The organism is Acinetobacter sp. LipI_19, assembly GCF_058242925.1.
Genome location: NZ_JBZAYK010000001.1, coordinates 2125310 through 3048055 on the forward strand (window position 1 = coordinate 2125310; position 922746 = coordinate 3048055).

Annotated in this window: 800 protein-coding genes, 20 tRNA genes, 2 other RNA genes, 32 pseudogenes and 1 riboswitch (2 of these 855 only partly in view); of the genes and pseudogenes, 349 read left to right on the forward strand and 505 right to left on the reverse strand. The window is 37.8% G+C overall.

Annotated elements, in window-relative coordinates; genetic code table 11:
• A protein-coding gene (locus AC4CVF_RS10495; protein ID WP_336953202.1) for an aspartate aminotransferase family protein crosses the window boundary here: on the forward strand, nucleotides 1-252 show its 3' end. 960 nt of this gene lie to the left of the window's left edge; 252 of the gene's 1212 nt are visible here — the last part of the coding sequence; its start codon lies beyond the left edge, outside the window; it ends in the stop codon at nucleotides 250-252.
• Nucleotides 253-389: 137 nt separating this feature from the next.
• Here the strand turns inward: AC4CVF_RS10495 and AC4CVF_RS10500 are convergent, their stop codons facing one another.
• The 3 genes from AC4CVF_RS10500 to surE form a co-directional block, all read right to left on the reverse strand.
• On the reverse strand, nucleotides 390-1322 hold the full coding sequence (locus tag AC4CVF_RS10500) for a LysR family transcriptional regulator (RefSeq protein ID WP_419328288.1): 933 nt from the start codon (nucleotides 1320-1322) through the stop codon (nucleotides 390-392).
• A gap of 95 nt (nucleotides 1323-1417) precedes the next feature.
• Entirely contained in the window at nucleotides 1418-2251 is an 834-nt protein-coding gene (locus tag AC4CVF_RS10505; RefSeq protein WP_336953206.1) for a peptidoglycan DD-metalloendopeptidase family protein, read from the reverse strand.
• 106 nt (nucleotides 2252-2357) lie between these two features.
• The gene (gene surE, locus AC4CVF_RS10510) at nucleotides 2358-3143 is read right to left on the reverse strand and encodes a 5'/3'-nucleotidase SurE (protein ID WP_490789391.1); all 786 of its coding nucleotides are present in this window, start codon (nucleotides 3141-3143) and stop codon (nucleotides 2358-2360) included.
• A gap of 155 nt (nucleotides 3144-3298) precedes the next feature.
• On the opposite strand from surE, the gene AC4CVF_RS10515 reads away from it, so the two are divergent.
• The gene (locus AC4CVF_RS10515; RefSeq protein WP_490789392.1) at nucleotides 3299-4516 is read left to right on the forward strand and encodes a tyrosine-type recombinase/integrase; all 1218 of its coding nucleotides are present in this window, start codon (nucleotides 3299-3301) and stop codon (nucleotides 4514-4516) included.
• A gap of 93 nt (nucleotides 4517-4609) precedes the next feature.
• Here the strand turns inward: AC4CVF_RS10515 and AC4CVF_RS10520 are convergent, their stop codons facing one another.
• Both AC4CVF_RS10520 and AC4CVF_RS10525 read right to left on the reverse strand, forming a co-directional pair.
• Nucleotides 4610-5125, reverse strand: a complete 516-nt coding sequence (locus tag AC4CVF_RS10520; protein ID WP_490789393.1) for a glycoside hydrolase family 108 protein — start codon at nucleotides 5123-5125, stop codon at nucleotides 4610-4612.
• Nucleotides 5122-5493 (reverse strand): hypothetical protein, encoded by a 372-nt coding sequence (locus AC4CVF_RS10525; protein WP_490789394.1) that lies wholly within the window; start codon nucleotides 5491-5493, stop codon nucleotides 5122-5124. Before AC4CVF_RS10525 ends, AC4CVF_RS10520 begins: the two co-directional genes overlap by 4 nt.
• 217 nt (nucleotides 5494-5710) lie before the next feature.
• On the opposite strand from AC4CVF_RS10525, the gene AC4CVF_RS10530 reads away from it, so the two are divergent.
• Nucleotides 5711-6622, forward strand: coding sequence for an acyltransferase family protein (locus tag AC4CVF_RS10530; protein WP_490789395.1), 912 nt, complete (start codon nucleotides 5711-5713; stop codon nucleotides 6620-6622).
• 103 nt (nucleotides 6623-6725) lie between these two features.
• On the opposite strand, the gene AC4CVF_RS10535 is transcribed toward AC4CVF_RS10530, so the two are convergent.
• The 28 genes from AC4CVF_RS10535 to AC4CVF_RS10670 all read right to left on the reverse strand — a co-directional run bounded on the left by AC4CVF_RS10535 (nucleotide 6726) and on the right by AC4CVF_RS10670 (nucleotide 32896).
• On the reverse strand, nucleotides 6726-8942 hold the full coding sequence (locus tag AC4CVF_RS10535) for a hypothetical protein (RefSeq protein WP_490789396.1): 2217 nt from the start codon (nucleotides 8940-8942) through the stop codon (nucleotides 6726-6728).
• Between the two features lie 10 nt (nucleotides 8943-8952).
• Entirely contained in the window at nucleotides 8953-10611 is a 1659-nt protein-coding gene (gene terL / locus AC4CVF_RS10540) for a phage terminase large subunit (protein WP_490789397.1), read from the reverse strand.
• 2 nt (nucleotides 10612-10613) lie between these two features.
• The gene (locus AC4CVF_RS10545) at nucleotides 10614-10928 is read right to left on the reverse strand and encodes a hypothetical protein (RefSeq protein WP_490789398.1); all 315 of its coding nucleotides are present in this window, start codon (nucleotides 10926-10928) and stop codon (nucleotides 10614-10616) included.
• 64 nt (nucleotides 10929-10992) lie between these two features.
• The gene (locus AC4CVF_RS10550) at nucleotides 10993-14520 is read right to left on the reverse strand and encodes a hypothetical protein (RefSeq protein ID WP_490789399.1); all 3528 of its coding nucleotides are present in this window, start codon (nucleotides 14518-14520) and stop codon (nucleotides 10993-10995) included.
• 63 nt (nucleotides 14521-14583) lie between these two features.
• Entirely contained in the window at nucleotides 14584-14799 is a 216-nt protein-coding gene (locus tag AC4CVF_RS10555; protein WP_490789400.1) for a hypothetical protein, read from the reverse strand.
• Nucleotides 14800-14839: 40 nt separating this feature from the next.
• A complete protein-coding gene (locus AC4CVF_RS10560) occupies nucleotides 14840-17710 on the reverse strand; it encodes a lytic transglycosylase domain-containing protein (RefSeq protein WP_490789401.1) in 2871 nt (956 codons plus the stop codon).
• Nucleotides 17710-19737 (reverse strand): methyl-coenzyme M reductase, encoded by a 2028-nt coding sequence (locus AC4CVF_RS10565; protein ID WP_490789402.1) that lies wholly within the window; start codon nucleotides 19735-19737, stop codon nucleotides 17710-17712. The genes AC4CVF_RS10560 and AC4CVF_RS10565 overlap by 1 nt, the downstream gene beginning before the upstream one ends.
• Nucleotides 19737-20132 carry a hypothetical protein gene (locus tag AC4CVF_RS10570; RefSeq protein ID WP_490789403.1) on the reverse strand — a complete coding sequence of 132 codons (396 nt, stop codon included), beginning with the start codon at nucleotides 20130-20132 and terminating at the stop codon, nucleotides 19737-19739. Before AC4CVF_RS10570 ends, AC4CVF_RS10565 begins: the two co-directional genes overlap by 1 nt.
• Nucleotides 20133-20134: 2 nt before the next feature.
• Nucleotides 20135-20587, reverse strand: coding sequence for a GNAT family N-acetyltransferase (locus AC4CVF_RS10575; protein WP_490789404.1), 453 nt, complete (start codon nucleotides 20585-20587; stop codon nucleotides 20135-20137).
• 2 nt (nucleotides 20588-20589) lie between these two features.
• The gene (locus tag AC4CVF_RS10580) at nucleotides 20590-22629 is read right to left on the reverse strand and encodes a phage nozzle protein (RefSeq protein ID WP_490789405.1); all 2040 of its coding nucleotides are present in this window, start codon (nucleotides 22627-22629) and stop codon (nucleotides 20590-20592) included.
• Complete coding sequence (locus tag AC4CVF_RS10585; protein ID WP_490789406.1) at nucleotides 22629-23189, reverse strand: phage connector family protein; 561 nt, start codon at nucleotides 23187-23189, stop codon at nucleotides 22629-22631. Before AC4CVF_RS10585 ends, AC4CVF_RS10580 begins: the two co-directional genes overlap by 1 nt.
• A 58-nt stretch (nucleotides 23190-23247) precedes the next feature.
• The gene (locus AC4CVF_RS10590; protein WP_490789407.1) at nucleotides 23248-24147 is read right to left on the reverse strand and encodes a phage capsid protein; all 900 of its coding nucleotides are present in this window, start codon (nucleotides 24145-24147) and stop codon (nucleotides 23248-23250) included.
• An 11-nt stretch (nucleotides 24148-24158) separates the two neighbouring features.
• The gene (locus AC4CVF_RS10595; protein WP_490789408.1) at nucleotides 24159-24770 is read right to left on the reverse strand and encodes a hypothetical protein; all 612 of its coding nucleotides are present in this window, start codon (nucleotides 24768-24770) and stop codon (nucleotides 24159-24161) included.
• Complete coding sequence (locus tag AC4CVF_RS10600; RefSeq protein ID WP_490789409.1) at nucleotides 24763-25278, reverse strand: Bbp19 family protein; 516 nt, start codon at nucleotides 25276-25278, stop codon at nucleotides 24763-24765. Before AC4CVF_RS10600 ends, AC4CVF_RS10595 begins: the two co-directional genes overlap by 8 nt.
• Nucleotides 25275-26915: a portal protein gene (locus AC4CVF_RS10605; RefSeq protein ID WP_490789410.1), complete on the reverse strand. Its 1641-nt coding sequence runs from the start codon at nucleotides 26913-26915 to the stop codon at nucleotides 25275-25277. Before AC4CVF_RS10605 ends, AC4CVF_RS10600 begins: the two co-directional genes overlap by 4 nt.
• A 2-nt stretch (nucleotides 26916-26917) precedes the next feature.
• Nucleotides 26918-27151, reverse strand: a complete 234-nt coding sequence (locus tag AC4CVF_RS10610) for a hypothetical protein (RefSeq protein WP_490789411.1) — start codon at nucleotides 27149-27151, stop codon at nucleotides 26918-26920.
• Nucleotides 27151-27459, reverse strand: coding sequence for a hypothetical protein (locus AC4CVF_RS10615; RefSeq protein WP_490789412.1), 309 nt, complete (start codon nucleotides 27457-27459; stop codon nucleotides 27151-27153). The genes AC4CVF_RS10610 and AC4CVF_RS10615 overlap by 1 nt, the downstream gene beginning before the upstream one ends.
• Nucleotides 27460-27639: 180 nt before the next feature.
• Nucleotides 27640-28035, reverse strand: a complete 396-nt coding sequence (locus tag AC4CVF_RS10620; protein WP_314339333.1) for a hypothetical protein — start codon at nucleotides 28033-28035, stop codon at nucleotides 27640-27642.
• Nucleotides 28028-28441, reverse strand: a complete 414-nt coding sequence (locus tag AC4CVF_RS10625; protein WP_335987253.1) for a hypothetical protein — start codon at nucleotides 28439-28441, stop codon at nucleotides 28028-28030. The genes AC4CVF_RS10620 and AC4CVF_RS10625 overlap by 8 nt, the downstream gene beginning before the upstream one ends.
• The gene (locus AC4CVF_RS10630; protein WP_490789413.1) at nucleotides 28438-28932 is read right to left on the reverse strand and encodes a hypothetical protein; all 495 of its coding nucleotides are present in this window, start codon (nucleotides 28930-28932) and stop codon (nucleotides 28438-28440) included. The genes AC4CVF_RS10625 and AC4CVF_RS10630 overlap by 4 nt, the downstream gene beginning before the upstream one ends.
• On the reverse strand, nucleotides 28929-29174 hold the full coding sequence (locus tag AC4CVF_RS10635; RefSeq protein WP_490789414.1) for a hypothetical protein: 246 nt from the start codon (nucleotides 29172-29174) through the stop codon (nucleotides 28929-28931). Before AC4CVF_RS10635 ends, AC4CVF_RS10630 begins: the two co-directional genes overlap by 4 nt.
• Nucleotides 29171-29647 (reverse strand): DNA N-6-adenine-methyltransferase, encoded by a 477-nt coding sequence (locus tag AC4CVF_RS10640; RefSeq protein ID WP_490789415.1) that lies wholly within the window; start codon nucleotides 29645-29647, stop codon nucleotides 29171-29173. Before AC4CVF_RS10640 ends, AC4CVF_RS10635 begins: the two co-directional genes overlap by 4 nt.
• Before the next feature lie 19 nt (nucleotides 29648-29666).
• Nucleotides 29667-30095, reverse strand: coding sequence for a hypothetical protein (locus tag AC4CVF_RS10645; protein WP_419371572.1), 429 nt, complete (start codon nucleotides 30093-30095; stop codon nucleotides 29667-29669).
• Nucleotides 30096-30104: 9 nt separating this feature from the next.
• The gene (locus AC4CVF_RS10650; RefSeq protein WP_490789416.1) at nucleotides 30105-30515 is read right to left on the reverse strand and encodes a hypothetical protein; all 411 of its coding nucleotides are present in this window, start codon (nucleotides 30513-30515) and stop codon (nucleotides 30105-30107) included.
• A 55-nt stretch (nucleotides 30516-30570) separates the two neighbouring features.
• Nucleotides 30571-31395, reverse strand: coding sequence for a hypothetical protein (locus AC4CVF_RS10655; protein ID WP_490789417.1), 825 nt, complete (start codon nucleotides 31393-31395; stop codon nucleotides 30571-30573).
• A complete protein-coding gene (locus tag AC4CVF_RS10660; RefSeq protein ID WP_490789418.1) occupies nucleotides 31388-32320 on the reverse strand; it encodes a hypothetical protein in 933 nt (310 codons plus the stop codon). Before AC4CVF_RS10660 ends, AC4CVF_RS10655 begins: the two co-directional genes overlap by 8 nt.
• A 61-nt stretch (nucleotides 32321-32381) precedes the next feature.
• Nucleotides 32382-32684 (reverse strand): hypothetical protein, encoded by a 303-nt coding sequence (locus AC4CVF_RS10665; RefSeq protein ID WP_490789419.1) that lies wholly within the window; start codon nucleotides 32682-32684, stop codon nucleotides 32382-32384.
• A gap of 8 nt (nucleotides 32685-32692) precedes the next feature.
• Nucleotides 32693-32896 (reverse strand): XRE family transcriptional regulator, encoded by a 204-nt coding sequence (locus AC4CVF_RS10670; protein WP_419371577.1) that lies wholly within the window; start codon nucleotides 32894-32896, stop codon nucleotides 32693-32695.
• Between the two features lie 115 nt (nucleotides 32897-33011).
• Here AC4CVF_RS10670 and AC4CVF_RS10675 point away from each other — a divergent pair, with 115 nt between their 5' ends.
• From AC4CVF_RS10675 to AC4CVF_RS10760, 18 genes are all read left to right on the forward strand, one after another.
• Nucleotides 33012-33728, forward strand: a complete 717-nt coding sequence (locus AC4CVF_RS10675; RefSeq protein WP_490789420.1) for an XRE family transcriptional regulator — start codon at nucleotides 33012-33014, stop codon at nucleotides 33726-33728.
• A 199-nt stretch (nucleotides 33729-33927) separates the two neighbouring features.
• Nucleotides 33928-34269, forward strand: a complete 342-nt coding sequence (locus AC4CVF_RS10680; RefSeq protein WP_419371579.1) for a hypothetical protein — start codon at nucleotides 33928-33930, stop codon at nucleotides 34267-34269.
• Between the two features lie 377 nt (nucleotides 34270-34646).
• Nucleotides 34647-34955: a hypothetical protein gene (locus AC4CVF_RS10685; RefSeq protein ID WP_490789421.1), complete on the forward strand. Its 309-nt coding sequence runs from the start codon at nucleotides 34647-34649 to the stop codon at nucleotides 34953-34955.
• Complete coding sequence (locus tag AC4CVF_RS10690) at nucleotides 34952-35233, forward strand: hypothetical protein (protein WP_490789422.1); 282 nt, start codon at nucleotides 34952-34954, stop codon at nucleotides 35231-35233. Before AC4CVF_RS10685 ends, AC4CVF_RS10690 begins: the two co-directional genes overlap by 4 nt.
• 9 nt (nucleotides 35234-35242) lie before the next feature.
• Nucleotides 35243-35413: a hypothetical protein gene (locus AC4CVF_RS10695; protein ID WP_490789423.1), complete on the forward strand. Its 171-nt coding sequence runs from the start codon at nucleotides 35243-35245 to the stop codon at nucleotides 35411-35413.
• 10 nt (nucleotides 35414-35423) lie between these two features.
• The gene (locus AC4CVF_RS10700) at nucleotides 35424-36161 is read left to right on the forward strand and encodes an ERF family protein (protein WP_490789424.1); all 738 of its coding nucleotides are present in this window, start codon (nucleotides 35424-35426) and stop codon (nucleotides 36159-36161) included.
• On the forward strand, nucleotides 36148-36759 hold the full coding sequence (locus AC4CVF_RS10705) for a lambda exonuclease family protein (RefSeq protein ID WP_490789425.1): 612 nt from the start codon (nucleotides 36148-36150) through the stop codon (nucleotides 36757-36759). The genes AC4CVF_RS10700 and AC4CVF_RS10705 overlap by 14 nt, the downstream gene beginning before the upstream one ends.
• Nucleotides 36760-36808: 49 nt before the next feature.
• Nucleotides 36809-37153 (forward strand): hypothetical protein, encoded by a 345-nt coding sequence (locus AC4CVF_RS10710; protein ID WP_490789426.1) that lies wholly within the window; start codon nucleotides 36809-36811, stop codon nucleotides 37151-37153.
• Nucleotides 37153-37521, forward strand: coding sequence for a hypothetical protein (locus AC4CVF_RS10715; RefSeq protein WP_490789427.1), 369 nt, complete (start codon nucleotides 37153-37155; stop codon nucleotides 37519-37521). Before AC4CVF_RS10710 ends, AC4CVF_RS10715 begins: the two co-directional genes overlap by 1 nt.
• On the forward strand, nucleotides 37514-37759 hold the full coding sequence (locus tag AC4CVF_RS10720; RefSeq protein ID WP_490789428.1) for a hypothetical protein: 246 nt from the start codon (nucleotides 37514-37516) through the stop codon (nucleotides 37757-37759). The genes AC4CVF_RS10715 and AC4CVF_RS10720 overlap by 8 nt, the downstream gene beginning before the upstream one ends.
• Nucleotides 37743-37952, forward strand: a complete 210-nt coding sequence (locus AC4CVF_RS10725; RefSeq protein ID WP_490789429.1) for a hypothetical protein — start codon at nucleotides 37743-37745, stop codon at nucleotides 37950-37952. Before AC4CVF_RS10720 ends, AC4CVF_RS10725 begins: the two co-directional genes overlap by 17 nt.
• The gene (locus AC4CVF_RS10730; protein WP_490789430.1) at nucleotides 37949-38257 is read left to right on the forward strand and encodes a DUF551 domain-containing protein; all 309 of its coding nucleotides are present in this window, start codon (nucleotides 37949-37951) and stop codon (nucleotides 38255-38257) included. The genes AC4CVF_RS10725 and AC4CVF_RS10730 overlap by 4 nt, the downstream gene beginning before the upstream one ends.
• Nucleotides 38254-38736: an SAM-dependent methyltransferase gene (locus AC4CVF_RS10735; protein WP_490789431.1), complete on the forward strand. Its 483-nt coding sequence runs from the start codon at nucleotides 38254-38256 to the stop codon at nucleotides 38734-38736. Before AC4CVF_RS10730 ends, AC4CVF_RS10735 begins: the two co-directional genes overlap by 4 nt.
• Nucleotides 38736-38936 (forward strand): helix-turn-helix transcriptional regulator, encoded by a 201-nt coding sequence (locus AC4CVF_RS10740; RefSeq protein ID WP_005029670.1) that lies wholly within the window; start codon nucleotides 38736-38738, stop codon nucleotides 38934-38936. The genes AC4CVF_RS10735 and AC4CVF_RS10740 overlap by 1 nt, the downstream gene beginning before the upstream one ends.
• A 247-nt stretch (nucleotides 38937-39183) precedes the next feature.
• Nucleotides 39184-39549 (forward strand): MCR_0457 family protein, encoded by a 366-nt coding sequence (locus AC4CVF_RS10745; protein ID WP_419328286.1) that lies wholly within the window; start codon nucleotides 39184-39186, stop codon nucleotides 39547-39549.
• A 182-nt stretch (nucleotides 39550-39731) separates the two neighbouring features.
• A complete protein-coding gene (locus AC4CVF_RS10750; RefSeq protein WP_336953211.1) occupies nucleotides 39732-40106 on the forward strand; it encodes an MCR_0457 family protein in 375 nt (124 codons plus the stop codon).
• Nucleotides 40107-40247: 141 nt separating this feature from the next.
• The gene (dacC, locus tag AC4CVF_RS10755; RefSeq protein WP_336953213.1) at nucleotides 40248-41396 is read left to right on the forward strand and encodes a D-alanyl-D-alanine carboxypeptidase PBP5/6; all 1149 of its coding nucleotides are present in this window, start codon (nucleotides 40248-40250) and stop codon (nucleotides 41394-41396) included.
• Between the two features lie 134 nt (nucleotides 41397-41530).
• Nucleotides 41531-42073 (forward strand): gamma carbonic anhydrase family protein, encoded by a 543-nt coding sequence (locus tag AC4CVF_RS10760; protein ID WP_490789432.1) that lies wholly within the window; start codon nucleotides 41531-41533, stop codon nucleotides 42071-42073.
• Between the two features lie 127 nt (nucleotides 42074-42200).
• On the opposite strand, the gene AC4CVF_RS10765 is transcribed toward AC4CVF_RS10760, so the two are convergent.
• Complete coding sequence (locus AC4CVF_RS10765; protein ID WP_004820707.1) at nucleotides 42201-42683, reverse strand: hypothetical protein; 483 nt, start codon at nucleotides 42681-42683, stop codon at nucleotides 42201-42203.
• A 606-nt stretch (nucleotides 42684-43289) separates the two neighbouring features.
• Here AC4CVF_RS10765 and AC4CVF_RS10770 point away from each other — a divergent pair.
• The 5 genes from AC4CVF_RS10770 to AC4CVF_RS10790 all read left to right on the forward strand — a co-directional run bounded on the left by AC4CVF_RS10770 (nucleotide 43290) and on the right by AC4CVF_RS10790 (nucleotide 47867).
• A complete protein-coding gene (locus AC4CVF_RS10770; RefSeq protein ID WP_419328284.1) occupies nucleotides 43290-43775 on the forward strand; it encodes an NUDIX hydrolase in 486 nt (161 codons plus the stop codon).
• 4 nt (nucleotides 43776-43779) lie between these two features.
• Nucleotides 43780-44916, forward strand: coding sequence for a tRNA 2-thiouridine(34) synthase MnmA (gene mnmA, locus AC4CVF_RS10775; RefSeq protein WP_419328283.1), 1137 nt, complete (start codon nucleotides 43780-43782; stop codon nucleotides 44914-44916).
• Between the two features lie 30 nt (nucleotides 44917-44946).
• Nucleotides 44947-45678: a high frequency lysogenization protein HflD gene (gene hflD, locus AC4CVF_RS10780; RefSeq protein WP_336953223.1), complete on the forward strand. Its 732-nt coding sequence runs from the start codon at nucleotides 44947-44949 to the stop codon at nucleotides 45676-45678.
• 56 nt (nucleotides 45679-45734) lie between these two features.
• Entirely contained in the window at nucleotides 45735-47123 is a 1389-nt protein-coding gene (gene purB, locus AC4CVF_RS10785) for an adenylosuccinate lyase (protein ID WP_336953225.1), read from the forward strand.
• Between the two features lie 102 nt (nucleotides 47124-47225).
• On the forward strand, nucleotides 47226-47867 hold the full coding sequence (locus AC4CVF_RS10790) for a DUF2238 domain-containing protein (protein WP_490789433.1): 642 nt from the start codon (nucleotides 47226-47228) through the stop codon (nucleotides 47865-47867).
• A gap of 71 nt (nucleotides 47868-47938) precedes the next feature.
• Here the strand turns inward: AC4CVF_RS10790 and AC4CVF_RS10795 are convergent, their stop codons facing one another.
• Nucleotides 47939-48313, reverse strand: a complete 375-nt coding sequence (locus AC4CVF_RS10795) for a winged helix-turn-helix transcriptional regulator (protein ID WP_004721299.1) — start codon at nucleotides 48311-48313, stop codon at nucleotides 47939-47941.
• 126 nt (nucleotides 48314-48439) lie between these two features.
• Between AC4CVF_RS10795 and AC4CVF_RS10800 the strand changes: the two genes are divergently transcribed.
• Entirely contained in the window at nucleotides 48440-49291 is an 852-nt protein-coding gene (locus tag AC4CVF_RS10800) for an SDR family oxidoreductase (RefSeq protein WP_490789434.1), read from the forward strand.
• Nucleotides 49292-49351: 60 nt separating this feature from the next.
• Here AC4CVF_RS10800 and AC4CVF_RS10805 read toward each other — a convergent pair whose 3' ends face one another.
• From AC4CVF_RS10805 to uvrB, 9 genes are all read right to left on the reverse strand, one after another.
• Nucleotides 49352-50032: a hypothetical protein gene (locus AC4CVF_RS10805; protein WP_336953231.1), complete on the reverse strand. Its 681-nt coding sequence runs from the start codon at nucleotides 50030-50032 to the stop codon at nucleotides 49352-49354.
• 12 nt (nucleotides 50033-50044) lie between these two features.
• The gene (locus AC4CVF_RS10810) at nucleotides 50045-50779 is read right to left on the reverse strand and encodes an MFS transporter (protein ID WP_336953232.1); all 735 of its coding nucleotides are present in this window, start codon (nucleotides 50777-50779) and stop codon (nucleotides 50045-50047) included.
• A gap of 130 nt (nucleotides 50780-50909) precedes the next feature.
• Complete coding sequence (locus tag AC4CVF_RS10815) at nucleotides 50910-51371, reverse strand: hypothetical protein (RefSeq protein ID WP_336953233.1); 462 nt, start codon at nucleotides 51369-51371, stop codon at nucleotides 50910-50912.
• A gap of 268 nt (nucleotides 51372-51639) precedes the next feature.
• Nucleotides 51640-51819, reverse strand: coding sequence for a hypothetical protein (locus tag AC4CVF_RS10820; RefSeq protein WP_336953234.1), 180 nt, complete (start codon nucleotides 51817-51819; stop codon nucleotides 51640-51642).
• Nucleotides 51820-51852: 33 nt separating this feature from the next.
• Nucleotides 51853-52068 carry a hypothetical protein gene (locus tag AC4CVF_RS10825; RefSeq protein ID WP_490789435.1) on the reverse strand — a complete coding sequence of 72 codons (216 nt, stop codon included), beginning with the start codon at nucleotides 52066-52068 and terminating at the stop codon, nucleotides 51853-51855.
• A 168-nt stretch (nucleotides 52069-52236) separates the two neighbouring features.
• On the reverse strand, nucleotides 52237-53694 hold the full coding sequence (locus tag AC4CVF_RS10830; RefSeq protein ID WP_336953237.1) for a glyceraldehyde-3-phosphate dehydrogenase: 1458 nt from the start codon (nucleotides 53692-53694) through the stop codon (nucleotides 52237-52239).
• 360 nt (nucleotides 53695-54054) lie between these two features.
• Entirely contained in the window at nucleotides 54055-54984 is a 930-nt protein-coding gene (rarD, locus tag AC4CVF_RS10835) for an EamA family transporter RarD (RefSeq protein ID WP_483771077.1), read from the reverse strand.
• A 145-nt stretch (nucleotides 54985-55129) separates the two neighbouring features.
• Nucleotides 55130-55720, reverse strand: coding sequence for a lipocalin family protein (locus AC4CVF_RS10840; protein WP_336953240.1), 591 nt, complete (start codon nucleotides 55718-55720; stop codon nucleotides 55130-55132).
• Between the two features lie 135 nt (nucleotides 55721-55855).
• Nucleotides 55856-57877 (reverse strand): excinuclease ABC subunit UvrB, encoded by a 2022-nt coding sequence (uvrB, locus tag AC4CVF_RS10845; RefSeq protein ID WP_336953241.1) that lies wholly within the window; start codon nucleotides 57875-57877, stop codon nucleotides 55856-55858.
• Between the two features lie 177 nt (nucleotides 57878-58054).
• Here uvrB and AC4CVF_RS10850 point away from each other — a divergent pair, with 177 nt between their 5' ends.
• The 3 genes from AC4CVF_RS10850 to AC4CVF_RS10860 all read left to right on the forward strand — a co-directional run bounded on the left by AC4CVF_RS10850 (nucleotide 58055) and on the right by AC4CVF_RS10860 (nucleotide 62077).
• Complete coding sequence (locus AC4CVF_RS10850; RefSeq protein WP_336953242.1) at nucleotides 58055-58834, forward strand: A1S_2505 family phage non-structural protein; 780 nt, start codon at nucleotides 58055-58057, stop codon at nucleotides 58832-58834.
• A 193-nt stretch (nucleotides 58835-59027) separates the two neighbouring features.
• Complete coding sequence (locus AC4CVF_RS10855) at nucleotides 59028-60440, forward strand: sensor domain-containing diguanylate cyclase (protein WP_490789436.1); 1413 nt, start codon at nucleotides 59028-59030, stop codon at nucleotides 60438-60440.
• A gap of 185 nt (nucleotides 60441-60625) precedes the next feature.
• Entirely contained in the window at nucleotides 60626-62077 is a 1452-nt protein-coding gene (locus tag AC4CVF_RS10860; RefSeq protein WP_336953244.1) for a sensor domain-containing diguanylate cyclase, read from the forward strand.
• Between the two features lie 98 nt (nucleotides 62078-62175).
• On the opposite strand, the gene AC4CVF_RS10865 is transcribed toward AC4CVF_RS10860, so the two are convergent.
• Nucleotides 62176-62355, reverse strand: a complete 180-nt coding sequence (locus AC4CVF_RS10865) for a hypothetical protein (protein ID WP_004721316.1) — start codon at nucleotides 62353-62355, stop codon at nucleotides 62176-62178.
• Nucleotides 62356-62576: 221 nt separating this feature from the next.
• Here AC4CVF_RS10865 and AC4CVF_RS10870 point away from each other — a divergent pair, with 221 nt between their 5' ends.
• Nucleotides 62577-63812, forward strand: coding sequence for a pyridoxal phosphate-dependent aminotransferase (locus AC4CVF_RS10870; protein WP_004721317.1), 1236 nt, complete (start codon nucleotides 62577-62579; stop codon nucleotides 63810-63812).
• 119 nt (nucleotides 63813-63931) lie between these two features.
• Here the strand turns inward: AC4CVF_RS10870 and AC4CVF_RS10875 are convergent, their stop codons facing one another.
• Together AC4CVF_RS10875 and AC4CVF_RS10880 are read right to left on the reverse strand one after the other, a co-directional pair.
• Nucleotides 63932-64309, reverse strand: a complete 378-nt coding sequence (locus tag AC4CVF_RS10875; protein WP_336953246.1) for a hypothetical protein — start codon at nucleotides 64307-64309, stop codon at nucleotides 63932-63934.
• A 228-nt stretch (nucleotides 64310-64537) separates the two neighbouring features.
• Nucleotides 64538-65434 (reverse strand): AraC family transcriptional regulator, encoded by an 897-nt coding sequence (locus AC4CVF_RS10880; RefSeq protein ID WP_419820552.1) that lies wholly within the window; start codon nucleotides 65432-65434, stop codon nucleotides 64538-64540.
• Nucleotides 65435-65636: 202 nt separating this feature from the next.
• Between AC4CVF_RS10880 and AC4CVF_RS10885 the strand changes: the two genes are divergently transcribed.
• Nucleotides 65637-66332: an alpha/beta hydrolase gene (locus AC4CVF_RS10885; protein ID WP_483770022.1), complete on the forward strand. Its 696-nt coding sequence runs from the start codon at nucleotides 65637-65639 to the stop codon at nucleotides 66330-66332.
• A gap of 592 nt (nucleotides 66333-66924) precedes the next feature.
• On the opposite strand, the pseudogene AC4CVF_RS10890 reads toward AC4CVF_RS10885, so the two are convergent.
• The 11 genes and pseudogenes from AC4CVF_RS10890 to AC4CVF_RS10940 form a co-directional block, all read right to left on the reverse strand.
• Nucleotides 66925-68415, reverse strand: a pseudogene (locus tag AC4CVF_RS10890) (surface lipoprotein assembly modifier).
• 66 nt (nucleotides 68416-68481) lie between these two features.
• Complete coding sequence (locus tag AC4CVF_RS10895) at nucleotides 68482-69240, reverse strand: Slam-dependent surface lipoprotein (protein ID WP_336953251.1); 759 nt, start codon at nucleotides 69238-69240, stop codon at nucleotides 68482-68484.
• A 205-nt stretch (nucleotides 69241-69445) separates the two neighbouring features.
• Complete coding sequence (locus AC4CVF_RS10900) at nucleotides 69446-72577, reverse strand: TonB-dependent receptor (protein ID WP_490789437.1); 3132 nt, start codon at nucleotides 72575-72577, stop codon at nucleotides 69446-69448.
• Nucleotides 72578-72851: 274 nt separating this feature from the next.
• Complete coding sequence (locus tag AC4CVF_RS10905; protein WP_336953254.1) at nucleotides 72852-73865, reverse strand: FecR family protein; 1014 nt, start codon at nucleotides 73863-73865, stop codon at nucleotides 72852-72854.
• Nucleotides 73866-74387 carry a sigma-70 family RNA polymerase sigma factor gene (locus AC4CVF_RS10910; protein WP_004721334.1) on the reverse strand — a complete coding sequence of 174 codons (522 nt, stop codon included), beginning with the start codon at nucleotides 74385-74387 and terminating at the stop codon, nucleotides 73866-73868.
• Nucleotides 74388-74671: 284 nt separating this feature from the next.
• Entirely contained in the window at nucleotides 74672-75109 is a 438-nt protein-coding gene (locus AC4CVF_RS10915; protein ID WP_004820653.1) for a Fur family transcriptional regulator, read from the reverse strand.
• A gap of 17 nt (nucleotides 75110-75126) precedes the next feature.
• Complete coding sequence (locus AC4CVF_RS10920; RefSeq protein ID WP_004721341.1) at nucleotides 75127-75552, reverse strand: YbaN family protein; 426 nt, start codon at nucleotides 75550-75552, stop codon at nucleotides 75127-75129.
• Between the two features lie 31 nt (nucleotides 75553-75583).
• Nucleotides 75584-76180, reverse strand: a complete 597-nt coding sequence (locus AC4CVF_RS10925) for a biliverdin-producing heme oxygenase (protein ID WP_490789438.1) — start codon at nucleotides 76178-76180, stop codon at nucleotides 75584-75586.
• Nucleotides 76181-76221: 41 nt separating this feature from the next.
• Complete coding sequence (locus tag AC4CVF_RS10930) at nucleotides 76222-77079, reverse strand: energy transducer TonB (RefSeq protein ID WP_419328271.1); 858 nt, start codon at nucleotides 77077-77079, stop codon at nucleotides 76222-76224.
• A 503-nt stretch (nucleotides 77080-77582) separates the two neighbouring features.
• Nucleotides 77583-80699: a multidrug efflux RND transporter permease subunit gene (locus AC4CVF_RS10935; protein WP_490789439.1), complete on the reverse strand. Its 3117-nt coding sequence runs from the start codon at nucleotides 80697-80699 to the stop codon at nucleotides 77583-77585.
• A complete protein-coding gene (locus AC4CVF_RS10940; RefSeq protein ID WP_419337731.1) occupies nucleotides 80696-81940 on the reverse strand; it encodes an efflux RND transporter periplasmic adaptor subunit in 1245 nt (414 codons plus the stop codon). Before AC4CVF_RS10940 ends, AC4CVF_RS10935 begins: the two co-directional genes overlap by 4 nt.
• A gap of 136 nt (nucleotides 81941-82076) precedes the next feature.
• On the opposite strand from AC4CVF_RS10940, the gene adeR reads away from it, so the two are divergent.
• Both adeR and adeS read left to right on the forward strand, forming a co-directional pair.
• Nucleotides 82077-82808 carry an efflux system response regulator transcription factor AdeR gene (gene adeR / locus AC4CVF_RS10945; protein ID WP_419328268.1) on the forward strand — a complete coding sequence of 244 codons (732 nt, stop codon included), beginning with the start codon at nucleotides 82077-82079 and terminating at the stop codon, nucleotides 82806-82808.
• On the forward strand, nucleotides 82798-83889 hold the full coding sequence (adeS, locus tag AC4CVF_RS10950; protein ID WP_490789440.1) for a two-component sensor histidine kinase AdeS: 1092 nt from the start codon (nucleotides 82798-82800) through the stop codon (nucleotides 83887-83889). Before adeR ends, adeS begins: the two co-directional genes overlap by 11 nt.
• Nucleotides 83890-84065: 176 nt before the next feature.
• On the opposite strand, the gene mobR is transcribed toward adeS, so the two are convergent.
• Nucleotides 84066-85748, reverse strand: coding sequence for a phenol degradation transcriptional regulator MobR (mobR, locus tag AC4CVF_RS10955; RefSeq protein WP_336954769.1), 1683 nt, complete (start codon nucleotides 85746-85748; stop codon nucleotides 84066-84068).
• Nucleotides 85749-86154: 406 nt separating this feature from the next.
• On the opposite strand from mobR, the gene AC4CVF_RS10960 reads away from it, so the two are divergent.
• The 7 genes from AC4CVF_RS10960 (at nucleotide 86155) to AC4CVF_RS10990 (ending at nucleotide 91995) form a co-directional block, all read left to right on the forward strand.
• A complete protein-coding gene (locus AC4CVF_RS10960; protein ID WP_336954770.1) occupies nucleotides 86155-86445 on the forward strand; it encodes a phenol hydroxylase subunit in 291 nt (96 codons plus the stop codon).
• A gap of 18 nt (nucleotides 86446-86463) precedes the next feature.
• Nucleotides 86464-87465 (forward strand): aromatic/alkene monooxygenase hydroxylase subunit beta, encoded by a 1002-nt coding sequence (locus AC4CVF_RS10965; protein WP_490789441.1) that lies wholly within the window; start codon nucleotides 86464-86466, stop codon nucleotides 87463-87465.
• A gap of 12 nt (nucleotides 87466-87477) precedes the next feature.
• Nucleotides 87478-87747, forward strand: a complete 270-nt coding sequence (locus AC4CVF_RS10970; RefSeq protein ID WP_004721361.1) for an MmoB/DmpM family protein — start codon at nucleotides 87478-87480, stop codon at nucleotides 87745-87747.
• Nucleotides 87748-87814: 67 nt separating this feature from the next.
• Entirely contained in the window at nucleotides 87815-89341 is a 1527-nt protein-coding gene (locus tag AC4CVF_RS10975; RefSeq protein WP_490789442.1) for an aromatic/alkene/methane monooxygenase hydroxylase/oxygenase subunit alpha, read from the forward strand.
• A gap of 94 nt (nucleotides 89342-89435) precedes the next feature.
• Nucleotides 89436-89798 carry a phenol hydroxylase subunit P4 gene (locus AC4CVF_RS10980; RefSeq protein WP_004721365.1) on the forward strand — a complete coding sequence of 121 codons (363 nt, stop codon included), beginning with the start codon at nucleotides 89436-89438 and terminating at the stop codon, nucleotides 89796-89798.
• A gap of 11 nt (nucleotides 89799-89809) precedes the next feature.
• Entirely contained in the window at nucleotides 89810-90871 is a 1062-nt protein-coding gene (locus AC4CVF_RS10985; protein WP_419361239.1) for an NADH:ubiquinone reductase (Na(+)-transporting) subunit F, read from the forward strand.
• Between the two features lie 242 nt (nucleotides 90872-91113).
• On the forward strand, nucleotides 91114-91995 hold the full coding sequence (locus tag AC4CVF_RS10990; protein ID WP_490789443.1) for a SphA family protein: 882 nt from the start codon (nucleotides 91114-91116) through the stop codon (nucleotides 91993-91995).
• A 192-nt stretch (nucleotides 91996-92187) separates the two neighbouring features.
• Here AC4CVF_RS10990 and cntB read toward each other — a convergent pair whose 3' ends face one another.
• The 6 genes from cntB to AC4CVF_RS11020 form a co-directional block, all read right to left on the reverse strand.
• Nucleotides 92188-93144, reverse strand: a complete 957-nt coding sequence (gene cntB, locus AC4CVF_RS10995; RefSeq protein ID WP_336954775.1) for a carnitine monooxygenase, reductase subunit CntB — start codon at nucleotides 93142-93144, stop codon at nucleotides 92188-92190.
• Nucleotides 93145-93255: 111 nt separating this feature from the next.
• Nucleotides 93256-94707, reverse strand: a complete 1452-nt coding sequence (locus tag AC4CVF_RS11000) for an NAD-dependent succinate-semialdehyde dehydrogenase (RefSeq protein WP_419361247.1) — start codon at nucleotides 94705-94707, stop codon at nucleotides 93256-93258.
• 128 nt (nucleotides 94708-94835) lie between these two features.
• On the reverse strand, nucleotides 94836-95951 hold the full coding sequence (gene cntA, locus AC4CVF_RS11005) for a carnitine monooxygenase subunit alpha (protein ID WP_336954777.1): 1116 nt from the start codon (nucleotides 95949-95951) through the stop codon (nucleotides 94836-94838).
• A gap of 67 nt (nucleotides 95952-96018) precedes the next feature.
• Nucleotides 96019-96972: an alpha/beta hydrolase gene (locus tag AC4CVF_RS11010; RefSeq protein ID WP_419361250.1), complete on the reverse strand. Its 954-nt coding sequence runs from the start codon at nucleotides 96970-96972 to the stop codon at nucleotides 96019-96021.
• Nucleotides 96969-98624 carry a BCCT family transporter gene (locus tag AC4CVF_RS11015; protein ID WP_419361253.1) on the reverse strand — a complete coding sequence of 552 codons (1656 nt, stop codon included), beginning with the start codon at nucleotides 98622-98624 and terminating at the stop codon, nucleotides 96969-96971. The genes AC4CVF_RS11010 and AC4CVF_RS11015 overlap by 4 nt, the downstream gene beginning before the upstream one ends.
• A gap of 42 nt (nucleotides 98625-98666) precedes the next feature.
• The gene (locus AC4CVF_RS11020) at nucleotides 98667-99779 is read right to left on the reverse strand and encodes a tartrate dehydrogenase (protein WP_419361256.1); all 1113 of its coding nucleotides are present in this window, start codon (nucleotides 99777-99779) and stop codon (nucleotides 98667-98669) included.
• Between the two features lie 100 nt (nucleotides 99780-99879).
• On the opposite strand from AC4CVF_RS11020, the gene AC4CVF_RS11025 reads away from it, so the two are divergent.
• Both AC4CVF_RS11025 and AC4CVF_RS11030 read left to right on the forward strand, forming a co-directional pair.
• Entirely contained in the window at nucleotides 99880-100860 is a 981-nt protein-coding gene (locus AC4CVF_RS11025) for a LysR family transcriptional regulator (protein ID WP_419361258.1), read from the forward strand.
• A gap of 75 nt (nucleotides 100861-100935) precedes the next feature.
• Nucleotides 100936-101769 carry a DMT family transporter gene (locus AC4CVF_RS11030; RefSeq protein ID WP_419328257.1) on the forward strand — a complete coding sequence of 278 codons (834 nt, stop codon included), beginning with the start codon at nucleotides 100936-100938 and terminating at the stop codon, nucleotides 101767-101769.
• A 111-nt stretch (nucleotides 101770-101880) separates the two neighbouring features.
• On the opposite strand, the gene AC4CVF_RS11035 is transcribed toward AC4CVF_RS11030, so the two are convergent.
• The 31 genes and pseudogenes from AC4CVF_RS11035 to AC4CVF_RS11185 all read right to left on the reverse strand — a co-directional run bounded on the left by AC4CVF_RS11035 (nucleotide 101881) and on the right by AC4CVF_RS11185 (nucleotide 134788).
• Nucleotides 101881-103065: a TonB-dependent receptor gene (locus AC4CVF_RS11035; protein WP_303577324.1), complete on the reverse strand. Its 1185-nt coding sequence runs from the start codon at nucleotides 103063-103065 to the stop codon at nucleotides 101881-101883.
• A 377-nt stretch (nucleotides 103066-103442) separates the two neighbouring features.
• Nucleotides 103443-104165 (reverse strand): tetratricopeptide repeat protein, encoded by a 723-nt coding sequence (locus AC4CVF_RS11040; protein WP_490789444.1) that lies wholly within the window; start codon nucleotides 104163-104165, stop codon nucleotides 103443-103445.
• A gap of 153 nt (nucleotides 104166-104318) precedes the next feature.
• Complete coding sequence (locus tag AC4CVF_RS11045; RefSeq protein WP_490789445.1) at nucleotides 104319-104738, reverse strand: hypothetical protein; 420 nt, start codon at nucleotides 104736-104738, stop codon at nucleotides 104319-104321.
• 208 nt (nucleotides 104739-104946) lie between these two features.
• The gene (locus tag AC4CVF_RS11050) at nucleotides 104947-105333 is read right to left on the reverse strand and encodes a hypothetical protein (RefSeq protein ID WP_419328253.1); all 387 of its coding nucleotides are present in this window, start codon (nucleotides 105331-105333) and stop codon (nucleotides 104947-104949) included.
• Between the two features lie 139 nt (nucleotides 105334-105472).
• Nucleotides 105473-105661: pseudogene (locus AC4CVF_RS11055) on the reverse strand (hypothetical protein); the annotation flags it as partial.
• Complete coding sequence (locus AC4CVF_RS11060) at nucleotides 105658-106092, reverse strand: hypothetical protein (protein ID WP_490789446.1); 435 nt, start codon at nucleotides 106090-106092, stop codon at nucleotides 105658-105660. The gene AC4CVF_RS11060 and the pseudogene AC4CVF_RS11055, both read right to left, overlap by 4 nt.
• A gap of 2 nt (nucleotides 106093-106094) precedes the next feature.
• Nucleotides 106095-106388, reverse strand: coding sequence for a hypothetical protein (locus AC4CVF_RS11065; RefSeq protein WP_419328251.1), 294 nt, complete (start codon nucleotides 106386-106388; stop codon nucleotides 106095-106097).
• A 349-nt stretch (nucleotides 106389-106737) separates the two neighbouring features.
• Nucleotides 106738-107573: pseudogene (locus AC4CVF_RS11070) on the reverse strand (RHS repeat-associated core domain-containing protein); the annotation flags it as partial.
• Between the two features lie 94 nt (nucleotides 107574-107667).
• The gene (locus tag AC4CVF_RS11075; RefSeq protein WP_490789447.1) at nucleotides 107668-108141 is read right to left on the reverse strand and encodes a tetratricopeptide repeat protein; all 474 of its coding nucleotides are present in this window, start codon (nucleotides 108139-108141) and stop codon (nucleotides 107668-107670) included.
• A gap of 355 nt (nucleotides 108142-108496) precedes the next feature.
• On the reverse strand, nucleotides 108497-108763 hold the full coding sequence (locus AC4CVF_RS11080; protein WP_490789448.1) for a hypothetical protein: 267 nt from the start codon (nucleotides 108761-108763) through the stop codon (nucleotides 108497-108499).
• Nucleotides 108764-108868: 105 nt separating this feature from the next.
• On the reverse strand, nucleotides 108869-109312 hold the full coding sequence (locus AC4CVF_RS11085) for a hypothetical protein (protein ID WP_034615158.1): 444 nt from the start codon (nucleotides 109310-109312) through the stop codon (nucleotides 108869-108871).
• 480 nt (nucleotides 109313-109792) lie between these two features.
• Nucleotides 109793-110053, reverse strand: coding sequence for a hypothetical protein (locus tag AC4CVF_RS11090; RefSeq protein WP_490789449.1), 261 nt, complete (start codon nucleotides 110051-110053; stop codon nucleotides 109793-109795).
• A 218-nt stretch (nucleotides 110054-110271) separates the two neighbouring features.
• Nucleotides 110272-110721 carry a hypothetical protein gene (locus AC4CVF_RS11095; RefSeq protein ID WP_490789450.1) on the reverse strand — a complete coding sequence of 150 codons (450 nt, stop codon included), beginning with the start codon at nucleotides 110719-110721 and terminating at the stop codon, nucleotides 110272-110274.
• 47 nt (nucleotides 110722-110768) lie between these two features.
• Entirely contained in the window at nucleotides 110769-111215 is a 447-nt protein-coding gene (locus AC4CVF_RS11100; RefSeq protein ID WP_490789921.1) for a hypothetical protein, read from the reverse strand.
• Nucleotides 111207-111898: pseudogene (locus AC4CVF_RS11105) on the reverse strand (RHS repeat-associated core domain-containing protein); the annotation flags it as partial. The pseudogene AC4CVF_RS11105 and the gene AC4CVF_RS11100, both read right to left, overlap by 9 nt.
• Nucleotides 111899-111901: 3 nt before the next feature.
• Complete coding sequence (locus tag AC4CVF_RS11110; protein WP_419361273.1) at nucleotides 111902-112336, reverse strand: hypothetical protein; 435 nt, start codon at nucleotides 112334-112336, stop codon at nucleotides 111902-111904.
• A 2-nt stretch (nucleotides 112337-112338) separates the two neighbouring features.
• Nucleotides 112339-113974: pseudogene (locus AC4CVF_RS11115) on the reverse strand (RHS repeat-associated core domain-containing protein); the annotation flags it as partial.
• 849 nt (nucleotides 113975-114823) lie between these two features.
• Complete coding sequence (locus tag AC4CVF_RS11120) at nucleotides 114824-115096, reverse strand: hypothetical protein (protein WP_224965271.1); 273 nt, start codon at nucleotides 115094-115096, stop codon at nucleotides 114824-114826.
• A gap of 794 nt (nucleotides 115097-115890) precedes the next feature.
• Nucleotides 115891-116376, reverse strand: coding sequence for a hypothetical protein (locus AC4CVF_RS11125; RefSeq protein WP_419328249.1), 486 nt, complete (start codon nucleotides 116374-116376; stop codon nucleotides 115891-115893).
• 701 nt (nucleotides 116377-117077) lie between these two features.
• Nucleotides 117078-117743 (reverse strand): annotated as a pseudogene (locus AC4CVF_RS11130) (RHS repeat-associated core domain-containing protein); the annotation flags it as partial.
• Between the two features lie 24 nt (nucleotides 117744-117767).
• Complete coding sequence (locus AC4CVF_RS11135; RefSeq protein ID WP_419328247.1) at nucleotides 117768-118217, reverse strand: tetratricopeptide repeat protein; 450 nt, start codon at nucleotides 118215-118217, stop codon at nucleotides 117768-117770.
• An 826-nt stretch (nucleotides 118218-119043) separates the two neighbouring features.
• A complete protein-coding gene (locus AC4CVF_RS11140) occupies nucleotides 119044-119475 on the reverse strand; it encodes a hypothetical protein (RefSeq protein WP_490789451.1) in 432 nt (143 codons plus the stop codon).
• Between the two features lie 315 nt (nucleotides 119476-119790).
• Nucleotides 119791-120264: a hypothetical protein gene (locus AC4CVF_RS11145; protein ID WP_419328243.1), complete on the reverse strand. Its 474-nt coding sequence runs from the start codon at nucleotides 120262-120264 to the stop codon at nucleotides 119791-119793.
• Between the two features lie 64 nt (nucleotides 120265-120328).
• A complete protein-coding gene (locus AC4CVF_RS11150) occupies nucleotides 120329-120763 on the reverse strand; it encodes a hypothetical protein (RefSeq protein WP_490789452.1) in 435 nt (144 codons plus the stop codon).
• A gap of 55 nt (nucleotides 120764-120818) precedes the next feature.
• A complete protein-coding gene (locus tag AC4CVF_RS11155) occupies nucleotides 120819-121268 on the reverse strand; it encodes a hypothetical protein (protein ID WP_490789453.1) in 450 nt (149 codons plus the stop codon).
• Between the two features lie 104 nt (nucleotides 121269-121372).
• The gene (locus AC4CVF_RS11160; RefSeq protein WP_490789454.1) at nucleotides 121373-121843 is read right to left on the reverse strand and encodes a hypothetical protein; all 471 of its coding nucleotides are present in this window, start codon (nucleotides 121841-121843) and stop codon (nucleotides 121373-121375) included.
• Between the two features lie 282 nt (nucleotides 121844-122125).
• Complete coding sequence (locus AC4CVF_RS11165; RefSeq protein ID WP_490789922.1) at nucleotides 122126-122593, reverse strand: hypothetical protein; 468 nt, start codon at nucleotides 122591-122593, stop codon at nucleotides 122126-122128.
• Nucleotides 122594-122853: 260 nt separating this feature from the next.
• Nucleotides 122854-123324, reverse strand: coding sequence for a hypothetical protein (locus AC4CVF_RS11170; protein ID WP_490789455.1), 471 nt, complete (start codon nucleotides 123322-123324; stop codon nucleotides 122854-122856).
• Between the two features lie 163 nt (nucleotides 123325-123487).
• A pseudogene (locus AC4CVF_RS11175) lies at nucleotides 123488-128379 on the reverse strand (RHS repeat-associated core domain-containing protein).
• 68 nt (nucleotides 128380-128447) lie between these two features.
• Nucleotides 128448-132032, reverse strand: coding sequence for a type VI secretion system Vgr family protein (locus AC4CVF_RS11180; protein WP_490789456.1), 3585 nt, complete (start codon nucleotides 132030-132032; stop codon nucleotides 128448-128450).
• Between the two features lie 554 nt (nucleotides 132033-132586).
• Nucleotides 132587-134788, reverse strand: a pseudogene (locus tag AC4CVF_RS11185) (TonB-dependent receptor).
• Between the two features lie 476 nt (nucleotides 134789-135264).
• On the opposite strand from AC4CVF_RS11185, the gene sbnA reads away from it, so the two are divergent.
• The 7 genes from sbnA (at nucleotide 135265) to AC4CVF_RS11220 (ending at nucleotide 146904) form a co-directional block, all read left to right on the forward strand.
• Nucleotides 135265-136269, forward strand: coding sequence for a 2,3-diaminopropionate biosynthesis protein SbnA (gene sbnA / locus AC4CVF_RS11190; protein ID WP_336954736.1), 1005 nt, complete (start codon nucleotides 135265-135267; stop codon nucleotides 136267-136269).
• A 22-nt stretch (nucleotides 136270-136291) separates the two neighbouring features.
• Nucleotides 136292-137305, forward strand: coding sequence for a 2,3-diaminopropionate biosynthesis protein SbnB (gene sbnB / locus AC4CVF_RS11195; RefSeq protein WP_209826392.1), 1014 nt, complete (start codon nucleotides 136292-136294; stop codon nucleotides 137303-137305).
• A gap of 17 nt (nucleotides 137306-137322) precedes the next feature.
• A complete protein-coding gene (locus AC4CVF_RS11200; RefSeq protein ID WP_419329248.1) occupies nucleotides 137323-139017 on the forward strand; it encodes an IucA/IucC family protein in 1695 nt (564 codons plus the stop codon).
• A 3-nt stretch (nucleotides 139018-139020) separates the two neighbouring features.
• Complete coding sequence (locus tag AC4CVF_RS11205) at nucleotides 139021-140226, forward strand: MFS transporter (RefSeq protein ID WP_336954734.1); 1206 nt, start codon at nucleotides 139021-139023, stop codon at nucleotides 140224-140226.
• A complete protein-coding gene (locus tag AC4CVF_RS11210) occupies nucleotides 140223-143750 on the forward strand; it encodes an IucA/IucC family protein (protein ID WP_490789457.1) in 3528 nt (1175 codons plus the stop codon). Before AC4CVF_RS11205 ends, AC4CVF_RS11210 begins: the two co-directional genes overlap by 4 nt.
• Entirely contained in the window at nucleotides 143743-144516 is a 774-nt protein-coding gene (locus AC4CVF_RS11215; protein WP_419329245.1) for an HpcH/HpaI aldolase family protein, read from the forward strand. Before AC4CVF_RS11210 ends, AC4CVF_RS11215 begins: the two co-directional genes overlap by 8 nt.
• Nucleotides 144517-144675: 159 nt before the next feature.
• Nucleotides 144676-146904, forward strand: coding sequence for a TonB-dependent receptor (locus AC4CVF_RS11220; protein ID WP_490789458.1), 2229 nt, complete (start codon nucleotides 144676-144678; stop codon nucleotides 146902-146904).
• A gap of 442 nt (nucleotides 146905-147346) precedes the next feature.
• Here the strand turns inward: AC4CVF_RS11220 and AC4CVF_RS11225 are convergent, their stop codons facing one another.
• The 4 genes from AC4CVF_RS11225 to AC4CVF_RS11240 form a co-directional block, all read right to left on the reverse strand.
• Nucleotides 147347-148525 (reverse strand): thiolase family protein, encoded by a 1179-nt coding sequence (locus AC4CVF_RS11225; RefSeq protein WP_490789459.1) that lies wholly within the window; start codon nucleotides 148523-148525, stop codon nucleotides 147347-147349.
• Between the two features lie 151 nt (nucleotides 148526-148676).
• Nucleotides 148677-149324, reverse strand: a complete 648-nt coding sequence (locus AC4CVF_RS11230; protein WP_154130373.1) for a 3-oxoacid CoA-transferase subunit B — start codon at nucleotides 149322-149324, stop codon at nucleotides 148677-148679.
• A gap of 2 nt (nucleotides 149325-149326) precedes the next feature.
• The gene (locus tag AC4CVF_RS11235; protein WP_004721433.1) at nucleotides 149327-150028 is read right to left on the reverse strand and encodes a CoA transferase subunit A; all 702 of its coding nucleotides are present in this window, start codon (nucleotides 150026-150028) and stop codon (nucleotides 149327-149329) included.
• Between the two features lie 147 nt (nucleotides 150029-150175).
• The gene (locus tag AC4CVF_RS11240; protein WP_490789460.1) at nucleotides 150176-151057 is read right to left on the reverse strand and encodes a LysR family transcriptional regulator; all 882 of its coding nucleotides are present in this window, start codon (nucleotides 151055-151057) and stop codon (nucleotides 150176-150178) included.
• A 653-nt stretch (nucleotides 151058-151710) separates the two neighbouring features.
• On the opposite strand from AC4CVF_RS11240, the gene AC4CVF_RS11245 reads away from it, so the two are divergent.
• The 3 genes from AC4CVF_RS11245 (at nucleotide 151711) to AC4CVF_RS11255 (ending at nucleotide 155118) form a co-directional block, all read left to right on the forward strand.
• Nucleotides 151711-153135 carry a GntP family permease gene (locus AC4CVF_RS11245; protein WP_419361410.1) on the forward strand — a complete coding sequence of 475 codons (1425 nt, stop codon included), beginning with the start codon at nucleotides 151711-151713 and terminating at the stop codon, nucleotides 153133-153135.
• A 33-nt stretch (nucleotides 153136-153168) separates the two neighbouring features.
• The gene (locus AC4CVF_RS11250) at nucleotides 153169-153954 is read left to right on the forward strand and encodes a 3-hydroxybutyrate dehydrogenase (protein WP_336954727.1); all 786 of its coding nucleotides are present in this window, start codon (nucleotides 153169-153171) and stop codon (nucleotides 153952-153954) included.
• A gap of 207 nt (nucleotides 153955-154161) precedes the next feature.
• Nucleotides 154162-155118: a 3-hydroxyacyl-CoA dehydrogenase NAD-binding domain-containing protein gene (locus tag AC4CVF_RS11255; protein ID WP_490789461.1), complete on the forward strand. Its 957-nt coding sequence runs from the start codon at nucleotides 154162-154164 to the stop codon at nucleotides 155116-155118.
• Between the two features lie 823 nt (nucleotides 155119-155941).
• Here the strand turns inward: AC4CVF_RS11255 and paaG are convergent.
• Nucleotides 155942-156730 (reverse strand): 2-(1,2-epoxy-1,2-dihydrophenyl)acetyl-CoA isomerase PaaG, encoded by a 789-nt coding sequence (paaG, locus tag AC4CVF_RS11260; RefSeq protein ID WP_336954789.1) that lies wholly within the window; start codon nucleotides 156728-156730, stop codon nucleotides 155942-155944.
• A 39-nt stretch (nucleotides 156731-156769) separates the two neighbouring features.
• Nucleotides 156770-158572, reverse strand: a complete 1803-nt coding sequence (locus AC4CVF_RS11265) for an acyl-CoA dehydrogenase C-terminal domain-containing protein (protein WP_336954790.1) — start codon at nucleotides 158570-158572, stop codon at nucleotides 156770-156772.
• Nucleotides 158573-158900: 328 nt separating this feature from the next.
• On the opposite strand from AC4CVF_RS11265, the gene AC4CVF_RS11270 reads away from it, so the two are divergent.
• A complete protein-coding gene (locus AC4CVF_RS11270) occupies nucleotides 158901-159335 on the forward strand; it encodes a PaaI family thioesterase (protein WP_336954791.1) in 435 nt (144 codons plus the stop codon).
• 113 nt (nucleotides 159336-159448) lie between these two features.
• Here AC4CVF_RS11270 and AC4CVF_RS11275 read toward each other — a convergent pair whose 3' ends face one another.
• The 6 genes and pseudogenes from AC4CVF_RS11275 to AC4CVF_RS11300 all read right to left on the reverse strand — a co-directional run bounded on the left by AC4CVF_RS11275 (nucleotide 159449) and on the right by AC4CVF_RS11300 (nucleotide 165912).
• Complete coding sequence (locus tag AC4CVF_RS11275; protein WP_419329227.1) at nucleotides 159449-160657, reverse strand: MFS transporter; 1209 nt, start codon at nucleotides 160655-160657, stop codon at nucleotides 159449-159451.
• Nucleotides 160658-160675: 18 nt separating this feature from the next.
• A complete protein-coding gene (dcaP, locus tag AC4CVF_RS11280; protein WP_336954793.1) occupies nucleotides 160676-161992 on the reverse strand; it encodes an outer membrane trimeric porin-like protein DcaP in 1317 nt (438 codons plus the stop codon).
• A 42-nt stretch (nucleotides 161993-162034) separates the two neighbouring features.
• Nucleotides 162035-162689, reverse strand: a pseudogene (locus AC4CVF_RS11285) (3-oxoacid CoA-transferase subunit B).
• Nucleotides 162689-163357 carry a 3-oxoacid CoA-transferase subunit A gene (locus AC4CVF_RS11290; protein ID WP_004721455.1) on the reverse strand — a complete coding sequence of 223 codons (669 nt, stop codon included), beginning with the start codon at nucleotides 163355-163357 and terminating at the stop codon, nucleotides 162689-162691. Before AC4CVF_RS11290 ends, AC4CVF_RS11285 begins: the two are co-directional and overlap by 1 nt.
• 47 nt (nucleotides 163358-163404) lie before the next feature.
• Nucleotides 163405-164700, reverse strand: coding sequence for an MFS transporter (locus AC4CVF_RS11295; protein WP_419329228.1), 1296 nt, complete (start codon nucleotides 164698-164700; stop codon nucleotides 163405-163407).
• 57 nt (nucleotides 164701-164757) lie between these two features.
• Nucleotides 164758-165912, reverse strand: coding sequence for an acyl-CoA dehydrogenase family protein (locus AC4CVF_RS11300; protein ID WP_490789462.1), 1155 nt, complete (start codon nucleotides 165910-165912; stop codon nucleotides 164758-164760).
• A gap of 312 nt (nucleotides 165913-166224) precedes the next feature.
• On the opposite strand from AC4CVF_RS11300, the gene AC4CVF_RS11305 reads away from it, so the two are divergent.
• From AC4CVF_RS11305 to AC4CVF_RS11330, 6 genes are all read left to right on the forward strand, one after another.
• Nucleotides 166225-167013: an enoyl-CoA hydratase gene (locus tag AC4CVF_RS11305; protein ID WP_419360263.1), complete on the forward strand. Its 789-nt coding sequence runs from the start codon at nucleotides 166225-166227 to the stop codon at nucleotides 167011-167013.
• Between the two features lie 29 nt (nucleotides 167014-167042).
• A complete protein-coding gene (locus tag AC4CVF_RS11310; RefSeq protein ID WP_336954799.1) occupies nucleotides 167043-167804 on the forward strand; it encodes an SDR family oxidoreductase in 762 nt (253 codons plus the stop codon).
• Between the two features lie 88 nt (nucleotides 167805-167892).
• Entirely contained in the window at nucleotides 167893-169416 is a 1524-nt protein-coding gene (locus AC4CVF_RS11315; RefSeq protein ID WP_490789463.1) for a 3-hydroxyacyl-CoA dehydrogenase, read from the forward strand.
• A gap of 14 nt (nucleotides 169417-169430) precedes the next feature.
• Nucleotides 169431-170636 (forward strand): 3-oxoadipyl-CoA thiolase, encoded by a 1206-nt coding sequence (locus AC4CVF_RS11320; RefSeq protein WP_490789464.1) that lies wholly within the window; start codon nucleotides 169431-169433, stop codon nucleotides 170634-170636.
• Between the two features lie 121 nt (nucleotides 170637-170757).
• A complete protein-coding gene (locus AC4CVF_RS11325; RefSeq protein WP_419329231.1) occupies nucleotides 170758-171600 on the forward strand; it encodes an IclR family transcriptional regulator in 843 nt (280 codons plus the stop codon).
• An 89-nt stretch (nucleotides 171601-171689) separates the two neighbouring features.
• Nucleotides 171690-172865 carry an MFS transporter gene (locus AC4CVF_RS11330; protein WP_336954808.1) on the forward strand — a complete coding sequence of 392 codons (1176 nt, stop codon included), beginning with the start codon at nucleotides 171690-171692 and terminating at the stop codon, nucleotides 172863-172865.
• A 63-nt stretch (nucleotides 172866-172928) separates the two neighbouring features.
• Here the strand turns inward: AC4CVF_RS11330 and AC4CVF_RS11335 are convergent, their stop codons facing one another.
• On the reverse strand, nucleotides 172929-173900 hold the full coding sequence (locus tag AC4CVF_RS11335; RefSeq protein ID WP_336954802.1) for an NAD(P)H-dependent flavin oxidoreductase: 972 nt from the start codon (nucleotides 173898-173900) through the stop codon (nucleotides 172929-172931).
• A 50-nt stretch (nucleotides 173901-173950) separates the two neighbouring features.
• Between AC4CVF_RS11335 and AC4CVF_RS11340 the strand changes: the two are divergent.
• Nucleotides 173951-174091: pseudogene (locus tag AC4CVF_RS11340) on the forward strand (enoyl-CoA hydratase); the annotation flags it as partial.
• Nucleotides 174092-174158: 67 nt separating this feature from the next.
• Here AC4CVF_RS11340 and AC4CVF_RS11345 read toward each other — a convergent pair.
• Together AC4CVF_RS11345 and AC4CVF_RS11350 are read right to left on the reverse strand one after the other, a co-directional pair.
• Nucleotides 174159-175004: an IclR family transcriptional regulator gene (locus AC4CVF_RS11345; RefSeq protein WP_004721467.1), complete on the reverse strand. Its 846-nt coding sequence runs from the start codon at nucleotides 175002-175004 to the stop codon at nucleotides 174159-174161.
• Between the two features lie 189 nt (nucleotides 175005-175193).
• Nucleotides 175194-176411: a CaiB/BaiF CoA transferase family protein gene (locus AC4CVF_RS11350; protein WP_336954804.1), complete on the reverse strand. Its 1218-nt coding sequence runs from the start codon at nucleotides 176409-176411 to the stop codon at nucleotides 175194-175196.
• Between the two features lie 329 nt (nucleotides 176412-176740).
• Between AC4CVF_RS11350 and AC4CVF_RS11355 the strand changes: the two genes are divergently transcribed.
• From AC4CVF_RS11355 to AC4CVF_RS11370, 4 genes and pseudogenes are all read left to right on the forward strand, one after another.
• On the forward strand, nucleotides 176741-177892 hold the full coding sequence (locus AC4CVF_RS11355; protein ID WP_419329234.1) for an acyl-CoA dehydrogenase family protein: 1152 nt from the start codon (nucleotides 176741-176743) through the stop codon (nucleotides 177890-177892).
• A 61-nt stretch (nucleotides 177893-177953) separates the two neighbouring features.
• Entirely contained in the window at nucleotides 177954-179204 is a 1251-nt protein-coding gene (locus AC4CVF_RS11360) for an MFS transporter (RefSeq protein ID WP_336954806.1), read from the forward strand.
• A 174-nt stretch (nucleotides 179205-179378) separates the two neighbouring features.
• On the forward strand, nucleotides 179379-181091 hold the full coding sequence (locus AC4CVF_RS11365) for an electron transfer flavoprotein-ubiquinone oxidoreductase (protein WP_490789465.1): 1713 nt from the start codon (nucleotides 179379-179381) through the stop codon (nucleotides 181089-181091).
• 442 nt (nucleotides 181092-181533) lie between these two features.
• A pseudogene (locus AC4CVF_RS11370) lies at nucleotides 181534-181944 on the forward strand (tetratricopeptide repeat protein); the annotation flags it as partial.
• A gap of 82 nt (nucleotides 181945-182026) precedes the next feature.
• On the opposite strand, the gene AC4CVF_RS11375 reads toward AC4CVF_RS11370, so the two are convergent.
• Nucleotides 182027-182356 (reverse strand): hypothetical protein, encoded by a 330-nt coding sequence (locus AC4CVF_RS11375; RefSeq protein ID WP_336954072.1) that lies wholly within the window; start codon nucleotides 182354-182356, stop codon nucleotides 182027-182029.
• Nucleotides 182357-183041: 685 nt separating this feature from the next.
• Between AC4CVF_RS11375 and AC4CVF_RS11380 the strand changes: the two genes are divergently transcribed.
• Both AC4CVF_RS11380 and AC4CVF_RS11385 read left to right on the forward strand, forming a co-directional pair.
• The gene (locus AC4CVF_RS11380) at nucleotides 183042-184724 is read left to right on the forward strand and encodes an arylsulfatase (RefSeq protein ID WP_490789466.1); all 1683 of its coding nucleotides are present in this window, start codon (nucleotides 183042-183044) and stop codon (nucleotides 184722-184724) included.
• A complete protein-coding gene (locus AC4CVF_RS11385; protein WP_490789467.1) occupies nucleotides 184721-185725 on the forward strand; it encodes an SUMF1/EgtB/PvdO family nonheme iron enzyme in 1005 nt (334 codons plus the stop codon). Before AC4CVF_RS11380 ends, AC4CVF_RS11385 begins: the two co-directional genes overlap by 4 nt.
• Before the next feature lie 127 nt (nucleotides 185726-185852).
• Here AC4CVF_RS11385 and tatC read toward each other — a convergent pair whose 3' ends face one another.
• The 7 genes from tatC to AC4CVF_RS11420 form a co-directional block, all read right to left on the reverse strand.
• Complete coding sequence (gene tatC, locus AC4CVF_RS11390; protein WP_336954075.1) at nucleotides 185853-186626, reverse strand: twin-arginine translocase subunit TatC; 774 nt, start codon at nucleotides 186624-186626, stop codon at nucleotides 185853-185855.
• Nucleotides 186623-187141, reverse strand: a complete 519-nt coding sequence (tatB, locus tag AC4CVF_RS11395; protein ID WP_419820588.1) for a Sec-independent protein translocase protein TatB — start codon at nucleotides 187139-187141, stop codon at nucleotides 186623-186625. The genes tatC and tatB overlap by 4 nt, the downstream gene beginning before the upstream one ends.
• Nucleotides 187142-187158: 17 nt before the next feature.
• Entirely contained in the window at nucleotides 187159-187383 is a 225-nt protein-coding gene (tatA, locus tag AC4CVF_RS11400; RefSeq protein ID WP_419820589.1) for a Sec-independent protein translocase subunit TatA, read from the reverse strand.
• 148 nt (nucleotides 187384-187531) lie between these two features.
• Nucleotides 187532-189295, reverse strand: coding sequence for an alkaline phosphatase D family protein (locus tag AC4CVF_RS11405; RefSeq protein WP_490789468.1), 1764 nt, complete (start codon nucleotides 189293-189295; stop codon nucleotides 187532-187534).
• A 746-nt stretch (nucleotides 189296-190041) separates the two neighbouring features.
• A complete protein-coding gene (locus AC4CVF_RS11410; protein ID WP_419329205.1) occupies nucleotides 190042-191157 on the reverse strand; it encodes an NAD(P)-dependent alcohol dehydrogenase in 1116 nt (371 codons plus the stop codon).
• A 33-nt stretch (nucleotides 191158-191190) separates the two neighbouring features.
• Nucleotides 191191-192645 (reverse strand): benzaldehyde dehydrogenase, encoded by a 1455-nt coding sequence (locus AC4CVF_RS11415; protein ID WP_419329206.1) that lies wholly within the window; start codon nucleotides 192643-192645, stop codon nucleotides 191191-191193.
• Nucleotides 192646-192740: 95 nt separating this feature from the next.
• The gene (locus AC4CVF_RS11420; protein ID WP_490789923.1) at nucleotides 192741-193622 is read right to left on the reverse strand and encodes a transporter; all 882 of its coding nucleotides are present in this window, start codon (nucleotides 193620-193622) and stop codon (nucleotides 192741-192743) included.
• Between the two features lie 640 nt (nucleotides 193623-194262).
• On the opposite strand from AC4CVF_RS11420, the gene AC4CVF_RS11425 reads away from it, so the two are divergent.
• The 5 genes from AC4CVF_RS11425 to AC4CVF_RS11445 all read left to right on the forward strand — a co-directional run bounded on the left by AC4CVF_RS11425 (nucleotide 194263) and on the right by AC4CVF_RS11445 (nucleotide 196967).
• A complete protein-coding gene (locus AC4CVF_RS11425) occupies nucleotides 194263-194577 on the forward strand; it encodes a hypothetical protein (protein ID WP_419820602.1) in 315 nt (104 codons plus the stop codon).
• A complete protein-coding gene (locus tag AC4CVF_RS11430) occupies nucleotides 194570-195088 on the forward strand; it encodes a PAAR domain-containing protein (RefSeq protein WP_490789469.1) in 519 nt (172 codons plus the stop codon). Before AC4CVF_RS11425 ends, AC4CVF_RS11430 begins: the two co-directional genes overlap by 8 nt.
• Nucleotides 195082-195831 carry a hypothetical protein gene (locus tag AC4CVF_RS11435; RefSeq protein ID WP_419329209.1) on the forward strand — a complete coding sequence of 250 codons (750 nt, stop codon included), beginning with the start codon at nucleotides 195082-195084 and terminating at the stop codon, nucleotides 195829-195831. Before AC4CVF_RS11430 ends, AC4CVF_RS11435 begins: the two co-directional genes overlap by 7 nt.
• Nucleotides 195832-196176, forward strand: a complete 345-nt coding sequence (locus tag AC4CVF_RS11440) for a hypothetical protein (RefSeq protein WP_419329210.1) — start codon at nucleotides 195832-195834, stop codon at nucleotides 196174-196176.
• A gap of 437 nt (nucleotides 196177-196613) precedes the next feature.
• Entirely contained in the window at nucleotides 196614-196967 is a 354-nt protein-coding gene (locus AC4CVF_RS11445; protein WP_419329211.1) for a hypothetical protein, read from the forward strand.
• A 67-nt stretch (nucleotides 196968-197034) separates the two neighbouring features.
• On the opposite strand, the gene AC4CVF_RS11450 is transcribed toward AC4CVF_RS11445, so the two are convergent.
• The 3 genes from AC4CVF_RS11450 to AC4CVF_RS11460 all read right to left on the reverse strand — a co-directional run bounded on the left by AC4CVF_RS11450 (nucleotide 197035) and on the right by AC4CVF_RS11460 (nucleotide 200171).
• A complete protein-coding gene (locus AC4CVF_RS11450) occupies nucleotides 197035-198831 on the reverse strand; it encodes a sigma-54-dependent Fis family transcriptional regulator (protein WP_490789470.1) in 1797 nt (598 codons plus the stop codon).
• A gap of 255 nt (nucleotides 198832-199086) precedes the next feature.
• The gene (locus AC4CVF_RS11455; protein WP_490789471.1) at nucleotides 199087-199782 is read right to left on the reverse strand and encodes an LrgB family protein; all 696 of its coding nucleotides are present in this window, start codon (nucleotides 199780-199782) and stop codon (nucleotides 199087-199089) included.
• Complete coding sequence (locus AC4CVF_RS11460; protein ID WP_490789472.1) at nucleotides 199779-200171, reverse strand: CidA/LrgA family protein; 393 nt, start codon at nucleotides 200169-200171, stop codon at nucleotides 199779-199781. The genes AC4CVF_RS11455 and AC4CVF_RS11460 overlap by 4 nt, the downstream gene beginning before the upstream one ends.
• Nucleotides 200172-200581: 410 nt before the next feature.
• On the opposite strand from AC4CVF_RS11460, the gene AC4CVF_RS11465 reads away from it, so the two are divergent.
• The 3 genes from AC4CVF_RS11465 to AC4CVF_RS11475 are packed head-to-tail and all read left to right on the forward strand — an operon-like array spanning nucleotide 200582 to nucleotide 203173.
• Nucleotides 200582-202039: a cytochrome ubiquinol oxidase subunit I gene (locus AC4CVF_RS11465; protein ID WP_419360197.1), complete on the forward strand. Its 1458-nt coding sequence runs from the start codon at nucleotides 200582-200584 to the stop codon at nucleotides 202037-202039.
• Nucleotides 202032-203036 (forward strand): cytochrome d ubiquinol oxidase subunit II, encoded by a 1005-nt coding sequence (gene cydB, locus AC4CVF_RS11470; protein ID WP_490789473.1) that lies wholly within the window; start codon nucleotides 202032-202034, stop codon nucleotides 203034-203036. The genes AC4CVF_RS11465 and cydB overlap by 8 nt, the downstream gene beginning before the upstream one ends.
• A 14-nt stretch (nucleotides 203037-203050) precedes the next feature.
• On the forward strand, nucleotides 203051-203173 hold the full coding sequence (locus AC4CVF_RS11475) for a DUF2474 family protein (protein WP_004721553.1): 123 nt from the start codon (nucleotides 203051-203053) through the stop codon (nucleotides 203171-203173).
• Between the two features lie 586 nt (nucleotides 203174-203759).
• On the opposite strand, the gene AC4CVF_RS11480 is transcribed toward AC4CVF_RS11475, so the two are convergent.
• The gene (locus tag AC4CVF_RS11480) at nucleotides 203760-205025 is read right to left on the reverse strand and encodes an OprD family outer membrane porin (RefSeq protein WP_490789474.1); all 1266 of its coding nucleotides are present in this window, start codon (nucleotides 205023-205025) and stop codon (nucleotides 203760-203762) included.
• Between the two features lie 550 nt (nucleotides 205026-205575).
• Here AC4CVF_RS11480 and catA point away from each other — a divergent pair.
• The 3 genes from catA (at nucleotide 205576) to AC4CVF_RS11495 (ending at nucleotide 209424) form a co-directional block, all read left to right on the forward strand.
• Nucleotides 205576-206520 carry a catechol 1,2-dioxygenase gene (catA, locus tag AC4CVF_RS11485; RefSeq protein WP_336954088.1) on the forward strand — a complete coding sequence of 315 codons (945 nt, stop codon included), beginning with the start codon at nucleotides 205576-205578 and terminating at the stop codon, nucleotides 206518-206520.
• Nucleotides 206521-206605: 85 nt separating this feature from the next.
• Complete coding sequence (locus AC4CVF_RS11490) at nucleotides 206606-207862, forward strand: GTPase (RefSeq protein ID WP_490789475.1); 1257 nt, start codon at nucleotides 206606-206608, stop codon at nucleotides 207860-207862.
• Nucleotides 207862-209424 (forward strand): dynamin family protein, encoded by a 1563-nt coding sequence (locus AC4CVF_RS11495; protein ID WP_490789476.1) that lies wholly within the window; start codon nucleotides 207862-207864, stop codon nucleotides 209422-209424. Before AC4CVF_RS11490 ends, AC4CVF_RS11495 begins: the two co-directional genes overlap by 1 nt.
• 167 nt (nucleotides 209425-209591) lie before the next feature.
• Here the strand turns inward: AC4CVF_RS11495 and catM are convergent, their stop codons facing one another.
• Nucleotides 209592-210509 (reverse strand): cis,cis-muconate-binding transcription regulator CatM, encoded by a 918-nt coding sequence (catM, locus tag AC4CVF_RS11500; protein WP_034617960.1) that lies wholly within the window; start codon nucleotides 210507-210509, stop codon nucleotides 209592-209594.
• Nucleotides 210510-210627: 118 nt separating this feature from the next.
• Here catM and AC4CVF_RS11505 point away from each other — a divergent pair, with 118 nt between their 5' ends.
• From AC4CVF_RS11505 to AC4CVF_RS11535, 7 genes are all read left to right on the forward strand, one after another.
• On the forward strand, nucleotides 210628-211737 hold the full coding sequence (locus AC4CVF_RS11505) for a muconate/chloromuconate family cycloisomerase (RefSeq protein WP_490789477.1): 1110 nt from the start codon (nucleotides 210628-210630) through the stop codon (nucleotides 211735-211737).
• 14 nt (nucleotides 211738-211751) lie between these two features.
• On the forward strand, nucleotides 211752-212042 hold the full coding sequence (gene catC / locus AC4CVF_RS11510) for a muconolactone Delta-isomerase (protein WP_004820442.1): 291 nt from the start codon (nucleotides 211752-211754) through the stop codon (nucleotides 212040-212042).
• Between the two features lie 136 nt (nucleotides 212043-212178).
• Complete coding sequence (locus tag AC4CVF_RS11515) at nucleotides 212179-212862, forward strand: 3-oxoacid CoA-transferase subunit A (protein ID WP_327858467.1); 684 nt, start codon at nucleotides 212179-212181, stop codon at nucleotides 212860-212862.
• Between the two features lie 2 nt (nucleotides 212863-212864).
• On the forward strand, nucleotides 212865-213512 hold the full coding sequence (locus AC4CVF_RS11520; protein WP_336954095.1) for a 3-oxoacid CoA-transferase subunit B: 648 nt from the start codon (nucleotides 212865-212867) through the stop codon (nucleotides 213510-213512).
• Between the two features lie 138 nt (nucleotides 213513-213650).
• Nucleotides 213651-214865, forward strand: a complete 1215-nt coding sequence (gene pcaF, locus AC4CVF_RS11525) for a 3-oxoadipyl-CoA thiolase (protein WP_490789478.1) — start codon at nucleotides 213651-213653, stop codon at nucleotides 214863-214865.
• 10 nt (nucleotides 214866-214875) lie between these two features.
• Nucleotides 214876-215673 (forward strand): 3-oxoadipate enol-lactonase, encoded by a 798-nt coding sequence (pcaD, locus tag AC4CVF_RS11530; protein ID WP_490789479.1) that lies wholly within the window; start codon nucleotides 214876-214878, stop codon nucleotides 215671-215673.
• Between the two features lie 274 nt (nucleotides 215674-215947).
• Nucleotides 215948-218437, forward strand: coding sequence for a penicillin acylase family protein (locus tag AC4CVF_RS11535; RefSeq protein WP_490789480.1), 2490 nt, complete (start codon nucleotides 215948-215950; stop codon nucleotides 218435-218437).
• Between the two features lie 68 nt (nucleotides 218438-218505).
• Here the strand turns inward: AC4CVF_RS11535 and AC4CVF_RS11540 are convergent, their stop codons facing one another.
• The 12 genes from AC4CVF_RS11540 to AC4CVF_RS11595 all read right to left on the reverse strand — a co-directional run bounded on the left by AC4CVF_RS11540 (nucleotide 218506) and on the right by AC4CVF_RS11595 (nucleotide 231303).
• On the reverse strand, nucleotides 218506-219435 hold the full coding sequence (locus tag AC4CVF_RS11540; RefSeq protein ID WP_419820614.1) for a SphA family protein: 930 nt from the start codon (nucleotides 219433-219435) through the stop codon (nucleotides 218506-218508).
• Between the two features lie 103 nt (nucleotides 219436-219538).
• A complete protein-coding gene (locus tag AC4CVF_RS11545) occupies nucleotides 219539-221029 on the reverse strand; it encodes an aldehyde dehydrogenase family protein (protein WP_490789481.1) in 1491 nt (496 codons plus the stop codon).
• Nucleotides 221030-221095: 66 nt separating this feature from the next.
• The gene (locus tag AC4CVF_RS11550; RefSeq protein WP_336954168.1) at nucleotides 221096-222697 is read right to left on the reverse strand and encodes a GMC family oxidoreductase; all 1602 of its coding nucleotides are present in this window, start codon (nucleotides 222695-222697) and stop codon (nucleotides 221096-221098) included.
• A 126-nt stretch (nucleotides 222698-222823) separates the two neighbouring features.
• Nucleotides 222824-223732, reverse strand: a complete 909-nt coding sequence (feaR, locus tag AC4CVF_RS11555) for a transcriptional regulator FeaR (protein ID WP_490789482.1) — start codon at nucleotides 223730-223732, stop codon at nucleotides 222824-222826.
• A gap of 136 nt (nucleotides 223733-223868) precedes the next feature.
• A complete protein-coding gene (locus AC4CVF_RS11560; protein WP_171287945.1) occupies nucleotides 223869-224828 on the reverse strand; it encodes a p-hydroxyphenylacetate 3-hydroxylase reductase component in 960 nt (319 codons plus the stop codon).
• A 65-nt stretch (nucleotides 224829-224893) separates the two neighbouring features.
• On the reverse strand, nucleotides 224894-225847 hold the full coding sequence (locus AC4CVF_RS11565) for a PDR/VanB family oxidoreductase (protein WP_490789483.1): 954 nt from the start codon (nucleotides 225845-225847) through the stop codon (nucleotides 224894-224896).
• A gap of 34 nt (nucleotides 225848-225881) precedes the next feature.
• Nucleotides 225882-226619, reverse strand: a complete 738-nt coding sequence (locus tag AC4CVF_RS11570) for an SDR family NAD(P)-dependent oxidoreductase (RefSeq protein ID WP_490789484.1) — start codon at nucleotides 226617-226619, stop codon at nucleotides 225882-225884.
• A gap of 11 nt (nucleotides 226620-226630) precedes the next feature.
• A complete protein-coding gene (locus AC4CVF_RS11575; protein WP_004721595.1) occupies nucleotides 226631-227116 on the reverse strand; it encodes an aromatic-ring-hydroxylating dioxygenase subunit beta in 486 nt (161 codons plus the stop codon).
• A 10-nt stretch (nucleotides 227117-227126) separates the two neighbouring features.
• Entirely contained in the window at nucleotides 227127-228404 is a 1278-nt protein-coding gene (locus AC4CVF_RS11580; protein ID WP_490789485.1) for an aromatic ring-hydroxylating oxygenase subunit alpha, read from the reverse strand.
• A gap of 30 nt (nucleotides 228405-228434) precedes the next feature.
• Nucleotides 228435-228962 (reverse strand): nuclear transport factor 2 family protein, encoded by a 528-nt coding sequence (locus AC4CVF_RS11585; protein WP_490789486.1) that lies wholly within the window; start codon nucleotides 228960-228962, stop codon nucleotides 228435-228437.
• Between the two features lie 43 nt (nucleotides 228963-229005).
• Nucleotides 229006-230172 (reverse strand): acyl-CoA dehydrogenase family protein, encoded by a 1167-nt coding sequence (locus tag AC4CVF_RS11590; RefSeq protein WP_105714294.1) that lies wholly within the window; start codon nucleotides 230170-230172, stop codon nucleotides 229006-229008.
• A gap of 18 nt (nucleotides 230173-230190) precedes the next feature.
• Nucleotides 230191-231303, reverse strand: coding sequence for an amidase (locus AC4CVF_RS11595; protein ID WP_419820618.1), 1113 nt, complete (start codon nucleotides 231301-231303; stop codon nucleotides 230191-230193).
• Between the two features lie 147 nt (nucleotides 231304-231450).
• On the opposite strand from AC4CVF_RS11595, the gene AC4CVF_RS11600 reads away from it, so the two are divergent.
• Nucleotides 231451-231918 (forward strand): MarR family winged helix-turn-helix transcriptional regulator, encoded by a 468-nt coding sequence (locus AC4CVF_RS11600; RefSeq protein ID WP_419328761.1) that lies wholly within the window; start codon nucleotides 231451-231453, stop codon nucleotides 231916-231918.
• A 54-nt stretch (nucleotides 231919-231972) separates the two neighbouring features.
• On the opposite strand, the gene AC4CVF_RS11605 is transcribed toward AC4CVF_RS11600, so the two are convergent.
• The 4 genes from AC4CVF_RS11605 to AC4CVF_RS11620 all read right to left on the reverse strand — a co-directional run bounded on the left by AC4CVF_RS11605 (nucleotide 231973) and on the right by AC4CVF_RS11620 (nucleotide 236595).
• Nucleotides 231973-232968, reverse strand: coding sequence for a 3-hydroxybutyryl-CoA dehydrogenase (locus AC4CVF_RS11605; RefSeq protein WP_490789487.1), 996 nt, complete (start codon nucleotides 232966-232968; stop codon nucleotides 231973-231975).
• A 1-nt stretch (nucleotide 232969) separates the two neighbouring features.
• Nucleotides 232970-234076 (reverse strand): NAD/NADP octopine/nopaline dehydrogenase family protein, encoded by a 1107-nt coding sequence (locus AC4CVF_RS11610; protein WP_490789924.1) that lies wholly within the window; start codon nucleotides 234074-234076, stop codon nucleotides 232970-232972.
• 83 nt (nucleotides 234077-234159) lie between these two features.
• On the reverse strand, nucleotides 234160-235161 hold the full coding sequence (locus tag AC4CVF_RS11615) for an AraC family transcriptional regulator (RefSeq protein ID WP_336954104.1): 1002 nt from the start codon (nucleotides 235159-235161) through the stop codon (nucleotides 234160-234162).
• A 90-nt stretch (nucleotides 235162-235251) separates the two neighbouring features.
• Nucleotides 235252-236595 (reverse strand): spinster family MFS transporter, encoded by a 1344-nt coding sequence (locus AC4CVF_RS11620; RefSeq protein ID WP_004721612.1) that lies wholly within the window; start codon nucleotides 236593-236595, stop codon nucleotides 235252-235254.
• Between the two features lie 363 nt (nucleotides 236596-236958).
• Here AC4CVF_RS11620 and AC4CVF_RS11625 point away from each other — a divergent pair, with 363 nt between their 5' ends.
• The 5 genes from AC4CVF_RS11625 to AC4CVF_RS11645 all read left to right on the forward strand — a co-directional run bounded on the left by AC4CVF_RS11625 (nucleotide 236959) and on the right by AC4CVF_RS11645 (nucleotide 242363).
• Nucleotides 236959-237351 carry a DUF4440 domain-containing protein gene (locus tag AC4CVF_RS11625; protein ID WP_419360167.1) on the forward strand — a complete coding sequence of 131 codons (393 nt, stop codon included), beginning with the start codon at nucleotides 236959-236961 and terminating at the stop codon, nucleotides 237349-237351.
• Between the two features lie 419 nt (nucleotides 237352-237770).
• Entirely contained in the window at nucleotides 237771-239186 is a 1416-nt protein-coding gene (antA, locus tag AC4CVF_RS11630; protein WP_419328771.1) for an anthranilate 1,2-dioxygenase large subunit, read from the forward strand.
• A 2-nt stretch (nucleotides 239187-239188) separates the two neighbouring features.
• Entirely contained in the window at nucleotides 239189-239680 is a 492-nt protein-coding gene (antB, locus tag AC4CVF_RS11635) for an anthranilate 1,2-dioxygenase small subunit (protein ID WP_336954107.1), read from the forward strand.
• An 11-nt stretch (nucleotides 239681-239691) separates the two neighbouring features.
• The gene (gene antC, locus AC4CVF_RS11640; protein WP_490789488.1) at nucleotides 239692-240723 is read left to right on the forward strand and encodes an anthranilate 1,2-dioxygenase electron transfer component AntC; all 1032 of its coding nucleotides are present in this window, start codon (nucleotides 239692-239694) and stop codon (nucleotides 240721-240723) included.
• Between the two features lie 581 nt (nucleotides 240724-241304).
• Nucleotides 241305-242363 (forward strand): AraC family transcriptional regulator, encoded by a 1059-nt coding sequence (locus AC4CVF_RS11645; protein WP_336954110.1) that lies wholly within the window; start codon nucleotides 241305-241307, stop codon nucleotides 242361-242363.
• Nucleotides 242364-242479: 116 nt separating this feature from the next.
• Here AC4CVF_RS11645 and AC4CVF_RS11650 read toward each other — a convergent pair whose 3' ends face one another.
• From AC4CVF_RS11650 to AC4CVF_RS11670, 5 genes are all read right to left on the reverse strand, one after another.
• Entirely contained in the window at nucleotides 242480-243427 is a 948-nt protein-coding gene (locus AC4CVF_RS11650) for a SphA family protein (protein ID WP_336954111.1), read from the reverse strand.
• A gap of 50 nt (nucleotides 243428-243477) precedes the next feature.
• Nucleotides 243478-244014, reverse strand: coding sequence for a flavin reductase family protein (locus AC4CVF_RS11655; RefSeq protein WP_419360162.1), 537 nt, complete (start codon nucleotides 244012-244014; stop codon nucleotides 243478-243480).
• A gap of 28 nt (nucleotides 244015-244042) precedes the next feature.
• Nucleotides 244043-245281 carry a styrene monooxygenase/indole monooxygenase family protein gene (locus AC4CVF_RS11660; protein WP_336954112.1) on the reverse strand — a complete coding sequence of 413 codons (1239 nt, stop codon included), beginning with the start codon at nucleotides 245279-245281 and terminating at the stop codon, nucleotides 244043-244045.
• A gap of 88 nt (nucleotides 245282-245369) precedes the next feature.
• Nucleotides 245370-246128 carry an SDR family oxidoreductase gene (locus tag AC4CVF_RS11665; RefSeq protein WP_490789489.1) on the reverse strand — a complete coding sequence of 253 codons (759 nt, stop codon included), beginning with the start codon at nucleotides 246126-246128 and terminating at the stop codon, nucleotides 245370-245372.
• Between the two features lie 17 nt (nucleotides 246129-246145).
• Nucleotides 246146-247393 carry a dienelactone hydrolase family protein gene (locus AC4CVF_RS11670; RefSeq protein ID WP_336954115.1) on the reverse strand — a complete coding sequence of 416 codons (1248 nt, stop codon included), beginning with the start codon at nucleotides 247391-247393 and terminating at the stop codon, nucleotides 246146-246148.
• Nucleotides 247394-247990: 597 nt separating this feature from the next.
• Between AC4CVF_RS11670 and AC4CVF_RS11675 the strand changes: the two genes are divergently transcribed.
• Nucleotides 247991-248689 carry a DUF1826 domain-containing protein gene (locus AC4CVF_RS11675; RefSeq protein ID WP_490789925.1) on the forward strand — a complete coding sequence of 233 codons (699 nt, stop codon included), beginning with the start codon at nucleotides 247991-247993 and terminating at the stop codon, nucleotides 248687-248689.
• 205 nt (nucleotides 248690-248894) lie between these two features.
• Here AC4CVF_RS11675 and AC4CVF_RS11680 read toward each other — a convergent pair whose 3' ends face one another.
• The 5 genes and pseudogenes from AC4CVF_RS11680 to AC4CVF_RS11700 all read right to left on the reverse strand — a co-directional run bounded on the left by AC4CVF_RS11680 (nucleotide 248895) and on the right by AC4CVF_RS11700 (nucleotide 254796).
• Nucleotides 248895-249881, reverse strand: coding sequence for an AraC family transcriptional regulator (locus tag AC4CVF_RS11680; protein WP_490789490.1), 987 nt, complete (start codon nucleotides 249879-249881; stop codon nucleotides 248895-248897).
• 352 nt (nucleotides 249882-250233) lie between these two features.
• Entirely contained in the window at nucleotides 250234-250476 is a 243-nt protein-coding gene (locus AC4CVF_RS11685; protein WP_490789491.1) for a hypothetical protein, read from the reverse strand.
• Between the two features lie 392 nt (nucleotides 250477-250868).
• Nucleotides 250869-252932 carry an alpha/beta hydrolase gene (locus AC4CVF_RS11690; RefSeq protein ID WP_490789492.1) on the reverse strand — a complete coding sequence of 688 codons (2064 nt, stop codon included), beginning with the start codon at nucleotides 252930-252932 and terminating at the stop codon, nucleotides 250869-250871.
• A gap of 311 nt (nucleotides 252933-253243) precedes the next feature.
• Nucleotides 253244-253624 (reverse strand): transposase, encoded by a 381-nt coding sequence (locus AC4CVF_RS11695; RefSeq protein ID WP_490789926.1) that lies wholly within the window; start codon nucleotides 253622-253624, stop codon nucleotides 253244-253246.
• Between the two features lie 37 nt (nucleotides 253625-253661).
• Nucleotides 253662-254796: pseudogene (locus AC4CVF_RS11700) on the reverse strand (IS3 family transposase).
• Nucleotides 254797-255003: 207 nt separating this feature from the next.
• Between AC4CVF_RS11700 and AC4CVF_RS11705 the strand changes: the two are divergent.
• Nucleotides 255004-255921, forward strand: a complete 918-nt coding sequence (locus AC4CVF_RS11705; protein ID WP_336954118.1) for a LysR family transcriptional regulator — start codon at nucleotides 255004-255006, stop codon at nucleotides 255919-255921.
• A gap of 60 nt (nucleotides 255922-255981) precedes the next feature.
• On the opposite strand, the pseudogene madM reads toward AC4CVF_RS11705, so the two are convergent.
• The 9 genes and pseudogenes from madM to mdcA form a co-directional block, all read right to left on the reverse strand.
• Nucleotides 255982-256745: pseudogene (madM, locus tag AC4CVF_RS11710) on the reverse strand (malonate transporter subunit MadM).
• Complete coding sequence (gene madL / locus AC4CVF_RS11715) at nucleotides 256738-257154, reverse strand: malonate transporter subunit MadL (RefSeq protein WP_336954121.1); 417 nt, start codon at nucleotides 257152-257154, stop codon at nucleotides 256738-256740. Before madL ends, madM begins: the two are co-directional and overlap by 8 nt.
• A 55-nt stretch (nucleotides 257155-257209) precedes the next feature.
• Nucleotides 257210-258142, reverse strand: coding sequence for a malonate decarboxylase subunit epsilon (gene mdcH, locus AC4CVF_RS11720; protein ID WP_419360159.1), 933 nt, complete (start codon nucleotides 258140-258142; stop codon nucleotides 257210-257212).
• A gap of 9 nt (nucleotides 258143-258151) precedes the next feature.
• Nucleotides 258152-258751, reverse strand: coding sequence for a malonate decarboxylase holo-ACP synthase (locus AC4CVF_RS11725; protein WP_336954124.1), 600 nt, complete (start codon nucleotides 258749-258751; stop codon nucleotides 258152-258154).
• Nucleotides 258751-259581: a biotin-independent malonate decarboxylase subunit gamma gene (mdcE, locus tag AC4CVF_RS11730; protein WP_490789493.1), complete on the reverse strand. Its 831-nt coding sequence runs from the start codon at nucleotides 259579-259581 to the stop codon at nucleotides 258751-258753. The genes AC4CVF_RS11725 and mdcE overlap by 1 nt, the downstream gene beginning before the upstream one ends.
• Nucleotides 259578-260429, reverse strand: coding sequence for a biotin-independent malonate decarboxylase subunit beta (locus AC4CVF_RS11735; protein WP_336954127.1), 852 nt, complete (start codon nucleotides 260427-260429; stop codon nucleotides 259578-259580). Before AC4CVF_RS11735 ends, mdcE begins: the two co-directional genes overlap by 4 nt.
• Nucleotides 260422-260721: a malonate decarboxylase subunit delta gene (locus tag AC4CVF_RS11740; protein ID WP_419820624.1), complete on the reverse strand. Its 300-nt coding sequence runs from the start codon at nucleotides 260719-260721 to the stop codon at nucleotides 260422-260424. Before AC4CVF_RS11740 ends, AC4CVF_RS11735 begins: the two co-directional genes overlap by 8 nt.
• Nucleotides 260721-261599, reverse strand: a complete 879-nt coding sequence (locus AC4CVF_RS11745; protein ID WP_490789494.1) for a triphosphoribosyl-dephospho-CoA synthase — start codon at nucleotides 261597-261599, stop codon at nucleotides 260721-260723. The genes AC4CVF_RS11740 and AC4CVF_RS11745 overlap by 1 nt, the downstream gene beginning before the upstream one ends.
• Nucleotides 261599-263278 carry a malonate decarboxylase subunit alpha gene (mdcA, locus tag AC4CVF_RS11750; RefSeq protein WP_336954130.1) on the reverse strand — a complete coding sequence of 560 codons (1680 nt, stop codon included), beginning with the start codon at nucleotides 263276-263278 and terminating at the stop codon, nucleotides 261599-261601. Before mdcA ends, AC4CVF_RS11745 begins: the two co-directional genes overlap by 1 nt.
• A gap of 349 nt (nucleotides 263279-263627) precedes the next feature.
• On the opposite strand from mdcA, the gene AC4CVF_RS11755 reads away from it, so the two are divergent.
• Entirely contained in the window at nucleotides 263628-264560 is a 933-nt protein-coding gene (locus AC4CVF_RS11755; protein WP_490789495.1) for an IS5 family transposase, read from the forward strand.
• A 204-nt stretch (nucleotides 264561-264764) separates the two neighbouring features.
• Here the strand turns inward: AC4CVF_RS11755 and AC4CVF_RS11760 are convergent, their stop codons facing one another.
• Nucleotides 264765-265376: a TetR/AcrR family transcriptional regulator gene (locus AC4CVF_RS11760; protein ID WP_490789496.1), complete on the reverse strand. Its 612-nt coding sequence runs from the start codon at nucleotides 265374-265376 to the stop codon at nucleotides 264765-264767.
• 80 nt (nucleotides 265377-265456) lie between these two features.
• On the opposite strand from AC4CVF_RS11760, the gene AC4CVF_RS11765 reads away from it, so the two are divergent.
• Nucleotides 265457-266185, forward strand: coding sequence for a hypothetical protein (locus AC4CVF_RS11765; protein ID WP_490789497.1), 729 nt, complete (start codon nucleotides 265457-265459; stop codon nucleotides 266183-266185).
• A gap of 661 nt (nucleotides 266186-266846) precedes the next feature.
• On the opposite strand, the gene mmsB is transcribed toward AC4CVF_RS11765, so the two are convergent.
• From mmsB to chvE, 3 genes are all read right to left on the reverse strand, one after another.
• Nucleotides 266847-268052, reverse strand: a complete 1206-nt coding sequence (gene mmsB, locus AC4CVF_RS11770; protein ID WP_490789498.1) for a multiple monosaccharide ABC transporter permease — start codon at nucleotides 268050-268052, stop codon at nucleotides 266847-266849.
• 1 nt (nucleotide 268053) lies between these two features.
• A complete protein-coding gene (mmsA, locus tag AC4CVF_RS11775) occupies nucleotides 268054-269583 on the reverse strand; it encodes a multiple monosaccharide ABC transporter ATP-binding protein (RefSeq protein ID WP_336954139.1) in 1530 nt (509 codons plus the stop codon).
• Nucleotides 269584-269683: 100 nt separating this feature from the next.
• Nucleotides 269684-270748, reverse strand: coding sequence for a multiple monosaccharide ABC transporter substrate-binding protein (chvE, locus tag AC4CVF_RS11780; protein ID WP_419328794.1), 1065 nt, complete (start codon nucleotides 270746-270748; stop codon nucleotides 269684-269686).
• A 512-nt stretch (nucleotides 270749-271260) separates the two neighbouring features.
• Here chvE and iolG point away from each other — a divergent pair.
• From iolG to AC4CVF_RS11805, 5 genes are all read left to right on the forward strand, one after another.
• Nucleotides 271261-272286: an inositol 2-dehydrogenase gene (gene iolG / locus AC4CVF_RS11785; protein ID WP_336954142.1), complete on the forward strand. Its 1026-nt coding sequence runs from the start codon at nucleotides 271261-271263 to the stop codon at nucleotides 272284-272286.
• 112 nt (nucleotides 272287-272398) lie between these two features.
• Complete coding sequence (locus tag AC4CVF_RS11790) at nucleotides 272399-273673, forward strand: sugar MFS transporter (protein ID WP_336954144.1); 1275 nt, start codon at nucleotides 272399-272401, stop codon at nucleotides 273671-273673.
• 32 nt (nucleotides 273674-273705) lie between these two features.
• Entirely contained in the window at nucleotides 273706-274569 is an 864-nt protein-coding gene (locus tag AC4CVF_RS11795; RefSeq protein WP_490789499.1) for a sugar phosphate isomerase/epimerase family protein, read from the forward strand.
• A 235-nt stretch (nucleotides 274570-274804) separates the two neighbouring features.
• Nucleotides 274805-275581: an SDR family NAD(P)-dependent oxidoreductase gene (locus AC4CVF_RS11800; protein ID WP_490789500.1), complete on the forward strand. Its 777-nt coding sequence runs from the start codon at nucleotides 274805-274807 to the stop codon at nucleotides 275579-275581.
• 95 nt (nucleotides 275582-275676) lie between these two features.
• Nucleotides 275677-276867, forward strand: coding sequence for an MFS transporter (locus tag AC4CVF_RS11805; protein ID WP_490789501.1), 1191 nt, complete (start codon nucleotides 275677-275679; stop codon nucleotides 276865-276867).
• A 168-nt stretch (nucleotides 276868-277035) separates the two neighbouring features.
• Here the strand turns inward: AC4CVF_RS11805 and AC4CVF_RS11810 are convergent, their stop codons facing one another.
• The 7 genes from AC4CVF_RS11810 to AC4CVF_RS11840 form a co-directional block, all read right to left on the reverse strand.
• Nucleotides 277036-277212: a DMT family transporter gene (locus tag AC4CVF_RS11810; RefSeq protein ID WP_419328798.1), complete on the reverse strand. Its 177-nt coding sequence runs from the start codon at nucleotides 277210-277212 to the stop codon at nucleotides 277036-277038.
• Nucleotides 277212-277421 (reverse strand): DMT family transporter, encoded by a 210-nt coding sequence (locus tag AC4CVF_RS11815; protein WP_336954148.1) that lies wholly within the window; start codon nucleotides 277419-277421, stop codon nucleotides 277212-277214. Before AC4CVF_RS11815 ends, AC4CVF_RS11810 begins: the two co-directional genes overlap by 1 nt.
• A gap of 710 nt (nucleotides 277422-278131) precedes the next feature.
• Nucleotides 278132-278362 (reverse strand): MFS transporter, encoded by a 231-nt coding sequence (locus AC4CVF_RS11820; RefSeq protein WP_336954149.1) that lies wholly within the window; start codon nucleotides 278360-278362, stop codon nucleotides 278132-278134.
• A 148-nt stretch (nucleotides 278363-278510) separates the two neighbouring features.
• Nucleotides 278511-278720: an MFS transporter gene (locus tag AC4CVF_RS11825; RefSeq protein WP_336954150.1), complete on the reverse strand. Its 210-nt coding sequence runs from the start codon at nucleotides 278718-278720 to the stop codon at nucleotides 278511-278513.
• 29 nt (nucleotides 278721-278749) lie between these two features.
• Complete coding sequence (locus AC4CVF_RS11830) at nucleotides 278750-278890, reverse strand: MFS transporter (RefSeq protein WP_490789502.1); 141 nt, start codon at nucleotides 278888-278890, stop codon at nucleotides 278750-278752.
• 444 nt (nucleotides 278891-279334) lie between these two features.
• On the reverse strand, nucleotides 279335-280408 hold the full coding sequence (locus AC4CVF_RS11835; protein ID WP_490789503.1) for a Gfo/Idh/MocA family protein: 1074 nt from the start codon (nucleotides 280406-280408) through the stop codon (nucleotides 279335-279337).
• Between the two features lie 160 nt (nucleotides 280409-280568).
• A complete protein-coding gene (locus AC4CVF_RS11840) occupies nucleotides 280569-281489 on the reverse strand; it encodes a LysR family transcriptional regulator (RefSeq protein ID WP_490789504.1) in 921 nt (306 codons plus the stop codon).
• A 124-nt stretch (nucleotides 281490-281613) separates the two neighbouring features.
• Between AC4CVF_RS11840 and AC4CVF_RS11845 the strand changes: the two genes are divergently transcribed.
• From AC4CVF_RS11845 to AC4CVF_RS11900, 12 genes and pseudogenes are all read left to right on the forward strand, one after another.
• Entirely contained in the window at nucleotides 281614-282486 is an 873-nt protein-coding gene (locus tag AC4CVF_RS11845; RefSeq protein ID WP_336954154.1) for an intradiol ring-cleavage dioxygenase, read from the forward strand.
• Nucleotide 282487: 1 nt separating this feature from the next.
• Complete coding sequence (locus tag AC4CVF_RS11850; protein WP_490789505.1) at nucleotides 282488-283171, forward strand: 3-oxoacid CoA-transferase subunit A; 684 nt, start codon at nucleotides 282488-282490, stop codon at nucleotides 283169-283171.
• Nucleotides 283172-283173: 2 nt separating this feature from the next.
• Entirely contained in the window at nucleotides 283174-283827 is a 654-nt protein-coding gene (locus AC4CVF_RS11855; protein ID WP_336954157.1) for a 3-oxoacid CoA-transferase subunit B, read from the forward strand.
• Between the two features lie 13 nt (nucleotides 283828-283840).
• Entirely contained in the window at nucleotides 283841-285049 is a 1209-nt protein-coding gene (gene pcaF / locus AC4CVF_RS11860) for a 3-oxoadipyl-CoA thiolase (RefSeq protein WP_490789506.1), read from the forward strand.
• A 213-nt stretch (nucleotides 285050-285262) separates the two neighbouring features.
• Entirely contained in the window at nucleotides 285263-285628 is a 366-nt protein-coding gene (locus AC4CVF_RS11865) for a nuclear transport factor 2 family protein (RefSeq protein ID WP_336954159.1), read from the forward strand.
• An 11-nt stretch (nucleotides 285629-285639) separates the two neighbouring features.
• Complete coding sequence (locus AC4CVF_RS11870) at nucleotides 285640-286710, forward strand: maleylacetate reductase (protein WP_490789507.1); 1071 nt, start codon at nucleotides 285640-285642, stop codon at nucleotides 286708-286710.
• Between the two features lie 87 nt (nucleotides 286711-286797).
• Nucleotides 286798-287979 (forward strand): maltoporin, encoded by a 1182-nt coding sequence (locus AC4CVF_RS11875; protein ID WP_490789508.1) that lies wholly within the window; start codon nucleotides 286798-286800, stop codon nucleotides 287977-287979.
• Between the two features lie 86 nt (nucleotides 287980-288065).
• Nucleotides 288066-288200, forward strand: a pseudogene (locus AC4CVF_RS11880) (IS256 family transposase); the annotation flags it as partial.
• A 912-nt stretch (nucleotides 288201-289112) separates the two neighbouring features.
• Nucleotides 289113-291767, forward strand: a complete 2655-nt coding sequence (mutS, locus tag AC4CVF_RS11885; RefSeq protein WP_490789509.1) for a DNA mismatch repair protein MutS — start codon at nucleotides 289113-289115, stop codon at nucleotides 291765-291767.
• Between the two features lie 156 nt (nucleotides 291768-291923).
• On the forward strand, nucleotides 291924-292454 hold the full coding sequence (locus AC4CVF_RS11890) for a GNAT family N-acetyltransferase (RefSeq protein ID WP_419328971.1): 531 nt from the start codon (nucleotides 291924-291926) through the stop codon (nucleotides 292452-292454).
• A 349-nt stretch (nucleotides 292455-292803) separates the two neighbouring features.
• Nucleotides 292804-293127, forward strand: a complete 324-nt coding sequence (gene fdxA, locus AC4CVF_RS11895) for a ferredoxin FdxA (RefSeq protein WP_004721686.1) — start codon at nucleotides 292804-292806, stop codon at nucleotides 293125-293127.
• 141 nt (nucleotides 293128-293268) lie between these two features.
• On the forward strand, nucleotides 293269-293988 hold the full coding sequence (locus AC4CVF_RS11900; protein ID WP_004721687.1) for a D-Ala-D-Ala carboxypeptidase family metallohydrolase: 720 nt from the start codon (nucleotides 293269-293271) through the stop codon (nucleotides 293986-293988).
• Between the two features lie 501 nt (nucleotides 293989-294489).
• Here AC4CVF_RS11900 and AC4CVF_RS11905 read toward each other — a convergent pair.
• Nucleotides 294490-296022 (reverse strand): pyridoxal phosphate-dependent decarboxylase family protein, encoded by a 1533-nt coding sequence (locus tag AC4CVF_RS11905; RefSeq protein ID WP_490789510.1) that lies wholly within the window; start codon nucleotides 296020-296022, stop codon nucleotides 294490-294492.
• Nucleotides 296023-296025: 3 nt separating this feature from the next.
• Nucleotides 296026-297399, reverse strand: a complete 1374-nt coding sequence (locus AC4CVF_RS11910; RefSeq protein ID WP_004721690.1) for a diaminobutyrate--2-oxoglutarate transaminase — start codon at nucleotides 297397-297399, stop codon at nucleotides 296026-296028.
• Between the two features lie 499 nt (nucleotides 297400-297898).
• Here AC4CVF_RS11910 and AC4CVF_RS11915 point away from each other — a divergent pair, with 499 nt between their 5' ends.
• The 4 genes from AC4CVF_RS11915 (at nucleotide 297899) to AC4CVF_RS11930 (ending at nucleotide 303481) form a co-directional block, all read left to right on the forward strand.
• Entirely contained in the window at nucleotides 297899-298606 is a 708-nt protein-coding gene (locus AC4CVF_RS11915) for an SIMPL domain-containing protein (RefSeq protein ID WP_419328963.1), read from the forward strand.
• 265 nt (nucleotides 298607-298871) lie between these two features.
• On the forward strand, nucleotides 298872-301076 hold the full coding sequence (locus AC4CVF_RS11920) for a TonB-dependent receptor family protein (RefSeq protein WP_490789511.1): 2205 nt from the start codon (nucleotides 298872-298874) through the stop codon (nucleotides 301074-301076).
• A 139-nt stretch (nucleotides 301077-301215) separates the two neighbouring features.
• Entirely contained in the window at nucleotides 301216-301986 is a 771-nt protein-coding gene (locus tag AC4CVF_RS11925; protein WP_336954166.1) for a sulfite exporter TauE/SafE family protein, read from the forward strand.
• A 514-nt stretch (nucleotides 301987-302500) separates the two neighbouring features.
• Nucleotides 302501-303481 (forward strand): IS110 family RNA-guided transposase, encoded by a 981-nt coding sequence (locus AC4CVF_RS11930; protein WP_483770084.1) that lies wholly within the window; start codon nucleotides 302501-302503, stop codon nucleotides 303479-303481.
• Between the two features lie 276 nt (nucleotides 303482-303757).
• On the opposite strand, the gene AC4CVF_RS11935 is transcribed toward AC4CVF_RS11930, so the two are convergent.
• From AC4CVF_RS11935 to AC4CVF_RS11950, 4 genes are all read right to left on the reverse strand, one after another.
• Nucleotides 303758-304081: a MazG-like protein gene (locus tag AC4CVF_RS11935; protein ID WP_490789512.1), complete on the reverse strand. Its 324-nt coding sequence runs from the start codon at nucleotides 304079-304081 to the stop codon at nucleotides 303758-303760.
• Nucleotides 304082-304243: 162 nt separating this feature from the next.
• Nucleotides 304244-304879: an SMI1/KNR4 family protein gene (locus AC4CVF_RS11940; RefSeq protein WP_490789513.1), complete on the reverse strand. Its 636-nt coding sequence runs from the start codon at nucleotides 304877-304879 to the stop codon at nucleotides 304244-304246.
• A 105-nt stretch (nucleotides 304880-304984) separates the two neighbouring features.
• On the reverse strand, nucleotides 304985-306079 hold the full coding sequence (locus tag AC4CVF_RS11945) for a fatty acid desaturase family protein (RefSeq protein WP_336954690.1): 1095 nt from the start codon (nucleotides 306077-306079) through the stop codon (nucleotides 304985-304987).
• A 12-nt stretch (nucleotides 306080-306091) separates the two neighbouring features.
• The gene (locus AC4CVF_RS11950; protein ID WP_419360289.1) at nucleotides 306092-307159 is read right to left on the reverse strand and encodes a ferredoxin reductase; all 1068 of its coding nucleotides are present in this window, start codon (nucleotides 307157-307159) and stop codon (nucleotides 306092-306094) included.
• A gap of 142 nt (nucleotides 307160-307301) precedes the next feature.
• Here AC4CVF_RS11950 and fabR point away from each other — a divergent pair, with 142 nt between their 5' ends.
• From fabR to AC4CVF_RS11965, 3 genes are all read left to right on the forward strand, one after another.
• Entirely contained in the window at nucleotides 307302-307997 is a 696-nt protein-coding gene (fabR, locus tag AC4CVF_RS11955; protein ID WP_004721706.1) for an HTH-type transcriptional repressor FabR, read from the forward strand.
• Between the two features lie 44 nt (nucleotides 307998-308041).
• Nucleotides 308042-308872 carry a 4-hydroxy-tetrahydrodipicolinate reductase gene (gene dapB, locus AC4CVF_RS11960; protein WP_483770085.1) on the forward strand — a complete coding sequence of 277 codons (831 nt, stop codon included), beginning with the start codon at nucleotides 308042-308044 and terminating at the stop codon, nucleotides 308870-308872.
• 258 nt (nucleotides 308873-309130) lie between these two features.
• Nucleotides 309131-310147: an AI-2E family transporter gene (locus AC4CVF_RS11965; protein WP_096733677.1), complete on the forward strand. Its 1017-nt coding sequence runs from the start codon at nucleotides 309131-309133 to the stop codon at nucleotides 310145-310147.
• 145 nt (nucleotides 310148-310292) lie between these two features.
• Here AC4CVF_RS11965 and AC4CVF_RS11970 read toward each other — a convergent pair whose 3' ends face one another.
• The 3 genes from AC4CVF_RS11970 to AC4CVF_RS11980 all read right to left on the reverse strand — a co-directional run bounded on the left by AC4CVF_RS11970 (nucleotide 310293) and on the right by AC4CVF_RS11980 (nucleotide 316084).
• Nucleotides 310293-311987 (reverse strand): AMP-binding protein, encoded by a 1695-nt coding sequence (locus tag AC4CVF_RS11970; RefSeq protein WP_336954694.1) that lies wholly within the window; start codon nucleotides 311985-311987, stop codon nucleotides 310293-310295.
• Between the two features lie 475 nt (nucleotides 311988-312462).
• A complete protein-coding gene (gene rapA, locus AC4CVF_RS11975; protein ID WP_336954695.1) occupies nucleotides 312463-315300 on the reverse strand; it encodes an RNA polymerase-associated protein RapA in 2838 nt (945 codons plus the stop codon).
• Between the two features lie 139 nt (nucleotides 315301-315439).
• Nucleotides 315440-316084 (reverse strand): RluA family pseudouridine synthase, encoded by a 645-nt coding sequence (locus AC4CVF_RS11980; protein WP_490789514.1) that lies wholly within the window; start codon nucleotides 316082-316084, stop codon nucleotides 315440-315442.
• A 307-nt stretch (nucleotides 316085-316391) separates the two neighbouring features.
• Between AC4CVF_RS11980 and AC4CVF_RS11985 the strand changes: the two genes are divergently transcribed.
• On the forward strand, nucleotides 316392-317093 hold the full coding sequence (locus AC4CVF_RS11985; RefSeq protein WP_336954697.1) for a YidX family protein: 702 nt from the start codon (nucleotides 316392-316394) through the stop codon (nucleotides 317091-317093).
• A 357-nt stretch (nucleotides 317094-317450) separates the two neighbouring features.
• A complete protein-coding gene (locus tag AC4CVF_RS11990; protein ID WP_336954698.1) occupies nucleotides 317451-318179 on the forward strand; it encodes a hypothetical protein in 729 nt (242 codons plus the stop codon).
• Nucleotides 318180-318796: 617 nt separating this feature from the next.
• On the opposite strand, the gene AC4CVF_RS11995 is transcribed toward AC4CVF_RS11990, so the two are convergent.
• On the reverse strand, nucleotides 318797-319378 hold the full coding sequence (locus AC4CVF_RS11995) for a TetR/AcrR family transcriptional regulator (protein ID WP_004721722.1): 582 nt from the start codon (nucleotides 319376-319378) through the stop codon (nucleotides 318797-318799).
• Between the two features lie 261 nt (nucleotides 319379-319639).
• On the opposite strand from AC4CVF_RS11995, the gene AC4CVF_RS12000 reads away from it, so the two are divergent.
• Nucleotides 319640-320488, forward strand: coding sequence for a hypothetical protein (locus tag AC4CVF_RS12000; protein ID WP_333667007.1), 849 nt, complete (start codon nucleotides 319640-319642; stop codon nucleotides 320486-320488).
• Nucleotides 320489-320560: 72 nt separating this feature from the next.
• On the opposite strand, the gene AC4CVF_RS12005 is transcribed toward AC4CVF_RS12000, so the two are convergent.
• Nucleotides 320561-321196, reverse strand: coding sequence for a cation efflux transmembrane domain-containing protein (locus AC4CVF_RS12005; protein WP_105714259.1), 636 nt, complete (start codon nucleotides 321194-321196; stop codon nucleotides 320561-320563).
• Between the two features lie 169 nt (nucleotides 321197-321365).
• On the opposite strand from AC4CVF_RS12005, the gene AC4CVF_RS12010 reads away from it, so the two are divergent.
• A complete protein-coding gene (locus tag AC4CVF_RS12010; protein WP_490789515.1) occupies nucleotides 321366-321770 on the forward strand; it encodes a Cd(II)/Pb(II)-responsive transcriptional regulator in 405 nt (134 codons plus the stop codon).
• 477 nt (nucleotides 321771-322247) lie between these two features.
• Here AC4CVF_RS12010 and arsB read toward each other — a convergent pair whose 3' ends face one another.
• Together arsB and AC4CVF_RS12020 are read right to left on the reverse strand one after the other, a co-directional pair.
• Nucleotides 322248-323294 (reverse strand): ACR3 family arsenite efflux transporter, encoded by a 1047-nt coding sequence (gene arsB / locus AC4CVF_RS12015; RefSeq protein ID WP_490789516.1) that lies wholly within the window; start codon nucleotides 323292-323294, stop codon nucleotides 322248-322250.
• A gap of 6 nt (nucleotides 323295-323300) precedes the next feature.
• Nucleotides 323301-323624, reverse strand: a complete 324-nt coding sequence (locus AC4CVF_RS12020; RefSeq protein WP_490789517.1) for an ArsR/SmtB family transcription factor — start codon at nucleotides 323622-323624, stop codon at nucleotides 323301-323303.
• 99 nt (nucleotides 323625-323723) lie between these two features.
• Between AC4CVF_RS12020 and arsC the strand changes: the two genes are divergently transcribed.
• From arsC to AC4CVF_RS12035, 3 genes are all read left to right on the forward strand, one after another.
• A complete protein-coding gene (arsC, locus tag AC4CVF_RS12025) occupies nucleotides 323724-324152 on the forward strand; it encodes an arsenate reductase (glutaredoxin) (RefSeq protein ID WP_490789518.1) in 429 nt (142 codons plus the stop codon).
• A 165-nt stretch (nucleotides 324153-324317) separates the two neighbouring features.
• The gene (trhP, locus tag AC4CVF_RS12030; RefSeq protein WP_490789519.1) at nucleotides 324318-325718 is read left to right on the forward strand and encodes a prephenate-dependent tRNA uridine(34) hydroxylase TrhP; all 1401 of its coding nucleotides are present in this window, start codon (nucleotides 324318-324320) and stop codon (nucleotides 325716-325718) included.
• Between the two features lie 9 nt (nucleotides 325719-325727).
• A complete protein-coding gene (locus AC4CVF_RS12035) occupies nucleotides 325728-325979 on the forward strand; it encodes a YfhL family 4Fe-4S dicluster ferredoxin (RefSeq protein ID WP_004721738.1) in 252 nt (83 codons plus the stop codon).
• Between the two features lie 273 nt (nucleotides 325980-326252).
• Here the strand turns inward: AC4CVF_RS12035 and AC4CVF_RS12040 are convergent, their stop codons facing one another.
• Nucleotides 326253-327110 (reverse strand): LysR substrate-binding domain-containing protein, encoded by an 858-nt coding sequence (locus tag AC4CVF_RS12040; RefSeq protein ID WP_419328935.1) that lies wholly within the window; start codon nucleotides 327108-327110, stop codon nucleotides 326253-326255.
• A gap of 153 nt (nucleotides 327111-327263) precedes the next feature.
• Here AC4CVF_RS12040 and AC4CVF_RS12045 point away from each other — a divergent pair, with 153 nt between their 5' ends.
• On the forward strand, nucleotides 327264-327920 hold the full coding sequence (locus AC4CVF_RS12045; RefSeq protein ID WP_419328933.1) for an FMN-dependent NADH-azoreductase: 657 nt from the start codon (nucleotides 327264-327266) through the stop codon (nucleotides 327918-327920).
• Nucleotides 327921-328097: 177 nt separating this feature from the next.
• Here the strand turns inward: AC4CVF_RS12045 and ahpF are convergent, their stop codons facing one another.
• Entirely contained in the window at nucleotides 328098-329663 is a 1566-nt protein-coding gene (ahpF, locus tag AC4CVF_RS12050) for an alkyl hydroperoxide reductase subunit F (RefSeq protein ID WP_490789520.1), read from the reverse strand.
• Between the two features lie 406 nt (nucleotides 329664-330069).
• Here ahpF and AC4CVF_RS12055 point away from each other — a divergent pair, with 406 nt between their 5' ends.
• Nucleotides 330070-330690 carry a DsbA family oxidoreductase gene (locus AC4CVF_RS12055; protein ID WP_336954714.1) on the forward strand — a complete coding sequence of 207 codons (621 nt, stop codon included), beginning with the start codon at nucleotides 330070-330072 and terminating at the stop codon, nucleotides 330688-330690.
• A gap of 100 nt (nucleotides 330691-330790) precedes the next feature.
• On the opposite strand, the gene AC4CVF_RS12060 is transcribed toward AC4CVF_RS12055, so the two are convergent.
• The 7 genes from AC4CVF_RS12060 to cxpE all read right to left on the reverse strand — a co-directional run bounded on the left by AC4CVF_RS12060 (nucleotide 330791) and on the right by cxpE (nucleotide 340241).
• A complete protein-coding gene (locus AC4CVF_RS12060) occupies nucleotides 330791-331708 on the reverse strand; it encodes a hypothetical protein (RefSeq protein ID WP_336954715.1) in 918 nt (305 codons plus the stop codon).
• Nucleotides 331709-331753: 45 nt separating this feature from the next.
• The gene (locus AC4CVF_RS12065) at nucleotides 331754-332878 is read right to left on the reverse strand and encodes a toxic anion resistance protein (protein ID WP_419328929.1); all 1125 of its coding nucleotides are present in this window, start codon (nucleotides 332876-332878) and stop codon (nucleotides 331754-331756) included.
• A 9-nt stretch (nucleotides 332879-332887) separates the two neighbouring features.
• Nucleotides 332888-333670 (reverse strand): tellurium resistance protein, encoded by a 783-nt coding sequence (locus AC4CVF_RS12070; protein WP_336954717.1) that lies wholly within the window; start codon nucleotides 333668-333670, stop codon nucleotides 332888-332890.
• Between the two features lie 209 nt (nucleotides 333671-333879).
• Nucleotides 333880-336321 (reverse strand): CSLREA domain-containing protein, encoded by a 2442-nt coding sequence (locus AC4CVF_RS12075; RefSeq protein WP_490789521.1) that lies wholly within the window; start codon nucleotides 336319-336321, stop codon nucleotides 333880-333882.
• Nucleotides 336322-336331: 10 nt separating this feature from the next.
• Nucleotides 336332-338143, reverse strand: a complete 1812-nt coding sequence (gene rbtA, locus AC4CVF_RS12080) for a rhombotarget A (protein ID WP_490789522.1) — start codon at nucleotides 338141-338143, stop codon at nucleotides 336332-336334.
• 172 nt (nucleotides 338144-338315) lie between these two features.
• Nucleotides 338316-339023, reverse strand: coding sequence for a DnaA regulatory inactivator Hda (gene hda / locus AC4CVF_RS12085; protein WP_336954720.1), 708 nt, complete (start codon nucleotides 339021-339023; stop codon nucleotides 338316-338318).
• 15 nt (nucleotides 339024-339038) lie between these two features.
• Nucleotides 339039-340241 (reverse strand): chloramphenicol efflux transporter CxpE, encoded by a 1203-nt coding sequence (cxpE, locus tag AC4CVF_RS12090; RefSeq protein ID WP_336954722.1) that lies wholly within the window; start codon nucleotides 340239-340241, stop codon nucleotides 339039-339041.
• 135 nt (nucleotides 340242-340376) lie between these two features.
• Here cxpE and purM point away from each other — a divergent pair, with 135 nt between their 5' ends.
• Both purM and purN read left to right on the forward strand, forming a co-directional pair.
• The gene (gene purM, locus AC4CVF_RS12095) at nucleotides 340377-341447 is read left to right on the forward strand and encodes a phosphoribosylformylglycinamidine cyclo-ligase (protein WP_336954723.1); all 1071 of its coding nucleotides are present in this window, start codon (nucleotides 340377-340379) and stop codon (nucleotides 341445-341447) included.
• Between the two features lie 9 nt (nucleotides 341448-341456).
• Entirely contained in the window at nucleotides 341457-342089 is a 633-nt protein-coding gene (gene purN / locus AC4CVF_RS12100; protein ID WP_336954724.1) for a phosphoribosylglycinamide formyltransferase, read from the forward strand.
• A gap of 688 nt (nucleotides 342090-342777) precedes the next feature.
• Here the strand turns inward: purN and AC4CVF_RS12105 are convergent.
• Together AC4CVF_RS12105 and sppA are read right to left on the reverse strand one after the other, a co-directional pair.
• Nucleotides 342778-343590, reverse strand: coding sequence for an alpha/beta fold hydrolase (locus AC4CVF_RS12105; protein WP_490789523.1), 813 nt, complete (start codon nucleotides 343588-343590; stop codon nucleotides 342778-342780).
• A gap of 316 nt (nucleotides 343591-343906) precedes the next feature.
• Nucleotides 343907-344938 carry a signal peptide peptidase SppA gene (gene sppA / locus AC4CVF_RS12110; RefSeq protein ID WP_419328865.1) on the reverse strand — a complete coding sequence of 344 codons (1032 nt, stop codon included), beginning with the start codon at nucleotides 344936-344938 and terminating at the stop codon, nucleotides 343907-343909.
• 137 nt (nucleotides 344939-345075) lie between these two features.
• On the opposite strand from sppA, the gene AC4CVF_RS12115 reads away from it, so the two are divergent.
• Nucleotides 345076-346026: a lysophospholipid acyltransferase family protein gene (locus tag AC4CVF_RS12115; RefSeq protein ID WP_336954760.1), complete on the forward strand. Its 951-nt coding sequence runs from the start codon at nucleotides 345076-345078 to the stop codon at nucleotides 346024-346026.
• Here AC4CVF_RS12115 and AC4CVF_RS12120 read toward each other — a convergent pair.
• From AC4CVF_RS12120 to AC4CVF_RS12130, 3 genes are all read right to left on the reverse strand, one after another.
• Nucleotides 345985-348459, reverse strand: a complete 2475-nt coding sequence (locus AC4CVF_RS12120) for a DNA internalization-related competence protein ComEC/Rec2 (protein WP_490789524.1) — start codon at nucleotides 348457-348459, stop codon at nucleotides 345985-345987. The two genes, AC4CVF_RS12115 and AC4CVF_RS12120, sit on opposite strands and share 42 nt — an antisense overlap.
• A 114-nt stretch (nucleotides 348460-348573) precedes the next feature.
• Entirely contained in the window at nucleotides 348574-349272 is a 699-nt protein-coding gene (gene lolD / locus AC4CVF_RS12125; protein WP_336954759.1) for a lipoprotein-releasing ABC transporter ATP-binding protein LolD, read from the reverse strand.
• Entirely contained in the window at nucleotides 349265-350500 is a 1236-nt protein-coding gene (locus AC4CVF_RS12130; protein WP_336954758.1) for a lipoprotein-releasing ABC transporter permease subunit, read from the reverse strand. The genes lolD and AC4CVF_RS12130 overlap by 8 nt, the downstream gene beginning before the upstream one ends.
• Before the next feature lie 23 nt (nucleotides 350501-350523).
• Between AC4CVF_RS12130 and AC4CVF_RS12135 the strand changes: the two genes are divergently transcribed.
• Together AC4CVF_RS12135 and AC4CVF_RS12140 are read left to right on the forward strand one after the other, a co-directional pair.
• Nucleotides 350524-351099 (forward strand): PilZ domain-containing protein, encoded by a 576-nt coding sequence (locus AC4CVF_RS12135; protein WP_004721776.1) that lies wholly within the window; start codon nucleotides 350524-350526, stop codon nucleotides 351097-351099.
• Nucleotides 351100-351109: 10 nt separating this feature from the next.
• Nucleotides 351110-351733, forward strand: coding sequence for a LysE family translocator (locus AC4CVF_RS12140; protein ID WP_336954757.1), 624 nt, complete (start codon nucleotides 351110-351112; stop codon nucleotides 351731-351733).
• Between the two features lie 598 nt (nucleotides 351734-352331).
• Here the strand turns inward: AC4CVF_RS12140 and AC4CVF_RS12145 are convergent.
• Together AC4CVF_RS12145 and AC4CVF_RS12150 are read right to left on the reverse strand one after the other, a co-directional pair.
• On the reverse strand, nucleotides 352332-353168 hold the full coding sequence (locus AC4CVF_RS12145; RefSeq protein ID WP_419820646.1) for an SDR family oxidoreductase: 837 nt from the start codon (nucleotides 353166-353168) through the stop codon (nucleotides 352332-352334).
• 87 nt (nucleotides 353169-353255) lie between these two features.
• The gene (locus tag AC4CVF_RS12150; protein WP_490789525.1) at nucleotides 353256-354776 is read right to left on the reverse strand and encodes a flavin-containing monooxygenase; all 1521 of its coding nucleotides are present in this window, start codon (nucleotides 354774-354776) and stop codon (nucleotides 353256-353258) included.
• Between the two features lie 110 nt (nucleotides 354777-354886).
• Here AC4CVF_RS12150 and AC4CVF_RS12155 point away from each other — a divergent pair, with 110 nt between their 5' ends.
• Nucleotides 354887-355525, forward strand: coding sequence for a TetR/AcrR family transcriptional regulator (locus AC4CVF_RS12155; RefSeq protein WP_419328857.1), 639 nt, complete (start codon nucleotides 354887-354889; stop codon nucleotides 355523-355525).
• Between the two features lie 511 nt (nucleotides 355526-356036).
• Here AC4CVF_RS12155 and AC4CVF_RS12160 read toward each other — a convergent pair.
• From AC4CVF_RS12160 to AC4CVF_RS12255, 20 genes are all read right to left on the reverse strand, one after another.
• On the reverse strand, nucleotides 356037-357614 hold the full coding sequence (locus AC4CVF_RS12160) for a sensor domain-containing diguanylate cyclase (RefSeq protein WP_336954752.1): 1578 nt from the start codon (nucleotides 357612-357614) through the stop codon (nucleotides 356037-356039).
• A 675-nt stretch (nucleotides 357615-358289) separates the two neighbouring features.
• Nucleotides 358290-358805, reverse strand: a complete 516-nt coding sequence (locus tag AC4CVF_RS12165) for a hypothetical protein (protein WP_490789526.1) — start codon at nucleotides 358803-358805, stop codon at nucleotides 358290-358292.
• A 105-nt stretch (nucleotides 358806-358910) separates the two neighbouring features.
• Nucleotides 358911-359369 carry a lysozyme inhibitor LprI family protein gene (locus tag AC4CVF_RS12170; RefSeq protein ID WP_336954750.1) on the reverse strand — a complete coding sequence of 153 codons (459 nt, stop codon included), beginning with the start codon at nucleotides 359367-359369 and terminating at the stop codon, nucleotides 358911-358913.
• A gap of 504 nt (nucleotides 359370-359873) precedes the next feature.
• Complete coding sequence (locus AC4CVF_RS12175) at nucleotides 359874-361145, reverse strand: Glu/Leu/Phe/Val family dehydrogenase (RefSeq protein ID WP_490789527.1); 1272 nt, start codon at nucleotides 361143-361145, stop codon at nucleotides 359874-359876.
• 36 nt (nucleotides 361146-361181) lie between these two features.
• A complete protein-coding gene (gene hutG, locus AC4CVF_RS12180; RefSeq protein WP_490789528.1) occupies nucleotides 361182-362102 on the reverse strand; it encodes a formimidoylglutamase in 921 nt (306 codons plus the stop codon).
• Nucleotides 362103-362130: 28 nt separating this feature from the next.
• Nucleotides 362131-363342 (reverse strand): imidazolonepropionase, encoded by a 1212-nt coding sequence (gene hutI / locus AC4CVF_RS12185; RefSeq protein WP_490789529.1) that lies wholly within the window; start codon nucleotides 363340-363342, stop codon nucleotides 362131-362133.
• A gap of 52 nt (nucleotides 363343-363394) precedes the next feature.
• Nucleotides 363395-364807, reverse strand: coding sequence for an amino acid permease (locus AC4CVF_RS12190; protein WP_336954746.1), 1413 nt, complete (start codon nucleotides 364805-364807; stop codon nucleotides 363395-363397).
• A gap of 64 nt (nucleotides 364808-364871) precedes the next feature.
• The gene (gene hutH, locus AC4CVF_RS12195) at nucleotides 364872-366410 is read right to left on the reverse strand and encodes a histidine ammonia-lyase (protein WP_336954745.1); all 1539 of its coding nucleotides are present in this window, start codon (nucleotides 366408-366410) and stop codon (nucleotides 364872-364874) included.
• Nucleotides 366411-366492: 82 nt separating this feature from the next.
• Complete coding sequence (gene hutU, locus AC4CVF_RS12200) at nucleotides 366493-368169, reverse strand: urocanate hydratase (RefSeq protein WP_004820229.1); 1677 nt, start codon at nucleotides 368167-368169, stop codon at nucleotides 366493-366495.
• A gap of 236 nt (nucleotides 368170-368405) precedes the next feature.
• Nucleotides 368406-368987, reverse strand: coding sequence for a HutD/Ves family protein (locus tag AC4CVF_RS12205; protein WP_419328846.1), 582 nt, complete (start codon nucleotides 368985-368987; stop codon nucleotides 368406-368408).
• The gene (hutC, locus tag AC4CVF_RS12210) at nucleotides 368984-369736 is read right to left on the reverse strand and encodes a histidine utilization transcriptional repressor HutC (protein WP_004721807.1); all 753 of its coding nucleotides are present in this window, start codon (nucleotides 369734-369736) and stop codon (nucleotides 368984-368986) included. The genes AC4CVF_RS12205 and hutC overlap by 4 nt, the downstream gene beginning before the upstream one ends.
• 489 nt (nucleotides 369737-370225) lie before the next feature.
• Nucleotides 370226-371911: a ShlB/FhaC/HecB family hemolysin secretion/activation protein gene (locus tag AC4CVF_RS12215; RefSeq protein WP_336954742.1), complete on the reverse strand. Its 1686-nt coding sequence runs from the start codon at nucleotides 371909-371911 to the stop codon at nucleotides 370226-370228.
• A 3-nt stretch (nucleotides 371912-371914) separates the two neighbouring features.
• Entirely contained in the window at nucleotides 371915-380476 is an 8562-nt protein-coding gene (locus AC4CVF_RS12220) for an MBG domain-containing protein (RefSeq protein WP_490789530.1), read from the reverse strand.
• Between the two features lie 226 nt (nucleotides 380477-380702).
• Entirely contained in the window at nucleotides 380703-385865 is a 5163-nt protein-coding gene (gene proA, locus AC4CVF_RS12225) for an anti-phage protein ProA (RefSeq protein ID WP_490789531.1), read from the reverse strand.
• Between the two features lie 110 nt (nucleotides 385866-385975).
• Nucleotides 385976-388384, reverse strand: coding sequence for an Ig-like repeat protein Blp2 (gene blp2 / locus AC4CVF_RS12230; protein WP_490789532.1), 2409 nt, complete (start codon nucleotides 388382-388384; stop codon nucleotides 385976-385978).
• Nucleotides 388385-388582: 198 nt separating this feature from the next.
• On the reverse strand, nucleotides 388583-388981 hold the full coding sequence (locus AC4CVF_RS12235) for a GFA family protein (RefSeq protein ID WP_336954535.1): 399 nt from the start codon (nucleotides 388979-388981) through the stop codon (nucleotides 388583-388585).
• Nucleotides 388982-389040: 59 nt separating this feature from the next.
• Nucleotides 389041-389565, reverse strand: coding sequence for a hypothetical protein (locus AC4CVF_RS12240; RefSeq protein WP_490789533.1), 525 nt, complete (start codon nucleotides 389563-389565; stop codon nucleotides 389041-389043).
• Nucleotides 389566-389594: 29 nt separating this feature from the next.
• The gene (locus AC4CVF_RS12245; protein WP_336954532.1) at nucleotides 389595-390377 is read right to left on the reverse strand and encodes a lysophospholipid acyltransferase family protein; all 783 of its coding nucleotides are present in this window, start codon (nucleotides 390375-390377) and stop codon (nucleotides 389595-389597) included.
• 188 nt (nucleotides 390378-390565) lie between these two features.
• A complete protein-coding gene (locus tag AC4CVF_RS12250) occupies nucleotides 390566-391681 on the reverse strand; it encodes a beta-ketoacyl-ACP synthase III (protein ID WP_004721819.1) in 1116 nt (371 codons plus the stop codon).
• A 46-nt stretch (nucleotides 391682-391727) separates the two neighbouring features.
• A complete protein-coding gene (locus AC4CVF_RS12255; protein WP_490789534.1) occupies nucleotides 391728-395708 on the reverse strand; it encodes a DUF3418 domain-containing protein in 3981 nt (1326 codons plus the stop codon).
• A 618-nt stretch (nucleotides 395709-396326) separates the two neighbouring features.
• On the opposite strand from AC4CVF_RS12255, the gene ahpC reads away from it, so the two are divergent.
• Nucleotides 396327-396890: an alkyl hydroperoxide reductase subunit C gene (gene ahpC / locus AC4CVF_RS12260; RefSeq protein ID WP_004721823.1), complete on the forward strand. Its 564-nt coding sequence runs from the start codon at nucleotides 396327-396329 to the stop codon at nucleotides 396888-396890.
• A gap of 99 nt (nucleotides 396891-396989) precedes the next feature.
• Here the strand turns inward: ahpC and AC4CVF_RS12265 are convergent, their stop codons facing one another.
• The gene (locus AC4CVF_RS12265; protein ID WP_336954530.1) at nucleotides 396990-397346 is read right to left on the reverse strand and encodes a VOC family protein; all 357 of its coding nucleotides are present in this window, start codon (nucleotides 397344-397346) and stop codon (nucleotides 396990-396992) included.
• Nucleotides 397347-397446: 100 nt separating this feature from the next.
• Nucleotides 397447-397950: an endonuclease V gene (locus tag AC4CVF_RS12270; RefSeq protein ID WP_490789535.1), complete on the reverse strand. Its 504-nt coding sequence runs from the start codon at nucleotides 397948-397950 to the stop codon at nucleotides 397447-397449.
• A 221-nt stretch (nucleotides 397951-398171) separates the two neighbouring features.
• Between AC4CVF_RS12270 and AC4CVF_RS12275 the strand changes: the two genes are divergently transcribed.
• Nucleotides 398172-398378 carry a KTSC domain-containing protein gene (locus tag AC4CVF_RS12275; RefSeq protein ID WP_004721830.1) on the forward strand — a complete coding sequence of 69 codons (207 nt, stop codon included), beginning with the start codon at nucleotides 398172-398174 and terminating at the stop codon, nucleotides 398376-398378.
• A gap of 60 nt (nucleotides 398379-398438) precedes the next feature.
• Here the strand turns inward: AC4CVF_RS12275 and AC4CVF_RS12280 are convergent, their stop codons facing one another.
• The 4 genes from AC4CVF_RS12280 to AC4CVF_RS12295 form a co-directional block, all read right to left on the reverse strand.
• Nucleotides 398439-399032, reverse strand: a complete 594-nt coding sequence (locus AC4CVF_RS12280; RefSeq protein WP_419820657.1) for an O-methyltransferase — start codon at nucleotides 399030-399032, stop codon at nucleotides 398439-398441.
• A gap of 141 nt (nucleotides 399033-399173) precedes the next feature.
• Nucleotides 399174-399389 (reverse strand): DUF1653 domain-containing protein, encoded by a 216-nt coding sequence (locus AC4CVF_RS12285; protein WP_004721833.1) that lies wholly within the window; start codon nucleotides 399387-399389, stop codon nucleotides 399174-399176.
• Between the two features lie 98 nt (nucleotides 399390-399487).
• Nucleotides 399488-399844 carry a roadblock/LC7 domain-containing protein gene (locus AC4CVF_RS12290; RefSeq protein ID WP_490789536.1) on the reverse strand — a complete coding sequence of 119 codons (357 nt, stop codon included), beginning with the start codon at nucleotides 399842-399844 and terminating at the stop codon, nucleotides 399488-399490.
• A 363-nt stretch (nucleotides 399845-400207) separates the two neighbouring features.
• Entirely contained in the window at nucleotides 400208-400618 is a 411-nt protein-coding gene (locus AC4CVF_RS12295) for a roadblock/LC7 domain-containing protein (RefSeq protein ID WP_336954524.1), read from the reverse strand.
• A gap of 871 nt (nucleotides 400619-401489) precedes the next feature.
• Here AC4CVF_RS12295 and AC4CVF_RS12300 point away from each other — a divergent pair.
• The 3 genes from AC4CVF_RS12300 (at nucleotide 401490) to AC4CVF_RS12310 (ending at nucleotide 403811) form a co-directional block, all read left to right on the forward strand.
• Nucleotides 401490-401834 carry a hypothetical protein gene (locus AC4CVF_RS12300; RefSeq protein ID WP_151803479.1) on the forward strand — a complete coding sequence of 115 codons (345 nt, stop codon included), beginning with the start codon at nucleotides 401490-401492 and terminating at the stop codon, nucleotides 401832-401834.
• A 101-nt stretch (nucleotides 401835-401935) separates the two neighbouring features.
• Nucleotides 401936-402637 carry a VIT1/CCC1 transporter family protein gene (locus AC4CVF_RS12305; RefSeq protein ID WP_490789537.1) on the forward strand — a complete coding sequence of 234 codons (702 nt, stop codon included), beginning with the start codon at nucleotides 401936-401938 and terminating at the stop codon, nucleotides 402635-402637.
• 130 nt (nucleotides 402638-402767) lie between these two features.
• Nucleotides 402768-403811: an NAD(P)H-dependent flavin oxidoreductase gene (locus AC4CVF_RS12310; protein ID WP_490789538.1), complete on the forward strand. Its 1044-nt coding sequence runs from the start codon at nucleotides 402768-402770 to the stop codon at nucleotides 403809-403811.
• Here AC4CVF_RS12310 and AC4CVF_RS12315 read toward each other — a convergent pair.
• The 3 genes and pseudogenes from AC4CVF_RS12315 to AC4CVF_RS12325 form a co-directional block, all read right to left on the reverse strand.
• Nucleotides 403807-404025, reverse strand: a pseudogene (locus AC4CVF_RS12315) (thiolase family protein); the annotation flags it as partial. The gene AC4CVF_RS12310 and the pseudogene AC4CVF_RS12315 sit on opposite strands and share 5 nt — an antisense overlap.
• A gap of 13 nt (nucleotides 404026-404038) precedes the next feature.
• Nucleotides 404039-404692, reverse strand: a complete 654-nt coding sequence (locus AC4CVF_RS12320) for a 3-oxoacid CoA-transferase subunit B (RefSeq protein ID WP_336954157.1) — start codon at nucleotides 404690-404692, stop codon at nucleotides 404039-404041.
• 18 nt (nucleotides 404693-404710) lie between these two features.
• Nucleotides 404711-405382, reverse strand: a complete 672-nt coding sequence (locus AC4CVF_RS12325) for a 3-oxoacid CoA-transferase subunit A (RefSeq protein WP_419820659.1) — start codon at nucleotides 405380-405382, stop codon at nucleotides 404711-404713.
• A 162-nt stretch (nucleotides 405383-405544) separates the two neighbouring features.
• On the opposite strand from AC4CVF_RS12325, the gene AC4CVF_RS12330 reads away from it, so the two are divergent.
• Complete coding sequence (locus AC4CVF_RS12330; protein WP_419328693.1) at nucleotides 405545-405910, forward strand: nuclear transport factor 2 family protein; 366 nt, start codon at nucleotides 405545-405547, stop codon at nucleotides 405908-405910.
• A gap of 32 nt (nucleotides 405911-405942) precedes the next feature.
• On the opposite strand, the gene AC4CVF_RS12335 is transcribed toward AC4CVF_RS12330, so the two are convergent.
• The 6 genes from AC4CVF_RS12335 to AC4CVF_RS12360 all read right to left on the reverse strand — a co-directional run bounded on the left by AC4CVF_RS12335 (nucleotide 405943) and on the right by AC4CVF_RS12360 (nucleotide 411344).
• Entirely contained in the window at nucleotides 405943-406278 is a 336-nt protein-coding gene (locus AC4CVF_RS12335) for a Rieske (2Fe-2S) protein (RefSeq protein ID WP_490789539.1), read from the reverse strand.
• Nucleotides 406279-406280: 2 nt separating this feature from the next.
• Complete coding sequence (locus AC4CVF_RS12340) at nucleotides 406281-407132, reverse strand: dioxygenase family protein (protein ID WP_419328690.1); 852 nt, start codon at nucleotides 407130-407132, stop codon at nucleotides 406281-406283.
• 89 nt (nucleotides 407133-407221) lie between these two features.
• Nucleotides 407222-408289 carry a maleylacetate reductase gene (locus tag AC4CVF_RS12345; RefSeq protein ID WP_490789540.1) on the reverse strand — a complete coding sequence of 356 codons (1068 nt, stop codon included), beginning with the start codon at nucleotides 408287-408289 and terminating at the stop codon, nucleotides 407222-407224.
• Between the two features lie 5 nt (nucleotides 408290-408294).
• Nucleotides 408295-409761, reverse strand: a complete 1467-nt coding sequence (locus tag AC4CVF_RS12350) for an aldehyde dehydrogenase family protein (RefSeq protein ID WP_419328686.1) — start codon at nucleotides 409759-409761, stop codon at nucleotides 408295-408297.
• Nucleotides 409762-409825: 64 nt separating this feature from the next.
• On the reverse strand, nucleotides 409826-410833 hold the full coding sequence (locus tag AC4CVF_RS12355) for a hydroxyquinol 1,2-dioxygenase (protein ID WP_419328684.1): 1008 nt from the start codon (nucleotides 410831-410833) through the stop codon (nucleotides 409826-409828).
• Between the two features lie 16 nt (nucleotides 410834-410849).
• Nucleotides 410850-411344: a cupin domain-containing protein gene (locus AC4CVF_RS12360; RefSeq protein WP_419328682.1), complete on the reverse strand. Its 495-nt coding sequence runs from the start codon at nucleotides 411342-411344 to the stop codon at nucleotides 410850-410852.
• Nucleotides 411345-411643: 299 nt separating this feature from the next.
• Here AC4CVF_RS12360 and AC4CVF_RS12365 point away from each other — a divergent pair, with 299 nt between their 5' ends.
• The 4 genes and pseudogenes from AC4CVF_RS12365 to AC4CVF_RS12380 all read left to right on the forward strand — a co-directional run.
• Nucleotides 411644-413002, forward strand: a complete 1359-nt coding sequence (locus AC4CVF_RS12365; protein ID WP_490789541.1) for an outer membrane beta-barrel protein — start codon at nucleotides 411644-411646, stop codon at nucleotides 413000-413002.
• Nucleotides 413003-413024: 22 nt separating this feature from the next.
• Nucleotides 413025-414296: an MFS transporter gene (locus AC4CVF_RS12370; protein ID WP_419328679.1), complete on the forward strand. Its 1272-nt coding sequence runs from the start codon at nucleotides 413025-413027 to the stop codon at nucleotides 414294-414296.
• A 212-nt stretch (nucleotides 414297-414508) separates the two neighbouring features.
• Nucleotides 414509-415459, forward strand: a complete 951-nt coding sequence (locus tag AC4CVF_RS12375) for a LysR family transcriptional regulator (protein ID WP_419328678.1) — start codon at nucleotides 414509-414511, stop codon at nucleotides 415457-415459.
• Between the two features lie 332 nt (nucleotides 415460-415791).
• Nucleotides 415792-415899, forward strand: a pseudogene (locus AC4CVF_RS12380) (nitronate monooxygenase); the annotation flags it as partial.
• A gap of 55 nt (nucleotides 415900-415954) precedes the next feature.
• Here AC4CVF_RS12380 and AC4CVF_RS12385 read toward each other — a convergent pair.
• Entirely contained in the window at nucleotides 415955-416461 is a 507-nt protein-coding gene (locus tag AC4CVF_RS12385) for a DinB family protein (protein WP_419328676.1), read from the reverse strand.
• A 206-nt stretch (nucleotides 416462-416667) separates the two neighbouring features.
• Here AC4CVF_RS12385 and AC4CVF_RS12390 point away from each other — a divergent pair, with 206 nt between their 5' ends.
• Nucleotides 416668-417261: a DUF4291 domain-containing protein gene (locus AC4CVF_RS12390; RefSeq protein ID WP_490789542.1), complete on the forward strand. Its 594-nt coding sequence runs from the start codon at nucleotides 416668-416670 to the stop codon at nucleotides 417259-417261.
• A 43-nt stretch (nucleotides 417262-417304) separates the two neighbouring features.
• On the opposite strand, the gene dusB is transcribed toward AC4CVF_RS12390, so the two are convergent.
• A complete protein-coding gene (gene dusB, locus AC4CVF_RS12395) occupies nucleotides 417305-418327 on the reverse strand; it encodes a tRNA dihydrouridine synthase DusB (RefSeq protein ID WP_336954517.1) in 1023 nt (340 codons plus the stop codon).
• Nucleotides 418328-418410: 83 nt separating this feature from the next.
• Between dusB and AC4CVF_RS12400 the strand changes: the two genes are divergently transcribed.
• Genes AC4CVF_RS12400 through AC4CVF_RS12410 form a run of 3 tightly spaced genes read left to right on the forward strand, consistent with a single transcriptional unit; the run spans nucleotide 418411 to nucleotide 420775 of the window.
• Nucleotides 418411-419619 carry a DUF1615 domain-containing protein gene (locus AC4CVF_RS12400; protein WP_490789543.1) on the forward strand — a complete coding sequence of 403 codons (1209 nt, stop codon included), beginning with the start codon at nucleotides 418411-418413 and terminating at the stop codon, nucleotides 419617-419619.
• Nucleotides 419586-420233, forward strand: a complete 648-nt coding sequence (locus AC4CVF_RS12405) for an HAD-IB family hydrolase (protein ID WP_490789544.1) — start codon at nucleotides 419586-419588, stop codon at nucleotides 420231-420233. Before AC4CVF_RS12400 ends, AC4CVF_RS12405 begins: the two co-directional genes overlap by 34 nt.
• 20 nt (nucleotides 420234-420253) lie before the next feature.
• Nucleotides 420254-420775 (forward strand): hypothetical protein, encoded by a 522-nt coding sequence (locus AC4CVF_RS12410; RefSeq protein ID WP_336954513.1) that lies wholly within the window; start codon nucleotides 420254-420256, stop codon nucleotides 420773-420775.
• 47 nt (nucleotides 420776-420822) lie between these two features.
• Here AC4CVF_RS12410 and proB read toward each other — a convergent pair whose 3' ends face one another.
• Nucleotides 420823-421956 carry a glutamate 5-kinase gene (gene proB / locus AC4CVF_RS12415; RefSeq protein ID WP_483770110.1) on the reverse strand — a complete coding sequence of 378 codons (1134 nt, stop codon included), beginning with the start codon at nucleotides 421954-421956 and terminating at the stop codon, nucleotides 420823-420825.
• A 61-nt stretch (nucleotides 421957-422017) separates the two neighbouring features.
• Complete coding sequence (gene cgtA, locus AC4CVF_RS12420; RefSeq protein WP_336954511.1) at nucleotides 422018-423241, reverse strand: Obg family GTPase CgtA; 1224 nt, start codon at nucleotides 423239-423241, stop codon at nucleotides 422018-422020.
• Nucleotides 423242-423542: 301 nt separating this feature from the next.
• On the opposite strand from cgtA, the gene AC4CVF_RS12425 reads away from it, so the two are divergent.
• From AC4CVF_RS12425 to AC4CVF_RS12435, 3 genes are all read left to right on the forward strand, one after another.
• Nucleotides 423543-423761 (forward strand): hypothetical protein, encoded by a 219-nt coding sequence (locus AC4CVF_RS12425; RefSeq protein WP_490789545.1) that lies wholly within the window; start codon nucleotides 423543-423545, stop codon nucleotides 423759-423761.
• Nucleotides 423762-423836: 75 nt separating this feature from the next.
• Nucleotides 423837-424133: a peptide chain release factor-like protein gene (locus AC4CVF_RS12430; RefSeq protein WP_490789546.1), complete on the forward strand. Its 297-nt coding sequence runs from the start codon at nucleotides 423837-423839 to the stop codon at nucleotides 424131-424133.
• A 23-nt stretch (nucleotides 424134-424156) separates the two neighbouring features.
• On the forward strand, nucleotides 424157-425227 hold the full coding sequence (locus AC4CVF_RS12435) for a hypothetical protein (protein ID WP_490789547.1): 1071 nt from the start codon (nucleotides 424157-424159) through the stop codon (nucleotides 425225-425227).
• A gap of 54 nt (nucleotides 425228-425281) precedes the next feature.
• On the opposite strand, the gene AC4CVF_RS12440 is transcribed toward AC4CVF_RS12435, so the two are convergent.
• Nucleotides 425282-426643 carry a dicarboxylate/amino acid:cation symporter gene (locus tag AC4CVF_RS12440; RefSeq protein WP_004721869.1) on the reverse strand — a complete coding sequence of 454 codons (1362 nt, stop codon included), beginning with the start codon at nucleotides 426641-426643 and terminating at the stop codon, nucleotides 425282-425284.
• A gap of 419 nt (nucleotides 426644-427062) precedes the next feature.
• Here AC4CVF_RS12440 and AC4CVF_RS12445 point away from each other — a divergent pair, with 419 nt between their 5' ends.
• On the forward strand, nucleotides 427063-428058 hold the full coding sequence (locus AC4CVF_RS12445) for a glycosyl transferase family protein (protein WP_419328666.1): 996 nt from the start codon (nucleotides 427063-427065) through the stop codon (nucleotides 428056-428058).
• A gap of 30 nt (nucleotides 428059-428088) precedes the next feature.
• Here the strand turns inward: AC4CVF_RS12445 and AC4CVF_RS12450 are convergent, their stop codons facing one another.
• The 3 genes from AC4CVF_RS12450 to AC4CVF_RS12460 form a co-directional block, all read right to left on the reverse strand.
• The gene (locus tag AC4CVF_RS12450; RefSeq protein ID WP_419360351.1) at nucleotides 428089-428550 is read right to left on the reverse strand and encodes a hypothetical protein; all 462 of its coding nucleotides are present in this window, start codon (nucleotides 428548-428550) and stop codon (nucleotides 428089-428091) included.
• Between the two features lie 196 nt (nucleotides 428551-428746).
• Nucleotides 428747-429013 (reverse strand): YeaC family protein, encoded by a 267-nt coding sequence (locus tag AC4CVF_RS12455; protein ID WP_004721875.1) that lies wholly within the window; start codon nucleotides 429011-429013, stop codon nucleotides 428747-428749.
• Nucleotides 429014-429015: 2 nt separating this feature from the next.
• Nucleotides 429016-429918: an NAD(+) kinase gene (locus tag AC4CVF_RS12460; protein ID WP_004721877.1), complete on the reverse strand. Its 903-nt coding sequence runs from the start codon at nucleotides 429916-429918 to the stop codon at nucleotides 429016-429018.
• A 195-nt stretch (nucleotides 429919-430113) separates the two neighbouring features.
• Here AC4CVF_RS12460 and mrcB point away from each other — a divergent pair, with 195 nt between their 5' ends.
• Together mrcB and AC4CVF_RS12470 are read left to right on the forward strand one after the other, a co-directional pair.
• The gene (gene mrcB, locus AC4CVF_RS12465; protein WP_490789548.1) at nucleotides 430114-432507 is read left to right on the forward strand and encodes a penicillin-binding protein 1B; all 2394 of its coding nucleotides are present in this window, start codon (nucleotides 430114-430116) and stop codon (nucleotides 432505-432507) included.
• 46 nt (nucleotides 432508-432553) lie between these two features.
• Nucleotides 432554-433138, forward strand: coding sequence for a tetratricopeptide repeat protein (locus tag AC4CVF_RS12470; protein ID WP_336954506.1), 585 nt, complete (start codon nucleotides 432554-432556; stop codon nucleotides 433136-433138).
• 26 nt (nucleotides 433139-433164) lie between these two features.
• Here the strand turns inward: AC4CVF_RS12470 and AC4CVF_RS12475 are convergent, their stop codons facing one another.
• On the reverse strand, nucleotides 433165-434076 hold the full coding sequence (locus tag AC4CVF_RS12475) for an NUDIX domain-containing protein (RefSeq protein ID WP_490789549.1): 912 nt from the start codon (nucleotides 434074-434076) through the stop codon (nucleotides 433165-433167).
• A 140-nt stretch (nucleotides 434077-434216) separates the two neighbouring features.
• On the opposite strand from AC4CVF_RS12475, the gene hemP reads away from it, so the two are divergent.
• Nucleotides 434217-434387, forward strand: coding sequence for a hemin uptake protein HemP (gene hemP / locus AC4CVF_RS12480; RefSeq protein ID WP_004721884.1), 171 nt, complete (start codon nucleotides 434217-434219; stop codon nucleotides 434385-434387).
• 191 nt (nucleotides 434388-434578) lie between these two features.
• Here the strand turns inward: hemP and AC4CVF_RS12485 are convergent, their stop codons facing one another.
• The 4 genes from AC4CVF_RS12485 to tfpB form a co-directional block, all read right to left on the reverse strand.
• Nucleotides 434579-435913, reverse strand: coding sequence for a sensor histidine kinase (locus tag AC4CVF_RS12485; protein ID WP_490789550.1), 1335 nt, complete (start codon nucleotides 435911-435913; stop codon nucleotides 434579-434581).
• 40 nt (nucleotides 435914-435953) lie between these two features.
• Complete coding sequence (locus AC4CVF_RS12490; protein WP_004721888.1) at nucleotides 435954-436619, reverse strand: response regulator transcription factor; 666 nt, start codon at nucleotides 436617-436619, stop codon at nucleotides 435954-435956.
• A gap of 165 nt (nucleotides 436620-436784) precedes the next feature.
• On the reverse strand, nucleotides 436785-437144 hold the full coding sequence (locus AC4CVF_RS12495) for a NirD/YgiW/YdeI family stress tolerance protein (RefSeq protein WP_336954503.1): 360 nt from the start codon (nucleotides 437142-437144) through the stop codon (nucleotides 436785-436787).
• Between the two features lie 101 nt (nucleotides 437145-437245).
• Nucleotides 437246-439003, reverse strand: coding sequence for a type IV pilus assembly ATPase TfpB (tfpB, locus tag AC4CVF_RS12500; RefSeq protein ID WP_336954502.1), 1758 nt, complete (start codon nucleotides 439001-439003; stop codon nucleotides 437246-437248).
• Between the two features lie 174 nt (nucleotides 439004-439177).
• Between tfpB and AC4CVF_RS12505 the strand changes: the two genes are divergently transcribed.
• The gene (locus AC4CVF_RS12505) at nucleotides 439178-440437 is read left to right on the forward strand and encodes an MgtC/SapB family protein (RefSeq protein ID WP_490789551.1); all 1260 of its coding nucleotides are present in this window, start codon (nucleotides 439178-439180) and stop codon (nucleotides 440435-440437) included.
• Between the two features lie 192 nt (nucleotides 440438-440629).
• Nucleotides 440630-441601 (forward strand): hypothetical protein, encoded by a 972-nt coding sequence (locus AC4CVF_RS12510; RefSeq protein ID WP_419360358.1) that lies wholly within the window; start codon nucleotides 440630-440632, stop codon nucleotides 441599-441601.
• A gap of 149 nt (nucleotides 441602-441750) precedes the next feature.
• Here AC4CVF_RS12510 and AC4CVF_RS12515 read toward each other — a convergent pair whose 3' ends face one another.
• Nucleotides 441751-442383 (reverse strand): hypothetical protein, encoded by a 633-nt coding sequence (locus AC4CVF_RS12515; RefSeq protein ID WP_336954499.1) that lies wholly within the window; start codon nucleotides 442381-442383, stop codon nucleotides 441751-441753.
• 88 nt (nucleotides 442384-442471) lie between these two features.
• Between AC4CVF_RS12515 and AC4CVF_RS12520 the strand changes: the two genes are divergently transcribed.
• The 3 genes from AC4CVF_RS12520 (at nucleotide 442472) to AC4CVF_RS12530 (ending at nucleotide 444582) form a co-directional block, all read left to right on the forward strand.
• Nucleotides 442472-442843, forward strand: coding sequence for a DUF3144 domain-containing protein (locus AC4CVF_RS12520; RefSeq protein ID WP_336954498.1), 372 nt, complete (start codon nucleotides 442472-442474; stop codon nucleotides 442841-442843).
• 53 nt (nucleotides 442844-442896) lie between these two features.
• Nucleotides 442897-443301, forward strand: coding sequence for a DUF3144 domain-containing protein (locus AC4CVF_RS12525; protein WP_336954497.1), 405 nt, complete (start codon nucleotides 442897-442899; stop codon nucleotides 443299-443301).
• A gap of 216 nt (nucleotides 443302-443517) precedes the next feature.
• On the forward strand, nucleotides 443518-444582 hold the full coding sequence (locus tag AC4CVF_RS12530) for an amidohydrolase family protein (protein WP_419328656.1): 1065 nt from the start codon (nucleotides 443518-443520) through the stop codon (nucleotides 444580-444582).
• Between the two features lie 81 nt (nucleotides 444583-444663).
• Here the strand turns inward: AC4CVF_RS12530 and AC4CVF_RS12535 are convergent, their stop codons facing one another.
• The 4 genes from AC4CVF_RS12535 to AC4CVF_RS12550 all read right to left on the reverse strand — a co-directional run bounded on the left by AC4CVF_RS12535 (nucleotide 444664) and on the right by AC4CVF_RS12550 (nucleotide 447720).
• Entirely contained in the window at nucleotides 444664-445080 is a 417-nt protein-coding gene (locus AC4CVF_RS12535; protein WP_490789552.1) for a GlcG/HbpS family heme-binding protein, read from the reverse strand.
• A 146-nt stretch (nucleotides 445081-445226) separates the two neighbouring features.
• Nucleotides 445227-446522: a glutamate-1-semialdehyde 2,1-aminomutase gene (gene hemL / locus AC4CVF_RS12540; RefSeq protein ID WP_490789553.1), complete on the reverse strand. Its 1296-nt coding sequence runs from the start codon at nucleotides 446520-446522 to the stop codon at nucleotides 445227-445229.
• A gap of 62 nt (nucleotides 446523-446584) precedes the next feature.
• Complete coding sequence (gene thiE / locus AC4CVF_RS12545; protein WP_336954493.1) at nucleotides 446585-447211, reverse strand: thiamine phosphate synthase; 627 nt, start codon at nucleotides 447209-447211, stop codon at nucleotides 446585-446587.
• A 125-nt stretch (nucleotides 447212-447336) separates the two neighbouring features.
• The gene (locus tag AC4CVF_RS12550; protein ID WP_151957026.1) at nucleotides 447337-447720 is read right to left on the reverse strand and encodes an Mpo1-like protein; all 384 of its coding nucleotides are present in this window, start codon (nucleotides 447718-447720) and stop codon (nucleotides 447337-447339) included.
• A gap of 310 nt (nucleotides 447721-448030) precedes the next feature.
• Here AC4CVF_RS12550 and AC4CVF_RS12555 point away from each other — a divergent pair, with 310 nt between their 5' ends.
• Nucleotides 448031-449491 (forward strand): CYTH domain-containing protein, encoded by a 1461-nt coding sequence (locus AC4CVF_RS12555; protein WP_336954492.1) that lies wholly within the window; start codon nucleotides 448031-448033, stop codon nucleotides 449489-449491.
• Between the two features lie 464 nt (nucleotides 449492-449955).
• The gene (locus AC4CVF_RS12560) at nucleotides 449956-451425 is read left to right on the forward strand and encodes a CYTH and CHAD domain-containing protein (RefSeq protein WP_336954491.1); all 1470 of its coding nucleotides are present in this window, start codon (nucleotides 449956-449958) and stop codon (nucleotides 451423-451425) included.
• Between the two features lie 91 nt (nucleotides 451426-451516).
• Here the strand turns inward: AC4CVF_RS12560 and tsaA are convergent, their stop codons facing one another.
• Nucleotides 451517-452245 (reverse strand): tRNA (N6-threonylcarbamoyladenosine(37)-N6)-methyltransferase TrmO, encoded by a 729-nt coding sequence (tsaA, locus tag AC4CVF_RS12565; RefSeq protein ID WP_336954490.1) that lies wholly within the window; start codon nucleotides 452243-452245, stop codon nucleotides 451517-451519.
• A gap of 99 nt (nucleotides 452246-452344) precedes the next feature.
• Here tsaA and AC4CVF_RS12570 point away from each other — a divergent pair, with 99 nt between their 5' ends.
• Nucleotides 452345-453124, forward strand: coding sequence for a ferredoxin--NADP reductase (locus AC4CVF_RS12570; RefSeq protein ID WP_004721908.1), 780 nt, complete (start codon nucleotides 452345-452347; stop codon nucleotides 453122-453124).
• A gap of 174 nt (nucleotides 453125-453298) precedes the next feature.
• Here AC4CVF_RS12570 and AC4CVF_RS12575 read toward each other — a convergent pair whose 3' ends face one another.
• Both AC4CVF_RS12575 and AC4CVF_RS12580 read right to left on the reverse strand, forming a co-directional pair.
• A complete protein-coding gene (locus tag AC4CVF_RS12575) occupies nucleotides 453299-456073 on the reverse strand; it encodes a M16 family metallopeptidase (protein ID WP_419360364.1) in 2775 nt (924 codons plus the stop codon).
• 150 nt (nucleotides 456074-456223) lie between these two features.
• A complete protein-coding gene (locus tag AC4CVF_RS12580) occupies nucleotides 456224-457054 on the reverse strand; it encodes a PhzF family phenazine biosynthesis protein (protein ID WP_490789554.1) in 831 nt (276 codons plus the stop codon).
• A 181-nt stretch (nucleotides 457055-457235) separates the two neighbouring features.
• Between AC4CVF_RS12580 and AC4CVF_RS12585 the strand changes: the two genes are divergently transcribed.
• Nucleotides 457236-457565: a DUF8200 family protein gene (locus tag AC4CVF_RS12585; protein ID WP_419360368.1), complete on the forward strand. Its 330-nt coding sequence runs from the start codon at nucleotides 457236-457238 to the stop codon at nucleotides 457563-457565.
• A 218-nt stretch (nucleotides 457566-457783) separates the two neighbouring features.
• Here AC4CVF_RS12585 and AC4CVF_RS12590 read toward each other — a convergent pair whose 3' ends face one another.
• A complete protein-coding gene (locus tag AC4CVF_RS12590; protein ID WP_034612245.1) occupies nucleotides 457784-459175 on the reverse strand; it encodes an L-cystine transporter in 1392 nt (463 codons plus the stop codon).
• Between the two features lie 196 nt (nucleotides 459176-459371).
• Between AC4CVF_RS12590 and AC4CVF_RS12595 the strand changes: the two genes are divergently transcribed.
• From AC4CVF_RS12595 to AC4CVF_RS12605, 3 genes are all read left to right on the forward strand, one after another.
• Nucleotides 459372-459947, forward strand: coding sequence for a flavin reductase family protein (locus AC4CVF_RS12595; RefSeq protein ID WP_096733614.1), 576 nt, complete (start codon nucleotides 459372-459374; stop codon nucleotides 459945-459947).
• 256 nt (nucleotides 459948-460203) lie between these two features.
• Nucleotides 460204-461385 carry a YbfB/YjiJ family MFS transporter gene (locus AC4CVF_RS12600; RefSeq protein ID WP_490789555.1) on the forward strand — a complete coding sequence of 394 codons (1182 nt, stop codon included), beginning with the start codon at nucleotides 460204-460206 and terminating at the stop codon, nucleotides 461383-461385.
• Between the two features lie 573 nt (nucleotides 461386-461958).
• A complete protein-coding gene (locus AC4CVF_RS12605) occupies nucleotides 461959-463317 on the forward strand; it encodes a nucleobase:cation symporter-2 family protein (protein ID WP_336953861.1) in 1359 nt (452 codons plus the stop codon).
• Between the two features lie 96 nt (nucleotides 463318-463413).
• On the opposite strand, the gene AC4CVF_RS12610 is transcribed toward AC4CVF_RS12605, so the two are convergent.
• The 3 genes from AC4CVF_RS12610 to AC4CVF_RS12620 form a co-directional block, all read right to left on the reverse strand.
• Nucleotides 463414-464643: an alpha/beta hydrolase family protein gene (locus AC4CVF_RS12610; protein ID WP_419820678.1), complete on the reverse strand. Its 1230-nt coding sequence runs from the start codon at nucleotides 464641-464643 to the stop codon at nucleotides 463414-463416.
• Nucleotides 464644-464790: 147 nt separating this feature from the next.
• Entirely contained in the window at nucleotides 464791-465669 is an 879-nt protein-coding gene (gene ubiA, locus AC4CVF_RS12615) for a 4-hydroxybenzoate octaprenyltransferase (RefSeq protein ID WP_419361313.1), read from the reverse strand.
• A gap of 17 nt (nucleotides 465670-465686) precedes the next feature.
• Entirely contained in the window at nucleotides 465687-466184 is a 498-nt protein-coding gene (locus AC4CVF_RS12620) for a chorismate--pyruvate lyase family protein (protein ID WP_336953864.1), read from the reverse strand.
• A gap of 266 nt (nucleotides 466185-466450) precedes the next feature.
• Here AC4CVF_RS12620 and AC4CVF_RS12625 point away from each other — a divergent pair, with 266 nt between their 5' ends.
• Nucleotides 466451-467989 (forward strand): DUF4139 domain-containing protein, encoded by a 1539-nt coding sequence (locus tag AC4CVF_RS12625; protein ID WP_336953865.1) that lies wholly within the window; start codon nucleotides 466451-466453, stop codon nucleotides 467987-467989.
• 82 nt (nucleotides 467990-468071) lie between these two features.
• On the opposite strand, the gene rnk is transcribed toward AC4CVF_RS12625, so the two are convergent.
• The 3 genes from rnk to AC4CVF_RS12640 all read right to left on the reverse strand — a co-directional run bounded on the left by rnk (nucleotide 468072) and on the right by AC4CVF_RS12640 (nucleotide 471375).
• Complete coding sequence (rnk, locus tag AC4CVF_RS12630; protein ID WP_234622805.1) at nucleotides 468072-468479, reverse strand: nucleoside diphosphate kinase regulator; 408 nt, start codon at nucleotides 468477-468479, stop codon at nucleotides 468072-468074.
• Nucleotides 468480-468734: 255 nt separating this feature from the next.
• Nucleotides 468735-469988 (reverse strand): serine hydroxymethyltransferase, encoded by a 1254-nt coding sequence (gene glyA / locus AC4CVF_RS12635; protein ID WP_262085493.1) that lies wholly within the window; start codon nucleotides 469986-469988, stop codon nucleotides 468735-468737.
• 160 nt (nucleotides 469989-470148) lie between these two features.
• On the reverse strand, nucleotides 470149-471375 hold the full coding sequence (locus tag AC4CVF_RS12640; protein ID WP_419328635.1) for an alpha/beta hydrolase family protein: 1227 nt from the start codon (nucleotides 471373-471375) through the stop codon (nucleotides 470149-470151).
• 631 nt (nucleotides 471376-472006) lie between these two features.
• On the opposite strand from AC4CVF_RS12640, the gene AC4CVF_RS12645 reads away from it, so the two are divergent.
• From AC4CVF_RS12645 to AC4CVF_RS12655, 3 genes are all read left to right on the forward strand, one after another.
• Complete coding sequence (locus tag AC4CVF_RS12645) at nucleotides 472007-472708, forward strand: 3'-5' exonuclease (protein WP_336953867.1); 702 nt, start codon at nucleotides 472007-472009, stop codon at nucleotides 472706-472708.
• Nucleotides 472709-472793: 85 nt separating this feature from the next.
• A complete protein-coding gene (locus AC4CVF_RS12650; RefSeq protein WP_490789556.1) occupies nucleotides 472794-473480 on the forward strand; it encodes a hypothetical protein in 687 nt (228 codons plus the stop codon).
• A gap of 343 nt (nucleotides 473481-473823) precedes the next feature.
• Nucleotides 473824-474114 (forward strand): hypothetical protein, encoded by a 291-nt coding sequence (locus AC4CVF_RS12655; RefSeq protein WP_336953869.1) that lies wholly within the window; start codon nucleotides 473824-473826, stop codon nucleotides 474112-474114.
• 85 nt (nucleotides 474115-474199) lie between these two features.
• Here AC4CVF_RS12655 and AC4CVF_RS12660 read toward each other — a convergent pair whose 3' ends face one another.
• The 3 genes from AC4CVF_RS12660 to AC4CVF_RS12670 form a co-directional block, all read right to left on the reverse strand.
• Nucleotides 474200-474427, reverse strand: a complete 228-nt coding sequence (locus tag AC4CVF_RS12660) for a hypothetical protein (protein WP_336953870.1) — start codon at nucleotides 474425-474427, stop codon at nucleotides 474200-474202.
• Nucleotides 474428-475645: 1218 nt separating this feature from the next.
• Entirely contained in the window at nucleotides 475646-476002 is a 357-nt protein-coding gene (locus tag AC4CVF_RS12665) for a roadblock/LC7 domain-containing protein (RefSeq protein WP_490789557.1), read from the reverse strand.
• A gap of 734 nt (nucleotides 476003-476736) precedes the next feature.
• Complete coding sequence (locus tag AC4CVF_RS12670) at nucleotides 476737-476928, reverse strand: hypothetical protein (RefSeq protein ID WP_490789558.1); 192 nt, start codon at nucleotides 476926-476928, stop codon at nucleotides 476737-476739.
• A 401-nt stretch (nucleotides 476929-477329) separates the two neighbouring features.
• Between AC4CVF_RS12670 and AC4CVF_RS12675 the strand changes: the two genes are divergently transcribed.
• Both AC4CVF_RS12675 and AC4CVF_RS12680 read left to right on the forward strand, forming a co-directional pair.
• Nucleotides 477330-477566: a hypothetical protein gene (locus tag AC4CVF_RS12675; protein ID WP_490789559.1), complete on the forward strand. Its 237-nt coding sequence runs from the start codon at nucleotides 477330-477332 to the stop codon at nucleotides 477564-477566.
• Between the two features lie 351 nt (nucleotides 477567-477917).
• The gene (locus AC4CVF_RS12680; RefSeq protein WP_419328632.1) at nucleotides 477918-478406 is read left to right on the forward strand and encodes a GNAT family N-acetyltransferase; all 489 of its coding nucleotides are present in this window, start codon (nucleotides 477918-477920) and stop codon (nucleotides 478404-478406) included.
• A 327-nt stretch (nucleotides 478407-478733) separates the two neighbouring features.
• Here AC4CVF_RS12680 and AC4CVF_RS12685 read toward each other — a convergent pair whose 3' ends face one another.
• The 3 genes from AC4CVF_RS12685 to AC4CVF_RS12695 all read right to left on the reverse strand — a co-directional run bounded on the left by AC4CVF_RS12685 (nucleotide 478734) and on the right by AC4CVF_RS12695 (nucleotide 479894).
• Nucleotides 478734-478994 carry a DUF2164 domain-containing protein gene (locus AC4CVF_RS12685; RefSeq protein ID WP_336953875.1) on the reverse strand — a complete coding sequence of 87 codons (261 nt, stop codon included), beginning with the start codon at nucleotides 478992-478994 and terminating at the stop codon, nucleotides 478734-478736.
• 415 nt (nucleotides 478995-479409) lie between these two features.
• Nucleotides 479410-479634 (reverse strand): hypothetical protein, encoded by a 225-nt coding sequence (locus tag AC4CVF_RS12690; protein ID WP_336953876.1) that lies wholly within the window; start codon nucleotides 479632-479634, stop codon nucleotides 479410-479412.
• An 89-nt stretch (nucleotides 479635-479723) separates the two neighbouring features.
• A complete protein-coding gene (locus AC4CVF_RS12695) occupies nucleotides 479724-479894 on the reverse strand; it encodes a hypothetical protein (protein WP_336953877.1) in 171 nt (56 codons plus the stop codon).
• A gap of 407 nt (nucleotides 479895-480301) precedes the next feature.
• Here AC4CVF_RS12695 and AC4CVF_RS12700 point away from each other — a divergent pair, with 407 nt between their 5' ends.
• Nucleotides 480302-480859, forward strand: coding sequence for a hypothetical protein (locus AC4CVF_RS12700; protein WP_490789560.1), 558 nt, complete (start codon nucleotides 480302-480304; stop codon nucleotides 480857-480859).
• Nucleotides 480860-481067: 208 nt separating this feature from the next.
• Nucleotides 481068-482114 (forward strand): linear amide C-N hydrolase, encoded by a 1047-nt coding sequence (locus tag AC4CVF_RS12705; protein WP_336953879.1) that lies wholly within the window; start codon nucleotides 481068-481070, stop codon nucleotides 482112-482114.
• Between the two features lie 287 nt (nucleotides 482115-482401).
• Here the strand turns inward: AC4CVF_RS12705 and AC4CVF_RS12710 are convergent, their stop codons facing one another.
• The 11 genes and pseudogenes from AC4CVF_RS12710 to AC4CVF_RS12760 form a co-directional block, all read right to left on the reverse strand.
• Nucleotides 482402-482593: a helix-turn-helix transcriptional regulator gene (locus tag AC4CVF_RS12710; protein WP_336953880.1), complete on the reverse strand. Its 192-nt coding sequence runs from the start codon at nucleotides 482591-482593 to the stop codon at nucleotides 482402-482404.
• A complete protein-coding gene (locus AC4CVF_RS12715) occupies nucleotides 482590-482967 on the reverse strand; it encodes a hypothetical protein (RefSeq protein ID WP_336953881.1) in 378 nt (125 codons plus the stop codon). Before AC4CVF_RS12715 ends, AC4CVF_RS12710 begins: the two co-directional genes overlap by 4 nt.
• A gap of 247 nt (nucleotides 482968-483214) precedes the next feature.
• A tRNA-Met gene (locus AC4CVF_RS12720) sits at nucleotides 483215-483291 on the reverse strand.
• Nucleotides 483292-483995: 704 nt separating this feature from the next.
• Nucleotides 483996-484208 carry a hypothetical protein gene (locus AC4CVF_RS12725; protein WP_336953882.1) on the reverse strand — a complete coding sequence of 71 codons (213 nt, stop codon included), beginning with the start codon at nucleotides 484206-484208 and terminating at the stop codon, nucleotides 483996-483998.
• 1628 nt (nucleotides 484209-485836) lie between these two features.
• Nucleotides 485837-486052 (reverse strand): cold-shock protein, encoded by a 216-nt coding sequence (locus tag AC4CVF_RS12730; RefSeq protein ID WP_336953883.1) that lies wholly within the window; start codon nucleotides 486050-486052, stop codon nucleotides 485837-485839.
• 359 nt (nucleotides 486053-486411) lie between these two features.
• Entirely contained in the window at nucleotides 486412-487251 is an 840-nt protein-coding gene (locus AC4CVF_RS12735) for a sterol desaturase family protein (RefSeq protein ID WP_490789561.1), read from the reverse strand.
• 85 nt (nucleotides 487252-487336) lie between these two features.
• Entirely contained in the window at nucleotides 487337-488155 is an 819-nt protein-coding gene (locus tag AC4CVF_RS12740; protein WP_336953958.1) for a helix-turn-helix domain-containing protein, read from the reverse strand.
• A gap of 206 nt (nucleotides 488156-488361) precedes the next feature.
• Nucleotides 488362-488438: transfer RNA gene (locus tag AC4CVF_RS12745), tRNA-Met, on the reverse strand.
• Nucleotides 488439-489182: 744 nt separating this feature from the next.
• Nucleotides 489183-489404 carry a hypothetical protein gene (locus AC4CVF_RS12750; RefSeq protein ID WP_336953885.1) on the reverse strand — a complete coding sequence of 74 codons (222 nt, stop codon included), beginning with the start codon at nucleotides 489402-489404 and terminating at the stop codon, nucleotides 489183-489185.
• 181 nt (nucleotides 489405-489585) lie between these two features.
• Entirely contained in the window at nucleotides 489586-489867 is a 282-nt protein-coding gene (locus tag AC4CVF_RS12755; protein ID WP_336953886.1) for a hypothetical protein, read from the reverse strand.
• A gap of 857 nt (nucleotides 489868-490724) precedes the next feature.
• A pseudogene (locus tag AC4CVF_RS12760) lies at nucleotides 490725-490907 on the reverse strand (IS5/IS1182 family transposase); the annotation flags it as partial.
• A gap of 588 nt (nucleotides 490908-491495) precedes the next feature.
• On the opposite strand from AC4CVF_RS12760, the gene gltS (AC4CVF_RS12765) reads away from it, so the two are divergent.
• Entirely contained in the window at nucleotides 491496-492725 is a 1230-nt protein-coding gene (gene gltS, locus AC4CVF_RS12765) for a sodium/glutamate symporter (protein WP_490789562.1), read from the forward strand.
• A gap of 361 nt (nucleotides 492726-493086) precedes the next feature.
• Here gltS (AC4CVF_RS12765) and AC4CVF_RS12770 read toward each other — a convergent pair whose 3' ends face one another.
• Together AC4CVF_RS12770 and AC4CVF_RS12775 are read right to left on the reverse strand one after the other, a co-directional pair.
• Nucleotides 493087-493872 (reverse strand): hypothetical protein, encoded by a 786-nt coding sequence (locus AC4CVF_RS12770; RefSeq protein ID WP_336953888.1) that lies wholly within the window; start codon nucleotides 493870-493872, stop codon nucleotides 493087-493089.
• Nucleotides 493873-494673: 801 nt separating this feature from the next.
• Nucleotides 494674-494749 (reverse strand) — tRNA-Arg (locus tag AC4CVF_RS12775).
• Nucleotides 494750-494936: 187 nt separating this feature from the next.
• Here AC4CVF_RS12775 and AC4CVF_RS12780 point away from each other — a divergent pair.
• The 11 genes from AC4CVF_RS12780 (at nucleotide 494937) to AC4CVF_RS12830 (ending at nucleotide 506597) form a co-directional block, all read left to right on the forward strand.
• Entirely contained in the window at nucleotides 494937-495872 is a 936-nt protein-coding gene (locus AC4CVF_RS12780) for an ABC transporter ATP-binding protein (protein ID WP_336953889.1), read from the forward strand.
• Nucleotides 495869-496642, forward strand: coding sequence for an ABC transporter permease (locus AC4CVF_RS12785; RefSeq protein WP_336953890.1), 774 nt, complete (start codon nucleotides 495869-495871; stop codon nucleotides 496640-496642). The genes AC4CVF_RS12780 and AC4CVF_RS12785 overlap by 4 nt, the downstream gene beginning before the upstream one ends.
• Nucleotides 496642-497466, forward strand: coding sequence for an NADPH-dependent 7-cyano-7-deazaguanine reductase QueF (gene queF, locus AC4CVF_RS12790; protein ID WP_490789563.1), 825 nt, complete (start codon nucleotides 496642-496644; stop codon nucleotides 497464-497466). The genes AC4CVF_RS12785 and queF overlap by 1 nt, the downstream gene beginning before the upstream one ends.
• A gap of 17 nt (nucleotides 497467-497483) precedes the next feature.
• Nucleotides 497484-498134 carry a hypothetical protein gene (locus AC4CVF_RS12795; protein WP_336953892.1) on the forward strand — a complete coding sequence of 217 codons (651 nt, stop codon included), beginning with the start codon at nucleotides 497484-497486 and terminating at the stop codon, nucleotides 498132-498134.
• A gap of 343 nt (nucleotides 498135-498477) precedes the next feature.
• Entirely contained in the window at nucleotides 498478-499620 is a 1143-nt protein-coding gene (gene rodA / locus AC4CVF_RS12800; protein ID WP_336953893.1) for a rod shape-determining protein RodA, read from the forward strand.
• A gap of 33 nt (nucleotides 499621-499653) precedes the next feature.
• Nucleotides 499654-500655 (forward strand): lytic murein transglycosylase B, encoded by a 1002-nt coding sequence (gene mltB, locus AC4CVF_RS12805; RefSeq protein ID WP_004820018.1) that lies wholly within the window; start codon nucleotides 499654-499656, stop codon nucleotides 500653-500655.
• A 285-nt stretch (nucleotides 500656-500940) separates the two neighbouring features.
• Entirely contained in the window at nucleotides 500941-501552 is a 612-nt protein-coding gene (locus AC4CVF_RS12810; protein ID WP_004722011.1) for a septal ring lytic transglycosylase RlpA family protein, read from the forward strand.
• A gap of 219 nt (nucleotides 501553-501771) precedes the next feature.
• Nucleotides 501772-502935 (forward strand): MFS transporter, encoded by a 1164-nt coding sequence (locus AC4CVF_RS12815; protein ID WP_419361296.1) that lies wholly within the window; start codon nucleotides 501772-501774, stop codon nucleotides 502933-502935.
• 187 nt (nucleotides 502936-503122) lie between these two features.
• On the forward strand, nucleotides 503123-504910 hold the full coding sequence (locus AC4CVF_RS12820; protein WP_490789564.1) for an amidohydrolase: 1788 nt from the start codon (nucleotides 503123-503125) through the stop codon (nucleotides 504908-504910).
• A gap of 29 nt (nucleotides 504911-504939) precedes the next feature.
• Nucleotides 504940-505710, forward strand: coding sequence for a DUF4850 domain-containing protein (locus tag AC4CVF_RS12825; RefSeq protein WP_490789565.1), 771 nt, complete (start codon nucleotides 504940-504942; stop codon nucleotides 505708-505710).
• A 440-nt stretch (nucleotides 505711-506150) separates the two neighbouring features.
• Nucleotides 506151-506597: an Mpo1 family 2-hydroxy fatty acid dioxygenase gene (locus AC4CVF_RS12830; protein ID WP_490789927.1), complete on the forward strand. Its 447-nt coding sequence runs from the start codon at nucleotides 506151-506153 to the stop codon at nucleotides 506595-506597.
• A gap of 50 nt (nucleotides 506598-506647) precedes the next feature.
• Here AC4CVF_RS12830 and AC4CVF_RS12835 read toward each other — a convergent pair whose 3' ends face one another.
• The 6 genes from AC4CVF_RS12835 to rpsB all read right to left on the reverse strand — a co-directional run bounded on the left by AC4CVF_RS12835 (nucleotide 506648) and on the right by rpsB (nucleotide 511271).
• Nucleotides 506648-506962 carry an AzlD domain-containing protein gene (locus AC4CVF_RS12835; protein ID WP_004820009.1) on the reverse strand — a complete coding sequence of 105 codons (315 nt, stop codon included), beginning with the start codon at nucleotides 506960-506962 and terminating at the stop codon, nucleotides 506648-506650.
• On the reverse strand, nucleotides 506959-507705 hold the full coding sequence (locus AC4CVF_RS12840) for an AzlC family ABC transporter permease (protein WP_419361006.1): 747 nt from the start codon (nucleotides 507703-507705) through the stop codon (nucleotides 506959-506961). Before AC4CVF_RS12840 ends, AC4CVF_RS12835 begins: the two co-directional genes overlap by 4 nt.
• A gap of 122 nt (nucleotides 507706-507827) precedes the next feature.
• On the reverse strand, nucleotides 507828-508649 hold the full coding sequence (locus AC4CVF_RS12845; RefSeq protein ID WP_490789566.1) for an AraC family transcriptional regulator: 822 nt from the start codon (nucleotides 508647-508649) through the stop codon (nucleotides 507828-507830).
• Between the two features lie 136 nt (nucleotides 508650-508785).
• A complete protein-coding gene (locus tag AC4CVF_RS12850; protein ID WP_419328157.1) occupies nucleotides 508786-509346 on the reverse strand; it encodes a DUF3465 domain-containing protein in 561 nt (186 codons plus the stop codon).
• Between the two features lie 157 nt (nucleotides 509347-509503).
• A complete protein-coding gene (gene tsf, locus AC4CVF_RS12855; RefSeq protein ID WP_004722025.1) occupies nucleotides 509504-510379 on the reverse strand; it encodes a translation elongation factor Ts in 876 nt (291 codons plus the stop codon).
• A gap of 139 nt (nucleotides 510380-510518) precedes the next feature.
• Nucleotides 510519-511271: a 30S ribosomal protein S2 gene (gene rpsB, locus AC4CVF_RS12860; RefSeq protein WP_004722027.1), complete on the reverse strand. Its 753-nt coding sequence runs from the start codon at nucleotides 511269-511271 to the stop codon at nucleotides 510519-510521.
• Between the two features lie 219 nt (nucleotides 511272-511490).
• Here rpsB and map point away from each other — a divergent pair, with 219 nt between their 5' ends.
• The 4 genes and pseudogenes from map to AC4CVF_RS12880 form a co-directional block, all read left to right on the forward strand.
• Nucleotides 511491-512318, forward strand: coding sequence for a type I methionyl aminopeptidase (map, locus tag AC4CVF_RS12865; RefSeq protein WP_336953900.1), 828 nt, complete (start codon nucleotides 511491-511493; stop codon nucleotides 512316-512318).
• Between the two features lie 330 nt (nucleotides 512319-512648).
• A complete protein-coding gene (locus AC4CVF_RS12870; RefSeq protein WP_419361012.1) occupies nucleotides 512649-513698 on the forward strand; it encodes an OmpW family outer membrane protein in 1050 nt (349 codons plus the stop codon).
• Between the two features lie 129 nt (nucleotides 513699-513827).
• Nucleotides 513828-515054 (forward strand): MFS transporter, encoded by a 1227-nt coding sequence (locus AC4CVF_RS12875; RefSeq protein ID WP_419328158.1) that lies wholly within the window; start codon nucleotides 513828-513830, stop codon nucleotides 515052-515054.
• A 268-nt stretch (nucleotides 515055-515322) separates the two neighbouring features.
• Nucleotides 515323-515436: pseudogene (locus AC4CVF_RS12880) on the forward strand (glutathione S-transferase); the annotation flags it as partial.
• Nucleotides 515437-515505: 69 nt separating this feature from the next.
• On the opposite strand, the gene AC4CVF_RS12885 reads toward AC4CVF_RS12880, so the two are convergent.
• The 6 genes from AC4CVF_RS12885 to AC4CVF_RS12910 form a co-directional block, all read right to left on the reverse strand.
• A complete protein-coding gene (locus AC4CVF_RS12885) occupies nucleotides 515506-516750 on the reverse strand; it encodes an NADH:flavin oxidoreductase/NADH oxidase family protein (protein WP_336953903.1) in 1245 nt (414 codons plus the stop codon).
• 131 nt (nucleotides 516751-516881) lie between these two features.
• Nucleotides 516882-518477 carry a dipeptide ABC transporter ATP-binding protein gene (locus tag AC4CVF_RS12890; RefSeq protein ID WP_490789567.1) on the reverse strand — a complete coding sequence of 532 codons (1596 nt, stop codon included), beginning with the start codon at nucleotides 518475-518477 and terminating at the stop codon, nucleotides 516882-516884.
• The gene (locus AC4CVF_RS12895; protein WP_336953905.1) at nucleotides 518449-519465 is read right to left on the reverse strand and encodes an ABC transporter permease; all 1017 of its coding nucleotides are present in this window, start codon (nucleotides 519463-519465) and stop codon (nucleotides 518449-518451) included. Before AC4CVF_RS12895 ends, AC4CVF_RS12890 begins: the two co-directional genes overlap by 29 nt.
• On the reverse strand, nucleotides 519465-520535 hold the full coding sequence (locus tag AC4CVF_RS12900; protein WP_490789568.1) for a microcin C ABC transporter permease YejB: 1071 nt from the start codon (nucleotides 520533-520535) through the stop codon (nucleotides 519465-519467). The genes AC4CVF_RS12895 and AC4CVF_RS12900 overlap by 1 nt, the downstream gene beginning before the upstream one ends.
• 96 nt (nucleotides 520536-520631) lie before the next feature.
• A complete protein-coding gene (locus AC4CVF_RS12905; protein WP_490789569.1) occupies nucleotides 520632-522491 on the reverse strand; it encodes an extracellular solute-binding protein in 1860 nt (619 codons plus the stop codon).
• Nucleotides 522492-522563: 72 nt separating this feature from the next.
• The gene (locus tag AC4CVF_RS12910) at nucleotides 522564-525836 is read right to left on the reverse strand and encodes a LysM peptidoglycan-binding domain-containing protein (protein WP_419361019.1); all 3273 of its coding nucleotides are present in this window, start codon (nucleotides 525834-525836) and stop codon (nucleotides 522564-522566) included.
• A 215-nt stretch (nucleotides 525837-526051) separates the two neighbouring features.
• Here AC4CVF_RS12910 and dnaQ point away from each other — a divergent pair, with 215 nt between their 5' ends.
• The 3 genes from dnaQ to nudC all read left to right on the forward strand — a co-directional run bounded on the left by dnaQ (nucleotide 526052) and on the right by nudC (nucleotide 530002).
• A complete protein-coding gene (gene dnaQ / locus AC4CVF_RS12915) occupies nucleotides 526052-527473 on the forward strand; it encodes a DNA polymerase III subunit epsilon (RefSeq protein ID WP_419361021.1) in 1422 nt (473 codons plus the stop codon).
• 127 nt (nucleotides 527474-527600) lie between these two features.
• Nucleotides 527601-529244: a chemotaxis protein gene (locus AC4CVF_RS12920; RefSeq protein ID WP_336953909.1), complete on the forward strand. Its 1644-nt coding sequence runs from the start codon at nucleotides 527601-527603 to the stop codon at nucleotides 529242-529244.
• Entirely contained in the window at nucleotides 529244-530002 is a 759-nt protein-coding gene (gene nudC / locus AC4CVF_RS12925; RefSeq protein ID WP_336953910.1) for an NAD(+) diphosphatase, read from the forward strand. Before AC4CVF_RS12920 ends, nudC begins: the two co-directional genes overlap by 1 nt.
• 42 nt (nucleotides 530003-530044) lie before the next feature.
• Here the strand turns inward: nudC and AC4CVF_RS12930 are convergent, their stop codons facing one another.
• The 4 genes from AC4CVF_RS12930 to AC4CVF_RS12945 all read right to left on the reverse strand — a co-directional run bounded on the left by AC4CVF_RS12930 (nucleotide 530045) and on the right by AC4CVF_RS12945 (nucleotide 533124).
• Complete coding sequence (locus tag AC4CVF_RS12930) at nucleotides 530045-530947, reverse strand: alpha/beta hydrolase (protein WP_336953911.1); 903 nt, start codon at nucleotides 530945-530947, stop codon at nucleotides 530045-530047.
• Complete coding sequence (locus AC4CVF_RS12935; protein WP_336953912.1) at nucleotides 530931-531638, reverse strand: BON domain-containing protein; 708 nt, start codon at nucleotides 531636-531638, stop codon at nucleotides 530931-530933. The genes AC4CVF_RS12930 and AC4CVF_RS12935 overlap by 17 nt, the downstream gene beginning before the upstream one ends.
• 105 nt (nucleotides 531639-531743) lie before the next feature.
• Nucleotides 531744-532160, reverse strand: a complete 417-nt coding sequence (locus AC4CVF_RS12940) for a YraN family protein (protein WP_336953913.1) — start codon at nucleotides 532158-532160, stop codon at nucleotides 531744-531746.
• A 13-nt stretch (nucleotides 532161-532173) separates the two neighbouring features.
• A complete protein-coding gene (locus tag AC4CVF_RS12945; protein ID WP_336953914.1) occupies nucleotides 532174-533124 on the reverse strand; it encodes a penicillin-binding protein activator in 951 nt (316 codons plus the stop codon).
• 10 nt (nucleotides 533125-533134) lie between these two features.
• Here AC4CVF_RS12945 and rsmI point away from each other — a divergent pair, with 10 nt between their 5' ends.
• Nucleotides 533135-533980, forward strand: coding sequence for a 16S rRNA (cytidine(1402)-2'-O)-methyltransferase (rsmI, locus tag AC4CVF_RS12950; protein WP_336953915.1), 846 nt, complete (start codon nucleotides 533135-533137; stop codon nucleotides 533978-533980).
• 461 nt (nucleotides 533981-534441) lie between these two features.
• Here the strand turns inward: rsmI and AC4CVF_RS12955 are convergent, their stop codons facing one another.
• The 3 genes from AC4CVF_RS12955 to ubiH form a co-directional block, all read right to left on the reverse strand.
• A complete protein-coding gene (locus AC4CVF_RS12955; protein WP_336953916.1) occupies nucleotides 534442-534693 on the reverse strand; it encodes a hypothetical protein in 252 nt (83 codons plus the stop codon).
• A gap of 175 nt (nucleotides 534694-534868) precedes the next feature.
• Entirely contained in the window at nucleotides 534869-536107 is a 1239-nt protein-coding gene (locus AC4CVF_RS12960; protein WP_490789570.1) for an FAD-dependent monooxygenase, read from the reverse strand.
• Entirely contained in the window at nucleotides 536104-537315 is a 1212-nt protein-coding gene (gene ubiH, locus AC4CVF_RS12965; protein WP_490789571.1) for a 2-octaprenyl-6-methoxyphenyl hydroxylase, read from the reverse strand. The genes AC4CVF_RS12960 and ubiH overlap by 4 nt, the downstream gene beginning before the upstream one ends.
• Nucleotides 537316-538248: 933 nt before the next feature.
• Here ubiH and AC4CVF_RS12970 point away from each other — a divergent pair.
• On the forward strand, nucleotides 538249-539112 hold the full coding sequence (locus AC4CVF_RS12970; protein WP_490789572.1) for a hypothetical protein: 864 nt from the start codon (nucleotides 538249-538251) through the stop codon (nucleotides 539110-539112).
• A gap of 5 nt (nucleotides 539113-539117) precedes the next feature.
• Nucleotides 539118-539363 carry a hypothetical protein gene (locus tag AC4CVF_RS12975; RefSeq protein ID WP_336953919.1) on the forward strand — a complete coding sequence of 82 codons (246 nt, stop codon included), beginning with the start codon at nucleotides 539118-539120 and terminating at the stop codon, nucleotides 539361-539363.
• Here AC4CVF_RS12975 and AC4CVF_RS12980 read toward each other — a convergent pair.
• The 4 genes from AC4CVF_RS12980 to AC4CVF_RS12995 all read right to left on the reverse strand — a co-directional run bounded on the left by AC4CVF_RS12980 (nucleotide 539357) and on the right by AC4CVF_RS12995 (nucleotide 542499).
• Nucleotides 539357-539560 (reverse strand): hypothetical protein, encoded by a 204-nt coding sequence (locus AC4CVF_RS12980; protein WP_490789573.1) that lies wholly within the window; start codon nucleotides 539558-539560, stop codon nucleotides 539357-539359. The genes AC4CVF_RS12975 and AC4CVF_RS12980 overlap by 7 nt on opposite strands.
• Before the next feature lie 67 nt (nucleotides 539561-539627).
• Nucleotides 539628-540011, reverse strand: coding sequence for a GNAT family N-acetyltransferase (locus AC4CVF_RS12985; RefSeq protein WP_490789574.1), 384 nt, complete (start codon nucleotides 540009-540011; stop codon nucleotides 539628-539630).
• Nucleotides 540012-540217: 206 nt separating this feature from the next.
• A complete protein-coding gene (gene pepP / locus AC4CVF_RS12990) occupies nucleotides 540218-541540 on the reverse strand; it encodes a Xaa-Pro aminopeptidase (protein ID WP_336953922.1) in 1323 nt (440 codons plus the stop codon).
• Between the two features lie 326 nt (nucleotides 541541-541866).
• Nucleotides 541867-542499, reverse strand: coding sequence for a UPF0149 family protein (locus AC4CVF_RS12995; protein WP_336953923.1), 633 nt, complete (start codon nucleotides 542497-542499; stop codon nucleotides 541867-541869).
• A 64-nt stretch (nucleotides 542500-542563) separates the two neighbouring features.
• Here AC4CVF_RS12995 and AC4CVF_RS13000 point away from each other — a divergent pair, with 64 nt between their 5' ends.
• From AC4CVF_RS13000 to ssrS, 3 genes are all read left to right on the forward strand, one after another.
• Nucleotides 542564-543115, forward strand: coding sequence for a hypothetical protein (locus AC4CVF_RS13000; RefSeq protein WP_336953924.1), 552 nt, complete (start codon nucleotides 542564-542566; stop codon nucleotides 543113-543115).
• 2 nt (nucleotides 543116-543117) lie between these two features.
• Complete coding sequence (locus tag AC4CVF_RS13005) at nucleotides 543118-543402, forward strand: cell division protein ZapA (RefSeq protein ID WP_336953925.1); 285 nt, start codon at nucleotides 543118-543120, stop codon at nucleotides 543400-543402.
• Nucleotides 543403-543501: 99 nt separating this feature from the next.
• Nucleotides 543502-543683, forward strand: a non-coding RNA gene (gene ssrS / locus AC4CVF_RS13010) — 6S RNA.
• A 705-nt stretch (nucleotides 543684-544388) separates the two neighbouring features.
• On the opposite strand, the gene AC4CVF_RS13015 is transcribed toward ssrS, so the two are convergent.
• The 3 genes from AC4CVF_RS13015 to AC4CVF_RS13025 all read right to left on the reverse strand — a co-directional run bounded on the left by AC4CVF_RS13015 (nucleotide 544389) and on the right by AC4CVF_RS13025 (nucleotide 546440).
• On the reverse strand, nucleotides 544389-544853 hold the full coding sequence (locus AC4CVF_RS13015; protein WP_490789575.1) for a hypothetical protein: 465 nt from the start codon (nucleotides 544851-544853) through the stop codon (nucleotides 544389-544391).
• Nucleotides 544854-545103: 250 nt separating this feature from the next.
• Nucleotides 545104-545319, reverse strand: a complete 216-nt coding sequence (locus AC4CVF_RS13020) for a hypothetical protein (RefSeq protein ID WP_336953927.1) — start codon at nucleotides 545317-545319, stop codon at nucleotides 545104-545106.
• 212 nt (nucleotides 545320-545531) lie between these two features.
• A complete protein-coding gene (locus tag AC4CVF_RS13025; protein ID WP_490789576.1) occupies nucleotides 545532-546440 on the reverse strand; it encodes a LysR family transcriptional regulator in 909 nt (302 codons plus the stop codon).
• A 97-nt stretch (nucleotides 546441-546537) separates the two neighbouring features.
• Here AC4CVF_RS13025 and AC4CVF_RS13030 point away from each other — a divergent pair, with 97 nt between their 5' ends.
• Nucleotides 546538-547515 carry an alpha/beta hydrolase gene (locus AC4CVF_RS13030; RefSeq protein ID WP_336953929.1) on the forward strand — a complete coding sequence of 326 codons (978 nt, stop codon included), beginning with the start codon at nucleotides 546538-546540 and terminating at the stop codon, nucleotides 547513-547515.
• A 172-nt stretch (nucleotides 547516-547687) separates the two neighbouring features.
• Here AC4CVF_RS13030 and AC4CVF_RS13035 read toward each other — a convergent pair whose 3' ends face one another.
• The gene (locus tag AC4CVF_RS13035) at nucleotides 547688-547828 is read right to left on the reverse strand and encodes a hypothetical protein (protein WP_336953930.1); all 141 of its coding nucleotides are present in this window, start codon (nucleotides 547826-547828) and stop codon (nucleotides 547688-547690) included.
• 378 nt (nucleotides 547829-548206) lie between these two features.
• A complete protein-coding gene (locus AC4CVF_RS13040; RefSeq protein ID WP_004722098.1) occupies nucleotides 548207-548428 on the reverse strand; it encodes a hypothetical protein in 222 nt (73 codons plus the stop codon).
• 505 nt (nucleotides 548429-548933) lie between these two features.
• Here AC4CVF_RS13040 and AC4CVF_RS13045 point away from each other — a divergent pair.
• Nucleotides 548934-549104: a hypothetical protein gene (locus AC4CVF_RS13045; protein WP_336953931.1), complete on the forward strand. Its 171-nt coding sequence runs from the start codon at nucleotides 548934-548936 to the stop codon at nucleotides 549102-549104.
• 384 nt (nucleotides 549105-549488) lie between these two features.
• Here AC4CVF_RS13045 and AC4CVF_RS13050 read toward each other — a convergent pair whose 3' ends face one another.
• The 5 genes from AC4CVF_RS13050 to kdpA all read right to left on the reverse strand — a co-directional run bounded on the left by AC4CVF_RS13050 (nucleotide 549489) and on the right by kdpA (nucleotide 557514).
• Entirely contained in the window at nucleotides 549489-550196 is a 708-nt protein-coding gene (locus tag AC4CVF_RS13050) for a response regulator (RefSeq protein ID WP_336953932.1), read from the reverse strand.
• A gap of 27 nt (nucleotides 550197-550223) precedes the next feature.
• On the reverse strand, nucleotides 550224-552863 hold the full coding sequence (locus AC4CVF_RS13055; RefSeq protein WP_336953933.1) for an ATP-binding protein: 2640 nt from the start codon (nucleotides 552861-552863) through the stop codon (nucleotides 550224-550226).
• Nucleotides 552864-553107: 244 nt separating this feature from the next.
• On the reverse strand, nucleotides 553108-553713 hold the full coding sequence (gene kdpC / locus AC4CVF_RS13060; protein WP_490789577.1) for a potassium-transporting ATPase subunit KdpC: 606 nt from the start codon (nucleotides 553711-553713) through the stop codon (nucleotides 553108-553110).
• 20 nt (nucleotides 553714-553733) lie between these two features.
• Nucleotides 553734-555779, reverse strand: coding sequence for a potassium-transporting ATPase subunit KdpB (gene kdpB / locus AC4CVF_RS13065; RefSeq protein WP_490789578.1), 2046 nt, complete (start codon nucleotides 555777-555779; stop codon nucleotides 553734-553736).
• 10 nt (nucleotides 555780-555789) lie between these two features.
• Entirely contained in the window at nucleotides 555790-557514 is a 1725-nt protein-coding gene (gene kdpA, locus AC4CVF_RS13070) for a potassium-transporting ATPase subunit KdpA (protein WP_336953936.1), read from the reverse strand.
• 307 nt (nucleotides 557515-557821) lie between these two features.
• Here kdpA and AC4CVF_RS13075 point away from each other — a divergent pair, with 307 nt between their 5' ends.
• Nucleotides 557822-558622, forward strand: a complete 801-nt coding sequence (locus AC4CVF_RS13075; protein ID WP_419361035.1) for an undecaprenyl-diphosphate phosphatase — start codon at nucleotides 557822-557824, stop codon at nucleotides 558620-558622.
• Nucleotides 558623-559030: 408 nt separating this feature from the next.
• On the opposite strand, the pseudogene hfq reads toward AC4CVF_RS13075, so the two are convergent.
• Together hfq and AC4CVF_RS13085 are read right to left on the reverse strand one after the other, a co-directional pair.
• Nucleotides 559031-559243 (reverse strand): annotated as a pseudogene (gene hfq, locus AC4CVF_RS13080) (RNA chaperone Hfq); the annotation flags it as partial.
• A 285-nt stretch (nucleotides 559244-559528) separates the two neighbouring features.
• Entirely contained in the window at nucleotides 559529-559723 is a 195-nt protein-coding gene (locus AC4CVF_RS13085) for a hypothetical protein (RefSeq protein ID WP_336953938.1), read from the reverse strand.
• A 150-nt stretch (nucleotides 559724-559873) separates the two neighbouring features.
• Between AC4CVF_RS13085 and AC4CVF_RS13090 the strand changes: the two genes are divergently transcribed.
• The 4 genes from AC4CVF_RS13090 (at nucleotide 559874) to cueR (ending at nucleotide 565366) form a co-directional block, all read left to right on the forward strand.
• Nucleotides 559874-560557 (forward strand): heavy metal response regulator transcription factor, encoded by a 684-nt coding sequence (locus AC4CVF_RS13090; protein ID WP_336953939.1) that lies wholly within the window; start codon nucleotides 559874-559876, stop codon nucleotides 560555-560557.
• Entirely contained in the window at nucleotides 560547-561932 is a 1386-nt protein-coding gene (locus AC4CVF_RS13095) for a heavy metal sensor histidine kinase (protein ID WP_490789579.1), read from the forward strand. Before AC4CVF_RS13090 ends, AC4CVF_RS13095 begins: the two co-directional genes overlap by 11 nt.
• A 457-nt stretch (nucleotides 561933-562389) precedes the next feature.
• Nucleotides 562390-564873: a heavy metal translocating P-type ATPase gene (locus AC4CVF_RS13100; RefSeq protein ID WP_490789580.1), complete on the forward strand. Its 2484-nt coding sequence runs from the start codon at nucleotides 562390-562392 to the stop codon at nucleotides 564871-564873.
• Between the two features lie 22 nt (nucleotides 564874-564895).
• Nucleotides 564896-565366: a Cu(I)-responsive transcriptional regulator gene (gene cueR / locus AC4CVF_RS13105; protein ID WP_336953942.1), complete on the forward strand. Its 471-nt coding sequence runs from the start codon at nucleotides 564896-564898 to the stop codon at nucleotides 565364-565366.
• 71 nt (nucleotides 565367-565437) lie between these two features.
• Here cueR and AC4CVF_RS13110 read toward each other — a convergent pair whose 3' ends face one another.
• On the reverse strand, nucleotides 565438-565626 hold the full coding sequence (locus tag AC4CVF_RS13110) for a heavy-metal-associated domain-containing protein (RefSeq protein WP_336953943.1): 189 nt from the start codon (nucleotides 565624-565626) through the stop codon (nucleotides 565438-565440).
• A 1799-nt stretch (nucleotides 565627-567425) separates the two neighbouring features.
• Here AC4CVF_RS13110 and AC4CVF_RS13115 point away from each other — a divergent pair.
• From AC4CVF_RS13115 to AC4CVF_RS13125, 3 genes are all read left to right on the forward strand, one after another.
• Entirely contained in the window at nucleotides 567426-568346 is a 921-nt protein-coding gene (locus AC4CVF_RS13115; protein ID WP_336953944.1) for a LysR family transcriptional regulator, read from the forward strand.
• 56 nt (nucleotides 568347-568402) lie between these two features.
• Complete coding sequence (locus AC4CVF_RS13120; protein WP_419360888.1) at nucleotides 568403-568723, forward strand: hypothetical protein; 321 nt, start codon at nucleotides 568403-568405, stop codon at nucleotides 568721-568723.
• Between the two features lie 140 nt (nucleotides 568724-568863).
• The gene (locus tag AC4CVF_RS13125; RefSeq protein ID WP_419360890.1) at nucleotides 568864-569739 is read left to right on the forward strand and encodes a LysR family transcriptional regulator; all 876 of its coding nucleotides are present in this window, start codon (nucleotides 568864-568866) and stop codon (nucleotides 569737-569739) included.
• 140 nt (nucleotides 569740-569879) lie between these two features.
• Here the strand turns inward: AC4CVF_RS13125 and AC4CVF_RS13130 are convergent, their stop codons facing one another.
• From AC4CVF_RS13130 to AC4CVF_RS13215, 18 genes and pseudogenes are all read right to left on the reverse strand, one after another.
• Entirely contained in the window at nucleotides 569880-571037 is a 1158-nt protein-coding gene (locus AC4CVF_RS13130; RefSeq protein ID WP_490789581.1) for a fimbrial protein, read from the reverse strand.
• A gap of 3 nt (nucleotides 571038-571040) precedes the next feature.
• The gene (locus tag AC4CVF_RS13135; protein ID WP_490789582.1) at nucleotides 571041-573620 is read right to left on the reverse strand and encodes a fimbria/pilus outer membrane usher protein; all 2580 of its coding nucleotides are present in this window, start codon (nucleotides 573618-573620) and stop codon (nucleotides 571041-571043) included.
• A 120-nt stretch (nucleotides 573621-573740) separates the two neighbouring features.
• Entirely contained in the window at nucleotides 573741-574451 is a 711-nt protein-coding gene (locus AC4CVF_RS13140) for a fimbrial biogenesis chaperone (RefSeq protein ID WP_336953949.1), read from the reverse strand.
• A 31-nt stretch (nucleotides 574452-574482) separates the two neighbouring features.
• Nucleotides 574483-575094 carry a fimbrial protein gene (locus tag AC4CVF_RS13145; protein ID WP_419360894.1) on the reverse strand — a complete coding sequence of 204 codons (612 nt, stop codon included), beginning with the start codon at nucleotides 575092-575094 and terminating at the stop codon, nucleotides 574483-574485.
• Between the two features lie 875 nt (nucleotides 575095-575969).
• A pseudogene (locus AC4CVF_RS13150) lies at nucleotides 575970-576220 on the reverse strand (transposase); the annotation flags it as partial.
• A 417-nt stretch (nucleotides 576221-576637) separates the two neighbouring features.
• Nucleotides 576638-579061 (reverse strand): glucose/quinate/shikimate family membrane-bound PQQ-dependent dehydrogenase, encoded by a 2424-nt coding sequence (locus AC4CVF_RS13155; RefSeq protein ID WP_490789583.1) that lies wholly within the window; start codon nucleotides 579059-579061, stop codon nucleotides 576638-576640.
• 16 nt (nucleotides 579062-579077) lie between these two features.
• Nucleotides 579078-580403, reverse strand: a complete 1326-nt coding sequence (locus AC4CVF_RS13160) for a carbohydrate porin (RefSeq protein ID WP_336953952.1) — start codon at nucleotides 580401-580403, stop codon at nucleotides 579078-579080.
• A gap of 17 nt (nucleotides 580404-580420) precedes the next feature.
• Nucleotides 580421-581881: a right-handed parallel beta-helix repeat-containing protein gene (locus AC4CVF_RS13165; protein WP_419328174.1), complete on the reverse strand. Its 1461-nt coding sequence runs from the start codon at nucleotides 581879-581881 to the stop codon at nucleotides 580421-580423.
• Between the two features lie 20 nt (nucleotides 581882-581901).
• Nucleotides 581902-582741: a type I 3-dehydroquinate dehydratase gene (aroD, locus tag AC4CVF_RS13170; RefSeq protein WP_419328175.1), complete on the reverse strand. Its 840-nt coding sequence runs from the start codon at nucleotides 582739-582741 to the stop codon at nucleotides 581902-581904.
• Nucleotides 582742-583023: 282 nt separating this feature from the next.
• Nucleotides 583024-583653, reverse strand: a complete 630-nt coding sequence (gene pcaG, locus AC4CVF_RS13175) for a protocatechuate 3,4-dioxygenase subunit alpha (protein WP_336953954.1) — start codon at nucleotides 583651-583653, stop codon at nucleotides 583024-583026.
• 12 nt (nucleotides 583654-583665) lie between these two features.
• Nucleotides 583666-584391: a protocatechuate 3,4-dioxygenase subunit beta gene (pcaH, locus tag AC4CVF_RS13180; RefSeq protein ID WP_004722139.1), complete on the reverse strand. Its 726-nt coding sequence runs from the start codon at nucleotides 584389-584391 to the stop codon at nucleotides 583666-583668.
• 10 nt (nucleotides 584392-584401) lie between these two features.
• Nucleotides 584402-584815, reverse strand: coding sequence for a 4-carboxymuconolactone decarboxylase (gene pcaC / locus AC4CVF_RS13185; protein WP_336953955.1), 414 nt, complete (start codon nucleotides 584813-584815; stop codon nucleotides 584402-584404).
• A gap of 43 nt (nucleotides 584816-584858) precedes the next feature.
• Nucleotides 584859-586211, reverse strand: coding sequence for a 4-hydroxybenzoate transporter PcaK (gene pcaK / locus AC4CVF_RS13190; protein ID WP_336953956.1), 1353 nt, complete (start codon nucleotides 586209-586211; stop codon nucleotides 584859-584861).
• Between the two features lie 42 nt (nucleotides 586212-586253).
• Entirely contained in the window at nucleotides 586254-587033 is a 780-nt protein-coding gene (gene pcaD / locus AC4CVF_RS13195) for a 3-oxoadipate enol-lactonase (RefSeq protein WP_419360941.1), read from the reverse strand.
• 8 nt (nucleotides 587034-587041) lie between these two features.
• Nucleotides 587042-588400, reverse strand: a complete 1359-nt coding sequence (gene pcaB, locus AC4CVF_RS13200; protein ID WP_419328176.1) for a 3-carboxy-cis,cis-muconate cycloisomerase — start codon at nucleotides 588398-588400, stop codon at nucleotides 587042-587044.
• A gap of 8 nt (nucleotides 588401-588408) precedes the next feature.
• Nucleotides 588409-589617 (reverse strand): 3-oxoadipyl-CoA thiolase, encoded by a 1209-nt coding sequence (gene pcaF / locus AC4CVF_RS13205; RefSeq protein WP_490789584.1) that lies wholly within the window; start codon nucleotides 589615-589617, stop codon nucleotides 588409-588411.
• 13 nt (nucleotides 589618-589630) lie between these two features.
• Nucleotides 589631-590284 (reverse strand): 3-oxoacid CoA-transferase subunit B, encoded by a 654-nt coding sequence (locus AC4CVF_RS13210; RefSeq protein ID WP_336954157.1) that lies wholly within the window; start codon nucleotides 590282-590284, stop codon nucleotides 589631-589633.
• A gap of 2 nt (nucleotides 590285-590286) precedes the next feature.
• On the reverse strand, nucleotides 590287-590970 hold the full coding sequence (locus AC4CVF_RS13215) for a 3-oxoacid CoA-transferase subunit A (RefSeq protein ID WP_224965054.1): 684 nt from the start codon (nucleotides 590968-590970) through the stop codon (nucleotides 590287-590289).
• 250 nt (nucleotides 590971-591220) lie between these two features.
• Here AC4CVF_RS13215 and pcaU point away from each other — a divergent pair, with 250 nt between their 5' ends.
• The gene (pcaU, locus tag AC4CVF_RS13220) at nucleotides 591221-592045 is read left to right on the forward strand and encodes an IclR family transcriptional regulator PcaU (RefSeq protein WP_336952606.1); all 825 of its coding nucleotides are present in this window, start codon (nucleotides 591221-591223) and stop codon (nucleotides 592043-592045) included.
• A gap of 199 nt (nucleotides 592046-592244) precedes the next feature.
• Here the strand turns inward: pcaU and AC4CVF_RS13225 are convergent, their stop codons facing one another.
• The 13 genes and pseudogenes from AC4CVF_RS13225 to AC4CVF_RS13285 form a co-directional block, all read right to left on the reverse strand.
• Nucleotides 592245-592898: an ATP-binding cassette domain-containing protein gene (locus AC4CVF_RS13225; RefSeq protein WP_490789585.1), complete on the reverse strand. Its 654-nt coding sequence runs from the start codon at nucleotides 592896-592898 to the stop codon at nucleotides 592245-592247.
• Nucleotides 592885-593583: a molybdate ABC transporter permease subunit gene (modB, locus tag AC4CVF_RS13230; protein ID WP_490789586.1), complete on the reverse strand. Its 699-nt coding sequence runs from the start codon at nucleotides 593581-593583 to the stop codon at nucleotides 592885-592887. The genes AC4CVF_RS13225 and modB overlap by 14 nt, the downstream gene beginning before the upstream one ends.
• A gap of 11 nt (nucleotides 593584-593594) precedes the next feature.
• Complete coding sequence (modA, locus tag AC4CVF_RS13235; protein ID WP_419820727.1) at nucleotides 593595-594338, reverse strand: molybdate ABC transporter substrate-binding protein; 744 nt, start codon at nucleotides 594336-594338, stop codon at nucleotides 593595-593597.
• A gap of 28 nt (nucleotides 594339-594366) precedes the next feature.
• Nucleotides 594367-595659, reverse strand: coding sequence for a molybdopterin molybdotransferase MoeA (locus tag AC4CVF_RS13240; protein WP_490789587.1), 1293 nt, complete (start codon nucleotides 595657-595659; stop codon nucleotides 594367-594369).
• Complete coding sequence (gene moaCB, locus AC4CVF_RS13245) at nucleotides 595656-596579, reverse strand: bifunctional molybdenum cofactor biosynthesis protein MoaC/MoaB (RefSeq protein ID WP_336952614.1); 924 nt, start codon at nucleotides 596577-596579, stop codon at nucleotides 595656-595658. The genes AC4CVF_RS13240 and moaCB overlap by 4 nt, the downstream gene beginning before the upstream one ends.
• A gap of 68 nt (nucleotides 596580-596647) precedes the next feature.
• The gene (locus AC4CVF_RS13250; RefSeq protein WP_490789588.1) at nucleotides 596648-597346 is read right to left on the reverse strand and encodes a molybdenum cofactor biosynthesis protein MoaE; all 699 of its coding nucleotides are present in this window, start codon (nucleotides 597344-597346) and stop codon (nucleotides 596648-596650) included.
• Nucleotide 597347: 1 nt separating this feature from the next.
• Nucleotides 597348-597659 (reverse strand): MoaD/ThiS family protein, encoded by a 312-nt coding sequence (locus AC4CVF_RS13255; protein WP_336952616.1) that lies wholly within the window; start codon nucleotides 597657-597659, stop codon nucleotides 597348-597350.
• A gap of 1 nt (nucleotide 597660) precedes the next feature.
• Complete coding sequence (gene moaA, locus AC4CVF_RS13260) at nucleotides 597661-598770, reverse strand: GTP 3',8-cyclase MoaA (RefSeq protein WP_336952618.1); 1110 nt, start codon at nucleotides 598768-598770, stop codon at nucleotides 597661-597663.
• Nucleotides 598771-598956: 186 nt separating this feature from the next.
• A complete protein-coding gene (gene mobA, locus AC4CVF_RS13265; protein ID WP_336952620.1) occupies nucleotides 598957-599592 on the reverse strand; it encodes a molybdenum cofactor guanylyltransferase in 636 nt (211 codons plus the stop codon).
• Complete coding sequence (locus tag AC4CVF_RS13270) at nucleotides 599589-602384, reverse strand: molybdopterin-dependent oxidoreductase (RefSeq protein WP_490789589.1); 2796 nt, start codon at nucleotides 602382-602384, stop codon at nucleotides 599589-599591. Before AC4CVF_RS13270 ends, mobA begins: the two co-directional genes overlap by 4 nt.
• A gap of 94 nt (nucleotides 602385-602478) precedes the next feature.
• Nucleotides 602479-604104, reverse strand: coding sequence for a nitrite reductase small subunit NirD (gene nirD, locus AC4CVF_RS13275; protein WP_490789590.1), 1626 nt, complete (start codon nucleotides 604102-604104; stop codon nucleotides 602479-602481).
• Between the two features lie 99 nt (nucleotides 604105-604203).
• Nucleotides 604204-606751, reverse strand: a pseudogene (gene nirB / locus AC4CVF_RS13280) (nitrite reductase large subunit NirB).
• A 38-nt stretch (nucleotides 606752-606789) separates the two neighbouring features.
• Nucleotides 606790-608166 carry an MFS transporter gene (locus AC4CVF_RS13285; protein WP_336952625.1) on the reverse strand — a complete coding sequence of 459 codons (1377 nt, stop codon included), beginning with the start codon at nucleotides 608164-608166 and terminating at the stop codon, nucleotides 606790-606792.
• A 431-nt stretch (nucleotides 608167-608597) separates the two neighbouring features.
• Here AC4CVF_RS13285 and AC4CVF_RS13290 point away from each other — a divergent pair, with 431 nt between their 5' ends.
• Together AC4CVF_RS13290 and AC4CVF_RS13295 are read left to right on the forward strand one after the other, a co-directional pair.
• Nucleotides 608598-609185, forward strand: a complete 588-nt coding sequence (locus AC4CVF_RS13290; protein WP_490789591.1) for an ANTAR domain-containing response regulator — start codon at nucleotides 608598-608600, stop codon at nucleotides 609183-609185.
• 3 nt (nucleotides 609186-609188) lie between these two features.
• Entirely contained in the window at nucleotides 609189-610178 is a 990-nt protein-coding gene (locus AC4CVF_RS13295; protein ID WP_336952629.1) for an ABC transporter substrate-binding protein, read from the forward strand.
• Between the two features lie 190 nt (nucleotides 610179-610368).
• Here the strand turns inward: AC4CVF_RS13295 and AC4CVF_RS13300 are convergent, their stop codons facing one another.
• The 3 genes from AC4CVF_RS13300 to AC4CVF_RS13310 all read right to left on the reverse strand — a co-directional run bounded on the left by AC4CVF_RS13300 (nucleotide 610369) and on the right by AC4CVF_RS13310 (nucleotide 612112).
• Nucleotides 610369-610902, reverse strand: coding sequence for an Ivy family c-type lysozyme inhibitor (locus AC4CVF_RS13300; protein WP_336952631.1), 534 nt, complete (start codon nucleotides 610900-610902; stop codon nucleotides 610369-610371).
• Between the two features lie 48 nt (nucleotides 610903-610950).
• Entirely contained in the window at nucleotides 610951-611406 is a 456-nt protein-coding gene (locus tag AC4CVF_RS13305) for a hypothetical protein (RefSeq protein ID WP_419328435.1), read from the reverse strand.
• Nucleotides 611407-611515: 109 nt separating this feature from the next.
• A complete protein-coding gene (locus AC4CVF_RS13310; protein WP_336952634.1) occupies nucleotides 611516-612112 on the reverse strand; it encodes a DUF4189 domain-containing protein in 597 nt (198 codons plus the stop codon).
• Nucleotides 612113-612572: 460 nt separating this feature from the next.
• Here AC4CVF_RS13310 and AC4CVF_RS13315 point away from each other — a divergent pair, with 460 nt between their 5' ends.
• From AC4CVF_RS13315 to AC4CVF_RS13350, 8 genes are all read left to right on the forward strand, one after another.
• Nucleotides 612573-613034, forward strand: coding sequence for a hypothetical protein (locus AC4CVF_RS13315; RefSeq protein ID WP_336952636.1), 462 nt, complete (start codon nucleotides 612573-612575; stop codon nucleotides 613032-613034).
• An 849-nt stretch (nucleotides 613035-613883) separates the two neighbouring features.
• The gene (gene fimA, locus AC4CVF_RS13320; RefSeq protein ID WP_016539504.1) at nucleotides 613884-614435 is read left to right on the forward strand and encodes a type 1 fimbrial major subunit FimA; all 552 of its coding nucleotides are present in this window, start codon (nucleotides 613884-613886) and stop codon (nucleotides 614433-614435) included.
• A 52-nt stretch (nucleotides 614436-614487) separates the two neighbouring features.
• Entirely contained in the window at nucleotides 614488-614973 is a 486-nt protein-coding gene (locus AC4CVF_RS13325; protein WP_336952638.1) for a hypothetical protein, read from the forward strand.
• Between the two features lie 19 nt (nucleotides 614974-614992).
• Nucleotides 614993-615694 carry a fimbria/pilus periplasmic chaperone gene (locus AC4CVF_RS13330; protein WP_490789592.1) on the forward strand — a complete coding sequence of 234 codons (702 nt, stop codon included), beginning with the start codon at nucleotides 614993-614995 and terminating at the stop codon, nucleotides 615692-615694.
• 5 nt (nucleotides 615695-615699) lie between these two features.
• The gene (gene fimD, locus AC4CVF_RS13335; protein WP_483770166.1) at nucleotides 615700-618318 is read left to right on the forward strand and encodes an outer membrane usher protein FimD; all 2619 of its coding nucleotides are present in this window, start codon (nucleotides 615700-615702) and stop codon (nucleotides 618316-618318) included.
• Nucleotides 618319-618329: 11 nt separating this feature from the next.
• Nucleotides 618330-619340 (forward strand): fimbrial protein, encoded by a 1011-nt coding sequence (locus AC4CVF_RS13340; protein ID WP_336952641.1) that lies wholly within the window; start codon nucleotides 618330-618332, stop codon nucleotides 619338-619340.
• 9 nt (nucleotides 619341-619349) lie between these two features.
• Nucleotides 619350-619898 carry a fimbrial protein gene (locus AC4CVF_RS13345; protein ID WP_336952642.1) on the forward strand — a complete coding sequence of 183 codons (549 nt, stop codon included), beginning with the start codon at nucleotides 619350-619352 and terminating at the stop codon, nucleotides 619896-619898.
• 248 nt (nucleotides 619899-620146) lie between these two features.
• On the forward strand, nucleotides 620147-621226 hold the full coding sequence (locus AC4CVF_RS13350) for a helix-turn-helix domain-containing protein (protein WP_336952643.1): 1080 nt from the start codon (nucleotides 620147-620149) through the stop codon (nucleotides 621224-621226).
• Nucleotides 621227-621396: 170 nt separating this feature from the next.
• Here the strand turns inward: AC4CVF_RS13350 and AC4CVF_RS13355 are convergent, their stop codons facing one another.
• From AC4CVF_RS13355 to aptA, 3 genes and pseudogenes are all read right to left on the reverse strand, one after another.
• Entirely contained in the window at nucleotides 621397-622788 is a 1392-nt protein-coding gene (locus AC4CVF_RS13355) for an amino acid permease (protein WP_419328428.1), read from the reverse strand.
• Nucleotides 622789-622887: 99 nt separating this feature from the next.
• Nucleotides 622888-623385, reverse strand: a pseudogene (locus AC4CVF_RS13360) (aldehyde dehydrogenase family protein); the annotation flags it as partial.
• A gap of 241 nt (nucleotides 623386-623626) precedes the next feature.
• Nucleotides 623627-625003, reverse strand: coding sequence for an omega-aminotransferase AptA (gene aptA / locus AC4CVF_RS13365; RefSeq protein WP_490789593.1), 1377 nt, complete (start codon nucleotides 625001-625003; stop codon nucleotides 623627-623629).
• Between the two features lie 102 nt (nucleotides 625004-625105).
• Here aptA and AC4CVF_RS13370 point away from each other — a divergent pair, with 102 nt between their 5' ends.
• Entirely contained in the window at nucleotides 625106-626026 is a 921-nt protein-coding gene (locus AC4CVF_RS13370; RefSeq protein ID WP_419328425.1) for a LysR family transcriptional regulator, read from the forward strand.
• A 133-nt stretch (nucleotides 626027-626159) separates the two neighbouring features.
• Here AC4CVF_RS13370 and AC4CVF_RS13375 read toward each other — a convergent pair whose 3' ends face one another.
• The 7 genes and pseudogenes from AC4CVF_RS13375 to AC4CVF_RS13405 all read right to left on the reverse strand — a co-directional run.
• Nucleotides 626160-626468: a hypothetical protein gene (locus AC4CVF_RS13375; RefSeq protein WP_336952647.1), complete on the reverse strand. Its 309-nt coding sequence runs from the start codon at nucleotides 626466-626468 to the stop codon at nucleotides 626160-626162.
• 115 nt (nucleotides 626469-626583) lie between these two features.
• The gene (locus tag AC4CVF_RS13380) at nucleotides 626584-627594 is read right to left on the reverse strand and encodes a fimbrial protein (RefSeq protein WP_336952648.1); all 1011 of its coding nucleotides are present in this window, start codon (nucleotides 627592-627594) and stop codon (nucleotides 626584-626586) included.
• Nucleotides 627591-630164, reverse strand: coding sequence for a fimbria/pilus outer membrane usher protein (locus tag AC4CVF_RS13385; protein WP_336952649.1), 2574 nt, complete (start codon nucleotides 630162-630164; stop codon nucleotides 627591-627593). The genes AC4CVF_RS13380 and AC4CVF_RS13385 overlap by 4 nt, the downstream gene beginning before the upstream one ends.
• A 135-nt stretch (nucleotides 630165-630299) precedes the next feature.
• Complete coding sequence (locus AC4CVF_RS13390; protein ID WP_336952650.1) at nucleotides 630300-631028, reverse strand: fimbrial biogenesis chaperone; 729 nt, start codon at nucleotides 631026-631028, stop codon at nucleotides 630300-630302.
• A 77-nt stretch (nucleotides 631029-631105) separates the two neighbouring features.
• Nucleotides 631106-631639: a fimbrial protein gene (locus AC4CVF_RS13395; protein ID WP_336952651.1), complete on the reverse strand. Its 534-nt coding sequence runs from the start codon at nucleotides 631637-631639 to the stop codon at nucleotides 631106-631108.
• A gap of 826 nt (nucleotides 631640-632465) precedes the next feature.
• Entirely contained in the window at nucleotides 632466-632897 is a 432-nt protein-coding gene (locus tag AC4CVF_RS13400; protein WP_490789594.1) for a type II toxin-antitoxin system HicB family antitoxin, read from the reverse strand.
• Between the two features lie 41 nt (nucleotides 632898-632938).
• Nucleotides 632939-633028: pseudogene (locus AC4CVF_RS13405) on the reverse strand (type II toxin-antitoxin system HicA family toxin); the annotation flags it as partial.
• 270 nt (nucleotides 633029-633298) lie between these two features.
• Between AC4CVF_RS13405 and AC4CVF_RS13410 the strand changes: the two are divergent.
• On the forward strand, nucleotides 633299-633862 hold the full coding sequence (locus AC4CVF_RS13410) for a GNAT family N-acetyltransferase (protein WP_419328423.1): 564 nt from the start codon (nucleotides 633299-633301) through the stop codon (nucleotides 633860-633862).
• A 158-nt stretch (nucleotides 633863-634020) separates the two neighbouring features.
• Here AC4CVF_RS13410 and AC4CVF_RS13415 read toward each other — a convergent pair whose 3' ends face one another.
• The 5 genes from AC4CVF_RS13415 to AC4CVF_RS13435 form a co-directional block, all read right to left on the reverse strand.
• On the reverse strand, nucleotides 634021-634377 hold the full coding sequence (locus tag AC4CVF_RS13415; protein WP_336952653.1) for a DUF1304 domain-containing protein: 357 nt from the start codon (nucleotides 634375-634377) through the stop codon (nucleotides 634021-634023).
• Nucleotides 634378-634442: 65 nt separating this feature from the next.
• On the reverse strand, nucleotides 634443-635420 hold the full coding sequence (locus AC4CVF_RS13420; RefSeq protein WP_490789595.1) for a zinc-binding dehydrogenase: 978 nt from the start codon (nucleotides 635418-635420) through the stop codon (nucleotides 634443-634445).
• Nucleotides 635421-635429: 9 nt separating this feature from the next.
• Entirely contained in the window at nucleotides 635430-636032 is a 603-nt protein-coding gene (locus AC4CVF_RS13425) for a TetR/AcrR family transcriptional regulator (RefSeq protein ID WP_262085351.1), read from the reverse strand.
• Nucleotides 636033-636185: 153 nt separating this feature from the next.
• Nucleotides 636186-638390 carry a TonB-dependent siderophore receptor gene (locus AC4CVF_RS13430; protein ID WP_490789596.1) on the reverse strand — a complete coding sequence of 735 codons (2205 nt, stop codon included), beginning with the start codon at nucleotides 638388-638390 and terminating at the stop codon, nucleotides 636186-636188.
• Nucleotides 638391-638670: 280 nt separating this feature from the next.
• Nucleotides 638671-639285, reverse strand: a complete 615-nt coding sequence (locus AC4CVF_RS13435; protein WP_419328420.1) for a MarC family protein — start codon at nucleotides 639283-639285, stop codon at nucleotides 638671-638673.
• 685 nt (nucleotides 639286-639970) lie between these two features.
• On the opposite strand from AC4CVF_RS13435, the pseudogene proP reads away from it, so the two are divergent.
• Nucleotides 639971-641451, forward strand: a pseudogene (gene proP / locus AC4CVF_RS13440) (glycine betaine/L-proline transporter ProP).
• A gap of 198 nt (nucleotides 641452-641649) precedes the next feature.
• Here proP and AC4CVF_RS13445 read toward each other — a convergent pair.
• From AC4CVF_RS13445 to AC4CVF_RS13470, 6 genes are all read right to left on the reverse strand, one after another.
• Entirely contained in the window at nucleotides 641650-642354 is a 705-nt protein-coding gene (locus tag AC4CVF_RS13445) for a hypothetical protein (RefSeq protein ID WP_490789597.1), read from the reverse strand.
• A 441-nt stretch (nucleotides 642355-642795) separates the two neighbouring features.
• Entirely contained in the window at nucleotides 642796-644052 is a 1257-nt protein-coding gene (locus AC4CVF_RS13450) for a carbohydrate porin (protein WP_483770180.1), read from the reverse strand.
• Between the two features lie 162 nt (nucleotides 644053-644214).
• A complete protein-coding gene (locus AC4CVF_RS13455) occupies nucleotides 644215-645219 on the reverse strand; it encodes a transketolase family protein (protein ID WP_336952662.1) in 1005 nt (334 codons plus the stop codon).
• Between the two features lie 13 nt (nucleotides 645220-645232).
• On the reverse strand, nucleotides 645233-646078 hold the full coding sequence (locus AC4CVF_RS13460) for a transketolase (protein ID WP_336952663.1): 846 nt from the start codon (nucleotides 646076-646078) through the stop codon (nucleotides 645233-645235).
• Between the two features lie 15 nt (nucleotides 646079-646093).
• The gene (locus AC4CVF_RS13465) at nucleotides 646094-647392 is read right to left on the reverse strand and encodes an MFS transporter (protein WP_336952664.1); all 1299 of its coding nucleotides are present in this window, start codon (nucleotides 647390-647392) and stop codon (nucleotides 646094-646096) included.
• A 77-nt stretch (nucleotides 647393-647469) separates the two neighbouring features.
• Complete coding sequence (locus tag AC4CVF_RS13470; protein WP_419328414.1) at nucleotides 647470-648219, reverse strand: SDR family NAD(P)-dependent oxidoreductase; 750 nt, start codon at nucleotides 648217-648219, stop codon at nucleotides 647470-647472.
• A 150-nt stretch (nucleotides 648220-648369) separates the two neighbouring features.
• On the opposite strand from AC4CVF_RS13470, the gene AC4CVF_RS13475 reads away from it, so the two are divergent.
• Complete coding sequence (locus tag AC4CVF_RS13475; RefSeq protein WP_336952666.1) at nucleotides 648370-649281, forward strand: LysR substrate-binding domain-containing protein; 912 nt, start codon at nucleotides 648370-648372, stop codon at nucleotides 649279-649281.
• 794 nt (nucleotides 649282-650075) lie between these two features.
• On the opposite strand, the gene AC4CVF_RS13480 is transcribed toward AC4CVF_RS13475, so the two are convergent.
• Nucleotides 650076-650165 (reverse strand) — tRNA-Ser (locus tag AC4CVF_RS13480).
• Between the two features lie 111 nt (nucleotides 650166-650276).
• Nucleotides 650277-650750: a transcription elongation factor GreB gene (gene greB, locus AC4CVF_RS13485; RefSeq protein WP_419329036.1), complete on the reverse strand. Its 474-nt coding sequence runs from the start codon at nucleotides 650748-650750 to the stop codon at nucleotides 650277-650279.
• Nucleotides 650751-651304: 554 nt separating this feature from the next.
• Here greB and AC4CVF_RS13490 point away from each other — a divergent pair.
• Entirely contained in the window at nucleotides 651305-652414 is a 1110-nt protein-coding gene (locus AC4CVF_RS13490; RefSeq protein WP_336952668.1) for an MltF family protein, read from the forward strand.
• A gap of 83 nt (nucleotides 652415-652497) precedes the next feature.
• Here the strand turns inward: AC4CVF_RS13490 and AC4CVF_RS13495 are convergent, their stop codons facing one another.
• A complete protein-coding gene (locus AC4CVF_RS13495; RefSeq protein ID WP_004722377.1) occupies nucleotides 652498-652881 on the reverse strand; it encodes an SCP2 sterol-binding domain-containing protein in 384 nt (127 codons plus the stop codon).
• A 225-nt stretch (nucleotides 652882-653106) separates the two neighbouring features.
• Nucleotides 653107-654015 carry a tRNA 2-thiocytidine(32) synthetase TtcA gene (gene ttcA, locus AC4CVF_RS13500; protein ID WP_490789598.1) on the reverse strand — a complete coding sequence of 303 codons (909 nt, stop codon included), beginning with the start codon at nucleotides 654013-654015 and terminating at the stop codon, nucleotides 653107-653109.
• Nucleotides 654016-654553: 538 nt separating this feature from the next.
• Between ttcA and AC4CVF_RS13505 the strand changes: the two genes are divergently transcribed.
• Together AC4CVF_RS13505 and htpX are read left to right on the forward strand one after the other, a co-directional pair.
• Nucleotides 654554-655387: a lytic transglycosylase domain-containing protein gene (locus tag AC4CVF_RS13505; RefSeq protein WP_490789928.1), complete on the forward strand. Its 834-nt coding sequence runs from the start codon at nucleotides 654554-654556 to the stop codon at nucleotides 655385-655387.
• 309 nt (nucleotides 655388-655696) lie between these two features.
• Nucleotides 655697-656602 carry a protease HtpX gene (gene htpX / locus AC4CVF_RS13510; RefSeq protein WP_490789599.1) on the forward strand — a complete coding sequence of 302 codons (906 nt, stop codon included), beginning with the start codon at nucleotides 655697-655699 and terminating at the stop codon, nucleotides 656600-656602.
• A gap of 167 nt (nucleotides 656603-656769) precedes the next feature.
• Here htpX and AC4CVF_RS13515 read toward each other — a convergent pair whose 3' ends face one another.
• The 3 genes from AC4CVF_RS13515 to AC4CVF_RS13525 form a co-directional block, all read right to left on the reverse strand.
• Nucleotides 656770-657123, reverse strand: coding sequence for a bleomycin resistance protein (locus AC4CVF_RS13515; protein WP_336952672.1), 354 nt, complete (start codon nucleotides 657121-657123; stop codon nucleotides 656770-656772).
• 53 nt (nucleotides 657124-657176) lie between these two features.
• Nucleotides 657177-657758 carry a DUF4112 domain-containing protein gene (locus tag AC4CVF_RS13520; RefSeq protein WP_490789600.1) on the reverse strand — a complete coding sequence of 194 codons (582 nt, stop codon included), beginning with the start codon at nucleotides 657756-657758 and terminating at the stop codon, nucleotides 657177-657179.
• A gap of 164 nt (nucleotides 657759-657922) precedes the next feature.
• On the reverse strand, nucleotides 657923-658954 hold the full coding sequence (locus AC4CVF_RS13525) for a L,D-transpeptidase family protein (protein WP_336952675.1): 1032 nt from the start codon (nucleotides 658952-658954) through the stop codon (nucleotides 657923-657925).
• Nucleotides 658955-659478: 524 nt separating this feature from the next.
• Here AC4CVF_RS13525 and pyrC point away from each other — a divergent pair.
• The 9 genes from pyrC to AC4CVF_RS13570 all read left to right on the forward strand — a co-directional run bounded on the left by pyrC (nucleotide 659479) and on the right by AC4CVF_RS13570 (nucleotide 666710).
• Nucleotides 659479-660513 (forward strand): dihydroorotase, encoded by a 1035-nt coding sequence (pyrC, locus tag AC4CVF_RS13530; RefSeq protein ID WP_336952676.1) that lies wholly within the window; start codon nucleotides 659479-659481, stop codon nucleotides 660511-660513.
• A complete protein-coding gene (rnt, locus tag AC4CVF_RS13535) occupies nucleotides 660498-661157 on the forward strand; it encodes a ribonuclease T (RefSeq protein ID WP_490789601.1) in 660 nt (219 codons plus the stop codon). Before pyrC ends, rnt begins: the two co-directional genes overlap by 16 nt.
• Nucleotides 661158-661177: 20 nt before the next feature.
• Nucleotides 661178-661253, forward strand: a tRNA-Glu gene (locus AC4CVF_RS13540).
• Between the two features lie 162 nt (nucleotides 661254-661415).
• A complete protein-coding gene (locus AC4CVF_RS13545; protein WP_490773705.1) occupies nucleotides 661416-662843 on the forward strand; it encodes an amino acid permease in 1428 nt (475 codons plus the stop codon).
• Between the two features lie 673 nt (nucleotides 662844-663516).
• Nucleotides 663517-663592, forward strand: a tRNA-Glu gene (locus AC4CVF_RS13550).
• A gap of 335 nt (nucleotides 663593-663927) precedes the next feature.
• Nucleotides 663928-665352 (forward strand): amino acid permease, encoded by a 1425-nt coding sequence (locus tag AC4CVF_RS13555; protein WP_056514257.1) that lies wholly within the window; start codon nucleotides 663928-663930, stop codon nucleotides 665350-665352.
• A gap of 131 nt (nucleotides 665353-665483) precedes the next feature.
• Nucleotides 665484-666386 (forward strand): lipase family protein, encoded by a 903-nt coding sequence (locus AC4CVF_RS13560; protein ID WP_483770211.1) that lies wholly within the window; start codon nucleotides 665484-665486, stop codon nucleotides 666384-666386.
• Between the two features lie 130 nt (nucleotides 666387-666516).
• Nucleotides 666517-666592 (forward strand) — tRNA-Glu (locus AC4CVF_RS13565).
• Nucleotides 666593-666634: 42 nt separating this feature from the next.
• Nucleotides 666635-666710 (forward strand) — tRNA-Glu (locus AC4CVF_RS13570).
• A gap of 85 nt (nucleotides 666711-666795) precedes the next feature.
• On the opposite strand, the gene AC4CVF_RS13575 is transcribed toward AC4CVF_RS13570, so the two are convergent.
• Nucleotides 666796-667410 carry a YiiX family permuted papain-like enzyme gene (locus AC4CVF_RS13575; protein ID WP_419359886.1) on the reverse strand — a complete coding sequence of 205 codons (615 nt, stop codon included), beginning with the start codon at nucleotides 667408-667410 and terminating at the stop codon, nucleotides 666796-666798.
• Nucleotides 667411-667600: 190 nt separating this feature from the next.
• Nucleotides 667601-668791 carry a putative solute-binding protein gene (locus AC4CVF_RS13580; RefSeq protein WP_419329054.1) on the reverse strand — a complete coding sequence of 397 codons (1191 nt, stop codon included), beginning with the start codon at nucleotides 668789-668791 and terminating at the stop codon, nucleotides 667601-667603.
• Nucleotides 668792-669338: 547 nt separating this feature from the next.
• On the opposite strand from AC4CVF_RS13580, the gene AC4CVF_RS13585 reads away from it, so the two are divergent.
• From AC4CVF_RS13585 to AC4CVF_RS13595, 3 genes are all read left to right on the forward strand, one after another.
• Entirely contained in the window at nucleotides 669339-669923 is a 585-nt protein-coding gene (locus tag AC4CVF_RS13585; RefSeq protein ID WP_336952686.1) for a 5-formyltetrahydrofolate cyclo-ligase, read from the forward strand.
• Between the two features lie 147 nt (nucleotides 669924-670070).
• Nucleotides 670071-672500, forward strand: coding sequence for an endopeptidase La (gene lon, locus AC4CVF_RS13590; RefSeq protein ID WP_336952688.1), 2430 nt, complete (start codon nucleotides 670071-670073; stop codon nucleotides 672498-672500).
• Between the two features lie 231 nt (nucleotides 672501-672731).
• A complete protein-coding gene (locus AC4CVF_RS13595) occupies nucleotides 672732-673109 on the forward strand; it encodes a VOC family protein (protein ID WP_336952690.1) in 378 nt (125 codons plus the stop codon).
• A gap of 265 nt (nucleotides 673110-673374) precedes the next feature.
• Here AC4CVF_RS13595 and AC4CVF_RS13600 read toward each other — a convergent pair whose 3' ends face one another.
• The 5 genes from AC4CVF_RS13600 to AC4CVF_RS13620 form a co-directional block, all read right to left on the reverse strand.
• Nucleotides 673375-673803 carry a DUF7832 domain-containing protein gene (locus AC4CVF_RS13600; RefSeq protein ID WP_490789602.1) on the reverse strand — a complete coding sequence of 143 codons (429 nt, stop codon included), beginning with the start codon at nucleotides 673801-673803 and terminating at the stop codon, nucleotides 673375-673377.
• 151 nt (nucleotides 673804-673954) lie between these two features.
• On the reverse strand, nucleotides 673955-674800 hold the full coding sequence (gene dapF, locus AC4CVF_RS13605; protein WP_490789603.1) for a diaminopimelate epimerase: 846 nt from the start codon (nucleotides 674798-674800) through the stop codon (nucleotides 673955-673957).
• A 13-nt stretch (nucleotides 674801-674813) separates the two neighbouring features.
• Nucleotides 674814-676058: a diaminopimelate decarboxylase gene (lysA, locus tag AC4CVF_RS13610; RefSeq protein WP_336952695.1), complete on the reverse strand. Its 1245-nt coding sequence runs from the start codon at nucleotides 676056-676058 to the stop codon at nucleotides 674814-674816.
• Nucleotides 676059-676091: 33 nt separating this feature from the next.
• Nucleotides 676092-676322 carry a hypothetical protein gene (locus AC4CVF_RS13615; RefSeq protein WP_034617490.1) on the reverse strand — a complete coding sequence of 77 codons (231 nt, stop codon included), beginning with the start codon at nucleotides 676320-676322 and terminating at the stop codon, nucleotides 676092-676094.
• 155 nt (nucleotides 676323-676477) lie between these two features.
• Nucleotides 676478-677878 carry an amino acid permease gene (locus AC4CVF_RS13620; protein WP_004819689.1) on the reverse strand — a complete coding sequence of 467 codons (1401 nt, stop codon included), beginning with the start codon at nucleotides 677876-677878 and terminating at the stop codon, nucleotides 676478-676480.
• A 279-nt stretch (nucleotides 677879-678157) separates the two neighbouring features.
• On the opposite strand from AC4CVF_RS13620, the gene radA reads away from it, so the two are divergent.
• The 3 genes and pseudogenes from radA (at nucleotide 678158) to AC4CVF_RS13635 (ending at nucleotide 681607) form a co-directional block, all read left to right on the forward strand.
• The gene (radA, locus tag AC4CVF_RS13625; RefSeq protein WP_490789929.1) at nucleotides 678158-679543 is read left to right on the forward strand and encodes a DNA repair protein RadA; all 1386 of its coding nucleotides are present in this window, start codon (nucleotides 678158-678160) and stop codon (nucleotides 679541-679543) included.
• A 552-nt stretch (nucleotides 679544-680095) separates the two neighbouring features.
• Nucleotides 680096-681098, forward strand: a pseudogene (locus tag AC4CVF_RS13630) (Tim44 domain-containing protein).
• Between the two features lie 182 nt (nucleotides 681099-681280).
• The gene (locus AC4CVF_RS13635) at nucleotides 681281-681607 is read left to right on the forward strand and encodes an EF-hand domain-containing protein (RefSeq protein ID WP_490789604.1); all 327 of its coding nucleotides are present in this window, start codon (nucleotides 681281-681283) and stop codon (nucleotides 681605-681607) included.
• 86 nt (nucleotides 681608-681693) lie between these two features.
• Here AC4CVF_RS13635 and AC4CVF_RS13640 read toward each other — a convergent pair whose 3' ends face one another.
• The gene (locus AC4CVF_RS13640) at nucleotides 681694-682869 is read right to left on the reverse strand and encodes a S1C family serine protease (protein ID WP_336952703.1); all 1176 of its coding nucleotides are present in this window, start codon (nucleotides 682867-682869) and stop codon (nucleotides 681694-681696) included.
• Between the two features lie 171 nt (nucleotides 682870-683040).
• On the opposite strand from AC4CVF_RS13640, the gene AC4CVF_RS13645 reads away from it, so the two are divergent.
• From AC4CVF_RS13645 to AC4CVF_RS13675, 7 genes are all read left to right on the forward strand, one after another.
• On the forward strand, nucleotides 683041-683799 hold the full coding sequence (locus AC4CVF_RS13645; protein ID WP_419329026.1) for a Nif3-like dinuclear metal center hexameric protein: 759 nt from the start codon (nucleotides 683041-683043) through the stop codon (nucleotides 683797-683799).
• A 219-nt stretch (nucleotides 683800-684018) separates the two neighbouring features.
• Nucleotides 684019-684645, forward strand: coding sequence for a superoxide dismutase SodB (gene sodB, locus AC4CVF_RS13650; protein WP_336952707.1), 627 nt, complete (start codon nucleotides 684019-684021; stop codon nucleotides 684643-684645).
• Nucleotides 684646-684972: 327 nt separating this feature from the next.
• Nucleotides 684973-685368 (forward strand): hypothetical protein, encoded by a 396-nt coding sequence (locus AC4CVF_RS13655; RefSeq protein WP_490773701.1) that lies wholly within the window; start codon nucleotides 684973-684975, stop codon nucleotides 685366-685368.
• A gap of 74 nt (nucleotides 685369-685442) precedes the next feature.
• Nucleotides 685443-685518: transfer RNA gene (locus tag AC4CVF_RS13660), tRNA-Asn, on the forward strand.
• Nucleotides 685519-685523: 5 nt separating this feature from the next.
• Nucleotides 685524-685599 (forward strand) — tRNA-Asn (locus AC4CVF_RS13665).
• Nucleotides 685600-686204: 605 nt separating this feature from the next.
• A tRNA-Asn gene (locus AC4CVF_RS13670) sits at nucleotides 686205-686280 on the forward strand.
• Nucleotides 686281-686342: 62 nt separating this feature from the next.
• Entirely contained in the window at nucleotides 686343-686792 is a 450-nt protein-coding gene (locus AC4CVF_RS13675) for a DUF2726 domain-containing protein (protein WP_336952711.1), read from the forward strand.
• 47 nt (nucleotides 686793-686839) lie between these two features.
• On the opposite strand, the gene mgtE is transcribed toward AC4CVF_RS13675, so the two are convergent.
• Nucleotides 686840-688177 carry a magnesium transporter gene (gene mgtE, locus AC4CVF_RS13680; RefSeq protein WP_419327630.1) on the reverse strand — a complete coding sequence of 446 codons (1338 nt, stop codon included), beginning with the start codon at nucleotides 688175-688177 and terminating at the stop codon, nucleotides 686840-686842.
• Nucleotides 688178-688344: 167 nt separating this feature from the next.
• Nucleotides 688345-691443 carry a multidrug efflux RND transporter permease subunit gene (locus AC4CVF_RS13685; RefSeq protein WP_419819532.1) on the reverse strand — a complete coding sequence of 1033 codons (3099 nt, stop codon included), beginning with the start codon at nucleotides 691441-691443 and terminating at the stop codon, nucleotides 688345-688347.
• Between the two features lie 274 nt (nucleotides 691444-691717).
• Here AC4CVF_RS13685 and AC4CVF_RS13690 point away from each other — a divergent pair, with 274 nt between their 5' ends.
• A complete protein-coding gene (locus AC4CVF_RS13690; RefSeq protein ID WP_490789605.1) occupies nucleotides 691718-692866 on the forward strand; it encodes a glycerophosphodiester phosphodiesterase in 1149 nt (382 codons plus the stop codon).
• A 139-nt stretch (nucleotides 692867-693005) separates the two neighbouring features.
• On the forward strand, nucleotides 693006-693380 hold the full coding sequence (locus AC4CVF_RS13695; protein ID WP_004819673.1) for a diacylglycerol kinase: 375 nt from the start codon (nucleotides 693006-693008) through the stop codon (nucleotides 693378-693380).
• Nucleotides 693381-693772: 392 nt separating this feature from the next.
• Here AC4CVF_RS13695 and AC4CVF_RS13700 read toward each other — a convergent pair whose 3' ends face one another.
• The 5 genes from AC4CVF_RS13700 to AC4CVF_RS13720 form a co-directional block, all read right to left on the reverse strand.
• Nucleotides 693773-693877, reverse strand: coding sequence for a lipoprotein (locus tag AC4CVF_RS13700; protein WP_490789606.1), 105 nt, complete (start codon nucleotides 693875-693877; stop codon nucleotides 693773-693775).
• A gap of 155 nt (nucleotides 693878-694032) precedes the next feature.
• The gene (groL, locus tag AC4CVF_RS13705) at nucleotides 694033-695667 is read right to left on the reverse strand and encodes a chaperonin GroEL (RefSeq protein WP_004819670.1); all 1635 of its coding nucleotides are present in this window, start codon (nucleotides 695665-695667) and stop codon (nucleotides 694033-694035) included.
• Nucleotides 695668-695746: 79 nt separating this feature from the next.
• A complete protein-coding gene (locus AC4CVF_RS13710; RefSeq protein WP_004722444.1) occupies nucleotides 695747-696037 on the reverse strand; it encodes a co-chaperone GroES in 291 nt (96 codons plus the stop codon).
• A gap of 172 nt (nucleotides 696038-696209) precedes the next feature.
• Complete coding sequence (locus AC4CVF_RS13715; RefSeq protein WP_336952719.1) at nucleotides 696210-696998, reverse strand: metallophosphoesterase family protein; 789 nt, start codon at nucleotides 696996-696998, stop codon at nucleotides 696210-696212.
• Nucleotides 696979-697917, reverse strand: coding sequence for a diacylglycerol/lipid kinase family protein (locus tag AC4CVF_RS13720; RefSeq protein WP_336952720.1), 939 nt, complete (start codon nucleotides 697915-697917; stop codon nucleotides 696979-696981). Before AC4CVF_RS13720 ends, AC4CVF_RS13715 begins: the two co-directional genes overlap by 20 nt.
• 407 nt (nucleotides 697918-698324) lie before the next feature.
• Between AC4CVF_RS13720 and AC4CVF_RS13725 the strand changes: the two genes are divergently transcribed.
• The 3 genes from AC4CVF_RS13725 (at nucleotide 698325) to AC4CVF_RS13735 (ending at nucleotide 702015) form a co-directional block, all read left to right on the forward strand.
• On the forward strand, nucleotides 698325-700157 hold the full coding sequence (locus tag AC4CVF_RS13725; RefSeq protein WP_490789607.1) for a phosphoenolpyruvate carboxykinase (GTP): 1833 nt from the start codon (nucleotides 698325-698327) through the stop codon (nucleotides 700155-700157).
• A gap of 192 nt (nucleotides 700158-700349) precedes the next feature.
• Nucleotides 700350-701228 carry an ATP-grasp fold amidoligase family protein gene (locus AC4CVF_RS13730; RefSeq protein ID WP_336952724.1) on the forward strand — a complete coding sequence of 293 codons (879 nt, stop codon included), beginning with the start codon at nucleotides 700350-700352 and terminating at the stop codon, nucleotides 701226-701228.
• A gap of 76 nt (nucleotides 701229-701304) precedes the next feature.
• Nucleotides 701305-702015 (forward strand): hypothetical protein, encoded by a 711-nt coding sequence (locus AC4CVF_RS13735; RefSeq protein WP_490789608.1) that lies wholly within the window; start codon nucleotides 701305-701307, stop codon nucleotides 702013-702015.
• Between the two features lie 36 nt (nucleotides 702016-702051).
• Here the strand turns inward: AC4CVF_RS13735 and glpD are convergent, their stop codons facing one another.
• Nucleotides 702052-703581, reverse strand: a complete 1530-nt coding sequence (gene glpD, locus AC4CVF_RS13740) for a glycerol-3-phosphate dehydrogenase (RefSeq protein ID WP_483770217.1) — start codon at nucleotides 703579-703581, stop codon at nucleotides 702052-702054.
• Between the two features lie 166 nt (nucleotides 703582-703747).
• Nucleotides 703748-704503, reverse strand: a complete 756-nt coding sequence (locus AC4CVF_RS13745) for a DeoR/GlpR family DNA-binding transcription regulator (RefSeq protein WP_336952728.1) — start codon at nucleotides 704501-704503, stop codon at nucleotides 703748-703750.
• A 455-nt stretch (nucleotides 704504-704958) separates the two neighbouring features.
• Here AC4CVF_RS13745 and AC4CVF_RS13750 point away from each other — a divergent pair, with 455 nt between their 5' ends.
• Complete coding sequence (locus tag AC4CVF_RS13750; protein ID WP_336952729.1) at nucleotides 704959-706278, forward strand: MFS transporter; 1320 nt, start codon at nucleotides 704959-704961, stop codon at nucleotides 706276-706278.
• Nucleotides 706279-706424: 146 nt separating this feature from the next.
• Nucleotides 706425-706850, forward strand: a complete 426-nt coding sequence (locus AC4CVF_RS13755; RefSeq protein ID WP_336952731.1) for a hypothetical protein — start codon at nucleotides 706425-706427, stop codon at nucleotides 706848-706850.
• A 40-nt stretch (nucleotides 706851-706890) separates the two neighbouring features.
• Here the strand turns inward: AC4CVF_RS13755 and AC4CVF_RS13760 are convergent, their stop codons facing one another.
• Nucleotides 706891-707559 (reverse strand): class I SAM-dependent methyltransferase, encoded by a 669-nt coding sequence (locus AC4CVF_RS13760; protein ID WP_336952733.1) that lies wholly within the window; start codon nucleotides 707557-707559, stop codon nucleotides 706891-706893.
• Nucleotides 707560-707827: 268 nt separating this feature from the next.
• Nucleotides 707828-708676, reverse strand: a complete 849-nt coding sequence (folD, locus tag AC4CVF_RS13765) for a bifunctional methylenetetrahydrofolate dehydrogenase/methenyltetrahydrofolate cyclohydrolase FolD (RefSeq protein ID WP_490789609.1) — start codon at nucleotides 708674-708676, stop codon at nucleotides 707828-707830.
• 152 nt (nucleotides 708677-708828) lie between these two features.
• Between folD and AC4CVF_RS13770 the strand changes: the two genes are divergently transcribed.
• The 3 genes from AC4CVF_RS13770 to AC4CVF_RS13780 all read left to right on the forward strand — a co-directional run bounded on the left by AC4CVF_RS13770 (nucleotide 708829) and on the right by AC4CVF_RS13780 (nucleotide 709853).
• Nucleotides 708829-708902 (forward strand) — tRNA-Cys (locus tag AC4CVF_RS13770).
• Nucleotides 708903-708912: 10 nt separating this feature from the next.
• Nucleotides 708913-708998: transfer RNA gene (locus AC4CVF_RS13775), tRNA-Leu, on the forward strand.
• A gap of 123 nt (nucleotides 708999-709121) precedes the next feature.
• Complete coding sequence (locus AC4CVF_RS13780) at nucleotides 709122-709853, forward strand: hypothetical protein (protein ID WP_490789610.1); 732 nt, start codon at nucleotides 709122-709124, stop codon at nucleotides 709851-709853.
• Between the two features lie 59 nt (nucleotides 709854-709912).
• Here the strand turns inward: AC4CVF_RS13780 and AC4CVF_RS13785 are convergent, their stop codons facing one another.
• Nucleotides 709913-711679, reverse strand: a complete 1767-nt coding sequence (locus tag AC4CVF_RS13785; RefSeq protein WP_490789611.1) for an alkaline phosphatase D family protein — start codon at nucleotides 711677-711679, stop codon at nucleotides 709913-709915.
• 216 nt (nucleotides 711680-711895) lie between these two features.
• Here AC4CVF_RS13785 and AC4CVF_RS13790 point away from each other — a divergent pair.
• Together AC4CVF_RS13790 and AC4CVF_RS13795 are read left to right on the forward strand one after the other, a co-directional pair.
• Nucleotides 711896-711981: transfer RNA gene (locus tag AC4CVF_RS13790), tRNA-Leu, on the forward strand.
• Between the two features lie 241 nt (nucleotides 711982-712222).
• Nucleotides 712223-713179, forward strand: a complete 957-nt coding sequence (locus tag AC4CVF_RS13795) for an RDD family protein (RefSeq protein ID WP_336952740.1) — start codon at nucleotides 712223-712225, stop codon at nucleotides 713177-713179.
• A gap of 79 nt (nucleotides 713180-713258) precedes the next feature.
• Here AC4CVF_RS13795 and AC4CVF_RS13800 read toward each other — a convergent pair.
• The 4 genes from AC4CVF_RS13800 to coaD form a co-directional block, all read right to left on the reverse strand.
• Nucleotides 713259-713335: transfer RNA gene (locus AC4CVF_RS13800), tRNA-Met, on the reverse strand.
• A 64-nt stretch (nucleotides 713336-713399) separates the two neighbouring features.
• Nucleotides 713400-713777, reverse strand: an RNA gene (rnpB, locus tag AC4CVF_RS13805) — RNase P RNA component class A.
• A 26-nt stretch (nucleotides 713778-713803) separates the two neighbouring features.
• The gene (locus AC4CVF_RS13810) at nucleotides 713804-714067 is read right to left on the reverse strand and encodes a YfhL family 4Fe-4S dicluster ferredoxin (RefSeq protein WP_336952742.1); all 264 of its coding nucleotides are present in this window, start codon (nucleotides 714065-714067) and stop codon (nucleotides 713804-713806) included.
• Nucleotide 714068: 1 nt separating this feature from the next.
• The gene (gene coaD / locus AC4CVF_RS13815; protein ID WP_004722475.1) at nucleotides 714069-714560 is read right to left on the reverse strand and encodes a pantetheine-phosphate adenylyltransferase; all 492 of its coding nucleotides are present in this window, start codon (nucleotides 714558-714560) and stop codon (nucleotides 714069-714071) included.
• A 159-nt stretch (nucleotides 714561-714719) separates the two neighbouring features.
• Between coaD and smpB the strand changes: the two genes are divergently transcribed.
• A complete protein-coding gene (gene smpB / locus AC4CVF_RS13820; RefSeq protein WP_004722477.1) occupies nucleotides 714720-715196 on the forward strand; it encodes an SsrA-binding protein SmpB in 477 nt (158 codons plus the stop codon).
• A 54-nt stretch (nucleotides 715197-715250) separates the two neighbouring features.
• On the opposite strand, the gene AC4CVF_RS13825 is transcribed toward smpB, so the two are convergent.
• The 4 genes from AC4CVF_RS13825 to rluD all read right to left on the reverse strand — a co-directional run bounded on the left by AC4CVF_RS13825 (nucleotide 715251) and on the right by rluD (nucleotide 719870).
• Nucleotides 715251-716564, reverse strand: a complete 1314-nt coding sequence (locus AC4CVF_RS13825) for a hypothetical protein (protein ID WP_419819538.1) — start codon at nucleotides 716562-716564, stop codon at nucleotides 715251-715253.
• 181 nt (nucleotides 716565-716745) lie between these two features.
• Entirely contained in the window at nucleotides 716746-717300 is a 555-nt protein-coding gene (locus tag AC4CVF_RS13830) for a flavodoxin family protein (protein ID WP_419327634.1), read from the reverse strand.
• 126 nt (nucleotides 717301-717426) lie between these two features.
• Entirely contained in the window at nucleotides 717427-718170 is a 744-nt protein-coding gene (gene pgeF / locus AC4CVF_RS13835) for a peptidoglycan editing factor PgeF (RefSeq protein WP_419327620.1), read from the reverse strand.
• Nucleotides 718171-718817: 647 nt separating this feature from the next.
• On the reverse strand, nucleotides 718818-719870 hold the full coding sequence (gene rluD, locus AC4CVF_RS13840; RefSeq protein WP_490789612.1) for a 23S rRNA pseudouridine(1911/1915/1917) synthase RluD: 1053 nt from the start codon (nucleotides 719868-719870) through the stop codon (nucleotides 718818-718820).
• 71 nt (nucleotides 719871-719941) lie between these two features.
• Here rluD and AC4CVF_RS13845 point away from each other — a divergent pair, with 71 nt between their 5' ends.
• The gene (locus AC4CVF_RS13845) at nucleotides 719942-720964 is read left to right on the forward strand and encodes an outer membrane protein assembly factor BamD (protein WP_004819623.1); all 1023 of its coding nucleotides are present in this window, start codon (nucleotides 719942-719944) and stop codon (nucleotides 720962-720964) included.
• 118 nt (nucleotides 720965-721082) lie between these two features.
• Nucleotides 721083-722990: a DNA primase gene (locus tag AC4CVF_RS13850; protein WP_336952751.1), complete on the forward strand. Its 1908-nt coding sequence runs from the start codon at nucleotides 721083-721085 to the stop codon at nucleotides 722988-722990.
• 531 nt (nucleotides 722991-723521) lie between these two features.
• Here the strand turns inward: AC4CVF_RS13850 and hemA are convergent.
• Entirely contained in the window at nucleotides 723522-724808 is a 1287-nt protein-coding gene (gene hemA / locus AC4CVF_RS13855; RefSeq protein ID WP_336952753.1) for a glutamyl-tRNA reductase, read from the reverse strand.
• Nucleotides 724809-724885: 77 nt separating this feature from the next.
• On the opposite strand from hemA, the gene AC4CVF_RS13860 reads away from it, so the two are divergent.
• The 11 genes from AC4CVF_RS13860 to panD all read left to right on the forward strand — a co-directional run bounded on the left by AC4CVF_RS13860 (nucleotide 724886) and on the right by panD (nucleotide 731034).
• On the forward strand, nucleotides 724886-726598 hold the full coding sequence (locus tag AC4CVF_RS13860) for a tetratricopeptide repeat protein (protein ID WP_336952756.1): 1713 nt from the start codon (nucleotides 724886-724888) through the stop codon (nucleotides 726596-726598).
• Between the two features lie 8 nt (nucleotides 726599-726606).
• Nucleotides 726607-727215, forward strand: coding sequence for a lipoprotein insertase outer membrane protein LolB (lolB, locus tag AC4CVF_RS13865; RefSeq protein WP_490773696.1), 609 nt, complete (start codon nucleotides 726607-726609; stop codon nucleotides 727213-727215).
• A 25-nt stretch (nucleotides 727216-727240) separates the two neighbouring features.
• A complete protein-coding gene (gene ispE / locus AC4CVF_RS13870) occupies nucleotides 727241-728074 on the forward strand; it encodes a 4-(cytidine 5'-diphospho)-2-C-methyl-D-erythritol kinase (RefSeq protein ID WP_419327617.1) in 834 nt (277 codons plus the stop codon).
• 4 nt (nucleotides 728075-728078) lie between these two features.
• Nucleotides 728079-728153, forward strand: a tRNA-Gln gene (locus AC4CVF_RS13875).
• Between the two features lie 30 nt (nucleotides 728154-728183).
• Nucleotides 728184-728258 (forward strand) — tRNA-Gln (locus AC4CVF_RS13880).
• A 19-nt stretch (nucleotides 728259-728277) separates the two neighbouring features.
• Nucleotides 728278-728352, forward strand: a tRNA-Gln gene (locus tag AC4CVF_RS13885).
• A gap of 91 nt (nucleotides 728353-728443) precedes the next feature.
• Nucleotides 728444-728518, forward strand: a tRNA-Gln gene (locus AC4CVF_RS13890).
• Between the two features lie 35 nt (nucleotides 728519-728553).
• Nucleotides 728554-729507, forward strand: a complete 954-nt coding sequence (locus AC4CVF_RS13895) for a ribose-phosphate pyrophosphokinase (RefSeq protein ID WP_004722497.1) — start codon at nucleotides 728554-728556, stop codon at nucleotides 729505-729507.
• A gap of 97 nt (nucleotides 729508-729604) precedes the next feature.
• The gene (rplY, locus tag AC4CVF_RS13900) at nucleotides 729605-729901 is read left to right on the forward strand and encodes a 50S ribosomal protein L25 (protein ID WP_004722499.1); all 297 of its coding nucleotides are present in this window, start codon (nucleotides 729605-729607) and stop codon (nucleotides 729899-729901) included.
• Between the two features lie 20 nt (nucleotides 729902-729921).
• Nucleotides 729922-730500 (forward strand): aminoacyl-tRNA hydrolase, encoded by a 579-nt coding sequence (pth, locus tag AC4CVF_RS13905; protein ID WP_004722502.1) that lies wholly within the window; start codon nucleotides 729922-729924, stop codon nucleotides 730498-730500.
• Nucleotides 730501-730653: 153 nt separating this feature from the next.
• The gene (panD, locus tag AC4CVF_RS13910; RefSeq protein ID WP_004722504.1) at nucleotides 730654-731034 is read left to right on the forward strand and encodes an aspartate 1-decarboxylase; all 381 of its coding nucleotides are present in this window, start codon (nucleotides 730654-730656) and stop codon (nucleotides 731032-731034) included.
• Nucleotides 731035-731090: 56 nt separating this feature from the next.
• On the opposite strand, the gene AC4CVF_RS13915 is transcribed toward panD, so the two are convergent.
• Together AC4CVF_RS13915 and AC4CVF_RS13920 are read right to left on the reverse strand one after the other, a co-directional pair.
• Complete coding sequence (locus AC4CVF_RS13915) at nucleotides 731091-731723, reverse strand: GDYXXLXY domain-containing protein (RefSeq protein ID WP_490789613.1); 633 nt, start codon at nucleotides 731721-731723, stop codon at nucleotides 731091-731093.
• Nucleotides 731720-733549, reverse strand: coding sequence for a DUF2157 domain-containing protein (locus AC4CVF_RS13920; protein WP_336952760.1), 1830 nt, complete (start codon nucleotides 733547-733549; stop codon nucleotides 731720-731722). The genes AC4CVF_RS13915 and AC4CVF_RS13920 overlap by 4 nt, the downstream gene beginning before the upstream one ends.
• Before the next feature lie 166 nt (nucleotides 733550-733715).
• Nucleotides 733716-733873: riboswitch (FMN riboswitch) on the forward strand.
• A gap of 108 nt (nucleotides 733874-733981) precedes the next feature.
• Here AC4CVF_RS13920 and ribB point away from each other — a divergent pair.
• Nucleotides 733982-734641 (forward strand): 3,4-dihydroxy-2-butanone-4-phosphate synthase, encoded by a 660-nt coding sequence (gene ribB / locus AC4CVF_RS13925; protein ID WP_419327614.1) that lies wholly within the window; start codon nucleotides 733982-733984, stop codon nucleotides 734639-734641.
• A gap of 212 nt (nucleotides 734642-734853) precedes the next feature.
• On the opposite strand, the gene AC4CVF_RS13930 is transcribed toward ribB, so the two are convergent.
• Complete coding sequence (locus AC4CVF_RS13930; RefSeq protein WP_336952762.1) at nucleotides 734854-735336, reverse strand: DUF1289 domain-containing protein; 483 nt, start codon at nucleotides 735334-735336, stop codon at nucleotides 734854-734856.
• Between the two features lie 235 nt (nucleotides 735337-735571).
• Here AC4CVF_RS13930 and trhO point away from each other — a divergent pair, with 235 nt between their 5' ends.
• From trhO to AC4CVF_RS13945, 3 genes are all read left to right on the forward strand, one after another.
• The gene (gene trhO / locus AC4CVF_RS13935) at nucleotides 735572-736504 is read left to right on the forward strand and encodes an oxygen-dependent tRNA uridine(34) hydroxylase TrhO (protein ID WP_490789614.1); all 933 of its coding nucleotides are present in this window, start codon (nucleotides 735572-735574) and stop codon (nucleotides 736502-736504) included.
• Nucleotides 736505-736791: 287 nt separating this feature from the next.
• Nucleotides 736792-737367 carry a DedA family protein gene (locus tag AC4CVF_RS13940; RefSeq protein WP_336952764.1) on the forward strand — a complete coding sequence of 192 codons (576 nt, stop codon included), beginning with the start codon at nucleotides 736792-736794 and terminating at the stop codon, nucleotides 737365-737367.
• 586 nt (nucleotides 737368-737953) lie between these two features.
• A complete protein-coding gene (locus tag AC4CVF_RS13945) occupies nucleotides 737954-738562 on the forward strand; it encodes a LysE family translocator (RefSeq protein WP_336952766.1) in 609 nt (202 codons plus the stop codon).
• 70 nt (nucleotides 738563-738632) lie between these two features.
• On the opposite strand, the gene AC4CVF_RS13950 is transcribed toward AC4CVF_RS13945, so the two are convergent.
• Together AC4CVF_RS13950 and AC4CVF_RS13955 are read right to left on the reverse strand one after the other, a co-directional pair.
• The gene (locus AC4CVF_RS13950) at nucleotides 738633-739157 is read right to left on the reverse strand and encodes a YecA/YgfB family protein (protein ID WP_004722523.1); all 525 of its coding nucleotides are present in this window, start codon (nucleotides 739155-739157) and stop codon (nucleotides 738633-738635) included.
• Between the two features lie 66 nt (nucleotides 739158-739223).
• A complete protein-coding gene (locus AC4CVF_RS13955) occupies nucleotides 739224-739430 on the reverse strand; it encodes a PA3496 family putative envelope integrity protein (RefSeq protein ID WP_004722524.1) in 207 nt (68 codons plus the stop codon).
• A gap of 331 nt (nucleotides 739431-739761) precedes the next feature.
• Here AC4CVF_RS13955 and rpoD point away from each other — a divergent pair, with 331 nt between their 5' ends.
• The 6 genes from rpoD (at nucleotide 739762) to AC4CVF_RS13985 (ending at nucleotide 746531) form a co-directional block, all read left to right on the forward strand.
• Entirely contained in the window at nucleotides 739762-741705 is a 1944-nt protein-coding gene (gene rpoD, locus AC4CVF_RS13960) for an RNA polymerase sigma factor RpoD (RefSeq protein ID WP_336952768.1), read from the forward strand.
• Between the two features lie 127 nt (nucleotides 741706-741832).
• On the forward strand, nucleotides 741833-742120 hold the full coding sequence (locus AC4CVF_RS13965; RefSeq protein WP_004722529.1) for a YbeD family protein: 288 nt from the start codon (nucleotides 741833-741835) through the stop codon (nucleotides 742118-742120).
• A 174-nt stretch (nucleotides 742121-742294) separates the two neighbouring features.
• Nucleotides 742295-742984, forward strand: a complete 690-nt coding sequence (gene lipB / locus AC4CVF_RS13970) for a lipoyl(octanoyl) transferase LipB (RefSeq protein ID WP_336952771.1) — start codon at nucleotides 742295-742297, stop codon at nucleotides 742982-742984.
• A 79-nt stretch (nucleotides 742985-743063) separates the two neighbouring features.
• A complete protein-coding gene (locus AC4CVF_RS13975; RefSeq protein WP_490773693.1) occupies nucleotides 743064-743597 on the forward strand; it encodes a hypothetical protein in 534 nt (177 codons plus the stop codon).
• 3 nt (nucleotides 743598-743600) lie between these two features.
• The gene (locus tag AC4CVF_RS13980) at nucleotides 743601-744785 is read left to right on the forward strand and encodes an iron-containing alcohol dehydrogenase (protein WP_336952774.1); all 1185 of its coding nucleotides are present in this window, start codon (nucleotides 743601-743603) and stop codon (nucleotides 744783-744785) included.
• Between the two features lie 333 nt (nucleotides 744786-745118).
• Entirely contained in the window at nucleotides 745119-746531 is a 1413-nt protein-coding gene (locus AC4CVF_RS13985) for an APC family permease (RefSeq protein WP_490789615.1), read from the forward strand.
• A gap of 74 nt (nucleotides 746532-746605) precedes the next feature.
• Here the strand turns inward: AC4CVF_RS13985 and AC4CVF_RS13990 are convergent, their stop codons facing one another.
• Both AC4CVF_RS13990 and AC4CVF_RS13995 read right to left on the reverse strand, forming a co-directional pair.
• Nucleotides 746606-747163 (reverse strand): flavodoxin family protein, encoded by a 558-nt coding sequence (locus AC4CVF_RS13990; protein ID WP_419327613.1) that lies wholly within the window; start codon nucleotides 747161-747163, stop codon nucleotides 746606-746608.
• A 37-nt stretch (nucleotides 747164-747200) separates the two neighbouring features.
• Nucleotides 747201-747902, reverse strand: a complete 702-nt coding sequence (locus AC4CVF_RS13995) for an SDR family NAD(P)-dependent oxidoreductase (RefSeq protein ID WP_490789616.1) — start codon at nucleotides 747900-747902, stop codon at nucleotides 747201-747203.
• A gap of 167 nt (nucleotides 747903-748069) precedes the next feature.
• Between AC4CVF_RS13995 and AC4CVF_RS14000 the strand changes: the two genes are divergently transcribed.
• Complete coding sequence (locus AC4CVF_RS14000; RefSeq protein ID WP_419327612.1) at nucleotides 748070-748471, forward strand: winged helix-turn-helix transcriptional regulator; 402 nt, start codon at nucleotides 748070-748072, stop codon at nucleotides 748469-748471.
• A gap of 100 nt (nucleotides 748472-748571) precedes the next feature.
• Complete coding sequence (locus AC4CVF_RS14005; RefSeq protein ID WP_419359920.1) at nucleotides 748572-748949, forward strand: hypothetical protein; 378 nt, start codon at nucleotides 748572-748574, stop codon at nucleotides 748947-748949.
• 288 nt (nucleotides 748950-749237) lie between these two features.
• On the opposite strand, the gene AC4CVF_RS14010 is transcribed toward AC4CVF_RS14005, so the two are convergent.
• The 9 genes from AC4CVF_RS14010 to rplU all read right to left on the reverse strand — a co-directional run bounded on the left by AC4CVF_RS14010 (nucleotide 749238) and on the right by rplU (nucleotide 757461).
• Nucleotides 749238-749717, reverse strand: coding sequence for a tRNA (cytidine(34)-2'-O)-methyltransferase (locus AC4CVF_RS14010; protein WP_336952782.1), 480 nt, complete (start codon nucleotides 749715-749717; stop codon nucleotides 749238-749240).
• 84 nt (nucleotides 749718-749801) lie between these two features.
• Nucleotides 749802-751175 (reverse strand): siroheme synthase CysG, encoded by a 1374-nt coding sequence (gene cysG, locus AC4CVF_RS14015; protein WP_490789617.1) that lies wholly within the window; start codon nucleotides 751173-751175, stop codon nucleotides 749802-749804.
• An 81-nt stretch (nucleotides 751176-751256) separates the two neighbouring features.
• Complete coding sequence (gene serS / locus AC4CVF_RS14020; protein ID WP_419359925.1) at nucleotides 751257-752528, reverse strand: serine--tRNA ligase; 1272 nt, start codon at nucleotides 752526-752528, stop codon at nucleotides 751257-751259.
• A 108-nt stretch (nucleotides 752529-752636) separates the two neighbouring features.
• Nucleotides 752637-753443 (reverse strand): RsiV family protein, encoded by an 807-nt coding sequence (locus tag AC4CVF_RS14025; protein ID WP_419359926.1) that lies wholly within the window; start codon nucleotides 753441-753443, stop codon nucleotides 752637-752639.
• 111 nt (nucleotides 753444-753554) lie between these two features.
• Nucleotides 753555-754172 carry a hypothetical protein gene (locus tag AC4CVF_RS14030; RefSeq protein ID WP_490789618.1) on the reverse strand — a complete coding sequence of 206 codons (618 nt, stop codon included), beginning with the start codon at nucleotides 754170-754172 and terminating at the stop codon, nucleotides 753555-753557.
• Between the two features lie 104 nt (nucleotides 754173-754276).
• Nucleotides 754277-755740 carry a carotenoid oxygenase family protein gene (locus tag AC4CVF_RS14035; RefSeq protein WP_490789619.1) on the reverse strand — a complete coding sequence of 488 codons (1464 nt, stop codon included), beginning with the start codon at nucleotides 755738-755740 and terminating at the stop codon, nucleotides 754277-754279.
• A gap of 188 nt (nucleotides 755741-755928) precedes the next feature.
• Nucleotides 755929-756624, reverse strand: coding sequence for an outer membrane lipoprotein periplasmic chaperone LolA (gene lolA / locus AC4CVF_RS14040; RefSeq protein ID WP_004722558.1), 696 nt, complete (start codon nucleotides 756622-756624; stop codon nucleotides 755929-755931).
• Between the two features lie 251 nt (nucleotides 756625-756875).
• Nucleotides 756876-757130: a 50S ribosomal protein L27 gene (gene rpmA, locus AC4CVF_RS14045; protein WP_004722560.1), complete on the reverse strand. Its 255-nt coding sequence runs from the start codon at nucleotides 757128-757130 to the stop codon at nucleotides 756876-756878.
• A 19-nt stretch (nucleotides 757131-757149) separates the two neighbouring features.
• Complete coding sequence (rplU, locus tag AC4CVF_RS14050; RefSeq protein ID WP_004722561.1) at nucleotides 757150-757461, reverse strand: 50S ribosomal protein L21; 312 nt, start codon at nucleotides 757459-757461, stop codon at nucleotides 757150-757152.
• A 430-nt stretch (nucleotides 757462-757891) separates the two neighbouring features.
• Here rplU and sdsA point away from each other — a divergent pair, with 430 nt between their 5' ends.
• The 9 genes from sdsA to AC4CVF_RS14095 all read left to right on the forward strand — a co-directional run bounded on the left by sdsA (nucleotide 757892) and on the right by AC4CVF_RS14095 (nucleotide 769736).
• Nucleotides 757892-758875, forward strand: a complete 984-nt coding sequence (sdsA, locus tag AC4CVF_RS14055) for an All-trans-nonaprenyl-diphosphate synthase (RefSeq protein WP_490789620.1) — start codon at nucleotides 757892-757894, stop codon at nucleotides 758873-758875.
• A 15-nt stretch (nucleotides 758876-758890) separates the two neighbouring features.
• Entirely contained in the window at nucleotides 758891-760945 is a 2055-nt protein-coding gene (locus AC4CVF_RS14060) for a site-specific recombinase (protein WP_336952792.1), read from the forward strand.
• Nucleotides 760946-761104: 159 nt separating this feature from the next.
• Entirely contained in the window at nucleotides 761105-761743 is a 639-nt protein-coding gene (locus tag AC4CVF_RS14065) for a phosphatase PAP2 family protein (protein ID WP_336952793.1), read from the forward strand.
• Nucleotides 761743-762999 carry an efflux RND transporter periplasmic adaptor subunit gene (locus AC4CVF_RS14070; RefSeq protein WP_336952794.1) on the forward strand — a complete coding sequence of 419 codons (1257 nt, stop codon included), beginning with the start codon at nucleotides 761743-761745 and terminating at the stop codon, nucleotides 762997-762999. The genes AC4CVF_RS14065 and AC4CVF_RS14070 overlap by 1 nt, the downstream gene beginning before the upstream one ends.
• A 13-nt stretch (nucleotides 763000-763012) precedes the next feature.
• Nucleotides 763013-766192: a multidrug efflux RND transporter permease subunit AdeJ gene (gene adeJ, locus AC4CVF_RS14075; RefSeq protein ID WP_336952795.1), complete on the forward strand. Its 3180-nt coding sequence runs from the start codon at nucleotides 763013-763015 to the stop codon at nucleotides 766190-766192.
• Complete coding sequence (gene adeK, locus AC4CVF_RS14080) at nucleotides 766192-767652, forward strand: multidrug efflux RND transporter AdeIJK outer membrane channel subunit AdeK (protein ID WP_336952986.1); 1461 nt, start codon at nucleotides 766192-766194, stop codon at nucleotides 767650-767652. The genes adeJ and adeK overlap by 1 nt, the downstream gene beginning before the upstream one ends.
• Nucleotides 767653-767755: 103 nt before the next feature.
• Nucleotides 767756-768106 carry a YbjQ family protein gene (locus tag AC4CVF_RS14085; RefSeq protein ID WP_336952796.1) on the forward strand — a complete coding sequence of 117 codons (351 nt, stop codon included), beginning with the start codon at nucleotides 767756-767758 and terminating at the stop codon, nucleotides 768104-768106.
• A 9-nt stretch (nucleotides 768107-768115) separates the two neighbouring features.
• Entirely contained in the window at nucleotides 768116-768544 is a 429-nt protein-coding gene (locus tag AC4CVF_RS14090; protein ID WP_056514420.1) for a YbjQ family protein, read from the forward strand.
• Between the two features lie 160 nt (nucleotides 768545-768704).
• Complete coding sequence (locus AC4CVF_RS14095) at nucleotides 768705-769736, forward strand: agmatine deiminase family protein (protein WP_419327607.1); 1032 nt, start codon at nucleotides 768705-768707, stop codon at nucleotides 769734-769736.
• A 155-nt stretch (nucleotides 769737-769891) separates the two neighbouring features.
• Here AC4CVF_RS14095 and AC4CVF_RS14100 read toward each other — a convergent pair whose 3' ends face one another.
• The 3 genes from AC4CVF_RS14100 to AC4CVF_RS14110 all read right to left on the reverse strand — a co-directional run bounded on the left by AC4CVF_RS14100 (nucleotide 769892) and on the right by AC4CVF_RS14110 (nucleotide 772331).
• Nucleotides 769892-770659 (reverse strand): PA3715 family protein, encoded by a 768-nt coding sequence (locus AC4CVF_RS14100; RefSeq protein ID WP_419819547.1) that lies wholly within the window; start codon nucleotides 770657-770659, stop codon nucleotides 769892-769894.
• 98 nt (nucleotides 770660-770757) lie between these two features.
• The gene (locus AC4CVF_RS14105) at nucleotides 770758-771555 is read right to left on the reverse strand and encodes an SDR family NAD(P)-dependent oxidoreductase (protein ID WP_151801273.1); all 798 of its coding nucleotides are present in this window, start codon (nucleotides 771553-771555) and stop codon (nucleotides 770758-770760) included.
• An 80-nt stretch (nucleotides 771556-771635) separates the two neighbouring features.
• Nucleotides 771636-772331 carry a hypothetical protein gene (locus AC4CVF_RS14110; protein WP_004722586.1) on the reverse strand — a complete coding sequence of 232 codons (696 nt, stop codon included), beginning with the start codon at nucleotides 772329-772331 and terminating at the stop codon, nucleotides 771636-771638.
• Nucleotides 772332-772680: 349 nt separating this feature from the next.
• On the opposite strand from AC4CVF_RS14110, the gene AC4CVF_RS14115 reads away from it, so the two are divergent.
• On the forward strand, nucleotides 772681-775575 hold the full coding sequence (locus tag AC4CVF_RS14115) for a valine--tRNA ligase (RefSeq protein ID WP_419327604.1): 2895 nt from the start codon (nucleotides 772681-772683) through the stop codon (nucleotides 775573-775575).
• 69 nt (nucleotides 775576-775644) lie between these two features.
• Nucleotides 775645-776079, forward strand: a complete 435-nt coding sequence (locus tag AC4CVF_RS14120; RefSeq protein ID WP_336952801.1) for an SMI1/KNR4 family protein — start codon at nucleotides 775645-775647, stop codon at nucleotides 776077-776079.
• Between the two features lie 464 nt (nucleotides 776080-776543).
• On the opposite strand, the pseudogene AC4CVF_RS14125 reads toward AC4CVF_RS14120, so the two are convergent.
• A pseudogene (locus tag AC4CVF_RS14125) lies at nucleotides 776544-776912 on the reverse strand (endonuclease domain-containing protein).
• Nucleotides 776913-776969: 57 nt separating this feature from the next.
• On the reverse strand, nucleotides 776970-777812 hold the full coding sequence (locus AC4CVF_RS14130; protein WP_490789621.1) for an SDR family NAD(P)-dependent oxidoreductase: 843 nt from the start codon (nucleotides 777810-777812) through the stop codon (nucleotides 776970-776972).
• 155 nt (nucleotides 777813-777967) lie between these two features.
• On the opposite strand from AC4CVF_RS14130, the gene AC4CVF_RS14135 reads away from it, so the two are divergent.
• Nucleotides 777968-778576, forward strand: a complete 609-nt coding sequence (locus AC4CVF_RS14135; protein WP_490789622.1) for a hypothetical protein — start codon at nucleotides 777968-777970, stop codon at nucleotides 778574-778576.
• Nucleotides 778577-778578: 2 nt separating this feature from the next.
• Here the strand turns inward: AC4CVF_RS14135 and AC4CVF_RS14140 are convergent, their stop codons facing one another.
• Nucleotides 778579-779193: a hypothetical protein gene (locus tag AC4CVF_RS14140; RefSeq protein WP_490789623.1), complete on the reverse strand. Its 615-nt coding sequence runs from the start codon at nucleotides 779191-779193 to the stop codon at nucleotides 778579-778581.
• Nucleotides 779194-779964: 771 nt separating this feature from the next.
• On the opposite strand from AC4CVF_RS14140, the gene AC4CVF_RS14145 reads away from it, so the two are divergent.
• The 3 genes from AC4CVF_RS14145 to AC4CVF_RS14155 all read left to right on the forward strand — a co-directional run bounded on the left by AC4CVF_RS14145 (nucleotide 779965) and on the right by AC4CVF_RS14155 (nucleotide 783216).
• Entirely contained in the window at nucleotides 779965-781152 is a 1188-nt protein-coding gene (locus tag AC4CVF_RS14145; RefSeq protein WP_336952805.1) for an ammonium transporter, read from the forward strand.
• Nucleotides 781153-781438: 286 nt separating this feature from the next.
• Nucleotides 781439-782113: a phosphatase PAP2 family protein gene (locus tag AC4CVF_RS14150; protein ID WP_419819550.1), complete on the forward strand. Its 675-nt coding sequence runs from the start codon at nucleotides 781439-781441 to the stop codon at nucleotides 782111-782113.
• Between the two features lie 296 nt (nucleotides 782114-782409).
• Nucleotides 782410-783216: a BUD32 family EKC/KEOPS complex subunit gene (locus tag AC4CVF_RS14155; protein WP_336952808.1), complete on the forward strand. Its 807-nt coding sequence runs from the start codon at nucleotides 782410-782412 to the stop codon at nucleotides 783214-783216.
• Between the two features lie 28 nt (nucleotides 783217-783244).
• On the opposite strand, the gene AC4CVF_RS14160 is transcribed toward AC4CVF_RS14155, so the two are convergent.
• The 4 genes from AC4CVF_RS14160 to AC4CVF_RS14175 all read right to left on the reverse strand — a co-directional run bounded on the left by AC4CVF_RS14160 (nucleotide 783245) and on the right by AC4CVF_RS14175 (nucleotide 788783).
• The gene (locus tag AC4CVF_RS14160) at nucleotides 783245-784582 is read right to left on the reverse strand and encodes an ATP-binding protein (RefSeq protein WP_336952810.1); all 1338 of its coding nucleotides are present in this window, start codon (nucleotides 784580-784582) and stop codon (nucleotides 783245-783247) included.
• Between the two features lies 1 nt (nucleotide 784583).
• Nucleotides 784584-785276 (reverse strand): response regulator transcription factor, encoded by a 693-nt coding sequence (locus AC4CVF_RS14165; RefSeq protein WP_336952811.1) that lies wholly within the window; start codon nucleotides 785274-785276, stop codon nucleotides 784584-784586.
• A gap of 17 nt (nucleotides 785277-785293) precedes the next feature.
• A complete protein-coding gene (locus AC4CVF_RS14170; RefSeq protein WP_336952813.1) occupies nucleotides 785294-786955 on the reverse strand; it encodes a phosphoethanolamine transferase in 1662 nt (553 codons plus the stop codon).
• Between the two features lie 574 nt (nucleotides 786956-787529).
• The gene (locus AC4CVF_RS14175; protein ID WP_490789624.1) at nucleotides 787530-788783 is read right to left on the reverse strand and encodes an MFS transporter; all 1254 of its coding nucleotides are present in this window, start codon (nucleotides 788781-788783) and stop codon (nucleotides 787530-787532) included.
• A gap of 154 nt (nucleotides 788784-788937) precedes the next feature.
• Here AC4CVF_RS14175 and AC4CVF_RS14180 point away from each other — a divergent pair, with 154 nt between their 5' ends.
• The 5 genes and pseudogenes from AC4CVF_RS14180 to AC4CVF_RS14200 all read left to right on the forward strand — a co-directional run.
• Complete coding sequence (locus AC4CVF_RS14180) at nucleotides 788938-789564, forward strand: lysophospholipid acyltransferase family protein (protein WP_336952817.1); 627 nt, start codon at nucleotides 788938-788940, stop codon at nucleotides 789562-789564.
• 60 nt (nucleotides 789565-789624) lie between these two features.
• Nucleotides 789625-790542, forward strand: coding sequence for a patatin-like phospholipase family protein (locus AC4CVF_RS14185; protein WP_336952819.1), 918 nt, complete (start codon nucleotides 789625-789627; stop codon nucleotides 790540-790542).
• A 138-nt stretch (nucleotides 790543-790680) separates the two neighbouring features.
• Complete coding sequence (locus AC4CVF_RS14190; RefSeq protein WP_336952821.1) at nucleotides 790681-791142, forward strand: NfeD family protein; 462 nt, start codon at nucleotides 790681-790683, stop codon at nucleotides 791140-791142.
• Nucleotides 791143-791168: 26 nt separating this feature from the next.
• Nucleotides 791169-792020 carry an SPFH domain-containing protein gene (locus AC4CVF_RS14195; protein ID WP_336952823.1) on the forward strand — a complete coding sequence of 284 codons (852 nt, stop codon included), beginning with the start codon at nucleotides 791169-791171 and terminating at the stop codon, nucleotides 792018-792020.
• 147 nt (nucleotides 792021-792167) lie between these two features.
• Nucleotides 792168-793065 (forward strand): annotated as a pseudogene (locus AC4CVF_RS14200) (IS5 family transposase); the annotation flags it as partial.
• Between the two features lie 428 nt (nucleotides 793066-793493).
• Here the strand turns inward: AC4CVF_RS14200 and AC4CVF_RS14205 are convergent.
• The 3 genes from AC4CVF_RS14205 to prpF all read right to left on the reverse strand — a co-directional run bounded on the left by AC4CVF_RS14205 (nucleotide 793494) and on the right by prpF (nucleotide 796960).
• Nucleotides 793494-794405, reverse strand: a complete 912-nt coding sequence (locus tag AC4CVF_RS14205) for a polyprenyl synthetase family protein (protein ID WP_419819553.1) — start codon at nucleotides 794403-794405, stop codon at nucleotides 793494-793496.
• Nucleotides 794406-794555: 150 nt separating this feature from the next.
• Nucleotides 794556-795515, reverse strand: coding sequence for a sensor domain-containing diguanylate cyclase (locus AC4CVF_RS14210; RefSeq protein ID WP_336952827.1), 960 nt, complete (start codon nucleotides 795513-795515; stop codon nucleotides 794556-794558).
• Nucleotides 795516-795772: 257 nt separating this feature from the next.
• Entirely contained in the window at nucleotides 795773-796960 is a 1188-nt protein-coding gene (prpF, locus tag AC4CVF_RS14215) for a 2-methylaconitate cis-trans isomerase PrpF (RefSeq protein ID WP_419819555.1), read from the reverse strand.
• 317 nt (nucleotides 796961-797277) lie between these two features.
• On the opposite strand from prpF, the gene AC4CVF_RS14220 reads away from it, so the two are divergent.
• The 3 genes from AC4CVF_RS14220 to AC4CVF_RS14230 all read left to right on the forward strand — a co-directional run bounded on the left by AC4CVF_RS14220 (nucleotide 797278) and on the right by AC4CVF_RS14230 (nucleotide 800689).
• A complete protein-coding gene (locus tag AC4CVF_RS14220; protein WP_490789625.1) occupies nucleotides 797278-798648 on the forward strand; it encodes an amino acid permease in 1371 nt (456 codons plus the stop codon).
• A gap of 72 nt (nucleotides 798649-798720) precedes the next feature.
• A tRNA-Arg gene (locus AC4CVF_RS14225) sits at nucleotides 798721-798793 on the forward strand.
• 408 nt (nucleotides 798794-799201) lie between these two features.
• The gene (locus AC4CVF_RS14230) at nucleotides 799202-800689 is read left to right on the forward strand and encodes a long-chain fatty acid transporter (RefSeq protein WP_336952833.1); all 1488 of its coding nucleotides are present in this window, start codon (nucleotides 799202-799204) and stop codon (nucleotides 800687-800689) included.
• 62 nt (nucleotides 800690-800751) lie between these two features.
• Here AC4CVF_RS14230 and AC4CVF_RS14235 read toward each other — a convergent pair whose 3' ends face one another.
• Nucleotides 800752-801366, reverse strand: a complete 615-nt coding sequence (locus tag AC4CVF_RS14235) for a carbonic anhydrase (protein WP_336952987.1) — start codon at nucleotides 801364-801366, stop codon at nucleotides 800752-800754.
• A 322-nt stretch (nucleotides 801367-801688) separates the two neighbouring features.
• Between AC4CVF_RS14235 and AC4CVF_RS14240 the strand changes: the two genes are divergently transcribed.
• Together AC4CVF_RS14240 and AC4CVF_RS14245 are read left to right on the forward strand one after the other, a co-directional pair.
• Nucleotides 801689-802735 carry an alpha/beta fold hydrolase gene (locus tag AC4CVF_RS14240; protein WP_336952835.1) on the forward strand — a complete coding sequence of 349 codons (1047 nt, stop codon included), beginning with the start codon at nucleotides 801689-801691 and terminating at the stop codon, nucleotides 802733-802735.
• Nucleotides 802732-803742 (forward strand): hypothetical protein, encoded by a 1011-nt coding sequence (locus tag AC4CVF_RS14245; protein ID WP_490789626.1) that lies wholly within the window; start codon nucleotides 802732-802734, stop codon nucleotides 803740-803742. Before AC4CVF_RS14240 ends, AC4CVF_RS14245 begins: the two co-directional genes overlap by 4 nt.
• Before the next feature lie 47 nt (nucleotides 803743-803789).
• Here the strand turns inward: AC4CVF_RS14245 and AC4CVF_RS14250 are convergent.
• A pseudogene (locus AC4CVF_RS14250) lies at nucleotides 803790-805823 on the reverse strand (ligand-gated channel protein).
• A 299-nt stretch (nucleotides 805824-806122) separates the two neighbouring features.
• Nucleotides 806123-806761 (reverse strand): Fe-S biogenesis protein NfuA, encoded by a 639-nt coding sequence (gene nfuA, locus AC4CVF_RS14255; RefSeq protein WP_004819478.1) that lies wholly within the window; start codon nucleotides 806759-806761, stop codon nucleotides 806123-806125.
• Nucleotides 806762-807169: 408 nt separating this feature from the next.
• On the opposite strand from nfuA, the gene AC4CVF_RS14260 reads away from it, so the two are divergent.
• The 5 genes from AC4CVF_RS14260 (at nucleotide 807170) to AC4CVF_RS14280 (ending at nucleotide 812062) form a co-directional block, all read left to right on the forward strand.
• The gene (locus tag AC4CVF_RS14260) at nucleotides 807170-808720 is read left to right on the forward strand and encodes a hypothetical protein (RefSeq protein WP_490789627.1); all 1551 of its coding nucleotides are present in this window, start codon (nucleotides 807170-807172) and stop codon (nucleotides 808718-808720) included.
• A 270-nt stretch (nucleotides 808721-808990) separates the two neighbouring features.
• Nucleotides 808991-809779, forward strand: a complete 789-nt coding sequence (locus tag AC4CVF_RS14265) for a crotonase/enoyl-CoA hydratase family protein (protein ID WP_419361175.1) — start codon at nucleotides 808991-808993, stop codon at nucleotides 809777-809779.
• A 49-nt stretch (nucleotides 809780-809828) separates the two neighbouring features.
• Nucleotides 809829-810737 carry an alpha/beta hydrolase family protein gene (locus AC4CVF_RS14270; RefSeq protein ID WP_419361177.1) on the forward strand — a complete coding sequence of 303 codons (909 nt, stop codon included), beginning with the start codon at nucleotides 809829-809831 and terminating at the stop codon, nucleotides 810735-810737.
• A 29-nt stretch (nucleotides 810738-810766) separates the two neighbouring features.
• A complete protein-coding gene (locus AC4CVF_RS14275; protein WP_490789628.1) occupies nucleotides 810767-811327 on the forward strand; it encodes a TetR/AcrR family transcriptional regulator in 561 nt (186 codons plus the stop codon).
• A gap of 492 nt (nucleotides 811328-811819) precedes the next feature.
• Nucleotides 811820-812062 carry a lysozyme inhibitor LprI family protein gene (locus AC4CVF_RS14280; RefSeq protein WP_490789629.1) on the forward strand — a complete coding sequence of 81 codons (243 nt, stop codon included), beginning with the start codon at nucleotides 811820-811822 and terminating at the stop codon, nucleotides 812060-812062.
• Here AC4CVF_RS14280 and AC4CVF_RS14285 read toward each other — a convergent pair.
• The 12 genes from AC4CVF_RS14285 to AC4CVF_RS14340 all read right to left on the reverse strand — a co-directional run bounded on the left by AC4CVF_RS14285 (nucleotide 812056) and on the right by AC4CVF_RS14340 (nucleotide 824103).
• Nucleotides 812056-812640, reverse strand: a complete 585-nt coding sequence (locus tag AC4CVF_RS14285) for a hypothetical protein (protein ID WP_336952851.1) — start codon at nucleotides 812638-812640, stop codon at nucleotides 812056-812058. The genes AC4CVF_RS14280 and AC4CVF_RS14285 overlap by 7 nt on opposite strands.
• 411 nt (nucleotides 812641-813051) lie before the next feature.
• Nucleotides 813052-813399, reverse strand: coding sequence for a hypothetical protein (locus AC4CVF_RS14290; RefSeq protein ID WP_336952853.1), 348 nt, complete (start codon nucleotides 813397-813399; stop codon nucleotides 813052-813054).
• Nucleotides 813400-813571: 172 nt separating this feature from the next.
• Complete coding sequence (locus AC4CVF_RS14295; protein WP_419361180.1) at nucleotides 813572-814489, reverse strand: HARLDQ motif MBL-fold protein; 918 nt, start codon at nucleotides 814487-814489, stop codon at nucleotides 813572-813574.
• 139 nt (nucleotides 814490-814628) lie between these two features.
• Nucleotides 814629-815756: an acyltransferase family protein gene (locus AC4CVF_RS14300; RefSeq protein ID WP_419361183.1), complete on the reverse strand. Its 1128-nt coding sequence runs from the start codon at nucleotides 815754-815756 to the stop codon at nucleotides 814629-814631.
• Nucleotides 815757-815814: 58 nt separating this feature from the next.
• Nucleotides 815815-816228, reverse strand: coding sequence for a poly-beta-1,6-N-acetyl-D-glucosamine biosynthesis protein PgaD (pgaD, locus tag AC4CVF_RS14305; protein WP_336952859.1), 414 nt, complete (start codon nucleotides 816226-816228; stop codon nucleotides 815815-815817).
• Nucleotides 816229-816261: 33 nt separating this feature from the next.
• A complete protein-coding gene (gene pgaC, locus AC4CVF_RS14310; protein WP_336952860.1) occupies nucleotides 816262-817527 on the reverse strand; it encodes a poly-beta-1,6-N-acetyl-D-glucosamine synthase in 1266 nt (421 codons plus the stop codon).
• Nucleotides 817528-817535: 8 nt separating this feature from the next.
• A complete protein-coding gene (gene pgaB, locus AC4CVF_RS14315; protein WP_490773676.1) occupies nucleotides 817536-819569 on the reverse strand; it encodes a poly-beta-1,6-N-acetyl-D-glucosamine N-deacetylase PgaB in 2034 nt (677 codons plus the stop codon).
• 488 nt (nucleotides 819570-820057) lie between these two features.
• Nucleotides 820058-820396 carry an FKBP-type peptidyl-prolyl cis-trans isomerase gene (locus AC4CVF_RS14320; protein ID WP_004722677.1) on the reverse strand — a complete coding sequence of 113 codons (339 nt, stop codon included), beginning with the start codon at nucleotides 820394-820396 and terminating at the stop codon, nucleotides 820058-820060.
• 16 nt (nucleotides 820397-820412) lie between these two features.
• Nucleotides 820413-821672 (reverse strand): DUF2252 domain-containing protein, encoded by a 1260-nt coding sequence (locus AC4CVF_RS14325; RefSeq protein ID WP_419327584.1) that lies wholly within the window; start codon nucleotides 821670-821672, stop codon nucleotides 820413-820415.
• A 99-nt stretch (nucleotides 821673-821771) separates the two neighbouring features.
• A complete protein-coding gene (locus tag AC4CVF_RS14330) occupies nucleotides 821772-822395 on the reverse strand; it encodes an MgtC/SapB family protein (protein WP_419327583.1) in 624 nt (207 codons plus the stop codon).
• 107 nt (nucleotides 822396-822502) lie between these two features.
• Nucleotides 822503-823033: a YaeQ family protein gene (locus tag AC4CVF_RS14335; protein WP_004722682.1), complete on the reverse strand. Its 531-nt coding sequence runs from the start codon at nucleotides 823031-823033 to the stop codon at nucleotides 822503-822505.
• Between the two features lie 56 nt (nucleotides 823034-823089).
• Complete coding sequence (locus AC4CVF_RS14340) at nucleotides 823090-824103, reverse strand: CobW family GTP-binding protein (RefSeq protein WP_336952868.1); 1014 nt, start codon at nucleotides 824101-824103, stop codon at nucleotides 823090-823092.
• 446 nt (nucleotides 824104-824549) lie between these two features.
• Between AC4CVF_RS14340 and AC4CVF_RS14345 the strand changes: the two genes are divergently transcribed.
• Together AC4CVF_RS14345 and AC4CVF_RS14350 are read left to right on the forward strand one after the other, a co-directional pair.
• On the forward strand, nucleotides 824550-824777 hold the full coding sequence (locus AC4CVF_RS14345) for a hypothetical protein (protein ID WP_336952869.1): 228 nt from the start codon (nucleotides 824550-824552) through the stop codon (nucleotides 824775-824777).
• A 448-nt stretch (nucleotides 824778-825225) separates the two neighbouring features.
• Nucleotides 825226-825567 (forward strand): hypothetical protein, encoded by a 342-nt coding sequence (locus AC4CVF_RS14350; protein WP_336952871.1) that lies wholly within the window; start codon nucleotides 825226-825228, stop codon nucleotides 825565-825567.
• A gap of 579 nt (nucleotides 825568-826146) precedes the next feature.
• Here AC4CVF_RS14350 and AC4CVF_RS14355 read toward each other — a convergent pair.
• Both AC4CVF_RS14355 and AC4CVF_RS14360 read right to left on the reverse strand, forming a co-directional pair.
• Nucleotides 826147-826668, reverse strand: coding sequence for an acyl-CoA thioesterase (locus AC4CVF_RS14355; protein ID WP_336952872.1), 522 nt, complete (start codon nucleotides 826666-826668; stop codon nucleotides 826147-826149).
• A 258-nt stretch (nucleotides 826669-826926) separates the two neighbouring features.
• Nucleotides 826927-827805 (reverse strand): annotated as a pseudogene (locus AC4CVF_RS14360) (patatin-like phospholipase family protein); the annotation flags it as partial.
• A gap of 245 nt (nucleotides 827806-828050) precedes the next feature.
• On the opposite strand from AC4CVF_RS14360, the gene chrA reads away from it, so the two are divergent.
• The gene (gene chrA, locus AC4CVF_RS14365) at nucleotides 828051-829259 is read left to right on the forward strand and encodes a chromate efflux transporter (RefSeq protein ID WP_490773675.1); all 1209 of its coding nucleotides are present in this window, start codon (nucleotides 828051-828053) and stop codon (nucleotides 829257-829259) included.
• A gap of 41 nt (nucleotides 829260-829300) precedes the next feature.
• Here chrA and gltS (AC4CVF_RS14370) read toward each other — a convergent pair whose 3' ends face one another.
• Both gltS (AC4CVF_RS14370) and AC4CVF_RS14375 read right to left on the reverse strand, forming a co-directional pair.
• Entirely contained in the window at nucleotides 829301-830536 is a 1236-nt protein-coding gene (gltS, locus tag AC4CVF_RS14370; protein WP_336952874.1) for a sodium/glutamate symporter, read from the reverse strand.
• Between the two features lie 550 nt (nucleotides 830537-831086).
• The gene (locus tag AC4CVF_RS14375; protein ID WP_490789630.1) at nucleotides 831087-832331 is read right to left on the reverse strand and encodes a DcaP family trimeric outer membrane transporter; all 1245 of its coding nucleotides are present in this window, start codon (nucleotides 832329-832331) and stop codon (nucleotides 831087-831089) included.
• Nucleotides 832332-832749: 418 nt separating this feature from the next.
• On the opposite strand from AC4CVF_RS14375, the gene AC4CVF_RS14380 reads away from it, so the two are divergent.
• The 4 genes from AC4CVF_RS14380 (at nucleotide 832750) to ntrR (ending at nucleotide 837352) form a co-directional block, all read left to right on the forward strand.
• Nucleotides 832750-833454 (forward strand): nitroreductase, encoded by a 705-nt coding sequence (locus AC4CVF_RS14380; protein ID WP_490789631.1) that lies wholly within the window; start codon nucleotides 832750-832752, stop codon nucleotides 833452-833454.
• 583 nt (nucleotides 833455-834037) lie between these two features.
• Nucleotides 834038-834931, forward strand: a complete 894-nt coding sequence (locus AC4CVF_RS14385) for a phosphoribosyltransferase family protein (protein WP_336952877.1) — start codon at nucleotides 834038-834040, stop codon at nucleotides 834929-834931.
• 18 nt (nucleotides 834932-834949) lie between these two features.
• A complete protein-coding gene (locus AC4CVF_RS14390) occupies nucleotides 834950-836446 on the forward strand; it encodes a nicotinate phosphoribosyltransferase (protein ID WP_490789632.1) in 1497 nt (498 codons plus the stop codon).
• Between the two features lie 165 nt (nucleotides 836447-836611).
• Nucleotides 836612-837352, forward strand: coding sequence for an ADPR responsive transcriptional repressor NtrR (gene ntrR, locus AC4CVF_RS14395; RefSeq protein WP_483770243.1), 741 nt, complete (start codon nucleotides 836612-836614; stop codon nucleotides 837350-837352).
• Nucleotides 837353-837503: 151 nt separating this feature from the next.
• Here ntrR and AC4CVF_RS14400 read toward each other — a convergent pair whose 3' ends face one another.
• Nucleotides 837504-838133, reverse strand: coding sequence for a hypothetical protein (locus tag AC4CVF_RS14400; protein ID WP_490789633.1), 630 nt, complete (start codon nucleotides 838131-838133; stop codon nucleotides 837504-837506).
• A gap of 106 nt (nucleotides 838134-838239) precedes the next feature.
• Here AC4CVF_RS14400 and AC4CVF_RS14405 point away from each other — a divergent pair, with 106 nt between their 5' ends.
• The 3 genes from AC4CVF_RS14405 (at nucleotide 838240) to AC4CVF_RS14415 (ending at nucleotide 843683) form a co-directional block, all read left to right on the forward strand.
• Nucleotides 838240-838617, forward strand: a complete 378-nt coding sequence (locus AC4CVF_RS14405) for a VOC family protein (RefSeq protein WP_483770245.1) — start codon at nucleotides 838240-838242, stop codon at nucleotides 838615-838617.
• Between the two features lie 206 nt (nucleotides 838618-838823).
• Nucleotides 838824-840077 (forward strand): exonuclease SbcCD subunit D, encoded by a 1254-nt coding sequence (locus AC4CVF_RS14410; RefSeq protein ID WP_490789634.1) that lies wholly within the window; start codon nucleotides 838824-838826, stop codon nucleotides 840075-840077.
• 9 nt (nucleotides 840078-840086) lie between these two features.
• The gene (locus AC4CVF_RS14415; RefSeq protein WP_490789635.1) at nucleotides 840087-843683 is read left to right on the forward strand and encodes an AAA family ATPase; all 3597 of its coding nucleotides are present in this window, start codon (nucleotides 840087-840089) and stop codon (nucleotides 843681-843683) included.
• A 46-nt stretch (nucleotides 843684-843729) separates the two neighbouring features.
• Here the strand turns inward: AC4CVF_RS14415 and AC4CVF_RS14420 are convergent, their stop codons facing one another.
• The 6 genes and pseudogenes from AC4CVF_RS14420 to AC4CVF_RS14445 all read right to left on the reverse strand — a co-directional run bounded on the left by AC4CVF_RS14420 (nucleotide 843730) and on the right by AC4CVF_RS14445 (nucleotide 849144).
• A complete protein-coding gene (locus AC4CVF_RS14420; RefSeq protein ID WP_490773669.1) occupies nucleotides 843730-844155 on the reverse strand; it encodes a hypothetical protein in 426 nt (141 codons plus the stop codon).
• A gap of 68 nt (nucleotides 844156-844223) precedes the next feature.
• Nucleotides 844224-844979, reverse strand: a complete 756-nt coding sequence (locus tag AC4CVF_RS14425; RefSeq protein ID WP_336952886.1) for a hypothetical protein — start codon at nucleotides 844977-844979, stop codon at nucleotides 844224-844226.
• A gap of 163 nt (nucleotides 844980-845142) precedes the next feature.
• A complete protein-coding gene (locus tag AC4CVF_RS14430) occupies nucleotides 845143-845934 on the reverse strand; it encodes a hypothetical protein (RefSeq protein WP_490789636.1) in 792 nt (263 codons plus the stop codon).
• A gap of 290 nt (nucleotides 845935-846224) precedes the next feature.
• Nucleotides 846225-847028: pseudogene (locus AC4CVF_RS14435) on the reverse strand (thioesterase family protein).
• Nucleotides 847029-847215: 187 nt separating this feature from the next.
• A complete protein-coding gene (locus AC4CVF_RS14440) occupies nucleotides 847216-848049 on the reverse strand; it encodes an undecaprenyl-diphosphate phosphatase (RefSeq protein ID WP_490789637.1) in 834 nt (277 codons plus the stop codon).
• Between the two features lie 402 nt (nucleotides 848050-848451).
• On the reverse strand, nucleotides 848452-849144 hold the full coding sequence (locus tag AC4CVF_RS14445; RefSeq protein WP_483770249.1) for a YggS family pyridoxal phosphate-dependent enzyme: 693 nt from the start codon (nucleotides 849142-849144) through the stop codon (nucleotides 848452-848454).
• Between the two features lie 399 nt (nucleotides 849145-849543).
• Between AC4CVF_RS14445 and AC4CVF_RS14450 the strand changes: the two genes are divergently transcribed.
• Together AC4CVF_RS14450 and AC4CVF_RS14455 are read left to right on the forward strand one after the other, a co-directional pair.
• Nucleotides 849544-850581, forward strand: coding sequence for a type IV pilus twitching motility protein PilT (locus tag AC4CVF_RS14450; protein WP_336952893.1), 1038 nt, complete (start codon nucleotides 849544-849546; stop codon nucleotides 850579-850581).
• A 25-nt stretch (nucleotides 850582-850606) separates the two neighbouring features.
• Nucleotides 850607-851725: a PilT/PilU family type 4a pilus ATPase gene (locus tag AC4CVF_RS14455; protein WP_336952895.1), complete on the forward strand. Its 1119-nt coding sequence runs from the start codon at nucleotides 850607-850609 to the stop codon at nucleotides 851723-851725.
• A 76-nt stretch (nucleotides 851726-851801) separates the two neighbouring features.
• Here the strand turns inward: AC4CVF_RS14455 and fur are convergent, their stop codons facing one another.
• Nucleotides 851802-852239: a ferric iron uptake transcriptional regulator gene (gene fur, locus AC4CVF_RS14460; protein ID WP_490789638.1), complete on the reverse strand. Its 438-nt coding sequence runs from the start codon at nucleotides 852237-852239 to the stop codon at nucleotides 851802-851804.
• Between the two features lie 112 nt (nucleotides 852240-852351).
• Here fur and AC4CVF_RS14465 point away from each other — a divergent pair, with 112 nt between their 5' ends.
• Nucleotides 852352-852750 (forward strand): outer membrane protein assembly factor BamE, encoded by a 399-nt coding sequence (locus AC4CVF_RS14465; RefSeq protein WP_004722739.1) that lies wholly within the window; start codon nucleotides 852352-852354, stop codon nucleotides 852748-852750.
• Between the two features lie 84 nt (nucleotides 852751-852834).
• Here AC4CVF_RS14465 and AC4CVF_RS14470 read toward each other — a convergent pair whose 3' ends face one another.
• The 10 genes from AC4CVF_RS14470 to AC4CVF_RS14515 all read right to left on the reverse strand — a co-directional run bounded on the left by AC4CVF_RS14470 (nucleotide 852835) and on the right by AC4CVF_RS14515 (nucleotide 864354).
• Nucleotides 852835-853164, reverse strand: a complete 330-nt coding sequence (locus AC4CVF_RS14470) for an RnfH family protein (RefSeq protein ID WP_336952898.1) — start codon at nucleotides 853162-853164, stop codon at nucleotides 852835-852837.
• Between the two features lie 8 nt (nucleotides 853165-853172).
• On the reverse strand, nucleotides 853173-854240 hold the full coding sequence (locus AC4CVF_RS14475) for a hypothetical protein (RefSeq protein WP_490789639.1): 1068 nt from the start codon (nucleotides 854238-854240) through the stop codon (nucleotides 853173-853175).
• Nucleotides 854241-854458: 218 nt separating this feature from the next.
• The gene (locus AC4CVF_RS14480) at nucleotides 854459-854914 is read right to left on the reverse strand and encodes a bacteriohemerythrin (protein WP_004819397.1); all 456 of its coding nucleotides are present in this window, start codon (nucleotides 854912-854914) and stop codon (nucleotides 854459-854461) included.
• 1136 nt (nucleotides 854915-856050) lie between these two features.
• Nucleotides 856051-856899 (reverse strand): class II glutamine amidotransferase, encoded by an 849-nt coding sequence (locus AC4CVF_RS14485; RefSeq protein WP_336952988.1) that lies wholly within the window; start codon nucleotides 856897-856899, stop codon nucleotides 856051-856053.
• Nucleotides 856900-857085: 186 nt separating this feature from the next.
• Nucleotides 857086-857871 (reverse strand): GNAT family N-acetyltransferase, encoded by a 786-nt coding sequence (locus AC4CVF_RS14490; protein ID WP_419327568.1) that lies wholly within the window; start codon nucleotides 857869-857871, stop codon nucleotides 857086-857088.
• A gap of 174 nt (nucleotides 857872-858045) precedes the next feature.
• Complete coding sequence (gene argB, locus AC4CVF_RS14495; protein ID WP_336952902.1) at nucleotides 858046-858951, reverse strand: acetylglutamate kinase; 906 nt, start codon at nucleotides 858949-858951, stop codon at nucleotides 858046-858048.
• Nucleotides 858952-859009: 58 nt separating this feature from the next.
• Nucleotides 859010-860449 carry a phosphomannomutase/phosphoglucomutase gene (locus tag AC4CVF_RS14500; protein WP_336952903.1) on the reverse strand — a complete coding sequence of 480 codons (1440 nt, stop codon included), beginning with the start codon at nucleotides 860447-860449 and terminating at the stop codon, nucleotides 859010-859012.
• Nucleotides 860450-860677: 228 nt separating this feature from the next.
• Nucleotides 860678-861130: a dUTP diphosphatase gene (gene dut, locus AC4CVF_RS14505; RefSeq protein ID WP_336952904.1), complete on the reverse strand. Its 453-nt coding sequence runs from the start codon at nucleotides 861128-861130 to the stop codon at nucleotides 860678-860680.
• A 99-nt stretch (nucleotides 861131-861229) separates the two neighbouring features.
• Nucleotides 861230-863269 (reverse strand): UvrD-helicase domain-containing protein, encoded by a 2040-nt coding sequence (locus tag AC4CVF_RS14510; protein ID WP_336952905.1) that lies wholly within the window; start codon nucleotides 863267-863269, stop codon nucleotides 861230-861232.
• Nucleotides 863270-863703: 434 nt separating this feature from the next.
• Nucleotides 863704-864354, reverse strand: a complete 651-nt coding sequence (locus AC4CVF_RS14515) for a YiaD family glycine zipper/OmpA-like lipoprotein (RefSeq protein ID WP_336952908.1) — start codon at nucleotides 864352-864354, stop codon at nucleotides 863704-863706.
• 372 nt (nucleotides 864355-864726) lie between these two features.
• Between AC4CVF_RS14515 and yihG the strand changes: the two genes are divergently transcribed.
• The 6 genes from yihG to AC4CVF_RS14545 all read left to right on the forward strand — a co-directional run bounded on the left by yihG (nucleotide 864727) and on the right by AC4CVF_RS14545 (nucleotide 869258).
• Entirely contained in the window at nucleotides 864727-865644 is a 918-nt protein-coding gene (yihG, locus tag AC4CVF_RS14520) for a 1-acylglycerol-3-phosphate O-acyltransferase, YihG family (protein WP_336952910.1), read from the forward strand.
• A 37-nt stretch (nucleotides 865645-865681) separates the two neighbouring features.
• Nucleotides 865682-866734: a preprotein translocase subunit SecA gene (locus tag AC4CVF_RS14525; protein ID WP_419327566.1), complete on the forward strand. Its 1053-nt coding sequence runs from the start codon at nucleotides 865682-865684 to the stop codon at nucleotides 866732-866734.
• Nucleotides 866735-866874: 140 nt separating this feature from the next.
• A complete protein-coding gene (gene minC, locus AC4CVF_RS14530) occupies nucleotides 866875-867594 on the forward strand; it encodes a septum site-determining protein MinC (protein ID WP_336952912.1) in 720 nt (239 codons plus the stop codon).
• A gap of 67 nt (nucleotides 867595-867661) precedes the next feature.
• Nucleotides 867662-868474, forward strand: coding sequence for a septum site-determining protein MinD (gene minD / locus AC4CVF_RS14535; RefSeq protein ID WP_336952914.1), 813 nt, complete (start codon nucleotides 867662-867664; stop codon nucleotides 868472-868474).
• Nucleotides 868475-868476: 2 nt separating this feature from the next.
• Nucleotides 868477-868749 carry a cell division topological specificity factor MinE gene (minE, locus tag AC4CVF_RS14540; RefSeq protein ID WP_004722763.1) on the forward strand — a complete coding sequence of 91 codons (273 nt, stop codon included), beginning with the start codon at nucleotides 868477-868479 and terminating at the stop codon, nucleotides 868747-868749.
• 221 nt (nucleotides 868750-868970) lie between these two features.
• Nucleotides 868971-869258 carry a PA4642 family protein gene (locus AC4CVF_RS14545; protein WP_336952916.1) on the forward strand — a complete coding sequence of 96 codons (288 nt, stop codon included), beginning with the start codon at nucleotides 868971-868973 and terminating at the stop codon, nucleotides 869256-869258.
• A gap of 473 nt (nucleotides 869259-869731) precedes the next feature.
• Here AC4CVF_RS14545 and AC4CVF_RS14550 read toward each other — a convergent pair whose 3' ends face one another.
• Entirely contained in the window at nucleotides 869732-871336 is a 1605-nt protein-coding gene (locus AC4CVF_RS14550) for an isocitrate lyase (protein WP_056514634.1), read from the reverse strand.
• A gap of 625 nt (nucleotides 871337-871961) precedes the next feature.
• On the opposite strand from AC4CVF_RS14550, the gene AC4CVF_RS14555 reads away from it, so the two are divergent.
• The 3 genes from AC4CVF_RS14555 to AC4CVF_RS14565 all read left to right on the forward strand — a co-directional run bounded on the left by AC4CVF_RS14555 (nucleotide 871962) and on the right by AC4CVF_RS14565 (nucleotide 876144).
• Nucleotides 871962-872951 carry a LysR family transcriptional regulator gene (locus tag AC4CVF_RS14555; protein WP_336952920.1) on the forward strand — a complete coding sequence of 330 codons (990 nt, stop codon included), beginning with the start codon at nucleotides 871962-871964 and terminating at the stop codon, nucleotides 872949-872951.
• Nucleotides 872952-873079: 128 nt separating this feature from the next.
• Nucleotides 873080-874408 (forward strand): polyamine export protein PaeA, encoded by a 1329-nt coding sequence (gene paeA, locus AC4CVF_RS14560; protein WP_336952922.1) that lies wholly within the window; start codon nucleotides 873080-873082, stop codon nucleotides 874406-874408.
• A 395-nt stretch (nucleotides 874409-874803) separates the two neighbouring features.
• Nucleotides 874804-876144 carry a CitMHS family transporter gene (locus AC4CVF_RS14565; protein WP_004722773.1) on the forward strand — a complete coding sequence of 447 codons (1341 nt, stop codon included), beginning with the start codon at nucleotides 874804-874806 and terminating at the stop codon, nucleotides 876142-876144.
• A 96-nt stretch (nucleotides 876145-876240) separates the two neighbouring features.
• Here AC4CVF_RS14565 and AC4CVF_RS14570 read toward each other — a convergent pair whose 3' ends face one another.
• Entirely contained in the window at nucleotides 876241-876741 is a 501-nt protein-coding gene (locus tag AC4CVF_RS14570) for a hypothetical protein (protein WP_336952925.1), read from the reverse strand.
• A gap of 926 nt (nucleotides 876742-877667) precedes the next feature.
• Between AC4CVF_RS14570 and AC4CVF_RS14575 the strand changes: the two genes are divergently transcribed.
• Both AC4CVF_RS14575 and AC4CVF_RS14580 read left to right on the forward strand, forming a co-directional pair.
• Nucleotides 877668-878678: a zinc-binding alcohol dehydrogenase family protein gene (locus tag AC4CVF_RS14575; protein WP_419327564.1), complete on the forward strand. Its 1011-nt coding sequence runs from the start codon at nucleotides 877668-877670 to the stop codon at nucleotides 878676-878678.
• Between the two features lie 153 nt (nucleotides 878679-878831).
• A complete protein-coding gene (locus AC4CVF_RS14580) occupies nucleotides 878832-878984 on the forward strand; it encodes a hypothetical protein (protein ID WP_419327563.1) in 153 nt (50 codons plus the stop codon).
• A gap of 83 nt (nucleotides 878985-879067) precedes the next feature.
• On the opposite strand, the gene AC4CVF_RS14585 is transcribed toward AC4CVF_RS14580, so the two are convergent.
• Nucleotides 879068-880060, reverse strand: a complete 993-nt coding sequence (locus AC4CVF_RS14585) for an NAD(P)H-quinone oxidoreductase (protein WP_419327562.1) — start codon at nucleotides 880058-880060, stop codon at nucleotides 879068-879070.
• A gap of 434 nt (nucleotides 880061-880494) precedes the next feature.
• On the opposite strand from AC4CVF_RS14585, the gene AC4CVF_RS14590 reads away from it, so the two are divergent.
• Nucleotides 880495-881043, forward strand: a complete 549-nt coding sequence (locus AC4CVF_RS14590; protein WP_336952928.1) for a DUF2239 family protein — start codon at nucleotides 880495-880497, stop codon at nucleotides 881041-881043.
• A gap of 93 nt (nucleotides 881044-881136) precedes the next feature.
• On the opposite strand, the gene AC4CVF_RS14595 is transcribed toward AC4CVF_RS14590, so the two are convergent.
• From AC4CVF_RS14595 to cysD, 3 genes are all read right to left on the reverse strand, one after another.
• The gene (locus tag AC4CVF_RS14595; protein WP_419327635.1) at nucleotides 881137-881289 is read right to left on the reverse strand and encodes a hypothetical protein; all 153 of its coding nucleotides are present in this window, start codon (nucleotides 881287-881289) and stop codon (nucleotides 881137-881139) included.
• Nucleotides 881290-881690: 401 nt separating this feature from the next.
• Nucleotides 881691-883304, reverse strand: coding sequence for a sulfate adenylyltransferase subunit CysN (gene cysN, locus AC4CVF_RS14600; RefSeq protein ID WP_490789640.1), 1614 nt, complete (start codon nucleotides 883302-883304; stop codon nucleotides 881691-881693).
• Between the two features lie 153 nt (nucleotides 883305-883457).
• Nucleotides 883458-884366, reverse strand: a complete 909-nt coding sequence (gene cysD, locus AC4CVF_RS14605; protein WP_026040334.1) for a sulfate adenylyltransferase subunit CysD — start codon at nucleotides 884364-884366, stop codon at nucleotides 883458-883460.
• Nucleotides 884367-884513: 147 nt separating this feature from the next.
• Here cysD and AC4CVF_RS14610 point away from each other — a divergent pair, with 147 nt between their 5' ends.
• Nucleotides 884514-884960 (forward strand): GNAT family N-acetyltransferase, encoded by a 447-nt coding sequence (locus tag AC4CVF_RS14610; protein WP_490789641.1) that lies wholly within the window; start codon nucleotides 884514-884516, stop codon nucleotides 884958-884960.
• Between the two features lie 570 nt (nucleotides 884961-885530).
• Here the strand turns inward: AC4CVF_RS14610 and AC4CVF_RS14615 are convergent.
• Both AC4CVF_RS14615 and AC4CVF_RS14620 read right to left on the reverse strand, forming a co-directional pair.
• A complete protein-coding gene (locus AC4CVF_RS14615; RefSeq protein ID WP_490789930.1) occupies nucleotides 885531-886988 on the reverse strand; it encodes a capsule assembly Wzi family protein in 1458 nt (485 codons plus the stop codon).
• Between the two features lie 202 nt (nucleotides 886989-887190).
• Nucleotides 887191-888813, reverse strand: coding sequence for an inorganic phosphate transporter (locus AC4CVF_RS14620; RefSeq protein ID WP_336952934.1), 1623 nt, complete (start codon nucleotides 888811-888813; stop codon nucleotides 887191-887193).
• A gap of 740 nt (nucleotides 888814-889553) precedes the next feature.
• On the opposite strand from AC4CVF_RS14620, the gene metH reads away from it, so the two are divergent.
• Complete coding sequence (metH, locus tag AC4CVF_RS14625) at nucleotides 889554-893243, forward strand: methionine synthase (RefSeq protein ID WP_490789642.1); 3690 nt, start codon at nucleotides 889554-889556, stop codon at nucleotides 893241-893243.
• 189 nt (nucleotides 893244-893432) lie between these two features.
• Here metH and AC4CVF_RS14630 read toward each other — a convergent pair whose 3' ends face one another.
• From AC4CVF_RS14630 to AC4CVF_RS14650, 5 genes and pseudogenes are all read right to left on the reverse strand, one after another.
• A complete protein-coding gene (locus AC4CVF_RS14630; RefSeq protein WP_419359210.1) occupies nucleotides 893433-893771 on the reverse strand; it encodes an endonuclease domain-containing protein in 339 nt (112 codons plus the stop codon).
• Nucleotides 893772-894076: 305 nt separating this feature from the next.
• On the reverse strand, nucleotides 894077-894370 hold the full coding sequence (locus tag AC4CVF_RS14635; RefSeq protein ID WP_004819352.1) for a cold-shock protein: 294 nt from the start codon (nucleotides 894368-894370) through the stop codon (nucleotides 894077-894079).
• Nucleotides 894371-894514: 144 nt separating this feature from the next.
• A complete protein-coding gene (locus AC4CVF_RS14640) occupies nucleotides 894515-896041 on the reverse strand; it encodes a DHA2 family efflux MFS transporter permease subunit (protein ID WP_419327558.1) in 1527 nt (508 codons plus the stop codon).
• 6 nt (nucleotides 896042-896047) lie between these two features.
• Entirely contained in the window at nucleotides 896048-897205 is a 1158-nt protein-coding gene (locus AC4CVF_RS14645; RefSeq protein WP_004819348.1) for an HlyD family secretion protein, read from the reverse strand.
• 325 nt (nucleotides 897206-897530) lie between these two features.
• A pseudogene (locus AC4CVF_RS14650) lies at nucleotides 897531-898056 on the reverse strand (thioesterase family protein).
• A 99-nt stretch (nucleotides 898057-898155) separates the two neighbouring features.
• Here AC4CVF_RS14650 and hemB point away from each other — a divergent pair.
• Complete coding sequence (hemB, locus tag AC4CVF_RS14655) at nucleotides 898156-899169, forward strand: porphobilinogen synthase (protein WP_171500326.1); 1014 nt, start codon at nucleotides 898156-898158, stop codon at nucleotides 899167-899169.
• A 158-nt stretch (nucleotides 899170-899327) separates the two neighbouring features.
• Nucleotides 899328-900449 (forward strand): glycine oxidase ThiO, encoded by a 1122-nt coding sequence (gene thiO / locus AC4CVF_RS14660; protein WP_419327556.1) that lies wholly within the window; start codon nucleotides 899328-899330, stop codon nucleotides 900447-900449.
• Between the two features lie 113 nt (nucleotides 900450-900562).
• Here the strand turns inward: thiO and AC4CVF_RS14665 are convergent, their stop codons facing one another.
• Nucleotides 900563-901324 (reverse strand): ferredoxin--NADP reductase, encoded by a 762-nt coding sequence (locus AC4CVF_RS14665; RefSeq protein WP_419359191.1) that lies wholly within the window; start codon nucleotides 901322-901324, stop codon nucleotides 900563-900565.
• Between the two features lie 82 nt (nucleotides 901325-901406).
• On the opposite strand from AC4CVF_RS14665, the gene gigC reads away from it, so the two are divergent.
• Nucleotides 901407-902288: a LysR family transcriptional regulator GigC gene (gene gigC, locus AC4CVF_RS14670; protein ID WP_336952945.1), complete on the forward strand. Its 882-nt coding sequence runs from the start codon at nucleotides 901407-901409 to the stop codon at nucleotides 902286-902288.
• Between the two features lie 48 nt (nucleotides 902289-902336).
• Here the strand turns inward: gigC and AC4CVF_RS14675 are convergent.
• From AC4CVF_RS14675 to AC4CVF_RS14750, 16 genes and pseudogenes are all read right to left on the reverse strand, one after another.
• Nucleotides 902337-903077 (reverse strand): annotated as a pseudogene (locus AC4CVF_RS14675) (excalibur calcium-binding domain-containing protein).
• A gap of 57 nt (nucleotides 903078-903134) precedes the next feature.
• A complete protein-coding gene (locus tag AC4CVF_RS14680; protein WP_490789643.1) occupies nucleotides 903135-904208 on the reverse strand; it encodes a hypothetical protein in 1074 nt (357 codons plus the stop codon).
• Nucleotides 904209-904269: 61 nt separating this feature from the next.
• Nucleotides 904270-904905 carry a uracil phosphoribosyltransferase gene (gene upp / locus AC4CVF_RS14685; protein ID WP_004722821.1) on the reverse strand — a complete coding sequence of 212 codons (636 nt, stop codon included), beginning with the start codon at nucleotides 904903-904905 and terminating at the stop codon, nucleotides 904270-904272.
• Nucleotides 904906-905026: 121 nt separating this feature from the next.
• Complete coding sequence (gene nuoN / locus AC4CVF_RS14690; protein WP_336952948.1) at nucleotides 905027-906583, reverse strand: NADH-quinone oxidoreductase subunit NuoN; 1557 nt, start codon at nucleotides 906581-906583, stop codon at nucleotides 905027-905029.
• 2 nt (nucleotides 906584-906585) lie between these two features.
• Nucleotides 906586-908190 carry an NADH-quinone oxidoreductase subunit M gene (nuoM, locus tag AC4CVF_RS14695; protein WP_490789931.1) on the reverse strand — a complete coding sequence of 535 codons (1605 nt, stop codon included), beginning with the start codon at nucleotides 908188-908190 and terminating at the stop codon, nucleotides 906586-906588.
• Nucleotides 908191-908197: 7 nt separating this feature from the next.
• Complete coding sequence (gene nuoL, locus AC4CVF_RS14700) at nucleotides 908198-910087, reverse strand: NADH-quinone oxidoreductase subunit L (RefSeq protein WP_336952950.1); 1890 nt, start codon at nucleotides 910085-910087, stop codon at nucleotides 908198-908200.
• Nucleotides 910084-910392 (reverse strand): NADH-quinone oxidoreductase subunit NuoK, encoded by a 309-nt coding sequence (gene nuoK / locus AC4CVF_RS14705; RefSeq protein WP_004722831.1) that lies wholly within the window; start codon nucleotides 910390-910392, stop codon nucleotides 910084-910086. The genes nuoL and nuoK overlap by 4 nt, the downstream gene beginning before the upstream one ends.
• Nucleotides 910392-910910, reverse strand: a complete 519-nt coding sequence (gene nuoJ / locus AC4CVF_RS14710) for an NADH-quinone oxidoreductase subunit J (RefSeq protein ID WP_336952992.1) — start codon at nucleotides 910908-910910, stop codon at nucleotides 910392-910394. Before nuoJ ends, nuoK begins: the two co-directional genes overlap by 1 nt.
• Nucleotides 910910-911452 carry an NADH-quinone oxidoreductase subunit NuoI gene (gene nuoI / locus AC4CVF_RS14715; RefSeq protein ID WP_004722835.1) on the reverse strand — a complete coding sequence of 181 codons (543 nt, stop codon included), beginning with the start codon at nucleotides 911450-911452 and terminating at the stop codon, nucleotides 910910-910912. The genes nuoJ and nuoI overlap by 1 nt, the downstream gene beginning before the upstream one ends.
• Nucleotides 911453-911470: 18 nt before the next feature.
• Nucleotides 911471-912484 (reverse strand): NADH-quinone oxidoreductase subunit NuoH, encoded by a 1014-nt coding sequence (gene nuoH, locus AC4CVF_RS14720; protein ID WP_336952951.1) that lies wholly within the window; start codon nucleotides 912482-912484, stop codon nucleotides 911471-911473.
• A 2-nt stretch (nucleotides 912485-912486) separates the two neighbouring features.
• Nucleotides 912487-915171 (reverse strand): NADH-quinone oxidoreductase subunit NuoG, encoded by a 2685-nt coding sequence (nuoG, locus tag AC4CVF_RS14725; RefSeq protein WP_490789644.1) that lies wholly within the window; start codon nucleotides 915169-915171, stop codon nucleotides 912487-912489.
• An 11-nt stretch (nucleotides 915172-915182) separates the two neighbouring features.
• Nucleotides 915183-916514, reverse strand: a complete 1332-nt coding sequence (nuoF, locus tag AC4CVF_RS14730; protein ID WP_004722838.1) for an NADH-quinone oxidoreductase subunit NuoF — start codon at nucleotides 916512-916514, stop codon at nucleotides 915183-915185.
• Nucleotides 916511-917020, reverse strand: coding sequence for an NADH-quinone oxidoreductase subunit NuoE (gene nuoE, locus AC4CVF_RS14735; protein WP_004722839.1), 510 nt, complete (start codon nucleotides 917018-917020; stop codon nucleotides 916511-916513). The genes nuoF and nuoE overlap by 4 nt, the downstream gene beginning before the upstream one ends.
• A gap of 14 nt (nucleotides 917021-917034) precedes the next feature.
• Nucleotides 917035-918822: an NADH-quinone oxidoreductase subunit C/D gene (gene nuoC, locus AC4CVF_RS14740; RefSeq protein WP_336952953.1), complete on the reverse strand. Its 1788-nt coding sequence runs from the start codon at nucleotides 918820-918822 to the stop codon at nucleotides 917035-917037.
• Nucleotides 918823-918908: 86 nt separating this feature from the next.
• Nucleotides 918909-919586, reverse strand: a complete 678-nt coding sequence (locus AC4CVF_RS14745) for a NuoB/complex I 20 kDa subunit family protein (protein ID WP_004722842.1) — start codon at nucleotides 919584-919586, stop codon at nucleotides 918909-918911.
• Nucleotides 919587-919593: 7 nt separating this feature from the next.
• Entirely contained in the window at nucleotides 919594-920142 is a 549-nt protein-coding gene (locus AC4CVF_RS14750) for an NADH-quinone oxidoreductase subunit A (protein WP_004722844.1), read from the reverse strand.
• A gap of 888 nt (nucleotides 920143-921030) precedes the next feature.
• On the opposite strand from AC4CVF_RS14750, the gene AC4CVF_RS14755 reads away from it, so the two are divergent.
• Nucleotides 921031-921381, forward strand: a complete 351-nt coding sequence (locus tag AC4CVF_RS14755) for a hypothetical protein (protein WP_336952954.1) — start codon at nucleotides 921031-921033, stop codon at nucleotides 921379-921381.
• A 664-nt stretch (nucleotides 921382-922045) separates the two neighbouring features.
• Here the strand turns inward: AC4CVF_RS14755 and bfmS are convergent.
• Nucleotides 922046-922746, reverse strand: the final stretch of a protein-coding gene (gene bfmS, locus AC4CVF_RS14760) for a sensor histidine kinase BfmS (RefSeq protein ID WP_336952955.1). Its footprint extends 928 nt past the window's final position; only the last 701 of its 1629 coding nucleotides appear in the window; its start codon lies off the right edge, out of view; the stop codon is at nucleotides 922046-922048.

Consider the following 922746-nt stretch of genomic DNA (forward strand, 5'->3'; position numbering starts at 1 on the left):
TTAGTCGATCAGTTCCGTGCTCAACTTGCAGATCAGGATGTGGTTGTGCGTGGTTTCGGTATGATGATTGGTATCGAACTATCAAAAGACTGTGCTGAATTGGTGAACATAGCACGTGATAAGTATCATTTAATCATTAATGTTACTTCAGGTAATGTGATCCGCTTACTTCCTGCGTTAAATATGAATCATGAGCAGGCAGATGACTTATTGAAACGTTTAGTGCCTGCAATTAAAGCATTTCTTGCTTAAACATTAACCAACACTTTAAGAGCTCAACCTGTTAATCTCTTTTAGTTTTATCGTCATTGCTTATAAAGTTAAAAATATAGAAAAGCCGCTTTAAAGCGGCTTTTTTATTAGAACTTATTAGAGTTAGAACTTTGGCTTTATGAGGCTTCTTGGAAAATTCTACCACCAGGTAACTGGCTAAAATATTGTTTCAAAGCGTCTAGACAACGATGAATTTTCATCGGTTGCTGTTCACGCTTTAAGGTCACAGCACTTAAAGTGAAAGTTGGTAACTTCCACTCTGGTAATACTTCAACCAACGTTCCATTCATCAATTCTTTTTGCACATCTAAATAAAGAATCCGAGCAATACCATGTCCATGTTGGCACAATGATTTTGCAACAAATACATTATTTGTCTGAAGACGATGCTTCATTTCTAAATTAACGACTTCACCTGTTGCACCATGCTGAAATGAAAAATGTTGAGAATTTTTCATGATATTTATCGGAATCAAATCATGATTCTGTAAATCTTCAGGTCGCGAAATAGGCGCTGTTTGATTTAAATAACTTGGCGATGCAACTAAGATTTGATCTACTCTTGCAAGAGGCGTACAACTCAAGTTATTCACATCTTCGATTTTTGAAGACATACGAATAGCAATATCTATACGCTCTTGGATCAAGTCGATATATTGGTTATCTGCTTCAAAATGAACCATCAAACCTCGATGTGCAGACATCCAATGCGATAAAGCAGGCACAACATGTGTTGCTCCTATTTCTGGGGTTGTCGCAATACGCAAATCCCCAACTAAATCATCGCGCAACTCATTAATGCGGATTTTTCCACGCTCTGCGGCAGCGAGCATTTCTTGACAACTGTGGAAAAAAGCTTGACCAGCCTCAGTTAAACTCAGCTTTCGTGTAGAACGATGTAGAAGCGTAACTTCCATTTCATGTTCTAAAGATCTAATTTGCTGACTAACCGCACTAGTCGTAATGCCAAGGTCACGCGCGGCACCACTAAAAGAACTTTTTTCAACAACACAAGCAAATACACCCATTGCCCGAAGTTGATCTAACATAAATTTCCCTCTGAAATTATGAGCTGTTTCACACTTTTTTGTTCAAAACAACTCATTGTATTATACGAAGAAAATTACACTTTGCATTAAAATATTTAATTTATTGGTAAAATATTTGCTGGGTTAATTGGTTTTCCATCTAAACGTACCTGAAACTCCAGCATAGTACTGGTGGCGCCTGAAGATCCCATCTCTGCAATCTTCTGTCCTGCTGTCACCGTTTGACCACTTTTCACCAACATTTTGCTGTTATGAGCATATGCAGTAATGTAACCATCAATATGTTTTACTAAGACAAGATTACCATATTCTTTTAATCCATCTGCAGCATAAACCACTTGACCATCCGCTGCGGCAAAAATTGGATCACCTTGATTCCCTCCGAAACGTATTCCTTTTATATTATTCGCAACATTATAATTTGCAATAACAGGCCCATTTGATGGTTTTACCCATCTCAATTGTGTTGATTGTACTGTCGTCGTCGTTTGCACAGGCGGCGTTGCTGGCTGAGCAGTTATTGTCCCAGTTGGTGGTGTTGGCTGCTGTGTTGGTAACTTAATCGTTTGACGTTGAATTTGCGGTTCATTGTTAGTTAACGCTTTCGTCGTAGATCGAGTGACATTGCCACTACCCTTTTTCAAACGTAATGACTGCCCCACATAAATTCGATAAGGCGCAGCGATATCATTCATTTCAGCAACACTGAGATAACTCAAACCATAACGCATTGAGATTGCACTTAAGGTATCACCAGAACGAACTGTGTAATAGTCAGGTGCAACAGCATAGCGTGTAGGATTATTTATTTGAGGCTTCGATGCACACCCAGTCACCAATATTGTAGAGGTGATTGCTATTGTGGACAAAATGATTTTTATCCATCGTTTAGGCATTTGAATTGGAAGTGTTGATCGAGCCAAAAGCATTGATTTCCCTCTCTACAATCTTAAAATTTAAAAATATTTGCTTAAGATTAGCAAAAAACACACGCATTTCACTGTTTAACAGTGCTTTTTCACAAAGTTATAACACTCAAACATCAAAATGACTATGTGAGAGTTGTGATTGTAGTCTTTCAAGAATCGTATAATTAGTCGCGTCCATTTGAATTGGTGTAATACTGACATACCCATTGGCAATTGCAAAAAAGTCAGATTGCAGGTTTTTTGAATTCTTTTTGGGGTCTGTCACTGCTTCACCCGCCAAACCAATCCAATAGACTTGACGACCACGAGGATCGACCTGACTGGTAATCGGTTTTGATTGTATTCGACGACCCTGATAAGTAATTTGAGCACCTAAAATATCTTCTACATCAGGAATATTGATATTTAGAATATGTCGTGGAGGCAGTTCAGGTAAGCCTTTGGCAATAAACGTATAAACCCAATTTGCGGCTTGCGCATAATCTTCAGGATTGTCATATGAACGCACATTACTGCCCGCTAATGAAACTGCGATGGCAGGTTGTTTCATCAAACGCCCTTCAAATGCCGCCCCTACTGTTCCAGAATAAAGTACATCGTCTCCTAAATTTGCCCCACTATTGATTCCGCTCACAACTAAATCAAATTCAAAATCGAACAAACCATTCATGGACAAATAGACACAATCTGCAGGTGTACCATTTACTGCCCACATATCTGTTGCAATTTGAATTGGTCGAAGTGGTCGATCTAGGGTTAATGCACTTGAAAAACCACTGCGCTCACTTTCTGGCGCAACAATAACAACTCGACCTAATGGTCGCAACGCTTTTGCTAAAGCTTGAATACCTGGTGCAAAAACACCATCATCATTTGCAATTAAAATATTCACTATAGTCTGCTTAATTCTGTATTAGTCTGAAAATTCTTTTATACCCCTTTATTTATCTAAAACTTTAATCTATTTTAGTCGGTATTGGTTCGCACTAATCTGTCAATAAAACGGGTACTGTGGCGGGTAACTTATTTCACTGAACGGGTAACTTCATGCTTTCTGATACTAAAATAAAATCATTAAAGCCTAAAGAAAAAATGTATCGGGTACTTGATGCAGAAAGGTTATACATTGAAGTAAGACCTTCTGGCAAGAAGATATGGCGATTCAAATACACTTTAAACGGCAAAGAAGGCACTGTAAGTTTTGGAGAGTATCCAATTGTTACTTTGGCTGATGCACGTAAAAAGAAAGATGAAACAAAAGCTTTATTAAAAGAAGATATAAATCCTGTTGAAGAAAAAAAGAAAAAGAAAATTGAGGCAATTACAGCCACAACAAACACTTTTAAGGCTGTTTCTGAAGAGTATATTTTGGAACAGATGAAATATAAAAGTGAAGACTACATAGAGCAATTTAAACGATCTATGAGAAAAGACATATATAAAGTGATTGGTCATAAACCTGTTAAGGATATTAATTCTTCCGATGTTCTAACAATCTTGAAAGACACAATGACACGGGTAAAGAAACTTTCTCATTATGGTACTGGTGAGGCAGCAGCAAATCAGAATAGAAGATTTATAAGTCTTGTAATGAAATATGCAATTGTAACTCTAAGAGCTGATAACGACCCAACCTACGCAGTAAGAAGCGCAATAGAAGCACCAGAAATTGAACATGCAAGACCCCTAGAAAAAGACGAGCGAATAAAACTAAGAACTCGTCTTGAGCTATACGGAGGCACCACAACAGTTAGGAATGCTTGCTTGGCCATGATGTATTCTATGTTGAGAGCTTCCGAGATCAGACGCATGCAATGGTCATTTGTAGACTTTGAAGAGAGAGTTATTGAATTTCCCAAAGCATCAAGAAGACGTAAGCAAGAGCGCAGCAACAAAAAGAATCATATTCATTTAGTTCCTATGTCTGATCAGCTTTGCGAATTATTAAAAGAGCAATACGAAATATCACCTAATGAAACTTATGTTTTTGCTGCACCCTTTAAAAAGGATGAAATGTTAGCGAGAACAACACTTAATAGAGCATTGGTTTTTATTGGGTTACCTGATATTACTACACACGATTTTAGAGCAACAGCATCCACCCTGCTAAATGAAAAAGGATATAAGCCTGACTGGATCAATAAACAATTAGCTCATGTTGAAGAAAACAAAACAAGAGCCACATATAATCATGCTCGTTGGTTAGATGATCGACGCAAAATGCTTCAAGATTGGGCTGATATTGTGGATAGTTGGAAGAATTAAGGCCCCTAAAGAGCTTTAACGCAAATACCCACACTCACATTTGTAGTAACAGTGTGGGCAGTACAACCAGTTAGAAATAAGCAAAGTAAAAAACTAATTATCCTGAGCTGCATATTTTAGATTCTCAGCGACTCGATTAGTCCACCCTTTGCCATAAGTTGCCCAAGTTTTTAAGGACGTATAAAAACTCAAACGCTCAGAAGCCAATAGCAATAGAACATCATTCACTTCTTTAACTTTTACTGCTGCAATAGTATTAGGGCCTATAATGCCATCATCTGGAACACCTACAGCTTGTTGAAGCTCTTTAATTGCGCGGCTTTTACCAGCATTCACAGCAAAGTCCCACAATTGAAATACAATCGCTGGGTCTAACTGATCAGCTCCCAATTTATCCCACCAATCCTTTTTATAAATGGCTTTGGCTTGTTCAATGGTAAGGTTTTTAATATCTAAATTCGGGTAAGTATTGGCAGCAATACCGTATTTAGTGCCTTTAAAAATCCCCTTTCCAACTTTTCCACCCGTCCAATTACCAGGATCATTTCGATCTGTAGAAAAGCCACCTTCATGGCCTATTAAGCGTTCAAATGCTTTTTCAAAATTCATTTAAATATTGCTCCAAAAGTTGCTTTAACTTCGGTGATGATTTCGTTAAACGACTTACCTTTGAGAAGCTGCATTGATTGGTATGCAATACCAATGCAAAGCATCCCAAAAATCGCAAACACAAGCATCACAAAACCTTGTGCCATATGTGTGTAATGAGTTAAGTCGTAATATTCAATAAAAGCGGACCCACCATACAAACTGATAGCCACGCTAAAAGTGAATTTCATAATCACACCCATCGTGATTTTGATACGCCCTTGAGTATCTATATCTCCACTTAAAGTAAGTGCAAAAATAGCCCCAATTACTGCTGCTAAAATTTTAAAAAGCCATGGTAAGCCTTTGATTGAGATTGGATCGTTCAATGTGTTCCCCTAATTTTTGGTATTAAAAAACCCTGTACTAATTAAAGAACAGGGTTGGGCGTGATTTATTGAGTAATTAAGGGGTTTAAAATAAATAATTGAGTGCGTAGGTAAGCATATCTTACATCTTTTTTAAATTACAAATACGCAACAAAACTTGCGTAAAAAAAATGTATTGTGCCGATTTAATCTATTTAAAAACATATTAATGCGAAACTTGTCATTAGATTATTTAAAAGTAATACTCGCTTACTTTGTTGTTTTGCTTCATTTGGAGTTTTTGTATTCGTACTTTCCTGAACTTGGCTTTTTACTCGTTAATGGGCTATTTCGCATAGCAGTTCCATTATTTTTCATAATAACTGGTTATTATTTTACAAATATAAAAAGCAAGGCTGACTTGTTAAAATGGATAAAAAGAATTTTTATCATGTATGCAATATGGATGTTGTTTTACATACCATTTTGGCTTAACACTTCAAACCTAAAAGACACATTTATTACATTATCGGTAGGCTATTTTGCGCTATGGTACTTAATAAGCTTAATATTTAGCGGCATCATTCTTTTTGCATTAAAAAAGGTTAAAACTAAAATATTAATAGCAATTCTTTGTTCTTTATTTATGATTGGGTATATAGCACAACAAATCGGAAATTTACACTACTTTCATGGAATCTACGACAAATTACTAAACTACTTCCCAATTTACCGAAATTTTCTATTTTTTGGATTCCCATTTTTAACAATAGGGTATTTAGTTAATAAAACATCTCTTGATAAAAAATTTAAACCGTCTTTGATTTTAGTAATTGTATCTGTATTTTTAGTTTTTTTAGAAACCTTTATTAATTATAGGTGCATTAACAATAAAGAGCCTATTGATTTATTATTAACATTATTATTCACTCCATTATTTATATTCTTATATGTTAAAAATATAAATATTAACGGCAATAATAAAGAATTAGCTAATTTTTCAACTGCTGTTTTTTTAATACATCCGTTTGCCATTGCACTTTCAAATCATTTTAAAATCCAACAAAATGTTGTTTTCGTTTTACTTATATCAACAATTTTGGCGTACACAATCACACTATTGAATAAAAAATTTAAATTCTTATTATGAGTGTAACTACGATGAATGCTTTTAGGGTATTGCTATTTTTCACCTTGGATTTCAGATAAAAGCACTCTAAAGGGTGCTTTTATAAATATTCAACTTCTAAGAATCATTCATTATAAAAATAGACTGTTCTGCAATCAGACCTGTAAACAGCGCCAACATAAAAATCTTCTAATTCAACAGTTAAGATTCCATTTGCAGATACGGTTGGTTTTGATAAAAACCCAATTTGGACTTTTTCTGTGACTGTGATTTGCTTGCTTGTTTCATTGAAGTTGTAAATTAGCTGACGATCAACAGCCTCAATTTTTGCATTAAACTTTCCAGAGGGCATTAAGAATAAAACAATTCGATACGCATTGGCAGTGTTAGCTGAAATCGCTTGCCAATGACTTACAATCAGCCATTCAGAAACTGTTCCTGAAAAATTTTGACCATTGTTGATATTATGATGCATTCTCATGTCTAGTGAAAAACTTGTCCTTCTATCAACAGCATATCTCTCAGTTAATGTATACTCGTTGTTTTTATATATTGTTTGTAGTTCGGTCCCAGTTTCAAGCGGAATCACATTTCCAAGGTAAGTATTCGAATATGATGAAATATAGCGATTTGGCGCTGAACTCCATATACCCCCAGAATCACCAACAAAAGAAACCTGTCTTTTTTTATCGCTAGAAGTATTGAAGTGATTATTCGAGATAATGATGCGCTTTGGATCAATAAAGGTCTCAGATGTGTCAAAAATAATTAAACCGACATCCGCATCATCATTTCTGAATGATTTACAGTTAGAAATAATAATTTGTTCAGGATTTAGTACTCGAATCGAGCACTCATCCATATAGATATTCGTTAGATTTAAAAGCGCATTTTTACCAGTACAATCAATAAAAAATCCATAATCTTTTTCTTGTGCACCATAAATGTGAATATTTTCAAAAATATTTAAACCAGTCTTAATATGTTCAATACCTCGGCCACAATAAGCAATAAAGAAATCACTATAATGTCCGTCATAGGTGTTGATATATAAAGCTGTGCCACTTGGGATCGCACCATCATATACATCACTGAAACTGTACTGACTAAAAGAACACTGGCTATTTACGTGTATCTCATGCGCTTCGGGACCCGCACCTAAAGTATCCTCTGGTGCTTTACCAACAACCAATCCGTAACCATTTTTCTTCCATCGGATGAAGTGGCATGTACTAAACCCAGACTTTAGAGCGCGATTTATTTTAAAACAACTAGCTTTTTCATTACCATCAAAAATGATGTGATTAAAAGTAATATAGTGATACGCTCTTAGTGCTTCAGCATCTGTAAATTCACCAACGTATTCACCAATAAATTTATCACTTGCTTTAATTGTACCGTTACAGAAATTAAGCCCACCAATTCCCTGAATACCCAAAATTGGAGTGTCCACCTCCCAGACCCTGCCCTCCAAATTCACATCTAACTTTCTAATCATTTGACCATTGTCAACATATCCAGCGGTTAATGTTTTCACCCATTTAAATAACTTATTAAATGCAGATACCCCATCACCAAAGTACGAAAGCTTTATTGTTCCTGCAGTACCTCGCTTCCAAATCGTTCCATCATTCGCTATGACGGTCATCGTTCCATCATCAACACCACTGTTTGATGTATTCCAAATTGACCCATTAGTCATATTAATACATTGAATTAATGTGCGTTTTTTAAAAGATCTAAGCGCATTTATATCTTTTACCCACTGAGTTGATTTATCGTTAACTTCTTTTTGGGTTTCATCGCCATCATGAATAAAACTTGAATCCCATCCTTTATCAATCGCTATTTGAGCGAGACGATCCATTAGGTATTCGTAATAAAGCTCAAGCTGATCGAGCGCTACACCTTGTTTTCTAATCTCTTCAATAAGATAGGCGCGCAATTCATCATCTTTGTAGTCCACATAAGCTTTTAAAGCATTTATACGTTTTCCAAGAATCCAATCCGCCACCCCCAATTCTTGCAGCTTCCACCAAATTCGATCAAAGTCACTATTAACAGGTTGAGGACGGAACGAGTTATCATAGCTATGATAATCAGATGTTCGCTCTAATGGGGTATCACGTCTAATTTTAATGTTTGCACCATTGGCTGGAGGAAGTGCAAAAACTACTGTGTCATTCTGAGCATCCAATGTCCAGCTTCCCACTGATGGCTCAAGATCATTAACCAAAACAATTAGATGATCTTGCTCTAATACTTCAAACTCTAATGGGAATATTTTAGTAACCCCATTCGCTGTAAATTCCTTGTAAGGAGTTTGTTTAGGTACCGCCATGATTATCACCCTAATATTCGAAATCTAAAGTGGCTTCGATGACACCACCGTTTGTCCTCCAATTAGGCGATTCTTTAACTTCATTTTGTCTGTGTATTTTTCCTATGCGAATTGGCTCATCTGCTATAGCACCAGCTAAGGAGTCAAGAGGATCGTCAATTTGATTTGTTACTGCTGGGTTCCATGAGCGCATAACCTTTACTTCAAAGCTATCATCATCAGGTTTATCGGGGTCACATAAAACTGAAAGATGCGCCCATAAAACACCAGAGCTCAAAGGCCCTTCAATTGCACTTAATATCCTTATATTTTTATTTTGAGTTGCTTTTATTTCAGAAACACCGCAGCGTATTTTTCTCTGTTTTAGGCAGCTTTTCAAAATTTCAGGGAAAAATGCTCCACTTCCATTTGTTTCAACTGTCACACGAGTTAAATGAAATTCCTCAATTATATTAACTAATTGCCAAACTTGACCGCCAATAATATTGTGCCCTGAGTCATCAACAATGCTAACCTTACCTTGCAAGCCAATTGACCTATGCCAATATAACCGGCCTTGCTCATCATGAAGCACTAATGCGACAGAAGATATATCTGAGGTTTTTTTACCCTCAGATGGATCGACTCGTAAGGAAGCTGAAATAATCCTTACATTCCCTAGCATCATTACATATGTGCCATTTGCATAGAGCAAAACAGGCTCACAATCATAAGGTATCAAATTGTTTGGATCTAAACGAACCTCACCCACAGGTTTTGCATGTAATTGATATTGAGAATCCCACTCATTGATTGTTCGGCATTTTTTTCTTCTTTTAGTCATTTCATGTTTTGTGAATCTTTCAGGCCATAGAGCTTTGGCGTAAAAGTCAACAAATTGAAAATCCTCTAGTAAAGTGATTTTATAGCCCGAACCATGTGGAACAATTTTATAATGCTTATCTTCTTCTAAGCATTTACTGTATTTATGAATTCCACTGAAGACATATTCAGGATAAAAATTTAAAACAGCCTCTTTTCTCGCTTCAATTCGGTATTCGTTTTCAAACATTCTTCTTATAAAGCAGTTTGAGCCCGCCTCTATCATTTCTTTATAGATTGAATCATAGCTATGTGGAGTGCCAATAAATAAGTTTGTTCCACCTGGTACTAGAATGTGAGTTTGCTCAGTTAGGCTATTTTTTAATTTCTCTCTATTTTCTTCTGTAGCAACGTTTTTTTGAACTTCAACATCATCATTTTGAATATGCTTTGCTCGTTGTCCTGTAACACTCGATAGAATTCCGCGAGCATACATTGACCCATATTGCTCGTCATTAGAGCCGTTTACCCACCATTTAATTACACCACCATGTGACTTATGGACATCATTTACTTTACAAAGAGGATGATTGGCAAGAATTCTTATCACTGCTCTACTGCACTTAAGGGCATCAATGTTTGTTGCTCCTTGATGCAATACAAGGTCATCTACATCTTTGTAGAATCTCCAAGCATTAAAGACAGTTACAATACCTGACTTATTATGCCCACGAGGAAGCATGAGAAGATTATCCATCTCATCAGATAGGGATTCCATCCATTCACAAGTCTCTATGTGAAATAAAGGTGTAACACGACCCAAGTACTCATCCCAAAGCACATAGAATTCAGCAAAAGATGCTTTCATAATTAGTTATAACTAGTCTTATCTTTTGCCTTCTGAATTGCAGCTTTTGCCTTGTTTATTAAACCTTCTTCATACTTACGCTGCGTTTCTTCATTGGTACTAGTTGGTGGCAAGTCACCACGACGGTAAGCCAACACTTGCTCCACCTTGGCCACACCTGATCCACACTGGTTAAATCCTTTGTAAAGCCATACCTTATTGCCTCGCTCTTCTTCTGTTTGAAAACCCATGTCAACTGCGGCAATACCTATCTTGATTAAGTCATCAGTCATCTGCTCATGAAGTTTTTCTAAAGCAATTATTTGATCATCACGCATATAAAAACCCTCGCATAATAAGAAGTTATACGAGGGTTTGAGTTATGGTTTGTTGGGTGAGTTGCTATTGAGTGACTTTATCGAAATCTGGTGCTTGAATATCACCCCAATCATCACCCAGCCATTGAGAGCGACCATATTGTTTTTCGGCTTTACGCATTACTTTTTCACGATATCCTGGTGCAATCGTATCTTGTAATTCATCAAATAACATGCGATTTGCTACAGCCTTTGTATACCATAAGTTCTGTGCTGGTATTTTCCCTTTAATAGCTTTGAATGCCTCATTGCCTGCATTGGTTTCTACGCCATTTGCCAATTGCGTAGCATTACCAACTGTCAAACTTAAAAGGGATTTTACATCCTGACCAAATGGGCCAGTTAAAATCCCATCCACACCACGTCCAGTCGGATCCATACCAGCAACAACAATATCCCCCATGATTGCCAAACCACCACCTTGAGCTACTGAGCGCTTCATAAAATCAATTGTCTTTTGAGGATCGTCACTATCCCACATCGTTGATGGATCATTGCCGTTAGCAATCTCTTTAAGCTGCACAACAAATGCACCAAGCAATGAAGTAAGAGCCACCAGTGAGCCAAGATATGCGGCTTTACTTTTCAATGTTGGACGACTAAATCCACGGCTACCATGTTTCATCATTAGCGCAGCTGGAAAGGATTTAAACTGAAGCATTGAGCGTAAGATTTCTCCCATTGCGGAGCCTTTGCGCAAACCACCAGTCATCCATGTTTTCTCACGCAACCCAGCCTCAATGACCGCCATACCCTGCTCATCCAAAATATGGGCTTGGAATCGTGTAGCTGCTTCATCCCTAATCTTTTGTGCCAACACTTGTTTTTCACCATCAATACTGTCGGCAAGGCGTTTTGAAACATGGTCACGCTTAGACTGACGCTCTGCAACTTTGGATTGATAATCTGCAAATTCAGTATCAAGCTCATTTACACGCCTATCCAGATCTTTAAACTTTTGTGTAATAGCCTTATTCGCAGCACTATCAGCACTTCGCATTTTTGCACGTAATTCAGTTATACGACGTTCGGAATTACCAAGACGTTTACCCAGATTTTCACCGCTTGCATAATTTTGACGAGCATTTCGTGATACGGATGAGTCAATTTTACTATCTGTTTTACCCTTGATTCTTGTCTGTTCTTTGGCTTTGCTGATTTCAAAATCAGTATCAAGACGCTCCTGTTTTAATACCACTAGTTCTTTAAGTTCATTCAGTGCGTCCAGTTCTTTTTGGGTATTCACATCTCGACGCGAAGCATAACGATTCAGCCGATCGGACAACTTGCCCTCATACTCTACCAACTTCTCTTTTGATAGTTTAGATTTCCCATTTAGCAAATCGTTGAAATCTTCAAATTTACCTTGAATATCTTTCTCAAAAGCTTTGATTTTTGCATGTAGTCGACTGGTTTTTTCTGAAACTTTGTTATCTAAACTTTCAAGCATCCGCCCTAATTTTTTAGCTTTATCAGTCAGGTTATCTATGGTCTTTCCTTGCGTAATACCATCCATAAAACCTTTGAGATTCTCGCTATTCTCGACATTTCTTAGATATGCATTCATATCTGCCTGAGCTGCTGCCGCTTCTTTTTGTGCATCCAATAAATCGATACGATCTTGTAATGCCTGCTTTTCAGCTTGAGATTTCGCATCTTTTCGATTGGCATAGTCTAAAAGGCGCTGTGACAGTTGGCGCTTAATATCATCAACCTTTTGCGCCCTATTGGACATACGCTGATCATCTAAAGCATTACGATTATTAAGCTCTTTGATTTGACTATCTATGCTATCAACCAAAGCTTTAACATCATCATCCATTGCCGCCAAAATCTTGGCATCTGGTATTTCATAAATTGATCGAGCCGACATAAGTTGATTCCCTCGCCCATCATTAACAGGTTCAGCTTCTCGCATGATTTTCCAAGTACGCTCATTAAGACCTGTACCCTCTAGCAACTCACGGTCAATAGGCGCTAAATCACTCCATGACTTGTCACGAGTCATTCGTCCGTATTTATCCATAAGGATTTTAGAGAATCCACGCTTGTTGGCTGCGGTTAGCGCATTCAATCCTGATATACGCAATACCTGTGTAGCCAGCGAACTTGAACCCTTTGCCGCCATTTCAGCCTTACCATGAACCGAAGTTAAACCATCATCAGCCCAGCGTGCAATCGTGCCTACAGTTTCCTCTGTTGCCAAACCTAAGCTGTGTGCTAACTCACGATCAGCTTTATTTTTTGGGTTAAGCTGACTAATGATCTCACCAAATGCTTTACGGTATGAAATTCCATGAATTTGAGCTGTTTTTAAAATCATGGCTTGGTCAGTAAGCGATGAAAGTGTTGTGCCACCTAACATGGATGCTACATTGAGTGAGCGATATGTTAAGCCAACATTCGCTAATACTGCATTTTCAGGTTGATTCGTTCCCATGAATTCATCAAACATAACTTGAGAGCGTTTTAAACCTCTATCAACTTGATTTAAATCAACACCATTTTCCCAATCTTTTTGCTTTGCGGCATCCATTAATATTTTCATAGCGCCTTTTGGATTGCTTCCAAGATTTTCAACGAGGGCAATATCTTTAGATAAGCCATTTACATGTGCTTCAACTAAATCAACAAATTGCATGCCACCATATTTTTCTTGATAGTCCATCCATGTGTCAGCATCTTTGAAATGTAATACTCGACTTTCACTATGTCGACTAGTGACCTTAGAATTTCCACCGAAATTTTGACGACCAATTTCTAATTTGTTTGCGCCATTACTTGTGATTGAATCAAATGAATATTTCAATAAATCTCGAATTTCATCTTCCGAATAAAATCGACCATCTTCATGCACATACTTATCACGATTGATTGCACTAATTGCATCATCTACCCACTGATCACGACCAACGATAGCCATTTTTTCAGCGCTGTGTGTTTGCGGTAAAGCCCAATCATCTAGCTTTCCAACATCACCACCTGAACGATTAAAACGCTCTCGCATTCCTTCAAATACTTCACCCATTTTGTCTGAGATATTTTTAGCAGTAGCATTGCCTGAATCATTACCGAAACGCTCTTGAATGATGTTATGAGCTAAAGCCTTGTCAGTCCAAACACCTAAACCGCCTTTAATGTTTGTATAAAAATCCAGTAATTCACCTCGATAAACTGAGGCAATAGCACGTGATTGAGAGTTAATTGACTGAATGCCAGACATATCCCCATGCATAGCCACCATACGATCTATAACTTGTGAGGCAGGCAAGGTGGGGTGATCAAGCTGATTAAGATTTTTAGACTGAATTAAAATATCATTTGCCGCTATTTTATTTTTGCGCTTGACCTCAGCGATGATGTCTATAGCGACTTGCTTCCCGGCTTCCACAAGTCGATCATTCGGGCTTAAATTGCGCCATTTCTGAATATCTTGCTTGGCAAGGTTTTTCATTGCCTGATTTATTTTTGCTTCAATGTCTGTTGCTTCTTTAGCAGTCAGGGTTTGTTTTCCAAGCGCACGTGCGACAGCTTGTTTGCATTGATCTTTCATAAAAAATGCCCAAATGTTTTTAACAGTTGAGCAGTTATAAGATTGGGTTTTGTTGGGTATCTATTAATGAATGCCTAGAATTTTTTTGATTCTATAGTTTGCCGCTTCCTGAGGTATACTTTCATCCACCCAAAAGGTATGCTCACCAACAATATTACGTCTATAAACGGTGGATTCATTAGTTTGGATACCTGCCATTTTGAATGAATCGCCTACATATTTATCTGCGGCAAAAGGAAACTCTTGACCATCATGAGAACCACCTATAAATAAATTCATATAACCCTCTATAAATATCAAATAGTTATTTATAACAGAATCATCCAAATTGTAAAGCACAACTAATAGCGGTTTGAGTTGCTAAAACATCTTGCTCAGCAATTTTCGCTTCAGCTTCCAATTCATCCAATCTATCACGCAAAGTCATTGTAATTTCTTCGATGTTGCCCTGTGGATCTGTGCGACTAACTGTAATCAATTGATCAGGATTGTTGTTGATAATATCTAAGGCTGCCTTTTCCTCTGGTGATTCACCGAATAATTGCCCTTGCCTTGGATCACCTTTACTTTCAACCTCATTTACTTTTGATTGAATGTTGTCACCAATCGCTTTAGCGCTTCGACTATTTGAATCAAAAACATTAAGAAAGTCTTTAGCGCCAGCAGATAAACCATCATCAAATAGCGAACCTTGATTTAAATAATCTTTAACGTTTAGGCCATTAGCTTTTAGATCACTGTATTTCTGCACAGCTTGCGCCAAATCGCTTGAAATTGAATTTTGGTGTCTACCACCTTGCTGAACCAAATCATTTAATTGTGAGAGCTGAGGCGCTGCTCTAAGCAATGCATTAAGTACGGTTTTACTATCATCATCCAAATTTTCAGATAGTCGCTTAACAAGATTTGGATCATTGTAAGCACGTTGAACAATGGCAGATTCAATTCGGCGTTTACCATCTTGAGATAATTTACCATCACCAGTGATAGCATTGGCACGTTCTGATTGTGGCAATTGATCTACAAACCCTCGGATATAGTCCATGCTTTGATCGATGTTAAGTGAGCCATCATTGTTAATTTTTAATAGGGACGAATCAGGCAATCTATCAGCATCACTAACTGCTCGTTCTGTAGTACTAAATTGCGCTACATCGCTTTGATTGGCAAGTTGAGCAAACTCTGCACGGTTGGTATCTGTTAAGCGCGTACGAACTAAGACAGGGTTATTAATTCCCTCAATATCAAAACCACGAGTGTTGGCAAAGTCTTGAACAAATTGTCTATAAGCTTCACCTTTGCCCTGCTCATAGGCTTTACCAATTGCCATGGTGCGACCATTGCCCGATTCAACAACACCATCAAAACCGACAATAGGCGCACCGTCGGATAACTTAGGTGATTCTCCTAACCATTCGGGTTTTAAATCATCTGCCATTGCTTCAATCTGTTGACGTGATGCTTCACGCGTACGATCTCGTGGTTGTAACTCAGATGGATAACGAGGATTAACCCCATAAGCACTATCATTCGATGCAATCAAATCGCTTAAAGATTTCACCTCATATGCAAATTCATAGCTTGAGCCATCCAAGCCATGTGCGGTTTGAGTTTCAGCACCACCATAACGAGCGCTTAGACTGTTCCATTTCTTCTCCCACTTGCTAATTGCCTGACCAACGGTTAAGCCTTTCATACCGTTATTGTTGACAATGGCATTTGCATTTTTAGCGTCGTATTTACGCACAACATCAATTAATTGTAGGTTTGGATCAGCTTTTAAAACATTTACCGCCCCTGCTGGACCAAGTAAATGACCTAAATACTGCTCATGTGCTACAGGTGCTCTATCAAGTTTTTTGCGAATATAGTTGTTTGCATTCTTGATATGATTCAAACCTTGCTTAATCTGCTCATTTAGATCATTACGATTGCCACCTCCTTGACCTTTCCATGTGTCATTAAGTAATTGAAAGACCCCATGTGCTGACGAAGTAGGATTTTTAGAAGTTGAGCTAAACGATCCGCCAGTTTCTATATGACTAATTGTTAATGCCACACTTGGATCAACGCCATCTTGCCGAGCTTTACGTGCAATCAGTTTTGCATTTGCTGGCAACGCCATAGATTCATAATCTAGATTTTTAGGCTTAGGTGCGCCTTTTACATCACGAGGTACGCTTACAGGTTGCCCACTTTCAAGTTGTGATCGAGCAGTATCCATGTTGATTAAATGGTTGTTTTGTTGGATTGGATCAGTTGTATGAACTGGTGATGATACAACATCTGCGTCAAGATCATTGGCAACCAAAGTATGCTCAGTTAAATCTTGACGCGCTGCAATTGTATCTGCATCAAGTGCTTGCACCTCTACATCAATCTCTTGATTCAATTTGGCGTTACGTTGCTGATATCCACGTGCTGCACCAAACAACAAAGTATTCAAAATTAGGTTTGTGGCTAAACCTTCTTTTGTGATTTCGTAGTATTTTGCCTCATTGTCATAACCATGACTTTCGAGAATCTTTCCACTTGCATATTGACCACCAGTAGTTAAAGCAGTTGCACCACCGATGGATAGCCCTGCATCTGCCAATAATCCGCCTTTACCAGCAAATCCATATTTAATGGGTAAAGCAGTTGCAGCGCCAGCAATAACACCATCTGTTACTGCGACTTTTGCAGCAGTACTGCTATCCACGCCTTTATGGGTTAAATTTTGATATACAAAGTTGGTTTCAGATAAACCTGTGACACCTACTGCACCACCAATACCACCAGCCGCACTACCAATCATTGCACGAGATAAATAATCACTTAGAGAAAATCCAATACTACCGATTAGACCTGTATTTTCTTGGTCTTTTAAGTAGTCCACTGAATCAACTAAAAGGCTTGTACGTTCTAATTGTCGCTTTTGCTTAAACTCTTCAAATGGCTCAATTGTTCGATCAGTTGTAACATCTTTAAATGAGTATTCGACTCGATCCGCTACAGCATCAAAAGGCTTAAATACTGTATCTAAAGCCTTAGCAGCGCCAGCAGTCACACCCTTTGGAATTGAAAGACCAGCACCTTCAAATAAACTTGGCTCAGTTTGTTGGGTTGGCTTACCTATAACACCTTTCGCATTAACTTGATCTACTTGCTGTTGCTCATCACCTGAATATTCAGATAGCCAATTACTCATTACTTGGTTCTCCCTGGCATATTCACACGCCATGCAATGCCTTTAACTACAAGCGGATTACCACGCTCATTAATCAGGTCGTATTGAATTTCACCTTTTGCGGAACGGCTTGCTGATCGCCTTAAACGCAATGTTTCAAGGTCTGCAACATCAATGCCTGTTTGAGATGAAATATATTTAAGGCCCGATGTTACTGTGGTCTCAAATGCACCATCATCCAATCCATAAGGTTTTGATACTTTCCATGACTTTTGATTTCCATATTTAACATCCTGGTTATAAACACCACCTGTTGCCATGCTTAAAGCTGTTTTGGCAATATCTTTGTTTAAGTCATCTTTATCTTTATGTTGATATCCATCACGCTCTGATAAGTGCGCATAGATTGACTTAAACCCTGCAAATGTCATATTTGCTGTGTCACCAGTAACAGAATTTCCCACATAATTATTAAATTCTGTTTTAAGCAATTCATCTTTTGGCATTGTAAATTGTTTGTTTTTTAGGGCTTGGGTACCACTGATAATTGCTGTTGCAACATCTTCCCCTTTTGTGGATTGGTAATATTGCATGCGAGCAATACCAGCCATGATGTATGACTGATCACCACCACCTAATTGACCTAGAGTAGCACCCCAAATTTTATTACCGCTTGGGATATCTTTCGATTGCTGAATTAAGTCACTAATAAAATTAAGCTTGGCATTTACACCCATTCCATCAAAAGCTTGTTTTGCTTCTGGTAAATCTTCCTGAGATATAGGTTTTAATTTTATATTTGGATCACGTAGGGCCAATTGACTAATACCATTATCGACAATGCTTTTAGCGGATTGGCTAGGATTGGTTTTTAATTCAACTGCTGATATTGAATTAGTCTTAAGCCCTGCTTCACTCACTGCTTGAGTAGGATTATTTTTAAGCACTTCAAGCTTATCTTTATAGATCGTTTCATAAACATTCATGACTTTGCTTTCATTTTCAGCATTATCTGTAGTCGTGTTTTTCATATTGGCTTTTTGTTTATTGATTAAAGCCAATTGTTCACTCGTACTTTTACGACTGAAGTTTTGAAAGTTTAGAGAATTCTTTTTATAAAACTGATATTCAGCTTCATTGTCAGTGCCTTTTACCGCTGTACCCACACTTTCCATGTAGTTACTATCAAGCGCACGCCCCGTCAGCACTTGAGTTTTGAACTCGTTAAATACTTTATTTGATTGAGTTATGCGCTTATTTTCTTCTACTTGGGCTTTCTGGTCTAAAGCACTGATGCGGCTTAAGACTTGCTTTTCTTTATCTTGAATGGTTGGTCCATCTAAATATTTATACTGACCGCCTCTCAATTCAGTAAGCAAAGTGTGTAAATCTGCTGGATCTTCAGTTTCAACGGCAGTTAATGTGCGTTTATCAATATCCATGATATCGCGTGTAATATCGTATTTATTCAGACGATCAGCTTTATCAGCAACGCTTAAATTAAGGCCATCTAAGTTTTTAATTAAATACTGTCGCCCTGCGTCACGATCTTGGCGAGTTGAAACATCAAAAGCTTGATCTGCAATAGTTGAGCCTTTTTGGACATCTGCACGAAGCTGCAAAGGTAAAAAGGAAGTTGCTTGCTGATTAGAGTTGCTATCCCAGTACTCTTGCAATTGTTTTTGAGCATGTAATGGCATGTCAGGTTCAAGCTGTTTATAGCGCTCAGTTGTCCATTTTTTTAAATTGTCATTGGCCTGTTGAGCGTTAATCGTTCCGTTCACTAAATCATTTTTTAATGTTGAAACTTGATCACTCATTTCAGTAGTCATTACATCATCAAGCTTAACCCTTGCTTCTTTTTCAGCAATGTCATTGTGGTATAACTCAAGTCGTTTTGCGGTTACTTCCTCTTCTTGAAGTTTTTCATCTCGTGCCTGTACAGCACCACCAATAGAATTACCAATTGAAGATAAACCAGTTAAAGGTGTGTGTTGTTGTAATGTCGGCTGTGAAGTTGTTCGACCCTGTGAACGTGGTATTAACATTATTTCCACCCCATAGCTTGAGAGCCTGCATCAATAAAGCTACTTGCTGATTTCATGCCATAGCTATTTCGTTGCATTTTGCCCTGTTGTCTAATCTGCTTTGCCTGCCAATTTGAATCACTTAAATTCATTGTTGAGTTAAACGCTGAATCACCAAGAATTTCATCTTGAATTTTTGCCGCAGTACCAATATCAACATCCAAGCCGTTCTCTGCTGCAGCTGCTCGTGCTGATGATGCATCCTTTTTACCTTGCTCCAGAATTTTCTTAGAATTCAGTCTCGCAACAGATTGAACGGTTTTAGCATTACCTTTAGCAACTGCATCCGCTTGAACTGCATTTGCTGCGTTTTCCACACCGCTAAATACAGAAGAAATAACTCCACCATTGCACATAATTAAACCCTCATTTCCAAGACATAACCTGTCAATTCAAAGCCTAATGATTCATAAAGACTGATTGTTCTTTCTGCTTTGATGCCTGTAATTGTGCCAAGTTGAATTCGGTCCGCATTATTGAGCTTAGCCCATTCAATAAAGTGCTGAATTAGCTCACTTCCTGCGCCTGTTGCTCGATATTCAGGAAGTACATACACGCCTTGCTCAAATGCTAGGCGCTGATTTGTACGCCAATCCACATCAATACAACCAATCAAACCGCCAACTGGATTTGAGTACTCATCACAGACTAAAAATACTGATTCAAATTTATTGATTAAATGACTAAATAATTGAATGGCTCTATCTTCATCAAAGCCTTGATGTTTAAAATTTACTGATTCTTGTGTGAGACGCTTGCCGAAATCAACAAGCGTACCCAAATCCTGAATTGTTGCTGTTCTCACAAACATCTCTATTTCTCATTGATTGATACCAACATAGAGATACTTTGAACGTGAAATGGTTGCGGTTTGTTGTGTGTTAATTTCATTTCAAGTTTATAAAGCGGTTGCCAGCCTGTTAAAGACACCTGAACATAGCCGGTATATAGATTATTTTTGAAAGCTTCAGATGAAATTTTCTTATGTTGAAACTCAAATTCATTAATGTAGCCGCCAATACTATCCTTAATCCAAACCACAGCCTCTTGAACTGATATCTTATGAAACATTGTTGTACTTGGTACCTGACTAAAATCAGGGGGAAGTAAGTCAACTTCAAAAGAAAATGGCTGACCGCAATAATAGGTTTGATCTACATCTTTTTTAATGTTTAACGAATCTGAATACCAATAACCATCAGCATTTGACCAATTCAAATAGGCTGTATCCAACTGATTTAAAGGTACTGAATTCCCCTCGTAATAAACAAACTCACAATCACTTTGCGCTGATTCTATTAACTCTTCTAGAAATATAGATCCTTTGCGATTTGTGAGAATAAAAGATTGATCCGATCCGCTTAAGGTTGGCAAGGAACATACAGAAATGATATCGCAGCCAAAATCATGCAAAGCCCAAGCATTCATTTCTTGATCACGATTAAGTGTGATTGTTGCCATTTTCCCATCATTAAGAGCCATCCAAACTAATGAGTATGGTGTTTGCTGATATGCTATTTCTTTTATACCTCCATGATTTTGCGAGATATGAGGGGCAATTGCTGACAATTCGGGTGACACAAGTCCATCAACTTCATAGCGATATGAAAGTGCGCGCAATCGCTCACCACCTCGCTGAACAAATAGCAATTCACTGCCAACCTGACACGGCTTAACATCTTTCTGTGCGCCAAACGTCGTGTGTTGTTCTATTTGAGCTGATGCTGGGGTTAACGCACCATTAGAGCTAATCAAGAACTCTGAGCCACCAGTAAGTGCTACAACTCCACCACGTTGTGCTAAATGTAAGATGTTGTCTGATTGTGCGGAAGATGATGCCATACTAAAAGCGTCCGAATCTTCGGTGGATTCTAGAAAATCACCATCATTACCAATTGCACCAAACCATAGTTGATTCGGATTTGTCTTGGTATTTGCAAAAACTAATCGCTGCTTAAAGAAAACCACTGTCCTTGGATAACCAGTTGACACTGTGAAAGCCAATGAATTGAGCGTCCAAGATTTTGCAATAGCTTGTATATCTGCTGAGAGTTTTACCATCACTTCACCCATAGCAATAGTAGGTGATTTGATAGAGGTAATTTTAACTTGACCACCATTAATAGATACAACAGCACCAATATGATCAGATGTAAATACAGATGCATCACCAGCGGTTACCGACTCCCAGCTTCCCAGTGTTGGGCTTGGTTCACTTGCCTTATTATCAACTAATGCTCTCCATGTTTGACCTGCATGTATTACACGATCACCAGCTAAATATTGCTCAGTATTATTCCATGATGGGAAAGCTGTAGCAGTAAGTGAAATTGTTTTACCAACTTCTACACCACTTGGTTTTAAAGCAACGTTTGGAGAAGTACCAATTTCATCTGTTGGCTGAACTGAAAAAGTAAAGGGTGAGAATTGCCAGTTTGTAAAATCTGCTGAACATAAAAACCGATGTACAGGTGTATCACCTTGGACCATATACATCCGATAACGAGTATGTGCATATTGGATTTCTTTAACTTTCTGAGCTGTGTCGTATGGAGTGGTAATCTCAAATACAACGCTGTCATTACGTGGGTTGTATACCTTTAAAAAGCTTACTCCCAATATGAGCATGTAAGCATTTTCCGAATTTGGGATGAAAGGGATTAATCTTAAAGCCCCTGTAAATTCAGATTTAAATCTTGTACCTGGTCTTTTCTTTGCTCCACCCTCGACAAGTGGAATTGCATTTAACAGCGTTTTAGCTCCATTTGCATATTGCTGAACATCGGTACGAGTCCACAATAACGGACTAAGCTCCCCACTACTGAGATTGTTTTTTAATACCCAACTGCGCATTAGTAACGACTCCCAATGTAAGAAGATTCAGCGTATTGCATATCTTCGCTCTGACGTTCTTGAGCATTAACATTACGAGCTTTCTTAATTTGACGCTCATACTCTGCCTTAGCTGACTCCCCTGCTGCGTCACTACCTGTTAAGGGTTTGCATAGACGTGAGGCTAGTTTTAAGACCATTGCTTCAACAAGAAGTGAGTCCCATGTATCTTCATTATCATTGTCAAAGATGTAGATTAATTTCACTTGATCCGAGTTAGCCAAGATGTGTCGATTTTCAATTTCATATCGACATTGACCAGCATCAATCAGCCTTACAAAGTCGCGTGGCAAAGGAAAGGCATGGCTAAAATCAAACGCTGGATAGGTTGTCACTGGCGCTAGAATTGTTCTTTTTTTTGCACAAGACCAAGGATGATCACGTAAAACTGATTTTCGAGTTTGGTTGTAAACATTTCGGCAATGCTCTGCTGTTGTTGTCTCTTCATCAAAGCTTGAAATTGAGCGATCCCCGATCAAAGACAAGGCATGATTGCATATTGATACTTTAGTTGTAGTCATAAAAAAGCCCTCAAGTTTTATTGATCTTGAAGGCTTTTAGGTTTTGATTTGTTGGGTGTTAAATCACAAAGTCAATTGCTACAACTTTTTTCTCATTTGCACGACCTGCTGCAAAAGAATGAACACCGCCAACTTGGCTAATGTTTTTCTTATCAGGGCGTTTTGAGATGTCAAAGCCTGTAATGTTTGCATCACCAAAATGAGCCGCTGTACCTGCATACATAGCAGTACGACGTTCAGTTGCTCCACCAGCTCCATTGTTTAATTTATTATATGGAATCCAGTTAAGTCCTAACCATTTTCCAGATACATCACCTTCTTGAAGCATTTTTACAGCCATGTAGTCAGCACTCATGAATTGAGTTTCTGACAACAGGATTTCCATCATACGTCCGTTGTAGATCACATTTAAAGTTTCATCATTATGTTCATCACATTCGTTTTCACGGAACATTGATTTAGCACGTAATAACTGTGCTTTTAATGTGCCAAACCCTGAAAGCAAGATCTGTTCTGCCGGCAAAGCAACAGTGGTTGTAGATTTTACACCAGCATCATTGACAACAGTTCGGGTAATTCCTCCAATTAATGCCTGATAAACTACATCATCAATTTTACGGTTACGCGCATTGATTAAGTTTTTCATGTATTTGTCAGTTGGGTTTGCTTTAAGCTTGGGCAAGTCGCGCGACTCAATTGGGATAAATAAATCCCAATCTGTCATTAATGCAGTTCGAACACCTGCATCTGGAATTGTCCATGTGGTATCACCAAAACGAGCGCCTGAGGCAGACATTTCAACTTGACCCATATCGTTGATTGTGAAGGATTCACCTTCAATTAAACCGCGATTCACAATTGTTTTAAGCAACCGTGATTCATTTTGCATGGCAGCAATTTCATATGTATTGTGATACTGAATTACAAATGCTGCTGTGATTTTATTTTCATTCGCCATAGGTTAGCCCCTTATTGATTGAGTTCTGCATAGTGTTTTTCAACTTGGGCATAAACACGCTTATGGTCAGGATGACTTGGGTTCATGTATGCCTCTGATGACATTAATTCTGAAATATTAGTTACCGCGCTTTGTTGTGTATTTAATGGAGGCATATCCTCTTGCAAGGCTTTGCCATAATAAGCAGCCAAACGAATACCAAAAGTCGGTGAGTCAACATCATTTGGATCTAATCCAGCGGCTTGAACTGCTTGATGTGCAAGGCGGATATTTGAATCAAAATCACCTCCCCACTCTGATTGCAGTTGTTCCAATTGAACTGCTGTGTGTTGATCATATGCTTGAAGCACTACGCCCAATTGCTCATTGGAAATACCAACCTTATGGGCATTTTCTAAAAAAGACTTATTGCTTTCATCTTCTTTGAAAGATTCAAAGTCAAAACCATCTAAAGCCACTTCATACTTATCTGCTGACTCAGGAAGATTCGTATCTTTGGTGGGTTCTTGAGGTTGTTCAACAGGTTTTGTTTCTAATTCAGTTGGCTCAGTTGGTTGTGTTGGCGTTACTGCATCTGTTGGCTCAACAGGGTTTTCACCACCTTGATTTTGTAGATCATCCATTGTCTGCTACCTCGCTGTAATTTGGATCGTTGGCTTTATTAATTTGATTAATCATGTAGTGAACTACGCTTTGTTGTCCTAACTTGTAATTGGTTTCCCGATCTGTGTTTGAGAAGGCATCTCGACAATACATTTGTGTTAAATGTTCTAAAATTCGCTGACCGTTTATGTCTAAATCAAACACAATTCGGTATGTTTCAGGCGTAGGCCTTGTTAATTCACGCTGCCTGAAATAAACACCAGATTCTTTGGTTTCATCGTCATTTTTGGTCAAGCTTTGTTCAAGTTGCTTTCGATGTTCTTTCTCTAACTCATAATTTTTTGAGAATGTTTCAATGTCTTCATAGGCTTCAGTCAGCTTTTGATTTACTTCCTTTAGCTCTAATTCAGTGGCTTGATGGCAACGATTTTCAGCCCAATACTTTTCTTGCCATTCTTCATGCTTAATCTTTTGAAAAACTGCATAAATCATAAAAACAATGGCTATTGTTATAACTATATAAATCACTGCATCACCTCACTTGTTAATTCATTCTCAAGACCTTTGCCGACTGCATTTGCGAGTGGTTGTGCCAGTGTTTGAGCTTGTTCTTGTTGTGCAGCTTGTTGCTGTGCTTGTTGTCTTTGTTGACGAATAGAATCAATTTGCTCTTGAGTGCGTAGAATTGCAGTAGGAACACCCAAGCCCATGCCTGTGACTTGAGCCACTGCATCCATATCAACATTGTCTAAAATAGATGGATCAATATTTGCCACACCTGCAATATTGGTAATGAATCGCTCAATTGCTGTAACTTCTTCAAGTTGCTGTGATCGTGCTAACGCAGATATGAACTTGAAAGACAGATTGCGCCCTTGCATTTCTTCTGGCGCATCACCTATTGCCCCTGCACGATAAGCCAGCCCGAACGTACGCTCTAACAAAGGAGTTAATAACTCAGCTTGCCAACGACCATACAGCGGCCCTAGTTGTTGGCGAATCAAGTCAACTCGCACATGCACTTCTGTTGCTGTCATTGCTGGACCATCTTGGGGTTGCAATTGATCAGACATCATTTTTTTTCTAATGCCACTTTGTAAAAGCCCTAAAAGTTCAATACCAACTTGATAACCTTTGCCATCGTCAATTCGCTTAATTGAATCAACTTTATTGGCAACAATGATTTTTCCACCACCAAGACGAACCGTTCGCGGATTTAATGTTCCATCATCCTCTGCTACCCACATACCTAAGGTTGAAATCTCTGCACTACGCACAGTATCTCGCATTAAGGTGTTAGCTGTTTTTGCATCTGGCAAAGCAATTGCAACCTGCCCTATCCCGTAAACAGAACAAGGCAGTTTGCGAAATCTTGGAACTACATATGGGAATTCGTTATATCCTGATTCTTTAAGGATATGCTTTGATTCAATTTCAATATGATATGAGGCAAAAGGTTTATTTTTTGCTAGTGTGTACTGATCATTTGAGGCTTTGATACTGCGTGGTTGAACAACTGTCATAACCTTGATTTTGCAATCCGGCTTGTCTTTGTAAGTGTTCCGAACTTTCTCACTAACCTTACTCTCACCATATTCAGCAACTAAGGTCGCCGCAGTCATATCAAATTCGCGAAAAAGAGTATCAATCTTCTGATCTTGGCGAGTTGAAGCAAGATAACATTGACCAATATCGTGGGTTTGAAAGACATATCCTCCACCAACCTTGCGGTCGATATCTGCATACATCACCCCCCAACCAGCAACAACACAATCTAAAACTAAATCGAAAATTTCACTGTCATAGTTTGCGCCATGAATATTGCGCCAAATAAATTGACAAATAACATCCAACCACTGCTCACCCTCTGTTAGCTCTGCCGGATCATCAACACCATCAGGAACAGCCTTGAACCATAAAGCATTTGCTGGCGTAGTACCTGAAATAATGCTTGATGTTAATAGCTGAGTTGCCTCAGCTAGAGTGGAGTCTAGTAGCTCAGCTCGTTGAGTTTTCCGAGTGTCAACCACATCATCTCCAATGAATGACTGTTGACGCTCAGGCGCTGCATAACGATATGCTTCAGTCCACTGAGGCTCATAACGTGTACGCTCTGCCTTTAGCTCGCTTAATCGCTTACATAACTTTGCTACTAAATCACTCATAATTAACCACCGCCAAGGGTTGTTTTCTTTTGGCTTTCATCAGTTGAAGTAAGCACTTCCGAAGCTTTGCGCTTTTTGCGTTGCGCCTGAGCTTGGTTTTGTGCTTCTTGTGCTGCATTTTTAGCTTCTGTTTCTGCTTCTTGAGCGTCATAGCCTTGTGATGCTTGCTTAGTACTGGTTAAGCCAATGGCATCTGTCACAGTAGAAAAGACCTTACCTAATCCACCTCCACACATTAGTCAGCCTCCTTTGTAGTCCATCCATCTTTTGTTAAGACAGGAACACGCTTAAGTCTGCCGCCAGCATTCGCAGGCTGTTGAACTCCCGTAGAAACTTGCTGAGGTTGATTTTTTAATTGTTCGATCTGAGCTTTAGCCTCTGCCAATTCACGCAATAAATCTCCCTGTGATGGCTCGGTAGGCTGACTCTCAGTTGCGACTTGCTCTGTAATTGTTTCAGTAGGTTGCTCAGTTTTGATTTCTTCATTTGTTTCTGGTTGCTGACTTTCAGTCACACCAGGTGTTTTAATTTGACGTCCAGCCATAAAAAAGCCCCATCGTTAGTGATAGGGCTAGTGTTGGGCTTTATGTGTTTAGGTTTGTTGGGTGATTATTTGCCACCCTTTAGGAATTTGCATTGTTAGCCCCCAATCAATTTGGTTAATGGCTCTTTGAACCACCAAGCTAAAAGCAAGATGGTCAAGCAGATGTATGAAATTGATTCGCTATTCATGCTCACCTCGCAGGGTCTTTTCTAATTCATCAATACAGGATAAGAACAAGCCACCTATCCACCTTTGATCATCTTGAAAAGTTTCTTTAGCTTGCTTTCTCCAATTTGAGGTAAAGTTTTCAATCCGCTTGTCTTTCTCTTCAACCTCCACCTTTTGCTTAGCAAGCAATTGCGTTTGATTTAAGAGAGCTTCGGCCATTGCGTCGAATTCAGCCTGTCGGGATTGCCAACCCGCTTTAAAATAATTCTTATATGTTGGTTGTTCACCCTCAATTGTTGCCAAAGCTTTAGGTAGTCTTTTTTCTTCACCTAATGCTTTAAAACCATCAATAAGCTCTTGTTTTTGTTTATCGAACTTTTTATTAAACTCAATGATTAACTTATCCATGACGTTCTGCCTCCACTCTAATACCCTCAAACTCTTCATTGATAACCGACATTCCACGCTCAATTGCTGCTTTGCTTGGCAATTTTTTGAAATCAATTGTGTTTACTTCATGACAGTGTTTGCACATGAATTTGCTTTTATTTTCAAGCTTCTTAGTGATTTCCCTAGCCTCAGACAACATTCGATTATTTCGTTCAGTTACTTGGTTGAGATGCTTTAAATATTTAGATATCCACCAGATTGGATTTAATTTAGTTTTGCAATCTAGGCACAAAACTTCGTTATCTTCTTCTGAAATTTCAATGTGACTATGCTTACACTCAGCACGTTGAAACACTCTCTCAAACTTAATGACCTTCTCATCGTCTTTGATGTTTATGATGTGGGTTTCTGGATATAAGCTCATAAATCCACCACCATTGTGCTTGGACTAACATGATTGCGAATGTCTGTGACGTGGTCAGTGTTGTCGCAATCAACAAGTGCGTAATTGTCGCCATAACAAAAATCAATTTGTCCTAACCTATTTTTAATCTTGTAGCCATTGCCACCAACTGGCATTGAATCAAAGCCAACTACTTCAAATATCTCTGGATGTGGTGATTTTCTATCAATTCCCATATAGCGAATATGGTCGCCAATTTTGAACTCTCGGTCATGCTCTGCAATGGCGGTGCGGAGGTCGTTTAAATCCAAAGCTAAATCCATAGGATCTACTTTTCCGAAATACTCAAGCCACTGGTTATATCCATTACTCCATTTAAACCACTTGCCATCATCTCTTTTAGCGAAATACATAACGTCTTCAAGGCAAGGAATACATACTTCTGCGCGCCCAGGCGCACCCTCTACAATCTCTCTCATCTGCTCAATTGTCAGGTTGTTTATAGTTGTCATAGTGCCACCCCAAATAGTTGTTTTGTCTTTTCTGTAGCTGTGTAAGCTCGCTTATTCTTTCCGCCTTGAGGCTGTAAATAACCTGACTTCACCATTGCGGATAAATCAAGATTCAATTGACCTCTTGCCAAATCGACAACATTTTCTTCAAGCTCATATGCTGTAACTGGATTGGTTGCAACAGCGATGTAAACCAACACATCTTTGAAATCTTCGAATTTTTTTATTGATGATGCTCTCACACCCCACCCCCTACGCTTTCCCACTCGACATCATTTAGACTTGGACGAAAAACCACAACACAACAGCCAAAGGGTGCATTTGACTTGGAACCACCGAACTTCAAGCGCCCCCGAATAAAGTGAATTTCACGACCCAAGCAATAATCTTGAAACCAACGAGCATCAGTTCGCACAGGCACTAACGCTACAACTGTGTGCCCTTGCTCTGCTGTGTTAGCTGCCTTTGACACCCAATCAATAATTTCACGACCATATGGCGGATTCATCCAGCATGTTCCAGTCCATTCTTGTTTCAAGCCGTTCTGCTCTGGGCTAAAGAATCGCTCACACTTTGCATTTTCAGCTAAAGCACACACATCTAAATCAAAGCTAAATACTGCATTTAACTTGTTGAAAAAATCTTGAGGAGTCGCCCAAACATCTGTCCTATTTTCAGCAAGACCAAATAGTTGTTGATTTGCCATAGTGTTCATACCAGCTCCCCTTGCATCATTATTTTTCATTTTTAATCGCCTCATCCAACTGACCAATCACCTGATCACATAAGCCACCATCGGCAAAGATATCGAGCTGACCAATCTTGTATTTGTATTCATATTCATTTTCACGAGGAAATCGTTGCAACCCTGTCTCTGTCTGCCAAAGCAAAACAAACGCATCACCGTTATCGAAATTAGGCACACCACCTCTTGCCCATTCACTTACAGTCGATGCACCAGCTACAGGCAAAACGTAGGCAATTTTCTCGTGAGTCCATCCAAGTTTTGTTAGGTCTAAGATCATGCGGTTAAAGTCAGGGCGTTTATATCCACGCATCTTGACGCGAAACTCTTTGACCTTCTTTTTTGTGTCAGTGTTGAGAAAACGCGTGCGCGCGCGAGAAGAGTCTAAATTTGCTAAACAATCAACCGTCATATCCATAGATTTCTCCTAAAACTCTCTAAAGTCCCACGCATTGTTTTTGCTATTCCAATGCACTGATTTAAATAAGAATGGGTACATATCAGAAGCGACTTTGATTTTGACTAAAGCATCATCTTCCCAATGTCCTTTCACCTCATGAACTTGCAATTCGTTGTCACTGGTCATTACGAAAAAATCAGGCTTGTAAAACGTTTTTCCTGCCAATCTCAAATTGATGCAATCAAACTTGTACCAAAGAATTTCACCTCTCATTTTTCGGCTTTCTAGGTGTTCGCTGTATCTGCGCTCTGTTTGATTCATAGCGCCACTTTTAAGTCTGCCTAGCACCCTTGCATCACTTTCCTTTTTAAATCGCTGTAACCCCTGTTTTTTTTGATTTAACGGTAGGTTTTGATACTGCTCTTCGGTCATTCTCATGAATTCACCTCTAATTCTTCTACCCAATCGACTGTTTGGCTGTCCTCTGGATGTTTCATGCAGCACCTCTAAGGCTTAGTGGAATCTTCTTTCCATCACGCTCAAGCATTGCTTTGTACTGCTCAAATTGATCAAAAGGGTCTATGTGCTCTTGCTTATCGGATTCCCATGGCTGAGACTCAATGCATTCAGGTGTTAATTTATTGACTGGATTTTTTGCTTTAAGCTGACCTTTGAGTTTTTCAAGCGCTTCTTGAGCAAGTGTTTTATAGCGTTTGTCGCTATTGGTTTTTTTAGGGTTATGTTCTAGTTGTGCCTTAGCCTCTGGTGCTGTTAGGAAACCATCAAACTGAGCTTGTTCAATTGCAGATATCTGTTGATCCTTATCAACCCCAAGGCTTGTAATGTAGACAGGCTTTAAGCCCTGATCTTTTGCTTCCGTGATTAATCGGTCATAGATCGAGATGAATATTTTCTTTGCTTCAGCAAGTTGGTATTTATCTCCTGTGACAACCAAATCAACGCATTTATCAAAAGCCTTTGCGGTTTGCTCAGTCCAAATAACTGTCAACTCACGACCTGTATCAAATTCAATTGAATTCCTAGCAATCGCCCAAGCCTCATGAGCATCAAGCCAATCACCTGATTTTGGTTCACACCAAGAGCGAAATTCAGGAATTGTAGGAGGCCATTTCTCATGGCTCATACGTGATAAACCACGCTGAAAATCTGATTGAGTGAGCCCCTGATACGAATTAAGCATCTCGTTTGCCAATTCTCGTGGTGTTACGCCTGACCACTGGTCTGCAAACTTTTTACCGTAATTAATTCGCATCTTTGAAATCAAAGACATTGCGTGTTCATAGGTGAATTCAGACATAGCGTGAGCCCTCAATCAGATCTTGCTTTTTTGGCGTTATGTCAATTTCACTCCCACCAAACACCTGTTGTTCAGCCTCTCGCCAGCGATCATGCTCGTTTGCTGTACGTTGAGCATTGGTCTGAAAGTGAGGCTGTTGTGGTACTTGCTCGTTGGCGAACCAAGATGCTTCAAACCCAGCCCACGGCTTTTGGCGTTTCAAGCAGTAGTCCACAGCTTGAGCCACAGTCAGGTTTGCTTTTGATGCTTCTCGAATTAAACAATCGAGAGCGTTTTTGGTATTTACCGCTTTTTTGGATTTACGAACCTGCATGAACTCAGTTGAAGCTTCCTCAGTGACGCCAAGTTTTTTTAATTCAGATTTGAAATTGAATTTTTGAGGGGTTGGATTTTCGACAACGTCGGAAATAATATGTTCCTGTTCCTGTTCCTGTTCCTGTTCCTGTTCTTGGCTTGCAAGGGGCTTCGAAGGGGCTTCCGTATTAGGGGTGTTTTTTGATGTATTTTCACGCTTTTCACCCATGCAAAATGCCTTGTGATATTTAGCATAAAATACTGATAAGAAAGGATTATTTGGAAGTGAATCATAGTCCTTTTGTACCCCTGCAACGCGATTGTCTCTTTCCTTGAGTTGGTCTGCTACTTGGAATCGAGCCATTTCATGCACCCATACCATCTCTGTTTGATGGTCATAACTGCAAAATCCAGCTTCAACAGCACTTTGAAGCCCCTTTGAAGCCCCTTCTAAGCCCAGTCCAGTTTCATGAGCAATATAGAGAACAGGTATATAAAATAAGCCAAGCATATTTGCATGGGGTGAGGTCATTAAATACATTGAGACCACCAATGCTTCTGGTGTTTTACGCAATTCTTTACCCGTTGCTCCAGTCCAAAAGTGTGGAGAAACTTTCCCATAATCACGCATTTATATTTCCCCCTTGTTGGGCTGGTGAGTGTTGTGTTAAATTGTTCATTCAGATCTCACATCAATTCATTGGTGTGGCAATAAGGCTCAACTGGTCGCACAGTTGGGCTTTTTTTGTGCCTGTGGGTTTTATTAAGGGTTCAGGTGCCAATTCGAATAAAGGCGTGTCTACGGTATCTGTGGTCAAACGCATGAGGGATGCGAGATTATTTAATCGTTCCTTAACCGTAGAAATATTTGATATGCCTAAGCCTCTTACATGCTCAGATAGAGATAGTTTTTCAGAGCGAGCAATTGCCTCTAAATCTCTTTTCTCTTCATACGTACACTTAAATGTGATGCTCTCAGTTAGTTTTTCTGACATGGGAGCACCTATGAAACAGCTTGAACTTTTTGGTCATGAAGCTTTTTCAGACCCTCAGCAATTTCATGAGAAAGGCGCTTTCCTTTCTTTCCTGTTTTTAGGTCACTTATGTAGTTTTGAGAACATGGAACAAGTGAGGCTATCTCTTGTTGGGTCATGTTCCCTTTTTGCTTGTCTTGAAGCTCATTAATTAATTGACTCCAGTTCATCATTTTGCATCCAAATAATTGCGATACAGATAATTTATCTTGATTGCGATAATTAATCAACCGCCATTGCGATACTTTTTTACATCACAATAGCGATAAAATAGAAAAGGTAATTTTTATGTCAGTAGGCAATAGAATTCGTTCACTTCGTAGAACACTTAAATTATCTCAGCCTGAGTTGGCTAAAAAAGCTGGTGTAGGTCAATCGACAATTTCTGATTTAGAGAATGACAAGAAAAGTACATCAGCAGAAAATATGCTTTCAATTGCTAATGCCCTTGGTGTTACAACTGGTTTTCTTTTAACTGGGGGTCTAACATCTCCTGGAAATGACATTGGTACAATCAATCAAATTGCTGAAAGTGTTAGTAATGTTAAAGATATTTCATATCAAATTAATGATTTAGTAAAAATTAAATACTACCCATCTCTTCCTATCTCTTGTGGATATGGATCATTTGGTGAGGTTCTTGAACAGGATTATGAAGAGATTGATATTAATCCTATTCATTTAAAAGAGAGAAATATCCAACAATCTGCATGTGTTGCATTCCCAGCAAGTGGCAACTCAATGCTTCCAACCATTAAAGACAAGGATACTGTTTACGTTGATTTAAATCGCACAACTATTAGGGATGGCAAGGTATTTGCTATATGTCACGGAGGTTTATTTAAGTTTAAGAGATTGTATAATTTACCATTGGGCGGAGTTCGAATTATCTCTGATAACGCTGCTGAATACCCTGAAGAACGCTTAACAGCGCAAGATGTTGTTGATCAGCAATTTGAAATAATTGGCTGGGCGTGGTCTTGGCAGTCTATGGAGAATTGGTAGTGCAAAGGAAAGAGGTTTTATTTGTATGGGTTTGGCAAATCGGTAGCATATCCACTTTGATTTACCTGTTGTTTTTTAATACAAATTACAATTGGTGGAATTGGATTATTGTAATTCCGATTAACTTTATTCTTGCTGAAATATGGCCGATTTATTGGTTTTTAAGATGGTTGGGAATTGGCTCATGAGAATATTTCATATGTTGTGGTTACCATTTGCTTATTTGTTCTTCCCTTACAAACTAGCCAATCATGCCTTAAGGGGTACTTTAAAAAAATATGGAATTAACCTTCAGGTTATACCAAACTCTCTTACTCAAGAAATTTCAAAAAATATAATTAATAATCAAAAGCTTTATATTAAAAGACCAAGTATTTTTAAACAACTATACGATTTACAGTGTCTTACTGATTACAATGCTATCATTATGAAAAAGATAATAAATCATGAGTTTAAATATGAATTTGAAATAACGCCAGAGATTGCGATTGTAAAAGACATCATGCTAAAACATACAATTAAAAAAATGCAGAACAAATAATTATCTCTTTTAAATCACTACCCACCTCGTGTGGGATTTTTTTTGCATATCATAAAAATTTTAGCACTTTTGCGATATATTCAAATATCGCTATTGACATATATTATCGTTAGTGCGATATTTATCTCACACCAACAAAAAAGCCCCTTACTTTCGACGGACAGGGACTTTTACTCAGTGAGTAAATTCATTATGCAAAAGATACATCCAAAAAGTCAAACCTCGATGCTCTATCAGCATCCAACTAAGGCTAATACAGTCCAGTACAAAAAATCAGGTTTAGTTATTCCCTCTCTAATTGTTATCGCTATGTGTTTGGGCGGTGTGGTGAATTGTGCAGGCTTTCAAAGCTCGGTAGCTAAGGTGGGGATTAAACAATGAATATGCCCTTTACTCTACCTCAAACAATTAGCGCACCATTCAAGCTTGATGACATCAACCTAGAACATGGTCAAGCAGATTTCTACACATGTGATGACGAATATTGCTTAGAAATTAAATTTAAGGCGCATTACTTCAAGAATAGTGATGATTTTCAATCTTGGAAAGATGCAGATATTGAAGAACTTTGCGACATCAAAGCATACAACGAAGATGGTCAACTCAAGCATTTCTATATCAATCCTTTGAACTTAGAACTACTCAAAGAGTCAATCGAAAAAGCAGTTTGGGAGCGAATGATATGAACATTCAAGTTAACACCCAAGCGATTGAGTTAGCACGGCTTAAGGCTGTTGCAACTCGATTAGTAAATGACTTAGTTGGTTTGTCGGATGAGCGAGACACTGTGACCACAGTAGATGGAAATTGGATTCATATTGATTTTGTTGGTCGTGGATCTGAGCAGTTTAATTTGGAACTTTCAGATGCTTATTCAATCCAAACAAGAATTAACTATCTAACAGATAACATTAATAATTTGTCAAAAATCAAAAGCTACATCTTGGAATGCTTAGCAGCTTAGGAGAAGAAAATGAAAAACAAAATGTCTAAAGAAGATTTCTTAACAATCTTAGCTGGCTTGTTTGATGCAAATACTGGCGATTCCAATTTTGATGAAGATGCGTGGCTAGAAGATTGGGAGCAAGGCAAAGATCCTGTAGCTGCATTCTATGACGAATACCCTGAATACGATGACCTTTGAGGAGAAGAAAATGAATGCACCAGTAAAATCGGCAAACGCTCAAGTTCCAATGGTTCAAGATCAAAATAATCAACTCTTTAGCCTTGTAGAGCGTGTTCTTAGTAGCTCCACACCAGACATGGCAATTATTGAAAAGATGTTGGATATGCAAGAGCGAGTTTTAGCAAAGCAAGCTGAAATGGCTTTTAACCGTGACTTTGCAATGATGGCTCAAGAAATACCTGTTATTGCTGAAACGTCTAACGGTCACAACATTACTTATGCTGCATTAGAAACCATAGACGCTGTTGTACGCCCTATTCTTTCCAAGTTTGGCTTTGCTACATCATTTCGTGTAGAGCATCCTGAGTCTGCAAAGGTAAAGGTTACATGTGTCTTAATGCATAAAGATGGGCACAGAGAATGCACAAGTATGGAATTAAGTGCTGACACTTCTGGATCTAAGAATGCAGTTCAAGCACTTGGGTCAAGTGTTTCATATGGGAAGCGATATACGCTTTGCGCAATGTTAAATATCACAACTGCTAAAGAGGATGACAACGGGTTCGCAGCAAAGCCTTTTTGCCCCATGACCGATGAGCAGATTCAAATGCTTTCAGGGTTACATGATCGTATAGATCAGTTTCAACAACAGCTATTCTTTGAGCAGTTCGGATCTATTGGGAATATTAATAAATCCTTATTTACTAAAGCGCAATCAGCATTAAACAAGTTAATTAAACAAGGAAATGGCTATGTTAATACTTGATTGTGAACAAGGCTCACAAGAGTGGTTACAAGCGCGAGCAGGTTTAATTACTTGCTCTGAGTTGGAGTCAGTATTCTCAAAAAGCAAGGGAAATGAGCCTTTTGGTAAAGCTGCAATAACTTATATGTATGAACTTATTGGTGAGCAAATCACTGGTGAGCCAAAAGAGGTTTATACAGGTTTTCATACTGAACGAGGCCATATTCAAGAACCTTTAGCAATCGAAATTTATGAATTGCAGCATGATATTGATGTTCAAAAATGCGGGTTCATCAAAGGTGAAATGATTGGATATAGCCCAGATGGTTTGGTGGGAACAAATGGCTTAATTGAATGCAAATCCAAATTACCGAAATTCCAAGCACAGATTCTTTATGAAAAAGAAATACCTTCTGAGCATTTCTATCAATGTATGGGTGGGCTTTGGGCTTCTGATAGGGAATGGATCGACTTTATTAGTTACTGCCCTTCTATGCCAATTTTCATAAAGCGACTATTTCGAGATGAAAAGATCATTACTGAAATTAAGAATCGCGTTGATCTCTTTATGAATGAATTGGATAGACGGAAACAAATAATTATAGGGAGTGCAGCATGACCCTCCTAAAACTTTACTTTCACTTGATAAAAATGGCGTGGTGGTTGTGATGGAAAGAAATCAATTAAAACCTGTAGATGTTGTGCGTGATGAGTATGGTTCATGGATTCATCCTGAATATCGCAAATATTTTAATGAGCATCACGAAAACCAAGAATGGCTTTCACAAGATGAATGGGATGCTATAAAACGTCATTTCAATATTGAAACTGTCTCATTTTATCTTGAAAGCTGCACATCATTGGATGATTGGGAAAAAATGATGGAAAACGTAGATTTAACAGATTGGAAACCAATTGCTCCAAATGGATTTTTCTTAATGGATATTCACTTTACCGAAGATGATGCAATAGCTGTATTTGCTCGTCCGATTCGTGAAATTGAGGTGGCGTGATGGATATTCAAAGAAAAGCGTTCGAAGAATCAAACAATGTAAATCCCGACTGGTCTTTTAAGTTTGATGAAGAATTACAACAATATGTTGCTGTTGATTTTGAAATGACAAATCAGGTCGATGAATTTAATGAGCACTGGGATACGTTCCGTGCTGGATGGGATGCCAAAGCCCAAGCGGTGCCGGAAGGGTTTGTTTTGGTGCCGAGAGAGTGTCCAGACCCTATTTTTGCTGACAAACTTTTCGATCATCTTTGCAAAAAAGCACACGGTGAATTTGGAGATGATCAAATGATATTTTTTTCGGATATAGATGAAAGTGCAATTTGGCAATTAATGATCGAAGCACAGGAGCAAAGTCATGACTAAGAAATGCGTGAACAATGGCAACTGGTTAAATATGTGTGAATCTTTAAAAGAAGTAACTACCCATCATTACGGTGATATTGAAGCGAACGTCATGACAACAAGTGATCGAAAATCCTCTCGTCTTGAAATTGTCGCAGGTCGATTTAAGAAAAATCGAGTTGCTTTGAATTTTTGCCCTTTCTGTGGTGTGGATATTGTGACTCAACACAAGGAGCCTGATCATGACAATTCAAACTGAAGAAATCCTTGAAACAGCTCATGAAATTGCAGATCGATTATCTCCCTATGTAATCAGTGAGCAATCTGCTGAGTTGGAGTTGTCATCAAAGGAAGTTCAAGACCTATACCACATTGTTATGAATTTCATCGTGATCAATGAAGCGAATGATTTGCCAAGTGAAGTGGTTAAGAGTTTGGGAGAAGTGGCGTGAACTGGATTAGTGTTAAAGATCAAATGCCGGAACCTTTAAGAAATGTTTTGGTTTTAATTGATGAAAACCCTGTAAAAAACCAAAATCAAATGGTGGCTAATTTTATTCCAAAATTTACTGAGGAATCGGAATGTGGTGAGTGGTCAGAATTTTGTGAAGAAAGGGATATGTACTTCATCCCTGAAGGCTGGTACGCAAATACTGCTTACATTGGTGATGAGTATTCAAGTTACTTCATTGATGAAAAAGTAACTCACTGGATGCCACTGCCAGGGCCACCAAAAGAAGAAGGAGAAGTGGCGTGAATCAAAAATTACTTGATCCTTGTTGCGGTTCACGCATGTTTCATTTCGATCGTCAAAATCCTAATGTGACTTTTGGCGATGTTAGAAAAGAAGATCATATTCTATGTGATGATCGTCAATTAATTATTAATCCTGACATTCAAATGGATTTTCGCAATATGCCATTTGAAGATGAAAGCTTCCATGGTGTTGTATTTGACCCACCTCACCTATTACATGCTGGGGATAAAAGTTGGCTTGCTTTGAAGTATGGGAAACTTGGCCAAGATTGGAAGAATGATTTGGCCAAAGGTTTTTCGGAATGTTTTAGGGTTCTTAAACCAAATGGAATTTTAATTTTCAAATGGAATGAGACTCAAATTAAAGTCAGTGAAATTTTAGCATTAACAGACCGCAAACCTTGGATTGGCCATCCAAGTGGAAAACGAGCCAACACTCATTGGATTTGTTTTATGAAAGAAGAAAAGGAGGAAGGTTGATGGAAATTGATCGTCGTGTCCGAGCGAAAGAATTTATGCAGCTTCTTTCAATTAAAAAGGATGCCTTTTATAATAAAGTGAAATTAGGTGAGATTGAACAACCAGTGCGAATCAATAAGAAAGATGTATTTTGGCATGAATCTTATGTGAAGCAAAAAGTTGAAGAACATAAGCCTGAAAAAGTTATAGCCTGCTCATAGCAGGCTTTATTTTAAGTATTGATTTTTTAAAAACGGGTAACATAACGGGTAATTAACCAACACACTTAAAACATTCAATTTAAAAACAAATACTTAAACCAAGAATATGTATTTGCAATTAAAATATTCACTAACGGGTTCTCTGATTAAAATTTATTAAATGACTACTGAGTTATTTAATTCAAATTTATTTAACAATTATATATAGTTACTTACTCAATTTTAAATCTAATTTGTGACTATAAAGATGATTACACGTTCTCTTACTCATACTATTTCTATTGCTCTCATCACACTTTGTGCACAATCTGCATTTTCAGAAACATTAACTTCACAAGAGTCTGATCGAATTGCGAAAGAAGATATTGCAGCAACCCAAGTGCTTGCCGAAGTTTGCCCAGTGTTAATCGGTAACAATCCTGCATTTCAAACTAAAATTGAGAATTTAACCCAAATCTTATTAAAGGATCTCTCGAAAACTACAACATTAGTGCAGCTTCAACAAGATCCAGAATACCAAACTGTACTGAAAGAAGCACAAATAAGTGCCAAAGAAGTGGATCAAGCTGAACACAAAGCAGTATGTGCTGATGTACTTGAACTTTCACACTAGAACAGCATAAGAACCTCACGACCAATGCGATGTTAAAAAATACTTTTTTGACATCTTTTGCATTGTTAAGTTTGCGAAAATTTCAAATAAATCTACAACATCGATACACTTTCTCTATATTTTTCACAGTTTTTACGTTTAATCTATGCAAATTCTCAAATTAAAAATTGATTAGGTTATTTATGCGTATGACGTTAAAAATGCTGACATTAAGCCTTGTATCAGCAAGTAGTTTATTTATGACACATGCTTTTGCCGCATCTGACAAAATCGAAGTTACTCAGCAACAAGTATCTAAAGAAGAATTGGCTGCAATTTATGTATTGTCGGATATCTGCCCGAGTCTAATTAAAACAGATGCTGCGTTTAACAAAGGTTTTGATCATCTGCTTAAAGACTATATGCCAAATGACAAAGATCCTAAAGCAACCTTAAAATCACTTACCAAGCAAAAGGATTTCCAAAGAGCGTTAAAAGAAGCAAAAAGTGATGCAAAAAAAGCAGGTGATGCTGAAAATACAGCGATTTGTAATGACATTAGTCACTATCAGTCATAACGATTTGTACGATATATTCAACAAATATTGAATTAGTTACAATAAGTAAGAAATAAGCCGACTTTCCTTGTAGAAGTCGGCTTTGCTTTGCCCTAAAATGCTAGCCTGTTTGTGCTCATATAACGATTGGAACGACCTAGAATGACTCGAAAAAGCGCCATTGCTGCATTATTACTTTTACCTTCATTTTCTTATGCAGCAACCGTCTTAACAACTCCGCCAGAATTAAATAATAAATCGTATGTCTTAATGGACTATGAGACAGGTCAAATTCTTGCATCGAAGAATGAAAATGAAAAATTAGCACCTGCTTCGATGACTAAAATGATGACGAGTTACATCATTGAGCAAAAACTTCTTAAAGGTGAACTGACCGAAAGTGAAAAAGTTCGCATGAATGAGTCTGCATGGTGCCGTGGTAGCAGTACTGAATCTTGTATGTACGTACCTTTAAATGGTACTGCAACAGTTTTAGAAATGTTACGAGGCATTATTATCCAGTCAGGTAATGATGCATCTAAAGCTATGGCTGAACATATTTCCGGTAATGAGGGTTCATTTGCTTATGCGATGAACCAAGAAGCCAAACGTGTGGGCATGGTCAATACGCATTTTATCAATGCAACAGGTATGCCTGCTGAAGGTCATTACTCAACCGCAAAAGATATGGCGGTACTTGCTAAACATATCATTCATGACAGTTCAAAATATTATCCTATTTATTCGGAAAAAGAATTTACTTTTAACGGCATCAAACAAGGTAATCGTAATGCCTTACTTTATACTGACCCAAGTGTTGATGGCTTAAAAACAGGTCATACAGATGAAGCGGGTTATTGCTTAACTACCTCCTCAAAACGTGGTCCAATGCGTTTGATTTCTGTGATTTTTGGTGCGCCGTCTATGAATGAACGTGCGAGTCAAACACGTTCATTATTAGCATGGGGTTACTCAAACTTTGAAACTGTCAGTGTGCAACCTGCAAATCAAGTTCTTGCTAAAGCAAAGGTTTATTTTGGTAAAGAAAGTGACGTACAAATTGGTTTAGCTGAAAACTTCAATGTGACGATGCCTAAAGGTCAGGCTAATGCCATTAAAACTCAAGTTACTGTTCAACCCAACTTAAATGCACCATTAAAACAAGGTCAGGTTGTAGGTAAACTTACTGCAACTTTAGACGGTAAAGTCATTGCTGAAAAACCATTAGTGGCGTTAAAAGCTGTAGAAGAAGCAGGCTTCTTCTCTCGCTTGATCGATCATATCAAAATGTTCTTTAGCAACTTGTTCTAAATTATTTGCTTAAACCTAATATTGAGTTTATTAGACTAAAGCACAGGCATCCTGATCACAGATTTGGATGCCTTTTTAATTTATACTCGGTAAAAACACATTGGTTAAATTTTGCTTTTGACATGGAAGCCAACATGAAAAAAAATATTCGTTCGTATTTAGACCATCATCCTAAAATTGATTCAAGCTGTTATATCGATGATCTCTCGGTTGTAATCGGTGAAGTAACTTTGGCGGAAAATGTATCTGTTTGGCCTTTTGCGGTGATTCGTGCTGATGTTAATCACATTAAAATTGGGCGTTATTCTAATGTACAAGACCATTGCATGTTACATGTTAGTCATAAAAATGATGCTAAACCCAATGGTTCACCTTTAGTAATTGGGGAAGATGTGACGATCGGGCACCATGTCACTTTACATGGTTGTACCATTGGCAACCGTGTTTTAGTTGGAATTAATACCATTGTTCTTGATGATGTGGTAATTGAAGATGATGTCATGATTGGTGCAGGCTCTCTAGTTCCACCAAGAAAGCGCTTGGAAAGTGGTTACCTCTATGTAGGAAGCCCTGTACAAAAAGTTCGCCCTTTAACCGATAAAGAAAAAGAATTTCTACCTTATTCAGCAAGACATTATGTCAAAGTGGCGAATCATCATTTAGAGACACACGATTAATCATAGGATTAAAGCAAATATCTAAGCATGCTTAAAAGCGTATTTTTTATTTGAATACATGTTGCTCAAGTAAATCTAATTCCACTAAACTACAGTGGAATTAGGCATTACATTTTGGATCAAACCGCTATTCAGAGACTTTGTAGTATTTGGTTAATTCTTCAAATACGGGTGCTTTGACATTGTCTTTTAAGATATAGCGGGTAATCACACCTTGATCTGTATGTATTTCCATAAAGATATTTTGCGAGCCTTTGAAGTCCCCCATTAGGTTGACTGGAATAAGCACACTGTTACGAGAACGATTTGCTTTAAATGCAAAATCAATTTCAGTTGGCCCAATCACATTAAATGAGTGACTTTTTGCACCATCACTAAATACAACTTTTTCAATATTATATTTGGTATAGGCGCTATTTAAGCTGAGTTTCACCTTTAAAAAGTCTTTATGTGTCTCATTCCACACCACAGTGACAATTGGACAAAGTTCACTTGGCTGGCAAATTAATAATCCCTGTGTACCTACATTTGAAGTGGCATCATTAGGATTTGAAGCACACCCAGTGATCAGTAATACACCTAAAGGTATACATAATAATTTCTTTATCATACTTTTTAAATCCTATTGTATGCCCAAGAATTGGAATGGCTAAGCGATCTTAAAACAAGAACTGGCTTTACCTGTATAAAACGTTGCTTGATCAAGCCCCAATTCAAGCTTTTTGATTTGACTATCTTTTATAGTCAATGTCTTATAATTCTATCCAAAAAACATTCGACGATACAGTAGATTCAAACAAATAAAGTCTTTTATGTTTTAGTGGGGTACACCCGTAAATAGCGAATGTATCTAATTCTGTGTTCGGTATTAAGTCGAATAATCATACAGACATATTGCGTATTACACTTAACACATCTACACATGAATATTCCAGCGGTCTATTGAGTTAGATCGATAGAGCCAAATACATCAGTTTATATAGTAATTTTTATGTGAAACATTCTGACCTACAACAAGTTGGTATAAAATAATAGATTAATCAGTTAAAGCGCTGAGATTTCAGCTCCAAATGCAAGATAAGCAAACTTGCCCAGAAGTATTTTAAGCATATTATGGATACATGTCCGCTTAGGATGATCAAAGAAAATCCGCATGAACATAGCCACCACGTGCTAAATTTTGTAGAATAATGCTTTATCTCCCTTGGTGCTGGTCATGACCGCTTGGACACCCCACGTTACTGTTGCGACAGTTGTAGAAAAAGATGGAAAATTTCTTTTTGTAGAAGAATATACCGAAGGTGTAAGCCATACTGTGTTCAATCAACCCGCTGGGCATGTTGAATATGGTGAAACTATTATTCAAGCAGCGTTACGTGAAACCATGGAAGAGACAGGATATGCAGTAGAAATCAATTCATTACTGGGGATCTATACCTATACCCCACCCATGTTTCCAGACCGCACTTATTTTAGATTTTGCTTTTTAGCGCATGTGACTGAATACTTTCCAGACGCACAGCTGGATACAGATATCATTGGACCACAATGGATGACGCTTGAAGAACTGCTTGAATCTGCTCGCGCAAGAAGTCCTTTGGTCATTAAAGCTGTACAAGATGCACTTTCTGGGCAAAAATACCCACTTTCGCTCATCTATGAGCACCAAAACTCTCCTTTAATTTCAAATTTGGATGCCTAATCCTATGCAACAACGTGTCATCGTCGGTATGTCGGGTGGTGTAGATTCATCTGTTTCTGCTGCACTTTTACTTCAACAAGGATATCAAGTTGAAGGGCTTTTCATGAAAAACTGGGAAGAAGATGATGGCACGGAATATTGTACCGCAATGGATGACCTTGCTGACGCACAAGCGGTGTGTGACAAAATTGGGATCAAACTCCATACTGCAAATTTTGCAATGGAATATTGGGATCGCGTATTTGAACATTTCTTAGCAGAATATGCCGCTGGGCGTACACCAAACCCAGATATTCTGTGTAATAAAGAAATTAAATTCCGTGCATTCTTAGATCATGCTGTCAATTTAGGCGCTGATTTTATTGCAACTGGACATTATTGTCGTCGTGGTGAAACAACCACAAATTCAAAAGGTGATCAATATGCGCCTTTATTGCGTGGTGTAGACAATAACAAAGACCAAACCTATTTTCTTCACGCAGTCCATGGTCGTGAAATCAATAAGACCTTGTTCCCTGTTGGTGAAATCGAAAAACCACAAGTACGTAAAATTGCGGAAGAATTGGGTTTAGCCACTGCCAAGAAAAAAGATTCAACAGGAATCTGCTTTATTGGTGAGCGCCGTTTTAATGACTTCTTAAAACAATATTTACCGGCACAACCTGGAAAAATTGTCTTAGATACTGGAAAAGAGGTTGGTGATCATCACGGCTTAATGTACTATACGCTCGGTCAGCGTGGTGGTATTGGTTTAGGCGGTCTCAAAGGTGCTGAAGAAGGTGCTTGGTTTGTTCTACATAAAGACATTGAATCTAATCGTCTTGTAGTTGGGCAAGGTCATGAACATCCACTGATGCAGAGTACCATTTTATGGTCTGAAACTATTGACTGGGTTGCGGGTGAACAAGCAATTCCAGACACTGGTTTCCGATGCACGGCAAAAACTCGTTACCGTCAGCCTGATCAAGCATGTACAATTTATAAAGATACAAACACTCCGAATGGTGTTCGTGTCGAATTTGATGAAGCACAGCGTGCCGTTACTCCGGGACAAAGTGTTGTTTTCTATGTCGATGAAGTATGTTTAGGTGGTGGTGTGATTCATCATACCAACGCACCAAAACCAGATTTTATTGAGTAATGATTAAAAATTATTTAAAGGAATTTAGGCATGGTTGAGTTGCCCTTTCAACAGCCTCAGACTTTGAATCAACGCCAAAATCGAGCTTTGGCGTTAGCAGCTGTGTTTCAAGCAACACAGCTGACGCATATGACTGCAATGTCAGGACGTCAAAGTATTGGTGAAAGTGGTAATTTCTATTTTGAACAGCTCATCAAAGCTAGCCTCAATATTCGTCCTTCTGCCAATCTATCCGGTCAAACTTTAGATTTTTTCAATCAATTGGCAGACATTTCTTTAGGTTTAAAAGCTTTAGAAAGTAGTATTACACAACCTTTCTCGACATCACCGAAATCTAGAATTCCTAAAATTGCCAATGCAAAACTACCAATGACTTATGCAATGTCGTTATTGGCCTTGGAAAAAAAAGTCTATAGCAATTCAAAATTTGTTGAAATTATTGAACAATCTCAACAAAAAATATTAAAACAGCTGTCTTTTTTTGATAATAACTATTTACATCCAAGTATCATTGCCAATTTAGCACAAACCTATGTCGACACTGCTGGTCAAATTAATCCTCGAATTCTAGTTCGCGGCAATGCAGAGGCCTTTAAAGATTCTGCCCATACCAATCGTATCCGCGCCAGTTTATTCACAGGCTTACAAATGGCACACCTATGGCGTCAATTAGGTGGTAGTTCATGGAATATGATCTTTAGCAAACGCAAACTTCTTCAAGATATTCAAGATCTGGCTCGATTACAATATCAGGTTGTTTAATTTGATACTGTTCGGGTTACGCCATTCGCTCTAATTCCAAAATTTAAGGAATCTTTATGAACGCTTTAACCGCCCTTTCTCCACTAGACGGACGCTATGCAAGCAAATGCGATGCATTACGCCCTTACCTCTCTGAGTTTGGTCTCATCCATGCTCGTGTGACTGTTGAAGTGCGTTGGTTACAAGCGCTTGCAAATCGTCCTGAAATTACAGAAGTGCCCGCTTTTTCTGTTGCAACCAATACTGCTTTAGATGCGATTGTTACTCAATTTTCTGAAGATGATGCTAACCGTATTAAAGAGATTGAGCGTACCACTAACCATGATGTAAAAGCGGTTGAATATTTCTTAAAAGAAAAAATTGCACATATTGATGAGCTTAAAAATGCAGGTGAATTTATTCACTTCGCATGCACTTCAGAAGACATCAACAACCTTTCTCACGCTTTAATGTTGAAAAGTGGTCGTGAAGTATTAGTTGTTGCTATGCAACAAATTGTTGATTCTATTGTGGCTTTATCTGAAACACATGCTGAACAACCGATGCTATCACGTACCCATGGCCAAACTGCTAGCCCAACGACTTTGGGTAAAGAAATGGCCAATGTTGCATATCGTTTAGCACGTCAAATCAAACAGTTTAAACAAGTTGAATTATTGGGCAAAATTAATGGTGCAGTGGGTAACTACAACGCACACTACTCTGCTTATCCTGAAATCAACTGGCCTGCTCACTCGCAAGCATTTGTTGAATCACTCGGTTTAACCTTCAACCCTTATACAACTCAGATCGAACCACACGATTACATCGCTGAATTGTTCGATGCTCTACGTCGTTTTAATACAATTTTAATCGACTTTAACCGTGATGTTTGGGGCTATATCTCTTTAGGCTTCTTTAAACAACGTCTAAAAGAAGGTGAAGTCGGTTCTTCGACAATGCCACACAAAGTCAATCCGATTGATTTTGAAAACTCAGAAGGTAACTTGGGCATTGCAAATGCAGTATTAGCGCACTTAGGTGAAAAATTGCCAATTTCCCGTTGGCAACGTGACCTCACGGACTCTACCGTATTACGTAACATGGGTGTTGGCTTGGCACAAAGTTTAATTGCTTTTGAAGCATGTTCAAAAGGTATTGGAAAACTTGAACTTAATGCGACACGTATTCTTGAAGACCTGGATCATGCACAAGAAGTATTGGCTGAACCAATTCAAACTGTAATGCGTCGTTATGCAGTTGAAAAACCATATGAAAAATTAAAAGCATTGACTCGTGGTCAAGCGATGACACGTGACATGATGGTTGATTTTGTCAATGGTACTGAGCTTGAAGCTGTACCTGCTGCTGATCGTGCACGTTTGGCTGAAATGACTCCTGCTACTTACACAGGTAATGCTGCGGATCAAGCCAAAAAAATTAAAGATTTGATTGCTAAAATCTAAGCTTTTAATCATCTAAAAGACCTAAAAAATGCGAAGCCGATGCTTCGCATTTTTTTGCATTTTGATTACAATGCGCAGTAATAATTTTTAGAAAATACCATAATGATTTATCATGCCTTAACAAAAAAACATTGGCTTGTTCTTGCTTTGCTTGCAATCGCAATCATTCTTGCCAGTATCAATCCCTTAGAATACCCATCTTACATGCTGCATCAGATTGGCACCTTACTCATGCTGATTGTTCTATTTTTCTGTCTAAAGAAAATAGGGCTGACATTTTCATCATTTTTATTGTACATCCTCTTCTTGGTGATTCATGTCATTGCTGCACATTATCTTTATTCTTATGTGCCTTATAATGATTGGTCAATCAAATACTTAAACTTTGATCTCAATCAAGCAGTGGGGTGGACACGTAACATGTTTGACCGCTTTGTACACTTATTCTATGGCTTATTTCTTTACCCATTTTTCTACCGAATTTTCCAAGTGTGGTTACCAAACTTAAAGCCTAAAACCTTATTTTTATTAGTCATTCAATTTGTTATGGCAACCAGTTTATTTTATGAATGGATTGAATGGTGGATTGCCATTGGCCTATCTCCAGAAGAAGCTGAAAACTATAATGGACAACAAGGTGATATATGGGATGCGCATAAGGATATGTTCTTAGCCACCATTGGTGCAATCATGACAGGATTAGTCGCTTTAAAAGCTGCGGCAAAAGGGAATCATCCTCAATAATAAGGCTTTTCTCCCTTCCAATATACTCACTTAGCGATCAACTTCTTGGTGAGTATAAAATCAACTGAATTTTACTTTTGCAATCTTTGTTTATTCTCTAAGATATCGGGCAAACTGCGCTCAATCCAACCAATCAAATAGTTTAATTTTTCAGCCGCTTGTGCACCTAAAATCGTCAATTGATACTCTACTTTCGGTGGTACCTCAGGATAAACCGTTCTCAATATAAAGCCATCTTGCTCGAGCACTTTTAATGTCTGTGCAAGCATTTTTTCGCTGATTCCCTCAATTCGATTACGCAGTTCGCTAAAACGTTGTACGCCATCATTTAAGCAACGTAAAACCAATACAGACCATTTGCTGGTTAAATGCTCCAATATTTCTCTAGATGGGCACTGACTGGATAAAACTTGACCAATTAAATCACTTGAAGCATAGATGCTCATAAATTCTCTCTACACAGTAATTAGCTTACTTTTAGGTACGTACTTACATATAGTAAGTTTAATGATTATGATAATAACATCAAGTTTAAAAAACATCCAACTTAAACCATATTTAAAGGTGAAATTATGAAAATCGCAATTACAGGTGCAACGGGTCAACTTGGACAATTGGTGATCCAAGCCTTACTTCAACATACAGCAGCTGAAAATATTGTAGCGCTGGTTCGAAATCTAGATAAAGCACAGTCACTTAAACAACAAGGGATCGAAGTTCGTCTATTTAACTATGATCAACCTAAAACATTGATACCTGCATTAAACCACATAGATAAATTACTTTTAATTTCAGCCAATGAAATTGGCCGTCGAACTCCTCAGCATAAAGCAGTTATAGAGGCAGCTGTCGCAGCCAAAGTTGAATACATTGCCTATACCAGCTTACTCAATGCAACAGATAATCCACTAGGTTTAGCGCAAGAACATCGTGAAACAGAAGCTCTCATTCTGCAAAGTGGTTTGAAATATACATTTTTACGCAACAATTGGTATAGCGAAAATTATCTTGGTAACGTTAAACATACGGCAGAAACCGGAACACTTTACGGCAGCGCTCAAAATGGAAAAATCAGTTCAGCTTCTCGTTTAGATTATGCCGAAGCTGCTGCTAAAGTCCTTACTTCCTCAGATCATGAAAATAAAACTTATGAGCTTGCAGGTTCAAATCATTTTACCCTTGCAGATTTAGCCTCTTATATCACTTTGGCATCAGGTCAAACTGTACAGTATCAAGATATCAGCTCGGAAGATTATACTCAGTCACTTCTTACGGCAGGGTTACCCCATGCACTAGTAGCGGTTATTGTTGACGCAGATGTACAGACTGTAAATGGTGCAATGTATAGTGAAAGTAAAGACTTGGAACATTTAATTGGTCGTAAAACAACGCATATTCAGGATCAGGTTAGAGCTTTATTTTAGGCATTTTTAAAGATAAGCATGGGCTTAATACAAAATTTAAGCCCATGCTATACTGAGCAATTAAGGATGAATATTTTTGATAGGAAAATCGATATTCATCTCCAGATCTGCTAGGGACTGTCTTTCTGTGTTGTACATGGTTGCACGGAACACCGCAATTTTTCTCATCGTCATTGGATCATTAATATTCAGTATTGGCTTAAGTTTATGCTTCACATACAAATGAATCACTTCATCAAAATCTAAATAAACAGGTCCATCAAACATAATTTTGATTGGAACTTGATAACGTCGTTTTAACTTAAATGGCACCGAAAGTTTAATCGGAATATCCACTTTTAAAGGAAATTGAGGCAGTAGTTTATTTTGATAAACCAAATCCGTGGTTGTTTCTAATGGCATTAGCGTTTCAATCTGAATATCAGTCTCATAATCAAGCTCAACCTCAATCGGCGTTGTTACAACAAAACTTAAATTAGCCAAATATTTGCCTTTTAAAGGTAAAGCCAACTCACGGTCAATCGTCAACTCAGTATCTAAAGCACCTTGTGCATGTGTTTGTAAATAATTCCCCACATGGATTTTTGTCGGTAAAGATTCCGACAATTGAATTTGTGCCCTTTGCGCAGAAACCTGCATTGAGGCATGAATATTCAAATACAACCAAACGCACAGCGCAATGAGCAATACGACGCTCATAAAAGTGAACAACAAATTTCGTATAGATTTAAAGATCCACATTTCCATACCACCCTATTTTAAAGCTTCGGACTGTGGTTGTTGTGGTTTTACTGGCGGATGATCGCGGCGTGATAGCCTTAAACTATTGAGCGGAATTTTAAGTTGCCCTTTTTCAATTTTTACCGGTAATGTATTTTGAACATCTACTGTTGCTTGAAGTGCTGATTTAATTGGAACATTGAGGTGGCCCTGAATTGGAATATTGGTTTTTAATGTCGCATCAAGTGGCACATGTAAATTTTCTTTAAGTAACACCTTTACTGGGGCATCAAACTTTAAATGAATATTTTGGTTGAGTGGCACTTGTAAATTAATCGGCACATCCATATGAATCGGGATGTTCCCTTTTAATGGTAAAGTAATATCTTTACCTAACACAGTGACTTTAACCTTGGTATCAATCGGCATATCCTGATTGATTTTGATCACTTCATTCACAGGAATTGTGGTTTGAATAGGGACTTCATTATCAAAATACACATGTGGGGTTAAGGTTTGTGTAATCGGTAAGTTTAGCTTTTCATGAATAGGAATTTCAGCTTTCACTTTTCCTTTGACATCCACATCTAATGCGTCATGAATTTGTACTTTGGCTTGTAAAGGTTCTTTTAAATCGATACGTACAGCTTGATTTTCAAGTGGAATATAAATATTAAAATGTTTAAATACCCAGATTGCAATCAATACACCACACACCGTAGCAATAAGAATAAAGGCAACTCCCGCCATAACTTGCTTCAACTGCAAAATCCTGTCCTTAATTTTTATCCTTAATTATTTTTTATTTTAAATACTTATGTGAATTAATATGCGTTTTTATGTATAAAAGTCGAAGAATTTTGTTTAATTATTAAACAATTGATATCTAATCTACGGATTATTTCGAAAAATCAGCTAACCAATAGCACTGCACAATTGCTGTATTATTTTTATACTCAACACTCACATCGCCTTTTTCATGATTTTGATTGAATTTTAGAGTTTTAAATCGCTGCTTTGCTGTTGTAGCACTCAGATCAAAATATAAATATTGATTGTATTGTTGCGCGGGACGACCAAAACTAAATTCTATTTTGCGAATAGGAATGCCAGCATAAGTGACATTTTTTAATTTATACGTGGTTGAGTCATAAACCTGTTTATCCACATATTTTACATCAATCGTATAGTGTTCAAGTGGTGCAATCAGTTCTGAATTTTCATTATGAAAATCGTATTGCTGCCGAATTGCACAGTTTTGTTCGAAGCGATCTTTTAATAAAGGACGTAGTTCTAAGGATTTGGCATGTGTAGCTCCCGTTAGCAGTAACATCATGCTCAGTAATATCTTTTTCTTCATGTGATTTTCCTTTGTTGCAAATTACTTTATATAAAATAGCTTTTATTAGACTTCTTGCGTTAGTCAAAAATGAGCATTTAATACTTGTATCGTTTTAAATAATGATGAAACCATAGATGGTCTTTCTATCGTAAGGCATCACCTAAGCAAAGCAATTTAAACTTTAAATGTGGCATTGCAAACTTGCTTTTCATACACCTATTTCTATGTGATAGTAAAAAGTTTCATCACTTTTAGAAATCATCCCAAAACTTAATTCACAATAACACTATTGAAGTCCATTTTTATCAGACCATAAACAGATAGCAATTGCATCACTCTTGCCCTTTCCAGCCATCACAAAATTTGCAGCTTTAGTTGGTTGCTGTATATTGCTTTTAATCTTATTAAATTGCTGTTTGGCTGAAGCCATTGGAAGATCAAAGTACAACGTCTCACTCAAAGTCAAACCGCCCCCATCAAAATTCAATTTTATTTACGACTAATCCCCTGTAAGTCGTATTTTTAAACTAAAATTTTTGCTGACGTAAGCCGCTTGCTCTTCTACTTCATCCTTAACTACCTGATTCATTAAAATTACCTGCATCTCATCATGAGTATAAAAATCGAATTGTTGACCAATCGCACAATTTTGTTCAAAACGATCCTGCAATATAGGAGTTAAATCAAGACTTGTATGCGGAGTTGCGTGAATCATTGTTGATAAATTCAGCAAACTTAAAGCAAAAATTGATAATTTTTTCTTTATTTTTAATATTCTCTAAGTTTTAATTAGAATCATAAATTAAAACTTAAATAGAACCATAACTTTATAATATAAAAAAAGGAGCTCCATTTGAAGCTCCTTTTCGACGACTCTTAGAAATTATGCATTTGTTTCAGCTGGTACTTTTGGATAGCTTACACCACATACTTGTTCAGCAATACGCAATACTTGGCAGCTATAACCAACTTCGTTATCGTACCAAACGTAAGCTGTTAAACGGTTACCAGAAGTAATTGTTGCTTGTGCGTCAAATACACCCGCTGTACGCGAACCAATAAAGTCAGACGATACAACTTCTGTAGAGTTAGTATAGCCAATTTGACCTTGAAGGTTAGAGTTGATCGAGATTTGACGAATATATTCGTTCACTTCTTCACGATCTACTTCTTTCTCAAGTGTTAAGTTAAGAATAGCAAGTGAAACGTTTGGTGTTGGAACACGTACTGAATTACCTGTTAATTTACCTTGTAACTGAGGTAATGCTTTCGCAACAGCTTTTGCAGCACCTGTTTCTGTAATAACCATATTCAGTGTTGCAGCACGGCCACGGCGATCTGCTTTGTGATAGTTGTCAATCAAGTTCTGGTCATTAGTAAATGAGTGAACAGTTTCCACATGACCATTGATCACTTTGTATTTGTCTTCTAACACTTTTAAAACTGGTGTGATTGCGTTAGTAGTACAGCTTGCAGCAGAAATGATTTTGTCTGAATCAATGATGTCCGCTTGGTTAACACCAAACACCACATTCTTCATATCACCTTTACCAGGTGCTGTAAGTACAACACGACTTACGCCAGGGCATTTAAGATGCTGAGATAAACCATCGATATCACGCCATTTACCAGTATTATCAATCACTAATGCATTGTCGATACCATAAGCTGTGTAATCAACTTCAGCAGGACTAGATGCATAGATCACTTTGATAAAGTTACCATTTGCAATGATTGCTTCATTTTCTTCATCCACAGAAATCGTTCCTGCAAATGGACCATGAATTGAATCACGACGTAACAATGAAGCACGTTTTTCTAAATCACCATCAGATGATTTACGTACAACGATCGCTTTAAGGCTTAAACCACGACCAAGACCTGATTGGCTAATGATCAGACGCGCTAAAATACGACCAATACGACCAAAACCATAAAGAACAACATCTTTAGGCTCAACTTGTGCGGGACGACCTTCTAAAGATTGAACAGCTTGAGCAACAAATGCATCAATATCGCCACCCTTTTCTTTATATTCAACTGCAAGTTTACCTAAATCAACTTCAGCAGAACCGATATTATCTAATTTCGCTAAAGCTTCTAAAATAGGGAAAGTATGTACAACAGAAAGCTCAACATCCATCATACGTGTACGACGGTGTGCTTTAAGGATTTGAATTACTGAACGGTTCACTAAAGAACGACCGTACACAGAAGTCACAATGTTTTTTTCACGGTATAATTGACCGATTAATGCAATCATACGTTCCGCAATTTCTTCACGGTTTTTCCAGCGACCTTGGTGCTCTGCATGTAGGGCGATGATAGTGTCTTTGCTCACAGATACGTCCTCTATTTATGTATATCTAGACATGGATTTTAAACCCCACAATTGTAATGTAATTCTCATTTAGTTGAAATCAAATCGTGATACATTTTTATAGAATTTTGTCATACTGGGTATTTTATTTTAAATTATGCCTTGATCTTTAAATAATATTTCAGTTCTATGTGGATTTTAGTCGTGATATTGACTTTATTAGAGTAAGAAGAAAAATAAAGATCATGTTAGATCTTTAAATTCCAAATTGCTACACTTAACCTGCTGTTAATAGTAAAGCTATCACACATCTAATGAGTTAGATCTTGTTAAAGTCACGATTCTAAATGACAATCCAACTATTATCGATCTTTGTTTTAACTAACGGATTCTTTCGTCCAATTTTTCAATATTCAATACTAAATTTTTCCGTTTATTGTTTTGTTGATAGATATGCCAAATCCCCTCTAATACCAAAATACTCACAGCACACCAAATTGGAATATAGGTAAACCATTCATCTGCAGAAATAGACTCTCCCAACGCCAACGAGGCTAGCGCCAACAAAACAGGTTCTAAATAACTTAATAACCCAAACAAAACCATCGGCAAATAACGACTGGCTAAAATATAGCTACCTAGACCAATTGCACTCAAAACTCCAAGCCCTGCAACCACAAGAATTAAAACGGGTGAGTTAGCAAATTGACTATATGCTTCTAATCCAGTTTGGGTGAAATAAATTGCAATAGGAATACAAATTAAAATATCCCACCAAAAGCCACCTAAATTATCGGTTTTGATGGTTTTTCGAATCAAGAAATAAAGAGAGTAACCTAATGCAACACTTAGTGTTTCCCATGCAATACTACCCAAACGCCATAATTCATGCCCTACACCAAGCACAGCAAAAGCAACGGCAACCATTTGGAATTTTGATAATTTCTCTTTATAAAATAAACTACCTGCGAGTACAAGGACCAAGGGTAATAGAAAATACCCAAGTGAAACTTGTAATCCCCGCCCATTCATTGGGCCCCACAAGAAAAGCCATAATTGGAAACAGGTCAAAATAGATGTAATGATTAATAAAAGTAATAAAGCAGGTTGTTTGAGGATTCGATAATAAATCGCTTTAACATGAACAAAATCACCACTCCATAGCATGAATAAAGTAAGGAACGGTAAAGTCGCAATAATCCGCCAACCAAAGGTTTGCTGACTATCTAGATCGCCCAACAATTTGGTATAAAAATATAAGACCCCAAACGTTACAGATGCCAATACAGACAATACGACGCCCTTAAACATCTGTGGCCTCACCATGATTTTCAAATAAACTCTTAGGCATTATAAACACCTTCACCCAAAATTAATTTGAATTCTCAATTATTTTCAAAATTAAGGATTTACAACTACTTTAATATTTAAAATATATCAACTTAAATTTTCTATTTTATTCTTGCGTATTCTGTTTGGTTCGAATCAGATCTTTTAAGTTAAAACCTACCGTCTGCGCATAGCGGAGAAATTCAATCACCTTTGCTTCATCTGGATGAGGATCTCTAGACAGTAACCACAAATATTTTCGTTTAGGTTCTCCGACCAAAGCCATTTGATAGTGTGAATCAATTTTTAAAATCCAATAATCACCACGGCCCACAGGCATCCAACGAACCGCTTCTGGAATAAAACTCACTTTAAATTTTGAATTAAAAGGCTCATTACTGATAAATGCTTCACCCAGTGAACGCAATTCTTGTCCATTTTGATCGACGCATCGATTATCTACTGCAACATTACCATATTCATTTACGGTATAACGTGCAGTGACATCTGACTTACAGTCTTTTTGAAAATACATTGGTTTACGGGCAATTTCATACCATAATCCTAAATATTGACCCAATTCCAATTTTGGAATCGCTGCTAAAGTCGAATTTTCAGCATAGGCTTTTGGATATAAAAAGCTCGAAAAAACCACCCCCAACACGATTATTAATTTTTTGAAGTCATATAATTTGGGTAATATTTTAAATGATTGCACTTTATACCCTCAGCATTACTTTTTACTATTTATTATAAAATAATCATAAATTTAAACTTAGACTGTAGCTTTATGTATCCTTGTTTGGCCTAAAGCTACAGCAAGTGCAAAAGTGAAATCACGTCAATAAAGCAATTATTTTAACATTCTATTTTTTAAACGCACAATTTCGTCTCGTAAACGCGCAGCTTGTTCAAATTGTAATTCTTTAGATGCTTTCAGCATTTCTTTTTCGAGTCTCGTAATATGCTTAGTAAACAGTTTTGGATCAGACAAAATGTGACGTTCATCAGCAGTTAAAGCTTGATGCTGATCATTTATGTTTACTTCAATTTGATCATCACTAATAACCTCACCCGTATCAATTTCTTTAATTGCTTGGCGTACAGCACTACGTGGAATAATACCATGCTCTTCATTAAATTGGATTTGTTTAGCCCGACGACGATCGGTTTCATCTATAGCTTTCTGCATCGAATCGGTTATACGGTCAGCATATAAAATCGCTTTACCTTTTAAATGTCGTGCAGCACGACCAATAGTTTGGATTAACGATCGTTCAGAACGAAGAAAACCTTCTTTATCTGCGTCAAGAATGGCAACCAAAGAAACTTCCGGCATATCCAAACCTTCACGCAATAAGTTAATCCCGACCAGAACATCATGTACGCCTGTACGAAGATCATGAATAATTTTGACTCGCTCAACTGTGTCAATATCTGAGTGCAGATAAGCCACCTTCACCCCATATTCTTTTAAATATGAGGTTAAGTCTTCTGCCATACGCTTGGTTAAAGTAGTGACTAAAACACGCTCATCAAGTTCTTTACGGATATTAATTTCTGAAAGAACATCATCCACTTGCGTTAAAACAGGACGTATTTCGATTTCTGGATCGACCAATCCTGTTGGTCGCACCACTTGTTCGGCAACTTGTTCAGATTTTTCAAGTTCATATTTAGCCGGTGTTGCACTAACATAAATGGTGGTTGGGACGATACGTTCCCATTCTTCAAACTTCATTGGACGATTATCCAATGCACTTGGTAAACGGAAACCATAATTGACCAAGTTTTCTTTACGTGAACGATCGCCTTTATACATTGCACCAATTTGGGGTACAGTCACATGCGACTCATCAATAATTAATAAAGCATCATCTGGGATATAATCAAATAATGTAGGTGGCGCCTCACCCGCTGGACGACCAGATAAATGACGTGAATAGTTTTCAATACCGTTGGTATAGCCTAACTGTTGCATCATTTCTAAATCATAACGTGTGCGCTGTTCGATCCGCTGTGCTTCGAGTAATTTTTCATGGTCTTTAAAAAAAACTAATCGATCAGCCAGTTCATCCCGAATCGTTCCAATTGCACGTTGTAGATTATCTTTTGGAGTGACATAGTGACTTTTCGGATAGATTGTCACACGTGGTGCTTTACGTACCATTTTCCCTGTAATTGGATCAAACCATCGAATTGAATCGACTTCATCATCAAACAACTCAACACGAACTGCGTGTTGGTCTGATTCAGCAGGGAAAATATCGATAATTTCGCCACGAATACGATAAGTACCACGTAAAAATTCCAACTCATTTCGCGTATATTGCATTTCAACAAGTCTGCGAATAATATCATCACGACTAATTCTGTCCCCTTGTACAATATGCAATAACATACTCATATAAGCATTCGGATCACCCAAACCATAGATTGCGGATACTGATGCGACAATAATAGCATCACGGCGTTCTAATAAAGCACGCGTAGCAGAGAGACGCATCTGGTCAATGTGATCATTGATCGCTGAATCTTTTTCAATAAAGGTATCCGAAGATGGAACATAAGCTTCGGGTTGATAGTAGTCATAATAACTAACGAAGTATTCAACTGCATTGTTTGGGAAAAAGGATTTAAATTCACCATATAATTGTGCAGCAAGAGTTTTGTTATGTGCCATGACAATAGTTGGACGTTGCGTTTGCGCAATCACATTTGCCATGGTGTAGGTTTTCCCTGAACCCGTTACACCGAGTAGAAGTTGATCGTGAAAACCTTTATTTATGCCTTCGACTAATTTTGCTATTGCCTGTGGTTGATCTCCAGCAGGTTGATAATTTGTAACAAGTTCAAAAGGTTGATGTTCACTCACAATAATTCACTCTTTAACCAATCGGGAAGAAGCCATAATAGTTTAACAGAAACCAATTAAACCCATACATTGACACCTATTCTAGATGGGGCTTTTTACACAATATTCAACAAATACCTTGACCCTTTTTTATTTCAATAGCAACATGGAAACAAGCGAATTAAAAGATTGAAAAACATGACATATCACTATCATGATGAAAGCATAATCAAAACTTTGCCAGAAGATACTGTGTTTGTTTTTGGTAGTAATATGGCGGGTACTCATCAAGGCGGTGCTGCAAAAACAGCACATTTACATTTTGGCGCAACTAAAGGTGTTGGACGTGGCTGGGCGGGACAAAGTTTTGCTATACCCACCATGAATGAACATTTACAGCAAATGCCACTTTCGCAAATTCAACACTATATTGATGATTTTAAAATTTATACAAAAAATCACCCGAAGATAAAATATTTTATTACTTCTGTGGGTTGTGGTGTTGCTGGCTATAAAGTTGAAGAAATTGCCCCCATGTTTAAAGGTATTTCACGCAATGTGATCTTCCCTGCTTCATTCCGCCCATTTGTAGAAAAAACTTTGCCTAAGCTCACACAAAAATTGCTGCATAGCTTTATATCAGATGAGGTCATTTTTAGTTCAGATATAGAACAAAAAATTCAAAGCTTAGATTTAACTGAAGCTGAAAAAAGTCTCGCTACAATTATTCTCAATACACCCATGTATCCAAATGATAGTAATGGTCGAGATCGTATTTTTGAAATACAAGATATTCTTCACAATCTAAATGGAAAAGTATTTGAATTTCAGTCTGATTCAGAGGGTTCAATGATTTTTGGGGGAGCTATTTTAGCGCTTCTAGAACTCTATAATTTAAATGAAACAGACTTTATTTCAGTATGGACTGGCCAGCGTACCATTGCTGCACCAAAAGCAGAACATCGGGCTAAAAAGTAATATACTTCAGTGTGTGGTTATTTTTGATTGAACCAATCTATGTTTAATTTTTACTTAAGTCATATCGCTCGGAACAAGGTCTGATGACAGCCCGATTCTGTTTGAGCCTATAAGTCATTTTTAGACGATACAAGGCAAGTCATTTATAAAATGTCAACACCCCTAAACTAATAAGAGTGATATTGGAAAGCGTATGGAGCAAATGGATTTAACAATATTTGATTTGTCTCCAATTGCCATGTGGTTACAAGATTTTAGTGGTATAAAAAAAATATTTGATCAGTGGACGGCGCAAGGTATTCCCGATATTAAACAACATCTATTGGAGGATACTAGCCGTTTAAAACCCTGTTTGGCAGCGATCCGTACAATTCATATCAATCAAAGCACTCTGATTTTATATGAAGCTGATGATTTAGCGGAGATTTTAGAAAAATTTCCGGAAATGCATACAGAAAATACTGAACTATTACATATCCAATTTTTTTCAGCACTTTGGAATAAAGAAAAAGATTGCTCGATTCAAGTGGTCAACCTTAGCTGCAAAGGTAAAAAAATTGATATCCAACTTAGAGCCAATATTTTAACGGATGCGAAAGAAAGTTGGGATCGAGTTTTATTAACCACGGAAGATATCTCTCAGTGTCAAAATACACGTCGGATTGCAGAATCCCTATTTTTGCATTCACCCACTGCCCTCTGGGTCAAAGACTATAGCCAAATAAAATCATTATTTAATCAATTGCTAGCGAATAATGTCACTGACTTAGATCAATATATTCAGCAAAACCCTGATTTTCTATTTCTTTGTTTTGAAAATATTCGATCAGTTGGTGTAAATCAAGCTTTACTGGATTTATTTAATGCCAACAATGAACAACATTTTTATCAGCATTTAAATCATATTTTCAGAGAGAATTATCAACAAAATTTTTATAAACAATTATTACATTTATGGGATGGCCATCATCAGCTTAAGCGAGAATGTGAGTATCGGTCAATCAACGGAGATTTGCTACATGTCCTCGAACAGTTTGTTATTTTTCCAGATTCAAAACATAACTGGGATACCGTGCAAATTGCCTTTACCGATTTAACAGAGCGTAAGAAATTAGAAGATCATCTGCTATATGCAAGCAAGCATGATCAATTAACTCAATTATATAATCGAACTTTTTTTGTAGGTGAAATTCAACGCTTACAAACTACCCCATTCAGTTCACTTTCATGTATATACTTAGATATCAATGGTTTAAAAAGGATTAATGATTTACAGGGCCATCATATTGGTGATTTGCTGATTCAACGTTTTGCAAATCTTTTAAAAAAATCCACCATAACCACCCCATATTCTGTTTCCCGTATTGGTGGTGATGAGTTTGTGATTCTTATGCCTGAATCAAATTATCAGCATATAGAGCTACTGCTTAAAATAATTAAGCAAGAAATAGAACTTGATCAAATTAACAATCCGCAACATCCACTTCATGTGGCGATTGGTTATGCAACAACTCACCATTATAAAAATATCGATGAGTTATTAAAAAAAGCAGATAAAATTATGTATCAAGATAAGCAAGCATATTATTTATTGAAGACCGATTAATAGTTTGACGGATTAAAAATATAATTTGAATTAAGTAACAGTTGTGCAAATCCAATTAAACGATAACCAGTTATCATAAAATACGATTAGTAATAAATATCATGAATTTTATTATTTTATATCCTCCTTTTTTAGGATATATTTCAAATATTCTAAAGCACCTCACATCGAACGAGAATCTTATAATGGAATTTTCTGATTCTTCTATTTTTGATATATCCCCTACCCCAATGTGGTTAGAAGACTATAGCGAAGTAAAAGAACAATTTAACCAATGGAAAAGTCAAGGAATCACAGATCTACAAAGCTTTTTAGAAGAAAATCCAGACCAGATCACAGCTTGTGCGCATAAAATTAAGATTCTTCAGGTCAATAAAAAAACCTTAAATTTATTTGAAGCAAGAACTCAACAACACCTCTATCAGAGCTTAGATATTATTTTTCAGAAAGAAATGCTGCATTCACATATTAAAGAATTGGTTGCACTTTGGAATGGAGAAGCTGAATTTTCAAATACTACTGTCAATTACACGATTTCAGGTAAAAAGTTAGATATCAAATTACGCGGTATCATTTTGCCGGGTTCAGAAGTCAGTTTAGACCGAGTTTTAGTCACCACTGAAGATATTACTGACTATCAAAATGCGCGCCGTTTAGAAGAAAAAAATCGCCAACTGGCAGAATCTCGCTTTATTTATTCGCCAACTTCATTGTGGGTGGAAGATTTTAGTCGTGTAAGACTACGTATAGATCAACTCCGTGAAATTGGTATCGAAGATTTTCGTACCTTCTTAGATGTTCATACTGACTTTGTAAACCAGTGTATAGAAGACATCATCTTATTAGACGTCAACCAAGCAACACTGGATTTATTTAAAGCCAAAGATAAAGAGACCTTATTTAAAAACTTAAATAAAGTATTTGCAAAAGAGATGTACCAGACTTTCCGTGAGCAACTGATTGAGCTATGGAATGGTAAAATTCATCATCAACGTGAAGCTGTAAATTATGCATTAGATGGTTCAGTACGAAATGTATTACTCCAATTCACTGTTTTCCCAGGTTATGAACATGATTGGAGTCTTGTTCAAGTCGCATTGACTGATATTACTGCACGAAAAAAAGCAGAAACGTATTTGGAATATCTAGGAAAACATGATGTTCTCACAAAATTATTTAATCGTTCATTTTATACAGAAGAAATCAATCGTTTAGAGCGTGGCGTACTACGCCCGACTTCAGCCATTTTTATTGATATGAATGGTTTAAAAGCCATCAACGATCAGTTAGGTCATGATGTTGGGGATGAATTACTTCGACGTATGGGCAATATTCTGACTCGTACCATTACCAATACAAGTTATACTGCTTCTCGTATTGGTGGAGATGAGTTTGTAATTCTCATGCCTGCGGCAAATGAGCAAACCGTCGAATCAATGATCATGACTATTGAAGAATTACTCAATATAGATAACCAGTACTACTCGTCACAACCTATCAGCGTTGCAATTGGTTACGCAACAACAGGTGCAAATGAAAGTATAGATAATATGCTAAAACGAGCAGATTTACTGATGTATCAAAAGAAAAAAAAATATTATGAATATGTCACGGAAATGCTAAATGACGGTGCTTAACCATCAACAAAGATAAACAATAAGCTTGAAAAAATATTCTTTTGAACACTTAATATAAAAATAGGTGCATCAAGCACCTATTTTTATATTTTACACACTTAACGTTTTCCCATCGAACGACGTGTACCACGAGGTGGCATCCAAGTACGGTCTGCGTATTGCTCAGGTTTAGGGCGAACGTTGTTATGGGCAACATCATCATCATTTTCTAAAGATGATGGCATTGGAAATGGTAAATTCACCAATGGCTTCTTTTTGGGAGTATTTTGGGTGCTCATGTGATTCACTCAATTTTAACTGACTATATTGTACGTAAATTTCGGCTTTGATGCGAGTGCTCTTAAACTTTCACTTTTATTTGTATTCTCTTGATACATTAATTTTTGCTTTTCGTGAATATTTATTGAATTTGAATAGATATTAGACGACCAAACATGAAAAATTAGGCTATGATAATGTGCTTTTTATTTTTTTAATCCCTATAAGAAGGAATAATGCCGTGGACGTACGTCTCTCTGATCGTGTAAATGCCATCAAACCGTCTCCAACGCTTGCTGTTACCAACAAAGCTGCTGAATTAAAAGCTGCGGGTAAAAATGTAATCGGATTGGGCGCTGGCGAACCAGATTTTGACACCCCACAACACATCAAAGATGCTGCGATTACAGCGATTAACAACGGTTTTACCAAATATACCGCTGTTGATGGTACACCAGGCCTTAAAAAAGCAATTATTGCGAAGCTAAAACGTGATAACAATCTTGACTATGCTGCAAATCAGATTTTAGTCTCTTGCGGTGGTAAACAGTCTTTCTTTAACTTAGCACTTGCTTTGTTAAACAAAGGTGATGAAGTCATTATTCCAGCGCCATATTGGGTAAGCTATCCAGATATGGTGATCATTGCTGAAGGTGTTCCTGTCATCGTGAAATGTGGTGAAGAACAACGTTTCAAGATTACACCTGCTCAACTAGAAGCTGCGATTACAGACAAAACACGTTTGGTGGTTTTAAATAGTCCTTCTAACCCAACAGGCATGATCTACAGCAAAGCTGAACTTGAAGCTTTAGCAGAAGTGCTCCGTAAATATCCTCAAGTTTATGTTGCTTCTGATGATATGTATGAGCCGATCCGTTGGGATGATGAGTTCTACAACATTGCGACTGTAGCTCCTGACCTTTATGAGCGCGTTATCGTACTTAACGGTGTATCTAAAGCATATGCAATGACTGGATGGCGTATCGGTTATGCAGCAGGACCTGCAAAATTGATTGGTGCAATGAAAAAAATCCAATCACAATCAACTTCAAACCCAACTTCGATTTCACAAGTTGCTGCTGAAGCTGCGTTAAATGGTCCTCAAGATGTACTTCAACCGATGATTGAAGCATTCAAACGCCGTCATGATTTAGTTGTGAATGGTTTGAATGAAATTCAAGGGATTAGCTGCTTACCTGCTGATGGCGCATTCTATGCTTATGCCAATATTCGTCCTTTAATTCGTGCAAAAGGTTTAAAATCTTGCACAGAATTCTCAGAATGGTTGTTGGAAGAAACTGGTGTTGCTGTAGTTCCTGGTGATGCTTTTGGTTTAGGCGGCTATATGCGTATTTCTTATGCGACTGCTGATGAAGTACTAGTTGATGCACTTGCTCGTATTAAAAAAGCTGCAGATTCTATTGACGGTGTTGATGCAGCAATTGCTTCAATCGCAGCTGAAAAAGCAGCGCAATAACACGAGATTGGTTTAAATGAAAAATGGGTGTATTGATTACACCCATTTTTTTATCTTTATTTATATTACTTATCAACATGTCACTATTTTTATCAACAAGCTTCTATATTTTTTGTAAATTAATCTTTGAGGAGCAAGCCCGTGGTATTGTCTCCATCATTTCCAGTACCGTAATGATCTATACGTCCAGTATCAACTTGCACAGTAGATGTGTTTGCCGCATAGTACTTTTCATGATCGACTAATAATAACCCTGTGGTATTGTCTCCATCATTGCCTGTGCCATAATGTTCAATTCTCGGCTCCTTATTTTGATCAAGCTTTAAATAAGGCACAAGTTTTATTGGCTCTTTCAATAAAAGACCTGACGTATTATCTCCATCGCTACCTGTACCAAAGTGATCAATGCGTATTTCTTGCGTATTTTGATGTGATGCAAAACTTAAACTTGAAACACTACAAAGACCAATAACAGCTAATCTGATTAAAGTTTTCATGTCATTCTTCCCATTGATGTATCACTTCATTCTAGAGGTCGAAACTATACAATTCACGGTCTTGGGAATTACATTTATGACATTAACCAATTTTTGTTCATCTTCAATAAAACCTGAAATCTAACCTAAATCTTTAAGTTTTATTGCTGTTCTGGATCAGTTTGGCTAAGTACGATTCAGTGTTAAAAAGCATTTAAAGCATAAAAAGCTACAGTTGATTATCTGTATTTATTGATGACTCTGCATCAATGATGCTCTAAATACTTTTGGTGCGCACCCATATGTTTGTGTAAAGGCACGAGTGAATGCTGCTTGTGAGCTATATCCTACTAATTCAGCAATTTGAAAAATATTTTTGTCTGTCTCTTTTAAAAACTGACTTGCCAGTCTCATCCGCCAATTTTTTAAATATTGAATTGGAGAAACACCGACCTGTTCAACAAATTTTTTAGCAAAACTTGAACGTGATTGATGGGTGGATTGAGCCAAATTTTCTACATCCCATGGATAAGCAGGACGATCATGCAGCAAAAATAATGCTTTACTAATCGTGGGGTCACGTAAAGCAACAATCCAGCTTTTATGTTCAATGGTTGCCTTTGCCAACCAAAACCGTATTGACCACACCAATAAAAGATCGATAATCCTTGAAAGCATCACTTGACTACCAAGGCTAGGATGTTCAAGTTCAAGCTTTATCGCAGCAACAGTCATTGGCACCCATTCTGCAATTTTATCCGTATCATTGTGCGATGGGACATGGATATAGCGAGGCAACCCTTCGATTATGGCTTCGCCATAAATCCCACTAAGTTTAAAAATACAGCTAATCACAGCGGCTGCTTGGTTTTCGGCATCCAACAATTCAATCGTGTGTTCTCCTACTGAAGGTAGAACAATAATATCCCCTGCTTTTAAAACGAGATCTAGGTTAGTGCATGCAACTTTAAGTCTGCATGTCGCCTGCTGAACGATATGGATATATGCATAATCCTGTTTAAAGCTTAACTGTTGTTGATCTGTAAATCGCGCGAAGTCATAGATCTCACCTGATATTTTTGCAAATTGATAAATATCAAAGAATATATCCGTTAAAGCACTTTTTTCTGCATATTCATCTCTCATTTTTTTGTCACAATTCCTAAAAAGTGTTTCTGCAAAAACATTGGTGTTTCTGTTATTGTTAAATTGAATTTAAACATGAATAATCGTTTATAGAAGCTTTTTTGAGTATAAAAATTACATTCTGTATATATCCAATCTTTACACAAAAATTCTTCAACCATTTAGCTCAACAAATACAATAGCATTTAGCTAGGAGAGATACATGAGTAATAAACCGACAATTATATTCGTACACGGATTTTGGGGAGGCGCTGCTCATTGGAGTAAAGTCGTAACTGAGCTGTCTCACCGAGGTTATGGATCATTACGTGCAGTAGAACTCCCGCTTAGCTCACTGGCTGAAGATGTTGAACGAACAAGAAAAATGATTGCGCAAGTTAAAGGAGATGTCCTTCTGGTTGGTCACTCATATGGTGGCGCTGTAATTACTGAAGCTGGCAATCAAGCGAATGTCGTAGGCCTGGTTTATATTGCTGCTTTTGCACCTGACTCAAACGAAAGCCCTGGTGGCATTACTCAACAACATTTACCTGAGGCTGCACCAAACTTAGAACCAGACAGTGATGGTTATCTCTGGCTTAAAGCAGATAAATTCCATGAAAGTTTCTGTCAGGATTTAAGTAAAGATGAAGGGTTTGCAATGGGTGTCACCCAAAAAGCGCCAGTAGCAAGCACTTTTGGCGATACGATTTCCACGCCAGCATGGAAAACGAAACCATCTTGGTATCAAATCTCGACTCAAGACCGAATGATCCACCCTGAAAATCAAAAAGTCATGTCTGCACGCCTAAATGCAAAAAAAGTGATTTCGTTAGATGCAAGCCATGCTTCTTTGGCATCACATCCAAAAGAAATTTCAGACTTGATTGAAGAAGCTCTCAGCTTTCTTGCTCAATAAATGATGAATGAACAGAGTGAATCAAGTGATTTCCTCTATATCTTAGACCCATTTAAAACTTAGATTTATTGAAATTCAATTTGACTATAGTCAAACCACCTAATCATACATACAAGTGATTTGCATCAAGTCATTGATCATAAATGAAGCTTATGTTTTTGTATGAACTTATGGAAGCTATTGGTTATCAATTCGTTTTTCGTATTTTTGAATAATAGATGGTTGTCCTACCGTGGGGCGACATGGATGTCGCCGTTGGGCGGGGGTATATGAGCAAAAATAAAGCACTGCTTTGTTTGCAGCGCAAGAGCCCTGTTAAACGAAAGATTTTTGTCATCTTTTCATCTCTGAAAAGTGAGGCATCGCCTAGGCAAAGCTATTTAAACTTTGAACATAAAGTGTGGCATTGCAAGCATTTTTATAATCAAACAATTTTATTTTTCCATGAAATTGATTTAATTATAAATATTAATTTCTTGTGTATGAATTTTTTGACAAGTTAACTATATAAATGTCTAAATTAGAATTCAGTAAGAAGACCTCTTTGATATGCTTTCAATTCCTCAAATAGAAATAAAACCTCTACAATATTTTAAAACCGATGCTCCAGCTTTAAACTAACATTATGTTTATCATAAGAATATAGCCACTCTACATTGCTGTTATTTTGATTATATTGATAAGTGAGATTAGGTGTTAAACCATAAAAAACCCAGCGTGGTGCACTTAGAATTAAAGTATAATTTTGTTCAAAATCATGTCGTCTAGCCTCCAACACTGGAGTAAATTTATCAAATTGACGCCAACGAAAAGAACTAAATAAATTTGCGTTAAAACCTGACTCAAAGTTCTTGGAAAGCCCTAAACGTACACCTTGTTGTTGATAAGCCGTAAAATATTGTTCTTGGGTATTATGGTCAACAAAATCCAGTCCGCCAAATAGCGTCCAGTTTTTTGGTAAAATTTTCCAAAAGGTTGAATAGACTGAATATTCCATGCCATCTTGGCCTTTATACTGGGAATAATTTATATCTTTCATTTCGGCTTCTAACTTGACAGCTTTGTCGTTAGAGATAAAACGCATCCACTCACCCCTTAGCCCATAGGCACTATACAGCGAGTCGTGGGCATAGTATTTATGTTCAAATACGGGGGCAATCAAGACTTGATTACGTTCGTTGTAATAACTATAACCCGCATTTAAGTTAAAAGTTAATTCATTATAATCAGTCTGCTCTGGATAAACTTGACCATAGAATAATCCACGCAATGCAATGCCATGTTGTCCAGAAAGCGACCATCGTTTAGTTAAGGTGGCTTCATAATCCAAACCTTGCGCACTGATCGCGTCAGGTGTGCCACGCTTTACTTGTTCAATAGGAACGACCTTCTTAGTCTCAGGGTCAATGCCATAATATGTAATGATGTCGTATTTATCGGAAGCATTATTAACATTACTGGCATAACGTGAACCAAAAGCCAATGAACCATGCCATTCATCTCGTTGTTTAAGCCCTTTGATATACATCTCTACGGTTTGACGAACACCTTAGGCAGCGGGATCTGTAGACAGATCCAATTGAGATTGAATCTGCTGAAATAACTGTTGACCTTGCTGATTTTTTTGTTGTTCCGTGTAAACACGAGCCAGTTCAAGTTGAGTCATTAAATTATTCGATTGAATCTCTAAACTGTGTTTTAGTTTGCTCTCAGCTAAACTTAAATTCCCCTGCGTGCGTGCCATGACACCCTCAGCAAATTCCGTCAATGCCTGATCATAATTTGGAAAATTTTTATATTTTTCAAGATAACGTAAAGCGACTTGCCATTGTTTTTGCATCACTGCCAAGTAAAGCGCATAAGCAACTTCCGCGGGTTCATCCTTCACCATATATTCCTGACCTTGTATGATCAGATTCGGCAATGCTTGGTCTTTTTGAGGATCATCTGATTTGAGTAGTTTCTTATCATTTTGATATTGCTGTTGGCTAATTTCCTGATTTAACCTGATACTGGTATCATCCGCTGCATAAACGCATTGTCCACACTGCAATACGGCACCAAGCAATACTATTTTTTTCATCTATAAACTCACCAAATAGAATAAAAAAGAAAGACTTACCGAAGTAAGCCTTTCTCATTCAAATCATTATTTCTTACCACCAAAAGCTACATCATATGTTCTATTACCAGCAAATGTTGCAATACCTGCTAAGCTGGTTTGACTATTATAGAACTGACCTGAAACATCACCACCAGAAGGACCACCTGTCCAAGATGCATTTGAACCACTAATCGTTGCATCATTATTAATGGTTGCAGTACCTAAATTAAAGGTACGTGAACTATCGCTCAATGAACCCGTTAACTGTTTAGTTGCAAAGTTAGCAGTAAACGTACCTGACAATAAATTAGAGCCATTATAATTATTGACACCTTGAACGCTATAATTTGCAGTACCTGTAGATGGTACGCTGGTATCCGCATCTTTACCGTTGTAATAAACAGTATGTGTCGCTGGATCAGCTGTACCTAGACGCTTACCGCTGGCATCTTTGGCTTCTGCATTCCACTCACCAAACCAAACGTCTTGTGTAGGCACTTGTTTATAGTTGGCATAACCAATTCCAGCATGAGACGCTGGAAGCCCTGGTAAGTACGGACTTAGACGTACCACACCATTGCCATCTGCATAGCCGTTAAACCCTGAAAATGCAACTATTGCACCGTTATAAAGGGTTTTAACACCAAAACCAACACCTGAGTTTGGATGATTTGGCCCAAGTGAACCAGTCGAACCAACCAAAACTTTAGTGCCATCACTCGTCTCACCGACTACGGCCGCTTGTGCAACACCGACTAAACCAACAGATAGTAAAACAGCCAATGAGATAGATTGAAGTTTCATTTTAAGTTCCTCGATATGAGTTTAAGTTTTATCATTAAGAATAAAAATAAAAAACTTAATGATTATCATTTAAAATAAAACATGTGCTGCACTGATTTTAATTTTTCAATTCAAGTGTAAAATCAAGGAGTACAAGTCTTATTCTTACCACACATTTATTGCCCACTAAGTGACAATAAATTCAGTTCATTACCTATAAATTCCTTTAAAACTTATGGCTAATGCTTAGCTTAAATGTTCGACCTGGTGCTGCAATTGCCGAACGAGTTAATGGATCAATATAGAATTCATCAGTGAGATTAGTCCCCACCAATTCAAATAAGGTGTCTTGTTTCAACCGATAATTAATATAAGCATCTAAAATGGTCATTGAATTCCATGCCAAAGGCGTATTCGCGTAATAACTCATCTCTAAATCGTTATAGTTTTTCGTTTCAGGATTTTCATACTTATGGTGATAACTTGCACGCGTTCCGACTTCGAGTTTTTGATCAAAGAATCGCCCACCGAGTGTCAAATTTACTGAATATTTTGGGGTTGCCATACTGACCAAATATCCCCCTACAAATCCATCATCTACACAACGATTTAATAAAAACTGGTGATTCGCTCCTAAAAGCATTGCTGAATTTTCATCACACACTTTATTCTTAAAACGATAATTGGCACTTAAGTCAGTAAAGAAACGCCCATTGTCAAAACGACTTTGCAGTTCCAAGCCTTCTGTAGTAAGACTATCGATATTACTAAATGCTAAAGTTGGACTACGCTCAATCGCATTCTTGGTTTTGTTATAGTAATAAGCCAATTTAATATCTGCATAGCTGCTGTTTTTAAATAACTCTGATAAATTATGAACGTAGGCAAGTTCATAATTCGATGCATGCTCTGGTTCTAACTTATAACCACTTAAGGTTCCAGAAAACCCGAGCGTACTTTCAAACATACTTGGCATTCTATACGCTTCGCTATAGCGCAAATACATTCTACTATTGGGGCTAAAGTTTACCGTTGCTGAAGCTGTCGGTGTCCAACCATGATCTTTGCTTTTTTGCACACCTGTTTTGGTTAAATCAATATCTTCATAACCACTTGGAGTGCCATCCGTATAATATCCATAATCCCTACCCTCCACCAAAGTACCATTTAAAAATGGATTATTGGCAATGGTTAATTTTCCACGACTATCCTTTTTATATTCGATCGTATTCTGTTTAGCGTATAGACTTCTTTTTAATTCCTGTTGCTTATATTCTTCCGTCCACCCCTGAGCCAAAGCTTCTGCATCAAACATTTCTCTTAATTGTTGTTCTCGTGCAGGGGTCATATTTGCTCTTTTTGTATAATAAGTCATGTTTAATGCTGTGGCTTTTTTAATCAGGCTGAATTGAGGATCACCCGCATTGACTCGTTCATTGAGAAAATCATCAAATGCCCAATAATTTTGATATCTTGCACCTGCACTTAAATTCAGCCATGAGATAGGTTGGTAGTCAAAGTTAAAATTAAACTCTTTCTCTTCTCGTTCGCCTGCTCGCGGTAGCATCCTATAGCCCAAATTTGTTCCGTTAATATTCGGATCTTTATAAATATCATCTGAACTGAGTTTTTCTTTTTGAAAACTTCCCCCTACTGTTAAGCCCAGATTAGACAGCAATTTAAACTTATTACTCAAGGTCATTCCTTGACGGGTGTTGTCTGAGTTTGCAGTAGCACTGTTCACAAAAACACCTAAGTTTGTATTGGTATCATTGGGAAATCCACCTGAACTATAGGTATGACTCTTGGTATCTGTCCGCCAAATATTGCCGTAAAAATCGACTAAATTATTGTTTTTAGGTTGATATTTGTATTCCATATTATAGGCTTTAGAGTCGATATGACTTAAAGGCCATTGCGGTACCCCTGCTTTATTTTTTACCAGCTCACCCCAAGCAATTCGCGAAGGCAGAATTTCTCCATTGGTAATTGAACTGTCCCGATAACCAAACTCTAAACGCTGTTCATCTGTTGGTTTCCATGTCGCTTTCAACAAATAAGATTCAGTTTCAAGGGATGTATTGGGAACTTCTGTACCTCCTGGGTAAACTTTGGCAAGGTATGGAACGTAATTAAATCGTCCTGTGGCAGGTTTATCATAAAAATCACTGCCATTTTTCCCTGCAAAATGATTGCCTTTATTACGATAAGCATAAGCAGCCAAAACTTCAAAATTATCACTACGTCCTGCCAAAGCAATACGTGTTGCAACATCATCGCCTGAATAAATATTATTTTCTTTATTTTGTCGTGCTAATTTAAATAAGGATGGATCATAATAAGGCTCGAAAACTGGATTGCCTTGCCAGTCCGTTCCTGTAGCTGGATAATTTGGATTATCGTAAATGCTTTGACCGGTGAGTAATTGCGGTTCTCGAGGTTTCACCGCATTGCTGCTGGTCTCTATTTTTATTTCCCCACCAAAATTTTTGCCCTCTTTTAAAACATCATCTACAGCTAGAGTATGAATAACGACAGCGCCACCGACACCTGTATTTACATTGCGTGTGATGGAAGGCCCTTTAATCACTTGTAGCCCACCAATTAAATTAGGGTCAATATAGCTACGATTGTTTGCACCGTTATAGCCACGCCATACAGTGAGTGCCTGTTCTGTGCCATCAATAAGGACAGGAACGCGGCCCGGTCCTTGAACACCACGGATACTTGGATCTAAAGCACCACTATTTCGGGCATCACCACTGTATACTCCGACCATTCCCTTAAATAAGTCTGCTGGCTGAGCACCTTTATATCGTTCTATTTGCTCTTTGCTGGCATAGACGCTAGAAATATCTTGATCATAAACATCATTCTGCCCTTTTGTATCGCGACTGACTGTGCCAAAAACAGTCATTGGGCTAAGCTGTACGACATTTTCTTGATCTGATGTCATAGGCTGAGATTGTACTGGTATGGGTCTAATTTCAGCTTTATCCACATGCTTCAATATATAGCCATTTCCAACTTTCACCACAGTAAACTCGGTTGCTGCTAAAATATGTTGAAAGCCGTTTTCTAAATTATACTGCCCGCTTAAACCTAGACTACGTTTACCTTTGAGCTGATTTGCATCAATTGCAATCGAGGTACCCGCTTGCTCAGCAAAGGTATTTAAAACACTGGCAAGTGAACCCGCTGGAATATGATATGACTGCGTTTCTGTACTGAGCGCATAAGTGCTTTGTGTCGCGAATGTTGTTGCCACACCAACACAAACGAGATGAATCGCCAATGCCAATGATGTCACTTTGAAAGAATATTTTGGATGCTTTTGACCGCAAACAGCTTCACTCATTTTACGCCCCAGTAAATGTAAATAAGAATCATTCAATATATTAAATTAAATGTATTCCTAATATTTGCTTCTACTTACTATGACGTACAAGAAATGAAAAAGTGGAACCGTTTATTCAAAATAAATTTAAATTATCTATCTTTTATTTTCACAAAATTATTATTTGTCATATTTATCAATCATTTTTAAAAACGATATGAATTTTATCCTAAAATTTTAGGTCTAATTTAAAGCTAAACAGCATGATTCAAACCAAGTGCTTAAATCATGCTGTTTATTGCAAAGTCACAACTGTGAAATATGGGGTGATTTGATAGACATTTAACTGAGGGAACACACTGCTTAATAGTTGCAAGGCGCTTTCGGTATGATCTAAAGGCAATACAGCATTGACCTTAATTTGCTCTAACTTGGTAGCGTTAAATATAATTTTTTCTTTACTATTTCGATTCAACTCATTTAGCACTTTTGACAAAGACATATTTTCAACAATCAAATGCCGTTGATTCCATTTCTGCTGTTCATTGTATAAATTAAAAGTATGTATAGGTTGTATACCATTTCGATCAAGTATGACTTCTTGCCCTGCTGTCACAATCACAGAAGATGCTTTGGTTTGATCTTCGTCTTGTTTCGAGGACTGCACTTTCACTTTGGAATGTAGCATTTTAAGCCCAGTCGCGTCTGGCTGATATTGAACACTAAATGCAGTTCCCAATGCTTCAATTTGACCATGTTGGGTTTTGACAATAAAAGGACGGGTTTTGTCTTTGGCCACATCTACAAATATTTCCCCTTGAACCAACTCCACAACACGCTGATTTGCTGAGAAGTCTAGATTAACCGCACTCTGACCACTGAGTTTAAGTTGTGAACCATCTGCTAAAGTTTGGGTTGCCCATTCTCCCGCATGATTTTTAATATTAGCGGTTAGATATGACACTGGATGATAAATAAAATAACTATAAATACCCCCTACACAACACAATATCACCGTTAAAATTCCACCATAGCGCATATTTTTTTGCTTACGGGCACTATGTAAACCTGTTTTTAAGACAGATTGGGTCATTTTCTGTTGTTGTGGATTCTGTACCAATTTTTGAATCGAAGTAATATATTGCTCGATATCTTGAGCAATTTTTTGGCGTTGTGGACTCTTGATTTTCCAAGCATCAAAATCTGATTGCGCTGTTCTTTTGAGTAAATCATCATCGCTACTCAGCAGCACAATCCATTCCGCTGCTTCTTCGATTAATTTTTGCTTACTCTTCTCTTCTTCAATCATTTACTCAAACAAATCCTTCTCTTGTTTCAGTGCGTAGCATTGCACAAGGCAAGTTGCTAGATATTTTTGAATCATCTTGGTTGAAACACCAATGATTTCTGCAATTTCTTTATGGGTTAAACCTTCAAAATAATGGAGCACAAAAGCTTGTTGTGCTTTTTCAGAGACGCGTATCAAAGCCTGACAAATCTGGTCAATCGCTTGAACAACTTGAAGCTGATCTTCTGGTGAAGGAATTGTATCCAGCATATATTCCATCTGGCTTAATTCATTCAGATAGGCTTGCTCTATGCGCTTACGGCGTACCTGATCAATCATTAAATTTCTGGCAATAGTCACCAGATATGCACGAGGTTCTTTTACTCCAAAAAGTTCATCACGCGTTTGCAGAATTTTAATAAACGTATCTTGTACCAAATCTGCGGCTTGCTCACTATTGCCTACTTTTTTTCTAAGCCATTGATGCAACCAAGATTGGTGATTACGGTACAATTGATCTACAAATGCAGGATTTTTGTTCACAATAGGATCAACTCTTTGATGGTCTTTTAAATGATAATAATTATCATTTAAATGTCAAGACACCCTGAGAGAAAATCCCCGTATATATGATTATTTTTTAGTTTATGTACATCCTTATGTTCTATTTGATCATTTAATATACTTAAAAAATAAAGCTAAATTATCAATCGTTAATACACATTGAACCTCAATATCTTGGTTATCATTCAGTGTAAATTCCGATTTATTATTTAATTTTATGGATATTTTTATCATAAAATAATCTTCCCCTTTGACATGTTGTTTTAATGACTACAATAAGGACAAGAGGGTTTTTCTATAACCAGATGATATGAACTTGCACCATGTTCTAAAATAAGTCCTCGAATTTGCTGCTCTAAAGCCTCATCATTAATTTGTTGCAACTGACTACACTTTTTACAATATATTCTCATATTGGTTTGACTTCCCTTGAATGAATATAATGCTTGTTCACTGCCCAGCTTAAATTTAACCAACAATCCTGCTTTAACAAGCTGTTTCAGGGTTTGATAGACACCAGCAAAAGATAATTTTTTCACTTTTAAATCTGGACTATACAAAATTTCGGCTGCTGTCAGCTCTCGTTGTGCATTTCTTAAAATATTCAGTACAGTTAATCGTGTTGTGGTTACTTTTAAGTTTGCTTGCAACAGCAAGCGTTTAAGTTCTTCAGTATTTTTATAATATTCAAAGATTTCCATCCTGAGATTATCCTCATTTATGCTTTTAACCACATCCACAATTGCACACAAACCATCATCAAAACAATGGTCCCTACTGCCCATGGATGAGGCACAGTCCAAATTAAAATGCCAGCAGCCACACTCATACTGGCCAAAGAAAATAGTTTTACTTTTACGGGCAAAGTTCGTTTGAGTTGCCATTGCTGTAAAATCGGAGCAATGACTTTATTATTAACAATCCACTGATGCATTCGTTGCGAACCCTTTGCAGCAAACAACGTTGCCAAAAAATAAAAATCAAACGTAGGCAAACCAGGAACCACCAAACCGATCGTCCCTAAGACCAGACATAACCCCGCCAGTGCAATACAGATCCAGCGAACCAACCATGACTTCGCAAGTCTCGGCTCCGACATAGAAATACTGGTATTTAGATTGGTCTCTGACCCCGTTTGCTTCATTGCTTGATTTCCTTTATCCATCATCAATTATTTATTTCAGTATTTTTAATTGTGCTAAAAGTTCACCAAAACGATGAAAGCCTTGCATAGCCCCCTCAATAATCAATTGCTGTTCCTCTAAACTAAAATTTGCATCATCTAGGGTTTGCTTGAAACGCTTCCACACTAAACCACGCCCCTCTGGATATGCTGCTAAGTTACGTGCAGCAAAATCAGCATTAAAGCCAAATCTAGCCTGAGCCTCTTTGAGTAAAAATGCTGCGCCTAAGGTTGAACCTTCTGAAACATAAATCCAGCCCAAAGATTGTGGAAAACTAATTTCATCGGTTGCAATACCCTGCTGCTGAGGCGTTAAACCTAAATCAGCCAAGTCTTGTAAAGCTGCATCGGAACGCCCACGCACATCTAAATCGGGAATCAATTGTTCAACCTGTGAATCTTGATAAAGATGTTCAACATCTTTCTGAAAATAATATTGCGACAGGGTGAATTGCGCATAATTTTCTTTACTCTCAAACGCGCCTGATTGCTGCATCAAGATTTCCATACGTTCATGCTCTGCCAGTGTTTCTTGTTTCAAGCGTTGCATTAAACTACTGCTGATCACTTTTTCTGTTGATGCGTTCATAAAAACTCCTAAATAAACCTTTTCATTGTTTAATGATCCAATCAGCGATTACGACCAAGCTTAAGCTGAATGGGAAAATCCACCACGATTGCCAATGCTTCACCATTGACAATATGTGGTTTAAATTTTGCTTTTTGTGCAGCTTGTATAGCTCTTTCGTCCAAACTACTCATGCCTGAGCTTTGCTTTACTCTGACATCTATCGGCTGCCCTTGTGGATTGATTTTGATGGTGAGAACCAACAAGCGCTGCTGGTTTTGCAATTCGCGATCATCGTAATTAAGCTTGCCAAAGCTGAGTACATCGACCCGACTCACGGGAAGCGGTTGCTGTGGTTGAGAAGTAGAGGCAGCGTTTTGTTCTTTTTTATTGTCTTTGCCTGCTTCACCGCCTGCACGTTTGGCTATCTCATTTGACTGACCTGTAACAGTCTGTTCACTATTCGTAGATGATTTCGTTTCCGTGAATGTTTGCGTTGACTGACGATTTGATTCAGATTTACTTTCCGTCTGTTGATCGGTTGGTTTTTTTTCTTGTGCTTTTGTTGTCTGTTGTGTTGTTTGATCCATCTTCAACTTTTTTGACTCAGTACTGTGTATCACTTTTACCTGTTGTTGATGTTGTACCGCTGTTGCTACTGTAGATTGAGGCTGTGCTTTTGATTGCGTTGCAGCTTGCTCTGATGCCTTCTGCAGCTTGGTACTGCTCTGTTGTACAACATCGGTTTTGTTCAAGCTGATAAAACGAATTTGAATCGCATTTTCAACTGAATGTGATTCAATACGAACATCTGTTTTTAAATAAGACAAATACCATAACAACAATATATGACTGATCACTACCCCACAAAGCGTAGAGTATTTTTGCTTATCATTTGAAGCGAGAATTACAGCAGACATAGGCTTAGATACAGCGCAAATAAATGTAGCGCATTTGCTGAGTGCTGAATAAGACCCTATGCTTTTCTTGTCTGCTCAATCTATTGTATTGCGTTGTACTGTTCATGAGTCCTTCCTGCTTCGTCTATCAGATCAATTGCTGTGAATTAAAAAACACTGCCTTTATCTATATAGACGAATGAGAAGGCAAAAATGCCTAATGAGAAATGTAATTAAATGTAAATAAGAATGGTTTAGAAGAGGCAATTTGACGATAAAACAGTGGGCCACTGAACGTATTTATTTAAATGAAAAAAATAAACTTATATAAATAATGCAGTTAAAACAACTGAACCGTATATCTAAAAAAAACTATAAGAGATAAAAATAATAGGAAGAAAAATTAGGTCATCTAAATAAATGCATATCATAAATGCAATGGATGGCTTAGAAATATTGTAAAGGACAAATGCTTATCCTCTACAAAACACAAGACTAAAAATTAAAAGCTTAACGCAGAGCGCTTAAGGCAGTTTTCCAACAGATAAAACTTTACCACGTAATTTCTCAACTGCGCTGAGAATAAACACAAAAAATACTGGGACAAAAAAGATTGCAAGTATCGTCGCACTGACCATACCACCAAAAACCCCTGTACCAATCGCATGCTGAGTTTCAGAACTTGCACCTGTAGCAATCACCAATGGAATCACGCCAGCGGTAAAAGCCAAGGATGTCATCAAGATCGGTCTTAAACGAAGTTTAGCAGCTGCGACAGTGGCTTCGATCAAAGTCATTCCCTCTTCTTTGAGCATTTTGGCAAATTCAACAATCAAAATGGCATTTTTTGCAGATAATCCAATGATGGTAATTAAACCCACTTTAAAGAAAATATCATTGGGAATCCCTCGAATCCATACTGCAACCACTGCACCAATCATACCTAAAGGTACAACCAGCATCACCGACAGTGGAATCGACCAGCTTTCATAGAGTGCAGCAAGGACGAGGAAAACTACCAACATTGACAATGCCAATAAGAAATTGGTTTGCGCTTCTGACTGTTTTTCCTCCAAGGATTGCCCGGTCCACTCATAACCAATACCTTGTGGTAATTGCTCAATCAGTCGCTCCATTTCCTTCATCACTTCCCCGGAAGAAATCCCTTCTGCGCCTGCCCCTGCAATACTCAATGATGGTCGTCCATTATAGCGATTGTATTGCTGCGGAGACTGTGTCCACACAGGTGTTACAATCTCAGACAGTTTAACCAGTGCTCCAGTCTTGTTAACCACATTCAAATTTAAAATATCAGTGACTTTCATCCGTGAATCGGCATCAACTTGAACAATCACTTGCTGCATTCGTCCTTGATTTGGAAAATCATTGACATACATTGAGCCCATTGAAGATGAAATGGTATCTGTCACATCAGCAAAATTCACACCTAAAGCTTCTGCCTTATTGCGATCAATTTTTAAATCGACATTACTACCTGGTGGTAAACCCTCTGGATAAACATAAGCCAGTTTTTTACTGGTTGCTGCAAGACTGATCAACTGCGCTTGTGCCTCATTCAAAGCTTGCATTCCAAGGTTACCGCGATCTTGTAAACGTAAAGTAAAGCCCGAAGTTGTTCCCATTTCTTCAATTGCAGGCGGTAAAACAGACATAATCGTACCTTCTGCACTTTCTGCCATGGCCGCATTTACAGCGTTAACCTCATCTGCAGCGGAGGTATTTCTGTCTTTGAAATCTTTTAAATTTGTAAAGGCAATGGCTGTGTTATTACCAGAACCACTAAAGCCAAACCCAAGTACAGAAACATTTTCCTTAATACTTTCTCTGCTTTTTAAATGTTCCTCAAACGATTTTACAATGGTCAATGTCCGCTCTTGACTGGCATCTGCAGGCAATTGAAATGAGGTGATAAATGAGCCTTGGTCTTCTTCTGGTAAAAAAGCAGTTGGGATCGATTTAAACGCAAATACTAAGAAACCTGTCAGAACAACAAATACAATCATCACAGTAAAAATGTGTTTCAACAATTTCACTAAAATTGCTTCATACTTTTTATTGACGCGGTCAAAAAAGCGATCAAACCACGCAAAGAAGCCTTTTTTCTGATGATCTGCTTCAATCGGTTTTAACAAGGTTGCACAAAGTGCAGGGGTTAAGGTCAGTGCTAAAAATGCTGAGAATGCAATGGATACCGCCATGGTCACGGTAAATTGTCTATAGATAATCCCTACCGAACCACTGGCAAAGGCCATCGGTAAAAAAACCGCCACCAGTACCAAGGTTATCCCGATGATTGGACTGGTAATTTCTTGCATTGCTTTAGAAGTCGCATCAACAGGTGATAAGCCTTCCGTTGCCATGATACGTTCCACATTTTCAATCACCACAATCGCATCATCGACAATAATACCGATGGCTAAAACCATACCAAACATGGTTAAAACATTGACCGAAAAACCACTGATCAACATCACTGCAAATGTGCCCAGAAGTGCAATCGGTGCAACAATTGAAGGGATCAAGGTGTAACGAATGTTATGTAAAAATAAATACATAACAAGGAAAACCAACACCATTGCTTCCAGCAAAGTCATGATTACTTTTTCAATCGAAATTTTAACAAACGGCGCAGTATCATAAGGAATCGAATATTGCATCCCCTTTGGTAAAACCTTGCTCAACTCCTCAACTTTTGCTTTGACCGCTTCAGATGTCTTGACTGCATTCCCGCCTGGGCTCATTTGAATCGCCAAAGCGGTTGCTGGCTTTCCATTTTCTAAAATAGAAAAACTATAGGTTTGCGCACCAAGCTCCACCCGTGCAACATCTTTAAGTGTGACTTGTGCGCCACTCTGATTGGCACGCAAAGTAATATTTTGAAATTCTTCCACTGTACTTAACTGCCCTTCAGCCGTTAATGGCAGTGTAATCATCTGTCCTTGGACCGCAGGCAAACTCCCGACACTTCCCGGAGATATCGGCGTATTTTGTGCTTGAATGGCATTTGTGACATCTTTAATCGACAGCTGATAAGACACCAGTTTGTTTGGATCTATCCAAATACGCATGGCTTTTTCTGATCCAAAAGATTGGATACGTCCGACCCCTTCAACCCGTTTTAATTCTTCAACCACATTTCGAACCAAATAATCACTTAAATCAATTTCTTTAAATTGATCATTTGGTGAGTTAATTCCGACCATCATCAGAAATCCAGAAGATGCCGCTTCAACAATCAGGCCTTGCTGTCTAACAGATTGTGGCAATCTCGGTTCGATAGACTTTAGTTTATTTTGCACATCTACCTGAGCCAACTCTGGATCAGTCCCCGGTTTAAATGTGGCAGTGATACTCGCTTGACCACTGGCATCAGAGGTGGCGCTGTAATAAAGTAAATTCTTTACTCCCGATAACTCTCTCTCAATCAAGGTAACAACACTATCATTCAAGGTTTCTGGTGTTGCTCCCGGATAAGTTGCATAGATACTAATCGAAGGTGGTGCAACTGAAGGAAAACGAGAAATCGGCAACTTTGGAATACTTAAGACACCAAACAGAATAATAAAGAGTGCAATTACCCATGCAAAGATTGGCCGTTTAATAAAGAACTGCGATATCATAATTTTTCTCCTGTATTCGGAGAAGACTGACTTGCAGTGCTTTGATCACTGCCCTTATTTTGTGCTTGCGTGCCCCCAACATCGGTTATGTATTGCGACTTCCACTGGGTTATTTTTAAAGGCTGTTCTGGCTGTTGAATTCGATCATGCCCCTCAACGATGACTTTTTCACCAGCTTTAATTCCACTATTCACCACATAGAAACCTTTATATAACTGCCCTAAACTCACTGGACGTGTTTCAGCAGTCTGATTTGCTTTTACAATCATCAGTTGTGCTTGACCTGAAATATCTCTTTGCACAGCTTGCTCAGGTACAAGTAAGGCATTGGGTTGTGATGCTCTGTTTAAACCAACTCTGACATACATCCCTGGCAATAATTTCCGTTGGGGGTTATTTACTTCAACACGGATGGTCACGTCACCCGTATTAGGATCTACGCTGGTATCTGAGAATAAAATCTTTCCTGTGACTGGATACAATTTACCCTGACTATTGGATATGCTAACCTCAGCACCACCACGTTGTAATAACGAACCATCATTCAAACGATCTTGCAATTGCTCATATTCAGAAATTGATTGTTTAACATCAACATAGACTTTATCTAACTGATGCACCAAAGCCATTGGATTGGTATCGCTGGTGCTGACCAATGCACCTTCGGTTACCAGCAACTTACCAATTTGACCTGAAATCGGGGCGCGTACAGTCGCATAGCGTAAGTTTAAATTTTGTCGTGCCAATGCTGCCTTAGTTTGAGCAACTTCGGCCAAAGCCTGTTGATAAGCGGCTTCCGTATTATTAAATTCCTGTTTACTAATGGCATTGGAAGGAAGCAGTTGTCGATATCGCTCCTGTTGGGTTTTTAGACGCACCACTTCTGCCTGTGCTTTTGCCAATAAAGCCTGATTACTATTGACATCTGCTTGAAGAATTTCCGAATTGATCTTAAATAAGGGTTGTCCAGCCTTAACTTCACTGCCTTGGGTAAACAGCACCTTTTCAATAATTCCGCCAACTTGTGGGCGAATTTCTGAAATTCGATAGGCTTGTACACGTGCAGGTAAGTTTTCAATCAAATGAATATCTTGCTGTTGAACGGTATAAATACTGACTTTGGCTGGTGCAGCCTGCTGTGCTTGTTCTGCTTCAGCATTTCCTGAGCGATTACATCCAGTTAACGCACTCCCACTTAAAACAACCAATAAAATAATAAAAAAATAAGGCTTAGGCATCATCTGCACCCAGAGTTCTAGATATGACGATTATTGGCAATATTTGTGTACTTAGCGTCACCAAAGTGTGGAGATTGTGTGGATATAGCCATTAAAAATAAATTATGATGGGCCTGTATCCATTTTAAAGTATCCAGCAATGGGCAATATTTCTTTTGCGTCTGATCCAGCCAGTAAACAAATTTTAGTCGTTGAAGATGATTATGATATCGGCGATATTGTGGAGCATTATCTGAAAAAAAATGGCTTCAATGTGCTTAGAGCACTTAATGGACAGCAAGCCATCGAAATACATGCGCAGCAGCAGATTGATCTGGTGATTCTTGACGTGAAATTGCCAATCTTAAATGGTTGGGAAGTTTTAAATCATATTCGTCAATCCAAACAAACCCCTGTGATTATGCTGACCGCATTAGATCAAGAAGTGGATAAAGTCACAGCACTTAGAATCGGCGCAGATGACTTTGTGGTAAAACCATTCAATCCAAATGAAATTATTGCCAGAGTTGAAGCAGTATTGAGAAGAAGTGCGATGTCATCTCAGACGAAAGCCCAAATCATTAGCTTTAAATCAATTGAAATTAATACAGAAACACTTTGTGTATACATTATCAACGAACATTCGAAAGCACTGTTAAACCTTACCTTAACGGAATTTAAAATCCTTGCGTTGATGTCGCAAGCACCCTACAAAGTTTTTACCCGATCAGAATTAATGAACCATTGCTTGCCTGATGGTGATGCCTTAGAGCGTACTGTAGACAGTCATATCAGTAAATTACGTAAAAAACTGGAAGATCATCATCAAACCGACTTATTGATCAATGTCCGTGGTGTTGGCTATCGTTTAAGGCAAAATGATGAAACATAACATTGGAATTAGCCGACAGCTGATTATCACCATGGCCAAAGTGAGCTTATTGACCACATGTTTTTCCTTGATTTTTGGCTATTTAACCTATTTTGTTGCCATCGAGTTTAAATTGGTCTCGCTAGAACAGTTAAATTCTGAAGATTGGTCATTTAATTTGATTGATCTGATCTGGATTTTACTGGTGACTTTATGCGGTTCATTAACCTCTATTTATTTAGGATTAAAATTAGCGCAACGCTTTATCGCCCCGCTAAATTCTTTAGCCATTGCAGCAAGAGAAATTAGTTTGGGTAATCTTTCTGTAAGAGCGCAATTGGACAATCCCTCTTCTGTCGCTGAAATCACAAAGATGATCAATGATTTTAATCGTATGGCGGAAAAACTGGAAATCTCAGTCAACAATGCATCTATTTGGAATGCCGCAATTGCACATGAATTAAGAACTCCTGTGACTATCTTACAAGGTCGCTTACAAGGCGTGCTTGACGATATATTTACCCCCGATAAGGCCTTATTAAAAAATTTGCTCAATCAAGTTGAGCAGTTGTCATTTTTAATCGAAGATCTAAGAACCCTAAGTCTGGCGGATAATCAACAACTTCGACTTAACCTAGAATCAGTTTGTCTATCTGACGTCATTACACAATCTGTAAACTTACTTCAAGACCGTTTTGATCAAGCAAAATTAATCATTGAAACCAATTTATCGGATCAAGCCTGCTTTTTTGACCGACAACGGCTTGAACAGATCTTAATTGCATTATTTGAAAATGAAATTCGTTATGCACAGGCAGGGATTTTACGGATTAGCACCCAAAAAAAATCAGAAGGATTGGTTTTAACCATTGAAGATCAAGGACCCGGTATCGCAGATCAGCATATTCCCTTTATTTTTGATGCATTTTATCGACTTGAAGAATCCAGAGGCAAAAAGAATGGTGGTAGTGGTTTAGGTCTATCTGTTGTCAATGCAATTATGATCGCGCATGAAGGTCGCATTGAATATTCCAAGTCACAAGCTTTAGGGGGAAGTTGTTTTAGTATTTTATTTAAGCCCGACGATTTAAATAAAATATGAGATCAACATCCAAGTATAAAATCGACTTTATTGAAACAAGCATTCAACTCATCTGTTTTAAATTGACAACTATCAACAACTATAAGCAGATAACCTAGCGGCCTGAAGCTGATCAAAGCGCTATCCAAGCATATTTCTATGGCTCTTGGTCTATGGTTATTGGGACCTATTTGATTTTAACCTAGCGTAATTTTCTTTAAACGGTAATCCAATGTTGCCCGACTAATTCCAAGCATACGTGCAGCTTCTGATACATTCTGCTGGCTTTTATCCATTGCACTACGAATAATATTTTGTTCAAGTTGATCTAAAGAGAAATTCTCGCTAAATAAATCCTCTACATTGATCGCCGATTGTGCAGTTTCACCTACTGCATCTAAATCTTTATGTTGTGGAAACAAACTTTCCAATTTAATTTCTTGTTGATGATCGGTCAGTAATGTGGCTCTTTCCAACAAGTTTTCCAGCTCACGAATATTGCCAGGCCAATCATATTTCATCATAAAATTTTTCGCTTTATCACTGAGCCCTTTTAGGGTTTTGCTATACATATTTTCAAAGCGTGCTAAAAAATGATTAATCAGCAAGGGAATATCTTCTCTTCGCTGACGTAAAGGCGGAATAATCACAGGAAAAATATTTAAGCGATAATATAAATCTGCACGGAATTTACCATCTTTAACGGCTTGCTCTAAATCCTCGTTGGTCGCAGCAACCAGTCTGACATCGACTTGGCGGGTGCGACTATCTCCTACCCGTTCAAATTCACCTTCTTGCAGCATACGTAATAACGCAGCTTGCGCACGTGGTGAAAGCTCGACCACTTCATCTAGAAAAATTGTTCCGCCATCGGCACGTTCAAATTTTCCCATTCGGGATTGCACCGCACCAGTAAATGCGCCTTTTTCCACCCCAAACAGTTCTGACTCAATCAAATCTGGAGGAATACAAGCACAATTCACTGCCACAAATGGCTGCGCTTGGCGCTGACTGCCATTATGAATACCACGTGCAAATGCTTCTTTGCCAACGCCTGTTTCACCCTGTAATAAAACTGCGACTTTACTCCCTGCTGCTTTTTTAAGTAGATCACAGACTTTGCGATAGGCAACCGACTCGCCTACCGCATTAAACATGGTGTAATCACTTTCAGCATCGGTATAAATATTTTTCTTTAATTGATTGAGTTCCGCCTGTAAGGCAATGATTTCGTCCGAGACAGCATCGGGTGACATAAAGCGAATCAACTCATCGGCATTTTCCCATTCACTCAACGGCTTTCCAATGATTCGACAATGTTCATCACCTTGAGCAACGCAATGTGTTTCCTGATAGATAATGGTCTGCCCCATGACAAAGCTGCTATAGCCACAGGCATAGCCCAATAACATCCAGCAAGCAGGTTGATCCGAAGCACCAAATTCACTTAAATGCACTTCTGCTTCAAATGAATTAAGCCAATTAAAATCAGCATAAAATTGTTTTAAATCATGGCTCAAATGCAGTTCATTGACTTCAACCTGCACCATGCCACGGATGCCATGCATTTGCGGTCCAGCCATAAAAGCTTCTGCTTCATTTAAATTTGGTCGTAGTTTTGAGGTTACTTCTGCATCGCGCATGCCAGCTTGATAACCACAACGAATAAAAAAGCGTTTGGTGCGTTCAAGCCCCAACATCTGATAAAGATCTTTTCTTAAAAAGCCCAGAATACTGGTATGCATCAACAACATCCGATTTTCATCAAACCAGATTTGTCCGTGTTGAGCATCAAAAACGATTTTATCGAGTAAATCTTGAATATCTTTGTTCTGTTCCAGTATTTTTTTATATACCTTCACATCTTTGGCTGGGGGCATGATATATCCATCCTTGGCTATATTTCGTTGTAAATACGATCTTGATATTACCTAATTTTGATCCAAAAGCTTCACTACCTATTCTTATATTTTCATACCTTTAAGGTATATTGTTTTAATTTTAATCGATATCAAGTCTTTATTGGTTTTTTATAAGCATTAACTAGACCTTACCTATCAAAATCACTGTTTCATCTTTTGATGAAATCAGCATCTCTTTATGTTCATTATTTGATGAAAATAATGCTGCTATTGTTCATAAAATTATCATCAATAAATATTAAGCATTTGAATTTTAATTAAATTTTAATATTGGCACGACTTTTGAAATATCTAGAGCAAACCTAGCACATGAGCATGAAGCTCTACATCGAAATCTTTTTGATGTTGATAAAAGGATAAGCACATGATTGACGCTAAACAACCTACCGCATTGGTTAAATATATCCGTATTACAGGTGAGCGGAATGCCAAATTTGTAGAGTTCGATTTTGCCATTCAAGACCCGACGCTTTTTGTGGAACTAATTCTCCCCCAACAGGCTTTCCAGCATTTTTGTGAAATTAATCACGTCATTGAAATGACCGCAGAACAACAAGCTTGGAACGATGCGCAGGAAGATAAATGGCGTTATGGCATTGAACCGACTGTTTTAAATCATGTTCGCCAACATTCTGATCAAGAAGATCAGGCTTAATTCTACAAGGAGAAGCTAATGACTTTAGAAATTAAAACATCCAATTTGGAACCGATTCGTCAGACTTATGCGTATATCGAACGCCGATTTGGAGCCAAGCCCGCAACACGCTATCAAGAAGTCAGCTTTGATATTCAAGCTTCAACAAACTTTCACTATCGCCCATTATGGAAGCCAGACAAAACCTTAAATGATAAAACCCATACGGCTTTGCAAATGCAAGATTGGTATGCATTTAAAGACCCTCGCCAGTTTTATTACGGCGCTTATGTACAACATCGTGCACGTCTGCAAGATATAGCTGAAAGTCATTATGCTTTTTTTGAAAAACGTCAGTTGGTCAATAATCTCAGTGATGAAGTAAAACAAAAAATCATCCAGTGTTTATTACCTTTTCGCTATGTCGAACAAACGGCCAACTTACATATGATGTCAGGCAGTGCCTATGGTTATGGCACAGTCATCACCCAGGCATGTATTTTTGCAGCAATGGATCGCCTCGGTATGGCGCAATATATTTCACGTATTGGCTTAATCCTCGATGGCAATACAGGTGAATCCTTACTGCAAGCCAAACACGCTTGGCTAAATAATGAAACTTGGCAACCCTTACGTAAACTTTGTGAACAAAGTCTAACCGAACAAGACTGGTTCAAACTTTATATTCTGCAAAATCTGTTGATTGACAGCATGTTACAAGAGCTGGTTTTTGGACAGCTGGATGAATGGCTGGTTGAAAATGGTGGGCGTGATATTGCCATTCTTACTGAATTTATGAAGGACTGTTTAACTGATTTAGCGAAGTGGTCAGACAGTGTTTTAAAAACTGCGATTTTAGAATCTGAAGACAATAAAACCCTGATTCAATCATGGATCACGGAATTACTACCCCAAGTTAAACAAGCCTTTAGTGCTTGGGCACAAACCGCACTCACGGATTCTAGGATTGATTCCAGTCTAAATAAGATCTCTGAACGTAGCAAAAAAGCCGGCAACATTTTACTCGATTTAGCAGCATAAGGATTTGCCATCATGACCTCTAAAGTTTATTTAGCATTGCAAGACAATGACACCTCACGCTACATCATTGAAGCGATTGAACAGGACAATCCTGAAGCAACAATTCAATATCTTCCCGCCATGATTCGGGTAGAAAGCACTGGCGAACTGGTGGTACGTGCAGAAACAGTATCAGAAAAACTTGGGCAAAACTGGGATATCCAAGAACTACAACTCAACATGATTACCTTGGGTGGCAATGTTGATGAAGATGATGACAGCTTTACCTTGAAGTGGAACTAAGCTGCGCTTCCCCTAGATTTAAAGCATAAATAGCAGGCAGCTGCATGTAAGTTAAAGGATGATCAAAATGAATAGCCAAGCCAAAGTAAACAATAAAAAACTCAATGCCAAAGAACGATATCGGATACTCACCCGTGATCTAGATTGGGACTTTTCCTATGCAGATCGTAAAGATGCCTTTCCGTATGAAGAGTTTGAAGGCATCAAAATTACCGACTGGTCGAAATGGGAAGATCCTTTCCGTTTAACCCTGGATAACTATTGGAAATACCAAGCAGAAAAAGAAAAGAAGCTATATGCCATTTTTGATGCTTTTGCACAAAACAATGGACAAATGAATGTTTCAAATGAACGTTATGTCAACGCGATTAAACTGTTTTTAACCGCGGTAACCCCGCTTGAGTATCAAGCGTACCAAGGCTATGCCCATGTTGGGCGTCAGTTCAGTGGCATCGGTGCACGTATCGCCTCGCAAATGCAATCGATTGATGAATTACGTCATGTACAAACCCAGATTCATGCCATGAGCCATTACAACAAGTTCTTTGATGGCTTCCAAGACTGGGCGCATATGCATGACCGTGTCTGGTACTTGTCTGTACCTAAATCATTCTTTGAAGATGCACGTTCAGCGGGACCTTTTGAGTTTTTATTGGCAATCAGCTTTGCCTTTGAATATGTCCTCACTAACTTATTGTTCGTTCCATTCATGTCGGGAGCAGCTTACAACGGTGATATGGCGACCGTAACATTTGGCTTTAGTGCACAATCAGACGAAGCACGCCACATGACGTTAGGACTGGAAATCGTAAAATTCTTACTGGAACAGCACGAAGATAATGTGCCAATCGTACAAGAATGGATTGATAAATGGTTCTGGCGAGGAACTCGCCTGCTGTCCATTGTCGGTATGATGATGGATTACATGCTGCCAAATAAAGTCATGTCATGGAAAGAAGCTTGGGAAACTTATTTTGAAGAAGCGGGTGGCGCTTTGTTTAAAGACTTAAGTCGCTACGGGATACGTATGCCGAAATATAGTGAAGTGATTAGCAAAGAGAAAGAACATGTTTCGCATCAAGCATGGTGGATTTTCTATAACTTCGGTCATGCAGCAGGCTTCCATACGTGGATCCCAACAGATGAGGAAATGGATTGGCTCTCAGAAAAATACCCCGACACGTTTGATAAATACTATCGTCCACGTTGGGAACTTGCTCGAAAAATGGAAGCTGAAGGAAAACGCTTCTATAGCGCGGGTTTACCTCAATTGTGCCAAGTGTGCCAAATTCCAATGACCTTTACTGAAATGGATGGTGACCCAACGCTATTTAGCTATCGCGATTCAATTTACAAAGATGAGCGTTACCACACTTGCTCTGATGGTTGTCATGACATTTTTGAACGCGAACCTGAGAAATACATTCAAGCGTGGCTGCCTGTACATCAAATTTTGCAGGGCAACTGTGGCGGTCCAGATTTAGAAAGTATTTTAAGGGATTATTACAACTTTAATATCGGTGCAGACAATCTCGATATTGAAGGTTCTCCTGACCAACAGCGCTGGAAAAAGTGGAAAGGCAACGCAGCTTAAACCCTCATCCAAAAATTAAAAAATAAGCAATGGATGTTGTCTAACTCGACAGCATCCGCTCAAAGATTTATTCAAAAGTTTAAGGAAATACACCATGACTGTACAAGCGATTGTTGAAAAATATCAATTTGAACCACTAGATCTACAACAAAATTACGGCGAAAACATGTTGTTGTTTATTGGTTGGGATCATCACACCTTATTTTGTTCGGCACATGCTTTTGTGGTTTCACCAAAACAAAGCTTACAAGCCTTGATTGATGGGCAAATTCAGGCGGGTTTTGAGCAACATCCCGATTTTAAACATATTGATTGGTCTAAAGTTGAATTCCGTTTAAACCGCAATCTTTTACAGGCTGATTTTTCTAAGTCCCTAGAAGATTTGGGTTTTGATCATAAATCTCTCCTGCGCTTTGTAACGCCTGATTTAGCAGGTTACCAAGGCACACATGTTTAAGGAGAACACAGATGAGCTATCAAGTCACGATTGAACCAGCAGGAACCATCATTCAAGTTGAAGAGGATCAAACCATTTTAGATGCAGCATTGCGTCAAGGTGTTTGGTTGCCCTTTGCTTGCGGACATGGCACTTGTGGTACATGTAAAGTTCAAGTCACAGACGGTTTTTATGATGTAGGTGAAGCCTCGCCTTTTGCACTTATGGACATTGAACGTGAAGAAAATAAAGTGTTGGCTTGTTGTTGCAAGCCCGAATCTGACATGGTCATCGAAGCGGACGTGGATGAAGACGAGGATTTCTTAGGCTATTTAGTCCAAGACTACCAAGCCAAGGTCATTGAAATAACGGATTTATCACCAACGATTAAAGGTGTTCGACTTCAACTTGATCGCCCAATGGAATTTCAAGCAGGTCAATACATCAATATCCAACTCCCCAATATTGAAGGAACTCGGGCATTTTCAATCGCCAATACACCAAGTGAAGCAAATCTGATCGAATTACATATTCGTAAAGTACAAGGTGGGGCCGCAACACGCTATGTGCATGAGAAATTGGGTATTGGTGATGAAATGATGCTTTCAGGACCTTATGGACAATTTTTTGTGCGTAAGTCTGATCAGCAAAATGTCATTTTCATTGCCGGTGGTTCAGGACTTTCAAGCCCTCAATCGATGATTCTGGATCTTTTAGAACAAGCTGACACCCGTATCATTTATTTGTTCCAAGGTGCACGAGATGTTGCTGAATTATATAACCGTGAAAAATTCGAACAGCTTGTCAAAGAATATCCAAATTTCAGATACATCCCTGCCTTAAATGCGCCTAAGCCAGAAGACCAATGGACAGGGTTTACAGGTTATGTACATGAAGCGGTTGCCAATTATTTTGAAAATAAATGCAGTGGGCACAAGGCATATTTATGTGGCCCGCCACCGATGATTGATGCCGCCATCTCCACCTTGATGCAAAGCCGTTTATTTGAAAAAGACATCCATACTGAACGCTTTTTAAGTGCGGCAGATGGTGCAAATGGGCAATCACGTTCGGCACTTTTTAGACACATCTAAAGTTGAGTGGTTGAACCCTTAAATTATCCAATATAGCAACACCAGCGTGAGTGATCTGCACTGATTCCAGATCGCTCTCAAGATACTCATGCCAAATACTCATATCAGTCAAAGGACGCTGATCAAGTCCCCTCTACAGAGGTTGATCGTCGTCGAGTAGCTGCTTAGTCAAAAATGTAGTGATACTGAATCCGTTTAACTACAGCTACCTGCAATAAAAATATCATTGAAAAGGATTTTCTATGAAACAATTGATGTTCAAACTTTCAGTTCCATTGATGCTCGGTTTAACCAGTAGCATTGCCTGTGCCACAGAAAATGGGGCTGACTCATTTGCCCTCGGTGCTGAAGGTATAATGGCAGGCGCACTACCACCTGCTGGCGTGTATCTATTAAGCTATTATCAAAATTACCATGCTGGAAGTTTTGATAATGGCCCAGCGAATTTTCATTTAGATGTAAATGCCTTTATACCCCGTTTGGTCTGGATGACAGAACAAAACTATCTCGGTGGTCAACTGGGTTTCTATGCCATACAGCCTATGGTTGATCTCAGATTATCTGCGGCGGGGATGTCAGATCATAACAGAGCCTTAGGTGATTTAATGTTGGGGTCAATGTTAGGTTGGCATCAAGGAGATCACCACTGGATTGCTGCGGTAGAAACAGTACTCGCCACAGGTAAGTATGATAAGGCCACAGCACAACAGCCTTTGGTCGCCAATATTGGCAAAAACTATAATACTGTTCGACCGATTTTTGCTTACAGCTATGCGCCAAAAAATGGTTTAGATATTTCAACTAAAATTTCTTATAGCTTTAATACTGAAAATGATGATACCCAATACAAATCTGGGGAATATTTTGCTGGTGATTATAGTCTTGGATATAAACTTACTGATCAGGTTAAAGTGGCTGTTGAAGGCTATGCTTTTAAGCAAACCAAGTTAGATAAGCAACAGGGTGAAAATATTGCGATGCGAGGACAAGTTTTGGCAATTGGTCCTGCCATACAATATCAAGATAAAAACTGGTCAATTGAAGCAAAGTATTTAAAAGAAACTCATGTTGAAAATCGCCCTGAAGGCCATATGAGTGTATTAAAATTTGTTTGGGCTTTTTAGTGGCTATGCTTTGCGTTCAACAGTATTTGTTTTTTTGTGCTGATGCTCAAATGTAGATGTTAAATCATACTCTTAACCAGTCATTAACGCCGAATGAAACTCATTCGGCGTTAATTTAGAAACCGTCAATTCAGGTTAAAGTAAAGCTGCAATATATCAACATAAATCACTTCGGTTTACACCAATGATTATTTATAAATCTAATACCAATCTTTTGCCTTTAGCACGAGATACACAGATCATCATCGATTGCTGTGATGCCTTTTCATCATCACTCAAATACTGATCAAAGTGCTCTGCTTCACCCTCTAGAATTGCAGTTTCACAGGTACCACACACCCCTTCACGACATAAACACTCAACATCGATATTCAATGCTTCAATTGCCTGTAAAATAGTCTGGTTGCCTTGAACTTCGACTTGCTGATTGGATTTCGCCAAAACCACAGTAAATGCTTCACCATCTTCAGGTACGGTTGAAGCAAATTGTTCCCAATGAATATATTCATCTCGATAACGATGAAAATTACAACGATCAATCACCGCATCAATCATTGGCTTTGGCCCACAGACATAAACGTGTGTGCCCTTTGGCTGTGCGGAAATTAATTGATCGAGGTCAAGGCATTTCCCATCTGAATCGACATAACTAAAAATATGTTCAGCATGTTTTTGTTTGAGCTCTTGCAACAGCGCAGCATGCTCCAGCGAACGATAAGCATAATGCAATTCGTAATCTGCCCCACGTGCTGCCAATTCATCCATTTGCGGCACAAAAGGCGTAATCCCAATCCCACCCGCAATTAAAATATGTTTTGCGCCATTTTCAGCCAGTGGAAATAAATTTTTAGGTTCTGAAATCAGAATTTCACAACCTTCATTGCATTGCTCATGCATATAGACCGAACCACCTTTACCTTCTACATCTTTACGAACGCATACTTGGTAAGTGCTAAGATCCTGAGCACAGCTCATCAGTGAGTAGGCATTGGAAAGCTGATCATTCATTTTAACAATGATATGACTGCCCCCATTAAACTGAGGAAAATTTTGTCCATCCTGACGTTTAAATGTAAACCGTTTGATCAATGGTGTAAGTTGCTCTACCCCTGTGACCACTGATGCAAACATTTCATAATGACTTGCCATGTCTAAATCCTCTTTACCACATATTGCTTTGTTAAGTACTTATTCAAGCGCTTTCTCATTGGGGGGCAGCGTGTTGAATGATCATCAATGAATGTCCAACACGCCTTTATCCTATAGCCCTAAACACATATATTTAATGGTCATGAATTCTTCTAAGCCATACTTAGATCCTTCACGGCCTACCCCTGATTGCTTCACGCCACCAAAGGGAACCACTTCATTTGAAATTGCAGTTGAGTTCATCCCCACCATGCCATATTCAAGTTGTTCTGCGACACGCCAGATCCGTGAAATGCTTTCGCTATACACATAGGCGGCCAAACCAAAAATGGTGTCATTGGCCTGAGCAACCACATCTGCTTCATCACTAAATCGAATCAGTGGTGCAACTGGCCCAAAGATTTCTTCTTTGACAATTTCCATGCTTTGATCCACATCTGTAAGCACAGTCGGTTCAAAAAAGGTCTGTCCAAGTGCATGCTGTTTACCACCACAAGCCACTTGTGCACCTTTTTTACGTGCATCATCGATCAACTGTTGTGCTTTAAGGACGGCTTTTTCATTGATTAAAGGGCCTATCTGTACATTTTCCTCAAGACCATTGCCAATCTTAAATTTTTCAACTTCTTGCACAAATTTCTCAGTAAATGCCTGATAAACCTTGTCATGTACATAAATACGGTTGGCACAAACACAGGTTTGCCCTGCATTACGGAATTTGGCAAAAATTGCACCTTGTACTGCTTTATCTAAATCTGCATCATCAAAAATAATCAATGGCGCATTTCCACCGAGTTCGAGCGCAAGTTTTTTAATCGTGTCTGAACATTGCTGCATCAATAAACGACCAACAGGCGTTGAACCAGTAAAAGTTAGTTTTTTGACTTTTTCATGACTGGTAAATACCGCACCGATTTCTTGTGACTGACCTGTTACAACATTGATCACCCCAGCAGGAATCCCTGCCATTTCTGCAAGTTTGGCAATGGCCAAGGCGCAATAAGGCGTTTCATTGGCAGGTTTAATCACAATCGTACAACCCGCAGCTAAAGCTGGCGCAGCTTTACGGGTAATCATAGCGATTGGGAAATTCCAAGGCGTGATCGCTGCAACCACACCTACAGGTTCCTTGGTAATGATAAAACGCTGTTGATTATTGGTGGTAGGAATCACATCACCATAAACTCGCTTGCCCTCTTCTGCGAACCATTGAATAAATGAAGCAGCATATTTCACTTCACCTAAGGCTTCAGCCAAAGGCTTGCCTTGTTCAATGGTCATGATACGAGCCAGTTCGTCAGCATGTGCCAATACCAACTGATACCAAGCCAATAATAAATCTGCGCGTTTTTGTGCAGTTAAGGCTTTCCACGTTGCTAAGGCTTGATATGCAGCATCAACCGCGAGGCTTGCTTCTGCTGCCCCCATATTGGGAATACGCCCAATCTCTTCACCTGTTGCTGGGTTGGTGACGGGTACAGTGGCATTGGATTGTGCATTGATCCATTGACCATCTACCCATCCGCGTTGTTGAAATAGAGGACTACCTTGCAAACTTGACATGTCATGATCCTATGGTTTGAAAGCAAGGTACGGCTTCATTTGCCGTACCTTTAACTTGAGAGCTTCTCTAAAAATCACATGATTGAGCTGTTCGCCCCAGTGATGTTTTGAGAGGCTCCTTTAAATGATTACTTGTGATATTGCGCAACGAGGTTTTGGAAATAAGCAATACCGTGTTCACTAATCCCCGAACGTTGCTTATCCGTCATGATTCGCCCTTGACCGCGATAACCACGTGACTTTAAGCCACGTTGCACACTTTCAACCAGATTTAAATCTTCTGGGCGGAAGACATTACGATACCATTCAATCAAATCTTTTTGGTCTTGAGTCAGTTCTTCATTGGTAAAGTAAATATCATAATGTTGTAATGTCGTTTCAGCATCTACAGGAAATTCATAGATCACAGTCATGAAGTTACCGCCTGGTGGTACATTAAACATGGTGCAAGGCCATGTCCAAAAGCCACTAAAGGTTGGATCTTTCACAGATGGATCAAGCTTGAACGATTTTTCCGAAGAGCGTGCATAACCGTACTGCAAAGTCCAGTTTTGATGTGTGGTATGCCAATATTTATCCACTTGAACAGAATCTGCAAAGCCTGGATGTGCAGGTCCACAGTGATAACACTCCATATAGTTATCTACAATCACTTTCCAATTTGCAGGTGTCTCTGTCACAAAGCGTGCTGCAAGTTTTAAATCTTTGATGACAGCACAAGTTTCATTAAGTTTTTGGGCAAATTCAGGCAATTGATCTTCAACACAAGTGGCATTTTCATCCATGTTAATAAAAATAAAACCTGCGTATTCTTCAACTTTTACCGGTACCATCGTTGAGTTTTGTTTATCAAATGATTCAACATGATCACAGTTACGTGCCAACGCCAAACTCCCGTCTAGCTTGAATGTCCATGCATGATAAGGACAGGTAATTACGTTCTTCGCTTTACCACTTCCGCTTAACAATTCATGACCACGATGTGGACAGACATTATAAAAAGCCCGTAATACACTATCTTTACCTCGAATCACGATAATGTTTTCACCAATCACCTTACGAGTAATATAGTCATTGGCTTGCGCCACCTCACTGCCGTGTGCAACGCAAATCCAGCTTTTTGCAAAAATTGCTTCTTTTTCACGCTCAAAAACCTGAGAAGATGTATAGAAGACTTTTGGAAAGGTCCAAGCTACGTCCGGGTTTGAACAGAAATCTTCTGGTAATTTTTCAACTGCATTCATGTCTTTTACTCCATTAAACTCTTTTTTGTCCTAACGACCTTTTGATTAAAATTGGCTGATGTTCAAATCAATTAAACATTGGCTTTAACGAACTCAGCATGCGCTGATATAAATCTTGCACCACAGGACAGTCACGTACTAAACGCAAACTGCCATGTAGTAATCCTTTACCGAGATAAAATTCGGTTGCAATATTGGCCTGTTTTAACTTGTCAGCAAAAATACGCCCATCATCACTGAGAGGGTCATACTCAGCGACGGCAATAAAACTACGGGGCATATCGGAAAAATCCTGTGCCAACAGTGGTGATAAACGTAAGTCCTGCCAATCGCTTGCATTTGGCGCATAGGCTTTCAAGTAATCATGCATATCTGTTACTGACAGTAACGGTGCATCCGCTTTCTGCTGACAGGATGCCGTATCAAAACGACTACTCAAACATGGATAAACCATTGCAAGACCACAGGCTTGAGCCCCTGTATGTTGTAATTGCACTGCAAGTGCAGCCGCTAAATTACCGCCCGCACTGTCCCCCATCAAAACAATTTTATTTGGGTTTATCTTCCATTGCAGACCATGTTGATAGAGCCAGTGATATACTGTTTCACAGTCTTCATATGCAGCTGGAAAATGATGTTCTGGTGTTAAGCGATAATCCACACTCAACACAGCAACATTTAAATCACGACATAAATAGCGAGTGATAAACTCATGTGAATCAAGATTCCCCACCATCCAACCACCACCATGAAGATATAAAATACATGGCCAACCTGTTGCTGGTGCTTCACCCAGTGGTGAATACAACCGAACATTCACTGGATGATTGAGCTGCGGCACAGTTTTATCTTCAATATTGACCGTACCATCACGCGGTAAGGTGTAATGTAAGCACATCGCATCATACGCAGCCCGAATAGAATCGATATCATCATCCGCAGGCGAATAAATGCTGCTCCAGTACACCAGACTTTGCATTTCTTCACTCAATCTATAGCGCATGCTCGGTTGTTGTGTCATGACAATTCCTTTTGACTGGTTTTATCCGCAGTGGGTTCAATTGCAACATCAATGTGCATATGTTTATTTGCATCTGTTTGATCTAAAGATTCCAACTCGCTAAAACTCATTTGCTCAATCAGATGGGATGGAACCTTTGAATAATCCTCAATCAACCATTTCACCAAGCCATAGGTCTGTATCAAAATAATCACAATGAATGGCAAGGCAGTCACAATGGTCGCAGTTTTCATGGTGTCCAAAGGCGCTTTAGAGAAAATCATCGCAATCGGAACAAGGGTTAGCATCACACACCAGAACAACCGCGCATTTGGTGATGGGTCTTGCCCCTCACGTAAACCGCGGGTACACGTTGCTGACACCGCATAACCCACAGCATCCATATGTGCTGCAAGAAAAATCACCATAATTCCAAGGAAGATCCACATCATCAGTTTGCCAGCAGGCAATAAACCAAGCAGTTGGCTAATCGCAACTTCACCGCCTTGTTGGCTTAAAACTTGTGGCACATTGACCATACCGTGAATAAAGTTATAGACACTGTAGTTTTCAAACACCCCAAAGATGAACCATAAACCAACGCTACCGCCGATGACCATGGCAAGAATCACTTCTTTGATGGTACGTCCCTTTGAAACACGCGTTACAAATAACGCCACACCCGGTGCATAAGAAATCCACCATAACCAATAAAATACGGTCCATTCACGGGTGAACTTTCCATCGCCCATTGGGTCGGTAAATAAACTCATATCGACAAAATTGGTTGCCATTAAGCCAAAGCTCATCAGCGAGTTATTCATAATGAATTGGGTCGGCCCAAAGCACAGCACATAAATCGCAAACAACACCACACCTAAACACACCATATGGCTGAGACGTTGCATGCCCTTATCCATTCCCACATAAGAACTTAGGGCGAATAAAATCGATACTGCAAAAATAATCACCACTTTGGTCATAAAAGTATTGGGAATACCTGTCAACTGCGACAAAATATTGGTAAAGGTCACCGCAGTCAGCACCAAAGAAATCGTTAAAGCACCGAACATACACAACAAGAACATCAGATCGACAAGACGCCCAACAGGTCCGGTTGCCTTAAAGCCAGTGACCGCTTCAATCATTGAAGCCAAACTCAAGCCTTTATTCTTTCTGACATGGTAGCTATAACACAGTGAAATTGAAGCTAGCGCATAGATCGACCAAGCACTCAATCCCGAATGAAAGAATGAGTAAGCAACGCTATATTTCAATGCTTCCGCTGATTCAGGGGTTAAATTTAAACCCGGTGTTTGATAATAATAAGCCCAGTCTAAGAAGCCCCAATATAAGGTCGAAGAACCAATACCCGATAAAATGAACATGAAAATCCATGACATGGTAGTGTATTGCGGCTTACCTTCACCTAACTTGATTTTTCCATATTTACTAAACGCCAAAGCAAAGGTAAAAATAATTGACAAAAATGTAAATAACAGCACTGGTGTGGTAAAAACAGATGTTGTCCACTTCATCCATTGAGCAGCAAGCTGTATAGATTCAGTTGAGTAAATTGCCAAACCAGCCACCGAAATAAACACTACGGCAAGACTGGTTATTGCAAGTGTCTTATCTGTATAAAGTTTTGTATTTTGATTATCCATATCCATTCAATCCATCTTGGATCCTGATTGTTTATTCCCTAAGGGCGATTACTCCATCGCGAATAAGTTCATTTTTTGATGTGTTACAAATGCTGCAATCGCATCTCCAACTTCGCCCGTTTTGGCTGTTCCACCCACATCTGGTGTTTTCGGGCCATGTAACAATACATGTTCAATCGCCTGCATAATCTCTTGGCCTGCTTGAACCACCTGTTCGTCGCCATCTGCCAAGAAATCCAACATCATTGCACCAGACCAGATTGCAGCAATTGGATTGGCAATTTTTTGACCATAAATATCGGGTGCAGAACCATGTACAGGTTCAAATAACGATGGGAAATTACGTTCTGGATTTAAGTTTGCAGAAGCGGCTAAACCAATCGTTCCTGTACATGCAGGTCCCAAATCCGACAAAATATCACCAAATAAGTTTGAAGCAACCACCACATCAAAACGTTCAGGCTGTAATACAAAACGAGCGGCCAAAATATCGACATGCTGTTTGTCTGCCTTGATTTGCGGATACTGTTTTGCCATCGCATCAACACGTTCATCCCAGTACGGCATACTGACTGCAATACCATTTGATTTGGTTGCAGCGGTAACTTTTTTAGCATCGCGTTGATTGGCAAACTCAAAAGCATATTTCAAAATGCGATCTACACCATGACGGGTAAACACAGCTTCTTGTAAAACAAACTCACGCTCAGTACCTTCAAAAGCCTTACCACCAATCGCAGAGTATTCACCTTCGCTATTTTCACGGACCACGTAGAAATCAATATCTCCTGGTTTTTTACCTGCAAGTGGGCATTTCACCCCAGGCATTAAACGTACTGGACGTAAATTCACATATTGGTCAAAACGACGACGGAACTGTAGCAAAGACCCCCAAAGAGAAATATGATCTGGTACTTTTTCTGGCCAGCCCACAGCACCAAAGAAAATTGCATCGTATTGCTGTAAAATTTCAAACCAGTTGTCTGGCATCATTTTGCCGTGTTCAAGATAATAATCACAACTTGCCCACTCAAATGCATCGAACTGTAGCGCTATGCCATATTTGTCTGCAGCAGCCTTTACAACCTTAATCCCTTCTGGTAGAACTTCTAACCCGATTCCATCGCCTGCAATCGTCGCAACTTTATACTTTTTTGCCATAACGCTCCCTTACACCTTTGGTTAATATCCTTAGAAGTAAACATGCTATTTTCAGCAAAAATGATCAATAATAAAACTATCACCCCAATGGACACGGATCGTGAACAATCTACCTAACCTATCGGATTTAAAGGTTTTTTGCACAGTAACGAAACGCAAAAGTTTTGTTGCATCTGCGGAAGAACTGGGTGTTTCACCTGCATTTATTAGTAAGCGCATCAATATTTTAGAAAACAATTTAAACTGTAAATTGTTTCATCGCAGTACCCGTCATGTCAGTTTGACTGAAGATGGCAAACTGATTTTGGAGAGAGTTGTTCATATTTTGAATGAGTTCGATGAAATCAGTGAGTTAGTCAATAACCCATTGAGTACCCCTACTGGACATCTGGATATTGTCAGTAGCTTTGGTTTTGGACGCAAACACGTCGCACCGATCCTATCGAAGCTAATGACCATGTATCCAAAATTAGAAATCCAGTTTGATACGATTGATAATACGAAAGATTTAATTCAACACAGTATTGATCTAGATATTCGGATTGGTAATGAAATTGCACCCAATATGATTGCCAAAAAAATGGTTTCAAACTTCCGAATTTTTTGTGCTGCACCAAGCTATTTAGTCAAAAATGGTATGCCTAAAAGCTTAGATGATTTGCGCAATCATGATTGCTTAACCATCAGTGAGCGTGATCAATCCTCGGTGTTATGGAAATTACGACATGCTTCGGAAGATATGTCCGTACATGTTACTCCTCGCTTTATATCCAATAATGGTGAAATTATTCATCAATTGGCAGTTGAAGGTCATGGCATTATCTTACGTTCAATTTGGGATGTTGCTGATGAGCTGATTAGTGGTCAGTTACAGCATATTTTGCCTGAGTACTGGCAAGATGCCGATGTATGGGCAGTCTATCCTTCACGGCTAAAAAGCTCGTCTAAATTACAGACTTGTATCCTGTTTATACAAAATGAACTGCTCCATCGATTGCAGCATGTTCAGAACCTATCGCGTGGACAACAGGTTCAAGCGGTTGAACTGACTCAACCGAATACAGAAAAAGTATTTCTATAATTACGATAAGCTGCCTGCTTTCTTTTTCCATCAACATCATGCACATTAACCCGATCATGAAAAAGCAGGTAGCATATGAGTACGGCAATATTTGGCCTTATTTTAATCGCAGCGGCATTTCACGCCACTTGGAATGCTATTGTAAAAGCAGGCTCAAATAAATTTTTAACCACTGTATTGGTGACTGCATCAGCAGCAGTTTTAGCAGCGCTACTACTGCCCTTTTTCCCGCTACCACATCGCGCTAGCTGGCCTTATATTTTAGCCTCAACGGGAATACAAATTCTCTATTTTGGCATGGTTGCCAAAATCTATCGTGTCGCTGACATGGGACTAAGCTATCCACTGATGCGCGGTACTGCTCCGCTTATTGTGGCAGTTTTGGGGACATTTTTGCTACATGAAACACTGGAATTCAATGCGTGGGTTGGGATCATTACCATTTCGATTGGCATTTTATCCATGATCTTAGCAAGCTCTCAAACGGGACGAAAAGGGATTGGTTTAGCCTTACTCAATGCGGTCTTGATTGCTGGCTATACCTTGGTGGATGGTCATGGGATTCGTCTCTCAGGATCACCCATTTCTTATATCTTATGGAGCTTTGTGCTCTCAGGTCTGATCTTTTTTATATTTGCCTTGAAAATGCAGTATCGCCAGATGGGTGATTATTTTCGTCATAATTGGCATTTCGGTTTAATCGGTGGGATTGGCTCATTTTTCTCTTATGGACTCGCATTGTGGGCGATGACACTTGCACCAGTTGCGATTGTTGCCGCACTGCGTGAAACCTCAATTTTATTTGCTACGCTAATTTCGATCTTTATTCTCAAAGAGCAAGTTAATACGATACGTATTATCTCGTCATGTATTATTTTAATCGGGGCATTGGTCCTAAGAGTCGCCTAATACTAAAAGCCGTTTATTCCTAAGTACCAACTATTCCTAAGAGTAGCTGGCGTAGGCAGAACCGAAAGAACCAGCCTTTTTAAATAGACTGGTTGATCTTCAATGTTAATTTTAGAAGTAATAACCAAGTGATAAGTAAAATAATTTATTCCACTGATTACTGTCGCCTTGTGCTAGACCATTGGCACTCCCGCCTGTCATTGGATCATTACGACTCCAAATATATTCACCCTGAATTCCTACGGCCTTGTAATTAAAATACACCCCCGCAATTAAACGATCTGAATCTTGATAGCTCTTCTGATCTTTAAAGAAACGGCTATAGGACAGATAAGGTTTAATATTTTCTAACTGATAAAAAGGCTGTGCCAAGGTGTAATTAATTTCATTGGCCATAAATTTACCTTTATTGGCCACTTGGTAGGGATAATCAAATGCCCCGATGGTTGAGCTATTTGGCAGTAGATTATCGGCATTTTTAATGTTCTGTTCACCTGCAAGGAAAAGCCATTGCCATGCTTGATAATTGGTTGTACTAAATACACTCCATGTACTTCGATGACCGTCTTGCTGCGTGCGATTATTTTCCAGATCTGAGTACCAGAATGAACCACCAATCTCAGTTGAAAACTTTTGCGCTGGGTCCAACTCAAATTTTTTAGATAAGCGAGTCACCCACATATTTTTTTCATCGATATCTGTGCCTTGGCTTAAATCATCGGCTTGAACAAAGTTGCCACTATAGCGACTTGCGTCTTTGGATGTCCCTGTATAGTTACCACCATCTGTTGGGTAAAAACCTAAAATAAAATTGTATTGATCATTTTTAAACTGATACTTCGCACCTAGATTTTGAATATCTTCTAAACCAACCGTATTTAACAAGGTTTCATAATAACTGTTACCCCACAGTCGACCAAATCCAAAATCAACTGATTGAAAACCCACGGTAAAGCGTTGTTGGTCTGAAATTTTATATCCAGCCCAAGCATCTTTTAAAAATAATCCATCACATAAACGGCTGTATTGGTAACAGCGTAGATCTAATGAGGCAATCCAATTTGGATTTTCATAACTCAATACTGTTTTAATATCTGCAAGCTGCCAGTCCTTATTTTTAGAACCTTCGTTTGCCTCAACGATATAATCTTTGTACATATATCGGGTACGAATTGCGCCAGAAAGTTTAAGCTCACCTGATTCTGTTTTAGGGTCACCTATACTTAAATCTGCTGCAAAACTGGGCATGCTGACCAAAAGTCCCATTGAACCTATAAATAGAAATAACTTCTTCATTGTTGTACATCCTTGTTTAACCTCATATAAAAATGAAGAGTTTATGTACAACAAACAATGGGCAAACTATAAAGTCGGAATTTACAGATTGTGTTTAATGCGGATTGATTAAATGATAGTAAGGGAGTAAAAAATCTGTGATTTTTAGGTTTTATTGAAAAACCAAACTTATGACAACGATTCAAATCAAAGCGTCTTAAAATCAATAAAATCGTTTGAATTTTGATTACATGCAGCTAACTTTGATGTACTTTTATAAACAGAAATCTGCCAGAAATTAATGTCATCATAGCTTAATGGAATACCTGCCGGAGTCTTTGCGAATTTTCCTAATGGATATAAAATAATTAGAGAAAAATCTTCTCTAAAAAACCTAACTATAGGTATTTTTTAATTCTATTTGGCACTTTGCTTAAAAGACCTAATTTTTTCATCTCTGCATAATATAGAGCGTAGTTTTTTCTAGCGATCGGTTCATTTTTTTGTGCGACATAAATATCGGCTATATTTAAGTAAGCTACTGCTCTACTTGGATCTAGCTTTATAACATGGTTTAAAATGCTTAAAGATTCATTATAATAACCTAATTTATATAAATAAAATGCAGAATCATTGAGCTCTTGAATATCATTTTTGCTATATACAGGCAATTGACAATTTATACTTTTAATTATTTCATCTATTTCTAATTTCTCAGACTTTTTCAATTTCTTTAAATTTTGGCTTGTTGAATAATTCATATAAACAACTGTGCCTCTTCCCCCACCTACATCAGCCTCCCAAATAGGTAGATCCTTTTGCTTATCCCACTTTCCAGCACACATACCGCTTAACATTGTTGGAATAGCATCCACAATCACTTTATTTTTATTATTGATAATTAAACAGTAGCGTTGATCATGATCTGAAATCGGTAAGGTCAAAAAGTTATATTTTTTAGTGATGTATGAATATTCAGGAAAGACATCTTTCGATGAAAGACTAAAATTTTCATCACTTAAATTTAGCGGACTACAATTTTTATAGCTTAAAAAATCAGGAGTTGCATATACTGTAAAAATTGTACTACTTAACAATATAAAGAACGTTTTCTTTAGCATTATGGTTGTCCTAGTGTTTATAACTTTATTATAAGTTCAGGTTCATTGATTGGCTCATAGAATTTGTTACTTTATAAAGTAATTTAGAGGCTACATACTGTTTAAATTTTCTTGAGCTTATAAAGTATAGTCATGGGTTTAAATTGAGATATTTTAATTTTGTTTTAAAATAAAAAAAATGATTGTTGAAATTAGCAAACAAAATGATGAAATAGTGATATTTCTTGTAACAGACTTATACCATTTACCATGATCTCTGAATAATAAATTAAGGTTTTTATCATTGAGGCTAGGTGCTAATGGTAATAACCCTTTAGAAAAAACTGAGTTTCTTTTAAGTATTTTTAACTCCCTAAATCTTAAAGCAGCAATAGCTCCTACAGCCATTTCTATTTGTAAGTGATTCGCCCAATCTAATTTTTTATAATATTTGGGATCTTCAAAAAATAGATTAGAGAGAGAATGAAGATTTTTTTTAACATATTTATAGCTTTTAAATACAGCAATTGGATAGCTAACAAACAAAAGTAAGGTTGTGATAGTTAGTATTATTTTTAAAGTATTTTCCAGCATTTTATTTAGTCATCCATTCTATACTTCTATCAGCACTAGATCCAACCATTTCACCTAGCCAATCTCCGGCTATTCCTCCAGTAACAGCGTAAGCACCAATAACGACTAGCTCAATATCATCTCTATAAATGGGCTACGACAAAGTTGAAGTCTTGGTTTTTGATATAAGTTAATTTTCAATATTATTTTGGCACGAAGAGTAATATCGTTAATATTGATAAGCAAATAGACGAAAAATTATATTTTGTACAACAGACTTATACCAATCTCCATGATTCTTTAATAATAGATTAAGGTTTTTATCATTGAGGCTAGGTGCTAATGGTAATAACCCTTTAGAAAAAACTGTATCTCTTTTTAATACTTTTAGTTCTCTGAATCTAGCTGCCGCAATAATTCCTATTGTTGTCTCGATCAAAAAGAAATTAGTTAAAGCTAACTTTTTAAAATATTTAGGATTTTCAAAAAGTAATTTAGATATAGCACTAAGATTTTTTTTAACATATACATAACTTTTGAAACTAGAAATCAATGCACAAGAGATCCAAAGAGACCCAACTACTGCAAAAATTATTTCCAAATACTTTTCTAACATTCTAATTAATCACTCTTTCTATATTTTTATCTACGCCATTTCCCATAATTTAACCAACCTTACCTCCCCCTATTCAAACAGCAACAATGCAGCATCTCTATAACGATTAATCCAATACCACCTGTTCCGACACTTATAACTATTGCGGTGCAAAGCTATTTGGTTCATAAACATAGAGCTTAATATAATCAGTTTGAACTTTCGATGATTTCACTGATTCCCATACAATCAGATCACCATCCCGACCAAACAAGTTTAGACTGTAGGCTGATTGGTAATTCTAAAATAATCGGCGACCAAACACATCATAACCATAATCAGTAATTATTTACAAAGATCATCACCCCATTTATTGTAAGAATACAAAACACCATCGACATTATTTTTTGGTAATTTTTCACCTTTAAAATCATAAAGTTCCCCATTCCCAACAATTACTACATTGATACGATTATTCAAACCTAAACAATATGTATTAACGCCTACTCCTTTTCCTTTAAGCATCCATCCATCTTTTTCTAATAAATTTGTTATTTCTAATATTTTCTGACTATTATTAGAACCCTTTAGATCAAAATATGAAACTTGTACTTCTGCTCTTCGTAATGAATCAATAACGTCCAAATTTTCACCTAAAACAGTTTTCATTTTTTCATCAAACGGGTATTTATCTGATGGTTCATCATAAATCTTATTACTATTGCATCCTATTAAAGTGATCATAGAACATATTAAAAAACTTAAACTGCAAAATTTCATATTTAATCCCTAATTTTTTCTGTAAGAGAGCGGCCTTGACCTTCAACACCATATCCAACATTAAAATCAGCACCTGGAGTACCAACCCCAATTTCAAAACCTTTCATCGTTTTAGAGGCAAAATAAGCTTTAACTTTTTCACTAACCGATGTAGAACTTGTATCAATAGGTAATACTAAACCTGCACGTACTCCCCATATACCACCACTTGCACTTCCTGCTAAACCAGTTAAAAATGCATCTGTATTATTTACTTCACAATCCTTTACTGGTTTATTAAAAATATAACCTGCCACAACTAGCCGAAAACTTACCTTTTAATTTTGTAAGATCAGAAGCAGCTAGTTTTTTACTTCCATCAAGCACCATCACAGCATTCTTACCTATCGCTTTAGCACCTTTTACATCTGGCCTAGATGATGCACCTACTTGAAATACCTTACCATTATGTAGGTTAGTAATCTCTGCATAAGCAAAGGGGCCTACCCCTCCCGAACAATAAACATAATCGAATAACGGAGGACCTTGCAACCGACAAATATCACCTGTCTTCATCCAACAGTCATAATTTCGATAACCTTCGTATTCTAAATTTGCTGAAGCTTGACGACTTAAACCGATAAATTCTCCACCATAGGTTACTTGCAATCCCAAAGCATCTACCCACAAAGTTGGATTAATTACATAACTGTAGTGATTCAATCCTGCGTATAAATCTATAGGGTCTTTACTCATATACCTTGCACTATACGGTTCATAATAACGATAGCGGTTATAGTGTAACCCTGTTTCCTTATCCTTGCGCTTCAGACCGAGCAGTGCTCGATCTTTGCTCATGCACCCTGAAAACGGATATTACTTTGTTGCAATGGATTGTCTTGGTTTGTTGTATTAATTTCTAAAGCTGTGCCCCATGTATCCTGTTTGATTTCCCAAACACACTCCCCTAACTCATTACTTAAAGTTTGTGGTGTACCGACTTGGTCACAGTGGTAAAAGGCAACACGTTCTAATTTAGCTTTGTTCTTTCTGGTTTCAGTTTTCCATACTGGATCTTTATAAATCGAATAAGGTACGTTTTGGAATTGGCGATAGTCAGGTGTTTCTATCAGCTGAATAAAGCCAGCATAACCAGTCTGTAATAACGGTACAAAGCTATTCGGTTCATAGACATAGTGCTTAGTATAATCAGTTTGCACTTTTGATGATTTCACTGATTCCCACACCATCACATCACCATCCCAACCAAATAAGGTTAGGCTGTGGTCTGTTTGGTTATTCTTAAATAATCGTCTGCCAAAAACATCATAACCATAATCAGTAATTTGACCATTGTTGTCACTTTGTATCAGACGATTTAAGTTATCCCAAGTGAGTTTTAAAGTCTGACCTGCTTGAGTGGTTTCAATCACATTGCCCTGTGCATCATATTTATAATGTTTGCCTTGATACTGGCTAATCAAGTTATTTTTCACTTGCGCAGCTTGTGTGGCAATCGGATCAATTATGCGTAAAATCCTAATTAAAAAAACCTTTGTTTGCCTATCATTCCGATATAATTTTAAAATATAGTTTTTACTTAACTACACCTAATTCCTTTAATTTATCTTGAGCTTCTGTATTCCCCTGTTTCTCAGCTTTTTTTAACCAAAATATAGCTTCTTTTAAATTCTTATTTTTATCTTTATTTAATAATATTAAAGCTAATTGAAGCTGTGCATTCTCATTATCTTGATTAGCGGCTAATCTATAATAATATTCAGATTTATTTAAGTTTTTCTCTCCACCAATTCCTCTCAAATACATAATACCTAAACCATTTTGGGAAGGGGCATCTCCCTTTTTTGCTGCTTTTTCTAACCATTCTTTAGCTACATTTGCATCTTTAGGAAATCCCTCTTCACCATTTAGAAAATTCATTGCAACATTGTATTGTGCGTCAATATTTCCTGACTTAGCTAATCCTAATTCATAACTTTTTTCATATGAAGCACTATGAGCACAAGTACTACAAATAAATAAAATATTCAAAACCTTTAAGATTTTCATAATTAATAAACCTATACTTCATTAGTTTTAATAAGATATTCTTGTAATATTGTATAATAGATAAATGCTTTAAATTTTTCATCAGAAAAACTATAGTAAATTTAGCTTAATCATTAAAAATAGATTAGTATAATTTTTACCGCAACTCAATTAGAAATGAATTTCTCACGACCAAGCAGTCAGTTATTTTTAATTAAAATACTAAAAATAGAAAAATTTAATTGGGAAAAATTATGTTTATCACTTCGGTATTTCCATTAAACTTTTTTTATTTAATTTATAAAAAGCTTCTTCTATGAAATAAAATCACTTCTAGCAATATCAAAACATTTTCCACAGGTTAAAAATATTGTCACTATCTATAATTTATATGTTTATCTTCAACATTCTCTCGCCCTATCTCACAAATCCCAGCAATAAAGCTTATTAACAGTCCAATAAATAAAGAACAACCGACCAACCAATTTAAACTTACCACTATTTCTTTCCCATTAGATTCAAAAATAATTAAAGATAATGCCGTTATTAGACTAATAGTAACAGTCCTTATGAAAAAAGTTAGATATGGCTTATCCTCAATCCTTAAAAAGCTTGATATCAAAGTGATAACAAATTCTAACATCGTAATTTCCTAAATTTTAAAAATTGATAAACAAACCTCACTTTTCTATTTATCAATTATTATATATTTCAATAGAATATTTAATTCAAATCTATGATTGGGAGCTTATTTTTTACGACAATCGTTAACTTTTCCTTCTCCATAATCAAGGAAGATTATCCAACTATTTTTACTAGAAGGTATAACCTCATGTCCAATAAAGCTATGGTATTTATCTTTCTCTGGGAATAAAGCTCCAAGATAAATTTTTTCTCCTAAACAATACTCATAAAAATGATCTTTATTAGAAATCATCCTCCATCCGTCCTTTTTTAATTTTGAATGCACTTGATTGTATTCAACTAGTGATAATTTAGATTTCTGTATTTTAACAATTGAATATTTATTTTCTGGCTTATCAATAGAAACATATTCATCAGGATCATAATTTTTAAAATATTTATGAGTGATAGTCTTGAAAAATCGCGCATCCTGAGTAATTTCACTATTTACACATGAAAAAGTTAAAACTATGAGTATAGTAATATAGCTAAATTTTAAAAAATTCATTTCGCATTCTCCTTAGAAATATTTTTTAACTTGAAATGAATTACTGCATTTTCAGTTTCAGAAATATCAAATTTTCTTGAACCTGTACCCATCTTAACACCGACTTTAGCATCAAGATTAAACTATTTATGCTTCGAGAGTGCTTAATTCACTATTTAAAATATTTTTTACAATTTGTCGTACCATACATATCATAACCATAAAATATGACCCATTTATCTAAGTTCCCCTCGCAACACGCTCCTATTCAGCTTTGTTCTTTTTCAGCTTTGTTCTTTCGGGTTTCTGTTTTCCATACTGGAACTTTATAAATTCGGCTTTCAGGATTTTAATATAATTGCACAGTACGTAAACTTTATATTTTTATTGCTATTTATAATTTTGACATTTTACTCTCAATGAAATTATATTTATCCATAAATTTCCCATATATATCTAAAGTGGTTTGAGCTCAGGATATACATCTTTAATTACATCTGATTATTTTCTCACTCTCTCTTCAATCAAGTTAAAAAAAACACTTACAGCACTTGCTGTATCAGCATTAAAAGGAATTACTTCAATATATTTTTTTAATTCTAAGATATAGTAATTAAATACCTTATCTGGCATATATTGTAATTCGAAAGCTATTTCCATAAGAGATGAACGAAGCATTTCCACCATATCATCAATACTTTTATCGATGAACTTATCAAAAGCATATTGTGTATCATAGTCAATGGGTTCTATCTCCCCCAATCAGAAATACTAGGTATTCTTTTAATGTTCATAAACTCATTCTTCACCTTAAATAATTAAAATCACTTAAAAGAATTCTTTTTTACACTCTTCGATACTGTCATATTTTTTTTAGCTTATTCCATACAGACATACATTAAAAATTTAAATAAAGACCAAAGATATAAAATAGATGTATATTACGTTAAAAGTAACTAGCGTTTAAAAAAATCCGTAACTTAAGAATATCTTCTAGCCATTTCATTAATTCCATAAAGCACTTCATTACTTTCATCCAACCTATTTTTTTCAGCCAACTCCTTCATGTCAAAAATATCTTGTGGAGTCATTTTTTTTAAAAGAATATCTAAAACCACATATTTTAGAGTCTCTTCTTCCATATTTTTTGAAAAAATTACTATAATTTCTTTTAATTTTTCGATCTGATTTTTTGTCAATTTGTCAAAGTCATTATAAAGATGAAACATAAAATTATATGTTCCTCTGCTAGACATTAAATCACTATCCATAAATATTTTTTCATACAATTCAAATATTTCATTAGGGAATTCTTTGTCTAATAAAATTGAATATTCAATTTCATGAACAATATTAGAAAAAAATTTACTATTATTTTTTTTCTCTTTACGAGAAAAGATCTCTTTCGTTATTTTACTTAAATCTATCATAATCTTCCTACCTTACCAATAAAGCAATCAGTTTTTATCCTACTATATTACGGCACTGCTAAATTAGCAGGGATAGTTGGCCATAATGCTGGAAATAATGATGGAATCATCCTTACTACACGATAACCAACGTATAGCACTCCTGCCCCCACACCTGCTTTTGCAACATTTTTAACTGTACTTGATTGTGTCTGCCCTACTGTTGCACACCCTGTATCACATTTATCATCGTCATCAAAACATTCATCATCATACCTTTTTTGCCATTTTCTTAATTCTTTATCATGAATATTAATCAAAACTCTATGCCCTCTAACTGTTTGAGATAATTTTTCTCCTGGTCCTATCCTCTCTGGCAAACCCAAAGCATTTTGAGCTAAATCAGGGTATCTTTTATCATATAGTTCTTTAATATGACCTTCTATTTTCTTTAATATTGCTTGGCAATGAGGACTAGATTTCGGCTTACTAAAAGGCCTCCTGTCCAATCCCATCGGATCCACCCACTGATTTGGATCACTTACATAAGTAGAATTATTTAATCCCCCAAATAATCCTATCGGATCTTTACTCACATACCTTGCACTATACGGTTCGTAATAACGATAACGGTTATAGTATAAGTCTGTTTCCTTATCCTTGCGCTTCAGACCGAGCAGTGCTCGATCTTTGCTCATGCACCCTGAAAACGAATATTATTTTGTTGCAATGGATTGTCTTGGTTTGTTGTATTAATTTCTAAAGCAGTGCCCCATGTATCCTGTTTAATTTCCCAAACACATTCCCCTAACTCATTACTTAAAGTTTGTGGTGTACCGACTTGGTCACAGTGGTAAAAAGCAACACGTTCTAATTCAGCTTTGTTCTTTCTGGTTTCAGTTTTCCATACAGGGTCTTTATAAATCGAATAAGGTACGTTTTGGAATTGGCGATAGTCAGGTGTTTCTATCAGTTGAATAAAACCTCTATAACCAGTCTGTAATAACGGTACAAAGCTATTCGGTTCATAGACATAGTGTTTGGTATAATTTTGCTGTTTTGATTGAGTTTGGTTTGCTTGATATGACTCCCATATCATTAAATCACCATCCCAACCAAATAAGGTTAGGCTGTGGTCTTGATGATTATTCTTAAATAATCGCCTGCCAAAAACATCATAACCATAATCATTAATTATTAATTATTCACAAAGTTCTTCTCCCCACTTGTTATAGCTATAAGAAATTATGTCCACATCCGTTTTTGTAACTCTAACCTTATTTCCTTTAAAATCTGTCGCATTAAATGATATTGGACTAGCTATATTGATGCTATTTTTTGAACCTAAACAATATGTATCGACACTTATTCCTCGCCCTTTAAGTTTCCAGCCATCTTTTTCCAATAAGTCTATTATTTTCTTAGTTTTTATAGAGTTTGCAGGTAACTCGACATACGCTAACTGAACTTCTGCTCTATTCAATGAATTAACAACTTCTAATTTTTCACCTAAAACAGTTTTCATTTTTTCATCAAACGGGTATTTATCTGATGGTTCATCATAAATCTTATTACTATTGCATCCCATTAAAGCGATCATAGAACATATTAAAAAACTTAAACTGCTAAATTTCATATTTAATCCCTAATTTTCTCTGTAAGTGAACGACCTTGAGCTTCAACACCATATCCAACATTAAAATCAGCTCCTGGTGTACCAACCCCAATTTCAAAACCTTTCATCGTTTTAGAGGTAAAATAAGCTTTAACTTTTTCACTAACCGATGTAGAACTTGTATCAATAGGTAATACTAAACCTGCACGTACTCCCCATATACCACCACTCGCACTTCCTGCTAGCCCTGAAAGGAAACTATCTGTACTTTGATCTTCCCCCCTAGCTACTGGTTTATTAAAAATATAGCCTGCCATACAACTAGCCGAAAACTTACCTTTTAATTTTGTAAGATCAGAAGCAGCTAGTTTTTTACTTCCATCAAGCACCATCACAGCATTCTTACCTATCGCTTTAGCACCTTTTACATCTGGCCTAGATGATGCACCTACTTGAAATACCTTACCATTATGTAGGTTAGTAATCTCTGCATAAGCAAAGGGGCCTACCCCTCCCGAACAATAAACATAATCGAATAACGGAGGACCTTGCAACCGACAAATATCACCTGTCTTCATCCAACAGTCATAATTTCGATAACCTTCGTATTCTAAATTTGCTGAAGCTTGACGACTTAAACCGATAAATTCTCCACCATAGGTTACTTGCAATCCCAAAGCATCTACCCACAAAGTTGGATTAATTACATAACTGTAGTGATTCAATCCTGCGTATAAATCTATAGGGTCTTTACTCATATACCTTGCACTATACGGTTCATAATAACGATAGCGGTTATAGTGTAACCCTGTTTCCTTATCCTTGCGCTTCAGACCGAGCAGTGCTCGATCTTTGCTCATGCACCCTGAAAACGGATATTACTTTGTTGCAATGGATTGTCTTGGTTTGTTGTATTAATTTCTAAAGCTGTGCCCCATGTATCCTGTTTGATTTCCCAAACACACTCCCCTAACTCATTACTTAAAGTTTGTGGTGTACCGACTTGGTCACAGTGGTAAAAGGCAACACGTTCTAATTTAGCTTTGTTCTTTCTGGTTTCAGTTTTCCATACTGGATCTTTATAAATCGAATAAGGTACGTTTTGGAATTGGCGATAGTCAGGTGTTTCTATCAGCTGAATAAAGCCAGCATAACCAGTCTGTAATAACGGTACAAAGCTATTCGGTTCATAGACATAGTGCTTAGTATAATCAGTTTGCACTTTTGATGATTTCACTGATTCCCACACCATCACATCACCATCCCAACCAAATAAGGTTAGGCTGTGGTCTGTTTGGTTATTCTTAAATAATCGTCTGCCAAAAACATCATAACCATAATCAGTAATTTGACCATTGTTGTCACTTTGTATCAGACGATTTAAGTTATCCCAAGTGAGTTTTAAAGTCTGACCTGCTTGAGTGGTTTCAATCACATTGCCCTGTGCATCATATTTATAATGTTTGCCTTGATACTGGCTAATCAAGTTATTTTTCACTTGTGCAGCTTGTGTGGCAATCGGATCAATCAAGTTCCCCGCAGGATCAAAACTAAAGCTTTCAGTCTTAATAGGTTTTGGCTTTTGATTGAACGTCCAATCTGATCGTATTGGTAATTTAATTTGCCTAATCTGCTGTCATCCACCTGAGTCAGTAGGTAAGTGATTAAGCCTTTGCTATCGGTATGTTTGAATAGGCACCCTTCTTCATCGTGTTCAAATTGTTTTTTGACTCGATTAGATATATGTCAACTTTTAAAATAAAAAACTGAATAAATTAATTACTCATTTTTCAATATTTTCTCTTCCAATTTCACATATTCCTGCAATAAAACTTATGACTAATCCAATAGATAAAGAACAACCAACCAACCAATTTAAACTTTTCATTATCTCTTTATCGCTTGATTTGAAAAAAATTAAAAACAATGCTGTTATCACACTTATGATAATGGTTCTTAAAAAAAACGTTAGATAGGGTTTATTCTTAATTCTTAAAAAAGATGACAGCAAAGTAATAAAAAATTCTAACATCATGATTTCCTATGATTTTACATATGAAATTAAGTATTCAATGCATTAAAAGTTAAAAAACTTGTATTTATAAACTTACACATATTTATTTCACAATTAATAAAAAAAGCCCCCCTTAAATTTGATTGAAAAAAAATATAATTTTTTAATGACGAATTTTCGAATCTAGCTCTATGTAAGTTCATATAACTAAATTTCAAATAACCTATAAAAATGTAACTTGTACTTATATTCTCAGAAAAAAAATAATATTTCATTAACAATTTCCCCAAACAATTGGTGATAATTGGATATTTTGTATAGGCTATCTCTGTGAAATTTTTGGTTCAATGAAAGGTGATAATCGTTGCCTACACTCTTCCCTTTCAACATAATTTTGGACTACTTACAAATATAATGCTCTTTATGAAATAAAATGAGGATAATATTATTCTCATTTTATTAATTTTCGACACTTATAATTTTAAGTTAAACTTTTATTTACGATGATTGCCTCCATTTAAAAAGTCAACGATCGATAAAAAAATAAAACAAACAAACCCTATAAATTGTGTAACAATAAAAAAAATAATTTGTTTACTGTATTCCATAACTTTATGATTTTCGATATACCCTACTAGATTTCCTAAAAAATATCCAATTAAACCTATTGTTATTCCTTTAAAAAAATTTATCAGATAAGGATGATCTTCTGATTTAAAGTTAGAAATAAAAATACTAATTATAACCTCAGCGATTAGTGTAATCATAATTTATTTCTTCTCCTTTTTATCAGATTTGAATACATCTTTAGCAATACTTCCCGAGGTAGCACTTATTACAGCTGAATTTAACCAAGTTGTTATTCCTACAGGATTATTTAAGTTTTTAGAAATATTTAATTCTTACTTCGAGTTACCACCACAAGAAATTAAAAAAAACGTGATCAGAAATATATTTTACCTTTTTAAGTATCTTGAGTATGATGGTACTAAATATTTTATATTAATACTTATAAAATAAAAATAAAATATAAATAAAATTGGTGCTAAAAAATAGAATCGTGTATAAAACGAGAAAAAAACAATAATTACACCAACAACTAAATAAAGATAAAAAAACAATACTTTAAGTAAAAATTTCCCTTTAGAATCGAATGATTTATTGCTCTCAAGATAGCTATACACATTGTATGAAAGAAAAAATAAACCTGCATAAGAAATAAGACCAGGAATAATCATCAATATAACTAAAGCAACCAAAAACCTTAAAATTGATTCATCAGGTAAGGAAATTAAAACATAAAAAAGAAAATATAAGAAAAAAACACCTATATAATAATAGTATTTCAAACCATTATAATCTGATCTATTTAAACTTAATTCATCTCTATTTCTCACAATACCCACCTAATGCTTTATTAACTCCTATTTACCACTTCATCAAAGCGAAACTCTATACTATATATTCCCCCTTATTAATCCCACTGCTACTTTCCTACAGCTAATTGTATTTAGTATATAAAAGTTTTTTTATCGTATGCTATTGAATGTAAACACCACTATTAATCTTTTACCACACAGCTTATATTATTTTTAGCAGTAGTATAATTTAAAGTTATTGAAACTTTTTTATAAAATTGATAAGTAAAATAACCAGTATTGACTCCATCCATTTCTTTTTTATAAGTTGGAAATGTTACACCAATTGCTTGATTTTGTTTACAGAAAAGCTCACTAAAATTATTCTTTTCAACTAAGACCCACCCCTTTTGAGCAAGCCTTGGTCTTACCTCTTTCAAATAAATCTCATTATCAAAAAAACCTATTCTTTCTATAAAATAGAAAAAATCTGAAGATCTAACTGATTGAGTATCATATAAAACTAAATCATAATTTGAGAAAATGTACTGCATTTCTTTTAAATACTTAGCTTTATTTACATCTACTTTAGTTTCTAGTTGTTCTAAGCTTTGACCCTGTTCAAATTTTGATTCATTACAACCTAACAAGATTGTTGAAATAATTGATAGTAAAATAAGTTTTTTCATCATAATCCCCCAAATGAACGCATCAGCCCTATTGCATAAGGTTCTGTATCTTTAGTATTACCAATATGTTTACTATGTGAAAAATCAAAATATGTTACACCAGGAGTTGAAAAACCACCCCCTGTGTTAACCGCAATTTTACCACCTTTTGCTATCGGCATATCAACTCCTGCTGCTAAACCAAAAGGCCCACCGTATGATAAACCAAATGATTCTCCGCTCATTGCAGAATCTGTCAAAGTCGCTCTATTTAATTTAGAATCCAACTGCCCCAAAGAAAAACCTAAACAACCTGCACCAATTGCAGATTTGCCAGATAATTTATCATAGCTTGCTTTAGTAATCCCAAGTCCACCATAAATATTCCCATTGTGTACATTCAGCCCTACACTTCCACTCCCGACATAATAACTTCCAGCGCAAATTAAATAGTCGATTTCAATATTACATTTTCCACTTGGACATTTTGATTTGTTGTCATTGTATTTCGAAGGGATTTTGTATCCTCCTAGTAAACCACCAGAATATGGTTCTTTTTTATTTTTCGGAACAGGTTGATTATAAATTTTTTGTTGACCAATCCAATAATCACTTACTTTTGTAACGCCCCATTTACTCTTAGCTAACTGAGTTTCATTTGCTTTATTCTTTAGAACAGAAGCATTATTCGCTGCCATCTTTTCCTTTTCACTCTTTGCCATCAATCCCATCGGATCCACCCACTGATTTGGATCACTTACATAAACAGAATTATTTAACCCTCCATCTAATCCAATTGGATCTTTACTTATATACCTTGCGCTAAACGGTTCGTAATAACGATAACGGTTATAGTGTAAACCTGTTTCCTTATCGTAATATTGCCCCTGAAAACGGATATTACTTTGTTCCAATGGATTGTCTTGGTTTGTTGTATTAATTTCTAAAGCTGTGCCCCATGTATCCTGTTTGATTTCCCAAACAGACTCGCCTAACTCATTACTCAAGGTTTGTGGTGTACCGACTTGGTCGCAGTGATAAAAGGCAACACGTTCTAATTCAGCTTTATTCTTTCTGGTTTCAGTTTTCCATACAGGATCTTTATAAATCGAATAAGGTACATTTTGGAATTGAGAATAGTCAGGTGTTTCTATCAACTGAATAAAGCCAGCATAACCTGTCTGTAATAGTGGTACAAAGCTATTCGGTTCATAGACATAGTGTTTGGTGTAGTCTTGCTGTTTTGATTGATTTTGGTTTGCTTGATATGACTCCCATATCATTAGATCACCATCCCAACCAAATAAGGTTAGGCTGTGGTCTGTTTGGTTATTCTTAAATAATCGTCTGCCAAAAACATCATAACCATAGTCTGTGATTTGACGGTTTTATCACTATAAATAATAGTGTTACTAAAATGTAGTAATACCCTTTTGAATAATAATATTTTTTAAGCGCTTTAAATTTTCAGTAGCTAAACTAAAATCATTTTCTGAAGCTATTTTATACCAATATTCTGCTTTATCTACATTCCTTGCAGTTCCTTCACCATGCTCATACATCCATCCTAAATTATTTTGAGCTAATGGATCATTTTTTAAAGCAGATCTCTCAAAGTAATTAAATGCTTTTTTTAAATCTTTTTTAACTAAAGTGCCATCATAATAAATTACTCCTAATTCTGTAATAGAGGGTGTAAAACCATTACTGTCAGCAAACAATAAATTTTCCATCATTTTTTCTGTTTCTTTTTCATTTTTATAGATAGTGCCTAACTGATGTGCAGCTAAATTATCCCCAAGTTCCTTCGCCGAAGTAAACCATTTTTTAGCACTTATTAAATTTCCTTGTAAATAATACAAATAACCTAGTGAATAGTGGGCTGGTGAAAAACAATAATTAGCGGATTTATTTAAATAAAACTCAGTAAGCTCATAATTTTTTCAATCTATCTTTTCCAATCAAATATGAATATCCACATAATAACAACCTTTCATTTCTTGAATATCTTCATCAATTTTATTTTGACTTCCCTGCAAAGAGTATAAACTCATTATAATTATTTTCTTTTCATTCAAATCATCAACTTTAATACATTTAGCATATAGAATATTAGACCACATTAAAAAAAACAAAATAACATATAATCTCATAAATCAACTCAGCATTAAAAATAATGAAAAAACAAAAATCAATAAAAAACAAATCTGTATGAAATATAAAAATTTTAGCCTTTTTGCATAAAAATCACGATTATCAAAATTTTTAAAAACTATTTTATAAAGATATTTAGTATGTTGAAAACTTTTCAAGTTGAAATCCAAATAATCTTTTGCAATATTTTTACTAATAAAATATTTAAACAAATAAAATCGAACTATACAGAATAAAATAACATAGAGAAGCAGTGATGATAAAAATAAAAATAAAATAAACCCATCTGACATTTATCTTAATCCTCCAAAATTTAAGGGAGCCCGTGGAAGCATTTGTTGATTTCTTTTTAACTGCTTGTGATCGGCTACTGCTTTTTGATCGGCCATAGAAAACCAAAACCATTTAAGTACACAATTGTTAAATATATTTAACTTTTACTGCGAATTACTATCATAATAAATAAAAAATATTGTTTGATTATTTTAAATTCATTTCATTTAATCTTCTCTCACTTTTACGCTTTACAGTGATCTATGCCAGAGTCATTATAATATAAAAAATTGACCACGAATTTTTATCTGAATAGTATATTTCCTCTCCATCTTTAGCTTTTTCTAATTCATTTTCAGGAAATAAAATAGCTATTTTTTGATATTTATTTATACAATATTCTGAATAATTACCATAATTTTCGACTTCTTTCCATCCATCAGATTTTAATTTCTTTCTAATTTCGTTCATCTCGATTTTCGACAAATTTTCTTTAGGTATATGAAGTGTGGCCAAAGAATTATTTGGTCGAGTAATCGATGGTTTAAAAACCGGTTGGTATTGACCAAAATAAACTGTCATAATTTTTTTAAAATCAATCATTACTGGCACATTTTCTGTTTTTTTAGAATTAACACCACAAGCTACTAAGCAAAAAGAAATTACTAATAATAAACAAAAATTAATTTTCATACTATTTACTCAACTTTACTTTAACTTTATTGTATTCTTCAGATATATTAACAGACTTTTCATTAATAGATATCCCTCCATCCCAACCTACTTTCTGAGTATTCAACCCTGTTTCAATTACTTTTAGCGTTGTTAAATTTAACCAATCTATATTTATGGGTTGGGCTAGACCTGCTCTAAAATTCCAAAGAGTTATACCAAATCAGTCGTTAATTTCATTTGAAAGTTATCAATTATATAAACTATTAACTACAGCTCCCCCTTAAACAGCTGATTTAAAAAGTGATCCACACTTAAAAAATTAAAATCAATAGATTAATTGCAGGAATCAACACCAGAAATTAGATACATAAACGCAACGCCATTTACAGAAAAATCTCCTGGAGTCAACACTGAGCCTTGATAATCAATTACAGGACCTGAATTAGCAGTTACAATATTAATACGATTATTCCTACCTAAACAATATGTATCAACGCCTTTACCCTGTCCTTTGAGTACCCATCCATCTTGTTTTAATATCTTTATTATTTCATCAAGTTTTTTTGAATCCTTAGAAACTTCTACATTAGAAATCTGTGTTTGCGATTTATTTATTGCATTTCTTATTTTAACATCAGAACCCAATATTTTGATCATTTTATCATCAAAAGGATATCTATCCGAATCATCTGGTCTAAGACCTGTTGTACAAGCGATCAAGTTAACCGTTGAAATAATACAGAACAGTGTTTTTATATTTTCACCTATTTTCAAAATATTACACCTCATATTTGAATTAAATTTCATTTAAACACCAGAAAAATATTTTTTTAAATACTTCTAATAATTTTAAATAAAAACTCCGTACAAATTACTTACAACCATTTACACCATCATCATTATATACATAATAAATCAACCAATCATTAAAATCACCAAAAACAACTCTACTTCCACTTCTATCAAAATATTCACTCTTATCTGGATATAAAATTCCTAATTTATTATAAATACCATGACAATATATATATAATCCATTATAAACATCCTTTCTTACCCATCCTTCTTTTATTATCTTTTCTTCAACACCAAAAAATTCAACTTTACTCATATTATCTTTGGATATCAAAATATTAGACATTTCAGCATTAGGCTTCATTATCCCAGGCTCATACTCATATTCATACCCTTTAAAAACCAATTTTGAAAACTCTTGAATATCGACCTTATTTTTGTGTGAATTATTATTTACACAAGACACTAAGAAAAAGGATAATCCTAGTATAGAAAAGAATATTTTATACATTTTAAATCCATAAATTTTTCCAAAGTTGATTTTAGTTTTCTCAATAAATAACCATTCAAAATTTTAAATCCTTACAATATGACGTTCCTTCTTTCTTATAAACAACACCTATATTCCATTGATCCAACAAGCTAGATTTCATATATAATTTTTGCCCAAACTTATCATAATATTCCATTTTCTCTGGATAAATAATTGTCATTTGATTATACCGATCATAACAAAACACATACTGATCCTCAGATGTATAAACCAACTTCCAATTTTTCTCTATTTTACTTTTTATCATTTCAAAATCAGATAAGGATAAATCAGACTTAGGAATAAAAACATTATAGTAGTTTGCAAAACCTCGTTGCATACCCACCTTTAATTCATAATTATAGCCATCAAATAAATAAGAAATCTCTTTTTCAACATTAATTTCATTGCTTTTAGAACTATCTATATCATTACATGCTTGTAAAAATAGATTCAAAATTATTAAAAAAATAAATTTATACAATATGTTTTATCCCTTAGATTAACTAAAATTTTAAAATAAATAAAAATCAATATCTTAATAAAATTAAAAGCAATAAATTTTAGTTCCGCAAGAAATCTATTGGTTTAAAATTTTACATCCTTACAATATGATGTTCCTTCTTTCTTATAAATAACACCTATATTCCATTGATCCAACAAGCTAGATTTCATATATAATTTTTGCCCAAACTTATCATAATAGTCCATTTTTTCTGGATAAATAATTATCATTTGATTATACCGATCATAACAAAACACATACTGATCCTCAGATGTATAAACCAACTTCCATTTTTTCTCTATTTTACTTTTTATCATTTCAAAATCAGACAAGGATAAATCAGACTTACGAATAAAAACATTATAGTAATTTGCAAAACCTCGTTGCATACCTACCTTTAAATCATAATTATAGCCATCAAATAAATAAGAAATCTCTTTTTCAACATTAATTTCATTATTTTTTGAACTGTCTTTTTTTATACCATTACATACTTGTAAAAATATAATTATAATTATTAATAAACCGACTTTAATCCAAACACCAACTTTCATTTCACCTTATTTTCCACATTCAAGTTAAACCTAACAAATAATTATAATTTAAAAAATATTACAAGATGCTCAAATCAATCTAATAAAAAATTCAATCAATTTTTAACAACTACACCAATATATCTATTTCATCAACACACTCTCCTTTAAAAATAATATTTCTCACAAAAAACTAAAAAACCTCACAAAAATAATATGAGCCACTATTTATAAAAAATGGCCAACCATATTACATAAGAATCATTAAATTTAAATATCACCAAGACTTCTAAATATTTTAATTTACTCCAACTCTATAACTGGAAGTTTATCTTTACGACAATGTTTAACACCTACATCATTATAAGATAAACCGATTGACCATTCATCTATATTCTCATATCTAATTTCAGCTCCATCATAGCCATAATGATGTGGGTTAATAGGGTATAATATCCCCATATAAATCGTCGTTCCTAAACAAAATTCATAAAAGCTATCTTTAGCTGAAATCATTTTCCAACCATCATTTTCAAGCCTAACTTGTATTTTTTTAAAGTTATCAAATGGTAATTTTGACTTCTTTATTTCAGCTATTGCATATTTATTGTAAGATTTATCGACCCAAACTTTTTCATTTGGACTATAATCACCAAAATAATAATTAATTATATTAGTAAAATATTTACCTTGTTGAGTTTCTTTAGTATTAGTACAAGAATTTACACATAAAATTAGAGTTGTTAATAAACTAATTTTAATCCAATCTATCACTTTTTATTCACCTTACCCCTATATTTAAGTTAAATTTAACAACTAATTATAATTTTAAAAATATTACACTTAAATCAGTCTAATAAAAAAAACAATCAATTTTCAACAATAATACTAATATATTTACACACCATTAAAACAATAAAAAACCACACAAATATAATATTAGTCATTATTTATAAAAAATAATGACTAAAAATATTACATAAAATCTTTAAAGTTAAATATTGTTATGTATGCCAAATAGTTTATTTAATTTATTCCAACTCTATAACTGGAAGTTTATCTTTACGACAATAGCTCACTCCCTCTTCACCATATGACAAGCCAATTAACCAATCATTTATATTTGTATATCTAATCTCTTGCCCATCAGAACTATAATGATGTGGACGTAATGGATAAAGTATTCCCATATAAATTTCAGTTCCTAAGCAATACTCATAATAACTATCTTTTTCTGAAATAAGCTGCCAGCCATCATTTTCTAATTTTTTCCTAACAATATTAAAATCAGTAAATGTGAGATTTGATTTTTTGATTTTTGTAATAGAATATTTACTCTCTGGTTTATCTACCCAAACCTCTTCTAAGGGATCATACTTTTCAAAATATAGATTGATTGTATTAGCAAAGTATTTACCTTGTTGAGTTTCTTTAGTACTTGTGCAAGAAGTTACACATAAAATTAGAATTGTTAATAAACTAATTTTAATCCAATCAATCATTTTTTATTCACCTTATTTGGCTTAATAAATTTAAATTCAAGAGGTTTACTACCTGTTTCCGTTTCAGAATAATCGAAGATTGTAGTACCAACTCCATTCTCTAGTCCAATTTGACTACTTAGAGAAAATATCTTTTGACCATTAGGGACGGTTGCTCCACCTGTTAATCCAAATAAACCAAATGTAACAGTGAAGCCCCTACCTGGTAACCATCTATTAACAAAATTTGCAAGGTTTTCTTCTTTTGGTTTATTAGTAATACTACCAAAACTACACCCCCCCCCTTTGCTGAAACATTCTTTAAAATTGATTTTCCAAATTCTAAAGTGCTTTTATTACCACGATTAATAATACCTGTCGCTGTTGATACTACAGTAGAAAGACTACCACCTTTAACTGGATATACACTACCATCGTGAAGGTTAACAACTGTACCCCCTGATATTGGCCCCAATCCTACGGAACATATAGCATAATCGGCATTAGATGGACATGTATAAGGGCTATAAGCTTTATTACCTAATACAGCTTTTGAACGTATACCTCCTGATTGTCTTGAGTTAGGAGTACTTTCACAAACTGTATCTTTAAAAAATTTTTCATCACTTTTTGCTTTTTTCTCAGCTGCTATTTTCTGTTTTCTAGCTTTTTCTGCAGCTGCCATTTTTGAAGCATTATCTTCGCTAATTCTCTGCTTTATATAATCATGCTTTCTTTTAAAATATGCATTTTCATCTTTAAGCCACAATGGTGCGTCATCTGAGACGTAAAAAGGATCTGGCTTCGATTTTTTCTCTTGCAATCCTAAAGGATCCACCCACTGATTTGGATCATTCACATAAACAGTGCTATTCATGCCTCCATTCAACCCAATTGGGTCTTTACTCACATACCTTGCACTATACGGTTCGTAATAACGATAGCGGTTATAGTGTAGCCCTGTTTCCTTATCCTTGCGCTTCAGACCGAGCAGTGCTCGATCTTTGCTCATGCACCCTGAAAACGGATATTACTTTGTTCCAATGGATTGTCTTGGTTTACTGTATTAATTTCTAAAGCTAAACCCCATGTATCTTGTTTGATTTCCCAAACACACTCGCCTAACTCATTACTTAAAGTTTGTGGTGTACCGACTTGGTCACAGTGGTAAAAGGCAACACGTTCTAATTTAGCTTTGTTCTTTCTGGTTTCAGTTTTCCATACTGGATCTTTATAAATCGAATAAGGTACGTTTTGGAATTGGCGATAGTCAGGTGTTTCTATCAGCTGAATAAAGCCAGCATAACCAGTCTGTAATAACGGTACAAAGCTATTCGGTTCATAGACATAGTGCTTAGTATAATCAGTTTGCACTTTTGATGATTTCACTGATTCCCACACCATCACATCACCATCCCAACCAAATAAGGTTAGGCTGTGGTCTGTTTGGTTATTCTTAAATAATCGTCTGCCAAAAACATCATAACCATAATCAGTAATTTGACCATTGTTGTCACTTTGTATCAGACGATTTAAGTTATCCCAAGTGAGTTTTAAGGTCTGACCGGCTTGAGTGGTTTCAATCACATTGCCCTGTGCATCATATTTATAATGTTTGCCTTGATACTGGCTAATCAAGTTATTTTTTACTTGCGCAGCTTGAGTGGCAATCGGATCAATCAAGTTCCCCGCAGGATCAAAACTAAAGCTTTCAGATTTATATGGGTTTTGGCTTTTGATTAAACGCCCGATTGGATCATATTGGTAATTTAACTTACCTAAACGACTATCATCGACTTGAGTCAGCAAATAGTTGTTATCATAGTGATAATGACGTTCTGCTTGAAATTGTACCCTGTCCGTTGTTTCTTGTTCTGGGCGAATGACTTGTGAGCTGAGTAAGCCCACATCATTATAATTCTTGGTTTGCACTAAACCATTGGCCAGCAGTCGCGTGGTTTCACGATGTAAATCATCACGTTGGAATGCCACCATATCTTGTTTGTTAAAAGCAATACCATAAATATGCCCCGATCCATAACTTAGATTGGCTTGTACTTGTCCATCAGGACGAATGGTTTGAGTCAAATTCCCCAATTCATCGTACTCATAACGTAATACTGCTGTGAGTGGGGTTAGATTCGGTACTTTATAGTGTTGATGCTCACGTACCAATTGTCCAAGTTGATTGCGATAAAAATCAATTTGGCTTTCTGTATTGGTCGCTTTACTGAGTTGGTTATTTAAGTTGTATTCAAACTCTTCAACTTGGCTATGCCGAGTCTGCAAATGGGTATAAGTCTTTGACGCGATCGAACCATCCATATGATAGCCGAATTGAGTCAGAATATTGGGTTGGCGGATTTGAAATAAAAATCCATTGTCATGATATGTAAAGTGCTTTTCTTCACCATCAAAAGCTTGTTCACGCACCAATTGCCCAAAACGATTATAGTCAAATAGATATTCGGCATGGTTTTGATTGCTTAGTTTTTGAATTCGACCTTGTTTATCCCACTGGTAGCCGATTTGGTGTCTATTGGCATCGACCCGTTGCGCTAATAGCCCGACTTGATTGTATTTATATTGGGTAATTAAGCCTTTGCTATCGGTATGCTTAAGTAAACGCCCTTCTTCATCATGTTCAAATTGTTCTTTTAATCCATCAGGATAAATGATTGCTTGTAACTGCCCTCGGTCTTTACCTTGAGTACTATAGAGATACTGAACCTGTTGTGCATCCGCAGCAGCTTGTGCGGTCAGCGTACCGTCTTCATCATATTCCCAAGCACTACTTTTCCCTGAACAATCGGTATACGACACCATCTGCCCAAGATCATTATATTGAATTTTCTTTGAGCCGCCTTTGGCATCAACTACTTCAACTAATTGGTTGTCATTATTATATTTATACTGGGTGATATGCCCTAAAGGATTAATGTCTTTGCTGACATTGCCATCAGCATCATATTGTTTTTTCCAGATATTGCCTTCTGGGTCCTTAGTTTCAGTCAGATTACCATTTTCATCATAGGCAAACAGGATAATGCCACCATTTGGCTGTACAATTTTCACCAATTGACCTAGTTCATTATAAGCTTGTTCCGTTTCTAAGCCTGCAAAATCAATTTGACGCGTAATCCGTTTTTGACTATCTCGAGATATCCACTTTTCACGACCATCGGCTAAACGAGTACGATAGGTAAAGCCATCTAAATCAAAATAATAATAGGTCGGAACATCATAAGCGTCATAGACTGCCACTTGACGCAAACGTGGATGCCATTCTAAACGGGTTTTAAAACTGCCATCATCTGCCCACTCCTCAATCGCTTTGGCCTTGGGTGCAGTAGATTCATATCGAATATTTTGCCCACGTCCAGTACGATCTGTATAACGGGTCAATTGATGGGCATGGTTATATTCATAACTGCGGGTATGTCCATTTTGATCAATGGCTTTGATCAGATTGCCTTGTTGATCATATTCATAACGTGCCAATGCTTCCGCTTGTTCATCGACAAATGCGGCAATGACTTTGGCTTGTTCATTAAAAGCAAATTTGACTAAGTGTTTAGCGCGCTTCAATTGAAAATCAATCGCCTGTAAATAGGCAAATTGTTCAAACAATAAATAGGTCAGAACCACCTTTTCATCAGTCTGATCATTAAATTGTTGAACGAGGTGATAATGTTTTCCAGCATTAAAACTATGAAAATGGAAATTCCAGTCTGAACCAAAATTCAGCAATAAATCCCCATCGTCATGTGGTGCGACACTAAATCCTTCAAAGGGTACCTGATATTTTTCATAGACGATCGAAGCAGGCAGTTGGTGTTTGCGTCCATTGCTGTCAATAAATAAATATCCATTTTGATTTTGTATGATCACATTGGAAAATGGCATCATCCAACGTGCGCCGATCATACTGTGATCAAACTCAGTCATTTGAGAGTTATATTGACGACTAAAGGCAAAACCAACTTTAGGCAAGTAAAAATCTGAATGATTAACCCGTTCAGCACCAATAGAATAACTAATACTTTGACCTGTTTGTGTATCTGCACCCTGACAAGGTGGATCATTTAAGGCATCAGGTTGTAAGGTGACAAACTCTAAAATATCACCATTGATATGCTGCTCATGTTCGCCTGTTTGGTTTAACGGCACACTGGCTGTGGCTTTTTTACCTTGAGTTTGGATGGCTTTTAGGGTTTCTTGAATCAACCAAGCAAGGCTATATTGCGTTCCTGCATTGCTTTGTTGTTGAATCACTGTAGCAAGTTGTGCTGTCGCCTTAAGCACTTCTTCTGTTAATCGTGTTGCGATATTCGGGGTCATCTTTGCGGTCATATCAGCTTGTGCAGGTGTACCCAACAAATCAATCAATGGCTGTGCCCAGTTGCTAAACTGCTTGCTGGGATCACGTTTTTCAGCTGTTGCTCCCGCTGAAGCAACACTGGGTAATCCAGCTACAGCACTGCTGCTAAAGGCTTGGAGAATTGAAGTCCCTAGTGTCGTAGCACTCGACAATAAACCTGATAATTTACCTTGTGTTTCTTGTAGGAATTTTTCTAAATCGCCAGCCATCTGCGCATTTAAGTGTAGCTGCATCCGACGTAAGTCAGCTTCTTTGATTTTGCCATTGGCTGGGTATAAACATTCGGCCATTAAACCCAGCATTGGACGTAAAGCCATACGCACATGTGCTTCTGTATTCGGTTGTAAAAATAAACCGATTAAGTTCATGCTTAACAATGCCGATTGTTGTACCCCTGCCTCAGCTTGCTTGGGTTCAGTGGCAAATAAAATAAGGTCTAAAACACTGCCAGATAATGCAAAGATATTGGCGACTGTTGGTACATTGGCACTTGCTTTGATCTGTTCTAGGCTGGTATTTCCACAAGCCTGTAAATAGTTTTGGATTTGATGGGCGATAAACTTATGGTCTTCTGTATGCGTCAGGCTGGCCAAATTAAATACTGCCAACTCTACCGCGGGCTTGGTCTCTTTAGCGGCTGGTTGTTGCTGTGTATTTGACCCTGCGGTCTGATTTTTACTGTCTATAAATGCCATAAGCTTAACCTTAATACGTTCTAATTTTTAATTTAATTTCAATCAATTAAAATTCAAAAAATGTTCAATTATTTATTTCGCGCGTTATATACATCTGGTTGTTCAGCAGCCGTTTTTCGCACAGTCACTTGTTTGGTGACATAACGGGACTCTTCCAGATCCATCCGTACCACATCCTTATCCATATCATAAATCGACTGGGGTTTTTTCACGTCGACTGGTGCTGTCGCTTGTGGAGTCTGCTGAGTCAAAATTGGCGCAGGCTGACTGATTTGTTGAGGAATATTTTGTGGGATCGTGGGTACTGATGCATCGCCTTTTCGAGTGGTAATGCTATAGGTTAAGAAGCGAGAGAAATATTCATCTTTTTTAATAAAATCATCCACCACTTTCACTGGGGCATCTAACCCATTTTGAGCAGCACCAAATGACTCTGCAACAAAACCTTGACCCAGTGACGACCCAAATCCTGTTCCAGCAGTTAAATTAGAAACCAAACCATTGGTCTGTTGAGCAAACAATGCAGAGGCTTGGTCTTTAAAGAAATCGATCCCTTGATCTTTAATGTTGTGTAGGGATTGACTTGGATTAGCAATCATCTGGCCCACATTCATCATCTGTGACGGAGATAAATTTAAATTCAATGCCGAAGAGACGGAACCTAATGCACTTTGAGTAAATTGTTCTTTAAATTGTCCCAAGCTTTGTGTGCCTAAGTCTTTTAAAGCGTTTTTGCCCATATCTTTCAATGAGTCAGCATTCAAAGAGAATAAATTGTTTTTGAGTTGAGACATCATATTTTGTCCCACTGAATTTAATGTATTTTGTGCAAAACTTGTGGCACCACCGACCACTTCTTCGGACCAAGTATAATCACGGTTAAAATGACTTGCTTTATCCCATGCACTCCGTGGATCAGTCTCAAATTCAACTTTGGCAGGGCCAGGTGCAATACCTGTCACTTGGGCAAAGCCATTTGCATCCAGCTTGCCAGACACTTGCTTGCCAAATGAGTCAATCACTTTAAAGCCGGTTTGTTTAAAGAAGTCTTGCCCACCATAGCTTTTTAATAAGTCGAGTGCGCCTTTGAGCGGATTCGATGGCGGCAGTTGTGCTGATTTACTGACACTGGCACCCGGCTTAAATGTGTGCTGCCCTGCATTGACCTCAAACTTACCGCCTGTTTTTGGGAAAATCCCTGAGCCATTTAGGGCAATCTGCGATGAGCCACCAGTAATCAACACTTCTTTTGGGCTACTGATTTCTATCCGATCTTCTGTAGATGAGATGGTAATCCCCAGTTTAGCAAATACATCTAAAGCGTCTGACTGCGCTTGAATTTCAACTTTACTTTGCGCGGCAATGGCTTTAATGCCACCTTGTGCAGCAAATAGACTCACTTTGCCTAAAGCTTGCCCCAAAAGATTCTTTTGGGTACTGAGGTTAATACTATCGCCCGCAGTATGGTTAATGATGCCTGTGGCTGAAAGATGGATATCTTCAGGGGTACTTAAGGCAATCCCATCAACAGAACTGAGTAACATGATGGCTTTTTTATATTTGGCAACATCTTTTTCAATGTCTTCGGCAAAAGCTTTGAGTTGCTCAATCGATTCTATTTCATCCGTCTTTTGGTTTTTGGCAATATCGCTTAAGGCTTTACTGTTGGTCTGACTACCCTCAAGTTGCTTTTTGGCAAGCTCTGAATCAAGGTGATCACCTTTGGCTTGGTCTTGTTTATAGGTCGAAAGCAGTAAACCTTGCCCTGCGCGAACGGCTCCCCATTGGTCAGTCCTCAGCTCAAAGCCTTCACCACGATCATCACTTTCTGCTTTGTCTTTTGGATGACTCAGTTTGCCCAAGTTGAGTTGGCTGGCGCCATGACTACTCTGTAACTGGCTGCTGATTTGGCCAGTAGTATCGTCAAACCTCAGTTGATTGTAGCCACTGCCTTGATACTCTCGACTTTTGATTCCTGCCAGTTTCTTGGTGTCAGGCAGTTTGCCTTTGTCATCAAACTTGCTTGGATGACGTTGCGCTTCATGGATGCGCCCAACCACAAAGGGACGGTCAATGTTGCCATCAAAGAAATCAATAACAACAATCTCTCCTATTCTCGGTAAGAACCGCGCACCATAGCCTTCACCTGCCCACGGGGTCAGTACATCCACCCACGCTGAATCTGTGTCATTGTCATTAGAACCCGCACCGCCATCATGGGTATTGTCTTCATTACGGCTAAACAGGAAGCGAACTTTAATACGTCCCCATTCATCAACATGGATTTCTTCTCCACTTGGCCCCACTACTTTGGCCCGTTGTGGTGATGCAATCGGTCGGTGTTGTAATGGGTTATAGGCTGGAACCGTGCTGATATTACGGCGTTGAATGGTTAAATTACTAGCTTGACGTTCATCACTCGTGTTGCTGGTGATTTGACTTGTTTGCCAATTGCTTTGTTGGACTAAAGCGGTGACTTGATCGGTGAGATCTTTGGGTAAGTTATTTTGGTTATAAAAACTTTTAGCCGTGATTAAAAATTCTTTGTCTGCACCTGAGTGTTGATCAATTTCGGGATGCCCATTCAATTCAAAGTAATAGCCGACATGTGCATCACGTACTGTTGACGTTGCTGTAAATTGTTTGGCTTGTGAATCGTAGTAGTTGCTGAGGTTTTGGTTAAACTTTTCAATCTGACTGTTGCTCGATGGCGTTGCACCATCTTCGCCATTAAGGTCTTGAATCCATGCAGGGCTAAAGTGCCATGCTTGTTCTAAAGCTAGACTGGCATTGTCATAATTTTCACTATGACTGTGTTTACTTTGGACACTGCCAGCACCTTCATCAATATCCAATACATCAGCTTGCCAACGCTGGATATGCACTGAAGTCGGTTGAATGGAACGCTGACCAATAAAATTGGTAATTGAATCAGTTTTTTCTACGGCGCTGCTTCTATGGAAGCGAATATTGCGGCGTTCTAAGGCACTAAATTGCGAATTATCATCAATTAAACGAAGCTTCTGTGCTTGGATTTGTTCTGTTGAGCTCGATACTTTAAGCTGTGCTTCATCGATCAGCCAGTTAATCCCTTCACTTCTCATCAAACGGGTCAGGAAGTCAAAATCACTTTCAGATGCCTGCATAATGAATGGACGCACATCATAGTCTTTGCTCAGTCCACTCTTATCTAAACTCAGACTTGAGGCAAATAGTGGGCTGCGTTGTACCCATTCTTGGAACACGGTCTGGATCACATCCACGACCGACTTATTCATAAATACTCTAGAGTTTCTACGGTGTTTCCAAAGTGCTGTTGGGTCTTCTACAGTCAAACGATAGATGGTAAGAGAACCATCAGATGCGCCAATATCGGCTTGGGTCACAATTCCTGAAATACGGGTTAATTCAGATTTATCTGTGACAATATCAATTGCAGCTTGCGTTGCAATAAAGCTTTTTAAAGGAATGCTTGCTGACGTTGCAAGACAGATGAGTTGGAGCCGAACACCCTCATTGATTTGATGTGTTCCATCAATACGTTGTAGGAATACTTGTTGGCTCAATGCCGAATTAGAAAATTGTACGTGGATGGCACGTTTTTGTGCTGATAAGCCAAGCTGCTCCAAAGCAGCGTAAATATTGTTAGACATGCTTATTATTAAATTCTAAATTGTGATCGATTATACTAAAAAACTTAAGGGTTTGTCTATACAGACCTGTCTATATTGCGCTCAAATTTTAAGCAAAAATGTAAATATTTTTATTTTTTAATGCATAATAAGTAAAATTTTCTCATTGTTTTATAAAATATTTATTCAAAAATAATTCAAAATCTACAATAAGATTGTTACGCTAGGCGGATGTATGAATATCTCCTTTTCGATTTAGTTTTTGGCAATGATGGGTTTTAAACAGTAAGAATAAACAAAACAACTTCGAACCGATCTTATGGTGCTACAGCATGTACTCATCGTATTTTTATCAATTTTTAATTGTGTAACAATAGTTCAAATACAAGGACTCTATTCATCCTAACTAGTTTTTTCAAAAGCTCTGAATAGCTCATGAATTCTATTGTGCTATATTTTAATTTTTTAATGATAATTCACACTTATATTCAGTTAAAAAACTGATTTATATTAAAATAAAAAACTAGTGATAAGTGACAATCAAACACTCAGCACTAGCTTTTAGCTAACATCAATTAATAATTAAAAGTATAACTCAAACCAAAAGTCCGGCCTTGTGCCCGCATACTAGACACAGGTGAAAAGGTAATTTCTGACTGCTGACTATAAACGGTGCGATAGTCTTTATTCCACACGTTATAAATTCCAAAATCCACCCGCCCCTTATAAGCCGGGAAATTCACGAGGGTATCCATAATCGCATAACCCTTTATTTTTGCAGCCCGGTTTGGAACCACTTTATCATTGTTCACTGCAACCTTATCGTCTTCAAATGCTTTGTCAGTTCCTTTTACAGCAAGCACCTGTACACGGAATCCATAACCATCATCACTATTCCACTCACCAAAAATAGTTCCCTTAGTTGGAGATACCTGATAAGCATTTAACTCACGCCAATTACCCGCCGCATCCTTATATTGTCCACGGGTGTAAGCCAACGTGCCACCAATTTTAAAATCATCCAGAATTCGATATGCCGCAGTCATTTCAGCACCGTAAACACGCTGATCAGTATCCGCAATATTGACTGAACGATCAGCATTGAACTGAATGACTTTATCAGATGTATTATAAAAACCAGTAATTCCTAAATCAAGTTTTTGATCATCTTGCAGACGCCAACCCAGTTCATAACTATTGACCGTTAGTGGTTCTATATTCGCAGTTGAAACGGTCAGAATTGAGACATCACGTAACATCCGTAATATATCTGGATAACTAAATCCTTGAGAGAAATTGGCAAATAATTGCTGATTATCAGTAAGTTTATAAACTGCGCCTAAATTAAACAAAAACTTGTCAGCATTTGTTGAATCACTCGCAACGCTTTGTGTTTGTCTAGAAGGTGTATAAGCGTCTGTATCTGCCTTGATATATTGATAGCGCGTTCCCGCTTGAAGATTAAAGCGATTCGTTAATTGATAATCTGCCTGTAAAAAAGCCCCGATATTCTGAATGACAGTATCTGGACCAGCATCTAACCTTCTACCAGTATCCTTGTAAACCATACCGTTATTGCTGACAGACAATACGTCATAATGCTGAGTATCTTTTTCTCGGTCATAATCCAGACCATAGGTCAGATTAAGATCTCGCGCTGCAAGCTTAAAATCTGACTGCACTGTAGACCGCATTCCTGCCACATCAACCGTATATTCTGATTGATTGACCGTAGCGGCACCTGATTAAACTGGGAAAAAACGCCCTTTTTCATTTCTATAATAGGCTTCCAAATTTACCGTCTGCCCCCATACATCCTGATTTTGATATTGGGTATTCAAAGCATAACGATCCGTAAATGGCTGATTACTTAATTCCAGCCCCTTGATGGCTCGTTCAGACTGTGGCCCTTTAGCAATGGTATAGTTCGGTCCATAATCAGGTAGATAACGAGTATCCTGCTTATCCTTATAATACTGCGCACCAAAACTTAAGCTTTGTGTGTCAGTCAAATTAAAATTCAGGCGTCCATTTATGTCTAACGTATCTGTATCATTACGGCTGGTTTGATTGGGTTCAGTTGCAATCCGATCCCCATTCGCATCGAACAATGATCCCCGGCTGGTATAGTTCGCACCCAAAAAACCATCCATTTTATCATTACTGAAAGAAACGCTCTGACCTGCTTCATAAGCCAGACCATCTCCTCGGAAATTATCAGCAGAGGTTATCCCTAATTTCGTCTCAAAACTCAGTGGTTTCGATTTGTCAGCACGTTTGGTAATGATATTAATAATCCCACCCGTTGCACCAGAACCATAAATACTGGTTGCTCCAGAAATGACCTCAATCCGTTCAATCATCCCCGGACTGATACTGTTCAATTGGCGCGCAGGATCACGCGATCCCGTCTGAGATACACCATCAATCATCACCAGTACAGTTCTGCCTCGCATGGTCTGACCATAATTACTTCCAGTACCACTAGACGGCGCCAGTGAAGGAACCAATTGAGCAAGAAGATCTGCCACTTTTCGCCCAGCCCCAGCCTGTTTTTGTACCTCTGCTCCGCTGATGTTCTGTACAGTTCCTGCAATATCTGCAATGCTTTTTTCTGATCGTGTTGCTGTAATAACGATTTGTGGCAATTTCTGGACAGATTCCTGTTGTTGAGCATTGCTCACTGGTGTCTGATTATTCGAGGTTTCATCCTGTGCATATAACTGACTACTGATGGCAATAGATAAAACACATAAGCTGAATTGGGAAAGGCGCATCCTGTTTCCTCAGTTGTAGGCCTAAATTTTATCGATAATAATAATCATTAACATTACTGATGTAAAACATATTCTTTTAATGGCCTATTCCAACAACCCAAGGAAAACACAGCACAAAAATTATTAATTTAATTTGTCTTTTAATAATTTCAGTTCTGATTCATTTTGAGTTTCTAAGATTTTCTTAGGGTGATTCTCTTTAATAAAAATAAATGTGATAGCGATCTGCTTTATAAATTTTTTCTAGTGATTGATTAACAATTTTAATCAAATGGTCATCTAATTTCACTATAATTTAAGTCAATAATTATATATAAACCATATTTATCAAAAACTTATAAACAAAATCATTACTCACTCCCACAGTTTACTCTTCAAAAAAATTACAAAACACAACAAATTTAGCGTAAATTTTAATAATAATAAAACCAATAATGATTATCATTTGCAATAGATAAAACCAGAGAATTCTAACGATGATCCATAACAATATTCTCGATTGCATAGGTAAAACTCCTTTAATCAGACTCTCAAGGATGTTTACCGATCAATCCGTCACCGTTGTCGCAAAAATGGAGTTACTCAATCCAGGTGGAAGTATCAAAGATCGACCTGCATTGTATATGTTACAAGAAGGGCTTAAATCTGGCCTCATTCATAAAGATAGCCATATTGTTGAAAGTTCATCGGGCAATTTAGCAATTGCACTTGCAATGGCATGCAAAATTTACGGCCTAAAATTCACTGCTGTGATTGACCCCAAAATTGCTTCAGCCAATTTACAAATGTTGAAGCTCTATAAAGCCAATATCGAAATGGTCTCTGAAAAAGATCAAAACGGCGGTTATTTAAAAACAAGAATCGATACAGTACAACGACTTTGCCGCCAGTTGCCCAATGCTGTTTGGATCAACCAATATGCAAATCCCAACAATTGGAAAAGCCACTATTATGGTGAAGCAGAAGAAATCATAAATCAAATCGATCGCAGTATTGATTACTTGGTTGTTGGTGCAAGTACTTCTGGAACAATCATGGGCGTATCTCGCCGCTTAAAAGAAAAATTCCCGCATTTAAAAGTTATTGCAGTCGATATCGTCGGTTCTGTTCTCTTTGGTGGTCACTCAGGCCCACGTGAAATTCCGGGTATCGGTGCAAGTACCGTTCCAGCCCTACTCTCCCCAGATGAAATAGATGATGTCATCTATGTTGATGATTATGAGTCAGCTTTAGGTTGCCGAGAACTCCTCGAACATGAAGGCATTTTTGCGGGTGGATCTAGCGGCTCATCTATTTCAGCAATAAAAAAACTTATCCCGACCATCCCTTCTGGATCATGCGTTTTAACCCTTTTGGCAGATAGAGGCGATCGTTATTTAGATTTAGTTTATGACGAAGAATGGTTCGAAATGATCAAGAGAAGACATTTCAATAAAAATCATCTCAATCAAGAAAATTTTACTTTGCAATCCGTTGTTTAACTCCACTTTTTAGGAAATATTTATGAGTAATTTGGCTAGCCTTCGTTACCTTAGTCAATCAGATTTACTTCATCTTGGTGCAAATCACAGTAATTCGTTTATCGAAGCAATTACTGAAGGCCTCACACTTCACGCAAATAAACAGTTTGTACAACCCTTAAAACCCTATTTACGTTGGCAAGGTGCGGACCATATTGCCGACCGAATTATTGCCATGCCGTGTTATTTGGCTGGAAATGATCCTATTGCAGGGATCAAATGGATTGGTTCTCGCCAACACAATCCTAAGAAATTTAATATTCCTCGTGCCAGTGCCTTAATTGTTTTAAATGACGCTGAAACAAATTACCCCGTGGCAATCATGGAAGGCAGTTTAATTAGTGCGATGAGAACAGCGGCAATTACTGGTGTATCAATTCAATATCTCGCCAAAAAAGACTTCTCAGATATCAGCGTGATTGGTTGTGGTCCGATTGCCCAAATGCAAATCAAAACGGTCTTAGAACAATACCCACAAGTTAAAAAAATACATTTATTTGATCTAAACCCAGAAGCTGCAGAAAAACTTAAAGCATTATTTATTGCCGAATATCCAAATCTTCAAATCGAAATTCATGAAACTGCCAAGTCGGCGATCCAACAGGCAGATGTATTAATCACTTGCACAGTATCTGACAAACCCTATATCCCGTTTGAATGGCTTAAAAAAGGTTGCTTCGTTTCAAATATATCAATCATGGATATTGAACCAGAAGTTTTCCTCAAAGTTGACAAAGTGATTGTGGATGACTGGGATCAATCCAATAGAGAAAAGAAAGTCATCAATGTACTGGTTGAAGAAGGTTTATTTAGCCGTGAAAAACTACATGCTGAACTAGGTGACATCATTATTGGGCATAAAAATGGCCGTGAAAATGATGATGAAATCATTTTACTCAATCCAATGGGTATGGCGATCGACGATATTGTTTGTGCGAAATGGTTTTTCAATGCTGCACAAAAACAAAATATTGGCACAGTTTTGCCACTTTTATAATTATAGGAACAATGCACATGTTAGATCGGATTTACACAACACAACTTCAGAAAACTATAGATGCGCTCTATATGGAAAATTATGGTGAGTTCAGAAACCATATTGTCTATAAAAAGCCTTATCTTGTAATACATCTGAGTAGTGAGTTGGAACTACATTTCAACTGCTTAAAAGTAAATAGTGTAAATCCTTTCTATATCACAAAAGCAGAAGTTTTACTTCATAACACGTTGAGTCAACAGACCACTGAGATCGCGATTGCTGACGTTTTCAATTATTTAACTCAATCCTCATGGTGGCCATCAATCAACCACCAAAAGGCCATTACGTATTGGCATGATAATTTGGTGACTGCTGAAAAAATTCCTCAAATCTTACAATCCGCACTTTCTTTTTCTTCGCCACTCATAATGAGTGAACAACTTTCGCTTGTCGCTGACCGTGCATTTCATCCATTTGCACATGCGAAAGGTGATCTCAGTCCACTCATTACTCAAAAAGAAATTGAAGTGTATTGGTGGGCATTTAAAAAAACAGATGTCAGAAATAATATGGAATCCATTCCACATGATGAACTGGCTCTCCCTGCTGAGGAAAAAAATCTTATTATTGAAAAAATGCAGGCTCTCTCAAATGAATACCTTGCAATACCTGTACTTAAAACACAGCATGACTATTTAACATTTCAAGAAAACAAATATCTAGGGATTGACCTCGGCCTCGCCACTGCAATTGGTTGCCCAACATCCTCGCTACGAACTTTAATCAATCACTTAAATTCAAATCAGCACTTAAAGCTCTCGACCAATGCCAAAACTTTGGGTGCTATTCGCTCTATGCCTGCTCGATATTTAGCCAACGGTCATGCGGCATATGATTTTCTCAATGATGTCATCGACAAAACACCATCATTAAAACATCAGCTCTTTTTAAGCAATGAAACCCATTGGTGGGTCTTAGGAAAACAAGAACCGCTGGTACAAAATTTAGGTGTTATCGGCTGTCAAGTGAGGCATTTACCTCATTTTTGCCAAGAAAAAAATATAGCACCCATTAGCATGTCTGCTTTAAGTTGCCCTTATATTGATCCATGGGAAGCTTTAGGTATAACAGGTGACAAATGGAACTTACTTAAAGATTTGAGTACCCATTTTATTCACACTTTTCTCACACTGTGGTCTTTTGGTGTTATGCCTGAGTGTCATGGTCAAAACACCCTTGTATGTTACCAAGACAATCAATTTAAATGCTTTATTCTGCGTGACCATGACACCTTAAGAATATGCACCCCTGCGATTCAGGACAGTGATTTTGTTCCGCCAGTCTATAAAATTGATACCAGTACGCCAAACAATCTTATCTTTAATAAAAATGAGGATTTATTTAATTATTTTATAACCCTCGGGATACAAATCAACCTATACCCTATCGCATTAGCAACATTGAAATATACCGATCATACTGAAATTGATTTCTGGGAAATGATCCAAGAAATTATTGTCAACTTTATAGAAACTGTCGCGCTTTCTGAACAATCGAAAAACTGTATTCAAAAATATGTTTTTGAAAGTAGCCACTGGCCATTCAAACAATTACTCACCCCTTTATTAGCCCAACAAGGTGATTCAACAGGGATGCCAAGTAAAATTGGTATGACGTCAAATCCCTACCATGCTTTATTCCAATCTTGCTATGAGACCATGGATATCTAAATCATGCGTTCCTCTCGCCTAGATCATTTGATTATTTTACTGTGTCAATTTTTTTCGACTTTTGGCTTGATGGTCTTAATACCGATCATGCCGCTATATATGGAAAAATTGACGGCGCAAATGGCAGCACCCGCCATTTGGGCAGGTATAGCGCTGTCAGCACCAGCTCTAGGGAGTCTATTTACAGCCCCCCTTATTGGTCATCTATCAGATACATTTGGGCATAAAAAAGCACTGTTACTTTCCTTGGCTGGTTTCTGCATTTCTATACTGTTAATGGCGGGAGCACAGCATCTATTTGTGTTTATTTTTGCCCGTATTTTATTAGGATTTTGCGGTCTATCCGTGATTCTTTATGCCTATACCTCTTATTTGTCTAGCGAGCGACAAAGAGGTCTTGCCTTTGGACAGCTCCAAAGCAGTGTCGCATTGGCCTGTCTATGTGGTCCGGTACTCGGTGGCATATTTATGGATCATTGGAAAGTTGAAACCTTACTCAGTGCCACAGCATATATTGTCATCGTTTTAATCTTAGTTGCTGCTATTTTATTGAGCCAAACTGTGCAGACATCTGTCACGGGACCCGATAAAAAACCATCAACACTACAATCTTTTGATCGAACAATTTTTTCGTGGCTCAGTGCGGGAACCTTTGTCCAAGCTGGCGGGTTCGGTTTAGTGTCCTGTTTTATCTTATATATCAGTGAAATCAGTCGAAATATAGCTATACCCTTATCTATTGCGAGTTTAACAGGAACAATCCACGCACTTTCATGGGGTGCTGCATTTTTTGCTGCAACCTATTGGGGGAAACGCAACGATGCGAGAGGCGATTCATTTCATAATTTTGTCAGTGCAACACTGATCTGTGGAATCACGGTTCTGGCTTTGACATGGACCACTAATATTTGGTTAGTACTGCTCTTAAGACTCATACAAGGTTTCTGTTTCGCTGCACTTATTCCCTCTATTTTTCATACGATTTCTTTAAAAACTGATGCAAGAAATCAAGGAAAAGTGATTGGTATTTCAAATAGTGCCTTTGTTCTTGGTCAACTGTTTGGACCGATTGCGGTCACCCTCACATACTCATTTTTCAATATCACTGCCGCGTTAATTTGCACTGCATTATTTTTTATTGGTGCTGGATTAATCGTGACTTTAAACAAATTTTTAACCAATACAATTTTAGAAGAGGTACAAGAATGAACCCGATCATTACCACCGATGCATGGTCTTACAAGCTTTTTGAACAATACTTGAATACTTTTTTTCGTGAACTTCAAGTTCAACTCGAACAGCATATTCTCTCAGAACAGGATTCACCTTTAGCAATACATGACGCAAATAATTCACCCTGTTTTTCATACCCATTTACTGCATCTAACTCAATCATCTATGGTGCGATACAGCATTTCTCAAGCACAGGTTATCATCGTTACCAGCGCTCTTTTTGTGTATTCAATACTGAGGATAAGACTGTCAAAAGTCTCACTGATCCTAAAGTGTTGGTTAAAATGATAACCGATGAGTTAAAGTTAAATAGCCAATTTAAAGATAAAAAGCAAAATCAGAATCTCTATACGGAAATCGCAAACAGTATCGAAAATACCAAATTCTTTTTAGAAAACAGCGTAGATCAAATAAAGCCTAAACTGGCCTCTAGTTTTCAATCTGCTGAACAAGGCATGTTATATGGACATCCATTTCATGTGACCTCAAAAGCCAATCTAGGCTTTTCTAAAGAGGATATGAAAAAGTATAGCCCAGAGCTAGGTGCGACGTTTCAGTTACACTACTTCGCAGTGCATTCATCCTTAATCCAAAAACTTGTCAGCGATAATAATATTGATCAACTGATTGAAGAAGACGTTTTGAAGCATGCACAACACCGCCTCAAAGATGACTTCAAAAATTATGAACTTTTGCCTACACATCCGTGGCAGGCAAACTTTTTACTCCTACACCCTTCCTTAAAACGCTATTTAGAAAATCATGAGGTTCGATATTTAGGTGCTTTAGGACAAACCGTTTGGCCTACATCTTCAGTACGAACCGTTTGGTTACCGCAATCTAATATTTTTTTAAAACTCTCCATTGATGTGCGTATTACTAGTTTTATTCGTAACAACCCTATGGATGAAATGGAAAGAGCGATTGATGCCAGTAAAATCATTCTTAAGCATCAGATCAACCAACACTATAAAAATATGCTCATTCTTCCAGAGCTTACAGCCAAAACTGTCAAAATCCCTGAGTTAGAAAGTTCTTTTGGCATTATATATCGCGCAGGATTAGCTACGGAAACGCTTGAAAATACTCGAATGCTAGGTGGTTTGGTCGAAGAAAATGAGCATCATCAGATCCCCTTAATGGCGTTTATTGATCAGGCCGCACAAGCCCAAGGACTTCCAAATAGTCACTCAAAAGCCTTTCTTGCTGATTGGTGGAAACAATATATTCAAGTTTCCTTGGTTCCACTGATTGAATTGTTTGCAAATAAAGGGATTAGTGTTGAAGCCCATATGCAAAATAGTTTAATGGAATTTAAACAAGGCTTCCCTGCTCGACTGATTATTCGTGATATGGAAGGGATTAGTGTGGTTTCTGAGATGCTCAATGATCATTCCTCAGTCTCTGAAGATAGCACTGTTTGGTTTTCTCAAAAGGATGCATGGATTTTTCTGCAATATTATTTAGTCATCAATCATATTGCGCATCTAATTAGTGCGATATCAAGAGTAAGCATTATTGAAGAAAGTGAACTTTGGCAAACCACCAGAAAAACCCTGATCGATGAAAACTTCTCAGATAAAGCACAGCACTACTGCAACCTTTTGCTTAACTCTCTCACTTTACCTATTAAGGCAAATATGATGAACACCTTATATCACAGTGGCGGTAACCCGATTTGGATTGATATTGAAAATCCGATTTATAAATACAGAGGCGCTCAAGCACTGACCCCTCTTCAAGCTACGCAACAAATTGATTATAAAGTCCAAGCGGAAAGACGTGTCATCGGGCAATTATTAGAAGCCTTAATCTTTGAAAATGCCTTTAACTACGAAAAATCAAATGGGCAAATTAAATTCTTTATTTCAGATGATCTTTTTTATAGCTGCGACGCTAAACAACATTTTAGTTTTAACCGAATTAAATTAAATCCATCGAGTTTAGTCCGTTATGATGCTGTTCAAAAGTCATCAAGCAGTCCAAATTTAAAAGCATTATTAGCTGATTTAAAACATATTATTGATGCTGATCCAATCAAATGGCAAAGCTTTAATGATGAGCTCAATCTTAGCTATGTCAAACATGCACAAACACTGGGTCTATCACCCAACCAACCATTAAGAACACTGTCATATATTGAGCAAGAAGCCCGTATAAACAATGCACATCTCTATCATCCAAGTTTTAAATCTAGAATAGGCTTTGATCTTAAGGAAAATCAAAAATACTCACCTGAATTATCCCAAGGATTCTCTGTTCAATGGACTGCTACTCATAAAAGCTTATGCAAATTGGTTTTGAGTGAAACGATCAACTTAAATCAACTGTATAAACAGCATTTTTCAGACAAAGACCTTCACGCAATCCGTGAGGAATTGACAGCGTATCAAGTTGATTTCAATGATTATATTCTTAGCCCCATTCATCCTTGGCAATGGGATAAAATTATTGAATTGTATTATCAAGATGCAATCAGCAATCAACTGATCATTCCATTGAAAATCGCTGGACCTACTTATTTACCGCAACAATCAATCCGAACATTATCAAACATCACGGATATTTCAGCGTTATCACTAAAATTAGCGATGAATTTAGTTAACACGTCGACCTCTCGTGTTTTAGCACCACATACTGTGCAAAATGCTGCAAAAATGAGTGACTGGCTGTATAAAATCGTTGAGCAAGACCATATTTTAGAAAAACAACGTAAACCCGTTATTTTAAGAGAAATTGCTGGACTTTCTATCAATCAGCCGATCGCCTTAGCTGTTCAATATGGCGCACTGGCCTGTATTTGGCGTGAAAGTATTTATCATTATCTCAATGAAGGCGAATCAGCAACACCAGTTACAGGTCTAATGCAACTTGATACTGACCAAAAACCGCTGATAGACCACTGGATCAAACAATACGGGATCGAGTTTTGGTTAGAGAAGTTATTAAAAAATGCCTATCTGCCAATTATGCATATTTTATGGTGTCACGGCTTAGCATTGGAATCACATGCACAAAACATGGTGTTAATTCACAAAGATGGTCTACCTGTTAAAGCGGCTTTAAAAGATTTCCATGATGGTATTCGCTTTAGTCGTCATTTGCTAAGAAATCCAGAGCTATTACCCGATTTACAAGACGCGCCTAAAGAACATGCCAAAATTAACCCAAATTCTTTTTTAGAAACGCACGCAGCAAATGAGTTAAGAGATTTCACCCAAGACGCACTTTGGTTTGTCAATCTAGCGGAATTGGCCATATTTCTAAACACACATTATGAGTTTGATGAAATCAAATTTTGGACAATGTTAAGATCAATCATCAATCAACATAAAGAAAAGCATCCAGAATTTGCACAAAGATATGAATTGTTTAACTTTACAGATGACACCATCGATATTGAACAACTTGCAAGTCGTCGCTTCCTACCAGAAATCCGATTAAGAGTACAAACCACCCCAAACCCGTTGAGTTTAATTAAGGAAATTGAATATGAATAAAACTTCAATTTCCTTTAAAAAACGCATGAAAAATGGTGAGTCGCTTTATGGCATATTCTGTTCTATTGCCTCACCAATTCATGTGGAGCAATTGGGACTGGCTGGTTATGACTTTATTATTATTGACTTGGAACATACTTTATTTAGTACGTCCCAAGTTGAAAGCATGATTTTAGCCGCTAGAGCCATACAGCTTGATGTATTGGTTCGAGTCCCCTTAACCGCCAATCACTTGATCTTACCTTTACTCGATGCTGGCGTAACTGGAATTGTATTACCACGTATAGAAAATGCACAACAAGCCCAAGAAGCTGTGAATTATTGCCACTACATGCCCCTAGGACAAAGGGGCTTAAATTCAACTCGGTTAAATCGCTATGGCATGCAGAGCTTAACGGATTTTGTGCAACACGCACACCAAGAAACAGTTGTCGTCGCAATGATTGAAAGTTTAGCTGGTGTAGCAAATATCGATGAAATTTTAGCTATTGATGGGATCGATATTATTCTTGAAGGTTCGGCAGATCTTTCTCAGTCTATGGGCGTTCCTTGGGAAACGCGCCATCCGCAAGTTCAAGCAAAGATCCAAGAGATATATAGCAAAACTCAACAACAGGGTAAATATTTCTGCGCAATTCCGCGCCAGCCTGAAGATATTGCGTTGTGGAAACACCAGTCTGTAAAACTTTTTGTGCTCGGTGATGATCGCAGTATTACCCGTCGAGCACATCAGCTTCATATTGATTCATATAAAGAAATTGTATAGGTCTCTAAACCTTGAGTGGTGTATCAGCTATTCCACTCAATAAAAATTTAAGCTGAATATAAATGTTTTATTGTTTATTTGTTACTGTGAATTACAATCATTCTCAATTATACTTTCGTCAATTTAAAGCAATCTCAGGGTGAGATAAAAGGAAACAAGATGAAAAGCAACAAAATTTTTAATAAGAAGTCTGATGTAAAAAAAATCATTCCACTTATATCAATTGGTGGGTTCATCTTTTTATCACAATCCTCTTTTGCTATTTCACCCACAGAGGCTACAGATACAGAAAACAAAGCTGCGGTGCTTCCAACCATTACTGTCAGCGCATCACGCTCAGATGAATTCTCCTCTTCTGCAAAACAAGTGACCAAATTAGATGAAAAACAAATTGAATTTCTAAAAAATGCGTCTTCTGGAAATATTGCCACAGTTTTAGCCAAAGTTGTGCCTGGTTTATCAGACTCAAGTCGTACAATTACCGATTATGGGCAAACTTTACGCGGACGTAATGCCTTGATCTTGGTTGACGGCGTACCTATGAATTTGACACGTGATACATCAAGAGGTCTTTCATCAATCGACCCGCAAAGTATTACGGGGATAGAAGTCATTCGTGGCAGTAATGCGATTTATGGAAGTGGTGCTGCTGGCGGAACGATTTCAATCACCACCAAAGCTGCAGGCGGTGAACCGACTGCAAAAACTGTGATTGGGCTACAAAGTGCTTTGACCAACTTTCGTACAGATGCTCTAAGTGGAGATATTCATCAATATTTTTCTGGAAGCTTAAATAACTTTGACTATGCATTTGATTTTGGCTATCAACGTATTGGTAGTCCATACGATGCCAGAGGCGATCGTGTTGCACCAGAACCAAGTCAAGGTGATTTATTTGATGCGGATGCATATAGCGTAGGCGGTAAACTTGGCTATCACATTGATGACAACCAATATCTTCAATTTGCAGCAAATTACTATAATGCTGAACAAGATTCTGACTATGCCTCTGACCCAAGTGTAGCAAAACTTCCTGCAGGTAGCGTACCTGCGAAAGCAATCAAAGGGCTTAAATTAAAAGACCAGAATAAAAATGAAAATCAAATCTACAATTTGACCTATAACAATAAAGATTTATTTGGCAGCAAAGTTGACGCGCAAATCTATTACCGAGACTTTTTTACTCGCTTCTCGCCATTTGATGCCCGTAAAGTCAGTACCCGTGGTGGAAAAGTCGATCAGGTTTATCAAAACAATAATGTTCTTGGCAGTCGCCTAACCGTAAACACCCCACTAGAATTTTTAGGTGATACGTCGATTGTTTGGGGTGGCGATTTTAGCCGTGAAAAAAGCGAAATGCCTCTAGATACGTTTGATCCTACAATTTATGACCAATCTGGTGGCTTAGAATTTGTTAAAAATGGAAAACTAATCTATTTACCTGAATTAACCACCCAAAGTATCGGCGGTTTTGCGCAATTAAAGCATAATTTCAATGAGCAATGGTCTGCTGAAGTGGGTACGCGTTATGAAGACAGTTATGCAAAAATTGATAGCTTTGTTCCATTATCACAATTAGGCAAACCAAATCCCTATACTGTTAAGGGGGGTAAAGTGACGGCCGATGCATGGTTATATAATGCCAATGTCACCTTTAAGCCAACAGATCAGCACTCGATTTACGCATCTTTTAATCAAGGTTTTCAATTGCCCGATGTAGGGGTGGTGATCCGTAATGCAACAGCAGGATTTAACTTAGCATCATCATTCCTTGAACCGGTTAAGGTGGATAATTACGAGCTCGGTTGGAACGGTCATTTTAATAATTTTAGTTCGAGCTTAGCGGTGTTCCAGTCAACTTCCGATCTGGGTGGTGTTCAATCCTTTAACAATGGCTTGATACTGACGCGTACCAAAGAAAAAGTGACTGGTGTAGAAGCGACTCTTGATTATCTTGATGATGCAAAAGTATGGGGAACTGGAGGAAGTGTTACATGGATGAAAGGCCGTGAAACCCCACAGAACACCAATACAGAACAAGACATGACGGGTTACCGTATTCCACCTTTAAAAGTAACAGGATACATTTCTTATAGCCCAACAGACACATGGACAAATCGTTTACAAGCGACATATTTTGGTTCAGAAGATTATCGCTTAAACGGTCTCAACAGTTTTGGACGTTATGATGTGAAGTCATATACCACTGCAGATTTAATCAGTAGTTTTGCCCTCAACAAAAAAGATACCGTTACGATTGGCTTAGAAAATATGTTTAACCGTAAATACTATCCTTTATACAGCCAACTTCTCCGTACCAATAATAACACCAGCCATCTGCTGGCGTCAGGTGCAACATTGAAAGTGACTTATAGTCATAAATGGTAAGATTTAATGATAAAGCCTTGTGCTTTTGAATCATAAATGGTTGTCCTACCGTGGGGTGACATGGATGTCGCCCCTTGTGTGTGGGAATACGGGGGTACAGGACGTCCCCCCGCCCAACATAAGCAAAAACAAAGCACTGCTTTGTTTGCAGCGCAAGGTTTTGTATCCCCTACGGAAAGTCAGACATTACATTGCCTACACAAGGTATTTAAACTTTCAATGTAAGGTGGGGCATTGCAAACTTTTTATAATCAAACAATTTATCTCGTCATATAATTGATTTAATTAAAAATATTCATTTCTTGGGTTTGATTTTTTGACAAGTTGACTATACATAAACTCACATGACAAAGAACAGCAAAAAGCCGGCAGTATTGAAACGACCGGCTTTTTTAATTTTGAATCACAAACTATTTAACTATTTATCACGATAAACAATAAATTACGCGCTTAATTCAACTGCAAGTGCTGTTGCTTCACCACCACCAATACAAAGTGTTGCGATCCCTTTGGTTTTACCTAAGCGTTTTAAAGCATGGATCAAGGTCACAATGATTCGTGAACCTGATGAACCCAGTGGATGCCCGAGTGCACAAGCACCGCCATTAATATTGACTTTTTCAGGATCAAGTTTAAATGCATCAATTGCAGCCATAGTGACCATGGCAAAAGCTTCGTTAATTTCCCACAGGTCAACATCGTCTACGGACCAACATACATTTTTCAGTAATTTTTCAATTGCTCCCACAGGTGCAATGGTAAACTCTTCAGGATGCTGGGAATTGGTTGTATAGCCTTTGATTTCGGCCAATACAGTTAAACCACGCTTTTGTGCTTCTGACGCCGACGTGATCAGTAGTGCAGATGCACCATCACTGATTGAACTAGAGTTTGCAGCAGTGATCGTACCGTCTTTAGCAAATGCAGGTTTTAAGCTTGGGATTTTATCAATCTTGGCATTTTCAGGATTTTCGTCCACTTCTACAGTGATCTCACCCTGACGTAACGCTACTTTAACAGGCGTGATTTCGTCTTTAAAATAACCTTCTGCAATCGCTTTTTTTGCACGTGTCAGTGAGCGAATTGCAAACTCATCCATTTGCTCACGGCTATAGCCCTTTTTATCCGCCATTTCCTGTGCAAAACTTCCCATTGCACGCCCCGTACCCGCATCTTCCAAACCATCAAGGAACATATGATCAATCACTTGACCATGCCCCATCCGATAACCTGAACGTGCTTTAGGCAATAAATACGGTGCATTGGTCATAGACTCCATACCACCGATGACAATAATTTTGGCACTTCCTGCTTTAATGGCATCGCTGGCTTGCATCGCAGCTTTCATCCCAGAACCACAGACTTTATTGATTGTGGTTGCGCCAACATGATCTGGTAAACCCGCTTTTCGCATCGCTTGACGTGCTGGACCTTGTTTTAAACCCGCAGGTAATACACAGCCCATAATTACTTCATCAATATCAGCAACAGGCACATTGGCTTGTTCAACAACTTTTTCAATGACGACTGCACCCAAATCCGGTGCAGATAGACTTGCAAGACTGCCTTGAAAACTTCCCATTGCAGTACGACGAGCAGCGACGATGACAATCTTTTCCATTCAAGTTCACCTTGTATTTTAAATGCGTATACTTTTGAAGCGGGTATTTTTGAAAATAGCATATCCATTGATAACATGTCTAAGCCGCCAAAGCGACTTAGCATTTAAACTTGGCTGGTTAAATTATAATTTTAAGCTTGCTTTGTCACAATCAAGCCACAGCGAGATTTGAGGTGATCAGCTCTACCCCTGTTGCCGCCTGAATTTGTTCTAGGCTCACATCTTTAGCCAATTCAATCAACTCAACACCTTGGGGAGTGATATCCATCACCCCTAGATCCGTAATTATACGGTTTACGACCAGTCTTCCAGTAAGCGGTAATGAACATTCAGCGACAATTTTAGGACTACCATCTTTAGCACAATGTTCCATCAACACCACGACTTTTTGTACACCAGCAACCAAATCCATTGCACCGCCCATACCTTTTACTTTTTTCCCAGGGATCATCCAGTTGGCTAAATCTCCCTTTTCGGAAACCTCCATTGATCCTAAAATGGCAATATTGACCTTACCACCACGAATCATGGCAAAAGATTCAGCACTAGAGAAAAATGCAGCACCCTTACGTGCAGTTACGGTTTGTTTACCCGCATTAATTAAATCTGCATCGACAGTATCTTGTGTTGGAAATTCATCAATTCCCAATAAGCCATTTTCAGATTGAAGCCAGACATTGATATTGTCAGGAATATAGTTTGCAACCAAGGTAGGTAAGCCAATGCCTAGATTGACATAAAAGCCATCTTCAAGCTCTTGCGCTGCACGTTCAGCCATTTCATTACGCGTCCAAGCCATGATTAAATCTCCGTCTTCAATGTCAATTGTTCAATTCGTTTTTCAGGCTGCGCATTTAAAACAATACGACTTACATAAATGCCCGGTAAATGAATTGAATCTGGATCTAACTCACCAATTTCAACAATTTCTTCAACTTCGACAATGGTCAATTTGCCAGCCATTGCACACTCAGGGTTAAAGTTTCGTGCAGTCTTACGAAAAATTAAGTTACCAGCTTTATCAGCCTTATAGGCTTTTACCAAAGCAATATCTGCAACCAATGCTTGTTCGAGTATGTAATCTTTACCATCAAATTCGCGAACTTCTTTGCCTTCGGCAATCAATGTCCCAACACCTGTTTGGGTAAAGAACGCTGGAATACCTGCACCACCTGCACGTAACTTTTCAGCCAAGGTGCCTTGCGGTGTCAACTCAACTTCAAGCTCACCATTTAAATATTGACGTTCAAATTCTTTGTTTTCACCGACATAGGATGAAATCATTTTTTTAATTTGTTTGGTTTGTAAAAGCTTGCCTAGACCAAAATCATCCACACCGGCATTGTTAGAAATACAGGTTAGACCCGTTACGCCAATTTCTTTTAAGGCATCAATCAATGCTTCTGGAATACCACATAATCCAAAACCACCCACTGCAAAAGTCTGGTTGTTTGCAACCACATCAGCCAAAGCTTCATGTGCATTCGCGACAACTTTGTTCATCGTTTTAACTCTATGTCCTTTAGAATTATTATTATTAACATCGAGCAAATTATTTTAGAAATTGATTCTTTCAAATGTCTAATGAGTAAAACTCATTAATCTGATTTTACCTTGAAATAGTGGAGGTTATGATGAGGTGACATTCTTTTAAAACTGATGTGCCAATATCGTTTCAATAAATTGCGAAGAAATATTAGAAATTTCAAAATCTTTTTTATAAATGATTCCAACAGAAAGATTGACATTGCCCTCTTCAATTTCAACCAAGACATTATTTTCTTTATCGATATAATTTTGAAAATGACGTGGGATCGCACTGACCCCCATACCAAAAGCCACAAAATGCGACAATGAACTAATTTGATGACACTCAAGTTTTAAATCTAAGATCATATTATTTTGTGAACATTTCTCTTCCACCACGTGTCGAATGATCGAAGGTTTCTGTAAAGTGATAAAAGGATAGGCATAAAGCTCACGCCATGTCACACTTTTACGCTGCGCCAACTGATGATCTTTAGGAAGTAGTGCTAAAAAATCTTCATTGAAAAATGGCTTAAAAATTAATTGATCATTGTGTTGCGGTTCAAAACAAATCCCAATTTCAAAAATACCCTCTTGGACTTTTTCAATAATTTTTTCATTGGGAATATCATGGATTGAAAAATTGATATTGGGATGATTCTTATTAAATTCATGCAGTACAGCAGGTAAAACAGCATGTGTCGCGAAAGGCATCGAGGCAATATTCAATGTGCCACGATGTAATTTAAAACGCTGTTTAACATCTCTTTCCATGTCTTCCCAATTTGCCAAAAGTTTTTTAGCAAATGGAATCAACGAATTTCCCTCAGCAGTAAGATCCACACGGCGGGTATTGCGCTTAAACAGCTTGCCACCCAACTCATCCTCTAAACTTTTGATACTTAAGCTTAAAGCAGATTGACTTAGGCAAAGTTCATTGGCAGCATTGGCATAATTCAATGTCCGAGCAAGAACTAAAAAAGCTTTTAACTGTTTGAGTGTCATACGGCAACCTAACTGATTTATAGCTCTATAATACGCTAAACCAAGCGAGTTTTGATCCTAAAATGAGTCATTTGAGCTATCGATTTGCTTATAGAATAAGATATCAATCCATGCTAGCTGATCTCGTTTTGCTCAGATTGATGTCTTAATGAAAGTTTTTAATTTGTGTGATCTGTAAAAAATATGTCTATGCATTTAAATCAGGACAAAATCGATATATTACGTATTTCAAGCAACACACTTGTCAATAAAACTACTGCTGTAAATAAAAATTAAAACGTTGAACATATACTCATTCATCTGCATCTCCAATTTGGCTTTTTTCTTTTGCTTATCTATGACCTATTGCGCAAAAACCTCATGAAACTTGTTTCTATTCATTAGTTTTCCATATTGACTCATAAATATTTTCAAACAATGCCTCGAATAATTTGGATTATAGTTTTATCCATCATTTGGAAATGGATATTCCAATTTATAAGTCTGGACGATTTATAAAAGCTAAATTTATTAATCAATATTAATTTCTCTAGATATCCATTTTTATTGGTTTCACTCACTAATGCATTTTTATGATTGAGATAGCCTTGTCGTGATTTGAAATAAAAACAAGGTGGGTTTTGACATATATTCTTTAAGGACGGAGTAAAAATATGTGGGAACTGGGTATAATTTTACTTTCTCTTGGCTTGTTGATGTACACAGCCTACAGAGGATTTTCTGTAATTCTCATGGCACCGATTTGTGCCTTATTGGCCGTCTTGCTGATTAATCCTGCCAACGTTTTACCATTTTATTCTGGTGTGTTTATGCCAAAAATGGTGGGCTTTATTAAAGATTATTTCTTGGTGTTTTTGCTGGGTGCGATTTTTGGTAAAGTTGTTGAAATGTCTGGTATTGCTGAATCCATTGCCAAAACGATTGTTCAATTAATTGGCTCTAAAAATGCAATGCTTACCGTTGTTCTGCTAGGGGCAATTTTAACCTATAGCGGCGTCAGTTTATTTGTCGTGGTTTTTGCAGTCTATCCCTTTGCAAACCAATTATTTAGACAAGCAAATATCCCTAAGCGTCTGATTCCTGGCACGATTGCACTGGGTGCTTTCTCCTTTACCATGGATGCCTTACCGGGTACGCCTCAGATTCAAAACGTTATTCCAACCACATTTTTTGGAACCAATATTTATGCAGCGCCATTTTTAGGGATTATCGGTGCAATCTTTGTTCTAGGTGTCGGATTAACTTATCTGGAATGGCGTCGTCGTGTTGCTGCTCGCAATGGAGATGGGTTTGCATCTGGTATTACTTTAACAGAAGCCGAACTTCAACAATTCGAAAATCAATCTCAGCAACAAGATAATGGTTCTGGTCTACGTCAATTTATGGCATTTGTTCCCTTAATTTTAGTTGCAGTGATGAATAAATATTTATCTACAGCAATTAAAACATGGTATCCAAATGGCTTTGATTTTAATGCGCTTGGACTAGCAAACTACACTGTCGATGTCGCAAAAACGTCAGCGATTTGGGCAGTTGGTTTGGCTTTAATCGTTGGGATTATCACTGCGATTATGTTCGATTATCGTCGTGTTTCAACCAGCTTTAAAGAAGGTGTAAACGCAAGTATAGGTGGTTCTCTACTCGCTGTGATGAACACTGCATCTGAGTATGGTTTTGGTGCAATCATTGCCGCTTTACCGGGTTTTGCTGTAATCAGTCATGCTTTGGGGCATACATTTACCAATCCATTGGTCAATGGTGCAGTCACCACAACCGTTTTGGCTGGGATTACAGGTTCAGCATCTGGCGGTATGAGTATTGCCCTCAGTGCCATGGCTGACCAATACAATACAGCTATTGCAGCAATGGGCATTCCTGCTGAAGTGATGCATCGTATTGTTGCAATGGCATCTGGCGGTATGGACACCTTACCGCATAACGGTGCCGTGATTACCCTACTTGCAGTCACTGGACTTACACATAAACAATCTTATAAAGACATTTTTGCCATTACCATCATTAAAACAGTTGCAGTATTTGTCGCAATTGCTGCATTTACATGGTTTGGTATCGTCTAAGTTTATCTTCAAAATGAACACAGGGAGTCAATAATGAGTCAACTTCTCAAAGATAAAGTTGCATTTATCACAGGTTCAGCAAGTGGTATTGGACTTGAAATTGCCAAAAAATTTGCCCTTGAAGGTGCAAAAGTGGTGATTTCGGATATGAATGCGGACAAATGTAATGAAGCAGTTTTAGCCTTAAAAACTGATGGATTTGAAGCCTTATCTGCACCTTGTGATGTTTCAGATGAAGATGCTTATGCTGCTGCTATTGGTCTAGCACATAGCAGCTTTGGTCGTTTGGATATTTTGATCAATAATGCTGGTTTTCAGCATGTTGCTACCATCGAAGAGTTTCCAACTGCCATTTATCAAAAACTACTGAATGTCATGCTGGTGGGTTCTTTTATTGGAATCAAACATGCATTTCCAATCATGAAGGCACAAAACTATGGCCGTATTATCAATATGGCTTCGATCAATGGTTTAATCGGTTTTGCTGGAAAAGCGGGTTATAACAGTGCCAAACATGGGGTGATTGGTTTAACTAAAGTTGCAGCGTTAGAATCTGCTCGAGATGGAATCACGGTCAATGCATTATGCCCAGGTTATGTCGACACACCTTTGGTACGTGGTCAAATTAAAGATTTAGCTAAAACTCGCAATGTCAGCGAAACAAGTGCACTTGAAGATGTCATTTTAGCCATGGTGCCACAAAAGCGCTTACTCAATGTTGAAGAAATTGCAGATTATGCCGTTTTCTTGGCGAGTGAAAAAGCGGCGGGGGTGACAGGTCAAGCAGTGGTTATGGATGGTGGTTATACCGCTCAGTAATACAGTTGATGATTGCAATGAGCATGAATTTGTCTCTATGTAAATCATCTAACCAGATGTAATACATATTCATTTGTAGGGGGAAATCCTCCCCTACTGTTTTTTAGTTTTTCTATCTTTAGTTTTTATCAAAGTGAAAGGCTCACTTTGTCATGTGTCATAGCTAGACAATCCAACGTTCTCAAGTTATTCAAGGAAAATGAATATATGAAACCCATAAATAAAGTTGCCATTATCGGTACTGGTGTTATTGGTGCAAGTTGGGCAGCATTCTATTTAAGTAAAGGATTTCAGGTGAATGCTTTTGATCCTGCAGCTGATGCAGAATTAAATTTAAAAAATAGAGTTCAGACCTATTTACTGGATCTGTTCGAGTTGGCTGAAGAGCAAACCACCTCTTCTGACTGTTATGTTTCAGACACTTTAAAAAATCTCACTTTTTATCAAAATCTAACAGATGCGGTAAAAGATGCCGATTTTATTCAAGAAAATGGTCCAGAGCGGATTGATCTAAAAAAAGACTTATATGCACAGCTCACTCAAAACTGCCCTAAAGATAGCATTATCGCTTCAAGTTCATCTGGATTAAAAATCTCAGATATTCAACATGATTGCCTTTATCCTGAAAGAATCGTACTGGGTCATCCTTTTAACCCGCCACACTTATTACCTTTGGTTGAGATTATTGGTGGAGAAAAAACCCAAGCGAACTATATTCATGATGCTTTTGAGTTTTATACATTATTGGGAAAAAAACCGATTTTAATTCAGAAAGAAGTTAAAGGGCATGTCGCCAATCGTTTACAGTCTGCAATTTGGAGAGAAGCGTTTTATCTGGTTTCTGAAGGTGTATGTAGCGCAGAAGATATTGATATCGCCATCACCAATGGCCCCGGATTACGTTGGGCAATATTTGGTCCTTATTTAAATATGCAGTTGGCCAATCAACATGGATTTAAAGCCGCTATGCATCATTTAGGTGAACCGATGTCTGAATGGTGGGCTGATATGCACCCTTATACCTTGTCTGAAGAAAAAATTGAGATGCTGAATGATGAAACTCAACAGTTTGTTAAAAAACTAGGTGATAAGAATCTTCAATTACTTCGTGATCAGGCATTACTGCGATCTTTAAAGATGCGTAAAGAATTAGATTTGCCTTAATCGGATTTTACAAAAGTGATCTTCATTGATTCTCCAGAATTCTCATCTGGAGAATTTAGTCTTCAAAAGTTTAGCCAAGGGAAACAGGATCATTGACCTTCCCGCTCCTAAATTGAATCAACAGATCAAAGCACCCCAAGCAACAATTTCAGACTGAACCTTGTTGCTTATTTTTGAATTACATCAAAATACCCATTAGCTTTTAGATTGTTCGAAAATTCGAATAGACATGCCAAGTTTCATATCATTATTCTTCTACTAAAAACAGTTATCGTTGTCTTATTCGCTACTTTAATCATTAAGTCGCCCAAATAAGGGAAGTATTATGCTCAACAATAAAATAAAGTTAAAACAAATGTGGTAAAGCAATTTCAGTACAACGAATGAAAAATATAAACAATCGCTAATTCATATGGTGACCCAACATGCGAACTTTCTATACGATTCTCATCGGTATAATGCTACTCCTTGCAATTCTTTTTATAAGTCGAATATTACGTGGTCGCTTTAACCAGACATTATTTTTTATTCTGTTCATCTTGATTTGGTTTGTAGCAATGAGCTGGAATATGTATATGGGCATACAAGCAGGATATGCGGTTAAAGAAGAATTCTTAATATTTTTACTTAATTTTGGTATTCCTTCTCTTCTCGCGACTTACTTCATATATAAAAAATAAAAGCTCTATTTAGCTTGCTAAGGTTAAAAACCAGCATGTAAATAACGATCAAAACTAGTGATTACTTATTTTAAAGCACTCTCCAAAAAGAGTGCTTTTTTTGTTAATTTTTACTGGTTAAACATGATTAGGCATAGATTTGATCAATTAAAATTAGCTTTCCTTTTTTCGATAAAGGCCGCAACACCCTCTTTATAATTGTCTGATTGTCCAGCAATACGCTGTAACTCTCGTTCCAACTGTAACTGTTCAGCCAAAGTATTTTGCGAGGCAGTATTTAAGGCCTTTTTAATTAGCGAAATCGAACTGCTTGGTTGCTCTGCCAAACGTTCCGCCAATTCAATCACGCTTTGGTCAAAAGCATCATCTTCATAGACCTCCCAAATAAGCCCCCAACTCAAGGCTTTCTGGGCAGATAACTTATCCCCGAACATGGTCAAACCTTTGGCTCGGGCAAGCCCCACCAGATGTGGCAAATTCCACGTCCCACCTGCATCTGGGATTAAACCGACTTTGCAAAAAGATTGTATAAACGTAGCAGATTGCTTGGCCACAACAATATCGCAAGCCAAAGCCAAGTTCGCCCCTGCACCAGCCGCTACGCCATTGATCGCAGCCACAACAGGTTTAGCCATATTGGAAATTTTAATGACTAACGGATTATAAAATTTTTCTAAGGCAGCACCTGCATCATAATCAGCTGCACTTATCACCTCTTTATTTCTCGTTCTTAAATCCTGACCTGCACAGAAGCCCTTACCTGAACCAGAGATTACAATGGCTTTAATCTCAGTAGAAACCGCCCACAGGTCTAAAATTGCAGCAATTTCACGATGCATTTGCTCATTAAAACTATTGAGCACCTCGGGACGGTTTAAGGTTAAATAGCCCACCCGATTTTCCTGACGAATCAAAATATGTTGAAAATCCATTTATTTTTACTCATTTAAATAAAAACATCCTGACCCTGCTTAAAAAGCAAAGTCATCTTGTTCTAATTCCATTACCGCTTCAGCGCCCGATGCAATAGAAGCCGCATGGCTTTGGGTACGGTGTAATAATTTTTGAAAGAAAAATTTCGCTGTGGTTAATTTAGCCTGATAAAATTTTTCGTCCGGTGTTGCTTGACTTAACTTTTCATCTGCTACTTGCGCCATACGTGCCCAAAGATAAGCAAACACGACATAGCTAGAGAAATACAGATAATCAACTGAAACAGCGCCAATTTCTTCTGGGTTTTGCTGTGCTTTTTTGGCAACACTGTCTGTAATTGACAGCCACTGTTGCTTGAGTTCCGCCAGTTTTTCCAGATAAGCTGCCAATACGGTATTTGATTGGTTGGCTGCAATAAACTGCTCAATTAAATCAGTCATATTTTTTAATAGTTTGCCATCCGACTTTAGCACCTTACGTGCCAGCAAATCTAAAGACTGAATCTCTGTGGTTCCCTCATACAAGGTTGAGATACGGGCATCACGAACAATTTGCTCCATGCCATGTTCAACAATAAATCCATGCCCACCAAAAATTTGTACGCCGTGTTTTGCCGCTTCATTGCCTGATTCAGTTAAAAAAGCTTTGGCAATCGGGGTTAAAAATGCCAACAATTCATCTGAGATTTTCTGTTGTTCAGGATCATTGGATGTTTCAACAATATCAACATGCTGAGCCAGAAAATATGCCAGTGCTCGACCACCTTCAGAAAAGGCTTTTTGCGTCATTAACATCGAACGCACAGCTGGATGCACAATAATCGGATCAGCATTTTTATCTGGGTATTTTGCGCCTGATAAAGCACGCATCGCCAACCGTTCTTTGGCATAACTCAGCGCACCTTGAAATGAAATCTCCGAAGCCGCCAACCCTTGTACAGCTGTTCCAATACGTGCTGTGTTCATAAAGGTAAACATACAATTTAGCCCACGGTTTTCAGGTCCAATTAAATAGCCCTTGGCCCCATCAAAATTTAAAACACAAGTTGCATTACCATGAATTCCCATCTTATGTTCGATCGCACTACAGATAACATTATTACGATCTTGGCAATCACCTGCATCATCGAGGTTAAATTTAGGCACGATAAACAGTGAAATTCCTTTAGTCCCCGTTGGTGCTTGTGGTAATCGGGCTAAAACAATATGAATAATATTTTCTGACAGATCATGTTCCCCAGCAGAAATGAAGATTTTCTCGCCAGTAATTGCATAACTTCCATCAGGGTTTGGTTCGGCCTTGGTGCGGATCAAACCTAAATCTGAACCCGCATGTGACTCAGTTAGACACATTGTCCCTGTCCAAACGCCACTAATCAGTTTACTTAAAAATTGTTGCTTCTGTTCTGCTGTACCATGATGTTCAATGGTACGCATTGCACCATGCGATAAGCCAGGATACATCGCCCAAGCCCAGTTAGAACCACACAGCATTTCTGAGATTGCAATACGCAATAATGTGGGTAAACCTTGACCGCCATATTCAGGATCTGCTGTGAGTGAGGTAAAACCTAATTCCGTATATTTATGATATGCCTGCTTAAATCCCGCTGGGGTTGTGACGACACCTTGATTTAAGTGACAACCTTCCTGGTCACCATTTTGATTGATGGGTGCAAGCTCATTTTCACAAAAGTCTGCTGCGGCATCTAAATATTGATTGATCAATTCACGACTAACCGTTTCCTGATATTTGGGTAGTTTTTGGTAGTTTTCTTCTGTTTGCAACATTTCATGCAGTACAAATTGCATATCACGCAGTGGTGCTTTGTATAAAGGCATAGTGTTTCCCTTTCAATTCTTCTGCCGATGATGCAGATAGAGATGATTTCCCTTAGATGACAATTTTATTTTACGATTGTTTAAAAATATCAAATAAATTTCTTATTGCAAAATTTATTTTCATTTTTATTAAATAATTTTATTTAAAAATATCGCCAAAACATGATAATTCGACATAAAAAGCTGTATTTAAACAATAAAATTTAATTAATTCAGAACTCCAGCATAATATTTAATTAAAAAATAATTTTGTATAGCAAAATTTTATTTCGTAAAATAAACTTTTATAGTATGTTAATTAGATCGCTTAACACTCCAAGGATGATTTATGGATAACCCTCAATACACAGGTCTTGAGTTCTTAACGGCTTTAAAAAATGGTGAAATTTCAGCATCACCTATGGCGCAAACCATTCCTATGCAGTTAATCGAAGTTTCTAAAGGCAAAGCGACGTATAAGGTTACGCCAAGTCAAGCGCATCGAAATATACAAGGAACAATCCATGGCGGTTTTTGTGCGACTGCTTTAGATACTGCAACGGGAAGTGCAGCGCATACCTTGCTGGAACATGGCGTTGGTTATGGCACGATTGATCTCAATGTGAAAATGATTCGCCCAATGCAGATCAATACTGCCTACTACGCACAAGCTGAACTGATTAATGCTGGACGTAATATCATTACTACAGAAGGTAAAATTGTGGATGAAAATGGTAAAATTTATGCTTTTGCGACAGCAACTCTGATGATCATACGAAAGTAATAAAAAGACTAAGCCCTCAAAGGGCTTAGGGTCTGATGACATTTCATAAATGGCTTGCGTTCTAAGCCAAAATTGAGCACTGCTTTGTTTACAGCATAAGGTACTGCGTGGGATCAATCTTTTATTACTGTTTTCTTCATTACATAAAAATCTATTCGGTCAATTATAAAACTTAGAATTGCCATGGCTAAACCCACAACCACACAGACACTCCATCCCCAGTGTTTCCATGTGTAGACCGCAACCAACGAACCCAGTGCAGCACCACCAAAATACAGTGTCATATAAATAGAATTAATCCGAGAACGTGCTTGTGTTGAAATTCGATAGACCAGATTTTGGTTAAGTACATGAAAGGCCGATAAACCAAAATAAGCCAAAATCACACCTCCTGCATAAGCCAGCAAAGACTGCTGAGCAAAAAATAGTGGAATCCATGCAAGTACCAAAAACCACATACAAATCAGTGCAACTTTATTTTCCAATCCTTTGGCAATTTGTTTTCCCGCCCAAGGGGTTGCAAACACACCCGCCAGACCAACTATGCCAAATAAACCAATTTGGAAATCATTAAAATGATAAGGCGCATTGGCAAGAATAAACGTCATGGTGGTAAAGATCAGCGCCAATATACCGAAGCCGATCCCACCTGCCAGACCACGGCGGATTAAATGTGGCTGATCAACGGCCAATGTAAACAATGAACGATAAATTTGCAGCACTGTTAATTGATGAGATTTTCGAGCAACGGGTAATTTAAGCCACATCACTACTGCAAAAGCTAAAATCACAATACCACTGAGTAAATACACCGCATGCCATGACCAAACAGTCGAAAGCAAGCCTGCGATTGATCTTGCCAAGAGAATGCCTAAAAACAAACCACTCATCAGTGTTCCGACAATTTGCGGGCTTTTTTGAGGGCTCGCCAAACCAGCGGCAAATGGTACCAAGACTTGTGTCGTAATCGAAAAGAAGGTCGCTAAAAAGGTAAAACCATACAATACAGGCAAGCTTTGACTTAAAGAAAGTCCGATCTGGGCAAAACCTGTGCAGCACATCAATAGACAAATATAGCTACGCTTTTCAAAAAAATCACCGAGCGGCACTAAGATAAACAGACCAACTGCATAAGAGAGTTGACCGATTACAATTGTTAAAGCCACTTGCTCTGCATTGACCTGTAAAGCTTCTGCAATAGAATAAATCAAAGGCTGGTTATAATAGTTCGAACCTGCACAAATTCCACATGCCATTGCCATGATGAAAATAAAGCTTTTTGACAAGATATGCGTTGTGTCAGGTTGAACTATTTTTTCCATTGCGCAGCTCACCCTATTTTAGAATTTGTACATCGACACAAAGTTAATGCGAGAGACATCTGCTGTTCTTCCATCAAACACTTCACGCTTACCTTGATGATATTCCATACCAATATCAATTTGCTCAGCAGGTGAATAAAACAGATTGGCAGCATAATCCGTTAAACGCTTATTTGCGTCAGGATTGAGTTTTGCATAAGCTGAATCATCATCAAAATCAAAAATCGATGCAGATAAATTTGCACGCCATTGTGGATTAAATTTATATGAATACCCTATATTTAAGCTATTGAGTTTATTCATCTCTAAATCTGTTTTTTGCGCATTTAAAGAAAAATCACCTGCCGCATTTAAACTGGTTGCATTTGTCAGGCCAGTTTGTGTGGTATATGGCATGAATTTTTGATCACCCACGATATATTGATAATTTGCCTGTACAGATTGTGCTGGGGTCAGCTGGTATTTTAAACCAGCACCCGCGCCCCAACTGACTTTTTTAACCGTATCTTTTGCAACATCTACAGATTTTTCATTGACAAAACCTTGAGCCAAAGCCGTTAAGGCACCTGCTTTTACGGTATATCGACCTGTCAATGTCGGGAATGCTGAAACCCGTGATCCAGTGTATTCCAAGGCAACTTTTAAATCACTCTTGCTATTTATTTTCCAGTCATAGCGCACTTGAGGTGTACGGGTATAAGAGGTTCCCATAAACTGAGTATAATCGACAGACTCTGTTCGTGTTTCCATATTGGACATCAATGACCAGGTTTGACCGAAAGTCCAATCTTTATAAGTAAAGAAAGCATGACGAATACGGAATTTACCATCGCCCGTACCCATATTGGCACTGTCAAAGAAATCGGCTTCAATATTTCCTGTTACAGCCTTATCTGGACTGTTGAAATACACTCCGATTCGACTGGCATTGATCATGGCATCTGAACGGGCATGATCGGAACGTTTGTCATTTTCAAATGGAGTCCGATTTAAGCTATTGGTGGTTCTTCCTCCCGAATCTGGTGAGGACTTAAAATCAACTGCAGCATCAAGTCGAGCTATTCCATAGACTTTAACATTGTCTGTCCATGTCACCCACGAAGGTGCAATTGGTTTCGCTGTTTCAAGTGCTTTATTTTTTTCTACATTTTCTTCAATTTTTGCTTGTTTGACCTGCAAATTATTTTGTGACAGCTTTTGAGATTCGAGTTCTGCTTTGAGTTTTTGCAGCTCTGTCTCTAACAAATTAATCCGTTGCTCTGCTGTCACTGGTGAATTTGCAAAAATAGTCCCTGAAGCCACAGCGCAAGCTGTAGCTAAAATTAATTTTTTCATCTTTTAATCCTTAAAGAAGCTTTTTTTCCCTACGCTTATAAACTAAGCGTCTCGTACATCTATCAATGGGCAGTCCGTTACTGCCTGTAATTCATCAAAACTCAGTCCCGAAACCATTTCAGTGACATAGGCTTTGTGATCTTTTAATTCAATAATGCATAAATCGGTATAAATACGATCTACACACTGTTCCCCTGTAAGGGGATAACTCAGTACATCAACAATTTTAGCTTCGCCCTTTTTGGTGACATGCTCCATATAGACATAAATTGATTTAGCACCCACCGCTAAATCCATTGCCCCCCCCTACAGCAGGAACATCATCTGCTTTGCCAGTATGCCAATTGGCTAAATCACCATTCACTGCGACCTGAAAAGCACCAATCACACAGATATCCAGATGCCCACCACGCATAATGTCAAAGGAATCTCCATGATGCATAAAGCAACCACCATCCAGCAAAGTCACTAACTCTTTCCCAGCATTGACCAAGTCCTCATCTTCTTCACCTGCTTTGGGTGGCGGGCCAAAGGCCAAAACCCCATTTTCTGAGTGTAGAAAGATTTCTTTATCTGGAGGTAAATACTTCGCAACATTGGTGGGTAAACCGATACCTAAATTGACATAAGCTCCTTCGGGAATATCCTGAGCAATCAACTGAGCGATATCTTCACGAGAACGTTTTTGAATTGACATTAGATATCTCCTACTTTGACAACATGTTGTACAAAAATCCCTGGGGTGATAATGCACTCAGGATCAAGGCTTCCTAGATCTACCGTATGATTCACTTGAACAATGGTTGTTTTCGCCGCTTTTGCCATAATCGGGCCAAAGTTCCGTGCTGCCTTACGATAAGTCAAATTCCCCCAACGATCAGCTTGATCTGCATAAATCAAAGCAAAGTCAGCTTCAAGCGGATACTCAAGCACGTAGTTTCGACCATTAATGGTTCTGGTTTCTTTGCCTTCTGCGACTTTTGTGCCATAGCCTGTCGGTGTAAATATTGCACCTAGACCAGCACCCGCAGCTTGAATACGACAGGCTAAATTGCCCTGTGGAACCAGTTCTAATTCAATCTTTCCTGCACGATATAAGTCTTGAAATACGGTCGAACCCGCTGACTTTGGAAATGAACTGATCATTTTTCTGACACAACCTGCAATGATCAGCTTGGTCAAACCACGATCACCAGAGGCAGCATTGTTATTGACAATGGTCAGCTCTTTTTTACCTAAATCGATCAAGGCTTCAATCAGTTCCGCAGGCTGACCTGTCACACCAAAACCACTGGTCATGATGGTTGCGCCATCAGGAATTGCCTTTAAAATCGGTTCAATGTCACTGGTGATTTTATTTATCATTTCGCTTGTCCCTTTTCATCCTTAAATTGACGTGACAGGTCAAATTGTCACTCTGCCTTTTGCGGGTTAAATAGTCGGTCTTTAATAAATAACAGTGGAATTACACCGCAAATAAAGTACGCCCCAGCCATCACCAACAGTCCTAAACCAATCGAACCATGTTGTGATAAATAACCGATGGTTAATGGAGAGAAAATTGAAAGCACTTTACCGATGTTATACGCACCGCCAACCGCCGAGCCTCGAATTGAGGTTGGAAAACTTTCAGTCATATACGTAGCATTGATTGCATACGGTATGCCGTATAGAAAACCAAAGAACAGCATGAGCCATAAAATATTGGCAGGCGTGTTAAGGTAAACAATCACGGGAATAAATAGAGCTGTGCCAATTGTGCCGAATGCAAATACAGCACGGCGACCTAATTTATCCGCAATAATCCCGGCAATAATTTTGGCAAACATCATGATTAAGAAAGTGCCGACCATATACATCGCCATTTCTTTAAACTTGATTCCTAGATCAGATTCCAAATAAGCCGGTAGCCAATTACTCACCCCGTAATAACCAAATTGCAAAGCACCGGTACTCAAAATCCACAGTACAAACATGGTGCCGTGTTTCTTATCTTTCAAAATTTCCCAATACGGGTTTTGACGTTTAACAGGCTGTGCATTGTGTGGCGTTGCAACGACTTTTAACTGACGTGCTTTTTTCCATGACTCAGGCTCAGGTACGATAAAATGCATCAGTACTGATAAAATAATCGGGGTAATTGCAAGCCAATATAGGAAACGCCAGCCATGTTCAGGAATAATATGACCTGCCAATAAAGTCGCAAGTAAAGACCCCAAGGTATAACCCGTCATCAGTGTTGCCAACACTGTAGAACGATGTTTGGTCGGCACCATTTCAGACATTAAAATATTACAGGCAATATAAAGTGCGCCTAAGCCCATTGCACCGAATGTTCTTAAAATCGCAAATTGCATATATGAATGAGTAAAACCCAATGCACAGGTCAGAACAGAAGAAAAAGCAATAAAGAATACAATCACGCGTACTCGGCCAAAGCGATCACAAGCCCATCCACCGACCAAACCTCCCACGGCGGAACCTAACAGTGTCAAACTACCTAATGTTCCTGCTTGTACACCGCTCAAGTGAAACTCAGCCTTTAAACTGGTCAAACTTAATGCTAAAAAACCCAAATCTGCGCCATCACAGAGCAAAGTAAAAAATGCAAAGATAAAGGCCGTAATCCAAATCTTTTTGGGTGTCTGAATCACCTCTCCAGCACCACTATTTCCGCTATTATTTTGTGTAACTGTTTCCGTTGTCATGTCCATATCCTCAGAAGGAATATGAGGCATCCCCTGCCTCATGGCATCTAATTGTTATTAGGCTGTAGCATCCCTAATCATGTTTTTTGCGATAATCAGTTGTTGAACTTGTGTGGTTCCTTCATATAAACGGAACAAACGCACATCACGATAAAAACGTTCAATGGCATATTCACTGATATAACCAGCACCACCGTGGATTTGTACGCAACGATCTGCAACCCGACCACACATTTCAGTGGCAAACATTTTTGAACAAGATGCTTCTGTACTAATGTTTTCGCCATTATCACGGCGACGTGCAGCATCGAGCACCATACATTTTGCCGCGTAAATCTCAGCTTTTGAGTCTGCCAGCATGGCTTGGATCAATTGAAAATTAGCAATTGGCTGACCAAATTGTTTACGCTCAATGGCATAGTGAAGTGCGTCATTTAACATCCGTTCAGCCACACCGACACTATATGCACCAATATGTAAACGACCTTTATCTAAAACCTTCATTGCGGTTTTAAAACCAATACCTTCAATCCCACCAATCAATGCTGATGCTGGAATGCGGCAGTTTTCAAAAATCACATCACAAGTATGAGAACCTTTTTGTCCCATCTTTTGATCGATTTTTCCCAAACTAATCCCAGGCGTTTTGGCTTCAACTAAAAATGCAGAAATACCACTGGCACCTTTAATATCAGGATTGGTCCGTGCCATCACGGTAAAAGTAGCAGCATGTGGTGCATTGGTAATAAAGCGTTTGGTTCCATTTAAAACGTAAAAATCACCATCCTTGACTGCACTGGTTTTTAAAGATGCAGCATCTGAACCTGCCTCAGGTTCGGTTAAGCAAAATGAACCAATAATTTCACCGCTGGCATAACGAGGAAGATATTTTTGTTTTTGTTCTTGTGTTCCATCAATCAAAATCGCACTTGAACCAATACCATTATTGGTACCAATCAGTGAACGGAATGCCGGTGAAGTTTGTCCAAGTTCAAATGCAACATTCACCTCCTCTTCCATGGTGATTCCCAATCCGCCATATTCTTCTGGAATGGTTAACCCAAATAAACCTAACTCACGCATTTGTTGCACGATATCCTCAGGAATTTTGTCCTGCTCGGCAACCTCATGTTCACGTGGAATCAATTCATTTTTTACAAAGTCACGAATTGTTGTGAGCAACTGTTGCAACATTCCTTCATCACGGATCATCTATGATCTCCCTTCTTTTGTAGCTTCATTGCATCCATCAGCTATTCCAGCTGGGTAATGGATACCCTGTTTTAAATCTTGTTTACTGCGAATGTGTTTCATAGTACGAGATTAAAAACACAAATTTCAAGCTTTTTTGAAAATTAATTTCGTTAAACGAAATTTAATAATCTACCAATATTAAATATCAATCACTTAGAAAAATATATTAAAGATAAAGTGTCACGAGGAATAAAAAATACTTGAAATAAATTTCAAAACACGCATTATTAAAGAAATATAGTTTTGATCTGCGAAACAAGGAATCAAAAAATGAGTGAAATAACAGGGAACAGTTTCATTGAAGTTGACTATTCTGTTCAGAAAGTAGCGATCGTAAAGATTAATCGTCCAGAGGCTAAAAATGCCTTAAATACACAGGTACGTAAGCAACTGGCTCAAGTGTTTACTGAGTTAAGTTTTAATGACCAGATCCATGCCATTGTGCTCACAGGTGGTGAGGAAGTTTTTGCGGCAGGTGCAGACTTAAAAGAAATGGCAAGCGCAACCTCCACAGAAATGTTGCTACGTCATACAGAACGTTATTGGAATGCAATTGCGCAATGTCCTAAACCCGTGATAGCTGCTGTAAATGGTTATGCACTGGGTGGCGGTTGTGAACTTGCCATGCATAGCGACATTATTATTGCGGGTAAAGGGGCAACTTTTGGTCAACCTGAAATTAAAGTCGGTTTAATGCCTGGCGCAGGTGGAACCCAACGTCTTTTCCGTGCAGTGGGTAAATTTCACGCGATGCGTATGATCATGACGGGTGTAATGGTCAAAGCAGAAGAAGCATATAGCATTGGACTGGTTTCCCAAGTTACTGAAGATGACCAGACCATCTCAACCGCTATTCAAATGGCGCAAAATCTGGCAAAAATGCCACCAATTGCCCTACAACAAATCAAAGAAGTTGCATTAATGAGCGAAGATGTTCCATTAAATGCAGGTTTGGCATTGGAGCGTAAATCATTTCAATTGTTGTTTTCAACAGAAGATAAAAATGAAGGCATTCAAGCGTTTATTGAAAAACGAAAACCATCATATCAAGGCAAATAAGTTTAATCGATAACAACAATGGAATAGAAATGGCTAGAAAAGTATTGATTAGTGCAGGCGGTTCAGGAATTGGACGATGTATTGCAGAAGCATTCTTAGCGCATCACGATGAAGTTTTCGTTTGTGATATCAATGCAGAAAGCTTAGCGCAATTCCAAAAGGCCTATCCTGCACTACATATTTATGCATGTGATTTAGCTAACCATGATGAAATCAAATCTATGTTTAGTGATGCCATCAGCAAACTGGGGCATATTGATGTTCTGGTCAATAATACAGGGATTTCTGGCCCAACCATTGCAGCAGAAGAATTGAGTTTCGCCGATTGGAGTGCGGTATTAAACCTTAATTTAAATAGTACCTTTGCTATCACCCAACTCGCCATCCCCTTTTTAAAACAGTCGGAAGCAGGCGTCATTATCAATATGTCATCGATCGCTGGACGTTTGGGCTATCCATATCGTTTGGCTTACGCGACCTCTAAATGGGGATTAATTGGTTTTACCAAAACATTGTCGATGGAACTTGGTGCAGACAATATTCGAGTCAATGCCATACTTCCAGGTGCAGTGGATGGAGAACGAGTTCAACGGGTGTTACAAGCGCGTGCAAATGTCGCTCAAACGTCCTTGGATGCCGTTACGCAAAATGCACTTAAAAATCAATCACTCAAATATTTTGTCAATCCAAAACATATTGCCGATTTGTGTATATTTTTAGCCTCGGAAAGCGGTTGCTCTATTTCTGGACAAATTTTACCGATTGATGGTGACAAACAATGTCTGAGTTAACCCACCAGACTGTATTGTTTTCTTTCGTTTCTATTTTTTTCGTCTCTAATTTTTCGTTTAATCTGGATCAGTTATCAGGATGATCGACATGACTTATGATATTCAAAGTATGGCTGTAATTGGTGTTGGTATTATGGGCAGTGGTATTGCTCAAATTGCCGCACAATCAGGTCATACCACCTATTTATATGATACCAAAGAAGGTGCTGCGCTACAGGCCAAAGAAAAGCTGGCAGCAACTTTTCAAAAGCTGGTCGATAAAAATAAAATCAGCGCTGAACAGGCGGAAAATGCCAACAAACATTTGATCGTTGCAGCGCAACTTGAAGATTTAAAAGCCTGCGACTTGATTGTGGAAGCGATTATTGAGCGTTTAAATATTAAACAAGCGTTGATGCAACAACTTGAAGAGATCGTTTCAGACACCACTATTTTAGCCTCAAACACTTCATCGCTTTCGATCACAGCCATTGCAGCAAACTGTAAAAAACCACAACGTGTAGTCGGTTTCCATTTCTTTAATCCGGTACCACTGATGAAAGTTGTGGAAGTGATCCAAGGATTAAAAACAGATCCACATATTGTAGATGCATTAAATGAGCTATCACGTGCATTTGGTCATCGACCTGTTGTTGCCAAAGACACCCCAGGATTTATTATTAATCATGCGGGGCGCGCCTATGGCACCGAAGCGTTAAAAATCTTAAATGAAAACGTCTGTGACATCAGTGAAATTGACCGCATTTTAAGAGATGGTGTTGGTTTTAGAATGGGACCATTCGAACTCATGGATTTAACAGGACTGGATGTATCACATCCTGTAATGGAGTCGATTTATCATCAATACTATGAAGAAGCCCGTTACAAGCCCAATCCATTGACCAAGCAAATGCTTGAAGCCAAACAACTTGGGCGTAAAGTTAATCAAGGCTTTTACCACTATGAAACAGGCACAAAAACAGGTGAAAAACCTGCACAGTTTGTTGAGCGTTTAACCAACTATCCAAAAGTTTGGATTGCAGCTGATTTTGCTGAAGATAAACAACAACTGGAAGATTATTTAGTCCAGCAAAAAATTGTCTTAGATACTGCTCTAGAACCATTACCTGAGAGTTTATGTTTACTCGCTTGCTACGGTGAAGATACCACCCAAGCAGCGACACGCCTGAAGGTCAATCCACAACAAGCTGTGGCCATAGATATGCTATACGGCATAAGCAAACATAGAACGTTAATGCCGTCATTGGCGACAAGCACTGAGTATCGTCAAGCAGCTCACTCTATGTTTAATTTAGATGGTGCTATGGTCAGCATGATTGCTGAAAGTATTGGCTTCGTGGCACAACGTGTTTTAGCCATGGTGATTAATTTAGGTTGTGATATTGCACAACAAAATATTGCCAGTGTCGATGATATCAATGCCGCAGTCCGTTTAGGTTTAGGCTATCCATTTGGCCCTATTGAATGGGGTGATCATATCGGTAGCCAAAAAATCTTACTCATTCTCAATCGTATCTCAACACTGACCTATGACCCACGCTATCGCCCTAGCCCATGGTTACAACGTCGTGTCGCATTAAATTTACCGCTTACTTTTAATTCTGGATTTTGAAAAGGAACTTCTCAATGTTAAATGCCTATATTTATGATGGTTTACGTAGCCCGATTGGTCGTCATGCAGGTGAGCTTGCTTCAGTACGTCCAGATGATTTAGCTGCGGCAGTTTTGCAAAAGCTCCTTGAAAAAACTGGGGTTCCAGGTGCAGCGATTGAAGATGTTATTTTAGGTGATACCAACCAAGGTGGTGAAGACAGTCGTAATGTTGCCAGAAATGCCCTATTAATCGCGGGATTACCTGTGACTGTTCCTGGCCAAACTGTAAACCGTTTATGCGCAAGTGGTTTGGGTGCTGTGATTGACTCTGCACGTGCCATCACCTGTGGCGAAGGCGACTTGTATATTGCAGGTGGTGTAGAAAGCATGTCACGTGCCCCATTTGTGATGGGTAAAGCTGAATCTGCCTATAGCCGTGAGACCAAAATTTACGACACCACAATTGGCTCACGCTTTCCAAACAAAAAGCTGATTGCACAATATGGTGGTCACTCAATGCCTGAAACTGGTGACAATGTTGCAGTTGAGTTTGGCATTACCCGTGAACAAGCAGATTTATTTGCTGCCCAATCACAAGCAAAGTATCAAACAGCCAAACAAGATGGCTTTTTTACTGGTGAAATTACCCCAATTGAAGTCTTTCAAGGCAAAAAGTTACCACCAAAACTGGTTTCTGAAGATGAGCACCCTCGCCCAAGCTCAACGGTTGAAGCATTAACCAAATTAAAACCATTATTTGAAGGTGGCGTGGTGACTGCTGGAAATGCATCGGGTATTAATGATGGTGCTGCTGCACTACTCATCGGTTCCGAAGCAGCGGGACAAAAATATGGCTTAAAGCCAATGGCAAAAATCTTGTCAGCCGCGGCAGCAGGTATTGAACCACGTATTATGGGTGCTGGTCCAATCGAAGCAATCAAAAAAGCCGTTACACGTGCAGGGCTGACTTTAGATGATATGGATATCATTGAAATCAATGAAGCTTTCGCTTCACAAGTACTATCTTGCTTAAAAGGTCTAGATGTTGATTTTAATGATCCGCGTGTCAACCCAAATGGTGGTGCAATTGCAATTGGGCATCCACTTGGGGCTTCTGGTGCACGTCTTGCACTTACTGTGTCACGAGAGTTGATTCGTCGTAATAAAAAATATGCGGTCGTCAGTTTGTGTATTGGCGTGGGACAAGGTTTAGCCATGGTGATTGAAAACGTATCATAACGTTGACTGTTTAATCACTGAACGAGTATCCATTCATCACAACAGCGCAGTGATGAATGGATTTATTTTGCAGAGCGAAATATAATAGCCAAACTGTTGCTTTATTATATTTGAGTATTGAATGTCTCAGAATTCAGAAACTGAATCACCTATAAATTTTGATGAGATACGCCTTGACCCTATTTCACATATTCATCGGGAAAATAACCCCCAATTTATCGCTTCTTTAGCACGAGGTTTAGAGCTATTACGTTGTTTTTCTGCCAATAATCAAGTCTTGGGTAACCAAGAACTGGCAAAAATGACGGGTTTACCAAAACCAACCATTGCGCGGATAACCAATACCTTAGTGTCATTAGGCTATTTAAAACAACTGCCGAACTCCACCAAATATACATTGGATATTGGTGTTTTATCTTTAGGTTATGCAGCCTTGTCCAATATTTCTATCCGTAATATTGCACATCGCTATATGGAAGAAATGAGCCAATATGTGCAAGCACCTGTTGCGATGGCAACCCGTGACCGTTTAAACATGGTCTATATCGATGTGGTTCAGATCGAAACTGCTTTAAATATGCGCCGTCCCATTGGCTCAACCCTACCTATTCACAGCAGTTCCATGGGTCGAGCTTGTTTGGCGGCTACACCTGAACGTGAGCGTAATTTTTTACTGGATGCGCTTAAACAAAAAAATGCTGAAAACTGGCCTGCAATTAAACGTTCTTTAGAACGAGCTTTCCGAGATTATCAAGATTACGGATATTGCCTTTCTTTAGGCGAATGGCATAAAGAAGTAAACTCTGTCGCTGTGCCTTTGGTCAGTTCCAAACATGGTCTTTATGTCTTTAACTGCGGCGCACCAAGTTTTCATTTAAACCCTGAAAAACTTGAAGGTGAAATTGGACCCCGTTTAATCCATATGGTGCACAACATTCAAGATGCTTTGAGTGAAACGCCTTAACAACCATGTTTAAAATCAGATGCGTAAAATCAGCAGATACATGGTTGTGTGGATTAAAAGTTCCGATTTCATAATGACAAACCATAGGCATAATGAAAAACACTCTCTATACCCCAACCATTATTTTAATGGCAGTTGCAGCAGGCATCTGTACTGGTGGGAATTACTTTAGCCAACCACTGATTCATTCCATTAGTCTAAGTTTAAATTTAGCAGATACCACCACAGCATGGGTGCCTACTTTAGCGCAAATCACCTATGCAGCAGGTCTGCTGTTTTTAATGCCTTTAGGGGATATTCTCGAAAAGCGTAAGTTGTTATTTATATTTATGCTGCTTGCCTCAATTGGGCTAATTATTAGTGGTTTTTCCCACAATATTTATCTGTTAATGTTCGGTACCATCATTACAGGGTTATTTTCTAGTTCAGCCCAACTGTTGTTACCACTGGCTGCCAGTCTGGTTCCAATTCAACATAGTGGTCGTGTTGTTGGTTTTTTACTGAGTGGGTTAATGATGGGTGTCTTATTGGCACGCTCATTATCAGGGATGATGTCGACGCTTTTTGCTTGGAATTTTATTTATCTGCTCAGCGGTTTTTTATTATTGCTCATTGCGATTATTTTGTACCGTAATATTGGCTTATTTCCTCCCACCAAATCTGAAAATTATCTCAAAACAATTCACTCACTGCCGCAAATCTTTATTCAAAATCGTCGCCTAAGAATCAGAACCTATATTGGTGGATTAACCTTTGCCTGTGTAAGTTTAACCTTTACCACCATGTCTTTACTCTTAGCTCCTGCGCCTTATTTTTTCAGTGATTTTACGATTGGCTTATTTGGGTTTGTCGGTGTTTTAGGAACATTCGTTGCCAATTTTTCAGGTAAATTTATTGATCAAGGCTATATTCATAAAATTTCGATATGTTGTGGTATCGGTCTGATTTTAAGTTGGCTATTGTTTTTGTTACTCTCTTATCATTTTATCTTTTATATCATTGCCTTACTTATTCTTTATGCTTCGCTCTCGGCTGTTCATGTCACCAATCAGAGTATTGTCTTTAAGCTTAACCAACAATTGCGTTCACGTTTCAATGCCATCTATATGACAGGTTATTTCGCTGGCGGTGCTTTAGGGACCACGAGTGGAAGCTATGCATGGAAACATTTTGGCTGGACAGGTGTATGTATCTTGGGCTTAGTTTTTGCCCTGCTGTGTCTATATTATTGTCTTGCAGATGCTAAAGATCAGCACAATCCATAGTATTGTGCTGATCTTTAAAAGCAGTCTTTCATCATCGAGATAAAGCTGAACTCAAATAGATATTTATAAAAGCCCGAATAAACGTCCACGAATAATGTCTTCTGCCTCTTTTACAATACGGTTGACCAGTTCATCACATGTCGGAATGTCATGGATCAGACTGGCAACCAAACCACATGACCACGCCCCAGCATTGACATCGCCATCAATCATCACTTTAGGATAAACACCTGCAACTTCTTCAATGATATCTTCAAATTTAATCTGGTCACCCAGTGCTTTTTCTTTGGCTATAATTTTTTCTACAGCTGTATTATTTATAACACGCTCAGTGTTACGTAAAGCGCGCATAATTAAACGAGTATCTCTTTCTGTTGCATTCAGGATCGCCTGTTTCACATTTGCATGTACTGGCGCTTCTTGAGTTGCAATAAAACGTGTTCCCATATTAATGCCATCCGCCCCCATGGCTAAAGCGGCAGCAAGTGAACGTCCATCAGCCATACCACCTGATGCAACAAAAGGAATTTCTAAGGTATCGGCAGCTAAAGGCAATAAAATCATATTCGGTACATCATCTTCACCAGGATGTCCACCACACTCAAAACCATCGACAGAAACAGCATCACATCCAATTTTTTGAGCTTTTAGACTATGCCGAACCGAAGTACATTTATGAATCACTTTTATTCCAGCGGCCTTTAAATAAGGCATGACCTGTTCAGGATTACGACCCGCTGTTTCTACAACCTTTACCCCACCTTTAATAATTGCCTCGACAAAACCCGGATAATCAGGTGTATTGACTGTGGGTAAGAAAGTTAGATTGACACCAAAAGGCTTATCGGTCATTTCTCGACATCGGGCAATTTCTTTTGCTAGATTTTCAGGTGTTCGCTGGGTTAAACCGGTAATAATGCCTAACCCACCCGCATTTGAAACTGCAGCAGCCAGCTCGGCAAAACCGACATAATGCATACCGCCTTGAATAATCGGATGTTCAATTTCAAATAATTCTGTAATTTTGGTTTTCATATTCTTTCCACTCACTATTTTATATTTAGAGGCTCATTTCTTAGTATCCTATGCTTATCGATGATTTATTAAATCTGATCGATCATGAGTCCACTGTATTCTCACTTTGTTTGCAAGGTGACGAATTTAAACAAGCACTGAATGCATTGATGAAAAAAATAACACCCATTTTTCGTAAGCAAACTATTTAACCTGCATCTTATTAAAAAGGCCAACAATGCAGATCGTTGCTGGCCTTTCAGTTTTAAAGCAATAAAATTAGCTAATTTCAGTGCGGATATTATTCACCATATGTAGAAGACGCGGTGCAATATCCTCTTCAAGTTTTTCGCGGTTCATAATAAAGCTTGGTCCGCCGCAGTTAAATACCAGTAGACCATGTTGTTCATGAATCAAGGGGACTGCAACTGAATTGACATCTTTATGCCATTCACCAATTGAAAAACAATAACCAAAATCTTGATAATCTTTAAATGCTTTATCTAAATCACGGTTAATCTTGATCCAATCGTCTTTATGTTTGCTACGGATTGCATCAAGTAAAAACTCTCTTTCATCTTCAGGCATTGCAGCCAGACATGCACGTCCCATTGAACTTAAATGAATCGGCAAATAAGTACCGACTTGACGACGCATGGTCATATTGCCCTTGCCTTGTACCACATCCAAATAAATCATATTTAGACGATCACGCGTTGCCATTGCCACAGCAGCACCTGCATAATCCGCTAAGTTTTTCATATAGGGATGTGCAATATTACGGATAGACACATTAGAAAGCATGGAGTAACCAAATGCCAAAACCCCAACTGAAAGTTGAAATTTGCTTGAATTTGGGACCTGCTTGATATAGCCCAAACGTGACAATGTGTGCGTTAAACGGGTAATGGTCGGTTTAGGCAAACCCGTCATTTGTGATAACTCTTGATTACCCAAATGCTGATGTTTTGGGGTAAAGCAACGTAAGAGTTCTAAACCGCGTCCTAAAGCTGTAATAAATTGACGATCATTTTCATCTTGCATATCTTCAATCGGATGCAATAACTCATGCCTCAAAGGCGCTAATAATTTTTCTGTTTGTTCTGCATCTACGGCATCATTCATGGTTATACCAATTCACATATTTGTTTCGCACTGCGAAAATTATAATCTATTTTTTCTATAAATAGCAAAAAGCAATCATCTGATTCACTTTGAAAATAAAACGATGCATCCATCTCGATGTGAAAAGTCTAAATTTGCTTATTTTACTTAAAAAATGGCTTTAGACTGCTCACATCATCTATTTAAAAACTATCCTATCACGCCTTTGGCTTTTAACTCCTCAAGTTTTGCTGGAGAAATAATACGGCCTAAAATGGTCTGAGTATGTTCGCCTAACAAAGGAGGCGCATTTCTATACTCTACAGGTGTACGTGAAAGCTTAATCGGAGAACCAACCACAGTAAGTTTTTCACGTTGAGGATGTTGCATTTCTACCAGCATCTCTCGCGCAATCACTTGAGGTTCATTAAAAGCTTGTTCTAGATTATTAATCACACCAACAGGCACTTTAGCAGCATAAATTGCACTTACCCACTCATCGGCAGTCTTGCTTAAAAAATGCTTTGATAAAATTTCGATCACTTCATCACGATGCTTAACACGATCTGCATTACGGGTAAATCGAACATCATTGGGTAACTCTGGCAAACCAATACTTCTGCACAGTTGGATAAACTGAGTGTCATTACCACAAGCAATGATAAACTCTCGATCAGCGGCTTTAAATAATTGATAAGGCACAATATTGGCATGTGCATTGCCATAACGTACCGGCACTTTTCCAGATGAAAGATAATTCATTCCTTGATTTGCCATTGTGGCAATTTGCACATCAAGTAAAGCCATATCTATATGTTGCCCTAAACCCGTCATATGACGATTGAGCAAAGCCGCTTGTATGGCAATGGTTGAATATAATCCCGTTGATAAGTCTGAAAATGCGACACCTACTTTTTGCGGACCACCACCGGGTAAATCATCTTTTTCACCCGTGATGGACATGAGTCCACCCATTCCTTGAATGATAAAATCATAGCCTGGCTCTTCTGCTCTCGGTCCATTTTGACCAAAACCCGTAATCGAGCAATAAACCAGTTTAGGATTAATTTCTGATAAAGAAGCATAATCCAAGCCATATTTTTTCAAAGAACCAGCTTTGTAGTTTTCAATGACCACATCGGTATCTTGAATCAGTGCTTTGATGAGTGCCTGCCCTTCCGGATTTGCAATATCTATTGCAACAGAAAGTTTATTGCGATTGGTCGACTGATAATAAGCGGCTTCTCGTGTCTCTTGTCCGGCATCATCTTTCATCCAAGGTGGTCCCCAAGAACGCGTATCATCACCTAGTTTCGGTCTTTCAACCTTAATCACTTCTGCGCCTAAATCGGCAAGAATCTGTCCACACCACGGTCCAGCCAGTACTCGACTTAAGTCAAGTACACGAATTCCATTTAAAGCACCCATGTTTATTCCACTAACCTTTGATTAATTTCCTACAGGAAAATTTATTTAATATAAATTTCGCATAGCGATATATATTTTTAATATACACAGAAAAATTTAAAAATAAAACTTAATTTTTTCATCAAAAGTGATGATTTTTATTCAACAAATATAGATTAATTAAATCAAATAATTAGCCAACTAAAAAACAAGTACAATATACCGCATTGCGAAATTAATTTTCAAAATATATTGTTTTCTACTAATCCTTTGATTACTATCGCATCAATATGCAGGGTTTTAGCAACATCTCCTCGATGTTTTCAACATGTTGTACAAAGGACAAGACTATGATTCGAGATCAGGAAACACTCAAACAACTGGTAGATATGATTCGACAGTTTGTAGATGGTGTCCTTATTCCTCATGAGAATGAAGTCGCAGAAACAGATCAAATCCCTCAAGCCATCATTGAGCAAATGAAAGCTTTGGGTTTGTTTGGACTGACGATTCCAGAAGAATATGAAGGTCTTGGCTTGACCATGGAAGAAGAGGTATCTATCGCTTTTGAACTTGGACGTACTTCGCCTGCCTTTCGTTCACTGATCGGCACCAATAATGGAATCGGTTCGAGTGGTCTGATTATTGATGGTACCGAAACTCAAAAATCATTTTTTTTGCCCCGTTTAGCACGTGGTGAAGTGATCAGTTCTTTTTGCCTAACTGAACCAGATGCAGGCTCAGATGCTGCCTCTTTGAAAACCAGCGCAGTAAAAGAAGGTGAGTTTTATATTTTAAATGGCACCAAACGCTTTATTACCAATGCACCTCATGCAGGGGTATTTACGGTGATGGCACGAACCAATCCAGATATTAAAGGTGCTGGTGGAATTTCTGCTTTTATCGTAGATCGCAAAACTGCAGGAATCTCTCTAGGTAAAACAGATAAAAAAATGGGACAAAAAGGTGCACATACCTGTGATGTGATTTTTGAAAATTGTCGAGTTCCTGCCTCAGCACTGATTGGTGGTATTGAAGGTGTAGGATTTAAAACCGCAATGAAAGTCTTGGATAAAGGTCGCTTACATATTGCCGCAATCAGTGTCGGTGCTGCCCTACGCATGTTAGACGATACCTTAAAGTTTGCCCTTGAGCGGAAGCAATTTGGACAAGCGATTGCTGAATTTCAGCTGATTCAAGCCATGCTTGCTGACTCCAAAGCAGAAATTTATGCAGCGCAATGTATGGTTTTAGATGCGGCAAGACAACGTGATGCTGGGCACAACGTCAGCACAGAAGCATCATGCGCAAAAATGTTTGCCACTGAAATGTGTGGTCGCGTGGCCGATCGCTGCGTACAGATTCATGGTGGCTCTGGCTATATCAGTGAATATGCCATTGAACGTTTTTACCGAGATGTACGTTTATTCCGTCTCTATGAAGGCACCACCCAAATTCAACAAATGATTATTGCGCGAAATATGATTCGTGCTGCGTCTTAATTAATTTTTAGGCACTTTAAAACGATTTGAAGTGCTGTAAATCAAATGTAGGTAATGGATTATGGCGACAAACTACAATACACATCTCTCTTCAATACAACCTCATACTTGGAAAATTGCATTTATTTTTGCATTTTTAGCCTTGTTGGTGGATGGTGCCGATCTGATGCTGCTGTCTTATAGTCTCAACAGTATTAAGGCAGATTTTGGTTTAAGTTCCGTGCAGGCAGGTATGCTGGGTAGTTTTACCCTGGCGGGTATGGCTGTTGGTGGGATATTTGGGGGATGGGCATGTGACAAATTTGGTCGAGTACGGATCGTGGTTATTTCTATTCTCACCTTCTCACTACTTACATGTGGACTAGGCTTTACCCAAAGCTTTCTTGAATTTGGGCTATTACGTTTTTTTGCTTCTCTCGGACTAGGCTCGCTTTATATTGCCTGCAATACCTTGATGGCGGAATATGTACCTACACGTTACCGTACAACGGTATTGGGTACCTTACAAGCAGGTTGGACGGTTGGCTATATTGTTGCAACGCTACTCGCTGGATGGATTATTCCAGATCATGGCTGGCGTATGCTGTTTTATGTTGCCATTGTACCGGTGTTGATTGCTGTTTTAATGCATCTTTTGGTACCAGAACCACTCGCATGGCAACAGTCTCGTTTACAACAACCAACACGTGATAAAAACTCTGAGGATACTTCGGCATTTAAACTGATTTTTAAAGATAAACGAAATCGAAATATGTTTATCTTGTGGGCGCTCACAGCAGGCTTCTTACAATTTGGTTATTATGGGGTAAATAACTGGATGCCTTCATATCTAGAAAGTGAATTAGGCATGAAGTTTAAAGAAATGACCGCATATATGGTTGGTACTTATACCGCCATGATCCTCGGTAAAGTCCTTGCGGGGATGATGGCTGATAAACTTGGTCGTCGCTTTACTTATGCCTTTGGTGCGATTGGGACTGCTATTTTTCTTCCACTGATTGTTTTTTATAACTCACCCAGCAACATTTTATATTTACTGATCGCTTTCGGATTTTTATACGGTATTCCTTATGGTGTAAATGCCACCTATATGACGGAAAGTTTCCCTACAGCGATTCGTGGTACAGCGATTGGTGGTGCCTATAACGTCGGGCGTCTTGGTGCAGCACTTGCGCCTGCAACGATTGGCTACTTGGCATCAGGTGGTTCTATTGGTTTAGGTTTTGTGGTGATGGGGGCTGCTTATTTAATTTGCGGTGTTATTCCTGCCCTCTTCATCAAGGAAAAACTCTACGATCCGCAAAAATCGTAAAATTAGACCTTATAAAATCACTTATTCCATTTTAAAGCCAGCTAGATTTAGCTGGCTTTTTTGTGGATATCATTTTGAATTTACTCATCAAACCTTCCCTTTTTGATGCTTTTTCATTTGATATTTTTATCTCAATAAACTAAAATACCGCCAAGCGAAATAGGATTTCTTTTTATGAAAGATTTACAACGAGAGTCAATGGAGTTTGACGTAGTCATCGTAGGCGCAGGCCCTGCGGGTCTTTCTGTTGCGATTAAAATTCGTCAATTAGCGCTTGAAAACAATCTTCCAGACCTTTCTGTCTGTGTGGTTGAAAAAGGCTCTGAAGTTGGTGCGCATATCCTTTCTGGTGCTGTACTTGAACCTCGTGCAATCAATGAACTTTTCCCTGACTGGAAAGAACAAGGTGCACCTTTAAATGTACCTGTGACTGAGGACAAAACTTATTTCCTCATGTCTGCTGAAAAGTCTCAAGAAGCACCACACTGGATGGTTCCTAAGACCATGCACAACGATGGTAACTATGTTATTTCATTGGGTAATGTGGTGCGCTGGTTAGGTCAAAAAGCGGAAGAGTTAGAAGTTTCTATCTTCCCAGGCTTTGCTGCCTCAGAAATCCTTTATCATGAAGATGGTTCTGTAAAAGGCATCCAAACTGGTGATATGGGTATTGGTAAAGATGGTGAACCTACTCATAACTTTACCCCCGGCTACGAGCTTCATGCAAAATACACAATTTTTGCAGAAGGTTGCCGTGGACACCTTGGTAAACGTTTGATTGCAAGATACAACTTAGACCAAGATGCTGATCCGCAACATTACGGTATCGGAATCAAAGAACTTTGGGAAATTGACCCTGCTAAACATAAACCAGGTTTAGTGATGCATGGTTCAGGCTGGCCTTTGGCAGAAACAGGTTCTTCAGGCGGCTGGTGGTTATATCACGCTGAAAACAACCAAGTGACCTTGGGTATGATTGTCGATTTATCTTATGAAAATCCACACATGTATCCTTTTGCTGAAATGCAGCGTTGGAAAACACATCCACTGATTAAGCAATATCTTGAAGGTGGTAAGCGTATTTCTTATGGCGCACGTGCAGTTGTTAAAGGTGGTCTAAACTCGCTACCTAAACTAACCTTCCCAGGCGGTTGCTTAATCGGTGATGATGCTGGTTTCTTAAACTTTGCTAAAATCAAAGGCTCTCATACTGCGATGAAATCGGGTATGTTGTGTGGTGAAGCTGTATTTGAAGCAATCCAAGCAGGTCATGAGAAAGGTGGTGATTTAGCGGTTGCGCGTGTCGCTGAAGGTGAAGATTTCTTTGCTAAAGAATTGACTGCATATACTGACAAATTCAACAACAGTTGGTTAAAAGAAGAGTTACATCGTTCACGTAACTTTGGTCCAGCGATGCATAAATTCGGTGTATGGATGGGTGGTGCATTTAACTTTATCGATCAAAATATCTTTAAAGTGCCATTTACTCTACATGACCTTGCACCTGACTTTAGTGCATTAAAAACTGTAGATGCTGCGACATTTAAACCGACCTATCCAAAGCCAGATGGTAAATTAACCTATGACCGTTTATCTTCTGTATTTGTATCGAATACTGTCCATGAAGAGAATCAGCCAGCTCACTTAAAGCTGACGGATGCTTCTATTCCAGTCAATGTCAACTTACCAAAATGGGATGAGCCTGCTCAACGCTACTGCCCTGCTGGTGTTTATGAAATTATGGAAAATGATGATGGTTCTAAGCGCTTCCAGATTAATGCTGCGAACTGTGTTCACTGTAAGACCTGTGATATCAAAGATCCATCTCAGAACATCACTTGGGTAACTCCTGAGGGTGGTGGTGGGCCTAACTATCCAAATATGTAAGCTGGATACTTAGGACGATGCTTTAATGCTGCTCACCACTAAACATGCGAGTGTTTAGATAATTTTGTGTAGTATTAACAGCGTCTTTTACCCCAATTTGTCGAGTGATATAAGCTCTTCATTTTCATTATTTAGGTAAGTTTAGTTCCCTAGGGAGCTAAACTTGAAAGAAAAATAGAATAAGTCTTGGCTCAAATTAAGTTGACTACAACTTAATTTTTCACTTTAATTTTACTGATTAAAAGACACAAATGATTGAAAAATGATAAAACTAAAAATTAAAAAACGGTTATACCCTCTGATTATAGTTATATTTTTCCCCACTACACTTGTATTTGCAGAAAGTTTTGAAAAGCTATTCGAAAAAGCCAACAATGGAGATGTAAAAGCACAATACCAAGTGGGTTATCTTTATAGTAATGGCAATTAGGGTGTATCCTTCGATGAAGAAAAAGGTGTTTTTTGGTTTAAAAAGGCCGCAGAAGCGGGTGATTCAGAATCTCAACTCAGTTTGGCAATGAGTTATTTATGGGGATCAGGTATCCGCCAAAATACCCGTAAAGGTATTGAGTGGCTAACCAAATCTGCAAATCAGAACAATGCGATGGCGCAATACAATTTATCTGAAGAATATTCAGATGGGAAGAATATCAAACAGGATCAAAATCTTGCACATTATTGGCATCTTAAAGCGGCTAAAAATGGCGATGTATCAGCACAATTTAAATTGGGAACTCTATACTTAGATGGAAATTTAGGCTTGCCTCAAGATATCAATAAAGCGAAAGCATGGTTAAAAAAAGCCGCAGACCAAGGCTATGAATTGGCTCAACAGCAATTGGCTGTATTATAATAGAGCCAACTAAATATACGTTTCTTTAAGCAAATGATATAAATTATTTTTCTTAATATTATCTGTTTCAACTAATCTTTTTTTAAATAAGTGATTTTATAATATTAAACACCTCATGACTTTTAACACTTAAACAAATACATTGGTCAAAGGTTGCTTTTGAATTCTGTATAAACTCATCTTCCATAACATCTAAATGTAAATGGCTTTCTTTTTGAACTTTTTTGTATAAGTCAAACAAATCATGCTTGTAACTCGATTTACAATTTAGAATGAAATCATTAAGTTCTTGATCAAGCTCTAAACGCATATTTTCAATGAAATGCTGACGTGAAGCTTTATTATTTTCAGCATAAAATAAGCGTGTTTTTTCATAAGTTCCTTTATGAAATATCATTTCATAAATTTTCATCGTAGATAATTACCTATAAATTCATCTTATGATTCTTAAAAAGTAGAATTCATACATATGTACTATTTCTTAAAATTTATATGTGCTCATATTGAGATAAGCACTTTTCAGTCTTTTATAAACGTATTTATCTGTTGCTTTTAGCTAATCTTAAAAACCCCTATTTCCCTTGGGGAAGGGAAATAGGATCAAGGCATCAAGAATCTTAAAAAAGATCCCCCTCTAATTCTGTAGAATTTATCACATTAATATTCATTTAATCAATACACCATCAACAAAAAAAACAGACAGTTCTGTATTCTTTTGATCAATTATTAAGCAATCACAATTCAAGCTATTTTCCCTCAAAATTGAGTCGACATGTGTAATAAATATCTAACACCAATACGAATAAGCAAGCGCAGTTAAGACATGTTTACAAGCCGTTGTCCTCCCATCCATAATATAAGTATTTTTAACGCCATGGTATAACGTGATAATTATCATCCTTTTAAATTTTTAAATTATTTTTTATTTTAATTATCCACTGACTAAATATCTTCTTTCAAATAATTTCCACATTCATTTGGGTGAATGTTTGAGGCTTTGCTTTTTTTAAGATTAACAATCAAATTTTAATTATTTTTAGCTTAAAAATTAACACTCTAAACTTAACCTAATTTTTTAGAAAACTCAGTCGACACGTATGTCTCATAAAAACCTTTTCACAACACTTTCTATTGCATTATTCAGTCTTTCAATTTCTGCATGTAATAATAATGATTCAGATCACTCAAATACGGTAGTTGAAACCAAAAAACAACCAAATATTTTATTTATTATGGCAGATGATTTAGGTTATTCAGACTTGGGAGCATTTGGTGGTGAAATTCGAACCCCAAATATTGATGCACTCACCAAAGAAGGTCGGATTTTAACGGACTACCATACTGCCCCGACCTGCTCACCAACGCGTTCACAATTAATTTCGGGGACAGACCATCACTTAGCGGGCATTGGGGCTATGGCTGAGCTCACCCCTGCTCACTTAAAAGGCCAGCCGGGTTATGAGGGCTACTTAAATGAGCGCTCACTCTCAATTGCAGAAGTGCTCAAAGATAATGGCTACCGAACCTATATCAGCGGAAAATGGCACCTCGGTTTAACCGCTGAAACCAACGCACATGTAAAAGGCTTCGATCATTCATTTACGCTATTACAAGGTCTAGATTTACACTTTAAACAAGCGCCTAGCGCCTACAAACGGAATGCCACCTATACGGAGGATGGTCAAGTTGTTCCAATTTCAGCATTACCTGATGATTTCTTCTCAACCAATTATTTCACCGATAAATTAATTAGCTATTTAGAGTCAGGAAAAAATTCAGGCAAACCATTCTTTGCCTATGCTGCTTACACAGCTCCCCATTGGCCCTTACAAGCCCCAACTGAATATCGTGACCGTTATCGTGGCGTTTACGATGCTGGTTATGATGTGATCCGCAATGGTCGTATTGCCCGTCAAAAACAACTTGGTCTGATTCCAGCCAACTTTACTGCAGCCGAACCGATTGCAACACAAAATGCACCCCAAAAATATGGCAAATGGAATGAGCTATCCACTGAGCAAAAAGCCTTAGAAGCACGTAGAATGGAAATCTATGCAGGTATGGTCGAAAACCTTGATGCTAATATTGGACGGGTGATTGAGTATTTAAAACGCAATAATTTATACGAAAATACTTTAATTTTCTTTGTTTCAGATAATGGGGCTGAAGGCTTTATTCGCGGTAGTTATGGAGCTGAATCAGGTTTTGATAATCGGGTGAATAATGTCGGTACATCCAGTTCTTATCATTATGTCGGTCCGCGTTGGGCTGAAGTTAGTGCTGCGCCTTTCCACTTATGGAAAGATACTGCAGGTGAAGGTGCAACCACAGCACCAGCCATTGTTAAACTTCCTCATCAAAACAAAGCGCAAGCAACCTATCATGGTTTTGCTTCAGTGCTCGATGTTTTTCCAACTGTTTTAGATTATGCCAATATTGCCGTCCCACAAGGTCAATATAAAGGTCGTCAGATTAATACTCCAAGTGGTTACTCTTGGAGATCAGTGCTTGAAAATAAAGCGCAGACGATTCGCCCTGTAAACTTTAGTTTTGCTGATGAATTGCATGGCAGTAAATATGCGCGTCAAGGCGATTGGAAAATTGCTTTGCAAGGTAAAGCAGAGCTTGGAACGGGAACTTGGGAATTATATAACTTAAAAAATGACCGTGGTGAAACCCAAAACATTGCAGAAAATAACCCAGCAAAACTACAAGAACTGCTTGATGTGTATAACAAATATACCCAAAAAAATGGAGTCAAGGAATACAACATTCAATGAAGTTTAACCCCATTTTAATTTCACTGTGCAGCCTGTTCCTTGTAACAGGCTGCAATAAGGTTACGCCCGACTCGCATCATTCTCCTAAACAAACCAGCAAAGTTTCTGCACAGCTTGGTTCATTGCAGCAATGCGAACACTATTCAGGTTTACCTAATGCATGGCAAAAAAAGCCAACAGCGGGGATGGTTTGGATTGCCAAAGGCTCATTTCAGCTCGGCTCCGATAAAGCCTATCCCGATGAACTTAATTTTGGGCAAAAACAACGCCAAGTTGAGGGTTTCTGGATCGATCAAACCGAAGTGACTGTGGCGCAGTTTAGTAGTTTTGTAAAAGCAACCGGCTATGTAACCGACGCAGAGCAACAGAAACAGGCAGCTGTATTTTCACCAGATGCCAATAAGCCTAATCAGTGGTGGCAACTCAAGTCTGATTACACTTGGAAAACGCCCAATGGCGCTTCGGGTCAAGCTCCACGCCCTGCTGAACCTGTTCGCTATGTGACCAAAAATGATGCTGAACATTACGCAGTTTGGTTAGGAAGAGATTTACCTACCGAACAAGAATGGGAATATGCTGCAAAGGCGGGCTCAAAAACCGATACGCCACTGCATCAAGCGCCTCAGGATGCCCATCAACATCCACAAGCCAATTATTGGCAAGGTGAATTTCCAATGCATAATTCTGTTGAAGACCATTTTGCAGGTGTGGCACCTGTCGGCTGCTACCCTGCCAATGCGTTCCAATTGTTCGATATGATTGGGAATGTCTGGGAGTGGACCTCTTCTGTATATCAAGGCGCGCATGATCAACATATGGGAAATTATACTGATCTGCGTCAGCAAAGCATCGCAGCAACCCAATATGTGATTAAAGGTGGTTCTTTCTTATGTGCTTCGAGTTATTGCTCTCGTTATCGAAATAGTAGTCGATATCCGCAAGAGTTTGATTTGGCTGCAACGCATGTGGGGTTTAGAACAGTATTACGAACTCACCCATGAGACAAGGATAGGTTAAAATCTAGAGATCTGGCGAATTTATACACTTAAATATAAATTCGTCTGCTTTAAAAAAGAAGGGTTGAATAGAACAAAGCAACACTTAACCACTTTCGCTACAAATCAGCACTTATACACGTTTACGTTTTTCAATCATCTTGCCAAATACCAATCCCAATTCAAACAACATCCACATTGGAATTGCCAACATGATCATCGAAATAGCATCTGGTGGCGTGACAAACATCGCAATAAAAAAACAGCCCACAATAATAAAGCGTCTTTTTTCCACCAGCGTTTGCGTGCTGACCAAACCGATTAAAATCAATACCAGTGTAATAATTGGAATTTCAAAAGTGACCCCAAACACCAAAAAGAGTTTTAAACAGAAACTTAAGTAACTGTTAATGTCCGTCATTGGTGCAACGGTATCAGGTGAAACACTGATAAAAAAATGCAAAATCGAAGGCAAGGCAATAAAATAGGCAAAGGCAATCCCTGAATAAAACAAGCAAATACTGCTCAATAACAATGGGAATGCCAGACTCTTTTCTTTTTCATACAACGCAGGTTTAATGAATGCCCAAATCTGATAAATAATAAAAGGCATCGCCAGCATCAGCGCAATAAAGAAATTCAGTTTAAAAGGTGCCATAAATGTTGCAGTTACATCTGTAGCAATCATGGTCGAACTGGCAGGTAATTGGGCACGTAGTGGTTCAGATAACATTGAATAAGTTCTGTTTGCAAATGGCAACAAACAGAAAAAAAGCACAATCAATACCCCGATAATTTTAAACAGATGCTGACGCAACACCATCAAATGTCGGGTGATTGGCATTGCTTCAAGCTGAGTCGCTTCTTCAGAAGCTTGCTCTTGTAGCTGCGGTATCATTGAGGTCATACGGCCACCTTCAATTGCGATATTGACTTGGATTGAGCAAGATCAATACTGCGTTTTTCATCATTACATTGAACTTGTTTTAGCCAGATACTTGGCAAATAGACTGTAGGAATATCACGTGAGACAGCTTGATAAATCTGCTTCACTCTCAGCTGGGCTTTTTGCTGTTCTTTTAATTGCGGTTGCTCTAATTGCTGTTTCTCTAATCGTGCTGGCGCTTGCTCTTGCTGTATAGCATCTCCAGGCATAGCCGATAATTGCTGTAGCTCATGCATCTGCGCCTGCATTTTTTGCTCTAATTCTTGAATACGCTGCATCTCATTCTGCATCTGTTCGCGCAATTCAGATAAGCGTAATTCACGGTCAATGTCGTTCTGAACATTGCTGATGAGACGTTTCAATTTACTGTACCATTTCGCAACAAAACGCGCAGCTTCAGGGAGTTTATCAGGTCCTAACACCAACAGCGCAATAATCCCAAAAACCAATAATTCAGAAAATCCGACATCAAGCATGTGTTAGTTCTCCAGTTTTAGTGCTTTACCGTAGAGTTCACATCAGCATTACTATTTTGATGTTCCTGTGTTCTTGGTTCATTCAGTGCAGCAGTGGTTGTTTCATCATCTTGAATTGATTTTTTAAAATCCTTCACCGCACCACCGACATCTTTACCTAAATTTTTTAATTTAGATGTGCCAAAAAGTAAGATTACAACAATTGCAAAAATAAGTATGTGCCAAATCGATAATCCAGCCATGGTTTTTTACTCCTGATATTCTTGTGTTATTTCAATCATTATGTGTACAAAGACAGTTTAGCCATGTACTACTGAAGAAATGATGCGATAGCAATAGCATCTAAATCTTCTTCAGTAGTCAGGCGATATAAAATTAAATAGTCTTTTGTTAAGCAGTTTTCTTAATCGAGCGGGCATTGACCAATTGATTATTCAACACCACTTGATGCCCACGTTTTGTATCTACAGTATATTGCGGCTCTTTAATGGTATCGACATAGATCCAGTCCGCTTGAACCTGCGTTGCAGTAAAGCTGACATTCAGATAACCACGTTGATTTAGGTTGGTATAATCCAATTCATCAATCAGTGTGGTAAACGCCATTTCAAACTGCTGTAACTGTTCCACTGGAATATTGAGATACTTTTCAATTCCCGGCGATGACACTGAACTTGTCGCCATCTCAACACCGACAAAATCACCCGCCTGACTATACAACTCTGATGACCATGCATTATGGGTATCACCTGCCAGTACTACGACCTTCTTGTTCAATGCTTTTAAAGTGTTATATAGAATTTCTCGTTCAACATAATAACCATCCCAAGCATCTAAATTATAAGGTGCGACAGTGGTTAAACGTGCCTTTTCAATTGCTGTCAATGTTGGATCGCCCTGTAGCACACGCATTTTCAGTTGCACTAACTCCATGATCATCGTATTGATTTGATTTAAAACCTCTTGAGTTGCGTTTCCACTCAGAACTGCACTCAACGGTACCAGTAATTCAGCAGGGATTAATATCTTACCCATCAACACTTGCTGACCCAATACATTCCACGTTGCCTTGGATTGAGCCAACTTTTGCTGTAACCATTCACGTTGGGTATACCCCATCAAGGTTCGATTCTGATTGGTTAAGTCAGTCTGAAAACGTTGAAAATCCATACCAGAAGCGGTGATATAATCGGTATATTCCAGTTGCTTATCTCTGGCAAGGATACGGGTATCTAACATGGTCAATTGCACCAGTGAACCAAAGTCAAACTGGCGATAAATATTGAGATGATCATTTGCGGAAATAGGACGAATCGGCATCCATTCAAAGTATGCTTGTAATGCAGCAAGTTTACGATCGAAGAAAGCCCCTTCATTGGCTTGGTGATTTTCAGCGCCTTCTCGCCATGTATCATTTGCCAGCTCGTGATCATCCCAAATCACAATAAATGGATGACGGTGATGCAATGTTTGTAAATCTTTGTCTTTACGATATAACGCATAGCGTTTGCGATAATCATCTAACTTGATAATTTCTTGATTATTGTCCGCAGCCAAAGTACGTCCCAACTTCACTGCATCTTCTGTTGCATAACCACCTTGACCATATTCATAAATATAGTCACCCAAATGAATTACCACATCAACATCTTGCTTGGCCATTTCACGATAAACATAGAAATACCCTGCTGGATAGTTCGCGCAAGAACATACCGCAAAACTGACTTTGCTGGGGTTGATTGGTAGCGTTTTGGTTTGTCCAACTGGTGAAACTTTATTGCCAAAGCTAAAACGATAGAAATAGCGTTGATCTGGTTTTAAGTTTGTGGCATCAACTTTCACCGTGAAGTCTTGTGCTTTTGCTGTGGTGACTTTGTCTGTTTTAATGATTTGCTTGAATTGATCATCTAAAGCAATTTCCCAAGTCACTTGCAAACGTGCGCTGCTATCATTGGGCGTCAAGCGTGTCCATAAAATCACGCGATCTTGTAAAGGGTCTCCACTGGCAACCCCATGTTCAAAATTGACTTGTAGTGTTGTTGATTCTCGATCTGAACTGTCATTACATCCCGTAAAACCCGCAGATAAAGACAGTGCACCAAAACCGAATAGGCTTTTTTGAATAAGTTCTCGTCGTGTAATTTTGGCTGTCATACTTTACTCCTTAAACTATGGCTAGATTACAAAAAATTATTTATCTAAATATTGGATAAAACTTAAAATTATTTATTATCAATGATCCCATTAGTTAGATTAATTCACTGAATGAATACAGATTAATTGAGGATTGTATTTCTAGTTTTTTCTAAAAAAATATTTATCTTTGTATTCCTCTCCTTTTCAATCTCATCTATCAATTTCTATAGATTCTTTAGTTTTTAGATCAGTTAATTCTATTCATTTCAATAGATTGTAAAAAATTTTCCATTTTTTAACTAACAAATATTCCTAACTTTTCCTAAAATATAGAATCTAAAAATTTGAGTATTGACATTTCCCCGATAATTCATTGACATATTACGACAGTTCTATAAATTTATGTTTTCAAATTATTTGATTTTCCTCAACGAAGATATTTCAGAGGTGTAATTTATTTTTATTTTAAAAATTAATGCTAATAAATTTTTTAAACTAATTAATCTCGCTTTAAATATGTAATATAAAACAATTTGATGCACTAGATAAAAAGAGCTATAGATTAATGTGCAATAAAACTCTCTTTAAATTTACAGGTATGGTTCATACAGACCGTTTCAATCATGTGATCTCTAAATCTTTTTTAACTGCTGTTTTGAATACGTTTATTCGATAATCAAATTTAATAGTAAAGCTTAATTAGTCATTATTGCTTTCAAAATTCAGCAAAATGGCATGCTCATCAATGAGCATGCCATGCAACATTATGCAATTTTAATAATCGGTTTGAGTGTAATACCCTTATGACTATCTATCGCAGCTTGATTGATTTCATCAAATGCATAGAATTTTACAAGTTGGTCAAATGGAAATTTCCCTTGTTGATATAGACGGACTAACTCAGGGATAAATTTCTTGGGCGAACCACTCCCCTCAACGACACCTAAAATAGTTTTCCCACCCAATAACAGATCATTTACATCAAATTGTGCAGTCGTGCCTAATTGAGGTGCACCTACTACGGCGATTTTACCTAAAATCCCCAGCGCATCAACACCTTGTTTTAATATCTCAGGTCGCCCAGTAGATTCCAATGCAAAGTTGGCTCCACCATCGGTAATCTCTTTAATCACCGCCACAGGATCTTGAGTTTTACTATTGATCACATGGGTTGCACCCAATTTTTTTGCCAGCTCCAAACGAGATTCAACAATATCAACAGCGATAATGATCGAAGCGCCACACACTTTTGCCGCAAGTAAAGCACTCAGACCAACAGCGCCAGCACCCCAAGTCACAAAACTACTGGCGGGTGTCACTTTTAAAGCATTTATACATGCACCCGCACCTGTTTGAATACCACAACCTAATGGTCCTAATAGTTCGATTGGTACATCTTTGGTCACTTTAACCGTGTTATTTTCACGACTTAAAGCATAGGTTGCAAAGGAGGATTGGGCAAAAAAATGATCATTAACCACGCCATGATCATGGGTACAAAGTGCATGATTCCCTTCTGAATCTGCCCCACTAAAATTTCGTCCAAAAAACTCTGAACAATAGGCAGGATTTCCAGTATTACATTGGCTACATTTTCCACAATACCCGTAACTTAAAACCACATGATCGCCCACTTGAAGCTCTGTTACATTAGGACCGATCGCCTCGATAATTCCTGACCCTTCATGTCCAAGAACAGCAGGCAGCGGAACCGGGTAATATTGATCACGTACAATCAAATCGGTGTGACACATTCCTGTAGCAACTACTTTTACCAATACTTCATCATCTTGAGGCTGACGTATTTTTAAAGTTTGCAGCTCAAAGTCAGCACCTTTACATGGGGTCACTGCGGCAATAATATCTTTTAATTCACTCATGGTTTAACGTCCTGTAATGATTTATTGAATTGTTTAAAAAGGATAATGTGGCGCTTGAGCCTGTACAGTAATCCATTGCCACTGGGTAAATTCATCGGCATTGGCAGGGCCGCCAATACGCGTACCATTACCTGATGAACCAAAACCACCAAATGGATTGACCGTTTCATCATTTACAGTTTGATCGTTGATATGTAGCAAGCCCACTTTAAGCTGCGCACCGAGTTGCATACCACGTCCTACATTGGAGGTAATAATGCCTGCTGAAAGCCCATAATCGCCATCATTGGCTAATTCAATGACCTGTTCATCTGAGCTAAACGGGATCAACACCGCAACAGGACCAAAAATCTCCTCACTAAAAATCGAATTGTTTGCAGTCACATCGGTCAGTACAGTCGGTTGAAAAAATACCCCATCGGCATGTCCACCGATTTCCAATGTTGCGCCTTCATTAACCGCAGCACTGACCAATTGTTCTACACGTTGTGCTTGTTTGGCATTGATCAATGGCCCAATGGTGACATTCTTGTCACAAGGATTCCCCACCACAAAATTCTGCACTTTTTCAATGACACGCTGTTTGACCTGTTGATAAATTTTTTGGTGAATCAAAATCTTACCTGAGGTCATACAAATTTGCCCCGAATGTAAAAATGCACCCCATGCAATATTTTCTGCAGCCAACTCAATATCCGCATCATCCAAAATAATCAGTGAGTTCTTGCCACCCAGTTCTAGGGAAACTTTCTTTAAGGTCTTTGCCGCATTCGCCCCTACAATCCGTCCAACTTGAGTTGATCCTGTAAATTGAATACTGGCAATATTTTTATCCAAAGTCAGTGCTTCACCAACTTCTGCCCCACCTGGCAATACATGTAGTAGTCCCTTGGGCAATCCTGCAAGTTCAAAAATCCGTGCAATCACATAGCCACTGCACACTGCTGTACGCTCATCAGGTTTTAACACCACCGCATTACCAAAGGCCAAAGCAGGAGCCACAGCACGTAAAGCTAAGTACAGTGGAAAGTTAAATGGAGAAATGACCCCAACAACACCTAAGGGCAAGCGTTTCGCTATACTTAATTTGCCATTTTGCGTAGGTAATAATGTGCCCTGTTCAGTTGCAGGTGACGCGATACAATGCTTAAGCACTTGAATCGCTATGCTTACTTCAAAGCCCGCTTTCAGTTGTAACGAGCCACTTTCCTTAACCAGCCACTCAATCACTTCCGCTTGATTTTCTGTCAGTAAAACAGTAGCTCGCTCAAACACTGCCTGACGCTCTTGATAGTTTAAAGCCCACCATTGTTGTTGGGCGGCTTTGGCTTGTTGTGCAGCACTCACCACATCAGCGGCAGTCGCATAACCGATTTCACCAAGCACTTGACCTGTTGCAACCTCAATCACACTGTAGCTATCTTGGGCAGACTGCCATGAACCGTTAAATAATTTTTTATCCCAAAGCTGTTTTGTGAATATAGACATGATGACCTCTTCAAAATTTATTTAGACAATTGCTTTACTGTTCTAACTGCATCCTTGTAAAAATGACGCAATCAATGTGTTACACCTGCTTTAAATTAAAAAATGTAAAAAACACGAAAATTCAGACCGTAATCCTTCCTAAATCCGCTTTCCGTTCGTGTGTCTGAAAGCAACTGCGCACTTAATTGAGTTTTTGCATTCAGCATTTGCTGAAACTCCAATCGCACTTGTTGCTTTTCCATGTTCTGATCCAGTTTGATTCCATCCAATTGTTGTTCACCCCCATAATTTGCGGCATAACCGAGGGCGATTCTCTGTTTAGAATTCAAGTCATAACGTAAGTTAAATTGAGTTTGATAGCTGGTCGCTTGTGAAAGTGTTTGATCGCCCTTTCCCGCTTCATCGTTGTCTCCATACCAAATCACATCTTGATAAAGTTCAAAAGCAAGCTTGCCATATAGTGGCTGTACCCATGCCAGTTGAAGATCATACTTAAATCGATTTTCGCCTAAATTCACCGCATCATTTCGATCATATTGCCCAACTGGCAAATAAATAAATGGGGTAAATGCCAGATAACGACCCGATGAACCTTGTTCAGGTTGATTAATCAACCAAAAAGCAGAAGCAATCACTGGATCTGCAAAACCTGAGGCATTATTTAAATCAGTATCGCCAATTTGCGTATGCCGTACTGTTCCAAACGGTAAAATTATTTGAGGCGTTGCACGTAAACCAGCGATGTTGGTGTAATGAATTAAGCGTGCGATACCGATATCCGATTTAGATTCAGCTCTGGTTTTTTCACCATTTTGGTAATAACCCTCCATTTGACTATGTTGATAATAGAACACACCTGCATTGGTGCCTTTTGGCAACGCGGTATAATCCCCCACGTTTACGTCAATCGCATGGCTATACTGTACAAACATGCCACTCAACATAAGAAGCAGGCTATTTTTATTGCTAAAACACATCATCTATTCCCTTTAGTTTCAAGCATCCTTTTCACTACTCATTGCACTTGTTTAAATTTTGAATCAAAAATCAATCGATTTATCCATGACGAATCGACCATCTACTACACTTAATAAATCGATTGATAGATTTGTTTTAATCAAATATGAGCCATAGAATATTTGCAGTTAGCGTGCCAATATTTTTATAATTAATAATCATATACTTAAAATAATGTTACCTTTCCAATGTCCAATAAATGGACAGCATTGAGAATACACTGTCCAATCAATGGACAATCACTGGAAGCCTAAAACAAGGATGAGGGTTAGCGATGTTGACGAGTAGATGAAATATTCTCTAAACAATTAAATATGGCGTTTGTTGAACTAGCCGTGAACGATAAAGCGAAATTATGTTAATAAGACAAAAATTAAAATATAAGTTATTAAAAACATAATATATGACTAATCCTTAAATTTACTATTTTAATAAATCGTAAGATCAGAACATGAAAGCTATAACGAAGACTGCCATGAATTTGAGTAAATAAATCCAAATTATTAAATATAATTAAAAATTCAATTAAATTTGTCTTAATATAAGGTTTTATGTTTTAATCTCTATGTTCTTCATTCAATAACAATAATTGGACTCAGTATGACGAAACCTAAATTTTTACATGAATTACCAATTGAACAGTTAAAACAGATGTCTCAACAAGACATAAAGCAAACAATAAAAGCAGAACAGCTTTATTTTCGGCATAGGCCTAAAAAGATCTATTACCTTGCGGTAAATGGAGCTAAAAGCAAAAATGGTGGATTAGTTAAAGCGAGTGCATTGGTAGGAAGCTACTTAGAGAATGGTGATGAGATTATCGATAGCCCTAACAACTCTGTAGCTATAAATATCTTTATCGGTGATAAAGCCCCTGAAGGTTTTTTGTACCAAGAAGGTGTTAATCATGGCTAAAGGTTTTGCAATCCATAACTCTATGACAAATCATGGAGGAATCATTCAAGCAACTCAACAGCGAATATCTCAAATGGGAAATCTATTTCTACGTGCAGGGGATGGTCACTTTTGTCCTAAGTGTAAATGTTGGTCGACAATACAACCGAGTCATAACCATATTATTATGGACGGAAAACCAGTCGCTTACGTTGACGATCTATTAAGTTGTGGAGCTAAAATTTTACCTAAACAAGATCATGTTGTTGGAACAAGTCAAGGGGAAAACTATAGTAAGAATACATACTCATCAAGCTTTTTAGCTCAAGGCTTAACTCTATATTCAGGTCAATATCAGTTAGTAAATAATTCAAATAATCAACCTTATAGCAATGTAAAATACATTGTTATCTATGCTGATGGTCATACTATTGAAGGTGTCACTGATGAAAATGGCATGACAGAAAAACTAGAACTTACAGAAAAAGCAGAAGATATTGAAATTAAACTTTTTGAGGCTGATTCATGGTAGATCGATATCAGACTACAACAACCAAAATTGCAAAAGTAGAAATTGTAAAATTAAAATCACCTATCCGCCTTATTATTTATGGTGGATCAAGGAAATCAAGTGATAATTCAGCATTTTTACATGCATCTAAAAACGTAATTAAAGATTATAAAAATGATTTACCTGTCAAAAGCTTTTTTATAAATAATGGTTCTAGGTCAGTGATTAGTGCATTAGAAACTCAAGAAAATAATACTGTTCAATCTCTTGATCTGTTTTGTCATGGCGATTCTGATGGACTTTACTATATTCTAGGCGCATCTTTAGATAAGACAATAACTCGCGAAGGGGTATTCAAGGGGAAGTTAGCGGCCAATATTTATAAAACTGTAATGATGGCTATTTGGCGAGGCTATGACTTTGATGGTAATCGAATTAAAAATCAAGCTGCTATTTCGAGCCTAAAACTTAGCGTATTTACAGAGCAGTCTAAAATTGAAATTCATGGCTGTAATACAGGTCGTGGCGACGATTGCTTTGCTTCTGAGCTATCATCCCAGCTATATAAGGCTGGGAAAAAACAAGGTGTTGTTATAGCACATGCTACATCGGCTAATCCAAATATTGATGGCACAACTACAGCCTCAGAGCAAGATTATCGACATGGTACTCGAATTATCTATTACAGAGGTAAAGCAGTTAAAACTGTAACAAATTCGGGGCGTATCACCGCAAATACTATAAAGGAAGCACTAGGTGGATAAATGTTAGGTTTAGAACTATCAGAAGCTCAATATTGGATTAATGTTTATGGCATTATTTTTTCTATATTAGTTATATCTCTGTCAATTAATTTTACCTTTTTTATTAACGACAAAATCAATAGATTCCTCTCAATCTTGATCTGTACTGCAATTATCACTCGTATCATAAATAGAGTCTTTGCTATTTCCTATATAGGTTTGATGGAACAAGAGCCATTATTGACTTTTATTTTCAAAGGAACAGATAAAAATATTTTTTCTGGAATGATTCCATTTGGTATCTCTTTAATTGCCTTAATCATCTTAATTGGACGATTAATCTATAACAGAAGAAAGAATATTTAACCTAACAAAAAACAATAGGGAGGCTAAATGGAAAGTTACGATTATTATATTACTGTTTATTCTGTAATTCTCACATTATTCATCGCTTCATTAAGTCTTAACTCTATTTTCTTTATAAAAGATAAAATTAATAAAGTACTCTCTTTTTTTGTCTTTACAGGTGTATATTCTTTAATTTTAAGTTACTTTTTTGAAAAATCTTCAATTGGTTATACACAACAAGAACTTTTACCAACGTTTATTTATAAAGGATATAATTCTCATATATTCCAAGGGAATACATATTTATTAATAACTTTAGTCCTTTTCATTCTATTAATTATAAGACTATTAATTAATAGAAAAACCCACATGGACAAGTAAAGGATAGAGCGTCTTGAATTTTTCAGGCTCTCTTTCAACTGAATTTATAAAAAAAGCTTTAGTATGGTGAAGTCGTGGAAAATTATGAATACTGGATTAACGTTTATTCTGCTGTTTTTTCAATATTAATTATATCTTTAAGCTTAAATTCTATTTTTTTTATAAAAGATAAAATTAATAAAGTTCTCTCTTTTTTTGTATTTACAGGTCTATATTCTTTAATTTTAAGCTACTTTTTTGGAAAAGCATTTATTGGTTACACTCAACAAGAATTGCCTTTTAAATTCATTTTTGAAGGCTATAGGGCTCACATCTTTCATGGAAATATATACCTATTAATAACTTTAGTCCTTTTCATTCTTTTAATTATAAGACTATTAATTAATAGAAAAAACGCACATCGACAAGTAAAGGATAGAGCATCTTGAATTTTTCAGGCTGTATTTCAGCTGAATCTATAAAAAATGCACTAGAGGACTGAATAAAAAATTACAATTAATTGCCAATATATTTATATATCGTTGTTCTTGAAATGTTTAAGCGTTTCGCTGTCCTTGCGATATTGCCATTTTCTTCTTGTAACACCTGCACAATCATTTGCTTGGTCAAGCTATTTAAGTTTTTATTTTCATCTAATATCAGTTGCTCACTTTGTTCATTAATCGCTAAATCAGCTTCAGGTAAATATAAATGATTTAAAATTTCACTGTCTTTAAACGCTGCGGATAGCTTCACCACATGAATTAATTCACGAATATTTCCTTCCCATGTGTGCCTATTAAATTGTTGTTCTACATGGCTCGACCATTGCGCTATGCCGAATTGATCCAGAACATGATGTAAAATGACCTGTTTATCTTGACGTAAGCGTAAGGGTTGTAAATGTACCTGAAAACCGCAAATACGATAATATAAATCACGGCGGAATGACTGCTGTTGTATTTTATTTTTTAAATCCTGATGTGTTGCACATAACAGTTTAAATGCTGACTTGATCGGTTTACGTCCTCCAACCCGATAGAACTGCTGATCTTGTAACACTCTTAAAATTTTCACTTGTAAATGTAAAGGCAAATCACCAATCTCATCGAGAAAGAGTATGCCTTGATCTGCCAGTTCAATTAAGCCTTTTTCGCCTTGCCGTTTAGCACCTGTAAAAGCGCCGCCTTCATAACCAAATAATTCTGCTTCAAGCAAATGATCTGGTATTGCACCGCAATTAATCGAAATAAAAGGTAAATCCACATCCAGCTTCTGATGTAGCTGCTGAGCAAAATGATCCTTACCTGTACCTGTTTCTCCGGTAATCAATACAGGAATATCGGCTTTTAATGCTTTTAGCGCTTGATCAAGCAAATGCTGTGTCGTGATTTTGCTTGTTTTATTCTGCAACAGCCCATTCACACTACGTAGCTGGGCATAAAAAAATGCATGGTCAAAACTTTGAATTAAAAAACAATCACTCGAATTTAACGGATTCAAATGCTCAGTGAGTAAAAAATGATCCATTGCTTGCTGCAACAATTGCTCAATAGAACAGTTCAGCAATTTCAACGCCATTTGGTTGGCTTTGAGGATTTTTCCTGATTGATCCAGTACCATCATGCCCGTATAAGCATTGTCCAGCAAATCTTTGGAATGTTGAAAATAAAGGACCCGTTGATCAGGTTGTAGTGCTGCCTGAATAATCTTATTTTCCAAAATATAACTTTGGTAAAGTAAGTGACGCAACCAATTGCTCGCCAAAAGCCCTTGTGGTGAAGTGATATCTAAAGCGCCGAGCACATCACCACAGCCATTGAATATCGGAACCGATGCACAAGAATAATTTGAAAATTCATCCAGATAATGTTGATGCCCTGTCATGATCATAGGCTGTTTAGACATCACACTACATGTCGGTGCAATCGCACCAAACACAGAGGGCTCAATAATACGACCCGTGCATAAATAATGATATTGGTCATCTAAATCAGGATTGTGACGTTCAGCAATAATTTTAAGCTGATGATTAATTAAGAAAACGATAACATCCTGTTGCCCAAATAAGCGCCAGACATCATTTAATACACCTTCAGCCAATGCGGCTAATTTTATATCACCCTGTGAAAGGTCAGCGACAGGAAACTCGTGTAAGTCAGTGATTTTGGAGAAAGGGCTCAAGCCCGAATTTTTTGCACTTTCCCAAAGCTGTAAAATAGGTGAATCTCGTTGTACAAGCTCTGGCAGTTCTCCAGTATTGTAAAAGTTATATTTAATATTTTGCCAAGAAAATTCAGATAACCCATCCATAAGCCTATTCCAAATCCAGCAGTTGCTTTCGATCATCCCTTTGATGATCCCAATATAAAATCACCCTCTCTAGAATATGACAAGGGCTAAATACAATTAAATATATAGCGCAAAATCTGCACCATCACAAAATCCTATACTGAGGTTTAAAATAAATATTCATGTAAATCAATTATATTAAACATTGCATACTGTCTTTAAATGCAGTCTAGACTTCATTCTTAAATGTTATTTTTCAATCTAAATAAAATGAAATCAAACAATATGTTTAATCAATGAAATCATAAATGGCGCAAATAACACCATGATAACCCCGGAAATAATCATGGATAGACTGGCAATCACCCCTTCCAACTCATGACGTTGTCTTGCTCGCGCAATCCCCATCGCATGAGCAGCATTTCCTAAAGCAGCGCCTTGTGCAATACGATTTTTATAACGCATCCATAACAGTAAAAAATCACCAAATAACATTCCTATTAAGCCAGTTATGACCGTAAACAAGGGAATTAAACTGATTGAACCACCAATCTTTTCAGTCAACTCCAAAGCAAATGGAATAGAAATCGAACGTGCCAAAAGACTATTTTTCAAAATTTCATCGAAATTGAACATACTTGCCAATAGCCAGCTGCTTAAGATCCCCACCAGCATAGACACACTAGAACTGACGATTAAAACGAAAAAATACTGTTTGACGATCACTCTATAACGAAATACAGGAATCGCAAATGCCACTGTAATTGGTCCTAACATGGCAACCAAATATTGGGTGTATAGGTAATAGTCTTGAAAGCGATGCTGAAATATAAAGATCAAAATAATACTGAGACTCGGTACCATAATAATCGGAGAAAAATATATTTTCTGGGTAAAAACAAATAAGTGCTTTGCCACGAAGTAACACACTACCGTCCATAGCAAGTAAAAAATTCCCCACAACTCCGTCATTCCACATCATCCTGTTGCAAGAATATTTTCACCATCAACACAGAGCTTGCCATCACCAAAGCGGTACTGAGTAAAATCACCACAAATATTTTCCAACCACTGATCAAAAGCAATTGCTGATACTGAATCACACCGACCACTGGCGGAATAAAAAACAGCAACAGCTCCCCCAACAGAATATCTGCACCTTGACTCACCTTTTCCAAGTTGAGCCATTGCATTTGCAATAAAATTAGCAATATAAAAAAACCTAAAACACCTGATGCAATGGGTAAATTCAACAGTTTTTGCAACATATATGCAAAACCCCAAATCGCTATAATCAAGCTGATTTGGTAGCTCGCGCGCTTGATGGTGGTTAACTCAGATATTGTATAAAACACTGTCATTTACATCCGTATATTCATCATGACTCAAGGTAAATTTAACGGTACATACCTTTTTCAACTTAAAATTGAGTGATATATCCGTAGTTTGCAGTGCATTAAAGAAAAAAAATAGCTACAAAAGTAGCCGATAAAAATATAACAGTTTAGCCATTTTTTAAAAATCTGTTATATTTTTTCTCCTCATTTTCTGTACCTACAGCCAATCTAAATTATGGTGCAAGATCATAGGGTCTGTTGAAAGGTCGGCGATAATTGCGACAACGCAAGCCATTTATGAAATATCAACAAACCCTAACCATTATTTCTAAGTAGGTAGTTTTTATGGAACGATCTATTGTTTTTTCCAAACTTAATCATGACGGTCATGGGTCTATAGCGATCCAATGCCTCAAGCAACGATGGGGCATGCAATGAGTCTCGGATTAACTGCACTAGAACTGGCAAGAATTCAGTTTGCTTTCACTGTGTCTTTTCACATTATTTTCCCTGCAACCTCTATTGGTTTAGCCTGTTTCCTTGCACTGCTGGAATGGAAATGGTTGCGTACACAAAACCCTGTTTACAAAGACCTATTCAAATACTGGATTAAGATTTTTGCTGTTGCATTTGCTATGGGTGTTGTTTCAGGCATTGTCATGGCCTACCAGTTTGGTACCAACTGGAGTGAGTTCTCGCGTATCTCAGGGAGTGTGACGGGGCCATTACTCACCTATGAGGTTTTAAGCGCATTTTTCTTAGAAGCTGGCTTCTTAGGAATTATGCTTTTTGGTTGGGGCCGAGTCACCGCAAAAGCACATTTTTTTGCCACACTCATGGTCGCTATTGGAACCTGTATTTCAATGTTCTGGATTTTATCCTCCAACAGTTGGATGCAAACACCACAAGGTTTTGCAATTGAAAATGGCATCATTGTCCCGACGGACTGGTGGGCAATTGTATTTAACCCATCGTTCCCCTATCGCTTTGCACATATGGCAACTGCTGCATTTTTAGTTTCCTCATTATTGGTTGTAGGCACAGCTGGCTGGCATCTGCTTAAAGGACGCCGTGATGAATTAATTAAAAAATCATTTTCTATGGGTTTATGGATGGTGCTGGTAACCTCTTGTTTACAAGTGGTTATTGGCGACAACCATGGTTTAAACACCTTAAAACACCAACCTGCGAAATTGGCAGCAATTGAAGGACACTGGGAAACCAACCGTGATCACGCGATGCCACTTCTGCTGTTTGCAACACCAGACATGCAACAAGAAAAAAATACGACTGAATTTGGTATTCCCTATTTAGGCAGTTTGATTCTAACCCACTCATTAGATGGCGAAGTTACTGGATTAAAGGATTTTTCAGCTGAAGATCGCCCAAATGTAGCTATCGTATTTTGGAGTTTCCGTGTCATGGTAGGTCTTGGCATGTTAATGGTATTGCTATCCTTAACAGCCTTATGGCTACGCAAAAAGAATCGGCTATACGAGTCTACATGGTTTCATAAATTCGCCATTGTGATGGGTCCAACGGGTTATATCGCTTTACTCGCAGGTTGGGTTACTACGGAAGTGGGAAGACAGCCCTGGGTGGTTTATGGCGTATTACGTACCAAAGATGCTTTATCACATACTGTAACAGCTGACCAAGTGGGGCTGAGCCTGATCATTTTTGTACTGGTCTATACCGTGGTATTTGGTGCAGGGATTTATTATATGTTCAGACTCATGAAATCTGGACCCGAGTTTTTAACGCGTTTAGATCCTGAAATAACCGGTTTAGGGCATTTTAAAACCCCATTACGACCACTCAGTGCTGTGGATGATCCAATCGATGGACAACAAGCGCCGCTAGATCAAAATAAGGAGAAACATCATGATTGATCTCGCTTTAATATGGGTCGGCATTATTGGTTTAGGCGTACTGATTTATGTGGTGATGGATGGCTTTGATTTAGGCATTGGAATTCTCTTTCCATTTATTCCAGACCCGCAAGAACGTGATGTCATGATGAATACGGTCGCCCCTGTCTGGGATGGTAACGAAACATGGATGGTACTTGGTGGTGCGGGATTGTTTGCAGCCTTTCCACTGGTCTATTCTACAGTACTCTCTGCGTTATACCTTCCCATTATCTTTATGGTGGTCGCATTGATTTTCCGTGGTGTTGCCTTCGAATTCCGCTTTAAAGCAACTCGAACCAAATACTTATGGGATCAAGCCTTTATTTGGGGATCAATCTTATCTAGCTTTTTCCAAGGGGTTATCCTTGGTGCATATATCCAAGGTATCCAAACCACTGCGGGTATTTATAGTGGCGGTGTATGGGATTGGTTTACCCCTTTTTCACTTTTCACTGGTTTAGGTGTTGTTGTCATGTATGCCACTTTAGGTTGTGGCTGGTTAATTCTAAAAACGGAAGCACGTTTACAAGACATCATGTATACGCTGATGCCAAAGCTGTTAATCACGTTAATGATTATTTTTGCTGCCGTCAGTATCTATACCCCGATCACACATCCTGAAATTGCCCAGCGCTGGTTTGCATTACCAAACCTTATATATTTCAGCCCTGTGCCTATTTTAGTTGTACTTTTTTCTGGTTTAATTTTACATGCTTGTAAGCAACGACACGAGATTAAACCTTTTGTCTACACACTGGCATTGGTGTTTCTGGCATTTACTGGATTTGTAATTAGCTTATGGCCAAACATCATTCCACCGTCAGTTTCAATTTGGCAAGCCGCTGCGCCAGTATCAAGTCTTAAATTTACCTTAGTTGGTGCGGCAATTCTCATCCCAATTATTATCGCTTATACCTTCTTGTCTTATTGGGTTTTCCGAGACAAAGTCCGTATTGGTGATGAAGGCTATCATTGATCAAGGAGTTTTAGATGAACAAATACATCAAACAACTCAACCCTGCAACATGGTTTATTTTGTTGTGGTGTTTCGGTTTTGCAGCATTGGCTTTAATTGCGGGTTTGTTTAGATTAATGCTTAGTTTTGCCTATTAGGCATATACCTATTGATGATCTGACTAGCGAAGAAAGGATAAGCATTTAACTATGCTTATCCTTATTTATAGCCAAACCACCTAAATATTTATACAACTGATTTGCATCAAGACATTGATCAGAAATGAAACTTAAGTATTTGTATAAGCTTTTAGAAACTGCTGGTTATCAATTCACTTTTTGTGCTTTTGAAGCATAGATACTTATCCTACCGTGGGGCGACAAGGATGTCACCGTTGAGCGGGGGTATATGAGCAAAAATAAAGCACTGCTTTGTTTGCAGCGCAAGAGCCCTGTTAAACGGAAGATTTTTGTCCCTTTTTATCTCTAAAAAGAGAGGCATCGCCTACGCAAAGATATTTAAACTTTGAATGTAAGGTGTGGCATTGCAAGCTTTTTAGAATCAAACAACTTATTTTCTCCATATAATTGATTTAATTAAAAATATTAATTAAGAGAAATTATATTCTTGTGTCTCAGTTTTTACAGGTTAACTATACTTGGACTCTTAAATATCCTGACTGCTAAAGATGATGCCCCTTATTTTTAATAGGGGCATCACTCGATTTATCGGATTAAGCAAAAATTAGAATTTAAAGGTATAGGTTGAGATAAAACGATTTTCCACAAAATCCTTGCCTGGCATATTTCCAACACCATATTTAATATTAGCATCAATATAGCGCCACTCTACCCCAAGACCTTTTAACCATCCTTCTGGAACAGTATAGTTTACAATCAAATTTTTCTCGGTTTCTTTATTATCCTTAAAACCAGCCCGATAAATGTCACTACCATTTAAATAACGCAAGGTCAGTTTCAATCCCGGTACGCCATGATCTTTAAAGTCATAACTATATAAGGCATGCCAAGTAAACTCTTTCGCTTTATAAAAAGCAATTGCAGACCAAGTCTGTAAATATCCTTGCGGAACATAACCATTTAAAAGTGGAATATTGTCCTCACCGAAATGCTTTTGCACGCCCGCTAAAAAGGTATTTGGGCCATGTTGTGCACTCGCTTGTAACCCTAGAGATTGAACATCGATGTTTCCAAAATAAGCATCGCCATCCTCTTTATAATTAAAATAGCGCGCATCTACTTTTAGCTTGGTCTCATTGACTTTTTCTGTATAAACCGCATTGAAATAGTGTTGTTGATAAATATCTTCCAACTGACCAAACCAGTATGAACCTGTGAAGTTAGGGGTAAGCTTATAGTCTAAGCCTATAAAATTTAAACCATCACTTCTTTTATTGGGATCTGTTGAGTTACCTAAAGTGAACTTTCTATATTCATCATCATCTCGGGCATTCACATGGGTAAAACGGCCTGCGGAAAGTTTTAAATTTTGAATGTCTTGACTTTCTAACATTGCTCCTGCATAAGTCGTCACCAATTGCCGAGAATCATCAATAAATAAAACCGGTGTTTTTGGGAAAAGCTCACCGACTTTAAGTTCTGTATTTTGGTATTTAACTTTTAAGGTTGCACCTAATTTTAAATAATCTCGTGCTTGTTGAGCTTCGTCTTGATCATATTTAAAAACGGTATCTAAGCGCTCATCATAACGGTCATTTAAACGTAATGCATATTGGAAACCAAAATCTAAACCCACTTGCAAGGGTGTGTCGCTATAACCCGACTCAAAACGTCCAGATGCAGCCTGCGACCAACTCCCCAGATCATTCGTGGTATCTTCGAAGTCGCGCTCAATATAGAAATTACGTAAATAAATACTGGTTTTACTCTCTTCTAAAAACTCAGCATAAGCAGTATCTATACTCAAACATCCAAACAATGTATAAAGTGCAACTCGTTGAGTTCTATAAAGCAAATCTGGCTTTAACATGGGAAATCCTTTCCTGAATATTTGAAATTCTTGTTGTGTAAGTTCTAAGGTGATCTTTGTCTTATCCTCAAGACAAAGACTTTTGTACTCCCTTAAAATACAAATAAATTCAAACCGATATGGTTAAGGGAATTCATCACCACGATCAATTATCGGAATTATTAATGTAATTTTCCATGTACAAAGCGGTATATATTTATACCTTTTACATCATAGCAATGATATTTTAAAATAGATTAATGATTTCCACGTAGTAAACATCTATTAAGAAATTGAATTATAATAATTTATTAATTAATCAACTGCGTATTGAGATTACCATTATCAACAGGTAATTTCATAATAACAATTTTCCCCTTTGCTGAGATAAATATACCTTTTAAGTATTTAAAGATACCGAATTCAGTCTAGATAAGGCTATAACATTCAATTAAGGTATATAGAAGGATTCATCAACGAAGCAATATCAGGAGTGATGCTGGCTCAACTCATAACATCTCTTAAAAGTGATAACGTGATCCAGCATTATGGCAAGATTAAGGAGATAGCCATGACAGCCAATAATATTAGAATTTTCGAGACGGAAGAAGTACAGAATTTCATTAATCTACTCAGCGGACTTGAGCAAGAAGGTGGAAATCCTCGCACTAAGCAAATCGTTCATCGGGTGGTTTCTGACTTATTTAAGACCATTGAAGATTTAGAAATTTCTTCTGATGAATATTGGGCTGCAGTTGCATATTTAAACCAATTAGGCACCAGCCATGAAGCAGGCTTACTTTCTCCTGGTTTAGGCTTTGACCACTTCCTTGATATGCGTATGGATGCAATTGATGCTGCTTTGGGTATTGAGAACCCAACCCCGCGTACCATTGAAGGCCCACTTTATGTCGCAGGTGCCCCTGTTGCCCAAGGTTTTGCCCGTATGGATGATGGCAGTGATCCAAATGGTCATACCCTGATTTTACACGGTACGATTTACGCGGCAGATGGCCAACCACTGCCAAATGCACAAGTAGAGATCTGGCATGCCAATACCAAAGGTTTCTATTCCCACTTTGATCCAACTGGCGAACAACAGCCTTTTAACATGCGTCGCACCATTATGACAGATGCTCAAGGTCAATATCGTGTACAAACCATTCTGCCTGCAGGTTATGGCTGTCCACCAGATGGCCCAACTCAACAATTATTGAATCAGTTAGGCCGCCATGGTAATCGCCCTGCACATATTCATTTCTTTGTAACAGCAGAAGGCCATCGCAAATTAACTACGCAAATTAACGTAGCTGGTGACCCATACACTTATGATGACTTCGCCTATGCAACACGTGAAGGTCTTGTGATTGACGCAATCGAACATACTGATGCAGCAACGATTCAAGCCAACGGTGTTGAAGGCCCATTTGCTGAAATGGTATTTGACCTCAAACTCAGTCACCTCGTAGATGGTGTTGATAACAATGTGGTTGACCGCCCTCGCCTACAAGCTTAATACAGCTAAAAGTCATATTGTGAATCTTGAAATCAGGCTAGCTGTAACGGTTTAGCCTGTTTTACTTTATGGAAAAGATATTTAAATGGATATTCATACTTTTGATGCAGCGACTAATCATGTTTTAGCCGCACTTCCTGAATACACGATACCATTGGCTCGGCTACGAGCCATTCTACAGGCAGGCCAATTTCCGACAGTGACAGTGATTGGTAAATATAATCATGGTAAAAGCCGACTGTTAAATGAGCTTATTGGTCAAGATATTTTCTCAGTAGCGGATAAACGAGAAACGGTCGCTCTCTCCGAACATCTGCAACATCATATCCGTTGGTTAGATGCACCAGGTTTAGATGCTGATGTGGCTACAATCGATGATCAACTTGCTCAAGATGCAATGTGGAATAAAGCCGATATTCGCCTAATGGTCCATTCAGTACGTGAGGGTGAGTTTGATCCTTATGAATTACATTTATTCCAGCAATTCGAGCAAGATGCAAAGCAAACTCAACGTCAAAGCTTACTGTTGCTTACCCAAATTGACCAAATTCCAGATCAAACCGTTTTAGCGCAGATTATCGATAGCATTCAAAATCAAGCACCAACTGCAACTGTACTACCTGTATCAGCTACACGGCACCGTCAAGGGATCGAAAATTCCAAACCTATACTGGTACAACGCAGTGGTATCCCCGAACTACAACACATACTTCATCAGATGCTTGAGCAAGTCCCCGCAATACGTCAATTTGAAAAAAAGCAGATCATTGTTGATCTAAAAATGCGCTTATCCCAGCAGCTAGAAAACATTCAAAGTAACATTCAGCAACTGACAGCAAGCTTACAGCAACAACGCCAAAATTTTGAGCGTGATCTCAATCAAATATTAGATAAAGTGCGTCAAGATTTACAGCCGGTCTTACAGATCTCTGGGCAGGATAATTCGCTAGAACCAGATTCTTTTGCCAATATGTATAAAGTGACCGCAGGCAAACGTGATCGTAACCGTATTCAAGTGGCTTATTCTCGTGCCTGTATCGAGATCAATAGCCATTTGGTGCGCTATGGTGTGATTGGTTTACCAGATACGCAAAAAAGTAATGTCCGTAGTCTAGATACGGTCATGGTTGCGGTGATGGGGGTCTCGGTCAAACTGCGTAAAGATCTCAATCTTATTTTTGTCGAAGAATCAGGTCGTGAACGTTTACGTAGTGAATTTGCCCATTATTTTGAATTGTCTTCTGATCGAATGAAGTTGCAACAACAATTACTTAACTTTCAGCAGCAACAGCAGCTCATCATACAAGCCCAGCAGGCATCAACCACTTTGGAGCTGGTATAATGACCGTCCATGATTCCCATGATTCGATTCAGACACTGATTGCGAGCACCCAAGCTTTTGATCAGCAGGAATCCGACATCATGCTACATTTAAATAAGATGCACACTTGGCATCAGCAACTGGCAATCAATCTCAATAAACAACGTATCAATCCGATTGGACTGACATCACATAGTCAGATTGCCCAAGACATTGCAACACTCAATTCGCAGCTTGAAAGTTATCTCAGCCATTGGGAAACACAATTAGAGACACTACATGCCGCCCAATCCATCGCAGATCATTTTGACGACAAGATTATTTTGCTGATTTTCGGAAAATTCAATGCTGGTAAAAGTTCACTCTGTAACGTATTGGCAGAGTGTTTTCATAGGCGTCAGGAAAGCATTGAATATTTTTATTTCGACTCAGGTGAAATTATTAAAAGTCAGGAGCGTTTTAAAGAAGGTGCCACAGAAACCACCACACGCTTACAAGGTGTTTGCTTAGCGGACAATCTCATTTTGCTGGATACTCCAGGACTCCATTCAGTTACGCCTGAAAATGCCGCATTAACTCAACGCTTTATGGATAGTGCAGATGGTGTCCTTTGGCTCAGTAGTTCCTCCTCACCCGGTCAGGTCAAAGAGTTAGCGGCTTTGGGGCAGGAATTACGTAGACATAAACCGTTATTGCCAGTGCTTACACGCAGTGATTATTTTGAAGAAGATGAAGTCGATGGTAATATTTGCCAGATTCTATGCAATAAAACGTCTGACCAACGTTATCTGCAAGAAACCGATGTTTATACTCGTGCTATTGACCAACTGATCGCAATGCAAGTTGATCCTGTACTGTTACAATCACCAATTTCAACCTCCTCTCAGATGTTGAAAAATGCGGATTTCAATGATCAGGCCATGCAAAATGCAGGTTTTAATCGTTTATTTGACGCACTTCTACATTTAATCCAACCTGCTCTGGCTTATAAACAGCGTAAACCAGCGGAAGCCTTGTTACATCATTTACAAGAGCAAATTCTAGCCCCCTTACAACTTGAGGTTGTGCCACAACTACATCAATTACAACAGCAGCTAAGCAATGCCGTGAGCGCTTTAGCACAACATAAACAACAAATCATTACGCAAACATGGCGCAGTATGATTGCATCCCTGCCAAGCTTATTAGAGCAACATTCCGAACAGCAAGCATTGGATGAATTGTATAGTGAACTGACCCAACAGGCTCAACAGCTTCTATCACAACATATTGCTAATACTTTATCGGATTATCAACTGCAATATCCCCCTCTCAGTCCGTTACAGTTTGCTGAGCATCTGGCTTATGAAGTGATTTATGCCGATGATGCAACCGAGATCTTAGCCATTGGCCATGACCGTTTATATAGCGAGATCTCACATAGTTTGTGGCAAAAGCTTGATCTATATAGCGATGAAGTTATCGCACAATGCCAAGAACTGCTAAGCAATCTTCAAGAGCAAATTGCCACCATCCAGCAAGGCTTAATCAATGACGAACAGGAACTGCAATACATTGCGAATTCATTAAGAATGCAAGGATAAACACCGAAAATGTCATTTTAAAATCATTAACTCAATAGATCTCATTCATAAATCAAAAAAATGATCATGTTGAGTGAATTATATTGATATTGAAAGTCCCTTCTCCCGTTGGGAGAAGGCGAGGATGAAGGGATTTTATATTGATCTCAGTTCAAACATATACTCGATTAATCCCCATCCAGTTGAAGTGGAATCCCTTCTTCTTCAAAGACCTGTCGAATACACTCTAAAATCTTGGGTAAATAAGGGCTTTGATCCATATTTCTCACAGCTAATGAAATAGGACTATAGGCCTCTATATCCAAAATCGGAATATAGACCAGATTTTTCATGCCTATTTCACTGGCACTTTCAGGAATAATGCATATCCCCTCCCCAGATGAAACCAAGCCCAAAGCCATATGGATTTCTCGAACTTCAACCATATCTTTCGGTACCAAGCCTAATTCGGTAAAAATGGATTGAATCAAGGTTGAAAAATTAGGCTTTTGTGTGGCTGGATAAGAAAAAATAGGTTCATTGATAATTTGCGATAAATAAATACCCTTATCAATATAACTGGTTAAATGATGATTTTTATGCGCGGCTAATTTTAATTTCTCTTTGTATAATAAAATGCGCTTAATCGATGGATCACTAATTCTTAAACGACCAAAGCCTAAATCTATTTTACCGAGTTTGAGTGCTTCGATTTGATCCTTGGTACTGTATTCAATCAGCTCAACCTGAATATCAGGGTTATTTTGACGAAATAAATAAATTACCTGAGGCAATAACGCATACAGCAATGAACTGACATAACCAATACGGACAATTGTATTCATTGAACTAATACGCTTCGCCATAGAGGTAGCTTGCGCAGTATGAGTCAAAATTTGTACCGCATGTTGGTAAAAGAATTGCCCTGCTTCTGTTGTTCTTACTGGACGTGTGCCACGCTCAAATAAAAGAATACCGAGTTCTTCTTCTAACTTTTGAATCTGACGGCTCAATGGCGGTTGAGCAATACATAGTTTCTCTGCAGCTTTGGTAATACTCTGCTCTTCGACCACCGTAACGAAATAACGAAGATATCTTAATTCCATCTCTATAAATCCCTTTTATATACCTTTTAAGTATCTAAAAATACCAAAATCGGCCTAGTTAAAGATATTACATTAAATTAGGGTATATAAATAGATTGATACTTAAGAAATAACCACGATGTACAAGTCCATAGAAACGCTGTTAATCGAAATTCCAACGATACGCCCTCACAAGATGGCCGTTGCGACAATGCAAACCCAAACCTTGGTCCTGATTAAAATCACGACTGAAGATGGTTTAATTGGCTGGGGTGAAGCGACCACAATTGGCGGTTTAGGTTATGGCGAAGAAAGCCCTGAAAGTGTAAAAACCAATATTGAAACCTATTTTGCGCCATTGTTAAAAACACTGTCTGGTGCCAATATTGCCCAAACAATGCAAGTGATCCATCGGAATATCAACGGTAATCGTTTTGCGAAATGTGCTGTTCAAACTGCATTATTAGATATTCAAGCGCAACGTTTAGGTCAACCTCTGAGTGAGATTCTAGGCGGTCGCTTACGTGACAGTATTCCTGTGCTTTGGGTTTTGGCGTCGGGCAATACCGAAAAAGACATTGCCGAAGCAGAAAAAATGATTGCGTTAAAACGCCACAATGTCTTTAAGTTAAAAATCGGTTCACGTCCTGTTGAACAAGATGTTGAGCATGTATTGGCAATCAAAAAAGCCTTGGGTGCAGACATCTCAATTCGTGTAGACGTTAACCGTGCTTGGTCTGAACTGAATGCAATTAAAGGGATTCAAATGCTTCAAGATGGTGGCGTTGACCTGATTGAACAGCCTTGTGCAATTCATAATATTGATGCTATGCAACGTCTTAGCCGTAAGTTTGATATCGCGATCATGGCAGATGAGTCGTTAACTGGTCCACAAAGTGCTTATAACTTGGCAAAAAACAATGCAGCCTCAGTTTTTGCGGTAAAAGTTGCGCAATCTGGTGGTCTGATTGAAGCATGCGAAGTTGGCAAAATCGCCAATCTGGCAGGTATTGATCTTTATGGTGGCACTATGCTTGAAGGTCCTGTTGGAACAATTGCCTCAGCACATGCCTTCGCTACATTTAGCAATCTCGCAGCGGGAACTGAATTATTTAGCCCACTGCTACTGACCGAAGAGATTTTAAAAACACCGCTTCAATATGGCAATTTTGAGCTCAAAATTCCAACTGGTCCGGGCCTCGGCATTGAACTAGATGAAGACAAAATCGACAACCTACGTCGTCAATAATTCAAGGAGCTGACATGCTTTTCCAAGTACGAATGGATGTACACATCCCCCTCGATATGCCCGTCGAAAAAGCCAATGAAATTAAAGCAATTGAAAAGGCTTATTCACAAGATTTACAACGTCAAGGGAAATGGCGTCATATCTGGCGTATTACAGGCCAATACTCAAACACCAGTATTTTTGATGTAGAGAGTAATGAAGAACTCCACAATATTTTACAGGGATTGCCTTTATATCCTTATATGAATATCGAAGTGACTGCTTTAAACCGTCATCCGTCTTCAATTCGAGAAGATGACCATTAAGCAGCGGGTGTAAATTCATTGACCAAATAACTGTGAGATAAGTTCTTTCTCACAGTTTTTTAAGTTTCTATACATGTCTATCTTTGCTAATACGGCATGTATAGAAATTTAAAAACATGGATAAAAGGTTCATCTTATGATTGATAAAAGTAAGCTCTCGTTGTCTGAGGTTCTATCCCAAATCAAAGATGGTGCAACCATTATGATTGGTGGCTTTGGAACAGCAGGACAGCCCGCAGAGCTGATCGATGGGCTGATTGAACTTGGCGTTAAAGATCTGGTGATTGTCAATAACAATGCAGGCAATGGCGATTACGGTCTGGCGAAACTACTTAAATCAGGTGCAGTCCGTAAAATCATCTGTTCTTTCCCCCGTCAGTCTGATTCTTGGGTATTCGATGAACTCTATCATGCGGGCAAGATCGAACTGGAACTGGTTCCTCAAGGTAATCTCGCCTGTCGTATTCAAGCCGCAGGGATGGGTTTAGGTGCAGTCTTTACCCCAACAGGCTTTGGTACATTATTGGCAGATGGTAAAGAAACCCGACATATCGATGGCAAAGACTACGTGCTTGAATATCCAATTAAAGCAGACTTTGCACTGATTAAAGCACATCAAGGCGACCGTTGGGGCAACTTGGTTTATAACAAATCAGCACGTAACTTTGGTCCAATTATGGCGATGGCTGCAGATGTCACCATTGCACAAGTATCAGAGGTGGTTGAACTGGGTCAGCTCGATCCTGAGCATATTATTACCCCAGGAATTTTTGTTCAGCATGTGGTTGCAGTTGATGCAGCCAATGGTAATGGAGAATAACAATGAGCTACCAAAAACTAAGCCGTGACCAAATTGCTGAACGTGTTGCCCAAGATATTCCCGATGGTGCATATGTCAATTTAGGTATTGGTTTACCGACCAAGATTTCAAAATACTTGCCAACAGACAAAGATGTATTCCTGCATTCTGAAAATGGTTTATTGGCTTTTGGTCCTCCACCCGCCAAAGGTGAAGAAGATCCTGAGCTGATTAACGCAGGCAAAGAATATGTCACCATGCTAACGGGTGGCTCGTTTTTCCATCACGGTGATTCTTTTGCCATGATGCGTGGTGGACATTTGGATATTGCTGTATTGGGTGCATTCCAAGTGGCGGCCAATGGCGACCTTGCCAATTGGCATACCGGTGCGGCGGATGCGATTCCTGCGGTGGGTGGTGCAATGGATTTGGCTGTAGGGGCCAAGAAAGTCTTTATCACCACAGACCATGTAACCAAGCAAGGTGAACCTAAGATTGTTGAAGAACTGAGCTATCCTGTGACAGGTAAGCATTGTGTTGATCGTATCTATACTGACTTATGTGTGATTGACGTGACCCCAGAGGGTTTAAAAGTGCTTGAAAAAGTTGCAGGTCTGAGCTTTGAAGAATTACAGGCTTTGACGGGTGCTCAATTGATTGATGCAACATAGGGATAATAAATCCCTCCCTTGCGGAATGATTAAATCTCCCCTAACCCCTCTTTATGAAAGAGGGGAACTTCTTCTTTTACAAAGAGGTGAGCTGCGGTAGTAGCAGCGCAAGGGAGATTATTTAAGGATATAAACAACATGAAAAACGCTTACATCATAGATGCCATCCGTACCCCATTTGGTCGTTATGCCGGTGGTCTTGCGCCAGTCCGTGCAGATGATCTTGGTGCTATTCCAATTCAAGCATTGATACAACGTAATCCAACAGTAGATTGGCAACAAGTCGATGATGTGATTTATGGCTGTGCCAATCAGGCCGGTGAAGACAATCGTAATGTTGGGCGTATGTCAGCATTATTGGCGGGTGTGCCCTATCAAGTGCCAGCAACCACTGTGAACCGCCTATGTGGATCATCACTGGATGCGATTGCCATGGCAGCTCGCGCCATTAAAGCCAATGAAGCAGATTTAATCATTGCTGGTGGTGTAGAAAGCATGAGCCGTGCGCCCTATGTGATGGGTAAGTCGGATAGTGCTTTTGGACGCAGTCAAAAGATTGAAGACACCACTATGGGCTGGCGCTTTATCAATCCAAAGCTCAAAGAATTGTATGGTGTGGACAGCATGCCACAAACTGCTGAAAACGTGGCAGAGCAATTCAATATTAACCGTGCGGATCAAGATCAGTTTGCGCTGAATAGCCAACAACGTACTGCGGCAGCACAAGCTCAAGGTTTTTTCCAAAATGAGATTGTGCCTGTCACTATTCCCCAGCGTAAAGGCGATGCTGTGCTTGTGGATACCGATGAACATCCACGTGCATCAACGACTTTAGCCGCACTGACAAAACTTAAAGGTGTGGTCAAAGCTGATGGCACGGTCACGGCGGGTAATGCATCGGGAATTAATGATGGTGCAGCGGCCTTATTGATTGCTTCAGATGAAGCTGTAGAAAAATACCAATTAAAACCACGTGGGAAAATTATTGCAGCAACCACTGTGGGGGTTGAACCAAGAATTATGGGCTTTGCACCCGCGCCTGCAATCAAGAAACTGCTTAAACAAGCCGATCTTAGTTTAGCGCAAATGGATGTGATTGAGCTAAATGAAGCCTTTGCTGCCCAAGCTTTGGCTGTCACCCGTGATTTAGGTTTGGCAGATGATGATGCACGTGTCAATCCCAATGGTGGCGCGATTGCTTTAGGTCATCCTTTGGGTGCATCAGGTGCCAGACTGGTGACCACTGCCTTAAATCAACTTGAACAGATCAAAGGTAAATATGCCCTATGTTCAATGTGTATCGGTGTCGGGCAAGGGATTGCACTCATTATTCAACGTGTTGATCAAAATTAAGGAACGAGCAATGCCAACTTTTCAATCAGCGGATGCACAGATTAATTATCAAAGTTTTGGAAACCCTAATTCCCCTGCACTGGTCTTTTCAAATTCCTTAGGGACCAACTATGGCATGTGGCAAAAGCAGTTCAATTATTTTAAAGAACGTTTTTTTGTCATTTGCTATGACACCCGTGGACATGGTTCTTCATCTGCGCCACAAGGTCCTTATACCTTGCCCCAATTGGCTGAAGATGTGATTCGATTACTGGATCATTTAAATATTGAAAAAGCCAGTTTCTGTGGCATTTCTATGGGGGGGTTAACAGGTCAATGGTTAGCCATCCATTATCCACAACGATTTAATGCTGTTGTTATCAGTAATACCGCAGCAAAAATTGGACAAGAACAAGCATGGCTAGATCGTGCCCAACTTGTCCGAGAACAAGGTTTAACCAGCATCGCAGCAACCGCTGCATCACGTTGGTTTACAGATCCCTTTATTCAAAGTCATCCTGCAATTGTTAATGATCTGTGTAACGACTTAAGTGCTGGCAGCGCAATAGGTTATGCCAATTGTTGTGAGGCTTTGGCTAAAGCGGATGTCCGCAATCAACTCAAAGATATCACGATTCCAGTTTTGGTCATTGCAGGAACGCAAGACCCTGTAACTACAGTTGCAGATGGGCAATGTATGCAACAGCACATTCCGCAATCCCAACTTGTGGAAATTCAAGCATCGCATATTTCAAATATTGAATGTCCTGAAGCATTCAATGCTGCACTTGAAAAATTTCTCTCTGAAATTCTTACGACTGAGCTTTGACACTTAATTTTTGACGCAGCATAAAGGGATAGAACATATCCCTTTATTTTTTGGCATTTCATCAAGACTTGAGAAAGCATATTTAAAATAAAATGATGAGATAAAATTAAGTCTATTTATTTAAAAGTATAAATATATACCCACAAAGTAATAGAAAATTACATATAAAAATAACAATCATTTTATTTATTCAGGACCTGTATATCGATAAATCTACTGTTTTTAGAAAACATCTAAAAGCATTTATTTCCCAACACTCTATTTCTCAACAATAATGAAAAGGATATTTCAATTGAAAAAAAGCCCCTCAAATAATCAACTGAGCGATAAACACCACTTAATCAAATTAGGTGTTTTAAGTTGTTTATTGCTTGCAGGATGTAGTTCATCCTCTCGTTTAGAATCAAACCCAGTGCAAAAACAGGTCACGATTCAACGTGACAATTTTGGCACACCGCATGTCTATGCCAAGGATACTTATGGTCTTTTTTATGGCTATGCTTATGCAGTCGCAACTGATCGTTTATTTCAAATGGAAATGTCAAAACGTACAGGTTTAGGCACTGTTGCTGAAGTTCTCGGCCCTGATTATCTACAATATGATATTGCAACCCATAGTCGTTTTAATCCTGAACAGATTAAACAACAAATTGCCCGACTTTCTCCTGAAGATCGTGCCATTTTCGATGGCTATGCCGCTGGTTTTAATAAGCGTGTCCAAGAGGTCTTAGCCAATCCGGAGCTGTTGCCTAAAGAATTTATTGATTATGACTTTAAACCATCGACATGGCAGCAAGAAGATATCGCAATGGTCTGGGTGGGCTTAATTCTCAATCGCTTTTTTTCAGCCAGTTCAGAAGTCTCAAATTTAGATTTACTGACTCAACTACAAAAAGAAAAAGGTCCAGAAACAGGATTAAAAGTTTATCAGCAATTACGTTGGTTAGATGATCCGAGTGCTCCTACAATTATTCAATCTAAAGCAAAACCACAAGTTTTAGCACGTCAACAACACATGTTAAAAGGTATAGCCCCTATCTCAGACCAAGCAGCCAAAAACTATTTAGCTCAAGCGCGTATTGCATTGGGTAAAAGTGTGGTTGATGGCGTCCCTACAGCCAGTAATGCTTGGGTGGTCAAAGGAGATAAAACGGTAGAAGGCCAAACGGTTTTATATAATGGCCCTCAACAAGGCTGGTACACGCCTGCCATTACTTATGCGGTTGGGTTACATGGTGCGGGCTATAATCTCACAGGGATTACCCCTGTCGGTCTACCTGCAATTCTATTTGGAACCAATGGAAAAATTGCTTGGGGTTCAACTGTCGGTTCGCTTGATACCAATGACGTCTATCAACTCAGCTTAAATCCGAGTAATTCAAAACAGTACCGCTATCAAGGCAGTTATATTCCCTTTGAACATCAACAGATCAAAATTAAAGTCCGTAATCAACCAGACCATGTTTTAGATGTGTATCAAAGTAAACAAGGCTTTGTCAGCACATGGGATGAAAAAAATCATACCGCCTATGCACAAAAACGTAGCTGGGAAGGTGTAGAGATTGAAACATTACTGGGCTGGGCCAATGCAGCAAAAGCGAGCAACTGGCAAGAATTCCTAGATCAAGCCAAACGTGTCGCGGCTTCGATTACGTGGTTTTATGCCGATACCCAAAATAATATTGGTGTCGCTGCATTGGGTCGTTTACCGATCCGCCCTGAAAACCAGCATATTCAACTGCCTGCTCAAGGTGATGGCTCAATGGAATGGCAGGGTTTCTATGATTTCTCACATAATCCCAAAGCCTATAACCCTGAAAAAGGCTATATTAGCAGTTGGAACAATAAAGCTTATGCGGATTTACGTTCCGATTCCTCCAACTTCTCTCATGTTGACCGTGTCAATGAACTGATTGAACCCCTAGAAAGTAAAGCAAAATTAAGCCAACAAGACATTTGGGATATTAATAAAATGGGCGCTTGGTCGGATCTGAATGCGCGTTATTTTATTCCCTATATGGTCAAAGCTGCGCAAAGCCCGAACGCATCACCTTTAGCAAAGAAAATCGCACCGATATTGGCGAGTTGGGACTTCAAACTTCGTCCTGACAGTGAAGCTAAATTCTATCAAGGCGCAGCACCTGTCATTATGCGTACATGGCTCAATCAAATGATTGAATTGGTGCTTAAACCAAATTTATCTGAAAATATTTATGCGCGTTACACAGATACCCTTTACCCAGTAAATAATGACCCACGGAGTACACAACCTGCGAATGCATCTAAACTGATCTGGAATGCGCTGCAAGGCAAACAAGCCAGTGTTGCTCAAACCGTTGATTTCTTAAAAGGACAATCAGCAGATGATGTGGTGTTAACTGCCTTGGAAAACACCTTAATTCAGCTTTCAACACAATATCATTCAGATCAACCCAATGATTGGAAAATTCCTGTTGCCACAATGGGATTCTCCAACAAAAACTCAGTGGGTATTCCATGGGCTGATCAGGCGCATCAACAACAGCTGAGCACCTATGGGAATACAGGGAGTGCAACCTTTAGAGTGGTACTCAATCCCAATCACGTCAGCATGTGTTCAATTCTTGCACCAGGTCAAAGTGGATTTATTCATCGCAATGGAAAGACCGATGCACACTTTGCCGATCAGCTCCCATTATTTGAAAACTATCAATGTAAGGATGATGCGGTAAGCCAAAAGCAAATTGATCAAGCAACACAACAAAGTATGACTTTAACCTATTAATTTTTAATCGAAACAGCCCAATATATAGATATATTGGGCTGTTTCGATTTTAAAGCTTATCAAATCCATCATTTTTGAAAATGATGTACATACCGAAAAATCATACTGGTCCCTTGTGGTCGATTTTCTGCATCTTGTTCAAAATAAGCATTTGCAACAAGATGGTCATGGGGAGAAAAACTATACATCGCCCCTGGACCGATCGCCCATACCTGTTCACGTCGTCCTTTGACATTTTCACCATCCACCTGTGTATCTGTGATTTGATTGAGCCAATATCCATTTATTCCTAACCGAAGCTGTGGTGTGACTGCATAACTACTTTCAAAGTTGGCATGTAACGCTTGCCCAGCCTTTATGTCTTCAGCATTCCCAAAACTATAATTTGGATCATTATTCTTAAAGTTATAAAGATAGTGTAAGCGTGTCGAAAGTGTCCATTTGGGATTCAGCCAATAGGTTGCAGCCCAGTATGGATCAAGTGACACTGCATTGGCACCAGGGTTTATATCCTTATTATGATCATATTCACCTGTAGGTAAATTAATTTGAAATTCAAAACGATGGGAAAACTTAGGCCCGTCTTGCCCCATCACTGGATCAAATTGGATAAAAGGGCCGATAATAATGTCGCCCAGTCCCCTATTTGCTTTAATAGCTTGATTATTGAGGCCATCATCCACATCTACATGTGCCAGCACAGGAATCACCATATTTAAGCCAAGATTACCACTGCCCAATTTGATATCTGACATATAACTGATTTGCTGAACAATCGATTGATAATCAATCTCTGACTGAGGGAGTGCGATTTTGTTGCCATGTGTATCGCGAATACTATCCGCGCGATAATTCTGAAAATAGGTTTGTGCATACCAACCACTACCTGCTGGAACTGCACCGTCTACAAAACTCGATAGACCTAAATTCACAGTTGGCAGATCACTGGCAAAACTTGTATGCGTAATAAAAATCAGACCCAGTATTTTCTTATTCATCTTCAATATCCTTATTGTTGAGGCAAAATCCTCCTACAGGTAGCAATTGATGCTGCTACCTTTTTCTAACTGGATTTGCCAGTTTAAATAATATTGTGCATTTTTAATAACGGATCATCACTGACTTTAATTCAGTGTAATCCTCAATAAATGCGTCTGAAAATTCACGACCCAGACCAGACGCTTTGACACCACCAAAAGGAACGGCAGGATCAAGGAATGTGTGCATATTCACCCAGACTGAGCCTGCTTCAATTTGCGGAATGAGTCGCAAAGCTTTCGCCAAATCATTGGTCCATATACTTGCAGTTAAACCAAAACGAGAATGATTCATCATTGAAATTAACTCTTCATCACTTTCAAAAGCAATCACATCCACCACAGGTCCAAATGTTTCCTCAATAAATAATGGATCGTCAATACCCCGCACTGTTAATAAAGTTGGCTCTACAAAATAGCCTGTTCCTGCAATGACTTTACCACCACAAATGATTTGATTATTTTGATAAGCAAGATCCAGATAATGTTTAACCTTCTCAAAATGTGGCTTATTTGAAAGTGGACCAAACATAGAGGATTCATCCAGTGGTGAACCTATTTTAAATTGTTGAAGAGCTCCGGCTGCTTTTTGAATAAACTCTTCATATTTAGAGCAATGCACAAAAAAACGTTCTGGTGCTGCACACACTTGACCTTGATGGACAAAACTAGCTTGTAACAGTGTTGGTAAAATTTCATCGATTTGAGTATCCGCTAAAATCGCAGCTGCATTTTTTCCGCCTAGTTCTAAGCTGACACGGGTTAAATCGTTATGCATCGCTTGTTTACCAATCGCAATTCCTGTGGGTACAGAACCTGTAAACGAGACTTTTTTAATATTTTTAGAGTCAATTAAATATTGGCCAGTTTCTCCTGTGCCTGTGACAATATTAATCACACCTGCGGGGATGCCTGCTTCTATTGCAAGCTCGGCTAAACGTAATAATGAAAGTGTTGTGAACTCACTAGGTTTAAGCACGATTGTACAACCCGTTGTCAATGCCGAACCAATCTTCCAACATCCGATCATCAAGGAAAAATTCCACGGCACGATTCCTGCCACAACCCCAACAGGTTGACGCACTGTATAAGCTGTATATTTTTCACCATTGGCTGAGGGAATAGAAGGTTGCATGGTTTGACCATGAATCTTGGTGGCCCAACCAGCAAAATATCTTAAAAACACGACAGTCTGAGCAACTTCTAAGTGTCGAGAAAGATTAATCAACTTGCCTGTAGTCAAAGTTTCTAGTTGTGCTAATTCCTCCGCATGCTGTTCAACCAGATCAGCAAGCTTATTCAGCTTTTGCCCACGCTCATAAGGTGATGTATTGGCCCAAGCATGTAGAAAAGCATCTTGCGCACTGTTTACAGCGGCCTCAACATCTAGTTTAGTCCCAATCGCAATACTTGAAACAGGCTGTTCCGTTGCTGGGTTAACCAGCTCAATTCGAGTACGCGTATCATCGACTTCAATATGTTGTCCATGAATAAAATGACCGTGTTGACGTTGCAAAAAAGTTTGGACACTCGCTAAAATTTGTACTTGGTTCATCTTGTTATCCTGTGTTCTATATAGAAATCTTGGCAATTTAGGTTCAGCAATCTCTATGAGATTCAATTATGCATTTAGAATAAAGTCAGCACCGCGCTCACCAATCATGATGGCAATGGCGTTGGTATTTCCACTTGGTACTTGTGGGCAAATGGAACAGTCAATCACGCGTAAATTTTGAAAACCATACACTTTAAGGGTTTGGTCAGTAACGGAGTCTTGTGAAGAATTGCCCATTTTACAGCTGCCTGCTGGATGGTAGACCGTTTTAATATTTTGACGCATCCACAGATCAATCGCAGCAATGTCATCGGGATCGATATTTGCTGGTTCAATAATATCTTTGACTATAGATTTTAATGCAGGCTGTTGTAGTAAACGCAGCCCTGCCTGAACCGCGCGAATATTGGCATCAATATCTTCTTGATGACCTAAATAGTTTGGATCAATGATCGGCAAAGCATTTGGGTCTTTACTGCTTAAACGTAAACTGCCTCGTGCTTTGGGTTGTACATGTCCAACCTTAATGGTGAGACCATGTTCTTGTGCCACTGCTTTTTCACCTGGCGTATTATCAAAATTATCCAGTACTGGCAAGAAATGGAACTGTACATCAGGTCGGCCATGGTTATTGGTATCAATAAAGCCACCGCCTTCTAAAATATTAGACGTTAATAAACCAGAACGGGTAAAGCGCCATTGTAAAAAGTGCCGTAGTGCTTTTAAACCTTGATCTTCCCCAAGCAAGCTATTCTTGGTTTTAACAGTTGCATTCACTGACATATGTAAATGATCATGAAAATTCTCACCCACAGGTAAGTCTTGAATACATTCAATGCCCAGTTCATTTAAATGCTGTTTTGGACCAATACCTGAGAGTAATAAAACTTTTGGACTACCAATTGCACCAGCACTGACAATAATTTCTTTGCTTGCGTGCACAGTAACAGTGGGTTTTCCAGCAATGCTATAGGTTACACCTGTCGCCCGACCAGCATGTGTTTCGATTTTATGAACCAGTGCATCGGTCACCACAGTAATATCTGCAAGATGTTCAACCGCTTTTAAATAGGTCTTTGCAGTGCTGGCTCTTTCACCATGCAGGGTTGTTGTTTGATAAAAGCCGACACCCGCTTGATCCCATCCATTGAGATCATTGACATATTTCATCCCCATTTGCTGACCTGCTTGAATACAGGCAAGTGTTAAAGGATGACGATAACGATTTTCACTGACAGGCAAAATACCCTCTTGTCCGTGATACTCATCCGCAAGGCTTTCATTTTTTTCAGCTTTTTTAAAAAATGGAAGCACATTTTGATAAGACCACTTGTTGCAGCCCCATTCAGATGCCCATAGATCATAATCCTGACGTTGTCCACGACAGTACACCATGCCATTGACAGAGCTCCCTCCGCCAAGGACTTTTCCTTGTGCAAGAATCATTTCACGATGATTACAATGTTTTTGTGGAACCGTCATATACGGCCATGATTTTTGTTGAAATACTTTGATCACTGTTGCTGGGATCGTATGGAACATACTATTGTCCTTCGTCCCCGCCTCTAAAACCAGCACTCGTCCTGCGTTTGCTTGTAATAATCGTGCTGCGACCACACAGCCTGCCGACCCTGCCCCAATAATAATATAGTCATATTCTGCTTGCATCATGCTTGCCTACTCATCCAATTCCTTGAATAAGATTTCACCATGATTACAGCGGATGTTCTTGTTTAAACGTGACTCACTTTATGCAAAATTGTGACATTGACAGCAGATCTAAAAATTCATCGACTACACTTTTAAGCGATATTGTTTCGGTGAAAGCCCGATCATCTTACGGAACAATTTTGAGAAATGAGCACTGTCACCAAATCCCCACTTCAAAGCAATTTCAGTAATCGACAGACTTTTATTTTTGCCATCTTTTAATTCATACTGAATTTTTTCGATACGATGCATTTGAATAAACTTGTGTACAGATTGCTGTTGATGTTCAAATAATCGGTGTAAATGCCGAAGTGAAATCCCTAAGTGATTTGCGATCATTTGTGCATTTAAACTTTGCTGATTGAGATGCTCAAAAATAAATCGCTCTGCTTTTATTTTGAGATGACTGGAAATTTCAATATTTTTATAATTAATTGTCGGTTTGATTAAAGCAATCAAGGCATCTTCAAAAGCATTACCATCCTCTTTTGCATACCAAAGTTCAATATTTTCAGGTGATAGGTTTTGCAACATACCTTTCAGCAAATGCCCACTCATATTAGAAGTATTTAATTTGCCAAAATGATCAACCGTAATGCCTTGCCTGAATAATTTCTCGCGCGATAAATGCACTGAAACATGACTAAATAAACCTTGTGGATACATATCAATCGTTTCATCAGGATCAAGTAAGGTAATCTCACCTTCATTTAAATCAATATTTTGATCTTTATAAACAATCCGCATCTTGCCTATGTACTGAATCACCAAAAAGCAGAAACGATCTTTCACTCGATCAGGCATACCACTTTTTCTGCAAATATGACTGGCATTACTTTTTATAAAAGCAACCTCTGTCTCTCCCAGTAAAAAGAACTTTACTTCACCAATAAATAAATTATTCTGTTTATCAAAGGTCGTCTCAAAGTTACCACAAACCTTTTGAATAGATTGCTTCCACTGTACAATTTCATTTTCTTTAGCTTGATTCATATCCATTCCTCTTGGACAGATCGATTCAATAACTTGAATAGCTTTGCTTTGTCTTTTCCAACACCATTAAAAATTCTACCTCAATCAATCCAAATAACCGACAAATTCATCTAGATGTTTGTCGGTCAGTTGATGATTATACAATCCCCGCAATATCTTTTAAAATTTTAATAAAAATTTCCTTTTCATTTTCAGGATATTTTTCAAAAACTTCATTTTGATGGCTATCAGCAATATCAAACAGATAATGTGCGGTTTTCTTGCCCTTTTCCGTTAACTTAAAAAATCCATCCGTTTCAATCAATAAACCATCTTTTTTTAAGATAAGCGCAGCTTGTTCGATCTCACGCATCGGCATGGCAATATCACGTGGTAAATCTGCTTTATTGGATGCGGTACCACTGCCTAACACCAATAATAATCTTGCTTCACTGGTGCGAAATCCAGTGATTAACTGCTTCGGAATATAATCGGTCTGATAAAATTTAAACGCCCGACTCATTAAATAACAGACATTACTATATAAATGCCCTTGGTGTAATTCGCCTAAGTCTTCTGCTTCTACAGTATCTTTAAGCTGTAATAATGGATGAGGAATCACACCTGAATACGCACCTTGGTGATACACCAACGGACTACGCCCTTGATCATGAAACTTAACGACTTTGCCAATAATAATCCAGTGATCACCACCTTCAATAATTTCATGTCGTTCACATTCAAACACTGCTGAACAATGGTCTAGAACTGGTGATTGACCTGCACCAACCTGATAACTTGTACCTTCATACTTATCGATATTGCGACGGGAAAATTTATTGGATAACTCAATTTGAGAACCCGATAAAATATTTACCGCAAAATGCGTAGCTTGCTCAAATACAGAAAAACTCGATGATTTTTTATCGATACTCCATAAAATGAGTGGTGGGTCTAAAGACACTGAATTAAAACTATTTGCAGTGACTCCAACCTTCTCACCTTGCTCATTTTGTGCCGTCACAATGGTCACACCTGTAGCAAAATTACCCAATGCCCGTCTAAATTGCATTGGATCTATTTTGATTTCATCCATTGATTTTAATGAATTCATTATTCTCTCCTGAATCTTTTATCCTATTTAGCTCGGTATCTGAAATTGCTTAGTCCTGTTAAAAGCAATTAAATATCCAGTACCAATCGTGCTGACTTTGCACGGGAACAGCACACCAGTATTTGTTCATTACTGGCTTTTTCTTCATCAGTAAAATACACATCGCGATGATCAGGCTCACCTTCGATCACATCGCACATACAGGTTCCGCAGACGCCCTGTTCGCAAGACATTTCAATCTCAATCCCTTCACGTGCCAGTGCTTGCAGAATGGTTTCTTCGGCATTGACCATGATGATCTTGCCACTACGCTCAGCAACAACTTCAAATGCATCACCGTTGGTTTCAACCTCAACCTGAAAATATTCCTTATGAATCTGTTGCTCAGGAAAATTTTGTGTCAAAGCCAAATTAATCACCCAATCCATAAATCCATTGGGACCACAGGTATAGATATGGCTTGCTTTGTCTATGTCCTGAATGGCAGATTGAAAAAACTCACGATGGCTGGCCCCTTCCGATTTAAAATGAAAGGTGGTAAATGGCGCCAATACACTATTTCTAATTTCATCGACAAAGGCGCATTGCTCTGGGCTTGCCCCGCAATAATGCAGTTCAAAAGATGCGTTTTCTTGTACCAATTGATAGGCCATGGTGATCAAAGGGGTAATTCCAATCCCCCCACCCACCAGTACAGCATGTTTGGCTTTGACTAATGGAAACAGGTTTTTCGGTTCACTGACCTGTATTTCCATTCCATCTTTTAAATCTTCAAAAGCCGATACTGAACCACCACGCGATTCTGGATCACGTAAAATCCCCAGTCGGAATATGCCAACATCCTTTGGGTTTTGGCATAGTGAGTACTGACGCACCATACCATTGGGTAAGTGCACATCAATATGCGCACCTGCTTCAATTTTTGGTAATGTGGCAGAATTTGCAGATTCAAACTCCATGACTGCAACATTCCCACCTTCTATATGACGGTTTCTGACAACCACATTATAGAGTGTAGCCATGATTTATCTCCCTTTTATGCATCTCGCCCAAGGCTTAACGCATAAATAATCCACCGTTAATATCCCACGTCGCCCCAGTGACAAATGCAGCGCTTGGGCTTGCTAACAAGGCACAGGTTTCAGCAATAAATCCCATACTACCTAATGCTTTGACTGGGATATTTTGAATAAATTGCGCCATTTTTTCGTCAGATACCACACTGTGTACAATCGGTGATTCCATTGGCCCAGGTGCTAGGGCGTTTACAGTCACGCCTTTAGCAGCAAACTCTTTGGCAAATATTTTGGTCAAAGTCACAATTGCACCTTTAGTTGCAGCGTAGTGTGCTCCTGTTGCAGTACCTCCATTTTGTCCTGCCAATGAAGCCATATTGACGATACGACCATAGCCTTGATCAGCCATATATTTGCCAATAATCTGACATGCCTGAAAGGTTCCTCGCTGATTCACTTGGGTGATCCAGTCGAAGTCAGCTGCAGTAATCTCTAAAACAGGGGTTGCCTTGGTGACCGTCGCATTATTAATCAACACATCTAATTTGCTGAATTTTTGTTGAATCCACTGCACTGCGGCATGAAAATCTTGCTCAACTGAAATATCCAGTTTTAACGCAAACATATTCTCCGCATTAGGACTACGTGCTTTGGCATTTTCAGCCTTTTCTAAGCTGCTGGCAGAGACAATCACTTGATGCCCCTGTGCTGCAAAATATTCGGCGATCACATTCCCTAAACCAGATGCTGCGCCCGTGACTAAAACAACCTGTTTCATTTTTTACGCTCCTAGAGGATGTAACTGATACCCGCCAAAGTATCGGTCGAGTTGACTAAGTTGATAATTTTACGATTGATCTTAAAGCCTTGTTCTGGATCACGAACCAAATGAAAAATCACATCTGCGGTGTAATGTTTTAAGCTTTCCTTACGGAATTCACGGAGGTTTTGTGCACAGCGTAAAATGATTTCACCATCCTCATCTTTTACGACACGGATACGTGACACGCTACGGACAGTATTGGCTTTGGGTGCAGTCGAAATCGCTTCACCATTTTCCAAACGTTCGACCCGTAATGTACGCATATGATTGTTGTCATAGGCATAGTTCAAATTATTTTCATAATCCTTGAGTGTCGGATCAATCGGAATGATATACACGCCTTTTTCATTCCATAGATTGAGCCATTCACGGTATTCACTATGGTCTAACATGTCAGCTTCAGCCCAAACAAAAGCAGTCACTTCATTTAATAATTGCAAATTCATGTTCATGCTACTCTCCTTAAGCCGTCATCATCTTTTTCCACTGCTGATAAGCAGCGCGCATTCCAGTTTCTGCACTGACATCGCTTTTTAAGCCATCCTCAGTTTTTACTTCGCCGGGTAAACCACGGTTCAACATGATCCATAAATCCTGACCAGCATTGGCACCATGTTGCACACGCTCCCATGCTTCCGAGTCATCTGGTGTACCAAAACCAAATGGACCTTGGAAATGTTCATGTAGGCGTAAGCGATATTGATTGGCAATCTGTGGCCCACCATCCATCGTAATCACAGAATGATGAATTTCAGTTTCATTGACTGAAATAGGTTGCATGACACGGAAGAAGGCCATTGAACAGGCAATGTTCGGGAACAGGTTTAAGTTAAAACCAGAACCACCCACAGCACGTACAATACGGCGTACTTCAAGTTCTTCATGTCCTTCATCACGTAACGCTTGTGCAAGCTCTTCAAAACGTTCCTGAATTGGGCGTTCCATCAACTCTTCATCTAAATCCACCAGTTCAGGAATCATCACCATGACACTGTGCCCATTGCCTAAATCTTCAACATAGCCAGGTTGATTTTCAAAATTAAATAATTCTTCAGTCTTCTCATCGACTGAACTTAAGAATGACTTATGCACCAGCGGGAAATGATAGGCATCGGTGGTATTTTCCAATTGGATTTTCCAGTTGCCTGGGAAACGGAAACGATGTTCACCCAATACTTTAATTGGATAACCTGCTCCCTGTTTCATAAACAAATCTATCCATTTTTTCGCAGCACCCAAGAAATCAGATAAAGGCTCAATATCGTCTTTAAAGGTGGCGAAAATCATACCGTTGTATTCTTCAACACGTAGGCTAATCAATGGAAACTCTGATTTATCCAGACATTCGCCATAACTTTCAGGTGAAGGTACACCACGTAATGAACCATCCAGTGCATAGCTCCATCCGTGATATGGGCAAACAAAACTGTTGGTTTTTCCTTTTTTATGTTCACATACCGTTGCTGCACGATGGCGACAACGATTGAGCAATACATGGACTTTTTTCTTACGGTCACGTACAACGACCACAGGTTGCTTACCAATATTAATAGTTTTATAGCTACCACCATCTGGAATTTCACTGGCATGTGCCACCCAAACCCAAGTGCTGTAATAAATCTTTTCCATTTCATCATCAAAGACACGCGCATCTTTATATAAAGAGGTATGCGCACGATCACTTTGAACTAACTCGCTGTAATCAATATTAATATTCTGCATTGGAATAATACTGTTCATATCCATTATCCTTTTCAATTTATCCATAACTTATTGCTGAGACGGTACTGGCAATATCGCTGTACTGTTCCAGTGAGACACAGGGCGACTAAAAATATTTTCAGTCTGAAAATGTTTGATCTTCCATAGACCATCGGTTTGCTGTTTAAATTTCACGCTGAGTTTTGCGGCATTTAAATGGCTATCTCCATTGAGAAAGGTCGAGGTTTGCAACATCAACCAGCTTGTATTGGCCTGATCGCCTGCAATATAAATTTGTTCTGAGCTGACAAAATGCGCATTCATCACAAAATGTGATTCAGTTTGGGTATAGCTTTTAAACATGTCAAAAATGGCTTGCCATGAAGCATGGCGACCAAAAGATTGCGCATATTTCTCACCAATTCCTTCCCAAATACTGTCCTGATCAAATAAATCCATTAATTCATTGAGGTCAGTCTTGGCATTTAATCCATCACAAATTTCCATGTAACGATGAATACAATTACGAATCGCGTTTTGCGCTTCGAGCTGTTCTAAGCGTTGTAAGATAAGGGTCAAATCCTTTTGGCTATTCATGTCATATTCATCCTGGGACATCTCGTGATTATTCAAATTCGACTTATAAATAACCGGGTGCTGGTTGCATACCAAAGCTCACCAAAGCGGCATTTTGTAAAGTGGCATCACCCATAAAGGCATGCTGAGTCACCACATTGGTATCATTCACAAAACGGCTAAATGGGTTATGGGTATAAATTGCAGTCATGCCCGCTAACATTTGAATTTTGCGCGTTACACGTGCGCAAACTCGAGCAACATGGGTACAAGACAAACGCATCTCACTGATCTGTTCTGGCGTTGGCGTACCACCTGCAATAATCTCATTCCAAACGATTTGCATAGTGTCGTAGAACCAAACACGCGCTGCTTTAAACTCAGCTTCGACTTGGGCAAATTCATATTGAGTGACTGGGCGACTGGCAATTTCAGCACCACCTGTGATAGATGATTTGCCAGGCGCTAACTTTTGGAATTCTTCCAACGCTGCTGCTGCAACACCAATCCCGACCACAGTTAACACCTGTGTTGCCAATGACAGTGATGGATATTTAAAAAATGGTTCCGAAAGCTTAGACGGTTCACCACGAATAAAGGTCCAATCATTATTTACAAAGACATTATCTACCAGCAGATCATGACTGCCTGTTCCTTTTAAACCGACCGTATCCCAAGTCATTTCGATTTGCGCTTGTTTTGCTGGGATAATTGCTAAACGTGGGAGACCTTGTGTGGTGTTATTGACCTGTGGACTAATCCCCACTCCAATAATATCGGCCCCCATACAACCACTGGAAAATTTCCATCGACCTTTTACCACCACGCCATCAGCTCTTAAATCTGCGGGTTGCGGTGGAAAAATACCTGCTGCAAATACAATATCTGGGCTCTCTTTATATAATTCTTCAAGCGTTGCTTCAGGCAGACTACCCAAATAAGCAGGGCTCATCCCAAAACTCGCAACCCATCCCACGGACCCATCCGCTTTAGACAAACGTTCAATCAACTCACAAAATTGTTGAGGTGACCATTCATTGCCGCCAAAACGTTTTGGTACCAATGCACGATAAACACCAATCTGTTTCAACTTATCGATAATGTCTTGACTCACATACGCTTGGTTATCGAACTCGCCTGTACAAGCACGTTCTCGAATCTCCTGACAGAGTGCTTCTAATTCCGTTATTGTTGTGTCCATTACAAATTCCTTTGTCGATAAATTATTCATTACCCAACTCCTTGTCATTTATTGCGCTGCATCCACGATATATTTCGCAATTGCACAGACCAGCTCATCCGAATTTCGTTTCGCCACAATTTGTAAACCCACTGGTTGCCCTTCACTGGTTTTGAGCGGTATTGAAATTGCAGGATGTCCAGATAAATTGAATGGACGCACCAATGAAGTTAAGTTCAACAGTGCGACCATATGTTCTGCATCGATTAATTTGGGTGGGATTTGCGGAAGGGTTGGCAGTAACACAGCATCATATTTTTCCAATAAGCCATCAATTTCATTGATAAATTGTGCTTTGACCGCTTCCGCCTCTTTTACTTGTTGCACAGTGGTTTGCGCAGATTTAAGCAAGCGAGCATGGATATCGTCACCCAATAAACCAGTTTTGGTTAACTCGCCATACGCCTGCCAATTTTCATAATTAATGATCTGCATCCCTGCATCATAAGCAGGTTCAAACCATTCAGATTTCACTGGTGTAGCTGACAGATTCGCCTGAGCAAGAAAATGCTGAATACAGTTCAATACCGTTGGATTTGCATTTACCTCAAGCCAAGCCAGTTTTGGTGCATGCGCTAATTTTTCCAAAGTATGAAAGCTTGGATCAATTATCTGCATCGCGGTTTCAATCATTGCAACCGAAGCTGCAAATGGTCCCACGCAATCCAGCGAACTCATGGCTGGATGTATCCCTTGACGACTGACGCGATTGAATGTCGGCTTAAAACCATACACGCCACAACATGCCGCTGGCATACGAATTGAACCACCAGTATCGGTACCTAAAGTAAAATCAGCCAGACCTGCGGCTACGGCAGCAGCAGACCCACTCGATGAACCACCTGGAATTAGATCAGGATATTGAGGATTGATTGCAGTGCCAAAAACAGGATTGATCCCGGTAATTCCAAAAGCCAGCTCATGCAGATTGGTTTTTGCAGTAATTTGGCAATCCTCTGCCAAAATACGATCTACCACTTCTGCATTTTTTGTTGCAGAAGGCTTATCCATCAAGGCTTTGCTCCCGATCATGGTTTTAAGACCTTGAATATCAATAGAATCTTTCACCATGACTTTTAAAGCACCGTGTCCTATTTGTACGTCTTGTACAACAATATTCATTCACTTTTCCATGTATTTTTGTACTTAATACCAATATCGGAAAAAGTAATGTAATTGTCAAGATATTTTTATCAGAAAGAGCAAAGATTTTTTCTTTAATTTTTGTATAATGATGAATATTCATCTTTATAAAGTTATCACTTTGCTATGCTTACTCATTTAGAACAATTTCTACCTAATAATGAACCTAGCAGCTTACAAAGCTATCCTTTCTTTTGGATTTCTCAAGTGAATGGTAAATATACACAACTTATTGAAAAATCAATAAAAAAATTAGGTATCGACAATACACGTCGTAAAATCATTTTAAGTACCAATGCTTTGCAACAAGCCAGTATTACCGAAATTGCCAACCTCTCTACCCTTAAATTGACCACAGCAACTAAAGCCATTTATCGCTTGGTTGAAGATGATATTGTGCAGGTTTTTTCGTCAGAGTCTGATGAACGTATTTCGATGGTCAAGCTCACAGAAAAAGGCAAAGAACTGGTAGAGCAGATCAATCAAATCAGCCAAGTGACTTTATCTGGGATTTTAAATGCCTTTGAAGATGAAGAATTGCATCAGTTAAATGCACAGTTGAAAAAGCTATTCAATTTGATGCCATCAAGCTAAAAGCTGTAAATAAACGCCCATTCGCTGAATGCAATGGGCGAATTGTTCGGTTCATCACGTTGCGGACTGTAAAATATTGAACGATGGTTTTAAATTACTTTTTTCAATTCGATCTGAAAAGGTACGTAAGACATCTTGTTTATATTGATGAATATCCATATCCGCATAATTATAAAAGCCCTGCTTTTCACGAAGGCCATTACGCTGCTGCCGCATATTTTCCGCAATAATTTCAGGTGTACAAAAACGCTCACCCAGCTCTTTTTGCAAATATTGCGAGGCATAATATAAAATATCGCCACCGCCCCAATCAATAAACTCCAATAAGCCTAAAACAGAAAAACGCAAACCAAAACCAGTACGAATAGCAATATCAATATCTTCTGCCGAAGCGACTCCATCTTCAACCATACGTGCCGCTTCATTCATTGCCAAGGCCTGAATCCTTGGCACGATATAGCCCGCCTTGGCATTACAAACCACAGGTACCTTACCAATCGCCTGTAGAAATTGCTTAAGCTGAGTCAACACCTCATTTGAGGTCTGGTCAGAACGGCTTAACTCCACCAAAGGCATGAGATAAGCAGGATTTAGCCAATGTGCATTGACTACTCGCTCAGGATGCGAAATCATTTGCGCAATATCCGTCACTAAAAATGTGGAGGTGGTCGAAGCCACAATACACTGCTGTGAAAGATATTGATCCAGCCAAGCAAAAATTTCTTGTTTGGCTTGTTTTACTTCTGGTACAGCCTCAAGGATCAACGCACAGCTTGGCAATATGCCTGTAGCAGCTTGTTTAGATAAAATCGCAATCTTATCCAAAACAAAAACTTGCTGCTCCGCTTGAATAAACTGAATTTTCTCAAGCAACTGTAACTCTTGCTGTAAATCAGCACGAATTTGAGTTTGATATTGTTCAAATTCAGCTTCACTACGTTGTTTTGCATCAATCAAATCAACGTTTAGTCCTGCATAGGCAAATGCAATCGCAATGGCTTTGCCCATACGTCCAGCGCCAAGCACCGCAATTTTTTCGATCATCTGCATTTTAGACACCTTGTTGCAAAATCGCTTGCAGTTCTGCTGGGCTTTTATCCGCAAGACCTAAACGCTCAAAAGTACGTCCTTGTTGATATAAATCCTTACCCGTGACCGCTGACGCGATATTCAACAATCCTTCAGCAACAGGGGTTGCAACACCTGCCCAACGTCCCACAGAAACTAAAAAAGATAATCCTAAACGAGTGTCTTCTAACATATAGCGATGTGAATCTAAGTCGATATCCTCACGCCAGTCACCGCTGTCGGTTAATTTTCCATGTGCCCCACGTCCATACATCCATTCATCACCCTCACCTTCATGATTATAATGATCCGCCAAAGGAAAATGTGGTGCTGTATATCCCAATGCTTCACGCAGTTGCATTCGTTCCGCATCGAGTTGATTGGTGACACGACGAATTGAGGGTTGAGTACCTTCGTTATGAATATCCCACGCTTCAAAATGTTCAAGTGGACCTGCATTCATCAAAATCAGAGGTGGATGAATAATCGGTCCAGCATTCATCAATGCACCACTTAAGCTGTCTTCAACGGGTTCAACGCTAGGATATGCCTGCTTAAGCACTTGAAATGCCTGTTGTGACAATACGCTTGGAAACACGCCTGTGGGTAACCGGGTCGCATAACCACTAATCACAATTTGATTCACCCCATGTTTACGCACCAGATAAGGCAAAGTTCCCGTTTCTGCAAATGCCACTTGCGCAGTGTTGCCTGCTTGTTGCATCGCCTTGGCAAAGATAAAACTACCAAATGTCGCTGGTGGTAAGTACACCACTTGCCCTGCTTTAAAAAATGGCGCTGCTTGATGGGCTAAATCATCATGTGTGGTCGCAGGTAATGGAATAATAATCAACTCGGCATGTTCAATGGCGCTTTGCAAATCATCAGACAAATTAATCTGACTCTTTTCAAAACCCACCGTCACAGTACGATCGCCCTGATAATCCTTAATCTTTAATTGCCCAGTGGCAGCAAGTTGTTGTAAAGCATCTGAATCACGGCGCCATAACAGCACCTCATGCCCTTTTTCAGCCATTTCTGCCGCAGCTGCATAACATCCATGGCCGCCACCTAAAACTGTAATTTTCATCATTGCTCTTCCTGATTTATTTCAATTCATCATAGAAGCGCAATAACCTGCTGGCTTATCCAAACACGCAACACCTGTTCGGGTTACGAAAGCATTGTACTCATTTGAACAGGACTCATTTTTAAAGTTTTAGAGGGCAAACACCCATAGCGTTTTTTATACAGCGTAGAAAAATGCCCTAAACTTTGAAAGCCATGACGCAACACAATATCCGTCACTGTTTCATTGGTTTGAGCATGCTGTAAAGCCAAATGTACCCGTTCAAGTCGCTGATCACGGATATACTCGACTGGTGTTTGTTGTAAATACTGACTAAAGCCTTTTTGCAATGTGCGGATCGACACCTCACAACACTGACTTAAATCCGCTAATGAAATCGGTTGTTCTAAATGATTCTGAATATATTTTTGTGCTTTTTTTAAATAGCCGGGCAAAATATACTGTCTTTGTAAATTAAGCTGGTCACTATAGTTATTTGGAATCTTTAATAAAATCAGTTCAATTAAATACTGGGTAAAACTTGCTGAGATAAAGCTCCAATTTTGAATATGATAATAGGCATGGCACAAATAATTGAGGGTTTCAATAATCGAGTCTATGCCTTCCTCGGTACAGGACAGACTCATATCAAAGATAACCGGTTCATGACTGGTATGCCCCAACATTTTAAACAATTGGGTTTCTACATCATGTTGAGCAAGTTTTAAAATAATATTTCGGCAATGCTGATTGGTCTGGATTTGCTGTTGAGTATGTGGATGCGTAATTGACATAATCCCGACTGACTGTAGCACCTGTTGGTCTTCTATACCGACTTTACATTGGCCTTCCAGTGTCAATCGAAATAAATAAAAATCAGAAACCTCATCAATGGTGATTATCACAGGAGCACTGTATTTAAGATCGTACAAGGCACAATTTCCAAAGCGAAAACCATTTAAACGGGTATTTAGCGGTTCACGCACTTCCACCTCAAAACGATGAGGGCTTAAATAATAACTGACCTGATCTTTAATGGTTTGATAATCATCCGATTTAAACAATAGCAGTTCATCCAGATAATCCAATTTGAAAAACTGTTCCATTCTTTCACTTCCTGATTATGGATTGACCAAACAAGTCACGAAGCCCATTACAAAGAATGGGCGTTGTGACTGATTGAGAACACCATTGAATTAAGAGGCATGTTCCTGCTGCATACTGGCACTAAATGCCTTACAGCCCTTTTTCAATAAGATAAATGCCAACACACATGAAATCGTACCCACGATAGACAAAGACATCCCCACCATCAGTGGATTTTCAAAAATTTTATCTGTAATCAATGCCACCAACGTGGTACCAATTCCAACTGCAACCAAATTACTGATCAGCAAAAATACAGCTGAGATTTGTGCGCGCAACTGATTCGGTGCCAGCATTTGCATTGCTGTGGTTGAAATTGGCATTGGGAAAGAGGCAAAAAACATGGCAGGGACAAGAAATACCACAGAAAGCCACAGCTCATTGACTTGGGTAAAGACCATAATTGGTAAAATTAATCCCACAATTCCAATCACACCGGTAATCATTGGTGCGTCCTTACGTCCTTTTTGAATAAACCAGTCATTGAGCCAGCCTGCACAGAATACGCCAAGAATATTTGCCACCAATAACACCGTGCCTAGCATATAGCCTGCTTCTGTCGGTGTAAGGCCAAACTTACGCATGTAAAATGCTGGTGACCAACTAATCAAGCAATACAGCGCCATTGCATAGAAAGTAAAACCTAAATAATGGCAAGTAAAAGTACGACTATGTTTTTTGATAAACTTAAACGCATCTTTCATATTGGTCTTTTCAACTTGACCTTGTGCATTTAAACGCTGACCTTTGCGTTGCGGTTCTCTCACCGTAAGCAACACCAGTAAGCCAATAAACACCCCAGGTAAGCCTACGATAATAAATGCCGCCTGCCATGCTCTTAATGCACCAAATAAAGGAACCTGAATGGTGTCCATATTTTTAAGCAAGCCAATCACATAACCACCGACCAGAAAAGCAATCCCTCCACCGACAAATGAACCAATTGAATAGACTGCAACAGCACGGCCTAATTTGTCTTTACTGAACATATCACTAAACATTGAATACGCTGCTGGAGATAAAGCAGCTTCGCCCACTCCAACCCCCATACGGCTTAAAAACAGTTGAATAAAGTTTTTACTTAAGCCACAAAATGCAGTTGCAATGCTCCAAAACACTACCCCGACTGCAATAATTTTTGGTCGAGAAAATCGGTCTGCCAAATAGGCCAGTGGCAACCCCATAAAGGCGTAAAACAGTGAAAAGGCGAGACCATGCAATAGACTAAACTGGGTGTCTGACAATCCTAGATCAGCCTTAATTGGTTCAATCATCAATGCCAGTATTTGCCGATCTATAAATGAAAATATATAAGCCAACATGCAAAGTGAAACAACATACCATGCATATGTATTTGAATGAGAGCCCGTTGACTCTGGTGAATGAGTATCCATTTTTCTTCCTTGTCCATGCATTTTTATGATTGGTATCTTTAAGAAGATGTCGCGTATTTAAGGAAATATCCATTTCCTATCCACCTTCTTGATAAAAGCTTAACCCACTATAGTTATTTTTACATGGAATTTTCCATGTTATTTTAAGTATATAGTTATACCTTTTACTTCACAATGCTCAACTTGAACAAATTTATTTTATTTAAAGTATTATATATCAATAAGATAATATATTTTAAAAATTGGAAATTATTTTTTGGAAGGTTCTTGAAACATACGTTAAAAATTTAATTTTAAAATAATATTGAATTTTACATTTATTTTTACATAATATAGAAAATACACCTCTCATAGGAAATGGATATGCCGCTGTCAAAACAAGATGCAATTGAAAGTATACATAGCATGCACGTACTGATTGAACGTATTTTTAACGGGAAACATACAGAACAAGATCTTCCCCTACTTATTGAATATTTTTCCGATCATTTTGAGATGGTCGGTGCAGCTGGAAAGCGCTTGTCCTTAGCCGATGTCAAAGGTCTGTTTAGCAATAATCAGGGCAAGATGCCAGATCTACAGATCGAAATTTATGATGAACAAATTTTGATGCAAACTGAACAAAGCATTGTTCTCACCTATACTGAAAAACATACCAAGGAATCAGGAGTTCTAGTTCGACGTTCATGTGCGCTTATTGAAGAAATTCAAGGAAAAATGCAGTGGAGCTATTTACAGGAAACTTTTTTACCTTAAATAATTGTCAGTCATAATAACTTCATTTTTCAATGCAACGCTTTAAGTTCAATAAGATATCAATTTAGAATATAAATGATCGAGTTGCGACTTAAAGCTTAGACACTGCTTTTAGCAAATACTTTGTCTGTTTTCATCCCCATCATTAAAAATTTTACTTAAAAACAAAATTACGGTGAAGTCCAATTCAAAATAGTCGCAAACATAGACGAATTGTCAACAGACCCTATTTATTTCAAAAGTATGCATCTTGTTATGTATAAAACAGATTGAAAAATCCTGTCGCAATCTCCTCCACAAAAATGTATCCAAACATTTAATCTGCATAAAGTGGATAAACACATGGAAAATCTGGATAGAGCCCTTCTTTAAATCGCGGTTCAATCAAACAAAGGACTGATTGAATAGAGGAAGAGCCCATGACTGCACGTAACCTCGCCGAATGGCAAAATTTTGTACACAGCTGTATCGATTTTCGACCAAATGATGGTGTTTATCGAATAGCTCGCGATATGTTTACCGAACCAGAACTATTTGATCTCGAAATGGAACTCATTTTTGAAAAGGTCTGGATTTATGCTTGCCATGAAAGTGAAATTGCCAATAACAATGATTTCATTACAGTACAGATTGGCCGACAACCAATCATTATCAGCCGTGATGGTAAAGGCGAACTACATGCCATGGTCAATGCCTGTGAGCATCGTGGTGCAACCTTGACCCGTGTGGCCAAAGGCAATCAGTCTGTATTCACCTGCCCGTTTCATGCTTGGTGTTATAAGTCGGATGGGCGTTTGGTTAAGGTCAAAGCGCCAAATGAATATTGTGAAGATTTTGATAAATCCAGCCGTGGTTTAAAACAAGGCCGTATTGCCAGCTATCGTGGATTTGTTTTTGTCAGTCTGGATACTCAGGCCACAGATTCACTGGAAGACTTTTTAGGTGATACTAAAGTGTTCCTTGACTTGATGGTTGATCAATCACCAACAGGTGAGCTTGAAGTATTACAAGGTAAATCTGCTTATACTTTTGCAGGTAACTGGAAACTACAAAATGAAAATGGTCTGGATGGCTATCATGTTAGTACCGTGCATTATAACTATGTTTCCACCGTTCAACATCGCCAGCAAGTTAACGCAGCTAATGGCAGTGAACTTGACACACTTGATTATAGTAAATTAGGTGCGGGTGATGCCGAAACAGATGATGGCTGGTTTAGTTTTAAAAATGGACATAGTGTGCTGTTTAGTGATATGCCAAATCCAGCGGTACGTCCTGGTTATGATATGGTGATGCCTTATCTGCTGGAAAGGTTTGGGGAAAAACGCGCTAAATGGGCCATGCATCGTTTACGTAACCTCAACCTTTATCCAAGCCTGTTCTTTATGGATCAGATCAGTTCACAACTGCGTATTGTCCGTCCTGTGGCGTGGAATAAAACCGAAGTCATCAGCCAATGTATTGGTGTCAAAGGTGAATCAGCGGAGGCACGTCGTAACCGTATTCGTCAGTTTGAAGACTTTTTCAATGTATCAGGACTGGGTACGCCAGATGATCTAGTGGAATTCCGCGAACAACAAAAAGGCTTTCAGGGTCGTTTAGAACGCTGGAGTGATATCTCACGCGGTTATCACCAATGGAATTATGGCCCATCACAAAATTCACAAGATCTTGGTATTGAACCCGTGATCACAGGGCGTGAATTTACTCATGAAGGGCTATATGTCAACCAGCATGGTCACTGGCAACGCCTGCTCCTCAATGGGCTCAATAAAAAAGCACTTAAGATGCAAGAAGTCACTTTTTTAAATCAATCTGTTATGGATGAGGTGTAACCATGTCTCTAGAACTTCATTTTGCAGTGTCTCAATTCCTGTATAAAAAGGCAGAACTGTGTGATCGCTATGATTGGGATGCTTACCTCGAACTCTATGATGAAGACAGCGAATATCATATCCCACAATGGATTGATGACCATCACTACGTTCAAGATCCCAATCAAGGCTTGTCCTATATTTATTACCCCGATCGTTCAGGACTTGAAGATCGTGTGTTCCGTATCCGCACTGGAAAAGCAGCTTCTGCAATGCCTTTACCGCGCACTCAACATAATATTCACAATGTACAAGTAAAGACTCAGGAAGATGGTTTGGTTGAGGCAAAGGTAAGTTGGCGCACGCTTTATAATCGTCAGGGCCTTGAAGGATGCTTTTATGGTCATGCCACTTATTTGCTCCGTCCAACTGAAGATAGCTTCCGTATTCGTCGTCAACACAGCGTATTGCTTAATGACAAGATAGATTCGGTTCTCGATTTCTATCACGTCTAAGGAGAAATACAATGAGTCATTCTGTTGCACTCAACTTTGCCGATGGTAGAACATTTTTTATCGCGGTACAGGAAGACGAATTACTGTTGGATGCAGCGGTTCGTCAAGGAATCCACCTCCCGCTCGACTGCCGCGAAGGTGTTTGTGGAACCTGTCAGGGAAAATGTGAAACGGGTATTTATGAACAAGAATATGTCGATGAGGATGCATTAAGCGAACGTGATTTGGCTGAACGTAAAATGCTAGCTTGCCAAACACGGGTTAAGTCTAATGCCGCTTTTTATTTCGATCATAGTTCTGAAATCTGTAATGCGGGTGAAACTTTAAAAATTACCACGGTGGTTACTGCTGTTGAATTGGTTTCAGAAACCACCGCGATCTTGCATCTGGATGCCAGTAGTTTTGACAAAGAACTGAATTTCTTACCGGGTCAATACGCACGTTTACAAATTCCAGAGACTGACGATTGGCGTTCTTATTCATTTGCCAATCGTCCCAATGCCAACAATCAACTTCAGTTTTTAATTCGTCTGCTGCCAGATGGTGTAATGAGTAATTATCTCAGAGAACGTTGTCAGATCGGACAAAGTCTGATGATGGAAGCACCTTTAGGTAGTTTTTACCTACGTGAAGCTGAACGCCCTCTGATCTTTATTGCAGGTGGTACAGGCTTATCGGCTTTTTTAGGTATGCTCGATAATATTGCCGATCAACCAAATCAACCCTCAGTGCAACTCTATTATGGCGTCAATGCAGAAGCCGATCTATGTGAACAAAAGCGTTTGATCGCCTATGCAGAAAAGATCAAAGACTTTAGTTATCATCCGATCATTTCAAGCGCCTCAGAACGATGGGAAGGAAAATCAGGCTATATCCATCAACATCTGGATAAACAACAACTTCAACAACAACGCTTCGACATGTACTTATGTGGCCCGCCACCGATGATCGAAGCCGTTAAATCTTGGCTAGATGAGCAATCTATCGAAGATTGTTCGATTTACAGTGAGAAATTCTTACAGAGCAATACAGTTAGAACTTAGTTTTAACAACAAAATGCGTGTCATATCTTAAGATATGACACCAACTCACAGCAGGGTTAAGCTCAAGATGATTCTAATCTTAATTGGGCAAAAAAACTTATTAAATAGCGAGATCATAGAATGATTTATTGATGGAATTTGGATATTTTTTCTACGTGGCCTGAATATTTCAGTTTGGTGATATCCTGATATTTAAAATAATATGAGGATTTTTAATATAACTATATTATTCAATGAGTTAAACCAATAAAAACAACCAAAAACAAATTGATCATTTTAGTCAGATTTGCTATACATAGGGATAGATCTTAAGGAATAGGATCATATAAAGAGTACAAAGAATGATCAATGCTATCCTTTATTTTTTTAAAAATACTATGACGTTTTTATTGATTTGATCACGCCAAACTAGACTAAAAATATGTTGTATCGAGGTATTTTACTTGGTCTATTTTTTGCTTAACTCTTTATATCACTGCCAGCCACTTAAAGTTTTAAGTATTGTTTAGTGCATTTTTAATCAGGTCATCATGTGACATAAAGATTAGCTGTAATAAACAAGCCAGCCAAAAGGAATATTTATGAGTCAGGTCGATCCTACTATGGAATTCAATGGACGTCATTTACAGCAATGCCCCATTTTTTCATCACAAAACTTAGTCTTTCACCATCAAGACTTGGGCGAAACCTGCAAAAGTGTTGGGCAAATCTTCAAACCACATCTATTAAAAATCGTACAACAGCAACATGATTTTCACTCATCCATGCACCATCTTAAAGCAGGACGATTATCCATCAGTCGTCTTGAATACAGTGCCGATGTCTATATTGAACCTGACCATTTAGAAAAATTTTATCTGATTCAAATCCCAACACAGGGATATGCAGAAATTGAAATGAATCAACAAAAATTTATTTCTTATCCGCAAGTTGCCTCTCTAATTTCACCCGAACAATCGCTAAAAATGCGCTGGCATGCCAACTCCCCACAGCTGATTCTCAAAATTGATAAAGATGACCTTTTACAGCACTGCCGCCAGCATCTTCCAGACGCACAGCAGCACCCTCCTATTTTTGAACCCAAGCTTGATCTTTCTACCCAAGGCGGTGCTTATTTTTTCCAATTGATGCGTACATTGATGGATGCACTTGCTTGTGAACAACATCCCTTACATCACCCAATGGCATTTAAGCAGTTTGAATCCAGTCTATTCAATGCCCTGATTTACGGCCAAGCAAACAGCTTATTGCATCAAATCGATCAGTACAGAGAAAAAGCCATTTCACCTTATTTTGTCAAACGTACTGAAGCCTATATGCGTGAAAATCTACACGCAAATTTAACCATTGAACAATTGGCTGAACAGGCAGGCGTAAGCGTACGTACATTATTTGCAGGATTTAAAAGCTTTTTAAACACCACTCCAATGTCATACTTAAAAGAATTGCGTTTTGAACAAGCGCATATGGAACTCCTACAAAATGAGCATGTCTCAGTCACAGATGTCGCGTTTAAATGGGGCTTTAGTCATCTTGGGCGTTTTTCTCAGGAATATAAACGTCGTTATGGTGAATTACCCTCTTGTACACGCCGTAGCACCCTTGAACAGCAAGATCTCAGGTTTAAGCCATATTCTTAAGCAACCGATGAGATTTAGTTAAAGAGATTTTATTGAATATAAAAAGTTAAAAACCTATTTAGACGTATCTAAATAGGTCAAGTATATCTGTCAGGATATTGCCATAGCGTTTCACATCAGAAGTGATGAATATAACGTAATTGCAAACGAGTTCCTTCAGGACGATTTTTTGCATCCTGTTCAAAATAGGCATTTGTCACGATATGATCATGTTTAGAAAAGCTATACATCGCCCCCGGTCCAATCGCCCACACTTGTTCACGTGTGCCTGTTAATTTTTCACCCTCTACTTCCGTGTCAGTAATTTGCTTGAGCCAGTAACCATTGATCCCTAAGCGTAATTGTGGTGTAAGCGCATAGTCTGTTGCAAAATTGGCATGGATTGCTTGCCCTGCCTGAATATCATCTGCAAGACCGAAGCTATAATTTGGATCATCATTTTTAAAATTGTACAAATAGTGCAGACGTGTAGAAACCGTCCACTTTGGATTAAACCAATAAGTTGCTGCCCAGTATGGATCAAATGAGACAGCATTATTGCCCGGATTAATATTTTTATTCTGATCATATTTCCCTGTCGGTAAATTGACCTGAAATTCAAAACGTTGTACAAATTTAGGACCATCTTTGCCCATGACTGGGTCAAACTGGATAAATGGCCCAATCATCAGATCACCAAAACCCCCTTGGGCTTTAATCGCAGCATTATTTAAACCATCCTCCATATCCATTTTGCTGACAAATGGAATCAGTAAATTCAATCCTAACGATGCGTGTTCACCTACACGCACATCGGACAGATAACTAACTTGTTCAACAATGACTTGAAAATTTAAGTCGGTCTTGGGTAAAGCTAACCGATGAGCTTGATTGTCTTTTAACTTGTTCGAATCATAATTTTGCAGATAAGTTTGAGAATACCATCCCGGCCCAGCAGGCAGTCCACCATCCAGAAAACTGGTCATGCCCAGATTCACCGTCGGCAAGTCATATGCCTGTGCTGCAACCGCTGTTAAGACCACTGTTCCAGCAAGAAAACCTCTTTTGATCACATTATTTTTCATTTTCGATCCCCGAAAAAAATCACGATCAAAATTGATCGTGATTGTTGCTGTTAAATACTCAGTTCTGGATGTGCTGCAGCAATACGATACTTGCCCGCATGAAACACCAAGGGCTCACCAATACGATGTTGATAATGTTCAATCTGACCAATAAAAATCAGATGATCCCCCCCTTCATATTGATTTACGTTTTTACATACCAATGTTGCCAATACATCTTCTAGTAACGGTAAACCGCGCTCACACTCACGATGTGCAATGTTGGCAAACTTATCCTCTGAACCACGGGCAAAATGCCCTGAAAGTGAGTGATGTTCTTGTGCCAGCATATGAATTGCAAAATATTCGGCCTCAGTAAAATCTAATAAACTTGGTGCAGTCTTTGACAAACTCCATAAAATCAGCGGAGGATCGAGTGATAGTGAAGAAAACGAGTTGGCTGTCATCCCAACTTTTCGTCCATCTCGTCCACGGGTTGTAATCACCGTAACCCCTGTAGCGAACTGCCCTAACAGGTTGCGGATTTCTCTTGGATTTTCCGTATCAATCGGTTTTAAATCCAGTTCCTGCGATGTGTTGATATTCATAACATTCACCTTTGACTTTGCTTCCCTGTTAAGCCACTTTTTGACAGCTTTTCGATTCGATAAAACGCTGCGCCTGTTCTGGATCAAACCACCATGGGGCAAAATTGCGTGGATTATCAAAATTATTGGCAATACTCGAAGCAATGGCATGGTTCTGCTCAGCCGCCACCAAAAGCTCAATCATGTGCGGTTGTGGTGGCAACAATAAACTGTTGGTCCAAGCCACGACTTTTTCGGCATATGCCCAATAACGTTCAAATGTCTGTTGCATCCATTCATCTGTAAATGTTTGATTGTCATGCGCTAAAATGGCATCGAAATAAATTTTGCTACACTTGGCGGCATTGTTTGAACCTTGCCCAGTGATTGGGTCGTTCACCACTAACGCATCGGCCATACCAAAAACTTTACGACCAGATGGCAGGGTTAATATCGGTTTACGCACTCCCGGTGGAAAACGTCCAGACAGATAGCCACCAGCGTCGGTTAATTCAATATTTTCACAACGTGCTGCTTCCCAAGGCACATATTTGTTTAAAATATCTTTACTCATTTGCAAATGCTGTTCTGGTGTTTTTGCATCTTGCCAGCAATCCATCGGCCCACCGGGAATGCCTTCAAACACCATAATTTCACAAGCACCTGTAACTGTAAGCGCAGGAAAACAGAAATATTCACCCACTTCTGGAATTACGTTAAAAGTCACACGTGAATACGGCGACATTTGCTTCATACCTGTCACATAGGTCAAGGCAAGCGCGCGTTGTGGCTTATCAAAACAACTACGCGCTTCATCACGCTCGAACTGTTTAACTACTTCCCCCTTACCTGCGGCCAGTAAGACCAGCTCATATTCAGCAGTGAGCTGTTCCAGTTCCTCTATCCCAACATCTTGAATAATCAACTGACCACCACGATGCTCAAACATTTCCATCCAGTACGGCATCTTGACGCGCTGATCTACCGATTGTGCATAACGCTCCAATCGCGCACTCCATGCAAAGGCAGGCTGTTTTGTTTCTGGGTTGACCAGTGTAAATCCAATCCCTTCCACCGCTGGACATTGCTCTTCCCAAAAATTAAGTCCAACATCACGCTCTGTTTGCAAGGCTGTGTGAAACATACACTGACTTGACATGACTTTGCCCTGACGAATTTCATCACCAGTACGGTTGGTGACAATCGTCACCTCATAACCTGTGTCTAATAATCCTAAACCGAGCTGCAATCCAGATTGACCAGCTCCTACTATAGCGATACGACGCATCATGGTTCTCCCATATTTTTTAATTCATTGAGTGTTTTAAATGTTTGATTTGCTATCACGCGTCATCGGCTAAACGTGGAATAGCAGGTTAATTCCCTTCAGGCCCCATAACGGAGTAACCACCATCGACGGAATAATCTGCGCCTGTCACAAAACTTGCGGCTGGCGAGAGTAAAAACAGCACCACATTGGCCACTTCTTCGGGATGACCTAGACGTCCCAGCAAGTGGTAGTCAGCTGCTACGGCATCAGCTTTGCTTCGGTTATTGCCACTGACTTCAGCAATCACCCGTGACCATGTCCAACCAGGTGATACCGAATTAACCCGAACCCCATCTGCTGCAAAATCCATCGCCATGGACTGGGTAAGTTGTCGCATCGCTGCTTTTGAAACGGGATAAAGCCAGCGCCCTGTTTGCGCAAATTTGGCGGAGATCGAGGTGAAATTGACAATCGCACCATGCTTGGTTTTTAAATCTTGATAAAACGCACGGGTCAGTTCGACTGCTGAAAGCAGATTAATATTCAATGCTTGTAGCCAGTCTTCACGTGAGGATTTAAAGCCATCATCCAGATAGGTACAGGCCAGATTGACCAAATAATCAACTTTGCCAAAGCTGTCGTGAATTGTTTTTACTGCGTTTACAATCGCCACATCACTGCTTAAATCAGTTTGAATAAATTGCGCCTGCCCATGCATGGCATCCGCCACTTGCTGCCCTTGTTGGTCAATATCCAGAATAATGACTTTTGCGCCTGCATCGACCAATGCTTGAACCACGGCCTGACCAATCAGGGTGGCGCCACCACTGACCACAGCGATTTTCTGATTCAATTGAATATCCATATTCCACTCCTAGATAGTTAAAACGATTTGCCTTCGCTGCTTGACCAAGATGGCATGAGGGTATTGGATGGCAAATCTTCATCCAGTAGTTTTTGAGCAGTTTCTACACCAGCAACAGGTAGCCCTTTAGGATTGAGTAATCCAATTTGAACCAGAACGGATGCCTGATCCCAGTAGATATGTTCATGGCATAGTTTTGGGCCACGGAACTGGATCACACCCAGCATAGGAATCTCAACATACTTTTCTGTTGGCGCGACACCCGGCAGTAACCAGTCAATTTCACTGTCATGGGTAAAACTCATAATGAATTCATCCACCACCTGTGTTGAACCAACAGTGCGTGAGATCGACGTGATCTTCATATCTTTAGGATTTTGATGAACGAAGTGATATTGATAGAAGCGGGCAAGTTGGCTATATCCCACACCACCTGTCAATGTTGGAATATGATTGACATAGGGTTGCGCCACCATGGTTGCCATAGTGGCAGGTACATCGCGTGTATCAAATTCATAACGGATATGCGCTTCCCAAAGTGCAACCAAATCATAAACTGGTCCGATACTTTGATGCAGTGCGGTAATACTGCGTTCATGAGCAAAACGTGCGGAGGGTTTGTGATAATGTTCGCTATTTGGTCGGGCAAAGGCATGATCTACACCCTCATAGACATAAGCCTGAACATTGCTATATTGGGCGGTAGCATCCAGAATCTTTTGGCGTGCCTCTGGCGGTGTAAACTTGTCTAATGCAGCAATATGTAAAACTACTCGCCCTTTGGCATTTTCAAGTTCATCGAGTGTCTTCTCGATTCCTACCCCGTAATAACCCACAGCACAGGCCACTTCAGGAATACGACAACCTGCCAGATACGCCAGTTTTCCACCCAGACAATATCCCACGACACCTAAGCCTGCACTGGCATCGCAACTCTCTAAAGTTTTGAGAAAATTCAAGCTATCTTGAATATCTTCGACACCTTGATCTTCATCATAGTGTTGATAAAGCTCGAAGGCTTTTTGAAAATCTTGCTCGGTATAACCCAGTTCAATGCGGGGTGCAGTACGCCAGAATAAATCTGGAACCAATACGGTATAGCCTTCCTCAGCCAAAAAATCAGCCTTGATACGCATTGCTGCATTCACACCAAAAATTTCCTGACACAGTACAATTCCAGGCCCTTTTCCGCCTTCTGCACTTGCCAAATACCCAGCAAATGACTTCCCTGTTTGTGTTTTTACTTCAATATATTGACCTGACATTTCATCCATTCCAGACCTAACCGTTAGCGTTATCATGTCTGTGAAAGGTATTTAACGTCTGTCCAAAATCTGCGAGGATTATCCAATCAGTGCGGAATACTATGAAAGATGCAAATTCATTGCATAAAATTTATTTTAGAAATCATTAGATCTTTTTCATAAATCAAAAAATGAGCATATTGAGCGAATCGTTTTGATATTGAAATTACCTTTGGGCTGAGACGAGGATGAGAGGGCTTTTATGTTGAATTATGGTTTTAATAAGGACTTATGATATAAGCTGATTGTCACTTTTTATAAATATCTTGTCATCTACTATTCTGAACAACATTATCTTAAACAAGATTTTGCTCACCAGATCAGAAAGCCATAGTTAAATAAATAAATCTGCAATTTTGCAAAACTTCTCAATAGAACTCATTATTAAAACCATCTCACTTAGCAATACATTGCAACAATACCCTGTTGTTCAGTAAGCTATGTCTAACGCTACATGTAATGCACGCTTCTGTGTGATTCGTCCCAACTTCTATAAAGCTGATTCTACCAAGCTGAGTGAATATATTAGACATGGTTTCTGATTTATTAAATTCTAATATGCAGCCTGCATTTTCTGACAACAATCAAGTTCGTGTAGTAACGACTTTTTCAGAACTTATAAATACGACATTTCAAGGCGAGATAAATGCTATTTGTTGGAACAGAGATTTGCTGGGTGATTTTAAAGAAATTGTGTCTAAACTTGAATTAAAAGAAAATATTACCGAAGTTTCTACTGAAGATCTTTTAGCATTACAACTTTCAGAAAAAGGAATTCTAGCAAGAGATATCATCTTAAGGGATATACAGCTTCTAACTGATTTCGGCGCATCGCCTTCACTGAATTTACTTAAACATTATGAACGGGACCAAGATCTGGATTTCATTTCTACAGATGTGTATTCGTTTCATGTTGATCGTTCGCCCATTGAAACAGATACTTTTTTATGTACCTATCATGGCACTGCCAGTGACATCATCTCCAATGATCAAGTAGAACAAAAGATTTTAATTCCAGAAATCAGGGAAGAGCTTAAAGCATTACATGACGGTCCTGAAGCAGAATTTGAAACCTTTCTGCAAGAGTATTTTTTTGATCTGCATTACCAGCCAAAACCCGACTCAGAACCTGTAAACTTAGGATCAGGACATCTTTGGCGCTTAGCAGTAGATCATCCAACACAACAGGTTTTACCTTGCGTTCATCGAGCGCCCATTGAAAAGGATGCCGAGTATAGGTTGTTGTTAATTTGTTAGATCAGCATCTGATCTATAGAGAAAAATTGCTTCTCGATATGACAAGTTTAAAAAGAATGATTAAAGCACCAGTTTGTAAAGAATGCTGATTAATTCCATTTTAAAATAATCAACGACTCGTACTTTAAGTAAGTGATTAAAGTAGTTTATTAGCGCTTTTAAATTTTGGATAAAATCAGTTTAAAAGCACGAATATATTAACAAATTATATTTTTACTCGATTCTTAGTTTCACTTGGATTCTCTCCAAATTCTTCACGATATTCATGTGAAAAACGACCCAAGTGATTAAATCCCCAATCAAAAGCTAATTTTGAAATGGAAATATTTTTATCCATAGAGGTACTTAAAGTCTTATAAACTTGTTGTAAACGATATCTACGTAAAAAAGTCAAAGGACTTGTTCCATAATACTGTTGAAATTCAGCATATAATTTAGACTTTGATACGCCAGCTAATCTTAGCAGATCTTCTGCACGAATCTCTTCATGGGCATACTTCTGAATATAGTCGCACACCTTACGTAAGTATTCTGGCGCTTGTTGATCAGATAAGGATCTTAACAAGCTCGAATAATTATTTTCTTGCGAGAGTAATAAAGCTTTAATCAGGAAATTTTCATAATCCTCTGACCAAAGTTGTAAGCCCTGCATACTTTTGTATTGAGATCGAAGCAACAAAAAATGATCAATATTTTGCCACCACATCCCGATCCCCTGATCAATATTCAAACTCATTTCAGGATTGAAAACCACGGGCTCTTCAACAGACTGTCGTAGTAATTCGCCTAACACCTTCTGCATACTTTTCTCAGGAATAACCACTTGATATTTTTTACAATCTTTATCAATCGCTAAATCTTGTAAATCTGCATTAGATAAAATTAGCCCTTTATCAGTACTAGAAATATAATTGGTACCATTTATGGCTAAAGTCTGCTTACCTTGGATCGGTAAACTAATACTATATGCTCTTAAATTAGACGTGTTAATGAGTACATTTGCGCCATAACTGACCTTACCGATTGCCATACGCTTGTGGGGTAATCGAATCCCTTCATAATGAAAATCTAAGACATTTCGACCACATGTATCTAAATGGTGCTCCCCACATATTGAGGACATTAAACTGTGTGCAAATTCTGCCTGACGGGAATAGTGATTTAGATCCATCTCTTGGCTTAGTGATAACATATTCTTTTCACCTAGCTAACACTCAATATTTGTTTTAATTAGCAAATTATGCGCCAATCTCTTTTATTTAAAATATTGAGTAGTATCCATTTATAAACAATGTACAAAATCAATTTTGTATCATTCTTTATAACAAATTTAATTGAGAACTTATATACTATTTGGGTATGTAATTTTCACGTAAAAGTACCCTTTCAAAATTTTTCCAGAATTTATGATCAGACCATTAATTAAAAAGCACGATTTTCTTTAGCTTGTCATTTAAAAAATCTAAGCATATATTATTAAGGCTAGATAAATTCAAATATAACAAATAATTATAGAGTTTCTTGACGCTAATCAACTTAAAGTTTCAATAAGTATTCCAATAAAATTTAATTAATTTAATATCATAGCGACTATCTAACACCACTAATGGCTCGGCATCTACCTCCTGTTTCTGACACACCATGCTCTGCCATTTAACCATATCATTGATATACTCTCTTGGTTGCCAATCCTGCAATTCCTTATGCTTAAGATACTGGCTAATGATTTTAACAGTCAGGTTAAAATCATCTTTGGGTTTATTTATGTTGCTGTAGTCTAGTTTCATTCGTTTAGAACTATTCCACCAAGTTCAGCCCTCTTTACTACCCACCTCAAACCTCACATTCTCATCTATGCCCTTTAATTAAATTCAGTTACTTTATCTAATCAATCGTATAAACAGAACATACAGTTTTCTTTTTTTAGATTAGTATGAGTTTAACTTTAAATGATTAATCAATACGACCAAATTAAAAAAACTACTTAAAATATTAAATAATAAAATCACGAAATACATATTTAAAATACAACACTATTCTATAAAACGATTACATCAACCATGATTAGATATAGCTTCGATAAATAAATTTTAAATTAAACATCAATTTCACTCAAAAAGAAAAAAGCCAATGGCTAGCATTGGCTTTTTTCTTCGTCATTGGTGTCCAAAGGTATCTATCAATCCCTTAGTTTCTGTAGTTGAATGTCATTCATTACAACTGTTCCATTTGATTTAGGAAAACTGAAACTCAGCTTACTTAAAAACAGAGGATCAATTCCCTTAAACGCTTTAAGAGGAATACTGACCATATTTAACGCTTCCGCAGTTTTACCTTTATAAAAATCATCACCTTCTGCGCTAAGGAGAGGAATACCATTCATTTTTTTCCTTGGGATGGTGTAAAAAGCATCACTAAAATCACTTGCTGTAACTGTAGCGGTCTTACCATTTAAATCTGTCAATTCGACATTCAGTTCTTGTCCTACATCTACTGGTAATGCCACTCGAAAAGTCAAACTGTCATAACCCTGAGTTGAAAGATTATTTAATGAAAGACTATATACAGGGTTAGGTTTCTCCCACGACAATTGCAGTTGATCTGGAGATGAAACCAATCCACCCGTGTAGGATTCAGCTTCCTGATAAAATTTGGGAACATCGGGATTAGAGCATTTCAGATTTTTATCTAGATCCTTTCTTCCAATATAAGACTTACAAGAAACAATTCCATTCTGTAAGAAACCTGAAAATTTATTCAATCCACCTAACAAATTAGTACTCAATGCATTATCATCTTCAAAACGCTGAATCAATTTACTACCATTCTTCTGCAAAGTTAAAATCGCTCTCTCATCACATGTTTCATCGCCTTTCGGACAAGCTGATTGTGGCAACTGACCCACAGCGTTCCAGTAGGATTTAAATTGTTTTTCATCTCCAACAAAGTAACGCATGAAGCTATTAATGATAAATTGCCCCATATTACGTTGATCTACAGGGTTTAATCGCACTGTATCAGGGCGACTTGCATTACAATATGACGAATCACTATACGCAGCTTGCCCTGTTGAATAATCATCATACAACCAAGTTGTATTGTAGAAATTATGGTTTGCTCCACGTACAAGTATTTGAAATTTAGGGGCTGTATCATATTTCATACTAAATCTATTATTATCATAATTATTTACACCTTGTAGGTTTGAAACGTCCCCATCGCAAGATGGTAATAGTGTTGCAACAGGAACATTGGTAATTCCTTTAATTTCTTCAAAATCTGTAGGTGCCAACGCAAAGGCTGCTTTAAAGTTATAGGGCTTGATTGAATCGGTTGTTTTTGAAAAGCTAATATTTTTTGCAAGCATCAGCTCAAGCAACTTGTCTTCCTTATCAGATTTTGCCGCCTCAATTAAATCTGGAAAATTTCTAAAATTTTTAGGATTACTTAATAAGGCTTGTTTGAATATATTGATATCATTACCAAAACGAGATGTATTAAACTTGATAGCAAGATAAATTCCCTGGCCACCGCGGGAGTGTCCCATTATACCAATACTATTAAAATCCAGCTTTCCTTTAAGTTCAGTTAATAACCCTGCTCCACCAAAACGATCCAATTGTTCCAGTTTATCTAATGTACCTAAAACGAGCTGACCACGACTCTGAGAAGATGAATCTCCACCTGTTCCATTGATATCGTTGGCATCAATGGACATTACAACATATCCCTGCTCTGCCAAACTTTTTGCCAAATAATCATAACCTTTATAGCTTGGATCACTAGTAACATGCTGCCCATGTAGAAAAATAATGATTGGAAACTTTTTTGTACTGTTATTTAAGTTACTCTGTGGATATCGGACCCACCCATGAAAAGGTACAATTCGTACATCACTTGTTTTCGTCTGAACAGGCTGACCATACTCACGCCAATCACCTTTTCCGTTAACAATTAAATTCCCAAAATTGTACTCAATTGCAGGAGACGAAATATATTTTGCCTCTCCATTAACATCAGCAGTTCGTTCTATAAAGCGTTTATCCTCACCAAAGATACTTTTACTCTTGATCTCGGATGAGGCATCCAACTTAGTAGAGGTGTTTGCAGAACTATCTTTATTTGCTGAGGCTACTAAGGCTGTGCCTTGTACAGGACCATTATAGTTATCATTATTTGAACCACAGCCAAATAGAAGAAAACTTGAAATAGCCAGTAGTATTAAATTGTACCTTTTTTTCATTTCACTCTCATCTTTCACTTAAATGATGTATTTACCTTCAGCAAAAAAGGTGCCAAAAAAGTAGAAATAATGAAAATTAGTGATGAGCAGCACAGTTCTGTAAAAAAAGAAATCATCCAACAAATCCAAATTATAGACAATTAGATCGATCAGAATTTGTTAACCCAATACTCTAAAATCGAAAAAACCTAAACCTTAAGAATTTAAGCAGCCGTTTAGGTAGACCGATGTGCTAATTCGGTAAACTTATTAAACTGGCCATTGCATATATTTATATTCTGATTCTGTGTTCACTAGACCTCTTTCATAAATCACTTTTTACTCAGTTCTAAATTATAAATACCTGCAATCAAATTGAACCTTAAGCCAAGTCTTTTCCCTCTATTTCGATAACACTCTGCAAGGATTTTGAAAGTTTTTAATGTACCAAATACATGCTCAATCTCTATTCTTTTTTTATTAATTTCTCGATTATATATTTTTAGCAAAGGATCTAATTCACTACGTTTTTTAGCCTTGCACTGTAAAAGGCTATTGGGATATATAGCATAAATCTCTTGGTAACCTTTATCTGCAAGAATAAATGAATTTGTTGAAACTAAATGCAGATTGCGTTTGAACAGTTCAAAGTCATGTACAGCGCCTCTGCTCATACATAAACTTAGTATTTGCTGAGTTTTACAGTGAATGATCGCTTGTACCTTCCAGTATCTTAGACATGAGACAGCCTCATTTTGAAGCTACCTCAAATACTTCTGGGCTCATCCCATTAAGATGCGAATGACGTCTGATTCGACTGTAAAACATCTCCATATAATCAAACACATCTGCACGGACCATTTCTCGAGTTTTATAGATTCTCTTTTTAATTCTTTTCTTCTTCAAGCTGCTAAAAAAGATTCAGCAACGGCATTGTCCCAGCAGTTTTCGCGACGACTCATACTAGGAACTAAATTATGCTTTTGACAGAATTTCAGCCAGTCCCCACTGCTGTATTGTGAGCCTTGGTCTGAGTGTATAATTACAGGTACCTTAGGCCTGCGTCACCACACTGCCATAAGAAGTGCATCCAAAACGGTATCCTTGGCTAGACTAGGTTTCATTGACCAACCGATCACTTTCCTTGAATATAAATCAAAAAACACAGCTAGATATAACTAGCCTTGTCATGTGCGAATATAAGTTATATCAGTTACACAAGAGGTATCAGGCGTGTTTACAACAAACTCTCGATTTAAGTGATTTGGTGGCACAATCTGAGAACGGCTACAGCCATAACTCTTATGTTTTTTATATTCTCATACAGCGACAATACTATTTTTCTTCATGATCTTCAGCACACGATTAGGTCCATAGCTTTCACCTAACTCTTTAAGATCCAGCGTGATGCGACGATAACCCTAGATACCATAACTAGTATCATAAGAAGAGCGTATCAGTTGTAATAGCCTCTTATCTTCAATTGTCCTGCCTGATTCAGGTTCATAAATAGCCAACACACGCAATCTTAAGAACCTGACACATCGTTTTAATCTTAAATTGATGGCTGTATTCAAGGTTAAACTGATACTTTACTCGGGCAGTCATGCAAAGCGGCGTGAAAGCAGTGCTTTCACTTTAAGATATCCCGCTCTTCTTCAGTTTGTTTAAGCTGACTTTTCAGGCGGAGAATCTCTTTCTTTGCTTCGAGTAGTACATGTTTATCTGAATTGTTGCTTAAGGGTTGTACAGCCTTTAGCCATTTATAAGTGCTGTACTGTGATACACCTAAAAGTTCTGCGACATCTGGGACAGAATATCTACATTCGGTAATCAATTTAACAGCTTCATCTTTAAACTCTGGAGTATATCTTTGTCCACTCATAAGGTTCTCTTCTATGAAAAAAAATAGACTAAATTTTTCTAGGAGAGTGGTGGCAGTCCACATACAACTAAAAGGTGTCTAAAAAATCAGTGGGTATTCAGTGTTGTGGTTCCATCAGCATATAAATTTTTGTATTTTTGTCATAACCAAACACATCATTGACAATCAATTTTATCTATAATATTCAATAAAAAATGGATTTGTGAAATGAAAATTGATGAAGAGTTAACCTTAAAAAAAATCCAGATATTTCTCGCTTTTATGCGTTGTGGTAGTTTATCTAAGACCGCTGCTGAAATGGACCTCAGTAATGTCAGTGTACACAAAGCCCTACATTCCTTAGAAAGTGCATTGCATTGCCCTCTGTTTAAAAATGAAGGGCGTCTACTTATTCCATTAAAAAGTGCCTATGTTTTACAAGAACACGCACAAAAAATTGTGCAAGATATTGTCATCACAGTAAATAAAACTCGTGAAGCAGCAGGCTTTGCTGCTAAAGTACTCAATCTAGGCTCGCTCTACTCGTTAACAGTCAATACTTTACCAAGTGTGATCAGTGGTTTAAAACTACGTCGCGGTGAACTGGATATTCAACTGTTATTAAGTTCTAATCGTGACTTGGTTAAAAAACTTAAGGCGACCGAACTGGATGCGATTATTGTTGCACTCAATGAGACGACGCAAGATCAAGTTTTTGAACATTTATCTATGTTTGAAGATGAAATTTTTTTAGCAGTCAATAAAAATTCAACTTATGCCCAATATCCAGAAATTGATTTAAGTCTTCTTAAAAATGAAACTTTTTTGACCTTAGCAAAAGGGTTTGCTACTCGCAGTGATAGTGATGTTATTTTTGAGAAAGCAGGAATTGACCCAAAAGTTTTCTTAGAAGTCAGTGATATATTCACCTTGATTAGTATGGTCAGCTCGGGGGTTGGGTTTGCTTTATTGCCAGGACGTATTTCTACCATTTATGAAAGTTCCGTCAAACTTATCCCACTACACACTTCTTATAAAATTAAGCAAGAGATTGGCTTGGTATTTTTAAAAAGTAAAGAACGTGATCCAAATTTACTGGCTCTGATCGCTGAATGCCGAATGTTTACCAAAAAGCTGCGACACTAAAAAATAAAGGCAGTTCACCTTGTCAGGAGAATTGCCTTTTTTAATTTTACACGGTGGATTTTAGCCGACCAGTAGTTTGACACATAAGTATAGAATTGTAGGTCCCATCAAACAACCTAATCCTGTATGAAAAGTTGCAGTTAATGCACCATATGGAACTAAACGGCGATCTGTTGCTGCCAAACCTGCGGATACACCACTCACAGTTCCTGCAAGGCCACCAAAAATCATAGCAGAACGAGGATTATCTAAGCCCATAAATTTGGCAGTCATTGGAGTAGACACCATCACACAAATTGCTTTAACCAAGCCTGTCGCAATAGATAAAGCCATCACTTCTGAACTTGCACCAATTGCAGCTCCCGTAACAGGACCAACAATATAAGTCACTGCACCTGCACCAATGGTAGTGATACTGACTGCATCACGATAACCAAATAACCATGCAAAAATACACCCTACGATAAATGGTAAAATCGTGCCTAAAAATAGTGCGAGGACACCAATAAAGCCTGCTTTCTTTGCTTCTGATGCTTGCACTTCAAATGCAGTCGCAACAATTGCAAAATCACGCAGCATTGCCCCCCCATCAAACCAACACCTGCAAATAATGCAATATCGGTGATACCCTTTTGACCGCCTGTGACACTACCACCGACATAAGCCAGAATTAAACCAATCACAATTGCGATTGCAGATGCATGTACTCGCCCTTTGGTCAAATATTTAGAAAGCTTTGTAGAGAGCCACATAATCAATGCGACTAGAGCAAATGCAGTGACTAATCCAAGATGAGTTAAACCGCTTAAAATCGTTTCAGCCATGAGCTTTGCCTCCTAACTCTGCCAAATTAAACTCTTCTTCTTTTGGAAGAGGCTCACCTTTTTTATAATGACTCAGACCTGCAATTGTGAGGGTGCAAACGATAACAGTGGCGACGGCAGCAAAAATTGCCATATGCCCACTTGAAACTGCTGAAATCACATTTTGTTGTGCTGCCATTGCAACCACAATCGGGATATACATGGTTCCCCAAAATACCACCCCTTTTTCAGTTTCTATGGTCATTAGACCACGCTTATCCATCCATATACGAATAAAAATAAGTAAAATCATGGCAATACCAACACCACCAACATTAGATTTTACGCCAAATAATACGCCCAACATATCACCTACAACGACACCAACCAGTGTACAGAGTGCAAGCAAACCAACTCCATATATAATCATGATAAATTCCTTGTTTCCTTTGACATTTTTGTCCGTTCACTGCTTTAAATTTTGACTAAAACGTGTGAGCGCGTTCCTTTTGCATTTCAACGATTAACGTATCTAAACGTGTTCCTTGAAAAGACATGACGGTTCCATCTGTAAATATTTTTTTTGCCAAACCTGTCAGCACAGTTCCTGGCCATGCTTCGATTTGTAAGCGTACTCCTCTTTCCCATGCAGATTGAACGGTACTTTCCCAATCAATCATTCTGCTCATGTTAAATGTGATGTCATCGATAATTTGGTCCTGATGCACCAGTAGCCGTGCAGTCGTCCCACTTAAATAACGAATTTTTGGTGAACCTGTGCTGATTTTTTTAACCTCAGCATCAAGAGCTTCAGCTTGGTTCTTTAATAGCTCACAATGCGATGGGACTGCTACGCTCAGCTTTTTGCTCAACACACCCTTTTGGCGTGCGATGTCAGCGACATGTTGCATCGCAATGTCTACTCCTGAAATCACGATCTGGTTTACAGAGTTGATATTGGCAACAAATACATCTTGTTGATCTTGCTGCACCTCCTTTACCCACTCGCTTACACTGGCTTTATCCGCCCCAATCAATGCCATCATTCCATATCCTGTCGGATATGCGTCTTGCATTAGGGTTGCCCGGCGAGCAACCAGCTTTAGACCATCTTCAAAACTGAGTACTTCCGCAACTGTAGCTGCGGCCCATGCACCAATTGAGAGTCCAGCAACATAATCAGGTTTGAGTTGCTGTTCAGACAATAAATGTCCACTGACCACACCCGCGATATAAAGACAAAGTTGTACTGCATAAGTCGACTGTAAAGCTGCTTGCTGATCTAGAAGCAACACATCCTGACCCAAAATATCTGATGCACGCTCAAGATATTGATGCACCGACTTTATCTGAGGTAGGTCATGTAACATGTTAGGCTTTTGCGCACCTTGCCCCGGAAACACCCAAATCGAACTCATTGACTTGCCTTATCCTTGCCAAGGGTTATTGACTAAAACAGCACCTTGGTTGCGTTTGAGTAGGACCTTCCCTGTTGCTCTCACCCAATCTTTTAATGCCACACCACCCAAAGGCGTTTGTAACTGAACATCCAAGGGCAAACCCGTCAGTTGCAATTGTTGCCATATTTTCAAAGCTCGCGCTTTAGTCAAATCTTTAGGCGTACGAATCAGTACATCGAGATCGCTCTGTGCAGTCACAGTTTTACGCCCCGTGGCTAACTCGAACCCCATACTGCCCGTGTAGCCCCATGGCAACAAAAGCACGTTCATCTGCATTTGTAAGTGCAGAATTTGCATTGCCCAATGCGGAAATTGCGAAACTCCCAACTTACAAAGTTGTTCAGGCTTTATGCATTTTTCAATTTGCTGCTCAGGCATCATCAAAGCATAACGTTGGGATTTTTGCCGCCCCCGAACCCCAACAGGAATCATCCCTGATACACAAACTGCACGACGAACTACTACAGGATCGCCACTTTGAATCACATGACTCACCCAATCTGGCACATCCAAAGGAAGATATTGCTCTGTCAGCCCCCAGAGGAGATCATGTGCCTGTGGCTGCATTAGATCGACCACTGTGCACGCATTAACTCACGTACACGCTTTGACATTTGTCTATTTTCACCATTCAAACGTTGCTCTAGCCCAGTCGAGTTTTGCTGTTGAATGTCAGTGATTGCTTGTGTGATCACCTGTTTTACATGGGTCAGATCATTTGCTGTAGGCTGATCCGCATTTTCAACATCAAGACATGCTGTCAACAATCCTAGCGTGGCATAGCTTTGAATGTCATACGCCATTGGTGGAATACTGGCTGCCAATTTTTCTAACTCTTCTACAGTCCGAAGTGTGACACGAGCTGCCGACTCTTTACCCATGGCATGAACCATGACACCATCATCATGGAGTGCAAAAATACGATTGGCTTGAAAACCATGAGCTAAAAATGCCCCTGACATGGATTTGCCCACTAACAAGCTGATCACAGGATGTCGTGCTAGCCGAGCACGCGCATAACTATCTACTGCACCGGCAAGGGCTTGATGTATGCCGAATAACTCTTCACGTCGTCCATAGGCCTGACTTGGTACATCAACAATTGCAACAATCGCGCGTTTCTGAGTGGTATGCTGATCTACTTGTATCACCTCATCTACCGCTTTTGCCAAAGTCCAACCTTCCAATAAACCGACTTCGCCTGCACGTGCGCGAGGGAATTGGTTCTCCGTATTTGCAACTACTACAATCAAACGAGTAGGCTGATCACCCAATAGACCATCAGCCACCCAAACAGATTTGCTATATTGTGTTTGTTGCTGAAAACCTTCACTCAGTGCAATAAACCGGTGTTCACCTCGAAGAGAGGCTTTCACTGAACGAACATCCATATTCATACCTGTTCTCCTCGATATGTATCCAGTACATTTTGTGGGGTTGCTTGTTGTTCCGTTGCAAGCTGCTGAAGTTTTGGCAAATAGAACGCATAGTTTGAACTACGATGAAGTTGCGGAATGCCTTGTTCCAAATAGTCGATAATGTGTTGCTTAATCTGCTCACGATCATCTTCGAGGAAAGCATCAGCTAAACCTGTTTCTACTCGCTGTTCGCCACCAGTAATACTCCAAATAAATGGGCGATCTTTTGAATCGTACTCGTTCACACCAGCTTCTTGCTCAATGACTTGTGGACCATTCAATCCCAAGCGACCTTCTTGAGTCATGATCAAATAACTACACAATGCAGCGGCAATTGACATTCCGCCAAAGCATCCAACACTCCCAGCTATGATGGCAACAACAGGTTGATACTGTCTTAACGCAACAATAGCGGCTTGAATTTCGGCGATTGCAGCAAGCCCAAGATTGGCTTCTTGCAAACGAACACCACCTGTTTCCAATAACAAAATAGCTGCAGTTGGAATACCCTTTTGATTGTCTTCAACAGCAAGTTCAAGCGCACTCGCAATTTTTGCTCCACCGACTTCACCTAAGCTTCCCCCCTGAAAACCACCTTCAATTGCCACAACAACCACAGGACGATTTTCTAAATAGCCTTTCGCAACCACTACACCATCATCTGCTTGCGGTACAATATTTTGTTGGATCAGCCACGGTGACATCACTCTTGAAAAGGGATCAAGTAACTCTCGAAAGGTTCCCTGATCAAGTAAAGCTTTAGCACGTTCTCGTGCACCTAGTTCGATAAAGCTTTGCTTGTTCAGTAAGATTTCTAAATTAGCCACAGTTCACCTCCTCAAAAGCTTGCTCTAAACGTAAACGTACAACCCCTGGTGTTGCGCCAAAATCATGGATCTCAATATGTACTGCTGGCGGAGTTTGCTCTGTAAACATACGTTCAAATACATTTTTCCAGCGTTGTTCACTGCCATCGACTGAAGTTGTCACTGCGATTGAAAGTTTTCCTGCCAGATTAGGTTCCATTAAAATTTCAAGGTCTCCTGAACCCACACAGCCCACCAATACCTGCTTACCTGGTGCTGAGCCAGCAACAAATTCAAATTTGAGTATTTCCATTACGTTCCTTCCTCATTAAGATTATGCTCAACCCAATCCAAAAATAAGGTTGCTGCAAGTAAATCTGCTGCTCCACCTGGCGAAGCACGAAGTCGCATTAAATCCATTTCTAAAAAATTCAGCGCAGATTGCCCTGCAACAGTTGCATATCCGCCACAACGAAGTACATAACGTGCACCTTTTTGCATACGGCTTAGCCCAATTCGCCCTGCACGGTACAGTACACAGGTATCGTCCAAAATGCTCATCAAAGCCAATAAGGCATCAACTCGAGCAGCAAGCTCGTTACCAGAAATCTTTCGACTGTAGTGAAGTTGAGGTAATGCATGCTCGACAATCGCAGGAAAACCCTCTTGTGCTTGAGCTTTAGCTCCTTTTATACCGAGTTTTTGCTGTACCTGTTGCCCATGGCTTGACTGTTGTAGAGGAATCAACCTATCTTCTAATTTTGCAATTTTTCCAGCAACCTTACATAAATCATAAGCATAAAGAGAATACTGATTATGTATTGCTAGCGCTGTCGCCGTGACCAAAAGCCCCAAAGCCCAAATTGCACCACGATGCGTATTTACACCGTATGTGGTTTCGAGCATTGCTACTTCACCAGCGCGTCCTATTGCACCAATCACTTCTCGTAAAGTCTGCAAACAGTCAGCATGTAGAAATGCAGCTTGTGCCATTTGTAAAAACATAGGTCTTAAGCTATACGCAGATTGCTCCATCAACACTAGGCTTAAGTCATCATGTGCTCCGCTACCACGTCGATCAACCAACGCAGGCTTCGGCGTTAAATTAACTTCGGCAATCAATGCATTTACAGCTAAATCTGCCAACAATGCACATTGTTGTTGTGAGTATGATTGAACATAGGCATTCATTACCAACTCCTGAATTTTGCAGGCGGTTGATATAAACCATCTGACCAAGTGACTAAATCAGCAATATTTTTAGCGGCCAATAACTCACGTGTGGCATCAGTACGACGAATACCTAAATCTTCTGGAAATGCAACCAGTCCTTCTCGTCTTAAGCGTTCCGTAGTTTTTGGATTATGATTGAGGCCAATATCAGTCACTCCTGCAACGGCGGCAATCATGTCTTGACGTTCTTGTAAACTGCTGGCTTTGTATAGGTACGCAATACCATCTTCAGTCAACAAATGGGTAACGTCATCTCCATAAATCATAATTGGAGCGAGTGGCATTCCTGCTTTTTTCGCAACATCCACAGCATCAAGCGTATTTACAAAAGTAGGTTTGCCACCTTCTTGAAAGGTTTCCACCATTTGTACCACCAACTTTTTACCACGTGCCAAAAAGGTATCAGTCTCATTTACCTGAGTAGGACGCATATCCATCCATGCGGGTGTGGCATGTCGACGACCCCGCGGATCATGTCCCATATTCGGTGCACCACCAAAACCAGCTAAGCGTCCTTTGGTAACTGTAGAAGAATGTCCAGAACCATCAACTTGTAAAGTTGCACCAATAAATAAATCTACTGCATATTGTCCCGCAAGCTGGCACATCATCCTGTTGGACCTTAATGAGCCATCACGACCTGTAAAAAATATATCTGGACGAGCAGCAACATATTTTTCCATCCCTAACTCAGTACCAAAGCAATGCACACTTTCCACCCAACCTGTTTCGATAGCAGGAATGAGTGTAGGATGCGGATTGAGTGTCCAATTTCGACAGATTTTGCCTTTTAGTCCCAATGACTCACCATAAGTTGGTAGAATCAATTCAATCGCAGCCGTGTTAAACCCGATACCATGATTGAGTGATTGCACATTGTGGCGTTCGTAAATTCCCCGAATCGCCATCATTGCCATTAATATATGCACAGGCTTAATATGTTTGGGATCACGTGTAAACAAGGGTTCAATATAAAATGGCTTATCCGCAACCACGACAAAGTCAACCCACGATGCTGGAATATCTACCCGTGGTAAATCCTGTACGTCATCAACCAATTCATTGACTTGAACAATAACAATGCCATCACTAAATGCAGCAGGTTCGATTAAAGCAGGTGAATCCTCAGTACTTGGGCCTGTATAAATATTGCCATGGCGATCAGCCATAAAGCCTGCTGACAATACAACATTGGGAATTAAATCAACCAATAACCGCGAATAGAGTTCGATATAAGTATGAATGGCGCCGACTTCTAATAAACCATCTTCGATTAACTGGCTGATGCGTAAACTCTGTGTCCCAGCAAATGAAAAATCCAGTTTTCGGGCAATCCTTTTTTCAAATAAATCTAGATGCTCTGGACGCCCAACACTGGGCATGATCATATGTAAGTCATACAAAACCGAAGCATTGGTTTGTGCCAGTGAACGTGATAAAAAATCAGCTTGTTTTTGATTGTTCCCTTCAAGAACGACACGATCGCCTGGCGTAATCAAAGTTTCCAAGACCTTGATAATGTCCTGTGTAGGTATAACCACCCCATCGGTATATTTACGTGCCATATCAACTTTGAGTTGTTTTGCGTGTCGACGTGTATTCCAGACACGTTCTTTGTTTTGAACTGATCCTTCCATGTGACTTATCCTGATGTTGTATTTTGCTTTGAATCTATAAAAGCTTTTTCTTAGATTTTGATCAATCAACCTCAATAAGAGTTCATTAACTTTAAGTTAATATAAAAACATCAAAAATAGACTCAATACTCATGACTTAATTTCGAAGTTTGAAACAGCCCATTTATTTTATTTTTTATAAAAGTATTTTAATTCAACCTATTTATTCAGAATAAAGTGCTTATTTAAGTATTTATTTTTCAAAGATTTTTTTAATAATTTTAGCCACGTACTTTTTTTATTTTTAATTTCAAGGGGCTTTGTTGCACAAACCTATCTCTAAAGGCTGATTCCACACTATAATTTTCAAATGAATAAGCCTCGCCCTAAAGTTTACCGTACTCTTAATTGGTCTTCATACAACCGAGCTCTCATTAATCGTGGAAATATTGCCATTTGGTTTGATCCAAATACTCAGTGGTATGAACAACCGCATGGCAAACAAGGTCGAAATCAAACCTATTCAGATACAGCAATCCAATGTTGTTTAATGATTAAATCATTATTCCGTCTGTCTTTACGTATGGTCACTGGCTTTGTTCAAAGTCTCATTCAACTTTTTGGCTTGGATTGGGCAGCACCAGATTACTCCACCCTTTGTAGAAGACAAAAGCATATTGATATTTCGATTTGCTATCAAAGAAGTAGTGGTGGACTCCATCTATTCATTGACTCTACAGGTTTGAAATTTTTAGGTGAAGGTGAGTGGAAACGTAAGAAACATCAGCCTGAATATCGTCGACAATGGCGTAAATTACATATTGGTATCGATGCTGAAACCCTGCAAATACGTGCAGTTCAGCTCACTACAAACAACGTCAGTGATTCCCAGGTACTCGGTGATTTACTTAATCAGATTCCACCAGCTGAACCAATTGATTTCGTTTATACTGATGGAGCTTATGATACGAAACAATGTCGAGAAGTGATTTCCGATCGGCAAGCTCATACAGTAATCCCACCCAGAAAAAATGCTAAACCTTGGAAAGATACAAAGATTAGCTCGTTAGAACGCAATGAACTGCTTCAAACAGTTAAACATTTGGGTAGGACTATATGGAAAAACTGGTCTGGCTATCATCGCCGAAGTTTGGTTGAAACCAAGATGCATTGCGTCAAATTATTAGGGGATAAACTGACTGCAAGACATTTTCAAAGTCAGGTCAATGAGATTCATGCACGTGTAGCAGTATTAAATAAATTCACGGAATTAGGAAGACCTCATACCCGAGTTGTATCTTAAATTTAGATAACTTAGGGGAACTTTAATTTTAAATCTTTGTGCAACAAAGCCACCGTAGACTCATAGAATCAAACCACTTAAATACGAAACGTATCGTATCATTAAACCCTAAAAAGGATTTATTTGCTATTCAATATTTTAAGATGTAATTAGCAGACAGCTATCTTTACATTATTCTGTTTTAAAAGCATCAATCACAATGATTTATCTATTTTTTTTAAATATTAATATAGCTCTCTGTGCGATTAACTCTATATCCTCATCTGAAACAGAATCACCAATGATTACAACTCTATAAAATAGTGGAGAAGCAGCCCATTCAAAAAACTCCCTTACTTGAGTTGTTTCAGCGAGTTCGCCTCTTTGAATCGCTCGATCAATTAATGGTGTTGCAAGCAAGAAACGTTCATCCCAGAACTGTTTTCTAGCATTTATAATATTTTCATCCCTTTGATTTAAAAGTGCACGTAAAATATTCAATGTAAACGGTGTACTTATAGTTGAGGCAATCATTTTTAGAAATATATTCAAATCATCAATTAGGCATCCTGTATCAGGTAAAGCCATGTCTACTTTCAAGCGTGTCAAAACAACGTCTAAAATAAGATCCACTTTAGTGGGCCATCTACGATAAACTGTTGTTTTATTTACATTTGCTAATTTTGCAATATCTGGAATTTCGATTTCTTCAAAGTTAGTTTGTTGAAGAAGAATATAAGTTGCGTCATGTATAGCCAAAACCAGCCTTTCAGCCCGACCACCTGGTCGACTTTGTTTAATTACTTTTGATTCCGAACTAGAAGCATGACCATCCATCTAAAATTTCTCCAAATATATTTACCCCAAACCATAAAGCAACTATAGTTGCTTTATGGTTTATTAAAGGGAATCTTCTTATGCATTCTAACATTCATGTCTATATTAACGACCAAAAAGTAGCGAATGAAGACATCATAAAATGGGAAACGAAAAGAGCTAATATCGTTTTAAAAAAATTAGGATCTAAGCCTTTAAGTCAGAATATTATGTCTTTAAGACATCAATTACTTGAACGAAAGGTTGAGCTTGGTCAAAAGAGAATCAAAAAAATTCTGAAGAATGAACTTATGCTTTCTGATCAATTTGCAAAATTGACAGCTTGGCTATCTTTTGGTCTAAGACGTTATAGCATTACAGAAATATTTGTTGAAAATGCACAAGCAGAACAATTTGTTGAATGGTTTGAACAATGCGGTAAAACAAATAATGAAACTGCTATGCTTGCAGGTACCCCAGATCATTACGTCATCGCAACAAATAAAGACCTTCAGGAAGTTATAGAAACTAATGGTGGTTCACCTTTAGTAGCAAAGTTCTATATTGATTATGAAGATTTATCGAGCCTACGTTCTGAAATTGATCTATCATTTCCCTTACAAATTGCAGGTGTCGCTAGATCATCGGATGGTCTTGCAATAGGCGGTGTTAGACATCAATTCCGTAATGAAAAAAATGGATTTAGAGCAAGATTAACTGTTGAGTATCCATTACTTATTCTTCCATCAATCATTTCCGGTCATCAAATGCATTTAGCAGATGAATTTTCTAATTGGATTTGTGCTGCATTTAGTTGGGACTTTCAATAGCAAATAAAAGTGTTTTCTTGCCTATTAAAAAATAAATGTACGACGATATATTTTACTTCTAAGTTTAGGTATCTTATCTAATACCAGATTCAGAAAATTCAAATGAATATATTAATGCCATTGTTGTTGATCCAGAGACAGGCAAGGCTTACCAAGGTAAAGCTCAGTTCAGATGGCAACAAGTTGACATTAATAGGTTATATTGGAATTTCGCTACTTGAACGAGAATAAACGTGGATTAGGCTTAAAGACTGAAAAAAGAGCATTACCTACTTTTTTCTTAGTTTTTAAATATTCAATCTGATGTTTTTAGGATAATAATGGATTGATAAAGCACTCCAAAATGACATTGATTGCCGGTATTTAAAAAGGCCTTTAACTCTACTTAGCTTCACTGAAAGCTCAAGCCCTGCTCCTCTCCCCGTCAATTTCTTATCCAAGTAAATTTAACTTGGTGTGTTGAAAGAAATAAATCGTAATAAAAATATAGATCGAGGCTAATTACCTCCATCTATATTTATGTTTAATTTAAAACCTGAACTGATTGCTGCAACTCTTTCTGGATTTTCTGAAAATGGTTAAGGGCATACTTCTACTGCTGTTATTTAAACATCAATCCGTAACCCTTGAAATATGATATTCAATCTCAAGGGTCTATTGCTTAAGCTTTATTTTTTGTATAAACGTCAATCAGTACTGCACCGAGCAATACCAATCCTTTAATAACTTGTTGATAGTCAACGCCAATTCCCAAGATCGACATACCATTGTTCATAACACCCATAATAAATGCGCCAATGACTACTGCAAAGACCTTACCAACACCACCAGAAGCAGACGCACCACCAATGAAACAGGCTGCGATAACGTCTAATTCAAAACCATAACCACCCGATGGCGTTGCACTATTCAAACGAGCTGCAAAAAGAAGTCCTGCAAATGCAGCCAATATACCCATATTTACAAAGGAAAAGAAAATGACACGTTCTGCATTAATCCCAGAAAGTTTCGCAGCTTTTGCATTACCACCAACCGCATAAATACGACGACCTATTGTCGTTCTATTCATAATAAAAGTGTATAACGCAACCAGAATGCCCATAATAATCAAAACGGTTGGCATACCACGAGAAGATGCTAACAAATAAGAAAAAACTATAATGACTGCACTTAATACCAAGTTCTTCACTACAAACATGCCCATCGAACCATTATCAATACCATGCTGTAAAGCTTGTTTACGCTGATGTAATTCGATCACAAAAAAAGCCACACTCACGACAACACCCAAAAGTAGAGATGTCACATGCAGACTTTCAAGACCAAAGAAATCAGGAATAAACCCCGTACTAATGATGGTAAAGCTATCTTCAAATGGTCCAACAGATTGCCCATCAAGCGAAATCAGAGTTAAACCCCTAAAAACTAACATGCCTGCTAATGTCACAATAAATGAGGGAACTGCCCAATATGCAACCCAATAGCCTTGAATTGCTCCAATGACAGCACCAGCAAGAATACATAAGATCATTGCAGGGATAAAAGACATTTCATGTGTGACCATTAAACTGGCAGCCATCGCTCCAGTAAATCCAACCACAGAGCCAACAGAAAGATCAATTTGTCCACACACAATCACCATGAGCATACCTAATGCCATGATGACAATATAACCATTTTGCAAAATCAAATTTGTTAAGTTTAACGGTTGTAATAAAACGTTATTTGTTGCGATCTGGAAAAATACTACAATAATCAGCAAGGCACATAATAAACCGTACTCCCGTAAACCCTGTGCCAATATATTCGTATTATTTTTTTTACTTCCAGAACTAATAGTAGGATTAGAAATGTCCGTATTGCTCATGTTAGTTTTCTCCATTCTTCATAATAGATCGCATAATGGCTTCCTGGCTTGCATCTTTTGCCAGAAACTCCCCAACAATTTTCCCGTCATTCATGACATAGATCCGATCACACATCCCCAATAGCTCTGGCATCTCGGATGAGATCATCACGATACATTTACCCTCTTGGGCAACCTGATCAATAATCGTATAAATCTCATACTTTGCACCCACATCCACACCACGTGTAGGTTCATCAAGAATAAGTACGTCAGGTGCAGTAAATAACCATTTACTGATCACTACTTTTTGCTGATTCCCCCCCGACAAATTGCCAGTATGTTGTTCCACATCTGCACTTCGAATCCTAAGCTTGTTTCGAAACTCTTTTGCAATTTTGGTTTCTTGATGCTCATTCGTCACTAGATGGTTAGAAATACCTGACAGATTAGCTAAAGGGGTATTTTTTCTAATACTTTCGTCAAGCAACAAACCATACCCTTTCCGATCTTCCGTGACGTAAGCCAGACCATTATCAATAGCCTTTCGAACCGTTGATACATCTATAGCCTTGCCATGAATTGAAACCGTACCACGAATATTTTTGCCATAAGATTTGCCGAATATACTCATTGCTAATTCAGTACGACCTGAACCCATCAGTCCCGCAATCCCAACAATTTCACCTTTACGTGCATTAAGACTAATTCCTTTTATCACTTCACGTGCAGCGTGGTTTGGATGATCAACACACCAGTCTTTGACTTCAAATAAAACTTCGCCAATTTGAGAACTTCGTTTTGGATAACGGTCTTCCATGTCACGACCAACCATCGCTTTAATAATTCGATCTTCACTGACTTCTTCCGTACGACAATTCAGATAATCAACAGATGCTCCATCCCGTATAATGGTAATACTGTCAGCAACTCTAGATATTTCATTTAATTTATGTGAAATAATAATTGAGGTGACACCTTGCGACTTCAGCTCTAATAACAGAGTTAATAACCGATCACTGTCATTATCATTTAAACTGGCTGTTGGTTCGTCCAAAATCAATAGTTTCACTTGTTTTGATAATGCCTTAGCAATTTCAACTAATTGTTGTTTACCAATGCCAAGATCGCTAACAAGTGTATCAGGTGAATCCAACAAACCAACTTTAGCAAGCACCTGTTTGGTTTTGTTATAAGAGCTATTCCAGTCAATCACACCAAATTTGGACTGTTCATTACCTAAAAAAATGTTCTCGGTGATAGATAGCATCGGCACTAATGCCAACTCTTGGTGAATAATGATAATCCCTCGTTGTTCACTGTCATGAATATTAGAAAATTTTTGCACTTCACCTTGATATAAAATTTGACCATCAAATGAGCCATGAGGGTAAACACCACTCAAAACTTTCATTAAGGTCGATTTACCAGCACCATTTTCACCACAAATTGCATGAATCTCCCCAGTCTTAACTACCATATCAACGTGACTTAGTGCCTGAACATGTCCAAAACTCTTTTTAATGCCACGCATTTCAAGTATTGTTTCCATACAGCAACCCTCTGCTGATCAGCAACCTGACCAGCATTTATCCAAATTAATAGCCTTATTTTCTTTCTGAAAAGCTTGCAGAAAGTGATGACTGAATAACTTATTTCAGTTGAGTTGCTTTGTAGTAACCTGATGTTACAAGTGCCGCATTCCAATTACTCTTCTCAACTAGAACAGGCTTCGCTAAATAAGTCGGCACGACTTTGACACCGTTGTTATAAGATTTTGTATCATTAACCGGAACAGATTTACGTGTGACAATTGCATCAACCATATCAGCTGCTGCTTTGGCTAATAAACGAGTATCTTTAAATACGGTTGATGTTTGATCGCCGCGGATAATGGCTTTGATATTTGCAATCTGAGCATCTTGACCGGTAATAACAGGCATAGGCTGATTAGGACGACCATAACCAACCCCTTTGAGCGAAGAGATAATACCTGTTGCAATATTATCATTGGGTGCTAAAACAGCATCTACATGGGTACCACCGTAAAAAGCACTGAGCAGGTTATCCATTCGAGCTTGGGCTTTTGCACCATCAAATTGTAGAATCGCAACTTTGTTAATATCAGTTTGTTTACTGCGTACCACCAACTTGCCTTTGGCGATATATGGATTCAATACAGACATTGCACCTGCATAATATTTATGAGCATTATTGTCATCAAGAGAACCAGCAAAAAGCTCAATATTAAATGGCCCTTTACCTTTATCTAATCCAAGTTTTTTAACAATCGAAATACCTTGAAGTGCACCTACCTGAAAATTATCAAAAGTTGCATAATAATCAACATCCTTGGTTTTCAATATCAATTTATCATATGAAATTACAGTAATACCTTTTTGTTTTGCTTTACGTACTACATTCGAAACGGTTGTCCCATCTACTGGAGCAATAATCAGGACTTTAACACCTGCCGTAATCATATTTTCAATCTGAGAAATCTGAGTTGGCACATCATAAGTTGAATACTGTAAATCCGTCTTGTAGCCTTTAGCTTTAAGATTATTGACGATATTATTTCCATCCATAATCCAGCGGGCTTCTGTTTTGTTTGGCATAGCAATACCAATTAACTCACCTGCGGCATAAGTACAATTAGCAAATGTTGCTAAAGCTATCGCAGCTATAGAAGTAGAAAGAGTCTTATACATTTTCATTTTCATTTTCCTTTAACTTAATTAAGCACAATTTTTATCTGCAGATATCTTTAATTCCATTCAAAATCTGCATGATCGCTTGAAAAAAGATAGCCTGAAAGCATCAAATTAGATGCCTTAAGACACTTGGTTAACAACTATAAATTTATTTGTCTTTTGAGTAAGTTATCAAACTCACTTCTCCCTTATATTTACGACGTTCCTGTCGCACTTACTCACTAATCAATTTTTCCAACATTCATTTGTTGGGGGATGGTTCTTATCAATTGTTTTGAAGTATAGGAGCGCAAAAACTGGAAAAAAATGTCAAATTAGAAAATGTCTTTTGCATAATCTGGAAAAATAAAGGGTTTTAATCTGCCTATAAAAATGCTAATGGAATGCAATCTGGTAATTTCAAAAATGAAAAAGTGTTTTTAGAAATAGCTATTCTTTTTCAAAAACGGCTTGTATACCCTAATTATCAACAGGGTATTTTTCATGATTACCTATTTTCTAAAAGGAAGTAAGAAATGTTGAGAGTTGCTATTTTAGGCGCAGGACGTATTGCTCAAATTCATTCTAAAAGCGCTTTTCTTAATTCGCAATGTGAATTGAAACTCATTGCAGACCCATGGAAAGAGGGTGTGGAAAAGCTTGCCAATGAACTTAATTGTGAAGCATGTTATGACTATTACGAAGCAATTGATAGAGATGACGTTGATGCTGTTGTAATTGCAACGGCAACAGATTTACATGTTGACTTAATGTTACATGCAGTAAAACGTAAAAAACCTGTTCTCTGTGAAAAGCCAATTGATCTTGATTTTGAACGTTCTATTGCAGCAGTTCAAGAAATTCAAAGTCATAATGGTAAAGTAATGCTCGCTTTTAACCGCCGTTTTGATGAAGATACAATCGCAATTAAAGATGCTATTTTGAACAACGAAATTGGTGAGATTCGCCAAGTTATTATTACAAGTCGTGATCCTGGTATGCAACCCGTCGAATATATGAAGACCTCAGGTGGTATCTTTAAAGATATGACAATTCATGATTTTGATACGGCCCGACATATTCTCGGTGAAGAGCCAGTTGAAATCTTTGCTACAGCAAGCCGTCTAGTAGATGAAGAACTAGCGAGTATTAATGACTACGATACTTGCAGCATTACATTGAAAACCAAATCAGGTAAACAGTGCATCATCAATAACTGTCGTGAGGCTGTCTATGGTTATGATCAACGTATTGAGGTACTTGGTTCTCAAGGTTTATTAAAAACCCAGAACCACCGCCCTTCTACCCTGAAAAAATACACTCACGATTTCACTAGCTCACAAAAGCCTCTATTAAATTTCTTCTTAGAACGTTACACGAGCTCATATAGAAATGAATTTAATATCTTTGTATCCAGCCTAGTGGAAGGACAAGAGTTCCCTACCAATTTATTCGATGGACTCCAAGCGCTTTATTTAGCAGTTTGTGCAATGGAATCAGTAGAAAGTAATAAAGCTATTACCGTAAATGCAGAAGGTCCAACAAAGTCACTTGCTGCATAAGTTATTTCTTATTTAAGAGTAAGGTTCTTAACGACTTAATTAAATAGCTCAAGAAATATGCTCTAAGCGTATTTCTTCGAGGGGCTATATATCATTTGCAAGGAAACTAGCAATGGATGCGAGTTTTAGTAAAATTACAGTTGCGCCAGTAAACAAGAAAGCAATTACGTTAAAAGCGACAATGATCATTGTTACAGCTTTTAACTTCATGTGGGCATTTTCACACACATTACTAGATGTATTGAATAAACATTTTCAGGATGTTTTTCATATATCACATGGCCAATCTGCATTTGTTCAAACAGCTTATTTAGGCGCTTATTTTTTATCTGCAATTCCTGTGGGATTGCTTATGAAAAAATATGGCTATAAAAACTCAATTATTGTGGGATTAATGCTGTTCGCCATAGGTTGTATGGGCTTTGTTCCTGCTGCTCAAATTGGAACTTTTTCAGCCTTTCTAACCGCAATCTTTATTTTAGCGACTGGCTTGGCCTGCTTAGAAATTGTTTGTAATTTATATGCTACTAAATTAGGTGACCCTAAAGATGCAACTCGCCGTTTAACTATGGCGCAGGCATTTGGCGGTATGGGGGGAATGTGTGGTCCTTTAGTAGGTGGAGCCGTATTTTTTATTCCGGCGGGAACTGTGGGAGGCTTTTATGTTGAGCCTGCAACAATGACTTACGCTGTGCTTTCTATTCTAGTGTTGTGTGTCATCGGATATATTATTTCGATTAAGTTACCAGAAACAAATAATGAAGATGAAAATAGTATTGCTCCTCGCCCAGAAGATACTGTTTATGAAAATATTCCTTTATTAAAAATTAAGAATGTGCGTAAAGCTATGCTTTCCCAATTTTGCTATAACGGCGCACATTTTGGTATCGGTGCTTTTTTCATTAACTATGTGATTGAGCATTGGCATGGAATTACTCCAAGTAAAGCTGCTTATTTCTTATCAATGGCAATGTTCTGTTATATGACTGGCCGCTTCTTAGGCATCTTTATCATGAAGCGTATTGATCCTCGAAAACTCCAAATCTTTAACAGTTCTGTCTGCGTGATTGGTTGCCTATTTGTAATGCTAGGTTATGACTATATTTCTGTTGTCGTACTTATCTGTATTTTCTTGTTCAAATCAACTTTATATCCAACTATCTTTTCAATGGGCGTTCGTGGTCTAGGTAAAAAATCTCAAATGGCAGCATCTCTTATGGTGACGATGTTTGTTGGTGGTGCAATTTTACCGCTTGTCATGGGTTACTTATCAGATATCACAAGTATTTCAACAGCATTTATTGTTCCTGCTATCTGTTACGCACTTATCTGCTGGTGTGCAGTTACTCAAGACCTTACTGGTTATAAACACGTTCGTTTTAAATAAACACTTTCAGACATGAATTAAAGGAAAATCTCATGAATAAACCAGATTTACTAGCTGCATATTGGACATTAGCTGGAAACGTATATCCTGGTGCACCGACAGAAATTAGCCCATTTTCATTACAACAACGTGTAGAATCTGCATCTAAAGCAGGTTGGAAAGGAATCGGATTAGTTTTAAGTGATCTGCGAGCAAATCTCGAAAAAACGAGTACAGCAACTCTTCGTCAAATATTAAAAGACAATGATATAAAATACTTTGAACTTGAAATTTTACTCGATTGGTATTTGGATGGTGAAGCTAGAAAGGTATCTGACTATGAACGTTCTAAAATGATTGAGCTTGGTGCTGAATTGGGTATGTGTAACCTTAAAATTGGAGCACGACCATTTGAAAATTCACCAAACTCTTTAGAGAAAATGTCTGACGAATTTTCAAAATTATGTAAAGAAGTTGCTCAAGTTAATGCAAATGTAGCTTTAGAAATTATGCCATTCTCTCGCTTAGCAACTCTCGAGGATGGTTTAAAGATCGTAGATACTGGCGATACTAATGGCGGTTTATGCTTAGACATTTGGCATTTAGCACGTGGCAATATTGATTTCGAAAAAATTAGCACTGTTCCTGCTCATCTTATTAAATCTGTTGAATTAAACGATGCAGCAGAGGAAATTGAGATTGACTTATTTAATGATTCTACACACCATCGGATGCTATGTGGCCAAGGTTCGTATGATATTCCTCTATTCTTGAATGAAATTAAAAAAGCGGGTTTCAATCAACCTTATTATGGCGTTGAACTAATTTCGCGAGATCATCGTACTTTACCCCTTGATGAAATGGCAAAAAATGCTTATGAAACTACAATAAATGCATTTAACTCTGTAACTGCATAATATTAATTATCCACCCAATAGTTCTTTTATAACTATTGGGTTTTTATTTATAAGATATTAAATTTCCTATTCTATAAAATACCATTTACAAGATATTTAATCGTATGTTTTTATTTTTAGAAAAACTGTTTTTAATTAATGTTCTTTTAAAATAAAGAATTCAATTTAAAATAAAACTTAGGAAATTAAAGAAAACTTTTCTAATCTAAAATTAATCTAAAATGGAGTTTTATAAATGAGTCTATCCCAACAAATTACATTTGACATGCCTGAAGCAGTAATTCTTACTGGCACATCTTCAGGTCTTGGTGCAGCTATGGCAATTGCATTAACTCAAGCAAATGTAAAAGTTTTTGGTCTAGATATTGCTGGAAAAACAGCAACTTTAGATGCATTAGATCATTATCAACATTTCCAAGGCGATATTACAAATCCTGAATCATGGGTTAACCTGACTGGTGCAGTAAAAGCAGGTAATTTTAAACACGTAGGATTAGTACCTTGTGCGGCAGTGACAGATATCGACCGTATTCTTGATGTGACACCAGATCGTATTAAGAAAGTATTTGACGTAAATATTTTAGGCACAATTCAAGCGCTTCAAGCTGCCTTACCATTAATGCTACCAAACAAACAAGGTAGTATTGTTTTGATCGGCAGTATATGTGCAACGTTTGGTGAACAAGGCTTACCAATTTATTCTGCTTCAAAAGCAGCTGTCCGTGAACTTGCTCGTACCACTTCACTAGACTATGCTCGTGATGGCATTAAAGTCAACATTGTGAGCCCAGGGCCAATGATGGCAGGCTTGTTCAAACGTCATGTTGAATCGGTAAACGATCCAAGCTTCCATCCTAAACGTGCAAATCGTCAGCCATACGGCCAGATTCTTGAAGTAGAAGATGTTGCAAAAACGATTCTATTCTTATTATCTTCAGGTTCAAGTGCACTATTAGGTGCCGATCTAATGGCAGATGCCGGTTTAACAACTGGTTTTGACTTCTATAGTTAATCATTCAAATGTACACAAAAAAGATCTAAGACCAAATCTTAGATCTTTTTTTATTTACTTCACTAACTTCAATTTTATTATTGGCTTTCCTACTTATGAATACTCATCCAGCTTCGTCATATTCTCTCTTATGGGTTATATTCGCCATTGCAATGGGTGGATTCTGTATCGGTACAACTGAATTTGTTGCTATGGGACTTATTCAGGAAATTGCAAAAGATCTACAGGTTTCTATCCCTAATGCTGGGCATTTTATCAGTGCTTATGCTTTAGGGGTGGTCATTGGAGCACCTATCATAGCAATCTCATGTGCTAAACTTCCTCGCAAAATGCTCTTACTTATACTTATGTTATTTTATGGTGTAGCAAATGCTTTTACAGCTTTAGCGCATGCACCTGAAACAGTATTATTATCCCGATTTATTGCAGGGCTTCCTCATGGAGCCTACTTTGGGGTGGGCGCCTTGGTAACTGCTCAACTTGCAAATCCTAAACAACAATCCACAGCAGTTGCTTTAATGATGATGGGATTAACCAGTTCAACGGTGGTTGGGGTTCCCTTGGCAACCTGGATGGGGCAACAATTTGGCTGGCGTGCTGGATTTGAATTTTCAGCGACTATCGCTGTTATAACCTTAATTGCAATTATATTTTTTGTCCCTAATATCTCTGTCCATAAGACGGCAAGTGTCAAAAATGAATTGGCAGGACTTAAAAATATCAATATGTGGTTAACGCTTGCTGTTGCTGCTATTGGCTTTGGGGGGATGTTTTCAACTTATAGTTATATTTCTCCAATTTTGACTGAATATACACAAGCTGATATTACCGTTGTGCCTATGGCACTTGCAATTTGGGGAGTTGGTATGGTCATTGGTGGACTTTTATCAGGTCATTTTGCTGATAAGAATCTTAATAAAACCATTGTTGGTATTTTAATCAGTTCAGCATTAACATTTATTTGTGCGTGCTTTCTAATGAAAAATCTTTATACAGCCATTATCGGCTTATTTTTTATTGGTCTGGTTATTATTGGATTGAGTAATACCTTACAAATGCGACTTATGCATGTGGCAGGTGATGCACAAGGCTTAGCAGCTTCACTCAATCACTCTGCATTTAATTTAGCCAATGCACTCGGAGCATTTTTAGGTGGATGGGCGATCAACAACCATTTGGGATGGCTTTCACCAATTTGGATAGGTTCAATATTCAGCTTAGGTGGATTGCTGATCTTAGCAATAGCCTTTATGATAGAAAAGTCCACTCAAAACTCAAAAAAATAATTTTTAATGAGACTGCTCTTTATGAGAAGAGTCTCTCATTTAACTATTAAGGATTTTTATGGGAAGAGAACAAAAAAAAACACCATAAAACGAAGTCCTTTTTAGCCAACGCTCCCCAAACATAAATAAAAATAAAACAAGAAACATGCCCTCCATCCCAACAAACTTCTACCAATATACAGTTCGTATTGGCATTTGGACCAACCCTTGGCTATCAATCACTATCCCTGTCACGAATTTTCCACTAATGAAAAGAAATATCGTATTTATTATTCCTTGTTTTGAAGCAAGAAAACAGACGTAAAGATAAGACTTGCACCTAGCTCTTCCCCTATCCAACTCCACTAAGGCTGTAAACTAATATTCTGATTCAGACTATGCCAATCAGCCTGTAATGCCAGAACAAATAGGCAGACGCCCCCAACTGCAAAAGAAATAAGTGCAGAAATAATCAGTTGATCGCCAATATCTACACTTAATCTACTATTAATTGCAGCTTGGATAGATAGTGCAATACCACCTAATAATGACAATAGGATATAAATTAAATTCATTACGTAAACTTCTGACAATATTAAAAATATGAGTACTTTCTCTTATCTATCTATCCATTCATACGAAATAAAAATAAACGCTAAATTTGGTTATTAATTTTTTTCGATAATATGAGTATCATTGCGCTCAACCATACTGCCTACTTTTTAAAACAGGAAATAAAAAAAAATTTTCAAATATTTATCTAGATCATCCTTCGTTCTCTACTTCTCAAAAAATATCAATGTGGCAGGGTCATGTATTTCTTGGTGTAATTCATATTTTAAACAACCGATTTCTTTTCACTTCTGATTCACAAGTTCTTTAAATTCTTCAATAAATTTATGAGTCTGATTTCTTTGAACGACCAATTTAGCAACAACTCTAATCTCTTTATTCATCATCATATCTCACTGTAATATAATCACTTACCTATACATGCTTATAAATTTAAATCATTCAATTCAAAATTAGTTTAATAGTTTCCCCCTAGGTCTTTGAGCGGTTTTCCATCCAGTAAGTTTTTCTCAATATGCTCTAGCGGTATATTTTTGTGTCTGCAACAAAATACTAAAAATTAAAGGTTCAATATCGCTAAAAAAGTAAAAGTTTCACCTGCACCAAACTGTGCTGCTACAACCAAAAAAATATCTTAAAATCAACAAATTAATATCGAATAATCAATCCTAAAATCATGTTCTTACAAAGGCTGAATTTCAGAACTTAATATTCAAACGACAGGCCCACCTGAAAATGAAAAGCCAATCATAAATAGAACTAAGCTCAATAGCACAAATATTGGAATATTATTAAAAAGACCATATGCGACAAAACCTAGACTCACTTCAATGGCACTAAAACCACCATATAGCATTGGTTTACGGCCACATTTATCAATAATCATAGATGCAAAAGCATTGGAATCAACTTTTACATCAGCCAATAGAACAGTTGATAGCAACTGATTTTGAAGTCAAACACAACCTGCTAATTCAAATAATATAGGGGCAAAAAACAAGTACAATACTAATGCCTGTAAATTGCCCAATCGCATACAAGCTACCCCCTAATCCGATTGAACGTCTAAAATTTTTATTAGAAAGAAATAATTAAAAACCTTTACTCTCACTTGTTTTAGCAATAGTTTCATATATTTTTTTGAGTTCCATTACTGCTTCTTGACCAGTAGCCCTAATCCTCTTTAAGACGGTTAAAGCTTCTTGATTTCGCTCTTTTAATGCTAAGCATCTTGGGCTTCTCAGCACTGTAAAAGTTCCAACAAATAATATGATAGCGGGCACAAAAAGAACGACAAACATTTCCCTTCAACTTTCAAGAAACTAAACATTCAATTACGGAAGAATGTGGCTAAAATGTCAAAAGTGATCATAAAATTAAAGATAGAAATTGCTTTACCCCCAACTGTTCTAGGAGCGACTTCGGACACATATAGCGATGCTGCAAAAGAAGAGATACCAATTCCCCCCATTAATTAATACTGTAATTGATTGAGTGAATACAATAAGATAAACAAGTACCCAAAAAATAATCGAAGAAATCAGGGTTGCAGCTCTTCTACCCTATTTTTTGAAAATTTGTCCTGCAATTAATTCGTCTAATACAGCCCCAGCCATCAATGTTCTGGCAATCCATCCTTTCAATAGTGGATTCAAATTAAATTCTTTATTTAATAAAGGTAAAGCACCCGAAATTACACCTATATCTGTACTAGATAATAATGCCTCTATTGCGGATAATCCTCCAGATTGCTATTTTGTGGCGTTTTTTTCCATATAATTATCTCATCCATGATACATATATTTATAAATATAAAAAAATCTTTATAGGGTTTATATCATTGTTTGAGCAAATGACTTTTTCACAGTAGAAATAAAAAAAGACAGCCATGGCTGTCTTTTTTCATACTAATTAATTATAAAAAAACCTCAGTTCCATTATTTCCTGCTGATTCAAATAATTTTGCTAATAGAATAGAAATATTATGTGCTTGCACTGCAGGAACCTGAGAAGGTTTTTTATTTAAATATGAATCAAGAAATGCATTTAATTCACGATCAAAATAAATTGGATTACCAATTTCTGCAATTTCTGGTGAATATTCTGTCTTCTTTGTTGCCCAAATTTCAGGGAAACTTGTTTCATGCCACTCTGTCCAACCTTGTATTGTTCCTTCCACTTTACCTGTTTGGTAAAGCTTATAAGATGAAGGTAATGAACGAGATGACATAATACCTTCTGTTCCGTAAGCAGTCATATCCCAGCTTTCAGTCCAAGGTAATACATCCCAAGACATAAAATCAACGACTACAATTTTATCATCGTAATTTAAAATTGCTCCAGCAGCATCTTCTCGTGCTTCTTCACCTTTGAACCCATCAAATTTGGTAATTCGAGCATTCACAGACTTAGGCATACCAAAATGATGAATAACTCGATCAAATAAGTGGCAACCAATGACAAAAAAAGCACCACCTAAATCACCTGGTTGACGCATATGAGCTGTTTCTGCTTCATTATGTGAACATCCAGCATGCGCACGAACTTGTAAGACTTTACCAATCTTACCTTGCTTTAAACAGTCTTGCATTACATTGATAGAGGGAGCAAAACGCCAACAATACCCAACCTGAACAAAGCCATTATATTTTTCTACAGTATCGACAATGCGTTGAGTATCTTGTACCCCTCGTCCCGCAGGTTTTTCAACTAGAACAGCTTTACCTTTTTCTAAAGCAGCAATAGTCAAATCTGCCATTTCATAGCTTTTAGAATGTACTAAAATAATGTCAATTTCAGGATTGTTCAAAATTTCTTCTTTAGTACGCTCTACTAAATTTAAAGCATCACAGAAAGAACCCAATAACTCACTATCATCTGCGGCACCATATATTTCAACATCATCCCGGCGTTGTAATGCTTTTACACGCCCGGAGGTATGAGGGTGAGTAATCCCTAATAAAGCAACTTTTAATTTCTCTTTCTGCACGATTTAACTCCTGTAAAATCTCGTTAATACTCCTAATGAATGCAAATTAGCTTTTTCTTTTATGTGTATAAAGAGCTTTTAAGGAAAAGATTATTTCATCATTGAAATAATCTCTATTTCAATAGTCCATAATTTAAATAGTATAATTAAAATCAATATATTACTGAATGCTATTCCAATATCTTTCATATTCTTTGTTTTTAAAGTCTTCTATTAAAAAGTCAATAAACAATCGATTTTTGATAGGCATGAATTGACGACTTTGAAATGCGATATTTACAGTAAGTTCAGGTAGCTTCCAGTCTGTTAAGATTGGAATTAATCTCCCCTCTACAATATCTTGATAAATAATATATAAAGGTTGAATCAAAATTCCAGAACCACCTAAAGCAGCAGCCCTCACAATTTGTCCATCATTTGTTTCAAGAATAGGATTTATTGCAAAGTTTTTGATTTCATCTCCTTTTTGAAAACTCAAATTCCTCGGATTATTTGCATGGCTGTATAGTAAAATATCATGACTTTCGAGTTCTTCAATTGATTTTGGTTTACCTCTTTTCTTTATATAATCATAAGATGCTGCAAGAATTCGATGGGTAGTAGCAAGTTTTCTAATTGTTAAATTAGAATCTGGTTCAAACTCTCTAGTACGAATGGCGATATCAATATTACTATCTATAATGTCATAGTAACGATTAGCACCGACTATATTTATTTTTATTTTAGGATATAGCTTATTAAATTTTGGTATTAAAGGCGTAATATGCATAATAGCAAAAGAAATTGATGAGGTAATTGTTACCGTACCTTCAGGTTCAACCTCTGAAGAGGTTATTTCTGCTTCACTTTGATCTAGCTCTGCTAGAAATGACTTACACTTTTTATAATATTCAATTCCAATATTTGTTAAAGCTAATCGTCTTGTACTTCGTTCAATTAATCTTACATTTAAACGGGTTTCTAGTGCAGTAATATGACGCGTTGCTGCGGCATTTGAAATATCCAGTTTCTCTGCAGCTTTATTCAGAGTTCCTAACTCAGCAACTGCCACAAATAATTCCATGCTCGTAAGTCTGTCCATCTACTTCCCTTCTATCATTATTTCCAAAATGAAATAAAGATTTTCCTTTGTACTGTTTTATTACATTTTACGTCAGATTAGCATGAGGTAAATGGAGAAAAGTTACTTTTTTATGGAAAAGCCAATGAAAAATTTAGATGAAAGAACAATCACACAAGCAGTTATAGAACGCAACTCCTTCTCATCCAATGACCGCCTAAAAGATATAATGCATTCCCTTGTAAAACATTTACATTCTTTTGCTCGTGAAGTTGAACTGACCGAAGAAGAATGGGAGATTGGTATTAAATTTTTGACTGATGTCGGGCAAATTTGTAGCCCTACACGTCAAGAATTTATCCTTCTTTCAGATACTTTAGGCCTATCAACCCTAGTGATTGCTCAGAACCATAAAAAACCACAGGGATGTACAGAAGCTACCGTATTCGGCCCCTTTCATGTTCAAAATGCTCCAATTTTAGAATTAGGCTCGAATATAAGTGAAGGTGTTAAGGGTACTCCTTGGTTTGTGAATGGAAAAATTAAAGGTATAAATGGAGAACCTATACCCAACGCAATTATAGAAGTTTGGCAAGCAGATGATGATGGTTATTACGATGTTCAAAAAGAAAATCTAAATACATACCAAGGACGAGCCGTTTTAAAAGCTGATCATGATGGCCATTATCATTTTCAAACAATTGTACCTGAAGCCTATCCAATTCCACATGATGGGCCAGTAGGCAAAATGCTTAAAGCTTTAAATCGACATCCATGGAGACCAGCCCATCTTCATTTTATGATTACATCTCCTGGTTACCAACGCTTAGTTACTCATGTTTTTAAAGAAAATGGAGAATATTTAGATTCTGACGCAGTATTCGGTGTTCGCTCCTCTTTAATTGCTCAATGGATTCGTCATGAAGAAGGATTAGATCCTAATGGACAGTTGCAAAACTCTCCTTTTTACACTTTGGAATTTGATTTTGTTTTAAATAAACAAAAGGTTATTGGATAGAATGATTAACAAGATTAGTGCATCTGTAGAAAATACCTTATCTCAAATCAAAGATGGTGCAACCATTATGATTGGTGGCTTTGGAACAGCAGGACAGCCCGCAGAGCTGATCGATGGGCTGATTGAACTTGGCGTTAAAGATCTGGTGATTGTCAATAACAATGCAGGCAATGGCGATTACGGTCTAGCGAAACTGCTTAAATCAGGTGCAGTCCGTAAAATCATTTGTTCTTTCCCCCGTCAGTCTGACTCTTGGGTATTCGATGAACTCTATCATGCGGGCAAGATCGAACTGGAACTGGTTCCTCAAGGCAATCTCGCCTGTCGTATTCAAGCCGCGGGGATGGGTTTAGGTGCAGTCTTTACCCCAACAGGCTTTGGTACTTTATTGGCAGATGGCAAGGAAACACGTCATATCGATGGCAAAGACTACGTACTTGAATATCCGATTAAAGCAGACTTTGCATTGATTAAAGCACATCAAGGCGACCGTTGGGGCAACTTGGTTTATAACAAATCAGCACGTAACTTTGGTCCAATCATGGCGATGGCTGCAGATGTCACCATTGCACAGGTTTCAGAGGTGGTTGAACTGGGTCAGCTCGATCCTGAGCATATTATTACCCCAGGAATTTTTGTTCAGCATGTGGTTGCAGTTGATGCAGCCAATGGTAATGGAGAATAACAATGAGCTACCAAAAACTAAGCCGTGACCAAATTGCTGAACGTGTTGCCCAAGATATTCCCGATGGTGCATATGTCAATTTAGGTATTGGTTTACCGACCAAGATTTCAAAATACTTGCCAACAGACAAAGATGTATTCCTGCATTCTGAAAATGGTTTATTGGCTTTTGGTCCTCCACCCGCCAAAGGTGAAGAAGATCCTGAGCTGATTAACGCAGGCAAAGAATATGTCACCATGCTAACGGGTGGCTCGTTTTTCCATCACGGTGATTCTTTTGCCATGATGCGTGGTGGACATTTGGATATTGCTGTATTGGGTGCATTCCAAGTGGCGGCCAATGGCGACCTTGCCAATTGGCATACCGGTGCGGCGGATGCGATTCCTGCGGTGGGTGGTGCAATGGATTTGGCTGTAGGGGCCAAGAAAGTCTTTATCACCACAGACCATGTAACCAAGCAAGGTGAACCTAAGATTGTTGAAGAACTGAGCTATCCTGTGACAGGTAAGCATTGTGTTGATCGTATCTATACTGACTTATGCGTGATTGATGTGACCCCAGAGGGTTTAAAAGTGCTTGAAAAAGTTGCAGGTCTGAGCTTTGAAGAATTACAGGCTTTGACGGGTGCCCCATTGATTGACGCGATACCGGCTTAAGGATATAGACAACATGAAAAACGCTTACATCATAGATGCCATCCGTACCCCATTTGGTCGTTATGCCGGTGGTCTTGCGCCAATACGTGCAGATGATCTCGGTGCTATTCCAATTCAAGCATTGATACAACGTAATCCAACAGTAGATTGGCAACAAGTCGATGATGTGATTTATGGCTGTGCCAATCAGGCCGGTGAAGACAACCGTAATGTCGGGCGTATGTCAGCATTATTGGCAGGCTTACCTTATCAAGTGCCAGCCACTACAGTGAACCGTTTATGTGGTTCATCACTGGATGCGATTGCCATGGCAGCTCGCGCCATCAAAGCCAACGAAGCTGATTTAATCATTGCCGGTGGTGTAGAAAGTATGAGCCGTGCGCCCTATGTGATGGGTAAATCGGACAGTGCTTTTGGACGCAGTCAAAAGATTGAAGACACCACTATGGGCTGGCGCTTTATCAATCCAAAGCTCAAAGAATTGTATGGTGTGGACAGCATGCCACAAACTGCTGAAAACGTGGCAGAGCAATTCAATATTAACCGTGCGGATCAAGATCAGTTTGCGCTAAACAGCCAACAACGTACTGCGGCAGCACAAGCTCAAGGTTTTTTCAAAAATGAGATTGTGCCCGTCACTATTCCCCAGCGTAAAGGCGATGCTGTGCTTGTGGATACCGATGAACATCCACGTGCATCAACGACTTTAGCCGCACTGACAAAACTTAAAGGTGTGGTCAAAGCTGATGGCACGGTCACGGCGGGTAATGCATCGGGAATTAATGATGGTGCAGCGGCCTTATTGATTGCTTCAGATGAAGCTGTAGAAAAATACCAATTAAAACCACGTGGGAAAATTATTGCAGCAACCACTGTGGGGGTTGAACCAAGAATTATGGGCTTTGCACCCGCGCCTGCAATCAAGAAACTGCTTAAACAAGCCGATCTTAGTTTAGCGCAAATGGATGTGATTGAGCTAAATGAAGCCTTTGCTGCCCAAGCTTTGGCTGTCACCCGTGATTTAGGTTTGGCAGATGATGATGCACGTGTCAATCCCAATGGTGGCGCGATTGCTTTAGGTCATCCTTTGGGTGCATCAGGTGCCAGACTGGTGACCACTGCCTTAAATCAACTTGAACAGATCAAAGGTAAATATGCCCTATGTTCAATGTGTATCGGTGTCGGGCAAGGGATTGCGTTAGTTATTGAAAAAATTAATTAATTGTAAATAAAAAGTCATATCCTGCTTTATGTAGGATATGACTTTTTATTTAAAAATTTTACAAAGAACAATTCATTATTATCCTACTTGCTAAAATAGAGATTTTTTATTTTTATTCTTCCAATAATGAAAATATATTTTTCTAAATCAGTGTTTTTAAAATAAAAAAAATCGTTAGGATAAAATTATGTTTGATAACGAAATGTAATTAATATGGAAGATATTTTGATTAAACTTCTGGAAGATGAGAGATTTAAATCTATCGTTGAGAAACGATATGAAGATTTTTCGAAATTAGCTCACCCAGATATGATTTATACACATACAAGTGGTGTAACGGATACCAAAGAATCATATTTAAATAAGTTATTTGGAGGGGTTTACGATTACAAATGGATTACCCATCCAATTAATAAAATTAAAGTTTTTGGTGATCTTGCCTTAGTTTTTGGAGAAATGCATTCTGAACTTGTTGCAGGTAGCATTGAGAAAAAACTTCATAATAAATCCTTAGCTGTTTGGAAAAAAGAAAATAACAAATGGTTATTTTATGCTTACCAGCCGACCCCACTACCTTAAGAGAGAAAACTATGAATACTGATTTTATTTATGATATTCCTCAAAACAGAGTCATTTTTGGTGCTGGTTCTATCCAATTTCTTCAAAGAGAGATTGAGCTATTAGGTGCAAAAAAAACTTTAGTCTTGTGCACACCAGAGCAAATTGAATTAGCTGAAAAAATTTCTTCAATTTTAGGGGATGTTTCAGTAGGCATCTATTCGAAAGCTGTAATGCACGTACCCATTGAATCAGCTAAAGAAGCTCGAGAAGTAGCTAAAGAATTGGGCGCCGATTGCGCTATTGCTGTTGGTGGCGGCTCCACAACGGGTTTAGGTAAAGCTATTGCTTTAGAATATGATTTACCTATTTTAGCAATTCCTACTACATATGCTGGTTCCGAAATGACTCCAGTCTATGGAATTACTGAAAATGGTATCAAGAAAACAGGGAAAGATCCTCGCGTCCTTCCTAAAACAGTTATCTATGACCCCGAATTGACACTAACTCTTCCACTAGAAATGTCAATTACTAGTGGAATTAATGCGATTGCACATGCTGCTGAAGGTTTATATGCACAGAATGGTAATCCAATTATGTCACTATTGGCTGAAGAAGGAATACGTGCTTTAGCCGATGGCCTACGTAAATTAAAAAATAATGCTCAGGATGTTGAGGCAAGAAGTTTATGTCTTTATGGAGCATGGTTATGTGGGTATGTCTTAGGTAATGTCGGTATGGCAATTCACCATAAGCTTTGCCATACATTAGGTGGAAGTTTTAACTTACCGCATGCTCCTACACATACTGTTGTACTACCTCACGCTATTTCATATAACGAGAAAGCTGCGCCAGAAGCAATGCAACGTATTAAAAGAGCACTAAATGCTCCTACCGAAAGTACAGCAGCAAAAGCTTTATTTAATCTAATAAAAGACCTTGACGGTCCCCTCTCACTCGCATCATTAGGTTTAACAGAACCAGATTTGGATAAAGCAACGGATATCGCTTTAGCAAATCCATACTGGAACCCAGAACCTATCGAGAAGAATGCGATCCGTCATTTGCTACAAAATGCTTATAACGGAACTAATCCGAATTAAGTAAATCCCCGTGTCATCCCTCTATCCAACCCTACTTAATTTATAAGTGGGGTTAGATAAACTCATGCTTAAAAAAAGGAATTTAAAATGAAAAGAACCCCATGGATTGTTGGAACAACAGTTTTTTTATTATCTCAGATTGCTTCTGCTGCGGATTTTAGCGGCTATTTCCGTACCGGAATGGGGGTAACTGACAATGGAAAGACACAAGAGTGTTTTCAACTCACTGGAGCACCTTCCAAGTATCGTCTTGGTAATGAATGTGAACAATATGGAGAGCTTGCTGCTTCTCAAAATTTATTGACCCTTTCAGACAACTCCAAAATTAATATTAATGCTATGGCAGCATTTTATAACCAATATGGTCAAGCCTTAACATTTAATGGTGAAAATGGTTTTACTCGCTTGCCCCAAATTTATTTAGATTGGACTAATGTTTCCTTTCTAAATGGGGGTAATTTCTGGGCAGGGCGACGTTATTACAATCGTAACGATATCAATATGTCAGATTACTTCTATTGGAACCAAAGTGGTACAGGATTTGGTATTGATGACTATAAAGTGAAAGACTTGTCTTTAAGTTATGTGTTTTCCAGAAAGGATAATTTATTCCAGAAGGAATACATAAACCGACATGATTTTACCGTTAAAGGTATCGAGCTTAATAGTACCAACAAGCTCAATACGGGTTTATCGGTTGTCGACGGAGATCATACAGGTTGGGCATTAACCCTTCAGAATATCACCACTAATGTTCTGAACGGTAAGAATACAGTTGCGCTGCAGTATGGTGAAGGTTCTGGAATGGGGTTAAGTTATACAGGTAATCCTGAGCTTAAACGAGATAACTCCTCACTAAGATTTATCGAAGTTCTGGATTGGGAAACTGACAATAAGAAGTTTAATGGGCAGGCCCAGTTCCTATACCAAAAGGATCAATTCAAAAATCAGGATGATAGCGAATGGTTCTCGATAGGTTCTCGTGTCGCATATGTCATCCAAGATCACTTTAAGATTTCAACAGAAATTGGATTTGATCAGATAGATAATAATAACCGAAACCGTAATTTAACCAAATTGACCTTTGCCCCAACTTGGTCAATGAAAGGAACTGGTTTTTATGACCGACCTGAGTTACGTTTATACTATACCTATGCATTTTGGAATGATAATGAGCAGAAGCTGAGAGATTCACTTTATGTTGATAGCAGTTTTAATAATCTCAGCAATGGTTCTAATTTTGGTATTCAATTAGAGTCATCTTGGTAAATATTAGAACTGAAACTGTTCTAAATTTTGTGTAAGTGCTTAATTTTCATTTATCCTTCAGAGGATAATTACATAAGGTACTTCACATGGCTGAAGCAACAATCAAAAGTATGGCTGCTGAATTGGCTAAAGGTCTAAAAACTCCAAAAGACTTAAACCAAATAACAGCAGCTTTTAAAAAATTCATGATTGAAACTGCAGTCAATACAGAACTTTCAGATCTTGGACTGCTCCCTGCATCCTTCCATTCAGTTGAACAAATCTCACCTCTACTTGCACCAGTCTAAAGAGCTATATGTCATATACTTTTATGATGTTTAGAAAATCCAGATATAGGTAACCAAGCAAGCACCTGTTTAAGTTCGAAATCAGATAATACTCTTGTGCGTTTACTAGAGGTAAGTTTTATTCCCGTTTCCTTTAAACTAGATTTGGCTAGCAAAGCTGGATTAGCAAAACTCTCAGAAAAACAACCTAAACCGATTGCATAATCATAGGCAATGATTAACTCTGATAACCGACGCCCTGCTTGTACCTGAGCTCCACGATCAATAGTTTTTTAATAAAATCGACAATGTCCTTTCTCATTACACGGTCAGCTTGTTTATGACCTAAAACCGTAACTACATCAGCATATAAAGTACGTCTTGTTTCAATTTGTTCTTTGAGTTTTCGTGCCCCAACAAATGATAGGATAGTTACCCAGTGTAATTTTTTTCAATGAATTATCTATTGTGCTCCTATCGCGGTAGACGAAACTTTTCAATCTAGTCTTTCCGCAAATCACTATCAAATCATAATATTCACCAATATCACTCTTTACGGCATTCTCCTCTTCATTTTATCAATAGTACGAGCAGATAATGCCACTTTCTTTTTATTGCTAATTTCCGCACTCATCTTCTGATTCCTTTTTGTGAATCAGCCTCAATTTGTTAAGATGGCGATCGAGAGAGAAATCAATTTGTTTCCTCACACATTGTTGACTCAATTTTGGCACTAATAAAAGTAAACTAAAGCTATGCTTTTTCCTTTACTTAGGTCAGATTTGCACAGAAGTTGTTAGAATTGGTTAGATAGCCAAACTTTCAAAATAAACTTATTTATTATTTAAATTTAGAGATTTAATATACATGAATAGCATGGAAACAATGGCTGACTTATCCTCCCACACTCCAATGATGCAGCAATATCTAAAAGTCAAAATGCAGCATCCACACTCTTTAATGTTCTATCGCATGGGCGATTTTTACGAACTGTTTTTTGACGATGCAAAAAAAGCCGCAAAACTTTTGGGGATTACCCTCACTCATCGTGGTAAAGCCAATGGTGAACCTATTCCAATGGCGGGTGTTCCATACCATGCGGCGGAAGGTTACTTAGCTCGTTTGGTTAAAAAAGGCGAAGCTGTCGTTATCTGTGAGCAGATTGGTGAAGTGACTGGTAAGGGTCCTGTCGAACGCGGTGTGGTACGAATCATTACCCCTGGAACATTGACCGATGATGCCCTCTTAACCGCAACCCAAGCATCTAATCTTGTTGCAATATGCTTTCAACAAAATCAAATTGGGATGGCACTGCTAGATTTAAGTGCGGGTATTTTTAAAGTTCAACAGCAAGATTTCAAGTCTGAGAGCTTGGCAATTGAATTGGCACGTTTAATGCCAAGTGAAATATTGGTGGATGAAGATATTGTTGACCCCAATATTATTGAAGACATTAAAAGACAAATTGAATGTCCAATTACCAAACGGCCAAATGTCGATTTTAATTTAAATAATGCACAAAAAACCTTATGTGACCAATTCTCAGTTTCTACACTTTCTGGTTTTGGTATTGACCACTTACCACTGGCTAAGGCAGCTGCTGCTGCATTGATTCATTATGCCAAAGAAACTCAAAAAACGGCATTACCGCATATCCGCTCAATTAAATTAGAACAAAGCTCGGATTTTATTGCACTTGACCCAGTTACACGCCGCAATTTAGAAATTATTGATCCTTTGTTTGAGCATGGTACGTCACTGTTTAGCTTGATCAATGACTGCCAGACTGCAATGGGTGGACGATTGCTAGCACGTACATTGATGCAACCGATCCGTGATACTCAAATTTTAGATTCACGTTTAGATGCGACAGATACTTTACTCAAAGGCTATCATGAAAGTCCTGTTCGCTTAGTTTTAAAAGAAATTGGGGATATTGAACGTGTTTTGAGTCGCATTGCGCTTGGCAGTGCGCGTCCTCGTGATTTGGTACAGCTTCGTCAAGCTTGTGCACAAATCCCGTTCCTAAGACATGCTATTCGACCTATTCTTGAGACGCAACAATCTAAATTGATCATTCAATTAAATGAAGAATTAGGCGATTTTAATGGGTTACATCAACGATTGCTGTCCGCAATTGTTGAACACCCGCCTGTATTATTACGCGACGGCAATGTAATTGCAGAAGGCTTTGACGCTGAGCTTGATGAATTGCGTAAAATCCGTGATCACGCAGGTCAATTCCTGATTGATTTAGAAATCCAAGAACGAGAAAACACGGGCATCAATACCCTGAAGATTGGTTATAACCGTGTCAGTGGGTACTATATCGAACTTACCCGTGCTCAAGCTGAACAAGCACCTGATCATTACATCCGCCGTCAGACGTTGAAAAATGCCGAACGTTATATCACGCCTGAGTTAAAATCCTTTGAAGATAAAGTTCTTTCAAGTGAATCGCGTGCGCTTGCTCGAGAAAAACTACTCTTTGAAATGTTGTTAGACGAGTTAAGAGCTGATATTGGCAATTTACAAATGATGAGCGCATCAATTGCCCATATCGACTTATTGGCAAACTTTGCTTATCAAGCCCGTTTGAATAATTGGAATCGGCCAGAGTATAGCCCAGAAATCGGGATTAAAATTACAGCAGGTCGTCATCCTGTAGTCGAATCACTCAGTAAAACGCCATTTACCCCCAATGATACCCTACTCGATTTCAATCATCGCATGGCGATCATTACCGGGCCGAATATGGGCGGAAAATCAACCTTTATGCGTCAAACTGCACTCATTAGTTTACTAGCCTATTGTGGCAGTTTCATTCCTGCTAAAACGGCTAAGTTAGGACCGATTGACCGTATATTTACTCGAATTGGCTCTGCTGATGATTTATCTACAGGTAAATCTACCTTTATGGTGGAAATGACAGAAACTTCTCAAATTTTACATCATGCAACCAATCAATCTTTGGTACTTATGGATGAAGTTGGTCGTGGTACAAGTACTTATGATGGGCTATCTCTAGCTTGGGCATGTGTGCTTGATCTGACCAAACGAATCAAATGTCTATGCCTCTTTGCCACGCACTATTTTGAATTAACTGAGCTTTCAAAAGAAGTGGCTATTGATAACTACCATGTGACGGCCAAAGAGTTAAATGGTAATTTGATTCTATTGCATAAAGTGCAACAAGGTCCTGCCAGTCAAAGTCATGGCTTACAAGTTGCTAAACTTGCAGGAATTCCTGCAGGAGTGATTAAAGAAGCCCAAAAGCGGTTAAAGATTTTAGAGAAACAACAACAGCAACAGTTGCAATCCGTTGTGCAAAATGACTTATTTGCTGAAGTTGAAACCGTTGAACCTGAAAAGTTTGAACAAATCATTGAAATTGAAAAAGTCGTCGAAGTTGAAAAGTCATCACCTATACTCGATGCTTTAGCAAATATTGATGTCGATGATTTAACGCCTCGCCAAGCATTTGATCACCTCTATGCATTAAAAGCGGCACTAAATGCATAAGCAATAACAACTACCCAGTCTAAGCAGGTTTAAAATTCCTTTACTTAGACTGGAAATAACTTGAGTCTATTGATCTTTAAATACCAATCTAGACGATAATTAAAAGCACTTCATACTAGGTGATTGAGTGCTAAGTTTTAGGAGAATAATATCAATATTTCACTCAAGCCCCTGCAGCTTTCTGACATAGACTTCATTTGGAAGCACATTGATCGTCGTGAATTAATCACTCAAATGTATCTACAACAAAAGCAAAAATTACATTTAGTCGATTGTTTTTATGATGTGCAAAGTTGGGATGAATATCATTTAGCAAATGATCCCCCTGTATTAAAGCAACATCTTATTCAAGGTGGGCTATGTGTGGGTGCATTCAATCAATTGAATAGATTAATTGGTGTCCAACTGGTATCTAATCAAGTCATCGCAGATTATCCAGAAGCAAAGCTATTACAGTATTTTTATGTTGATGCAAATCATCAAGGCCTTGGTCTTGGTACACAGCTGATGCATTCAGCGATAAAATCAGCCGATCAACTTGGTGCAAAACAATTATATATTTCAGCAACACCAACCCAGCGCACTGTCGACTTTTATCTTAAACAAGGCGCGCTTGTCTTAGAAAAACCTGATCAGCAGTTATTGGAATTAGAACCTGAAGATATTCATCTTATCTATACGTTGTGATGACATTACTGATCCTGAAAATACAGTTCCAAATAATTCTAAAAATGATAGCTGACTAAAAAAACAACACATAAAAGTAATTACCCCATTTCACTTATGTGATTTAGTCTCATATTTATGTTCTTTTTTGAATATGTTTAGCATTTTTTCACCTATGGCGACATCAAAATAATAGCGCCTATTTTTAAAAATGTATAATTCATCACAAGTTAGAAGAATTTTCTATAAAAAAAATTGATTTAGCAGGTTCTTCTATATTAAATATCAATAAAAGCAATTGTTAGTTTGCGACGTTTTCCCTAAAATACAGCATTATTAATTAGAACCATATTTTTAGGTAGCTGACGCCATGACCTTTGTTGTCACTGAAAATTGTATTAAGTGTAAATATCAAGACTGCGTAGAAGTATGTCCAGTAGACTGTTTTTATGAAGGTCCAAATTTCCTAGTCATTAGTCCAGACGAATGTATTGACTGTGCGCTATGTGAACCTGAGTGTCCTGCAAATGCAATTTTCTCTGAAGATGAACTCCCTGAAGGTCAAGAAGTATTTATTGAATTAAATGCTGAACTTGCTCAAAAATGGCCAAACATTACTCAAATCGGTGATCAACCTGAGGATCGTGAAGAGTGGAATGGTAAAGCCGATAAATTACAATACTTAGAAAAATAAGTATTGTATAAAAAAGATCAGCTTAGGCTGATCTTTTTGCATTTTAATATGTAAATTGTACATTTATTTGCAATTTATCCATATTACACGCACCAAACTAGACTAAAATAACCCGTTACTTGCTTTTAGCTAATATTGAGAATGAAATTTATTTTGAAAGGTTTACTTGCTGTCGGTGTTACTACAATGATTCTGGCTGGATGTACATCTTCCCCTCAAAAGAATCCAACAATTAGCACGTCGCATGGTCAGCGTATTTACATTCCCGAAGAAAAAATTACGATTGAGCGACCAATTCCTCCTAAAACGATGCCTTCATCTTATCGCCAATGGTTGATCTATGGAGACAATCAGTCACGTGCACGTGATTATGAACGTTTCCTTGAACAAAATAATGCTGGAAATATTATTCCTAGTTTCGAGTTATTTAAAACTGCGCGTGATTGGGACAAGTGTGGTAAGTCTGAATATATGATTCCAAGCCGTGAGCTTTGGAGTAATCAATTACCGACATTAAAAGTATTTAAATACTTGGTTGCATCTAAAGTTCTGACTGATTTTACCGTAACCTCGGTATATCGAGACTTACCTTTAAACCAATGTGCGGGTGGTGCTGGATCTTCACGTCACTTATTCAATTCAGCCATTGATTTCCGTATTGGGCCGGAAAATCCGCAACCTCAAGATTATGCGTATATTGAACATACAAAATTCAAATTATGTCAGTTCTGGTCGCAGTATGGCCAAAGTTTAAACATGGGCTTAGGCTTATATGCTTCAGGACAAATCCATATTGATACTCAAGGTTATCGTACTTGGGGACCTGATCTTACCCGTAATAGCTCAATGTGTAATTTTTAACGCCCCATACTCAATAAAAGAGATCGATGAGATCTCTTTTTTATGAACAAGCATTTGATCATAAATAAAGCTTATGTTTCTGTATGAACTTTAAAAACTAGGTTATCAATTCGTTTTTTTTTCTTTTGGATTCTAGATGGTTATCCTACCGTGGGGCGACATGGATGTCGCCGTTGGGTGGAGGTACAGGATGTACCTCTCACCCAACAAAAGATTTTTGTCATCTTTTCATCTCTGAAAAGTGAGGTATCGCCTACGCAAAGGTATTTAAACTTTGAATGTAAGATGTAGCATTGCAAGCTTATTTATAAGCAAATAATTCATTCTTACAGGCAATTGATTTAATTAAAAGAGATTATATTCTTGCTTCTAAGTTTTTGACAGATTGACTATATTTTAGATCAAAACACCCTTAAATAAAAAACGCCCAATGAAATACATTGGGCGTTTTTTTAAATAAAATCAATCAATTTCAAGCATCAAAATCAACTGGATATCAATCTAGTCAATTGCAGGCGTATAAGTACCATCAGCAATCGCATCTTTAATTCGGTCAGCTTCTTCTAACACCAAGGCAAGAAGATTCTTAACGTTTTCTAAAGTTGCAACTGGACTTAAAGTCGTCATTTTCAAAGATTGAAGCTGTCCAACTTTAGTTACACCGATATTGGCTTCACCGCGCGCAAATAATTCATCTGCAACGTTTTGGTTCAAAGTATCAAGCAATTCAACTGGATAATTATCAGGTATTACACGGAATAATACCGATGCAAATTGTGGATCAACCAGCATTTCCAAGCCAGCAGTAGCATTAATGTAATCTGCTACTTCACGAGTTAGCTTAACGCCATGGTCAATCATTGAACCATAAAGCTCTTCACCTAGATTTTCAATCGTCATCCACAATTTCAACGCATCAAAACGACGTGTAGTTTGTAGAGATTTAGACACTAGATTCGGTACACCATGTTCTTCATCATAAGCAGAATTTAAATATTCAGCTTCATAATGCATGAAACGATAGTTTGCTTCATCTTTCAACAAGAAAGCACCACATGAAATACTTTGGAAATAATGCTTATGGAAATCCAATGTAATCGAATCAGACAATTCAATACCATCAAGCATTGAACGGTAGTCATTCGATAAGATCAGTGCACCACCCCATGCTGCATCGATATGCATCCACGCGCCGTATTTATTGGTGATTTCACGCACTTTCTTCAATGGATCAATCGCACCAGCGTCGGTTGTCCCAGCAGTCGCAACAACACAAGCAACAATTTTGCCTTCAGCCTGTAAATGCGCCATGGTTTTTTCTAGCGCATCAACATCCATCTGTGCATTTTCATTGACTGGAACAGTCACAACTGACTGGAAGCCCATGCCCATCATCGCCATGTTCTTTTGTACAGAAAAATGTGCATTTTCAGAACAGATCACTTTGACATTACGCATGGCGTCATTTGGAACACCATCACGTTGCACAGACCAAGGCAGACCATTTTCGTCTTTCCAGTTCTTGGCAATACACCAGTCACGTGCTAACAATACACCCATCAAGTTAGATTGGGTACCGCCAGAAGTGAATACACCTGCCTGACCTGCACCATAACCTACTTTTTGACGCAGCCAGTCGATCAATTGAACTTCCATCAAAGAACCTGCTGGGCTTTGATCCCATGAGTCCATTGATTGGTTAGTCGCATTGATCAATACTTCAGCAATTTGACTTGTCACCATAGTTGGGCAATGCAAATGTGCCAAAGAGTGCGGATGATGTACTTTTAGACTTTTGTTCAGGAAAAGCTCAACCATACGCTCAAGCGATTGGTGTAAACCTAGACCTTGTTTAGATGGTGCAAAAGAAATCGCTTCACGAAGTTCTTTAATGCTCCCACCTGTGTACATTTTGTCATTTTGCAACCATGCTGCGACCGCTTTAGTCGCCTCACCCATTGCTGACTCATAGTCAGCAATAGATTGAGCATCATTGCAGAGTAACGCTTTACGATGTTCTGCAAAATCTACCATGAATTAAGCGCCTCGAACTGCAATAAGAGCCTCTGCAACTGCTTTCTTAAAGCGCGCAATAGCTTCTTCACATTCTTCTTGGGTAATGATCAATGGGCAAAGTAAACGAATCACTGTACCGCTACGGCCGCCCTTTTCTAACAATAATTTATTGTTAAAACATGCTGTTTGAATTGCAGCAGCCAATTGTGAATCCGCAGGAAGAGAACCCATATGATCCGCTTGCTTACGTTCATCCACAATTTCGATACCGATCATTAAACCGCGACCACGAACATTACCAATACATGGGAATTCTTGCGCTAATTTTTTCAATTCAGCTTGTAAGAAATCACCACGTTGTTGCGCATTTTGTGCAAGATTTTGCTCTTTAATGGTATTGATCGTTGCAAGACCAGTACCCATTGCAAGTTGGTTACCACGGAAAGTCCCTGTGTGACCTGCAGGTTGCCAAGCATCGAACTTCCGTTTAATACCCAAAACAGCCAATGGTAAGCTACCACCCACTGCTTTTGACATCACCACAACATCAGGTTCAATACCAGCATGTTCAAAAGCAAACATTTTGCCTGAACGTGCAAAGCCCGCTTGAACTTCATCCAAAATCAAAACAATGTTATGACGCTCAGTCACTTCACGGATTTTTTGCAACCATTTCGCTGGTGCAGTAACCACACCGCCTTCACCTTGAATTGCTTCAAGAATCACAGCTGCAGGTTTAGTTACTCCGCTTTCGACATCTTCAATGAAGTTTTCGAAATAATAAGTTAAGGCATCAACACCTGCTTCACCGCCAACACCCAATGGGCAACGGTATTCATGCGGGTATGGCATAAATTGTACGCCTGGCATTAAGCCATTTACCGCATTTTTAGCAGATAAATTACCTGTCATCGCTAACGCGCCATGAGTCATCCCGTGGTAACCGCCAGAGAAACTGATAACTGTATTGCGACCTGTATAGGTTTTCGCCAATTTAATCGCTGCTTCTGTACCATCTGCACCAGATGGGCCACAGAACTGTAAGCAATACTCTTCTTGCCCACCCGGAAGTTGTGCAAGCAGTGCTTCAGTGAAAGCATCTTTTAAAGGCGTTGTTAAATCTAAAGTATGTAAAGGGAGACCACTCGCTAAAGTGTCTTGAATACTTTTAATCACCGCAGGATGGTTATGGCCTAATGCCAATGTTCCTGCCCCAGCTAAACAATCGAGGTACTTTGTACCTTCAACATCGGTAACCCAACAACCATGTGCTTCCGCTATCGCTAACGGTAATTTACGTGGATAACTACGAACATTCGATTCCATCTGACTTTGGCGAGTCAAGTAGTATTCGTTTGTGGAAGTGGCAGCAGGATTTACAGAAGTAACGCTCATATCGAATTACCATCTCTGATATGGGTTGAAAGAAATAAGTCGGGTGACTTGTGGTCCTTTGACTCGGTGCTTTATAGAAATCTAGTTAGAGTGCTTTTAATCTTCATAACTAGGAGCGCGATAATACAGTTTTTTACAAGAAAATAAATATCTTTTATGTACTTATCCACACTCCATTTATCGAAAAAAACATTTAGCTAAATCTAATTAGTTATTATCATCATACTATGTGACAAAGCAAAGAAAAGCCGATAATTAAAATGAATTTCTAAATCTAGCTCAATTCCACAAATTTCCATTACAACGAAACTCGATAAGCTTTTAATTTTTAAAAAATTTTAAACAAAATAAAATTGCAATTTATATGCAAATTATTACAAATGCACCACAAAATCTGCCATAGTTTTCCGCAAACCAGATTTATGATTAAAAACAGATTCAATTTAAACAATATATCTTTAGGTCATAAATTTTAGTCAAACAATTTTAAGGATTCATTATGCGTTATTTAGCGTTAACTACTTTACTCTTGGGAACTACACTGAGCACAATGGCGATGGCAGCAGAAAATGACCCGTTAAATTACAATATTGTCAATGTTCAAGCAGATGCGACACGTCAAGTGTCTAATGATGAAATGCATGCAGTACTTTTTATTGAGAAAAACAACAAGCAACCTGCTGAGTTATCTTCTCAAATAACCCAATTAATGAATCAAGCCATTAGCATTTCAAAAAAGTATCCACAAGTTAAAGTCGAAACAGGCTCACAAACTACTTACCCAGTTTACGACAATGACAATCAAAAACTGAAAGAATGGCGTGGTCGTGCAGAAATTCAAATTGAAAGTAAAGATTTTAAAGCAGCAAGCCAGCTAATCAATGAGTTGCAAAACAGCTTTCAAACACAATCAATTAATTTCACAGTGTCTGATGAACAACGTAAAAAAGTTGAAAATGAATTGATGGTTGAGGCTTCAAAGAATTTCCAACAACGTGCGCAAATTTTAACGCAAGCGTGGAATAAATCATCTTATAACTTGGTCAATATCAACATCAATACTAGCAACTCTTATCCACAACCTGTTTATGCAGCGCGTGCATCTATGGCTAAGTTTGAAGCTGCCGATGCCGTTGGTGGTCAGAATATGGCCGCTGGTGAATCAAAAATCACAGTCAATGCTAATGGTTCGATCCAGTTTAAATAAGTTTTTGATCAGGGTCTGTAGACATTTCATAAATGGCTTGCGTTGTAGACGAATTATCAACAGACCCTAATATAAAGACCGTGCTTATGCACGGTTTATTGCTATTGCGCTTTATAAATTTGCCATTGCAAAATAAAAAAGTGAATATTTGATTAAAAAATCTATTAATTTGAATTAAACAATAGTTTTAAATGATAATCATCCTGATTTAAAAATATGTTTGAAGAGATTAAGATACGCACAATTCCAAATGCCTATTTTTTTTATGAAAATTTCAAGCCAAAGAACACCTGACTTCACTCTGTTTAAACCCTCACATCTCAGCCTTGCAATTGCTGTTTCACTTAGCTTTATATCCAATGCTGCCTTTGCCGAAGACAATCAAGAAACGTCAACACAAACACTTAAAACAATCACCGTACAAGCTGAAGGAAACTGGCTTGAAGCTGCCAATGCTGAAAAAGTTCACAAGCATGCAGGTGCACGTACCATTATCGATCGCAAAAAAATGGACGAATCTGCGGTAACCTCTATCCGTGATGCGTTAAAACAAGTGCCAGGTGTTCAGGTTCAAGACAGCAATGGCACAGGGGGTAGTGATGTTTCTCTCAATCTAGGTGTCCGTGGCTTAACCTCTCGCCTATCACCTCGTTCTACAGTATTGATGGACGGTGTCCCTCTATCCTTCGCACCTTATGGTCAACCACAATTGTCTATGGCACCTGTTTCAATGGGCAATATTGAATCTGTAGACGTTGTTCGTGGCGCAGGTTCAGTCCGCTTTGGGCCTCAAAACGTGGGTGGGATTATCAACTTTAATACCCGTGCAATCCCTGAAAAACTATCAGGCTCTGTTGGTTTAACTACAGAATTCGCCACAGGTACCGATCAACTCAAGTACAGTCCAAACCTCTTTATCGGCGGTACTATGGATAATGGTTTAGGCCTTGCGCTACTTTATTCAGGAACCAAAGGAAATGGCTATCGCGAAGCCAATAACGACATAGATATCGATGACGTGATGTTAAAGTCGTCATATCAATTTACAGATGCGGATTCGATTGCACTTAGTCTGCATCACTATGAAGGCCGTGGCGAAATGCCCGAAGGCTTAACAACTGCAGATTATGCCAAAAACCCATACCAGTCGAACCAATACCGTAACTATTTTGCAGGTCGTCGTTCAGATGTTTCTGTTAAATATAGCCATAAAGATGAATTAAATAACTTTGAAATCCTTGGTTATTATGTCGATTCATTTCGTACCAGTGATCTGGAGTCTGCTGTAGAAGGTACTGCAAATAGTCGAATTAGTAACTCTCCACGTGATTATAAATATTTTGGCATTGAACCGCGTTATTCACGTGCCTACACTTTGGGCAATATGAATAATGAAGTCACGGTAGGTTATCGCTACTTGCAAGAAGACAGTTCAGAGTTTTCTGGTCGTACAGCACAATATAACACTGTTACAGGCGCACCGGGTGAACGCCTTGCCAACACGAGCAGTGAAGGTGGAACTAAAGCCCATGCTGTGTATATTGATAACCGTTTTGGTCTCGGTGCATTGACCCTTACTCCAGGTGTTCGTTTTGAGTCAATTAAAACCCATAATGATTATACCGCGTACCAAAATGGTAAATTCATAAATACGGTGCATCCAAAAATTAATTCTGATGAGTTTTTACCAAGCCTTGCAGTGCAATACAATTTCAATGAACAATGGAATGTCTTTGCTAATGCAGCGGTTTTTTTTGGTCCTCAGCAATATAACCAGTTGGCTAAAGTCGAAAGCAACAAAGCTATAACCACTTTAGATGGTCTCCATCCTGAAAAATCCAACAACTATGAAATCGGTACCAAATACCTAGGCAATGGTTTAAATGCAGAATTTACAGTGTTCTATTTAGACTTTGATAAAGAATTATTACTTGAACGCCCTGATAATATTGGTACGGGCATATGGACCAATCTAGGTGCAACCAGTCATAAAGGAGTAGAGCTTGGTCTCAGTTATGACTTTGGTAATCTCTACGACTCGCTGCAAGGCTTAAAAGTCTACAGTAACTATACATTTACCAAAGCAGTGTCTGAGGCAGGTAAATTTGATGGTAAGGACTTACCTTATTATTCAAGACATGTTGGAAATTTAGGCCTTGGTTATAGCTTTGACAAATGGTCTGTCAATGCTGATATGTTTGCTCAATCTAAACAACATGCGCCGGGTTCAGGCAATGTTTACCAAACTGTTGAAACAGCAGATGGCCGTAATGGTGATATCCCTGGTTATTCAACTTTTGCGGTACGTACAGCTTATGATTTTGGTCAAGATTTTTACGGTTTAAAAGTGGCAGGCGGGATTAAAAACCTATTTGATCAAGAATATTTTACTCGTTCCTCTGACTCTACAGGTGGTAAATATGTAGGACAGCCGCGTACTTTCTATCTACAAACGTCTGTTGATTTCTAATTTTTGAAAAACGTGTAAATTTACAAAGCATTTAAAACGAAAGCGCTAATCTCATAGATTGAGATTAGCGCTTTTTAATTACTTTTATTTGAATATATTCTATGATTATTCTCTTAAATAACAGTTAGAACAATCTGTAATGGAATACGAGACAATACTTCTGAGTTTAGGCTTCTTCGCTTTTTGTGCTGGTTTAATTGATGCTGCGGTGGGTGGAGGTGGATTAGTTCTACTCCCAGCGCTAATGCATGCCTTTCCCAATCAAAGTCTCGCCACAGTTTTTGGAACCAATAAAATCATTGCCATGGCAGGTACTGTATCTTCTGCATTTGCTTACTTTAAGAAAGTTACGATCAATTGGAAACTTATACTACCGACAATGTTAGCAGCATTTATATTTTCTTTTTTAGGTGCAATGTCCGTTTCGTTGATTCCTAAAGAGTTGATGCGTTATATCGTATTCTTTTTACTTATCTTGATTGCAATCTACACCTTTGCCAAAAAAGACTTAGGTAAAATCCATACTGTTTTACAGACGGGTAAGAAAGAAATTGCGTTAGGTTTATTTTTTGGCGCCTTAATTGGATTTTATGATGGAATTTTTGGCCCAGGGACCGGCAGTTTTTTGCTCTTTCTGTTTGTGAAAGTATTTGCTTTTGATTTTTTAAATGCTTCTGCATCTGCAAAATTGGTCAATGTCGCCACTAATATTTCTGCCATGTTCTTCTTTATTCCTTCTGGTCATATTTTATGGATGGCAGGCATCATTTTAGCAGTTTGCAATGTTTTAGGCTCTCTTGCGGGTACTGCTTTAGCATTTAAATATGGAAGTGGTTTTATTCGTATTTTCTTTTTAATTCTACTGGTATTTTTAATTAGTCGCATGGGCTATGACTTATTTATCAATTAGTCATTCATACTAAATATACAAATTGAAAGAAGCCCGCCAAAATTCTATAGTTAAACCACCTAATTATTCATAGAATTAATTTTAATCAATTCATTGAGCATAAATAAAGCTTATGTTTTTGTATGAACTTATGGAAGCTATTGGTTATCAATTCGTTTTTCGTACTTTTGAATAAAAGATGGTTGTCCTACCGTGCGGCGACATGGATGTCGCCGTTGGGCGGGGGTATATGAGCAAAAATAAAGCACTGCTTTGTTTGCAGCGCAAGAGCCCTGTTAAACGAAAGATTTTTGTCATCTTGTATCTTGTTCTTTGTAGTGATTAGCTATCACTACACGTAAATTGTAGAGTTTGGTTTGTCATCAAAACTTCGAGTTTCCTGAAAAGATTAAACCTACAATTTACACCTAACCACTGACATAAATCTGGACGGTAACTAAGCACTTTGATGCTGCATTCACAAGAAAAGACTGTGGTTTTTTAATATTAATTCAATCAATAATTAGGTGAAGCTATGTTTTATCTTGGCATTGATGTTTCTAAAGCTAAATTCGATTGTTGTTTATTTCTTGATGACTCTAGTGGAAAAATAAAAACTAAATGCTTTTCCAATAGCAATAAAGGATTTCATCAATTGTTATCATGGTTAAATCGTTTTGGTCTTGTTGCTGAAGAAACTAGAGCCTTAATGGAAGCAACATCCGTCTATCATGAAATGTTAGCTCAATTTTTATTTGATTTAAAATTTCAAGTTTGTGTGGCTAACCCAGCCCGTACTCGATATTTTGCTCAAAGTATCTCTAAGCTTAATAAAACTGACAAAATCGATAGTGAAGTATTGGCGCGATTTGCAATGACTGTAGATTTACATTTATGGCAACCCACTCCTGATAATATCCGATTGCTCAATGCTTTATTAGATAGAAGGTCAAGTCTTGCGAACGACTTAAAACGTGAACAAAATCGTTTGGAAAAAGCAAACTCCACTCTAATAGTTGTACCAATTTTAAAGTCTATTAAGACTAATATTAAATCATTAACTCGGCAAATTCAGAATCTAGATACACAAATTCAAAACCATATTGATCAAGACCATGAGCTTAAACGTGATCAAAAGCTTCTTGAAAGCATTCCAGCAATTGCTGAGCGTACCAGTTTATTAATGCTTGTTTTTTTACGTGCTCATTCTTTTGAAAAAGCAAGCCAAGCTGCTGCATTTGTGGGTTTAGTTCCCATTCATAGACAATCTGGTAGTTCTGTGCTTGGAAAAAGTCGCTTATCTAAAGCCGGTTCACCTAAAATTCGATCGGGTTTATATATGGCTGCCATTGTTGCAACTCGGTACAATCCTCACATTAAAGAGTTGAGCGAACGGCTCTTAGCGAAAGGGAAAACTAAAATGGTAGCGATTGCTGCTGCTATGCGAAAGTTAATTCATCTTTGCTATGGTGTTCTTAAAAACCAACAACCTTATCAGGCAAATTATAAGGCATGAATCCTTAAATAATTTGCTTGACAGTTAAGACGGTATCTTTTCATCTCTGAAAAGTGAGGCATCGCCTTCGCAAAGGGATTTAAACTTTTATTGTAAGGTGTGGCATTGCAAGCTTTTTATAATCAAACAATTTATTTTTCCATGCAATTGATTTAATTTAAAATATTAATTAAGAAGAATTATATTCTTGTGTCTGAGTTTTTGACAGGTTGACTATATAATTAATGATCAAATGCTTGGTCATAAAAAATGTTCAATAAACATTTTTCCAAAAATTTAAATCTTTTCAGCTTTATCTAAAAAGTATTGTGTGGCTTCAGTTAAATCCATATCTAATTCATTGGCAATAATGGCTAACCACCAGACACATTCACCTAACTTATGCTGCAACTCTTGCTGAGCATCGCCTTTGTGTAACCACTTCCCCGTCTGCGCCATCACTAATCTCCCAACCAATCCAGCATCAGATAAAAATGCCAACGCATCCTCTTGCACTGTCCATTCAGCATGATGATTTATTCGCTCTAGCTCATGATAACGTTCTCTGATTTTTACTGAACGTGCTACAACCTCACCAACCGTTATTTTATGATCCATCATTTTGCTCGTTTAAAAATTAGAGCTTACTTGATTTTGTAAAATTGATTCGATTAGAAATGTAATGCGTTCAAAATTGAGTGTGTAGCAATAATCGCCATTGATACACTTTTTACTAGTAAAGCTTTCAAACATAATTTTATAAAATGATTTTTCTAAAAAAAGCTAAGTAAAATCAGGACGCGCCCAGCGTTCACTCATATGCCAATTGACCAGATCAATAGCTGCATCACTTTCTAAAAACTCATTTTCATCTTCTAAAGCATCTTTATTCAACTGATATAAGTCATTGTCTAAATCATCTGAAAATTGTTGAAGAAAATTGGTAATCGAGTTAGCGACCAAAATCCCAACATCATATTCATGATCAATAAAGATCACTTGTCCAATTTGACCTACGGCGGTGGGTACTAAATCCACATACAAACCTGTTCGCCCACCATCGTGCGCAAACAGAACCCAATCTCGATGGTGGGCATTGGTTGGATTGATTTGTGGGTCAGCATGTTGAAGTACAAACAACTCATCAACGAGATCTGCAAGATCGTCGCGTTTAGTTTCAATATTAGTGAGTGATAAAAATTCCATGCCATAAAATAAACTGCCTAAATTTTCCTCTTCATTCATCCCATTATGCCAACAGTACAACTGTTTAAAATCATCAGGTAAGTGTTTAGAAAGCCTTTGTTCAAATTGTTCTATATCAGCAATACTTGCCGCGGGATTAAGTGATTGATTTGCAATCTTTGCCGCATGTTGCACTAACCAATTTTGTATATTTTCTAATTGTTTTTGAATCATGTTCTTCTCATTAACCCTAGTAACAGTCAAATAAACTTTACTGAAAAACCCAATCATTAACAATAAAAAAGCCACTTAAAAGTGGCTTTGGCTTTAGTAAATCAACTACTTTTTAAATGGAAATGCATATTTCACAATACGTCCAAGGACTTGACCATACTGCTTAAACAAACTTGCATTGTTGTAGTTTAAGCCATACTTTTTACATACCGCTTCAACTTTGGGCGCCATTTTACGATAGCGACGAGCAGGTACTTCAGGGAATAAATGATGCTCGATTTGATGACTCAAATGTCCCGTCAAAATATGAAATGCTTCTGAACCGGTTAAATTCGAAGAACCGCGAATCTGGCGCATATACCAATGTCCACGACTTTCATCCTGTAAAACAGTTTTAGGGAACACTTCGACATCTTTGGTAAAGTGGCCACAGAAAATGATACTAAATGTCCAAATATTACGGATACCATTGGCGACTAAATTACCTGTAAATACAGGTAAAGCTGCGGGGCCAGCAATCAGAGGGAAGAACAGATAATCTTTAAAAAATTGTCTACCAATTTTCTTCTGGGTCGGCTTCCACTCTTCTTTAAACTGCGCCCAAGTTTTGCGTTTATAAACCAATTTACCAATTTCAAGATTTTGAATCGCAACGCCCCATTGGAACAATAGACAGAACGGAATTGCATATAAAGGCTGCAATAAAAAACCCGGTTTCCAGCGTTGTTCTGGGAATAAACGCAATAAACCATAGCCGATATCATCATCCATCCCTTTGATATTGGTATAGGTATGATGCTTATAATTATGGGTCTGGCGCCAGTTGTCAGAGGTTCCAACAATGTCCCATTCGTAAGTTGTACCTTTAAAGCGTGGATCATTCATCCAATCATATTGCCCATGCATAACATTATGACCGAGTTCCATGTTTTCCATGATCTTGGCAAAGCTCAGTAAGCCTGTACCAAGTAACCATGCAGGTGGAAACCAACCCGCAAATAAGCATGCTCGGCCTAAAATACTGCTATAACGAATCGCGGCATATACTTTTTTGATATATTTGGCATCTTTTTCGCCAATATCATCTAACACTTCTTGCTTAATTGCATCCAACTCACGCGCTAAAGCATCCAGCTCAGTCTGGGTCAGTTCACGGTTTTTGGTGTTTTTAAAATATTGAATTTTAACTGGCATATTCATGATAAAACTCGCTTAAAGATCAATAACTAAATCAGTTTTGGCAGTATTCACACAAATTCTCAGTAAATTATTCGGTTCAAAATTTTCTTGACCATTGACTAAGTTTTTTGTGGCACCCTGTGCTTTATTACACGCGCATTTATTGCAAATCCCCATTCTGCAACCATGTTCTGGTTTGATATTTTGTTGTTCTAAGCCAACTAAAATGGCTTGACCTTTAGGGATTACAACCACTTTATTGGATTTGGTTAAAGTGACATTGATAAAGCCTGTGTCATCAGAAATCGCTGGACTTAGACTAAATGCTTCGCTTTTAAGTACTTTGGCCTGTTGAAACAATTGTTCAGCTGTTGCCACAAAACCTGAAGGGCCACATACATACACTGTGCTTTGCTCAAGATTTTTAATAATATGTAAATATTCATTATTTAAACGTGCATCCGCAGGTACTTCTTGGGTATAAAATACATCAAATTTAAAATCGGGATGTTGTTGGGCTAATTGCTCAAACTGTTGTTTAAAGGCAACGTCTGCATTTTTTTTAACCCAATACATTAAATGTACTGGTTGACGATCAAGCTGCTGGTTCGCTGCCAATGCCTGAATCAAACTATACATCGGTGTAATACCGCTGCCCGCAGCGACCAGAATCAATGGACTGACAACTTGAGGCAATAACATATCACCATAAGGTCGGCCAAATTCAATCACCTCACCCACTTGGGCATGTTCAAATAACCAGTTACTCACAACGCCTTTTTCTACTTTTTTTGCCGTGAGTAATACATGTTGCGTATCTAATTGAGTCAGACTATAGGTACGTTCATAACGACGACCATTGATTTCGACAGTGATCGGATGATGTTGCCCTGCTAACCCCATTTCAAACAAGCGGTTAATTTTGATGGTTAAGCTGATCGTATCTGCAGCGGATTGTTCTTTTTCAACAATTTTCCCCAAAGCTTGTTGAACTGACCATAATGGATTAATTTTCTGTAGCCAAAAATTAGTCGCATTATTACCTAACACCATATCAAATATAGTGTTTACGGGAGATTTTTGCTTTTCAATAGCGTGCATACTAGGCTCACCATCTGAGTGATTTTTAATTATTATACACATGTATATATATTTGTATATACGTGTGTATTGTATCTAGACATTTCATTTATGTAATGACAAAGGCTATAATGAAAAAAATATTTTAACTATTTGATACTTTATGAATCCAACGTCCGTATTACCTCAGAACCCAGCTACCCTTCAAGATCAAATTCATGAGCTTGAAAAAGTTTCTGTACGTACTGTTGGACGCAAAGCGACTATTACTAAAGAAGAATTATTCCAAGCTGCCTTAAATCTGATTGGACCGCAAAAAAGTATTTCCTCTTTAAGTTTAAGAGAAGTTGCCCGTGAAGCTGGGATTGCGCCAAATAGTTTTTATCGTCACTTTAAAGATATTGATGAGTTGGCGATTGAACTGATTGATCGTTCAGGTGTGGTGCTCCGTCAAATTTTGCATGAAGCTCGAATTAAGGCAATCAGACAAAGCAGTATTATTCGTAGTTCAGTTGAAGTATTTATTGAACAACTCGATGCCGATGAAGGTAATTTGAGCTTACTCCTGCGTGAAGGTTATACAGGATCAAAACAATATAAACTTGCTGTAGACAAACAACTTAATTATTTCCAACAAGAACTCCAAGAAGATTTGATTCGAATAGAACGCATCAATCACAGTAAATTAACCCATCCTGATTTAGTCGCCAAAGCTATTACTCAGTTGGTATTTAATATGGGTGCCAAGGTGATTGATTTGCCGATTGCTGAACGTAAAGAAGTCGCTGAACAAACCATGGTGATGATTCGTATGTTACTCGAAGGCTCACGTCATTTAGACGAAGCGCAAATTAAATAATACCTATTCTTTCATAGCCTATTAAATACAAGTATCAGTACCCTATGATCAATCACAATCAACAAAACATTCGTGTAGGCATACTTGGTGTGACTGGTCGCATGGGACAAATGCTGGTTCAGGCCTGTCTCAATGCAGGACTAAACATTACTGTTGCTACAGCAAGAGTTGCAAGTGCAGCGATTGGTCATGAACTAGGTCAGTATCTCAATCTAGCACCATTAAATGTGCTTATTTCAGGTCGTTTGGAAGACATCATTCAGCATTGTGATGTGGTGATTGATTTCACTACAGCAAAGGCATTATCGCAACATTTAAAAATTTGCCAGCACGCTAAAAAACCGATGATTATTGGTATCACTGGTTTATCTGAGCAATTAAATCAACACATTGCTCAAGCCGCGCAAGATATTGCTATCGTTCATTCAGGCAATTATTCCATTGGCGTCAATCTCAGTGTTGATCTGGTTCGAGTTGCTGCCCAATTATTAGGTGCAGGATTTGAAGCTGAAATCATCGAAGCACACCATCGACAAAAAGTAGATGCGCCATCAGGCACTGCATTGATGTATGCAGAAGCGATTGCTCAAGTCAGAGCGCAATTGCTCAGTAATTTAGTGGTCTATCAACGCCATGCTGTGGTAGCTGAGCGAGTACCCCAACAGATCGGTTTACAAGCTATACGTGGTGGTGACATTGTTGGTGAACATAACACGATATTTTATGGTCATGGGGAACAGGTCGAAATCAAACATATTGCAAGCAATCGGATGAACTTTGCGACTGGTGCAATTCGAGCCGCAATGTGGTGTATTTCTCAACCCGCTGGCTTATATAACATGCATGACGTGATTCATTTGAACCACTCACTTTAATAGCGTTCTATGTACTATTCAATATACTGCTCAATGTACGCAGCATTGAAATTTTTCTGATCAATCTCACGATAGTGATCTTTTATCTTTATAAAGTTTTTAAAGACTTTTCACACAGTATTCAGGCCAAATATTTTCACATTGAATTAAGCTTTGTATTTAAAAATAGCTATCTCGCCGCGAGTTAGAGTGATATAAATCTAACTTGGTATTTTTATATTCCCCTATACATCAATTGTATAATTGAGCTCTATTCACATGAAACTGTTAAATGATCGTCAAAGTATTATTGCAAGTTACTTACTCATGCTGATCTTTTTGTCTTTACTGATTCCCTTGCATCTTTTAGCGTCATTTTTTGCAGGTTTTGTTGTTTTTGAAATTATCAATAGTTTAGGTAGCATTACGGAGAGATATATTGATGGTCAAAGAGCTCGCTTGACCATCAGTATTATTCTAGCCATCTTTATTATTTCTTTGATTGTGCTCAGCATCACAGGCTTAATCAGCTTTGTTCAACATGATTTGCAAGGTGCGGGAATCAATGCCATCAGTGACCAAGTCGATAAAACCTTACAAAAGCTACAACTTGAAGTGGCACAATATATTCCCGGATTTATTCCTTATTCACTCACTGAATTAAAAGATCAAACTTTTGACTTAATCAAAGATAATTTATCAACCTTAAAAAGTACCGGAACAGGCTTTTTACATAATTTAGCCACCATGTTGATTGGTATGATTGTGGGGATCCTTGTCTCATTAAACCAACTGCGCCCACAGCCGGATCAGCCAGAATTTAAACGTGCCATGATCACACGTATTGAAAATCTTTCGTCATCTTTTAAAAATGTGGTGTTTGCTCAGTTTAAAATTTCTTTAATCAATACATTTTTATTTTTGATTTTCTCTCACCTGATCCTCCCTGTTTTTGATATACATTTACCTTTTGCCAATACCTTAGTGATCCTGACTTTTATTTTTGGATTAATTCCAATTGTCGGAAACTTACTCTCCAATACTATTATTGTTATGGCAGGTTTAACCATTTCAGTATCTACCGCAGGTATCGCATTACTTTATCTAATTTTTATCCATAAACTAGAATACTTTATTAATGCCAAAATTATTGGCACAAAAATCCATGCAGCATCATGGGAAGTCTTATTGGCAATGTTAGTCTTTGAGTCGTTCTTTGGCTTAGCGGGTTTAATTGTTGCACCCATTTTCTATGCCTATATCAAGTTAGAACTTAAACAAGCCGAAATGATTTAAAGCGCAATTCACTTGTGTCATCAAGAACCCCTTCTTTTAAAGGTGTGCAGTATTAATTTGTAAAAGAAGAGAATTAAAAAGCCTGAACTGATCAACGTTACAATTCAGGCTTTTTTCCTAATAATACGAATGCAGTTAAAAACTTTTATTCCCAGACCACTTCTCGTTTCTGTTGTGCCCAAGCATCTAAAAATGGCTCATAACGACTTTCAATTTTATTACGTTTAATTTTCATCGTTGGGGTAAGTAAATCATTTTCCATGGTCCATGGTTCATTGACTACGACAAAGAAGCTGATTTTTGCATGGGGCTCAAGTTCTTCATTGATCTTCACTCTTAATGCTTTTAAGGTGTTTTCAATTTCATCTCGCTTCGGGTTCTGCTTCAGACTGTTACGAATATCTTCAGCCAACATAATAAAGGCAACTGGTTGTGGTTGGCTTGAACCACCAATACATACAGATTCAATTAATGCCTGATTGCCGATTTTTTGCTCAGTCGGAACTGGCATGATGTATTTGCCTTTGCTTGTTTTAAAAATATCTTTAATTCGACCAGTAATTTTTAACCGCCCTTCTGCATCGATCTCGCCCAAATCCCCAGTACGTAAAAATCCATCTTCGGTCATATCTTCTGCAGTTTTTTCAGGATTTTTATAATAGCCCAACATAGTTCCTGGGCTTTTTACCAGAATTTCACCATTTTCATCAATTTTACACTCCACTTTAGGTTGGGCATGCCCCACATAACCACTGGCAAACTGCCCCACACGTGTCACATGCGAATAACCACAATTTTCAGTCATACCATAGACTTCAAGTAACTCTAAACCTAAATTTCGATACCATAAAATAATATCTGTAGGTAATGGTGCAGCAGCAGTAAATGCATAACGGACATGATTTAGCCCGAGCTTGGTGAGTAATTTCTTTTTAACCAATTTACCCAACACAGGTATTTTGAATAAAATCTTTTGTATATGGAGCGGTATTTTTTCATTAACGCCCAAATAGAACTTGGTCCATAAGCGTGGTACCGAAAAGAATAGTGTGGGTTTGGCACGATTCAAATCTTCGACAAAGGTTTCAATTGAATTTGCAAAATACACGGTAAAACCGCAAACCATCAGTGAAGATTGAATAAAAATACGCTCAGCAACATGTGCAAGTGGTAAATAAGATAAGGCCCGATCAGATGTTGTCACTTGATAAGTCAATCTGAGTTCACGAGCGCCAGATAAAAGCGTCGCAAAACTTTGCATAACCCCTTTAGGTACACCAGTACTGCCAGACGTATAAACGATGGTCGCTAAATCATTTTTATTGGGTAATACTGGGTTTTCTAGTGGCGCAACAGATTGCACAATATCATTCCATTGCGGTGCGTCGAATTCAGGTGATAATGCCAAACGCACACAAGCTAAATCTTGTGGAATGATTGTTTTTACCTCATTCCAGCTATCCGCTTTACCGTCCAATTTTCCAATAAATAAGAGTTTTGCTTCACTGTGGTTGAGTACATAAGCTGAACCTTCCGCATTGAGTGTTGGATAGAGTGGGACTGAGATATGACCTGACATCCAGATCGCTAAATCTGCCATAAGCCAATGCGCACTATTTTTACCATAAATTGCGATCGCACTCTTTTCAGGCAAGTTTAAAGACTGTAAATAACTCGCCATACTGCGAACTTGTTGTGCAACTTCCGACCATGTGTAATGCACCACATTGCCATTGGCCAATGGTTGTACAAACACATCTTTTTGCGGTAATTGCTTTTCCCAATGAAGTAGATAGTGCACATGGGTATCATGAAACTCAACAAAATCCTTGTTTTCCATATCATTTCTTCCATTATTTTAAGTTTTTATCTTGGCTATAGACGGTTGCTTTCGAACTTGTCTATTTGGATACACAATACTAAATGATCAAATTACATGGGTGAGTAAACTTTATCTCTAAGGAACAAATCGAGATCAAAGTACACTATTTTAATAGCATAAAAACGGTTGCGATGTATACAACAAACTCCCTGTAAATCCTTCATTGATTATTGTTGTAAAGTAGATCTCATCCAATGATACATGGCGTTTCTATCGCGTGGTGACATTGATGCATGGTCTATAGCCCTTCATACAAGATATGACCATATAAATGGTGCAATAATAGGAATTAGTTTTTATAAATGGTTATAACTTTTACATTTAAAATCAAAAAATAAAAATAACCCAATAATTGATTATTTAAATATGCATAACATATACATCAAAAAAGCTCCCAAAGGAGCTTTTAGAATCTAGATAAAATTACACTAAATTAAGGTTTAACCACAACCAATACCTGAATCGCTTCTGGCGTCACAGAAATACCTTCCAATAGACTTAAACCTTCTTTCTGGAATTTCTGTAAACGTTCAATTTCATCTGCACGAATACTTGGATTAAATTGCTTTAAGTAGCTTAAACGATCAATTTCATATTGCCATTTGCTACCGTAAATTTCTTTAGCTTGCTCTTTTAACTGCGGTAAAACACCTTTAGCAATATCTAAAGCTTGTGCATAGCGTTCTTCAATCACTTCACGACGTGCTTTCACCACTTGACGACAGCTATTGCTATCTAAATGATGTAAATACGGCTTAATAATTTCTGGATTAAGCTTGGCAGTAATATCTTGGCCCGTTTCAGTCAATAACACTCGAATCAATTGTGTTGGTAAGCTAGAAGGTAAATTTAATGCTTTAGGCGCAACCACATCCACTTTAAACCAAACTTCCAACAAAATCGTGCCTTGTTTAAGTGCATTGGTTTTTAGAATCGCAACATTGGTACTACCAAAAGATTGGGTACGGATAATTTCCATCACACTTTCAGTAAACGGATGTTCAAGTGTTAAATATTGCGCGTCTTCACGGATCTGTGCCTGATCACGATAGAAGGTTGCAGTCATACCCTCTTCGTCAATATCCAAGCCTTGCACTTGCATTTGATCGGTTGGTTTAATAATCACCGTACCATTACTTTGCTCATCAAAGTCAATGTTGGTTGATGCCATAAACCGCTTCATAAACATTGGCAACAAAGTATTGTCATCATAGTCTTCAAGCGCTGTAACAATTTCTTGTGCCACGATCGGACGACATGAGTTGTATTCCAATAAACGGTCACGACCATCTTGCAATTCAACTTCAAGTGCTTGACGCTGTACATTGACCGCTTCAAGAAGCTCTTCAAAAACTTGCCCTTTATCATCCAATAAGCAATCTTTTAAATCGACAATAAAGTTTTCTTGTAAGGTTTGTGCTGTAGGCGAAATATTACTGAAAATATTTAGCGCTTCATTATACCAACGGAACATACGCTCTTGCGCTGTACCTACAAGATAAGGCACATGAATCTGAATACGATTTTCCTGACCAATACGGTCTAAACGACCAATACGCTGTTCAAGTACATCTGGATTTGCAGGCAAATCAAACAACACAAGGTCAGAAGCAAACTGGAAATTACGCCCTTCTGAACCAATTTCAGAACACAGTAAAATCTGTGCACCATAAGAATCTTCAGCAAAATAAGCCGCTGCTTGGTCACGTTCCAATAAGCTCATGCCTTCATGGAACATTGCGGTGCGGATACCCGCGTGGATGCGTAAAGCATTTTCAAGTGCTTCAACAACTGGACCACTACGTGCAATCAGCAATACTTTTTTATGTTTTAAATCAGAACGTAATCGTTCCATCAACCACATAACACGTGGGTCTGTTTCCATCCATGCGCCATCAAGTTGCAGCTCTTCTGGCCACATTTGTTCGCGTAATTTTCCATCTTTAGACCAATTTTCTGGTGCTGGTAATGGTGCTGGTTGGCAATCACGTCCAGGGAAACCTTGAATTGCTTCACGGGTATTGCGGAACAAGATACGACCTGTACCATGACGGTCTAAAAGCTCATGAATTGCACGGAAACGATGTTCAGGCTGATCTTCAATCGGATGACCTAATAATTTTTCAACTGCTGCTAAATGTTCCGCTTCGAGTGGCAAATCTGACATCAACACTTCAGCAATTTTAGCGGTATGATGATATTGTTCTTCTTCATCAAGGAAACGATCAAGCGAACTAAAACGTTGTGGATCAAGTAAACGTAAACGGGCGAAATGGCTTTCTACACCTAGCTGTTCAGGTGTTGCAGTTAAAAGCAGCACACCTTCAGTTTTTTCAGCAAGCTCTTCAACCAGATCATAACGGTCATTACCGCCTTCCTCTTCACTCCACATCAAATGATGCGCTTCATCGACCACCAGCAGATCAAAACCAGCTTCAATGGCTTGCTCACGCAAATCATCATGGTCAATCATCAAATCTACTGAAGCAATGATACATTGTTCAGTCAGGAATGGATTGAGTTCAGGATCATGCTCTTTGATTGAAGCTGTACGAGTAAGATCAAACAATGAGAAATTCAAATTGAAACGGCGACGCATTTCAATCATCCATTGATATTGTAATGAATCTGGTACAAGAATCAGAATTCGCTCAGAACGACCCGTTTTAAGTTGTTGATGGATGATGAGTCCCGCTTCGATTGTTTTACCTAAGCCAACTTCATCAGCAAGTAATACACGAGGTGCAAATCGTTTACCCACTTCATGTGCAATATACAACTGGTGTGGAATCAATCCTACACGCGCACCGACCAAACCACGTAATGGTGAAGTTTGCATATTGGCTTGCATTTGCATCGCTTCAATACGTAAGTCATACCATTCTTTATAGTCAATTTGACTTGCCAATAAACGCTCTAAAGGCTTTGATAATTGGATTTGTGCGCCAATACGCGTTTCGTTTAGCGCTTTTTTCTCTTGTTCGCCACTGTCCAATGTACGAATAACATTGTAACGAATTACTCCACTGCGATCATCTAAAGACTCAACAATCCACTTGATGCCTTCTTGGTCTTGAACTTCATCATTGATATTAAAAACAATACGAGATAATGGTGCATTATTACGTGCATAGACACGAGTTTCGTCACTTTTTGGAAAAAGAATACTGATTGAACGTTCATCGACATCAATCAGTACACCTAAACCTAACTCAGTTTCTGTGTCCGATAACCAACGTTGACCTATAGCAAATTGTTGCAATTTTTCCACCTTTATCTCATGTTAGGGCTAAAACATGGTTGCTCAAATCAGGAGAATATTTGAACAAAGTTTATACCCATTACGCAATACTTTTTGACATAAAGCTCATTAAATTTTGAGCCACTTAATTTCAACTTAAAAATCTAAACTAAAACGGAACTGGACAATCAAATTGTACAAGCTCCTCTGTTTTAGGATGATGAAAACTCAATTGTTGTGCATGTAAACAAAGTCTTAGCATAAGTTGCTGTTGCTCTACAGTGGCATATAAAGTATCACCAATAATTGGATGACCTAAATATTGCATATGCACACGTAACTGATGTGACCGCCCAGTAACTGGTGTTAACTCAACACGAGTCACCGCCTGTCCTAGAATTTGAAAATGTTGAATTGCTTTCCAATGCGTTAATGCAGGCTTGTTATGCTCTGGAGCTGCAATATGTAATGGAGGGTGTTCTGGATCATAAATCACAGGCACATCTACTGTACCTTCACCCTGTAAAGTTCCAGCAACAACAGCTTGGTAGGTTTTAGAGGTTTGACGTTCTTGAAACTGTCTAGAAATACTTTTTTGTCCCCATTTACTCAAGCCAAATACCAAAATGCCAGAGGTATCACGATCTAAACGATGAATGAGTAAAGTCTTAGGCTCGATTTTTAATAATCTGTTGATAACACAATCTTGTAAATCTGCTGTTTTTCCTGGAACTGTGAGTATACCTGCTGGCTTATGGATCACCATAAAATCATCATCACGATGGATCAGGTGTTCGGTTAGAAAATTACTCAAAGTTCAGTTCCAATGATCACGCAAACAAGCAGGCAATTCTAAGAATCTTGGAATGAAATTACAATCAAAATTATCTGATTTATTCGATTATTCTAAAGAAAGAATAATAAATCGTACAATTGCTTTAAATTCATTGGCAATTTACAAGACAATCAAAAACTTTAGATACATTTTGCCAATCAATTGTGGGGAAAGTGGATTAATTCATTGAAAAAATAAATTATTGTCTATTTTTTGGTAAGTTAAAAACTTAACACCCTATTTTTTTAATGGTATAAACAATACCTTAAGATTAAATGAGCAAAATATGAATAAATTAAATTATAAATCTACATTGTCCATTTGTATTATTTCCGCATTTGCCATGACCGGCTGTGCAACTTCAACCCTTTTAAAGAAAGACAATGGTGTTCGTACCCGTAATGTTCAAACCGTATTGGTCAATGATACGGTTTTAGCATTTGGCAAACCATCACAAGCAATTTCGGCCCTACCTTCTGACAGCATTGTCATTGCAGGGCAAAAAAATAGTTATGTCATCACCAGGGGTGGTGCTCGATTTGTCAAAGTGATCACAGGACTTGATCCAAAATTTATTCAAATTGATAAAGCGCTGACCTTCAATTCAGAAAAAAATGATGGGCATTTTTCAGGAACCCTACCACTCAAATATGTCAAACTTTCTGAAGATGTCACTAAACAAGATCGTGCATTCTTTATTGAAAATGGTGCAGAAGAATGCACCACCTCAAGTGATCAACGTCTAAAAGCGCAACGTTTCTGTTTTAACATTACCTTATCTGGTCTGGTTTACCCTTCTGCTTCTAATATTTCATCACTAAAAGCACTGAGTAAACCCTATCAAGTCAGTATCTATAGCACCCAAGAGGTAAAAGATTACTCAAAGGCTGGCAGTAAAACTGCAGATAAACTGGTGTTATTCCCTTTTGCTGTCGCTTTTGATGTAGTGACGTTACCGTTCCAAGCGCTTCATAAGATTTTTGATTGATTGAAAATAATTCAGGATATTGCATACAATATCCTGAATCTTAGCAAATATAAAAATACGATTCTCAATAGCATGATTCCACTTTCTTTTAACTATCTTTGGATTTTCTTTGTCGCTGGCTTTGGGACCATTATTTTTAGCCTATTTGCGATTGGATTAATATTTAGTTCAAAATTCAGAAATACCCTTAGGCATGGCAATATTTTTATTCAGTCTCTATTTGTCTGTAGTGTACTCTGCGTTTTTTTGAGCTTGATACTTTATTTCCTTGTTCTATTTACAAAAAATGAGATTGAAAAAGAGAATCATTCCATACATAAAACATTAAGTTCGCCTGAGAAAATTTTAGGCATTCAAATGCCACAAGGGACTGAACTTGAATTATTTGCACCCGATCAATTGACCTCATTGAGACAAGCCAAATTTCCCCAACCCGTATTATTTGGCAAGTTGCAAATTAACAGCATGAAAATTCCTCGTGGTATTGATTTGGAACTTTTTGATGATCGTTCAACCACATTAATGGGTACAGGTAAGGATACGATCGAAGGTTGGAATTGTCAGCTGATGAGCTATATTCAAGTCTATTTAGATGATGCTGGCAACATCATTGGTTTAGAGCACTGTAATCTTGCTCAAGATACGCAGCTAGAAAATATTATACTTGTGGCACAGGCAGATATTGAACGTTCTAAATATCAAAAATATCCAGACAACTTTGTTTCTACAGATTACTGGCGGATTCACAATCCTCTCACCCAATACAAAGCTGTTTCCCTACAATGGGCAAATGTCTATTTGGATCAAAATAAACAACTCATCGGAATTGAAAATGGCACACTGACAGAAAAATTAACCTTAGGCGATATTCAATATCCAGCAAATACTGAATTCAATTTATTGGTTCATCCTTTAACACAAAATGAAACTTGGTTATTTACCCCGCCCAATGATCAAAATGCGGTTGCTCGCAATGGCAAAGTCTATACGCATGATCAAACGATTCTTCAGCGCCCTAATGGCAAAATTGAACAAATCCTCAATAGCAATGATCCTAGAATTTTACCCCGAAGAATGAATCACTAATTCATGAATCTTGATATTCCCAACAGTATAGGCATTTTTCAAGGTCTTTTATTTTTATCTCTAATATTTATTTACAATTATTCATTTCAATTTTCAAATTCTTGACCACACGCTTCGTGTATAACAACTCACTGCCATTTAAAGATAAATAGAAGTCTGCTAGTCTCATCAATAAAGTCAAAAATAGACTTTTAGACAAGGCGAGCCACGATAAAATTAAACGCAAAGTACCAAAAATTAGATATTTTTTTTAACTTTTAAGCTGTTTGATAAAAAAACAAACAAATTCACAAAGATTCTGTTGTAAAAAGCAACAAAATCTTTATAATCCAACTAAACAGACAAGTCTGTATAATTTGCTGAAAAAAACGAATGACCAGTGCATTCAGAGGGTATAAGAATAAATATAAGAAGATGCTTCAAGCATCTCTTTACCTAACGATTTATTGTTATGACAATAAATCGTTAGGTATATAAAAAACTTATCAGCAAAGCGCGATTCACTTCAAGTGGTCGCGCTTTTTTATTTTCAAGTTTAAGTAGTAAATTAAACAGATCAGCAAGCGCAAATCAATATTGCTTACGCTTGCAACCTAAGATTTCAACAAACTTAAAGGTTAAACTGAACTCGGTTGAGCTAAAGCCAATTCCATCTGAATCAGGGTTTCTACCCGTCTCCAATAATCATCCAAACACACTTGCTGAGGATCTATTTGCGCCTGAATCGTCATTCCGTCAAGAAGACTCGACAAGAAAGAAGCAAGTTGAATATCTTGTTTAACACCTAAATGACGCAACGCATTACTCAAATGCCCTTTTAACCACTCTTTATAGTCAGTTGCAGGTTGGAGTGATGACGGATAAACTTTTGAAATTTCTTCTACGGCTTTTTGGAACATACAACCATTAAAATCTTCGCTATGAAACCATGCGTTGTACCATGTGAAGATGGCTTTAATATGAGATAAATAATCTTGTGGATCACATTTAGCGATTGCAGCATCTAATGATTCTTGCAAATTGAGATTTCTCGTGACCAAACATTCTTCAATCAATTTGGCTTTAGATGGAAAATATTTATAAAAAGTCATTTTTGCAACGCCAGACTCACTAATAATTCGGTCTATACCGATAGAATTATAACTATATGTATTAAAGAGATTCAACGCTGTATTAATGATGTCCTCTTTTTTTGACATTTGTTTTTACCTGATGTACAAAAATTTAAGATTAAAATTAAAGCATTAGCTTATAAGAACAGCACATAAATACGAATTACTTCAAGTGTATGCTAAGAATTATATCTTAAATTCATATGAATACTGAGTTTTTATAAAAAAACATCAAGACTACAAAGGCAAGTATATGAAATATAAAATATTAAACCTGTATAAATACTAGCAAAACAAATTGTTTTTTACTATTATAAAAACGGCAAAATTAAAATTTTAATGCAGCATATGAGCATATTATCTTTCACGCAATCTGAACATACTCGTTTCGAGTTGCTGCATTTCATTCAAAATTCCTTGCAACCTGAATTATGGCAGCAAAATACTCAAGCTATCGCAAACTTAAAACGGCAAACACACTGTCATGTTTTATTTAAGCATCCCATATTAGTCCAGTTGAATCAAAGCCAGCTGACGCTTGAACAGCTTAAATTTATTCATATTAATTATTTTACGGCGATTGTTAAAAATTTTACAGATGCACTTAGCATGGTAATTTATCAAGCCGTTAGCCTCGAAAAAAATCATAATATTCATCCAGAAAATAGGATTGCAGCTAAAATATATGCACGCTACTTACTGTCGCTAAACTTAATTGATGAACTGGGTTTCAATACACACCAACTCGAAAAAAGCGCTGCATCCAAATCACATCTGGTTTATTTTTTAAAATTGATGCAGCAGTTGGAATTAGATCCATTAGATCAGCAACAGACTGAAATAGAAGCTTTCGCATTGGCTCAATTTATTCACCAACATATCAATTCTTATACAGAATTATTGCTCATTTTGGCTTGTACAGAATTGCAAGTCATAAAGTTTAGTGAAGCACTCCGCAACAACATGTCCATTTACAACAGTAAATTTATTGAAGGTTATTATGCTTGTCATGGGCTGGCTGATCAGAATGACGCGACCCTTGCCAATGATGACAACCACCAAGATGACATTTGGACCCTACTGATACAATGCTATGATCAAAACAACCAACAGTATTTGGACCAAGTCCAGTCTGAGTATTTAGAACTCTGGAATAATTTTTGGAGCAAAATGGCAACACGTATAGTTGAAATTTAAGTACTTGCTTCATGATGGTTTTTTGATCCCATTGCTGAGATCAAAAATACCTTATTGTGGTTTAGATGAGCGTCATTGTAGTACTTGTTGAGTCGGCATATTTTGTTTACGTTCTTGTAATGCTTTCTTCATCACCTGATAACCGCCTGTTAAGCCTAAAGTCGCCATAATCACAGCCACAATAATATCTGGCAACATGCTTCCTGTACCAAACACCCCAATTGCTGCAAAGATTACTGCGACATTTCCAATCGCATCATTACGACTACACAGCCAAACAGACTGCATATTGGAATCCCCATCTCTAAAAGCGTAAAGCACAAGGGCTGAAATCACATTGGCGATTAAAGCCAATACACCAATCGCTCCCATGGTAATCGCTTCTGGAGGGATCCCTTTCGTATAGGCATAAATCGTTTTGCCAATCACGACAAAACCAAAAATTGCCATGATTGCCCCTTTAAATAAGGCAACGGTCGCACGCCAGTACAGACTTGCGCCTAACACCGCTAAAGAGACGGCATAATTGACCGAGTCACCAAAAAAATCCAGAGAATCCGCCCAAAGTGCAGAAGAATGTGCATACGCCCCACCAATCAATTCAACAAAAAACATGGCAAGGTTAATAAACAGTGCAATCCACAAAGCCGTTCTAAACTTGCTATTCGGTTTCTGTGGTGCAGGTTCATGACTACACGTACACGCCATGACACTTCTCCTTGATTCAATATAAATGGACTTATCTGCTTATTTTTCAGTCAAGTTGGCGTTTTAAAGAAAATCAGCACATGCGTCAAAAATGATGAAAAAATCAGCTATACTGCTATTTAAAACTATGGAGTTAGTCCAAGGTCAAGTTGATTCAGGAAAATAAGCCATGCAGCAATACTTAATTAGTGACCTCGCTAAAAAAACTCAGCTGTCGACCGATACTGTGCGTTTTTATGAGAAAAAAAATTTGATCAGATCCAGTTACCGTGCAGATAATAATTATAAATATTATGATGATGAAACATTAAAGCGGCTTATTTTTATTAAACGTTGCCGCGCATTAGATATGACCTTATATGAAATTACTCAACTTTTAGAGCATCTACAACATCCTGAACAAGGTTGTAAAATCATTGACCAATTGATTGAAGAACATATTCGACATGTAGAAACTCGAATATATGAATTACAGCATTTTAAATCGCAACTGCATGAATTACGTCAATCCTGCTCTTCGAACACCACCATTGATCATTGTCAGATTGTCAAAAAACTTGAAGCATCGGAATAATTTATAGTTAAATCAACCAATTATTCATATAAGTGATTTAAATCAAATCATGGATCATCAATAAAGCGTATATTTTTAAATGAACTTTTAAAAACCATTAGTTATTAACTCATTTTTCCTTTTAAATCATACAAGGTGCAGCTATCACATGACGACATGGATATCGACATTGAGTGGGGGGATATAGGATGTCCCTCTCGCTCAGCATGAGCAAACACAAAACAAGGTTTTGTTTGCAGCGCAAGGTTTGTCATCCCCTAAGAAAAGGGAGACATTGTCTTCGCAAAGTTATTTAAATTTTGAATAAATGGTGCGGCATTGCAAGCTTTAAAACCTAAAACCCCCCATACAATTGATTTAACTAAAAATATTTATTAATAAAAATAATATTCTTGTACCTAATTTTTTGACAGTTTGACTTTACATTGTGTTAAATAAGTCTTTCGACTATTTCTGTTACTGATTGTGCCAATACATTTATCTAAAAACAGTTTTACGCAGCCATAGCGATACACTGACCAAGGCAATCAATATGGGAACTTCAACCAAAGGACCAATAATCGTGGTAAATGCGACAGGTGAAGCCAATCCAAATGTTGCAATCGCGACAGCAAGCGCCAATTCAAAGTTATTTCCTGCTGCAGTAAAAGAAATCGCTGTGGTTTTAGGATAATCATTGCCCATCCATTTGCTCATAAAAAAGCTCAGGAAAAACATCACCACAAAATACAAGGTTAATGGGATGGCAATTCGCAGTACATCGAATGGTAAGCTAACTACATCCGCCCCTTTTAAACTAAACATCGCCACAATGGTAAATAACAATGCCAATAAACTCAGCGGACTGACTTTAGCGATAAACGTATGTTGATACCAATCTAATCCTTTACGTTTAACTAGAATGATCCGGCTTAGAAAGCCCAATAAAAATGGGATACCTAGATAGATTAAAACCGCATGTGTAATCGTCCAGAAGCTAACATCAATAACTTCTCCTGCTACACCAAAATACGGTGGTAGAACTGTTAAAAACAACCAAGCATAAGTACTAAAAAAGACAATTTGGAAAATACTATTAAAAGCAACCAAAGCTGCGACATATTGGTTATCACCACATGCTAAATTATTCCATACCAATACCATCGCAATACAACGTGCTAAACCAATAAGAATTAAACCCGTCATATATTCAGGATAAGCATGTAAAAACACAATCGCTAAGGCAAACATCAGGCACGGCGCGATTAACCAGTTTTGTAGCAAAGATAAAGTCAGCGTTCGTTTATCTTTGAAGACTTGCACTAAGGTCGCATAATCCACTTTGGCAAGTGGCGGATACATCATCAAAATTAAACCTATCGCAATGGGTATATTGACTGAATCTAGGCTTAAACGATTTAAAGCCACCGAAGCCTGCGGGAAATATACGCTGATGCAGATCCCCAATCCCATCGCAATAAAGATCCACAAAGTTAAATTCCGATCTAAGAAAGAAAGCCGCGAAGTTGGCTGATTTGAGTTCATAACAGCTTACTCACAACAACTGTTGATTTGGATCAAGTCTGAACGACCCACAACTGAATTCGCAGTTTGCCCTGCAATTATGTTTAATACTGCATTGGCCCATTCTGGTAATTCAGGATTTAAACGGTAATACACCCATTGGCCTTTGCGTTGATCAATTAAAATGGACAAATTTCTCAACAAGGCCAAGTGTCTAGAAATCTTTGGCTGACTTAAATTTAACGCTTCAGTGATTTCACAAACACAAACGTTCCCCTGTGCCAACACAAGTTTTAAAATATCCAAACGAGTTGGGTCAGATAAGCACTTAAAGAAATCAGGTTGATCCATCGCAATTACTCAATTTTATGGTTTAACTTATATTTACTATTGCGAATATACGCATATCCATATATAAATGCAATATTGCTTTTAACAGAGAGTCGATCGATGTCATCTCAAATTAAGATTTATCATAATCCTGCCTGTGAGACTTCACGTAATACCCTTGCACTCATTCGAAATGCAGGTATCGAACCTGAAGTGATCGAATATTTACTGTATCCACCTAACAAAACTCAGCTCATCGATTTAATTCAGCAATCTGCTTTGTCGGTACGAGATGCACTGCGTAAAAATGTTGATGTTTATAAAACCTTAAAACTAGATCAAACAGAGTGGACTGACGATCAACTGCTTAATTTCATGTTGCAATACCCGATTTTAATCAATCGCCCCTTTGTCGTGACTGAATTGGGTGTTCGTTTATGTCGACCATCTGAATTGGTTTTAGATCTCTTATCTGTGCCACAGCGTGCTGCTTTTAGTAAAGAAGATGGTGAAATTATTATCGATCAGCAATTAAAAAGGCTTAAATAATTTTTTAGGGTTTTTCAAAAAACCCAATTAATTAAACATAAAATATTGAATATTAAGTGTTTTAATAAAAACTCACCCAGTTAATCCTGAGTGTTTTACTAGGTTGAATCTTATTTTCAAACCCTTACAATAAAACCATATTTTTAGTATGCCTTTTAAATTTATATGAGCATCTCACACATTACTGAACTCTTATCACCAGCAGGATCATTGAAGAATATGCGTTATGCATTTGCTTACGGTGCCGATGCGGTGTATGCAGGTCAACCTCGCTATAGCTTACGAGTTCGTAATAATGAGTTTGATCATGATCATTTAAAAATGGGTATTGCTGAAGCGCATGCCTTAGGCAAAAAATTTTATGTAGTGGTGAATATTCAACCGCATAATGCTAAATTAAAAAATTTTATTCGCGATCTTGAACCTGTGGTCGCCATGCAACCTGATGCACTGATCATGTCAGATCCTGGCTTGATCATGCTGGTTCGAGAAAACTTCCCACAAATATCCATCCATCTCTCTGTACAGGCAAATGCGGTCAATTGGGCAACCGTAAAATTTTGGAAAAATATGGGACTCACTCGTGTCATTTTGTCACGTGAGTTATCTATCGAGGAAATTGAAGAAATTAAACAGAATGTACCCGATATGGAAATCGAAGTTTTCGTACACGGTGCACTCTGTATGGCTTATTCCGGTCGTTGCTTACTTTCAGGCTATATGAATAAACGTGATGCAAATCAAGGCGCTTGCACCAATGCATGTCGCTGGGAATACAATATTCACGAAGCAACAGAAGATGCATTTGGGGATGTCATTCCAGTCCAACAACTGGAGACAGCATCAGACTGTTGCAACAATAAAGATGCCGACGAGCAACACGCCATACAACAACATCAATTTGGCGAACCGGTTTTATTACAACGTCATAAAGAAGACATGTTTGCTGCTGAAGAAGACCAACATGGCACTTACTTTATGAACTCTAAAGACTTACGTGCAGTTCAGCACGTAGATCGTTTAACCAAGATGGGCATTCATTCCTTAAAAATCGAAGGACGCACCAAATCTTACTTTTATTGCGCTAGAACAGCACAAATTTATCGCAAAGCGATTGATGATGCTCTACAGGGAAAACCTTTTGATCGGGCGTTAATGTCACAACTCGAAGGTTTAGCCAATCGAGGTTATACCGAAGGTTTCTTACGTCGCCATGTCCATACCGAATATCAAAACTATGCAACTGGCTCTTCTCAGTTTGACCATCAACAATTTGTTGGTGAAGTACTTGAACGCAATGATGATTACATCAAAATTGAGGTAAAGAATCGTTTTGTTGTGGGTGACTCTATGGAACTCATGACCACATCTGGCAACATCACATTTATTCTTTATGAAATTTTAGATAAAAACAGACAACCGATCATAGATGCAAAAGGCTCAGGATATATTGTAGAAATTCCAATTCCGGCCGATATTGATATGCAATATGCCTTATTAATTAGAAACTTACCAAATTCAACTACTGATATTTCAGCATCATCATTGGCTTACCAAGCAGTTTAGGATATCGAAATGGCTTTAATGATTACAGACCAGTGCATCAATTGTGATATGTGTGTACCAGAATGCCCCAATCAGGCAATTTTTGAGGGAGAAAAGTTCTATGAAATTGATACACAGCGTTGTACTGAATGTGTCGGGTTTTATGAACATCAAACCTGTGTGGATGTCTGTCCGATTGAATGTATTGTTCAAAATCCACAACATATAGAAAGCAAAGCGCAATTATTAAATCGCTTTCATTATCTAAGTTTGTTTGGCTAAGACAAAATCCGACACCAATTCTAATCTTGGAACGTATTTTGCTTAGTTAACGCATTGGTCCAAATAACAATAACAATAAAGAAAATGGAGCTGAGCTGTATGGCAACACAGCTCATAAAAAGGGGAAAACAACAATATTAGGGAAAAGCCAAGGTGTATTTGGGGAACACTTTGGCTTTTTTCTTATTGAAAAAAATCATGTTTGATTTAAATTTTAATTTCAAGATAGGTAATATAAGCAAAAAGCTAAGCGACGAAAAAACTCATAGATCTTCATTCATGGGCAAAATTTTGCGAAAACTTCTCCTTACACCACTGTTTGACTTCATTTACAATAAAATCAGCATCTGGCAAAGTTAAAAAATAGTAATTCCATGCAGTTTCAACACATGGAGATACAATTTTCAGCCGCCCTTGTTGTAAATCATTGGCAATTGAAATGCGGCTTAATAATGCAATACCCTGTCCAGACAATACAGCCTGAATTGCATGACTTTCTTGTGTATAAAATACCTGCGCTTGCCCTGCTTGAATATGTAAGCCTTGTTTTTCAAACCATTTCTGCCAATTGACTCGATTTGGACAGTATTCGTCTCCCCAGGTAAAGTGAATCAATGGCACAGTCGTCCAGTTCATAGTTGCAATATCCAAAGAAGGATGCCCGACTGCAACATATTCATCAACTGCTAATAATTCCGCATCAACATCTTGATAGCCCCCTGAACCATACCGAATCGCCAAATCATAGAGACCTGAAGTCATATTAACGAGGTCATAACTTGCATGTACCCGAAACATAATATTGGGAAAGCGACTTTGTAACTCTGGCAAATAAGGAATAATCCACTCACTTGCAAAGGATGGTGTTGTGGTAATGGTCAATAATCTTTGTTTATTTTGCTCAAGTTGAAACAAAGCCGTTTGAATCTGCCCAAAACCTGATTGCACATGCTTAAGTAAATACTCTCCTTCTGGCGTTAGGCTGATCGAGCGGGTACGTCGTTCGAATAATTGAATATTCAATTGCTGTTCCAGCTTCTTAATACGATGACTTAAGGCGGTAGGTGTTAAAAACAATTGGTCTGCTGCTTTTTTAAAGCTGAGTTGTTCAGCGACATGCTGAAAAGCCAACAATTGCTCCAAGGAATTATGCAAAATCACAGAAGATCACCGCGCAAAATATAAATGAATTTCATTCAGTTATAACATGTATTTTTATCGTTTGTTGTTTTTTTCATATTCTAGAAAAATCAATTTGAACAAACAACAAATTGAGTAACAATCATGACAAATATACTAAAAATAGATACTAGTTTAAGAACAGGTATCTCAGGTACGCACCCCCATGGTTCTTTAAGCCGACGCTTAACCGAATTATTTATTGATCAATGGAATGAAATTGATTCATCTGTACAAGTTAAACATCGTGATTTAGGTCGAAATCCACCCCCTTATATTGATGAAGAGTGGATCATTTCTGAATTTGGCTATGCAGAATCTGAAGAAAAGGCACAACAACGCCTACAACTGAGTAATGAGTTTATCGAAGAATTATATTGGGCAGATATTATTGTGCTTGGCGTACCGATGTATAACTTTGGGACACCTGCTCATCTAAAAGCCTATATTGATCACATCGTGAGAATGAATAAAACCTACTCATTTGATCTTAGCAAAGAGCAACCGTACTCAGGGCTTTTGGATCATCAAAAAACTATGATTATCCTTTCTGCCCGTGGTGGGCATGACTTTGATTCAGCTGATGCGCCATTTCCCAATCATGCTGAACCTGCAATAAAAACAGCATTCAATTTTATAGGTATCGAAAAATTTCATGAAATCGCAATTGAGTATCAGGAATTTGGTGGCGAGTTGTTAGCGCAATCGATCCAAGCCGCAGAACGAAAAACCATTGCGCTTGTTCAAGATTTACAACATTAACAAAGCTTATTTTCGCAAGCTCTATTCAATAGTATTCAACCTTCAACACAAAAAAAGGAATTGAGCTGTTAGCAACTCAATTCCTATTAAGGGTAAAATATGGGATAAATGTTAAGGCAAGCCAAAGTTGTCATTACGGCACTTTGGCTTGCTTTTCAACGTGTAATCATTGAAAGATTATTGACCTGAACGAATGATGTAATCGAATGCAGATAAAGACGCTTTTGCACCCTCACCAGCTGCAATGATGATTTGTTTATAAGGTACTGTTGTACAGTCACCCGCAGCAAATACGCCTTTTACATTGGTTTCATTACGATCATTTACCACAATTTCATTCCGGTTTGAAAGCTCTACAGCAGTTGCTTTTAAGAAATCTGTGTTTGGCAATAAACCAATTTGTACAAAGATTCCCGCAAGTTCAATGGTATGCAATTCGTCTGTTGCACGGTCTTTATACTTCAACCCTGTCACAATCGAACCATCACCAATCACTTCTGTAGATAGTGCATTCAAAATCACAGTGGTATTTGGCAAACTATTCAATTTATCTTGAAGCACTTGGTCAGCCCGAAGTTGAGTATCAAACTCGATCAATGTGACATGTTCAACAATACCAGCAAGATCAATTGCGGCCTCTACACCTGAGTTACCCCCACCAATCACGGCAACCTTCTTGCCTTTAAATAATGGACCATCACAGTGTGGGCAATACGCAACACCACGTGTTTTGTACTCTTTCTCACCAGGTACATTCATCTCTCTCCAACGTGCACCTGTAGATAAGATGACCGTTTTTGATTCAAGTTTTGCACCATTTTCCAATTCAACTTCAACTAAACCATTAGTTGTTTGATCAGCACCAACAATGTTTTTCACTTTTTGTAAATTCATAATGTCCACACCGTACTCACGAACATGTGCTTCCATATCTGAACCAAACTTAGGGCCTTGTGTTTTTTGTACTGAGATAAAGTTTTCAATATCCATGGTGTCCATGACCTGACCACCGAAACGCTCAGAAACAATACCTGTCCGAATCCCTTTACGTGCAGCATATACCGCAGATGTTGCACCAGCAGGTCCACCACCAATCACCAATACATCAAACGCTTCTTTAGCATTCAGCTTTTCAGCATCTTTAGCCGCAGCACCACTGTCCAATTTCGCAACGATTTCTTCCAAAGTCATACGACCTTGACCAATATGTTCACCATTTTGGAAAACCATAGGTACAGCCAAGATTTTGCGCTCTTCAACTTCATCTTGGAAGAATGCACCATCAATCATGGTTGCCGTAGTACCAGGATTATTAATTGCAATCAAGTTAAGTGCTTGAACAACATCTGGACAGTTATGGCAACTTAAAGAAACGAATACATCAAAATTCGCAGTCAAATTTAAACCTTTGACTTGAGCCAAGATTTCATCAGAAACTTTTGGCGCATAACCTGATACTTGTAATAAAGCTAAAATTAATGAGGTAAACTCATGCCCCATCGGTAAACCAGCAAAGAATACACGAGGTTGTTCACCTACTTTTGCAATACCAAAGCTCGGTTTACGATCATTCTGACCATCGTAACGGGCAGTCACTTGATCTGACAGTGCAGCAATTTCGGTCACCAATTCTTTAATTTTATCTGACTTACCAGAACCATTTAAAGAAGCAACAATTTCAATTGGGTTTTCAAGGCGCTCTAACAAGGTTTTTAATTGAGCAGAAGTATTTGTATCTAACATGCTAACAATCTCCAAGGGAGTAAATTTCTTTCGTTGAATGTATATTACGTCTATTTAAAAAATAGATAAAACAGTTTGTTTTTATTAAATCAATCGGTTTTTTAGTTTAACAAAAATCAGCCACCTTCTCATCAGCATATCCCCCTATTCTCAAATTTAAATTCTCTAATGCTGGTATATATGGGCATTGGCAAGAAAATCAATAGACATCACCGACTTCCTCGAAACTTAAAATTAGATTAATTTTCAACAAAAATAATATTTTCTTCGACCATCTCTCTACAAAAAATCATGCGCAGCTAAGCCACAAAGTTTTAAGCTAAATTTATGTTGTGGTTTCTCCAATTAAGTACAACAAGGTGTACTTATTCACAATTCCTGTATAAATAAGTGAAGAGGTAAAACAATGAAAATAGAGTTCGTATTCGATATAGTCTATCCAATGAGTTATGTGGCGTTTGAAAAACTCAAACAACATTGGAATCAACCGATGGCGAAAAAAATCGAATTATTACCTGTGCAAGTTTTACCCGAAATTCCAGAACAAGGCTTAGATGTTTATCAATACCTGACTGAAAGATATGGAACCAAAGAAGCCAATCGTAAACTTGATATGGCAAAATTTGCTGCTTATAGTCAAGATTTAACCGTGGATATTGAGCATATGAAGCGTATGCCCAATAGCCGTTTAGCCCATCAGGCGATATTGGCTTTAGACAATATCTTTGACCAATTCGCATTAACGCAGGCTTTATTCCACGCCATATTCGCCCATGGTAAAGACATTGCCAACCCTGAAGTTCTGAAACAAATCATTGAAGGTATGGGCTTGGATGGCACGAAAGTTCTACGTTCTATTCAACATAAGGAAATCGCAGACAAACAAACTGAGATCACCCAGTATGTACAAGGTTTCGGTAAACATCCTACTCCCTACTATATTGTAGATGGTGAAATCTGGGATAAAACCTTTGACACCTTAGAACTGAAAGACCTGATTACCAACAGAGCGAAAGATGTCGCTTAGTACAACGAGATTTAATTTTCGAACAATAAAAAGCACTTTTGTGATCAGCAAAAGTGCTTTTTATCAAGATTTTTACAAAGCATAAGCTTTGTGGCTTACATTAACCGATGCGATGGCCAATTCGATGTAAACGTTTCGCAATTCGACTTGCCACCCAATAAATCATCAAGCTAAAAAATAAACTGAGTGCTGAAATTCCCCATAAAACCTTTTCAACAATGTTCGACCAGAAGCTTGCACGATTCACTTGCGCTTCAACACCTTGCGCAATCGGGGAAAGCGCTCGATTAAATACCTGATATTGAATTGTCCATAATTGCTCCGGTTTAAAGCCGTATTCTAAAAAGCGGGAATCAAATTGCTCAGCTTTAATTAATTTTTCTGCGTAAACCGTAGCCACAACCTTATCAATAGGTTTATGCATCAAGGCGGTTTGTGCCAATAAATAGCTTTGTACTGTATCAGGCGCATCCGATCTTTGCAGATATTGATAAATGTCGCTTTGCTGAATGTTTTGATCATACTTTATAAATGATTTTAACTCTTTATCTTCATCATCTTTTAGATCATATTGCACATAAGTCAAACCAGACCATAGCACAATCAAGGATAAAAGCCATGCAACAAATTTAAGGATAAAAGATTGCAAGCGCACCTTAAAAAAGCGAATTTTTCTTAATATACCAACAATAATAAATGCACCAATAAAAGATACAATTAATTTTAAGATCAGCCAACCAAACCATGACAATGCATTCATAAGATAGTCTGGTTGATGGATATATTCTCTTAATTGCTGATCTAGAATATATGGCAAATGTAACTGATGAACCTGTTGTGCCACACCGAACAAGTTAAAAACCAATTCCTGTTGAAAAAAAACAGAAACAAAACTTGCGATACCGACAGAGGATAAAACCACAGCAGAAACCATCAAATTCCGTTTTCGATGCTGAAGTATTTTTAGTCCGTGTTCGATCTGTTGAATATCTACAGGATATTGCGTTTTTTCAGTCAACCTTTACACCTTTAGATGAGATTGTGCCAAGATTTAAAATTTGGCTTAGGATTGATGCGTACTGGTATCTAATACCAACTGTTGCAAATTCGATTGAAGCGCTTTAATCCGAGTCGAAGCCTCTTCACGTTTTTGCATACCCTCTTTCTGAATTTGAATAACATCATTTACAGTTTTAATCAGGGTATTTTGAACATGTTCAAGCGTTTCAATATCAATCACTGAACGTTGATTGGCTTTGGCAGTATCCACAGAATTTTGATGAAGTAAATCTGCATTGCGTTTTAATAGCTCATTGGTTGCATCATCAATCGTGTTGGCAAGCTGCACACTATTTCGTTGTTCATTTAAAGAAATCGCTAAGCTGATCTGGTTTTTCCATGCAGGTAAAGTAATATTTTTTATGGCATAAAATTTATCGACCAACATCATATTATTGGATTGAATAATACGAATCATCGGTAAGGTTTGCATTGCAGATTGTTGCAAGACTTGTAAATCACTCACCCGCTTTTCTAGATTGTTGGCTAAATGGTTAAGGTCATAAACACGCTGATTGATTTTAGGATCTTGCTCTTGCTGAGATAAAGTCGCAATTTCTTGCTGCACTTCTACTTGCTTAATTCGACCTGCGGCAATATAAACACCCAGCTGTCGATATTCCTCTTGAACACCATTAAACATACGATCTAATGTTTCTACCCGTGCTTTTAAACCTGTTTGTGATGTTTCAATTTCTTTGACCAATGAATCTATTTGCTCTTTGGTGGTATTAAAATGTTGATCGAAACTTTGTTTAGCACCTTTAAACTTACTGAGTATGCTTCCAATAAATCCTGAATTTTTTGATTGATTTAAAATACTCGATGTGTTTAATTGCTGAGCAACTTGAACGACTTCATTTAATTTTTGCCCAGTGACATCTAAGTCTTTATTTTTGACTAAGTTGAGTAATTCATCAGTATATGAAGATGTTTTGGTCGCAATATTTTTACCGTATTCAGCAACGGAAGCATGATTAATATTGGCCAAGTCTTTATGCGCATTTACAACCTCATTAAAATCTTCAGTATTTAAACCTATTTCTTTCAAATTCAATTGTTCAAACTTTTGTAATTCCAATGGCGTATTGGATTGTGCGCTTAATGCTTGATAATTCGAATCGCTCATACATGTATCCTATTTATTTTCTAATGATTTCTTTAATGATTGAATTAATTTATCACGACTTTTATCAAGTTCTTCCGTCATTGTAAAAGAATTCTGGGTACTGCTCTGTTTTACATGATACTGCCATGCAGGAATCAGAACATTTTGGGCTTCATTAAATCGATCAAGTAAGCTCAAGGAAAGCTGTTGTGTTAACTGCATTTGTGCTAACGCAATATCATTACTGGATTGTAGCGTTTGTAACGTGTTGACTTTTTTAGACAGCCGATCAGAAAAATTATCTAAAGGATGGCGATGGTGTATAAAATCAGGATATTCATGTAAAAATTCCTGAGCGGCGCGAATATATTTCGCCATTTGCTCTCTTAAGCCATTGGCTTGTTGAAATCTTGCTTCCGACTTTTGAATTTCCACTTGTAATCTTTGACTCAAATGCTTTGCTTCATCAATTAAACTTTCTAATTCATGTAAATATTTGACTTGTCCAACGCTAAACTCTAAATCTAAACCTAACCATTTTTGTATAGCATTAAATTTACGTTGATTGAGTTTTTTTTTGGATGTAGATAATTGATGAATGATTTGTGCAATAATTTGACTCAGTTTTTGCGTTAAACTTGGATCAATAGCTTTTAACAGAACCGATTGTGCTTGAATTAACTGATCAGCATATAAATTCAGTCGTGTTTGATTGTCGAGTAATGGAACCAAATCATTTCTTTTAATCGAAAGTAATTCATCAGAACTACATGGGATCTTTTCAAGGGGTGTAAGTACAGTAAATTGTTTCATATCAGTTCAAAATGAATAACTTTTCAATGATTTAAGGGAAATCAATTAACAAACCCTTCCTATTTAAAACTTATAATACAAATTATGAAGAAAGCCTATATAAATAGCAAAAAACATACAGATACAAAAAAACCAGTTTCTAAAAACTGGTTTTTTTGTACACACTAAGTTGTAAAATTCATTAATTTGCCAGTTTATTTATTTGCCTATTATTGCTTTGGTTGTCTATTTGTTTGATAGCGGCGATATCCTGTCAACCCTAACAGTCCAAGAAGACTGAGCCAACCCAATGCACCACCACCACTTGTACGCGTACTTCCGGGCGCTGTACCTGAGTTTTCTAATTTTACCGTCGCAGTATTGGAAATTACACCATCTGCATCATACACATAGTAGGTAAATTTGTAGCTAAATGGGTCCAGTGTGTTTCTGAGTTGGATATGAACTTTGCCACCATAGCAGGTATATTTACTATCAACACCTGGGCAAGGACCACTACGATCTGCAGTAATAACTATTGGGTCAATATTTGTACCTATTCGGATAGGTAATTCAACACCATCTGCATTGATATAAAATTTTGGTTTATTGGGTTTTGCAGTTAAAGCTGCTGCATTACCATCACCATCATCATTGGCATATTGGAGTAAATCTAAATCAATTGCTTTAGTTGAACCATATTCAACTTTAAAACTACTATCCTCTACGATGGGTGCAATGTTAGCAAAGGTTCCAATCACATAAGCTGAAGATGTAATATTTGGTTCAGATTTTAACTGTAGTTGATAACTACAGAATTCATTATCACCTGATGGGGTTATGCTGTCGTCTATACGCCATAACATAATTCTTTTTAAGTTGGCATTCCATTCACACTTAAAGTTTGGATCTTCCTTACCCGCAAAGACCTTATCGCTATTCAATAAACCCACACCAAGTGGCTTAACAATCACATCATAATTGTCAACGCTTAGATGTTTTACAACCCTAATATCTTTGCCATCCTGCCCTTTAGTAATGATTTCTGCTGGCAGATTGGCAGCAAAAGGGTCAACAAAGATGGTGCGATATTTCTGATCTGATTTGGTGTATTTTATTAGATTACTATATAACTCTAATTGAAATTTATAAAAAGGAATAAAGTCTTGGTTGGTTGCTGGGTCAGCAATCAACTTATTATAATTATCCAATATGTTCTGATAATTGCTAAGTGCAGCAACCACTGATGCATTGGTCGAGCTTAAGTTATTTGCTGTAAGACGTAAAACCTCTGTAGAACCGATATCACATGAGTTCGCTACATCATTTTGACCATTCGAGTTTTCCGCAACCACTCGGGTGACACCTCGCTGATCAGATCCACTACACCCAGTATAACCAATATCAACTAAATCTTTATCTGTGCCTAAGTTTTTAGGGAAATACATCGGCATAAAACCAGTGGATTCACTCGGTTGCTCTAAGTCATTTAAAATAGATGAGAACTCAATATTACTCACATCAAATGAATGGTCTTTACCCTCTTTAGTCACTGCCTCTGCAACTTCACACTGATCATTACCAGCAGTAAGCTTTAAAGCATTATAGCCCAGCACTACACCTGAGCCTTCAACTTTACTGACATCACCATCTGCATAACGACAAGATTTCCCATTATTATAAGCCAGTATATTATTGCTTAAAGTTTTTAAACCATTGTATCCATATAATAGTGTTGCCCAAGCATCATTCTTTACAATAGTATTGCTGAGCAGTGATAAAGAAGAACTATCACTAAAATTAACCTTTCCTTGTGGTGTTAATTGGCTAAATTGAATGATGCTCCCTTGACTCATACTTGCAGTATTCTTTGTCAATGTATTTGCAGTAAATGTCACAGAAGGCTGTCCACAAAAACTAAACATACTTAAGCTATTTGCAGATCCATTATTAATGAAAGTTGTGCCATTCACTGCGATACTTCGTGTTGTAAAAACCAAATTATCAGAGCATGTCATTCCAAGTACACTACCTTGATCAGCTTTATTTGCGTCAAACACGCCATAGTTGACTGTAAGTGAACTTGAAGCATCATTTAGATAAATTGCACCACCAGTTTTCGCATTTGAATTGATAATTGTTACATTGGTTAAGGTTGTTGCACCGCCTGCATAAATCGCTCCGCCCACGCTGCTATTGGTGTCATTCAAGCTAGAGCCATCTTTTAAAATCACATCTTTCAGCGTTAAACTTGGCTTATTTTCATAAATGGTATTGAAAATACGCGAGGTCCCTTGGCCTGAAATTGTAGTTTTTAATGGCGTTGAAGCAGGGAAATTATTAGTTAATACATCTGGCCGACTATAATCACCAGGTTCTTTACCAACAATGGAAATATCTGAATTAGGTCTTAACTCTTTCGTCAGCTTATATTCACCCGCTTCTAATTGAATTACATTGGGCACTGTCGAATAAACTTGTCCTGCACTGCAACCACCATAAGCTTTATGTGTAGCAGCAGCTCGTAAGGCTTCTCTGATTGAACACTTGTCAGGATTTGTTCCATCCTCATCTTCAAAGGTAGTAACATAAATTGTTTTATCTTCTGCCGCCATCAGAGACATGGTCGACAAAATAACAAGTGTTAGAAATCCCTTTTTATAATTTTTCATATCCGATCCTTTACTTATATTTTATCCGTCGATAGCCTGCTAAACCGATCAGTCCAATGATTGAAAGAAACCCTAAACTTCCACCTGAAGTCTTTACTTTAGAGTTCTTAAAATCATCTGGCTTTCTTTGTACAATTCGTGCGGGGATCGTAATATAAGGATTATCTGATTTATTAAAACTTGTGGTTGAGGTCACCACATTGATTTTAAATTCATCTGAACCTTGCCAACGACTATTTGGGGTATACACAATATCACCAGCCTGGTTTATCGACATTGTTCCTTTAGATGGGGTATTTGTTTGGATGACTTTTAAACAGCCAATTTGCCAAGGCTTACCATTGTCATCCAACTCTCGATTAAAAATCTGCTTACACTTTTCAACACTAACCAACTCACCATCTTGTAATTGATCTGCGATTGAAAACTTAGCTGTTTCACCATATAAAATATCTTGCCCCACAGTTGTAACATCTGTGGTGTTAATCACCAATTCAATCGCACCACGATCACATAATTGTGAATTAACATCTCGATTTTTACCACGCTGATCAACTGATGAACATGCCAATATTTTATCTTGTACTTCTGGACCATGGTTAATAATCAGTGAATCTTCAGCTGAATTATAACTTGCTAAAATTCTTGGTAAAAAATAACCTAAAGCTACAGTAGGTGCCTCTGTAAATGGACATAAAATTCCATCGGTACTATAGTCACACTTGCCTTCCGTGGTATTCCCAGCAATTAGTTGTACATTGCCTAATGCTGTAGATTTAAAACCACTACAGCCTGATGAATAGAGGTTATTACTGATCTGTTCCGCTTCTCCGCCAGCCACAATCGTACAATCTTGTGTACCATTTTTAGCAATAATACTATTTGCAACATAACCTTTCTTTTGGGGCGCGTTTACAATAAGTCCCATAGTATTGAGAATCATGGTGACATTGTTGATTTGCATGGCATCGTAAATCTTGACTACATAGCCTTTATTGCTAAAGATCGTACTATTCATAATTCCAAAAGGAATTGAGGAGCCAATTGTTTTTAAAGCCTCTTCTGAAAATTGATTTTTTGTTTCAAAATTTGAACTTGCTGAATTTGTAACTTCATTATCTCGAATTAATGACTGTGTAATAACAAATGTTGGTAGTTCGGTATAAACAACACCTCCTTCTACTGCTGTATTACCTTTCATTAAGGTCTTGTTTATAGAAACAGAACTTAATGAAGTATTCGCAACATACACACCCGCATTGTAAATTGCGCCACCTTGTCTTGCATGACCATTTAAAAGCTGACTATTACTTATACCTAAAGACTCTTTGTTATAGATTAAACCACCTTGATCAGCACATACCGCTTCATTACACCCTTTTAAGGTAATTTCATTAAATGAAACTTTGAGCATTGCAGGTGGTGTCTCTACTGCCGAATCTATGATTTTTTCAATCTGAAATAAACGTTCTTTTCCAACCATTTTAATAATGGCATTGTTTTTACCTATAAGCGTTTGTGTATTATTTACGTTGCTTTCATAAGTCGAACCAAACGTCACATCTTTGAGTATCCTGATTTGGCTATTCAGTGAATACTCTTTATTCCCTTGTAATATGATATTTGCAGTAACCTCTTTACCACCACCACAACCATTATAGCCAGCCTCAGGCATTCCCTGATTGACATATTCGACTGCTTCTCTTAATGAACACTGATCATCAGCTTTTACAATATCATCTGTCGTTGTCACAGTAATATTTGCACTAAATGCTTGACCGGTAATACATAATAATCCTAAGCCTATGCCCCGTTTGAGCATTATAGTCTCCTTGATTTCTTTTAATTATTTCTTATTAGCCAGCATTACGCTTTGCTATCAGTCCTTTTTGCGTACTTTGTCACACGCGATAAAAATTCTCAAGAATTTTTATCGATGAATCGATTAACTTCATCTATTTGTGTTACGCGCACTCAACAACAGTAAAAAAAAACTATTGTCTATATTCATCAATCAATGCATAGATCTGTCTTAAAGTTGCGTGAGATAATTTAGTTTTCTCACCCTTCAATAACTTTTCTAGCTGTTCAACAGATTGAAGTAGTGTACTCGTTTGATGTGGGCCATGTAATAGCAAATATTCCGTTATTTGTGGGTCAAAATGTACACCCCGACGTTCTAAGACTGAATGCAATAAAGCATGCCGATCAGCATAGGAGTGCCCACTGGGTACTTTTACACTGACAGCCTGTGTAAGTCGAGATTGTAGGTCAGGGAGTTCTAATTTTAATTCAATAGGCGCAAATCGTGATGAAAATACCAACTGCCCGCCATCTTCATTATTATTATTAATAAGATGGAATACCGCTTTTTGCCAATGCGGTACGCCACTAATTGCTTCAATATCATCTAAGGCAACTAAGTCATAGCTTTCTAAGGATGTGATCGCTTCTATAGGCGCATCTAACAATTCCAATAAAGATACTTTTATCGCAGATTTACCAATTTCTAAATAAGAATCACAAATCGCAGTGAGTAAATGGCTTTTACCAGTTCCAGCGCTACCATAGATATAGAAACGATTCATCAGGCCTGCATGAAGCTGACGCACAGCATCAATTACAGGTCCCCAACCTGGTCCAGAAAAATCACTAATTCTGGCATCCAGTTGTGGTTCTATATCCAACTGCAATTGACGCATATATTCAAATCATTCCTAAAGTGGATTTTGATCATTTTTAATCGATTGATCAGTATCTTGCGTGTTTTTAACTTCAATATCAAGATCAACTTGGTCGCTTTCGACTGAAATTGTTTCAGTGGTACCATGATTTTGTACAGTCACCAAAGTATCATTGGCCTTAAAAAACTGACTTTCTTGATATAACTCTTTGAGATGCTTGAGTAAAACCACGATAACAGCTGCAACTGGAAGTGCAATCAACATTCCAACAAATCCCCCCAACTGCGCACCTGCAAGTACTGCGAATACTACGGCTACAGGAGATAAACCAATTTTATCACCCAATAAGAAAGGTTGAAGGATATATCCCTCTATGAGTTGCCCTACACCAAATACAGCTAAAACCATCAATAAATGCTTTGGATCTAGACCAAACTGGAAAAAACAGGCAATGACAGCAGCTATAATACCAACACCAAAGCCAAGATAAGGAATAATACTGCACAATCCTGCGATCATACCAATAATTAATCCAACTTCTAGACCAACCAATTGCAAGCCCACAGCATAGACAATTCCCAATAAAATCATCACAAGGAATTGCCCTTTGACAAAAGCACCTAAAACACTATGGCATTCACCAACAATTTTAAGCACATTACTTTCATATTGGCGTGGGATAAAACTTTTTAAATGCTCCAACATCCGATTCCAATCAAGTAAGAAATAGAATGCAATAATTGGAATTAAAACAATTGTTCCACCGATCGAAATAAAACTCAGTCCAGATTGGGCAATTTTTAATGCCATCGATTGGATACTATCCGCACTATAGTTGGTCTGAACATACTCCATCACTACTTTAGATATTTGATCTGTATCCAACTCCATATGTTCAACATTGAAATTGTTGGATAACCACGGTAAAAAAGTAGAATTCACCCAATGGATTCCCGCGGGAATACTGTCACGCGCATAGATTAATTGTTTCCAAACCAAGGGTACAACAAACCAAGTCGCCCAAGTCAGTAATACACCTATTCCAATAAATACCACTGAAATAGATAACCACCTTGGCAAAAATTTAGACAGCTTATCTACCACTGGACTAAATAAATAGGCAACGAGAAAAGCTGCGACAAAAGGAATCACTACGGGTTTTAATAAATATAAAATCCATAAAACTAAAGCAATTCCAGCAAGGATAAAAATTCGTTTTAAAGTCCGATCGTGCATTGAATCACGCCTATTTCAAATTTATTCGTTATAGAGGGGAAAATATTTTAATAAAGATAGCATTTTAGTGCAGAAATAACATAAGAGTTTCGTATATTCGGGTATAATCCCCGCGCGAATGCGGAGACTTCAATTATGAGCAACTCAACTTCTACCCCAAACACTGGTTTAAGCTATAAAGACGCTGGTGTCGATATTGAAGCGGGCGACGCACTTGTCGATCGAATCAAATCTGTCGCTAAACGTACCACACGCCCTGAAGTGATGGGTGGTTTAGGCGGCTTCGGTGCACTTTGCAGAATCCCTAAAGGTTATGAAGAACCTGTTCTTGTATCTGGTACAGATGGTGTCGGTACAAAATTACGTTTAGCATTGAACTTAAACCGTCATGACACAATTGGTCAAGATTTGGTTGCAATGTGTGTAAACGATCTTCTTGTATGTGGTGCTGAACCTCTATTCTTCCTCGATTATTATGCAACTGGACATTTAAATGTTGATGTTGCTGCAAATGTTGTGACTGGGATAGGTAAAGGTTGTGAACTTGCAGGCTGCGCATTGGTCGGTGGTGAAACTGCTGAAATGCCAGGGATGTATGAAGGTGAAGACTATGACTTAGCAGGTTTTTCTGTGGGTGTGGTTGAAGCAAGTAAAATCATTGATGGTTCTAAAGTAAAAGCAGGTGATGTTCTCATCGGTTTAGCATCTTCTGGTGCACACTCAAACGGTTACTCTTTACTTCGTAAAATCTTAGACGTGAAAAACGTTGATTTAACTCAGATAGTAGATGGTCGTCCGCTTGCAGATGTTGCAATGGAACCAACACGTATTTATGTAAAACCAGTACTTGAGCTATGCAAACAAGTTGATGTTCATGCAATGGCACATATCACAGGTGGTGGTTTACCAGGCAATCTACCTCGCGTACTTCCAAATGGTGCTCAAGCTGTGATTAATGAATCATCGTGGGAATGGCCTGAATTGTTCAAACTTTTACAACGTGAAGGTGCTGTAGAACAATTTGAAATGTACCGTACATTTAACTGTGGTGTGGGTATGGTCATTGCAGTTGACGTTGCTGATGCTGACAAAACCATTGAAGTTTTAACTGCTCAAGGTGAAAAAGCATGGACCATTGGTCATATCCAAGAAAATGCTGCTTCAATTGAAGGCGCAGACGAAAAAATTCGTGTGATTTTTGCATAAGCTCCCCACATGATTAAAATTGCTGTACTCGTTTCAGGCAATGGAAGCAACCTTCAAGCCTTGATTGATGCCAATCTTTCAGGGCAAATCGTGGGGGTTATTTCCAACAAACCTGAAGCATTTGCCATAGAGCGTGCTACAAAAGCAGGCATTGCAACGACTGTGATTGAGCATAAACACTACCCTAATCGTGAAGCTTTTGATGATGTTATGCATCAACAATTACAGGATTGGAATGTTGACTTAGTCATTCTTGCTGGTTTTATGCGAATTCTCAGTGCAAAGTTTGTGCAAGCATGGGAAGGAAAAATGGTGAATATCCACCCTTCTCTATTGCCAAATTACAAAGGCATGCATACTCATCAACGTGTTTTAAATACAGGTGATGTTTTGCATGGCTGTACTGTGCATTTTGTTACTGCTGAATTAGACGCTGGTCAAGCTTTGACTCAGGGTATTTTAAAAGTTACTTTGCATGATACTGTGCAATCGCTTGCAGCACGAGTCCATGTACTTGAGCATTTAATTTATCCTCAAGCGGTTGAATGGATCTGTAATGGCACCATTCAACACTTGGAAAATGGTCAGGTTTTATATAAGGGACAAGCACTTAAACAGCCAATTCAATTTTGCCAACTTTAAGATTTGCTTGATTTAAAATACTGTCAAAAAATGCATCTAAGGATGCATTTTTTATATCTAATATAAAATTCGCCCGTTTAGTGACCTTAGATAACAATAGGTTTATAGCAAAGTCGCTTGAACTGCTACATTTTACATAAAAAGATTGAAATCAATTTATGGGAAAAACAGCGGACTTTTTAACGATAGGCCGTAACAAAAACCTTTACTTATAATCAAATCCCCTACTTATTCATACAAGTGATTTCCATCAATTTATTGATCATAAATGTAGCCTATATTTTTGTTTGAACTTATAGAAACTATTGGTTATCAAACCATTTTTTGTACTTTTCAATCCTAGATGGTTGTCCTATCGCAGGAAGACAGGGATGTCGCCCAATGTGTGTAAGAATGTGGGGTACAGGACATACCCCTCGTCCTACTGAAGATTTTTGTCTTCTTTTCATCTGAGCAAGAACAAAGCACTGGTTTTTTGTCGTGCAAAAATGAGGCAGCGCCTACGCAAAGATATTTAAACTTTGAATGTAAGATTTTGTATTGCAAACTTTTTACAATCAAATAATTTATCTTTCCATATAATAGATTTAATTAAAAATATTAATTAAATCTATTATATTCTTGTGTCCGAGTTTTTTGACAGGTTGACTATAGAAAGAGGTACAATCTGTAACCCATTCAACACTGATTAATGGGTATTAGATAAATTTTGTTGAATCAACTTTTTAATTAAGTTAACAGTTTCAACTGGATGTTCTAAAGGAAACATATGTCCTCCAGCCGTCAGAGTAAAAGGAATATTAAATTTCTTTTTGGTAATTTGTGGAAATTTACGTTTTAGAAAAGGGCTCTCAGAACCAATAACTAAATCTATTGGAACTTGTGGTTGTGGATGAGGTAACCACCAATAAGAAGGACCAGTTCTAAAAATTGCAACTTCAACATCCTTAGGAATGGTCAAAGTCACGCCACCACGAACATGATCTTCTGTTAGCGCATAATCGATATAAGCCTTAAAACAATCTGCGTCAAAATGCTGATAAAACCCCTTTGGACGTAACAATTCTGCGGCTTGTTGACGCGATTCCCAATGATCTCGACGGCGTAAGCTGAGGTGAGCTGGTGTCATCGCATCGATTTTTTGAGGATAAAATTTCTTTGCAAGATTAAAGACAAAGGATGCGGTTCCCATAATCAATGGAGGATCCAATAAAATTGCTTGTTCAAATAAATCTGGACGTTTAAACGACGCTAAAAAAGTTGCAACAGCGCCTAATGAATGACCTAAGCCTATGACTTTACGTCCATTAGATTGTTGCACAATACTATCAATCACTTGATCTGCAAAATTCGACCAATTGTTATCAATAAGATAACGTTGATCTGTGCCTAATAAAGAAACATAAATCACATCATATTGATCTTTCAATAAATCAAATAGTTTCATATAGACTTTAGATGGCACACCATTGGCATGGGCAAAATGAATAACAGGTTTCATGTGAGATAGACTAACCATGTCTTGTGTTACGCTCTGAATATGACGAATTGCAAATACTGTAGCTGATAAATTGGATTCAGTTAAATATTTTAAGTGAACTCACTGCTATTGTTTTACAATAAGCGATGTCATTCAAATGACTTAAACAGGTTTAAACCAGCTAAAATGGCATAAAGTAAGAAGAAAATAGAGCTTTAGAATCGTGTTGGACTTATTTTTTCATCTTATTTTTTCATATTTTTGTTTTTTATCCTGTATGGCTCAGTAAAGAACAAGAATACAATATATTGTTCTTTACTGATCTACCAGACTTGAACTATTGCATTTTCACATCTTGATTCATACCAAGTTTCTGGCTCACGGCTGTACCTAAACCATGACCCATTTCTGAACCTAAACGGCCTAGAACTGAGTCAAATGGGCTACGTTCAACCGTATAATTAACTGTCTTTTTCACTTTTAATTCGCGTTTTAATGTTTCCATATTCCCTGCTTTATCTGCGATACCCAATTTAATTGCTTGGTCACCCGTCCAGAATAAACCAGAGAAGATCGCTGGATCTTGCGATTTCAGCTTTTCACCACGACCTTTTTTCACAGCATCGATAAAGTGATCATGTACATTGTCCAATAAAGCTTGAATATGCGCGCGTTGTTCTGGATTAATCGGTTTCGTCATACTCAGTATGTCTTTATTACTTCCCGAAGTCATCGTTCGGTCTTCAACACCTAATTTTTGCGCTAAACCATTTACCCCATAGTTCGGCATAATCACACCAATTGATCCCACCAAACTCGATGGATTTACCCAAATTTCGTCTGCTGCTGATGCAATATAATAAGCACCTGAAGCTCCCATATCACCAATCACAGCATATACTTTTTTCTCTGGATTTTGTTTTTTGAGGTACTGAATCTCTTGCCAAATATCATCAGACTGAACTGGTGATCCACCTGGGGAATTCACATTCAATACTACAGCTTGAGCAGACTTTGCTTGAAATGCTTTCTTTAATGATTTAATCGTATCGGTACTATTTACACCTTGACTACTTGAATCAATTGTACCAACGATATTGACAACCCCTAAATGATTCTCTGAAGTTATTGTTCCATCATCTGACCCTGATAATGAACAACTCTTACCCAGTGCAACTAAGACAAAGAGAATATAAAGAAAAGTGAGTATTTTAAAGAAGATCCCCCAGCGACGAGTACGGCGTTGCTCTTCAACTGAAGCAAGAACAGCTTTCTCTAAGATCTTCCATTCCTGTCCTGTAGGCTGTTGACCCGCAGAGGAATTCAAATTTGTATTGTCATTTTGAGGTTTCGGCGGCCAATCTGACATTTATACCATCCAAATTAATTATTCATGCTTCATTATATACACGGAATCCGTATAATCTATTTAATCATTACGATTTAACTTATAATAATTTGCTAAATCTCACTATTACTTAACCTGCGCTTTAATTTTAGATCCGGATGACTGATAAAACCTCAACTTCGCGACTTCTCAATTTTTTCAGTCGACTGCCGATCCCAATCGCACGTTTTATCGCGCGCATTTTGGCTGGACTTGTCAACTTATTACGTATCACCAAAACCTCTGAAACCATTCGTTTAAATATTGAAATTTGCTTTCCAGACCTAGATAAATCCAAACGCGAAAGAATTACAGAGCATGCAATTCGCAATGAATTACAGTCTTATATGGAGTTTTTTACGGTTTGGGGAAGTTCAAATCAAGTAAATATCGACCGTATTCACCATATTGAAGGTGAGCACCATTTCCATGAAGCAATTGCGGAAAAAAAAGGCCTTGTACTGGTCGTGCCTCATTTCGGTACTTGGGAAATTATGAACGCATGGTTTGCCCAATATACGCAAATGACCATTATGTATGAACCAATTAAAGATGAAAGTGCAGATCGTTTCGTACGTGCTGCGCGAGGTCGCGAAAATGCCACACTGGTTCCAACAGATGAATCTGGCGTCCGGCAAATATTTAGAGCTTTAAAACAAGGAGGTACCACCGTTATTTTGCCTGACCATTCGCCACATCAAGGGGGAGAACTTATTGAGTATTTTGGGATTCCACTCTTTTCAAGTAATTTAAGTGCAAAGCTGATCCAAAAGACCAAATCCAAAGCACTCTTGCTATATGCTATTAGAAACGAAAATCAGGGTTTTGATATGGTCGTTCAACCTATTGATGAAAATATCTATCAGGTCGATGCAAATCAGGGCACACATATTATTTACACTGCGCTCGAAAAATTAATCTGCCAATACCCAGAACATTATCACTGGAGTTATAAACGTTTTAAAGCTCACCCAAAACTAAAACAGATTTATAATGTTCCGAATAAAGAAGCGATGGAAATGATCAATTCAATCCGCAATGAGACGATCATGGGAAGCGAGCCACTTTAAGTTTTGCCGATAACCTATCAACTCCATCTGCCCTTGCGAATTTAGCTTAAATTGAATAGAACCTTGTTCAATAGTGGTTTTGACTGGAATATTCAAAGCCTCTAGCCGTTTCAATACAATCGGATGTGGATGACCATAGCGATTGGCATATCCAGCCGATACAATCGCAAGTTTAGGTTGTAATTGCTTTAAAAAGTCGTATGAAGAACTATTTTTGCTACCATGATGACCTAGCACTAAGACATCTACTTTTAAATTTGGATATTGTGCTAATAGATTATATTCCGTTTCCCACCCAGCATCCCCCATCAATAAAAAATTTTGATGTGATTTCGACTGAGGAACTTGAATATAAATGATGCATGAGAGTTCATTTCTGTCATACCGAGCTTTGCTTAGGCTATTTTTAGCAGGCGCCAAAACAGAAATCCGAACATCTTCATATTGCCAATATTGCCCTTGATGACAATACTCAAATTTATGCTGATTAAGCAGCTCATCTATTTCATTTGAATAAACTTTGTCAATTTTGACGACCTTCTCTATTTCTGCAAATGCACCACTATGGTCTTGATCTAAATGGGTCAGAATCACTTGATCCAATTGAGCAATGCCTTGTCGCATAAGATATGGAATAATGACTTTTTTACCAATACTGAATTGCTCTTCATCAAATGTGCCACCTGTATCAATCAGCATTTTATGTTCAGGCAAATTTAAAAAAATTGCCTGTCCTTGCCCAACATCTATGACATCAAGTTGGAATCTTGAAGAATTTTTATGTGATATTACTAACGGTGCTAAGCAGAGTATTGCCCAAAATTTGGGAAGCACACCTTTGGGCAGAAAGATAATAAACACAGTCAAAGCAATGCAAATAATTTGCAAAGAATTGAATGCCCACCAATTCAATTTAAAATTGAGAAACTGATCTAACTTTTCCAGTAAATACAACAATATAGATAAAAAAATATCAGAAACTTTAAAGAGTACTCCACCTAAAGGATCAAAAAGTATACTCATGCATGCCGCCATGACTTCAATAGGAACAATTATTGCACCAATCATTGGAATTGCGATCAAATTGCTCAAGGGTGTGATCCATGAAAATTGTTGAAATATCCACAGCACCACTGGTAATAATGCAATAAATATTTTCCATTGCGAATCAATTAATACTCGTATAAATAGTTTAGTCTTAGTTTTCCATGTCTCTACAGTTTGATTCGAATGTTGCTGAACAGTCTGATAGACACGAATCAAAATAAAACATGAACCAAAGGATAACCAAAAAGCAGAAGATAGAATACTAAAAGGATCAATTACTAATAAAATACTGGCTGTCAATAATAGATGCTTAAGAGGTTGAATTTTTTGCTTGAATAAAATAATAAAAATCAAAATTGTGACTGTCAGCATGGTTCTTAACGCGGGAATTTCAAAACCAACAAAAGCGCTATAAAACACCACACAGGCTAAAAAAGGAAAGATCAATAAATAAGGTTGTGGAATTCTCAAAAAAATTTGTGGATAAGCTTTTTTAATGATTGAATTAAACAAAAAACAAAACAAACTTGCAAAAATTAATACGTGCGGTCCAGAGATTGCAAGTAAATGAGAGATACCCAATTTTTTAAATAACTCATGCGTTTCATTCGCCAATAAGCTTTCATCGCCGGTTAATAAGGCCAAGAGCAATCCCTTATTATGTAATGATGAAACTGCAATCCAATGACGAAATTTTAGACGTAACTTTTCTATACTGAGTTGAGCTCTATATAGCAAGGTATTCTGTTGACGAATAAAGGATGTATAACCCAACTGTTTCACTTGAATTTCATCGATATGTTCAAGTGAGTGAGCCTTGAATACACCGAGAATGTTTTGTTGTAGAAACCATTTTTCTTTATCAAAAGCACCAGCGACAGCATAACCGTGAATTGGTTTGATTTGCCCTCTTACTCGATAATATTGGCCTAGTTGGATCATTTCAGACTGTGAATCATCCAGATACATTAACATTTGTGTGGCTTGTTTTAGTCCGAGTAACAATACTTTTTGTTGAATACGCTGTTGAGTACGGGGGAGTTGGGAACTAAAGGATGAGTTGGTTTGCTTAATCGTATTTATGCTAGAAATATAAATAATTTTTTCAATTTGATGAGCTGATGTATCACGTAAGCTTAATCTTTTTTCGAGTGCTGAATCTGCATAATGCCAACCGATTAGACCACATGATATACCGACTAAGCTTAAATAGATCAGTTTAAATACCAAGGAATTAATCAATCTATACTTCGACCGATAAAATTTAAATAGCAAAAGACTTAAGGCTAAGCTAATCCATACCAAGAGAGTTAAAGAAGCTGGTGAATGGTATCCCATAAAAGAGATACCCAATATCCATCCAATTAAAGCAATATATATATACATAGTTTTTCTATTTATTGTTTTCAGTGTTTTATTGATTAAGCCCAATCAGTTATTGGGCTTAAGTTTAAAAAATATACCTCACTTTAGAATGATATCATCAAATGAGTGCTAAAATTAGCCATCAATCCAGACACCATCTTGCATATGTAGGATTTTATCTGCTGATTTTGCCAGTTGCTCATCGTGCGTCACAATCAACATTGCCATATTGAACTCCTCACGTAAATCACGCAGTAATTCAAAAATAGATTTTGCTGTTTTGCGATCTAGATTCCCCGTCGGTTCATCGGCTAACATTAACTTCGGTTGTGTCACCAAAGCACGTGCTAAAGCTACACGTTGACGTTCACCACCTGATAACTCACCAGGTTGATGCGTTAAACGATGCGATAATCCAACACGTTCAAGTAAATATTCAGCACGTTCTTTAACCTTTTTATACTCCGCATCTTTTCTTAACATCAGCGGCATTGCGACATTTTCAAGTGCAGTAAATTCAGGCAATAAATGATGAAACTGATAGACAAAGCCTAAATGTTCATTACGTAAAAAACCACGTTCAGCTTCACCCAAGTTATCAAAACGTCTGCCATTTAAATTTACCAGACCTTGGGTAGGGCGATCTAGCCCTCCCAAAATATGTAATAGCGTACTTTTACCTGACCCACTTGAACCCACAATGGAGACAAACTCACCTTGCGCTACTTGTAAGGATAAGCCTGTAATCACGTCTACATGTGACTTACCATCAGTAAACGATTTATAGATATTTTGTGCCTCTAAAACCACTGGACTTTGTGTAGCACTATTCATAACGAAGCGCCTCCGCAGGCTGAATTTTAGCTGCTCGCAATGCTGGGTAAATGGTTGCAATAAAGCTGAGACCCAAGGACAAGCTCACAATCACCACGACATCTTGCCATCTTAAATAAGAAGGTAAGTAGTTGATAAAATAAGCATCGAATAAATGTAATCCAAATGCAGTATTCAACCAGCCAATAAAGTTACTAATTCCTAAGGCAGAGATAATCCCCAAGATTGCACCAGCGACAGTTCCAACCACACCAATCACAGTACCTTGCACCATAAAAATGCGGGTAATTGTTGCAGGTGATGCGCCTAATGTTCTCAAAATTGCGATGTCTGATTTTTTATCCGTCACAACCATGACCAATGAAGAGACAATATTAAATGCAGCAACAAGTACGATTAGGAATAACAATAGACTGACCATTGCCTTTTCCATTTGGATTGCGCTGAATAAATTACCATGCGTATAGGTCCAATCTGAGGCATAGAATCCGTTTGGTAACTCACGAACAATTTCATTGGCAACCTGTGGCGCTTGGAAAATATCATCCAGTTTCATACGCACACCCTGCGCACCGTCAGGTAGACGTAATAGCGTAGATGCGTCATTGAGTGCGATGTAACCTAAACTCGAATCAACTTCCGCACCTATACTAAAAATACCCACAATTTTAAAACGTTTAAAACGTGGCACAACCCCTGCTGGCGAAGGGGTTGCTTCAGGTAAAACCAAGGTGACATTGTCATTTAGACCAAGGCCTAACGCATCAGTCATTTGTTTGCCTAGAACAATGCCATATTCACCTTTTTTTAGTTGATCTATGCTACCTTCCACCATATGATTTTGGATAATTGAAACCTTCTTTTCATATTGAGGTTCAATACCAGTCACCATGATGCCGGCGACCTGTCCTTGTGCAGTAAGCATACCTTGTAGTTGGGTAAATGGAGCAACACCAGTCACATGCTTATGTTGTTCAATTTTCTTTGCAAGTACAGGCCAGTCTGTTAGAATTTGTGTTGAAGAAACAGTGGCTTGAGGTATCATACCTAAAACACGGTTCTTTAACTCTCGGTCAAAACCATTCATAACAGATAAAACTGTAATCAGTACAGCAACCCCTAAGGTTAGACCGATCATGGAAACCAAAGCGATAAAAGAAATAAAGTGATTACTACGCCGTGCGCGAGTGTATCTCAACCCTATATACAGCGAGATTGGTTTAAACATACCATTCTAGTCCGAGGTGTTTTATGGAAGCGTTACAGCATCAAAATGAAGCAAATGAACGTCGTGTCATGTCACGAATCGATGCTGCGTTAAGGATCAACTATCAAATCATTTCTGAAGAAGTTGCGCTGAACGATCCATATGATGCTAATTTTGTATTACCGCGCTATTTTCTACTACTTGCAGAATTAGATCAATTTGATCATGCACTTCACTACGAATTAGAACAATTAAATGAAAAAGATCAACAAATTGCTCGAATCTTATCCTTATTCAACCAAAAGTTAAACCTTATTACTGGTTCTCTTTACGATTCTATTGTACAAACCATGTTACCAACGCCACAAAAAGTCAATTTTTCTGAAAGTGGCTTTAGTTTTACCAGCCAACAATACCTGAAACAAGGTAGCTTTATTCATGTCACCCTGAGCCATCCTGAAAATTTCTTCCATATTGCAGCAACGGCACAAATTGCGTACTCTGAACCTGCTGAAAACGAGCAATATCGTGTAGGTGCCTACTTCATTACCTTGCATCCTCAAGATAAAGTCAAACTCGCAGAATGTATCCAACAAAACATCACCCTACAGAATAATTGATATTGAACATATGGATTCTACTTTATTTGCTTTTGCCTTGATTGCCCTAGGTATGGCTCTCACCCCTGGTCCAAATATGATTTATCTGGTCTCAAGGTCCTTGTGTCAGGGCAAAACTGCGGGGATGGTTTCATTGGGAGGCACAGCACTCGGTTTTGTATTTTATATGCTATGTGCTGCTTTTGGAATTACTGCTTTATTAATGACGATTCCAGTTGCATACGATATTTTAAAAATTGCTGGCGCGTTCTACCTGATTTATCTTGGCTGGAAAACCATTCAATCACCTCACTCGCCTTTTGAGATTACCAGCAACCAATCTTATTCAAATTCAAAACTATTTTTGATGGGCTTTTTGACTAATCTACTGAATCCTAAAATTGCGATGATGTACTTAGCTTTGCTGCCACAATTTATCAAACCACATCAAGGCGATGTTTTAGTGCAAACGCTTAGTTTGGGTATTGTCCAAATTGTGATTAGTCTGTTCATCAACATGTTGTTTATTTTTTCTGCCAGTTCTTTTACCCAACTTTTAAATCGTCATGCGCTTTGGTTAAAAATGCAAAAATGGTTTATGGGTACAGTATTTTTTGGCTTAGCAACACAAATCATGCTGAGCTCCAAAAAATAATACAAATCAATCTAATAGAAACTTAAACGTTCCTAGTAAGATATGGTAGTACCAGCTTTACAGTAATACGCATTCAGGTATAGTCAACCCATCTAATTATTCATACAAATAACCTCTATCAAGTCATTGATCATAAATGACGCTTATAGTTACGTATAAACTTTTTGAAACTGTTGGCTATTCATTCGTTTTTGTACTTTTGAATCCTAGATAGTGATCCTAACATGGATGTCGCCGTTGGGCGGGGGTACAGCACGTACCCCTCGCACATGAGTAAAAACAAAGCACAGCTTTGTTTGCAGCGCAAAGTTTGACATCCCCTACGAAAAGTGATGCATCGCCTACGCAAAGGTATTTAAACTTTCAATGTAAGCTGTGGCATTGCAATTTTTTTATAAACAAAAAATTTTCTTCCATATAGTTAATTTAATTAATAATATTGATTAAATCAATTCTACTCTTGTGTCTGAGTTTTTTGACAGATTGAATATAGATGCAATGATATCCATCTTAGCCACACCCATAAAAAATGGCTCAAAGTGGAGTATTTACTTTGAGCCAAATGAACTGATTTAAAAAGTTTCTTTTTAATAAGCAATTATTCTGCCAACTTATGAATTCGCTTGGCATAACTTGAATGGGCAGAATGATCAAGTTTAGTCAAGATGCCATTATCCCCCAAGATACGACGTGCGCCTGTTTGCGCCCATTGCGGCAATAAGGCATAAGCACTATGTACTGTTTGTAAGTAATCAGGTACTGCAATAAATAATCGAGGCTTAATCAAAGCACTCAAAACTGCATTGGCAACATCTTGTGATGTCACAGCTGGAATCGTTTTTGCAGCATTTTCAGTTCCAGCGGTGAGCTCTGTCAGCACTTTACTGGGTAAAATTGCAGTGAACTGAATAGCTGAATCACGAAACTCACCTGCAACTGCTTCAGTGAGACCAATCACAGCAAATTTAGTTCCAGAATAGACCGCTGAACCTGGCAAAGCAAAACGGCCTGCAAGTGAAGCGATATTCACAATATGCCCTTGTTTATATTTGAGCAATTCGGGAAGTGCCAATTGCATGCCAATGATGACACCACGAAAGTTAATATCAATTTGTGCATCTGCTAAAGCGGGATCTTCATCCAGAAAAGCCCCCATCGGCATAATCCCAGCATTATTCACTAAACCATAAAAACTGCCATAATGTTGAATGGTGTTTTGAATAAATTGGGCAAATGATTTACGATCACGCACATCCACTTTAAAAGCTTTTGCACCAATACGCTGTGCTTCTTTTTCAGCAAGTGCTAAATCAAGATCACCAATACTGACTTTTGCACCTTGTGCAATTAAGGCTTCCGCGGTTGCTAAACCGATGCCACGTGCGGCACCAGTAATCGCAATCACTTTGCCTTTTAATTTTTGTTTTTTAAACATTGCTTTATCCTTTATTTAAAATCTTGGTACATTTCACATCTATCCTCTTTTATAGGCTTGAATAGGATGAAGATTAAAATCCCTTTTTCATACAATATCTTCTTGCTTTAACACTGGGCTTGGTTCAGGTTGATGATTAATCAAATACTCAGCTAAATTAAAATGTTTCATCTTTGCTCGGAGTTTATAGGTTGACCACGGCCAAACTGTACTGTTGCGCCCATTGCGATCAATAAAATAGCTTTGACATCCCCCCTTGTTCCATACCGTAGTTTGCAAAGCTGCTTGGACTTTTTCATTAAAGACTTTTGTAATTTTTGGATTTGGTTCAATAGTCTTGATGCCGAATTGAATTGCCTGTTTCAAAGCATCAATAATATAATCAAGCTGAGCTTCAATGATAATAAATGCTGAGGAACTCACAGCGACATTTGGACCAAACATCAGAAAGCCGTTTGGACAATTTTCTATCATTGTTCCCATATAGCCCTCAGGGCTCCCCTGCCAAACATCTGACATCCGCTGTCCAAAACGGTTATAGACACGATTGGCGATTGGCGGTTCTGCAATTTCAAACCCCGTACCAAGAATAATTATGTCTGCTTCAGAACGTTCACCATTACTTGCAATTAAAGTATTACCATTTATTTCAGATAAACCGCTGGCAATCACCTCTACATTATTTTTTGCTAAAGCGGGATACCAATTGTTAGATTGCAAAATACGTTTACAACCCATAATAAAATTTGGGGTTAATTTTTCTCGTAGTTGTGGATTTTTAATATGGTAATTTAAATGCCATTTGGCTAATTTTTGGAATTGATTCATTGCCGCAGGACTTTGAATTCCACCATTTATCGTTTCAAAAATTCCATACACTGAACCTCGCATCAGCTGTTGAGTCAGCGGTAACAGCTTAAACATGGCACGAATGGGCGCAAGTAATGGCATGTCTGACTTGGGCAAAATCCATTGTGCAGTACGTTGAAAGATCGTCAGTTGTTTAACTTGTGGTTGAATCTGCGGTACAAACTGGATGGCCGAAGCACCTGTTCCAATCACCGCAACTCGTTGAGCGGTTAAGTCTAAATCATGCCGCCATTGTGAAGAATGAAAAATTTCCCCTTTAAAGGTTTCAATACCTTTAACATCAGGCAATACAGGTTCATGCATAGGACCACAAGCAAGAATTGCAAATTCAGAGCGCAACTCACCCTGTTCGGTTTGGATATTCCAGCACTTTTCTACATCTGACCACTGTGCTTTTAAAGCTTCACGATTCAAATGCACATGTGGCATGACCTTGTACTTATCTACCACATCAAATAAATATTGTTTAATTTCTTTTTGCTGTGCAAATACCCGTGACCATGCATGGTTTTGTTCAAATGAGTATGAATAAAGTGCGGATGGTACATCACAAGCGCAGCCTGGATAAGTATTTTCACGCCAGACCCCGCCCATTTCAGCAGCCTTTTCCAGCAATATGAAATCTTCAATCCCTGCTTGTTTTAATCTGATCGCAGCACCAAGACCAGCAAAACCGCCACCCACGATAATCACTTTGTAAAAGTTTTCATCCTTTGTATTTTTTTTCATTTTTTCCATGTTGAAAATCGCTTAGAATATAAACACTAGGAACACAATGTCAAAAACGGAATGACTTGTCAATTTCCATTGTTTAACAATTTTGAATATTTATTTGGTATTCTTTGCCTATGAATGAACCAACAACTTTACGTCGTGCAGAACGTCAACGTATCCAATTACAAGCCGATATTTTAGAAGCTGCGTTTTTAGAATTTTCTGAGCGTGGGTACCATCAAACAGCCATTTCAGATATTGCCAAACGCTTAGGCATTGGTCATGGTACTTTCTATCGCCATTTTGAAAATAAACGCAATATTTTGCAGCATGTTATTTCGGATACTATGCAAAAAATCATGGCATTGCTTACTGGTGAAAATGCCCCTCAGGCGGTGAATAATATTGAAGAATACCGTGAACAGTGTCAGCGAATTTCTGAACGTTTGCGTCTTTTTGCACAAGAGAATCCTCTAACTCTAAAATTATTATTACTTGAAGCAACTTCGATAGATGCTGAAATGACCAGATTTATTCAAAACTTGATGCAAATGGCGGGTATTTTTACTGCTAACTATTTAAAGCATGGGGTAGATTCTGGTTTTTTTCGTGAGAATTTAGATTGTGAAAATACTGGACATAATATCATTGGGATGATTACCAATGGGGCTCTACGTTTTTTAGCCAATCCTGAAGATCTCAAGGGTTTAAAAAAATATGGCGATTCGATTATTGAATTAATCGTAGCTGGAGTTGCTAAAGCATCAACCTGATTTATGCCAATCAACATAATAAACAGAATATAAATTAACCTGAGTACAATATAAAATTCTTGAAAAAATAGGGTATTCGGAAATGTCATCCACAACTGTCTGAGGCTATTTCTACGACTCATTACATGGCTTGCTGGCGGTCGAGAGTTTTGCGGTGAGCCTAGCTGCATAAGAAGATTATTGTTTAGAAGCTTAGCTCCTCATCCCGAAAAAAAATAAGTCAAGCAACATGCTGATTATAAAATTGAATAGAATTTCAGCAACACTCCACCAAGATCTTTTTTTTTAATAAGTTAAAAATATATTTAGGTTAAGCATACCTTAAATTAAACTGTCTTTCTTTTTTCTCATACAAGCCTACGGATTATTGTTATCTTGTAGAGACTGAAAAGTCACCCTTAGACGCAGATCTAGTCCCAACACACTGTTACATTTCATCCTAAGATTGAAATAGTACGTAAATTAACTCAAAAAATGCATTTATCTTGAAGATAAATTGTCGTTTTTAAAACTATTTTTTATAACGAATACAATTACGTCCATCCTTCTTTGCCAAATATAAATATTCATCAGCTGCTTTAAACACCTTATGGATGTCTGTAGAAATTTCAGGCCAATGTGCTATCCCTATCGACACGGTAATCGCGGGTATTTCTCCGATTGGCGTTACTTCTAATGCCTGTCGAACCCTCTCTGCAATATTAATACTTAAATTTTGACTATCGATAGGACTCAGAATCACAAACTCTTCTCCTCCAATCCGACAACAAACATCAATACTCCTGACACAATCCTTAATATTTTGTGCAGTTTTTGTCAGGACTAAATCTCCTTTTTCATGCCCATATTGGTCATTAATTTTTTTAAAATAATCGATATCAACGGCGATAATTGCAAACGCTGCTTCATTTTTCATTAAGCGTTCAATATGTAATTCCATTCCTCTACGATTATAAAGTCCTGTTAATGGATCTGTATTTACATAGTGATTGAGTGTAGATATTTTTTTCTTAAAATTTGAAGAGCTCTGTAACAGTGAGCGTTTAAAATTTCTTACCTCATAATATAAAGCATCCACATTTTTAATTTGAGTTGCAGTCTCTGGGTTATTGAGATGACTCGCCATTGTTGCTAAGCGATTTAATGGTGCTGAGATATAATAGGATATTTTCCAGATGATCAGAAAGATTAAAATATAAAAAACAAGCATATAAGCAATAATTTTATAAATCAGATAAGGAACTTTTTCTAAAAGCTTATGAGTCGGTTGTTGGGAAACGATGATCCAATTGGTATGACTTACTCTTGCAAAGCCTGCTAAATTATCGACCCCTTTGCTATTGACGAGCCTTATTTTTCCGATCATATGACTTGTCATATAATTGAGACCCGTATTATCTGTTGCAAGAGAGCCTATTCGACTTGCATCAGGATGAAAAATGATTTTTCTATTACTATCTAATACATACATATAACTATCTTTATAGTTAAAGCTTAGGGTTAGTAACTCATTAATAATATTTTTTTCTTTTAAATAAATTGCACCACCAATAAAGCCCAGATAATTTTTGTTTTTATCAAAAATAGGCTGAGAAATAAAAACAATTAAATTATTTTTAATTGAATAATATGGGCTTGTGATTACGGTCTTTTGAGTTTTAAGGGATTGTTTAAATCCCAGTGTGGAATTCACTACATTTTTATTAATGGCAATTTTTGAAGGTGAGAAATTGAGCACATGCCCATATTTATCTGAAATGATTACACTATCAAAGTAATTAGATTGAAATTTAAGTCGATCAACTTCTGATTGTTTAAATTGCTCATCACTAAATGAATTACCCAGTAAAGACGCACTATAATTTAACTGTTTTAGCACAGTCTGAATTTGAGAATCAGTTTTTTGGGCTATTTTTGTGGCATATTCCATATTGAACGAAAGCGAAGTATCTAATAGTTCTTTTTTTTGGATAGAATAATTCACAAAAAGCGAAGCAATAAATAAAATAGCGATGCTGAATATTGCTAAAAATAGAATAAGTTTTCTCAGATTTAACTTTAGACAAAATATGAGTTTTTTCAGTTTCATGAGGTCATGTGCAAACAGCATTTGATTGAATTTTATTCTTTTTCTCTAAGTATTACTACAATATTTTTATGATTGTTTAATTTATTTTCATGATTTTTAAATGATTTCCCATAATATACTTTATACCAAATTCATAGAGAATATCTAGCTTTGGTGAATGGAGTTTAGCCACTTCAAAGGTGCCTATCAATGATGAAAACGAAAGCAAATGAATAATATATTAATTAATAAAAATAAAGGAAATTAGCTAAAAATAACAGGAAAAATACTGCAATTACTTTATTTTGCATAGATATATGCTTTGAGATAGATACTACTCATATGATAAGACCAATAAAAATTGATCGGAGTTAGGCTTCATTTTTAGTATGTTACTGTAATTTTAATTTCGATTTGGTTGAATAATTAAAATGGCTAGAATCCTCTAAGCACTGTGAATTACTCACTGAACCTTCCTTATTTTAACTTACTTGGTATAGCGATAGCGAAGGGGTAAAATTAAAATAGGAAAGTGAAATTGGCAAAAAATATTTTGCTAAATTGAAGCTAGAGAGTTTGGATAAAATATTTTGATCTAGGTGATTTTCTGTAAGTGTGTCTTCTTATTAACGCTATCTGACAGATATCCACTTATGGGCAATCTGTCAGATTAAATCTGTAGTTTGGTTTTGATGATCACAAACCATCTTTGCTCTGCTTACATCCAATCACTAAAATACTCGTTATAATATCACCTGGACCTGTCAATGCCGTGATATTACACAGATACTGAGCACGCTCTTGTACCGCATTTTGATAATATCCAGTCGGGCGATATTGATTTTCATAAATAGCACCAACAACACCTTGCCCACCAGTTTGTCCAACAACACGCTGCCCTGCATATTCAGTTCCTGTTTGCACAAACTGTTGTACAACATGTTGGGAAACAACCGAATTTTCCCACATTGCAGAGCCACCATTATTACTTGCAGGAACGCGATAAGTGGGTGATCCAAAGATACCAATCGCTTTATTTACATGTTGCCCAACCAATTTATCAGCTGTTTGTTGCACAGGATTAGGTGTTGAAACACAGGCTGTTAGTGACAAACCTAGTGTTAATACAGCTAAAACGCTCAAAGCCCTAAATTTACGTCCATCCATTTGGTGTTGTGGATTATTGGTTGTCAATTGCTGTTTGCTGATCATAAGAAGGTTTCCTTTTGCTTACGCTGGTTATTTATCTTCACTAAAATGAACAAATACTTTTTTATAAAACATTTCGATGAGTTAAACATCGTGAGAAATCGTAAATTATGGATCAAGATAATATTCGGCCCGCACATTGCCTTGTTCCAACTCATTAGCGCGTTCAACCACCCGTTCAAGCGACTGTCGGTCACAATCTAGTGCTGTCATATTTTTACCTGAAGATTTAGCTGCATTTTCATCATCAAATGCGGCTTGATCACATTGATCATCTTTAAAATTTTGAAAAGATCGCCACTCTACTTGAGCATCGGTCAATCTACTTTGTTCATATGCTGAGAGCTTAGATGTCAGGTTTTTTACTGCCAAGTTTAATCTTTCATTCTGACGTAAATGCTCTGCACTAATGCATAATTGCTTGTTTGCTGTGGTTTTTGCTGTATTTATACAGCTTTGGTAGGTTTTTAAGTATTGTAATGTCGGTGCAGCTGCTAACAAAGTCGTAAAGCCACATACACTACCAATGCTCAAAACATAGATGCATTTTGAGTATATTTTATTCATATTATTAACTACTTTCTAAAAAGGTTTATAGCAGAAGTGTCTATAATTTATTCACACACTAAATATACTTTATAATTTAATTCATGTGAAATTAAAACCATAAAAAGGCAAATACTACACAAAATTTAAGACATTTTATTCAGGGTATATTTAGGTTTATTCTTACAATTCAGTCTAATAATTTTTATCGTATTGCATACTAAGTAAAAACAAAGCACTACTTTGCTTGTAGTATCAGGTGTCGCGTAAGATCAATGTATTGATACTCTTTAACTAACTGCTCAAATCTATATACAAAATAAAGCAGTAAAAAATCTACAGTAAGATAAATTAAGGTTTATGTAATGTTATTTGTAGATAATACTAAGATTCTGGTAAGGCATTTATAATTCAATAGATTCTATAAATTCGCTGTTTAAATAGTCTGTCAAAATGCGCTTTAAACAGATAAAATAAAAATGACCTTAGCAGAGATCTGCTAAGGTCACGCTTACAACAAAAAAATTAGCCTGGGAAAATACCGCGTTCCATACGAGCTTTTAAGATACGCTCACAACCTAAAATAAAGGCAGCCGTTCTTAAACTACATACTTTGTCATTTGAAGTCTGCCATACATCATTAATCGCTTGAACCATCAATTTATCGAGTCTTTGGTTAATTTCTTCTTCCGACCAGAAGTAGCTTGACATATCTTGAACCCATTCAAAATAACTTACAGTTACACCGCCTGCATTACAAATCACATCAGGTACAACGGTAATACCACGTTGGATTAAGATATCATCTGCTTCTGGGTAAGTTGGACCGTTTGCCCCTTCGAGTACCAATTTCGCTGTTAATTTCTGCGCACGTTCAACCGTGATTTGACCTTCCAATGCAGCCGGAATCAAGATATCCATTTCGACATCCCAGAAATCTTCATCACTAATCGCTTGAGCGCCAGCAAATCCCCCCACGCCCTGATTGCTCTCTAAATAAGTCTTTAAAGCAGCTAAATCAATACCTTGAGGATTATAAATCGTCCCTGTATGGTCTTGAATTGTTACAATAATAGATTTCGAATCTGCAAATAGATATGCAGCTTCACTACCAACATTACCAAAACCTTGAACAGCAACTCTTGCGCCATCTAAAGGAAGTTTAATTTTTGCGGCAACTTGTTGGCCTGTAATAAATACTCCACGCCCAGTTGCTTTAATTCGACCTAAAGAACCACCTAAATGAATCGGCTTACCCGTCACAACACCTGTTACTGTATGGCCTTGACCCGATGAATATGTATCCATAATCCAACCCATAACATTGGGATTGGTACCAACATCAGGTGCTGGAATATCTTTTTGAGGGCCAATAATATGGCTAATTTCACTGGTATAACGACGTGTTAAACGTTCTAATTCACGTGGAGAAAGTTGACGAGGATCGACACGAACACCACCTTTTGCACCACCAAAAGGTAGATTTAAAACCGCAGTTTTAATAGTCATCCAAGCAGAGAGAGCCATCACTTCATTGAGATCTACATCTGGATGGTAGCGAATACCGCCCTTACCAGGACCACGGGATAAGTTATGTTGAACACGATAGCCTTCAAAATGACGGATCGTACCATCATCCATAACAATCGGTACATCGACAATCAAAGCACGTTTTGGTCGCTTTAAGGTGTCGATATAATCTTTGAGATGTTCTAAATGCGGTGTAACACGCTCGATTTGTTCAAGGTAGGTAGACCATGGACCGTTATTTTGAGAGATATAAGATAAATTAGACATACTTTGCTTATCCTTTTGATGAAGTCACTTGAATCATCAATCAAATATGTAGTTAAAAATGATATAAGCGGCTAATTTGGCAGTTCTGTTGTCCAAATCAAACCGTGGATTACATTCAGCCACATCAAAAACTTTGATCTTGCCAGTTTTTTTAATGGCTTCTAATAATGGGTCAAAAGTAGATAAATCGATTCCTTTCACCGCAGGTGCGCTGACACCCGGCGCAATGCTAGCGTTAAATACATCAAGGTCAACCGTAATATACAAATAGTCTACTTTTTTAATAAAATTATTTATTCTTAAGATTAAATTTTCAACATTTTGCAGTTTTAATTCATAATCGTAAATATAATTACAGTTTAAACGTGCTGCTGTGTCAAACAAAATTTTAGTATTTGAATGCTTAGCAACACCAATACACATGTAATTAAATTCTTGATCAAACTGCTCTGATAGTTTAGCAGCATTTAAAAAAGGTGTGCCTGAAGTGACATATTCAGCTTCGCGCAAATCAAAGTGTGCATCGAAGTTAATAATCCCTATTTTCTTATTTAGATGATTATTTTGAATGTATTGAAATAAGCCTGAAAAACTCCCAAAGGCAACTTCATGTCCACCACCTAACACAATGGGCTTCATGTTGGAATTTAAACTACGTTCAACTTGATGCGCTAATTCCGCCTGCGCTATTTCAAGTTCAGCATGATCACAAATCACCGTACCTAAATCGATAATAGTCACAGGTTGATGCACTGGTAAATTTGCCAATTGAGCACGAATCATATCTGGTGCATTTGCTGCACCTAAGCGTCCATGATTGCGTTTAACTCCTTCATCTGAACTAAAGCCAATGAAAGCAAAAGATGCCTGAGGACTGGTATTGATCACTTGATGGAGTCGAAGATATGCATCACCCTCCCCATCTTGTCGTCCTTGCCACATAAATGAATGATTCATTATTAATATCACTCTATCAAAATTAATCTCATGCTGAGATCAAGATTTCATTTCCATGTTGGATGATTCGTTTTGACAAATCACCGCCAAGCCAATACACAATCTCAGAAGGATGTTCTATATCCCAAGCAATAAAGTCCGCCACTTTACCTTGTTCTAATGTGCCATGAGTGTCTTGTAAACCCAGTGCATAAGCAGCATGCGTTGTGACACCTGCGAGTGCTTGCTCTGGTGTTAAACGAAATAATGTACTGCCCATATTCAGCATTAAACGTAATGATAAGGTTGGCGATGTTCCTGGATTTAAATCACTGGATAATGCAATACGGACACCATGTTGATGCAAACTATCTAAAGGTGGATATTTGGTTTCTCTTAAAAAATAGAATGCTCCTGGCAATAACACGGCAACTGTGCCTGAAGTTGCCATGGCTTTGGCATCAGCTTCGGTCATGTATTCCAAATGATCTGCGGACAATGCATGGTAACGCGCAGCAAGCGTTGAACCACCAAGAGATGAGAGTTGTTCTGCATGTAGTTTAACGGGTAAGTTTAATGCTTGAGCTGCTTTAAAAACACGCTCAACTTGCGCAGGAGAAAATGCCAAATGCTCACAGAAAGCATCAACAGCATCGACTAAACCTTCTTGATGAAGTTTGGGTAACATCTCTGCACAGATATGTTCAATATAAGCATCACTTTGATCTTGATACTCTGATGGCAAAGCATGTGCAGCCAAACACGTACTTTTTACGGTCATCGGTAAAGTGTGAGCGATTTTACGAATCACACGAAGCATTTTGCGTTCATTGATATAGTCCAGACCATAGCCTGACTTAATTTCAATGGTGGTTACTCCATCTTTAAGCATACAACGAATACGTTTCAGTGCTGAAGCAAGGAGTTGTTCTTCACTTGCTTCTCGGGTTGCCCGTACAGTGCTTGCAATACCACCACCACTCGCTGCAATTTCTGCATAGCTGGCACCTTGTAAGCGTTTTTCAAACTCAACACTGCGATTTCCGCCAAATACACTATGCGTATGACAATCAATTAAACCGGGAGTCACCCATGCGCCATTGAGGTCAATGGTTTCAGCATAGTCATCTACAGGAACATCTTTTTCTGCGCCAATCCAGTGGATATGTTGCGCTAAAGTAACGATTGCAGCATATTCAACACTGGAGTATCGCCCATCTTGCATAGTTGCAATATGACAGTTTGTCCAAAGTTTTTTCATTGACATTTCCTCTTACTGCCCATGCTTTAATCATGCTTGGGCAGCTTCAGTATCAGCTTTCCATTTCGATGTTTTGTTGGAGATCTTGTTTTTCTTTTACTGAGTTTTGCTTGGGCTTTACCCAAATCGTATAGGCAATCCAGAGTAAAACTAACCAGGTTATACCAACATAAAGCGCAGGTCGTGAGTCTGGAAAATATCCCATCATGGCTAAAATAAACAGCATAAATACAATGGCAAATGCAGGCGCATAAGGCCAACCTATTACAGGGAAATCTAATGCTTTAATTTCTAACTTAGATAGTTTACGACGCATGCCCACTTGAGAAAGTAAAATCATCAACCACACCCAAACTGTTGCAAATGTTGCAATTGATGCGATGATAATAAATACATTTTCAGGAATCAGATAGTTAAGCACTACCCCAATAAGTAACACCCCCGCCATCACCACTACAGTCATCCATGGAACACCATTACGTGAGAGTTTCTGGAACACTTGAGGTGCTTGTTTATGCTTAGACATACCATAGAGCATACGCCCTGCACCAAATACATCACTATTGATCGCGGAAATTGCAGCTGTAATGACCACAATATTTAAAACAGTTGCTGCAGATTTGATGCCTAAATTTTCAAAAATTTGTACAAATGGACTGCCTTGGCTACCAATTTGATTCCATGGGAAAATCGACATCAATACAAAAATCGTCAGAATATAAAAAAGTAAGATACGCACAGGAACCGCATTAATCGCACGAGGAATCGACGTTTTCGGATCTTGTGACTCACCCGCTGTAATCCCAATGATTTCGATGCCACCGAATGCAAATACCACAACTGATAAGCAGGCAACTAAACCCATAATCCCATTGGGCATAAAACCTTCATGTATCCATAGGTTTTGGATACCGGGTACAAAGCCTGTGTGATCTGCATTAAATCCGTAGAACATCAGACCAAAACCACCCAAAATCATGGCAACAATAGCGCTAACCTTGACGATGGATAGCCAGAACTCGACTTCACCAAAGACTTTAACGTGAATCAGGTTAATTGCCCCTAAGAACATAATAAGCGATAAAATCCAGATCCATCGTGGCACATCGGGGTACCAAAACCCCATATAGATACCGAAAGCAGTCACGTCAGCCAAGGCGACAATGATCATTTCAAAGACGTAGGTCCAACCTGTGGTAAAACCAGCTAAAGGACCAATATAATTTGAGGCATATTCACTAAAAGAACCTGATACGGGGTTATGAACAGCCATTTCCCCTAATGCTCGCATCACAATATAAATTGCAATCCCTGCAACCATATAAGCAATTAAAACAGACGGACCAGCCATTTTAATTGCCGTTGCTGATCCATAGAAAAGCCCCGTGCCAATCGCTGAACCCAATGCCAAAAAGCGGATATGACGGGTGTTTAACCCCCGCTGTAATGTGGAGTGTTGTGACATTATAATCTCCAATCCTTGAGGAAATTTAGTTAGATTCGGTCACTCCATGTGACCGTTTTATTGATCACACTTCGGACAAGCTCGGTAGTAGCTTTGCAATGAGCAATTCGTTCAGACAACCACTTGCGAGCAATTCACTTGCTTGTTCGATATCTGGCGCGAAGAAACGATCTTCACTGTAATACGCCACTTGATCACGCAGAATTTTTCGGGCACGCTCAAGTTTAGGAGAGCTTTTCAATCCTTCACGGAAATCAAGTCCTTGACATGCACCTAACCACTCAACTGCAAGAATGCCGCGAACGTTATCAGCCATATACCACAAGCGTTTTCCTGCATTAGGCGCCATGGAAACATGGTCTTCCTGATTTGCAGAGGTCGGTAAACTATCAACACTGGCAGGATGTGCAAGTGCTTTATTGTCACTCGCTAACGCAGCGGCTGTTACTTGAGCAATCATAAAGCCCGAATTCACCCCACCATTTGCAACCAAAAATGGAGGAAGCTGTGACATATGGCGATCCATCATCATCGAAACACGACGTTCAGACAGTGAACCAATCTCTGCAATCGCTAAGGCTAAATTATCAGCAGCCATTGCCACAGGTTCAGCATGGAAGTTACCCGCTGAGATTACGTCACCTTCTGCCGCAAACACCAATGGGTTATCTGAAACTGCATTCGACTCAATCGCTAATACTTCTGCTGCTTGGCGAATTTGCGTTAAACAAGCCCCCATCACTTGAGGTTGACAACGCAGTGAATACGGGTCTTGAACCTTGCTACAATCTTCATGTGAATGTGCAATTTCACTTGATTCAGTCAATAAGTCACGATATGCAGCGGCAACATCAATTTGACCACGCTGACCACGAACTTCATGGACACGTGCATCAAACGGCGCACGTGAACCGAGCATAGCTTCAACGCTTAACCCACCACAAACGGTCGCAGCAGCAAATAAATCTTCAGCTTCAAATAGACCACGTAATGCGTATGCTGTTGAAACCTGTGTACCATTTAAAAGTGCCAAACCTTCTTTGGCTGCTAAAGTAATGGGTTCTAAACCTGCGATTTTAAGTGCTTCAACTGCTGGGAACCATTCCCCTTTATAGCGTGCTTTACTTTCACCGAGTAAAACCAGAGACATATGTGCAAGGGGTGCCAAGTCACCTGAAGCGCCGACTGAACCTTTTAATGGAATATGTGGATAAACTTCTGCATTGATCAAGGCAAGGATTGCATCAATCACTTTAGGACGGATACCAGAAAAACCACGTGCCAAACTATTGGCCTTTAACAACATAATTAAGCGAACCATCGCATCATCTAAAGGTACGCCCACACCAGCGGCATGAGAAAGTACCAATGAACGTTGTAACTGTTCTAAGTCTTCAGGGGCAATTTTACTTGAAGCGAGTAAGCCAAAACCAGTATTGATTCCGTAAGCTGTGCGTCCTTCATTCACAATTTTTTCGACACACGCAACACTTGCATTGATGCCAGCATAAGCACTGTCATCCAGTTTAACTTTAATTGGATTTAAATACGCTTGGCGAAGATCTGCGAGTGTGAGCTTGCCTGGTTGAATTAAGAGTTCCATTTTGACGTCCTGTTTTGCGCTATATTGTTCTCTTACGATGCCGCTTACACAATTGCAAAAAGCATCGTAATGTCCATGTCTTTTATTTGGTGATCATCGGCAAGTTCAAACCTTGCGCTTTGGCACATTCAACGGCGATATCATAACCAGCATCTGCATGACGCATTACGCCTGTTGCTGGGTCATTGGTCAACACACGAGCAATACGTGCTGCTGCTTCATCCGTACCATCACAAACAATCACGACACCTGAGTGTTGAGAGAAGCCCATTCCTACACCACCACCGTGATGTAATGAAACCCAAGTCGCACCACCTGCTGTATTAAGTAAAGCATTCAGCAATGGCCAATCAGATACAGCATCAGAACCATCTTGCATTGCTTCAGTTTCACGGTTTGGACTGGAAACTGAGCCTGAGTCTAAATGATCGCGACCTATGACGATTGGTGCTGAAAGCTCACCACTACGTACCATTTCGTTAAATGCCAGACCTAATTTTGCACGCAAGCCTAAACCAACCCAGCAAATACGTGCTGGTAAGCCTTGGAAGCTAATCCGTTCTCTTGCCATGTCTAACCAACGATGTAAATGTTCATCGTCTGGAATCAATTCTTTAACTTTTGCATCGGTTTTATAGATATCTTCAGGGTCACCTGAAAGTGCAACCCAACGGAATGGTCCAATACCACGACAGAATAATGGGCGGATATAGGCAGGTACAAAACCTGGGAAATCAAATGCATTTTCTACGCCTTCTTCCTGCGCCATTTGACGAATATTATTGCCATAGTCAAAGGTTGGAACACCCATTTTTTGGAAATCCAACATCGCTTGTACATGCTTTGCCATAGATTGTTTTGCAGCTTTTACCACTGCTTCTGGCTCAGTTTTGGCACGTTGACGATATTCTTCCCATGTCCAACCAATGGGTAAATAGCCATTGAGTGGATCATGTGCACTGGTTTGATCCGTCACCATGTCCGGATGAACACCACGGCGAACCAATTCAGGTAAAATCTCAGCTGCATTGCCATGTAGCGCAATCGAAATCACCTTGCCTTCTTTGGTATAACGGTCAATACGCGCCAAAGCATCATCTAAATCTGTGGCTTGCTCATCGACATAACGTGTACGTAAACGGAAATCAATACTGGCTTGCTGGCATTCGATATTAAGCGAGCAAGCGCCTGCCAAAGTCGCAGCTAAAGGCTGAGCCCCTCCCATTCCACCTAAACCAGCAGTCAACACCCAACGACCTGTTAAGTCACCGTTGTAGTGCTGGCGACCAGCTTCAACAAAAGTTTCATAGGTGCCTTGTACAATGCCTTGGCTGCCGATATAGATCCAAGAACCTGCGGTCATTTGACCATACATTGCCAAGCCTTTGGCATCTAGCTCGTTGAAATGTTGCCAATTTGCCCAATGTGGAACTAAGTTTGAATTGGCAATAAGAACACGTGGTGCATCTTTATGTGTTTTGAATACGCCGACGGGTTTACCTGATTGAACCAATAAAGTTTCGTCATTTTCTAAAGTTTTAAGTGTTTCAACAATCTTGTCATAACATTCCCAATTACGTGCAGCACGACCAATACCACCGTAAACAACAAGCTCTTTTGGATTCTCTGCGACATCAGGATCAAGATTATTCATCAACATACGCAGTGGAGCTTCAGTCAACCAACTTTTTGCATTGAGCTTAGTACCACGAGGTGCGCGAATTTCTACATCACGAAATTTTGTTGTCGTTGTTGTCACAATAGGACTCCTTCCTTTGAGTTTAAACCAGCAAATTAAACTGCATTCACTGTATAGCAATGTACTAACTTGTATATACATCTATATACTACACAAATCTTTAATATTGAAAAGATGCTTTTTAAATTATTTTTAAAAAAATTTATAAACATATAAAATAAATAGATTTATTTTTCATAAAAACAAAAAACGCAGACAACTTAAGGTTGTATGCGTTTAAGTAGAATCAATAAAATTTAGATTTTTGTGAGTTGTATTAGACAAGTTTGCTTTAAAAATTGCTGATTTAAAATGATTGTCTTTAATGATTTTTCATCTTCGAGTTTAAGACTGTCCTGATGTTCCAGATGAAAAATCTGTTGACCAATTTCGATAACTAACACCTCAACACTCTGATTAAAAACAAACATCACGTCAGATAATATGGGTATTTCTAAGGCTTCTGGAGAGAAAATCCACTGATACTGTGCATCAAACTTTTTTGGATTAAAAATCAAATTAAAATCGCGAATGTACCCTGCCAGCAATTCACAACTGACCACGCTGTCTCCACGAAACTCGACGGACTGCAATGTTTTTAAATACTTAAAATCATCATCTATACGCAGTGAAAGACCTTGACCTTCCAATACCGTCAAAAAGCGATTCATCCCATTAAACTTGGAAAAATCACTCGATGTTTTCACATCGGCCATCGAAATCCGCCAATCAAACTCAACTAAGCTTTCACCGACACTACGGGCGATTTCAAGCGTATAGCCTTTCCCATTTTTCCATCGCATTTTTTTGTAATGGCTGGCTTTTAAAAGCTCAATCATTGGGTAAATTTACCTTCCAAATAATAGCGACTGCCAGGATAAATCAGTCTTGCACTGGAGATCAGTTGTTTATTGGACCATGTTCTACGGCGGATCAATAAACAAGGCTCTGTTTTATTGATTTTTAGCCATTTACATTCTTGTGCTGAAGCAAGAATAGCAGTAACCACATGCTCACCTTCAGTAACAGGTGCTTTTGACATTAAATAGGCATTAGGCGTGATAGTTTTAAAATCTTGTGCCAAATAATCTGGAATCAGTACGGGATCAACTAAACGATCTTCGATCTGCACAGGCACATCATTTTCATAATGCACAATGATCGAGTGAAATAGTCGTTGTCCTTCTCGAATTTGCATTAATCGACTTTGTTCTTCATTGGCTTGAATTTGTTCAAGTACCAATACTTCAGCATGATGTTTATGATTTCTCGCAATAATTTCTTCTGCAATATTATTCACATGAAATAATGCTGTACGACCTTGCCCTTCAGCGACAAAAGAGCCAACACCTTGTATACGCACCAATAAACCTTCACTGGTCAGTTCGCGCAATGCCCGATTGACCGTCATACGACTACAACCCAGTAAATTCACCAACTCACTTTCTGAAGGAATTTTTTTATTTACAGTCCATGTTCCTTCATAAATTTTTTGTGAAATCATTTGCTTCACGCGCAAATACAAAGGAACAGGACTATCTTCTTCTAGAGATAAGTCTAGATCATTGTGCTTTGACGCTCTTGACATTGGCTAAAACTCATACAAAATATTCTAACTCATTGTATCTTGAGTCGATGTTATTTGTATATACAAGCCTATACAAATAATCATGATAAAAATATCCATTACTCATCAATGGCATTCCAACTTATATCCATTTAATCATTTTGCTTTTACATCATTTAATCATAGATGGTGTAGCGGTCACCCAACGAATATTAATCGGCTTTGTTTGCAGCGCAAGGTTTGACTTCGTCTACGCAAAAGAATTTAAACTTTAAATGTAAAGTGTGGCTGTGTAAGTTTTAATCTCATCAGCTAGATTTTTAAATCCCTTTTGCTAAGTTTTTACTCAGATTGTTTGAATCCTCCCCCTTGCGAAGTGAATACTTCTCACCTTTTTTGAAGGAGGGAGTTTTTCGTTACTCAAATAAATTGAGTTTAACCATACAGCGTGTTGCTATCGCGTGGCGACATAAATAAGAAGACAAAAGCCTCCTTATTTATTCAATCAAATTAGAAAGTCTTTCTTAAACTCAACCAGTACTGGTGATTATCACGGTCTTGCAACTGCTCTGGCGTATTTCCAATTGGAAAGGCAACTTCTGCATTGGCTTGAATATTCCACGCACTCGTCCAGTTCAAACCTAAACCTGCACTACTGATTTGAACTTGATTATCGCCTGTCACACCTGCCCAACGCTTAGCATTTAACGTGACTTCTGCTGTATCGATAAATACTTTCGCTGTTAGCTGATGCTTTGCATCGGCAAATAAACTTTGTCTCAGTTCTGCCGTGGCCAAATAACCTGTAGAGCCTGCAAATTGACTCGATTCATAACCACGAACATTAAATGGACCACCACCTAGATATTGCTCTGCACTGTCTAGATTATAAGGACTGTATTGTCCATAAACTCCCAAATAGCCTTGCGTGCCCTTATTGCTTAGGTTTTGTAAGCGTGACAGATTCAATGTAGCTGTATAGTAGTCTCCAGCTGTCTTCGCTGTTTGCGCATCTAAAGCAGCGGCATCATCGTTTTTAAATTTCACACGACCATAACTGGTTGAGGCACCATATTGGGTTAAGCCTCCACCCAAGAATTGATCGAACTGCGAGCCATCCAGTCGGGCAGTCACCACGTCAATATTTCGATGTTTGTAATATTGATTGAGCTGAATATCATCTTTCAGTTGTTTATGATCATATTGTAAGCTGAGAAGGACTTCTGCATTATTGGTCAGTAAGGCAGGTTGGCTAATGAATACGCTACTTTGTGCAGCACTCCCTTCTGCGCCAATGTTTTTTAGCTCTTTTCCAAGTTCATAATCTAGATAAGAATAACTTGCGCCTGCCCGAGTACCCATTCCTGTAAAGGTAAATGCATAACCCACGCGCCCGTAGTTCATGCGTTTGCCTGCAGTCATTACATCTAAACTCAGTTCATCGCCTAAGCCTGCAAGGTTGTTGGCAGAAATTCCAGCGGTTCCACGCACTTGACTGGTATAACGATTACCAAAGTTATCTGCGCCAATATAACCATTCAACATGCCTGCATTTTGTACTTCAACATTGAGTTGGCTACTTCCGACTGTTGCACCAGGGGTCAAAACATTTCGGGTATTGACCCCATTTAAACGATTGAGCAGTTTGAGTTGTTGTTGCATCTGGTCACTGTTGATCCGCTCACCTTGTTTAAGTGGTGCAACGGTTTGTTCAATTAGCCAGTTTTGCGTTCGACTTTGATTATCAATCTGGGTTTGATCATAATACGCTTCGAGTACATTGATACGTACTACACCCTGACTTAGATTCTGCTGAGGCAGATAAGCCCGACTATAGGCATAGCCCTGTTGCTGGTAGTAAGTGGTAATCTTTTGGGCTACTTGCCAAAGTTGCTGAAGACTCAATTGTTTACCTTCGGCATCTGCCACTAAGTGATGCAATTGCGCTGTGCTAAAACGACTATTTCCAGTGATTTCAATTTTGCGTACAGGAATTTGGATATCAGGTGAGTTAGGTACGTTATTGCTTGCTGAACTTTCTATCTGAACAGCAGCCTGTGGTTCAAGGCTTTGTCCTTGTTGCTGTTGTTGTAGCAGTTGACCCGCATTAGGTGCTGGCGCTGCATGGTTACTGCTGGTCAAAAGCATCAGACAAGCAGCCACAGATGTTGCCAAAATATTGTGTTGTTGTTTCATCAATTAGTGCTCCCCTGCCAAAATTTGAATACCTGCAGTGTTAACTCCACCTTGGCGTACATCTAAATCAACTGTATTTAAGACGTTATTGGTTTCAGGCAAATAACGCGGTCGTTTGAATTGTATGGCTTGTAAATACGCTGCAGGGGTTAACAGATAAATATCAGCTGTGGTCACAGCGGTGGTATCCACAAGTTTGTAGTTTTGAGCATCTAAGCCACCTAGACTTAAAGCTGTAATCGATACATTTTTTGCTTGCCCTGTGGTTGCACTGTCAAATTGTCCTATTGCTGTTGCAACGTTTAAATTATCCCCAGCGTAGATCCCGTTGAATTGTGCGTTGCTGAGATTAAGTTCAGCGGCAGTTAATCCATTATAAGTACGATTGTTGGCCGTAATTCCAGCAATGTTTTGAATATTGGCTTGGCGAATATCTGCCGTAGTTTGTGCAGTGTTATTCACCAACTCGTAGTTGTGTGCATCTGCACCACTTAAACTGACACCCTGAATCGAGACTTGTTTTGCTATACCCACATTTTTATCACCGAATTGTCCAGTTGCTGTTGCAACTTTCAATTCATCGCCTGCAACCATACCAGTGAATTGTGCTGATCCAGTATTTAATGTTGCGTTGGTGGTTGCATCATAAATACGATTATTGGCGCTAATGTCTGTCACTTGGTTAATTTTAGCTTTCGCAATATCCAATGCACCATTAACAAAAGTTAGCTCATAGTTTTTGTCTGCACCCGTTGCAGTATTGGCGTATTTGCCAGCATCTTTGCCGGTAACCGTTGCGCTTACACCAGATAATACAGATTCTGTCTCTCCATTGACTAAACCAGAAGCACTAAAACCAGCAGCAGTTTGATCTTTACCGTTATAGGTGGTTGATACACTATTGGCGGTCACAGTGGCTTTAGCTTTAGCAATATCTAATGAGCCATCAATAAAACTAAGATCATAGTTCTTGTCGAGACCTGTTGCAGTATTGGTGTATTTGCCAGCATCTTTAGCAGTCACCGTTGCTGAAACACCTGATAAGACCGATTCAGTTTCACCATTGACCAAACCTGTTGCACTAAAACCAATAGCCGTTTGGTCTTTACCGTTATAGACTGTATTTAAGCTATTGGCGGTCACAGTAGCTTTGGCTTTGGCGATATCTAAGGAACCATCAACAAAACTTAACTCGTAGTTCTTGTCTAGACCCGTTGCACTATTGGTGTATTGGCCAGCATCTTTGCCGGTAACCGTTGCAGTTACACCTGACAATACCGATTCTGTTTCACCATTGACCAAACCTGTCGCACTAAAACCAGCAGCTGTTTGATCTTTACCGCTATAAACCGTATTTAAACTATTGGCGGTGACAGTGGCTTTAGCTTTGGTGATATCCAAAGAGCCATCAACAAAGCTTAGTTCATAGTTTTTGTCTAGACCCGTTGCACTATTGGTATATTGACCTGCATCTTTAGCAGTCACAGTAGCTGAAACACCTGAGAGTACTGATTCAGTTTCACCATTGACCAAGCCTGTTGCAGTAAAGCCAGTAGCTGTTTGATCTTTACCATTATAAGTAGTTGATACACTATTGGCGGTCACAGTGGCTTTAGCCTTAGCAATATCTAATGAGCCATCAATAAAACTAAGATCATAGTTCTTATCTAGACCTGTGGCTGTATTGGCATAACTACCTGCATCTTTACCTGTGACAGTTGCTGAAACACCTGATAATACCGATTCAGTTTCACCGTTGACCAAACCTGTTGCACTAAAGCCAGCAGCTGTTTGATCTTTGCCGTTATAAACCGTATTTAAACTATTGGCGGTGACAGTAGCTTTGGCTTTGGTGATATCCAATGAACCATCAACAAAACTTAACTCGTAGTTCTTGTCTAGACCCGTTGCGCTATTGGTGTATTGACCTGCATCTTTAGCAGTCACCGTTGCTGAAACACCTGAGAGTACCGATGTATCTTCCCCATTGACCAAGCCTGTTGCACTAAAGCCAGCAGCTGTTTGATCTTTGCCGTTATAAACCGTATTTAAACTATTGGCGGTGACAGTGGCTTTAGCTTTGGCAATGTCTAATGAGCCATCAACAAAACTTAACTCGTAGTTTTTATCTAGACCCGTTGCGCTATTGGTGTATTGACCTGCATCTTTGGCAGTCACTGTTGCTGAAACACCTGATAAGACTGATTCAGTTTCACCATTGACCAAACCTGTCGCACTAAAGCCAACAGCTGTTTGATCTTTACCGTTATAGGTAGTCGATACGCTATTGGCGGTGATAGTGGCTTTGGCTTTGGTGATGTCTAATGAACCATCAACAAAAGTTAACTCGTAGTTTTTATCTAGACCCGTTGCGCTATTGGTGTATTGACCTGCATCTTTGGCAGTCACCGTTGCTGAAACACCTGAGAGTACCGATGTATCTTCCCCATTGACCAAGCCTGTTGCAGTAAAGCCAACAGCTGTTTGATCTTTACCGTTATAAACCGTATTTAAACTATTGGCGGTGACAGTGGCTTTGGCTTTCGCAATATCTAATGAGCCATCAACAAAGCTTAGCTCATAGTTCTTATCTAGACCTGTTGCAGTATTGGTATATTGACCTGCATCTTTAGCAGTCACCGTTGCTGAAACACCTGACAATACCGATTCAGTTTCACCATTGACTAAGCCTGTCGCACTAAAACCAACAGCTGTTTGCTCTTTACCGTTATAAACCGTATTTAAACTATTGGCGGTGACAGTGGCTTTAGCTTTGGCGATATCCAAAGAACCATCAATAAAACTTAACTCATAGTTCTTGTCTAGACCTGTTGCAGTATTGGTATATTTGCCAGCATCTTTAGCAGTCACCGTTGCTGAAACACCTGAGAGTACTGATTCAGTTTCACCGTTGACCAAGCCTGTTGCAGTAAAGCCAGTAGCTGTTTGGTCTTTACCATTATAAGTAGTTGATAAGCTATTGGCGGTAACAGTGGCTTTAGCTTTCGCGATATCTAATGAGCCATCAATAAAGCTAAGCTCGTAATTTTTATCTAGACCTGTTGCAGTATTGGTATATTTGCCAGCATCTTTAGCAGTCACTGTTGCCGAAACACCTGTTAGTACTGATTCAGTTTCACCATTGACTAAACCAGAAGCGCTAAAGTCAGCAGCCGTTTGATCTTTACCGTTATAGGTAGTCGATACGCTATTAGCAGTTACGGTGGCTTTGGCTTTCGCAATATCTAATGAGCCATTAACAAAGCTTAGCTCATAGTTCTTATCTAGACCTGTTGCAGTATTGGTATATTGACCTGCATCTTTAGCAGTCACCGTTGCTGAAACACCTGACAATACCGATTCAGTTTCACCATTGACTAAGCCTGTCGCACTAAAACCAGCAGCTGTTTGATCTTTACCGTTATAAACCGTATTTAAACTATTGGCGGTGACAGTAGCTTTAGCTTTGGCGATATCCAAAGAACCATCAATAAAACTTAACTCATAGTTCTTGTCTAGACCGGTTGCGGTATTGATGTATTTGCCTGCATCTTTAGCAATCACCGATGCGCTTACGCCTGATAATACTGATTCTGTTTCATCATTGACCAAACCTGTCGCACTAAAGCCAGTAGCCGTTTGATCTTTACCATTATAGGTGGTTGATACGCTATTAGCAGTAACAGTGGCTTTAGCTTTAGCAATATCTAATGAGCCATCAATAAGCGTCAGATCATAGTTCTTATCTACACCTGTTACTGTGTTGGTGTATTTGCCTACATCTTTGCCTGTGACAGTTGCCGAAACACTTGACAATACACTTGTAGTTTCACCATTGACCAAGCCTGTTGCACTAAAGCCAGCAGCTGTTTGATCTTTACCGTTATAGGTCGTTGTTACACTATTGGCTGTTACTGTCGCTTTAGCTTTGGCAATATCTAATGAGCCATCAATAAGCATCAGATCATAGTTCTTGTCTACACCTATTACTGTGTTGTTGTATTTGCCTGCATCTTTGGCAGTCACCGTTGCTGAAACACCTGACAATACACTTGTAGTTTCACCATTGACTAAGCCTGTTGCACTAAAGCCAGTAGCCGTTTGATCTTTACCATTATAGGTGGTTGATACGCTATTGGCTGTTACTGTCGCTTTAGCTTTAGCAATATCTAATAAGCCATCAATAAGCGTCAGATCATAGTTCTTGTCTACACCTGTTACTGTGTTGTTGTATTTGCCTGCATCTTTGGCAGTCACCGTTGCTGAAACACCTGACAATACACTTGTAGTTTCACCATTGACCAAGCCTGTTGCAGTAAAACCAGCAGCTGTTTGATCTTTACCGTTATAAACCGTATTTAAACTATTGGCGGTTACGGTGGCTTTGGCCTTAGCAATATCCAAAGAGCCATCAATAAGCGTCAGATCATAGTTCTTGTCTACACCTGTTACTGTGTTGTTGTATTTGCCTGCATCTTTAGCATTCACCGTTGCGTTTACGCCTGATAATACTGATTCTGTTTCACCATTGACTAAGCCTTTCGCACTAAAGCCAGTAGCCGTTTGGTCTTTACCGTTATAAATGGTTGATACGCTATTGGCGGTGACAGTAGCTTTAGCTTTAGCAATATCTAATGAGCCATTAACAAAACTGAGCTCATAGTTTTTATCTATACCTGTTGCGGTATTGGTATATTGACCTGCATCTTTAGCAGTCACCGTGGCTGAAACACCTGACAATACCGATTCAGTTTCACCATTGACTAAGCCTGTCGCACTAAAACCAGCAGCCGTTTGATCTTTACCGTTATAGGTCGTTGTTACACTATTGGCTGTTACTGTCGCCTTAGCTTTGGCGATATCCAAAGAGCCATTAACAAAACTTAGCTCATAGTTCTTATCTGTACCTGTGGCTGTATTGGCATAACTACCGGCATCTTTACCTGTGACAGTTGCCGAAACACCTGACAATACAGTTGTAGTTTCGCCATTGACCAAGCCTGTTGCACTAAAGCCAACAGCCGTTTGATCTTTACCGTTATAGGTGGTTGATACGCTATTGGCGGTTACGGTGGCTTTCGCTTTCGCAATATCTAATGAGCCATCAACAAAGCTGAGCTCGTAGTTATTATCTATACCCGTAGCTGTATTGGTATACTTGCCAGCATCTTTGGCCGTAACCGTTGCTAAAACACCTGATAGTACGGATTCTGTTTCGCCATTGACCAAGCCTGTTGCACTAAAGCCAGCAGCCGTTTGATCTTTACCGTTATAAACCGTATTTAAACTATTGGCCTTTACAATGGCTTGTGCTTTGTGAATTGTGGCACTTAAACCTATAGGCTGACTAAAAGTATAATTTCCTGCATCCGCACCTGTTAAGTTATAGCCTGTTACGATCACAGATCGGATTCCTGCATTCTTATCTGTAAATGTTCCTAGACCACTACCAGTCAATCCAACAAAATCTCCAGCAAATGGATTGATTGAAGCAGTACCATTTAAGGTCGCATTGAACAAGCCATCATACGTTTTATCTGCAACACTTATTCCATTAATGGTTAAAACTGCAGGCGTTATACTGGCTTTAAGATTTGTCGGCTGCAGCAAGTTGTAATTTAAAGCATCTGTTCCAGTCAGCGTATAACCCGACACAATCACATTTTTATTATTGCCCACATTTTTATCAGTAAATGATCCAAATCCAATACCCGAAAGTGTCACTGAATCACCTGACAGCACTGTCACTCCAGCAGTACCCGATAATGTTGCTACTTTTGATGTATCATAGACTTTGTCAGCAACGCTCAAGCCATTAATATTTAAATCTCTTTTCGCGATTGTTAATGAACCTGATCCACCATTTTCTTTATAAATTACATCATCGCCAAACTGTGTTATATTTGCCGCGATTGGAACACCACTAATCAGGATTGAGCCATCATTTAAACTATAAATCCCTGCATTTTTACCAGTTGTTTTATAATTCAGCCCTGAAGCCAGCGTTCCAGAAGCTATCGATCCATCATAAATTTTGTCAGAAAAATTAGCGACAATTTCTGTAACCAAGGGTTTAAGGAAATGACGTAGTAACGGTGCAGATCTTCCTTCATAAATACGCCAGACTTTTCCTGTACCACCTGCATCATCAATATCCCAACCTGCAAAAGTAGAAATTTTCTGAAGTTCTGTTGTGGTTTTTCCTATACCACCCGCACTGCTTGTTCTTCCAGAAGTAATGGTGTTCCAGAAACTATTTGTGGTTGTACCATTACCACCACCAACGAGACCACCAACAAAAGTATTCCCAGTTACACTTCCAGAAGAATAATTTTTGTCAACACTTCCGCCATTGAAACCCACCAGTCCTCCAACATATTGATTTCCGATGACAGTACCTGTTGCATAAGAGTTATTGATTTGCCCTGATATTCCACCAACTAAACCACCAATATAATTATTTCCTGTCACTGCACCTGTTGCAAAAGAAGAACTTACAACTCCGTCACTATAACCAACCAAACCACCAATATAATTATTATTAGAATATTTTCCTTTTACAGTCACATTGGCATAAGAATTTAAGATATTTCCTGAATTATAGTTCCAACCCACCAATCCGCCATACTGCTCGGTATTACCTGTGACTAAGCCAGCATTGACATAAACATTATTAATCGTGCCAAGATTAAGCCCCACGATCCCACCTGTTTTTCCATAACCTGAATAACTTATATTATTCAGTCCAAGATTTTGTATAAGTGCATTCTGATGCGTAATCGCAAACAGTCCAATGCCCTGATACATAGAGTCAATACTTAATCCACTAATCGCATGACCTAATCCATCAAACCGTCCACGAAAAGCTTGTTGTGATAGATCCATTGGACTTAAAGTTGCATTATAAAAGCCAATTGGGACGAATCCGGTATAGCCATTCCACTGCCATGTACTACTGGCATCTATGTCTGCACCCAACACATAATTACCACTCAGGTTACCGTTGATCCCTTGTAAATCTTGACTTGTAGTCGAACCCTGTGCGCCCAAAGCCGTAATGACTTGATAGTTAATGGTAGCAGCCGTTCCTTTTTGGGTACTAAAATTCTGCCCAGCCTTTAAGTTTATTTTTGCGCCAGTGTTAATATAGTAATTAGCATTGGTATTGGCTGTATTTTGTCCATATATCAAATTAAGTTTGCCACTGTTATTTGTCGCTGTGATGTTGGCATTAATGTTGATGTCATTTTGTGCATTTAAAGTCAGGCTGGTCGCACTCCCCCAAGTCACATCAGCATTCACATTGATATCACCCTTTTGGTTACCCGTAGAGCTAGTTAGCAATATGACATTACTGGTTGCAAGACTGCTTGCTAAAGTGGTTGCGCCTATGCCGCTACTACTTGCCGATGCATTACCTGAATTAATACTGAAATCGGTAGGGTCGATCAACCAGTTTCCGATTTTCCCGCCCTCAGAATGAGAGGACACTATCGTATTATTATTAATCTTTACTTTGGCTGCTGAAGTTTCAATAAACCCACCATCTTGACCATTTTTTCCTTCAGCTTTAAGCAGGCCACTGACATTTGTTTCACCATTTTGCATATCACCTAACAAAATGATTTCACCTTTGGCATTTTGGCTTAAGCGATTCGCTTCAATAATCCCACTATGATTGACCACGGCTTTACTTAAACTGTCTTTGGCTTTTGCAGTTAAATATACAGCGCCATTGTCGGCAAGAATTGCACCACCATTGTCCACCAAGCCTTTTAATACCCCTTGATCAACTTGGTACTGGGTCAGTGAACCATCCTGTAAAGCAAGAGTGACTTGACTGGCAGCAGTGAGATGAGTAACGCCATTCGGTGTCACAATAGAGCCGGTATTTTTAACATTGGGCGCAATCAGCGCAACAGTTCCACCTGATAAAGTTTGAATACTACCGTTATTTTCTATCGTTGCTGTGCTATTGGCATTGGCTTTTAAAGTATATTTTCCATTTTGAATATCCGCATCGTTCAAACTTAAAGTTGAAGCAACCAAACCACCAACATTCACTTGAGCTGTCTTAGAAAAAACCACACCATTTGGATTGAGTAAAAACACCTGCCCATTGGCATTTAAACGCCCCATAATCTGCGATGCATTGCTATCCAAAACCCGATTAATGGCTATAGATGACTGGTTTTGTTGATTAAAATTAACCGTTGCATCTTTACCAATATTAAAAGTATTCCAGTTGGTCGAAAGGTTTTGACTATTTTGATGAATATTTAAAACGTTGCCATTTTGGGAAATGTTGGCTGAACCTTGAGTGATATTGGCGCCTGTAGGCAATTCAGTATTAGAAATTGCGGCATAAATCGATAACGGCAATAAAGCCAGCCCCAAAAAAGCCAATCGGATTAAATTTATCCCTGATGCTTTATGAACACCGCCCTTCAGTGCGTTTTTATGGTCTACAGTACTTTGTGAAGTATTATGATTTTTTGCCAATTCTGAAACTGCTTGCCAGCACCTAAGTTGTGAATTCCAAATAACTTTATAAATTTTGTTCATGATAATCCCCAAATCTACATTTTGATCAAATATCAATCATTAGATCAAATGGGGGAATATAGAGATATACCTGAAATTGGGTATTTTATATGTATAAGTTCACGTTTTAGATAAAAATAAAAACGCTGAATGAAATTATTCAGCGTTTATTGGAAAGCACTATGCATCAAATTTAAGCCAAACAAGCACTATAAAATCCGATTTCACAAACACCTACTAAAAACAATTAAGACATTTTATTGACCAAAGCTTCTAATTGACGATGTAACTTTTCAAGATTTCCTCTTGGATCAAGCCACCACTCTACAGTCCATAATTGTAATATATGCCAACCTAAACCTTTTAAAACTGTTGGGCGCAGTTGATCACGATCTCGTGCGGTTGCAGCCTTGGCATAATCATCACCATCTACAAGGATGCCCGTTAAATACTGCCCTACAATTTTAGGATCTTGAATTGCAAGATCAATCCGACCTTCTCCACTCCCCACAGCTAAGTCTACTTTCCAACCTAACCGCTCTAATTGAGTTTGCAAATACAACATCAGCTCATCTTTAGATTTTTCTTTTCCAACAGACTGTGCGTAATAAGCCATCTGCCCAGTTTGTGCAAAGCTAAGGAAATCTTTTAAATCCCGTACACCTTCACTACTGGTTCGCGAGAGATCAATCTGTTCTGGACGAAGTGTAGAAAAAACATGCAAACCCTGACGTGCACGAGTAATCGCAACATTTAAACGGCGCTGTCCACCTTGACGATTTAAAGCACCAAAATTCATCAACAATTTACCGTTTTGATCTGCAGCATAAGTGATTGAGAATATAATCAGATCTCTTTCATCACCTTGTACATTTTCCAAGTTCTTCACAAATAATGGCTCGAAACCCTCTCGGCTTAATTGCTCTAACTCGGGATAATTTGCCAATTCATTGTCTAACAAATCTTCAATCAGTTTTTGCTGGGTAATATTAAATGTCACCACACCAACTGTTTGTTTAACCTCAGCCGTGAGTTGAGTCGTTAAATGCTGGATAATAAATTGCACAATCGCTTGTGCCTCTGCCTTATTGGTACGGGTATCACCTTTATCATAAACCCCTTGAACTGGGTGTAATTGAATTGCACTATCCCGAGCCACAGGTGCCGGGAACGTCAATAATTCACCCTTATAATATTTTTGATTACTAAACTGAATTAAGCTTTCATAACGACTACGATAATGCCAATTGAGCACCAATTCTGGCAATTGTGCGGCCAAGCATTCATCCAGAATACTTTCCAAATCTTCGGTAACATCCTCATCGATCGCTTCAGAATCGCCTTTTCCAAAGAAACTGGTTGGTGGCATTTGTTTATTATCACCCACAACAATCGATTGTTTGCCCCGAGCCAAAGCACCTATCGCATCCCAAACAGGAATCTGTGATGCCTCATCGAAGATCACCACATCAAACTTAGACTCAGGATCTAGATATTGAGCGACTGAAAGTGGACTCATTAACATACACGGTTTTAAACCTGTAATCACATCGGGAATTTGCTTAATTAATTCACGTACGGGTATATGCCGACGCTTTTTGCCCAACTCTTTATTGAGTAAAGCCCATTGTTTTTTAAACATTTCAGGGTTTTCAAAGATTTTATACCAACGACGGGTAATTTCCTCACTGGCAAACTGTTGATGTTCCCGATCCTGCTGCGAAAATTTCTGAATTTTTTGCTGCTGCAATTCACCATTAAACTGGTTGAGCTCAGGATGTTGACTAAACTGCTGAATAATCCATTGCCGAGCAAGATTAATATCAATTAACAATATCACATATTCTTGTCTTAACTTTTGAGCAGCATATTGCACGTTTGCTTCGGATGGCTGATGTTGTAAAAACTCGCTGAAACTTGCTAAACCCTGTTGTTTAAGTTCAGTTTTTAAACCTTGCCAATTTAGCCAATGGCGCCACTCACTTATCACAGTTTGTAATTGCCGTTGACGTGCAATAATTTCAGCAAAAGTGATCATTGAATAGCCTTCTAAGTGTTCAGTTTGAAGCTGTTGATCGCTTAAAAGCTGGCTATATATTTTTTTTAATTCATCTACATATTGGGTGATTTTCCCCAAATCGTGCTGGCTTGCAAAACTCACTGCCTGCTGAATCACTGAAATTTGACTCATACGTTCTGAGAGTTGTTGTTTCAGTTGCGTCCATGCGATCGAAATATTTTCAAACTGTACCCAATCTGTCTTTTCAGCTTGCCAATAAGATTCCAAACGGTCTTTCAGCTGATTTTCAATGCTCTGGAATTGCTGCTGATAATTTTGAATATTGATCAGGATTGGCAAGTCATTTTCAACCACCATCGTTGATGGACGTTGTTTCTCCGTCTGATAACTCCGAATTAAATTTCTCAGCTGGTATTTTCCAAACCAAGACCAAGGCCAAAATTTGGCAAAAGCTTCACGCCATTTAAATTCGATTTGTTTTAATTCAGCTTGGTAAATAGACGCATCATAATTAAAAATTAAGCGTGTACGGTTTTGCTGTATTTCTGTGCAAATCGCTTTTGCTTCAGAAATTTGTCGTATATCTATCGCATCAACAATTTTTAATAATTTCAAATCATGCTGCTGAGCGAAATTAAACAATATCTGATAAATATCGAGATCTTTTTGTAGTTGCTGTAGATTTTCCGCACGGGGAAATTGGCAACACTCTTGCCAAGCTTGTACTGAAAAATGCAACTGTGGAATCAGTTCAGCTAAACGTTGTTGTTGCTGTTGGTACTGATCTTGCCATAACAAATTCCAAATATTCTGCGGGCTTCCCTCTGCAAATCCCTTAAGTATCTCAAAAGAGGATGGGGAAATTTGTTGATATTGTAAAAATGCTTTTGTACTGAGCGCTTTTAACTGGTTGCGAGATTGTTCAGTTAACTGCTGAATGTTAAGTTCAAATCGTAAGTTGTCTAAATCCCGATGTAGCAGCTCATCACTCATGGCATCAAATAAACTCCAACCAATCGGATGCTGTTGATGTAAAATATGCACATGCTGATTTAACTCATCGCGGCTTTCCACCAGTTGCTGAGAAAGCAATTGCCACGCTTGCTGGGTTTGCTTTTGCTGAACAGCATAAGGATTATTGTTATTTTCGGCACGTTCACGAAGTTGATCTAAAACTTCTATTTTTTGCGCTTTTGCAGAATGTAATTGTAGACATAAATCGCCTAATCCAATCTGGTTTAAACGACGGTAAACCACATCTAAGGCCGCCATTTTTTCTGAAACAAATAATACTGATTTTCCATCTGCTAAACATTGCGCCACCATATTGGTAATCGTTTGAGATTTACCCGTACCTGGCGGTCCAGAAAGTACAAATGTTCGTCCCAATGCAGCTGACATTACCGCAGCAAGTTGCGAGGAGTCAGACGACAAGGGCGTGAATAATTGCTGAGGTTGATAGTTTTTATCGAGTTCGACTGGATGTGGAAAAGCCTCTTGTTTTTTAAATGGTTCCCGTGGTGTTTCAATCAGATGATTGACCACAGCCTGTTCTTTTAGCTGTTGCATACGTAAAGATAGATCACGCCACATCAGATATTTTGAAAATGAAAACTGACCAATTGCTGCTTCTGCAGTGACTTCCCATCCTCGCATATTAACCACCGCACGGCGTACAATTTGTAATACAGCATTCACATCCACACTAGATTCATCTATTGGCAATGGATCTAAGCCACTCATTTCGAGCTCAAAGTCTTGTCTTAATAACTGCAATAAAGTTGAATTAAAGCGTGGCTCATCATCATACATCCATAACCGATAACCAGACTTAGCAGATTCGCGCGTCATTCTTACAGGAATCAATAATAATGGTGCTTTAAAGCTTCTTTGAGCTTTCTCTGACTCTTTCCATTGCAAAAATCCAATGGCTAAAAATAATGTATTTGCTCCACCTTCCTCTAATGCCGTCCGTGAAGCCCGATAAACTTCAACCAAGCGTTTATTTAAGGTTTCACTATCTAGACCACTAAATAATAGCTGTCGATGCAAATTTTCATCAATATAGTGTTGTACATGATCAGCTTCATTCTCACGTGTCACATTTTTTAAAGAAATATGCTCAATACTATGGAAGAAAAACCCTTTATTTTCTGCTAAAGCATCTTCCAAAGAGGCTAAGGTTTTCTCAGAACATTGCAAGGGAATGCTTAGGCGATTATCTTTAAAGTTTAATAATTTATTTCTTAAACTTAAATCCAATAAACGCCTTAGCCAACGCTGTACGCGGGTTGCAACATTTTCACTTTCATCATAACTAGCATACTCAGGCAATGAGGATTGTGTCCAAGTAATCTCATTATCATCAAGATTTTTTCTGACATCCAACTGCAAAGAAATCGGACGCACTCCACGTAAACGACTTTGTCGAATATCAATTGCAACATAAAACTGTTCAGTTTTTTCAGGTACTTGTAAAAAGCACTGAGCAGATTCTATCGCTTGCTTTAAACTATTTTTTGAGGTCAGCAGTGTGGTTTCAACAAACGTAATTGCACCGAGTTCCATACATTTACGTAATGTTTGCAGATCATCAATCAAAATGTCGACGAGTGGTGTTTCATGTAGCCAAATTCCCAAAAAGCTGTGCCCCTGAATCAACATAACAATCGGATCAAGTCCGATTTGTTCCAGCAATGAACTGAGCAACATCGTACTGTCTAGGCAACATGCCATTTTTTCTTCTAAAATTTGTTTGGCAAAGCGAATCCGTTGCCCTTGTTGAATATAACTTGCAGGATTTACAATATAGCGTAAATCCTGTTCATTTAATGCCTGCCAAATCGCATTGACTTGCTGTAAAACATGTTCAGGATTTTTATCTGAATAACCATTTAAACTGCCAAGATTCTTTTCAAACAGTACTTCACTGGCACGTTTTAAAATAGGTACTAACGAAGCAGCATTAGGTTGTGAAAAACATGCCAATAGTTCAAGCGGTTGTTTTTCTCCACCCCAAGTATCGACAGTTAGAACTTGAATTTCTTGTTGATGCTCTGCCAATAAATTATCTTCTAAATCCAACCATTTAAAGCTTATGTTTACTTTTATATTTTCAGATAAATTTAATAGAAAATGAATATCAAAATTCAGTTTAGGATTATTGATTTGGGTACTTTGTTGTTCATCCAACATCCCGATATGGATTTCTTTTCTTTGAATAAATTCAGGATTCGCTTGAATAATAAGCTTACTTCTAGGAAGTAACTTACTGCTAGTTAAAGAAATACTGCGAATTAAAGGGATAGCATTCTGCTGAAAGACAAAATTTAAACTTGCGCTAGCATCGATAAAGATTTGGAATTGATTTTGTTCAACAGCATCTGACATAAAAATTTTAATCCTAGAATTTTTTTTGATTTTGAATACAATCTTTTTACTTTATACCAAATTCATTTCAATAAAAAAGCACCCGTAGGTGCTGATCTGCTTATTTTCAATCAAAAGGTCAGTAATTGTGGGTCAAACAAGTCTTTGATCATATCAGATTGCAATACCGCTATATCTTGAGCTGATAGATTTTCGACTTTATTGAAAGCAACCAATGCAGTACTTTTAGCATCATCGACAATGGCTGTAGTGCTTTGATCAATTGTTCGAGCAAGCACGTCATCAATTTGATTTGTAGTTAAATCATTGACAGAAGTATTTACCAACAATTCATCGACTGACAAGCCCATGCTTTCATGAGAATTAGTATTGGTGTCTGTCTTGATATTTTCAAGCACATCTTGCAGTACAGTGTTTATACTTGTACTGAGGGTAGTTGAACTGCCAGCAATAGGCTTATGATCTAAATCTGAAACATTTGAATGGAGCAACGAGAATTGATTTTCTATGGGTGATGATTGATCGAGTACTTGAGCCCTACTTTCTGGTTCAGAATTTAAAATACCTAATCCAATAGCATCAGTACTTTTAGCTGAATCAATATTCGAATCAGCTAAATCAGCATGAAAAGCTGACGTTTCATCAAAAACTGCCATTTTTGTGGCGATTTCTATTACAGTAAATGTTCGTGCATCACTTACTAAACTGGTATTCCCTGCTTTATCCGTTTGTAGAGTGGTAATACTGTGACTTCCCAGAGTTAAATCATAAGCAAAACTAAATGACCATTTACTATCTGCACCAACTGTGACCTTTCCTACCGCCTGATTATTGTCATAAATAATTAAAGTTGCTCCAACTTCTCCTGTTCCTGAAATCACAGGCCGCTTGTCATCTGTAGTCCCATTTGCTGCAACAGAACCTACAGTTGTCCCAACATCATCAACCACATCTGTGATTTTTGGACTTGCAGGCGCAGTTACATCTTTGGTTCCTGTTACAGATGTAAGCGCTGACTGATTTCCAGCTGCATCTGTTGCATATACACTACCGACTTTTGCTTCAGTCAATGCTGTCGAAAGCGTAACAGAATAATTTCCGTTTGCATCTGTTGTTGCTGTGCCTAATAATTTATTTGCACTGTCATAAACTGAAATTTTGGAATTTGCTTCAGCGGTACCCGTGATCACAGTTCCTTCAGCATTTAAATTGGCCACGGGTTTATCTGGTGCTAAAACATCTTGTCCAGCTTTAATTTCTACAGCACTCGACTTATTTCCTGCAGCATCTTCAATTATAATTTTGCCAGTCTTGCTTGCATCTAAAGCAGGAGAAATGGTGATATTGAATTTGCCATTGGCGTCTACAACACCTGTTGCAATCACCGTACCTGTTGAATCTTGAATGATCACTTTAGCATTTGCTTCTGCGGTTCCATGTATTGAAGATCCATCTTTAGATACATCAAACTTAGGTTGATCAGGTGCTATAGTATCTTTACCGACTTCAATATTATGTTTTTCTGATTTATTACCAGATGCATCAATCGCTTCGACTGTACCAATCTGGCCTGTGGTTAAAGCAGGAGAAATAGCAACAGAAAATTGTCCCTGTGCATTGGCTTTTGCAGTACCAATCAGTTGACCCGCTGGATCATACACATTAATTATGGCATTCGCTTCTGCTTTACCAGTAACAATATTTCCTTGCTCATTTAACTGCCCCTGAGGCTCATTGGGTGCAATAGTATCTTTAGTACCCACAACCGAGGTATAGGTTGAAGCATTTCCAGCTTTGTCTTTTGCATTGATATAATAAGTATTATTGTTCAGCAAAGCCTCCGGCAGTGTCAATGAATAATTTCCATCTTTATCTACCACTGCTGTAGCAATCACTTTCTGGTTTTTATCAATTACATAAATAGTCGCACCCGCTTCAGCCGTACCCTTAATTTCAGTACCTTCTGGATTTAATGTTGCAGTCGGCGTTTTCGGTGCAATAATGTCAGTAACCCCCTTTGATTGATTACTTCCACCATCATCAATCAATGCCAAACCTAAACCAATTGCAGAAACAAGACCGACACCTGCTTTCACTGCGCTTGAAGAAAATAAATTTGAAAATGAAAACTCAGGTGTTGAATCTTCATAAGCAGAGATTTGTTGAACACCCGCAGTATTGGTACCTTCATAGAGTAAAGTGTCAAGTTTTTGCAAACCGCTATAGTCTGTAAAGTTTCCATTATCATCAAAGTGAGCAAGTGAGAAACTTCCATCCGCTTTAGGGAAAGTTAAAGAATGGGTTGTAGTTGCATTGGTTTGAAAAAATCCCTCTAAAACAATTTGCTCACCATTATTTAAACTAATAATCAGCTTATCACCTAATCGCTCTAGTGTTTTCACATCTTGTTGTGTGACACCAATTTGAATAATAGCAGGTTGATTTAAACTGACTGTTTTTGCTTGAGAATCCTGTAGTAATATTTTGTCTTGTTTTGCAGCGACGACTATTCTTGTCATTTATACCTTCTATTGATTTAAAATGTATTTTTTGAAAATTATACAGAAGGTATTTATATATACAAACGACTTAAACTAATTTCTGAATTATTTATAAAAATATAAAATTCAGATACTTAAAAAAGTAAGATAGCGCACAAAATCTTATTTAAACAATAAATATCCAGCATTCTTACTTTTGAAATATAACTTCACTATTTAGCAAATCGCTTGGACAAATTGTGGCGCAGTATCCAAAATTTCAAACCAAGCAGCTTTGTTATCGGTAAATGCATGTGAAACAATCTTGCCTTGAACAGGCTCATTTACAATACCTACACGTAATCTAACTACTTCTGGTAAGTCTAGACGCGCACTAAATAATGGGGATGCACATCTTTTACAGAAGGTTCGTTTTTTATTTTCAGTGGCATAATATTCTTGAAATAGTGCCTGTCCTTGAACAATCTCTAAATCTTGAGTCTGAATAGGAGCAATCGCCACAAATGCAGAGCCTTGAGCTTTTTGGCATTGCTGACAATGACAAACAAATATTTGAGGGATTTCACTATGAATTTTCAGTTGAATACCACCACAAAGACAAGAAGCTGTATACATTTTTATTCCTTTATATTGTGAGTAAACACATTTTATCGAGCAATTTTAACACTTATAACTTATAAATAATCAAATGGATAATGTGAAAAAAGTTCAGGATGGATACGATTTACAGTATCTTGAAATTGCTCCAATCCAATCGTAGACAATGGTTTTTTATCCAAGTGCTGATCCATTGCTTGCAGAAGTAAAGCAAATTGTAAAAATTGGAAAAAGTTGACTTGCATTGACTGGAACTGATCATGCTTTAAACTCTCATCGAAATCCATGCCTAAATCATGATTATAGAATAAAATATCAAAACTATTGCGATCTAAAAACCATTCATCACCTTGCCCTGTACGACCAATTTTCCATAGTTGTTGGGATAATTTTTCCACATGCTCTGCGAAATACTGGTTTTCCTTTATCGCAGTTTCATAGCCAAATAAATCAATATCAGGGGTAATTTCAGTATCGCCACACTGTTGTAAAAATTCAAGATAATGAGGATCTGAAAGAAAAGTCACAGTACTTTGAATGGGTTGAGTTCGCGGATTTAATAGCTGAAGTATCTGTTTAAAATTGGTTTGCAGTTCAAACATTATTGCGCTCTCAAAGATTGTTTTTTGTTCTAAGTTTTTTGTTCTAGATCATCTGCTCGATAGGACTTTAAGGCCTCAATTTCAGTATAAATACTCGCTTGCAATTGATCACGAAATACAATCATATCATCCATGCTCCCAATCTGTTCAATAGATAACCGTGGCATAAATTTGAAATAGAAAGGAATCCGCTTTGGAATAATATGCTTTGGAATCGAAGGAATAACCTCACCCTGTCTAAGCAATGAACCTATTTTGGGATTTGATAATATTTTATTAAACCATTTTTGTTTGAGCAGAATATTTACATCGAAAGCCAAATCAAAAACTTCATCACCACCTAAAGCCACAAAAGGAGCTATTTCATAACCAAATTCCTGAGCCAACTTTAAGAAACCAAAGCGTTGCTTCCAGATCAATTGATAAGCTTCACCTTTGCGTTTAATAACTTCTCGACCACCTCCTGGAAAAACCAAAATCGAATAGCCTTGTCGCATCGCTTCTTTGGCATATTCTTGTACGCCATCAACCCCACCGACACGTTTAACTACCTCTTTCCAAATCGGAATATGAAAATGGATATGATCAGCTAAACTAACCACAGCGATTTTATGCTCTGTAAATAAATAATCAATCAGAATCGGAGAATCTAAAACACCATAGATGGTGTGATTACCGACATACATGGCTGGTTTATTCGGTACTAAATTTTCAGTACCTAAAAATGTTGGACGAAAGTAAAAGCGCTGTAAGCTGCTTATTAATCGAATTAGTTTAGCGTTGTGGCGTATTTTCAAGGTTTTTTCAGTCATGTTGTATCTCTACAAAATACTTTTCAACATTTTTTGATCTTACCATTAAGTGTATGACTGCTCCTTTTTCAGGGAAGAGCTTTGAACAAATAAAATAAGTTAAATTTTGGATAATCCCCCCTTCTTTTCAAAGTAGCTGAACTATGCTTTTAGCGACGCAAGGGGGGGAGATTTTATAAAATTATGATTTAAGCAACGTGCTTTTGTACAAGAATTGAACCCACAGAATAACCTGCACCAAATGAACATAGCACACCATATTCACCATCATTCACCTGATCCGCACTACGATGTAATGCAATGATCACACCTGCTGAAGACGTATTGGCAAACTCATCTAAAATGATTGGTACCAAATCAGGATCTGCTTCTGCAACTTCTTTGCCGACAATGAGTTTTAAAATTAATTCATTCATATTGGCATTGGCTTGATGTAGCCAAAAACGTTTTACATTTTCAGGTTGAATACTGTTCTTTTCCAATTGTGTGGAAATAATTTTCGCAACCAATGGACACACTTCTTTAAATACTTTGCGACCATCTTGACGAAATTGCTTATCATCACGAGAAGTTAATTCTGAACCATTTAAGAAACCAAAATTATTTCGGATGTTATTGGAGAATTGGGTAAACAAATGGGTATCTACGATTTCAAACCCTGTTTTGCTATCCGTTTCTTCAATAATTGAAGCTGTTGCAACATCGCCAAAAATAAAATGGCAGTCACGTGAACGATAGTCAGTATGGCCTGAGGTAATTTCCACATTGACCAATAACACACGACGTGCACCCGTTTTTACAGCATCGTAGGCTTGTTTCAAACCAAATGTAGCAGCTGAACACGCCACATTCATGTCGTAGGCATAGCCCTGAATCCCCAATGCAGTTTGAATTTCAATTGCAACAGCAGGATAAGCACGTTGTAAATTTGAACAAGCTAAAATCACCACATCAATGTCTTCTGCAGTTACGCCTGCATTTTCCATCGCTTGTTTTGCCGCAATCACGCCCCACTCAGCTTGGATTGAAAGCTCTTCATCTGAACGTTCTTCTAAACGAGGACGTAAACGATTAATGTCTAGGACACCTGATTTTTCAATCACATAACGACGCTTTACACCTGATGCTTTTTCAATAAATTCTGCACTTGAACCACGACGGGCAACAACTTCACCCGCTTCAATTTTTTCAGCATTTTCACTGTTAAATTGTTCCACATAAGCATTTAAACAATCCACCAATTCTTCATTGGTAATCACTTCTTCAGGATGGTACAAACCTGTACCTGTAATACGGATGCCCATGTAAAACTCCTTTTTAAATTCACAAATATTTCAAATTATTTCTATTCTAACCGATTCCAAGCTTTTCCCATACTTTTTGTATTCTGGTTGACGAAATCGGCATCTTGGTTTTCATTGGTTGAGAAAATAATGAAATACGTAGTTCCTCAACCATGAAGTAGACTTCTTTAACACGGACATCCGACTTAAACTTAAACAGTTTATCCATCCAAGGATCTACTTCTTTAATTGCAGCATCATCACGATTTAGATTATTCGGCAATCGATCTAAACGCAATAACAATGCTTTTAAATAACGAGGATATTCCTGCCAAATATCTGAAGATTTTGAATAAACAAAATTGGATAAGTTCATTAAATCGAGTTGATCCTCAATATCATTCATATTTTTAGCAAATACATCTTGATCCAGCATCAACAATTGCTGGCGTATTTCCTGCCATTGAATATAAATTTCACTGATCAACTTTAATGCTTCCTGACCATAACTTAAAAATGACTTTTTCACATCTGCCATGACTATCGCAAATTCTTCAGCATTAATTGGTAAATCTTGAATTGCCATTTGTAATGTTGCGTACACCAACATTTGCTCAAGTTGTGCTTTATCGCCCAAAGGAGAATATGCCAATGCCAGTGGCTTGGAAATTTGCTTTTTCAATTGACGAATCAAATCCCCCAATTGCATATGAATCAAACGAATTACGCCTTCACGATGCTGTTTAATCGCTTCACTTTGATCATTAAAGGTCTGAATCACAATACCAGAATCATCTTTCAACTCTAACTTAGCAAAGTCTTTGCTTGGAACCAGTGCCTGATATTGTTTAACCACAACCCCAGTTACTTTCTGAGATGCTTCAAATACAAAGCTTTCAGGAAAAGTAGTAAACTCACCTTTTAACTGTTTGACAGGACTGTGTGTTTCAGTTCGACAACGTGCTTTAAGTTCTGCAAGATCACGGCCTTTTTCAATCACGCGACCTTTTTCATCAATTACTTTGATAAATGGAATTAAGAATTGATCAATACGTTCAAAAGAAAAATCTTTATTGGTAATTTGTTCACCACGTAATTGAAATGCCAAAAACTCAAAAATATGCTGACGCAAATGTTGCGCATCGACTGCTTTGATCAATTTATTGGCTGTATCTGGAATCGGCACCAAGTTACGACGTTTATCTTTTGGTAAGGCTTTTAATAAAGCTTCGATTAAATCCAAACGCCAACCCGGAATCCCCCAAGACCAAATATTTTCATCAACTTGAGCTAAGGCCTGTACAGGAATTTTTACAGTTGCGCCATCTTCATCATGACTTGGATCAAAACGATAGCTGGCAGCTAAACGCAATTGTCCATTATGTAAATAATCTGGAAATTGCTGTGTGGTTGGACGATCATTCATCCATAAATCATCATCATCAACAAAAAGATAACGAGGATTCTGCGGTTCTACTGTTGCTCGCCAATCTTCAAAGCTGCGACGGCTGGCAATTTCCGTAGGCACTTTAGCGGCATAAAACTGATAAATGGTTTCTTCATCGACGACTAAATCACGACGACGCAGTTTGTCTTCTACCCGCTCCACTTCTTCAAGCTTTAATAGGTTGTGTTTTAAGAATGGTGGCGTTGTTCCCAAGTTTCCTGTAGTTAGCGCATCTCTTAAGAAAATTTCATGTGCAGCCAACTGGTCCACTTTTTCATAATTGGTGGCACGTTTCGGTTCAATGATCAGTCCAAATAATGAAATCTGATCATAAGCATTGACCACACCCGGTTTTTTCGCCCAATGTGGCTCAAAATAATGATGTTTTAATAAGTTCGGTGCAGCCAAAAGAATCCACTCAGGCTCAATTTTTGCCAGTGTGCGTAAATACACCTGTGAGGTTTCGACCATTTCAAATGCCATTACCCATGGGGTATTGGTTTTATGTAAGGTTGATGCAGGAAAAATTCGGGCTTTTTGCTGACGAACTGCCATGAAAATATTACGTTCGTCAGTTTTATTGGCAATAAAGGACAATAGTCCTGTCAATAAGGCACGGTGTAAATTTTCATAACTGGCCTGCTTTTCATTGAATGAAAGTTTTAAACCTTGTGCTAAATCCAGTAATTGTTCATGAGTTTTCTTCCACTCACGTAAGCGCAACCAGCTAAGAAAATGCTGTTTGGCAAAATTACGTCTTTTGCTTTCACTCAAAGTTTCACGATTTTCAGTCAGTGTATTCCACAGTTTAATATAAAATAGAAAATCTGAATCTGCTTCTTTAAATAATGCATGTTTTTGATCCGCCTGCATTTGCTTATCAGCAGGACGCTCGCGTGGGTCTTGTACTGCAAGCGCAGCAACAATAATCAAAACTTCATTCAGTACCCCAAAATGAGCACCACCAAGAATCATACGTGCAAGGCGTGGGTCTATTGGCATTTTTGCCATTTGTAGACCGATTTTGGTTAAACTGTTATTTTGAAGTTCGGCTTTTTTAGTAGCAGGTTGAGCAAGGTTTTTTGCTTTAGCATCACCTACAGTTCCCTGCTTGGAAACCGCAATTTCATTTTGTGCCATTGCTTGAGGAAGATTATTTGAATTTTGCGCGTCATGGATAGCACCTAATTCAATCAGCAACTTACGCCCATCGTTGACCAAACGATGGTCTGGTGGCTCAATAAAATCAAAATCTTCTACAGCACCTAAACCGAGACTTTGCATCTGTAAAATAACCGATGCTAAATTGGTCCGTTTAATTTCTGGTTCAGTAAAATCTGGACGACTTTGAAAATCATCTTCACTGTATAAGCGAATGCAAACACCTGGTGCAATACGACCACATCGCCCTTTACGCTGATTTGCAGCAGCTTGAGAAATCGCTTCAATCGGTAAACGCTGTACCCGTGAACGATAGTTATAGCGAGAAATACGTGCAAAACCACTGTCGATCACATAACGAATATTCGGTACAGTCAATGCTGTTTCAGCAACGTTTGTCGCGATGATAATACGTCGACCACCACCAGATGGATTAAAGATTTTCTGCTGTTCTGCCAAAGCTAAACGAGCATATAAAGGTAAAATTTGCGTGTGTTTAGGACCAAATTTTTGTAAGGTCTCTTGTAGTTCTCGAATTTCTTGTTCAGTACTTGAGAAAATAAGAATATCCGCATGTTCAGGATGTCCCTTAGACTCAGCATCCTTAAAACATTCTTCTACAGCTTGTACCACTGCGCGTGGTAAATTTTCTTCAAACTCATCAAAGTCATCATCATCACTACCGCCGATCGTCATCTCTGAAATCGGACGATAACGCAGTTCTACTGGAAAGCTACGTCCTTCCACTTCAAAAATTGGTGCACCATTAAAATATTCGCTAAAGCGATTCACATCTAATGTCGCTGAAGTAATAATGATTTTTAAATCAGGGCGCTTTTTGACCAGTTGCTTCAGGTAACCCATGATGAAATCAATATTTAATGAACGCTCATGTGCTTCATCAATAATAATCGTGTCATATTTATTTAAATAACGATCATTAGAAAGTTCAGCAAGTAGAATACCATCCGTCATTAAGCGAACGATCGAATCATTTGATCCTTGCTCATTAAAACGCACTTTAAAACTGATGCTTTCACCCAGCTTTTCACCAACTTCTTCAGCAATTCGTTGCGATACGCTTCGTGCTGCTAGACGACGAGGCTGAGTATGACCAATCATCCCAGTTAAACCACGACCTGCAAGCATTGCAATCTGTGGTAATTGCGTAGTTTTACCAGAACCCGTTTCCCCTGCAACAATAATAATCTGATGCTTCTGAATCGCTTCAATCAGTTTATCTGCATACTGGGTAACCGGTAGATCCTGATTGAGTTTGATTGTCGGTAGACTGGCTAATCTTTTTTTGACTTGATGATTTGATTTCTCAAACAATTCTTGGAATTTTTCAGGATGAGCATCTTTTCCTTTTTTCAGTCGATTTAAACGATGGCGATCTCGTACCATAACCCATTGATCGACATTTAACTGATTTGGCACAGATGCATTATCCTAATACTTAAAATTGAACGGAATATTTTACGCTGTAAAGCACAGGAGAGATAGTCCAATCAAAGTGAATTCACCATTGTGTTATACATGTATTATAAAAATAATATTTAAAAGGTGCTAAAGTTTACTCAACTACGCAACTGTCTGTGGTTGCAAATATTCTTATAGACGTAGATCTGTTGCTATATGATCTACAAAACTAGCTAGCTTGAAGTGATGCCCAAGCACAAAACAGCAGTCCCTGTATCATTTGCTCGATGCACAACATTGAAATGTGATGTAGTTAAAATTCAATTTATCTTATATGAACAAATTCTATACATTGAAATAAATTTTATATCTTTTTTAGAAATCACCCTTGAAATATAGCCCCAGAAGCATCATGTTTGTAACAGATTAAAAAAGGATGCTTTGTCATTCAAACATCATCTTGATTTGCTTTAGTTGATGAAACTCTGACAAAACAACGGTTTTTGGTGAAATGTATCTGGAGCACGTTAATTTGATTTTCCGATCTTAGCGATAAAAAAATACTATTTCCCCAATAATCTAAAATTCATTATTCTAGTTAAATATTAGATAAACACCTCAATCATGGAGATAATGATGAGCTTAATTAATACTGAAGTTAAACCATTTAAAGCACAAGCTTTCCAAAACGGCCAATTCATTGAAGTTACAGAAGCCGATCTTAAAGGTAAATGGTCTGTAGTTTTCTTCTATCCAGCAGACTTCACTTTTGTTTGCCCAACAGAACTTGGTGATCTTGCAGACAACTATGCTGAATTCAAAAAATTAGGCGTTGAAATCTACTCTGTTTCTACAGATACACACTTCACGCACAAAGCTTGGCACGATTCTTCTGAAGAAATCAAAAAAATTGAATATGTAATGGTTGGTGACCCAACTTGGGTTCTTGCTAAAAACTTCGAAGTTTTAATTGAATCTGCTGGTCTTGCTGATCGTGGTACTTTCGTTATCGATCCTGAAGGTAAAATCCAAATCATCGAAATCAATGCTGGTGGTATTGGTCGTGATGCTTCTGAACTTCTTCGTAAAGTTAAAGCAGCTCAATACGTTCACGGTCATCCTGGCGAAGTTTGCCCAGCTAAATGGAAAGAAGGTGATGCAACTCTTGCACCTTCAATCGACTTAGTCGGTAAAATCTAATTCTTGAATTAGATTAAACCCATAAAAAAACCACGCTTTTTAGCGTGGTTTTTTTACATTGGATTTTATGTGCAGGTTTTTGCGTTTATAGATTTTTATTTAATGAGACCAAATTGCAATTTCATATCCGTCTAAATCTTTAAAATGAAAACGACGCCCACCAGGAAAACTAAAGATCTCTTGTACGATAGTTGCTCCTGCCTCTTTCACACACGCTAAGCTTTGTTCTAACTGGATACTATATAAGACAATTAATGCCCCACCAGAACTTTGCACATTGTCAGATTGGGTAAAGCCACCTTTTATCTCCCCTGAATCAAACTCACAATATGCAGGACCAAAGTCAGTAAAAGTCCAGCCTAAGTTTTGATAAAACTTTTTGCTTTGGAGGATGTCTTTCACCTTAAATTCAATATAGTTTATTGAAGTTTTTTGACGAGACGCTGACTGATCCATATATGTTTCACCATAAATTTATAAAATATTTTTTTAATAAAAAAACAAAGCATTAGCATATAAAAAATGCATTTAAACCACTGGATTTAGAATAGCATAATTATTTTTGCGTTGTTTTGCTCAAACGATCAACTTGCTTAAGTAGCTCAGGAATACGGTATTTCCCATACATGGACTGCACATTGTGTTTCGCTTTCGCTAATTCTATTCCGATGGCAGAGACATATAAGGGTTTAACACTTTGTCCACGTAGAATTTCAAATTCCTTTGGCGTTCCCCTAAATTCATTTTTAGCCACTCCAATTACAGGAGTTTTATCAGCTAAGGCAGTATATAAATGCTGTCCTAAACCAACTGTTTGTTCAACACCTAAATAAAAATAGCCATCAATCACAATCATATCAATGGTTTCTTTCACCAAATCCAATAATTTTAAAATACACGGCAATTCACGTTTATAAAATTGACCTGACTCATAGTCAGCAATTGGCTTGATGGTGATAAGGTAATGGTTCAATATACTAGAACTCGTCCAAGACTCAAATACAATGCCAGCAACTTGTGCAGCGTTTTCTGTATAGGCAACATCTATTGCAAGAATCATAATCTATCCCTAAATTATTAAAAAACTCGTTATCTCGTTTAATTATGATTTTTAAGCGTTTATCTTGCAAAAATACGCAATGTCAAAATATGAATAACCTTATCAAAACAATCATTAGGATTTTTACAAAACCACTATACATTTCTTTAAGTGAATAGACTAATTTCAAAAGATACAGAATATTTTTTCTGTAAAACAATCAAAAGTTTAAGGGGTTGCTTATGGGATCTATGATTACCGTGACTTCTTGGAAGTATAATGCTTCTTCACGGTATTTAAAAATTTTTTATAACAATGGTTCTGGTGAACTTTACCATCCCGTACCAGAATTTATATACAATAATTTACTACGATGTAGTGATAAAACAGCATTCGTGCATAAATACCTAGAATATGATTTACATTTTAAAAGGCTTTCAATTTTATAATTTTAGAGCGGCGCTTTTAAAGTAAAGTCAGGGAGATTTCTCCCTGATATAAAAACTGTGTTAGTTTTTTAATGTCACCATAAACAGACCTGACCCGATCGACAAGGTTGTTGTCATAAACCTTTCATCTTGTTTAACTTCTTTGATAAAGCTTTTAACTTCAGCCGCATGTGATATTACGTTATCAACAATCAAAACTCCGCCATGCTCTACAAGCATCTTCTGTAGATATACCCAGTAATTTAAATAAGCATTGCGTTCAGCATCAAGTAAGATAAAATCATATTGTTCCTGACACACTTCCAAATACTTTTGTGCGTCACCTATCCAAAAATCAATCACATCGTCAACTTGTAACTCTTGAGCATGAAGTCGTGCTTGCTGAGTTCTTTTTTCATCGATCTCAAGCGTTGTCACTTTCGCACCAGTCACTTTGGCTGCATCCGCAAGCCACAATGTCGAGTAGCCGGTAGAAGTTCCGATCTCTAAAATTTTCTTAGACTGCTGAATTCTTACTTGCATCGCTAAAAACAATGCTGATTCAGGTTCGATATTTCGATAGCGTTTAATACGATCACACTGTGTGGCATCAAACTTAATAAAGGATTGATATAGTTCATTCAATCGCTGCAAAAATGGGTTGCTTAAACTCATGTTTATATCTTCCTTTTCACTATCATTGTTATTATTTCAATCATTTACGTCATTGCTATGACAATACATAGATTTTGACAAGTAACATCGTTACGGTTTATTACGTGACTTTATCAGCTGGTAAAATCTATCAAGTAAAACTCAAACCTCATGTAAAAATTCAAATCTCGCTTGGACTTGACCATCTTCTAATGTGACTTGCTCACAAAACATTTCATAAGGTCGAACCCAGATTGAATAATCATCATATAAACATTGGTAAACCACAACTTTTTCACGGGTTTCACTATGCGTTGCGACATGAAAGACTTGGTATAAATTACCTTTATAATGTTTATAAATTCCAGCTTTTAACATCTACACTCAACACTCTAAATACGATATCTATGTTATACAGGATAGCCAAAGAAAAAACTCGTCCGAAGACGAGTTTTTTATGCTTTTCAATTTTTAAATTAAGAAAAGTCTAAGCCTTTTTCAAATGCTTTTAACTCGTGACGAGCCATTGCTAAGTTTGATTTAGAACGATCTAAAACCAGATAAAGAAATAAATTTTCATTTGAATCAAGTGGAAGAATCAAGTGATACTGCTTACCTAATGTAATTAAAATATCTTCAATTACATCATCTAATTTTAGTGCTTTTGCAACTTTACGCTTAGCACGAACAACTTCAGTATTACCTGCTGCTGCTAATTCTAAGTCTAAACCTGCACCCGCAGTCGCTAAAGATAAACCACTTTCGCTATCTACTAATGCAGCACAAACGAAACCATCGATATCAGTTAATTGATCTAGTGTGATACGAGCCATGAGCATCCCCGTTGCTTTCAACATTGTTGTTCGTTTTAGCAATTCAATTTTTATTTTGCTTTACTAAAACACTTTACTATATAGCTAAAAATTTTCATTTCTAACTAACATGGATAAATTAGTATTCTTTTTGAATACCCATTTAATTTTATTTGATAATCAATTTTAATTAATTATTTCCACACTCATTTAAATAGCATAAAAAATATTAATTATTCAATAGAAATTTAAAAAATAAATAACTAATTTGACTATTTAAAGCTTTCAAAAAATTCCAAAAAATAACAGCTTCGAAAAAAAATCAGTATAGATCTCATTTTTTAAAAAAATGTGAACCTCATCACATATTTTAAAATAACTTCCCTATATGTTTCTCGTGAGTAATTCAGAAGTAGATTTGAGCTCATATAGGATCTGCCCCAATAAAATATCTTTGTTGGTCATCGCCACTAAAACCAACGGATGCTTTGGATGAGGAATTGCGGTTAATAGCGCTTTTCCATTCTCTGCATCTAAGGTAATTGTTTGACATCCAACAAGATTGATTTCTGAAACAAATGCTGTCACTAAGGCCAAAATCGAACTACTCACTGCAGCAATTTTTCCAGAATTGTTAATATTTTTCTTGTTGGCTAAAGCAATTTCAAAACCATCAGAAGTACACAACATGATGAACTCTACACCACTGACCGAGTTCAAAAGTTGTCTGATTTGTTTTTCAGCATATATGACAAAATCATCGGGTACTTTTCGAGATGTGTTTAGATCAAGCATATTCAAGAAAACCCCATAAATTAATTTGTAAATTAAGCATTTTTAAAAGCCGAAAAACATGTTTTCTAGACTTTTTCTAGTGACAGAATTATTTGATATACTTCACATTTTAGCTCAATTCTATCTGTTTTTATTGGCTTGTAAATATTTTTTTTCAATTTTAATTTATTTTTACAGCACTGATTTTGTCTCCAAAGTTCAAAATTGTCAGATCTAGTACTACTCGTCACTTTTAATCGATTAATATCATAAATTGTATAGATCTTAAACTATGTCTTGATTTAATTTTAACGATAAAACATAGAAACAACTTTTTTATTTTTTCATTAAGTATTTTATTGATACTTGAGTTTTAGATATAAAGCGAGTGTATTCATATTATATTAAACTTTTATTAAAATTATGTTGATCAGTTATTATTCAATATAAGATAAATTGATCTTATAAAAAATTTACATTTTATTTTTTGATTTGGTTATTTTTTGTGTTTATATTTGGATTTGTTGATCATTCCTCTATGTTTGCGACAGTGTGTGTTTTAGATGATACTAGGCACGAAATATGAAATTTAGTCTTTCTAAATGAGTAGTTCGTAACAAGGTAACAGTAAAAAATACACTAGTCCCTGAGCTTCGCCTTGTGCTGCCAATAAAGCAGTGCTTTGTTCTTACTCTGGTTGCAACTAAAATTAGCTCTGTTGGCGTTATGAAACTTAAAAGAGATCCGTTATTCTTTTTTTTTCATCCTTAGTGACTTATACAAGCTTTGCTCAATTTTAGCCTACAACGCAAGCTACTTATGAAATATTAACGAGCCCTTATTTTATCCAACTGCTGGATGCCAAAAATTAATTTAAAAAAGGTACAAGACAATGAATAAACTTCTACTTTCTCTTGGTCTGATTGCAACGATTGCACTTGTTGGTTGTAATAAAGACAAAGCACCTGAAACGGGTGCGACTACAGGTGAACATGCTGCAAATGCCGTAGAACAAGCAAAACATGATGCAGAACACGCGGCTCAAAATGCAGCGGATGCGACTGCTAAAGCTGCGGATAATGCAGCAAATGCAACTGCGACTGCTGTAGATCATGCAGCTGATGCAACTGCCCATGCTGCAGATGCAACTGTTGATGCTGCTAAAGATGCCACTGCAACTGCTGCGGGTGCTGTTGAAAAAGGTGCTGCTGACGTTAAAGAAAAAGCGAGCCAATAGTTTTAATATGAAAAAAAGCTCCTAAATATAGGAGCTTTTTTTCATTTGTCATATATTTACATTATAAATTAATCGACTTTCAGTCACATGGAGTTTTGTTTATGTCTCATTCTCACCACCTAGAACAGCATTTTATACAACGTACAGGCTGGTTAAGAGCAGCCGTCTTAGGTGCAAATGATGGCATTATTTCTGTGACTAGTTTAGTGATGGGAATGGCAGCAAGCGGTGCCTCAAGCCACACCCTGCTGATTACCTGTATTGCAGGATTAATTTCTGGTGCAACCTCAATGGCTGCCGGTGAATATATTTCCGTTAAATCACAGTCAGATATTGAAGCAGCAGATCTAAAAGTAGAAGCTCTAGAATTAGAAAAGAATCCGCACTTAGAGCTCAAAGAACTTACCCACATTTATATTCAACGTGGTTTAGATCCTGAATTGGCGCATAAAGTTGCTGTTCAACTCACAGAAAAAGATGCTTTGGAAGCACATGCACGTGATGAAATTGGGATCAATGAAGCAACTGCTGCAAGACCATTACAGGCTGCTGGTTCTTCTGCATTATCTTTTTCTATTGGTGCATTATTTCCGACATTATCAATTGTGTTTAGCCCGGAAGCATATTTAGAGAAAATTGTTTTAGTTGTCGGTATCTTATCTCTAGTCATACTGGGTGCGTTATCCAGCTATTTTGCTGGTACATCAATACTCAAAGGTAGTTTCCGTGTGGCTGTGTGGGGAATTATCGCAATGGCGTTCTCAAGCTGGATTGGTTCACTGTTCCAAGTCACTCCAATTTAATCTATGTCTTGATAAAATAAGTCGCAACTTAAAGATGTATTTAAATTATATTTTTATAATAAATACCGAACATAATTTGCTAATTTGCAGTCGCTTCGGCAAAGTAACTTAAAACACAAGGAGCTTAAGTATGTCTTTATTAGTACAATTAGGGATAAAACATCCCATATTACTTGCACCAATGGCTGGAGTTTCTACCCCACTATTGGCTGCAGAAGTATCAAATCAAGGGGCTTTAGGTGCTTTAGGACTCGGTGCAAATACACTAGATTCTGCATTAAAACAAATTCATGAAACTCAAGCACTAACACCACATCCTTTTCAATTAAACTTTTTCTGTCATGAATCAGCAGCATTAAACACTGAATCTAATCTGTTATGGAGTCAACATTTAGCAACTGAATTTGAAAAATTTGGTGCAAGCCCACCTACAGAATTAAAATGTATTTACCCTAGCTTTAAAGACAATGATGATTTTTTAAACCTTTGTTTAGACACTCAACCCAAAGCAGTAAGTTTCCACTTTGGCATTCCGCATGAATATCAAATTCAAAAATTAAAACAAGCCGGTATCATCACAATTGTTTCTGCAACCAATCTAACTGAAGCGCTTACTATCGAAGAAGCAGGGATTGATATTATTGTAGCTCAAGGTATCGAAGCAGGTGGACATCGCGGTATTTTTAATGCTCAAATTGATGGCGCAATTAAAACCGCTGATTTAGTCCAACTCATCAAAAAATATAGTTCACTTCCTGTCATTGCAGCAGGTGGTATTATGAATGGGCAACAAGCTAAAACCATGTTAAACCTTGGTGCTGATGCCGTTCAATTGGGAACTGCTTTTGTACAATGTAAATCTTCAAATGCCAATGCAGCATACCGCAAGGCTTTATTTGATCACCCACTCACTCAAATTACTTCAAGCATTTCAGGTCGCCCAGCACGCGGCATCATCAATCATTGGCAAGCGAGGATTGATCAGCCCGACCGTCCACATGTAGCCGCCTACCCTTATGCCTATGATTTAGCTAAACAACTGAATGCTTTAGCTGTTCAACATGGTGATACTGGCTTTGGTGCATTCTGGGCTGGAAGTAATGTTGGACTGATCCGTGAATTAGAAGCTCGAGATCTAGTTAATCAACTGGTTGTAGAAATGAACCATTCATAATGCTGACATGCCCGACATTACGGTTGTCTTCACTGGCCTGATTGGCATAGCCATAAATCACATTATCGACTTGTTGCCAATCTACCGTTGGATTACGTTGTATCAATACTTGAATTGGAATAGTACCGAGGTCATCTGCACGTACTGGCGCAAGACCACCGGCATAACGACCAAATGGAGTACGGATGGCATCTATGATGTAAGCGTTTTTCATGTTGTCTATATCCTTAAGCCGGTATCGCGTCAATCAATGGAGCACCCGTCAAAGCCTGTAATTCTTCAAAGCTCAGACCTGCAACTTTTTCAAGCACTTTTAAACCCTCTGGGGTCACGTCAATCACACATAAGTCAGTATAGATACGATCAACACAATGCTTACCTGTCACAGGATAGCTCAGTTCTTCAACAATCTTAGGTTCACCTTGCTTGGTTACATGGTCTGTGGTGATAAAGACTTTCTTGGCCCCTACAGCCAAATCCATTGCACCACCCACCGCAGGAATCGCATCCGCCGCACCGGTATGCCAATTGGCAAGGTCGCCATTGGCCGCCACTTGGAATGCACCCAATACAGCAATATCCAAATGTCCACCACGCATCATGGCAAAAGAATCACCGTGATGGAAAAACGAGCCACCCGTTAGCATGGTGACATATTCTTTGCCTGCGTTAATCAGCTCAGGATCTTCTTCACCTTTGGCGGGTGGAGGACCAAAAGCCAATAAACCATTTTCAGAATGCAGGAATACATCTTTGTCTGTTGGCAAGTATTTTGAAATCTTGGTCGGTAAACCAATACCTAAATTGACATATGCACCATCGGGAATATCTTGGGCAACACGTTCAGCAATTTGGTCACGGCTTAGTTTTTGGTAGCTCATGTTATTTCTCCTTATTGCTTATTGTGCGGGCTGTACTTGTACAACGTGCTGTACAAAGATACCTGGGGTGATGATGTGCTCGGGATCTAATCCACCTAGCTCAACCACTTCTGAAACTTGTGCAATGGTGACGTCTGCTGCCATCGCCATGATTGGACCAAAGTTACGTGCTGATTTGTTATAAACCAAGTTGCCCCAACAGTCGCCTTGATGTGCTTTAATCAGTGCAAAGTCTGCTTTAATCGGATATTCAAGTACGTAGTCTTTGCCATCGATATGACGTGTTTCTTTGCCATCTGCCAATAATGTGCCAAAGCCTGTTGGGGTAAAGACTGCACCTAAACCCATTCCAGCGGCTTGAATACGACACGCCAGATTGCCTTGCGGTACTACTTCAAGCTCGACCTTTCCAGCACGGTACAGTTCATCAAACACATAAGAGTCTGACTGACGTGGGAAAGAACAGATTACTTTTTTAACTGAACCGGCTTTAAGCAGTTTAGCCAAGCCATAATCACCATTACCGGCGTTATTACTCACAATAGTCAGGTCTTTAATACCCAGTTCAATTAGTCCGTCAATGAGTTCAGCGGGTTGTCCTGCGGTACCAAACCCACCAATCAGGATGGTTGTGCCATCTTTAATCTGCGATAAAACCTCGGTAAGTGAAGCCTCACTTTTATTTATCATAGCCAATCCATTATTCTAAAATTATTATGCTTTATTGTAGATTATTCAAATAAAAAGATAGCTTATAAAACTGCAAATACAATGTTCTGTAATTTAGAACAATTGAACACCCTTAAACTTAATATCATGAGGGGACTAATAATTTTAAGGGATGAAGAATTTATGGAAATGCAAATTAGACAAATAGAGAAAAAGCGCTTTGATAGCTTAATTGATAAACACTATGAAAAATTTGCGAATATGTGCGATACAAATCTTCGATATGTACATACCAGCGGTACAGTTGATGATTTAGCAACTTTTATAACAAAGCTCAAAGCCGGTTATTATGATTATCAACATATTGAATATGATATTGATACTGTTGTAGAGATGCAGGACTGCGTAATTGTTACTGCTAATTTTTATGCAAAGCTTTTAATTAATCAACAACCTAGAAAATTACAGAACCGAGCATTATCAGTATGGAAAAAAGAACATAAAGAACTAAAATTAATGATGTATCAGGCAACACCTTTTAGTTCCTAATTCAATAATAAAACGTTAGTCTCAAGCAGAGGCTAACGTTTTAGAAAAACTGCCCCATCTTTTACTTCAACTTTTACCAACGTCAAAGAGTGACCTTTGCAGGGACCATCAACACACAATCCAGTAGTTATATCAAACATCGCTGAGTGATGCGCACACATAATTAATTTATTTTTATAAGTACTGAATACACCTGTTTTATAATCTAACTGAACAGAAAAATGAGGACAGATATTTTCATAAGCATAAAATTTATCTCCACCTTTAATCACAATAATACTTTTTTTAAGATCGTCAGGATGCGCCACTCTTAGACAAATTTCTTGAAAAAAATCAGAATTTTCACAGGGTTTAATTAAATTTTTCATAATTACTCTGCTGAAAGAACAAAGTCATATGTGATCAGGTAGTAGTCTCTATCAAGGCCATATAAAACTTTGCTTTCCTCATCCAACTTTGTGAATTGATAACTGACAATTAAACGATCTTTTACACCAAATACGGCATCATTATTTAAATAGTCATCATTTGCTAAAAAAAGATGAGTTATAAGTGACTGATATCCATCTGCAACAATTTTAAAATGGATATGCGCAGGTCTCCAAAAAGTACGCTTAGCATAATTCAGAAGTTGCCCTACTGTACCATCTGACGGGATTTGATAACTTACAGGCAAAATAGACTTAATGGCATATGAGCCATTTAATTGACTAATAAATATACCCCGTAAATTGTCAATCTGTTGCATAGCATCTTGCCCCGAATACATCCCATTATCCGCGGTTTGCCAAACATCTATATAAGCATTAGAAATAGCTTTACCATACTCATTTCTGATCTGACCAGTAATTAACAAAGGAATAGTTTGCTCTTCACCCTCAACCACGATGCTATCAGCAAATTGACGAACTGGCATATTCTCAATAAAAAAGGGGCCAAAAACTGTTGAAGGAGTTTGTATTTCATTCTTCTGGTGATTGATCTGATCAACCAGCATAGAAATACCAAGTACGTCCGAAAGTAAAATATATTCCTGACGCTGTTCATGACAAAGTTGTCCAGTTATAGTTAAGAATTGAATTGCATGAAGCCACTCATCTTCTGTTAATTGCACTTCATTAATATAGTCATGCAATTTCTCAACTAAGGCAGTAATTAAAGTACGATGACGTGCATTATCAATATTTTGAAAGCTTTGAATAGCTTGTGTTGTTACACTCATAATAAATTCCTTTTTGGCAGCACAACTCACCTTTCCGCAGCAAATAATGCTGCGGTTAAGCCGATATTTATGGTGAAATTCGATTTATTTTATATCGGTGCTAACCCCAGATAAGCTTTGGTGAGCAGATCAACTAACTCCTCGTAGTCATAACCGCGGGGGTTATAATACGGGCTATCACAAATAATTCTTGCTACTTCAGCAGGCCCTTGTTCTGGTAAACCAATATCTTTTAGTGCCAATGGAATATTTAAAGACTGGTTTAATTGATAAATTGCCATACCAACATTTTCACGACTTGCTACACCTAATGCTCCCGCCAATCGTTCCATGGCTTCGAAATCGGCATTACGGTTGTAATGTACCGAGTACGCCAAAGTGATGGCATGTGCTTGCGCATGCGGCAAGTTAAAGGTACCCCCCAAGGTATGGCAGATTTTATGGTGAATCGCCATCCCAACTGACCCTAAACAGATACCTGCCAACCACGCACCATATGTAGCTTTTTGGCGGGCTTCAACGTCATGTGTATCTTTGACAATTGCAGGTAATGCGGCTTTGAGTGCCCGAATTGAATCAGTTGCCATAAGACTTATAATCGGGTTTTTGTCTTGCGCATACAATGCTTCTACCGCATGCGCCATAGCATTCATACCTGAACAAGCCGAAATTTCTGCTGGTAAAGTCAAACTCAGTTCAGGATCATAAATGACCACTTTGGGTAAGACATGAATGTCTTTACCAGTCGTTTTTAGGTTGTTTTCAGTTAGACCATATACTGTGGTCATTTCACTACCAGCATAAGTAGTGGGTATTGCCACAATTGGGGTATGAGTTTTTAAGGCAATAGCCTTGGCCAACCCAATAGTCGAGCCACCACCTAATGCTAGACAACAATCAATATTATTCTCTTTAACAAAATCAATGGCTTTAATTGCAACTTCAACAGGTACATGCATCACGGCATGAGGATAAACCCCCATTGCAATATCACCCAATTGTTGCACTAATTCTTGACCAGCATCTTCCTGTTCTGGTGTAGTTAACACTAAAACTTTTTGATAACCATGCTGATTTAAAATTTCTTTTGTTTCTTTTGACTTACCATTATCAAAATAAACATCCAAAGGTAAAGCTTTATAATGAAATGCGTTCATACAACTCATCCTCGCAGAAAATGAGGTGGAATATTGGCATCCACATTAACCCAAATAGATTTAGCATCCGTATAGTCATGAATAGCTTCAAAACCCATTTCTCGACCATAACCGGATTTACCTACACCACCAAATGGACTACCTGGATTTACACGTTTATAACTATTAATCCAGCACATACCAGCTTTGATGTTTTTAGCAAACTGATGAGCACGTTGTAAATTCTGTGTCCATAAGCCACTACCTAAACCATATTCAGTGCAATTCGCTATTTCCAAAGCCTCTTGTTCCGTTTTAAAGCGCAATACGGTTACAAAGGGACCAAATACTTCTTCTTGAGCAACACGATCCATTGGTTTGGCTTCAACCACGGTTGGTAAAACGTAATATCCATTTTGCAAGTTAATATCTTCTGGTGCTTTACCACCAGTTAACACACGACCACCTTGTTCTTTAGCAACCTCGACATATGACAACACTTTATTGCGGTGAGCTTCTGAAGTGAGTGGTCCCATTTCAGTATCGGGATCTAGAGGATCACCTAATCGAATTGATTCAGCTAGCCTGATAAATTTTTCCAAAAACTCATCTGCAATTGCTTCATGTAAAACTAAACGTGAACCTGCAATACATGCTTGCCCTTGGTTGTGAAAAATTGCCCATGCTGCACCATTAACAGCTGCATCAATATTGGCATCTTCAAAAATAATATTAGCACCTTTGCCTCCGAGCTCAAGTTGAACACGTTTCAGATTACCTATTGATGAACGAACAATATTTTGACCAGTTAAAGTTGATCCGGTGAAAGCAATTTTACCAACGTCCTCATGCTCTGCCAGTCGTTGCCCCGCCGTATGTCCATAGCCAGCCACGATATTGACAACGCCATCCGGAAAACCAGCTTTTTTAATTAATTCAGCAATTTTCAACGTAGATAAAGGAGTGAGTTCAGATGGTTTCATTACCACAGTATTACCAGCAGCTAATGCAGGTCCAAGTTTCCAACTCGTAAACATTAATGGGAAATTCCAGGGTACAATCTGTCCTACTACACCAATTGGCTCACGAACAACATAGTTTAAAAAACCTTGTTCAACTGGAATAACTGAGCCTTCAATTTTATCGGCAATTCCACCAAAATAACGGAAACAGGCAGCAGTACGCGGTACATCTAAACGGCGTGAGTCACGAATAGGATGCCCTGTATCTAAAGATTCAAGTTGTGCTAATTCCTCTGTGTGTTCTTCAATTAAATCAGCGAGTTTAAGGAGTAATCGGCCTCGCTCTGTCGCGGGGGTTGCTGCCCAAGATGGGAAAGCTCGTTTAGCAACAGCAACTGCAATATCTATATCCTCTGCTTCAGCTGCTGCAATTTTAGTAATTAACTCGCCATTAGATGGGTTGACTACATCAATGGTGCCACCATTTTTTGCAGGCACGAATTGGCCATCAATAAATAATTGATTATTCATAATTTCACCTAATGAGTATCAGAGGCTGTTAAATGTAGGAACTTAACAGCCTCTAGCTGAATGCTTAGAATTGGATTGGATAAGGAGATAGTTCACCTGATTCATAAAGTTCAGGTAGATTTGGGGTTGCATTTTCCCAAACAAGTAACATTGAACGTTTAGTTGAGTATCCTTGATGACGAATATTGGCTGGCATTGCAGCAATATCCCCTGCTTTCATAATGACGCGGGCAATAGGACTACCATCTACTTTATCGCCAATATCCCAAGTGATTTCATCAGATAATTGTAAGAACCACTCTACGCGATCATTGCCATGAAAAATTGGTAAAATATATTCTTCTGTAGTAGGACAGAATAAACTTTGTTTACAAACAGAAGTTACAGAGGGGTTCCAAGTCACGTCTGAACGCGACAGATATTTAAATAAGTTAAAACCACTAAGTTGACCTTCAAAACCAGGTTCACAATATATAATTGGATCATCTTGAACCACATCTTCAAACTGACGGTTAACCGGTAAATCATCACGTAAAGGTGAATCATCAGGTAAACTTGGCATACGCTTCGTGGCAATCCGATAGCGGTCAATCGCTTCTGAATTATCACCATGCTTACGACCAAAAGCAGAACCTGTTTCTTCTGGGGCAGCAAATGGATCAAATCCTTTACTTACCCAATCATGTAAAATAGCTTTAAAAGTCGCCATGATTAGTGGAGTTTCAAAGTTCTCAACATAATCTACGCATGCTGCTTTTAATACGCCATTAAAAGTGCCAGCGTATAAGTCGACATTACCATAGTGGTTTTGAGTACCAATAACATGATCGAAGTTAACCCAACCATAGAAAAACCCCCAAGCAACATCTCTCATCAAAGCCCGTAAAAATGCATCAACAGATATTAAATGAGAATGCTCCTGACCTTTTGCTTCCCATGTTACTTTGGCAAAGTATTCATCACGACTGAACTTAAAATTACCTAACTGGAAAGTTGAATAACCTGAAATTTCATCATATCCAGTAATCGTTACCCCGTCATCTTCAACAAATTTATTTTGCATAGCATTCATTTTTATCTCTCCTTGATTACTTAATACAAATGTCATTCCATTTTTCGACAGAAAGGGGACCTTTAATTGTTTGTATTAACATCACTGATTTCTTTGACGCCTCAAAACGATATGCTGATCCGACTGGTAAAATAGCTTGGTGGCCTTTTTTCAAGACAACATACCCCATTGGTACCCCATCTGGTCTCATTCCAGCAAGATGAGTACCCTCTTGATCCTGGGGGACTATCGGGCCTTTTAATTTCAAATAATCGACACGAACTTCACCATCCATTACGATCACAAATTCATCATGTGATGCCGTATACCAAGCAGATTGCCCTTCTGCCAGAACAGACTCAATGACAAATTTGAGGTTCATCCCAACAACTGTTTTTTCATAAGGTTTGCTCATTGCTGCCACTTCAAAAATATTTGAAAAGGCATAATTAGTAGCTTTACCCTGAATAATCTGGATTGAACCTTTTTCGTAGTTTTCCAAACTACCGAGCTTTGTTGTATAAGCACTCATTTCCATATTCCTTACTGAAATTCTTCGTGTATGGTCTTTCCTCGACAGTTTGAAATTACGCCAATCCCTCGATTAAGACAATGAAGAAAGCAGCAACATGAATGTTTGCAATCTGCGAACAATGGAAAAAATAAATATAAAAAACAAAATATTACAATTATTTTCTACAATAAACCTCTGTTTAGTCACATTGACAGCTCAGTACACTTTGCACTTGAATAAAAAAACGTTCGGATGAAGGACAAAATTATAACAACCATGGAAACAAGGTAGTTTTCTTAAATTTATTGAGACGTACTATGGACAGATTAAAAGTTCTCGGGGGTGCAATGTTCGCTATTGCACTTGCCCATGCGTCAGCAAACGCATCTGAAGATATAACACAACCACAGGGGTGGCTACTTCAATCTATCAATGACAATCCGCTGGGCATTCAAGTTTCGGGATGGGCTCAGGCCAGTGTTGCCGGCAGTAATCATGGCGGGCAAATGACACCTGCCACTATCTTAAGACGTGATGAAGGCATTACGCTGGATCAAGCCGCCATCACCATTGAAAAAAAGATCAAAAGTAATATTGCCAGTCGGGTTGGACCATTTCCCAGGGACATGCCAAAAGCTTTTGACTGGGGTTTTAACATCACTGGCATGTATGGTGCCGACAACTTTTTCTTCCGAACCTATGGCCTAGATGATGATTGGGGCAGCAACAAGGTGGGAAATTTTGACTCATCGGATATTTATGCTTCCTTAACCCAAGCCTATGCCGAATTTTACTTCCCTGTTTTAGGTGGTAGTAATTTGATGCTCGGCTTATTTCATACACCTTTGGCCAATGAAATTGGTTTTGCCTTGCCTGCACCTGCACCAACTACCTTTTACACCCACCCTTACAGCTTTATCCATGGTCCAGCAAAACATGTGGGTACTCTATGGAGCAGCCATATTTTCAATAATCCAGACAGTGCAAAATTGTCTTATGAAGTTGGTGCAGTACGTGGTTACAACAACCTACAAGACCCCAATGATGACTGGGATGCCATTGCCAACTTGCGCTGGCGCAGCAAGGATTTTTCACTGTGGGTCGACTTTGAAAATATCTATGGCAACGGCGCCGATGACTCCTTTAACAAATGTGGTTGCGGCTCACCAATTCCTGCCAGCTCTGCCTTGGCAAAAGATGATTACCTAACCCGCTATCAAAGTTATCTCACCATCACCAAATTTTTAGACCCGAAAAACATCGTGACCGCCGAAGCGTCCTATGGCTATCAAGAAAAAGCATTATTGACAGATATTTTTAATCAGGAACCTTACGGTATTCCGAAACAAGGCGGTAAAGATGCTTCTTGGTACGGGGTCAACGTCAGCTACAACCATATGATTAACTCGCAACTCAGTTCAGCCCTTCGTGCCGAATACTTTAATACAGATGGTGTACATGTATTAGTACCATATGAAGGCATCTACAAAGCCGTAACCGCCAACGTCACTTGGAATCCGAAACCATACTTACGTATCCGCCCAGAAATTCGTTACGACAGGTACAGTGGTAATTACAAACCATTTGCAGCTAAAGACAACGGATTACCCCCTTTGGTCAATGGCACTGAAGATGATCAACTGTCTTACTCACTTGACCTAACTTTCTTTTTTTAAATTCATTGAAAAGGATATAAATATGAATATACAAAAATGGGATACTTCTTACGAATGGAAGATTGTACTCCTTCTCACACTTAGTTTTGGCCTTGTGGGATTAGATCGTTGGATTATTGCCCCCTTATTACCTTCAATCATGAAAGATTTATCTTTAAATTACCAAGATGTTGGTCTAATTTTTGGTGCCTTGGGAATAACTTGGGGAATCTTCGCAATATATGCAGGAAGGTTATCAGATAAAATTGGTCATCGTAAGATTTTACTAATATCTCTTGTCGTTTTTTCTTTAGCTTCAGGTTTCTCTGGAGCTGCAATGGGTTTGACAAGTCTAATTCTAATTCGTTCTATAATGGGTATTTCAGAAGGTGCATTCTGTCCAACAAGTTTTGCTGCGACTGCAGTTGCAGCAAAACCCTCGCGTCGTGGTGCCTTGCAAGGATTACAGCAAAGTGGCTTTGCTTTATTTGGTCTGGGCTTAGGGCCAATTATCGCTACACAACTCCTTTTAATCGTACCCTCATGGCGTGAGGTATTCTGGGTTGTTGCAATTCCTGGTTTTATTATAGCCGTGTTTTTATTTTTTATTCTAAAAGAGCCACAAGATACTCAAGGAGGTCAATTACTAATTACCGAAAAACAGGTTGAAACACAAGTAAAAGTGAATTGGATTGATTTACTCAAAACACGGAATATTTTACTAAGTATGATTGGCCTCTTTTGTACGATGTCATGTGTTTTTGTTATTAGTGCAATGGTTCCTTTGTATTTAGAAAATTTCTTAAAACTTAGCTCTCAAGAGATGGGATTAATTGTTTCTGCTATCGGTTTTGGTGGTTTTTTAGGGCAATTTCTTGTTCCTGCCGCATCGGATTGGATTGGTCGACGCCTTGCTTCTATTCTAGGATTTATTGGAGCAACTATTTTTATTTATTTATTTGCTAATGCTTCTGCATCTATCCCAATATTATTTGGATTACTCTTTGTGCTTTCCTTCTTTAGTTTAGGATTAATCGCCTTACTATCAGGCCCCTTAGCTGCAGAATCTGCACCAGCAGGATTAGTTGCATCTTCAATTGGGCTCGTAGTAGGTGCAGGTGAAATTTTTGGTGGCGGTATTGCACCTGTAATTTCTGGAATAATTGCTGAGAACTATGGTATCCAGAATATTTTTTACTTAAGCTTAGTAGGTACAATTATTGGTATATGCATGAGTTTTTTTATTAAAGAAACTGCTCCTCGTAAAGTACAGCCTATTGAAGTATATGAAATTGAACCCACTCAAAAGTTATAATGTTGATCTAATAAAAAAGCATTCATAGTGAGTAATGACTGTAAGTTAAGCCAAATTATTGGATAAATTCTTAACTAATCAACATTAATACATAGTGGGTGCTTTTACTTTGCTTAATATACAATCAATTATTTTTAGATAATTTAGTTTATCCTTTAAATTTCGTTGGATATAAAATCAATATCTTATTTTCATGGTTGATGGATTAACTTATGGATAAATTACAATGTATGGAAGCATTTGTGAGAGTCGCACAAAGTGGAAGTTTTATTCAAGCAGCTGAATCAATTGGTGTTACTCGTTCAGTGATAAGTACACGTATTCAACAACTGGAAAAGTTTGTCAATGCGCCTTTATTTCATCGTAGTACCCGATCAGTAAGGTTATCGGCTATTGGTGAAAAATACTATCCCGAATGTGTCGAGCTTATTAGCCGTTTCGAGCAACTCGCTGATGAAATGTCACATGCAAAAAATGAGTTACATGGCCTATTACGTATTTATATGGCCCCTGGTTTTGCTTTAAGTTATTTCAGTAAACGTTTATATCAGTTCACAGCACAGTATAAAGATATTGAATTAGATATTGTTGTATACGATAAAGTCATTGATCCTATTTCTTCTGGATTTGACATTGTTTTTCAAATGTTTCCTCCTAAAGGAGAAAGCCTAATTGAGAGGAAAATTTTCAATGTAAACCGTGTGATGTGTGCTTCACCAGAATTTATTGAAAAACATGGCCAACCCAAAAACCCACACCAACTTCAGCAGTTTGAATTAGGTTATTATTCTGGATATCCCGAAAGAAACAAAATCAAATTTATGATCAATAATAAGTTCCAAGAGTTCTCTATTCATGCGAGAGTCTCATCAAGCTCAATTCATTTATTACATGATTTTGCTTTAACAGGTGGCGGTATTGTTTGCCTACCAACAATCGTCGCATGTGAGAGCCTTTATAAAAAGAAACTAATTCCAGTACTTACTGACTATCCTTTACCTAATTATGGGTTAAGAGCCGTATTTCCTTCGAACTCTAGAAATTTAACCAAAATCCGTTGCATAATCGATTTTCTAGTGGAAAAACTAGATCTCGTTCCAGAATGGGATCAACAACTGATAGAAAGCGGCTGCTTATCACCTAGGGTTAAATTCTTTCAATAATTAAATATTCTCCACATACTTCTTAGAATGAAAAAAATAGCCGCCTTACTAAGCATTCATTTAAATCTATCTTATAAAGATAGTAAGGGAACAGCGAAAGTTATTTAAATTATAACAATGGGATATAAATAACATTCTTCTTAATTATTACTTTAAAAATTAACACTATAAGAAATAATAGTTCTATTTTACATGTTGTTTGCTCCAGTATCGTTTTTATATTTAAAGTTTAGTCCTAGCACGCTTAACCCTTTAAATATTCTTTGTTTTATTTGATGATTCATAATTAAATCAAATTCATTTTCACCAAATCCTTAGCTGTTCAACATGGTGATACTGGCTTTGGTGCATTCTGGGCTGGAAGTAATGTTGGACTGATCCGTGAATTAGAAGCTCGAGATCTAGTTAATCAACTGGTTGTAGAAATGAACCATTCTTAATGCTTAACTAAGCTGTCAATAGAAGCTGAACTGCGACAGCTTCTATTTATACTTATTATGCTTGGCTTTGTTCAACTAACATATACACCAAATCTAATTCGGGGCATACATACCCCAATCCTGTCATTGCAGCAGTAATTTGCCCACGATGATGTGTGCCATGATTAAATACATGCGTAAGAGTAGCAGCATAAGGCAAAGTCAGTTCTTGTCCAGAAACTCGTTTATAGGTTAAATCTGCATTTAAGGTTTTTTCATCTAACTGCTCTAGAAACTCAATCCAGTTATTCGACTTCTCTTGTAATTCGTCCAGTAATAGGTTTTTTTCAGTTTGGATGATAGTATCTAATGCAATTGCAGGTGATACACCCTGCTTAAAGCGTGAATACCAAAGATAATGTTCCCCCAATAGCAAATGATTCAAAGTGCCAGCAATGCTTTTAAAATAAAGACCAACATTTTTGTTAAAATCATCATCGGACACAGCTTTTAAACTTTCACAAAGACGCTGGGTTGCCCATATATTGTATTGTGCCAGTATTCTCAAAGAATCTTTATTCATGACTTAAATAAACCATTATTATGGGTGTATAAAATATAATCAGCTTGATAAAAATGCCATTTTGACTAGAATAGCGATAAAATCAATAAAGCTAGCTTGATGCTCATGTTAAATCAAATTTTTTGCCAATCGGTGAATCATTTTTCACTTATTTGATTAAGTTATAAATTTTCAACAACTTATTCAAATTAAAAGTGAGATTTATCATGTCTGCCTATCATCAAATACGTGCGCTATATGACCGTGACACGATTACGGTTTATCAAGCCTATAATCAACATATTGCCCATTTAGCAGTCCAACAACAAAAATTTGTTTCACCTTTTTCCTTTCAAAGAATGACATGGATAAAACCTTCATTTTTATGGCTAATGGGACGCATTCATTGGGCGACAAAATCCAACCAAAATCATATCTTAGCAATCCGTATCAAACGTGATTTTTGGGAATATTTACTAGAACAAAGTGTACATACCGACCCGACACTCTCTGGGCATAAAAATGGTGAGCAATGGTTTGAAGCTTTTGAAAATGCAAGGGTACATATTCAGTGGGATCCTGAACGGAATTTAAAAGGAACTAAGCTTGAACAGCGGAGTATTCAAATTGGGATTAGTCGTTTTTTAATTCAAGCGTTTAACAACACTGCGATTCATTCAATCCAAGATATCACCCCTCTTGTAGATAAGATGGCGCAATTTCGACGTTTAGGACAGTATCATCACGCTGAAAAACTCTTGCCTAAACAACGTATTTATCCTTTAAATAATGCATTAAAAAAACATTTAGTGATTAGGTAGTTCAGTATGGGAGTTCGCTCCTATACTGATTACACCTTATTGATTACACATCCAATAAATTTACCGATTCAACCTGTACATCACTCATCGTATTGCCTTGTTCAAGCAAGTGATTAAAGTAATCCTCAACGACTTTCGCTTGTTCAACTGTACTTTCCACTTTATACATATTTTGACGAAATTCATTACTTGAATGTAAACCTTTGGTATACCAAGCAATATGCTTGCGTGCAATACGGCAACCTGAGTATTCACCATAGAACTGATAAAGTTCAGACAAATGGCCCAGTAAAACTTGTTTTACTTCTTGAATATCTGGTGCTGCTAAATATTCACCTGTTTTTAAATAATGGGCAATTTCACGAAAAATCCACGGACGCCCTTGGGCTGCACGTCCAATCATAACGGCATCAGCACCAGTATAGTCCAATACATATTTGGCTTTCTCAGGGCTGTCGATATCACCATTGGCAATCACAGGAATAGAGAGCATCTGTTTGACTTCTTTAATCAAACTATAACGTGCCGTATTTAAATACATATCCTCACGGGTACGACCATGTAAGGCTAAGGCTGCAATTCCTGCTTCTTCTGCTCGTTTCGCCACACGGATAATATTCTCATGACCATTTAAAAAACCTAACCGCGTTTTTAACGTCACAGGCACATCCACCGCTTTAACCACTGCATCTAAAATTCGGGCAACCAAATCTTCATCTTTCAGCAATGCTGAACCTGCCAGTTTATTACAAACTTTTTTTGCTGGGCATCCCATATTGATATCGACAATTTGCGCACCATTTGCAACTTGATAACGTGCTGCCTCAGCCAACTGATCTGGTTCAGACCCTGCAATTTGCGCTGAAATCGGTGCTAATTCACCATCAAAATTTGCCCGATATAAACTCTTTTTGGTCATACGTAAGGTCTGATCAGAGGTCATCATTTCACTTACCGCATGCCCAGCGCCAAAGTATTTGCACAGTGTCCTAAACGGACGGTCTGTAACTCCTGCCATAGGTGCAACGATTAAATTATTTGACAGTTGATAAGGACCAATATACATATATATTCATACATTTTTAGACCTTCATAGTATACTGCATCTGCCATAGTGGCTCATCATTTTCTGAGTATGTTTTCTTCGATATGAAAAAATTAGTTCGACATCACGCATTTCTTAAATCTTTCAGCGTGTTAGCTCTTTCTTTAAGCCTAGTTGCTTGTGGTAAAGGTTCATGGTTTGCCAATGAAGATGATGAACAATTAAAACAAGAGCAAATCAGAAAACTGATTCCCAATCGTGTCAATCAACGTGACTCTTGGGCAAAAGACATCTACGATATTTCCAATGAATTAAAAATTCCAACCAACAAAGAAAATATCTGCACCATCATTGCGGTGGTTGATCAGGAATCTAACTTTGTTGCCAATCCTGTTGTACCAGGTTTGGGGGATAAAGCGGTAAAAGAAGTCACCACACGTTTAAATGAAAAATTTGAAGATAAACTTGGAACCACAATTGGTGGTACTGTTGCTTCATATTTTGAGAATGTTTTAAAAAACCAGCCCTCGCCAAATGATAACTATTTAAAACAAATGAGCCGTGTCCGCACTGAAAAAGATTTAGACGTACTTTATCGTGAAATCTTTGACTATATGGCAAAGCATTATCATGTGAGTGCGCTGACGGGTGCGGCCAAATTTGTTGGTCAAGATATTGCTGAAAAAATGAACCCAATCACCACATTAGGTTCCATGCAGGTTCATATCAATTATGCCAAAGAGCATAAACGTAGCAGTATGAACATCAATGAATTACGTGATGACCTGTATACCGAATTTGGTGGTTTATACTATGGAATTCATCGTTTAATGATGTATCCGGCAGACTATGATAAACCGATTTATCGTTTTGCCGACTATAACTCAGGGATGTATTCGAGTCGAAATGCCGCTTTTCAAAAAATGATCGATAAGCTGACTGAAGCTGATCTTGCACTTGATGGTGATTTGCTCTCTTATGACAAAAATGGGGATCCACGTCCAGCGATTACTGATACAGAGAAGGCGCTTACTGCTTTATTTTCAAAAAATAATATTTTAGTTACCCCTCGACAGTTACGTAGTGATTTAAAGGAAGAAAAGCAGCAAGATTTTGAAAAAACTCAAACTTATATCGCAGTATCTAAACTTTATAAGAATAAAACGGGCAAAGATCCAATGTATGCCATAATGCCTGAAGTTGTCATTTCTGGGCCTAAATTGAGTCGTGATTATAATACTAACTGGTACGCAAGCCGCGTAAACGGAAGATATGAAACATGTATGCACAGAGCAAAACGTTTAAAAATTTAGCATTATTTGATTTTGACGGTACCTTGTGTAAAAAAGACAGTTTCACAGGGTTTATTTTCTATGCTTTATCAAAAAGACACATCGTAAAGCAAGGCATCAAAATTTTACCGTGGATTCAGGCCTATTATTTAAACATCTACCCTGCCAACTCCATGCGTATCAAATTATTTAATGCAATGTTTAAACAAGCCGATGCCAATGAAATTCAAGATATTGCAAATGAATATGCCCAACGTTTGGTCAGGGAACTGGATCAAAACCTTTATGAGCAATTATTAAAACATCAAGATAATGGTGATGATGTTGTATTGGTTTCAGCATCAGTAGATATTTACCTCAAAATCATTTGTCAAATATTGGATATAGATCTGATCTGTACGGGTACTGAAGTTATAGATGGGAAGTTTACTGGTCACTATTCCACGCCAGATTGTAGTTGTGAACTAAAACGACTACGCATCTTAGAAAAATATGATTTAGACCAATACGACAAAATATTTGCCTATGGCAACAGTGAAGAAGATTTGGATATGCTTCATTTGGCCGACTATCAATATATGGTTGGCAAGGATCAGGTTTTACCCTATTTAGAAGACGAAAAAAAATTGGCTTAATTCAGCACTGAGATTTTTCAATGTCCTATATCAATATCATCATGCCACTCGCTGAATTCTATCCCTATATTCAACATGAGTTAGAGAAATATCAAATTGAAATGGCAATTGAATATTTTGATTCAGATCATAAAATTCAAATGAAAATTGCCACTCCTGATAATTTACAAGAACAACTTAGCCAATATGATCATCCAAATCTTGGCTTCTATTTTCTCGATCAAGCTCAATACATCAGTAAAGATAAAATCTACAAAGATGAATACTGTATATATGCCATTGCAGGTAAAGGTGGTCGAGAAACAGAGGATACGTTAGAAAAAATAAGTTTAAGAATCATCTCAAAAACACCCGATAAAAATATTAAAAGCTTTTTTAATGCGATCAAACGTAAATTAAATAACGATGAAAATTTTGGCAAAGGCGTACAAGGAGGCTCTCGCTTCCATGACCAACACTTTTACTTAAAGTCATGGGTCGGCCATAAAGTTTTTAAATCCGATTTATACAACGAAAAATCACCATTAATCACACCCAAATAAAAACCCCGCCAAAGCGAGGTTATATTTCTTAGAAATCTTAAAACCAATCAATAAATTGACATGTGATTACGATGAATCATTTCTAAAGAACGTGCTTCACCTAGCACCTGATACACTTTATCCGAAGCCAAACCTTTGACAGTTTCAGCAGAACGCGAACTAAAGTTCACTCGTCCAACCGCGACTCGATGACCATACTGATCAACACATTCCACAACATCACCACGATCAAAATGCCCTTCAACAGCTTTCACCCCTACAGGCAACAAACTACGATGGTTTTCCTTGATGGCTTTGACAGCACCATCATCTAAAACCAAACGCCCTGCAGTTTGAAGGTGTGCAGCTAACCACTGTTGATGTGCTGTAACACGATCATCATCAGTAATGAATAAAGTACCCAATAATTCACCCGTCATTAAACGAGCCAATACATTATCACTTTCACCACTGGCAATCAGCGTTGGACAACCTGACTTGGCAGCCAGACGAGCAGCGCGAACTTTGGTCAGCATACCACCACGACCAAACTTACCACCACCACCGGCCATATCAAACAAGGTTTCATCCATTGCACGAACAGTATGGAACAATTTTGCATTTGGATTAGAACGCGGGTCTGAATCAAACATCCCTTGCTGATCAGTCAAAATGATCAGTAAGTCTGCATGAACTTGCCCTGCAACCATTGCTGCAAGCGTATCATTATCACCAAAGCGAATTTCATCAGTAGACACTGTGTCATTTTCATTGATTACAGGAATCACTTTCCAATCAATTAAATTTTGCAGTGCATCACATGAGTTAAGATAACGACGGCGATCGGCAAGATCATCATGAGTTAACAAGACTTGTGCTGTTTGGATAAAATGCTTTTCCAACACACTTGACCATGTATGAATTAACCCCATCTGACCAATGGCAGCACAAGCTTGTAGACTGGGTAAATCGGTGGGTCGATTCTCTAGCTTCATACGAACCATCCCTTCAGCCACAGCACCTGAAGACACAAGAATAATCTCGTGTCCTGCATTGTGTAGATCTGCAATTTGTTTCGCCCAATGCGAAATTGCATCCAAATCTAAACCTTGCCCATTTGCTGTGAGTAAAGATGATCCGATTTTAACAACGATACGTTTTAAAGCCTTGAGCTGACGTTGCCCATCTACCACTTCTATCATCTTGTCCTCGGTCTTTCTTTTCTAAATGGGTATCGTTGGAAATGATAGATACCCTTAGAAATTAGCGTACGTAGTACACTTCCATTTCGCCATCATCCTCGCCATCGTCATCCTCATCATCTTCTTCCTCTGCCAAAATACCAGCAAGACGTTGTTGACGACGCATTTCACGATAAGCTTCTTTTGCAGCAATCGTTTGCTCACGTGTTTCAGCTTCAAGCTGATCACGGAATGCTTTCATTTTCGCTGCATACTCTGGGTCTTCGTCTTCCAACTCACGTTGTTGCTCGATTTGATCCATGAGGTAATACACAACAGGTTTGGTACCTTCTTCAAGCAAGCCTGAAGTTTTAAATACAGGACCATCCCATTGTAATTCTTCAAGAATATGATTACACCATTCTTCTTGAGTATCATCACTTAATTGATCAAGTTTGTTTAAAACAAGAACAATCGGTAATTGAGCCAATGTAGGTGAGAACTTTTTCAACTCTTCCACAATCGCTTTGGCATTGTAGGCAGGATCTGAACCATCAATCGGTTGTACATCAACAATATGCAACAGAATACGTGTACGTGCTAAATGCTTAAGGAAACGAATCCCTAAACCAGCACCTTCCGCCGCCCCTTCGATCAATCCAGGAATATCTGCCATAACGAATGAACGATGACGATCTGCATCGACCACACCTAAATTCGGTACCATTGTTGTAAATGGATAATCTGCAACTTTTGGCTTAGCTGCTGATACTGCGCGAATAAAGGTAGATTTACCTGCATTCGGCATTCCCAATAAACCTACATCCGCTAGAACTTTTAGCTCTAAACGAATTTCACGATATTCACCTTTAATACCATGTGTACATTTACGCGGAGAACGGTTGGTCGATGATTTGAAATGAGTATTCCCCAAACCACCATCGCCACCATGTGCAACTAAAACCTTTTGGCCATCTTCAACCAAATCACCAATAATATCGCCAGATTCTGTATCTACAATGGTTGTTCCTACTGGAACTTTCAGAATAACTGATTCACCACCACGACCAGCACAGTTTGCGCCAGCACCGTTTTTACCACGTTCAGCGCGAAATTTACGGGTATAACGATAATCTACTAAGGTACTGGTATCGTTGTCAGCTTGAATATATACGCTGCCACCACGACCACCATCACCACCATCTGGACCACCAAATGGTACAAATTTTTCACGGCGAAAACTGGCTACGCCATTGCCACCGTCGCCAGCCTCTACGGTAATGACTGCTTCATCAACAAAGCGCATGTTGCCAATCCTCTAAAATCTTTAAAACCCCATATTCTGCCATATTTTCAAAAATTTCTCGAATAGTATTATTCAGCTGAGCATGAATTTTCTTAAACATTTTTGATCAGAGGCTTGATAATGCATATTTTTATTGGATTTCGATTGTTTTTTATTCACATATTTTTCTATAATCAGTTAGCTGAAAATCAATAATTCAAAATTAAATCACACTTAATTTTATGAATTTCACAATTTCTATTTATTTGCATGCATTTTTTTGATTTTCGATCGTCCAAATTAATTTTAAGGAACACTCATATTGTCTATTGTCCAACTCAGTGCTGCGCTTGGACCCGCAGAATGTGAACTTGCTGTAAAATATACGCTTGAAGAAATACACAAAGAAGCCAAAACAAAAAAAGATCCACTCCAACCAATTGAAAGCAATGCGACTCAACATGGTTATTCTTCGGTGCTGCTCAGTATCGATGAGAATGCCCGAATATGGCTCAATACTTGGCTCGGTACAATTCAATAGACGTTTCAAAGTCCAATTCGCCCACAACATAAACGTAAAAACTGGTTTGTAGGCATTACGCTTTTCGATACACCGTTGCAACTCCCTCCAGATGACACCATCACTTTTCAGGCCTGTCGTGCTTCTGGTGCTGGTGGACAGCATGTCAACACAACTGACTCTGCTGTTCATGCAACTCATGTTGCATCTGGAATAAGTGTAAAGGTCATGTCTGAACGGAGCCAACATGCCAATAAGCGTGTGGCAAAAGAGTTGATTGCACTCAAACTACGACAACAGATGGAGAGCCAGCAAGCCCATCAGAAACACGCTCAACATTTACAACACGCGTTGATCGAGCGAGGCAATGCTATACGCAGTTTTAAGAAGTAGAAATATGTTAAAAAGAGAATTACATGAAACAAAAACACTATAATTTAAAAGGTTTAGATAGCGAAATTTTAGATATTACAGCTATTGATTCAGATACATGCAAAATTTATATCGTCACCGAAAAAGGCTATTTATATTGCTACAACTTAACTCAACAGCAATTACAACAGCTATCCATAACGCCCCTTCCGCTTCCAATTCTAAATAATCGAGAACTCCGTCATTACGGTACCCCTAAATACCAAATTAAATGTAGTACCAATGGAAAATTTATCGCAGTTTATGTCGATCATGGGCAATTTGGAGTTGTAATAAATACTCAAACACTGGAGACAGTTCTACACATTGATAGTCAAAGTTATTATGAAGATACCGTGTCTTTCTCATTGGCTTTTACACAGTTCAATTCACAAGATATTTGTATTTATAGAAGTGACTGGAATCGACTTGAAGCATTTAATTTAACCACAAATCAGCTTTTGACTGAGCGCTATATTGCAGCTTATGAAACTGAACCTCCTAAACACTATTTAGATTACTTTCATGGCGCGTTATATGTCAGTCCAAACAATGATTATATTTTAGATGATGGTTGGATATGGCATCCTGTAGCTTCTCCCAAAGTTTGGTCACTTAGTCAATGGTTTAAACATAACCCTTTTGAAAGTGAAGATGGCTCAAGTGTCCAAACATTATGTTATCGAGAAAACTGGAATGCTTTAATGTGCTGGCTTGATGATCAACATGTTGCCATTTGGAATATTGAACTGTGGGATCAAGAAGAGTTTGACCTTAAACCTGAACCTAAAAATCGATCAGGAATACATCTTCTTTCACTCGCAAAAACAATGTGGGACGATGATTATTCAGCAAACTATTGGGAAATACCCGAACAAACTCAACAAGTTTTTAATTTATATGCTGATCAAAATTTATTAATAATTGTAGGTGATCAGAATATTACGATTTATGTCATTGCTGATCGAATTTTGTTAAATCAAATCGATAATTTGCATCCACAAAAGCAATATAAGAGTAGGCACAGCTTACTGTCTTTTGCAAATAAAACCATTTATGAAACAAGCTATATCTAAATATTGACATTAAAAAAGGAAGCCTGAGCTTCCTTGATTTACAACACAATAAAATTAAGACTTCTGCAAATCCAATTGAGGTTGATTTGATTCTTCAAGCATTTTACGATCCACTTCAGCTGGGTTATTTAAAGCATCATTGAGCTTCTCAACATCCAGCTTTCCGACCCACTTGGCAACCACAATCGTTGCCAAAGAGTTACCCACCAAGTTAGTCAATGCACGTGCTTCAGACATGAAACGGTCAATCCCTAAAATTAAAGCCAAACCAGCGACTGGGATATTACCTACAGCAGCCAAAGTTGCTGCCATTACAATAAAGCCTGAACCAGTTACACCTGCTGCGCCTTTTGATGAAATCAACAAGACTGCAAGCAAGGTAATTTCATGCCAAATATCCAGTTGAGTATTGGTTGCTTGTGCAATAAAGATCGCCGCCATAGTCAAATAAATAGAGGTACCATCAAGGTTAAATGAATAACCTGTTGGAATTACCAAGCCAACCACAGACTTTTCACAGCCAGCAATTTCAAGCTTTTTCAGCATACGTGGTAATACAGATTCTGAAGAAGATGTCCCCAATACAATCAACAATTCTTCACGAATCATACGAATCATTTTTAAAATGCTAAATCCGCAGAAACGACTGATTGAACCTAGAATAATAAAGATAAACAACAAACACGTGATATAGAAACAAAGAATTAACTGTGCAAGTTGCGCTAAGCTACCAATCCCATACTTTCCAATGGTAAATGCCATCGCACCAAAAGCACCGATTGGCGCAAGTTTCATAATCATATTCACAATGTTAAAGAACACATGCGAAATTTGATCAATCAATCTTAATACTGGTTTTCCAGCATCGCCAAGTTTATGTAATGCAAAACCAAACAATAAGGCAAATAAAAGAACTTGTAGAATTTCACCTTCTGCAAATGCACCCACAACGGTATTTGGAATGATATGCAAAAAGAAATCAACGGTAGATTGTGATGCACCTGATTCCACATACTTACTGATACCAGTGGTATCTAAAGTCGCAGGATCAACATTCATACCAACGCCCGGTTTGGCGATATTGATAACAACTAAACCAATAATCAGGGCAATGGTAGATACGACTTCAAAGTATAAAAGTGCAATACCACCGGTCTTACCCACTGATTTCATGCTTTCCATGCCCGCAATCCCACTGACCACGGTACAGAAAATCACAGGGGCGATAATCATTTTAATGAGCTTAATAAAAGCATCACCTAAAGGTTTGAGTTGTTCGCCTAAACCAGGAACACTTTTCTCTACACCATTGATCAATTGAGTACCACTTGGAAAGTAGTGCCCTACTATCACACCCAAAATAATGGCAACAATCACTTGAAAATAGAGTGACTTATACAGCGGTTTCTTAGCCATGATAATTACTTCTTTCTATATTTCTGTTTGAAGAAATATCCAATGTTAATGCTACCATTTGCTGACACAGCCCAAAATCCCGATAAAAACTTCTGGGAAGTCGGTTTTTAGCAAATAAAAATTCCTTCAGAAAACGACAGTTTTCCAAAACAATGACAACGAATGACGATATTTAAGATTTATTCTCGCTGGCACCTTGGCCAAAAGAATAAATACAGAACAGGAGATAAAAAATAAAACGCTCTTCTAGGCTATTTTAATTAATTTTTGATGATCAATCTCTATGCAAATGTTAATTTCGCCTAACATCTGTGCAATTTATGCTTAGACCTTAGTCTAATATCGTCTATATCTATACGATTTAGATCCATTTATGGCATAGTGTATTCCACTGTCTCCTCTCCCTTGATCCATTTGACATGAATACAAAACGCAATCTTTATAAAGACTTTGAACATCCTTTTGCGCAGTTTGTGCGAATTGTTGGTAAAGGGAAAAATGGTGCACGATCATTAACTTATGATGAAGCTTATCAAGCTTTTTCAATGATTTTGAAAAATGAAGTCTTAGACGTACAACTTGGCGCATTTTTAATGTTGCTTCGGGTCAAAGAAGAGTCTGTAGATGAACTGACAGGCTTTGTCCAAGCGACCAAAGACCAATTGAATTTTCAACCACTTGCTGTGGATTTAGATTGGTCATCTTATGCAGGTAAACGCAAACATTACCCGTGGTTTTTATTGGCAGCCTTAACACTCTCAAAGCATGGCTATAAGATCGTGATGCATGGTGCATCAGGGCATACCATGAACCGTGTGTATACTGAACAAGTCTTAGAATACTTAGGCTTTCCAATTTGCCAAAATGAAGTACAGGTCAAACAGCAACTAGACACCCAAAATTTTGCTTATTTGCCTTTAAATGTAATCTCTCCAATCTTGGCAGATTTGATCAATCTTAGGAATGTGATGGGTTTACGCTCACCGATTCACACACTGGCTCGTTTGATTAATCCATTCAATGCCAAAGCAACCTTACAGGCAATTTTCCACCCTGCTTATCGTAGTTCACATCAACAAGCTGCCTTTCAATTAGGTTATAAAAATAGTGCTGTGATTAAAGGTGAAGGTGGCGAGTTTGAGCGCAATCCAGATGCCAAAACCCTCATCTGTGGTATTCAAGATGGTGAACTTTATGAACATGAATTGCCTAAATTAACCGATAACCGCAGCCCAACAGAAGAACAGCTTGATCTCGCTGTTTTTAAAGCGGTTTGGGAAGGCCAACAAGCACATGAGTATGGAGAAATTGCCATCACTGAAACAATGGGCATTGCTTTATATACCATGGGTATTGTAAATAACTATCCAGAAGCCATGAGTAAAGCAAAACATCTTTGGAACACGCGTTTCTAATTTCATCTTTAAACACAAGCGTGAACGTTATTAATTACGCTTTTGGATAAAATAAAAATCAGCCCAATAGGGATAACTTTTTCCAGAAGAATGAATATTGATGAGTTGCAACTGATCACCCATTTTGACATCGATATTATTAGGTTGATAAGGACCAGATAAATAAGCATCTTTTTGCTTTCCAATCAGACTTGAACAATACAGATGATGGGTTTTTATCTTTTTTGATGCGTCGGCTGTATAAGCATTACGGATCTTTATACCAATTAACAGCATGGGATAACCATCATTTTTAATTGATGTATATTGTGTAACAGGCGTTTGGAAATTTTGACTTGCGGTTACGGTAACATCTAATAAACATTGAATACTTCTTGCATCACTTGTTCGCTCAGCGAATACACTGGTCGAAATTGCAGTGATACAAAATAAACTGAGTCGAGCAAGCTTTATTATTTTTAGTCGCGTTATTGTTTTGAGCAGCTTGAGCATTTTAATCTCTTTATCGTTTTTTAAGATTTTTATCATTCTGAATATCTTTATCACCTTATTACGCACTTCTCGTTTAAACGTATTTATCTTTTTAATAGCATCATGATTGAAACAGTTTAAATATTATTGTTTTTTAAATTGAGTGTTTGAATCACAAAGTGAAACTACTTTGTGATTCAAGGGTTCTTTTGCTCAGTTAGATAAAACGAATCGGTTTAAATTCTGGCTCAGGCACATGCGAATCACATTCCTCACCTTCTTCTTTATGCCCTTTATCAATATAACCTGTACGTTCTTTTTCAGGTATATTCTGATGTTCCCAAGCAATCACTGCTTGCATACAGGTTTGACGTTGCTCAGCAGTCAACGCCACACCATTTGGCCATTTACCAATTTCTACCGCAGTTTTTAAACGCTCAACAATGTCAGCATCTAAAATAGAAAGCATCTGTTCAATATTCATGGTCAATCCCGCTGAAAAGAATCAAAATCTTGATTCCAGCCAAGTTTAGTACGACAAGCCATATAGAAGTCATAACCTGGTGGATGTAAAAGTATTAGTTTGAAGGGATGTTTACGAATATGCAAACTATCACCGACATTTAATGAAACGCTATGCTGTCCATCGGCACTGACCATCGGCAACACACGGTTTTCACGAATCAATATCTTAATTTCGCTTTGCCCACCCACCACAATCGGTCTTGATGACAACGTATGTGGGTGCATTGGAACCAAAGCAATCGCATCCATACTTGGATGTAAAATTGGTCCGCCACCAGATAAGGCATATGCCGTTGAACCTGTCGGAGTCGATACAATTAAACCATCGCTGTGTTGGCGATAAACATATTGCCCATCAATGTTCAGCTCAAAATCAATCATATGAACAGATTTACCAGAATGAAGTACCACATCATTCAAAGCGATTGCATCATAAATTATTTCATTTTTACTGCGAATTTCAATTTCCAATAAGAAGCGACGATCAAGCTGAAACTCACCTTTTAAAACTTGATCTAACTTAAACAGCACTTCAGTGGGTTTTATATCTGTTAAAAAACCTAAGCGACCGCGGTTCACCCCTAGTACAGGAATATTGTATTTTACCAATGCACGTGCAGCATGTAATAAAGAACCATCACCACCCACAACAATAACCAAATCAACCACTTCACCGAGCAGATTCTTACTGACAGTTTGTGTATTGGTATAAGGTACAAGTTGTGCTGTAGCTGTATCAAAAACTGGATGCAGACCCAAACTTAATAAATGATCGTGTATAAGACAAAGCGTATCAACCACAGATGATTTATCTGGTCTTCCAATTAAACCGATATTACGAAAGGTCTTTGGTGAAATTTGCACAGACGCGGTAGCTCCACTGAAATTCTGAGATATAATAACACTCTCAGTATATGTTTATAAAATCATTCATATACGAAAAATAACGAGAATGTTTAAAAAGCCTTTAAATTTGTGTATTTCACAGATTTATTATTGCAAAATTAAGAAAAGCTTCGCATGATTAGCGAAAATAAATTTGGGTATTATTATCTGTATATGAAGACCGAACGTGGTATAGGCTTAATTGCACTGATTTTTTGTGTATTAATTATTGCAGTATTTCTCGCATTTAGCGTCTACTTAATTCGCCTCGACAATGTTATTCGAGATAAGTTTGAAGGCAATCGCTGGGATATTCCTGCGAAAGTATTCGCTCGTCCATTAGAAATCTATGCAACTGCGCCAATTGCCCAAATAGAGTTTGAACAAGAACTCAAATTACTCGGTTATAAAAACAGTGATAGCTATACCAAATCGGGAACCTATATTACCCAACCGAATACAATTTACGTTCATACACGTGGCTTTGACTTTGGTGACAGTGTAGATCCAGAACAAGTCCTACAAGTGACCTTTGCTGGTGATACTGTTACAGATGTAAAAGCCACCAAACCGACCAATACTGGGATCGCACGTTTAGAGCCAATGTTAATTGGTGGTATCTACCCGCAACACAATGAAGACCGTGTCCTCATTAAATTAAATAAAGTTCCTAAGCCTTTGATTGAAGCTTTAATCGCAACAGAGGATAGAAACTTTTATCGCCATCATGGTATTTCATTCCGTGGTACAGCGCGTGCATTACTCAGTAACGTGACCGGTGGTAAACGTCAGGGTGGTTCAACACTCACCCAACAGTTGGTTAAGAACTTTTTCTTAACCCCTGAAAAGACCTTAAAACGTAAAGTGAATGAAGCCCTGATGTCGCTGTTATTAGAGCTTCATTACAGCAAAGACGAAATTCTAGAAGCCTATTTAAATGAAGTGAATTTAGGTCAAAGTGGTAACTATTCTGTCAATGGTTATGGCTTAGCTTCACAATTCTATTTCGGCTTACCACTCAGCGAATTAAATATTTCACAACAAGCATTTTTGGTCGGATTAGTTCAAGGTCCTACCCTATTTAACCCTTGGAAAAATCCTGAAGGCGCAAAAAAACGTCGCGATATTGTGCTAAATAATATGCTGGTGATGGGATACTTAGACCAAGCGCAATATGAAAAAGAAATTGCACGTCCGCTTAATGTGGTTCGTAAACCAACATTAGGTACAGCAAGCTTCCCAGACTTCTTAGATATTGTACGTCGTCAACTTAAAACTGAATACCAAGAATCAGATTTAACCAACCAAGGTTTAAGAATTTTTACGACACTTGATCCAATTGCACAAACTAGAGTGCAAAAGAGCTTTAGAGAAACGGTGAGCCGTTTAGCCAATGCGAACCCAGCAAGATTAAAAGACCTACAAGGCGCTGTTTTAGTTACTCGCCCTGAAAATGGCGAATTAATTGCCGCTGTTGGTTCAACCCAAGACTTTACTGGCTTTAACCGTACTGTAGATGCTAAACGTCAAGTGGGTTCTTTGCTTAAACCTGTGATTTATTTAAGCGCGTTGGAATCAGGTCGTTATAATTGGGCATCACAAATCGAAGATGCGCCAATTAGTTTACCTGTCAGTGGTAATCAAACTTGGACACCAAAGAACTATAGCGGAACAGGTCATGGCTATGTTCCGATGTCTCAAGCTTTAGCAAACTCATATAACTTGTCTGCTGTGCGTTTAGGTAATGAATTTGGGATCTCTACTTTTAGCAATAACTTGTCTAAATTTGGCGTGAGCTCAAAGATTCCAAACTACCCATCTATTTTCCTTGGGGCTGTTGATATGTCACCAATGGAGGTGATGAGTATTTATGGTAACTTTGCAACAGGTGGATTTAAATATCCAACCAAAGCCATCCGTACTGTTGTAGATTCTAATGGTCGTTTATTGGAACGTTTTGGTTTAAATGTACAACAGACCATAGACCCTTCTGCTGCCTTCTTATTGAACTTTGGCTTACAACAAGTTATGTCTGCGGGTACGGGTAAAGCGGCTTACAACACATTACCTGCTGATCTCAAACTTGCGGGTAAATCAGGTACAACCAACGATACCCGTGATTCTTGGTTTGCTGGATACTCAGGCAATAATTTAGCAGTGGTGTGGTTAGGCTTAGACAACAATAAAATTACTGGGCTTACAGGTTCATCAGGTGCATTACCTGTCTGGATCAATGTCATGAAGCAATTACGCCAAAAACCAGTGAATTTACGTCAAACAGATGATATTTCATGGCAATGGATTGACTCTCGAACTGGGGAGCTTTCAGCACAAGGCTGTGAAGGCGCGCTATATATTCCATTATTACGCCACACTGTCCCTAATCGTGCGACAGAGTGCGGCATGCCATATTATCAAGTTGATCCTCAATCCACACCTGATACGCAACAAAACACTTCACAACCACATTCAAGTGATAGTATAGAAAACTATATTCGCGAAAGTGAAGACAGTTTAGATCAGGACTCAAGAGGTCATGTGATCTCGAGTGGTAGTTATAACAACTAGGGTCTGTTAAATATACGGGTAAATTGGCTTTAAATAGGAATTTGTGATGAAACGAAATGTAAGCACAATCGCTTATATTCTAAGTTTAAGCGGACTATTAACTTTGGCTGGGTGTCAAACAACACCCCAACAAAATTCTAAACCGAGCAAATCTGTTGAAAAGCCAAAATCTAAACAACCTGACTATGGGGTTGCTACACCAGATGGGGTAAAAATTACCCCTTATGAACGCCCTGAAATTAAACGTGAAAAAGTTCCTGTCGTGATTGCTCCGCAATCCAAGCCTCAAACGCAAAAATTTGAGGATGGGGAAAATATCCCAGCATTTAAACAGCTCATCCAACAAACTCAAACCGCATATCAAAAGGGCCAATGGGATGAAGCTGAACGTTATGCAATCCATGCACAACGTATAGCACCACAATCGGCACAAGTGTTCTCTTATTTGGCTCAAATTGCCAATCAGAAGAAACAGTATGCGAATGCTGAATCTCTAGCGCGACGTGGTTTAAGTTATGCGCAAAGTCCATCCCAAAAGAAAACCTTTTGGAATGTTATTTTGCAGGCTGCTCAGCAATTAAAAAGTCAACAGAGCATCGCAGAAGCGCAAAAACAGTTACAACGCTTATAACTGTTTAAGCCAATATCTCTGCTCGATTAAAAATTTCGAATCCCAGCAATCCCGTATGCATAATGCTGTTGTGCAATCGCTAAATCAGCTTGGCTTAATCCGCCCAATGCAAAGATGGGTAAATCACAGGTCTTGGCATATTCAGCAAATTTTTCCCATCCAAGCGCATGGGCTTCAGGATGGGTCTGGGTTGCAAATACGGGACTTAAAATCACAGCATCAAAACCCAATGTCTGTGCTCGCTGTATAGACACCAGATCATGACATGCTGCTATACAACGTAGACCGATTGGTAACTGCCCAATGTGTAAATCCATCAATTGATGCTGTTTATAATGTACAGCAGCTATACTTTTTTGAAGATGCTCAGACAACTGTTGCCACAGCTCTATATTGACAATCAAGCGAGATAAGGCATTTGGAGCTAACTGTGAAATTTGTGTTACAGCAACCTGATCTGCAATCGCTCTAAAATAAAAAAATTGCGCGTTGTCATTTGGACTTTTTTCTATGCTCAATGCTGAAAGATTGTCGGAGATTTTAATTTGATGCGACCAGTACAAGCGTTGAATGATCGCTTGATTGGCTTTAGGAAAATTAAGCGCAAATAGTTGATCACGTCCATACCATGTCCAAGGTTTCTGAATATCATGCAAATATTGTTCAGGAACCGTAGCATGAAAAAAATGGAGAAACACTTCAACATCATCATAAACATGATGAATTAGGTCAAAAGCTCGCCATTGCTCGATACCTATTCCAACTTCCTCAAAGATCTCTCGACGACATGCTTCGACAGGTGTTTCCCCTGCTTCAATTTTGCCACCAGGAAATTCATATTTATTACCCTGATGCTGATCTGCATTGCGCCAACCGACCAACACCTTCCCACGATGAAGTAATAAAGCAATAGCCACATGAATATTGGGTTTAGACATAAAAATCGACACCTGAATTTTTAATGAATTGTAAGCAATTATAGAAATTTTATAAATGATAAAAATTATCGTTGACAGATCTATTCGATAATGATTATCATTTAAATCACTTAGACAGCACCCCACACGGAGTAACAATAATGAACGCACCTTTTAGCCTATTCACACGTAACACAGAAGCTCACCAATCTCTTCCGATGTTACATTCAAATAACTTATTTGCATTAGGGCGCGAAATTCGCATCATGCATGCTGGAGAAGAATATCGCTTACGTTTAACACGTAACAATCGTCTAATTTTGACCAAATAACTATAAAAACATTAAGTTAAAACAAAAAACGTGGGAACAAGCAGTATGAATCAGCGCATACTGCTTTTTAATTTTGTCAGTTGAATTTTAATGCTTGTCTTTTGATTTTTATACAACACCCTATCTCTATAAAACAATCCACCAATGAAATGTTAAACATTCAATAAAAATGCCCATTTAATCGCACAGCTTTAACGTAAATAAACACAAACGCTCAAACCACCATATTCGGAAGCAGTAAACTGAATCTCTCCATGATGCAGATCGATCACCTTTTTACAAATTGACAAACCCAAGCCTGAACCTTGTGTTTTGCTCCCCAAAGCTCGGTAAAAACGTTCACCTAAACGATCTAAGATGTCTTGAGGAATACCCTCACCATCATTTTGGATTTCAAAGAAATTACAATTATTTAATGGTCCAATCTGAATATAAATATTGCCCTGTAATGGCGTATAACGAATTGCATTATCGACAAGATTGCGAATACAAATAAACAGTAATTCTTCATTTACATAGACCTGAACATCTTCGCTTTGAATATCAATCTGAATCTGCTTGTCATCTATAAATGGGGCCAAGCTATTTAACACATGCTGAGTCATTTGCCCCAGACTTATCCAAGTCTTCGGTAATTCACTGGCATCCGCTGGATCTAATCGTGCCAAAAGCAAAAGATTTTCAAGGACCAGCGTTCCTCGATTCACATCATTTTGAATACTATTGAGTTGCTGATAAATCTCAGGAACCTCTGCATATTTGCGTTGTAATAACTGCAAACGCATTTGTATCGCAGAAAGTGGCGAACGTAATTCATGTGATGCATCTGCGGTAAAACGTTGTTCAGCAATTAAAGCTTGATCTAGTCGAACAAGCATTTGATTAAGCTGATTAACCATCGGCTCAAGTTCTTTAAATGCAGGTTGTCGCTGAATTAAGCTGAGATCATTGGCATTTTTCTCAGCAATTTCCGTCGAAAGCAGTTGAATGGATTTAAATTGTTTTTTAACTGAGAAATGTAAAATCAGCCATTGCAGCAACCAGAGACTTAATAAAACCAATAAATAGCTGATAAAACTTTGTAATAAGTCTTTAAAACGGACACTTAAGGGCTGTACAACATAGACGCTTAACTGAGAATCTTGATCAATCGCTCTGTAGCTACGTAACAACTTATCCTTTGACCAAATAAATCCATATCCATTTCCTTCATGTTCAGATAGGAGATTGGCTTGACCTTGTTGCAAATCAAATTCGGGTGAGTGGGTCAACATCACCTCACCATTCATCAATCGGTACTGAATATCAAATTCATCACTTAACTCATCCAATTGAAAACCAGAAGTCGCACTTAAATCTGAGATCAGAAGCATAACTGCAACTTCATCCATGATTTCATCTTGTACCTTCATATTGTGATAAATCGAAAGGCTCACCAGAAGTATCAGCGCAAAAATACCTGCCACAATTGAACTTAGCATGGAGGTCTTAATCAGCTTGGTTTGTAGTGATACTGCCTGTGTCATATTCATCCTATTGAAATCATTAAAAGTAATGATGAAATATTCAATCTTGCTCTTTATTCATACGATAGCCCAAGCCACGGATTGTTTTGATCAAATGTCCACCAATCTTCTTACGCAATTGATAGATATAAACTTCAATCGCATTACTTTCAATTTCATCTCCCCAAGCATAAAGTGATTCTTCCAATTGCTCACGTGTCACAATATGTTCAGGCTTTTGCATCAATTTATATAAAATTTGAAATTCTTTTGCGGTGAGATGAACAACTTGCTGATCCTGAAATACCGTTTTCGCTTGAGTATCTAACACTAAATTTTCATATTTTATTTCATGTAAATTTGTGACTTGAGTTTGTCTGAGCTGTGCCCGTACTCGGGCAGATAATTCTTCTAAACTAAAAGGCTTTACCAGATAGTCATTTGCACCGAGATCCAAACCTTGCACACGATCTTGAATACTGTCTCTCGCCGTAAGAAAAATCACAGGAATTTCTGGAAATTGACGTTTTAACAGTTTGAGAATTTCATCACCAGTGGCTTTGGGCAAACCACGATCTAATAAGATACAGTCATATTGATGCTGTTCTATGGCTAAAATTGCATGATCACCACGTTCAACCCAATCTATATTGTAGCCATCCATTTCCAACCAAGATTTAATACTTTCAGCTTGTGAACTATCATCTTCAGCGAGCAAAATTCGCATAGAACCTCTCTCTCCTTTTAGGCAGACAAAGCCTTGATCAAAATAAAATCTGCTGTTTGTTGCTGTTCATACTTATTGAACATAGGTAAAGACCACATGCATACACATGTAGTCTTAGAGAATATAACTAGAATCTGCTGTGATTTGTTTTAATGGATAAAATAATTAAAAATTCACGGCATCCACATCAATTTCTACACGTTTTGTCGGTTTATAATCGATATCGACCTCACCAAACAATGTCACTGTAGCATTTGCCGCGATCGGTTTACCTTGCCATAATTCATCATCAATATCGACAGTAATGCTACCTGTGCTATCACGGAATTGATATTTTTCGTCACCGATTGCTTTGACCACGTTACCACGAAGCTGCACTTTGGTATCATCTTTCAATGTTAAAGCTTGTTTTACTGTGGTTAAACTTGGTGTAAGCGCTGATTGATTTACTGCTGTGTTTGCAGTGGCAAAACTTGTTAAACCAATCAAGCTTGTGGTTAAAATTGTTTTCGCAAGGATGTTCATTGTTGTGTCCTCATATCGGTTCATCGTTTCGATAGAAGCATTAAAACAAACCAACATGAGGTGAATCTTAGGATTTCTTCATTTGCTATTTTAAGTCAAAATTAATTTAAAGGCACAACTCTAAGGACTTCTTCCAGCGTGGTTATGCCTTCTAATACTTTACGTGCACCAGCAATTCTTAATGGTTCAATGCCTTCTTTTTTTGCCTGCATTTTTAAATCATCTAAAGTCACGCCTGCACTAATTCTCTGCTTTGCCTCAAGGCTAATTGGCATAAACTCGTAAATCCCAACACGACCTTTATAACCTGTTTGACGGCATTCCTCACACCCAACTGCTTTATATACAAAATTAGGCATTTTGGTCTGATAGCCAAATGTCAAATGTTTCCACTCTTGTTCATTGATAAAGGTTTCTTGTTTGCAATGCGGACAAAGCTTACGCACTAAACGCTGAGCCAATACTCCCAAAATCGTTGCAGCGGTTAAAAAAGGTTGCACACCTAAATCATGCAAACGTGTCAGACTTGATGGCGCATCATTGGTATGCAGAGTTGAAAGCACTAAATGACCTGTTAATGCAGCCTGAATGGCCATGTTGGCAGTATCTTGGTCACGAATTTCTCCAACCATAATAATATCTGGATCTTGACGCATCAAAGCACGGATACCATCAGCGAAACCTAGCTCAATCCCTTGATTGACCTGCATCTGGTTAAAACTTGGCTCCAACATCTCAATTGGATCTTCAATGGTACAGACGTTCACTTGCTCGGTTGCCAATTGTTTTAACGAAGAATAAAGCGTGGTAGTTTTACCTGAACCTGTGGGGCCAGTCACCAAAATAATGCCATGACTATGTTGAGTTAAAGCATGCCATTGTGCCAATAAATGTTCATCAAAACCTAATTGTTGGAAACTTCGTACCAAAACTTCTGGGTCGAAGATACGCATCACCAACTTTTCACCAAAAGCAGTTGGCAAAGTTGAAAGACGTAGCTCGGTTTCTTGCCCTTTCGGTGTTCGTGTTTTTAAACGCCCATCCTGAGGTTTACGTTTTTCTGCAACATTCATACGGCCTAAAATTTTAATCCGTGAAATAACTGCGGTTAAGGTATTGGCTGGCATATTATAAATTGTATGCAGTACCCCATCGATACGAAAACGAATTTTACCTTTTTCCTTACGCGGTTCTAAGTGAATATCACTCGCCCCTTGCTCAAAAGCAAACTGTAAAACCCAATCGACAAGTTTCACAATATGCTGATCATTGGCATCTGGATTCTGGGTATCACCCAATTGTAAAAGTGCTTCTACACCCTTATTTTCTTTATCATAGGCACTGGATTTTTGTGAGTTGCTGACCGCTTTACTGACTTGATAGTACTCAGTTAAATAACGTTGTAATAACTCAGGATTCAATACTACTTTTTCGATTTTTTTTGGACTTAAACTACGTTCTAAATTATGTACCCAATCCGTTATAAAAGGCTGTGCTGTACCAATCAGAATTTTATCGGCACTGACTTCAACTGCTAAAATTTTATTTCTTATTGCAAACTCTTGTGACATGACATTGGTTAGTGAAGTCACATCGGCCTTTAATGGATCAATCGTAAATGAATTGAGTTCGGCTTTTTCAGCTAACCATTCTGTTAGCGTAGTCAATGTCAGTCTTTTTATTGGATTTTTAGCATCGACGAGCTTAAAGCTGGCAATCCATTGCAAAGGATGCCACTTCAACTGATCGCGTTGTCGATGGGTGGTTTGTACCAATAGTTTTTCACGCTCTGTAATACGACCATCTTTTAATAATTGTTCTAAACACCAAGCTGTATCAATTTCAAAATTAAATTGCATTGTTATATCCCCGAAACTCAATCTACTATAACAAAATTAATTGTTGTATTTCTTGGATTTTCTAAATTCAATAATGTATTTAACGTAAGGCTAAAAAATAAACTTTTGTTTTTCTAAAACTTTGCGATACATTGAAATCATTCTATTAATTCATGGTCTTATTTGGAGAGCACTATGAATTTTATATCGCTATATCCATTTTCATTTGGCTCTTATACTGATTTCCTCACCATCATTGCGGCTGCATTGGGTTGTGGTCTACTTATCGGTCTTGAACGTGAACGAAGTCAGCAACGTGAAAATCAAAATAGTTTTGCGGGTTTAAGGTCTTTTGCTATTTGTGCTTTACTTGGTGCTGTTTGTTTTTTGTTTGGTCCCTATTTTGGCATTGCGGGTGCATTCATTACAGGTGGTATCGTCATTTATTCTTTAAAGAATCAAACTGATGATCCCGGTATAACTACTGAAATTGCATTTATACTCACTTATTTTATCGGTGGAATATGCGTTTGGAATATTTCTTTTGCCGCAGGTTTATCGGTCATCCTCACCGTCTTGTTGATGACCAAACATTCTATGCATGGCATTGCCGGGAAATGGATTACAGAATCTGAATTTAAAGATGGAATTTTCTTACTGGCATTGTTATTAATTGCATTGCCACTGACACCAAACAAAGCTTTATGGGGTGCTGTGCTTAACCCCTATGTTATTTTAAAATTACTCACCTTAATCTTGGCGGTGCAAGCACTTGCACATATTGCCAAACGATTATTGTCATCAAAAAATGCTATGCTGTTGTCTTCGCTTGCTTCAGGTTTTGTTTCCAGTACCGCTACCATTGCCAGCTTAGGATTAGAAGTCCGAAATGGACGTGCAGAAGCCAAAGCCAATGCTGGGGCAGCATTAATGTCTTGCGTGGCAACCCTACTACAACTCATGATTATTGTGATTGGTATCAGTATTACTTGGTTCAAACTCATTGTACTGCCCTGCTTAATCGCTATCGCGATCCTAACCATTTTTGCCTTATGGTTTATGCGTCACACACAACCGATTGAGAATAACCAGCTTGTAGATAGTCGTATGTTTAGTCTAAATGAAGCAGCCATTATTGCAGTGTCGTTAACCTTGATTCAGGCGGGTGTATATGGGCTAAATCTTTTATTGGGTGATGCGGGTTTAATTGCAGGTGCGCTTTTGGCCTCATTATTTGAAATTCATGGCGCTTTGGCCACAATTGTCATTCAGGGAGAACCGAGTAATCACATCTTATCTCTCGCCTTTGTTTTAGGTTTAGCAGCACATGCCATTGCGAAATCGATAAATGCATTTTTAAGTGGTGGCAGCCGCTATGCCTTGATCTTTGCTCCAATTCAAATTTTGCATATGACGATGTTTATTACAGTTTTTGTTTGGGTTCTTCAATATTAAAGCACTTTTTGCAAGGATGAAATTGAAAAGCAGCAAAATTATTTTAAGATTTCGATCAATATATAATTATAAAAATTAAGAGAATTTTAAAATTTCATCAAAAAAATGTTGAAAAAATAAAATGTTGAAATATGATGACAGCGAGAATTTTTATACTCATAAATTTTAATATTTTATAATTTGGAATAATTCATGAAAATTAAATTACTGTCTTTTACCATCATTTCTTCATTATTTTTAACCGCATGTGGAGGTGATTCAGATGCTGGGGATTATACAACAAACAATGAGTCTGAATGGTTTGGATATGAAACTGGCGCTTCAACCCAAGACATTAACCTCTTTACTAAAGTAAAGTTTAGTTTTAACAATAAGCAAATGTACATCAATGGTGAATATAACGTTGATGGTTCAACACAGTTCCTTTCATCTGATCTTTTAAGTGATTATCTAGCAACAGATGGACTCTATGATGCGCCTAAAAGTAAAACTGATTTTGGCTATCAATATGCAACGCTGAAATCGCAAACAGCGACAGTTTGGACATTTACACCTTATTCATCACGTAACTATAACCAATTAGAATTAACTGAAAAATTTGAAACAGTCAACTTAACAGGCAAAGCAATTAGTCCATATATCGATGGATTTGAGCATTATGCTGGCTCAAATATTGCGCTTAGCTCAATAGTTGGCACTTATTCTTCATATTATGTGCAAAAACTTAAAGGCAAAACATTCCCGTCTGGATCAACATGTTTACGATCTATTTCCTCTTCAACAAATATAAGCTTCGCTGATCTTTATTCAGGCTATCGTCTGAATAATTACGACCCATCAAAATATTTTAAAGACGGTTATATTTCAACGGTGCTAGGAAAGTTCAACTTAGATTTATCCCGAGACATGCAACTGAATACATCGGTTGATGCTGTAGCTAAAATCGGCTCTGACTATTACCCAGCAAACTATTATACTGCAGGTGAATATGACATACTTTCAAACAAAATTAAGCAATATGAACGAGATTATCAAGACGCTGTTGCTGAGTTTGGTAAAAACAGTATAAATGCTCAGTTACAAGAAGCTTATCTAAATGGCTTAAAGTCAGAATGTACGCTATTTAACAAAACAGCAAGTGCTGCAATTGATGCTGTAAAATAAAAGATATTCTTTTATATAACACTGACTAAATCTTATTTTTAGTCAGTGTTTAAAATAATTTACTCGTTTCAATTTGTAGCTAGAAAAATAACAAAGTTAAAAATCACAGCAGGTTTAACAAAATCTACAACCTTCTATTTCACAACAGTCTAACGATATTTGCCAAATACTTTCCAGAGATTGTTATCCGCTAAAGGATCAGCATAGCTATCATTTCTTGACTTGCGCGGCTTATCGCGGGCATCCACCAATTCAAAATCTTTTTCAGTGCTCAGCACTAAACCATTCACATAAAATCGTGTTCTCGTATATTCACTTTGTCCAAACTGAAAAATATAGGTTCTTAAATCAATGAACTCACGATGTGCAACCAAGGCAGCGGTATCATCACTGTTTAACCACTGTGACATATTTTTAATTTGGCTGGGTTCAAATTGCCCACATTTCTCTACCAATGCAGCAATTCCACGAAAAGTCTTTGATTCTTTGGCACGGGTTTTATTAATCCGAATCCGATCTACATGAAAGAAAAACAAAGGTAAATTTAAATGGCTAGGTAATTGAGCAACATCTAAAACCTCATCATCCATAAAAGGTTGATACAACATTTGTGCCCTTTCAACCAAACCAAGCCACTGTTTATAGTAGGTATCTACTTCCGATTGTGTCCCATAATAAATAGGCAAACCTTCAACATTGCTCAAGTTTACAGGTGGCCAAATATTTTGACGTAATAATGCAATATCACTTTTCAAGCTTTGTATGGCAATCGCATCTTGCATTATCTACTCCTTGAGTATTTTTTAAGCTTAGGCTATTTGAGTATGCTATAGTTATATCAATGAAACAAGTCTATGAAAAGGAATGATAATGTCCGAAAATAATGATTTTTTTGAAGAATCTGAAGAAGTTGAAGCTGACGAATACTTTTATGAGCGCGCGGATGAATTTATCGCACTTGCCAATCAATTTGCAGATCAAAATCATCAAGTGTCTCACTTGACAGCACACCCGGGAAAGATCAGTGCGTCATTTATGTATGCCAATGCCCGTTATAGCATTTGGCATGCAGCATGCGCCTACCAGCAAGCGCCAGATTTTAAAACAGATCGCCAAGTCATTTTAGACTATTACGTGGAACAATTTAAACTCATGCTTGAAGATCATCTTGATGAATATCAAGAAAATTTTGACAGCTATTTTTCAAATTCAGATACAGAGGAAGTAAAGCGTTTCGTTTAACCTGTGGATTGCCTATAATAGCGCACCAATGAAATACGCTATGTGGAAAAGTCATGTCTCAAAAAATCGATGCTACTGATGTCACCGAAGAAGAAGCCTTAAATGCTGTTTTTTTTGAGCGTGCGGATGAGTTCATCAAACAAGCCAATGAGTTTTGCCGCCCAGCGAAAGGACAGCAACCTAAGCCAGAAGAACTTCGTGGACAAGTCAGCTCAGCAATGCTCTTCGCTACTGCACGTTTTAATACTTGGGTTGCTGCAAACACCTTTAAAGATGGTGATGAAATGCGTGATGCCAAAGAACAAGTCATGTCTTATATATTGCAACAATTCCAAATGATGCTTGAAGACAACTATGATGAGTATTGTGAACAGTTTGAAAATTATCTCCGCTTCCGTAAAAACGAAGATTTTCATACCCACAAACATGATCATGATGACCATGATCATCAACACTAATGTAAGTTAAATCATCTTAGATTGATCTAAGCATTGATAAAATAGCCTCATTAATGAGGCTATTTTTTTATAACAGTTTTGGCAGTCACCCCAAAACAATAAATCAACTGACTCCTTCCAATGGCTCTACTTCATAAATTTTACCAAGCGACAATATTCATCTTTTATAAAATTCATGTATTGTATTTTGATAATAAATAACAATTTGGACGTTATATGCAAGATTTGAATTTTCCAATCATTGACCCACATATTCACCAATGGGATCCCTACAACACCCCTCATGCAGCAGCATTTGCGGTAAAGCTTTTGGGCAAGCATCCATTCCTACTTGATAAAATGGTTCGTTTAGTCAAAGCTAAAGATTTGATTGAAACGGTTGGACTAACGGAACACATTACCCGACCCTATTTACCACAAGACTATAAACATGATCTTGGCTCATATACGGTCGAACAAGTGGTGCATATTGAAGCCAGTTGGGCCAAACAGAAAGGCAAAGGTGTCGTAGGTGAAACAGAATTTATTGAATCCTTACCCTTTAATGAAAATACCGTAAAACTTGGTGGCATCGTGGCTACCGCGGACCCGTGCGATCCTAATTTCAAAAAGATTTTAAAGTTACACCAAAAAGCATCTAAACATTTGCGCGGTATACGCCGCATGGCTTCCTTTCATGAAGATAAAGGTGTGCATAATTGGACGGATCTCCCACACCTATATACTGAGAAAAAGTTCTTAAAAGGCTTTGAACAACTCGCGCAACATAACCTGAGTTTTGATGCTTGGGTGTATTCTCATCAAATTCCCGATGTAATTGAGCTGGCAAAAAAGTTCCCCGAAACCTCAATTGTTTTAGACCACCTTGGTACACCAGCAGGCCTGTTTGGTAAAATTGGACAAAATACAGGCTTATCAAAAACAGCACGTGAAAATATTTTTTATCAATGGCAAGATGCTATTGCTGAATTATCTGCTTATCCAAATGTATATACCAAAATGTCTGGTCTATTTATGCCAGTGCTTGGTCATCAATTTTATAAGAAAAAACAACTGGCCTCTAAGCAACAAATCATTGATCTTGTTGCACCACTAATTCTGCATGCTTTGGAAAGTTTTGGCACCTATCGGGTGATGTTCGCTTCCAATTTCCCAATGGATCGGGTCAATACCAGTCTGGTGAATATCATTGATGCGTTTAGTGATATCGTGATGCAATATGATGAAAATGCACTGGAAAATATCTTCCACCATAATGCCAAACAATTCTATCGTTTGTAATTTTACAAGATAAAAGAGGTGTATACTTAAACACCTCTTCAAACTTATTTACTGATACACATAATTTTTAAGTATAGAATTTTAATTAAATTGAGCAAGAAAGGCTTGAATTGCATGTCGTGCAATTTCAGCATCTTCAAATGATTTCACTCCTGAAATACCCACTGCACCAACCAAATGACCTTGATACAAAATAGGCTCACCACCTTCCAACATCCCTGAGCCGCTCTGCATGGTTAAAAATCCCATTTGACCATTTTTTATAAGGGTCTCATATGATCCTGACGGTCTACGACTTAATGCAGAGCATCTGGCTTTGTCCAAACAGAAATTCGACGTCAATGCAGAAGTACCGTCCATACGCTTCATTGCCAATAAATTGCCCGTTTCATCAACGATGGCAATACTGACATTAAAAGCATGATCAATTGCATATTGATGTGCTTTATTCAATAAAAACTCTGCATCAGATAAGGTTAAATAGTGTTTGGTTTGCATATTTTCTTCCTGAATTATAATGTCTAAAATCACAAAAAAAGCCTGTAGTCTAAGGACTACAGGCTTTTATTCTAAATCAAACTTGATTCAAAAAGACTGTCCATTCTGCTCATTTATTCAAGCAATCGAAGTGGTCTTAAATCCCCTTAAGCTTGCATTTCAGCAAAGACTTGTTTAGCCATATCAATGGTAAACTGAATATCTTCATCACTGTGTGCAGCTGAAATAAAGCCTGCCTCAAATGCAGATGGAGCAAGGTTTACACCACGATTTAACATCCCATGGAAGAATTTACGGAATGCTTCAATATCGCATTTTAAAATATGGTCAAAACTGCTAATTTCGGTTTGATCAGTAAAGTAAAGACCAAACAAACCACCCGCTTGTTGAGTAAAGAATGGGATTCCAGCTTCATCTGCAGCCGCTTGTAGACCTTGTAATAATTGATCTAATTTTGCAGACAAATCGCTGTAGAAGTTAGGTTGGCGAAGGGTTTCAAACATTTTGATCCCTGCTCGCATAGCCAAAGGATTACCCGACAAGGTTCCTGCTTGGTAAACCCCGCCTAAAGGCGCGATACATTCCATGATTTCACGTTGTCCACCAAATGCACCAACTGGTAATCCAGCACCAATGATTTTACCCAAAGTCGTTAAATCAGGTTTTACATTATAATATGCTTGCGCACCACCGAGTGCTACACGGAAACCTGTCATCACTTCATCAATAATAAATACTGATTTGTATTGATCACATTGCTCACGAATCGTTTCTAAGAAACCTGTGATTGGTTTAACCAGATTCATATTTCCAGCAACAGGTTCAACAATTACCCCTGCAATCTCTTGACCATATTTCGCAAAACAAGCTTTAACAGCTTCAATATCATTATATGGCAAGGTCACCGTATGCTTGGCAAAATCAGCAGGTACACCCTTTGATGTTGGCTCACCCATGGTCAACATGCCTGAACCCGCTTTAACTAATAAAGAATCTGAATGTCCATGATAGCAACCTTCAAATTTCACAATCATGTCACGACCTGTATAACCACGTGCCAAACGAATAGCCGTCATGGTTGCTTCAGTACCTGAGTTGGTCATACGGACCAATTCAATTGATGGCATGATTTCACAGATCAAATCAGCCAGTGTGGTTTCATGTACCGTCGGTGCACCAAAGCTTAAACCATCAACCGCTGCTTCTTGAACTGCTTGGATAATATCAGGATGTGCATGACCTAAAATCATCGGCCCCCAAGAACCCACATAGTCCACATAGCGCTTGCCGTCGACATCGTATAAATAAGCACCTTTGGCTTTTTCGATAAATACTGGCGTACCACCCACCCCATTAAACGCTCGTACTGGAGAATTCACTCCACCTGGAATATGTTTACTGGCTTGTTTAAACAATTGCTCTTGTTTTGGAGATAGGCTCATAAATCGACTCAATCCTGTAGAATACTAAAATTTCAAAATGATATAAAAAATCACGATACAAATTAAGATTTTGCAGTTTCTGCAAATAACTGTGCCCAAGCTGCGACACGGGCAGGAATATTTTCAACTGATAAAGCTAATATATCACTAATCACAGCGCAAAGGTCAGCACCAGCCTCAATCACAGCTTGAGAATTTTCAACTGTTAAACCACCAATAGCACAAATAGGTAAATCAAACTTTTCAGATGCCTGCTGTAATGTCGCTAGGCCAATATTCCCTGCTTCAGGTTTGGTCGATGTTGCATAAATTGCGCCAAAGGCCACATAGCTTGCCCCTTCAGCGATTGCTTTTTCAGCCAACTCAATTGAGTTTAAGCAAGTCCGCCCAATGATGACACCGTGTGGTAAACGTTGCACTGCATCTGAAATTTCACCATCAGACTGCCCAAGATGAACACCTAAACTAAATTGTTCAGCTAAATCTAAATCATCATTAATCAAAAATGGTGTCTGATAGTTTTCACACAGTTGCTTGATCTGCTTCACTTCATTTGCTTGGTCAGATTGAGCTACTTTTTTACGGCGATACTGAAGAATAGCGACTTGCTTAGTGCTTAAAGCAGCTTCGAGTTTTTCTAATAATAATTGGATTGGATCGTCGTTGGTAATCAGGTAAAGGCCGCGCATTCAATATTCTCAAACAATCAAATAAATGGATTATAAGCAAGTTTTCTCAGCGAAGACGTGACAAAAACAAAAAAGCTTAGAAATCTCTAAGCTTTTATGTTTAATTTATTACTATACTGACAAGATTAGCTCTCAATTTTATCTAGACTACGGTCTTTTAAACTTAAATTGCCACGTACAATATCGGAAAGCATACGCCAGTCTGAAATAAAACTATAAAATGGTTGCTTAAAACTTGCTGGCTTATTTTTCTCAAATACAAAATGCCCCACCCAAGCACATGCATAGCCTGAAAGCAGTCCATAGACCACGTATTTTGCTTTACGTTGACGAATTGCCTTGCTAAAAAAATAAATACCGACACTACTTCCAGCTGCATGCAAACGGCGACTCATCATGCTACGGTGTTCAGTTAAATAAAAACGATAAAATTCTGAATAGTTTTTAATTGGTAATTCAAACTTCGGGTTTTGCTCTAATTCCGATTTAGGCTCAACATACGCGTTCATGATCAATCATCCTGTTTTATTTTTAATCAGCTTAGTTTATTTTATGCTGCAATAACAGCCAAATTCAATATCAAGTCTGTTGACAATTCATCTATATTTACGACTTCAAGTATTGCCCAGACCATACAAGTCACGAAATAGGAAATTTTGTCATTCTAAATATTTAATGAGTAACGATATTGCGGTAAAAAATACTCAAATGGCATGCTATACAAGTCTTCTGATGACACATTTTAAGTTACAATGCCCGATTAAACATTCAATAATGTTTAATTATCTAATAACCATGATTAACACTTAGGACCCTCACATGCTTGAAGTTGAATTAAAGTTTCAAATTCCGGAAGCCCGCCGCAATGCACTCCTCAAAGCATTAGATCCTAAAAAATCCCAAATTATTCAATTACAAGCAAAATACTACGACACACCTGATCGTCAGATGTCCCAACACGGCGCTGCACTACGTCAACGCTTAGAAGGAACACGTTGGGTACAAACATTAAAAGCCGCCACCAAAAGCCATTTACAACGCTTTGAAGACAATATTGATTTAGGTGAGCTTGCTGAAGCCCCACATTTAGATATTGATATTTACCAGAATAAACCCGAAGCACTTGCTGTTTTAAAAAATGCATTGGGGGATAAATTTGATGAACTCCAATTACAATTTGAAACCGACATCCAACGTACCATCCGTGTGATTCAGTTTGAAGATGCTGAAATTGAAATCAGCCTCGATATTGGTGAAGTCAGAACCGAAACCTCAAAACAAGAAATTCATGAGGTTGAATTTGAGTTAAAAAGTGGCTCAATTCAATCGCTTTTAGCTTTTAGTTTTGAGTGGGTTAAAAAGTATCATTTGTGGCTTGATGTACGTAGCAAAGCTGAGTTTGGACACTTATTAACTGTGGATCAAAAAGTCAGTCCAGCACAGCTCAGCAAAGAAACCATTTTAAATAAAAAAGACACTGCAGATAAAAATTTACGAGTGCTTATTGCCAGTCAATTACAACATTTATTGCCAAATATTGCCGCGATTTCTGCACAGGTTGCCCAACCTGAACATATTATTCAAGCACAGACGGCCCTACACCATTTACACTTAAGTCTTTCTCTTTTTAAGGATTGGACAGATACCAAAACGGATAAATGGTCACATCAACTTTCAGCGTTTGAGAGTCATTTTAAAAACTTACAGCATTTTGAACATATGCAACGCACATTAGGTGCTTTACTGCAAAATCCGAAAACGGCGCAAAGTTTAGATCGGGATATTTTGTATGCCAATGAAAAACTTATCAATTTGGTCAAATCAACTCAAAATGTGCAGCACTATTTAGAATTACTCATGTTCAGTTTAGGACAGTCTGCGAAAGCGCCAACCCATGACTTAAAATGGTTTGCGCAAAATACATTGCAAAATCAGTATCGACAGTTACAAGAAAGTTTAAATGAAGCCGATCTATCTGACCTTGAAAGTTTAGAAGCGCTGGCTCAGCATTTAAATGAATTAAAATTTAGCTTTCCGATCCTAACCAATATCTATGATGTTAAGAACTTACAGAAATATGCGAAATCTTTAAATGATGCTCAACAAGCTTGTGAGCAATATCAAGTGCTTGCTTCATCATCATCTTACCTACAACAAACCGACCTAGAAGCCAGTGATTGGTTTGCCTTAGGCTGGCTTACCGCAAAACAAGAAGCTTATGCGGAAAAACTGCTTGAAGCGACAGAACAGTTCTTGGTTAGCCGTAAGTTTTTAAAATAAATCAGCAGCAAGAAGAGATGGTTTTATTGATTAAAGTTATTGAATAAAATCATCTCTTTAAATACTGCATAAAATTGAAGAATAGTAGTCGCGTGAGTATTCACGTTGCGAATTTGTAATCATTCATTAAAAACTCAAAAAAAACAATTTATCGGATTAAAATCGAAAGAATAAGTAGGGTCTGTTGACATTTCATAAATGGCTTGCGTTGTCGGCTAAAATTGAGCAGGCAAGGCATGAAACGAAGAGAATAGCGAGACTATTTTCGAGTTTCATAACGCAGACTGAGATAATTTTAGCCACAACCCTTCAGGACTAGCGTGTTTTTTGCTGCTACATCGTTACGAACTATTTATTTAGAATGACTAAATTTCATATTTCGTGCCTTGTATCATCTAAAAAACACTCTTAGTCGCAAACGTAGACGAATTGTCAACAGACCCTAATAGAATGGAACGATAAGCATGTTTGAAATTGAATTGAAATTCCAAATACCTGAAGAAAAGCAAGAAATGCTCATTAAAGCGTTTCAAAGAAAAGATACCAATATTCAGCACTTACAAGCCAAATACTATGATACGGCACAATTTATTTTGTCTGAGCATTCCATTTCGCTTCGTCAACGCCTTGAAGATGATCAAGAAAATAAGCAATGGGTACAAACCCTCAAACTTCCAACAGAACAAAGACTCAAACGTGCAGAATTTGAGGAAAACATCGGAAGCTCAGAAATAGGATTAGATCTAAAAAATTATCTCAGTAATAAGCATATTGCTAAAAATATTAAACGCTTATTAGAGCAACATAAAGACGGATTAGAAGTTCAGTTTCAAACAGACATCGAAAGAAAACTCAGTTTATTTAAATTTCAAAATAGTGAAATTGAAGTCAGTTATGATCATGGTCATATCATCGCCCATCAACAGCATCTCGCATTACGTGAATTAGAATTTGAACTGAAACAAGGTACTGTTCAAGATCTAATTTCTTTTATCTTACCTCGGATGAAACGCTATAACTTATGGCTTGATACCCGTAGCAAAGCGCAACAAGGTTTTCAGCTTGCACAAAATACTCCAGACAATCCCGTACAGTTGCAAACGCCACTTATTCTTGATTCAAAGGATCATCCTGAGAATGCATTAAAAAAGATTGTGAATAATTGTCTATCTCATCTACTCCCCAACAGTACAGCAATTGCATCTGGAAACTTTAATTCCAAACATATTCATCAGGCACGTGTGGCAATACGTCGCTTAAGAAGCGCTTTAAAAACCTTTTCGAATTGGTCTTTGCATATCGATCCCACTTGGCAAACTCAGTTAACCGAACTATTTAGACAACTTGGTTCGGCTCGTGATTTAGATATGATTCGAGAAGAGTTATTACCTCAGCTTGAAGCGGCTGGTGCACCTAAGTTTAAACTTCCAGAACCTCAAGATGTTGATTCGCAAAAATTAACCAAACTGTTTAGATCTTTTAATTTTAATTATTTAGTCCTATCCCTGATTCAATTTATTGCCCAAGAATCAAATGAAAAATCTCAAATAGCTGTACATAAAGCAGCATTTAAAAAAGTTAGGCAATTACATCGCAAAATTCAAACTGATGCGAAAAACTATTTAAATTTAGACATCGAAGCACGGCACCGTACTCGTAAAAACTTAAAGCGTTTGCGTTATAGTATTGAGTTTGTAGCATCATTATCGGATAAAAGCCAAGTCAAAAAATATTTAAAAGCCATTAAACCTGCTCAAGAAAGTTTAGGTCTCTACAATGACCTGATTGTTGCTGAAGATGTGTTAAAAAAATTGGTCAAAACAGAACCCCAAGTCTGGTTTGCTTTGGGCTGGGTTGCCGCAGAACGGCAACGGCTTTTGCTGAAATCACAACAAGATTTGCTGCAGTTTGCCAAGACAGCCACTTTAGAGTAATTGTAGATACTCTCCTGCTCTTTAAACCGAGATGCTCCGATCACTGCGAACAAAAGCGCATAAGTTTTAAGCAGGATATGGAATCACGTTTTCAATAACTGAACGACTCAATGCCCTGTATCAGGATCCCCTCTTCTACACAACTAAATTTAATATTAAATTTCCCAAAACGCATTCCATAAATACGTGCATCATCATGCTGATAAGCTGGTCGAGGATCTAAAGCCAGTACCGACTCAAGTTCAGCGATATATTTTTGGTCCATGTCAGCTGTTTGAAGAAATTTACTTTTTAATTGCTGTGCATGCTCAGACCAAATAACCTGTTTACGAACAGGCTCATGCTGGGCATAACCACTTTGCGCCGCATCCACAGCATCAGAATAATGAATATAAGGTTTAATATCGACAATTGGCGTACCATCTAAAAGGTCGCTGCCTGTCACATATACACGAACTGCATTACCCTCTTTTTTAACGGCTTTAAGTTGTACTACAGATAAGCCAATCGGTGCAGGACGATACATACTGCGTGTTGCAAATACACCGATTTTTTTATTTCCACCTAACCGTGGTGGCCTCACTTGAGGACGGAATTTATCTTTATCTTGTTGATTTTTATTGTCATGAAACTGCCAGATCAACCATAAATGACTAAACTCTTCGATTCCCTCAAATGCTTCCAAGACGTTGTAGGGTGCATGCATTTCGATAAAAGACTCCACCTGAACCAGATTTGGTTGTCGAGGAATACCAAATTTTTCAACATAAGGAGAACGCATAATCCCAATAATCGGGAGACTTAACTCAGTCATAATCATTTTTTCTGATAAGTTCAATTAAATATATTCAGTTTATCGAGAATGATTTTAGATTAGAATAGCAGGCTGTTCTAATTTGATAATTTATTGAGACCTTTAATGGCTGCTTTCAACGTCGAAAAGATTACTCACGTACACCACTGGAATGACACTCTATTCAGTTTTAAGACCACACGTGATACTGCATTACGTTTTAAAAATGGTCAATTTGTGATGATTGGTCTTGAAGTCAATGGTAAGCCTTTAATGCGAGCATATTCTATTGCAAGCGCTAACTACGAAGAAGAATTAGAGTTTTTCTCAATTAAAGTGCCTGATGGTCCTTTAACTTCTATTTTGCAAAAAGTAAAAGTTGGCGATGAAATTCTAATTTCAAAAAAACCTACAGGTACTTTGGTACTTGATGATTTGAATCCAGGTAAAAACTTATACCTTCTTTCATCGGGTACGGGGTTAGCACCGTTCTTATCAACGATTCGCGATCCTGAAACCTATGAACGTTTTGAGAAAGTTATCGTGGTACATGGTACACGCTTTATTTCTGAATTGGCTTACCAAGACCTGATCCTCAACGAACTTCCAAACAATGAGTTTTTTGAAGAGCTAGGTATTAAAGACAAATTGGTTTACTACCCAACTGTGACCCGTGAAGATTTCCATACGCAAGGTCGTGTAACCACTGCGATTGAATCTGGTGCATTATTTGAAAAAATTGGCTTACCACGTTTTAATCCAGAAACTGACCGTGCAATGCTGTGTGGTAGCCCAGCATTCCTTGACGATGTTGTCGAGCTCCTTGATCAACACGGCCTCAAAGAATCACCTAAAATGGGTGTTTTAGGCGACTATGTGATTGAACGCGCATTTGTTGAAAAATAATTTATTTTTCAAGCATCGTTAAACTGAAAACCGAGGTCCAATACCTCGGTTTTTTGAGTTTAATGAATATAAATTAGTACAGTTTGACGGCTCTTTTTTATAAATCTTGTATCTTTATAAAAAAGAAAGCCATACAAATGTATGGCTTCCTTAAGTCAATGAGTAATTAAATCATCAATTTAGATTTTTCTGAGCTTGACCATATTGGTCAGCCATCACTTCAACCAATTGATCAGGTTTAATATACTTCTTAATCACAGCATCTACATCCGCTTTGGTCAGTTGAGCAAACTCTTGATCTCTTAAAGCACGACTATCCATTTTCTTATTGCGTTCAAGCTGGCTGTTTAACATACGATGAATCACACGTTCATCTTCTAAAGACGTTACACGTTGCTTCATGATATTGGCTTTAGCCGCTTCCAACTCCTGACTGGTTACTCCAGTCGCTAATAAGTCATTCAGCACTTTACGCACCACTTGCGATACTTCAGCAGATTTTCCTGCTGTGTAATTGGCTTCGATCGACAATGCACCTGCTTCATTAAAAGAGTCCAAGTTTAATTGACTACCAAAACCATAAACCAACGCATTTTTTTCACGAAGCTCTTGTCCTAAACGTGAAGACAATTGCGAGTCACCCAAAATATAACTAAAGACAATCAGTGCTGCGGCATCTTTATTGTCTACACCTACAGGTAAGGTCTGCAAAGCTTGATAACTACCAAACTCACGTTGTTCTGAAAGGGCATGCACTTTCTGCGCTTTATAAGGGGTAAATTCTGTTGATAAACGCTGATAAGGTTGTTTAGCTGACCAATTTCCAAATTGTTGCTCAAGTAACTTCTTGATCGGTTTTGCATCATATTGCCCAGTGATAGAAATAAAGGCATGGTCCATTGCAAAGTATTTTTTATACAAATCAATAACTTGTTGATTGGTTGCTGCTTGAATCTGTTGTTTAGCCAGTTCTGGTTCAAAATGATAACGTAAATCACCTGGCTGATAGGTTTCAAGTAGGCGCGCAATGGTTAAAGAGGATACTGTTTCAGGCTCAGTATATGGTCGATCCAAACTAGATAAACTTTGTAATTTAATTAAATCAAATTGTGATTGTTCAAACTTAGGGCTCTTCATCACCGACACGATATATTTAAAGAACTCTTCAAATTTTTCTTTTTTCGCTGAAATTTGAATAGTAATCCCGTTATCCGATGCCGTCGCAGTTGCTGCACCACTTGCTTCAATAGTTTTATCTGCAATATTCTGTAAGCTATATTGCTCAGAAGCACGTAATAATAAATAAGCCGTAAAATCGAGAATTTGTGCCTTATTCATTAAAGATTCAGCTGTACCAAAATTAACCTCAATGGTTGCATAGGTTTTATCATCACGTGTCGAGGTTGGGAATAAAGCATACTTCATCCCATTTTTTAAAGTGCCACGTTGAATCTTTTTCTCTGTTGCAGTTAAATATTGTTTCGATTTTTCAACATATTGGGCAACTTCCGCTTGATAAACACTGACATCTTTTAACGGTTCTACTGCAGCAGCTTGTTGATCTAAAGTTTTTGGTTTTTCAGCAGCTTGCTTTTGCTCTAAGGCCTTTTTCTGGTCTTCAGGTGTCGGTTGAATATCACCATTAAAACGGTGCTGTTCAGTTAAAAATGCTTTTAAAGTTGCATTAGTTTCAGCTACGCTTAACTTTTGAATGGCTTGTTGATCTTTAAAATATTGTGCCCAATTACCATGAGACGACACCACATAATCACTTAACATACCACCAACAGCAGCAGCACTGGTCAATAAACTCTCGTTGGCATTCTGGATTAGATTTTTAACCCGTTTTAATTCGACATCATCAAAGCTTTTATTTTTTTCTACACCGGCAATCAACGCACTGTCAATTTTTTGAGCATCATGGTTTGGTGCATAAATCGCCCCCATAAACACCAAATTAAAATCATCATCTAACCATGTTGTCGACTGAACATTGGTCGCTACACCAGTTTCTACCATGCTGGAATATAGATGACCACTCGGTTGTAAGGTATATAAATATGGCGCAAGTGCTAATACTGGCTGAATTTTTTCATTCTTACCATTCATATAAATATTGAATTTGGCAAGATCACTGCCCTTTTTCACCACAAAATTACGATTTTTTATGGTTGAAGAATCAAGTAAAGGTACTGTTGCTTGTTGAGGAATCTTACGTGCAGCTATCGCACTAAAGTTTTTATCAATGGCTTTTAAAACTTCTGCTTTATCAAATTTACCAGCAATCACCATTACCGCATTATTCGGTGCATACCAGTCTTTATAGAATTTGTTCAATTCATTCATTTTAATTGACTGTAGTTCAGCAAGATCACCAATTGGTAAACGACCTAATGACTTGTTGCCATAGGCTGCTTTCCACATTTGATCCATCAGCACAGCAAAAGGCTGATCCATACGCACTTCGCGTTCGCGCATCACAATATTGATTTCTGAAGGAACGAATTGTTCTTGAAGCACCAATTTGTCCATACGTTGTGACTCTAAATAAATCACTTCATTTAGGGTGTTTTGGTCTGGGCGTACAATATTGGTATATTTAGTCGAATAATAATCGGTACTGGCATTGGTCATTAACGTATATTGATCTAAACGGCGTTGAAATTCTTCACCTTTTACATCTTGTGTGCCTTTAAAGGCTAAATGTTCAAGTAAATGTGCAAGACCACCTTTGCCTTGTGGATCATTTAATGAACCGGTCAAATAAACCGTATTCATAAAGACTTTACTTTCTTTGTCATTCGGTGCAAGTAAAACTCTAAAGCCATTCTCTAGCTTATATTCTTCGATATTATGTTCAGATTTAACCAGGATGGCTTGAGCAAAACTAGACGCACTAAAACCAAGAATACAAAGCGACAAGGTGAGTTTTTTCAACTGCATGAGCATAGGAGAATCCAGAATTTTTTAAATTTTAAACATTTATAAGCTAAACATCTTAAGAAATTCTGAACAAAATTTATAGTAAAGTTTTGAAAAAAGAGCCGTTTATTTCAACGGCTTTTGTAATGATTTGAACATGTCTATCTTAAAATCAATTTAAATAAAAATCTCAGCTTGCATAAATAACTGTGCATAGCCTGAAATTTCTATACGTTGACTATCCTGAATAGCACAAAACAATTTTCCACCGCGCGCTGATGCCTGATAACCAATAAGTTGTGTTTTACCTAGCTTTTCAGCCCATAAGGGCGCTAGACCAGTATGCATTGAACCTGTTACAGGATCTTCATCTATTCCTTTATGTGGAGCAAAATAGCGAGCAACATAATCATAATCGTTTGAAGCTGCGGTAATGGTCACATCATAGCCTGCAGACTCAGCAGTTAATGCGGTACTCACATGATACTGTTCTGCAATTTTTCGGATATTGGTTAAGTTTGGTGTTGCATCAATCACATCTTGTGCAGATTCACAAATTAAAATATACGCTTGCGCATTGAGGTAGACTTCTTTAAAAGGCTGATCAATGACATGATTCAATAACGCTGGATAATCGATCACTTTTTGTGGCTGACGAATCGGGAAATTCATCAGGATCTTTCCATCCTCAGCTTGCTGGATGATAAAAATACCCAAATCTTTAACATGAAAATGAATCGTCTTCGCTTGGGTATAGTCTTTAAATAAAACAAATGCTGAAGCTAAGGTTGCATGCCCACAAAAATCGACTTCAACCTGTGGTGTAAACCAGCGAATTTGATAATTTTCATCATCCATGCGTTTGACAAAAGCAGTTTCTGCCAAATTATTTTCTAAGGCAATATTTTGCATCAGAGCATCATCCAGCCAGTCATCTAAGACCAATACAGCAGCAGGGTTGCCCTTAAACAATTCTTGTGTAAAAGCATCAACGTGGTACATTTTCATTGTCAAAACTCCTCATTTTAATCTATTCTAAGCAATACTAAAAATGATTACAGATACAGTCTAAGTTTTAAAATGGTTACAGTTGAAGCTTGATCGTATTGACCATTCAAAATACACCTGTTTTATAGATTCATTTGAAGTTTATAATCTTTCCTAGATCAATAATGATGGAATAAGCACGATGAAAATAAGCATAAAACTCAAAAGCGTCGTTATAAGCAGCCTAATCCTATGTTCTCCACTGACTTTTGCAGCCGATACCATTTGGATTGCTGGAACCACACATAAAGGAACAGTTACCGTACCTATAGAGAATGGCCCTAATGTGGTTTGGAAATGCGATGGTACTGTATGTCGAATGTCTGGTCCTTGGGGCAATCAACTTTCAATCGACTCATGCCAAAGTTTGGTCTCTCGAATTGGAAAAATCACCTTCTATAAAAATTCTGCTGGAAAAATTTGGACAAAAAATTCAAAAGAATTGGCTGAGTGTAATCAAGCTGCAAAATAGAACGCTTTAGCACCAGCAGACCATCATATTTATCAGAAATATGATCGTGATAAACTGCTATTTATAGTCGTGAATACTCTGACTTGTTTTAATAAATCAGCGTGTAATGAATATGCATTTAATGAATCAGAGTTTGACTGATAAACTTTAGTTGAAAAAAAACACCTAAATGTAATTTAGGTGTTTTTTATGGCGTTTAAATAATATTGAAAAATAGGTTAACTATGTTTTAACTCTTCTCTCTCATCTGAAAGCAAAATGCTTTGATCTGTCTGCCCCATCAATTGACTGGTCACAACACCTGCAGTCATCGAACCATCAACATTTAACGCAGTACGCCCCATATCAATCAAAGGTTCAATGGAAATCAGCAAAGCCACCAAAGTTACGGGTAAACCCATAATCGGTAAAACAATCAGTGCAGCAAAGGTTGCACCACCACCGACACCTGCAACGCCAATTGAACTTAAAGTCACTACGCAAGCTAAAGTTAAAATCCAGATCGGATCAAGTGGATTAATCCCTACTGTTGGGGCAACCATCACCGCAAGCATCGCAGGATATAGACCCGCACAACCATTTTGTCCAATCGTTGTACCAAATGAAGCAGAAAAGCTAGCAATAGACTCAGGCACACCCAAACGGCGAGTTTGTGCTTCAATATTTAATGGAATACTTGCAGCACTCGAACGGCTGGTAAAAGCAAAGGTTAATACAGGTAAAACCTTTTTAAAGAAGCGGATTGGGTTAACGCCTGTCAGCAACAATACAATTGCATGTACTGCAAACATGATGGCTAGCCCCAGATAAGAGGCAACCAAAAAACCACCAAGATTAACAATATCAGCGGCTTTAGAACTTGCTACGACTTTCGTAATCAAGGCAAATACACCATAAGGTGTAAGCGTCATCACCAATCGAACTAACTTCATCACCCACGCTTGCAAAGTATCAATTGCAGTGACGATACGTTGGCCTTTTTCGGCATCATCTCTGATCAGGTTAAGCCCTGCCAAACCGAGCATCGTAGCAAAGATCACCACACTAATGATTGAGGTTGGATGTGCCCCAGTGAGTTCAGCAAATGGATTTGTTGGCAAAAAAGATAAAATAAAATCAGGTACATTTAAGTCTGTGACTTTACCAATATATTCAGATTGAATTGCTTCAAGACGTGCTGTTTCCTGTGTCCCTTGTACAAGACCAGCCGCACTTAATCCAAATAGATTGACCACAAACACGCCAACCAAAGCGGCAATAAATGTGGTAATTAGTAATGTACCAATGCTAAAAATACTAATCTTGCCTAATGAGGATGCATTATGTAACTTAATCACAGCACTCAGGATCGAGACCAGCACTAATGGCATCACCACCATTTGTAAAAGCTTAACATAACCATTTCCAACGATATTAAACCATTGAATAGACTCAGTTAAAATTTCAGAATTTGTACCATAAACCCAATGTAATCCTAGCCCAAATACCACACCTAAACATAAACCGGCAAACACTTTTTTAGCCAGACTCCAATCTGTCTTTCTGGTTTGCATCAGCAGTATGATCAAGGCAATGAATATGACAATATTCAAAATGAGCGTATAGTTCATTCGAGTTCCAATAGTTTTGATCGTTTTATTATAAGCTTATTGTGAAATATCCAATAGTCTTTAGCATTTTTTGATATTTAAGTGTTGTTTTCTCAACATGTACTATTAATAATAAAAACATTACTTTAGCTTACTCATGAATTTTTTGTATAAGCTTATACAAATAAAGACTAACACCCAGAATATAGGCCATCTTATGAATTCACATATCCAAACTGTTGAACTTTCTAAGGCTTATCGCCTGTTAAATCACGGTCCAACCGTGCTTGTCTCAGCCCAGTATGAAAACGAAAACAATGTTATGGCAGCAGCTTGGGCTTGTGCCCTAGAACTTGTGCCTGCCAAAGTGAGTGTGGTTTTAGACAAAAGTACAAAAACTCGTGAATTAGTTGAAAAGTCAGGGCATTTCATCCTACAGGTACCGACACTCAAACAACTTAAACTGGTACAACAATTAGGCTCAATCAGTCAGTTTAATGACCCTGAAAAACTCTCACACTGCCATACGCCACTTTTCCAATTTGAGGGATTTCAGCTCCCTGCGGTTGAAGGCTGCGCTGCATGGTTGATCTGTGAACTGATTCCTGAACCGCATAATCAACAAAGCCATGATTTATTTATAGGCAAAGTCGTCGCTGCGTATGCGGATGATCGTGTATTTCGCAATGGCCACTGGTATTACCATGAAGTTGGTGCTGAATGGAAAAGCCTACATCATGTTGCAGGTGGACATTACTATACGATCGGAGACCCTGTAGATGCCAATCTATAAGCTTAATCCTTACGAATTTTTGCTTGTCGATGGGTCAATCTGTTTTAAATCATGTTCAATTCATAATTGTACAATGATCTAAAGTGACTTAGCCCTTGATCTTAATCGTACATATCCTGCAATAAGCTCCGATTTTACCCTCTGGTTAAGTTGTGTGAATAAGCCTTGATTATTCCTAAACTAAATACTGATTATTTATTGTCATTTTTTTAAATTCACCTTAAGGTGAATTAACGGAAAATGGATAATCTGCATAATGACCAAGATCGGATCGAATAAAATTCAGCTGAGTATCTTCCTATGCCTGTGTATGTGTTTAGGCATTGGCATTCTCCGATTTTCCTATACTGCATTATTGCCCTCTACCCGTCTTGCTTATCATTGGGACTCCAGCTTTGCCAGTATATTAAGCAGTGCAAATTTGTTGGGGTATTTAATTGGTGCATTTTGGGCAATGAAATTGCCTCAAAACTTTACCATGCCTCGATATATCATTTTGGCGGCATTTTCTGGAACGGTGAGTTTACTCAGCTGTGCTTTTTCAGGTCTTCCCGAAAGCTGGTATGTCTTTTGGCGAGTCATTTCAGGCATCAGTGGTGGCTTATTGATGATCCTAGCTCCCAGTATTGTTGCACATTGCAGCAAAGCTGAAGAACGGCTAACCATCAATTTTATCGGCTTTAGTGGTATTGGCATTGGAGTATTATTGGCAACCCTGTTTTTGCCTTATCTTGACAGAATCAACACACAATCTGCATGGATGATTTTATTTGCATTCTCTGCTGTCATTTGTTTGGTCATTGTTTATTTACTCAATCAGTTTAAAGATCATCTGGATCATATCAACGTAACAAACAATCAAACAGGGACAGTTAATGGTATGTATTTTAGTTTGCTGGTTGTCTATGCTTCTAGTGCTTTTGCCTATGTTCCTCACTCATTGTTTTGGATTGATTATCTTAAAAACACCCTACATCTTAATCTATATTTGATTAACTTGAATTGGATTTTGTATGGTGCAGGCAGTGCCTTAGGTGCAATCAGTGCTTACTTATTAGCTCGAAAATTCGGCAATTCTACCGCATTAAAAATATTATATAGTCTGTATGTTTTTGCGATCTTGATTGCTATTTTTTCAACTCATCCAATCCTTACCTATACATCATCCTTTTTTACTGGTTTGCTTAATCCTGCTGTGGTTTTCCTTACTTCATATACCATTTTACATCTTTATCATGTGGCCTATAAAAAACTATGGAGCATGGCAACATTAGCTTTTGCTGTAACCCAATTGGTCGGTGGAATCTGTTTTAGTAGCTTACAGCATTGGGGTGTCTCCTATCATCAGCAATTTATACTTGCCTCATGTGTACTTGCTGTAGGTACAGCACAATTTTTTATCTATTCTCAAACCCATCAAGTCATTAATCATAAATAAAACTTAAGTTTTTATGAAATTTTAGAAACTATTGGTTATTAATTCATTTTTCATACTTTTGAATCCTATATAGTTATCCTACCGTAGGGAGACAGGGATGCCGCCACATCTGTATACAAATGTGGGAGCACAGGACGTAACCTCGCCCAACGCGAGATTTTTGTCATCTTTTCATCTGAGCAAGAACAAAGCACTGCTTTGTTTGCAACGCAAGAGTGAGGCATCGCCTAGGCAAAAATATTTAAACTTTGAAACTAATGTGTGATATTGCAATCTTGTTATAATCAAACAATTTATTTTCCAATACAATTGATTTAATTAAAAATATTAATTAAGAGAATCTCTATTCTTTTGTCTAATTTGTTTGACAGGTTGACTATAAAACCAATCTAAACACGCTAAGCTTTATCCACTATGAAGCAACCTGTTTTACACACAGAAATAATTTAAATATCAACCTCAAGCAAATAAGTTTTAGCGTTCACTAAAAGCATTTTTCTTACACTTATTGACCATTTGGCATATAAATTGCTCTTTGTAATGCATGGATGGCAAAGTCATAAAGGTTTTAAGATGAATACTGAAATTAAAAAAATTCAACCTGAAGATGAAGTTTTAAGTGCAGGAAAGAACCTAACATTTGGTTTACAACATGTACTCACCATGTATGGTGGTCTGATTGCAGCACCTTTGGTTGTAGGCACGGCGATCGGTTTAAATGCAGCTGAAATTGCCTTATTAATTACGGCATCTATTCTTGTGGGTGGTTTGGCAACATTACTACAAACGCTTGGAATAAAGTGGTTTGGTGCAAAACTCCCAATTGTACAAGGCACTTCATTTGCTGCTGTCGCAAGCATGATCGCGATTGGTACAACTGGGGGAAATATCCAAACGATTTTTGGTGCTGTGATTGTCAGTTCTATTTTCGGGATATTGATTACCCCCTTTTTCTCAAAAATAGTGCGTTTCTTTCCACCGATTGTGACGGGTTCAATTATTACTATTATTGGGATTTCACTTTTACCTGTTGCAATCCGCTGGATTATGGGCGGTAATCCTAAAGCTCCCGAATGGGGCTCACTGGAAAATATTGGGATTGCGGCCTTTACCCTCGGTATACTACTTGTGGTGAGCCGCTTTGGTTCAGCTACAATGGCGCGACTAGGCGTACTCATTTCAATTATTGTTGGTGCAATTTTTACCATCCTGCTTGGTGTTGCCGACTTTTCAAAAGTGAGCGATGGTGATTTATTTGCTTTTCCACACCTATTTGCTTTTGGTCTACCCAGCTTTGAAATGTCCGCTATCTTAACCATGTGTATCGTGACCATTGTGATCCTTACTGAAACAACAGCCAGCCTATTAGCGATTGGTGAAATTGTTGATACAAAAATGGATAGTCATCGTTTGGCAGATGGTTTAAGAGCCGACATGCTATCTTCTGCGATTGCGCCATTATTTGGTTCATTTATGCAATGTGCTTTTGTTCAAAACGTGGGACTGGTTGCCATTTCAGGTGTGAAAAGTCGTTTTGTAGTAGCAACGGGTGGCGCTATTTTAGTTGTGCTGGGTTTATTACCGATTTTTGGACGCTTAATTGCTGCGATTCCGATGCCTGTTTTAGGTGGAGCAGGTATTGTTTTATTTGGTAGTGTTGCAGCAAGTGGTATTCGTACATTATCTAAAGTGGATTATCAAACCCAATCCAATCTCATCATCGTTGCTGTGTCAATCTGTGTCGGCTTAATTCCTTTAATCAGCCCTGATTTCTTTCATGCCTTTCCCAAAGTATTCCAAACTTTATTTCATTCAGGAATAAGCGCAACGTGTATAGCAGCAGTATTACTCAATATTTTCTTTAATCACCTTTCATTTGGTAAAAAACCTGTTCGATCTTCGGTAAAAAATGTACAAACGGCCATACATTGAGATAAAAAAAGCAGAGCTTTAATAAAAACTCTGCTTTTTTTACTTTCTATTTAACTACTAAGAACAGCAAATGATTGGATGCTTCTCTTAAAGCCATTATTTTGTGGTTGGCATATGCTTTTTAATAAAGGCAACCAATTCAGCGTTCTTTGCAACAATCGCTTCAATATGGTTAGCTTCATCTACAAGTAAGAACGTCACATCTGTACCCATATTTTTTAAATCTTGCTGTAATTTTTCAGTCACTTGATAAGGTACTGCCATATCTAATTTACCCTGAATAATCATTACTGGGCTATTAATTCTCTTGGTTGCAGGTTGGTTCTCAGCTAAGAATTTTTTCACCGTCGGATTTTGTTGGAAAGTATCGACCAATGCGGGATAGTCTAAAACGGTTTTGCCAGGATTTTTAACAATATAATCACGAATATCATCGGAAAATTTCTTATGTAAGTCATCGAAACATAAGCCATTTTCACCTGTTGAACCTTCAGCCTCTGCAGCAATATCTCTTGAACGCTCTTTAAAAACTTCTCGATAATTAAACTTAGGCTCACTTGCTGTTATACCCACAGTAGCATAAGCAGTATATGTCAATAATTCTGCATATACATCAATCGCGGTAGCTACCTGCCCAGCTTGAAGAAGTCTTTGAATTGCTTGTGGCGCAACGACAGAAATAATATCACCTAAACTTGAGGCAGGTGCGCCTGCGACAGCACCTCTATAATTGGCATCACTATTGGAAAGCTCAGCAGTTCCTAAAGAACCATGCCCACCCTGCGATTGCCCGACAGACATCCATTGACCATTGATCTGATTACCATAGCGCTCTTTATATGCTTTCACTGCATAAATCGCTGAGTTAGCCTCACTCTTTAGATTTAAATACGGATGCATACCTGGTGTACCCAAGCCTTCATAATCTGGAGCAATAATCACATAACCTTCATTTAACAGGCTTTGCGCCATATTTTTAAATCGTGGGTTAAATTTATTTCTACTTGGGGCGCAACTATCACCAACGCCCACCGTGCCATGCTCCCAAACCACAACTTTCCAACCATCTGCAGGTCGTGTTGTTTTGGGGATGAAAACCATCGCTGTGGCTTTCTTGGTTTCACCAAGTACATTTGGCATATTATAAGTCATGACTTTGACCGATGTAGCCTCATTGATTACATCAGAATTATATGTATTTTCAGATACATAATCCTTATTTGAACCCCAATTATTCCAGTTATTATCATCATCATTACATGCAGTCAATAATAATGCTGAACCGCAAGTAATAGCTAATAGTGTCCGTTTAAATCCTACTTTCATTAAAAAGTCCTCAGTTTTTATTGTTTGAACAGCTCCCTGTTCACCACTAATTAAGCATAAAAAAAAGCATCTTGCTAGAATGCTTTTAACTAAATAGTAAAATAATAGATAAATATAGATTGTAATCTTAAATTTAAATTCAAAAAATCAAATTAATGCAATAAAAATTCCAATAAAGATGATTAAACCAACCCAACGATTGTGCCTAAATGCCCAAAAGCATAATTGTGGATCACGATCTTTAGTTTTTGACCATTGATAAATGAAATCAGCAACAACCAATAATAATGTAATCAAGCCAAACGGAATCAATATGTTTTCTAAATATAATGCCGAACCAATCAACAATACACTGGTCAATTGCAACAAAGAGATGATTTCAATATCATATTTTCCAAAAAGAATAGCTGTTGATTTGACCCCAATTTTTAAATCATATTCACGGTCTGTAATTGCATATTGAGTATCGTAAGCCACTGTCCATGCTAAATTCCCAAAATAAAGCAACCAACAGGTCCAATCTAAGGGTTTTCCCATTGCAGTAAATGACATCGGAATCCCCCAAGAAAATGCCATTCCTAACACCACTTGCGGTAAATGGGTATAACGCTTCATAAATGGATAAATAAATGCAAGCACTAATCCTGCAAGTGCGCAATAAAAAGTCGCAATCGGTAAGAAGAATAATGTACAGGCACTCGCTGCAACCAAGCCAATAAAGACCCAAATCGCTTCTTTAGCAGAGATGACTCCAGTTGCGAGTGGACGATGTTTAGTCCGCTCTACATGGGCATCTACTTTACGATCAGCAAAATCATTGATTGCACAACCCGCAGCACGCATAAAGATGGTTCCTAAGACCATTGCAACCAGCGTTACAATATCTGGAATTCCATCTGCAGCAATCCATAATGCCCACATGGTGGGCCACAAAACCAATTCTGTTCCAACGGGTTTATCAAAGCGACATAGATAATAATAAGCTTCTAACCGTTGTCGCCAAGTGGTTTGTTGCGCTATCGACATGACAGTCCTTAAATACTCTATTTTGAAATATTCTGTTGATGTAAAAATTGCTCAAAAGCAGGTAAAAAAGTTTCTTGAACAATAAATTTACAACCATGCCAAGTATAACAACTTTGCCGCGTCCAACCTTCTTCTAATTTTAAAACACGGCGTTCACATAACGGATTGGTACGTTGAAATAAATATTTTCCAATTGGCTGCGTTCGGATGTGCTTAAACAAACGTGCTTTGCCATGGATACTTAAAATGGGAAATATACTTTTTGCCTTGACCCAAGGTTGTTCATCACAACCAAATAAATAACTTTCACGCACCCAGGAGGTGTGTTGATGCGACATTAGCATCCATTGACTATCTAACAAGGTCATTCTTTGATAATGCTCATGAATCGGTTGAACTTTAAATCGCCCACCTGCTGCCTCAGTCAATTGTTGAGTCAGCGAACCTTGTGCATACAACCATGCTTTTAATTCAGGAGGAAATTTCTTATCCCGTATTGTGCATGATTGTTTCAATGTTCAGCCCTTCAATTTTTGGATGACTCAGTGTAACTTAATTTTTTTAATTTGTTTGACTTGATCTTGCAATTATTCAAAACTAGCTGAAAAATCCATCAAGTTAAATATAAATAAGCTTTCTCTTAGGTCTAAAATTTAGCCAATCCTCAATACTCAATTACGTTCAAGCATCCTTAAATGCTTATATCACTATTTTGATTTGTATGACTTTCTGCTACATTTTAGCTTTAAAATTAATCGAATGTATTTTAGGGCCCCTCATAATGAATATAAAAACAGCACTCCAACTCACTATTTTATGCGCTCCTTCAACATATTGTTTTGCGCTTAACTTATCCAACGCCCCCATTCAACAAGTCACCCTGTATCCCACACTGGCAAAAATCGAACGAAGCTTTCCAGTACAAGCAGGAGAACAACTCATTACACTAAATGGGCTTGCAGCAAACTTCAATATAGACCAATTGCAATATCAAAGTAGCAATATTGAAGTCAATGCTGTGTCTCATACAGATAGTGCAATTGATAAACCTGCAGGAAATGAATCTGCTCAATTACGTCATCACATTGAAAGCATAAAAAAACAGATTTCTGAACAAAACTCGATTATTCAAGCTGCTGAATTACAAAATAAGTTCTTAGAAAATGTCATTAAAGGTTCCGCGCCAAAAGTCCGTAAACAGGCTTACGAGGCTTTTATTGCCATTGACCAAGCCAAGGCCGAGAAAGAAAAATTACAACAACGCTTACAAGAGCTTGAACAGGATCTAAATGCCATTGGAGATAGTGAGTTTAATCAGCGAACACTAAAATTTTATGTCAATGCCCCACAACGGGGTGAAATTAAAATTAGCTATATGGTTCCTTATGCACGCTGGCAGCCGATCTATAAAGCTGAGTTAAACACCCAAACCAAGCAAATCAAGCTGACACGTATGGCAATGATTGCTCAAAAAACTGGTGAAGACTGGAACAATGTTAAATTGGCATTATCCACAGCAACCCCACAAAACTATATTCAACAAGTTCAACCCCAACAATGGTGGGTAAACTATTATGAACCAGAACCAGTACGACCAATTTATCCAGCACCCGCACCTATTGCAATGGCTGAAATGAGTTATGATAGAAAGTCCACTGCCGCAGTAAAAAAATCGCCCCCTCAATTTCCACAGTTTCAAACGGCTGATTTAAATTTTAGTACTGAATTTCGTTCAGAAACCAAAGCATCCATTCCAAGCAGCCAACAACAAATCTATTTACCTTTAAGTACTGAACAATATGCGGCTAAACTTTCAGTTTGGGCGATTCCAAAACAGAGTACTCAAGCCACAATTAATGCTGAAATTTCAAAACTTGATCAAAATTGGCCTTCTGGAATTGTAAAACTATATCGTGATGGCGACTATATTGGGCAAAGAGCTTGGAGCAATAGCGCAGATGAAGCACTTCAAATGAGCTTTGGTACAGATGATCAAATTCAAGTTAAAGTCACTGATTTAACCGACAAAAAAAATCCAGTCAAAGGTACTCAATCTGAAACCATACGAAAACAGCAATATTCAGTACAGAACCTGCATAACTATCCAATTCAGGTTACGATTTTTGAACCTGAACCACAAAGCCAGAACGGTAAACTCAGCACTCAATCGACCTATAATATTCCACCGACTGCAACACAATGGAATGGACAACCCAATATCAACCAATGGCAAATTGATTTAAATCCGAAACAGATTTATAAATTAGATATTCAACATCAATTTAAATATCCAAGCAAAGGGAGAACTTCAGGGTTTTAACTTTCGGTTTTTATACAAAATTTAGCCCAGTGATTACTGGGCTTTAATTTGGTCACGTAAATATCATTAATTTTGACATTTATTAGAGATAATCGCCTTCTCTTTCTGGCTGATACAATATTTTTTCAATTTTTACTTTCATCAAATGACCATCTGGCTGTGGCCATTCAATTTCCTGCCCTTCTGCCAATCCAAGAATTGCAGTACCTACAGGTGCAACAACATTGACCTGCCCTGTCTCACCACGAAAATCATGTGGATAAACCAAAGTAATTTCGGTTGCTTCCGTCGATGGTGCAATGGTGATTAAGACTTTTGCATTCATGGTTACTACATTTGGAGGCATATCTTGAGGCGCAACCACATCTGCTCGCGCCAATTCCTCTTCTAAATGTTGCATCGTCACAGTCAACTTCGACTGATGTTCCAACATCGTTTCTAAGCGATGTAAATCTTGTTCTGAAATAATAATATTTGGTTTACTAGCCATGTGCCTAATTCCTTCGATCTTTCACATCATTTGGGTATAGCAGCGATTTATAATGGGTCTGTTGACATTTTATAAATAAATTAAGCCACAAGCCGTAAACTACAGCATGCAACCTATATGTCGGAAACATGAAACGAAGTATCAATAAACTCCCATAATCTACTTCTTTTATAACAGATATTTACTTCGATGTTTAAGCTTATTGAACAACCATAAAAAAAGCCCCCTTGAGAGGAGGCCTTCTCAAGTTAATGCTTATTTAGCATAAACGGGGAATTTTGCACAAACCGTTTCAACTTTTGCTTTAACCGCATTGATCACAGCTTCATCACCTTTTGCATCGAGGATATCCGCAATCCAACCCGCCAAGTCGCGAACTTCCGCTTCACCAAAACCACGTGTTGTTACTGCTGGCGTACCGATACGGATACCTGAAGTAACAAATGGAGAACGTGGATCATTTGGTACAGCATTTTTGTTTACAGTAATATGAGCAGCGCCTAACCAAGCATCAGCATCTTTACCTGTCACATCTTGCTTAATTAAAGACAACAAGAATAAATGGTTTTCTGTACCACCAGATACAACATCATAACCACGTGAAATCAATACTTCAGCCATTGCTTTAGCATTTACAACCACTTGTTTTTGATATTCTTTGTATTCAGGCATCATTGCTTCTTTAAAGCAAATTGCTTTTGCTGCTATAGCATGAACCAATGGACCACCTTGGTTACCAGGGAATACAGCAGATTGAAGTTTTTTCTCAATTTCTTCGTTTGCTTTTGCAAGGATTAAACCAGAACGAGGGCCACGCAAAGTTTTATGCGTAGTCGTCGTTGTTACATCAGCAATTTGCACTGGGCTTGGATAGACACCTGCTGCAACTAGACCAGCAACGTGAGCCATATCTACAAATAAATATGCACCAACTTTATCCGCAATTTCGCGGAAACGTTGCCAATCTACAATTTGGCTATATGCAGAGAAACCCGCAACAATCATACGAGGTTTATGCTCTACTGCTAAACGTTCAACTTCTTCGTAATCAATTTCACCCGTTTCTGTATTTAAACCATATTGAACAGCATTATATGATTTACCAGAGAAGTTGACTTTAGCACCATGGGTCAAATGACCACCATGTGCCAAGCTCATACCTAAAACAGTATCACCTGGGTTGAGTAAAGCAAGATAAACTGCTGAGTTTGCTTGAGAACCTGCGTGTGGCTGAACATTTGCATAGTCAGCACCAAATAATGCTTTAGCACGATCGATCGCCAATTGTTCGATCACATCAACATATTCACAACCGCCATAATAGCGCTTGCCAGGATAACCTTCCGCATATTTGTTAGTGAGTTTTGACCCTTGTGCTTCCATAACAGCTGGTGAGCAATAGTTTTCAGATGCGATTAACTCAATATGAGCTTCTTGACGGGCATCTTCTTGAGTGATTGCTTGAGCAATTTCTGGATCAAATTCAGAAATAGAGATATTGGCGAACATTAGCGAGGTCCTATGAATTAGGGCTTTTAAGCCGTGCTAAGATTGCGCGTATTGTAGCATGAAGTTTGTAATTAAACAGAATGAAGTTTACTCCGTTTTAAATAAAAATGGCTCATGTTGAAAACATAAGCCATTTGCTAAAACCTACAATTTAAAATAGTTATTGTGCTGCAAACATTCCTTTTACATCAGCCACAATATTATCGATATTTAAGGCATAAGCTGTACTATGATCCCAAGCAGGATTGGTAATATAATTCACAGGTGTTGCCAGTGCTTTAGCTGTACCATATAAGGTATCTGTTGCCGCTTGAGGTACAGTGGTATCGGCTCCACCTTGGTAGATAATTACAGGCGTTTTAACTTGAACTTGTAAAGGTTGAGAATCTTTATTCAAGAAAGTTTGAACCACAGGTAGGGACATAAATGTATCTGTTTTTCTTGGATAATTTTTCAATGATCCATTGATTGCAACATACTGTCCCATTGCTCCCCCGAACTTATCGCCTAGTTGAGAAGAACAAACAGATTCTGCTTGTTTAGCAATCGCATCAGTCGGCACTTTAAAGACTTGGCTATAGTCTAAAGTTGGGTTTGCATTACGTAAGCCTGCCGCGATCAGAGCGGTAAACGTATCTAAAGATGCATAAACTGGAATCTGTTTATCAGGCGTTGCATTTGCCACGCTAGATTCTCCAGCATTTAGGATCAAATTCAGTTGTGACGCAGGTGCGACAGCAACCGTACCTTTATAATCTAAGCTTGCACGATCTGCGTATTGTGCAGCCCCCAAAGCAGCTTGACCACCTTGCGAGTGTCCAACAGTCACCCATTGTTTCGAAGCTTTATTGCCTAACCAATTTCGTGTTGCAACCACAGCATCTGTAATTGAATAAGCTTCACTTTTTACATTTAAGAATGGATGAAGTTCAGTTCCACTTGGCTCCCCTAAACCTTCATAGTCTGGTGCAACAACCACATAGCCTTCCGCAAGGAATTTAGAAATCATTCCTTTAATATAAACATTTGTCTCATTACGGCTTGGCGCACATATATCAGCGACACCGGTTGTACCATGCGCCCAAACCACAATTGGCCAACCTGAAGCTGGTGGCGCAGTTTTAGGAGTAAATACCAATGACGTTGCTTGTACTTCTGTGCCCTTCACTCCCTTCATCTTATACGTCATCACCACACTATCTGCAGCAACAGCAGTAAAATCAGTCTTGCTATATGCTGTAGGTGTGCCAACAACAGGATTTGTAATGTTATTTACATCAGTATTTGACGGCGATTCATATGAACCTCCCCCACTACCACCATTCTTACATGCTGTTAAAACCAGTCCAGAACTTAAAATTAAAACCGTTAATAATTTTTTTTTCATGTGAGTTATCCTTAAAACACAATTTTTTAAAATTAATTTATACGAGCTTAAGCGTATAATTATTTTATCAATACGTCAAAAAAAAATGTTAAGCAAGTTTTTTAATCCCGATTTTAAACATTGATTCAATATCATAAAGACCTGTAGCTCTTCAGCACTTAAATAAAGCCAAACAACTTTCTTATCAATTAATGTAAATACTACAGTTGGGAAGTGTTACATGACACACAAAAACTAAAACATAAAATAGAATACAACTTTGATTTCCCCCTAATTATTTGTATTTTTCACCTTATTCCCATAGCCCCCCTTGATAGATAAAAAAATGATCATGTTGGGTGAAGACTTTTGGTATTGAAAATTTCTTCTCATTTTAAGAGAAAGCTAGGATGAGGGGATTTTTATATTGATTTATAGTTTTAAAAAAGCTTTATCAAAGAAGCCTAATGCATTTAAGACAATTAAATTTGAATATTTTTCCGACTGCATGTATTTAAAAACCATAATTGAATAGGATTTAAGCAAAATCCAATGTTGATCTCGAATTTATATGACTTTAAATTGTATTTAGGGCCTAAAAAAGCTAGTTTAAGGAAGCTTTCCATTTATATATTGGTTGAGGAACAAAGGCATGCAAGCAATCATTTTAGATACTGAGACTCATACACTCAATGGCTTACCCATTGAAATTGCTTATGCGCCGATTCAAATTCAAGAAGGGAAATTGAGTCTAGATCGTGAACAAATGTTCGATCAGCTTTACAGTATTGGAAATGAAAAGATTTCTTTCGGCTCAATGGCTGTTCATCATATATTAGAATCAGATCTTACGAATCAACCAAATTTTTCCTGTTTTGAACTTCCTCAACAAACCCTTTACATCATTGGGCACAATATTGACTATGATATTCGCGCAATCCAACAATGTGGCGTAGATACAGCTCATATCAAAGCCATTTGTACACTTGCGCTTGCTCGTCTTGTTTGGCCTGATGCTGAAGCACACAATATATCAGCACTGATCTATATGATAAGTAAAGGCAGCGAAAAAGCACGTGAAATGTTAAAAGGTGCGCATCGTGCTGATGCAGATATTATTTTAACTGCAAACATCCTTATGCATATTATTTATCAATTGAAAATTCAAACAATTGAAGAATTATATGAAGCTTCAGAAGATGCACGTATCCCACGTAGTATTAACTTTGGAAAGCACCGTGGTACCGCTATTTCAGAATTACCTAAAGACTATGTACAATGGTTACTTCGTCAAGATGAGCTTGATCCATATTTACGCAAGGCTTTAGAGAATGCAAACATAGTCACACTTTAAGCTTGTGATTTGTAACAAGAAAGTCATATTAGTGTAATTTTCATTCTTTATTCTAGGGTCAATTTATTGGGGAATAATTTGACTCATGGATCACTATTTTAAAACTGACTTGGGAATTCAGGCATTAAAAAACCGCTCATTTCAACTCACTGCTCGCCAAAGACAGTTACTACTTCTGATTGGCACTGATGATTTTAAAATTTTAAAGAGTCCACTCAAACAAAGACTCGCAACACCAGAACTTATTCAGCAACTTGAAGAGTTAGGTTTAATTTTTCAGAATCATGCTGATCATTCATCTGAAATGAAGACAAAAATAACGCCTGAATCATTCAAGATAGAACACTTACATCATTTAAATCAATGCACTAACCTTACTCCCCTACCTTTCCCAAAAGAAGTTGATAAATTAAAAAGTATTATCACTCAAAATCTGAATGAAAATACAAAATCAGCAAATTCACATACCACTACGCATGCTACCAACACAGTAATATCTGAAGAAGAAACATATGTTGAATCTACATCTGAGCTCATTTATATAAATTTTGATGACATCAAGCAAAAAATGTCTACCCTTCTACAAACTCATTGTGGACTGATGACAAAACAGTTGGTAATACAAATACAACAGGCCAAATCCATTCGAGATATTAAATTTTGCCAAATGCAATGGATTACCGCGCTTCAAGAAAGTCGAATTTCGCCACATGAATTAAACCTAACTATGCAACAGATCAATTATTCCTTACAACACCTACAATCATCTTAAAGCAATCATAAATATTGATTTCAATTTAACCCCTTAGAATGACAAATTTAGTGCTTTTAGCGTCATTCTAAGTCTTTTATCCAGTTTGGTATTTGGTTTTTTATATTGAACTAATGATACCCAAAATAAGCTAGAGACAATGACAAATTTTAATAAATTAAAGAGTATGCTCAGTTTAGTAAGCATGGGGATATTATTTCAAATCAGCTCAACTAGAAATTTTTTTGTTATGATTTTAAACAACTTCCAAAGATTCATATCTATTTACAAAATCAAATTGTCTGTTTTACAAGCATTCTGTAGAATCAAAAGCCAACCTATTATTTAAAATAATTAGACAATTATGACGCAATATCTTACAAAATCGACAAATCAAACAGCTTTAGAACTTTCAAATTTTTATCCAACTTTTGAACAATGTTTAACGGCTGTATCCAATATTAAATATCAAAAAGATCTACGCATCAAAAATGATCCTATTTCTTCTCAACATATATTGGTTGAAAGCTATTATCTTGGGACGCTTAAAGATAAGTTAAAAATTGAAAAAAATGCAATTCAACATGCCAACCAAAATCGTTTGGCTTTGTATCACCTTGTTGCTGTGGTACTTAATCATTTTAAAACTGCTTAATTAATTTTATCCGACTATTAAAAACGATGACAAATAAAAACGTGTTAAGCTTTCAGCCAACACGTTTTTTAATTCATGGTCAAAATTAACTCACTTGTTCAATAATACGATATATGCTGTCACTTTCCTTGCTTTCAAAAAGCAATTCAATACTGGGTAGTATTTTTTCACCATCCACAATGATGTGATCAATTTTTTGGAACAAAGATAAATTTTCTGTGTCTTCATGCTCTTGTAGCTTGTTTAACCAAGCCATTGCATTCAGCTCATTGCTATATTGATCCTTGACCCTTACTGTAATCATTTCAGTCATTTTTGTGTCCTCTTTTTTATGTACTGTTTTCTTATACCATGACATCACGCAATAATTATTTTGAAGTTGTTAGATTTTATGGCAATGTTAAAAAATAGCTACATTATAGTTTTTTATATTTATAAATCAATAAATTACTTTAAATACTTTGTGTAAATACAACCAAATTCAATTATTTCATGACATTTCAAAAAGAAAAGCCCGCATTTCTGCGAGCTTTTTATGTTGGAAAGCTAGTGCTTATTTTTTATTTGAACTGGAGTCACAAATTCAATAAGCCGTCATTGATCTGTCCAACTACTTCGTAGCGTCTTAGCGACCTACTGTAGTTTTAATATAGTCAGATGCATTTAGATCTGCAAGATGTAGCAACATTATTGAACGATATGACAGCAATTATTAAATTGAATATTTTTTTTATGAGTAGATAATAGGAAAGTTTGATTGATTATATCTATCGCTCGTTCAAACATGAAAAATCTAAATTACAATATTTCGTTAAAAAGGGTCTTATAAATTTGACCTACTAAATCGTCTATTCTGTTGATATTTTATCGATAATATTGTCTCTCATAAATCATTAAAAGCATCTATTTATAGCAGATTTCGTATATGGATTCTTATACTTAACAGCTATAGGATTTTTACAATGACTTCCCCCTCCACGTGATCTACACACTTTTTCTAAGCTTCCCTGCTGGTGCTATAATTCAATTAACTTTTTCAACATGTGGGATACTGTCTAGACTGTGTGTACTTTAAATTTTCAGTTATCTGAATACCAAAACCTTCCCTTTCAATGTGACCATTCTTTGAAAAGGAAATTCAGCTTTTCTGAGTAATCTGATTAAAATGCTAAGTCCTAATGCAATAAGCATAACAAATATGATTAAAGCCTTATAATCGAGGATGTTCTTGATCATACGTGATCAAAATTTATCAAACATGACGTTGCTCATTCTAGCTGCAACTTTATGGTTAAAGATATTTTTTTATATTTGTAAATGATATTTTTATTTTCTAAAAACTTGAGAATTAAAATAGCCTCTCAACTCATCAAAATACTTTAAAAAAACATTGAGACTAATTAATTTTCATTTTTTAATAAAACTTTAATATTTAAACAATACTTTTACTATTAATTATTATCAATTTTTCAATTTAAATATCGTCACAAGGCTATCACGACAATATTGAAGCAATAGCCAAGTCTATATTTTAAGCGAAATCTAATTCTTTTTCAAAAATTCTAAGTTCATGTCGCGCCATAGCTAAATTAGATTTTTGGCGATCTAATACTAAATATAAAAATAGACTACTGTTTCTATCAAGTGGTCTCAATAAGTGATACTGCTTTCCTAATGTAATTAAAATATCATCAATCGTGTCGCGTAAATTTAAAGCTTTTGCTGTTTTCATTTTAGCTCTTAAAACTTCAGTATTTCCAGCAGCGGCAAGTTCCAAATCAATTCCTGTTCCATGTGCTGCTAAAGATAAACCACTTGTACTATCTACAAGCGCTGCTGCTGTGAATCCGTCAATTTCTGTTAAAGCTGTTAAGTCAATTTTAGCCATTTATATGTGCCTTTTATTAAAAAGAGATAATATGAGCCACTTCTAAAGCACCCTCATGTTTAAAAAATACCACAAAATTATAATAAAATATTATTTTATTATAATAATTTGTAACTTTTTTTAATATAAACAAATAATTACCTCTATATTACTTCACAAGTGAAATATTTAACTCAACACAAAAATTTATTAATATGAATTTATATTCAATAAAAACAATGAATAGAAATATAAATAAATACTTATTTATAGATCAATTTAAAACATCATAATTTAAAAACAATAAAACCCTTCAAATACAATGATTTGAAAATTAAATAAAATAAAAAATCAATGTTCCATAGACAATATATTTCCATATATACACTACTTATCAATATATTTATTATATTATTTTTCACCAATATACTAGACATGCCTTAAGATGAGCATCACTCCAATATTAAGAATAAAATTATTAAAATATAGACCATACAAAGTATTTAATTGTAAAATTAGAACAAAAAGCTCTACAATTTTCTATCAACCGTAGTTTTTTATAATTTACAAAAATAGATGTTATTTACAAGAGGGATTTTTGGTTGATTTAAAAGCGATTAAAGTCAAAGAAACTATTAATTTTTGACAATACTTTTGGCTATAAAGGAAAATCAATTGAACAGCAGAGTTTTACTTGCCTAAAACTCTATCAGGCTTTTGAATGCTTTTAAGCCTTGAATATTAGTTTATTTTTTTTAAGCCATTAACCAAATTTTATAAAATTCCTGAATATCTGACTCAAAAAACTCATCACAATCACTGTCATATACAAATGTTTTTTGTTCTAATAAATATTCAGCTTGATGTTCGATCAAATATCTCTTTAAAAAATTTTTAAATTCGTTGGCACGCTCAGGAAAAATATGCTCCCAATCATAAAAAATCATCACAATTACCTGTATAAAGACGTAAAACACAGATAAAGACTATACAAAAACGCATATAATTTCAAATTAAATTTAAATAACATGACATAAATCACATTAATTTTATAGTTTTTATTGTTCAATTTTCTTCAGATGACTGATCTAAATTTATAATATTTTAAACTAAGATATTGTTTAAATTATTTTTTCTCTTGATTCAAATATTGAGTTAATAATTTAAGGTGATTACTTTTCAAGTATAAAAGATTGGAAAGAGCTAAATATCCAATACAAAAAACTCCAATAATTATTATTTTACTGACTAGTTTTAGCTATCAATTGAGTAGCGTTGATTTTAGCGATATTAAAAAGATGAAACAAGTGTAGGGTGATTAAAATACAAACCAGTTGAAAAAGCTAACATGAAATTTGAAATAACAACCGAAGTTTTGATCCATGTACCCATTGATATTTTTTGGAAAAATCTTACAAATTTTGAAGATTATAAGAATTGGAATCCATTTATCCTAAACGTGTTTGGAGCGTTTCAAAAAGCTGGTAAGATCAAGCTAAGCATACAAAATAATGCAATAAATAAAATGTCTTTCAATATGATTGTGTTAGAAAAACAAGAAAACAAAGAGGTCAGCTGGTGTTGAAATGTAGTCGTTAAAGGAGTATTTAATGTAGAACATAAATTTAGATTACAACAAATAAGCACGAATCAAACAAGGTTAATTCATAGTGAAGCCTTAAGTGGAGTTTTGTTAAAACCTTTCTTAACGAACTTATAGACTAAATCCAAGCCGAATTTTGAACGAATCAATCATGCAATTAAAGTAAAATTAGAGAAACCATAGCACAAATCATTTAGAAAATTGACTTTAATCAGTAAAATATTAGCCCTTAATCGCATTATGCTTTGTATTATTTAAAATACGCCCCATCAAGCATTAAACTATAAAATCAATCGAAGGAATCCAAACAATTGGTATTTAAGGAGGATCATAGTGGAGATCAAGTTTGACCATTTAAGTAATGTCAGTAAGACCGAGATTATTGAATTAAACACAAATGATCGCGTCCTCAAACAAATGCCCTTAGCCAAAGGGACTATTTTTAATGAAGATCAATGTATTGCGTGGGTCAATGATAAAGAAAATCAGTGGACACAATACGGCTATGGCCCATGGGCATTTATTGTTGATGGCAAATTTGCAGGTTGGGGAGGATTACAATATGAGCATGGAGATGCTGACTTAGCTTTAGTTTTGCATCCTAATTATTGGGGAATTGGCAAACAAATTTTTGATAAAATAATAAATAAAGCATTTAACGAAATGGGTTTTGAATCAATCACAATTTTATTACCGCCAACACGGAAAAATTTAAAAGGGATCTACTCACTTGGATTTAAATTAGATGGTGAAGTCACACTAAGCAATGAACATTTTATCAGGTATCGTCTATATAAAATGCCTGTCGTAAAAGTCGAGTAAGTATGATTCAAAAAAGTCTTCTGCGTGGTCATCTTACTGAGTTAAGCAAAATAACTGGATAAATATTCGAAATTCTCATCTTGCTTAGTTTCAACTATAGCTCCTCAATTTGAAAAAAATGAAGCGTGCTTGAACTAAAGTAATAGTAAGCAATGACGTACTTACTTGTTTAAAAAGTGTGGCCGTTTTAGTCCATGCTCACTGGTCAGCAATTCTCTACTTTAAGCGTTCTAAAAAATTCTCAGTATGAATTGTCATTAAACACTCACTTTACCCTGTCTTATAACACTAAGCTTTCAAAGTATGATTTTTAAGACCTTACGTATTTTACTTTATTGCCTTTTCTTTAGATAATAAAAATAGGTCTTCATTGAGATGAGCAAATCTTTCTGCCAACCATTCATGGGTATCATTGAGTGCTTGATTGTAAAAGTGATGACCAAATTCTTCTACGATGAAATCAAACAAAAACTGCGCTGGAAAATTTCCTAGATCCAAGTCTAGTTCCTTTAATACATACTTTTTCAACGAATAGATTAATTGTTCACGCGTAAAATCATCAAATGTAATTATTTGCTTTTTAGCCATAGTCTTTGATTCTGAAAATAATGAGAACACATTACAATACTAATTCAGTTTTTATTCAATCTCATCGCGTCTTAAAATGACGTACATCTTGATTTTTCATATTTGTAAAGAGCCTCAATAGACCTATATAACCAGATTAAAAAATTTATACACTCAACTCTAAATAAGTGACGCCACAGTAAGCCTATTTTTAATTATCTTATTAGATAATAAACAAGAAAAGATATTCATTGATCCTAGACAAAATAAAATTGGGCTAGACATCATAAAACTTAATAATTGCTAGTTTTTAAACAGCTGATCATACTCCGCCTATTGAACATAAAACTGAAAATTCTCTTTTTATAAAAAATACTTCCCTTCAACAAATATAGCAAGTCTAACATTTATATTCACTATATATCACGAAATATGATTAGAGTGTTCTCTGTTGAAAGGCTGGATCTTCTTCTACAAAAAAAACCTCATCAGTGCCAATTAAAGTCCACTGATAGGTTCCAAATATTCTGATTAATTCCTGATTGAAAGAATTGAATAGCCTAACTAAATTAAATGACTCATCATATTCACCTATATATTGTATAACTGGAAACTGTTGAAATTCTGCATACATTTTATGTACCGTTACTTTCTTAATCATTACTTTAACTCCTTAATAAATTGAAAGAAGTTTCATCCTTACAATTTATTCTTCACGCATTGAAACACCTAGTGCTATTTTTTTTGCACTCATCTTTCTTCAACTTTCTTTTGCTGTAGTTGAAGTGAATTAGCATGATTAGCGTCAGGTTGCTTATTCTGATCCTTATTTGACTGTTGCTGTGGCGCTTGAGATTGATGACCATTAGCATCAGGTTGTTTACCCTGATTGCTACTCACTTGCTTGTTAAATTTTGACATAGTGATATCTCTTTTTTACCATTCATATTAATGGTACATTTAACATGCACCTTTATGAACTGAATAGATAGTAGCGACATGTATCAAGGTATATTTAAAAATTAATATCATTGGTTTATATTTATTTTTACAATAAAAATTCATAAATATTGTTTAGACAATGTCCATTAAAAATGTGCCCCTAAAATAAATACTTTAGAAACAGATGTAGAATCCATTACTTATTTAAAAATCTGAATTCTAAGATAAACTTAATATTTTTAGTATTAGCCACTAAATTTATATTTCATTATATGCATAGATGACCATAACATAAATACAATAATTAATATTTTTAATAAATTAATGTAGAAAATCTTAAATAAAATAATTTCATCAACATTATGATATAAAAATTTTGAAATTAAATGATATTTAATAATTATTTATATATGATATTTGGTATTATTTTAAATAAAATAGTCTATGCTGAAAGCTTCATAGACTCCTTTGATAGTCATGAAAAGTCAAATCTTAACTTATACACCTTTGCCCCAGATGTGGATGAGCCAATCAAAAAAGAGGAAATTAAATATAATATTGATCAACGTTTCAAAGAAATAGTAAAAGAGCTAGACCATTCATTTATGGCACATGCCGAACTAATTAAGGGAAAATGGGGGATTTATGCTAACCAACAAATTATAAAACCGTCTCAAGAAAAACAAACAAGATACTTACCGATCTCTATAAATAATCAATTAGATCAGGTCAGTTCTGGAACTTACTATCGAGCACACATATCACCTGCCTTTAGCTTCAAAAATCTACCAAAGCCGATTATAGAACCTAAAATTGGAATGCATTGCACCAAACCCAAAGCAAAAGTTAGTACTTTAAATCAATCTACAGACATAGGTAGCGTATGGAATGGTTTTTTAGAGGTTCTCGCTTTAAATACAATTTTGATTCACCTTGGAATTTAGCTTCAAAAATGACCTTGAGGGGAGAAAAACGATTTCTGCCTATGTATATACAGGATATCGAATTTCTATTTTTGAATCGAAATCTAAATTTAACAACTGACTACAGTTATTTTGAACAAAATTATAAATGCAATAACTTCCATTGGGATATTCGACAACAAGCCCCTGTCTTGGACATTAATTTACCGTTTTTTAAGAGGAAATGATGATGAATAATGCTTTGAAAAAGATATTACTTGCCGCGGGAATTCTCGTCGCAGCAGAAGTTACCACTGCTTGTACACGTGTCGTATATTTAGGTGACAATGAAGTGATTACAGCACGTTCTATGGATTGGAAACAAGACGTAGGGACAGATTTATGGATTTTACCAAGTAATGTCAAACGTACAGGCTTAGCTGGTCCGAATTCTATTCAATGGACGGCTAAATATGGTAGCGTCGTTGCAACAGGTTATGATGTTGCCACAACAGATGGCATGAATGAAAAAGGTTTAGTGGCTAACTTACTTTGGTTAGTAGAATCTGATTATCCAGATACTAAGAAGAATAGCAAACCACCTCTGAGTATTTCTCTATGGGCTCAATATGTCTTAGACAACTATGCAACTGTAGACGAAGCAGTACATGCTTTAGAAAAGGAACCTTTTATAGTTGTTACAGATACTGTGCCAGGTGATACACGTTTAACGACTCTACATCTTTCTATATCGGATGCAACGGGTGATAGTGCAATTATTGAGTATATTGGCGGTAAACAAGTGATTCATCATAGCCGTAAATATCAAGTAATGACCAATTCCCCAACCTTTGATCAACAATTAGCGCTCAATAGCTATTGGCAGCAAATTGGCGGAACAATCATGTTACCCGGAACCAATCGTGCTTCAGATCGCTTTGCAAGAGCTTCATTTTATATCAATGCAATACCTAAAAAAGCGTCATCAGAACATTCTATCGCAAGTGTGTTTGGTGTGATCAGAAATGTCTCTGTTCCATTTGGATTAAATACCGCAGAAGAACCAAATATTTCTTCTACGCGTTGGCGTACTGTCGCTGACCATAAGAGAAATCTTTACTTTTTTGAATCTGCTGTATCACCAAATATTTTTTGGGTAGACTTAAAAGAGATTAACTTCAAAGATGGGCAAACCAAAAAACTGGCTTTAGGTAAAGACCAAGCAATAACCTATTCTGGAAAATCAAACTCTTATTTTAAAAGCTCAAAACCATTCCAGTTTTTAGGAATAAATTAACTTTAAGCAAAAGATAAATGCCTTTTATAAGTATTAATTTACATAAAGACTTCAAACAAAAGCCCTCTCAATGTGGGCTTTCATTAACAATTTACGGTCTAGCACGAAGTTTTGTAAGTTTCCTCTCACGTCAGGCTTCGTTTACCCATTTTACAGATCAAATTCCATGAAAAGTGTTGAATACTTGAGCTAAATTTATTAACGGCTAAGAATATAATGCTTTAAATATACTATTTTTAGTGGTCAAAAATTTCTGCCCAGGCCAAGCTTAACCCATCTATAAAATTCTATTCATCTTTAAAAATTACGTCTATGGGTGAATTAAATAATTTAGATATTTTAAAGGCCAAAGGTAAGCTAGGATCATAGCGCTCTTTTTCAATTGCATTAATTGTCTGGCGAGAAACTCCCAAATATTCTGCTAATTGTTGCTGAGACCAACCTTGCTGCGTTCTCAATTCAGATAAGATATTTTTCATCGATAACGCCAACTCCCAATTGCAATACCAACACCCCAAAGCGTTGCCATTAAAGGCCATACCAAAAACATAGAAAGATGTGGAAAGCCAATATTTTCAAGAAATCCATAGCTAAATGTGATGAGTGCGGTACCCACAAATGCAAGCGCAAAAGCTTGTAATTGGATGTGTTGTTGCATTTCATCTAGGCGCGCTAATTGCCTGAGCACACTCCAGCCCACCAAAATACAGGGAATTATAGGCAATAATGTCACAAAAATTTGTGTTGAATAACGGATATTATCATTCTTTAAATAATTCAATGTACAGATAAGCACAACAATATAAAGCAGTATTGATGCGCTAAACTCAATCAGAGATCTATATTTTTTCATACGGTACTCATGTAAAGTAAACTTTACACAAATTTAGATCAAATAGCGCACTATGTAAAGCGTGCTTTACATATTATTTTTATTTTAACTTATACAGCAACCTCGAAATGCGCCTTCAATTGAAAATTTTTCACAGCATTTATTTGCACTTTGATTATAAATTTATGAAGCTAACTGATTTAAAAGCATAAAAAAAACCTAGTAAGCATGAAGCAAACTAGGCTATAAACTTTGAATCTTTTTTCGTTGGTAGCGGGAGCTGGATTTGAACCAACGACCTTCGGGTTATGAGCCCGACGAGCTACCAGACTGCTCCATCCCGCATCAACGAAGCACCTTTATACGCCTTAAAGACGAGAAATACAACCTTTATTCAATATATGTTTAAAAGAATTATGAATGAGAAGCCGAACCACTCAGAAGACACTTATTGTTGGTCCATGATCTTAACTTCAAAATATCATAAAAACATCCAAAGTATCAAAGAAATACACTCACTAAAATGAGGGTATGTTTAGGAGAATATGAATAACGTAAGCGTCAGACAACAATTTAAATCCAGTATATCAATCTTTATTTATTATTTTAACTAAACTATGTAATAAAAATAAAAAATGAGAATATATAAAATGATCTGATTAATAGTTGATAATAACTATAAAATCCTAAAGAAATAAAAATTTGAATATCTATAATGTAAACATTTTATAAATAATTGATCAATAAATCTCAGACTGATTCACTTAACTACTCGTTTATTTTTTAATAAAAAGTCATGTTTGCTGTTATTGCAAAAGTTGCTATCAAGTCTGGCAAAATCAATAAACCCAATTTCGTTCAATATACAAAACTAATAAAGTAGGTTTTTTAAATATAACCACTATGATTTGTAAGTTTTTCTTCACTTTTTAATCACAGCATAAGTCGACTTGATTATTCAAACGATACTGATCATGATAATTTTAAATAAATCCAAGAATGTAAATATAAATTTTATCAATTAAAAAACCACCCGCAGGTGGTCATATTTAAGCTATAGATTCCAGTATCTTATAAATTTTTCCGTTCTTAGTACTTTCAAAGAGCATTTCAAAGTTAGGCCGTAAAAGTTCATTTTCAACAATAATATATTTTATACGTTCATGGGTTTTATTTGGATCTACCACAACATCATCCAATGTTGCTTCTACTGCATAACACGTACCAAATTGATCCTTTACATTTATATCGAGTTTATTCATAAAAAACACCTTAAAAATTAATTAAAAAATAGCTAAAACTGTGTACCTAAACATTCAATGATTATTAAATTTATGCTTGTTCATCGAACGCGATTTAATATACTGCAAAAACATTCAATTGTTATTATTTTTTTTATTTACTTACATTTTAAGTGTTTACCCAAAAGATCGTTTTAGATGTTATTCAGCGCTTTTCATATCTATCCTTTTATCTCCTTTAAAGCATCAAGATGAAGATCAAAAAATACTTTCAATTATTTTTACTTTAGATTCACTGGTCTCGTTGGAATTCTCAATCAAATATTTTTTCGTTTGTTGAATAAATTGTAAATAATCCTCACATCTCACAGTTCCACTTTCCATCAGAAAGCCAACTAAAATTTTGATTAACATTCTTGTGACATGGTCACCTTCTAAAGTTGCCTCAACCAATTACACTGCTAAAATTAACTTTTTCCTTACATTCATCTCCTTGGTACCCATCAATTAATCTAACAAATTCATTTTACTTGTCATCGTAATAAAATTTGGCTAATAAGGTTCAATTTTATAGTTTCTAATCTATAAGCTTAAAATCCGGTTATGTTCTCAAGATGCTATTGTTCAATACAAAAGCCTGATATTTTTGTAAGGCTTGACCTTAATTTTGCGCTGATTAAGGTTTTTTTGTTATTTATTTTTAGTAAAATAACAATGTAAAGTTAAAGTTAAATCAGCCTTAACCTTCTTATAAAATGTATAAAAAATAATCAACAATAAGTAGTTGGATCTACAAAAACTGTGATGCAAGCTTAATTTATATAAATTAAGTATTACTTCAAGATCCTTCATCGAATGTTTAATTTCAAAAGAACATAAATATGATGCTTAATTAAGGTACTAATCAGCACTTAGTACACTAAATATTGTCCAGAAGATAAAAATAATAAGCAACAGTAACATACTCGACACAACCAGTGCAGAAAGCCAATCACAGCTAATTTACTTTAAATAATTGAAATTAAAAGTAGAAAATCGAATTATCATTTCGAGCCTAACGATTATCAAAATTTATCTCGACTATTTTACTGCGTTTTTATTATTAGTGAGCAGATGTATAGTAGCGATGACCATTGGAGAGAGTGGTCTATATGACAATAAAGAAACTCGAAACTAACCTGCATGATGCAGGTTTCTTTTTTCCTGAGCGATAAGTGGAACAGCATCACATTCCACAGAATGTAAAAGTCTAGGCACATACATCAAATCGTTAGATATGCTTAAACTTTCAAGGATAAGTGAATGATTACAGAGATGGAATGTTCATAAAAAGGGAATGTATTTATATAATTTTCCACTTAAAGTACATTGAAAAATCATTTCAAAATCTGGCAAATATCTTCTACCCTAATTATGATAAAGCATAAATTAGAGTAAGATTGGGTATTGCCGAAATCACCATCAACTGTGGCTTAGATATAGTATTGAAGACCTAATTGATCTTTGATATGGACATTGTGATTCAGTATGAACATACCTAATAGAATAGAAAATTTTATCGAAATAATTAAAATGTATAAATTTTAGTTTAAATAAAAATGCACAGCTAAAAAAAGCACGATATCGTGCTTTTTTTAACTTACTACTAATTATAGAGCAGTAATGTTTACAGCGTTAGGACCTTTTGGACCTTGAGTGATACTGAATTCAACTTGTTGACCTTCAGCAAGAGTTTTAAAACCAGAGTTAGCGATTTCGCTGAAATGAGCAAAAACGTCTGGACCTGACTCTTGTTGAATGAAACCGAAACCTTTAGTTTCGTTGAACCATTTAACAGTACCTTTAACAACATTTGAGTTTGACATAATCAATCCTACTGAAATTTAAAAATTTTAAGTCATTTTATGACTAGTGATAACGTCGAAAATAATAAAGAATTGAACTTAAAATCTGAATAAAACGAAGGATTATGACTAAAACTGCGATACTTAGAGAAGATTTACCAAAACATGACTTTTTTCTAGTTGTCTTTACTTTACAGGAAAAAAAAAAATAATCAAGCTTTCTTATATATATTTAACTTCTTTTAAGCTTAAAGAGGAACTTATCTACTTAAATAGCTCTCAAACGAGAGCTTTGCCAAGTAACTTAAGCTTTCTAAATCACTTTTAACAAGTGATTTAGTTTTGGCTAGTAGGGATTAAAGTAAAAATCATCTTTAAGATTATTTTTTAAAAGGCCAGCGCAATTGAGCCAGATATTGATTTGGTATTTGGATACGCACTCCGACTTGATCATGTTTAACTTTTTTATCTTCATAAAAAAAGCTTCCAAAAATAATATCCCAAAATATAAAAACTTCTCCAAAATTTTTACGACCAAGACCATGTTGATGATGACTACGATGAACCTCGGCAACAGCAAAAATATATTTTAAAGGACCCACCCGATAATCAACATTGGCATGCTGGAAAAACAAATGTACAGCCATAAACATCAGCCAACATCCAATCAGCAAACTAGGTGCCCCGAAAAGAGCCAATACAGTTAAACTTGGCCCAGCAAGGACAATTGCACTCAGCGGATGCCTCTTTTCAGCATTTAACCAATATAACCGACGTGAATGGTGATGAATCGCATGTAATTTCCATAGAAATCGATACTTGTGGCTCATGTAATGCATGAACCAAAGTCCAAAATCAATGATTAAAGCAACAATTATAATCTGCCAAAATACCGAAATTTGGTCAGGCCATAAACGAGGAATAAATCTAAAAAGATCCAACCACTCTATCATTTTTGCTACAGAAACAATCAAAAATAAATTAAAAACTACATGAACTATATCTGTAAGAAAATCTTGATGTGTATCTAACCATTTGGGTTGATAAGGCAAATAATATTCAACCAATGCAATCAGTAAACCGCTTAGTAAGATTAAAATTATTGAACTTGGCCAATACGGAATTTGCCCAGAGACGACCAACATCACGATCCATACTGTAAACATCATACAAAGCGGATAAAATAAATATTGTAGAGATATTTTAAAAAAAGCGCTCACTTATTACTCCAATCATCATAATACGCTTCAGTAGTATGCGGATTGGAATACCCTAAAAATTGAACGAAACCGCTATAATGTCTTGTTAATATGGTTTATATGGCACTACTAATATCGGCATCTGTTCAATGAATGGAATAAATTTTAATAATGAGGGTTGAATACCAAACATTTGTTTACACGTTCTACTAAAGTGTGGTTGATCAGAAAAGTGTGATTGATGAGCTATGCTTGTTAAATTAACGTCCTGCTCTATTGCTTGTAAGGTTTGCAATAAGCGTATCCACTTCCGATAACTACGATAAGAAATACCAAAATTTTCACTGAACCAATGACTAAAACGGCTTTCTGAGATATTGAGCTTTGCTGCAATTTGTTTAACTGTTAAATTCTTTTGATTATTGAGAATAAGATATTCTGAAAGATGTCTTGCTCTGATGTTCTGATATTTGAAGTCATTCTGACTACAATAACTAATAAGTTTTTGAAAAGATTCAATAGCATGATTTTGTTCTAGAAAGAATTCTCTAAGTATAATCACCAGACTTTCAGGCAATACCCGAATGGGCGAGTCTGATTGTAGGTACCCTTGTAAATAATGCTGTATGACATCTGCAAGGAAATGTGTTTGATCAATATAAATCGAACAGTAGTTTCCTGGTCGCAAATGATGTGATGTATTTGCTGCGATATACACCCCACTACTCATTATACATTTATCTCCATCCTCATAAACAACCTGAACACGCTCTCCCTCTTCCTTTGCAAAGCTTAATTGATGTGCGTGATGACGATGTGGATAATTATCACCGACAGCCCCCTCAAAATATCCAATACCATATCCAATCGATATCTTTCCTTTCCAATATTTAGCAGGCAATTTGTATAGATTAGATTGGACCATAGAAAATGTAAGCACAAGTGAAAACTCAATAAATACCATTATTTTATTTATCTTCAAATACAAAAAATAAATTAGTGGCTTAATTTATCCCACTTTCATGCCGTCTTTTTCTATAACTTTAGAGTTTGATCTTGTTAAATTTTAAACATAAAAAAACCTAGTAAGCATGAAGCGAACTAGGCTATAAACTTTAAATCTTTTTTCGTTGGTAGCGGGAGCTGGATTTGAACCAACGACCTTCGGGTTATGAGCCCGACGAGCTACCAGACTGCTCCATCCCGCATCAACGAAGTGACTTTATACGCTTTAAAGATAAGGATTACAACTATTATTAAATATATATACTAAAAAGACTGATTTAACAGCTATATTCACACAATTTTTATACTTTTATATATGTTTACAATTTTTCTCAGAAGAATATCATTTTTTAGATTAACTATATTTTAATCTTTTTAGGCATCTCTATACACTGACACTTAACAGTGGTTAGACGAGGTGGCATTCCAAATTTATAACTAGAAAGAATAATTTAAATAGACAATTCAGCTAATTAGTCAACATAAACACAACATCTTTCTGGATATATTTAGTATTAAAAAACTCATAAAAGCCCATCTTTTGATGAGCTTTTAGATCCAGTTGTATTTACTTATACACCCATAACCCTGAAGGGATATTACCAAATAAATGTATAAGCAAAGTAAGAACAATAAACATAAAGAAGAAAAAAGCGATGTTTATAGATTTATATATCATGTAATCACCTTATTTTATTTTTGTACATTAATTATACATTAATAAGGTGGAATTTTCAATATTTATTGCGACCAAAATTAAAAAAATGTAGACCTTCCAAATCACCATTACTTTTAAAATGTTAAATAAGAATTATCATTTTAGTCTGATGACAGCCTTTCTAGAATAATACATAAATATCTTTATCAATTTTTGGGATTAAAATGACATCTTAAGCACTTGACTCACAACTTTATTGCGCACAAATGATTTCATAAAGCTCGATCAGTTACTCAATCTCAAAAAAATGCTTTTCGGTCACTATTTTTATTTTTATTTCTTTATAATATCTAATCATTGGATCATTTGCGTCTTTGCTAATTTTATCTAAAAACTTACTCTCTTTCATCAATTTAGAATAAGTTTTATAGCCGATAATTAATTTTTGTGGCTCCTTATTTTCTTTAAAATCAGCAATTTGCTTGTTTAGTTCTTTTAGATTAATGCTCATGTTAGCTCCCCTCATTTGTTTTATTCAATATAACACCCATTTATGACATTTTTTTGGCGAATTAAGAAAAATTAAGAGATGAAGAATGCCTCGCATTTCTGCAAGACAATCTTAAAGCTTTTAGCTAGGTATTCAAACCATCTTTAAACAGCTGCGAGTTAATTCTAGCTACAATATAAAATTACAATTCAGTGATAAATAAGGGATGATTCGCTTTATAAATAGCTAATTTTTTTATTTCATTTTCTAAATAATCTGCTGGCTCGTCTTTCCACGTCTCTTTTCCACTATCAAAATCTGAGTTACTCAAAGCCCAAGAAGAAATTAAACTATAAACAAATGTATTATCAGCAAAAATTAGTTTTGTTCTATCACTTTTATCGCTTTTAAACACTTTATGTGTAGGTAAAGAACCAAATATACCCACATGGGTATACAAATATTTAAATGTTTCATTCATCATAATGACTACTCTTGTCGTTAATTACTATACTACCGCATTCAGGCTTACTTTATGAACTTTGAGCAAAATTCTAAATTCTTGTGATTTCTATGATTTTCAACACAAAAAATTTGAAATGATATACAGAAAAAACTAAACAATGAGGTAAAAAAAACCTGCATCTTTGGGGAAAGAATACAGGCAAAAACCGATTATTCGGTAACAGGAGGAATACCTACTATTTTACTAGGGTTTGATTTTACTTGTCAGTGGCAATATATAACAACTATTAGAGCTTTCTTTTAATCGGTGAAAAACACCCAATATGCATGTTGATACGAAAATTTAAAATCTATAAATACTTAGCTTAATCATTCGACTAAAAGAAAACTGATAGACACATGTTATATTTCGCTGACTTATAGTTGACTACTCATTTATGCTTTTTAGGATCCCCTGCGCCCTCAGCTCTAAGGATTGAACTAAAAATAACAATGCAAACAAAAAAATATTTAAAATTTATTTTATGCTTAATTAAAATCTCATTTTTCAATGTTATTTGAATAAAATTATGCTTCATGACATGAGAGATTTAGTCTCACAGCATCATTTAGAATATTGAACAGAACTTTTCCCAATCTTTTTTCAAATTTATAAGATCAAATCACCTAATCTTTCTTTTGAATAAATCACAAAAGTTGTTTCAGGATAATTATTAATTTTAATACTTTTTTAAAGTATCCATCAGTCATTTATCATATTCACACAGAGTATATCTTCTTCTTCAAATTTAAAGCGATCATTACTTTTTGAGGCTAAAACACTTTATGTTTTAATCTCTACAAAATAATTTAATTTTTTCATAAGCTTACTCCCTACCACCTAGCGACAATATTTTTAAATATTGAGTTTGATTTGCTAAATTCTTGTTGTAAATCTCTTCATGGGCAAACTGTTCTAATATGGTAAAGGATCTCTTCAATAAAATTTCTCAAAGTTTGTTTGAGATAAACTTTAAAATTACGGAAAGTAAATTTTAGCTGAGAACAGTCAGTCTTGATCCTTCAGCATTATTTGAGATATAGCGAGTAATAAATTTAGTTTGGTAATTAAATATTACTGTCTCTCTATTTTTTATACATTAAATTTCAACTGCCCTCACGGAAGTAAGGTTTTTTATTAAAATGGTATGCAGAGTGGCCACAACAACCATCTTATATCTATATGATTTAATTAATTTTAAATCATAGTGTATTAGCTACCATAAAAAAGAGATTAGGCTTCAATTCCTTAATATTGCTATTTTAACAAATCCGAAAATTATAACAAATAGCCATACTTCTACATAAAGCCAACTGTACAAAACAATAAAGATGAATTGTCTCTAATTTGGAAAAATGATCTAAATATAAGCGATCAGCAACCTTACTTGGATACTTTGATCATTCCAAGATATTTCCATAGTTATGTAAATTGTTATGCAAAAAATGCATAGAAAAATATAAAAATGCATTAGAAGTATGAAATACATCGCTTTATCTTTGAACAGTGCATTTATTCTGTAGTTTATATTAATAGTTTTCATCTTAATCTGTTAAATTAAATCACAATGCTATAGAGCACAACAAACTAATAATTAAGGATATTTAATGGATTTAATACTTAATCCAACGTATACGCTCATGCTAGCTGTGTTGGTTCTATATACAGGACGTATTTTAAACAAATATATTCCCTTTTTAACAAAATACAATATTCCAGAACCCGTGGCAGGCGGATTGGTTGGCGCAATTATTTTTTATATAATTCATCAATTTATGGGATACACAATCTCAATAAATAAGCCGATGCAAGATACATTCATGTTGATGTTTTTTGCATCAATTGGATTAAGTGCTAATTTCGTAAAGCTAAAAGAAGGTGGAAAACCTTTAGTTATTTTCCTGATCGCAATATCTATCTTTGTTTTAGTGCAAAATGGTGTAGGTATGGCTGTCGCTAAGATGGTTGGTTTAGATCCTCTTATGGGCGTAATTGCGGGTTCAATTGCTTTAATCGGTGGTTTGGGGACAGCAGGTGCCTGGGGACCGATTTTCGAATCAAAATATGCCGTTGAAGGTGCATTACCTATGGGAATTGCAAGTGCCACATTTGGTATGGTAGTTGGCGGTCTAATGGGTGGACCGTTAGCACGATATTTAATCCGCAAGCATCAATTGGCTTCGCCTTTAAATACAGAAGTACGTCAAGACAATAAAAGTGCACCATTGACAGATAGTGAATATGCATTTGAAGCCCCGCAAAAGGTTCGTCTCATTACAGCAGATAACGCTATTATAACTTTGGGAATGTTTGCTTTTGCTTTGGCTTTTGCAGAGATTATGAAGAACTTAACTCTTGGTACTGCGTTTGAATTACCTACTTTTGTATGGGCTTTTGGTGGTGGCATTTTACTTCGTAACGTGATTGAAACTGGCTTTAAGCAACCGATATTTGATCGTTCAATTGACGTGTTTGGCAACACTGCGCTTGCCCTATTTTTAGCGATGGCTTTAGTCTCATTGAAGCTTTGGCAATTAGCAGATTTAGCTGTTCCAATGATTATACTATTGATTGCTCAGTCTATTACGATGTGGTTATTTGCAGTATATATATCTTTTCGTGTTATGGGAAAAAACTATGACTCAGCAGTTTTAGCTTCGGGTCTATGTGGTTTTGGAATGGGTGCAACCCCTAACGCAATTGCAAATATGCAGGCGATTACTAATATGTATGGTCCATCACACAAAGCTTTTTTGATTGTTCCGCTTGTTGGCGCATTTTTTATTGATCTAGTTAACGTTGTGGTCATCCAATCTATTTTGAAAATTTTTAGTTAATACTTCTAGCCCTCCAATTCGAGGGCACACCAAACCATCGCACTACATATATTCACAATGTAATGCAAATATAAGCACAAGATACAATTAGCAGCTTTATAAACTTTTAGAGGTTAATATGCTAATTAATAAAAGCCAAACACGCTCTCAAGAAAGGTCAGAGAAAGCTAAAGAAAATCGCAGAATACCTATATATATTTTGATTTTAATAGGATTATTCTTACTCGCAATTGTGATCTATATGCTTTCAAGCTGGTTGAATTAAATATTAAAAAACCTCCCGAGGAAGGTTTAGTTAAAATCTTATTAATATTTTTCAAACCGCTTATATTGTACTGAGCAAACTCTTCTAGTAACTTTTTTAATCTAAAACAAATACTTCCAACGATTCTACATATGGTAAAATGATATAATCATAGTTCGTTAAATGCTCCTTCAACTGTGTACTCATTGTTTGATTAAAATTATAAATTTTTTCCAATTCTTTAAATAAGTCATCTAATTTACTTGATGTAAACATTGGTGTTTTAGAAAAAAATAATAAACTTGCCCCTAGACCAATATACTCTAAGCCAAAATTTTTATCTAAAAATTGAATTAAACTAAAAGACTCAAATGGGTTAAAATCACAACTAAAATAGCCATTAGGCTGGGCTGCAAATTTTTGAGTTTCAGTTGTATTTCTTAATACTTTTACCTCAATACATTTATCCAAAATTTTCTCAGGATGCATATTTATCTGTATTAGAATAGATAAATCTTGATCGCTATAACTGAATTTTCCATACAAATCACGAACACTTACTTGATTCTCAGGCTTTAAGAGTTGTTTAATATGATACTGAACTTCAAGAGGTAAAGCATTTTCGTAGCTAATATTTTCGCTTTCACCCTCGTCAAGGTATTCAGATAAATCAAAGTAAAGCCCATCACTCATAGAGGCATGCATCGAAGTATAGTTACATTGTCCGATATCCTCTAAAAGCAATAAAACTTTTTTAGGAGCAATTTTCTTTTTTAGTTCTATATACTGATTCTGAACTTCTTTCCAAGATTGGATATCACAAATTTTTGCAAAACATATCAGCTCTTGCGCCTCGTCGGTAAATTGAACATTTTTTTTGTTTTCCATTTGAAGTCTTGCCATACTGATTTCTTAAAAGTTGATCTCATATAAAGAATTATGTCATAAAAAAATATTATGCTATTTAATTTAGCCTCTTTTTCGTACCAACTTTAACTTCATTTAATAAAGTACGCACAGGTGCGCGAAACTCATCGTCTGTAGTCTCACCATTATTGAAGCCTAGATTTTTAAAGGCCTTATTTATTGAGATCACTAAGAATTCTTGTTTTGCCCCCGTGGTTAGCTAAACAATATTCACTATGCCTTGTAATTACTTTCAGTTCTTTAAAAAGAGACAAGACTTGCTTTAATAAAAAGGTACAACCAATTTTGAGTGCCTAAAGCATTTTCGGTTTGAGATGGTGTATAGGACCATTTAGAATTTTCAAGATCCACATCTTCCCATTTTTAATTCATCAGAGCGAGCAAACCTTGATAAAGTATTTGTAAAATATAACAAGTGATGATGGGTCCATGCTTGTTATATCCATCATTATTTATTAGTAAATGTTGCACGTTTCTTAGAGATTGAACGAACATAGTAAACGCGCCAGCAAGTTCCTCACTTTTTATCTATATAAGTTTAAGCCGTTTTCATTCGATAACTTTTTAACTTTATCAGGCGATTTTTTGAGCTGAGATTTCAGCTTTTATCTTTGAGTCTGTAAGACTTAAAACGAGTTTTGCCATTTTTTACGATACATTTTTATTGGGTTTTGCGGTATACCGTTAAAAACTTGAGAAATCGCGGTACATCATGCGACAAAGGGATTGTCTAGATGCTTTTAATATAAAGGGTTTTGAGACAAATTGAAACAAAGATGGTACGCCCAGCGGGACTCGAACCCACTCCACAGGCTTCGGAAACCTGTACTCTATCCAGTTAAGCTATGGGCGCTTAAATTGAGATGGCACATCATAACAAAAAAAACCGCTAGGTAAAGCATTTATAAAACAACTCTTTTGCTTGATGCTCATGCTTTAAACAATGTCGCATATTTGCAATGCAGAATTCCTCCTAACTTACTTGGTTTATTTAAAAAGATCGCTCACAATACACACTCCATAAACCAAGTGAGAATTTCATGACTGATGCTCTGACGTTAAGAGATTTATCTAAAACCTATAGAAATGGATTCCAAGCACTCAAAGGAATCAATTTGACAGTTCCAGAAGGAGAGTTTTATGCACTTTTAGGACCAAATGGCGCTGGTAAATCGACAACAATCAGTATTATCAGTTCCTTGGCACGGAAAACCTCGGGTACTGTGGAAATTTTTGGTCATGATTTAGATACGCATCCTTCACAAGCAAAACAATGCCTAGGTGTCGTTCCCCAAGAATTTAACTTCGGTCAGTTTGAAAAAATCTTCGACATCTTAGTTACTCAAGCAGGTTATTACGGAATTCCGCCTAAAATTGCACAACAACGTGCTGAAGAATATTTAGAAAAATTAGGTTTATGGGATAAGCGTAATACTCAAGGGCGCATGTTGTCTGGTGGTATGAAGCGCCGTTTAATGATTGCGCGTGCTATGATGCATGAGCCTAAGCTTTTGATTTTAGATGAACCTACTGCTGGTGTGGACATCGAATTACGTCGTTCAATGTGGGATTTCCTTACAGAGATGAATGAAAAAGGAACCTCGATCATCTTAACCACGCATTATTTAGAAGAAGCAGAAATGCTGTGTCGTCAAATTGCGATTATTGATCGTGGTGTCATCAAAGAAGATACCTCAATGAAAGCATTCTTAAATCAATTGAGCGAAGAGTCTTTTATTTTCGATTTAGAAAATCCAATTGAACCCATTACAATCGATATTATTGGTGTGAAATTCAACCTGATTGACCCAATGACCTTAGAAGTCACGATGGATAAAGCACATTCTTTAAATGATTTATTCCAACTTTTAGAAGCTCAGGGCATTCGTGTTCGCAGTATGCGCAATAAATCAAATCGTCTTGAAGAGTTATTTGTAAAACTGGTTGAGAAAAATCTTGAAGGAGTTGCAGAATGAATTTTACTCAACTACGTATTGCACTCTATACTTTAGTTCAAAAAGAAATTCGCAGATTTATGAGAATTTGGCCGCAGACTTTATTACCGCCTGCGATTACCATGAGCTTGTACTTTGTGATTTTTGGAAATTTGGTCGGTTCTCGTATTGGGCAAATGGGTGGATTTAGCTATATGCAATTCATCGTGCCAGGCCTTATCATGATGGCGGTGATTACAAACAGTTATGCCAATGTGTCTTCAAGCTTCTTTAGTGCTAAATTCCAAAAAAGCATCGAAGAATTGATCATGAGTCCAGTTCCATTACATATGGTCTTGTGTGGTTATGTGATTGGCGGTGTTGCTCGTGGTGTTCTTGTTGGGGCAATTGTCACAGCAATGAGTTTGTTTTTTACTGACCTTTATATACACAATATTTTCGTTACAATATATACCGTTATTATTACCTCACTCTTATTCTCTTTAGGGGGTTTTATCAATGCTGTATATGCAAAATCTTTTGATGATATTTCCATTATCCCAACCTTTGTATTAACACCGCTGACCTACTTAGGTGGTGTATTTTACTCAATCAGTGCTTTAAGCCCATTTTGGCAAAATCTCTCTTTAATTAACCCAATTGTATATATGGTCAATGCTTTCCGTTTCGGAATTCTAGGTCATAGTGATGTCAATGTTTCTCTGTCTTTACTGATAGTGACTCTTTTCTGTGGCGTACTTTATGGTATTGCTTACTATTTACTTTCTCGTGGTTCAGGAATGCGTGAATAATGTCTGTTGAAAAATCTTTATTGGGTAAAGAAACCGATTACCCAACTACCTATCAACCCGAAATTCTTTTCCCGATCGCACGTGCACAAGCACGTGAGCAATATGCGGATATAGCGGGTATATATAAAGGTCAAGATTGGTGGCATGTATTCGAAATTTCTTGGCTAAATACCAAAGGGATCCCGCAAGTTGCCATTGGGCGTATTGCGCTTCCTGCAACATCACCAAATTTGATTGAATCGAAGTCGTTAAAGCTCTACTTTAATAGCATGAACTTTACCCAGTTTGATTCTCATCAAGCTTTTATCAATACTGTTGAAAAAGACTTATCTACTGCTGCACAAGCAGCAGTGACTCTAACTTTATTTCAAGTTGATGATTTAGAGATTACCAAACCAATGGGTATTTGTATTGATGATCAAGAACCTGACCAGCTGGTCAATCATCCAGATGCAAGCCTTTTGACCTTTGATCAAGAAAATACACAAGACGGAGAAAACGTTGAAATTCAACTGTATTCACACTTATTGAGAAGTAATTGCCCTGTGACGGGACAACCAGATTGGGGAACTATTTTTATCCGATACCAAGGCGAAAAACCTTGTTATCGTAGTATTTTAGCTTATATTATCTCGTATCGTCAGCATAACGGTTTTCACGAACAATGCGTGGAACAAATCTTTGCCGATATTTGGCAAAATTTAAAACCTGAAAAGCTGATGGTGTATGCAACGTATACACGTCGTGGCGGTTTAGATATTAACCCCTGCCGTGTATCTGATGAATCATGGATGCCAAGCCCAATTCGATTGGCGCGACAATAAACATTGAGGTTGAAAACATGCCTTTTTTTGGTTTTGTACCTTCTGAAGAACTATTAAAGAACATTCAGACTGGTATTGAGAAAAAAAACTCTAACGAACCACTTTATCCTTTACGTGATCAAACTGCCTTACTCATTAATGAAGAAATTATTGATACGCTTTTGATTGAACTTGTTCGTCGCTTCCCTGCAAGCGACAAACGAGATACTGCTGAAAAATTAGCAGGCTATGTCAAATCAACTGTTGCTGTTTTACTTAAACAATTGTTAAGTAAGGCAGACAATGATGTGGTTCGTCAGTCTGTAGATTTTTCCGAACGTAGCCTATTTAAAGATCCACAAGGTCAATTCCGTGTGGGAGTGAATTTAGACTCAAGTTTAGTCATCAATCTTAAAAATAGCTTTGCTGAAGTCAAAGCAAATGGTGATGTAAATCGTGCAGTTTTGTCTGAACAATTCAAACAATTCTCAGATGCGACGATTAACCATTTTATGCGCGATTTCAATAAAACGCTCGATTTGGGTATGATCAAACGTAAAGCTGCAGATATAGGGGCTTCCGCTGTAGGTAAGGCAGTCCACATGGCAATTGACAAATTGATTCCAAATTTAAATAAAGATGAGATCACAGCTGTTGCAGAATATTACGATACTTTATTTTTTAATTGATCGTTAAAATTCAATTGGATTTTTAAATATAAAAATGCCCTTCTTTGTAAGGGCATTTTTTATAAAGTTACTGAGCTATGCTTTTAAGGATATTAATTAACCATTAAATTCATAAACTTAAAATCATTATAAAATACTATCCCTAGATCCATATAAGACCTTTTCAAAGTCAAAACCATTTAATTCAATCTCTTTAACCTACTATTTTCTAATTTAAATATTTCAACCTCAAAATAATCACAAAATTCAGGTCATAATTTTGTTGCAAAGTATTGATATTCATTGCCTTCAAGGGGGATTGTGATAGCATTCGCAAAACACATTTCCCGCACAAAATAGACCAATGGCACCAAGCTCTCAATATAAATTTTTACGTCAATCTCCTCGTGATGGTCTGAGTACTGCCATGATCCCCTCACGCTGGCAAAAACTCCATATTGACCCTTGGTTGAGCTTATTTCTAATTTTAAACGCGATGCTTGGTTTAACCGTCCTTTATAGTGCTTCTGCACAAGATATGGGGCTGGTTTACAAACAAGCCATGAGCTTTGGTATCGGTTTTCTCGTCATGTGTGGTTTAGCCCAAATTCCCCCTAAAGTTTATCAAGCATTTGCACCCTACTTTTATCTGTTTGGACTGCTCTGCTTAGTTGCGGTCAAAGTATTTGGTGAGGTTCGCATGGGTGCTCAACGCTGGATTGGGATTCCAGGTTTTGGCAGCGTTCAACCCAGTGAGTTTTTAAAAATTGGTATGCCATTGATGATTGCATGGTTTTTATCTCGCAATCCTCTACCGCCTAGTTTTAAAAATGTGTTTTTATCACTGATTATGATTGGTATTCCTTTTATACTAATTGCAGAACAACCCGATTTAGGGACGTCACTACTCATCTTAGCCAGTGGAATTTTTGTATTATTTCTGAGTGGTCTTTCTTGGAAAATGATTGTAGGCGCAGTGAGTGCTATTGCTGTGATTATTCCAATAGCTTGGGAGTTTCTACTCCATGATTATCAAAGACAACGGGTTTTAACTTTATTTAATCCGGAAGCTGATGCCTTAGGCACAGGTTGGAATATTATACAGTCTAAAACAGCGATAGGTTCGGGTGGCTTTATGGGCAAAGGCTATTTAGAAGGTACTCAGTCACACTTACACTTTTTACCTGAAGGTCATACTGACTTTATTATTGCAGCATTTTCCGAAGAATTCGGTCTGATTGGTATCCTACTTCTGATCATCATTTACTTTTGTATTATCTTTAGAACCTTTCAAATGAGTCTACAATGCTTCCATAATTTTGGCCGTCTTGTCGCAGGTACTTTTGCTTTGTCATTTTTTGTTTATGTATTTGTAAATGCAGGCATGGTCAGTGGTATTTTACCTGTAGTCGGTGTGCCATTACCTTTTATGAGTTATGGTGGTACTGCAATCATTACTTTAATGGCCACTTTTGGCATTGTGATGTCTATACATACACATCGTTAATTTTTTATCATAAATAATTAGGAAATATAACCTATGTTTACTTTTGGGCTTTTACAGAAGGTTAAAAACATCACTTTTTGTGCAGCTGCATTTTCACTGACCAGTTTCTGCCAAGCCAATGATTTTGCTAGCAACCCTGAATACAATAATTTTAAAGCCAAAACCATGCAAACCTATGGTTTAAGTAGCGAACAAATTGATTGGGCAATGAATGGCTCACGCAATTTACCCAATATCATCAGCATTATGGAACGACCAGGTGAAAGTAAACCTTGGTATCAGTATAAGACTAATTTTTTAGCTGAAGGCACCATCCAACGTGGTGTGCGTTTTAAGCAACAATATGCAGATACGCTAAATCGCGCAGAACAGCAGTTTGGGGTGCCTCAAGCAATCATCCTAGGCATTCTAGGGGTCGAAACAGGTTATGGCTCAAATAAGGGCTCCTTTATCACCCGTGATGCACTTGCAACCCTCGGTTTTGGTTATCCTCGCCGTGCGCAATATTTCCAAGATGAGTTGGGTGCTTTAATTGCATGGTCATATAAAGATGGCGTTCCAACCAATTCGATTGTTGGCTCTTATGCAGGTGCAGTAGGTTATCCGCAATTTATGCCAAGTAATGTGTCTAAATTTGGCGTGGATTACGATGGAAATGGTCATGTTGACTTGCGTAACTCTGCGGTCGATGCGATTGGTTCAATTGCCAACTATCTGGCTCAACATGGCTGGCAGCGTGATCGCCCTATTGCGTTTTTAGCGCGTTATACAGGGAACAATCCTGAAGCAGTTATTGCAAAAGATTTAACTCAGCCTGTTCCCTATGGATCACTTAAAAATTTAGGGATTTCTCCATTAAATCCAATCGTCAAAATTGATGACTTAGATTTGGTTAATGTGATTCAATTACAGGACAGCAATGGCCCTATTTATTATATTACTTATCCTAATTTTCAAGTGATTACGACATATAATAGAAGCCGTATGTATGCCACCGCTTTATGGCTTTTAGGCACCGAAATTGTAAGTCGTTAAGACTTGCAATTTCCTAAATAATAAATAAGTCAATATTTTTTTATGTTAATTTGATCACATTTAATACTTTTTGCATATCTTGTTACAATATTGTTTATTTTTTAATCAAAACCTGTAAGAATTTGTCCTTTTTGTAACTGTTTCTTAAATAATGCTAGACACATTTATTCCAGCTTGAATATTATCCTTTCCGTTAAATGCAGTTGCACAAGTGAATTTACAGACCTCTATGGTTAATTTTCAGCGACTTAGAAAGTTAAAATTGAGGTTCCAAGGAGTTAAACGATGCATGCTTCACTAAAATATATGATGGCCCTGACCATGGGTCTGAGTATGACGCAGGTCAACTCAGAAATGGTTCAGTCATCATACTTAAACAATGATTCGGATAGTTCGAGTCTAGCTTCTCGTGTGATTAGCAAAGATTCAACAAATTTCAACTCTCATTTTTCAAACCTAAACAGTTTGTCAATTACTGAACGTTCTGGCGATCAAGTCCGTCGTCAAACTATTGCAGCAAAGATTCAAGTTCCTGAAGATGAGCCTTCAGTAATTGATAAACTTAATGAAGTTGCTTCAAACACAGTTCGCAAATTTAGCCAAACTGGTGTTGCATCTTGGTACGGTCGTCAGTTCCACGGCCGTAAAACCGCAAGCGGTGACACATTCGATATGAATGATTTGACTGCTGCACACCGTAGCTTGCCATTAAACTGCTTTATTCGTGTAACCAATAAAGACAATGGTAAAAGCGTAGTGGTTAAAGTCAACGATCGTGGTCCTTTCCATGGTAACCGTGTACTTGACCTCTCTTACGGCGCTGCTAAGCGTTTAGGTATTACAAATTCAGGAACAGCACGCGTTAATATTGAACGCGTAGATGGTCCAAACTCGTAAATCACTGCATGCATTTAACAAAAGCCACTTTCCAGTGGCTTTTTTATTGGAAAAAATAAAAATACAGATGTCCGAATTGCCCCCTTAACTTTCCAGTTATGCCCCTTTTCTTTAAATGCATTCCAGATAAAATAAAATGCGAGTCGATACAGGATGTATCACTAAACAGCAAAACGAAAACCGAAGTTTAAATTCTAAAAGTAAAAAAGTGAGCCATGCATGGACGTGAACAGCAAAACGCCAAACTTCGCGCATACATCCCTCAGCAAAACCCAAAAAGTAATCGCACTTGGTTTTGCCACGCAAGGCTTGGGTTATGCCAGCGTCATGACCGCGCTTCCTACAATCAAAAACCGATTCAGACTTTCAGATGATCAACTGTCGATTATTATCCTTGGCGTCTGTATTGCAGCAGCGTTGGGTTCTATTTTGGCAGATCGACTCGCTGTGAAACTAGGTTCAAGGCTGGCTATTGTTATCGGCTTGCTATTTGAAGGCATCGGTATTGCAATTGCAGCATTTAGTCCTAGTGTCATGATCATGGTCGCTAGTTTTTTACTTTATGGGCTTGGACTCGGATGTTTAGATGCGGCATTGAATATGCAAGCTGTCATGATGGAGCAAAAACTTGGAAAAAGCGCCTTGGGCGGTTTCTTTGCCTGTTATACCGCTGCTGCTTTCCTTGGCGCGTTAATCATGTCTGCGACAGTCTCAACCACACTTGGGGCAACAGCAGCATTGTGCATTGCTGTCGTGATGTGTTTGATTACATCGCAAGTGTCAAAACGTTGGTTATTTCAACAAAAAGAAAATGCTGCCCTACATCCTCAACAACGTTCGCCAATTCCGCATAAACAATTGCTTATTTTTGGTGTGATCATTCTCATCGCCTTTACTGTTGATTCAGCAATCAGCACGTGGAGTTCAATTTATCTTAAAGATATTTTAGCAAGCTCAGCCACAGTCGCCCCATTGGGTTATGCTGCTTACCAAATGGGTATTTTACTCACACGTTTAAGTCTGGATTATCTTTTAAAATTTAAAAGCGCTGCATGGGTTGCCTTCATCACAACGCTGATTGGTGCAACGGGCTGTGCAATCGCTGGCTTAGGGCATTCATTGGCGATTGTCATTGCTGGTTTTGCACTGGCTGGTGTTGCTGTAGGCGCATTAGTCCCGCTGACATTTTCAGCAGCAGGTCGTATAGATGAAAATCGACGCGATGAAATTATCGCACGGGTGAATATTTTTAATTATGGTGGGGCTGTAGCAGGAGCAGTAATTGTTGGCTTACTTGCGACTCCTATCGGTTATGGCCCCTCATTTATTGGTTTAGCACTGGCGCTGTTGTGTGTGATTTATTTTAGAAAAAGATTTATTTAGGCTGTATATAAATAAAAAATCGTTTAGGATGAATCAAGATCATTGCTAAAATTTAAAAACAGTCATTATTTTTATACACATATCAAATCTATACGCAGATCACAATCTTTGCTAGTTTGAATAAAATAAACAATTCAATTCATCTGTTTTCAGCAATATTTAATAAAACAAAATTGGGGGATTATTCATGTTACAAATCAGCGTTCCATCAAAACTTGTCCATGCAATTGCACCCATCATCTGCGTAATTGGCCTTGGCTCGCTTAGCGCATGTACCACAATATCTCCAACAAACACGAATACACCCGCGGATCTTGCAACATTGACGCAAACAAACACGCTATTTTACGGTGGCTCAATTTTAACCATGCAAGGCATGTCACCCCATTATGTCGAAGCGCTCCTGGTCAAGGATGGAAGAATTGTCTTTGCAGGTGATTTAAAACAAGCGCAAAAGTTAAAACAAAAAAATACCCAAGAGGTTAACTTAAACAGTCATACCCTGCTGCCTGGTTTTATTGATGCACATAGTCATTTAAATAGTGTCGGTCTACAGCAAACTGTGGCAAATCTCTACCCTACGCCAGATGGTAACGTTTCAGATATTGCATCATTAATTCATGAACTTTCATTGTGGCAACAAAACAATCCTGACTTTATCAAAGCAACCTCAGGCTGGATTATTGGAAATGGTTATGATGACGCCCAAATTAAAGAAAAACGACATCCTACAGCAGATGATTTAGACTTGGTTTCCACCAATCACCCGATTATTGTTTTACATCAGTCAGGACACTTAGCCTCTGTCAATCATAAGGCTCTTGAACTTTTAAACATCAATAAAAATACCCCAAATCCAACTGGCGGGATTATTCGTCGTAAAGCAAATTCTCAAGAACCCAATGGTGTACTTGAAGAAGCTGCTGTTTTTTCAGCAATGGCAACTGCGTTTAGCAAAGTTCCACCTGAAATCATGCAAAATATGGCAAAAACAGCACTGAATACCTATATCAAAAATGGCTATACCACTGTACAAGAAGGTCGTGCAGATCATGGTACAGCTGAATTATGGCGAAGTTTTGCGGCCATCAATCAATTGAATATTGATGTCGTGGTTTATCCAGATATCATCAATGAAAAAGATTACATGCTGAAAAATGGCAGTAGTCTCAATTATCAAAATCATTTTAGAATTGGTGGGGTTAAAATCAGCCTAGATGGCTCCCCACAAGGCAAAACCGCATGGCTAACGCAGCCTTACTTCATCCCACCAGAAGGAAAAACTAAAGACTATCGTGGTTATCCAGCCTACCCAGATACAAAAATGGTTCAAGATGCAATTAATCTGGCTTATAAGAACCATTGGCAAATTCTTGCACATGCCAATGGTGATGCTGCAATTGACCAATATCTCGCAACTATTGAGACAGCCGATGCACAATATGGCCAAGCAGATCGCCGTAATGTGATTATTCATGCGCAAACCATGCGTGAGGATCAATTAGATCAAGCCAAGAAATTAGGGCTTATTCCTTCGTTCTTCTCATTACATACTTACTACTGGGGCGATTGGCATAAACATGAAACGCTCGGCGCAGAACGTGCCAACCGAATTTCCCCTACAGGTTCTGCATTAAGAAAAAATATGATTTTTACTGAGCACCATGATGCTCCAGTCATCCCTCCTAAAAATATGATGGTGATTGATGCAACCGTCAATCGTACCACCCGTTCTGGAGATGTATTAGGTGAGAATCAAAAAGTCAGTCCTTATATTGCATTAAAATCAGTCACAGATTGGGCCGCATACCAATACTTTGAAGAAAAAGACAAAGGTACCTTAGAAAAAGGCAAATTAGCGGATCTTGTGGTGATAGATCAAGACCCATTAAAAGTGCCCACTCAAAAGATTAAAGACATCAAAATATTGGCAACCTATAAAGAAGGTCAATTGATTTATCAAAGTCCCCAATAAGGATCAGTAAGGGATAGTCGAGATAGGACATGCTCAATTCGAAATTTTTAATCATACTATTGGGCCTAAGTGGTTTTGCTTATGGAGATATCGCTATTTTCAAAGCCACTTTTCCTGATCTAAAAACCAACCAAGCACCTCAGCCACAACACCAACTTGAACAACTTCCCGCAGCTACTCTCAGCAATAATGTAACAGTGGATACCTATATTGCAGCAATTCCCAATCCTTTTAACGATACAGGATTCTACAAAGATGATTCCATCTGTAAGATCAACAATACCCAACAAGTGAAATGTCAGTTCAGTTATACATTATCTGCGACTCAAGCAAAAAACTTTAAAATCATCTTACTGCCGGGTATTGGTCCTGTACTTGTCCCCCTTTCATGGCAAGTGATCAGCACGGATATGGGACCTTCTGGCATTGCGTATGCTGTGCTGGCAAGCCGTAAAAAAGATGAAGCCATCACCATTTATAATTCATCCGCGTGTGCTGGCTGTGCCATGCATAGCGCAAGTTTGTATTTCCCCAATGTCAAAAAGCTCAGTTTAGACAATGAATTTGGTGCCATTGAAGATAAAAATCACCTGTTAAACATCGTCAAAGCCAATAAAAATAAAGTATATTTTAGCTATCAAATTCCCAACTATCCCAATAAAACACATGGAATCGCCTATTATGCCGATGAAAGCGATGGCAACGATGTCACCAATTTTCAGGAAATCAAAGTCACACTTAAACCAGAACACCAAACATGGGCACGTGATATTTTAAATTTCTATCAGGCAACACATTGAAATCCCCTGACCAGCACTTATTTTTAATTAACCTGATTTCGATATAAAATTTTTGATGAAATATGATACGTGGAAACGTCATCCGCAACTGTCTGAGGCAGGACTTCATTCAAAAAAGTGTTATTTCTGCGATTCATTGAATGCGTTACTGGTGGTCGACGAGTTTTGCGGTGAGCAGCGATGTAGCTGCGCAAGATGGTTATCCTTGCGGAGCTTCGCTCCTCATCCCGAAAGAAAAGTAGGGCGAGCCGCAGGCTGATCCTGAAATTGAATGTAAGCTCAGCAAGACTCCGTCGAGATCATTGCTTTTCAATAAGTTAAAGATATAGTTAAGTCATACTCATGTTAATTAAAGCCGCTATTTTGACCAAAACATTATTCTGATTTATATTGTTTTCAGCAAAAAATAAATATAGCCAACCACATGCATGGAGCGCCAAATAAAAACAATCACCGAATGGTTCGATGAATATAGCGAAAGTCATCAAAACAAAACCAATAAAGCCATCCATTGGGCTTGTGTTCCCGCGATTTTATTTGCCATCATTGGGATTCTTGCACATTTTAGTGCTTTGCTTACGGCACTACTTCTAGTTCTAACCCTCGTTTTCTATGCCCGTTTAGATATTGTTCTTGCTGTAGCAATGACCGCATTAATTGCAGTCATGGCATGGATCATTTACTTACTCCCAGTCGGTGTTGGTTTCTATATTGGGGTATTTATTCTGGCTTGGATTGGTCAATTTTATGGTCACAAAGTCGAAGGTAAAAAGCCTTCTTTCTTTAAAGACCTTCAATTCCTCCTCATTGGCCCCGTATGGTGCATGGATGCCTATCTTGGTAAAGTACTACCGAAATGGAAAATACGCCAGAAACTGGCTTTTTAGCGCAAATAAACCAGAGGGAAAATTCAATTCGGCTTTTCCCTCCATTTTCTTCAATTTAACAGATAAAATAACCCGTAAAAGCACAATAAACTTAAAGCTAAATTGACTAGAATTTTCTTAGAAATAAGTGCTAAAACAACACAGATCATTGCTGTTAAAAAATAGGCATCCAAAGGCAATGCACGCAATTGATCTCCATTAAAAAATACAATTGGGGCACAAATAGCGGTCAGCAAACATGGCGCTGAATACTGCAACATATTTCCAATCACACGAGGCAATTTCAGGGCGATTTTAGGTTCTAAAAAAAAGTAACGGTTAATCAATACAATGCCTGCCAAAGTTAACAATAAAGTCCATGTCATTTTGGTGCTCCTATGTTTGTTACTCCGACGATTTTTGCCGTACACATCGCACTAAACATTCCCAAAATCCCAGATAGCACAATGCCCGCTTCAAATTGAAAATATTTAAAAATACAGGCAGATACTAAAGTAAATATGACGCCCACTAAAGTTGCGCTACTTTTCACCATAGGCACAATAATCAAAATAAATACCGCAACAATTGAAAAATCTAAATGTAAGCTTTCTAAATTTGGAATTGATTTAGCCAGTACAATTCCCAATACACTAAACAGACACCAAGCCAAATAAAAACATAGCCCAGCACCAAACAGATAAGTAAAGTTGCGTTGTTTATCTTTGCCAATACCGACAGCAAACAGTTCATCTGTCAGCAAGAAGCCAATTAATATGCGTTGCTTAAACGGAAAACGACTGACATCTTGACGAAAATTAAGCGCATAAATTAAATGCTGACTGGTTAAGAAAAATACCGTAATCATAATCGTCAAGGCAGATGCATGTGACATGACTAAACCTAAACTTACCAACTGTGCTGCACCTGCAAATACAACAGCGGACATTGAGAACGCTTGTGCAAAGCTTAATCCAGCATTGATTGCCATTGATCCAGCCAAAATACCCCACGGTAGTACGGCAATAGATAAAGGTAAAATATCGACCACACCTTGGAAAAAAGCCTTTTTATTTTGCATAGACTTCGGCTCAATGTCGGCAGTATAAGATTCAAATTGATCACTCATTTGCAAAATCCAAATCTAAGAATTTAAGCAGTATCTTATAAATGATCAGTGATCGCTTGGATGAAATTGCTATTTGGTGAGGGACTGTAGAACGTTTAAATGACTATTCCCAAATACATTTATTAAATATTTAATGTGCTTAAATATTGAGAAGGTGTAACCCCGACTGCTTTTTTAAAATGACGATTAAAATGACTTTGATCTGAAAAACCACTATTTTGAGCAGTCATTGCGATACTCTGCCCTTGTTTTAATAATTGGCGCGCTTTATGTAAACGGACTTGAACCAACCAGCTATGCGGTGGTAAGCCCGTATATTTTTTAAATTCACGTAAAAAATGCCAAGGGCTTAATCCTACATATGTCGCCAAATCAGTGAGCGAATAATCATGCTCAGGAAAACTGCTTAATAAATCTTTGACTATTTCAACTTTCCGTTGTGCTTCTGGTAATGCAGCAGGTGTTAATTTGGCACGACCATAACGACTGATTAAGCGGGCTAAAGTGGATAAATACATACTCTCTTTCAGTAAAGTATTTTCTTTTTGTTCTAATAAATCAAAAAGTAAACAGAGTTGCTGTGCCAATCCAACATCTTGCACAACTGCTTGTGGGAACCACGGTACGCTATTTTTAACACTAAAAAAATCTTGCCCTGCATCTAACAACATTTCTGGCGTTGGATAAATTGCACGATATTTCCAGCCTGACTCGACAGCAGATGAACCTGTATGAATTTCATCAGCATTGACTAAAATAATGTCGCCCTTCGGTGCTGTATGTAACTGCCCAGTCCGATAAAAACTCTGTGCACCATCTTCAATCACACCAATACAATAACCTTCATGCACATGCTTTGAAAATTGCTTATGGTGATACTGTGCTTTTAACAACTCTAATCCACCCAATTCTTTTAGGTGAAAATAGCTTGCCCACTCCTGCATTTTTTCTATTCAGACTTTAGATAATAATTTAAAAATAGCATGTTTATAAAAAGCGTATAGAACAAAATTGCTATCTATACGATTAGACATGGAAAATACAAAGATCTTTTGTGCACATAAGAGAATAACCAATAGATTACTGATAGGTTTTTCCATTATGTTTTAGCCAACCATCTTGATGACGACGCTTTGGATCATGGTGTGTCCAATGCATTACACCACCTTGATTACTATATTCATATTCGCCAAAAAATTCGACAGTATCACCTTTGCGTAAATTATCGATACGGGGTGCTAAATCAATATTATGCGCAACCAGTACAGTTAAGCCATTATCCAGTGCAAGAATAAATTTTTGATGACGTGAACCTTCATTATCATCACGCAACACGGCTTTTACTCGACCAATCGATTGTACTTGAACATTACTGAGTTTTGCATCGTAGGCTTTTCGAATAACCTCAAGACCATTTTGATTTTGACTATTGGCAGACGGCTTATCTTTAAATTGGTTATCTTTACTTTGCTCATTCACATGCTGTGTATTGTCTTGTGAATGATTGTTTTGCTGATCGATCGATTCAACTTTAGAGGATTCAGTTGCTTGATTTTTTTGTTGATTAAGATCAACGCCTAGATAAGCTGCGACGATCACTGCGATTACAGCACCAATACCAAGTTGAGTTTTATTTGCCATAAAGTTTGAGTCTAATCAATGTTCATTGTGGAATTATAAAAGAATAATCTTTTAGATATGTATGAATTAATTCTTCTGAATCTACTTCAATTAAATTACAGACAAAAAAAACCCCTCTAAGGAGGGGTTTTCAATAATTATACTCAGTGAGTAAAAATTATTTAGCAGCCGCTTGAGCAGCAGCAACTTCTTCTGCAAAGCTCATTTCAGCTTTCTTCTCAATACCTTCACCTACTTCGAAGCGAACGAATTGAGCTACAGTTGTTGCAGTCGCTTTCAATACTTCAGCAACTTTTTTGTCGTTGTCGATTACGTATTGTTGACGCTCAAGAACAACTTCGTTCAAGTATTTTTCAACTGAACCAGTCACCATTTTTTCAACGATGTTCGCTGGCTTACCAGATTCAATCGCTTTAGCTTCAGCAATTTCTTTCTCTTTCGCGATAAGATCAGCAGAAACATCTTCAGCAGTTACAGCAACTGGGTTGAACGCAGCAACGTGCATTGCAATACCTTTACCAGTTTCAGCAGAACCTGTGTAAGAAACAACAACACCGATTTTTAAACCGTGTTTGTAAACTGCAAGGTTTTCACCTTCTACAATTGCAGCACGACGAACTTGGATGTTTTCACCGATTTTTTGAACAAGCGCAATACGAGCTTCTTCAACAGTTGAACCATCTTCAAGTTTCAATTCAGCAATTTGAGCAGCATCAGTTACACCAGCAGCAAGTGCAGCAGCAGCAACTTTCGCAGAGAAACCAGCAAAGTTTTCGTCTTTCGCAACGAAGTCAGTTTGACAGTTTACTTCTAAAAGAATTGCTTTATTACCTTCTTGAGCAATTGTGATCGCGCCATCAGCAGCAATGTTACCAGCTTTTTTAGCTGCTTTTGCTTGACCTGATTTACGAAGATTATCAATCGCTAATTCGATGTCACCGTCTGCTTCTGTTAATGCTTTTTTGCATTCCATCATTGCAAGACCAGTACGGTCACGTAATTCTTTTACCATGCTCGCAGTAACTGCAGTCATGTTGTTCTCCTAAATACGGTAGAATATGAATCTGTTCAACAAAAACGGCCCAAAGGTTCCTCTGGGCCGCTTTGCTTTCTCGACGCTCAATTTGTCATCATTTTAAATCACAAAAATGACAAGCTTGCGTCAAAACGCATTAAGCCTCAGGAGCTTCTTTCGCAGCTTCTTCGCCTTTAGCTTGAGCATTCGCTTGAGTTTGAGCGTATTCTTTACCAGCAAGAATTGCATCAGCCATTGCAGAAGCATAAAGTGTAACAGCACGGATCGCATCGTCATTACCAGGAATAACGAAATCTACGTTATCTGGGTTAGAGTTTGTATCAACGATACCGATTACTGGAATACCAAGGTTTTTAGCTTCTTTAATCGCGATTGCTTCGTGATCAACGTCGATGATGAACAATGCGTCAGGTAAACCACCCATGTTCTTAACACCGCCTAAAGAGCGTTCAAGTTTTTCCATTTCACGAGCGCGTTCTAATGCTTCACGTTTAGTCAGTTTAGCAAAAGTACCATCTTGTGATTGAGTTTGAAGATCTTTCAAACGGTTGATTGACTGACGAAGAGTTTTCCAGTTAGTCAACATACCACCCAACCAACGGTGATCAACATAAGGCTGACCAGCGCGTTGAGCTTGTTCACGAATGATGTTAGAAGCAGCACGTTTTGTACCAACGAACAATACTTTGTTCTTTTTGCTTGCTAGATTGTTAACAAAATTCAAAGCATCATTTAACGCAGGAACAGTATGTTCAAGGTTGATGATGTGAATACGGTTACGCGCACCAAAAATGTATTGACGCATTTTTGGGTTCCAGAAGCGAGTTTGGTGACCAAAGTGCGCGCCAGCTTGAAGAAGGTCGCGCATGCTTACGTTGTAATCTGCCATTTTCTTTACCTTAAAAGTTTGGGTTAGGCCTCCATATGTCCGCATTCTCCACCCTTTCAGGCACCCAGAGTAATGTGACGACATATGTGCGGATTTTTAAATTACCCTTATCAATATTTCCATAAACCATTCACAAAGAAAGTCACAGAAAGCATTTGATAAATTGGGCGGCTATTTATACCATAGTCACATACAAATTTCCAAAAGTTTTTAAAGATCATGAACAGTACTTACGAAGCGCCACGTCGATTAATCAAAACCGCAGATGAAATTGAAAAAATGCGTGTTGCAGGTCGATTGGCTGCAGAAGTTTTGGATATGATCAAACCGCATATCAAACCAGGTGTCAGTACACTTGAATTGGATACGATTTGTCATGACTATATTGTCAACAAACAAGACGCTATACCTGCATGTTTAGGTTATGGCGCTGCGCCTGGTCGCCCTGCATTCCAACATGTGATTTGTACCTCTGTAAATCATGTGGTATGTCACGGTATTCCATCTGCAAATAAAATTTTAAAGAAAGGCGATATTCTCAATATTGATGTCACTGTGATTAAGGATGGTTATCACGGTGATACCAATATGATGTATGTGGTTGGTGGTGAAACATCGATTATTGCTGAACGTTTGTGTAAAGTTGCTCAAGAAGCAATGTACCGTGGTATGGAAACCGTGAAACCGGGTTCAACCATTGGTGATATTGGTGCGGCGATTCAAAAATATGTTGAATCAGAACGCTTTAGTGTAGTGCGTGAATATTGTGGTCACGGTATTGGTACCGTATTCCATGATGAACCACAAGTCCTTCACTATGGTCAACCTAATTCAGGCATGGTTTTAGAAGAAGGTATGACCTTTACCATTGAGCCAATGGTAAATGCGGGTGTTTGGCAAACACGTTTAATGGGTGATAAATGGACGGTGGTGACCAAAGATCATAGTCTTTCAGCTCAATACGAACATACCCTGCTGGTGACCAAAGACGGTGTAGAAGTTTTAACCGCGCGCCCTGAAGAAGATCTATCTCGTTTTCAAAAATAATGAAAGTCATTGACTAAAATGACTTATACTGCTTAACAAAAGGTCATGTTCATGTGGCCTTTTGTTATAACTTGAATTTTTCCTTTTCTGCCAAGTCAATGTTTTATCATTGTTTTTAACCGAGATCGTGACTTATTTTTAGCATGTAATATCATGACAATATGATTACAGTTGTATTACATATATAAACTTATGATAAATAAAACATTAAAAAAAAGAACATTCACTTAAAAAAAGCCTTTGTAAAGACTACATTAATTAACAGCAAAAACTTCTAATAATAAAAACGCATAAAAATTAGTATCAATTACGGACATGGAGTCCAAACCTATGAAAAAACCATTACTTTGCATCATGACCTCATGCATGACTTTACCGATGATGGCGCATGCAGATTCACCTTATTTTAGTCTTAAAGATGGTGATGGGTTTAAACGCTTTTCTGTTTCAGCAGGTTGGCTACATGCAATGCCACAGGGTAACGCTAATCCGATCAAAGTGAATACTGCCGTTGCAGAAGGAACACAATCTAAAGTAGGTGATATTTCTAAAAAGGCAGTTTTAGACGCAGCAGTTAAAGAATCCAATCCTTTTCTTTATGGTGCAATCGGCCTTTTGGGTGACACAATTCCTGGCGCTTTAACGGGCACAGCCACAGTCAATGGTCTATCCAGTTGGACCTCTGAAGGCACTGGTCTAACAGCAAAAGATGTGGATACTTTTGGTCTGATGGGAAACTACTACTTCACTGATAATCTTTCATTAGAGTTTAAAGCAGGTGTTCCACCTAAAGTTGAGATTGAAGGCAAAGGTCAAATCTATGCACCATTGACCGGTAAAGATTCTACACCACTTGGCAGTATTGACTTAAAAAAAGATATTGCGATTACTGATTTAACAAAACATTCAAAAGCAGCATCTGCAACTGCATGGTTGCCAGCGGCAGAACTACATTATCAATTTGGTAAATCTGGTGTGAATAAACTTCGGCCTTATGTGGGTGTAGGTGTCATGTATGCACATTTTACTCACCTAAAAGTCGATAATGGCGTAAAAGACGATCTGATTGCAGCAGGTCACATGATCCAGAACGTATTAGATGGACAGGCTGGGGCAGCATTAGATGGCAAAAAATCATCTGCAAATCCTGTAGTTAAAGTAGAAGCAGATGATGCTTGGGCACCTATGGCCACACTGGGTGCAACCTATGATTTTAATGATCGCTGGTTTGGAGTAGGCTCTGTCACTTATGCACCAATGAGTAGTGATGCGACCATTACCATTTCAGACTCAAATACCAACAAACAACTTGTTACAGCCAAAACCAAAATTGATATTGATCCTCTGATTACTTATGTCGGTGTGGGTTATCGCTTCTAAAAATTAAATTTATTTTCGTTAACATATGCTGACTGATCACAGAAATTTATCGATTGATAAATTTTTATTCTATCGCGAAGTCCCATTGAATCATCTACAATTCTCGCATGATGATTCAATGGATAGCTTATGTCAGCACTATACGACGACACACGTTTCTCTAAACCACTCATTTATATGCTCATCGGTAGTGCTTTTATCTTGGCACTCTCTTTAGGTGTACGTCACGGTTTTGGGCTTTATCTTGTACCCATGAGCCATGAGTTTGGTTGGAGTCATCAGGTTTTTAGTTTAGCCATTGCCATACAAAATCTATTCTGGGGTGCAGTACAACCTTTTACTGGTGCGCTTGCAGACAGATATGGCAGTAAAAAGATTGTTGCAATAGGCGGGGTGCTCTACACCATTGGTCTATTGTTAATGTCTATCAGTTCAAATGTGCTGTTACTAGATATCAGTGTCGGCTTAATTATCGGCTTAGCCCTCTCTGCAACATCATTCTCGGTATTACTTTCAGCCGTAGGACGAGCAGCGCATCCAAGCAAGCGTAGTATGGCAATGGGTATAGCCAGTGCGGCAGGTTCATTTGGGCAATTCATTATGTTGCCCACCACTCTACTTCTCATTAAGAACTTTGGTTGGTCATCTGCGCTGGTCATTACAGCAATACTCATCGTGCTGATTGTCCCATTGGCATGGATGCTTAAAGCGCCTATGTATGTACCGCCAAATGCAATTAAACAAGCGATAAAACCCAATTTAAGCTTTAAACAGATTCTTAAAATTGCCTTTCAGCATAAACCTTTTTTATGGTTAGCCTTTGGTTTCTCAGTGTGTGGATTCCAAGTGGTTTTTTTAGGCATTCACCTACCCGGTTATTTGATTGATCATGGTTTTGATGCATCCACTGGAACGATCTTTCTTGCATTGGTTGGTCTATTTAATATTATCGGAACCTATACCGCAGGTTGGCTTGGTGGTAAGTATTCCAAACCGCATCTGCTTATGGGTTTATATGGTTTACGTGGCGTTGCGATTGTTGCGTTTCTGATGCTGCCATTGAGTATTTGGACTGTTTACGCCTTTGGCATCGTTATGGGGATCTTATGGCTCTCGACTGTACCCCTAACCAACGGTATTGTAGCCAATATGTTTGGTGTAAAATACTTAACCATGCTAAGCGGTCTAGTGTTTTTCACTCACCAAATTGGTTCATTTTTTGGTGGATGGCTAGGCGGTTTAAATCATGATATAACGGGTAACTACAACATCATTTGGGGATGCTCAATTGCCTTGTGTATAGTCGGTGTTATTGTGCATTTCTTTGTCAATGAAGAGGCTGTGGTTAATGACTAACTCATTCTCGTGGTTCAAGCTCAGTATCTGGTTGGTTATTGTTATTCTGTTCGGGCTGTCAAGTATGCTGTGGTTAAATACGCCTGAATTATTTGAATATTTTAATATGGCTTTTTGTGCGCATTAACCCATTGTCCAATAGCTAGATTAATTGCTTTCTGTCAAAGCCCTAGCTGCTTTTAGGGCTTTGTTTTGTAATAATAAGCAGTTCAACATTTTTTAATTTAGACCTTGTTGAAACAAAGCCTGTTTTGAACCTCACCCAAGATATCAAAAGTTCACTGAAATTCAGCGCTATCTTCTGCAAATAGAAAGCAGACCCGCCTTTCAAACGGCTTTAGTGAAAGGACAATGGTCTGCTGACACATTTAAATCGTATTGATCTAAAGCAGACCAATAGCAACCTTAAAATCAATTTTTTAAGTCGCGACTACGCTTCTCCCAATCTTTATTAGGCTGATTTTCGCGAGTTTACTCGTCCTTGAATCACTGCTTTGATATTATTTTTTGCATAATTAAAGAAAACCTTGAGTGGAGAAAGCTTAGGATTTGGCTTCTTCCCTTCACCAATTGCTTTAAACTGAGCGGCATACCACAGAATTTCCATGATTGCCATTTTATCAACAAAAGGGATACCAGTTTTGATTTGTTCTACTGCATATCGAACATCCTGACCAGCAATCAAGTTGTTGCTGACTTCAGGTTCTACCGCAAGAGGACGTGCAATCCCAATAAATTCACACGCACCACTGTCTAAAGCCGCATTCATTCCTTGCGCTGTACGGAAACCACCTGTCACCATAAGATGACATTTGACTTCTTTACGAATTTTTTCTGCAAAATCCAAGAAATATGCTTCACGTGCAATCGTACTTTGCTTACGTTTATCCGCTTTTGCGCCTGCCATTGCCGGTGCTTCATAGGTACCACCAGAAATCTCAATCAGATCGATCCCTGCTGTATCAATGGCTTTAAATACTTGAACCACTTCTTCTTCTGTGATTCCGCCACGCTGGAAATCTGCAGAGTTCAGTTTGACTGAAATAATAAAGTTTTCTGAGGTTTTAGCACGCACTGCAGCATAAATTTCTAATAAGAAACGCATACGGTTTTCAATCGAACCACCCCATTGATCTTGACGTTTATTGGTCAATGGTGAAAGAAATTGACTGATCAAATAACCATGTGCACCATGTAATTGTACACCTTCAAATCCTGCTTTTTCACAGATCCGCGCAGCTTCAGCAAATCGTTGAATGATATCCAAAATTTCTGCTTCATTAAGTGCACGTGGTGTACCAAATGTCGTCGCCAACATTGGACTAAAAGGCACTGCTGAAGGCGCAACAGTTTCTTTATTGAGCCCTTTTGGACACTGACGACCTGGATGTGATAACTGAATCAGTTGTACCATCCCGTGCTTTTTACCCACATTTGCCCATTCAGTCAGTTTGGCAAGATCACGTTCAGTTTCAACTACAACAACACCCGGCTCATTCTTAGCACGGAAATCAACCATCACATTCCCCGTAATGGCACAACCCAAACCGCCTTTCCCCCAAGCATCATATAAACCTAAATGCAATTGGTTCGGTTGCCCTGCATGGTTGGCCAATGCTTCACTCATCGCACCTTTAATGATTCGGTTTTTAAATGGTGTGTTTTTTATTTCTAATGCTTGTGCAAGATGGCTCATGGTCAAATCTCTTTAGTGATTAGAGCTTTTACTCTAATTTAAATTTATAATAGTTCAAGCGTAAATCTGACAATGCATTTTGTCAACTTTGTTAATGTGAATATTTTTTAAACTAGACCATCTATACAGCGTTAATACTGACTCGCGGCAATTAATCGCTTGGTATAGTCATTTAAAGGTTTATCAAATAAGGCTTGAGTGTCATGAAACTCGATAACTTTAGCATCTTTTAGTACCAGAACTTTCTGACAAAGTGCTTTTACAACCTGTAAATCATGACTAATAAATAAATAACTCATCTGATAATCCTGTTGTAACTGACGCAGTAATTTTACAATCGCACGCTGTGTGGTCCGGTCAAGTGCTGAGGTTGGTTCATCGAGAATCAATAATTTAGGGCGTAATACCACAGCACGCGCTAAAGCCACACGTTGCCGTTGACCGCCAGACAACTCATGTGGATAACGCTGTTTAACTGTTATCGGGAGATCTACTTTATCTAAAATTTCATTGATACGAATCAGCATTTCAGCTTCTTTTAGACGTTGTAGTGTTAAGCCCTCTCGAATAATCTGGTCAACAGTCATACGTGGATTTAAGCTGCTTAACGGATCTTGGAATACAATCTGAAAATTGGATCGAAGTGGACGTAATTTACGCTGGCTCAACCTGTTCAAGTCTTGATTGAGTAGGAAAATATTACCCGAGCATTGTTTAAGTCGTGCGATTGCCAACGCCAAAGAGGTTTTACCAGAACCGCTTTCTCCAACAATGCCAATGGACTCAGCTCGATCTAAACGTAAATTGATCGGTTCAACGGCAACAAAATAATCTTTAACTCGATTAAATATGCCCTTTCTTATTGGAAATTTAACCCCAACACGATGCAGAGATAAAACTAAGTTACGTTTATGTGGTAAAGCATTGGCTTCACCAAAATCATGATCCAATAAATATTGGGTATAATTAGTTTTAGGGTTTTGAAAAATATTTCGAACTGTGCCTTTTTCTTCAACCTGTCCCTGATTCATCACAATCACTTGATTGGAATATTTACGCACCAAATTCAAGTCATGGCTGACTAAAATCATCGCCATTTTATGGTTTAGAATAAGCAGTTGTAATAAGTTTAAAACTTGCGATTGCAATGTAACATCTAAGGCTGTTGTGGGTTCATCCGCTATAATAATTTCAGGCTTTTGGGCCAAAACTGATGCAATCAAAACACGCTGTCTTTGACCACCTGATAACTCATGTGGATAACGATTCAACTTATCCTCAGGTTCTTCCATCCCGACATCACACAATAAATCATAGACACGCTTTCTGACTTTTTCCTTGGACATCCCATCTAAAAGTAAAGTCTCACCAATAATCCGCTCAACTTTATGTAGTGGGTTGAGTGCAGTCATCGGTTCTTGAAAAATCATGGCAATTTTTTTACCACGGATCGCCAACTGCGCATTTTGATTAAGAGACAATAGATTTTGCTCATCATATAACGCTTGCCCAGTCACAGTTAAATTTTCAGGAAGCAAGCCAAGTAACGCCAAACCACTAATTGATTTGCCTGAACCACTCTCCCCGACAATCGCAACAGTTTCCCCAACATGTAGGTCAAAGTTAAGATTATTGACCAGCACCTCTTTACGCTCATTTTCAATATGCAGATGTTGGACAGACAACAACAAAGATTGATCATTTTTGACGTCTTGGATCGAATGCATCGCGTGTCGCCTCCCCAATATAAATCAATAAAGATAGCACCAAGGCCAAAGTAAAAAATCCGGATAAAGCCAGCCACGGCGCATTTAAATTATTTTTACCTTGTAGTAATAATTCACCGAGGGAGGCTGCATCTGGTGGAAGCCCATAACCTAAAAAATCCAATGCAGTAAGTGCGGTGATATTTGCAGTCAGCATAAATGGAAGTTGAGATAAACTTGAACTGATCACATTGGGCAAGATATGTCGGAACATAATCATCAAATCACTCACCCCTAATGCACGTGCTGCTTGAACATAATCTAAATGACGGGCACGAAGAAACTCAGCGCGCACTATACCGACCAACTCTGTCCAGCCAAAAATCAACATAATCAGAAATAGCCAATAGACACTCGGGGTAAATATACTGACCAAGATGATCACCATAAATAAAGTCGGCAAACCACCCCAAACTTCAAGCAGACGTTGCCCAATTAAATCTACCCATCCGCCATAATAGCCCTGTATCGCGCCAACAATAATTCCAATAAATGCAGCAAATAGTGTCAATGCCAAACCAAACAACAGTGATATGCGTAGACCATAAAGAATACGGGTAAATACATCACGCCCTTGATCATCTGTACCTAACCAGTTTTGTGCGCTGGGTGGTGATGGAACAGGAACGGCTAAATCCAAATTGGGAGTTTGGAAGGAATAACGAACCAGTGGCCAAATCGACCAGCCTTTTTCCTCAATCAACTGCTGAACCACCGGATCACGATAATCGGCTTCTGTTTCAAAGACCCCTCCAAAATGTGTTTCAGGATAAGCCTTTAAAACTGGCATGTAATAATGCTGATCGTATTTGACCAATAAGGGCTTATCATTGGCAATAAATTCGGCAGAAATTGAAAGGATAAATAAAACGATAAATACAATGAAACAGACAAAACCCAAGCGATTATTCTTAAATTTCTGTATTCGTGCTTGCATGACCAGTGACATTATTTTGCACCTCTCGATTCAAAATCAATTCGCGGATCAATCACACGATAAATCACATCACAGATTAAACGTAAAATCAGCCCAAATAAGGTTAGAAAGAACAAAGCACCAAAAATCACAGGATAATCACGTTGTTGCACGGCTTCAAAACCCAGCAAGCCTAAGCCATCCAAGTTAAAAATAATTTCAATCAGTAGATTTCCAACAAAGAACACCCCAACCAATACTTCAGGCAAACCGGCAACAATCACCAACAATGCATTGCGAAACACATGTTTATATAACACGTCATTTTCAGTTAAGCCTTTTGCTCGTGCTGCAAGCACATACTGCTTATTGAGCTCTTCCATAAATGAATATTTTGTCAGATAGGTTAAACTCGCAAATCCACCCAGCACCATGGCCAACAAAGGTAAAGCCATGTGCCAAAAATAATCTGCTATTTTTTCAAATAGATTGAGGCTGTTAAAGTTGTCCGAAACAAAACCTTGTAAAGGAAACCATTGTAAATAAGAACCACCAGCAAAAAAAACGATCAACAATATTGCAAATACAAAAGCGGGAACGGCATAGCCCACAGCCAAAAGTAATGAAGTTGATTTATCAAAAAATAAGCCATGTTGTTTGGCTTTTTTAATCCCTAAAGGAATTGAGATTAAATAAATTAAAAAAGTACTCCACGCACCCAAGGAAATGGTGACTGGCATTTTTTCCCATAACAGTTCAGTCACCGGCTTATCTTTAAAAAAACTCGTGCCAAAATCTAAAGCTAAATAGTTTTTTAACATCAACCAGAATCGTTCATGTGCAGGTCGATCAAAGCCATATTGCTGTTTGATTTTATCGACCATATCTTCGCTTAAGCCCTGTGCACCACGATACTCATGGTTATTTACCGAAGATGATAGACCTCCAGCAGTCATATTGACCCCTTGGAAGTTTTCTGCTTGTTGAATCGCTTGTTCAACAGGCCCACCAGGTGCAATTTGAACCACAACAAAATTGATCAAGAGAACAAAGAACAATGTCGGGATGATCAGTAACAGCCTTTTGAGTATATATGTGCCCATTGAAACGATGTTCCTTATGACCTCATGAGGGTAGATATGTCAATTTAAACATCACTCACGTTGAGCCACTGATGTTTTAACCATGAAGATTTAAAATTATGCTTTTTTAAATGCTCGATTTTTTAAATATTGCTCTACTTTTTTCGCTTGATCTGCATCTACCCACCAATACTCTAAACCGAGGGATAATTTTGGTTTAACTTTGGGTTGCTGATACATATTCCAATAAGCATACCAGTTTTTATCATTGCCATAAGTCAGAATTTGATAATAGCCTGCACGTAATACCCGATCCAGTGCTCGGGTACGAAGTACCAATTGTTCACGGTTTGGTGCATAAATAATCTGTTGAATCAGCTGATCGACCACTGGGCTTTTGACCCCCGCATAATTGTAATTGCCCACTTCATCGGCAGCTTTACTGCCCCACATCTGTGCCTGTTCAGCACCTGGTGTTAATGATTGCGGCATATCGATAGCGGTCATCTGAAAGCCTAAACGGCGCATACGCTCTGTATATTGTGGTAAATCGACTTGACGAATATTTGCCTGAATCCCAAGTTTTTTTAAATTACGAATATAAGGCAACAAAGTCCGTAGTGCACCATCTTGATGAATCAGAAATTCAATTTGAATGGGGCGACCTTGTCTATCCACCAATAGTCCATTGTGAAAACGATAACCCGCCTTTAATAGCATCGAACGTGCAATCAATAAATTCTGTCGGTTAAAACCACTGGCATCTGAAACTGGGTATTTCCAATCTGCCAATACACCTTGCCGTTGTAATGCGGGCAATTGCTTTAAATAAGGCGTTAAAATTGCAAGTTCTTTCGCGCTTGGTTTTCCAGTCGCAGCAAGCTCACTGTTTTGAAAGTGGCTTTGCAAGCGAATATTTTGACCATATAACAATGCTTTGTTGATCCATTCAAAATCATAAGCATAGGTTAATGCTTGGCGAAAATTGAGATCATTGAATGGCGCCTTTCGGGTATTAAAAACCAAACTTTGCGTGAGCGCTGGTGTTTCAATCTTAGAAATATATTTTTTCACCAAACCTTGTTTTACCGCAGGAAAATTATATTCAGTGACCCAGTTACGGGCATTTTTTTCTTGATAAAAGCGATATTGTCCAGATTTAAACCCTTCAAAAGCGATTTCAGGGCTTCGATAATAAACATATTTCATGCGATCAAAGTTATAACGACCACGATTGATGGCTAAGTCCTTTGCCCAATAATTTGGATTGCGCTTATAGCTAATACTGCGCCCAGAATCAATATGCTCAATCAGATAAGGCCCCGATCCTAAAATCGGTTGCAAGGTCACTTTGCTATAGTCTTTATTTTTCCAATCTGCTCTTGAATAAATCGCAATTTTTGCCAAAATAAAGGGCATGTCTGCATTGTGGTCTGATTTAAATGTCATTTTCACTTGGTATTTAGACAATACCTCAGTCTTGGCTAAATCAGACAAATACATTTGAAAGCCTAGATTGGCTTTACTTTGAATGGTATCAAAACTAAATTTAACATCCTCAGCCGTGACAGGTGAACCATCACTAAAATGGGCTTTAGGATTTAAATGGAAAATAACAAATTTGGTTTTAACTGGATCATAAGTGACTTTTTCAGCGAGAAGCGGATATAACACACCCGGCTCATCCAGTGAGCTATCCATTAAGCTATCAAATAGATAATTAATCCCTTCAGTTGAACTGCCTTTGCCATTCATACTGTTGAGATTATCAAAGGTGCCTATACTCGCTGTACTGATATAGCCGCCTTTGGGTGCATTGCTATTGGCATAAGGCATCGCCTGAGCTTTGTCATACTGTGGAGCATTATGTACAGCAATATATGCTGTTGTCTGTAGAGCAGCATCAACATTTAAGCTTGCAACATATAATCCCAATGCCAGCCCGATCGGGCTGACACATGCAAAACTTAGGCGCATTCCCCTATTTTCCTTTATTCAAAAAATTTTTTGAAATGTTATGCTTTAAACGTTGCTCCAATAAAATGGCGCTTAAAGATTCGGAACTTTAATTATGCTGCCAATGCGTAATGACGCGTTTGGTTTTATTTCATTCATCTCAGCAAGTGCACTGGTATCAATCCCAAACTTGCTGGCTAAACGAATCAATGAATCACCACTTTTCACTTTGTATTCAGTCACTGTTTTAGGAATACGAATAGATTGACCACGTTGTAAACCCGCACGTGGGCTCAGATCATTCAATTCAGCCAGTTCTTGAACTGACATACCAACACGGTTTGCAATCGCATTTAACGACTCACCAGACTTCACCGCATAGCTTTCAGTATTCTTACTCGAAGCTTTAGCTGTTGCTTTCGCAGTCGCCTTTAGGTCTTCTTTTTCTTTAGATAGTGTGGATTTACTGGGTAATTCCCCATCAAGCTTTAAGCGTTGTCCAATATCCAAAGCCTGATTACGCGACAAACCATTTAATTCACTTAAATAAGACAACTGCAGTTTATATTTTTTTGCAACGCTTGCCAGTGTTTCACCTGATTTGACCACATGGATATCTTTACTAGCGCCTTCTGATTTCGATTCATTTCTCGCTTGTGTTTTGTCTTTACTGCTGCTTTCAGGCGTGCCAGTCAACTTCAATTTCTGCCCAACAAATAAACCAGATGTACTCTTTAAACCATTTAAATCGGCAATTTGGTTAACTTGCAAATTATATTTATTTGCCAGCGCTATCAGGCTATCACCAGATTGCACAGTATAGGTTTCTGGTGTTGTTGTTCCAACAGGGATCTTAATGATTTGACCCACAAGCAAGTTTTTAGATGTCGAAATTTTGTTTAATTCAGCTAATTCTGCCAAGCTTAATTTAGACTGAACCGCAATACTGGATAAGCTATCGCCACTTTGAACTTTATAATTCTCAGTTTTATAGGTTGTTTCAGCTTTTATATTCTTAAACTTACTTTGATCAATCACTTTAGAGTCAAGTTTAGCTTCTGGCTCATTGACTTCACTGAGTGGCACATTGATCTTTTGCCCCACAAATAAGCTACTTGAGGTATCTAGACCTGGAGTCAAATCAGCGAGTTCATGTACGGATAAAGCATAACGATCGGCAATCACTTTAAGATATTCGCCACGTTTAACTGCATAAGCCTTGGTTTTGATTTTTGCAACAGGCTTAGAGGTATCCGCACGAACAACTGCTTTATTGATTTCAGATAATTTATCATCTGAAGCATCTTTAAGCTTTAATTTCTGACCGACAAATAAATTACTGTTACTATTCAGATTATTATAATTTGCCAATTGTGAGACAGATAAATCAAACTGATTTGCCACACTGGTTAAACTGTCATTTGGTTTAACCACGTAATTGGTAGGAGCGGAATCCGTGGTTTTGCGAGAAACCACAGGGGTATCAATTTGTGGTTTGGCATCATATAAATACAAAGTCGCCCCAACAAATAAAGTTCCATTTGGATCAACTTGGTTCCATTTGGCAATATCGCGCCAATTTACGCCATTCTTTAAAGCAATCGTTGCTAAAGTATCCCCTGCCAAAACGGTATAAGTACTGCGTTTACCTCTTGGTGGTTCAACCACAACTTCAGTTTCAGTTTTCTTAAAGTTCTTATCCTGATTCAGTTTAGCTTCTTCCGAGTTTGCAGGTGTGGTATCTGCTAAACCTTTAGGATATGAGAATCCAACCGTATTTTCTTTACCTTGAACCTCTGCAACAGATTGACTGGTTTGAATTGCAGTCAGTTTAATTTTACCATCATATGGATCAAGTACTTCTGTCCCTTGTGGAGCAATCGCCTTAATCTCTTTGACCACTTCTTCTTTTTCAGCTTGAGTGGCTTGAGGTTCTAAAACTTGCTTGACCGTTTCTTTTTCACCTTCAGCTTTTACTGCGGCAAGGATTTGAGCTTTTTCATGTGCAGAAATTGGAGGTTCCGCTGCAACAGGTTTAACATTGGCTGCATTTGTCACAGCAACAGGAATACGTGGCGCACTAGGAATATCAGCATTGGCAGCAAATTGCGCTAATGCATTCGAGCCTTGTGGTGTATTTTTGAGTGTGCTCAATGAGCCTGTGGTTGTGGTTTTTGCTGTTGTTAAAGCAGGTGGCGTTGCTTTACTTGGAGTAATCGATTGAGTGACTGTCGAGGTTACCGCTGTAGGCGTTAAAGTTCGTGTAGCTGTGGTTGGAGCAGTATTACTTGCCCATAACCCACTATCAGAACCCGGTTTTAACCCTCTTAATTTTGCATCAATCGTCGGACTAAGATCCGCAGGAATCAAAATACGCAAGGTACTTGATGGGTCAACCACTTCACCACGATGACCAGGGTTTAACGCGTATAATTCAGCACGACTTAAATTGGTAATTGAAGCAATTTGATTGAGTTGTACGCCTGGTGGCACCGCAACTTCTCTAAAGTGCGGACGATTGGCAATCGGTGGTAAGCTCACCCCATATTTAGATGGGCTTTTAATAATCTGCGCCACTGCTAAAAAGCGTGGTACATAGTTCATGGTTTCTTGTGGTAATCTCAATGACCAATAATCTGTTGGTAAACCCGCAGCTTGGTTACGGTTAATTGCTTGCTGGATCCGCCCTGGACCTGCGTTATATGCGGCCAAAGCCAATTCCCAAGAGCCAAATTGATTGTATAAACTACCTAAAAACTCATAAGCAGCACGTGTTGATTCAACTACATCACGGCGCCCGTCATATAAACTGGTTTGTCTTAGACCGTAGATTTTTCCTGTGCTTGGGATAAATTGCCACATCCCTGCTGCTGCTGCACTACTGGTTGCTGCTGGATCATAAGAACTTTCAATAATCGGTAACAATGCTAATTCAGTAGGTAAACCACGACGTTCAGCCTCTTTCACCGTATGATAAAGATAGCGTGATGCGCGTGCGCTTAAACGGTCAATATAGGGTTGGCGGGAAACAAACCAGCTCCTTTGCGCATCAATACGAGGATCCCAATGATTTTCATCCATTTTAAAACCGACTGACATCCGCTTCCATACGTCACCGTGTTTTAAAATCAGTAGGCGATCGCCCTCTACTGCACGAATATCTGTTGCAGAAAGTAAATCTTCTAGAGAGTCCAAACTGCTGGCATCCAACATACCTGCTGACTTTGATGTTTGAACTTTTGATGTTGTCGACGTTGAAGAACACCCTGCAGTCAACCCTAATGCTGCGAATGCAGATGTTAATAATGATAATTTAAAGAAAACAGTCGCAGTAGGTTGCCACACCATTGTGGTAGGTTTAAACATAAGAGTTCCGAACAACATTTAGTAAATTATTTTATCATTGCCATTTTAGTAGAGCTAAACGCGCTTACAAGGCAAATTTTGAATGCGAATTGCATACAAATGTTACAAGAAATTAAAAAAATCTCAGTTCATGCGTAGAAAACGCCGATTTGCGTATACAATAAATTCTTAAACCGCGATGTTCAACTCTTAATTCACTTTCATTGGTTATTACTATGTCACAAACAATCACACTTTATGTCGACGGTGCTTGTAAAGGCAACCCAGGTCCTGGTGGCTGGGGCGCTTATATCATCACTGAAACAGAAGAACATAAGTTGTGTGGTGGTGAACTTGATACAACCAATAACCGCATGGAGCTTACCGCAGCCATCGAAGGGATCGCATTTTGCCCAATCGAAGCAAAATTAGTGCTTTGGACCGATTCAAACTATGTAAAACGTGGCATTACCGAATGGATTGAGGGTTGGAAAAAGAAAAACTGGAAAGATGTAAAAAATCCAGATCTTTGGAAAAAGCTTGATCAAACCTGCCAAGGTCGCAAAATTGAATGGAACTGGATTAAAGGTCACGCCGGACATGCAGGCAATGAGATGGCAGACCAATTGGCGAATTTAGGTACACAGCAAATACTCGACGCAAAAAAAAACAACACTGCGCCAACCAAACTGACTCAACCTATGACAGCGGCTGATGATAAAAAAAAAGATGAAAAAGACTGGCTGCTTGACGATCCCTTTGGATTTGACCTGATTGAATCAGACGAAATGATAGAATCGGAAATTAGACCTCAGCAGGATGTCATGCCAGCGCATAAAATTGTGATGGAACAACCATCAACCCAAGATATCAATGAAAATGATGAGCCAGCAATGAGCCAACCCGCAATGCGAGATATTCATCCACAAATTGTGATTACACCTGCTACTGTCAAGTTACATGGCCCTAAACAGTTTATTTTGGATACGGAGACCACAGGTTTCTATTATCAGGACAGTGACCGAATTGTTGAAGTTGGCGCTATTGAAATGGTCAATCGAAAACTGACCGGCAGTTCGATTCATATTTATATTAATCCAGAGAAACCAGTTGGCGATTCAGAAGCCATCCATGGTATTACAGATGAATTTTTAAAAGATAAGCCAAAATACAATGAAATTGCCCAAGTTTTATTTGACTACTTAAAAGGCAGCGAAATTATTGCGCATAATGCAAGCTTCGATATGAACTTCTTAGATATGGAGTTCAAGCGCAGTGGCCTACAGGCACTCTCAGAAGTATGTGAAGTGACTGATACCTTGGCGATGGCGAAAAGCAAACATCCTGGGCAAAAGAACTCTTTGGATGCTCTAGTTCGCCGTTATGAAATTCCGCAACGAGATCGTACTTTCCATGGTGCCTTACTCGACGCTGAAATTTTAGCTGATGTTTATCTTGCCATGACAGGTGGTCAAGTATCCTTTGACATGGATGCTCTTTCTGCACATACTGATCAGGCTCAAAGGAATACAACTCGGAAAAAAATTGAAATCAATGCCCCAGTCATTTTACCTTCAGATGAAGAATTAGAAGCACATGAGAACTGGGTCAAACAATTTCAAGAAAAACATGGGGAAGCCTGCATTTTTGCAAAATAAAATTTGAAATTGATGGCTATTTTTTCTGTAAAGATGGTCTTCTTCGGCTATATTAAAACTTAGAAAATTAGCCTCATTTTGAGGCTATGAAATAAAACATTCAGATACCCAGGATAGGTGCAGATCAATGTCTTACCAAACCTCTATACATTTTGATCCGACAGCATTACTTATTATTAAAAAAGAAGTCGATAATTCAATTTTACAGGTAGAATCTGCTGTCAGTAGCTTAGTTGAAGACCAAACTTTACCCTTCGGTATTGATGATGCTTTGCTCCAATTTGAACAATGTGTAAATGTGCTGATGCTCATCGATATGCCGCATGTTGCTAAAATTGCGCAACTCTCAGCAGCGGTGATGCGTAAAGTGATGCAAAACCCACATGAGATCAATACTCAAGAAGTCATCGCTTTGAGTGAAGGCACCACCATGCTCAAACGCTATATTGAGTTTATTTGCCTTCGTGAAGTCAGAGCGCCACAATTTTTGCACGACACCTTAAATCGCTTAGAACTTTCTTTAGGTCTAGAGCTGACCCCAGAAGGCCAAGCGATTATTCCATTGCTCGACTGTGTTACACCGAATTTTAACTTGCAGCAATCACCTGAGTTAGAGCATTCAGTGTATGTACATAAGCTGTATAAATTATGCTTACATAAACTGCTCAAACAACAAGAAACAGATTTAGATTTACAGGGCATCAAGCTGGTTGGGTCTTATTTGGCAAATGCAGCCAAAGGCCAAGCAAGTGAGCAATATTGGGCTTTGGTTTCAGTTGCTTTAAATCACATTGAAAATATCATTCTCAATGATACACGCCTCAGAACGCTAATCAGCATTGAAACCAATATGTCTTTATTCTTTAAAGATCTATGCGGATTCAATCCATCCTTATTAGATACTGCCAATATCCTAAGTATTTGTATCAGCCAAGAAGATGAAATATCACAACACATCCGTGAACAGATTAATGTTGGTGAAGATATTCTGACTGACACTCAACTACAAATATTTAGTCGCCATTTATATGGCCCTGACTTTGAAACCATTCATAGTGTGAGCCAACTGATTACGGACGAAATGTCGCAAATCCGTAATGATATTGAGTTTAACTACAAAAATATGAGTGATGAAAAAACGCAAGAATTGAAAAGCAAACTGACTGATCTTGCACATGTATTTAAAGTCTTGAATCTTAATGAAGCCTATAGCGGACTGAAACAACAGGCTGACCTACTGTCTCAAGACAACATGCTCAAAGATGAAAATTACGCACAACAGTTGATGAACAGTATTTTATCAGCAATGAATTCGATTGGTATCTTAGAGCGTAATTACACATCGAGTCGTTTACAGTTAAAAGTGAATAACTTGCAGATTTCATTAGATCGTCTAGATGAAGCACATGCAGCATTATTGACCGAGACTAAAGCATTGGTTGATTTAAGCTCACAAACATTGGTGCAATATTTACAAGATCCTCAAAGTACAAGTTTAGACCAACTGCCATCACAATTAAGTGAAATTGGTGGTGCGCTGTTGTTCCTTGCAGCGAAAGATGGTCAAAAGGCATTGCTGCTTTCTGCGGAGTTTATTCAGACGAGTCTTAACAAAGAACAAGCGTTTAACCTTGCGCAAGTCAATAAACTGCTTGATGTTTTAGCCAGTGCAGACATGATGATTGAAAATCTACAAAACAAACAACCTGTTTTACAATCCATGTTTGATGTAGCATTAACAAGTAGTCAAAGTTTAAAATCGGTAGCCTAATGTCAGAATTATCACTTGCATATATCTTTCACCATCAACAACTTTTAGTGGATGAAAATTTACAACTGCCTAAAGTAGAAAAATTAGCAAGTGATATCAGCTTTAACTCGGGCGATCAGATTATTGCCCGGGATCTTTTTATTGAAGATCAAATTCCAGAGGGATATCAATTGATCCCAATTCGACAATTGATTTCACAATGGACAAAATCTGAGTTTGAACAAGCCAGTCGTGCTGTACAATTGCTTGAATGGCGAAGAAACCATAAGTTTTGTAGCCACTGTGGCCACGAAACCGAGGTTCATCCCAATGAATATGCTATGGTCTGCCCTAGCTGTCGTTATCATCAATACCCGCGTGTACAACCGTGTATTATCACCATAATTACTCGTGGCGATAACGAAATTCTATTGGCAAAAAATGCCAAGAATAAAAGCAATATGTATGGTCTTATTGCGGGTTTTGTTGAGGTCGGTGAAACACTGGAAGAAGCGGTTAAAAGAGAAACTTTGGAAGAAGTTGGCCTACATGTCAAAAATGTCCAATATTTATCAAGCCAACCTTGGCCTTTTCCAAGTAATCTTATGTTGGCCTTTAAGGCAGAATATGAATCTGGTGAAATCGTCTTGCAAGAAGAAGAAATTAGTGAGGCTCAGTTCTTTAAATTTGATCAGCTACCCGAAACGCCTTTTAGTGGCAGTATCGCCCATGCCATGATTGAACATGTGATTCACAATAGACCTATGCATAAAGACTGATCTTGATTGAGATATGTTCAAATCAAAAATGCCTAGCGATCGCTAGGCATTTTTCATTGCTTCATTTAAAACCTTAATAATTTCAGGTCGGGTTTTATAGAATCGACTAAATAGACTTGAAACACTGCCCATAATTGAAATATGACCAGTTTTAGGAATCGTGTAAATTTCACAATGATTACCTTGTTCAAGTAATTGCTGTTTAAAATCAAAAGAGTTTTTAGCTTTAACAATCTGATCATTTTCAGCCAAGAACAAATAATGCTTTACCTCATTTTTTTCAACAAAATAATACGGCATTACTTGTTGGTAAGGAATGCTTTGATCAAACGCATTTTCGGCTAAAGCATCACCTTTATAATCGAAATGATAAGGTCCAGCGATTCCAATCAAAGCTTTAATATTTTGTTTGATGGCTAGTTGGTAGTGCTTAGGATGATAAAGCAAAGACGCAATATTAAATGCGCCTGCTGAATGCCCCATCAAGGCAATTTTATCCATTGAAATACCAAAACGTGCTTGTTGTTGCTCCAAATAATTCAATGCAACAGCAAGATCATCAATATAGCTGGGAAATTTATGCTCAGGTGCCAAATGATAGTTCAGCACTGCCACGTTATAGCCAAAACGACTAAACGCCTCACCTACAAATTTATAAGCACTTTTATCACCATGGCTCCATGCCCCACCATGAACAAAAAGAATCAGCGCATTTTGTTGCTTTTTATTAGAAATATATAGATCTAAACGTTGTCTCGCCTTTAAGCCATAGGCAATATTATACTGAATGGAATAGCCCTTTTTAGGGGTCAAGCCATTAATAGTTATACTACCTAAATCGTATAAACGAAAATCTTGATAGTGCGATTTAAATTGAGATTTTAGGTATTCAAACTGCTTTCCAAATCTAACTTTTAAAGCTTTTAACCTATTGTTGAATAACATTATTGTTTGGCTCTGTAGCATTAGGATCAATCGCAACAGGTGTCTGTACATCAGGCTGTTGTTGTACATTATTTACCACAGGTGCTGTGAAAGATGAAGTTTGGACTGAATTATTCGTTTGTTCGATGTTATCAATCAAGGTCACAATTTTAGTCACATTTCCAACTTTTTGTAAAACATCATTTAAATCTGCTATTTCAGCATTATTTAAACGACCTAAAACATACAGTATGCCGTCTTCTGTATGAATCAAAACTTTATTGTCTGAAACCACTGGTGCTTTCATCACTAAACCACGGGTATTCACAGTGACCGATGCATCTTGCATAATCGTGCTATAACCGATCTGATTACCCACAGTAAGATAATTATGAACAGTTTTAACATCACTCATTGCCCGTAGATTATCTTCAGCTAATTGCTTTAGATGTGCATCAGGCACTTGACCTGTGAGTAAGACATTGCTGTGAAAACTATTAATATTGACACGAGATTGCTTAAATCGAGCATCAAGCTTATACAAGTTGATTTTGGCAGTCCGCTCAATAGAGGAATCAATAAACACTTGTCCTAAAGATCGAACACCACTATCTGTTCCCACTGGTGAAGAACCAGTACCACCTGAGATAAAACTCGCGCAACCAGATAAACTTGCTACACACATCATGGTGATGACAATACGTTTTAACACTCAGCAAGACTCCTATTAATTTCAGCCTGCTAAACAACCATTTTAAACGCTGTTAACATGCTGGAAAATATATTTATTTTTGAAATAACTGTACCTAAATTTCAGTCACAGATTAATCAAGTCTGCATCCAAAGTAAATGCATTTTCAATCCAAGATTGATCATAAGAGATTTTACTGAGATCTTGCTGTACGTTTTTTGCAATTTTATGATGTAAATCAAAACCAATCACATCAAAACGGCAATAATATTGTTCATATTGTGGATGTTCTTGTAAAAACTTAAACGCCGTTTTAATCATTTTTTGTTGTTTTGATTGATTTACCGTTTCAAAAGCATGCCCCATCTGTGTCGGAGTTCTTGCTTTCACCTCAACAAAAATTAACTCTTGTTTAGATTGGGCAATAATATCTATTTCACCAAAGCGCGAGAAATAATTCAATTTTACGATATCGTAGCCATGTTGAAGCAGTAATTTCACTGCTTCTTGCTCCGCCCATTGTCCTAAATTATTTTTTGCCATGAGAAACCTGTCATCACAAAGGTACTAAATTATTTTTTGAACGTTCAAAACATTGTGGAATACGTTCAACACGATTTCCATCAATTTTAATTTTTCCAGTGCGCCCATTAAAGGTTAAGCTTTTTACATTAGGGTCCAAAACAAATTGTTCAGCAATATGCCAAGCATCTCCACCAAAGGCATATAAACGCTGATACGGTAACGAGGTCGGTTTATCTTTATAGGCTTTGACCACATCATCCCATTCGGCGATGTATAAGGCTGGAACATCACAGAATTTCATCCCTTTAGGCAAGGCCTTTTTTTCATCGACGGCAATGGCTTGGGTATAAATTTTTTTCTTCTGCAATTTTGGAAAACTGGTCAACCATTGGTTTGAACCTAACAGTAAAATACCCTCTCGCTCCGAAATCGACTTTGGCATATGCTCTACAGGATCAACTTCACCCATATAATTGGCAAATAATGCATTTAAAAAGTTAATAGATTCTGCTTCTGTGCCTTTTTCACGCACCACATAGAGTTTGCTAACTTTATCATGCTGGATATAATCAAGCAGCGCCAATGCATCGTCATTTTTAGAAAGACTATATTGCCAAACACTTTTATAGCTTGGATAAACTTCATTGAGTGCCAATACAGGTACTTTAGGCTTTAAATTAATTAAAGCCTCAACATCAGGACGAGCCAAAGGCCCAATAATCATTTTAGTCTTTTTATTGACATGCTGTTTTAACAGCGCTTTGATGGTCTTTTGATCTGAATCGACAAATTTTAATGGTATTTCATTCTTTGATGTCTGCGCGGCACTTAATATTCCTTGTTTAATACTCAAACCCGCTCGCGACATAGGGCCTGTTTCAGGTAATATAACCAGAATTTCTGCGTGAACTTGGATTGCGAATCCAACCATTCCCAACATAATCACTCTTTTAATACTGTTCAACACTAACTTATTCTTCATGGAGACCTTTATGAGTGCTCAATTATTCGTCGTAGCGACCCCAATTGGGCACTTAGATGATATGACTTTTCGTTCTATTGAAGTTTTAAAGTCTGTTTCTGTTATTGCGGCAGAAGATACACGTCAATCTGCTCAATTATTAAAGCACTATAATATCTCAACTCCGCTCACTGCGTGTCATGATCATAATGAAAGTAACAAAATTGATATACTTATCGAAAAATTAAAAAGTGGTCAGAATATTGCACTGGTCAGTGATGCTGGTACACCATTGATTAGTGACCCGGGTTTTAAATTGGTACGCGCTGCTCAGGAGAATGGTATTCGCGTCATTCCTGTACCGGGTGCATGCGCTGCTATTGCTGCGCTAAGTGCGGTGGGTCTACCGAGTGATCGTTTTAGCTTTGAAGGCTTTTTATCATCAAAACAATCGCAACGATTAATTCAATTAGAAAAATTAAAACATGAGTCACAAACCATGATTATATATGAAGCACCTCATCGTATTTTAGATAGTGTCAAAGATATGGCTGATGTTTTTGGCGCAGATCGCCCTGTAGGTTTTGCACGTGAAATTACCAAAACATTTGAAACAATTAAAAAAATGACATTGGGCGAGTTGGTGACATTTATTGAAAAAGATCGTAATCAGCAAAAAGGTGAAATTGTGTTAGTCATTGGTGGTGCACCAGATGCCAAAGATCAAGACGTTGAACAAGAGAAGTTAGATCAACTTTTAAATCGCTTATTACAAGATTTATCTGTCAAGGCGGCATCACAACTTGCTGCGGATCTAACCGGCATCAAAAAGAAAATCGCCTATCAACGTGCTTTAGAGCTGACTAATCAACAATAATTTTATTTCTTGAGTTGAGAAAGGCGTGTATAGGCATTTCTCAACTTACTTTATATATTAACCCACATTATTTCGCTATTCTGTTTGTTTTTCTACTTGCTTGCTCTCTCAACGCACTTTATTCCTCAATCTGCATTGCTGCAGGCGACTGATTGTTCTGGTCGCTTTTTTACCTACCTTAATCTTTTAAAAAACAATAAATTTTAATCCCACACTGATCAATCTGGCACGTATAAAAATAAATACAGGAAAACAAATAATCAAAAGTACAACATTCCTGATGATTTAATCACTCATATACTTAAAGCAAGCAGCAAGGATCCATAAAAATAAAATAGTTCATTAAAATTTCAAGTAAAAAGCCACAAACACTAAAATTTTTTAAGATTGGGATTTAAACATCGAAAAAATAGACAGCATTTCAACCAAATTTAAAAAAGCACCTTTCGGTGCTTTTAAAATCAATCTTTAGCAGATTCATCAGGTGGAACTTCGGTAATTCTCCCACCACGCGCTAAAAATGCAGCAACCTCATCTTCCAACGCTTCACGCTGTCTTTTTTTCGCTGTCACAGTGAGTGTTTCAGCTTCAGCTAAATCTGTATCTGAAACTATAGAATCACTTGCCGCAGCACCTTTTTCAGCCGCTTTAGCTTCATCATCGTCTACTGCATGATCTTCTGAATTATCATCATAATCATTTGTATCTGTCATCTTTAACTCCCCATCAATGACGTCAATGTACCATCCGAAAAATGGTGATGTTTTACAGAGAAATGTATCAAGCTCTTCGCCATTCGACTAGTATCTAGATACACAAAATCGTATTTTTTTTCATCAAATTCGTAATGTTGTTTAAATGATTGGTTAAAAAATATCAGAAATCCAATTAAATGGCATATTGCGTGCTTTTTAAAGTTGCTAGCCCATTGGCTTGGGCCATAAATTGATCTTTTAAAAATGGCATATTTTCAACTTGTTTTAAGCCAAAGTTACGCGCCCAAACCAATGGAAATATTTCCGCAGTTTCTAAAAAACCAATCATCGACATACTATGCATCATGGCATCATTTTGCCCTTTGCGTTGGTGTTCGTAACGCTTTAAGGTTTGTTCATGTGCCCAGACGCCACGCTGTTTATCTTTAAGTAATACATCACACAGAATAGCAGCATCTAAACAGCCAATATTTACACCTTGTCCTGCTAAAGGATGAATCACATGCGCTGCATCACCAATCAAGGCCAACCCATCTTTTACATAACGTTGTGCTGCGCGTGCCTTGAGTGGAAATTGAGCCCGTGGGGTTGCTTCAACGATCTTGCCCAACATATGATGACTTTCACGTGTCAATAACTCACAAAAATCAGCATCATTTAAGCGCGCATATTCCTCTGCATAATCATCTGGTAAGGTCCAAACGATTGAAATCCAGTGTTCAGCTTGTTCTGGCTTTAAACTCGCCATCGGTAAAAATGCTAATGGGCCTGTCGGATGGAAAATCTGACGAGCCACATATTGGTGTGGTTGTGTGGTACGAATCGCACAGGTCAAACCGGCCTGTTGATAATCTAAAACATCAAGATCGATAAATGCTTGATCACGAACAAATGAATTTGCACCATCTGCACCAATCACTAACTTGGTCTTTAGCTCAGTCCCATCTGCAAGTTTAATGATCCAGCAGCCTACACCCTGCTCTACTCGCACAACTTTAACTTGAGTACGATAATCTTGCAGTTGCTCCAACATTTCCTGTTGAATGGCAAGGTTTAATAAACTTGGTTCAACCATTGAACCTAAGCTTTGCTCAGCTGTGGGAAAGTTTTCTGAGGCTTGCCCAAAGTTAATTTCGCCATAGCCATTTTTATTCCAGACTTGCATGCCTGTATAAGGCATTTGGCGAGCGATTTTTTCCCATACATTCACCGTTTTTAACAAGTGAATCGTGGCTTGGCTCAAGGCTAAAACCCGTGGATTAGCAACAGCTAAAGTCTTTTCTGCATCTAAAATAGGGGCTGCATCTAAAACAGTGGCTTGCATACCACCTTTTGCTAAAAGTAATGCGGTTAAGCCACCCACCAGACCACCACCAACAATCACCACATCTAATATATCTTGCTGTGTCATGCTTTTAATCCCATCGCATAATTGGCAACCAAAGGTTTAATCCCCGGAATCACATCGAAAGCTACCAAGCCGGTATTACGCAATAATTTTAAGACCGGATTTTGATTACTAAATCCACGCACTACAGAATCACAAAATTTAATCACGCGCTGCTGATCAGTTAAGCGAGATTGTTCATAGGCCTTTAACATCTCAGGTTGACCAATATCATCAGATTGCGCAATTTGCGTTGTGATATAACGCATCAGCACATCTGCATCACGCATACACAAGTTAAAACCTTGCCCAGCAACAGGATGAATGGTATGTGCAGCATTGCCCATCAAAATTACCCGACCCACCGCTTGTTTTTCAGCAAGTACTTGTGCCAATGGGAAGCTAAAACGTTTGCCTGTTTTTTGGAATTTTCCTGCGCGATCACCATAGGTTTGCTGTAAAGCATCAAGGAAATGTTGGTCATTTTCATCCCCTAACCATTCATCTTCAGTGCCTTTTTTCACTGGCCAAACCACTGAACGACGACATTCCCCCGGCAATGGAAGCAATGCCAATGGACCTAAATGGCTAAAGCGTTCAAAGCCCACTTGATGATGTGGTTTCGAGGTTTGTACTGTTGTGACAATTGCCACCTGATCATAATCATGTACATCCACACCAACACCTAAAGCTTGGCGGCAGAAAGAATCACGACCATCTGCAGCAATCAACAATTTGGCTTTAAGTGAATGGGTATATTCTTCACCACGATTGGCTTCAACATATACATAGTCACCATCTTGTTTTAGTGAAGTGACTTGTACACCGTCAATCAATTCAATTAAAGCTTGCTGGCGAACTTGAGTCAGTAGTACACGGCCTAGCCATGCATTTTCAATCACTTGTCCAAAACTTTCGACTTTTTCTTGATCTGCGACTAAGCGAGCTTTACCAAAACTGCCTTGTTCAGTGATATGTACTTCGAGAATAGGAGTCGCATGTTCTTGCAAAGCATCCCAAAGACCGAGTTTTTGATAAATTTGGACGGTACGACGTGATAGCGCGGTATTTCGTGCATCAAAACTGGAATGATAGGGTGCAAGATTGGCATCATCATAATTTGGATATTTCACAGCCTCTAAAAGCTTTACCGCAATATTGGCTTTAGCCAACATCAGAGCCAAGCTCAGCCCTACCATTCCACCGCCGACGATGATGACTTCTTGTTGCATGCTTTTATCCTTTCTATATGTGATTCAGCGTACTGAATACTTATAATCTTGATTGATTTCATATTACATCATGGAAAGTTATTTTTATATTGAAATAGGAAATTGTTGGCTGTATTTGTACTGAATCAATACGCTATTTTTAATAAAAGTATGAAAAATGAAAATTTCAGCCAAAGGATTAAGCAATAAAACCTAACAGCCATCATCATGTTTATTCTTAGTATCGCACTCCTACTTATCCCATTTTTTGCAACCATCACGCCGTGGCTTACCCTTATACCCATTGCAATATGAGAAACTCACGGTTGGGCATTAAAAATTCAACAAAATGAACAACAAATTTTAGTCAGAAAAAACAGGTGGTTGAAATTTAGCTTTTGCACTTAATGAGTCAGCCTTATATATAAGCGGTGCCTTAGGTGCCGGTATTGGTAGAATATTCTTTTATTTCCAAGTTCCATTATTTTTACTGCCCAAGCTTGCCAGCGCTGTTGTTTTTATTGATTTTATTTATCACTTAATTGTATTTTAAATGCTTAAAAACTCGATCACTCAATCGATTTACTAAAATAAGGTTTTAACTACAAAAATAAAGAATAAATTACATCCAATAAAGACCCCAAATAAAAACCCGCTATAGACTAAGCAATTCACCATGCGATAATAATCATATAATTTAATTTAATTTAATTTAATTTAATAATAAATTTAATTAGCAATTAAAAATGTTTAATTAAAAACAAAACATAATAAATCTATATAAAAATTTAAAAACTTCAATTCCACTCAAATACAATTAACATAAAATATCCATTAAATATAAAATAAAAAATGTAATTATTAATATTTTGTATCAATTAAACTCCCCTCAGAATTGCATCATAAATCTAATTTTGATAAAAACTTAAATACAAAAAACTTGAGCATGCATTCATGAAAAAAATTAAAATATTGGGTGTTGTTTTATTTTTATTAAATTCAACAGCATATACAGATAATCTAAATATTAAATCATATGACACCTTTAAAACGGTTGAGCATATATCATCAGACACAACAATACAGTCTCAATTACGAATAGTTCTGGGTCAAGATTATTCAAAGTTTTATCAAAATATAGAAACTTATGCTTCTCCATACAAACTAAAAACTGCTAATGCACTTTATTATGAAGGAAGAAATAAAGAGGCTACAGCCTATTCAGCAGCGACTATTTATGAGGATGGAAGAATATTTGCTGCGACATTTGATCAGGAAAATAATATTCTAAAATATTTTACAAATGATGCTAGCTGTACAACAGATTTACACCCAACAATCAAAGCCTTTTCAAAACAATTTATCACTCCTAAAATTGTTTACGCTAATTCAAATAACAATTCAATTCTTAGATTTAATATTAATCAAAAATCCAACTGTAGCTCCTATATTACGCCATCAACTCAACTACAAAGTAAAATTAAATCAAGAGCCTTCGGTAATCAAGAAGCTGCAAGAAATGTTGCAACAGATATATGGAATGCATCTATTGCAAATTCTTGGGATTATAATGAAGAAATTGGAGTAGTTTTATCACAAGCAATCAACGCTATTAAAACTTGTTCTGCTAATTTTAATTTAGTACCAAAGCCACCTGGATATGGATCAGCTCGTGGACTTAAATATATCGGAAAATATTTCACTAACATCTTAGCTTATATTACTGGTGTTAAAACACAACCAATATATAAAACTTGTATTGTCACAGTAGCAGCGAGCTATAGAACAGCTATGCAACTTGCCTCATTAGGAATATAGCTAAATTGAGCTTATCAATTTGGATTATACTATTCTTTATTAATTCATTATTTTGGAAATGGGTTATCTCTTGGGGTGGTGCAGAATTGATTAAAGGCTGGAAAGCTGGTCTATTTTTTGATTGGCTTGTTGCAGATTTAAATACTGAACAAATTAGAGCCTATGCTTTATTGGTTTGGATAGTTTCAGGAATTTGGTTCCTTGTAGGAATTTTTATGCCTGAACTTAGATTCTATAGTTTGAGTCAATAAAAAACGATTGTCCAATCAAGTGATAAAAAATTCATTCCAGCAGGTTGGCGATCTATAGGAGTATGGCTATATTGAATAAAATCTTTTAGGCCTTGCTCACCAAAATGTAGGTGGATAACGTCTAATTGCTGGCTTGTTAATTGAATATTCTTATTTCTGATGTTACTTGGCTGAAATGCCAACAAAGAACAGGACATTACTGTCAAAAAAGTTGCAATAAAACTGAATCTCATATGTATCACTATGATTTACCCTTATTTCTATTTAAATATTTTTATTTATTTCAATCATAAAACCTAGACAATCTCTCTTATTATCTCCCAAAGCTGGAAATATAGCCCAATGCTTTAACAAGGTTATTTCAGTAAATCCTGTTTCAATCAGAACCTTTCGTGATTTCACATTTTCTGCATCATAAAAAGTCTCAATTCTTTTAAGCCTACTGTTATTTTTTAAATAGACAATGACAGCAGTGATCGCCTCTCTCATAAAGCCCTGCCCTTGAAACTCACTTGCAAGCCCAAAATGAATTTCGCCATAATCTCCTTTGTGAATAAACATCACGAGCCCTATGGCTAAATTGGTTTTGCGCTCGCCAATAATCCAAGCAAAATCTTTATCATTATTCTCCCATTTTGACCACTCCAATTTTCGAACATACACTTCGTTTGCTCAATATTGGCATGGGGTAACCTTTGTAAGTATTTCGAAGACTCCCTGTCTCCGCAATACTCATTAAAAATTGAGATTTCATCACCTTCAACAAACTTTCGTAGAATCAAACGATTTGTTTCTACTGGCTTAACTAAAACGCTGTAAGTATCCATACATACTCACCTTTTAAATTGAAAAACTTATTCTGACTTTGCCATCAATGCTTCAATCTCTTCAATCGACTTCACCACATTTTTAGTCAAGACCAAAGGACCCTGTTCAGTTGCAACCACATCATCTTCAATTCGGATACCAATACCACGCCATTTTGCATCCACTGTTTCATCATCAGGTGCAATATATAAACCGGGTTCTACAGTAACAACCATACCCTGCTCATAGCTACGCCATTGACCATTTTCATCTTTATATGCGCCAACATCATGCACATCCATACCGAGCCAATGCCCTGTACCATGCATATAAAACTGACGATAGCGTTCAGATTCAATAATTTGATCGACATCACCTTGCATAATACCAAGGTTGACCAAACCTTCCACCATGATCCGTACTGCAACATTATGCGGTTCTTTATAAGAATGACCGATTTGAATTGCATCAATCGCAGCAATTTGTGCATCTAAAATAATTTGATATAGCGCTTTTTGTTCAGGACTAAACTTACCATTTACAGGAAAAGTACGGGTGATGTCTGAGGCATAGCATTCATACTCAGCAGCCGCATCAATCAACACCAAATCACCATCTTTTAAGGGTTGATTGTTCTCAACATAATGTAAAATACAGCCATTTTTCCCACCACCCACAATACTGTTATAGGCAGGTACACAACCCTTCTGACCAAAGATATAATTCAACTCAGCTTCTAAAGCATATTCCATCATCTCAGGATGAACTTTTTGCATGGCACGCATATGTGCATCTGCACTGATATTTGAGGCGATTTGCATCAATTCAATTTCTTGAACCGACTTATGCAAACGCATTTCATCTAAGATTTGATCAAGTTGAATCAACTGCGCTGGAACGCCAAAACCACGTCCAGATTCATTGGCTTTGGTGATCCAAGTACTGACCTTGGCATCAAAATCTGCACGTTGACCAATACGATAGAATAATTTTTCTTTATTTAAAATTTTGGCAATAATTTCTTCATCAAGCAAATCAATCGCATAAGCTTCATCCGCTTCATAATCATCAACCGCACCATCGATTCCAGCGCGGTAACCATTCCAGATTTCCATTTCACGATTACGTTCACGACAGAACAAGCTATAGATATATTCCTCACCTGCTTCGTCTGTTTCTATCACTGCGACTGCTTGTTGTTCCGCGAAACCAGTTAAATAGAAAAAGCTACTGTCAGCACGAAACTTATAATCTGCATCTCGGTTACGCATGACTTCTGGACTGGTTGAGATAATTGCAATGCTATTGGGACCCATTTGTTCAGCGAGGCGGTCACGACGTTCCTGAAAATCTGCTTGAGTTAATTTCATTCTCTATTCAGCTTGTATTTCAGATGATTAATTTGGAAGAAGCTTTAACTTACAATTACGCTTAGATGAATGCAAATACTGATGATTCAATATCTGCATTTTTTAAAGTAATTGTATTATTACTCTCGTTCTGCGCTAAACCTCGACAACAGAACAAGGGAAACATTCCAGGCTAAAAAAATTAACCCTTTGCTGCACGACTTGATTCAACTTCTATATTTTCAAAGTTAATAACCTGACGCCGCAAAGGGAGCTGTAAAACCAAGTACTCATCAAACAGATGATGTTCTTAAAGTTTAAGTTTCTTAGCTTGCTTTATCTTAGTTTTAGCTTGGACGATGTGGAGTAAACATCTCTACAACATTGTTGCTTTCAGAAGCATCAATCGCTTGTTTCATTTTGCTATGAAAATTTTGTAATAGAGGGCTTTCAGATACTGGAACTTTTTTTCGTCCCATTGATAATGACACAGGGATCAAGCGTACAAATTCATACAATTCAAGATAGCTTGCTTCCCCCTCGTCATCGTCATCTGATTCATCAAACTCAACAGACGCTACATCTTGTAAACTTTCAATGAGCTCTTGTTCATCTGCACGAATATGACCAGAAGCCAATCCAAAGCCAAGTACAACCCCAGCACACCAATCTGCCAATGATTGCACACGCTCTGCCAAAGTATGCTCATCATCTGGGAGCATCGGAAGATAGTCTAAATCATCATCCGAAAGTGCATGTGACACATCCTCAGCTTCTTCTGACAATAGCGCAAGCACTTCATCGTCTAATTTTGGAACATCAAGCGTAGATAAAATTTGTAACCATTCATCTCGAGTTGGAACTTCAGTAACACAAACTATACCTGTCAGTATGCCATGTAACTCACTCGGGCTTGAAATTTCCTCAATCCCCTCAAAATTTTGATTCCAATCTGACCAACCTGAAATATCGTCTTGCATTCGTTTATCCAATCTCTATACTTCTGTATATATTACCTTTGATTGCAAATCTGTGCGACCCGTTATGTTAGAACAATTACAGCGTCTACAGACGCATATTGGTGTTTTAAAAACACGAATTGAAACTGTTGAGAAAGAAAATGCATCGCTGTTAAAAGAAAAGGATAACAGCGAAGAGCAAGCTCATGCTCAAATTAGTCATAAAAATAGCATTATCACCCAAAAACAAGATGAAATTGATACGCTCACTGAGCAACTCTCTCAGTTACAAAATCAGTTTCAACAGCTCAATACAGATGCCACATCTTTGGCGGAGCGTTATGGGCGTTTGGAAAAAAGCTGTACCGATTTAAAAAATCGTTTTCAGGAAATTTTAGCTGAACGTAATGAATTACGCGTAGTCAAAGAAAAGATGGCAAATGAACAGCGCCATCACTTACAAGATATCAAAAATCTTCAAGATGAGCGTGAACGTTTAATTCAAAAAAATGAGCATGCCAAAACAAAAGTAGAGGCCATTATTCAACGTCTTTCGATTTTAGGGACTGAACAAGATCATCATGCGCAAGAAATCCAACAGCTTGCTCATCCATCAGAGTCTAATGAGGAAGTATGAGTATGTCTGAACATGTGACTGTAGAATTACGCTTAATCGAACAAAGTTTTCGTTTAGGCACCACAACAGATAAGCAACCAGAACTAGAACGTGCGGGTCGACTTTTAAACGAAAAGTTTCAAGAGTTTCGCCGTAAAGCACCCAATGTTGAACATAATAAATTGGTAATCATGGTGGCTTTAGAACTGATGCAAGAAGTTTTAGGCATGAATAAATCGTTACAAGAATATGCACAATGCGAACGTTTATTAGAAACAATGCTAGAAGATGTTGAAAAAGCGGGATAAACCGCTTTTTTTCGTGCAATCAAGTGGCTTTTTTTCATTGTATTTATAAATTTTGAGCGTTGGTGATTTGCCACAATCCCCAAATTATGTATACTTAATATAACTCTAGGGTGTTCGCCAGTACGTCTATTCCCCTGCCGATACTTAAACTTATGGATGTGTTCTGTATATTTTGAGTGTATGCCCACCTTGAGTGGGAAACCCATTAAGTGTACGTCGCGTCCACCTTGAACTCATCGGGTTCAGGGTAACGACCATGCAGCGGCATCTCTGGAGTGTTTTATTTTAAATAATAACAATAATTTATGTGGTTTTAATTTGTTTTAATAAATCGTTTCAACTTATCCCATTTAATGCTTTGTATTCTTCATCCTTGTATTCTTCATCCTTAAGAATTGAAACAAAATCATCTTTGATTAGAATTCATCACTTTACTGGCACTAAAAGCATTTTTATTATTAGTGAAGTTAATAATGAAATGATTTGGATGATCTAGACTCAAAGCTAGGTCAATTCCTAAACTCATTACAGCATTGAGAATATTCATTTTCTGTATAACAAAAAATGATTTCATTTAATTCACCAAAAAAACCCAATTAAATATTCACTGCGTTTATGAAAAAATCAAAAGTGGATTACCATCACTACGTCCACTAGAGCTGAAATATAGCTATACCCTACATGAGCTTGGTACTTAAACTTATGTTACTATCTCTGAATTCTTATGATGTCTAAGCTTAAGAGAAATATAGGAACAACACCAATCCTAGAATGATCAAAGATATGATTAGCCATACATTTATACAATTAAAACTTTTAATGAAATTCCACATTTTGCTATCCCTTAGAAATGGCTAAGGAATTCTACTTTTTGGAATTTAATTTAAAAATTATAAATTAGTCTGAGCTACAAAAAAAATCGACTGTAAAATAAGTATTTAAATATATGGCAATTATCCTAATATATTCATTTAAACACCTAATATCTATAGACATTCTTTATAGTTTATTGTAAAGCTTTTCAAAAACTCACCTTTAGCATTATTTAATTGATAAACAATATTGCCTTGTGTGGTTTTTTTAAAGACATCAGACTCAAATAAATCACTTTTACTACAGATGTTATTTTTGGTCAGATTTTTATACTTGTTTTCATCAAATTTCTCTGTTAAATCTTCTGTAGACTCAATCCCCTTTAAATCCGATATCAGCAACAATCCATTGCTGGTTAATCTAATTCTAGAAATGCTGGCTAAGTCATCTGTTCGATCAGGCTTAATTTGCGAAAAATTATAATTAATCACTTTGACTAAATCATTATACAGTTCGAGATTAATGATATTGAATTGATTATCAACTGCTCTAATTTGCAAAAAAGGTTGGTCTAATGAGCTCTGAGCTTTCAATTCAGCACATAGTAAAAAACTGAGTATAAATAATAAATTTCGCAACTTGTTTCTCCTCATCAACAATCCATCCATTGAAGTAAAACACTGCAAATACAAGTTTAAACTGCTGTATTACTAAATTCACGATAGCAGAAATACTCAATTTGTTATGTATACAACCAAAAATTGTTGCTGCTAACGTGTATATTCATCCTTTGTTCATTGAAAGAAAAAGTTAGATGCTGAATAGATTCAAAAATCTATTCTTTCATACACTAAAAAGCCCACCTTTCGATGAGCTTAAGTCTAAAAATTATGAGTTATTCCACTCATTAGAGTGAACACCCAACTCATCATCACCTGTCATCAGAACTGCTGTTAAAATTGGAACTGCTAAAATAACAGGGAAGAGAACAATCCATAGATCAATGGATAGCTGATTCGAAAAAACAAAATGAATCACGATCGCGATTAAAGCCAATATTCCAAACAAAATACTTGCGAATCGAGTGGCAAATTTTGAAAGCATTATTTATTCCCCTAGTAATTAAAAATTTTCACTCTAATAGTTATGTCCTATTTTTCGAAATTAAGCAAAGTACTTTGACAAAAACCCTAAAAAAAATATGGATTTCTATAAAATACTTTTTATTTTTTCCTTAGAGGTGAATAACTTCGGTTCTACAATCACATCTTTTTTGTCAAGCTTTCTTCAACAATTGGGAAAATGCATAATAAATATCAATAACCCAATGAATCACGAAGCATATTGATAAGCGCCTTAAGTGTAGTGGATACATGACGATAACCTGGATAGTAAAGGCTAAGACCACGATAAATTGGGCTAAAATTTTCCAAAACAATACTTAATTGTTGCATTTCCACAGCGTTTTTCACCAAATGATCAGGCACAAATGCGATACCAATGCCATCTATTGCAGCGTCAACCATTAATGTTTGATCTGTAAGTGTCAGTGGGCCTTTGACGTCTATCTTTTCAATAATGCCATTCATATCAAATTCCCATCGAAAGATTAAGCCACTATCAAAACGGAAACGAATACAATCATGTTCATAAAGATCATGCGGAACAAGTGGCGTGGAATTTTTTAATAAATAGTCAGGTGATGCGACAGCAACAAAGCGTGCGGTTTCAGTCAAACGGATTGCAACCATCTCTTTAGGAATATCATCTGCAAGCCGTATGCCTGCATCAAAATTTTCTCCAACGATATTGGTTAATTTACCATCACACACAATATCTAAATGAACCAATGGATAATGTTGTAAGAACTTTCTAAGAACGGGCTTTAAAACCAACCTAACTGCCCCTTCACTGGCATTAATTCTAAGTACACCACTCGGCTGATCTCTAAAATCATCTAAATGATTCAGCGCATTTGAAATATTTTCCATGGATGGTCGAAGTGAATCAACCAATTTGATTCCAGCATCAGTCAAAGAAACGCTACGTGTGGTTCGATTAAAAAGCCGAACATTTAAGCGGCTTTCCAAACCTTTTATAGCATGACTAATTGCTGAAGGTGTGACGTTTAACTCGACCGAAGCTGCACGAAAGTTTCGATGAGAGGCCACAGATAAAAAAATGGTTAAAGCAAAGAGTTCACCGCTTTTCAATTGATGAGCCATTTTCACTATTCTATAAAGTTTTATGAGATTGTTCTCAATAATATATTTATATAGGCTGAATGAGTACTCAAAATTGATGATGATAAGGAAAATTACAATGCCCAAACATGGTAACTATGCTGTAGAAAAAATAACATTTGATTCACATGGCGATGCCGTAGTTGGCGATTTATATAAACCAAATACTGATGGGAAACTCCCTGTTATTATCATTCTTGGGCCATATTCTTTTCAAAAAGAACAGGCACCCACTCAGTATGCGACACGTTTAGCAGATGAAGGTTTTATCACCCTCGCATTTGATCCAAGAACTGTGGGCGAGAGTCAAGGCATGCCACGACGTCTTGAAAATCCAAAAATGAAAAATGAAGATGTCATTGCTGCAATTGATTACATCTGTACCCGTAACGATATCGATACCGATAAAATATTTCTATTAGGAGTTTGCCAAGGTGGACCTGAAATGCTAGATATCGCTTCTTATGAAGATCGTGTCAAAGCCGTTGTTTCTGTTACTGGATACTATCGAGATAAAGAAACTGATTTATTTATGCTTGCGGCAGGTGTTACAGCAAATCCATTTGATGTTGAATCTGCACCTACGATCGAAGAGTTAGAAGCACTATTAGCGATCCGTTTAGAGAAAGCACATAATGCCAAAATACTTTATGAAACAACAGGTGAGGTGATCTATCAACCCTTAGTATCGCCAGACCTTGGTGATCGCGTCAAAGGCTCGAATGCAGGTTTACCTGGTCCAATTATATGGAGTTGGTATGGAGCATGGACGCTAAAAAACTGGGAGAATCGCTACGCGATTATGAGTGATCTTGATCATTTTTCTTATTCAACTGTAGCGGGTGTTGCAAAATTAAAGAAACCTGCGCTTATCATTCATTCAGATACCTGTATGAATCCAGCAGCGGCCCGTCGTCATTTCGAGTCAATTCCAACATCAGATAAAAAGCTTATCTGGGAAAATGGAACCAATCATTTCCAGTATTACGAACAACCTGACATTGTTGACAGAACAGTTGCACATGCAACGGATTGGTTTAATCAACATCAAAATTAAGTCCGAATCGCTTTAGCTCTGAGCTATCAAAACAAAGCCCTTTAAAGGGCTTTTATTGCCGAAGCTTGTTGTTACTTTACAGTACACTTTTCTAGATTATGTTTTCCATTGCGTTAAACAAATGAAAAAACCACCTACTTGGTGGTTTTTCATTAAAAAGTTAGTTTAATACTTATGCTAAGGACTCTTTGTGAGCATCCTCTTTGGTTTTCGCTAAATTTTTGCCCTTGGTTTTTTCAGCATTATTTTTATGAGACCGATAGTAATAAGCAATTGCAACGCCTGTCCCTAATAATGCTACTGTCTTAAACATGACACACCTCATACTGAATTGAATAACGTGTATTAGTGATACCATCAAATTCTACATAAAGTATTTCGATATGTGAGTTATGCAAGTTTGTGTGAAACTTTATTACATTTAATTTCAGAAATATAAGTAATTCATAGAATTTTCAGTATCATGCGTGATTGAAAAAAATCCCCCATGTAACCAAACAGTCACATGATAAGTTTTTATCATTTAAACATTCCTTTTCAGTTCAATTATTTTAAAAATGTACAATATTCATCAATAAAAACAGATTAAAAACGATGGCTTAATTTTTAGTGTTCAAGCATCCAGGATATGCTTTTCGCCCATAAAAAAAGCCCATCTAGCGATGAGCTTTTTTAAAATATCTATTACGAGTTATATCGCAATTCGATAGAGTTGATTTTGGTTAAGATAGAAAGATGAACCATCAATATTAAATTGACGATCGTCACCAGATTCTAACTCAATCTTTTTCCCTACTTCGACCCAACTCATACCAGTGCGGTTGCTTTGTTGTCTTTTTAAAGGAACGATCTTTACGCGAATTTCATCGCCATTTACTGCAGAGGCTATTGTCCAGCCATTTAAAATATTCATTTTTCACTCAATTGTTTTGAGCTTTTGCAAACAGAGAAGTATTTAACTATTAAGACCAACAGATATATTTTTGGAACTAACGATAAGAAGGCATCTAACCTTAATTTAAACTTTTGATATTTACATCAGCTTGATATTGCAGAAGTCAGAGTTGAAGCCAACCTTCAAGTCTTGCTTATATATTAAGCACATCTACTTTAGTATTTTCCATACTACGCTAAAGCAATATAATATGCAACTTAAATAACATTTAATTATTTTAAATTAAAAATAGCATTTTATATAATGGCTTTGTGATGTTTATGTACGTGGCTGTATTTACAAATTATTTATATCGCCATTTAAAACAATACACTACAAACATTTGATATTTTTATAAATATATTTTGTCGATATAAACTCAGTCTACCGAACATATCTCCACATATGGCTCTCACAACTACCTTAGTGTAAGTAAATTTAAAGACTACTATACAGACTCACTTCACAATTTAAGAAGACTAGAATGTCATTTAAAAGTTTTTCACAAAATTCAACTCAAGCAAATTCAGATACTAAAAACGTTGAGCAAACTCCACCTAAAGATGCACCTCAAGCAACACCAGGGGCGACACCTCCTAATCCAAATCAGGACAATAAAGAAGTGAAAAAACCTGATACAACTCAACCTAAATAATATCTAAAGCTTAATCTAAAAAACTTACCGATGTTCGGTAAGTTTTTTTGTGTTTTTTATAAAACTATAATTCATATAAAAAATCAAGATTATCACAAGATGTAAAAAAGCCCACAAAAATGCGGGCTTTTAGATCGGCATGCTGCGAACTCATGCTCAGCGTTAACTGCTTAGGTTTTAAATCTATTTAGAGGGAATACGCAATTCCTGTAACAACCTAAACACTTCCGTTTCGCTTACGGATTCGATCAAAGCTAAGGTAACACAAATCAGTAGCTTAAACTGGATAAAATATATTTCATTACGCTTTATTTATTAAACTATAATTGCACCAAATTTAGACTGTGTGTTTCACAACTATAAAGATACAGTTAGACGTAAAATTTATCCCACAAAGCGTAGCCCTACGCCTGGTTCAGTTACAATATATTTGGGTTGTACAGCATTATCATTCAGTTTTCCACGTAATTTGGCCACCAAAATTCGTAGATAGTGGGTATCTTCCTGATGGGTTGGACCCCATAAATCACTCAAAATCTGAGGTTGAGTAATCAACTGACCTTTGTGCTGAGCCAATAAAGTGAGAAGTTGATATTCTTTTCGGGTTAGAGAAATAAGTTGCTGGTTTAAAAATACTTGTCTTTGGGCAAAATCAATCTTTAAAAACCCATCATCAAAAAATGCTGACTCCACAGCAACGTTTTGAAATTGTCTGAGCAACACCCGAATCCGAGCCATAAGCTCCTGAACACTAAAAGGCTTGGTCACATAATCATTGGCTCCAGCATCTAGCAATTTGACTTTTTCCTCTTCATTGGAACGTACTGACAAAACAATCACAGGGACATGCGACCAAGCCCTTAACTCAGATAAGACCTCTAAACCATCTAAATCCGGCAGTCCTAAATCTAGAATAATTAAATCAGCTCCCTGTAAAGCCAAAAGCTCTAAACCCTTTTGTCCATTTTCAGCCAACAGTGTCTTATAACCCTGCGCTCTAAGTGCAATATCAAGAAACTTACGAATTTGAGTTTCATCATCAATAATCAACACATTGGTCATGGAGCTTGTCGATACATTTTGTTCTGGCATGCTTTTTCCTAAAATTACTAAATGCATTTATCCAATCTGCTGGATAGGCAATTGCATACGGATGCAAGTCCCTTGATTATTTTTGGCTGAGGATGCGCTAATTTTACCCATATGCGCACCAATAATTGCTTTGACGATCGTTAAACCTAATCCTGTGCCATACTGCCCACGGTCCCCTCGTTCCATAGTATAGAACATATCAAAAATACGCTCACGTTCATCTTCTGGAATTCCTAAGCCTTGATCACTAATCGAAATTTCAAGTTCATTTTCATTCAGTTGTAGAACTTTAATACTGACCGCTTTATGTTCTGGTGAAAACTTGGCTGCATTTTCCAATACATTAAAAATCGCTTGTTCAATTAAAGCTGCATGAACAAATAGGCTGAGTGTTTGGTCGGGTAAATCAACGTCAACAAGACTATTTGGCATATAACGTTTTAAACGGCGCACCGCTGAACCAATCAATTCATCGACACCAATCCAGTCTCGTTTAAGCGTTAAACCTTCATGCCCTAAGCGTGTCATATCTAACAAATTTTGAATATAGCGATCGAGTCGCTCACCTTCTAAATGGATGGCTTCTAACAAACTATCTTGATCTTGTTGATCCATCGAGTGACGATAATTGCTCAAAGTATCAGCCGCACCAATCATAGAGGCTAAAGGTGAGCGTAAATCATGAGAAACGGATGATAACAGTGCCGAACGTAATCTCTCGGTTTCTGAACTCACATTAGCAATTTCCAATGCTTTGGTGAGTTGGGTTCGAGAAATCGCTTGAGCAATATATTCAACCATGGTTTCAGTCAGTTGCTTCTGTTCAGTATTTAATACAGATGCGTTTTTGAGAAACTTTACGCCCACCACCCCGAAACATTGCTTTGAGGCCAATAAGGGTAAAAACCACCAATCATTTTCAGTCAATGTTTGGGTAAATCGTCCTGAAGGTTGATGGTTTTTGAACGTCCAATCTGCTGAAATTTTTTCTTTACTGTTGATAACTTCAAGCGAAGACGTTGATGATTCTGGGAAATAAAACCAGACCTCGGCCGATAAATTTTTACTTAAACTACTTTCTGCTATTTTCTGGACTTGCTCTAAATCAATCGCTGTGGACAACTTTTGACCTAAATCTTGCATAATACTATTATAGCTATTGGCAGCTTTTAAAGCCATGACTTGCTCTTTAAGTCGTGAAGCTAAACGACTGGAAATCAATGCTGCTCCTAAAAAAGCAACCACGGTAATCACGCCCTGATGTGCCGAAATCTGTAAGGTAAATTTAGGTGAAATAAAGAAAAAGTTATAAGCCAAAAAGAACAACAGCGCTGAAAATACCGCAGCCAGCATTCGTGTCCTAGATGCCACAAATACCACGGCAGTGATAAAAATTACGGAAAGCTCTTCAATCCCTAAATACTTTTCGCCTAGACTTGCAATCACAATACTGATAACAGTGGTGGCTAAAACAAAAAGTATTTCTCTAAGGTTTAGAAACGAATGCGTATCGTGGAAAAAGGGCTGCCGACTTTGTTCAGCGAGAATCGGGACAATACTTAATTCAAAATTTGGCTGGTATTTAAGTAATTGATCAACAAAATTTAAACCCAAAGGAAAGACTTGCCGATGAGATTGCGCCAATACCAAAGTTGAAATGCCTCGATCAATCACATAGTCAAAAAGCGTTTTTGCATGTTGCTGACCATAGAGTATTTCAGTCATTCCACCCAATTGACGGGTTAAGTTTAGAGCTCGTTCAATTTCTCGACTCGATAAATTATCTTGTTTTTCCGTTATTTTTGAATCTTTAGAAAAAATTACCACAGTCCAATTTGCCTGACGATTTTCTGCAATTCGACAACCAGCACGAACCAAAGCCTCCGCCTGTCCATTGCCTTCAAGCATAATTAAAATATGATTTTTCAGAGGAATGGGAACAAGCCCTTGTATGGCAAAATTTTCTCGAACATCGGTATCGACATGACTAGCAACGGTTTGCATTGCCAATTCACGTAATGCTGTAAGATTTGAACTGTTGAAAAAGCGTTGCAATGCCTGTTCAGCTTGCTCAGGGACATAGACTTTACCCTGATTTAAACGCTCAAGTAATTCATTGACAGGTAAATCAATTAATCGAATATCACGAATCCGCTCAAACACTCGATCAGGTACGGTTTCAGTCACCCGAATACCCGTAATTTGATAGACCACGTCATTTAAACTTTCTAGGTGCTGAATATTCATGGTGGTAAATACATCAATACCCGCATCCAATAGCTCATTGATATCTTGCCAACGTTTTTCATGACGACTATTTGGCATATTGCTATGCGCAAATTCATCCACTAAAACAATACTGGGTTTGCTTGCAAGTACAGCATCAAGATCCATTTCTTCAAGATAATGCCCTTGATATTCAATCGCCTTTCTTGGAATGATCACCAAACCTGAGATGAGGTTTTCAGTTTCAATGCGACCATGGGTTTCAACATAGCCAATTACAATGTTGACACCTTGCAAGGCAAGTTCATGTGCACGCACTAACATTGCAAAAGTCTTCCCCACGCCAGGTGCAGCACCTAAAAATATGGTGAGGCGCCCAGATTGATATCGCTGAGTGTGTTGCAGCAGAACATCTGCTTTATTATTTCTATAATCGGTCATCACCGTCTGCTTGTTTAATATTTATGAATCGAGGTCCAGTTGTGTCGCTGTACTGCCACTCAATAGCACAAATTCCCATTGGGAAATATCGTTGGATTGCACTTGATCCATCTATGAGCAAAAGCAAAAAGAGAGGCTGTTTGAATTCACACTAAAAATAGAATCCTAATAACCCCCTCTTTAAAATTAGGGAAATACTGTGCCCTCATCCTAGGTTCATTTCACTTTGATGCTCTTAATCAATTCATTTTTTTACAATTTGATCCAAAGCCAAATTTAATTCAAGTACATTGACTCTGGCTTGCCCTAAAATTCCAAATGTCGGTTGTAAGCTACTTTCTTGTACTAACTTTATCACATCCTGTTCCTGCAAATGTCTTGCTTTAGCGACACGTTTCACCTGAATCATTGCAGATTGAAGACTGATTTGAGGATCAATTCCACTCCCTGAAGCTGTGACCAAATCAGCAGGAATAGCACTTTTTTCAATGTGCTCCTGCATCGCGATTTTATCTAAACGTGCATCTACAGCCTTATGCAAATCAGGATTGGTTCGTGCCATATTACTTCCCGCCATTGCCATAGGATCATAATTAGCAGCAGATGGTCTTGGTTGAAAATATTGCGCTTGCACAAAAGGTTGTGCAACCAGTTGAGAGCCTAGTACTCGATCATTTTCAACAATCAAACTCCCGTTGGCTTGTTGATCAAAAAGAATTTGCCCCAGTCCTGTTGCGGCGGCACTGTAGACAAACCCACATAGGCCCAAAGCAACGATGGTTAGTCCGAATGATGCTCGGGTTAAGCCAACAAACGCTGATTCAACCAATAGATTATTTTCAGTCTTCATTTCTATCATCCTCAAAATTTCTAAAGCGCCAATAAAGGGCTGATCATTAGATCAATCACTTTGATAGCGATAAATGGCAACAACACACCACCCACACCGTAGATCAACATATTTCGACGTAATAATTGCGTCGATGTTGAAGGCTTAAACTTCACCCCACGCAATGCAATTGGAATCAGTAATGGAATAATGATGGCATTGAAAATAAGTGCAGAAAGAATTGCACTTTCTGAACTTCCCAAGCGCATAATATTTAAGGCGCCCATTTGGGGAATGGCTGCTACAAATAAAGCAGGTAAAATTGCAAAGTATTTTGAAATGTCATTTGCCAATGAAAAGGTGGTTAATGCGCCACGCGTAATCAACTGCTGTTTACCTATCTCAACCACTGATAACAATTTAGTTGGGTCCGAATCCAAATCCACCATATTGCCAGCTTCTTTTGCTGCTTGGGTACCAGAGTTCATAGCCAAACCAATATCAGCTTGCGCCAAAGCAGGTGCATCATTGGTTCCGTCTCCAACCATAGCGACCAGATGACCTTTATTCTGTTCATCACGAATACAATTTAACTTGTCTTCGGGTTTTGCTTCAGCAATGTAATCATCGACACCGGCTTCAGCCGCAATAGCAGCAGCGGTTAAAGGGTTATCACCTGTGACCATGACTGTTTTGATACCCATTTCACGTAAGCGGGCAAATTTTTCCTTGATGCCTTGTTTAATCACATCTGAAAGTTCAATTACTCCAAGAATATTCTGATCTTTTGCCACAACTAACGGCGTAGCACCTTTTGAAGCCACCTGCTCTACACGGGTTCTCAACTCACTATGATTCTCAAGATTCTGTGAAACAAATTTAAGAATTGCATCTAATGCCCCTTTGCGAATTTGAGGTCCATTCAGTAAATTTACCCCAGAGATTCGAGTTGCTGCATTGAATGCAATAAACTCGACTTGTTCAGGCTCAACAATATGTTCGCCTTGCTCTTTTGCCAAAACTACAATGGATTTGCCTTCTGGGGTTGGGTCTGCAAGTGAGGTCAATATTGCGGCTTGACGAAGTTCCGACTCAGTCACGCCTGTCAGTGGGAAAAATGCTGTTGCCTGACGATCACCGTAAGTGATGGTGCCTGTTTTATCGAGCAGTAATACATCCACATCACCAGCCACCTCAACGGCTTTACCCGATTTGGCAATCACATTGGCTTTTAAAGCCCGATTCATCCCCGCAATCCCGATTGCAGGCAACAACCCTCCAATCGTGGTTGGAATTAAACACACCAACAGTGCCACCAAAAGAATAGGATTGATTTCAATTTTTAAGAAATGTCCAATAAAAGGTAAACTCACCACCACTACAATAAAAGTGACAGTCATAACAGTCAGTAAAATGCCCAGTGCGATTTCATTGGGTGTTTTCTGACGCTTAGACCCCTCAACCAAAGCAATCATACGATCAAGAAAGCTGTTACCCGCTTCTGCGGTGACTTGTACCACAATACGATCGGTTAAAACTTTAGTTCCCCCAATCACACCCGACTTATCTGTACCTGCTTCACGTAATACAGGTGCTGACTCCCCTGTCACCGCTGCTTCATTAATTGTCGCAAAACCATGAATAATTTCACCATCCGCTGGAATAAGTTCTCCTGCACGGACTTCAATCAAGTCATTCATTTTTAATAAGCTTGCAGCAATTTGCACCCCATCTACATCCTCTTTAGAGCTGAGTCGACGTGCGGTCAAATTTTGACGGGCTTGTCTTAAGGAAGAAGCTTGACCACGACCTTTGGCTTCTGCAATGGCTTCAGCATAGTTAGCAAACAATACGGTGATAAATAAAATCAAAGTCACAGATAAGCCAAATATTATATTGGCTTTGCCCGCTAAAGTACTGACTAGTGTGATGATGGTGCCCAGCCAAACAATCGCCATCACCGGATTTTTAATGGCATGTTGTGGTAACAATTTAATCAAGGCATTTTTCCAGGCTTCGCCTTGGAATAAAGTTGATGATATATTTTTAGTAGAGTGTTTTTGAATAGATTGTTTTGAATGATTCATTGTCTTCACCTTAGCCTTGTACCAATAACAGCTGATCAGCAATAGGCCCTAAAACAAGGACTGGCATAAATTGTAATAAAGTCAACATCACCACAATTGCGATCAGAGTGAAGGCAAAAGTTGGGGTTTCCACTTTTAAACTACCACTGCTTTCAGGAGCTTGACGCTTTGCAGCTAAACGAGCAGCAATCATTAGCGGGATGATCAATGTTGGGAAACGTCCAAGCAGTAAAGCAATGACACAGCTAACATTCCACCACACTGTATTGTCAGCTAAACCTTCGAAACCGGAACCATTATTGGCAAAAGCCGAAACATACTCATACAAGACTTGGGAAATGGCATGATATTGCGGATTGCTATTACCTGTAAGCTCAGGGAAAAACAAAGCAATTGAGCTTAAACCCAGAATCGTAATCGGCTGAATTAAGATCACCACAGCAAGTAATTTGATTTCACCTGCTTCAATTTTGCGTCCAAATAATTCCGGCGTACGTCCTGTCATCAACCCAGCAATAAATACAGCCAAAAACAAATAGATCATAAATTGTTGTAAACCACAGCCAATCCCACCCCAGATCGCATTGATTAGCATATTTGCAAGCGCAACTAAACCAGTTAAGGGAGATGCAGAATCATGCATCATATTGACTGAACCGTTGTTGACCTGTGTAGTTAATGCTGCCCACAGCGCAGAAGATGCTTCACCAAAACGAACCTCCTTGCCTTCCATGGCATAAATTTGCATTGCTGAAGATGAAAGGCTTTCAGACCAGATTGCTGTTGTGGCGGAAATCACTGACATCAGCAACATCGAGCCAAAAACAAAGCCAGCAAATTTTGCCCGTTTGGTTAAAAATCCCAACATAAAAATCACGGCGACAGGAATAAGTAAAATCGCAATCATTTCTAAGAAATTTGAAAATGGGGTTGGATTCTCTAATGGCACACTACTGTTAGGCCCATACCAACCACCACCATTACTGCCCAATTGCTTAATCGCAACCATTGGTGCAACTGGACCAAGTGGAATTTTTTGAGTTTTTAATTCAGCGGCTTGGTCAATGACTTGAACTTCTGGGCCACCTTGAAAGGTTGATGGCACACCTTGGCTATTCAGTAATAATGACCAAATCATGCATAACGGAATTAAAAACCGAAAGGTTGGGCGAATCACGTCGGCCCAATAATTACCCACATTGATTTTTTTAACTTTATTTTCAAAGCTTAGATTTTGATCTGATTCTGATAAAGTATTTGATTGAGGATAAAACAAAGCACGTACCGTTGCCACCACCATTGCCAAACCCATCATTGGAGTAATGATTTGCAACCCAACAATTCCAACCATCTGTGATAAATATGACAGTTGTGCCTGACCTGAATAATGTTGTTGGTTGGTATTGGTCAGAAATGAAATCATGGTATGTAGTGCTAAATCCCATGACATATTGGGTGCATTATTTGGATTGAGTGGCAAACTTGCTTGGCACATAAACAGTACCCAAGTCACCAATCCAATCACAATACAACTCATCACAAAGCTGAGTGAATAGGTCTTTGCATTCATGCCCTGTTTAGGATTTGTGCCAAAAACACGATAAATTGGCTTTTCAATCCAGCTAAACACTGGATCAATTTTCATGTCTTTATTTTGCATGATACAGGCAAGATATTTCCCTAAAGGAAAAGCCAAAAGCACCACAATCACCAAGACTAAAATCAACTCTAACATGACATTCCCCCCCAACTTGAATGACTCAAATTAAAAATGTCGATATTGCAATGATTTATATGTTTTTGAAGTAAGCATAATTTTGGATGCTGTACTTGTTGATGCGCTATAAATTTAGCACTCATCTTTTTTCATCCTAAACACTGGGATATTCCACGACTCAGTATCTAAAAATTCCCCGTAAACTCTCTATTTACAGTCAGATCAGCCGCGTAAAAATTTCGTAAAATTTTGTCTTTTTTCATTTATAAACAGCCCTAAATACATTACAAAGGTTCAAATTTTAAAACGCTTGTTTATTTCATTTATGGAAAATTTTGAACTGCTTAAAGCTTTATTTTTGGGGTTAATCGAAGGTTTAACTGAATTTTTACCGATTTCCAGTACAGGTCATCTGATCTTATTTGGTCATTTAATTGATTTTCATTCAGATTCTGGACGCGTGTTTGAGGTTGTGATCCAATTGGGTGCAATCTTAGCGGTATGTTGGCTTTACCGACAAAAAATCATTGAGTTAATTCGAGGTTTTTTCTCAGGGGATGTTCAGGCTAGACGTTTCGCAATTAATGTTTTGGTTGCTTTCATTCCTGCTGTGGTGATTGGTGTGTTAGCGGTCGATTTTATTAAACAGGTTCTATTTAGTCCTTTGGTTGTAGCCTTTGCTTTAATCATTGGTGGTTTAATTATTTTTGCTGTGGAAGCGAGAAAGTTTGAACCCAAAACTATAGAAGCCACTGACATTACCTTAAAACAAGCGATTCTGGTTGGATTTGCTCAATGCCTTGCTATGATTCCAGGAACCTCACGTTCAGGCGCAACCATTATTGGCGGAATGTTGTCTGGTTTATCACGTAAAGCGGCAACTGAATTTTCTTTTTTCCTTGCGATGCCAACCATGTTAGGTGCTGCAACCTATGATTTGATTCGAAATGCAGACGTTTTAACTTCAGACAATCTCATCAATATTTCGGTGGGTTTTATTGCAGCATTTATTGCAGCATTATTAGTGGTCAAGGCTTTAGTGAAGTTTGTTGAAAAACACACCTTGAGAGTGTTCGCGTGGTATCGTGTGGTGTTGGGTATCATTTTGCTGTTGGTATTTTTATAAAATCTCATCGATGCTGAATAAGCGCTCGTTGAGAGATCTTGTTATTTTATCCTGTTGCCCTACATTTAGCGTGGGGCTTTTTTTAAGTTGTTTTTCTCATTTTTTATGTGGTTTCTTTTTTGCTTTTCTCATTAAGTGTATGAAAAGAAAATCCACAATGTACAGATCAATAATTGCATAGCTCAATGCTATATCTTAAATCTTAATTTTCATACAACTTATATCCAGTCTAAATTTATAATTTGCTTTTTTTCATCTTTTGAAAAATTCTTTAACTGGTATTTCGTCATTAAAGCCATCTTGATAACCAAAATCAATTTGGCTCTAGCTATCTTGAGCATCAGCGTCATATGAATTGTTGAAATTATTTTGATCATCGAATCTTGCAAGAAAAACATTAACATTTACACGAATATTCCGTGTAGGCATTATGCTAGAAATTGAATGTTTATATATGATTTGTTCTTGACCTACGCTGTTTCTTAACATCAATACATAGGAATCAAAAGACTCAATATATCCTTGCAATTTAATTCCATTCACAAGAAAAATAAAAACTGCAATACGTTTTTTTCGTAAAATATTTAAGAACGGATCTTGTAAAGTTTGAATATGAGACATATAAAACTCCAAAAAATTTTAAACACTTAAAAGACTGTTATTTTTAGATAAATTTTTCATTAAAAGCATCCTGCAAATTATGCTTTGTTTGACGATGATAAGGTCTCACCTCTCTTATTTATGCTTCAATTTTCAAAACAAAGTTTTATTAAAATTATCGAATAGGTGTAGCTAACCTCTCATATTTGCATGATTCATCCTCATCGTCGAAGAGTCCATTTAAGCATTGTCGTTGGATGAATTTTTGCCATCGTGGATAAGTGAACGTGCTGGTGTTGTGTATGTTCATTGGTTGAGGCTTCGACTGGGTAGTACATTACACCGCTTTATTAAACACTGCTTTTGGATTGTTTGTGTTGCATGAATATTCGTATTTTCATTGAGCGCCATTTTAGAAACATCCGCCCAAGATTGCTGAGCAACAATTGAAGTACCAACAAAGATAAACAACGTGGAACTGATGTACAAAATTGTGCGCATTTATTTCTCCGAGATTGAGAGACACTTATTAAGAGAGTAAATCGAAGAGTTGATCATCTAGATGACCTGAAAATGACATTTTTGTAATCCATATCCAACTTATGTTTTATCACGCTATTATGTTTCTAAAAGGTATTTTAGGACACTAAAATGAGAATCTTATTAATAGAAGATGAGCAAAAAACAGGTGATTACCTTAAACAAGGCTTATCTGAAGCGGGCTATATAACTGATTGGGTCACTGATGGGCTCACGGGTAAACAATATGCACTTTCTGAGGAATACGATGTCATTATAATGGATGTAATGTTACCGGGAATGGATGGATGGCATATTATTGAAGCTGTACGTAAAAGCGGGAAAAACATGCCCATTTTATTTTTGACAGCTCGGGATCAAATCGAAGATCGAGTAAAAGGTTTAGATTTGGGCGCAGATGACTATCTGGTTAAGCCATTTGCTTTTGCCGAACTCCTTGCAAGAATAAAAAGCTTACTCCGCCGAGGACAGCAAAGAGAAGACCATAACTTAATCAGTATTGCCAATCTCGAACTTGATATCAGAAAACGCCGTGTTACTCGTGCAGGACAACGAATTGATCTAACGGCAAAAGAATTTGCGTTGATGGAATTATTTATGCGTAGACGTGGAGAAATTCTGCCGAGAGCGCTGATTGCATCGCAAGTTTGGGATATGAACTTTGACAGTGACACCAATGTAGTCGAAGTCGCAATTAAACGTTTAAGAAATAAAATTGATAGTAACTTTACACCTAAACTGATTCAAAATATTCGGGGAATGGGGTATGTTCTAGAGATCGAAGATGAGGCTTAAAGTCTTCAATGCGATCAGTTTTCGAATCGCGATTCTTTTTTCTCTCTCAACGGTCACCATCTTGATCATCATGGGCTTCGAGATACTTCTTGGTGTCTCGCAGCACTTCGAAAGTGAGGATCGAGTGCTACTTGAGGGAAAAATTCAGTCTATACAAAATCTCTTAAAACAAAACCCAACCAACACATCTAAACTTAATGCCTTATTAAAAGATTCTCTTATCGGGCATGATAATCTGATTGTTCAAATTGAACGACCTGTAAATCAAATTGTATTCAATTCCGCACAAATTGTCCTCACGCCACACAGTACTACCGACCAAAATCAATGGTTAAAATGGGAAGTACAAAATAAAAACTATCGTGGGCTGGCCTATCAAAATATTTTTGAAGATGATAAAGATGCACAATCTACACAAATTATTGTTGCGATTGATACATCAGAACATATATCTTTTTTAAAAGCATTCAAACGCCAGCTATTCTATATTTGTTTAATTGGCGCACTATGTTTAATGTTTTTAGGATGGTTTGCTGTTTGGCGAGGATTACGCCCGATCAAAAAAATAGCACAAGTTGCCGAAGGGATTTCAGCCCAGCATTTATCTGAGCGTTTAGAAGTTGAGAATACTCCAACAGAATTAAAACCACTAACCATCGCCTTTAATGAAATGCTTGACCGTTTAGAGTCGGCTTTAGAAAAACTTTCAGACTTTTCATCCGATCTTGCACACGAAATTCGCACTCCAATCAACAGCTTAATGACTCAAACCCAAGTATGTCTATCTCGCAGTCGTGATATAGAGGCCTATAAAGAAGTCTTATTTTCTAACTTAGAGGAATGTGAACATCTGGCAAGAGTCGTTTCAGACATGCTGTTTTTGGCTAAAGCAGAAAATGGTCTTAGTCTTAAAAACTTACAAACAATTAACTTGTATGAAGAATTTGATAAATTATTTGAATTTTATGATGCTTTCGCAGCACAAAAGAATATCACATTTCACCTTTTCGGTAATGGAAAAGTAAATGCAAATATTACTATGCTACGCCGTGCGCTCAGTAATTTAATATCTAATGCGATTAAATATGGCAAGCCAAACTCGGTCATTCAAATTAAATGCCAGCAAACAGCAGATTACAATAGTTTTTCAATTGAAAATGAAGGCCCAACCTTGTCAGCTGAACAGTTGTCTCGATTATTTGACCGTTTCTATCGAACTGATGCATCTCGACAACGCATGGAAGATGGGACAGGTCTAGGGCTTGCTATCACCAAGTCGATCCTGACACTTCATGGTGCAACTATCCAAGCTGAATCACGAGATGGCTTAGTAATTTTTACGGTTATTTTTAAAAAACAAGATCTTTCAACATGATACGAATGGAAAAAGACTCATAAATAAAATAAAATTAGAAATAAATAAACCTTAACAACAATATAAGGGAGCAAAAACCCTCTGTTGAGCGAGAATTACATCGTGTACCTTCGCCGAACGGTGATAGCCAATATCACTTCATGATAAAACGACTATGCGTGATTATACAAAGCAAAAAACAGGTTAATTTATATGCTTGTCATTATCAGGATTAATCTAAAATGATGATTTTTGACTCACGCAAGAGGCGTAATAGATAAAACAATAATGAACTATGATTAAGAATAAAGGGTTAAAGGTGAATTATGTTCAGAAGAATATCGTCTTAGGATAGGTTTGCAAACCAAATTTATAATTGCAACAATATCTTATAAAAAATTGAACTGTTTTACTTGACCTTAACATTATGTAAGAGTTTAGGATTTAGATCATGATATAAGACTTATAGGTGTGACTTATGGAAAATAGATCAACTGATCGTGTTTCCGGTTTAAAAAGTAGTTTACAAATCAAGGGAATGAGCTGTGCTAGTTGTGTAAGTCGAATAGAAACAGCACTTAAAAAAGTCAATGGTGTAACCAATGCATCGGTTAATCTAGCCACTGAACGTGCCGATATCACCTCCAATACTCCTATCGACCGTGATGCCTTGATCAAAGCCGTTGAACATGCTGGATATGAAGTGGCTGATGTAACCACAGAGTTGTCAATTGATGGCATGACCTGCGCCTCATGTGTCAGCCGGGTTGAGAAAGCTCTTAAAAATGTACCCGGCGTAAAAGAGGCCAATGTCAATCTTGCCACTGAACGTGCCACCATTTTCGGAACAACCAATGTAGCAGCATTAATCTCAGCCGTGGATAAGGCAGGTTATGATGCGAAAGAAATTCAAACGGCTATTCCAAATCAAGCAGAACACTTAGAAAAAAAAGATCAAGAACGCGCTGAATTAAAGCGTGATCTGACACTTGCTACTATCTTTGCCTTACCTGTTTTTATATTAGAAATGGGTTCGCATCTTATTCCGGGCATGCATCATCTAATTGCTCAGACGATTGGTGTACAAAATAGTTGGTATTTACAATTTATTCTCACCACATTGGTTCTAGTAATTCCTGGACGAAGATTTTATATACATGGTTTACCTGCTTTATTACGTTTAGCACCAGATATGAACTCTTTGGTTGCAGTTGGAACATTGGCTGCTTATTTATTTTCAATTGTCGCAACATTTATACCAAACGTCTTACCTGCTGGTACAGTGAACGTTTATTATGAAGCTGCTGCTGTGATTGTGGCTTTGATCCTATTAGGTCGTTTTCTTGAAGCCAAAGCCAAAGGTCGAACGTCAGAAGCCATTCAGCGTTTAGTCAGCCTACAAGCCAAAGTTGCTCACGTTTCTCGTCACAACCAAATCATCGACATACCAATTGATGAAGTTGTTGCTGGTGACTTTATCATTGTAAAACCAGGTGAGCGTGTTCCCGTTGATGGACGAGTCATTGAAGGCAGAAGCTTTGTTGATGAATCTATGATTACTGGTGAGCCTATACCTGTTGAGAAGAACATCGACAGTGATGTAGTCGGTGGTACTATAAATCAAAATGGGACTTTAAGCTTTACCGCAGTTGCGGTCGGTGGCGAAACCATGCTCGCACAAATTATTCGTTTAGTTGAGCAAGCGCAAGGCTCCAAAATGCCAATTCAAGCTGTGGTTGATAAAATCACCTTATGGTTTGTCCCAGCAGTAATGGTGGCTGCTGTACTGACATTCTTGATCTGGTTGATTTTCGGTCCTTCTCCTGCTTTAACCTTCGCTTTAGTGAACTCGGTAGCTGTCCTTATTATTGCTTGTCCTTGTGCCATGGGTCTAGCAACGCCAACCTCGATTATGGTCGGAACAGGTCGTGGTGCAGAGTTAGGGGTATTGTTCCGTAAAGGTGAAGCATTACAGTTACTCAAAAATGCCAAAATCGTTGCGGTAGACAAAACAGGAACATTGACAGAAGGTCATCCTGTACTCACTGATTTTGAAGTTACTGAATCATTTGAACGTGATTACGTATTGAGTCGAGTTGCAGCTGTTGAATCTCTTTCAGAGCACCCAATTGCGAAAGCCATCGTAGATGCAGCAATCAAAGAAAACCTCACTTTGCCAAAAGTAGAACAATTTGATTCCGTAACTGGTATGGGGGTTTATGCTCAGATCAATGAAAATGAAGATATTCATATTGGTGCAGACCGCTATATGTTGCAACTCAATATTGATATCTTACCCTTTACCAATGCAGCTCAACGTTTGGGTGACGAAGGTAAATCACCATTATATGTTGCAATTCAAGGCAAACTCGCAGCAATTATTGCTGTTGCAGACCCTATTAAATCTACAACACCATCTGCGATTAAAGCGTTGCATCAACTCGGTCTAAAAGTGGCAATGGTTACGGGAGATAATGCGCGTACAGCACAAGCTATTGCTCAGCAATTAGGTATTGATGAAGTCATTGCCGAAGTACTCCCTCAAGGCAAAGTAAAAGCAGTTCAAACATTGAAAGCAAAATATGGCAATATTGCATTTGTCGGTGATGGTATCAATGATGCTCCTGCTTTGGCTGAAGCAGATGTGGGGCTGGCCATTGGTACAGGTACGGATGTTGCAATTGAGTCGGCGGATGTTGTGCTGATGTCAGGTAATTTGCAAGGTGTCGCTAACGCAATTGCCTTATCAAAAGCAACCATCGGCAATATTCAGCAGAATTTGTTCTGGGCGTTTGCTTACAATACCCTGCTGATTCCAGTGGCTGCTGGATTATTGTACCCTGCTTATGGCATTCTGCTTTCTCCGATATTTGCAGCAGGCGCAATGGCCTTATCCAGTGTATTTGTTTTGGCGAATGCCTTACGTTTACGTCGCTTTCAAACCGCTTCTACTTTCGAGTAGGAGCTTGTAGAGAGAAATCTTAATGAATATTGGAAAACTGTCTCAAAGTGTGGGGATATCAGCCAAAATGATTCGATATTATGAACAAATTGGTCTTATTCCTATAGTGGGTCGAAGTAATGCAGGTTACCGCTCATATACAACTCAGGATGCTGAACGCTTAAAATTCATTCGAAGTTCAAGATCGCTTGGATTTTCAGTTGCAGAAATCGCAGATCTGCTGGATTTATGGAACAATAAGAATCGACAAAGCGCAGATGTCAAACAAATGGCACTCTCACATATCGAGAAGTTAGAAATTCGGATTCAAGAACTACAGAAAATGACCAACACTTTACAAGATTTGATTAATTGTTGTGCTGGTGATGAACGACCGAATTGTCCTATTCTCGATGGATTGCAACAGCAAAAAATTGCATTAGAAGAAACCTATCATCAAAATGATTCTTTATCTTTTTCACCCCTTGCTCAACAAAAAGTAAAAAAAGATTGAATGCTTAGCTTTAACAATGACTACTCAAATAAAAAAGCGACCCATTTGGTCGCTTTTTTATCATATAGCCTTTAGCGTGGGGGATAACCCACTGCGGTTAAGTTGTCTCTTAAATCATCTTCAGTAACACTGGTTTTCACTTTGAGACTGCGACTAGGTGGATCTGCGATAACTTCCGCCTTAGTATCTAAAGACTGAATTGCTTTAGTGATACGACGCGCGCAAGCACCACAGGTCATATTTGCGATATAAAATTCCATGCTAGACTCCTACATTAAATGGTAACGCCATGATAAAAGTTTCCATAATTGTAAGGTCAAGCAATTCCGTATCTTATTTTATAGTCTATTTGGGACATTTCTTTTAGCTACAACAATTATACTCATTCCCCTGTTGCATCATATACATGTTCAGCAAAAAAATCGTTTGTATTACGCTTAATTTACAGCGGTTTAAGCTAATATTTTATATCCCTAAAGTAGTACTGCTTTGTCTAGCTATAACTAAACACATTAATCCCCCAACAGATGCAACTTTAACCAACGCCTTAGTTATCAATTTCATTCTAGACTCCTAATCAAGATTAATCCGTAGAAAGCTCCTTGCTCGAAAAGTTCGAGCTGTAGGTTGATTATCTGTTGCAACGATAGGTCAATGTTAAACTAAGCTTACAATCATAATATTTATTGAAATGCTGTTTGAAATATTCAATTGCAAACGTGCATTTGCATCTAAACAGGCTATATGTTTGAAATTTACTGGCTAAGCAAATACACAACTTGGAATCACAAAGCTGCTATTAAAATGGGCTATGCAGACAAATACATAATTGTCTGCATAGCTATTCATTGACCAAAACATACCCACTACACAGATAATTATTTACTCATATGAAATCAACACATTTTTATGATAAATCCGAATTAAAATTTTAATTTATCTTGAGTTATCACTGATCTCAAAGTTACATCATCATTAGCTTTACAGACTGTAGAAACACCTATTGTTATAAGGCTTTGTCATGTATTTGTACCCTCATTGAGTACTTTTCAGTAGAATAATTACTACCCTCAACAGTTAAAATTTAAGAATCAGGATCTGAGATTTCTATACCCGCATTTGTTGTAGCAGATGCATTACCAACATCACCATTTACTGCCAAGCATTTACTGTTTGTACTTACTATTCAACCAATGAATGCAAAAGAAATACCGCTAGATATATGTAAAGCATCACAATCAAGCAATTAAATATTGAATGATATAGCTGTTAATTTTTCAATATCAGTCGCTAAACTCGTTGTACAGTGCGGATTTAAATCAATAACTTGATCCTCATTATCAACACTTAGCCTATAAGCTACATTGAGTAATGTCATGTTGAAAGTAACGTATTCCGCCATTAATAATCACAATAAAAAATCTAATTTTCATCGCAAGACCGTCATAAAAAGTTATGATTTATGTTAACTTCAATACATCTTTCTAATTTAATCATTTATAAAAGTAAATAGTTACGATGAATCAATTTTAATTTCATAAATCATCAAGAATAAAATTCAACCACATTAAAATAAAAAAAATAGTAAGATCATTCAAATAAATAAATTACTTCACCCCATCACAAAAACCATCAATATTTCAAACTACTTTTGAATCACATTAATCAATAAAAATAAATTATAAAATTTAAGAAACCCCAAAAACAATTTAAAAAATAAAAAAATTTTTACAATATTTAGATTACATTTCACACTTCCACAACCATTTAAATAATTCATGTTAAAATGAAAGATTTACTAAAAACCTCACTTACAATTCAAAAAATATGAAAAACTTATTCGCATAATATAAAATTTAAAATTTCTTAAAAAAATTATAATTTTAGTAAATGTTTTGGATTAGATTTATCAAAAAATTATCCATTACTTTTTATCACAACTACACATGATTAATTATCAAATTATTTTTATTGCTAAGTATATCTTCACTATATATTATTTAAGATCGGTCTTAGTGATCAAAATCAAGCTTATTTAATTTAAATATGAGAAACTTTTATGCTAAAAAAAAGAATTTCCTTAAATTCTTTTAAGTTTTTTTATTATGCAGCAATTTACGAAAGTTTAACAATTGCTTCAAAAAAGTTGAATGTTACTCATGGTGCAGTCAGTCGTCAAATTAAGAATTTAGAAGATAATTTAAATACGGTGCTTTTTATACGCAAAGGGAAAAAGATTGAAATCACCAATGAAGGTTTATTATTACTTAACTGTTGCCAAAATATTTTTCATGAAATAGATAAATGCCTCATCAAACTAAACAATAGAGATACAGAATTAAATGATCTGGTTATTTCATGTGAATCCACGCTGTGTATGAAGTGGCTAATCCCTCGTTTAAAAAGCTTCAATAATCTAGATAAATCATTTAAAATCAAAATTATAACCAATAACAAATTATACGATTTAAATACTACTGATATCACAATTTGTCGAGATGATTTTCATTGGAAAGAACATATTTATAGCATTAAATTGGTCAATGAAATAATGTTCTTTATTCAAAATCCTAATCATATTGGAGATAATTTATTAATTTCTTCATCAAGACCAAAGTTTTGGGGAAGTTTGCTAAAAATGAATCAAATTAAAGATAGAATAAATCATCTCAAATATAAAGAACTTGACCATTTTTATTTATGTATCGAAGCATGCTTATCTGGTTTAGGAGTAACTTTTGCTTCCGGCTTTATGATCGAAAATGAATTAAAGCATAATAAACTTCAACCTATTATTGCACCATTTTATGATAATTCATCTTATTATCTTCTATCTTCCTCTCCATTTGAAGAAGATTATCGAAAAATTGTATTTAAAAATTGGCTCATTGAGGAATTACATAAAACTCAACAATACTTGGAAAAATATATTCATTCTTATGACTTTAATAATGTTATAGAACATTCCAAAAAAAAATAATGAAAATTTATTTTTCTCATTTCAAATCAAGCACAATATACTAAAAAAGGAACCAAATGTTTAAACCAGAAATATCATTTAAAACAAGAAAATGGACCTGCAAACACTGCGGTTTATTAAAAAACATATCAAAGTTGCAAATCAAAGCCGGAACAGAAGTCTTTTTCAATATTAGGTTTTTCAACAAGAATTTTGATAATACATTAAAAACAATAAGTGGAACTACTTTAGACCGACAGAATAATTTTCTCACTATTATAGACAAAAAAAATCAAGATATCTATTTTATTGATCAAGCTGAAGTTCAATTAAAATATTTACCTGCACTATTTTTATATAACATGTATGGAAAATGTGTATGTTATAGCAAAAATTGAGTTAATTTTATTTTACTTTCTTAACACGCAAATATATTGATAATTATCACACAAAGTAATAATATGAATTAGTTTATGTAATAAAGAATTAATATCTATTTACAACCTTCAATTCAATATGGTTTACCAGGGTTTTTAGTATGATAGAGAGGTTATCACTTAATTCACTAAAGTTTTTTTATTATGTTGCTATCGAAGGAAGTGTCACGATCGCTGCTGAACGATTGTATGTGACACAAAGTGCTGTAAGTCGACAAATTAAAAATTTAGAAGAGTTGTTAAATATTACTTTATTTGAAAGAAAAAATAAGTCTTTGATTCTTACCGCTGAAGGCAAGGTTTTGTTAGATTGCTGTCAAAATGTATTTAATCAACTCGACAATTGTATTATCGGTATTCGCCAACAAAAATATAAAAACAACAACTTAACAGTGTCTTGTGAGGCAACGATTTCAATGAAATGGTTAATTCCAAGAATGATGAAATTTAATGAGTTAGACCTTGGTTTTGGCATCACACTTTTAACTGGTGGTGGTCACTTAGATTTTCAAAATCAAAATATAGACCTTGCCATACGAAGAAATGATTTTGTATGGGCAAATCATCTTTTTAGCGAGAAAATTGCAGATGAATTTATGTTTTTAGTAAATTCCAACCAACAGAACGCCTCTAATTTAATCTTAAGTACCTCAAGACCAAAATTTAAAAACTATTTATTCAAAGCACATCCTGAAATTTCAAAGCTTAATACGATTGAGCTGGACCATTTCTATTTATGTATCGAAGCCTGTTTATCTGGCTTGGGGCAAACTATCGTATCGGGTTTTATGGTTGAACATGAACTGGAACATGATTTTATTCAAGTCGAAAAATATCTAGATTTAGATGATTCAGCATACTACCTACTCTCCTCCACACCGATTGAAGAAGATCATCGAAAAATTGTTTTTAGAGATTGGTTAATTAAAGAAATGCAATGCACCCAACAAAACTTGTTTAATAGATTTAGCTTTTAAAATGGCAAGCAATCTAAATATATATATAATATTTTAAATAAATCAGTTTTAAATTAATTTTCCTCTGGAATATCAAAACCTAATATTGAAATATGATTTTCAATATTAAGCCCAATACTTTTTTATTACATAAGTTTAAATTATTTGTAATCTATAAATACTGTCGCTTGGGCTTGTACTAGACCTGGTGTCGCTATGCTTGCTGAACGGAAATATCTCGCTTTTAGCGCTTTGGTAAAAGTGGTCGAAGTAGAGCCTGTGGGTACTATGTAAAAAGAACTTTGGCTACCAATCGCCATTGGTGTGTCAGTCGCATCTCGTAATTGCACATCCACATTACTGCGGTTTGCTAAAGCAGGATGGTTTTTTAAAATACCCTTATTATTTATATTATTTGGTGTATAGCTATCTGTAATCATTGCCAATAATATTTTATTAGGCATTGTAGTCGTACAGTTTATGCTGACATTAAAATTCTTTTCATTGGCAGTTTGATTACTGCTTAATATGCTGGTGGGTACAGTCGCTAAATTTACGATTTGATTCGACATTGTACAAGTCGGGAGTGTAAAGCTCATCCTTAGGTTTACATATACTTCTGTTGTTCCTGTTTTAGGGACCCCACTTGGCTTGATTGTTGATCCATTATAATCATCAAACTTATAGCTGATTGTACCCAAATGAATTTGAACTATAGCATTATTCAAAGCATCAATCACTGCAGCAGAAGGTTTATAAGTCGAAAGTAATTTAAAATTGAATATTGAGGATCTTACAGCAGCAATCGCTGTTCCAGCATTTGTTGATCCTCTAAAATAAGATTCACCTGCAATTGTCACAGGTGTACCTAAACCAGTATTGGGTAAAATATTATAATCAGTATTCATAGATAATATATTTTGAATCATTGGAGGGCTATGATTACCATCATGCAAATTAAAAGAAATTTTTAAATTATTCATTAACCAAATCTTGGCTGCTGCTAAAGCTGTAGGATCTGTAATTGAACCTATAATTTTAATATCGTGTCCAACTGAAAAAGGACTGTTGCCCACCAAATCTGTCCTGCCTGTTATAGCAGCAAATGTAGAACGTACCGCCACAGATGGAGTGCAACTCAGTAACATAGCTTCCGAATCTAAACTATTAATGGCCTGATCATAAGGAAAATTACTAATTGTCCCAATCACTCGATTAAAAGTCACTGAACTAGATGTGTTACAGTTCGCAATAGTCGCAAGTACAGATTGTGATAATGCAAATAATAATGGAACAGAGAACCAAAAAAGCTTATTCATAATTTATTTACACTCCACATCAACAATATTGAAGTTCACTGTGGTTTTTTGTTCGAGTTGCTGTTTAGAAATCGGTGCAATCTGACAGCTTTCATTTTCACTGCTACCCCAGATCACACGACTGGTATTCATTAATGGCTGTTCTTTGTTAACAATCACTTGATTGCCTGCCCCAAGAATTCCAATTGTATTATTCTCGCTATCTTTAAACTGACTGCCCATTGGCAAATCTTGCCGCTGCGTTGAATGGATACGCAATAGTAAATTACTGGATTTATTGGCTTTAAATTCAACCAACTGCGAACTGTATTTACGCGGAATTACATCGCTCTGATTGGATTCCAATGTCACGTTTGTAGGTAAATTCTTCGGATCCAAAGTAATGGTATTTTTGCTATAGGCGGAGTTAAATGGATAGATAGCGTTACCAAAGCGATCGACTTTTACGCCCCATGCATTTTCCACATTGGCACCCTTGCCATTTTTAGCATGGATGATGGTGTATGTTTCTGGCAAGCTGTTAACAGGGGTTAAGCCATAACGATGTCCAACCACTGCACCCAGTGTTGACAATGAGTACTGTATGCTATGTGAATCAGACGAGATCGTTGACCCAACATTCATCATAGGCAAGAGGTAACTAATATTGCCATTATAACGGGTATTGTTCTGTGCATCGGAAACACCTAAACCAAATGTAATCTCATTATTGGCACCTGCTATACCAGACAAACTTGCATTTGAAGTGACTTGATCATTTTCGTTACGCTGTACACTAGAACTTGCATACATCTTCTGTTTACGCCATTCCAGTGGAATCGAGATAGAAAAAAAAGCGGTGGTGCTGCGTTCATGCTCACGATTAGTGTAATCGGTACGGCTTAAGCCAATATTGTAGCTTGCTTTTTTCCAATTATTACCATAACTTAGGTTATATTGGTAATAATCCTGGTTATCATCCCAATAGGTGTTTCTACGCGCACTCAGGTTTATATTTCCCCACCGAGTATCCGCTAAGGATTTAGAAATACTGATGCCGATATTTTCTTTTAAATTATAGTTATATAAAAAGTTATCATATTCACTTTCATTTAGTATAGTTCGATTACGCTGATAGAGGTGTGAAGAAATACTCATGTAATCACGATTATATTTGGCATAATCTGCATATAAATAGAAACTTTGAGGAATCCATGCATAACGATAATTTAAGGCATATTTCGTCCCTTGGTAACTTTTACCAAATAGCTCTGAGTTTGTATGCTCAATGATCGTAGTCACACCACCAATAGGGATATTTAATGCCAACATCCCCAAGCCGCTGGCATAGCCATTACTGATATTTAAACCAGCACCGAGGGTCAAACTATTAGTCAAACCATAATTAAAACTACCTTGGAATAATTTATCATCGGTGATTTCTGTTCGAGTACGATAACGACCACCCGCAACGCTGTAGTTATAACGTCCTTGGCGAACTAAGTCTTGATTACTTTGCAGAGACACAATAAATGTCCTCTTTTCTCCTCCTGTTTCGGTGATTTCAACAGTTAAATCACCGTTTGCAGCATTGAGATCATTAATCTTAAATGCGCCACGTGGGACTGTACGCTCATAAATTTTCTGTGCATTTTGAAATATCCTCACCACCGCATTGGTGTAGGCGAAGTTTTCAATCACAGGTGCATACTGACGATAAGCCCATGGCAACATGTCTTGTTCAGAGCTGATTTGAGCACCGACGATCGGCAAGTTATCCAGACGATACGTCATGGTATTAAATTGCCCCACACTCAAACGTGAGTTTATTGGAGTAATATCGCGGTAGAGAATATTTTGATCTGAATGGTATTGGCCCAAACCTGAGTTTTTTGACTCAAAAGCACCTGAGTGACGATAAAACCAACCCGCTAAATTTAAACCGCCATTTAAGCCTAAATATTTACTTTCTTGATCTTCATCACGATTGTAGTTAAACGCATAGCCAATAAAACCAGAGTTAACACCATTATTAAATAATTTAGGATTGATATAACCTTCTGGACGTTCCTCACGTAAAGCCTGAGGAATAGATAAAGCCAGTTTTAATTCTGCAAGATTAAAATCTTTGTAGGCATCGGCATCCAATGTTTTCATGGTCAAACAGGGTTTATTCGGCAACGTTGCACGGAAGTTATCTTTTAAATCCAAACGATCAAGCAAGTCTGGTGATAAACATAATACTGCCGATTTCTGTCCATCCAAGTGATCAAAATGCACATTTACAGTGTCCAAAGATTCACCATTTACTGACAAATGAACCAAATACTGACCAGGCGCTACAAAGTTTCGAGAGGTGAAACCACTTAAATCTACATTGGTTTGCTCACCAAACAATGAGGCTGCATTAAACGTAGTAAAGTCATTATTACTAGCCGTTAATTCATTATAGTTCTGAGCAATAAGCTGACTATTATCTTGGGTAATTAAATGACCATCTGTATTTGTATCAGCATGAGAAAATTGCACGTCTTCCGCTGAAGTCTGAACAGTAACAGTTGACATCAACATTAAAAAAAGTTCAGACTTTTTAAAATTCAGCATAGTAATAACCTGCTCATCATTACTGTTTTATTGCTAGCGCCCTATAAAAAAGGCAACAGAACTTCAAAGCTATTTTTCAAATTCTTAGTGAAATTATTAAAAAATGTCTTAATAATAAATTTATTGGATTGTTGTTTCGTATGTTTGTAATGTACCTAAATCATTAAGCACCTCGTAAACGATTTTTTTAGTTGAGGTATCCAGTTTAAAATCTTTCAGAATTACATGAGTAAAAGGTGCCAACATAATGGCTTGGTCTGCTGAGCTAAATGCCTGGTTTTTACCACTTTCAATTTGAACCACGGTCAGATAATAAGGTGTTGGATTATTCATACTTACGTTTTGAGCACCTTGATCATATTTAAACTGCACGCTTTGCTGTGCCAAAAATGCTGTCATGGCTAACTCACTAGGTCGGTAAAATAGTTTTATCCGCGTTCTTACTGTAAAAGATAAATAGTTTTTATCTTTCAGTGCTGGATCATCTGGTGGAATATCCATCATATTGAACCAAAAAATAGATTCACGATCCTGCGGTAATTTTTTAATATCCAAAGGAATAACTCGAATAATCTGACCTTTTCGTGCTTCAACTCGAGTCAATGGCGGATTTAGAATAAAAGGAACTTCACTTGCCTTGGGAATCTTTTCTGAATCCCCTGTATCTATCCACACTTGTACAAGTGATGGAGTGTCAAAGGCATTTCGGAGCTGGACATTTACACTTTTGGATTCAGCTGGGAAAATGATGCGAGTACCATCTATTGAGACACCGGCATAAGCAAATGACATCATCAAGTAAATGAATCCAGCAATTTTTAGGTAACGCATTATTTCCCCCTCTAGCAAACAGATTCAAAAATTAATTGTATTGCAACGTATAGTTGACAACTGCAGTCACGTTTTGTCCACTTACAGTTCCTGTCTTGCTCGCATACTGTGCTTTGTAAAGCATGGTGGCGGTACCACTACCATCCGCTGCAAGCCCTGTAATTGCACTTTTAGCTTGGACACCCCAAGGCTCAGAAAGATTAACAGCAATATCTGCATCTGTTAAAATTTGGATATAAACTGGATTTGCTATAGAAGCACCACCTTCTGTTGCTTTATTCACTAATAAAGTTTTATCAGTGGTGTCTAAGTCAGCTGTAGAAATTGGACTCAGGTATAAACCTTTTAGTGCTTTATTTGTTGATGCGTCGCAATTACCTGTACCTGCAGCATTTTTTAACTGTAGGCTAAAGTTTTTTTTCGCTGCAGTCATATTGGCCGCAGTAAAGGTTGACTTAAGTACAGTGTCTAAGGTCAAAACTAAATTTTGACTGCCGTTTACTCCAGATCCAGAGCCCGCTAATGTACAAGTTTCATCAGTTATCATACCGTTAATTGTAATTGTTCCGTCTGCTGCAAAAACACTTGAACATGCTAAACTTAAAGCTAGAGTGCCTAATGCTGGCAATGTTAACTTCTTCATTCAATAAACCTCTTCAACTTTTTAAAAAAATGATAAGACGGTTTTATTATGTCGTGCATATCACGCTTAAAATCGATAGCCACAAAAAATAATACCCCCTACAAAACCACTTTCAATTTATTTTAATCTTCACCTTACACTTATAAATAAAGAACAGTTTAAAATAAAAAAACATCCTAGCAAAAATAAATAAATATCACAATATCTATTATTTCAATTACTTATCACGCAAATAAAAATTAAGAATCATGATTATTTTATTTATTTACCTTAAATAATCCATAAAACAAAGCAATATAAATCAAATAATTTTTCACAATTAAAAATGCTATTTTTATTATATAAAAAGACAAACACAGATATTCTAAAATTTATCCTTAAACCAAATATAACAATATCACCCACCTCAATAACACTCAAAACATATGATTAAGCCAAATCACCCAAGATACATTTAAATTAAAAATCAAAATTTATTAATAAAATTCACTCATACTTTCCATTTATTTTAAGTTAAATATTGCTGAATTTTAATAAAAATCCTTCATTAAAATTAATTATCACAGATAAAAAAGACTAATTAAATCGCTATACATTATTATAATTTTCTCGAATTCCTTATAAATTTATGCTTCTAATGATTACTTATTTTAAAAATAAGCTTGGTATTCACTTATTTTTTATGAGCATTTAACGATCAAATGCTCTTTTTTAATGAAAAAAATCTCATTCATATTAAAAATAAGACTTAAATACAGAAATAAACGCTGTTTGAAATACTAGAAACTATTTTTTTCAAGAATAAAGTATAGAAGTTGCAGTTCTTTGGCTTTGTAATACAGAAATTTTTTCAATGTTGTTGAGCAATCTCATCAGCAAAGAAGAATGAGACTTTGAACAAAGCCGTGACCATACCTAAAGACAGACGGAATAAGGATTTCATCATTAAACAACATTAGATCGCTATATCTGAATAGGTTTGATTTCGACCTTGTTTGCCTTGCGGTTGTTCATACCACTGAGTATTGGGATCAAACCAAATGGCAATATTGCCACGATTAATGAGAGCTTGGTTGTATGAAGACCAATTAAGAGTACTGTAAATTTTAGGGCGAGGCTTATTCATTTGAAAATTATAGTGTGGAATCAGCCTTTAGAGATAGGATTGCGCAACAAAGCCTATTGAGTGATCAAAGTTTTCTTTATAGTGTATATTAAATTTTTTTTACAAGAAAATCAGAATTTATTTAAAAAATAAGCGTTATTCGAAATTCGTGAAAATCAAATATTGAAGTTGTATTCTCGGTTTAATTCACTCAGATATCGAGCTTTTTGATGATGTTGTGTAGATAACTCTATTTACTTTATCGACAGAGGAAATTGCTAAACTCGGTGTCTGTTGCTTCCAACGATGCTTAAGTCAAAAATTATTATTATTTCGATGAGTATACAAATGTATGTCTAAGCTCTTTAAATTTTAAACCCATAAAAAACTGCAACCGTTGAACGATTGCAGTTTTGTTTTTTAACGTTTTACTGCAGCTTATTTCAAACTATAAGCAATCACATAGTCACCATGATCAGGAGATTGCCGAGCACCGCCGGCAGTGATCATCACATATTGTGTGCCTGTTTTTGGTGAAACATAGCTAATAGGTGTTCCTTGGCTACCGACTGGTAAGCGTGATTTCCACAACTCTTGACCTGACGATGAATCCAGCGCGCGTAAGTAGTAATCTTGCGTTGCGGCAAAGAACACTAAGCCACCTTGTGTTGCCATTGGGCCCCCAATCGTTGGCATACCAATTGGTACCTTTAAGCCCATTTTTATGCCCATTGGTCCAGTATCTTCAACCGTTCCCATTGGAACTTGCCAAGCAATCTGGCGCGTTTTCATATCGATGGCGGTCATAGTACCGTATGGTGGTTTTTGACATGGAATATTTAACTTAGACCAAAAACGATCTTTATTGACTTTATACGGCGTACCTTTCATTGGTACAGCGCCCATGCCTGTATTGACTTTCTCGCCACCACTTGCCTGAATTGCTAAATCTTCAGGTGTCTGCTCAATCAACTGAATCCATAAACCTAAACGCATGTCGTTGACGAAAATGTATTGATGACTTGGATCAAAGGCGATACTGCCCCAGTTCATGCCACCTAAAGAGCCTGGGAAGCTTAAAGATTTGTCTTTACCTGGTGCTGTATATAAGCCTTCATAACGCATGGTTTTAAATCCAATACGGCACATTAGTTGGTCAAATGGTGTAGCCCCCCACATATCCGATTCAGTCAAAGTTTGATTACCAATTTGTGGCATTTCAACTGAACGTGGTTGCGTCGGGCTATATTGTTCACCGGGAATATCGGCAGCCTTCACTGACTGTTCGATCACTTTGGTTAAAGGTTTACCTGTTAAGCGATCCAATACAAAGAATTGTCCAGATTTGGTTCCAATCACCACGGCTGGTTGATTAGTCCCATTTTTCGCAGGGAAATCAACCAAACTTGGTTGCATTGGTAAATCAAAATCCCATAAGTCATTATGAACGGTTTGATAAACCCACTTTTCTTTACCTGTGGTTGCATCTAAAGCCAATACAGATGAATTGTATTTATGATCCAAAGGTTGACGATTGCCCCCCCAAACATCCACAGAAGAGCTCCCCATTGGTAAAAATACCGTGTTCATCTTAGGGTCATATGACATTGCAGCCCAAGAGTTTGCTGAACTGCGTTTATAGGTTTCACCTTCTTTTAACACATAGTTTGGATCAGGATTACGTGGATCAAATGCCCAGCGCAATTGACCTGTGATCACATCATAAGCACGAATCACCCCACCAGGCATATCTGCGGCAAGGTTATCTGCAATACGACTACCAACCACAATCACTGTGCCCGCAATAGTCGGAGCGGAGGTCACTTCAAAACGTGGCGCGGTGGTTCCTTCACCCAAACCTTTAAGTAAATCAACCGTTCCATCAACACCAAAATCTTTACAACGTTCACCTGTGTCTGCATTGACCGCAATTAAGCGTCCATCAGGTGTGTTGGTATAAACACGGCGTAAGCAAGCGGTATTGTTTGCCACAGCTTGGACAGGTGTTGCACCCGCCAAAGTCGGTTGACTTAAAGGTTGAGTTGAATCGAAGTAGGCAACCCCACGACATCGTTCCCATGCATCTGATTTCGAGTTGACCTCTGCTTTCCACAGTTGTTTACCCGAATCTGCATCTAAAGCAAAAATATTGTTATGTGGCGTACATAAGAAAATCTTATTATCCACCTGTAACGGGGTCATTTGATCTTCTGCCCCATTACCTGAGCCAGTGGTAAAATCACCAGTACGAAAACGCCACGCTTCTTTTAATTGATGAACATTGTCGCGGGTGATTTGGTCGAGTGCGGCAAAACGACTGCCCCCAGCATCCTGACCATAGTGTTGCCAATTGCTTTGTTTCATATCAGTTTTAACAGGAACCAATGGCAATTCTTGACCTGATGCCGCCACCGTTGGATGCGGTTGGAACATTTGATAAAGTCCAATCAACATACCAAGAACCGTAACTACTCCTAAGCCATACGCAGGTAAGCTTGCACTCGGTTGAAACTGGTAGCGACGAATTGCGGGTAGGCTAAACATCAATGCAGCAAAGAGACCTGCTGGAAACATTAGTCTCGAAAATAAAGGCCAAAACTCCCAACCCGCATCTAGCAATGACCAAATGATGGTTCCCACAAAAACTAAGCTAAATAGCCAGACTCCCAGTGTTTTTTTCTTAAAAATAAAAATGGCTGATGCAAGCGTCAACACACCAGAAATCACGAAATACCATGATCCTCCGAGTGTCACTAATTTTGCTCCGCCAACGGTAAAGAATAGCCCTGTCAGTAGCAAAGCCAAACCTAATATAAAACACCATATTTTTAATACGGTATGAGAGCTTGTAGACTTAGTCATAGGTCATACTCCTAGATTAGAAATTCACACGCATGCTCAAACCTGCAACCCATGCATCATCCACTTCTTTTACGCCCGCAGGCTGATGGATATATTGTAGGTTCGGTCGTAACATGACCGCAGGTGACCATTGGTAGGTGTAGTTCAATTCAACATTGAGTTCATCACGTTGAACGGGCACATAATCTGCCGCAAACATGTCGTATTGGTCATAGCCACGGCTACTATTGGTTTCAATTTGGCGATTTTTATAACGATCATTGACTATATAGTTTGCTACACCAAATCCGATTGAATCATTTGGACGACTGTCAAAAGGCCCTTTATACCAAAGTGCAAGTTGTTGCGTACTTTGTACTGCGGTGGTGGCTTTATCATTAACAACAGCGTTAAAGCTTAGGAACAAACCACGTTTTGGATCCTGCCCTTTTTGGCTGAGTTGTTGTTGTGCATTAATCCAAAAACTATGTTTGCTATCATGTACCTTTCCAGCGATCGCGATATCATTGGCTTCAGCGGTCGAGTAAAGTGCACCAACTTTATACTCGCCTGCTAAACCATCAAATGCTGCTAGTTTTGGTCTCCATGCCAGTTCTACTGGAATAATGGCACCTTTGACATTATTCATATCCAAGTTAAAACCATCATTTTTGCCAGTTTTAATATTGTCAGGATTCACCTCATAAACACCAACACCCAATGTCCACTCAGGTGCGAATTGGTATTTGACATTGGTTCCCCATAAGCCTACGGGTGAGTTGTACCAAATTGAGCCAATGGATTTGCCAAGTTGCCCACCACAAAGTAATAAGTTTTGGAACTCACATTGTGAACCATTAAAGTCATCTGACATGCCCATACGTCCAACCTTGAATTGAACGGTATTGTCAGCAAAACCTTTTTTTACCCATGCTTGGGTTAAACGCCAAATTTTGCCGCGTCCATAAATTTCTTGTGAATTGCCTAAAGCGCTAGAACGAGGGTCTTTGATACGCTCCAAAGTTAAAGCGTTACCGTCACGTTTGGTAATTAAAATATTGGCGGTGGTGTCTTTCCAGCCTGCAATTTTATTTAAATCAAAGTTTACGCCTAAAGCCAGTTGTGCTGCGTTTTCAAAGCTGTTGTCATCGTTATAGCCACCATCTAAATTGGTCGCAGCTTGACTCATGATCGAAGCGGTAAATTTATAACCATCTTTTTCCAGTTGTTGGCGTTGTCCATTCCAATCGCCCAATAACCATTGGCGATCTTGTGACCAGCCTTGCTCAGCAAAACTGCTCTGAGCCGTACAAACTGCAACTACCAAGCAACTGAGTTTAAGAGATAAAGAATTTGTACTCATATTAAGCATCCTTACTTTTATTTAAGTTTTAGCGCTGAGCTAAGTTCAGATGTTGCACCTAAACGATCTGTGATACTGGCGGTGATCGATGCAACTTTCACTGTCGGTTTCCAAGTAACGGTTGCTGTGCCTTGAGCATTGGTTGCAACAGTGCTTGAGCCTAAATAAAACTCGGCTTCATGTGCGCTTGCTTGTGAGTTTCCAAAAAATTCAACTTGGTAACGTTGGTTCGGTTGTCCTTTTACCTCTACCGCAATTTGACCTTTTGCTAAGGTCAATTTAGGTGCTTGAATATTTTGATTCGGTTGGGCATTACAGCCTTGTTCATTGGGTTGCTGGCAGGTCTTTTGTAAGTTTGCTGGGTCAATTTTCACGCCATGCCCCCGTGAACCGACAAAGTGCGCATGTTCTAATCCCGGAATATCAAAAATGATTGCACCTAAACGTTGATTGGGCACACAGCTCCCACCCGCTTCACAGCGTTTGATGTCTTTGCCATTATTCCAAATTTGGTTTTTGGTTAATGTGATACGCGCATTGGCATCTTTTTCTGAACGAATGGCAACCCCAACACGATTGCCATGGACTTTATTGCTGTCAAAAATATTGCCATCACCCGTGAGGTTAAAGCCGTTGGAATTATTGGTCAGTTCGTTATAGGCAATATAATTGCGTTTGCCCCAGTTGATCTGTAAGCCATCTGAATAGTTTTCAAACTTGTTGCCAATCACTGCATTGTCATTGCCCCATAGAATTTCAATGCCTTGTGATGGCTCTGGGTTTGCAGTGGTTGAAATAAAGTGGTTATTGGCAACCAAGTTAAATGCCGCACCACGAGTTAATTCAAGTCCATCACCATTGTCTTGGAAATAGTTATTTAACACTTTGTTGTTATTGGTTGTGGTCGCAGTCGGATTACCTTTACCATCATCCCCTGTCAACATCACCCCTGCACCGCCATAGTTGTGCATAATACGGTTATTTTGGATCAGGTTATTGCTTGCACGGTTCATCAATATCCCAATACAAAAACGACGAATCTCTAGTCCTTGAATGCTCACCCCGTTGATGTCACGTAACACAATACCCGGTAAAGTTGTGGTACGAACATTGGTTCCGAACTGCCCTTCGACAGCACCCGGACAAGCTTCTACGCCTGTACCTTTAATATAATTTGAGCCATCAATCGCAATAAACTCACCTGTTTTTGCCCATTGTGTACCCATGATTTTTACAGGTGCTTTAATTTCTGGCAGTGGACTGTTGACCTTAATCACATAGGGTGCTTGCCCAACTGCTTGAATCAAAATCTCACTAGCTTCACTCGGTTTGCTGTTGGCTTGTTCAATCGCCCAACGTAATGAGCCTTTTTCTGTATCATCTTGATAGCGATCTACTACATAGCTTTCTGCCATTGTTAAACTAGAAACCGCTAAGCCAAGTGCCAATGTGGTTAAACGTAACGAAATCATTTTCATGTCTAAAAAATCCTTTTAAATTATGGTGTAGGTTGAACTACTTTTAATAACTGTTTAAGTTGGGTCACATCAATTTGGCCAGGCGCAGAAGCTTCACCGATCATGCCAAAACTAAAGCTGCCCCCCATATTGGCGGTAGCAATGCGAGAAACCGTTCCGAGTTTACCCATCGACATCGTCAGCAATGGTTTTTTAGATTGTTGACTGACTTTTAAGGTTGCATTCATTAAGGTAAATACATCTTGTTTGCTTTGTGGCATTACTGCGATTTTAAGAATATCTGCACCAAGCTGATCTTGTTTAAGCAAACGTTGCACGATCTCAGCTTCTGGAGGTGTTTGTTTAAAATCATGATTGGACATCACAATCAATACTTTTTGTTGATGGGCCAATTGAACAGTGCTTTTTACCACTTGCTGATCTCGAAACATTTCAACATCCAGCATGTCCATAAAGGGCTGGCGTAAGTAGGCTTGATAGGTTTTGCCATAATCCGCATCACTTATGGTCAACTGCCCCCCTTCATTATGAGTACGAATGGTCGCAATCATGGGCTTAGAACCCAGAATCTGTTTAAGGTCATGACCCAATGCAATCACTTGTTTGGTGTCATTGGCAAAGTTGAGGAGATCTATGCGGAACTCAGCCAAATCGGCATCTGGATTATTGGCAATGATTTTTGCTTGTGCTAAGGCCTGCTCTTTGGTTTTTGCTGTAATCGGGACAATGGTTTTTACTGGGAGTTTTGCCAGTTCTGCAAGTTCAACTGGGCTTTGTGAAACAGGTTGCGCCTGTGTCATTTGAAAGGTAAATATGGAGCTAAGTGCAAGCGTCAATGCTGCAAGTTTTTGTAGTTTCATTTTTTCATCTTCCTTAATAGATTTGTTTTGGTTTTTTGGAGTCTTACCAAGTTTCCATTTAATGACAGGATAAACCTTCGGTTCGACCTCCTTTTCTTTCGGAAAAAGGAGAAGTGAAGCTTAGCAAGAAAACCATCTTGCGGAGCCTTACCCCTCACCGCAAAACCTGTTCAATCCTTTTAACTATCCTGTTTATCGCAGATAACAATATCTTGTTGATCCTACGAAGGTTACGGATAATGTTTCCAAGTATCTAATTTGATCCTAAATTTTTTAGGCGCGTTAAATATCAAAAAATACGGTTTCGTCTTCACCTTGAATGCGAATATCAAAGCGATACACGATTTCACCATCTTCTTCACTGCGTTTTGCAATCAGAGTTTGGCGGCGGACTGCCCACTCAATGCTGTTCAGTACCGCATCATTGGCATTGGCTTCAACTTCATCGTCAAAATAAATACGGGTATTCAAACCAATGTTTATCCCACGGGCAAATAACACGACTGCAATATGCGGTGCTTGAGTCGTACCTTTACGCCCTGCCACAGCACCCGGTTTAATGGTGTCAAAACTCCAAAAACCTGTTTCAAAATTTGCGCCTGTACGTCCCCAGCCCTGAAAATGCGCATCCGCTGTTTTGCCTTGGGTATCTGCCCGACTTGGATAAACCCCATTGGCATCGGCTTGCCAGATTTCCAATAAGACATCTCGTAATGGTAAACCCAGCCCATCAAACACTTGACCTTCAATACGGATACGTTGGCCTTGGGTATGTTCCTTCACCAACTGGTTATCGAAGCTATGTTCAAACACTTCAATATTGGCTTGTTGTGGCAATAAACCAATATGCACATAAGGACCACCTGTTTGTGATGGGGTTTCCTTAATTTCCTGAAAATTCCATGCATTCATTGTGTGAGTTCCTCAAGTCAAATCATTTTCAAAATAAGTCGCACGACGACCACGCAGATGAATATCAAAGCGGTAACAACGACTATCTGATTCAATGAAATTGTTTTTATCTTCTAATGCGATCAAGGCACGACGCTGATCTTCAGATGGAATGGTTTTTAAAATCGGACAAGTATCTATCAGGGTATCGCCCTCAAAATAGAACTGTGAAATTAAACGTTGTGCCCAACCATCTGCTATTAATGAAAAATGGATATGTGCGGGACGCCATTCATTGATTCGGTTACGCCACGGATATGGACCCGGTTTAATGGTACGAAAAATATAAAAACCATTTTCATCGGTTAAGGTACGACCACAGCCACCAAAGTTAGGATCCATTGCGCCAATAAATTTATCATTTGGATGGCGATAACGACCCGATGCGTTGGCTTGCCAAACTTCCAATAAGGCATTTTTCACAGGGCGACCAAACTGGTCACGCACATAACCATGCACAATAATTCGCTCACCGACAGGGAGCCCTTCTTTGGCATAGTTCAAAATCAAATCATTGTCTTTTGCACCAAAAATTTCAGGTGAAAAATGCGGTGAAGTTACTTCAGTTAATGTTTCATTAATCGAGATCAATGCATTTTTTGGCGAGCGTAATACACTGGTTTTATAGCCAGGTGTATATGCTGGCGGGTGATCTTCTGTATTTCGTTGCGGATACGCACCCAATGTATGACTTAACATGCCTATCTCCTTAATCCTGTTGTTGTGCAGCGACAGGTTGCACTTCTATTCCGAGTTCTTTAAAAACATCTTCAGCCATGTGCATTGCAGCATTTGCGGCTGGCAGTCCTGCATACAATGAGCTGTGTAAAATGAGTTCTTTGAGTTCGTCCTTGGTAACACCATTGTTAAAGCAAGCACGGAGATGCATTCTGAGTTCATCTTCTCGTCCCAATGCCAACAGAATAGCAATGGTGACTAAACTGCGGGTATGACGTGGTAAACCTTCACGTGACCACACCTCCCCCCAAGCAAAACGGCTAATAAAGTTTTGAAAATCTTGGTTAAAGTCATTCAAATTTTCTAAAGAACGACCGACATGTTTTTCACCCAATACTTCGGTGCGAACCTTTAGCCCTTGTTGGTAACGTTGTTCATCATTCATTGAAATTGTCCCCCTTTGTGATCTTATTTCTGATCTGAGAAAGTTAGGTTGCATCGGTATGCGCCACTAAGGATTTAACAAAAATTGCCACAGCCGCAGCGGTTGCAGGAATCATCAATAAGCTTAAGATCGCGGTAAAAGACCAATCATTGCCCAACAAAACAGCACCAATCCAAGCCCCAAACACTGCGCCAAAACGACCAATCCCTGTCATCCATGCCACACCAGTTGCACGACATTGAGTAGGGTAAAAACGGGCACTCAACGCTGGCATTGCAGACTGTGCCCCATTGATTGCCACACCCGCACATAACACCAGAATTGCCAATAAGGTTGGGTTACTGAGACTTTGACCTACGGCAACAGCAAATAAGCCTGCAATAAAATAGAATGCTGAGATAATGCGGTTAGGGTTAAAACGATCCATTGCCCAACCAATAAATAACGCACTCAATACACCACCAAACTGGAACAGACCGCCGATAAATGCTGCGCGTTCCATGGTTGCGCCCGTTTCACGCATCAAGGTTGGTAACCAACTGGTCAGTAGATAAATCACGACCAAGCCCATAAAGTAGGTTGACCATAACAATACGGTGCCTTTGGCAAATTTTTGAGAAAACAACATGCCAAATACATTTTTCTTTTGTGCTACAGCAGACTGTTCATCTGGGATATAAAAACTGTCAGCAAGCTGTACTTTTTCAGGAGCAATATGACTTAGGATTTTGCGAACTTTTACAGCATCTCGCCCCTTAACAATCAAGAAGCGATATGACTCAGGTAACAGCACAATCACCAATACCATTAGGATTAAAGGTGAAATACCGCCTAGCAAGAATAAGCTGTGCCAACCAAAGGTAGGAATTAGCCAACTACTGACAAAACCACCTGTTGCCATACCTAAGTTATAGCCACAAAACATACAGGTCACGAGCAGTGAACGAACACGGTTCGGACAGTATTCGGAAAACAATGTGGTGGCATTTGGCATTGCTGCGCCTAGACCAATACCCGTTAAAAAGCGCAGTACAACCAAACTGTCTAAGTTTGGGGCATAGGCGGATGCCAAGGTAAAGCCACCAAAGATCAACATTGAAATGGTTAATACAATCTTGCGTCCAAAACGATCCGCAGTAGGTCCTGAAACCAAAGCACCAATGATCATTCCACCCAGTGCTGCACTCATCACAGGTCCAAGTTGAGAGCGATCAATCCCCCAATCTTGTGCTAAAGCAGGGGCAATAAAACCCATTGCAGCAGTATCGATTCCATCAACAAATACAATGAGAAAACAAATAATTGCAATCATCCATTGATACTTGCTGATTGGTGCATCATTAATGAGTGCCTGAGCATCCATACTATTTTTTGGGGCAGCAAATTCCTGTGCCATAGTTGCCTCCTTGTAGGCGAATTCCTTTCTAACCCTAGACGGTTATATGTTCTGAATAAACTTGGACAATGCCTGATTGAACACTTGTGGTTGTTCAATATTGGACAAATGAGAAGCCGCCAAGATTTCAAGTTGACTGTTTGGAATGAATTGATGCATAAATTCTGCATCTTGAACCGTCGTTATAGGGTCATATTGACCTGCGATAATTAAAGTTGGGATTTGAATTTGATTGAGCTGATCTCGAACATCGGCATCTGCCAATGCTCGACACGCATTGGCATAGCCTTGTGCAGGTGTCACCGCTAAACTTTGAATGGTTTTTTGAGCAAGAACATCATGTGCATAATCAAAATGCTCACTAAACCAGCGGGTATGTGTAGTTTTGACAATTTCAGCCAATCCTTGTTGTTCAACGCTATCGGCACGGACTTTCCACGCCTCGGCTGTGCCGATTTTGGCTGCTGAGTTTGCAACAGTAATGCTATAAAAACGCTCAGGATATTCAATCGCCAGTGTGAGTGCTGTAATACCACCCATTGAAATTCCACAAAAATGGGTTTTTTCAATGTGCAAGCTATCTAAGATATCAATCACATCTTCAGCAAAGTTATGCAATGTTGCATTGGCAATCACATCACTTAATCCATGCCCACGGGTATCATAAGTAACGATTTGATAGTGTTGCGCCAAAGCATCTACTTGGACTTGCCACATACCATGATCAGTTCCCAATGAGTTAGAAAACACGATCACTGCTGCATCTTTTAAGCCTTGGACTTGAACGGCAAGTTGATGTCCTTGACGGTTCTTAATTTTCATACTGGTTTTCATGATTCAGACACTCCTTGTGCTGCTTGTAGTACTGCATCAATTTGTGCCTGAATATTGCCCAAGTAAGATGCTGGTTTAAAAATCTCATCTAGGGCTTGTGAACTTAGATGAACATTCACCTCAGTCATTTCTGACAACACTGTTTTTAAATGCTGCTGTTGCGCGAGGGCTTGCTGACAAGCTTGTTCGACCAAATGATGCGCATTTAATCGGCCAATTTTGGGTGCCAGTGCCATCATTGCTGCTTCTGCCATGATCAAACCCTGAGTACACTCAAGGTTACGCTGCATGGCTTGTGCATCGACTTGCATATGTTCAAGCACATCCGTAGTGCGTTCTAAAGCCCCTGCACATAACTGGAAAATTTCAGGAATCACTAACCATTCTGCATGCCAAGTGCCTAAAGCACGTTCATGTTCTTGCAACATGTTTTGGTAGGCACTTGCCATTAATGCAGGGACACGGTTGGCTGCTGCAAGTACGCAAGCGGCTGCAACTGGATTACGTTTATGTGGCATGGTGGATGAGCCACCACGACCTTTTGCAGTGGGTTCAAAAACTTCAGCAATTTCAGTTTGCATCAGCAAAGACCAGTCTTTTGCCATTTTGCCGACATTACCCACAATCAGGGCAAGTACACTGGCAATTTCAACGATGCGGTCACGTTCACCGTGCCATGTACACTCAGGTGAAGTTAAATTCAATGCCGCGGCATAGGCTTTAACTACGGCTGAACCTTGATCTTGTAACGATGCCAATGAACCCACAGCCCCACCGAGTTGAGCGGTAAGCACTCGGCTTTTCATCTCGTGTAGACGGTCTAGATCACGTTTAAATGCTGCAGCCCAACGTGCAAACTTATGCCCTAATGTGATCGGTAAGGCTTGCTGTAACCAAGTCCGTCCAATCATGACTTGGGCACGATATTGTTGTGCTTGGTCTAATGAAACTTGATAAGCTTGTTGTAATTGTTTTTCGATCAGCCCTAATGCATCACGGCATTGCAGAATCGTGGCTGTATCGATAATGTCTTGGCTGGTTGCGCCCCAATGCACATAACGTGCTGTGTCTTCATCGTATTGTTTTACAATCGCAGTAAATTGCTTTACGAAAGGAATCGCAATATTTCCCGCAAGTGCTGTAGCAGTTGCCAGTGCTTGAAAATCAATTTTTGCTAGGGCTTGTTGTCCAACTTGTTCAATGATGGTAGCAGCAGATAGTGGAATCACCTCCACTTGTGCTTGTGCTTTTGCCAAAGCCACTTCAGCTTGGATCATGTAACCTAATAAGGCATGATCGCTAAAGATTGCTGTGACATCAGGCTGATAAAATAAGCTGGCGTATAACTGGCTCATCGGATACCTCACTCAACACGTTGAATAATGAGTGCAATACCTTGTCCTACCCCAATACACATTGAACATAAGGCATATTGCCCCTTGATCTGTTCAAGCTGATTTAGGGCAGTGGTCACCAGTCTGGCACCTGATGCGCCCAAAGGATGACCTAAGGCAATCGCCCCACCATTAGGATTGACACGTGCATCATCATCTGCCAAACCTAAATCACGGGTGACAGCCAAAGCTTGGGCAGCAAAGGCTTCATTTAGCTCAATCACATCCATTTGCGCTAAACTAAGATCGGCTTGTTTAAGCAGTTTCTTGATTGCAGGCGCGGGTGCAAAGCCCATAATTCTTGGTTCAACCCCCACAGTGGTTGCTGCAATAATTTTCCCACGTGGTTTTAATTGGTATTTTTCTACAGCTTCATCTGAAGCAATCAATAAGGCCGCTGCACCATCATTAATTCCCGATGCATTACCCGCCGTGACCGTGCCATCAGCTTTTACCACACCTTTAAGTTTTGTCAGTGCGGCTAAAGTGGTTGATGCACGTGGATGTTCATCGGTATCCACAAGCACAGCATCACCTTTACGCTGGAGAATAGTGACGGGCACAATCTCATTTTTGAAAAAACCTTGAGCTTGTGCTGCCGCAGTACGTTGTTGGCTGTTTAGCGCAAACTGATCTTGATCCGCACGGTTAATATTGAATTGCTCTGCCACGTTTTCAGCGGTTTGTGGCATGCTGTCCACACCATACAATTCTTTGAGTTTTGGATTGATAAAGCGCCAGCCCATAGTGGTGTCTTCAATCTTTTGACTGCGTCCAAAAGCACTGTCCGACTTACCCATCACATAGGGCGCACGGCTCATACTTTCTACACCACCGGCAATGATTAAATCAGCTTCGTTGGCTTTGATGGCGCGAGCTGCCATGGCAATCGCATCCAGTGATGAACCACATAGACGGTTCACTGTAGTGACTGGCACTTGATAAGGTAAGCCTGCCAATAATGCTGACATACGCCCGACATTACGGTTGTCTTCACCGGCCTGATTGGCACAGCCATAAATCACATCATCGACTTGTTGCCAATCTACTGTTGGATTACGTTGTATCAATGCTTGAATTGGAATAGCACCGAGATCATCTGCACGTATTGGCGCAAGACCACCGGCATAACGACCAAATGGGGTACGGATGGCATCTATGATGTAAGCGTTTTTCATGTTGTCTATATCCTTAAGCCGGTATCGCGTCAATCAATGGAGCACCCGTCAAAGCCTGTAATTCTTCAAAGCTCAGACCTGCAACTTTTTCAAGCACTTTTAAACCCTCTGGGGTCACATCAATCACGCATAAGTCAGTATAGATACGATCAACACAATGCTTACCTGTCACAGGATAGCTCAGTTCTTCAACAATCTTAGGTTCACCTTGCTTGGTTACATGGTCTGTGGTGATAAAGACTTTCTTGGCCCCTACAGCCAAATCCATTGCACCACCCACCGCAGGAATCGCATCCGCCGCACCGGTATGCCAATTGGCAAGGTCGCCATTGGCCGCCACTTGGAATGCACCCAATACAGCAATATCCAAATGTCCACCACGCATCATGGCAAAAGAATCACCGTGATGGAAAAACGAGCCACCCGTTAGCATGGTGACATATTCTTTGCCTGCGTTAATCAGCTCAGGATCTTCTTCACCTTTGGCGGGTGGAGGACCAAAAGCCAATAAACCATTTTCAGAATGCAGGAATACATCTTTGTCTGTTGGCAAGTATTTTGAAATCTTGGTTGGTAAACCAATACCTAAATTGACATATGCACCATCGGGAATATCTTGGGCAACACGTTCAGCAATTTGGTCACGGCTTAGTTTTTGGTAGCTCATTGTTATTCTCCATTACCATTGGCTGCATCAACTGCAACCACATGCTGAACAAAAATTCCTGGGGTAATAATATGCTCAGGATCAAGTTGTCCTAGTTCAACCACCTCTGATACTTGTGCAATAGTGACGTCTGCTGCCATCGCCATGATTGGACCAAAGTTACGTGCTGATTTGTTATAAACCAAGTTGCCCCAACGGTCGCCTTGATGTGCTTTAATCAATGCAAAGTCTGCTTTAATCGGATATTCAAGTACGTAGTCTTTGCCATCGATATGTCGGGTTTCTTTGCCATCTGCCAATAAAGTACCAAAGCCTGTTGGGGTAAAGACTGCACCTAAACCCATCCCTGCGGCTTGAATACGACAGGCGAGATTACCTTGAGGAACCAGTTCCAGTTCGATCTTGCCCGCATGATAGAGTTCATCGAATACCCAAGAGTCAGACTGACGGGGGAAAGAACAGATGATTTTACGGACTGCACCTGATTTAAGTAGTTTCGCCAGACCGTAATCGCCATTACCTGCATTGTTATTGACAATCACCAGATCTTTAACGCCAAGTTCAATCAGCCCATCGATCAGCTCTGCGGGCTGTCCTGCTGTTCCAAAGCCACCAATCATAATGGTTGCACCATCTTTGATTTGGGATAGAACCTCAGTCAATGAGGTGGCATTTTTATCAATCATCTGACTACTTCCTGTACTTTGAATCACTCATTCATTTCATCCTAGAAACCGATGAAACTAAGCCGAGTGTTTTGTTCGGATTTCTAATCTTTATTCTTGATAAATTTTGTATTTACTTCTAGGCTTAAAGTTAGATTTTGTTCGATCATTATTTTTTATGTTCGATGATCGAACATTATCCCACTAAAACGGTCTGATTTGGATTGAGTAAAATTTTAATGTAATTGGCTTTAAATTAAGGATCTGCGTTATGGACGATGAACACAACAAAACTACCCGATTAATCCATCATTCTGAAAATAAAAAGATTATTCGCCATGAAGATTTTATTGCAGGGATTGCAAAAGGGTTGGCGATTTTGGAATGTTTTGGGCCTGAACGACATCGCTTGAATATCAGTACTGCGGCTGAAAAGACAGGAATGACCCGAGCAGCAGCGCGTCGCCAGTTACTGACCTTAGAGTACTTAGGCTATTTAGACTTTGATGGACATTACTATTATTTAACTCCCAAAATTTTAAAGTTCTCTGGTGCTTATTTAGATGGTTCACCTTTACCCAAAATTTGCCAACCTTTATTAAACTTATTGACCAATCAGACTTCGCTGATTTACTCGGTGATGGTATTAGATGGTTATGAGGCAATTACCATTGCACGTAGTGCCGCACATCAGCAAACAGACCGTGTTAATCCTTACGGCTTACATTTAGGCAATCGTCTTCCTGCACATGCAACTTCTGCGGGGAAAATTTTATTAGCGCATTTAAATGTGGAAGAACAAAAGCAATGGCTGACCCAGTATCCATTAAAACGTCTTACTAAATATACTTATACAGAAAGTGAGGCGTTTATCGAATTACTGCATGAGATTAAAGAACAAGATTGGTGTTATTCATGTGAAGAACATGAATTGGGAGTTCATGCTGTTGCGGTTCCAATTTATGACTCAAACGCGGTAGTTGTGGCCGCATTAAATATTGTCTCCCCCACTATGCGCACAACAAAAGATTATTTAATTACTCATATTTTACCGTTACTGCAAGAAACAGCACGTGATTTACGCCAAGTGATTTAATAGATATCTTGAACAAGTATATTTTTAGATCATTGCTAAATGAGCTAAACCTTATAAATCATGGAATTTAGACCATTTCATAAAGGTGAGTTTATCAAAATGTAGAGTTTGTACTGCGTATCTTGCATTTAAATTTAAATACATTTGAACAGACAATACTTCCTTTTTCATGGATAAAAAGATCTAATATTATTCAAGATTAGTGAGTTTTTGGGATTTCAGTGATGCTTCCCTGATCCATATAAACCACCTGTGCATTTAAATAAGCCAGCTCATCGGCATGATGGGTGACATAAATCATGGGTAATTGAGTTTCTAGTTTAACGCTATTTAGAAAAGGTAAAATTTGATCTTTTAATTTGTAGTCCAGCCCAGATAATGGTTCGTCCAAGAGCAATAAATCAGGAGAAGACAAGAGCGCGCGACCAATCGAAATACGTTGTGCCTCGCCACCAGACAATTGATAAGATGCACGTTGCAATAACGGCTTGAGTTGAAGTAAATCAACAATCTGATCAAAGCTAAATTTCTTGTTCTGATCTGGACACAAATTTTCTGCATATTTTAGATTTTGTTTCACATTCATATGTGGAAACAGCCATGCATTTTGGAAGACTAATGCGATTCGACGTTTGTGCATGGGTAAATTAATTTTTTTTTGATCGTCGAAAACACACTGCTGATTGAGTAAAATTGAACCCTGTTGTGGCTGTAACAAGCCGGTAATGTTTTTAAGGAATGTTGATTTCCCACTGCCTGATGCACCCATAATGCCCAGCAATTGTGTTTGCATTTGCAACTTTACCTTTAAATTAAACTCAGCATATTGAAATTGAAAATCACATTGCAGCATCTTTGCCTCCCAATTTTCGCTGATAATTCTGAAGAATATAAGCATTTGCAATCAAAGCACCAAAGGCAACCAATATGGATAAGACCACTAAACGCATAGCGCCCTGCTCCCCATCAGGTTGCTGAATCAGCGAGTAAATTGCTATAGGAATGGTCCGAGTTTCATCGGGAATATTGCCCACAAAAGTAATGGTTGCACCAAACTCACCTAAGCTACGACTAAAACACAAAATACTTCCAATTAAAATTCCGGGTAAAGCCAAAGGTAGGCTGATACTGCTAAATACCCGTACAGGGCTTGCACCCAAAGAACCTGCAACCTGTTCCAGTTGCTGATTGATCATTTGAAAAGATAGCCGAATGGGTTGCACCATCAATGGAAAAGCCACGATCATGGAGGCTAAAACAGCTCCTTTCCAATTAAATGCCAATTGAATACCTAACTGATTGAGATATTGTCCAATCCAGCCATTGGCACCAAACAGGATTAAAAGCAAATAACCTAAAACCACTGGAGGTAACACCATGGGCATTTGTAACAGTGCTTCCACCACAAACTTTAATCTAAATTGATAACGTGCCAAAATCCAAGCGAGCATGATTGCAAATGGTAGACAGAATAAAGTTGCAAAGAAGCCCACTTTCACCGACAAATACAATGCACTCCACTCTTCTGAACTTAGCATAAAGTAGGATCCTATAAACCAAAACCATACTGAACAAAAATCTTTTTAGCTTGCGCATTTTCTTTTAAATAATGGTTAAATTTCACTGCTGACTGATTGTTGATACCTTGTTGTGTCAAAGCAAGCGGATAGACAATTGGATGATGGCTGTTGCTTGGAAAAACTCCTGAAATTTTGATTTTTTTACTGATCAATGCATCGGTCTTGTACACAATCCCCACTTGACACTCACCACGTTCAACAAATGCCAACGCTGAACGAACATCATCCGTCCCCACTATTCGACCATTTAAACTGTTCAGCCAATTGAGTTTAATCAGACTTTGCTTGGCATATTTACCTACTGGCACAGACTCCATTTGCCCTGTGCATAAATGCCCTTGAAATGATTGGGCAAAATTAAATGTAGGCACAGCTTTAAACTGTTGTTTGCTTTGCAAAGGGCTAATCAACACCAATTGATTAAACAAAAATGGTTTAACCTGATTTACCTGAATCTTCTGTTTTTGGACTAAATAATTCATCCAGTCCTGATCAGCAGAAAAGAAAATATCACTGGGCGCACCGGCCTCAATTTGTTTTGCCAGTGCTGAAGATGCACCAAAAACAGTCACTATTTTAACCTCTGGTTGCTGCTTCTCATACAATTTAGCAATATCTGTCACCGCATTGGTTAAGCTTGCTGCAGCATAAATTTTGATTGTTTCAGCGTGTAATATGCTCATACTCGGCAGAAAATACAGGCCCAAGATCATTTTTAACGACCTACGCATCTTTTATCCCCTAATCTTGAATAAATAAACCTTGGAGGACTTGCCCCTGTTGTATGTTTTGATCTGAGGGTATACGCACAATACAATTGGCATCAATCAGATTACTCAACATATGTGATTGCTGTTTAGTTAAACTCTTCAAACTTAATCTTCCTTGTTCAAATACAGCATGCATTCTTAAAAAGCGCTCTCGCGCATCAGACTTCAGCGCATGACTCATAACGCCTGTCATCCAATTGAGTGGATGCTTTTGCCCCTGTAAAGAATTCACTAGAGTGGCCACATAGACTTGCATACCGATATAAACCGCAGCAGGATTGCCGGGTAAACCCAATAGGTAACAGTGAGTTTGATCTTGTTGCTGTTCTTGTCCTTTTCTTTCTTGTCCTTGTTTTTTTTGTTGAGAATACTTGGCGAAAAGCATCGGTTTACCCGGCTTTTGTTTGACCTTCCAAAAAATTTGCTGAAAACCGAGTTTTAATGCTGCGGGACGAACAAAATCATAATCTCCTACAGACACCCCACCTGTAGTAATGATTAAATCGTATTGTTCCTTAAGACGATCAAACAACTGAATTACACGATGTTCGATATCTTCAACATGAATTAAATTAACTGTTTGATTTCGGGTTTGAAACCATGCGCGGATCATGGGTGTATTTGCATCAAAGATTTTGCCTGAATTTAAACATTCGATCATATCTGCAACTTCGTCACCTGTAACGACCACAGCAATTTTGGGATAACGATAAACTTCTACTTGCTTTACACCTGCCATACTGAGTGCTGCAATAACACCGACATTGAGTTTTTGTCCTGCTGATGCAATTAATTGACCGAGTGCAACTTCTTCCCCAACATCTCGAATATCAGCATGACTGTTTAAAGACTCAGTGAGTTTTATATTGTGTAAATCGATGAGCTCAACAATCTCTTGTCGAGCAACCGTTGTGGTACCTGCTGGGATTTTTGTCCCTGTAAATATTCGAATCGCTTGCCCTTGTTTCAATTCGACCTCAACCCTTTGCCCTGCACGAATCTCTCCAATCAATTCGAATTTAGAATCTGTTTGAGTCACTGCACTTGCATTGATCGCATAACCATCTACCGCACTTTGCGAAAAAATGGGTAAATTAATTTCTGAAAAAATATCTGCTGCAACATAACGATTAAGCGCTTGGTTTAAGGGGATGGTTTCACTACCTAGACTTGGAGTGTGATCCACAAGTAACTGCAATGCTTGATCAACTGAAACCAAGCCTTTTTCATTGCCACAATCATGAGCGACCGCAATCTGATTCATTGATAGCCCCCAAGATGTGGAATATTTTTTTGCACATCAAAAAGATGTACCAAGGCTGGTAGAATGGCAATCAGTGACTCTTTAGCACCTTGGCGACTGCCTGGCAAAGTAATCACCAAACTATTGTCAATATAGCCCGCGACCCCTCGGCTGAGTGCTGCATAAGGGGTACGTCTTTGACCAAAACTACGAGAAGCTTCCATCAAACCTGGAATTTCACGTTTAAGTAAAGGTTGAATGGTTTCAACAGTTAAATCTTTAGGGCCTAATCCTGTTCCACCCACAGTCAAAATAAGTGGATAGTGATTCTTTTGTTGTTCAATTAACGCCAATAACTGTTCTGGAGAGTCGGCAATTACTTGATAATTCACCTGACTAAAATTGGCTTCTTCAAGAATTTCTAAAACATTTTGCCCAGCTGTATCAGGCTTTTTCCCTGAAGCCACGGTATCGGATAAGACAATAACCGATGCAGATAAAGTCTCTTTCAATACACGGGTAAAATGTGATTTACCGCCTTTTTTCAGTTGTAATTTACATTGGTCAAGGCATAAGTCTTCAGGTTCACAGTGCGGCTTAAGCATATCGTATAAGGTTAAGCCTGCTAGACTGACTGCCGTGAGTGCTTCCATTTCTACACCTGTAGGACCAATGGTTTCGACAGTCGCAATAATTTCGACATGTTTTTCATGCAACTCATATTCAACATCTGCACGATAGATCGGTAAGGGATGGCACAAAGGAATTAATTCATCAGTGCGTTTTGCTGCCAAAATTCCAGCAATACGTGCGGTTTTTAGTGCGTCCCCTTTTTCTGTACTTCCAGTGCGTAATAGTTCTATGCAATGTGCAGGTGCATATAAAATTCCTGTTGCTACGGCTGTACGGTAGCTTTCTGCTTTCATACTCACATTTTTCATTGCCTGTTCCTTCTCTTACGATATTACTTACATGGCCAGACATATTTAGCTGAGTTACTCAATCAGGTTTACATATGCCATTGGTAAATCGTCTGTTCACACTGGTTGCTCAGCAACATTTTCTGTTTTGCATCATGTTGTAGATTGTTCTGTGCTGTATGTCTGTGCTGTGAATCTTGGTAATGGGAATGACTTGGTAAAGAATGATGATGCTGCGCGGCTCCATGCCTATGCTCAAAATCGCGCCCACAACTATGCTCAGAATCATGTTGACTCAATGAATCCGTTTGTGTGGCTGTATCCTGTTCAACATAATCTTTCCGAATACAGCACCCAGCAACATATTGGCTACTACCATCTAAATAAAACTCCTCTTTCCATACAGGAACTTCGTGTTTTACTCGTTCTACCGCTTCTTCACATGCGGCAAAGGCTTCACGTCGATGTGCTGCATAAGCAATCGCAATAATGGCTTTTTCGCCGATATTTAAGGTACCAATACGATGAATCACCCGTACATAAGCCACAGCGAATTTCTGTTGAATCTCTTGCTCAATTTGACGAATCATTTTTTCTGAAACCGGCGCATAGCTCGTATATTTCAATGCTTTCACCGCTTTGCCTTCATGGTGATTACGTACTGTTCCAATAAAGATGCCAATACCACCGCATTCAGGAAAGTGTAGGATCGGATCAAAACTCTCCTGATTTAAAGGAGTATCCTGAATCCTATTAAATTGCTTGAGTGTAGAATCAAATGTACTCATCTCAACCTCCTGCAACCGGTGACAGTAAAACAACTGTACTATCAGATGTTAATAGGGTCTGACGCGGAATAATGTCTTCCCCCATTGCACATGCACAGTGTTGAATCATTTTTCCTGCGTCTGGATATGCACGCACCACGTATTCTAAAACATCAGAAATGAGCATGTTTGACTCACATTGCAGGATTAAATCTGCTGGCAATACACGTTCAATTGCACCAAAGCATTCAATTTTTACCGTCATCTGCTGCGGTATATTCTTCAGTTGATTAACATTATTTGGCGTATTTAGAATTTTAAATTGATCTGACATATTAACCTCCAATCATATACATACTGATTTTTCGAGATGACGAATGTTTTGAATTTAGCTGTTGATGAATCTCATTAAAGCCTTGCTTTTTCTGCCAAATATAATCAGACAAAGTATCTTGTAATTGTCTGGGTTGCGGTAATTCTAGATTTATTGGCGAATATACAACTGCATTTGGTGAGTGACTTTGAACAAACTGAGTCTCAGCGAAATAATGTGAATCATGGTGCAATGCCTGAATTTGTGTTTTCAGGCTAATTCCCTTTGGAGCAAATAGGCAGTTATAAAAATCACCTTGTGCGGTTAACCGTATACGGTCACAAGTGCCACAAAATGAATTGGTTATGGTCGAAATGATGCCAATAGGATAATCATTAATAAAATACTGTCGTGCAGGCTCGGAAGATTGTCCTTGTTGTAAAGTGACAGTAAAGTCTTGCTTTAATTGCTCTAAAATTTCCTGCTCAGTGACAATATCGGCTTGCGTCCAAAGCCCCTCTCCATCTAAAGGCATAAACTCGATAAAACGCATTGTAAGATGCTGTTGAATGGACCAATGTGCTAAGGGTAAAACCTGATCATCATTGATTCCTTTGATCAATACAGCATTGATCTTGATTTTAAAACCTGCCTGCTGTGCTGCTGTAATGCCTTCTAATACTGGTTGTAACTCTTTTTGAGTCAAGGCCTTAAATTGTGCTTTATCTAAACTGTCCAAACTAATATTCAAATCATCTAAACCCGCTTGTTTTAACTGGGTTGCGTATTGTTTAAGGTAGTGTGCGTTGCTAGTCATTGAGATCCGTTTTAGGCCCAGTTTTTTTAATTTTTGTAGTTGATCAATGAAATGCACCACACCTTTACGCATTAATGGTTCGCCACCAGTGATTCGAATCTGCTCAATCCCATGTCGCACCATAAACTCGCAAAAAATATACAGTTCTTCAAAACTGAGTAAATTATGCTTTTTGATCCATTCTGGATGTTCAGGCATACAATAGACACACTTAAAATTACAGCGATCTGTCACTGAAATTCTGAGTTTGCGCTTAGTGCGACCATATTGATCGACAAAGGCGGCACCCTCTTCGTATTGTGTCATTGCATTCATATACACATCCCAAGCACTATTTAAGTTCAAGATTTTTTAATACTTAAAATCTGCGCTATTTTATTGACATTGAAATTGCAAAAAGTGTTCCAACTTTGATCATCTACAGCTAAATGTGAGCTAAAACCGATTTGACCTCTATTAAAAATGCCGAGATTTGCAAAAAATTAAGCAAAACTAAGCCAGTCAATTTAAAAACTTGAGCTGTTGGTATTGTTGTAATTCATCCAAAGAATTGATGCTGTGGAAAAACAGTGCATGATTCTCAAATAATGCTTCCTGAGCGTGCAAATCAGAAAAACATATCTTTAAACTGCGCTGTCCTTGTTCAAGATGAGTACAGATTCGATTGAAAGCGCTCCGTTTTAATAAACAAAATGGATATAACGCTTTACCATTGATATTGACGTAAGCCACTTCTGCCAAAGGATGACTCGCTAAAGTGACATGTAAGCGTTCAATGACCTCAGGTGGAATAAATGTCACATCACAGGGCACAAAAAGTACATAGTCAGATTCAACATAAGACCAAGCACTTTTAATTCCCATCAAAGGACCATAAAAGCCAGTTTCATCATCTTGATAGCAATACAAACTTGGAATAAGCTTCTGATAAATTGAATAATCGCGATGACTATTGACCCAGACCTGTGATACTCGGTTTTTTAATTGTTGATGGATCTTGATGAGTTGAATTTGATCATCAAACTTCTGTAACAGTTTATTGATCCCATTCATACGTCGCGCCTGACCACCGGCGAGAATCACAAGATCAGTTTGTGGATATTGCTTGGCTTTCTTGGGTTTTATAATTCTTTTCATAGAGTAAGCTCCGCTTGACAGGCTTTAATCAATCCGCGAATTTCAGGTAGACATGAACCGCAATTACCACCTGCTTTTAAACATGCAGTCACTTGTTTTTCATGATTGATATTGTTTTGTTTAATGGTTTCAATAATTCGATTTTTGCCTACCTTAAAGCAACTACATACCAATGGCCCCTCACTATCGCCTACTGACATGACTTGTCCAGCAAGTAAGGCTTTACGATGCATCGCACTTAAACGATCACGTTTAAACAAACTTGCGACCCAATCACGATCTGGTAATAATGCTTTAGGTGCGATATATAAACTTGCAATAAGGCGCCCCTCTTTTAGCACTACACTATGGCTGATATGTGCAGTTTGATCTTCCAAGTTAAGCCATTCAAAACTTTCATCCTCAAAGGGTAAAAGTTGCTTGAGATTTTGGGTGGTGTGGGTAAAACGACGACGATCTGCCAATTCATACCACACTGCTTTGGCAGTCTGAATTTTTGTCCACCACACCGTATTTTCAATGCTATTTTTAACAATGTGTTCAAAGCCTTCACGAACATAAAATACCCCTTGCCACTGGGTATAAAATGGCTGAATCAACACAGGGGTATGTTTGAATTCTGGCTCCCCTGAGATTGCGTCCACCACTGGATTGACCACTTTGCCAATACGTGCATCCGAAGCATATTGATCATTCCAATGAATCGGGGCGAAAATTTGTCCACGGCGGATATTGTCACTGAGTACAGCACGCAAGACACAATTGCCCCAATCCGATTTGATTTCGACCAATTCGCCTTCTTTCAAGCCATACTTCAATGCATCATTGGGGTGAATTTCACAAAAGGGTTCTGCTTTATGGGTGCTTAAATTGGCAGATAAACCTGTGCGAGTCATAGTGTGCCACTGATCTCGAATCCGTCCTGTATTGAGAATTAAAGGATATTCAGCAGTGCTTTGATGGACTGGATCTATCGCCATTGTGGCAATAAATTTAGCTTTGCCATCTGCATGACTAAATTGTCCCTGTGAAAACAATTGTGCGAATGCATGTTCAGTCTGATTGCGCATGATCACAGGCCATTGAATGGGTTCCAATTGATCATATTCATCTAATGAAAGATCAGTTAAACCTTGTAAATTGAAGTAACGAAAGCTTTGGGTATTTGATCGCGCATTAATCTCTGCGTTATGATACGCAGATAACAGAGCATGTTCTTTAAAAATCTCGTGGCTATTTGCAAAATCAAAGCCAGTAAATCCGAGCTTTTGAGCCACTTGTGCCACAGCCCACCAATCCGCTTTGGCCTGCTCAGGCGGGTCTAAAAAAGCACGTTGTCTTGAAATACGACGTTCTGAATTGGTGACCGTACCATCCTTTTCTCCCCACCCCAAGGCAGGTAAGAGCACATCGGCAAACTGAGTAGTGTCGGTATCTTTGCAAATATCGGAGACTACAACAAACTCACAGCTGTTTAAAGCACGTTTGACCTGATCGGCATTGGGGAGGCTGACTACAGGATTGGTTGCCATAATCCAAATTGCTTTAATCTTGCCACTTTCCACTGCTTCAAAAAGATCAACTGCTTTTAATCCCATATGCTTGGCAATGCTTGGACTGTTCCAAAAATTTTGTACAAGCTGTTGATGTTGTTGATTGTCTAAGTCCATGTGTGCTGCCAGCATATTGGCAAGCCCACCCACTTCACGTCCGCCCATTGCATTGGGTTGTCCTGTCATAGAGAATGGAGCTGCACCCAACTTTCCAATTTTGCCCGTCAACAAATGACAATTGATGATGCTATTGGCTTTGTCCACGCCACGTGAAGACTGGTTTACCCCCATTGAAAATAGGGTCATGACTTTTTCAGTTTGGGCAAACTTTTCAAAAAAGAGTTGAAGTTTTTCTAGCGAAATTCCTGTTTTCACTGCAACATCTTGGATATCTGTTTCAGCTTGCGAACTTTTTAGTGCCGTATCTAGCCCTTGAGTATGTGCCTCAATAAATGCGCTATCCGCATAGTTATGTTGATGTAAATATTGTAATAGCCCATTAAACAAGCAAACATCTTGACCCATTAGAATAGGCAAATGTAAATCAGCTGATTCACATGTAGCCGTAAAGCGTGGATCAATCACCACCACAAATAAATCACTTTGCTTTTGTTGTCTTAATTCTTTGGCTTGCATGATGCGTTGATACATCACGGGATGACACCATGCTGTATTTGAACCGACCAAAATCACCATGTCAGTATGTTCAAAATCGTCATAACTTGCAGGTACCAAATCCTCACCAAAAGCACGCTTGTGTGCAGCAACTGCCGAAGACATACACAATCTTGAATTGGTATCAATATTGGCTGTACCCAAATAGCCTTTAACGAATTTATTTACCACATAATAGTCTTCTGTCAACAACTGACCAGAAACATAAAATGCGACACTGTCACGACCATATTGCTCGATATAGTGTTGGAATTTATTGGCGATTAAACCTGTAGCGCTATCCCAATCTGTAACTTGCTGATGGGGATGACGTCCAAGCATCGGCTGTAAAACACGTGTGCCCAACCCCAGCGTATCAGCCAAATTACTGCCTTTAATACACAGTTTTCCGTAATTCGAGGGATGCTTAACATCGCCAACCACAGAAACTTTTTGTCCTAGCGTAGTGTCTTGCACTGTTGCTGTGACACCACAGCCTACACCACAGTAAGGACAAGTGGTTTGTGTGCTTGTGATCTTATATTCTGTGGAGCTCGGCAGTTCCATTACAGGGATACTATTCATTGCTGCTGTGCTCCTCAATGCTATACATTCACTTGAATATGGCTTTCATTTAATCTTCCCCTCCTTTTAAGATGAAGGGGTTAAGCGATATAAATCAGCCTGCTTTTTTTAATGCAAAATCCCGACCAAATAACAATTTATTGCGAATCGAAGAAATTGGGGTTTGATCAGCAATCAATTCAGCGTACCAAGTGCCATCCTCTGTATCACCAAACAGTACCGCACCAACGACTTTATCTTTTTGAATAATAATGCGTTTGTAGATTTGACGTTTTTCATCATTCAGAATAATGTCTTCGAAATCTTCTATAGGCTGACTGTTTTCTAAATCAATACGGCCTGCTGAAAAAACATCACAACCACTGACTTTTAACTGGGTAGGAACCGTCGGTGCTTTAAAGGTCAAACTGCCGTGTTCGGCCAAATGTGATGCACAGATAAAGGCTTGCCCCCATAAAGGTTCTACCAAACCAAACGTTTGGTTACGATGCTCAATACATTCACCCACTGCATAAATACTTGGATCATAGGTTTGCATGGTGTCATTAACCAACACACCGCGATTACAGCGTAAACCCGCACTTTGTGCCAAAGCCATATTGGGACGAATACCCACGGCAAAAACCACCAGATCTGCATCTAAAAGTGTGCCATCTTGTAACCGAACTTGGGTGACATGACCATTTTCACCAAGTAATTCTTCTGTATTGGCTTCTGTGATGATCGGAATACCTTTTTGCTCAATTGCTGTTTTCAACATTTGACTGGCCTTGGCATCAAGTTGGCGATCCATAATACGATCCATCAAATGCAAAACCGTCACATTCATACCACGTTGCTTTAAACCATATGCGGCTTCTAGCCCCAATAGCCCCCCACCAATCACCACTGCATTATTTTTAGATTTACAGTAGTCGAGCATATTATTGACATCATAAATATCACGAAAGCTCAAAACGCCATCCAATGCTGCGCCTTTGACCGGTGGAATAAATGGTTTTGAACCCGTTGCTAAAATCAAACGGTCATAGCTCACCACCACACCTTTTTCGGTATAAACTTGCTTACGAGGACGGTCAATACGTAACGCAGCATCACCCGCAATAAAGCGAATATTTTTATCCGCATACCATGAATGGGGGTGCAGCATAATGTCGTCAATGGTTTTATCCCCTGATAAGACAGGCGACAGCATAATCCGGTTATAGTTCCCCCAAGGCTCCTCACCAATCACCGTCACTTCATAAAGATCAGGTGCCATATCAAGCAAATCTTCCAGGCAACGCATTCCTGCCAATCCGTTCCCCACCAGAACTAAATTGATTTTTTCCTGAGCCGTACCATTATTGGTGATATAAGTTTTTTGTGGGGTTGGACTGACCCAGACACGACCATTTTCAATTTTGCTTGGAAAAACCAGTAATTTTTGATCTTTGTCTTCTAAACAACGGCCTGTTGCTAAACTAAAATGTTGCTTATAAATCGGTGATGCAACTACACGTTCACCTTGTAAATCACCAATTATTCCACGTGACATAACAAAGGCTTTGCTAAATGGGTCTTGGTTGCTCAGCGCATATACACGCTTTTCACTGCCTACCCGAAAAATAGCCACTTGTTGTTGCCCGAGCAACGCGCCTACACCAGTATTGGGCGTAATGTCTTGCAATGCACAAATATCGAGCCAGTCGAGTTCGTTCATATCTTTTAAAATGGTCATTGTGTTTGTCCTTTTAACAACGTTTATCAGCTCTTCCACAAGGCTTGTTTTAAGCTGTGGAATTGTGGAGTAAGGCCAATAAAGCAAGTATTCATATGCTTATGCTTCAACTACAGGAATACGGCTCTGATCACGTTCTGAGTCAGTTTTTGGGCGAATTTGCCCACGTACTTGAGCAAACTGAATATGTGGATCTTGCTGTTGCTCAGCTTTGGCATTAATAAAGGTCACAAAACGTTTACGGACTTCAGGATCTTCCACCGCAGTTCGCCATTCGTCTTGATAAGTACCCACCACATGGCTCATTCGGCGTTCTAGTTCAGCAGCAACTCCTAAAGAATCATGCACAACAACATCTTTTAGATAATCCAAACCACCTTCCATATTGTCACGCCATACCGAAGTCCGTTGTAAACGATCCGCTGTTTGGATATAGAACATAAAGAAGCGGTCGATATATTGAATTAAAGTTTGCGTATCTAGGTCAGAAGCTAAAAGTTCTGCATGGCGAGGTTTCATTCCCCCATTGCCACAAACATATAAGTTCCAGCCTTTCTCAGTGGCAATCACCCCAACATCTTTGCTTTGTGCTTCGGCACACTCTCGTGTACAGCCCGAAACTGCCATTTTTAATTTATGTGGGGAACGCAAACCTTTGTAGCGATTTTCAAGGAAGATGGCTAAACCGACCGAGTCATCGACACCATAACGACACCATGTGCTCCCAACACAAGATTTAACGGTACGTAATGACTTGCCATAGGCATGACCAGACTCAAAACCAGCATTGATCAGCTTTTCCCAAATTTCTGGCAATTGATGGACTTGTGCTCCAAATAAGTCTACCCGTTGCCCACCGGTTAGCTTGGTATATAAACCATATTCTTTGGCAATCTGCCCAACTGCAATCAAACCATCTGGTGTCACTTCACCACCTGCCATACGCGGTACAACAGAATAAGAACCATCTTTTTGAATATTGCCTAGGTAGTAGTCGTTACTATCTTGCAACCCAGCATGATTTGCAGTGAGAACAAAGTCATTCCAGCAAGATGCCAAGATATTGGCTACTGTCGGTTTGCAAATATCACAACCTAAACCATGCCCATGCTGTTGAATCAAATCATCAAAATTTTTAATTTCATTGACCCGTACCAAGTGATACAACTCTTGGCGTGAGTAAGCAAAGTGTTCACAAAGATGATTATTGACCGTTACCCCTTGGCGTTGTAATTCAGATTTTAAAACTTGGGTCACTAAGGGTGCACATCCACCACATGCGGTTGCGGCTTTGGTACATTTTTTTAACGCACCTAATGAGGTCGAACCCTCGGCAATGGCACTACAAATATCTGCTTTAGACACGTTATTACATGAACAAATCGTGGCACTGTCTGGCAATAAATCTACACCACTACCTCCCGCTTTTGCCGTAGATTGTGCATAGCCTGGCATGATTAAACTTTCTGGATTTTCTGGTATCGCTAAGCCATTCAACATCATTTGCAATAAGTCGTTATATTCTTTGGCACAACCAACCAGTACCGCACCAAGTAATTGGGTTTTCTCTGCATTGACCACGATCTTTTTATAGACCATTGCATCCTCATCAGCATAGAAATAGCTCAATGCATTTGCAGTCATGGCATGCGCATCGCCTACCGATGCCACATCGACACCCATCAGTTTTAACTTGGTGCTCATGTCTGCGCCAGCAAATGTGGGGCAACTTTTTTGCATCACATGTTTTGCTGCAATCCTTGCCATGTCATAACCGGGTGCAACTAAACCATAGATTTTATTGTTCCATAATGCACATTCACCAATCGCATAAATATCTGCATCGGAGGTTTGGCAGTAATCATTAATCGCGATACCGCCACGTTCACCTAACGCTAAGCCACATTGGCGGGCCAACTCATCACGCGGGCGAATCCCTGCAGAAAATAGAATAATATCTGTTTCAAGTTCTGAACCATCCGCAAACTTCATCACATGGGTGCTATTCACGCCATCTTCTATCGATGAAGTGGCCTTTTGCGTGTGAACCTTTACCCCTAAATTTTCAATTTTGGACCGTAAAACTTTCCCGCCCAAATCATCAATTTGTACTGCCATTAAACGAGGTGCAAATTCAACGACATGGGTTTCTAAGTCTAAATCACGAAGTGCTTTCGCGGCTTCTAAACCGAGTACCCCCCCCCCCAATCACCACACCAGATTTTGCAGATAGACTTACTGCCCGTATTGCATCTAAATCATCAATGGTACGGTAAACAAAACAGTTTTTACGATCATGCCCCGAAATTGGTGGAACAAAAGCATAGGAGCCCGTCGCAAGCACCAATTTGTCATAGTTGATCACATCGCCATGATCGGTGGTGATGCATTTATGGATGGTATCAAGATGAGTGGCTTTGGTATTTAAACGCAGGTCAATTCCATAAGCATCTGCAAAGTCCGCACGACAAAGAGTTAAATCTTTGACAGATTTACCTGTGAAATATTCAGTCAAATGTACCCGATCATAGGCCAAACGGGGTTCTTCTGCCAAAATCGTGATTTCAACCTCATCACCTGCATGTTCTAGCACAGATTCAATAAATTTATGCCCAACCATTCCATGACCAATCATCACTAATTTCATATCGATTCTCCTCGATTGTTTTTGCTCTTGTTATTCAATTAAGTCGCACTGTTTTGTTTAAGACTTACAGCATTTTGTTCCATGCTATTTCGCTCCAGTACAGCAGCTTCAAATAACTTTTGCTCTTTCTCTTTATGTTCAACCGAGAAACGAATCATCAATACACAACTTGCAGCAATCACTACCAAACCACCTAAAACCATCAGCGTCGTTTGAATATCCAACATGCCTTTTAATAAGAAACCCGCAGCAACAGCACCGACATTACCGCCTGCCCCGATAATGCCCGCCACACCACCCAAAGCATCACGATCAATAAATGGAACCAGTGCATAGGTCGCACCGCAGGCCATATGGGTAAATAAAGCAAATACGGTCATGACCAGAATCGCCAGAATCGCGGTATTCATTTGTGAAAAGACAATCAGGAATACGCCTTCTAACAGGATCATGGCAAACAACACTTTCGTGCGACCATCGAGACCTTTTTTAGTCGCCACCTTGTCAGAAACGATACCACCAAGCGCACGGGCAAACAGTGCAAGTAAACCGAAAATCCCTGCTGCCATCCCTGCTTCTTTTAAACCAAATTTAAAATGATCCACGTAGTACATTGCGACAATGTTATGAATGAAAATTTCAATACCAAAACACGCTGCATAAGCACCAAATAGAATCCAAACGCGGTAGTTTTTTGCAGCATGCATCAAAATTGCCATACCGCCTTTTTTATCACTCCCCACATGCAGACCTTGTGCACGAAGCTCTTTAAAATCACCTTGTGGACAGTCTTGAGTAAACTTCCAATACATTGCACCGACAATTAACATCATCACACCAGGTACAATTAGTGCAATTCTCCAGCCCATGGTTTGTTCAACACCGAACATCACCAATGCTGCGAGCATCAAAGGCATCAAGGCTTGAGTTGCGCCTCCACCTGCATTACCCCAACCTGCTGTGGTTGCATTTGCAGTGCCTACGACATTTGGTGCAAACATAATACTGGTGTGATATTGGGTGATAACAAAGCTGGCACCAATTGCGCCAATCAAGAGTCGGAAGAATAGAAAAGACTCATAACTATTGGCTGATGCCACCCCAAATACAGGGATACTGCCGATAATCAATAATGCGGTATAGGTTTTACGTGGGCCATATTTATCGCATAAAGGACCAACAATCAGACGCACTACAATCGTGATTGCAACAGCAGCAATATTAATATTGGCGATTTGATCTTTGGTGAGATGGAATTCACCTGCAATAACAGGCATTAACGGCGCACAGGCAAACCATGCAAAGAAACAGACAAAAAAAGCAAGCCAACTCATATGGAAGGCCCGCATTGCTGCACTGCTAAAATTGAAAAGATGAATCTTTGTTGCTTTTTTCGCATCTAAATTTGAAGACATAGCTTCGATCTCCTGAACTGAACGCATATAAGTTGCTGTTATGCACGAGGCATATCAGTAACGATCAGAACGGACGTCGTTGGCCGTCTTACAAATTTTGAAAGTCTTCATTGACTTGATTTAAACTATGCATAGTTCATGCCAGTTTAATATTTCTAAATATCTAATTTTTTATTTTGCTTGAATACTCAGTACTTATGATTGAATAGTTGTACCTTTATCCTGTGATACACGTTCATGCTTTTTATCCGCACGGATAAAATGTAAATCATAAAACTGCATGTTTAGAAGGCAAATTGCGTCAATAAAGTGCATCAATTTTCTTTAACATTCTGTGACTATGCTTTAAAACAGCACTATTCATGCGACATATTGGCATCTAAATTGCTTATATGCTGAAAGTTCATGTCAGGACATACTTGAGTAGCGACATGCCAAAATTAAGAATTGCCCTGATCGATGATGATATAGAGCGGGCATCTTTTATCAAATCCTCTTTGATCGAACATGATTTCGAGGTGGTCGCATGTCTGATGATTGACCATTTAAATAGTACCGATCTTCATCACTTATATGCTGATGTGATTTTGCTGGATATGGACCATCCACATCGAGATATTATTGAAAGCTGTGTAAGTCAGTTTGATTTACCCACTGTGCTTTTCACTAAAAACTCGCAAAAAGACACCATCAAAAGTGCTATTGAAGCGGGTGTAACCGCCTATATTGTTGATGGGATTGATCCTGAAAAACTGGAAAGTATTTTAGAAATTTCGATTGAGCAATTTAAAAAACATAAAAAGCTCTTAAAAGATCTCAATGAAACCAAAAGCAAACTTGCTGACCGTAAAGATATTGAAAAAGCCAAAGTGATGCTGATGCAGATGCATCAAATTGAAGAAGAACAAGCTTTCAGTTTGTTACGAAAAAACGCCATGAGTCACCGTATCACCATGGGGGAAATGGCAAGAAAGTTAATCGATGCTCAAGCCTTGCTCCAAGCAAATTTCAAGGAATAAACAATGAACACACTTGAAACCACGGACATTGAATTAGGCTATATTCCTTTGCTGGATTGCACTGCAATACTTTGGGCACAACATCAAGGTTATTTTACTGAGCAAGGTCTGAAGGTTAGGTTGGTGAAAGAGCCTTCTTGGGCCAGTTTACGTGATCGTTTAGCTTTTGGCATTTTAGATGCCGCACATTGTCTTTCTGCCATGCTTCCCGCTGCTGCGACAGGCAATGATCAGCTGGGTATTCCCTTACAAACCTCATTGGTGTTGAGCACCAATCGTGCATTTATCAGCTTGAGCCAAAAACTCTGCTATGAGTTAAAAATTCACACGCAAGATACTGCGCAAGCGTCAGCAGTGAAAGTAGTTCAAGCCTTAAAACAAGGCGACAAAATACAACTGGCCCATGTATTTAAACAGTCCATCCACCATTATTGTTTAAGAGAGTGGTTGGCTTTGGCAGATCCAGACTTGGCAAAAAAATACCAACCATCCACACTGCCCCCTTCCTATATGGTGGATGCGATTTCATCACAACTCATTGATGGATTTTGTGTCGGTGAACCGTGGAATATCCAATCACAGATTGAAGGTTATAGTTATGTAATTGCTGAGAGTAAACAGATTATTCCTGAAGTGGCGGATAAAGTTTTAGCCACCACCCATGAATGGGCAAACAAGCATCCGAATACGTTAAATGCATTGCAGACGGCGATTCAAAAGGCACAACATGATTTAAGCACCTTGCAATCACTACAACCCATATGGCATATGCTAGAAGTGAGTGACATCATCCGTTTCAATTGTTCTCATCTAGTGCATACCTATGCGTTTCATAAAATACAAAATATTATTCGCTCTTTTGGTACACAGGACCGACCAAAACCAGATGATTTTGAATGGATTATTCAACAAATGTGCAAATGGGATAACTTAGAACTCGATACGGCACAAATCAAAAAAATTTCGACACAATGCACGGGTGATTTAATTTAAAAAATGACTAATTTAAAATGTATCAAGCTGCAAGTTGCTTTGACAAAGATGCAGAAAACTAGACATAAAATGTTCACCATTTTATAGCGCTAAGCTCACTGCATCATTATTTAATATTCGAATAGTTATTAATTACGGTTATTTATACATTACTAAGCTTAAGGATCAAGTTGCATGATCATTTTGCAAATTAACCCGCCGCACTTTCCGCAACCCATTGTGAAAATTTACTTGGAACACCTTTAGTATTTTCATCAAAGCCAAAGAATTTAACACCATCTTCAGTATCTGAATAAGCCGCCATGACTTTACCTGTTTTGGTATTGATCGCAATGACGGCCTTACTCGAACCTGCCCCACGTGGGTCATAACCACTGCCTACCAGCCAATCACCCTGACGCTGCATTGCACTGGATACCACTAAAGCTGAAGTGAGATTTGCATATGATTTGCCAACTAATTGCTGAAAACGAGCTTTCCAAGGTGCTGCCTGTATAACGTCATGTGGGTGTTTACCATCTGGTTTCGCCATACCCGTTGTTGGAACAGGACGTGTACCACACTTGCTTTTGATTTCTGACTCATAGCCGATATTACCAACTTCTTGCACATCGATAGTACGCCCAACCTTATCGGCACACTCAGCCCATTGTTGTGGTGTTTTTGCCTGTGCAACAATTGGCGTGACCAGTATACCTGCCAATAAAAAACTAAAGATTTTCATGATTTATTTCCTTTAAATATGTACTTAACATCGCGATAACAATACGCTTTAATAACCAGAGCTTTTAACTAGTTTTGGGGTATCTGCTTTTTCGACTGATACCAATTTTGCCAGATCAGTACCATCACTTTCGCCCTTATAAACCGCATATTCTCCAACCGTTACAGTTGCATGTCCTGTATAGCCAATATAGCCTTCCTTGGGTCTTTTGTTGAGTTTCAATGCCTGAGCTGCCTGTTGAGTATCATTGAAACAAAACCAGCGTGAACGGCGATCATCCGGCTTACGCGGTATCAACTGATCTGAAGGCGCACTGGGATGAAAACAGATAACATCACCTGCCACTTCATCATCAAAATAATATGAATATTCTCCATTTACTGTAATTTGACCACGATATTGATCAAATTCCTGTGTGCTTTTTTGCAGTTTCAAGGCATCTGCATGTGCAAACAAGGGCAAAGCTAAAATACTGCCCAGTAAAAAATTAACCGCTTTCATCATTTTTATCCTTTAAAAAGATCCGATCTTTTATTTAAATATATTTTACTTCAAATACTTATCTCGGGTTTATCACAATAGGCGATGTTACTTAAAGCAGAACCGCTATGTATTACCACCAATAAAATATACTGGCGCCCGGCTCGTAATAAGTACTACATGCTGAGTAAACCACTTTACACTCTTGCTTGTTTTTACTTTGACATTCATAAGCAGCTAATGCTTTGGCGCCTGCGGGCGTACGATCAATTCTAATCACAGACTCTTGACCACCTTGAGTCGGATCAGCCAAGGCAACACATTTATTGTTATAGGTAAAGATGACCTCACAATTTTTACCTCCCTTTTTTTGGCAATTTTCCAAGGCTACTTTTTTTGCCCCACGTTCGGTTCTTGTCGCTTGGGCATAACCTGTAGGTCGAGAAGGTGCTGCCTTATCTTCAGCAATCGCGCCCCAACGTTTTTCCCAAAGTGAGGGTTCCCATTTATATGTGCCACCACCGCCACCACCATTACTACCGCCACTTGGAATCGGTGCACACCCTTGCAAGCCTTGCCCACCAATTGGATAATAACCAGGAGGACAATTGCCCTCTGCGGCCACATGGCCTGACCACATCAAAACAACAAACGCCAACACAAGCGTGTTTGCAATCCCCATGAATTGTTTTAAATAGTGTTGCTCTGCGATCGTGAATGTTTTAAACATAATAAAAGCCCTCATGGCCAATAACCATCAATAAATTGAATGATTTTCACTTAGAAAAACAAACAATATATGATCAATTTTCCGATTGATGGAATGTTAATATTTTATCTAACGTTCAAACTTAGATTAAAACTTCTACAACTTTTTTCTGCAAGCCCTTTTTTATTCATTAAATTTTCTATAAGCATTACCAGTAAGATTAAATACAGAACGGCTAAACACAATAATTAAATCATGTGAAAAATCAATACAAAAACATATTTTTAAAACTAAAAAAATTCAGATAAACTCTAACACTGCATACGACATTAAATCGCCAGTAAATATTTCATGCGATAAGATGATCAAATTAAGTTGTGAAAAATAATTCAACTGATTTTCTAAAAGCAGGAGCAAACTGATCGATTTGAATGAAGACATAAAAGAAAAATCGTGATGTATTGATATACAAAGGAATAAAATGAAACTGACTAGGACATTTACTTTACTCATAGTGCCAATTGTACTCACTGCATGCCAATCCAACAGTGTAAATAAGCTGATCAGAGATCTGCCCTCTCCCGATGGACGTTTTCATGTAGAAGTCCTACAGTGCCGAGCCAACGATGTCATGTTTGGTGGTGCAACACAAGTTCAGGTTTCAGTTCTAAAAAAAGGTGAAACTGAAAAATGTCGATCATTTATTTATGCATTGGCGCAATTTGATGTAAGAACCATCGACTTTGGCGCAAAGGATAATGCTTTACACATAGAGTGGTTGTCAGACACTGAACTTAGTGTGTGGCATCGTAGTTTTGCAACATCTCAAGGCAAGAATTATATAGGGCCAGATGTACAGCATAGCCAGGCGAACTCTCCAATTAAAGTTATTTTTTCGCCTTTGGCTGCGCAAATTGGAATGCCTTCTCAGATTAAAAAATAAAACGCTATCCACAATAAACCGTTATATAACTCGTCTAGTTTTGATTGCTGTTGTTATGCAACTGCCCTTTATGGGTCAAGTCTGTCCTCCGAGAAGGTTACTGTGATCTAGTTATAGTCTTCTATTTACATTGATCATCCAATAATGACCTATCTATTAGCTCCCAGCCAGAATGCTCAAAGCGGTTTATTTTTTCATGCTTAAACTTAATCAGTAAACCTTCATTGTATGTAGTAAATACTTTTTATGATTACTGGTGAATTTCATGAAATAGATCGCATTTAAGCGCTTTACCTCTTAGCGAATACTTAATCATACCCTTAAAAAGCTGAACTCCTCTGCTATTAATAACTGCTTCAAGCATCTTTCCTATCGCATTATCCCAACTCTAAGCCATTAGCACGCTAAAGCAAATATTCAATAAGATCAGTCCATCATGAGTGCTTCCAATATCCAAATTCAACAATAAACATTTGATATTAAATAAAGTTTAATTCTAATAAAATATTATATCCATCCATTCAATGATCATTTTTATCAAAAAAAACATAGCAAGTTTTATCAATATTAAGCAACGACGTTCTACCCAACACATCTAATAAAAGCCCTCTAAAATAATCACATTAATTCATATACTTTTCATAAAAAGAGATAAGGTCGTCAAATACAAATTAATTATGCACAAAATACAAAGTTATTTATTGTGATGTACGTCACTATAACCCTGCATTTATATAAGTACATTACTATTTTATTAAACAGTGCGACTAAGTGTAATTTATTGAAATCATAAAAAATGATTTTAAATAAATATTAAAAATCAACCTTCTAAAATGAATGGGTTTTACTATGAAATTAGCTCTATTAAGTACTGCAACTTTATCTGCTTTAACACTTTCTGTTTCAGCTTTTGCTGCTGATCCTGTAACTGTTAACGGTGGTACAGTACATTTTACTGGTGAAATCGTAAATGCAGCATGTGCTGTAAGTACAGAATCTTCAAATCAAACTGTTGATTTAGGTCAATACCGTACTGCACGTTTAGCTGTTGCTGGCGATAAAACAACTCCAGTACCGTTCCAAATCAAACTTGTTGACTGTGATCCAACAGTTCAAGCAACTGCAGCTGTTGCATTTTATGGTCAGTCTGTAACGTCTAATGCAAACTTACTTTCAGTTGCTGCTGGTGGTACAAACTCTACTGCTGCAACAAATGTAGGGATTGAGATTGCCGATGACACTTCAAAAATCTTAGGTGTTACGGGTGCAAGTTTTTCTACACCTAAAACATTGATCACAGGTGATAACACACTTCAATTCAGCGCACGCTATGTAGCTACAGGTGCATCTACACCTGGTCAAGCAAATGCTGATGCAACTTTTGTAGTGAAATATGAATAATTTATCTGCCTAAGATAATTATTAAATATTTGATTACATGAGCTTATTTACCATGAAAAAGTATATAACCCTGATTGCTGGAATATTAGTAAGTACTCATATTTACGCAGAAAGTTATGTATTTGGTGGAAGAGCTCATTTTCAGGGAGTTTTGATAAATCAAAGCTGTTCAATCTTAATTGAGAATAATGCTGCTGTATCTATTAAAACTCCCAATTCTCCAATTCAAATCAATTTTTCATTATGCCCTGTAAGCATCTACGACAATCTCGCCATTGGTCTATCTGAACAAAATAAGCCAACACATGAGATGTTTTATACAGACCCAAAAGCAAGAAATGATTTTGATATTAATCAAGAATTAAACATTCAAAGTCTTGAACAGACCGGTCTGGATCAGAAATTTATTCGACAAATTGATCGACCTGAACGTTATGACAGTTTCGCTAAAAATAGGATTGGTATTCTCCTCAACCAAACTTCAGAAAAGTCATCCGCTCAAGCATCGAATATTTTAATTTCTGTTTTTTATCCATAAATGAATTCTAAGGACTTATATGAAACTGAACTTATTTAAAAATGGTGTTCTTAGTATAACCTTAGCCTGCTTAGCATCCACCAGCTGGGGCAATAACAATATTATTGGGGGTATATCACTTGGAGCAACTCGTGTTATTTACCCAACCGATGCCAAGCAAGTTTCATTGGCTATTGTCAACAGCAACAATAAAGAACGCTTTTTAATTAACTCGTGGATTGAAAATAATCTAGATGAAAAATCAAAATATTTTCTTATTACTCCTCCCTTATTTGTCGCAGAAGCAAATAGCGAAAATACATTAAGAATTGTCAATGTTGCCACTAACTTACCACAAGATAGAGAGTCGGTATTTTGGGTCAATGTTAAGGCAATTCCTTCGATTGATAAATCGACTTTGACTGACAAGAATATTTTACAACTTGCTGTTTTATCTCGAATCAAACTGTTTGTAAGACCGATAAATCTAAAAACTAAACCTGAAGCCACATTAGAAACGCTTAAGTTTTCAAAATCAGCAGAAGGAATCATGGTTAACAATCCATCTCCATATCATGTTTCTTTTGTGAACGTTTTTGTTGATAACCAAAAAGTGCCAAATGTGATGGCGAGTCCTTTTGCCCAAACAAAAATTTCAGCGACTTCAGGTAATAAACTGAGTTATCAAACGGTCAATGATTACGGTGGTTTAACAGCTAAAGTTGATTTAGAACTGAAGTAATAATTATGAATAGTCTATTTTCAATGCCATACAATGTTGTATGCGTAAGGAGACATATCAAGCGATATCCAGTGGGTATCGCAATGACTATGCTGATTTCAATCGTAGTCCCAAGAACCAGTCATGCAGAACAGGTTTTTAACCCTGCATTTTTAACAGATAACTTATCCAATTCACAAATCTCTGATTTAAGCAGATTTGAGAAATCGACCCATCAATTGCCAGGCGTGTACCGGGTTGATGTGTATGTCAATGATCAATACGCGTTTACTCGCGACATCAATTTTATTGAAAAATCAGGCATTCAAGATACAACTGGGTTATTTCCGTGTTTAGACAGCAAAACATTGCAGGGATTTGGGGTCAATATTGCCCAATACGAGCAATTGTCTACCTCAAACCCACAATGTGTAGATTTTATTTCAATTATTGAAGGTGCAAATAGCCACTTTCAATTTGATAAACAAAAATTATTGATCAGTTTACCGCAAGCTTCTTTACGCAACCAAATTCGCGGCTATATTCCACCCGATCAATGGGATGAAGGGATCAACGGCTTTTATACCAACTATAATATTTCGGGCTATGACAACTCTAAAACAGATACCAACAGTTTCTTTTTACGTCTGGATAATGGACTCAATATTGGCTCATGGCAGTTCCGACATTCAGGTAGTTTTAACGCTAATTCGCACAATGGTAAAACCACAAATCAATGGAATAATTTAAACACCTATGTACAAAAAACAATTATTCCTTTAAAAAGCCAACTGGTGCTTGGTGACGGTTCAACAAGTAGCGAAATATTTGATAGCTTTGGTTTCCGTGGCGCACATTTGTCAACTTCTGAGGCAATGTATCCTGACAGTCAGCAAGGCTATGCACCTACTGTTCGTGGGGTTGCAAAAACCAATGCAAAAGTAGTGATTAAACAAAATGGTTTTGTGATTCATCAGGTAAATGTCGCACCCGGACCATTCCTTATCCAAGATTTAAATCCAACCTCAATCAGTGGTGATCTTTTGGTTACCATTGAAGAAAATGACGGTTCGATTCAAAGCTTTCAAGTGCCCTATTCAAGCCTTCCTGTTTTACAACGTGAAGGACGCACTAAATATAGTCTAGTAGTGGGTGAGTACCGCAGTGGATTGGATTCTCAAGATAATCCTTCATTGTTACAGGCAACTGCAATTCACGGTTTAAAAAATGGTATTTCCGTTTATGCTGGGACGCAATTGTCAGATAAATATAAGAGTGCTCTGGTGGGCCTAGGAGCCAACCTTGGAGATTATGGGGCTTTGTCTTTTGACCTTACCCATGCGGACAGTGAGTTGGCAGATCAATCCTCAAGCAGTGGACAGTCTTTGCGTTTTTTATATTCAAAATCATTATTAAGCTCTGGGACAACCTTCCAATTATTAGGCTATCGTTATTCGACCAAGGGTTTCTATACCTTAAATGATGTTGCTTATAATCGTATGAGTGGTTATCACGTTTCCGAAACTCAAGATGGAAATCAAGCCAATACACCAATCATTACGGATTACTACAATTTATATAATTCTAAAAAAGGTCGCTTTGAAGTCAACATCTCACATTCACTTGGAAACTATGGTTCTTTATTTGTCTCAGGCAATCAGCAAACCTATTGGGATACCAACAAAAAAAATGAATGGGTTCAAGCGGGTTATGCAAACTCATGGAAAGCACTGAATTACTCATTCTCAGTCAGCCGTAACAAATATTCTGAGATTAATCAGAGTGACACCATGTATGCCATGAATCTGTCCTTCCCATTGGATAAGTTATGGCCGAAAGCCAATTTCCGTAATCATCCAATCCAAAATGCATACAGCACTTTTTCGACCACACAAAATTCAAATGGTAATGAGTCCTATATGGCAGGTTTAAGTGGCACCTTACTGAAAGATCGAAATTTAAGTTATAGCATCAATCAGGGACAAGTCAGTAAGCAAGGTGATATTGGTTCAGTCAGCCTAAATTACAATGGTAGTTACGGCACAGTAGGTGCAGGTTATAGCTACGAAAAGAACTCAAATCAGTTTACCTATAATGCATCTGGTGGCATTTTAGCGCACCGTGATGGTATTACCTTTGGTCAGCCTTTAGGGAGCACCTCAATCTTGGTTAAAGCACCCGGTGCCAAAGGTGTAAATATCGAAAACTATACAGGCGTTAAAACCGATTGGCGTGGATATGCCATTGTTCCTTATGCAACTGAATATCGTGCCAATCGTGTTGCGCTGAATTCAAATACGTTCAGTAATAATCTCGAAATCAGCAATAACGTTGAAAATGTCGTCCCAATTAAAGGGGCGATTGCCAGAGCAACGTTTAACACCAGTTTAGGTGTAAGAGCACTTATCACGTTATCCCATAACGGCAAGTTTATCCCGTATGCAAGCAGTGTGATTGAAAAAGGAAGTTCAGCCACCAGCATCGTTGCAGACGATGGCCGGGTTTATCTAACTGGACTTCCGCTCAAAGGCACCTTGGAAGTGAATTGGGGCGAATCTGCTGAAGGAAAATGTTTGGCAAACTACGATATTTCAGACATGGACCTTAGCAAACCCGTTATTCAATTTGATCTTGAATGTCAATAAGGAGAGATCATATGAAATTTAAGCTTTTAATTTCCAGTATGTTGCTACTTGCTTCAGCTCCATCTTTTGCAGTTGTCTGTTGGAACAGTAAAGGAAATGGTGTTGTGGATGAAGTTTTTTATGATCTATCCAATAGTTTCAGCAGCTCTAATAACGCTGTAGGTAAAATTGTAGAGCTTAAAAAGAATTTTTCTTCGCAAGTTTATGGAACCTGCCCTGCTCATAATTCCAATATTAGTCGAAATAGAACCATGCGTAGTTATGTTTCCGACCTCTCTGTCGTAGAAACGATTGATCGATATAAATACTTACCGATCAACGACTATTTAGTCGGTGCTATGAAAATTACCGATAGCTTTGCGGGAGATTTTTACCCCCCTGCAAATTATGTACAGATGGGTACAGATCCCAATGTAAGTAAAGGCCAACCCTTTGGTATTTGGGATTCAAACTTTACCTTTCGCCTCAAAGTGATTAAACCCTTTATTGACTTTGTGCCTATCCCTAAAAAAACCATGTTTACCGTATATGTCACAACGGGTTCAGCAGATCCATTAAGTATCCCTGTTTATAAGATTAGTTACAGTGGCTCTATTTCGGTTCCACAAAGTTGCAAAATTGGCACAGGTGATTTTTTAGAAATTAAGTTTGGGGAAATTCCAGCCTATGCCTTTAGTCAGGCTGGTCCTGGCAATAAACCCAACAATGTCAATAAACAGAGTCATACCTTAGCAATTCAATGTACCAATATTGATGCCCAAGCAATGCTGACACTTCGGCTTGAAGCTGAAAAAGCCACTGGAGATATGATGATCTCAGATAATCCAGATATTGGCTTTAAGATGTCAGATCAAAACGACAATGTGTTATTGCCCAACAATATCAACAGTGTGATTCCGTTTAATCTCAATCAACAGCCAGCAAATGTGACCATCAAAGCTTGGCCTGTCAGTATCACTGGAAATAAACCAGAAATTGGTCCGTTTAAGTCTAGAGGATATCTCAGAGTGGATTTTGATTAGGAGAAACCAATGAAAAATAAAGCAAGATATATGGCTGCTGCCACAATGATATGTTGTTTAAATATTCATCAACTCTCTCATGCTCAAAATACCAATGTAGAGCTGGGTCGTGTGAATATTGAACTTTCAGGGATCGTAACTACAGCAACATGTGGCGTGTTAAGTTCTGAACAAGATAAATATATTCAGCTTGGAAGCGTTGCGAGCAAAGACTTACCTAGTATAGGTAGTCAATCAAAGCCAACCCCGATTCATTTTGAGATGAGTAACTGTCCGCCAAATGGTTCTGTGACGATCACTTTTGATGGGCCCCGAAATACTGAAAATTCTGAACTTTTAGCGCTCGATGCCTTAGCCAATAAAGCTGAAAATATTGCCATAGAAATTCGAGATCAAGATAAAAAAAGATTAGCTTTAGGCAAGAAAAGCGAAGCCTTTAGTACAGACATCAATGGCAATGTTTCAGCGATATTTTATGCAAATTATATTGTGACCAAAGCACAAGCCTTAGCAGGCATTGCAAATGCAAATGCTCAGTTTTCTATTCAATACGATTAAGAAAATAAAACGATTCATTATTGACGGTTAACACAATTGATTATTCAAACTCTTTAAGGCAAAGCGTTAAGAATTCATCATTCTCATTTGAATGACACCAAAATAGCTGAGAACGTTTATCTATTTTAACCATTCAAATCTCCTCGCAGCTTTAAAGAAAATGAATACATCGCATATAACGACAATTGTTTGATTACTTTAAATAAAAAATAAATACATAGAAATATCTAATGATATGGGGAGAATCCATGAAAACTTTTTTTAAAATAAAAAGTGTGAATAAGGGTATGGCATTTCTATTAGATGATTTTTGTAAAAAAAAAGGGTTAGATTTTTCAAACCCTACTGACTACCATTTAAATGATCATATTCCATTTGGAGAATGGCTCAGGCGGATAAAAGAAATCAACACACAATATCCTCAAGCTGGCGTGGGATTAGACATTGGTGCTTTAGTCCAGCCAAAACATATGGGTATCGTAGCGTATATGGCGCAGTCAAGTAATACTTTAGCAGACTACATCAAAATACTGAGTCGATACGAAAAGCTATGGTTCAATTATATCCCTAAAAAAGTTCTGCTTGATGAAAACTACTTTTCAATCTCATGGGATAAACCCGCTTATTTACAAGTAGGTTTATATACTCAAGAAACGATAGTTGTTGAAGAAATACAGGTTTCTGTGCTCTTTCATCATTTAAAACAACTCATTGATTCAGGTGAAAATATTTTTCATCGTTTAGAACTTGCGATCCCTAAGCCAAATGATATAAAAAAATACCAACAATTGTTTAACTGCCCAATTCAATTTGATGCAAGTCAAACTCGGATTGTGATACTCAGCTCACTACTGGAAACTAAATTAAAATACTATGATCCTATTCTTTTAGAAATTTTATTTGACCATGCCGATATATTACTTAGTAAAATGCCTCAGGAAGATTCATTCTTAGAGTTAGTTAATCTGAGTATGTTGCAAGCACTTGAGAATAATAATGTTCAAATTCACTCTATCGCAAAGTCATTAAATCTATCGGCAAGAGCACTACAAAAATATTTAAAAAATAGAGGTTTATCATTTAAAGAAATCTTATGTAATATTCGGCAAAATTTGGCAAAAAAATATCTGCAAAACCAAAATTTATCCATAACAAAAGTTGCTTATTTACTTGCTTATAAAGACCAAACTTCCTTTAATCGTGCTTTTAAAGCATGGTATGGTGTTTCTCCTTCGATGTGGAGAAAGCAAAATATCAATAAAAAACTGGATATTAATGAAAAGTTTGAAACTCGTTTCAATGAGCAGAATGTTTATGCAAGAGAATAAAATAAGCCCATGCTTTGTAAAACACCGAGAGAATCCAGCATAAGTTGTTATTGTTACTACAAGGCATGAAGAAAAAAACTACAGCGTTCATACATAATACAAACCTTGTACCGCTGTTTTACCCTCAAAGTACAAAGTTTGATTATTTTTCTATAAGCGTAAATGATCCTTTAATCCAAATGCATTACTATGCGCTTTGTAGTTTTATTCTTACGAGTCACAAGAATTCCACAAATTACTACAACTGAGGTTACTCCTAAAGATAAGGTGGTCTCATAACTATATTGAGGCGATAAAAACATATATGCCAATACACTCATAATCACGACAATCACAAACCATGTCAGCCAAGGAAATAACCACATTTTAAAGGTAATTTGCTTCCCTATTTTTTCTAGTTTACGTCTTGAGCGTAACTGAGACACTGCAATCACTAAATAAACCACCAGCGCAATCGAACCCGTTGTTGACAGTAAAAATCCAAAAACTTGCCCAGGGAACATATAATTCACGGCGCAACAAATCAGACCAACAAAAGTTGAAGCAAACACTGCAACTGTCGGCACACCTGCATCATTAATTTTAGTCACAACTTTTGGCGCTTCTTGACGTGTACCCAATGCAAACAGCATACGTGAAGAGGTATATACAGCTGCATTCATACAACTTGCAACTGCAATAAAGACCACCATGTCCATAATCAATTTAGTTTGAGGAACATTGAGACTGACCAAGACATATTGAAATGTCCCCAATTTTTGTAAATCTGGGGAACGCCAATCAACTAAAGCAACCGCAAGGAAAATTGAAACAACAAAGAATAAGATAATTCGGTAAAGCACCAAATTGGTAGCACGTTTAATTTTATCTTGTGGATTTTTAGACTCTGCTGCTGCAATGGAAAGGATTTCAACACCGAAAAACGAAAATGCTGAAATTAAAATAGCTGATAGAACACCACCCATTCCATGCGGCATAAAACCGCCATTTGAAAATAAATGGCCAATACCACTAACATCGTGCGCTAAAGGCCAAAGCCCAAATACTGCCGATGCACCAATAAAAATAAAAAGCAGTATTGCAACAACTTTAATTAACGCAAACCAAAACTCAAACTCACCAAAACTTTTGGTACTAAAGAAATTGGCTAAACTGAGTAAAATAATAAAAGCAAAGGCATAAATAGCACTGGAAACTTGAGGAAACCATGCATGTAAAATTTCAGCACCTGCAATTGCTTCGATAGGGATCACCAAAACCCAAAACCACCAATACAACCATCCCACGGTAAAGCCTGCCCATGGGCCAATTGCTTTACGGGCATAAGTAGAAAATGAACCTGTATCTGGTTGCGCAACAGCCATTTCACCAAGCATACGCATCACCAGAAAAACGATAATACTGGTAATAATATAAGCCAGTACAGCAGCAGGACCTGCTTTGGCAATTGCAGCTGAAGAGCCCACAAATAAACCAGCACCAATAACGCCACCGATACTAATCATCGTGATATGTCGATTGGAAAGTCCTTCACCTAATTTTGTTGTTTTAACACCATTCATATTTTATTCCTTAAAAATACTTTTAAAATCGTGATCTACATTGTTAAATCCTTATTAAAAATAGAGAAAATTAATGACCTTCCCTCTATACACAAAAAATTAATTTAAGGTGGGCATTGAAAACAGCTTAGCTTCACAAACGTGTGAAGAAGGCCAACACGGGGTAATGGTTTTACGACGCGTATAAAAATGCACTCCATTTGGCCCAAAAGCATACCCATCACGGGTATATATACAGATGCCATCTCCATACTCATGATCATTAATCAGTTGCATCGCCTGTTGCATGGTTTCTATGCGAATCACTTGTAGAACAGGGTCAAAAATTTCTTGCTGATAACTGGTCATGTCTGATGAAACCTGATCAATTAGCGTTGAGTCAACAAAAAATCCAGTCTTATAACCTATAGGTTTGGTATCACAACCATCGACAACGATTTTAGCACCTTGATGTTCAGCACTTTGGATAAAAGCTTGAACTTTATCGTTATGTACTTGCGAAATGAGCGGTCCAAAGTCATTTTGTTGATCTTCATGATAACCAAACTTCAGTTGTGCAATTTGAAGCACCTGATTCACCAACACGGTATTAGCAAGCGCAAATTGTTTACGGATCTCTACTGTGGCTGGTTGATATAGAGGGTGTTTTCTTGCCGACTTAACAACCAGACTGTCGTGAATAAAATATCCAACCCGCTTGAAGGATTGTATTGCATTAACATCAATCAACTTATCACCATTAAAATTTTCTAAATTGTTCATTACATTTCCTTATCTATTCTCATTCCCTTCTATACCACGTGATTTAGTGTCATTTTTGCTTAAGCGCTCATCTTACTTATTTCACCTGATAAATTGCTTCACCTACTGCATTCATCAAACTCGTTAATTGCACTTCTGTGCTGTTAAACATCGGGCCAAACTGAATGGTATCCCCGCCAAAACGGACATAGAAACCGGCTTTCCACAGTTTCATTCCAATTTCAAAAGCTCGAATCGTGGCATCGCCATCACGCGGTGCCAATTGCAATGCACCAATCAATCCACAGTTCCGAATATCGACAATATGAGGTGAACCTTTTAACTCATGGACAAGCTTTTCAAACCTTGGCGCTAAGTCAGCAGATTGAGAAATTAAATTTTCTTGTTCAAGAACATTCAGCGTTGCTAGAGCAGCGGCACAAGCAACAGGATGGGCTGAATAGGTATAGCCATGGGTGAATTCAATCGCATGTTCGGGTAGATCTTGCTGCATAAATGCATTGTAAATTTCATGGCTTGCGACCACACCACCTAATGGAATTGCACCATTGGTAATCTGTTTAGCAAAAGTCAAAAGATCTGGGATAACTTCAAAATATTCTGCCGCAGTCCATTTGCCGATGCGCCCAAAGCCTGTAATCACCTCATCAAAAATCAGTAAAATATCGTGTTGGTCACAAATTTCTCTCAAGCGTTGTAAATAACCAACAGGTGGCACGATACACCCTGCTGAACCTGAAACAGGCTCTACTATTACTGCTGCAATATTAGAAGCATCATGTAATTCAATCAGCTTGAGCATTTCATCAGCCAGCTCAACCCCACCCGTCTCTGCACAGCCTTGGGTAAAACTTAAGTGCGCTTGCAAAGTGTGAGGCAAATGATCAACATCCATCAATTGACCAAACATTTTACGATTGCCGCCTATTCCACCTAGACTGGTCCCCGCCACGTTTACACCGTGATAGGCACGTGCCCGACCAATCAATTTGGTTTTGCTTGGTTTTCCTTGAATACGCCAATAGGCACGTGCGATCTTGATGGCAGTGTCCGCAGATTCTGAACCTGAGTCGGTAAAAAATACGTGCTGCAATTTTTCCGGCATCAGCTGAACTATTTTTTCAGCCAATTGAAAAGATAAAGGATGTCCAAATTGGAATGCAGGTGAGTAATCCAATTTTGCCAATTGCTTACTCACGGCTTTCTGGATTTCAGGCAGTGTATGCCCTGCACCGCACGTCCATAGCCCTGACAATGAGTCATAAATCTCACGCCCAGTACTGTCAATTAAATACGATCCTTTTGCACCCACGATCATGCGCGGATCTTTATGAAAATTACGGTTTGCAGAAAATGGCATCCAATGGGCTTGATAATTTAAATTCATCTGCTCATTTGACTGACTGGCTTCCAATGCGTCATCACGGTCATTTGATATATCGATATCGAACATAAGTACTCTTCTTGTTTTGTGATTATCTCTTGAGTGTACAAAGCGAAATAGTTTTGATAAATTCAAAATATCTTGAGTTTAGATATAAAAAAGCAAAACTAAATGAAACCTAAAAAATTAAACCAAGTTACTGATTTTGATATAAAGTTACTCAAAATATTTAAAACAGTGTGTGATTGTCACAGTTTCACTGCTGCCGAAAGTATCCTTGGGATCAGTCGTTCTGCCATTAGTCTGCATATGAGTGATCTGGAAAATCGCTTAGGGATTCGACTCTGTCAACGTGGTCGAGCAGGCTTCTCCATCACCGATGAAGGTCGAGAAGTTTTACAATATATTGAAGTACTGACCGCTTCGATTGAGGACTTTCGTGCCAAAATCAATCAAATGCATAATCAGCTCAAAGGTGAATTTAATATTGGTATTATTAATAACTTAGTCACGATGCCTAGTGCATATATCACCAATACATTGGCACAGCTTGCGGAAGAAAATACAGAGGTGGTTATTAATATTAGTATGAGCACAGTGTCAGATATTGAGTGCCGTGTTTTGGACAATCGCTTACATGCTGGTGCGATTCCGTTGGTGAGTCCATTGTCAGGTCTAGATTATTTTCATTTATATAACGAAGAGTCTTCACTCTATTGTGGACAAAACCACCCACTCTTTCAGCATTTAGGTGAAATAAGTTTAGATGACTTAAAACGATGCAATACAGTTCTTCCCAATTACGCGATTACCCCCGATGCAATGAAGTTACATCAACGCTTGAACTGTTCAGCGACAGCCAGTGATCGAGAAGGTATTGCTTTTCTGATTCTTTCAGGAAAATTTATGGGGTTTTTACCCGATCATTATGCGAAAAAATGGGTCCAAGATGGTTTGATGCAACCCATTTTAAAGGAGAGAATGCATTATAGTACACCGATATGTCTGATTACACATAAAGGGAAAAACTATAATATTATCTTAAAAACCTTTATGGATATATTAAGAAAAACCGTTCAACCGATAAAATAATATACAAACATTTAAATTTGGTTATTTTTAATACGAATTAAAATATAATCCAAGCTAAGTAATCAGATTATATTTTAACTTATCACACAACATATTTTTTAATTTATGTTATTTATTTCACATATTAATTGGCTTAATAATAATCTACCACCAATATTTTATGCTGATCACTCTCCAAATCTTGAATTTTTAAATGCGCCATACTATTGGCATTTTTATCAACTAAGCTATTGAAATTAAAGCTATCTATTATGCTGGTTTTTCTCAGTACATCAATCGTATTATCAATCACTTTGCAATTAGAATTATTAGAATCCTTTTCACATGTAAATTCTACAATTTGCCCTTGAAAATGAATCTCCTCTGCGTAAGTGGCTAAACTTAAACTCGATATCGTTGTAAATGTTATTAATAAAAAGGATAGTTTTTTATTTAACTCCATCTCATTCCCCTCTAAAGAAATGGTGTAGTTAATTAATTACATAACCTTATTATTAATACAAGATTTTCCAATCAATAAATAAAAAAATAATTTTAAAAAATATGATTTACATCAATTAATCATATTCAATTGTGACGGTTGCCATAGCTCGTACTTTTCCGGGCATCACTTTGGTTGCAGTCTGATAGTAACGCGCAGTCATTGGCACATTATATTGAATATTATCATTTGACTTTAACGTGCCTAATTCTAGCTTGTCATTTTTAGCAATCACTTTATTCGAATTTTTATATTGTGAAAGCAATTGTACGCCAACACCTGATGCACTGCTTCCTGCGGTATTTGTATTCGCAAGTACATTTTGAGTGCTACTACTCACCGCATCATAATCAAAGCTTAGGCTGATTTTATTGCTTTCTTCATAACCACTAGGGTTTTTACCACCATTACACAAAATGTTGAGATCAAAGGCTTGCTCACCTTGCGTTGAACCAACACCTTTAAAATCAACCTTATTTACGGTTGGCAGTGTCACGGTTTTATTAATATTTCCCAATATTTCACATGAAGAAGACGCAATAGTAATCGCATTCCCATATACCGTACTGGTTAACCAAGGCGGGCTTGGGCGTTCACCAGAACGATAACTACTATATGTGCCTGGAACCAGTGCGCCAGATCCTGTTGATGTCGCCGTTTTAACAATTTCAACAATAAAAAAACCTTCAGCCAAAACACGTCTACCACTCGCACTTCGTGTATAAGGATAATAATCGGCAAAACCAGGAGCTGTTGGTGCTTCCCGGTATAAGCGAATTCCAATCCCATCAATATTGGTGTTATAAACCGAATTACCGATCGGGCTAAGTGAATAGTTTTGAGTTAAAACTGCACCAAGTGTCCCATAACTACCACAACTATACGTCGAACCATTGGGTCTAATTGGAAAAGAGGCTTTGCGTAAAACCTTTCCTACAGGGTCACTTGGTCTCACCACAACACGTCCTACTGCCATGCTCACATCAACAGTAGAGAAACCACGATCTGGTATACATGCAGCATACGTCCCTGAACTCACAGTCCCAGCAATGAGCAAGAGAATACGATTTAAAACTTTACCGTTCATTGACATACACCTTCCGCCATAATCATATTTTGCTTTTTGTCTGCTGCTTGCGCAGAAACGTCATATTGAATGCGGCATTGCTCGTTGGCATTTTCGCCCCATTTTACTGTAACCGAGTCTGCTGTAGTATTGGTTCTTAAGTAAACCATACTACCTTGTGCAACCATCCCAATATTTTCACCTTTTGTATCAAATACTTCTGCTGCAAAAGGTAAGGTATCACCATTTTCTTTTTTACTGCGGATATAAATTGCTTTACCAATTTTAGTTGCAAAACTCACTTGTGAAATCGAACCTGCATAGGGTGCGATACGCTGACTTGTACCATCCAACTCCACATCTGTCGACATTCCTTGAGGATCAAGAGTAATATCATTTAAACGATACGGTGTTACATATGGAATCACAGCATAACCAGATTTATTGATACTTAAACCTGTTGCATTATTTACTTTTGCACCAGCTGCTTCAGGCGCATACACCAAGACCATGGTTTGTCCCTGATCTGGTCCAAACAAAACACCTTCAGGATGAGCAACAATATTACCACGTGCCGTCAACATTGCTTGTTGGTAACGGTCTGCAACACTGTATGATCCACCAACGGTCGCATAGTTTGTACGATATTGGGCATTCAAATTGGCACTAGGATTATCACCATAGCGAGTAGATACAGATGTACCATAGTTAAAACGATCGCCCACTATGCCACTTACCCCAACAGTCGCATTATCTTGCGTCATAATCGAGTTAAAGTTCGCTGAGTTTTTCTTAAATGAAAGTGGCAATGAAAGGGTCAGCATATACTCAGTATCACTATTACTTATACTTGTCGCATTGTTTTCAACAATACGTTTAATTGCTGATAAACCATAAGTTAACCCACGATAGCTATTGCTATATCCGACTTGATACTGACGCGTTGTTTCTTGGCGATTCCAATAATCCACCCAAGAACCTGTTGCATAAATATTCCCCCAATCACGCGGTAAGCCCTGATTCAGAGTGATCTGAAATTCACTACGTTGTTTACCTACATGCGCTGAGCTAATGCCTTTATTATCTAGGTCTTGTACCAATATCGCATCACGTAGCTTATAAAAATTTTCTGTAGAATAACGATATGCAGCCAAAGTCAAATTGGTATCTGTTGGCGTAATTAATTTACTATAACTGATACGGAAGCTTTGCCCACTTTCACTCTTACGACGTTCAAAATCTGCTTGTGAATGTGTCACATCGACTGCGATTGCACCAATTGGCGTTGCAAAAGCACTACCCAAAGTTACTGCTGAATAGTCTTCTGAAAACTGTACACCACCATAAGCAGTGATTGAGTTATTGATACCGCGTTGATATTTCCCTTGTACAATAAATGGATCTAAATCAATATCTTTATCGCGGAATTGACCCATTGATACAGAATAACGACTCATTCCTGGGCGAAGCATTTGAACAACAGATGCATAAGGAATTGAATAGCGTTGAATCTCGCCATTGGCTTCTAAAATAGAAACTTCAAGTTCACCACCAAACCCTGTTGGGTAGAGATCATTAATTTCAAAACTACCGGGTGCAACAGTCGTTTGATAAATTAATTGACCTTGCTGACGTACTTCAACCTTTGCATTGGTTTTTGCATTACCTCGAATACGTGGTGCATAACCAATCATACTGTTCGGTAACATACGGTCATCACTGGAAAAATCCAAACCGCGATAACCAAATGAATCAAAAATTTCACCATCGGTAAAGCTTTCACCTAAAGTCAATACGCCACGGTATTGAGGAAATGCACGCTGAACATAGGTGTTAATTGAGTCATAGCTTGATTTAGATTTATTTTCTGTCGTGGTGCGGTCTTGCCACTGCCATTGACCATTATGGCGCAATTGCCAACCTGCCAAATTTGCACCAGCTGTAACCGAAGTAAACGCGTTTGTGGTTTCTTCCCCACCTTGCATTTTATTAAATGTTTTATATGCACTAGCATTATAAGATAGAAATGCAGCATTGATCCCACGATCCCATACGCTTGGATCGACATAGCCTTGGGCATTCTTTTGCATTGCAACTTGTGGAATTGAAATATCTACACGTAAACGTGAAGTATCAAATTCATAAAAAGAATCTTCAACCCATTCCTCGATTTTCTGACAACCAGTCAAAGCAAAGCTATCGCCTTTTTTTAATACCTCTGCTTTTACGCCATATTCTAATAATTGATTTGAGTTAAAGCAGGTAAAAGCATTTTGATTATTTTCAGTTGCTTTAAACACCATACGGTGTTTACCAAACCAGTTACCATTGACATAAATATCAACATTATAGTCACCTGGTAAGACAGGGTTACCATATTTAAAGCGGTTTACATCTATCTTTTTGGCATCGCCAATTAAAAAAGCCGAATCAAATTCTGCTTCTGCAGCAGCCGGAGACTTTTCAGCCTCTTTTAAGTCAGTTTCAGATGCATTAACTAAAGCAGGAATGCTGAGTGTAATAACCCCACAAGCCACATAGTAACTAATATGTCGCTTGATCCACTTGTAGCTTTGTTCATTTTTTTGCATAAAGAAGTCTGCCTATCAACAAATGAATAGGGTTTTTTACTCGCTTAATATCAGATAAATGGAATGATTAAATCATCACTGCGAAGGTGCTTTAAATTTCTCGTGTTCAAGAAACTTAAAGACTTGTGCAATCTATTAAAATTTAATATTTCGCTCTATACGACCACCATAATCATTGATTGTGGTAAAGGTCATCTTAGAGACATTAGAATTTTTTAAATTCACAGTTCCATCAGAAAATGGTTTCAACATTAAGCCTTGTGAAATCAAGTCAACGCGTTTGCCTGATTGATCCTGCATAATAGAGGTCAAGGTAATATGAAATGGTGTTGGGTTTTTTACAGTTAACTGAGTACCGTTATTGCTCCACTGTAATTTTTCAGGTGCCAAAGCGACATCTTCTTTAATTCCAGTTGGGCGATAAAAAAACTTAATACGTGATCGAATGGCAAGTTGTAAAAAGTTGTCTGGTATAACATTCTGATCTTTCGCAGAAGGTTTTGGCGGAATATCAAGAATATTTAACCAAAAAAGTGTTTCTTGAGTTTTACTTAACTCATTTGTATTAGGCAAACTGGTAATCCGTAAAGACTGCCCTTTTTTAGCTTCTACACGCGATATAGGCGGTGTAATCATAAAAGGCGCTTTTGATTGATCTGGAGTCGATTTCGCATCTCCCTCATCAATCCATGCTTGAACCAATGCAGGATTATTTCCGTTATTACTTACTTGTAAAGTAATTTCACGTGCATCAGATGGATAAATCACACGTGTACCATGAATGATGATTTCAGCATTTGCTGCACCAAACGGAATTAAAAATGCGAGTAAACCTTTTTTAAGAAAGGAGTGATTCAAGAACATAACGATTATCTCTATCTAAAACAAAGTAAAAGAGCTAGTTTGCCAGGCAATCTAGCTCCGTACCATTCAATAAAAAATTATTGATAGATAATAGTGTATTGAACAGAAGTAGTTACTTTACCAGCAGCAGATGCATCAGTTGCATAATATTCAGCATAGTAATTTAGGTCTGCTGCACCTTTGTCAGCAACATCTACCCACTGAGAGTTAGCTTGTGCACCAGAAGCACCAGCAGCAAGTACAGGGATGAATTGGTTATTTGAACCTAACAATTGAACTTGTACGTTTTTTGCACCAGTTGCATCTGTGTTGTTTAAACGACCTGTACCAAAGTCAACTGTTGAACCTGGTTCAAAATAAGTTGCAACTTTACCTTCAGAGCAGTTCGCCAAGTTGATCGTGAATGGCGTACGACCTGCGATATCACCAGTTTTAGCAAGAGTTTGCTTAGATACTGTTGGAAGAGTAACAGTGAAATCTTTACCTTGTGGAGTCACGATGTCACAAGTTTTGTCAGTCACTAAACCGTTAATTGTGATTGTGCCATCTGCTGCAAAAGCACTAGAAATTCCTAAAATTGAAACTGATGCTGCTAAAAAAATGTTTTTCATACCAAATATCCTATACAAACAAAAAATGATTAGTGTTGGTCGATGGCTATTATGCACACTGGGACAAAAATGTAAACAAAGTCACACTTTTCATAATAAATAGATACAAGCGTATATAAATTTGTATTTTTTGAGATAAATTATTTAGCCATATATTTCAATATGTTAAATAATCATTAAATTGATATTTCAGTTTTATTTAAAGAATTTTTTTTTGTAAATTTTTCATGAACAAGTTAAATTCACGTTATTTCAGCCTCAATTTAGAGCTGTTATCAATCTAGTAAAGCATCTTTTTAAGTTAATTTTGCTCGTAGAGTTTGATCAAAATTAAGCATGCTTATTTAAAAAATTTAGAATGACTGCAACCATGCAACGACTCTACCCTCCCCCCGGACTTATCCTAAGAATCAAGCACAGACATGTTTTAAGCACTATTTTTATTATTCGTGTTTCATTGCCATTAGATATTTTCAGTGAGCAATACTTGCTAAGAGAGAAAATTAATATTTGTATTTAGGAACAGGTTTATGGAGGAAATGTTCTTAGGATATCCATGTACTCTTCAATTTTTTAATGTTAAAAATCATGTAAATATTTTTTCTAATAAAAGTGTGAATTAGTTAACATATTAAAATATGTTGTGTTGGCTTCTTTTAAGCTGCCTGTATGGCAGTAGACTAGCACGACTGTGGTGGTAGAATCCGTCTACATTTCTAAGCTGCCTACTCGGCAGTGAACAGTGGACTTTCTAAAAATATTTTGCTTCTTGCTGAGTATTCGTTTTAATACTCATTCACTTTTCTTTAAATATTCAGAAGCCCACTCAATTGAGTGGGGCTTTTTGATTAGCTATGGATGAAGCTTGCAGTATTTTTTCTGCACCAGCTGCTGCAGAACGGGTTTTATACTGCTTATCTTTACCCACTTTATCTTCTATGAGATAAATTAAGCGACTTGGTAAAGTGACATTAATTTTTTCAGCCTTACCTAAATAACGATTCACATCAACATCTAGGACTGCCCAGATAAAGCCTTTAAACTCTTCATCGTTAAGAAATTTACTTACTTCTGATGCCAAAGGAATATTTTTGCCATCTTCTGCGAGAATCTCCAAATGATCTGCAATGGCTTCTTTCGCATTGCTTAATGCTTCTTTAAAAGTATCTCCCGCAGAAAAACATCCATGAATATCAGGAACAATCACGCCATAGGCTTCATCATTCGAGTCTTTTTCTACTGCAATTGGATATAACATACTCACCTCTTTTGGAGAAAATGAAGCTTGGATGCAGTGGGTCACTCAAGACCGGCTTGCTTTAAGATGCTTTTAACAGTTCCAGTTGGTAAATCTTTTTTAAGGTGAGGTAGTGTGACTAGACCTTCTTTGACAAAAATAAGTGAACAATACGCTAACAATAAAGGTTGATTTAACGAATCACTTAGATTACTTGTCCTCCATAGATAATCTTTTACATTTTGATGAAGAAAATTTAGATCACTTTGCATTTTGAATAAAATTTATTAAATATCTGCCTAATTATAATGATTTTGTTTTGAAAAGTACCGAAATTGCCAAAATTTGGTAATAGTAATAAGCGCCTAAAATACCTATAGTTCCTTTTGAAATTTGATGAATTTTATAAGCGACTTTACAATATGATTTTGACAACTGAACGGTTAATTTTACGACCTTGGCAAGAAAGTGATGCAGAAAGTTTATATGAATATGCAAAAGATGAACGCGTTGGGCCAATTGCGGGCTGGCCGGTACATGAAAGTCAGGCACAAAGTTTAGAGTATATTCAGACAGTTTTTGCACATGATGAAGTCTATGCGCTTGCAAAAAAGCATGACAATCGAGCCATTGGTATGGTTGGTCTACTGATTGGGCAAGACAGTAATTTCGATATTGCAGATAATGAAGCAGAAGTGGCTTACTGGATTGGTGTTCCCTTTTGGGGAAATGGTTTTATACCTGAGGCTGTTAAGGCAGTCATGCAACATGCCTATGAAGATTTGCAATTACAAGCTTTATGGTGTGGTTACTTTGCAGATAATGAACAGTCACATAAAGCACAAGCAAAATGTGGCTTTAAGCATCATCATACTGAAACAGATAAATATAATCAGTTTCTAGCAGATTACCGTACAGAGCATATCAGCTATTTATCGCGTGAAGATTGGATCAAATTGCCTACGCATTACAAAGCAGGCGAATAGATGGATTAGAGTCAATTGAAGTTCGCCAACATCAGAGGTATTAATAAATAAATTAATATCATTATCCAAGCTTAATTTTATTGATCGCACTGATGTTGCTGTTTAATCAAATTATTTTTGAATAAATTTAAAGTAAGGGGCTAGGTAAGCCCCTTACTTTAGTAATTCAAATTCACAACAATTAATGCCAAAGCTGCAGGAATCGCTTGTATATAAATAATTTTCTTACTTGCAGTCATACCGCCATAAATCCCAGCAACCAACACACAGCCTAAAAAGAAATTCGCCAGTGATAATGCATAAATTGCAGGTGCACATAAAGACCAAAATAAACCAGCAGCTAAAAACCCATTATATAAACCTTGATTTTGTGCCATGACTTTGGTGAGCTGTGCTTTTTCAGGCGTATTCCCAAATGCTTTTAAACCGTATTGTTTGTCCCATAAGAACATCTCTAAAACTAAAATATACACATGTAACAGTGCAATTAAGGCAATTAAAATTTGTCCAATCATCGTTTTTTCCTTATTTTTAAAATTGGTCATAGATCAGTCTTACAACTGATCTACCTCAAATATATTTATGGTTTTAATAATACTTTGCCTTGGCGTGCACCTTGAGTGGCTTTGGCTGCCGCATTTTGAATCTGATCAAAACTAAAGATACCTTCAACAGGCAACACCAATTTTTTCTGAGCAGCTAAAGTCAACAATTCTACAATTAACTCTTTTTTGCGTTCAGCAGACAATTGCTTATTGACCACACTCGCCCAGAAGCCTTTTACTGTGGCTTGTTTGAAAATAAGATCACCTGATGAAATTTGCATCAGTTCACCCGTCATACTGCCAAATGAAACCAATACACTATTTTCACTGAGTAAAGCCAACATTTCACCACTGGCTTTACCGCCAATTGAATCTACCCCAGCAATTAAAGGTTGATCTGCGTGTATCGCTTTTACTTGATCTTTCCAATCCACTTGATCAGTCGCCACTACATTTTGAATACCTAAACCATTCATTTCTGCAACTGCATCACTACGGCGAACTAAATGAATGACTTTTTGACCGCGAGCGTGCGCAATCATCGCAACAGTTTTACCCACAGCGCCATTGGCTGTGTTTTGGATAAGCCACTGATCTTGTTTTAAATCAATAAAATCTAACAACATCAGTGCACTAATCGGCATACCAATCAATTGTGCAGCGGTTTCATCATCTATTGCATCAATTAAAGGAACCACACTATGGGCAGGTGCAATAAAGTATTCTGCCCAACTGCCATGGACCGCAGCCACTGCAACACGTTGCCCAACAGATACAGCATCGACACCCTCACCAACAGCATCAATCACACCAACGGCTTCACTCCCCCCAATCGCAGGAAGTGTTGGCTTATAGCCATAACTGCCTCTCACCGTCCAAACATCATGGTTATGCATCGGAGATAAAATCATTTTAATACGAACTTCGCCTGCTTTTGGCTCTGGCTTTGGCATTTCTGCTGATGCTAATACGTCGACAGGTTCGCCAAAAATATGATGAATAATACTTTTCATTTGTTGTTCCTATATAGGTTTTAGTAATTGCTGTGTGGTTTCTAAAGCCAGATAAAGTGGCTGTTTGTTCTGTGCAAGTTTCGCCAATAAAGCTGCGCCTAACCAGAGTTGATACATGGTTTGTGCCATTTTCTCAGGCTCAATATGTTGTGGAATTGAGCCATCCTGTTGTCCGTCACTAAGTAAATTTGCAATGCGTTCTGTCAGCTTGGTTACACCAAAATTTAAAATCTGACGCATATCTTCCGATAAATCTGAAACCTCAGCTGCAAGTTTTACAATTAGGCAATTCTCAGCCCAACCACCATCGTTATGGCATGGATCATCAATCCATGCTTGCCAAAGTGCAACTAAACGCGCATAAGCACTCCGCTCTTCTTGTAGAATTAATTGATCGATTTTCACTTTATAATCAGCAAGGTATTGCTGTAAAAGCGCACAACCAAATGCTTCTTTGGAAGAAAAGTAATAATAGAACGAGCCTTTGGGTACACCGCAAGTCGTTAAAATTTCCTGTAAGCCGACGCCGACAAAACCTTTATGTAATACCAACTTAAAACTAGTATTTAAGATATGTTGTCGAGTCGCTTCACTTTTATCTGATCGTTTCATATACACACTATAAATTAATAATAGACCAGTCGTCTATAAATTTATAAAAAATTTAATTAAGAAAATTTGTTGAGGTTTTGAGTGTATTTTAAGGTGTCAATTGGATTGTTATTTTAGTGAATGGCTGAAAATATCAGCCATCCTTCGATTGATTTAAAACTTTGCGCGTAAGGTGAGCGTTGCATTTCGAGGATTACCAAAACGAATAGTTCCATCACTATAAATTTGTGAATAATATTCTTTGTCAAAAATATTATTGATATTCAATGCAATATTCACTTTATCACTTAATGGATAACTCGCCACCAAGTTAGCAATCGTATATCCAGGCTGACGATAAGGATGTTCGCTATAACGACCCACTTTCCAAGTACTTTGATAATTTGCACCGCCGCCTAGGATTAAATTATTTGCAAACTTATAGGTCGCAAATAAACGTGCAATATGTTCAGGCGTATCCTCATTAAAAACCAAACCTTGATTTGTAGGGTCGTTTGCATATTCCGTAGTATTGTATGTATAGCCGAAACTTAAATTAAGATTGGGGATAATTTCACCACGAATCTCAGTTTCAATCCCTTTACTGATCACCTCACCCGATGCAACATTACAATAAGCCTCACCACCATTAAACGGACACTGACCTTTCGAACTTTCATCTCGTATTGACCGATTTATTTGATTGGTTTTAAATCCAGCAACTGATGCAATTAAACGATCATCCCAAAGACCTGCTTTCAAACCAATTTCATAAACATTACCTTGTACTGGATCAAGTAATGTCTCATAACGATCTTTAGCATTTTGAACAACAAAAGTATCGGTATAACTCGCATATGCAGTCAATGCATCATTGATATCGTAAGTAAGTCCAAAGTAGGGTGTTAAAATATTAGATTTCTTATATTCGTTTACACTTTCATAATTGCTTTGGCGCACACCTGCAATAACTTTGAGAGGATCAATAATATTTAAGCGAGTGGTGAGATAGAATCCTGTCTGACGTACCTGATCAACACTGGTATTTTGATAACGTGGCGCGATATAAGGTAATTGATAAGGACTGTAATTTTTGATATTGACGTATAAATAGTCACGCGTTGGTGTTTCCCCCCCACCAACCAAACTATAATCTTCTAGAACTTGGTCCCAACTTGTCCATGCCCCTGTAATATTACTTTTACTGTGATTTGCGCCAAATACTAGGTCATGCTCACGGCCAAATAATCGATATGTACCTTTTGCAAAAAAATCATAAATATCTAATTTTTGCTCATAGTTATATCCGTACTTATAAACAGTTGCCAAAGCATTATCTGCACTTGTCGTAGTTGAAGATAATCCCAGTGATGTAAATGCCATATCCATGACATATCTTGCCTTCAAATAGCTGGCTTTTACTTCCCACCCATTATCAAATTTATGGCTAATATCTAAGAAGCCTTGTGTATTGGTTTTATCCCAAAAATCTCTGTAATCACAACCACAGTTAGAATTATCGATGCCTATTTTAGTACCATTAAAATAGTTAGGAATTGTATTGACGGGAACTGCATGTTCACCTTGACGTGAATATCCAATATTCAATAGCGTATTTTCAGTTAAATCACTGCTCACGATTCCATATAAAACATTAGAATCACGAGTAACAGATTTCATAAATGAATCACCATCTTGACCTGCCGCCACTAGACGACCACGCACGCTCCCAGATTGATTCAATGGACCAGAAACATCCATTTCTCCACGTACTGTGTTCCATGAGCCATAACTTACAGCACCACTTGCTTGAAAAGTTTCTGTTGGTTTTTTACGAATAAGATTAATTGCACCAGACGGTTCTCCTGAACCTTGCATTAACCCTGCTGCCCCTCGTAATACTTCAATACTTTCAATGGTTGCCATATCTGGTTTAGATGAGGTGACATTACTTGCATTTACAGCAACCCCATCATATTGCAATATATTTGAATTCCAACCATCTCCAACATTAAACCCTCGAATTGAAAAGTTGGTTCTCTCCGTATTATCCCCTGTTAGCAAAATCCCTGTTGTATTTAATAATGCATCACCCAAATTTGTCGCCCCCATATCTTCGATTTGTTTGCGTGTAATCACTGAAACAGATTGTGGGGTTTCTTTTATACTCAAATCGAGTTTAGTAGATGTACTGGCATTCTTTTTAGTGTAGTTATTTTCTGTATTATTTTCTGCTGTGACAACGATCATGGGTAAAGCATTTGTTTGTTCTGTTGTTGCTTCCGTCGCAGCATAACTTGTCCCAATCCAACAACTATAAAGTGCAAGATAAATAGCACTTTTAGCAAAGATCCGATTTTGAGAAATCCATCTACCCATGAAATAAAACTCTTAATCTAAATAAAAATCATTATCGTTATATTTCACATAAAAACAACATATATCTCTATATTCCTCCATTATTTTCTACTTAAAATTCGTTTTGTTAGACAAAGATATAAAATGGACAGCCTCTCAATCTGAAAGGCTAAGAAGATTTCTAGATGATAGTCCTGAATAAACTTTGACATAATGTTGAGGTGGATCTCCCACCTCAGCGTAAATCATGTCTCAGCTTTTATTTAATAATTATCTTAAAAATCAAAAATATAAATAATTATTAATACTTTTCAAATAAACCAATAATCCCTGTCGCGATCATATCAATCGCAATAGTCCCAATTAACAAGGCAGATAAACGTCCAACAATATCAAAATAGCGATCAATATATTTCGCATGGCTATAACGTAAGTGGTCATGCCCATACTTCATGATCATTAAAATGCCACAGCTAATAAATAAGGTAAAAGCAATCAACACCGCGGATTCGAGTAAAGACATACTCGCTCCTGTCACCACAGCTGCACTAATTGTGCCTGGACCAATCATAAATGGCATAGCCATGGTACTGGCCAAATGTGCAGGCGTTCCTCTCATTTCTCCGATAGTATCTGCACCTTGAAATACAAAACGATAGCCAATCACCAAGAAAATTAGCCCACCAAAAATCTGAAATGATTCAAAACGAACATTTAAATAAGTACTAAAAATTGCTTCGCCACCCCATGCAAAAAGCATAAAAACCACATAAGCAATCAAAGCACCTTGTGCTAAACCTTTATTAAATACTTTAGTTTCAGTGTGTCTGATCATCCCGATCATATAAATACTCATCAAAAAAGGATTGAGTAAGGAGAAAAACAAAACAAAAGGATGAATATAATTTGAAAACATAATGGCTTTCCATAAAACAAAAGCAGGAAATAAGTGACTTGCTAAAAATTGTACTTCTCAATGAACAGATATTTTGTCTAACTAATCATTAAAATTGTAAATTACATTAGTTTTTAATAACTTATTTTTACAAAAAATATAACATTTAACTTAAAAAACTCAGGACCTTATAAAATGGACTCATTGTTATCTATAAAAAATATTTATAAAGTTTTAGCGTCCCATTTAAGCTGGATAAGGTTATAACTAATATTGCACTCATTAGCATTGGGATTGTAGCTAAAATTATATTTAACGGCTGTTCTTTGCTTCAATCATCCTCTTAATACCTTATATTTAGTCTTAACATCTTTTATCATTTAATTTAGCTTTAATCACTGCAAAAAAAAATTTAGCGAAAGGAAACACAACTATTATTTTCAATCCTTTTGATTCATTTATATACGTTAAACTCATTACACAATTACATCAGATCTCATACATTTTATTCATGATTACCCAACACATAAAAACCACAAAAAAACTAAAATTATAATCAATTGATATTTATTAAAATTCTATGACATTGAAATTTTAAATGTAACTTAGCGTTATCTTTTAATTATTTCTGCTCATGATGAATTTTATTTTTGACTTTGGTTTAGAGATTTTTTAAACACAGTCATTCATTAGGATTAAGCCATTTATGTATAAAAGAAAAATTAAACCACTTGAAATCGATGATGTCGAAATTATTGATTATGATAAGACTAAAAAAGCCATTAAAGCCGCAGCCTTAGGCAATGCAATCGAATGGTTTGATTTTGGTGTTTATGGTTATGTCGCTTATGTATTAGGTAAAGTCTTTTTTCCAAATTCATCGCCGAGTATACAAATGATTGCAGCACTCGCAACCTTTTCTATACCTTTTATATTTCGACCTTTAGGTGGATTGTTTTTTGGGCATTTAGGTGATAAATACGGTCGTCAAAAGATCCTAGCGATCACCATTATTATCATGTCCGTCAGTACTTTTGGTATTGGCTTAATCCCATCCTATGAAAGTATAGGAATTTGGGCCCCTATTCTGCTACTCATTGTAAAAATTGCTCAGGGTTTTTCAGTCGGAGGAGAATATGCTGGAGCTGCAATATTTGTAGCGGAATATTCACCAGATCGAAAACGTGGTTTCATGGGAAGCTGGCTGGATTTTGGTTCTATTTTAGGTTTTGTTGTTGGGGCGGGTGTCGTTTCAATGATTAGTTTTTCCATGGGGGAAGCGGCCTTTGTCGATTGGGGCTGGCGAATTCCTTTTATTTAGCGTTACCACTAGGACTAATTGGCTTATATTTACGTCATTCTTTAGATGAAACTCCGACTTTTCAGGCGCATGCTGAAGAACAGTCACTATCTAAAAAACCGCAAAAAGTGGGTTTCAAACAAATTTTCCGTGAACATAAGCGCAGTCTATTGGTATGTGTTGGTCTAGTTCTGTGTACAAATGTCACCTATTACATGCTACTTACCTATTTACCAAGTTATTTCTCACATAACTTAGGCTACTCAGAGAATCACGGCGTTTTGATTATTATTGCAGTAATGGTCGGAATGCTCTTTGTCCAGCCATTCGTGGGAATGCTGAGTGATAAAATTGGTCGTCGACCATTTGTCTTTGCAGGGAGTTTTGCACTGATTGTTTTGTCATATCCAGCCTTTATATTGCTTGCCACAAATAATGTTTATTTAATTTTCTTGGGTCTGTTGATGTTGGCACTTTCACTCAATATGCTGATTGGAATAATGGCTTCAACCCTACCCGCATTGTTTCCAACTGAAATTCGCTATAGCGCACTTGCAATTGCCTTTAATATTTCAGTGGTGATTGCAGGTTTAACACCTACCATCACAGCAACGTTGGTTGAAACGACTCAAAATATTATGGTGCCAGCCTATTATCTGGTGATTTGTGGTTGCTTTGGTGTTATTACTGCGATTTATCTTAAAGAAACAGCAAATTTACCACTTAAAGGTGCCAAGCCAATGGCGGTTGATCCTGAAGAAGCTGAGGAACTTCTAGAGCAATATCATGGAAATATTGAGCAGAAAATCGAAAAAATTGATCAAAAAATCGAAGAACTACAAGAAAAACGTGATCACCTTGCCAAACAGCATCCTGATATTGATTGATGATTTTTAAATGGGCTTATTCAGCATGATCGTGTTGGATAAGCCTCCATATTTGTGACAAGCAAGAACATAAATATGTTGGAGTGCATGGTATAGACGCCACGAGAATATTAAAGTGCCCTAAGAAATTGATTGAGCATTTTATGAGATAAGTGTTGTTCTATTACAGGATAAGACAATATGGCAGAATTAACAAAATCATCTTTTTTTCTTACGTTTTTTAGTTTTGCTGTTTCTTTTGGAAAAAAGAATTTTCCCAGTTCCCAACCCACGGAAATAGTAATTGCTGAGATAAATGAATAAAAGAAAGAAATAAAAAATAGGCGAGATGCTCAACAAGCTAATAATGAACTCCCAGAACAATACGCCTATTCTATAGTTGTAACTCCATTCTATGAGTGCACCTTTACGACTACCACTTTGAAATGAAATTTCATCATGAACAAAGTGCCATATACTGCCAAGAAAACATAAAATAAAAATGCTCGAAACTAATATTTTTTTGATTATTGGTATTTCTAACCAAGGATATTTATATGAAGAAGAAAATTCGAATTGTAAGAATAAACTGTAAATTTTTTTTTGGAAGTTTTCTTGAATGCCATACTTTTTTAAGAATAACCAGCAGACATAGCAACTTAAGAAAAATATAATGATTGTAATGTATATACTAGAAAGAATAGTAAAAAATGGTAGTGGTCCTTTTGAACCTACTGTAATCAACAAATTTTCTGTGATGTACTTATAAATGGAATATTGCCAGTCATTTCTTGGATACGCGGGAAATAACAATAAAGGCGGGATAAATAGAATAATGGAAAGTTGCAAAAGTAATTTATTTTGTCTTTTTTGCTTTGTTTGGTATTTTTGCATTTCTGTTGATAGATAAGGCTTTTTAGACATTTTTAACTTGAAAACTTACAATCATTTTATGTTCACTAATATCTAACTTTACCCTAAAGATTAAAAACTTCTAGCCAAAAAACCTATTTGGTATATGCCAGTGTATATTGCTAGTGACTTTGTCTTTAATAAAAATATATCAAATCCATGAGCCTTTTTCTTTAGTTAATTCAAATATATTTTTTTGATAATATCAATAATCTTTATTCTCTAGAGAGACTGCCTACCTTTGTATGATGTGTGCTGCTGAAAATGTGCATGAGGTGACCATCACCACCAACAGCGGATTGACCTATACCTATAATTTTTAGCTATTGAAAACGACGATTTTTCATAAATTAAGAGAATAAAAAATATTCCCTTAATTTAGCTCTAAAAAAGTGATAATTTAAATATTAGAAATTTAAAAAATATCGTTCAACTCTTATAGTAGATATATTTTTAAAAAATAATTTTCGAGCTTAAGCCCAGCACTAGAGCATTATCCACATAACTCGTTGCCCCAGGATTGATTACATATTGAATATTAGGTCTAAGCATCAACCATTTCATTGGGAAATATGAATAGTTCAACTCAATATTATATTCAGCATCCTTGTTAATGGCTTGCTGTGTTTGGCTGTAACGATCACTCACATGAACTCTATTCGCAGCAAAACCTACAATGTCATTGGGATAATGATTTAAAAGTCCAATGTACTTTAAACCCATCTGTTGCATATTTCCAACTTTGTTAGTGGTTTGATCATGAAAACTAAAGTTCACAAAAGCGTATAGCCCCTGATGACTTGAGCCATTTTTGGTTAACTGTTGTTCTACGACTCCCCACATCCCATATGTGTGAGATTTTGGTTCTCCTGTAACGATGTCTTTTTGATTTTTGAGATCATCAGCCGTATTGTAAAATGCACCTATACGATAGATACCAGCTAAGTTATTAATCGCCTGTTTCGGCTGCCAGACAAGCTCAACAGGAATATTGACGCCATCGGCATCTTTTGTATCCAAATTCCATCCTTCACTTTCTTCCAAGTTTGTTTGGTTATATTCAAATACACCAAATTGTATAAAAGCCTCAGGGTTGAAACTATATTTAGACATTACAGCCCATTGGCTTACAGGTGCATTAATCCATTTACTGCCTTGCCATTTCCCCATTTGCGCACCGCAAAAAGAATTATTTTGAAAGTCACAAGACATCACATTGAAATAAGTTCCCATTGCAAAACGCCCAACTCGAATACTGGTAGTTGCGTTACTAAAATTCTTTTCGATCGATAGTTCTGCAAGTCTTGTACCCGAGTTTCCTCGACCATAATTTGCCTGTACATTGGCCAATTGTGGTACTTGCGGATCGGAGATCTGTTCTACTGATACACTCTGCCCTTGTCTTGCCATAATTAATGCTCGAACACTCAGCCCGTCTAGATTTATCAATTTTTCTAAATCTAAGGTTGAACCAAGTGAAAACTGGCTAACATATGTTGGATCTTGTCGTGAGACATATCCACCGTCTGCCAAGTAAGCAATATCGAGATTTAAACTACCATCAAATTTGATCCCTTTATCTGCTAAAGCTGTTCGTTCACCTTGCCCTATTAAATTTTTCCGATTCACATCGAATAAGTTTCCAGCAAAACAAGCCGTATTTGTTCCAATAAGTACACCAATAAGACATAAAAAATTAATTTTGTTCATTGCACAATCCCTGCAAATTTTGAAAATAAGTTTCCCTAAATAACTAATTGAATAAGCTATATTTTGAATGGTTAAATGGAGTAAAAGTGGTATGAGAAAATTGCAGCATGGCAAGACTCCTGTCGTACACCATGCTCAATTCACTAACAAAATTGGATTCTCTTAGGTTAAGTGATTTTTAATTTTCTCTTTAACTGCTTCAACAGAAATACCATATCGATCATGCAATGTCGGCAGCGCACCTGCATCTAAAAATGCATCGGGCAAACCAATCATGTCAAAACGTGGATGTTGCCCATTTCTTAATAACAAGGTTCCAACTGCTTCACCTAAACCACCAACTACAGAATGATTTTCAGCAGTAAGTACAGGTCGTCCTCCTTTAGCTACCTCATCTAAAATGGTCTGTTCATCAAGAGGCTTAATGGTTGGAACATGTAGAACTGAAACCTCAATTCCTTCTTTTTTAAGTTCTTCAGCTGCCTCAAGAGCGCGCATCGTCAGCAGTCCTGTAGAAATAATCAACAGGTCTTTGCCAGGTTTAATCACTTGAGCCTTACCTAATTTAAATTGGTAATTATATTTATCCAGTACCAATGGAACTTGACCACGTAACAAGCGCATATAAACAGGACCTTGATGAGCAGCAATCTGTGGAATAGCCTGTTCAATTTCCAAGGCATCACATGGATCAATGATCATTAAATTTGGCATTCCACGGAAAATTGCAATATCTTCTGTTGCTTGGTGACTTGGCCCATATCCTGTAGTTAAACCAGGAAGGGCTGCTACAATTTTTACGTTCAAATTATCTTCGGCAATCGCCATACAGATAAAATCGTAAGCTCGGCGTGAAGCAAATACAGCATAAGTCGTGGCAAAAGGAACGAATCCTTCTCGAGCTAATCCAGCAGCAGCACTCATCAGGAGTTGTTCTGCCATTCCCATTTGAAAGAATTTGTCTGGGTTTTGGTTAGCAAAAATATGCAAATCTGTATATTTGGATAAATCTGCTGATAATCCAACGATATCATCACGCTCTTTCACCAAGGCATTTAAAGCATGTCCAAATGGTGCAGGTTTGGTTGGTTGGCCTTCAGCAGCAATCGAAGCAATCATTGCAGACGTTTTTAATTTTTTCTTTGGAGAGTTCGCTAATTGGCTCATGGATCTAAACTCCTTATTTGCCGTAATGGGTTAATATATTTAAAGCTTCATCCCATTCGCGTTCATCCACGCGAATAAAATGTGTTTTTTCACGGCTTTCTAAAAATGAAACACCTTTACCCATTTTGGTATCGCAAATAATTACTCTTGGGCATGCTCCTTCGTAGCTTTTCGCTTGATCAAAAGCATCAAGTAAAGCTTCCATATTGTTGCCATCTACGCGTTGGGTATACCAGCCAAATGATTGCCAACGATCTATAATCGGTTCAAAAGCTAGAATTTCACATGAATGCCCATCGGCTTGCTGATTATTCACATCAATAATTGCAATTAGATTATCTAATTTCCAATGTGAAGCCGACATTACGGCTTCCCATGTCGAGCCCTCATTGAGCTCACCATCTGATAAGAGGTTATAAATAAATGACTCTGATTTCTTTTGTTTTAATCCAAGGCAAGCACCTACCGCAATACCCAAACCATGACCTAGCGAACCTCCTGTGATCTCCATACCAGGGGTATACGTTGCCATGCCTGACATAGGTAAACGACTGTCATCAGAACCATACGTTTCAAGTTCTTCAAGTGGAATCACGTTTGCTTCAATCAAAGCAGCATATAAAGCAATTGCATAATGACCTATTGAAAGATAAAAGCGATCTCGCCCTTCCCATTCAGGATTCTCAGGCTGATATTTCATTGCATGAAAATAAGAAACTGCAAGTAGATCGGCTGCACCTAAGGCCTGTCCAATATAACCTTGGCCCTGTACTTGTCCCATACGTAACGCATGTTGACGAATGTTATATGCACGTTGCTGTAGTTCAGCAATACGAACTTCTTTATTAATATTTGACATGATTAACTTCTCTTATTAACGATTAACAAGTTTTGCTGGAACGCCCAGTACTAGGCTGGCACCGACAAATAAAACTGCTGTGATTAAGAACATGCCAATCGCATTCGAACCTGTATTAGTCGTAATCCAGCCGATAAGAAACGGAGAACAAAATCCAGCGAGGTTGGCAAAACTATTGATTCCAGCAATACCCGCAGCAGCTGAAACACCTCCTAAAAAGTTGGTTGGTAACATCCAAAACAAAGAAGATGCGGTGAGTACACCTGATGCTGCAATACATAAACAAATCAGCGATAGGGTTAGATTTGAGGCAAACAATGTTGCGAAGGTCAGTGCAACTGCACCAGCACACATAGGAATAATTAAATGCCAGCGACGCTCTCTAAAGTGATCTCCGCTACGGCCTGCTAACAGCATTACAACTATGGCACATATATAAGGTAGGCTGGTCAACAAGCCAATATGCCAGTTGTCGCTAATACCTGAGTTACGAATTAATGTCGGCAACCAGAAAGTAATTGCATATTGTCCCATTACGACACAAAAGTAGATTCCCGCAAGTAACCACAAGCGTTTATCACTAATGAAGTCTTTAATACTGCTATGCCCTTCTTTCTGTTGATTATCTTGAGCGATTTCTTGCTGAACTAAATTCTTTTCAGCACTTGTTAACCAATGTGCATCTTGAACAGAGTCTTTTAAAATGATTAGCACCAATAAACCAACAAGTACCGTGGGTATCGCTTCAATAACGAACATCCATTGCCAGCCATACCATCCTTGCACATTGTTCATTTGATCCATGATTAAGCCAGATAGAGGACCGCCAATCATTCCCGAAATTGGAATCGCAATAAACCAAAGCACGGTCATACGGGCCCGACGATAAGATGGGAACCAATATGTAAGATAAAGTAATAAACCTGGTGCTAACCCTGCCTCAGCAACACCGAGTAAAAAGCGCAAGGTATAGAATTGCCATTCTGTTTCAACAAATGCAAAACAGCCTGATAAAATACCCCATGTAATCATAATTCGGGCAATCCAACGTCGAGCACCAACTTTATGAAGCACAATATTGCTAGGTACTTCACATAAGAAATATCCTATAAAGAAAATACCTGCTCCGAGTCCATAAACAGCTTCACTAAACTGTAAATCACTCATCATTTGAAGTTTGGCAAAACCAACATTTACACGGTCTAGGTAAGCACAAAAATAACAAAGCATTAAAAATGGCATCAGCCGAAATGCAATTTTTCGATATGCAGATTTACGAATAGCATCTGTATCAGATGAAAATACGGTATCCATCATGCGAGTCCCTTTACAATTGGCCACAATATCCTCTCATGGCCATGTCTCTATTTTAGATTTTCTAATACTGTGTTTTAGTGAATCAACATGCCGCCATTTACGTCTAAAGTTACACCTGTTAAATAGGCTGATAGATCACTGGCTAAAAATAACGCTGCATTTGCAACATCTTGTGCTCTGCCTAAGCGACCAAGTGGAATACCTGCAAGAATGTCATGACGACGATCATCATTTATTAAACCACCCGTAATATCTGTTTGAATAAGACCTGGTGTAAGTGAGTTGACACGAATATTATCTGCACCAAACTCGCGAGCCATCGCTTTACCTAATCCTAAAACCCCAGCTTTGGCAGCACTGTAGTGTGGACCACCAAAAATACCACCACCTCGTTGTGCCGAAACGGATGATAAGCACACAATACTTCCTCCACCGTTTTCTTTCATTGAGGGAATTACTGCCTGAGACATAATGAGTGTTCCTCGCAGACTGACATCCAAAATACGGTCATAATCATTACGTTTGATATCTAATGTTTTTACAGGTTGGGTAATGCCTGCATTATTGACCAAAATATCAATTTTTCCATAGTGTTGAAGGGCTTTTTCCACAGCAGCGTGTGCTTGTTCTTCATTTGCAACATTTGCTGCTAGACCTAAATGACCTTCGCCCAATGCTTTAGCTGCATTCTGGCTTTGCACAAGATCTAGATCAACAATAATGACTTTAGCGCCTTGCTGTGCAAAGATTTCTGCTGTTGCACGACCAATACCACGCTCTGATGCAGCACCTGTGATTAACGCTACCTTTCCTTGTAGTAACATGTCTATTCCTCTTATCTTCAACATATTTATTCATCATTAGATTCTCTTTTTTCACGGTGAGCAGCAATAAGGTTAAACTCAACTAGGCATGAATTTTATTCATGCCTATGATATTTTTAGTTTGTATTCGAAAGAAAAATGGAATTTTAAATGAACAATAGTGAAAAAAATTACAATCAGGTACCTGCAATAAAAACCTTACAAGCGTTTGAGCAAACTGCTCGATTAGGAAATGTGGCAAAAGCGGCAGAAGTTTTGAATCTCACACCATCTGCTGTCAGTCATCAAATAGCAAAACTAGAAGAAATGATTGGTCAAAGCTTATTTATAAGAGGCGCACGAGGAGTGACCTTAACGCCTTCAGGTGAACGTTATTATCAAGATGTCACCACTATCTTGCATAATTTGATGTTAGCGACTGAACAAGCATCAGATAAAAGCCCAAAAGATAGTTTATATATCCATTCATCACCTAGCTTTGGACTTCTGTGGTTATTGCCAAGATTAGAATCATTTAAAGAACAATATCCTCTCATTCAAGTGAATTTATCTTGCTCTTATGAAAACCTTCATTTTACGCGTGATAAAATTGATATTGATATTCGTCATGGTATTCCAAATTGGACAGGTGTCGAAATTAGAACTTTTCGAAGTGAAAAATTAGAAGTTCTTGCCTCCCCAAAACTACTTGAACGTAGTCCAGTATCTGAGCCTAAAGATCTACTAAAAAAAGAATTAATTTTGTCAAAGTCTACTCTCGTGACATGGCCTCAATGGTTTGCACACCAAGGGCTGAGTATTCCTGAATTTCCTTATACTTTTAGTTTTGATCGCTCATACATGTCGCTTGAAGCTGCAACTCATGGGCTTGGATTCGTTCTTGAAAGCAATTTACTTACCCAAAATTATCTAGATTCAGGAAAACTTGTCAAAGTCTTTCATGATGACTTATCCGTACCCATATCTGCACACCACTTAGTTTATCCACGTACCCATGAGAACATTCTCAAAGTGAACCATTTTTTAAACTGGATTGGTGACGAAATCATTAAAGATAAATAATGATCACTCAGAGCATAGTGCATCCATTTAAATCAAACTAAGACCTATTCGCTTATAATAAAAGGTCTTTCTACGATACCTTGCCACTCTTAAAAAATGATTTCTAGCATGGTTATTCATGCGAGCTATTATAAACCTGCAAAGCACGTTGAATCTAATCCAGTAAATTCGCTCCTTCGCTTAAAGTTAAATGTACGTTATAGACAGATGTTCAATAATTTTGTGTAGAGTTTTTTTCTACACATTAGTTGTAAAGGTAAGTATAAAAGCAATCCATAGGATGCAACATGATAGTAAGACAACATGCTGTAAAAGTACGGATATTGCTAAATCCTGTGGTTATAAAAATAAATGTACTCAGCTCATCCAACTCATCTAAGCTGACATATCAACAACCCAAAGCCCTACAGTTGACTAATCCACCAATGGACATGTGGTTCTTCAATGCTTTGACTAATTTGTCTCTGACAAGTTTGACCATTAACAATCCATACAGGTCATTCAATATAGTAGTCAAATAAAATGTATTCTGTCCATGGGCTCAGTTTAAGATCATTATCAAGACATTTTAAAAGCCTCTAAATCTTAATCCTGAGCTGTTAATCAGAGCTTTTCCTGCTCCTGAGCATTCATATAAAAAATTCAATCAAACCAAGCAAATTATTTTAGCAAATCATATCAGCACTTTATTTTAGGGCTTATATAGCTTTATTTTTAAAATTTTATATAGAGTAAGTGAGATAAAATCAAAGCAAAAAAAAGACCCTTAAAAATTTAAGGGTCTTTTAAATATTTGGCGGAAGCGGTGAGATTCGAACTCACGGAGGACTCACACCCTCGTCGGTTTTCAAGACCGGTGCATTAAACCGCTCTGCCACGCTTCCAATGGCGGCTATCATATAAATAAAATTGCGACTTGGCAAATCTTTTTCAGTATTTCTTCAATCAAGTGTACAAAATAAAGTCAATTTTTACTGATTTGATGAATATTCAAGCTACTCATAACGAATTGAATTGATATACCAACGTTTTTTCCCTAAAGGTGTTACGACTTCAACATCATCATCCACTTGTTTTGAAAGCAAAGCTCTTGCCATCGGTGAGTCAATTGATACATGTTGTGGATGATGATCATAAATCTCATCTACCCCGACAATACGTATGGTTTTCTGTTCACCATCATCATTTTCAATTTCAACCCATGCCCCAAAATACACTTTGCCTGCTTGCTCTGGAGAAAAATCGATAATACGTAATTCTTCTAGCCGCTTACCCAAATAACGTACTCGACGATCAATTTTTCGAAGTAGCTGTTTATTATACTGGTAATCAGCATTCTCAGAACGGTCACCTAGACTTGCAGCCCATGTTACTTTCTTAGTAATTTCAGGTCGTTCTTCTCGCCAAAGATGTTGTAACTCAGCAACCAACAGATCATGCCCTGAACGGGTAATTAAATTTGATTTCATGATTTAAAACCATTCACAATATATATGCACTTGATACTTATTTTTGAAAAAATGTTTTTATAGTCTACAACCAATACAGTAAAAATGTCAGATTAAAAATCTTGCATTTTAAGGTTTAAAAAGGGATAAAATCCTTTTTTTCCTATTTAAATTCGCACATAAAATTCAACATAAAAACGTTTTAAAAGTGGTAAATCTTAACTTAGCTTTGGAACATTTCCTTACAGTTTTTGACAAGCTATTTCAGCTTTAAAATCCACGTAATTATTAAAAAAATATTCCTTTAAAAATCATAATCTTAAATATTTAAAATTGATCATTTTTCATACAAAGTTTGACAGATCTAAAAACCGCCTATATTATGCGCACATGTTTTATGAGTTTATTTTTTTAATTTTGTAGTTTTTCTGCAAAATCTTTCTATCCCACATGTCATTTTTTGAATGACGTTCATGACTGCCCACCCTTATTGAATTTACCAACTATAAAAAGTTTTTAGGTGTTTTTGTGCTTATGACTTTTTAGGGCAATAAATTACTTGTAGCGGAGACAACATGCACAGTAGTTCAACCTCTGGGTCGAGGCTTAGCCTTAACTCATTTTTTCGTGCGCTGCCAATCAAAACATTAGTTTTAACCACTGCATTAATTCCTTTTAGCATTAATGCGAGTAAGAACAATCAATACAATGCTGTAGTTAATTCGAGTAAATTAACTGTAGTTGCAGTTTCCAATCCAAGCATCGTGTTTAAGGATGGAGACTATAAGCATGGCTTCGGCTATGACTTAGCCCATAACTATGCTGAAAGTTTAAATGTTAAACTTGAGTTTAAAACGGTTTCAGACAATGCAACAGCATTGAAAATGGTTGCTCAAGGTAAAGCTAATTTTGCGATTACCACTGCAAATATGCAGACAATTGAAGCAGAACGTTTAACCTCATTTTCAGCAAGCTGTGGTGATTTCAACAGTTTAAAAAGTAATGGTTTAAACCCAGAATTGAATTGGGTATTTAAACAAGCTGAAGACCCATTAACAGCAACAGCAAGTGGTTTCATTTGCCAAAGCAAACAAAATGGTTCAACTCAGCAACTTGCCTCATTTTATAATCGTAATGTTGTCAAGAAGGACGATTGGAACGTGATCCAACGTGACCTAAGTTCTCGTCTACCGATTTATAAAGCCAGCTTTAAGCGCTCTGCGCAGCAATATGGCTTAGATTGGCACCTACTTGCTGCAATTGGTTATCAAGAATCATATTTAAAACCAGACTCTGTTTCTCCCACAGGTGTCCGTGGTTTGATGATGTTGACCAATACTACAGCCAAAGAAATGGGTGTAAGTAATCGTAGTGACCCCGCTCAGAGTATCCAAGGCGGCGCAAGATATTTTGATATGATGTTGAGTCGATATTCTTATATTCGTAATCCAGATCGTCATTGGTATGCGTTGGTTGCATACAATATGGGTCCTGGTGCGGTTGAAGGTATTCAAAAGCGTATCAAAGCACAAGGTAAAGATCCTAATGACTGGATGAATCTTTATAATTATTTGACACGTAATCAAGCAAGTAATGGTCGTTATAAGCAAGCAGTACAGTATGTCACACGTATTCGGGCTTATTTAGAACACATTAAAACCACACCTCGATTATTAGAAATTTAATCTGTATATTAAATAGATTGGATTTGTAAAAAACAGGCAATAAAAAAGCTTACTCTTGGGTAAGCTTTTTTATTTTAAAAGGATTAAGCAGTTTGCTCTAATACTTTCTTAAATAAATCTTTTTGCTCTTGGCTTGGCTTCGCTGTTTGTAAAGCCATCAATTGAGACATATCACCTTGAACTTTGATTTTGCCTGTCATAAATGCTTGCATAGCAGCAGCCATATCAAATTCTAAGAATACTTTACGAAGCGTTTCAGCATCCATGTTCAATGTTGTTTTCGCATTTGCAGAACTACCTTTGACGATTTTTCCGCCGTCTAAAGCAAGCTCAGTGTTGCCATCTGCATCTGCAACAACCAAATTAATTGCTAAACCTGAAAGTGCTGGTGGTAAGTTTAAATCACCTGCTTCAGCAGTTAATTTTTCAACATTTGCAAACCAATCATCAGTTAAAAATGCAGGCATGTTCATTCCTCAAATTATTTATTCAATTTATTGTGTTATCTATCCAGACAACATCAGGTTGAAGCAGTTTTGCTTGCCCAATGTTATAGCATGATAATTTCAATTTGGGCTAAAGTTTTTTGTACGGACTGTTCATGTTTTATCGGTTTTATCGTTTTATTTTTTTAAATCAGGCACTCATCTCAATATGAATGCCCGATTCGTTCATTTAATTGGCAAAAAAGATCAATCTGCTGCAAAACTAAGATTTACAACATCTAAACGTTTTTTCATTTCTTCCGTATCACATTTCATATCGAATTCACGTTCTTCATCCAATTTTCCGAAATCAAATAAATCACGGTCAGCCAATTGAGATGGTGAAACATTCTGCAATGCACCAAAAATGCTGTGCAAACGTTTTGGATATTGTTTATCCCAACCACGTAGCATGTCGTTTAACATGGCACGTTGTAAGTTTTCCTGAGAACCACATAAGTTACATGGAATAATCGGGAATTTACGAATTTCAGCATATTTGATGATGTCTTTTTCTTCGACATAAGCCAAAGGACGAATCAAAATGTTCTTTTTATCCGAAGACAGTAATTTTGGTGGCATCGCTTTTAAGCTACCACCATGGAATAGATTCAAGAAGAACGTTGCAATGATATCATCGCGATGATGACCCAATGCCACTTTGGTCGCACCAATCTCTTGCGCAAAACCGTAGAGTGAACCACGGCGTAAACGTGAACACACTGCACAATAGGTTTTACCTTCTGGGGTCAAACGCTTGGTGATGCTATAGGTGTCTTTTTCCAAAATATAATAAGGAATATTGTTTTCTTCCAAATATTTCGGTAACACATCTTCAGGAAAACCAGGTTGCTTTTGATCCAAGTTCACTGCGACAACATCAAAGTTGATCGGTGCAATACGTTTAAATTGCAACAAAATATCAAGCAAGGTGTAACTGTCTTTCCCACCAGAAACACAGACCATTACCTTATCGCCTTCCTCAATCATTTTAAAGTCACGAATTGCATGGCCGACTTGACGACGAAGTTTTTTCAAAAGACGATAATAAGCTGAACTTGTTGGAAGCTCTGGTTTAAAATTAAATCCTTGTTCGGACTCAACTGGCGAGTACATAGACGAGATAAACCCATTAAAAAATACTGGGCAATTTTATCTGATTTGAACGTCAACCGCATCTAAAGATTTTTTTATTTTGCATCTATTTTTATCTGGTCATCTTCCTGTCGTATTTCCACATTTAAAATAGACGGCTCAGTTCATTTTTTAGCCGAAGTGCTTATCTTTTGGACTTTTCCACAGTTTTCCACAAAACCTGTGGATAAAATTGTGGATTGTTTGGGGCTTGACAAAGTTTTCTCACGCAATGATGGGCATTCTCTTTAGATTGATCATTTTTTAACCACTAAATTTTATGTATATTTTTCAAATGCTTAATATAGTCAATAAATATATTTTAAAAAAAATATAAAATTTTTTTTGATTAATATGCCAACAAATAGCACTTGCTTTTTTGCAATTGTATTGTTAAAACTCAATTCATTGTTTTTCTTGTTCAATAACTTTGTTAAACTCCCAAAAATTGGGGAAATATTTTAATTACTACAAAATGAAAAAATTAATTACGGGTTCGTTAGTGTCAATTTTAGGATGTATGAGCTTCGCTTCATTTACATCGCAAAGTTTTGCAGGCCAAATTTATTTCTACAAAGACCAAAATGGTACAACCCTACTCACCAATCGGAAGAACTCAGATCGCTCACTGCAAAAAGTCAAAGTGACTTATTATAAAGACAGCAATATTCACAGTTATAGCAACTGGGGAAGCACAGAATCCGCAGTACTGCCAAGTTATAGTAAAAGTAAAAACTCATTTGACAGTATTATCCGTCAAGCTGCACAGACACATGGTGTTTCAGAAGGCTTAATCAAAGCAGTGATGCATACTGAGTCCGGTTTTAATACCAATGCACGTTCCCCTGTTGGTGCGCAAGGTTTAATGCAACTTATGCCTGCAACAGCACGTCGCTTCAATGTGTCAAACTCTTATGATCCACAGCAGAATATTTTTGGTGGTGCCAAATATCTCAGTTGGTTAATGAAACGATTTAATGGAAATACCAGTTTAGCTTTAGCTGCTTATAATGCTGGTGAGGGTAATGTGGATAAATACGGTGGTATTCCACCCTTCCGTGAAACCCAAGACTATGTCAAACGTGTGACCAGTCGTTTAAATAACCTATATGCTGGCGGGTTAAATTTAACTGCAAATAATATCGACACTTCAACGGGTGCTGGGCAAATCATTGCACAATCAAATCAACCTGAAACCGTACAAAAAATCAGCAAAAGTTCACCTATTCAACAGGTTAAATATAGTTCTCGACCGATTATTATTGCCTCTGATGGAACATACACGGATGCACCTGCGGGTTCTTATTCAACAGCGCATGCCAGTGCGACAGCACAAATCACTATTGGCAACTGATAAAATCAGACTTTATTTCCAAAATAGAGTTTGTTTATATCTTAAATAAGTATGTAATTTATGCAATTACATATTTTCAACAAATTGCTAAAAAAATAATGTTTTCTCTAATACCGAGAATCTTTTTTTATCTTGTCTATTTTTTTTTATAAATTTCTTATCCACTATCCATTTCATTTTATTTTCTCATTTTTTATCAGATCGATTTTTATCATTATTCTTGAATTTTAGTCATCTAAACCTCATATTGAATTTCATGATTTATTTTAATACATCATATTATTTATTATTTATAAGAGGATTCTCTCCATGATGCGGATTGGTTTGTTTTTGCTAACCAACCTCGCGGTACTGGTTGTAGCTGGCATTATCCTATCATTATTAGGTGTTGGTAGTTACCACGGCGCTGGCGGTCTTAAATTAGGCAACCTGATGGTCATCTGTTTAGTGTTTGGTATGGTAGGTTCTTTAATCTCCCTCTTTATGTCCAAATGGATGGCGTTAAAAACCACAGGTACTGAATTAATTGACCCGAATGCTCCTCGTAACCAAGTCGAAGTTTGGTTATTACAAGAGGTTGCTCAACTTTCACAACGTGCTGGTATTCAAATGCCAGATGTTGGTATTTTCCCATCTTATCAGTCGAATGCGTTTGCCACAGGATGGAATAAAAACGATGCGCTTGTATCGGTTTCATCAGGTTTACTGGAACGCATGAACAAAGATGAATTGCGTGCCGTACTTGCGCATGAGATTGGTCACGTTGCCAATGGCGACATGGTCACTTTATCCCTTATTCAAGGTGTAGTGAACGCCTTTGTAATGTTCTTTGCCCGTGTGGTTGGTGATTTTATTGACCGAAACGTCTTTGGCCGTCAAGACGGTGAAGCACCAGGACTTGCTTATTTTGCAATTACCATCGTGCTTGATATCGTTTTCGGTATATTGGCTTCGGCAATCGTGATGTGGTTCTCTCGCTATCGTGAATACCGTGCAGATGAAGCTGGTGCTCAACTTGCAGGTAAAGAAGCCATGATTTCCGCTTTATTGCGTCTACAGGCTGAATCTGAAATGCCAGATCAAATGCCGAAAGAAATGAAAGCTTTTGCTATCGCAGAAGGTAAAGAGCAAGGTTTCAGTTTGGCAGCTTTATTCCAAACTCACCCAAGCATCGAGCAACGTGTTGCCGCTTTACGTCAACTTAATTTACCTTAATCTATACGCTATCGCTAAATTGTAGTGATCGATAGAAAAACAGAGCCTCCAATATGGAGGCTCTGTTTATTTACATCATATTTTAATTTTGCTTGTCCGCTATTTACCGCACAATTTCTATCTACCTATCTTTCTTTAAATACCAATAACTATAACAACTGAAGGAATTAATCTAATTGGATGCAACGAATTAAACTACCATTCGGATCAACTACACAAAACATATCAATTTCTCCGAGATACTGAATTTCAGTTATTTTTGCTTCTGGGAATTGTGCCCAATCTAAGCCTTGCCAATAATGAAACAAATCTGGTAGGACATGGGTCCTTAAGCAAGCACTAAACCATGATTCTTTTGGATTCAGATTGGGGTGGTGAAAAAACTCAACAAGCAAACTGTCTTTGCTTAAGATCATCCATTGTGCAGACTGATAATCACACTGAAAGCCTAAAAATGCATAAAATTTACGAGTATGATCAAAATCAATAGCAGGAAGGTTTGCCGAAATATAATCTTGCATGATCACCTCTGTATTTTAATATCTACATTTTCAAATCAGTTCACTGTTGGAATTTAAGCACGATAGCTTTGATACCAATCCCATATCATATTTACGCCAAACCACATTGCAAGTCCAATCAGGATCAAAACAATCAAGCCTAAAATATCGGGAATATGAATCCAAATCCAAGCAATAACAGGGTTACGCCAAAATGTAGATTGCTGTTGCTTTTGTTCCAGCTTCTCGTGTAAAAATGGGTGAACTACATGATCGTCGCTATAAATCTGATATTCTTCTTGAATATGGTCATGTACAACATCTAAAGCTCTACGACTGGGCCGAATAAAAATATCGAATAAGGTTCCAGCGATGGGTATACATCCCACAACCCCATCAATCACAGCCAATTTTAACACGCCATTGAGTTTTGCTTGAGGCACACCAATCTGTTTAGCTTTATAAACTGCATAACAAGTCAATACAAAGCCTGCAATATCACCAGCGATGGGTATGGTACTGAGTGCAGCATCAGCCCCCACCCCTTGTTTGGTAAATGGAATGCGCACCACCGAATCCATCATATTGGCAAATTTAGCCAAATCTCGTTCAAGTTTAATGACTTCTTGAGTAGATAATTTTTTTTCTGTACCCATAAAGATTTCAATTTTTTTGACATGATTAAGTTAAATTGATCATACCCAATAAATTCAGTATGTTGTGTATAAGTTTAATATTTACAGCAGCAAAATTTTATCTGCGCAATAAAAAACTGAGCACTGTTTTAAAGTACTCAGCTTTTTTCAGAGATACAACCAGATTAATCTAAGAACTTAACCACTGTCCCCGGTTGAACCTTGCGGCCTAAATCATTGGCATCCCAATTGGTCAAACGAATACAACCATGAGAAGCGGTCTTTGAAATTAATGAGGGATTCGGCGTACCATGAATACCAAATGTCGGTTTACTTAAAGCAATCCACATATTGCCAACTGGGCCATTGGGGCCAGGCGGTAATGCCAGCTTTTGACGGTTACTCCCTTGAACAAAGTTTTTCGGGTTATAACCATAGACAGGGTTTGCGGCAACTTTAATGACCTTATGCGTCCCTTTTGGGGATGGTGTACCAGAACCACCAATTGTGGCAGGAAAAGATGCAATCATCTGATTGGCACTATTATACAAATAAAGTTGTCGAGCAGGTTTATGCGCAATAATTAGGGCCACACCCTCAGGCAAATCATTGCGTACGATCGGTACATTGATGGTTTCGCCTACTTTTTTAAAGTTAGCTTTTGGATTGAGTTGTTTAAGAAAGTCTTCATCAATATGAAACTTTTCACCTAACATTTCACTCACACGGGTGTAATACAGACCCGGCATTTTTGCTTGTTGCGCATAATTTCGCGGAATTGCTTTTGCATAAGGCCCTTTAATATCCTCTGCCGTAATTTGATAAGTTCCAAATGCTGCAGTTTTTTGATTTTTTAACAAACTGTCCCACGTCTGTTTATCCAGTTCACCACTAATTGGTAAACTTTTAATCTGTTGATATGCGGCAAGTGCTTTTAAAAAGTTCTTGCCACTTTTACCGTCGATTGGCCCAGGTGAAGCATGTAAATTATTGAGCATCACTTGCGCACGTGCATAAACGGGGAATTGTCCTCTGCCAATATTTTCAGACCAATTGGCGGTATTGATACTATTGACTGACCAATCTTGTTTTAAGTCCGCTTTTATCGCTTCTTGACTTTTATCAGCTTTAACATTTTGTTTGGCAAAAATTTGACTTTGAATATTTAAACCCACAAGACACATGATGCAAATCAGGTTTGGCAGAAACTTGCCCATATAAAGCTCTCTATTAACTCAATATTATAATTGATGTACTTATCTAATAAACTATTGTATTACATATACATAGTATACTGATCTCAGACAATAAAAGCGACGTCACACACACCTTGAGTGGATCATTTATATTCTCAAGGCTTTAAACACAATTGTATAAGGTCAATAGCGTGTTTATTCATAAAATGAAAATTATGTATGTTCGAAGTTTATCTTTGTATGACTTTATTATCATTTTTTAAGAAAAATATGCAATAGTACATTTTGACTATTTCATCATTTAAAAACTGTAATTTTAAAATAAATTCAAAATAAGCAATTGAAAATCATTGCCATGTTATACAGTTGTAGATTTTCTGCTAAGCATGAGCACCCAATCATGACACCTACATGACCAATCCGAACAAAATATAAGCTTTAGATTTGTTTTTAATCATTTAATTTGAATTATTGATTAGAAATAGCTGTTATCATTTTAAAGTGTTATAGATTATCATCTCATTTATTTGTCAGTAAGAATTGCCTTGAATACGATCACTTTGCTTCAGCCAGATGACTGGCATGCCCACCTGCGTGATGGTCTTGCCTTAAAACGTACAGTTCCAGATCTAGCCAAACAATTTGCCCGTGCGATTTGTATGCCGAACCTCGTTCCACCTGTGAAAACTGTAGATGAAGCGAATGCTTATCGTGAGCGTATTATGGCACATGTACCAGAGGGGATTGATTTTGACCCACGCATGGTGCTGTATTTTACCGACCATACTTCTCCAGATGAAGTTCGCAAAATCAAAGAATCCCAATTTGTCAATGCAATTAAACTCTATCCTGCGGGCGCAACAACTAACTCGGATAATGGTGTCAGTGACATTCGCAAGGTCTATGCAGTCATTGAACAACTTGAAGAACATCAAGTGCCATTACTATTACATGGTGAAGTCACCCATCAACATGTGGATATTTTTGACCGTGAAAAACGCTTTTTAGACGAAGTACTTTCACCGCTACTTAAACAATTTCCGAAATTAAAATTGGTGTTAGAACATATTACCACCAGTGAAGCTGCACATTTTGTGCTTGAACAAGATCGTAATGTTGCTGCGACGATCACACCACAACATTTACTGTTCAATCGTAATGATATGTTGGTCGGTGGTATAAAACCGCACTTTTATTGTTTACCGATTTTAAAGCGTCAAACCCATCAACAAACTTTACTTGAAGTTGCTACAAGCGGCAGCCCTAAGTTTTTCTTAGGTACTGACAGTGCGCCGCATTCTAAAAATGCCAAAGAAAATGCATGTGGTTGTGCAGGTTGCTATAGTGCACCTACAGCAATTGAGCTTTATGCTCAGGCTTTTGATCAAGTCAACAAAATTGAACGTCTAGAAGGTTTTGCCAGTATGTTTGGTGCAGACTTCTATGGTTTGCCTCGCAACACAAATAAGATTACCCTTGTGAAAGAAGATCAGGTAATCCCTGAAAGTTTAGATTATTTGGATGGTGAACACATTATTCCACTTTATGCTGGAAAAACCATCCAATGGAGAAAGGTGTGACAACTGAAACATTACCTGTGATTGGACAACGCTTTCGTGGTTTTTTACCCGTTGTGGTTGACGTTGAAACAGCAGGTTTTAATGCAGATACCGATGCATTGCTTGAAATCGCATGCATCCCCATTGTGTATGATGCTGAAGGAAAATTTGTTCCAGGTGAAGCACATCATGCTCATATCAATCCTTTTGAAGGCGCAAATTTAGATCGTCGCTCTTTGGATTTTATTGGTGTAGATCCATTTAATCCAATGCGTATGGCAATGGCTGAAGATGAGAAAACAGCATTAAAACGTATTTTCAAATCCGTCAATGAAGTACGTCGTCAGCAACATTGTACCCATGCTGTCTTAGTCGGACACAATGCCCACTTTGATTTGGGCTTTCTAAGAGCAGCAATTGCACGAACTGGCACGAAAAATCAGAACCCTTTTCATAGTTTTTCTGTATTTGATACTGTGACTTTAAGTGCGGTGATGTTTGGTCAAACTGTTTTAGCTAAATCATGTATTCAAGCTGGAATTGAGTTCGATGGTAAAGAGGCACACTCGGCCTTGTACGATACTCAAAAGACGGCTGAACTGTTTTGTTATATTTTGAACAAACTCGCACCTCACTTACTTGACAATTTGGTGGCGGATCAATAAGATATCGCCATCTTCTAAACGACCCTATCGTCTAGAGGCCTAGGACATCGCCCTTTCACGGCGGTAACCGGGGTTCGAATCCCCGTAGGGTCGCCATCTAATTATTCTTATAATTTCTTTCTCTTTTTTTGATCCTCTTGATTCAGTTATTTTATTTCATCCCTCTTCTTTAGACTTTAGAAGTTGATGGGTTATTTTATTTTGTCAATTTTGTCATTTTAATTTAAAATATCTCTTTAAAGTTCAATGACATCAAATATGCAATCACCTGATCAATCGAATCAGCACACTGTCGCTGATGGGCAAACTATTGTCTTAAAAAGATCCATGACCAAACGCCACCTGATCATGTTGTCATTAGGTGGTGCGATTGGTACCGGCTTATTTTTGAGTTCAGGTGAAGTGATAGCACAAGCTGGGCCGATTGGAGCAGTGATAGCCTATATTATTGGGGGTTTAATTGCCTATATGGTCATGCTGTGCTTAGGTGAGCTTGCCGTTAATCAGCCTGTGACTGGGTCTTTTGGTGCTTTTGCAGCTAAAAATATTGGACCAGGCACAGGCTACATGGTGTCGTGGATGTACTGGCTTGGCTGGTCTGCTACCTTGGGGACTGAATTTACAGCAGCAGCCATGCTGATGCAGGAATGGTTTCCAACAACCTCAATCTGGTTATGGACCTTGGTCTTTATTGTGGCAGTCCTAATTTCCAACCTAACCTCAACACGCTTTTTTGCAGAGTCAGAGTTTTGGCTGTCTTTTGTTAAAGTCGCAACGGTACTGGTATTTATCTTACTCGGTCTAACCGCAATATTTGGATTAATCCCCTTTCATGGTCATGAAACTGCACCGTTATTCAGTAATCTAACCGCACATGGTTGGTTACCCAATGGTTTATTTCCTATTTTCGCCACCATGCTGATCGTAAATTTTGCCTTTAATGGTACCGAGATGATAGGGATTGCAGCGGGTGAAACTGAAAATCCTGAAAAAAATGTACCTAAAGCAATTCATGCTGCTGTTTGGCGTTTAATGATTTTCTTTGTCGGTACCATCATTGTCATCAGTTCATTATTACCCTATCAAGATGCTGGCTTAACAGCGCATGGTGAAGGGATCAGCAATAGCCCCTTTGTTTCTGTATTTAACTTGATTGGGATTCCTTACGCAGAAGACATCATGCGTTTTGTGATCATCACAGCGTTATTATCCACTGCTAATTCAGGCCTATATGCAGCATCTCGTATGATGTGGGCACTTTCAATTCAAAAACAATTACCTCGAATTTTTTCCAAATTAACCAAATCAGGTACGCCCGTTGTTGCAATATTTGTGACCATGATTGGTGGTTTACCCGGCTTACTGTCAGAACAATTTGGTGCAGATGTCATCTTTAAAAATTTACTCGGGGTGGCTGCATTTACCATGGTTATCGTGTGGATGAGTATTTGTTGGAGTCAGTTTAATTTCCGACGTAAATGGCTTGCTAGCGGTAAAACATTGGCCGATTTAAAATTTAAAACCCCGTGGTATCCTGTCGTGCCGATTCTTGGCTTTATTACCTGTACTGCAACTGGCTTAAGTATGGCGGCAGACCCTGAAATGCTTTCTGGCTTTATTGGCTGCTTAGTGTTTATGGCAGCGTGTTACGCAACTTATTACTGGCTTTATCATCAGAAAAACTAACCATTAGGATAGATAACTGATCAACCCGTATCCGTATGGATTTTTCTGCTATCAAGTCATTAATCATAAATGAAGCTTATGTTTTCCTAGTAACTTTTGAAACTGTTGGTTATCAATTCACTATTGGTACTTTTGAATCATAGATGGTGATCCTAATGTGGGTGACAGAGATGTCGCCCGTTGTGTGTGAGAATGCGGGGGTACCAGAACCTCCCCCTCGCCCAACATAAGCAAAAATAAAGCACTGTTTTGTTTGCAGCGCAAGGTTTGGCAATTCCTACGAAAAGTCAGGTATCGCCTACGCAAAGGTATTTAAACTTTGAATATAAGGTGTAGTAGTTTAAGGTTTTTACAATCAAACAATTTGTTTTCTACATTATTGATTTAATTTAAGATATTAATTAAGAGAAATTATACTCTTGTGGCTAAGTTTTTTGACAGGTTGAATGTATTTTAGGCTTTTAATCTGCAACATAATTTTTAAGTGATCCATATATAAATAATGCAGTTTTTTATTTGATCTGGATTCTTCTAAAAACAAAAATAGCTTTATGGTTAAATTAAAAACAAATACCTAATGATTCGCTTATAGATTCATCAGTTAGGCGTTTTTTCGCTAAATCCATTTTGACAAAAAATTCTTTTATCCTTAATATACGCATCACCTCATCACGACCCTATCGTCTAGAGGCCTAGGACATCGCCCTTTCACGGCGGTAACCGGGGTTCGAATCCCCGTAGGGTCGCCATATTTGAGATTGTTTTTATATAAAACTTTCTCGTAAGAAAAGCCTGAGCAATGCGACTCAGGCTTTTTTATATCTATCGTATTTTAAAGCATTTAAAAACTACCGCTCTCTCATATTTAAAAGATTGTTTTTTCAGCAATAATCTGGATTTTTAATTTAAAATAACCAACATAGAGTTACATATAAATAACTGATTTAAAAAGTTATTTATTAAAAAAATAAACTCACTACGATTTATAGTATTGCTTATTGAGCATTAGCAGCACTCAATCATTGCACTATTTATGAATTGGGCTAAAATAGCGCGCTTCTTGTTTTATTTCCATCTGAAGCTTATGCAGTCATCACCAAATCAAAATGATGCTCAGGTATCATCTAATTCTTCACCACTCAAACGAGCAATGAGTACTCGTCACTTGGTGATGATTTCGCTTGGTGGTGCAATCGGTACTGGGCTTTTTTTAGGTTCTGGTGAGGTGATCTCACAAACAGGTCCTATTGGTGCCATTATCTCTTATATCCTCGGTGGGGTAATTGCCTATATGGTGATGCTGTGCTTAGGTGAACTTGCTGTTCATATGCCTGAGTCAGGTTCATTTGGTACTTATGCGCAACGATATATTGGTCCAGGTACTGGATACACGGTCACATGGTTATATTGGCTGACATGGTCAGCAACTTTAGGGACTGAGTTCACTGCTGCAGCTTTGCTGATGCAAGAATGGTTTCCACATATCTCGATGTGGCTATGGACGCTGATTTTTGCAGCAATCGTGTTTGGCTTAAATATGAGCTCAACCAAATGGTTTGCCGAATCTGAGTTCTGGCTCTCTTTGGTTAAAGTTATCACGGTAATTGCTTTTATTCTTTTTGGTCTGTTGGCAATTTTTGGTATTTTAAATTATCAGGGACATACTTCAGCACCGTTATTTAGTAATTTAACGGATGAAGGCTGGTTCCCACAAGGCCTATTCCCAATCTTCACCACCATGTTAATCGTTAACTTTGCCTTCTCGGGTACAGAGTTAATTGGTGTTGCTGCAGGTGAAACTGAAGATCCTGCGAAAAATGTGCCTAAAGCAATCAATACTGCTATTTGGCGTTTATTGATTTTCTTTGTAGGTACCATCATTGTCATTAGTGCATTGCTTCCCCACCAAATGGCAGGATTACATGCTGAAGGTGTCAGTAGCAGCCCATTTGTTACCGTATTTGATCATATTGGTATTCCATACGCAGAAGACATTATTCGTTTTGTGATCATTACTGCGTTGTTGTCTGCTGCAAACTCAGGGTTATTTGCTGCATCACGTATGATGTGGTCGCTCTCGGCCAAGAAACAGCTTCCAGCATTATTTTCTAGGGTCAATGCACGCGGTATTCCATATATAGCGGTGATTGTCACCATGTTTGGCGCACTACCTGGCTTACTTTCAGAGCAATTTGCGCCTGAAACTATTTTTAAAAACTTGTTGGGTGTGGCTGCTTTTACCATGGTTGTGGTATGGATGAGTATTTGTCTCAGCCAATTTAATTTTAGACGTCAATGGTACAAACAAGGTCATACCAAAGCTGAGTTGGGCTTTGCTGCACCATTGTTTCCAATTGTGCCGATCTTAGGTTTTATCTTCTGTTTAATTACCTGTATCAGTATGGTGTTTGATCCTGAAATGGTGGTTGGCTTTATTTGTTGTTTAATCTTTATTGCAATTTGCTATATCAGCTACGCATTCTTATATAAAGATCAATCACAATCCTAAACAAGACCTATCAGATCATTTCTAAACAAAAAGTGTAGCCATGGGCTACACTTTTTGTACATTCAAAGATAGTCAAAATCAGTTTAAACTCGTAATTTAATAATTAAACATAACAATCTATAAAAAACCCAATGAAGATTATTTTTATTCATGGCATGAACCAGCAGAATTATAATGCTGCAAGTTTAAAACAACATTGGGTTGATATTTTTCAGCAAGGAATTGATGAACTTAAGTTGCCTATTGCAACAGCGCAATTAGATATTCGCTTAGCTTTTTATGGCGATTTAATCACTAAACACCAATTAAGCAATCGCTTTGACTTAGAAAGCTTTCTACCTAAATCATGGGTAAACTTTCACTTTCATAAACATACAACACCACCACCTAGTACAATTTTAAATGCCTCTCCCGCAATTCCAATATTGCCCTACTTCATGCCTGATCACGACTTAAAATTATCTAAACGCTTGTATTTGGCTTCGCAATTGTTAAAAGATAAAGCACTCAAAGAGTTCTCTTTAATTTTAAATAATTTTCCAAAACTCCATGAAAGTCTGATTCATAAATTCCTCATCGAAACTTATTTATACCTCGCCAATCCTCAGTTTATGGATGAAGTCCATCAACGGATACTTGCCAACTTAGAACCCAATCAACCGTATATTATCGTTGCGCATTCGTTAGGGACTGTGATTGCCTATAATCTTTTACAACAACTGCAAGTAAACTACGAGATACAACGCTTTATTACTTTAGGCTCACCATTAGCCTTTAAAGTGATTCAGTCTAAACTGACTCCACCTATCAAAAGACCAAGGTGTCTAAATGGTGATTGGCAAAATTTCTATTCCCCAGATGATTTCTTAACCGCTTTTCCGTTGATCAATGCTCCTTTTGACTTTCAACCGGCAATTATAAATACCGCTATTTCAACTTTTATTCATACTCCCCATCAAATCGCAGGCTATTTACAACATCCAGCAGTGGTTCAGAATATTTTAGAAGCTATGCTGTATTGCAAGCCTCAATAATGGTATTAATTTTAACCACATTGGTCATATTGCTTTGTTTTTATCCATATAAACGTAATTTCAGTTTTTATTGTAGAAAAAAGTTTGACACGTTCCAGTATTCGCCCTAATATACGCCCACCTCTGAAACGACCCTATCGTCTAGAGGCCTAGGACATCGCCCTTTCACGGCGGTAACCGGGGTTCGAATCCCCGTAGGGTCGCCATTAATTTAGTGGTTTTGTTTCAAGAGTCAGCCTCAATTTATTGACCCTATCGTCTAGAGGCCTAGGACATCGCCCTTTCACGGCGGTAACCGGGGTTCGAATCCCCGTAGGGTCGCCACATTCAAGAAAGTATCTATATACCTCTTCTTATAAGAAACCTGAGCATCATGATTCAGGTTTTTTTATGTCTACTATATTTCCAATCAATTCAAACCAGCAACCGAGTCAACCGTTTTCAGTTTCTTTGAATTAAAAATTGCACTTGGCGCAATCACTGTTTCTTGCAATGGAATATGCTGTCCATATCGTTGGTGCATGAGCGCTTTAACACTTCGATCTGTGAGATCAAAACTTTGTAATTTTTCCAAGGGTGCCAGTTCTAGCCCTAAAGCGTATTGATAAGCTTTCCATACAATTTCAGAACAATAAATTGCATCATCATTCCACTCAAAATAAACATCATAGGGCTTATTTAAATAAGTCTCAGCTTGTTTGACTAACTTGTGTTGTTGCTCTGCTGTCAACTCAGTTTGATAACGTTTTACAATATAAGCTTTATTTACACCTCGATTGATCCATTGCCGCAGAGGTGTATATTTCACAGGTTGAATGGCTTCTAAAACCCAAGCTTGCTCGTGTTTAATCACGATCATTCCCATATGACTATATGGTGAATGTGTGGCTTTTTGAATTACCAGACTTTGTGCTGATTTAGAAGTATGAAATATAATATCCCCTGTCTGATATTGTGTTGCATATACAGAGGTAGAACAAAATAACAAGGCCAACAGGAATAACTTGAATTGTTTTTTTAACATCTTTTCAAATCTTAATTTTGATCTTCTTTATCTTGGGTTTAATCTAACAGAGTAATAAAGAATTGCCTAAACTTTGCAATAAAAAAGGAGCAAAATAAACTTTCATTTTGCTCTTTCACTTTTCAATTCAAATAAAAAATATCAGCTGTTTGTGATTTTGCTTTTGACTTAATATGTCATCAAAACCCGATCATTCATCATTTAAAGCACATTCAAAACTACTTGGGGTTTGACCACATCGAACCTTTTTCAAAATTTTCATCATTGTTGGGTCATAGAAGCCTTCTTTTGTCATCTGAATACGGGCTTCACGCATAATCTTAATATAGCCCGGTTTATCCGCTTCACGAATATCAAACCAATATTTATCTGGAACTTCTCGCTCCAGTTTATCAACAAATTGAAATGCTGGGCTGAGCTGTTTAGAAATCATTTCCCGTGCAATTGGCCCCATACCTGCAGGGAACTTATTCCGATGCATAATTAACGTGCCTGTCACCTGTATCAAAGGAAAGCGAATAATGCCACCGACTACATTACCATTTTTATCAGTCATGCCCTTTTTCAATTCTAAAGGCTTAAATAACAAAGCAGGCCCCGCCATAATATCGACTTCTTTATTATTAAACTTTCCACCCACTGTTAATAGGTCAACAGAAACAGGTTGTGCACCGACATTTTGCACCAACTTCTTTTGAGTGCCGTCAAAGTTCATGACCGCTACTTTTTTTCCTGCTGCTTTCGATAAGGTATCAATACGGCGATCATTGACCATGATATATGCCGCACCTAACGGAACAATCCCTACGACTTCATAATCCCTATTCACCATTTTTGCATCGTACTCTGGGCGTGCAAGCAACTGGATCACTGTAGTTAATTGCTTATAGTTTTGCACTGCCCCAATGGCATCAATACTCCCCACAAAAGGGTTAAACTGACGCGCACGAATGTTACTGATTCCAGCTCCATCACAACGTTTACTTCGAAAATCCTCAGTTAATACACGTTCATCGGTATAAACCCTTAAATTAATATCAGTTGAAGCAGTTTTCTTTAATTTTGGATAATTTAAATCAATACGCATCGATAATTTGGTTGGACGGGTAATTTTCATATCTACCCCAAACTCTTTGGCAATTTGGGTAATACGTGGCAATTCACTGATATAACTGGTCGCTTGTTCAAAAGCTTCACTATTGGCACCATCTGGAGAAAATACACACAGCGTGACTGTTTTAGGAATCTGTTGCCAAACTTTTGGATCATTCATTAAGGTTTTAATTTTATTTTTTGAATGTGCAGACAATTCAAGGTCCAATTTTGGAGCTGCTGGAGCTGCATAAGTAATAAATGGTAAAGTGCTCGTCAATGCAAGCATTGAGATAACAAACCGTCGTGACAAAGGATTAAACTTTTGTTTGAGCTTACTGTGCATGATCTTTTCCTGTTTATTTTCGTGGTTATCCATAATCATCACTCACGTGAATTTTTTTATCAGCGTAATTGAAGTGCTTTGATTTGCAATTGACTGAGCAAAATCCTACATTTGTCAGAATAGACACTTTGAAGTTAAAATATGAAATATCGATATTTTAATTGTTTGATATCAAACGATTAGAATATATCTTAAAATCGCCCATTTATCGCAAACTCTGGCGAATAAAAGTAATCGAAATAGAACAATCATATTGCCATTCTTTTTAAAACCGTTTTTTATGATTACTTAATTTTTTATCAATAATATTTTCGGCTCATCAAATCTGTTGCTGGTCAAACTCAATATACATCTTCAAGGAAATGCCAAGCATTGCTTCCCGATTCAACGCTATTGATACTTCATCGCTTTATCGTGACAAATCTCAATTTCTGATGCCGTTTATCAATTCATTGTATACTGGCAATAGTTTAGTTTTAGCATTCAAAATATGGATCAAAATTCACAACTGCGTAAATCTTTAAGACAACAACGACAAAAGCTGACCCGTAATCAACAAGCAATGATCGAACGGCAATGCTTTAAACAGATGCTACGCCACCACCATTTTTTGAATGCGCAGAAAATTGGATTATATTTAGACGCTTTTGGTGAAATTCAAACCAAATTACTTATCGAATATTGCTGTGCAATTGGAAAAACCGTGTATTTGCCCATGATCTGTAACATGAATAAAAAACTGGTTTGGGTCAAAATATCAAATCGGCAGTTTCGCAATCGCCGCTTTTCTTTACATCGTCTTGGGATGTTGGAACCCATGGCAAGTCGTGCTAAGCATATTTCAATACTCGATCTAGTGGTCATGCCTTTATTGGCTTGTGATTTAAAAGGGAGCCGTATGGGCATGGGAGGCGGTTTCTATGATCGAACGCTTGCATCCGCTATATACCGCCCACATCGACTCGGTTTAGCCCATAATTTCCAGTTACTCACCCATGAGCTTACAAGAAATTCATGGGATCAGTCCCTAGATAGCTTAATTACCCCAGCAAAAACCTATTATTTTCGGCGTTAAAGTGACCAATAAATGTAAATAGGTTTATTTGTTAATCAAATACTTGCGATTTTTTAAACTTTTTATTCGGCAAAGCCCTTGTAATTTTTGAAATACACATCACTATAAAAAACATGGCAACACCGTTGTCACTCATTAGGAGTGCCCATGTCTGAGATTATTATGAATCAAGAAAACTTAGAGCCACAGGTTCCAAGTGTATTACCGCTTTTAGCGTTGCGTGACGTGGTTGTGTACCCACATATGCAAATCGCGCTATTTGTGGGTCGTGAAAAATCGATCAATGCAGTTGATGTGGCTCGTAACAGTGACAATTTAGTATTTGTAGTTGCGCAAAAAGATTCGCTTACAGAAGAAATTGATCACGACAACTTATATCAATATGGTACCGTCGCGAAGATTGTACAAGTTGTGAATCATGAAAATGATGAAAACTGTATCAAGGTACTAATTGAAGGCTTACATCGTTCTAAGCTGGTTGAAATCATCGACAATGATGAATACTTATCGGCTGAACATGCATTAAGCCCAATGACGATATCTGTAGATAAAGATACTCAAGCAACACGTGTAGAAGAATTACGTGCACTGTTTTCACAGTATGCAGAAGCCAAATTGCGTAATGCACGTGAATTGATTGCAGCAGCAAATAAAATCGATGATTTATTACAATTGTTGTTCTTTGTTGCAACCCGTGTACCTTTAAATATCGATGTAAAACAAAAATTCCTAGAGCACGATGAGTTTGAAGCACACTTACAAGAGTTGATGACTTATTTACTGCAACAATCTGAAGAACAACAGATTGAGCAAACATTGCATGACTCTGTAAAACGCCAAATGGAAAAGAATCAACGCGAATACTTCCTCAATGAGAAGATGAAAGTCATTCAGCGTGAACTTTCCGATATGAATGGTGGTGCGGAAGATGATGTTGCTGAAATTGAAAAACGTTTAGCGGAAGCTGATTTACCTGAACATGTGCGTAAAAAAGCTGAAAATGAATTCCGCAAATTAAAAGCAATGCAACCAGCATCAAGTGAAGCTGCTGTTGTACGCAACTATATCGAGGCGATTTTAGATACGCCTTGGAATAAAGCGAGCAAAGTCAGCATTAACTTAGCTAAAGCTCAGGAAATTTTGGATACAGACCATTACGGTTTGGACGAAGTCAAAGAACGTATTGTTGAATACCTCGCTGTTCAATCACGCGTTAAAAAACTTCGTGGTCCAATCCTTTGTTTAGTTGGACCTCCAGGTGTTGGTAAAACATCACTCGGAGAATCAATTGCCAAAGCAACTGGTCGTGAATTCGTTCGTATGGCACTCGGTGGTGTTCGTGACGAAGCAGAAATTCGTGGTCACCGTCGTACTTATATTGGTGCGATGCCGGGTAAAATTGTACAGTCGTTGACAAAAGTTGGTGTTAAGAACCCACTGTTCTTGCTCGATGAAGTTGACAAAATGGCACAGGATTATCGTGGTGATCCAGCTTCTGCCCTGCTTGAAGTACTTGATCCATCACAGAACAACAAGTTTAACGATCACTACTTAGATCTTGATCTTGACTTGTCCGAAGTGATGTTTATCTGTACTGCAAACAGTATGAATATTCCAGAGGCTTTATTAGACCGTATGGAAGTAATTCGTTTGCCAGGTTATACCGAAGACGAAAAAGTCAATATTGCAGATCGTTACCTTGTTCCAAAGGCAATCAAGAACAATGGCTTACGTGGCAAAGAATTGACAGTTCATGAGGAAGCGATCCGTGACATTGTCCGTCGTTATACCCGTGAAGCTGGTGTACGTAGTCTTGAACGTGAAGTTTCTAAGATTGCACGTAAAGTAGTAAAAGAGTCCGTCAGTAAGAAAGCGAAAAACTTACATATTGATGTCACTGCTGAAAACTTACCTGAATATTTAGGCGTGCATAAGTTTGATTACGGCATGGCTGAAGAAGAAGCTCAAGTAGGTCGTGTAAACGGTTTGGCATGGACTTCTGTTGGCGGTGAGTTACTCACCATTGAAGTAGCGGCAGTAAAAGGTAAAGGTAAATTTATTACTACGGGTTCACTCGGTGATGTAATGAAAGAATCCATTACTGCGGCAATGACTGTGGTTCGTACACGTGCTGATGAATTGGGTATCGAAGCTTCTCGTTTTGAAGAAACTGATGTACACGTTCATTTACCTGAAGGTGCAACACCGAAAGATGGACCATCAGCAGGTTTGGCTTTAACGACTGCTCTTGTTTCGGCATTCACTGGGATTGCAATTCGTCCTGATATTGCAATGACAGGTGAAACCAGTTTAGGTGGCCGAGCAATGCGTATTGGCGGCTTAAAAGAGAAACTTTTAGCAGCACATCGTGGTGGAGTTAAACTGGTATTTATACCACAAGAAAACGTACGTGACTTAGCTGAAATTCCTCAGAACGTGAAAGATGGTCTAGAAATTAAAGCGGTGAAAAGTATCGATGAGATTCTTCCACTTGCTTTAGTTGAGCATCCTACACCATTGGTCAAAGCACCCATCGTTAAAGCAGTGGATGAAGGCAAAAAAGCTGCACGTCATTAATCCAATGATCGAAAAAAAGAACGCTTCGGCGTTCTTTTTTTTAATGACTCCCCGGATAGTGATCAAAAAATATACTTTCTTACAAAATACAGCTGATCTTAAGTTAAGTTTGTCATAAGCTAATCAGGATAAAGTCTAAAATAGAAGTTAAAGGCTCAATTGCCCTTAGGCTTATGAATACAGCCATGTATGGTCATAAAACAGATAACAGCAAAATAAAAGGACACTTTTATGTCAAATCCAGTGTGTTGGTTCGAAATTTATGTCAATGATATGGCGCGAGCTAAATTATTTTATCAAACTGTAATCGGCACGGAGCTTAGTTTATTAAGTGATCCCAGCAATTCATCAGTAGAAATGTGGGTATTTCCATCAGATATGAACCAATATGGCGCAACTGGCTCATTGGTTAAAATGGAGGGTATATCTGCTGGGGGGAACAGTACCATTATTTATTTTTCCAGTGAAGATTGTGCAATTGAAGAAGCCAGAGTAGAAGCTGCTGGTGGTCAAATTCATCAAACAAAAATGTCGATCGGACCTCATGGTCATATTGTTTTAGCAGTTGATACTGAAGGCAATATATTTGGTATTCACTCAATGAATTAATTGGGTGGGAGTACAAATAGAATGACCAATTTAAAATTGGCAACTTTGCTGGTTGAAAAATACGCTGTCATCCTCATATATAAATTATATAACTATGCGCGCTGTAAGTGTGGTTACTTAACGTCGATTTGGTCTCCAGACAGGTCAACGTTAAAACACAGTCCGACCCATTTTGGACTGTGTTTTTTTATGATTAAATTTGAGTATGCTGACAAAAGCCCATCAATGAAAAAGTATATTTTGTTAATGTACATACAATGCTGATTTATTTTCGATTGCGCTTCCATTGTTGATATTTTTGGCTAATCATCGTAGCCATTAAGTCATAGTTTTCCCATGTATCATCTACAGCATAAGTATCGATCAAACCTTGAGCATTGACTAATATCTCATCATAATCTTTTAAATACTGATGACTCTCATAATAAGCTTGGGTAAATTCAAAACCTTGTGGATTTAAATCTTCTTCCCAAAATTTTTCATCGCACATATTGATCAAAAAATCTCGCCCAGTTATTTGACGTGTACGGACTTGTTCTAATTCATCAACACTTTCTTCTTGGTGAAACTCACCTTCTAATTGATTATTGATAATCCATGCTAAATAAATTCCAATATGCGTCCCACCATTTTCATATGGAAAGCCTGCTTGCTCTACCGATTCGCCATGCCAATCAATACGATCTATTGCCATTATTTATTTTTCCTTGTGATTATTTATTTAGATCTTTAAGCAGTATAAACACTTATTTTATATTTTTTAATCCAAAAACTATGCAGTTAGAGACAAAAAAGCCCTGAAATTAATTCAGGGCTTTTTTGTAAGCTGATAAGAGAAAAGGAGATCAACCTTGGAAATAACGTAAATCTAAACGGCCTTCATAAACGGTTGCAGTCGGGCCTGTCATCCAAACCACATCGCCTTCTTTCCATTCGATTTGTAATTTACCACCAGCTAACTCAATTTCTACATTATTGGCAAGTAAACCACGACGCATTCCAGAGACTGCGGCTGCACAAGCGCCTGTACCACATGCCATCGTTTCGCCCACACCACGTTCAAACACACGTAAGCGCGCATGCTTTTCATCAACAATTTGCATAAAGCCTGCGTTTACTCGTTGCGGAAAACGCGCATGCGCTTCCACTTGAAGACCAATTTTGGCAACATCTGCAGTTAGAACATCGGGAACGATTGTGACCGCATGTGGATTGCCCATATTGACCACATCAATAGTCAGCGATTCATTATCTTTCAATGCGATGTCATACAATGCATCTGCTTCTTCTGCAAGAAATGGAATCTCATTGGGTAAAAATTTTGGATAGCCCATGTTGACTCGTACCCAACCATTTTCACCCAATTCAGGTTCGACAATACCAGCACTGGTTTGAACCTTAAAACGCTTTTTATTGGTCAACTGACGTTCATAAACAAACCGAGCAAAACAACGTACGCCATTGCCGCATTGCTCTACTTCTAAACCATCTGCATTGAAAATACGATATTTAAAATCAACGTTGGGAAAATCTGGTGGTTCAACAATTAACAGTTGATCAAAACCGATCCCGAAATGCCGATCAGCCAAACGGCGAATGGTCATTGCATCAAAAAATGCACGCTGGCTGATTAAATCAACCACCATAAAGTCATTGCCCAGACCATGCATTTTGGTAAATTCTAATAACATTTAAAATGGCTCCTTAAGGCAATAAGCTTTCATTTTCCCAAAGTGATTCAATCGTTTCTCTCTTACGAATCACATACGACTGGTCAGCATCGACCATGACTTCAGCAGCACGACCACGGCTGTTATAATTTGAACTCATGACAAAACCATACGCACCAGCACCTAAAACAGCAAGATTGTCATTTTCCTGAATGGCAAGTTCACGTTCTTTACCGAGGAAATCGCCTGTTTCACAAATGGCACCCACGATATCCCATGTTTTTGCTTCAAGATCTGTACGCGATACCACAGCTTGAATGTCCATCCACGCTTGGTAAAGCGAGGGACGAATCAAGTCATTCATTGCAGCATCAATAATTGCGAAATTACGATGATTGGTTGGTTTTAACAAATCAACTTTCGTCACCAATACCCCAGCATTTGCTGAAATACTGCGACCCGGTTCCATATAGACTTTTAAGCCTAATTTCTCTAAAGCTGGACGCATTGCGTTGGCATATTCTGCAACACTTGGCGGTGTTTCATCTTTATAGGTCACCCCTAAACCGCCACCAATATCGATGTGTTTCAGCTGGATGCCCAATTCTTTTAATTTTGCAATCATCATAATGACGCGGTCAAGCGCATCTACGAAAGGTTGTGTTTCAGTTAATTGCGAACCAATGTGACAATCAATTCCAATCACATCAAGGTTAGGTAAAGACGCTGCATATTGATAGGTTTCAAAAACTGAATCTGATGGAATACCAAATTTATTTTCTTTTAAACCTGTCGAAATATAAGGATGGGTTTTCGCATCTACATCGGGGTTTACCCGTAACGAAATCGGAGCTTTTGTACCTAAAGCTGCCGCAACTTTCTGAATTCGATCAAGCTCAGCATGAGATTCCACATTAAAGCACGCAATCCCCACTTCTAGGGCTTTTTGAATATCTGCTTCTTGTTTGCCTAAACCTGAGAATACGATTTTTGTAGCATCTCCACCTGCGGCAAGGACTCGCGCAAGCTCACCACCTGTGACAATATCAAAGCCTGAGCCTAATTTTGCCAATACATTCAATACCGCAAGATTTGAGTTTGACTTCACCGCAAAACAAATTTGATGATCGATAAAGCTAAATGCCTGATCCATATCCAAATAATGCTTTTCAAAAGTTGCCTTTGAATAAACATAAAGCGGTGTGCCATATTGCTGCGCGAGTTGATCTAAAGAACATTGCTCTGCATGCAATACCCCATGAATGCGGGAGAAACTCATGAATCTATCCTTTCAATGAAAGTGTAATTAGGTTTAGTTTGAAGTGGCTTGAGATGCGGGCACAGACTGATCTGCAACAGCTGTCTGATCTTGCACTTTTGCCTTGCTTTGGGCAGCTTTATTGGCATCTTTTGAATAGAGCAAATATTTGGCACGTTTGTCATAGTCTTGACTGTTTGCCAATTGCAAATTGCCTGATTGACCACAACCCACCAACACAGCACTTGCTAAAACTAAACCGATGCCACAAATTGCAAAACGCATTTGTTCACCTATTTCCAAAATTTTCGTCAGTATACCTTATACCTTGAATCTAAAATATAGACCAAAGCGGAAGCATTAAAGCTTAAAATGAGAATAAAAAAAACGCCAGTAAATTACTGACGTTTTCTTATCAATATCATTGAAATCGTTAATAACTATTTTTTCTTATAAAAACAGAAATAACCAATCGCAAGGATAATGAGCCAGATTGGACTGACCATCAATGATTTCATTGTATCTGGTTCTAATGCAAGAATACCAATCGTACCGACAAAGAAAATGATCACGATATAACAAGTAATCGGTCCACCTGGTAATTTAAACACTGATTTTGCATGAAGTTCTGGGCGTGTTTTGTAATACACCAAGTAACTCCACAAAATAATAATCCATACCAAGATAAACAAGATCGTGGACAGTGTGGTTGCTAAAGTAAATGCTTCGACAGTATTAGGAACGAAGTATTGTAATGCCGCACCACCCAATAGACATACACCAGAGAAATATAAAGCATTCGCTGGAACTGCGCGTTTATTTAACAGACCAAATGCTTTAGGACCTTGATCTTCACGAGAAAGACCAAATAGCATACGACTTGTTGAGAATACACCACTGTTCATTGAAGACATTACAGAAGAAAGAACCACCAAGTTCATAATGATTGCAGCCGCAGCAATTCCCGCTTGACTAAACAAGTTCACAAATGGGCTAACTTTAGGATCAATCATATTCCATGGTGTAACTGACATAACAATCACTAACGCCAATACATAGAAGAAAATAATACGGATTGGGATTGAGTTAACTGCTTTAGGTAAGTTCTTCTCTGGATCTTTGGTTTCTGCTGCGGTGGTACCAACAAGTTCAACACCGACAAAAGCAAATATGGCAATTTGGAAGCCTGCTAAGAAGCCTTCAAAACCTTTCGGGAACATTCCACCATGATCCCAAAGATGAGTAAATGACGCCACTTGACCTGTTGCTGCCGAGGTAAAGCCAGTAAAAATCATCCAGAAACCCACCAAAATTAACACCACAATGGCAATAATTTTGATCAGCGCAAACCAGAATTCCAATTCACCAAACAGTTTTACTGTGACTAGGTTCAATCCTAAAATAAAGAAGATTGCGGCAACACTAATCATGGCCCCTTCAGTCGGGGTAAAGGGCACCCCATTATTGAAGAACTGTAAGTAATAGATAATTGCAGATAAATCTGCGATACCAATAGTGATCCAGCACAGCCAATAAGTCCATCCGACAAAATAGCCTGCCCATGGTCCGATCAAATCTGTAGAAAAATCAATAAATGACTTGTATTGCAAGTTTGAAAGTAACAGTTCACCAAGCGCACGCATGACGAAAAAAACCATCAAACCAATGATCATGTAAATAAATAATATGGATGGTCCTGCAAGACTAATCGTCTTTCCTGAACCCATAAATAAGCCTGTACCAATCGCACCACCAATTGCAATTAATTGTAGATGACGATTCGATAAACTTCTTGCTAGTTCACCTGTTTCCGCAGAAGAACTGAGGTTTTCATTTGACATTGTTATATTCTTCTCTCAGATTTCGTTGTTTAAAAGTAGCTTAAAACAAAAAAAATAAAAAAGCCTTTTTCAATGAATACTTAAAATAACTAAGTTTTTTCATCTTTTAGCTTATTTAATAGTCAAATGACTATCCCTTACCTTTCTTATTTTTACCGTTCCTTCGATTTGCAGTTTACGTGCCAAAATAGTTTTTGGCGAGATGTTGCACAAAAAATTGTATTTCAATAGCGCTATTGGTACATTCAGCAGATCATTCAAAAGGTGAACGCACTCAAAATGGGCAAAGTTAAAACTGTTTATCGTTGTGAACAATGTGGTACAGACCATCCAAAATGGGCAGGTCAATGTTCCGACTGTGGTGAATGGAATTCTCTGACTGAAGTGCGAATAGAACCTGTCGTATCACATCGCGCCAAACCTATTGGCGGTGGATATGCAGGACAAGCAGCCAATGTCACTTTACTCAATCAGATTACAGTGTCTAATGAAACACGTTTAGCTACGGGTATTGGCGAATTTGATCGTGTGCTAGGTGGTGGTTTAGTCACAGGTTCTGTCGTCCTGATTGGGGGTGACCCCGGTATTGGTAAATCTACCATTCTTTTACAAACCGCAACCCATATGGCTGCTGCGAAGAATTCAGCGCTCTATGTCACTGGTGAAGAATCACTTTCACAAGTAGCTTTACGTGCCAATCGTCTTGACTTAGCTACCGATAAATTACAAGTCATGGCAGAAACCTGCGTAGAACGAATTTGTGATACCCTCGCACAATTACGTCCTGCTGTTGCCATCCTTGACTCAATCCAAACCTTATATACTGAAACCTTACAATCTGCTCCCGGCGGTGTTTCGCAAATTCGTGAGTCAGCTGCACTCTTGACTCGGTTTGCAAAAAATAGTGGTACAGCATTATTTCTTGTTGGTCACGTCACCAAAGAAGGTGCATTGGCGGGGCCTCGTGTGCTTGAACATATGGTCGATTGCGTACTGTATTTTGAAGGCCAATCTGACTCCCGCTACCGTATGATTCGTGCTGTCAAAAACCGCTTTGGTGCGGTCAACGAACTTGGTGTATTTGGCATGACCGATAAGGGCTTAAAAGAAGTCGCCAATCCGTCTGCCATCTTTTTAAGTCGTTATGATGAAGCGATTCCCGGTTCAGTGGTGATGATCAGCCGTGAAGGGACACGTCCGTTATTGGTTGAAGTTCAAGCACTGGTTGATGATGCGCATGGACAACCACGTCGGGTTGCACTGGGCTTAGAACAAAACCGTTTAAATATGTTGCTTGCAGTCATGCATCGTCATGGTGGTGTACAGACCTCTGGACAAGACGTTTATGTCAATGTCGTGGGTGGCTTGAAAATTACCGAAACAGGTTCTGATCTTGCGGTACTTTTGGCCTGTGCTTCAAGTTTACGCTCTAAAGCCTTACCACAACAATTGGCTGTATTTGGTGAAGTGGGGTTATCAGGTGAAATACGCCCAGTTCCCAATGGACAAGAGCGCTTAAAAGAAGCCATAAAACATGGTTTTAAATACATCATCGTACCTAGAGGCAATGCACCACAAAAGCCTATTGCAGGTGTACAAATCATTGCAGTAGCTCGACTGCATGAGGCGTTAACAGAAGCCATGCAATTGAGTGATGAGGTCTAATTATCACGTTATAAAATAAGATCAAGCCTTACAAGGAAGTAAGCTTGCGTTGATAGATAGTTTAAATAAAAATTTGTATCTTATCCCTTATTTAAATGAACCCTCACAAATCCAATAAAAAAATAAATATTTGACTAAAACTAAAACAATAGTTGGTTTAATCATTTTTATAACGGATTGAGCGATCAATATGTATTCAAATAATTAAAAGATAAAAGCTATCTACTGGATGCTTTAAATTATCTTTTAAATCATGAGAATTTTTATCATAAATTGCCTCGCTAAATTTATATATCACAGGACAATTTCACCGATATGATAAAAGCCTTTTTAATTTGATTGTTTTAATTATTTCAATAGATTAGAAAATCTGTATTGAGCTTTAAAAGCCCAGCAATATATTCGTTATGTTTATGTGAATATATGTGCAAATAAATCTTAAAAACATTGAAATTCTCTTAAAAAGACTGCATAAAGAGAACTATGGAAAGCAATACAGTAATATGCTTGCACCCATATTCATCAACATATTTTTTAATATAGGTAGATTCAATGGAAGTTCGACAGCGCGGCTTGATCGCAGGTATTTTAATGGCAACTTTGGCTGTAGCACCTTTAGCTGAAGCAAAACGTGCAGGTGGTGGTAAAAGCCATGGCATGAGCCGTTCTTCGAGTTCAAGTCAGTCTTATTCTCAACCTCGACAAGTTACGCCTGCTCAACAACCAACGCCTGCTCAACCTGGTCAACAAAAATCAGGTTCTGGTGTAGGTAAAATGGTTGCTGCTGGTGTTGCAGGTGCAGCAGTAGGTGCGATTGCGGCAAATGCGATGGCTGATGATCATAATGGTAACGCACAAGCTCAGACCAATGATGCTGAATTAGCGAAACAACAAGCAGCTGCTCAACAAGAAGAGAAACAAAGTGGAATTCCAAGTTGGATTTGGTTAATCCTGATTGCTGGTGCTGCATTCTTCTTATTCCGTAAATTCGGTGCAAAAAAAAAAATTAGCCAGTAATAATCCATATGCACCAAATAGCGCAGGTTCAACATCTACGCCATTTGGGCAAAACAATGCGACACGTAGTTCGAATGACTCTACCAATATTTTTGGTCAGTCGGTGAATGGTGGTACTGCAACACAAGCCCCGTTTGGTGCAGCGTCAATGCAAAGCGGCAATCAACTTCCAGATGGAACGGAACCTGCTGCTTTCTTACGTGTTGCTCGTCAACGCTTTAACCATATTCAGTCAATGAACTCTGTGAGCAACATTGCTGAAATTCAGCGCTATTTAACAGCTGATCTTTATCAGTCAATGTACAGCGATATCATGGCAAACCAAGATCAAAATGTGGCTGAGTTTTCGAACTTAAATGCATTGGTATTGGATAGTGCAACAGAAAATGGACAATACGTGGTGAGTGTTCGTTTTACAGGAACTGTCAGCGAAGACTTAAATAGTCAACCTGTACCGTTCTCAGAAGTATGGCACTTTGTTAAACCAGCAGGGTCTACTCAAGATTGGTTAGTTGCTGGAATTCAACAAGAAAGTTAATTGAATAGCGTTTTATTGCAATAAAAACAGTGCTTCGGCACTGTTTTTTTGTTTTAAAAATATAGTATTTTCTATCGAATAGATTGAATCAAGACGGAAATAGTTTTGTTGAGATGCAGCCATTCGTTTAAAATCACTTTGTCTTTATAATCAAAGCTAATTAAAAAAATGGGATAAAACAAATGAATAAAATAATCTATAGTCTAATTCTCAGTTGTAGCGCACTTTCAAGCTTTAGCTTTGCCTGTGATCCGGCTTCTTTAAACTGGGAGAAATTCCATAAAACCTATGATTTAAATAAAAATGGTACCTTTGAGCTCAATGAATTCTTAAAAGTCAAAGACTTTGATCCACTCCCATGGCCAGATGACCGACGCTTTAAAGGTCAAGATAAAAACATTAAATTATTTAAATTCTTAGATAAAAATAAAGATACAAAGCTCTCAAATGAAGAAGTTGGCGCAATCCATAGTCTATTACCTAATCCCTGTGCCAATTGGCCTCACTAACACTAAATAGTCTTTTGAGCTAAGGAAAACCTTCATTTTCGAAATAAAAAAGCCCTGATTCATCAGGGCTAAATTTTTTGCGATACTTAACGTCGTGGTAAAGGGATAAACTGTGAATCAGCACTTTGAACTTTTCGTTCACCCACTTTAACAGTGAGATTGACAGTTTGTTCACCACGAATGACTTCAACTTGAATATCGGTATTTGGTGCTTGAAGTGCAACATAATTAATTAAATGTGAGGTTGAAGTAATATCTTCATTATTCACTTTAATAATACGATCACCGACTTTAATTCCCGCTTCCGCCGCAGGACCTTTTTTCAATACATCAGCAACTACAACACCAGGCTGACGTGGCTGCAATACATCCGCTTGGGTTGGTGGGACTAAACTAATACCCATCCATCCACGAATCACACGACCATCTTTCAAAATCGAATTTAAAATTTGTTGACAGATTTTCGCAGGAATGGCAAAGCCAATGCCCAATGAACCACCTGACTGAGAGAAAATTGCAGTATTGACGCCAATCAAATTCCCCGCCACATCAATCAATGCACCACCAGAGTTACCTGGATTAATTGCTGCATCTGTTTGAATAAAATCTTCATAAGTATTAATACCAAGATCAGAACGGCCTGTCGCAGAGATAATACCCTGAGTTACAGTTTGCCCTACACCAAATGGGTTTCCAATTGCCAGTACAACATCTCCTACCTCATTCCCACTCAATTTAAATGGTAATACAGGTAATTCTTTCAATTCTATTTTGATCACAGCCAAATCTGTATCAGGATCTGTGCCAATTACAGTTGCTTCAGCACGACGACCATCTTGCAAGGCAACAACAATTTGTTCTGCTTGAGCAATCACATGGTTATTTGTCAAAATATAACCATCTGGACGAACAATTACCCCTGAACCCAAACTATTTTCATTCTGGTTTTGATTTTGTTCAGGAATCTGATTTCCAAAAAATTCTCTAAACGCAGGATCATTGAGTAATGGATGATTTTGTTTTACTTTTTGAGTTGTAAAAATATTGACTACTGCTGGTGCGGCAACTTTGACCGCAGCACTATAGGACACCACACCGCCCGTTCGAGATGTATTGACCAAAGGTTCAACTTTCTCAGCTGGCATTTTCACACCATCAGCAGCAATAGGCGCTTTGGGCTGTTGAAGTTTTTGCCAAACCACAAAACAAATAATAACCAGTATCAGTAAAACCCAAGGGAGCCAAGTAAATGAACGCCGCACGTTTTTATTCCTCTAAGAATTTTTTAATTCGTTGATGCAAAAGCAATTTGTATATTGTAAAGCAATTCAATCAAGAAACATAAAAAACACAAAGAGTTTTGTTCAGCTTTAGTTACAATTTAAAATATGTTTTGATGTTCTTAACACACTTAATTTAATTAAAGGTTATTCATGGCTTTACTCAAAGATATCATCCAATGGTGTGATCAAACCTTAAAATCGCATGAATTTAAAGATTACGCGCCCAATGGATTACAAATCGAAGGACGATCTGAAGTAAAAAAAATCCTATGTGCAGTCACGGCGTCACAGGATGCAATTGATGCAGCAATTGCACAACAAGCAGACCTTCTCTTGGTTCATCATGGCTACTTCTGGAAAGGCGAACCCTATCCAATCACAGGCATGCGTGGCAAACGAATCAAAGCATTAATCCAAAATGATATTTCACTTGTTGGATACCACCTCCCCTTAGATTCACATCCAACACTAGGGAATAATGCAATGATTGCCAAAATCCTTGGACTGGAAAATATTGAAGCTTTAGACCCAAGCGAACGCAATCCGATTGGTAATATCGGTTATTTAAAAGCTCCAATCTCACCAGAAGATTTTAAACACCTTCTTACTGAAAAATTAGGCTTCAATTCCATACATTTAACCGCAGAAAAAACGCTGATCCAAAAAGTTGGATTTTGTACAGGCGGAGCACAGGATTTTATAGGCAAAGCGGCAGCAATGAATTGTGATGCCTATATTTCAGGTGAAGTGAGTGAGCGTACTTTTTATGAAGCAAAAGAATTAGATGTGCATTACTATGCATGTGGTCATCATGCAACTGAAAGGTACGGTGTTCAACAACTTGGTCAAGCGATCGCTGAACAATTCAAGATTGATTATCGCTATTTCGAACTCAACAATCCAATTTAAGTGTTATCCTAAAAATGTAGCTCATTTGTAGACAAATATTGGCTTGCCGATTAGACATTTTTTCATAAAAATGCGATGCATTTTTTACATTTTCTTTATACGTATTAAATCGAAATAAATTGTGTATTGTTATTTAACATCTTGCACAATTGTTGAAAGAATCCATTACAATAAAGCCACTTAATGTTAAAACCCAGCTAAATGCAAGGAATTTAAAACATGACAACCATTACTTTACCTGCTTTACCATACGGCTATGAAGATCTTGCGCCGCACATCAGTAAAGAAACTTTAGAATATCATCATGACAAGCACCACAATACCTATGTTGTAAACTTAAACAACTTAATCAAGGGTACTGATCTTGAAGGTAAAACTTTAGAAGAGATCATTGTGGCTGTAGCTGGCGATGCATCTAAAGCAGGTGTATTCAACAACGCTGCACAAGTTTGGAACCACACATTCTACTGGAACTGTATGGCTAAAAACGGTGGCGGTAAAGCTACTGGCGCTTTAGCTGCTAAAATTGATGAGGCTTTCGGTTCTTACGAAAAATTCGCTGAAGAATTCGCTGCTGCTGCAACAACTCAATTCGGTTCAGGTTGGGCTTGGTTAGTTGCTGATAAAGTGAATGGCGAGCTTTCTATTCTTAAAACTTCAAATGCAGATACTCCACTTGCACATGGCAAAGTAGCGGTACTTACAATTGACGTTTGGGAGCATGCATATTACATCGACTTCCGTAATGCTCGTCCTAAATACATTTCGACTTTCTTAGAAAGCCTTGTAAACTGGGACTATGCAAACGCGAAATATGCAGGCCAAGAAGCTGGTGTTGAAAAATAAGATCTAAGCATTTTATTTTTGGATAAAGGCCATTCATTTTAGAATGGCCTTTTTATGTGATTCATTTTTTTCAATTCTAATATGATCAATCCTAGTTACACTGTAAAAGCAGATCCAATAAAAATCTTTTATAGTTATGCCATGCTTAGCGCCATTCAAATCCCCTGTCATCTCTATATTACCAATTCGGACGATATCAGCTTCACTTTCATTTTTGTGGTCCTGTTTTGGCTGTTTATTGTGTTGTTTGAACTTATTTCATTGTCTTTGCTGATCAAACATGGACGACCACAGATACGTTTTCATTCCGAGTTTTGTCAAATTCAAATGCATGCAATAAAAATCACCTTCGATTATGCACAAATTTCCGCTTTCAACATGCGTAAAATACAGCAAGAACATAGAGGCTTTTCTTTTGGTATGTGTTACGAACTTGACTTAATGTTTATTGATCAAATTATGCAACAACATTTTTTGTGGAAAAAAGCCTATAGGGCTAAAAATATAGTGATTTCATCAAACTTGCGTTTTAAAAATATTCAAATCTTAGAAATCGCGATTATTTTTAGCGCTTTAGTCCGAATGAAACCATCACAACGAATACAAACCCTTCTCCAACTGCAACAAAATTTAATCACTTATGATCATTTAATCTCGAATAAAGAACTAGAAAACTTTAAAAATAATCAATATATATACAAACTCTTTAAATTCGGACAATAAAAAAACATTTAAGCCTTTTTTCTTATCATTTCACTTGACCACTTTGGCTTTCATCCATAAAATGCGCATCAGATTCTCCAATAGCTCAGTCGGTAGAGCGACGGACTGTTAATCCGCAGGTCCCTGGTTCGAGCCCAGGTTGGAGAGCCATCTATTCTTCCATAGCTCAGTCGGTAGAGCGACGGACTGTTAATCCGCAGGTCCCTGGTTCGAGCCCAGGTGGAAGAGCCAGATTCTAAAAAGCCCACTCATCATGCAGTGGGCTTTTTTATATCTTTATTTTCTATAAAGAAAAGATGTAGGGTCAAATCATTTAATTATTCATACAAGTCATTGATTATAAATAAAGCTTATGTTTTTGTATCAAATTTTAGAAACTATTGATTATCAATTCATTTTTGTCTTTTGAATCCTAGATGGTGATCCTACCGCGGGGCGACAGAGATGTCGCCGTTGGGCGGGGGTACAGGACGTCCCCCTCGCCCATGAGCAAAAACAAAGCACTGCTTTGTTGGCAGCGCAAGTTTTGGCATCGCCTACGCAAAGGTATTTAAACTTTGAATGTAAGATGTGGTGATGCAAGCTTTTTATAATTAACAATTTATTTTATCCATAAAATTGATTTAATTAAAAATATTAATAGAAATTATATTCTTGAGTCTGAGTTTTTTTGACAGGTTGACTATAATTGATTTCACTCTCAATTTCAGAACGCTTAAAACAACTTTACTTTTATTCAGAATGATCAAATATTTAGCAAATAATGCTTTTTTATGATGGATTTAACAATTTTTCCTTGACCCATTCCCATTTCATCCCTAAAATGCGTTCCAGATTCTCCAATAGCTCAGTCGGTAGAGCGACGGACTGTTAATCCGCAGGTCCCTGGTTCGAGCCCAGGTTGGAGAGCCAGATTTTAAAAACCCACTCATGATTGAGTGGGTTTTTTCTTGTCTATATGATACCGATCGCTTATGTCTCTCGATTTACATCAAATTTTATTTTTATTGATTGGCAGTATCGCAACCATTGCTTTATTGCTTGCCTGCTTTGGTCAGTATTTATTTCGAAATAAACATTATTATGCAAAACGTGTGATCACCCCTTTTGAACAGAAAATGTTTTTCCGTTTAAATGAAGCCTTTCCACAACATCATGTACTTGCGCAAGTCGCGTTTAGCGCATTAATTGATTGCAATCAATTTAAATTGCGTTCCAAATTCAATCGTAAAGTGACCGATTTTGTTTTACTCGATAAACAGCTTGAAGTAATTGCTATTATTGAACTCGATGATCCCAGTCACCTTGGCAAAGAGCATATCGATGCACAACGTGACGAGATGTTAGAGCAAGCAGGTTATCAGGTATATCGCTATACAGATATTCCCAGTTGTCGTGATTTAAGAAAAGATATTGCTAATTAAACATGATCAGCCAAGCATTTTTAAAGCTTATACCCTTCAGCCATGTCTTATAAAATAATCGATGCAATACATAAGTAAACGATAACACCTGTTGCATCACAAATCGAAGTGACTAAAGGTGCCGAAGCACTTGCTGGATCCAGCTTTAAACGATTTAATATAAATGGCAGACTCATCCCTATTAAGCAGCCCATCAATACTATACCCATCATACTTAAAGCTAAAACCAAGGCGACCATTGCATCCCCTCTAAAGTAGCCAAGAATGGACACAGCAATTGCCATTGTTCCGCCCAAGCATAAACCGACCAAGCTTTCACGCCCAATCAGGTACATCCAATCTTTTAAATGTACATCACCCGTTGCCAATGCCCGCACCATTAACGTGGCCGACTGTGAACCGGCATTCCCACCACTCCCGACCAAAAGCGGCAAAAAGAATACCAGCACAATATTTTTTGCAATAATATCTTCAAAATGGGCAATCCCAAATCCAGACAATAAGCTGCCAAAAACTAAAATCACCAACCAAAATACCCGTTTCTTATATAGGTAATGAATCGGCGCTGTCTTAATACTCATTTTAGGAGAAGATGAGACTGCACTGGATTTTAAAAAATCTTCAGTGGCTTCTTCGGTGACAACATCCATCGCATCATCATAAGTGACAATACCTAAAAGACGCTGTTGCTCATCAACGATAGGCAGCGCAATAAAGTCATAATAATGCAACTTCTCTGCAATACTTTCTTGGTCTTCATTAACATCCCCTACAATCAAATCCGTACTCATAACTTCAGCAATGGTTTGTTCAGGCTCAGCAAGAATAATTTCACGTAAGGACACAACCCCAAGTAACGTACCTTGAGGATTGATCACATAAATCAAATAGACTGTTTCACGATTTGTAGCAATTGCTCTGATCTGCTTGATGGCTTGCGTCATGTTCAAATCAGGTGACAATGTCACATAATCTGAACTCATGATTGCACCAGCAGACTCTTCTGGATATCTGGCTAAATGTTGGATCTGCAGTTGTATTTCAGTGCTTAAATCAGCATAAACAGCTTGCTGTAATGCATAAGGCAAATACTTAAATAAATCTGTACGATCGTCCGAGTGCATCTCAGAAATGATATTGACCAGTATTTGTTTTGGTAAATGCTCAGAAATTTTAAGTTGTTGTTCGAGTGATAAAAACTCAAGAATGTACGCAGCATTGGGCAAATACTCCACCAATGTCAGCTGTTCATTTAAAGATAAGTCTGCCAAAATTTTTGCGATATCAGCGTCATTGATTTGTTCAAATTGTTTTTCGATGATATCAAATTGATGGTTTTGAATGGCTTTTTCTATTTCTGAAACGAGTGCCAAAGAAAATTGCATAGGATGATCCAAATTCCATCAAACTTTTGCCACATGTTGGACTGCAATCCCACGAAAATAAAGATGTTTTTTGTTGTGAAACATGTTTTAACGGTTCTGTATGATTTTAAGCTTGATCAATCCTCATCTAAGAACATTGATCAAGCTAAGGCCATCAATCGACACCATTACTCAGAGGGTGCTTTTGATTTAAAAATTGAGCGAACCAACACATACATAAATGGGATAAACAGTAAAACCAAAACTGTTCCAAAGATCACCCCACCTAACACACTTACACCAATTTCTTGACGGCTGGCAGCACCTGCACCAAATGCAACAACCAATGGAATAATCCCCGCACCAAAGGCTAATGATGTCATTAGAATTGGACGTAACCGCAGCCCTGCACCTTCTAATGCAGCTGCAATAGCTGTTTTACCTTTTTCCTGAGACAGAGCAGCAAACTCAACAATCAAAATCGCATTTTTACAAGACAAACCAATCGTGGTCAACAATGCAATTTGGAAATAAATGTCGTTTGGAAAACCTATCAATTTACTGAAAATAATATTGCCTCCAATCCCCAAAGGAATTGCCGCAATCACAGCAGTTGGAATCGACCAACTTTCATATAAAGCTGCTAGACAAAGAAAAATAAAGCCGATTGAAATCAAATAGAGTAACCATGCTTGGCTACTGGATTTTTGTTCTTCAAATGACAAGCCACTCCACGCAACATCTATTCCCTCTTGTTGACTAATCAAGGTCTGAATATCTTTCATGGCTTGACCTGAACTAGTATGCGCCGCAGCATTGGCTTCCATTTGCAAGGCGGTATAACCTTGGAAACGATTCACTACATCTGGCCCACCTTCCCAGCGCGTTGTTGCGAAATTGCTAAATGGCACCATCTGGTTCTGTGCATTACGCACCGTCCATACCTGTAGGTCTTCTGGCTTGGAACGAAATTCTGCATCGCCTTGCATCATTACTCGTTTAATTCGCCCACGATCAATAAAGTCATTTACATAAGAACCACCCCATGCTGCTGACAAGGTGTTGTTAATCGCGGTTTGACTCAGTCCATTTGCCAATGCCAATTTTTGATTAACATCAACTTTTAACTTAGATTTATCGGGATTGGACTTTTTATCCAGATTCTCAAAGGATCGGAACTGTTTGGCTTGCGCCTGCAATGTATTGAATTGTTGGTCTAAATATTTTCGACCTTGACCATTAATATCCTGAATCCAGAATTCTAAGCTATCACTATCTCCCAAACCATTTACAGAAGCAGGCAAACTCACTGTAATCCGAGCATTGCGATCTTGACTAAAATATTTTGTTGCACGTTCACGAATTGCTTGCGCAGAATTTTGTGTACCTGACCGATCATCCCAATGCTTTAAGGCTACAAAGCCTGTTCCTAAATTTTGTCCTGTACCTGAAAAATTACGCCCATAACGAATCAATACAATATCTACATTTTGTTTTTCATTTTCAAGGAAATATCTTCGAATATTTTCTCCAACCACCTGACTACTTGACATCGGTGCACCATCGGCTAAACGGAACTGTACACTCAACATACCCTGATCTTCACTTGGAATAAAACTAGTAGGTAAAGTCCGATAAATCAGTGTAAACACAGCAATCAAAGCCACAAAAATCGTCAAAACCACCCATTTCAAATTTAAGGTCTTTTGAATCAGCCGAATATAACGTTGTCTTAGATTTTCAAGTTTGCGATTAAACCAAGTGGCCCAACGCATGGGTTTGGGGTTCGGTTTTAAAATAATGGCACACAGTGCAGGGGTTAATATCAATGCAACCAACAGTGACAAGGCCATTGCCGCCACTAAGGTAATGGAGAATTGACGATAAATCACACCTGTTGAACCCGTAAAGAATGCCATCGGGATAAATACAGCCGTCAAGACCACTGTAATTCCAATCAAAGCCCCTGTCATTTCCTGCATAGACTCGATAGATGCCTGTTTTGCAGTTAGACCCTGCTCATGCATCAAACGCTCGACATTTTCCACCACAACAATCGCATCATCGACCAACAGACCAATTGCCAACACTAAGGCAAATAAAGTCAATGTGTTAATACTCATACCGAGCACATTGAGTACCGCAAAAGTACCTAAAATTACAATCGGAACAGTAATAGTAGGAACCAACGTTGCACGCCAGCTTTGTAGGAAAATAAACATGACCAGAACCACCAATACGATGGCTTCTAATAATGTTTTTACCACCTCTTTAATGGATTCTTGCACAAACGGCGTATTATCACGTGGATAAACAATCTTATAACCTTGTGGTAGTTTTTCAGAAATCTTTGCCAACTCGGCTTTGATTAATGCCGATGTTGCTAGTGCATTTGCACCTGAGGATAAAGAAATCCCCATACCTGATGAAGGATAACCATTGATGGTATTAAAAGATTGGTAGTTTTCTGCGCCCAATTCAATACGCGCCACATCTTTTAAATAGATATAGCCTCCATCGGTATTGGATTTGACTATAATATTCTTAAATTCGTCCACAGTTCTTAAACGTGAACCAGCAGTGACTTTTGCATTTAAATATTGGTCAGCAGTTACTGGTAAATCGCCGACACCACCAGCGGCAACCTGTGTATTCTGTGCCTCAATTGCTGTCCGAATATCACTGGGCATCAATTGATATTGTCGAAGCAAATTCGGATTGAGCCAAATTCGCATGGCATATTGTGAGCCAAATACATCAACTTCACCAATCCCTTCAATCCGTGATAATTCTTGTTCTATATGATCAGATAAATAGTCACCTAACTCGATATTGTTACTTTTACCCGTTTCATCATATAAACCCACCACCATAAATGTATCGCCAAGTGATTTATTTACCGTTACACCTTGACGCTGTACATCGTCAGGTAAACGGTTAAGTACGCCATTAATGCTATTTTGTACTTGTACTTGTGCGGTATCTGGGTCAGTTCCATTTTCAAAACTGATACTAATTCTGGCACGACCTGATGAGTCACTACTCGAACTAAAGTACAGTAGATGGTCGATCCCTTTAATTTGTTGTTCTAAAACCTGTGTAACACTCTCTTCAACCGTTTCAGCATCTGCGCCTGTATATGTTGTCGAAACAGTAATTCGTGGTGGAGCAATATCAGGGTATCGCTCTATAGGTAAATTTAAGACTGAAAATACGCCTAAAGCCATAACAATAATTGCGAGTACACAGGCAAAAATAGGACGTTGAATAAAAAATTTAGAGAGCATCAGAGTAGGTTCTGTGTCAAAGGATTGAGGTTAAAGCTGTTCGAACAATTAAATCTGCTTTATATGGATATTCTGTGACTTGAACTAAAAACTCAAGGAAAAATAACAGAAAAGCGAATGATAAGTTTAAATATGAAGAAACTGTGAAGAATTCATTTCTTCGGATCGTAAATCTACAAAAAAGATTTCATCATCTTTTCATCTTGATGTCATCACAGTGTCAATTTAACCACATACACTACGCTCAGTTTACTTATAAGAATTTGAGAGAAATATGATTAAAAATACTGGGTTATTGGTAAGTATCATGGCCTTATTAACTGCTTGTAATGATGACGATAAAAATATAGATAACGTCACGCCCGAATACAAGGAACCAAAAATTATTATCGTTGGTCACCGAGGAGCCAGTGCTTTACGTCCTGAACATACCCTTGAAAGTTATCAAAAAGCCATTGATGATGGTGCTGATTTTATTGAACCAGATTTAGTATCGACTAAAGATGGGGTTTTGGTTGCACGTCATGAAAATGAAATTGGCGGTACAACCAATGTCAGTACATTCAGCCAATTTGCAGATCGTAAGAAAACAAAAATCATCGATGGGACATCGTTAACGGGATGGTTTACTGAAGACTTTACTTTAAATGAATTGAATCAACTTAAAGCACGTGAGCGTATCCCAGCGTTACGCCCGAACAATACCCAATACAATGACCAATTTAATATTCCCACCCTTGAGCAGATCATTGAACTGGCTGAAAAGAATTATAAAAAAACTGGTAAGGTGGTTGGGCTCTATATTGAAACCAAGCACCCAACATATTTTCAAAAACTAAATTTAGCCATGGAAGATCCATTGCTTAAAACTTTGGCAAAGTACCAATATAGCCGTGAAATTGCACCGATTTATCTACAGTCATTTGAAGTAAATAATTTAAAGTACTTTAAAGACCAATTGACAGCCCATAAAAGCTTAAAGCATGCCAAAATTATTCAGCTTTATGATGATAAGAAAATCAGTCCAGCAGATTATGTCGTACAAGGGATTAAAACCACCTATGGTGATATGGCCACAGCACAAGGTTTAAAAGAAGTTGCCAAATATGCTGATGGTGTTGGTCCATGGAAACCGTATATTTTTAATGATAGCTATACTGCACCTTCTTCTTTTGTTACAGATGCTCATGCTGTGAACTTAAAAGTCCATCCATATACTTTCCGTCCTGAAAATAATTTCCTTGCCAACAATTTAAAATGTAGTACTGGTGAAGCAGATGCAGCCAAGCGTTGTGAAGCTGGCGCGAATAAAGAATATGAGATGTATTTTAAAGCTGGTGTGGACGGTGTATTTACCGATGATCCTGCGCTGGGTCGTAAAGCTTTGGATGCGTACTTAAAAACCAATCCAAATGCAAAGTAACATCTGATTTATTCAAAAAATTAAGCAAACGATTCAAATGTTTGCTTAATTTTTTCTAAACTTAGTGCTTTTTGTTTAAAATTAATCCCCATTTAAGTTTAAAATAATACACTTTTTAAAAATTTAGCTGCTTTGATGTATGAGTGATTATTCTCCATTTAAGGGTACGACGGGTTTCAAACGCATTCTCAATGCAACTGGCTATTCTTTAGCAGGATTTAAAGCTGCATATCAAAATGAAGCTGCTTTCCGTCAGATTGTTTGGATTAATATTGTTTTAATTCCGATTACATTCTTCGTTGATGTCTCTTCTGTTGAACAAGCAGTGATGATTGCTGTGTGCTTATTGGCAATCATTGTAGAACTGTTTAATTCAGCATTAGAAGCTGTCGTTGATCGAGTTTCTTTAGAACGCCATCCACTGTCTAAAAATGCCAAAGATATGGGAAGTGCTGCGCAGTTTGTAGCTCAAGCAATTATTTTCTTTACTTGGGTGATTATTCTTTTTAGATAAATTATTGTTTTTAAATCAGTTAGAGAGAACATTAACATTCCACCGAGCGTAAAATGTCAATTTATAAAAGCCTAATTTCTCTTTGCTGTGTTAATCAAGTCAAAGCACTGTGATATTTTTAACTTGACGAAATTCCTTATCTCTTAAAATTATTTCTATAAATAATTCATTAAAGTGAAGGTTTTGGAATTGGTGTTTTCTTGTCTATTTTATCAGGCCGATTGAGATTCATTGAACAATTGGTAAATCCCCATTTGGTCACTTTACCGCGTTCTAGCATAAATTTTTCAACACAAGAACCCCAATCATCATTATAAGAAATAATTTTAGCGCCGCTCGGAACTGTATAACTTCTAGATGGTGGTCCCCATTTTTTCTTCTGTCTCGCCTACCTAAGACTGCATTAAATCATTTCTAGTTTCAAGTCGTTGCCCCATCATACTTAAACATCCAGTTAACACCAGGCTAATTACAATAATGAAAATTAATCTTTTCATTTTACTCCCCCCTCACAATTTTCGTATTGTATTTATATTTACCGAATAGTAGAAAAGGATAATAATAAATCTACAAAAAACAAGAATAAAGTAACTTGCATAAAAAATCCCCGCATAAAAGCGGGGATTTTTTATGATCTGAGATTGAAACGATATTACATCATACCGCCCATACCACCCATGCCACCCATATCAGGCATAGCAGGTTTGTCTTCTGGGATATCAGTAATCATACATTCAGTTGTTAACATCAAACCAGCAACAGATGCAGCGTGCTCAAGTGCAGAACGCGTTACTTTAGCAGGGTCAAGGATACCCATTTCTAACATATCACCATATTGTGAAGTTGCAGCGTTGTAACCAAAGTTACCTTCACCGCTTTTCACTGCATTGATCACAACAGATGGCTCATCGCCAGCGTTAGACACGATTTGACGAAGTGGCGCTTCAATCGCACGACGAAGGATGTTCACACCTACAGTTTGGTCATCATTTGCACCAACAAGACCGTCAAGTACTTTAGCTGCACGTACCAACGCAACACCACCACCTGCAACAACACCTTCTTCAACCGCAGCACGCGTTGCATGAAGCGCATCATCTACACGGTCTTTCTTCTCTTTCATTTCAACTTCAGTTGCAGCACCAATTTTGATTACAGCAACACCGCCAGCGAGTTTAGCTACGCGCTCTTGAAGTTTTTCTTTATCGTATTCAGATGTTGATTCTTCGATTTGAGCACGAATTTGAGTTACACGTTCAGCAATTTGATTTGCATCACCAGCACCATCAACAATCACAGTATTTTCTTTAGAAATCGTGATTTTATGTGCAGTACCTAAATCTTGAAGCGTTGCTTGTTCTAAAGACATACCCACTTCTTCAGAAATCACAGTAGCACCTGTCAAGATCGCGATATCTTGAAGCATTGCTTTACGACGATCACCAAAACCAGGCGCTTTAACCGCACATACTTTGATGATACCGCGCATGTTGTTTACAACCAGTGTTGCAAGTGCTTCACCCTCAACATCTTCAGCGATGATGAGTAATGGTTTACCTGTTTTTGCAACAGCTTCTAAAACTGTAATCAATTCACGGATATTACCAATTTTCTTATCAACAAGAAGAATGAATGGATTTTCAAGTTCAGCAGTCAAAGTATCTTGTTTGTTTGCAAAGTACGGGCTGATATAACCACGGTCAAACTGCATACCTTCTACAACATCAAGCGCATCTTCAAAGCCTGAACCTTCTTCAACAGTAATCACGCCTTCTTTACCAACGCGTTCCATTGCTTGCGCAATCAACTTACCTACAGTTTCATCAGAGTTTGCCGAAATCGAACCGACTTGTTCAATTGCTTTGGTATCAGAAGCTGGTTTAGCAGTTGCTTTGATATTTTCAACAACAGCTCTAACCGCAAGGTCGATACCACGTTTCAAATCCATTGGGTTCATACCCGCAGTTACAGATTTGATCCCTTCATTTAAGATCGCTTGAGCAAGTACAGTTGCAGTTGTTGTACCATCACCTGCGATATCATTGGTTTTTGAAGAAACTTCACGAACCAATTGCGCGCCCATATTTTCGAATTTATCTTTTAAAGAAATTTCTTTAGCAACAGTTACACCATCTTTAGTGATGTGTGGTGCACCGAAAGAACGATCAATAACAACGTTACGCCCTTTAGGACCTAAAGTTACTTTTACTGCATCTGCAAGTACGTTTACACCGGCGATCATTTTTGAACGCGCTGAATCACCAAATTTTACGTCTTTAGCTGACATACTAAACTCCAGATATCTTTATAAATTTTAAATTTTGACCAATATGTTTTGGATGAAAACTCATTTGAACGGCAGAAGATTAACCTTCCAATACCGCTAAAATATCAGACTCTTTCATCACAAGAAGTTCTTCACCATCAACTTTAACTTTAGTACCTGCGTAAGCACCAAATAATACGTTATCGCCCACTTTCACGTCTAAAGCGCGTACGCCATTATCAGTGATTTTGCCATTACCTACAGCAAGGATTTCACCTTGAGCAGGTTGTTCAGCTGCTGAAGTACTTAAAATTAAACCACCTGCTGTTTTAGTTTCTTTTTCAACACGGCGAATAACAACGTTGTCATGTAAAGGACGAATCTTGCTCATTTCTAACTCCATAGACATTTTAAATGTCATTGATTACTCAGCGAAGATGACTTCTTATTCCTAGGTCATCGACAAAATATTTGTATGTCACATTTGTGGGGATGGAAATAAACGCTTCAAGGGGAAAATGAAAAAAAATTTATTTAATTTGTACGTTTTTTCTTCTTTTGTATCAAATCAGCTCTGATTCAGAATTTTTCAGCTCATTTTTCGCAATAAAATCTTGTAATTGCTCATCAAAAAAATAATGCTCAAACTCACCATTTTGATGAATCACATTAAAACTGTTTGGCATATTTTTATGTAAGCGTCGAGAAACTGCTGTACCCGCATGAACTTCATAAACCGGTTGCTTTAAATTTAGCGCAAAGGCTTGATTCAAATCATAGACCGCAACTAAATGTAAATGACCATGTAATAAAGCATACAGTTGATGTTGTCCCCATTCTTTAATGGCAAACTGCCCTAAAGCAGGACAATCTTTTAAGTGATGATCTTCATTTGAAGTATAAAAAGGTTGGTGACTAACAATTATTTTTAATTTATTTTTCGGTGCATTGACCAACAACTGATTTACATTTTGAATTTGCTCAAATGAGATATGCCCGCGTGTATGATAACGCCGACGAATACTGTTCATGCCAATTAAATAAAAATGCTCTGTAAATAAAGTGCGTTCTAAACTACCAAAGAACAGTTGATATAAGCCAAATGGTCTAAAGGCACGATTCCAGACATGATATAAAGGAATATCATGATTGCCAGGCACCACAAAATAAGGGATTTTTAGCGATTCTAAAAACTGTTTACATGCATAGAACTCTTTAAATTTAGCACGTTGAGTTAAATCACCGCTCACCACAACCACTTCTGGTTTATGCACAGCACAAAACTTTTGAATCGCTCGTATACACTCTGGACGCTCAGTACCAAAATGTAGATCAGACAGATGCAATAACATGCGGCACCATAATTTTTAAAGCATTTTTTTCTACGTGTAAGGTTAATGGGGTCGTCATTGAAACAATTTCTCCATCGACAGCAACGGTCAGTTTAGGCTTTTTTGAATAAACAATGACTTTTTGTGCACCAAAACTATACACATCGGAAGCGTTTTCCAATTTTCCACGAATGGTTTGAAACAAGGTTTTAAATAAAGTGGCTTTATCTCCTTTGGCGATCACCACACCGGCAATCTCACCCACCTCTGCACATTTTGAAATTTTTAAATTCAATTCTTTTAATTGCAGTTGATTATTACCAAAAAAAATCAGTGGTGTTTTTACAGGATACTTTTGTCCATCTACTTCGATCTCTAATTTGAGTTCTTTACGGTCACGAATCAGTACATCCAAACCAGAGGTGTAAGCATTTAAAGGAAAGCGTCCAAACTTACGATTATATTCTTCACGTTTTTTAATAAATAAAGGATATAAACCTAAACTGGCATTATTTAGATAAATTTGATCGTTGATACAGGCCACATGTGATGCACGCGGCTCCCCTGTGGCGATCACATTTGCTGCCTCCAAAATATTCAGGGGAATATGTAGAACACGCGCCACATAATTAAAAGTACCCAAAGGTAGTATTCCCATAGGAATTTTTTGATTTAACATTTGCGAGGCGACTGCATTCAACGTACCATCACCACCTGCAGCGACAATGACACCGCAATCTGAGTACTGTGCATGACGTTGAATGATTTTTTGCATCAGGGTTTTTATATCAGGCTCTGAACTGATATCAAAAACTTGAATTTCAAAACCATGTGAAGTCCAGATGGTCATGAGTTTTTCATAAATATCATCTTTCTGATTGGCATGAAAACCTGACTTTTCATTGTAAATCATTGAAAGAGGCTTGAGTTCTGTGTCCATAAGCTTGATTATTTTGAAGTATTTGCACTAATTTCGTCGATTTTCTAAACAAATAAAAGCACCTTTATGTAAAATTCGAATTATGTCCATTTATTAAATCAATAATTAATTTAGTAAATCTTATAATTTCAACTTATTGTAAACTATTATTATTTACAATTAAAATACCCTACATTCCGTTTTAAAATACTAATAAAAATCAAACAATAATCAATGTTAGACAATAAAAATCAAATACTTAGTAAAAACTCAAGCATTGGTATCTTTTAAGCCTTTAGTCTTATTTTTTTTATGAATATATGTTTTAATACCACCACTTTTTTTCATACTTAAATTTGAATGTAGTATCCCTTCATTCAGATTATTATTTGTACACAAAATTGTACATATTTTAGATAGGCCTCACCATGACCCAAGTGAACGCACCAGAATTCGTTCGTCATCCCAAGCTCATTGCATGGGTTGAAGAAATTGCTAAATTAACTAAACCTGCAAAAATTGAATGGTGTGACGGAAGCGAAGAAGAGAATCAACGTTACATCGACTTGATGATCGCTAACGGCACTATGCAAGCGTTGAACCAAGAAAAACATCCTGGTTCTTATTTAGCGAATTCTGATCCGTCTGACGTAGCGCGTGTTGAAGGTCGTACATACATCTGCTCTGAAAAACAAGAAGATGCTGGTGCGACAAACAACTGGGAAGCTCCTGCTGAGATGCGTACTCGCCTTAACGGTTTGTTTGATGGTGCAATGCAAGGACGTACAATGTACGTGGTTCCATTCTCTATGGGGCCATTAGGTTCTCACATTGCTCACATCGGTATCGAAATTACAGATTCTCCTTATGTTGCTGTAAGTATGCGTAAAATGGCTCGTATGGGTAAAGCTGTTTATGATGTACTGGGTACAGATGGCAATTATGTTCCTTGCGTACATACTGTTGGCGCTCCGTTGGCTGAAGGTCAAAAAGATGTTGCATGGCCTTGTAACCCTGAAAAATATATCGTGCATTATCCAGAAACTCGTGAGATCTGGTCTTACGGTTCAGGATACGGCGGTAACGCATTATTGGGTAAAAAATGCCTTGCTTTACGTATTGCTTCATCTATGGGTCGTCAACAAGGCTGGTTAGCTGAACACATGTTGATCCTTGGTGTGACCAATCCACAAGGTGAGAAACATTACATTGCAGCGGCATTCCCATCTGCATGTGGTAAAACCAACTTCGCGATGTTGATTCCACCAGCGGGTTATGAAGGTTGGAAAATTGAAACTGTAGGTGACGATATTGCTTGGATCAAGCCAGGTGAAGATGGTCGCTTATATGCAATCAACCCTGAAGCTGGTTTCTTTGGTGTAGCACCTGGTACAAACATCAAAACAAATCCAAACTGCATGGCGACACTTCACAAAGATGTCATCTATACAAACGTTGCTGTAACAAATGACGGTGACGTATGGTGGGAAGGTCTAACCAAAGAAGCGCCTGCTAATTTAACCAACTGGAAAGGCCAACCACATGTTGCTGGTGAAAAAGCAGCGCATCCAAATGCTCGCTTCACAGTTGCAGCGGGTCAATGCCCTTCTATTGATGCTGACTGGGAAAATCCAGCTGGCGTACCAATTTCTGCATTCATCTTCGGTGGTCGTCGCGCAGATACAGTACCTTTAATCTCAGAAGCTTTTGACTGGGTTGATGGTGTTTATAAAGCAGCAACAATGGGTTCTGAAACAACTGCAGCTGCAGTAGGTCAACAAGGTGTTGTACGCCGTGACCCATTTGCCATGCTTCCATTTGCTGGCTACAACATGGCTGACTATTTCTCTCATTGGTTAGAAATGGGCGAAGAAGTTGGTGCTAAAGCAAAAGCTGCGGGCAATAAACTTCCAGGTATTTATAACGTAAACTGGTTCCGTCGTGATGCTGAAGGCAACTTTGTTTGGCCTGGTTTTGGTCAAAACATGCGTGTGCTTGAGTGGATCATTGACCGTTGTGAAGGTCGTGCTGAAGCAGTAGAAACACCAATTGGTTTTGTTCCAACCTATGAGCAATTGAACTGGACAGGTTCTGACTTCACTAAAGACCAATTTAATCTTGTGACTTCTCAAGACAAAGATCAGTGGATCAAAGAAATTGAAAGCCACACTGAGTTATTTGATAAACTTGGTGAACGTTTACCAGCTGCACTTAAAACTCGTCAAAATGAGCTTTTAGAAGCTGTTAAGAAATCTGCTTAGTCCTCGATTAAGTGATACAAAAAGACCGCCATATAGCGGTCTTTTTGTTATTAAAGTGATTCTTTTCACTTTATTGTTTAGATATTCATTACAATTATGTAATAAAAATATAAATGATTACTATTTCCATATACAAAATTCATATTTTCTCTATAATTCAAACATTCATTATTTTATTGATTTTTTTTAATCATGATTGAAAATATTATTTATTCGGCAAAAGTGATTAGAGCCAAATTTGTCTCAGATAGACGCTATCTCACCAAAAGATTTATTGCTAAATTGGGTTATACCCCGAACTTTGATCAGCCTAAAAGTTTCAATGAAAAAGTCACCGCCAGAATGATCTATGAAAGAGTACCCTTACATACAAAATTGGCGGATAAATTTGCAGTACGAGAAATCATTTCAGATAAAATTTGTTGTTCCCATTTCGTTCCACTGATTGGCGTATATAAATGCTTTGAGGAAATTGACTTTAATCAACTTCCCAACAAGTTTGTTTTAAAATGCAATCATGACAGTGGCAGTGCGATTGTCTGTAACGATAAAGCGCAATTTGATATCAAAAAAGCGCAGCACAAACTCAATCACCACCTTAAACAAAATATGTATTTTAGAAAACGAGAATGGCATTACAAAGATATTGTTCCTTTAATTTTGGCCGAACAACATATTGATTTATTTACTGATCAAAACAATAAGTTCACAATTACAACATGTCGTGTTCATTGTTTTGAAGGTCAGCCTCGATATCTTGAAGTCGATGTACAAGATAGCAAAGGTATAGATTATTCAAATATGTATGACACATCTTGGATTCTGCAACCCTTTACCGTTGATCTAAAAAACAATACGCCAAGCTGTTTAGCACGACCGCAAAAATTAAATAAAATGCTTCAATTGTCAGAAGATCTTTGTTTTAAATATGGTTATAGCCGAATTGATTTCTTATTATCTCAAGACGATGTTTTCTTCAGTGAGATTACCTTAACCCCCAATGCAGGTCGTATGGTCATCACCCCAAGTGAGTGGGATGAAAAATTAGGCGCTTTATGGCTAACTGACTAAACCGAGCAAAAAGGCCGACGAGTTCGGTCTTTTTTATGATTTAATCTAATCATTCAATGATCTAAAAATAAGCGTAATGACACCTATTAAAAACATCACCACAGCTCAACCTTATCTAACATTGTTACCTGACCATGAAGTCGTCTTCGCCCCTTCAAGTCTATTTCTAGCACAGCATTTACTTCCGCTTATTTCAATTGATTTATCCGCAATAAATACTGCATGGCAAGGAAAAATTCATTTGCTGAATGCTATTGAACCTTATGAAGGCTATATCGGAAGTGATACCACAGAATTTTCAGATACTTTTGCCAATGAAAATTGGTTCATTATGCAATTAAATCAACAAAATCAATATGAATGGTTAGCAAACGAAAGATATTTTGCTTTAGAAAATCCTGATTGCGAGGCTGATCTAAAAACCCATCACAAAGAAATGCATGAAGATTACTTGCAGCTTAAACAGCGCTTTGCCGAAACTGGAAAAATCATTTCAACATCCCGCATTGAATATCAAAATAATTCTCCAACAACCTTGCTTGACCAATTAGGCGGCGAATGTGGCGGTGGAAACTGGACTTATCCGATTGATCAACATTTTGATTTACGCTACATCAACGCAGACCGTGATGATCAAGAAGTTCATATTTCTGACCGCGATGGCAATCGTTATTATTTTATTGCAGCTGTTGCAGGTTGGGAATATTGTTCACATGGTGCAGATTCGATTTTATTGTATTACCAACCTGAAACCCGACGCGTTTTATATACCTTTGATTGGTCATAACACATCCTCAGCAAAGCAATATATTTCCATTTTTGCTTAGGCAACATTTCTCTGTACGCGGCGTTCATGCAATTCAAGCAAATATTCATCCAGTACTTGAATTTCAGTTTCTGTAAATTTTAAATATAACTTGGTACGGCGCTTTAAAATATCCTGACTGGTGATCGCCCACTCATGATCAACCAAATAATCAACCTCTTGGGCATATAAACCATGTCCAAAATCTTGACCAAGTTCATGAACAGATGTCGAATGATTTAAAAATTTCCATGTATAGGTTCCATAGGCATGTGCCCAGCGGCTTGAAGTTTCATGATCAAGCCCTTTGATTTTATTTTGAATTTCTAAAACCAACCCATCAACAGAAATTAAATTCTCAGCACCTGGCAACAAGGATTTTCCAGTCCAAGGTTTTCCAGCTTTAGGGAAAAACTTCTGCAAATGCTCCATTGCAGATTCAGCCAAGCGTCTATAGGTGGTTAACTTCCCACCAAACACAGAAAGTAATGGTGCATCATTTTCATGATCTTGCGATAAAGCCAAAGTGTAATCACGGGTAATTGCTGCTGGATTATCAGACTCATCATCACACAACGGGCGTACCCCTGAGAATGTCTGAATAATATCGGCTTGAGTTAGTTGCACTTTAAAATGATCATTGGATACATCAAGCAGATAATCAATCTCTTGCTGACTAATTTCAACATTATTCGGATCTGCTAAATATTCACGGTCAGTTGTGCCAATCATGGTGTATTGATTGAGATAAGGAATTGCAAACACGATACGTTGATCATCATTTTGCATAATAAAGGCTTTATCACCGTCATAGATTTTCGGCACAATAATATGACTGCCTTGAATTAAACGAATCCCATATTGTGATTTTAACTGAAGCTCTTGCTTAATGAATTGTGCAACCCAAGGTCCTGCAGCATTGACCAAAGCCTTCGCTTGTATGTGATAAATACCCTGTTCATTTTCAAACTGAATAGTCCACAAGCCATGTTCTCGTTGTGCTGAAATACAGCGTGTTTGGGTCACCACAGTGGCATTTTTCTCACGTGCTTGCATTGCATTTAAAATCACTAAGCGTGAATCATCTACAGCACAATCTGAGTATTCAAAACCCCGTTTGAACGCTGTTTTTAGTGGGCTGGTATTAGGGTCAAACTCAACCAAATGTGAACCTGCAAGCTTCTCTCTTTTACCCAAATGATCATATAAAAACAGACCCGTACGAATCAGCCAAGCAGGACGTAAATGAGGCTGATGTGGCATGATAAAACGCATAGGGCGAATGATATGTGGTGCCTTTGCTAGTAAGACTTCTCGCTCCGCTAAAGCCTCTCGGACTAAACGAAATTCTTTATGTTCCAAATAACGCAGACCACCATGAATCAACTTGCTGCTTGCAGACGAAGTATGGCTGGCTAAATCATCTTTTTCACACAAGAACACAGATAAACCACGCCCAGCAGCATCATTGGCAATACCAACACCATTTATTCCACCACCAATTACAGCAATATCATAGTAAGCTTGTTGCTCATTGATTTGTGTCATAAACGCCACCACCTTTGATCATTTGCATATATTCACAATCATTTTTGAAAATATATTTTCATTTGTTTTCATTTAAGAAAATAATAGATAGTTTTTTAATCAATGTCTATCAAAAAATGATCAATTTCACGTTTATCATGTTTTCACTATGGGTTTAAAACTTAGCCTAAACCACAGTTAAAGCTACTTCTGCTGCATGAATTTGTTTTAAATAATTTTCAGTGGGGGTTTTATTGGTAAAAAGCCGATCTATTTCAGAAAGATGGCCTAAGCGCATCATTGCATGGCGACCGAACTTGCTCTCATCTGCTGCTAAAAATACCTGCCGAGCACCTAGAATAATTTCTTGCGAGACTGACACTTCTTGAAAATCGAAATCGAGCATCGTTCCATCTTCATCAATTCCACTGATACCAATCAAGGCATAATCAACTTTAAACTGCTTAAAAAATTCGGAGGTGGCTTGCCCAATCACGCCTCCATCAGGGCGCACTTTCCCACTGGCGATCAGCACTTCAAAATCATCGTTAATACTCAAAATTTTTGCCACATTTAAATTATTGGTAATCACTTTTAAACCGCGATGTTGCAATAAAGCATGGGCAATAGCTTCGGTCGTTGTACCAATATTGATAAACAAAGATGCATGATCTGGAATTGCTTTTGCAACAGCTGTTGCAATGCGCTGTTTTGCAGCTAAATTATGGCTGATCCGTTGACTATATGCTGTATTGGTAACGCTTGAGTCTACTGCAGCACCACCGTGATAACGACGTAATAGTCCGGCATCTGCCAATTGATTGATATCTCGCCGTACAGTTTGCGGGGTAACTGCAAAATGCTGTGCAATCTCATCAATACTGATGTAGCCCCGAGCCTTAACCAATGCTAATGTTTGCTGTTGTCGAATCATTAAGTCCATAGATGTGAAACCTTATTGTTTTATTTTCAAAAATGAACATTTAGCTACTATAAATAGCATGACTACTTACTGTACGACTAGATTAAATTTTTAAATTCATCCAACTCAGCTTACTAAATTGTTTATATTCCATACATTTAGACGCAAATAAATAGGCTTTAACTTTGAGATAAATTCTTATAATTTATAAAATATTTAAAATTAAATGCCTGTTTTAAAAAAATATTCATTTATTTATAGAATTTCTCATCTTGGAACAATAATGAGCTCTCAACACAGCTAAGACCAAAGTCTAATAAGGTCTGCTTTCATTCAAGCGTATAACGACCATTGTAATTATTTGTATCCCCTCGTCATACTTACTTAAATTCTCTCTGTTTGATTTTCTTCTTTGATTTTCATCCAAAATGAAAGTTAAACAGGCTGTATTTTGCATATTCTTTTGGAGAATTGCCTTGTCCAATTCATCTCCTCAAGCTGCCACTTCGCAACTTGATAGAAAAACTCGTTTCAAATCTATACTAGGTGGCTCAGCTGGTAATTTAGTCGAATGGTATGATTGGTATGTATATGCCGCATTTACCCTCTATTTTGCACCTGTGTTCTTTCCTGAAGGTAATGAAACCGTCAAACTTCTCCAAGCTGCTGCAGTTTTCGCTTTAGGCTTTTTAATGCGTCCGATCGGTGCATGGATCATGGGCATTTATGCTGACCGTAAAGGTCGCAAAGCCGGCTTAACACTTTCTGTTTCATTGATGTGTATTGGCTCATTAATCATTGCTTGTGCGCCATCTTATGATTCAGTTGGGATGTTTGCTCCTGCACTGCTTTTATTTGCGCGTTTATTACAAGGTTTAAGTGTTGGTGGTGAGTATGGCTCAAGTGCCACCTATTTAACTGAAATGGCGGGTAAAAATCATCGTGGCTTTTTCTCAAGTTTCCAATATGTTACTCTGATCTCAGGTCAATTACTTGCACTCTGCGTACTGATTATCCTGCAACATAATCTTTCTGAAGAATCCTTACATGCTTGGGGATGGCGTGTTCCTTTCTTTATTGGTGCATTACTCGCAATTGTTGTGTTCTGGATTCGTCGTGGTCTCGTTGAAACAGAATCATCTAAACAAGCGCAACAACAAGCAAAAAATGGCGGTGAAACATCTGGTGCTTTGGCTTTATTCACCAAGTATCCTAAACAAGCATTTACAGTGATTATGCTAACTGCGGGCGGCACCTTAGCTTTCAATACATTTACGACTTATTTACAAAAATATTTAGTTAACACTTCTGGCTTTGAAAAAACCACCGCAACTGAAATTACCACAGCCGCAATCTTTATTTTTATGTTGATTCAGCCTGCAGTGGGTGCACTTTCTGACAAAATTGGTCGTAAACCGATTATGATCACTTTTGGTGTACTCGGTGTGTTATTTACCGTTCCTATTTTCAATAGTTTAGGCTCGACAACGGATCCTAAAACGGCTTTCTTCTTATGTATGAGTGGTATGGTCATTGTAACTGGATATACAGCCATTAATGCGGTTGTAAAAGCTGAATTATTTCCACCGCATATTCGTGCTTTAGGTGTAGCCTTACCTTATGCACTTGCCAACACTGTGTTTGGTGGTACGGCTGAATTAGTTGCGTTAAGCTTTAAAAATGCTGGGCATGAAAACTATTTCTTCTATTACATTACCTTTATGATCAGTTTATCTCTAATCACCTATGTTTTTATGAAAGATAGCAAAAAACATAGCCTGATTACGGATGATTAATTCAAACTATAGTTTGCAATCTAATTCATTTAAAACAGCTTTTTTATTTACATGAAAAAGCTGTTTTATTTACGCAATTCACTTATCGTGAAAATTGCAAAGCTATGGCATACTAAAAATAATTCAAAAAGCTAGGACTTTAAAAGATGAAAAAAATCACTTATGCAGGTTTAGGATTAATCGTTTTAGCTTTATCTGCATGTCAAACAACCCCTCGTCAATACAATGGCGTAACAGGTTATCAGATTGAAAATCAAACAGCAGATAGTGCAACACTGGCATACACCCTTTCAGGTCGTGCAGATCGTGATTTGGATGCTGATAAATTACAGCGTGCATGTCAAAAAGTTTTGGGTGCAAACAAAAACTATAAAATTTCTGTATTAAGCACCAATGAAATTATCAATCCGCAAATAGCAAAAGATCAGGCTGGCGTTCAACTTGGACATAGCCGTACATCATTTGGGCTTTCTAATACACCAAGTCTAAATAACAGTGAAGATTATGCAACACGCCAAGCATTAGATACCCGTCCAAGCACTTTACATGTTGTACGTTATACCTGTTCTTGATTTTAGATAGGTGTAAATCACAGAATAAAATAAGACGCTATCATAGCGTCTTATAAAAACTCACATTTCTGAATTCTTTGGCTTCATCTAAATCAGGCCAAGTGGTGGCGCTTCGTTCATCCAATTTTTGGTAATTTGGATGACTAAAGTTTTTCACTCGGCTATCTGCCACCCATACTTCTGTTGAAAATTTTAAAAACTCATCTAAAAAGAAACGGTTAGATTGATCATATAAAACATCTGCTGCTAATAAGACATCAACCTGTTCTGATTTATATAAATCATCTAGATATTCAAGCTCTACATCATTAAGCAAAGCATTTTCGCGACAAGCATCCAAACTAATTGGGTCGATATCGCAACAGATGACACGTTTTGCACCTGCCATTTTGGCTGCAATTGCAACGACGCCTGATCCAGCACCAAAATCCAGCACTATTTTATCTTTTACATGCTGTGGCTCTGCAATCAGCCATTGTGCCATTGCTAAACCTGAAGCCCAGCAAAAAATCCAATACGGTGTATCATTCCAAATACGGCGAATCACCTCATCATCCAAACGATCTGTTGGAAAAACAGGTGGAATCAACCATAACGAAATTGGGCTTTCAGGCAACTGCTGCGCCAATAATTCGCATTGAGGAATTACTTCATGCAAAGCATCAAGTAAATGTTGTGGGGCTTTAGGAAATTGATAAGTACAGCTCATGCAAAATATGACCAAAATTATTATTTTGATATTGAGGAAATACAGCTTCTTCCTCATATTCGATAGACAGTAACGTCATGTGCTAAGGTTTGAGACAATACTTCTTATTGAATCTCGAATATAAATACTTAAAAGTACATCTTAAACGCGTTAAGCCAATGACAATGTTGCCTACTTTTACTGAAAAATAAATATCGCTGTGTAAATGTAGGCTAGATTTAAGCACAGTGAATGCATGGCTTTCACTGTACTCAGAATAAATTAGAACTTAAGTTAACGCCTTTTCAGCAGCTTCCACAGTTTGACGTATCAACGTTGTGATCGTCATCGGGCCTACGCCACCTGGAACTGGCGTATAAGCTGCAGCTACCTCTTCAATACCAACCAATTGGATATCACCCACACCACCACCTTCACGAGGATGGAAACCGGCATCAACCACAACAGCACCTTGCTTAATCCAATCTTTTTGGATTAATTCAGCTTTACCGACTGCACCAACAACAATATCCGCTTGTTTTACCAATTCAGCAAGATTTTGTGTGCGAGAATGACAGATTGTAACTGTTGCATTGGCTTGAAGTAGCATCATTGCCATCGGTTTACCTAAAATAGCCGAACGCCCCACCACAACAGCATGTTTGCCCGCGATTTCAATCTTATTTTCTTCAAGAATTGTCATGATACCTGCAGGTGTTGCCGAACCATAAGCAACCTCACCCATTGCCATACGGCCGAAACCTAAGCAAGTTACGCCATCTACATCTTTCTGAAGTGAAATGGCATCAAAACAAGCACGCTCATCAATTTTTTCAGGCACAGGATGTTGTAGCAAAATCCCGTGAACATCAGGATTGTCGTTTAATTTTTCAATTTCAGCTAACAATTGTTCAGTCGTGGTTTCTTTACCTAACTCTACTTTTAAAGAATCCATACCAACACGACGGCAAGCATTTCCTTTCATGCGTACGTATGTCGCAGATGCACCATCATCACCCACTAAAATAGTCGCTAAAATTGGGGTACGACCTGTTTTTGCTTTTATAGCTTCAACACGAGTCAACAAGTCTGCTTCAATTTGTTTCGCTAATGCGCGACCATCCAATACCAATGCCACGGCACATCTCCAAAGTAGATATGAATCAATTTTGCAAATAATACATGATTATTTAGACAATTTTCTTCCATATGCTGAATTTATGTGCATATGCATGAATTATAGTATTGTTTTTTTTTCAAAGATTGCTAATATGTGCATCACCAAGACATGGCGGGGTGGCAGAGTGGTCATGCAGCGGACTGCAACTCCGTGTACGCCGGTTCGATTCCGACCTCCGCCTCCAATCTTGTAAAGCCCGAGTGGTGAAATCGGTAGACACAGGGGATTTAAAATCCCCCGCCCACAAAGCGTGCCAGTTCGAGTCTGGCCTCGGGCACCATTTTAATTCTTGTTAAAATGGTGCAATAAAGAACCCAGCGATAAGCTGGTTTTTTTATGCCTAAAATTTTATATTGTTTTTTATGTTAATATCCAAAGTGAAATTTAGATAAGCGAAGCCTATATGATTCAAAACAAGCAAGTTTCCCTCTATTTAAATCAATTACAACAACAATACCCACAAGCATTTAAGCGCAACTTTCTATTTTATAGTCAAATTAAAACCAAAGGGCTTTTAGATGAAGCAAAGGAGTTTATTCCTTGGATTTTGTCGATTATGATTTTTTGCAGCATCTACTTTAGTTTAGGTCAGTATATTGCAAATCATTTTCCTAAATTCGATAGCTTTCAAGCCAATGGCATTGCCGCTTTAGCGATTATGTTATTTTTTATGATTATTGTTCCCATCATTATCAAACAAATAAAACACAGTTCGACTCATTTATACCAACAACTCAATAATATTCCGCTTAAGCTTGCGGTACTGATCGTCCTCCAAGCACTCAATCTTTATTTTATAGAAAGTACCCTGCTGCAAGGTCTGTTATTTTTCTTTGCAATGAGCTTTGGTTTTGTCAAATTTTATAAAGAAAATTTATTTAGAGATAGCACCAAAGACACCGAATATTATCAATTACAACAAATTCGAAAAACCTGTTTATGGGCTTATAAACAGGCTAAAAAAGCAAAATTCAAAATGCGATTCTTGACTAAAGATTCTGAGAAATATCAATTTTATCAAAATCGTTTAGTGAAGTTTTTAGAGTTACATTTAGAACTATTAAAATATGAAAATGAAATGTGTAAAACCTATAAATATGAAGATTTAGATGCCTATATGGACAGTATGATGTAATCCATCTATCACGTTAAAAAGCCGAGCGATCTAAACTCGGCTTTTTTAGGCTAGAAAATTTATGCACTTTTCTGAATAGTCTTTACATCAACCAAATTGTTATTTAAAACCACTTGATGGGCACGAGCCGTATCCACTGAATAGGTTTTTTCCTTGATGTTATTTACGAAAATCCAATCCGCTTGCACTTGCTGTGCTGTAAAGCTGACTTTTAAGTAACCACGCTGATTTAAATTGGTGTAATTCAATTCATCAATGAGCGTGGTGAATGCCATTTCAAATTGTTGTAGCTGTGCCAAAGGAATACTTAAATACTTTTCCATCCCTGGTGAAGAGACCGAACTGGTTGCCAATTCAACCCCAACAAAATCACCCGTTTGAGTATGCAAGTCAGCAGACCATGCATTATGCGTATCCCCAGCCAACACTACAACTTTCTTATTTAATGCTTTGAGTGTGCCATATAAAATTTCACGTTCTACATAGTAGCCATCCCAAGCATCCAAATTATAGGGTGCAACTGTGGTCACACGGGCTTTTTCTGCAGCAGTTAATGTTGGATCACCACCTTTCAAACGGACTTTTAAAGTAACTAACTCGATGATCTGTTGATTCATTTTTGCTAAAGTTTCGGCAGTAACATTTCCACTGGTAATTGCAGATAATGACAATAGCAATTCTGCAGGAATTAACATTTTTGCCATCAAAACTTGCTGCCCCAACACATTCCAAGTTGCTGTAGATTGTGCCAGTTTCTTTTGTAGCCACTCACGCTGGGTATACCCCATCAGTGTACGCGTAGTACTGGTTAAATCTGTCTGAAATTTAGCAATATCTAAACCAGAAGCCGTCATATAGTTAGCATAATTGAGTTGTTTGTCGCGTGCCAAAATACGCGTATCCAACATAGTTAATTGTACCAATGAACCAAAGTCAAACTGGCGATAAATATTTAAATGATCTGTTGCAGATACAGGACGAATCGGCATCCATTCAAAATAAGCCTGTAAAGCTGCCAATTTACGGTCTAAGAAATTTCCCTCATTGGCTTGATGATTCTCTGCACCCTCTTTCCATGCATCGTTTGCCAGTTCATGGTCGTCCCAAATCACGATAAAAGGATGTCGTGCATGCGCAGCCTGTAGATCGTTGTCAGTATGGTAAAGAGCATAACGCTTACGGTAATCGTCCAACTTGATAATTTCTTTATCATTGTCTGCAGCCAGTGTACGACCCAGCCTTACCGCTTCTTCTGTGGCATATCCATCTTTACCATATTCATAGATGTAATCCCCCAAATGGATAATCGCATCGACCTCTTGTTTTGCCATTTCTTTATATACATAAAAATAGCCAGCAGGATAATTTGAACATGAACACACCGCAAACTGCACAGAACTGGCAGTTTCAGGTAATGTTTTGGTACGTCCTACTGGCGAAATCACCGAACCAAATTTAAAACGATAATAATAAGTTTGCCCAGACTTAAGCTTGTCTGCATCGACCTTAACAGTAAAATCCTGAGCTGATGCTGTTTGTACTTTTCCAGTATTGATCACTTGAGTAAATTTATCGTCTGTGGCAGTTTCCCAAACCACTTCTAAACGCAAAGACGTATCCTGTGGCGTAATACGTGTCCACAAAATCACACGATCTTTTAACGGGTCTCCACTGGCAACACCATGCAAAAATTCAACTTTTATTGTAGGAGATGTTGAATCGTTATTATCACTGCCACAAGCAGTCAACGACACTGGTATAGATAATGCCCCAAAACTGGCTAATGACTTTTGAATAAGTTCACGGCGTGAAATTGAGTTTGGCATTGAAGTTGATTTCCTCTAAGTTTTTTTATCCAATCAATTTAAAGGCTTAATATTTCGCTTTAATCTCAAATTGATGAAAAAATCATGACAAAATACTCATTTAACGGCTTAAAATGCTTTATTTTCAAACATAAGCACATGAATTGATTGAAAAGAAAGCAAATCGACATAAATACGCTTGCCAAGAGAAAAACTGTCCTTTATTATTGCGCACATGCCCGAGTGGTGAAATCGGTAGACACAGGGGATTTAAAATCCCCCGCCCACAAAGCGTGCCAGTTCGAGTCTGGCCTCGGGCACCATTTTAAGTCTTATTAAAATGGTGCAATAAAGAACCCAGCGATAAGCTGGTTTTTTTATGCCTTAAATTTGTAAATCAACTATAAATTGCTAATTTAAAATATAACTCAAAGTTCAATACATCTTGCTAAAAAGCGTGATAGCTCAGTAATATTTTTCTGGTTATTTTTCATTAAAAACCCTATAATACGTTAAATTTAAATTAATTATTAATATTTTCATAAACTTAATTAAACCAAACCCATGTCTAAAATTACTACTGAAACTCAAAAAGCCGCCCCTATATTTCCTCGATTATTCGCATTTATCATCGACTGTATTACCGTCGGCGTAGCCTGTTTAGTGACGGGCAAAATACTGTACCCCTATTTTGAAAATTCTCCTTTTATTTTCCAATGTATAGGCACGCTCCTCTGTCTATTTTATTTTGCTGCTTTTAACAGTCAGATAGGAAATGGTAAAACCATTGGGAAAATCCTTTGTAAAATTAGGGTAAAAGACTTAAATGGTGCTTCAATTCCATTTGTGCGCTCTCTAGTTAGATCAAGCATCTTTATCATTCCATTTTGCTTTGCAGGTTATTTACAAACATATTCAACTCAGCATCTTTTACTCAGTCTGCTTGTGGCTTTTTTTCAAAGTATCGTCTTTGCCTGCTTCTATTTGGCAATTTTTAATGGAAATAGCCAACAATCTCTTCACGATCTACTCAGTGAAACTCAAATACTCAGAAACGCTCAATCCAATATTCCACGTCAAGCTGTATGGAATATTCATTACTACATCATTGCGCTGCTAACAATTGTTATTTTTTCCGTCAATTTATGGGGTTATTTCCAAACCAAAGCAATGTCAGCCAATGATTTTACTTTAATCTCCCATGACATTAAAAATGCTCAAGTTGAAAGTCGTCATACCTTCATCGGAGAGGCTGAATCCACAAATCAGGTTTTAATTTTAAATGTAAATCAGCCAGATTATCTGGATAACATTGATAGTGCTGAAACATTGCTAGAAAAAATTGATCGACAACACGCTGAAGTTTTAACGCAATACAACATCAATCAGGTGCAATTTAACTTTTCTTATCAATTTGGTTTGGCGAAATTATCAAAAACAACACTTTATGATTATAAAAAGACACATAAAAGTAGCCTAACCTATATTGGAGATAGTACGGGATTGAACCTTGGTTTTTAACAAAACCAAGTCCCATTTGTAAAGTTTAAATCTGGAAGATAAAAAAAGACCACGTTTTTGGAAACGTGGTCTATAAAAATGGTGGCTATGACGGGACTTGAACCTGTGACCCCCGCATTATGAGTGCGGTGCTCTAACCAACTGAGCTACATAGCCTAAAACTGTGCGCGCATTATCTGCTGTAAACAATATTACGTCAAGCACTAATTAAAATAAAATTCATCGAAGTGAGCCGATAAGCCGGGTTCTGTCTAGAACGATCATTCCTCTAGGCGCATGATCACTCATACGCTCAAGCGACCTACCCGGATCCAGCATGGGCCATGCCTATAGGATCCCTATTTGGTCTTGCTTCCGGTGGGGTTTACCATGCCATGAACTGTTACCAGCCATGCGGTGCGCTCTTACCGCACCCTTTCACCCTTACCTTCCATTTCTCCGAAAAGAAACGATATTGAAGGCGGTCTACTCTCTGCTGCACTTTCCGTCGGTTCACACCGCCCAGGCGTTACCTGGCACCTTGCCCTATGAAGCCCGGACTTTCCTCCCCTGCTTCAATCACGGAGATCTCCACAGCAGCGATCGTCTGGCTCACTTCGGGGCGTATCCTAACAAATTTCTTGGCTAATTGCTTGCGCTTTTTTGAGCAATTAGTTTTTTATACTTTTCCATCAAATCTTCTTGGCTCTCTACATGGTTCGGATCGAGCGGAATACAGTCGACTGGACAGAAAAGCGCGCACTGTGGTTGATCAAAATGCCCAACGCATTCTGTACATAGGTTCGGATGGATTTCATAAATCTCCTCCCCCATAAAAATGGCATCATTTGGACATACAGGCTCGCATACATCACAATTGATACATTCATCAGTGATAATTAAAGACACACTACCAACCTTGTTGATGTTTACGATGGAAGGCTTCGACAACGCATTGAGGAACAAACTTTGCCACATCACCTTTCAATCGTGCTATTTCTCGAACCATCGTCGAAGAAATAAATGAAAATTGCTCTGATGGTGTTAAAAATACTGTTTCAAAATCATGATCAAGCTGACGATTCATATTCGCAAGTTGAAATTCGTATTCGAAATCTGAAACAGCCCTTAAGCCACGTAACACTGCTGTAGCATGTTGTTCACGTGCAAAATTTACCAATAACCCATCAAAACCGACAAACTCAACATTGGGTAAATGTTTGAGGGATATCTTTGCTAACTCTACACGTTCTTCCAAACTAAAGACTGGGTTTTTATGATGTCCAATTGCAATTGCGACCACAACTTCATCAAACATTCTTGAAGCACGTGCGACTAAGTCAACATGGCCATTGGTAATTGGATCAAAAGTTCCTGGATAGATGACACGAGTTTTAGACATCCATTTGTACTCTAGTTTGTTATGTAGGGCTATAGTTTATCAAAAACTTAAATATTAGCGAATAACCTCTTTTGATTTAGCTTGGGGTTTAATTGTGAAATGACTTCACCTGAGGCCAAGTTTGAGGCAAAATAAGGCTATTCTTGGAATATTTGTATTATGTCGAAAAACATTGTCGTTAAAAAAAATAATAGTGGGACGATTGCACAAAATAAACGTGCACGCCACGATTATTTTATTGAAGAAAAATTTGAAGCTGGGCTTTCTTTACAAGGTTGGGAAGTCAAGTCATTACGTGCTGGACGGATGACCATTACTGAAAGCTATATCACCTTTAAAAATAACGAGGCATTTCTCTTCGGTGCTCAAATTCAACCTTTACTTTCAGCATCTACTCATGTCGTCCCTGAAGCAACACGCACGCGTAAACTGTTGCTCTCGCGTCGTGAACTTGAAAAGTTACTTGGTGCTGTCAATCAAAAAGGTTATACCTGTGTCCCTTTAGCATGTTACTGGAAAGGTCATTTGGCAAAACTGGAGATTGCTTTGGTAAAAGGTAAGCAGTTACATGACAAACGTGCAACTGAAAAAGATCGTGATTGGCAACGTGATAAATCGCGAATCATGCATAAATAATGCCTTATTAATATAAAAAACCTCCAAATGGAGGTTTTTTCTGGCAGCAATCTTTTAACAAAATTTTAAAGAACCATAACAGTTAGGAGCAAAATCCTGAGTTGCCAATTTCAAATCTTTAATCGGAAAATATAATGGATTTGAGCCCGACAAATTAATTTCCCCAATTGCTACCTCACTCGCAATACAAGATAAACCTATTACACCAGGACATTTCACTGTATTCTCAGATTTAGCAAGGTATTCATTTAAACTAGGTACAACTTGTTTCAAAACATCATTCGTCACATCAATTGTATTCGATGGTGTCACTTTGCCAATATCAATTTCATCTTCAATTGCTAGCCACCATCCTCTTTGTGCTGCAATTTCCGCGTTTGGCCACCACACTGATTGTTGCTGTAATGATAAAGAAAATGGATTATTCAATTGTAGCTTGTGAATGTATCCTAAGCTTTGATTAATATCTAAATTTGCAGTTAAACCAGAAATACTCCCACTGGCATTTAATGTTAAAAAAGATAAATCAATACCTGCAAGAATTGGCTTAATTGAACCATTGAAAAATAGCTCATCAATTTTAGCTGTTCCAGTTAAAAGGGCACTATTCATACGATTTCCGTATAAAGTTTTCCCATTAATTGCTAATGTAGCGCCAGTAGATTGTAGCCCTAGATTATAGTCATTTGTCTGAAAACTTGCTGTTGGAAGAATGCCTAGTTTGATATTACCTTTAATAGACATATCTGTATCAGCATATTGTAAATTCCTTGCAGTTGTATTAGCAATGCCTGTTGTTGCTTTAATTTTTAAAGCACCACTTAGACTATTAATACCATTTGGTGAGTTTGAATTTTCAGTACCTGCTGTTAACAAACCCAATGCTTTTTCAGCACTTAAGCGTAAACCCACCACTTCTCTTGTCGAAGCAGTATCAGGATTTTTAATCGCAAATTCTATAAATGGATTAGTCAGTTTTGCACTTGAACCTACACGACCTTCACGGGTATCTGCTAGACCAGAAAGGCTCAAATTATCAATATCAATATCACATCCACCTGCACCATTTGCGCCCCCACAACCCAATTGTAGTTTTTTAATATTGGCATTCAGTTCAAGATCAGCTTCAAGGCCCAGTTTATAAAAACCAACTCCTAGTCCTTGCATCTTATTCACCGAGTCATTGGGTGCAATATAACTCAAACTCATCAATGCCTGACCACTGACTTTAGAAAGCTCCTTGTCTGTTAATTCGGTTAATCCTTCAGACTGAAAAGTGTTTGCAAAACAGTAAATCGGAGTAACCAACAGACCATTTATTAAAATCATCTTCATGATTTTAATAATTTTTCTAGCCTTAATATCCATATCATATGCTCAATTTTTTATTATTGGTCAAAACTATATGAAAATGATAGTAAAAAATAGGCTTAACACAGTCAATAACTCAATGAATCCAGTATTTTTCTATATAAGCCAACTTTCACAATGATTCTAAAGGATTTTTATTTATGATTTTTTTGTTTTTTTATGTAATTACAATGCATCATCATACCGCAATTTTATTTATGAGTAATGCTATATATTCTCCAAACCATATTGCAGTTTGCAAGTCACCTGAGGGCGGTGTAATTTCAACAGGTGCATTATCTGATTGTGTCATTAACCCTAAGTAACCCGCCATACGATTTAAATCTGTAGGCTTCACACCTGTAGGCATTAAAGGCAATCCAGACCATAACATGCCATGTTGCATAGCAAAAATATTAATTTGTTGTAAGACGGAAAGCTTATCTCCACTTAAACCACCTGAATTGGTAAATGCGGCAGCAAGCTTGCCCTGCCAATCACGATTTTTCCAACGTTTAGATGTCGAGTCCATAAACATTTTAAATGGACCTGTAACACTTCCCATATATGTAGGTGAACCAAAAATAATAGCATTCGCCTGATCCAAAATATCCCAGTCAATATGCTCAATATCCATGGTATGGACAGTTACACCAATCTTTACTGCGCCTTGTGCAATATAACTCGCAACTTTTGCAGTATGACCAAATGGGCTGTGGTAAACGATCGCGATAGATTTAGCAGATAAAGACATATCAATTGAAAACAAACAAATTTGCTCAAGTTTAACATCTATTCAATTTTAAACAATTCTTGTAATGTTCAGAAAACGCATTAATAGATTTTTTAAACTGCAATAAATCTATTTAAAAATAAAGAATTAATTATGAATAAATACAAAAGTTGCCATACGACCTGTTTTTGCATGACGGCGGTAAGAATAGAAATCTTGATCTTGTCGATAAGAACATTGGTCCCCGCCTGTAATCACATCGACCCCATGCTGTTTGAGAATGTAACGTGCAATCGCATATAAATCAGCGTAATACTTACCTTGTTGCTCACTCTTTATAAATGCTGTTTCTAATTCAGCATATTTAGAGCAAAAAGCAGTTTTTACTTCTATACCAATTTCAAAACAAGCTTGACTAATCGCTGCACCTAACCAAGCCCAGGTAGGTTGAGATTTCATATTGGCAATTGTATTTTCAATAATCCCTCCAGCTAACCCTCTCCAACCTGCATGTAAGTTTGCAACTTCACTACCCATCTTATTGCCTAATACAACAGGCAAACAATCAGCGGTCATCATCATCAAAGCATGCCCTTGATTCTGTGTAACTAATCCGTCACCGACCAATGCTGTAAAGGTCATTTCTTCATTGACAGTATGACAAATTGTACTGTGAGTCTGAGTCATCCACGTGATTTTATTGACACCCCATTCAGCAAATTCATCTAATAAAATCATACGATGCTGTTGTACACGTTTAGGATCATCATTTACATGCAATGCCAAATTAAAACCTTCAAGTTCAGGCTGTACAGATGGCAAAGCCTTTGGGTGCTGTATATGTGTCTGTCCGACATATACACCTTGAGGTAATCCTTGAACAAATTGCATCTGGCACATTTCCTACTTAAATCATTTCACGACTCTATAACTATAACAAATTCAATCAACCCTTGATCAATACTTTAATTAATTTAATTGATTAGTAAAGCTAAAAATTTCAACCAAATTTACTGTTATTTCTTTAATCAAAATTAACAATATCAATTAAAACTTGAATAGCGGGTAATCCCTAAAAAATTAGATCCTAATGTCTTATTCGACTTGAATTAAACATGGATATTAATAAGTTGTAGTATTTATATCCATTACGTCAATCCTTCTGGATACTTTAAAAATAGAAACGCTTGAGTGGTTATGAAATGCCTATTGAGGGATATCACTACAAAATTTTGGTCTTTATTTTAATCAAAATACCACCTCAATCGAACTTTATTATAAATAAAACAACTTAGCGTATGTCGCAACATCATTACCTTGCAAAAGATTACTTAAGCAAAAGATTTCATAGTCGAATCACTTCTATTTTCGAAGATTTTCAGGTCAACTCTGCCTATCAAAACAGAATAATGTCATCAGAATGAGTAAGGGATCAATCAAAATATACGCCGATTTTTTCAACAGGACAAAAGATAGTTGTGGTTACCCAATAACTTTATAAAACTGCTCTCATTGAGCAGCTTTATAATACAAATCAATCAATACGCTTGATTTTCAGAACGTAGAACTTCTACCAACTCAACGAAATCATCTGACCATGGTGCTTCAAACATCATTTCTTCTTTTGTACGTGGATGAACTAAGCCCAATTTAAACGCATGTAAAGCTTGGCGTTTAAAATTACGCAATGCACTGCTCAGTTTTTCAGAAGCGCCTGCTGGAACTTTAACACGGCTAACATAGACTGGATCACCCACCAATGGATAACCAATATAGGTGAAATGAATACGGATTTGATGAGTACGCCCTGTTTCAAGTTGCGCCTGTACACGGGTAAAATTTTGAAAACGTTCTTTAACATTGTAATGCGTCACTGCATCACGGCCACCCGGTAAAATAGCCATTTTTACACGATCGACAGGATGGCGCTTAATCGGTTCATCAATCGTACCACCTGCAATAATATGACCATAACAAATCAAGTCATATACACGGTAAACTGTTTTTTTAGCCAATTGCTTACTTAAAGAAAATTGAGCTTCCAGATTTTTAGCAACAACCAATAAGCCGCTGGTATCTTTATCTATACGATGCACTAAACCCGCGCGAGTTAATTCGGCAGATTTTGGATAATGATAAAGCAAGGCATTGACTAGAGTACCATTTGGATTACCAGCCCCAGGGTGTACAACCATACCTACTGGTTTATTGATGACCATAATATCGTCATCTTCATAAACAATATTTAAAGGTATATTTTCAGGTTGTGCAGAAGTTTGTGCTTCTAACTCAACATCTAAACATAGAAGTTCATTGCCTTCACATTTATACTTAGGCTTGACAATGTTACCATTTACCAACAAATGACCTTCTTTCATCCACTGCTTGAGTTTTTCACGAGAAAACTCGTTCCAAACCAGTGCTGCGACTTGGTCAATACGTTGCCCTAAATAGCTTTCATCCAGTTGAAATTGCAACGATAAACGTGTTGCAGTTGGTGCAGAATTATGATTATCTGCATCCTCAGAATCTTCAAGTAAATTGAAATCGTTTTCTGGGAAATTAGAATTAGAAGAGTGTGCTGAAGTCATTTGCTCATTCGGACAAAAGTGGTTTAATAGCGCAATTGTAGCCTATTGCCCGTATAAACAGAGGAATTTTTATGTCGCTACCACGTTATAAAGTCACAATGCTTGCTTTAACTGTAGGCTTAGCAACTGCATTTGTCGGCTGTAGCAGCAATCCGAAGAAGGATGTTGTTGATACAGGCCCGAAATCAAATGAGCAGACTTATTACAATAATGCGATAAAATCATTAGACCGTGGGCAATATGGCGATGCTGCAAAAGCGTTAGAAGCAATGGATACTTATTTTCCGACTGGGCAATATGCACAACAAGCTCAGCTTGAATTGCTTTACACAAAATTTAAGCAAAAAGATTATGAAGGTACAATTGCACTGGCAGATCGTTTTATCCGTTTAAATCCTCAACATCCGAATTTAGACTATGCCTACTATGTCCGTGGTGTAGCCAATATGGAGCAAAACTATGACAGTTTGCTTCGCTATACCTCATTAAAACAAGCGCATCGTGATGTAGGTTATTTAAAAATTGCCTATCAAAATTTTGTCGACTTAATTCGTCGCTACCCTTCAAGCCAGTATTCAGTTGATGCCGCACAGCGAATGAAATACATTGGTCAAGAATTGGCTGAAAGTGAAATGAATACTGCACGTTTCAATATTAAACGTAAAGCATATTTGGCTGCGATTGAACGTTCACAATGGGTGATTGAACACTATCCTCAAACCCCTCAAGTTCCTGAAGCCTTAGCAACTATGGCATATGGTTATGATAAGTTGGGCGATAAAGAAACATCACAACAGTACATTGGCGTGCTTAAGCAAAACTACCCGAACCTTGTTAAATCAAATGGTGAAGTGAATATACGCGCAGCACGTAAAGAAGCCAGCTGGTGGAACCGTGCAACATTAGGTATTTTAGGTCGTGGTGATAAAGCAGAAGTATCACAAGAAGCGAGTTCTGAAACGTCTGATCAAGCAGAACAAAAATCAAGCTTGTTGAATAAAGTGAGTTTTGGCTTACTTGACCGTCCAAATCGTGAAGTATCTAAAGAACCCGCACGCGCAGATGAAAGTTTGTATGATGGACAACGTAAATAAATATTGATTGCGACAAATCAAGACGGGTTTTTACCCGTCTTTTTTATTCATCGATATTTTTAGAAGCAAAACTACGTTAAACTTTAAATTAGTTTAAACGATACATGACATTAAATTTATGGCTATTCCTCAGCACACGATAGATCAAGTTTTGGATCGCACAGATATTGTCGATCTGATTGGTCAACGTGTGAAATTGAAAAAAACTGGTCGCACCTATTCAGGCTGTTGCCCTTTTCATCAGGAAAAGTCCCCCTCTTTTCATGTTTACCGTGATAAACAGTATTATCACTGCTTTGGTTGTCAGGCAAATGGCAATGCCATTCGCTTCTTAATGGATATTGATAATCGAAACTTTGTCGATGTCATGAAAGAACTCTCCAGCCATGCAGGTGTCGAACTTCCCAAAGACAATCATGACAATAAAAAATTGTCATATAAGCGTGAAGTATCCAAGCCTAAACCAGCAGTGAAGGCTGTAGAAGATAAATTAGTAGATTCTAAACCCGCTGAGCAAAAAACAGATTATGTTCAGCCACGTGAAGTTGATCCTTTCGAAGCTTTTAGCCAATATCCAGATCCAGAGCATTTCGATCCAACCCAATTTGATCCAACTGGTTTTAACCAAATCCCTCAAGATGGTAACCTTTATGATCTTCTAGAAAATATTGCACAATTTTATGAACGGCAATTGCCAAACAGTAAAGTCGCGCAGAATTATTTTAAACATCGTGGCTTAAGTAGCGAAACCATCCAATATTGGCGTTTAGGCTATGCACCAGAAGATTGGCAACATTTGGAAAAAGCCTTTCCACAAGATATTGAAGGTTTAAAACTGCTGGGGTTAATTCGTACCAGTGATAGTGGTCGTGACTTCGATTTGTTGCGTGATCGGGTGATTTTCCCAATTCGAGACAACAAAGGTCGTGTTGTCGGTTTCGGTGGTCGCGCATTGAATGATGAAATCAAACCGAAATATATTAACTCACCTGATTCTGAAGTTTTCCACAAAAATCAACTCCTTTACGGCTTGTATGAAGGGCGTAAAGACCGTGCGCAAAATTGGCTTATGGTAGAAGGCTATATGGATGTGATCGCCTTACAACAGAATGGGATTTCTGGGGCAACAGCAACATTAGGTACAGCCAGCAATGCTGATCACTTAAATATTTTATTTAAGCAGAACAATCAGATCACAATTGCATTTGATGGTGATGCCGCGGGACAAAAAGCAGCACGTCGAACCTTAGAAATTGCCCTGCCATTATTAAATGATGGTCGTGAACTTAAATTCTTTGTTCTACCCAAAGAGCATGATCCAGATTCGTTGATTCGTAAAGAGGGTTTTGAAACTTTTCAACGTATATGGCAACAATCCCCATTATTATCAGATTTTGTCTTTGCATTGTTAAGTCAAAATTATGATGTTGCTACACCTGAGGGCAAAAGTCAGGTGATGGCTGAACTCAATCAACTAACGGAATTACTGCCTAAGCAAGGTTCTTATCGCTATTTATTAAGACAATTCTTTAAAGAAAAATTAGGTTTTAATCGAAAATGGCAACCTCAAGTCAGCTTAGATGCCTCATTGTCATTTAATATTCGTACTAAAGATGAAGACTTTGCTGTTGCGATTTTGATGCAACACCCATTTTTGTATATTCATTTTGAAGTATTACGCGCATTGATTCATCCAGATGAACTATTGGCGCAGATCTTAGCCGTATTTGACCGTGTCTTTGACGAGCTACCAGACGATCAAGAACTTGCAACCTATTATATTTTAGGTGCATGTGGCGCTTATCATTTGGAATTATCTGAAATCATCCAACGCACTAATATTCAGGCTTTGGCTGAAGCGCCTGAAATGGCAGATAAATTGGCTTCAGATTACTCTTTAGCCTTGCAAGAGAAATATTTAAAATTAAAGCTTAAAGCCCCAACTTCGTTAAGTGAATCACGTAATTTACGTAAACAACTCAATGAACTGACTAAACAAATTAGTTTAAAGCTGGTACATCATTAATTTTTAATAAACGCTTCATTGAGCTTATCGAGTATTTTGTAATACAAAAAATTCATATGGCTATTGGCCTCTTCCATTGAGGAGTCATGAGGCTTATATAGGTTTATAAATATACGTTTTTGAAAGTTTTCATCACTAAACAACACGGTAGTAGGGAAATTAGAGTCTGAGTGTGCATTTATACTTTCGACCATAAGTGCATCCAATAACCGCCCTGAATAATCTAGATAAAAGCTATATAGTTTAGTTTTTTGAGATTTTTATAGCATCGATCAACTGAATCAATTACCCCCATAACTCCACCCGAAATAGAGAGGCGATGTAGATCCTTAATTGCTTGGTTCAATAATACATCACTGTCTTTTACAGGCTTTGAAAAGTATTCTACTGACAAACACAATAATATGAATATATAAAGTTTTAAGCATTTTAATTACCTTAATTTCATTATTCTAATTTGATCGCACGAATAGATACACCAATAATAGCTGGCGAAGCAAAAACATTAAATCACATTATTTTAAAAAATAATCACTTCGCTTTTGGTTTTCTTTCTTGTTCAAAAATATCCTGAATATTTTCTTTCATCCACTCAAAATGTGATGGATCTTCATCTTGCGCCGCATTGCGTAATAAAATTGAAGAAGGATGCAATAACTTTTGGGTCAAACGATGCGCAAAATCCTCAAGTACATGTTGAGTATCCTCACCTGCCTGAATACGTTCTAAAGCATGCGACAATTCCATCTGACGTTGTTCTTCACCGTGTTCACGAAATTGTTGAATTGTACTCCCCGCTTCTTTTACTTTTTGCTGAGTCACCAACTGAGTCACCAGTTGATTAACCATGACTTCAGCTTCAACCGCAGCTTGACGTCGTTGTGCTAAATTTTCATCAATTACACTTTGTAGATCATCCACACCGTATAAATACACACCATCCAAACTTTCAACTTTTGGATCTATATCACGAGGTACAGCTAAGTCGACCATAAGCATTTGTTGATAACGACGTTTTTTTAAAGCAAACTTCACATCTGCATAAGCAATGACTTGATGCAAACTGCCTGTACAACTCGAAATTACATCCGCACGATAGAGATTCGAAGTTAATTCATCAAATGGAATAATTTCTACTTCAACACGATGTGCTATTTCTTGTGCTAATTTTTCTGCCCGTTCACGGCTTCGATTACAAATCAGGATTTTTGCAACACCCATTTCAGCCAAATGTTTCGCCACCAAGCTGTTCATTTCACCTGCGGCAACCACCATGACTGTAAGCTGTTCAGGCTTACTAAACACTTGCAATGCAAGTTGAGCAACTGCATATCCCATCGAAACAGCATGGCTACCCACTGCAGTTTCAGAACGTACCCGTTTGGCTGCATAAAATGCATATTCAAATATTTGATTTAGGTTTTGCGAGACGATTTCAGCATCTTTTGAGATTGATAGTGCTGTTTTAACCTGCCCAAGAATTTGTGGCTCACCTAGCATCAACGAATCTAAACCACTTGCGACTCGCATCAAGTGCGAAACAGCATCGGTATTTTCATAACGATATACATGATTTGACAATTGCTTTACATCAATACCATTGGTTTGGGCGAGCCAATTTAATACCATATCGGCATTTTCAGCCATGGCATAGACTTCAGTACGATTACATGTTGAGACCACCACCATATCATTCAAATTCTGGCGAAGGCTTTCTACAGCAAATAAATCTTTTAATCGTTCTGGATTAAAAGCGATTTGCTCACGTAGCTCAACAGAGGCAGTTTGATGGTTGACACCCAATGCAAAGAAAGACATATCAGATCATCATTTCGTTAAATTTGTGCTATTGTGCAATAACGGTGTCATAAAAAGCATACTTGGATTCGGAAAAATTGCGTCAAATAAACAACCGCTTAAGCGGCATGACAATTAAGCAATATTCTACCACATTCTTACTGGTTGGTAGCATGGCTTCTAGTGCTCATATTAGAGCATCTGGAGAATTTTATCATGCGAAATATAATACTAATGCATTAAAACAAAGTATTATTGCTGAATTTTCATTGGCTTATAATGATACAGCAACTGCTTTACACAATTATACTGTGCTCGCAATTCGTAGTAATTCAACCACCATTAAGCAACGTGCCTTGAATGTTGCAATTGAACAAAATGATTTAAAAGCCGCTTTAGACATTGCCACCCATTGGGTTGTACAAGAACCTGAAGATGTTCCTGCAAAATTTTACTTGGCACATATTGCGCTCAAATCACATGAATACGAACTTGCTGCAGAAACCCTAGACAGTATTCTCAACATTGACCCTAACGCTGATTTAGAAAAGATTTTAGAAGGAATTGCACCAGAATCAGAAGTAGATCGTCAAAATCTGCTCAGTACACTGAGAGCAAGTAAAGAAAAAAATAACCCTTCTGTGCTTATTCTAATTGCAGGTTTGGAAGCGCAAAACGATGAAATCGAGCAAGCGCTAAAAACTGTCAATAAAGCATTAAGAAAACGTTCAAAAGTGACTGGCTTTATTTTGATGAAAGCCAATTTATTAGAGGCTTTGGGTGACCAAGAAGCGACTTTAAAATGGTATGATCGAAGTAGTCGTAAAAACAAATATAACTATGATATCCGTCTAGCTGAAGTTAAATATTTGATCAAGATTCATCAATCTGAATTGGCCTTAACTAAATTAGAATCTATTATCCAAACTTGGCCGGATGCTGAAGAAGCCCTATTTATCGCAGGTTTAACTGCGATTGATTTAAAAAAGCTAGATCAAGCTGAACAATATTTGGTGGAATTACGTTATTCGTCACGTTATCAAAATGAAGCTTATTTTTATTTGGCAGTAAATGCTGAACGAAAGCAAAATGATGAAACGGCAAAAGCCTATTATCGTCTGGTTGATGGGAACTTATATACGGTTTCACGCCGTAATCTGGTCTCGATTTTTGAAAGACAAGACAAGATGAATGATGCTTTGCGGTTTTTAACCCAAGAACGTGTCAATTATCCACAACATGCAAGTTTCTTATATCAGGCTCAAGCTGAGATTTTAAAACGCATGGGCAATAAAAAAGCAGCATTGAGATTACTCACTGAAGCAGTGAAGAACTTGCCTGATGATCCTGAAATTCTCTATTCAGAAATACTGCTTCTTGATCCATTTGAGGATCGTGATTTACTTGATAAAGCACTGAAACAACTTTTAACTTTAGAGCCCAATAATCCTGCTTATTTAAATGCTTATGCCTATACGCTTGCACTACAAAATAGACGTTTAGATGAAGCGCGAAAGTATGCTGAACATGCCTTAGACTCTGCACCAGATCAAGCCTCGATTTTAGATACGCTGGGATATATCACATTCTTGCAAAATGATTTTGATGCTGCCTCAAACATTTTATCGAAAGCTTATAATCTGAGTCATAGTGTAAACATCGGTATTCGATATGCAAAATCCTTGTATATGCAAGGTGCGTTAGCTCAATTTAATGAAGTGTTACAACAACTCAAACAAAATCACCCAAATGATCCTCAATTAAATCAATTAGATTCATTAATATTACCGCAACATATTAAAAAGAGTTAATGACTTGTATGCGTCACATTCCACAGATCTTTTGTAGCCTAACTGCAGCAACCGTTTTTACAATCACGGGTTGTCAGCAAGTCGTAAAGCCTGCACCAACCACACCAACGCTTACGGCACCCACTGATGCCACAGCGCCTCAGCAAAAACCGTCAAATCAATTTAATCTTGAAGGGAAAATTGGGGTAAAAACACCTAAACAGTCTGGCAGTGCATTCTATACATGGACGCAAGACCAACAAGATTTTAACATCCAATTGAATGGGATCTTAGGCATTGGCAAAACCATTATTGAAGGAAAATCTGGGGAAGTTACTCTAAACAGCGCTAAAACAGGGTCAATTTCGGCTGAAACACCAGAAGAACTGCTTGAAAAAGCCACAGGCTGGAATGCACCTATTACGCATATTGTCGATTGGGTTCAAGCCTACCCTGCCACTGAAAATGCACAAATCACAAGAGACAATACTCAACGTATTGCTCAAATCATTGAAGATGGCTGGACTGTAGATTTTAGTTATAATAATCAAGCAAGCTTGCCCAACAAGCTGATTTTAAAACAACAACTTGAATCTGGTCAGGAAAATCGTATTACAATGGTGATTCAAAACCGCTAAATCTTTACCTTAGACAATGAAATCTATGATTCGTGTTCCCTCTCCAGCAAAATTGAATTTGTTTTTGCATATCACAGGTCGCCGTGAAAATGGCTATCACGAGTTGCAAAGTATTTTTCAGCTGATTGATTTGTATGACTGGTTAGAATTCACCCAAACAGAACATTCTCAACCAGAAATCAGTCTTGAAGGTTTTAGTAACGTCGATTTGGAACATAATCTGATTTATAAAGCGGTTCAAATTTTAAAACCTTATGCCACACAGCCATCTGGTTTAAAAATTCGTATCGAAAAGAATATTCCAATGGGTGCAGGTCTAGGTGGTGGTTCTTCCAATGCTGCCACTACATTGATCGTGGTCAATCAACTTTGGCAGTGCGGTTTAAATACTGAGCAACTGGCTGAGCTTGGGGTGAAATTGGGGGCAGATGTTCCAATCTTTGTTCATGGTCGTAATGCTTGGGCTGAAGGTATAGGTGAACACTTAACATTCATAGACTTAGATCAAAAACAATACATTGTGTTAAAACCTGATTGTTTTATCAGCACTCAACGACTTTTTTCGCAAAAAACATTGACAAGAGATACGAAGCCTACTAAATTTTGCGCCTATCAGCTAAAGCCATCCAATTTTAGAAATGATTTTGAGCCACTGGCAAGAAATTTATATCCTGAAGTTGATGAAGCAATGCAGTATTTAGATCAGTTCGGTACAGCAAAGCTTACAGGTACAGGTGCTTGTGTTTTTGTTGAAGTCACTGAACAAATGAAGATTGATGATGTTTTAAAGTATTCACCCTGTAAAGCCTATTTGGTCAACAGTTTGAATGAATCACCACTCACTCATTTTACAGTGTAATGATAGGGGCGTCGCCAAGTGGTAAGGCACCGGGTTTTGATCTCGGCATCCGTTGGTTCGAATCCAGCCGCCCCTGCCATCATTTTTCATCTGTAGATCGTTGTATTTTAGGGGCGTCGCCAAGTGGTAAGGCACCGGGTTTTGATCTCGGCATCCGTTGGTTCGAATCCAGCCGCCCCTGCCATTAAATACAACATCAAATTAGGGGCGTCGCCAAGTGGTAAGGCACCGGGTTTTGATCTCGGCATCCGTTGGTTCGAATCCAGCCGCCCCTGCCATTTTCTCAAAAAAGACAGAACATAGTAATTTGTATTTAATGTTGATTTACCTTGACAGAGACATGCAAAAACACTAAAATTCTGCCGCATTAGGGGCGTCGCCAAGTGGTAAGGCACCGGGTTTTGATCTCGGCATCCGTTGGTTCGAATCCAGCCGCCCCTGCCATCTAATTCAAATCTGCCAACCGCCAAGGGTGCTTCATGCCCAATCTTGTCGTTTTTAGTGGAACTGCGCATCCACAATTCGCCCAAAAAGTCGTTAGCCATTTGCACATCCCTTTGGGAGCTGCTGCTGTAGGTAAATTTTCTGATGGTGAAATCACTGTCGAAATTACTGAAAATGTGCGTGGTAAAGACGTGTTTATCGTACAGCCCACTTGTGCCCCTACGAATGATAACCTTATGGAAATCTTAGTAATGGCAGATGCTTTGCGTCGTGCAAGTGCTGGTCGTATTACTGCTGTAATTCCATACTTCGGTTATGCACGCCAAGACCGTCGTCCTCGTTCAACTCGTGTTCCAATTACTGCAAAAGTTGTAGCAGACATGCTCACCACTGTTGGTATTGACCGTGTTGTAATGATCGATTTGCATGCTGACCAAATCCAAGGTTTCTTTGATATTCCTGTAGATAACATCTATGGTACGCCTGCTTTGCTTGCTGACCTACGTCAACAACAACATCACAACCTAATGGTGGTTTCACCTGACGTTGGTGGTGTAGTTCGTGCACGTGCTGTTGCAAAACAAATGGGTGATATCGACCTTGCAATTATTGATAAACGTCGTCAAAAAGCGAATGAATCACAAGTGATGCATTTGATTGGTGATGTACGTGATCGTGACTGTGTGATTGTCGATGACATGGTTGATACAGCTGGTACTTTGTGTAAAGCTGCCGATGCACTAAAAACTTTTGGTGCTCGTAAAGTGGTTGCTTATGCAACGCACCCTGTACTATCAGGTAAAGCACTCGAAAATTTAAGCAAATCTGTAATTGATGAATTGGTTGTTACTGACACAATTCCACTTTCAGATGAAGCATTAAAACTTGGTAAGATTCGCCAAGTTTCAGTAGCAAGTATGGTTGCTGAAACAATTCGTCGTATTAACAACGAAGAATCTATTAGCGCAATGTTCGATTCTTATCTATAATAGCGCCAAATTTTCAAAGCCCTACTCTTTGGTAGGGCTTTATATCACTGGGCTGGTCGAAAGTTCAGTCAATTACACTCAATGAGGAAATGTCATCATGGCAAACTTCGTATTAAATGCAGTAGCACGTGAAGAAGCAGTTCAAGGGAAAGGTTCGAGCCGCCGCCTTCGTCTTCAAAACAAAGTTCCAGCGATCATCTATGGTGGTTCTGCTGAACCTGTAGCGGTTACTTTAGAACTTCGCGAGCTTGTTAAAGCTTTAGAAAATAACTCTTTCTTTGAAGAAGTTATTGATCTTAACATCGAAGGTAAAGTTGAAAGCGTTAAAATCCAAGCTTTACAACGTCACCCAGCTAAAAACACACCAATGCACGCTGACTTTAAACGCGCATAAATGTTAAATGGTGTAAATGAGTGAGTAAACTTTCACTGATTATTGGTTTGGGTAATCCAGGTTCTGAATATGCCCAAACCCGCCATAATGCAGGCTTTTGGTTCGTCGAACGCCTTGCAGAACAATATGGTATTACATTAAAAACTGATTCAAAGTACAAAGGAATCAGTGGTCGCGGTAATATTGAAGGACAAGATGTTCGTCTACTATTGCCCACAACATTTATGAACCTTTCTGGTCAAAGTGTTGTTCCCTTTGCAAAATTCTACCAAATTAAACCAGAAGAAATTCTCATCGCTCATGATGAACTGGATATGAATCCGGGCGTCATTCGTTTAAAAACTGGCGGTGGACATGGTGGTCACAATGGTCTACGTGACATTGTTCCTCATATTGGTTCTAATTTTCATCGCTTACGTATTGGCATTGGTCATCCCGGCGCTAAAGAAAAAGTTTCAGGACATGTACTGGGTAAAGCACCAAGTAGTGAACAGACTTTAATGGATGATGCAATACACCATGCTTTAGGCAAAACAAAATTATTGGTTAATGGTGAGATTCAGCAAGCAATGAATCAAATCAATGCTTATAAAGCATAATTTAAACCTAAATTTTATGTTCTTTGTTCAATAATTTTTCTTGCCATGATTCATTTTTAAGAGCAAAATGCGCTTTCAAATGCATCCCCCCATTAAAAATTGTTGCTTCAACACAAGATAACAATTGTAAGGGCTACTCTGGAGACGCAAATCATGCTATCTCGTTTATTAAAAGCAAAAATCCATCGTTGTGTTGTTACACAAGCAGAATTACATTATGAAGGTTCTTGTGCAATCGACGGTATTCTTTTGGATTTAGCTGGTATCCGTGAATATGAAGAAATTCATATGTGGAACGTGACTAATGGTAAGCGCTTTACAACCTATGCGATTCGTGGCGAAGAAGGTTCAGGCATCATTTCAGTCAATGGTGGTGCTGCACTTCAAGCTGATGTTGGTGATTTAATGATTATTGCCACATTTGGTGATTTTACTAATGCTGAAGCTGATGCGCATAAACCACGTCTTGTATATGCAAATCCAGACAATACAGTAAATCACACAGCAAACTGTATCCCTGTTCAAGTTGCATAATTGCACACAGATGATTCAAGACCCGCAATGATGCGGGTTTTTTATGCCTACTCAGCTTATGATGATTTATTTACAGAACGAAAACCATCACGCCAACGTTGTTTATTCTCACAGTCTAAATCTTGTAGTTGCTTTCCTCTCAGAGATGCAAGAATCGCATTCCCCTGCTGATCTACTTTAAATTCTGCATAATGTGCAGCTTGATAGCATTGCCTCAAACCTTCAGCGAATAAAAAACTTTTTGAAGCTGGATATAATGATGTATATCGATTATTTGGATTTTTTAATATCAGTAGAACTGTAGCTATATTTTTGGGTGCTTCAAAATATGTATGAATCACTCGACGCTGTTGATCTAATGCTACATAATTCAAAACAGAGGACTTATTTTTTATACGATCATCATAATAATGACCTGAGAATACCTGACTGATTGTCTCATTAGACTCTATAGCGGGTTTGGTTGAATCTAGGTGATTTTCAATTGAAAATCTAGTCTCCTGAGGAGCTAAGTAAAGCTGATAATTCAGTGCCATGTAATCCCCTTGAATAAATGAACGAGGATCTGCAGGTTGTAAGCGGACATATATACTCTGACTATTTTTCAGATGCTGTTCATTCTTAAAAATGATGCCTAGAAAAAGAATAATACAGATTAAAGCAAGACAAAGAGGAATGAATTTTTTCATGTATTTACCCCCTCTTTTGATTGGAATTTATGCAGTACCCAAGTCAGTATCAACAAAATTAATCCTGAGCTAAAAATACTCAGACTTTTAACAAGGAAACTAACATTCAAGGCATAGTAAATAAACCATAAGGTTAACGCCAAAGTCACTAAAGCAAAACCATAGACAATTTTATCGTGCTGTGACAATGCCCATGAAAGTATGGCGATACAAATAAAAATTTCAAAATAGCCATAAAATATCAGTACTGCAGCAAAAGCCAATAAAATCAATTGGGCAATCAAGCTAAATTGATTACGAATCCTCAACGCCATAAACAAAGCCAACCACAAAATAGGCAGCCCCAAGCTAAGAATAGGAAGGTATCTAATTTTATCTAATTCATATTGTCCAAATAGTGTATAGAACCCCATGGATGAAAGAATAATTAATAAATTAGCCAATGCTAAACTTCGTTGGTATTGACTGGGTTGAATACGATGCATCCAAATCATTACGAGATAAAACCCATAACTCAATAAGACCAGAAATGAAAAATTTTCAACAAAACGATGTAATCCAAGCAGAACGTTTAAATCCCAAATCAACGCAATACCTGATAAATACAAAGCAAATAGTTGGATAAAAATAAAGAACCAATGGCTGCGAATAAAATAACTAAGATACAGCATGGCAAATTGAATAAAGAAAAGTGGAAAGAATTGATCAGTCCATTCAAAGGTATGGAAAATTACAGCATTTTGCCCTGCGACCCATATACAATAAGCGAACTGTCTTAAAAATAAAGCTTGTTTCTTTGTTAAAATAAAGGCGGCCAATACTACAAAAACTGCCCCCATAATCAAGGAAAAATTACCCCAAAATGTCAGCATCAATGATGCCAATAAAACACCTGCAATCCACGCACCTACTGCGATAGGAATATTGTTAAATTTGTTTTGCGGAATAAACTTAATCAATAGGAAAGTAATCATTGCAAACCAAGCGAAAACAACCAAAGCAATTGAAAATAATCCTAGCACTTCAGATTCATGAAATAGACTATTCATCCATTTGAAAATCACCAGCGTAAACGTAATCCCTAAACCTACTGCTGAAAGTACACTACATAACTGATCTCTTTTTCGATAAAAATAAGTTAATGCGACAGAAAGAAGAAAAAATGATGAGATTAAATAAGCGATCTTAACGTCTATCAATCTAAAAATCATGGTTGTGGCGAATGCCAAATCACCATCACCATATAAAAATAACCCCATATGCCAAATTGAAAGAATTCCAAACCATAGGATAAAGAGATAACGCAACTTTTGATAATAACGAAGACAAAAATAAAACTGAAATAATGACAGAAGATTTAAGCTAAATAAGAATGTAACTGGATATTCATCAGCCCAAAATGTTTGTTTAAAAAACAAAAATAAGGTGAGTTGACTGACAATACAGAGCAATGTAAAAACACCAATATTCGGACGATACAACCACGGCAATAATAAAATAGACCAGATTAAAAATAGTAAATAACTATCTGCCCCTGTTTGATAAATTTGACCTATGACCGCCAAACTTAAACCAATCATCAAGCCACTTACTGTATGTAAACACTGTACTAAATAATCATGCTTAGCCAAAAAAATACTCGCTAGAGCACTGAGTAATAAAAATATTTGTGGAATAGCTAATTGAAAAAACTGAGGCAACATTAACCAATTTGCAGCAGTCAAATATAAAATACTGACTGCAATTAGAGAAAATCCCAAAACCTGTAAGTGTTTAACAAAGTCATCGTTACGCCATGAATAGACATCTTGCTGAATCGTGATCAAGCTTAGTCTCCTTATTGTATTGCTATTCGTTGATCACTATGACCACAAATATTCTTTTAAATGTATAAGTTTAATTATTTTCTATAGCAACTATTGTTCTATCTATAGTACTGATCATTCTAAAAAAAAGCATCCATTTAGAAAAAAAGTGTCTATAATAAATGCACATCGCTTCAGGGCGGGGTGTAATTCCCCACCGGTGGTAAATTGGACGGATTTTCAAGCCTGAGCCAACAGCCCACGAGCTTATCGCGCTTAATCGTGATTCGCAGATTTGGTGAAATGCCAAAGCCGACGGTATAGTCCGGATGAAAGAAGACGACGTCACAGCTTAAAAATTTCAATATTCTTTATTGGAAAAGGTTTTGTAACGCCACTATTTCAAATGTCCTGAAATGTTCAACCGTATTTTAACTTTACGAGAGCGTTTCAATGTCTAGTTTAATTCAACCCGAAATTTTCTTTTCTGCACTATCGCCTGCAGACCAACGTATCGAACAAGCAATCGAAGATATGCGCCAAGGCAAGCCTGTTTTGGTCATGGACGATTTTGATCGTGAAAACGAAGCAGATTTAATTGTTGCAGCAGAAACCCTCAATATTGAAACTATGGCACGTATGATTCGTGATGGTTCAGGGATTGTCTGCTTAACCATTACCGATGAATTAGCAGATCACCTTGACCTGCCACCTATGGTTCAGGACAATTCAAGTCAGTTTAAAACGGCTTTTACCATTACCATTGAAGCAGCACAAGGTGTAACAACAGGTGTTTCTGCAAAAGACCGTACCACTACTATTCATGCTGCAATTAAAACAGGTGCTGTCGCAAGTGATCTGAATCGCCCTGGTCATGTTTTTCCATTGCGTGGTCGTAATGGGGGGGTTTTAACCCGTCGTGGACATACAGAAGGTTCTATTGATTTAGCACGTTTAGCCGGTTTAAAACCCGCCGGTGTGTTATGTGAAGTGACTAATCCTGATGGAACAATGGCTTCAGGCATTCAAGTTTTAGCATATGCACAAACGCATCATTTAACACTTATTACCATTGAAGAATTGGTTCAGTATCGTTTAAAACACAATGTCTAAGAAAATATTTTAAGTCATTACATTTAGACAGAGTAAAAAAGCCAGTTCAAATCTTTGGACTGGCTTTTTAATATTGATTAGGTATTCTTGATTAAAGTACGATTAAATGACAGGGCCCGTTTTTGTTTTAATTTTTATAAGTGACATTGATTAAAATTAAATAGCCAAAATATTGAGGTCTGTTAAATAATAGATCATTACGGGAACTGGGCTTAAACATCTTCCAAATGTAAAATACTTTGACGAATACCGTCTGCGCGTAACCATGCGAAATCATAACTCGCATTCGCCAATGCCAATACACGGCGTTCAAATTCATCCCAAAGCGGTTTTACCTGTTTCTCTTGAATTCCCAAACCACTCTCTTCTGCAAGATGTTTATTTTTTTCACAAATTTTTAATGCATGATACAACTTGCGTCCTTTAGAAGCTGAGTCCATCACTCGTATACGTTTACCTAAAATAAAACCTTCGATATGTCTTAAATCGGCAAAAGGTAACATCGGAATTAAAATTTGATCAAGCTGTGCATCCAGCCTTTTCCAAACGGCTAAACGTTGCTCTGAATCATATGTATTCCATTGGATCACTTCATGATTAAAACGACGGCAACCACGACAAACAGAATCACCAAATACCGTTGAACAACGACCAGCACATGGCGTTAAGGTAGGTATCCGACGTTCGTTACTCAAAATTTACTCCTTACATCAACGATGTGACACACTTTTTCGGTACGAAATAATCTTTTCGCAATACTATATATGGTATATAAAATATTTTAAAGTACTATATTTAGTATAAAAACCCACATTTTTTTCAGGGAATAAAAAAACACTACAAAGACTAGGGTTTTCTCGCATATTGATGTAAATCACGCTAAAATGTGCGCCTTAAATTTTATTCTATCTTAAATATTTGGAGTACTCCATGAACGCTACTGTAGAACAGCTTGCACCTGTAGAACAGCAAGCGACCTCTGGTTGGGTTGTTGCAGCACTTTATCAATTCAAAGAAGTTCAAGATCCTGCAGATCTTCAACAACGTCTTTTAGACTTGGTAAAAACCATCAACCTTTGCGGTACTCTTATTATTGCAGGTGAAGGAATTAACGGAACTGTTGCTGGCGATCGTCAAGCCATTGACGTCATTCATCAATTCTTATTGAATGAAGGCTTTAACAGCATGGAATATAAAGAATCACATAGTGATGAAAAGCCATTCCGTAAGATGAAGATTAAGCTAAAGAACGAAATCGTAACTTTAGGTGTAGAGGTGAAACCTCGTGATCTTGTTGGACATTATCTTAATCCAAAGCAATGGAACGAACTCATCGCGCGTGATGACGTGATTTTGATTGATACACGTAATGATTATGAATATAAAGCAGGTACATTCAAAGGTGCGATTGACCCTAAAACAGAAACCTTTCGTGAATTCCCTGAATATGTAAAAAAAGAACTTGAGCAGCATAAAGATAAGAAAATTGCGATGTTCTGTACAGGCGGTATTCGTTGTGAAAAATCAACCTCATTACTCCTTCAAGAAGGCTTTAACGAGGTGTATCACCTTAAAGGCGGTATTTTAAAATACCTTGAGGAAACCCCTGCTGATGAGAGTATGTGGGAAGGTGAATGTTTCGTTTTTGATGGTCGTACTGCGGTGACACATGGTATGGAAGAAGGTGAAAATATTAAATGTCATGCATGTGGTTGGCCACTGGTTCCTGAAGAAGCCGATTTACCAAGTTATGAACATGGTGTTTCTTGCAAATATTGTATTGATAAAACATCTGAGAAACAAAAAGAAGGTTTCCGTATGCGTCAATCACAAATTACTGCTGCAAAACGCAAACGTCTTTAGGGCCTGTTAGCATTTCATAAATGGCTTGCGTTGTAGGTTAAAATTGAGCATGAGACGTATACGTCGTAAAGCATGAATGGAGAATAGCGAGACTATTTTCAAGTTTCATAACGCAAGCTGAGATAATTTTAAAATGCTTCACTCAACCGCAGCTCATTGACTGCGGTTTTTATTTGAATGTTTTAACAACACAACAAATTCTCACTATATTTTGATAAATGAAAACAATACCATGTTCATAACGCCCTATTTTTATATATAAAATGACTGATTGGATTATTTCGATCATGGAGCAACTTGGTTACTTCGGTATTGCTCTTTTGATGTTTTTAGACAATGTCTTTCCGCCAATTCCCTCAGAAGTGATTATGCCATCGGCTGGATTTGCTGCATCTAAAGGTCAATTATTATTATCGGGTGTGATTATCGCAGGAAGCATCGGTTCACTGGTAGCAGCAGCATTGTTGTATTGGGTGGGGCGAAAAATCCCAAATCAAAGTATTTTTAATTGGGTTGACCGCTACGGTAAATATCTTTTTATCAAATCTGACGAGGTCAAAAAAGCTTTAGATTGGTTTGAAAAATATGGACATCGCGTGGTTTTCTTTGGACGAATGGTTCCTGCAGTTCGTTCTTTGATTAGTATCCCTGCTGGGATGAGTCATATGCCTTTTTGGAAATTTATGCTCTATAGCGGCGTAGGGACAATTATCTGGACCACCTTTCTTGCATGTGTGGGTTATTATTTTGGAAACAATATAGAACTCATGCAACAAATTTTTAGTCGCGTAGGCTATGTGATCATTGGCATTGTCTTAATTTTAGTTGCTTATTTTTTTTATAAAAAATCAAAAGCGCGCTAAAAACATTGTGCTCCCAGCATTCAGTTAAAACATACTATTTGCGTACATTGAGAGTTGTGTGCATTGAGTCGAGCAGACAAATTTGTCTTTGCTTGGCCAAGCTCTATGTTCTTAACATTAGCTGTCTAACAAATAATCAGCGAATTCCAAAAAATCACAAAAACATTATGGCTTTCATAAATCAAAATAATCAGGCGAAATGGATCTTGAAAGCGTCCTCGTCCTTTAGAAAACTCTAGGATGAAAGCAGCTATATGTTGATTAATAGATTTTAATAGAACTTATAAAATAAGCCTATCGTTTATATTTTCTTATGCCCACCAACTGAAACACAATCCATATATAAATAGCATCACCGTATAAAATTCACCCAACCGCAGTAAATACACCATAGCAATCTTAAAAAATCACCACATGTTCAATGCACTCAAAACGTCCAACCAATTGAGAAATTTGAGTGAATTCAAAGGCAAGAATCACTCATTCCAAAAAATCATGCATTTCATCAAAATATTATCGTTTTAATCCAACACAAATATATGAAAAATATAAAAATAATTAAAACTGTGTAAAAAAGGATACATGAGTGAATGAAATGATTGCTGTGATCTTAATCACCTGTTTGGCAGTAATAAGTCCTGGCGCTGATTTTGCTATCGTGACTAGAAACAGTTATTTATATGGTCGCAATATTGGATTAAGTACAGCACTAGGGATTGCTTGTGGTGTCTGGATACATGTGGGTTATAGCCTACTTGGTCTGGGTTTTTTAAAAAATCATATGCCCTATCTTTTACAAACAATTCAATATATTGGCGCTGCTTATTTAATTTATCTTGGCTATAAAACATTTACCCAGTCAAAAATAAAACTGGATGAAATTGGTGTTGGTATCAGTAGCTGGCAAGCGTTTAAACATGGTTTTTTAACCAATAGCCTCAATCCCAAAACAACTTTATTTGTAATCAGTTTATTTGCTCAGCTGATGACTTCTACAGGAAGTTCGACCATTCAACTTTTTGCTTATGGTGCGTTTATTTCGTTGAGTCATTTTGTTTGGTTTGGCTTGATTGTCTTATTTTGTGCACATCCCAGCATACGAAATAAAATTTTAGATCGCCAAGTGGTGATCAATCGTGTGATTGGCCTTTTACTGTTTATTTTAGGTTGTAGCCTATTATTTGCACGGTTTTAACTATTGGCGTAATTCACCAATAAAAAAAGCATGCCACTTTCAGTGAGCATGCTTTTTTTATACGCGCAAATTAATTTGGTGTGTGGTACATCAAATAAATTTCATTTAGATTTTCAGGAATTTCTTCAGCAATCTCATCCATTAACTGACCATTGCGGCGGAAAGATTCCATTTGAGGATCTTCATCATCAATTCCACTAAACACCATCATTGGTAATGTGAGATCGACAACTTGATCTTCATATTCTGGTGCAAACCAAGCTTCTTCATTGAGGAACATTGCATCAACAAAGCCAACACTCCAGTCACCTAAGCTTGATTCAACATCAGCCTCTTCAATTTCAAAAGGAAATGTAATTCCTTCTTCATTGGCTAAGTTTTGTCGAATCGCTTCAAGCCATGCTTTGATTTGTACAATGATTTCTGCTGGAACTTTCTTTTGGTTATTATCAAATAGCTCATCAAGCCATTTATCAAAAGTAGGACCAACCGCAATTGCGCACAAGAAACCATGAGTCGCTGCGAAATCTAGACCAAATTCGTTTTGGTCACCATCTAGATAATCACTCAGTAGGTCTAAATCTAAAGCACTCATTTTGTTTCCAATAAATTTGTATCAGATTTAAGCATAGCATTTTCCCACGCCATGCCCAATGAATTTTTAATCTTCATCATCAAAATCATCGTCATCATCAATGTCATAATCAAAATCTTTTAAATCTTTTTCTAAACGACGTTGAGCAAGTAAATCATCGATCAAACGTCGCTTTTCTAAAGATTCTTTGGCGCTAATTTTGCTTGATGACTCATCGAAACTAACATCATCATCACCGTAGTTATCATCTAGTTCAAAATCTGTAGAAGACACTAAAACTACCTCATAATGAAAAAAAGTGAATGGGTCTAGGCGCTATTTATCTGTCTTCAGAAAACTTGTCAAGTTTTTTTGGTTTTTTTTACATTTAAATGCGAATTTGGGCTTTTTTCGGCCCCTATTTTATGTAATGATATAATCCACCCTGCGTCTTACTATTTTATGACACTTTCTGAATAGAATACGCATGGGATGATCTTGAAAATAACAATTTCACCCCCACCTATTTGATTGAATTTAACTTCTAAATATTTTATCGGACAGTTTTATGCTGATTTCTTCCGATGAGATATTCGAGCTATTCAAAGATATATTTTAAGAAATTGTGCGCTTATGCACGGTTTTTCATTGCCACAGATTCAACGAGAAGAGAGTAAAGATGAGCGAAATGCATTCCCCTACTTCCCAAGTAGCGGCTCTTATTAGCCGAGGCAAAGAACAAGGTTACTTAACCTACGCTGAGGTTAACGATCATCTCCCAGACTCGATCACCGAAAGCGAACAGATTGAAGACATTATCCAAATGCTTCAAGACGTTGGTATTCCTGTTCATGAACGCGCACCAGAAACAGATGATGCAATGTTTGAAGGGAATAGCGAAGCTGGCGATGAAGTTGCAGAAGAAGAAGCTGCTGCAGTACTTGCCTCTGTAGAAAATGAACCAGGTCGCACAACTGACCCGGTACGTATGTATATGCGTGAAATGGGTACCGTTGAACTTTTAACACGTGAAGGCGAAATTAGTATTGCCAAACGGATTGAAGAAGGTATTCGTGACGTTTTACATTCGATTGCTTATTGGCCAAATGCTGTTGAAGTTGTTTTACAAGAATATAAAGATTACGAAACTGGCGAGCGTCGCCTTGCTGATATTTTATCAGGCTATCTAGATCCTGAATCTGACGAAGTGATTCCCGAGGTTTTAGAAGACGAAGCTGAAGTTATCGTTGAAGAAGTAGATACGTCTGCAAAACCAACGAAAGAAGTTAAGTTGGATGATGAAGATGAAGAAGAAGAATCTGAAAGTGATGATGATTCTGAAGGCGAATCTGGCCCAGATCCAGAAATTGCAAAAGCGCGTTTTGAAGAATTAGAAGCTGTTTGGAATAATGCAAAAGTAGCAATTGCTCAACATGGCCGTAACAGTACCCAAGGGACTGAGGCAATGGAAGCGCTGGCAACTGTGTTTATGATGTTTAAATTTACGCCACGTTTATTTGACATCATTTCAGAAATGATTCGTGGTACGCATGAACAAATTCGTACTTCTGAACGCGAGGTTATGCGTTATGCAGTTCGCCGCGGTCGTATGGACCGTACACAATTCCGTACATCGTTCCCAGGTCAAGAATCAAACCCAGCTTGGTTAGATGAACAAATTGCAAAGGCACCTGCTGAACAAAAAGGCTATTTAGAAAAAGTTCGACCTGATGTTTTGGCATTCCAGCAAAAAATTGCTGATATTGAAAAAGACCTTGATCTAAACGTAAAAGAAATTAAAGACATTTCTAAACGTATGGCGATTGGTGAAGCCAAAGCTCGTCGTGCCAAGAAGGAAATGGTTGAAGCCAACTTACGTTTGGTAATTTCAATTGCGAAAAAATACACAAACCGTGGATTACAATTCTTGGATTTAATTCAAGAAGGTAATATTGGTTTGATGAAAGCGGTAGACAAGTTTGAATACCGTCGTGGTTATAAGTTCTCGACCTATGCAACATGGTGGATTCGTCAGGCAATTACGCGTTCGATCGCGGACCAAGCACGTACGATTCGTATCCCTGTGCATATGATCGAAACGATTAACAAGATCAACCGTGTATCTCGCCAATTACTTCAAGAAATGGGGCGTGAACCTACACCTGAAGAATTAGGTGAACGTCTAGAAATGGACGAAGTCAAAGTTCGTAAGGTTCTTAAGATTGCCAAAGAACCTATTTCTATGGAAACTCCAATTGGTGATGATGAAGATTCTCATCTTGGTGATTTCATTGAAGATAGCAACATCACTTCACCCGTTGATGCTGCGACTTCAGAAGGCTTAAAAGAAGCTACACGTGAAGTACTTGAAAATTTAACTGAACGTGAAGCGAAAGTCTTAAAAATGCGTTTTGGTATCGATATGCCGACCGACCATACTTTGGAAGAAGTGGGTAAACAGTTTGATGTAACACGTGAACGTATTCGTCAGATTGAAGCAAAAGCTTTACGTAAACTTCGTCATCCTTCTCGTTCAGAACATTTACGTTCGTTCCTTGAAAATGACTAATTTGAAGTTGTTCAATCTATGAATACTTTCGGGACTTGAAAATCAATCGAGTAACCCCATTAAGTATTTAAGAGAAACACAATGCCTGCACTTATGCAGGCATTGTTGATAAATTAGAGGTGAAAAAATGTTAGACCGCACTCCATCTCGCGAATTACAAGAAGATCTTTGGGTTTTTCCAATGGATTACCCAATTAAATTGATTGGTAATGCGGGTGAAGAATTACGTGGTGCTGTAGTTGAAATTTTGGTAAAACATTTCCCTGAATTTAATGAAGCGACACTTGTTGTACAACCATCACGTACAGGTAAATATCATTCGATTACAGCCCAGCTACGTTTTGAAGAACTAGAGCAAGTGCATGCCTTGTATGCTGACCTTGCGGCTTGCGAACATATTCGTACTGCGTTGTAATGCTGAAATGACTTAAAAACACGCCCCAATGGCGTGTTTTTTTATGCGTCAGGATTTTAAGGAGGGTAATATGCCCCTCTGGTTTATTTGCAAATGATCAGCAATTGCTTTCACTTTTCCAAACTAAATTTCTTTATAATTAAAGCGATTTCTATATTTTAAGGGCACTTGTCTGTGAACGATGCTGTTCTAAAACCACATCTGATTATTCGTCAATATCAAGACTTGACGCTTTATGCCGAGCGTTTTCAGGAAATGAAATCTTTTACTGAACAACGTGATGAAAATTCTCCAGATCAACTTTGGATATTGCAACATCCTGATGTACTCACTCAGGGGCAAGCAGGAAAACCTGAGCATATTTTAATGCACAGTGATATCCCTGTTGTTCAATCAGATCGTGGTGGACAAGTGACATGGCATGGTCCCGGTCAAATGGTGATTTATTTCATGTTTGATTTAAACCGCTTGAAATGGAATGTACGTACATTGGTCACTTATGCAGAGAATTTAATGATCAATCTGCTCAAGAAATATCATATAGAAGCCTATGCCAAAGCTGATGCACCGGGTGTTTATGTCAATGAACGTAAAATTGGTTCACTCGGTTTTAAAATCCGTAAAGGTCGTAGTTATCATGGTTTAGCATTAAACATTGATTGTAATTTAGACGGCTTCCATACCATTAATCCGTGTGGTTATGCAGGTTTAGAAATGGTCCGCGTCTGTGATCTGATCACAAACCACCCTGATTACAGCCAACTATCGAAAGATGTGATTGAGTATTTTCAACAGAGTGGTTACTTTAGTGATATTAAAGTCATTGATAAAAAATCAAATGACCATGAAGTCATTCACAAATAAATCGCTTTATTTTTATCTGAAAACAAATTAGAGTAATTACTCTAAAACAAAAGTACAATTTTATATAAGGGATTAGCGAGTGATTTCAAGTAAATCTATCAAACCCGCTTTAGAACAAGCCTATGTCAAACTCATGATGGATGTGATTGGCAGAGGTTTGGTTATGGCGAGTCAAGTTGATGATGAAATTAAACATGAAGTATCAGTACTCCCTGTTGGTTTTACATTATCCATGAAAGTTTTTCCAAATGGCGCTTCATTTATTGCCAGAGTCAACCAAAACAAGCAACTTGAACTCGTTAAATCTTTAGATGGCAAACCAGATCTGTCGATTATTTTCAAACATGTTCACCATGCTTTTTTAGTCTTTTCATTTCAGGAAAGCACAGCTCAAGCTTTTGCAAATGACCGTATGATTGCAGACGGAGATGTAGCACATGCCATCCGTTTAGTCCGTTGTCTGAATAAAATGGAAGCATTAATTTTACCTAAACTGGTCGCACAGCTCGCTGTAAAAGAATATCCATCAGAATTGAGCTTAAAAGAAAAATTGGCGGGCGCTGCAAATATCTATCTCAAAGTTGCCCAATCATATTTAAAAGGGAGTGCTTAACACATGGCTAAACCATATTACGAATTTTTCTGTCCAGTAAAAGTGATCGCTGGTCATGCTGCACTCGAACATATTCCTTTCGAACTCGCATCATTAGGCGCTAAGCGTCCCATGATCATCACTGATAAAGGAGTACGTGCAAATCACCTTTTGGCCCCTATCGAAGCTGCTTTTGAATCTACAGATATTGAAATTGGCATTATTTTTGATGATGTTCCACCTGATTCAAGCCTTGAAACAGTCCGTGCCGCTGCGCAAGCTTATCGTGAAAATAACTGTGATGCGATTATTGCTGTGGGTGGTGGTTCAGTAATTGATACCTCTAAAACAGCAAATATTTTAGTCTCAGAAGGTGGTGATGATCTGCTGAAGTATTCAGGCGCTCACAACCTCCCTCGCCCACTTAAACCATTTTTTGTCATTCCCACGACCTCAGGTACAGGTTCAGAAGTGACCTTGGCAGCCGTGGTATCGGACAATCAAAAAAATGTCAAAATGGCATTTGCCTCGAATTACTTAATGCCACATGCGGCTATTCTTGATCCGCGTATGACTCAAACATTGCCACCACACTTGACTGCAATGACAGCGATGGATGCAATGACGCATGCTGTGGAAGCCTACACATGTATTGCAGCCAATCCAATTTCTGATGCATATGCAACTGCTGCCATCAAGAAGATTAGCAATAGTTTATTTGATGTACTGGATCACCCTAGTGATGCAACAGGTCGCTTAGAACTTGCTCAGGCATCAACAATGGCGGGCATCGCATTCTCTAACTCGATGGTTGGTATTGTACATTCACTTGGCCATGCTTTAGGTGCAGTTGCGCATTTGCCTCATGGCTTATGTATGAATCTGTTTCTTCCTTATGTGTTGGAATACAACAAAGACCTCAATGGTGACAAGATTGCCGATCTCTTGCTGCCACTTGCTGGTGCTGATATTTATGCACAAACGCCTGCTAACCAGCGTGCAGATAAGGCCATTGAAACGTTAAATACCATGCGTGATCGTCTCTATCATTTGACCAAACTACCACGCACCCTAAGTGAAACAGGCAAAGTCACTCAAGCACAGCTGGATGAAGTTGCTGAAAAAGCACTCAATGATGGCTCAATTATTTTCAATCCGAAAGAAGCTACTTTTAAAGATTTAAAGTCGATCTTAGAAAAAGCTTGGTAATTGTCTAAAATTGCGACAATATAGAGGGAGCTATTGGCACTGAGTCTATATTTGCAGTGATGTCATCCCCAGATGAAATGTTGACAGCCCCCGATAGTAAATAGCCTGATGTTTATCTAAACATCGGGCTTTTATCTTGCAGAATCGGCAGTCACTTATTTTTTGATCAAGATGGCACGTTTTCTGCTAAAAAAGCGAACAAAGTTACTGACAAATGTGACCTTTTAGAGTAGATTGGCGCACTTTTGTTTTATTCTTAGGGGGGATCGTTCGTCTCAAACGATCCTTATAAATATGACTGATCCTTGATCAACGATTAAGAGGATAACGCCGTTGACAGATATCTCTGGGACTCAATCCACAGCAAAACTGAAAAAAAATCTTGTGCTGTGGCATATTATCATTATTGGTCTAGCGTATATTCAGCCACTTACCTTATTTGATACCTTTGGTTTAGTGTCCGACGGAAGCCATGGACATGTTCCAACTTCTTATATTTTTGCGCTTGTTGCCATTCTTCTGACCTCTATCAGTTATGGTCATATGATCAAGCGCTACCCTTCGTCAGGGTCTGCTTATACCTATGCGCAAAAATCGATTCACCCGAATGTCGGCTTTATGGTGGGTTGGTCTTCTTGGTTAGATTATTTATTATCTCCACTCGTCAACATCATTTTGGCTGATATTTACTTAAGAGCCTTATTCCCAGATGTGAATAACTGGATCTGGGTCATAGCACTAACTGCAATTATGACTGTGATCAACCTATTTGGTTCACGTTTTGTTGCTCGATTTAACAGTACCATTGTTGTGGTGCAACTTGCGATCATTTTCTACTTTGTTTATGAAGTTTATTTACTGCTAACTCAGGGTATTTACGCAGATGGCACCTTAAACCCAGATAAAGCTGAACTATGGTCACTTCCTCCATTCTGGAGTGAAATGACTGCAATTGGTGCGTTAATCGGTGGTGCAACGATTCTTTGTTTCTCTTTCACAGGTTTTGATGCGTTATCATCCCTTGCAGAAGAAACCAAAGATGCTGAAAAAACCTTACCAAAAGCAATTTTCTCTACAGCGTTGATCGCGGGTATTATCTTTATTTTTAGTACCTATTTTATTCAGCTATTTTTCCCAAGTAATGCCAATCTTTACTTTAATCCGCTGGATGAGTCTCAACCTGTGATGCTTGAAGCTCTTGGCAATGCAACAATTCTAACGGCAATTACAGGCATCGCATTTAAAAAGTTAGTGTTGTATTTTGCGGTCATTGCTGTACTGGCTTCTGGTATTTCTGCACATGCTGGGGTATCACGTTTGATGTATGTAATGGGTCGTGATGGCGTCATTAACAAAAAGATTTTTGGTCACATCAGTCCAAAATTACATACCCCGACTTATAATATTTTGATTGTCGGTGTTGTTGCGTTATCGGCGGGTTTTCTGGACCTTGAGCATATTGTCAATTTAATTAGCTTTGGTGCTTTAACAGCCTTTAGTTTTGTGAATTTCTCCGTGATTTCACGCTACGCCTTACGTGATGGCAGAACAAAATCACTCAAAGAAATCATCAATTATGTGGTGATTCCGTCTCTTGGTTTTGCCAGTGTATTCTTGATGTGGTTAGAAATTGATGAAATGGCATTAAAACTCGGACTTGCATGGGCTGTATTAGGTGTAGCATATTTAGCCTATAAAACTCGTGGTTTCCGCTACCCTGCACCACAACATAATGAACATGAATAATTGATTATTGCATTTGTAATCAAATAACAAAGGCGCTTTATGCGCCTTTGTTATTTCAGTCATATCAACTGCAATTATGATGCAATAAATTTTTCCGTAATCGCTTTGATACGTTTTGCATATTGTTTTGCAGTCTCTAAATCACCGCTTGGAATTTCATCAACACTGGCATCAGCAGGTGATTGAACCAATAAGCCCACAGACCCACCTAAGCTGTTCACATCCTGACGTGTAGCACTTTTAGTGTTTGAAGGTGCTAAACCGAGGCTGACCCAAATACCACCGTGCTGTGAAGCCAAAGTGTGTAACGAAATTAATGTCACTTGCTTATCGCCATTCATACTTGCACTGTTGGTAAAACCACCAAAAACCTTGTCTGCCCATGCACGAGTAAACCAACGCTTAGATGATGCATCTGCAAATTTTTTAAATTGCCAAGGCACACCGCCCATGTAAGTTGGTGCACCAAATACGATTGCATCTGCGGCATCCAAAGTGTCCCAATCTTGATCTTGAATATTGCCTTCTTGATCCACTTCGATAAGTGTTGCCTGAATTTCATTGGCAAAGGTTTCTGCAATGACTTTGGTATGGCCATAACCTGAATGATAAACAACAGCGATTTTTGACATGATAAGTCCTCTTATATAGACGGTAAATATTTAAAAATTAATGTTTGATATAACTTGGAACGGTTGCCGTTAGACCTTGTTTGAGTTGTTGAGTAGATTCCCCAACCAACACTTCAAAGGCATTTTGTTGAATTCCATCAAATACGTGTTGCGCCACTGTGTGTGGAGAAATTTTGGCAATATCGAGTGATTGGGTTAAATCTGTGTCGACAAAACCGACATGTACCCCCATCACATGAACATTGGCTTTAACTAACCATTGTCGAGTTGAATTGGTAAATGACCATGCTGCTGCTTTAGAAATTGCATAACTGGCTAACATCGTGCTGGGTTCCCAAGACACATCCGATAAAATATTGACGATATAACTTTCAGAATGGCTTGCTAAAATTGGAGAGAATTGCTGAGTCGTATTGATCACACCATAAAGATTGGTATCTAAAACCGTCCGTGTCACTGCTGCAATATTTGCGTCTACAGGACTTTCATTTAAGCGTGCAATACCTGCATTGTTGATTAATAGATTGACATCACCACATTCTGCAACAGCTTTTTGAATAGATATGGGATCTGTGACATCTACAACAATCGGAATAATACCCTGTTGATTAAAACCTTGAAGATTACGCATGCCTGCATAAACTTTCTTGGCGCCACGTTGTATCGCTTGCTGGGCAAGTGCTAAACCTAGACCACGATTTGCACCCGTAATAAAAACGACCGCATCTGTTATTTTCATTAAAACCACGCTCATAAATATAAAATGGTCTATCAACGCTATCAATCAGCAGAAGTTGTATTGACCTGATTAACTTATGATATACTTTTGAAATCTAGTATCAATTAGTTACTATGTGGTAACTGGTCATTTCTTGGTTATAACTTTCCAAATAGAGGTATAGATTGATGACTAATGCATTCAATTTTAATATTTTTCATCCAAATTGCCCGGCACGATCTTTTTTTGAAAAATTTGCAGATAAGTGGGTTTTGATGATTATTTATCGACTTCATCAGCACTCTCAACACTTCAATGAACTGAAAAAAAACTTAACAGGGATCTCACCTAAAGTACTTTCGCAAAAATTAAAAATTCTGGAAAGAGATGGATTTATCACCCGTACAATTCATGAGAACAATGTGATTCGTGTTGAATATGCATTAACCTCTCTAGGCTTTGAGTTTGCTCAAACTGCTTTATCATTTAAGCTCTGGGCTGAAGGCAATGTGCAACATGTGATTCGCGCACAAGAACAATTTGATGCAATTCAAGCAAAAAATGAGCCAGCTCTGTTGCAGGAAGCATAAATCTCAACACTCAGAACATGACTTTAACTCAGCTTGATATGTTGTAAATATGATTAAACTCAGCATAATTTCAATAAAACATATCAAAGGGAGAAAAATAATGAAAATTCCACTGCTCTTTATTCTAGCAATCCTCAGCCATAGTGCTTTTGCGTCCTATGAAAATTCTTGTGATTTAGAGGTTAAGCTTTTAGAAAACACTTCTACACGTACGCTATATATCAATAAAGATGGCTTAGGTGAAATTGAGGAAACAACACTCAACATAAAAGGTGTTGTAAAAAAAGCGCAAGAGGTAGGCCGAGCAGATAGTGGTTGTCAATACTATATCGGCAAAGTCTTAGAAGAAAATTTAAGAAATTTCCCGAATCGCTCTGAATTTAAAAAAGGACAAAAAATTAAACTGAATATCTTAATCACAGATTATAAAGGTATACCGAAATCTGAAACAGTGACCTATTTAGGACCAAACAAATAGTTAAAATCTGAATTATTTTAAAGTATGGATAATAAAGTACAAATGTCGGAGCACTCTGATACAGACTGTCCACATTATTTAGGAACGGTTATAGAAAAAATGACTGGCTCAGACATTTGCTACACAGCAAAGAAAGGGCAAAAATTAAGATAAATATTGTGATTACTCATTTTAAAGCCTCCAACAGATGAAGTCGCTTTTATGCAAAGATAATCACATCGCTCTTTCTCAAAAGGAAATCATAAACTAATATGAATAAAAACCCATCTAAACGATGGGTTATGATTTTTATTTTAATTCTTTAAATCCTTGTTGACGCCATGCTTCATATAGAATCACTGCGGTGGCATTCGATAAATTCAGACTACGTGAATTCGGTGCCATAGGTAAACGAATCCAATGCGCCTTTGGGAACATCATACGGACATCTTCTGGTAAACCACGTGTTTCTGGCCCCATCAATAAAGCCACAGGTCGGTTTAAATCTGAAGTATGCGGTGTTTCAGTACCTTTGGTAGTTAAAGGATAAATCGCATCAAGATCAATCCCCTGCACCTCTAAATGTGCCAGACATTCAGCAAAGTTTTCCCAAACTTTCATATGTGCCCATTCATGATAATCTAATCCTGCACGGCGCAACTTTTTATCATCCAGTTCAAAACCTAAAGGCTTGACTAGATGTAATTGTGCACCTGTATTGGCACATAAACGAATGATATTCCCTGTATTTGCAGGAATTTCAGGCTCGTATAAAACAACATGAATCACGGGAGATCTCTACTTATCAGAATACAACCTAAGTACTTTAAAAAAAGACCATGTCAGTTTTTTAAAGAAAAATTTAGGCAGATATTATTGCCACTGTAACTGTTCGCGCAAATTCACCACTTCACCAATAATGGTCAAAGTAGGCGCTTGAATATGGTTTTCTTCAACTTTTGATGCAATATCTGCCAAAGTTCCAACCACCACCTTTTGATCTGGGGTTGTCCCTTTGGAGATCAAAGCCACTGGCATATTTGGACGTTGACCATGTGATATTAGATTTTCACAAATTTTTTCTAGTCCCACCAAGCCCATATATAAAACCAATGTCTGATTTTCGTAAACCAGCTCATTCCAAGGTAATTCTGGTGAACCTTCTTTTAAATGCCCCGTCAAAAAACGAACGCTTTGTGCATAATCACGATGTGTAAGCGGAATCCCAGCATAGGCTGAACAACCTGATGCAGCAGTAATACCTGGGACGACTTGGAATGTAATATTGGCTGCAAAAAGCTCTTGAATTTCTTCACCACCGCGACCAAAAATAAATGGATCACCACCTTTTAGACGACATACACGTTTGTTTTCGGTGGAATATTTGACCAGTAATGCATTAATACCATCTTGTGGCACGGAATGATTAGAACGTGCTTTTCCGACATATATTTTTTCAGCATCACGCCGACATAATTCTAAAATTGCTGGAGAGACCAAACGGTCATAAATCACCACATCCGCTTGCTGCATCAGTCTAAGTGCTTTTAAAGTTAACAGCTCAGGATCACCTGGTCCTGCCCCCACCAAATAAACTTCACCTTTTGGTTTTTGCCATTTTGTCAAAGCTTGTTCAATTAAACGATCCGCCTCTTTGAGGTTGTCATTAAATACCTGCTCTTTTAAAGGACTGGCATATAAATCTTCCCAAAAGATTCGACGTTCATCAGGATTACTAATCTGCTCTTTAACTGCTTTACGCCATTTTCCAGAAAAATCAGCAAGTTTACCCATGCCATGTGGAATAGAAGCTTCGAGCTGAGTACGAATCTGGCGAGATAAAACAGGAGAAGCACCATTGGTGGCAATTGAAACTACCAGTGGTGAACGGTCAATGATCGCAGGCACCATAAAGCGACAATGTGGAGGATCATCAACACTGTTAACCAACACATTTAAATCTTCACAAGCTTCAAAAACAGCTTGATTGACAGCTTTATCATTGGTTGCAGCAATCACCAAACGATAGCTACTTAGGCTAATTTGATAATCAAATTTATCCGCATGATATTGCCCATAGGTTGAATGGACAATATCTAAGAGATTTTGCTCTATATTTGGCGCAATCACATGAATCACTGCACCTGCTTTTGCAAGTAATACTGCTTTGCGGTAAGCAATATGCCCACCACCCACAATCAGACAAGGTTGCCCTTGCAGTTTTAGTGAAATTGGGAAAATTTCCACAGTGTTCCTCAAAAGTTCAAATCTGATTGTACTAAGCAATATTTATGCACAAAACTGAACCAAATATCGAGTTTTCGACATTTAATCGATAAATGTTGCACCAGCCATGTACGGGCGTAACACTTCTGGCACTTCAATAGAGCCATCAGCACGTTGGTAATTTTCCATCACGGCCAATAAAGTGCGACCTACAGCCAAGCCTGAACCATTCAAAGTATGTACCAGCTCAGTTTTCTTTTGATCTGCACGATAACGCGCCATCATACGGCGTGCTTGGAAATCTCCCATACTTGAACACGAAGAAATCTCACGATATGTATCTTGGCTTGGTACCCAAACTTCTAAATCATAAGTTTTGCATGCACCAAAGCCCATATCACCACCACATAAAACGATTTTACGATATGGTAAACCCAAAGCTTGTAAGATCCCTTCCGCATGCCCTGTCAATGCTTCCAAAGCATCCATTGAATCTTCAGGTTTTACGATTTGAACCATTTCAACTTTGTCGAATTGGTGTTGACGGATCAAACCTCGAGTATCACGACCATAAGAACCCGCCTCACTACGGAAACATGGTGTATGCGCAGCATATTTCAACGGTAAACGATCAGCATCAATGATTTCATTACGTACAAAGTTCGTCACTGGAACTTCAGCCGTTGGAATCAAATAGTATTCTTTTTCACCTTGTAATTTAAATAAATCTTCTTCAAATTTAGGCAGTTGACCCGTACCACGCAATGAGTCTGCATTAACAAGATAGGGTACATATGCTTCAGTATAACCATTTTTCAGGGTATGCGTATCGAGCATGAACTGGGTCAATGCACGTTGTAAACGGGCTAATGGACCTTTCAATACACTGAAACGTGTCCCCGTTAACTTGGTTGCCGTTTCAAACTCTAAACCACCCATCATTTCGCCAAGGTCTGTATGGTCTTTGATTTCGAAATCAAATTGACGCGGTGTTCCCCATTTTAATACTTCAACATTATCACTTTCATCTTTCCCTTCTGGTACAGACTCATGTGGCATGTTTGGGATAGAGAGTAATTTTGCTTCTAATTCAGCTTGAAGTTCATTCAATTCAACTTCAGCAGCTTTAATTTCATCACCAATCGCACCCATACGTGCCATGATTTCTGAAGCATCGCCACCAGATTTTTTGATTTGACCAACTTGTTTCGCACCCGAATTACGCTCTGCCTGTAAGTTTTCAGTTCTAGACTGGATTTCTTTACGGCGAGCTTCTAGTGATGCCCATTCTTCAACGTTGAGTTGTACACCACGTTTGGCTAAGGCTAAGTTTACAGCCTCGATATTATTTCTGATTAATTTCGGGTCGATCATAGTCAATCTAAAGGGTAAGAAAAAAACTGACTATAGTGTAAGCTCTTCACTGTAAAAAATACAGTGACAGAGCATTAGACATACATGAATTGTATGATTTGAAGGCAATTAAGGTGTAACAGGTTTTTCGACAGCCGCTTCGACTTGAGGTAGACTTGGTAAATACTCAGCTTTAATCAAATCTTTTGCAACTTGATACGGCAGTTTTAACTCAGGCATACCTTCTGCATAAGAGGTAAGCTCATACAGTGGATAAACAAAAACTAGACCATTTACACCATAATAATAGTTATCGCTTAACTGCAACTTTTCACGTGTAATATCTTTTTGAATCAACCAATTCGCATTGGCATCATAAAGCTGTTCAGCCACTTTTGCTTCCACGTTTGGTTTTAGAATATCAGTTAAGGCGAGGCGCTTTTGCGTGGTTAAATCGAATGTCACATATTCATTGTGATACATCCCATGAGCTGCACCTGCTACATAGGTATAAGTCTGGATCACAAAAGTGGCTAAATTATTTTGTTGTGAAATAAAACGAACATAAATTGAATTTTGATTTAAACCTTTAGCTGAAGATTGCGCTTCACTTTCAGCTTGGGCATGATTTTGATCTTTTTCAAATGCGCCAGGTACATCTTTTTTAATACGATTTAGAAAATAATCATCTAGCCAAGACACATTACTTTTAACAGTTTGCAAATCATATTGTGTACAACCATCTTCATCACAAAACTGTTTTTTTACCACGTTGACTCGCTCAACTTTGGCTTGAATCAGCGGTATTTGCGCGTGTTGAGTCGCAGTTGTAGCCTGTTCTGCTTGAGGTTCCGGCTTTTCCTGGCATGCGCTAACCATGAGCATACTGGATAAAAGAGATAAAAAAATCAGACCACTTTTAAAATTTACTTTCATTTCTATATCTTTAAAGCATATTTAGTAATAGCCCTATCATAAAACCAGAACCTTTAAATTAATATTCATTATTGTAATTATCACCTATTTACACTGTAAATAAGCGCGTTGTTATTTCAAAGATTTGCTTTCTGCTAACATCTTCTTCCTGTTGATACGCTCATTTATCCATCTTTTTTGTTGATAACTATGTTTTAAATAATCATTTCTTGTGTGCAAATAATACTTTTTTATAATTTTTAAACTCATTAGATCAAAAACTAAATAACATTGAATACCACTAATAACACCAAACATCCAATCCTCAGGGTCAGGGCCAACACTGGGTTGAGCCAAAACTACAAATAAATCATTATCACTAAAAAATGTTAGCACAAAAGTATGGAACTGTCGTGGAGCACCACGTTCATTATGTTGAACAAAATACTTCCCAGCTTGTTTGATCATTTTCAATGTGATTGCAGGACTGACAACTCCATCCAAATTATCCTCAAAATCGCATCTGACTTCATCAATTTGTTCTTCAAATAAATCACTCGCGTCATCATAAATAAACACTTTCTTCTTTATGTCATAACAATAGAAAATTGTATTTAAAAGATACTTTTCATAATTATTGTGAACTGAAAATAAAGCTTTTAATATTTTTTTATTTGGGGTGACTTCTAAATATACATCGTAGTAACGACTCAGCTCAAAACTGGATTCTCTGTTTGAAAAAAACTTCATAAAGCTTGATTAAACACAAAAAAAGATCTGCAGTGATAAAAGAGTTAGAGGCCGTTTCTGGATGATATAAGGGATGTTTAAAATCTACAGTCATAATTCAAACCTTAAGCTAAATCCACCCAATTACAATGAAACCCCAGTGGCACATGTACCCCCAAATCAATTTCAGCTTGTGGCTGAATTTCCAATCCATTTACTTTTAAAATAACAGCTTTGGCTGCTTCTCCGTCCACATGATGTAAATAGGCCATCAAATAACCATGCCCTTCTGCACTGTGCTCATGCTCAGCCACAAAAGTGACTTCACCCATTGCCCACTGTATACCAAAATCATAACTCACCGATGTTTGCATTTCTAAATCATGAATATATAAACAATTGAACAATGCAGTTCCAGCAAAACCCAAAGTATATAAATAACGATATGGAATCCCAGTAAAACGCGCATCAATTTTCGGAAATTCTTGAATCCGAGAGTCGAGTACAGATCTATCTAATGTCTGTGAGTTTAGATCAATGCTCCAACGCTCTAATTGTGCATGTTGCAATTCATAAGCTGCGTGTTGAGAATGTTCAAAATCGTCCTGATGTACTAAAACATCTAAAATAATTCTATTTTCATGATCACGAAAAGCATTTGCCGCATGAAAAACAAAACATGGCTCAAGCTCAATCCACTGAATCTTTTCAGCATTTCCATATTTAGGCAATATTCCGATACGCGCTGGATGTTGTTTATTCCATTGATACGGAACACTTGCGCCACGTAATAATCGAGCCATAGAAAAAGTAAGTGGAAAATCAAAAACCAAAACTTCATGTTGTGTAATGAGACAATCATGAATCATGGGACCATGTTGTAATAAAATTTGCGTCACATGAATCAAATCGCCATGCTGATCAATCACTTGGTAATAGGCATTTTTACGATCTAAGGCATCATAACTAATCGCATGTAGGTGCCCTGTTTTGATATCTTTACGAGGATGTGCCGTAAACGGTAAATCAGCATCACTATTAAACAACTGATAACGTTCTGCATTTAACTCATCATCTAAGCAGATCGGAAACGCGCCAGCTTCAATCACTGCCCAAAGCTTTCCTGCATGTTTAAAAATGTTGGTATTCACAACATCATGTGCGCCACGGCGAAAACCACCTATTGAGGGACGTTGTTTATATTTCTGTACAGTATCTGTGGCCAGCATACTGCTTTTAAAGCAGATTGCTTTACCTGCTTGTAATTTGAGTGCATGAATCATTCCATGACCAAGATACCACTCAAATAATGAAGGCTTTTCTATCTCAATCGGATTTGAACCAATTCTTAACAATAAGCCATTTAAATGATCTGGGATAATTCCTGATATTTTTAAGTGAGTTGTGATGATTTCTTCAACTGGTTGGTAAAGCTTTTTGTGATATAGATTAACTTCCTTATCACGACGATGTCGCCTTAAAAATCGCCCAATCACGCAGATTAACTTTTGTCTCAAAACATTAAAAAATGATTTTTGCGCAGTTATCCTTGGGTAATGTTTGAGTTTCAATTGTGTTTTGCGATACATACAGAATCTCTATTTTTATATTCAAACCCTTGTTTGAGCATAGAATAATCTTATATTGAAAGCCACTTTATTTGCTCGTCGCTATTTATCATTCGCCTGATTAACATGACCGAGTCTATTGCTTTGTTCTGTTTAATTGGCATAAAAAAAGCAACCTTATGGTTGCTCTTCTATTCATTTAAAATCGTTTATTGATCTATGATATCTGTACCTTTAGGTGGCACAAAATTAAAGGTAGATGCTGGGATAGCCGCATTGACCTGTACATTGTTAAAACGCACAGTGGTTGTTTGACCTAAAGAATCTTGCAAGATCATTAAAGTCGGTGCATTTTTCGCCCCAAAACTAATCGTCAAGCTTTGGAAAGCACCATCTTTTTGTTTTGGATACAAGGTATAGTAAGTTTTACCTGCATTTGGCTGAGTAATACGATAAGCCTTTTGAATTTGCTCGGTATTACCACTGAGTAGTAATGCCGGTGTATTAGCAACCTGCTCATCTAAACTTTGGCGTACAGCCTGCTGTAAGTCAGGATCATAAATCCACACTGTACGACCTGCAGTCACAATAGTCTGTTTCGCGGGTGTCGTGGTTTCCCAATAGAATTTACCAGGGCGCTCAACCTTCATTGTACCTTTAAAAGTTTGATTCATATGTTGAGCGGTTAAACCCTTTTTCTGTGCAACTTTACCTGTTTGAGTCGCTTTTGTGGTTTGCTCAAAATTTGCAGTAAAGCTTTTTACACCACTGAGTTGTTTAACCAGATTTGCGGTTGCTTGTTGCTCCGAAGCAGCAGTTGCTGCAAAAACTGTTGTGCTCATTACAGGTGCAAACAGCGCTGCACTTATAGCCACTGCACCCATCGTTTTACGAAGCATATTCATATGTCCACCTTTTCTATGTCTGCACCTCAATTAAAATATTCAGATAATATTTGGCACAGAATGTAATTTATTAGATTGCTTATCTTAAACCAAATTGAGTCAGTAATAATTGAGAAAATAAGAAGTTTTGTATTGTTATTGGTGCAATATGTTGAAAATTATTCATCATGATGAAGATGGTTTTTTCTTTAATGCTAAAAAAACTGATAAAAAAACCCGCAATAAAGCGGGCTTTTTTGCACTATTAAAACTTACGCTTCAACAGATACATAGCGACGGCCAAATTGACCTTTCACTTCAAATTTGATTACGCCGTCAGCAGTAGCAAATAAAGTATGGTCACGACCCATACCAACATTTGTACCCGCGTGGAATTCTGTACCACGTTGACGAACGATAATGTTACCAGCAGTCACAGCTTGACCACCGTACATTTTAACACCTAACATTTTAGGATTCGAATCACGACCGTTTTTGGTCGAACCACCGGCTTTTTTAGTTGCCATGTCTATATACTCCTAGTGATTAACCTGCGATCGTAGTAATTTTCAACTCGGTAAACCATTGACGGTGACCTTGTTGTTTACGGTAGTGCTTACGACGACGCATTTTAACAATACGAATTTTGTCATGACGACCGTGACCAACCACTTCTGCAGTTACTTTTGCGCCAGCTACAACTGGAGCACCGATTTGAATACTTTCGCCATTCACAACCATTAATACATCATCAAATGTAATAGTCGCGCCAGTTTCAGCTTTCAACAATTCTACTTTAAGGGTTTCACCCTCAACAACACGGTGCTGTTTACCACCGCTTTGGATTACTGCGTACATAACGTACTCCAACTGACCCGTGTCGTCGTGCCGATAAAGGAATATACCGATCTTAAGACGAACGCCACTGGGGGTTATTCAAGGGCAAAGATTTTAAGTGATAATGAATTAAACAACAAGTCATTTCCAGCAAATATTAGCATTGTATAGAAAATAATCTGCATATATTCATTTTTTTAAGATTCTCCCTTTGATAATATGAATTTTTTTTTAAGATCCAGCTAAAATTGAAATAGATTTTTAAAACAAATCCGCTACTATGTAGCTCAAAAGAATGATCTATTGAATGTTAAATGCTTTATTCATCTTTGGACAAAGGAGGAACAAATCATTAAGATTCAGGCACGATGTCTGCTTTCAAAAGCAACATTGAGACATGTTAATTGTTACACTAGCAACTTATAACGCATTTGCATGAGGCTCCCACCCGATGACCATCGACTTTAAGCAAGATATTCTCGCTCCAGTTGCAACCGACTTTGCTGCAATGGACAAGTTTATTAATGAAGGGATTACCTCAAAAGTTGCTTTAGTAATGGCGGTCAGTAAACATGTTGTTGAAGCTGGTGGTAAACGGATGCGTCCAATTATGTGCCTACTTGCAGCAAAAGCATGTGGTGCAACAGACCTACAGATGGAGCCTTATCGTAAACTGGCAGCCATCATAGAAATGTTACACACTGCAACACTAGTGCATGATGATGTGGTCGATGAATCTGGTTTACGTCGTGGTCGTCCAACTGCTAACGCGACTTGGAACAACCAAACTGCGGTATTGGTTGGGGATTTTCTTATTTCTCGGGCTTTCGATCTTCTTGTCGATCTAGACAATATGATTTTGTTAAAAGACTTTTCAACTGGCACTTGTGAAATCGCTGAAGGCGAAGTGTTACAACTCCAAGCCCAACATCAACCTGAAACAACTGAACAAACATATTTAGATATTATTCACGGTAAAACATCTCGTTTATTTGAACTTGCAACTGAAGGTGCTGCAATCCTTGCTGGGAAACCTGAATATCGTGAATCTTTACGCTTATTTGCTGGCCATTTTGGCAATGCCTTCCAAATTATTGACGATATTTTAGATTACACTTCTGATGCTGAAACATTAGGTAAAAATATTGGTGATGATTTAATGGAAGGTAAACCCACTTTACCTTTAATCTCAGCCTTAGCAAATACCCAAGGTGAAGAGCACGAGATTATCCGTAAAAGTATTGCAACTGGAGGAACAAGCGATTTGTATCGGGTGATTCAAATTGTTCAGACCTCAGGTGCTTTAGATTACTGTAGTCGCCGTGCAACAGAAGAAACTCATGCTGCGATTCAGGCTTTAAATCATTTACCTGAATCTGAGTATCGCCAGGCATTGTATAATTTAGCGCAACTTGCCTTACATCGAATTCAATAAAATTTAACAAGGCTTATGCATATACAATTTAATGATCTTTTCCTCCTTATGCAGGAACAACTTGATAGCATAAAAGTTGTTCCCAATCCTGATATATTAATTGAATTAATCAATCGTATCAGACCTACTGACAGCCACAATTTAGAAGAAAGTCAAAATAAATTTGAGGAGTTACTTCAAGCACTCTTAATCACACCAAATGCATCATCTGCGTTTCAAGGTTACTTACTAAAACTGGTTAACCACTATAAACAAGCAGGATTATATGCAGATAGTGGGATTTTATCCTTAGACGGTTTCTGGAATCAGCTTGGACAACGTATCGGCGCACATTTTCTACCTTTATTAAAAGACGAATCTGATCTCAAAGATTTGGTCGGCAAAGTGTTTCATCAACGTAGCGATAAGTATTGGCTGGAAAATATAAGTGAAAAGAAATGGGAACAACTATTCCGCTTATTGAATCAAGGTCATCGTTATAAAAACGATAAATTGGGAATTAAACGCGACATTGTTAAAGCCATCACAGTACTTTCTTATCGAATCAGTGGTATTGGTCTGTATCCTGAATTTATCAATGCTTACCCAGAACTTCAGGAATATGAATCTCCTTTTTTAGTTCAAAATCGTGAAATAGTTGAATTTATAGAAGCGTATAAGAAGCAGCATCAAGATGAAGATGAGCTTGCTATTGGTATAGCTCCAGATGCAGATCAAGCTTTGGTTATGATTGAACAATGCCGCGATGTGGTATTAAAAATCCGTCGAGCAATTAAACGGATTGGTGTTAGCTTAAGTTTGACTTATTTATTATCGCTACTAGAACAATGTATTGATCGAATTGAACTGCTTCTCAACTTACTTGTAGAAGATGATCAAATTCGTTATCAACTCTGTGGCGAATTACTCACCGATTTAGTCAATGCACACTATAGTGAAACCAGTGTACGTGATTTACTCAAAACTAATAGTGAATTGATTGCACTACAAGTCACTGAAAATGCAAGTAAGACGGGCGAACATTATGTCAGTACCGATAAGAAAGGTTTCTTTGGCATGTATAAAGCAGCTGCAGGTGCAGGTGCGATTATTGCCACCATGGCAACACTTAAAATACTGACAGCACGTTTAGTTCTTGCACCATTTATGCATGCTTTTCTTTACAGCATGAATTATTCATTGGGTTTTATACTGATTCATGTTTTGCACTTTACTGTAGCAACAAAGCAACCAGCAATGACTGCAGCCGCACTAGCATCAACAGTTCAGCACCAAAAAGGTTCAAAAACAGCACAAATTGCTGAACTTGCAGGACTGATTATTAATATTATTCGGACGCAGTTTATTGCAATTCTGGGAAATATTTCGATTGCAATTCCAACTGCAGCTTTAATAACGTATCTATGGCAACTTTCGATGCATGAACCACTTTTAACCCATGCGAAAGCGACAACCTTACTCGCCAGTCTAAATCCATTTACCTCACTAGCAATACCACATGCAGCAATCGCTGGTGTTTGTTTATTTTTATCGGGATTAATCGCTGGATATTTTGACAATATGTCAGTCTATCGAAAAGTCGGTCCTCGTTTAAAAGCCCATATGAAATTGAAAAAAATAATGGGACAAGCAAGGTTGGAAAAATTTGCAGACTATATAGAAAGAAACTTGGGTGCTTTAGCAGGTAATTTTATCTTTGGTATTATGCTTGGAAGTATGGGAACAATTGGGTTTATTTTAGGCTTACCATTAGATATCCGTCATATTGCTTTTGCTGCTGCCAACTTTATTCAAGGCTTAATGACCATCAATGGCTCACCTGATATTGGTCTCATTATTGTGTCTTTCCTTGGCGTGTTGTGTATTGGTTTAACCAACTTATTTGTCAGTTTCACCCTCACCATTATTGTGGCACTTCGAGCAAGACAAGTTCGTTTTTCGCAATGGAAACCATTGGCAAAACTTATATTTACCCATTTTTCTACCCGTCCTTTAGATTTCTTTTGGCCCCCAAAGCAACCGTTACAACTGGAAGATGAGGCAAACTCACAAAACAAACTAAATCACTAAGCTTTTTGTTAATTTTTGTGCAAATTGTTAAATATTTCACAAAAAGAAATTAGTATAAATTACCTAAATTTACTCACTTGAAAAAAAGTGTACTGGCTAGTACACTTCAGTGCATTAAATAAACTTAACGTACGCAATTTATATACTCTAGGTTATCTTATGCCTTATGTATTGCTCCTTATTGGCTGTATAGGTTTACTTATTGGGAGTGTTGGTTTAAACATTAACCAGATACAACAATTTGATTTTTCAAGCGTTGTATGGATGAGTACACACCGTTTAGAGGTCTTAAATGGTTTAGCACTTACCCTATCCTATCTGGGCGGCTTACCGTCAATGATTGTGATCGCAGGGCTATGCAATTTATATTTCATACGCCTCAAACAATATGCGAATGTACTGATGATCAGCATTGGTCTACTTGGTGCTTCGGCAATTGGTTGGATTATTAAATATCTAGTCAATCGTCCAAGACCTGATGAAATCTACCAAATGGTGCAAACCTATGGTGCTTCATTTCCTAGTGCCCACAGTATTTATGCTGCTATTGTCTGCTGTTCGATTATGTTTATATTTCAAAAGCATCGCCAAGCTAAATGGATTAGCTTAGGGGGCTTTTTATGGTTTCTAAGCATGGGGGGATCTAGAGTTTATCTAGGTGCACATTTCCCAACTGATGTACTCACTGGATGGGGTATAGGTGTCATATGGGCTGCTATTTTATGGCTCATACTGTCACGAGAAACGTTAAGACAGAACAAATTATTTTTAGATAAAAATCTAAACGAGGTGGAATAATGATGTCGGCAAAGCTTTGGGCCCCTGCCCTTACTGCTTGTGCTCTCGCAACAAGTATTGCACTTGTAGGCTGCAGCAAAGATCCTAAATCAGCACAACAAGCTGGTGGTGCTGCCCAAAAAATGCCGCCGACTGAAGTTGGTGTCATTGTTGCTCAGCCACAAAGCGTAGAACAAACTGTTGAACTTTCAGGTCGTACTTCAGCGTATCAAATCTCTGATGTTCGCCCACAAACAAATGGTGTTATTTTAAAACGTTTGTTTACTGAAGGCAGTTTTGTTCGTGAAGGTCAACCTCTTTATGAGATTGACTCAAGCATCAATCGTGCAAACTTAGACAGTGCAAAAGCAGCTTTAGTACGTCAGCAAGCAAATTTAAATGCATTGCAAGTTAAAGCAAATCGTTATCGTCAACTTGTCGGCATCAATGCTGTTTCTAAGCAAGAATATGATGATTTACTTGCTCAAATCAAACTTGCAGAAGCAGATATTTCAGCATCAAACGCTGCTGTTAAAAATGCGCAAATTGACCTAGGTTATTCGACAGTTCGTTCGCCTATATCAGGTCAATCTGGTCGTTCTTCAGTCACTGCTGGCGCTTTAGTCACTGCAAACCAAGCCAATGCTCTGGTCACGATTCAGCAACTTGACCCAATTTATGTAGACATCAGCCAATCAAGTGCTGAGCTATTACGTCTACGTCAACAATTAAGTCAAGGTAGTATTGATCGTAGCAACAATACCAAAGTTCGTCTAAAACTTGAGGATGGTAGCTACTACGGTGTGGAAGGAAATCTTGCATTTTCTGATGCAAGTGTAGATCCAAGTACTGGTTCTGTGACTTTACGTGCAGTCTTCTCAAATCCTAACCATTTATTATTGCCAGGTATGTTTGCCAATGCGCAAATCGTACAAGGCTTAATTCCAAATGCTTACTTAGTTCCACAAGCTGCAATTACACGCACACCAACCGGTCAAGCGATCGCGATGATTGTAAATGCAAAAGGTGTAGTAGAAAGCCGTCCTGTAACGACTGTAGGTGTTCAAGGTAAAGATTGGATTGTCACTCAAGGTCTAAACACAGGCGATAAAGTGATTGTAGATGGGATTGCCAAAGTAAAACCAGAACAAGAAGTTGTTGCTAAACCGTATCAACCTCAAGCGGCTGCACCACAAGCAGGTGCTAAACCAGGTACAGCAGCACAACCTGTTCAACAAAATAAGTCTAGTGAACAAAAAGCTACTTCAAATGCATAAGGGGTAGACGAATATGGCTCAATTTTTTATTCATCGCCCTATTTTTGCATGGGTGATTGCACTGGTGATTATGTTGGCGGGTATTCTTACGCTAACAAAAATGCCTGTTGCTCAATATCCAACAATTGCCCCTCCTGTGGTGACAATTGCTGCAACTTATCCTGGAGCTTCGGCACAAACTGTTGAGAACACAGTAACTCAGATCATTGAACAACAAATGAATGGTCTAGATGGTTTACGTTATATCTCATCGAACAGTGCGGGTAATGGTCAGGCATCAATCAACTTGAATTTTGAACAAGGTATTGATCCAGACATTGCACAAGTTCAAGTACAAAACAAATTACAGTCAGCGACCGCACTTTTACCCGAAGATGTACAACGTCAAGGGATAAAAGTGACCAAATCTGGCGCAAGTTTCATGCAAGTACTTGCATTTTATTCGCCAGATGGCAGTCTTTCTGGGGCTGACATTAAAGACTATGTAAACTCAAATATTTCTGAACCACTCAGTCGTGTTGCAGGTGTAGGTGAAATTCAAGTCTTTGGTGGTCAATATGCAATGCGTATTTGGCTAGACCCAGCTAAAATGACCAGTTTGCAAGTGACACCAAGTGACATTGCTGCTGCTATTCGTGCGCAAAACTCACAAGTAGCTGTAGGTCAATTGGGTGGTGCACCAGCGATCCAAGGTCAAGTTCTTAACGCGACTGTCAATGCACAAAGCATGCTGACAACTCCTGAACAATTTAAAAATATCTTCCTGAAAAACACTGCTTCTGGTGCTCAGGTTCGTTTAAGTGATGTTGCTCGTGTAGAACTAGGCTCAGATAACTATCAATTTGATTCTAAATTTAATGGTAAGCCTGCTGGCGGTGTAGCAATTAAACTGGCAACAGGTGCAAATGCACTTGATACAGCGGCTGCTGTAGAAAAACGTCTTACTGAGCTACGTAAAAACTACCCAGATGGTCTAAAAGATAAGCTTGCTTATGACACTACACCATTTATCAAGCTTTCAATTGAAAGTGTGGTACATACCTTAATTGAGGCAATCGTTCTTGTATTCTTCGTGATGTTCTTATTCTTACAGAACTGGCGTGCAACGATTATCCCAACAATGGCTGTTCCTGTGGTTGTACTGGGTACATTTGCAGTTATTAATATTTTTGGCTTCTCAATCAACACCTTAACTATGTTCGCCATGGTGCTCGCGATTGGTCTCTTGGTCGATGATGCAATTGTTGTGGTTGAGAACGTCGAACGTGTGATGCAAGAAGAACATACGGGTCCAGTTGAAGCCACTGAAAAGTCGATGAAACAAATTTCAGGTGCTTTAGTAGGTATTACCAGTGTATTGACTGCTGTATTTGTGCCAATGGCATTCTTCGGTGGTACTACAGGTGTAATTTACCGTCAGTTCTCGATCACACTGGTTACAGCGATGGTTTTATCATTAATCGTTGCTTTAACCTTTACCCCTGCTCTTTGTGCGACATTGTTAAAACAGCATGATCCAAATAAAGAACCAAGCAATAACATTTTTGCGCGTTTCTTCCGTTGGTTTAACCGTAGCTTTGATAAAGTAGCTGAGAAATATCAAGGTGGTGTCAATCGTATGACCCATCATAAGATCTTCTCTGGTGTGATCTACGTTGCTGTGATTGTTGCTTTAGTCGGACTGTATAAAATGCTCCCCTCTTCTTTCCTACCAGAAGAAGATCAAGGCATGGTTATGACGCTTGTTCAATTACCACCAAGCGCCAGCCTTGAACGGACAGATAAAGTCATCACCACCATGACCAATTACTTCTTAAATGAGGAAAAAGCCAATGTAGATACTATCTTTACAGTTTCTGGCTTCTCATTTACTGGTGTCGGGCAAAATGCTGGTTTAGCATTTATGAAACTGAAAGACTGGAGTGAACGTACAACACCTGAATCACAAATTGGTGCCATTATTCAACGTGGTATGGCACTAAATATGATTGTCAAAGATGCATCGTACATCATGCCATTGCAATTACCAGCAATGCCAGAATTAGGTGTTTCATCAGGTTTTGATATTCAGTTAAAAGATGCAAGTGGTCAAGGTCACGAGAAGCTAGTTGCTGCACGTAATGCTGTTTTAGGCATGGCTGCACAAGACAAACGTCTTGCTGGTGTTCGTCCAAATGGACAAGAAGATACACCTCAATATCAAATCAACGTTGACCAAGCGCAAGCGGGTGCAATGGGGGTTAGTATTGCGGATATTAATTCGACCATGAGCATGGCTTGGGGTGGTTCTTATATCAATGACTTCGTAGACCGTGGTCGTGTGAAAAAAGTCTATGTTCAAGGCGAATCAAGTGCTCGCATGATGCCTGAAGACTTAAACAAATGGTATGTACGTAATAATAGCGGCACTATGGTTCCATTCTCTGCATTTGCAACAGGCCAATGGACTTATGGTTCACCTCGTTTAGAACGTTATAACGGTGTAGCTTCTGCAAACATTCAAGGTACACCAGCACCGGGCGTAAGTTCGGGAGATGCCATGATGGCTATGGAAGAAATTATTGGTAAGTTACCATCTATGGGCTTAACAGGTTTCGACTATGAGTGGACTGGTCTATCTTTAGAGGAACGTGAATCTGGTAGCCAAACTGTTCCGCTTTTGATTCTTTCTCTGCTTATTGTATTCCTTTGCCTTTCAGCTTTATATGAAAGTTGGTCAATCCCTGTTTCAGTATTATTAGTAGTACCTTTAGGTGTTATTGGTGCATTTACTTTAACGTGGTTGGGAATGGTCATCAAAGGTGATCCTAACTTATCATTTAACATCTATTTCCAAGTCGCGATCGTTGCAGTCATCGGTTTGTCTGCAAAAAATGCGATTTTGATTGTAGAGTTTGCAAAAGAGTTGCAAGAACAAGGCGAAGAATTGTTTGAAGCGACATTGCATGCTGCAAAAATGCGTTTACGTCCAATTATCATGACGACTTTAGCGTTCGGTTTCGGTGTATTGCCACTTGCTTTATCAAGCGGTGCAGGTGCCGGTAGCCAACACTCAGTTGGTTATGGTGTATTGGGTGGTGTAATTAGCTCAACACTTTTAGGTATCTTCTTTATTCCTGTGTTCTTCGTATGGATTCGTAGTATCTTTAAGTACAAACCTAAAAATCAAAATATTCAGGAGCATAAATCGTGATGCAGAAAGTATGGTCTATTTCAGGTCGTAGCATTGCGGTATCTGCACTTGCGCTTGCTTTGACAGCTTGTCAAAGCATGCGTGGCCCAGAACCCGTAGCTCAAGCAAACATACCAACAGGTTATATTCAAAATAACACTGGTACATCTATTGCTGAACAAGGTTATAAAGAGTTTTTTGCAGATCAACGCTTACTTCAAGTAATTGATCTTGCTTTAGCCAATAACCGTGATTTACGTACAGCAACATTGAACATTCAACGTGCTCAACAAGCTTATCAAATCACTGAAAACAATCAGTTACCAACGATTGGTGCAAGTGGTGGTCTTTTACGTCAAGATCAAGGTGTTGGTGCTCAAACACGTTATAATGTTGGTCTCGGTGTAACTGCTTATGAGTTAGACTTCTGGGGCCGTGTAAAAAGTTTAAAAGACAATGCTCTTGATACTTATTTATCGACCGCGAGTGCCCGTGATGCAACGCAAATCAGCTTAATTGGTCAAGTTGCTCAAGCTTGGTTAAATTATTCATTTGCCAATGCGCAACTTAAACTTGCTGACCAAACATTAAAAGCTCAACTTGATTCTTATAACCTCAACAAAAAACGTTTTGATGTTGGGATCGACAGTGAAGTTCCTGTTCGTCAGGCTCAAATTTCTGTTGAAACCGCACGTAATGATGTTGCCAATTATAAGACTCAAATTGCCCAAGCTCAGAACTTATTGAATCTACTTGTTGGACAATCAGTTCCTGACAATTTATTGCCTACACAACGTGTGACGCGTATTACCTCGAATGCTGTGTTTGCATCAGGATTACCAAGTGATTTGCTCAACAATCGCCCAGACGTAAAAGCAGCTGAATATCAGCTTTCTGCTGCTGGCGCGAATATTGGTGCTGCGAAAGCACGCTTGTTCCCAACAATCAGTTTGACGGGTTCTGCGGGTTATGCATCTACTGATTTAAGTGATTTATTTAAATCAGGTGCATTCGTTTGGTCTTTAGGCCCTAGTCTTGATATTCCTTTATGGGATTGGGGTACACGTAGAGCAAATATTAAAATTTCAGAAACAGATCAACAAATTGCATTATCTGACTATGAAAAATCAATTCAATCTGCTTTCCGTGAAGTTAATGATGCATTAGCGACTCGCCAAAATATTGGTGATCGTCTTTCTGCTCAAAAACGTTTAGTTGATGCGACCAATACAACGTATAAACTTTCAAATGCTCGCTTCCGTGCAGGTATTGATAGTTTCTTATCTGTATTAGATGCACAACGTACCTCTTACTCTGCTGAACAAGGTTTATTGCTATTAGAGCAAGCGAACTTAAACAATCAGGTAGAAGTCTATAAAACACTGGGTGGTGGTTTAAAAGCCAACACTGCGGATCAAATTGCACAACCGGCCTCTTCATCTGAATTGAAATATCATTCAAAAGATAAAAAAGTCAGTTAATATCAATTTGATAATCTAAGCTCACTTCGGTGGGCTTTTTTTATTGCTTTTTAGTGGATAATTTCCTATGTTTAAAGTAAGACATCATCAATGAATATTTAAAATGAAACTCAGTAATTTAGAAACTATTCCAGCCCATGTAATAAAGCAACAGCTTGATGTCGTTTATGGAAGCACAGTCCGCAGCAAACATGTCGGACGTGACTTTATGGCTGGTCTAAAAAATATTGTCGGTGGTGAACTCAAAGGCTATACCGAATTATTAGAAGAATCACGTCAAGAAGCCATGAATCGTATGATTGAAAAAGCACGTGGTTTAGGTGCCAATGCAATTGTCGGTATCCGTTTTTCTACCTCTAATATTGCGCAAGGTGCTTCAGAACTTTTTGTCTATGGTACTGCAGTCATTGTTGAACCGACCACGACACAACTTCCTGATCCATTTTCAAAATAGGCGAAACAGATGGATGGTTTAATTTTTAAAATTGGGCTCACACTGGTTCTGTTTTTTATTGGCTGGGGGTTTGGACGTTTTATCGAACAAAAGCATTTAAAAGAATTGGCAGACAATGAACAACGGCTTGCTCATATTCGGATTGATACCAATAAGTTCCAAGTCTCTGAAAAGCATGGACAACTCATCAGTAGTAATGTGGTCATTTCACATGATTATTTTAAATATATTATCGCGCAAATTCAGAACTTCTTTGGTGGTCGTTTAACCACCTATGAGAGTGTCGTCGATCGCGCACGTCGCGAAGCAATTGTTAGATTAAAACAGGAAGCTGAAAATATTGGAGCAACGCATATTATGGGCTTACGTTTAAGTACCACTGAACTCGGTATGCAAGGTGGAATGGTTGAAGTCTTTGCCTATGGAACAGCAACTTAATCTCACTCCTCTTTTTTAAATAATCATCATGATTTTTTCATCAGAATACATAATCGCTGTTGGACTGTCTGGTTTTGTATTCTGGTGATGTAAAGATCTGGGAATATCTAAACCATAACAAAAATGAAAAAATCTTAACTTCATGAACAGGTTAGACATCATGAAAGCTTTAGCACTTAAAATAAGTATCGGATTACTGTCTATGCTTCCATTCACAATAAATGCAGAATTGATTGTATTGGCTTCGCCACAAAGTCAAGATAAGTACTATGCAGAAAAAATCGATGATATCTTTGATTTCCACGTCGATTATGCAAAGAAAATTATTCAAAATGGTGACAATGTGATGATCTTAACCGATCAACAACTTTACCCTGATTATGTTAAAGCACTCGGTAAACAGCATGTCACTATTGCGCCTATGCAAGATATTTGGATGCGTGATTTTAGTAGTGCCAATCCCAATCAACCTGTTCTTTTTCGTTATACCGCAGCAGGACAAGGTGGAACCAAAAAGGCTCAAGCCATCTCTGATGATGTTCAATCAGACTTTAAAGCCTATAGTCAAAAGGCTGGCTTAAAATTTACCCAGACCCAACTGCTCAATGATGGTGGTAATTGGGTTGAAGATGGCTATGGCAATGCTGTGTTAAGCACCAAGTTCTTAGCTGACAATCATTTAACCGAAACCCAAGCAAGAGCACAGCTGATCCGTTTGACAGGTGCTAAACATATTGCATTTATTGAAGCGGATGAACAAGGTGGCTTAGAACATGCGGATGGCGTGGTGAGCTTTATAGATCAGAATACGTTAGTGATTAATACTTATCCTGAAGATCCCGAATACGCCAAACAGTTAAAAATTGATTTAAAACGCGGTATTCCAAATATCAAAATTCATGAAATCACCACACCTTATGATGGCAGTGAGATCTATGATGAAAAATTTGGTTCAGCTTGTGGTTTATATACCAATATGCTGGTTACGCCTGAGCGTATTTATTTTCCGCAATTTGGTATTAAACAAGATGCACTGGCATTACAGCAAATTCGTCGTCTAACCAAACGAACAGTCATCCCAATTCACTCTGCACAGGTGTGCCATATGGGGGGTGGAGTGCGCTGTATGTCATGGCAATTAAGAGGCAAAAATGCTGAATTATTATTAAACTACTTCAATAAAATACATTAAGCATTCGATTTTTACCCTTTCAAATATCCTGTTATTCTAAAAGCATTCATCTTTTAGCTCACTGCTATTTTTTTCGCTAACGAGAAGATGGATGTTGAATAATCAGCATTACGCTGCAATGACTTAATTTTATTGATACTCTTGTACTGTACTGCCTATCGGTACTGATATTCATCTTTAAAACTTTTAGGAAATTGATATTTTTTCCTATCAAATTTTAAAACAAACCGTTGTTGCGATGAGTGATGATTAACTTCTTGGCAATCCTCGTTTATCACTTGCGTCTGGTAGCGTTTAATTTTGCTATTGACCAAAATATCCGTATATTTCTTGGTTTGGGTTGACTGCATGACTAAGGTAGAAGCGCGTTCTTCAATATCTGCATTACAATGCATATCTACTTCTGCCCGATTACGTGTCACAATCAAACTGTCCAGAATTTGTTTTTTATTTTTAAGGTCATATAAATTTAAAAGTTGCATAGAAAAAGGAAAGGGCTGTGAGTGACCTGAGTAATTTAATCTTAGACCCAAAGCTCTATTTGAATCAGTGACTTTATAATTTGCAGTATCCAGCTCAATAGAATTTAAGCTAATTGCGTCCGAAACCATGCGTTCAGCAACAGCATAGTGATAAATCACCTTTAAATTTTTTGGATTAAACTTAAATAAGTCTAAAGCATAATCCCTTTCTTCTGCATTTCCTTTTACAGGAATCCATTGGGCATAGGCCATGATCATATTTGAATTATCGACCGGATCGAGTTTACAGTCGATTAAAGACTGTTCAACCTTTACAATTTTAGCCTGCTTCAATATTTGTGCGACAACTTGAGTATCATCACAAATATTTGCATAAACCGCACTGATCAATATGAATTGTAGACTGATGATTTTAAATATTATTTTCATTAGGTTTAACATGGATTTTGTGCTTATAGATAGAGACGGAACATATTAAGAAAAAGCGCTTATACAATGTATAAACGCCATCAATACACATAAAATTTATGAATTTTCAATCACTTTACTTTCATTTTGCGAATCATTTTATAAAGTGTCGATGGTGATAGACGAGAAACCAACACACCCAATTTCTCTTTACGCCCACCCACGACAATATATTCTTGACCTTTTAATAAAGCAGAAACCGTTTTCTGCGCAAAATCATCAGCTTCTAAACCATTTTCAATGGCCTCATCCTGATGCGCCTGTGCTTTTCCTGCACCATTTAAGGCATTGAAAGATACATTGGTTTTTACAAAACCAGGGAAAATAACAGAAACATTAACACCATCTTGTGCCACTTCTGCGCGTAAACTGTTTGCCCACATATGAATCGCTGCTTTTGCTGCAGAGTAAGATGCCCGATATTGCGTCCCCAATAAGCCCGCAACGCTAGAAATATACGCAATTCGCCCAGATTTTTGAGCTAAAAAGGTTGGTAAAACCAATTTGGTCAAAAACACTTGAGAGAAGTAATCAATTTCCATAATCGCACGTTCAGTTTGCATGCTGGTATCTGCGATCAACGCCCTTTGGCTTAAACCCGCATTGTTGATCAACCAATCAATACGCCCTTTCTCATCTAAGACTTGTTCATATGCATGGCGTACTTGTGCTTCATCGGTAATATCCATTGCCACAGAAATATGATGATCTGGGTTAAGAAGACTTATACGAACTTTTTCAAGTTCTTCTAAACGTCTTGCACTTAAAACCACTTGTGCACCTTGTAAAGCACATTCAGCAGCCAAGGCTTTACCAATCCCTGAAGATGCGCCTGTAATCCAAACCACCTTTCCTTCTAAGCTTTCCATTTTATTATGCTCTTGAATATGGTGAATAAATATTAGACCACGTGACCCACCAAATCAATCAAGTGATTTGCTTTTAAAAACTAACCTTCAACTAAAAACTTTTTAAAATGTTCTGCATAATGTTGCGCCTTTTCTACATTGCGAGGATTGTATTCATCGCCAACTTTTTCTAAGCGTTTATAGCCAGTACTGGTGATCATATTAATCACACCATTTAAGGTTTTATCGACCACAAAGTTAAATTTTAACAAAGTCTTAGGGTCACGGATAAATTCTGATACACCGAGGTCAATAATTTTAACCAAATTTTTTAGTGTCACAGGCAAAGCACTGGTATCCCCTTGAATGACCTTTTGAATATTGCTAGTCGCTTCTTGCCCTAAGCTACGGTCTAATTGGTAATACATCACCACTTCAGTTGCATCTGAATCTTCAAACTTTTTAAGAATATGGTTTGCCACAGGCTTTAGACGATCATTACTAAAAAAGGAAATTGACCACGGCATATATTTTTTTAATGCCCCTTCAATCTGATCAAAAATCTGTTCAGCTTCTTTGAGCTTTTTCTTCCCTGTTGCATCTAGTGCATCATTTTTACGTTGTTCATCAAGTAAGGTTCCAAAAACCTGATCCAGCACTTGGCATGACATTTCCGTAAAGACATTACCTAATTGTTTTGCTAGATCTCTTTTTTCACCATGATTCAAACTTTGGGTAATGCTTTTTAACTCTTGGTACGTTTGCTGTTTAATCAATAAATCGATTTTATACTGCATTGTTATGTGTCCTTTTGTTGTTTTGTCCTATTCAATTTTGATCTTAGCAAAACTTGAAATATCTTGCATTGTCTTTAACCACTGCTATTTGTTGAATATCAATCACAAATACTCTCAACAAATCAAATATCTAAAACACGCATTTGTAAATATGACTCAGTTAAAACCCCACAATATCCAACATTTGTCATATTTAAGATCAATAAAAACAACAAATGCATCTTGTATTCTCATGTTTTGATTGCTGCATTCAATTCAAGATAAATATGCCATAACAGGAATCAACATTCCTAATGAATATTTGCTACAATGAATGCAATTTTTTACTTACTTTTGATCTGTTTTTACTATGACTGATTCAGCGCAAAATATTGCTACAACCTACGATCCTACCGAGATCGAGAAAAAATGGTACAAGACTTGGGAAGAGAAAGGTTATTTCCAGCCGTCTCGTAAAGGCGATTCATTCTGTATCATGATTCCGCCACCGAACGTCACAGGTAGCTTGCACATGGGTCATGGTTTTAACAATGCCATCATGGATGCCTTGACACGTTACAACCGAATGTCAGGCAAAAATACTTTATGGCAACCGGGTACTGACCATGCGGGTATTGCAACTCAAATGGTGGTTGAGCGTCAATTGGCAGCTCAAGATATTAGTCGTCATGACTTAGGCCGTGAAAAGTTCATCGACAAAATTTGGGAATGGAAAGAACAATCTGGCGGTACAATTACCCGTCAAATTCGTCGTCTTGGCTCATCTGTAGATTGGTCACGTGAACGTTTCACCATGGATGATGGCCTGTCAAATGCTGTTAAGGAAGTATTTGTAAAACTGCATGAACAAGGTTTGATTTACCGTGGCAAACGCTTGGTAAACTGGGATCCTAAACTACAAACTGCACTTTCAGACCTAGAAGTTGAATCAGATAAAGAAGAACAAGGTTCATTGTGGCACTTCAAATACTTCTTTGAAGATAAGTCTCTACGTACTCAAGACGGTCACGATTATTTAGTGGTTGCAACAACCCGTCCAGAAACATTACTGGGTGATACTGCGGTTGCAGTTGCTCCAGATGACGAACGCTATGCACATCTTGTTGGTAAAAATATTATCTTACCAATTACGGGTCGTGCGGTTGCAATTGTTAAAGATGAATATGTTGATAAAGAATTCGGTACAGGCTGTGTAAAAATCACCCCTGCACATGACTTCAATGACTATGAAGTGGGCAAACGTTGTGAACTCGCAATCATCAACATTTTCAACAAAAATGCCGAAGTTTTAGCTGATTTTGAGTTTATCGCAAAAGCTGGCGAAGCGATTTCTAAAACCATCCCAGCACCAGCTGACTATATTGGTTTAGAGCGCTTTGCTGCACGCAAAAAATTGGTTGCACAAGCTGAAGCTGAAGGTTGGTTAGACCAAATTCAACCGTATACGCTGAAACCACCACGTGGTGACCGTTCAGGTGTGATCATTGAACCATTATTGACCGACCAATGGTATGTCAAGATTGCGCCTCTTGCAGAGCCTGCAATCAAAGCAGTAAAAGACGGCGATATCAAATTTGTGCCTGAACAATACAGCAATATGTATATGGCTTGGATGAACAACATTCAAGACTGGTGTATTTCTCGTCAATTGTGGTGGGGTCACCGTATCCCAGCTTGGTACGATGCAGAAGGCAACATTTATGTTGGTCGTTCTGAAGAAGAAGTTCGTGAAAAAAACAATATCACTGCTGATATTGAATTAAACCAAGATGAAGATGTACTGGATACATGGTTCTCTTCAGGTCTTTGGACATTCTCTACACTGGGTTGGACCGGAGATGAAGCAAAAGATAAAGAAAACTATTTCTTAAATACATTCCATCCAACGGATGTATTGGTTACTGGTTTTGACATCATTTTCTTCTGGGTTGCCCGAATGATCATGATGACCATGCACTTCATGAAAAATGAAGATGGTACACCGCAAGTTCCATTTAAAACTGTATATGTACATGGTTTGGTTCGTGACGGTGAAGGTCAAAAAATGTCTAAATCTAAAGGGAACGTACTCGACCCATTAGATTTGATTGATGGTGTAGATCTTGAAACCTTAGTACAAAAACGTACCACTGGTTTAATGAACCCTAAAGATGCACCAAAAATTGAGAAATCTACACGTAAAGAATTCCCTGAAGGTATTCAAGCTTACGGTACAGATGCGGTTCGTTTTACTTTCTGTGCACTTGCCAATACTGGACGTGACATTAAGTTCGATATGAAACGTGTTGAAGGCTATCGTAACTTTGCCAACAAAATCTGGAACGCAACCCGTTTCGTGATGATGAACTGTGAACAACAGCCAATTGGTCAGGAAATCCGTCAAGATCTTTGGGAACTTCCTGAACAATGGATTGTCAGCCGTTTACAAAAAGCGGAAGCTGCCGTTCAACAAGCGTTTGCAACCTACCGTTTAGATTTAGCTGCTCAAGCAATTTATGAGTTCATCTGGAATGAATACTGTGACTGGTATGTAGAACTGACCAAACCAGTACTAAATGATGAAAAAGTATCGACTGAGCGTAAAGCAGAAGTTCGTCGTGTCCTTCTTTCTGTAATGGAAGCGTCTTTACGTCTTGCACATCCAATCATGCCATTCTTAACTGAAGAAATTTGGCAGACCCTGGCACCAATGATTGGTATTGATGGTGAAACCATCATGCTTGCGCCGTACCCTGTTCCTAACCCTGAACGTGTCAATGAACAGGCTGAAGCAGATATGCTTGGGTTACAAGGCTTGATTGGTGCTGTACGTAATATTCGTGGTGAAATGGGCTTAGGTAATGCACGTTTATTGCCTGTATTGCTTCAAAACGCGACTGATGCTGAAAAAGCACAGATTGCACGTATTGAACCATTGTTTAAAGCATTGGCTAAAGTTGAAAGCATTACCTTCTTAACCGAAGCTGAGCAACCACCATTATCTTCATCTTCTGTTGTTGGTCATGTGTCTGTATTTGTACCAATGAAAGGCTTGATTGATCCAAAAGCAGAACTTGCTCGCTTGCAAAAAGACTTAGACAAGGTTCAAAAACAGCATGACCAAATTGCTTCTAAACTTGCAAATGAAGGCTTTGTGGCTAAAGCACCTGCTGCGGTTGTTGAAGGTGAAAAGGTTAAACTTGCTGAATTTGTAGATCAGTTAGCTAAGATTAAAGCCAATATGGAGCAGATTGCGGCGCTTTAAGCTAAGCTTGCAATTTTGCCTCTAAAGAAGGAAGCTTAATTATGCTTCCTTCTTTTTTTGAGTAAAATAATGAATATTATAGAAGAATTTAAAGAATATCTTTTAAAGCAAAATTTAGAAATCAAAGAACCTGCAACCTTGATTGAGGTCGAACAATTTGAACAACAATATAAGCTCAAGCTTCCGCAAATTTTGAAAGCGTATTTTACACTTTGTAATGGTTCAGGTGAGATGAATTGTAATAATGAAGGATTTTCATTTTTTACTTTAGCTGAATTTAGACCTGTAAAAGATTTAAAAGGGATTGAAAACTTTCCTCATGCAAATTGTTTTGTATTCTCTGAGTTCTTACTCTGGATTACCGCGTATGCAGTAAAACTAGACGAATATGGCAATGAATTAGGCATTTATGAAATCTGTAATACGCATAATAAGGTTTGTAATAGTTTTGAAGAGTTTATTTTACTCATAATGAAAGATGATTTAGAAATACTTGATCGATGATGTTTTTCCGTACAGCATTCAACAATTTCATATCCATTTAACTTAAAGATCAGTTATCAAAATAAAGCGAATTGATACACTCTAATTTTTCAAAAATTACCCTCACCCTAGCCCTCTCCCACAGGGAGAGGGGACTTCCATTACTAATTTTATCGTTATTTGATACACAATAGGTTTCTCTCCTTTCAACAGAGAATTAAAGAGAAATGACTTAAAATATTTGCATAAACTCCACAACCTCAATCTTCCCAAAAATGTGGCAGAGACACTCTTTGAGAGTTTAATAATTATTCGATACACAATGAAGCTCCCTCTCCTTTCAGCAGCGGGTTAAAGAGAAGTAACTAAAAATGTGTGCATAAATTCCACAACCTCAATCTTCCCTAAAATGTGGAAGAAACACTCTTTGAGAATTGAATAGTTATTCGATACACAAAGAGGTTCCCTCTCTTTTCAGGAGAGGGTTAGGGAGAGGTGTCTTTCAACTCAATACAGATATTCCACAAATCCGCCAATACCACCTCACTGCGATTTAATACATCATCATTCCAATAACGAATAACTTTAAGCCCCAAAGCCTCTAAAAACTGAGTTCTTCCATTATCATAAGCTACGCCCACATCTGTATTATGTTGCCCACCATCCAACTCAACCACTAAGCCCAATTCATGACAGAAAAAATCGACGATATAAGGCTCAATCACATGCTGACGACGAAACTTTAAATTCATAAATCGTTGAGCTCGTAAAAGTTGCCACATAAAATGTTCCGCATTTGTGGCATCGTGTCACATAGATTTAGCGTATTTTAATAATTTGGGGTTTAGCTTCATTTTATTTTCCCTCACCCTAACCCTCTCCCACGGGGAGAGGGGACTTCCATAAAACCACTATTCCTTAAGCTGATCCAAAGCTGTCCCCTCTACAGGATTTCTTTTCCAATAATAAGGTTGGAAAAATCGAAGCAACAAACGCCACGGTGTCATCCAGACAATACGCGCATTGCTCTTCTTATTCTTACTGATGCGTTGTGCCAAATAACCACACACTTGCTCAGGTGGGTCAATCACAAACATAAATAACCATTTCATTTTATGCCAATTTTTAACTTCACCTTGTTGCCAAGAAGAAATCAATAAATCTGTTGCCACCATTCCGGGGCTGAGCGTTCCAATCAAAATATTACTATTTTTGGTTTTTTTATTTAAAGCATGATTCAGATAAGCAACTGCTCGTTTACTGGTTGCATAAGGCGTCATCCCCGCACTCCATTCACCACGACTACCCCAACCTTCCATATTAAAAATTTGCCCAAAACCTTGCTGCATCATTCCTTTTAAAGCCACTTGCGAACCCAACATCGAACCAAGCACATTAGTTTTGATTACACTTTCCAAGTCTGAGCTAGCAATCTCGGTAAATGCTCTTGCTGCATTACAGGTACCGGCATTGTTAATCCAAACATTGACCTGACCAAATCTTAAAACTGTTTCTTCCCATAAGTTGTGTAAATCTTCATATTGAACCACATCACAGGTCACCCCATAAATTCGATTTGGTGCATAGCGTTGCGCAAAGCCTGCAACAACTTGATTTAACTGTTGTGCATTTCGTGCCGAAATCATCACAGACCAACCTAACTTTAAAAAAGCTTCTGCCAAAGCAAAACCAATTCCACGTGTACCTCCTGTAATCACGACTGATGAAGCTTGATCAGAATTTGATGCGTTCAAAATATTCCCCATTGTGGTGATAAATCAGTATGGACAGCAAACTGGCATGTGATAAAACACACGATGATATCTCCAATTTAGGACATTGAGCATCAAAAAATCAATTTTTAAGATAGAATCTTCAACATTCAAAATCATTGAATGATTCAAATTCTATGAAAAACAAAATCTTATTATGCATCACCCTTATTTTTCTTATTGGCTGTCATGAGAAGCCCAGCACATCAACTGAAAGCAAGCCAACCAAACAAGAAAGCCCCCAATCAACTGAAACCACAGTAGAACCTATTGAGATTGCTGCTCATCCTGAGCCAGACCACCTCGTCAATAATCCAACACTGCTCCCTCAAGGTTATTTAGTCGATACGACATATCTCAAAAAGCCATTACTCATCGATTTTGATGGAGATGGAAAACGAGATGCTTTCCAAGTCTTAAAGAATCCCAATAAAAAGGGCATGAAATATCTGTTTGAATTCCGTATTTCGGACAGTGATAAAGTTTATTATTATCAAAATAATGAAGAAGGTGATGATTTAGATATTTTTGCTAAGTTCGAAGTCGCGCCTAAAACAAATATCTATGTCGATGAAGAATATCGCTTTGGAAAAAATGGCGATATTATTGCTAACGAACAGATTGACCCTAAACATTATTTAAAGTTTAAGGGTAATGGTGTTTCAGTCAGTGTCCTCGAAGAAACCTGTGCTGCATCTGCTTTCTTCTTAACAGATGATAAAATTAAACGGATTTATCTCTGTTAAATCTATTTTTCATCCGCAAAAATCGCATTTGCCCCAATCACTTTAGAAATCTTTACTTGGTCTTGTTTGAATAAAGCATAGATTTTTACTTTAAGTGTTTCACTGGTAAAAGTCCCGTTTAAATTCAGCAAAATGGGTTCATCACTCAATGAACCTTTGCCGTGATATTCTTGATTAATATCGTTGGTGGTCGCCTGATTGACCACTACAAAATGCCCCGCAATACCAGCAGCCTGACCACAAGCTAAACTTTGTGGTGACCAATCCCCTACTTTGATCTCAGGTTTTAAAGCATAGCCTTTACTTACTAATATTTTCTTTTGCTGTGCTGTTGTCATGGGAAAATTCAGTATCTTTTGCTGACCTTTCCAGTTTACCGCTAATTGACTCGATAAACATGATGCTCGAAAAGGACCCGCACTACCTGACTCTGCACCTTCGTTAGAATCATCACATTGCGAAATAACTTGAAAAGTTGCTTCTCCACACTGCAACACTTTAGATCTATAGATTTTATATTGATTGGACTGCGCACTCACTGATTCAGCAAATAGACAGAAACCAAAGAGTGCTATTAAATACACTAAAAAATTGGAATATGTTTTAGACACCATCATTTTTGTACACGTCATTAATTGTTTAATCGCAAATTTATTTTATCTTAAACATTTATTTACAACTCATTAAAACCCCCAATAAAAGACCAACCATTTGAAATTTATAATGATATAAGTTAGATGTTCCCAAAATGTTAATTAAACCAGAAGATAAATACAATAGCATGACAACAAAAGCTTGATAAAATACATATTTTAAAATACAGATAATTCAATCACAAAAAAATCGATATGATTATGAAAAATATAATAATATTCAGCAGTGGTGTTCTATTACTATTTTTGGGCTCGCTTAATTATGCAGCGACTCCGCAAGTACTTGAGAAAACGGCCATACAAATTTTTTAAAATGCAAAGTTTCAAAAAACCAATCAATGGAACGGTCAAAAATTTCAAAGAAACCATTTCGAATACAGAAATCAAGCTTGCAGTGTGGGTGTATGCAAAAATTGGTCATTAAGTTATTTTTTAATTTTAACTCAATCATTTATCGGTTTGTTTTTAGATTCAAATTAGACAGGCTGGGTCTAAGGTGAAACACGATAAATAAAAATCAATAATTATCAGTATCTTAAAAATAAACCAGAATATCTTATTGCATCAAGTTAGTGCATAAATTCCAATATAGTGCATGCTTTTGCTTTATATCGAGTCTTAATAATATTTTGAAATTGTTGATCTATTTTTTCTTACAGCCAAACACTTCACGGATTCAAATCGTTGGTTATACTTGAACCAATTTGTGACAGATAGCACCAAAAAGAATCGTATATGCAAAACGTTGATCTACTCTTTCTCTTGCTTGGCGCAGTGCTTGTACTCGCTATGCATGCAGGCTTTGCTTTTTTAGAGCTGGGAACAGTTCGCCATAAAAATCAAGTCAATGCACTCAGTAAAATTATTACTGACTTTTCAATCTCAGCAATCGCCTACTTCTTTGTTGGTTATTACATTGCCTATGGCCAACATTTTTTTCATACAGGTACTACGCTTTCAACTGAGCATGGCTACAATTTGATGCGTTGTTTTTTTCTTTTGACCTTTGCTGCAGCAATCCCCGCCATTGTTTCTGGTGGCATTGCAGAACGTGCCAAAATGCGTTCTCAAGCCATTGCGACCCTGTTTATTGTGGCGCTGGTTTATCCTTTTTTTGAAGGGATCGCATGGAATGGTAATCTCGGCTTACAAAAGTGGTTAGCGGATACGTTTGGTGCTAGCTTCCATGATTTTGCCGGTTCTGTTGTGGTACATGCGATGGGTGGCTGGATTGCACTTGCAGCAGTGTTACTACTTGGTGCACGTCATGGGCGCTATAAAAAAGATGGTCGCGTTAGTGCACATCCCCCCTCTTCTATTCCTTTCTTAGCACTCGGTTCTTGGATCTTAATTGTTGGTTGGTTTGGCTTTAATGTCATGAGTGCTCAACGCTTAGATGCAATCTCAGGTTTAGTCGCTATGAACTCACTCATGGCAATGGTAGGCGGCACACTTTCTGCAAATTTCTTTGGAAAAGAAGATCCGGGGTTTTTACATAATGGCCCCTTAGCAGGCTTGGTGGCAATCTGTGCAGGTTCTGATGTGGTTCATCCAATTGGCGCTTTATTTATTGGTATCTGTGCCGGTTTTCTGTTTGTTAAACTGTTTACCTATACACAAAATAAACTCAAAGTTGATGATGTACTCGGTGTTTGGCCATTACATGGGGTTTGTGGTGCATTTGGTGGTATTGCTGTGGGTCTATTTGGTCAGCAGTGGTTGGGAGGGATCGGGGGAGTATCTTTGATGTCTCAGATAATAGGTACGCTACTTGCCATTTTACTGGCTTTAGCTGGTGGATTTGCTGTATATGGTATACTTAAAGCGACTATGGGTATTCGTTTAACACAAGAAGAAGAGTTTCGAGGTGCAGATTTATCAATTCATAAAATTTCTGCAAACTCTGAGGATGCAATGTTTTAATCGTTTATACCAGCAGGTTTTATTTTTTATAAATTTTGCGGCTGAAAAGCCGCTTTTTATAGCATCTAAATGACTATACAATAATTTAAAAATAAAATTTTTAAAATAAGCTTATTCATTCTCAAGAGCAGTTACTTACAAAAACCATCTTAAAATAATCGTTGATGTTTCTATTTATTAATAGATCAATTTATAAAATTCCAATTATATAATCATTAAGCTTAGTTTAAGTTTGTTTTTTTCTAATACACGCAGATTAAAATATTTAAATTGAGCAAAACAACACATGTCTTATTGCGACTCAAATAAATTTTTCTTAAGTAACAGTTTATTGTTAGGAATATTATTTTTAATATTGTTCTTTGTCTTTCCCGTGGGTGGTGCAATCGATATGTATTTTATCCAACCGTGGATAGATAGTACTGGTCATTTTCCACTCAAGAACAATTGGTTTCTTATTGAAGTTAATCACAAGTTGCTTAAACATATTATCATTGCCTTCTATATTACAGTATTCATTTCATGGATTGCTTCTTTTAAAGTTGCGAAATTAAAATCGTATCAATGGCAATTGGGCTATTTGTTCATTGTCAGTGTTTTATCCACAGCAGTAATTGGCATTTTCAAATCCCACTCAGCTCATGCCTGCCCTTGGTCTATGACTGCGCAAACCGCTCTAGGCTATGTTTGGGATTTTTCTGCAAGCCACGGAGGCTGCTTTCCTGGTGGGCATGCCAGCACAGGTTTTTCATTGCTTACAGGTTTTTTTGTATTTAGACGATCAAATTCTAAAATTGCTTATCTTTTCCTAGCCCTAGGTTTAACACTTGGCTTGATTACGGGGTGGGGGCAAATGATGCGTGGTGCGCATTTCCTTAGCCATAACCTTTGGACAGGTTGGATTATTTTTACTTTTAACTTAATTGTGTATCGTATATTTTATAAAAAATTTACCAGATAACGACTCTAAAATTATAAATGATATATCGCACAAAATTATTTTATTATAAATGCATCTCTAAAAATACATCAGATATTTAAAAGCGAATTACTATTACTCTGGTTTATTTGATCGCTCATCTATTTTTATTTCAATCTAAAATGCCAAATCAAGTGATGCTTAGCTATATTCATCACTAAAAGAATTACATTTTTGTCATAATTTAAATATTAAATTATTAAACCAATCTTAATTTTTACAAATTATTATATTTTGTTTATACTTGTGCCAATTTAGTAATCTTATACGTGCAAAATATGAGTAATTTTTCTAAATTTCTCCGCAATTCGCTTAAAATTCAAGACCAGAATATTCAGTCTTATCAGTTAGGTGATGGCAAAGTGTGGCTTAAAAAAGCCTCTGAACGCCACTCGGCTTGGATTTATATCCCATTAAAATGGGTTGCACGTATACTCAATATTGAAGCACTAACCCCTATTCCAAATTATGGTGGAAGCAAATCGATTTATTGTGAAGTACATCGTCTGACAGAATTAAATTCACTTGGTATTCCAACACCACAAATTTTAGCTAATTGTTCACAAGGTCTATTGATTGAAGATGCTGCTGATCACGGTGAAGATGTCATGCAACTTGATCAAGCATTGGCAAAAATGGAAGGAAATACTGCTAAAAAGCTTGAATTTTATCGTGAAGCAATTTTTGCTATTCAAGCTGTACACCAAAAAGACAGTTATTTGAGTGAGGCGTTTGCACGAAATATTTTAGTGAATAAGGACAAAGCATTTACTTTTATTGATTTTGAAACTGATCCTGGGGAAGTCCTCGAATTAGAAACCTGTCAAATTCGAGATTGGTTATGCTTTATTTTCTCCACAGCATTCCGTTTTAATGATGACGAGCTTGCACAAGCGTGCGATATCCTGATTGCAGAAATTTATCCAAGTAAATCAAAATACAACGAGATTTGCCGTATAGGAAATAAACTCAATTGGGTTGCAAATTTCAATTTGGGTAAACTTGGCAGTGATGGTCGTAGAATGCAAAAATGTTTAGAATTTTTTCAGTATATGAAGAAAAATGAGCCCCTTCCGCTAATGTAGAAATGGGATCATTTATTTTTTAAGTATTTTACTTTTCTGTTTTGATATGGCACTGAATTGGGATTTTGACCAAAACACTGAGTCCGCCCAATTCTTCACTACGTGATAAAGACAGTTCACCGCCTAAATGTTGAATGGCTTTATCCACGATCGACAATCCCAAACCACTCCCCACTTCCAAGTGATGATGTACACGATAAAAACGTTTTAAGACTTTGTCATACATATCAGGATCAATTCCAGAACCACTATCCTCAATTAAAACATAAGCAAAACCATGAATATCTTCAAATACTGAAATATTAATCATGCCTGAAACAGGTGTATATTTTATTGCGTTATCGATTAAATTAAAAATGATTGAATGAAGACTATGTTCTACACTTCTTAAAGTCACTATTTCATTACGTACAAAGCCAAGATCGATATCTTTTTCCATTGCAAGATTCATCAACTGTTCTACACAATTAAGTGCTACATCATTCAGCTTAAATTGAGTCACTTGAACTTCATGACTCAATGAGGAATCTTGCTTTGCCAAGGCAAGCAGTTGCGTTACTAGATGCTGCATCCGTGCTAAACCTTTACTTAAATTTTTCAGATTTTCCTCTTCAGGAAACTGGCTCATTAAAATTTTAGTTTGCAGATTCAAGGCAGTAATTGGTGTACGTAACTCATGTGCAGCATCTGCTACAAACTGTCGCTGTTCTTGCTGAGCAATAGAAATTCGCTCAAATAAATGATTCATTTCTTGAATTGTAGGCAATAATTCTTCTGGATAATGTTCATTTTGAATCGCAACCAATGAATTTGAATCACGTTTTGCGAGTTCAGATTTAAAGTCTTCAAGGGGCTTTAAACTACGGCGAATAATATAAACCAAACCGAGTAAGGCAAAAGGAATAATTAATAAATAGGGAAGAAACATACTTCCAGCCAGCTCTAAAGCCAAATGCTCTCTAACTTTTTCCTGTTGACTGATTTGAATTTGAAAATTAGTGGTAGGTAAGATATAGGTAATCCAAGTACCATGCGCTGTTTCTTGGCTATAAAAACCTGCTTTCTGCTTAGGTTCAACGATGACATGATGAGGCGTACTTTGGGTTTGACTTGGGTCAGCATATGCCCAAACATCAATAAATAAATCCTCTTCATGGTAACGTTTATGTATATCAAAATGACTTTGAATAGCACGTGGATTTAATTCCACTCGCTCTGCCAAATAGACCATTTGTGCATCTAAAATTTCATTAATCTCTTCTAAAGAAATTTTATAGGCTGAAAAAACCAACACGCAACCAAGTAAAATACTAAAAATAGATGTATAACGAATTAAACGTTTTCTTAAGGAAAATGCAGATTCCATGTTATTCCGCTTTTTGTGGTTGCCCCAAACGATAACCTAATCCACGAATTGTACGAATAATATCTTTACCCAATTTTGATCGGATATGATGTACATAGACTTCAATTGTATTACTGTTGATTTCACTATCAAAAGCATACAATTTATCCTCTAAATTAGATTTAGAAAATATTTTATTGGGATGGGTCATTAACGGAATGAGAATCGCCCATTCACGATTTGAAAGTTCCACTGTTTCACCTTTTAGAGTTGCAATATGCTGTTCAACATCTAAAACAATTTCACCATTTTTCAATAAATTTGATGCGTTTCCTATCACTTCTTTTGTTATATCACCTGTGCGACGTAATAAGGCATGGATACGAGCTACCAACTCATCAAACTCATAAGGCTTAATCAAATAATCATCCGCGCCTTGATTTAAACCTTCAACACGATTTTGTAATTGATCACGTGCTGAAATAATCAGTACAGGTAAACTTGAACGTTGACGAATTTGCTTTAAGACCTGCATCCCATCCATCATGGGCAAGCCTAAATCAAGTAAGACCAAATCAAATTGTTTCTCAGAAATAAGCTTGAGGCCATCTAAACCATTATTCACCCATTCCACATCAAAGCCCTGATATTTCAATAATGTTTTAGATGATTCTGCAATCATAAAATCATCTTCTATCATCAAAATTTTGGTCATGGTTTATATCCTTTCAATCAGCTTTGTACAGCACACTGGTGCAACATATTATTTTTTTGATCTATGACTTGAGTTTGGACATTTAACAAACTCAAAAGACTTGGAAATAAATTATCTTGACTCAATGTTGCCTGTTTTTGTTGATTTAAACAATTGATTTGTTTTGTTGCTACAGATTTCCAAGCATCTGAAAACCACATCACCATTGGTACATGGGTTTGTTGAGTAGGCGCAATCGCATAAGGTGCACCATGCAAATACATACCACGTTCACCTGTAGACTCACCATGGTCAGATAAATACCAAAAACCTGTGCGATAGTTTTGTTGCTGTTTTAAAGTTTCAATCATTTGATTTAGAATATGATCTGTATAGACAATCGAATTATCATAAGTATTAATCAATTCAGTCGATGAACAACCTTGTATCGCATTGGTTTCACAAGTCGGTTTGAATTTTTTGAATTCATTTGGTGCACGTTTATAATAAGCGGGTCCATGACTTCCCATTTGATGTAATACAATCAAATGCGCTTGCTTATCATCTTTTGGCAATTGACTTAAATATAGGTTTAAGCTATCGACTAAAATTCCATCTTGACATTCGCCATCTTTACACCATTTTTTCTCTAAATTTTGAGGAATTACAAACTTCTCAACGCGATCACAAGCACCTTTACATCCTGAATTATTATCAATCCACGTTACCTTGTAACCTGCGCGTTGCGCGATATCAAGCAGTCCCTCTCGATGACTTGCCAGTTGCTCATCATAGCTTTTACGAGGCATACCTGAAAACATACAAGGCACTGAAACTGCTGTTGCTGTACCACAAGAACTGACTTGAGAAAAATTAATTAGGCCCGTCTGCTTGGACAATTCAGGATTAGTGTTCTTTGCATAACCATTTAAAGAAAAACTCTCTGCACGTGCGGTTTCACCAACTACCAAAACCATCAATTTAGGTTTATGTTGTAAAGCAACATCGTCGACTAAATGTGCATCTTCACCATAACGAATCAAAGGTAGATTTTTTTTCGGTGCTTTTTTATGAAAATAAGAAAGTGTTGAAGCTACTGCATTTTGCGGAGAAATCATGCCTTTTAAATCACGATGCTCGCGAAAAATAGCAGCATAATCCACATAGAAAACAAATAATAATGCTGCAATTACAGCGAAAGAGCCCGCAATATTTATGCTTTTAAATAATAATATTTTGCCAATTTTTTCTGGTTTAATTTTTACCCAAAAAATAATGATGATGGGTAAAACAACAAATCCCAGTGTCCAAACCAAAAATTGCAAAGAAAGTAAGTCTGACACTTCACTAGGATCTGTTTGTACCATATTTTGAATTTGATCAGGCGAAATGACTACACCCAATGAGTTGACAAAATAAGCACTAAATCCACCAATGAATACCAAGACAATTGCAAAAAATTTTGCTGTCCATTTCCAGTCTAAAATTTGTAATAATAGATTATATAAAGCAACCAGCACAAAACCTGTCGCGATCAGAAACAGCTGTGCTTTAATCCCCTGATAAGGCGTTAGAGACTGAACCTTATTTAAAAAACTAAAATTCAGGCACAAGCCTAACCACACTGCGACAATAAAATTAAAAGCAGTTAGGGAAATTGAGACTTCACGTCGTTTTATACGCTGTATTAAGTTAGACATTACTTTGGCAATACTCTTTTCAATGGGGTTAAGTTAAAAAATGAAGCTTAAACTGAACTTAAAAAGCACTTTCCCAAGCATATTGCACCACTGATCTTAATTGTAACTACCTTTACATTTCTCACGATCTGAGAAAATTAAAATCAAATAAAGCATCTACAAAAAAAATGAGTATTATTTTATAGCCCGTAGATTATAATACTGCTTATTCCATTCACAATAATTCATTTAAAGTTAATATTTTTGAGATAAAGTTATTTTAAATCCAAAAAAGTAATAATACACGAATTGATTTCTACATATTTTAAAATGGCGAAAAAGTAATTTTCTATTTTTCAAGCAATGCAAAACACATCAATATTTAATTAAAAAATAAAGACAAAACCACATTAAATCAAAGACATTTATACATAAATTAAACTTTATTAACCATACAATGTATTTTACTTTCATAATACATTGTGGGCTTATTTATTCCCAAGAAAAATTATTTAATTCAATCAAAACCTGACTAACCATAACACTACATATTAAATATTGATCATAGCTATTATCAAAATTTAAGTTCATAATATTATGAATGATGAATCTTTTTGATCCAATATATTATAGGGATTTGACAAAAAATGCCTATCACTAAAATCAAACTTAAATAATTAAAATATCCCAATTGATCGCCAATCATGCCACTTAAGGTATACAACAACCCACTGATTGTTGCCATAATCGAGACCTGAAAGGTAAAATCTGTACCTGCATATTCTTGACGGCTATATTGCATTACTAATGTTAAAATTATGACTAAAAGCATTGCAGCAAACAGATCTTCTAAAGCATTAATCAAATAAATTAACCACGGTGCTACAAAATGAGATTGTTCATATTGAGCTGCTAACCACACAAACCCTGCTAAACTGATCAATTTCAAAATAGAAAATAGGATTAAGGCTTGCTGACGCTTTAGATTTTTTAACATTAAACTGGCCAAGCCTGCACCCAATAATGCAGAAAATGCCCCTAACATAGTGATATAAATGCCGATTTGAGAAAGGCTCAGCTGTAGATCAACCAACAAAGGTTTAGTTATTGGACCTGTAAAGCCATCAGTTATTTTGATGCTACAAAGCACAAAGAACCATGCTCTTAGTTTTTTATTGACAAAGAAATAAGTTAAATAACTTTTAAGTTTTTCAATAAAGTGCTGTGTAGCGTCATCGTGTAAATGTGTTAAAGCAGTCTTTTTCAAGTGTTTGGGTTCGTGGTAAAAGCAAATAGGGATTGTATTTAAAGCCACAATTCCTGCTAAAATCAAAAACGTACTTTGCCAACTTAACCAGTCCATTGCCCATAAGATTGCCCCGCCCCCAACAATAAATCCTAAACGAGAGCCAATGACTTGAATCATATTCCCGATATGTTGCTGATCCCCTTTTAAAATACTAACGGCTAAGCCATCCGTTGCAATATCTTGGGTTGCACCAACACTGTTCATACAGAGCAAAGCTATAAAAAACAATAATAAATAGATCGGTTCATTCAGGGATTGGATCGGTAAAAAAGATAAAATGGTCAAGATAGCAATGGTTAAAAGTTGGGTTGGAATAATCCAACTGCGATAATGCCCTTTGGAATCATGTCCAAAACTGTCCACAAAGGGCGCCCACAAAATCTTAATTGCCCAAGGGGCCATGAGTAATCCAAAGCCACCGATATGTGCCAATGACACGCCTTGTGATCGCAAAATTACTGGTAAAGCATGCGTCATAAATCCTACAGGTAAACCCTGTGCCCAATACAATGAAAATAACAACAAATAGGTGTGTCGCATGCAATCTAAACTCGAATGATGTCAATATAAATGGGCGTAACTTGATTCTGTATGTATTGCTTTTATCTACGAATTTTGTAATATTTACATTTTGCAGATCGTTACTATTAAGCAAAAACCAAAATCAATGCAAGAGTAATCATATAAAAATACAATGTCACAAAATTTTCCAATGATACCTGATCAAGTACCTCAGCGTGGTACAAACACCAGTCGTAATATTTTTAAAAACCTTTACTTAGTTCAAGGCTGGGGATTTGAAGGTGAATTTCCCAATTTACCTAAAGCGGTGGTATTTATTGCGCCACACACCTCTAATTATGATGGTTTATATGCCTTCCTCGCGATGTTAGGTATTGGTGTTAAAGTCACAATTTTTGGAAAAGATAGCCTGTTTAAAACGCCACTTAAAGTACTTTTTGAATGGATGGGTGTCATTCCTGTTCATCGTGATTCACCACATGGACTCACCCAACAGATTGTTAAAATCATACAAGAGCAAGATAAAATTTGGATTGCGATTGCACCTGAAGGTACCCGGAAAAAAGCTGAAAAAATTAAAAGTGGTTTTTATCATATTGCTATGGGAGCCAAAATACCGATTGCAATTTTCTCATTCGATTATGAGAAAAAGCAAATTCACTGCTTAGGAACATTGCAACCTACAGGAGATTATGAGCAAGATTTAGCAGAAATTTTAGCGCGTTTTAAAGGTAATTTTTCACCTAAACGGCCTAATTTTTTATCAATTCCTTTACAAAAACTTTTGAAAAATAACTAGAAAAAACAGAGACAATCTGTTCAGATGTGCAACATACATTTTGATCAAAAGTAATACTCCATGCGTTTTAAACAACTTGGTTTTATAGGCTTATTGGGTCTAGCCCTTGTTGGCTGTGACAAAACTACCAAAACTCCAACACAGACCACTGCAATTAAAGCACGTGAGCCTGTTATCGCGATTGCTTTAGGTGGCGGTGGAGCAAAAGGTTTCGCTCATATTGGCGTGCTCAAAGTTTTAGAATCACACGGGATCAAACCTAAAATTGTGACTGGAACCAGTGCCGGAAGTTTTGTTGGCAGTATTTATGCCAGTGGTAAAACACCATTTCAAATGCAGCAAATTGCACAACAATTGAAAGAATCTGATTTGCGTGATTTAACTATAAATAGCCAAGGTATTGTTCTTGGTCAAAAACTACAAGATTATATCAATCGGAATGTTGCGAATAAACCTATTGAGCAATTTCCAATCCGTTTTGCAGCAGTTGCCACACGCTTAGACAATGGTAAAAAAGCTGAATTTATTAAAGGAAATGCAGGACAAGCAGTCCGAGCTTCTTGCAGTATTCCGAATGTTTTTGTACCAGCCACAATTGGTCATACAAAATATGTTGATGGTGGTTTAGTTAGCCCAATTCCTGTCCAGACTGCGCGTGATATGGGAGCTGATATCGTGATTGCAGTTGATATTTCTGCTCGTCCAAGTGGCAGCCAACCCATGAATATGTGGGGCTTATTGGATCAAACCATTAACATCATGGGACAACAAAGTATTAACAATGAGTTGGCTCAGGCAAATATTGTTATTCAGCCTAAAGTTGGACACTTAGGTACACTTGATCTTAAGTCGAGTAACCAAGCCATATTAGAAGGCGAAAAAGCAGCCCAAGGCAAAATCATTGCGATTCAAGCTGCAATTAATAACTTTAAAAAAACACCTGCTGCATTAAAACCTGCACCACGGGCAAAATTTTAATACCGCAATAGCGGTCATATAATCAATAAAGCTTTAAAACGAGAATAATCACGTTTTTATATGCAGCACTAAAATGATCTGCTACATTGATATAGATGATCCGTCATCTATATCAATGATAATCACTCGAGTAGATGTATGAACTTTATTTTTGAACCGTGGCATTGGTTTGTACTTGGCATATTGCTGATCTTATCTGAACTTCTACTACCAGCATTTGCGGCTTTGTGGTTTGGTATCGCTGCAGTTATAGTCAGCATTTTATTGTGGTTATTCCCAAGTATGAGTTTCACCTTGCAAGTCGTTTGCTGGATTATCTTATCTATCATTTGTACTGTGGCTTGGTTTAAATTCATTAAACCTTTATCTGTAGATAAAACTAAAGCTGGGCTTTCTCGTGAAGCAACCATCGGTCAAACGGGTATGGTCATTCAAACTGGGCTTAGCCATGATCAAATTCGTGTCCGCTTTCCAATGCCTGTTTTGGGTTCTGATGAATGGAATTGCCGTACGTTATCGCCTGTACAAGTAGGTGACCGTGTACGAGTGACTGATATTTTAGGTAATGATCTAGTTGTACAACTACATTCATCATCTTAATAATGAAGAATAAAGAGGAAAATTAAATGGGTTTTGGTTCTATTGTTGTTTTAGTCTTATTTCTATTTGTGGCTGTGACCATTTTCAAAGGTGTCCGTATTGTTCCTCAAGGTTATAAATGGATCGTACAACGCTTAGGTAAATATCACATCACACTGAGTCCTGGTTTAAACTTTGTCATTCCATATGTGGATGAAGTTGCTTATAAAGTAACCACAAAAGATATTGTTCTAGATATCCCATCACAAGAAGTAATCACACGTGATAACGCTGTATTAGTGATGAATGCCGTGGCCTATATCAATTTAACCACACCAGAAAAAGCCGTGTACGGTATCGAAAACTACACTTGGGCAATTCAAAACTTGGTGCAGACTTCCCTACGTTCAATCGTTGGTGAAATGGACCTAGATGATGCATTGTCATCACGTGATCATATCAAAGCGAAATTAAAAGCAGCAATCTCTGATGATATCTCCGACTGGGGCATCACACTAAAAACTGTGGAAATTCAAGACATTCAACCATCACACACGATGCAATCAGCGATGGAAGCCCAAGCAGCAGCCGAACGTCAACGTCGTGCAACTGTAACCAAAGCAGATGGTGAAAAACAGGCCGCTATTTTAGAAGCTGATGGACGTTTAGAAGCTTCTCGTCGCGATGCTGAAGCTCAAGTTGTATTGGCTGAATCTTCACAGCGTGCTATTGAAATGGTGACCTCTGCTGTAGGTGATAAAGAAATACCTGTTGCCTACTTATTGGGTGAGCAATATGTCAAAGCTATGCAAGACATGGCCAAATCCAATAATGCCAAAACGGTTGTGTTACCTGCGGATATTATGAATACGATTCGCGGTGTGATGGGCAGAAATTAATTCTGAAATTTAAAAAATTGCTCAAAATAGGCAACCGATGTGTTGCCTATTTTTATCTTGAAATAGGTTTTTGCATTAACATGCCCATAAGGTCTGATTCAGTAATATAATTCGCGATTGAATAAGCCCAAACTTCACACATAGCACACCCTCAATTGGTCTTGTTTCAACCGAGCTCTATTCCAACGCTGAAATATCTCCACTTAGTTTGGTTCTAATACAAAGTGGTATGCCTAATCGGAGCGGTAAACAAGGTAGCAATCAAACCTATTCAGATGCGACTATTCAATCTTTCAATCTTATTTGATGATTAAATCCTTATTCTAATTGTCTTTAAGTATGGGCACAGGCTTTGTTTAAAGCTTGATTAAATTATGAGGGTTTGATTAAACAGCTTTAGATTTTTTCACTATTTTTAGAAGACAAAAGTATATTGAGATTACGATTCGCTATTAAAAAGTCATTGTATACTTCACCTACTTTTAAACATGAGATGCCAGCTTCACAAGATTTAAAATTTTCGTTGATCAAATAAGGTGAATGGAAGCCTAAGCAACAATAAGCTGAATATCGACCCAATGGCATAAGCTCCATAGAGGTATCAATGCTAAAACACTACAAATAATATTAGTGATTTACTCTATCAGACTCCACCAAGTGAACAACTCAATTCCTTCTATACTGATGGAGCTTATGATACTAAAAGCTGCTAACGGGTGATTTCAGACAAATTGGCACATATGGTGATCCCTAAGAAAAAATGTCAAGCCTTGAAAAAATACAAAAACTTGCTCATTAGAATGCAATGAGCTGCTTCGAACAGCCAAACATTTAGGTAGGATACTATGGAAAAATGGTCAGATTACCCTCAGAGAAGTTTAGTAAATACCAAGATGCACTGCATAAAATTTTTTGGCGACAAACTAAGCACAAGGAACTTTCAAAGTCAGGTCGTTGAAATCTATGTACCTTGCGCATTAATAATGCTCGTGTATTAAATAGATTCAGTGAATTAGGTAGAACTCGCACCCGAATTGTGGTCTAAACTTGACTTAGGCAAAGGAATTTAGACTTTCGAATCTTTGTGCAACAAAGCCTATTCAATTGATTACCCCACATTGAGGGGGATTCATCAAATTTAAATGATTCAAAAATATTTCTTTAGTGCTGAGAGATAAATAAATCACCGCATTACATTAAGTTTAAATTGTAACCTCATAAATTTTTTGTACTGTCGCTTGGATTGAGCGTTTAAATCAATTTTGCAGGTAATGTTCTACTTTCATATATGAAATTAACAAAAATCCTTTTTGCTAATGTGACAAACCTGTACTTAAAACAATCTTAGTACTCATGTCTCCATTCATAGCGATATCATGTCGAATTAAACTATGAAAAAACAGTGTTAATCTATCTTATCTAAGTACTCTATTTAAGTACTACTGATGAGCATTACTTTATTGAAAATCTGATTTAGCTTTTTCTTGCCAATAAAAATTGAGAAATTTGATTCAATTCCTGAGCATCCTCACCAAAATATTCTAAGGCTTTAAATGCTTGGTCATGTAATTGTTGTGCATAAATTTTGGCATTGTCTAATCCCATTAAAGCAGGATATGTCGACTTATCTACTTGTTGATCTTTACCTGCAGTTTTTCCCAAAGATTCAGTATCAGAAATCACATCTAAAATATCATCTTGCACTTGAAATGCTAATCCAATCGATTGACCATATTGACGCAATTGGGGAATAGCCTGATCTGTACCTACAAAAATTGTCACAGCAGACATCATAATTGCAGCTTGGATTAAAGCCCCAGTTTTATTAAGATGAATACTTTCTAAATGCGCTTGATCAACATGCTTACCTTCAGCCTGTAAATCTAAGACCTGACCACACACCATTTTTGAACTGGCTGTTGCTAAAATTTGCATTTGCTTAAGAATAATGCTCTGTTCAACAGCTTGACCTTGATCAAATAGACGACTCCCTAACACTTCAAATGCCATTGATTGCAGAATGTCTCCTGCTAAAAGCGCTGTATCTTCACCAAAAGCCACATGACAAGTTGGCTGCCCTCGACGTAACAAGTCATTGTCCATACATGGCAAGTCATCATGTGCCAAGGAATAACAATGAATAAACTCAATCGCAACCGCAGCTCTACGCACAGCTGCAAAATTTGGATTATTTGCTTTTAAATGTGCTGTTGCGTAACTTAAAGCAGGTCTAACTCGTTTTCCACCTAACATCACCGTATGATGCACAGCCGATTTTAATGGCTCTGGCAATGAAAAGGCATCTAAAGCAACTTGTAAATCTTGCTGAATTTGTACTTGCGCTCGTTTTAAAATTTCTGCATTTACATTGGGAATAGAAGTCACATCTGCCTCGGTTTGTACGAATCTCTAAAACTAAAAAATCAGAAGTTTTAGATGAATTGGTAAATTTGATGAGTCAGAACATTCTACTATGAGTTACTATAATTCTCATCTCTTAATTCCAATAGAATCATTTGAATAAGTTCAAGATATTTACAACTCATTTTTTAATAGAAACAGCGAGTTTTTTCCCTTTTCTTTAGCAGCTCGTACTGCAAATTCTAATTTTTGTAAAACATCAATCTCAATCTGTTTTTTTTGTAGATCTAAATGATAAATTCCTATAGACGCAGTAAGGTATTCGTTATTATTGCCAAATAATATCTTTTCATTAGTAACTGCAAATTTAAGCCTTTCAGCAAGTGTTACAACAGCCCACTCTGTCAGGTGTTCAATCACAATAACAAAACTTGCTGAATTTAAGCGAAAAATTTCGGCTTCTTCAGTTTGAGCAATCGCTTCATTTAATACAGAACCTAACTGTATTAAGACCTCATCACCTGCCGTATAACTATTCAATTGATTAAATCGCTTGAAATTATCTAAATCAATTTTCAGGAATGATAGATACGTTTCATGGCTTTTTTGCCAAACTCTGTTTAAATAATGCTCAAAAGCAAAAGCATTTTGTAAACCTGTGACAAAGTCTAAATAGAGATGATCATGCAATTTTTTATTATTTTGCAAAAGTACATTTTCACGACGCTTCAAACGCGTTATATCTGAGCAAACCACCACAACTCGTTCAATCTCATCATATTGATTACGTATTGCTTTAAAATAAGAAAGATAAAATTTTCCTTTTACATAGAATTCTTGTTCAAAATAGTTATTTTTCTTTGCAAAATAACGCATTGCTTCATGAAAATGTGTATAGACTACAGTTGAAAATGTATTCAGCAACTTGTCAAATAGATAAAGTGCGTCACTTTCATAAATATCTGCAAACTTTTGATTTACCCCCAAAAATCGTGCTTCTTGATCAAATAATGCAATAGGCAAAGGAATTTGTGAAATAAAAGAAACCAGATGTAATTTATCGATGTCTTGTAAATATTCAAAAACTTTGATGTCTTCAAGGCTATCTCGTAGTTTTTTAGACTCTTGTTCCATACGCCACCTCGAAGCCAATAAATTTTAATCTATTGAAATCAGCATTTAATGTATTAATTTTTTACAACAGCAAATAATCAAAATTGCTATCTCATAAAGTAAGTATGATAAAATACTGCAAACATTTTGCCACACACAATACAAAATTAGTACTTTTATTGATATAAATCACAAAAAAATAAACCTTGCGAGCGCAAGGTTATTAAAATTTCAACGTAAAAATTACTTAAGTAGAAATTAGAACGTATATAAATCTATCAAAAACTATCTGCTGGCACCCGAACCCAGCCCTCCATCAATACACGTGCACTACGACTCATCATTGCTTTCTTGACAATCCATTGCCCTTTTTCGTTCAAAGCCTGTGCCCCTACACGAAGTGTTCCAGATGGATGTCCAAAGCGTACCGCCTCACGCTCACCACCTCCTGCGGCTAAATTCACTAAGGTATTTGGAATTGCTGCTGCCGTACCAATTGCGACTGCAGCTGTTCCCATCATGGCATGATGTAATTTACCCATTGATAATGCACGTACCAATAAATCTGTGTCGGTTTCACTCACTTGTTTACCACTCGAAGAGGTATAGCTTTTAGCTTTGGATACAAATGCAACTTTAGGAGTATGCTGACGATTTATCGCCTCACTGATGTCTTTGATTAAACCCATTTTTACAGCACCATACGCACGGATTTTTTCAAAACGTGCTAATGCAGTGACATCACTATTGATATCTTCTTGTAGTTCAGTTCCGTTGTAGCCAATCTCTTCAGCATTTAAGAAAATTGTAGGAATACCCGCATTGATCAAAGTTGCTTTAAATGTACCAATTTCAGGCACATCTAAGTTGTCAACGACATTACCTGTAGGGAACATGGCTCCACCATCTTCACCATCATCGGCGGGATCTAAAAATTCAATTTGAACTTCTGCAGCAGGGAAAGTGACACCATCCAATTCAAAATCACCCGTCTCTTGAACTAGGCCCTGTGTAATAGGAACATGAGCAATAATTGTCTTATGAATATTGGCTTGCCAAATCCGAACCGTACAAATGCCATTCTCTGGAATGCGATCAGTAGCAACAAGACCATTACTAATTGCAAATGAACCAACAGCTGCAGTTAAATTACCGCAATTACCACTCCAATCTACAAACGCTTTATCAATAGACACTTGCCCAAAAAGATAGTCAACATCGTGATTAGGTTGCGAACTTTTAGCCAAAATAACTGTTTTACTGGTACTTGAGGTTGCCCCACCCATCCCATCAATTTGCTTTCCATAAGGATCTGGACTACCTATGACTCGAAGTAATAACTGATCACGTGATTGCCCTGCTATTTGTGCACGTTCAGGTAAGTCATCAAGCTTAAAAAAGACACCTTTACTAGTACCACCACGCATATAGGTTGCTGGGATTTTGATTTGTGGTGCAGAACTCATTTTTTCGTATTCCTTTAAATTCTCTTTGTTGTATCAAATAATGAATCATCATTCAGTTTTATAGTACCCTTTTTGGAATAAAAATACTGATAAATTAACTCAAATATTCAATAAATCTTGGCACAAAGATTAAAAGTTAAACAGTTTAAATATAGTTTGAAAATTATTACTTATGATTATTTTATTGAAAATTAATAAAAAAATTAAAAATCCTATTTTTTGACTTCACAGTTCCTTCCCATACATCCATCGTATACTAGGCTAAAAGTAACCAATCTATTACAATAATTAAATTCGCATAAATAGAGTTGTACACATTGAGCAACGAGTCTACACAATTACAGCGTGGACTTAAGAATCGTCATATCCAATTGATTGCCATGGGTGGCGCAATTGGTACAGGATTGTTCTTAGGTTCAGCACATGTGATCGAAAAAGCTGGGCCATCCATTATTTTGGGATATGCCATTGGTGGTTTGATCGTTTTTTTAATTATGCGTCAGCTTGGAGAAATGATTGTACATGAACCAGTAGCTGGTTCTTTTAGCCATTTCGCCAATAAATATTGGGGTAAATTTCCTGGGTTTTTAACAGGTTGGAACTATTGGATGCTTTACGTCCTAGTTGCAATGACTGAATTAACTGCTGTTGGCAAATACATCAATTATTGGTGGCCTGAAATTCCCAATTGGATATCTGTACTGTTCTTCTTTGTTGTGATTACACTGGTAAATCTAGGAAATGTAAAGTTTTACGGTGAATCAGAATTTTGGTTATCCATTATTAAAGTCACTGCGATTGTTGCAATGATTGTGTTTGGTATCTATTTAGTTCTGACCGCAGATGTAAGTTCAGGTATTGCTTTTTCAAACTTATGGTCACATGGCGGGTTTTTTCCAAATGGATTTGACGGCTTATTTTATATGCTGGCTTTCCTTATGTTTGGTTTTGGTGGTATTGAATTAGTTGGTATGGCTGCTGCCGAAGCCAAAGACCCAGAAAAAACGATTCCTAAAGCAATTAATCAAGTCGTTCCTCGTATTCTCATCTTCTACGTAGGCTCAATGATTATTCTTTTGTCTTTAGTTCCATGGAACCAATTGAATTTTGGTTGTTTAGATAAAAGCCCATTCGTTATGGTCTTTAGTATGATTGGGATTGCATGGGCAGCTCATCTGGTTAACTTTATTATCTTAACTGCGGCACTATCTGTTTATAACAGTGGTATGTATGCCAATAGCCGTATGCTTTATGGTTTAGCAAAACAAGGCAATGCACCTAAAATCTTTACTAAAACCAATAAACATGGTGTTCCAATTCCATCGGTATTACTTTCTGCATTTTTAATTTTGGGTTGTGTACCTTTAAATTATTATTTACCAGAAGATGCCTTAAGTCATTTGATGTATGTGGTCGTTGGTGCTTTAGTTTTAAACTGGCTTATGATTACACTCACCCATTTGAAGTTTAAGCGCGCTTTACGTTTGACAAATCAAACCAGTAAATACCCCGCACTCTGGGCACCTGTTAGTAATTTCGTTGTAATTATTTTTATTGGTATCGTTTTATATATCATGTGGGATCAAGGATTTAAAGAGTCAGTATTGATGATTCCCGTATGGATTACACTGATGTTAGTCTTGTTTGATATTTTAAATCCAAATGAAATAAAGACCGAAGAAAAATAAATCCAACGTAAAGCTATTATTTAGATAATAGCTTTTTTTTCATATGTATATACGGTAAATTATTGACTTATTGTGCCCTTAGCTTAACTGGATAGAGCAGTTGCCTCCTAAGTGACAGACGTGGGTTCAAGTCCCGCAGGGCGCACTATTGAAAAAGCAAGAAGTGAAGGTCTCTTTTTTATAAAAATTTAATATAAAGCGATTTATATAACCTGATAAATTTATATTTCACTCCAATTAATTGTTTAAATTTCACTCAATCCATCAATTACTTAAATATCTAAATTTTATTGTTTTATATCTATAAATTTGTAATATCCCTCTAAATAATCACATCTTTATATATTTTTCTATATTCTCGCAAATCAAAAAAAACTACATAGTTCATTTTTTTTTTACTAATTCACCCTCTAGAGTATTTACTCTTATTTTTTATATGCTATTTTGTAAATAGAAGTAACTTTGAGTTGATTATTTAAGTATCAAAATTATTTCTCATTCAAAACTTAAGTACTTCAAAGTATTCATTTTATTATATTAGGGAAAAATTAAAATGAAATTAAAAAATTTATCAATCGCGATAATTGCTGCAAGTTTGCCAATGACTGGTGTTTTTGCCGCAGCAATGGATCGCTCAGGCCAATCTATTTCGGCATTCCTTCAACCTAATAATTATTTTGAAGCTGGTATTTCAGTTTTAGACCCGACTGTTGAAGGCCGAGAAGCTGGCGATACACCTAAACCATATCGTGAAATTGATGATATGGGTGGGGATTATTACTTTCCATCTGCCGCTATTAAATTACAACTCACTGATCAAGTATCATTCGGTCTATTGTATGACCAACCATTTGGCGCGGATGCAAAATACTCTGGTGAAAATGCATTTGTCTCTTCTAATGGCGATACGGTATTACCTCAAGATAGATTGACAGCGCTTCGTGCTAGTACTATTGCTAAAAATGTAAATTCACAAGTTGTTGACCGAGCAACACAGCAAGCAATTGCGATGACTGGTTCTCCAACACCACCTCAAGCTGTAATTGATCAAATTGCAACGCAAATTCGAGGAAATGCAAATGCAATGGCTTTGATCACAACAGGCGTAACACAAGCTGTAGATAAAGGTATTGCAGGGGCTAATAGTACACTGGGTAAAGGCAGTACTGAAGTTAAAGTTGACACCCAAAATATTTCAATGATTTTTGGTTTTCAACCTATAGCTAACTTGAACTTCTTTGGTGGTGGTGTATACCAAACCATTAAAGGAAATGTAAGCCTTCGTGGTCAAGCATATAGTTTATACAATGGCTATGATGCTAACATCAAAGAAACTGGCGGTGTGGGTTGGTTAGCAGGTGCTGCTTATCAAATTCCAGATATTGCCTTAAAAGCATCGGTAACTTACCGCTCTGAAATCGATCATGATGTCAATATTAATGAATCGATTCCTACGCTTGGAGCATTAGCATTACTCGGTGATAGCGGAGCTGCTGCTGCACAAGCAATTGCCGCTTCAAATGGTAAAACGACAATTACGACACCACAGTCGGTCAACATTGATTTACAATCAGGGATCATGGCAAATACAGTTGCATTTGCAAATCTTCGTTGGGTGAACTGGAAAGACTTTTCAATCCGCCCATTAAAGTTTGGTCAAGTTTCTGAAGCAGTTGGTCCAATTGTTGGTCGTCCAAACGGATTTAACCTCGTTGAATATTCTGATGATCAATATACAGTGACAGCTGGTCTCGGTCGTAAAATTAATGACCAATGGGCAGGTAATGTCTCAGTGGGTTGGGACTCAGGTGCTGGTAACCCAGTTTCAACTTTAGGCCCAACAGAAGGTTATTGGAATGTAGGTTTAGGAGTTCAATATAGCCCTACACCTGCGACTTTCATTGCGGGTGGTGTTAAATACTTCTGGTTAGGCGATGCTAAAGCACAAACGGGTGCTCAAGCAGGTAGTGATGCCTATGTTGCAGAATTTAAAGATAACAATGCAATCGCTTATGGTTTAAAAATGGGTTATAGATTCTAAGAATCTATACTGATAAAAAATCCCACTCTAAGTGGGATTTTTTATCTTAGAAATTTAAATTTTTAAAAATCATAAAAAGAAACTTCACCTGTTTCTAGAGAATATTCAGCACCAACGACTTTCAATTTACCTTTTGCAATTAAGTTTTCTAAAACAGCTGAACCATGGCGCAATTGATTAACAGAGGCAAAAACATTTGATTTCACTGCATGCATAGATAACTTTTCTAAATCATCTTTCAATTCAGTTTGCATTAAAATTTCAACTGACGGACGTACACGATTCACAATTGACATGAGATTTGCAGAAGGAGGTGTGTTGGGATTCTTAAGTGCTTCAATCGTTGAATGAATCGCACCACAATGGCTATGCCCTAAAACAACAACCAATGGACAACCAAAACTATCTGCGGCAAATTCCACACTCCCCACTTGCGATGGCGCAACAATATTACCTGCAACACGAATCACAAATAAATCGCCAAAACCTTGGTCAAAAACCATTTCTGCTGGGACACGTGAATCCGAACAGCCTAAAATAATTGCAAATGGCTCTTGATTGTCCATCATTTCAGATCGTTGCTGATGCGTCAAAAATTTAGTCAGATTTGTTTCACCATGTGCAAAACGTTCATTACCCTGTTTTAATCGTTCTAAAGCTTCTTGAGCGGTTAGCATGTCTTCGTTCCATTGTGTGGAGATTTGCATTATTTTAATGCCGTAAATTTTGAAAGTCACTGACTAAAAATAAACTCTGTTACAATTTTTGTTATGCATGGTTTATCTACCAAAACTTAAACAATATGTAGACATAACTCACATTTTCAATAAAATTATTTAACCAAACTACAAAATAATCTTTATATTAGGTGAGTTAGAAGCTTAAAGTATGGCAAAAAACTTACAAATAAGACTTTCTCGGCAAATGTTGAAAAAATTATGATCATGAATAATATTTTTACTTTATATAATGCCTAGTCTTTTACTCGGAACCCTATGCATGTCTGAACTGTCCCATAAAAAAACTCTTCATTTTTTAAACAGCATATTGTTAAGTTTGACTGCGATCGGTGTATTGTTTTTAACTAGCCACAATGCAACCGCTAGTACACCAGAATATGTGGATTATTTAAAAATTGTACAAGAAGAACGTGCTTGGGCAGGCTTAAGTTCTAAAACATTGCGTGTAGGTGATGTTATTTGGTCTTATAGTGAAGGTGGGTCTAAAGATAAACCTACTGTTTTACTGATTCATGGCTTAGCCAGCAGCCGTGATACATGGAATGATATTGCGCAGTCATTAACCCCTTATTATCATGTCATTATTCCAGACTTACCTTCTGCTGGAACTACCCAAGTCCCAGCCAATTTTGATTTATCTGTGCCGAATGTAACAGAGCAACTTAGACGCTTTATTGAAGCCGCACATATTCAAGATAATTTAAATATTGCAGGACACTCATTGGGTGGAACCATTGCAATGTTTTATGCTTCACAGTACCCTTTTGATACTAAAAGCTTATTCTTGATGAGTACTGGCGGTATTTTTAAGTCGACAAACACCAATTATCTAAGAAATCCTATCTATCTAAAACAGTTATTGATCACCCAAAAAGGCGATTTGGATTTTGTAATGAAAAAGGTGATGTTTAATCCACCTTTTACTGCCCGTGTAATTAAAGATGAACAAGAAAAGTTATTTATTGCTAAATCTCAAGACACTGCCAAAATTATCAATCAAATTGATGCCCTCAATCGACTATATACCCCTGCAACCTTTACCACAATGTTAAAAAACATTGAGGCACCAACCATGATTCTTTGGGGTGAACAAGATCAGATTGTAAATGCAGATGTTGCAAATGAATTAAAGTCGGTATTAAAACGTGCTGAAACACCGATTATTCTAAAACATGTTGGACACATGCCCCTACTCGAAGCACCTGAACGAGTTGCAGATCAGTATTTAAGCTTTTTAAATAAGGTACAGCCCTTGCAAAATCCATTGTCTGATCAAACACATGGACAAATTGAGCTCAAAAAATGAAAAATCAACTTATTGAACAATTGATCGAAGCCCAACTTGGCTTTTTAGACCAAGAGTTTTCACAGATAGATACGATTAAAATTGAGTTTACTGAATTTTATCACTGGTTTAGAAAACAGCCTTTAAAACAAATTTGGTCTTTTGCACAAATCCATGATTTATTGTTAAAGCAAATTTTAGCAACGCCTGCAAATAACTTTCTCATTGAGCAAATCGCTGAACATATTCGTTTTGCATTGATTCATCCAAGTAACGATGAAACCTTAATTGAAGATATTATTCCAGTCACCACAATTGATAAAATTGCCCAATATGTCGCAAGTAAATCACGTCATCGTCAAGCCTTGATCAAACGTGTTGTCAATAATCCAGCCTTTTCAAGTATGTTAACCCAACTGATTCATCACTCTATCCAGGATTATATTGATAATTCGGTCATGAATAAAAAAGTCCCGGGGGTGGGACGTTTTATGAAGATGGGGAAATCAGTTTTAGAATCGGTTACCGACACTAATTTAGATGATACGGTTAAGCATTATCTGCAAAAAAATATTATTAAAATTAGCCAGTTGAGTGAACAAGTCATTAATCAACAATTTGATGACAATAAACTTTATCATTTTCAAGCCAATTTATGGCATAAAATTAAAAAAGTACCGATTGCTGTATTGCGTAATTATGTTGAAATTAACGACTTACCTAAAACTGTGGGTATGGGGCATGAGATATGGGAACATATTCGCCAAACAGATTATTTAAAGAAACAAGTACATGATGGTGTACTGACTTGGTATGTACGTAATGAAGAGCGACCTTTTGATTTAATTTTAAGTGATATCAACATTGATGAAGCATTCATTCAAAATCAATTACAACAGTTACTTGAACCTGTTATTCAACAGATGCTTGCTTCTCAACACTTAAAAAGTCGTGCACGGATCTATTTGGAAAAATTTTATTATTCCGATGAAACTTTAAAGATTCTAAATATTGAAAAAGGCGTATAAAGCGCCTTTTTCATAACTAAACAGATTTAATGCAATTTAATCTAGCTTTAGAACTTATAAATTAAACCCAAATTGTAACGGCGGCCATCCAGTACATAATTATAAGTCGCTGTATCTATGCTTTTATCAAATAAGTTATAAATACCAGCATTAAACTGTAAGGCATTAGAAGGTTTATAGTTTAGACCAACATCAATCATTGCATACGCTGGTCTACCATCCCCCATAGATGTGCGACTTAAATAGTCAGAAGTTTTACTTCTTACATTTAAGCGGCTCCACATCCCAACTTGATCATTTGTTTGCCAATCTAATGTGGTATTAAACATATGTTTCGGCATTTCATTTAATGGCTTACCTTTAAATGCACCACTCTTTTGTTCGGTATCTGTAAATGTATAATTTGTTGCCCAACGAACATCTGGCGTGATTGCCCAACCCAGAGTTGCCTCTATACCACGCATATTTGCTTTATCGACATTAATACGTTGACTGATAAAGTCAAAGTTTTGACCTAACCAAGAACATCCCATAGTTCCAGAGTCTCCTTGACAGGTACGAATTTCAGTAATTTTATCTTTAAATTCACTATTAAATACGGTAAAACCTGCATCTAGATTGTCATTATTATCCCAGTTAATTGATGCTTCATAATTAATACTTGTTTCTGGTTTTAAATCTGGATTACCTACAATCATACCACTCGACTGACCACCACCTGTTGCTTGTCCCCACCCTGCAACAGTGGCACGTAAGGCAGGAGTTTTATAACCTGTTGATACCCCACCTTTGACAATCCAATTATCATTTAAGGTCCAAACACCATAGACTTTCGGGCTAAAATGATCACCAAAATTTTCATCTTTGTCATAGCGTAATGAAGCCGTTACCGTGAATGGCTCTACAATATTCCACGCATCCTCAGCAAATAATGCCCAGCTATAGCGGTCTAAATTGGTTAATTTTGAGCCACCAATGACTAACTGATTGCCAAAATCCTCAAGCTCTTCTTTTAAATAACTTCCCCCAAAGCTTAAAGCATGGGAACCCAGATTGATTTGGTTCAAAGTATTAAATGTTGTATTGATTGCTTCCATGCTACGTGATGGATTTTCATTTTCCTCACGTTGAATATAAGAATGTGTCTTTAAATCGCCAATTTCACCACGATGAGTCAAACTATATTCGGTACGATAATAATCTGTATATGAGTCTGTTGGGAGCTTACCATTTCGCCCTGGTACATTTGCAATTGTTTTACCTACAGTTTGATCACGGTTTTGAATTGATCGCTGATATTCGAGGTCAATGGTATGCTCAGTACTTGGCGTCAAACTCAGTGTTGCGCCACCTGCACGTATACGTTGCTTATTATAGCCACCAATGATGTCATCTTCATTGCGTTGTGAGAATGTTCCATTCGCCTTTAAACCAAGTAAATTACGGATTAAAGGACCAGAAACATACAGATTTGCTTGATGGATATCCCCAGAATCTCTATTTTCTTGTAGTGTCGTATCTAACTTAACCGAACTTGTCCAAGTATCTGCGACTTTTTTGGTAATAATATTAATCACACCGCCCATGGCATCTGAACCATATAAACCAGACATCGGGCCACGGATCACTTCAATACGTTCAATACTTTCAATACTGGGCATCCAACCTTGCTCAATACCCGAGTTATCACTATTTGGTCGAACTGAACGTGTATTGACCTTTTTACCATCAATCAAAAAAACCGTATAAGCACTTCCCATACCACGAATACTGATATCACTTGAACTGCCACCACCTGTTACGACAACCCCAGGAACGTCTTTGAGTGCATCAGTTATATCTCTATACGCTTTTTTATTAATGTCTTCTTGAGTCAATACAGAAATAGATGCGGCAGTTTGTTTCACCTCTTGCTCAAAACCACTTGCTGTCACAACAATTGTTTCTAATTTAGTTGACTCTGTAGACTGAGAATTAGTTTTATTAGAAGGTTCTTATGAATCTGCTGCATAGGCAGTACCCATCATAACGGTGATAATGGAGAGAGATAACGCAGATTGGATGATACGGTTAGTAGACATAAGGTATTCCAAAGAGGCTCAGCAATGAATAGACAATGAAGATTTAGATACAATGTGTAATAAAACACCACAGCATTATAAACAATATTAATAACTATTCTCATTTTTATTAACCATTCGGTTAATATTTGGACGTTTATGAGTATATCTTTAAGTTTTTATTCTATTTTTTAAGATTCATTTAAGCTTATCAATATTTAAAAATACAAAAATAAAATTTAGCTATGTGACAACCATAAAAAAACCTCCGAAATCCGGAGGTTTTGAACAACAGTAAAATATCTACATTGATATACAGACTATTTGAAATAAGCACCTTCTGCTTGACTGTGATCAGTCTGATCGACCACACGACCTAGTTCAGGAATATGCTCTTTAAGCGTAGTTTCTACACCTTGTTTTAACGTTACATCAATCGCAGAACAGCCTTGACAACCGCCACCGAATTTTAATACCGCAGTTAAACCATGTTCTTCATCTTCTACTACTTCTACTAGTGCACAGTTTCCGCCATGCCCTGCCAATCCAGGATTAATCTCTGCCTGAAGAATATAGGTAATTCGTTCTTCCATAGAGGCATCTGGACCAACACGTGGTACTTTCGAGTTAGGTGCTCGGAAAGTGAGCTGCCCACCGAAACGGTCTTTGTTGTAATCAATTACAGCATCTTTCAGATATGGAATCGACGGTGTATCAATAAATGCTGGGAAATCAGGATAATCTTGTTTGTAATCTGTTGGAGCAATTTCATCAGGTGCACTGTATGCCATACAACATTCAGCACGTGGGGTACCTGGATTTTCAACAAATACACGAACGCCAATTCCTGGAGTATTTTGCTTCTCCAAAAGATCTTTTAAATACTCTTGCGCATTGGGAGTAATCAATAAATTTGGAATTTCTTCTGCAACCGCAGTATTGGTGTTCTCAGTCGACATAACTCTATCCTCAAGCTGAAGTCGGTATTTTAACTGAAGATGAGGCTGAATGAGTGAAAATCAACTAAAATTGTCGGAATTAACTTAAAAAGATGTAAAAAATATAATCTACGCAAATTTCAACATAACATATACACATAATAAATGGATATAAATCATACACAAATAGATATTTACTGCATTTTAGCTTATCAACAAATTGAGCTTTAAAACGAACAAAATGACAATAATGAAACTTTCTATAAATGAAATACTAAGCTTAATTTTAGATATTTTTATCAGTGATTTATTTAATTTATACGACCAATTTATCTGAATTTTGTCAGAAAATGCCACCCAAGTATTGAATATGGCATGGATAATGTATACATCTGTATATTAATGATGAAATAAAACGAGATATTTTGCATGTCCAGTTCAATTGATGGTTTACAGTTTCCAGTTCATCCAAAGACTCAAAAAAGTAGCAGCTCGCAAGTCGGTAAAGAAATCATTGCAGAAGCACTGTCCTTGGTTGATCATCTCAGCGCACAGCAAGCTTTAGATGAAAAAAATTGGCGTAAAAATTATCCAGTTTATTTTAAGGCATTGGTCGAACATGGGATTCGTTCAAGTCAAAACGCCATCACTATAGCCAAGCAAGGCTTGCACAAAGCCCAACATAGTTTTGATTTCTTTAGAGATGGACAACGCTATTCTTTAAAAGATATTGGTACAGTTCCAGTACTAGACAAGATTCAAAGCATTAGTTTTAAAGGTCAGTCAGATGCTGAGGTAGAGTGGTATGTGCCCTATCATGGGCAAAAACTGCAAGGCGAAGCGCTATATCAGCAAATTCAAAAGTGGCAAGAAACTGGCATTATTGAAGCCAGTCATGCAGAAGCACTGAGAGAAGTGATTGCTCATCCCGAATGGTTTGATTTATCGGATCGTACCTTAGTTTTATTTGGCGCAGCCTCAGAGGCAGGCCCATTAACATGGTTATCGAAATGGAAAGCCAATATTGTTGCCGTTGATCTGCCCAATGAACGCGTTTGGGAAAGAATTCTTAAAATCATTGAAAATGGCAATGCTACACTGCACGCACCAAGTTTTCAAAAAATCGCCAACACCCATAATATTGAAGAATTAAAAAGTAAACTTGGGGCAAATTTACTAACCCAAATTCCAGAAATTACACAATGGCTTTGTGATAATCCACACAAATTAGATTTGGCCTCAATTGCTTATTTAGATGGTGAAAAACATGTCCGTGTATCGATGGCAATGGACACGATTATGAGCCATGTCAGTGAACACAAGAATGATTCATCATTGATGTATATGTGTACGCCTACAGATGTTTATGCAGTACCTGAAGAAGTGATTGAATGTTCAAACAAAAAGTTCAAACATAGATCAAAATTTGAAACCGTATTCAGCAAAGGGATTGCAATTCTCTCCTTAAAACAATTCTTTAAGCACAATGATCAACAACTGATTGCCTCTGACAATGGTAAATTCTATGGGATTGCTGATTGTCTTGTGGTTGAACAAGGCCCTAATTATGCCTTGGCAAAACGCATTCAACAGTGGCGTGCAACTTTAGCACGACATCAAGGGCAACATGTCAGTATCAATATTGCACCATCCACGACGACACATTCGGTCACCAAGAATCCTTTGCTTAAAGCAGCGTTTAACGGTGCAAGTTTGTTTGATGTAGAAGCATTCCGCCCTGAAACAACCAATTCAATTATGGCAGCACTTTGGATCCATGACTTAAGAAATCCGAAGTCTGTTGCAAATCCAGAAACTAAGATGGGACATCCATTAGAATTGATGATGGAGGGTGCCAATCATGGTGGTTTATGGCGTGTCGCCTATCTTGCTCGCACAGCCTTACCTTTTGCTGCAATTTATGGGTATGCAAGTGATAAATTGCCGATCCAAAAGCTTTTAACCAAGTTTAAAAAGTAATCCTTCAGGTTTAAATCTCTTTAAATTAAATGCCTAGTGATAAATTTAGCTAGGCATTTAAGCTTATGAGCAGATTTTTATGTCTAGTTAAATTTCTTATAAAAACTATAGGTACTCCCCCCAAAGCGCCAAATAACATACACAATGCAGCGATCCTTCAACGCCTTAAATAGGCTATACCGATGTAAACGGTTTAGTCACTCTAAAATCATTGACAGTTTTCTAACGATCGTTTAAAAACTTATAAAACAACCAATGAGAGAATAACAAATGTCAAATCTACAAGGAAAAGTCAGTCGTGAAATCCGTGGTCATATTTTTTTAGTTGGCCTAGACCGTGCAGATAAACGCAATGCTTTTGATAGTCATATGATTCACGACCTATCACTGGCTTTAACTGAATATGAAAATAATCCAGAACTACGCTGTGCGGTGGTCTTTGCCCATGGGGATCATTTTACTGCAGGATTGGACTTGGTTGAGTTACAACCAAAATTAGCCGATGGTGTTTTTAATTTTAGCAATGATATTGTGAACCCTTGGGGAACTGTTGGGCGTCAAAGAACAAAGCCATTGGTAACCGCGGTACAGGGTTATTGTTATACCGCTGGTATAGAATTAATGTTGAATTCTGACATTGTTATTGCCAACAAAAATACTCAATTTACCCAAATTGAGGTACAGCGCGGTATTTTACCTTTTGGTGGTGCAACGGTACGTTTCATCCAAGCTGCTGGCTGGGTAAAAGCTATGAAATATGTGTTAACTGGTGATTTATTTTATGCACAAACAGCCTATGAAATGAATTTAGTGACTGAAGTTGTTGAGGATAACCAACAGTTAACGCGTGCCATAGAATTGGCTGAACGTATTGCCAATGCTGCACCACTTGCCGTCAAAGCGGCACTGCATTCGGCTCATCAAGCCTTTTTACAAAGTCCTGAAGTCGCATTTGCAAACCTACAAAATCTACTTAGCCCTTTACTTGCCTCTGAGGATGCGCAAGAAGGTGTAAGAGCAATGATTGAACGTCGAGCACCACAGTTTAAAGGTAAGTAAACCAATCATAGCGATATACGGCGATAATCTAATAACTGTGGGAACAATCATGCAAAATTTAAAGTACTCAACTGAGGTCCAACACTTGAATGGCAATAGTTTTACCAGTCAGGCCATTAGTTTTAAGGCACTGGATGGTTATATATTGGCTGGCATACTTTACACGCCAGTCAATACAATCAAAGCAAAAATTGTTGTTTCCAGTGCAACAGGAGTCCCTCAAGCATTTTATCGCCGCTTCTCTGAATATGCTGCACAATTGGGCTATCAGGTACTCACTTTTGATTATCGTGGGGTGGCCAACTCTGCTCCACGGCAATTAAAAGGTTTTAAAATGTCATACCTCGATTGGGGAAAATTAGATTTAGCAGGTGCAATTGACTACAGTTTTAAACAAGACATGCCCCTATTTTTAGTTGGACATTCTTACGGTGGACAAGCTTTAGGGCTAACACCGAATCATACCAAAGTAAGCGCAATGTATTGTTTTGGCACAGGTGCTGGCTGGCATGGCTATATGCCATTGAAAGAAAAAATTAAAGTTCAGGTAGTTTGGAATATTATCTTTCCACCTATGGTGGCGATTACAGGTTACTTGCCTTGGAGTAAACTCAATATGGGTGCAGATTTACCTAAAGGGGTCTATCAACAATGGCGTAGATGGTGTAAAAATCCCACTTATTTTTTTGCAGATCCTGAGCAAAAAAATTTGCATGAGCAATATGCCCAAATTAAAACGCCAATTTATGCAGTAGCCGCTTTAGATGATGATTGGGCATTGCCAAATTCTCGTTATGCTTTTATGCAACATTATAAAAATGCGCCCATGCACTATATCAACATATCAGCAGACGAGTTTGGTTTAAAACAGATTGGACATATGGGCTATTTTCGTCAAGGTTCAGAGCCAATTTGGGATAAAATGTTAAATATTTTTGAGACATTCATCCACAATTAATTTTAAGCCCATAAGCAGCAAGGTCATCTATGCGCCCACAAAAACTTACACCTGAACACATGATAAATACCTGTGCTTTGCAATTTAAAGCACATGGTTATGCAGGGACAAGTATGGAGATGTTGGCAAAAGCATGTGGACTCAGTAAAGCATCGTTTTATTATTATTATCCCAACAAACAAGCCTTATTGATGCAGATCTTAGCGCACACTCATCTTTATTTAAATCAATCGTTGTTTAAACTCGAAGATTTTGCTGTAGTGGATGCAAATCAACAATTTCAAATCATCCATGATAAAGCTGTTCATTTTTTTAGTTATGAAATAAAAGGCTGTTTAGTTGGGATGCTGTCCTTAGAGGCCAGCCATATTTCTTTAGAAGTCTTGGAAAAAATCCGTGAAATTTTCCAAGATTGGCAAAATGCCTTGTATCAATTATTTCAACAAAAAATGAATCAAACCGATGCACAAATTTTGGCAAAAATAAGCGTGGCCGATTATGAGGGTGCTATTTTAATGTATCGACTGAACGATGACCTGTTCTATTTAAATCAAGTGAAGCAACGAATTTCTCAACTACTCTCTATATAATACTCGACTGATTTGCAACTTCTTGGTGAAAATTAAATGATAAAAAAGATCAAATATAGTTTTTTAGCTTTGCTTTTTATAAGCCTATTCAATACAGCTCATGCGCAATGTAATCAACAAGATCAACAACAAGCTTATCAATGTATGCAACAGCAATTAAAAACAGATAAAGCGAAAATGATAGGGTCTGTTGACAATTCGTCTACGTTTGCGACTACGAGTGTTTTTTAGGCGATACTAGGCACGAAATATGAAATTTAGTCATTCTAAATGATGAGAAACATCGTTTCGCAAGGTAACACGTAGCGGCAAAAAACACGTTAGTCCCCCGCTGCGCCTTGCGCTGCAAACAAAGCACTGCTTTGTTCTTGCTCAGGGTTGTGGCTAAAATTATCACAGCCTACGTTATGAAACTCGAAAATAGTCTCGCTATTCTCTTCGTTTCATGCCTTGCCTGCTCAATTTTAACCTACAACGCAAGCCGTTTATGAAATGCCAACAGACCCTGAGTTATATCAACGCATTTATCTGCAATACGATGATAACAACAAGTTATTACTGGAAAAATCACAAAAGGCTTGGCTTAATTATCGTGATGCTCAATGTAATGAACTTACGGGAAGTCTTACTTATGGCGCTTTGGGGTTAGCTTCAGGATTTGCACATTTAGATTGTGAAATCAATTCCACAATATTTCGACTAAAAGAGTTAAGCAGCCTAAGAGAAAATCAATAACGATCTTTAAATTCGGCTTTATGTTCTATACCTTGATGATCAACATGCGCATAGAATACCCCATAACGTCCGACATAGTATTCAAGTGATTGTTCATGATAGCTCCAAAAAATAGACCATTCACCAAAATCAAAAGAACCAATCTGACTTTGTGTATTCATAGGCATTTTACTGAGTACATCATGTTGAATATGCCCTGCTTGAGAAAAGTCTTTGGTCTGTAAAGCTTGTTCAAAAAAAAGTTGCGCAGCTGAATCAAATAAACGTTGGTCTTCATCAGTGATCTGCTTGGCGAGTGCATATTGGTCTTCGACTAAACTCTGCTGCTCTACTTGAACTGTAGCGCTTAATGCCTCTTTTACTTGGGTTAAACCCGCCTTTTGTCGCTCTTCTGCAATCATCTGTTTAATCAGTTTGGTTTTTTCGGGTAGATCATGCTCTTCTTGAGGATTCTGAACCAATTCAGATAACGCTTGTCGTTGTTCTTCAAAAGCTGCATTAATTTTTTGTTTAGCAACCCATCGCCATAACACATATAACGTGATCAAAAATAACACGACTAGGATAAATTTCAACATAGCGTAATCTCAAGCATATAATACGCCCCAGTTCAGACTCATGAGCTAAGTTTAAAGCTGAGTATTTTGATTGTTTTTTTAATAGTTTACCCTATAAATTGTATAACTATCTCACTAGAGATACCCAGCTTAAACGTAACAATTGTTTTCTCTATATCGATAAACTAGATCTCTTATTTTAATTTTGTAATGCTTTTAGATCACCTGAAGCAAATACGATCCCTTTGCCTGGCACCTTTTTGAATATTATGGGTTTTCCTATATTTTCATATATCGGCTGATCATCTTTAAGCGCTTTTAAATCAATTTTTTGAATAAAATCTGATTATTTTTACTATACAACTTTACCGCGCCTTCATCTGAAGCCATATAATGAACTTTCACATGATAGATATTTTGTAAATCTTGCATCTACATAATCACTAAATCGCCGCCACGTTCATACATACTGTCAAACACAATGGTATCTGCATCTACTTGCTCTAATTTAACACTAACATAACCACTTGCATCCGCCAGTTGATCGACTAAATATAATGATTTTTTAGCACCCAGCTGTATCCCATACGCTGAAAAATATTGCTCTCGAACTTGCTTTTTACCAATACAGGAATAAGTTTTTAATACGACTTTTATCGAGCCCAATTGATAGTTTTGAGGTGAAAATATGTCTTCGTCATCTTTATGGCATTGTTTTGCAAGCTTCGTTTGAGTATTGAGTTGTTGAAATTCTTGTGCATATATAGATGAAGTGAGCACGACACTACAAATGAATAATAACTGTTTGAAATATTGTATTTTCAATATTTTAGTATAAGCCTTTATCTGTTATATATCATTCAAAATAAATGATCAGTTTTACCTGAATTATAGCAATATTTAAAATAAAACACGCCATATAATACATAAAGCATGTTTTATTTTAAATTAATTATTGCAATGTTTTAAACTGCGCTAAGCGTTGTTGCTGTTGTAATTCTTGTTCAAATTCAACTCTCCCCTTTGCTACATAATTTTGTAAACCCGTCTGATCAATAAATGCTTTTTTATTACCCATATTCAATTTGGCTAATTTCTGCTTCATATAGAAACGATCAGCTTTATTGGCAAGGAAAATATCTGCATGGATTGCATCCAAAGTTTTAAATGTATGTCGTATGTCTGAAACTAGATTTGGATAGTTGATATTGTTTACCAAATAATAACCGCCAGTAAATAAACTGTCGGCATAGATGACTTTATAGTTTTTAAAGTAGTAACGGATATCTGTCGTCCAAGAGGTTGCGCCTGGTAAATGGCCGGGCGTCGCATGTGCTGTAAAGATTTGACGACCGAGCTTTAATTGTTGCCCATCTTTAATGATGATATCTACAGCTACAGAAGGAAAAGGCAATTGCTTACCTAGAGCAAAATCAGTCACGCCCCCATTTTCTAGCATTTCGGCATTTGCAGCACTTGCGACCAATTGAGCACCACTCCATTGTTTTAACTTAGCAAAACCACCAGCTTGATCTAAACGGGCATGACTATTGAGTAGATATTTTACATCTGTAATTTTAAAACCTAATTTTTCAATATTGGCTTTAATCTGCACTGCCGATTGATCAATCCCACTATCAATTAAAACCAAACCATCACCCGTATCAAACAGTACTGAAGATAAATTTTCAGTACCAACATAATAGACATGATTAAAAATTTTAAAGGGCTCAATGGGTGTATTCCACGATTCAAATAAACTCATTGGCGGTGCATCGGTCAGTGCTTGCTGAGCATTTAATGGTGCTGCTTGAGCAAATTGAAGACTCATTGCAATCAATGAAATAACAATGGATTTGAACAGATGCATATAAGCGATCCATGCTAAAAATGAGTCGCCCATACTTGATTAAATCACGATATTTATCAATTTTTTAATGTCTAAAAAACAACTCAATACATCTTAAATTGTAAACAATATTTGCAAATTGTATCCGAGTCTTGAAGTACTAATTTAAAACCTTGTCGGCAATTTTATTACTGACCTTAATAGCGAACTGATCGACATAATCACTATAAAAATTTGCAGCAATCAAAGTGACTGCAATCGCAGTTAATCCTGAGCAGATTACAGCGAAAGAATAACTCCAATGCCAACTTAAAAATAAGTTAAATAGCGGAATACAGATTAAATACAACATCATTAGATGTAATAGATAAATGGAAAAAGATAACTTTCCTAACCAGACTAAAATCGGGTGGTCTAAGCCTTTAGACAATAATGGACTCATCAAAACACTGTAAACAATTAAAATCCCAGCAATGAAATTACTATAATCATAAGTATTCTCCCCTAAAATATGATGCACCCAGCTATAGGCTGCGCTGGTATTATGTGCACCCGCTAAATATAGGCCAATCAATAACATAGAAATGGCTACAACATTCGAAAGTGGTTTGGCATACAGATAGATATAGATACCAATAATAAAGCTGGAAATCCCAAAGCTGAAACCTTGCCCACGCCAAAGAAATGCAAAACAAGGAATTAAAAGTGAACCTAGCCAAAAGGCACTATGTTTATAATGATACAAATAGAGTAGAAAAAATAATGCAAATGAGCCCATAAGCTCAATCGTCATCGTCCATAACACCCAGTTTATATCACTTTCCGAGAATAAAAATGCACCAATAGTTCCTTCATATAATGCATGTTTAAAACTAAAATCTTGTATCGTAAATGCATGTAACCAAGCACCCACATGACTACTATCAATATGAATGACTTTAAAGACCAACCAAATGATGACGCATGAAGTCAGCGCTGGGATCATTAAACGTGGATAGCGTTTAATCATCATATTGTTAATTTTTGCATGAAATTTTTGAGGGCTTTTTAAGATCGCATAACTGAGTACAAAGCCACTTAAGACAAAGAATACAAAAACAGCCGCATCACCTGAGTAGAGAAAACCAAAAGGCAAATGATGTATGGCATACACCCAAGCCAAGTCTGTTTTCTCATTGGGATCAAAATGATGTAAATATGGAAAAAAACTCATTGCAAGATGAGAAAATACGACAGCTAAACAAGCTAAACCTCGAATACTTTCTGCCGAGTTTATTTTTGCGGACATCTAAGTTTCCCTTTGAAAACAAAAGCCCCAACCTGTGGGACTTTTGCCGACTAAACCATTAGTCAATATATGTGATTCGACCATCAGCATCATGATGAACTGTAGCGATTTTTTGCTGACGAGAATGTAAAAGATCATCCATATCCAAATTGAAATGATCAGCATATTCTTGTGTAGATTTAGCTTCTGCTTCCTTTTTGGTCTTTGCTGGAACAAAGTTACTCCATAGCCACAAAGAAATTGCACAAGCAATCAACGCAAACAATCCGCTTTCTAATGCTTTTGCAAAAGCATTAAAAAAGTAATGTACTAGTTGTGGTTTCTCAAGTGAAAGATATCCCACCAAGATAACAATAGGTCTCCAAAGCAACAACCAAAATGCCCATAGCATTGCCGTCATTGTCGTGGAGAAATAACGACGATGCCACGGTAACTGCTTACGTAAATCAATAATCAAAGAATTTGTTTTCATATTCGTATCTCAAAACTTATTTTGACTAACATCTTAGTCATCATGTCGCATACCACGATCGGGACTGACCCAACGTGCCCTTTTACTTTCTCCACGTAAAAGAACTTTTGGAAATGCAACAATACTTGCCGTTACTGTAATCAACCAAAATACAAAGGGATACCAAATCATCCAATAATAGTTTTTCACTAAACTCGATTCGTAACGACTATCCATCCACTTACTGATTGCGAACTGCAGTAAACAAGTTGTACCGAGTAAAATACCTGTTCCCATAGGTAATAATGGAGAACTCATTGCAGGGAATCCCGCATAAGGTAACACCAAATGCAAAATCCAGAAAATCACCATAATCAGCATTAAATATGACCAAACTAAGGTGAGGATCAGCTCAATAATCAAAGGCCATAGAAAATTAAGTTTCGGTTTAAATAATACATCAAAATTCTTAATTAAAACTTGAGCGCCACCCATGGCCCAACGTAAGCGCTGCTTCCATAGACCATCAAAGGTTTCTGGCATTAAAATCCACACCAAGGCATTGGGTTCAAACTTTACATCCCAACCCGCACGATGTAATTTCCATGTAATATCAATATCTTCTGTTAACATGTTCGGTGACCAATAGCCTACCTCATGTACAGCACTTTTACGAAAAGCAGTAATTACACCAGAAACTGTAAATAAACGCCCGAAAGTACGTTGTGCGCGTTTAATCATACCAACAATTGATGAAAATTCACCAACTTGAATCCGTCCAAGTAAAGTAGAACGGGTACGAATACGTGGATTTCCTGTCACAGCTGCAACTGTAGGATTATTGAGAAAATGACGAATCATCCACTGTGCAGCATATGGATCAAGTAACGCATCGCCATCAATACCAATTAAAAATTCAGCATCGGTAAGCAGACTACCTGCTTGTAAAGCCATGGCTTTACCCTGATTTTCAGCCAAGTGTACGACGCGCAGCTTGTCATACTTCAAAGCCAACTCATTTAAGATTTCTGCGGTATTGTCAGAACTCCCATCATTAATCGCAATGACTTCAAAGTTTGGATAATTCAACTTTAATGCATGACTAATGGTCTCATCCGCATTATCTTGCTCATTGAAACATGGCACAAGCACAGCAACTAAAGGATATTCTTCCAATGTTGGCGGTTGAGTATATGGGGGCTCTTTACGTTCTTTCCAATAGAAAATTAAAGCACCTATCATCCATAAATACGACATAAATAATGGATAATAGAAGATAAAGTTTAATACTGATTGCCACAGGTGTTGAAATGCGCTCATATCAGACCTTAAGGAACCAATCGTTGTGGTTTAGAATCAAATACTTTACGCATTTCAGCAGTATTTGGGTGATCCTCAATTGGATCGTCGGGGTAGTACCCCACATGCATCACACCTTGTTGGTATAAAGACTGGATCGTTTGAGCAATTTCTGATGTTGGAATCTTTTGATTATTACGCCAGTTCACTGCTTGTAATTCAAAAATCGTCTTTTTAATCCCATTTGGTTGTTTCTTCACGTTTTGTACTAAATCTTTATAAAACTTAGTTGCATCTGGTGCCTGTTCCATATACGGCATTGCCATAATTGCAGTAAAGTCATAATTTTTAATCGATTGCTCTAAAGACTGGCCATACCAGTTTTCCGAATATGCTGAAAGTGCAACTTGGGCATATAAGTTACGTGCAGTCAGTAAGAATGGTTGGTAATAACGCGCCTTTTGCGCTAAATCCATTGCAAAGTTATCAATGGTCTTGGTTTTAAAATCAGTCCATTTTTGCAATTTTGCATCATCATTACGAATTTCTTCTAAATCCGCTGGTAAACCAATTTTTTGATAAGCTTTAATCGCTTCTGGACTAGCATCTTCATAATCTGAAAGTGTTGCATCATCATGGAACAAGATGCCATCAAACGTCGTCGATTTTGCTAAATCCTGATATAAACCTTCAATTACTTTACGTGCTTCTGGTGAATATGGACTTAAACGATGATATCCCATATTTAAATGATCACTGTCTTTGGCTTGCTGAGTCACCACCACATCTTTAGACGCAGGATTTGAAGTTGGTAAGTCCCAAGCCAATAACGGCATCCACGCATATAAACGACTCACATGGGTCCGAGTTTGAATCTGCCATGCAACACGGTTAAACAAATCTGCACGCATTGGTAGATAACGATTTGGGAAATACACCATATCAGCTGACCCATTCGCATCTGGATCAGCGAATGCCTGTAAGAATACCGTAGTGACATTCATTTCACGAATACGGTCTAACAGATGTCCTAAGTTTTTCTCTTGCTGCGCTTCATCTGGATCATAGATATAGTCTAAATCCACATGCATGACTTTTTGTGGACGGTTATTGTCAGTAAAATTCATCTGACGACTTTGGATTTCTTGTGCTAGAGAATCCGTAGTCATATTGCCTTCGACAAGAATGCGGTTCAAATGGCCTAACGATTTCTCAATATGGTCTGGACCATCATCTAAGCTAATGGTGATGGGCATACCCACCTTTTTAGCCAAAGCAACCGCTTCCATATTATAACGACCATATGGCCACACCATCACACGTGGTGCTTTTAAACCATGTGATTGCAATAATTTATTATTTTTTTTCAAATCACTAAAAATACGATCTGCATAGACTTTATCAGATTCATAGGTTTTACTTTTTGGATCGTATTCGCGTGTGACGGCGGCAGGCTCAGAATTGCCCTGAGGATTGCCTAAAATACCACGATGTAAATTATAACTGTGGCTACCAATTTCTACATAGCCACTTTTTTGCATGGTTTTAAGTTCATCCCAAGTCAAAAGTTTTTTACGTGCTAATTTTTCATCACCAAATTGAACCATTTCATTGGCTTTAGGTTCTAACCATGAGCCAACGACAGCGAGTACAACAGGAATTTTACGTTGTTTAATGACAGGATATGCATATTGATAAAAAGATTGATAACCATCATCTACAGTCAACAATACAGGTTTGGTGGGTAGTTTATATTTACCTTCGTTGGCTTTAATAATTTGGTCGACATTGACAAAATTATAGCCATTTTTTTGCAGCCAATCTAAATGCAGCTCAAACTGTTTCGTGGTGACAGCATAATCTGGAATCACTGCATCATGGTTCGGCGTAATTTCATGATAACCAATAATAGTCAGCGTATTTAAATCAATTTTAGGTAATTCGTGCTCTATTGGAGTTTCAGTAGCAACTTGGTCTACTTCTGCCATTGCACTATTATAAAAGGACGAAAACAATAGTGTTACGCATATCATCGCTGAAGGAGAAAAGTAACGGCTTAGCATATATTTAAATACTCGATCATCATTGTTTTTAAATCTGAATTCGTCCGTAGTACATCAATAATGAAATACTAAAATCCTTTTTCAAGACGAATTAAGCCAGAGGTTTTACAACGATGATTTAAAAGAATAAAACTGAAACGAACCTTAAAAAATAACTCTGAGCAGAATTATTTATTTGTGATATTTAAACACTTTTAAGACAAAAGTATTGTAGATGATTGTTAAGCATTGAGCAAATAATAAACAAAAAAATAAAACTATTGTGTTTAAAATCACACTATTAGATAAATAATAAACTTATAAAGTCGAATTCGGGTTATATTTTATCTGAGTAAAATATACAGAAGTCAAAAAGCCCCTCTCAACATTTTTAGTACAACATCGTGTAGTCAATAGATGCTGCATTAAACATAAAAAATAGAGATCAATTGACCTCTATTTTTATGTTTGAAGAGTGATGGCTGAGTCAATCCAGACATTTAGCAGATTTAATCACGCGTTTTGACATCAAACAGTTCAATTTCAAAAATCAGATTAGAATTTGCTGGAATAATTTTGCCCATTTTACGCTCTCCATAAGCCAAGTGTGCAGGAACGATCAATTTACGTTTACCGCCCACTTTCATTCCCATAATACCTTGATCCCAGCCCTTGATTACACGCCCTGTTCCAATCACTGTTTCAAAGTAATTGCCGCGATCAATTGAAGAATCGAATTTGGTTCCGTCTTCCAACCAGCCAGTATAATGGGTTGTAATCAAAGCACCTTTTACTGCTTCTTTACCTTCACCAACTTTTAAGTCAATAATTTCTAATTCATTTGACATACATTATTCCTATTCATCATTCGGGTTTATGCAAAGCTTTACTCATCACTGTCTTTTGTTCATTACGATATTCAGCATAACTTTTACAAAAACTTTGATAATCTTGCTCAACTTGTTGGGCGTAATTATACGTGTATTTCAACAACTGCGTTTTCCAAAGTTCTGCTTGTTCTGCAAAATTGATTAATTCATCTGCTGTTGAAGAACCTTTACGCCCTGTTGAACGTAATTGAGCATAAGCAATTAATCGAGCCATGTTATAACAGGCATCGGTAAATTTTTTAGGTTTATCTACACATTGTTTAAAATCAATTTTATCTTGTTCAGGTTGTAATGCTTTGACAATATACGCTTGTCCTTGAAAGTCTAGCCGTGATAACTGAGCCGGTATTTGATACTGCATGAGTGTTTGAATGAATTGAATGCGTTGCGCATGATCATCCCATTTTGGTTGTTGTATTTTTAGAAATGGAGACAAGCTCAAAGAGGAAGCTTGAGCCTGTTTCATATCGAATAAAGTATGGGTTTTATTTTCACTATCATAGACTAAGAATACATAGCGATTTAAGCCAATACTTCCTGTCCCCGCAATACGGAATGCGACATCTAATACTTGAAAATTTGATTGATTTTTCGCCTTGAGTGTTTTTAAATCCTCAGAAAATGTTTTTATCAGTGCTGTATATAAGCTTTTGGACTCTATTTTAAAATATTTTTTCTGATCAATCACCAAATAACGCCGCTCACTTGTTTTATCTAAAGAACAACGCGATTCAATAAATGCCACAGGATCACGCTCAGAAACTGTTGTAATATATTTCTTTAAAATACCATCGACGGTTTCTTTTTCTACTGCATAAGCTTTCCCTATTCGAAGTGCATTTAAATACTCATCTACCAGTTGTTCCGCGATAGATTTTAAATCATCGTCTCCGATATTCAGCTCTTTGCCAGCCAGAAATATACTGCAAATAAAACGGGACACATCCCACGTTGGATAGGCCAAAATTGCCTCGTCAAAATCATTTAAATCAAAATAAACCACTTGATGTCGACTACGATAACTACCAAAATTCTCGATATGTAAATCACCACAGATCCAAGTGATGGTTTGATCTTTCCATGTTTGTTGGCTTGCTAAATCTTCATAATATAAATGACATGAACCACGAAAAAAGCGGAAAGCACTGCTCGCCATTAATTTATATTTAATTGCTAGAAATTTCTCATCTCGCGACTGATTAAAATGAATAACTCGCTCATAAGGATCTCGCATCGGTTTACTCCAATACTTATACATTTCGTTAGATTAAATCGCTAAGCTGAAAATTTGATGAATAAAAAATTGAATAAATCAAGCACACTTTTTCTTGTTTTAAAAGCTTAACTCTTTAATCTCTTGATCTAAAAGCAAATAGTTTGTGAGTTTTTTGTGATTTTGAGCAGATCCTATTAACACCCAGCGCCCAACAATCTGTTTTTCAGTTTTATTTTGCACGCCACGTAAAATTTTCATATGGTATTGTTTAAATAATTCCTCATATTTATCTAAAGTTTCTTGTTGATAATCACATAAAATTCTATAGTTACGCGATTGGTGAATGGCTTCAATTCTCTCTTGAAAATAGACAAGAAATACGAGAACAACCAATACCAGTACTGTACCAACACATGCTAAATATTCATAACCAGCACCTGCGGCCATACCTAAAGCTGCCACCATCCAAATCGTTGTTGCTGTAGTAATCCCAGAAATTCTATTATCATCTTTAAAAATAACCCCCGCACCTAAAAAGCCCAAGCCAGTCAGAATATTTGCAGCCAAACGATCAGGATTTTGCACTCCAATTTTAATTGAAAGTATGGTGAATAAACAGGATGCTAAACTCACCATAATCATAGTTCGCAATCCTGCCGACTTACTGCGATACTCACGCTCTGCTCCAATAATTGCACCAATCGCCAAAGCCATAAGTAAGTGGTAGATGTCATTATTCATTGATTTTCTACATAGCTATTTTTATCACTCTAGGTATACGAAATTTGAGTAAAAAAAAGCAAGCGATTCGCTTGCTTTTCTTGTCAATTTTTATTGAACAACAATGCTTACTGTAACTGTGTCCATTCAATCACAGCTTGAGCATCATCACCAATCAAGGTCCACTCACCATCCATAACATTTAATTGCAATTGCATGGTGCGTTGACATAAAGCTTGAATTGCTGTTGTCGTCGCCTCAGACAATTGCCATACCTGAACATTTGACAATGTTTTGAGTTTAGAACTTCTTTTATACCATTCTGCAACGGCTGAACCATAGGCGATCACAGCCACTTCTTTACAACGCGCTGCCGCTTTTTTAACTTTGTCTTCGTCAGGCAAACCAACTTCAATCCATTTAATCAACTGTCCGGTTAAATCCTTCTCCCATAAAGCAGGTTCATCAGTTTCAAATAAATCTTTGGTAAATTCCAAACGTTCATCTGCAAAGCGAGCATATGCCAATACACGTACCATCAAACGTTCAATCGTTTCAGACGGATGTAATGCCATCGTGAATTGATAATCACCATATTGATGCACATCCATATTGGCAATATTCAGATCAGCCTTATAAATTGTTGCTTTTAATGCCATGAAAGTTCCAAAAAGTTCTTAAATATGGCGCACAGTCTATAAGATTTTCAAAAGGATTACTGCGTTTTTTCCGCCTGATCAATTCGACAATTCAACAAAGCCGTTTCTAAACTTTCCCAATCACGATTGTGCTGGCTAATGAGTTCGATCCGATTATCCAAGCTTTCTTCACCCGATTTATAATTCAAATTTTCAGGATTAAAATTAAATGTCATCCAACCTTGATTGGTATTGAATATCCCTTTGATGCGCAACCAGTCTTTTTGCTCACACAAGACATCTAACAAGTCATAAAAATCGAATTGCCAACGCTTTGAAAATTTCCAACCAGCAACAGTATACCCATTAGCCGTTTCAACATAGTGATAAGGTAATTGTTTAACCACAGGCAGTACTTCATCGGGGTTAAATTGCTTTTGCACTTGAATCAGCGGTACAACTTTTCTCTCCCCCCCTTGATGTGATAGATCCAGCTGTTGAATATCAAGATTACCCTGCTCTGCCAATACCCAAGTTTGAATATAAGCAAAGTAATCATTTTTAAACTGGTTTAATACCTCATGATCAGACGCAGACATGCTATCTGCATGCGAAACCACAACAATTTGTGCAGCTTTTAACTGATCTTGATAATGCGCTTGATTCACCCATTCAGAATCATGTAAGCGACTCCCATCGATTACTGTCACCAACGCACGCATATCAATTTGCGCTTGCCATTGCGGTTCAGTCAATTGTGCCAAAAGTTGAGCGGGATGACCTAAGCCTGTAGGTTCTATAAATAGTCGATCGGGTTGTTTATCATAAATCAATCGAGACAAGGCAATTTGCATAGGCAATTGTCCTGCACAACATAAACAACCACCGAGTAATTCTTTTACTTCATAACCTGAGTCTTGTGGTAACAATTGCTGATCCACACCAATCTGTCCAAACTCATTCATAAGAACCGCCCAAGTTTCATTTTCTGGCTTCTGTTGAAGTAAATGCTGTAATAAGGTGGTCTTTCCAGCCCCTAAAAAACCAGAAATAATATGAGTTTTGACTGTTTTTTGGCTTAAAATCTTCAAAGGATCGACCCAGCATATTAAATGAAAGAAATAGATAGATATTGTGACTCTTCTTATTATTACTGAAAAATTGCCAATAGTTTCAGGTTTAACATCTATTTTTTAAATTAAATTTACAAAAACAATCCAAAACTCCAATACCAGGTTCATAAAGATTGCATAATGAATGTTTAGAGTAAGTAACAATGCAGTGTGTTTTTTAATCAACTTTTCATATTTACATACACTTTTACCTATGTGTAGAAGTCAATAGATCACAAAAAAACAACATAATACAATGATTTGTTTTAAACATGTAAACCAGCCTGTTACGCTTTGTTGCTTAGGTTGCCCATTTTTTCATCTGCACTTAGCATGACATTACTCCCTGTGATCAGCAACGCATTTAACAACTGACGCTCTCACAGGTCGTTATACGATCAATTCAATGAATTAAGGATGCCAAAATGAAACTCGTTAAAACACTTTTAGCTACTACACTTGCTTTCACTGCTTTCTCAACTTTTGCTGCTACTGATACAGCTGCAACTGAAGCTGAACAAGTTGTTGTATCAACTCAAGAACAACCAGCTGCAACTGAAGATACTCAAGCTGCAGGTCAACCTACAGCTCAACCTGCGACTGAAAGCGCTGCTGAAGCTCCAGCGACTTCTGCTCCTCAAGCAGGTCAATAAGATTTAACTCTCCTCCCGAGTTAGCAATTGGGTTGTCTGAAAAGACAATCTGAATAAAAAGACTAGATCATGCTGCGATTTAGTCTTTTTATTTTTCTAATGTCTTTTACTTGATCTTTGCTGTCTTTAAACAATTAGACCCAACATATCGAAATCTGGCTTTCTTATTATTAGAAAAGAAATTTGATAACTTTATATTCTTTCTGATTTGTAATTTTTGATCCTAAAAAGAATTAATTTTTTTATTTCATATAAATAGATTCCATATTTTAAGATTTCAAAAAATATTAACCTAAAGTTTAAAAACTCAATGCCTGTATCGCTTCATTTTGCTCAACTCTAGTATAGAGAGGATTTTTGAATAATTCATATATACTCTTTTGCACTTAAATCAGTTTGTAAATTTATAATTAAAACCTGACATATCCAGACTTACGAGGAATTTAAAATGTTAAAAAAACTGATCGGTTTAGGCGTCATCAGCACCCTACTTGTTGCATGTAGCAAACCATTACCGACAGACAAACAAAACTACTCAGGCACATGGCAAAGTGAGGATGGCAGTGTAAATTTGATGATTACGCCTGAAGGACGCGTTGAATATAGCAATAAACAACCTAATTCAAGCTCATCTGTATCTGCACCAATTTCTAAATTTGAAGGCAATAACTTTAGTGCTGGCATTGGACCACTTTCAACTGAGTTTAAAGTTTCTCAAGCACCGCAACAAACTGCCAATGGGATGTGGAGCATGACGGTAGATGGACGTGTTCTTAACAAAGTCAATTAAAAGTGTGGAACTGTTTTTATCAAATTTTTATCGTTTGAATTTATTGTCAAAGCCACCTAATTATTCATATAAGTGATTTGCATCAAGTCATTGATCATAAATGAAGCTTATGTTTTTGTATGAAATTTTGAAACTGTTGGTTATCAATTCGTTTTTTTACTTTTGAATCGTAGATGGTGATCCTACCGTGGGACGACAGGGATGTCGCCGTTCGGCGGTATAGCCCTCTTCCATGAGCAAAAACAAAGCAATGCTTTATTTGCAGCGCAAGGTCTGGCATCTCCTACATAAGTGAGGCATCGCCTACTCAAAGGTATTTAAACTTTGAATGTAGTGTGGGTCATTGTAAGCTTTTTTAAAATCAAACAATTTATTCCGCTATACAGTTGATTTGATTTAAATATTAATTAAAAGAAATTATATTCTTGTGTTTGATTTTTTTGACAGGTTAACCATTTGTTTAAATGTCAATCGCTTAGTGCTGGCAAATATAGCGCATCAAGCTGACTACATTTCATTTTAATTTTGAGATTACCTAAAGCGCCCCCTCATTGGCAACGAGGGGGGAAACTTAATCAATTAACTATTTGAAGCTTTTTTATAAATACTACAAGAAGGATGATGATTTTCTTGTAAACGTGCCACTTTACGCTGCTCAGCCGCTTCAAAACGACAGCGTTTCCAATCATTATCCAGATTTAAAGCTGGAATTTGTTGTGGTTTACCATTTTCATCTACAGCCACCATGGTGAAATAGCAACTGTTAGTATGACGTACTGTACGTTTTTGAATATTTTGTGCTTCAACACGAATCCCGATTTCCATTGAAGTACGACCAACATGGTTTACACTGGCAAGAAAGCTGACCATTTCACCCACATGAATTGGTTCTTTGAAATTCACTTTATCGACTGAAAGTGTTACCACATAACTACCTGAATAACGACTTGCACATGCATAAGCGACCTGATCAAGCAGCTTAAGGATGGTTCCACCGTGTACATTACCTGAAAAGTTTGCCATATCTGGGGTCATCAAAACGGACATGGTTAATTCTGACTGGTCATCTGTAGCTGGGATCATTTGATCTAATGGAGACATCGTATTCTAGACTCTATTTTGGCAGGAGATTTAAGTCTATTATTATATATCTTTTCAACTAAAAAACATGTTTAATTCGGCAATTGACCATTCTCTCAATTTATGATTATGAACACTGTCATTTATTTGAAGTATATCTTATTGGTTTATCAATCATTTTCTATTTATTCAACATGTTTGCTACAATATTTCTATATTTAGGTTTTTTCTGATCCGAATACTTGGTGTTGGATTTTAAAGTACTTCTAACTGTTGATCTTAGTTCTGGACTTGAAATTGCTGTTGGGCAGTTTCAATACTTTTCTTACTGGCAATAACCACGTCTAGATCATGCATACGTTGATTAGCTGCATCCATTCCAGCTTGCATAGTATCCTGACGACCTTTTACATCAAAAATATGTGCTTTTTCACGCAAATCTGGCTGAATCACAATATCTGCATTTTTTAATTCTTCAGCCGCTAATCTATTTTGCATGATATTGATATTTTGGTTAAATAGCCCCCAGACATTACTCGTTTCAGTATTGACAGGTTGTGCCAATATATCCACCGCAATCACGATATCTGCACCTAATTCTTTGGCAATATTCACAGGTACAGGGCTTACTAAACCACCGTCAACATATTCCTTACCTTTAATTTTGGTAGGAATAAACATGCTTGGAATAGATACAGAAGCTCTCACAGCCTGACCTGTATTACCATAATTAAAAATCGTCTTTTCACCATTTTGTAATTCTGTAGCAACAACATACATAGGTATTTTCATTTTTTCCAAAGGCATTTGATTGATTTGCTTATTGACATAATCTTCAACTTTTTGCCCATCAAAAAAACCTTTCATGCCAATTTTAAAATCGCGTACATCACCCACTTTCATATTGAGTGCAATTTGGCGTAGTTGTTCAGGCGATTTTCCACTGGCATAAATTGAACCAACAATACTTCCCGCACTTGTTCCAACAATAAAATCAGGTTTAATACCATGTTGCTCCAACACTTCAATTACACCAATGTGTGCATATCCACGCGCGCCTCCACTGCCCAAGACCAAGGCAATCACAGGTTTTTTCTTTGATAATTGTTTGTATTGATAAAAAGTATAGTCCAATCGCGAAGAGGCTTCCAAAACCTGTTGTGATGCCAATATACCAGCTTGCGATTTTTTTTCGGGTGAGTGTGCACATGCAGTTAGTAACAAACCACAAAACAAAGAAGCAAAGATTTTCTTTAACAATGACATATACTCTCAGATCATGGCACAATCTAAATTCGCCTGTATCTAAGCATAATTTGCAATGATTTGCTGTTGTATTTATTTATTCTGTCATGATTTTCGATTAGATTTTAAAAATCAATGTCTAAAATAATCCTAAAAATATGCCCACACTTTTTGAAATTTTTTGGATTTTTTTAAAATTAGGCTGTAGTAGTTTTGGCGGTCCAGCGGCGCATTTAGTGTTCTTTAAACAAGCTTTTGTAGAGAAAAGAAATTGGTTAAATGAGCAGCAATATGATCAACTGCTTGCACTTACCCAAATGCTCCCTGGCCCAAGTAGTAGTCAAATGGGCATGGCTATAGGTTGTTTACAACATCGATATTTAGGCGCAATTGTCGCTTGGATTGGATTTACTCTCCCATCAGCACTGCTAATGTTTGGCTTAGCAAGATTCATTCAGCAGCATCCAGTTTTTAATCTAGCCTTATTTTCAACAATTCACTCAATCATCTTAGCAATTATAGTCTTTGCTTTTTTACAGATGTTTAAAAGCTATTGTAAAACCAAACTACAATTTACCTTAATGCTGGTCAGTACTGTGTTGCTACTCTTATTTTCCAATGCATGGCTACAACTTGCGATTATCCTTGGTAGTGCTATTTTAGCCATTTTAATGACACGATTTAAATATATTCAAAAGGATTCAAATGTTTTTGCTAGTGGTAATCAGCAAGCAAATTTTAATGTATTACCGAGCTCTTATCATCACAACTCAATCTGGTTGATTGGCTTTTTTTCAATTTTTTTTGCCCTGTGCGTAGCAATGCTTTTTTCCAACAAGCTACTATTTCAAGCCAGTTTTAGTTTCTATAAAACAGGTGCTTTAGTCTTTGGTGGTGGCCATGTGGTTCTTCCCATGCTTCAGCAAGATTTTGTCGATACAGGCCTAATCAGCAAACAAGATTTTGAATTAGGCTACACACTTGCGCAATTTATGCCAGGACCACTCTTTAGCTTTGCCAGTTATCTTGGTGCATATTTGCCCCTTACAACTTTTCCCATTGTAAATGCTGTCATAACAACACTGTTGATCTTTTTACCTTCTTTTTTCTTTGTTTTTTTAGCTTTGCCTTACTGGTCTAAGCAACTTGTGAATCCTTATATTCAAAATTCTGTGATACTCATCAATGCTGCAGTTGTTGGATTTGTCCTGTCTGTGATTATCCCTATGCTACAAAAAAGCATGGAAAATCCATTAGATATCGTCACCACCTGTTTAATGCTGTTGAGTTTAGAACTTAAAATTTCAATTTTTATCAGTATTCCTAGTCTTTTATTTATTCATTATGCCTTGCTAAATTTCATTTAAAAAGCCAGTGATATCACTGGCTTTTTAAATCTAAACATAAATTAAGCGATAAATTTTAGAATCAATTGAATCACTGTTGCATTAATTAAGTCGACAAAAAATGCACCACAAAGTGGAACAATCAAAAATGCTTTATGTGAAGGGCCATACATATTGGTAATGGCTTGCATATTTGCAACAGCTGTTGGTGTAGCACCCATACCAAAACCACAATGCCCTGCTGCCAATACAGCTGCATCGTAATTTTTTCCCATTACACGGAATGTCACGAAGGCGGCATATAAAGCCATCGTTAATGTTTGTGCACTCAGAATAATCACCAATGGCCCTGCTAAATCTGCTAACTGCCAAAGTTTTAATGAAAGTAAAGCCATCGCAAGGTAGAGTGAGAGTGCTGCATTACCAAATACATCGATCGCGCGATCAAACATTTTAACTCTTAAAATGCCTTCAAGTACATTACGAAGAATAACGCCCCCAGCCAATGCCCAAACAAATGTTGGTAGCTCAAACCATTGCCCTTTACTGTAACCGGTCATGAATTCAGCAAAAGCCAGACATGCTGCAAAAAGTCCCAATGTTGTAATCGCATTATCTGCAGTAATCAAACGGACTTGGTGTGGATACTCAAATGGAACATATTCCCCAAGATCAGAAACGGCTTGTTGATTGGTCTCATCCACTTCTTTTTGTGTTTTTGGGTTCGATAGCTGATAACGGTTAATCAGCAACTTGGCTAATGGACCACCGATGATCCCACCAATAATTAAACCAAACGTTGCGCTCGCCATACCCAACGCTAAAGCACCTTGTATACCATGCTGGGTTTCTAAAATCTCACCCCAAGCACCTGCTGTACCATGTCCACCTGTGAGCGTAATTGAACCTGCAATCAGACCAATCAGTGGGTCTAGCCCCATGACTGTTGCCAACCCAATCCCAACAAAGTCTTGTACGACAATAAATGAAGCAACACAAATTAAAAAAATGACTAAACCAAAACCGCCTTCTTTTAATTTTGCAAAATTTGCACTTAAACCAATCGAAGCGAAAAATACCAACATGAAACTGGTTTGTAATTCACTACTCGTGGTAATGCTATAACCCCAAAAATTATGGATGAGTAAAGACAAAATTGCGGCAACAAGTCCCCCAGCAACAGGTTCTGGAATATTATATTTACGGAGAAAATCAATCTTATTGACCAGGAAACGACCTAATAACAATACGATGACTGCTGCAATCAACGTATAGAAGGCATTAAAAGAAAATTCCATAAGTAATTGTCCATTCTTTGGCTAGATTTTTTGTTGTATAGGTATAGAAATGCTATTCCATAATAGTAGCAGACTTAAAATCACTCAGATTTAGTGATTACCTAATTGCCTGATATATACAACAAAAAATTAAAATAAAAAGCAGATTTTCAACATTGAAAATCAAAAAGGCTCATCGCGATAAATACATTAGCGATTAGATATAAACAGAATTGCAATGCTGCAAAAATTTAGAAAAGAAAATGGTCATGATGTTACTCCTATTATTGATAAAAGATCATTTCATCAAACAATGAGAAATACAGTTCTCATAAGTCATTCGCTTTACAAGAACAGGCCAAAACAGGTCATTTATCTATACGATAATATGAACATAGAAAAAAAGTGGGTTAATTATGCATTTTTTTAAGCAAATGTCTTACGTTTTTACAATTTTAGCTATCATTTTAAATTATATTTTTTTCTTATCTATTTCTTTTATAAATACTCATGCATAAAAAACCGAGGAGCATTCCTCGGTTTTTGGGATTAATAAATTTCTAAGCTGGAATTAGAAATTGTATTTCGCCATTAAACCTACACGGTTATCTTTATAAGATTGACCCGCGAAAGTTTCACGCTTACCGTTGATATACTCGATACCTAAATCAATCGGTTTCGCTGGAGAATAGATCACGTTTAACCAAGCTTGTTGAATTTTTTCATTCGCGTTTTGGTTTGCTTTCGCAAAATCTGTACCGTTGTCAGCAAACAATGCGCCATATGCTAAAGTCGAACGCAAATTAGGTAAGATTTTATATGTACCACCCACTTGAAGTGCAGTGAACTCATTCTGCTCAATATCGCCATTTACAATAGCATAAGCATTGTTACTGCCGTATAGGTAATTGCTATTGCCCACCACATAAGATGCATCAGCAAAAAGTTTTAAAGGATCCGCAACTTTAAAGTCTGTGCCAAGTGCAACACCCCATCCCGTCTTATCTTTGCCAGCATTGTTATCTTTATAGTTTTCCACTAAAACACGTGCAGACGCATTACCGTTGCCATCAGCATATGATTGTGTAATTTTACCTGTTAACACAGGAAGACTATATTTAACTGCTGTACCTGTAGCCCCAGCACTATTACCTTCTTCAGCAGCAACCAATAATTTTGTAGTTGGTGCCAGATTGTATGCATAACGTACTTGTGGAATACGTGTAGTACCGCCACCTGCGTTAGTTGCAAAGTCAATCATTTCTGGCGCATGGCTAGACAGGAAGTTAGATGTTGTTTGACCGAATAACCAGTTGTTATAGGTTAAATAAGCATGACGAATACGAAGGTTTTCATTTACACCGTTACCTGCAAAGTCAACTTCAACTTTACCACCAACTTTAGCATCACCTACTGGCGTATTAAAATCTAAACCAATACGTGTTGTTTTTGCTGTCGCGCGGAGTTTGTCTTTCGCTTCTCCAGTAGTTGAACTAATTTTGTTGAAGTCGTCATCACCGCCTTCAATGATATAGTTGGCATCACCACGAACAAAACCATAAATATTGATATCTGCACCAGACTTAGACTTTAAGCCAACTGATGAAGAAGATGGTGCTGCTTGAACTTTAGATTCAACTAATCTCACTTGCTGTTGTTGTTGCTGAAGAAGTGCTTTTAATTCTTGAACTTCAATGCGTAATTGTTGAATCTCTTGACTGTCAGTAGCAGCTTGAGCTGTATTTACCATCAAAGCTGTTACTGTTAATGCTAAACTTTTGACGATCAATGACTTGCGATTTGTGAATAGACTCATTAAATACTCCTAGCCTTATTTATGATGTGCATCCGTACAATTTGATCTTTTAACCCCAATACTTTGCTAAAAAATCAGTTTTTCTTGTTTTCTTCAGTAGTTTCTCAGACACCACATAAAAAAAACTTTGCACATATATGCTTGCTATTAAATTATGAAAGCGTTGAAACTAAGTTAAAACCCAAAAGTAACAATTTGTGTATAATTCTTACACCTTTGTAATCTAGCGTAACTCAACCCCTTTATTAAATCAGTTTTATCGAATAAGACTTTAATTTCAATTCTTTTTTCAGATTAGTATTTCTATAATCATTATATAATCTAAGGCTTAGCTAAAATTTCAAAAAATGAATATAACCCCTCTACGACTATCGTATATAGTTTATTTGATTGAAAACTAGACCAATAAAGGATTTTTATGTTTTTCGAACAGGTTCAAGTAATAGATCAAGTAATTACAAGCCGTCATTCAGTGCGTGCTTTTTTGGATAAACCTATCGATTTAGCCATTATTAAAGATATTTTAAATGTCGCATGTCGTGCACCATCTGGAGCAAATACCCAACCGTGGAAAGTATATGTAGTTACTGGTAATAAGCGCCAAGAAATGATTGACCGTGTATGTGCTGCACAAATCGAATTATTTACCCTACCAGAACTCGCCGAACAGCATACAGCAAGTTTTTCATACTACCCGACCACTTGGATTTCACCGTTTATTGATCGTCGTCGTGAAAATGGTTGGGGGCTGTATGGACTTTTGGCGATTCAAAAAAGCGAAAAAGAAAAAATGGCGGCGCAACATTTAAGGAATTATCAGCTTTTTGATGCACCTATTGTGTTGTATTTTACTGTAAATAAAATTATGGGAACAGGCGCTAAAATGGACATTTCCATGATGGTGCAAAATGTCATGATTGCAGCAAAAGCACGTGGTATAGACAGTTGTCCTCAAGCTGCATGGAATCATTTTCATCGTATAGTCTTAGAGGTACTCAATGCACCTGATGATGAGGAGTTAGTCTGTGCTGTTGTATTGGGTTATGCCGATCCAGACCATATTGTAAATACATTTATTACCCCGCGTGAATCTGTTGAAAACTTTAGCGTGTTCTTGGATTAGAGCGACTTTATTTAACAGCCTTCAATAATTTTAATCATTTTAAAATATTTTTATTCGGCTTCTTTCAAAAGCCCTTTTAAAAACTGAGTTCAACATAAAAGTTCCTCATCCTAACCTTCTCGAAAGGTGGAGAAGGAACTTTCAATACCAATATGATTTACTCCACATGAGCATTTTTTGATTTTTAAAAGATTTATTGTTCTGTATCAGTTGAACATGAATATTTCAACGAATGAATCATCCCTCCTGACTTTTTAAAGTACATGTTTTCTTATAGTAAGGGCTTTTTATCGTAGCTGTCTTTTATATAGCTATCGTCTTTTAGCGATCCCCTGCTTTTTCTTACATAATAAATGTCTAGGGATTAAAACCTGTTAAATCTCGAATAACAGACAGCATTAAAAATCAGCATGCTCTCACACACCAAATATTACAAAATAAAACAATGACTTAAATAAAAATCCAATCAAAAAGCATCTAATACCCAGGTTTGTAATCTTTTGTAAAGTAATATTGATAATTAAATAGGCTTTATGACACTATATATGTATTGGCAATAAGCCACCTTATAGGTATAAGCAACATGTCTATCCAAGTCAAAGATTCAAACAACAATATTATCCCTATTCAAAATATCCAGTTTGCGGGTGGTGAACGACATGTTCAAATTTCAGCAGATACGTTAAAAACGTTGAAAGGGCAAATTCAGATTCAAGCCAAAATCAGTAACACGCAAGATTTGATGGATTACTTGTTAATTGAAAATGTATTACTCAATCAAGGTTTAGAAATTGATTTGGAAATCCCTTATTTTCCATACGCACGCCAAGATCGAATCTGTGCGATGGGACAGGCATTCTCATTAGAACTAATGACAAAATTATTAAATATCAATACTGAACAATTTCCACAACAACGTAAATCAATCAAAGTTTGGGATGCACATAGTTGTGTTACTGAAAAACTTTTAAATGAAAATACCCATTTTTTTGAGATTGAGAATGTTCAACCCAGTGAAATCATTCTGCAAAATTCAAAGTTACAAGACATTTTAATTGCTCAAGACACCGTTTTAATCTGTCCAGATGCAGGTGCAAAACAACGGACCAAAATGATTGCCAAAGTCATCAATAGCTTACGAGATCACGAAATCGAAATGGTCTACTGTGAAAAAAAACGTGATGCCGTCACAGGAAAAATTCAGAATGCTCAAGTCAACGCAACTGATTTAACGGGCAAAACAGCTGTGATCACGGACGATATTTGTGATGGTGGTGCAACTTTTATTGGTATTGCACAAGAGTTAAAAAAATTAAATTGCCAACATGTGATTTTATATGTGACTCACGGGATCTTTAGTAAAGGTATGCACGTATTTGAAGGCTTGGTTGACCAAATTTTTACGACATCGAGCTTTCCTCAAACTGAACATCCAAATCTAAACGTCATTTCATTTAGTCGTTTCAATTCATTTTAATTATTTTGGAGAATAACAATGAGCTTAAAAATCAATCCACTGAATGCAATTGACTTTTATAAAGCAGATCACAGACGTCAGTATCCTGTTGGCACAGAATATGTTTATGCCAATTTCACGCCACGCTCTTCTCGTTTAGCGAAAATGTTGCCTGACTTCGACGATAAAATCGTGTTCTTTGGCTTACAAGGCTTTATCAAACACTTTTTGATTGAAACTTGGAATGAAGGTTTTTTCCAACAAGATAAGGCAAAAGTCATTGCTAGATATAAACGTAGAATGGATAACGCATTGGGCGAAGGTGCAGTTCCTGTCGATCATATTGAAGCTTTATATGACTTAGGCTATTTACCGATTCGGATAAAAGCATTAGAAGAAGGCAGTCGTGTCAATATAAAAGTACCTGTCCTCACTATTGTAAATACCCTGCCTGAGTTCTTTTGGTTAACCAACTACTTAGAAACAGTACTCAGCGCTGAATTATGGAAAAGTTGTACTACAGCAACGATTGCATTTGAATACAAACGCTTACTGACAACATATGCGATTAAAACAGGTGTACCTTTAGACTTCGTTGCTGTACAAGGGCATGATTTTAGTAGTCGCGGAATGAGTGGGATTTATGATGCCACACAAAATGGTGTAGGACATTTAACCAGCTTTATCGGTACAAACGCGGTTTCAGCGATTGATTATGCAGAAGAATATTACGATGCGGAAGGCATTGTAGGTGTTTCGGTTCCCGCAACCGAACATAGTGTGATGTGTATGGGCAGTGAAGACAATGAAATTGAAACTTTTAGACGTTTAATCACTGAGCTTTATCCATCAGGTGTGGTCAGTATCGTATCGGATACTTGGGATTTTTGGCGAGTAATTACAGAATTTACTGTGGCGTTAAAAGACGAAATTTTAGCTCGTCAGCCAAATGCTTTAGGTTTGGCTAAATTGGTTTTTCGTCCTGACTCTGGTGATCCTGTAAAAATCATTTGCGGTGACCCTGAAGCTGAAATGGGCAGTCCAGCTTATAAAGGCGCTGTGCAATGTTTATGGGAAATCTTTGGCGGAACCGAAACAGATCAAGGCTATAAAGTTTTAAATGAGCGTGTTGGTTTGATTTATGGTGACTCGATTACTTTGGAACGTGCTTTAAATATTCTTCAAGGGCTAGAAGCTAAGGGCTATGCTTCAAATAATCTGGTCTTTGGGATCGGTAGTTATACTTATAACTATTTAACGCGTGACACATTTGGTTTTGCAGTTAAAGCCACTTGGGGACAAGTCAACGGTGTTCCACGTGAATTGTTTAAAGATCCAATCACTGATTCTGGTATAAAGAAATCCGCTAAAGGTTTACTTCGCGTAGAAAAAACTGAAGACGGATTTGTGTTATTTGATCAGCAAACCATGGAACAAGAGCAACAAGGTGAGTTAAAAACAGTGTTTGAAAATGGGCAATTGATTCTAGCGTGTCGTTTGAATGAAATTCGGGAGCGATTGGCAAATCAGTTATAACAATCATTTTCAGAAACCTTGCTTTTTTATTGCAAGGTTTTTGTGCTTAGGCTGCACCATTGCCAATCTCATTTTACTCAACATATTTTCTACTTGGCGAATCTCTTCCACCCTGTAATAATCCAAGACAATCCGTTACTTTAATAAAATTAAGCGAGCCTTACAGTGACCTTTAACTCCGAACAGGAATTTCTCTCCAACTATAATAAAAAGGATTATGAATCCCCATTACTTACAGTAGATATGGCGATTTTTTCTGTTAATGCAGGTCAGCTACAAGTTTTATTGATTAAACGTTCCAATTTCCCACAAAAAGATAAATGGGCACTCCCAGGTGGTTTTGTCGATTTGTCTAAAGATCAAGATTTGATGACAACAGCACATCGTAAATTGGTTGAAAAAACTGGACTTCAATCACCACATTTGGAACAAGTTGCGACGGTTGGCAATGCAGCCCGTGATCCTCGTGGGTGGGCTGTAACAGCTTTATATTTTGCCCTGATTGATTTCAAAGCATTCCAACAGATTGCCACTGAACAAAATGAATATAGCGAGTGGGTTTCAATTGCTGAGGCAAAAAAATTAGACTTGGCTTTTGATCATTTAGAGCTTTTAGATATGGCTGTTGACCGTTTAAGTAGTAAGGCACGTTATACAGCCTTACCCGTCAGTTTAATGCCTCAACTGTTTACTTTGACTGAGTTACAGCAGATTTATGAAATTATTTTGGGACAAAGTTTAGAAAAGAAGTCATTTAGACGGCGTATGATTGAAGCTGGCGCAGTTGAGGAAACAGATCAATCTAAGATTGCGGGCAAACGCCCTGCTCAATTGTATAAGTTTGCACTACAAAGTTATGATTTCCATTTTCCTCGAATTTTAGAGTATCCAAGGGAAACCACTTAAGCGCTTTGTATTGCTTGGATAACAGCAAACAATGAAAACTTTAGAAAGATTAATCAAAGGGATTTACGCAATAAGCTTAAAAGCTTTGTCTTCACTTATCGACATCACTAAATTACTTCAGATCGACTTCTAATTGCCGTTTCAATTTCATTTATTGATTTCCAAAAATAACGACATAAGTCCCTATTTGTATTTTTTTCTCTAAACAACAGACCAGTTTTTCTAAAAAATTCATCACTTTGCTATCGTTAAAATGCAGATCTTTAATTTTTAAAATAATGTCTTGTAGGGCATTTTTATCAAAATAGTTATCTGAACAAGGATCAAAACTACACTCGTATTCATTTCTCAGTGGGCTAAACAACGGAAATAAAGATCTAAATATTTTAATGACATAAGCAAAATCATCTTGCGGAATAAAATAAGTTCTATTACCTTTATTTTGTATCCTCTCTAAATTTTCATCTTCTGCCCAAATAAAGAAACCCACTTTATCAACATATTTTGGATTTTCATCTATACTCAATTTGATTGTACGTTGATTAAATTCATTAATTTTTTGAATGATTTTTTCAAGATTGGGATGATATCTAGGATCATCATAATATTCTCGTGCAAGCTCCACTTTACAATCTGTTGCTGCACAAATTTTTTCAATATTCTGCTGATGATAAACTTGTATGCAATGTTCTATCTCATCATATTGTTTTAATAAAGCGCAAGCATCTGCGATTGAAATGGTAATTTTTGTGCGTAATTCATGCAATTTTTCTTTATCCATAACACACCACTTTTAATTGCCTCATTCTTTCATTTTCAATATTTATACATCACAACTTTGCAAATTCTATTATCTTAATCAAAACATTTAAAATTGGACAATAACAATGAACGCACTAAGCTACTTTGAAATTCAGTCTTCAAATCCTGAGCGTGAAGTTAAATTTTATCATGAAGTTTTCGGTTGGAAATTTCGCAAAGTTGAAGGTCTACCCATTCAATATTTTCAAATTGAAACAGCCAACATACATGGTGGCTTATTGGAGCGTCCAGCTCAAACACCACCCACCCATTGTGGAACCAATGCCTTTACCTGTTCTTTTGAAGTTGAAGATTTTGATACAACTGCTGAAAAGATTTTAGCTTTGGGTGGACAAGTAGCAATGGAGAAATTTGCTATTCCCAATAAATGTTGGCAAGGATATTTTTTAGATGCAGATCATAATACCTTTGGATTAGTCCAAGTTGATCCCAATGCAAAATAACATTCAATAATTAAAAATCTAAATAAATGTTCGAAAAAACCTGTCTATATTCGGCTGCATGAAACAGTTGAGAAAAAGATAGCGAGTATTTTTTAAGAATTTTTATAAAAAATACAGATCATATTAAGTGATTAAGGCCTTACAGCTGATTTAAGCATTCAATTTGTGCTACCTTAATTTTAAATTCTGTAAGGCTTATCCAACTAATGACTGTACGCTTTCTTCATACTTCAGACTGGCATCTGGGACAATTCTTCTATAACCATTCTCGCCAGTATGAACATGAGCAATTTTTAGCGTGGTTATTAGCTCAAATCAAAGAAAAGCAACCCCATGCCCTATTAATTGCAGGCGATATATTCGATGTCATCAATCCTGCATCTGCTGCGCAGAAACAACTCTATCAATTCCTAGCCAATGCACATCAGCTTGCTCCACATATGCAAACCTTAATGATTGCAGGTAATCATGATTCAGGTTATCGCATTGAACAAGTTGAGCCCCTGCTTGAAAAATATCACGCCAAAACCGTCGGTGTGATTCATAAAAACGAGCTTGGTCAAATTGATTTGGATCGTTTACTGATTCCAATTTATGATGAACAAAAAAATATTATTGCTTGGTGCCTAAGCTTACCGTTTCTGCGCCCAGCCGAAATTACAGGTTTTAACGAACAAACCAATAACAGTCAAAATGCCATTGCCTATTTACATCAACAGGTGATTTCTGAAGCACGAAAAAGAAAAACAGATAATCAAGCACTCATTCTAATGTCACATGCCCATATGCAAGGTGGAGAAACCTCTGATTCTGAACGGCCTATTATCATTGGCAATGAGGAAGCACTTTCTACCACATTGTTTGAAGATAGCATTGATTATGTTGCACTCGGGCATTTACATAAACCGCAAAAAGTTGGTAAGGAACATATCCGTTATAGTGGTTCACCTATTCCCTTATCCTTTAGTGAAATCAACTATAAACACCAAATTGTCGACGTGAATATTGACCCGCTTAAAATAGATGAGTCACGGGTTTCATTTGAAAGTGTATTTATTCCCCGTAGTGTACAACTACATAAAATTAAAGGGGAATTGAACGAAGTTTTAGCCAAATTAAAGGCATTAGCAAGCGATGAAATTGAAAATATTGATCAGCGTGAATATGTCGATATTGAATACCATACCGATGTTCCACCTCCGCCCAATTTGCGCCAACAATTTGAAGATGCTTTACCCAAAAACCGTTACCGCTTAGTTCGCATCTCAAGACAATACTTCGCATCAGAAAAAAATAGTGATGAAATTACTTCAATCAATTTAGAACCACCGACACCAGAAAAACTCTTTCAACAACTTTGGGAAAAAAATGGCTATACCAATGATGATGCTGTCTTGAAAGACTTTTTAAGCTTATTACAAGAAGCCGAAAAAACGCTTGAAAATGAACATGACGCATAGGAGTTTGCCGTGAAAATTTTATCTATACGACTCAAAAATCTCGCGTCTCTTTCGGGTGAACATTTTATAGATTTTGAATCTGAACCTTTAGCTTCAGCAGGTTTAGTTGCGATTGTTGGAAAAACAGGAGCAGGAAAATCAACCATTTTGGATGCCATGTGCCTTGCTCTATTTAATAAAATCCCACGTTTAAAAGACAGTGATGGTAAATTACAGGATGTTGATGGCTCTGAACTTTTAACCAACTCACCACTGACTGTACTCCGCCGTGGTACCTCACACGGCTTTGCTGAATTATGTTTTGTGGCACAAGATCAAAAGCATTATTTGGCACGCTGGGAACTTAAACGTTCCCGTGAAAAAGTAGATGGAAAACTACAAAGTGTCCAACGCTATTTAAAATGCTTAACTGATGGAACGGTAGTCGCAGATAAAGCCAAAGCCGTTGAATCAGCGATCTATAAAATTACCCAACTGAGTTTTGAGCAATTTACTCGTGCAGTTCTTTTGGCACAGTCCGAAGTTACAGCCTTCTTAAAAGCACGTGACAATGAACGTGGTGAATTACTTGAGTATTTAACCAATTCATCCATTTTTGGAAAAGTCGGTCAATTGGCCTACGAAAAAACCAAATTGGTGGCATCAAAACGTAAGGATTTGGAAAACCTTCTCGGTCATATTGAACTCCTCGCTGAGGAAGATGCCGCTGAATTACAGATGCAATTCCAACACATCAATCAAGACTATAAAAAACTTGAAGATGAAAAATCGCAACTTGAAAAACAACAGCAATGGTTTGAGCGTAAACAAAAACTGAATAATGAAATTGTCGTTAAGCAACAGTTGCTTAATACACAGTTACAAGCGCAACAAGGCTTAATCCCTGAGCGTGAACGTTTAAATCGTTTAGAAATATTCTCAGAGATTCGTTCTAGTATTTTTCAAAAGCAACAACTGATAAAAACCGAACAGCAACTCGCACCACAAACTCAAAAACAACAACAGCTTTTTGATGCATTACAAGTTCAATTTGACACTGAAAAGACCCGTTTTCTCCAAACTGAAACGGCTTTAACTGTTCAGCAAAATTTCGAAAATACCCATCGTGGATCTTTGAGTGAAGTACGGAAATGTATTCAGGAGCGGGATTTTATTGGGGTCGAATTTAAGAAAATTCAGACCAGATTAAATGATTTAGAATCGTCTAAAACCCCACTACTCAATCAACAACAACAACTTGAACATCATATTCAGCAGATTACAGAAAAACGAAATCTTTTAAATCAGCAACTTGCAGACTCTCAGCAGTTCTCAAGTTTGGATAAAGGTTTAACTGCACATGTGCAACAGTTAACCCAATTTATTCAGCACTATCAATCTATTGAAAATCAATTAGGGAACCTGTCTCAGGCTGAAACGAAATTAATTGAGCAAAAAACACAATTACAAGACTCAATTCATCAATTTGGAACTGCGGAGCAACTTGAAACTCAGCTTGAACAAACGCGCCAACAACGTGAATTTAAACTGAGCCAACTCAACCAATTGGCTACCTTACAGCAAAAATTAGCCCAGTTTTTTGAATTAAAGATTGAATCTCAGCAGCTTAATGACCGATTGAAACGTTGCTCGGAACAATTTCAACAACTAGAAAAAACCACAATACAGGCTGAACAAGATTTCCAAACGGCGAAACAAGCCCGTTTAAAACTGCAAGAGGTTTTACAACAACAACGCTTATTACATGCTGAAAATGTGGAACATTTAAGAGCTGAATTAATAGATGGTCAACCTTGTGTTGTTTGTGGAAGCACAACCCATCCCTATCACCTTGATGATTCTGCTATATCTAAAGTACTGTTTGAGCTACAACAGCAACAGGAACAACAAGCCACGCTCAAAGAACAACAAACCTTTAACCTTTGGCAAGCGGCTCAACAAAACTTGACCAAATTGAGTGTCGAACAGCAACAGCTTAAGACTACTCTTCAAAATGTGACTGAAAAAATAACCGTCATACAACAGCTATGTATTGAACAAGGTCAATCAGCCCAAATCCCGCTGAACGTAACTCATACACAATCTGAAATTAAGCAACAATTGGAGCAACTTACCCAGCAATATCAGTTTGATATTCAACAATTGGAAGCACAATCTAAGCAATGGATTCAAAGCATCAAAATTCAGCAACAATTAAGTCAAAGCATTCAACACACTGAACATTTATTGCAAAATGCCAATAACCTACACAATCAGGTACAACATATTGTCAGTTGCTTAGCTGATCGTGAAAAAAATGCATGGCAACAGTACAGTATCACCACAGCACAATATATCTTGAGCCAATTAAATACGCGTACACAACAGCTTGAACAGCTTGAGTTATTGTCGAAACAGCATGATCAATATCTACAGCAACTCAATACAACTCAACTCAATATAGCGAATACAGCCAAACACATTTCTGAAACTGCTCACAGCTTGAACGAGATAAAACTGAAAGGGCAACAAAACACAGAATTGGCAAATCAACTCATTCAAAATATGACGGGATTAACCGAAGTTAAGCCAAATGAATGGTTAACGCAGTATGACCATGAATACCAAAAAATTCAGACGCTTTACCAACAACAAAAGCAAAGTTTTAATCAATTACGCAATCAATTTGAGCAAGAAAAAAGTCAGCTCGAACAACTCAACGCTCAGCAACAACACAATCAGAATAACCTCAATCTAGTGAATCAGGATATTCAGCAATGGCTTACTCAGCATCCAGCTTTTCAGCCTGATGATTTAGAGCTTTTGGCTCAAATCACGGCGGTACAAGAACAACAGATTCGCCAACAACTGCAACATGCTGAACGAATGTTAAATGAGGCCAATTCAGCACTTAACACCATACAAGAGCAATTAACTGAACATACGCTTCATCAACCCGAAATTGATTTTGAACAGTTACAACAATTGATTTTGAATAATGCGAATACGCTAAAAACCCAATTTGAAATCCGCGATCAGTTAAAACTCAAACTTGAATTGCATCAACAAAATGTTGCTAAGCAAAAGCAATTTGCTGATCAGATTCAACAAGTACAACAGGAAGAACATCGCTGGGGCAAAATTTCAGGCTTAATGGGAGATGCGACGGGTAAGAAATTCCGTGATTATGCACAACAGTATAATCTGGATATTTTACTCGAACATGCCAACCAACAATTGGCGATGTTGTCTCAACGTTATACCTTAAAACGATTAGATAATTCACTCAGCCTTGCCATCATTGACCATGATATGGATGGTGAAACCCGTTCGGTTGCCTCACTTTCAGGAGGTGAGTCATTCTTGACTGCCCTTGCCTTATCTTTGGCAATTGCCAATATGGCATCAGGTTCAATGAAAATTGAATCTCTCTTTATCGATGAAGGTTTTGGTACATTGGATGCATCTTCATTACATATGGTCATGAATGCATTAGATCAACTGCAAAATCAAGGGCGTAAAGTTGTATTGATTTCACATATACAGGAAATGCATGAACGTATTCCTGTGCAAATTCAGGTACGCCCTTTAGGGGCGGGTGCAAGTACGCTTGAAGTGGTGAGTTAGAATAAATGAGGAGGCCACCCTCCTCTAAAACATAAACTCATCGTATTTATTTATGTTCTAAATACGCTTGTTTAGCTTGATCACAAATTTCTTTTTTATCACTCAAGCCTTGTGTGGCTTCTGCTAAAGTTTCATCAAATGTCGTATCAAACTGCTTATAGTCACGATCATATTGAGCCTTATATTTTTGATTATTTTTCATAGCAGTGATTGAGCTTTGTATTGCAACACACATAGGATAAAGCTCAGATTTGTCCTGTATTTGAGTTACACGTTCCGTTATTTCTTCAATTTTACCAAGGATCGTATCAAAGTTTTCTTGAAATTTGGCATAACTGGGCTGAGGTTTAATAAGGACTTTATATTGATCTTCAATAGGATTTGCAAATACTTGCGTAGACACCATGCCCATTAAGATTACAGTGTATATTTTTAGTAATTTCATTGGATTAAAACTCTTTATATTTTTCATTTAATTTCATTAAGTTTAATAATAGGCATTCTTTATTTTAAGAATGCCTATTATTACAAACGAATAAATTAACGATCTGCGGGAAATGCATTTGGTGGAGGTGCATATTTATTCACGGGTTTAGACTCGTCTTCTGGTGCTTCCAACTCATATAAAACCGTACCAATTACACCAGCGTTCTGAATTGAACCATTCTCTGAGTTCGCAGCATACGCATCTTTAGGCTTACTAAATGTAAAGGAAGCAACAGCAGATTCACTCTTACGGAAACCTTCAATTTTCAATGAATCATGTGCATGTAATACATAACCAGAATTGCTTCTGGAAGCCTCACTGCCATCAATGACATCTACACCATCAACACTGGCAACCACTTCAAACGTTTTAGCTGTGTTATTTTCATAATGAAGTTGATAGCTTTGCCCTTCACGCCCTGACAAATAGTAGCTTTGTCCAACACGATACATTGGAATTCGGTTTCCACGATCATCTACAACAGAAAAACTCACTTTTCCTGCGGCAATAGAAATTGAATTGACCGTTTTACCTTTGTAGCTTTTATCTGCATATTGCACGATAGTTTCAGCAAGAGGTGAATCAGATTTGCGCTTTAATTGCACTTCGGTCACATGGGAATCAATTTCATCACCCCACTTTGTGCCTAACTTTTCATCAGCAGCAACTTGATTGTTGGCTGCTTCAGCGGCAGCATCTGCACTGGTCGCTTCAGTTTGGGATTGAGATACGCTTTCATCTGTTTTTTTCGAACATGCAGCTAGAAAAATACACAAAAAAAGGCAGAGAAATATATTTATATTTTTCATTATAAAACCTATTTTAAAGTTTATAAGTTACGTAGATTATTATCAAAGTCATAATATCGTAGCTATTTTGACTGTGCTATTTTTAAATTATTGCAATTATGTAACATTATAACATCTAAAAAGAGGGATAATAACATCCCCCCTTTCGTCTTAATATTTTTAATTAATCCGCAGGAAAGGCATTAGGCGCAGGTGCGTAATTATCCTTAGATTTTTTGGGTAGATCGTATTTTGGTGCTTTTAACTCATACACCACTGTACCAATCACACCAGTATTTTGAATAGAACCACTGGTAGTGTTGGCAGCATAAGCATCATTTGGCTTACTAAAAATAAATGAAGCTACAGATGAATTACTCTTCCTAAAACCTTCAATCGCGAATGAGCTATATGGTCTTAACACATAACCACTATTTGAACGTGAAGCTTTACTTCCATTAAGAACATCTAAACCATCGACACTTGCAACAACTTCAAAGGTTTGGCTACTGGTATTGGCATAACGCAATTGATAGCTTTGTCCATCACGGGCAGAGAGATAATAACGCTCTCCATCGCGATACAATGGTAAAATTCGCCCACGATCATCCACAATAGAAAAGCTAATTTTTCCAGCAGCTAAAGAAATGCTATTAATACTGCGTCCTGAAAATTGCTTACTGGCATAACGAATTTGAGTTTCATCAATAGGATTACTACTCAAACGTTTTAAATCAACCTGAGTCACATATGAACTCACATCATCTCCCCATTTCGTTCCCAAACGCTCTTCTGACTTTACTCGATTTTGATTGGAGATAGGCGCTGGTGCAGCTTTAGCTGTTGATGAGGTAGGTGATGGTGCAGATTCGATTTCTTGTGAAGTAGCATCCTGCGTTGAAGAATATTTTGCAGTACTACAAGCGCTGATTAAAGCACAAAGACATAACCATAATAATAGTTTGGATTTATACATATTCTATTTCCAGTTTTTAAATTTTATTCAAATCAGTATAGTCAAATCGACAATCATATTACATCTAATATTGTTGAGTATATTTTAAAAAATTTAACTGAATAATTTGCCTTAAAGTAAATTCCAAATGCCTACACGGATACTCATCAGCTTCATTTTACCTACACATAGAATTGTTTTTTATAGCGATTTATCTAAGCCAATGTAAAAAATCTAATTACTATTCAATTAATACCAACAGAAATCAAAAACGGTATGTAGAAATACAGTTTTTGATTTCATCCATGCAATTACTCAACGTGTATGGGCCTTAAAGTGAGAATCTGTTCACTACGTCCAAATGGCCCATAAATATCATGTAAGATGGAACTGGTTAAACCAATACCATCTTCACCATACTGTTGTACGGTTTCTAAGCCTAGCCATTGACCTTGGGGCAAACGATATAAATGAATTTGTAAATCTAGATTTGGAAAGCCCCAATTAAAAGGTGCTGTTTGTCTCGCCACGACACCATTTGCAGTATCGATCATTCCCATTAACTTCACAAATGCCGATGTCGGTCGACCTTCAACCATATCCAAAGTATTGCTAAGCCATACAATACCAGCTCCCTGTCGACGTTGCTCAGTCCTTGCTTCAATCGAATGAATATATCCACCAGGCCATTGACGTATTTCATGCCAAATCGGTAACTGTTCCGGTGTACCAATAGATTGATCCTCTAAGCCTGCAACACTTTGACTATTGCTGATCATCATGCGCCAACTTCTCGCCACAATACTTATTTTACCTTGTGTGACCATTTCGGATTCAATCAGTTCAATGGTCTTGCCAGCTCGAATTACTTTTGTCCGAATATAAAATTCGCCACCTGCAATTAATCCAAGAATATCTAAACTTATACGACCAATTCGAACATCATTTCGAGGTGAAAACTGTTCTAATTCAGCACAAATAACCCCTGTCGCTGGTGCCATATGTTGCTCATGTGCATTCCAAGCCCCTTGAGCATGATCTGTCGATTAATAATGTGCAGTCACTACACCCTGTTTATCGATATGACGCTGAATCAATTGATAATATGCAGACATAAACTTCCCTATCACTCTTAAAAATCATTCGCTATACATATAATCCCGCATTATTTTTGTAATCGACTTAAGCAAAGAAGTCTAATATTAATAGGAAAAATGCCCCATAGCGTTCAATATTTTACACGGGATTGAACGCTTAGATTTAAAGTGACATATTGAAAAGTCAGTGTTTGAAAGCCTAGATTTAACCAATGAGTAAAACGACACCAGAGAAAATCAGACAATAAATACCAAAGAAATGCCAACGACCATGTTCAAGCCAACTCGATAGCCATTTTAAAGCAACAAGACCTGCAATAAAGCTAAACAGTATCCCAAACATACTGGGTAGAAGCAGTTGAGCTAAATGGATATTTTGAAAATTTTCGGCATGTAGCAATCGATAAAGTTCTTTTACAATCACCGCTGGGGTTAACACCACTGCCAAGGCAAAACTAAACTCTTCCGCTTTTTGGCGAGCGACACCTAAAAATAATCCTGTTGAAATTGTTGCACCTGAACGTGAAAAACCACGAAACGGCAAACATAAAGCCTGAACAGCGCCAATCCATGCCGCACTTTTCATCGTCACATCACCAACCTGTCCACGATCTAATCGAGAAGATAAAATAATCAATACACCAGCAGAAGCTAAAGCAGCAGCCATTAATTTTGAGTTGCTAAACAATTGCTCAATTTCAAAGTGGTTTGCCCCAGCAAAAAATACATGTTTGATCATCGATTGCAACGCTAATCCAAGTACGCCCGTGATGCATGTTGCAACAATCACAAACCATGCTTGTTTTTTAAAACGATCCCATGACAAAAAATAGGTTGTGCGCCAAGACTTCCAAAAATACACAATGACCGCAAACATGGTTCCTGTATGTAGCATCACCAATAAAAACGTCATATCGGGCGCTGATGGGTCAAAACCCATCACTTTTTCAGCCACAATCACATGCGCTGAACTGGATACAGGCAGCAGTTCTGCAAACCCTTGTATGATGGCAAGAATAAGTACATGAAAAATAGTCATCAACAATCTCTACGGATTAGAATTATCGATGCCTTATACTTTTACAGCATTAAATCAAAATTAAAATAAACTTAAACCACTCATTATAGTAAGCTTCATACAAATTTAGCTGCTTTTTTGTCTTGTTGAGTCATACATGGGCGATCTATCGTGTGGCGACATGGATGCAGCTGTTGAGTGGAGCGTACCCTACCCAACATGAGCAAAAACAAAGCAGGGCTTTGTTTGCAGCGCAAGATTTGGCATCCATCCCTGAAAAGAGAGGCATCGCCTACATAAATTTATTTAAATTTTCAAGGTAAGGTGCGGCTACACCAACCCTATAATCCTATAAATTAGCTTTTATGAAATGCTATAAATTAGGGTAAGCGCAATAATCTTTCAAAATACGTCATACCATGATTAATGTTTATTTGAATAATCTCGTGCACCAAACAAAGCTGTCCCGATACGTACCATGGTTGACCCTGCGGCAATGGCTTCCACCATATCTCCAGACATCCCCATGCTTAACGTATCCCAATCTTCAGCATGCGCATGATGAACTTTAACCTGATCAAATAATTGCTTTGTATCACTAAATGCTTGCGGATGATCAGGTGCAGGAATCACCATTAAACCACGCAACTTTAAATTCTTTAATTGACTAATTTGTTTTACCAGATCTGCAACTTCATCAGGCTGACAACCATCTTTACTGTCTTGTGCATCAATATTCACTTGCAAGCAAATATTTAATGGCTTTTGAGTAACTTCTCGTTGATTTGAGAGACGCTCTGCAATGATAAAACGATCAACACCATGCACCCACGCAAACTTTTCAGCAAGATGCTTGGTTTTATTGCGCTGCACATGACCAATAAAATGCCATTCGATCTCTAAATCTTTTAAATCTTCAATTTTTTCGAGCGCTTCTTGTAAATAATTCTCGCCAAAAGCCCGCTGCCCTGTAGCATACATTTCTTTTAAGAGCATACTTGGATGTGTCTTGGAAACTGCCAACATCTTTACCTGACTCACATCTCGATTTGCTGTCAAACAGGCCTGCTGAATTTGCGTGAGTATATGATTTCGAGCTTGATTTAGATCATTCATTGACAAGGTTCTCATTTCATAAAAATTTCAGCTTCCAAGCAATGAAATTGTTGGTTATGCTGAGTGAAAGGCCTTATTATTCTACAAAATAATGAGGGTGTGTAGATCGTTTATAAATAGCTTGCGTTGTAGGCTAAAATTGAGCAAACAAGGAATGAAATGAAGAGAATAGTAAGCCTATTTTCAAATTTCACAACACAGTTTGAAATAATTTTAACTACAACTCTGTGGGACTTTGATGTTTTTGACTGCTACGTGTTAGCTTGCGAAACGATGTATCTCATCATTTAGAATAACTAAATTTCGTACTTCGCGCCTAGTAACCCAGAAAACACGCTTAAGCACAAGCATGATGAATAATCTACACCCTAGGCAAATAGATTTTTATTCGGGGACATTATGGATATTACAGAATTATTGGCGTTTTCCGTCAAAAATGGTGCATCTGACTTACACCTTTCAGCCGGTATGCCACCGATGATTCGTGTCGATGGGGAAGTCCGTCGTATCAATTTACCAGCATTGGAACATAAAGAAGTTCACAGACTGGTTTATGACATCATGAATGATAAACAACGTCGTGATTTTGAAGAACAATTAGAAACAGACTTCTCATTTGAAGTTCCAAGTATTGCCCGTTTTCGTGTAAACGCATTCAATCAAAATCGCGGTGCTGGTGCTGTATTCCGTACCATTCCGTCCAAAGTTCTGACCATGGAAGATTTAGGTTTAGGACAAATCTTCAAAGATCTTTGTGAATTACCACGTGGTTTGATTCTTGTAACAGGCCCAACAGGTTCGGGGAAGTCAACCACATTGGCCTCTATGATTGACTTTATCAATGACAGTCGCTATGACCATATTTTAACAGTCGAAGACCCAATCGAATTTGTACACCAATCTAAGAAGTGCCTCATCAACCAGCGTGAAGTGCATCGTGATACACATGGCTTTAATGAAGCACTGCGTTCTGCGTTACGTGAAGACCCTGACATTATCTTGGTCGGTGAGATGCGAGACCTTGAAACCATTCGCCTTGCATTAACTGCTGCAGAAACAGGTCACTTGGTTTTCGGCACGCTACATACCACATCTGCGGCAAAAACCATTGACCGTGTCATTGACGTATTCCCTGCTGAAGAAAAAGATATGGTACGCGCCATGTTGTCAGAATCATTACAAGCCGTCATTTCGCAAACACTGCTTAAAAAGAATGGTGGAGGACGGGTTGCCGCACATGAAATTATGATTGGTATTCCTGCAATTCGTAACTTAATCCGTGAAAACAAAGTTGCACAGATGTATTCAGCAATTCAAACGGGTGCAAACTATGGTATGACCACCTTAGATCAAAGTTTAAAAACACTGGTTGCCAAAGGTATTATTAGTCCTCAAGTTGCAAGAAATGTAGCAAAACAACCAGAATCATTTTTATAAAACGGATTATTGAGGTTTAAAAAAGATGGATTTTAATGACTTGCTCAATATGATGATTGAGCAAAAAGCATCAGACTTATTTATTACTGCCGATGTTGAACCATCAATGAAAATTAATGGTCAAATTGTTCCTGTAGTAAAAACCAAGTTAAACGGCGAAATTATTATGCAACTGCTTAACTCAATTATGAGTGAAAAGCAGCGTAAAGAATTTGCTGAGACGCGTGAATGTAACTTTGCCATTACCAATCGCGATAAAACTGCTCGTTTCCGTGTGAGTGCCTTTCAGCAGCGTGATATGCCAGGTATGGTTTTGCGTCGTATTGAAACTCAAATTCCAACTATGGATGAGCTTAAATTACCACCTATCCTCAAAGATCTGGCAATGACCAAACGTGGAATTATCATCTTTGTCGGAGCAACAGGGACAGGTAAATCAACTTCGCTTGCGTCTATCATTGGTTATCGTAATCAAAACTCTAAAGGTCATATCATCACCATTGAAGACCCGATTGAATTTGTGCATGAACATGCAGGATGCATTATTACGCAACGTGAAGTGGGAATCGATACAGATTCTTTTGAAATTGCGCTAAAAAATACTTTGCGTCAAGCGCCAGATGTGATCTTGATTGGTGAAATTCGTTCTCGTGAAACCATGGACTATGCCATTGCCTTTGCTGAAACGGGACACTTAGTATTTGCCACACTGCATGCCAACAACGCAAACCAAGCAATTGATCGGATTATTCACTTCTTTGAGTCTGATCGTCATAGCCAGTTGTTTATGGATCTATCGCTCAATTTAAAAGCGATGGTAGCACAGCAATTAATCCCAACACCTGATGGTAATTCACGTCGTGCTGCAATTGAAATTCTAATCAACTCACCATTGGTTTCAGACTTAATCCGTAAAGGTGATGTGCATGAGATTAAGGATTTGATGAAACGCTCTCGTGAATTGGGTATGCAAACTTTTGACCAAGCTTTATTTGACCTTTATAAAGCAGGACAAATTACCTATAAAGATGCACTTAAACATGCTGACTCTCCAAATGATTTACGTCTACAAATCAAATTGGATGAAGAAGGTGGTGCACAACTACTTAATGCAAATAGTAAACTCACCTTTGATGGACAATAGTCCCAAATCAAAAAAAGAGCGTATAAAAAAGGGGGGCTTAAATAAGCCCCCCTTCATTTGTTGTATTTATGTGATTCTAGCGCTTACGATAAGCTTCCTGACATCCAGGTTCATCACAATAACCGTAAAGATTCAAAGAATGTCCAGTCAACTGAAAGCCGTGTTTCTCAGCTACTGAATGTTGCTCTTGTTCAATGGTTTCATTAGTAAATTCAACGACTTTATTACAATTTTGACAAACCAAATGATCATGATGATCTTCTTGCATTATTTCAAAAACAGAATGATTGTTTTCGAAATGATGGCGCTGAATGATTCCAGCAGCTTCAAATTGTGTTAACACACGATATACGGTCGCTAGACCGACATCTTCACCTTGTTCGAGTAATGTTTTATAAATGTCTTCCGCGCTCAAGTGGTATTGTCTTGAATTTTCTAATAATTCCAAAATCTTGATTCGTGGTAGGGTAACTTTAAGTCCAGCTTTGCGTAAATCTTGATTTGAAATAGGCATATAAAAAGGTCTCTCAACAAATTTTAAGTTGGAATATGCAACAGAGTTGAGATGCAGTATGATCTATCCTTGGATCAATTGCATCATAATTAATTTGGGATAGTGTAGCAAAATGCAAAAAATCATGCTGACGTTATTCGTCGCTTCTTTACTTGGTGGTTGTTCTGTATTTGGAGTATACAAAGTCGATATTCCTCAAGGAACACCGTTAACCCAAGCTCAAGCTTCAAAAATTCAAGTCGGTATGACCTACCAACAAGTACAATTCTTGTTGGGTAGCCCAACAGTCTCAGATCCATTGAATCCAGGACGATGGGATTACATTTACAACTATATCCCAGGAACTTACGCGAAAAAAGCGAAGATTCCCGCAGCACATGGCCAACATTTAAAGGTTTATTTTGATCAATCAGGTGTCGTAAACAAAATTGAAGGTTTAGAAACCATTCCTGAGTCTCAACCTGGTTTACCTGCTTCTAAAGAAGCAATATTGAATGCGCCCCCACTATAGACACTTTGCGATAAAAAGAAACCCCTCAGTGAGGGGTTTTTCATATGCATTCAATTGTTTAAAGCGATTATTGTAAATAACGCCTTATTTAAATAACAATTGTTGATAGCGATTTCCACGGCAGTAACGTCCGACAGGATTTGCTTTTGCGCGATTGCGACGAATATCTTTTGGATTAATCGTTAAAGGTCTATAAATTTCAACACGATCACCTGCTTGTAATACATGTGATTGTTGTTTTATTTTCACTCCAAAGATACCAAAACTAAAATTTTCAGGCAGTTCTACTTGTTGCACCAATCCACTTTGCGCAATTGCATCAGCAATCGTCATGCCTTGAGAAAATTGTAACTCAATGTGAAATTGTTGCTTTTCGGCAGCATATGCCACCCAAATTTTTGCCACGAGATTCACCTTGACCCTTAAATTAACTGTCCAATATAGGATACCAATGCCAACACAATGCTCAAAGGTAAAATAATTCGTACCGCAATGCGCCAAATATTATAAAACGCTTCAGAACTAAAATTGATCGCTTTACGTAGATGGCTGATTTTCATAATCCAACCCACAAAGATTGAATAAATCAAGCAAATGACCAAGCCCCAAATCATCAGTAATGGATTAAACACCACGACCATATTTGGAATTGCCCAAATGAATAATGCCACCAATAACACTACAAATTGAATAAGTATTGCGACTTGGCGTTGAGCTAACTGTTCTTTGCCTAGTTGTAATAATAGCGCGGCTGAAATGACTGCAGTAAATAATAAAGTATACGCAGGGATTTGTGCTGAAGCTGCAAAAAAACTAAAGGCAATCACAGCAACCAGTTGCGCAATCCAAATAGGTAAAGCTGTTTTAGACGCCTCATTATTCTGTTGGACATTTAACAAGCTGGTTTGCCAATACAAACCTAAACCGAGCCCTGTGGCCACAAGGGCTAAAATCGTAGCATTGCCCCACTCTTTAAATTCTAAAGGGGTAACATGCCAAGTCTGTAAATGGGTACCAAAGACTTGTGCAAGAATTAAAGAAAGCAGCACGCCTACCGTGATCAAACCCACTAAAATTTGACGAGGTGCAAATGACAAAGCAAAAGCCATGACAGCGACACCAGCAAACAATAGATGACTTTGTATCGGTAAATTCACCATTTGCACAGTACTTTGACTGATATTCGATAAAATCCCACCCGCTAAGAACGGAATAAAGATAACAGCCAGCCAGCCAACAATACGCCACGATTGTGATGCATCAGCATCACGAGTTAAGCTAGACAAGGCATTGAGTGCAGTTGTTTTAGAACGCTTTGCTAATGCAACTTCTAAATAAGTAATCGGCAATGCCAACACGAGCATTGACACTAACCACAATATCCAAAAATCAATTTGTCGATCAATTTGAATATCCAGACTTGGTGCTAAGCCTGCGATAATTATAAATGATAAACAAAATGCCATGAGCGGCGATAACCATCGTGACATAGAATAATCCTGCATGAGGTGTTTCGTAAAAAGTTCTGCTATTTTGCCTTTGTCGATGCTGAAAATCAAAGTTTAAAAGAAAAAAGCAAATCACCCCTCGATGATTTGCTGCGCTAGATATTGTTATAATCTTTGTTATTTCTTTTTATCCCCTCTGAATTTTTTTAGTTAGAGAGCTGGTGATTTCCATAATTTCACAATCATAAAATGTCTGTAAATTACGAAAAAAATCTTGCAAACCAATTTTTTCCTTTTTTCTTTTCGTTTTCTTTAATGATCCCCATCATATTTAATTTTACAGCCCCCACATAATCTGCATCATCGTGTTGAATATGATTAATTAACCATTTAGACAACACCTCATGTAATTCTTTTTCTATAGAATGCCCTTCTTCAAAACTGGTACGATAACTTTCTATACGTTTAATAAACAGGTCATGTACACGCTTATGAGGAACACGATATTTATAACCAGCCTCTTCTTGTAAGCTTTCTTCAAAGGTAAAATGTGATTGCGTATAGTCAATAATATTATCAAGAATTTGCTTGATACGAGCACGATCCGTTGCCATACCGATTTCATCAATTTCATTGATGTAATCCAAAATCCTTTTATGTTGATCGTCGATCACATCGATACCCGTATTATATTCTGGAATCCATCTCATCTTCATACGATCACCCTAAAATAATGTCTTGACCTTAAGCAACCATATTAACGGCTATCTCTCTAAATAAAAATGAACTGTATTAGTCGGGATTCATTAAAAAAACTATGAAATAAATTAAGTTATTGTTTATACTTGGATAATATTTTAATCCGCACTAAAAGAGTAAGATATTTTTTAACCAATTATTAAATTTAAATGATTTTATTGATTGTCTATATTTATTATTAAGCATGAATAAATGATTATAATTGTGTAATCGATTTTTCTTACAATCACTTCAAATGTTATTTTTATACGATTTCTCGTTAAAAAACTAAGATAATTTTGTCAAAATCAGAATAAATATTCTTTTGTGATTTTGTTGTATTTTTAAATACTTTCTTTATTCAAGTAAAAATATTTTATAGATACTATTATTATTCCTCTTATTTCATGACTCACTTTAAAAGAGTTGAAATATAAATTTTATTAAGACTATTTAATATGATATTTAAATAATTATAACGGTATCATTACATCAAAAATTATATAAAGAATATAATTAAATATTATTATTTAATCGTCCTCTGTTTATTGTAACAACATCAAAATACTTAGTTAATTATCAAAGATGACAATCCCATATAGTCAACCACCTCATTATTCATACAAGTGATTTGCATAAAGCCATTGATCATAAATGAAGCTTATGTATTGTATGAACATTTAGAAAATGTTGGTTATCAATTCATTTTTTTTGAATCTTAGATCGTGATCCTACCGTATGGCAACATGGATGTCGCCATTGGGCGAGGTACAGGACGTACCCCTCGCCTAACATAAGCAATAACAAAGCACTGCTTTGTTTGTAGCGCAAGGTTTGATAATCCCTACGAAAAGTGAGGCATCACCTAAGCAAAGGTATTTAAACTTTGAATGTAAGATGTGCAGTGTAAGCTTTTTATAATCAAACAATTTTATTTACTCATACAGTCGATTTAATTAAAAGTATTATTTAAGAGAAATTATATTCTTATGTCTGAGTTTTTGACAGGTTGACTATAAATTAAATTTATTTTTACAATGACTTAGATTCTAAAAAATATGGAGTTAACGAATTACGCCTCCCCCAATCTTCACATGAATTCATTCAGATCAAACTAATATTGATCTGCCTTGGTGACTCTAACCAAACTTGGATCAGCGGCCTCACGAGCAAGTCTTTCGACATGGGTTGTTGCTGCTTTTATCGCTTGACCATCTTTAAATAAAATCATCTCACCAGGCTGATATGCGGTCCAAACTTCATTTTGAGTCAACGGCTCTGTGGTAATCACGGCAACACGATCTTCTTTTGTTGTAAATTGACTAAAATCAATATCAACATCAATATCGACTAAGCGTGCATATGTAAATGGATACTCACGTACAATCCAATGCAGCTTAGTTGTCGCATAACTAAACAATGCTTGTCCATTGGAGAGGCAAAAATTAAAAGTGCCATATTCTGCAATTTTAGGTGAGATTTCTTCAAGCAAGGCAAAAACATCATTTAAACTCGGTTCAAAATAACCAAATCTTAAAACTAATTGTTCAAGCAAATAACAAAATGCCAACTCACTATCTGTACTGCCTACAGGGGTAAAACGCCCCGATAAATGCGGATGAAAGTTATGTAAATCACCATTATGTGCAAAAATCCACTGTCTCCCCCATAGCTCACGAATAAATGGATGAGAGTTTTCTAAGGTGATTTTACCTTGGGTTGCTTTGCGAATATGCGCAATAACATTACGAGATTTGATCGGATAGTTACGCACCAGTTCAGCAATTGGTGACAAGACAGCAGATTGATTATCAACAAATAAACGGCATGCTTTATCTTCAAAAAAAGCAATACCAAACCCATCAGAATGATCAGAGGTTATTCCTGCGCGTTGAGAAAACCCACGAAACGAAAAGGTAATATCAGTGGGAGCAGCGCAGTTCATTCCAAGCAATTGGCACATAGTGTATTCATACAGCATTTTATTTATAAGAATATTGTGCATGACTACGCACCTGCTTGCAAATCTCAATAACTGAAAATAACTGCAAACAGATGCATATTAGACTAATGACTTCACACAGAACAACAAAATGCTTGGGATAATTTTAGGATATCTAAGTCAAAGTATCCTTATTTTTTCGGACACTCAGCGATTAACCATTTTCTTTAAAACAAAGTTTTTGGCAATTTCATTGACATCTAAAAAGACAAAATAATCTAAACAATTAAATGCCTCATCATGATAAGCCTGTTTAGATAAACGAGCATTCATTTTCAAATAGACATCAAATAACTTCGGAATTCGTTCATCTTGTGGAAAGCTGTACTCTGGATGACACGGTTCAAAAGCAGAATTTGCCTTTATATCAATCGACTGTTTGCTAGTCATTTTCTTCAAATGCTGATGCGTATAATAAGCACGGGCCTTATTGTCTTCTAGACGAATACTGACACACCCTATTAAATGTTTTGCTTTCATTTTCCACAGCACTGTCGGAACTAGATTTAACCATAACATCGACAAGGCACGCCCATTACGATAGCGCGGATGCACACAAGTACGACCAATTTCTACAATATTAGATAAATGTGAAAGCTGAGAAAGATCAAACTCTTGTGCACTATAACTACGTGCAAGCTCATGCCCTTGAATTAACTTCAAGCGTGTATAAGCAACAATTTCATTGCTCCATTTATCACGTAATACTGCATGTTCACAATCAAGATCATATAAGTCTTGATCTAACCCATTTTCAAATGTAATGCCAAATTGATCTGCGAACTGTACTGCACGAAATTTTTGTACTTCTTTGAGTTGTTTCAGGTCTTCGACCCATTCAAATTTATATTGTGATTGTGCTTTTTTAGATTTTGGTAAAGGTAAATTTAAGTTCTGGAAGTTCTGACGATACTGATTTAATTTTGCGAACATATTTTCGACTCCTTGAGCTTTTACTTACACTAGGCAATCCCGATGACACTTATATGACGAAAAAATGACCGTTTAAAAACACGCAATGAGTAGTTAATTTGAAACAGTGTCGGTAAAATAAAAAGCCAATGCTTTCACATTGGCTTTCAAAGAAATTAACGTATAAATTAAAAATTATTTATGAGGCTTGCCACGGTTGGTAATTAATGTTCCTACACCATGATCTGTAAAGATTTCTAAGAGCGTTGCATGCGGTACACGCCCATCCACAATATGTGCACTAACAACCCCACCTTTAACCGCATCTAACGCACACCCCACTTTGGGGATCATCCCTCCGTAAATCACTCCGGTTTCAATAAGACGATCCACTTCTTGAGTACTCAAACCAGTAAGGAGGTTTTTATTTTCATCTAAAACACCCGAGATATTGGTCAATAGAATCAATTTTTCCGCCCCTAAAGCTTCTGCCACTTTACCAGCAACTAAATCAGCATTGATATTATAAGTTTGACCATCTTCATCTACACCTAAAGGCGCTATCACTGGAATAAAATCACTCTGGGTAAACATTTCCAAGACATCAGTTTTAACCCCGATCACTTCTCCCACAAGACCTAAGTCAATTTGTGTGACTGTACCATCTGCAAGCGTTTTTTCCATCAAGAGCTTTTGAGCACGTAATAAATTACCGTCTTTCCCTGTTAAACCAATAGCACGTCCACCGTGTTGATTAATCAAGTTAACGATGGATTTATTGACACTGCCGCCTAAAACCATCTCGACTACTTCCATGGTTGCTGGATCCGTCACCCGCATTCCATCAATTCGATCAGACTCACGACCTAACTGTTTAAGTAATGAATCTACTTGTGGACCACCCCCATGTACGACAATCGGATTTAAACCTACAGTCTTGAGTAAAACGATATCACGAGCAAATGAACTTTCCAAAGCAGGATCAGTCATTGCATTGCCACCATATTTTACAACGAGTGTTTTACCTGTAAATCGTTGAATATATGGCAAAGCCTCTGTCAATATTTGCGCTTTGTCGATGCCAGTATGCTGATGTGGCATTCGCCTCTCCTTAGTGAGCTGTAGGAATTAGACTGATGAATATGGATAAATTAAGAAATCAGTGTGCCTGTAGAATATCTTTGGCGATCATAGGATAACGGTCACGAAGCATAGACGCAAATGTCTGACGAATTTCATTTAAACAAATTGGGTCATCAGCATCAAACCGTACTGTAAAATATTCACCCGTATTTGATGCTCGAATAATGCCAAACCCGTGTTCAAAATCAAGGCGTATGCCATCAATTTTACTCAGTTCAGCACCAAACTGTTGACTGAGATATTCAATCTCATTCAAAACAATTTTCGGATCAGTACAATGGGTACTGATATAGGTATCTTCGGTATAGAAACGATCGGGATAACACGCTAAGATTTCAGACAATGTGGCTTGAGGAAAATAACATAAGTACTCCATCACACGTAAAGCAGCATATAACCCATCATCATAGCCAAATCCTCGCCCATCATTAAAGACATAATGACCTGCGTACTCACCACCAAAGACAGCTTGGCCTTTAGATTGCGACATGTATTTGCGTAAAAAACTGCTGCCAGTTCGAATCATCTTGGCTTGACCGCCTAAACGCTCAACCACTTGACGCACCATAGATGAACATTTCACATCAAACACGATTTCATGCTGTGGATGATCTTTCAAACAGATTTGCGCGAACAGTGCTAAAAGTCGATCTGCTGAAATAATATGTGCATTTTCATCCAACAAAACCACACGATCACCATCACCATCTAAAGCAATACCAATGTCTGCCTGATGATTGAGTACATTTTGTCGTAGTAATTCTAAATGTGAAGCTTGTGAAGGATCTGGTGCATGATCAGGGAAGTTTCCATCAGCATTACAACGTAATGCAATCACCTCACAGCCCAATTTTTTTAAAACAAGATTGGCACAAAAGCCTGCGGAACCGTTTAAACCATCAATCACGACTTTGAGTGGTCGGGTTAATTGAATATCTGTTAATAACGCGGACTGATAGGATAAACAAAATTCAGACTTTATTTGATGAGTTGCCCTTTCAACAATAGCTCCTGTATCAATCCATGCTGACTGCTTATTTTGCAGATAATTTTTTGCTTGAATTCCAATGTTTTGAATCATTTCAGGAGAAGGTGGCTCAAACTGCATAATCCATTTAATACCATTGTCAGTTTTTGGATTATGACTTGCTGTCACCATAATGCCATTGCCCTGCGTATTTCTTGCGGCAAAGTACAATTGTGGGGTCGCACAGCAGCCTATTTCAGTAACTTCAATGTGGTTATTTTGAAATACCTGTTTGATAATTTGAGCATACGCAGGACTACTTAATCGTGCATCATAACCCAAGGTTATTTTTGATTGACCCTTTTCAATCAGTTGATTAACTAAAGCATATGCCACTGCCTGAATCAATTCTGGGGGCATCATTTCAACTTTTCCACGGATATCATAGGCGCGGAAAAGTTGAAAAGGAAAATCATTCATCTTTTTCATAAGCAAAACTTCTATTTGCTCAACCCTTTATTTTGTTAGCTTCATCTCTCTAATGATTAGCAGTCAATTCATTTATATGAAAATATTTATATCAGGTCAAATGCAATATACTAAAAACTCTTGATAATATATTCAATTTCATACAAGGCTTTATACATACTTTTTGTTACAAATCAATATAATATTAAAAAAGCCTGATAAATCAGGCTTAAAAAATTATAGAAAAATCTAGTTTTTCCCAGTATGACCAAAACCACCAGCACCACGTTCAGTCGCTTCAAATTCATTTACAATATCAAATTGCGCTTGAACTACAGGCACTAATACATATTGCGCTAAACGCTCACCAGGCTCTAAAGTAAAGCTGGTTTGACCACGATTCCATACAGAAACCATTAATTCACCTTGATAATCTGAATCAATTAACCCAACCAAATTGCCCAATACGATCCCATGCTTATGGCCCAAGCCCGAACGTGGTAAAACTAGACCAGCAAAATTAGTATCTTCAATATAAATGGCCATGCCTGTTTTAACTAAAACAGTTTGACCAGGTTCAATCTGAATCGCTTCTTCTACACATGCACGTAAGTCCAAACCTGCTGAACCTGATGTTGCATATGTTGGCATTGGCCATTCTTGACCTAAACGTTGATCAAGTACTTTTACTTGAACTTTCATATTGAAATCCTTGGTTAAATAAAGCTGTTAAAAGTTTTTTTATTTTTTTCGATCTGTTCAAAATCAAATCGAAAGAAAAAAAAAGAACTGGTTTAAAAATTAACGTTTTAATAACGCTTTTAAGTTTTGTAAATATTGCTGTGCTTGTTGCTTTGGATCGACATGTTCAGCTATTTTTTTCTTACGCCCTAGCCAATCAAGCTCATCTTGTGGCAATTCATCTAAGAAGCGACTTGGCGTCATTTGCTTCATTTGTCCACCATTTTTACGCTGCTCAGCCAAAGTCAAGGTCAAACCTTGTTGCGCACGAGTAATCCCCACGTACATTAAACGGCGTTCTTCTTCGATCGTTTCCGCAGCAATGGAGTTCTTATGTGGCAGAAGCTCTTCTTCTAAGCCCATAATATAAACAAATGGAAATTCCAGACCTTTAGATGCATGTAATGTCAGCAGGTTGACCTTATCGGTGTCTTCATCTTCCTGTTGTTGCTCAAGCATATCCAACAACACCATTTTACGAATCACACTTTCAATGTTCTTTTCATCTACATCTTCAGCACGGTTGATTAAGCTTTGAATACTAGTATAGAGCATCTCCACATTATCAATCTTGGTTTTTTCTTGTGCAGGCGTTGCCGCAGTTTCACGTAAATAATCGATATAGCCTGCATCATTCATCATTTGACGAATTTTAGGAACAGGTTCATCGTCATCTAACAATTCACGAGTGAAATCATTGATAAAGCCAGCAAACTCAGCCAATTGTGTGGTGGCCTTTTTTGGCATCACCATAGTTAAGCGTTGATCACTTGCCGCAGCCAACAGTGATAAATGATTTTCTTGGGCAAAAAGACCTAACTTTTCAAGTGTTACTGGGCCAATTGCACGTTTAGGCGTATTGATAATACGTAGGAAAGCACTGTCATCTTCAGGGTTAATGATGATACGCAAGTAGCTCATCACATCTTTAATTTCTGCACGACCAAAGAAAGATTGACCACCAGAGAGCTTGTATGGAATCTGCATTTGACGTAGCTGAGTTTCCAATACACGTGCTTGGAAATTTCCGCGATACAACACCGCATAATCTTTCCAGTTTTTGCCATTCATCAATTTATGCGTGAGCAGGTCTTTTACTACGCGTTCAGATTCATCATCATCATTACGACAGGTGATGATTCGAATGACTTCACCATGGCCTTTATCACTCCACAACTTTTTATCAAAAATGTGTGGGTTATTTTCAATGACATGGTTCGCGGCTTTTAAAATACGACTGGTAGAGCGGTAGTTTTGCTCCAGCTTAATTACTTTTAAATTGCGGAAATCTTCTTTGAGCAATGCCATATTTTCAGGCTTTGCACCACGCCATGCATAAATGGATTGGTCATCATCACCAACAGCGGTGAACTGCCCCATCACACCGACCAATAATTTCACCAAAATATATTGCGCGGTATTGGTGTCTTGATACTCATCCACAAGTAGATAGCGAACTCGGTTTTGCCAACGATCACGAACTTCTGCATTGTCTTGTAAGAGGCGTGTTGGCATCACGATCAGATCATCAAAATCTACGGCATTATAAGCACGTAAATTTCGCTCATATAATTGATACAAGTGGGCAAACTGCACATCTTCTGGTGTTTCACAAGTCGTATGTGCTTGTTCAGGCACAATCAAATCATTTTTCCAATCTGAAATCTTTTTCATGGCTTTAGCAATCAATTCTTTGCTTTCAGCGCCCGATAAATTATCACGATGCATCAAATCCATAAGAATACGCTTACAGTCATCGGCATCAAGGATTGAGAAATTATTTTTCAGTGGGGTATTTTTCAGCTCAATTCGTAATAAATTTAAACCAAAGGTATGAAAGGTTGAAACCGAAAGCCCTTTCCCTTCTTCTTTACCCAACAACTTACCGACACGTTCTTTCATTTCACGTGCAGCTTTATTGGTAAAGGTCATTGCAGTAATTCGATGTGCAGGAATCCCACACTGTTGAACCAAATACGCAATTTTTCTTGTAATTACTGAGGTTTTACCTGAACCCGCCCCTGCAAGTACTAACAAGGGTCCTTGAGTATATTTCATGGCTTCAAGTTGCTTGTCATTTAGTTGACTTGCTTTCGACATTGTTCATCCTCTAAAAACTTCGAGCTCGATTATAGTCATCTAAAGTAGAGTTGCAAAATGCTTAATTTGAATTTTTCAAATATAAAAACCAGATAAAAATAATTTCAGTTAAATTATGCTTTAGTTTCAAACCGTCTTGTTTCAATACTCTATTTTGCTCTGAGCTGTTGTTATTCAGTTAACCTGTGATCAAATGGCGAAAGCATAACCAAAAGCTATCACCCAAAGCCATAATAACGGTTAACACACTGCAGCAAGAAGAGAGACTATCCTCGAATCAACGCTCGTATTAATGATAAAAACCTTAATCTCATGCTTAAAAAGATTAATAAAATTTAAGCAAAAATTTGGAAAATAAAAAAAGGAATCATAGCGAACTATGATTCCTCTTCAACACTTTTAGCTAAAAAATTCGCTACTTTTATTACGATTTCTTAGTTTGTCGCATAAATACTAATTTCTACACGACGGTTCTGTTCACGACCCGCAGCAGTTGAGTTATCTGCGATTGGATTTTGCGAACCATAACCTTGGGTATCAATACGGCTTTGTACGCCTTTACCTTTAAGGTAGTTAGCAACTGAGTATGCGCGGTTTTGAGATAATGGAATGTTAATTGAGTCATTCCCTGTATTATCCGTATAACCAGTCACAAGAATTACACTCTTGTTGTCTTCCATTAAAGTTTGTGCAACTTTATTCAACGTACCGTAGAAGTTCGGTTTAATTGATGACTTATTGGTATCAAATGTAATGCTACCTGGCATAACTAAAGCTACAGAACCATCTGGATTACGGTTAACTTCTACACCAGTACCCTGCATTTGCTGACGTAATTTCTTCTCTTTATTGTCTAAATAAAGACCAGTACCCGCACCTAAAAGCGCACCTATTGCTGCTGCACGATTGTTTTGTGCAGATGAGTTTGCATTACCACGAGACAAACCATAGCCCGCTGCTGCACCGATCAAACCGCCAATAGCAGATTTGTCGTACTCCATACCACCAATGTTATTACCAGTTGATTGACAGCCAGAAAGTACTAAAGCCCCTGCTGTAAGTGTTGTAATTAATAGTGCACGCATTGCATGCCTCCAAGTTGTGTTTTTTGTTAGCTTAATTTTGGTATAAAAAACAAAGCACCACTATAGGCGTTTTGTTAACAATCACGTATTTTTTTACATTTTGTAATATTTACAATGAAATTTACAAAAGTGATCATCATAATTTGTACATAGTCATTAAATGTGTCTTTTTAAATTGCATTGTAACGATTATATTTAAGGGCTGTGGACAATTCGTCTATGTTTGCGATTATGTATATTTCTAGGTGATACGAGGCAAGAAATACGAAATTTATTCATTCTAAATAATGATAAACATTATTTCGCAACGTAGCAGTAAAAAATATCTAGTCGCTTGAACTGGCACTCACAATAAATCATTAGGACTGTTCTATGTCATCTCAACAGCAGAAGCAACCTATTTTAAAAAAAATTACGAAAGGTTTAACCGTTGGCTCAGTGATTACTGGCAGTACTTTTTTTCACGGCCCACCTGTTTTAGCTTTAGGCTTGACCAAATTATTTAAAAAGTCAAAAAAGGTGGATGAAACCAATATCAATATCACCAATAGTTGGTTAAGTGTAAATAATTGGTTGATTGATCATGTTCTTCCCGAAACACAATGGGACATTACTGTTGATGACAACTTGGATTTAAATATGCAAGGTCGTTATTTAATGACCTGTAACCATCAAAGTTGGGTCGATACTACCGTAAACCAATATTTTGGTCTAACACGCATGCCTCTCACCCGCTTTTTCACCAAATGGGAACTGATCTTTATACCATTTGTCGGGCAAGCATTTAAAATTCTTGGCTTTCCGATGATGAAACGCCATACAAAAGAGCAGATTGCAAAGAACCCTGATCTCAAAACACGTGATATGGAAGAAGCACGTAAAGCCTGTGAACAGTTATTAAGCCAGCCTTTTACATTGCTCAACTACCTTGAAGGAACACGTTTTACCCCAAAAAAACATGCTCAACAGCAATCCCCTTTTACCAATTTACTTAAACCTAAGGCCGGTGGACTTGCTCTCGCCTTAAATATCTTAGGTGATAAGATTGACGCTCTGGTGGATATGACCATTGTGTATCCAGATGGTGCACCCGGTTATGGTGAGTTTTGGTTAGGTGAAGTACCTCGAATTGCAGTTAATATGCGTAAAATTGAGATTCCTGAATGGGTACTGGGCGGCAATTATGAAGATGATGCAGAATATCGCGAACGCTTTCAAAACTGGGTTGATGATTTATGGAGTGAAAAAGATCAACTGATTAGCACCATAAAACAAAAATATAATCACTAACTTTCAATTGAAGAAAAAACTACAGAATAGGATGGATATGACAGAGCAAGTTCCACCACTCGAAAACAGTACAGAAACGAAAAACGATATGTCACGAGGATGGTGGATCGCTTTTGGTTATGACATCTTTATGATGTTTATCATCGTCTTCAACCTATTCTGTTTATGTGCCAATGCTTTTTTAATGAGTAATTTTGGTGACTGGCTTTTCAATGAAATTCATCTACCGCAAGTTTTACAGTATTACAAAACAGATCTGCATCCGTGGGTGATTAAAACTGAAAGCTGGTTTATTACCTTTTTGATTGTTGAATTAGGCATTCGCTGGCTCATCGCTATTATCAACAAACACCATGCGCGTTGGTTCTTCTTTCCATTTATTCACTGGTATGAGATTTTAGCGATTATTCCTTATTTACGTTTTTTACGTTTAATTCGCGTCGGTATTATTGCTTATCATTTTCATGAGTTAGGTTATAAGGTTATTCCCGATAACATTCTAAAACGTGTGCTGTTTTATTATCGAGTACTGATGGAAGAATTATCAGATCGTGTTGTGATTACCGTCATTGATGGAATTAAACAAGAATTAGACACCAGCTCAAGCCATAAAAAAATCATTCATGATTTAATTGATCACCATAGAGATCGTTTTGCACAAACTTTAGCTGAAGTCTTACAAGAATCTTTGGCCACTGAACTAAAAGCACAAAGTCATGTGATTACCCATAATGTCGGACAGATTGTACGTCAAGCGATTGAGGACACCCCGCAATTGACCCAGTTATTGCGCATGATCCCAATTGCAGGCAGTATGATTGAAAATCAGATTCAAAATATTGGGCAACAGCTAGGTGAGAATATTACGCAAGGATTGGTGCAACCGTTTACTCAAGGCAATCTACAAAATCCAAACGCGACCTATCAATTAATTTCAACCAAATTAAGCCAATTAAATATTGAAAATCAAAAACTTGAAGAACTAGTTGAATCTATAGTCTATGAAAGTTTAGAATCGTTAAGGAAACAAGTGAAAGTAAAACAATGGCAGCTTGAATTAGAAAAAAATGATCAAGTAAAAGATGAGTGATTCAAAGAATAAGCAATTCATTGAAAATATTTGTATCTTTGCTAGAGAAATCATTCAATATGTTCTAGCATTTGCCCTATTTCACAATTTTTGACGCTTAGATAGAAAAATTTAGGTCACATGCCTTTTAAGGAATAATTATGGCTGATATACGGATTACAGGCAGAATGGTTAATTTTACCCGATTAACCTTCGATACTAATGATCATGATGCCATCCGCCAGCAATTAACTTCAATGATGAGTGAGACCTCTTATCAAGGGGCTTTGGTCATTATTGATACCACAGTTGAACAAGAGCTTATTGCCCTGATTCAACTCATTATCAGCCTAGATTTACAGCCTATGGCTGTGATTGATGGTTTATTGGGTGACCAAGCACGTGCAATTCAATTCCCAGTCTTGCCTGCCGATCGTCCATTGCAACGGATTAAACCGACGAAAGAACAAGTGGTTGAAACTCCAGTAAAAGCACCCGCTGTAGCGACACCAAATGTAAGCGTAGATGCGTCTAAAACATTGAGTCATGTCACTTCATACCATGATGAAATTTTAAGAACTGGGCAATGTTTGGTTCAAGATCATGGAGACATCATACTGAATGCTGGTATTAACAGTGGTTCAGAAGTGATTGCTTCAGGAAATATACATATCTATGGCAGTGTTCGTGGTAGAGTCATTGCAGGCGCAGGTGGTAACACCAGTGCAAGAATTTTTTGTCATTCACTAGAAGCCGAATTGGTTTCTATTGCGGGAACATATTGTGTAGCAGATGACATTCCTCAAGATGTAATTAAAAAAGCTGTACATATTTACTTGAATGACCAGCAAGAGCTAGTGTTTGAAGCTTTGCAATTTTAAGGTATAAATTAAACACCATATAAAACTCGTTTAATCGGGTAAAATGACCATAACAGGAGTGGATTCGGTGGCCAAAATTGTTGTCGTTACATCAGGCAAAGGTGGCGTAGGTAAAACTACGACGAGTGCATCTTTTGCAACAGGATTAGCCCTACGAGGTCATAAAACTGTTGTGATTGATTTCGATGTGGGTTTGCGTAATTTAGATTTGATCATGGGCTGTGAACGCCGTGTCGTATATGATTTTGTAAATGTCATCAATAACGAAGCGCGCTTACAGCAAGCGCTAATTCGCGATAAAGATATTGAAAATTTATATATTTTACCTGCATCGCAAACCCGTGATAAAGATGCACTGAGCGATGATGGTGTTGCTCGTGTAATCGATGAGCTTGCACAAGAATTCGATTATATTATCTGTGACTCACCTGCAGGGATTGAGCGTGGTGCAATTTTAGCCATGTATCATGCAGATGAAGCGATTATTGTAACAAACCCAGAAATCTCTTCTGTTCGAGATTCAGACCGTATTATTGGTATGCTCGACAGTAAGACGAAAAAAGTAGAAAACAACGAAGGGCGTATTCGTAAACATTTATGTATTACGCGTTTTAACCCTGAACGTGCCGATAAACAAGAAATGTTGACCATTGATGATATCTCAAAAGATATCTTACGTGTACCAACTTTAGGCGTCATTCCAGAATGCCCTAGCGTACTTCAGGCATCGAATGAAGGTAAACCTGTCATTCTTTACCAAGAAGCATCTGCTGGGCAAGCATATGATGATTTAGTTGCGCGTTTCTTGGGTGAGGAACGTCCTTATCGACATATTACAGTGAAACCTAAGGGTTGGTTAGCACGGTTATTTGGAGCGTAGAAATGGCAGGATTTTGGAGTAAACTTTTTAGCAATGATGACAAACCATCTAGCGCCCAAACTGCTAAAGATCGCTTAAAAGTTATTGTTGCTTCTGAAAACGGTTTGGGCAAACGTTTAAGCCAAGACAAGATTGACCAAATGAAAAAAGAAATCATGCAAGTGGTTAATCGTTATGTCCGTGGCGTGGATGAACAGCATATTCAAATGCAAGTTCGTTCTGAAGCCAACATTGAAATGTTGGAAATGAATATCAATTTACCTGAAGAACGATAATTTCATTATTGATTAGTCAAGCGGATTGATTCAGGGCAAAATATAGGGCAGAGTTAAAAAGGGTTACTTTTTCTCGTGCAATATATTTTGCCCTTTTTGTTTTAGATTTTTTTCAGCTAAAGATTGTATTTATCCTTATAAAATGAAAGATAAATAAGGTTGATATAATGTTGTAAATTAATCATTTAATTTAGAATTATTTTATTTGAGGAGATGCTGTTATGGCACTTTCACAGCCAGCAACGTTCAATGAAGAATGGTCAGACGAGCGTGTTTTTGCCTACTTAGATCAACTTCCTCCTGAAGGTACTAATACTGATTTTCATGTACTTTATCATGCCTTTAAACATATGCGTCCTTTTGACTATGAACGCTTATTGACTAAGTTTGTTGCTGCTGGTCGAAATATCAACGCAACTAATCCAGAAGGTCTACGTATTCATGATGTGATTGCAGAGTACCCGCGTCAAAAAGAAGGTTTCTTAGAAGTATTAGCGAAGTTTGCTTAAGCACTTCAACCAACGACCAATGTAGTCTTGAAATATTGCTGATCTATAAACGCCTAATGAACTTCATTGGGCGTTTTTTAGTTTATATATCCCATTTTATCAATGTCTATATCTCAATGTTCTATACTATTTCCTACAAAAAAATATTAAAAACATCCATATAAACAATTAAGTCAGTCAGCATAATTTCATATGAACAAATTAACTTTTCTAAAATTACACTATTTTATTTGATCTTTAATCACGTTTAAACATCATTTAATTTTATTTATGTCAAACAACCATATGCTTTGTAAATACGCATTGCTTTTATGATTTACTTTAAATCACTCCTGTATATCAGCACTGGATAATTATATTTAAATGTAGTTCCTGTTTGATATGTCTGAAGTTGAAGTATTTAATTCTACAGACTCTAATAACCTTTCATAAAAAAACCCAGCTTGCGCTGGGTTTTTGAATCAAGTCAATGCTTAGTGAGCAGCAAATTGGTTCATTGTGTTTTTAGCATCGTCATGCGCTTTAAGTGCATTGTCACCAGAGAAGATTTCTTTGTGATCATCACCGATGTCAGAACCCGCCATCGCTTGGTGTTTAACACAAGCGATACCACCACGGATTTCTTTACGTTGTACACCAGCAACATAAGCCAACATACCTTCAGTACCGAAGTAACCTTGTGCAAGCTCATGAGTAGAAAGCGCAGCAGTATGGTAAGTCGGAAGTGTAATCAAGTGATGGAATACACCCGCTTCACGAGAAGCATCTGCTTGGAATGTACGGATTTTCGAGTCAGCATCAGCAGCCAATTCAGAAGCATCGTACTCAGCGCTCATTAATTTAGCACGGTCGTAAGCAGAAACATCTTTACCTTCAGCAACCCAACGATCGTAAGCTTGTTGACGGAAGTTTAAAGTCCAGTTGAATGATGGGCTGTTGTTATAAACAAGCTTCGCATTTGGAACTGTTTCACGTACACGGTTAACCATGTGTGCAATTTCTTCAACGTTTGGAGTCGCAGTCTCGATCCAAAGAAGATCTGCACCGTTTTGTAAGCTAGACACACAGTCAAGTACAACACGGTCAATTTGAGTACCTTCACGGAACTGATATAGGCCTGAAGCTAAACGCTTAGGACGGTGTAATTTACCATCACGTTTAATCAAGATTTCATCTTCTTGAGCATCTGCAATGTCAATTTCAGTTGTATCTAAGTAGCTAATATATTGAGAAGCAATATCACCTGGCTCTTTAACCACTGGGATTTTTTGAGTCAAGTCAGCGCCTTCAGAGTCAGTACGCGCAACGATAATACCGTCATCAAGACCCATTTCTAAGAATGCATAACGTAATGCATGGATTTTAGAGATAAAGTCTTCATGTGGAACTGTTACTTTACCAGCTTGGTGACCACATTGTTTAGCATCAGATACTTGGTTTTCGATTTGAAGTGCACATGCACCGGCTTCAATCATTTTACGCGCAAGTAAATAAGTTGCTTCTTCGTTACCGAAACCTGCATCGATGTCCGCAATAATTGGCACAACGTGAGTTTGGAAACCATCGATTTGTGCAGTGATTTCAGCAGCTTTAGCTGTATCACCAGCTTCGTTTGCTTTTTTAAGCGCACGGAATAAATCATTAAGTTCTTTCGCATCAGCTTGACGTAAGAATGTATAGATTTCAGCGATTAGAGCAGGTACAGAAGTTTTTTCGTGCATAGATTGGTCAGGAAGTGGACCAAATTCTGAACGAAGTGCAGCAACCATCCAACCAGAAAGGTAGATATAACGTTTACTTGTAGTACCGAAATATTTTTTGTTTGCAATCATTTTTTGTTGCGCAATGAAACCATGCCAGCAACCTAAAGATTGAGTGTATTTACTAGAATCAGCATCATATTCAGCCATATCACGACGCATGATCGCAGCTGTATATTTAGCGATATCTAAACCAGTTTTAAATTGGTTTTGCAGTTGCATACGCGCAGCATCTTCTGGGCTAATATCGCGCCATGTGCTTCCGAATTTTGCTTTTAATTCACGGATTGCATCAATCGCTGTTTGGTATGTAGTCATGATATGTTCCTGTAATAATATTAGGATTTCATCAATCGAAGAGCTAAATCCACTCGGTATTTGTTTGTTCAGATTTAGAACACTTCGTTGTTATGGTCTTAGCTTAGATTGAGTCCTCAAATTAATCCAATATTCTGAGTTAATTTTCAGTATTTATTTAAAAAATATGTAGATCAAAGTCATATTATAATTAAACCAAAAATCGATAAACAATTAATTTATATAATTTTTAATAATTAACAACTACCTATAAATTGCTTAAATATCAGTCAATTTGATAATTTTATCTCTATTAGACTTAAGTCTGAGCTTGTAACAAAAAAACCAAAACTGCATTTTTTTAATATAAAAACACCCTGAATGATCAAGAATCGGACAAAGCATAATTGGGTGATTCATCGAGTGATAAAGAATGTTGTTGCTTAAAAATCTGCTTATCTTCACTTATAATAGCAAAATGAGGATTTATTCAAACGCGCATCTCAATTTAAAATCAGCACCACAAATCTTAATCCTTCTATAACAATAAATCGTGTGCTGTTTTTTTATCTACTTTTTACACAAAAGCATTTCCTTATGGCATAATCCCCTGTGATTTCTAAATTTTATTTTCGGTATTTTTTTTATGAATCTGGAGCGGGTCGATCTCAACCTCTTAATTTACCTTGACGTTCTTTTACGTGAAAAAAATGTGACTCGTGCTGCTGAACAGCTTGGTGTTACCCAACCCGCAATGAGTAATATTTTACGTCGTCTTCGTAATTTATTTAATGACCCTCTTTTAATTCGTTCTTCTGAAGGTATGACACCAACAGAACGTGCTTTAGAATTACAACCCCGCATCCGTGACGCACTGTCTGATTTATCCATGATTTTGGAACCTCGTACTGAGTTCCGACCTTATACGTCAAACCGTGTATTCCGTATTATGACCTCTGATTATGCCGAAGCAACACTTGTTCCTCGTCTAGTCAAAGCCTTGCGCTCTGAAGCACCGAATGTTGTTCTCGACTTTTTAACACCAAGTGACGTGTCATATCGTGACATGGAACAAGGAAAAGTTGATTTAGCCATCAACCGGTTTAATGAAATTCCACAAAGTTTTCACCAAGTTTTAGTGTGGCGTGACAGTTTCTCTTGTCTACTCAATAACAAACATCCAGCTTCAAGTACTTTAAATCTTAAAAGTTATTTAGATGCACAACATATCTGGGTATCAAAAACAGGGATGGGTGTTGGTTTTGGTGTGAATCCTGAAAAACAAGCAGGATTAGGTTGGATTGATCAAGCTTTAGAGCGGATTGGTCAAAAGCGTAAAATTTCAGTCTTTACGCGTCATTATCAAATGCCTGCATTATTGGCTTCAAATGTAGATTTAATTGCGACCTTACCAACCCGTATCGCACGTTTACAAGCCAAAAGCCAAAATTTACTCATTAAAGATCCGCCATTTTATATTCCTGAATTTGAATTAAAAATGGCATGGTGTCCTTTACTTCATCATCATCCTGCACATCGTTGGTTACGCCAATTGATTCTTTATGTTGCACGTCAAATGATTGAAGAAGAAAATCGTGAATTTATGCAAAATAATTCGCATTTTTCTCAATATTAATAGGAATTTTGTTAAATTCTTATCATTTCAAGCTTATACTAATTCTAGATCGGTAGTGTGTTACTCACTACCACCCCCTTTTATGTGTTAAAAATATCTCATAATAATGATGATCCATAGGTGGATTCGTGAGCCTGTTCCAGAATATCCTAATCATCGCTGTCCTCATCGCAGGAGCTGGTTTTTTATCTTTAACTGAAATCGCACTTGCGGGTGCGCGTAAAGTTAAACTCAAAATTCTTGCCGAATCTGGCGATGAGCGAGCACAAAAAGTCCTAGACTTACAGCAAAACTCTGCCGATTTCTTTGCCGCATCCCAAATCGGTTTAAATGCTGTTGCTATTCTTGGCGGTATTTTAGGTGAAGGTGCATTTCGCCCTTATTTTCTTGAATTTGTTTCTCGTTTCTATGTCGGAAATTGGACTGAAACCATCAGTTTTGTCCTCTCATTTACTTTAGTCACCTCACTTTTTATTCTTTTTGCCGATTTAATGCCAAAACGTATGGCGATGATTGCACCCGAAAAAATTGCAGTTTCAGTCATCAATCCCATCCAGATCTTTATCGTGGTATGTAAACCATTAGCTTGGTTTATCAATGCTGTTGCTAACTTATTATTCCGCTTGTTTAAAGTCAATACAACGCGTGAAGACAATATTACCTTTGATGATATTTCAGCGGTGATGGATGCAGGTGCACAAGCGGGTGTTTTACAAAAGCAAGAACATCACTTTATTGAAAATGTATTTGAACTTGAAGAACGTAATGTTCCATCCAGTATGACCCCACGTGAAAACGTAGTGTTTTTTACTTTAAAAGAACCAGAAGAAAGTATTCGCCAAAAGCTAGCTGAATACCCTTATTCTAAGTTCCTTGTTTGCAACGAAACCATTGACCAAGTGATTGGTTATGTCGATGCCAAAGATATTCTAGTTCGTATTCTCAATAACCAGAAAATTAATCAGTTACATGAGTCAACTATTCGTACAGTATTGACCATTCCTGATACATTAACACTATCTGAAGTCCTTGATCGCTTCAGATCTAGCAAAGAAAAATTTGCAGTCGTATTTAATGAATATGCCCTTGTCGTTGGCGTTATTACCCTGTCAGATATCATGATCACTGTGATGGGTGACTGGGTTACACCAATGGATGAAGAACTACAAATTATTAAACGTGATAACAACTCATGGTTAATTGATGGTAGTACACCAATTGAAGACATGAAGCATGCTTTAGCAATTGATGAGATGCCAGATGAAGAGAACTACGAGACACTGGCAGGCTTTATGATGTATCAGTTAAGAAAAATTCCTAAACCAGCTGACACCGTGATTTTTGGTGGTTATAAATTTGAAGTGGTCGATGTTGATCATTTTAAAATTGACCAGCTACTTGTCACACGCTTACTTGAAAAAGCAGAACCCTCGACATCAGAAGACTCTTCACAATAAGCTTCTTTAGCTCATTTAAAGCTTAGCAATCACCTTGCTAAGCTTTTTTTATGAAAAGTGGCGCTTTAATATTGCAAGATCCAGAACGCTATTGATTAGATTATAGCCTTTTGATTTATAAATTTTAAAAATATGAAAATTAACATGAATACAGTTTTTAAAATCATAAAATATAATAAACATATAAATCAATATCTTAAATTTTATAACCATTTTGGTGCAATTATAATATTCATTTTTAAATATCTGTTTTGAATACTCTATTTATTTAAAAAATAGTACTGAATTCAGTATTTCTACAAGGATATTTTAATTTAATCCAATAACTATTAGCATGCTTCTGCTTAAAAAATTAAAAGACTTCTGTTACCCAAGTCTCATTCAAGGATCGAACTATGCTAACCGTATTAGGTTTGGGCATGATTTTGTGCTTTATGTACTTAATTATGTCTAGACGAATGACTGCTCTTGCAGCACTCACACTTATTCCAATTTTATTTGCATTAATCGCTTACGGTCTTAGCTTCTATTTCGACAGCCTTGGGCATTTAGAAATCAAACAGCTCGGTGAAATGATGCTTGATGGTGTAAAAAAACTTGCACCAACAGGCGTAATGCTACTTTTTGCAATTCTTTATTTTGCCATCATGATTGATACGGGATTGTTTGATCCTTCTGTAAAATTTATCTTGAAGCTGGTCAAAGGTGATCCACTTAAAGTCGTTATTGGTACCATTACCCTGACACTCATCGTCTCTCTTGATGGCGATGGTTCTACCACCTACATGATTTGTGTAGCAGCAATGCTCCCACTTTATAAAAAGTTAGGTATGAGCCCATTGATCATGGCTTGTTTAATGATGCTGGCAAGCGGAATCATGAACCTTACCCCGTGGGGTGGACCAACGGCACGTGCTGCAAGCGCGCTGCATGTAGAAGCCAGTGAAATCTTTGTGCCAATGGTTTTACCAATGCTCGCTGCTATTCTTTGGCTCTACTTTGTCGGTTTTATGTATGGCCGTATGGAACGTAAACGCTTAGGTATTATTGAACTTGATGTTAGTCATGGTGATGACATTCAAATTTCAAGTAATCCAGAAGCAAATCGTGCACATTTAAGATGGTTCAATGGTTTATTGACAGTTGTCCTTATGATTTGTTTGGTGAAAGGCGTGTTGCCTTTACCGATCTTATTTATGATTGCACTTTGTATTGCATTGGTGGTCAACTATAAAGATGTCGATATGCAAAAATCTTTAGTTGCTCATCATGCAGGTAGTGCTCTAAACGTTGTGGGTATTATTTTTGCTGCAGGGATTTTTACTGGGATTCTTTCAGGGACAGGCATGGTTGATGCGATGTCTAAAGAATTGGTGGCGATTATTCCACAAAGTATGGGTCCTTTTTTAGCGCCCATTACTGCTGTGATTAGTATGCCTTTGACCTTCTTTATGTCGAATGATGCTTTCTATTATGGAGTGTTACCGATTCTTTCTGAAGCGGCAAGTCATTATGGTATTACACCTGTAGAAATGGCGCGTGCTTCAATTGTCGGCCAACCTGTACACTTACTTTCACCATTGGTTCCTTCAACATATTTATTATGTGGATTGGCTGGTATCGAATTTGGACAGCATCAAAAGTTCACTATTAAATGGGCGATTCTGACCTGTTTGGTAATGCTTGTTGCAGCCATGCTGCTCGGTGTATTCCCACTCTATTCAACACTACACTAATAGAAAAAAGCCGATATAAATATCGGCTTTTTTCATTTTAAATAGATTATTTTCATCATCTATTTAAAATAATGATTTATTTAGAATCAAATCCAATTAAGCATGAATCAATACATCAAGCAATGCTTGATAATGAATTGAAATATCATCTTCTAAAATTTTATAAGCGCTATCAAACTGCACCATTGGCCAGCCTTCTTTCCAGAAAGGAAAAATATTATGCAGGTCACGCGTCACGATTGCATCTTCACGAATAATCGCTTGAGCAACTTGTGATAACACTTGAGCGGTTTCTGCCCCATCAAGAGCTAAATAATCGATACCTTTTGCTTTTAAAATACGGATTCGATCTTTCTTATAACGAATTTTCTTGGCCTGCGCTTCATTTAAATTTAAAGCCAAAGTCACAGCTTCAACAAATTTGTCTTCAAAGCTTTGATGTAAAGCAACCAATGCCTGTTTATGTGCTTCTTGACGCCCAGCTTTTCCACCATCACGAATGATTTTTTGTGCTTCAACATTCAATTCATCCGATTTCATCGACTGAAGAATGTCTAAAATTTCAATATCACTTAATGAAGCAGAAGAATCTGTCATGGGAGTCCTAAAACAAAAATAAATAGAAATCCTATTTTCGCACAATTTTAAAATTAAGTCAGAGATAATGTTAATCTGTGGCGATGTATCTCTAGCTGATCAAATAACAATAAAGGATAATATTTTAATGCTGTTTTAGCCCTACTTGCCTGTATTAGTTTTTATTCTGCCTTATATCTTATCTATTTTTATTTTGCTCAACAACCTTAACCTCTGTCCTTGTGCTGGCAACAGTTTTACTCATATAGTCAACCTGTCAAAAGCTCAGCCAAAAGAATATAATTGCTCTTAAATAATATTTTTAATTAAATCAATTGCATGGAAAATAAATTGTTTGATTATAAAAAAACTTGCCATGCCATACCTTACATTCAAAGTTTAAATAGTTTTGCGTAGGCGATGGCTCGCTTTTCGTAGGGATTGTCAAACCTTGCGCTGCAAACAAAGCAGTGCTTTGTATTTGCTCATATTGGGCGAGGGTACATCCTACACCACCGCTCAATGGCGACATCCCTGTCGCCCCGCGCTAGGATAATCATCTAGGATTCAAAAGTACAAAAAATGAATCGATAATCATTGGTTTCTAATAGTTCATATAAAAACATAAGCATCATTTATGATCTATGACTTAATAGAAATCGCCTGTATAAATAATTAGGTGGTTTGAATATATTTTGCTACCCTGCGGCTTATCAAAAGGGACGACAAACATTTAACCGCACCTTGAATCATGAAAATTGGTTGACTCTACCGTTTTACATATACTGGCAATTGTTTATCTTGCGTATACGCTTGTTACTGTCCAAATTTCTTGATTAAGATCATTTGATAAAATCTTATCAATAAGCATAAACTGACAATTTTTTTCTTTCTTAATTGTGGATTTTTTGCTATTGATTTGATATGCCAATAAAAAGTGAAACCTTATGAAAGCTATTGCTTATAAAAAACCATTCGCAATTTCAGAAGCCCATGTTTTTTCCGAAATCGAAATCGAACAGCCAGTTGCAACTGGTCATGACTTACTGATTGAGGTTAAAGCCATTTCAATCAACCCAGTCGATATCAAAATGCGACAGCGTACTTCGCCAGAAAATGATACTTGGAAAATTTTGGGTCATGATGCGGTTGGAATTGTGAAAGCAATCGGAGAAAATGTTCAAAATTTTAAAGTGGGTGATGAAGTTTTTTATGCGGGTTCAAACCAAAGACAAGGCTCTTATGCTGAATTCCAATTGGTTGATGAACGTATCGTTGGATTAAAACCGAAATCATTGAGTGATGCAGAAGCCGCAGCGTTGCCTTTAACGTCGCTCACCGCATATGAAATGTTATTTGACCGTTTAAAAATCCAAGACACCAAAGTTGAAAAACCTGTGATTTTAGTCATTGGCGCTGCAGGAGGTGTTGGCTCTATTACAGTTCAATTGTTAAAAGTACTGACTGAATTTACAGTGATTGCTACAGCTTCCCGCCCTGAATCTAAAGCATGGCTGACTGAAATTGGCGCAGATTATATTGTGGATCATAGCCAACCTTTAGAACAGCAAATCCTAGACTTGAATATTGGGCTACCTCATTATATTTTTTCAATTAACGGTACAGGGCGATATACACAAGCCATTGCCAATTTGATCGCACCCCAAGGTCATTTTGGTTTAATTGATGATCCTGAAAACTTTATCATTAACCCGTTTAAAGTTAAGTCTGTTTCAGTTCATTGGGAATCGATGTTTACTCGCTCTACATTCCTGACCAAAGATCTCAGCCGCCAAGGTGATATCTTAAATAAAGTTTCAAAATTAGTTGATGACCAAAGACTCAAAACCACTTTGGGACAAAACCTCGGTCAAATCAATGTTGAACATATATCCCAAGCTCATACACTGATTGAGTCAGGTAAAAGCATTGGTAAGATCGTATTAGCAGGCTTTTAACCACTCGAATAAAATTTAATTTTTAAGAATCGCTTAAAGGTTTATAAAAAGATTTAAATGACCCTGTGAATATCAATTAATTTAATGAATTAAATATAAATTGAACATTTTTTCATCATTTAATCATACATAGTGTATCGATAGCTTAGCGACATGGATGTCGCGGTTGAGCGAGGGGTACGCCCTATACCCCTCGCTCAACATGAGCAAAAACAAAGCACTGCTTTGTTTGCAGCGCAAGGTTTGACAATCCCTACGAAAAGCGAGCCATCGCCTACGCAAAACTATGTAAACTTTTCAAGCTAATACGAGGTAGTGCTAATTCTTTAATAATGAGAATCAACTTTTAGAGAAATAGTTTAATCACAGAGTTAAATAGAAAACTTATCTTAAATCACTTCCACCACAACTTTACCAATATGCTCACCTGTATCCATACATGCATGCGCAGCCTGAATTTGATCAAACTTAAATGTTTTATAAATCATTGGTAAACATTCCCCTTTTGCCCACAATGGGACGACATGTTGCATCAAACCTTTGGCAATTTCAGCTTTTTCAGCAGTTGTGCGTGCACGCATAGTTGAACCGGTAATAGTGAGGCGTTTCATCATAATCTGTCCCAATTTTACCTCTTTGGCCTTTGCACCGCCCAAAAATGCGATATAGACCAAACGCCCATCTCTACGGAGTAGGTTTAGATTTTGATCTAGATAAGGCGCCCCAACCATGTCAAGAATAATATCAACACCCTCATTTTGGGTCTTTTCAGTAATGACCTGTTCAAAGTCCTGAGTTTTATAATTAATTGCATCAGTCAAATTGCGAATAGCTTGAACTTTCTCATCTGAACCTACAGTTGCAAAGCTTTTCAAACCGAATGATTGCGCTAACATTAATGCGGTTGTACCAATACCACTTGTACCACCATGTACCAATAGTGTTTCACCTGCTTTGGCATGTGCCATTTGAAAAACATTGGCCCATACCGTAAAGAAAGTTTCAGGTATTGCTGCAGCTTGAACAAAACTTACAGCTTCAGGAATATGAATGGTTTGAGATTCTGGCACGACACAATATTCTGCGTAGCCACCACCATTGGTTAATCCACAAATTTTATCGCCCACAGTAAATAAAGTAACATCTTCGCCCACTGCAATCACTTCTCCAGCAACTTCCAAACCAGGAACAGGTGTCACCCCTTTTGGCATAGGATATAAGCCTTGACGCTGTAAAATATCGGGGCGATTAATCCCAAATGCATGGACTTTAATCAAAACTTCATCTACTTTGGGTTGAGGAATTTCTACCGTTTCATAAGCCAGTTTTTCTATACCACCAGGTTCTGTAATAATGACCTGTTGCATATTATTTGTAGACATAATTTCTTTCCTATTCCATTCATTACTTTTCATGTTTTCTGTATTTGAACATAAACCAGTGCATGTGCAAATATTTCACCACCAATGTCTACAAAATATCGTGGGTATCCTTACAAAAATATAATTTTCAAATATTTATACAAATGGCACCAAACGGATAAAGACATAAAAACAAAGATGAAAAAAACAAACTATGTTGTTAATTACAGATCACCATGCGCTCACTTATGATTTAAAAATAGGTTATCGCTTTTAATCGTTATATTTTTGACAATTAAGCATTTAATTCTTAAAGATTTACATGCTTTTTTATTACCGTTTTTTGGCATCAAAAAACTATATTGATCATTTTTTGTTTGCTAATTTAATTTTACCCTGATAATATTCAAACACGAATTAGTTTTACCCTGATAAAAATATTCAAAGGTTTTAAAATGAATACTGAAAACACCTACTCTGCCTTTGTTGGCAATGAGCGTTTAATCACTGATTCTTTGTTAAACGTAGCATTAACCATTAAGACTCAACAAAACACCTCCACACCTGTGTTGATTTTTAATGATCAAACGGGCCAAGCCATTGATGTTAATACCATCGGATCTACAGCAGATATTCAACAACGTTATGCTAAACCTGAAGCGGTTAAAAAAGTTGGCCGTCCTAAATTAGGGGTGATTTCTCGTGAAATCACTTTGCAGCAAAAGCATTGGGATTGGTTAGATCAACAAAGTTCTAGTGCATCTGCTGTGATTCGAAAATTGATTGACCAAGAGTTAAATAACCCTAATTCAGCAAGCAATAAAATGTTGGCAAAACAGGCAACTGATCGTTTTATGTCAGCAATGTCAGGCAATATGCCAAATTATGAGGAAGCCACTCGTGCTTTATATCAAGGTAATCAAGCGCTGTTTTTAGCACTAATTCAAGACTATCCAAAAGATTTACGAGCGTATTTGACTTTAAAAACGCAACATGCTTTTTAACTATAATATTCGCAACTATATAAAAATTAAATGCGCTAAGCCTATAGAATTAGCGCATTTTTTATAATGATCGGCACATGATTGATCATTAAATTATTTTTGTTGTTCGGACTCTTCACAAGTTTGTTTTAAACGTTGCATTGCCATCGGATCCATAGGTGCCGTCATCATTGCATGATAATTATGGCATTCTTTGGTCGGCTCAGGTATTTTCTTCGGTGGGTTTGAAGCACATGCTGTCAACACGCTTGTTATTCCTATCAGGAAAAATATTTTCATTACATGACCTACTATTAAATCTTAACTTGATTTAAAACTAAATTTTATTGCTTGTGCTGTTGTAAGTCTGTTTTGATCACATTCCATAAATGTTAATTCTTCTTATCTTACAGCTTACACAGCCGTGCCGCTCATTAGTTTTAAATAAATTTAGCTGAGCGTTGCAAAAAGTACTCATCGACTGTTGCTGAGAATAGTAATTTAAAAATCCCTTTATTTATAGCAAAACACACGCTCTAAGTATTAAATAACGCAAAATTCAAAATGCTTTAATCTATATAATGTTGATTAGTATTATCTTATATATATTAAATTTTTTGCATGAAAAACCCACCTTATGGTGGGTTTCTCTCAATCAATCCAATCTGTTAAAGACGAACCAATTCCACAATTTTTTCAGCCAATTCTTCAACTGCTTCTTGAGCAAATACTACATCAGCACCTTGTTCAACATTCGTCACCACCACAACACCAGTTTGACGAAGCAATGCAACTTGATCGCTTGATAAACCTGCTTTTGCAATCGCAACAACACCTTGTTGAATAAGCAAGCTTTCAAGAGCTTGCGAATGTTCAAGTACTTGAGCAGATACAGCAACCACAGCAGGTTTTTGACCTAAACGTGCAGCACGTGCTTCAGCAGTGACAGGTTCATTGTGTGCAGTCCATTCAACCGCAGCTTCAACCATACCCGCACCAACAGTCACATTACTTAAACGGTCAATGAAGATAAAAGAACCCGTATAACGACTGTCATGATAACGGTCAAATACCACTGGTGCATCAAACTCAATCGTTACATCTGCAATGGCATTTAAATCAAGCTGTTCAACTTGCATTTTTTCCAATGTGTTGACATTGGTACGATAGTTAATCTTCGCAACCTTAGCCGGAATGGTTTGTGTACCAAACTTCACATTATAAAGTTTGCCCAACACTAATGGCTGATCAGTCATCCATACGACTGTCGCACGAGCAGAACGTGAAATGAGCGGTTGCTCACCTGCTTTGACCAAGACATTACCACGCGAAATATCAATTTCATCATTTAACGTTAGAGTTACAGCCTGACCTGCTATAGCATGCGCTAAGTTACCATCAAAAGTGACTATTTCTTTCACTGTTGATTTCTTGCCCGAAGGTAAAGCCACAATTTCATCACCAACTTTCACTTCACCTAAAGCAATCGTACCGCAGAAACCACGGAAATCGAGGTTAGGACGGTTCACATATTGCACTGGAAAACGGAACTCATGTTTGCTTACATCATGTGTAATTTCAACAGTTTCCAATGTTTCCATCAAGGTTTTACCTTGATACCACGGTGTATTTTCGGATTTATTTACAACGTTATCACCATTCAATGCAGAAATTGGCGAGAAGATGATATTGGCAGGTTTACGCTCACCCAATTGATTGACAAAATTATTGTACTCAACTTGAATTTCATTGAAACGTTCTTCAGAGAATTCAACCAAGTCCATTTTGTTAATCGCAACCACAATATTACGAATACCTAATAGGCTCGCAATAAAAGTATGACGACGAGTTTGCGTTTGTACGCCATAACGGGCATCAATCAAGATGATTGCAAGATCTGCGGTAGATGCACCTGTGGCCATGTTACGGGTATATTGTTCATGTCCCGGTGTATCAGCAATAATGAACTTACGCTTTTCAGTAGAAAAATAACGATAAGCCACATCAATGGTAATACCTTGCTCACGTTCAGCTTGTAAACCATCGACAAGCAAGGCCAAGTCAGGTGCATCACCTGTTGTACCCACTTTTTTCGAATCACGGGTTACTGCTTGTAATTGATCTTCGTAAATCAATTTTGAATCGTAAAGTAAACGACCAATTAACGTTGATTTACCATCATCCACATTACCGCATGTCAAAAAACGTAATAGGTCTTTATTTTCATGCTGTTTTAAATATGCCAAGATATCTTGACTAATTAATTCTGATTGATGAGACATTGCTCAAAGCTCCACAATATTTTGAAATCTCTTGCTATATCTTTAAATCCTCCTAAAAGCTCCTTTGATAGCAGAGGACTTTCCTCCATTTTGTTGCTGGAGTTCCCTCCTCTTTTATAAAGAGGGATTAGGGAGGATTCATATAAAAAATCCTTAGAAATAGCCTTCTTGCTTTTTCTTTTCCATCGAACCCGCTTCATCATGGTCAATCATACGACCTTGACGTTCAGAGCTTGTGGCTAAAAGCATTTCTTGGATAATTTCAGGCAGTGTTGTTGCCGTTGATTCAACCGCACCTGTCAACGGGTAACAGCCCAAAGTACGGAAACGTACCGATTTCATTTGTGGAACTTCACCTTCTTTTAAACGCATACGTTCATCATCCACCATGATCAACGTACCACTACGTTCAACAACTGGACGTTCAGCTGCTAAATACAAAGGCACCAAAGGAATACTTTCTTGGTAGATATATTGCCAAATGTCTAACTCAGTCCAGTTTGACAATGGGAATACACGGATACTCTCGCCTTTATTGACTTTACCGTTATAAAGATTCCAAAGCTCTGGACGTTGGTTTTTAGGATCCCAACGGTGCTTAGAATCACGAAAAGAATAAACACGTTCTTTTGCACGTGACTTTTCTTCATCACGGCGTGCACCACCAAATGCAGCATCAAACTGATACTTATCCAAAGCCTGTTTTAAGCCTTGGGTTTTCATAATATCGGTATATTTTGAACTACCATAATCAAATGGATTTACGCCTGCATCTTTACCTTCTTTGTTTTGATGCACGATCAGATCAAAACCGTGTTCTTTTGCCATGTTGTCACGGAATTTAATCATATCCTTAAATTTCCAGCCTGTGTCAACATGCAACAGTGGGAAAGGAAGTTTAGCAGGATAAAATGCTTTTAAAGCAAGATGCAGCATGACAGCTGAGTCTTTCCCGATTGAGTAAAGCATCACTGGATTTTCAAACTCAGCAGCAACTTCACGGATGATATGAATACTCTCAGCTTCAAGCTGTTTTAGATGAGTAAGTCTTTCCTCAGATATAGGCATTGACAGCACCAGCTCACAAAAACGTGTACTTATTACACATATTAAAATTTATATTCATTATAGTGATTTACACCTCAACCCTTTTGCTTGTTTTTTTATATTCATATATAAAAACATCATAAGCAACAACAAGAGATCGGCATGACCACACAAATTATTGCACTAGAACAAATTGATTTTGAGCAATGGCTTCCACTTTGGCGCGGCTATTTAACATTTTATAAATCACAACTCAGTGATGAACAAATAAGATTATCTTGGAAGCGAATCACAAATCCTGAACAAGCTGATATGTTTGGTTTTGCCATCAAAGTAAATGGTCAAGTGGTTGGCTTTGTACATTTGATTGCACATATGAGCATGTGGACAGATTTACCCTATTGTTATCTACAAGATTTATTTGTGGATGAAGCTTTTAGGAATCGAGGTTTAGCACGACAATTAATTGAGCATTGTTATCTGGTCTGCACAACAAAGTTTGACCGTGTTTATTGGCTCACTCAAGAATCCAATATTAGCGCCCAACACCTTTATGATCGTATTGCGAGTAAAACAGGATTTATCCAATATAAAAAGGTATTAACATAACTAGGGTCTGTTGACAATTCGTCTACGTTTGCGACTACGGTGATTTTTAGATGATACAAGGCACGAAATATGAAATTTAGTCATTCTAAATAAATAGTTCGTAACGATGTAGCAGCAAAAAACACTCTAGTCCCCCGCTGCGCCTTGCGCTGCAAACAAAGCAGTGCTTTGTTCTTGCTCAGGGTTGTGGCTAAAATTATCTCAGTCTGCGTTATGAAACTCGTAAATAGTCTCGCTATTCTCTTCGTTTCATGCCTTGCCTGCTCAATTTTAGCCTACAACGCAAGCCATTTATGAAATGTCAACAGACCCTAATAGATGTAATTCATTTAATAATGACCGTCAAATGCTCACGCTTGAAAAAGATCAAGCCTAAACATAAAAAAGGCTCACCGTTGTCAAGTCAGCCTTTAAAAAATTGAAGATCTGCATATCAAATAATTCAACCAACAATCAAAAACTAAAAATCGCTTCTTTTGTAAAAATTTTAAAGAAGCGATTTTAGCTTAGTCCCAACTTATCAAACTGTATATGCTTAAAATTAGATATATACAGCCGATAACTCAGGTCTTAATGGCCGAATAATGCTTTATCTAAAGGAATTTCGATTCCAACAGAAGCACCTGCATCATTGCCATGTAGATCAGAATCACTCACCCAACCATTAATTTTTAATGGCATGGTCGGTTTAATATAATGTGTCCAAGTTAAATCTAATGCTTTAATTTTGTCTTTTTCTGGAAAAGCTAAGTTGATTTGCTTATCACCAAAGGAAGCAGCAGATTGGTTAACTTTGGCATACAGTGCACGACCAGATAAACGATTCATCACATCAAAACGAATATCACCACCGACAGAAATCATTTCACCATCTCCACCCATTGCATGTCCCAATGGGAAACCTTGTTGGTAATAACCATCTTTATAAATATAATGATTATAAGAAATCGCCTGAACATCACCATTTGTTGTTGTATCTGCCCACTCAGCATAAAGCTGAACTGGCATGTTTTTAAAACTTGTCGAATAATCCATACCTGCCAAATACATTTTTTTCGAAGGTAATAGCCCTGCTTCATCTTCCCCAACATACTGGCCATATAAACTAAAAGGTACATTCAATAACTTTTGTAAATTTAAACGAGCATCAAAACCTGCAACCTGATTAGATTTGTCATCATCACCATTTTCAAAGTTATCATTCCCTTTTATGGCATTCCATAGTGAATCCCAACTTTGTGAACGCCCTTCTCCGCCCCATTGTAAAGTACGTGAAGCACCCAGTTCTAAATATGGCAATGGTTGTGCTGTTAAACGAAATCCTAGCAGCTTAGCATCTGGAACAGCTTTATAATCATCTAGCTGTCCAGCAAATGCTTGATATTGCCAAGGACCAATCCAAGACAACCATTTAGATTCAAAAGCCTTTTGTTCAGCACGCTGTGCTGTAAAACCATAAACTGGACGGCTGGCATCACCACGAATCAAACTACCATCATGTCCTGGCCCCCAATATGTTGGGATTTGACCCGCAATAACCCATTGATTCCACAACTTCCCTGCAATATATGAACCTTCCACATTGACATCTTGGCCGTTATCAATTTGCGGATCTTTTTCACCATTGACACGAAGCTTTGCATCCCAATTTTCACCGCCTGCATTAAATTCTAACGAACCCACATATTGTGCTTTTGCACTATCCCCAAAAGCTTGAGGAATATTTTTTTGATCAGTTTCGGCAAATAAACCTAATTTTGCAGTTTGATTATCTGCTTTTAAGGCATTTAGAATTGAATCAATAACTTTTTGTTGAGTATTGTTTAAAACTTTTGCTTGAGATAAGGCACGCTGAATTTCATCCCCACTCATCGGCCAAGTCGATGTACTGATTTGTATTACACCTTGTTGATTTAACCAGTTCAAATCTGTGCGAAGATCTTCATTATTTAATACGATTCCCTGTGCAAATACAGGTAAAGACATTCCAAGTAATACAGCAGCACAAAGTGATTTTCTTAAATACATGCTCATTGTTCTCAAGTTTGATTTACAAACACACCTTAATTTTTTTATAAGTTTTTTTCAATGGTGAAATTGTGTTATTCATATTTTAAAATTCCATTACCCAAAAGAAAAAGAGTGCACCAAAGTGCACTCTTTTTCTTTTAAATTCAGATAATAACGATCATTCAATTTTTAAAAACAATCGCCATCTCTAACTTTTAAATTAAAATACTTTTAAAAATAGCCAGAATAAACCACCTGATAAACAAATCGTTGCAGGTAAGGTAAAAATCCATGCAGAAAGAATCGTTTTGACTGTTGCAAAATTCAATCCAGTTTTATTGGCGACCATGGTTCCTGCAACCGCACTGTTGAGTACATGAGTCGTTGAAACGGGTAAACCAAAGCCATCTGCAGCAGCGATTGTCGACATTGCCACAAGCTCAGCAGACATCCCTTGACCGTAGGTCATATGATGTTTACCAATACGCTCGCCCACAGTAACCACAATACGTTTCCATCCCACCATTGTTCCTAAACCCAATGCCAATGCCACAGCAACTTTTACCCAGTTTGGAATATATTGGAGGAAAGAATCTAAGTTTTTGCGATACTCTTTTACCACTTTGCCTTGAGCTTCATCCATTTTTGGAAGTTGATCCGCTTTATCCAAGCGTTTAAAAGCCGTGGTGCTTAAGTACATATCATTACGTAATGAAGATACTTCAGCTTCTGGAATATCTTTGAGATCACCAAATTTACCAACACGCTCGCCCAAATGATCAGTCAAACTGGCCAATGCTGGAACAACTTCAGGATTCATTTCTTTGGTTTGGATAAATTTAGTGATGGTTACACGCGCTTGTTCATCTGGAATATCGGCATGCTGTGCATAAATTGCCGTCGCAGTTTGACCAGACAATTGTGAGAATGACTGTAAATGCTGTTGGTCTAATCCTCTATTCAACGAATAAGCCAAAGGCACAATACCAATCAAAATCAACATGATTAACCCCATACCTTTTTGACCATCATTTGAACCATGTGCAAAGCTCACACCTGTACAGGTGAAAATCAGAACCGCACGAATCAATGGTGGTGGTGGTTTATTGCCTTCAGGGGGTTGGAACAACTCAAGTTGCTTTTTAAATATTTTTTTAACAATCAAAAATACAATTGCTGCAAATGCAAAACCAATCAAAGGAGAAAACAGTAATGCTTTACCCACTTTAAGCACTTGATCCATGTCTACACCACTTGCACCAGTTGAAGCATGCAAAATGTAGTTCATGATGCCTACACCCAAAATTGAGCCAATCAAGGTGTGAGAGCTTGATGCTGGAATACCTAAGAACCAAGTGCCTAAATTCCACAGAATCGCCGCAATTAGCATGGCAAAAACCATAGCAAAACCAGCGCCACTGCCTACATTCATGATCAGTTCAACAGGAAGCAATGCAATAATTCCATACGCAACTGCACCACTGGCAACCATTACCCCAAGGAAGTTACAAAAGCCTGCCCACATGACTGCTACAGGCGCAGGCAATGCATTGGTATAAATCACGGTTGCTACAGCATTGGCTGTATCATGAAAACCATTTACAAACTCAAAACCCAAAGCGATAAACAACGCTGTCGCTAAAAGAATCACTGAGTAGAGGCTTAACGGTGGAACATGTGCTAAATCTGCACTAACTTGCACCCCAATGTAGATTAAGGTAGCAATGATAATCGTCAGAAACACCGGCATAAAAAATTTCGGTGTAGGGACGTGCACATTCGTCGATTGAACGGGTTTAGGTGACTGTGCAGAATCTGTGACGGGAGGTAAATTCGAATTCATGCAGAAAGTTAGCGAATATTAGAATGCGCTTATTGTTCAATTAAATTGTGACAATTATATGACAAATAGAGGTCATATGAAGTGAAATTTATAATTATTTCACCTCAGTGTTTCGCTACATAAGCGACTAAATTAATATTTTTATTATTTATAATTAGTATCTTAAACCAATAAAACCAATATAACTTGAGCAAAATATTTTATTTTAATCTGAAATAATATTTGTAATATTTCAGATCAATTTGAACTATTTATCATTTGGTATTGCTATTTTTCATGAAATTTATGACAAATTGATGAAAAAACAAACATACTTTTAACTTTATTTTTACATATGTTCCAATAAATCCCGCTTACCTAATCCAAGCAAGTTTAACGCCAACAATTGCCCTACACTAAAAAAGTATCCTATATCTTCAACGAATCGTCTTAAATTAAATGTGCCAGACCAATAAATAGATCATCTGAACAATATCCCACACATTTTAAAAACCTTGCGCTAACACGCCGATCAATCATTTACTTTTCAATCGATACATAAAATGATTACGAACAAAACCTAGTATATTGTAAATACCAATGATATAAAAAGATCAAAAAAAAACCTAACCCAATGATTTTTTATAATTTTACAGATCAAAAATCTATAATCAGGAAGTACATCAAGACTGGTACCTTGAAAGTCTACATTCTGATAACATATCGGCTATTTTTAAAATCCGATTTTATTGAGAGTTTTAATGTCCACGCTTACCACGTTAAAAGAGCTTCTTGCCCAACGCATCCTAATTATTGATGGTGCGATGGGAACTATGATCCAACGCCATAAACTGGAAGAAGCTGATTATCGTGGTGAGCGTTTTGCTGATTGGGCATCTGACTTAAAAGGTAACAATGACCTTTTAGTGTTAACTCAACCCCAAATTATTCAAGGCATCCATGAAGCTTACCTAGATGCTGGTGCTGACATTATTGAAACCAATAGCTTTAACGGTACACGTGTTTCAATGTCTGACTATCACATGGAAGATTTAGTCCATGAGATCAACTTTGAAGCAGCCCGACTTGCCAAAGCTGCTTGTGAAAAATACTCAACCCCTGACAAACCACGTTTTGTTGCTGGAGTATTGGGGCCTACATCACGTACCTGCTCGATCTCACCGAATGTGAATGATCCAGCGTTTCGCAACATTACCTTTGATGAACTCAAAGAAAATTATATTGAAGCCACACATGCTTTAATTGAAGGTGGTGCAGACATCCTTCTTATTGAAACTGTGTTTGATACTTTAAACTGTAAAGCAGCAATTTTTGCGGTAAAAGAAGTCTTTAAACAACTTGGCCGTGAATTACCGCTGATGATTTCAGGCACAATTACGGATGCTTCTGGTCGTACCTTAACAGGACAAACTGCAGAAGCATTTTGGAACTCTGTTCGTCACGGCGATTTATTGTCAATTGGATTTAACTGCGCCTTAGGTGCAGATGCCATGCGTCCACATGTCAAAACTGTATCAGATGTTGCGGATGTTTTTGTTTCAGCGCATCCAAACGCTGGCTTACCAAACGCATTTGGTGGCTATGATGAAACACCAGAAGAAACAGCAGCCTTCTTAAAAGAATTTGCTGAAAGTGGCTTAATCAATATCACTGGTGGATGTTGTGGTACCACACCTGACCATATTCGTGCCATTTATAATGCGGTCAAAGACATCCCACCGCGTAAAATTCCAGACATCAAACCTGCATGTCGCCTCAGTGGTTTAGAGCCATTTAATATTTATGACGACTCATTGTTTGTCAATGTTGGTGAACGTACCAATGTCACTGGTTCTAAAAAATTCCTCCGTTTAATCCGTGAAGAAAACTTTGCAGAAGCACTCGATGTTGCATTACAACAAGTAGTTTCAGGCGCACAAATCATTGACATCAATATGGATGAAGGAATGCTCGATTCGCAAAACGCGATGGTACATTTCTTAAATCTGGTTGCATCTGAGCCTGAAATCTCTAAAGTACCAATCATGATTGACTCCTCTAAATGGGAAATCATTGAAGCAGGTCTAAAATGTGTACAAGGTAAACCTGTTGTTAACTCCATTTCCTTAAAAGAAGGTTATGATGAGTTTGTCCATAAAGCACGTTTGTGTCGCCAATATGGTGCAGCTGTCATTGTGATGGCATTTGATGAAACAGGTCAGGCAGATACTGCCGCACGTAAACGTGAAATCTGTAAGCGCTCTTATGATGTGTTGGTCAATGAAGTTGGTTTTCCTGCGGAAGACATTATTTTTGATCCGAACGTTTTTGCTGTTGCAACGGGGATTGAAGAACACAATAACTATGCTGTGGACTTTATTGAAGCAACCGGCTGGATTAAACAAAACTTACCACATGCCATGATTTCTGGTGGTGTGTCTAACGTGTCGTTCTCTTTCCGTGGCAATGAACCTGTTCGTGAAGCCATTCACTCTGTATTCCTTTACTATGCCATCAAACAAGGCATGACCATGGGAATTGTCAATGCGGGTCAAATGGCCATCTATGATGATATTCCTAAGGAGCTGAAAGCCGCTGTTGAAGATGTCATTCTCAACCAGAATCAAGGTGACAGCGGTCAAGATGCAACAGAAAAATTGCTTGAAGTTGCTGAACAGTACCGTGGTCAAAGTGCTGCCCAAAAACAGGTTGAAAACCTTGAATGGCGTAATGAACCTGTTGAAAAGCGTCTTGAATATGCATTGGTCAAAGGGATTACCAGCTTTATCGATGAAGATACTGAAGAAGCCCGCTTAAAGTCCAAACGTCCACTTGATGTGATTGAAGGTCCATTGATGGACGGTATGAATGTGGTCGGTGACTTATTCGGCTCAGGTAAAATGTTCTTACCTCAAGTGGTTAAATCTGCACGGGTGATGAAACAAGCCGTAGCATGGTTAAACCCGTACATTGAAGCCGAAAAAACAGGCAGCCAATCCAAAGGTAAAGTGTTGATGGCGACTGTAAAAGGCGATGTACACGATATTGGTAAAAACATTGTCGGTGTTGTACTGGGGTGTAATGGTTATGACATTGTTGACCTTGGTGTCATGGTGTCTTGCGAGAAAATTTTACAGACTGCAATTGATGAAAAAGTCGATATTATCGGCTTATCAGGTTTGATTACCCCATCGCTTGATGAAATGGTGTTTGTTGCAAAAGAAATGCAGCGCAAGGGTTTTAAAATTCCACTGTTGATTGGTGGCGCAACTACATCGAAAGCACACACTGCAGTAAAAATTGATCCTCAATACTCAAATGATGCAGTGATCTATGTTGCCGATGCTTCTCGTGCGGTGGGTGTTGCAACCACCCTGTTGTCTCCCGAAATGAAGCCTAAATTTGTGGATGAACATCGTGCTGAATATGAAAAAGTACGTGAACGTATTGCCAACAAGCAACCGAAAGCAGCTAAATTGTCGTATACAGAATCCATTGAAAATGGTCTAAAAATTGACTTTGCCGCCAATCCACCAGTAAAACCTAACTTTATTGGTTTGCAAACCTTAACCCATTACCCTCTTGATACGTTAGTAGAATATTTTGACTGGACGCCATTCTTTATTTCTTGGAGTTTGGCGGGTAAATTCCCGAAAATTTTACAAGATGACGTGGTCGGTGAAGCTGCGACTGATTTGTATAATCAAGCTCAAGCGATGCTCAAAGACATTATTGACAATAAGCGTTTCGATGCGCGTGCCGTTTTTGGGATTTATCCTGCAAACCGTTCAGCCGCAGACTCTGTTGAGGTCTTTAATGAAGATGGTCAATCTGTAACCCATACCTTCCATCATATTCGTCAGCAATCAGATAAAGTTACAGGTAAACCTAATTTGTCTTTGGCTGATTTTGTTGCAACCAAAGCACAAGCCGAAGACTACTTGGGTGGTTTTACCGTTTCAATTTTTGGTGCGGAAGAAATGGCGCATGAGTACAAAGCCAAAGGTGATGATTATTCTGCCATTCTTGCTCAGTCCTTAGGTGACCGTTTTGCTGAAGCATTTGCTGAACATTTGCATGAGCGTATTCGTAAAGAGTTCTGGGGCTATCAAGCCGATGAGCAACTGTCGAATGAAGAATTAATTAAAGAAAAGTATGTCGGTATTCGCCCTGCACCGGGCTACCCAGCTTGTCCTGAGCATTCTGAAAAAGCATCTTTGTTTGATTGGTTAGGCACCACGGATAAGATTGGTACGCAATTGACCAGCAGTTTTGCAATGTGGCCACCATCAAGTGTCAGTGGTTTCTACTATGCCAACCCACAGTCTGAATACTTTAACGTGGGTAAAATTGCGTTGGATCAGCTAGAAGATTATGCAAAGCGTAAGAATTGGACTTTGGATGAAGCAAAACGTTGGTTAGCACCAAATTTGGATGATTCGATTGCTTAGATTTATTTAAATCTCCCCTAACCCCTCTTTTCAAAGAGGGGAACTGCACGTCTCGATTGAATTACGTGAAAGCTCGTCCCTGAACAAGTTTAAAGTATTACTTTAAAACGAAGTTCAAGAAGGAGGGAATAGCTCGAATCGAAGACCATCATCCAATTCACGGCAGGTCCCCCTTTATCAAAGGGAGATTTAGGGGGATTCCAAATGCTGACTCGCCACATCAAAAACCTTCGAAATCCCCCTATCAATTTCCAGCAAAATTTTTCCATTATCAAATCTTAAAATAACTAAGCCTTGCTGAGTCAATGCTTCATCACGGATACGATCAGCTTCTAAACCCTCATCCGTATAATGCTGCCCACCATCGCATTCAATCACCAAATTTATAGCAGGACAGTAAAAATCGACGATGTAATTTAAAATCGGTTTCTGACGATAAAACTGTAAACCTAAAATTTGCTTGTGTCGTAACTTTAACCAAAGCAATAATTCTGCATCCGTCATATTATTCCTAAGATCACGAGACAGTTATTTTAAGTTTTTGTTATCGGGTTGCATTGCTGTTCTTCTTTTTAAATTTATTTAATCTTTTCCAATTGCCCGTTCTTACACTTCATTTTCAGCAAGCAATATTGCAAATCCAATACCATCATAAAATTCGCAACATTCCCCTCTTCAAAAAAGAGGGAAACTGCGATTTTAGCAGCACAAAGGAATATTTTTATATTAAAAAACCAATTCCCTCATACAAAATCCCTTCAATTAAAGGGATTTATCTAAAAAAACTACGATCCAATAACCCCCCAAAAAAAAATGGCCTGAATCTATACCTATTACTTTCTAAAATTAGACAACAAATTATTGGTAATCGACTTATTATTTTCAACAATTCGGGTCTTTTTGGCCTTTGCTGATTGATCTTCAACGCGTTCAATTTTGGTTGCTTTTAACTTGCCGTTATTTTCAACAACGATAAATTTAACTCTTTCATTTCGCTTTGGCTCACCCTCTGCAAGCGGAAAATCCGAAATATGAAAGAAAATATCTTGTTCAAGTCCACCAATAAAGCCAAAGCCTCTATCGGCATCGTATTGTTTAATTTTTCCTTGTTGGAATTCAGGCTTCATACATATTACTCATCGCGGTACACAATCGCTGTATTATACCCTGATCTTGATCAATAGATAAAATAGCAAAAAATAGTCTTGCTTCATCCTAATTGCAGCGATAAAAAAGCCCACTTTTCAGCAGGCTTCTATACAACTTGAGTTCTAATGCGCATGTCCTGCGCCGACATTCCCTTTCGGTTTTGGACATAACCAAATAATCAATCCTGCGAAAATAAAAATCATCGCAAAAATTAAAAACACATGATTAACCGAAAGCGTTAAAGCCTCTTTATCGACCAAATTTGAAATGGTACCCAACGCCATTTCAGGACTAAAGCCACTGTTGACCAAGTTACGTTGAGTTTCCTCAACATGCATAGTCGACACGATTTCACTACGTGCCAGCTTGGTATGATCATCCCAAATGGTCACCGCAATAGATGCACCAATAGCCCCTGCCATAGTTCGCATAAAGTTCATCAAACCTGCAGCAGAAGCCACTTCATCTGGACGTACCACACCTAAAGCAATATTAGACAGTGGGATAAAGAAGAACGGTACCGCGAAACCTTGAATAATCTGTGGTAACGCCAGCGCCATAAAGTCAGCATCACTGGTCCAAAATGAACGCATTAATGTAACGCCACCTAAAATCATCAGACCAAAACTCGACAAGGCTCTGGGGTCGTATTTAGTCGCAAGTTTGGCAACCACTGGCGACATCATCAAACTACCAAAGCCCATCGTCGCAGTCAGATAACCTGCCCAAGATGCGGTATAGCCCAAGTTAATCTGTAACCATTGTGGAATGAGCACAATACTGCCAAAGAATGCTGCAAAGGCAAAAGCCAATGAGATTGTTGCTATAGTAAAACCACGGTATCGGAAAATTTGTATATTGACGATAGGATGTTTTTCATAATATTCCCAGATGAAAAAGGCGATAAATCCAACTACCAAAATCACAGCCAAAATACAAATAAAGCTGTTATTAAACCAATCTCGCTCATGCCCCAAATCGAGCATTAACTGTAATGCGCCAATCCAAATGATCAGCAGCGTTAAGCCAATGGTATCAATCGGGAGTTTAGCAATCGGTGTTTCAGCAACTTTTAATAGACGCATCACCCCAACAGCACAGATCACACCCACTGGAATATTGATAAAGAAAATCCAATGCCATGACCAGTTATCACTGATCGTACCGCCTAAAATAGGACCTAGAATCGGTCCAACAACGGTCGTCATTGCCCACATCCCCATTGCTTGAGAATGCTTTTCGGGTGGGAAAATACGCATCAACAAAGTTTGACTGAGTGGCATGATTGGACCACCAAATAAACCCTGTCCGATCCGGCAGATCACTAACATCGCCAAGCTATTGGATAAGCCACAAAGAATTGAAAATGTGGTAAAGCCAATCAGACTGATGGTAAATACCCGAACAGCACCAAAACGTCCTGCGAGCCACCCCGTTAAAGGTACACAGATGGCTTCAGCAACAGCATAGGAAGTAATCACCCAAGTCCCTTGAGAACTTGATACTGCTAAACTTCCAGTAATATGAGGCACAGAAACATTGGCAATGGTCATATCCAGTACGACCATAAAATTGGCAAGTGCTAAAAAGAAGGCGGCAAGAAGTAAACGCCCACCTTTAAGCTCACTTTGAAACGTTGCTGTATTCATAAGTGATTACTTCGCTGAAGAGGTATCAACCTCAGCATTCATGGATAAACCCACACGTAATGGATGCTCAGCCAACTCTTTAGGATCGAGTTTGATACGTACAGGTAGACGTTGAACCACTTTAATCCAGTTACCTGTCGCATTTTGTGCAGGAATCAACGCAAATGCTGAACCTGTACCACCAGAAAAGCCGATCACCGTACCGTGATACTCTACTTTCTTCCCATAGAGGTCTGAAGTGAGGGTTGCCTTCTGACCAACTTTCACGTTTTGCAACTGACTTTCTTTAAAGTTTGCATCCACATAAAGTTCAGCCAAAGGAACCACTTTCATCAGACTTGTCCCTGGTGCAATACGCTGACCGACTTGAATACTACGGCGGGCAATCACACCATCTAACGGCGCTTTAATTTCTGTACGTTGTAAATCTAAAAGTGCTTGATCAAGTTTGGCTTGAGCCACCAATACATCAGGGGTTGAACTTTGTGAGGTACCCCGAATTAAAGCTTCATTGGCATCTAAATTACTTTGTGCAGCTTTACGTTTAGATTCCGTTTGCGCCAATGCTGCTTTTGCCACATCGACATTTGCTTTGGCATTGTTTAAAGCACTTTGTGCTTTGCTAAATTCTTCTTTAGAAATTGCACCTGTCGCGCTTAACTGCTGACGGCGTGCAAACTCTTGTTGTGCTTGTTGATACGCCACATCAGCTTGCGCCACTTGTGCTTTAGCACTGTTAATATCATCTGCACTGACTAAAATCTGTGAGGACAATGAACTGCTATTTGCCGAGCTTTGCGTATATTGACGCTTGGCTTTGGTCAACGCTGCTTCAGCTTCTGCAACAGCGATTTTTGCATCACGATTATCAATAATTGCAAGCACATCGCCTTTTTTCACTTGCTGAGTATCACTGACCAAAACCTCAGCAACCTGTCCGCTGACCATCGAAGTGATTTCAGCAGTTTCAGCACCGACATAGGCATTGTCTGTTTCAACAATATTGCCAAAAATAAAAGCCCAAATTGCATATAGAATTGCAGCTACAACAACAATAATGGCAAAAATCTTCAGCATTTTTTTACGTTTTTGTTTGGCTTCCAAATCCGCTTGCGCTTGATTTTCATCATTTGGAGAGGCATTCGTCGTTTGCGCGTCAGTCATCGCATGTTCCTAGCTTACTTGGACTTGTCAAAACATCTTTGCATTTTGGAGATATAAACTGAAAAACTGCTTAATCATATCTATATGACATTGCTTGATGGTTGAATAAGTCAACTTCTTAAAATTGTGGTGCTCAATTTTACAGGTAAAAATCATATTATGAGAATAAAAATATTACTCTATAGTTTATCTTTATAAAATAGGATGATCTTATTGATATTCATATTTTTTTGAAAAAAAATAAGCCAACAAAATATCTATTTTGCTGGCTTATATTGACACAAAGAATACAAAAGTGTACTGATTAGTACACTTTTCAACTTAATCAATAAGCATAAGAAGCAATAGCTGTCGCAATCGCCTTACCTTCATTGTTGAGCATGGTCATACGCATGGTGCAACCTTTACGCCCCATTCTCAAGGTTTCAGCTTTGGCAATAAAATATTCACCGCGCCCAGGTGCAAGATAATCCACACGCATATCAACTGTCGCTAAACGAGAAACTTTCTTTAACGTGTCTGGCAATTGATCTGGCTCTGCACGTTTATATAGCTCCCCCATTGCCACAATTCCACCAATACTATCCAGCAATGTCGCGGCCACACCACCATGTAAAATTTGAAATGCGACATTGCCAATCAAATACGGTTATGTAGCCTTCAATCTCATCATTGACAACACGCATTTGCATATTGTTATGTGAAAAATAAGGCGAACCATTAAACGCTTTAGTGAGTTGGTTAAGCACCACATTTAGATCTGCTTTCGCGCCTAAATGTAAATTACCAGTCCACTTTTTTTGCGATTCGCTAGGCGCAGAATCAATTTTAGAAGAATCACTCATCATCATTTCGAAACCAATATTGAGAAAAATTTTCAGCTTTTTCCCAAAAAATATATGAAAGGGCTACAATATATGCCTAGTTTAATACTGAACATCGAGATTGTTATGACTTATACGTTCAATCGTCCTGCTTTTCCAGCTACACGTATGCGCCGTATCCGTAAAAACGATAAGCTTCGAGCAATGGTAAGAGAGACTCAACTCACAGCAGATCATCTCATTTATCCAGTATTTGTGCTTCCGGGACAAAACCAAAGCCAAGATGTACCAAGTATGCCAAATGTTCAACGATTGTCAGCAGACTTATTGTTGAAAAAAGCAGAAACACTATTAGAACTTGGTGTATCAAAACTTGCCTTATTCCCCGTTACACCACAACAAGACAAAAGTTTAACAGCAGAAGCAGCGTGGCATGAAGACGGTTTAGTTCAAAATACTTTACGTTTGCTAAAAAAAGAACTGCCTGAGATGGTGCTCATCACCGATGGTGCATTAGATCCTTATACCACCCATGGTCAGGACGGTATTATTGACAATACAGGTTATGTGTTAAATGATGAAACAGTCCAATGCCTGATCAAACAAGCCTTAAGCCATGCTGAAGCAGGTGCAGATGTGATCGCGCCAAGTGACATGATGGACGGCCGTATTGGTGCAATCCGCCAAGCTTTAGAAAGTAACGATTTTATTTATACCAGTATCATGGCGTACTCTGCAAAATACGCGTCTAGTTTCTACGGTCCTTTCCGCGATGCAGTTGGCTCATCATCCAACCTAAAAGGTGGTAATAAGTATAACTACCAAATGGATGTCGGTAATCGTGCTGAAGCACTGCATGAAATCGCCCTCGATATTCAAGAAGGCGCAGACATGGTGATTGTTAAACCAGGTATGCCATATTTGGATGTGGTACGTGAAGTTAAAGATACCTTTGGTGTCCCAACCTTTGTTTATCAAGTCAGTGGTGAATATGCCATGCTTGCTGCAGCCATCCAAAATGGCTGGTTATCAGAAAGCGTGATCATGGAATCATTGATGTGCTTCCGTCGTGCAGGTGCAGATGGTATTTGGACCTATTATGCAGAAGATGCAGCACGTCAATTAAAAGAGATGAAGTAAAACATTCCTCCCTTACTGAATTCATGGTTCCTTACCTTTTAGAAAGGGAAGTGTCCATTACTGATTCGGTCGTGGAAGGAAAGTCCCCTCTTTCAAAAGATAAGCAGTATTGCTTTTGTAGGTGGGGATTAAAATTCTAAATTGGTACAGAATACACAATGCATATCGCCATTATCGGTGCAGGAGTAAGTGGCTTACTCAGCGCGCTTGAACTTGTTGAACAAGGTTGCACCATCACTCTGTTCGATCAACAACATGCTGGACATGCTGCTTCATGGGCGGGTGGCGGTATTTTGTCACCCATGTATCCATGGAGATATCCAAATGAAGTCAATCATCTGGCACAACATGGCAAACAACTTTACCAACAATGGAATGAGAAACTACAGCCTAAAACAGGGATAGACTTTCAAATCCATGAAACTGGAATGCTAATTTTTGACGAAGCAGATTTTGAGCTTGGACTCGGTTATAAAGACCAACATCAAGAACCGATGCAGCATTGTGAATACCTGCAAAGAGAGCAGCTTGAAACCATCAACCCACATATTTCAGCACAATTTCAACATGCAATTTATTTTCCACATTTAGCCAATGTTAGAAATCCAAGACTTCTTAAATCACTGATCAGCTATCTCAAACAACACCCTCAAGTTGAAGTGTATGAAAATACATGGATCGAAAAATTTAATATTCAAAATCAAAAAATTCAGTCTGTTGAAAGTACCAATGGGCGACGTTTTTTCGCAGATCAATTTGTGATTACCACAGGCGCATGGTCAAATTGCTGGGCAGAACAATTACAGCTTTCGATCCCAGTAGAGCCAGTTCAAGGACAAATGATGTTATTTAAAACCCCTGAAAACTGGCTACCCACCATGTGTATGAACAATGTCATGTATTTGATCCCACGCCTAGATGGTCATATCGTATGTGGTTCAAGCATGGACAATATCGGGTTTGATAAGCGTCCAAATGTACAAACACAGCAAAATATTTATAAAGCCTGTATCGAGATGGTCCCTGAATTGACAAACTTCCCTATTGTTAAGCAATGGGCAGGATTACGTCCCAGTTCACCGACAGGCATTCCATATATAGGAAAAATGCCTAAACTGAACAATTTATGGGCAAATTTTGGACATTACCGTAATGGCTTATGTATGGGGCCTGCTTCTGCACAGTTATTAAGACAATTGATGCTCAATCAAGATACACATGTTGATTCAACAGCTTATTCAACCGAGCGATTAACTGCATATACACCTCTCACTCAGTAATCATCTTTTAGCTAAAAAGTGTTAGGTTCTGGCATGAAACAATCAAAGAGAAGACGCTTAGCCGCTTCTCTCATCGAAAACGATTGATAAAATTGCTGATGCCGACAAGTGATTTACCAATAATTCTCTACAGCAATATTACCTTCACCCCGACGATTCATCGTTAAACCACGGGATTTTAATGCGGCTTTGGTGTCATCCACCATTTGTGGGTTTCCACATAGCATGACATGAGTGGTATCTGCATTGAATTTTAAATCAGCGGCTTTTTCCAATTCACCATTTTCAATCAAAATTGGTAAGCGATCATGCAAGGTGGCATTGGGATCACGCGTAACAATCGGGATAAATTTAAAACCTGTATGTCCCTCCCCAAAAAGCTGGGCAATCTCTTGGATCCGATCGACATAAGCCAATTCAGATTCAGTTCTTACGCTATACACCAAGTTGATTTTTTCGTACTTTGACCAAGTTTCAAAATCTTGTAGCATCGAAATAAAAGGCGCTAAACCTGTGCCCGTTGCCAACAACCACAAATCTTTAGGCAACGGCAATTGATAACGTGCTAAAGTTAAGAATCCATAGGGGATTTTTTCCAAATAAAGCTCATCACCGACTTGTAAATGCTGTAAATTGGAGGTAAATGCACCATCAGGAACAACGATTGAAAAAAATTCGAGTGTTTCATCAAACGGGGATGAAACCACGGAATATGCCCTTACCACCAATTCATCACCCACTTTTAAACCAATGCGAGCAAATTGCCCAGCGGTAAACTTAAAATGAGCAGGTCGAGTCATGGTGAAACTGAAAAGTGTATTGGTCCAACGCTGAACAGACAAAACCTTTTCTATGCTAAATTTTTCAATTGACATGATTTCTTCGTGGCATGAAACATAGTCCTCATGGTAGCATGACTATATAATCTATGAATATTAAAATGTTAAGGCTCTACTTATGCGAATGACTTTACGCCAGTTGGCGGTTTTTGTTGCTGTCGCTCAAGAAGGCACCGTGACTAAAGCAAGTGATGCGGTTCGGTTGACTCAAAGTGCGGCAAGTATGGCTTTGGCAGATTTAGAAGATGGGCTGGGAGCCCCCCTTTTCGATCGTCTTGGTAAGCGCTTACAGCTCAATGATCTTGGTCGCTTCTTACTTCCCCAAGCTTTAGAAATTTTAGGCCGCTGTGAAGCTTTTGAACAAGCAGCCAAAGGCGAATTACAAAGTATTGATTTACGCATTGGTGCAACACTGACTATCAGTGATTATTTAATGCCCGACTTAATGGCAAACTTTTTACAAGTTCAACCTCAAGCACATTTGCAACTCCAAGTTGGCAATACCCGCCAAATGATTGAAGCCGTCAACCAATTCCAACTGGATTTAGCATTGATTGAAGGTTCATGCTTCTTACCACAACTTCAATGTATTCACTGGCGAGATGACGAACTTGCGGTATGTTGTTCACCTAATCATCCACTTGCAAATTTACATCGTGAATTAAAACAGTCTGACTTTCAACATGTTGAATGGATTTTGCGTGAAGAAGGTTCTGGCACACGTGAAGTTTTTGACAATGCCATTCTAAAAGACCTAGAAGATGCCAATATCCGCTTAACTTTGGGTCATAATGAAGCGATTTTAAAAATTGTCGCAGGTGGTTTAGGAATGTCATGTATTTCTAAATTAGCCATTCAGCCTTTGCTGGACAAAGGGCAATTGGTAATTTTAAAGACTCCTTTTTGGCAACTTGCACGTCCTTTGTACATGCTTGTACATCGTCAAAAGTACCAAGGTCCTGGTTTAAGAGCCTTCTTAAAATTCTGTGAACACGGATAAAACTAAAGCTCCTCTTGGAGCTTTTATATAATTTTTAGCTTAATAAAGTTATTTACCAAATTGTCTTTCGCATGGCTTACCATCATGATCGCCATCCATTTGCGTATTAGGACAATTTTTAATAAAAAATACAGCTTCATCATAGGATGTCATTTGACTGCAATGTGTCCGCCCATCACATTAATAAGGCGATTTTACCATTGATGATGTCTCTACAGTTGCGTTAGATTGCACTGTTACCTGAGCATGTTCAGTCCTTACTAAGTTATGATCACCATTTATTAAAGCATTTTGCGATTTTTCACTAAACTTTACTGGTTTGACATAACCAATTTCTTTGCGTTGTTGCTCAATAATTTGTTGCTGCTGGTGTTCTAACAAGGTAAGTTTATTATGCTGTTCATCCTGATAGGTTTGGTATTGATTCCATGTCGCAAAACTAAAATAAACGAAGCCAAAAACAATCACTAAAATTACCACAGACATAAAACCAAATTTCTGTCCTTCACTTTTACTTCGTCTTAATATATTTTTTTGCTTATCAATATTGATGTTTTTATTTTTTAATTCATTACTCATCGCTACATCCAAACGAATCATTTGATGTGCTTTTAATGTTCCTTGCTCATTGATAATTACATACTTTATAGTTTCCCCTTTTTTCGGTTGACCACCTAGTTTTGGAAAATCAGCGATGTAGAATACGACAGATTGCGCTGAATTATGATCCAATAAAAGTCCGTAACCTTTATCATGATGATATTCAATGATTTGCCCCAAATAAAACATAAAACTTCTCTTTTAAAATAAGTTTGAACCACAATAAATTCAACTCGTTTCAGATGTTTAGTGTGAGTATGCCTTGCGTTTTTGCTGTTTAATCTTGTCCTTTTGTTGTTGTTGATATTGTTGAAATCTCATTTCAGTTTCGATTTTGTACTGCCTATAACGATCTTTTGCATACATTACAGAACTTACCCCAATGAATATCACTACAGCAACGGTCACCACCCAAGGATTCAATGCTAGACGTTTTTCAAGTCTAATTTTCTTTATAGGCTGTTTGCGTTTTGAGTATAAAAATTTAACTTTTAACTTTTGAATTAAACTTTGGATCGCATTTAAACGCATATTTTTTTCAAGCAACTGCTGATTCATTTGCCTATCAAAATATAAATCTTGTTCTTTAAAACATTGCCCCTCTACCAACATCTCTACAGGCTTAACCAACTCTTGTTTCTTAGAGTCCCCCGCAATTTCAATATTTTGATACGCCTCTCCCAAATCAGAAAGCATAACCTCACAAATTCCTTCAGTGGTTTTAATGTTATTAACTGTATGAATTTCGTCTTCGGATTCAGTATTTTGGATAACTTTAATAGAAAGGTCAACTTGTGTTTGCGCTACAGGCTCAATTTGATTGTTTTGGTATAAATTTATGCTACCTTCTTCTATCATAGGATTACTAATTAGAGTTTGTATGGGCTCGACAAAGATTACTTGTTGCTCCTCTACAACTAAGTCAATAGCTGGAATAGCTTCTACTGAAACCAATTGCTCTGTTTGAGTTTGTGTTTTGATATTAGCTAAATCGTTATCAGCTACCAACCTTCTCTTTTTAAGCGCTTTTCGAATAGTTCTAATTTGTTCATAGCCATTTTCTGAATGGAGACGCGTATTAGGTAACTTATTTTGATCGTTCTCATAATTTTTATAATCAAACCGCACAATAAATTTAGCTAAGGTTGCACCATATTGTTCTAAAACAACACACTTAATCCGCTCGCCAATTTGAGGAAGAATGGATTGATTTGAAAAATCTTCTAATTTAAAAACAACTTGTTGATGATTATCATTTAATTCAATTAGACCTTGCCCTAAATCATTATCGAAAAAGGTTACTGTCCCTTTTCTGAACATTTTTTATTCTCTTATAATTAAAAAAGGAGGCCCCTATAGCCTCCTTTGATCATACTAAATTTTAATCTTTTTGCACACTGCCAAAAATTTTATCACCAGCATCTCCTAGACCTGGCACGATATATCCCTGTTCATTTAAACCTTGATCAATTGAAGCAGTAAAAATCGTCACATCTGGGTGAGCTGCTTCCACACGTTTAATGCCTTCAGGTGCTGCAACTAACACCATAACACGGATATCTTTACAACCACTTGCTTTCAACACGTCAATCGCAGCAACCAAAGATGAACCAGTTGCCAACATCGGGTCAATAATCATAGCTAAACGATTTTGTACATCTGGAACCAATTTTTTATAATAAGTACGTGCTTCCAAGGTTTCTTCATCCCGTTCTAAACCGAGAACTGAAACTTTTGCACTTGGAATAAGATTTAAAAAACCTTCTAACATGCCAATACCAGCACGTAAAATCGGCACTACAGTGATTTTTTTACCCGCAATTCTGTCCACTGTGACTTTACCGTTCCAACCATCAATTTCGTGATCACACACAGGTAAATCTTTGGTTGCTTCATAAGTTAAAAGCATAGTTACTTCTTGAGCAAGTTCACGGAAATTCTTAGTACTAATGTCAGCACGGCGTAATAAACCTAATTTATGACGAATAAGTGGATGACGAATTTCTTGAATAGACACGGGAGGACACCTAAAAGGATAAAAGTAAATTTCCATTATTATAAATGTTTTTTATATCTGAGATAAGAAAAGCCCTCAATGAATGAGGGCTTTTTTTGTTAATAGCAGGGTTTTATTGCGATTAGTGTTGCTGGCTCATCAAGAAATGTAAAGGAGATAAAATTTCTGATTTCAACGCCAAGCTGATGATTGGATCTGGATAAACACCAATGATCAATACCAAAGCAGCAGCACCGAGCACCATAAGACCACCCACTTTTTGTCCCCAGTGATCAACAGCATCAATACGAGGATTATCTGGTGGCGTCATATACATCACGATCATCACACGTAAGTAGTAATACAAACCAATACCACTACCCACCACTACCATAGCAGCCAAGAACCAATGTTCTGTGGTTACAGCAGCAATCACCACCATAAACTTACCAATGAAACCAGCGGTTAATGGAATCCCTGCAAGAGAAAGCATCATCACTGTTAATGTCGCAGTCAGTACTGGACGACGCCAGAATAAACCACGGTAATCCGCAAGAGACTCAGCTTCATCAACATTGTTATATGGGCTCGACATTAACGCGACAGCACCAAAAGCACCAATCGTAGTTAAGGTATAAGTCACCACATAGACGCTTACGCTGCCTAAACTTGCATAACCTAAACTAATCAAAGCAATCAATAAATAACCAAAATGGGCGATTGATGAATAACCTAAAATTCGTTTTAAGTTGACTTGGCGTAATGCAAGAAAGTTCCCGACTAAAATCGAAAGCACAGCGATCACTGTTAATACAGTCACGATAGACGGTACAAGAATGAAACCTGAACTTAAAATAAAGCGTACTAATAAACCAATCGTTGCGACTTTAGCAACAGTTGCAAGATAAGTAGCGATTGGCGCAGGCGCACCTTGATAAACATCTGGTGTCCATTTATGAAATGGCGCCAATGATAATTTAAACGCAATCGCAATCACGATTAATCCTGAACCCAACAAAATCATTGGTTGAGCAAGGAAACCTTTTAACTGTTCAATAAAGTCAGCCAAAGATGCAATTTGTTGCACTTGTGCTAACTGATTTCCATACAAACCTGGGAAGTCAGTAAATGACAATGTACCTGTATAAGCATAAACGTATGCCATACCCATCAACAAAATTGCTGAAGCGGTTGCAGAAAGTACCAAATACTTTACGCCAGCTTCTAGCGATTTTCCACGCTGATGCGTATATGCCAATAAGCCATACACAGGAATTGACAAAAGCTCCAAACTAATAAAGAACGACGCATAGTGAGAACTTGCCACCATTAACATTGCCCCTGTTACAGAGATCAACATCAAGATATAAAGCTCTTCACGATTATCTTTATAAGTTTCAATATAAGCGTGAGATAACGTACAGCATGCGAGTGCAGCAACTACTGCAATAAATTGATAAAACAATGTAAATGGATCAACCACAAACATGTTCATCACATTTGATGGTGCAAATGAACCACCAAACATCATGAATAAAATATCAATTGCAGCAAGGTTTAAACCCACCACCGATGCAGTCGCAATCAAATTATGATTACGCTTGATCGAGGTTAGGATCATCACCACTACAGCGGTTAAAGCAACAATAAAAACTGGTGCTAAAGGCATGAGACCCGAAAATGACATAGTGAAGTTCATGACTATTGGATCTCCACATTTTGTTGAGATACGACTTGTTGTGCCGCATCAACAACTTCTTGAACTGGAATATAGCTATTTGATAACCACGCCATACTTGAGTGAGAAATATCAAGGAAGCTTTGTGGATATACACCTAACCATAATAAGCCAAATGCACAGATCAATAGAATTACTGTTTCACGTACATTCAAGTCTTTTAATGGACTTTCATAATGCTTTTTCTGTTCTTCATTTGGCGTACCAAATAAAGCTTTGTGGATCAGAATCAAGCCATAAAGACCAGCAAAGACCAAGCTAATAGCAGCAATAATGGTAAATGTTGGGAATTTAGCGAATGAACCCATCAAGATCAGGAATTCGCCAATAAAGTTACCTAAACCTGGAATGCCCACAAGTGCAGAGACAAAGAACATCAAGAAGAATGGTAAATACTGGAATTGACCACGAATACCACCCATCAAACGTAAGTCACGGGTATGTAAGCGTTCATACACTTGACCACACATAATGAACAATGCAGCAGATGACAAGCCATGTGCCAACATCATGATCATTAAGCCTTGGAATGTCAGAATATTACCGGCATAAAGTGCAAGTAATACGAAACCCATATGCGAAATAGAAGTATAAGCAAGCAGGCGTTTCATATCTGTTTGCTGGAAAGCACACCAAGCGCCGTAGAAAATACCAATCAAACCTAAAATAATCGCAATATCGGCAAATTGTGCAGATGCTGCTGGGAAGAATGGCAATACAAAGCGCAATAAACCGTACGCAGCAGTTTTAATCAAGATCCCCGCTAAGTCTACAGAACCTGCTGTAGGTGCTTGTGCATGGGCATCTGGTAACCAACCGTGTAATGGGAATACTGGCAACTTGACTGCAAAACCAATAAATAAACAGATCATCAACGCATAGGCAATATGTGGTGCCTGAGCATCTAAAGTATTTGCAACAGCAAGTAAGTAGTTATAGTCGAAGCTAATCGTACCTGACATCTGAGAACCATAGACCACTAAGCCTAAGATACCGATGAGCATGATTAAGCCAGCGACTTGGGTGTAGATAAAGAACTTGGTTGCAGCATAAACACGTGATTTACCGTCTGCGCCTTTATGACCCCAAAGTGCGATCAAGAAGTAGATAGGGACCAGCATCATCTCCCAGAAGAAGAAGAACAAGAACATATCAATTGCAAGGAAAACCCCGATTACCCCACCCAAAGACCATAAAAGGTTTAAATGGAAGAAGCCGACATTCTTTTGAATTTCACCCCATGAACAGCCCACTGCAAGTACACCCAGTAATGCAGTCAAGCCCACCATCAGCAATGAAAGACCATCTACAGCCAAATGAATGTTAATACCGAGTGATTTAATCCAAGGTAAATAAAATTCTGCTGCCCAAGTTGGAGCCTTCGCCCCCAACTCATAGCTAAAGCCACCTTGTTTCCACAAAATCAGTGTTAAGCCCAATGTAACGAGCATACCGACTAATGCGATATAACGTGGCAAATGTTTATCAAGTTTATCGACCAACCAACACACGAAACCTGCAATAAAAGGTACAAGAATCAGTGCGGGTAAAATCCAATTGTTTGTGATTTCCATCTTATTTCCCCACTACCTGAATCACGATCAAGATCATCAGCAATACCACCACACCGAGTGACATACTTGATGCATATTCACGTAATGAACCTGTTTGACGGGTACTTGTAAATTTATTTCCACTATTTACGATTGCAGGTAATAACAGCCATAAACCATCAACTGGGTCACGACCTAAAATTTTCGCAATGAGTAAATAAGGTTGAACAAAAACAAGGTTGTATAAAGAATCGAAACCAAATGCATTACGGCAGATATTTGCAAGTCCAGCACCAAATGAAGTGGCTGCAAAACCTTGCACCGCTTTATAAGCGAAAGCAAATAACACCACACCTACAGCTAAACCGACCAATGCGATACCGACTGCAAGGTGTTCTGCACCATGCATCCCTTCTTCAATCGCTTGAGAAACTTCAAATGCTGGGATATGTGCTGCATTTAAAATGTTCATCACTGGCGCTTTTAAGAAGTAAGCCAAACCTGTTGAAAGAACAGCCAAGATACCTAAAGGCGCCCAATACGTTGCACCTTTGATTTCGTGATAATGTGTTTTTTCTTCACCAAAGAATACAACCCAAATTAAACGGAATGTATAAATCGAAGTTAAGAATGCACCCGCAACACCCACCCAATACAATGAGTTATACAATGCCACAGATTGACCTTGCGCCCAAACAGCACCCAAGATTGCATCTTTAGAGAAGAAGCCGATCGTAATAAATGGAATTGCAGCAAGTGCACCACCACCAATCGCGAAGCAAGCAAATAAGAATTTGTTTTTGTAGAACAAGCCACCCATTTTAAAGATGTTTTGTTCATGATGGTAAGCCAAGATCACTGCACCCGAAGACAAGAACAATAATGCCTTAAAGAATGCATGTGCAAGCATATGGAACAGACCTGCTTGATACGCTTCTGCACCCACAGCCATAAACATATAACCGAGCTGACTCATGGTAGAGTAAGCCAGAATACGTTTGATATCTGTTTGAACCAAAGCCGCAAAGCCAGCAACCAACAATGTTACAGCACCTGTAATCGAAATGAACTGCATCACTTCTGGTGTCATTTCAAATACAGAGAACATACGGCAACATAAGTAGATACCAGCGGTAACCATTGTTGCAGCATGGATCAATGCAGATACTGGTGTCGGACCAGCCATTGCATCTGCCAACCATGTTTGTAATGGGATTTGCGCAGATTTACCAGCTGCACCCAAGAACAACATCAATGACGTGATCAATGCCAAGTTATGATCAAGTGCCAGAACTTGTGAAGCATTGGCAACAATCGTGCCGATGTGTAAAGTACCAAATTGTTGGTAAAGCAAGAACAATGCGATCAGTAAGAATACATCACCAACACGCGTTACTGTAAATGCTTTAATTGCCGCAAAACCATTTGCAGGGTTTTGGTAGTAATAACCAATCAACAGGTAAGAACACAGACCTACGCCTTCCCAACCTAAGAATAACAACGCTAAGTTGTCACCCAATACAAGCACCAACATGCTTGCAACGAATAAGTTGAAGTATGAGAAGAAACGTGCGAAGTCTTCTTCACCACGCATGTACCAAGTTGCAAAGATGTGAATCAGGAAACCTACACCTGTCACCATGCCCATCATTAATAATGACAAGCCGTCAAGATGCAAACTTACACCCGGTGCAAAACCGCCTACATTGAACCAAGTCCATAAATGCTGTGCTTGCGCAACTGAACCCTGCTTAACAAAGTCCATGCCTGCAATCAATGCAAATAAAGCAGAAAGGCCAACAGAACCCGCACCAATAATTGCTGCTACATTTTCAGGAAGTTTATTACGTCCTGCCGCTAAAAGTGCAAAGCCAATCAGCGGAAATAAAATCGTTAAATATAAATAACTCATCCGCGCATCTCACTAGCAGCATCTACATCCAGATGATGGAAGCGATGATAGAACTGGAGGACGATCGCTAGACCGATACAAGCCTCTGCCGCAGCAAGTGTGAGGATCAAAATAAACATAATTTGACCATCAGGTTGTGCCCATGCACTTCCTGCCACAACGAATGCCAATGCTGCTGCATTCATCATGATCTCAAGGCTCATTAACATAAATAATAGGTTGCGTCGCACCATTACACCGTAAAAACCCAGTGCAAAAAGGATAGTTGCGACGATCAAACCATGTTCTAAAGGAATGTTGCCCATTACTGTTTATCCTCTGCTGCACTCGGTTCACGTTTGCCTAAGTGGAATGCTGCAACCAATGCTGCAAGCAATAACATTGCGGCAACTTCAACCAATAATAAATAGTGGGTAAAGAGTGCTTGACCAATTGCTTTAGGTCCAATCACTTGAGTTCCAAGTACTGCACCAGATTGCGTGTAGTCTGAACCTAATACCCAAACCAAACATAAGCCGATTAAGAAGCTCATGAGTGCTGGATAAGCCCAAGCATCTGAAGTCAACCATTTACGCTCTTGATCAACTGTATGTTGACCAAGGTTGAGCATCATTACTACGAATACGAACAACACCATGATCGCACCCGCATAAACAATCACTTCAAGTGCAGCTGCAAATGGTGCACCAATGATTAAGAAGATCCCTGCAACAGCAAGTAAAGAAACGATCAAACTTAATAAAGCATGTACTGGATTGGTGTTGGTCACAACACGAATCGTCGAAACAATGGCCACAAGAGCCATTAAATAAAATGGCCACATCATGGTAATAAGCTCCGTACATCTACAGGCGCACTTTCACGTTGCGCTTGACCTTTTTCTTTACCATCAATTGCCATACCACTTACACGGTAGAAATTGTAGTCTGGGTATTTACCTGGTCCTGAAATGAGTAAGTTTTCTTTCTCATAAACAAGATCCTGACGGACATATTCGCCTAACTCAAAATCTGGTGTTAACTGAATGGCAGTTGTTGGACATGCTTCTTCACACATACCGCAGAAAATGCAGCGTGAGAAGTTAATGCGGAAAAATTCTGGATACCAACGTCCATCATCTTTTTCAGCTTTCTGCAATGAAATACAACCAACAGGACATGCAACCGCACATAAGTTACACGCAACACAACGCTCTTCACCGTCTGGGTCACGTGTTAATACGATACGACCACGATAGCGTGGAGGTACGATTTGTTCGGCTGGCACTTCTGGATATAAAATCGTATCGCGTTTGCGTGTGACATGGCTAAACACCATCCACAACGAACGAACAATTGATCCTACGCCAGCTAGAATTTTATACATTTTGTACTCCCTGCTGTCCTAGGCCTGATTCATCAGAATCACAGCACCAGTCACCAAAAGGTTGACCAATGCAAGTGGTAAACACACTTTCCAACCAAAATTCATAACTTGGTCATAACGTGGACGCATTAAAGAACCACGTGCCAAGACAAACATCATTACAAAGAATGCTGTTTTCGCAATGAACCAGAACGCATCTGGAATGAATGGAATATTTAAATTAAATGGTGCTAACCAACCGCCAAAGAATAAAGTCACGATCAGTGCAGAAATTAGAATGATGTTGACGTATTCAGCAACGAAGAACATCCCCCATTTCATACCACCATATTCGACATGGTAACCTTCTGCCAATTCTTGTTCAGCTTCTGGTTGGTCAAATGGATGACGATGCGTTACCGCAACCCCAGCAACCACGAAGATCATGAAACCAATGAATTGTGGAATCACAAACCATACATCACGTTGTGCTTCTACGATTTCACGCAAGTTAAATGAACCCGCAATTGCCACCACACCCATCAATGAAATCCCTAAAAAGACTTCATAAGAAATGGTTTGTGCTGCTGAACGTAGACCACCTAATAGTGCATATTTGTTGTTGGATGCCCAACCACCAAATAACACCGCATATACTGCAATACCTGCCATTGCCATAAAAAACAATAGACCGATACTCATGTCTGAAACACCTAAGTAAGGTGAAACAGGAATAACCATGAATGACAGTACTGCAGTCGCCATTGCTACTGCTGGTGCTAAACGGAAGGTTAACTTATCTACAAACTTTGGTGTCCAGTCTTCTTTGAACATGATTTTCAACATGTCAGCAACGATCTGGAACATCCCGCCAGGACCAACACGGTTTGGTCCATAACGGTCTTGCCATAAACCCAGCAAACGACGCTCAATAAATGACATCAAAGCGGCCAGTAAAACCACAACCAACAAAATTACGATGGCTTGAATCACTGAATAAGCGATTGGCCAGTCTTGTGCCCATGTCGGTAGTGCGCGTAAAGATTCATTCATGATTACACTCCTACCGTTACAGATACAGGTTCAGCAAGTGAAACTGTTGGTGCTTGGCCGACTGGATAACCGATATAACCTGTTGGTAAATATTCAATTACATGCACAGGAAGACTAATCGTCGTTTCGCCTGCTTTAACTGTCAGTTGTTGACCATCTTGAACATTTAAACGTGCTGCATCTTGCTCGCCCACGGCAAAAGTCGCTTCTGGAATACGCGATTCCATCACCGGCGTTTTAATCGTAAATTCACCTGAAGCGAAAATATGATGCATTGGAACTAGACGGAAACTCTCTGGATTTGCCACAACCGCAGTTGGCGCCACATAGCTACGTGCAGGACGTTTTACTAAGCGATCAAATAAACGGACGCCTGAATCACCACCTTTAAGGTGACCACCCACTTCATCCTGGTATTTATTCCAAGCTTGTGGTGAGTTCCAACCCGGTGCCCATGCAAATGGAACCAATGACGATGCATTTTGCGGTCCAACATAACCTTCCATAGAGAATGTTAATGCGGAATCGACATCGACAGGTTGTTTCGGTTCATGTACGTTTAATGGTGCACGCATTGCAGTACGACCTGAATAACGACGTGGTTCACGAGCAATTTTCAAGCCATGAACACGGTAACCCGCATCAGGTGCAACATCTTGAATTGCTTCAAGAACTGGAACATTTTTGACCACAGACTCAATTACATCATCAAGCAATGTCCATGAGATCGCTTTACCTTTCACACCCGTTTCAATGGCATGTAACCAGCGCCAAGATTCTTTGATGGCATATTCTGGTTTGTAATAGCTTGGGTCAAAAACTTGATAGAAGCGTTGCGCACGACCTTCTTGGCTGACCACTGTCCCATCGCCTTCTGCAAAGCTTGCAGCAGACAAGACGACATCAGCCGCTTTTACGGTTTCAGTTTCAGAGTGATCAAGCACAATCACGCTTTGCGCTTTGTCTAGAGCAGCCTGAACTTGTACAGCAGGTAAACGGCGGAACAAATCATTTTCAACGATAATGATTGACTCATAATCTTGAGCAAATGCTTGTTCTAGGCTTAAACCACCAAACAAAGCCATACCCATTGAGTTCACTTCTGGAACTGTCAAGGTTAAGCCTGCATTTCCACCTAGGTTTTGTGCAACTTGTGCAGCAGCTTCCATGATGGCAGCATCTTGTAAGCTCGTACCCGAGATGATTAATGGTTTTTTCGCAGCTTTTAACGTATCCGCAATGGTTTGTGCAAATGCTTTAGCATCATCATCTAAACCAAGAATCGCATCACCGTTTACACCCGCAGCAATTGCAAAGCCTAAACGTGCAATATCATTTGGAGAAGCAACAACTTCACCCTCAGCAATATCGGCTAAACGTGTTTGCGTTGCAGCCAAGATATAGATTGGAGAATTTGCATCCTGACCAATACGTTTTACCGGTTCAGCTAACCAATCTTGGGTACGGCGGTCTGCAGCCATTTGTTTGGCTTTATTTTTCGCAGCTTGGCGAACAGACAATGCCATACGTGGTGCAGTTTGTGTTAAGTCTTCACCCAAGATCAAGACTGCATCATAGCTTTCGATTTCACGCATACTCGGGTTGTAAACGCCCTCAGCTTGCATAATCGATGCAGCAAGTTCAACCAAGCTCTGTTCTTTTTGAGAAAGACCTGTTGAATAATTTTCTTGGCCAACCAACTCACGCAACGCGTAGTTTGATTCTAATGATGCACGTGGAGAACCAATACCCAAGACTTTTTTGCCTTGAACATTTTCAATCACTGAATCCAGTGCCACATCAACAGAAACAGTTTTAACTTCTGTTGCAGCACGGAATTGCGGCTGACGTGGACGATCTTCACGGTTCACATAACCCGTACCAAAACGACCTTTATCGCAAAGGAAATATTGGTTAACGTCACCATTGAAACGGTTTTCTACACGACGTAATTCGCCATAACGCTCACCCGGAGAGATGTTACAACCAGAAGAACAGCCTTGGCATACGCTAGGCGCATACTGCATGTCCCACTTACGGTTATAACGTGCCGAATGAGTTTTATCAGTAAATACACCTGTTGGGCACACTTCAGTCAAGTTACCAGAGAACTCAGACTCTAAAGTGCCTGATTCTGGACGACCGAAGTAGACACGTGATGCATTGGCATAAACACCAAAGTCTGTACCACCGGCATAATCGTTGTAGTAACGAACACAACGGTAACATGCGATACAACGGTTCATCTCATGTGCAATGAAAGAACCCAACTCTTGGTTGTGATGCGTACGTTTGGTAAAACGATAACGACGACGATCATGTTGCGTCATTACTGTCATATCTTGTAAATGACAGTGACCACCCTCTTCACAGACTGGACAGTCGTGTGGGTGGTTGGTCATTAAGAATTCCACAATCGATTCACGGAAATCTTTTGCTTCTTTGTCTTCAATCGAAATAAAGGTATTGTCAGATGCAGGAGTCATACATGACATTACTAAGCGACCACGAGTATCTTCTGGATTCGCATATTGAGTAACAGCACATTGACGGCAAGAACCGACAGAACCTAAAGCTGGATGCCAACAAAAATATGGGATGTCGATGCCAAGACTCAAACATGCTTGTAGCAAGTTTTCCGAGCCATTGACTTCATACGATTTTCCATCGACATGAATTGTAGCCATAGTCGAATTCCTTAAACTTGTTCTACGTGGCTGGCTTGGGCTACAGGACGATCTGTCACTTTAGCTTCAAACTCGCTACGGAAATATTTGAGTGCACCCATCAATGGTTCCATCGCACCTGGCGCGTGAGCACAGAATGTTTTACCAATCCACAATTTGCGAGTCAGTTCTTGAAGATGTTGAATGTCTTCCATCTTCCCTTCACCTTTCTCAATTGCGACAAGTGCTTTGACCGCCCAAGGTAAACCATCACGGCATGGCGTACAGAATCCACATGACTCACGTGCAAAGAATTCTTCTAAGTTACGCGTTGCAGAAACCATACACTGGGTTTCATCAACGACCATTAACAAACATGTACCTAGACGAGAACCAGCTTTCATAATGCTTTCTGAATCCATTGGAAGATCAATGTGTTCAGCAGCCAAGAAGTCAGTCGATGCCCCACCCGGTAACCATGCTTTCAGTTTAAGACCATCGCGCATACCGCCAGCATAGTCTTCAATCACTTCACGTGCAGTCGTACCAAACGGTAATTCCCAAAGACCAGGGAAAGTCACTTTACCTGATGCACCATAAATTTTAGTGCCTGGATCTTTAGATTTACCCGCAGACAAACCGATATACCACTCAGGCCCACGCAACATAATTGCTGGTAAGTTGTTATAGGTTTCTACGTTGTTTACGATAGTCGGACGGCCCCATGCACCTGCAACTTGTGGGAATGGCGGCTTAGTACGTGGGTTTGCACGACGACCTTCGAGTGAGTTAATCAATGCAGTTTCTTCACCACAGATATAACGACCCGCGCCGGTATGCACATGCAGGTCAAAATTCCAACCTGTGCCTAAGATGTTGTCACCCAAATAACCTTTAGCACGCACTTGTTCTAAAGCTTCATTTAAGTATTGTGCAGCTTCAATGTATTCACCGCGAATGAAGATATAACCCTGAGTCGCTTCGAGGGTATAACCTGCAATCAACATCCCTTCGATCAATTGATGTGGAAGTTTTTCCATCAATAAACGGTCTTTGAATGTTCCCGGTTCCATTTCATCGGCATTACAGATTAGGTAACGAGGACCACCATCATTGGGTGCCATCAATGACCATTTAATCCCTGCTGGGAAACCTGCACCACCACGACCTTTTACAGTCGCTGCTTTAATGACTTCAAGAACGTCTTTAGGTGGCATAGAAAGCGCTTTTTTAAAGCCTGCATAGCCTTCTAAAGCTTCATAGTCATCAGCACTACGAACAAATTCCTGTTTACTCAAACGCCATGTTAATGGGTGAGTTTCAGGGTTTCCTTCGCCATAAATTGGTCTTGGTTCGGTATTCATACATACTTCTCCAATAACTGTTTCACAGAAGTCACTTCAACCAAACCGTGTGTATCTTCATCAATCATCAGGGTTGGACCTTTGTCACAGTTCCCTAGACAGCAGATCGGCAATAAAGTAAAACGACCATCAGCTGTCGTTTGACCAAATTGGATACCCAGTTCACGTTGGAAAGCTTCTGCTAAAGTTTCCGCACCCATCAAGAAACATGCAATCGAATCACATAATAAAATTACGTGACGACCTACAGGCTGACGGTATATACGGTTATAGAATGTTGCAACACCTTCTAAATCCGCAGTTGTAATTGTCAATAATTGAGCAATTGCATGTAACTGCGCGTCATCCACCCAACCATTACGGCGCTGTACACACTTTAAAGCATCCAAAGACGCTGCGCGTGGGTATGGGTAGTGACCCATGTGATGTTCAATTTCATGGATTTCTTCGCTAGTCAGAATCCCTTCAACATTCACACGTGGCTTTTTATCAGTCAAAATCATCATAATGCGTTTACCCCTTAGCGATCCACGTCAGCCATAACGACGTCAATTGTCGCTAAATAAATGATCAAGTCAGATACAAGACTGCCGTTAATCACGGAAGGAATTTGCTGCAAGTGGGTAAAAGTAGGTGTACGAATACGTGTACGGTAACTCATCGTTGACTTATCTGAAGTCAAGTAATAGTTAGATGCACCTTTCACCACTTCTGCCATTACAGAGGCTTCACCAGCTGGCATTACAGGACCCCATGACACGCTCAAGAAATGCGTAATCAAAGTTTCAATATCTTGTAAAGTCTTATCTTTTGGTGGTGGAACTGCCAATGGATGATCCGCTTTATAAGGACCAGAAGGCATATTATCCAAACACTGTTTGACGATTTTTAATGACTCTTCGATTTCACGATAGTGAACCATCACACGTGCGTAAGCATCGCCTTCATACTCTAACGGCACTTCAAAGTCGTAATTTTCATAACCACTGTATGGACGATATTTACGAACATCAAAATCAATACCTGTCGCGCGTAAACCTGTACCTGTTACACCCCAAGCCAATGCCGATTTAGCATCGTATTGCGCAACATTACGGGTACGCCCCACAAATACTGAGTTTTTCAGCGCAGCAGTATGATATTCCTTCAAACGTTTTGGCATCCATTCGAGAATTTCACGAATCAGTTTTTGCCAGTTGTTTGGAAGGTCATGTGCTGTCCCGCCAATACGGAACCATGCTGGGTGCATACGGAAACCTGTGATCGCTTCAATTGCGTCATAGATTTTTTGACGATCCGCAAACATATAGAATACTGGTGTCATACCACCAGCATCCTGAATCGCAGTACCGATATACAATAAATGGTTATTGATACGGAATAATTCAGACATCATGACACGGATACATTGTGCACGATCAGGAACGGTAATCCCTGCAAGTTGTTCCACACCCATGACATAAGGCATGTTTTGCGCACAACCACCTAAGTAGTCAACGCGGTCTGTATATGGAATAAATGAATGCCAAGTTTGACGTTCAGCCATCTTTTCCACACCACGGTGGTGATAGCCAATATCAGGCACACAATCTTTCACTTCTTCGCCATCAAGCTGCAAAATCACACGGAATGCACCATGCGCAGATGGATGGTTAGGACCTAAGTTCAAGAACATAAAGTCTTCATCCGCGTTACCGCGTGTTAGACCCCAATCTTCTGGAACGAAACGAAGATGTTCTTGTTCGAAATCTTGTTTAGCCTTGTCTTGCATATACGGTGTATATTCAGTCGCACGTGCAGAATATTCTTTACGCAGTGGATGACCTTCCCAATAGGTTGGCAACAAGATACGACGAAGCATTGGATGCCCTTCGAAATTGATCCCAAACATATCGTAAGCTTCACGCTCGTACCAATTGGCATTTGGCCAAATATTGGTCGCCGTTGGAACGTTAATATCGTTCTCACTCAACGCCACTTTGATACGAATATCACTATTACGTTCTAATGAAAGTAAGTGATAGAACACTGTGAAATCAGATGCAGGTAAACCATCACGGTTGTTACGCAAACGTTCATCGACCGCAGATAAGTCAAACAGCATCACATAAGGACGTGGTACTTTACGCAAGTACATTAGAACTTCTTGTACACGTGCGCGCTCAACCCAGACCGTCGGAAAATCTTCAAACGTCGGTTGCACGTAAAAGTTCTCGCCAAATTTGGCTTTGAGATCTTCTACAATTGCAAATGCTGGGCGGGAATCAACTGGAGTCGATTCTGGCATAGCAATTTCAGTTTCAGCCATTGGCTTGGCTTCCTATTTAATACAAATTCTGTCAAATTCCCTGATGACCATATCCATCAGATATGTCAAATATTCATCAGAAAAAATTACTCAATTTCATCCATAGAGCGTAAGTTTTTCACTGCAATACGTTCAGCGTTCTTACGGTCGCGTTCTGGCATCATCTTTGGCTTATACACTGGCTGAAGATCATCACCGATTACCGCAGAGAGCGGACGACGTTCTAATTGAATTTGGTCTTGCAATAACATCAAGGCTTGAATCAATGCTTCTGGACGTGGTGGGCAACCTGGAACGTACACGTCAACAGGAATGATTTTATCCACACCTTGTACAACAGAATAGATGTCGTACATACCACCAGAGTTTGCACAAGCACCCATTGAAATCACCCATTTAGGCTCAAGCATTTGTTCATACAAACGTTGAATTACAGGCGCCATTTTAACAAAGCAAGTCCCTGCAACAATCATCAAATCTGCCTGACGTGGCGAAGCACGAATAACCTCGGCACCAAAGCGCGACAAGTCATGCACACCGGTTAACGTGGTTGCATATTCAACGTAGCAGCAAGATGTACCAAAGTTAAAAGGCCATATTGAGTTTTTACGGCCCCAGTTTACAGCTGTGTGTACCACATCCTCTAAGCGAGTCATGAACACATTTTTATTCACTTCTTCTTCAAGTGGATCAGTCACAATTTGACGATCTTGAAGCGGATATTGTTCAGCTTCTGGATTCGCACGGGTTAAAGTATATTTCATTCCCGAGTTACTCCTTGTTCAGAGACATGGTCGGTGTTTTATCTTTCACACGACCAGAAGATTGAGCTGGAATAGTTCCTGTAGGATCCATCACCAACTCTTCAATTGAATTGAAGCGAGTAATTTCTGCAAGGTCCATATTTGGTGAACCAATTTTAGGTTTAATCCCTGCGATTTTACGTTTATCTGAAGGTGACCAGTTCAATGCACCTGTAGATAATTCATAAATCAAACCAACGAGTAAAACTAAAATAAATACAGCTGCAGCTGAAAACCCAACCCAACCTACTTCACGTACAGATGTCGCCCATGCATATAAATAGAGGGCTTCCAAATCGAATACAACAAAGAAGATTGCAACAAGGTAGAACTTCGCAGACAAGCGGATACGTGCACCACCAGCACTAACCACACCTGATTCAAATTGCTCTTGCTTCGCACGTCCCCATGATTTACCCCCAAGGAGCAAAGGAACGGTGAGCATAAAGACACATAAAAATGTCACGCCGATCACGAAGGCAATGATTGCCCAATCGTATGGAGTAATGGCACTCATGCGGGGATAACTCCTGGCAGGCCTATTATTTAACAAAGAATGTATGTATTGGCCTTGCAAATACACCAAACACAAAATAAATCTGGTCAATTGTACCCGATTGATGTCATCTGTTGCTAGTTAATAGCTCTAAGTCTTTCGGATGATTTTTTAGACAAAAACCATATTTTTTCCTGATTCACAGCGATACAGCGCTGACTTATCGTTTTATCAAATTTCTATCCCTATTCTTATTAGTTTTTCCGAAGTTTATTTTTTAATCATGAATTAAAAATGACAAATCAGTAGCTTAATCCGATTCAGCCCAAGTAAAAGCCATGATTTATGCATGTATTTCTGCGATTTAATTGGCTAATTTCTACAAATATAAGGATTTACCATCTAAAATATTTTGTTACATTCTATGTGGTAAAATAGTCACATTAGATCAATCAAGTGATAAAAATTATCTTATTGTGATAATTTTTAAATATTACAAAGTTATTTATAATTTTTTATACTTCACTATTATCAAAACCAACTTATTTCAATGAAATAACCCGCTTTAAACCATCCAACGCCAAATGCTCAATGCCTACTTTTGACCTACCTTGTGCCCTCTTATGATTTTCTGATTTGAATTTTCAAAACAGCCAGCACTGTCAATCATGTCATTTTTCGCATATACAACAAACCCAAGTTCTCCAAAACTAAAGCCATTTGAAAGGTGAATAACTTATCGTCGCTTAAATCAGTAAATTGTATATTTAACACCCAATTACAGAAAAAGGTGTTCGTTGTCGCAAACTTAGACGAATTGTCTACAGAGCCTATACACATTGAACCACTTTTATGTATATGCTATTCAATATGAACAACTTTAAATCAAAAATTTAGGGGTAAAACAAGATGGAATTCAGCAGCAAGCCAAACTATTTTTTATTTGCACAATTACTGATTCGTCATATTGAAAATTATGTCAAAAAACACGTTGATGCACAAAATGCCATTTTTGATCTAAGAGATGTGTATGAGCTTTTCCGCCAAGATCTTGCCGCAACCACGACAAATCTAGAAGGGATTTTAAATATCGCGGATGAATATCGTATTGACACCATTCAAGGTGATCAAAAAATCATTAGCAGTTATAAAATTGACGCTGAACAAAACAGCTTATTGATTGATTTTAATCATGATGCATTACAAGCATTGCGAGACAGCAAGCCAATCATTGCGCCTGATGCAACGCTTCAACAATAGGATCTAGACTGAGCAACAGCCAGACATAAAAAACCACCGAAAATTTTCGGTGGTTTTTTTATTGAGTTTAACAATAGATTTTTTATATAGTCAGCCTGTCAAAAAACTCAAGCACTAGAATAGAATTTCTATTAATTAATATTTTTAAATAAATCAATTACATAAAAAATTGTTTGATTGTAAAAAAGCTTGCAATACCTCATATTACATTCAAAGTTTAAATACCTTTGCGTAGGGGATGCCAAACCTTACGCCGCAAACAAAGCAGTGCTTTGTTTTTGCTCATAAGCAAGGGGTTCGTCCTATACCCCCGTATTCCTCGGCACAAGGAGAGACATCCATGTCGCCACACGATAGAACAACCCTCTATGATTCAAAAGTACAGCAAACCAATTGATAACCAATAGTTTCTAAAAGTATATACAAAAACATAAGCTTCATTTCTGATCAATCAGCCGATAAAAATCACTGGTATAAATAATTAGTTGGTTTAACTATAAATCAAAAATAATTATAGGAAATTAAATCATATTGAAAGCCCCTCCCTTCCTCTGAATAAAGGAAAGGATGAAAGTGGTTTTATCTTAAATGATGGCTTTAAAGATGACTGATAAAATAAATCGAATGGATCTTAATCATATATTTTAATAGCATGATTTAACGTCTAAACTTTTTTCTTTTTAAAGCGCTCTACCGGCCAAGACATGGTAAATCTTGCACCACCCAAATCTGAGCTTTGATCGACTTCAATCGTCCCACCAAACCAATACGCAATACGACTCACAATTGAAAGTCCTAAACCATAACCACCTGAAGCACGGGTACGGCTATCATCTAAACGTGCAAATGCTTCAAATACACGTTTACGGTCTTCCTCTGGAATCCCAGGGCCATCATCTTCCACACAGACATAAGCCATACTAGTCTGGTGATTAACACCACCACTGATATTGACCTGATGATCACAATAACGTATCGCATTCCCCACCAAGTTTTGTACAACTCGATGTAAATAACGACGTTCTGCATCGACAATCACATCAGATGAAAGTGGGTTGAGGTGGATAATCTTTTGGGTTTTTAATGCTTCTGTTTCTACTGCAACCTGCTTTAATACATCAATCAATACAATTTTTTCAAAATCTAAAGAAGGTGTACCTTGCTCTAATTTCGCATAAGTCATGATTTCATCAATCAGTGTATTTAACGCTTCGATGTCTTTATCAATCATCTCGACCTGTTGCAAACGATACTCATGGTCATCTTCGTCTGCCAGCATTTCCATACCAAAACGGATTCGCGCTACAGGTGTACGTAACTCATGCGATACGGCACGCATTAACTCACGCTGTGCTTCAATCAAAC

Bases quoted from the DNA above. Each gene is read 5' to 3' on its own strand.
- cxpE (WP_336954722.1), bottom strand. From the start codon at position 340,241: ATGCACGATCGGACTTTAAAACGAATTTTTATCCTTGCTGGAATTGCT.
- AC4CVF_RS12120 (WP_490789524.1), bottom strand. From the start codon at position 348,459: ATGTATATATATATTGCTTTAATTGGATGGATATTGGGTATCTCTTTT.
- AC4CVF_RS12175 (WP_490789527.1), bottom strand. From the start codon at position 361,145: ATGTCTAATTTATCTTATATCTCTCAAAATAACGGTCCATGGTCTACC.
- AC4CVF_RS11705 (WP_336954118.1), top strand. From the start codon at position 255,004: ATGAAAATTGATGAAGAGTTAACCTTAAAAAAAATCCAGATATTTCTC.
- sodB (WP_336952707.1), top strand. From the start codon at position 684,019: ATGACAACCATTACTTTACCTGCTTTACCATACGGCTATGAAGATCTT.
- AC4CVF_RS11540 (WP_419820614.1), bottom strand. From the start codon at position 219,435: ATGAATAAGAAAATACTGGGTCTGATTTTTATTACGCATACAAGTTTT.
- AC4CVF_RS11840 (WP_490789504.1), bottom strand. From the start codon at position 281,489: ATGGACAGACTTACGAGCATGGAATTATTTGTGGCAGTTGCTGAGTTA.
- AC4CVF_RS13395 (WP_336952651.1), bottom strand. From the start codon at position 631,639: ATGAAAAACATTTTTTTAGCAGCATCAGTTTCAATTTTAGGAATTTCT.
- AC4CVF_RS14245 (WP_490789626.1), top strand. From the start codon at position 802,732: ATGAAAAATCAACTTATTGAACAATTGATCGAAGCCCAACTTGGCTTT.
- AC4CVF_RS14025 (WP_419359926.1), bottom strand. From the start codon at position 753,443: ATGAAAGTAAATTTTAAAAGTGGTCTGATTTTTTTATCTCTTTTATCC.
- AC4CVF_RS11225 (WP_490789459.1), bottom strand. From the start codon at position 148,525: ATGGAAAAGATTGTCATCGTCGCTGCTCGTCGTACTGCAATGGGAAGT.
- AC4CVF_RS13545 (WP_490773705.1), top strand. From the start codon at position 661,416: ATGCAATCACCTGATCAATCGAATCAGCACACTGTCGCTGATGGGCAA.
- AC4CVF_RS14635 (WP_004819352.1), bottom strand. From the start codon at position 894,370: ATGAAGCCTGAATTCCAACAAGGAAAAATTAAACAATACGATGCCGAT.
- AC4CVF_RS11320 (WP_490789464.1), top strand. From the start codon at position 169,431: ATGTTAAATGCCTATATTTATGATGGTTTACGTAGCCCGATTGGTCGT.
- AC4CVF_RS14615 (WP_490789930.1), bottom strand. From the start codon at position 886,988: ATGTATTTAAGAAAATCACTTTGTGCTGCTGTATTACTTGGAATGTCT.
- AC4CVF_RS14260 (WP_490789627.1), top strand. From the start codon at position 807,170: ATGTCCAGTTCAATTGATGGTTTACAGTTTCCAGTTCATCCAAAGACT.
- AC4CVF_RS11295 (WP_419329228.1), bottom strand. From the start codon at position 164,700: ATGACAACGGAAACAGTTACACAAAATAATAGCGGAAATAGTGGTGCT.
- AC4CVF_RS13125 (WP_419360890.1), top strand. From the start codon at position 568,864: ATGATAGAGAGGTTATCACTTAATTCACTAAAGTTTTTTTATTATGTT.
- AC4CVF_RS11850 (WP_490789505.1), top strand. From the start codon at position 282,488: ATGATTAACAAGATTAGTGCATCTGTAGAAAATACCTTATCTCAAATC.
- nfuA (WP_004819478.1), bottom strand. From the start codon at position 806,761: ATGTCGACTGAGAACACCAATACTGCGGTTGCAGAAGAAATTCCAAAT.
- AC4CVF_RS14645 (WP_004819348.1), bottom strand. From the start codon at position 897,205: ATGACTGACGCGCAAACGACGAATGCCTCTCCAAATGATGAAAATCAA.
- tatB (WP_419820588.1), bottom strand. From the start codon at position 187,141: ATGCTTGATGTCGGATTTTCTGAATTATTGGTTTTTGGGATTATTGCG.
- AC4CVF_RS11535 (WP_490789480.1), top strand. From the start codon at position 215,948: ATGAAAAGGATATTTCAATTGAAAAAAAGCCCCTCAAATAATCAACTG.
- AC4CVF_RS12595 (WP_096733614.1), top strand. From the start codon at position 459,372: ATGAATTCACATATCCAAACTGTTGAACTTTCTAAGGCTTATCGCCTG.
- AC4CVF_RS13470 (WP_419328414.1), bottom strand. From the start codon at position 648,219: ATGTTACTACAAGGAAAGGTAGCGTTAATCACAGGTGCTGCATCAGAG.
- AC4CVF_RS14555 (WP_336952920.1), top strand. From the start codon at position 871,962: ATGAATCTGGAGCGGGTCGATCTCAACCTCTTAATTTACCTTGACGTT.
- AC4CVF_RS12555 (WP_336954492.1), top strand. From the start codon at position 448,031: ATGCTTGAAGTTGAATTAAAGTTTCAAATTCCGGAAGCCCGCCGCAAT.
- AC4CVF_RS13580 (WP_419329054.1), bottom strand. From the start codon at position 668,791: ATGCTTGCATTGACGAGCACTTTACCATTTATTACTTATGCAGCTCCA.
- AC4CVF_RS12655 (WP_336953869.1), top strand. From the start codon at position 473,824: ATGACGCAATATCTTACAAAATCGACAAATCAAACAGCTTTAGAACTT.
- AC4CVF_RS10700 (WP_490789424.1), top strand. From the start codon at position 35,424: ATGAATGCACCAGTAAAATCGGCAAACGCTCAAGTTCCAATGGTTCAA.
- pcaD (WP_490789479.1), top strand. From the start codon at position 214,876: ATGCCAACTTTTCAATCAGCGGATGCACAGATTAATTATCAAAGTTTT.
- AC4CVF_RS11845 (WP_336954154.1), top strand. From the start codon at position 281,614: ATGAAAAATTTAGATGAAAGAACAATCACACAAGCAGTTATAGAACGC.
- AC4CVF_RS12820 (WP_490789564.1), top strand. From the start codon at position 503,123: ATGTTACAAATCAGCGTTCCATCAAAACTTGTCCATGCAATTGCACCC.
- AC4CVF_RS10655 (WP_490789417.1), bottom strand. From the start codon at position 31,395: ATGTCTGAATTCACCTATGAACACGCAATGTCTTTGATTTCAAAGATG.
- AC4CVF_RS12625 (WP_336953865.1), top strand. From the start codon at position 466,451: ATGAATATAAAAACAGCACTCCAACTCACTATTTTATGCGCTCCTTCA.
- AC4CVF_RS12310 (WP_490789538.1), top strand. From the start codon at position 402,768: ATGTCTTTATTAGTACAATTAGGGATAAAACATCCCATATTACTTGCA.
- AC4CVF_RS11040 (WP_490789444.1), bottom strand. From the start codon at position 104,165: ATGCTAAAGAAAACGTTCTTTATATTGTTAAGTAGTACAATTTTTACA.
- AC4CVF_RS10795 (WP_004721299.1), bottom strand. From the start codon at position 48,313: ATGAGCATCTATGCTTCAAGTGATTTAATTGGTCAAGTTTTATCCAGT.
- fabR (WP_004721706.1), top strand. From the start codon at position 307,302: ATGAATCCAACGTCCGTATTACCTCAGAACCCAGCTACCCTTCAAGAT.
- AC4CVF_RS11075 (WP_490789447.1), bottom strand. From the start codon at position 108,141: ATGAAAATCTTAAAGGTTTTGAATATTTTATTTATTTGTAGTACTTGT.
- AC4CVF_RS11305 (WP_419360263.1), top strand. From the start codon at position 166,225: ATGAGTGAAATAACAGGGAACAGTTTCATTGAAGTTGACTATTCTGTT.
- serS (WP_419359925.1), bottom strand. From the start codon at position 752,528: ATGATCGACCCGAAATTAATCAGAAATAATATCGAGGCTGTAAACTTA.
- AC4CVF_RS10520 (WP_490789393.1), bottom strand. From the start codon at position 5,125: ATGAATTTTGAAAAAGCATTTGAACGCTTAATAGGCCATGAAGGTGGC.
- AC4CVF_RS12495 (WP_336954503.1), bottom strand. From the start codon at position 437,144: ATGAACATCCTTGCGAAAACAATTTTAACCACAAGCTTGATTGGTTTA.
- AC4CVF_RS12020 (WP_490789517.1), bottom strand. From the start codon at position 323,624: ATGGATCAACCTGATTTCTTTAAGTGCTTATCTGACCCAACTCGTTTG.
- AC4CVF_RS11465 (WP_419360197.1), top strand. From the start codon at position 200,582: ATGAGTCTCGGATTAACTGCACTAGAACTGGCAAGAATTCAGTTTGCT.
- proA (WP_490789531.1), bottom strand. From the start codon at position 385,865: ATGTCAGATGCTGTTGAACAAAATCAATTCCAAATCTTTATCGATGCT.
- AC4CVF_RS12130 (WP_336954758.1), bottom strand. From the start codon at position 350,500: ATGTTTAAACCAATCTCGCTGTATATAGGGTTGAGATACACTCGCGCA.
- ttcA (WP_490789598.1), bottom strand. From the start codon at position 654,015: ATGTACTCGCCAGTTGAGTCCGAACAAGGATTTAATTTTAAACCAGAG.
- AC4CVF_RS12825 (WP_490789565.1), top strand. From the start codon at position 504,940: ATGCTCAATTCGAAATTTTTAATCATACTATTGGGCCTAAGTGGTTTT.
- AC4CVF_RS11480 (WP_490789474.1), bottom strand. From the start codon at position 205,025: ATGTTAAAGCCAGATTTGCTTTATAGAACTCAACGAGTTGCACTTTAT.
- mgtE (WP_419327630.1), bottom strand. From the start codon at position 688,177: ATGCAATTTTCTTTGGCACTCGTTTCAGAAATAGAAAAAGCCATTCAA.
- AC4CVF_RS12390 (WP_490789542.1), top strand. From the start codon at position 416,668: ATGTCTGCCTATCATCAAATACGTGCGCTATATGACCGTGACACGATT.
- AC4CVF_RS11655 (WP_419360162.1), bottom strand. From the start codon at position 244,014: ATGAATATCAACACATCGCAGGAACTGGATTTAAAACCGATTGATACG.
- AC4CVF_RS11210 (WP_490789457.1), top strand. From the start codon at position 140,223: ATGAACCCGATCATTACCACCGATGCATGGTCTTACAAGCTTTTTGAA.
- rnt (WP_490789601.1), top strand. From the start codon at position 660,498: ATGGAGAAAGGTGTGACAACTGAAACATTACCTGTGATTGGACAACGC.
- AC4CVF_RS13520 (WP_490789600.1), bottom strand. From the start codon at position 657,758: ATGGGTACAGAAAAAAAATTATCTACTCAAGAAGTCATTAAACTTGAA.
- AC4CVF_RS11675 (WP_490789925.1), top strand. From the start codon at position 247,991: ATGCAGCCTGCATTTTCTGACAACAATCAAGTTCGTGTAGTAACGACT.
- AC4CVF_RS12365 (WP_490789541.1), top strand. From the start codon at position 411,644: ATGGACAGATTAAAAGTTCTCGGGGGTGCAATGTTCGCTATTGCACTT.
- AC4CVF_RS13285 (WP_336952625.1), bottom strand. From the start codon at position 608,166: ATGTCTTCAAATTTAGATGCGAAAAAAGCAACAAAGATTCATCTTTTC.
- AC4CVF_RS10770 (WP_419328284.1), top strand. From the start codon at position 43,290: ATGACCGCTTGGACACCCCACGTTACTGTTGCGACAGTTGTAGAAAAA.
- AC4CVF_RS14230 (WP_336952833.1), top strand. From the start codon at position 799,202: ATGAAATTAAAAAATTTATCAATCGCGATAATTGCTGCAAGTTTGCCA.
- AC4CVF_RS12435 (WP_490789547.1), top strand. From the start codon at position 424,157: ATGAAACAAAAACACTATAATTTAAAAGGTTTAGATAGCGAAATTTTA.
- AC4CVF_RS10930 (WP_419328271.1), bottom strand. From the start codon at position 77,079: ATGTCTGCTGTAATTCTCGCTTCAAATGATAAGCAAAAATACTCTACG.
- AC4CVF_RS12385 (WP_419328676.1), bottom strand. From the start codon at position 416,461: ATGAATAAAGATTCTTTGAGAATACTGGCACAATACAATATATGGGCA.
- AC4CVF_RS13795 (WP_336952740.1), top strand. From the start codon at position 712,223: ATGTCTAAAATTACTACTGAAACTCAAAAAGCCGCCCCTATATTTCCT.
- AC4CVF_RS14175 (WP_490789624.1), bottom strand. From the start codon at position 788,783: ATGCGACACACCTATTTGTTGTTATTTTCATTGTATTGGGCACAGGGT.
- AC4CVF_RS13445 (WP_490789597.1), bottom strand. From the start codon at position 642,354: ATGTCTAAAAAGCCTTATCTATCAACAGAAATGCAAAAATACCAAACA.
- AC4CVF_RS13785 (WP_490789611.1), bottom strand. From the start codon at position 711,679: ATGCCAAACTCAATTTCACGCCGTGAACTTATTCAAAAGTCATTAGCC.
- hemL (WP_490789553.1), bottom strand. From the start codon at position 446,522: ATGAGCCTATCTCCAAAACAAGAGCAATTGTTTAAACAAGCCAGTAAA.
- AC4CVF_RS13290 (WP_490789591.1), top strand. From the start codon at position 608,598: ATGCCAAAATTAAGAATTGCCCTGATCGATGATGATATAGAGCGGGCA.
- AC4CVF_RS14030 (WP_490789618.1), bottom strand. From the start codon at position 754,172: ATGAAGTTTTTTTCAAACAGAGAATCCAGTTTTGAGCTGAGTCGTTAC.
- AC4CVF_RS13655 (WP_490773701.1), top strand. From the start codon at position 684,973: ATGCATGCAATAAAAATCACCTTCGATTATGCACAAATTTCCGCTTTC.
- rarD (WP_483771077.1), bottom strand. From the start codon at position 54,984: ATGTTTAAGGGCGTCGTATTGTCTGTATTGGCATCTGTAACGTTTGGG.
- AC4CVF_RS12895 (WP_336953905.1), bottom strand. From the start codon at position 519,465: ATGTCACTGGTCATGCAAGCACGAATACAGAAATTTAAGAATAATCGC.
- AC4CVF_RS13710 (WP_004722444.1), bottom strand. From the start codon at position 696,037: ATGAGCAAGATTCGTCCTTTACATGACAACGTTGTTATTCGCCGTGTT.
- chrA (WP_490773675.1), top strand. From the start codon at position 828,051: ATGCCCACACTTTTTGAAATTTTTTGGATTTTTTTAAAATTAGGCTGT.
- AC4CVF_RS11870 (WP_490789507.1), top strand. From the start codon at position 285,640: ATGAATACTGATTTTATTTATGATATTCCTCAAAACAGAGTCATTTTT.
- AC4CVF_RS10620 (WP_314339333.1), bottom strand. From the start codon at position 28,035: ATGGATAAGTTAATCATTGAGTTTAATAAAAAGTTCGATAAACAAAAA.
- AC4CVF_RS11745 (WP_490789494.1), bottom strand. From the start codon at position 261,599: ATGAATGCCTATGTTCAATCATACTCACAACAACAATGTGCATTGTTG.
- AC4CVF_RS12605 (WP_336953861.1), top strand. From the start codon at position 461,959: ATGAATACTGAAATTAAAAAAATTCAACCTGAAGATGAAGTTTTAAGT.
- AC4CVF_RS12580 (WP_490789554.1), bottom strand. From the start codon at position 457,054: ATGAAAATGTACCACGTTGATGCTTTTACACAAGAATTGTTTAAGGGC.
- hemB (WP_171500326.1), top strand. From the start codon at position 898,156: ATGACTTATACGTTCAATCGTCCTGCTTTTCCAGCTACACGTATGCGC.
- AC4CVF_RS13095 (WP_490789579.1), top strand. From the start codon at position 560,547: ATGAGGCTTAAAGTCTTCAATGCGATCAGTTTTCGAATCGCGATTCTT.
- AC4CVF_RS11250 (WP_336954727.1), top strand. From the start codon at position 153,169: ATGAGTCAACTTCTCAAAGATAAAGTTGCATTTATCACAGGTTCAGCA.
- AC4CVF_RS14425 (WP_336952886.1), bottom strand. From the start codon at position 844,979: ATGAAAAATATAAATATATTTCTCTGCCTTTTTTTGTGTATTTTTCTA.
- nuoK (WP_004722831.1), bottom strand. From the start codon at position 910,392: ATGGGCAACATTCCTTTAGAACATGGTTTGATCGTCGCAACTATCCTT.
- AC4CVF_RS14035 (WP_490789619.1), bottom strand. From the start codon at position 755,740: ATGTATCGCAAAACACAATTGAAACTCAAACATTACCCAAGGATAACT.
- AC4CVF_RS14115 (WP_419327604.1), top strand. From the start codon at position 772,681: ATGACTGATTCAGCGCAAAATATTGCTACAACCTACGATCCTACCGAG.
- AC4CVF_RS10640 (WP_490789415.1), bottom strand. From the start codon at position 29,647: ATGAACACTATGGCAAATCAACAACTATTTGGTCTTGCTGAAAATAGG.
- AC4CVF_RS10595 (WP_490789408.1), bottom strand. From the start codon at position 24,770: ATGGATGATCTACAAAATCAAGGTGGTGAAAACCCTGTTGAGCCAACA.
- AC4CVF_RS12780 (WP_336953889.1), top strand. From the start codon at position 494,937: ATGACTGATGCTCTGACGTTAAGAGATTTATCTAAAACCTATAGAAAT.
- tatC (WP_336954075.1), bottom strand. From the start codon at position 186,626: ATGACCTCAATGATACCGCAGCTACAAGAGCAAGCTTCTGAAGAAGCG.
- AC4CVF_RS14380 (WP_490789631.1), top strand. From the start codon at position 832,750: ATGTTTTTCGAACAGGTTCAAGTAATAGATCAAGTAATTACAAGCCGT.
- purM (WP_336954723.1), top strand. From the start codon at position 340,377: ATGAGCAACTCAACTTCTACCCCAAACACTGGTTTAAGCTATAAAGAC.
- AC4CVF_RS14750 (WP_004722844.1), bottom strand. From the start codon at position 920,142: ATGAGTGCCATTACTCCATACGATTGGGCAATCATTGCCTTCGTGATC.
- AC4CVF_RS13780 (WP_490789610.1), top strand. From the start codon at position 709,122: ATGATTCAAAACAAGCAAGTTTCCCTCTATTTAAATCAATTACAACAA.
- AC4CVF_RS12190 (WP_336954746.1), bottom strand. From the start codon at position 364,807: ATGTCACAACACTCCACATTACAGCGGGGGTTAAACACCCGTCATATC.
- pcaF (WP_490789506.1), top strand. From the start codon at position 283,841: ATGAAAAACGCTTACATCATAGATGCCATCCGTACCCCATTTGGTCGT.
- AC4CVF_RS14170 (WP_336952813.1), bottom strand. From the start codon at position 786,955: ATGTCTAACTTAATACAGCGTATAAAACGACGTGAAGTCTCAATTTCC.
- AC4CVF_RS12600 (WP_490789555.1), top strand. From the start codon at position 460,204: ATGACCAAGATCGGATCGAATAAAATTCAGCTGAGTATCTTCCTATGC.
- ahpC (WP_004721823.1), top strand. From the start codon at position 396,327: ATGAGCTTAATTAATACTGAAGTTAAACCATTTAAAGCACAAGCTTTC.
- rnk (WP_234622805.1), bottom strand. From the start codon at position 468,479: ATGGCTAGTAAACCAAATATTATTATTTCAGAACAAGATTTACATCGC.
- AC4CVF_RS12370 (WP_419328679.1), top strand. From the start codon at position 413,025: ATGAATATACAAAAATGGGATACTTCTTACGAATGGAAGATTGTACTC.
- AC4CVF_RS13140 (WP_336953949.1), bottom strand. From the start codon at position 574,451: ATGCGTTACCTAAAAATTGCTGGATTCATTTACTTGATGATGTCATTT.
- AC4CVF_RS13350 (WP_336952643.1), top strand. From the start codon at position 620,147: ATGAAAACTTTTTTTAAAATAAAAAGTGTGAATAAGGGTATGGCATTT.
- AC4CVF_RS13000 (WP_336953924.1), top strand. From the start codon at position 542,564: ATGTTAGAACAATTACAGCGTCTACAGACGCATATTGGTGTTTTAAAA.
- AC4CVF_RS10630 (WP_490789413.1), bottom strand. From the start codon at position 28,932: ATGACAACTATAAACAACCTGACAATTGAGCAGATGAGAGAGATTGTA.
- AC4CVF_RS13120 (WP_419360888.1), top strand. From the start codon at position 568,403: ATGTTTAAACCAGAAATATCATTTAAAACAAGAAAATGGACCTGCAAA.
- AC4CVF_RS10875 (WP_336953246.1), bottom strand. From the start codon at position 64,309: ATGAAAACTTTAATCAGATTAGCTGTTATTGGTCTTTGTAGTGTTTCA.
- AC4CVF_RS13385 (WP_336952649.1), bottom strand. From the start codon at position 630,164: ATGCAAAAAAATGAACAAAGCTACAAGTGGATCAAGCGACATATTAGT.
- AC4CVF_RS13850 (WP_336952751.1), top strand. From the start codon at position 721,083: ATGGCTATTCCTCAGCACACGATAGATCAAGTTTTGGATCGCACAGAT.
- purB (WP_336953225.1), top strand. From the start codon at position 45,735: ATGAACGCTTTAACCGCCCTTTCTCCACTAGACGGACGCTATGCAAGC.
- AC4CVF_RS13055 (WP_336953933.1), bottom strand. From the start codon at position 552,863: ATGACCGATTATAGAAATAATAAAGCAGATGTTCTGCTGCAACACACT.
- AC4CVF_RS13645 (WP_419329026.1), top strand. From the start codon at position 683,041: ATGGCTTTACTCAAAGATATCATCCAATGGTGTGATCAAACCTTAAAA.
- AC4CVF_RS11685 (WP_490789491.1), bottom strand. From the start codon at position 250,476: ATGAAACTAGACTACAGCAACATAAATAAACCCAAAGATGATTTTAAC.
- AC4CVF_RS12960 (WP_490789570.1), bottom strand. From the start codon at position 536,107: ATGACACAGCAAGATATATTAGATGTGGTGATTGTTGGTGGTGGTCTG.
- AC4CVF_RS12715 (WP_336953881.1), bottom strand. From the start codon at position 482,967: ATGAAAAAATATAGATCTCTGATTGAGTTTAGCGCATCAATACTGCTT.
- AC4CVF_RS14155 (WP_336952808.1), top strand. From the start codon at position 782,410: ATGAGTAATTTTTCTAAATTTCTCCGCAATTCGCTTAAAATTCAAGAC.
- AC4CVF_RS10690 (WP_490789422.1), top strand. From the start codon at position 34,952: ATGAACATTCAAGTTAACACCCAAGCGATTGAGTTAGCACGGCTTAAG.
- AC4CVF_RS12205 (WP_419328846.1), bottom strand. From the start codon at position 368,987: ATGATTGAGCTTTTAAAAGCCAGCCATTACAAAAAAATGCGATGGAAA.
- AC4CVF_RS12905 (WP_490789569.1), bottom strand. From the start codon at position 522,491: ATGCGCCTAAGTTTTGCATGTGTCAGCCCGATCGGGCTGGCATTGGGA.
- AC4CVF_RS11160 (WP_490789454.1), bottom strand. From the start codon at position 121,843: ATGAAAGTTGGTGTTTGGATTAAAGTCGGTTTATTAATAATTATAATT.
- AC4CVF_RS11795 (WP_490789499.1), top strand. From the start codon at position 273,706: ATGAATAAACCAGATTTACTAGCTGCATATTGGACATTAGCTGGAAAC.
- AC4CVF_RS13020 (WP_336953927.1), bottom strand. From the start codon at position 545,319: ATGCTTTCAAAATTTGCCACTCGATTCGCAAGTATTTTGTTTGGAATA.
- AC4CVF_RS11855 (WP_336954157.1), top strand. From the start codon at position 283,174: ATGAGCTACCAAAAACTAAGCCGTGACCAAATTGCTGAACGTGTTGCC.
- adeS (WP_490789440.1), top strand. From the start codon at position 82,798: ATGAAACATAACATTGGAATTAGCCGACAGCTGATTATCACCATGGCC.
- trhO (WP_490789614.1), top strand. From the start codon at position 735,572: ATGAACGCTACTGTAGAACAGCTTGCACCTGTAGAACAGCAAGCGACC.
- AC4CVF_RS12400 (WP_490789543.1), top strand. From the start codon at position 418,411: ATGAAAAAATTAGTTCGACATCACGCATTTCTTAAATCTTTCAGCGTG.
- dcaP (WP_336954793.1), bottom strand. From the start codon at position 161,992: ATGAAAAAATTAATTTTAGCTACAGCTTGCGCTGTGGCTTCAGGGACT.
- mltB (WP_004820018.1), top strand. From the start codon at position 499,654: ATGTTTACTTTTGGGCTTTTACAGAAGGTTAAAAACATCACTTTTTGT.
- AC4CVF_RS12470 (WP_336954506.1), top strand. From the start codon at position 432,554: ATGAAACGAAATGTAAGCACAATCGCTTATATTCTAAGTTTAAGCGGA.
- AC4CVF_RS12275 (WP_004721830.1), top strand. From the start codon at position 398,172: ATGGGATCTATGATTACCGTGACTTCTTGGAAGTATAATGCTTCTTCA.
- AC4CVF_RS14185 (WP_336952819.1), top strand. From the start codon at position 789,625: ATGCGTTTTAAACAACTTGGTTTTATAGGCTTATTGGGTCTAGCCCTT.
- AC4CVF_RS14150 (WP_419819550.1), top strand. From the start codon at position 781,439: ATGTCTTATTGCGACTCAAATAAATTTTTCTTAAGTAACAGTTTATTG.
- AC4CVF_RS10980 (WP_004721365.1), top strand. From the start codon at position 89,436: ATGACTGTACAAGCGATTGTTGAAAAATATCAATTTGAACCACTAGAT.
- AC4CVF_RS12215 (WP_336954742.1), bottom strand. From the start codon at position 371,911: ATGAAACAACAACACAATATTTTGGCAACATCTGTGGCTGCTTGTCTG.
- AC4CVF_RS12945 (WP_336953914.1), bottom strand. From the start codon at position 533,124: ATGAAGAATAAGTTAGTGTTGAACAGTATTAAAAGAGTGATTATGTTG.
- AC4CVF_RS11255 (WP_490789461.1), top strand. From the start codon at position 154,162: ATGAAACCCATAAATAAAGTTGCCATTATCGGTACTGGTGTTATTGGT.
- lolB (WP_490773696.1), top strand. From the start codon at position 726,607: ATGCGTCACATTCCACAGATCTTTTGTAGCCTAACTGCAGCAACCGTT.
- AC4CVF_RS12155 (WP_419328857.1), top strand. From the start codon at position 354,887: ATGAATGAACCAACAACTTTACGTCGTGCAGAACGTCAACGTATCCAA.
- AC4CVF_RS13075 (WP_419361035.1), top strand. From the start codon at position 557,822: ATGGAAAATTTTGAACTGCTTAAAGCTTTATTTTTGGGGTTAATCGAA.
- AC4CVF_RS11170 (WP_490789455.1), bottom strand. From the start codon at position 123,324: ATGATTGATTGGATTAAAATTAGTTTATTAACAATTCTAATTTTATGT.
- pgaB (WP_490773676.1), bottom strand. From the start codon at position 819,569: ATGCTAAGCCGTTACTTTTCTCCTTCAGCGATGATATGCGTAACACTA.
- AC4CVF_RS13100 (WP_490789580.1), top strand. From the start codon at position 562,390: ATGGAAAATAGATCAACTGATCGTGTTTCCGGTTTAAAAAGTAGTTTA.
- AC4CVF_RS13295 (WP_336952629.1), top strand. From the start codon at position 609,189: ATGAACACACTTGAAACCACGGACATTGAATTAGGCTATATTCCTTTG.
- AC4CVF_RS13460 (WP_336952663.1), bottom strand. From the start codon at position 646,078: ATGTCAAATATTAATAAAGAAGTTCGTATTGCTGAACTACAGCAACGT.
- AC4CVF_RS11475 (WP_004721553.1), top strand. From the start codon at position 203,051: ATGAACAAATACATCAAACAACTCAACCCTGCAACATGGTTTATTTTG.
- arsB (WP_490789516.1), bottom strand. From the start codon at position 323,294: ATGAACTCAAATCAGCCAACTTCGCGGCTTTCTTTCTTAGATCGGAAT.
- AC4CVF_RS13700 (WP_490789606.1), bottom strand. From the start codon at position 693,877: ATGAAAAGATTAATTTTCATTATTGTAATTAGCCTGGTGTTAACTGGA.
- AC4CVF_RS14610 (WP_490789641.1), top strand. From the start codon at position 884,514: ATGACCACACAAATTATTGCACTAGAACAAATTGATTTTGAGCAATGG.
- adeR (WP_419328268.1), top strand. From the start codon at position 82,077: ATGGGCAATATTTCTTTTGCGTCTGATCCAGCCAGTAAACAAATTTTA.
- AC4CVF_RS13950 (WP_004722523.1), bottom strand. From the start codon at position 739,157: ATGAGTGCTTTAGATTTAGACCTACTGAGTGATTATCTAGATGGTGAC.
- gigC (WP_336952945.1), top strand. From the start codon at position 901,407: ATGCGAATGACTTTACGCCAGTTGGCGGTTTTTGTTGCTGTCGCTCAA.
- AC4CVF_RS12685 (WP_336953875.1), bottom strand. From the start codon at position 478,994: ATGGCTAAAAAGCAAATAATTACATTTGATGATTTTACGCGTGAACAA.
- AC4CVF_RS12955 (WP_336953916.1), bottom strand. From the start codon at position 534,693: ATGACAGATACAAATGATTATGATGATAATTCAGAAGATCATGCAGTA.
- AC4CVF_RS13085 (WP_336953938.1), bottom strand. From the start codon at position 559,723: ATGCGCACAATTTTGTACATCAGTTCCACGTTGTTTATCTTTGTTGGT.
- AC4CVF_RS14095 (WP_419327607.1), top strand. From the start codon at position 768,705: ATGAAAGCTTTAGCACTTAAAATAAGTATCGGATTACTGTCTATGCTT.
- AC4CVF_RS11315 (WP_490789463.1), top strand. From the start codon at position 167,893: ATGACTTATGATATTCAAAGTATGGCTGTAATTGGTGTTGGTATTATG.
- modA (WP_419820727.1), bottom strand. From the start codon at position 594,338: ATGATCTTGGGCCTGTATTTTCTGCCGAGTATGAGCATATTACACGCT.
- AC4CVF_RS14105 (WP_151801273.1), bottom strand. From the start codon at position 771,555: ATGGAAAGCTTAGAAGGAAAGGTGGTTTGGATTACAGGCGCATCTTCA.
- AC4CVF_RS11365 (WP_490789465.1), top strand. From the start codon at position 179,379: ATGAAAGATTTACAACGAGAGTCAATGGAGTTTGACGTAGTCATCGTA.
- AC4CVF_RS14385 (WP_336952877.1), top strand. From the start codon at position 834,038: ATGTCTATCCAAGTCAAAGATTCAAACAACAATATTATCCCTATTCAA.
- AC4CVF_RS11345 (WP_004721467.1), bottom strand. From the start codon at position 175,004: ATGAATGATGCCGTAGATGCAGAACAAACAGAAAAATTATTAGCGCCT.
- AC4CVF_RS12350 (WP_419328686.1), bottom strand. From the start codon at position 409,761: ATGAATAATCAATTATTTATTGATGGCCAATTCGTGCCTGCAAAAAAT.
- nuoI (WP_004722835.1), bottom strand. From the start codon at position 911,452: ATGTATAAAATTCTAGCTGGCGTAGGATCAATTGTTCGTTCGTTGTGG.
- AC4CVF_RS13305 (WP_419328435.1), bottom strand. From the start codon at position 611,406: ATGATGAAAGCGGTTAATTTTTTACTGGGCAGTATTTTAGCTTTGCCC.
- AC4CVF_RS11060 (WP_490789446.1), bottom strand. From the start codon at position 106,092: ATGAAATTTTGCAGTTTAAGTTTTTTAATATGTTCTATGATCACTTTA.
- rsmI (WP_336953915.1), top strand. From the start codon at position 533,135: ATGAGTGCTCAATTATTCGTCGTAGCGACCCCAATTGGGCACTTAGAT.
- AC4CVF_RS12815 (WP_419361296.1), top strand. From the start codon at position 501,772: ATGGACGTGAACAGCAAAACGCCAAACTTCGCGCATACATCCCTCAGC.
- tatA (WP_419820589.1), bottom strand. From the start codon at position 187,383: ATGGCTGGATTATCGATTTGGCACATACTTATTTTTGCAATTGTTGTA.
- AC4CVF_RS12280 (WP_419820657.1), bottom strand. From the start codon at position 399,032: ATGAGTTTAAGCAACCCATTTTTGCAGCGATTGAATGAACTATATCAA.
- AC4CVF_RS12265 (WP_336954530.1), bottom strand. From the start codon at position 397,346: ATGGATCAGTCAGCGTCTCGTCAAAAAACTTCAATAAACTATATTGAA.
- antA (WP_419328771.1), top strand. From the start codon at position 237,771: ATGACTGCACGTAACCTCGCCGAATGGCAAAATTTTGTACACAGCTGT.
- AC4CVF_RS12035 (WP_004721738.1), top strand. From the start codon at position 325,728: ATGGCTTTAATGATTACAGACCAGTGCATCAATTGTGATATGTGTGTA.
- AC4CVF_RS13425 (WP_262085351.1), bottom strand. From the start codon at position 636,032: ATGAAACGATCAGATAAAAGTGAAGCGACTCGACAACATATCTTAAAT.
- madL (WP_336954121.1), bottom strand. From the start codon at position 257,154: ATGATTATATATGGAGTTGGTTTGCTTGCACTCTGTACACTGGTTGGT.
- AC4CVF_RS13135 (WP_490789582.1), bottom strand. From the start codon at position 573,620: ATGCTGAATTTTAAAAAGTCTGAACTTTTTTTAATGTTGATGTCAACT.
- AC4CVF_RS11610 (WP_490789924.1), bottom strand. From the start codon at position 234,076: ATGAAAATTACAGTTTTAGGTGGCGGCCATGGATGTTATGCAGCTGCG.
- modB (WP_490789586.1), bottom strand. From the start codon at position 593,583: ATGCTAAGTTCAGAAGAGTGGAGTGCATTGTATTTGTCGGTGAAAGTG.
- AC4CVF_RS14375 (WP_490789630.1), bottom strand. From the start codon at position 832,331: ATGAGTCTATTCACAAATCGCAAGTCATTGATCGTCAAAAGTTTAGCA.
- AC4CVF_RS10715 (WP_490789427.1), top strand. From the start codon at position 37,153: ATGGATATTCAAAGAAAAGCGTTCGAAGAATCAAACAATGTAAATCCC.
- AC4CVF_RS14135 (WP_490789622.1), top strand. From the start codon at position 777,968: ATGAAAAACAAAATCTTATTATGCATCACCCTTATTTTTCTTATTGGC.
- smpB (WP_004722477.1), top strand. From the start codon at position 714,720: ATGTCGAAAAACATTGTCGTTAAAAAAAATAATAGTGGGACGATTGCA.
- AC4CVF_RS13695 (WP_004819673.1), top strand. From the start codon at position 693,006: ATGAGTGATTATTCTCCATTTAAGGGTACGACGGGTTTCAAACGCATT.
- AC4CVF_RS12485 (WP_490789550.1), bottom strand. From the start codon at position 435,913: ATGACACAGGCAGTATCACTACAAACCAAGCTGATTAAGACCTCCATG.
- AC4CVF_RS11265 (WP_336954790.1), bottom strand. From the start codon at position 158,572: ATGCCTTTATACAAAGCACCACTGCGTGATATGCAATTTGTACTGCAT.
- AC4CVF_RS11545 (WP_490789481.1), bottom strand. From the start codon at position 221,029: ATGAACCAAGTACAAATTTTAGCGAGTGTCCAAACTTTTTTGCAACGT.
- AC4CVF_RS11940 (WP_490789513.1), bottom strand. From the start codon at position 304,879: ATGATTCAAAAACAATTAGAAAATATACAAAATTGGTTAGTGCAACAT.
- AC4CVF_RS12795 (WP_336953892.1), top strand. From the start codon at position 497,484: ATGCCTTTTTTTGGTTTTGTACCTTCTGAAGAACTATTAAAGAACATT.
- AC4CVF_RS10615 (WP_490789412.1), bottom strand. From the start codon at position 27,459: ATGGCTGGACGTCAAATTAAAACACCTGGTGTGACTGAAAGTCAGCAA.
- AC4CVF_RS12160 (WP_336954752.1), bottom strand. From the start codon at position 357,614: ATGAAACTGAAAAAACTCATATTTTGTCTAAAGTTAAATCTGAGAAAA.
- AC4CVF_RS13505 (WP_490789928.1), top strand. From the start codon at position 654,554: ATGAGCTTCGCTTCATTTACATCGCAAAGTTTTGCAGGCCAAATTTAT.
- AC4CVF_RS10920 (WP_004721341.1), bottom strand. From the start codon at position 75,552: ATGAAGCAAACGGGGTCAGAGACCAATCTAAATACCAGTATTTCTATG.
- AC4CVF_RS13455 (WP_336952662.1), bottom strand. From the start codon at position 645,219: ATGAGCCAATTAGCGAACTCTCCAAAGAAAAAATTAAAAACGTCTGCA.
- AC4CVF_RS12560 (WP_336954491.1), top strand. From the start codon at position 449,956: ATGTTTGAAATTGAATTGAAATTCCAAATACCTGAAGAAAAGCAAGAA.
- AC4CVF_RS14295 (WP_419361180.1), bottom strand. From the start codon at position 814,489: ATGCATCTGTTCAAATCCATTGTTATTTCATTGATTGCAATGAGTCTT.
- AC4CVF_RS12695 (WP_336953877.1), bottom strand. From the start codon at position 479,894: ATGTCAAAATTTAACAAGCAAGTGAGTAGCAATCAGGGTAAACAACCT.
- AC4CVF_RS14355 (WP_336952872.1), bottom strand. From the start codon at position 826,668: ATGTCTCCATTAGATCAAATGATCCCAGCTACAGATGACCAGTCAGAA.
- AC4CVF_RS12220 (WP_490789530.1), bottom strand. From the start codon at position 380,476: ATGAACAAAATTTATAAAGTTATTTGGAATTCACAACTTAGGTGCTGG.
- AC4CVF_RS14320 (WP_004722677.1), bottom strand. From the start codon at position 820,396: ATGTCAAATGAATTAGAAATTATTGACTTAAAAGTTGGTGAAGGTAAA.
- AC4CVF_RS10610 (WP_490789411.1), bottom strand. From the start codon at position 27,151: ATGTGTGGAGGTGGATTAGGTAAGGTCTTTTCTACTGTGACAGATGCC.
- AC4CVF_RS12900 (WP_490789568.1), bottom strand. From the start codon at position 520,535: ATGGGCACATATATACTCAAAAGGCTGTTACTGATCATCCCGACATTG.
- nirD (WP_490789590.1), bottom strand. From the start codon at position 604,104: ATGACCATTTTAAAAGATATGAACGAACTCGACTGGCTCGATATTTGT.
- mdcE (WP_490789493.1), bottom strand. From the start codon at position 259,581: ATGAATATGGATGTTCGTTCAGTGAAAGCCTCTCTTCGAGGTGAACAC.
- AC4CVF_RS10760 (WP_490789432.1), top strand. From the start codon at position 41,531: ATGAAAAAAAATATTCGTTCGTATTTAGACCATCATCCTAAAATTGAT.
- AC4CVF_RS13635 (WP_490789604.1), top strand. From the start codon at position 681,281: ATGAATAAAATAATCTATAGTCTAATTCTCAGTTGTAGCGCACTTTCA.
- AC4CVF_RS12995 (WP_336953923.1), bottom strand. From the start codon at position 542,499: ATGCAAGACGATATTTCAGGTTGGTCAGATTGGAATCAAAATTTTGAG.
- dapF (WP_490789603.1), bottom strand. From the start codon at position 674,800: ATGTTATTAGAATTTACCAAAATGCATGGTCTGGGCAATGACTTTATG.
- arsC (WP_490789518.1), top strand. From the start codon at position 323,724: ATGTCATCTCAAATTAAGATTTATCATAATCCTGCCTGTGAGACTTCA.
- AC4CVF_RS11680 (WP_490789490.1), bottom strand. From the start codon at position 249,881: ATGTTATCACTAAGCCAAGAGATGGATCTAAATCACTATTCCCGTCAG.
- hutC (WP_004721807.1), bottom strand. From the start codon at position 369,736: ATGTCAAGAGCGTCAAAGCACAATGATCTAGACTTATCTCTAGAAGAA.
- AC4CVF_RS12325 (WP_419820659.1), bottom strand. From the start codon at position 405,382: ATGATAAATAAAAGTGAGGCTTCACTTACCGAGGTTTTATCGCAGATT.
- AC4CVF_RS14270 (WP_419361177.1), top strand. From the start codon at position 809,829: ATGCAAAATTTAAAGTACTCAACTGAGGTCCAACACTTGAATGGCAAT.
- AC4CVF_RS10580 (WP_490789405.1), bottom strand. From the start codon at position 22,629: ATGCGCAGTTGGGTATTAAAAAACAATCTCAGTAGTGGGGAGCTTAGT.
- AC4CVF_RS12075 (WP_490789521.1), bottom strand. From the start codon at position 336,321: ATGAAAAATTATAAAAAGGGATTTCTAACACTTGTTATTTTGTCGACC.
- AC4CVF_RS13225 (WP_490789585.1), bottom strand. From the start codon at position 592,898: ATGCTGCAATGTGATTTTCAATTTCAATATGCTGAGTTTAATTTAAAG.
- AC4CVF_RS11435 (WP_419329209.1), top strand. From the start codon at position 195,082: ATGGTAGATCGATATCAGACTACAACAACCAAAATTGCAAAAGTAGAA.
- mdcH (WP_419360159.1), bottom strand. From the start codon at position 258,142: ATGAGTTCGATTTGGGTGTTTCCGGGGCAAGGTGCGCAAAAGCCTAAC.
- AC4CVF_RS12575 (WP_419360364.1), bottom strand. From the start codon at position 456,073: ATGCTCATGCAGTTGAAAAAACTCACCTTGTCGCTTTGTATTCTTGGT.
- greB (WP_419329036.1), bottom strand. From the start codon at position 650,750: ATGAAATCAAATTTAATTACCCGTTCAGGGCATGATCTGTTGGTTGCT.
- AC4CVF_RS11300 (WP_490789462.1), bottom strand. From the start codon at position 165,912: ATGATCCGTGATGAAGGAATGTTGCAACAGTTGCTCACAACAATTCGT.
- AC4CVF_RS11930 (WP_483770084.1), top strand. From the start codon at position 302,501: ATGTTTTATCTTGGCATTGATGTTTCTAAAGCTAAATTCGATTGTTGT.
- AC4CVF_RS14090 (WP_056514420.1), top strand. From the start codon at position 768,116: ATGGATGGTTTAATTTTTAAAATTGGGCTCACACTGGTTCTGTTTTTT.
- AC4CVF_RS12875 (WP_419328158.1), top strand. From the start codon at position 513,828: ATGTCAGCACTATACGACGACACACGTTTCTCTAAACCACTCATTTAT.
- AC4CVF_RS14390 (WP_490789632.1), top strand. From the start codon at position 834,950: ATGAGCTTAAAAATCAATCCACTGAATGCAATTGACTTTTATAAAGCA.
- rpmA (WP_004722560.1), bottom strand. From the start codon at position 757,130: ATGGCAACTAAAAAAGCCGGTGGTTCGACCAAAAACGGTCGTGATTCG.
- AC4CVF_RS11140 (WP_490789451.1), bottom strand. From the start codon at position 119,475: ATGAAAATTAATTTTTGTTTATTATTAGTAATTTCTTTTTGCTTAGTA.
- AC4CVF_RS12455 (WP_004721875.1), bottom strand. From the start codon at position 429,013: ATGAATATTGAACAGATGCTTTCTATTTTAGATGCTGACATTGTTGAG.
- AC4CVF_RS11665 (WP_490789489.1), bottom strand. From the start codon at position 246,128: ATGGATATTCAATTGAATCAGAAAATCGCTGTGGTCAGTGGTGGCGCC.
- AC4CVF_RS11375 (WP_336954072.1), bottom strand. From the start codon at position 182,356: ATGAAAATTTATGAAATGATATTTCATAAAGGAACTTATGAAAAAACA.
- AC4CVF_RS10625 (WP_335987253.1), bottom strand. From the start codon at position 28,441: ATGAGCTTATATCCAGAAACCCACATCATAAACATCAAAGACGATGAG.
- AC4CVF_RS10900 (WP_490789437.1), bottom strand. From the start codon at position 72,577: ATGAGTGAAGCTGTTTGCGGTCAAAAGCATCCAAAATATTCTTTCAAA.
- AC4CVF_RS14620 (WP_336952934.1), bottom strand. From the start codon at position 888,813: ATGAATTCGAATTTACCTCCCGTCACAGATTCTGCACAGTCACCTAAA.
- AC4CVF_RS11020 (WP_419361256.1), bottom strand. From the start codon at position 99,779: ATGGCAAAAAAGTATAAAGTTGCGACGATTGCAGGCGATGGAATCGGG.
- AC4CVF_RS14180 (WP_336952817.1), top strand. From the start codon at position 788,938: ATGTCACAAAATTTTCCAATGATACCTGATCAAGTACCTCAGCGTGGT.
- AC4CVF_RS13380 (WP_336952648.1), bottom strand. From the start codon at position 627,594: ATGAACGGTAAAGTTTTAAATCGTATTCTCTTGCTCATTGCTGGGACT.
- AC4CVF_RS10515 (WP_490789392.1), top strand. From the start codon at position 3,299: ATGCTTTCTGATACTAAAATAAAATCATTAAAGCCTAAAGAAAAAATG.
- cysN (WP_490789640.1), bottom strand. From the start codon at position 883,304: ATGTCTCATCAATCAGAATTAATTAGTCAAGATATCTTGGCATATTTA.
- ubiH (WP_490789571.1), bottom strand. From the start codon at position 537,315: ATGCAACAAGAAGTCATCATCGTCGGCGGTGGAATGGTAGGGCTGAGC.
- htpX (WP_490789599.1), top strand. From the start codon at position 655,697: ATGATGCGGATTGGTTTGTTTTTGCTAACCAACCTCGCGGTACTGGTT.
- adeJ (WP_336952795.1), top strand. From the start codon at position 763,013: ATGGCTCAATTTTTTATTCATCGCCCTATTTTTGCATGGGTGATTGCA.
- mobR (WP_336954769.1), bottom strand. From the start codon at position 85,748: ATGCCCCCAGCCAAAGATGTGAAGGTATATAAAAAAATACTGGAACAG.
- AC4CVF_RS12140 (WP_336954757.1), top strand. From the start codon at position 351,110: ATGGATTCTACTTTATTTGCTTTTGCCTTGATTGCCCTAGGTATGGCT.
- AC4CVF_RS13240 (WP_490789587.1), bottom strand. From the start codon at position 595,659: ATGAATCAGATTGCGGTCGCTCATGATTGTGGCAATGAAAAAGGCTTG.
- AC4CVF_RS11925 (WP_336954166.1), top strand. From the start codon at position 301,216: ATGGAATACGAGACAATACTTCTGAGTTTAGGCTTCTTCGCTTTTTGT.
- AC4CVF_RS13465 (WP_336952664.1), bottom strand. From the start codon at position 647,392: ATGGATACCGTATTTTCATCTGATACAGATGCTATTCGTAAATCTGCA.
- AC4CVF_RS12810 (WP_004722011.1), top strand. From the start codon at position 500,941: ATGCATGCTTCACTAAAATATATGATGGCCCTGACCATGGGTCTGAGT.
- AC4CVF_RS14275 (WP_490789628.1), top strand. From the start codon at position 810,767: ATGCGCCCACAAAAACTTACACCTGAACACATGATAAATACCTGTGCT.
- AC4CVF_RS11620 (WP_004721612.1), bottom strand. From the start codon at position 236,595: ATGGATACTCATTCACCAGAGTCAACGGGCTCTCATTCAAATACATAT.
- AC4CVF_RS14590 (WP_336952928.1), top strand. From the start codon at position 880,495: ATGAATACTGAAAACACCTACTCTGCCTTTGTTGGCAATGAGCGTTTA.
- AC4CVF_RS11755 (WP_490789495.1), top strand. From the start codon at position 263,628: ATGAATAAGCCTCGCCCTAAAGTTTACCGTACTCTTAATTGGTCTTCA.
- AC4CVF_RS14325 (WP_419327584.1), bottom strand. From the start codon at position 821,672: ATGCGAGATCCTTATGAGCGAGTTATTCATTTTAATCAGTCGCGAGAT.
- AC4CVF_RS14665 (WP_419359191.1), bottom strand. From the start codon at position 901,324: ATGTCAATTGAAAAATTTAGCATAGAAAAGGTTTTGTCTGTTCAGCGT.
- AC4CVF_RS12340 (WP_419328690.1), bottom strand. From the start codon at position 407,132: ATGAGTGTAACAACACAAGCTATTCAAAGCTTTCAAAATATTGATAAT.
- AC4CVF_RS12870 (WP_419361012.1), top strand. From the start codon at position 512,649: ATGAAAAAACCATTACTTTGCATCATGACCTCATGCATGACTTTACCG.
- AC4CVF_RS12920 (WP_336953909.1), top strand. From the start codon at position 527,601: ATGTCTTACCAAACCTCTATACATTTTGATCCGACAGCATTACTTATT.
- AC4CVF_RS11035 (WP_303577324.1), bottom strand. From the start codon at position 103,065: ATGAAGAAGTTATTTCTATTTATAGGTTCAATGGGACTTTTGGTCAGC.
- AC4CVF_RS14585 (WP_419327562.1), bottom strand. From the start codon at position 880,060: ATGTCTACAAATAATATGCAACAGGTCATTATTACAGAACCTGGTGGT.
- AC4CVF_RS11425 (WP_419820602.1), top strand. From the start codon at position 194,263: ATGACGAAACCTAAATTTTTACATGAATTACCAATTGAACAGTTAAAA.
- AC4CVF_RS13490 (WP_336952668.1), top strand. From the start codon at position 651,305: ATGCACAGTAGTTCAACCTCTGGGTCGAGGCTTAGCCTTAACTCATTT.
- AC4CVF_RS11515 (WP_327858467.1), top strand. From the start codon at position 212,179: ATGATTGATAAAAGTAAGCTCTCGTTGTCTGAGGTTCTATCCCAAATC.
- AC4CVF_RS13420 (WP_490789595.1), bottom strand. From the start codon at position 635,420: ATGAAAAGTATTATTCATCATATTTTTGGCGAACCTGTCGACGTATTA.
- AC4CVF_RS14640 (WP_419327558.1), bottom strand. From the start codon at position 896,041: ATGAATACAGCAACGTTTCAAAGTGAGCTTAAAGGTGGGCGTTTACTT.
- AC4CVF_RS10855 (WP_490789436.1), top strand. From the start codon at position 59,028: ATGGAGCAAATGGATTTAACAATATTTGATTTGTCTCCAATTGCCATG.
- ahpF (WP_490789520.1), bottom strand. From the start codon at position 329,663: ATGTTAGATACAAATACTTCTGCTCAATTAAAAACCTTGTTAGAGCGC.
- AC4CVF_RS10650 (WP_490789416.1), bottom strand. From the start codon at position 30,515: ATGAGAATGACCGAAGAGCAGTATCAAAACCTACCGTTAAATCAAAAA.
- AC4CVF_RS12330 (WP_419328693.1), top strand. From the start codon at position 405,545: ATGGAAATGCAAATTAGACAAATAGAGAAAAAGCGCTTTGATAGCTTA.
- AC4CVF_RS14575 (WP_419327564.1), top strand. From the start codon at position 877,668: ATGAAAGCTATTGCTTATAAAAAACCATTCGCAATTTCAGAAGCCCAT.
- lolA (WP_004722558.1), bottom strand. From the start codon at position 756,624: ATGAATATGCTTCGTAAAACGATGGGTGCAGTGGCTATAAGTGCAGCG.
- AC4CVF_RS10675 (WP_490789420.1), top strand. From the start codon at position 33,012: ATGTCAGTAGGCAATAGAATTCGTTCACTTCGTAGAACACTTAAATTA.
- mnmA (WP_419328283.1), top strand. From the start codon at position 43,780: ATGCAACAACGTGTCATCGTCGGTATGTCGGGTGGTGTAGATTCATCT.
- minE (WP_004722763.1), top strand. From the start codon at position 868,477: ATGGCAGGATTTTGGAGTAAACTTTTTAGCAATGATGACAAACCATCT.
- AC4CVF_RS12890 (WP_490789567.1), bottom strand. From the start codon at position 518,477: ATGCATTCGATCCAAGACGTCAAAAATGATCAATCTTTGTTGTTGTCT.
- AC4CVF_RS11970 (WP_336954694.1), bottom strand. From the start codon at position 311,987: ATGGAAAACAAGGATTTTGTTGAGTTTCATGATACCCATGTGCACTAT.
- hemA (WP_336952753.1), bottom strand. From the start codon at position 724,808: ATGTCTTTCTTTGCATTGGGTGTCAACCATCAAACTGCCTCTGTTGAG.
- AC4CVF_RS12910 (WP_419361019.1), bottom strand. From the start codon at position 525,836: ATGTTTAAACCTACCACAATGGTGTGGCAACCTACTGCGACTGTTTTC.
- AC4CVF_RS11945 (WP_336954690.1), bottom strand. From the start codon at position 306,079: ATGAATATGCCAGTTAAAATTCAATATTTTAAAAACACCAAAAACCGT.
- AC4CVF_RS13620 (WP_004819689.1), bottom strand. From the start codon at position 677,878: ATGTCAAATGAAAACCTCAGTTCTTCTGCGGAAACAGGTGAACTAGCA.
- AC4CVF_RS11220 (WP_490789458.1), top strand. From the start codon at position 144,676: ATGAAAAGCAACAAAATTTTTAATAAGAAGTCTGATGTAAAAAAAATC.
- AC4CVF_RS14410 (WP_490789634.1), top strand. From the start codon at position 838,824: ATGACTGTACGCTTTCTTCATACTTCAGACTGGCATCTGGGACAATTC.
- AC4CVF_RS11145 (WP_419328243.1), bottom strand. From the start codon at position 120,264: ATGAAATTTAATTCAAATATGAGGTGTAATATTTTGAAAATAGGTGAA.
- AC4CVF_RS11100 (WP_490789921.1), bottom strand. From the start codon at position 111,215: ATGGGATTGGACAGGAGGCCTTTTAGTAAGCCGAAATCTAGTCCTCAT.
- AC4CVF_RS10720 (WP_490789428.1), top strand. From the start codon at position 37,514: ATGACTAAGAAATGCGTGAACAATGGCAACTGGTTAAATATGTGTGAA.
- AC4CVF_RS13585 (WP_336952686.1), top strand. From the start codon at position 669,339: ATGGATCAAAATTCACAACTGCGTAAATCTTTAAGACAACAACGACAA.
- kdpC (WP_490789577.1), bottom strand. From the start codon at position 553,713: ATGAAGACTGAAAATAATCTATTGGTTGAATCAGCGTTTGTTGGCTTA.
- AC4CVF_RS12270 (WP_490789535.1), bottom strand. From the start codon at position 397,950: ATGATTCTTGCAATAGATGTTGCCTATACAGAAAACGCTGCACAAGTT.
- AC4CVF_RS13845 (WP_004819623.1), top strand. From the start codon at position 719,942: ATGTCGCTACCACGTTATAAAGTCACAATGCTTGCTTTAACTGTAGGC.
- AC4CVF_RS12105 (WP_490789523.1), bottom strand. From the start codon at position 343,590: ATGAAACCTGTTATTCATTTTGCCCATGCCAATGGTGTGCCATCTAAA.
- AC4CVF_RS12710 (WP_336953880.1), bottom strand. From the start codon at position 482,593: ATGAAAAATATCTTATCTGAATTGAGAACGCAGCAAGGTTGGTCTCAG.
- AC4CVF_RS11800 (WP_490789500.1), top strand. From the start codon at position 274,805: ATGAGTCTATCCCAACAAATTACATTTGACATGCCTGAAGCAGTAATT.
- AC4CVF_RS13515 (WP_336952672.1), bottom strand. From the start codon at position 657,123: ATGCAAGATTATATTTCGGCAAACCTTCCTGCTATTGATTTTGATCAT.
- AC4CVF_RS12645 (WP_336953867.1), top strand. From the start codon at position 472,007: ATGCAAGCAATCATTTTAGATACTGAGACTCATACACTCAATGGCTTA.
- AC4CVF_RS11790 (WP_336954144.1), top strand. From the start codon at position 272,399: ATGGATGCGAGTTTTAGTAAAATTACAGTTGCGCCAGTAAACAAGAAA.
- glpD (WP_483770217.1), bottom strand. From the start codon at position 703,581: ATGACACAAATCAATGAGCAACAAGCTTACTATGATATTGCTGTAATT.
- AC4CVF_RS13685 (WP_419819532.1), bottom strand. From the start codon at position 691,443: ATGCTCTCTAAATTTTTTATTCAACGTCCTATTTTTGCCTGTGTACTC.
- AC4CVF_RS11275 (WP_419329227.1), bottom strand. From the start codon at position 160,657: ATGGAAAAAATAGTTCAACCTGACACAACGCATATCTTGTCAAAAAGC.
- AC4CVF_RS10850 (WP_336953242.1), top strand. From the start codon at position 58,055: ATGACATATCACTATCATGATGAAAGCATAATCAAAACTTTGCCAGAA.
- AC4CVF_RS13725 (WP_490789607.1), top strand. From the start codon at position 698,325: ATGACCCAAGTGAACGCACCAGAATTCGTTCGTCATCCCAAGCTCATT.
- AC4CVF_RS12045 (WP_419328933.1), top strand. From the start codon at position 327,264: ATGACAAATATACTAAAAATAGATACTAGTTTAAGAACAGGTATCTCA.
- AC4CVF_RS14565 (WP_004722773.1), top strand. From the start codon at position 874,804: ATGCTAACCGTATTAGGTTTGGGCATGATTTTGTGCTTTATGTACTTA.
- AC4CVF_RS12515 (WP_336954499.1), bottom strand. From the start codon at position 442,383: ATGCAAGATGCGATTGCCATACAAAGCTTGAAAAGTGATATTGCATTA.
- AC4CVF_RS10990 (WP_490789443.1), top strand. From the start codon at position 91,114: ATGAAACAATTGATGTTCAAACTTTCAGTTCCATTGATGCTCGGTTTA.
- AC4CVF_RS12450 (WP_419360351.1), bottom strand. From the start codon at position 428,550: ATGCTCAAGCTGCTCAAAACAATAACGCGACTAAAAATAATAAAGCTT.
- AC4CVF_RS12700 (WP_490789560.1), top strand. From the start codon at position 480,302: ATGATATTTAATAATTATTTATATATGATATTTGGTATTATTTTAAAT.
- AC4CVF_RS11205 (WP_336954734.1), top strand. From the start codon at position 139,021: ATGCGTTCCTCTCGCCTAGATCATTTGATTATTTTACTGTGTCAATTT.
- AC4CVF_RS11565 (WP_490789483.1), bottom strand. From the start codon at position 225,847: ATGGCTACACTCTATAATGTGGTTGTCAGAAACCGTCATATAGAAGGT.
- AC4CVF_RS11230 (WP_154130373.1), bottom strand. From the start codon at position 149,324: ATGGCTTGGACGCGTAATGAAATGGCTGAACGTGCAGCGCAAGAGCTT.
- paaG (WP_336954789.1), bottom strand. From the start codon at position 156,730: ATGGATTTTCAACATATTTTGATTCGTCAGGAAAATCGGGTGGGCTAT.
- AC4CVF_RS12285 (WP_004721833.1), bottom strand. From the start codon at position 399,389: ATGTTAAAAGCTGGAATTTATAAACATTATAAAGGTAATTTATACCAA.
- AC4CVF_RS11995 (WP_004721722.1), bottom strand. From the start codon at position 319,378: ATGTCAAAAAAAGAGGACATCATTAATACAGCGTTGAATCTCTTTAAT.
- nuoG (WP_490789644.1), bottom strand. From the start codon at position 915,171: ATGGCTACAATTCATGTCGATGGAAAATCGTATGAAGTCAATGGCTCG.
- groL (WP_004819670.1), bottom strand. From the start codon at position 695,667: ATGTCAGCTAAAGACGTAAAATTTGGTGATTCAGCGCGTTCAAAAATG.
- AC4CVF_RS14525 (WP_419327566.1), top strand. From the start codon at position 865,682: ATGACAGAGCAAGTTCCACCACTCGAAAACAGTACAGAAACGAAAAAC.
- AC4CVF_RS14475 (WP_490789639.1), bottom strand. From the start codon at position 854,240: ATGTCACGATGGTTATCGCCGCTCATGGCATTTTGTTTATCATTTATA.
- AC4CVF_RS10680 (WP_419371579.1), top strand. From the start codon at position 33,928: ATGTTGTGGTTACCATTTGCTTATTTGTTCTTCCCTTACAAACTAGCC.
- lon (WP_336952688.1), top strand. From the start codon at position 670,071: ATGTCTGAGATTATTATGAATCAAGAAAACTTAGAGCCACAGGTTCCA.
- AC4CVF_RS10565 (WP_490789402.1), bottom strand. From the start codon at position 19,737: ATGTTAATACCACGTTCACAGGGTCGAACAACTTCACAGCCGACATTA.
- AC4CVF_RS13330 (WP_490789592.1), top strand. From the start codon at position 614,993: ATGAAACTGAACTTATTTAAAAATGGTGTTCTTAGTATAACCTTAGCC.
- pgaD (WP_336952859.1), bottom strand. From the start codon at position 816,228: ATGAAAACAAATTCTTTGATTATTGATTTACGTAAGCAGTTACCGTGG.
- radA (WP_490789929.1), top strand. From the start codon at position 678,158: ATGGGCAAAGTTAAAACTGTTTATCGTTGTGAACAATGTGGTACAGAC.
- AC4CVF_RS14335 (WP_004722682.1), bottom strand. From the start codon at position 823,033: ATGGCATTAAAAGCAACAATTTATAAGGCTGATCTGAATATTGCCAAT.
- AC4CVF_RS14235 (WP_336952987.1), bottom strand. From the start codon at position 801,366: ATGCTAACCGCTCAAGAAGCTTTAGAACGATTAAAACAGGGTAATGAA.
- nuoE (WP_004722839.1), bottom strand. From the start codon at position 917,020: ATGATGATTTTGACTGATAAAAAGCCACGTGTGAATGTTGAAGGGATT.
- rodA (WP_336953893.1), top strand. From the start codon at position 498,478: ATGGCACCAAGCTCTCAATATAAATTTTTACGTCAATCTCCTCGTGAT.
- mdcA (WP_336954130.1), bottom strand. From the start codon at position 263,278: ATGGAAGGATCAGTTCAAAACAAAGAACGTGTCTGGAATACACGTCGA.
- AC4CVF_RS10685 (WP_490789421.1), top strand. From the start codon at position 34,647: ATGAATATGCCCTTTACTCTACCTCAAACAATTAGCGCACCATTCAAG.
- AC4CVF_RS12550 (WP_151957026.1), bottom strand. From the start codon at position 447,720: ATGAACGCGTATGTTGAGCCTAAATCGGAATTAGAGCAAAACCCGAAG.
- AC4CVF_RS13210 (WP_336954157.1), bottom strand. From the start codon at position 590,284: ATGAGCTACCAAAAACTAAGCCGTGACCAAATTGCTGAACGTGTTGCC.
- proB (WP_483770110.1), bottom strand. From the start codon at position 421,956: ATGATAGAAGTGGTAGATGGGCAACGTCAGCTCAAGGCTTTAAAACGT.
- AC4CVF_RS12525 (WP_336954497.1), top strand. From the start codon at position 442,897: ATGTCTCAAAAAATCGATGCTACTGATGTCACCGAAGAAGAAGCCTTA.
- AC4CVF_RS13915 (WP_490789613.1), bottom strand. From the start codon at position 731,723: ATGAAAAAATTCATTCCTCTTTGTCTTGCTTTAATCTGTATTATTCTT.
- AC4CVF_RS12980 (WP_490789573.1), bottom strand. From the start codon at position 539,560: ATGTCCTGTTCTTTGTTGGCATTTCAGCCAAGTAACATCAGAAATAAG.
- AC4CVF_RS10865 (WP_004721316.1), bottom strand. From the start codon at position 62,355: ATGAGCACCCAAAATACTCCCAAAAAGAAGCCATTGGTGAATTTACCA.
- AC4CVF_RS14265 (WP_419361175.1), top strand. From the start codon at position 808,991: ATGTCAAATCTACAAGGAAAAGTCAGTCGTGAAATCCGTGGTCATATT.
- AC4CVF_RS11950 (WP_419360289.1), bottom strand. From the start codon at position 307,159: ATGCACGCTATTGAAAAGCAAAAATCTCCCGTAAACACTATATTTGAT.
- AC4CVF_RS10725 (WP_490789429.1), top strand. From the start codon at position 37,743: ATGACAATTCAAACTGAAGAAATCCTTGAAACAGCTCATGAAATTGCA.
- AC4CVF_RS12355 (WP_419328684.1), bottom strand. From the start codon at position 410,833: ATGAATGCTATGCAAAATAAATTTGTTGAAGATGACGGGGTAACGATT.
- yihG (WP_336952910.1), top strand. From the start codon at position 864,727: ATGTCATCTCAACAGCAGAAGCAACCTATTTTAAAAAAAATTACGAAA.
- AC4CVF_RS11245 (WP_419361410.1), top strand. From the start codon at position 151,711: ATGTGGGAACTGGGTATAATTTTACTTTCTCTTGGCTTGTTGATGTAC.
- fimA (WP_016539504.1), top strand. From the start codon at position 613,884: ATGAAATTAGCTCTATTAAGTACTGCAACTTTATCTGCTTTAACACTT.
- AC4CVF_RS13430 (WP_490789596.1), bottom strand. From the start codon at position 638,390: ATGGGTAGATGGATTTCTCAAAATCGGATCTTTGCTAAAAGTGCTATT.
- AC4CVF_RS10975 (WP_490789442.1), top strand. From the start codon at position 87,815: ATGAATAGCCAAGCCAAAGTAAACAATAAAAAACTCAATGCCAAAGAA.
- pgeF (WP_419327620.1), bottom strand. From the start codon at position 718,170: ATGCAATTTGTTCAAGGATTACCTCAAGGTGTATATGTCGGACAGACA.
- AC4CVF_RS10695 (WP_490789423.1), top strand. From the start codon at position 35,243: ATGAAAAACAAAATGTCTAAAGAAGATTTCTTAACAATCTTAGCTGGC.
- AC4CVF_RS11410 (WP_419329205.1), bottom strand. From the start codon at position 191,157: ATGAGTGAATTAAAAGATATTATTGCCGCAGTGACCCCATGTAAAGGT.
- AC4CVF_RS14145 (WP_336952805.1), top strand. From the start codon at position 779,965: ATGCAAAACGTTGATCTACTCTTTCTCTTGCTTGGCGCAGTGCTTGTA.
- AC4CVF_RS11690 (WP_490789492.1), bottom strand. From the start codon at position 252,932: ATGAAAAAAAGGTACAATTTAATACTACTGGCTATTTCAAGTTTTCTT.
- rpsB (WP_004722027.1), bottom strand. From the start codon at position 511,271: ATGGCAGATTACAACGTAAGCATGCGCGACCTTCTTCAAGCTGGCGCG.
- AC4CVF_RS11420 (WP_490789923.1), bottom strand. From the start codon at position 193,622: ATGTGTTTTAGCAATAAAAATAGCCTGCTTCTTATGTTGAGTGGCATG.
- dnaQ (WP_419361021.1), top strand. From the start codon at position 526,052: ATGTCACAAACAATCACACTTTATGTCGACGGTGCTTGTAAAGGCAAC.
- AC4CVF_RS12660 (WP_336953870.1), bottom strand. From the start codon at position 474,427: ATGACTGAAATGATTACAGTAAGGGTCAAGGATCAATATAGCAATGAG.
- AC4CVF_RS13730 (WP_336952724.1), top strand. From the start codon at position 700,350: ATGATTGAAAATATTATTTATTCGGCAAAAGTGATTAGAGCCAAATTT.
- AC4CVF_RS10815 (WP_336953233.1), bottom strand. From the start codon at position 51,371: ATGAAGAAAAAGATATTACTGAGCATGATGTTACTGCTAACGGGAGCT.
- AC4CVF_RS14455 (WP_336952895.1), top strand. From the start codon at position 850,607: ATGGATTTTAATGACTTGCTCAATATGATGATTGAGCAAAAAGCATCA.
- AC4CVF_RS13110 (WP_336953943.1), bottom strand. From the start codon at position 565,626: ATGGAATTTTATATCGCAAATATGACCTGTGGTGCTTGCGCGCGTCGT.
- catC (WP_004820442.1), top strand. From the start codon at position 211,752: ATGCTTTTCCAAGTACGAATGGATGTACACATCCCCCTCGATATGCCC.
- AC4CVF_RS12750 (WP_336953885.1), bottom strand. From the start codon at position 489,404: ATGAGCATTAATCTAAAAGAACTAAACAAGCAAATTGCTGATTTTAAA.
- rluD (WP_490789612.1), bottom strand. From the start codon at position 719,870: ATGACTTCAGCACACTCTTCTAATTCTAATTTCCCAGAAAACGATTTC.
- AC4CVF_RS13995 (WP_490789616.1), bottom strand. From the start codon at position 747,902: ATGAAAATAACAGATGCGGTCGTTTTTATTACGGGTGCAAATCGTGGT.
- AC4CVF_RS14330 (WP_419327583.1), bottom strand. From the start codon at position 822,395: ATGAATAATGACATCTACCACTTACTTATGGCTTTGGCGATTGGTGCA.
- AC4CVF_RS11520 (WP_336954095.1), top strand. From the start codon at position 212,865: ATGAGCTACCAAAAACTAAGCCGTGACCAAATTGCTGAACGTGTTGCC.
- AC4CVF_RS10960 (WP_336954770.1), top strand. From the start codon at position 86,155: ATGATTGACGCTAAACAACCTACCGCATTGGTTAAATATATCCGTATT.
- tfpB (WP_336954502.1), bottom strand. From the start codon at position 439,003: ATGCAATTTAATTTTGAAATTGATACAGCTTGGTGTTTAGAACAATTA.
- panD (WP_004722504.1), top strand. From the start codon at position 730,654: ATGCTATCTCGTTTATTAAAAGCAAAAATCCATCGTTGTGTTGTTACA.
- tsaA (WP_336954490.1), bottom strand. From the start codon at position 452,245: ATGATTATGACTGAGTTAAGTCTCCCGATTATTGGGATTATGCGTTCT.
- ubiA (WP_419361313.1), bottom strand. From the start codon at position 465,669: ATGTCGATAGCGCAACAAACCACTTGGCGACAACGGTTAGAAGCTTAT.
- AC4CVF_RS10895 (WP_336953251.1), bottom strand. From the start codon at position 69,240: ATGAAACTTCAATCTATCTCATTGGCTGTTTTACTATCTGTTGGTTTA.
- AC4CVF_RS12000 (WP_333667007.1), top strand. From the start codon at position 319,640: ATGAGCATATTATCTTTCACGCAATCTGAACATACTCGTTTCGAGTTG.
- AC4CVF_RS10590 (WP_490789407.1), bottom strand. From the start codon at position 24,147: ATGGCGAATGAAAATAAAATCACAGCAGCATTTGTAATTCAGTATCAC.
- map (WP_336953900.1), top strand. From the start codon at position 511,491: ATGAACAGTACTTACGAAGCGCCACGTCGATTAATCAAAACCGCAGAT.
- AC4CVF_RS11440 (WP_419329210.1), top strand. From the start codon at position 195,832: ATGTTAGGTTTAGAACTATCAGAAGCTCAATATTGGATTAATGTTTAT.
- AC4CVF_RS14005 (WP_419359920.1), top strand. From the start codon at position 748,572: ATGAAAATTCCACTGCTCTTTATTCTAGCAATCCTCAGCCATAGTGCT.
- cgtA (WP_336954511.1), bottom strand. From the start codon at position 423,241: ATGCGCTTTGTTGATGAAGCAGTCATTACCGTAGAGGCTGGCGACGGT.
- AC4CVF_RS10885 (WP_483770022.1), top strand. From the start codon at position 65,637: ATGAGTAATAAACCGACAATTATATTCGTACACGGATTTTGGGGAGGC.
- AC4CVF_RS11965 (WP_096733677.1), top strand. From the start codon at position 309,131: ATGAAACTGTTAAATGATCGTCAAAGTATTATTGCAAGTTACTTACTC.
- pcaU (WP_336952606.1), top strand. From the start codon at position 591,221: ATGGACGATGAACACAACAAAACTACCCGATTAATCCATCATTCTGAA.
- AC4CVF_RS14345 (WP_336952869.1), top strand. From the start codon at position 824,550: ATGAAACTCGTTAAAACACTTTTAGCTACTACACTTGCTTTCACTGCT.
- prpF (WP_419819555.1), bottom strand. From the start codon at position 796,960: ATGAGTTCTGCACCACAAATCAAAATCCCAGCAACCTATATGCGTGGT.
- terL (WP_490789397.1), bottom strand. From the start codon at position 10,611: ATGAAAGCATCTTTTGCTGAATTCTATGTGCTTTGGGATGAGTACTTG.
- AC4CVF_RS14280 (WP_490789629.1), top strand. From the start codon at position 811,820: ATGCCAACAGACCCTGAGTTATATCAACGCATTTATCTGCAATACGAT.
- AC4CVF_RS11570 (WP_490789484.1), bottom strand. From the start codon at position 226,619: ATGAAACAGGTTGTTTTAGTCACGGGCGCAGCATCTGGTTTAGGGAAT.
- AC4CVF_RS13575 (WP_419359886.1), bottom strand. From the start codon at position 667,410: ATGTTAAAAAAACAATTCAAGTTATTCCTGTTGGCCTTGTTATTTTGT.
- AC4CVF_RS12335 (WP_490789539.1), bottom strand. From the start codon at position 406,278: ATGAAAAATTTAATTAAACCCTGTGAAAATTCTGATTTTTTTCAAGAA.
- hutG (WP_490789528.1), bottom strand. From the start codon at position 362,102: ATGAATCATTCATTTATGTGGCAAGGACGACAAGATGGGGAGGGTGAT.
- AC4CVF_RS14350 (WP_336952871.1), top strand. From the start codon at position 825,226: ATGTTAAAAAAACTGATCGGTTTAGGCGTCATCAGCACCCTACTTGTT.
- pgaC (WP_336952860.1), bottom strand. From the start codon at position 817,527: ATGAGCGCATTTCAACACCTGTGGCAATCAGTATTAAACTTTATCTTC.
- AC4CVF_RS10750 (WP_336953211.1), top strand. From the start codon at position 39,732: ATGCGTATGACGTTAAAAATGCTGACATTAAGCCTTGTATCAGCAAGT.
- AC4CVF_RS10665 (WP_490789419.1), bottom strand. From the start codon at position 32,684: ATGTCAGAAAAACTAACTGAGAGCATCACATTTAAGTGTACGTATGAA.
- glyA (WP_262085493.1), bottom strand. From the start codon at position 469,988: ATGTTCGCCAATATCTCTATTTCTGAATTTGATCCAGAAATTGCTCAA.
- moaA (WP_336952618.1), bottom strand. From the start codon at position 598,770: ATGAATGCAATGACACAATACGAAGAGGGTGCCGCCTTTGTCGATCAA.
- AC4CVF_RS12345 (WP_490789540.1), bottom strand. From the start codon at position 408,289: ATGAACGCATTTCATTATAAAGCTTTACCTTTGGATGTTTATTTTGAT.
- AC4CVF_RS14500 (WP_336952903.1), bottom strand. From the start codon at position 860,449: ATGAAAAAGATGAATGATTTTCCTTTTCAACTTTTCCGCGCCTATGAT.
- AC4CVF_RS13050 (WP_336953932.1), bottom strand. From the start codon at position 550,196: ATGCCAGAACAAAATGTATCGACAAGCTCCATGACCAATGTGTTGATT.
- AC4CVF_RS11310 (WP_336954799.1), top strand. From the start codon at position 167,043: ATGGCTAGAAAAGTATTGATTAGTGCAGGCGGTTCAGGAATTGGACGA.
- cueR (WP_336953942.1), top strand. From the start codon at position 564,896: ATGAATATTGGAAAACTGTCTCAAAGTGTGGGGATATCAGCCAAAATG.
- AC4CVF_RS12505 (WP_490789551.1), top strand. From the start codon at position 439,178: ATGAATTTTATATCGCTATATCCATTTTCATTTGGCTCTTATACTGAT.
- AC4CVF_RS13035 (WP_336953930.1), bottom strand. From the start codon at position 547,828: ATGTTTAAGACAGTAGCATTATTAGGGACAGGCGTTGCAATTGCTTAT.
- AC4CVF_RS11765 (WP_490789497.1), top strand. From the start codon at position 265,457: ATGCATTCTAACATTCATGTCTATATTAACGACCAAAAAGTAGCGAAT.
- AC4CVF_RS11460 (WP_490789472.1), bottom strand. From the start codon at position 200,171: ATGACAGTGTTTTATACAATATCTGAGTTAACCACCATCAAGCGCGCG.
- dut (WP_336952904.1), bottom strand. From the start codon at position 861,130: ATGAAAGTTCAAGTAAAAGTACTTGATCAACGTTTAGGTCAAGAATGG.
- AC4CVF_RS12785 (WP_336953890.1), top strand. From the start codon at position 495,869: ATGAATTTTACTCAACTACGTATTGCACTCTATACTTTAGTTCAAAAA.
- aroD (WP_419328175.1), bottom strand. From the start codon at position 582,741: ATGAAACTACAAAAACTTGCAGCATTGACGCTTGCACTTAGCTCCATA.
- sdsA (WP_490789620.1), top strand. From the start codon at position 757,892: ATGACCATCGACTTTAAGCAAGATATTCTCGCTCCAGTTGCAACCGAC.
- AC4CVF_RS10705 (WP_490789425.1), top strand. From the start codon at position 36,148: ATGTTAATACTTGATTGTGAACAAGGCTCACAAGAGTGGTTACAAGCG.
- AC4CVF_RS11815 (WP_336954148.1), bottom strand. From the start codon at position 277,421: ATGAATTTAATTTATATCCTATTGTCATTATTAGGTGGTATTGCACTA.
- nuoF (WP_004722838.1), bottom strand. From the start codon at position 916,514: ATGAATACCGAACCAAGACCAATTTATGGCGAAGGAAACCCTGAAACT.
- AC4CVF_RS11200 (WP_419329248.1), top strand. From the start codon at position 137,323: ATGTTAGATCGGATTTACACAACACAACTTCAGAAAACTATAGATGCG.
- pcaF (WP_490789584.1), bottom strand. From the start codon at position 589,617: ATGAAAAACGCTTACATCATAGATGCCATCCGTACCCCATTTGGTCGT.
- AC4CVF_RS13940 (WP_336952764.1), top strand. From the start codon at position 736,792: ATGGAGCAACTTGGTTACTTCGGTATTGCTCTTTTGATGTTTTTAGAC.
- AC4CVF_RS13760 (WP_336952733.1), bottom strand. From the start codon at position 707,559: ATGAGCTGTACTTATCAATTTCCTAAAGCCCCACAACATTTACTTGAT.
- cntA (WP_336954777.1), bottom strand. From the start codon at position 95,951: ATGAATGCAGTTGAAAAATTACCAGAAGATTTCTGTTCAAACCCGGAC.
- AC4CVF_RS11050 (WP_419328253.1), bottom strand. From the start codon at position 105,333: ATGTTAGAAAAGTATTTGGAAATAATTTTTGCAGTAGTTGGGTCTCTT.
- AC4CVF_RS13310 (WP_336952634.1), bottom strand. From the start codon at position 612,112: ATGTTTAAAACATTCACGATCGCAGAGCAACACTATTTAAAACAATTC.
- AC4CVF_RS11415 (WP_419329206.1), bottom strand. From the start codon at position 192,645: ATGTCTATATTCACAAAACAGCTTTGGGATAAAAAATTATTTAACGGT.
- AC4CVF_RS11235 (WP_004721433.1), bottom strand. From the start codon at position 150,028: ATGAACAAAGTTGTCGCGAATGCACATGAAGCTTTGGCTGATGTGGTT.
- AC4CVF_RS11355 (WP_419329234.1), top strand. From the start codon at position 176,741: ATGATTCGAGATCAGGAAACACTCAAACAACTGGTAGATATGATTCGA.
- AC4CVF_RS12640 (WP_419328635.1), bottom strand. From the start codon at position 471,375: ATGAAAAAAAAATTATTAACGGTTTTAATTTTAAGTTCTGGACTGGTT.
- AC4CVF_RS12065 (WP_419328929.1), bottom strand. From the start codon at position 332,878: ATGAGCGATTCGAATTATCAAGCATTAAGCGCACAATCCAATACGCCA.
- AC4CVF_RS13270 (WP_490789589.1), bottom strand. From the start codon at position 602,384: ATGAATAGTATCCCTGTAATGGAACTGCCGAGCTCCACAGAATATAAG.
- aptA (WP_490789593.1), bottom strand. From the start codon at position 625,003: ATGTTCGATATCGATATATCAAATGACCGTGATGACGCATTGGAAGCC.
- AC4CVF_RS13450 (WP_483770180.1), bottom strand. From the start codon at position 644,052: ATGAACAAAATTAATTTTTTATGTCTTATTGGTGTACTTATTGGAACA.
- AC4CVF_RS11450 (WP_490789470.1), bottom strand. From the start codon at position 198,831: ATGGATGGGTTATCTGAATTTTCTTGGCAAAATATTAAATATAACTTT.
- AC4CVF_RS12665 (WP_490789557.1), bottom strand. From the start codon at position 476,002: ATGGCTAAAATTGACTTAACAGCTTTAACAGAAATTGACGGATTCACA.
- AC4CVF_RS11740 (WP_419820624.1), bottom strand. From the start codon at position 260,721: ATGGAAATACTCAAATTTGAATTTGTTGCTGGCTCAGCACCAGGTAAG.
- AC4CVF_RS13325 (WP_336952638.1), top strand. From the start codon at position 614,488: ATGAAAAAGTATATAACCCTGATTGCTGGAATATTAGTAAGTACTCAT.
- AC4CVF_RS12585 (WP_419360368.1), top strand. From the start codon at position 457,236: ATGAAAATAAGCATAAAACTCAAAAGCGTCGTTATAAGCAGCCTAATC.
- AC4CVF_RS12055 (WP_336954714.1), top strand. From the start codon at position 330,070: ATGAAAATAGAGTTCGTATTCGATATAGTCTATCCAATGAGTTATGTG.
- AC4CVF_RS12005 (WP_105714259.1), bottom strand. From the start codon at position 321,196: ATGGCGTGTACGTGTAGTCATGAACCTGCACCACAGAAACCGAATAGC.
- iolG (WP_336954142.1), top strand. From the start codon at position 271,261: ATGTTGAGAGTTGCTATTTTAGGCGCAGGACGTATTGCTCAAATTCAT.
- AC4CVF_RS12290 (WP_490789536.1), bottom strand. From the start codon at position 399,844: ATGGCTCGTATCACACTAGATCAATTAACTGATATCGATGGTTTCGTT.
- AC4CVF_RS13715 (WP_336952719.1), bottom strand. From the start codon at position 696,998: ATGTTATTGCATCTGTCTGATCTACATTTTGGTACTGAGCGTCCAGAG.
- argB (WP_336952902.1), bottom strand. From the start codon at position 858,951: ATGCCACATCAGCATACTGGCATCGACAAAGCGCAAATATTGACAGAG.
- AC4CVF_RS12360 (WP_419328682.1), bottom strand. From the start codon at position 411,344: ATGAGTGCTTATACAACAAAGCTCGGTAGTTTGGAAAACTACGAAAAA.
- AC4CVF_RS10860 (WP_336953244.1), top strand. From the start codon at position 60,626: ATGGAATTTTCTGATTCTTCTATTTTTGATATATCCCCTACCCCAATG.
- AC4CVF_RS10790 (WP_490789433.1), top strand. From the start codon at position 47,226: ATGATTTATCATGCCTTAACAAAAAAACATTGGCTTGTTCTTGCTTTG.
- AC4CVF_RS11495 (WP_490789476.1), top strand. From the start codon at position 207,862: ATGACCGTCCATGATTCCCATGATTCGATTCAGACACTGATTGCGAGC.
- gltS (WP_490789562.1), top strand. From the start codon at position 491,496: ATGGATTTAATACTTAATCCAACGTATACGCTCATGCTAGCTGTGTTG.
- nudC (WP_336953910.1), top strand. From the start codon at position 529,244: ATGTCAGAATTATCACTTGCATATATCTTTCACCATCAACAACTTTTA.
- AC4CVF_RS12475 (WP_490789549.1), bottom strand. From the start codon at position 434,076: ATGTCTAAACCCAATATTCATGTGGCTATTGCTTTATTACTTCATCGT.
- AC4CVF_RS11270 (WP_336954791.1), top strand. From the start codon at position 158,901: ATGGATAACCCTCAATACACAGGTCTTGAGTTCTTAACGGCTTTAAAA.
- AC4CVF_RS11380 (WP_490789466.1), top strand. From the start codon at position 183,042: ATGTCTCATAAAAACCTTTTCACAACACTTTCTATTGCATTATTCAGT.
- purN (WP_336954724.1), top strand. From the start codon at position 341,457: ATGATTAAAATTGCTGTACTCGTTTCAGGCAATGGAAGCAACCTTCAA.
- AC4CVF_RS12440 (WP_004721869.1), bottom strand. From the start codon at position 426,643: ATGGCTAAGAAACCGCTGTATAAGTCACTCTATTTTCAAGTGATTGTT.
- AC4CVF_RS13475 (WP_336952666.1), top strand. From the start codon at position 648,370: ATGAACAATAGTGAAAAAAATTACAATCAGGTACCTGCAATAAAAACC.
- AC4CVF_RS13145 (WP_419360894.1), bottom strand. From the start codon at position 575,094: ATGAAGAAGTTAACATTGCCAGCATTAGGCACTCTAGCTTTAAGTTTA.
- AC4CVF_RS14060 (WP_336952792.1), top strand. From the start codon at position 758,891: ATGCATATACAATTTAATGATCTTTTCCTCCTTATGCAGGAACAACTT.
- AC4CVF_RS13390 (WP_336952650.1), bottom strand. From the start codon at position 631,028: ATGTTCTTGAATCACTCCTTTCTTAAAAAAGGTTTACTCGCATTTTTA.
- hutI (WP_490789529.1), bottom strand. From the start codon at position 363,342: ATGAAAAAACTTTGGACAAACTGTCATATTGCAACTATGCAAGATGGG.
- coaD (WP_004722475.1), bottom strand. From the start codon at position 714,560: ATGTCTAAAACTCGTGTCATCTATCCAGGAACTTTTGATCCAATTACC.
- AC4CVF_RS13160 (WP_336953952.1), bottom strand. From the start codon at position 580,403: ATGAGTACAAATTCTTTATCTCTTAAACTCAGTTGCTTGGTAGTTGCA.
- AC4CVF_RS13005 (WP_336953925.1), top strand. From the start codon at position 543,118: ATGTCTGAACATGTGACTGTAGAATTACGCTTAATCGAACAAAGTTTT.
- AC4CVF_RS12295 (WP_336954524.1), bottom strand. From the start codon at position 400,618: ATGCTTGATCTAAACACATCTCGAAAAGTACCCGATGATTTTGTCATA.
- mutS (WP_490789509.1), top strand. From the start codon at position 289,113: ATGAATAGCATGGAAACAATGGCTGACTTATCCTCCCACACTCCAATG.
- sbnB (WP_209826392.1), top strand. From the start codon at position 136,292: ATGAGTAATTTGGCTAGCCTTCGTTACCTTAGTCAATCAGATTTACTT.
- AC4CVF_RS10745 (WP_419328286.1), top strand. From the start codon at position 39,184: ATGATTACACGTTCTCTTACTCATACTATTTCTATTGCTCTCATCACA.
- AC4CVF_RS10710 (WP_490789426.1), top strand. From the start codon at position 36,809: ATGGAAAGAAATCAATTAAAACCTGTAGATGTTGTGCGTGATGAGTAT.
- AC4CVF_RS14100 (WP_419819547.1), bottom strand. From the start codon at position 770,659: ATGTTAAACCTAATGAAAATAATATTTAAAATCATCAGTCTACAATTC.
- AC4CVF_RS10550 (WP_490789399.1), bottom strand. From the start codon at position 14,520: ATGAAAGATCAATGCAAACAAGCTGTCGCACGTGCGCTTGGAAAACAA.
- AC4CVF_RS14195 (WP_336952823.1), top strand. From the start codon at position 791,169: ATGGGTTTTGGTTCTATTGTTGTTTTAGTCTTATTTCTATTTGTGGCT.
- AC4CVF_RS11905 (WP_490789510.1), bottom strand. From the start codon at position 296,022: ATGGTAGATTTTGCAGAACATCGTAAAGCGTTACTCTGCAATGATGCT.
- AC4CVF_RS12520 (WP_336954498.1), top strand. From the start codon at position 442,472: ATGTCCGAAAATAATGATTTTTTTGAAGAATCTGAAGAAGTTGAAGCT.
- AC4CVF_RS14550 (WP_056514634.1), bottom strand. From the start codon at position 871,336: ATGACTACATACCAAACAGCGATTGATGCAATCCGTGAATTAAAAGCA.
- AC4CVF_RS14490 (WP_419327568.1), bottom strand. From the start codon at position 857,871: ATGTTCGCAAAATTAAATCAGTATCGTCAGAACTTCCAGAACTTAAAT.
- AC4CVF_RS10575 (WP_490789404.1), bottom strand. From the start codon at position 20,587: ATGTTTGTGAGAACAGCAACAATTCAGGATTTGGGTACGCTTGTTGAT.
- AC4CVF_RS14420 (WP_490773669.1), bottom strand. From the start codon at position 844,155: ATGAAAAATATAAAGAGTTTTAATCCAATGAAATTACTAAAAATATAC.
- AC4CVF_RS11335 (WP_336954802.1), bottom strand. From the start codon at position 173,900: ATGAAAACCAAAATTACAGAATTATTTGAAATTGAACATCCGATTATT.
- AC4CVF_RS10925 (WP_490789438.1), bottom strand. From the start codon at position 76,180: ATGAACGCATCAACAGAAAAAGTGATCAGCAGTAGTTTAATGCAACGC.
- AC4CVF_RS14285 (WP_336952851.1), bottom strand. From the start codon at position 812,640: ATGTTGAAATTTATCCTAGTCGTGTTATTTTTGATCACGTTATATGTG.
- thiO (WP_419327556.1), top strand. From the start codon at position 899,328: ATGCATATCGCCATTATCGGTGCAGGAGTAAGTGGCTTACTCAGCGCG.
- AC4CVF_RS11405 (WP_490789468.1), bottom strand. From the start codon at position 189,295: ATGACAGCCAAAATTACACGACGAGAACTTATTCAAAAAAGCCTATTC.
- rplY (WP_004722499.1), top strand. From the start codon at position 729,605: ATGGCAAACTTCGTATTAAATGCAGTAGCACGTGAAGAAGCAGTTCAA.
- AC4CVF_RS14160 (WP_336952810.1), bottom strand. From the start codon at position 784,582: ATGGAATCTGCATTTTCCTTAAGAAAACGTTTAATTCGTTATACATCT.
- AC4CVF_RS12405 (WP_490789544.1), top strand. From the start codon at position 419,586: ATGTATGCACAGAGCAAAACGTTTAAAAATTTAGCATTATTTGATTTT.
- AC4CVF_RS12730 (WP_336953883.1), bottom strand. From the start codon at position 486,052: ATGTCAAACTCAAATGTTGTTAAAGGTACTGTTAAATGGTTCAACGAA.
- AC4CVF_RS13745 (WP_336952728.1), bottom strand. From the start codon at position 704,503: ATGGACTTAATGATTCGACAACAGCAAACATTAGCATTGGTTAAGGCT.
- AC4CVF_RS10800 (WP_490789434.1), top strand. From the start codon at position 48,440: ATGAAAATCGCAATTACAGGTGCAACGGGTCAACTTGGACAATTGGTG.
- AC4CVF_RS14400 (WP_490789633.1), bottom strand. From the start codon at position 838,133: ATGGATAAAGAAAAATTGCATGAATTACGCACAAAAATTACCATTTCA.
- ribB (WP_419327614.1), top strand. From the start codon at position 733,982: ATGTCTAGTTTAATTCAACCCGAAATTTTCTTTTCTGCACTATCGCCT.
- AC4CVF_RS13345 (WP_336952642.1), top strand. From the start codon at position 619,350: ATGAAAAATAAAGCAAGATATATGGCTGCTGCCACAATGATATGTTGT.
- AC4CVF_RS13560 (WP_483770211.1), top strand. From the start codon at position 665,484: ATGAAGATTATTTTTATTCATGGCATGAACCAGCAGAATTATAATGCT.
- chvE (WP_419328794.1), bottom strand. From the start codon at position 270,748: ATGAAAATGTATAAGACTCTTTCTACTTCTATAGCTGCGATAGCTTTA.
- AC4CVF_RS14510 (WP_336952905.1), bottom strand. From the start codon at position 863,269: ATGTCGAAAGCAAGTCAACTAAATGACAAGCAACTTGAAGCCATGAAA.
- AC4CVF_RS14165 (WP_336952811.1), bottom strand. From the start codon at position 785,276: ATGACCAAAATTTTGATGATAGAAGATGATTTTATGATTGCAGAATCA.
- AC4CVF_RS14405 (WP_483770245.1), top strand. From the start codon at position 838,240: ATGAACGCACTAAGCTACTTTGAAATTCAGTCTTCAAATCCTGAGCGT.
- AC4CVF_RS11900 (WP_004721687.1), top strand. From the start codon at position 293,269: ATGAAATTTATTTTGAAAGGTTTACTTGCTGTCGGTGTTACTACAATG.
- AC4CVF_RS14140 (WP_490789623.1), bottom strand. From the start codon at position 779,193: ATGATGGTGTCTAAAACATATTCCAATTTTTTAGTGTATTTAATAGCA.
- AC4CVF_RS13250 (WP_490789588.1), bottom strand. From the start codon at position 597,346: ATGAGTACATTTGATTCTACACTCAAGCAATTTAATAGGATTCAGGAT.
- AC4CVF_RS11725 (WP_336954124.1), bottom strand. From the start codon at position 258,751: ATGCAGCCACAGGCACATGATCTCCTCTGGGGGCTGACAGAGCAATAT.
- AC4CVF_RS12835 (WP_004820009.1), bottom strand. From the start codon at position 506,962: ATGACATGGACTTTATTGTTAACTTTGGCAGGCATTGTATTGATTAAC.
- AC4CVF_RS10740 (WP_005029670.1), top strand. From the start codon at position 38,736: ATGGAAATTGATCGTCGTGTCCGAGCGAAAGAATTTATGCAGCTTCTT.
- AC4CVF_RS10970 (WP_004721361.1), top strand. From the start codon at position 87,478: ATGACCTCTAAAGTTTATTTAGCATTGCAAGACAATGACACCTCACGC.
- AC4CVF_RS14515 (WP_336952908.1), bottom strand. From the start codon at position 864,354: ATGCGTGCACTATTAATTACAACACTTACAGCAGGGGCTTTAGTACTT.
- sppA (WP_419328865.1), bottom strand. From the start codon at position 344,938: ATGTCAGATTGGCCGCCGAAACCTCAAAATGACAATACAAATTTGAAT.
- cntB (WP_336954775.1), bottom strand. From the start codon at position 93,144: ATGGCAAGTCATTATGAAATGTTTGCATCAGTGGTCACAGGGGTAGAG.
- pcaK (WP_336953956.1), bottom strand. From the start codon at position 586,211: ATGGCACAGGAATTTGCTGCCCCAAAAAATAGTATGGATGCTCAGGCA.
- AC4CVF_RS11575 (WP_004721595.1), bottom strand. From the start codon at position 227,116: ATGAACATGAATTTGCAATTATTAAATGAAGTGACTGCTTTTGTTTGG.
- hda (WP_336954720.1), bottom strand. From the start codon at position 339,023: ATGCGTCAATTGCAGTTGGATATAGAACCACAACTGGATGCCAGAATT.
- AC4CVF_RS13045 (WP_336953931.1), top strand. From the start codon at position 548,934: ATGTCATTTAAAAGTTTTTCACAAAATTCAACTCAAGCAAATTCAGAT.
- AC4CVF_RS13215 (WP_224965054.1), bottom strand. From the start codon at position 590,970: ATGATTGATAAAAATGCCACCTCATTGACTGAGGTTCTATCCCAAATC.
- AC4CVF_RS11080 (WP_490789448.1), bottom strand. From the start codon at position 108,763: ATGTTAGAATTTGTTATCACTTTGATATCAAGCTTTTTAAGGATTGAG.
- AC4CVF_RS13315 (WP_336952636.1), top strand. From the start codon at position 612,573: ATGAAACTGACTAGGACATTTACTTTACTCATAGTGCCAATTGTACTC.
- AC4CVF_RS11615 (WP_336954104.1), bottom strand. From the start codon at position 235,161: ATGGAACAGTTTTTCAAATTGGATTATCTGGATGAACTGCTATTGTTT.
- AC4CVF_RS11095 (WP_490789450.1), bottom strand. From the start codon at position 110,721: ATGATAGATTTAAGTAAAATAACGAAAGAGATCTTTTCTCGTAAAGAG.
- hflD (WP_336953223.1), top strand. From the start codon at position 44,947: ATGGTTGAGTTGCCCTTTCAACAGCCTCAGACTTTGAATCAACGCCAA.
- adeK (WP_336952986.1), top strand. From the start codon at position 766,192: ATGCAGAAAGTATGGTCTATTTCAGGTCGTAGCATTGCGGTATCTGCA.
- AC4CVF_RS12590 (WP_034612245.1), bottom strand. From the start codon at position 459,175: ATGAACTATACGCTCATTTTGAATATTGTCATATTCATTGCCTTGATC.
- queF (WP_490789563.1), top strand. From the start codon at position 496,642: ATGTCTGTTGAAAAATCTTTATTGGGTAAAGAAACCGATTACCCAACT.
- AC4CVF_RS11505 (WP_490789477.1), top strand. From the start codon at position 210,628: ATGTACAAGTCCATAGAAACGCTGTTAATCGAAATTCCAACGATACGC.
- AC4CVF_RS11430 (WP_490789469.1), top strand. From the start codon at position 194,570: ATGGCTAAAGGTTTTGCAATCCATAACTCTATGACAAATCATGGAGGA.
- AC4CVF_RS11605 (WP_490789487.1), bottom strand. From the start codon at position 232,968: ATGCAGATGATCGAAAAAATTGCGGTGCTTGGCGCTGGACGTATGGGC.
- AC4CVF_RS11150 (WP_490789452.1), bottom strand. From the start codon at position 120,763: ATGTATAAAATATTCTTTTCTATACTAGGATTATCCTTTTTCTTAGTG.
- AC4CVF_RS13410 (WP_419328423.1), top strand. From the start codon at position 633,299: ATGATTTTGACAACTGAACGGTTAATTTTACGACCTTGGCAAGAAAGT.
- AC4CVF_RS12675 (WP_490789559.1), top strand. From the start codon at position 477,330: ATGAAATTTGAAATAACAACCGAAGTTTTGATCCATGTACCCATTGAT.
- AC4CVF_RS11935 (WP_490789512.1), bottom strand. From the start codon at position 304,081: ATGATGGATCATAAAATAACGGTTGGTGAGGTTGTAGCACGTTCAGTA.
- AC4CVF_RS12165 (WP_490789526.1), bottom strand. From the start codon at position 358,805: ATGATCAGCAAACAGCAATTGACAACCAATAATCCACAACACCAAATG.
- dapB (WP_483770085.1), top strand. From the start codon at position 308,042: ATGATCAATCACAATCAACAAAACATTCGTGTAGGCATACTTGGTGTG.
- AC4CVF_RS11010 (WP_419361250.1), bottom strand. From the start codon at position 96,972: ATGACACAACAACCGAGCATGCGCTATAGATTGAGTGAAGAAATGCAA.
- AC4CVF_RS14745 (WP_004722842.1), bottom strand. From the start codon at position 919,586: ATGAAATATACTTTAACCCGTGCGAATCCAGAAGCTGAACAATATCCG.
- AC4CVF_RS12510 (WP_419360358.1), top strand. From the start codon at position 440,630: ATGAAAATTAAATTACTGTCTTTTACCATCATTTCTTCATTATTTTTA.
- AC4CVF_RS10545 (WP_490789398.1), bottom strand. From the start codon at position 10,928: ATGCGTGATGATCAAATAATTGCTTTAGAAAAACTTCATGAGCAGATG.
- AC4CVF_RS10940 (WP_419337731.1), bottom strand. From the start codon at position 81,940: ATGATGCCTAAGCCTTATTTTTTTATTATTTTATTGGTTGTTTTAAGT.
- AC4CVF_RS14485 (WP_336952988.1), bottom strand. From the start codon at position 856,899: ATGTGCCAATTGCTTGGAATGAACTGCGCTGCTCCCACTGATATTACC.
- AC4CVF_RS13155 (WP_490789583.1), bottom strand. From the start codon at position 579,061: ATGACTAAGTCTACAAGCTCTCATACCGTATTAAAAATATGGTGTTTT.
- AC4CVF_RS13370 (WP_419328425.1), top strand. From the start codon at position 625,106: ATGAAACCTAAAAAATTAAACCAAGTTACTGATTTTGATATAAAGTTA.
- AC4CVF_RS12850 (WP_419328157.1), bottom strand. From the start codon at position 509,346: ATGGCAAATAAAACTCAACTTGGTATTGGTGCTGTAATCGCAGTGATC.
- AC4CVF_RS10500 (WP_419328288.1), bottom strand. From the start codon at position 1,322: ATGTTAGATCAACTTCGGGCAATGGGTGTATTTGCTTGTGTTGTTGAA.
- AC4CVF_RS11580 (WP_490789485.1), bottom strand. From the start codon at position 228,404: ATGAACAGTATTATTCCAATGCAGAATATTAATATTGATTACAGCGAG.
- AC4CVF_RS13255 (WP_336952616.1), bottom strand. From the start codon at position 597,659: ATGTCAGATCAATTTAAAATTCTAAATACGCCAAATAATGTTAATCAA.
- AC4CVF_RS12445 (WP_419328666.1), top strand. From the start codon at position 427,063: ATGAATACAAAACGCAATCTTTATAAAGACTTTGAACATCCTTTTGCG.
- sbnA (WP_336954736.1), top strand. From the start codon at position 135,265: ATGATCCATAACAATATTCTCGATTGCATAGGTAAAACTCCTTTAATC.
- AC4CVF_RS11455 (WP_490789471.1), bottom strand. From the start codon at position 199,782: ATGACGGAGTTGTGGGGAATTTTTTACTTGCTATGGACGGTAGTGTGT.
- AC4CVF_RS12570 (WP_004721908.1), top strand. From the start codon at position 452,345: ATGGCTGCTTTCAACGTCGAAAAGATTACTCACGTACACCACTGGAAT.
- AC4CVF_RS13525 (WP_336952675.1), bottom strand. From the start codon at position 658,954: ATGGGCAAGTTTCTGCCAAACCTGATTTGCATCATGTGTCTTGTGGGT.
- AC4CVF_RS11650 (WP_336954111.1), bottom strand. From the start codon at position 243,427: ATGAAAAATAATGTGATCAAAAGAGGTTTTCTTGCTGGAACAGTGGTC.
- AC4CVF_RS12845 (WP_490789566.1), bottom strand. From the start codon at position 508,649: ATGCAGGAGTGGGCAAGCTATTTTCACCTAAAAGAATTGGGTGGATTA.
- pcaF (WP_490789478.1), top strand. From the start codon at position 213,651: ATGAAAAACGCTTACATCATAGATGCCATCCGTACCCCATTTGGTCGT.
- AC4CVF_RS11585 (WP_490789486.1), bottom strand. From the start codon at position 228,962: ATGAATAGCCAAAAGGATTTGACCCTTATCTTACAACGCTTAGAACAG.
- AC4CVF_RS11760 (WP_490789496.1), bottom strand. From the start codon at position 265,376: ATGGATGGTCATGCTTCTAGTTCGGAATCAAAAGTAATTAAACAAAGT.
- AC4CVF_RS11915 (WP_419328963.1), top strand. From the start codon at position 297,899: ATGCGTTATTTAGCGTTAACTACTTTACTCTTGGGAACTACACTGAGC.
- AC4CVF_RS14465 (WP_004722739.1), top strand. From the start codon at position 852,352: ATGCAAAAAATCATGCTGACGTTATTCGTCGCTTCTTTACTTGGTGGT.
- AC4CVF_RS12755 (WP_336953886.1), bottom strand. From the start codon at position 489,867: ATGATGAATGAAACATTTAAATATTTGTATACCCATGTGGGTATATTT.
- AC4CVF_RS14680 (WP_490789643.1), bottom strand. From the start codon at position 904,208: ATGTTCAGAAAAGGGACAGTAACCTTTTTCGATAATGATTTAGGGCAA.
- AC4CVF_RS12375 (WP_419328678.1), top strand. From the start codon at position 414,509: ATGGATAAATTACAATGTATGGAAGCATTTGTGAGAGTCGCACAAAGT.
- AC4CVF_RS12235 (WP_336954535.1), bottom strand. From the start codon at position 388,981: ATGTATACAGCTTCTTGTCTTTGTGGTGGTATTCAACTGAAAATTCAT.
- AC4CVF_RS14070 (WP_336952794.1), top strand. From the start codon at position 761,743: ATGATGTCGGCAAAGCTTTGGGCCCCTGCCCTTACTGCTTGTGCTCTC.
- thiE (WP_336954493.1), bottom strand. From the start codon at position 447,211: ATGCGCGGCCTTTACCTGATTACCAACGACGATCCAATCCAATTATTA.
- AC4CVF_RS14755 (WP_336952954.1), top strand. From the start codon at position 921,031: ATGGAATTCAGCAGCAAGCCAAACTATTTTTTATTTGCACAATTACTG.
- AC4CVF_RS13340 (WP_336952641.1), top strand. From the start codon at position 618,330: ATGAAATTTAAGCTTTTAATTTCCAGTATGTTGCTACTTGCTTCAGCT.
- AC4CVF_RS13555 (WP_056514257.1), top strand. From the start codon at position 663,928: ATGCAGTCATCACCAAATCAAAATGATGCTCAGGTATCATCTAATTCT.
- AC4CVF_RS12970 (WP_490789572.1), top strand. From the start codon at position 538,249: ATGAAAAAAATTAAAATATTGGGTGTTGTTTTATTTTTATTAAATTCA.
- AC4CVF_RS10935 (WP_490789439.1), bottom strand. From the start codon at position 80,699: ATGATATCGCAGTTCTTTATTAAACGGCCAATCTTTGCATGGGTAATT.
- AC4CVF_RS12535 (WP_490789552.1), bottom strand. From the start codon at position 445,080: ATGCAAACCAAACACTATTTAACCTTATCTGATGCAGAGTTTTTATTG.
- AC4CVF_RS11240 (WP_490789460.1), bottom strand. From the start codon at position 151,057: ATGACACTCAAACAGTTAAAAGCTTTTTTAGTTCTTGCTCGGACATTG.
- AC4CVF_RS12320 (WP_336954157.1), bottom strand. From the start codon at position 404,692: ATGAGCTACCAAAAACTAAGCCGTGACCAAATTGCTGAACGTGTTGCC.
- AC4CVF_RS14450 (WP_336952893.1), top strand. From the start codon at position 849,544: ATGGATATTACAGAATTATTGGCGTTTTCCGTCAAAAATGGTGCATCT.
- AC4CVF_RS11910 (WP_004721690.1), bottom strand. From the start codon at position 297,399: ATGAGCGTTACTTCTGTAAATCCTGCTGCCACTTCCACAAACGAATAC.
- AC4CVF_RS13755 (WP_336952731.1), top strand. From the start codon at position 706,425: ATGAAAAAAATCACTTATGCAGGTTTAGGATTAATCGTTTTAGCTTTA.
- moaCB (WP_336952614.1), bottom strand. From the start codon at position 596,579: ATGAAAAATGTGAGTATGAAAGCAGAAAGCTACCGTACAGCCGTAGCA.
- AC4CVF_RS11000 (WP_419361247.1), bottom strand. From the start codon at position 94,707: ATGTCAAGTTTGCAAGGTAGTCCTCTATTTCAACAACGCGGATGGGTA.
- AC4CVF_RS13615 (WP_034617490.1), bottom strand. From the start codon at position 676,322: ATGCGTTTTGCAATTTGTGGCATCGGTTTAGTTTTAGCAAGTGCTGTG.
- AC4CVF_RS14085 (WP_336952796.1), top strand. From the start codon at position 767,756: ATGAAACTCAGTAATTTAGAAACTATTCCAGCCCATGTAATAAAGCAA.
- AC4CVF_RS13690 (WP_490789605.1), top strand. From the start codon at position 691,718: ATGATTAAAAATACTGGGTTATTGGTAAGTATCATGGCCTTATTAACT.
- AC4CVF_RS12650 (WP_490789556.1), top strand. From the start codon at position 472,794: ATGGATCACTATTTTAAAACTGACTTGGGAATTCAGGCATTAAAAAAC.
- AC4CVF_RS11125 (WP_419328249.1), bottom strand. From the start codon at position 116,376: ATGAAAAAACTTATTTTACTATCAATTATTTCAACAATCTTGTTAGGT.
- AC4CVF_RS10880 (WP_419820552.1), bottom strand. From the start codon at position 65,434: ATGAGAGATGAATATGCAGAAAAAAGTGCTTTAACGGATATATTCTTT.
- ispE (WP_419327617.1), top strand. From the start codon at position 727,241: ATGATTCGTGTTCCCTCTCCAGCAAAATTGAATTTGTTTTTGCATATC.
- AC4CVF_RS11215 (WP_419329245.1), top strand. From the start codon at position 143,743: ATGAATAAAACTTCAATTTCCTTTAAAAAACGCATGAAAAATGGTGAG.
- AC4CVF_RS13600 (WP_490789602.1), bottom strand. From the start codon at position 673,803: ATGGCAATAGATCGTATTGATTGGCATGGCGAATCGGTAGAGCAAGCA.
- AC4CVF_RS10765 (WP_004820707.1), bottom strand. From the start codon at position 42,683: ATGATAAAGAAATTATTATGTATACCTTTAGGTGTATTACTGATCACT.
- AC4CVF_RS10560 (WP_490789401.1), bottom strand. From the start codon at position 17,710: ATGAGTAATTGGCTATCTGAATATTCAGGTGATGAGCAACAGCAAGTA.
- trhP (WP_490789519.1), top strand. From the start codon at position 324,318: ATGAGCATCTCACACATTACTGAACTCTTATCACCAGCAGGATCATTG.
- AC4CVF_RS13965 (WP_004722529.1), top strand. From the start codon at position 741,833: ATGTTAGACCGCACTCCATCTCGCGAATTACAAGAAGATCTTTGGGTT.
- AC4CVF_RS13415 (WP_336952653.1), bottom strand. From the start codon at position 634,377: ATGATTGGACAAATTTTAATTGCCTTAATTGCACTGTTACATGTGTAT.
- lolD (WP_336954759.1), bottom strand. From the start codon at position 349,272: ATGAATAGTGCTACACAAAGTCCAGTGGTTTTAGAGGCACAAAATATC.
- AC4CVF_RS12705 (WP_336953879.1), top strand. From the start codon at position 481,068: ATGAATAATGCTTTGAAAAAGATATTACTTGCCGCGGGAATTCTCGTC.
- AC4CVF_RS12410 (WP_336954513.1), top strand. From the start codon at position 420,254: ATGTCCTATATCAATATCATCATGCCACTCGCTGAATTCTATCCCTAT.
- fimD (WP_483770166.1), top strand. From the start codon at position 615,700: ATGAATAGTCTATTTTCAATGCCATACAATGTTGTATGCGTAAGGAGA.
- AC4CVF_RS10570 (WP_490789403.1), bottom strand. From the start codon at position 20,132: ATGTGCAATGGTGGAGTTATTTCTTCTGTATTTAGCGGTGTGGAAAAC.
- AC4CVF_RS10905 (WP_336953254.1), bottom strand. From the start codon at position 73,865: ATGATTGAAGAAGAGAAGAGTAAGCAAAAATTAATCGAAGAAGCAGCG.
- fur (WP_490789638.1), bottom strand. From the start codon at position 852,239: ATGCCTATTTCAAATCAAGATTTACGCAAAGCTGGACTTAAAGTTACC.
- AC4CVF_RS13040 (WP_004722098.1), bottom strand. From the start codon at position 548,428: ATGAATATTTTAAATGGCTGGACAATAGCCTCTGCAGTAAATGGCGAT.
- AC4CVF_RS13355 (WP_419328428.1), bottom strand. From the start codon at position 622,788: ATGAATGGTGTTAAAACAACAAAATTAGGTGAAGGACTTTCCAATCGA.
- AC4CVF_RS10915 (WP_004820653.1), bottom strand. From the start codon at position 75,109: ATGGAAATCTTTGAATATTATAAAAATACTGAAGAACTTAAACGCTTG.
- AC4CVF_RS10985 (WP_419361239.1), top strand. From the start codon at position 89,810: ATGAGCTATCAAGTCACGATTGAACCAGCAGGAACCATCATTCAAGTT.
- dacC (WP_336953213.1), top strand. From the start codon at position 40,248: ATGACTCGAAAAAGCGCCATTGCTGCATTATTACTTTTACCTTCATTT.
- AC4CVF_RS11660 (WP_336954112.1), bottom strand. From the start codon at position 245,281: ATGCGTCGTATCGCTATAGTAGGAGCTGGTCAATCTGGATTGCAGCTC.
- AC4CVF_RS13130 (WP_490789581.1), bottom strand. From the start codon at position 571,037: ATGAATAAGCTTTTTTGGTTCTCTGTTCCATTATTATTTGCATTATCA.
- pcaG (WP_336953954.1), bottom strand. From the start codon at position 583,653: ATGAATGCATGGAATTTTCAGGAAATTAAGGAAACCCCATCACAAACA.
- fdxA (WP_004721686.1), top strand. From the start codon at position 292,804: ATGACCTTTGTTGTCACTGAAAATTGTATTAAGTGTAAATATCAAGAC.
- AC4CVF_RS11595 (WP_419820618.1), bottom strand. From the start codon at position 231,303: ATGAATATTGTTGTACAAGACGTACAAATAGGACACGGTGCTTTAAAA.
- AC4CVF_RS14300 (WP_419361183.1), bottom strand. From the start codon at position 815,756: ATGTCCGCAAAAATAAACTCGGCAGAAAGTATTCGAGGTTTAGCTTGT.
- pepP (WP_336953922.1), bottom strand. From the start codon at position 541,540: ATGAAATTAACTCAAGCAGATTTTCAGGAACGTCGTGACCGCCTCGCT.
- AC4CVF_RS11030 (WP_419328257.1), top strand. From the start codon at position 100,936: ATGAGTACGGCAATATTTGGCCTTATTTTAATCGCAGCGGCATTTCAC.
- nuoC (WP_336952953.1), bottom strand. From the start codon at position 918,822: ATGGCTGAAACTGAAATTGCTATGCCAGAATCGACTCCAGTTGATTCC.
- rplU (WP_004722561.1), bottom strand. From the start codon at position 757,461: ATGTACGCAGTAATCCAAAGCGGTGGTAAACAGCACCGTGTTGTTGAG.
- AC4CVF_RS11290 (WP_004721455.1), bottom strand. From the start codon at position 163,357: ATGATAAATAAAATCACCAGTGACATTGAACCGATTTTAAAGGCAATT.
- AC4CVF_RS13735 (WP_490789608.1), top strand. From the start codon at position 701,305: ATGACACCTATTAAAAACATCACCACAGCTCAACCTTATCTAACATTG.
- AC4CVF_RS11600 (WP_419328761.1), top strand. From the start codon at position 231,451: ATGCTTACTCATTTAGAACAATTTCTACCTAATAATGAACCTAGCAGC.
- mmsB (WP_490789498.1), bottom strand. From the start codon at position 268,052: ATGAGCAATACGGACATTTCTAATCCTACTATTAGTTCTGGAAGTAAA.
- AC4CVF_RS12300 (WP_151803479.1), top strand. From the start codon at position 401,490: ATGAATAAACTTCTACTTTCTCTTGGTCTGATTGCAACGATTGCACTT.
- kdpA (WP_336953936.1), bottom strand. From the start codon at position 557,514: ATGTTAGAGTTGATTTTAGTCTTGGTGATTGTGGTGCTTTTGGCTTTT.
- AC4CVF_RS10535 (WP_490789396.1), bottom strand. From the start codon at position 8,942: ATGGCGGTACCTAAACAAACTCCTTACAAGGAATTTACAGCGAATGGG.
- AC4CVF_RS11180 (WP_490789456.1), bottom strand. From the start codon at position 132,032: ATGTCTAACAATATTTACGCTGCTTTGGAGCAGCTTGGCTTATCAGCA.
- AC4CVF_RS13830 (WP_419327634.1), bottom strand. From the start codon at position 717,300: ATGTCTTTATCTGCTAAATCTATCGCGATCGTTTACCACAGCCCATTT.
- AC4CVF_RS13030 (WP_336953929.1), top strand. From the start codon at position 546,538: ATGCCCAAACATGGTAACTATGCTGTAGAAAAAATAACATTTGATTCA.
- AC4CVF_RS14440 (WP_490789637.1), bottom strand. From the start codon at position 848,049: ATGACTATTTTTCATGTACTTATTCTTGCCATCATACAAGGGTTTGCA.
- antB (WP_336954107.1), top strand. From the start codon at position 239,189: ATGTCTCTAGAACTTCATTTTGCAGTGTCTCAATTCCTGTATAAAAAG.
- AC4CVF_RS14110 (WP_004722586.1), bottom strand. From the start codon at position 772,331: ATGCAGTATAAAATCGATTTATTGATTAAACAGCAAACGTACCAAGAG.
- metH (WP_490789642.1), top strand. From the start codon at position 889,554: ATGTCCACGCTTACCACGTTAAAAGAGCTTCTTGCCCAACGCATCCTA.
- AC4CVF_RS12885 (WP_336953903.1), bottom strand. From the start codon at position 516,750: ATGAGCCATCTTGCACAAGCATTAGAAATAAAAAACACACCATTTAAA.
- nuoH (WP_336952951.1), bottom strand. From the start codon at position 912,484: ATGAATGAATCTTTACGCGCACTACCGACATGGGCACAAGACTGGCCA.
- AC4CVF_RS13435 (WP_419328420.1), bottom strand. From the start codon at position 639,285: ATGTTTTCAAATTATATTCATCCTTTTGTTTTGTTTTTCTCCTTACTC.
- minC (WP_336952912.1), top strand. From the start codon at position 866,875: ATGGCTGATATACGGATTACAGGCAGAATGGTTAATTTTACCCGATTA.
- AC4CVF_RS13980 (WP_336952774.1), top strand. From the start codon at position 743,601: ATGGCTAAACCATATTACGAATTTTTCTGTCCAGTAAAAGTGATCGCT.
- AC4CVF_RS13895 (WP_004722497.1), top strand. From the start codon at position 728,554: ATGCCCAATCTTGTCGTTTTTAGTGGAACTGCGCATCCACAATTCGCC.
- tsf (WP_004722025.1), bottom strand. From the start codon at position 510,379: ATGACTGCAGTTACTGCGAGCATGGTAAAAGAATTACGTGACCGTACT.
- feaR (WP_490789482.1), bottom strand. From the start codon at position 223,732: ATGAATCAAGCTAAAGAAAATGAAATTGTACAGTGGAAGCAATCTATT.
- AC4CVF_RS11015 (WP_419361253.1), bottom strand. From the start codon at position 98,624: ATGGATATGGATAATCAAAATACAAAACTTTATACAGATAAGACACTT.
- AC4CVF_RS11865 (WP_336954159.1), top strand. From the start codon at position 285,263: ATGGAAGATATTTTGATTAAACTTCTGGAAGATGAGAGATTTAAATCT.
- AC4CVF_RS11385 (WP_490789467.1), top strand. From the start codon at position 184,721: ATGAAGTTTAACCCCATTTTAATTTCACTGTGCAGCCTGTTCCTTGTA.
- AC4CVF_RS10645 (WP_419371572.1), bottom strand. From the start codon at position 30,095: ATGGATATGACGGTTGATTGTTTAGCAAATTTAGACTCTTCTCGCGCG.
- AC4CVF_RS13375 (WP_336952647.1), bottom strand. From the start codon at position 626,468: ATGGAGTTAAATAAAAAACTATCCTTTTTATTAATAACATTTACAACG.
- AC4CVF_RS11590 (WP_105714294.1), bottom strand. From the start codon at position 230,172: ATGAATAATTTATCGACAAAGGAATTTGTAATGGACACAACAATAACG.
- AC4CVF_RS11490 (WP_490789475.1), top strand. From the start codon at position 206,606: ATGGATATTCATACTTTTGATGCAGCGACTAATCATGTTTTAGCCGCA.
- AC4CVF_RS11985 (WP_336954697.1), top strand. From the start codon at position 316,392: ATGAATAAATTAAATTATAAATCTACATTGTCCATTTGTATTATTTCC.
- AC4CVF_RS14430 (WP_490789636.1), bottom strand. From the start codon at position 845,934: ATGTATAAATCCAAACTATTATTATGGTTATGTCTTTGTGCTTTAATC.
- AC4CVF_RS12940 (WP_336953913.1), bottom strand. From the start codon at position 532,160: ATGGCAAAAAATAATTTAGGACAATGGGCGGAGCAAGAAGCAGTGAAA.
- nuoJ (WP_336952992.1), bottom strand. From the start codon at position 910,910: ATGTGGCCATTTTATTTAATGGCTCTTGTGGCCATTGTTTCGACGATT.
- AC4CVF_RS14000 (WP_419327612.1), top strand. From the start codon at position 748,070: ATGACTAATGCATTCAATTTTAATATTTTTCATCCAAATTGCCCGGCA.
- AC4CVF_RS10825 (WP_490789435.1), bottom strand. From the start codon at position 52,068: ATGATTCACGCAACTCCGCATACAAGTCTTGATTTAACTCCTATATTG.
- nuoL (WP_336952950.1), bottom strand. From the start codon at position 910,087: ATGAGTTATTTATATTTAACGATTTTATTTCCGCTGATTGGCTTTGCA.
- lysA (WP_336952695.1), bottom strand. From the start codon at position 676,058: ATGAGTTTCTCCCGCATTCATGGGGTATTGCATGCAGAGCAATGTTCT.
- AC4CVF_RS10670 (WP_419371577.1), bottom strand. From the start codon at position 32,896: ATGATGAACTGGAGTCAATTAATTAATGAGCTTCAAGACAAGCAAAAA.
- AC4CVF_RS14210 (WP_336952827.1), bottom strand. From the start codon at position 795,515: ATGGAACAAGAGTCTAAAAAACTACGAGATAGCCTTGAAGACATCAAA.
- kdpB (WP_490789578.1), bottom strand. From the start codon at position 555,779: ATGAATCATTCAAAACAATCTATTCAAAAACACTCTACTAAAAATATA.
- AC4CVF_RS10965 (WP_490789441.1), top strand. From the start codon at position 86,464: ATGACTTTAGAAATTAAAACATCCAATTTGGAACCGATTCGTCAGACT.
- blp2 (WP_490789532.1), bottom strand. From the start codon at position 388,384: ATGACAAGAATAGTCGTCGCTGCAAAACAAGACAAAATATTACTACAG.
- AC4CVF_RS12135 (WP_004721776.1), top strand. From the start codon at position 350,524: ATGGAAGCGTTACAGCATCAAAATGAAGCAAATGAACGTCGTGTCATG.
- catA (WP_336954088.1), top strand. From the start codon at position 205,576: ATGACAGCCAATAATATTAGAATTTTCGAGACGGAAGAAGTACAGAAT.
- rbtA (WP_490789522.1), bottom strand. From the start codon at position 338,143: ATGCTCAAACGGGGCATAGGCTTAGGATTATTATGTATTACCGGTCAA.
- AC4CVF_RS11625 (WP_419360167.1), top strand. From the start codon at position 236,959: ATGCCGCTGTCAAAACAAGATGCAATTGAAAGTATACATAGCATGCAC.
- AC4CVF_RS11045 (WP_490789445.1), bottom strand. From the start codon at position 104,738: ATGCTGGAAAATACTTTAAAAATAATACTAACTATCACAACCTTACTT.
- AC4CVF_RS12610 (WP_419820678.1), bottom strand. From the start codon at position 464,643: ATGAAAGTAGGATTTAAACGGACACTATTAGCTATTACTTGCGGTTCA.
- AC4CVF_RS11920 (WP_490789511.1), top strand. From the start codon at position 298,872: ATGAAAATTTCAAGCCAAAGAACACCTGACTTCACTCTGTTTAAACCC.
- AC4CVF_RS14445 (WP_483770249.1), bottom strand. From the start codon at position 849,144: ATGAATGATCTAAATCAAGCTCGAAATCATATACTCACGCAAATTCAG.
- antC (WP_490789488.1), top strand. From the start codon at position 239,692: ATGAGTCATTCTGTTGCACTCAACTTTGCCGATGGTAGAACATTTTTT.
- AC4CVF_RS12530 (WP_419328656.1), top strand. From the start codon at position 443,518: ATGCAAGATTTGAATTTTCCAATCATTGACCCACATATTCACCAATGG.
- AC4CVF_RS12840 (WP_419361006.1), bottom strand. From the start codon at position 507,705: ATGAGTGATCAATTTGAATCTTATACTGCCGACATTGAGCCGAAGTCT.
- AC4CVF_RS12670 (WP_490789558.1), bottom strand. From the start codon at position 476,928: ATGATTTTTTATGATTGGGAGCATATTTTTCCTGAGCGTGCCAACGAA.
- AC4CVF_RS14480 (WP_004819397.1), bottom strand. From the start codon at position 854,914: ATGAAGATGAGATGGATTCCAGAATATAATACGGGTATCGATGTGATC.
- AC4CVF_RS14065 (WP_336952793.1), top strand. From the start codon at position 761,105: ATGCCTTATGTATTGCTCCTTATTGGCTGTATAGGTTTACTTATTGGG.
- pcaH (WP_004722139.1), bottom strand. From the start codon at position 584,391: ATGTTAAGTCATACATTGGGTGCGTATCCGCAACGAAATACAGAAGAT.
- AC4CVF_RS11085 (WP_034615158.1), bottom strand. From the start codon at position 109,312: ATGAATTTTTTAAAATTTAGCTATATTACTATACTCATAGTTTTAACT.
- AC4CVF_RS13595 (WP_336952690.1), top strand. From the start codon at position 672,732: ATGTCAAATCCAGTGTGTTGGTTCGAAATTTATGTCAATGATATGGCG.
- AC4CVF_RS12245 (WP_336954532.1), bottom strand. From the start codon at position 390,377: ATGACTGAAAAAACCTTGAAAATACGCCACAACGCTAAACTAATTCGA.
- AC4CVF_RS10555 (WP_490789400.1), bottom strand. From the start codon at position 14,799: ATGAATTTATTTATAGGTGGTTCTCATGATGGTCAAGAGTTTCCTTTT.
- AC4CVF_RS11325 (WP_419329231.1), top strand. From the start codon at position 170,758: ATGTCTCAGAATTCAGAAACTGAATCACCTATAAATTTTGATGAGATA.
- AC4CVF_RS12930 (WP_336953911.1), bottom strand. From the start codon at position 530,947: ATGTTATTCAACAATAGGTTAAAAGCTTTAAAAGTTAGATTTGGAAAG.
- AC4CVF_RS13825 (WP_419819538.1), bottom strand. From the start codon at position 716,564: ATGGATATTAAGGCTAGAAAAATTATTAAAATCATGAAGATGATTTTA.
- cydB (WP_490789473.1), top strand. From the start codon at position 202,032: ATGATTGATCTCGCTTTAATATGGGTCGGCATTATTGGTTTAGGCGTA.
- AC4CVF_RS11645 (WP_336954110.1), top strand. From the start codon at position 241,305: ATGAGTCAGGTCGATCCTACTATGGAATTCAATGGACGTCATTTACAG.
- AC4CVF_RS12725 (WP_336953882.1), bottom strand. From the start codon at position 484,208: ATGAATAAACTCGATATAAATGTAAAGGATCAATTTGGTACGTGTTAT.
- AC4CVF_RS10805 (WP_336953231.1), bottom strand. From the start codon at position 50,032: ATGTGGATCTTTAAATCTATACGAAATTTGTTGTTCACTTTTATGAGC.
- AC4CVF_RS12740 (WP_336953958.1), bottom strand. From the start codon at position 488,155: ATGGTCCAATCTAATCTATACAAATTGCCTGCTAAATATTGGAAAGGA.
- AC4CVF_RS12690 (WP_336953876.1), bottom strand. From the start codon at position 479,634: ATGATTAAGAAAGTAACGGTACATAAAATGTATGCAGAATTTCAACAG.
- AC4CVF_RS11670 (WP_336954115.1), bottom strand. From the start codon at position 247,393: ATGTCAGGTCAATATATTGAAGTAAAAACACAAACAGGGAAGTCATTT.
- AC4CVF_RS13675 (WP_336952711.1), top strand. From the start codon at position 686,343: ATGTCTCTCGATTTACATCAAATTTTATTTTTATTGATTGGCAGTATC.
- AC4CVF_RS12170 (WP_336954750.1), bottom strand. From the start codon at position 359,369: ATGAATAAAATATACTCAAAATGCATCTATGTTTTGAGCATTGGTAGT.
- AC4CVF_RS11360 (WP_336954806.1), top strand. From the start codon at position 177,954: ATGGCGACAAACTACAATACACATCTCTCTTCAATACAACCTCATACT.
- AC4CVF_RS10605 (WP_490789410.1), bottom strand. From the start codon at position 26,915: ATGAGTGATTTAGTAGCAAAGTTATGTAAGCGATTAAGCGAGCTAAAG.
- AC4CVF_RS12145 (WP_419820646.1), bottom strand. From the start codon at position 353,168: ATGTTTAAAAAACAAAAATTAAAAGGCAAAGTGATTGCGATTACTGGT.
- AC4CVF_RS11875 (WP_490789508.1), top strand. From the start codon at position 286,798: ATGAAAAGAACCCCATGGATTGTTGGAACAACAGTTTTTTTATTATCT.
- AC4CVF_RS14545 (WP_336952916.1), top strand. From the start codon at position 868,971: ATGGCACTTTCACAGCCAGCAACGTTCAATGAAGAATGGTCAGACGAG.
- catM (WP_034617960.1), bottom strand. From the start codon at position 210,509: ATGGAATTAAGATATCTTCGTTATTTCGTTACGGTGGTCGAAGAGCAG.
- AC4CVF_RS12250 (WP_004721819.1), bottom strand. From the start codon at position 391,681: ATGGGCATCCGTATTACAGGTACAGGTTTGTACCATCCTGAAGAAGTG.
- mobA (WP_336952620.1), bottom strand. From the start codon at position 599,592: ATGAAAAGAATTATAAAACCCAAGAAAGCCAAGCAATATCCACAAACT.
- AC4CVF_RS12490 (WP_004721888.1), bottom strand. From the start codon at position 436,619: ATGCGAATTTTGCTCGCTGAAGATGATAGTTCACAAGCTGAAAGTATT.
- AC4CVF_RS12770 (WP_336953888.1), bottom strand. From the start codon at position 493,872: ATGGCAAGACTTCAAATGGAAAACAAAAAAAATGTTCAATTTACCGAC.
- AC4CVF_RS14240 (WP_336952835.1), top strand. From the start codon at position 801,689: ATGTCTGAACTGTCCCATAAAAAAACTCTTCATTTTTTAAACAGCATA.
- AC4CVF_RS13115 (WP_336953944.1), top strand. From the start codon at position 567,426: ATGCTAAAAAAAAGAATTTCCTTAAATTCTTTTAAGTTTTTTTATTAT.
- AC4CVF_RS11805 (WP_490789501.1), top strand. From the start codon at position 275,677: ATGAATACTCATCCAGCTTCGTCATATTCTCTCTTATGGGTTATATTC.
- AC4CVF_RS14120 (WP_336952801.1), top strand. From the start codon at position 775,645: ATGAATATTATAGAAGAATTTAAAGAATATCTTTTAAAGCAAAATTTA.
- AC4CVF_RS12305 (WP_490789537.1), top strand. From the start codon at position 401,936: ATGTCTCATTCTCACCACCTAGAACAGCATTTTATACAACGTACAGGC.
- AC4CVF_RS11990 (WP_336954698.1), top strand. From the start codon at position 317,451: ATGCCACAAGGGACTGAACTTGAATTATTTGCACCCGATCAATTGACC.
- dusB (WP_336954517.1), bottom strand. From the start codon at position 418,327: ATGTATATTGGTCCTTATCAACTGTCAAATAATTTAATCGTTGCACCT.
- AC4CVF_RS11550 (WP_336954168.1), bottom strand. From the start codon at position 222,697: ATGCAAGCAGAATATGACTATATTATTATTGGGGCAGGGTCGGCAGGC.
- AC4CVF_RS13300 (WP_336952631.1), bottom strand. From the start codon at position 610,902: ATGAAAATCTTTAGTTTTTTATTGGCAGGTATACTGGTCACGCCAATT.
- AC4CVF_RS13990 (WP_419327613.1), bottom strand. From the start codon at position 747,163: ATGTCAAAAATCGCTGTTGTTTATCATTCAGGTTATGGCCATACCAAA.
- pcaB (WP_419328176.1), bottom strand. From the start codon at position 588,400: ATGAGCCAGTTATACGCCAGCTTATTTTATCAGCCTGATGTCACAGCA.
- hemP (WP_004721884.1), top strand. From the start codon at position 434,217: ATGAACGCACCTTTTAGCCTATTCACACGTAACACAGAAGCTCACCAA.
- mrcB (WP_490789548.1), top strand. From the start codon at position 430,114: ATGAAGACCGAACGTGGTATAGGCTTAATTGCACTGATTTTTTGTGTA.
- AC4CVF_RS12070 (WP_336954717.1), bottom strand. From the start codon at position 333,670: ATGAAACAATTTACTGTACTTACACCCCTTGAAAAGATCCCATGTAGT.
- AC4CVF_RS14190 (WP_336952821.1), top strand. From the start codon at position 790,681: ATGAACTTTATTTTTGAACCGTGGCATTGGTTTGTACTTGGCATATTG.
- AC4CVF_RS10505 (WP_336953206.1), bottom strand. From the start codon at position 2,251: ATGCTTTTGGCTCGATCAACACTTCCAATTCAAATGCCTAAACGATGG.
- AC4CVF_RS10660 (WP_490789418.1), bottom strand. From the start codon at position 32,320: ATGCGTGATTATGGGAAAGTTTCTCCACACTTTTGGACTGGAGCAACG.
- AC4CVF_RS14570 (WP_336952925.1), bottom strand. From the start codon at position 876,741: ATGACAGATTCTTCTGCTTCATTAAGTGATATTGAAATTTTAGACATT.
- AC4CVF_RS11110 (WP_419361273.1), bottom strand. From the start codon at position 112,336: ATGAAATTTAGCAGTTTAAGTTTTTTAATATGTTCTATGATCGCTTTA.
- AC4CVF_RS13495 (WP_004722377.1), bottom strand. From the start codon at position 652,881: ATGCCTGCATTTTTAACTGATGATTGGTTTGCAAATGTTGAAAAATTA.
- AC4CVF_RS14580 (WP_419327563.1), top strand. From the start codon at position 878,832: ATGGATGTCGCGGTTGAGCGAGGGGTACGCCCTATACCCCTCGCTCAA.
- gltS (WP_336952874.1), bottom strand. From the start codon at position 830,536: ATGGAATTTTCTTTTAATGCCTTCTATACGTTGATTGCAGCAGTCATC.
- AC4CVF_RS11825 (WP_336954150.1), bottom strand. From the start codon at position 278,720: ATGTTTGTCGTTCTTTTTGTGCCCGCTATCATATTATTTGTTGGAACT.
- AC4CVF_RS12150 (WP_490789525.1), bottom strand. From the start codon at position 354,776: ATGGAAAAAATGAAAAAAAATACAAAGGATGAAAACTTTTACAAAGTG.
- AC4CVF_RS12010 (WP_490789515.1), top strand. From the start codon at position 321,366: ATGCAGCAATACTTAATTAGTGACCTCGCTAAAAAAACTCAGCTGTCG.
- AC4CVF_RS11830 (WP_490789502.1), bottom strand. From the start codon at position 278,890: ATGGGGGGAATTGGTATCTCTTCTTTTGCAGCATCGCTATATGTGTCC.
- AC4CVF_RS13090 (WP_336953939.1), top strand. From the start codon at position 559,874: ATGAGAATCTTATTAATAGAAGATGAGCAAAAAACAGGTGATTACCTT.
- AC4CVF_RS13720 (WP_336952720.1), bottom strand. From the start codon at position 697,917: ATGGACACAGAACTCAAGCCTCTTTCAATGATTTACAATGAAAAGTCA.
- pcaD (WP_419360941.1), bottom strand. From the start codon at position 587,033: ATGAAAATTAAGAACCGTCAAGGACATCAACTTGCCGTTCAAGTCCAA.
- AC4CVF_RS10585 (WP_490789406.1), bottom strand. From the start codon at position 23,189: ATGACTACAACTAAAGTATCAATATGCAATCATGCCTTGTCTTTGATC.
- AC4CVF_RS13025 (WP_490789576.1), bottom strand. From the start codon at position 546,440: ATGGCTCATCAATTGAAAAGCGGTGAACTCTTTGCTTTAACCATTTTT.
- nuoN (WP_336952948.1), bottom strand. From the start codon at position 906,583: ATGAACTTCACTATGTCATTTTCGGGTCTCATGCCTTTAGCACCAGTT.
- AC4CVF_RS11350 (WP_336954804.1), bottom strand. From the start codon at position 176,411: ATGGGTGCTTTAAATGGAATTCGTGTACTTGACTTAAGTCGAGTACTG.
- AC4CVF_RS13400 (WP_490789594.1), bottom strand. From the start codon at position 632,897: ATGTTATATCCAATTGCAGTAGAAAAAGACTCGAATGATGAAGCCTAT.
- pcaC (WP_336953955.1), bottom strand. From the start codon at position 584,815: ATGAATGATGAACAACGTTACCAACAAGGGCTAAAGGTTCGCACCGAA.
- AC4CVF_RS12240 (WP_490789533.1), bottom strand. From the start codon at position 389,565: ATGTTTGAACTGCAAACCAATTTTAAACAGATACTTCAGCTATTAAAT.
- AC4CVF_RS11120 (WP_224965271.1), bottom strand. From the start codon at position 115,096: ATGATTACACTAATCGCTGAGGTTATAATTAGTATTTTTATTTCTAAC.
- AC4CVF_RS13165 (WP_419328174.1), bottom strand. From the start codon at position 581,881: ATGAAAATGATTTCGTTACGTTTAACCACATTGGCACTTGGCTTAGCG.
- mmsA (WP_336954139.1), bottom strand. From the start codon at position 269,583: ATGGAAACAATACTTGAAATGCGTGGCATTAAAAAGAGTTTTGGACAT.
- AC4CVF_RS12115 (WP_336954760.1), top strand. From the start codon at position 345,076: ATGACTGATAAAACCTCAACTTCGCGACTTCTCAATTTTTTCAGTCGA.
- hutH (WP_336954745.1), bottom strand. From the start codon at position 366,410: ATGGAACTCTTAATTCAACCAGGCAAGCTCACACTCGCAGATCTTCGC.